This is a genomic window from Serratia sp. BNK-33-b (assembly GCF_048684565.1).
Lineage (GTDB): Bacteria > Pseudomonadota > Gammaproteobacteria > Enterobacterales > Enterobacteriaceae > Serratia > Serratia marcescens.
The window spans coordinates 2,609,445-3,508,347 of sequence record NZ_JBLQTZ010000001.1; the positions used below are offsets into that span (position 1 = coordinate 2,609,445).

At 59.1% G+C, this 898,903-nt stretch carries 876 protein-coding genes, 14 tRNA genes, 3 other RNA genes, 7 pseudogenes and 4 other annotated features (1 of these 904 running past the window's edge); of the genes and pseudogenes, 419 read left to right on the forward strand and 481 right to left on the reverse strand.

The window, feature by feature from the left end:
• Positions 1–1,449 carry the 3' portion of a polyurethanase gene (locus ACMGGK_RS12380; protein WP_049300536.1) on the forward strand. It extends 396 nt beyond the left edge of the window, so only the last 1,449 of its 1,845 coding nucleotides appear in the window; its start codon lies beyond the left edge, outside the window; its stop codon occupies positions 1,447–1,449.
• Positions 1,450–1,508: 59 nt separating this feature from the next.
• Here ACMGGK_RS12380 and ACMGGK_RS12385 read toward each other — a convergent pair whose 3' ends face one another.
• The 3 genes from ACMGGK_RS12385 to ACMGGK_RS12395 all read right to left on the reverse strand — a co-directional run bounded on the left by ACMGGK_RS12385 (position 1,509) and on the right by ACMGGK_RS12395 (position 3,697).
• The gene (locus ACMGGK_RS12385) at positions 1,509–2,405 is read right to left on the reverse strand and encodes an aldo/keto reductase (protein WP_004931312.1); all 897 of its coding nucleotides are present in this window, start codon (positions 2,403–2,405) and stop codon (positions 1,509–1,511) included.
• A gap of 99 nt (positions 2,406–2,504) precedes the next feature.
• On the reverse strand, positions 2,505–2,744 hold the full coding sequence (locus ACMGGK_RS12390) for a DUF1289 domain-containing protein (RefSeq protein WP_015377731.1): 240 nt from the start codon (positions 2,742–2,744) through the stop codon (positions 2,505–2,507).
• A 23-nt stretch (positions 2,745–2,767) separates the two neighbouring features.
• The gene (locus ACMGGK_RS12395) at positions 2,768–3,697 is read right to left on the reverse strand and encodes a LysR substrate-binding domain-containing protein (RefSeq protein ID WP_187178368.1); all 930 of its coding nucleotides are present in this window, start codon (positions 3,695–3,697) and stop codon (positions 2,768–2,770) included.
• Positions 3,698–3,836: 139 nt separating this feature from the next.
• Here ACMGGK_RS12395 and ACMGGK_RS12400 point away from each other — a divergent pair, with 139 nt between their 5' ends.
• The 6 genes from ACMGGK_RS12400 (at position 3,837) to rnt (ending at position 9,685) form a co-directional block, all read left to right on the forward strand.
• Complete coding sequence (locus ACMGGK_RS12400) at positions 3,837–4,478, forward strand: NAD(P)-dependent oxidoreductase (protein ID WP_016927920.1); 642 nt, start codon at positions 3,837–3,839, stop codon at positions 4,476–4,478.
• Positions 4,479–4,617: 139 nt separating this feature from the next.
• Positions 4,618–6,255 carry a phosphoethanolamine transferase EptA gene (gene eptA, locus ACMGGK_RS12405; RefSeq protein WP_016927921.1) on the forward strand — a complete coding sequence of 546 codons (1,638 nt, stop codon included), beginning with the start codon at positions 4,618–4,620 and terminating at the stop codon, positions 6,253–6,255.
• A 103-nt stretch (positions 6,256–6,358) separates the two neighbouring features.
• Entirely contained in the window at positions 6,359–6,979 is a 621-nt protein-coding gene (locus ACMGGK_RS12410) for a TetR/AcrR family transcriptional regulator (RefSeq protein WP_079449299.1), read from the forward strand.
• A gap of 89 nt (positions 6,980–7,068) precedes the next feature.
• A complete protein-coding gene (locus ACMGGK_RS12415; protein ID WP_016927923.1) occupies positions 7,069–8,172 on the forward strand; it encodes an alkene reductase in 1,104 nt (367 codons plus the stop codon).
• 342 nt (positions 8,173–8,514) lie between these two features.
• Positions 8,515–8,922 (forward strand): lactoylglutathione lyase, encoded by a 408-nt coding sequence (gene gloA, locus ACMGGK_RS12420; protein ID WP_049300307.1) that lies wholly within the window; start codon positions 8,515–8,517, stop codon positions 8,920–8,922.
• Positions 8,923–9,001: 79 nt separating this feature from the next.
• Entirely contained in the window at positions 9,002–9,685 is a 684-nt protein-coding gene (gene rnt, locus ACMGGK_RS12425) for a ribonuclease T (RefSeq protein ID WP_016927925.1), read from the forward strand.
• Positions 9,686–9,753: 68 nt separating this feature from the next.
• Here the strand turns inward: rnt and ACMGGK_RS12430 are convergent, their stop codons facing one another.
• Entirely contained in the window at positions 9,754–10,101 is a 348-nt protein-coding gene (locus tag ACMGGK_RS12430; RefSeq protein WP_004931329.1) for a Grx4 family monothiol glutaredoxin, read from the reverse strand.
• Between the two features lie 416 nt (positions 10,102–10,517).
• Here ACMGGK_RS12430 and ACMGGK_RS12435 point away from each other — a divergent pair, with 416 nt between their 5' ends.
• Positions 10,518–11,336, forward strand: a complete 819-nt coding sequence (locus ACMGGK_RS12435; protein ID WP_049300308.1) for a C40 family peptidase — start codon at positions 10,518–10,520, stop codon at positions 11,334–11,336.
• Positions 11,337–11,535: 199 nt separating this feature from the next.
• Positions 11,536–12,114 (forward strand): superoxide dismutase [Fe], encoded by a 579-nt coding sequence (sodB, locus tag ACMGGK_RS12440; protein WP_004931333.1) that lies wholly within the window; start codon positions 11,536–11,538, stop codon positions 12,112–12,114.
• A gap of 64 nt (positions 12,115–12,178) precedes the next feature.
• Here sodB and ACMGGK_RS12445 read toward each other — a convergent pair whose 3' ends face one another.
• Positions 12,179–12,268, reverse strand: coding sequence for a YnhF family membrane protein (locus ACMGGK_RS12445; protein WP_004931335.1), 90 nt, complete (start codon positions 12,266–12,268; stop codon positions 12,179–12,181).
• A 324-nt stretch (positions 12,269–12,592) separates the two neighbouring features.
• On the opposite strand from ACMGGK_RS12445, the gene purR reads away from it, so the two are divergent.
• Positions 12,593–13,618, forward strand: a complete 1,026-nt coding sequence (purR, locus tag ACMGGK_RS12450) for an HTH-type transcriptional repressor PurR (protein ID WP_004931336.1) — start codon at positions 12,593–12,595, stop codon at positions 13,616–13,618.
• Here the strand turns inward: purR and punR are convergent.
• Positions 13,606–14,562, reverse strand: a complete 957-nt coding sequence (punR, locus tag ACMGGK_RS12455; RefSeq protein WP_151254779.1) for a DNA-binding transcriptional activator PunR — start codon at positions 14,560–14,562, stop codon at positions 13,606–13,608. The genes purR and punR overlap by 13 nt on opposite strands.
• 123 nt (positions 14,563–14,685) lie before the next feature.
• On the opposite strand from punR, the gene punC reads away from it, so the two are divergent.
• Both punC and cfa read left to right on the forward strand, forming a co-directional pair.
• Entirely contained in the window at positions 14,686–15,897 is a 1,212-nt protein-coding gene (gene punC / locus ACMGGK_RS12460) for a purine nucleoside transporter PunC (RefSeq protein ID WP_420276934.1), read from the forward strand.
• Between the two features lie 344 nt (positions 15,898–16,241).
• Complete coding sequence (gene cfa, locus ACMGGK_RS12465; RefSeq protein WP_004931341.1) at positions 16,242–17,393, forward strand: cyclopropane fatty acyl phospholipid synthase; 1,152 nt, start codon at positions 16,242–16,244, stop codon at positions 17,391–17,393.
• Positions 17,394–17,463: 70 nt separating this feature from the next.
• On the opposite strand, the gene ACMGGK_RS12470 is transcribed toward cfa, so the two are convergent.
• Positions 17,464–17,757: an I78 family peptidase inhibitor gene (locus ACMGGK_RS12470; RefSeq protein WP_016927929.1), complete on the reverse strand. Its 294-nt coding sequence runs from the start codon at positions 17,755–17,757 to the stop codon at positions 17,464–17,466.
• Between the two features lie 54 nt (positions 17,758–17,811).
• The gene (locus ACMGGK_RS12475; RefSeq protein ID WP_016927930.1) at positions 17,812–18,462 is read right to left on the reverse strand and encodes a riboflavin synthase; all 651 of its coding nucleotides are present in this window, start codon (positions 18,460–18,462) and stop codon (positions 17,812–17,814) included.
• A gap of 239 nt (positions 18,463–18,701) precedes the next feature.
• Here ACMGGK_RS12475 and ACMGGK_RS12480 point away from each other — a divergent pair, with 239 nt between their 5' ends.
• The 7 genes from ACMGGK_RS12480 to ACMGGK_RS12510 all read left to right on the forward strand — a co-directional run bounded on the left by ACMGGK_RS12480 (position 18,702) and on the right by ACMGGK_RS12510 (position 23,308).
• On the forward strand, positions 18,702–20,078 hold the full coding sequence (locus tag ACMGGK_RS12480; protein ID WP_004931349.1) for an MATE family efflux transporter: 1,377 nt from the start codon (positions 18,702–18,704) through the stop codon (positions 20,076–20,078).
• Positions 20,079–20,259: 181 nt separating this feature from the next.
• Positions 20,260–20,336 (forward strand) — tRNA-Val (locus ACMGGK_RS12485).
• 20 nt (positions 20,337–20,356) lie between these two features.
• Positions 20,357–20,433: transfer RNA gene (locus tag ACMGGK_RS12490), tRNA-Val, on the forward strand.
• Between the two features lie 20 nt (positions 20,434–20,453).
• Positions 20,454–20,530: transfer RNA gene (locus ACMGGK_RS12495), tRNA-Val, on the forward strand.
• A 121-nt stretch (positions 20,531–20,651) separates the two neighbouring features.
• Positions 20,652–20,957 (forward strand): cupin, encoded by a 306-nt coding sequence (locus ACMGGK_RS12500; protein WP_164052867.1) that lies wholly within the window; start codon positions 20,652–20,654, stop codon positions 20,955–20,957.
• A gap of 393 nt (positions 20,958–21,350) precedes the next feature.
• The gene (gene pykF, locus ACMGGK_RS12505; RefSeq protein ID WP_016927933.1) at positions 21,351–22,763 is read left to right on the forward strand and encodes a pyruvate kinase PykF; all 1,413 of its coding nucleotides are present in this window, start codon (positions 21,351–21,353) and stop codon (positions 22,761–22,763) included.
• Positions 22,764–23,071: 308 nt separating this feature from the next.
• A complete protein-coding gene (locus tag ACMGGK_RS12510; protein ID WP_004931354.1) occupies positions 23,072–23,308 on the forward strand; it encodes a major outer membrane lipoprotein in 237 nt (78 codons plus the stop codon).
• A gap of 142 nt (positions 23,309–23,450) precedes the next feature.
• Here the strand turns inward: ACMGGK_RS12510 and ACMGGK_RS12515 are convergent, their stop codons facing one another.
• The 7 genes from ACMGGK_RS12515 to sufA form a co-directional block, all read right to left on the reverse strand.
• Positions 23,451–24,464 (reverse strand): L,D-transpeptidase family protein, encoded by a 1,014-nt coding sequence (locus ACMGGK_RS12515; RefSeq protein WP_261280474.1) that lies wholly within the window; start codon positions 24,462–24,464, stop codon positions 23,451–23,453.
• Positions 24,465–24,760: 296 nt separating this feature from the next.
• On the reverse strand, positions 24,761–25,177 hold the full coding sequence (gene sufE / locus ACMGGK_RS12520; protein WP_004931358.1) for a cysteine desulfuration protein SufE: 417 nt from the start codon (positions 25,175–25,177) through the stop codon (positions 24,761–24,763).
• A 35-nt stretch (positions 25,178–25,212) separates the two neighbouring features.
• Positions 25,213–26,439: a cysteine desulfurase SufS gene (gene sufS / locus ACMGGK_RS12525; protein WP_049300242.1), complete on the reverse strand. Its 1,227-nt coding sequence runs from the start codon at positions 26,437–26,439 to the stop codon at positions 25,213–25,215.
• Positions 26,436–27,722, reverse strand: coding sequence for a Fe-S cluster assembly protein SufD (sufD, locus tag ACMGGK_RS12530; RefSeq protein ID WP_049300241.1), 1,287 nt, complete (start codon positions 27,720–27,722; stop codon positions 26,436–26,438). The genes sufS and sufD overlap by 4 nt, the downstream gene beginning before the upstream one ends.
• A complete protein-coding gene (gene sufC, locus ACMGGK_RS12535) occupies positions 27,697–28,443 on the reverse strand; it encodes a Fe-S cluster assembly ATPase SufC (RefSeq protein WP_016927936.1) in 747 nt (248 codons plus the stop codon). The genes sufD and sufC overlap by 26 nt, the downstream gene beginning before the upstream one ends.
• Before the next feature lie 43 nt (positions 28,444–28,486).
• Positions 28,487–29,983 (reverse strand): Fe-S cluster assembly protein SufB, encoded by a 1,497-nt coding sequence (sufB, locus tag ACMGGK_RS12540; RefSeq protein WP_025302644.1) that lies wholly within the window; start codon positions 29,981–29,983, stop codon positions 28,487–28,489.
• Between the two features lie 14 nt (positions 29,984–29,997).
• Positions 29,998–30,369: a Fe-S cluster assembly scaffold SufA gene (gene sufA, locus ACMGGK_RS12545; RefSeq protein WP_004931368.1), complete on the reverse strand. Its 372-nt coding sequence runs from the start codon at positions 30,367–30,369 to the stop codon at positions 29,998–30,000.
• A gap of 526 nt (positions 30,370–30,895) precedes the next feature.
• Here sufA and ACMGGK_RS12550 point away from each other — a divergent pair.
• Positions 30,896–31,300 (forward strand): hypothetical protein, encoded by a 405-nt coding sequence (locus ACMGGK_RS12550; RefSeq protein ID WP_004931369.1) that lies wholly within the window; start codon positions 30,896–30,898, stop codon positions 31,298–31,300.
• 45 nt (positions 31,301–31,345) lie between these two features.
• On the opposite strand, the gene menI is transcribed toward ACMGGK_RS12550, so the two are convergent.
• Positions 31,346–31,762: a 1,4-dihydroxy-2-naphthoyl-CoA hydrolase gene (menI, locus tag ACMGGK_RS12555; RefSeq protein WP_016927938.1), complete on the reverse strand. Its 417-nt coding sequence runs from the start codon at positions 31,760–31,762 to the stop codon at positions 31,346–31,348.
• Complete coding sequence (locus ACMGGK_RS12560; protein ID WP_420276935.1) at positions 31,759–34,815, reverse strand: FAD-binding and (Fe-S)-binding domain-containing protein; 3,057 nt, start codon at positions 34,813–34,815, stop codon at positions 31,759–31,761. The genes menI and ACMGGK_RS12560 overlap by 4 nt, the downstream gene beginning before the upstream one ends.
• Positions 34,816–35,060: 245 nt before the next feature.
• Between ACMGGK_RS12560 and ydiK the strand changes: the two genes are divergently transcribed.
• Positions 35,061–36,161: an AI-2E family transporter YdiK gene (gene ydiK, locus ACMGGK_RS12565; protein WP_049191420.1), complete on the forward strand. Its 1,101-nt coding sequence runs from the start codon at positions 35,061–35,063 to the stop codon at positions 36,159–36,161.
• A 256-nt stretch (positions 36,162–36,417) separates the two neighbouring features.
• Positions 36,418–36,529: antisense sRNA RprA (gene rprA / locus ACMGGK_RS12570), an RNA gene on the forward strand.
• A 109-nt stretch (positions 36,530–36,638) separates the two neighbouring features.
• Here the strand turns inward: rprA and ppsA are convergent.
• Positions 36,639–39,017, reverse strand: coding sequence for a phosphoenolpyruvate synthase (gene ppsA / locus ACMGGK_RS12575; protein WP_028128172.1), 2,379 nt, complete (start codon positions 39,015–39,017; stop codon positions 36,639–36,641).
• A 460-nt stretch (positions 39,018–39,477) separates the two neighbouring features.
• Here ppsA and ppsR point away from each other — a divergent pair, with 460 nt between their 5' ends.
• The 9 genes from ppsR to ACMGGK_RS12620 all read left to right on the forward strand — a co-directional run bounded on the left by ppsR (position 39,478) and on the right by ACMGGK_RS12620 (position 48,406).
• The gene (gene ppsR / locus ACMGGK_RS12580) at positions 39,478–40,338 is read left to right on the forward strand and encodes a pyruvate, water dikinase regulatory protein (protein WP_161544659.1); all 861 of its coding nucleotides are present in this window, start codon (positions 39,478–39,480) and stop codon (positions 40,336–40,338) included.
• Between the two features lie 196 nt (positions 40,339–40,534).
• Positions 40,535–41,581: a 3-deoxy-7-phosphoheptulonate synthase gene (locus tag ACMGGK_RS12585; RefSeq protein WP_193842732.1), complete on the forward strand. Its 1,047-nt coding sequence runs from the start codon at positions 40,535–40,537 to the stop codon at positions 41,579–41,581.
• Between the two features lie 105 nt (positions 41,582–41,686).
• On the forward strand, positions 41,687–42,172 hold the full coding sequence (locus tag ACMGGK_RS12590) for a glutathione peroxidase (protein WP_015377714.1): 486 nt from the start codon (positions 41,687–41,689) through the stop codon (positions 42,170–42,172).
• 171 nt (positions 42,173–42,343) lie between these two features.
• On the forward strand, positions 42,344–42,526 hold the full coding sequence (gene hemP / locus ACMGGK_RS12595; RefSeq protein ID WP_016927944.1) for a hemin uptake protein HemP: 183 nt from the start codon (positions 42,344–42,346) through the stop codon (positions 42,524–42,526).
• Between the two features lie 94 nt (positions 42,527–42,620).
• Positions 42,621–44,693, forward strand: coding sequence for a TonB-dependent hemoglobin/transferrin/lactoferrin family receptor (locus tag ACMGGK_RS12600; RefSeq protein WP_016927945.1), 2,073 nt, complete (start codon positions 42,621–42,623; stop codon positions 44,691–44,693).
• A 66-nt stretch (positions 44,694–44,759) separates the two neighbouring features.
• Positions 44,760–45,797, forward strand: coding sequence for a hemin-degrading factor (locus ACMGGK_RS12605; RefSeq protein WP_420276936.1), 1,038 nt, complete (start codon positions 44,760–44,762; stop codon positions 45,795–45,797).
• Positions 45,794–46,624, forward strand: a complete 831-nt coding sequence (locus ACMGGK_RS12610) for a heme/hemin ABC transporter substrate-binding protein (protein WP_049300238.1) — start codon at positions 45,794–45,796, stop codon at positions 46,622–46,624. Before ACMGGK_RS12605 ends, ACMGGK_RS12610 begins: the two co-directional genes overlap by 4 nt.
• Positions 46,624–47,628, forward strand: coding sequence for a FecCD family ABC transporter permease (locus tag ACMGGK_RS12615; RefSeq protein ID WP_016927948.1), 1,005 nt, complete (start codon positions 46,624–46,626; stop codon positions 47,626–47,628). Before ACMGGK_RS12610 ends, ACMGGK_RS12615 begins: the two co-directional genes overlap by 1 nt.
• On the forward strand, positions 47,621–48,406 hold the full coding sequence (locus ACMGGK_RS12620) for a heme ABC transporter ATP-binding protein (protein ID WP_420276937.1): 786 nt from the start codon (positions 47,621–47,623) through the stop codon (positions 48,404–48,406). Before ACMGGK_RS12615 ends, ACMGGK_RS12620 begins: the two co-directional genes overlap by 8 nt.
• 33 nt (positions 48,407–48,439) lie before the next feature.
• Here ACMGGK_RS12620 and ACMGGK_RS12625 read toward each other — a convergent pair whose 3' ends face one another.
• The 15 genes from ACMGGK_RS12625 to ACMGGK_RS12695 all read right to left on the reverse strand — a co-directional run bounded on the left by ACMGGK_RS12625 (position 48,440) and on the right by ACMGGK_RS12695 (position 63,848).
• On the reverse strand, positions 48,440–49,882 hold the full coding sequence (locus ACMGGK_RS12625; RefSeq protein ID WP_079449304.1) for a protein adenylyltransferase SelO: 1,443 nt from the start codon (positions 49,880–49,882) through the stop codon (positions 48,440–48,442).
• Between the two features lie 256 nt (positions 49,883–50,138).
• A complete protein-coding gene (locus ACMGGK_RS12630) occupies positions 50,139–50,870 on the reverse strand; it encodes an EAL domain-containing protein (RefSeq protein WP_048323176.1) in 732 nt (243 codons plus the stop codon).
• A gap of 514 nt (positions 50,871–51,384) precedes the next feature.
• Positions 51,385–52,398, reverse strand: coding sequence for a lipoate--protein ligase A (locus ACMGGK_RS12635; RefSeq protein WP_033640505.1), 1,014 nt, complete (start codon positions 52,396–52,398; stop codon positions 51,385–51,387).
• A gap of 59 nt (positions 52,399–52,457) precedes the next feature.
• Positions 52,458–52,922 carry an NlpC/P60 family protein gene (locus tag ACMGGK_RS12640; protein WP_016927954.1) on the reverse strand — a complete coding sequence of 155 codons (465 nt, stop codon included), beginning with the start codon at positions 52,920–52,922 and terminating at the stop codon, positions 52,458–52,460.
• 171 nt (positions 52,923–53,093) lie between these two features.
• A complete protein-coding gene (gene arnF / locus ACMGGK_RS12645) occupies positions 53,094–53,486 on the reverse strand; it encodes a 4-amino-4-deoxy-L-arabinose-phosphoundecaprenol flippase subunit ArnF (RefSeq protein WP_016927955.1) in 393 nt (130 codons plus the stop codon).
• Positions 53,483–53,827 carry a 4-amino-4-deoxy-L-arabinose-phosphoundecaprenol flippase subunit ArnE gene (gene arnE / locus ACMGGK_RS12650; RefSeq protein WP_004931404.1) on the reverse strand — a complete coding sequence of 115 codons (345 nt, stop codon included), beginning with the start codon at positions 53,825–53,827 and terminating at the stop codon, positions 53,483–53,485. The genes arnF and arnE overlap by 4 nt, the downstream gene beginning before the upstream one ends.
• The gene (gene arnT, locus ACMGGK_RS12655) at positions 53,824–55,488 is read right to left on the reverse strand and encodes a lipid IV(A) 4-amino-4-deoxy-L-arabinosyltransferase (RefSeq protein ID WP_016927956.1); all 1,665 of its coding nucleotides are present in this window, start codon (positions 55,486–55,488) and stop codon (positions 53,824–53,826) included. The genes arnE and arnT overlap by 4 nt, the downstream gene beginning before the upstream one ends.
• Complete coding sequence (arnD, locus tag ACMGGK_RS12660) at positions 55,485–56,390, reverse strand: 4-deoxy-4-formamido-L-arabinose-phosphoundecaprenol deformylase (protein ID WP_016927957.1); 906 nt, start codon at positions 56,388–56,390, stop codon at positions 55,485–55,487. Before arnD ends, arnT begins: the two co-directional genes overlap by 4 nt.
• Positions 56,387–58,369 carry a bifunctional UDP-4-amino-4-deoxy-L-arabinose formyltransferase/UDP-glucuronic acid oxidase ArnA gene (gene arnA, locus ACMGGK_RS12665; protein WP_033641428.1) on the reverse strand — a complete coding sequence of 661 codons (1,983 nt, stop codon included), beginning with the start codon at positions 58,367–58,369 and terminating at the stop codon, positions 56,387–56,389. Before arnA ends, arnD begins: the two co-directional genes overlap by 4 nt.
• A complete protein-coding gene (arnC, locus tag ACMGGK_RS12670; RefSeq protein WP_015377702.1) occupies positions 58,369–59,349 on the reverse strand; it encodes an undecaprenyl-phosphate 4-deoxy-4-formamido-L-arabinose transferase in 981 nt (326 codons plus the stop codon). The genes arnA and arnC overlap by 1 nt, the downstream gene beginning before the upstream one ends.
• Positions 59,336–60,490 carry a UDP-4-amino-4-deoxy-L-arabinose aminotransferase gene (arnB, locus tag ACMGGK_RS12675; protein WP_033640509.1) on the reverse strand — a complete coding sequence of 385 codons (1,155 nt, stop codon included), beginning with the start codon at positions 60,488–60,490 and terminating at the stop codon, positions 59,336–59,338. The genes arnC and arnB overlap by 14 nt, the downstream gene beginning before the upstream one ends.
• Before the next feature lie 396 nt (positions 60,491–60,886).
• Positions 60,887–61,642 carry a vitamin B12 ABC transporter ATP-binding protein BtuD gene (gene btuD / locus ACMGGK_RS12680; RefSeq protein WP_049300235.1) on the reverse strand — a complete coding sequence of 252 codons (756 nt, stop codon included), beginning with the start codon at positions 61,640–61,642 and terminating at the stop codon, positions 60,887–60,889.
• Between the two features lie 5 nt (positions 61,643–61,647).
• Positions 61,648–62,199 (reverse strand): glutathione peroxidase, encoded by a 552-nt coding sequence (locus tag ACMGGK_RS12685; RefSeq protein ID WP_004931411.1) that lies wholly within the window; start codon positions 62,197–62,199, stop codon positions 61,648–61,650.
• Between the two features lie 45 nt (positions 62,200–62,244).
• Positions 62,245–63,252 carry a vitamin B12 ABC transporter permease BtuC gene (gene btuC / locus ACMGGK_RS12690; RefSeq protein WP_016927961.1) on the reverse strand — a complete coding sequence of 336 codons (1,008 nt, stop codon included), beginning with the start codon at positions 63,250–63,252 and terminating at the stop codon, positions 62,245–62,247.
• A gap of 179 nt (positions 63,253–63,431) precedes the next feature.
• Positions 63,432–63,848, reverse strand: coding sequence for a DUF2502 domain-containing protein (locus ACMGGK_RS12695; protein WP_016927962.1), 417 nt, complete (start codon positions 63,846–63,848; stop codon positions 63,432–63,434).
• A gap of 232 nt (positions 63,849–64,080) precedes the next feature.
• Between ACMGGK_RS12695 and ACMGGK_RS12700 the strand changes: the two genes are divergently transcribed.
• Positions 64,081–64,212, forward strand: coding sequence for a hypothetical protein (locus ACMGGK_RS12700; RefSeq protein ID WP_016927963.1), 132 nt, complete (start codon positions 64,081–64,083; stop codon positions 64,210–64,212).
• A gap of 187 nt (positions 64,213–64,399) precedes the next feature.
• Here the strand turns inward: ACMGGK_RS12700 and ihfA are convergent, their stop codons facing one another.
• The 9 genes from ihfA to ACMGGK_RS12745 all read right to left on the reverse strand — a co-directional run bounded on the left by ihfA (position 64,400) and on the right by ACMGGK_RS12745 (position 72,530).
• Complete coding sequence (gene ihfA, locus ACMGGK_RS12705; protein ID WP_004931414.1) at positions 64,400–64,696, reverse strand: integration host factor subunit alpha; 297 nt, start codon at positions 64,694–64,696, stop codon at positions 64,400–64,402.
• Between the two features lie 4 nt (positions 64,697–64,700).
• Complete coding sequence (gene pheT, locus ACMGGK_RS12710; RefSeq protein WP_016927965.1) at positions 64,701–67,088, reverse strand: phenylalanine--tRNA ligase subunit beta; 2,388 nt, start codon at positions 67,086–67,088, stop codon at positions 64,701–64,703.
• 14 nt (positions 67,089–67,102) lie between these two features.
• Complete coding sequence (gene pheS / locus ACMGGK_RS12715) at positions 67,103–68,086, reverse strand: phenylalanine--tRNA ligase subunit alpha (protein ID WP_004931416.1); 984 nt, start codon at positions 68,084–68,086, stop codon at positions 67,103–67,105.
• A 186-nt stretch (positions 68,087–68,272) separates the two neighbouring features.
• Positions 68,273–68,395: a sequence feature (Phe leader region), on the reverse strand.
• Positions 68,347–68,391 carry a pheST operon leader peptide PheM gene (gene pheM / locus ACMGGK_RS12720; protein ID WP_121626058.1) on the reverse strand — a complete coding sequence of 15 codons (45 nt, stop codon included), beginning with the start codon at positions 68,389–68,391 and terminating at the stop codon, positions 68,347–68,349. (Overlaps the previous feature by 45 nt.)
• Positions 68,396–68,508: 113 nt before the next feature.
• Positions 68,509–68,865 carry a 50S ribosomal protein L20 gene (rplT, locus tag ACMGGK_RS12725; protein WP_004931417.1) on the reverse strand — a complete coding sequence of 119 codons (357 nt, stop codon included), beginning with the start codon at positions 68,863–68,865 and terminating at the stop codon, positions 68,509–68,511.
• Positions 68,866–68,908: 43 nt separating this feature from the next.
• Complete coding sequence (rpmI, locus tag ACMGGK_RS12730) at positions 68,909–69,106, reverse strand: 50S ribosomal protein L35 (protein WP_004931418.1); 198 nt, start codon at positions 69,104–69,106, stop codon at positions 68,909–68,911.
• A 98-nt stretch (positions 69,107–69,204) separates the two neighbouring features.
• Entirely contained in the window at positions 69,205–69,756 is a 552-nt protein-coding gene (gene infC, locus ACMGGK_RS12735) for a translation initiation factor IF-3 (RefSeq protein WP_048233542.1), read from the reverse strand.
• 3 nt (positions 69,757–69,759) lie between these two features.
• Positions 69,760–71,688, reverse strand: a complete 1,929-nt coding sequence (gene thrS, locus ACMGGK_RS12740; RefSeq protein ID WP_025159696.1) for a threonine--tRNA ligase — start codon at positions 71,686–71,688, stop codon at positions 69,760–69,762.
• Between the two features lie 218 nt (positions 71,689–71,906).
• Positions 71,907–72,530 (reverse strand): hypothetical protein, encoded by a 624-nt coding sequence (locus ACMGGK_RS12745; protein ID WP_206195382.1) that lies wholly within the window; start codon positions 72,528–72,530, stop codon positions 71,907–71,909.
• 246 nt (positions 72,531–72,776) lie between these two features.
• Here ACMGGK_RS12745 and ACMGGK_RS12750 point away from each other — a divergent pair, with 246 nt between their 5' ends.
• Complete coding sequence (locus tag ACMGGK_RS12750) at positions 72,777–72,974, forward strand: hypothetical protein (protein WP_050072186.1); 198 nt, start codon at positions 72,777–72,779, stop codon at positions 72,972–72,974.
• A gap of 107 nt (positions 72,975–73,081) precedes the next feature.
• A complete protein-coding gene (locus tag ACMGGK_RS12755; RefSeq protein ID WP_016927970.1) occupies positions 73,082–73,768 on the forward strand; it encodes a MarC family NAAT transporter in 687 nt (228 codons plus the stop codon).
• A gap of 37 nt (positions 73,769–73,805) precedes the next feature.
• Here ACMGGK_RS12755 and ACMGGK_RS12760 read toward each other — a convergent pair whose 3' ends face one another.
• The 6 genes from ACMGGK_RS12760 to ACMGGK_RS12785 form a co-directional block, all read right to left on the reverse strand.
• On the reverse strand, positions 73,806–74,939 hold the full coding sequence (locus ACMGGK_RS12760; RefSeq protein ID WP_028128169.1) for an ABC transporter substrate-binding protein: 1,134 nt from the start codon (positions 74,937–74,939) through the stop codon (positions 73,806–73,808).
• Positions 74,940–75,089: 150 nt separating this feature from the next.
• The gene (locus ACMGGK_RS12765; protein WP_004931430.1) at positions 75,090–76,373 is read right to left on the reverse strand and encodes a serine transporter; all 1,284 of its coding nucleotides are present in this window, start codon (positions 76,371–76,373) and stop codon (positions 75,090–75,092) included.
• A gap of 257 nt (positions 76,374–76,630) precedes the next feature.
• Positions 76,631–77,968, reverse strand: a complete 1,338-nt coding sequence (locus ACMGGK_RS12770) for a c-type cytochrome (RefSeq protein ID WP_033640514.1) — start codon at positions 77,966–77,968, stop codon at positions 76,631–76,633.
• A gap of 12 nt (positions 77,969–77,980) precedes the next feature.
• On the reverse strand, positions 77,981–79,762 hold the full coding sequence (locus ACMGGK_RS12775) for a GMC family oxidoreductase (RefSeq protein WP_004931432.1): 1,782 nt from the start codon (positions 79,760–79,762) through the stop codon (positions 77,981–77,983).
• A 2-nt stretch (positions 79,763–79,764) separates the two neighbouring features.
• Positions 79,765–80,490, reverse strand: coding sequence for a gluconate 2-dehydrogenase subunit 3 family protein (locus ACMGGK_RS12780; RefSeq protein WP_033640515.1), 726 nt, complete (start codon positions 80,488–80,490; stop codon positions 79,765–79,767).
• A 307-nt stretch (positions 80,491–80,797) separates the two neighbouring features.
• The gene (locus ACMGGK_RS12785; RefSeq protein ID WP_004931439.1) at positions 80,798–81,463 is read right to left on the reverse strand and encodes a transglycosylase SLT domain-containing protein; all 666 of its coding nucleotides are present in this window, start codon (positions 81,461–81,463) and stop codon (positions 80,798–80,800) included.
• 109 nt (positions 81,464–81,572) lie between these two features.
• Here ACMGGK_RS12785 and ghoS point away from each other — a divergent pair, with 109 nt between their 5' ends.
• The 6 genes from ghoS to ACMGGK_RS12815 all read left to right on the forward strand — a co-directional run bounded on the left by ghoS (position 81,573) and on the right by ACMGGK_RS12815 (position 86,655).
• On the forward strand, positions 81,573–81,872 hold the full coding sequence (gene ghoS, locus ACMGGK_RS12790) for a type V toxin-antitoxin system endoribonuclease antitoxin GhoS (protein WP_420276938.1): 300 nt from the start codon (positions 81,573–81,575) through the stop codon (positions 81,870–81,872).
• A gap of 131 nt (positions 81,873–82,003) precedes the next feature.
• Complete coding sequence (locus ACMGGK_RS12795) at positions 82,004–82,948, forward strand: metal ABC transporter substrate-binding protein (RefSeq protein ID WP_079449311.1); 945 nt, start codon at positions 82,004–82,006, stop codon at positions 82,946–82,948.
• Entirely contained in the window at positions 82,945–83,835 is an 891-nt protein-coding gene (locus ACMGGK_RS12800; protein ID WP_049300232.1) for a manganese/iron ABC transporter ATP-binding protein, read from the forward strand. The genes ACMGGK_RS12795 and ACMGGK_RS12800 overlap by 4 nt, the downstream gene beginning before the upstream one ends.
• Entirely contained in the window at positions 83,835–84,695 is an 861-nt protein-coding gene (gene yfeC, locus ACMGGK_RS12805) for an iron/manganese ABC transporter permease subunit YfeC (protein ID WP_049300231.1), read from the forward strand. The genes ACMGGK_RS12800 and yfeC overlap by 1 nt, the downstream gene beginning before the upstream one ends.
• On the forward strand, positions 84,695–85,549 hold the full coding sequence (locus ACMGGK_RS12810) for a metal ABC transporter permease (RefSeq protein WP_033640520.1): 855 nt from the start codon (positions 84,695–84,697) through the stop codon (positions 85,547–85,549). Before yfeC ends, ACMGGK_RS12810 begins: the two co-directional genes overlap by 1 nt.
• 236 nt (positions 85,550–85,785) lie before the next feature.
• On the forward strand, positions 85,786–86,655 hold the full coding sequence (locus tag ACMGGK_RS12815) for a fructosamine kinase family protein (RefSeq protein WP_004931452.1): 870 nt from the start codon (positions 85,786–85,788) through the stop codon (positions 86,653–86,655).
• A gap of 35 nt (positions 86,656–86,690) precedes the next feature.
• Here the strand turns inward: ACMGGK_RS12815 and ACMGGK_RS12820 are convergent, their stop codons facing one another.
• On the reverse strand, positions 86,691–87,251 hold the full coding sequence (locus ACMGGK_RS12820; protein ID WP_004931453.1) for a YniB family protein: 561 nt from the start codon (positions 87,249–87,251) through the stop codon (positions 86,691–86,693).
• 185 nt (positions 87,252–87,436) lie between these two features.
• Here ACMGGK_RS12820 and ACMGGK_RS12825 point away from each other — a divergent pair, with 185 nt between their 5' ends.
• The 4 genes from ACMGGK_RS12825 to ACMGGK_RS12840 all read left to right on the forward strand — a co-directional run bounded on the left by ACMGGK_RS12825 (position 87,437) and on the right by ACMGGK_RS12840 (position 91,979).
• Positions 87,437–88,717, forward strand: a complete 1,281-nt coding sequence (locus tag ACMGGK_RS12825; protein ID WP_420276939.1) for an HdeD family acid-resistance protein — start codon at positions 87,437–87,439, stop codon at positions 88,715–88,717.
• Between the two features lie 63 nt (positions 88,718–88,780).
• Positions 88,781–89,446 (forward strand): hexitol phosphatase HxpB, encoded by a 666-nt coding sequence (gene hxpB, locus ACMGGK_RS12830; protein ID WP_033640522.1) that lies wholly within the window; start codon positions 88,781–88,783, stop codon positions 89,444–89,446.
• 411 nt (positions 89,447–89,857) lie between these two features.
• A complete protein-coding gene (locus tag ACMGGK_RS12835) occupies positions 89,858–90,406 on the forward strand; it encodes a metal-dependent hydrolase (RefSeq protein ID WP_239044500.1) in 549 nt (182 codons plus the stop codon).
• A 181-nt stretch (positions 90,407–90,587) separates the two neighbouring features.
• Positions 90,588–91,979 carry an L-cystine transporter gene (locus tag ACMGGK_RS12840; RefSeq protein ID WP_049300227.1) on the forward strand — a complete coding sequence of 464 codons (1,392 nt, stop codon included), beginning with the start codon at positions 90,588–90,590 and terminating at the stop codon, positions 91,977–91,979.
• 63 nt (positions 91,980–92,042) lie between these two features.
• On the opposite strand, the gene phnX is transcribed toward ACMGGK_RS12840, so the two are convergent.
• Both phnX and phnW read right to left on the reverse strand, forming a co-directional pair.
• Positions 92,043–92,852 (reverse strand): phosphonoacetaldehyde hydrolase, encoded by an 810-nt coding sequence (gene phnX, locus ACMGGK_RS12845; RefSeq protein WP_016927987.1) that lies wholly within the window; start codon positions 92,850–92,852, stop codon positions 92,043–92,045.
• A 9-nt stretch (positions 92,853–92,861) separates the two neighbouring features.
• Complete coding sequence (gene phnW, locus ACMGGK_RS12850) at positions 92,862–93,965, reverse strand: 2-aminoethylphosphonate--pyruvate transaminase (protein ID WP_016927988.1); 1,104 nt, start codon at positions 93,963–93,965, stop codon at positions 92,862–92,864.
• A gap of 154 nt (positions 93,966–94,119) precedes the next feature.
• On the opposite strand from phnW, the gene phnR reads away from it, so the two are divergent.
• The 4 genes from phnR to phnU all read left to right on the forward strand — a co-directional run bounded on the left by phnR (position 94,120) and on the right by phnU (position 98,023).
• On the forward strand, positions 94,120–94,839 hold the full coding sequence (gene phnR / locus ACMGGK_RS12855) for a phosphonate utilization transcriptional regulator PhnR (protein ID WP_048795867.1): 720 nt from the start codon (positions 94,120–94,122) through the stop codon (positions 94,837–94,839).
• 175 nt (positions 94,840–95,014) lie between these two features.
• Positions 95,015–96,025 carry a 2-aminoethylphosphonate ABC transporter substrate-binding protein gene (locus tag ACMGGK_RS12860; protein ID WP_420276940.1) on the forward strand — a complete coding sequence of 337 codons (1,011 nt, stop codon included), beginning with the start codon at positions 95,015–95,017 and terminating at the stop codon, positions 96,023–96,025.
• 8 nt (positions 96,026–96,033) lie between these two features.
• The gene (gene phnT / locus ACMGGK_RS12865; RefSeq protein WP_420277451.1) at positions 96,034–97,158 is read left to right on the forward strand and encodes a 2-aminoethylphosphonate ABC transport system ATP-binding subunit PhnT; all 1,125 of its coding nucleotides are present in this window, start codon (positions 96,034–96,036) and stop codon (positions 97,156–97,158) included.
• Between the two features lies 1 nt (position 97,159).
• The gene (gene phnU / locus ACMGGK_RS12870; RefSeq protein ID WP_016927992.1) at positions 97,160–98,023 is read left to right on the forward strand and encodes a 2-aminoethylphosphonate ABC transporter permease subunit; all 864 of its coding nucleotides are present in this window, start codon (positions 97,160–97,162) and stop codon (positions 98,021–98,023) included.
• A 134-nt stretch (positions 98,024–98,157) separates the two neighbouring features.
• Here the strand turns inward: phnU and ACMGGK_RS12875 are convergent.
• Positions 98,158–99,398 (reverse strand): IS3 family transposase gene (locus ACMGGK_RS12875; RefSeq protein ID WP_420276929.1). Its coding sequence is split into 2 segments (ribosomal slippage): positions 98,158–99,083 and positions 99,083–99,398, totalling 1,242 coding nucleotides; the frame shifts between segments, so codons are not numbered across the junction.
• Positions 98,974–99,090 (reverse strand) — a sequence feature (AL1L pseudoknot). It overlaps the preceding gene by 117 nt.
• A 53-nt stretch (positions 99,399–99,451) precedes the next feature.
• Between ACMGGK_RS12875 and ACMGGK_RS12880 the strand changes: the two genes are divergently transcribed.
• Positions 99,452–100,168 carry an ABC transporter permease gene (locus tag ACMGGK_RS12880; protein WP_420276941.1) on the forward strand — a complete coding sequence of 239 codons (717 nt, stop codon included), beginning with the start codon at positions 99,452–99,454 and terminating at the stop codon, positions 100,166–100,168.
• 46 nt (positions 100,169–100,214) lie between these two features.
• Here ACMGGK_RS12880 and kdgR read toward each other — a convergent pair whose 3' ends face one another.
• Entirely contained in the window at positions 100,215–101,006 is a 792-nt protein-coding gene (kdgR, locus tag ACMGGK_RS12885; protein ID WP_028128163.1) for a DNA-binding transcriptional regulator KdgR, read from the reverse strand.
• Positions 101,007–101,237: 231 nt separating this feature from the next.
• Here kdgR and ACMGGK_RS12890 point away from each other — a divergent pair, with 231 nt between their 5' ends.
• Positions 101,238–102,632, forward strand: a complete 1,395-nt coding sequence (locus tag ACMGGK_RS12890) for an MFS transporter (RefSeq protein WP_079449316.1) — start codon at positions 101,238–101,240, stop codon at positions 102,630–102,632.
• Between the two features lie 90 nt (positions 102,633–102,722).
• On the opposite strand, the gene ACMGGK_RS12895 is transcribed toward ACMGGK_RS12890, so the two are convergent.
• The 5 genes from ACMGGK_RS12895 to ACMGGK_RS12915 form a co-directional block, all read right to left on the reverse strand.
• Positions 102,723–103,430 (reverse strand): hypothetical protein, encoded by a 708-nt coding sequence (locus ACMGGK_RS12895; protein ID WP_420276942.1) that lies wholly within the window; start codon positions 103,428–103,430, stop codon positions 102,723–102,725.
• Between the two features lie 339 nt (positions 103,431–103,769).
• A complete protein-coding gene (gene htpX / locus ACMGGK_RS12900; RefSeq protein WP_016927998.1) occupies positions 103,770–104,654 on the reverse strand; it encodes a protease HtpX in 885 nt (294 codons plus the stop codon).
• Positions 104,655–104,963: 309 nt separating this feature from the next.
• Positions 104,964–107,012, reverse strand: coding sequence for a carboxy terminal-processing peptidase (prc, locus tag ACMGGK_RS12905; RefSeq protein ID WP_016927999.1), 2,049 nt, complete (start codon positions 107,010–107,012; stop codon positions 104,964–104,966).
• Between the two features lie 19 nt (positions 107,013–107,031).
• The gene (gene proQ / locus ACMGGK_RS12910) at positions 107,032–107,742 is read right to left on the reverse strand and encodes an RNA chaperone ProQ (RefSeq protein ID WP_016928000.1); all 711 of its coding nucleotides are present in this window, start codon (positions 107,740–107,742) and stop codon (positions 107,032–107,034) included.
• Between the two features lie 96 nt (positions 107,743–107,838).
• On the reverse strand, positions 107,839–108,336 hold the full coding sequence (locus ACMGGK_RS12915) for a GAF domain-containing protein (RefSeq protein WP_097102273.1): 498 nt from the start codon (positions 108,334–108,336) through the stop codon (positions 107,839–107,841).
• Between the two features lie 255 nt (positions 108,337–108,591).
• On the opposite strand from ACMGGK_RS12915, the gene yebS reads away from it, so the two are divergent.
• From yebS to ACMGGK_RS12965, 10 genes are all read left to right on the forward strand, one after another.
• Positions 108,592–109,839 (forward strand): membrane integrity lipid transport subunit YebS, encoded by a 1,248-nt coding sequence (yebS, locus tag ACMGGK_RS12920; RefSeq protein ID WP_028128162.1) that lies wholly within the window; start codon positions 108,592–108,594, stop codon positions 109,837–109,839.
• Positions 109,808–112,438: an MlaD family protein gene (locus ACMGGK_RS12925; RefSeq protein ID WP_420276943.1), complete on the forward strand. Its 2,631-nt coding sequence runs from the start codon at positions 109,808–109,810 to the stop codon at positions 112,436–112,438. Before yebS ends, ACMGGK_RS12925 begins: the two co-directional genes overlap by 32 nt.
• A gap of 102 nt (positions 112,439–112,540) precedes the next feature.
• The gene (gene rsmF / locus ACMGGK_RS12930) at positions 112,541–113,977 is read left to right on the forward strand and encodes a 16S rRNA (cytosine(1407)-C(5))-methyltransferase RsmF (RefSeq protein ID WP_176063314.1); all 1,437 of its coding nucleotides are present in this window, start codon (positions 112,541–112,543) and stop codon (positions 113,975–113,977) included.
• Positions 113,978–114,251: 274 nt separating this feature from the next.
• The gene (locus tag ACMGGK_RS12935) at positions 114,252–114,791 is read left to right on the forward strand and encodes a spore coat U domain-containing protein (protein ID WP_016928005.1); all 540 of its coding nucleotides are present in this window, start codon (positions 114,252–114,254) and stop codon (positions 114,789–114,791) included.
• 2 nt (positions 114,792–114,793) lie between these two features.
• Positions 114,794–115,297, forward strand: coding sequence for a spore coat U domain-containing protein (locus tag ACMGGK_RS12940; protein WP_049300220.1), 504 nt, complete (start codon positions 114,794–114,796; stop codon positions 115,295–115,297).
• Positions 115,297–115,851 (forward strand): spore coat U domain-containing protein, encoded by a 555-nt coding sequence (locus ACMGGK_RS12945; RefSeq protein ID WP_016928007.1) that lies wholly within the window; start codon positions 115,297–115,299, stop codon positions 115,849–115,851. Before ACMGGK_RS12940 ends, ACMGGK_RS12945 begins: the two co-directional genes overlap by 1 nt.
• A gap of 24 nt (positions 115,852–115,875) precedes the next feature.
• Positions 115,876–116,640, forward strand: coding sequence for a molecular chaperone (locus ACMGGK_RS12950; RefSeq protein WP_033640548.1), 765 nt, complete (start codon positions 115,876–115,878; stop codon positions 116,638–116,640).
• Positions 116,641–116,707: 67 nt separating this feature from the next.
• A complete protein-coding gene (locus ACMGGK_RS12955; protein WP_197787863.1) occupies positions 116,708–119,128 on the forward strand; it encodes a fimbria/pilus outer membrane usher protein in 2,421 nt (806 codons plus the stop codon).
• Between the two features lie 20 nt (positions 119,129–119,148).
• Positions 119,149–120,081, forward strand: a complete 933-nt coding sequence (locus tag ACMGGK_RS12960; protein ID WP_079449321.1) for a spore coat U domain-containing protein — start codon at positions 119,149–119,151, stop codon at positions 120,079–120,081.
• A 135-nt stretch (positions 120,082–120,216) separates the two neighbouring features.
• The gene (locus ACMGGK_RS12965) at positions 120,217–120,456 is read left to right on the forward strand and encodes a DUF1480 family protein (RefSeq protein WP_004931517.1); all 240 of its coding nucleotides are present in this window, start codon (positions 120,217–120,219) and stop codon (positions 120,454–120,456) included.
• A 54-nt stretch (positions 120,457–120,510) separates the two neighbouring features.
• Here the strand turns inward: ACMGGK_RS12965 and ACMGGK_RS12970 are convergent.
• Positions 120,511–121,118 (reverse strand): annotated as a pseudogene (locus ACMGGK_RS12970) (hypothetical protein).
• 4 nt (positions 121,119–121,122) lie between these two features.
• Positions 121,123–121,515 carry an ASCH domain-containing protein gene (locus tag ACMGGK_RS12975; RefSeq protein ID WP_004931522.1) on the reverse strand — a complete coding sequence of 131 codons (393 nt, stop codon included), beginning with the start codon at positions 121,513–121,515 and terminating at the stop codon, positions 121,123–121,125.
• Positions 121,516–121,854: 339 nt separating this feature from the next.
• Between ACMGGK_RS12975 and yniD the strand changes: the two genes are divergently transcribed.
• Complete coding sequence (gene yniD, locus ACMGGK_RS12980; RefSeq protein ID WP_016928013.1) at positions 121,855–121,947, forward strand: small membrane protein YniD; 93 nt, start codon at positions 121,855–121,857, stop codon at positions 121,945–121,947.
• 36 nt (positions 121,948–121,983) lie between these two features.
• Here the strand turns inward: yniD and ACMGGK_RS12985 are convergent, their stop codons facing one another.
• Positions 121,984–122,136, reverse strand: coding sequence for a hypothetical protein (locus ACMGGK_RS12985; protein WP_162835083.1), 153 nt, complete (start codon positions 122,134–122,136; stop codon positions 121,984–121,986).
• A 160-nt stretch (positions 122,137–122,296) separates the two neighbouring features.
• Between ACMGGK_RS12985 and ACMGGK_RS12990 the strand changes: the two genes are divergently transcribed.
• Positions 122,297–122,506, forward strand: a complete 210-nt coding sequence (locus ACMGGK_RS12990) for a hypothetical protein (RefSeq protein WP_016928015.1) — start codon at positions 122,297–122,299, stop codon at positions 122,504–122,506.
• Between the two features lie 147 nt (positions 122,507–122,653).
• Here the strand turns inward: ACMGGK_RS12990 and ACMGGK_RS12995 are convergent, their stop codons facing one another.
• Together ACMGGK_RS12995 and ACMGGK_RS13000 are read right to left on the reverse strand one after the other, a co-directional pair.
• Positions 122,654–124,072 carry a serralysin family metalloprotease gene (locus ACMGGK_RS12995; RefSeq protein ID WP_016928016.1) on the reverse strand — a complete coding sequence of 473 codons (1,419 nt, stop codon included), beginning with the start codon at positions 124,070–124,072 and terminating at the stop codon, positions 122,654–122,656.
• Between the two features lie 333 nt (positions 124,073–124,405).
• Positions 124,406–125,749 carry a 2-hydroxycarboxylate transporter family protein gene (locus ACMGGK_RS13000; RefSeq protein WP_049295452.1) on the reverse strand — a complete coding sequence of 448 codons (1,344 nt, stop codon included), beginning with the start codon at positions 125,747–125,749 and terminating at the stop codon, positions 124,406–124,408.
• A 432-nt stretch (positions 125,750–126,181) separates the two neighbouring features.
• On the opposite strand from ACMGGK_RS13000, the gene pckA reads away from it, so the two are divergent.
• On the forward strand, positions 126,182–127,801 hold the full coding sequence (gene pckA / locus ACMGGK_RS13005; protein ID WP_016928019.1) for a phosphoenolpyruvate carboxykinase (ATP): 1,620 nt from the start codon (positions 126,182–126,184) through the stop codon (positions 127,799–127,801).
• Positions 127,802–127,865: 64 nt separating this feature from the next.
• Here the strand turns inward: pckA and ACMGGK_RS13010 are convergent, their stop codons facing one another.
• Complete coding sequence (locus tag ACMGGK_RS13010; RefSeq protein ID WP_240429855.1) at positions 127,866–128,888, reverse strand: alcohol dehydrogenase catalytic domain-containing protein; 1,023 nt, start codon at positions 128,886–128,888, stop codon at positions 127,866–127,868.
• A 167-nt stretch (positions 128,889–129,055) separates the two neighbouring features.
• Positions 129,056–129,967 carry a LysR family transcriptional regulator gene (locus ACMGGK_RS13015; RefSeq protein ID WP_004941330.1) on the reverse strand — a complete coding sequence of 304 codons (912 nt, stop codon included), beginning with the start codon at positions 129,965–129,967 and terminating at the stop codon, positions 129,056–129,058.
• A 222-nt stretch (positions 129,968–130,189) separates the two neighbouring features.
• Between ACMGGK_RS13015 and ACMGGK_RS13020 the strand changes: the two genes are divergently transcribed.
• The 3 genes from ACMGGK_RS13020 to ACMGGK_RS13030 all read left to right on the forward strand — a co-directional run bounded on the left by ACMGGK_RS13020 (position 130,190) and on the right by ACMGGK_RS13030 (position 134,361).
• Positions 130,190–131,494 carry an MFS transporter gene (locus ACMGGK_RS13020; protein WP_079449325.1) on the forward strand — a complete coding sequence of 435 codons (1,305 nt, stop codon included), beginning with the start codon at positions 130,190–130,192 and terminating at the stop codon, positions 131,492–131,494.
• A 168-nt stretch (positions 131,495–131,662) separates the two neighbouring features.
• Positions 131,663–132,922 (forward strand): MFS transporter, encoded by a 1,260-nt coding sequence (locus tag ACMGGK_RS13025; protein WP_033640564.1) that lies wholly within the window; start codon positions 131,663–131,665, stop codon positions 132,920–132,922.
• Positions 132,919–134,361, forward strand: coding sequence for a glycoside hydrolase family 32 protein (locus tag ACMGGK_RS13030; RefSeq protein WP_261419640.1), 1,443 nt, complete (start codon positions 132,919–132,921; stop codon positions 134,359–134,361). Before ACMGGK_RS13025 ends, ACMGGK_RS13030 begins: the two co-directional genes overlap by 4 nt.
• A 41-nt stretch (positions 134,362–134,402) precedes the next feature.
• Here the strand turns inward: ACMGGK_RS13030 and ACMGGK_RS13035 are convergent, their stop codons facing one another.
• The 3 genes from ACMGGK_RS13035 to ACMGGK_RS13045 all read right to left on the reverse strand — a co-directional run bounded on the left by ACMGGK_RS13035 (position 134,403) and on the right by ACMGGK_RS13045 (position 137,401).
• Positions 134,403–135,404 carry a LacI family DNA-binding transcriptional regulator gene (locus tag ACMGGK_RS13035; RefSeq protein WP_028127390.1) on the reverse strand — a complete coding sequence of 334 codons (1,002 nt, stop codon included), beginning with the start codon at positions 135,402–135,404 and terminating at the stop codon, positions 134,403–134,405.
• A 69-nt stretch (positions 135,405–135,473) separates the two neighbouring features.
• Positions 135,474–136,031 (reverse strand): HutD family protein, encoded by a 558-nt coding sequence (locus ACMGGK_RS13040; RefSeq protein WP_049300629.1) that lies wholly within the window; start codon positions 136,029–136,031, stop codon positions 135,474–135,476.
• Positions 136,031–137,401 carry a formimidoylglutamate deiminase gene (locus tag ACMGGK_RS13045; protein WP_049300630.1) on the reverse strand — a complete coding sequence of 457 codons (1,371 nt, stop codon included), beginning with the start codon at positions 137,399–137,401 and terminating at the stop codon, positions 136,031–136,033. Before ACMGGK_RS13045 ends, ACMGGK_RS13040 begins: the two co-directional genes overlap by 1 nt.
• A gap of 180 nt (positions 137,402–137,581) precedes the next feature.
• Between ACMGGK_RS13045 and hutC the strand changes: the two genes are divergently transcribed.
• The 4 genes from hutC (at position 137,582) to ACMGGK_RS13065 (ending at position 142,289) form a co-directional block, all read left to right on the forward strand.
• Complete coding sequence (gene hutC, locus ACMGGK_RS13050) at positions 137,582–138,337, forward strand: histidine utilization repressor (protein ID WP_028128056.1); 756 nt, start codon at positions 137,582–137,584, stop codon at positions 138,335–138,337.
• Between the two features lie 156 nt (positions 138,338–138,493).
• Positions 138,494–139,717 (forward strand): imidazolonepropionase, encoded by a 1,224-nt coding sequence (hutI, locus tag ACMGGK_RS13055; RefSeq protein WP_016928030.1) that lies wholly within the window; start codon positions 138,494–138,496, stop codon positions 139,715–139,717.
• Positions 139,714–140,517, forward strand: a complete 804-nt coding sequence (gene hutG, locus ACMGGK_RS13060) for an N-formylglutamate deformylase (RefSeq protein ID WP_420276945.1) — start codon at positions 139,714–139,716, stop codon at positions 140,515–140,517. Before hutI ends, hutG begins: the two co-directional genes overlap by 4 nt.
• 236 nt (positions 140,518–140,753) lie before the next feature.
• Positions 140,754–142,289 (forward strand): serine hydrolase domain-containing protein, encoded by a 1,536-nt coding sequence (locus ACMGGK_RS13065; protein ID WP_110146925.1) that lies wholly within the window; start codon positions 140,754–140,756, stop codon positions 142,287–142,289.
• Between the two features lie 3 nt (positions 142,290–142,292).
• Here ACMGGK_RS13065 and ACMGGK_RS13070 read toward each other — a convergent pair whose 3' ends face one another.
• Together ACMGGK_RS13070 and ACMGGK_RS13075 are read right to left on the reverse strand one after the other, a co-directional pair.
• The gene (locus tag ACMGGK_RS13070; protein WP_033640575.1) at positions 142,293–142,823 is read right to left on the reverse strand and encodes a chorismate mutase; all 531 of its coding nucleotides are present in this window, start codon (positions 142,821–142,823) and stop codon (positions 142,293–142,295) included.
• 114 nt (positions 142,824–142,937) lie between these two features.
• Positions 142,938–143,432: an anti-virulence regulator CigR family protein gene (locus tag ACMGGK_RS13075; protein ID WP_033640576.1), complete on the reverse strand. Its 495-nt coding sequence runs from the start codon at positions 143,430–143,432 to the stop codon at positions 142,938–142,940.
• Between the two features lie 442 nt (positions 143,433–143,874).
• Between ACMGGK_RS13075 and ACMGGK_RS13080 the strand changes: the two genes are divergently transcribed.
• Entirely contained in the window at positions 143,875–144,054 is a 180-nt protein-coding gene (locus ACMGGK_RS13080) for a hypothetical protein (RefSeq protein ID WP_025160261.1), read from the forward strand.
• Positions 144,055–144,108: 54 nt separating this feature from the next.
• Here the strand turns inward: ACMGGK_RS13080 and ACMGGK_RS13085 are convergent, their stop codons facing one another.
• The 6 genes from ACMGGK_RS13085 to ACMGGK_RS13110 all read right to left on the reverse strand — a co-directional run bounded on the left by ACMGGK_RS13085 (position 144,109) and on the right by ACMGGK_RS13110 (position 150,877).
• Positions 144,109–144,990: a nucleoside-specific channel-forming protein Tsx gene (locus ACMGGK_RS13085; protein ID WP_028128054.1), complete on the reverse strand. Its 882-nt coding sequence runs from the start codon at positions 144,988–144,990 to the stop codon at positions 144,109–144,111.
• Positions 144,991–145,406: 416 nt separating this feature from the next.
• Positions 145,407–146,279 (reverse strand): glycosyl transferase, encoded by an 873-nt coding sequence (locus tag ACMGGK_RS13090; protein WP_028128053.1) that lies wholly within the window; start codon positions 146,277–146,279, stop codon positions 145,407–145,409.
• Positions 146,280–146,448: 169 nt separating this feature from the next.
• On the reverse strand, positions 146,449–146,721 hold the full coding sequence (locus ACMGGK_RS13095) for a hypothetical protein (RefSeq protein WP_004941292.1): 273 nt from the start codon (positions 146,719–146,721) through the stop codon (positions 146,449–146,451).
• Positions 146,722–146,794: 73 nt separating this feature from the next.
• A complete protein-coding gene (gene yddG, locus ACMGGK_RS13100; protein ID WP_016928038.1) occupies positions 146,795–147,688 on the reverse strand; it encodes an aromatic amino acid DMT transporter YddG in 894 nt (297 codons plus the stop codon).
• A gap of 91 nt (positions 147,689–147,779) precedes the next feature.
• The gene (locus tag ACMGGK_RS13105; protein WP_016928039.1) at positions 147,780–149,150 is read right to left on the reverse strand and encodes an APC family permease; all 1,371 of its coding nucleotides are present in this window, start codon (positions 149,148–149,150) and stop codon (positions 147,780–147,782) included.
• Between the two features lie 308 nt (positions 149,151–149,458).
• The gene (locus ACMGGK_RS13110) at positions 149,459–150,877 is read right to left on the reverse strand and encodes a glutamine synthetase family protein (protein ID WP_015377637.1); all 1,419 of its coding nucleotides are present in this window, start codon (positions 150,875–150,877) and stop codon (positions 149,459–149,461) included.
• A gap of 219 nt (positions 150,878–151,096) precedes the next feature.
• Here ACMGGK_RS13110 and puuD point away from each other — a divergent pair, with 219 nt between their 5' ends.
• From puuD to ACMGGK_RS13130, 4 genes are read left to right on the forward strand one after another with little or no spacing between them, the layout of a single operon-like run.
• On the forward strand, positions 151,097–151,858 hold the full coding sequence (gene puuD / locus ACMGGK_RS13115; protein WP_025302552.1) for a gamma-glutamyl-gamma-aminobutyrate hydrolase: 762 nt from the start codon (positions 151,097–151,099) through the stop codon (positions 151,856–151,858).
• Positions 151,855–152,412, forward strand: a complete 558-nt coding sequence (puuR, locus tag ACMGGK_RS13120; protein WP_016928041.1) for an HTH-type transcriptional regulator PuuR — start codon at positions 151,855–151,857, stop codon at positions 152,410–152,412. The genes puuD and puuR overlap by 4 nt, the downstream gene beginning before the upstream one ends.
• Positions 152,413–152,427: 15 nt before the next feature.
• Positions 152,428–153,924, forward strand: coding sequence for an aldehyde dehydrogenase PuuC (gene puuC, locus ACMGGK_RS13125; RefSeq protein ID WP_420276946.1), 1,497 nt, complete (start codon positions 152,428–152,430; stop codon positions 153,922–153,924).
• A gap of 11 nt (positions 153,925–153,935) precedes the next feature.
• A complete protein-coding gene (locus ACMGGK_RS13130) occupies positions 153,936–155,216 on the forward strand; it encodes an NAD(P)/FAD-dependent oxidoreductase (RefSeq protein WP_016928043.1) in 1,281 nt (426 codons plus the stop codon).
• Positions 155,217–155,260: 44 nt separating this feature from the next.
• Here the strand turns inward: ACMGGK_RS13130 and ACMGGK_RS13135 are convergent, their stop codons facing one another.
• Both ACMGGK_RS13135 and ACMGGK_RS13140 read right to left on the reverse strand, forming a co-directional pair.
• Positions 155,261–156,016 (reverse strand): SDR family NAD(P)-dependent oxidoreductase, encoded by a 756-nt coding sequence (locus ACMGGK_RS13135; RefSeq protein ID WP_025302549.1) that lies wholly within the window; start codon positions 156,014–156,016, stop codon positions 155,261–155,263.
• A 315-nt stretch (positions 156,017–156,331) separates the two neighbouring features.
• Positions 156,332–156,760 carry a universal stress protein gene (locus ACMGGK_RS13140; protein WP_033633267.1) on the reverse strand — a complete coding sequence of 143 codons (429 nt, stop codon included), beginning with the start codon at positions 156,758–156,760 and terminating at the stop codon, positions 156,332–156,334.
• 253 nt (positions 156,761–157,013) lie between these two features.
• Between ACMGGK_RS13140 and ACMGGK_RS13145 the strand changes: the two genes are divergently transcribed.
• Entirely contained in the window at positions 157,014–157,691 is a 678-nt protein-coding gene (locus ACMGGK_RS13145) for an isochorismatase family protein (protein WP_016928046.1), read from the forward strand.
• A gap of 215 nt (positions 157,692–157,906) precedes the next feature.
• On the opposite strand, the pseudogene ACMGGK_RS13150 reads toward ACMGGK_RS13145, so the two are convergent.
• Positions 157,907–157,982: pseudogene (locus ACMGGK_RS13150) on the reverse strand.
• A gap of 114 nt (positions 157,983–158,096) precedes the next feature.
• Positions 158,097–158,309: an RNA chaperone/antiterminator CspA gene (cspE, locus tag ACMGGK_RS13155; protein ID WP_016928047.1), complete on the reverse strand. Its 213-nt coding sequence runs from the start codon at positions 158,307–158,309 to the stop codon at positions 158,097–158,099.
• Between the two features lie 558 nt (positions 158,310–158,867).
• Here cspE (ACMGGK_RS13155) and ACMGGK_RS13160 point away from each other — a divergent pair.
• Positions 158,868–159,269, forward strand: coding sequence for a hypothetical protein (locus tag ACMGGK_RS13160; RefSeq protein ID WP_337039380.1), 402 nt, complete (start codon positions 158,868–158,870; stop codon positions 159,267–159,269).
• Between the two features lie 8 nt (positions 159,270–159,277).
• Here ACMGGK_RS13160 and ACMGGK_RS13165 read toward each other — a convergent pair whose 3' ends face one another.
• The 3 genes from ACMGGK_RS13165 to ACMGGK_RS13175 all read right to left on the reverse strand — a co-directional run bounded on the left by ACMGGK_RS13165 (position 159,278) and on the right by ACMGGK_RS13175 (position 161,432).
• Positions 159,278–159,922, reverse strand: a complete 645-nt coding sequence (locus ACMGGK_RS13165; RefSeq protein WP_015377630.1) for a Qnr family pentapeptide repeat protein — start codon at positions 159,920–159,922, stop codon at positions 159,278–159,280.
• A gap of 74 nt (positions 159,923–159,996) precedes the next feature.
• Complete coding sequence (locus ACMGGK_RS13170) at positions 159,997–161,070, reverse strand: SMP-30/gluconolactonase/LRE family protein (RefSeq protein ID WP_049300696.1); 1,074 nt, start codon at positions 161,068–161,070, stop codon at positions 159,997–159,999.
• Positions 161,071–161,222: 152 nt separating this feature from the next.
• The gene (locus tag ACMGGK_RS13175; protein WP_004941260.1) at positions 161,223–161,432 is read right to left on the reverse strand and encodes a hypothetical protein; all 210 of its coding nucleotides are present in this window, start codon (positions 161,430–161,432) and stop codon (positions 161,223–161,225) included.
• Between the two features lie 141 nt (positions 161,433–161,573).
• Here ACMGGK_RS13175 and ACMGGK_RS13180 point away from each other — a divergent pair, with 141 nt between their 5' ends.
• Positions 161,574–161,924: a GFA family protein gene (locus ACMGGK_RS13180; RefSeq protein WP_016928050.1), complete on the forward strand. Its 351-nt coding sequence runs from the start codon at positions 161,574–161,576 to the stop codon at positions 161,922–161,924.
• A gap of 13 nt (positions 161,925–161,937) precedes the next feature.
• Here ACMGGK_RS13180 and ACMGGK_RS13185 read toward each other — a convergent pair whose 3' ends face one another.
• From ACMGGK_RS13185 to ACMGGK_RS13205, 5 genes are all read right to left on the reverse strand, one after another.
• The gene (locus ACMGGK_RS13185) at positions 161,938–163,110 is read right to left on the reverse strand and encodes a Gfo/Idh/MocA family protein (protein ID WP_049300635.1); all 1,173 of its coding nucleotides are present in this window, start codon (positions 163,108–163,110) and stop codon (positions 161,938–161,940) included.
• A gap of 14 nt (positions 163,111–163,124) precedes the next feature.
• Entirely contained in the window at positions 163,125–164,048 is a 924-nt protein-coding gene (locus tag ACMGGK_RS13190; protein WP_049300636.1) for a TIM barrel protein, read from the reverse strand.
• A gap of 186 nt (positions 164,049–164,234) precedes the next feature.
• Positions 164,235–165,266, reverse strand: a complete 1,032-nt coding sequence (locus tag ACMGGK_RS13195) for a LacI family DNA-binding transcriptional regulator (protein WP_016928053.1) — start codon at positions 165,264–165,266, stop codon at positions 164,235–164,237.
• 72 nt (positions 165,267–165,338) lie between these two features.
• Entirely contained in the window at positions 165,339–165,755 is a 417-nt protein-coding gene (locus ACMGGK_RS13200; RefSeq protein ID WP_004941246.1) for a DUF2000 domain-containing protein, read from the reverse strand.
• 98 nt (positions 165,756–165,853) lie between these two features.
• A complete protein-coding gene (locus tag ACMGGK_RS13205) occupies positions 165,854–166,312 on the reverse strand; it encodes a hypothetical protein (RefSeq protein ID WP_079449331.1) in 459 nt (152 codons plus the stop codon).
• Between the two features lie 228 nt (positions 166,313–166,540).
• On the opposite strand from ACMGGK_RS13205, the gene ACMGGK_RS13210 reads away from it, so the two are divergent.
• Positions 166,541–167,749 (forward strand): CynX/NimT family MFS transporter, encoded by a 1,209-nt coding sequence (locus ACMGGK_RS13210; protein WP_420276947.1) that lies wholly within the window; start codon positions 166,541–166,543, stop codon positions 167,747–167,749.
• Here the strand turns inward: ACMGGK_RS13210 and ACMGGK_RS13215 are convergent.
• Complete coding sequence (locus tag ACMGGK_RS13215) at positions 167,724–168,626, reverse strand: LysR family transcriptional regulator (RefSeq protein WP_033640587.1); 903 nt, start codon at positions 168,624–168,626, stop codon at positions 167,724–167,726. The two genes, ACMGGK_RS13210 and ACMGGK_RS13215, sit on opposite strands and share 26 nt — an antisense overlap.
• Before the next feature lie 123 nt (positions 168,627–168,749).
• On the opposite strand from ACMGGK_RS13215, the gene ACMGGK_RS13220 reads away from it, so the two are divergent.
• Together ACMGGK_RS13220 and ACMGGK_RS13225 are read left to right on the forward strand one after the other, a co-directional pair.
• Complete coding sequence (locus tag ACMGGK_RS13220) at positions 168,750–169,490, forward strand: SDR family NAD(P)-dependent oxidoreductase (protein WP_151254706.1); 741 nt, start codon at positions 168,750–168,752, stop codon at positions 169,488–169,490.
• 17 nt (positions 169,491–169,507) lie between these two features.
• Complete coding sequence (locus ACMGGK_RS13225; RefSeq protein ID WP_049300697.1) at positions 169,508–169,717, forward strand: tautomerase family protein; 210 nt, start codon at positions 169,508–169,510, stop codon at positions 169,715–169,717.
• 85 nt (positions 169,718–169,802) lie between these two features.
• On the opposite strand, the gene ACMGGK_RS13230 is transcribed toward ACMGGK_RS13225, so the two are convergent.
• Entirely contained in the window at positions 169,803–169,940 is a 138-nt protein-coding gene (locus ACMGGK_RS13230; protein WP_016928056.1) for a hypothetical protein, read from the reverse strand.
• 294 nt (positions 169,941–170,234) lie between these two features.
• Here ACMGGK_RS13230 and ACMGGK_RS13235 point away from each other — a divergent pair, with 294 nt between their 5' ends.
• Together ACMGGK_RS13235 and ACMGGK_RS13240 are read left to right on the forward strand one after the other, a co-directional pair.
• A complete protein-coding gene (locus ACMGGK_RS13235) occupies positions 170,235–171,350 on the forward strand; it encodes an AI-2E family transporter (RefSeq protein WP_033640590.1) in 1,116 nt (371 codons plus the stop codon).
• Positions 171,351–171,442: 92 nt separating this feature from the next.
• Positions 171,443–171,655, forward strand: coding sequence for a hypothetical protein (locus tag ACMGGK_RS13240; protein WP_033640592.1), 213 nt, complete (start codon positions 171,443–171,445; stop codon positions 171,653–171,655).
• Here ACMGGK_RS13240 and ACMGGK_RS13245 read toward each other — a convergent pair.
• Complete coding sequence (locus ACMGGK_RS13245) at positions 171,652–172,071, reverse strand: GNAT family N-acetyltransferase (protein WP_143778896.1); 420 nt, start codon at positions 172,069–172,071, stop codon at positions 171,652–171,654. The genes ACMGGK_RS13240 and ACMGGK_RS13245 overlap by 4 nt on opposite strands.
• A gap of 145 nt (positions 172,072–172,216) precedes the next feature.
• Between ACMGGK_RS13245 and ACMGGK_RS13250 the strand changes: the two genes are divergently transcribed.
• Positions 172,217–172,507: a hypothetical protein gene (locus ACMGGK_RS13250; protein ID WP_016928059.1), complete on the forward strand. Its 291-nt coding sequence runs from the start codon at positions 172,217–172,219 to the stop codon at positions 172,505–172,507.
• Positions 172,508–172,537: 30 nt separating this feature from the next.
• Here the strand turns inward: ACMGGK_RS13250 and ACMGGK_RS13255 are convergent, their stop codons facing one another.
• From ACMGGK_RS13255 to ACMGGK_RS13265, 3 genes are all read right to left on the reverse strand, one after another.
• The gene (locus ACMGGK_RS13255) at positions 172,538–173,485 is read right to left on the reverse strand and encodes an HNH endonuclease (RefSeq protein ID WP_241005497.1); all 948 of its coding nucleotides are present in this window, start codon (positions 173,483–173,485) and stop codon (positions 172,538–172,540) included.
• 103 nt (positions 173,486–173,588) lie between these two features.
• Positions 173,589–174,086 (reverse strand): cell envelope integrity protein TolA, encoded by a 498-nt coding sequence (tolA, locus tag ACMGGK_RS13260; RefSeq protein ID WP_240429850.1) that lies wholly within the window; start codon positions 174,084–174,086, stop codon positions 173,589–173,591.
• A gap of 162 nt (positions 174,087–174,248) precedes the next feature.
• Complete coding sequence (locus tag ACMGGK_RS13265) at positions 174,249–174,656, reverse strand: hypothetical protein (protein ID WP_060445305.1); 408 nt, start codon at positions 174,654–174,656, stop codon at positions 174,249–174,251.
• A gap of 314 nt (positions 174,657–174,970) precedes the next feature.
• Here ACMGGK_RS13265 and uspF point away from each other — a divergent pair, with 314 nt between their 5' ends.
• Positions 174,971–175,426, forward strand: a complete 456-nt coding sequence (gene uspF / locus ACMGGK_RS13270; RefSeq protein WP_016928063.1) for a universal stress protein UspF — start codon at positions 174,971–174,973, stop codon at positions 175,424–175,426.
• Between the two features lie 84 nt (positions 175,427–175,510).
• Here the strand turns inward: uspF and icd are convergent, their stop codons facing one another.
• Positions 175,511–176,764 (reverse strand): NADP-dependent isocitrate dehydrogenase, encoded by a 1,254-nt coding sequence (icd, locus tag ACMGGK_RS13275; RefSeq protein WP_015377612.1) that lies wholly within the window; start codon positions 176,762–176,764, stop codon positions 175,511–175,513.
• Between the two features lie 131 nt (positions 176,765–176,895).
• Here icd and rluE point away from each other — a divergent pair, with 131 nt between their 5' ends.
• The 4 genes from rluE to mnmA all read left to right on the forward strand — a co-directional run bounded on the left by rluE (position 176,896) and on the right by mnmA (position 179,546).
• Positions 176,896–177,522 carry a 23S rRNA pseudouridine(2457) synthase RluE gene (rluE, locus tag ACMGGK_RS13280; RefSeq protein ID WP_016928064.1) on the forward strand — a complete coding sequence of 209 codons (627 nt, stop codon included), beginning with the start codon at positions 176,896–176,898 and terminating at the stop codon, positions 177,520–177,522.
• Positions 177,523–177,544: 22 nt separating this feature from the next.
• Positions 177,545–177,883 carry a lysozyme inhibitor LprI family protein gene (locus ACMGGK_RS13285; RefSeq protein WP_033640599.1) on the forward strand — a complete coding sequence of 113 codons (339 nt, stop codon included), beginning with the start codon at positions 177,545–177,547 and terminating at the stop codon, positions 177,881–177,883.
• Between the two features lie 9 nt (positions 177,884–177,892).
• On the forward strand, positions 177,893–178,339 hold the full coding sequence (locus ACMGGK_RS13290; protein WP_015377609.1) for an NUDIX hydrolase: 447 nt from the start codon (positions 177,893–177,895) through the stop codon (positions 178,337–178,339).
• 106 nt (positions 178,340–178,445) lie between these two features.
• Positions 178,446–179,546 carry a tRNA 2-thiouridine(34) synthase MnmA gene (gene mnmA / locus ACMGGK_RS13295; protein ID WP_016928066.1) on the forward strand — a complete coding sequence of 367 codons (1,101 nt, stop codon included), beginning with the start codon at positions 178,446–178,448 and terminating at the stop codon, positions 179,544–179,546.
• Positions 179,547–179,595: 49 nt separating this feature from the next.
• Here mnmA and kup read toward each other — a convergent pair whose 3' ends face one another.
• Positions 179,596–181,464, reverse strand: coding sequence for a low affinity potassium transporter Kup (gene kup, locus ACMGGK_RS13300; RefSeq protein WP_016928067.1), 1,869 nt, complete (start codon positions 181,462–181,464; stop codon positions 179,596–179,598).
• A gap of 331 nt (positions 181,465–181,795) precedes the next feature.
• Between kup and hflD the strand changes: the two genes are divergently transcribed.
• Positions 181,796–182,422 carry a high frequency lysogenization protein HflD gene (gene hflD / locus ACMGGK_RS13305; protein ID WP_016928068.1) on the forward strand — a complete coding sequence of 209 codons (627 nt, stop codon included), beginning with the start codon at positions 181,796–181,798 and terminating at the stop codon, positions 182,420–182,422.
• Positions 182,423–182,444: 22 nt separating this feature from the next.
• The gene (gene purB / locus ACMGGK_RS13310) at positions 182,445–183,815 is read left to right on the forward strand and encodes an adenylosuccinate lyase (RefSeq protein WP_143778894.1); all 1,371 of its coding nucleotides are present in this window, start codon (positions 182,445–182,447) and stop codon (positions 183,813–183,815) included.
• Between the two features lie 51 nt (positions 183,816–183,866).
• On the opposite strand, the gene ACMGGK_RS13315 is transcribed toward purB, so the two are convergent.
• From ACMGGK_RS13315 to ACMGGK_RS13325, 3 genes are all read right to left on the reverse strand, one after another.
• Positions 183,867–184,571 (reverse strand): GNAT family N-acetyltransferase, encoded by a 705-nt coding sequence (locus tag ACMGGK_RS13315; protein ID WP_028128046.1) that lies wholly within the window; start codon positions 184,569–184,571, stop codon positions 183,867–183,869.
• 15 nt (positions 184,572–184,586) lie between these two features.
• Entirely contained in the window at positions 184,587–185,039 is a 453-nt protein-coding gene (locus ACMGGK_RS13320) for a GNAT family N-acetyltransferase (RefSeq protein ID WP_016928071.1), read from the reverse strand.
• A gap of 116 nt (positions 185,040–185,155) precedes the next feature.
• Positions 185,156–186,670, reverse strand: a complete 1,515-nt coding sequence (locus ACMGGK_RS13325; RefSeq protein WP_049300650.1) for a PLP-dependent aminotransferase family protein — start codon at positions 186,668–186,670, stop codon at positions 185,156–185,158.
• Between the two features lie 138 nt (positions 186,671–186,808).
• On the opposite strand from ACMGGK_RS13325, the gene ACMGGK_RS13330 reads away from it, so the two are divergent.
• Complete coding sequence (locus ACMGGK_RS13330; protein WP_033640605.1) at positions 186,809–187,573, forward strand: GntR family transcriptional regulator; 765 nt, start codon at positions 186,809–186,811, stop codon at positions 187,571–187,573.
• Positions 187,574–187,577: 4 nt separating this feature from the next.
• On the opposite strand, the gene ACMGGK_RS13335 is transcribed toward ACMGGK_RS13330, so the two are convergent.
• Positions 187,578–188,597 (reverse strand): ADP-ribosylglycohydrolase family protein, encoded by a 1,020-nt coding sequence (locus ACMGGK_RS13335; RefSeq protein ID WP_016928074.1) that lies wholly within the window; start codon positions 188,595–188,597, stop codon positions 187,578–187,580.
• 378 nt (positions 188,598–188,975) lie between these two features.
• Here ACMGGK_RS13335 and phoP point away from each other — a divergent pair, with 378 nt between their 5' ends.
• The 3 genes from phoP to ACMGGK_RS13350 all read left to right on the forward strand — a co-directional run bounded on the left by phoP (position 188,976) and on the right by ACMGGK_RS13350 (position 192,316).
• Positions 188,976–189,647, forward strand: a complete 672-nt coding sequence (gene phoP, locus ACMGGK_RS13340) for a two-component system response regulator PhoP (RefSeq protein WP_004941169.1) — start codon at positions 188,976–188,978, stop codon at positions 189,645–189,647.
• Positions 189,648–189,652: 5 nt separating this feature from the next.
• Positions 189,653–191,110, forward strand: coding sequence for a two-component system sensor histidine kinase PhoQ (phoQ, locus tag ACMGGK_RS13345; RefSeq protein WP_028128045.1), 1,458 nt, complete (start codon positions 189,653–189,655; stop codon positions 191,108–191,110).
• 84 nt (positions 191,111–191,194) lie between these two features.
• Positions 191,195–192,316: a cupin domain-containing protein gene (locus ACMGGK_RS13350; protein WP_004941161.1), complete on the forward strand. Its 1,122-nt coding sequence runs from the start codon at positions 191,195–191,197 to the stop codon at positions 192,314–192,316.
• A gap of 40 nt (positions 192,317–192,356) precedes the next feature.
• Here the strand turns inward: ACMGGK_RS13350 and ACMGGK_RS13355 are convergent, their stop codons facing one another.
• From ACMGGK_RS13355 to pepT, 3 genes are all read right to left on the reverse strand, one after another.
• Complete coding sequence (locus tag ACMGGK_RS13355; RefSeq protein WP_420277453.1) at positions 192,357–193,463, reverse strand: Ldh family oxidoreductase; 1,107 nt, start codon at positions 193,461–193,463, stop codon at positions 192,357–192,359.
• A 1,439-nt stretch (positions 193,464–194,902) separates the two neighbouring features.
• On the reverse strand, positions 194,903–196,042 hold the full coding sequence (locus ACMGGK_RS13360; RefSeq protein WP_420276948.1) for a tail fiber domain-containing protein: 1,140 nt from the start codon (positions 196,040–196,042) through the stop codon (positions 194,903–194,905).
• Positions 196,043–196,342: 300 nt separating this feature from the next.
• Entirely contained in the window at positions 196,343–197,572 is a 1,230-nt protein-coding gene (gene pepT / locus ACMGGK_RS13365; protein WP_004941154.1) for a peptidase T, read from the reverse strand.
• A 57-nt stretch (positions 197,573–197,629) separates the two neighbouring features.
• Here pepT and ACMGGK_RS13370 point away from each other — a divergent pair, with 57 nt between their 5' ends.
• From ACMGGK_RS13370 to ACMGGK_RS13395, 6 genes are all read left to right on the forward strand, one after another.
• Positions 197,630–197,920 (forward strand): hypothetical protein, encoded by a 291-nt coding sequence (locus ACMGGK_RS13370; protein ID WP_126502237.1) that lies wholly within the window; start codon positions 197,630–197,632, stop codon positions 197,918–197,920.
• 8 nt (positions 197,921–197,928) lie between these two features.
• A complete protein-coding gene (gene potA / locus ACMGGK_RS13375; RefSeq protein ID WP_016928080.1) occupies positions 197,929–199,044 on the forward strand; it encodes a spermidine/putrescine ABC transporter ATP-binding protein PotA in 1,116 nt (371 codons plus the stop codon).
• The gene (potB, locus tag ACMGGK_RS13380) at positions 199,028–199,888 is read left to right on the forward strand and encodes a spermidine/putrescine ABC transporter permease PotB (RefSeq protein ID WP_004941149.1); all 861 of its coding nucleotides are present in this window, start codon (positions 199,028–199,030) and stop codon (positions 199,886–199,888) included. Before potA ends, potB begins: the two co-directional genes overlap by 17 nt.
• Positions 199,885–200,667, forward strand: a complete 783-nt coding sequence (gene potC, locus ACMGGK_RS13385; protein WP_033640617.1) for a spermidine/putrescine ABC transporter permease PotC — start codon at positions 199,885–199,887, stop codon at positions 200,665–200,667. The genes potB and potC overlap by 4 nt, the downstream gene beginning before the upstream one ends.
• 218 nt (positions 200,668–200,885) lie before the next feature.
• Positions 200,886–202,445 carry a PTS transporter subunit EIIC gene (locus tag ACMGGK_RS13390; RefSeq protein ID WP_016928082.1) on the forward strand — a complete coding sequence of 520 codons (1,560 nt, stop codon included), beginning with the start codon at positions 200,886–200,888 and terminating at the stop codon, positions 202,443–202,445.
• A 24-nt stretch (positions 202,446–202,469) separates the two neighbouring features.
• On the forward strand, positions 202,470–203,855 hold the full coding sequence (locus ACMGGK_RS13395) for a glycoside hydrolase (RefSeq protein WP_016928083.1): 1,386 nt from the start codon (positions 202,470–202,472) through the stop codon (positions 203,853–203,855).
• A gap of 17 nt (positions 203,856–203,872) precedes the next feature.
• Here the strand turns inward: ACMGGK_RS13395 and ACMGGK_RS13400 are convergent, their stop codons facing one another.
• The gene (locus ACMGGK_RS13400) at positions 203,873–204,583 is read right to left on the reverse strand and encodes a MurR/RpiR family transcriptional regulator (RefSeq protein WP_016928084.1); all 711 of its coding nucleotides are present in this window, start codon (positions 204,581–204,583) and stop codon (positions 203,873–203,875) included.
• 236 nt (positions 204,584–204,819) lie between these two features.
• On the opposite strand from ACMGGK_RS13400, the gene potD reads away from it, so the two are divergent.
• Complete coding sequence (gene potD, locus ACMGGK_RS13405) at positions 204,820–205,863, forward strand: spermidine/putrescine ABC transporter substrate-binding protein PotD (protein WP_148874659.1); 1,044 nt, start codon at positions 204,820–204,822, stop codon at positions 205,861–205,863.
• Between the two features lie 48 nt (positions 205,864–205,911).
• Here potD and cobB read toward each other — a convergent pair whose 3' ends face one another.
• The 5 genes from cobB to lolC all read right to left on the reverse strand — a co-directional run bounded on the left by cobB (position 205,912) and on the right by lolC (position 210,957).
• Entirely contained in the window at positions 205,912–206,748 is an 837-nt protein-coding gene (gene cobB, locus ACMGGK_RS13410; protein ID WP_016928086.1) for a Sir2 family NAD+-dependent deacetylase, read from the reverse strand.
• Between the two features lie 91 nt (positions 206,749–206,839).
• On the reverse strand, positions 206,840–207,757 hold the full coding sequence (gene nagK, locus ACMGGK_RS13415; RefSeq protein ID WP_016928087.1) for an N-acetylglucosamine kinase: 918 nt from the start codon (positions 207,755–207,757) through the stop codon (positions 206,840–206,842).
• A 53-nt stretch (positions 207,758–207,810) separates the two neighbouring features.
• Complete coding sequence (lolE, locus tag ACMGGK_RS13420) at positions 207,811–209,058, reverse strand: lipoprotein-releasing ABC transporter permease subunit LolE (protein WP_049300655.1); 1,248 nt, start codon at positions 209,056–209,058, stop codon at positions 207,811–207,813.
• On the reverse strand, positions 209,058–209,762 hold the full coding sequence (lolD, locus tag ACMGGK_RS13425; RefSeq protein ID WP_004941120.1) for a lipoprotein-releasing ABC transporter ATP-binding protein LolD: 705 nt from the start codon (positions 209,760–209,762) through the stop codon (positions 209,058–209,060). Before lolD ends, lolE begins: the two co-directional genes overlap by 1 nt.
• On the reverse strand, positions 209,755–210,957 hold the full coding sequence (lolC, locus tag ACMGGK_RS13430) for a lipoprotein-releasing ABC transporter permease subunit LolC (protein WP_004941116.1): 1,203 nt from the start codon (positions 210,955–210,957) through the stop codon (positions 209,755–209,757). Before lolC ends, lolD begins: the two co-directional genes overlap by 8 nt.
• Before the next feature lie 309 nt (positions 210,958–211,266).
• Here lolC and mfd point away from each other — a divergent pair, with 309 nt between their 5' ends.
• Entirely contained in the window at positions 211,267–214,740 is a 3,474-nt protein-coding gene (gene mfd, locus ACMGGK_RS13435) for a transcription-repair coupling factor (protein WP_049300657.1), read from the forward strand.
• A gap of 32 nt (positions 214,741–214,772) precedes the next feature.
• Here mfd and ACMGGK_RS13440 read toward each other — a convergent pair whose 3' ends face one another.
• Positions 214,773–215,873, reverse strand: a complete 1,101-nt coding sequence (locus ACMGGK_RS13440) for a GGDEF domain-containing protein (RefSeq protein WP_420276949.1) — start codon at positions 215,871–215,873, stop codon at positions 214,773–214,775.
• Positions 215,874–216,196: 323 nt separating this feature from the next.
• Between ACMGGK_RS13440 and ACMGGK_RS13445 the strand changes: the two genes are divergently transcribed.
• The gene (locus ACMGGK_RS13445) at positions 216,197–216,682 is read left to right on the forward strand and encodes a heme-degrading domain-containing protein (RefSeq protein ID WP_016928093.1); all 486 of its coding nucleotides are present in this window, start codon (positions 216,197–216,199) and stop codon (positions 216,680–216,682) included.
• Positions 216,683–216,914: 232 nt separating this feature from the next.
• Positions 216,915–218,603 carry a C4-dicarboxylic acid transporter DauA gene (dauA, locus tag ACMGGK_RS13450; RefSeq protein ID WP_049300661.1) on the forward strand — a complete coding sequence of 563 codons (1,689 nt, stop codon included), beginning with the start codon at positions 216,915–216,917 and terminating at the stop codon, positions 218,601–218,603.
• A gap of 47 nt (positions 218,604–218,650) precedes the next feature.
• Here the strand turns inward: dauA and kdsA are convergent, their stop codons facing one another.
• The 6 genes from kdsA to hemA (ACMGGK_RS13480) are packed head-to-tail and all read right to left on the reverse strand — an operon-like array spanning position 218,651 to position 224,025.
• Complete coding sequence (kdsA, locus tag ACMGGK_RS13455; protein ID WP_004941087.1) at positions 218,651–219,505, reverse strand: 3-deoxy-8-phosphooctulonate synthase; 855 nt, start codon at positions 219,503–219,505, stop codon at positions 218,651–218,653.
• Positions 219,506–219,563: 58 nt separating this feature from the next.
• Positions 219,564–220,373, reverse strand: a complete 810-nt coding sequence (gene sirB1 / locus ACMGGK_RS13460; protein WP_016928096.1) for an invasion regulator SirB1 — start codon at positions 220,371–220,373, stop codon at positions 219,564–219,566.
• Positions 220,370–220,771, reverse strand: a complete 402-nt coding sequence (locus ACMGGK_RS13465; RefSeq protein WP_170913124.1) for a SirB2 family protein — start codon at positions 220,769–220,771, stop codon at positions 220,370–220,372. The genes sirB1 and ACMGGK_RS13465 overlap by 4 nt, the downstream gene beginning before the upstream one ends.
• Before the next feature lie 41 nt (positions 220,772–220,812).
• Positions 220,813–221,646: a peptide chain release factor N(5)-glutamine methyltransferase gene (gene prmC, locus ACMGGK_RS13470; RefSeq protein WP_420276950.1), complete on the reverse strand. Its 834-nt coding sequence runs from the start codon at positions 221,644–221,646 to the stop codon at positions 220,813–220,815.
• Entirely contained in the window at positions 221,646–222,731 is a 1,086-nt protein-coding gene (prfA, locus tag ACMGGK_RS13475; RefSeq protein WP_016928099.1) for a peptide chain release factor 1, read from the reverse strand. The genes prmC and prfA overlap by 1 nt, the downstream gene beginning before the upstream one ends.
• A 31-nt stretch (positions 222,732–222,762) precedes the next feature.
• Positions 222,763–224,025 carry a glutamyl-tRNA reductase gene (gene hemA, locus ACMGGK_RS13480; RefSeq protein WP_420278079.1) on the reverse strand — a complete coding sequence of 421 codons (1,263 nt, stop codon included), beginning with the start codon at positions 224,023–224,025 and terminating at the stop codon, positions 222,763–222,765.
• Positions 224,026–224,492: 467 nt separating this feature from the next.
• Here hemA (ACMGGK_RS13480) and lolB point away from each other — a divergent pair, with 467 nt between their 5' ends.
• From lolB to prs, 3 genes are all read left to right on the forward strand, one after another.
• Entirely contained in the window at positions 224,493–225,116 is a 624-nt protein-coding gene (lolB, locus tag ACMGGK_RS13485; protein WP_171403479.1) for a lipoprotein insertase outer membrane protein LolB, read from the forward strand.
• A complete protein-coding gene (ispE, locus tag ACMGGK_RS13490; RefSeq protein ID WP_016928102.1) occupies positions 225,113–225,979 on the forward strand; it encodes a 4-(cytidine 5'-diphospho)-2-C-methyl-D-erythritol kinase in 867 nt (288 codons plus the stop codon). Before lolB ends, ispE begins: the two co-directional genes overlap by 4 nt.
• Positions 225,980–226,153: 174 nt before the next feature.
• On the forward strand, positions 226,154–227,101 hold the full coding sequence (gene prs, locus ACMGGK_RS13495) for a ribose-phosphate diphosphokinase (RefSeq protein ID WP_004941061.1): 948 nt from the start codon (positions 226,154–226,156) through the stop codon (positions 227,099–227,101).
• Positions 227,102–227,286: 185 nt separating this feature from the next.
• On the opposite strand, the gene ychH is transcribed toward prs, so the two are convergent.
• A complete protein-coding gene (ychH, locus tag ACMGGK_RS13500) occupies positions 227,287–227,565 on the reverse strand; it encodes a stress-induced protein YchH (protein ID WP_004941056.1) in 279 nt (92 codons plus the stop codon).
• Between the two features lie 301 nt (positions 227,566–227,866).
• Between ychH and pth the strand changes: the two genes are divergently transcribed.
• Positions 227,867–228,457, forward strand: a complete 591-nt coding sequence (gene pth / locus ACMGGK_RS13505; protein ID WP_028128042.1) for an aminoacyl-tRNA hydrolase — start codon at positions 227,867–227,869, stop codon at positions 228,455–228,457.
• Between the two features lie 37 nt (positions 228,458–228,494).
• Here the strand turns inward: pth and ACMGGK_RS13510 are convergent, their stop codons facing one another.
• On the reverse strand, positions 228,495–230,024 hold the full coding sequence (locus ACMGGK_RS13510; RefSeq protein WP_420276951.1) for a SulP family inorganic anion transporter: 1,530 nt from the start codon (positions 230,022–230,024) through the stop codon (positions 228,495–228,497).
• 334 nt (positions 230,025–230,358) lie between these two features.
• On the opposite strand from ACMGGK_RS13510, the gene ychF reads away from it, so the two are divergent.
• Positions 230,359–231,450, forward strand: coding sequence for a redox-regulated ATPase YchF (ychF, locus tag ACMGGK_RS13515; protein WP_004941048.1), 1,092 nt, complete (start codon positions 230,359–230,361; stop codon positions 231,448–231,450).
• A gap of 533 nt (positions 231,451–231,983) precedes the next feature.
• On the forward strand, positions 231,984–232,382 hold the full coding sequence (locus ACMGGK_RS13520; protein ID WP_197754746.1) for an Ltp family lipoprotein: 399 nt from the start codon (positions 231,984–231,986) through the stop codon (positions 232,380–232,382).
• Between the two features lie 240 nt (positions 232,383–232,622).
• On the opposite strand, the gene ACMGGK_RS13525 is transcribed toward ACMGGK_RS13520, so the two are convergent.
• Positions 232,623–233,420 carry a hypothetical protein gene (locus ACMGGK_RS13525; RefSeq protein WP_049300670.1) on the reverse strand — a complete coding sequence of 266 codons (798 nt, stop codon included), beginning with the start codon at positions 233,418–233,420 and terminating at the stop codon, positions 232,623–232,625.
• A 43-nt stretch (positions 233,421–233,463) separates the two neighbouring features.
• Here ACMGGK_RS13525 and ACMGGK_RS13530 point away from each other — a divergent pair, with 43 nt between their 5' ends.
• Positions 233,464–233,577 (forward strand): hypothetical protein, encoded by a 114-nt coding sequence (locus tag ACMGGK_RS13530; protein WP_239666341.1) that lies wholly within the window; start codon positions 233,464–233,466, stop codon positions 233,575–233,577.
• A 193-nt stretch (positions 233,578–233,770) separates the two neighbouring features.
• Here the strand turns inward: ACMGGK_RS13530 and ACMGGK_RS13535 are convergent, their stop codons facing one another.
• Entirely contained in the window at positions 233,771–234,454 is a 684-nt protein-coding gene (locus ACMGGK_RS13535) for a helix-turn-helix transcriptional regulator (RefSeq protein ID WP_228988403.1), read from the reverse strand.
• Between the two features lie 375 nt (positions 234,455–234,829).
• Here ACMGGK_RS13535 and ACMGGK_RS13540 point away from each other — a divergent pair, with 375 nt between their 5' ends.
• From ACMGGK_RS13540 to ACMGGK_RS13565, 6 genes are read left to right on the forward strand one after another with little or no spacing between them, the layout of a single operon-like run.
• Complete coding sequence (locus ACMGGK_RS13540; RefSeq protein WP_028128040.1) at positions 234,830–235,363, forward strand: fimbrial protein; 534 nt, start codon at positions 234,830–234,832, stop codon at positions 235,361–235,363.
• A gap of 59 nt (positions 235,364–235,422) precedes the next feature.
• On the forward strand, positions 235,423–236,175 hold the full coding sequence (locus tag ACMGGK_RS13545; RefSeq protein ID WP_239666340.1) for a molecular chaperone: 753 nt from the start codon (positions 235,423–235,425) through the stop codon (positions 236,173–236,175).
• Positions 236,176–236,195: 20 nt separating this feature from the next.
• Positions 236,196–238,727 (forward strand): fimbria/pilus outer membrane usher protein, encoded by a 2,532-nt coding sequence (locus tag ACMGGK_RS13550; RefSeq protein ID WP_420276953.1) that lies wholly within the window; start codon positions 236,196–236,198, stop codon positions 238,725–238,727.
• A gap of 27 nt (positions 238,728–238,754) precedes the next feature.
• On the forward strand, positions 238,755–240,095 hold the full coding sequence (locus ACMGGK_RS13555) for a fimbrial protein (RefSeq protein ID WP_197754742.1): 1,341 nt from the start codon (positions 238,755–238,757) through the stop codon (positions 240,093–240,095).
• A complete protein-coding gene (locus tag ACMGGK_RS13560) occupies positions 240,095–240,844 on the forward strand; it encodes a molecular chaperone (protein ID WP_028128038.1) in 750 nt (249 codons plus the stop codon). The genes ACMGGK_RS13555 and ACMGGK_RS13560 overlap by 1 nt, the downstream gene beginning before the upstream one ends.
• A 43-nt stretch (positions 240,845–240,887) precedes the next feature.
• Entirely contained in the window at positions 240,888–241,754 is an 867-nt protein-coding gene (locus ACMGGK_RS13565) for a hypothetical protein (RefSeq protein WP_016928118.1), read from the forward strand.
• 5 nt (positions 241,755–241,759) lie between these two features.
• Here ACMGGK_RS13565 and ACMGGK_RS13570 read toward each other — a convergent pair whose 3' ends face one another.
• The 5 genes from ACMGGK_RS13570 to ACMGGK_RS13590 all read right to left on the reverse strand — a co-directional run bounded on the left by ACMGGK_RS13570 (position 241,760) and on the right by ACMGGK_RS13590 (position 244,241).
• Entirely contained in the window at positions 241,760–242,353 is a 594-nt protein-coding gene (locus tag ACMGGK_RS13570; protein WP_016928119.1) for an ATP-dependent Clp protease proteolytic subunit, read from the reverse strand.
• Between the two features lie 45 nt (positions 242,354–242,398).
• Positions 242,399–242,728: an SRPBCC family protein gene (locus tag ACMGGK_RS13575; RefSeq protein ID WP_016928120.1), complete on the reverse strand. Its 330-nt coding sequence runs from the start codon at positions 242,726–242,728 to the stop codon at positions 242,399–242,401.
• Positions 242,725–243,039, reverse strand: a complete 315-nt coding sequence (locus ACMGGK_RS13580) for an ArsR/SmtB family transcription factor (protein ID WP_016928121.1) — start codon at positions 243,037–243,039, stop codon at positions 242,725–242,727. Before ACMGGK_RS13580 ends, ACMGGK_RS13575 begins: the two co-directional genes overlap by 4 nt.
• 110 nt (positions 243,040–243,149) lie before the next feature.
• Positions 243,150–243,575: a universal stress protein gene (locus tag ACMGGK_RS13585; RefSeq protein WP_015377548.1), complete on the reverse strand. Its 426-nt coding sequence runs from the start codon at positions 243,573–243,575 to the stop codon at positions 243,150–243,152.
• A gap of 147 nt (positions 243,576–243,722) precedes the next feature.
• Positions 243,723–244,241, reverse strand: coding sequence for a hypothetical protein (locus tag ACMGGK_RS13590; RefSeq protein ID WP_016928122.1), 519 nt, complete (start codon positions 244,239–244,241; stop codon positions 243,723–243,725).
• A gap of 236 nt (positions 244,242–244,477) precedes the next feature.
• On the opposite strand from ACMGGK_RS13590, the gene metQ reads away from it, so the two are divergent.
• Positions 244,478–245,293, forward strand: a complete 816-nt coding sequence (gene metQ, locus ACMGGK_RS13595; RefSeq protein WP_016928123.1) for a methionine ABC transporter substrate-binding lipoprotein MetQ — start codon at positions 244,478–244,480, stop codon at positions 245,291–245,293.
• A 47-nt stretch (positions 245,294–245,340) separates the two neighbouring features.
• Here metQ and ACMGGK_RS13600 read toward each other — a convergent pair whose 3' ends face one another.
• The 5 genes from ACMGGK_RS13600 to ACMGGK_RS13620 form a co-directional block, all read right to left on the reverse strand.
• Positions 245,341–246,105, reverse strand: a complete 765-nt coding sequence (locus ACMGGK_RS13600) for an SDR family oxidoreductase (RefSeq protein ID WP_143778887.1) — start codon at positions 246,103–246,105, stop codon at positions 245,341–245,343.
• A gap of 139 nt (positions 246,106–246,244) precedes the next feature.
• Entirely contained in the window at positions 246,245–247,165 is a 921-nt protein-coding gene (locus ACMGGK_RS13605; protein ID WP_420276954.1) for a sugar ABC transporter substrate-binding protein, read from the reverse strand.
• 63 nt (positions 247,166–247,228) lie between these two features.
• A complete protein-coding gene (locus ACMGGK_RS13610; protein WP_025160279.1) occupies positions 247,229–248,269 on the reverse strand; it encodes an ABC transporter permease in 1,041 nt (346 codons plus the stop codon).
• Between the two features lie 15 nt (positions 248,270–248,284).
• On the reverse strand, positions 248,285–249,769 hold the full coding sequence (locus tag ACMGGK_RS13615) for a sugar ABC transporter ATP-binding protein (RefSeq protein ID WP_033640651.1): 1,485 nt from the start codon (positions 249,767–249,769) through the stop codon (positions 248,285–248,287).
• 75 nt (positions 249,770–249,844) lie between these two features.
• The gene (locus ACMGGK_RS13620) at positions 249,845–250,774 is read right to left on the reverse strand and encodes a sugar ABC transporter substrate-binding protein (protein WP_176063347.1); all 930 of its coding nucleotides are present in this window, start codon (positions 250,772–250,774) and stop codon (positions 249,845–249,847) included.
• Between the two features lie 484 nt (positions 250,775–251,258).
• Here ACMGGK_RS13620 and ACMGGK_RS13625 point away from each other — a divergent pair, with 484 nt between their 5' ends.
• From ACMGGK_RS13625 to dcuR, 3 genes are all read left to right on the forward strand, one after another.
• Complete coding sequence (locus ACMGGK_RS13625; protein ID WP_261267251.1) at positions 251,259–252,101, forward strand: class I fructose-bisphosphate aldolase; 843 nt, start codon at positions 251,259–251,261, stop codon at positions 252,099–252,101.
• A 125-nt stretch (positions 252,102–252,226) separates the two neighbouring features.
• Positions 252,227–253,840, forward strand: coding sequence for a sensor histidine kinase (locus ACMGGK_RS13630; RefSeq protein ID WP_420276955.1), 1,614 nt, complete (start codon positions 252,227–252,229; stop codon positions 253,838–253,840).
• Positions 253,833–254,552 carry a two-component system response regulator DcuR gene (dcuR, locus tag ACMGGK_RS13635; RefSeq protein WP_016928130.1) on the forward strand — a complete coding sequence of 240 codons (720 nt, stop codon included), beginning with the start codon at positions 253,833–253,835 and terminating at the stop codon, positions 254,550–254,552. The genes ACMGGK_RS13630 and dcuR overlap by 8 nt, the downstream gene beginning before the upstream one ends.
• Positions 254,553–254,589: 37 nt before the next feature.
• Here the strand turns inward: dcuR and ACMGGK_RS13640 are convergent, their stop codons facing one another.
• From ACMGGK_RS13640 to ACMGGK_RS13660, 5 genes are all read right to left on the reverse strand, one after another.
• Complete coding sequence (locus ACMGGK_RS13640) at positions 254,590–254,925, reverse strand: hypothetical protein (protein WP_016928131.1); 336 nt, start codon at positions 254,923–254,925, stop codon at positions 254,590–254,592.
• A 48-nt stretch (positions 254,926–254,973) separates the two neighbouring features.
• Positions 254,974–255,279, reverse strand: coding sequence for a hypothetical protein (locus tag ACMGGK_RS13645; protein ID WP_049300680.1), 306 nt, complete (start codon positions 255,277–255,279; stop codon positions 254,974–254,976).
• Between the two features lie 171 nt (positions 255,280–255,450).
• A complete protein-coding gene (locus tag ACMGGK_RS13650; protein WP_049300683.1) occupies positions 255,451–255,669 on the reverse strand; it encodes a hypothetical protein in 219 nt (72 codons plus the stop codon).
• A 226-nt stretch (positions 255,670–255,895) separates the two neighbouring features.
• Positions 255,896–257,095: an enoyl-ACP reductase FabV gene (fabV, locus tag ACMGGK_RS13655; RefSeq protein ID WP_004940952.1), complete on the reverse strand. Its 1,200-nt coding sequence runs from the start codon at positions 257,093–257,095 to the stop codon at positions 255,896–255,898.
• A 183-nt stretch (positions 257,096–257,278) separates the two neighbouring features.
• Complete coding sequence (locus ACMGGK_RS13660; protein ID WP_049300685.1) at positions 257,279–257,629, reverse strand: DUF4377 domain-containing protein; 351 nt, start codon at positions 257,627–257,629, stop codon at positions 257,279–257,281.
• A 248-nt stretch (positions 257,630–257,877) separates the two neighbouring features.
• Between ACMGGK_RS13660 and ACMGGK_RS13665 the strand changes: the two genes are divergently transcribed.
• Positions 257,878–258,228 (forward strand): hypothetical protein, encoded by a 351-nt coding sequence (locus ACMGGK_RS13665; protein ID WP_420276956.1) that lies wholly within the window; start codon positions 257,878–257,880, stop codon positions 258,226–258,228.
• Between the two features lie 74 nt (positions 258,229–258,302).
• Complete coding sequence (locus ACMGGK_RS13670; RefSeq protein ID WP_033640661.1) at positions 258,303–258,521, forward strand: hypothetical protein; 219 nt, start codon at positions 258,303–258,305, stop codon at positions 258,519–258,521.
• On the opposite strand, the gene ACMGGK_RS13675 is transcribed toward ACMGGK_RS13670, so the two are convergent.
• The gene (locus ACMGGK_RS13675; protein WP_143778886.1) at positions 258,518–258,922 is read right to left on the reverse strand and encodes a hypothetical protein; all 405 of its coding nucleotides are present in this window, start codon (positions 258,920–258,922) and stop codon (positions 258,518–258,520) included. The genes ACMGGK_RS13670 and ACMGGK_RS13675 overlap by 4 nt on opposite strands.
• Positions 258,923–259,214: 292 nt before the next feature.
• On the opposite strand from ACMGGK_RS13675, the gene ACMGGK_RS13680 reads away from it, so the two are divergent.
• Complete coding sequence (locus tag ACMGGK_RS13680; protein WP_143778885.1) at positions 259,215–259,868, forward strand: hypothetical protein; 654 nt, start codon at positions 259,215–259,217, stop codon at positions 259,866–259,868.
• A 555-nt stretch (positions 259,869–260,423) separates the two neighbouring features.
• On the opposite strand, the gene ACMGGK_RS13685 is transcribed toward ACMGGK_RS13680, so the two are convergent.
• The 13 genes from ACMGGK_RS13685 to ACMGGK_RS13745 all read right to left on the reverse strand — a co-directional run bounded on the left by ACMGGK_RS13685 (position 260,424) and on the right by ACMGGK_RS13745 (position 265,894).
• Positions 260,424–261,155, reverse strand: coding sequence for a terminase small subunit (locus tag ACMGGK_RS13685; RefSeq protein WP_197758073.1), 732 nt, complete (start codon positions 261,153–261,155; stop codon positions 260,424–260,426).
• A gap of 146 nt (positions 261,156–261,301) precedes the next feature.
• Positions 261,302–261,631 carry a TonB family protein gene (locus tag ACMGGK_RS13690; protein ID WP_143778883.1) on the reverse strand — a complete coding sequence of 110 codons (330 nt, stop codon included), beginning with the start codon at positions 261,629–261,631 and terminating at the stop codon, positions 261,302–261,304.
• Between the two features lie 83 nt (positions 261,632–261,714).
• A complete protein-coding gene (gene lysC / locus ACMGGK_RS13695) occupies positions 261,715–261,972 on the reverse strand; it encodes an Rz1-like lysis system protein LysC (RefSeq protein WP_217703789.1) in 258 nt (85 codons plus the stop codon).
• A complete protein-coding gene (locus tag ACMGGK_RS13700; protein ID WP_176063357.1) occupies positions 261,872–262,255 on the reverse strand; it encodes a hypothetical protein in 384 nt (127 codons plus the stop codon). Before ACMGGK_RS13700 ends, lysC begins: the two co-directional genes overlap by 101 nt.
• The gene (locus ACMGGK_RS13705) at positions 262,252–262,692 is read right to left on the reverse strand and encodes a lysozyme (RefSeq protein WP_143778882.1); all 441 of its coding nucleotides are present in this window, start codon (positions 262,690–262,692) and stop codon (positions 262,252–262,254) included. The genes ACMGGK_RS13700 and ACMGGK_RS13705 overlap by 4 nt, the downstream gene beginning before the upstream one ends.
• Complete coding sequence (locus ACMGGK_RS13710) at positions 262,679–263,026, reverse strand: phage holin, lambda family (RefSeq protein WP_164053910.1); 348 nt, start codon at positions 263,024–263,026, stop codon at positions 262,679–262,681. The genes ACMGGK_RS13705 and ACMGGK_RS13710 overlap by 14 nt, the downstream gene beginning before the upstream one ends.
• A gap of 173 nt (positions 263,027–263,199) precedes the next feature.
• A complete protein-coding gene (locus tag ACMGGK_RS13715; protein WP_143778881.1) occupies positions 263,200–263,538 on the reverse strand; it encodes a hypothetical protein in 339 nt (112 codons plus the stop codon).
• Between the two features lie 772 nt (positions 263,539–264,310).
• Positions 264,311–264,385 (reverse strand) — tRNA-Gly (locus tag ACMGGK_RS13720).
• 2 nt (positions 264,386–264,387) lie between these two features.
• Positions 264,388–264,468, reverse strand: a tRNA-His gene (locus tag ACMGGK_RS13725).
• A gap of 2 nt (positions 264,469–264,470) precedes the next feature.
• Positions 264,471–264,547, reverse strand: a tRNA-Met gene (locus ACMGGK_RS13730).
• A 260-nt stretch (positions 264,548–264,807) separates the two neighbouring features.
• Positions 264,808–265,206 (reverse strand): antiterminator Q family protein, encoded by a 399-nt coding sequence (locus ACMGGK_RS13735; protein WP_240429832.1) that lies wholly within the window; start codon positions 265,204–265,206, stop codon positions 264,808–264,810.
• Positions 265,206–265,490, reverse strand: a complete 285-nt coding sequence (locus ACMGGK_RS13740; protein ID WP_060443310.1) for a DUF1364 domain-containing protein — start codon at positions 265,488–265,490, stop codon at positions 265,206–265,208. Before ACMGGK_RS13740 ends, ACMGGK_RS13735 begins: the two co-directional genes overlap by 1 nt.
• Positions 265,487–265,894, reverse strand: coding sequence for a DUF1367 family protein (locus tag ACMGGK_RS13745; protein WP_143778880.1), 408 nt, complete (start codon positions 265,892–265,894; stop codon positions 265,487–265,489). Before ACMGGK_RS13745 ends, ACMGGK_RS13740 begins: the two co-directional genes overlap by 4 nt.
• Here ACMGGK_RS13745 and ACMGGK_RS13750 point away from each other — a divergent pair.
• From ACMGGK_RS13750 to ACMGGK_RS13760, 3 genes and pseudogenes are all read left to right on the forward strand, one after another.
• Positions 265,876–266,389: pseudogene (locus tag ACMGGK_RS13750) on the forward strand (tyrosine-type recombinase/integrase); the annotation flags it as partial. The gene ACMGGK_RS13745 and the pseudogene ACMGGK_RS13750 sit on opposite strands and share 19 nt — an antisense overlap.
• A 465-nt stretch (positions 266,390–266,854) precedes the next feature.
• Positions 266,855–267,214 carry a helix-turn-helix domain-containing protein gene (locus tag ACMGGK_RS13755; protein WP_060444367.1) on the forward strand — a complete coding sequence of 120 codons (360 nt, stop codon included), beginning with the start codon at positions 266,855–266,857 and terminating at the stop codon, positions 267,212–267,214.
• A gap of 15 nt (positions 267,215–267,229) precedes the next feature.
• Positions 267,230–267,706 carry an ImmA/IrrE family metallo-endopeptidase gene (locus ACMGGK_RS13760; protein WP_060444366.1) on the forward strand — a complete coding sequence of 159 codons (477 nt, stop codon included), beginning with the start codon at positions 267,230–267,232 and terminating at the stop codon, positions 267,704–267,706.
• Between the two features lie 399 nt (positions 267,707–268,105).
• Here the strand turns inward: ACMGGK_RS13760 and ACMGGK_RS13765 are convergent, their stop codons facing one another.
• Complete coding sequence (locus ACMGGK_RS13765; protein ID WP_420276957.1) at positions 268,106–268,504, reverse strand: S24 family peptidase; 399 nt, start codon at positions 268,502–268,504, stop codon at positions 268,106–268,108.
• Between the two features lie 1,108 nt (positions 268,505–269,612).
• Between ACMGGK_RS13765 and ACMGGK_RS13770 the strand changes: the two genes are divergently transcribed.
• Positions 269,613–270,059: a hypothetical protein gene (locus ACMGGK_RS13770; protein ID WP_420276958.1), complete on the forward strand. Its 447-nt coding sequence runs from the start codon at positions 269,613–269,615 to the stop codon at positions 270,057–270,059.
• Positions 270,052–270,351, forward strand: coding sequence for a hypothetical protein (locus ACMGGK_RS13775; protein WP_420276959.1), 300 nt, complete (start codon positions 270,052–270,054; stop codon positions 270,349–270,351). Before ACMGGK_RS13770 ends, ACMGGK_RS13775 begins: the two co-directional genes overlap by 8 nt.
• Before the next feature lie 648 nt (positions 270,352–270,999).
• On the opposite strand, the gene ACMGGK_RS13780 is transcribed toward ACMGGK_RS13775, so the two are convergent.
• Positions 271,000–272,268 (reverse strand): phage tailspike protein, encoded by a 1,269-nt coding sequence (locus ACMGGK_RS13780; RefSeq protein ID WP_420276960.1) that lies wholly within the window; start codon positions 272,266–272,268, stop codon positions 271,000–271,002.
• A 243-nt stretch (positions 272,269–272,511) separates the two neighbouring features.
• Here ACMGGK_RS13780 and ACMGGK_RS13785 point away from each other — a divergent pair, with 243 nt between their 5' ends.
• The 3 genes from ACMGGK_RS13785 (at position 272,512) to ACMGGK_RS13795 (ending at position 273,472) form a co-directional block, all read left to right on the forward strand.
• Entirely contained in the window at positions 272,512–272,664 is a 153-nt protein-coding gene (locus ACMGGK_RS13785; RefSeq protein ID WP_420276961.1) for a Hok/Gef family protein, read from the forward strand.
• A gap of 167 nt (positions 272,665–272,831) precedes the next feature.
• Positions 272,832–272,993, forward strand: a complete 162-nt coding sequence (locus ACMGGK_RS13790; protein WP_420276962.1) for a hypothetical protein — start codon at positions 272,832–272,834, stop codon at positions 272,991–272,993.
• Positions 272,994–273,037: 44 nt separating this feature from the next.
• On the forward strand, positions 273,038–273,472 hold the full coding sequence (locus ACMGGK_RS13795; protein WP_420276963.1) for a hypothetical protein: 435 nt from the start codon (positions 273,038–273,040) through the stop codon (positions 273,470–273,472).
• A 19-nt stretch (positions 273,473–273,491) separates the two neighbouring features.
• Here the strand turns inward: ACMGGK_RS13795 and ACMGGK_RS13800 are convergent, their stop codons facing one another.
• Complete coding sequence (locus ACMGGK_RS13800) at positions 273,492–274,274, reverse strand: hypothetical protein (RefSeq protein WP_420276964.1); 783 nt, start codon at positions 274,272–274,274, stop codon at positions 273,492–273,494.
• A gap of 10 nt (positions 274,275–274,284) precedes the next feature.
• On the reverse strand, positions 274,285–274,539 hold the full coding sequence (locus ACMGGK_RS13805) for a transcriptional regulator (RefSeq protein ID WP_420276965.1): 255 nt from the start codon (positions 274,537–274,539) through the stop codon (positions 274,285–274,287).
• A gap of 95 nt (positions 274,540–274,634) precedes the next feature.
• Between ACMGGK_RS13805 and ACMGGK_RS13810 the strand changes: the two genes are divergently transcribed.
• The 10 genes from ACMGGK_RS13810 to ACMGGK_RS13855 all read left to right on the forward strand — a co-directional run bounded on the left by ACMGGK_RS13810 (position 274,635) and on the right by ACMGGK_RS13855 (position 282,836).
• On the forward strand, positions 274,635–275,003 hold the full coding sequence (locus ACMGGK_RS13810) for a hypothetical protein (RefSeq protein ID WP_420276966.1): 369 nt from the start codon (positions 274,635–274,637) through the stop codon (positions 275,001–275,003).
• A gap of 337 nt (positions 275,004–275,340) precedes the next feature.
• Entirely contained in the window at positions 275,341–275,691 is a 351-nt protein-coding gene (locus ACMGGK_RS13815) for a hypothetical protein (protein WP_420276967.1), read from the forward strand.
• A gap of 220 nt (positions 275,692–275,911) precedes the next feature.
• Entirely contained in the window at positions 275,912–276,046 is a 135-nt protein-coding gene (gene kil, locus ACMGGK_RS13820; RefSeq protein ID WP_420276968.1) for a host cell division inhibitory peptide Kil, read from the forward strand.
• Between the two features lie 78 nt (positions 276,047–276,124).
• Positions 276,125–276,412, forward strand: coding sequence for a hypothetical protein (locus tag ACMGGK_RS13825; RefSeq protein WP_420276969.1), 288 nt, complete (start codon positions 276,125–276,127; stop codon positions 276,410–276,412).
• Between the two features lie 131 nt (positions 276,413–276,543).
• On the forward strand, positions 276,544–276,771 hold the full coding sequence (locus ACMGGK_RS13830; RefSeq protein WP_420278082.1) for a hypothetical protein: 228 nt from the start codon (positions 276,544–276,546) through the stop codon (positions 276,769–276,771).
• Between the two features lie 160 nt (positions 276,772–276,931).
• Complete coding sequence (locus ACMGGK_RS13835) at positions 276,932–280,165, forward strand: PD-(D/E)XK nuclease-like domain-containing protein (protein ID WP_420276970.1); 3,234 nt, start codon at positions 276,932–276,934, stop codon at positions 280,163–280,165.
• Between the two features lie 14 nt (positions 280,166–280,179).
• Positions 280,180–281,247 carry a RecT family recombinase gene (locus ACMGGK_RS13840; protein WP_420276971.1) on the forward strand — a complete coding sequence of 356 codons (1,068 nt, stop codon included), beginning with the start codon at positions 280,180–280,182 and terminating at the stop codon, positions 281,245–281,247.
• Positions 281,244–281,432 carry a hypothetical protein gene (locus ACMGGK_RS13845; RefSeq protein ID WP_420276972.1) on the forward strand — a complete coding sequence of 63 codons (189 nt, stop codon included), beginning with the start codon at positions 281,244–281,246 and terminating at the stop codon, positions 281,430–281,432. The genes ACMGGK_RS13840 and ACMGGK_RS13845 overlap by 4 nt, the downstream gene beginning before the upstream one ends.
• A 71-nt stretch (positions 281,433–281,503) precedes the next feature.
• Entirely contained in the window at positions 281,504–281,779 is a 276-nt protein-coding gene (locus ACMGGK_RS13850; protein WP_420276973.1) for an excisionase, read from the forward strand.
• Positions 281,754–282,836, forward strand: a complete 1,083-nt coding sequence (locus tag ACMGGK_RS13855) for a tyrosine-type recombinase/integrase (RefSeq protein WP_197818624.1) — start codon at positions 281,754–281,756, stop codon at positions 282,834–282,836. Before ACMGGK_RS13850 ends, ACMGGK_RS13855 begins: the two co-directional genes overlap by 26 nt.
• Before the next feature lie 316 nt (positions 282,837–283,152).
• Here ACMGGK_RS13855 and ACMGGK_RS13860 read toward each other — a convergent pair whose 3' ends face one another.
• From ACMGGK_RS13860 to ftnA, 4 genes are all read right to left on the reverse strand, one after another.
• The gene (locus tag ACMGGK_RS13860; protein ID WP_049300694.1) at positions 283,153–283,494 is read right to left on the reverse strand and encodes a YebY family protein; all 342 of its coding nucleotides are present in this window, start codon (positions 283,492–283,494) and stop codon (positions 283,153–283,155) included.
• Positions 283,495–283,563: 69 nt separating this feature from the next.
• Positions 283,564–284,445, reverse strand: coding sequence for a copper homeostasis membrane protein CopD (gene copD / locus ACMGGK_RS13865; protein ID WP_131164343.1), 882 nt, complete (start codon positions 284,443–284,445; stop codon positions 283,564–283,566).
• 2 nt (positions 284,446–284,447) lie between these two features.
• Positions 284,448–284,831: a CopC domain-containing protein YobA gene (yobA, locus tag ACMGGK_RS13870; RefSeq protein WP_004940886.1), complete on the reverse strand. Its 384-nt coding sequence runs from the start codon at positions 284,829–284,831 to the stop codon at positions 284,448–284,450.
• A gap of 325 nt (positions 284,832–285,156) precedes the next feature.
• Complete coding sequence (gene ftnA / locus ACMGGK_RS13875) at positions 285,157–285,675, reverse strand: non-heme ferritin (RefSeq protein WP_015377481.1); 519 nt, start codon at positions 285,673–285,675, stop codon at positions 285,157–285,159.
• 344 nt (positions 285,676–286,019) lie between these two features.
• On the opposite strand from ftnA, the gene ACMGGK_RS13880 reads away from it, so the two are divergent.
• Positions 286,020–286,250: a DNA polymerase III subunit theta gene (locus ACMGGK_RS13880; protein ID WP_016928156.1), complete on the forward strand. Its 231-nt coding sequence runs from the start codon at positions 286,020–286,022 to the stop codon at positions 286,248–286,250.
• Positions 286,251–286,282: 32 nt separating this feature from the next.
• Here ACMGGK_RS13880 and pip read toward each other — a convergent pair whose 3' ends face one another.
• On the reverse strand, positions 286,283–287,236 hold the full coding sequence (pip, locus tag ACMGGK_RS13885; protein WP_004928848.1) for a prolyl aminopeptidase: 954 nt from the start codon (positions 287,234–287,236) through the stop codon (positions 286,283–286,285).
• Positions 287,237–287,392: 156 nt separating this feature from the next.
• On the reverse strand, positions 287,393–287,788 hold the full coding sequence (locus tag ACMGGK_RS13890) for a RidA family protein (RefSeq protein WP_048322942.1): 396 nt from the start codon (positions 287,786–287,788) through the stop codon (positions 287,393–287,395).
• A gap of 148 nt (positions 287,789–287,936) precedes the next feature.
• On the opposite strand from ACMGGK_RS13890, the gene ACMGGK_RS13895 reads away from it, so the two are divergent.
• Positions 287,937–288,833 (forward strand): LysR family transcriptional regulator, encoded by an 897-nt coding sequence (locus ACMGGK_RS13895; protein WP_004928843.1) that lies wholly within the window; start codon positions 287,937–287,939, stop codon positions 288,831–288,833.
• Positions 288,834–288,837: 4 nt separating this feature from the next.
• Here ACMGGK_RS13895 and dksA read toward each other — a convergent pair whose 3' ends face one another.
• Positions 288,838–289,263 (reverse strand): RNA polymerase-binding protein DksA, encoded by a 426-nt coding sequence (gene dksA / locus ACMGGK_RS13900; protein ID WP_420276974.1) that lies wholly within the window; start codon positions 289,261–289,263, stop codon positions 288,838–288,840.
• A gap of 369 nt (positions 289,264–289,632) precedes the next feature.
• Here dksA and ACMGGK_RS13905 point away from each other — a divergent pair, with 369 nt between their 5' ends.
• Positions 289,633–290,379 (forward strand): carbon-nitrogen hydrolase family protein, encoded by a 747-nt coding sequence (locus tag ACMGGK_RS13905; RefSeq protein WP_420276975.1) that lies wholly within the window; start codon positions 289,633–289,635, stop codon positions 290,377–290,379.
• A gap of 26 nt (positions 290,380–290,405) precedes the next feature.
• The gene (gene exoX / locus ACMGGK_RS13910) at positions 290,406–291,074 is read left to right on the forward strand and encodes an exodeoxyribonuclease X (protein ID WP_033641436.1); all 669 of its coding nucleotides are present in this window, start codon (positions 290,406–290,408) and stop codon (positions 291,072–291,074) included.
• Between the two features lie 35 nt (positions 291,075–291,109).
• Here exoX and ACMGGK_RS13915 read toward each other — a convergent pair whose 3' ends face one another.
• The 6 genes from ACMGGK_RS13915 to ACMGGK_RS13940 all read right to left on the reverse strand — a co-directional run bounded on the left by ACMGGK_RS13915 (position 291,110) and on the right by ACMGGK_RS13940 (position 297,999).
• Complete coding sequence (locus ACMGGK_RS13915) at positions 291,110–293,143, reverse strand: S9 family peptidase (protein ID WP_143778879.1); 2,034 nt, start codon at positions 293,141–293,143, stop codon at positions 291,110–291,112.
• 68 nt (positions 293,144–293,211) lie between these two features.
• Positions 293,212–293,865, reverse strand: a complete 654-nt coding sequence (locus ACMGGK_RS13920; RefSeq protein ID WP_033641437.1) for a tellurite resistance TerB family protein — start codon at positions 293,863–293,865, stop codon at positions 293,212–293,214.
• 149 nt (positions 293,866–294,014) lie between these two features.
• The gene (locus tag ACMGGK_RS13925) at positions 294,015–294,593 is read right to left on the reverse strand and encodes a TorD/DmsD family molecular chaperone (RefSeq protein WP_016928163.1); all 579 of its coding nucleotides are present in this window, start codon (positions 294,591–294,593) and stop codon (positions 294,015–294,017) included.
• Between the two features lie 42 nt (positions 294,594–294,635).
• Entirely contained in the window at positions 294,636–295,373 is a 738-nt protein-coding gene (locus tag ACMGGK_RS13930; RefSeq protein WP_004928821.1) for a phosphatase, read from the reverse strand.
• A gap of 90 nt (positions 295,374–295,463) precedes the next feature.
• Entirely contained in the window at positions 295,464–296,405 is a 942-nt protein-coding gene (gene ghrA, locus ACMGGK_RS13935; RefSeq protein ID WP_206195354.1) for a glyoxylate/hydroxypyruvate reductase GhrA, read from the reverse strand.
• Positions 296,406–296,532: 127 nt separating this feature from the next.
• A complete protein-coding gene (locus tag ACMGGK_RS13940) occupies positions 296,533–297,999 on the reverse strand; it encodes a peptide MFS transporter (protein ID WP_016928165.1) in 1,467 nt (488 codons plus the stop codon).
• Between the two features lie 447 nt (positions 298,000–298,446).
• Here ACMGGK_RS13940 and ACMGGK_RS13945 point away from each other — a divergent pair.
• The 4 genes from ACMGGK_RS13945 to ACMGGK_RS13960 all read left to right on the forward strand — a co-directional run bounded on the left by ACMGGK_RS13945 (position 298,447) and on the right by ACMGGK_RS13960 (position 299,333).
• A tRNA-Ser gene (locus ACMGGK_RS13945) sits at positions 298,447–298,536 on the forward strand.
• Positions 298,537–298,581: 45 nt separating this feature from the next.
• Positions 298,582–298,702: non-coding RNA, RtT sRNA (locus ACMGGK_RS13950), on the forward strand.
• A gap of 374 nt (positions 298,703–299,076) precedes the next feature.
• A tRNA-Ser gene (locus tag ACMGGK_RS13955) sits at positions 299,077–299,166 on the forward strand.
• A gap of 47 nt (positions 299,167–299,213) precedes the next feature.
• A non-coding RNA gene (locus tag ACMGGK_RS13960) (RtT sRNA) lies at positions 299,214–299,333 on the forward strand.
• 54 nt (positions 299,334–299,387) lie between these two features.
• Here the strand turns inward: ACMGGK_RS13960 and ACMGGK_RS13965 are convergent.
• Complete coding sequence (locus ACMGGK_RS13965; RefSeq protein WP_060444322.1) at positions 299,388–299,744, reverse strand: helix-turn-helix domain-containing protein; 357 nt, start codon at positions 299,742–299,744, stop codon at positions 299,388–299,390.
• A 296-nt stretch (positions 299,745–300,040) separates the two neighbouring features.
• Here ACMGGK_RS13965 and sdeA point away from each other — a divergent pair, with 296 nt between their 5' ends.
• Both sdeA and sdeB read left to right on the forward strand, forming a co-directional pair.
• Entirely contained in the window at positions 300,041–301,228 is a 1,188-nt protein-coding gene (gene sdeA, locus ACMGGK_RS13970) for a multidrug efflux RND transporter periplasmic adaptor subunit SdeA (RefSeq protein WP_016928167.1), read from the forward strand.
• A 24-nt stretch (positions 301,229–301,252) separates the two neighbouring features.
• The gene (sdeB, locus tag ACMGGK_RS13975) at positions 301,253–304,396 is read left to right on the forward strand and encodes a multidrug efflux RND transporter permease subunit SdeB (RefSeq protein WP_420276976.1); all 3,144 of its coding nucleotides are present in this window, start codon (positions 301,253–301,255) and stop codon (positions 304,394–304,396) included.
• 65 nt (positions 304,397–304,461) lie between these two features.
• On the opposite strand, the gene ACMGGK_RS13980 is transcribed toward sdeB, so the two are convergent.
• The 9 genes from ACMGGK_RS13980 to hinT all read right to left on the reverse strand — a co-directional run bounded on the left by ACMGGK_RS13980 (position 304,462) and on the right by hinT (position 311,629).
• On the reverse strand, positions 304,462–304,941 hold the full coding sequence (locus ACMGGK_RS13980; protein ID WP_151254400.1) for an RrF2 family transcriptional regulator: 480 nt from the start codon (positions 304,939–304,941) through the stop codon (positions 304,462–304,464).
• A 264-nt stretch (positions 304,942–305,205) separates the two neighbouring features.
• On the reverse strand, positions 305,206–305,742 hold the full coding sequence (locus ACMGGK_RS13985) for a glycine zipper 2TM domain-containing protein (protein ID WP_167325016.1): 537 nt from the start codon (positions 305,740–305,742) through the stop codon (positions 305,206–305,208).
• Positions 305,743–306,097: 355 nt separating this feature from the next.
• Complete coding sequence (locus ACMGGK_RS13990) at positions 306,098–307,402, reverse strand: NAD(P)/FAD-dependent oxidoreductase (protein WP_004928794.1); 1,305 nt, start codon at positions 307,400–307,402, stop codon at positions 306,098–306,100.
• A 332-nt stretch (positions 307,403–307,734) separates the two neighbouring features.
• A complete protein-coding gene (ycfP, locus tag ACMGGK_RS13995) occupies positions 307,735–308,277 on the reverse strand; it encodes an alpha/beta hydrolase YcfP (RefSeq protein WP_016928172.1) in 543 nt (180 codons plus the stop codon).
• 79 nt (positions 308,278–308,356) lie between these two features.
• Positions 308,357–309,376: a beta-N-acetylhexosaminidase gene (nagZ, locus tag ACMGGK_RS14000; protein ID WP_420276977.1), complete on the reverse strand. Its 1,020-nt coding sequence runs from the start codon at positions 309,374–309,376 to the stop codon at positions 308,357–308,359.
• A 37-nt stretch (positions 309,377–309,413) separates the two neighbouring features.
• Entirely contained in the window at positions 309,414–310,280 is an 867-nt protein-coding gene (thiK, locus tag ACMGGK_RS14005; RefSeq protein WP_028128025.1) for a thiamine kinase, read from the reverse strand.
• Positions 310,261–310,851: a penicillin-binding protein activator LpoB gene (gene lpoB, locus ACMGGK_RS14010; protein ID WP_004928784.1), complete on the reverse strand. Its 591-nt coding sequence runs from the start codon at positions 310,849–310,851 to the stop codon at positions 310,261–310,263. The genes thiK and lpoB overlap by 20 nt, the downstream gene beginning before the upstream one ends.
• 26 nt (positions 310,852–310,877) lie before the next feature.
• Positions 310,878–311,267, reverse strand: coding sequence for a YcfL family protein (locus tag ACMGGK_RS14015; RefSeq protein ID WP_016928175.1), 390 nt, complete (start codon positions 311,265–311,267; stop codon positions 310,878–310,880).
• A gap of 11 nt (positions 311,268–311,278) precedes the next feature.
• Positions 311,279–311,629, reverse strand: coding sequence for a purine nucleoside phosphoramidase (gene hinT / locus ACMGGK_RS14020; protein WP_004928776.1), 351 nt, complete (start codon positions 311,627–311,629; stop codon positions 311,279–311,281).
• 221 nt (positions 311,630–311,850) lie between these two features.
• Here hinT and ACMGGK_RS14025 point away from each other — a divergent pair, with 221 nt between their 5' ends.
• On the forward strand, positions 311,851–312,756 hold the full coding sequence (locus ACMGGK_RS14025; RefSeq protein ID WP_016928176.1) for an ABC transporter substrate-binding protein: 906 nt from the start codon (positions 311,851–311,853) through the stop codon (positions 312,754–312,756).
• Here ACMGGK_RS14025 and ACMGGK_RS14030 read toward each other — a convergent pair.
• Positions 312,753–313,130 (reverse strand): winged helix-turn-helix transcriptional regulator, encoded by a 378-nt coding sequence (locus ACMGGK_RS14030; RefSeq protein WP_075205923.1) that lies wholly within the window; start codon positions 313,128–313,130, stop codon positions 312,753–312,755. The genes ACMGGK_RS14025 and ACMGGK_RS14030 overlap by 4 nt on opposite strands.
• A 99-nt stretch (positions 313,131–313,229) precedes the next feature.
• Between ACMGGK_RS14030 and ACMGGK_RS14035 the strand changes: the two genes are divergently transcribed.
• Both ACMGGK_RS14035 and ACMGGK_RS14040 read left to right on the forward strand, forming a co-directional pair.
• The gene (locus ACMGGK_RS14035; RefSeq protein WP_049300615.1) at positions 313,230–313,979 is read left to right on the forward strand and encodes an SDR family oxidoreductase; all 750 of its coding nucleotides are present in this window, start codon (positions 313,230–313,232) and stop codon (positions 313,977–313,979) included.
• A gap of 143 nt (positions 313,980–314,122) precedes the next feature.
• The gene (locus ACMGGK_RS14040; protein ID WP_075205922.1) at positions 314,123–314,689 is read left to right on the forward strand and encodes an SH3 domain-containing protein; all 567 of its coding nucleotides are present in this window, start codon (positions 314,123–314,125) and stop codon (positions 314,687–314,689) included.
• 37 nt (positions 314,690–314,726) lie between these two features.
• Here ACMGGK_RS14040 and ACMGGK_RS14045 read toward each other — a convergent pair whose 3' ends face one another.
• On the reverse strand, positions 314,727–316,031 hold the full coding sequence (locus ACMGGK_RS14045; RefSeq protein WP_239441767.1) for an Nramp family divalent metal transporter: 1,305 nt from the start codon (positions 316,029–316,031) through the stop codon (positions 314,727–314,729).
• Positions 316,032–316,261: 230 nt separating this feature from the next.
• Here ACMGGK_RS14045 and mntR point away from each other — a divergent pair, with 230 nt between their 5' ends.
• The gene (mntR, locus tag ACMGGK_RS14050) at positions 316,262–316,732 is read left to right on the forward strand and encodes a manganese-binding transcriptional regulator MntR (protein ID WP_016928182.1); all 471 of its coding nucleotides are present in this window, start codon (positions 316,262–316,264) and stop codon (positions 316,730–316,732) included.
• 14 nt (positions 316,733–316,746) lie between these two features.
• Positions 316,747–317,112: a DUF4180 domain-containing protein gene (locus ACMGGK_RS14055; RefSeq protein WP_079449376.1), complete on the forward strand. Its 366-nt coding sequence runs from the start codon at positions 316,747–316,749 to the stop codon at positions 317,110–317,112.
• Positions 317,113–317,167: 55 nt separating this feature from the next.
• Here ACMGGK_RS14055 and ptsG read toward each other — a convergent pair whose 3' ends face one another.
• The 14 genes from ptsG to yceD form a co-directional block, all read right to left on the reverse strand.
• Positions 317,168–318,601, reverse strand: coding sequence for a PTS glucose transporter subunit IIBC (gene ptsG, locus ACMGGK_RS14060; protein WP_016928184.1), 1,434 nt, complete (start codon positions 318,599–318,601; stop codon positions 317,168–317,170).
• Between the two features lie 341 nt (positions 318,602–318,942).
• Entirely contained in the window at positions 318,943–319,719 is a 777-nt protein-coding gene (locus tag ACMGGK_RS14065; RefSeq protein WP_016928186.1) for a metal-dependent hydrolase, read from the reverse strand.
• Between the two features lie 19 nt (positions 319,720–319,738).
• Positions 319,739–320,746 (reverse strand): DNA polymerase III subunit delta', encoded by a 1,008-nt coding sequence (gene holB, locus ACMGGK_RS14070; protein ID WP_033640744.1) that lies wholly within the window; start codon positions 320,744–320,746, stop codon positions 319,739–319,741.
• The gene (gene tmk, locus ACMGGK_RS14075) at positions 320,746–321,384 is read right to left on the reverse strand and encodes a dTMP kinase (protein ID WP_016928188.1); all 639 of its coding nucleotides are present in this window, start codon (positions 321,382–321,384) and stop codon (positions 320,746–320,748) included. The genes holB and tmk overlap by 1 nt, the downstream gene beginning before the upstream one ends.
• On the reverse strand, positions 321,374–322,399 hold the full coding sequence (gene mltG / locus ACMGGK_RS14080) for an endolytic transglycosylase MltG (protein ID WP_016928189.1): 1,026 nt from the start codon (positions 322,397–322,399) through the stop codon (positions 321,374–321,376). Before mltG ends, tmk begins: the two co-directional genes overlap by 11 nt.
• Before the next feature lie 13 nt (positions 322,400–322,412).
• Positions 322,413–323,210 carry an aminodeoxychorismate lyase gene (pabC, locus tag ACMGGK_RS14085; RefSeq protein WP_016928190.1) on the reverse strand — a complete coding sequence of 266 codons (798 nt, stop codon included), beginning with the start codon at positions 323,208–323,210 and terminating at the stop codon, positions 322,413–322,415.
• Between the two features lie 145 nt (positions 323,211–323,355).
• Positions 323,356–324,597 carry a beta-ketoacyl-ACP synthase II gene (gene fabF, locus ACMGGK_RS14090; protein WP_004928734.1) on the reverse strand — a complete coding sequence of 414 codons (1,242 nt, stop codon included), beginning with the start codon at positions 324,595–324,597 and terminating at the stop codon, positions 323,356–323,358.
• An 82-nt stretch (positions 324,598–324,679) separates the two neighbouring features.
• Positions 324,680–324,916 carry an acyl carrier protein gene (gene acpP / locus ACMGGK_RS14095; protein WP_004719003.1) on the reverse strand — a complete coding sequence of 79 codons (237 nt, stop codon included), beginning with the start codon at positions 324,914–324,916 and terminating at the stop codon, positions 324,680–324,682.
• A gap of 154 nt (positions 324,917–325,070) precedes the next feature.
• Positions 325,071–325,805: a 3-oxoacyl-ACP reductase FabG gene (gene fabG / locus ACMGGK_RS14100; protein ID WP_016928193.1), complete on the reverse strand. Its 735-nt coding sequence runs from the start codon at positions 325,803–325,805 to the stop codon at positions 325,071–325,073.
• Between the two features lie 11 nt (positions 325,806–325,816).
• Positions 325,817–326,746: an ACP S-malonyltransferase gene (fabD, locus tag ACMGGK_RS14105; protein WP_049300574.1), complete on the reverse strand. Its 930-nt coding sequence runs from the start codon at positions 326,744–326,746 to the stop codon at positions 325,817–325,819.
• Between the two features lie 18 nt (positions 326,747–326,764).
• Positions 326,765–327,718, reverse strand: coding sequence for a beta-ketoacyl-ACP synthase III (locus tag ACMGGK_RS14110; protein ID WP_028128023.1), 954 nt, complete (start codon positions 327,716–327,718; stop codon positions 326,765–326,767).
• Between the two features lie 6 nt (positions 327,719–327,724).
• Entirely contained in the window at positions 327,725–328,759 is a 1,035-nt protein-coding gene (plsX, locus tag ACMGGK_RS14115; protein ID WP_420276978.1) for a phosphate acyltransferase PlsX, read from the reverse strand.
• An 11-nt stretch (positions 328,760–328,770) separates the two neighbouring features.
• Positions 328,771–328,938 carry a 50S ribosomal protein L32 gene (gene rpmF, locus ACMGGK_RS14120; RefSeq protein ID WP_004927778.1) on the reverse strand — a complete coding sequence of 56 codons (168 nt, stop codon included), beginning with the start codon at positions 328,936–328,938 and terminating at the stop codon, positions 328,771–328,773.
• Positions 328,939–328,954: 16 nt separating this feature from the next.
• A complete protein-coding gene (gene yceD, locus ACMGGK_RS14125; RefSeq protein ID WP_004927780.1) occupies positions 328,955–329,476 on the reverse strand; it encodes a 23S rRNA accumulation protein YceD in 522 nt (173 codons plus the stop codon).
• 141 nt (positions 329,477–329,617) lie between these two features.
• Here yceD and ACMGGK_RS14130 point away from each other — a divergent pair, with 141 nt between their 5' ends.
• Entirely contained in the window at positions 329,618–330,199 is a 582-nt protein-coding gene (locus ACMGGK_RS14130) for a Maf family protein (RefSeq protein WP_420276979.1), read from the forward strand.
• Positions 330,200–330,205: 6 nt separating this feature from the next.
• Here ACMGGK_RS14130 and rluC read toward each other — a convergent pair whose 3' ends face one another.
• Positions 330,206–331,165, reverse strand: coding sequence for a 23S rRNA pseudouridine(955/2504/2580) synthase RluC (gene rluC / locus ACMGGK_RS14135; protein WP_015377448.1), 960 nt, complete (start codon positions 331,163–331,165; stop codon positions 330,206–330,208).
• A 552-nt stretch (positions 331,166–331,717) separates the two neighbouring features.
• Between rluC and rne the strand changes: the two genes are divergently transcribed.
• A complete protein-coding gene (gene rne / locus ACMGGK_RS14140) occupies positions 331,718–335,083 on the forward strand; it encodes a ribonuclease E (RefSeq protein WP_420276980.1) in 3,366 nt (1,121 codons plus the stop codon).
• Between the two features lie 60 nt (positions 335,084–335,143).
• Here the strand turns inward: rne and ACMGGK_RS14145 are convergent, their stop codons facing one another.
• Positions 335,144–335,431 carry a putative quinol monooxygenase gene (locus ACMGGK_RS14145; protein WP_015377446.1) on the reverse strand — a complete coding sequence of 96 codons (288 nt, stop codon included), beginning with the start codon at positions 335,429–335,431 and terminating at the stop codon, positions 335,144–335,146.
• 213 nt (positions 335,432–335,644) lie between these two features.
• On the opposite strand from ACMGGK_RS14145, the gene pyrC reads away from it, so the two are divergent.
• From pyrC to ACMGGK_RS14185, 8 genes are all read left to right on the forward strand, one after another.
• Complete coding sequence (pyrC, locus tag ACMGGK_RS14150) at positions 335,645–336,691, forward strand: dihydroorotase (protein WP_049300571.1); 1,047 nt, start codon at positions 335,645–335,647, stop codon at positions 336,689–336,691.
• Between the two features lie 75 nt (positions 336,692–336,766).
• Complete coding sequence (dinI, locus tag ACMGGK_RS14155) at positions 336,767–337,006, forward strand: DNA damage-inducible protein I (RefSeq protein ID WP_015377444.1); 240 nt, start codon at positions 336,767–336,769, stop codon at positions 337,004–337,006.
• A gap of 130 nt (positions 337,007–337,136) precedes the next feature.
• A complete protein-coding gene (locus ACMGGK_RS14160) occupies positions 337,137–337,415 on the forward strand; it encodes a hypothetical protein (RefSeq protein WP_164039886.1) in 279 nt (92 codons plus the stop codon).
• Between the two features lie 201 nt (positions 337,416–337,616).
• Positions 337,617–337,871 carry a biofilm formation regulator BssS gene (gene bssS / locus ACMGGK_RS14165; protein WP_004927812.1) on the forward strand — a complete coding sequence of 85 codons (255 nt, stop codon included), beginning with the start codon at positions 337,617–337,619 and terminating at the stop codon, positions 337,869–337,871.
• Positions 337,872–338,010: 139 nt separating this feature from the next.
• Complete coding sequence (solA, locus tag ACMGGK_RS14170) at positions 338,011–339,126, forward strand: N-methyl-L-tryptophan oxidase (RefSeq protein WP_028128020.1); 1,116 nt, start codon at positions 338,011–338,013, stop codon at positions 339,124–339,126.
• A 216-nt stretch (positions 339,127–339,342) separates the two neighbouring features.
• Positions 339,343–339,969 carry a LuxR C-terminal-related transcriptional regulator gene (locus ACMGGK_RS14175; RefSeq protein ID WP_028128019.1) on the forward strand — a complete coding sequence of 209 codons (627 nt, stop codon included), beginning with the start codon at positions 339,343–339,345 and terminating at the stop codon, positions 339,967–339,969.
• A gap of 122 nt (positions 339,970–340,091) precedes the next feature.
• Positions 340,092–340,208: a DUF2770 family protein gene (locus ACMGGK_RS14180; RefSeq protein ID WP_004927822.1), complete on the forward strand. Its 117-nt coding sequence runs from the start codon at positions 340,092–340,094 to the stop codon at positions 340,206–340,208.
• Between the two features lie 3 nt (positions 340,209–340,211).
• A complete protein-coding gene (locus ACMGGK_RS14185) occupies positions 340,212–341,216 on the forward strand; it encodes a zinc-dependent alcohol dehydrogenase family protein (protein WP_143778873.1) in 1,005 nt (334 codons plus the stop codon).
• Here ACMGGK_RS14185 and ACMGGK_RS14190 read toward each other — a convergent pair.
• Positions 341,164–342,222: an AI-2E family transporter gene (locus tag ACMGGK_RS14190; RefSeq protein WP_089191506.1), complete on the reverse strand. Its 1,059-nt coding sequence runs from the start codon at positions 342,220–342,222 to the stop codon at positions 341,164–341,166. The genes ACMGGK_RS14185 and ACMGGK_RS14190 overlap by 53 nt on opposite strands.
• Positions 342,223–342,664: 442 nt before the next feature.
• Here ACMGGK_RS14190 and ACMGGK_RS14195 point away from each other — a divergent pair, with 442 nt between their 5' ends.
• A complete protein-coding gene (locus ACMGGK_RS14195; RefSeq protein WP_016928207.1) occupies positions 342,665–343,219 on the forward strand; it encodes a cytochrome b in 555 nt (184 codons plus the stop codon).
• Positions 343,220–343,242: 23 nt separating this feature from the next.
• On the forward strand, positions 343,243–343,821 hold the full coding sequence (locus ACMGGK_RS14200; RefSeq protein ID WP_016928208.1) for a YceI family protein: 579 nt from the start codon (positions 343,243–343,245) through the stop codon (positions 343,819–343,821).
• 43 nt (positions 343,822–343,864) lie between these two features.
• Here the strand turns inward: ACMGGK_RS14200 and ACMGGK_RS14205 are convergent, their stop codons facing one another.
• Together ACMGGK_RS14205 and ACMGGK_RS14210 are read right to left on the reverse strand one after the other, a co-directional pair.
• Entirely contained in the window at positions 343,865–344,932 is a 1,068-nt protein-coding gene (locus ACMGGK_RS14205) for a rhodanese-related sulfurtransferase (RefSeq protein WP_016928209.1), read from the reverse strand.
• A 119-nt stretch (positions 344,933–345,051) separates the two neighbouring features.
• Entirely contained in the window at positions 345,052–345,210 is a 159-nt protein-coding gene (locus ACMGGK_RS14210; RefSeq protein WP_016928210.1) for a hypothetical protein, read from the reverse strand.
• 261 nt (positions 345,211–345,471) lie between these two features.
• On the opposite strand from ACMGGK_RS14210, the gene ACMGGK_RS14215 reads away from it, so the two are divergent.
• From ACMGGK_RS14215 to ACMGGK_RS14230, 4 genes are all read left to right on the forward strand, one after another.
• The gene (locus ACMGGK_RS14215; protein WP_193842702.1) at positions 345,472–346,392 is read left to right on the forward strand and encodes a Kdo(2)-lipid IV(A) acyltransferase; all 921 of its coding nucleotides are present in this window, start codon (positions 345,472–345,474) and stop codon (positions 346,390–346,392) included.
• 102 nt (positions 346,393–346,494) lie between these two features.
• Positions 346,495–346,779: a YciI family protein gene (locus ACMGGK_RS14220; protein WP_016928212.1), complete on the forward strand. Its 285-nt coding sequence runs from the start codon at positions 346,495–346,497 to the stop codon at positions 346,777–346,779.
• Positions 346,780–346,980: 201 nt separating this feature from the next.
• Positions 346,981–348,219, forward strand: coding sequence for a multidrug efflux MFS transporter MdtG (gene mdtG, locus ACMGGK_RS14225; RefSeq protein ID WP_049300566.1), 1,239 nt, complete (start codon positions 346,981–346,983; stop codon positions 348,217–348,219).
• Positions 348,220–348,694: 475 nt separating this feature from the next.
• Positions 348,695–350,248: a peptide MFS transporter gene (locus tag ACMGGK_RS14230; protein ID WP_097102367.1), complete on the forward strand. Its 1,554-nt coding sequence runs from the start codon at positions 348,695–348,697 to the stop codon at positions 350,246–350,248.
• Between the two features lie 50 nt (positions 350,249–350,298).
• On the opposite strand, the gene ACMGGK_RS14235 is transcribed toward ACMGGK_RS14230, so the two are convergent.
• Genes ACMGGK_RS14235 through ACMGGK_RS14250 form a run of 4 tightly spaced genes read right to left on the reverse strand, consistent with a single transcriptional unit; the run spans position 350,299 to position 351,860 of the window.
• A complete protein-coding gene (locus ACMGGK_RS14235) occupies positions 350,299–350,697 on the reverse strand; it encodes a VOC family protein (protein WP_420276981.1) in 399 nt (132 codons plus the stop codon).
• A complete protein-coding gene (locus ACMGGK_RS14240; protein ID WP_420276982.1) occupies positions 350,688–351,116 on the reverse strand; it encodes a DUF6691 family protein in 429 nt (142 codons plus the stop codon). The genes ACMGGK_RS14235 and ACMGGK_RS14240 overlap by 10 nt, the downstream gene beginning before the upstream one ends.
• 2 nt (positions 351,117–351,118) lie before the next feature.
• Complete coding sequence (locus ACMGGK_RS14245) at positions 351,119–351,553, reverse strand: YeeE/YedE family protein (protein WP_033640757.1); 435 nt, start codon at positions 351,551–351,553, stop codon at positions 351,119–351,121.
• Positions 351,543–351,860, reverse strand: a complete 318-nt coding sequence (locus tag ACMGGK_RS14250; RefSeq protein ID WP_016928218.1) for an ArsR/SmtB family transcription factor — start codon at positions 351,858–351,860, stop codon at positions 351,543–351,545. Before ACMGGK_RS14250 ends, ACMGGK_RS14245 begins: the two co-directional genes overlap by 11 nt.
• Positions 351,861–351,995: 135 nt before the next feature.
• Here ACMGGK_RS14250 and ACMGGK_RS14255 point away from each other — a divergent pair, with 135 nt between their 5' ends.
• Complete coding sequence (locus ACMGGK_RS14255; RefSeq protein WP_016928219.1) at positions 351,996–352,796, forward strand: AraC family transcriptional regulator; 801 nt, start codon at positions 351,996–351,998, stop codon at positions 352,794–352,796.
• Here ACMGGK_RS14255 and leuA read toward each other — a convergent pair.
• On the reverse strand, positions 352,747–354,435 hold the full coding sequence (leuA, locus tag ACMGGK_RS14260; protein WP_016928220.1) for a 2-isopropylmalate synthase: 1,689 nt from the start codon (positions 354,433–354,435) through the stop codon (positions 352,747–352,749). The genes ACMGGK_RS14255 and leuA overlap by 50 nt on opposite strands.
• A 208-nt stretch (positions 354,436–354,643) precedes the next feature.
• Here leuA and ACMGGK_RS14265 point away from each other — a divergent pair, with 208 nt between their 5' ends.
• Together ACMGGK_RS14265 and ACMGGK_RS14270 are read left to right on the forward strand one after the other, a co-directional pair.
• Positions 354,644–355,021 carry a MysB family protein gene (locus ACMGGK_RS14265; protein ID WP_004927872.1) on the forward strand — a complete coding sequence of 126 codons (378 nt, stop codon included), beginning with the start codon at positions 354,644–354,646 and terminating at the stop codon, positions 355,019–355,021.
• Between the two features lie 33 nt (positions 355,022–355,054).
• Positions 355,055–355,600, forward strand: coding sequence for a GNAT family N-acetyltransferase (locus ACMGGK_RS14270; RefSeq protein WP_206195342.1), 546 nt, complete (start codon positions 355,055–355,057; stop codon positions 355,598–355,600).
• 6 nt (positions 355,601–355,606) lie between these two features.
• On the opposite strand, the gene ACMGGK_RS14275 is transcribed toward ACMGGK_RS14270, so the two are convergent.
• The 3 genes from ACMGGK_RS14275 to mdoG all read right to left on the reverse strand — a co-directional run bounded on the left by ACMGGK_RS14275 (position 355,607) and on the right by mdoG (position 360,135).
• Positions 355,607–355,852 carry a YceK/YidQ family lipoprotein gene (locus ACMGGK_RS14275; protein WP_015377417.1) on the reverse strand — a complete coding sequence of 82 codons (246 nt, stop codon included), beginning with the start codon at positions 355,850–355,852 and terminating at the stop codon, positions 355,607–355,609.
• 163 nt (positions 355,853–356,015) lie between these two features.
• Positions 356,016–358,574 carry a glucans biosynthesis glucosyltransferase MdoH gene (gene mdoH, locus ACMGGK_RS14280; RefSeq protein ID WP_016928223.1) on the reverse strand — a complete coding sequence of 853 codons (2,559 nt, stop codon included), beginning with the start codon at positions 358,572–358,574 and terminating at the stop codon, positions 356,016–356,018.
• The gene (gene mdoG / locus ACMGGK_RS14285) at positions 358,567–360,135 is read right to left on the reverse strand and encodes a glucans biosynthesis protein MdoG (RefSeq protein ID WP_025302384.1); all 1,569 of its coding nucleotides are present in this window, start codon (positions 360,133–360,135) and stop codon (positions 358,567–358,569) included. Before mdoG ends, mdoH begins: the two co-directional genes overlap by 8 nt.
• Positions 360,136–360,394: 259 nt before the next feature.
• Here mdoG and mdoC point away from each other — a divergent pair, with 259 nt between their 5' ends.
• The 5 genes from mdoC to ACMGGK_RS14310 all read left to right on the forward strand — a co-directional run bounded on the left by mdoC (position 360,395) and on the right by ACMGGK_RS14310 (position 365,664).
• On the forward strand, positions 360,395–361,525 hold the full coding sequence (mdoC, locus tag ACMGGK_RS14290; protein ID WP_016928225.1) for a glucans biosynthesis protein MdoC: 1,131 nt from the start codon (positions 360,395–360,397) through the stop codon (positions 361,523–361,525).
• A 216-nt stretch (positions 361,526–361,741) separates the two neighbouring features.
• Positions 361,742–362,758 carry an acyltransferase family protein gene (locus ACMGGK_RS14295; protein ID WP_049300560.1) on the forward strand — a complete coding sequence of 339 codons (1,017 nt, stop codon included), beginning with the start codon at positions 361,742–361,744 and terminating at the stop codon, positions 362,756–362,758.
• Between the two features lie 304 nt (positions 362,759–363,062).
• Entirely contained in the window at positions 363,063–363,287 is a 225-nt protein-coding gene (locus ACMGGK_RS14300) for a hypothetical protein (protein ID WP_016928227.1), read from the forward strand.
• A 280-nt stretch (positions 363,288–363,567) separates the two neighbouring features.
• Positions 363,568–365,289 carry a potassium/proton antiporter gene (locus ACMGGK_RS14305; protein WP_015377414.1) on the forward strand — a complete coding sequence of 574 codons (1,722 nt, stop codon included), beginning with the start codon at positions 363,568–363,570 and terminating at the stop codon, positions 365,287–365,289.
• A 246-nt stretch (positions 365,290–365,535) separates the two neighbouring features.
• Positions 365,536–365,664 (forward strand): hypothetical protein, encoded by a 129-nt coding sequence (locus ACMGGK_RS14310; RefSeq protein ID WP_016928228.1) that lies wholly within the window; start codon positions 365,536–365,538, stop codon positions 365,662–365,664.
• Between the two features lie 65 nt (positions 365,665–365,729).
• Here the strand turns inward: ACMGGK_RS14310 and ACMGGK_RS14315 are convergent, their stop codons facing one another.
• The 5 genes from ACMGGK_RS14315 to cho all read right to left on the reverse strand — a co-directional run bounded on the left by ACMGGK_RS14315 (position 365,730) and on the right by cho (position 368,100).
• A complete protein-coding gene (locus ACMGGK_RS14315) occupies positions 365,730–365,861 on the reverse strand; it encodes a hypothetical protein (RefSeq protein WP_015377413.1) in 132 nt (43 codons plus the stop codon).
• A gap of 69 nt (positions 365,862–365,930) precedes the next feature.
• On the reverse strand, positions 365,931–366,434 hold the full coding sequence (locus tag ACMGGK_RS14320) for a YlaC family protein (RefSeq protein ID WP_016928229.1): 504 nt from the start codon (positions 366,432–366,434) through the stop codon (positions 365,931–365,933).
• A gap of 123 nt (positions 366,435–366,557) precedes the next feature.
• Positions 366,558–366,857 carry a sigma-S stabilization anti-adapter protein IraP gene (locus tag ACMGGK_RS14325; protein ID WP_016928230.1) on the reverse strand — a complete coding sequence of 100 codons (300 nt, stop codon included), beginning with the start codon at positions 366,855–366,857 and terminating at the stop codon, positions 366,558–366,560.
• A 185-nt stretch (positions 366,858–367,042) separates the two neighbouring features.
• Positions 367,043–367,139, reverse strand: a tRNA-OTHER gene (locus ACMGGK_RS14330).
• A gap of 112 nt (positions 367,140–367,251) precedes the next feature.
• Complete coding sequence (gene cho / locus ACMGGK_RS14335; protein ID WP_079449677.1) at positions 367,252–368,100, reverse strand: excinuclease Cho; 849 nt, start codon at positions 368,098–368,100, stop codon at positions 367,252–367,254.
• 216 nt (positions 368,101–368,316) lie between these two features.
• Between cho and ACMGGK_RS14340 the strand changes: the two genes are divergently transcribed.
• From ACMGGK_RS14340 to ACMGGK_RS14365, 6 genes are all read left to right on the forward strand, one after another.
• Entirely contained in the window at positions 368,317–369,522 is a 1,206-nt protein-coding gene (locus ACMGGK_RS14340; protein ID WP_143778868.1) for an efflux RND transporter periplasmic adaptor subunit, read from the forward strand.
• On the forward strand, positions 369,519–371,456 hold the full coding sequence (locus ACMGGK_RS14345) for a MacB family efflux pump subunit (protein ID WP_420276983.1): 1,938 nt from the start codon (positions 369,519–369,521) through the stop codon (positions 371,454–371,456). The genes ACMGGK_RS14340 and ACMGGK_RS14345 overlap by 4 nt, the downstream gene beginning before the upstream one ends.
• A 3-nt stretch (positions 371,457–371,459) precedes the next feature.
• A complete protein-coding gene (locus tag ACMGGK_RS14350) occupies positions 371,460–372,827 on the forward strand; it encodes a TolC family protein (RefSeq protein WP_143778867.1) in 1,368 nt (455 codons plus the stop codon).
• 414 nt (positions 372,828–373,241) lie between these two features.
• Complete coding sequence (proP, locus tag ACMGGK_RS14355; RefSeq protein WP_004927916.1) at positions 373,242–374,744, forward strand: glycine betaine/L-proline transporter ProP; 1,503 nt, start codon at positions 373,242–373,244, stop codon at positions 374,742–374,744.
• Positions 374,745–374,886: 142 nt separating this feature from the next.
• Positions 374,887–375,024: a hypothetical protein gene (locus tag ACMGGK_RS14360; protein ID WP_162531381.1), complete on the forward strand. Its 138-nt coding sequence runs from the start codon at positions 374,887–374,889 to the stop codon at positions 375,022–375,024.
• Between the two features lie 96 nt (positions 375,025–375,120).
• Positions 375,121–375,390: a hypothetical protein gene (locus tag ACMGGK_RS14365; RefSeq protein ID WP_016928237.1), complete on the forward strand. Its 270-nt coding sequence runs from the start codon at positions 375,121–375,123 to the stop codon at positions 375,388–375,390.
• A gap of 56 nt (positions 375,391–375,446) precedes the next feature.
• On the opposite strand, the gene ACMGGK_RS14370 is transcribed toward ACMGGK_RS14365, so the two are convergent.
• The 3 genes from ACMGGK_RS14370 to ACMGGK_RS14380 all read right to left on the reverse strand — a co-directional run bounded on the left by ACMGGK_RS14370 (position 375,447) and on the right by ACMGGK_RS14380 (position 376,953).
• Positions 375,447–375,998: a hypothetical protein gene (locus tag ACMGGK_RS14370; RefSeq protein ID WP_004927924.1), complete on the reverse strand. Its 552-nt coding sequence runs from the start codon at positions 375,996–375,998 to the stop codon at positions 375,447–375,449.
• Positions 375,964–376,245 carry a hypothetical protein gene (locus ACMGGK_RS14375; protein ID WP_016928239.1) on the reverse strand — a complete coding sequence of 94 codons (282 nt, stop codon included), beginning with the start codon at positions 376,243–376,245 and terminating at the stop codon, positions 375,964–375,966. Before ACMGGK_RS14375 ends, ACMGGK_RS14370 begins: the two co-directional genes overlap by 35 nt.
• 141 nt (positions 376,246–376,386) lie before the next feature.
• On the reverse strand, positions 376,387–376,953 hold the full coding sequence (locus ACMGGK_RS14380) for a PaaI family thioesterase (protein WP_239511171.1): 567 nt from the start codon (positions 376,951–376,953) through the stop codon (positions 376,387–376,389).
• A gap of 122 nt (positions 376,954–377,075) precedes the next feature.
• Between ACMGGK_RS14380 and ACMGGK_RS14385 the strand changes: the two genes are divergently transcribed.
• Both ACMGGK_RS14385 and ACMGGK_RS14390 read left to right on the forward strand, forming a co-directional pair.
• Entirely contained in the window at positions 377,076–378,416 is a 1,341-nt protein-coding gene (locus tag ACMGGK_RS14385; protein ID WP_004927934.1) for an anaerobic C4-dicarboxylate transporter, read from the forward strand.
• Positions 378,417–378,815: 399 nt separating this feature from the next.
• Positions 378,816–379,055 (forward strand): hypothetical protein, encoded by a 240-nt coding sequence (locus ACMGGK_RS14390; protein WP_420276984.1) that lies wholly within the window; start codon positions 378,816–378,818, stop codon positions 379,053–379,055.
• Between the two features lie 24 nt (positions 379,056–379,079).
• On the opposite strand, the gene ACMGGK_RS14395 is transcribed toward ACMGGK_RS14390, so the two are convergent.
• The 6 genes and pseudogenes from ACMGGK_RS14395 to ACMGGK_RS14420 all read right to left on the reverse strand — a co-directional run bounded on the left by ACMGGK_RS14395 (position 379,080) and on the right by ACMGGK_RS14420 (position 382,734).
• Complete coding sequence (locus ACMGGK_RS14395; RefSeq protein WP_060443470.1) at positions 379,080–379,274, reverse strand: hypothetical protein; 195 nt, start codon at positions 379,272–379,274, stop codon at positions 379,080–379,082.
• 2 nt (positions 379,275–379,276) lie between these two features.
• On the reverse strand, positions 379,277–380,182 hold the full coding sequence (locus ACMGGK_RS14400) for a hypothetical protein (protein WP_420276985.1): 906 nt from the start codon (positions 380,180–380,182) through the stop codon (positions 379,277–379,279).
• Complete coding sequence (locus ACMGGK_RS14405; protein ID WP_420276986.1) at positions 380,183–381,451, reverse strand: hypothetical protein; 1,269 nt, start codon at positions 381,449–381,451, stop codon at positions 380,183–380,185.
• A gap of 140 nt (positions 381,452–381,591) precedes the next feature.
• Positions 381,592–381,777, reverse strand: a pseudogene (locus ACMGGK_RS14410) (helix-turn-helix domain-containing protein); the annotation flags it as partial.
• Between the two features lie 198 nt (positions 381,778–381,975).
• A complete protein-coding gene (locus ACMGGK_RS14415) occupies positions 381,976–382,509 on the reverse strand; it encodes a YmfL family putative regulatory protein (RefSeq protein WP_060420235.1) in 534 nt (177 codons plus the stop codon).
• Between the two features lie 27 nt (positions 382,510–382,536).
• Positions 382,537–382,734 (reverse strand): Cro/CI family transcriptional regulator, encoded by a 198-nt coding sequence (locus ACMGGK_RS14420; protein WP_033646515.1) that lies wholly within the window; start codon positions 382,732–382,734, stop codon positions 382,537–382,539.
• Positions 382,735–382,833: 99 nt separating this feature from the next.
• Between ACMGGK_RS14420 and ACMGGK_RS14425 the strand changes: the two genes are divergently transcribed.
• The 5 genes and pseudogenes from ACMGGK_RS14425 to ACMGGK_RS14445 all read left to right on the forward strand — a co-directional run.
• Positions 382,834–383,484, forward strand: coding sequence for a S24 family peptidase (locus ACMGGK_RS14425; RefSeq protein ID WP_420276987.1), 651 nt, complete (start codon positions 382,834–382,836; stop codon positions 383,482–383,484).
• Between the two features lie 45 nt (positions 383,485–383,529).
• Complete coding sequence (locus ACMGGK_RS14430) at positions 383,530–383,634, forward strand: YoaK family small membrane protein (protein ID WP_143778828.1); 105 nt, start codon at positions 383,530–383,532, stop codon at positions 383,632–383,634.
• 126 nt (positions 383,635–383,760) lie between these two features.
• Positions 383,761–384,756, forward strand: coding sequence for an SDH family Clp fold serine proteinase (locus ACMGGK_RS14435; RefSeq protein ID WP_143778827.1), 996 nt, complete (start codon positions 383,761–383,763; stop codon positions 384,754–384,756).
• Positions 384,757–385,040: 284 nt separating this feature from the next.
• Entirely contained in the window at positions 385,041–385,304 is a 264-nt protein-coding gene (locus tag ACMGGK_RS14440) for a hypothetical protein (protein WP_139182616.1), read from the forward strand.
• A 319-nt stretch (positions 385,305–385,623) separates the two neighbouring features.
• Positions 385,624–385,923 (forward strand): annotated as a pseudogene (locus ACMGGK_RS14445) (integrase); the annotation flags it as partial.
• Between the two features lie 119 nt (positions 385,924–386,042).
• Here ACMGGK_RS14445 and ACMGGK_RS14450 read toward each other — a convergent pair.
• The 6 genes from ACMGGK_RS14450 to uvrY all read right to left on the reverse strand — a co-directional run bounded on the left by ACMGGK_RS14450 (position 386,043) and on the right by uvrY (position 390,234).
• Positions 386,043–386,128 (reverse strand) — tRNA-Leu (locus ACMGGK_RS14450).
• A gap of 10 nt (positions 386,129–386,138) precedes the next feature.
• Positions 386,139–386,212, reverse strand: a tRNA-Cys gene (locus tag ACMGGK_RS14455).
• Positions 386,213–386,925: 713 nt separating this feature from the next.
• Positions 386,926–387,001, reverse strand: a tRNA-Gly gene (locus tag ACMGGK_RS14460).
• A 144-nt stretch (positions 387,002–387,145) separates the two neighbouring features.
• Positions 387,146–387,694 (reverse strand): CDP-diacylglycerol--glycerol-3-phosphate 3-phosphatidyltransferase, encoded by a 549-nt coding sequence (gene pgsA / locus ACMGGK_RS14465; RefSeq protein ID WP_004927937.1) that lies wholly within the window; start codon positions 387,692–387,694, stop codon positions 387,146–387,148.
• Positions 387,695–387,752: 58 nt separating this feature from the next.
• Entirely contained in the window at positions 387,753–389,585 is a 1,833-nt protein-coding gene (gene uvrC, locus ACMGGK_RS14470; protein ID WP_004927940.1) for an excinuclease ABC subunit UvrC, read from the reverse strand.
• Complete coding sequence (uvrY, locus tag ACMGGK_RS14475; RefSeq protein WP_004927947.1) at positions 389,578–390,234, reverse strand: UvrY/SirA/GacA family response regulator transcription factor; 657 nt, start codon at positions 390,232–390,234, stop codon at positions 389,578–389,580. Before uvrY ends, uvrC begins: the two co-directional genes overlap by 8 nt.
• 704 nt (positions 390,235–390,938) lie before the next feature.
• Between uvrY and ACMGGK_RS14480 the strand changes: the two genes are divergently transcribed.
• Positions 390,939–391,163 (forward strand): DUF2594 family protein, encoded by a 225-nt coding sequence (locus tag ACMGGK_RS14480; RefSeq protein ID WP_004927950.1) that lies wholly within the window; start codon positions 390,939–390,941, stop codon positions 391,161–391,163.
• A 123-nt stretch (positions 391,164–391,286) separates the two neighbouring features.
• Entirely contained in the window at positions 391,287–391,628 is a 342-nt protein-coding gene (locus tag ACMGGK_RS14485) for a GlpM family protein (protein ID WP_004927953.1), read from the forward strand.
• 17 nt (positions 391,629–391,645) lie between these two features.
• Here the strand turns inward: ACMGGK_RS14485 and ACMGGK_RS14490 are convergent, their stop codons facing one another.
• Complete coding sequence (locus tag ACMGGK_RS14490) at positions 391,646–392,077, reverse strand: hypothetical protein (RefSeq protein WP_028128013.1); 432 nt, start codon at positions 392,075–392,077, stop codon at positions 391,646–391,648.
• 171 nt (positions 392,078–392,248) lie between these two features.
• Complete coding sequence (locus ACMGGK_RS14495; protein WP_033633390.1) at positions 392,249–392,563, reverse strand: hypothetical protein; 315 nt, start codon at positions 392,561–392,563, stop codon at positions 392,249–392,251.
• 544 nt (positions 392,564–393,107) lie between these two features.
• Here ACMGGK_RS14495 and ACMGGK_RS14500 point away from each other — a divergent pair.
• Positions 393,108–393,467, forward strand: coding sequence for a hypothetical protein (locus ACMGGK_RS14500; protein ID WP_004927961.1), 360 nt, complete (start codon positions 393,108–393,110; stop codon positions 393,465–393,467).
• Positions 393,468–393,508: 41 nt separating this feature from the next.
• Here the strand turns inward: ACMGGK_RS14500 and ACMGGK_RS14505 are convergent, their stop codons facing one another.
• Genes ACMGGK_RS14505 through ACMGGK_RS14520 form a run of 4 tightly spaced genes read right to left on the reverse strand, consistent with a single transcriptional unit; the run spans position 393,509 to position 397,098 of the window.
• Entirely contained in the window at positions 393,509–394,777 is a 1,269-nt protein-coding gene (locus tag ACMGGK_RS14505) for an FAD-dependent oxidoreductase (protein WP_016928247.1), read from the reverse strand.
• On the reverse strand, positions 394,770–395,030 hold the full coding sequence (locus ACMGGK_RS14510; RefSeq protein WP_071525942.1) for a (2Fe-2S)-binding protein: 261 nt from the start codon (positions 395,028–395,030) through the stop codon (positions 394,770–394,772). Before ACMGGK_RS14510 ends, ACMGGK_RS14505 begins: the two co-directional genes overlap by 8 nt.
• Positions 395,027–396,151, reverse strand: coding sequence for an NAD(P)/FAD-dependent oxidoreductase (locus ACMGGK_RS14515; protein WP_420276988.1), 1,125 nt, complete (start codon positions 396,149–396,151; stop codon positions 395,027–395,029). The genes ACMGGK_RS14510 and ACMGGK_RS14515 overlap by 4 nt, the downstream gene beginning before the upstream one ends.
• A complete protein-coding gene (locus ACMGGK_RS14520) occupies positions 396,151–397,098 on the reverse strand; it encodes a 4-hydroxyproline epimerase (RefSeq protein ID WP_097102381.1) in 948 nt (315 codons plus the stop codon). The genes ACMGGK_RS14515 and ACMGGK_RS14520 overlap by 1 nt, the downstream gene beginning before the upstream one ends.
• 389 nt (positions 397,099–397,487) lie before the next feature.
• Between ACMGGK_RS14520 and ACMGGK_RS14525 the strand changes: the two genes are divergently transcribed.
• Positions 397,488–398,342: an AraC family transcriptional regulator gene (locus tag ACMGGK_RS14525; RefSeq protein ID WP_031300114.1), complete on the forward strand. Its 855-nt coding sequence runs from the start codon at positions 397,488–397,490 to the stop codon at positions 398,340–398,342.
• Between the two features lie 31 nt (positions 398,343–398,373).
• Here ACMGGK_RS14525 and ACMGGK_RS14530 read toward each other — a convergent pair whose 3' ends face one another.
• Entirely contained in the window at positions 398,374–398,520 is a 147-nt protein-coding gene (locus ACMGGK_RS14530; RefSeq protein WP_153303148.1) for a hypothetical protein, read from the reverse strand.
• Between the two features lie 28 nt (positions 398,521–398,548).
• On the opposite strand from ACMGGK_RS14530, the gene ACMGGK_RS14535 reads away from it, so the two are divergent.
• From ACMGGK_RS14535 to ACMGGK_RS14550, 4 genes are read left to right on the forward strand one after another with little or no spacing between them, the layout of a single operon-like run.
• Complete coding sequence (locus tag ACMGGK_RS14535; protein ID WP_015377396.1) at positions 398,549–399,469, forward strand: dihydrodipicolinate synthase family protein; 921 nt, start codon at positions 398,549–398,551, stop codon at positions 399,467–399,469.
• A 54-nt stretch (positions 399,470–399,523) separates the two neighbouring features.
• Positions 399,524–401,140, forward strand: coding sequence for an aldehyde dehydrogenase (NADP(+)) (locus ACMGGK_RS14540; protein WP_049300484.1), 1,617 nt, complete (start codon positions 399,524–399,526; stop codon positions 401,138–401,140).
• A 44-nt stretch (positions 401,141–401,184) separates the two neighbouring features.
• A complete protein-coding gene (locus ACMGGK_RS14545; protein ID WP_420276989.1) occupies positions 401,185–402,750 on the forward strand; it encodes an APC family permease in 1,566 nt (521 codons plus the stop codon).
• Positions 402,751–402,769: 19 nt separating this feature from the next.
• Complete coding sequence (locus ACMGGK_RS14550; protein WP_049300486.1) at positions 402,770–403,783, forward strand: Ldh family oxidoreductase; 1,014 nt, start codon at positions 402,770–402,772, stop codon at positions 403,781–403,783.
• A 45-nt stretch (positions 403,784–403,828) separates the two neighbouring features.
• Here ACMGGK_RS14550 and ACMGGK_RS14555 read toward each other — a convergent pair whose 3' ends face one another.
• From ACMGGK_RS14555 to ACMGGK_RS14565, 3 genes are all read right to left on the reverse strand, one after another.
• Positions 403,829–404,509: a hypothetical protein gene (locus tag ACMGGK_RS14555; RefSeq protein ID WP_028128011.1), complete on the reverse strand. Its 681-nt coding sequence runs from the start codon at positions 404,507–404,509 to the stop codon at positions 403,829–403,831.
• A gap of 177 nt (positions 404,510–404,686) precedes the next feature.
• Entirely contained in the window at positions 404,687–405,115 is a 429-nt protein-coding gene (locus ACMGGK_RS14560) for a universal stress protein (protein ID WP_004927993.1), read from the reverse strand.
• A 180-nt stretch (positions 405,116–405,295) separates the two neighbouring features.
• Positions 405,296–406,012: a LuxR family transcriptional regulator gene (locus ACMGGK_RS14565; protein WP_028128010.1), complete on the reverse strand. Its 717-nt coding sequence runs from the start codon at positions 406,010–406,012 to the stop codon at positions 405,296–405,298.
• Positions 406,013–406,347: 335 nt separating this feature from the next.
• Between ACMGGK_RS14565 and ACMGGK_RS14570 the strand changes: the two genes are divergently transcribed.
• The 7 genes from ACMGGK_RS14570 to ACMGGK_RS14600 all read left to right on the forward strand — a co-directional run bounded on the left by ACMGGK_RS14570 (position 406,348) and on the right by ACMGGK_RS14600 (position 413,440).
• Positions 406,348–407,877, forward strand: a complete 1,530-nt coding sequence (locus tag ACMGGK_RS14570; RefSeq protein ID WP_049300487.1) for a 3-hydroxyacyl-CoA dehydrogenase NAD-binding domain-containing protein — start codon at positions 406,348–406,350, stop codon at positions 407,875–407,877.
• Positions 407,878–407,886: 9 nt separating this feature from the next.
• Positions 407,887–409,098: an acetyl-CoA C-acyltransferase gene (locus tag ACMGGK_RS14575; RefSeq protein ID WP_016928258.1), complete on the forward strand. Its 1,212-nt coding sequence runs from the start codon at positions 407,887–407,889 to the stop codon at positions 409,096–409,098.
• A 15-nt stretch (positions 409,099–409,113) separates the two neighbouring features.
• Positions 409,114–410,325 (forward strand): 5-aminolevulinate synthase, encoded by a 1,212-nt coding sequence (gene hemA, locus ACMGGK_RS14580; RefSeq protein ID WP_015377390.1) that lies wholly within the window; start codon positions 409,114–409,116, stop codon positions 410,323–410,325.
• Positions 410,322–411,494, forward strand: a complete 1,173-nt coding sequence (locus ACMGGK_RS14585; protein WP_015377389.1) for an MFS transporter — start codon at positions 410,322–410,324, stop codon at positions 411,492–411,494. The genes hemA (ACMGGK_RS14580) and ACMGGK_RS14585 overlap by 4 nt, the downstream gene beginning before the upstream one ends.
• Positions 411,487–412,206 (forward strand): enoyl-CoA hydratase-related protein, encoded by a 720-nt coding sequence (locus tag ACMGGK_RS14590; RefSeq protein ID WP_016928259.1) that lies wholly within the window; start codon positions 411,487–411,489, stop codon positions 412,204–412,206. Before ACMGGK_RS14585 ends, ACMGGK_RS14590 begins: the two co-directional genes overlap by 8 nt.
• A 123-nt stretch (positions 412,207–412,329) precedes the next feature.
• Positions 412,330–412,896 carry a GNAT family N-acetyltransferase gene (locus ACMGGK_RS14595; protein ID WP_016928260.1) on the forward strand — a complete coding sequence of 189 codons (567 nt, stop codon included), beginning with the start codon at positions 412,330–412,332 and terminating at the stop codon, positions 412,894–412,896.
• Positions 412,880–413,440 (forward strand): hypothetical protein, encoded by a 561-nt coding sequence (locus ACMGGK_RS14600; protein WP_049300522.1) that lies wholly within the window; start codon positions 412,880–412,882, stop codon positions 413,438–413,440. Before ACMGGK_RS14595 ends, ACMGGK_RS14600 begins: the two co-directional genes overlap by 17 nt.
• 117 nt (positions 413,441–413,557) lie before the next feature.
• Here ACMGGK_RS14600 and ACMGGK_RS14605 read toward each other — a convergent pair whose 3' ends face one another.
• Positions 413,558–413,860 carry a putative quinol monooxygenase gene (locus ACMGGK_RS14605; protein ID WP_028128007.1) on the reverse strand — a complete coding sequence of 101 codons (303 nt, stop codon included), beginning with the start codon at positions 413,858–413,860 and terminating at the stop codon, positions 413,558–413,560.
• A gap of 451 nt (positions 413,861–414,311) precedes the next feature.
• On the opposite strand from ACMGGK_RS14605, the gene ACMGGK_RS14610 reads away from it, so the two are divergent.
• Positions 414,312–415,550: an MFS transporter gene (locus ACMGGK_RS14610; RefSeq protein ID WP_250648469.1), complete on the forward strand. Its 1,239-nt coding sequence runs from the start codon at positions 414,312–414,314 to the stop codon at positions 415,548–415,550.
• Between the two features lie 74 nt (positions 415,551–415,624).
• On the forward strand, positions 415,625–416,134 hold the full coding sequence (locus ACMGGK_RS14615; RefSeq protein ID WP_049300488.1) for a DedA family protein: 510 nt from the start codon (positions 415,625–415,627) through the stop codon (positions 416,132–416,134).
• A 215-nt stretch (positions 416,135–416,349) separates the two neighbouring features.
• Here the strand turns inward: ACMGGK_RS14615 and ACMGGK_RS14620 are convergent.
• Positions 416,350–416,425 (reverse strand) — tRNA-Lys (locus ACMGGK_RS14620).
• Between the two features lie 349 nt (positions 416,426–416,774).
• Here ACMGGK_RS14620 and cycA point away from each other — a divergent pair.
• Positions 416,775–418,175: a D-serine/D-alanine/glycine transporter gene (gene cycA, locus ACMGGK_RS14625; RefSeq protein ID WP_028128006.1), complete on the forward strand. Its 1,401-nt coding sequence runs from the start codon at positions 416,775–416,777 to the stop codon at positions 418,173–418,175.
• Positions 418,176–418,223: 48 nt separating this feature from the next.
• On the opposite strand, the gene ACMGGK_RS14630 is transcribed toward cycA, so the two are convergent.
• Positions 418,224–419,147 (reverse strand): DMT family transporter, encoded by a 924-nt coding sequence (locus ACMGGK_RS14630; RefSeq protein WP_016928266.1) that lies wholly within the window; start codon positions 419,145–419,147, stop codon positions 418,224–418,226.
• A gap of 67 nt (positions 419,148–419,214) precedes the next feature.
• On the opposite strand from ACMGGK_RS14630, the gene ACMGGK_RS14635 reads away from it, so the two are divergent.
• Both ACMGGK_RS14635 and ACMGGK_RS14640 read left to right on the forward strand, forming a co-directional pair.
• Positions 419,215–419,790, forward strand: coding sequence for a helix-turn-helix domain-containing protein (locus ACMGGK_RS14635; protein ID WP_049300489.1), 576 nt, complete (start codon positions 419,215–419,217; stop codon positions 419,788–419,790).
• A gap of 117 nt (positions 419,791–419,907) precedes the next feature.
• Positions 419,908–420,378 carry a helix-turn-helix domain-containing protein gene (locus ACMGGK_RS14640; protein ID WP_016928267.1) on the forward strand — a complete coding sequence of 157 codons (471 nt, stop codon included), beginning with the start codon at positions 419,908–419,910 and terminating at the stop codon, positions 420,376–420,378.
• Here the strand turns inward: ACMGGK_RS14640 and ACMGGK_RS14645 are convergent.
• Positions 420,362–421,285: a LysR family transcriptional regulator gene (locus ACMGGK_RS14645; protein WP_079449423.1), complete on the reverse strand. Its 924-nt coding sequence runs from the start codon at positions 421,283–421,285 to the stop codon at positions 420,362–420,364. The two genes, ACMGGK_RS14640 and ACMGGK_RS14645, sit on opposite strands and share 17 nt — an antisense overlap.
• A gap of 68 nt (positions 421,286–421,353) precedes the next feature.
• On the opposite strand from ACMGGK_RS14645, the gene ACMGGK_RS14650 reads away from it, so the two are divergent.
• The 4 genes from ACMGGK_RS14650 to ACMGGK_RS14665 all read left to right on the forward strand — a co-directional run bounded on the left by ACMGGK_RS14650 (position 421,354) and on the right by ACMGGK_RS14665 (position 424,190).
• Entirely contained in the window at positions 421,354–421,971 is a 618-nt protein-coding gene (locus ACMGGK_RS14650) for a LysE family translocator (protein ID WP_016928269.1), read from the forward strand.
• A 78-nt stretch (positions 421,972–422,049) separates the two neighbouring features.
• Positions 422,050–422,649 (forward strand): NAD(P)H:quinone oxidoreductase, encoded by a 600-nt coding sequence (wrbA, locus tag ACMGGK_RS14655; protein ID WP_004928045.1) that lies wholly within the window; start codon positions 422,050–422,052, stop codon positions 422,647–422,649.
• A gap of 235 nt (positions 422,650–422,884) precedes the next feature.
• A complete protein-coding gene (locus ACMGGK_RS14660) occupies positions 422,885–423,199 on the forward strand; it encodes a hypothetical protein (RefSeq protein ID WP_016928271.1) in 315 nt (104 codons plus the stop codon).
• A gap of 190 nt (positions 423,200–423,389) precedes the next feature.
• Positions 423,390–424,190 (forward strand): DNA/RNA non-specific endonuclease, encoded by an 801-nt coding sequence (locus ACMGGK_RS14665; RefSeq protein ID WP_015377376.1) that lies wholly within the window; start codon positions 423,390–423,392, stop codon positions 424,188–424,190.
• A 49-nt stretch (positions 424,191–424,239) separates the two neighbouring features.
• Here ACMGGK_RS14665 and ACMGGK_RS14670 read toward each other — a convergent pair whose 3' ends face one another.
• Both ACMGGK_RS14670 and ACMGGK_RS14675 read right to left on the reverse strand, forming a co-directional pair.
• A complete protein-coding gene (locus tag ACMGGK_RS14670; protein WP_049300490.1) occupies positions 424,240–427,320 on the reverse strand; it encodes a MexW/MexI family multidrug efflux RND transporter permease subunit in 3,081 nt (1,026 codons plus the stop codon).
• 10 nt (positions 427,321–427,330) lie between these two features.
• Positions 427,331–428,416 (reverse strand): efflux RND transporter periplasmic adaptor subunit, encoded by a 1,086-nt coding sequence (locus tag ACMGGK_RS14675; protein ID WP_049300491.1) that lies wholly within the window; start codon positions 428,414–428,416, stop codon positions 427,331–427,333.
• A gap of 145 nt (positions 428,417–428,561) precedes the next feature.
• Between ACMGGK_RS14675 and soxR the strand changes: the two genes are divergently transcribed.
• Positions 428,562–429,035: a redox-sensitive transcriptional activator SoxR gene (gene soxR / locus ACMGGK_RS14680; protein ID WP_049300492.1), complete on the forward strand. Its 474-nt coding sequence runs from the start codon at positions 428,562–428,564 to the stop codon at positions 429,033–429,035.
• A gap of 35 nt (positions 429,036–429,070) precedes the next feature.
• Here the strand turns inward: soxR and ACMGGK_RS14685 are convergent, their stop codons facing one another.
• The 5 genes from ACMGGK_RS14685 to ACMGGK_RS14705 all read right to left on the reverse strand — a co-directional run bounded on the left by ACMGGK_RS14685 (position 429,071) and on the right by ACMGGK_RS14705 (position 434,790).
• Positions 429,071–430,141 carry a fimbrial protein gene (locus ACMGGK_RS14685; protein ID WP_048795979.1) on the reverse strand — a complete coding sequence of 357 codons (1,071 nt, stop codon included), beginning with the start codon at positions 430,139–430,141 and terminating at the stop codon, positions 429,071–429,073.
• An 18-nt stretch (positions 430,142–430,159) separates the two neighbouring features.
• A complete protein-coding gene (locus ACMGGK_RS14690) occupies positions 430,160–432,652 on the reverse strand; it encodes a fimbria/pilus outer membrane usher protein (RefSeq protein WP_420276990.1) in 2,493 nt (830 codons plus the stop codon).
• A gap of 15 nt (positions 432,653–432,667) precedes the next feature.
• Positions 432,668–433,363 (reverse strand): molecular chaperone, encoded by a 696-nt coding sequence (locus ACMGGK_RS14695; RefSeq protein WP_033640787.1) that lies wholly within the window; start codon positions 433,361–433,363, stop codon positions 432,668–432,670.
• A 48-nt stretch (positions 433,364–433,411) separates the two neighbouring features.
• Positions 433,412–433,996, reverse strand: coding sequence for a fimbrial protein (locus ACMGGK_RS14700; RefSeq protein WP_080286924.1), 585 nt, complete (start codon positions 433,994–433,996; stop codon positions 433,412–433,414).
• A 182-nt stretch (positions 433,997–434,178) separates the two neighbouring features.
• Complete coding sequence (locus ACMGGK_RS14705; protein WP_164053773.1) at positions 434,179–434,790, reverse strand: response regulator transcription factor; 612 nt, start codon at positions 434,788–434,790, stop codon at positions 434,179–434,181.
• A gap of 403 nt (positions 434,791–435,193) precedes the next feature.
• Here ACMGGK_RS14705 and ACMGGK_RS14710 point away from each other — a divergent pair, with 403 nt between their 5' ends.
• Both ACMGGK_RS14710 and ACMGGK_RS14715 read left to right on the forward strand, forming a co-directional pair.
• Positions 435,194–435,991 carry a winged helix-turn-helix domain-containing protein gene (locus tag ACMGGK_RS14710; RefSeq protein WP_049300495.1) on the forward strand — a complete coding sequence of 266 codons (798 nt, stop codon included), beginning with the start codon at positions 435,194–435,196 and terminating at the stop codon, positions 435,989–435,991.
• Complete coding sequence (locus tag ACMGGK_RS14715) at positions 435,992–436,474, forward strand: hypothetical protein (protein ID WP_033640789.1); 483 nt, start codon at positions 435,992–435,994, stop codon at positions 436,472–436,474.
• A 96-nt stretch (positions 436,475–436,570) separates the two neighbouring features.
• Here ACMGGK_RS14715 and ACMGGK_RS14720 read toward each other — a convergent pair whose 3' ends face one another.
• The 3 genes from ACMGGK_RS14720 to ACMGGK_RS14730 form a co-directional block, all read right to left on the reverse strand.
• Positions 436,571–436,786 (reverse strand): hypothetical protein, encoded by a 216-nt coding sequence (locus ACMGGK_RS14720; protein WP_016928277.1) that lies wholly within the window; start codon positions 436,784–436,786, stop codon positions 436,571–436,573.
• A gap of 228 nt (positions 436,787–437,014) precedes the next feature.
• Positions 437,015–437,102, reverse strand: a tRNA-Ser gene (locus tag ACMGGK_RS14725).
• Between the two features lie 53 nt (positions 437,103–437,155).
• Positions 437,156–437,329 carry a hypothetical protein gene (locus tag ACMGGK_RS14730; protein ID WP_154213934.1) on the reverse strand — a complete coding sequence of 58 codons (174 nt, stop codon included), beginning with the start codon at positions 437,327–437,329 and terminating at the stop codon, positions 437,156–437,158.
• A 1-nt stretch (position 437,330) separates the two neighbouring features.
• Here ACMGGK_RS14730 and yccA point away from each other — a divergent pair, with 1 nt between their 5' ends.
• On the forward strand, positions 437,331–437,990 hold the full coding sequence (gene yccA / locus ACMGGK_RS14735; RefSeq protein WP_004928091.1) for an FtsH protease modulator YccA: 660 nt from the start codon (positions 437,331–437,333) through the stop codon (positions 437,988–437,990).
• A gap of 111 nt (positions 437,991–438,101) precedes the next feature.
• Positions 438,102–438,431 (forward strand): sulfurtransferase TusE, encoded by a 330-nt coding sequence (gene tusE / locus ACMGGK_RS14740; protein WP_004928095.1) that lies wholly within the window; start codon positions 438,102–438,104, stop codon positions 438,429–438,431.
• Positions 438,432–438,465: 34 nt separating this feature from the next.
• Here the strand turns inward: tusE and yccX are convergent, their stop codons facing one another.
• The 3 genes from yccX to ACMGGK_RS14755 form a co-directional block, all read right to left on the reverse strand.
• Positions 438,466–438,744: an acylphosphatase gene (gene yccX, locus ACMGGK_RS14745; RefSeq protein ID WP_049300496.1), complete on the reverse strand. Its 279-nt coding sequence runs from the start codon at positions 438,742–438,744 to the stop codon at positions 438,466–438,468.
• 157 nt (positions 438,745–438,901) lie between these two features.
• Complete coding sequence (locus tag ACMGGK_RS14750) at positions 438,902–439,864, reverse strand: acyltransferase family protein (RefSeq protein ID WP_016928279.1); 963 nt, start codon at positions 439,862–439,864, stop codon at positions 438,902–438,904.
• Between the two features lie 379 nt (positions 439,865–440,243).
• The gene (locus ACMGGK_RS14755) at positions 440,244–440,621 is read right to left on the reverse strand and encodes a hypothetical protein (protein ID WP_151254377.1); all 378 of its coding nucleotides are present in this window, start codon (positions 440,619–440,621) and stop codon (positions 440,244–440,246) included.
• A gap of 379 nt (positions 440,622–441,000) precedes the next feature.
• Between ACMGGK_RS14755 and rlmI the strand changes: the two genes are divergently transcribed.
• Together rlmI and hspQ are read left to right on the forward strand one after the other, a co-directional pair.
• Entirely contained in the window at positions 441,001–442,185 is a 1,185-nt protein-coding gene (gene rlmI, locus ACMGGK_RS14760) for a 23S rRNA (cytosine(1962)-C(5))-methyltransferase RlmI (protein WP_049300498.1), read from the forward strand.
• Positions 442,186–442,245: 60 nt separating this feature from the next.
• Positions 442,246–442,563: a heat shock protein HspQ gene (hspQ, locus tag ACMGGK_RS14765; protein WP_004928104.1), complete on the forward strand. Its 318-nt coding sequence runs from the start codon at positions 442,246–442,248 to the stop codon at positions 442,561–442,563.
• Positions 442,564–442,622: 59 nt separating this feature from the next.
• Here the strand turns inward: hspQ and ACMGGK_RS14770 are convergent, their stop codons facing one another.
• Entirely contained in the window at positions 442,623–443,036 is a 414-nt protein-coding gene (locus ACMGGK_RS14770) for a CoA-binding protein (RefSeq protein WP_151254376.1), read from the reverse strand.
• Between the two features lie 255 nt (positions 443,037–443,291).
• Here ACMGGK_RS14770 and ACMGGK_RS14775 point away from each other — a divergent pair, with 255 nt between their 5' ends.
• Positions 443,292–443,957 (forward strand): DUF2057 family protein, encoded by a 666-nt coding sequence (locus ACMGGK_RS14775; RefSeq protein WP_016928283.1) that lies wholly within the window; start codon positions 443,292–443,294, stop codon positions 443,955–443,957.
• A 123-nt stretch (positions 443,958–444,080) separates the two neighbouring features.
• Complete coding sequence (locus tag ACMGGK_RS14780; RefSeq protein WP_016928284.1) at positions 444,081–444,539, forward strand: methylglyoxal synthase; 459 nt, start codon at positions 444,081–444,083, stop codon at positions 444,537–444,539.
• A gap of 32 nt (positions 444,540–444,571) precedes the next feature.
• Here ACMGGK_RS14780 and helD read toward each other — a convergent pair whose 3' ends face one another.
• The gene (gene helD, locus ACMGGK_RS14785) at positions 444,572–446,626 is read right to left on the reverse strand and encodes a DNA helicase IV (protein ID WP_115115948.1); all 2,055 of its coding nucleotides are present in this window, start codon (positions 446,624–446,626) and stop codon (positions 444,572–444,574) included.
• A gap of 166 nt (positions 446,627–446,792) precedes the next feature.
• Between helD and ACMGGK_RS14790 the strand changes: the two genes are divergently transcribed.
• Together ACMGGK_RS14790 and yccS are read left to right on the forward strand one after the other, a co-directional pair.
• Positions 446,793–447,245, forward strand: a complete 453-nt coding sequence (locus ACMGGK_RS14790; protein ID WP_004928120.1) for a YccF domain-containing protein — start codon at positions 446,793–446,795, stop codon at positions 447,243–447,245.
• Between the two features lie 26 nt (positions 447,246–447,271).
• Positions 447,272–449,407 carry a YccS family putative transporter gene (yccS, locus tag ACMGGK_RS14795; protein ID WP_033640795.1) on the forward strand — a complete coding sequence of 712 codons (2,136 nt, stop codon included), beginning with the start codon at positions 447,272–447,274 and terminating at the stop codon, positions 449,405–449,407.
• A 4-nt stretch (positions 449,408–449,411) separates the two neighbouring features.
• Here yccS and ACMGGK_RS14800 read toward each other — a convergent pair whose 3' ends face one another.
• Positions 449,412–450,068, reverse strand: coding sequence for a TfoX/Sxy family DNA transformation protein (locus ACMGGK_RS14800; protein ID WP_420276991.1), 657 nt, complete (start codon positions 450,066–450,068; stop codon positions 449,412–449,414).
• A 229-nt stretch (positions 450,069–450,297) separates the two neighbouring features.
• Here ACMGGK_RS14800 and sulA point away from each other — a divergent pair, with 229 nt between their 5' ends.
• Together sulA and ompA are read left to right on the forward strand one after the other, a co-directional pair.
• Positions 450,298–450,804: an SOS-induced cell division inhibitor SulA gene (gene sulA / locus ACMGGK_RS14805; protein ID WP_015377359.1), complete on the forward strand. Its 507-nt coding sequence runs from the start codon at positions 450,298–450,300 to the stop codon at positions 450,802–450,804.
• A gap of 356 nt (positions 450,805–451,160) precedes the next feature.
• Positions 451,161–452,240 (forward strand): porin OmpA, encoded by a 1,080-nt coding sequence (gene ompA / locus ACMGGK_RS14810; RefSeq protein WP_004928134.1) that lies wholly within the window; start codon positions 451,161–451,163, stop codon positions 452,238–452,240.
• A gap of 102 nt (positions 452,241–452,342) precedes the next feature.
• On the opposite strand, the gene matP is transcribed toward ompA, so the two are convergent.
• Positions 452,343–452,801, reverse strand: coding sequence for a macrodomain Ter protein MatP (matP, locus tag ACMGGK_RS14815; protein WP_004928138.1), 459 nt, complete (start codon positions 452,799–452,801; stop codon positions 452,343–452,345).
• 210 nt (positions 452,802–453,011) lie between these two features.
• Here matP and ACMGGK_RS14820 point away from each other — a divergent pair, with 210 nt between their 5' ends.
• From ACMGGK_RS14820 to fabF (ACMGGK_RS14835), 4 genes are all read left to right on the forward strand, one after another.
• A complete protein-coding gene (locus tag ACMGGK_RS14820; RefSeq protein WP_049300502.1) occupies positions 453,012–454,760 on the forward strand; it encodes an AAA family ATPase in 1,749 nt (582 codons plus the stop codon).
• Between the two features lie 68 nt (positions 454,761–454,828).
• Positions 454,829–455,347, forward strand: coding sequence for a bifunctional 3-hydroxydecanoyl-ACP dehydratase/trans-2-decenoyl-ACP isomerase (gene fabA, locus ACMGGK_RS14825; RefSeq protein ID WP_004928144.1), 519 nt, complete (start codon positions 454,829–454,831; stop codon positions 455,345–455,347).
• A 316-nt stretch (positions 455,348–455,663) separates the two neighbouring features.
• Positions 455,664–456,191 carry a winged helix-turn-helix transcriptional regulator gene (locus tag ACMGGK_RS14830; protein ID WP_028127999.1) on the forward strand — a complete coding sequence of 176 codons (528 nt, stop codon included), beginning with the start codon at positions 455,664–455,666 and terminating at the stop codon, positions 456,189–456,191.
• The gene (fabF, locus tag ACMGGK_RS14835; protein ID WP_420276992.1) at positions 456,188–457,465 is read left to right on the forward strand and encodes a beta-ketoacyl-ACP synthase II; all 1,278 of its coding nucleotides are present in this window, start codon (positions 456,188–456,190) and stop codon (positions 457,463–457,465) included. Before ACMGGK_RS14830 ends, fabF (ACMGGK_RS14835) begins: the two co-directional genes overlap by 4 nt.
• A 64-nt stretch (positions 457,466–457,529) precedes the next feature.
• Here fabF (ACMGGK_RS14835) and rmf read toward each other — a convergent pair whose 3' ends face one another.
• The 6 genes from rmf to rlmKL all read right to left on the reverse strand — a co-directional run bounded on the left by rmf (position 457,530) and on the right by rlmKL (position 465,587).
• On the reverse strand, positions 457,530–457,700 hold the full coding sequence (rmf, locus tag ACMGGK_RS14840) for a ribosome modulation factor (protein WP_004928150.1): 171 nt from the start codon (positions 457,698–457,700) through the stop codon (positions 457,530–457,532).
• Positions 457,701–457,970: 270 nt separating this feature from the next.
• Positions 457,971–458,531 carry a membrane integrity-associated transporter subunit PqiC gene (gene pqiC / locus ACMGGK_RS14845; protein WP_016928294.1) on the reverse strand — a complete coding sequence of 187 codons (561 nt, stop codon included), beginning with the start codon at positions 458,529–458,531 and terminating at the stop codon, positions 457,971–457,973.
• Positions 458,528–460,174 carry an intermembrane transport protein PqiB gene (gene pqiB / locus ACMGGK_RS14850; RefSeq protein ID WP_016928295.1) on the reverse strand — a complete coding sequence of 549 codons (1,647 nt, stop codon included), beginning with the start codon at positions 460,172–460,174 and terminating at the stop codon, positions 458,528–458,530. The genes pqiC and pqiB overlap by 4 nt, the downstream gene beginning before the upstream one ends.
• Entirely contained in the window at positions 460,161–461,474 is a 1,314-nt protein-coding gene (gene pqiA / locus ACMGGK_RS14855; RefSeq protein ID WP_394852028.1) for a membrane integrity-associated transporter subunit PqiA, read from the reverse strand. Before pqiA ends, pqiB begins: the two co-directional genes overlap by 14 nt.
• A 76-nt stretch (positions 461,475–461,550) precedes the next feature.
• A complete protein-coding gene (locus tag ACMGGK_RS14860) occupies positions 461,551–463,455 on the reverse strand; it encodes an ABC transporter ATP-binding protein (protein ID WP_143778799.1) in 1,905 nt (634 codons plus the stop codon).
• A gap of 5 nt (positions 463,456–463,460) precedes the next feature.
• Positions 463,461–465,587 (reverse strand): bifunctional 23S rRNA (guanine(2069)-N(7))-methyltransferase RlmK/23S rRNA (guanine(2445)-N(2))-methyltransferase RlmL, encoded by a 2,127-nt coding sequence (gene rlmKL / locus ACMGGK_RS14865; RefSeq protein WP_028127997.1) that lies wholly within the window; start codon positions 465,585–465,587, stop codon positions 463,461–463,463.
• 103 nt (positions 465,588–465,690) lie between these two features.
• Between rlmKL and ACMGGK_RS14870 the strand changes: the two genes are divergently transcribed.
• Positions 465,691–466,794, forward strand: a complete 1,104-nt coding sequence (locus tag ACMGGK_RS14870) for a YcbX family protein (RefSeq protein WP_016928298.1) — start codon at positions 465,691–465,693, stop codon at positions 466,792–466,794.
• A 6-nt stretch (positions 466,795–466,800) separates the two neighbouring features.
• Here ACMGGK_RS14870 and ACMGGK_RS14875 read toward each other — a convergent pair whose 3' ends face one another.
• Both ACMGGK_RS14875 and pyrD read right to left on the reverse strand, forming a co-directional pair.
• On the reverse strand, positions 466,801–467,349 hold the full coding sequence (locus ACMGGK_RS14875; protein WP_004928171.1) for a cell division protein ZapC: 549 nt from the start codon (positions 467,347–467,349) through the stop codon (positions 466,801–466,803).
• A 176-nt stretch (positions 467,350–467,525) separates the two neighbouring features.
• Positions 467,526–468,536, reverse strand: a complete 1,011-nt coding sequence (pyrD, locus tag ACMGGK_RS14880) for a quinone-dependent dihydroorotate dehydrogenase (protein WP_015377348.1) — start codon at positions 468,534–468,536, stop codon at positions 467,526–467,528.
• A 258-nt stretch (positions 468,537–468,794) separates the two neighbouring features.
• On the opposite strand from pyrD, the gene ssuE reads away from it, so the two are divergent.
• Genes ssuE through ssuB form a run of 5 tightly spaced genes read left to right on the forward strand, consistent with a single transcriptional unit; the run spans position 468,795 to position 473,107 of the window.
• Entirely contained in the window at positions 468,795–469,373 is a 579-nt protein-coding gene (gene ssuE / locus ACMGGK_RS14885; protein WP_033640802.1) for an NADPH-dependent FMN reductase, read from the forward strand.
• A 24-nt stretch (positions 469,374–469,397) separates the two neighbouring features.
• Entirely contained in the window at positions 469,398–470,363 is a 966-nt protein-coding gene (locus ACMGGK_RS14890) for a sulfonate ABC transporter substrate-binding protein (protein ID WP_015377347.1), read from the forward strand.
• Between the two features lie 19 nt (positions 470,364–470,382).
• Complete coding sequence (gene ssuD, locus ACMGGK_RS14895; RefSeq protein ID WP_016928301.1) at positions 470,383–471,531, forward strand: FMNH2-dependent alkanesulfonate monooxygenase; 1,149 nt, start codon at positions 470,383–470,385, stop codon at positions 471,529–471,531.
• A gap of 11 nt (positions 471,532–471,542) precedes the next feature.
• On the forward strand, positions 471,543–472,337 hold the full coding sequence (gene ssuC / locus ACMGGK_RS14900) for an aliphatic sulfonate ABC transporter permease SsuC (protein WP_033640803.1): 795 nt from the start codon (positions 471,543–471,545) through the stop codon (positions 472,335–472,337).
• Positions 472,334–473,107, forward strand: coding sequence for an aliphatic sulfonates ABC transporter ATP-binding protein (gene ssuB, locus ACMGGK_RS14905; RefSeq protein ID WP_016928303.1), 774 nt, complete (start codon positions 472,334–472,336; stop codon positions 473,105–473,107). The genes ssuC and ssuB overlap by 4 nt, the downstream gene beginning before the upstream one ends.
• 57 nt (positions 473,108–473,164) lie before the next feature.
• On the opposite strand, the gene pepN is transcribed toward ssuB, so the two are convergent.
• Entirely contained in the window at positions 473,165–475,783 is a 2,619-nt protein-coding gene (pepN, locus tag ACMGGK_RS14910; protein WP_079449435.1) for an aminopeptidase N, read from the reverse strand.
• Between the two features lie 337 nt (positions 475,784–476,120).
• Here pepN and ACMGGK_RS14915 point away from each other — a divergent pair, with 337 nt between their 5' ends.
• The 5 genes from ACMGGK_RS14915 (at position 476,121) to ACMGGK_RS14935 (ending at position 483,763) form a co-directional block, all read left to right on the forward strand.
• Complete coding sequence (locus ACMGGK_RS14915; RefSeq protein WP_420276993.1) at positions 476,121–477,821, forward strand: GGDEF domain-containing protein; 1,701 nt, start codon at positions 476,121–476,123, stop codon at positions 477,819–477,821.
• Between the two features lie 255 nt (positions 477,822–478,076).
• Positions 478,077–479,282 carry a nicotinate phosphoribosyltransferase gene (pncB, locus tag ACMGGK_RS14920; protein WP_028127363.1) on the forward strand — a complete coding sequence of 402 codons (1,206 nt, stop codon included), beginning with the start codon at positions 478,077–478,079 and terminating at the stop codon, positions 479,280–479,282.
• Positions 479,283–479,496: 214 nt separating this feature from the next.
• Positions 479,497–480,897 carry an asparagine--tRNA ligase gene (gene asnS / locus ACMGGK_RS14925; RefSeq protein ID WP_004928205.1) on the forward strand — a complete coding sequence of 467 codons (1,401 nt, stop codon included), beginning with the start codon at positions 479,497–479,499 and terminating at the stop codon, positions 480,895–480,897.
• Between the two features lie 302 nt (positions 480,898–481,199).
• Entirely contained in the window at positions 481,200–482,327 is a 1,128-nt protein-coding gene (ompC, locus tag ACMGGK_RS14930) for a porin OmpC (RefSeq protein WP_015377340.1), read from the forward strand.
• A gap of 245 nt (positions 482,328–482,572) precedes the next feature.
• Positions 482,573–483,763, forward strand: coding sequence for an amino acid aminotransferase (locus ACMGGK_RS14935; protein WP_420276994.1), 1,191 nt, complete (start codon positions 482,573–482,575; stop codon positions 483,761–483,763).
• 77 nt (positions 483,764–483,840) lie between these two features.
• Here ACMGGK_RS14935 and ACMGGK_RS14940 read toward each other — a convergent pair whose 3' ends face one another.
• The 7 genes from ACMGGK_RS14940 to cmoM all read right to left on the reverse strand — a co-directional run bounded on the left by ACMGGK_RS14940 (position 483,841) and on the right by cmoM (position 494,569).
• On the reverse strand, positions 483,841–484,488 hold the full coding sequence (locus ACMGGK_RS14940; protein ID WP_048796528.1) for an MBL fold metallo-hydrolase: 648 nt from the start codon (positions 484,486–484,488) through the stop codon (positions 483,841–483,843).
• A gap of 64 nt (positions 484,489–484,552) precedes the next feature.
• The gene (locus ACMGGK_RS14945; protein ID WP_004928217.1) at positions 484,553–485,101 is read right to left on the reverse strand and encodes a YcbK family protein; all 549 of its coding nucleotides are present in this window, start codon (positions 485,099–485,101) and stop codon (positions 484,553–484,555) included.
• Between the two features lie 180 nt (positions 485,102–485,281).
• Positions 485,282–487,090, reverse strand: a complete 1,809-nt coding sequence (gene ldtD / locus ACMGGK_RS14950; RefSeq protein WP_420276995.1) for a L,D-transpeptidase — start codon at positions 487,088–487,090, stop codon at positions 485,282–485,284.
• A 220-nt stretch (positions 487,091–487,310) separates the two neighbouring features.
• Entirely contained in the window at positions 487,311–491,759 is a 4,449-nt protein-coding gene (mukB, locus tag ACMGGK_RS14955; protein ID WP_420276996.1) for a chromosome partition protein MukB, read from the reverse strand.
• Positions 491,756–492,484 (reverse strand): chromosome partition protein MukE, encoded by a 729-nt coding sequence (gene mukE, locus ACMGGK_RS14960; protein ID WP_004928226.1) that lies wholly within the window; start codon positions 492,482–492,484, stop codon positions 491,756–491,758. The genes mukB and mukE overlap by 4 nt, the downstream gene beginning before the upstream one ends.
• Positions 492,465–493,787 (reverse strand): chromosome partition protein MukF, encoded by a 1,323-nt coding sequence (gene mukF / locus ACMGGK_RS14965; protein WP_004928228.1) that lies wholly within the window; start codon positions 493,785–493,787, stop codon positions 492,465–492,467. The genes mukE and mukF overlap by 20 nt, the downstream gene beginning before the upstream one ends.
• Positions 493,784–494,569 carry a tRNA uridine 5-oxyacetic acid(34) methyltransferase CmoM gene (cmoM, locus tag ACMGGK_RS14970; RefSeq protein ID WP_015377334.1) on the reverse strand — a complete coding sequence of 262 codons (786 nt, stop codon included), beginning with the start codon at positions 494,567–494,569 and terminating at the stop codon, positions 493,784–493,786. The genes mukF and cmoM overlap by 4 nt, the downstream gene beginning before the upstream one ends.
• Before the next feature lie 152 nt (positions 494,570–494,721).
• On the opposite strand from cmoM, the gene elyC reads away from it, so the two are divergent.
• The gene (gene elyC, locus ACMGGK_RS14975) at positions 494,722–495,495 is read left to right on the forward strand and encodes an envelope biogenesis factor ElyC (protein ID WP_015377333.1); all 774 of its coding nucleotides are present in this window, start codon (positions 494,722–494,724) and stop codon (positions 495,493–495,495) included.
• A gap of 7 nt (positions 495,496–495,502) precedes the next feature.
• Here elyC and ACMGGK_RS14980 read toward each other — a convergent pair whose 3' ends face one another.
• The 6 genes from ACMGGK_RS14980 to cspE (ACMGGK_RS15005) form a co-directional block, all read right to left on the reverse strand.
• Entirely contained in the window at positions 495,503–496,399 is an 897-nt protein-coding gene (locus tag ACMGGK_RS14980) for a YcbJ family phosphotransferase (RefSeq protein ID WP_420276997.1), read from the reverse strand.
• 150 nt (positions 496,400–496,549) lie between these two features.
• Positions 496,550–497,299 carry a 3-deoxy-manno-octulosonate cytidylyltransferase gene (gene kdsB / locus ACMGGK_RS14985; RefSeq protein WP_004928235.1) on the reverse strand — a complete coding sequence of 250 codons (750 nt, stop codon included), beginning with the start codon at positions 497,297–497,299 and terminating at the stop codon, positions 496,550–496,552.
• Complete coding sequence (locus ACMGGK_RS14990; protein ID WP_004928237.1) at positions 497,296–497,478, reverse strand: Trm112 family protein; 183 nt, start codon at positions 497,476–497,478, stop codon at positions 497,296–497,298. The genes kdsB and ACMGGK_RS14990 overlap by 4 nt, the downstream gene beginning before the upstream one ends.
• Positions 497,479–497,776: 298 nt before the next feature.
• Complete coding sequence (locus ACMGGK_RS14995) at positions 497,777–499,003, reverse strand: winged helix-turn-helix domain-containing protein (protein ID WP_049300510.1); 1,227 nt, start codon at positions 499,001–499,003, stop codon at positions 497,777–497,779.
• A 113-nt stretch (positions 499,004–499,116) separates the two neighbouring features.
• The gene (locus ACMGGK_RS15000) at positions 499,117–499,338 is read right to left on the reverse strand and encodes a cold-shock protein (protein ID WP_004928241.1); all 222 of its coding nucleotides are present in this window, start codon (positions 499,336–499,338) and stop codon (positions 499,117–499,119) included.
• Positions 499,339–499,561: 223 nt separating this feature from the next.
• Positions 499,562–499,771, reverse strand: a complete 210-nt coding sequence (gene cspE, locus ACMGGK_RS15005) for a cold shock domain-containing protein (protein ID WP_004928244.1) — start codon at positions 499,769–499,771, stop codon at positions 499,562–499,564.
• A 525-nt stretch (positions 499,772–500,296) separates the two neighbouring features.
• Between cspE (ACMGGK_RS15005) and ACMGGK_RS15010 the strand changes: the two genes are divergently transcribed.
• Entirely contained in the window at positions 500,297–501,703 is a 1,407-nt protein-coding gene (locus ACMGGK_RS15010) for a VOC family protein (RefSeq protein WP_016928315.1), read from the forward strand.
• A 2-nt stretch (positions 501,704–501,705) separates the two neighbouring features.
• Here the strand turns inward: ACMGGK_RS15010 and lpxK are convergent, their stop codons facing one another.
• The 11 genes and pseudogenes from lpxK to ansB all read right to left on the reverse strand — a co-directional run bounded on the left by lpxK (position 501,706) and on the right by ansB (position 515,347).
• Entirely contained in the window at positions 501,706–502,686 is a 981-nt protein-coding gene (lpxK, locus tag ACMGGK_RS15015) for a tetraacyldisaccharide 4'-kinase (RefSeq protein WP_016928316.1), read from the reverse strand.
• Positions 502,686–504,434, reverse strand: coding sequence for a lipid A ABC transporter ATP-binding protein/permease MsbA (gene msbA / locus ACMGGK_RS15020; protein ID WP_079449440.1), 1,749 nt, complete (start codon positions 504,432–504,434; stop codon positions 502,686–502,688). Before msbA ends, lpxK begins: the two co-directional genes overlap by 1 nt.
• 35 nt (positions 504,435–504,469) lie before the next feature.
• Positions 504,470–505,810: pseudogene (locus ACMGGK_RS15025) on the reverse strand (DNA internalization-related competence protein ComEC/Rec2); the annotation flags it as partial.
• Between the two features lie 37 nt (positions 505,811–505,847).
• Positions 505,848–507,088 (reverse strand): IS3 family transposase gene (locus tag ACMGGK_RS15030; RefSeq protein ID WP_420276929.1). Its coding sequence is split into 2 segments (ribosomal slippage): positions 505,848–506,773 and positions 506,773–507,088, totalling 1,242 coding nucleotides; the frame shifts between segments, so codons are not numbered across the junction.
• Positions 506,664–506,780: a sequence feature (AL1L pseudoknot), on the reverse strand. (Overlaps the previous gene by 117 nt.)
• A gap of 53 nt (positions 507,089–507,141) precedes the next feature.
• Positions 507,142–508,041: pseudogene (locus ACMGGK_RS15035) on the reverse strand (DNA internalization-related competence protein ComEC/Rec2); the annotation flags it as partial.
• 314 nt (positions 508,042–508,355) lie between these two features.
• Entirely contained in the window at positions 508,356–508,640 is a 285-nt protein-coding gene (gene ihfB / locus ACMGGK_RS15040; RefSeq protein WP_004928264.1) for an integration host factor subunit beta, read from the reverse strand.
• A 62-nt stretch (positions 508,641–508,702) separates the two neighbouring features.
• Positions 508,703–510,376, reverse strand: coding sequence for a 30S ribosomal protein S1 (gene rpsA / locus ACMGGK_RS15045; RefSeq protein WP_004928267.1), 1,674 nt, complete (start codon positions 510,374–510,376; stop codon positions 508,703–508,705).
• 184 nt (positions 510,377–510,560) lie between these two features.
• On the reverse strand, positions 510,561–511,250 hold the full coding sequence (gene cmk / locus ACMGGK_RS15050) for a (d)CMP kinase (protein ID WP_028127992.1): 690 nt from the start codon (positions 511,248–511,250) through the stop codon (positions 510,561–510,563).
• A 262-nt stretch (positions 511,251–511,512) separates the two neighbouring features.
• Entirely contained in the window at positions 511,513–512,799 is a 1,287-nt protein-coding gene (aroA, locus tag ACMGGK_RS15055) for a 3-phosphoshikimate 1-carboxyvinyltransferase (RefSeq protein WP_420276998.1), read from the reverse strand.
• Positions 512,800–512,912: 113 nt separating this feature from the next.
• Positions 512,913–513,998 carry a 3-phosphoserine/phosphohydroxythreonine transaminase gene (gene serC, locus ACMGGK_RS15060; protein ID WP_028127991.1) on the reverse strand — a complete coding sequence of 362 codons (1,086 nt, stop codon included), beginning with the start codon at positions 513,996–513,998 and terminating at the stop codon, positions 512,913–512,915.
• Positions 513,999–514,300: 302 nt separating this feature from the next.
• The gene (gene ansB / locus ACMGGK_RS15065; RefSeq protein ID WP_143778795.1) at positions 514,301–515,347 is read right to left on the reverse strand and encodes an L-asparaginase 2; all 1,047 of its coding nucleotides are present in this window, start codon (positions 515,345–515,347) and stop codon (positions 514,301–514,303) included.
• A 148-nt stretch (positions 515,348–515,495) separates the two neighbouring features.
• Between ansB and ycaO the strand changes: the two genes are divergently transcribed.
• From ycaO to pflA, 4 genes are all read left to right on the forward strand, one after another.
• Positions 515,496–517,259, forward strand: coding sequence for a 30S ribosomal protein S12 methylthiotransferase accessory factor YcaO (gene ycaO, locus ACMGGK_RS15070; RefSeq protein WP_033640817.1), 1,764 nt, complete (start codon positions 515,496–515,498; stop codon positions 517,257–517,259).
• Positions 517,260–517,720: 461 nt separating this feature from the next.
• Positions 517,721–518,581 (forward strand): formate transporter FocA, encoded by an 861-nt coding sequence (gene focA / locus ACMGGK_RS15075; protein WP_004928284.1) that lies wholly within the window; start codon positions 517,721–517,723, stop codon positions 518,579–518,581.
• A 54-nt stretch (positions 518,582–518,635) separates the two neighbouring features.
• Positions 518,636–520,918 (forward strand): formate C-acetyltransferase, encoded by a 2,283-nt coding sequence (pflB, locus tag ACMGGK_RS15080; RefSeq protein ID WP_016928324.1) that lies wholly within the window; start codon positions 518,636–518,638, stop codon positions 520,916–520,918.
• 281 nt (positions 520,919–521,199) lie between these two features.
• Positions 521,200–521,940 (forward strand): pyruvate formate lyase 1-activating protein, encoded by a 741-nt coding sequence (pflA, locus tag ACMGGK_RS15085; protein ID WP_016928325.1) that lies wholly within the window; start codon positions 521,200–521,202, stop codon positions 521,938–521,940.
• Between the two features lie 48 nt (positions 521,941–521,988).
• On the opposite strand, the gene ACMGGK_RS15090 is transcribed toward pflA, so the two are convergent.
• On the reverse strand, positions 521,989–523,140 hold the full coding sequence (locus ACMGGK_RS15090) for an MFS transporter (RefSeq protein WP_028127990.1): 1,152 nt from the start codon (positions 523,138–523,140) through the stop codon (positions 521,989–521,991).
• 163 nt (positions 523,141–523,303) lie between these two features.
• On the opposite strand from ACMGGK_RS15090, the gene ACMGGK_RS15095 reads away from it, so the two are divergent.
• The gene (locus ACMGGK_RS15095) at positions 523,304–523,669 is read left to right on the forward strand and encodes a DUF1801 domain-containing protein (RefSeq protein WP_049300517.1); all 366 of its coding nucleotides are present in this window, start codon (positions 523,304–523,306) and stop codon (positions 523,667–523,669) included.
• Positions 523,670–523,722: 53 nt separating this feature from the next.
• Here the strand turns inward: ACMGGK_RS15095 and serS are convergent, their stop codons facing one another.
• The 5 genes from serS to lrp form a co-directional block, all read right to left on the reverse strand.
• On the reverse strand, positions 523,723–525,015 hold the full coding sequence (serS, locus tag ACMGGK_RS15100) for a serine--tRNA ligase (RefSeq protein WP_016928328.1): 1,293 nt from the start codon (positions 525,013–525,015) through the stop codon (positions 523,723–523,725).
• A gap of 109 nt (positions 525,016–525,124) precedes the next feature.
• A complete protein-coding gene (locus tag ACMGGK_RS15105) occupies positions 525,125–526,411 on the reverse strand; it encodes a replication-associated recombination protein A (protein ID WP_048796507.1) in 1,287 nt (428 codons plus the stop codon).
• Positions 526,412–526,478: 67 nt separating this feature from the next.
• Positions 526,479–527,090, reverse strand: a complete 612-nt coding sequence (gene lolA / locus ACMGGK_RS15110; RefSeq protein WP_015377319.1) for an outer membrane lipoprotein chaperone LolA — start codon at positions 527,088–527,090, stop codon at positions 526,479–526,481.
• A gap of 198 nt (positions 527,091–527,288) precedes the next feature.
• Positions 527,289–531,041, reverse strand: coding sequence for a DNA translocase FtsK 4TM domain-containing protein (locus tag ACMGGK_RS15115; protein ID WP_420276999.1), 3,753 nt, complete (start codon positions 531,039–531,041; stop codon positions 527,289–527,291).
• Between the two features lie 120 nt (positions 531,042–531,161).
• The gene (lrp, locus tag ACMGGK_RS15120; RefSeq protein WP_004928318.1) at positions 531,162–531,656 is read right to left on the reverse strand and encodes a leucine-responsive transcriptional regulator Lrp; all 495 of its coding nucleotides are present in this window, start codon (positions 531,654–531,656) and stop codon (positions 531,162–531,164) included.
• 654 nt (positions 531,657–532,310) lie between these two features.
• Between lrp and trxB the strand changes: the two genes are divergently transcribed.
• The 5 genes from trxB to infA all read left to right on the forward strand — a co-directional run bounded on the left by trxB (position 532,311) and on the right by infA (position 538,107).
• The gene (gene trxB, locus ACMGGK_RS15125) at positions 532,311–533,282 is read left to right on the forward strand and encodes a thioredoxin-disulfide reductase (RefSeq protein ID WP_016928331.1); all 972 of its coding nucleotides are present in this window, start codon (positions 532,311–532,313) and stop codon (positions 533,280–533,282) included.
• Between the two features lie 237 nt (positions 533,283–533,519).
• The gene (cydD, locus tag ACMGGK_RS15130; protein ID WP_049300519.1) at positions 533,520–535,286 is read left to right on the forward strand and encodes a heme ABC transporter permease/ATP-binding protein CydD; all 1,767 of its coding nucleotides are present in this window, start codon (positions 533,520–533,522) and stop codon (positions 535,284–535,286) included.
• A 2-nt stretch (positions 535,287–535,288) separates the two neighbouring features.
• A complete protein-coding gene (gene cydC, locus ACMGGK_RS15135) occupies positions 535,289–537,028 on the forward strand; it encodes a heme ABC transporter ATP-binding protein/permease CydC (protein WP_164052609.1) in 1,740 nt (579 codons plus the stop codon).
• A 29-nt stretch (positions 537,029–537,057) separates the two neighbouring features.
• Positions 537,058–537,783 (forward strand): leucyl/phenylalanyl-tRNA--protein transferase, encoded by a 726-nt coding sequence (gene aat / locus ACMGGK_RS15140; RefSeq protein ID WP_016928334.1) that lies wholly within the window; start codon positions 537,058–537,060, stop codon positions 537,781–537,783.
• Between the two features lie 105 nt (positions 537,784–537,888).
• The gene (infA, locus tag ACMGGK_RS15145; protein WP_002211347.1) at positions 537,889–538,107 is read left to right on the forward strand and encodes a translation initiation factor IF-1; all 219 of its coding nucleotides are present in this window, start codon (positions 537,889–537,891) and stop codon (positions 538,105–538,107) included.
• 205 nt (positions 538,108–538,312) lie between these two features.
• On the opposite strand, the gene clpA is transcribed toward infA, so the two are convergent.
• Both clpA and clpS read right to left on the reverse strand, forming a co-directional pair.
• Positions 538,313–540,592, reverse strand: coding sequence for an ATP-dependent Clp protease ATP-binding subunit ClpA (gene clpA, locus ACMGGK_RS15150; RefSeq protein WP_004928343.1), 2,280 nt, complete (start codon positions 540,590–540,592; stop codon positions 538,313–538,315).
• A 27-nt stretch (positions 540,593–540,619) separates the two neighbouring features.
• Positions 540,620–540,940: an ATP-dependent Clp protease adapter ClpS gene (gene clpS, locus ACMGGK_RS15155; protein WP_004928347.1), complete on the reverse strand. Its 321-nt coding sequence runs from the start codon at positions 540,938–540,940 to the stop codon at positions 540,620–540,622.
• A gap of 355 nt (positions 540,941–541,295) precedes the next feature.
• On the opposite strand from clpS, the gene cspD reads away from it, so the two are divergent.
• On the forward strand, positions 541,296–541,517 hold the full coding sequence (gene cspD / locus ACMGGK_RS15160; protein WP_004928349.1) for a cold shock-like protein CspD: 222 nt from the start codon (positions 541,296–541,298) through the stop codon (positions 541,515–541,517).
• 87 nt (positions 541,518–541,604) lie between these two features.
• Here the strand turns inward: cspD and macB are convergent, their stop codons facing one another.
• On the reverse strand, positions 541,605–543,551 hold the full coding sequence (gene macB, locus ACMGGK_RS15165; protein WP_206195318.1) for a macrolide ABC transporter ATP-binding protein/permease MacB: 1,947 nt from the start codon (positions 543,549–543,551) through the stop codon (positions 541,605–541,607).
• On the reverse strand, positions 543,551–544,666 hold the full coding sequence (gene macA, locus ACMGGK_RS15170; protein WP_164052607.1) for a macrolide transporter subunit MacA: 1,116 nt from the start codon (positions 544,664–544,666) through the stop codon (positions 543,551–543,553). The genes macB and macA overlap by 1 nt, the downstream gene beginning before the upstream one ends.
• Positions 544,667–544,860: 194 nt before the next feature.
• Between macA and ACMGGK_RS15175 the strand changes: the two genes are divergently transcribed.
• Positions 544,861–545,814 (forward strand): VirK/YbjX family protein, encoded by a 954-nt coding sequence (locus ACMGGK_RS15175; RefSeq protein WP_016928337.1) that lies wholly within the window; start codon positions 544,861–544,863, stop codon positions 545,812–545,814.
• Between the two features lie 14 nt (positions 545,815–545,828).
• Here ACMGGK_RS15175 and ACMGGK_RS15180 read toward each other — a convergent pair whose 3' ends face one another.
• Positions 545,829–547,487 carry an ATP-dependent endonuclease gene (locus tag ACMGGK_RS15180; protein WP_016928338.1) on the reverse strand — a complete coding sequence of 553 codons (1,659 nt, stop codon included), beginning with the start codon at positions 547,485–547,487 and terminating at the stop codon, positions 545,829–545,831.
• Between the two features lie 187 nt (positions 547,488–547,674).
• On the opposite strand from ACMGGK_RS15180, the gene ACMGGK_RS15185 reads away from it, so the two are divergent.
• From ACMGGK_RS15185 to ltaE, 5 genes are all read left to right on the forward strand, one after another.
• Positions 547,675–548,571 (forward strand): lysine exporter LysO family protein, encoded by an 897-nt coding sequence (locus ACMGGK_RS15185; protein ID WP_004928363.1) that lies wholly within the window; start codon positions 547,675–547,677, stop codon positions 548,569–548,571.
• A gap of 179 nt (positions 548,572–548,750) precedes the next feature.
• The gene (gene hcp / locus ACMGGK_RS15190; protein ID WP_420277000.1) at positions 548,751–550,400 is read left to right on the forward strand and encodes a hydroxylamine reductase; all 1,650 of its coding nucleotides are present in this window, start codon (positions 548,751–548,753) and stop codon (positions 550,398–550,400) included.
• Between the two features lie 55 nt (positions 550,401–550,455).
• The gene (gene hcr / locus ACMGGK_RS15195; RefSeq protein ID WP_420277001.1) at positions 550,456–551,457 is read left to right on the forward strand and encodes an NADH oxidoreductase; all 1,002 of its coding nucleotides are present in this window, start codon (positions 550,456–550,458) and stop codon (positions 551,455–551,457) included.
• Between the two features lie 198 nt (positions 551,458–551,655).
• Positions 551,656–553,377, forward strand: coding sequence for a ubiquinone-dependent pyruvate dehydrogenase (poxB, locus tag ACMGGK_RS15200; protein ID WP_197758102.1), 1,722 nt, complete (start codon positions 551,656–551,658; stop codon positions 553,375–553,377).
• A 242-nt stretch (positions 553,378–553,619) separates the two neighbouring features.
• Complete coding sequence (gene ltaE, locus ACMGGK_RS15205) at positions 553,620–554,636, forward strand: low-specificity L-threonine aldolase (protein WP_016928343.1); 1,017 nt, start codon at positions 553,620–553,622, stop codon at positions 554,634–554,636.
• 29 nt (positions 554,637–554,665) lie between these two features.
• Here ltaE and ACMGGK_RS15210 read toward each other — a convergent pair whose 3' ends face one another.
• Together ACMGGK_RS15210 and ACMGGK_RS15215 are read right to left on the reverse strand one after the other, a co-directional pair.
• Positions 554,666–555,361 (reverse strand): N-acetylmannosamine-6-phosphate 2-epimerase, encoded by a 696-nt coding sequence (locus ACMGGK_RS15210; RefSeq protein ID WP_046897060.1) that lies wholly within the window; start codon positions 555,359–555,361, stop codon positions 554,666–554,668.
• Positions 555,358–556,914, reverse strand: a complete 1,557-nt coding sequence (locus ACMGGK_RS15215; protein ID WP_197758103.1) for a PTS transporter subunit EIIC — start codon at positions 556,912–556,914, stop codon at positions 555,358–555,360. Before ACMGGK_RS15215 ends, ACMGGK_RS15210 begins: the two co-directional genes overlap by 4 nt.
• Before the next feature lie 167 nt (positions 556,915–557,081).
• Here ACMGGK_RS15215 and ACMGGK_RS15220 point away from each other — a divergent pair, with 167 nt between their 5' ends.
• Positions 557,082–557,909, forward strand: coding sequence for a MurR/RpiR family transcriptional regulator (locus tag ACMGGK_RS15220; RefSeq protein WP_028127982.1), 828 nt, complete (start codon positions 557,082–557,084; stop codon positions 557,907–557,909).
• On the opposite strand, the gene ACMGGK_RS15225 is transcribed toward ACMGGK_RS15220, so the two are convergent.
• Positions 557,910–558,257: a DUF1294 domain-containing protein gene (locus tag ACMGGK_RS15225; RefSeq protein ID WP_028127981.1), complete on the reverse strand. Its 348-nt coding sequence runs from the start codon at positions 558,255–558,257 to the stop codon at positions 557,910–557,912.
• 150 nt (positions 558,258–558,407) lie between these two features.
• Between ACMGGK_RS15225 and ACMGGK_RS15230 the strand changes: the two genes are divergently transcribed.
• Positions 558,408–559,847: a DUF2867 domain-containing protein gene (locus ACMGGK_RS15230; RefSeq protein WP_420277002.1), complete on the forward strand. Its 1,440-nt coding sequence runs from the start codon at positions 558,408–558,410 to the stop codon at positions 559,845–559,847.
• Between the two features lie 158 nt (positions 559,848–560,005).
• Entirely contained in the window at positions 560,006–561,016 is a 1,011-nt protein-coding gene (locus ACMGGK_RS15235; RefSeq protein ID WP_004928393.1) for an NAD-dependent epimerase/dehydratase family protein, read from the forward strand.
• Here the strand turns inward: ACMGGK_RS15235 and ACMGGK_RS15240 are convergent, their stop codons facing one another.
• The gene (locus ACMGGK_RS15240) at positions 561,017–561,853 is read right to left on the reverse strand and encodes an N-acetylmuramoyl-L-alanine amidase (protein ID WP_016928349.1); all 837 of its coding nucleotides are present in this window, start codon (positions 561,851–561,853) and stop codon (positions 561,017–561,019) included.
• Positions 561,854–562,040: 187 nt separating this feature from the next.
• On the opposite strand from ACMGGK_RS15240, the gene ACMGGK_RS15245 reads away from it, so the two are divergent.
• On the forward strand, positions 562,041–563,522 hold the full coding sequence (locus ACMGGK_RS15245) for a DUF3300 domain-containing protein (protein ID WP_337039454.1): 1,482 nt from the start codon (positions 562,041–562,043) through the stop codon (positions 563,520–563,522).
• 49 nt (positions 563,523–563,571) lie between these two features.
• Here ACMGGK_RS15245 and ACMGGK_RS15250 read toward each other — a convergent pair whose 3' ends face one another.
• Entirely contained in the window at positions 563,572–563,895 is a 324-nt protein-coding gene (locus ACMGGK_RS15250; RefSeq protein WP_004928400.1) for a heavy metal-binding domain-containing protein, read from the reverse strand.
• Between the two features lie 159 nt (positions 563,896–564,054).
• On the opposite strand from ACMGGK_RS15250, the gene ACMGGK_RS15255 reads away from it, so the two are divergent.
• From ACMGGK_RS15255 to artJ (ACMGGK_RS15280), 6 genes are all read left to right on the forward strand, one after another.
• Positions 564,055–564,597, forward strand: coding sequence for a lipoprotein (locus ACMGGK_RS15255; protein WP_028127978.1), 543 nt, complete (start codon positions 564,055–564,057; stop codon positions 564,595–564,597).
• Between the two features lie 263 nt (positions 564,598–564,860).
• The gene (gene artP / locus ACMGGK_RS15260; protein ID WP_016928352.1) at positions 564,861–565,589 is read left to right on the forward strand and encodes an arginine ABC transporter ATP-binding protein ArtP; all 729 of its coding nucleotides are present in this window, start codon (positions 564,861–564,863) and stop codon (positions 565,587–565,589) included.
• 32 nt (positions 565,590–565,621) lie between these two features.
• The gene (gene artJ, locus ACMGGK_RS15265) at positions 565,622–566,353 is read left to right on the forward strand and encodes an arginine ABC transporter substrate-binding protein (protein ID WP_004928409.1); all 732 of its coding nucleotides are present in this window, start codon (positions 565,622–565,624) and stop codon (positions 566,351–566,353) included.
• A 9-nt stretch (positions 566,354–566,362) separates the two neighbouring features.
• Positions 566,363–567,079, forward strand: a complete 717-nt coding sequence (gene artQ, locus ACMGGK_RS15270) for an arginine ABC transporter permease ArtQ (RefSeq protein WP_028127976.1) — start codon at positions 566,363–566,365, stop codon at positions 567,077–567,079.
• Complete coding sequence (gene artM / locus ACMGGK_RS15275) at positions 567,079–567,747, forward strand: arginine ABC transporter permease ArtM (protein ID WP_033637817.1); 669 nt, start codon at positions 567,079–567,081, stop codon at positions 567,745–567,747. The genes artQ and artM overlap by 1 nt, the downstream gene beginning before the upstream one ends.
• Before the next feature lie 199 nt (positions 567,748–567,946).
• Positions 567,947–568,681, forward strand: a complete 735-nt coding sequence (gene artJ, locus ACMGGK_RS15280) for an arginine ABC transporter substrate-binding protein (RefSeq protein WP_016928355.1) — start codon at positions 567,947–567,949, stop codon at positions 568,679–568,681.
• A 32-nt stretch (positions 568,682–568,713) separates the two neighbouring features.
• Here the strand turns inward: artJ (ACMGGK_RS15280) and rlmC are convergent, their stop codons facing one another.
• From rlmC to ACMGGK_RS15325, 9 genes are all read right to left on the reverse strand, one after another.
• A complete protein-coding gene (rlmC, locus tag ACMGGK_RS15285; protein WP_049299044.1) occupies positions 568,714–569,844 on the reverse strand; it encodes a 23S rRNA (uracil(747)-C(5))-methyltransferase RlmC in 1,131 nt (376 codons plus the stop codon).
• 69 nt (positions 569,845–569,913) lie between these two features.
• Positions 569,914–570,393 (reverse strand): YbjO family protein, encoded by a 480-nt coding sequence (locus ACMGGK_RS15290; RefSeq protein WP_028127974.1) that lies wholly within the window; start codon positions 570,391–570,393, stop codon positions 569,914–569,916.
• A gap of 104 nt (positions 570,394–570,497) precedes the next feature.
• Positions 570,498–571,343, reverse strand: a complete 846-nt coding sequence (potI, locus tag ACMGGK_RS15295; protein WP_016928360.1) for a putrescine ABC transporter permease PotI — start codon at positions 571,341–571,343, stop codon at positions 570,498–570,500.
• Positions 571,340–572,302 (reverse strand): putrescine ABC transporter permease PotH, encoded by a 963-nt coding sequence (gene potH, locus ACMGGK_RS15300; RefSeq protein WP_016928361.1) that lies wholly within the window; start codon positions 572,300–572,302, stop codon positions 571,340–571,342. Before potH ends, potI begins: the two co-directional genes overlap by 4 nt.
• A 24-nt stretch (positions 572,303–572,326) precedes the next feature.
• On the reverse strand, positions 572,327–573,460 hold the full coding sequence (potG, locus tag ACMGGK_RS15305; protein ID WP_033640832.1) for a putrescine ABC transporter ATP-binding subunit PotG: 1,134 nt from the start codon (positions 573,458–573,460) through the stop codon (positions 572,327–572,329).
• Positions 573,461–573,582: 122 nt separating this feature from the next.
• The gene (gene potF, locus ACMGGK_RS15310; protein WP_015377292.1) at positions 573,583–574,692 is read right to left on the reverse strand and encodes a spermidine/putrescine ABC transporter substrate-binding protein PotF; all 1,110 of its coding nucleotides are present in this window, start codon (positions 574,690–574,692) and stop codon (positions 573,583–573,585) included.
• Positions 574,693–575,096: 404 nt separating this feature from the next.
• The gene (locus ACMGGK_RS15315) at positions 575,097–575,576 is read right to left on the reverse strand and encodes a YbjN domain-containing protein (RefSeq protein ID WP_004938666.1); all 480 of its coding nucleotides are present in this window, start codon (positions 575,574–575,576) and stop codon (positions 575,097–575,099) included.
• A 136-nt stretch (positions 575,577–575,712) separates the two neighbouring features.
• Positions 575,713–576,615 (reverse strand): 30S ribosomal protein S6--L-glutamate ligase, encoded by a 903-nt coding sequence (gene rimK, locus ACMGGK_RS15320; protein WP_016928363.1) that lies wholly within the window; start codon positions 576,613–576,615, stop codon positions 575,713–575,715.
• 54 nt (positions 576,616–576,669) lie between these two features.
• Positions 576,670–576,984, reverse strand: a complete 315-nt coding sequence (locus ACMGGK_RS15325; protein WP_151254360.1) for a YbjC family protein — start codon at positions 576,982–576,984, stop codon at positions 576,670–576,672.
• A 230-nt stretch (positions 576,985–577,214) separates the two neighbouring features.
• On the opposite strand from ACMGGK_RS15325, the gene ACMGGK_RS15330 reads away from it, so the two are divergent.
• The gene (locus ACMGGK_RS15330; protein ID WP_004938676.1) at positions 577,215–577,478 is read left to right on the forward strand and encodes a GrxA family glutaredoxin; all 264 of its coding nucleotides are present in this window, start codon (positions 577,215–577,217) and stop codon (positions 577,476–577,478) included.
• A gap of 39 nt (positions 577,479–577,517) precedes the next feature.
• Here ACMGGK_RS15330 and ACMGGK_RS15335 read toward each other — a convergent pair whose 3' ends face one another.
• Complete coding sequence (locus ACMGGK_RS15335) at positions 577,518–577,907, reverse strand: inner membrane protein YbjM (RefSeq protein ID WP_004938679.1); 390 nt, start codon at positions 577,905–577,907, stop codon at positions 577,518–577,520.
• Positions 577,908–578,201: 294 nt separating this feature from the next.
• Between ACMGGK_RS15335 and ACMGGK_RS15340 the strand changes: the two genes are divergently transcribed.
• Complete coding sequence (locus tag ACMGGK_RS15340; protein ID WP_004938680.1) at positions 578,202–579,890, forward strand: aspartate:alanine antiporter; 1,689 nt, start codon at positions 578,202–578,204, stop codon at positions 579,888–579,890.
• Positions 579,891–580,183: 293 nt separating this feature from the next.
• Here the strand turns inward: ACMGGK_RS15340 and ACMGGK_RS15345 are convergent, their stop codons facing one another.
• Positions 580,184–580,387, reverse strand: coding sequence for an ogr/Delta-like zinc finger family protein (locus ACMGGK_RS15345; RefSeq protein ID WP_420277003.1), 204 nt, complete (start codon positions 580,385–580,387; stop codon positions 580,184–580,186).
• A gap of 9 nt (positions 580,388–580,396) precedes the next feature.
• Between ACMGGK_RS15345 and ACMGGK_RS15350 the strand changes: the two genes are divergently transcribed.
• Positions 580,397–581,200 carry a phage portal protein gene (locus tag ACMGGK_RS15350; RefSeq protein WP_420277004.1) on the forward strand — a complete coding sequence of 268 codons (804 nt, stop codon included), beginning with the start codon at positions 580,397–580,399 and terminating at the stop codon, positions 581,198–581,200.
• A gap of 64 nt (positions 581,201–581,264) precedes the next feature.
• Here the strand turns inward: ACMGGK_RS15350 and ACMGGK_RS15355 are convergent, their stop codons facing one another.
• A complete protein-coding gene (locus tag ACMGGK_RS15355) occupies positions 581,265–583,388 on the reverse strand; it encodes a KAP family P-loop NTPase fold protein (protein ID WP_147827002.1) in 2,124 nt (707 codons plus the stop codon).
• 585 nt (positions 583,389–583,973) lie between these two features.
• On the opposite strand from ACMGGK_RS15355, the gene ACMGGK_RS15360 reads away from it, so the two are divergent.
• Positions 583,974–585,089, forward strand: coding sequence for a YecA family protein (locus ACMGGK_RS15360; RefSeq protein ID WP_420277005.1), 1,116 nt, complete (start codon positions 583,974–583,976; stop codon positions 585,087–585,089).
• A 531-nt stretch (positions 585,090–585,620) separates the two neighbouring features.
• Here ACMGGK_RS15360 and eco read toward each other — a convergent pair.
• A complete protein-coding gene (gene eco / locus ACMGGK_RS15365; RefSeq protein WP_420277006.1) occupies positions 585,621–586,133 on the reverse strand; it encodes a serine protease inhibitor ecotin in 513 nt (170 codons plus the stop codon).
• A gap of 292 nt (positions 586,134–586,425) precedes the next feature.
• Between eco and ACMGGK_RS15370 the strand changes: the two genes are divergently transcribed.
• The gene (locus ACMGGK_RS15370; RefSeq protein WP_033634209.1) at positions 586,426–587,160 is read left to right on the forward strand and encodes a phosphatase PAP2 family protein; all 735 of its coding nucleotides are present in this window, start codon (positions 586,426–586,428) and stop codon (positions 587,158–587,160) included.
• Positions 587,161–587,165: 5 nt separating this feature from the next.
• Positions 587,166–587,771, forward strand: coding sequence for an undecaprenyl-diphosphate phosphatase (ybjG, locus tag ACMGGK_RS15375; protein ID WP_028127970.1), 606 nt, complete (start codon positions 587,166–587,168; stop codon positions 587,769–587,771).
• 36 nt (positions 587,772–587,807) lie between these two features.
• Here ybjG and ACMGGK_RS15380 read toward each other — a convergent pair whose 3' ends face one another.
• The gene (locus ACMGGK_RS15380; RefSeq protein WP_049299039.1) at positions 587,808–588,641 is read right to left on the reverse strand and encodes a hypothetical protein; all 834 of its coding nucleotides are present in this window, start codon (positions 588,639–588,641) and stop codon (positions 587,808–587,810) included.
• A 219-nt stretch (positions 588,642–588,860) separates the two neighbouring features.
• Here ACMGGK_RS15380 and deoC point away from each other — a divergent pair, with 219 nt between their 5' ends.
• From deoC to ACMGGK_RS15400, 4 genes are all read left to right on the forward strand, one after another.
• Positions 588,861–589,541, forward strand: coding sequence for a deoxyribose-phosphate aldolase (deoC, locus tag ACMGGK_RS15385; RefSeq protein WP_016928371.1), 681 nt, complete (start codon positions 588,861–588,863; stop codon positions 589,539–589,541).
• A 151-nt stretch (positions 589,542–589,692) separates the two neighbouring features.
• Positions 589,693–590,457, forward strand: a complete 765-nt coding sequence (deoR, locus tag ACMGGK_RS15390; RefSeq protein WP_016928372.1) for a DNA-binding transcriptional repressor DeoR — start codon at positions 589,693–589,695, stop codon at positions 590,455–590,457.
• A gap of 979 nt (positions 590,458–591,436) precedes the next feature.
• Complete coding sequence (locus ACMGGK_RS15395) at positions 591,437–592,735, forward strand: HAAAP family serine/threonine permease (RefSeq protein ID WP_004938697.1); 1,299 nt, start codon at positions 591,437–591,439, stop codon at positions 592,733–592,735.
• A 93-nt stretch (positions 592,736–592,828) separates the two neighbouring features.
• Positions 592,829–594,196, forward strand: coding sequence for an L-serine ammonia-lyase (locus tag ACMGGK_RS15400; protein WP_048796783.1), 1,368 nt, complete (start codon positions 592,829–592,831; stop codon positions 594,194–594,196).
• Positions 594,197–594,213: 17 nt separating this feature from the next.
• Here the strand turns inward: ACMGGK_RS15400 and ACMGGK_RS15405 are convergent, their stop codons facing one another.
• The 9 genes from ACMGGK_RS15405 to ACMGGK_RS15445 all read right to left on the reverse strand — a co-directional run bounded on the left by ACMGGK_RS15405 (position 594,214) and on the right by ACMGGK_RS15445 (position 602,625).
• A complete protein-coding gene (locus ACMGGK_RS15405; protein ID WP_193842684.1) occupies positions 594,214–594,915 on the reverse strand; it encodes a helix-turn-helix domain-containing protein in 702 nt (233 codons plus the stop codon).
• Positions 594,912–596,300, reverse strand: coding sequence for an FKBP-type peptidyl-prolyl cis-trans isomerase N-terminal domain-containing protein (locus ACMGGK_RS15410; protein WP_420277007.1), 1,389 nt, complete (start codon positions 596,298–596,300; stop codon positions 594,912–594,914). The genes ACMGGK_RS15405 and ACMGGK_RS15410 overlap by 4 nt, the downstream gene beginning before the upstream one ends.
• On the reverse strand, positions 596,297–596,719 hold the full coding sequence (locus ACMGGK_RS15415) for a hypothetical protein (RefSeq protein WP_033645816.1): 423 nt from the start codon (positions 596,717–596,719) through the stop codon (positions 596,297–596,299). Before ACMGGK_RS15415 ends, ACMGGK_RS15410 begins: the two co-directional genes overlap by 4 nt.
• A gap of 24 nt (positions 596,720–596,743) precedes the next feature.
• A complete protein-coding gene (locus ACMGGK_RS15420; RefSeq protein WP_342140339.1) occupies positions 596,744–597,298 on the reverse strand; it encodes a fimbrial protein in 555 nt (184 codons plus the stop codon).
• A 50-nt stretch (positions 597,299–597,348) separates the two neighbouring features.
• The gene (locus tag ACMGGK_RS15425; RefSeq protein WP_420277456.1) at positions 597,349–597,987 is read right to left on the reverse strand and encodes a fimbrial protein; all 639 of its coding nucleotides are present in this window, start codon (positions 597,985–597,987) and stop codon (positions 597,349–597,351) included.
• Between the two features lie 74 nt (positions 597,988–598,061).
• The gene (locus ACMGGK_RS15430; RefSeq protein ID WP_420277008.1) at positions 598,062–598,826 is read right to left on the reverse strand and encodes a fimbria/pilus periplasmic chaperone; all 765 of its coding nucleotides are present in this window, start codon (positions 598,824–598,826) and stop codon (positions 598,062–598,064) included.
• Between the two features lie 81 nt (positions 598,827–598,907).
• Positions 598,908–601,442 carry an outer membrane usher protein gene (locus tag ACMGGK_RS15435; RefSeq protein WP_420277009.1) on the reverse strand — a complete coding sequence of 845 codons (2,535 nt, stop codon included), beginning with the start codon at positions 601,440–601,442 and terminating at the stop codon, positions 598,908–598,910.
• Between the two features lie 46 nt (positions 601,443–601,488).
• Positions 601,489–602,025, reverse strand: a complete 537-nt coding sequence (locus tag ACMGGK_RS15440) for a fimbrial protein (protein ID WP_016928382.1) — start codon at positions 602,023–602,025, stop codon at positions 601,489–601,491.
• A 78-nt stretch (positions 602,026–602,103) separates the two neighbouring features.
• Complete coding sequence (locus ACMGGK_RS15445) at positions 602,104–602,625, reverse strand: fimbrial protein (RefSeq protein ID WP_004938731.1); 522 nt, start codon at positions 602,623–602,625, stop codon at positions 602,104–602,106.
• Between the two features lie 664 nt (positions 602,626–603,289).
• Here ACMGGK_RS15445 and ACMGGK_RS15450 point away from each other — a divergent pair.
• From ACMGGK_RS15450 to ACMGGK_RS15460, 3 genes are all read left to right on the forward strand, one after another.
• Positions 603,290–603,619: a hypothetical protein gene (locus ACMGGK_RS15450; protein WP_016928383.1), complete on the forward strand. Its 330-nt coding sequence runs from the start codon at positions 603,290–603,292 to the stop codon at positions 603,617–603,619.
• Between the two features lie 78 nt (positions 603,620–603,697).
• Complete coding sequence (locus ACMGGK_RS15455; RefSeq protein WP_228009661.1) at positions 603,698–604,669, forward strand: fimbrial protein; 972 nt, start codon at positions 603,698–603,700, stop codon at positions 604,667–604,669.
• A 19-nt stretch (positions 604,670–604,688) separates the two neighbouring features.
• Positions 604,689–605,180, forward strand: coding sequence for a fimbrial protein (locus tag ACMGGK_RS15460; RefSeq protein WP_228009660.1), 492 nt, complete (start codon positions 604,689–604,691; stop codon positions 605,178–605,180).
• 102 nt (positions 605,181–605,282) lie between these two features.
• Here ACMGGK_RS15460 and ACMGGK_RS15465 read toward each other — a convergent pair whose 3' ends face one another.
• Positions 605,283–606,488, reverse strand: coding sequence for a serine hydrolase (locus tag ACMGGK_RS15465; RefSeq protein ID WP_420277010.1), 1,206 nt, complete (start codon positions 606,486–606,488; stop codon positions 605,283–605,285).
• Positions 606,489–606,955: 467 nt separating this feature from the next.
• Here ACMGGK_RS15465 and ACMGGK_RS15470 point away from each other — a divergent pair, with 467 nt between their 5' ends.
• Entirely contained in the window at positions 606,956–608,323 is a 1,368-nt protein-coding gene (locus ACMGGK_RS15470; protein WP_243811074.1) for a pyridoxal-phosphate dependent enzyme, read from the forward strand.
• Between the two features lie 12 nt (positions 608,324–608,335).
• A complete protein-coding gene (locus ACMGGK_RS15475; RefSeq protein WP_411750715.1) occupies positions 608,336–609,481 on the forward strand; it encodes a trans-sulfuration enzyme family protein in 1,146 nt (381 codons plus the stop codon).
• 59 nt (positions 609,482–609,540) lie between these two features.
• Here ACMGGK_RS15475 and ACMGGK_RS15480 read toward each other — a convergent pair whose 3' ends face one another.
• Both ACMGGK_RS15480 and ACMGGK_RS15485 read right to left on the reverse strand, forming a co-directional pair.
• Positions 609,541–610,563, reverse strand: a complete 1,023-nt coding sequence (locus ACMGGK_RS15480) for an isopenicillin N synthase family dioxygenase (RefSeq protein WP_033640844.1) — start codon at positions 610,561–610,563, stop codon at positions 609,541–609,543.
• Positions 610,508–610,744: a hypothetical protein gene (locus ACMGGK_RS15485; protein ID WP_100225598.1), complete on the reverse strand. Its 237-nt coding sequence runs from the start codon at positions 610,742–610,744 to the stop codon at positions 610,508–610,510. Before ACMGGK_RS15485 ends, ACMGGK_RS15480 begins: the two co-directional genes overlap by 56 nt.
• A 107-nt stretch (positions 610,745–610,851) precedes the next feature.
• On the opposite strand from ACMGGK_RS15485, the gene ACMGGK_RS15490 reads away from it, so the two are divergent.
• Both ACMGGK_RS15490 and ACMGGK_RS15495 read left to right on the forward strand, forming a co-directional pair.
• Positions 610,852–611,508, forward strand: coding sequence for an HAD family hydrolase (locus ACMGGK_RS15490; protein ID WP_016928389.1), 657 nt, complete (start codon positions 610,852–610,854; stop codon positions 611,506–611,508).
• 89 nt (positions 611,509–611,597) lie between these two features.
• Positions 611,598–612,218 carry a glutathione S-transferase family protein gene (locus ACMGGK_RS15495; protein WP_033640845.1) on the forward strand — a complete coding sequence of 207 codons (621 nt, stop codon included), beginning with the start codon at positions 611,598–611,600 and terminating at the stop codon, positions 612,216–612,218.
• A 13-nt stretch (positions 612,219–612,231) separates the two neighbouring features.
• Here the strand turns inward: ACMGGK_RS15495 and ACMGGK_RS15500 are convergent, their stop codons facing one another.
• Positions 612,232–613,332: a PQQ-dependent sugar dehydrogenase gene (locus ACMGGK_RS15500; RefSeq protein ID WP_016928391.1), complete on the reverse strand. Its 1,101-nt coding sequence runs from the start codon at positions 613,330–613,332 to the stop codon at positions 612,232–612,234.
• Positions 613,333–613,463: 131 nt separating this feature from the next.
• Here ACMGGK_RS15500 and ACMGGK_RS15505 point away from each other — a divergent pair, with 131 nt between their 5' ends.
• Both ACMGGK_RS15505 and ACMGGK_RS15510 read left to right on the forward strand, forming a co-directional pair.
• On the forward strand, positions 613,464–613,883 hold the full coding sequence (locus ACMGGK_RS15505) for a GNAT family N-acetyltransferase (protein ID WP_151254353.1): 420 nt from the start codon (positions 613,464–613,466) through the stop codon (positions 613,881–613,883).
• Positions 613,884–613,894: 11 nt separating this feature from the next.
• Positions 613,895–614,878, forward strand: coding sequence for a magnesium and cobalt transport protein CorA (locus ACMGGK_RS15510; RefSeq protein WP_015377262.1), 984 nt, complete (start codon positions 613,895–613,897; stop codon positions 614,876–614,878).
• A gap of 74 nt (positions 614,879–614,952) precedes the next feature.
• On the opposite strand, the gene ACMGGK_RS15515 is transcribed toward ACMGGK_RS15510, so the two are convergent.
• From ACMGGK_RS15515 to speB, 4 genes are all read right to left on the reverse strand, one after another.
• Positions 614,953–615,765 carry a nitrilase-related carbon-nitrogen hydrolase gene (locus tag ACMGGK_RS15515; RefSeq protein WP_016928394.1) on the reverse strand — a complete coding sequence of 271 codons (813 nt, stop codon included), beginning with the start codon at positions 615,763–615,765 and terminating at the stop codon, positions 614,953–614,955.
• Positions 615,762–617,189: a cytosine permease gene (locus ACMGGK_RS15520; protein ID WP_346402771.1), complete on the reverse strand. Its 1,428-nt coding sequence runs from the start codon at positions 617,187–617,189 to the stop codon at positions 615,762–615,764. Before ACMGGK_RS15520 ends, ACMGGK_RS15515 begins: the two co-directional genes overlap by 4 nt.
• 16 nt (positions 617,190–617,205) lie before the next feature.
• Positions 617,206–618,591 carry a sodium:solute symporter gene (locus ACMGGK_RS15525; RefSeq protein ID WP_420277011.1) on the reverse strand — a complete coding sequence of 462 codons (1,386 nt, stop codon included), beginning with the start codon at positions 618,589–618,591 and terminating at the stop codon, positions 617,206–617,208.
• Positions 618,592–618,668: 77 nt separating this feature from the next.
• Complete coding sequence (gene speB, locus ACMGGK_RS15530) at positions 618,669–619,601, reverse strand: agmatinase (RefSeq protein WP_164052578.1); 933 nt, start codon at positions 619,599–619,601, stop codon at positions 618,669–618,671.
• 249 nt (positions 619,602–619,850) lie between these two features.
• On the opposite strand from speB, the gene ACMGGK_RS15535 reads away from it, so the two are divergent.
• Positions 619,851–620,774 carry a LysR family transcriptional regulator gene (locus tag ACMGGK_RS15535; RefSeq protein ID WP_420277012.1) on the forward strand — a complete coding sequence of 308 codons (924 nt, stop codon included), beginning with the start codon at positions 619,851–619,853 and terminating at the stop codon, positions 620,772–620,774.
• Here the strand turns inward: ACMGGK_RS15535 and ACMGGK_RS15540 are convergent.
• Positions 620,771–621,595, reverse strand: a complete 825-nt coding sequence (locus ACMGGK_RS15540) for an SDR family oxidoreductase (RefSeq protein WP_016928401.1) — start codon at positions 621,593–621,595, stop codon at positions 620,771–620,773. The two genes, ACMGGK_RS15535 and ACMGGK_RS15540, sit on opposite strands and share 4 nt — an antisense overlap.
• 229 nt (positions 621,596–621,824) lie before the next feature.
• Between ACMGGK_RS15540 and hisL the strand changes: the two genes are divergently transcribed.
• From hisL to hisIE, 9 genes are all read left to right on the forward strand, one after another.
• Positions 621,825–621,872, forward strand: a complete 48-nt coding sequence (gene hisL / locus ACMGGK_RS15545) for a his operon leader peptide (RefSeq protein ID WP_100396937.1) — start codon at positions 621,825–621,827, stop codon at positions 621,870–621,872.
• Positions 621,848–621,974: a sequence feature (His leader region), on the forward strand. It overlaps the preceding gene by 25 nt.
• 71 nt (positions 621,975–622,045) lie before the next feature.
• The gene (hisG, locus tag ACMGGK_RS15550) at positions 622,046–622,945 is read left to right on the forward strand and encodes an ATP phosphoribosyltransferase (protein WP_004938793.1); all 900 of its coding nucleotides are present in this window, start codon (positions 622,046–622,048) and stop codon (positions 622,943–622,945) included.
• A 4-nt stretch (positions 622,946–622,949) separates the two neighbouring features.
• Positions 622,950–624,257: a histidinol dehydrogenase gene (hisD, locus tag ACMGGK_RS15555; protein ID WP_033640853.1), complete on the forward strand. Its 1,308-nt coding sequence runs from the start codon at positions 622,950–622,952 to the stop codon at positions 624,255–624,257.
• Positions 624,254–625,342 (forward strand): histidinol-phosphate transaminase, encoded by a 1,089-nt coding sequence (hisC, locus tag ACMGGK_RS15560; protein WP_420277013.1) that lies wholly within the window; start codon positions 624,254–624,256, stop codon positions 625,340–625,342. The genes hisD and hisC overlap by 4 nt, the downstream gene beginning before the upstream one ends.
• Positions 625,339–626,406 carry a bifunctional histidinol-phosphatase/imidazoleglycerol-phosphate dehydratase HisB gene (gene hisB, locus ACMGGK_RS15565; RefSeq protein WP_016928404.1) on the forward strand — a complete coding sequence of 356 codons (1,068 nt, stop codon included), beginning with the start codon at positions 625,339–625,341 and terminating at the stop codon, positions 626,404–626,406. Before hisC ends, hisB begins: the two co-directional genes overlap by 4 nt.
• Entirely contained in the window at positions 626,406–626,996 is a 591-nt protein-coding gene (gene hisH, locus ACMGGK_RS15570; RefSeq protein WP_004938803.1) for an imidazole glycerol phosphate synthase subunit HisH, read from the forward strand. The genes hisB and hisH overlap by 1 nt, the downstream gene beginning before the upstream one ends.
• Before the next feature lie 5 nt (positions 626,997–627,001).
• Entirely contained in the window at positions 627,002–627,739 is a 738-nt protein-coding gene (hisA, locus tag ACMGGK_RS15575; protein ID WP_420277014.1) for a 1-(5-phosphoribosyl)-5-[(5-phosphoribosylamino)methylideneamino]imidazole-4-carboxamide isomerase, read from the forward strand.
• Entirely contained in the window at positions 627,721–628,497 is a 777-nt protein-coding gene (gene hisF, locus ACMGGK_RS15580; RefSeq protein ID WP_016928406.1) for an imidazole glycerol phosphate synthase subunit HisF, read from the forward strand. The genes hisA and hisF overlap by 19 nt, the downstream gene beginning before the upstream one ends.
• A complete protein-coding gene (gene hisIE / locus ACMGGK_RS15585; protein ID WP_049299812.1) occupies positions 628,491–629,111 on the forward strand; it encodes a bifunctional phosphoribosyl-AMP cyclohydrolase/phosphoribosyl-ATP diphosphatase HisIE in 621 nt (206 codons plus the stop codon). Before hisF ends, hisIE begins: the two co-directional genes overlap by 7 nt.
• Positions 629,112–629,186: 75 nt before the next feature.
• Here hisIE and gndA read toward each other — a convergent pair whose 3' ends face one another.
• Positions 629,187–630,593 carry an NADP-dependent phosphogluconate dehydrogenase gene (gene gndA, locus ACMGGK_RS15590; RefSeq protein WP_004938815.1) on the reverse strand — a complete coding sequence of 469 codons (1,407 nt, stop codon included), beginning with the start codon at positions 630,591–630,593 and terminating at the stop codon, positions 629,187–629,189.
• Positions 630,594–630,859: 266 nt separating this feature from the next.
• On the opposite strand from gndA, the gene ACMGGK_RS15595 reads away from it, so the two are divergent.
• Genes ACMGGK_RS15595 through ACMGGK_RS15615 form a run of 5 tightly spaced genes read left to right on the forward strand, consistent with a single transcriptional unit; the run spans position 630,860 to position 636,638 of the window.
• Complete coding sequence (locus ACMGGK_RS15595) at positions 630,860–632,176, forward strand: hypothetical protein (protein WP_239044395.1); 1,317 nt, start codon at positions 630,860–630,862, stop codon at positions 632,174–632,176.
• Positions 632,157–633,428 carry an oligosaccharide flippase family protein gene (locus ACMGGK_RS15600; RefSeq protein ID WP_016928410.1) on the forward strand — a complete coding sequence of 424 codons (1,272 nt, stop codon included), beginning with the start codon at positions 632,157–632,159 and terminating at the stop codon, positions 633,426–633,428. Before ACMGGK_RS15595 ends, ACMGGK_RS15600 begins: the two co-directional genes overlap by 20 nt.
• 50 nt (positions 633,429–633,478) lie before the next feature.
• On the forward strand, positions 633,479–634,372 hold the full coding sequence (locus tag ACMGGK_RS15605) for a glycosyltransferase family 2 protein (protein WP_161801398.1): 894 nt from the start codon (positions 633,479–633,481) through the stop codon (positions 634,370–634,372).
• Positions 634,373–634,379: 7 nt separating this feature from the next.
• Positions 634,380–635,468, forward strand: coding sequence for a glycosyltransferase (locus tag ACMGGK_RS15610; RefSeq protein ID WP_240429754.1), 1,089 nt, complete (start codon positions 634,380–634,382; stop codon positions 635,466–635,468).
• 30 nt (positions 635,469–635,498) lie between these two features.
• Positions 635,499–636,638, forward strand: a complete 1,140-nt coding sequence (locus tag ACMGGK_RS15615; protein WP_049299814.1) for a glycosyltransferase family 4 protein — start codon at positions 635,499–635,501, stop codon at positions 636,636–636,638.
• Positions 636,639–636,698: 60 nt separating this feature from the next.
• Here the strand turns inward: ACMGGK_RS15615 and galE are convergent, their stop codons facing one another.
• The 4 genes from galE to ACMGGK_RS15635 all read right to left on the reverse strand — a co-directional run bounded on the left by galE (position 636,699) and on the right by ACMGGK_RS15635 (position 642,708).
• Positions 636,699–637,715, reverse strand: coding sequence for a UDP-glucose 4-epimerase GalE (galE, locus tag ACMGGK_RS15620; protein WP_049299815.1), 1,017 nt, complete (start codon positions 637,713–637,715; stop codon positions 636,699–636,701).
• Between the two features lie 457 nt (positions 637,716–638,172).
• A complete protein-coding gene (locus ACMGGK_RS15625) occupies positions 638,173–639,549 on the reverse strand; it encodes a TolC family outer membrane protein (RefSeq protein ID WP_016928415.1) in 1,377 nt (458 codons plus the stop codon).
• A gap of 2 nt (positions 639,550–639,551) precedes the next feature.
• On the reverse strand, positions 639,552–640,883 hold the full coding sequence (locus ACMGGK_RS15630) for an HlyD family type I secretion periplasmic adaptor subunit (RefSeq protein WP_016928416.1): 1,332 nt from the start codon (positions 640,881–640,883) through the stop codon (positions 639,552–639,554).
• Positions 640,884–640,935: 52 nt separating this feature from the next.
• Positions 640,936–642,708: a type I secretion system permease/ATPase gene (locus ACMGGK_RS15635; RefSeq protein ID WP_028127960.1), complete on the reverse strand. Its 1,773-nt coding sequence runs from the start codon at positions 642,706–642,708 to the stop codon at positions 640,936–640,938.
• A 641-nt stretch (positions 642,709–643,349) separates the two neighbouring features.
• Between ACMGGK_RS15635 and ACMGGK_RS15640 the strand changes: the two genes are divergently transcribed.
• On the forward strand, positions 643,350–646,340 hold the full coding sequence (locus tag ACMGGK_RS15640; RefSeq protein ID WP_079450991.1) for a beta strand repeat-containing protein: 2,991 nt from the start codon (positions 643,350–643,352) through the stop codon (positions 646,338–646,340).
• Between the two features lie 219 nt (positions 646,341–646,559).
• On the opposite strand, the gene ACMGGK_RS15645 is transcribed toward ACMGGK_RS15640, so the two are convergent.
• The 18 genes from ACMGGK_RS15645 to galU (ACMGGK_RS15730) form a co-directional block, all read right to left on the reverse strand.
• On the reverse strand, positions 646,560–647,885 hold the full coding sequence (locus ACMGGK_RS15645) for a cellulase family glycosylhydrolase (RefSeq protein WP_049299817.1): 1,326 nt from the start codon (positions 647,883–647,885) through the stop codon (positions 646,560–646,562).
• A 92-nt stretch (positions 647,886–647,977) separates the two neighbouring features.
• A complete protein-coding gene (wcaJ, locus tag ACMGGK_RS15650) occupies positions 647,978–649,372 on the reverse strand; it encodes an undecaprenyl-phosphate glucose phosphotransferase (protein WP_049299854.1) in 1,395 nt (464 codons plus the stop codon).
• Between the two features lie 128 nt (positions 649,373–649,500).
• On the reverse strand, positions 649,501–650,874 hold the full coding sequence (gene cpsG, locus ACMGGK_RS15655; protein ID WP_028127956.1) for a phosphomannomutase CpsG: 1,374 nt from the start codon (positions 650,872–650,874) through the stop codon (positions 649,501–649,503).
• Between the two features lie 63 nt (positions 650,875–650,937).
• On the reverse strand, positions 650,938–652,353 hold the full coding sequence (locus ACMGGK_RS15660) for a mannose-1-phosphate guanylyltransferase/mannose-6-phosphate isomerase (RefSeq protein WP_028127955.1): 1,416 nt from the start codon (positions 652,351–652,353) through the stop codon (positions 650,938–650,940).
• A gap of 70 nt (positions 652,354–652,423) precedes the next feature.
• Complete coding sequence (locus ACMGGK_RS15665; RefSeq protein WP_049299818.1) at positions 652,424–653,488, reverse strand: glycosyltransferase family 4 protein; 1,065 nt, start codon at positions 653,486–653,488, stop codon at positions 652,424–652,426.
• Positions 653,488–654,546 carry a glycosyltransferase family 4 protein gene (locus tag ACMGGK_RS15670; protein WP_420277015.1) on the reverse strand — a complete coding sequence of 353 codons (1,059 nt, stop codon included), beginning with the start codon at positions 654,544–654,546 and terminating at the stop codon, positions 653,488–653,490. The genes ACMGGK_RS15665 and ACMGGK_RS15670 overlap by 1 nt, the downstream gene beginning before the upstream one ends.
• A gap of 31 nt (positions 654,547–654,577) precedes the next feature.
• Positions 654,578–655,912, reverse strand: coding sequence for an O-antigen ligase family protein (locus ACMGGK_RS15675; RefSeq protein ID WP_016928424.1), 1,335 nt, complete (start codon positions 655,910–655,912; stop codon positions 654,578–654,580).
• On the reverse strand, positions 655,912–657,051 hold the full coding sequence (locus ACMGGK_RS15680; RefSeq protein WP_049299856.1) for a glycosyltransferase family 4 protein: 1,140 nt from the start codon (positions 657,049–657,051) through the stop codon (positions 655,912–655,914). The genes ACMGGK_RS15675 and ACMGGK_RS15680 overlap by 1 nt, the downstream gene beginning before the upstream one ends.
• 28 nt (positions 657,052–657,079) lie before the next feature.
• Positions 657,080–658,096 (reverse strand): hypothetical protein, encoded by a 1,017-nt coding sequence (locus ACMGGK_RS15685; RefSeq protein WP_016928427.1) that lies wholly within the window; start codon positions 658,094–658,096, stop codon positions 657,080–657,082.
• Positions 658,097–658,143: 47 nt separating this feature from the next.
• Positions 658,144–658,650, reverse strand: a complete 507-nt coding sequence (locus tag ACMGGK_RS15690) for an acyltransferase (RefSeq protein WP_071525944.1) — start codon at positions 658,648–658,650, stop codon at positions 658,144–658,146.
• Positions 658,644–659,885 carry an oligosaccharide flippase family protein gene (locus ACMGGK_RS15695; RefSeq protein WP_016928429.1) on the reverse strand — a complete coding sequence of 414 codons (1,242 nt, stop codon included), beginning with the start codon at positions 659,883–659,885 and terminating at the stop codon, positions 658,644–658,646. Before ACMGGK_RS15695 ends, ACMGGK_RS15690 begins: the two co-directional genes overlap by 7 nt.
• Complete coding sequence (locus ACMGGK_RS15700; RefSeq protein WP_016928430.1) at positions 659,886–662,126, reverse strand: N-acetylneuraminate synthase family protein; 2,241 nt, start codon at positions 662,124–662,126, stop codon at positions 659,886–659,888.
• A 3-nt stretch (positions 662,127–662,129) separates the two neighbouring features.
• Positions 662,130–662,819, reverse strand: coding sequence for a cytidylyltransferase domain-containing protein (locus ACMGGK_RS15705; RefSeq protein ID WP_016928431.1), 690 nt, complete (start codon positions 662,817–662,819; stop codon positions 662,130–662,132).
• Positions 662,820–662,906: 87 nt separating this feature from the next.
• The gene (gene wzc / locus ACMGGK_RS15710) at positions 662,907–665,054 is read right to left on the reverse strand and encodes a tyrosine-protein kinase Wzc (RefSeq protein WP_028127952.1); all 2,148 of its coding nucleotides are present in this window, start codon (positions 665,052–665,054) and stop codon (positions 662,907–662,909) included.
• A gap of 12 nt (positions 665,055–665,066) precedes the next feature.
• Positions 665,067–665,501 (reverse strand): protein-tyrosine-phosphatase, encoded by a 435-nt coding sequence (locus tag ACMGGK_RS15715; protein WP_016928433.1) that lies wholly within the window; start codon positions 665,499–665,501, stop codon positions 665,067–665,069.
• Positions 665,502–665,515: 14 nt separating this feature from the next.
• A complete protein-coding gene (locus ACMGGK_RS15720; RefSeq protein ID WP_016928434.1) occupies positions 665,516–666,652 on the reverse strand; it encodes a polysaccharide export protein in 1,137 nt (378 codons plus the stop codon).
• Between the two features lie 448 nt (positions 666,653–667,100).
• Positions 667,101–667,994, reverse strand: a complete 894-nt coding sequence (galU, locus tag ACMGGK_RS15725; RefSeq protein WP_016928435.1) for a UTP--glucose-1-phosphate uridylyltransferase GalU — start codon at positions 667,992–667,994, stop codon at positions 667,101–667,103.
• 53 nt (positions 667,995–668,047) lie between these two features.
• Positions 668,048–668,944 carry a UTP--glucose-1-phosphate uridylyltransferase GalU gene (galU, locus tag ACMGGK_RS15730; protein ID WP_028127951.1) on the reverse strand — a complete coding sequence of 299 codons (897 nt, stop codon included), beginning with the start codon at positions 668,942–668,944 and terminating at the stop codon, positions 668,048–668,050.
• A gap of 611 nt (positions 668,945–669,555) precedes the next feature.
• Here galU (ACMGGK_RS15730) and ACMGGK_RS15735 point away from each other — a divergent pair.
• Positions 669,556–671,139 carry a TerC family protein gene (locus ACMGGK_RS15735; protein ID WP_016928437.1) on the forward strand — a complete coding sequence of 528 codons (1,584 nt, stop codon included), beginning with the start codon at positions 669,556–669,558 and terminating at the stop codon, positions 671,137–671,139.
• Between the two features lie 31 nt (positions 671,140–671,170).
• On the opposite strand, the gene dcuC is transcribed toward ACMGGK_RS15735, so the two are convergent.
• The 4 genes from dcuC to udk all read right to left on the reverse strand — a co-directional run bounded on the left by dcuC (position 671,171) and on the right by udk (position 675,924).
• Entirely contained in the window at positions 671,171–672,523 is a 1,353-nt protein-coding gene (dcuC, locus tag ACMGGK_RS15740) for an anaerobic C4-dicarboxylate transporter DcuC (protein WP_015377222.1), read from the reverse strand.
• Positions 672,524–672,698: 175 nt separating this feature from the next.
• Positions 672,699–674,531 carry an outer membrane assembly protein AsmA gene (gene asmA / locus ACMGGK_RS15745; RefSeq protein WP_143778767.1) on the reverse strand — a complete coding sequence of 611 codons (1,833 nt, stop codon included), beginning with the start codon at positions 674,529–674,531 and terminating at the stop codon, positions 672,699–672,701.
• A 44-nt stretch (positions 674,532–674,575) separates the two neighbouring features.
• Positions 674,576–675,157 (reverse strand): dCTP deaminase, encoded by a 582-nt coding sequence (gene dcd, locus ACMGGK_RS15750; protein ID WP_004938917.1) that lies wholly within the window; start codon positions 675,155–675,157, stop codon positions 674,576–674,578.
• A 125-nt stretch (positions 675,158–675,282) separates the two neighbouring features.
• The gene (gene udk / locus ACMGGK_RS15755) at positions 675,283–675,924 is read right to left on the reverse strand and encodes a uridine kinase (RefSeq protein ID WP_004938922.1); all 642 of its coding nucleotides are present in this window, start codon (positions 675,922–675,924) and stop codon (positions 675,283–675,285) included.
• Between the two features lie 228 nt (positions 675,925–676,152).
• Here udk and ACMGGK_RS15760 point away from each other — a divergent pair, with 228 nt between their 5' ends.
• On the forward strand, positions 676,153–676,782 hold the full coding sequence (locus ACMGGK_RS15760) for a phosphatase PAP2 family protein (RefSeq protein ID WP_420277016.1): 630 nt from the start codon (positions 676,153–676,155) through the stop codon (positions 676,780–676,782).
• Positions 676,783–676,826: 44 nt separating this feature from the next.
• Here ACMGGK_RS15760 and apbC read toward each other — a convergent pair whose 3' ends face one another.
• Positions 676,827–677,939 carry an iron-sulfur cluster carrier protein ApbC gene (gene apbC, locus ACMGGK_RS15765; RefSeq protein WP_016928441.1) on the reverse strand — a complete coding sequence of 371 codons (1,113 nt, stop codon included), beginning with the start codon at positions 677,937–677,939 and terminating at the stop codon, positions 676,827–676,829.
• Positions 677,940–678,098: 159 nt separating this feature from the next.
• Between apbC and metG the strand changes: the two genes are divergently transcribed.
• From metG to sanA, 8 genes are all read left to right on the forward strand, one after another.
• Positions 678,099–680,126 (forward strand): methionine--tRNA ligase, encoded by a 2,028-nt coding sequence (metG, locus tag ACMGGK_RS15770; RefSeq protein ID WP_420277017.1) that lies wholly within the window; start codon positions 678,099–678,101, stop codon positions 680,124–680,126.
• Between the two features lie 223 nt (positions 680,127–680,349).
• Positions 680,350–681,417, forward strand: coding sequence for a sugar ABC transporter substrate-binding protein (locus tag ACMGGK_RS15775; RefSeq protein ID WP_016928443.1), 1,068 nt, complete (start codon positions 680,350–680,352; stop codon positions 681,415–681,417).
• A gap of 131 nt (positions 681,418–681,548) precedes the next feature.
• Complete coding sequence (locus ACMGGK_RS15780) at positions 681,549–682,760, forward strand: MFS transporter (RefSeq protein WP_016928444.1); 1,212 nt, start codon at positions 681,549–681,551, stop codon at positions 682,758–682,760.
• A 138-nt stretch (positions 682,761–682,898) separates the two neighbouring features.
• A complete protein-coding gene (locus tag ACMGGK_RS15785; protein ID WP_115435788.1) occupies positions 682,899–683,306 on the forward strand; it encodes a CidA/LrgA family protein in 408 nt (135 codons plus the stop codon).
• Entirely contained in the window at positions 683,303–683,998 is a 696-nt protein-coding gene (locus ACMGGK_RS15790) for a CidB/LrgB family autolysis modulator (RefSeq protein WP_016928446.1), read from the forward strand. Before ACMGGK_RS15785 ends, ACMGGK_RS15790 begins: the two co-directional genes overlap by 4 nt.
• Before the next feature lie 137 nt (positions 683,999–684,135).
• Complete coding sequence (cdd, locus tag ACMGGK_RS15795; protein WP_420277018.1) at positions 684,136–685,020, forward strand: cytidine deaminase; 885 nt, start codon at positions 684,136–684,138, stop codon at positions 685,018–685,020.
• 221 nt (positions 685,021–685,241) lie between these two features.
• The gene (locus ACMGGK_RS15800) at positions 685,242–686,939 is read left to right on the forward strand and encodes an NAD-dependent malic enzyme (protein ID WP_004938945.1); all 1,698 of its coding nucleotides are present in this window, start codon (positions 685,242–685,244) and stop codon (positions 686,937–686,939) included.
• Positions 686,940–687,108: 169 nt separating this feature from the next.
• Positions 687,109–687,852, forward strand: coding sequence for an outer membrane permeability protein SanA (sanA, locus tag ACMGGK_RS15805; protein ID WP_004938948.1), 744 nt, complete (start codon positions 687,109–687,111; stop codon positions 687,850–687,852).
• A gap of 66 nt (positions 687,853–687,918) precedes the next feature.
• Here sanA and mglC read toward each other — a convergent pair whose 3' ends face one another.
• From mglC to ACMGGK_RS15840, 7 genes are all read right to left on the reverse strand, one after another.
• On the reverse strand, positions 687,919–688,929 hold the full coding sequence (mglC, locus tag ACMGGK_RS15810; RefSeq protein ID WP_004938953.1) for a galactose/methyl galactoside ABC transporter permease MglC: 1,011 nt from the start codon (positions 688,927–688,929) through the stop codon (positions 687,919–687,921).
• Positions 688,930–688,940: 11 nt separating this feature from the next.
• Positions 688,941–690,449: a galactose/methyl galactoside ABC transporter ATP-binding protein MglA gene (gene mglA / locus ACMGGK_RS15815; RefSeq protein ID WP_420277019.1), complete on the reverse strand. Its 1,509-nt coding sequence runs from the start codon at positions 690,447–690,449 to the stop codon at positions 688,941–688,943.
• A 99-nt stretch (positions 690,450–690,548) separates the two neighbouring features.
• Positions 690,549–691,541: a galactose/glucose ABC transporter substrate-binding protein MglB gene (mglB, locus tag ACMGGK_RS15820; protein ID WP_004938962.1), complete on the reverse strand. Its 993-nt coding sequence runs from the start codon at positions 691,539–691,541 to the stop codon at positions 690,549–690,551.
• 264 nt (positions 691,542–691,805) lie between these two features.
• Entirely contained in the window at positions 691,806–692,843 is a 1,038-nt protein-coding gene (gene galS, locus ACMGGK_RS15825; protein ID WP_016928450.1) for an HTH-type transcriptional regulator GalS, read from the reverse strand.
• 127 nt (positions 692,844–692,970) lie between these two features.
• Positions 692,971–694,143, reverse strand: a complete 1,173-nt coding sequence (gene yeiB, locus ACMGGK_RS15830; RefSeq protein ID WP_420277020.1) for a DUF418 domain-containing protein YeiB — start codon at positions 694,141–694,143, stop codon at positions 692,971–692,973.
• Between the two features lie 79 nt (positions 694,144–694,222).
• The gene (gene folE / locus ACMGGK_RS15835) at positions 694,223–694,888 is read right to left on the reverse strand and encodes a GTP cyclohydrolase I FolE (protein ID WP_004938969.1); all 666 of its coding nucleotides are present in this window, start codon (positions 694,886–694,888) and stop codon (positions 694,223–694,225) included.
• A 244-nt stretch (positions 694,889–695,132) separates the two neighbouring features.
• Positions 695,133–696,290 (reverse strand): YbfB/YjiJ family MFS transporter, encoded by a 1,158-nt coding sequence (locus ACMGGK_RS15840; RefSeq protein WP_033640883.1) that lies wholly within the window; start codon positions 696,288–696,290, stop codon positions 695,133–695,135.
• 105 nt (positions 696,291–696,395) lie between these two features.
• Between ACMGGK_RS15840 and ptrR the strand changes: the two genes are divergently transcribed.
• From ptrR to fghA, 3 genes are read left to right on the forward strand one after another with little or no spacing between them, the layout of a single operon-like run.
• Positions 696,396–697,316: a putrescine utilization regulator PtrR gene (gene ptrR / locus ACMGGK_RS15845; protein WP_143778766.1), complete on the forward strand. Its 921-nt coding sequence runs from the start codon at positions 696,396–696,398 to the stop codon at positions 697,314–697,316.
• A gap of 30 nt (positions 697,317–697,346) precedes the next feature.
• Positions 697,347–698,471, forward strand: coding sequence for an S-(hydroxymethyl)glutathione dehydrogenase/class III alcohol dehydrogenase (locus tag ACMGGK_RS15850; protein ID WP_016928454.1), 1,125 nt, complete (start codon positions 697,347–697,349; stop codon positions 698,469–698,471).
• A 14-nt stretch (positions 698,472–698,485) separates the two neighbouring features.
• Positions 698,486–699,328, forward strand: a complete 843-nt coding sequence (gene fghA, locus ACMGGK_RS15855; RefSeq protein ID WP_015377214.1) for an S-formylglutathione hydrolase — start codon at positions 698,486–698,488, stop codon at positions 699,326–699,328.
• 35 nt (positions 699,329–699,363) lie between these two features.
• On the opposite strand, the gene ACMGGK_RS15860 is transcribed toward fghA, so the two are convergent.
• The 8 genes from ACMGGK_RS15860 to ACMGGK_RS15895 all read right to left on the reverse strand — a co-directional run bounded on the left by ACMGGK_RS15860 (position 699,364) and on the right by ACMGGK_RS15895 (position 707,193).
• Positions 699,364–699,672 (reverse strand): CcdB family protein, encoded by a 309-nt coding sequence (locus ACMGGK_RS15860; protein ID WP_025302144.1) that lies wholly within the window; start codon positions 699,670–699,672, stop codon positions 699,364–699,366.
• Positions 699,673–699,674: 2 nt separating this feature from the next.
• Entirely contained in the window at positions 699,675–699,917 is a 243-nt protein-coding gene (locus tag ACMGGK_RS15865; protein WP_079449478.1) for a type II toxin-antitoxin system CcdA family antitoxin, read from the reverse strand.
• An 81-nt stretch (positions 699,918–699,998) separates the two neighbouring features.
• Positions 699,999–700,907, reverse strand: coding sequence for a glutathione ABC transporter permease GsiD (gene gsiD / locus ACMGGK_RS15870; RefSeq protein WP_016928457.1), 909 nt, complete (start codon positions 700,905–700,907; stop codon positions 699,999–700,001).
• Between the two features lie 9 nt (positions 700,908–700,916).
• Positions 700,917–701,837, reverse strand: coding sequence for a glutathione ABC transporter permease GsiC (gene gsiC, locus ACMGGK_RS15875; RefSeq protein WP_016928458.1), 921 nt, complete (start codon positions 701,835–701,837; stop codon positions 700,917–700,919).
• 52 nt (positions 701,838–701,889) lie between these two features.
• A complete protein-coding gene (gene gsiB, locus ACMGGK_RS15880) occupies positions 701,890–703,425 on the reverse strand; it encodes a glutathione ABC transporter substrate-binding protein GsiB (RefSeq protein ID WP_420277021.1) in 1,536 nt (511 codons plus the stop codon).
• A gap of 23 nt (positions 703,426–703,448) precedes the next feature.
• Positions 703,449–705,323 (reverse strand): dipeptide ABC transporter ATP-binding protein, encoded by a 1,875-nt coding sequence (locus ACMGGK_RS15885; RefSeq protein WP_049299830.1) that lies wholly within the window; start codon positions 705,321–705,323, stop codon positions 703,449–703,451.
• A gap of 19 nt (positions 705,324–705,342) precedes the next feature.
• Complete coding sequence (locus tag ACMGGK_RS15890; RefSeq protein WP_015377209.1) at positions 705,343–706,299, reverse strand: isoaspartyl peptidase/L-asparaginase family protein; 957 nt, start codon at positions 706,297–706,299, stop codon at positions 705,343–705,345.
• Positions 706,300–706,656: 357 nt separating this feature from the next.
• Positions 706,657–707,193 carry a DUF924 family protein gene (locus ACMGGK_RS15895; protein WP_038629078.1) on the reverse strand — a complete coding sequence of 179 codons (537 nt, stop codon included), beginning with the start codon at positions 707,191–707,193 and terminating at the stop codon, positions 706,657–706,659.
• Positions 707,194–707,350: 157 nt separating this feature from the next.
• Here ACMGGK_RS15895 and moeA point away from each other — a divergent pair, with 157 nt between their 5' ends.
• Both moeA and moeB read left to right on the forward strand, forming a co-directional pair.
• Positions 707,351–708,589: a molybdopterin molybdotransferase MoeA gene (moeA, locus tag ACMGGK_RS15900; protein WP_143778763.1), complete on the forward strand. Its 1,239-nt coding sequence runs from the start codon at positions 707,351–707,353 to the stop codon at positions 708,587–708,589.
• Between the two features lie 2 nt (positions 708,590–708,591).
• Positions 708,592–709,347 carry a molybdopterin-synthase adenylyltransferase MoeB gene (gene moeB / locus ACMGGK_RS15905; RefSeq protein WP_004939002.1) on the forward strand — a complete coding sequence of 252 codons (756 nt, stop codon included), beginning with the start codon at positions 708,592–708,594 and terminating at the stop codon, positions 709,345–709,347.
• Between the two features lie 51 nt (positions 709,348–709,398).
• On the opposite strand, the gene ACMGGK_RS15910 is transcribed toward moeB, so the two are convergent.
• Together ACMGGK_RS15910 and ACMGGK_RS15915 are read right to left on the reverse strand one after the other, a co-directional pair.
• The gene (locus ACMGGK_RS15910; protein ID WP_015377199.1) at positions 709,399–710,991 is read right to left on the reverse strand and encodes an ABC-F family ATPase; all 1,593 of its coding nucleotides are present in this window, start codon (positions 710,989–710,991) and stop codon (positions 709,399–709,401) included.
• 139 nt (positions 710,992–711,130) lie between these two features.
• Positions 711,131–711,358 (reverse strand): tautomerase family protein, encoded by a 228-nt coding sequence (locus tag ACMGGK_RS15915; RefSeq protein WP_033650586.1) that lies wholly within the window; start codon positions 711,356–711,358, stop codon positions 711,131–711,133.
• Between the two features lie 63 nt (positions 711,359–711,421).
• Here ACMGGK_RS15915 and ACMGGK_RS15920 point away from each other — a divergent pair, with 63 nt between their 5' ends.
• Both ACMGGK_RS15920 and ACMGGK_RS15925 read left to right on the forward strand, forming a co-directional pair.
• On the forward strand, positions 711,422–711,889 hold the full coding sequence (locus ACMGGK_RS15920) for a winged helix-turn-helix transcriptional regulator (RefSeq protein ID WP_049299832.1): 468 nt from the start codon (positions 711,422–711,424) through the stop codon (positions 711,887–711,889).
• Positions 711,890–711,947: 58 nt separating this feature from the next.
• Positions 711,948–712,379 carry a hypothetical protein gene (locus ACMGGK_RS15925; protein WP_049299833.1) on the forward strand — a complete coding sequence of 144 codons (432 nt, stop codon included), beginning with the start codon at positions 711,948–711,950 and terminating at the stop codon, positions 712,377–712,379.
• On the opposite strand, the gene cynR is transcribed toward ACMGGK_RS15925, so the two are convergent.
• Positions 712,303–713,253: a transcriptional regulator CynR gene (cynR, locus tag ACMGGK_RS15930; RefSeq protein WP_049299834.1), complete on the reverse strand. Its 951-nt coding sequence runs from the start codon at positions 713,251–713,253 to the stop codon at positions 712,303–712,305. The two genes, ACMGGK_RS15925 and cynR, sit on opposite strands and share 77 nt — an antisense overlap.
• Positions 713,254–713,367: 114 nt before the next feature.
• On the opposite strand from cynR, the gene ACMGGK_RS15935 reads away from it, so the two are divergent.
• The 4 genes from ACMGGK_RS15935 (at position 713,368) to ACMGGK_RS15950 (ending at position 715,571) form a co-directional block, all read left to right on the forward strand.
• Positions 713,368–714,021 carry a carbonic anhydrase gene (locus tag ACMGGK_RS15935; RefSeq protein ID WP_016928470.1) on the forward strand — a complete coding sequence of 218 codons (654 nt, stop codon included), beginning with the start codon at positions 713,368–713,370 and terminating at the stop codon, positions 714,019–714,021.
• A 20-nt stretch (positions 714,022–714,041) separates the two neighbouring features.
• On the forward strand, positions 714,042–714,512 hold the full coding sequence (gene cynS, locus ACMGGK_RS15940; RefSeq protein WP_004939029.1) for a cyanase: 471 nt from the start codon (positions 714,042–714,044) through the stop codon (positions 714,510–714,512).
• Positions 714,513–714,745: 233 nt separating this feature from the next.
• A complete protein-coding gene (locus ACMGGK_RS15945) occupies positions 714,746–715,003 on the forward strand; it encodes a YjhX family toxin (protein ID WP_004939031.1) in 258 nt (85 codons plus the stop codon).
• Positions 715,004–715,064: 61 nt separating this feature from the next.
• Entirely contained in the window at positions 715,065–715,571 is a 507-nt protein-coding gene (locus ACMGGK_RS15950; protein ID WP_033640897.1) for a GNAT family N-acetyltransferase, read from the forward strand.
• 32 nt (positions 715,572–715,603) lie between these two features.
• Here ACMGGK_RS15950 and ACMGGK_RS15955 read toward each other — a convergent pair whose 3' ends face one another.
• Positions 715,604–716,101, reverse strand: coding sequence for an AAA family ATPase (locus ACMGGK_RS15955; RefSeq protein WP_143778761.1), 498 nt, complete (start codon positions 716,099–716,101; stop codon positions 715,604–715,606).
• A 170-nt stretch (positions 716,102–716,271) separates the two neighbouring features.
• Entirely contained in the window at positions 716,272–717,168 is an 897-nt protein-coding gene (locus tag ACMGGK_RS15960; protein WP_176063489.1) for a LysR family transcriptional regulator, read from the reverse strand.
• Between the two features lie 132 nt (positions 717,169–717,300).
• On the opposite strand from ACMGGK_RS15960, the gene ACMGGK_RS15965 reads away from it, so the two are divergent.
• Positions 717,301–718,032 carry an isochorismatase family protein gene (locus tag ACMGGK_RS15965; protein WP_049299837.1) on the forward strand — a complete coding sequence of 244 codons (732 nt, stop codon included), beginning with the start codon at positions 717,301–717,303 and terminating at the stop codon, positions 718,030–718,032.
• Between the two features lie 34 nt (positions 718,033–718,066).
• Here ACMGGK_RS15965 and ACMGGK_RS15970 read toward each other — a convergent pair whose 3' ends face one another.
• The gene (locus ACMGGK_RS15970) at positions 718,067–718,414 is read right to left on the reverse strand and encodes an antibiotic biosynthesis monooxygenase family protein (RefSeq protein WP_049299838.1); all 348 of its coding nucleotides are present in this window, start codon (positions 718,412–718,414) and stop codon (positions 718,067–718,069) included.
• Between the two features lie 162 nt (positions 718,415–718,576).
• Here ACMGGK_RS15970 and ACMGGK_RS15975 point away from each other — a divergent pair, with 162 nt between their 5' ends.
• From ACMGGK_RS15975 to ACMGGK_RS15995, 5 genes are all read left to right on the forward strand, one after another.
• Positions 718,577–719,260: an ArsR/SmtB family transcription factor gene (locus ACMGGK_RS15975; RefSeq protein ID WP_143778758.1), complete on the forward strand. Its 684-nt coding sequence runs from the start codon at positions 718,577–718,579 to the stop codon at positions 719,258–719,260.
• A gap of 74 nt (positions 719,261–719,334) precedes the next feature.
• Positions 719,335–720,042 carry a glutathione S-transferase N-terminal domain-containing protein gene (locus ACMGGK_RS15980; protein ID WP_016928477.1) on the forward strand — a complete coding sequence of 236 codons (708 nt, stop codon included), beginning with the start codon at positions 719,335–719,337 and terminating at the stop codon, positions 720,040–720,042.
• A 132-nt stretch (positions 720,043–720,174) separates the two neighbouring features.
• Entirely contained in the window at positions 720,175–721,602 is a 1,428-nt protein-coding gene (phoA, locus tag ACMGGK_RS15985) for an alkaline phosphatase (RefSeq protein WP_016928478.1), read from the forward strand.
• 461 nt (positions 721,603–722,063) lie between these two features.
• The gene (gene mqo / locus ACMGGK_RS15990; RefSeq protein ID WP_016928479.1) at positions 722,064–723,644 is read left to right on the forward strand and encodes a malate dehydrogenase (quinone); all 1,581 of its coding nucleotides are present in this window, start codon (positions 722,064–722,066) and stop codon (positions 723,642–723,644) included.
• Positions 723,645–723,849: 205 nt separating this feature from the next.
• A complete protein-coding gene (locus tag ACMGGK_RS15995) occupies positions 723,850–724,308 on the forward strand; it encodes a helix-turn-helix domain-containing protein (RefSeq protein ID WP_004939075.1) in 459 nt (152 codons plus the stop codon).
• 76 nt (positions 724,309–724,384) lie between these two features.
• On the opposite strand, the gene ACMGGK_RS16000 is transcribed toward ACMGGK_RS15995, so the two are convergent.
• From ACMGGK_RS16000 to ACMGGK_RS16015, 4 genes are all read right to left on the reverse strand, one after another.
• Positions 724,385–725,425 (reverse strand): fimbrial protein, encoded by a 1,041-nt coding sequence (locus tag ACMGGK_RS16000; RefSeq protein WP_016928480.1) that lies wholly within the window; start codon positions 725,423–725,425, stop codon positions 724,385–724,387.
• Between the two features lie 11 nt (positions 725,426–725,436).
• Positions 725,437–728,052 (reverse strand): fimbria/pilus outer membrane usher protein, encoded by a 2,616-nt coding sequence (locus ACMGGK_RS16005; protein WP_028127938.1) that lies wholly within the window; start codon positions 728,050–728,052, stop codon positions 725,437–725,439.
• A 27-nt stretch (positions 728,053–728,079) separates the two neighbouring features.
• Positions 728,080–728,763, reverse strand: coding sequence for a molecular chaperone (locus ACMGGK_RS16010; RefSeq protein ID WP_016928482.1), 684 nt, complete (start codon positions 728,761–728,763; stop codon positions 728,080–728,082).
• Between the two features lie 66 nt (positions 728,764–728,829).
• On the reverse strand, positions 728,830–729,357 hold the full coding sequence (locus ACMGGK_RS16015; protein ID WP_004939088.1) for a fimbrial protein: 528 nt from the start codon (positions 729,355–729,357) through the stop codon (positions 728,830–728,832).
• 514 nt (positions 729,358–729,871) lie between these two features.
• Between ACMGGK_RS16015 and ACMGGK_RS16020 the strand changes: the two genes are divergently transcribed.
• The 3 genes from ACMGGK_RS16020 (at position 729,872) to ACMGGK_RS16030 (ending at position 733,006) form a co-directional block, all read left to right on the forward strand.
• The gene (locus ACMGGK_RS16020) at positions 729,872–730,588 is read left to right on the forward strand and encodes an EAL domain-containing protein (protein WP_016928483.1); all 717 of its coding nucleotides are present in this window, start codon (positions 729,872–729,874) and stop codon (positions 730,586–730,588) included.
• Positions 730,589–730,609: 21 nt separating this feature from the next.
• Positions 730,610–731,200 carry a LuxR family transcriptional regulator gene (locus tag ACMGGK_RS16025; RefSeq protein ID WP_004939094.1) on the forward strand — a complete coding sequence of 197 codons (591 nt, stop codon included), beginning with the start codon at positions 730,610–730,612 and terminating at the stop codon, positions 731,198–731,200.
• Positions 731,201–731,380: 180 nt separating this feature from the next.
• Positions 731,381–733,006 (forward strand): FMN-binding glutamate synthase family protein, encoded by a 1,626-nt coding sequence (locus ACMGGK_RS16030; RefSeq protein WP_420278086.1) that lies wholly within the window; start codon positions 731,381–731,383, stop codon positions 733,004–733,006.
• A 108-nt stretch (positions 733,007–733,114) separates the two neighbouring features.
• Here ACMGGK_RS16030 and betA read toward each other — a convergent pair whose 3' ends face one another.
• From betA to betI, 3 genes are all read right to left on the reverse strand, one after another.
• Positions 733,115–734,782 carry a choline dehydrogenase gene (gene betA / locus ACMGGK_RS16035; protein ID WP_016928485.1) on the reverse strand — a complete coding sequence of 556 codons (1,668 nt, stop codon included), beginning with the start codon at positions 734,780–734,782 and terminating at the stop codon, positions 733,115–733,117.
• Positions 734,783–735,007: 225 nt separating this feature from the next.
• Positions 735,008–736,480, reverse strand: coding sequence for a betaine-aldehyde dehydrogenase (gene betB / locus ACMGGK_RS16040; protein WP_016928486.1), 1,473 nt, complete (start codon positions 736,478–736,480; stop codon positions 735,008–735,010).
• A 14-nt stretch (positions 736,481–736,494) separates the two neighbouring features.
• Positions 736,495–737,097: a transcriptional regulator BetI gene (gene betI / locus ACMGGK_RS16045; protein WP_004939107.1), complete on the reverse strand. Its 603-nt coding sequence runs from the start codon at positions 737,095–737,097 to the stop codon at positions 736,495–736,497.
• 400 nt (positions 737,098–737,497) lie between these two features.
• Between betI and ACMGGK_RS16050 the strand changes: the two genes are divergently transcribed.
• Positions 737,498–739,537: a choline transporter gene (locus ACMGGK_RS16050; RefSeq protein WP_004939112.1), complete on the forward strand. Its 2,040-nt coding sequence runs from the start codon at positions 737,498–737,500 to the stop codon at positions 739,535–739,537.
• Positions 739,538–739,581: 44 nt separating this feature from the next.
• Here ACMGGK_RS16050 and ACMGGK_RS16055 read toward each other — a convergent pair whose 3' ends face one another.
• The 4 genes from ACMGGK_RS16055 to ACMGGK_RS16070 all read right to left on the reverse strand — a co-directional run bounded on the left by ACMGGK_RS16055 (position 739,582) and on the right by ACMGGK_RS16070 (position 741,865).
• Positions 739,582–740,049, reverse strand: coding sequence for a YkgB family protein (locus tag ACMGGK_RS16055; protein ID WP_016928490.1), 468 nt, complete (start codon positions 740,047–740,049; stop codon positions 739,582–739,584).
• A gap of 67 nt (positions 740,050–740,116) precedes the next feature.
• Positions 740,117–740,407, reverse strand: coding sequence for a pentapeptide MXKDX repeat protein (locus ACMGGK_RS16060; protein WP_016928491.1), 291 nt, complete (start codon positions 740,405–740,407; stop codon positions 740,117–740,119).
• Positions 740,408–740,466: 59 nt separating this feature from the next.
• Positions 740,467–741,243, reverse strand: a complete 777-nt coding sequence (locus ACMGGK_RS16065; protein ID WP_049299842.1) for a molybdopterin-dependent oxidoreductase — start codon at positions 741,241–741,243, stop codon at positions 740,467–740,469.
• A gap of 10 nt (positions 741,244–741,253) precedes the next feature.
• Entirely contained in the window at positions 741,254–741,865 is a 612-nt protein-coding gene (locus ACMGGK_RS16070) for a cytochrome b/b6 domain-containing protein (RefSeq protein ID WP_016928493.1), read from the reverse strand.
• A 150-nt stretch (positions 741,866–742,015) separates the two neighbouring features.
• On the opposite strand from ACMGGK_RS16070, the gene ACMGGK_RS16075 reads away from it, so the two are divergent.
• Both ACMGGK_RS16075 and ACMGGK_RS16080 read left to right on the forward strand, forming a co-directional pair.
• Entirely contained in the window at positions 742,016–742,729 is a 714-nt protein-coding gene (locus ACMGGK_RS16075) for a response regulator transcription factor (protein WP_016928494.1), read from the forward strand.
• A gap of 3 nt (positions 742,730–742,732) precedes the next feature.
• Positions 742,733–744,241: an ATP-binding protein gene (locus ACMGGK_RS16080; RefSeq protein WP_420277022.1), complete on the forward strand. Its 1,509-nt coding sequence runs from the start codon at positions 742,733–742,735 to the stop codon at positions 744,239–744,241.
• Here ACMGGK_RS16080 and ACMGGK_RS16085 read toward each other — a convergent pair.
• Positions 744,213–745,631, reverse strand: coding sequence for a heavy metal sensor histidine kinase (locus tag ACMGGK_RS16085; protein WP_143778752.1), 1,419 nt, complete (start codon positions 745,629–745,631; stop codon positions 744,213–744,215). The two genes, ACMGGK_RS16080 and ACMGGK_RS16085, sit on opposite strands and share 29 nt — an antisense overlap.
• Positions 745,628–746,299: a heavy metal response regulator transcription factor gene (locus ACMGGK_RS16090; protein WP_016928497.1), complete on the reverse strand. Its 672-nt coding sequence runs from the start codon at positions 746,297–746,299 to the stop codon at positions 745,628–745,630. The genes ACMGGK_RS16085 and ACMGGK_RS16090 overlap by 4 nt, the downstream gene beginning before the upstream one ends.
• Before the next feature lie 140 nt (positions 746,300–746,439).
• Here ACMGGK_RS16090 and ACMGGK_RS16095 point away from each other — a divergent pair, with 140 nt between their 5' ends.
• The 4 genes from ACMGGK_RS16095 to ACMGGK_RS16110 all read left to right on the forward strand — a co-directional run bounded on the left by ACMGGK_RS16095 (position 746,440) and on the right by ACMGGK_RS16110 (position 749,092).
• Complete coding sequence (locus ACMGGK_RS16095) at positions 746,440–747,063, forward strand: hypothetical protein (RefSeq protein WP_420277023.1); 624 nt, start codon at positions 746,440–746,442, stop codon at positions 747,061–747,063.
• 13 nt (positions 747,064–747,076) lie between these two features.
• The gene (locus ACMGGK_RS16100; RefSeq protein ID WP_048795952.1) at positions 747,077–747,682 is read left to right on the forward strand and encodes a cytochrome b/b6 domain-containing protein; all 606 of its coding nucleotides are present in this window, start codon (positions 747,077–747,079) and stop codon (positions 747,680–747,682) included.
• Positions 747,675–748,442 (forward strand): molybdopterin-dependent oxidoreductase, encoded by a 768-nt coding sequence (locus tag ACMGGK_RS16105; protein WP_033640918.1) that lies wholly within the window; start codon positions 747,675–747,677, stop codon positions 748,440–748,442. Before ACMGGK_RS16100 ends, ACMGGK_RS16105 begins: the two co-directional genes overlap by 8 nt.
• A gap of 122 nt (positions 748,443–748,564) precedes the next feature.
• Positions 748,565–749,092, forward strand: a complete 528-nt coding sequence (locus ACMGGK_RS16110; protein ID WP_197758125.1) for a hypothetical protein — start codon at positions 748,565–748,567, stop codon at positions 749,090–749,092.
• Positions 749,093–749,241: 149 nt separating this feature from the next.
• On the opposite strand, the gene ygbI is transcribed toward ACMGGK_RS16110, so the two are convergent.
• Positions 749,242–750,012 carry a DNA-binding transcriptional repressor YgbI gene (gene ygbI, locus ACMGGK_RS16115; protein ID WP_016928502.1) on the reverse strand — a complete coding sequence of 257 codons (771 nt, stop codon included), beginning with the start codon at positions 750,010–750,012 and terminating at the stop codon, positions 749,242–749,244.
• Positions 750,013–750,295: 283 nt separating this feature from the next.
• Between ygbI and ltnD the strand changes: the two genes are divergently transcribed.
• The 6 genes from ltnD (at position 750,296) to ACMGGK_RS16145 (ending at position 755,949) form a co-directional block, all read left to right on the forward strand.
• Positions 750,296–751,210 carry an L-threonate dehydrogenase gene (ltnD, locus tag ACMGGK_RS16120; RefSeq protein ID WP_143778748.1) on the forward strand — a complete coding sequence of 305 codons (915 nt, stop codon included), beginning with the start codon at positions 750,296–750,298 and terminating at the stop codon, positions 751,208–751,210.
• On the forward strand, positions 751,210–752,469 hold the full coding sequence (gene otnK, locus ACMGGK_RS16125; RefSeq protein ID WP_143778747.1) for a 3-oxo-tetronate kinase: 1,260 nt from the start codon (positions 751,210–751,212) through the stop codon (positions 752,467–752,469). The genes ltnD and otnK overlap by 1 nt, the downstream gene beginning before the upstream one ends.
• On the forward strand, positions 752,466–753,098 hold the full coding sequence (locus tag ACMGGK_RS16130) for an aldolase (protein ID WP_016928505.1): 633 nt from the start codon (positions 752,466–752,468) through the stop codon (positions 753,096–753,098). Before otnK ends, ACMGGK_RS16130 begins: the two co-directional genes overlap by 4 nt.
• Positions 753,099–753,101: 3 nt before the next feature.
• Positions 753,102–753,878 (forward strand): 2-oxo-tetronate isomerase, encoded by a 777-nt coding sequence (gene otnI, locus ACMGGK_RS16135; RefSeq protein WP_016928506.1) that lies wholly within the window; start codon positions 753,102–753,104, stop codon positions 753,876–753,878.
• Between the two features lie 106 nt (positions 753,879–753,984).
• Entirely contained in the window at positions 753,985–755,355 is a 1,371-nt protein-coding gene (locus tag ACMGGK_RS16140) for a GntP family transporter (RefSeq protein ID WP_016928507.1), read from the forward strand.
• A gap of 63 nt (positions 755,356–755,418) precedes the next feature.
• Complete coding sequence (locus ACMGGK_RS16145; protein WP_016928508.1) at positions 755,419–755,949, forward strand: GNAT family N-acetyltransferase; 531 nt, start codon at positions 755,419–755,421, stop codon at positions 755,947–755,949.
• A gap of 4 nt (positions 755,950–755,953) precedes the next feature.
• Here ACMGGK_RS16145 and ACMGGK_RS16150 read toward each other — a convergent pair whose 3' ends face one another.
• Positions 755,954–756,826, reverse strand: coding sequence for a LysR family transcriptional regulator (locus ACMGGK_RS16150; RefSeq protein WP_079450970.1), 873 nt, complete (start codon positions 756,824–756,826; stop codon positions 755,954–755,956).
• Between the two features lie 91 nt (positions 756,827–756,917).
• On the opposite strand from ACMGGK_RS16150, the gene ACMGGK_RS16155 reads away from it, so the two are divergent.
• Entirely contained in the window at positions 756,918–757,898 is a 981-nt protein-coding gene (locus ACMGGK_RS16155; protein WP_016928510.1) for a nitrilase family protein, read from the forward strand.
• A 91-nt stretch (positions 757,899–757,989) separates the two neighbouring features.
• Here ACMGGK_RS16155 and ompX read toward each other — a convergent pair whose 3' ends face one another.
• Positions 757,990–758,508, reverse strand: a complete 519-nt coding sequence (gene ompX / locus ACMGGK_RS16160; protein ID WP_004939201.1) for an outer membrane protein OmpX — start codon at positions 758,506–758,508, stop codon at positions 757,990–757,992.
• 400 nt (positions 758,509–758,908) lie between these two features.
• On the opposite strand from ompX, the gene rhtA reads away from it, so the two are divergent.
• Together rhtA and nanQ are read left to right on the forward strand one after the other, a co-directional pair.
• Entirely contained in the window at positions 758,909–759,796 is an 888-nt protein-coding gene (gene rhtA / locus ACMGGK_RS16165; protein ID WP_004939202.1) for a threonine/homoserine exporter RhtA, read from the forward strand.
• Positions 759,797–759,928: 132 nt separating this feature from the next.
• The gene (nanQ, locus tag ACMGGK_RS16170) at positions 759,929–760,396 is read left to right on the forward strand and encodes an N-acetylneuraminate anomerase (RefSeq protein ID WP_016928512.1); all 468 of its coding nucleotides are present in this window, start codon (positions 759,929–759,931) and stop codon (positions 760,394–760,396) included.
• On the opposite strand, the gene ACMGGK_RS16175 is transcribed toward nanQ, so the two are convergent.
• Positions 760,378–760,929, reverse strand: coding sequence for a shikimate kinase (locus ACMGGK_RS16175; protein ID WP_049299851.1), 552 nt, complete (start codon positions 760,927–760,929; stop codon positions 760,378–760,380). The genes nanQ and ACMGGK_RS16175 overlap by 19 nt on opposite strands.
• Before the next feature lie 357 nt (positions 760,930–761,286).
• On the opposite strand from ACMGGK_RS16175, the gene dps reads away from it, so the two are divergent.
• The 6 genes from dps (at position 761,287) to ybiO (ending at position 767,137) form a co-directional block, all read left to right on the forward strand.
• On the forward strand, positions 761,287–761,790 hold the full coding sequence (gene dps, locus ACMGGK_RS16180) for a DNA starvation/stationary phase protection protein Dps (protein WP_016928514.1): 504 nt from the start codon (positions 761,287–761,289) through the stop codon (positions 761,788–761,790).
• Positions 761,791–761,932: 142 nt separating this feature from the next.
• Entirely contained in the window at positions 761,933–762,199 is a 267-nt protein-coding gene (locus ACMGGK_RS16185; RefSeq protein WP_016928515.1) for a DksA/TraR family C4-type zinc finger protein, read from the forward strand.
• Positions 762,200–762,538: 339 nt separating this feature from the next.
• Positions 762,539–763,282, forward strand: a complete 744-nt coding sequence (gene glnH, locus ACMGGK_RS16190; protein ID WP_019454486.1) for a glutamine ABC transporter substrate-binding protein GlnH — start codon at positions 762,539–762,541, stop codon at positions 763,280–763,282.
• Between the two features lie 102 nt (positions 763,283–763,384).
• Positions 763,385–764,044 carry a glutamine ABC transporter permease GlnP gene (gene glnP, locus ACMGGK_RS16195; RefSeq protein WP_420278088.1) on the forward strand — a complete coding sequence of 220 codons (660 nt, stop codon included), beginning with the start codon at positions 763,385–763,387 and terminating at the stop codon, positions 764,042–764,044.
• Positions 764,041–764,763, forward strand: coding sequence for a glutamine ABC transporter ATP-binding protein GlnQ (glnQ, locus tag ACMGGK_RS16200; protein WP_004939230.1), 723 nt, complete (start codon positions 764,041–764,043; stop codon positions 764,761–764,763). The genes glnP and glnQ overlap by 4 nt, the downstream gene beginning before the upstream one ends.
• Positions 764,764–764,917: 154 nt before the next feature.
• Positions 764,918–767,137, forward strand: coding sequence for a mechanosensitive channel protein (ybiO, locus tag ACMGGK_RS16205; protein ID WP_097102505.1), 2,220 nt, complete (start codon positions 764,918–764,920; stop codon positions 767,135–767,137).
• Between the two features lie 2 nt (positions 767,138–767,139).
• Here the strand turns inward: ybiO and ACMGGK_RS16210 are convergent, their stop codons facing one another.
• From ACMGGK_RS16210 to rlmF, 6 genes are all read right to left on the reverse strand, one after another.
• The gene (locus ACMGGK_RS16210) at positions 767,140–768,150 is read right to left on the reverse strand and encodes an alpha/beta hydrolase family protein (RefSeq protein WP_420277024.1); all 1,011 of its coding nucleotides are present in this window, start codon (positions 768,148–768,150) and stop codon (positions 767,140–767,142) included.
• Positions 768,138–768,776, reverse strand: coding sequence for a GNAT family N-acetyltransferase (locus ACMGGK_RS16215; protein ID WP_143778744.1), 639 nt, complete (start codon positions 768,774–768,776; stop codon positions 768,138–768,140). Before ACMGGK_RS16215 ends, ACMGGK_RS16210 begins: the two co-directional genes overlap by 13 nt.
• A gap of 11 nt (positions 768,777–768,787) precedes the next feature.
• Positions 768,788–769,357 (reverse strand): TetR/AcrR family transcriptional regulator, encoded by a 570-nt coding sequence (locus ACMGGK_RS16220; protein WP_049299523.1) that lies wholly within the window; start codon positions 769,355–769,357, stop codon positions 768,788–768,790.
• Positions 769,358–769,531: 174 nt separating this feature from the next.
• Positions 769,532–770,836 (reverse strand): methyl-accepting chemotaxis protein, encoded by a 1,305-nt coding sequence (locus ACMGGK_RS16225; RefSeq protein WP_420277025.1) that lies wholly within the window; start codon positions 770,834–770,836, stop codon positions 769,532–769,534.
• Between the two features lie 308 nt (positions 770,837–771,144).
• Positions 771,145–774,144: a DUF4214 domain-containing protein gene (locus ACMGGK_RS16230; protein ID WP_420277026.1), complete on the reverse strand. Its 3,000-nt coding sequence runs from the start codon at positions 774,142–774,144 to the stop codon at positions 771,145–771,147.
• A gap of 210 nt (positions 774,145–774,354) precedes the next feature.
• Positions 774,355–775,320: a 23S rRNA (adenine(1618)-N(6))-methyltransferase RlmF gene (gene rlmF, locus ACMGGK_RS16235; protein WP_170913119.1), complete on the reverse strand. Its 966-nt coding sequence runs from the start codon at positions 775,318–775,320 to the stop codon at positions 774,355–774,357.
• Between the two features lie 118 nt (positions 775,321–775,438).
• On the opposite strand from rlmF, the gene ACMGGK_RS16240 reads away from it, so the two are divergent.
• Positions 775,439–776,068 carry a flavin reductase family protein gene (locus ACMGGK_RS16240; RefSeq protein WP_033640932.1) on the forward strand — a complete coding sequence of 210 codons (630 nt, stop codon included), beginning with the start codon at positions 775,439–775,441 and terminating at the stop codon, positions 776,066–776,068.
• Positions 776,069–776,237: 169 nt separating this feature from the next.
• Entirely contained in the window at positions 776,238–776,498 is a 261-nt protein-coding gene (gene bhsA / locus ACMGGK_RS16245) for a multiple stress resistance protein BhsA (RefSeq protein WP_420277027.1), read from the forward strand.
• 68 nt (positions 776,499–776,566) lie between these two features.
• Here the strand turns inward: bhsA (ACMGGK_RS16245) and ACMGGK_RS16250 are convergent, their stop codons facing one another.
• Positions 776,567–776,983 (reverse strand): putative T6SS immunity periplasmic lipoprotein, encoded by a 417-nt coding sequence (locus ACMGGK_RS16250; RefSeq protein ID WP_016928526.1) that lies wholly within the window; start codon positions 776,981–776,983, stop codon positions 776,567–776,569.
• Between the two features lie 275 nt (positions 776,984–777,258).
• On the opposite strand from ACMGGK_RS16250, the gene ACMGGK_RS16255 reads away from it, so the two are divergent.
• On the forward strand, positions 777,259–777,894 hold the full coding sequence (locus ACMGGK_RS16255) for a carbonic anhydrase (RefSeq protein WP_004939270.1): 636 nt from the start codon (positions 777,259–777,261) through the stop codon (positions 777,892–777,894).
• A 63-nt stretch (positions 777,895–777,957) separates the two neighbouring features.
• On the opposite strand, the gene ACMGGK_RS16260 is transcribed toward ACMGGK_RS16255, so the two are convergent.
• From ACMGGK_RS16260 to ACMGGK_RS16275, 4 genes are read right to left on the reverse strand one after another with little or no spacing between them, the layout of a single operon-like run.
• Complete coding sequence (locus ACMGGK_RS16260) at positions 777,958–779,814, reverse strand: M3 family metallopeptidase (RefSeq protein WP_143778741.1); 1,857 nt, start codon at positions 779,812–779,814, stop codon at positions 777,958–777,960.
• Between the two features lie 46 nt (positions 779,815–779,860).
• Positions 779,861–780,820 carry a DNA-binding protein YbiB gene (gene ybiB, locus ACMGGK_RS16265; protein ID WP_420277028.1) on the reverse strand — a complete coding sequence of 320 codons (960 nt, stop codon included), beginning with the start codon at positions 780,818–780,820 and terminating at the stop codon, positions 779,861–779,863.
• Between the two features lie 38 nt (positions 780,821–780,858).
• Entirely contained in the window at positions 780,859–781,488 is a 630-nt protein-coding gene (locus ACMGGK_RS16270) for an FMN-binding negative transcriptional regulator (RefSeq protein ID WP_016928529.1), read from the reverse strand.
• A 57-nt stretch (positions 781,489–781,545) separates the two neighbouring features.
• The gene (locus tag ACMGGK_RS16275; protein WP_420277029.1) at positions 781,546–782,970 is read right to left on the reverse strand and encodes an MFS transporter; all 1,425 of its coding nucleotides are present in this window, start codon (positions 782,968–782,970) and stop codon (positions 781,546–781,548) included.
• Between the two features lie 99 nt (positions 782,971–783,069).
• Between ACMGGK_RS16275 and ACMGGK_RS16280 the strand changes: the two genes are divergently transcribed.
• Positions 783,070–783,909, forward strand: coding sequence for a helix-turn-helix transcriptional regulator (locus ACMGGK_RS16280; protein WP_049299516.1), 840 nt, complete (start codon positions 783,070–783,072; stop codon positions 783,907–783,909).
• Here ACMGGK_RS16280 and ACMGGK_RS16285 read toward each other — a convergent pair.
• The 4 genes from ACMGGK_RS16285 to prpB all read right to left on the reverse strand — a co-directional run bounded on the left by ACMGGK_RS16285 (position 783,906) and on the right by prpB (position 788,204).
• Positions 783,906–784,535, reverse strand: a complete 630-nt coding sequence (locus ACMGGK_RS16285; protein ID WP_049299515.1) for a LysE family translocator — start codon at positions 784,533–784,535, stop codon at positions 783,906–783,908. The genes ACMGGK_RS16280 and ACMGGK_RS16285 overlap by 4 nt on opposite strands.
• 79 nt (positions 784,536–784,614) lie before the next feature.
• Positions 784,615–786,066 carry a bifunctional 2-methylcitrate dehydratase/aconitate hydratase gene (locus ACMGGK_RS16290; protein WP_049299532.1) on the reverse strand — a complete coding sequence of 484 codons (1,452 nt, stop codon included), beginning with the start codon at positions 786,064–786,066 and terminating at the stop codon, positions 784,615–784,617.
• Between the two features lie 50 nt (positions 786,067–786,116).
• Positions 786,117–787,280, reverse strand: coding sequence for a bifunctional 2-methylcitrate synthase/citrate synthase (gene prpC, locus ACMGGK_RS16295; RefSeq protein WP_016928534.1), 1,164 nt, complete (start codon positions 787,278–787,280; stop codon positions 786,117–786,119).
• A 33-nt stretch (positions 787,281–787,313) separates the two neighbouring features.
• Positions 787,314–788,204 carry a methylisocitrate lyase gene (gene prpB, locus ACMGGK_RS16300; protein ID WP_016928535.1) on the reverse strand — a complete coding sequence of 297 codons (891 nt, stop codon included), beginning with the start codon at positions 788,202–788,204 and terminating at the stop codon, positions 787,314–787,316.
• Between the two features lie 244 nt (positions 788,205–788,448).
• Here prpB and prpR point away from each other — a divergent pair, with 244 nt between their 5' ends.
• Positions 788,449–790,035: a propionate catabolism operon regulatory protein PrpR gene (gene prpR, locus ACMGGK_RS16305; protein WP_049299514.1), complete on the forward strand. Its 1,587-nt coding sequence runs from the start codon at positions 788,449–788,451 to the stop codon at positions 790,033–790,035.
• A gap of 3 nt (positions 790,036–790,038) precedes the next feature.
• Here the strand turns inward: prpR and ACMGGK_RS16310 are convergent, their stop codons facing one another.
• Complete coding sequence (locus tag ACMGGK_RS16310) at positions 790,039–790,947, reverse strand: DMT family transporter (protein WP_048795888.1); 909 nt, start codon at positions 790,945–790,947, stop codon at positions 790,039–790,041.
• 136 nt (positions 790,948–791,083) lie between these two features.
• Here ACMGGK_RS16310 and ACMGGK_RS16315 point away from each other — a divergent pair, with 136 nt between their 5' ends.
• Positions 791,084–791,518, forward strand: coding sequence for an Lrp/AsnC family transcriptional regulator (locus tag ACMGGK_RS16315; protein WP_016928538.1), 435 nt, complete (start codon positions 791,084–791,086; stop codon positions 791,516–791,518).
• Here ACMGGK_RS16315 and dinG read toward each other — a convergent pair whose 3' ends face one another.
• From dinG to ACMGGK_RS16335, 4 genes are all read right to left on the reverse strand, one after another.
• A complete protein-coding gene (gene dinG, locus ACMGGK_RS16320; protein ID WP_015377137.1) occupies positions 791,519–793,717 on the reverse strand; it encodes an ATP-dependent DNA helicase DinG in 2,199 nt (732 codons plus the stop codon). It lies immediately after the preceding gene.
• A gap of 66 nt (positions 793,718–793,783) precedes the next feature.
• Positions 793,784–794,176 carry a tautomerase family protein gene (locus ACMGGK_RS16325; RefSeq protein WP_016928540.1) on the reverse strand — a complete coding sequence of 131 codons (393 nt, stop codon included), beginning with the start codon at positions 794,174–794,176 and terminating at the stop codon, positions 793,784–793,786.
• On the reverse strand, positions 794,166–794,498 hold the full coding sequence (locus ACMGGK_RS16330; RefSeq protein ID WP_033640942.1) for a carboxymuconolactone decarboxylase family protein: 333 nt from the start codon (positions 794,496–794,498) through the stop codon (positions 794,166–794,168). Before ACMGGK_RS16330 ends, ACMGGK_RS16325 begins: the two co-directional genes overlap by 11 nt.
• Positions 794,499–794,622: 124 nt before the next feature.
• A complete protein-coding gene (locus ACMGGK_RS16335; protein WP_420277030.1) occupies positions 794,623–795,279 on the reverse strand; it encodes a glutathione S-transferase family protein in 657 nt (218 codons plus the stop codon).
• Positions 795,280–795,520: 241 nt separating this feature from the next.
• Between ACMGGK_RS16335 and ompC (ACMGGK_RS16340) the strand changes: the two genes are divergently transcribed.
• The 3 genes from ompC (ACMGGK_RS16340) to ACMGGK_RS16350 all read left to right on the forward strand — a co-directional run bounded on the left by ompC (ACMGGK_RS16340) (position 795,521) and on the right by ACMGGK_RS16350 (position 798,497).
• Complete coding sequence (ompC, locus tag ACMGGK_RS16340; RefSeq protein ID WP_004939326.1) at positions 795,521–796,618, forward strand: porin OmpC; 1,098 nt, start codon at positions 795,521–795,523, stop codon at positions 796,616–796,618.
• A gap of 179 nt (positions 796,619–796,797) precedes the next feature.
• Positions 796,798–797,649: a GNAT family N-acetyltransferase gene (locus tag ACMGGK_RS16345; protein WP_197758138.1), complete on the forward strand. Its 852-nt coding sequence runs from the start codon at positions 796,798–796,800 to the stop codon at positions 797,647–797,649.
• A 17-nt stretch (positions 797,650–797,666) separates the two neighbouring features.
• Positions 797,667–798,497, forward strand: a complete 831-nt coding sequence (locus tag ACMGGK_RS16350) for a 5'-nucleotidase, lipoprotein e(P4) family (RefSeq protein WP_420277031.1) — start codon at positions 797,667–797,669, stop codon at positions 798,495–798,497.
• 384 nt (positions 798,498–798,881) lie between these two features.
• Here ACMGGK_RS16350 and ACMGGK_RS16355 read toward each other — a convergent pair whose 3' ends face one another.
• The 4 genes from ACMGGK_RS16355 to ACMGGK_RS16370 all read right to left on the reverse strand — a co-directional run bounded on the left by ACMGGK_RS16355 (position 798,882) and on the right by ACMGGK_RS16370 (position 802,009).
• Positions 798,882–799,298, reverse strand: a complete 417-nt coding sequence (locus ACMGGK_RS16355; protein ID WP_228009653.1) for a GNAT family N-acetyltransferase — start codon at positions 799,296–799,298, stop codon at positions 798,882–798,884.
• A 32-nt stretch (positions 799,299–799,330) separates the two neighbouring features.
• Positions 799,331–799,849, reverse strand: a complete 519-nt coding sequence (locus ACMGGK_RS16360) for a GNAT family N-acetyltransferase (protein WP_016928545.1) — start codon at positions 799,847–799,849, stop codon at positions 799,331–799,333.
• 2 nt (positions 799,850–799,851) lie between these two features.
• Complete coding sequence (locus tag ACMGGK_RS16365; protein WP_151254858.1) at positions 799,852–800,421, reverse strand: helix-turn-helix domain-containing protein; 570 nt, start codon at positions 800,419–800,421, stop codon at positions 799,852–799,854.
• A 133-nt stretch (positions 800,422–800,554) separates the two neighbouring features.
• Entirely contained in the window at positions 800,555–802,009 is a 1,455-nt protein-coding gene (locus ACMGGK_RS16370; RefSeq protein WP_420277032.1) for an MFS transporter, read from the reverse strand.
• A 103-nt stretch (positions 802,010–802,112) separates the two neighbouring features.
• Between ACMGGK_RS16370 and ACMGGK_RS16375 the strand changes: the two genes are divergently transcribed.
• From ACMGGK_RS16375 to ACMGGK_RS16390, 4 genes are all read left to right on the forward strand, one after another.
• Entirely contained in the window at positions 802,113–802,766 is a 654-nt protein-coding gene (locus ACMGGK_RS16375; protein WP_049299510.1) for a helix-turn-helix transcriptional regulator, read from the forward strand.
• Between the two features lie 175 nt (positions 802,767–802,941).
• The gene (locus tag ACMGGK_RS16380) at positions 802,942–803,436 is read left to right on the forward strand and encodes a DUF2878 domain-containing protein (RefSeq protein WP_015377128.1); all 495 of its coding nucleotides are present in this window, start codon (positions 802,942–802,944) and stop codon (positions 803,434–803,436) included.
• A gap of 108 nt (positions 803,437–803,544) precedes the next feature.
• Entirely contained in the window at positions 803,545–804,468 is a 924-nt protein-coding gene (gene yedA / locus ACMGGK_RS16385; RefSeq protein WP_028127923.1) for a drug/metabolite exporter YedA, read from the forward strand.
• A 103-nt stretch (positions 804,469–804,571) separates the two neighbouring features.
• Positions 804,572–804,748 (forward strand): hypothetical protein, encoded by a 177-nt coding sequence (locus ACMGGK_RS16390; protein ID WP_016928550.1) that lies wholly within the window; start codon positions 804,572–804,574, stop codon positions 804,746–804,748.
• Here ACMGGK_RS16390 and ACMGGK_RS16395 read toward each other — a convergent pair.
• Complete coding sequence (locus ACMGGK_RS16395; protein ID WP_164052687.1) at positions 804,736–805,647, reverse strand: LysR family transcriptional regulator; 912 nt, start codon at positions 805,645–805,647, stop codon at positions 804,736–804,738. The two genes, ACMGGK_RS16390 and ACMGGK_RS16395, sit on opposite strands and share 13 nt — an antisense overlap.
• Positions 805,648–805,781: 134 nt before the next feature.
• Between ACMGGK_RS16395 and ACMGGK_RS16400 the strand changes: the two genes are divergently transcribed.
• On the forward strand, positions 805,782–806,501 hold the full coding sequence (locus ACMGGK_RS16400; protein ID WP_016928553.1) for an SDR family oxidoreductase: 720 nt from the start codon (positions 805,782–805,784) through the stop codon (positions 806,499–806,501).
• A 6-nt stretch (positions 806,502–806,507) separates the two neighbouring features.
• Here ACMGGK_RS16400 and ACMGGK_RS16405 read toward each other — a convergent pair whose 3' ends face one another.
• From ACMGGK_RS16405 to ACMGGK_RS16445, 9 genes are all read right to left on the reverse strand, one after another.
• Complete coding sequence (locus ACMGGK_RS16405) at positions 806,508–807,269, reverse strand: phosphate/phosphite/phosphonate ABC transporter substrate-binding protein (RefSeq protein WP_079449511.1); 762 nt, start codon at positions 807,267–807,269, stop codon at positions 806,508–806,510.
• Positions 807,270–807,297: 28 nt separating this feature from the next.
• On the reverse strand, positions 807,298–808,071 hold the full coding sequence (locus ACMGGK_RS16410; RefSeq protein WP_016928555.1) for an ABC transporter permease: 774 nt from the start codon (positions 808,069–808,071) through the stop codon (positions 807,298–807,300).
• Positions 808,068–809,003: an ABC transporter ATP-binding protein gene (locus ACMGGK_RS16415; protein WP_016928556.1), complete on the reverse strand. Its 936-nt coding sequence runs from the start codon at positions 809,001–809,003 to the stop codon at positions 808,068–808,070. Before ACMGGK_RS16415 ends, ACMGGK_RS16410 begins: the two co-directional genes overlap by 4 nt.
• Entirely contained in the window at positions 809,000–810,160 is a 1,161-nt protein-coding gene (locus ACMGGK_RS16420) for an ABC transporter permease (protein ID WP_420277033.1), read from the reverse strand. Before ACMGGK_RS16420 ends, ACMGGK_RS16415 begins: the two co-directional genes overlap by 4 nt.
• 61 nt (positions 810,161–810,221) lie before the next feature.
• A complete protein-coding gene (osmF, locus tag ACMGGK_RS16425; RefSeq protein WP_016928558.1) occupies positions 810,222–811,151 on the reverse strand; it encodes an ABC transporter substrate-binding protein in 930 nt (309 codons plus the stop codon).
• Positions 811,152–811,164: 13 nt separating this feature from the next.
• Entirely contained in the window at positions 811,165–812,223 is a 1,059-nt protein-coding gene (locus tag ACMGGK_RS16430) for a fatty acid desaturase (protein ID WP_016928559.1), read from the reverse strand.
• Positions 812,224–812,313: 90 nt separating this feature from the next.
• Positions 812,314–812,790, reverse strand: coding sequence for an OsmC family protein (locus tag ACMGGK_RS16435; protein ID WP_420277034.1), 477 nt, complete (start codon positions 812,788–812,790; stop codon positions 812,314–812,316).
• 140 nt (positions 812,791–812,930) lie between these two features.
• On the reverse strand, positions 812,931–813,299 hold the full coding sequence (locus ACMGGK_RS16440; protein ID WP_016928561.1) for a cell envelope integrity TolA C-terminal domain-containing protein: 369 nt from the start codon (positions 813,297–813,299) through the stop codon (positions 812,931–812,933).
• Positions 813,300–813,342: 43 nt separating this feature from the next.
• Complete coding sequence (locus ACMGGK_RS16445; protein WP_049299504.1) at positions 813,343–814,254, reverse strand: LysR substrate-binding domain-containing protein; 912 nt, start codon at positions 814,252–814,254, stop codon at positions 813,343–813,345.
• Between the two features lie 140 nt (positions 814,255–814,394).
• On the opposite strand from ACMGGK_RS16445, the gene ACMGGK_RS16450 reads away from it, so the two are divergent.
• The 3 genes from ACMGGK_RS16450 to ACMGGK_RS16460 are packed head-to-tail and all read left to right on the forward strand — an operon-like array spanning position 814,395 to position 817,526.
• The gene (locus ACMGGK_RS16450; protein WP_004939390.1) at positions 814,395–815,039 is read left to right on the forward strand and encodes a hydrolase; all 645 of its coding nucleotides are present in this window, start codon (positions 814,395–814,397) and stop codon (positions 815,037–815,039) included.
• A gap of 48 nt (positions 815,040–815,087) precedes the next feature.
• Positions 815,088–815,633 carry an antibiotic biosynthesis monooxygenase gene (locus tag ACMGGK_RS16455; RefSeq protein WP_004939393.1) on the forward strand — a complete coding sequence of 182 codons (546 nt, stop codon included), beginning with the start codon at positions 815,088–815,090 and terminating at the stop codon, positions 815,631–815,633.
• 21 nt (positions 815,634–815,654) lie between these two features.
• Entirely contained in the window at positions 815,655–817,526 is a 1,872-nt protein-coding gene (locus ACMGGK_RS16460) for an amidohydrolase (RefSeq protein WP_015377117.1), read from the forward strand.
• Positions 817,527–817,628: 102 nt separating this feature from the next.
• On the opposite strand, the gene ACMGGK_RS16465 is transcribed toward ACMGGK_RS16460, so the two are convergent.
• The 3 genes from ACMGGK_RS16465 to ACMGGK_RS16475 form a co-directional block, all read right to left on the reverse strand.
• Positions 817,629–818,759, reverse strand: a complete 1,131-nt coding sequence (locus tag ACMGGK_RS16465) for a Gfo/Idh/MocA family protein (protein WP_033640958.1) — start codon at positions 818,757–818,759, stop codon at positions 817,629–817,631.
• A gap of 228 nt (positions 818,760–818,987) precedes the next feature.
• Positions 818,988–819,611, reverse strand: coding sequence for a glutathione S-transferase family protein (locus ACMGGK_RS16470; protein ID WP_143778732.1), 624 nt, complete (start codon positions 819,609–819,611; stop codon positions 818,988–818,990).
• 15 nt (positions 819,612–819,626) lie between these two features.
• Positions 819,627–819,809: a DUF1127 domain-containing protein gene (locus ACMGGK_RS16475; protein ID WP_016928567.1), complete on the reverse strand. Its 183-nt coding sequence runs from the start codon at positions 819,807–819,809 to the stop codon at positions 819,627–819,629.
• Between the two features lie 180 nt (positions 819,810–819,989).
• On the opposite strand from ACMGGK_RS16475, the gene ACMGGK_RS16480 reads away from it, so the two are divergent.
• The 3 genes from ACMGGK_RS16480 (at position 819,990) to ACMGGK_RS16490 (ending at position 823,195) form a co-directional block, all read left to right on the forward strand.
• Positions 819,990–821,426 carry a PLP-dependent aminotransferase family protein gene (locus ACMGGK_RS16480; protein ID WP_016928568.1) on the forward strand — a complete coding sequence of 479 codons (1,437 nt, stop codon included), beginning with the start codon at positions 819,990–819,992 and terminating at the stop codon, positions 821,424–821,426.
• 81 nt (positions 821,427–821,507) lie between these two features.
• Positions 821,508–822,533 carry an AraC family transcriptional regulator gene (locus ACMGGK_RS16485; protein WP_016928569.1) on the forward strand — a complete coding sequence of 342 codons (1,026 nt, stop codon included), beginning with the start codon at positions 821,508–821,510 and terminating at the stop codon, positions 822,531–822,533.
• Entirely contained in the window at positions 822,530–823,195 is a 666-nt protein-coding gene (locus ACMGGK_RS16490; RefSeq protein WP_143778731.1) for an epimerase, read from the forward strand. Before ACMGGK_RS16485 ends, ACMGGK_RS16490 begins: the two co-directional genes overlap by 4 nt.
• Positions 823,196–823,202: 7 nt before the next feature.
• On the opposite strand, the gene ACMGGK_RS16495 is transcribed toward ACMGGK_RS16490, so the two are convergent.
• The gene (locus ACMGGK_RS16495) at positions 823,203–823,628 is read right to left on the reverse strand and encodes an NUDIX hydrolase (protein ID WP_049299531.1); all 426 of its coding nucleotides are present in this window, start codon (positions 823,626–823,628) and stop codon (positions 823,203–823,205) included.
• A gap of 106 nt (positions 823,629–823,734) precedes the next feature.
• On the opposite strand from ACMGGK_RS16495, the gene sseA reads away from it, so the two are divergent.
• Positions 823,735–824,580: a 3-mercaptopyruvate sulfurtransferase gene (gene sseA / locus ACMGGK_RS16500; protein ID WP_197766343.1), complete on the forward strand. Its 846-nt coding sequence runs from the start codon at positions 823,735–823,737 to the stop codon at positions 824,578–824,580.
• Here sseA and ACMGGK_RS16505 read toward each other — a convergent pair.
• Positions 824,577–825,446, reverse strand: a complete 870-nt coding sequence (locus tag ACMGGK_RS16505; RefSeq protein WP_016928573.1) for a LysR substrate-binding domain-containing protein — start codon at positions 825,444–825,446, stop codon at positions 824,577–824,579. The genes sseA and ACMGGK_RS16505 overlap by 4 nt on opposite strands.
• 105 nt (positions 825,447–825,551) lie before the next feature.
• Here ACMGGK_RS16505 and ACMGGK_RS16510 point away from each other — a divergent pair, with 105 nt between their 5' ends.
• From ACMGGK_RS16510 to ACMGGK_RS16530, 5 genes are all read left to right on the forward strand, one after another.
• Positions 825,552–826,121 carry a DUF4865 family protein gene (locus tag ACMGGK_RS16510; RefSeq protein WP_049299498.1) on the forward strand — a complete coding sequence of 190 codons (570 nt, stop codon included), beginning with the start codon at positions 825,552–825,554 and terminating at the stop codon, positions 826,119–826,121.
• A gap of 76 nt (positions 826,122–826,197) precedes the next feature.
• A complete protein-coding gene (locus ACMGGK_RS16515; protein ID WP_028128268.1) occupies positions 826,198–827,433 on the forward strand; it encodes an FAD-dependent oxidoreductase in 1,236 nt (411 codons plus the stop codon).
• A gap of 68 nt (positions 827,434–827,501) precedes the next feature.
• On the forward strand, positions 827,502–827,762 hold the full coding sequence (locus ACMGGK_RS16520) for a type II toxin-antitoxin system Phd/YefM family antitoxin (RefSeq protein WP_016928576.1): 261 nt from the start codon (positions 827,502–827,504) through the stop codon (positions 827,760–827,762).
• 1 nt (position 827,763) lies between these two features.
• Positions 827,764–828,069, forward strand: a complete 306-nt coding sequence (locus ACMGGK_RS16525; protein WP_028127915.1) for a type II toxin-antitoxin system RelE/ParE family toxin — start codon at positions 827,764–827,766, stop codon at positions 828,067–828,069.
• Positions 828,070–828,093: 24 nt separating this feature from the next.
• Positions 828,094–828,606, forward strand: a complete 513-nt coding sequence (locus ACMGGK_RS16530) for a GNAT family N-acetyltransferase (protein WP_016928578.1) — start codon at positions 828,094–828,096, stop codon at positions 828,604–828,606.
• A gap of 22 nt (positions 828,607–828,628) precedes the next feature.
• Here the strand turns inward: ACMGGK_RS16530 and ACMGGK_RS16535 are convergent, their stop codons facing one another.
• A complete protein-coding gene (locus tag ACMGGK_RS16535; protein WP_016928579.1) occupies positions 828,629–829,141 on the reverse strand; it encodes a DUF2165 family protein in 513 nt (170 codons plus the stop codon).
• Positions 829,142–829,275: 134 nt separating this feature from the next.
• Here ACMGGK_RS16535 and ACMGGK_RS16540 point away from each other — a divergent pair, with 134 nt between their 5' ends.
• Together ACMGGK_RS16540 and ACMGGK_RS16545 are read left to right on the forward strand one after the other, a co-directional pair.
• Positions 829,276–829,539, forward strand: coding sequence for a type II toxin-antitoxin system ParD family antitoxin (locus ACMGGK_RS16540; RefSeq protein WP_049299497.1), 264 nt, complete (start codon positions 829,276–829,278; stop codon positions 829,537–829,539).
• The gene (locus tag ACMGGK_RS16545) at positions 829,524–829,823 is read left to right on the forward strand and encodes a type II toxin-antitoxin system RelE/ParE family toxin (RefSeq protein ID WP_042783942.1); all 300 of its coding nucleotides are present in this window, start codon (positions 829,524–829,526) and stop codon (positions 829,821–829,823) included. Before ACMGGK_RS16540 ends, ACMGGK_RS16545 begins: the two co-directional genes overlap by 16 nt.
• Positions 829,824–829,830: 7 nt before the next feature.
• On the opposite strand, the gene urtE is transcribed toward ACMGGK_RS16545, so the two are convergent.
• From urtE to trpS, 15 genes are all read right to left on the reverse strand, one after another.
• Positions 829,831–830,529, reverse strand: a complete 699-nt coding sequence (gene urtE, locus ACMGGK_RS16550; RefSeq protein ID WP_028127913.1) for an urea ABC transporter ATP-binding subunit UrtE — start codon at positions 830,527–830,529, stop codon at positions 829,831–829,833.
• A 12-nt stretch (positions 830,530–830,541) separates the two neighbouring features.
• Positions 830,542–831,348 carry an urea ABC transporter ATP-binding protein UrtD gene (gene urtD / locus ACMGGK_RS16555; RefSeq protein ID WP_015377102.1) on the reverse strand — a complete coding sequence of 269 codons (807 nt, stop codon included), beginning with the start codon at positions 831,346–831,348 and terminating at the stop codon, positions 830,542–830,544.
• Positions 831,345–832,421, reverse strand: coding sequence for an urea ABC transporter permease subunit UrtC (urtC, locus tag ACMGGK_RS16560; protein WP_420277035.1), 1,077 nt, complete (start codon positions 832,419–832,421; stop codon positions 831,345–831,347). Before urtC ends, urtD begins: the two co-directional genes overlap by 4 nt.
• A complete protein-coding gene (gene urtB, locus ACMGGK_RS16565; protein ID WP_420277036.1) occupies positions 832,421–834,001 on the reverse strand; it encodes an urea ABC transporter permease subunit UrtB in 1,581 nt (526 codons plus the stop codon). The genes urtC and urtB overlap by 1 nt, the downstream gene beginning before the upstream one ends.
• A 56-nt stretch (positions 834,002–834,057) precedes the next feature.
• Positions 834,058–835,326 (reverse strand): urea ABC transporter substrate-binding protein, encoded by a 1,269-nt coding sequence (urtA, locus tag ACMGGK_RS16570; protein ID WP_420277037.1) that lies wholly within the window; start codon positions 835,324–835,326, stop codon positions 834,058–834,060.
• Between the two features lie 26 nt (positions 835,327–835,352).
• Positions 835,353–836,072 (reverse strand): GntR family transcriptional regulator, encoded by a 720-nt coding sequence (locus tag ACMGGK_RS16575; RefSeq protein ID WP_028128266.1) that lies wholly within the window; start codon positions 836,070–836,072, stop codon positions 835,353–835,355.
• 14 nt (positions 836,073–836,086) lie between these two features.
• Positions 836,087–839,707, reverse strand: coding sequence for an urea carboxylase (gene uca / locus ACMGGK_RS16580; protein WP_337055457.1), 3,621 nt, complete (start codon positions 839,705–839,707; stop codon positions 836,087–836,089).
• Between the two features lie 2 nt (positions 839,708–839,709).
• Positions 839,710–841,539 (reverse strand): allophanate hydrolase, encoded by a 1,830-nt coding sequence (gene atzF, locus ACMGGK_RS16585; RefSeq protein WP_049299495.1) that lies wholly within the window; start codon positions 841,537–841,539, stop codon positions 839,710–839,712.
• A 252-nt stretch (positions 841,540–841,791) separates the two neighbouring features.
• A complete protein-coding gene (locus tag ACMGGK_RS16590) occupies positions 841,792–844,923 on the reverse strand; it encodes a right-handed parallel beta-helix repeat-containing protein (RefSeq protein WP_420277038.1) in 3,132 nt (1,043 codons plus the stop codon).
• Positions 844,924–845,116: 193 nt separating this feature from the next.
• On the reverse strand, positions 845,117–845,581 hold the full coding sequence (locus tag ACMGGK_RS16595) for a DUF1456 family protein (RefSeq protein WP_016928588.1): 465 nt from the start codon (positions 845,579–845,581) through the stop codon (positions 845,117–845,119).
• Positions 845,582–845,810: 229 nt separating this feature from the next.
• Positions 845,811–846,710, reverse strand: coding sequence for a phosphonate ABC transporter, permease protein PhnE (gene phnE, locus ACMGGK_RS16600; protein ID WP_033642327.1), 900 nt, complete (start codon positions 846,708–846,710; stop codon positions 845,811–845,813).
• A complete protein-coding gene (gene phnE / locus ACMGGK_RS16605; RefSeq protein ID WP_016928590.1) occupies positions 846,707–847,570 on the reverse strand; it encodes a phosphonate ABC transporter, permease protein PhnE in 864 nt (287 codons plus the stop codon). The genes phnE (ACMGGK_RS16600) and phnE (ACMGGK_RS16605) overlap by 4 nt, the downstream gene beginning before the upstream one ends.
• Before the next feature lie 78 nt (positions 847,571–847,648).
• Positions 847,649–848,581: a phosphonate ABC transporter substrate-binding protein gene (gene phnD, locus ACMGGK_RS16610; RefSeq protein WP_004939482.1), complete on the reverse strand. Its 933-nt coding sequence runs from the start codon at positions 848,579–848,581 to the stop codon at positions 847,649–847,651.
• Positions 848,582–848,622: 41 nt separating this feature from the next.
• A complete protein-coding gene (phnC, locus tag ACMGGK_RS16615; RefSeq protein ID WP_004939485.1) occupies positions 848,623–849,456 on the reverse strand; it encodes a phosphonate ABC transporter ATP-binding protein in 834 nt (277 codons plus the stop codon).
• Positions 849,457–849,573: 117 nt separating this feature from the next.
• Positions 849,574–850,581 carry a tryptophan--tRNA ligase gene (gene trpS, locus ACMGGK_RS16620; RefSeq protein WP_420277039.1) on the reverse strand — a complete coding sequence of 336 codons (1,008 nt, stop codon included), beginning with the start codon at positions 850,579–850,581 and terminating at the stop codon, positions 849,574–849,576.
• Positions 850,582–850,871: 290 nt separating this feature from the next.
• Here trpS and ACMGGK_RS16625 point away from each other — a divergent pair, with 290 nt between their 5' ends.
• Positions 850,872–851,747, forward strand: coding sequence for an NAD(P)-dependent oxidoreductase (locus tag ACMGGK_RS16625; RefSeq protein ID WP_049299492.1), 876 nt, complete (start codon positions 850,872–850,874; stop codon positions 851,745–851,747).
• Positions 851,748–851,779: 32 nt separating this feature from the next.
• Here the strand turns inward: ACMGGK_RS16625 and ACMGGK_RS16630 are convergent, their stop codons facing one another.
• The 3 genes from ACMGGK_RS16630 to ACMGGK_RS16640 all read right to left on the reverse strand — a co-directional run bounded on the left by ACMGGK_RS16630 (position 851,780) and on the right by ACMGGK_RS16640 (position 854,475).
• Positions 851,780–852,307, reverse strand: a complete 528-nt coding sequence (locus ACMGGK_RS16630; RefSeq protein WP_016928593.1) for a cysteine hydrolase family protein — start codon at positions 852,305–852,307, stop codon at positions 851,780–851,782.
• 29 nt (positions 852,308–852,336) lie between these two features.
• Entirely contained in the window at positions 852,337–853,440 is a 1,104-nt protein-coding gene (locus ACMGGK_RS16635) for a suppressor of fused domain protein (RefSeq protein WP_016928594.1), read from the reverse strand.
• 162 nt (positions 853,441–853,602) lie between these two features.
• Entirely contained in the window at positions 853,603–854,475 is an 873-nt protein-coding gene (locus ACMGGK_RS16640) for an oxygenase MpaB family protein (protein WP_420277461.1), read from the reverse strand.
• Positions 854,476–854,717: 242 nt separating this feature from the next.
• Between ACMGGK_RS16640 and ACMGGK_RS16645 the strand changes: the two genes are divergently transcribed.
• The 4 genes from ACMGGK_RS16645 (at position 854,718) to ACMGGK_RS16660 (ending at position 857,922) form a co-directional block, all read left to right on the forward strand.
• Positions 854,718–855,161 carry an acetyltransferase gene (locus ACMGGK_RS16645; RefSeq protein WP_049299489.1) on the forward strand — a complete coding sequence of 148 codons (444 nt, stop codon included), beginning with the start codon at positions 854,718–854,720 and terminating at the stop codon, positions 855,159–855,161.
• A gap of 236 nt (positions 855,162–855,397) precedes the next feature.
• On the forward strand, positions 855,398–856,423 hold the full coding sequence (locus tag ACMGGK_RS16650) for a methionine ABC transporter ATP-binding protein (RefSeq protein WP_420277040.1): 1,026 nt from the start codon (positions 855,398–855,400) through the stop codon (positions 856,421–856,423).
• A complete protein-coding gene (locus tag ACMGGK_RS16655) occupies positions 856,416–857,084 on the forward strand; it encodes a methionine ABC transporter permease (protein ID WP_004939505.1) in 669 nt (222 codons plus the stop codon). The genes ACMGGK_RS16650 and ACMGGK_RS16655 overlap by 8 nt, the downstream gene beginning before the upstream one ends.
• A 19-nt stretch (positions 857,085–857,103) precedes the next feature.
• Positions 857,104–857,922, forward strand: coding sequence for a MetQ/NlpA family ABC transporter substrate-binding protein (locus tag ACMGGK_RS16660; RefSeq protein ID WP_420277041.1), 819 nt, complete (start codon positions 857,104–857,106; stop codon positions 857,920–857,922).
• Positions 857,923–857,957: 35 nt separating this feature from the next.
• Here the strand turns inward: ACMGGK_RS16660 and ACMGGK_RS16665 are convergent, their stop codons facing one another.
• Complete coding sequence (locus ACMGGK_RS16665; RefSeq protein ID WP_016928599.1) at positions 857,958–858,602, reverse strand: TetR/AcrR family transcriptional regulator; 645 nt, start codon at positions 858,600–858,602, stop codon at positions 857,958–857,960.
• A 176-nt stretch (positions 858,603–858,778) separates the two neighbouring features.
• On the opposite strand from ACMGGK_RS16665, the gene bhsA (ACMGGK_RS16670) reads away from it, so the two are divergent.
• The 3 genes from bhsA (ACMGGK_RS16670) to dapF all read left to right on the forward strand — a co-directional run bounded on the left by bhsA (ACMGGK_RS16670) (position 858,779) and on the right by dapF (position 860,475).
• Entirely contained in the window at positions 858,779–859,036 is a 258-nt protein-coding gene (gene bhsA, locus ACMGGK_RS16670; RefSeq protein WP_016928600.1) for a multiple stress resistance protein BhsA, read from the forward strand.
• A gap of 192 nt (positions 859,037–859,228) precedes the next feature.
• Positions 859,229–859,486, forward strand: a complete 258-nt coding sequence (gene bhsA, locus ACMGGK_RS16675; RefSeq protein WP_016928601.1) for a multiple stress resistance protein BhsA — start codon at positions 859,229–859,231, stop codon at positions 859,484–859,486.
• 113 nt (positions 859,487–859,599) lie between these two features.
• Positions 859,600–860,475, forward strand: coding sequence for a diaminopimelate epimerase (gene dapF / locus ACMGGK_RS16680; RefSeq protein ID WP_420277042.1), 876 nt, complete (start codon positions 859,600–859,602; stop codon positions 860,473–860,475).
• On the opposite strand, the gene ACMGGK_RS16685 is transcribed toward dapF, so the two are convergent.
• The gene (locus ACMGGK_RS16685; RefSeq protein ID WP_420277043.1) at positions 860,450–861,739 is read right to left on the reverse strand and encodes an SLC13 family permease; all 1,290 of its coding nucleotides are present in this window, start codon (positions 861,737–861,739) and stop codon (positions 860,450–860,452) included. The genes dapF and ACMGGK_RS16685 overlap by 26 nt on opposite strands.
• 84 nt (positions 861,740–861,823) lie before the next feature.
• Positions 861,824–862,729, reverse strand: coding sequence for a bifunctional helix-turn-helix transcriptional regulator/GNAT family N-acetyltransferase (locus tag ACMGGK_RS16690; RefSeq protein WP_016928604.1), 906 nt, complete (start codon positions 862,727–862,729; stop codon positions 861,824–861,826).
• A gap of 481 nt (positions 862,730–863,210) precedes the next feature.
• Here ACMGGK_RS16690 and ACMGGK_RS16695 point away from each other — a divergent pair, with 481 nt between their 5' ends.
• The 5 genes from ACMGGK_RS16695 (at position 863,211) to ACMGGK_RS16715 (ending at position 867,484) form a co-directional block, all read left to right on the forward strand.
• Entirely contained in the window at positions 863,211–863,882 is a 672-nt protein-coding gene (locus ACMGGK_RS16695; RefSeq protein ID WP_164053570.1) for a CsgG/HfaB family protein, read from the forward strand.
• Between the two features lie 20 nt (positions 863,883–863,902).
• Positions 863,903–864,259: a DUF4810 domain-containing protein gene (locus ACMGGK_RS16700; protein ID WP_016928606.1), complete on the forward strand. Its 357-nt coding sequence runs from the start codon at positions 863,903–863,905 to the stop codon at positions 864,257–864,259.
• Positions 864,256–864,912 carry a DUF799 domain-containing protein gene (locus ACMGGK_RS16705; protein WP_016928607.1) on the forward strand — a complete coding sequence of 219 codons (657 nt, stop codon included), beginning with the start codon at positions 864,256–864,258 and terminating at the stop codon, positions 864,910–864,912. The genes ACMGGK_RS16700 and ACMGGK_RS16705 overlap by 4 nt, the downstream gene beginning before the upstream one ends.
• A 112-nt stretch (positions 864,913–865,024) precedes the next feature.
• Positions 865,025–866,515, forward strand: coding sequence for an alpha-amylase (amyA, locus tag ACMGGK_RS16710; RefSeq protein ID WP_016928608.1), 1,491 nt, complete (start codon positions 865,025–865,027; stop codon positions 866,513–866,515).
• 120 nt (positions 866,516–866,635) lie between these two features.
• The gene (locus ACMGGK_RS16715) at positions 866,636–867,484 is read left to right on the forward strand and encodes a PA4780 family RIO1-like protein kinase (RefSeq protein ID WP_016928609.1); all 849 of its coding nucleotides are present in this window, start codon (positions 866,636–866,638) and stop codon (positions 867,482–867,484) included.
• Between the two features lie 9 nt (positions 867,485–867,493).
• Here the strand turns inward: ACMGGK_RS16715 and ACMGGK_RS16720 are convergent, their stop codons facing one another.
• Positions 867,494–867,712, reverse strand: a complete 219-nt coding sequence (locus tag ACMGGK_RS16720; protein ID WP_016928610.1) for a DUF7661 family protein — start codon at positions 867,710–867,712, stop codon at positions 867,494–867,496.
• A 69-nt stretch (positions 867,713–867,781) separates the two neighbouring features.
• Here ACMGGK_RS16720 and ACMGGK_RS16725 point away from each other — a divergent pair, with 69 nt between their 5' ends.
• Positions 867,782–868,609 (forward strand): helix-turn-helix transcriptional regulator, encoded by an 828-nt coding sequence (locus ACMGGK_RS16725; RefSeq protein WP_164053566.1) that lies wholly within the window; start codon positions 867,782–867,784, stop codon positions 868,607–868,609.
• Here ACMGGK_RS16725 and ACMGGK_RS16730 read toward each other — a convergent pair.
• The 3 genes from ACMGGK_RS16730 to lsrG all read right to left on the reverse strand — a co-directional run bounded on the left by ACMGGK_RS16730 (position 868,585) and on the right by lsrG (position 870,545).
• Positions 868,585–869,175, reverse strand: coding sequence for a LysE family translocator (locus ACMGGK_RS16730; RefSeq protein ID WP_033640997.1), 591 nt, complete (start codon positions 869,173–869,175; stop codon positions 868,585–868,587). The genes ACMGGK_RS16725 and ACMGGK_RS16730 overlap by 25 nt on opposite strands.
• An 83-nt stretch (positions 869,176–869,258) precedes the next feature.
• Positions 869,259–870,164, reverse strand: coding sequence for an O-acetylserine/cysteine exporter (locus ACMGGK_RS16735; protein ID WP_004939557.1), 906 nt, complete (start codon positions 870,162–870,164; stop codon positions 869,259–869,261).
• Positions 870,165–870,251: 87 nt separating this feature from the next.
• Positions 870,252–870,545, reverse strand: coding sequence for a (4S)-4-hydroxy-5-phosphonooxypentane-2,3-dione isomerase (lsrG, locus tag ACMGGK_RS16740; protein WP_033640998.1), 294 nt, complete (start codon positions 870,543–870,545; stop codon positions 870,252–870,254).
• Between the two features lie 193 nt (positions 870,546–870,738).
• On the opposite strand from lsrG, the gene lsrK reads away from it, so the two are divergent.
• The 7 genes from lsrK to ACMGGK_RS16775 all read left to right on the forward strand — a co-directional run bounded on the left by lsrK (position 870,739) and on the right by ACMGGK_RS16775 (position 876,780).
• Entirely contained in the window at positions 870,739–872,304 is a 1,566-nt protein-coding gene (gene lsrK / locus ACMGGK_RS16745) for an autoinducer-2 kinase (protein ID WP_420277044.1), read from the forward strand.
• 220 nt (positions 872,305–872,524) lie between these two features.
• Entirely contained in the window at positions 872,525–873,709 is a 1,185-nt protein-coding gene (locus tag ACMGGK_RS16750) for an MFS transporter (RefSeq protein WP_016928616.1), read from the forward strand.
• 59 nt (positions 873,710–873,768) lie between these two features.
• Complete coding sequence (locus ACMGGK_RS16755) at positions 873,769–874,662, forward strand: LysR family transcriptional regulator (RefSeq protein WP_016928617.1); 894 nt, start codon at positions 873,769–873,771, stop codon at positions 874,660–874,662.
• A 54-nt stretch (positions 874,663–874,716) separates the two neighbouring features.
• Positions 874,717–875,178, forward strand: a complete 462-nt coding sequence (locus tag ACMGGK_RS16760) for a GNAT family N-acetyltransferase (protein WP_049299482.1) — start codon at positions 874,717–874,719, stop codon at positions 875,176–875,178.
• A gap of 54 nt (positions 875,179–875,232) precedes the next feature.
• Positions 875,233–875,574, forward strand: coding sequence for an HNH nuclease YajD (gene yajD, locus ACMGGK_RS16765; RefSeq protein WP_004939576.1), 342 nt, complete (start codon positions 875,233–875,235; stop codon positions 875,572–875,574).
• 271 nt (positions 875,575–875,845) lie between these two features.
• Positions 875,846–876,481: an AAA family ATPase gene (locus ACMGGK_RS16770; protein WP_015377071.1), complete on the forward strand. Its 636-nt coding sequence runs from the start codon at positions 875,846–875,848 to the stop codon at positions 876,479–876,481.
• Complete coding sequence (locus ACMGGK_RS16775) at positions 876,478–876,780, forward strand: hypothetical protein (RefSeq protein WP_004939584.1); 303 nt, start codon at positions 876,478–876,480, stop codon at positions 876,778–876,780. The genes ACMGGK_RS16770 and ACMGGK_RS16775 overlap by 4 nt, the downstream gene beginning before the upstream one ends.
• A gap of 38 nt (positions 876,781–876,818) precedes the next feature.
• On the opposite strand, the gene ACMGGK_RS16780 is transcribed toward ACMGGK_RS16775, so the two are convergent.
• The 5 genes from ACMGGK_RS16780 to ACMGGK_RS16800 form a co-directional block, all read right to left on the reverse strand.
• Positions 876,819–879,062, reverse strand: a complete 2,244-nt coding sequence (locus tag ACMGGK_RS16780) for a molybdopterin cofactor-binding domain-containing protein (protein WP_420277045.1) — start codon at positions 879,060–879,062, stop codon at positions 876,819–876,821.
• Between the two features lie 2 nt (positions 879,063–879,064).
• Positions 879,065–879,517, reverse strand: a complete 453-nt coding sequence (locus tag ACMGGK_RS16785) for a (2Fe-2S)-binding protein (protein WP_049299480.1) — start codon at positions 879,515–879,517, stop codon at positions 879,065–879,067.
• Positions 879,518–879,533: 16 nt separating this feature from the next.
• Entirely contained in the window at positions 879,534–880,865 is a 1,332-nt protein-coding gene (locus tag ACMGGK_RS16790; protein ID WP_239044360.1) for a c-type cytochrome, read from the reverse strand.
• Positions 880,862–881,386, reverse strand: a complete 525-nt coding sequence (locus tag ACMGGK_RS16795; RefSeq protein WP_080350166.1) for a MarR family winged helix-turn-helix transcriptional regulator — start codon at positions 881,384–881,386, stop codon at positions 880,862–880,864. The genes ACMGGK_RS16790 and ACMGGK_RS16795 overlap by 4 nt, the downstream gene beginning before the upstream one ends.
• Before the next feature lie 168 nt (positions 881,387–881,554).
• Positions 881,555–882,310, reverse strand: a complete 756-nt coding sequence (locus tag ACMGGK_RS16800; protein ID WP_197758156.1) for a CDP-diacylglycerol diphosphatase — start codon at positions 882,308–882,310, stop codon at positions 881,555–881,557.
• A gap of 237 nt (positions 882,311–882,547) precedes the next feature.
• Between ACMGGK_RS16800 and ACMGGK_RS16805 the strand changes: the two genes are divergently transcribed.
• Positions 882,548–883,348, forward strand: a complete 801-nt coding sequence (locus ACMGGK_RS16805; RefSeq protein ID WP_080062472.1) for an alpha/beta fold hydrolase — start codon at positions 882,548–882,550, stop codon at positions 883,346–883,348.
• A 73-nt stretch (positions 883,349–883,421) separates the two neighbouring features.
• Here the strand turns inward: ACMGGK_RS16805 and ACMGGK_RS16810 are convergent, their stop codons facing one another.
• Positions 883,422–883,814 (reverse strand): hypothetical protein, encoded by a 393-nt coding sequence (locus tag ACMGGK_RS16810; protein ID WP_004939596.1) that lies wholly within the window; start codon positions 883,812–883,814, stop codon positions 883,422–883,424.
• A gap of 353 nt (positions 883,815–884,167) precedes the next feature.
• Between ACMGGK_RS16810 and ACMGGK_RS16815 the strand changes: the two genes are divergently transcribed.
• Positions 884,168–885,196: a methyltransferase gene (locus ACMGGK_RS16815; protein WP_420277046.1), complete on the forward strand. Its 1,029-nt coding sequence runs from the start codon at positions 884,168–884,170 to the stop codon at positions 885,194–885,196.
• On the opposite strand, the gene ACMGGK_RS16820 is transcribed toward ACMGGK_RS16815, so the two are convergent.
• The 3 genes from ACMGGK_RS16820 to ACMGGK_RS16830 form a co-directional block, all read right to left on the reverse strand.
• Entirely contained in the window at positions 885,193–886,116 is a 924-nt protein-coding gene (locus tag ACMGGK_RS16820) for a PEP phosphonomutase (RefSeq protein WP_048795758.1), read from the reverse strand. The genes ACMGGK_RS16815 and ACMGGK_RS16820 overlap by 4 nt on opposite strands.
• A gap of 73 nt (positions 886,117–886,189) precedes the next feature.
• Positions 886,190–888,487, reverse strand: a complete 2,298-nt coding sequence (bglX, locus tag ACMGGK_RS16825) for a beta-glucosidase BglX (protein ID WP_049299476.1) — start codon at positions 888,485–888,487, stop codon at positions 886,190–886,192.
• 112 nt (positions 888,488–888,599) lie between these two features.
• Complete coding sequence (locus ACMGGK_RS16830) at positions 888,600–889,520, reverse strand: LysR substrate-binding domain-containing protein (protein WP_016928628.1); 921 nt, start codon at positions 889,518–889,520, stop codon at positions 888,600–888,602.
• Positions 889,521–889,638: 118 nt separating this feature from the next.
• On the opposite strand from ACMGGK_RS16830, the gene ACMGGK_RS16835 reads away from it, so the two are divergent.
• Both ACMGGK_RS16835 and ACMGGK_RS16840 read left to right on the forward strand, forming a co-directional pair.
• Positions 889,639–890,793, forward strand: a complete 1,155-nt coding sequence (locus ACMGGK_RS16835; protein WP_021503974.1) for a methionine aminotransferase — start codon at positions 889,639–889,641, stop codon at positions 890,791–890,793.
• A 34-nt stretch (positions 890,794–890,827) separates the two neighbouring features.
• A complete protein-coding gene (locus ACMGGK_RS16840) occupies positions 890,828–891,607 on the forward strand; it encodes an ABC transporter substrate-binding protein (protein WP_033641010.1) in 780 nt (259 codons plus the stop codon).
• A gap of 34 nt (positions 891,608–891,641) precedes the next feature.
• On the opposite strand, the gene ddlA is transcribed toward ACMGGK_RS16840, so the two are convergent.
• Positions 891,642–892,745 (reverse strand): D-alanine--D-alanine ligase, encoded by a 1,104-nt coding sequence (ddlA, locus tag ACMGGK_RS16845; RefSeq protein ID WP_015377061.1) that lies wholly within the window; start codon positions 892,743–892,745, stop codon positions 891,642–891,644.
• Positions 892,746–892,913: 168 nt separating this feature from the next.
• Here ddlA and ACMGGK_RS16850 point away from each other — a divergent pair, with 168 nt between their 5' ends.
• From ACMGGK_RS16850 to dld, 3 genes are all read left to right on the forward strand, one after another.
• Entirely contained in the window at positions 892,914–893,117 is a 204-nt protein-coding gene (locus ACMGGK_RS16850) for a ParD-like family protein (protein WP_049299473.1), read from the forward strand.
• A complete protein-coding gene (gene map, locus ACMGGK_RS16855) occupies positions 893,114–893,908 on the forward strand; it encodes a type I methionyl aminopeptidase (RefSeq protein WP_016928632.1) in 795 nt (264 codons plus the stop codon). The genes ACMGGK_RS16850 and map overlap by 4 nt, the downstream gene beginning before the upstream one ends.
• A gap of 126 nt (positions 893,909–894,034) precedes the next feature.
• A complete protein-coding gene (gene dld, locus ACMGGK_RS16860) occupies positions 894,035–895,741 on the forward strand; it encodes a D-lactate dehydrogenase (RefSeq protein WP_420277047.1) in 1,707 nt (568 codons plus the stop codon).
• Between the two features lie 64 nt (positions 895,742–895,805).
• On the opposite strand, the gene ACMGGK_RS16865 is transcribed toward dld, so the two are convergent.
• The 3 genes from ACMGGK_RS16865 to ACMGGK_RS16875 are packed head-to-tail and all read right to left on the reverse strand — an operon-like array spanning position 895,806 to position 898,499.
• Positions 895,806–896,813 carry a FecCD family ABC transporter permease gene (locus tag ACMGGK_RS16865; protein WP_420277048.1) on the reverse strand — a complete coding sequence of 336 codons (1,008 nt, stop codon included), beginning with the start codon at positions 896,811–896,813 and terminating at the stop codon, positions 895,806–895,808.
• Positions 896,810–897,766, reverse strand: a complete 957-nt coding sequence (locus tag ACMGGK_RS16870; protein WP_016928635.1) for an ABC transporter substrate-binding protein — start codon at positions 897,764–897,766, stop codon at positions 896,810–896,812. The genes ACMGGK_RS16865 and ACMGGK_RS16870 overlap by 4 nt, the downstream gene beginning before the upstream one ends.
• Before the next feature lie 16 nt (positions 897,767–897,782).
• The gene (locus ACMGGK_RS16875) at positions 897,783–898,499 is read right to left on the reverse strand and encodes an ABC transporter ATP-binding protein (protein ID WP_079449534.1); all 717 of its coding nucleotides are present in this window, start codon (positions 898,497–898,499) and stop codon (positions 897,783–897,785) included.
• Positions 898,500–898,903 lie beyond the last annotated feature (404 nt).

Consider the following 898,903-nt stretch of genomic DNA (forward strand, 5'->3'; position numbering starts at 1 on the left):
CTCACCGCCATTGGCATCTCATTTCGCGGCACCAGCGGCCCGCGCGAGTCGTTGATCGGCGATACCATCGGCGATGTGATTAACGATCTGCTGGCCGGGTTCGGGCCGAAAGGCTACGCCGACGGCTACACGCTGAAGGCCTTCGGCAACTTGCTGGGCGACGTGGCGAAATTCGCGCAGGCCCACGGGCTGAGCGGCGAGGACGTGGTGGTCAGCGGCCACAGCCTCGGCGGGCTGGCGGTCAACAGCATGGCGGCGCAGAGCGACGCCAGCTGGAGCGGCTTCTACGCGCAGTCCAACTATGTCGCCTTCGCCTCGCCGACCCAGTACGAAACCGGCGGCAAGGTGCTCAACATCGGCTACGAGAACGACCCGGTGTTCCGCGCGCTCGACGGCACCACGCTGACCGGGGCATCGTTGGGCGTTCACGATGCGCCCCATACCTCCGCCACCAACAATATCGTCAACTTCAACGATCACTACGCCTCGGACGCCTGGAACCTGCTGCCGTTTTCCATTCTCAACATTCCGACCTGGCTGTCGCACCTGCCGTTCTTCTATCAGGACGGCCTGATGCGGGTGCTGAACTCCGAGTTTTACTCGCTGACCGACAAAGACTCGACCATCATCGTCTCCAACCTGTCGAACGTCACGCGCGGCAATACCTGGGTGGAAGACCTGAACCGCAACGCGGAAACGCACAGCGGGCCGACGTTTATCATCGGCAGCGACGGCAATGATTTGATCAAGGGCGGCAAAGGCAACGACTATCTCGAGGGCCGCGACGGCAACGATATCTTCCGCGACGCCGGCGGCTATAACCTGATCGCCGGCGGCAAAGGCCACAATATCTTCGATACCCAGCAGGCGTTGAAAAATACCGAGGTCGCCTACGACGGCAACACGCTTTACCTGCGCGATGCCAAGGGCGGCATTACGCTGGCGGACGACATCAGCACCCTGCGCAGCAAAGAAACCTCCTGGCTTATCTTCAACAAAGAAGTGGATCATCAGGTAACCGCCGCCGGATTGAAATCGGACTCAGGCCTCAAAGCCTATGCCGCCGCCGCCACCGGCGGTGACGGCGATGACGTCCTGCAGGCTCGCAGCCACGACGCCTGGCTGTTCGGCAACGCCGGCAACGACACGCTGATCGGCCACGCCGGCGGCAACCTGACCTTCGTCGGCGGCAGCGGCGATGACATTCTGAAGGGCGTCGGCAACGGCAACACCTTCCTGTTCAGCGGCGATTTCGGCCGCGATCAGCTGTATGGCTTCAACGCCAGCGATAAACTGGTGTTTATCGGCACCGAAGGCGCCAGCGGCAATATCCGCGATTACGCCACGCAGCAAAACGACGATCTGGTGCTGGCCTTCGGCCACAGCCAGGTCACGCTGATCGGCGTCTCGCTCGATCACTTCAGCACCGATCAGGTGGTGTTGGCCTAAGCATCGGCATAAAAAAAGCCGGGCGCTTTCGCCGCCCGGCTTTCCTCTTTCTGCCCGCCTTAAGGCACGTCATACCCCAGCGCCGCCTTGCGAATGCGGAACCACTGCTGGCGGCTCAGCACCAGTTTCTGCGCCTTGAGCGCCGAACGCACCCGCTCAATCTTGCCGGAGCCGATGATTGGCAACGGTGACGACGGCAGGCGCATCACCCAGGCGTACACCACCTGCTCGATGGTCTCCGCGCCGATCTCTTGCGCCACCCGCTGCAGCTCGTCGCGCAGCGGCTGAAACTCGGCGTCGTTGAACAGGCGCCCGCCGCCCAGGCAGGACCAGGCCATCGGCTTGATGCGCAGTTGCTGGCACTGGTCAAGCGTGCCGTCGAGAATGGCCGGTTGGTGAATCGGCGAGATCTCCACCTGGTTGGTCGCCAGCGTGAACGGCAGACGCGACTGCAGCAGTTGGAACTGCGCGGGCGTAAAGTTGGAGACGCCGAAATGGCGCACCTTGCCGCTTTTGTGCAACGCAACGAAGGCTTCGGCTACGTCGTCAGCGTCCATCAACGGATCCGGGCGGTGGATCAGCAGCAGATCGAGGTAATCGGTATGCAGATGGCGCAGCGACTGTTCCGCGCTCTGCACGATATGATCGCGGTCGGTGATGTAGTGGCCGATCGGGTTGCCGGGCTTGGCGGTGGTGGCGATGCCGCACTTGGTCACCAATTCCAGCGACTGACGCAACGCCGGCTTCAGGCGCAGCGCGTCGCCGAACGCCTGTTCGCAGGCATAGCCGCCGTAGATATCGGCGTGATCGGCGGTGGTGACGCCCAGTTCGACATGCTGTTCGATGAACGTCAGCAGCTGCTGCGGCGACATGCCCCACTCCATCAACCGCCAGTAACCGCAAATCATGCGGGAAAATTCAGGCCCCTGCGGCGCGAGACGAATACGTTCTACCATTGCGAAAACCTCATGACATTAGTTGTCAGCCAGCATACACAAGCCGGTGAGGCACAGGGAAGCGGTAAGCCACACGAACGTGCGGCAGATCAGGAAAGGTTAAAACAGCGACGGTTGCTCCGGCAGCGGCTCGTCGGGCGCTTTATTGGCGCGCTGCAGCCGCAGGAAGCGTTGACGGCACAGGCGCAGCACCTCGCGCTTTTGCGCATCGCTCATGTTCATCCAGCCGAAACGCTCCTCGCGGCTGCGCAGGCAGCCACGGCAGAATCCACGATCGTCGGCCTGGCAAATGCCGCGACACGGACTGGGGATGTCGAAAAACTCAAGCTGCTGCGCCACGAGGCTCCTCCTGCGTTCTCTTGCTAATTGAAGACGCCATCGCCGCCGCTGGCAAGTCCCTTTTCGCCATTGCGGCGAAAATAGTCGCGCAAATAGCGCAGCGCCTGGCGGCTTTTTTCCGGCACATTGCGTTCGAGCGTCAGCGCGTGCAGCCGGAGCGCCGCCGGCCGCCACTCCGGCAACAGCAGCAACAGCTCGCCGCGCTGCAGTTCGTCGCCAATTTCATACAGCGGCTGAGCGGAAATGCCCAGCCCGGCGCGGGTAAAGGCGCGCATCACGTTCATGCTCTCGCTGACGATCTGTCCTTCCGCCAGCCGCAGCTTGACCTGCTGGCCGGACTGGTGCAGCAAATCCAGATGCGCCCCGCTGTAGCCGCTGGAAATCCAACGGTGCTGTACCAAATCCTGCGGTTTTTCCGGCACCCCATGCTGGCTGAGGTAGCGCGGTGCGGCGCACAGCACCATCGGCCACGCCGTCAGCGGATGCGCGATCATATTGGCGTCCGCCAGCTGCCGGTTGGCCCGCAGCGCAATGTCGACCCGTTGTTCTATCATATCGACGATGCGATCGTCCGCCAGCACGCGCAGCGTGAGCTTGGGATGCGCCTGCAACAGCGGCGACAGCGCCTCCGCCAACGAGCGGCCGCCGATGCCGACCGGGGTGGCGATGCGCAGCTCACCCACCAGCGTATCCCGCAGCTCAGCCAACCGCTGCTCCGCCTGCAGCGCCTGTTGCAGCATCGCCTCGCAGCCGGGATAGAACGCCGCTCCCGCCTCGGTCAGCGCCAGACGGCGGGTGGAACGATGCAGCAACGGCACCCCAAGCGCCTTCTCCAGCGAGCGCATGTGCTGGCTGACCGCCGACGGCGTCATGCCCAGACGCCGCGCCGCACCGGCCAGCGAGCCCTCCGCCACCACGGTGGCGAATACCGCCATTCGATTGAGTTTATCCACGATTATGAAGTTTTACTTAATCAAGAAAGCATGAATATGGCACTAATCACGGCTATTGTTAAGGACTAGAGTAGAAACCACGCGGCAGGCACATCGGCCTGCCTCACGATACTGAACCTATCCCCGAAGGAGCATACAGATGAAAGTAGCCATTATTGGAGCAACCGGTTTTGTTGGCCGCCGCGTGGTGGATGAAGCGCTGGCTCGCGGTATTCAGGTGACGGCAATCGCGCGCCAGAAAAAAGATTTGCCGGAGCACGCCAATCTGACCGTCGCACTGGGCGACGTCGCCGACACCGCCTGGCTGGCGGGACAATTGCGCGGCCAGGACGCGGTGATCAGCGCCTACAACCCAGGCTGGGGCGAAGACAACCTGTATGAGAAAACCACCCGCGGCGCCCAGCAGATCCTCACCGCGGTCGAGCAGGCCGGCGTCAAACGCCTGTTGGTGGTCGGCGGAGCCGGCAGCCTGGAAGTGGCGCCGGGCGTTGAACTGGTGGATACGCCGCAGTTCCCGGAAAATATCCGCCCCGGCGCGCAGGCGGTGCGCGATCTGCGCAACAAACTGCGTAACGAGTCGGCACTCGACTGGACCTATCTTTCGCCGGCCGCCCTGCTGGAGCCGGGCAAACGCACTGGCCAGTTCCGCCTCGGCACCACGCAACTGCTGATGAACGGCGAAGCGCCGGCCAGCATTTCGGTGGAAGATCTGGCAGTCGCTATCGTTGATGAGATTGAAAAACCTCAGTTTATTCGCGCGCAATTCACCGCCGCCTACTAAACTGCCCTGCCGCCAGGCCGCTCGGCCTGGCGGTTTTCACGTATTCTCCGTCGCCAGTATTCTGAATTTCTAAGGTTTTCTTAAGTTTCATCCGGTAGATTTCACGACATTATCTACTTTCAGGATCCCGACATTGGCAATGTGGTTACGTCAACGCTTACAGTGCAACAGCCTCGGTTTTACCCTCGCCGCCGCCCTGTTCTTCACTCTGTTTCAAAACGCGTTATTCCTGCATCGCGCCTGGTCGTATATCACCTTCGATAGCGTCCACAGCGTGATTTTCGCGGCCAGTATGCCGGTGGTGATCTTTTGCGCGCTGAATATTATCTTCAGCGTGTTGACCGTGCCCTACCTGCGTAAGCCGTTGATCATCTTTTTCTTGCTCGGCAGCGCCGCAGCCAACTATTTCATGTTCAGCTATGGTGTGGTGATCGATGGCAACATGATGCAAAACGCCTTCGAAACCAACCCCCAGGAGGCGACCGCGCTGCTGACGCCGCGCATGGGATTGTGGCTGGCGCTGCTCGGCATTCTGCCGGCGGTTGCGGTCTGCTTCACCCAAATTCGCCAGACTCGCCCCTGGTGGTACATGGTCGGGCTGCGCGCCGCCAACGTCATGCTGTCGTTGGTGGTGATCCTGATCGTCGCCGCGCTGTTCTACAAAGACTACGCTTCGCTGATCCGCAACAATAAAAGCGTGGTGAAGATGTTGACGCCTTCCAACTTCGTGGCCGGCACCATCAAGTTTACCGAACAGCGTTACTTCACCCGCAATCTGCCGCTGGTCAAGATCGGCGAAGATGCGCGTAAAGGGCCGCTGATCGCCAGGCAGACCAAGAAAACGCTGGTGATCCTGGTCGTGGGCGAAACCGCCCGCGCCGAAAACTTCTCCCTCGGCGGTTACGGGCGCGAAACCAACCCGCGCCTGAAGCAGGACGACGTGGTCTACTTCAAGAACGCCAGTTCCTGCGGCACCGAAACGGCGATCTCCGTGCCCTGCATGTTCTCCAACATGCCACGCAAGGAGTATGACGCGACTCAGGCGACGCACCAGGAAGGCATGCTCGACGTGCTGGCGCATGCCGGCGTCAATGTGCTGTGGCGCGATAACGACGGCGGTTGCAAAGGCGCCTGCGACCGGGTGCCGCACATCGACATGACCAAGCTGAAACTGCCGCAGGACTGTGACGGCGAGGTTTGCATGGACAACGTGCTGCTGTACAAGCTGAACGACTACATCAATAGCCTGAAAGACGATGGTGTGATCGTGCTGCACCAGATGGGCAGCCACGGCCCGGCTTACTATCGCCGCAGCACGCCAGAGTTCCAGGCGTTTTCACCGACCTGCAACAGTAATCAGATCCAGGATTGCAGCCATGAACAGTTGGTGAACACCTACGACAACTCAATCCTGTATACCGACGCGATGCTCGATGCCACCATCAAGCTGCTGCGGCAGTATGACGATCGGTTCAATACCGCGCTGGTCTATTTATCCGATCACGGCGAATCGCTGGGGGAGAACGGCATGTATCTGCACGGCACGCCTTATGTCTTCGCGCCGAGCCAACAAACGCACGTGCCTTTCCTGATGTGGATGTCGGCCGACTATCAGCGCAATTTCGACATCGATCGCCAGTGTCTGAATACGTTGGCGGAAAAGGACGAGGTTTCACAGGACAACCTGTTCCACACCCTGTTGGGCATGCTGAACGTACAGACCCGCGAATATCAATCCCAGTTGGATATCCTGCAGCGTTGCCGCAACGCGGCGTAGCGCTTAACTTCCGCGTGCCGCTGGGGCACAATGTCTTGCAGACAAACCGGCGTTTTGTGCGCCGGTTTTTTTATTCCCATTGACCTAGACCAATCGGTCTATTATGCTCGGCGCCATGATGACCAAATCAACGCATTGCAACGTGGATACACGTGAACATCTGCTCGCCACCGGCGAAACCCTCAGCCTGCGCCTCGGCTTTACCGGCATGGGGCTGAGCGAACTGCTGGCCACCGCGGGCGTGCCGAAAGGCTCGTTCTACCACTATTTTCGCTCGAAGGAAGCCTTCGGCGAAGCGATGCTGCAGCGCTATTTCGCGCATTATGATGCAGAAATGCAGGCGCTGTTTGCCGACAGACGCGGCGATGCCCGCCACCAGCTGCTCGGCTATTACGCCCAGGCTATCAGCTACCACTGCCGCAGCGAATGCCACAACGCCTGCCTGGCGGTGAAACTTTCCGCCGAGGTGAGCGATCTGTCGGAACCGATGCGCCATGCGCTGGAAACGGGCACCGCTCGCGTGATCGGCCATCTGCAGGAGGCCATCGAGCGCGGTATCGCCGAGGGCTCGCTGTCGGTGGCCATGAGCCCGGCGGCGACTGCAGAAACGCTGTATTCACTGTGGCTCGGTGCCTCGCTGCGCGCCAAGATCCGTCATTCGCTGGCGCCGTTAACCAGTGCGCTGGAAAGCATCGAGTTGCTGCTGCGCCCGCCGCAACGGTGACGACAACCGTCATTTTTCGTGAAAAATGCAGTTCGTGTTTTTTTATCGCCCATTACTAGACGACCGGTCTATTAAATACAGGATGCACTATGAAGACTGAAAAATTGCTCTCTCCGCTGAAGGTTGGCGCCGTCACCCTGCCCAACCGCGTGTTTATGGCTCCGCTGACGCGTCTGCGCAGCATCGAACCGGGCGATATTCCTACGCCACTGATGGCGGAATACTATGCGCAGCGCGCCGGCGCCGGCCTGATCGTGACCGAAGCGACGCAGATCTCCTTCCAGGCGAAAGGCTACGCCGGCGCGCCGGGCCTGCATACCCCGGAACAGATCGCCGCGTGGAAACACATCACGCAGGCGGTACACGACAAAAACGGCCACATCGCCGTACAGCTGTGGCATGTAGGCCGCATCTCCCACGCCAGCCTGCAGCCGGGCGGACAAGCGCCGGTCGCGCCTTCGGCAATCAACGCCGAAACCCGCACCACCGTGCGAGATGAAACCGGCGCCTGGGTGCGCGTACCGACCTCCACACCGCGCGCGCTGGAAACCAGCGAGATCCCGGGCATCATCAACGATTTCCGCCAAGCAACCGCTAACGCGCGCGAAGCCGGCTTCGACTTCATCGAGCTGCATGCTGCCCACGGCTATCTGCTGCACCAGTTCATGTCACCGGCTTCCAACCAACGCACCGATCAATACGGCGGCAGCATCGAGAATCGCACCCGCCTGACGTTGGAAGTGGTCGACGCCACCATCGCCGAATGGGGTTCCGAACACATCGGTATCCGCATCTCGCCGCTGGGGCCGTTCAACGGGCTGGACAACGGCGAAGATCAGGAAGAAGCGGCGCTGTATCTGGTGGAAGAGCTGAATAAGCGCAACATCGCTTACCTGCACATCTCCGAACCGGACTGGGCCGGCGGCAAACCGTATTCCGACGCCTTCCGCGACTCGGTGCGCGCCCACTTTAAAGGGGTGATCGTCGGCGCCGGCGCCTACACCGCTGAAAAAGCCGAAGCGTTGATCGAAAAAGGTTTTATCGACGCGGTGGCCTTCGGCCGCAGCTACATCGCCAACCCGGATCTGGTAGAGCGTTTCCGTCAGCACGCCCCGCTGAACGAACCTAAGCCGGAAACCTTCTACGGCGGCGGCGCCGAAGGCTATACCGACTATCCGTTTCTGGCGAAGTAACCCGTCCTGACTCCAACGGCCACGCAATCGCATGGCCGTTTTTTATGCATCGCGCGCAAACGCAAAAAGGCCCGCACGAGGCGGGCCGGTGTTCCCTAGTGTTGATCTTTATTGCCGTTCGATTTTTACACGATCGCCGCTGGAATAGATAATTGATTGTGCAGATCAATTACTCTGTATCGATCGGTACGCTCGATCAATATTTAGACACCCGCGACGCGAGACCATGAAGTGACATTGTCACCAACTCGTTACGTTGAATTCCCTTGCGGGACAAGGCTATACTCGCTTGTGCTTCAATCCACCCGCCGTCTGCCACGGCACAGTCAATTCAGAGGAATTATGCGCTTACTCCATACCATGATCCGCGTCGGTGACCTGCAACGCGCCATCGACTTCTACACCAAGGTATTAGGCATGCGCCTGCTGCGCACCAGCGAAAACCCGGAGTACAAATACTCCCTGGCTTTCGTCGGCTATACGGAAGAGAGCGAAGGCTCGGTTATCGAACTGACCTATAACTGGGGCACCGACAGCTACGACATGGGCACCGCCTTCGGCCACCTGGCGCTGGGCGTGGACGACGTTGCCGCCACCTGCGACAGCATCCGTCGCGCAGGCGGCAAAGTCACCCGCGAAGCCGGCCCGGTGAAAGGCGGCACCACGGTCATCGCCTTCGTCGAAGATCCGGACGGCTACAAAATTGAGCTGATCGAAAACAAACACGCCGGTCAGGGCCTCGGCCACTAAGCCTCCCCTTCAGGGCGCGCTGGCGCCCTGCTGATTCTCCGCGCGATAGCGCCTGCAACCGGGCGCAAAATTTGCCATAATGCGCGCTGCATTCGATGAAGATAAGAAACTGATGGCCGAGAAAAGTGATCTTAACGCCCTGAGTGGTCGTTTTCGTGGGTTTTATCCCGTAGTAATAGATGTTGAAACCGCCGGCTTCAACGCCAATACCGATGCGTTGCTGGAGATCGCCGCCGTCACGCTGAAAATGGATGAGGACGGCTGGCTGCAGCGGGACGAAACCCTGCACTTCCACGTGGAGCCTTTCGAGGGCGCCAACCTGCAGCCGGAAGCGCTGGCGTTTAACGGCATCGATCCGCACAATCCGCTGCGCGGCGCGGTCAGCGAATACGACGCGCTGCACGCCATTTTCAAAGCGGTGCGCAAAGGGCTCAAGGATCGCGGGTGCAACCGGGCCATTATCGTGGCGCACAACGCCAACTTCGATCACAGCTTCCTGATGGCCGCGGCCGAACGTGCCGGCCTGAAGCGCAACCCGTTCCATCCGTTCGCCACCTTCGACACCGCCGCGCTGAGCGGCCTGGTGCTGGGCCAAACGGTGTTGGCGAAAGCCTGTATCGCGGCCGGTATGCCGTTCGACAGCAGCCAGGCGCACTCTGCGCTGTACGACACCGAGCAAACCGCCCTGCTGTTTTGCGAGCTGGTTAACCGCTGGAAACGTCTCGGCGGCTGGCCGCTGCCTGCCGGCGATCTCGCCGAATAAAATCAACAAAAAAGGCGGCCCAGTTTGCACTGGCGCCGCCCGTTACGCGATAATCGCAAGCCCGTCGATTAAGACTGCTGGTCTTCTTGCGCTTTATACTTTTCTGCCGTTTCTTTGATCAGCTGCTGCAGTTCGCCGCGCTGATACATCTCGATGATGATATCGCAACCGCCAACCAGCTCACCATCTACCCACAGCTGCGGGAACGTCGGCCAGTTGGCGTATTTTGGCAGCTCGGCGCGGATGTCCGGGTTCTGCAAAATGTCCACGTAGGCGAAACGCTCGCCGCAGGCGGACAGCGCTTGCACAGCCTGCGCGGAAAAGCCGCAGCTCGGCAGCTTTGGCGAACCTTTCATGTACAGCAGAATCGGGTTTTCAGCGATCTGGTGCTGAATTTTTTCAAGTGTCGTCGTCATTTATTGCTTCCTCAAGCCACATTTCATGGCTACAACATGCATCACGCGGGCTATTGTAGCGGCTGGAACAGTCGCAAGAAAACGCCATCTTTTGCAAGGATATTCGCCCGCCGCCGATCGCGTTTCACCGGCCACGTCATTCCGGTCAAAACATACGTTGAGAATAACATTTTTAATCCGACCATTTCACTAATATATTGCGCCGCGATGACGGCGCGGCTTAATTATATCCGCCACCGTCGCCTGGCGCTTTTTTATACATCAACAGGCTGATTTTAAACCAAAAAAAATGTCATTAACGTTTTCTCACAATATGGATTATTATTTATGAGTTCTTCGCTGTTTTATATGGCGAAGTTCGGGAATACTGTAACTCTTTCGATATCCGTTTCGGGGCCAAGGTTGGTGACGTCGACATGCGTTTAATTCTTACGCTCTTTGCGCTGCTGTTTACGCAGCTCTTCTTCAATTTGGCGCACGCTGCGCCACAGGCGCGCGTTGCCGCCGAGCAGCGTAAAAGCCATGCTAATGAAGCGCGGCCCGATGACCGCAGAAAAAAGAAAGCGGATAAAGCCGCCAAAAAAGCCAAAGTGACGGCCCCCGAGAAAAAAACCAGGACCGCCAAGGTCAAAAGCGAGAAAAGCGCGAAAAAGATCGTCAGCGCCAAACCCAAGGCCAAAGCGCAGAAAATCGCCAAAATTAAAGTCACCCCGCCGAAAAAGGGCTATAAAAAAGGCTATGGCCGCCACCGCGACGCCGGTATGGCTACCGCCAAGCTGGCGCGTGATGAAAAACCGTTGAAACTCAGCCCGGCGCACAAAAAGCGTTACCAGCACGCCAAGCAGACCGCGATGGCCAAGCTGATGGATCAGATGGGCAAACCTTACCGCTGGGGCGGCAGCTCGCCGCGCACCGGCTTCGACTGCAGCGGACTTATCTATTACGCCTATAAAGACGTGGTGAAAATCAAGATGCCGCGCACCGCCAACGAAATGTATCACCTGCGAGACGCGGCGCCGATCAAGAAAAGCGAACTGGAAAGCGGCGATTTGGTGTTCTTCCGCATCAACAACCGCGGCGTGGCGGATCATGTCGGCGTTTATCTCGGCAACGGCAAATTCATCCAGTCGCCGCGCACCGGCGAAGAGATCCGCATCAGCCAGCTCGACAACGACTATTGGCAGAACCACTACATCGGCGCACGCCGCGTAGTGACGCCGAAAACCATCCGTTAATTCCCTGTTCTGCGCGGTTGCGGCCCCGGTCGCAACCGCCTGCTCAAGCTATCGCCCATCGCACTCTCCCACGCGCATTTCTCGCTTTTCCTCCTGTTTTTTATGATGAAAATTGTTAAGATTGAATGACCACAATAAAAAACGGCCCATCTGGCTCCCGCCTCGGCGGGAAAAAAGTGGCGCTGTAAAGGAGGAAGCAATGTCGTTTGAATTACCTGCATTACCGTATGAGAAAAACGCGCTCGAGCCGCACATCTCCGCCGAGACCCTGGAATACCACTACGGCAAACACCACAATACCTACGTAGTTAACCTGAACAACCTGGTGAAAGGCAGCGAGTTCGAGGGCAAATCGCTCGAGGAGATCATCAAGACCTCCAACGGCGGCGTGTTCAACAACGCCGCGCAGGTGTGGAACCACACCTTCTACTGGCACTGCCTGTCGCCACAGGGCGGCGGTGAACCGCAGGGCGAACTGGCGGCCGCGATCGTCAAATCCTTCGGCTCTTTCGCTGCGTTCAAAGAACAGTTCACCGATGCCGCCGTGAAAAACTTCGGCGCCGGCTGGACCTGGCTGGTGAAAAAACCGGACGGCGCGCTGGCGATCGTCAACACCTCCAACGCGGCAACTCCGCTGACCGGTGAAGATAAACCGCTGCTGACCGTTGACGTGTGGGAACACGCGTATTACATCGATTACCGCAATGCGCGTCCAAAATACCTGGAAAACTTCTGGGCGTTGGTCAACTGGACATTTGCGGCGGAAAACCTGGCGTAAGCGCAGGCCTTGCCTAAGTGATGAGGCGCAGCTTGGCTGCGCCTTTTTTAAAACTGGCGGGAAATCAGTTCAACGCGGCGACAAAGCTGAAAGCGATGATCATCGCCAACGCGCCGACGGTAGTGAACAGAGACATCTTCAGATCGGTATCCATGACAACTCCTTTAAAATGGGCTTTCCTAAGGATAAAAGGCGCACAATTAGTACGTCAAATCATTTTCCCACAGTTCGCCGATAAAATCTTGTTATCATTTCCCGGTTTATAATCTCGATTACCTCTTCCACTTTTGTTCAATATGCGACAAAATTCGCAGTTCACAACTGCGTACCGGCATCCATGCCCCTCCTGATTAAGCGCTGAAGACTTCAACACACTAAAAACTCAGTTTTCGCTTCTCTGGAGAAGGATCTACGTAGGCAAACGATTAACATCACACTTACATGCTGTAAACATGTGAGTTCAGGAGTCATTCCTTACATGGCAACGATTAAAGATGTGGCCAAACGCGCGGGCGTTTCCACCACCACCGTTTCGCACGTCATCAATAAGACTCGTTTCGTCGCCGAAGAGACCAAAGCGGCCGTGTGGGCCGCCATCAAAGAGCTGCACTACTCGCCGAGCGCCGTGGCGCGCAGCCTGAAAGTCAATCACACCAAGTCGATCGGCCTGCTGGCCACCTCGAGCGAAGCGCCCTATTTTGCCGAAGTGATCGAGGCGGTGGAAAATAGCTGCTACAGCAAAGGTTACACCCTGATCCTGTGCAACTCGCACAACAATCTGGACAAGCAGCGCGCCTACCTGGCGATGCTGGCGCAAAAGCGCGTCGACGGCCTGCTGGTCATGTGTTCCGAATACCCGGATCAACTGCTGGGCATGCTGGAGGACTACCGTAATATCCCGATGGTGGTGATGGACTGGGGCGCCGCGCGCGGCGACTTCACCGACACCATCATCGATAACGCGTTCGAAGGCGGCTATCTGGCCGGCCGTTACCTGATCGAGCGCGGCCACCGCGATATCGGCGCCATCCCGGGCCAGCTGTCGCGCAACACCGGCGGCGGCCGTCATCAGGGCTTTATGAAGGCGCTGCAGGAAGCGCATATCGACATTCGCGAAGAGTGGATCGTCCAGGGTGACTTCGAGCCGGAGTCCGGCTACAAGGCGATGCACCAAATCCTGTCGCAAAAACAGCGGCCGACCGCGGTATTTTGCGGCGGCGACATCATGGCGATGGGCGCCATCTGCGCCGCTGACGAGCTGGGGCTGCGAGTGCCGCAGGATATTTCCGTGATCGGCTATGACAACGTGCGCAACGCCCGCTACTTCACTCCGGCGCTGACCACCATTCACCAGCCGAAAGAACGCCTGGGAGAAATGGCCTTCACCATGCTGCTGGATCGCATCATCAGCAAGCGCGAAGAATCGCAGGTGATCGAAGTGCATCCGAAGCTGGTCGAACGCCGTTCGGTCGCCGATGGTCCGTTCATCGACTACCGCCGCTGATCATCTTCCCTGCCGGAGGCCTGCGCGGCTTCCGGTGCAGCCTCACTCAGCCACTCCTGATTCAGCGTCTCGCCATCGCCCAAATACGCCAGCAGCCAGCTCATCGCCGGTGACGGTTTATCCTGTTGCCAGGTCAGGCAGCAGGGGCTGGCGGGAAACGGCTGCTGCAACTGCAACGCCTTCAGCTCACCGCGCTGCACCAGCGGCAGCGCCAGATGCGCCGGCATCATGCCGACGCACAGCCCGGCGCACAGACAGTCGAGCGCCGATGTCCAGTCCGGCACCACCAGCCGCCGCTGGTTATCCAGCGTCCAGGTGACGCGCTTGGGCAGATTGCGCGAGGTGTCTTCCAGACAAAGCGCAGGGTACGGCCTCAACCGATCGTCATTTAACGGCCCTGCCAGCTGCGCCAGCGGATGCTGTGGGCTGACTACGCACAGCCAGTTCATGTAGCCCATATCGCGGAAGGCAAAGCCGCCACCGACCGGCACCGCGCGCGTGGCGCCGATCGCCATGTCCACCCTGCCGTCCACCAACGCATCCCAAACGCCGTTGAACACTTCGGGTTGCAGCATCAGTTCAACATCGGGGAAATGGCGGTAGAAATCCAGCACTAGCTGGCGGCTGCGCTGGGGTTTGACGATGATGTCGACTGCGATATTCAGCTGGCCGCGCCAGCCGTTGGCCACCTGCTGACAGTGGCGGCGGGTGTCGAGCATTTTTTTGATAACAACTCGCGCATCCTTGATAAACAGCGCGCCGGCCGGCGTCAACTCCACATCACGGTGACGCCGCTCAAACAGCGGCACCGCCAGCCATTGTTCCAGTTGCCGCACGGTATAGCTCACCGCCGACGGCACCCGGTGCAGCTCCTGCGCCGCCGCGCTGAAACTGCCAGTACGCGCCACCGCGTCAACAACTTCAAGAGAATATTCAGACCACATCGCTTTGCCTTCAATTTTTTTAACAGCACTTTGCAAATATTACCGTTTCACAAGCAGAGATCCAGCCGGATACACTGGCCGGCGCTAAAAACCTGCGACACTAAAATATTAACGAGAAATACCATGCGAAATTCTTTTGGCTTTATGTTCTACCTCGCCGGCCTGAGCATGTTGGGTTATCTGGCGACCGATATGTATCTGCCCGCCTTCGGCGCCATGCGGGAGGAACTGCAAATTTCCGCCGGCGCGGTCAGCGCCAGCCTGAGCATCTTTCTGGCCGGCTTCGCCTTCGCGCAGTTGCTGTGGGGGCCGCTCTCCGACCGACTGGGCCGCAAACCGGTATTATTGATTGGCCTGTCGCTGTTCGCGCTCGGCTGCCTGGGCATGCTGTGGGTGGAAAATGCCGTGCAGCTCTGGATACTGCGCTTTATTCAGGCCGTCGGCGTCTGTTCCGCCGCCGCCATCTGGCAAGCGCTGGTGGTCGACCGCTATCGCGAAGGCCAGGCCAACCGCGTATTCGCCACCATCATGCCGCTGGTGGCGCTGTCGCCGGCGTTGGCGCCACTGCTTGGCGCCTGGCTGCTGAATCACGCCAGCTGGCGCGCGATCTTCGCCGTGCTGTTGGCCATCACCGCCCTGCTGCTGCTGCCGACGTTGCTGCTCAAAGATCGCGCCAAAACGCAACCCGTCGCCGATGCGCCAAAAAGCGGCGTCAGTTTTTGGCAATTATTGAAATCCCCGGTGTTCAGCGGCAACGTCGCTATGTACGCCGCCTGCTCGGCCGGCTTCTTTGCCTGGCTGACCGGCTCGCCGTTCATCCTCGGTGATATGGGCTACGGCCCGAGCAACATCGGTCTGAGCTATGTGCCGCAGACGCTGGCTTTCCTGTTGGGGGGCTATGGCTGCCGCGCCGCGCTCAAGCGCATCAATGGCAAAACCCTGCTGCCGTGGCTGCTGGTAGCTTACGCTGTCAGCATGGTGGCCCTGTATCTGGTGGCGACCCTGACCAATCCGACGCTCACCACGCTGCTGATCCCGTTCTGCGTCATGGCGCTGGTCAACGGCGCCGGCTACCCGATCATGGTGGCGAATGCGCTGATGCCGTTCCCGGAAAGCAGCGGCAAAGCCGCCGCGCTGCAAAATACGCTGCAATTGGGGCTGTGTTTTGTGGCAAGCATGCTGGTGTCGGCGTTTATTGCCCAGCCGCTGTTGGCAACGGTGACGGTGATGGTATCTACGGTAGTCCTGGCCGCGCTGGGTTATTTCCTGCAGCGGGGAAAAGCGGCCGATGCGCAGCAAAAGGCACAGCGGGAACATGCTAACTCAGCGTCATAATTACCAAGATTAATAATCACTTAAAGAATATGCGTGCCGAGTGCGATTTACAGTTGAGTCAACGCCTCGGCACGCCTATACTCAAAAACAACCTTGTAAAGTAACACCTTATAATCTCTATATCTCAATCAGCTATTGTGTACGCGCCTTGCGTCACACTCTTTTTTTAAAGAGGCGTTTATCCTGCGCCGTTTGCGTCGGGCCGTTTCTTTAAATTTCCTCTGTTCATAGTCGGATATCAGACGCCGCGGGCTTATTTCCCGTTGGTATACGTATGCACCCGCAGAAATTGTCTAAGCTGTTTCCTAACGGGTCATCAGTCAGAAGAAGGTGATGGAGAAGCTATGAGTTCATCGTGTATAGAAGATCTGAGCATCCAGGATAACCAGTGGTACCGTATCGCGCACGAAATGCTCGGTCTGGCCGGTATCGAAATCAACGGATCGCGCCCTTTCGATATTCAGGTTAAAAATCCCGAATTCTTTAAACGCGTTTTGCAGCAAGGGTCACTGGGCCTGGGCGAAAGCTATATGGACGGTTGGTGGGAGTGCGAGCGGCTGGATATGTTCTTTCAGCGCGTGGTCAGCGCCGGGCTGGAGAAGAAACTCCCCCACCACCTGAAAGATACCCTGCGTATCGCCGCCGCGCGCCTGACCAATCTGCAATCGAAAAAGCGCGCCTGGATCGTCGGCAAAGAGCATTACGATCTTGGCAACGATCTGTTTACCCTGATGCTCGATCCTTACATGCAATATTCCTGCGGCTACTGGAAAGACGCCACCACGCTGGAGGAAGCGCAGGAAGCCAAGCTGCGGATGATCTGCGAGAAACTGCAGCTGCAACCGGGCATGCGTTTGCTGGACATCGGCTGCGGCTGGGGCGGCCTTTCCGCCTATGCGGCGAAAAATTACGGCGTGTCGGTGGTCGGCGTGACCATCTCCGCCGAACAGCAGAAGCTGGCTCAGGCGCGCTGCGCCGGGCTGGATGTGCAGATCCTGTTGCAGGATTATCGCGATCTGCATCAGCAGTTCGATCGCATCGTGTCCGTTGGCATGTTCGAGCATGTCGGGCCGAAAAACTACCGCACCTATTTCGACGTGGTGGAGCGCAATCTGGCGCCGCACGGCCTGTTCCTGCTGCACACCATCGGCTCCAACAAGACCGACATGAACGTCGATCCCTGGATCAACAAATATATCTTCCCGAACGGCTGCCTGCCCTCCGTGAGACATATCGCCGAGGCCAGCGAAGGTCATTTCGTGATGGAAGACTGGCACAACATCGGCGCCGACTACGATCGCACGCTGATGGCCTGGTTCGAGCGCTTCAAACAGGCGTGGCCGCAGCTCGCCGAGCGCTATTCCGAGCGCTTCGAACGGATGTTCAGCTATTATCTGAACGCCTGCGCCGGCGCGTTCCGGGCGCGCGATCTGCAGCTATGGCAGGTGGTGTTCAGCCCGAAAGGCGTGGAAGGCGGCATCCGCGTCGCACGCTGAACGCTCCCCTAATAAAAAAGCCCCGGCAACCTCATCGCCGGGGCTTTTTTGCTCTTTCTAACCAGGCGGCTTAGCCGCAGTAAACGCGGATGATTTTATCGTCGCTGTCGCCAAGGAAGTTCAGGCGGCGCAGGTTGAAATCCATGGTGACGGCAGAGTTGTACGGAATCGCTCGCACCTTGGCGTCGATCCGCACGCCTTCCAACGAGGTCATCGGTTTGCCGACGAAGTTTTGATACTGCGATGCGCCACAGGTATCGTCCGCATCGGCCATTTGAGCGCCAGCGCCCTGCTCAGGCGAACTGCTGCAGGCGCTCAGCGCCAGCAACGCGGTTAACAACAACGTTTTCCCATAAAACTTCACGCGTTTCTCCTCTCTGCTTATGATTCGATGCCGGCGGTCACGCCAGAATCGCTGTCAGTCTTTGTGCGCCGGCGCCATCGCCGCGGCCAACGTCGCTTCCCGATTGGCCAGCACGCGCTCGACGGTGTCCACCACCGCCTGCGTTTGCGGATCGATCTCGATGTTCACCTTGTCGCCGAGGCGTTTCTTACCCAGCGTGGTGCGATCCAGCGTTTCCGGGATCAGGTGCACGCAGAAACGGTTATTCACCACTTCACCGATGGTCAGGCTAATGCCGTCGATGCCGATGAAACCTTTGTGCAGCACATATTTCATCAATTCCGCATTCGGCATGCGCAGCCATACCTGGCGGTTATTTTCCGAGGTATAAATTTTGGCCACTTCCGCCGTGCAGATAATATGGCCGGACATCAAATGACCGCCAATTTCATCATTGAATTTCGCCGCGCGCTCGATATTGACGATGTCGCCCAGCGCCAGATCGCCGAGGTTGGTCAGGCGCAGCGTTTCCTTGATCAAATCAAAGCTGACGCGGTTGCCTTCCACCGCGGTGACGGTCAGGCAGCAGCCGTTATGCGCCACCGACGCGCCCAGCTCCAGCCCCGGCAGCAGCTCGGCAGGCATTTCGATCACGTGGGTGCGGAAATTGGGTTTCTCATCAATGGCGACCAACGGCGCGGTGCCTTGTACGATACCGGTGAACATATGTGCCTCTTCTTGCTAAATAGGTTAAAACGCTACCGGCAGTTTGCCCCAGTTGGCGCTGAAAACCAAATCCGCGACGGCAAAAAACGAATGGCTGCGCATTTAATAACTCTTTATCTGCGGCGTTTGCTTAACGGCGCCGAGCAGGTACAATCTTTTTGACAAAATTCCGCTATTTTAATTGTTGTCCTCTCGCGGCAGCCCTCCCTCCCACATATATAAATAGAAAAGGTGTATGCGTGCAGAAGTACTTAATTGAAGCGCGTAGTTTATTGGCTCTCGCTATCCCAGTCATCATCGCGCAAATATCGCAAACCGCCATGGGCGTGGTGGATACCATCATGGCCGGCGCTTACAGCGCCACCGACATGGCGGCGGTGGCGGTCGGCACCTCGATCTGGTTGCCGGCCATTTTGTTCGGCCACGGCCTGCTGCTGGCGCTGACCCCGGTTATCGCCCAGCTCAACGGCGCCGGCCGTCGCGATCGCATCGCCCATCAGGTGCGTCAGGGCTTCTGGCTGGCCTTCGGCGTCTCTGTGCTGCTGATCGTCGTGCTGTATAACTGCAAGTTCGTCATCGACATGATGCACAACATCGATCCGCAGTTGGCGGATAAAGCCGTCGGCTATCTGCACGCCATCATGTGGGGGGCGCCGGGTTACCTGTTCTTCCAGGTGATGCGCAACCAGTGCGAGGGGCTGTCCAAAACCAAACCCGGCATGGTGATCGGCTTCCTCGGCCTGCTGGTGAATATCCCGATCAACTACATCTTTATCTACGGCAAGTTCGGCATGCCGGAGTTGGGCGGCGTCGGCTGCGGCGTCGCCACCGGCAGCGTCTACTGGATCATGTTCCTGATGATGCGCTGGTACGTGAAGCGCGCGCCGTCGCAGCGCGACATCAAACGCCAGGCCGGCGATCTCGGCGGCCCGGACTGGGCGGCGCTAAGGCGCCTGATCGGCATCGGCATGCCGGTGGCGCTGGCGCTGTTCTTCGAAGTCACCCTGTTCGCGGTGGTGGCGCTGCTGGTTTCACCGCTGGGGATCGTCGCGGTCGCCGGCCACCAGATCGCGCTTAACTTCAGCGCGCTGATGTTCGTGTTGCCGCTGTCGCTGGGCGTCGGCGCCACCATCCGCGTCGGTTATCGTCTGGGGGAAGGTTCGGTCGAAGGCGCGCGCGTCGCCGCTTACTCCGCCATCGGCGTCGGTATCACCATGGCCGTTTGCACCGCGCTGTTTACCGCCACTTTCCGCGAACCGATCGCCCTGCTGTACAACGACAGCCCGGCGGTGGTGGCGATGGCCTCGCAGTTGATGCTGCTGGCGGCGCTGTACCAGATCTCGGATTCGGTCCAGGTGATCGGCAGCGGCGTGCTGCGCGGTTATAAAGATACCCGCGCGATCTTCTTCATCACCTTTATCGCTTATTGGGTGTTGGGCCTGCCGAGCGGCTATCTGCTGGCGTTAACCGATGCGCTGGTGCCGGCGATGGGGCCAAGCGGTTTCTGGATCGGCTTTATCATCGGCCTGACCTTCGCCGCCATCATGATGGCGCTGCGCATGCGCTGGCTGCAGAAACAGCCGACCGCCGTCATTCTGCAGCGATCCACGCGCTGAACCCGCGCCCGGCCGGTTTCCTCCCCGGCCGGGTCGCGGTTTGCGGAAAAAAACGCCGGACTGCGCACAACCTCAGCAATCGCGTGAAATACCGAATAAAATTGCGCTTTTCCCCTTGCCAGCACGCAGGTAGCTCGTTAATATTCGTCCCCGCTGTCAGCCATGACAGACAGGAAAAGATGCGTCCGTAGCTCAGTTGGTTAGAGCACCACCTTGACATGGTGGGGGTCGGTGGTTCGAGTCCACTCGGACGCACCAAATTCCAGAAGCAGTACAGTGCGTCCGTAGCTCAGTTGGTTAGAGCACCACCTTGACATGGTGGGGGTCGGTGGTTCGAGTCCACTCGGACGCACCAAATTTCAGAAGCAGCGCAGTGCGTCCGTAGCTCAGTTGGTTAGAGCACCACCTTGACATGGTGGGGGTCGGTGGTTCGAGTCCACTCGGACGCACCATATTGCTGATTCATCTCTTCCCCTATCGCGTTATACTTCCCGTTGTTTCGTCTCTGTCCGACCGTTCGATTTTTCATGTCGATTGCGCCGAACTACCGCCATCAGCCATCAGGAACGCCACATGACCACCTTCACCGCCAAAACCGCCTTTTTACCGCTCGACAATGGCCTTGCCCGCCGTGAAGGCGTGATGAGCGACGGTTCGCCGGCGGCGGAAGTGCGTTTCGAGGCCGGCGCCTTCGGCCAACTGCAAAAGCCCGCGCACGCGCGGCAAACCCGGGTGATATCCGGCGAATTCGAGTTCACCCTCGGCGGCGACACCCGGATAGTACGTGCCGGCGGGAGCCTAACCCTGCCGGCCAACGTCGCTAGCGGCTGCTTCTGCCTGAGCGCTGGCGTGCTGCTGGAAATCCCGCAAACGCGCTAAGCCATATTTACAGCAAGGTTATTTGCGCAACAAGCGGTGCGCAACGCGTTGCATTTGCGCCACATTTGCCCCCGTTTTGACATATCCGCCACACCGCCGCGGTTTTTTATTTTGTTTCCCGCCGCTTAGCCTTTATAATGCGCAACGTCTATCAGTTGAATGGTTTCAGCCCTTGATCTGCGAAAACGCAATAACAACACGATGTGATCTCACCCCGTTGCGCAGCATCTCCGCGCCCCCGCGCGGGCTGAATTTTTCCGCCCCACTTCAACTGTCGTCACCTATCCTTAACTATGTTTTTCACCACCAGGCACGGCTCAAATTCCCTATCGGCGTAAACAACGCCGGTCAAATTCGTTTTTTTATCCATCACAACTTGTAGAAAACTCCGCCATGAAAAAGACCAAAATTGTTTGTACCATCGGTCCAAAAACCGAATCGGAAGAAATGCTGACCAACCTGCTCAATGCGGGCATGAACGTGATGCGTCTCAACTTCTCTCACGGCGACTATGAAGAGCACGGCAACCGCATCAAGAACATGCGCGCCGTGATGGCGAAAACCGGTATCAACGCCGGCATCCTGCTGGATACCAAAGGCCCGGAAATTCGCACCATGAAACTGGAAGGCGGTAAAGACGCCTCGCTGGTCGCCGGCCAAACCTTCACCTTCACCACCGACCAGAGCGTGATCGGCAACAGCGATCGCGTAGCGGTCACCTACGCCGGCTTCGCCGCCGACCTGAAGATCGGCAACACCGTGCTGGTTGACGACGGCCTGATCGGCATGGAAGTCACCAACGTGACCGAGAACGAAGTCATTTGCAAGGTGCTGAACAACGGCGACCTGGGCGAGAACAAGGGCGTCAACCTGCCGGGCGTGTCCATCCAGCTGCCTGCGCTGGCCGAAAAAGACAAACGCGACCTGATCTTCGGCTGCGAGCAAGGCGTCGACTTCGTGGCGGCATCCTTCATCCGCAAACGCTCCGATGTGCTGGAGATCCGCGAGCACCTGAAAGCCCACGGCGGCGAGCAGATCCAGATCATCTCCAAGATCGAAAACCAGGAAGGCCTGAACAACTTCGACGAAATCCTCGAAGCGTCCGATGGCATCATGGTTGCCCGTGGCGATCTGGGCGTCGAGATCCCGGTAGAAGAAGTGATCTTCGCCCAGAAGATGATGATCGAGAAATGCAACCGCGCGCGTAAAGTGGTCATCACCGCCACCCAGATGCTCGATTCCATGATCAAAAACCCGCGCCCTACCCGCGCGGAAGCCGGCGACGTCGCCAACGCCATCCTGGACGGCACCGATGCCGTCATGCTGTCCGGCGAGAGCGCCAAGGGCAAATACCCGCTGGAAGCGGTCAACATCATGGCGACCATCTGCGAGCGCACCGATCGCGTGATGCCTAGCCGCATCGACTCCCTGAACGATCGCCGCAAGCTGCGCATCACCGAAGCGGTGTGCCGCGGCGCGGTTGAAACCGCCGAGAAACTGGACGCGCCGCTGATCGTGGTCGCCACCAGCGGCGGCAAATCGGCGAAATCCGTGCGTAAATACTTCCCGAACGCGGTGATCCTGGCGCTGACCACCAATGAAACTACCGCGCATCAGCTGGTGCTGAGCAAAGGCGTCATTCCGCAGATGGTCAAGGAAATCGCCTCTACCGACGACTTCTACCGCATCGGTAAAGAAGCCGCCCTAGCCAGCGGCCTGGCGCAGAAAGGCGACGTCGTGGTGATGGTTTCCGGCGCGCTGGTGCCAAGCGGCACCACCAACACGGCCTCGGTACACGTGCTGTAATATAAAACGTGACATAATTGTCTTGATCAAAACGCCGCTTTGCGGCGTTTTTTTTATCAGCAGTAAACTATTTTTCTCAAAACGCAACCGCGATCCGCTCATTATTTAGCTAATAAAGAATCGGAGTAGTCCCATGGAAGCCGGCTGTTTTCCCTCGTTTTTTTAACTAATTTGTAAAACCAGATGCAAGTTTGAGCGAACGATCAAAATAAAGCACCTCAACACTAAAAAATTATTCTCTTTCGAAAAAAGTTTGTGTAATACTTGTAACGCTACATGGAGATTAACTCAATCTAGAGGGTGTTATAATGAATCGTACTAAACTGGTACTGGGCGCGGTAATCCTGGGTTCCACTCTGCTGGCTGGCTGCTCTAGCAACGCTAAAATCGATCAACTGTCTTCTGACGTTCAGACTCTGAACGCTAAAGTTGATCAGCTGAGCAACGACGTGAACGCAATGCGTTCTGACGTTCAAGCTGCTAAAGACGACGCAGCACGCGCTAACCAGCGTCTGGACAACCAAGCTCACGCTTACAAAAAGTAAGATAGCTTTGGTTATTGAAAACGGCGCACATTGTGCGCCGTTTTTTTTTGTCTGTCCGTCAGCACTGGATGTTGCCTGCACGGCAGGCAAAAAAAGAGGTTCAGCACGCTGAACCCCTCTTCGACCGCTCAATCCTGCAAACTTAGTTCACCGAACTGATTGGCGCTGCCTTGAATGGGCTCTTATTCGCCGCAGGAGCCGCTGCAGGCGTCAAACTCACCGCCGACGGGCTATCCCCTACGTTGACCAGCACCGGCATGCCAGAACGGCGTACAACCGCGCTATCGAATACGGCGCGATCGGTTTGCCCATCGGCCGCAAAGGCTTTCTCCGCTTTAGACAACGCGATCGGCATGGTCTGCGGATCATCACTTTCTACCCGCGACAGCGGCTGGTGCACTTCCACATAGCGTTTGCCGTCCGGCTCGACGGAAATCTTCACCGGATCGTTGATCACTTGCACCCGCGTGCCGCGCGGCACCATGTTGAACAGCGCCTCGATGTCCGTCGGACGCAGACGAATGCAGCCGGAGCTGACGCGCATGCCGATACCGAAGTTGGCGTTGGTGCCGTGGATCAGGTATTCACCGCGCCCCATCGCCAGACGCAGGGCGAACAGCCCCATCGGGTTTTCAGGGCCGGCCGGCACCACCGCAGGCAACGTCACGCCCTGGGATTGATAGCGCTTGCGGATGTTGGCGGTGGGCGTCCAGGTCGGATTAGGGATCTTCTGGCTGATGGAGGTCACCTCCAGCGGCGTGTGCATCCCGGTCTGGCCGATGCCGATCGGATAGACGATCACTTTGTTCTCGCCTTTCGGGTAGTAATAAAGGCGCAGCTCGGCCAGGTTGACGATGATCCCTTCACGCTTGGTGTCAGGCAGCAGCATTTGGGTCGGAATGGTCAGCACCGTACCCGGCTTGGGCAGGAACGGGTCAGTGCCAGGGTTGGCTTCCAGCATGCCCAGCAGACCGATCTTGTAGTCAGCGGCGATGGCTTCCAGCGGGCGGCCGTCGTTTGGCACGGTATAAGTGGTGTTTTCGCCGATCAGACGGCTGTCCGGCGGCGGCAGCGGGTACTCGGTCGCACTGGCGGCCTGCGTGCCGGCCAATACGGTGGCGAAGACCATGCCCATTAAACTCAACGCACGTTTCATTATCATCCCTATATTTTTTATGACGGTTCGCCCACAAGGCTAACGAGCGCCTGGTGGTGGGTAAATCAGACAATACCTGATTAATACTAGCAACGCTGGTATCAAAGGCAATAAGTCCTCTAAAAATCAACACGTTATAACGTAATCGCCGTCATTGATTGTCAACGAAACGTCAACAGATAAGCTGCTGAAATATCACTGAATTGGGCGCGTTGTTCGGGGGAAAACCGTGAATTGTAAAGACTCATTGACAAAGCGAAGATATCAATGAGTCTTGAGGATGAGGGCGTTATAGGTCAGGCCAGCTGCGCCGCTTTACTGCGAATGGCGCGGATCATCGCCTCCAGCCCCTGTGAGCGCGAAGGCGTCAGATGTTGGCTGAGCGCCAGCTCGGTGAAAAACGGCCGCACATCGAGATCGACGATCTGCTGCGGCGTCAATTGACGATAAAGAATGAACACCACCGCCAGCAGCCCTTTGACGATCGCCGCGTCGCTGTCGCCGTGAAACTCGACCTGCCCCTGCTCATCGCGGCGCATCACGATCCACACCTGGCTCTGACAGCCGGAGATCAGGTTGCCGGCCTGCCGCTCGGCCTCGTCCAGCGGCGGCAATTTGGCGCCGAGTTCAATCACGTACAGGTATTTCTCCTCCCAGTTCAGACAGCGGGAGAAATTACGCACCAATTTATCTTTGTCCGGCAAATTCGCCATGGGGATCCTTTTGTACGCCGGGGACGCGCCCCGGCCTAACCTAATAGCTGATGAATGCGTTGCAGCCCGGCCACCAGCCGGTCCACCTCTTCGCGGGTATTATATAACGCCAGCGAAGCACGGCACATGCTCGGCACCTGATAAAACGCCATCAGCGGCATCGCGCAGTGATGGCCGGTGCGAATGGCGATACCGTACTGATCGAGGAAGCTGCCGACGTCATAGGCGTGGTGCTCTCCCAGATTGAAGGCGATCACCCCGGCGCGATGCGCCGGACCATAGATTTTCAGCGTCGGCACCTGCTTGAGCGCCTCGAGCGCGTAATGCATCAGCGACTGTTCATAATCGTGGATCGCATTCAGGCTCAAAGCTTCGACGTAATCAAACGCCGCGCCCAGCCCCATGATGCCGGCGGTGTTCGGCGAACCGGCCTCGAAGCGCCACGGCGGATCGGCGAAGGTGGTGCCCGCCGTCAGGCTGACCTGCCGGATCATCGAGCCGCCCCCTTCCCACGGCGGCATCTGCTGCAACAACGCCTGGCGGCCATACAGCATACCGATGCCGGAAGGGCCATACAGCTTATGGCCGGAAAACACGTAGAAATCGCAGTCCAGCGCCTGGACATCGACGCGCTGGTGCATCACCGCCTGCGCGCCGTCCACCAGCACCGTCAGATCCGGCGCCAGGGTTCTGGCGCGGGCGATGATGTCGCGCACCGGGTTGACGGTGCCCAGCACGTTGGAGACCTCGGTCAGCGCCAGCAGTTTGCAGGACGCGTCGACCAGTTCCGGCAACCGCGCCAGATCCAGCGTGCCGTCCGGCTGCAGCGGCCACACCCGCAGCTGCAACCCACGCTCTTGCGCCAGCATCTGCCACGGCACGATGTTGGCGTGGTGCTCCATCTCGGTGATGAGAATCGCATCGCCCGGCTGCAGCAGGTGGCGGCCAAAGCTGTTGGCCACCAGGTTGATGCCTTCGGTGGTGCCCTTGACGAACACCATCTCTTCCGCCGAGGCGGCATTGATAAAGCGCGCCGCCTGTTCCCGCACCGCTTCCATCTGCTGAGTCGCCTCGGCGCTCAGGGTGTGGATACCGCGATGCACCGCCGCATAACCGTGGCGGTAGAACCCCAGCTCACGGTCGATCACCGCCTGCGGTTTCTGCGCGCTGGCGGCGCTGTCGAGATAGGCCAGCGGTTGGCCGTTCACCTCACGCGCCAACAGCGGGAAATCGCCGCGTACGCGTTCAATCGGATAACTCATGCAGCCTCCCCCGGCAGGCGCTGGGCGATGCGAGCCAGCACCCGTTCCCGGATGGTGTCGTTGGCGATGCCTTCGGTCAGCTCGGCGGCGAAGGCGAAGATGATCATCTGCTGCGCCGCGTGCTTGTCGATGCCACGCGACTGCAGATAGAACAGCTGCTCTTCATCGATGCGCCCCACGGTGGCGCCGTGGCTGCACTTGACGTCGTCTGCGTAGATCTCCAGCTGCGGCTTGGTATCCACTTCTGCCACCTTGCCCAACAGCAGGTTATGGTTGGTCATCTGGCCGTCGGTTTTGATCGCGTGCTTGGCCACTTTGATCATGCCGTTGAACACCGCCTTGCCGCGATCGCTGACCACGGTTTTATGCAGCTGCCGGCTTTCGCAATAGCCCTTGTTGTGCTCCAGATAGGTGCGGGTGTCGCAAATCTCTTTGCCCACCGGCAGCACCAGGCTGTTGATCACCAGATTCGCGCCTTCGCCGTTCAACTGCGCGCTGGTGTTGTGCCGCGTCAGGCCGGCGCCCAGCAGGAAGCTGTCGCTTTTCACCCGCGCGTCGCGGCCGATAACCAGATCGTTGTGGGCAAAGTGGTAGCTTGGCTGGCTCTCAAACGCCAGCTTGCAGTGCAACAGCCCGGCGTTGTCCGCCACATTGGCGGTCAGGCGCGCGCCGGTGAAGTGTGCGGCCTCGCCCAGGCTGACGTAGTGTTCGATCACTTCCGCCTCAGCCCCGCGCCCGATCTCCAGATGATGGCGGTGATGCACGGTGTTCACTTCCCCGGCTGCGCCGCGTCCGCTGCTGATGTGCAGCAGATACAGCGGGCGTGCAGGGATCTTGCCGGCCGGCAAGCGAATCAGGCTGGTTTCCTGCGCCAGGCTTTCGGTCAGGTGCAGAAAAATCTCTGGCTGGATCGGCTCCGGCAACGCCTGAGGCGTGCCATAAGCGGTCAACTCGAACTGGTAATCGCCCAAGTCGCCATCGCTCAGCGCGGCGCTGTAGCGGCCGTCGATAAACACCAGCCGACAGGCATCGATGCCGAGCGCCAGCACATCGAGCTGCTCTGCGCTCACCGGGGCGGGCTGCGGTTCGAGGAATTGCTGCTCCAGCAGGCTCTCCAGCGGCGTGTATTTCCAGTTTTCATGCTTGCGCGTCGGCCAGCCGAGGCGCAGCGCCTGCTGCCAGTGCGCCAGCGCATGCGGCGAACGCTCGCCGCCGCGGCCTTCGAACAGGCGATACAGCTGCTGCAGCGCGTTTGAATTACTGTTGGTCGGTAAGCCAGCCATAGCCCTGCTCCTCCAACTGTTTCACCAGCGAGAAATCACCGGATTTGACGATGCGCCCCTGCGACAGTACGTGTACGTAATCCGGCTGGATATAGTCCAGAATGCGCTGGTAGTGGGTGACGATGATAAAGGCGCGCTTGCCGTCCCGCAGCGAGTTGACGCCGTTGGCGACGATCTTGAGCGCATCGATGTCCAGGCCGGAGTCGGTTTCATCGAGAATGCACAGATCCGGTTCCAGCGCCGCCATCTGCAGAATGTCGTTGCGTTTTTTCTCGCCGCCGGAGAAGCCGACGTTGACCGAACGGGTCAACAGATCGGCCGGCATGTCCAGCAGCGCGATTTTCTCTTCGATGAAATCGGCGAAGTCAAAGCGATCCAGTGGCTCCTGTTCGCGGTATTTGCGCACCGCGTTGACCGATGTCTGCAGGAAGAAGTGGTTGCTGACGCCGGGGATCTCCACCGGGTACTGGAAGGCCAGAAACACGCCCTCGCCCGCGCGATCTTCCGGATCCAGCTCCAGCAGATCCTTGCCTTTGAAGGTGACTTCCCCTTCGGTCACTTCATATTCTTCACGCCCGGCCAACGTGGCGGACAGCGTGCTCTTGCCCGAGCCGTTCGGCCCCATGATGGCGTGCACTTCGCCCGGTTTGATCTCCAGATCCAATCCCTTGAGGATCTCGTTGCCTTCCACGCTGACTTTCAAATTCTTGATGCTTAACATGCTGTGTCCTCAGATAGCGCCGACGGCGCTAAAAATGCGGCGATTAACCCACGCTGTGTTCCAGGCTGATGGCCAGAAGTTTTTGCGCCTCGACGGCGAACTCCAGCGGCAGCTCGGAGAAAACGTCCTTGCAGAAACCGTTGACGATCATCGAAATGGCGTCATCCTCGCTGATGCCGCGCTGCAGGCAGTAGAACAGCTGGTCATCGCCGATCTTCGAGGTGGTGGCTTCGTGCTCCAGCTGCGCGCTGTTGTTGCGCGCTTCAACGTAAGGGAACGTGTGGGCGCCGCTGTCCGGCCCGATCAGCATCGAGTCGCACTGGGTAAAATTACGGGCGTTTTCCGCCCCCGGCAGGATTTTCACCAGGCCGCGATAGGTGTTCTCGCTGTGGCCGGCGGAGATGCCTTTGGCGATGATGGTCGACTTGGTGTTTTTGCCGATGTGGATCATCTTGGTGCCGGTATCCGCCTGCTGATGGCCGCTGGTCAGCGCCACCGAGAAGAATTCGCCGATCGAGTTATCGCCCTGCAAAATCACGCTCGGGTATTTCCAGGTGATGGCCGAGCCGGTTTCCGACTGGGTCCAGGACATTTTCGAACCGGCGCCTTCGCACAGCGCGCGCTTGGTGACGAAGTTGAGGATACCGCCCTTGCTCTCGCCGCCGGAGAACCAGTTTTGCACCGTCGAGTATTTCACTTCGGCGTCTTTATGCAGGATCACTTCCACCACCGCCGCATGCAGCTGGTAGCTGTCGCGCACCGGGGCGGAACAGCCTTCGATATAGCTGACGTAGCTGCCTTCGTCGGCGATCAGGATGGTGCGCTCGAACTGGCCGGTTTTGGCGGCATTGATGCGGAAATAGGTCGACAGCTCCATCGGGCAGCGCACGCCTTTCGGCACATAGACGAAGGTGCCGTCGGAGGCCACCGCGGCGTTCAGCGCAGCGAAGAAGTTATCGTTGGACGGCACTACGCGCCCCAGGTACTGACGCACCAGATCCGGGTATTCCTGGATCGCTTCGCCGAACGAGCAGAAGATCACCCCGCTCTCCGCCAGTTTTTCACGGTAGGTGGTGGCGACCGAGACCGAGTCGAAGATGGCGTCCACCGCCACCTCGCTGCCCTCGCGCACCGGCACGCCGAGCTGATTGAACGCCAGCTCCACTTCGCTGGTCAGGTAATCTTTTTCCGTCGCCGCGCCCGGTTGCTGCTCGGCGCCGGGTTGCGAACCGCAGGCATCGTCGCAGCTGCCGCAGGACGGCGCCGAATAGTAACTGTAGTCCTGGTAGTTCAGGCGTTCGTAATTGGCCTTCAGCCAGTGCGGCTCCTCCATCTGCAGCCAGGCGCGGTAGGCCTCGAGGCGGAATTCCAGCATCCACTCGGGTTCGTTGCGCTTGGCCGAGATGGCGCGCACCACCTCTTCGTTGATGCCTTTGGCCAACTCATCGGTTGCCAGCTGGGTGAAGAAACCTTCTTTGTAGCGACCTTCGCTGACCCAAGCCTGCACTTCATTAGGCATTTCTACATTGCTTCGTGTCATGTTGATTGCATCGCTCAAACGCCAAAGCTCTCGCCGCACCCGCAGGCATGCTGAGCTTTAGGGTTGTTGAATTTGAATATCTGATTCAGCCCTTCGCGGACGTAATCTACCGTGGTGCCATCGATGAACGGCATGGCCTTCAGCGGCACGTAGAGTTTGGCGCCGTCGCGCTCAAACAGCAGATCGTCATCGGCGGGTTCGCGGGTCAGATCCAGCACATAGGCAAAGCCGGCGCAGCCGGATTGTTTCACCCCTAGCTGCAGCCCTTTCACCTGCGGATCCTGCTGCATCAGTTTGGTTATTTGTCGTACGGCGCTGTCGCTGAGCGAAATGCCTTGCCAGACATTTTCATCCAGAGAAAAAGTGCCGACATTTTCCGTTTGCATAGGGTCTACCTCACACTCGTGTTTGGCCACAGCCAATCTGGGTTGCTTATATGTTAGTGATAACGATTATCACTTCAACCGTTTGTTTTGCGGGGGTATCCGCCGCGAGCGCGGTTTTTCGCTGCGGCGTGCGGCAAGCCAGCGGGACATCCGTGGCGGCTTGCGGCGTCTGGCGGCAAGGTGTACATGCTATCCCTATGAATTTGTTCTTTATCCTGCATCACCGTACCGCACTCCCCGGTGGCCCGTCAGCGTTACAGCGCCGCGGTGCATTGCCGATCTAAACATTCATAGAAAATACCTATTTCTGCATTCTGTCTGTCGTAAATGTGCGTTTATCGGCATTTCGTGGCGCAGCGCAAGCGCGCCCCCTCAGGTTAAAGTTTAGTCGCTCAGGCTCAAGTTGGGTCATCGGCAGCCTTTTACACCTCACGCAATGAAAAAACGCCACGCCGGGGATTGATCGGCAACGCGGCAGTTTATATGATAATGATTATCATTCAATTGTAATTTGAGCGCGAAGCCAATGACTCTTTCGATCAACGCATGGTTGCTGGGCAAGATTGATGACTACAAATTCAGCGTGCGCGACGCCACGGTGGACTTTTACATGGCCGAAGCGGCGCTACGGCGCCCGGAATGCAATATCGACCACCTGAAGCGGTACAACAGCGTCAGCCTTACCATGGCCAATCTGTGTCTGGAGAACGGCGACGACGACAGCTACCTGCACGCGCTCAGCAAGCTGCACAACCGGCTGATCGTCGAGATCAACAATCCGCAGCGTTGCCAGCTGTTTCGGGTGCAAAGTTACCACTTCGCGCGCCATACGCTGACGCTGATCTGCCAAAAATACGCAATGGAAGGCACCTGGGAGAAGGCGAACGCGTTTCAGAAGGACTTCGTCAAACGCGTGCCGTTTCAACTGTAAAGCGAAAGGCTCCGCAGGCCGAGCGCCTGCGGAAACCGGCGGGGATCAGTCGATGACCGCCGTGGTCAGACGCGAAGTGCAGCACAGCCGATCGCGCGCGTCGAAGATCTCGATTTGCCATACTTGATGACGGCGGCCAACGTGCAGCGCGCGGCACACCCCGCGCACCTGGCCATCGAACACCGCGCGCAGGTGGTTGGCGTTGATCTCCAGCCCCACCACTTTCTGCTCGCCCTCACTGCACAGGTAACCGGCCATCGATCCCATCGATTCCGCCAGCACCACCGATGCCCCGCCGTGCAACAGCCCGAACGGCTGCCGGGTGCGGCCATCGACCGGCATGGTGGCCTCGAGGAAATCCTCGCCCAGCTGGGTAAACTCGATGCCCACATGGCTGACCATGCAGCCGTCACCGGCGCGGTTCAGCTGCTCCAGCGACGTTTCACGTTTCCACAATTTCACTCAATCATCTCCAGAAGTGCCTGTAATGGGTGGCGCACGCCATTGCCCTCGATGCGTTTCACCTGGCTGCGGCAGGAATAGCCGGTCGCCAGGCAGCGCTGCCGCGGCAAACGCTGTAGCGTCGGATGCCATGATAGCTCATAAATGCCGAGCGAGTTTTGCAGGTTCTTGGCTTCATGGCCGTAAGTGCCCGCCATGCCGCAGCAGCCGACGCTGACGTTCTCCAGTTTGGCGCCGAAGCGGGCGAAGATCGCCGCCCACTGTTGGCCGCTGGCCGGCAGCGCGGTGGTTTCGGTGCAGTGGCCGAACAGATACCACGGCTCGCCGGTCGCCGGCTGTTCGGCGCGATCCGCGATCCGCTGCTGCAGCCATTCATGCACCAGCTGCACCTGGAAATCGCCGCGCTCGGCGCCGAGGATCTCGCGGTATTCGTCGCGGTAACACAGCACCAGCGCCGGATCGACGCCCACCAGCGGCATGCCGAGCTGCGCCACGCGGTTGAGAAAATCGGCGGTTTTGCGCGCGGTGCGGGCAAACCGCGTCAGGAAACCTTTCACATGCTGCGCCTTGCCATTCGGCGAGAACGGCAGCAGCACCGGTTTATAGCCGAGCTTCTCCACCAGCCGAACAAAGTCCGCCACCACTTTGGCGTCGTAATAGCTGGTGAACGGATCCTGGACGATCAACACGTGTTCTGCGCACTGCTCGGCACTCAGCCCTTCCAACTGCTCCAGCGTCAGCGTGATCGCGTGGTGGCCGGACAGCTGCTGACGCAGCGTCGGGCTGGACAACAGCGGCAGATCGACCATGCCGATGGCGTTGCGGCTCATCTCTCGCAGCCACGGCTGGCGGAAGAAGAAGTTGAACACCTTCGGCGCGCGGGCCATCAATGGGGTATAGCTCTCTACGCCGGCGACCATGTAGTCACTCACCGGGCGCAGATAGCGGGTGTGGTAGAGCTGCAGGAAGCGCGAACGGAACCCCGGCACGTCAATTTTGATCGGGCACTGGGTGGAGCAGGCCTTGCAGGCCAGACAGCCAGACATCGCCTCTTTCACTTCGTGCGAAAAGTCGTACTCGCCCTTGCCGGCATGCCAGCTGTTGCGGGTTTTCTCGATTAGACCGCGCAAGCTGAGGCGCTGCTGCGGCAGCTGTTTCTCCAGCGCCAACGGATCGACGCCCTGCTCGGCCAACAGACGCAGCCACTCGCGCACCAGCGTCGCCCGCCCTTTCGGCGAATGAATGCGGTTGCCGCTGATCTTCATCGACGGGCACATCGGGCTGCGCACGTCGAAGTTGAAGCACAGGCCGTTGCCGTTACACTCCAGTGCGCCGCGGAACGAGGTGCGCACCTCGACCGGGATCTGGCGATCGAAGGTGCCGCGTTTGACCGCGTCCACCTGCATCATCGGCGCATCGACCGCCAGCGGCGAACAGATCTTGCCTGGGTTCAGGCGATTATCCGGATCGAACGCCGCCTTGATGCGGCGCAGCTCTTCATACAGCGTTTCCCCGAAGAATTCAGGGCTGTATTCCGCGCGGAACCCCTTGCCGTGCTCTCCCCACAGCAGGCCGCCGTATTTGGCGGTCAGCGCCACCACCCGATCGGAGATCTGCTTCATCAGCACTTCCTGCTGCGGGTCGCACATGTCAAGCGCCGGGCGCACGTGCAGCACCCCGGCGTCAACGTGACCAAACATGCCATAGCTCAGATTGTGGTCATCGAGCAGTTGCCGAAATTCGACGATATAGTCCGCCAGATGTTGCGGCGGCACACAGGTGTCCTCGGCGAACGGAATCGGCTTGGCGCGCCCTTTGGCGTTGCCCAGCAGCCCGACCGCCTTCTTGCGCATGTTGTAAATGCGCTCGATGCCAGCCAGATCGCCGCAGATCTGGTAGCCGATCACGCCGCCCTGCCGCTGCGCGATCAATTCGTCCAGCCGTTGGCACAGGGCTTCCATCTGGCCGTCGATCAGCGCCCGATCGTCGCCGGCGAACTCGACGATGTTCAGCCCGAGCATCTCTTTATCCGGCACGTCGGCGATCAGTTCGTTCACCGAGTGCCAAACAATGTCTTCACGCGCCAGGTTCAGCACCTTGGAATCGATGGTTTCCACCGACAGCGCCTTGGCCTCGACCATAAAGGGCGCATTGCGCAGCGCAGAGTCAAAGGAGTCGTACTTCACGTTGACCAGGCGGCGCACTTTCGGCAGCGGCGTGATGTCCAGCCGCGCCTCGGTGATAAACGCCAGCGTGCCCTCGGCGCCGGTCAGGATGCGCGTCAAATCGAAGGTTTGCAGATCGTCGCTCAGCACGTGGCGCAGATCGTAACCGGTGAGGAAGCGGTTGAGCTTGGGGAATTTCTCCAGGATCAGCGCGCGCTGCTCGCGGCAGCGGTTGAGCACCGTGCGGTAGATGCGCCCTTCGGCGGTCTCTTCCTGAGCAATCGTTTCCGCCAGCGCTGTCGGCATGGCGCGGGTATCGATCATCTCGCCGCCCAGCAGCACCGCCCGCAGGCCCAACACGTGATCGGAGGTTTTGCCGTACACCAGCGAGCCCTGGCCGGAAGCATCGGTGTTGATCATGCCCCCCAGCGTGGCGCGGTTGCTGGTGGACAGTTCCGGCGAGAAGAAGTAGCCGAACGGCCGCAGGTATTGATTCAGCTGATCCTTGATCACGCCGGCTTCGACTTTCACCCAGCCTTGTTCGACGTTGATCTCCAGAATGCGGTTCATGTGGCGCGACATATCGACCACGATGCCGGTATTGAGCGACTGGCCGTTGGTGCCGGTGCCGCCGCCGCGCGGGCTGAAGGTCAGCGTATTGAAGCGCTCTTCTCCGGCCAGACGGGCGATCAGCGCCACATCGGCGGTGGAACGGGGGAACACCACCGCATCGGGCAGCAGCTGATAGATACTGTTGTCGGTGGCCATCGTCAGCCGGTCGGCATAGCTGGTGGCGGTATCGCCGTTAAATCCGTTTTGCTTCAGTGCTTCCAAAAAGTCGAGCACCCGTTGAACGAGGCCGGGCGCCTGAGAAATCTGTGGGATCATTCGCTTTTTTGACCCTGTCCGTCTATTTTTTATGCGCTGATGTACGCTGAATCGGGCCTTTAATTCAGACCCACCCTATTTTTTAGTGACACTAAAAACTAACATACTCGTTTAGTGAAGGCATTCACATTATTACCGCCCTGCGAGCGCCGCCACAGGCGGCCGCCCGGCGGTGATAAACCGACCGACAGGCACCCCGATTCGCCGGTGCCAGGGATTTAATTGACCAGGATGAGAACCCACTGATGCCACTCCCGCAATCGCGTTACGACTTACCGCGAATTATTTTCGGCGTGCTGTTTATCGCCATCATGATCGTTGCCTGTTTTTGGGTGATCCAACCGTTTATTCTCGGCTTCGCCTGGGCGGGCATGGTGGTGATCGCCACCTGGCCGTTGCTGCTCAAACTGCAAAAGCTGCTGTGGGGCCGCCGCTCGCTGGCGGTGTTGGTCATGACCCTGCTGCTGATCCTGCTGTTCATTCTGCCTATTTCCCTGCTGATCAGCAGCGTGGTGGATAACAGCGCACCGCTGATCGCCTGGGCCAGTTCGCCCGGCAAGCTGCACATTCCCGATCTCGCCTGGCTGCAGTCCGTGCCGATGATCGGCGACAGGCTCTATACCAGCTACCACACATTGGTTAACGCCGGCGGCGCTGCGCTGCTGGCGAAGGTGCAGCCGTACTTCGGCCAAACCGCCACCTGGTTCGTGGCGCAGGCGGCGCATATCGGTCGTCTGCTGCTGCACTGCGCGCTGATGCTGCTGTTCAGCGCCTTGTTGTATGCGCGCGGCGAGCAGGTGGCGCTGGGTATCCGTCACTTTGCGGTGCGCCTCGGTTCCAAACGCGGCGATGCGGCGGTGCTGCTGGGCGGCCAGGCGATCCGCGCCGTCGCGCTGGGCGTGGTGGTGACGGCGTTGGTGCAGTCGGTGCTGGGCGGCATCGGTCTGGCGGTAAGCGGCATTCCTGCCGCCACTCTGCTGACGATGCTGATCTTTATCTGCTGCGTGGCGCAATTGGGGCCGCTGTTGGTGCTGGTGCCGGCCATCATCTGGCTGTACTGGCACGGCGACACCACCTGGGGCACCGTGCTGCTGGTCTGGAGCTGCGTGGTGGCCACGCTGGATAACGTGCTGCGCCCGGTGCTGATCCGCATGGGCGCAGACCTGCCGCTGCTGCTGATCCTGTCCGGCGTTATCGGCGGTTTGCTGGCCTTCGGCATGATTGGCCTGTTCATCGGCCCGGTGGTGTTGGCGGTATCTTATCGCCTGTTGACCGCCTGGATGGATGAAGCGCCGGAGCCGACCTCCGCACCGGAGCAAGTCATCGAAGATCTGGAAAAACGCTAATTCCCCCCTTCCGCCCGCATCGTCGGGCGGAACTTTTCACGCCTGCCATTATTCCTACCTCATTCGAGTAATATCTCCGCCCAATATAATGCCGCCCTATATTGATTTCAGTACGGCGAATGAAAGGTGCAATGTAAATCCCTGTTTGTTGCAAACGGAAAAAAGAGATAACTACCGCAAATAAAATGTGATGCCGCTATCGATTAGGATGATTCTTAATGACTAGTCGCGTTCAAAAATCTAGTATTATGGCCATCTATTGCTTCAAATCACTGATTTTAAAGCAACCTTTCTGAACAATGTAATGCCATACATGTGAATTGCTGTGTGTAGTCTTTGCCCATCTCCTACGGTGGGCTTTTTTTTATTCTTTTTTCGTCGAATTGATTATTTTACGCGCCGTTATTTACATTCAGAAATAAAAAGGCCGCAGCGTTAACTGCGGCCTGACGTTAATGCCTCAGCGAGGCCGAGACATTATTTCTTTTTCGACAAATTGATCCAGGTCTGCACCACAGTGTCCGGGTTGAGCGACAGGCTGTCGATGCCCTGCTCCATCAGCCACTCAGCGAAGTCTTCATGGTCAGACGGACCCTGGCCGCAGATGCCGACGTATTTGCCGTGGCGCTTGGCCGCCTGAATCGCCATCGACAGCAGCGCTTTCACCGCCTCGTTGCGCTCGTCGAACAGTTCCGACACCACGCCGGAATCGCGATCCAGCCCCAGCGCCAGCTGAGTCATGTCGTTGGAGCCGATGGAGAAGCCGTCGAAGTGCTCGAGGAACTGATCCGCCAACAGCGCATTGGACGGGATCTCGCACATCATGATCACTTTCAGCCCGTTTTCGCCGCGTTTCAGCCCCTGACGCGCCAACTCGGCCACCACCGCTTCCGCCTGCGCCACGGTGCGCACGAACGGCACCATGATTTCGACGTTGGTCAGCCCCATGTCGTTACGCACGCGTTTCACCGCCTCGCACTCCAGCGCGAAGCAATCGCGGAAGCTGTCGGCCACGTAACGGCCGGCGCCGCGGAAGCCCAGCATCGGGTTCTCTTCGTGCGGTTCATACTTATCGCCGCCCACCAGGTTGGCGTACTCGTTGGATTTGAAGTCGGACAGCCGCACGATCACACGCTTCGGCCAGAAGGCGGCGCCCAGCGTCGCGATCCCTTCTGTCAGGCGGCCAACGTAGAACTCGACCGGGTGGTCGTAACCCTGCATCAACGCGCGAATTTCGTTTTGCAGCGCCGGCGTCTGCTGATCGAACTCCAGCAGCGCGCGCGGGTGCACGCCAATCATGCGGTTGATGATAAATTCCAGCCGCGCCAGGCCCACGCCTTCATTCGGCAAACGCGCAAAGTCGAAAGCGCGATCCGGGTTGCCGACGTTCATCATGATCTTCAGCGGCAGATCCGGCAGCTCGGTCACTTCGGAGCTCTGCACGCTGAAATCCAGCATGTCGCTGTAAACGAAGCCGGTGTCGCCTTCCGCACAGGATACGGTGACTTTCTGGCCGTCTTTCAGCACGTCGGTGGCGTGGCCGCAGCCCACCACCGCCGGGATGCCCAGCTCACGGGCGATGATCGCCGCGTGACAGGTGCGCCCGCCGCGGTTGGTGACGATCGCGGCGGCTTTCTTCATGATCGGTTCCCAGTCTGGGTCGGTCATGTCGGTGACCAGCACGTCGCCCGGCTGGATGCGATCCATTTCGCTGATGTCGTGGATCACTTTCACCGGACCGGCGCCGATGCGGTGACCGATGGCGCGGCCTTCCACCAACACCGGACTGGTGCCGTTCAGCTGGTAGCGCTCCATGGTTTGTTCGTTGGAGCGTACGGTCTCCGGGCGCGCCTGCACGATCAGCAGCTTGCCGGTATGGCCGTCTTTCGCCCACTCGATATCCATCGGGCGGCCGTAATGTTTTTCGATCAGGATCGCCTGCTGCGCCAACGCCTGCACTTCGTCATCCGTCAACGAGAAACGGCTGCGCTGCGCTTCCGGCACGTCTTCAATGCGCACCTGCTTGCCGTGATCCTGCGACGGCGCGTATACCATGCGGATCTTTTTCGAACCCAGGTTGCGGCGCACGATCGCCGGCTTGCCGTTTTGCAGCGTCGGTTTGTGCACGTAGAACTCATCCGGGTTCACCGCGCCCTGCACCACCATTTCACCCAAGCCGAAAGCGGAGGTGATGAATACCACCTGATCAAAGCCGGACTCGGTGTCGATAGTAAACATGACGCCCGAGGAGGCCAGATCCGAGCGCACCATGCGCTGTACACCGGCCGACAGCGCCACGCCGCGGTGATCGTAGCCCTGGTGCACGCGATAAGAGATGGCGCGGTCGTTGAACAGTGACGCGAACACGTGCTTGATCGCCACCATTACGGCGTCGATGCCCTGCACGTTGAGGAAGGTTTCCTGCTGGCCGGCGAAGGAGGCGTCCGGCATGTCTTCCGCCGTGGCGGAGGAGCGCACCGCAAAGGAAGCTTCCGGTTCGCCGTCGGCGAGCTGTTGGTAAGCCTGATGAATTTCACGCTCGAACTCGGCGTGGAACGGCGTGTCGATCACCCATTGGCGGATCTGGGCGCCGGCCTTGGCCAGTTGGGCAACGTCGTCAACGTCGGTCTGATCCAGTAGCTGATAGATGCGCTGGTTAACACCGCTTTGTTCGAGGAAATCGTTAAACGCCTGTGCGGTGGTGGCAAAACCGTTAGGCACGGCCACGCCCAAATCGGAAAGATTGGTGATCATTTCACCGAGGGAGGCATTTTTGCCGCCGACACGGTCAACGTCGTGCATGCCAAGCTGGTTGTACCAAAGCACATTACGCAAGTCTGGGCCATTGTTGGACATCGAGACAATCCTTATTGCTATCAGTAGGGTAAAGACGGATTTAATTCGCTTGCTTTACGGCGCCGCTAACACGGAGCCGAATCAGACTAGCACACTGATCCGGGGAAAATGGAAAGGTGAATCGATCAACCCACTGAAGAAAGTGGTTTTTAAGAGAATGTCCTAACCGGCTGATTTGCCTGGGAACCGTTCCCAATCGCACGAAAAGCTTAGTTCTCAACAAATTACGCTCTTTTTAAAATTCTGTTTTAATGACCACGCAAACGCTATCGTTTTTGGTGAAAATAGCGGCAAATTTACGTTTCGGCTCGAAAAGCGTCGCTGCGCCGCGATTTCTATCGCCGCCAACGCGCGCTTTTTTTTCGCGCGCCGCCGCAAGACGCTTTACCGCCCCGCCGTCACAATTTTTTCCCTCGCCCCTTTACCCGCGGATCGTCTGCGGCTCATGATATTGGCAGTGATGACAGCAGGAACACCGTTTTCAGGTAAGGAGCCTCGGGTGGAAAGAAGCGTTTTTTATATTTCGGATGGTACGGCGATCACCGCCGAAGTGCTGGGGCACGCGGTGCTGTCGCAGTTCCCGGTCACGGCGACCACTTACACCTTGCCGTTTGTCGAAACCGAGGCGCGCGCACGCGCAGTTCGCCAACAAATCGATGATATCTATAATGAAACCGGTGTGCGGCCGCTGGTGTTTTACTCCATCATCTCGCCGGAAGTGCGCGATGTGATCGTGCAAAGCCAAGGCTTCTGTCAGGATATCGTGCAGGCGCTGGTCGGCCCGCTGCAGGGTGAGCTGGACGTGGAGCCAACGCCGGTGCCGAACCGCACCCACGGTCTGACCGCCAGCAACCTCGGCAAGTACGACGCGCGCATTGCCGCCATCGACTATACCCTGGCGCATGACGACGGCATTTCGCTGCGCAATCTCGATCAGGCGCAGGTGATCCTGCTCGGCGTGTCGCGCTGCGGCAAAACCCCCACCAGCCTTTATCTGGCGATGCAGTTCGGCATCCGCGCCGCCAACTATCCGTTTATCGCCGACGATATGGACAATTTGCACCTGCCGGCCTCGCTGAAACCGTTTCAGCATAAATTATTCGGCCTGACCATCGATCCGGAACGCCTGGCGGCGATCCGCGAAGAACGGCGCGAAAACAGCCGTTACGCCTCACTGCGCCAGTGCCGCATGGAGCTCGCCGAGGTCGAGGCGCTGTTCCGCAAAAATCAGATCCGCTACCTCAATACCACCAACTATTCGGTCGAAGAGATCTCCACCAAAATCCTCGACATCCTTGGCATGAGCCGCCGCATGTTCTGATCTTTCCCTCGCGGGGCCCCGTGCCCCGCCGCCTGCCGTTTATTTCAGCAGCAGCTGATTTTTTTGTGCTTTTTTTCGCGGCTTTGATCAACAGAACACAATCTCTACGGTTGAATTCAGCGCTTTTTGCGTTATTGTGATCGCCATCACTTCCCGGCACTCCTGCCGCAGAGAAGAACAGTTTCCAGGGAACAACATGCACAAAACAGATGAACTGCGGACCGCGCGCATCGACAGCCTCGTCACGCCGCAAGCGTTGGCGGACAAGCTGCCGATCTCGGCGGCCATCGCCGATAACGTGACATCGTCCCGTAAACGCATTGAAAAAATCCTCACCGGTGAAGACCGCCGCCTGCTGGTGGTGATCGGCCCCTGCTCGATCCACGATCTCGACGCCGCCGTCGATTACGCCGGCCGGCTGAACGCCCTGCGCGAGCGCTACCAGGATCGCCTGGAGATCGTAATGCGCACCTATTTCGAAAAACCGCGCACCGTCGTCGGCTGGAAAGGCCTGATCTCCGATCCGGCGCTGGACGGTACCTTCCAGGTCAACCGCGGCATCGAAATGGCACGCCGCCTGCTGCTGGAAGTGAACCAGCTCGGCCTGCCGACCGCCACCGAATTCCTGGACATGGTCGTCGGCCAATACATCGCCGATCTGATCAGCTGGGGCGCCATCGGCGCACGCACCACCGAAAGCCAGATCCACCGTGAAATGGCCTCGGCGCTCTCCTGCCCGGTCGGCTTCAAAAACGGCACCGACGGCAACACCCGCATCGCCATCGACGCCATTCGCGCGGCGCGCGCCGGGCACATGTTCCTGTCGCCGGACAAACATGGCCAGATGACCATCTACCAGACCAGCGGCAACCCGTACGGCCACATCATCATGCGCGGCGGCAAAACGCCGAACTACCACGCCAGCGATATCGCCGCCGCCTGTGACAGCCTGCGTGAATTCGATCTGCCGGAGCACCTGGTGATCGACTTCAGCCACGGCAACTGCCAGAAAATGCACCGCCGCCAGTTGGAAGTGGCCGACAACGTCTGCCAGCAGATCCGCGCCGGCTCTGCCGCCATCACCGGCGTGATGGCGGAAAGCTTCCTGGTGGAAGGCACGCAGAAGATCGTCGCCGGCCAACCGTTGACCTATGGTCAGTCGATCACCGATCCTTGCCTGAGCTGGTCCGACAGCGAACAGTTGCTGGCGATGCTGGCGGATGCGGTCGATAGCCGTTTCTGACGCAACATAGACCGGGGCCTCGCCCCGGCTTTCTCCCTTCTGTCCCGCTCATCTATACTGATTGCAACGCTTTAGCACCCGCCGAAACGCACTGGGAGCCCCGGCATGATTCACTCTCTGTTATCCATTCCCTGCGTCACGCTGCAGGGCGAGCAAAAAACGCTGGGCGATTTCCCGGCGCGCGCTTACCTGGTGGTCAACACCGCCAGCAAGTGCGGCTTCACCCCGCAATACCGCGGGCTGGAAAATTTGTGGCGATACTATCGCGAGCGCGGCCTGATGGTGCTCGGCTTCCCCTGCAACCAGTTTGGTTCTCAGGAGCCGGGCAGTCCGCTGGAGATCGCCAATTTTTGCAGCCTCAACTACGGCGTCAGTTTCCCGCTGTTCAGCAAGATCGACGTTAACGGCCCCGGCGCCCACCCGCTGTTCAATGAGCTGAAACGCCTGGCGCCCGGCATTCTGGGCAGCCGCCGCATCAAATGGAATTTCACCAAGTTCCTGCTCACCGCCGACGGCCAGCGCGTGACGCGCTTTGCGCCGATCACCAAGCCCGAACGCCTGTTTGACCGCATCGAAACCCTGCTGAAATAACGCCCCTTTTTTACGGGCCGAGTGCGCTCGGCCCGCCGCCGGATGTCCGTTCGACAAAAAGGTTCCATCGGTAAGAAAATTTTCCTTGATGTAACCTTTCCTTCACATGATAATGATTCTCAGTTTGATATTAATTACCATTTAATAACCTGTTTTATAAGCACAATGATGATGGATACTGCCAACACGCCAACCCCCGCCGCCGCGGCCCCGACCGAGCACAGCGCAAACGCGCCGCCCAGCTACGACAGCGCACAGCTGCTCGGCGCCGACGGCATCGCGTTCATTACCCATCAGGGCCAGCGCTATCAGCTGCGGCAGACCAAAGCCGGGAAATTGATCCTGACCAAATAACCACAGAACCCTCAAACGCCAGCCACCCCGATCGTTTGATCCAGGCAGCCAGCAAATCTATTGATATGTTTTATTACATACGGAGAGTTGCACCATGCCTCTGACATTTTCCACCCGGCTGCGTTTTTCCGCGTTGAGTCTGGCGATTGCCTGCGCTCTGCCTACGGTGGCCTTGGCACAAAACACCAGCACAACAACTTCTTCCAACGCGGCAGCGGCCAAAAACGCCGACGAGACCATGACCGTGGTCGCCACCGGCAACCAACGCAGCAGCTTTGAAGCGCCGATGATGGTCACGGTCATCGAAGGCAACTCGCCGGAAAGTCAAACTGCAGGCACCGCCGCCGATATGCTGCGCCGCGTGCCGGGCATTACCGTCACGGGTTCCGGGCGCAGCAATGGGCAGGATCTCATGATGCGCGGTTACGACCGACGTGGCGTGCTGACGTTAGTTGACGGCATCCGCCAGGGGACCGATACCGGCCATATTAACGGCACTTTTTTGGATCCTGCGTTAGTGAAACGCATTGAAATCGTGCGCGGCCCCTCCGCGTTGCTGTACGGCAGCGGCGCGTTGGGTGGCGTAGTGTCTTATGAGACTGTCGATGCCGCCGATCTGCTGCTGCCGGGCCAGGATAGCGGGTTCCGCGTCTACGGCACCGCCGGCACCGGCGACCACAGCCTGGGCATGGGCGCCAGCGCCTACGGCAAGACCGATAACCTCGACGGCCTGCTGTCGTTCGGCACCCGCGACGTCGGCGATCTTCGTCAGGGCAACGGCTTCGATGCGCCTAACGACGAAACCATCAGCAACGTGCTGGCTAAAGGCACCTGGAAGATCGACGATAGCCAGTCGCTAAGCGGCAACCTGCGCTACTACAACAACAGCGCCCAGGAGCCGAAAAACCCGCAAACCCCAGCCAGCTCCAGTGGAAACTTAATGACCGATCGTTCGACGATTCAACGCGATGCGGCATTGAGTTACAAACTGAAGCCGATCGGCCAGGATTGGCTGGATGCGGAAGCGAAAGTGTATTATTCAGACGTGAAAATTAACGCTCACGCCAATGGCAGCGAGGATGAAGCGCGTAAACAAACCACGAAAGGCGCCAAACTCGAAAACCGCACGCGCCTGTTTGCGGATACTTTCGCTTCACATCTGCTGACCTATGGCACCGAGGCCTACAAACAGGAGCAAACGCCGGGCGGCGCTACCGAAAGTTTCCCGCACGCAAAAATCAACTTCGCTTCAGGCTGGCTGCAGGACGAAATCACGCTGCGCGATCTGCCCGTCACCCTGCTCGCCGGCACCCGCTATGACAATTACAAGGGCTCAAGCGACGGCTATGCCGATGTGGATGCGAACAAATGGTCCTCACGCGGCGCAGTCAGCATTACGCCTACCGACTGGCTGATGCTGTTCGGCTCCTATTCTCAGGCGTTCCGCGCGCCAACGATGGGTGAGATGTACAACGACTCCAAGCACTTCTCAATTCCAATGGGACCAACCACCATCACCAACTATTGGGTACCTAACCCGAATTTGAAGCCGGAAACCAACGAGACCCAAGAGTACGGGTTTGGTCTGCGTTTCGATGATTTGATGCTGGCCGATGATAGCCTGCAGTTCAAAGCCAGCTATTTCGATACCAAAGCCAAGGACTACATCACCACCGATGTCACGATGGAACTGGGACGCGGTCCGCGCGGCCCTTACTGCATCAGTTGCACCACCTTCTCGACCAATGTCGATCGCGCCAAAATCTGGGGATGGGACGCTACGCTCAGCTATAAAACCCCCTGGTTCGGCTGGGATTTGGCTTACAACCGCACCCGTGGCAAAAATGAAGCGACCGGTGACTGGTTAAGCAGCATCAATCCGGACACCGTCACCAGCTCGCTGGACGTGCCGCTGGGCGAAACCGGTCTGTCTGCCGGCTGGGTCGCCACCTTCGCCGAACGCGCGACGCGCGTGGAGACAGGCACGGCCGAACAAGCCGGTTATGGCGTCAACGACTTCTATCTGAGCTACAAGGGACGCGACCGTCTGCAGGGCATGACCACCACCGTGGTGTTGGGTAACGCCTTCGACAAAGAATATTACTCGCCGCAGGGCATCCCGCAGGATGGCCGCAACGCCAAACTGCTGGTCAGCTACCAGTGGTAATCATTTGACTATCTGGCGGACAACCCGATTGTCCGCCGTTCGCATTACAGCGCAGGAGAATCCGGCATGAGCAACACCCTATACGAACGCTACCAACAGGCTAAAATCGATCACCCCGGCAAATACGCCCGCGATCTGGCGGCGATCCTTGGCGTCAGCGAAGCGGAGCTGACGCACGCCCGCGTCGGCCACGACGCCCGCCGCCTGCAGGCCGACGCGCGCACCCTGCTGACCGAGCTTGAGCAGGTCGGCGTCACCAAGTCCATCACCCGCAACAGCTATGCGGTGCATGAGCAGATGGGCCGCTACCGCAACCAGCACCTTAACGGCCACGCCGGGCTGATCCTCAACCCGCGCGAGCTGGATCTGCGTCTGTTCCTCAACCACTGGACCAGCGTTTTCGCCATGAGCGAAACCAACAAACGCGGCGTGCGCCACAGCATCCAGTTCTTCGACCAACAGGGCGATGCGCTGCACAAGGTCTACACCACCGAGGAAACCGATCTGCCGGCCTGGATGGCGCTGGTGGAACGCCATCTGAGCGAAGAAAACCCGGCGCTGACGCTGCAGCCCGTCGAGGCGAACACCGTTGATGAAACAACGCAAGATCATGCCAAAATCGACGCTGAATGGCGCACGATGACCGACGTTCACCAGTTCTTCCAGCTGCTGAGCCGCAATAAACTCACGCGCCAGCAGGCGTTCCGCGCCGTCGGCGACGATCTGGCCTATCAGGTGGACAACAGCGCGCTGTCGCAGCTGCTGGAAGCAGCGCAGCAGCAGCAAAACGAGATCATGATATTCGTCGGCAACCGCGGCTGCGTGCAGATCTTCACCGGCCAGATCGAACGTTTGATGCCGCAGGAAGGTTGGATCAACGTGTTCAATCGCCGCTTCACGCTGCACCTGATCGAAGACGCCATCGCCGAAAGCTGGATCACCCGCAAACCGACCAAGGACGGCATCGTCACCAGCCTGGAGCTGTTCGCCGCCGACGGCACGCAGATCGCGCAGCTGTATGGCCAACGCACCGAAGGCCAGCCGGAACAAACCCAGTGGCGCGAGCAGGTTGCCGCGCTCGCCGCCAAGGACATCGCCGCATGAAATCTTCCTTGATCCGCCGCCTGGCGCTGATGATGACGCTGGCGCTGCCGCTCACCGCGGCGGCGGCGCCGCGCATCGTCTCGATCGGCGGCGACGTGACGGAAATCGCCTTCGCGCTCGGCGCCGGCGACGACGTGATCGCCCGTGACAGCACCAGCTTGCACCCGGCGGCGGTGAAAACGCTGCCGGACGTCGGCTACATGCGCCAGCTGAATGCCGAAGGCATTTTGGCGCTCAAACCGACGCTGGTGCTGACGACCGAGCTGGCGCAACCGGCGCTGGTGCTCAAACAGCTGGCGGACAGCGGCGTCAAAGTGGTCAGCGTGCCGGGTGACACCACCCTGCAGGCGGTGCCGCAGAAAATCGCTACGATCGCCGCCGCGCTGCAACGCGTTGAGCAAGGCAAACAGCTGAGCGAGCGCTATCAACAGCAGCTGGCAGCGGTCGACACCTCTCCGCTGCCGGTCAAGGTGCTGTTTGTGATGAGCCACGGCGGCATTACGCCGATGGCCGCCGGGCAACACACCGCCGCCGACGCGGTGATCGCCGCCGCCGGACTGAAAAACGCCATGCAGGGCTTTGACCGCTACCGTCCGCTGTCGCAGGAAGGCGTCATCGCCAGCGCGCCGGATCTGTTGCTGGTCACCACCGACGGCGTGCGCACCCTCGGCGGCGAACAGCAGCTGTGGACGCTGCCGGGCCTGGCGTTGACGCCGGCGGGCAAGCAGCGTCGCGTACTGATCGTCGATGACATGGCGCTGCTGGGTTTCGGTCTGGAAACGCCGGCGGCGCTGGCCAAGCTGCGCCACGCGGCGGAGCAAAAGTAATGCGCTGTCGCACCTCGCCTCAGTTGGCCATCATCGGTCTGCTGGTGCTGCTGACGCTGCTGGCGCTGGTCGCCGCCAACCTGGGCGCGCTGACGCTGTCGTTTCGCACCCTGTGGCGCGAACCCTTCAGCGACGCCGCCTGGCACATCTGGCTGAACATCCGTCTGCCGCGCGTGCTGCTGGCGGTAGTGATCGGCTGCGCATTGGCGGTGTCCGGCGCGGTGATGCAGGGGCTGTTCCGCAACCCGCTGGCGGATCCGAGCCTGCTGGGCATCAGCAGCGGCGGCGCGCTGTTTGTCGCCCTGTTCATCGTGATGCCGCTGGCGTTGCCGGTGACGATCGCGCTGTACGGCCATATGCTGGCGGCGTTCCTCGGCAGCCTGCTGGTATCGTTGTTGATCTACGGCATCAGCCGCAGCGGGCACGGCAATCTGTCGCGGCTGCTGCTGGCGGGCATCGCCATCAACGCCCTGTGCATGGCGGCCATCGGCGTGCTCTCTTACGTCAGCAGCGATCAACAGCTGCGCCAGTTCTCGCTGTGGATGATGGGCAGCCTCAGCCAGTCGCAGTGGCCGACGCTGGCGGTTTCGGCCTCGCTGATCCTGCCTACGGCGCTGCTGACGCTGCTGCAGGCGCGCCGGCTGAACCTGTTGCAGTTGGGGGATGAAGAGGCCCACTATCTCGGGGTGAACGTCCAGCGCGCCAAGCTGCAGCTGCTGTTGCTGAGCGCGCTGCTGATCGGTGCGGCGGTGGCGATGAGCGGCGTGATCGGTTTCGTCGGTCTGGTGGTGCCCCATCTGGTGCGCATGCGTCTCGGCGGCGATCACCGCTGGCTGCTGCCCTGCTCCGCGCTGGGCGGCGCCTGCCTGTTGCTGGTCAGCGATACGCTGGCGCGCACGCTGGTGGCGCCGGCCGAAATGCCGGTGGGGTTGATGACCAGCCTGATCGGCGGTCCTTACTTCTTGTGGCTGGTGATGCGCCAGCGGGAGCGAACCGGTGGATAACGCCGCCTGCCTGACGGCCCGAGAGCTGCGCTACAGCCTCGGTACGCGCCGCCTGATCAACGACGTTTCACTCAGCCTCGCCAGCGGTGAGATGGTGGCGATTATCGGCCCTAACGGCGCCGGAAAATCGACGCTGTTGCGCTTGCTGACCGGCTATCTGACGCCGGACTGCGGCGAATGCCGGCTGCTCGACCGCCCGCTGGAACACTGGGCGCCGCAGCAGTTGGCCAAAGTCCGGGCCGTGATGCGCCAGTACAGCGATCTGGCGTTTCCCTTCAGCGTGGAAGAAGTGGTCAGCATGGGGCGAACGCCGCACGGCAAACGCGACGAGCATCAGGCGCTCCAACAGGTGATGGAACAAACCGACTGTCTGGCGCTGGCGCAGCGCGACTACCGTCAGCTTTCCGGCGGCGAACAACAACGGGTGCAGCTGGCGCGGGTGTTGGCGCAGCTGTGGCAGCCGCAACCGTCCCCCGCCTGGCTGTTCCTCGACGAGCCGACCTCGGCGCTGGACCTGTATCACCAGCAGCACACCCTGCGCCTGCTGCGCTCGCTGACGCGCCAACAGCCGCTGGGCGTCTGCTGCGTGCTGCACGATCTCAATCTGGCCGCGCTGTACGCCGATCGGATCCTGCTGTTGCATCAGGGCCGCCTGGTGGCGAGCGGCACGCCGCAGGAAGTGCTGCAGGCCGACATTCTCACCCGCTGGTATCAGGCCGATCTCGGCGTGGTGCATCATCCCGAAGCGTCGCTGCCGCAGGTCTATCTACGTCAATAACATCAAGGGCGCCATGAGGCGCCCTTTTTCATCTCAGCTGGAACAGGAAATCTCCAGATGTTTGCCCCAGTCCGGCGGCAGCGCGGCGAGATCGTCATACTCCGGCGCATCGTCGAACGGCCTCAGCAGAGCCTGATGCAACCGCTGCAAACGGCCCACGTCGTCTTTCTCTGCGTCCTCAATCGCCTGCTGCGCCAGATAGTTGCGCAGGATCAGGCGCGGGTTCACCGCCTTCATCGCCCGTTGCCGTTCCGCATCGCTGACCTGTTCCTGTTGCAAACGCTGACGATACTGCTGATACCAGGCGTCGAACGCCGCACGGTCGATAAACTCGTCGCGCAGCGGCGACTGCACCTGCTGCTGTTCGGTCTCACTCAACAAGCGGAACGTGCGGGTATAGTCCCGCCCTTCCTGCGCCATCAGGCTCAACAAACCGGTGAGCACGTCATTATCCTGCGCCGTCGGCGTGAAGAAGCCGAGTTTGGCGCGCATCTGTTCACCGTAGGCGCGCATCAGCGCCGGCTCATACGCCGCCAGCGCCTGCTGCAGCTGCTCGGTGGTCATCAGCCCCGACAGGGTTTGCGCCAGGCGATGCAGGTTCCACAGCGCCACCGCCGGCTGATTGTCGAAGGCGTAACGCCCCTGGTGATCGGAGTGGTTGCAGATATAGCCGGGCTGGTAGTCGTCCAGGAAGCCATAAGGGCCGTAATCGATGGTGATGCCGAGAATCGACATATTGTCGGTGTTCATCACGCCGTGGGCGAAACCGACGGTTTGCCAATGGGCGATCAAACGCGCCGTGCGTTCGACCACGTCGGTAAACCACAGCAGGTAACGCTCAGCCTGATCCTGCAGCTGTGGCCAGTGATGGGCGATGACGAAATCCGCCAGTTGCCGCACTTGCTCCGGCTGTTTACGGTAATAAAAGTGTTCGAAGTGGCCGAAGCGCACATGGCTTTCCGCCACCCGCATCAGCATGGCGCCGCGTTCCGGCTGCTCGCGATATACCGGTTGTTGGCTGGTGACGATGGTCAACGCTCGGGTGGTGGGGATCCCCAGATGGTGCAGCGCCTCAGAGGCCAGAAACTCGCGGATCACCGAACGCAGCACCGCGCGGCCATCACCCATGCGCGAATACGGCGTCAGCCCGGCGCCCTTCAGGTGCCAGTCGCGGTGGCTGCCGTCCGCCAGGCGCTGTTCGCCCAGCAAAATGCCGCGGCCATCTCCCAGTTGCCCGGCCCACACGCCGAACTGGTGGCCACTGTACACCTGCGCCAGCGGCTGCATGCCCGGCAGCAGCGTTTCTCCCGCCCAAATCGGGGTTTTATCCTGAGTAAACCAGCTTTCATCCAGCCCCAGTTCACGCGCCAGCGGCTCGCTATGGTACAGCAGGCGCGCATCCTTAAGCGGCGTTGGATTCAGAGCGGTGTAGAAACCAGGTAACTGTTGGTAGTAAGCGTTATCGAACTGCGGCATAGGCCCTCCGTTTCAGCGTAGTGTAGAGCGTGAACGGGCGGATTAACACCGAAGGAATGCAGGGAGAACGCATCCGCCTGCCGTCAGGACGGATGCAGGGAGTTTGGCGCTTCCGCTTGGCGGGGGGAACGCGGTTTAACGCTGGCGGACAAACGCGGTTATCAGCCCAAAACGAGGTGAATAACGACGGCGGGATCACGGTAACCTCACTCCGCGCATTATTGACCTCATAGGGTGTAGTTTTTTATATCACTTCTTAATTATTGAACTCGCTGGGCATCGTCAGCAAAGCCTGCAGATTATCCACACCAACGCTGGGCCATAAAAAACCTTGCAGGCCTAAAACACCGGCGTATCTGAGTTTATTAAAATACTCTTTTTTCTCTATTCCTCCGACGATCACGCCTTTACATAACAGGTTGATATTCTTTAACAACGAGTCAATGACCACGTCATACCCCTGATGGGTAAACAGCTGCCAGTAAAAACGTTTGTCTATCTTTACGTAGTCAAACAAACCGTCGTACAACGCAGTCAACGTGGCCTTACCGGAACCGAAATCATCGAGCCACAGCGTAAACATTTCGCTTAATCGCCGCACGCTCGGGTTGTTCTTGCCGGCCGAAAGATTCGGAAAACTCTCACTGATTTCAAATGCAATAAAAGGATATTGCCCGATCCTTTGGCACAACGCCGAATCGGAAAGAATAAGCTCAACGATGGTTTCTTCGATATTGATGGTCAACTGCACGTTGTTACCGGTAAACCAAGCCGCATGCTGCTCCGCAAGTTTCAGTTGCTCATTAAATAACTCAATCCTTTGTTCAGGCGCCAATAAATTAATCCCAATTTCGGCCGGCATGGCTAAATCACCATCTAGACTGTTGAAACGGCTCAACATTTCCACCGCCAACAGCCCGCCCTCCATTGAGTAAACAGGTTGAAAAACATAGCTACTAATAAAGTCAGCTTCGAGTTGGATGTTCATTTTAATGCCACAGGATGAATGGCTAGCGTATCATCGTATATCAATATATTTTATCGATCAATCCCTCTGGGATTAATCGGAAATATCAATGTAAATACCCATGAAATATCATTTAATTGATAGATTAAAGCTATACGACAATCGTGCAAGGCGCAAAGAAAAGCAGCCGGACTTATGCCATGGCGGGCGCCAAACGCGTTATGCAAAATGGTATTTGACTTAAGTTGAATGGATTTATGGCTAAATTTGACTTATCTCCTTTGTTTTATTTAAGAAAAATCCTAAATAAAGTAAAATAATCTTTCCTCCTTAACGCCAATTTTTCCTGCCGTTAACGACGACTGATTAAATTTAATAACGCATCAATTCCGCCCGTTATTCGCGGCATTGAAAACGTAAAAAAATGCCCACCTTGATTTTCAGAAAATCTGCGCTACCGCCATGCAAAACGTCGATTTCAGCAATAAAAAAAGGGATGAGCACGCTCATCCCTTCATCACCTGGCCTGCGCGCGCTAGCGGATCGTTTCGCTCAGCCATTGCCGCAGCTCGGCTAATTCGGCCGCCTGCTGAGGATAGTCCGCCATCAGTCGGTCACAGCAAGCGGCAACGGGCTCGCTTCGATACGCGCAGCCCACCAGCATTTCCGCCAACCGCTGCAGCGGGGCGGGATTCAGGCTGTCGGTGAATACCTGCGCGCGAACGATCGCCCCCTTCTCCACATCGAAGAACAGGTCTACGCCGCCCCAGACAAAGCGCTCGTTGAGCAAGTGGCTGAACGCCGGCGCCTTGCCAAAATTCCATTCCCAGCTGCTCTGTTTGGCGAACTGCGCGGCAAAATCGGGCAGTTCGGGGAATACATCCGGCGAAATGATCTCCGGCTCGGCCGTCTCGCCATAGTGGGCGAAGAAGGCCTGAACGATCGCCTCACACACCAGCTCATGGCTGATGCCCGGCAAAAACTCCGCCAGATTGGCGACGCGCGAACGCACCGAGGTGATGCCCTTGGCCTGCAGTTTTTTGGGATCCGGATTGAGGTAGTCCGCCAGCCGTTCCAGATCGGCATTCAGCAGCAGCGTGCCATGGTGGAAACCGCGATCCTGCGTTTCTCGATAGGCCGATCCGGATATTTTTCGCGGCCCGTCGGCGGTTTCCATCACCAGATCGTTGCGCCCCGACGCGCCGGCTGTGACGCCCAACTGCCGCAGCGCTTGCAGAATGATGTCGGTCGAGACACTCTTGTCGTAGCCCGGTTTGCCGGCCATAAAGGTGAAGCAGGTATTGCCCAGATCGTGAAATACCGCCCCGCCGCCGCTGCTGCGCCGCGCCAACCGAATGCCGTCCTGCTCCATACGCCGGGTATTGCACTCTTTCCAAGGGTTTTGCGACTGGCCAATCACCACCGTTTCGGCATTGCGCCACAGGAAGAGAATCTTTTGCGTGGTCATTTCGCGGAAGATGCACTCTTCCACCGCCAGGTTGAACCAGGGATCGTAGGAGTCGGAGATCAGTAAACGCAGGCTGTTCATGGCAGGCACCGTTCAAAACACGAGATGCCGCCATGATACACCAAATCAACGGGTTAAGGCTAAATGCGTCGCGCCTGCCAGTACACCCGCTTCCAGTAGACGTTATCGAGCGAGGAGCGGATCACCCCGCGGCTGGTCGACGCGTGGATAAATTGGTCGTTGGTATCGTAAATGCCGACGTGCAGGCCGTTCTCACCGCCGCCGGTTTTGAAAAACACCAGATCGCCCGGCATCAGCTCATCACGTGAAACCTTGGTGCCCAGGGAGGTCTGTTCTTCGGTCGAACGCGGCAGTTGCATGTCGAAACGATCGCGGAACGTGCGGTAAACAAAGCCGGAACAATCTACGCCGCCGCGATCCAGACCACCGTAACGGTATGGCGTGCCGTACCACTGGCGCAACTGTTCGTTGAGCTGGGCCACCACCACGATAGAGTCCGCCAGGCGGCCGCTGGGCGGCGGCGCATGGCTGCTACACCCGGCGAGGATCAAACTGGCTAATAAAAACCACACACGCATCCGCATAATATCCCTTCATTGAACACGTCGCCGCATTATGCCATCCGGTACACCACCGCCTGCGAGGCAAAGCCGGCATCACGTAAGGAGAGCGCCATTTGGCGTTAATTTATCTCCCGCACGATGAAAAAGGCAAGCGCCATAAGGGAGATAATGGCGGGATCGCCGGTTTTGGCGCTATTCCGGCGATTTTGTCTCGGGTTTGCTGTTAATCAGCCAGACGCCGAACAGAATAAACAGCGTGCCCAACGTTTTCAGCAGCGTAGCGGACTCGTTAAACCACGGCAGGATCACCGCCGCCAGGTAAACCAGCGCATAGCTGACGCTCAGCAGAGGATAAGCGCGGTTTAACGGCAGATGGCGCAGCGCAAAGAACCAACACAGCATCGACAGCGCATAACCGAAGATGCCGCCGCCCACCGCCAGCAGCGGCAACCCGTTGTCGCCGATCAGCGCCAACGAGACGTCGGCGAACGACATCAGCGGGATCTGCACCATGCCCCACTTCATCAGCAACTGCGCCAGCGTCACCAGCAGTACGCTGGCGGCGCCCCAGGCATAGCCCTTCATGAATGCACGCTCATCAGCAGGATCCCCAGCATAATCGACGCCACGCCGCACCAGTGGCGAACGGTCGTCGGCTCATGAAACAGCCAGCGCGCCGCCAGCGTCACCATCACGAAGTTCAGACTGAGCATCGGGTAAGCCAGGCTGAGCGGCAGGCGTTGCAACACATTGAGCCACACCGCCATGCCCAGCCCCAACAGCAACACCGCCAGCGCCAACCAGCGCAGCGTCTGTTTCAGCCGCGCCTCGTCTGCCCGTTCCCAGCAGTGCGCCGCCTGTTTCTGGCACAGCTGCCCACCACAGGTGAGCAGGCTGACCACTATCACCAACAAAAAACCGATCATGGTTGCTGTTTATACCACATCAGCACCAGGCGGTTCATACGATCCACCTTGTCTGCAACCGGCAGCTCCTGCGGCAGCGCTTCATCGCGGGACAGCTGCAACACCAGCGACACATTGCCCTGCTTGCGCGCCTGCGCCAGCCACTGCGGGAAGTCGGCATCGCTGATCAGGTGCCCCTTGGCGTCCGGGTACTCAAGACCATAGGCCACCTCGCCTTTCTGGCTGTACATCAGCACGTCGCTGCGCTTCAGTTCCCAGGCCAGGCCGGCCGCCAATCCGACGCTGTCGCTCAACACATAGCGGCTGTCGCTCAGTTCGGCCATCGTGGCGCGGGCGAAGTTTTGCGGCAGTTTGGAATCGGTCACCTGTTGCGGAATGGCGTAACCGATCACCAGGCACAGCAGCACCGGGCAAGCCGCCGCCCAGCGCCATTGGCGGCCGTTATCGCGCGCAGAAACCAATGCGAACAGCAGCCAGCCGCCGAAGGCGATCAGGCCGAGCACCACTTTCGGCCACTCCTGGGGAGTAAACAGATGCGCTTTCGGCAGCAGACCGGAGCTCAACACCACCAGCGCCACGATGCCAATCAGCCCGAACAGGCCGTTCAACCAGGCATTGGCCTTGAACAGCTTGGCGCGCAGCGTGGCGGCATAGTCTTCCGCATAGGCGGTCATCAGCAGCGCCAGCGGCGCCATGCACGGCAGAATGTAGGTCGGCAGCTTGCCTTTGGCGATGCTGAAGAAGATCAGCGGCATCAGCGCCCAGCTCAGCAGGAAAAACAGCTCCGGACGCTGTACGCGCTCGCGCCAACCTTTGAGCAGCGCGCCGGGCAGCAGCGCCAGCCAAGGCAGCACCGCCGCCAGCAGAACCGGCAGGTAATACCAGAACGGCGCCTTGTGTTGAGCATTATCTTCGGCGAAACGCTGAATATGCTCGACCCAGAAGAAATAATTCCAGAAATCGGGTTCGCGTTGCGCGATAGCCAGCGCCCACGGCAGGCTGAGCAGCGTAGCGGTCACGATCGCCACCGGGCCATAGCACAGCAGATCCTTGATGCGGCGTTGCTGAATGACGATCGGGATCACCGCGATCACCGGCACCGCCAGCGCCAGGAAGCCCTTGGTCATAAAGCCCATGCCACAGGCCAAGCCCAGCAATGCGTAAGCGCCCAGCTTGCCCTTGACCGAGGAGGCCTGCAGCGTCAGGTAATAGCTGACCATCGCCGCCGCCAGCCACAGCGAAATCATCGGATCCAACACGCTGTAAGTGCCGATGCTGAACACCAGCACCATCGACAGGAACATCAACATCGCCAGGCTGGCGCGGCGCGCATTGCGCCACATCAGCATCGCCAGCGCGAACACCAGCAATGCGGTCATGCCGGTGCTGAACACCGAGCCGAAGCGCACCGCAAAGTTGTTTTCGCCAAACAGCCACTGGCTGATGTTATTGAACCAGTAACCCGCTACCGGCTTCTCGAAATAACGCAGCCCCAGCAGATGCGGCACCACCCAATCGCCGCGTTGCAGCATTTCACGGCTGATCTCGGCATAACGCGTTTCATCCGGCTGCCACAGCAGGCGGCCGTTAAGCGGGATCAGGTAAACCAGAGCAAAAAAAACGGCCAGCAGAATGGCCCAGGATCCTTTTAGCGCCTTCATGTAACGTCCTTCACATCGGTTTGACAGCCCAGCCAACCTTCGCGGCCGGGGAAAGGAGCGCGCTTGATGCGGCCCAACGGCAGTGACGCCAAATCTTGCGGTAACAGCGCGCTCAGCGGACAGAATTCGATGCCCTGCCGCTGTGCGCGTTGCAATAACTGTTCGAACATCGCCGCTTGCGACATGCCTTCCACTTCGGTGTGAATGGTGTACACCGGCACGCCGCGATCGTTCTCGATGGCGCGCAGAATGTAGTCGTTGAAGTCGGCCATGCTGACTTCGCTGCCGATCACTTCGTCAAAGGTCGGCAACGTGACCGGGATCTGCACCGTACCGTGACGCCCATCGCTCAGCACCGGACGAAACGGATGGGTGCCGCGGCAATCGCTGTTGTAATGGAAGCCGAAGCGCTGCTTGACCTCCAGCACGCGCGTATCGGCGCGCCAGCCCGCCACGGCGGAGCATTTCACCGGCTGGCCGGTGCAGGCGCTCAGGGCGTCGACGCCCCGCTGCACCTGCTCGGTCAGCTGCGCCTCGCTCCATTTGCCGACCTTGGCCTGCCAGCCCTGGTGATCCCAGGCGTGCAGCCCGACTTCATGGCCGGCTTCGGCGGTGCGCTTCATCAGCGGCCCCAACGCGCGCGAAATATTGCGCCCCGGCCAGGCGGTGCCGGCCAGCAGAATATCCAGGCCGTACAGCGAGGCGGCGTTCGAACGCAGCATTTTCCACAGAAATTTCGGACGCAAAAGGCGCCAAAGATGGCGCCCCATGTTGTCCGGTCCCACGCTGAAGAAGAAGCTGGCCTGAATGTCGTACTTTTCGAACAGGTCCAGCAACTGCGGCACCCCTTCACGGGTGCCGCTGAAGGTATCTACATCAACCCGCAGACCGACTTTCTTCATGCACCGTTCCCTTCCTGAACGGTAGTGCGCAGGAAGTAGTCCAGCGTATCGGCGACGGTTTGCTTCATCTCGATGGTCGGCTGCCAGCCCAGCAGACGGTGAGCGTTTTTGATGCTCGGCGTGCGGTGCTCGACGTCCTGGTAACCTTTGCCGTAGTAGCTGCTGCTCTCTACGTCCTTGAAGCCGGCAAACGGCGGGAAGCGGTCGCGCAACGGGTGGTTGTTGAAGCTTTCCAGCAGCATTTCCGCCAGCTCGCGAATGCTCGCTTCGTTGGTCGGGTTGCCGATGTTGACAATCTGGCCGTCGCACAGGCCGTCGCGGTTCTCGATGATGCGGAACAGCGCTTCGATGCCGTCGTTGATGTCAGTGAAGCAACGTTTCTGCGCGCCGCCGTCCATCAGTTTGATCGGCGAACCTTCCACCAGGTTGAGGATCAGCTGAGTGATGGCGCGGGAAGAACCGATGCGCGCAGCGTCCAGGTTATCCAGACGCGGCCCCATCCAGTTGAACGGACGGAACAGCGTGAACTTCAGGCCTTCTTTGGCGCCGTAAGCCCAGATCACCCGATCCAGCAGCTGTTTGGAGACCGAATAGATCCAGCGCTGCTTGTTGATTGGCCCGACGATCAGACGCGAATGGTCTTCGTCGAACTCTTTGTCGTCGCACATGCCATACACTTCTGAGGTGGACGGGAAGATGATGCGCTTGTTGTATTTCACGCAGTCGCGAACGATCTTCAGGTTCTCTTCGAAGTCCAGCTCGAACACGCGCAGCGGGTTACGGGTGTATTCGATCGGCGTCGCGATCGCCACCAGCGGCAGCACCACGTCGCATTTCTTGATGTGATACTCGATCCACTCGGAGTGGATGCTGATGTCGCCTTCCACAAAGTGGAAACGCGGGTTGTCGAGGAAGCGGCTGATGGCGTCAGAACCGATATCCAGACCGTAGATGTCGTAGCGGTCGTCGCGCAGCAGGCGCTCGGTCAGGTGGTTGCCGATGAAGCCGTTAACCCCGAGGATCAGCACGCGGGTGCGGCGTTTCATTACGGCGTTCGGCTTGGCGGCCAAACGCACGTCGGTGACGATGCCCATTTCCTGCGCCAGGCGGCTGCCCTGCACGTACAGACCGCTGTCGTTCTGACCGGCGACGATCTCCAGCGCGCCTTCGCCACAGGCGATGACCAGCGGCGAGGTGCTCAGCACGGTGCCCGGCTGTTTATCGTGTTGGGTGTCCAGCACGCGAGAGCGCCAGACAATCAGTTTGCGCTGGCCGAGGTAGCTGAACGCGCCCGGGTACGGCTCCGTGACTGCGCGCACCAGGTTATTGATCTCTTTAGCGGATTTGTGCCACAGGATCTCGCCGTCCGCCGCGGTGCGACGGCCGAAGTAGCTGGCCTGAGACTCATCCTGCCGGGTGAAGGTGGCGGTGCCGTTCTTCAGTTTCGGCAGTTGCTCTTTCAACACGACCTGCGCGGCTTCCAGCACTTTTTTGTGCAGCGTCAGCGCGGTGTCGTTGTCTGCGATGGTCACTTTCTGCTGACCGACGATGTCGCCGGCGTCCGGGCGTTTCACCATTTTATGCAGCGTGGCGCCGGTTTCGGTTTCGCCATTCACCAGCGCCCAGTTCACCGGCGCGCGGCCGCGGTAACGCGGCAGCAGCGAGCCGTGCAGGTTGAAACCGCCCTGCGGCGCCAGCGACAAGATCTCGTCGCTCAGCATGTGACGGTAATAGAACGAGAAGATCACGTCCGGCTGCAGTGCGCGAATGCGGTCAACCCACAGCGGGTGATTTACGTCTTCCGGCGCATAGACCGGCAGATCCAATTCGGCGCCCAAACGGGCCACAGAGGAGAAGAAGTTGTTCTCACCAGGGTCGTCGGTGTGCGTGAACACGGCCTGCACGTCATAACCCGCCTCAGTCAGCGCTTTCAGACCTGCGCAGCCAATATCATGGTAAGCAAATACAATAGCTTTCATCATTCTTCTTCCTGAGTATTGTGGTCATGCTGTGCACCGACCACTTTCTGAACAAAATAGCGAGGACGCGCACGCACGTCGGTATAGATGCGGCCGATGTATTCACCCAACAGCCCCATGCCGACAAACTGGGCGCCGATAAAGGTGAACAGGACGGCGAAAAGGGTGAACACGCCGCCGGCGGCCCATTCAGGGCCGAGCAGCAGACGCAGTGCAATCAGCACCAGCGCCAGCACAAATCCGGACAGCGCCACAATGCTGCCGACCACGCTGAGCAAACGCAGCGGTGTGGTGGTCAGGCAGGTGATCAGGTCATACATCAGGTTGATCAGCTTCATCAGGCTGTACTTGGAGTCGCCAAACTCGCGTTCGGCGTGACGCACGTCGATCTCGGTCGTGCGGCGGGCGAAGGTGTTCGCCAGAATCGGGATAAAGGTGCTGCGCTCATGGCAGTGCAGCATCGCCTCAACGATATGACGACGGTAGGCGCGCAGCATGCAGCCGTAGTCCCCCATCGACTTGCCGGTGGCGCGTTGAATCATCATGTTGATCACGCGCGAGGCGCTTTTGCGGAACCAGGAGTCCTGACGGTTGGCGCGCACGGTGCCCACCACGTCATAGCCCTCTTCCGCCACGCTGACCAAACGAGGGATCTCCTCCGGCGGGTTCTGCAGATCGGCGTCCAGCGTAATCACCAGATCGCCGGTCACCTGGTTGAAACCGGCCATGATCGCCGAGTGCTGGCCGTAGTTGCGGTTCAGCAAAACGGCGATCACGTGGCTGTCCGGCTTTTCCGCCGCCGCGGTCAGCATGTCAGCGGAGTTGTCGCTGCTGCCATCGTCGACGAGGATGATTTCATAAGGTTGAGATAACTGCTTACAGGCGGCAGTAGTACGCTCCAGCAACGCCGGCAGGCTTTCCTGCTCGTTGTATACCGGGATGACTACCGACACTTTTTTAATCGGTTCAACGCGAGACACGTAAAGACTCCACAACAGAAGACAAGGCATTGACCACGCGATCCACGTCGGCGTCGGTCATGTCAGGGAATAGCGGTAAGGTGCACAGCCGCGCCGAGTTCCATTCGGTATTCGGCAAAGAAAGCTGTGGATAACGCTCACGGTAGAATTTCTGGGTGTGCGCGGCGCGGAAATGCAGCCCGGTGCCGACGCCAACCTCTTTCAGGCGCTCCATCAGCTGGTCGCGATCGATGCCGCAACGCGCCGGATCGACGCGGACCATGAACAGGTGCCAGGCGTGGTCATGCGGATAATCCGGCACGCCCAACGGTTGGAACGGCGAGCCTTCCAACGCGCTCAGGTAGCGCTGTGCCAGCGCCTTACGCCGTGCGTTCAGCTCAGCGAAGCGTGACAGCTGCACCACGGCGATCGCCGCGTGAATGTCGGACAGGTTGTACTTGTAACCCGGCTCCACCACTTCGGCCTGCGGTTTGCGGCCTAGCTGCTGGCGATCGAAGGCATCGACGGCCAGACCATGGAACTTCAGACAACGCAGGCGATCCGCCAGCGCATCGTCATCGGTGGCTATCAGGCCGCCTTCGGCGCAGGTCACGTTTTTAATCGCATGGAAAGAGAAAATCGCCGTGCCGCGCGCGCCGACCCATTCGCCGTTGTAGCGCGTGCCGACCGCATGGGCGGCGTCTTCGATCAGCGGTAAGCGGTGGCGTTCGGCCACGGCGCGCAGCGCATCCATCTGCAGGGGAGCACCGGCATAATGCACCGGAACAATCGCTTTGGTATTGGGGGTGATGGCAGCCTCGACATCGGCGGCGCTGACCATCAGCGTATCACGGTCAACGTCGATCATCACCGGCGTGGCGCCCAGCAACTCAATCATGTTGAGGGTGGAAACCCAGGTTTGCGAAGGGGTGATGACTTCGTCGCCGGGGCCGATGCCCAGCGCCATCAGCGTGATGTGCATGCCCGCCGTGGCGGAACTGACGGCGATGGCGTGCTTACAGCCGAAAGTGGAACAGAAGTCATTTTCCAGTTGCTGGTTTTGCGGCCCGGTGGTGATCCAGCCGGAACGCAGCACTTTCTCTACCGCGGCGATTTCTTCGTCGCCGATGGCCGGACGAGAGAAAGGCAAAAATTGATCCATAGTTAACCCCAAACGTATCGAACTGCTTTTGATGACACTGTAAATCCCTTTCGTTTAACGAATATTAAACGCCAGAGAAGAATCGTTTCCGTGGATTAACTGCCAATGTAAGGCCGCAAGCTTAACTAAACCTTAAGACGAGGATTGTCATCAGTAGGAGAACTGATGGATAGGTGCCGTCATCATTAATTTAAGTTTATTATGTAAATCAAGTAATTATATTTATTAATAATTATTTACTTATTTTATTTTTGCCGAATCAAGCGTAGCACGTCATTGGCGTTTTTCAAGAAAACTCACGAAAAAATGAGAGGCAGAACAATAATAGCCGATGATTACCCGGCTATTTATATTCACTATGTTTAGTTTTCGTTTACATTTATGCCGCGGGACGAATTAAGCCGTGCGGGTCATGATCCAACGCTGGTTCCCCACCCATTGCAGGTGGAAATCCACTTCATAGATCTGCGACAACAGTGCGGGTGCCATCACCTCACGGGTGATGCCCTGCGCGACCAACTGCCCTGCGTGCAACAACCAAACCCGATCGGCCTGCTGCAGGGTATGATTCAGATCGTGCGCGCACACCAGCGCGCTTCGCCCGCTTTGGCAGAATTCGCGCAGCAGGCGATCCAGCGCGACCTTTTGCGCCACATCCAGGCTATTGGTCGGTTCATCCAGCAGCAACAATCGGCTGTGCGGGTTGACGCTGGGCCATACCTGCAGCAATACCGCCGCCAGCCGCACCCGTTGCCATTCGCCACCGGAAAGCTGTGTCAGCATGCGTGACAGTTTATCCACCAGCTTCAACCGCTGGCACAGATAGAGGATGGAGTGCTCCACTTCGGTTTGCGCCGCGCCGGCAGGCCGGTGCAACGCCAAATACTGAAACACCGGCATCAGCGACACCGGCGGCTGTTGCTGGCTGAGATAACCGCGTCGGCGCGCCAGCTCGCTCCCCGGATAATCGGCTAACGCGCGTCCGTCCAGGCAGACTTCGCCCAGCCCCGGCAGCATGCCCGCCACCCGCGCCAGCAGGGTACTCTTCCCTGCGCCATTTGGGCCGATCAGGTGAACCTGCAACCCGCCGTCAATCTGTGCCGAAAAAGGCGCCAGGCGCCCCGCCACCCCAACCTCAACGAGTTGCAGCATCCGTATTATCCTGCCAGCGCTTGTTTCACCGCCGCCACCAGCGCCGGATCCTCAGGTGTGGTGTCAGGCGAGAAGCGCTGGATCACCGTGCCGTCGCGCGCGATAAGGAATTTCTCGAAGTTCCACAGAATGTCGCCGGGGTGCTTCGGCGCACGCCCCTTGCTGGTCATCCGCGCCAGGAACTCGCTGCCTTCCGGCGCGACAGCCTCCGGCTGTGCGGCAATCAACGCTTGATACAGCGGATGACGGTGTTCGCCGTTCACCTCAATCTTGGCAAACATGGGGAATTGCACGCCGAAGGTTCCGCGACAAAACGCCAGGATCTCTTCGTTGCTGCCCGGCTCCTGGCCCAGGAATTCATTGGACGGGAACCCCAAGACTTCCAGCCCTCGTTCGCGATAGGTTTCGTACAGCGCTTCCAGCCCTTCGTACTGCTTGGTCAGGCCGCACTCCGAGGCCACGTTGACCACCAGCAGCACCTTGCCCTGATAGGCACCCAGCGTGGTCGTCTGATTTTCGATGGTTTGTAACGGCAGGTTGTCGATTGGCTTGCTCATCGGTTGTCATCCTTTGGTTTTTTAATGGCAGGTGAATGAAGAAAACTACCTTACGCCTTTTGTCCGGGTCAGTAACCAGATAAATAGCGGCGCCCCCAGCGTGGCGGTCACCACGCCGATCGGCAGCTCGGCCGCCAGCAGCGCAACGCGAGCGATCACATCGGCCACCAGCAACACCCCGGCCCCCGCCAGCGCGCAGGCCGGCAGCAGATAACGCTGGTCTGTCAGGCCAGTGAGCCGCAAAATATGCGGGATCACCAGCCCAACGAAGCCGATCACCCCGGCGAGCGCCACGCTGACGCCAACCAGCCAGCCGATCGCCAGCACCAGCAGGTTACGCCACAAATGCAGCGACAGCCCGAGCTGGCGCGCCTGCACCTCGCCCAGCGCCATCAGATTGAGCGCTCGGCCCTGGCCACACAGCCACAGCAACACCGGCAGCAGCGCCAGCACCAGCCACTTTTGGCGCCAGTCGACGCCGCCGAAACCGCCCATCATCCAGTACATCAGCTGCCGCAGATCGAGGCTGGTGCTGAAATAGACCGCCCAGGTCATCAGCGCGCTGCACACGATGCCCAGCGCCACGCCGACCAGCAACAGCCTTGCATTGGTCAGACGTCGCCGGCGAGCGAAACCCAGCAGCAAGAAGGTCATCGCCAGCGCACCGGCTATCGCGGCGGCGCTCATCAGCGCCACCGGCAACAAACCGTGCCCCAACAACACCGTCAGCACCAACGCTACGCCGGCGCCGTTAGCGACGCCCAGCAGACCGGGCTCCGCCAGAGGATTTTCAAACAGCGCCTGCATCACCGCGCCCGCCACCGCCAGGGCGGCGCCGACCAGCATCACCGCCAGCGCGCGCGGCAAACGCAGTTGCCAAACGAACAGTTGCGCTCGATCGCTGAACCACGCTGACGGCCATATCCATTGGTCGCCGGCGCAAAGGCTGACCAGCAACGCCACCGCCACGCCCAGCGCCAACAGACCGAGCTGGCGTTTATCGCGGTAGCGTTGATGTTGCAACAGTAAGGTGAAGGTACGGCTGGTTGGCATGGCGCGGCGGTTCCCTGCCGGCCGCTGTCGTGGCCGGATAATTGACGTTTGAGTCGAATATTAGGGGGTTAACGCCGCAAGGGGAAGTCTTGCGTGGATCGTGGCTCAGGAAAGCAGCGGCTGGCCTTGCCCGTCATCGCAGCAATGATGGCAAAACCAGCCGCCGATAAACTCAGGGATTAACGATGCGGGCCGGCGTTGCCCGGCGGATAAGGTTGGCCGCGGCCGTCATCGCGGCGGTCATGGTCACCGCGATCGTCATGACGGCGGTCGTGGTCGCGACTATCGCGATCGCCGTGGAATGGATTGCCGCTGCGTTCCGGTTCACGATGCGCATAGCCACGCGGCGGCGAAGGTTGCCAGCGTCCGCCGTCCCAGTACATACCGCGCGCATTGCGCTCACCCAGGCCGCGGCCCTGGTGCGCATGCCACCACTGCGGGGGACGCCAGTCGTAGCCATCCCAGTAATAGCCACGGCGGTCCTGATCCCCCAAATGCAGGGAAACGCCCGGCACGTTGATATCGACGGAGACATCGGCCTGTGCCGCCAGCGGCAGCAACAGCGGGAAACACACCAGCAACAGGATCTTTTTCATTTTGCCTTCTCACTCTATTTTTCTTGCTGCAGTGGTTATATCAGTGCGCTTATTTAGCGACTATCTCACCGGCGCCTATTTTCAGATCGTTTTCGACGGCCTTACACAATCCCGACACTGTTTGCCGCCGCCTTTAATTATTATTGCCTCTGCCAAGGCTTAACGAATAACTGACATCGCTTAAGCGGCACGACAATGATAATTAAACGGATCCCCACCGGAGGATAATAAGATGATTAAACGTATCGGTATGCTGCTGGCCGTGGTCGCCCTCGCCTCAACCCTTAGCGCCTGCTGCTGGGGCCCGCACGGGGGCGGCGGCCATCGCGGCGACGGCCCTGGCCATTATTACGGCCGTTATTGAAGCGGGAAATAAAAGCCACGCATTATACGAAATAAGATATGAGAATATTCTGCAATTAAGGGAGATGATTTTCGCCGTGCCAACTTAACGGCTCAATGACGTCTTGTCTTATCGATTAGGAATAAACTGAATTTTGTCTCAGAAAAGAAAAAGGCCGCGCAAGCGGCCTTTTTTGATGTCACGTCACTCACCCTTTCGGGCTGGCGTTTTCTACCCGGCTTTTCAGCTTCTGCCCCGGACGGAAGGTCACCACGCGGCGCGCCGTAATCGGAATGTCTTCGCCGGTCTTCGGGTTACGCCCCGGACGTTGGTTCTTGTCACGCAGATCAAAGTTGCCAAAACCCGACAGTTTTACCTGTTCGCCATTCTCAAGGGCCCGACGGACCTCTTCAAAGAACAGTTCCACCAGGTCTTTGGCGTCCCGTTTGCTAAGCCCAAGCTTCTCAAACAGGTGTTCTGACATTTCAGCTTTAGTAAGCGCCATAGGTTCAATCCCTCAAGGATGCTTGGAATCGCTGTTTTAGAGCCTCTACGCATTTTGCAACGGTAGCGGCTATCTCCTCTTCTTCCAGTGTACGAGCGGTATCCTGCAATACCAGACTGATAGCCAGGCTCTTGTCACCTTCTGCCACGCCCTTGCCACGGTACACGTCAAACAAGTTTACGCCAACTACCTGATTTGCGCCAACTTTCTTACACTCGGCCAAAATATCTTCTGCGGGGACGTTTTCAGCCACCACAATGGCGATATCACGGCGGTTTGCCGGGAAGCGCGAAATCTCCCGCGCCTGAGGCACGGCGCGGCTCGCAAGCTTGTTCCACTCCAGTTCAAACACCACGGTGCGGCCGTTAAGATCCAGTTTACGTTCAAGTTCCGGGTGAACCACACCGATGAAACCAACGCGTTCGCCATGCAAATAAATCGCCGCACTTTGCCCTGGATGCAGGGCCGGATTGGCTTCCGCCCGGAACTGAATTTCGGATAATTTACCGGTCAGCTCGAGGACAGACTCCAGATCCCCTTTTAAATCATAGAAGTCGACGGGCTTGCGCGCCAGATCCCAATGTTCATCGTGTGTATGGCCGGCGATCACGCCCGCCAGCATGACATCCTGACGGATACCCAGATCTGCCGCACTATCAGGCACAAAGCGCAGACCGCTTTCGAACAGACGCAGACGCGTCTGCTGGCGGTTCTGGTTATACACCACCGCAGACAGCAGGCCGGTCCACAGCGACAGACGCATCGCCGACATTTCTACCGAAATCGGGCTTGGCAGGATCAGCGCTTCTTCATTCGGGTGCAACAACGCCTGCACCTTCGGATCGACGAAGCTGTAGGTGATCGCTTCCTGATAACCGTGATCGACCAGCATGGTCTTCACGCGCTTCAGCGTCAGATCGGCTTCGCGATGCTGGGTCATCACCAGATCTGCGCGGACCGGCACATCCGGGATGTTGTCGTAGCCGTAAACGCGCGCCACTTCTTCCACCAGATCCTCTTCGATCTCCATATCGAAACGCCAGCTCGGCGCGACCGCTTGCCAGCTGTCGCCCTGCTCGGTCACCTGGCAACCCAGGCGGCGCAGAATGTCGCTGACCTGCTCGCTCGGCACCACGTGGCCGATCAGGCGATCCAGTTTCTCGCGGCGCAGCGTGATGGTGGCGCGCTTCGGCAGTTCGTTCTCGTGGGTCACGTCGATAATCGGGCCGGCCTGGCCGCCGCAGATGTCGAGCAGCAGGCGCGTGGCGCGCTCCATCGCTTTGTACTGCAGCGCCGGATCGACGCCGCGCTCATAGCGGTGAGAAGCGTCGGTGTGCAGGCCGTGACGGCGCGCGCGGCCGGTGATCGACAGCGGGCTGAAGAAGGCGCACTCAAGCAGCACGTCCTGAGTTTCCCCGTTGACGCCGGAATGCTCGCCGCCGAAGATGCCGCCCATCGCCAACGCTTTTTGATGATCGGCGATCACTAAGGTATCGGCGTTCAGTTTGGCTTCGTTACCGTCCAGCAGCGTCAAGGTTTCCCCTTCTTCCGCCATGCGCACCACTATGCCGCCGTCGATGCGGCTCAGATCGAAGGCGTGCATCGGCTGGCCAAGTTCCAACAGCACATAGTTGGTGACGTCGACGACGGCATCGATAGAACGGATACCGCAACGACGCAGTTTTTCACGCATCCACAGCGGGCTTGGCGCCTTGACGTCGATGCCTTTCACCACGCGGCCCAGATAACGCGGGCACGCCTGCGGCGCGTCAACGCGGATCGGCAGCGTGGCGTCGATAGTGGCAGCCACCGGGCTCATATCCGGCTCGGTCAGCGCCACCTGGTTCAGTACGCCCACGTCGCGCGCAACGCCGATGATGCCCAGGCAGTCGGCGCGGTTCGGGGTAACGCTGATCTCGATGGTGTTGTCGTTCAGTTTCAGGTAGTCACGGATGTCGGTGCCGATCGGCGCATCCAGCGGCAGCTCGATGATGCCGTCATGATCGTCGGAAATGCCCAGCTCGGAGAATGAGCACAGCATGCCTTCCGAAGGCTCGCCGCGCAGCTTGGCGGCCTTGATTTTGAAATCGCCCGGCAGCACCGCGCCCACGGTGGCGACCGCCACTTTCAGGCCGGTACGGCAGTTCGGCGCGCCGCAGACGATGTCGAGCAAGCGATCGCCGCCGACGTTGACCTTGGTGACGCGCAGTTTGTCGGCGTTCGGGTGCTGACCGCACTCGACCACTTCACCCACCACAACGCCGTTAAACGCGCCGGCGACAGGATCCACGCCGTCCACTTCCAGGCCGGCCATGGTGATTTGATCGGATAATGCTTCGCTGCTGATGGCCGGGTTTACCCACTCGCGCAACCAGAGTTCACTGAATTTCATGTGATATTCCCGCCTTACTTAAACTGTTTGAGGAAACGCAGATCGTTTTCGAAGAATGCGCGCAGATCGGTGACGCCGTAACGCAGCATCGTCAGGCGCTCCATGCCCATGCCGAAGGCGAAGCCGGAGTAGACTTCCGGATCGATGCCCACGTTGCGCAGCACGTTTGGATGCACCATGCCGCAGCCCAGCACTTCCAGCCATTTTCCGTTCTTGCCCATCACGTCCACTTCAGCGGACGGCTCGGTGAACGGGAAGTAGGACGGACGGAAACGAACCTGCAGGTCTTCTTCAAAGAAGTTGTTCAGGAAATCGTGCAGCGTGCCCTTCAGGTTGGTGAAGCTGATGTCTTTATCGACGATCAGCCCTTCCATCTGGTGGAACATCGGGGTGTGAGTCTGATCGTAGTCGTTACGGTAAACGCGGCCCGGCGCAATGATGCGGATCGGCGGCTGTTGGTTCTTCATGGTGCGGATCTGCACGCCGGAAGTCTGGGTGCGCAGCAGGCGCGTGGCGTCAAACCAGAAGGTATCGTGGTCGGCGCGCGCCGGGTGATGCCCTGGAATGTTCAGCGCGTCGAAGTTATGGTAATCGTCTTCAATCTCCGGGCCGGTGGCAACGGAAAAGCCCAACTCGCCGAAGAAGGTTTCGATACGGTCGATGGTGCGGGTCACCGGATGCAAACCGCCGTTCTCCATGCGACGGCCTGGCAGGGAGACGTCGATGGTTTCAGCCGCCAGGCGCGCGTTCAGCGCGGCGCTTTCCAGCGCATTCTTACGCGCGTTCAGGGCGTCCTGCACTTCTTGCTTGGCCTGGTTGATCACCGCGCCGGCCGCCGGACGGTCTTCCGCCGGTACGTCACGCAGAGACTGCATCTGCAAGGTGAAATGACCTTTCTTGCCAAAATATTCGACGCGCACCAAATCTAACGCGGCAACATCCTGGGCATCTTCTACGGCTGCCTTGGCATTGGCAACCAGCTCTGCGAGATGTGGCATTGCTTTCCTCTTCCTCTGGCCGGGATGGCCCTAAGTAATTGTTATCTATTATTCGAACACGCCTTTGAGCAATCTTCAAAGACTTTTCAATGCGTTGTCGACCAGGCGACTCACCTGCGCGGCACAGGGCCGGCTGAGTGTCTGCCCCCTCGCCGCAGCAGTGTGCAAGGCGAGGCGATGGCCAAAAACAAAAAAGCCTCCACGAGGGAGGCTTAGGCGCTACTTTTCGTTTCTTTTCTTACGCGCGAAGCCTCCTGAAATCAGGCGCTAAAGTAAAAAAAGAAACGAAAAATAGCTGCGTGCATGATTGCGGTACCTTGTCGATGATTGTCCACCAGTGATATAGCGGCGGGCAATAAAAGTCAATATTTGTCGCTGAAAACAAAGATTAAAAGAGGGAGCAAGCTCCCTCTTCAACTGACTTACGCCAGAGCTGCTTTCGCTTTCTCAACCAGTGCGCCGAAGGCCACTTTGTCGAAGACTGCGATGTCAGCCAGGATCTTACGGTCAATTTCGATCGACGCTTTTTTCAGGCCGTTGATGAACTTGCTGTAAGACAGACCGTTCTGACGAGCAGCTGCGTTGATACGTGCAATCCACAGCTGACGGAACTGACGCTTACGTTGACGACGGTCACGGTAAGCGTACTGACCTGCTTTGATTACTGCCTGGAAGGCAACACGATATACGCGCGAACGGGCACCGTAGTAACCTTTCGCCTGCTTCATGATTTTCTTGTGACGTGCGCGTGCAATTACACCACGTTTTACGCGAGCCATATGCTCTCTCCTAAAGTCTTATTCTAAATTCAAAAAAAATGGCTTATGCGTACGGCAGGCACGCGGTAACCAGGACCAGATCGTTTTTAGACACCATGCCTTTCGGACGCAGGTGACGTTTACGCTTGGTTGCTTTTTTGGTCAGAATATGACGCAGGTTGGCATGTTTACGCTTAAAACCACCGCTGCCGGTTTTTTTGAAGCGCTTGGCTGCACCACGTACAGTTTTAATCTTTGGCATTTTAATTAAATCCACTTCGCATTGTTAAACAACGAATCAGTTGGGCGAATAAAACCCACACAGCGCAAGCGCCGCGCGGGTTCCATTACTTGTAAGCCTTACTGTTTCTTCTTAGGAGCGAGCACCATAATCATCTGGCGGCCTTCGATCTTCGTAGGGAAGGATTCGACCACTGCCAGATCCATATCTTCACACAGGTCTTTACGGACGCGGTTAAGCACTTCCATACCGATCTGCTGGTGCGCCATCTCACGCCCGCGGAAACGCAGGGTGATTTTGGCTTTATCGCCATCTTCCAGAAAGCGAATCAGGTTGCGTAGTTTGACCTGATAGTCGCCATCATCGGTGCCAGGACGGAATTTGATTTCCTTGACCTGAATAACTTTTTGCTTCTTCTTCTGTTCTTTCGTCGACTTGCTCTTCTCGTAGAGGAATTTGCCGTAATCCATGATTCGGCAAACTGGCGGTTCGGCATTTGGGCTGATTTCTACTAAATCAACGCCCGCTTCCTCAGCTTTTTCAAGAGCTTCATTCAGACTGACAATACCAATCTGCTCGCCATCGACGCCGGTTAGGCGAACTTCTTGCGCGCGAATTTCTCTGTTAATGCGATTAGGACGCGCCGGTTGAACTCGTTTTCCGCCTTTAATACTTTATTCCTCCAGTTGATGAAGACTACGGCTGCGAATCTCTTTCAGCAGCTTGTCTACGACTTCGTTTACGTCCAGGCTTCCCAGGTCTTTGCCACGGCGGGTACGAACGGCAACTTTGCCTGCTTCGACCTCTTTGTCGCCGCACACCAACATGTAAGGGACTCGACGTAAAGTATGTTCGCGAATTTTAAAGCCAATCTTCTCATTTCTCAAGTCCGCTTTCACGCGAATGCCTGCATCCTGCAGTTTTTTGGTCAATTGCTGGACATAATCAGACTGGCTGTCGGTGATATTCATCACCACCACCTGCACCGGAGCGATCCAGGTCGGGTAGAACCCGGCGTATTCTTCGGTCAGGATACCGATGAAGCGTTCCATGGAGCCCAAAATGGCGCGGTGAATCATTACCGGCACGACGCGATCGTTGTTTTCGCCAACGTACGATGCGCCCAAACGGCCCGGCAAGAAGAAATCGAGCTGCACGGTACCACATTGCCATGCGCGATCCAAACAATCATGCAGGGTAAATTCAATTTTCGGTCCGTAGAAAGCGCCCTCGCCCGGCTGGTATTCGAACGGAATGCCGTTCTCGGTCAGCGCGGCGGCCAGGTCTTCTTCCGCCCGGGTCCACATGTCGTCGGTGCCGATGCGTTTTTCCGGGCGAGTCGACAGCTTGACGGCGATCTTGTCGAAACCGAAAGTGCCGTACACGTCATACACCATGCGGATGCATTCGTTCACTTCGGCGCGCACCTGCTCTTCGGTACAGAAGATGTGGGCGTCATCCTGTGTGAAGCCGCGCACGCGCATCAGGCCGTGCAGGGAACCCGACGGCTCGTTGCGGTGGCAGCTGCCGAATTCGCCCATGCGCAGCGGCAAATCGCGGTACGACTTCAGGCCCTGGTTGAAGATCTGCACGTGGCCCGGGCAGTTCATCGGCTTGATGCAGTATTCGCGGTTTTCCGACGCGGTGGTGAACATGGCGTCTTTGTAGTTTTCCCAGTGGCCGGTTTTTTCCCACAGCACACGGTCCATCATGAACGGACCTTTCACTTCCTGGTACTGGTACTCTTTGAGCTTCATGCGCACGAAGGCTTCCAGCTCGCGGAAGATAGTCCAACCGTCGTTGTGCCAGAACACCATGCCCGGCGCTTCTTCCTGCATGTGATACAGGTCGAGCTGTTTGCCGATCTTGCGGTGATCGCGCTTGGCCGCTTCTTCCAGACGTTGCAGGTAGGCGTTCAGCTGCTTCTTGTCTGCCCAGGCGGTACCGTAGATACGCTGCAGCATTTTGTTTTTGCTGTCGCCGCGCCAGTAAGCGCCGGAGGTTTTCTGCAGCTTGAAATGGTGGCAGAAACGCATGTTCGGCACGTGCGGACCGCGGCACATGTCGACGTATTCTTCGTGGTGATACAGGCCAGGACGATCGTCATGGCTGATGTTCTCATCCAGGATCGCCACTTTGTAGATTTCGCCGCGCTCGGCGAAGGTGTCGCGGGCTTCTTGCCAGCTGACCTTCTTCTTGATGACGTCGTAATCCTTATCGGCCAACTCATGCATCCGCTTTTCCAGCAGATCCAGGTCTTCCTGCGTCAGGGTGCGGTCGATATCCACGTCATAATAGAAACCGTTGTCGATCACCGGACCGATCGCCATTTTGGTATCCGGCCACAGCTGCTTGATCGCATGACCCAGCAGGTGCGCGCAGGAGTGGCGCATGATTTCCAGACCGTCTTCGTCTTTGATGGTGATGATGGCCAGCTGCGCATCCGATTCGATCAGATCGCCGGCATCAACCAGTTCGCCGTTGACGCGGCCGGCGATACAGGCTTTCGCCAGGCCAGGGCCGATATCGCGCGCGACATCCATCGGGGAAACGGGGTGGTCGAAATGACGCTGACTACCGTCAGGAAGAGTAATAACAGGCATTAATAATTCCTTATCTACAGTGGTGACCCACACGACAGATCACATGCAGTACGAAAATTGGGTTTTGGGTTTGGTCAGCCAGGTTTCAGATCTCGCCCACAATTGCCAGATTGAAACCTCACTGGGTATACAGAATGGAACGCATACCTTCTCAGCCGCATTCGGCTAAGCGAATAGTATCACTAAAATTGTTCCGGATAAATAAAGCGCCGCCGCCCTCACACTTTCGCTTCATCCGGCGCAAAAACGCCTCTCATGTAGCTGAAAGTGGCCAACAGGCACAGGCCATAGCCCAGCAGTTCGCAGCCCTCTTCCACCATGTTTTTCACCACCCGGTTGTAGCCGTCCAGCATCAGCGTTTGCCACAGCGCGCTCATGCCGAACAGGCGTGAGAACACCAGAATGCACAGCAGGCCGGCGCACATCATGCCGTAACCGGGATGCGTCGCGAAATAGGCCAGGCCGCGCACCGTAGCCGCAATATGCCGTGCCGCATGCCACAGGCAGGCCAAGGCGACCGCCAGCGCGAACCACACCCAGGCGCCGTGCCACAACGCATCGAAAGCGAAGTCCATCTCGCGGATCAGCATGCAGAGAAAGAAACCGCCGACCAGCATCCAGGCGGAGCGGCGTTCCACCTGCCGCCGGGCCGCGGCGAAAAAACCGCCGGAGATGGCGAGCAGCAACAGTTCCTGCGCCGCTTCGGTCAGCGAGGTTTCATGCACGAAGTTATGCAACCAGTGCACATCGATAAACACCAGGCCGACCAATGCCGCCATGAAGGCGGCGGAAAGCGCGAATGCGCTGATTTTCCCCAGTAAAAGTTTCAGTTCGTCTTGCATAATCAATCTCGTTATCGTTTTAAAGCGCGCCTATGGTAGGCAGCTGAGCCTGTGGGGTGTAGCAATTGGTGCGCAACGTCGGCCTTTACCGGTCAACTGCGGCGAAAAAGGCCATAAAACACAAAAACTGCGCATTTTTTCTGAGCGCAGGCCATTTTGTCGCCGTTGTCGGTGATGCCGCCGCCTCGCGTGGCGCGTTCTGCCGCCAGCCGCTATCCTGAAAGCTGTCCGTTCCAATCGAGACTTATGCAGAACATGAACCGGTTACTTGCGGTCCTCGTCGTGGCATGCGCGGTATTGGCGATGCTGCATGGGCTGATGCATTTTGGCGTGCGTTCGGCGCCGCGGGCGATTGCGGTCAACGAAGCGCCGTTGGGATGTGAGGATGAACCTGAGCTCGCCGGCGAGTGCAACGGCAATGATGAAACGCCGGCCGACGGTTAATTAACGTTACGAGCTATCCCCATTGCCGCCAGGCACGCGGCAGGCTAGGCTGTTTAGCTCATGGGCCGCCGCTTGGCGGCCTGAACGTTGCACAGGGAGTCTACTTTATGACGGGTATTTTGCAGTTATTCCAGGCCATCGGACTGGGTTTGGTGCTGCTGTTGCCGCTGGCCAACCCGCTGACCACGGTGGCGTTGCTGCTCGGCTTGTCCGGCAATATGACGCGCGAAGAGCGCAATCAGCAGTCGCTGATGGCCTCAGTTTATGTGTTCTGCATCATGACGGTGGCGTTTTACGCCGGGCAGGTGGTGATGAACACCTTCGGCATTTCGATCCCCGGCCTGCGCATCGCCGGCGGCCTGATCGTCGCCTTCATCGGTTTTCGCATGCTGTTCCCGCAGCAGAGCCCCGAAGACGCGCCGGAGGTGGAGAGCAAGTCGCACGAGCTGCGCCACAAGACATCGGCCAACATCGCCTTCGTGCCGTTGGCCATGCCGAGCACCGCCGGGCCGGGCACCATCGCGATGATCATCAGCTCGGCGTCGAGCGTCAAAGCGAACTCGCTGGGTTTTGAACCCTGGGTGTTGGCCGTGGCGCCGGTCGCCATCTTCCTGACGGTCGCGGTGATCCTGTGGGCCTGCCTGCTCAGTTCCGGCGCCATCATGCGGTTGGTGGGGAAAAGCGGCATCGAGGCGATCTCGCGCCTGATGGGGTTCCTGCTGGTGTGCATGGGCGTACAGTTCATTATCAACGGCGTGCTGGAGATCATCTCCACCTATACGCCGGCCGCCTGATCATACAAAACGGGCGCGATCGTCGCGCCCGTTGCCGTTATTTCCCCGCCGGCGCCTGCGCGCCCAAAATGCCCTTGCCTTCCGGCACTTCGGTAAAGCGACTGAGGATCTCGCTGTAGGTCTTGGCCGGATCCAGATCCGGGAACTGCGCCGGATAGATAAACTTCGCCAGATACTCCAGCCCCACGATGTTGTACGGGTGGTTGTAGAAGTTATGGTAGATGCCGTAGAACCGCCCTTCCTTCACCGCCGACACCTGTGAGAACCCCGGGCGCTGTTTCATGCGGTTGAAGGCCTCATCCACCTGTTGCTGCGTCACGCCATAGCCGAACGGCACCGCGGCATTGGTCTTGCTGGCCCACTGTGAGCCGGAAACAATGTAGGCGTCCGGTTTCATGGCGATCACTTTTTCCAGCGCCACGTCGCCGGTCGCGCCCGGCAACAGCGCAGAGCCGATGTTGCGCGCGCCGACCGCCTCGACCAACGCGCCCCAGCCGACGTGCGCATGGGTGAAGCAGCAGGATTCCAGACCATTCAGACCGGCCTTGGCTTCGAAGAACACCAACGGTTTGGGCTCCACCGCCTGCGTTTTGGCCAGAATGGCCTGATAATGCTGCTGATAAAAATCGGTATATTGCTTGGCTTCGCTTTCGCGGTTGAGGGTTTCCCCCAACAGCGTCACGCTTTTCGGCGTGTTTTCCACCGGCTTGAGCATGGTATCGATAAACAACACCGGCACGTTCAGCGCCTTCAGCTTATCCAGCACGCCGGTTTGGCTCAGCGAAGGCTTGGAGCGCAGCTGGGCGATCATCAGATCGGGGCGTTTGGCGATCACGCTCTCCAGATTCACTTCGCCTTTATCGCTGAATCCCATGTCGATGATGTTTTTCGCCGCCGGCCATTTGCTCTGCAAGATATCCCAGGTCGCCGCGTCGCTTTTCTTCAGCAGGTTATTCCAGGCCACCAGCCGGCCGAACGGGTTGGCGCGATCGAGCAGCGCCAGCGTGAGAATGTCGCGCCCGTCCTGCACCACGATGCGTTTCGGCTCTTGCTGGAGGGTGACCGTCTGGCCGGAGGTGTCGGTCAGGGTCAACGGATAGGTAGTGGCCATCGCCGGAGAGGCGAGCAAGGCGGCGCAAACCAGCGCCGGCAAAGTGATTCGACGGTGCACGAAAAACTCCTTAGTCATGAATACATTCAGAAAATACTAATGAGAATGGCTTGCATTATCAAAGATAACGCCCGGCATGTCGGCGATTAATTGCAAAGGGATGTGTAAAGGAAGGGTAAGAGGCGCGCCGGAAGCGGCGCGCCCAGGGGATCACATCAGGCCGTAGATCAGCGCCGACAGCGCAATCAGGCCCATCACCAGCACGAATACGTTGCTCGCCGCGCGGTACTGGCGCATGGCCGGCACCGCACGCACGGCGTACATCGGCAGAATGAACAGGATGGCGGCAATCAGCGGGCCGCTGATGGTTTCGATGATGTGCAGCGCGCTGGGGTTCCACACCGTCGCCGCCCAGGTGAGCAGGAACAGCGCCACCGCCGAGATGCGGTGCGTCATGCGCGAGCTGAGCGGCTTGCCGACCGCGCGCGTGACGCCGTCGATCAGGCTGGTCGCCCCTTCCGTCACCCCCAGCGAAGTGCCGAGATAGGATTTGGCCATCGCCAGCATCGCCATCACCGGGCCAAGGTAGGCGATCAGCGGGTTGGAGAACTTGTTGGCCAACGTGGTCAGCACCGTGATGTTCTGCTCTTTCGCCTGCAGCATGTCTTCATGAGACAGGCTCAGCACGCAGCTGAACACGAAGAACAGCACGGTAACGCAGATCAGCACATAGCTATAGCGCATGATGCGCGCGCAGCGGCGTTCCGCCTTGTCGCCGTACAGGCTCTTCTGGGTCGAGGCGAAGGAAGAGATGATCGGCGCATGGCTGAAGGAGAACACCATCACCGGCACCGCCAGCCACAGCGAATGCCACAACCCCGGCGTGTCGAAGCGGGTGGCGGCCAGGCCGTGCACGAAGTTGGCGGTATTCCAGCTCGGCATCAGATAGAGCGAAATGCCCATCAGGAACACCAGCAGTGGGAACACCAGCATGCCCATCGCCGCCACGATGCTGTCTTTGCCGCGCAGCAGCACCAGATTGAGCACCACCACCACCGCCAGGCTCAGCCAGATGCGCGGCAGCGGGGCCACGTGGAACTGATGGATCAGGAAGCTGTCCAGCGCGTTGGTGATCGAAATGCTGTACACCAGCACGATCGGGAAGAACGCCATCAGATACAGCATCATGATGATTTTGCCGGCCAGCACGCCGAAGTGTTCCACCACCACATCGTGAATGTTGCCGTCGCGGCTGGAGCCGGAAAGCACGAAGCGGCTGAGCGCGCGGTGCGGCAAATAGGTCAGCGGGAAAGCGAACAGCGCCATCAACAGCAACACCAGCGGGCCGTTCAGGCCGGCGTTGATCGGCAAGAACAACGTACCGGCGCCCACCGCAGTCGCATAGAGACCGAACATCCAAACGGTGTCGGTTTTGTTCCATTTGGCAGGCTGAGCGGCCGTCAGCGTGCCTGAATCGGGAGAAATCGTACTCATGAGACAGTCTACCTTAATCTGCGGCGACAACGATTGCGCCTAACGGGATATCCTTCTCCGCGAGTTTTTTAATAATAATCAGTGAATTAAAGCGATATTTCATACTTACGCCTGATGAAAGGACGGCAAAGGATAATGAAAAATCCGCTGCGGGTCTATGTTTTATCGGCTGAATGAACGATTTGCGAACACATTGTGCTGAAAAAAACGGCGCACTCAGTAAAAACTAAGGGCCCCTTACGGAGCCCTTAAGCGGTTTATTTCTTCGCGTCCGGATGGTCCGGCACCTCGGCGCTGCCCATCTCCTTCTCGTCGCGGATCATCGAGCGGTCTTTACGCACGTCGGCCACGTCGGAAGCGCTCACCGGTTTGGCGCTGTTGCCCCAGCTGGAGCGGATGAAGTTCACCACGTCCGCCACCTGCTGATCGTTCAGACGCCAGCCAAACGGCGGCATGGTGATGTTGGATACCGCCCCCTGCACCGCCGGCGTAGTGTTGCCGGTCAGCACGATGTGGATCAGCGAAGTCGCGTCCTCGGTCTGCACCACCGGATTGCCCTTCAGCGACGGGAAGGCGCGCTTGTAGCCCACGCCGTCGGTGCGGTGGCAGGCCGCGCAGTTATCGACATACAGCGCCGCGCCGGGCTTGCTGTCGTCGCCGCGCCACAGATCCTTGGCCACGCTGTCTTCGACCGGCGCCGCCTGCTGCTTGCCGTCTTTCGGCGGCAGCGATTTCAGGTAGCGCGCGATGGCGGTCAGATCGTCGTCGCTCAGGTATTGCAGGCTGTGCTCCACGACGTCGCTCATGCCGCCGAACACGATGGCTTTGTCGTTACGGCCGGTTTTCAGGAACTCTGTCAACTCGGCTTCGCTCCAGCTGCCCAGGCCATCCTTGCGGTCGCCGCGCAGGCTGGAAGCCACCCACCCGTCGATCGGCGCGTTGCTGCCGGACAGGTAGTCGTCGCTTTCGCTGTTGCTCAACGCTTTTTCCTGCATGGTGATGCTGCGCGGGGTATGGCAAGCGCCGCAGTGGCCCAGGCCTTCCACCAGGTAGCGTCCGCGTTCAATCACCGGATCGGCCTTGGCGTCGGCAACGAAGTCCGCCGGCGACGGCGCAAACATGCCGCGCCAGATGCTCAGCGGCCAGCGCATCGACAGCGGCCACGGGATGTCGGAGTCTTTGTTGGCCTGTTCCACCGGCTGCACGCCGTGCATGAAATAGGCATACATGGCGCGCATGTCGTCCTCTTTCACCAGCGCGAACGACGGGTACGGCATCGCCGGGTACAGGGTGCTGCCGTTTTTGGCTACGCCCTTACGCACCGCGTTGTCGAAATCCTCGAAGCTGTAATCGCCGATGCCGGTTTTCTTGTCCGGCGTGATGTTGGTCGAGTAGATGGTGCCGATCGGCGTCTCCATCGCCAGGCCGCCGGCGAAGGTTTTGCCGCTCTTGCCATCAGTATGGCAGGCCACGCAGTCACCGGCGCGCGCCAGGTATTCGCCGCGCTTGATCAGCTCGCTGCTGACGGTGGCGTCCTGCGCCCAAACGGAAAAACTCACTGCACTGAGAACCAGTGCCGGTACAAATGCTTTCATCGTTCGCCGTCCTTATGCCTGCACCAATGGGCCTGGGTTTTTCAGATACTGCTCGCGAATGGCGCGGGCAGACCAGTAAGCCAGCGCCGCCACGGTGCCGGTCGGGTTGTAGCCCAGCCCTTGCGGGAAGGCCGATGCGCCGATCGAGAACACGTTGTGCACGTCCCAGCTCTGCAGATAGCGGTTGACCGCGCTGGTCTTCGGATCTTCCCCCATCACCGCACCGCCGTTCATGTGGGTAGTCTGGTAGCTGGTGGTGTCGAAGTGGCTGTTGGCGTTTTTCGGGCTGCCGGCGATCAGTTTCGGGTTCATCGCCTTGGCGATCGGCGCCATCTTGTCGTACATGAACTGCGCCATCTTGATGTCGTTTTCCTGCCAGTCGAACGTCATGCGCAGCAGCGGCTGGCCGAACACGTTCTTGTAGTTGGGATCGAGATCCAGATAGTTGTTACGGTACGACTGGTGCGCGCCGTGGGCGTCCATCGAGACGTGATGGGTATAGGCATCCGCCACCGCCGCTTTCCACTTGCTGCCCCAGGCCGGGGTGCCCGGTGGGGTCGGCAGGCCGGAGATCGGCTTGGTGCCCGCCTGGTTGACCCAGAACGGCGAACCGCCGACGAAGCCTTCTTTGGCGTGATCGAAGTTATCGGCGTTGAAGTCATCCACGCCCACGCCGTTGCCGCCGGCGCCGATGAACGGGTTGGTGAACACGTCTTTATCGAAGAACGCCTTGATGGTGGTCATGTTCTGGTAGGCGAAGTTGCGCCCGACCACGCCTTCGCCGGTTACCGGATCGTAAGGCTTGCCGATGCCGGACAGCAGCATCAGGTGCACGTTGTGGAACTGGAACGCGCCCAGGATCACCAGATCGGCCGGCTGTTCAATTTCGCGGCCCTGCGCATCGACGTAGTTCACGCCGGTGGCGCGGGATTTGTCGTCGGTCAGGTTGACCTTCAGCACGTTGGCGTTGGTGCGCAGCTCGAAGCGTTTCTCCATGCGCAGCGCCGGCAAGATGTTGACGTTCGGCGAGGCCTTGGAATACATGTAGCAGGCGTAGCCGCTGCAGAAACCGCAGAAGTTGCACGGGCCCATCTGCGCGCCGTACGGGTTGGTGTAAGAATCCGAGGTGTTGGCGGACGGCAGGTTGTAGGGGTGGTAACCCACCTCCAGCGCCGCTTTCTCGAACAGCTGAGCGGAGTAGGTATTTTTCTGCGCCGGCAGCGGGAAGTCGTCGGAGCGATCCGGCGCAAAGCGGTTACCGCCCTTCTGCGCCACTTTCTGCCCTTTGATGGTCCAGGCGGTGCCGGAGGTGCCGAACACTTTCTCCGCCTTGTCGAAGAACGGCTCCAGCTCGTCGTAAGTCACGCCGAAGTCCTGGATGGTCATGTCCTTCGGAATGAAGTTTTTGCCGTAACGCTCTTCATAATGGCTGCGCATGCGCAGTTCGATCGGATCGACGCGGAAATGCACGCCCGACCAGTGCAGGCCGGCGCCGCCGACGCCGGTGCCCGGTAGGAACGCCGCCAGTTGGCGGTAAGGCACCGCGGTCTGGCTGCTGTTATGGCGAATGGTGACGGTGCTTTTCGACAGATCCTGGAACAGCTTGCGCCGAATGTTATAGGTCAGCTCGTCGATCACCTGCGGGTAAGAACCGTCCGGATAGGTGTCGCGCATCGGGCCGCGCTCCAGCGCCACCACGTTGAGGCCGGCCTCGGTCAGCTCTTTGGCCATGATCGCGCCCACCCAGCCGAAGCCGACGATCACCGCGTCTACTTTTTTCATTACCGTTGCCATGGTTAGCCCCTCTCCCCACGAATCGAGACCGGCGGGAAGGGATAACGCTCCCCTCGCTCAACCCAGTCCATAAAATCGGCGCGCGCGCCCGGAAAATTAATCAGCTTCCAGCCAACCATGTCTTTGTTGCCGCCATGGATCGGATCGCTGAAGAAACCTTCACGGGTGTTTTGCAGCAGATAGGAGAAGAACAGTTTCGACGGCAGTTGCTGGAACTCCGCCTCGCCGGACTCGAACTTTTGCAGCAGGGCGTCCTGCTGCGCGCCATCCAGTTCGGCGAAGGGTTTGCCGGCGTTTTTCTTGCTGTAGGCGTCGGCGTCTGCGATGCCGAGGTTGTAGATTTGCTTGGGCACCAGCGGCAGCTGATAGCCCATTTCCTTCGGCACATCGGGGTTGAACGGCCCCTGCATGTACCAGATGGAACCGGTGGCGTACGGGGTATTCATCTGGCGATCGATAAACTCCGGCACGCCGGCTTCCAGCGCGCCGGGGCCGCGTTCGTCGGCCGGGATCAGGCGCGCGACGGCAGCCTTGATGAAGGCCCACTCTTCCGGGGTGAAAAAGGTCGGTTGGTAATCGTTCTGCGTTGAGGTGTTCGAGGCAGCGACCGCCGGTGTCGGTGCCGTCAGCGCGCCAACGCCGCTGCCACCAATTACCGCCGCAGGAATTAAGGTCATCGATTTCAACAAGAAATCGCGCCGCGAATTGTTGGTTTTATGATTCGACATGTCACATTCCATCCAAAGATAGTCACAACTATTTAACCGCAACCTTGCGATCGATACGGGTTTTTAAAATAATTTGTTACTTATTTGTATATTTATTGAAGGTCAGAATGCGCACAAAAGCAAAAATGTTACCGGTAACTTATTGAATGAACGTAAAGATTTATCTGCTAACGTAAATTTAACTTTTTGTGCGGTTTTTCCGATAAGCGGTGAGGAAATAACGAAAAATGAGAGGTGGGTCGCGCACTGGAACGGTGCCGAAAACAAAATCGGCCGCGTTAAGCGGCCGACTCGACAAAAAAGAGGATTACTGCGACATCGCCTGATAGGCGGTGGTCACCTTCCACAAATAGCGCGGCGCCTGCGGTGCCGGGTGCTTTTTCTGGATGTGCTGATAAAACTCATCCGGGCTCATCTGATTAATGCGATTGACCGCCACGCGCTTGTCCGAGGAGAAGGTGCGCAACATGGCGCCCGCCCCGTTCACGTACGAAACGATAGTGGCGTAACGTAAAGTCTGTGGGTTGTTGATCCCGGCTAGCTGCTGGCTTTGAAGAATATTGATATAGGCCGTTCCCAGATCAATATTGACCGCCGGATCCTTCAGCTCACGCGAGCTGGGTTGCCCGCTTCGTCCCTTCATGCGATAGGCGTCGCGGCCGGCGGTAGAAGCCTTAAGCTGCATCAATCCCACTGCGTTCGAGGTGCTGACCACGTTCGGGTTAAACCCGGACTCCACCTGAATAATCGCTTTAATCAGCGTTTCGTCAACGCCATAGTTGCTGGCCGCCTGACGAATGTAATCGTTATAAGCAACCGGGGTGCCCGTGCGGTTTACCGGTGCCTGCGGAGGGGGTTTTAACCAACCGCCGCGCGTTGTGCCACTGCCTGAAATATTGCTTGCCGTTTGCGGGTCTTTGGCGCACCCCGACAAAAGTAAAATTGCCGTAAGGCAACCTATTTTTGTTTTCACAGAATCCCTCACTCCTTTCAATGAGTTGCGTAGCATATACAACTTGTAAGGACACCTGCAGTAATTTTTTGGGCTAATCTCAAGCTATCCATATACCAAGAGGTGATTTATGAGTCAATCTGCAACAAGCTGCTTTGTGGTGACTTTTCGCTATCAGGAAGCGGGATTAACCGACCTGGCGAAGCTGACCGGGCAATTGACGCGCGAAGGTTTTGTCACGTCGGTGACAGACGAAAATGGCGTTCACCACGAACTCGGCAGCAACAGTTTTGCGTTCATAACCGTGTTGGATCAAGAGGATGTACTGCGCCTGGCGCAGGGGTTCGGGCAGTTGGCATTGGGAAAACAGCCGGAGGTGGCGATATACAGCTGTGAGGACTACCTTCAGCGGTTACATACTGATACATAAAATGCTATAACTCCCCGGACGGTATTATTTTTTCAGTTGGAGAAATACCCCGCCGGCGGTGGGCAAGTGACGCTTGACTTCGCTTCAATTGATATTGATAATCATTTTCATTTGAACCAGGAGACGTCATCATGCCATTGATAAGTTGCGCTTTTCATCGCAGTCGCCCTTCCCGCGCTGCCGCACTGTTACGCCCTTTTACGCTCGCCTGCCTGCTGCTCGGCGCCGCCTTGGTCAGTCAAAACGCGCTGGCGGAAAAAAAGCTGCGCGTGGTGACCACCTTCACCATCATTCAGGATATCGCCCAGAACGTGGCCGGTGACGCCGCCGTGGTGGAATCCATCACCAAGCCGGGCGCCGAGATCCACGACTATCAACCGACCCCGCGCGACATCGTCAAGGCGCAGCACGCCGACCTGATCCTGTGGAACGGCATGAACCTGGAGCGCTGGTTCCAGCGTTTCTTCGAAAACATCAAGCAGGTGCCGGCGGCGGTAGTCACCGAAGGCATTACCCCGCTGCCGATCCGCGAAGGGCCCTATAACGGCAACCCGAACCCGCATGCCTGGATGTCGCCAAGCAACGCGCTGGTGTATATCGAGAACATTCGCAAGGCGCTGGTGGAGCACGATCCGGCCAATGCGGAAACCTATAACCGCAATGCCAAGGCCTACGCAGAGAAAATCGGCGCGCTGGACGCCCCGCTGCGCGAACGCCTGGCGCGCATTCCGGCCGCACAGCGTTGGCTGGTGACCAGTGAAGGCGCTTTCAGCTACCTGGCGCAGGACTATCAGTTGAAAGAGGTTTATCTGTGGCCGATCAACGCCGATGAACAAGGCTCGCCGCAGCAGGTGCGCCGGGTGATCGACGCCGTGCGCGCCCACCATATTCCGGTGGTGTTCAGCGAGAGCACCATTTCCGACAAGCCGGCCAAGCAGGTGGCGAAAGAAACCGGCGCCAAATACGGCGGCGTGCTGTACGTAGACTCGCTGTCCACTCGCGATGGCCCAGTGCCGACCTACATCGACCTGCTCAACACCACCGTGCAAACCATCGCCAAAGGATTCGATCAATGACCCATGAACCGTTTGCCCGCCCGGAGTTGAACGTGGACGACGTCACCGTGACCTACAACAACGGACACACCGCCATTCACAACGCCAGCTTTACCCTGAGCGGCGGTTCGATCTGCGCGCTGGTCGGTGTCAACGGCAGCGGCAAATCGACGCTGTTCAAAAGCATCATGGGGCTGGTCAAACCCACCAGCGGCCGGGTTTCGCTGAGCGACAAACCGGTGGCGGACGCGCTGAAAAAGAACCTGATCGCCTACGTGCCGCAAACCGAAGACGTCGACTGGAACTTCCCGGTGCTGGTGGAAGACGTGGTGATGATGGGCCGCTACGGCAAGATGAATTTCCTGCGCATTCCGTCACGTGAGGACAGGTTGCGGGTCGACAAGGCGCTGGAGCGCGTCGGCCTCAGCGAGCTGCGCGGCCGGCAGATCGGCGAGCTGTCCGGCGGCCAGAAAAAGCGCGTGTTTCTGGCGCGCGCGTTGGCGCAACAGGGCACCGTGCTGCTGCTGGATGAGCCATTCACCGGCGTGGATGTGAAAACCGAGAATGCCATTATCGAGCTGCTTCGCGCATTGCGCGACGAGGGGCATCTGATCCTGGTCTCCACCCACAACCTCGGCAGCGTGCCGGAGTTTTGCGATCGGGTGATCCTCATCAACCGCACGGTGCTGGCCGCCGGCCCGACCGAAACCACCTTCACGCAGAGCAACCTGGAGCAGGCGTTCGGCGGCGTGCTGCGCCATATCAACCTCTCCGGTCCGGATCTGCACGACGACAACGATCCGCGTACCGTTACGGTGTTGACCGACGATGAACGCCCGGCGGTGTTCTACGGCCACACCAAGAGCGATCCGCCGGCCAACAGCCAGGCCAGGGAGAAACAATCCTGATGCTGGACCTTCTGCTGCAACCTTTCAGTTATAACTACATGGTGAAAGCCATCTGGGTCAGCGCCATCGTCGGCGCCGCCTGCGCGTTCCTGTCCGCCTATCTGATGCTGAAAGGGTGGTCGCTGATGGGCGATGCGCTGTCGCACTCGGTGGTGCCCGGCGTGGCCGGCGCCTATGCCCTCGGCCTGCCCTACGCCGCCGGCGCCTTCTTCACCGGCATGCTGGCGGCGCTGGCGATGACGCTGGTGCGCCACATCACCCGGCTGCGCGAAGACGCTATCATCGGCTTTATCTTCTCCACCTTCTTCGCCGTCGGCCTGCTGATCGTGTCGCTCAACCCCACCTCGGTCAACGTACAGTCGATCATCTTCGGCAATATTCTCGGCATCGCCGACGAAGACGTGCTGCAGGTGGAAATCATCATCGGCGTTTCGCTGCTGATCCTGTGCCTGGTGTGGAAAGACCTGCTGGCGGTATTCTTTGACGAAAGCCACGCGGTGTCGATCGGCCTGTCGCCGCTAAAGCTGAAGATCCTGTTCTTCACCCTGCTCAGCGCCTGCACCGTCGCCGCGCTGCAAACCGTCGGCGCCATTCTGGTGATCGCCATGGTGATCACCCCGGGCGCCACCGCCTACCTGCTGACCGACCGCTTCAGCCGGTTGGTGATCATCGCCATCATCATCGGCGCATTGACCAGCGGCGTCGGCGCCTATCTGAGTTTCTTCCTCGACGGCGCCACCGGCGGTGTGATCGTCACCCTGCAAACGCTGGTGTTCCTGGCGGCGTTCTTCTTCGCGCCGAAACACGGCCTGCTGGCGGCAAAACGTCGCGTGGCGCATTCGCAAACCGGAGGCCGCTGATGGACACGCTCTACCAACTGCTCAGCGAACCCTTCGCCTACCCGTTCATGCAGCGAGCGATCGTCGCCGCCATCGTTACCGGCGTGGTGTGCGCCGTGCTCTCCTGCTATCTGGTGCTCAAAGGCTGGTCGCTGATGGGCGATGCCATCTCGCACGCGGTGCTGCCCGGCATCGTAGTGGCGTTCGTGGTCGGCATTCCGCTGGCGATCGGCGCCTTCCTTTCCGGCATCTTCTGCGCGGTGGCCACCGGCTACCTGAAAGAGAACAGCCGGGTGAAAGAAGACACTGTGATGGGCATCGTTTTCTCCGGCATGTTCGCCTTCGGCCTGGTGCTGTTCTCGCGCATCGACACCGACCAGCACCTGAGCCACATTCTGTTCGGCAACATGCTGGGCATCACCGACGGCGAGCTGAAGCAAACCCTGCTGATTGCCGGCATCACCCTCGCGGTGGTGTTGCTCAAGCGCAAAGACTTCATGCTGTACTGTTTCGACCCGCACCACGCCCGGGTGATTGGCCTGCCGGTCAAGCTGCTGCACTACGGGCTGCTGTGCCTGCTGGCGATGACCATCGTCGCCTCGCTGCAGGCCGTAGGGGTGATTTTGGTGATCGCCATGCTGATCGCCCCCGGCATCATCGCCTTTATGCTGTGCCGCCGGTTTGATCGCATGCTGATGGCGGCGACGGTGGTGTCGGTGTTCTCCTGCGTGCTCGGCACCCTGATCAGCTTCCACATCGACGGCGCCACCGGGCCCTGCATCGTCATCGTGCAGGCCGTGCTGTTCGTTGTCGCCTTGTTGTACAGCAAGCTGCGTCCGTTACAGGGTAACAAAAACGCCCCGATGGGCAGTTAAACGCCCCTCTGATGCGGCGGGGTTCCCCGCCGCATCCTATCTTTCCCTCGCTTATCCGTTGTCATCAAGTTGCAACCGGTATTGCGCTTAAATTAATCAATAGGGTATATACTTTGAGCTGGCGAGCCGTTGAAAAAATCGCCGCCTTTGACGCCGGCTGTGCGCCGCGTCGTGTTTTCACCACGGGAAAGACGCTAACCTAATGAATTATCAGGCAGCACAGAGGGGGAGATACCATGTGGCAAGCCGTTAGCCGTCTGTTAAGTGAACATCTTGGCAGCGCAGAGATACGCGAAAGGATTGAACTGCCCGGGGGCGACATTCACCCGGCGTGGCGCGTGAGTTACGGTGATAACGAGGTGTTCGTGAAATGCGACGCCCGGGAACAACTGCCGATATTCACCGCCGAAGCCGATCAGCTGGCGTTGCTGGCGCGCAGCAAAAGCGTGCGGGTGCCGGAAGTGTACGGCGTCGGCAGCGATCGCGACTACAGCTTCCTGCTGCTGGAGTATCAGCAGCTGAAACCCCTCGATGCTCACGGCGCCTACTGCCTGGGCCAGCAGCTGGCGCATTTGCACCAGTGGAGCGAGCAACCGCAGTTCGGTCTCGACTTCGACAGCGATCTGACCACCACCCCGCAACCCAACGCCTGGCAGCGCCGCTGGTCGGAATTCTTCGCCGAGCAGCGCATCGGCTGGCAGCTGCAACTGGCCGCGGAGAAAGGCATGACCTTCGGCGATATCGACGACATTGTCGATCGGGTGTATCTGCGCTTGCAGCACCACCAGCCGCAACCGTCCCTGTTGCACGGCAACCTGTGGCCGGGCAACTGCGCGATGACCGCCCACGGGCCGATTCTGTTCGACCCGGCCAGTTACTGGGGCGATCGAGAGTGCGATTTGGCGATGCTGCCGCTGTATCCGGAGCTGCCGCCGCAGATCTACGACGGCTATCAGAGCGTGTGGCCGCTGGGGGCCGGGTTTATCGAGCGCCAGCCGCTGTATCAGCTGTACTACCTGCTCAACCGCAGCAACCTGTTCGGCGGCCAGCATCTGGTGGCTGCACAACGCGCGGTGGAGGCGCTGTTGCAGCCGGAGGCGTCATAACGTTCCGGGGCGCCGAGCGGCGCCCCGTTGATGGCTCAGGCCGCGCCGGCCAATTGCCCTAACAAGCGGATCACGAACCAGGCGATCACCGCAATCACGATCGGCAGGATGTACAGCGGGAAGTACTGCAGGAAGATGGTGTGGTGCGGCAGCGTGATACGCTCCTCCAACTGCTGGCGCGTGTGCCCTTCGCTGCCCTTGGCCTGCTCCAGGATCATCTGATCTTCCAGCCCTTCGCGAATGAACTTGACCTGACGTGACATGCGCGCGCCGGAAGCCTGCAAGGCCAGCCCGACGAAGATCAATATATAGATGATGATGAACATCAAATTGGCGCCGCTGAACAGGCTTTTATCCACGTCAGGCACCGGCGAGTTGTACCAGAAAAGGTTCAGGAACGGCGTATTGAAACGCACCATATCCACCATCACGTGGACAAAATCCAGCATCACTGCGTTGATGCCTTTGGTTTTTTCACTGTGCTGATAGATAAAGCCCAGCACGGAAATCAGCGTCGACAGCAACGCCGGGATAAAAACCACCCATCCGAGAATGCGTTTCAAAATGGCGATACGCCCGGCCTGTTGATACGTCATGTGTTCCCCTTGTTAGCGACGTAACCGAATCGGCTAAGTCTACCTGCAGTTGGCGAAACTCGCCCACCGTTTTCTTCATTCCCGCTGTGCTACAAGCTTAGCCGAATTCGACAAAATCAACTGCTTAACGATATCCGGGCACTATCATTGAAGAGATAACGTTATCCATTCGGGCAGAGGCCGCCATGATTCGACTGATTATCTTATTGCTGGGCGCGCAGGCGCTGCACGGCCAGCGCCGCCTGCTGGTGCTGTTCGGTTGGCTGTGGATAGCCGCAGGGGCGCTGATGCTGTTCGACATACTGCAGGATGGCCGGTCCATGCTGGCGCTGGATGCGCTGGCGGTCATCCTGGCGCTGGAGGGGTTGGTGGCGGTATCCGCCGCGCTGGTGATCGGCTCTTCGGCCAGCAGGCCGGTGCTGCTGAAAGGATTGGGTTTTGTCTTTATGGCCTTTTTAATGCTGGACGTGCCCGCAGACGATAACATCGTCGCCACCGTGGTGTTTGGCAGCGCGCTGCTGCTTGACGGCGCCGTGCGCATCGCCTCCTCCACGGTGATTCAACACAGTCGATGGAAAGGCGTGGCGCTGGCGGGCGGCGGCGAGATCCTGCTTTCATTGATGATTTTTGTCGGCTGGCCGGCGCCGCATCGGATGACGGTGCCCTTTTGCCTCGGCGTGATGATGGTGCTTTCCGGCTGGGCCTTATTGCGTATCGCCCGCAGACTGACAAGCTTCTCTCTGAATCAGCACCCCGCGCGGCAGCCACCGCCCCCGGAGGATGAGACTGTGCCGCTCACGGTGTATGTCTGGACACCGATTGGTGCGGCTAAAGATCCGCGCCGGCGTTACATCGTCGACCGATACATCGCGGCGGTCGACGGCGGCGGCAATATCTCCACCGGTCACGCCGCCCTGGCGCTCGCGCCGGATGTGTATATCAGTCACTACCCGCTCAACGACATCAGCCATTCCGTTCAGGATTTCCGCCAGTTGTTGCATGCCGGCGATCAAAACAACGTCGATGGGCGTTTTCTGCCCGACCTGCCGGGCGAGATCGCCAGTTGGTGCCCACCGGACAAGAAAATTCAGTTCTATCGCTATAACCCGGCGGCGCTGCGCGCATTCTGGCTGCGTTATCGGCAGGACGCCACCTACAACCTGACTCGGCGCAACTGCTCCACCACGGTCATCGGCGCGCTCGACAGCGCGTTGGAAGGCGTGCTGGGCGATAAACATCTGTGGCGCCGTTTTCTGCTGCTGGTGCTGGATCCCAACCTGTGGATGCTGGCGGTACTGCGCAGCCGTGGCGAAAGCATGACCTGGACGCCAGGCTTGGTGCTGGACTATGCGCGCATGTTGCAACAGGTTACCGAGCGCCAGCACCAACGTTGGTGGCTAAAGCTGCGCGAAATGTGGACTATCCTTCGCTTTGGCAAAAGCCACGCGCGCAGGCAAAGATTTTAGTCTCGCCGCCGGCGATGATAGAGTGTCGGCACATTCACCCGCGCCGACAGGAGTTAACCGCTAATGGCTTATTCGCAACGCATTGAAACCGCAATTTTTGATATGGACGGCTTGTTGATCGACTCGGAACCGCTGTGGCTGCAGGCCGAGCTGGATATCTTCGGTGCGCTGGGTTTGGATCTGTCCGATCGTCACAAGCTGCCGGACACGCTGGGGCTGCGCATCGATCTGGTGGTGAAGATGTGGTACCAGGCGATGCCGTGGCAAGGGGTTTCGCTCGATGAGGTGTCGGCGCGGATTATCGAGCGCGCCATCGAGCTGGTGCACGAGACGCGCCCGCTGCTGCCGGGCGTCCAGCAGGCGCTGGAGCTGTGCCGCAGTCAGGGGCTGAACATCGGTCTCGCCTCCGCCTCGCCGCTGCACATGCAACGGCAGGTGCTGAAGATGTTCGATCTTGAAGGTTACTTCGATCAGCTGGTTTCCGCCGAATACCTGCCGTACAGCAAACCGCATCCAGAGGTCTACCTGATCGCCGCCGAACGCTTGGGCAGCGATCCGTTGCGCTGCATCACGCTGGAAGACTCCTTTAACGGCATGATCGCCACCAAGGCCGCGCGCATGCGTTCCATCGTCATCCCGGCGGCCGAATACCGTCACGATCCGCGCTGGGCGCTGGCAGACCACAAGCTGGAGACCCTGGAACAGCTCACTGCCGCTCACTTTGCCTGACCAGCGGCGCCGGCCGCCGGCGCCCTGCGTTTGCCGCTCTGCGTCATAAAAGGGATCCGTACTGCAAAATAAACAAAACAGCGTTTCATTATTATTGAATTAGCATGTTGTTATTATTATGCTGGGCGGCAGGAAAGCGACGGTCCGCGGAGCGTTGTCACTGCCACGCAGCGCTGTTCAGGGCCGCCGCTTCCTCCCGCCCACCGTCCTTTTTTCTCATCTTAATGCATCGCCCATTGCCCGCTTTTTATTCTCGCCCGTCAAAATCGATGATTTGTTACGCATTACCGTAACAAGCCGTTGTAAAACAGGGAAAAATAAACAATTGGTTACAGGGTAACTGCTTCCACTACTGGGAATTTTCCCATATACTGGATAAATTAACAGTTTACCAGCCGGAATCGCAACAGCATGACCGCGGAAGGACACCTTATATTCTCTGTCGCTTGCGCGATCTTCGCCAAGAAGACGGAAGTGACGCCAGAGCTGGCTACCGGCGACTGGTGGCACATCATACCCGCCGCGCTGCTGACCTCGCTGCTGCCGGACATCGATCACCCCAAGTCGGTGCTGGGCCAGCGCCTGCGCTGGATCGCCTTGCCCATCGCCCGCGCCTTCGGCCACCGAGGTTTCACCCACAGCCTGCTGGCGATCGCCGGCGGCATGGCGCTGTTCCAGCTGGATGTGCCGCGCAGTTGGCCGATCCCGGCCGACGCGCTGCACGCCATGATCATCGGTTACTTCAGCCATCTGCTGGCCGATATGCTCACCCCCGCCGGCGTGCCGCTGCTGTGGCCATGCCGCTGGCGTTTTCGCCTGCCGCTGCTCAACTCGCAAAAAGGCAACCAGCTGGAGCGGGTGCTGTGTCTGTGCCTGGTGGCGTTTGCCATCTGCTGGCAAGGTGATTTCACCCTGCCGGTGCAATCCTATGTCGAGCAAATCAGAAATATCAGACTCTGATCACAAAAAAACGCTTAACCCATCACCTTGATGTATATAAAACAAACAAAAACACACAAAAAGCTATATCAAATTCCATTTGGATATAAGTGGGCCACTCGGCAAACTGTTACGATATTTACATCGCGACATACGTGATGCGTTGTCGTTTTTATAAGAAAGATTATTGGAGACATTGGGGATGAATCTTCCGCTCGTGATTAACGTGCTGGTGTTTGTCGCGCTCCTTTTGCTGCTGGCGCAAACCCGCCACAAGCAATGGAGCCTGGCGAAAAAAGTGCTGGTCGGCCTGGTGGTCGGCGTGGTGTTCGGCCTGGGCCTGCAGCTGGTGTACGGCTCCGACAACCCGGTACTGAAAGAATCCATCAGCTGGTTCAACATCGTCGGCAACGGCTATGTGCAACTGCTGCAAATGATCGTCATGCCGCTGGTGTTCGCCTCGATCCTGAGCGCGGTGGCCAAGCTGCATAACGCCTCTTCTCTGGGCAAAATCAGCGTACTGACTATCGGCACGCTGCTGTTCACCACGCTGATCTCGGCGCTGGTGGGCGTGCTGGTCACCAACCTGTTCGGCCTGACCGCCGAAGGCCTGGTGCAGGGCGCGCAGGAAAGCGCGCGCCTGACGGCGATCCAGACCAACTACGTGGGCAAACTGGCCGACCTGACCGTGCCGCAGATGGTGCTGTCGTTCATCCCGAAAAACCCGTTCGCCGATCTGACCGGCGCCAGCCCGACGTCGATCATTAGCGTGGTGATTTTCGCCACCTTCCTCGGCGTGGCGTCGCTGCAGCTGCTGAAAGACGACAAGCCGAAAGGCGAGCGCGTGCTGGTGGCTATCGACACCCTACAGGCCTGGGTGATGAAGCTGGTGCGTCTGGTCATGAAGCTGACGCCGTATGGCGTGCTGGCGCTGATGACCAAAGTGGTCGCCGGTTCCAACATTCACGACATCGTCAAGCTCGGCAGCTTCGTGGTGGCCTCCTACATCGGCCTGGCCATCATGTTCGTGGTACATGCCATCCTGCTGGCCTTCACCGGCGTGAACCCGATGAAGTTCTTCCGCAAGGTGTGGCCGGTGATTACCTTCGCCTTCACCAGCCGCTCCAGCGCCGCCAGCATTCCATTGAACGTGGAAGCGCAGACCCGTCGTCTGGGCGTGCCGGAATCCATCGCCAGCTTCTCGGCGTCGTTCGGCGCCACCATTGGCCAGAACGGCTGTGCGGGCCTCTACCCGGCGATGCTGGCGGTGATGGTTGCGCCGACCGTCGGCATCAACCCGCTGGATCCGGTGTGGATCGCCACCCTGGTCGGCATCGTCACCCTCAGCTCCGCCGGTGTGGCGGGCGTGGGCGGCGGCGCCACCTTCGCCGCGCTGATCGTGCTGCCGGCGATGGGCCTGCCGGTGACGCTGGTCGCGCTGCTGATCTCGGTCGAACCGTTGATCGACATGGGCCGCACCGCGCTGAATGTCAACGGCTCCATGGCGGCAGGCACCATCACCAGCCAGCTGATGAAGCAAACCGACAAAGCCGTGATGGACAGCGAAGACGAAGTCGAACTGGCTCACCGCTAACGCCGTCTCAGAACAAAAAAACCGGGGATTATCCCCGGTTTTTTTATGCCCCGCGTTCGGTCGTTACGGCCGCTCGCCGTTCGCCAGCCGCCGGTTGATATCGGCGATCACATCCGGTAATTGCGCCAGCGTGTCTATCACATAATGCGCGCCCGCCGCGTACAGCTTATCGGCGGCCGCCGTGCGGCGCTGCGCTATTTCCCCTGCCGCCATTTGACGGTACTCCGACCAGGTAGCGCCGAACTCGTTGCCGGACAGCGCCAGCCCGACGCTCCACATCCCGGCGTTCAGCCCTTCGGCAATGCCCGGCACCGCGTCATCCACCTTCACGCAGTGCGCCACCGCATCGATGCCCAGCGCGATCGCGTTCTGCAACGCCATCCACGGCCCCGGCCGCCCGCCGGCCGCGAGATCGTCAGTGGCGACCCAGTAATCCGGCGCGTAACCGCGCTGCGCAGCGGCCGGCGCCAGCACCTCCATCACCGCGCGCGGATAACCGGAGCAGGAGCCGATTTTAATGCCCTGTTCGCGCAGCCCGGCAATCACCTGCGGCACGCCCTCAATGGGATCGGCGAAGTCGATCACTTTGGCGATTTGCAGCGGCATAAACGCCTGATACAGCGCGTCGATGTCTTGATGGCTCATCGAGCGGCCCAGCTTCTGTCGCCAGCGCGCGTCGATCGCCGGCAGTTTGCCCAGCGCCTCGATGTGCTGCCATTTGCCGAGGCCCATCGGAATGCGCGCTTCCGCCAGGCTAATGTCGATATCGAAGGTGTGTTTGAACGCCTCGACGAAAATCTGCGTCGGCGCAAAGGAACCAAAGTCCACCGTGGTGCCGGCCCAGTCGAGGATCACTGCGTTGATCTGTTTCATGGTCAATCCTTATTGATTCCAGTACATCGCCTGCCCGACGGCCGCCAGCAAACGTTCGATATCCTGCGGATAAATTTCCCCGATGTTGCCGATGCGGAAGCAGTCGCTCTGCGACACTTTGCCGGGATAAATCACGAAACCTTGCTGCTTCAGGCGCTGATAAAACTCGGCGAAGCGGTAAGTGTCGGCCTTCGGCGAATAGAACGCGGTGATGATCGGCGAATGCAGCGCATCGTCCAGCAGGGTATCAAAGCCCAGCTCGCGCATGCCCGCCACCAGCCGACGCTGATTAGTCTGATAGCGGTGGTGGCGCGCGGCAATGCCGCCCTCTTGTTCCAGCTCTTTCAGCGCCTGCGCGAAGGCCAGCACGGTGTGGGTCGGCGACGTAAAGCGCCATTTGCCGGCCTGATCCTCCATACAGCGCCACTGGGCATACAGATCCAGCGACAGCGAGCGTGAACGGCCGGCGCATTTCTCCAGCTCGCTGCGGCGGGCGATGACAAAAGCGAAGCCCGGCACGCCTTGAATGCATTTGTTGGCGGAGCTGATCAGAAAATCGATGCCCAGCGCGTCCACATCCAACGGGATGCCGCCAAAGCTGCTCATGGCGTCGACGATAAAGGTCTTGCCGTTGCGCGCCGCCAGACCGGCAACCTTCTGCAGCGGGTTGAGCATGCCGGTGGTGGTTTCACAGTGCACCATGGCGATATGGCTGATGCGCGCATCGCTTTTCAGCACCGCCTCCATCGCCGTCACATCCGGTTCATTCACCTCACCGCAGTCGAAAGCGTGGTGGTCGATATCCATCAGCCGCGCCATTTCGATCATCCGCGCCCCGTAGGCGCCGTTGTTGACGATCAGCAGCTTGTCCTGCGGGCCGATGACCGTGCCCAGCACGCCCTCTACCGCGAAGCTGCCGCTGCCTTGCAGCAGCACCGAGGTATAACCGGCGGACGGCGTCGCCAGCGCCACCAACCGTTGGCGAATGCGCTGTACCACGCCGAGGTTGTAATCTTCATCCCAGGTGCAGCTGTCATACAGCATCGCCTCTTTCACCGTTTTCGACGTGGTCAACGGGCCGGGGGTCAACAGCAGGTAGTTACGATCGGACATGTTATTCACCTATTGGTCTATACCAGATTGCGCACATTGTGGCGGCAAATTCCTGCCCCGGTCAAACGACAAAGCGCGGTGAAACAAAAAATTCATCTGGCTATGTATAATAAGCGCGTGCCGGAATGTCGGGCCGATGCCATAGCGAGATGAAATGAAAGAACATCAGGGCGATATGCCTCACTACCTGCAGATCAAGGATCAGCTTCAGGCGCGCATCACCCGCGGCGCGCTACAGGCCGGCGATAAGCTGCCTTCGGAGCGCGAGCTGTGCGCCATCTTCTCCACCACCCGCGTCACCATTCGCGAAAGCCTGGCGCAATTGGAAGCCACCGGCGCCATCTACCGCGCCGATCGCCGCGGCTGGTTCGTCACGCCGGAACGGCTGTGGCTGGATCCGACGCAGAACACCAACTTCCACCGTCTCTGTCAGGAGCAAGGGCGCACGCCGCGCACCGCGCTGCTGTCCGGCGAAAAAACCACGGTGCCGCTCGACGTGATGCAGTCGCTGGCGCTCGAACCGTTCGATCAGGTGTATCTGCTGCGCCGCGTGCGGTATGCCGACGGCCGCGCCATCTGCTATTGCGAGAACCACTGCCTGCCGCAGCGGGTGCCGGCACTGCTCAGTCACGATCTCAACGGCAGCCTGACCGAGGTTTATCAGCAGCATTACGATTTGATTTACAGCAACATGCACCTGTCGTTCTACCCGACCGCCCTGCCTTATCGCGCCGCCAATGCGCTCGGCGCCATGGTCGGCCTGCCCGCGTTGCTACTGCGCCGGTTGAATTACGATCAGCACGGCCGCATTCTCGATTTCGATATCGAATACTGGCGCCACGACAGCCTGCGCATCGAAGTCGATACGCTTTAACCCCCTGCATGACGGGGCTGCGCCTGCCGCTCCGCCTTTCTCTCCCACGCCTAATCCCCGTCGCCGGCAACTATATTTTGCCGCTTTCATTTGTTTGTCATATTTGCCGATTAGCTTGGCCGCATATCTGGTGTATACCAGTTTCGCATGAACCCGCAACAGTGAGGCTGAAGCTATGAAATTCTCTCGTCTGGTCGTGATGATCGCCATCGCACTCGGCGCCGCGCCGGCCTGGGCCGCCGACGCGGTGGTGACCGTCTACTCCGCCGATGGTCTGCACGACGGCGATCACAGCTGGTATCAAACCCAGTTCAACGCCTTCACCCAGGCGACCGGCGTCAAAGTGCAGTACGTCGAAGGCGGCTCCGGCGCCATCGTGGAGCGCCTGTCGAAGGAGCGCAGCAACCCGCAGGCCGACGTGCTGGTGACGCTGCCGCCGTTCATCCAGCGCGCCGCCGCGGAAAAACTGCTGCAGGATTTCACCCCGCAGGATGCGGCGCAGATCGCCGACGCCCAGCCGCAGTTCGTGCCGCTGGTGAACAACTACCTGAGCTTCATCTATAACGCCAAACTGCTGCCGCAGGCGCCCGCCAGCTATCAACAACTGCTGGACGCGCAATTCCGCAATAAGCTGCAGTACTCCACGCCGGGTCAGGCGGGTGACGGCACCGCGGTGATGCTGCAGGCGTTTCACAGCTTCGGCGGCAAAGATGCCGGTTTCGACTACCTCGGCAAGCTGCAAAGCAACAACGTCGGCCCTTCGGCCTCCACCGGCAAGCTGACCGCGCTGGTCAATAAAGGCGAGTTGCTGGTGGCCAACGGCGATCTGCAGATGAATCTGGCGCAGATGCGCAGCAATCCGAACGTGAAGGTGTTCTGGCCGGCCGGGCCGGACGGCAAACGCAGCACGCTGGTGCTGCCTTACTATATCGGCCTGGTGCAAGGCGCGCCGCAAAGCGCCAACGGCAAAAAACTGATCGACTTCCTGCTGAGCAAAGAAGCGCAGAGCAGCGTCAGCGCCATTTCCTACGGTATGCCGGTGCGCAAGGACGTCACCCCGACCGACGATAACTTCAAGCAGTCGCAGGCGGCGCTGAAAGGCGTGGACATCTGGGCGCCGGACTGGAACCAGGTGGTGAACAGCCTGTCCGCCGATATCTCCCGCTGGCGCCAGGTGACCGAATGACGCTGACGATGCCTTCTACCCTCTCTTCCCGCGCCGAGGCGCGGGATAGCAGCCTCGACATCGCCGGGCCGTCGGGCATTCAGCTCAACCGCGTCAGCGTGTCGTATCGCGGCACCGAGGTGCTGAAACCCCTCACGCTCACCATCGCCCCCGGCGAAGTGCTGGCGCTGATCGGCCCCTCCGGCTCGGGTAAAACCACCGTGCTGCGGGCGATCGCCGGATTCGTGCAGCCCTCCGCCGGACGCATCGCCATCGGTGACATCGATGTCACCGACGTGCCGCCCTATGAGCGCGGCCTGGGCATGGTGGTACAGAACTACGCGCTGTTTCCGCATATGCGCGTCGAGGACAATGTGGCGTTCGGCCTGCGCGCGCAAGGCAAGCCGCGCGGCCTGACCACCGAGCGCGTCGAAGAAGCGTTGGCCATCGTCGGCATGTCCGCCTACGCCAAGCGCTATCCCAGCCAGCTTTCCGGCGGCCAACAGCAGAGGGTGGCGATCGCTCGCGCCATTGCGGTGCGCCCCAAAGTCTTGCTGCTGGATGAGCCGCTGTCGGCGCTGGACGCGCAAATCCGTCACAGCATGGTGGAAGAGATCGCCCGCCTGCACCGCGAGCTGCCGGATCTGACCATCCTGTACGTCACCCACGATCAGGGGGAAGCGCTGACGCTGGCGGACAAGATCGGCATCATGCGCGACGGCCACCTGATCGCCCACGGCGAAACCCGCGCGTTGTACCACCATCCGACGAACCGCTTCGCCGCCGAGTTTCTCGGCCGCGCCAACCTGCTGCCGGCCACCGCCCTTGAGACTACCGCGCAGCAAGGCATGACCACCGTCAGCTGCGCCGGCAAAGTGATCGGCTGTTTCACCTACGGCGCACAACGCGGCTTCGACAAGCTGCTGTGCATCCGGCCGCAGCATATTGCGCTTGATGCCGACGCCCAGCGCAGCAACTGCCTCATCGGCACGCTGCGCGATATTCATTGGCAGGGGGAGCTGACGCACCTGCAGTTCGAGGTACAAGGCCATTCGCTGCGCGTGGTCACCACCCATCGCAGCCGGATGCCGCAGATCGGCGAGCGCGTGCCGCTCTATTTCGCCCCCGACGATGCGGTACTGATCGAGGACTGACATGACCGACTCTACGCTTATTCGCCCGGCCCTGCGGCTGCGTTTCCCGCGCAGTCTGTGGATCCTGCTGCCGCTGCTGGTGCTGGCGACGCTGTTTTTCTACCCGTTGGCGCTGATCGTCAAACAGGCGTTTACCGACGATCAGGGGCTATTCAGCGCCGCCGCGCTGCAACAGGTGTTCGAATCCCGGCGCTTTGTCAGCGCTCTGCTCAACACGCTGCAGATTGCGCTGCTGGCGACGCTGGGCTGCCTGGTGCTCGGCACCCTGCTGTCGCTGCTGCTGGTGTTCACGCCGTTCCCCGGCAGCCGACTGATCGCCCGGGTGATCGATACCTTTATCGCCATGCCGACCTTCCTGATCACGCTGGCCTTCACCTTTATCTACGGCTCCGCCGGTCTGCTGAACGGCACGCTGATGACGGCCTTCGGTTTCACCCTACCGCCGGTGGACTTTCTTTACTCCATCTGGGGGGTGATCCTGGCGGAAATCACCGTGTTTACGCCGCTGGTGATGCGCCCGCTGATGGCGGCATTGTCGCAGATCGATCGCAGCCAGCTCGAGGCCGCCAGCATTCTCGGCGCCCGGCCGGGGCGCGTGGTGCGCCAGGTGATTTTACCGGCCGCGCTGCCGGCCTTGCTGGCCGGTGGCAGCCTGTGCCTGCTGTTGACCACCAATGAGTTCGGCATCGTGCTGTTTATCGGCGCCAAGGGCGTCACCACGCTGCCGATGATGGTCTACACCAAAGCGATTCTGGAGTCGGATTACGCCGTCGCCTGCACGATCGCCGTCGTGAATATCGCGCTGTCCCTCGGGCTGTTCTCCCTTTACCGCTACGCCGCGGCGCGCGCCGGGCTGAGGAACTGACGATGTTGATATGGTCCCGCACCGGACGCACCCTGACCTGCACGTTGACGATCACGCTGTTCGCCCTGTTCTTCTGCCTGCCGCTGGCGGTGTGAACCGCCCCGGTTTTTTTGGAGAGTTTTTAGTCCGGAAGCTCAGGCTGCCAGACCATTATTTGTACTGGAAGCATAATAGGCATTTTCAGCTTCTACCGGCGGTATGTGTCCTAGCCGTTCCAGTAACCTTCTATTGTTGAACCAGTCCACCCACGCCAGTGTCGCAAGCTCCACTTCCGCGTGGTTTTTCCAGCTCTTACGGTGGATCACTTCCGCTTTGTAAAGGCCATTGATACTCTCGGCCAGGGCATTATCGTAAGAGTCGCCTGTGCTGCCTGTCGACGCCAACAGCTCCGCCTCCTGCAGCCGCTGGGTGTACGCCAGTGACACGTATTGGGAGCCCTTGTCCGAGTGATGGATTGTACCTGAGGGGCGACGTGCCCACAGAGCTTGTTCCAGAGCATCTAGCACGAACCTTGCTTCCATCGACGATGAGACCCGCCAGCCAACGATCGTGCCCGCGAACACATCGATTATGAATGCCACATAGGCGAAGCCCTGCCAGGTGCTAACGTACGTAAAATCTGCACACCAAAGCTGATTGGGACGTTCTGCCACGAACTGGCGGTTTACCAGATCCGCTGCTGCCGCTGTTTTGCGACCGATCGTGGTCTTGATGACTTTGCCACGGAGTACGCCCCGAAGACCTATTATTTTCATCAGGCGTTCAACAGTACACCGGGCAACGCTAAAGCCCTCGCGGAGCAACTGACGCCAGACTTTTCGTGCTCCATAGACACTGTAATTTTCTTCGTAAACGCGTTTTATCTCCTGGCTGATTTGAGCATCGCACTTTTCTCGTTGGCTACATTTCTCAGGATACAGCCGGCGTTGCTGATGCCAGTAATATGTCGACGGGGCAATATCCAGTTCGCGACATACCGGCCCGACCCCGTGTGTACCACTCAGACACTGCATAAGTGGCATTATTTTTTCCAGTGGCGGTCGAGCTCCGCCTGGGCAAAATAAGCTGAGGCCTGGCGCAATATATCATTGCTGCGGCGTAGCTCCCGATTTTCACGCTCCAGTTCTTTTAAACGCTGGCGCTCATTGGTGCTCAGTCCGCCATCATCAGTGTTGACGGGGCTGACACCACCACTGGCATCATTTTTATGCTGGCGCAACCAGGCTCGTAAGGTGTCGTAATGGCACCCGATTTTTGACGATATGGCACGAATGGCATCCGGCTCAGAGTCATACTCATTACGGTGTTCCAACAACATTCTGACAGCGCGCTCACGCAGTTCAGGGGGATAGCGTTTGGCGGATGGTGATTTCATTTTGGGTCTCCTTTCACTGAGAGTTTAGTCTCCAAGAAACCCGGTACGGTTCAATGATCCTGATGTCCAGCCTCAGTGAACAGTGGAACGGCGTGCTGCCGAGCGGTTTCACCCTCAACCACTTCCGCCAGGCGTTCAGCGGCGCCTCCTGGGACGCGCTGGTCGCCAGTCTGGCTATCGGTTTCAGCGCCAGCCTGTTCGCGCTGTTGTGCGGCACCTGGGCGGCGCTGGCGCTGCGCCACGCGCCTGAACGCGGCCGACGGCTGCTGGGCACGCTGTTTTTCATTCCCAGCGCGGTGCCTTCGGTCTCTATCGGTTTGGGGATGCTGGTGGCGTTCAGCCAGGGGCCGCTGCAGATGAACGGCACCTTCCTGATCGTGCCCGCCGCTCACTTCGTGCTGATTTCCGCCTTTACCTTCGGCAACGTGATGGCCGGGTTGACCCGGCTACCTGGCGACTACGAGAACGTCGCCGCCAGCCTGGGCGCTTCGCCGCTGTTCCGCCTGCGCCACGTCACCCTGCCGATGATCGCCCCCTACATGATCTCCGCCTTCGCGCTCAGCCTGTCGCTGTCGATGGGGGAGCTGGGCGCGACCATGATGATCTACCCGCCGAGTTGGGCGACGCTGCCGGTCACGATCTTCAGCCTGACCGATCGCGGCAGCATCGCCAACGGCGCGACGCTGACCATGATCCTGGTGGCGGCCACGCTGTTGCTGATGTTAGTGCTGGAGCGGATTGCGCAGCGGCTGACGCCGGGCGCAAAATAGCAACAAGGCGCTGCCATGGCGGCGCCTTGTTTTTAGAAACGAAGGGTCAGAACGGGTAGTCGTGATAGCCCTGCAGCTCGGAAATGCGTCGGGCGGCGACGTGCAGCAACGCCACATACTCCTCCCGCGCCGCGTCGGAAAAACGCAGCGTCGGGAAAGAGATGCTCAGCCCGGCGATCGCCACCCCGAACCGATCGAAGACCGGTACGGCGATGCAGCGGATCCCCGCCTCCTGCTCTTCGGCATCTTCGCCGAATCCCTGCGCTCGTACCCGATCCAGCACCGGCAACAGTTCGGCGGCGCTGGCCAAGGTATGCTCGGTGCTGCGGGTAAATTCAATCTGCGACAGGATCTGCGCCACCTCATCCCGATCGCGCCAGGCCAGCAGCACTTTACCGATGGCGGTGCTGTGCAGCGGGTTACGGCGACCGATGCGCGAATACATGCGCAGGTTGTACATCGCGTCGATCTTGTGGATATAGACGATACCGTCCTCATCCAGAGCGCCGAGGTGGATGGTTTCGCGGGTGCGGTTCGACAGTTCGCGCATCTGCACGTCGGCGCTGCGGATCAGATCGACGTTCTCCAACGATTTGGCGCCCAGTTCGAACAGCTTGAGCGTCAGCGCATACTTTTCCGTCTCGCCCTCCTGCGAAACGTAGCCCAGCGCTTTCATGGTCTGCAGAAAACGGTAGACGGTGCTTTTGGACATCATCACCCGTTGGGACAGTTCGGTAATGCCAATCTCGCGCTCATCGCCAAGCGCCTGCAGAATGCCGAACACTTTCATCACGGATGAGACGGCATCCGGTTGCTTGTCTGAATCTGCGTTAGCCATGGTGCATACCCTACTTAACGGTTTTGTTTCAGGAAATTTAAACAAGGGTTTCAGTATAATCGGAACAGATCGAAGCGCGCAACGCGGCTGAACGCTAAGCAATTGAAGCCAAATGGATAACCGTTGGCCCGCTCACCGCCGTTTACAATTAAGCGGACAAGGGGCATGCAATCACGGGCGAATATGATTAGCATGATAATACTCCCCTGAATAAATACCGCTGAGACCAACATGCGTCCTTGTTCCGACGGCCTCCCCGTCCCGCAACGCTATGGGGCGATCCTCGCCATCGCCCTCGGCATTACCGTATCCGTGCTCGACGGCGCGATAGCCAACGTGGCGCTGCCCACCATCGCTCGCGATCTCAACGCCAGCCCGGCCAGCTCCATTTGGGTAGTCAACGCCTATCAGTTGGCGATCACCGTGTCTCTGCTGTCGCTGGCGTCGCTCGGCGATCTGGTCGGCTATCGCCGCATCTATCAGGCCGGATTGCTGGTGTTCAGCATCACCTCACTGTTCTGCGCCCTGTCCGACTCGCTGCTCACCCTGACCATCGCCCGCGTGCTGCAGGGCTTTGGCGCCGCCGCCATCATGAGCGTCAACACCGCGCTGATCCGCATCATCTACCCGCAGCGTTTTCTCGGCCGCGGCATGGGCATCAACTCGCTGATTGTCGCCTGCTCCTCGGCGGCCGGGCCGACGGTGGCGGCCGCTATCCTGTCGGTCGCGTCCTGGCAGTGGCTGTTCGCCATCAACCTGCCGATCGGCATCGTCGCGCTGCTGCTGGGGATGAAATTCCTGCCGGCCAACGGCCAGAAAAGCGATAACCGCCGTTTCGATCCCACCAGCGCGGTGCTGAACGCGCTGACCTTCGGCCTGCTGATCACCGCCATCAGCGGCTTCGCCCAGGGCCAGAGCCTGACGCTGATCTTCAGCGAAATCGCCGCACTGCTGGCGATTGGCGCGGTGTTCGTGCGCCGTCAGTTGCGCCAGGAATTCCCTCTGCTGCCCGTCGACCTGCTGCGTATCCCGATCTTCGCCCTGTCGATGGGCACCTCAATCTGTTCGTTCGCCGCGCAAATGCTGGCGATGGTGTCGTTGCCGTTCTTCCTGCAAAGTGCATTGGGCCGCGACGAGGTGGCGACCGGGCTGCTGCTGACGCCGTGGCCGCTGGCGATCGTGGTGATGGCGCCGATTGCCGGTCGGCTGGTGGAGCGCGTGCACGCCGGCCTGCTGGGCTGTATTGGGCTGGCGGTGTTCGCGCTCGGGCTGTTTTCGCTGGCGCTGCTGCCGGCGGCGCCGTCGAATATGGACATCATCTGGCGCATGGTGCTGTGCGGCGCCGGCTTCGGCCTGTTCCAGTCGCCCAACAACCACACCATCATCTCCGCCGCGCCGCGCAACCGCAGCGGCGGCGCCAGCGGCATGCTGGGCACCGCCCGCCTGCTGGGGCAAACCTCGGGGGCCGCGCTGGTGGCGCTGATGTTCAACCTGTTCCCTACCTCCGGCACCCACGCTTCGCTGATCCTGGCCGGCGTGTTCGCTACCCTGGCGGCGGCGGTCAGCGGCCTGCGTATCACCCAATCGACCGCGCAAACGGCGCAGCCCAGCCGCGAGGTGAAATAGAGGACATTGAAAGAGCCGGAACCCAATCGATTTTAAAACCGACGCGGCCTGCCTGAGCCGGGCCGCGTCGAGTGCGATGCAGGTCTGGCGTCAGTCGCCGCTCCTCAAAGGGCTGCGGCCTTGTCGTAGACACGCTAAATAGGCGTCGTCATCCGGATACCAGCCAACAATGCGTTGGCCGTCGTTATCCACCCCCTCGAAGCCCTTCAGTAAGCCAGGGACGAACATCCGCTTTATCAGATCTTCGGCCTGCGCGCTGTCGATGCGGCAATCACAGCGCGTGTCTCCGTCAACCTGAACGAAGTTCTGCAACGAAGCGAGACACCGCGCGTCGAGATCGCCATGGACATGGATAAACTCCCCCGTCTCTACCAGAGTGAGCGCGGTCAGGTCTCCCCCCACCACGAATGCGCCGTCGTTTCCTGAGCTGCAATAGGCGTGGCGTATGCGGACATCATCACGCACGACCAGTCCGCCCCAGCAAATCAGCGTATCCGCCTGCACCCGACCCAGCACGACAATGCCGCCGTCCTCGCGCTGCGGTGACACCGCCAGGCATCCTTCCACGATCACATCGCCGTCCACGATCAGGTAATCGTACTCGTGGCTGTCGTGCTCGTCGGGGAAAAATGCCGGGAGGTGAAGATCGCCTGAATGCCAGCGAATAGCCGGCTGTTCAGCATCGTCATCATGCCGGTTGAACAGTTCCGCAACCGCATCGGCGATACCGCTTGTCAATTCGGCCAGGCGCGCCGGTAGCTCATCACCGTTGAGTAAGGGAAGGTGGTTGATTTTCATAGGGCCTCAGGGACAAATGTCATTGCGCCAAAGCATATAACATGCGCCTCCAAAGCCAAACAGCCGGCCGTGACCGAGCACGATGCGGCTTACCCACTCACCGGGTGAACGGGCATCGCACCTGCCCAGGCTGAGAGGCAGAAAGACGCTATTTTCAGGTGGGCTTCAGGGACTTCGGACGCTGCTGCGCAGCATTAACGTCCGTAGACTTTGGTGAGGCGCTTTACCCCATTCATTGCCGAATTTCATTGTTGAATCCGTCACCGCCGCTGACCAAGCGGTTCAGGTATGCCATAAAAAAAACCCCGGCAAGCCGGGGTTTTCCTTTCATTCAGCCGATTATTTCAGGTACTGGCCGGAACGCAGCGCTTCGATACGCTTGTCGAGCGGCGGATGCGACATGAACAGCTCGCTGAACGACTTGGATTTGCCGTTGATGCAGAACGCCATCATGCTGCCCGCTTCCTGCGGTTCATAGCTGGTTTTCAGACGCTGCAAGGCGGCGATCATCTTCTCGCGGCCCACCAGTTTGGCGGAGCCGGCGTCGGCATAGAACTCGCGGTGACGCGAGAACCACATGGTGATGATGCTCGCCAGGATGCCGAACACCAGTTCCAGCACCATCGACACCGCGAAGTAAATCATCGGGTTGCCGTTGCCTTCCCCTTCGCCATCACCGTCGCGGTTGCCGAGGAAACCGGCGGCGACCTGCGCGATCAGGCGTGAAATGAAGATGACGAAGGTGTTCACGATGCCCTGAATCAGGGTCATGGTCACCATATCGCCGTTGGCGACGTGGCTGATTTCGTGCGCGATGACCGCTTCCGCTTCGTCGCGGCTCATGCTCTGCAGCAGGCCGGTGCTGACGGCGACCAGCGAGGCGTCGCGGCGTGCGCCGGTAGCAAAGGCGTTGATGTCCGGCGCGTGGTAGATAGCGACCTGCGGCATGGCGATGCCCGCCTGCTGCGACTGACGGCGTACCGTTTCCAGCAGCCAGTTTTCGGTTTCGTTACGCGGTTGTTCAATCACTTCCCCGCCGACGGAGCGCAGCGCCATCCACTTGGACATCAGCAACGACACGAAAGCGCCGCCGAAGCCGAACAGACCGGCCATGATCATCAGGCCCTGAACGCTACTGGATTGGATTCCTGTCAGGCTGAGCACCAGCCCGAAAACCAACATCACCGCCAGGTTGGTGAGCAGGAACAGAGCTATACGCATCATAAAATGTTTACTTCCTCATAAATGTTAACAAAACGCTGTCTAAGATACCCTAGATCGTATGGGCATTCGTCACAGTTTCAAGAGTCGCGCGTCATTAACCTACTAAAAATACGAAACTTTACAAAAACGGCGCGCGACCGGGATTTGGCAAATTGTAAACGATTGTTGCGCAAGGCGGAGGTTTTTTTACCCTAAATTTGTCAGGTGATGCATCAGCCCGCCTCCCTTCATCCAGCAGGGAGGCTGGCCTTCGCGTCGCCATAAAAAAACGCACCCGAGGGTGCGTTTTTCATCCTGCCGTAGGCGGCCTTATTTGGCCGGCGTTGGCTGCTGAGCGGGCTGATCTTTTTCCAGATGAGCCAGGTCCAGCGCGATATGCACAGATTCATCCAGGTACGGATCCGGTTCCTGGTAATCCTTCGGCAGATCGTCGAGCGATTTCAGCGGCTTCTTGCCCGCGCGCTCCAGGCGCTCGTTGATGCGTTTCAGACGGGTCGCGTCGTCATCGTGGTTCTCTTTCTCGCGCACCGCCAGATTGAGGGACACGATGTTGCGTTTATCCTTCAGCGCCTTGTAATGCGCGATATCCTGCGCGATGTACTGGAACTCCGGATTTTGCGCAATGCGCTGCTGGTGATCTTTCAGCAGTTCCGGCTCGAACGGCGTCATATCGCCGGTCTTGCTGTAGGTCGCCGCATTGATGCTGTCCCACGGCATGGCGTTGTCTTCAAACGCTTCGCCGGTTTCCGCCGGATCGACGCCGGTCGGCATCAGAATGTCCGGCGTCACGCCCTTGCGCTGGGTGCTGCCGCCGTTGACGCGGTAGAACTTCTGAATGGTGTACTGCACCGAACCGAGCGCCGGCCACTCAGGGCGCAGCATCTGATCGTAGATGCGGTTCAACGAACGGTACTGCTGCACGGTGCCTTTACCGAAGGTCGGTTCGCCGACGATCAGCGCGCGGCCGTAATCCTGCATCGCCGCCGCGAAGATCTCGGAGGCGGAGGCGCTGAAGCGATCGACCAGCACCACCAGCGGGCCTTTGTAGTAGGTCACGCCGTCGGTGTCGGCGTCTTCACGCACTTTGCCGTTGTTATCGCGCACCTGCACCACCGGGCCGCTCGGAATGAACAGGCCGGACAGCGACACCGCTTCAGTCAGCGCGCCGCCGCCGTTGGTGCGCAGGTCGATGATCACGCTCTTGACGTTCTGCTTGGCCATCTTCTGCAGCTGCACTTTCACGTCATCGGTCAGACCGACGTAGAAGCCGGGGATGTCGAACACCGCCACCTTCTCTTTGCCGACGGTCTTGATGGTCATTTTCACCGCGCGGTCTTCCAGGCGGATGCGCTCGCGGGTCAAGGTGACCACGCGGGTTTTGGTGCCCTTGCCGGCCGGCAGGACTTCCAGGCGCACCTTGCTGCCCTTCGGCCCTTTGATCAACGACACCACGTCGTCCAGACGCCAGCCGATCACGTCCACCATCGGTTTGCCGGCCTGGCCGACGCCGACGATGCGATCGCCTACGGTGATCGCCTTGCTCTTCGCCGCCGGGCCGCCCGGCACCATCGAGTTGATCAGGGTGTAGTCGTCATCCATCTGCAGCACCGCGCCGATGCCTTCCAGCGACAGGCTCATCTCGGTGTTGAACTGCTCGGTGTTGCGCGGAGACAGATAGTTGGTGTGCGGGTCGATTTCATGCGCAAAGGCATTCATCGCCAGTTGGAAGACGTCTTCGCTGTTGCTTTGCGTCAGGCGCTTGATGGCGAACTGATAACGCTTGGTCAGCGTGTCGCGGATTTCTTTGTCGGTCTTGCCGGTCAGCTTGAGGTTCAGCTCGTCATAGGTGACTTTCGCATCCCACAGGCTATCCAGCTCGGCCTTGTCTTTCGGCCACGGCGCTTTGCTGCGGTCGAGATCGATAGTGCCGTTGCCGGTGAAGTTCATCGGCTTGTCCAGCAACGACAACGCATAGGTATAACGCTCGAAACGGCGTTTCTGCGCCAGATTGAACAGCGCGTAGAAGGTGTCCAGCTTGCCGGTTTTCAGCTCTTCGCCAACCTGATTGCGTTTGCCGGCGAACTGCGCCACGTCGGAAGCCAGCAATACGTTATGGTTGTAGTCCAGCATGTTCAGGTAGCGATCGAAGATCTTGCCTGAAAACTCCGCGTCAAGGGCGAACTGGCGGTAATGAGAGCGAGTGAAGCGCGAGGTAACGCGCTCACTCACCGTAGCGTGCTGGGGTTCCTGTTGCAGTTGGGGCAGTTGGCCGATGCGGATGTTGGCTGTTTCCGCGCCGTAACTGACACCCGCCCACAGCAGCCCTGCAATCGCTGTTAATCTGACGAATTTGTTCATGCCTGGGTTGGCCTCCGTATCAGAACTGCAAGTGTTCTGCGCGCACAATCATCGCCAGACCGGAAGAGAGCTGCACACGTACGCCATCTTTAGCGATTTCGAGTACGGTAGCATCCATCGCGCTCTTGCCTGCTCTGACTTTGATTTCCTGGCCAATTTGCAGTTTAGAGATATCCGTGACTGGCGCATAACGCGGCTGGCTTTCCTCTTTGGCTACACGAGGTTGGCGAGCGGGCTGTGGGCGAGTTTGTGGGCGCGGCTTGCGGTTTTCCGGCGCGGCTCCGCCTTCGCGACGTGCAGCGGGCTTTTTACCGGCTGGACGCGGACGGCGTGGCGCAGCATCGGCGGATTCGCCGGCGGCTTCACGTTTTTTGGCGTTTTGTTCGGCACGCTGTGCCTGAACGCGCGCTTTGGCTTCTTCAAGCTGCTGGCGAGCATGATCGACATGCTGCTGTTCCAGTTCACCGCACGGATTGCCGTCCAGATCGACGCGCTGCGCGCCGACTTTAACGCCGTACAGGTAACGCCAGCTTGAGGTGTACAGGCGCAGGGCAGAACGCAATTGCGTTTTGCTGAGATTCTCTTCCCCCTGCACGCGCTCTACCAAATCCTGAAAAATACCGATTTTCAGCGGACGAGCTTCGCCTTCGGCGCTAAAGCAGAGCGGAAAACGCTCGGCAAGAAAAGCAATGACTTCTTTACTAGAGTTCAACTTAGGTTGATTTTCCATGAAATTTCCTGATTACAACGGTATTGCCAACAAGCCACAGGCATGAACAGGCGTCATTATAATGACGCCATCGGTAATTGCCACGTTAACCGTCGATCAACTTGCCGCCACAGTCACATATTTCGCACTGTCGCACTGTTCCAGTTGCTCACAAAGCCCCGCCACCACTGCTTTCAGGCCCGCTTCGTCCCGTTCGTCGAAGCGTTGATAAACCGTGCTATCGATATCCAAAACGCCGATCGTCCGGCCGCCAACCGCCAGCGGCAGCACGATTTCCGCGTTGCTGGCCGCATCGCAGGCGATATGGCCCGGGAACGCATGCACGTCGCCGACGCGCTGCACGCGATTTTCCGCCACCGCCGTGCCGCACACGCCCTTGCCCACCGGGATGCGCACGCAGGCGATCTTGCCCTGGAACGGCCCCAGCACCAGCTGTTCGCCCTCCATCAGATAGAAACCGACCCAGTTCACGTCATCCAGACGCTCGTTGAGCAAGGCGCTGGCGTTGGACAGCGCCGCGATAAAGTTGGTCTCCCCGCCGAGCAACGCGCTCAGATCACGTTTTAATTCCGCGTAGAATTGTTCTTTTGTCATGTGATAACCATTGAAACAGTGAAGATGGCCAGAAGCCCAAAGCTTAGGCCCTATAAAATAAGCATTAAATGCGTATAGCCACAAGGTTAATCATCTGTTGCTTCACAAAACCCCGTCGCTCGGGGTATGTTTGCCGCTCAGAATCCCGGTTTACCTCGTTTTACCGTCCGGCGCCCGATCGCCAGTGACGCGGCCGGTTTATTTTTCAGCTACGCTGACAGTTCCGGCGGGCTCAAGGGCAGCGACTTGTCAAAAATGAAAATACACGCGATCACCGCCCCCCTTTCCAAAGCGCGCCACCAACGCTGCTGCGAGTGCGATCTGCTGTTCATGCTGCCGCCGCTCAGCGGCAATCAGGCCGCTTATTGTCCGCGCTGCAACGCCAAGGTGGTGCACGGCCGCGACTGGTCGATGACGCGTCTGACCGCCATGGCGATCACCATGCTGCTGCTGATGCCGTTCGCCTTCACCGAACCACTGATCAGCATCCGCCTGCTCGGCACGCGCATCGACGCCAGTTTGCTGGAGGGCATCTGGCAGATGAGCCGCCAGGGCGATCCGCTCACCGCCAGCATGGTGGCGTTTTGCACCCTCGGCGCCCCGCTGACGCTGGCGCTGTCGTTGCTGTACCTGCGCTTCGGCCACGCGCTCGGCATGAACCTGCGCCCGGTGCTGCTGATGCTGGAACGGCTGAAAGAGTGGGTGATGCTGGACATTTATCTGATCGGCATGGCGGTGGCGGCCATCAAGGTGCAGGATTACGCCGACATCCAGGCGGGCAGCGCGCTAATCGCCTACCTGTCGCTCACCCTGCTCAGCATCCTGACGCTGATCCACGCTAACCTGGAGCAGCTGTGGGAGCGTTACTATCCGCAGGAACAGCCGGAAGGCCCGCCGGCGGCGCTGCATATTTGCCTGTCCTGCCACTATACCGGCTACCCTGACGCGCGCGGCCGCTGCCCGCGCTGCCATGTGCCGATGTGCCACCGCCAGCCCTACAGCCTGCAGAAAACCTGGGCGGCGCTGATCGCGGCGATGATCCTGCTGATACCGGCCAACCTGCTGCCGATTTCCATCATTTACGCCAACGGCGTGCGGCTGGAAGACACCATCTTCTCCGGCGTGGTCTCACTGGCCACCTCCGGCAACGTGCCGATCGCCGCCATCGTGTTCATCGCCAGCGTGCTGGTGCCCTTCACCAAGGTGATCGTGCTGATCACGCTGTTGCTGAGCATCCACTTCAAAACCTCGCACAGTCTGAAGACGCGCATTCGTCTGCTGCGCCTGGTCACCTGGATCGGCCGCTGGTCGATGCTCGATCTGTTCGTTATCGCCTTGATGATGTCGCTGGTAAATCGCGATCAACTGTTATCTTTTACTATGGGACCGGCCGCGTTTTACTTTGGCTCGGCGGTCATTTTGACTATTCTTGCCGTTGAATGGCTCGATAGCCGATTGATTTGGGATGCACATGCAACAGGAAACGCCGACTACACCGACTGAAGCGCGGGTCAAGAACAAACGCCGCATTTCACCGTTCTGGTTACTGCCGTTCATCGCCCTGCTGATCGCCGGGTGGCTGGTCTATAACAATGTCCAGGAGCGCGGCACCACCGTCACCATCGATTTCCAATCGGCGGCGGGCATCGTTGCCGGCCGCACGCCGGTGCGCTACCAGGGCGTTGAGGTCGGCACGGTGCAAAAAATCAGTCTGAGCAAAGATCTGCGCAGCATCGTGGTGGAAGCCAGCATCAAAAGCGATCTGGAAGACTCGCTGCGCGAAGGCACCCAGTTCTGGCTGGTGACGCCCAAGGCCTCGCTGGCCGGGGTGTCCGGCCTCGATGCGCTGGTCGGCGGCAACTATATCGGCATGATGCCCGGCAGCGGCAAGGAGCAAACCCACTTCACCGCGCTCGATACCCAGCCGAAGTACCGCCTGAACACCGGTGAACTGATGATTCACCTGCACGCCGACGATCTCGGCTCGCTCAACAGCGGCTCGCTGGTCTACTACCGTAAAATTCCGGTCGGCAAGGTGTATGACTACACCATCAGCGAAGGCAACAAGGGCGTGACCATCGACGTGCTGATCGACCGCCGCTTCGCCAACCTGGTGAAGAGCAACAGCCGCTTCTGGAACGTTTCCGGCTTCAAGGGCGATTTTAGCCTGTCCGGCGCCACGGTGCAGATGGAGAGCCTGGCTGCGCTGGTCAACGGCGCCATTGCCTTCGATTCTCCGGCCGATGGCCAGCAGGCCAAGGGCGATCAGAGCTATACCCTGTATCCTGATCTGGCCCACAGCCAGCGCGGCGTCAATATCCTGCTGGATCTGCCGAGCGGCAACAGCCTGAGAGAAAACCGCACGCCGCTTATGTACCAGGGGCTGCAGGTCGGCACCCTGACCAAGCTGACGTTGCAACAGGACAGCAAAGTGGTCGGTGAACTGACCATCGATCCTTCGGTGGTCGATCTGATGCGCAGCGGCACCCGCATCGTGATGCGCAGCCCGCGCATCAGCCTCAACGACGCCAAGCTTAGCCAGTTGCTGACCGGCACCACGCTGGAGCTGGTGCCGGGCGAAGGCGAGCCGCAGCAGCGCTTCAACGTGCTGGACAGCAGCGAAACGCTGTTGCAACAGCCTGGCGTGCTGACCGTTACGCTGAATGCGCCGCAAAGCTACGGCATCGACGTCGGGCAGCCGCTGGTGGTGCACGGCGTGAAAGTCGGCCAAATCCTGAGCCGCACGCTGACCGCCGGCGGCGTGGTATTCACCGCCGCCATCGACGCGCAGTACCGCGGCCTGCTGCACAAAGACAGTAAATTCGTGGTCAACAGCCGTCTCGACGTCAAGCTGGGCATTGACGGTATGGAAGTGCTTGGCGCCAGCGCCCAGGAATGGGTAGACGGCGGCGTGCGCATTATTCCCGGCAGCAAGGGGGAACCGGGCGGCCAATACCCGCTGTACGCCAACAGCGAAAAAGCCGAGGAAGGCATCGTCGGCAACGCCCCCGCCACCACCCTGACCCTCAGCGCCACCAGCCTGCCGGACGTGCAGGCCGGCTCGGTAGTGCTGTACCGCAAATTCCAGGTGGGCGAGATCGTCAACGTTCGGCCGAAGGCCAACGAGTTTGAGGTGGACGTCTACATCAGCCCGGAATACCGCAAGCTGCTGACGCGCGAAAGCATCTTCTGGGCCGAAGGCGGCGCCAAGGTGCAGCTCAACGGCAGCGGGCTGACGGTGCAGGCTTCGCCGCTCAACCGCGCGCTGAAAGGCGCCATCAGCTTCGATAATCTACAGGGCGTGACGCTGAACAAGGGCGCCAACCGCGTGCTGTACGCCAGCGAAACCGCCGCCCGCGCGGTGGGCAGCCAAATCACGCTGAAAACCTATGACGCCAGCAAGCTGTCGGCGGGCATGCCGCTGCGCTACCTCGGCATCGACGTCGGCCAGGTGGAGTCGCTGCAGCTGGCGCCGGAGCGCAACGAAGTGTTGGCCAAAGCGGTGCTGTATCCGGAATACGTGCAGACCTTCGCGCGCCTCGGCAGCCGCTTCTCGATCGTGTCGCCGGAGATCTCCGCCGCCGGCGTCAGCAATCTCGATACCCTGCTTCAACCTTATATCAACGTGGAGCCGGGGCGCGGCCGCGAGCTGCGCACCTTCGAGCTGCAGCAGGCCAGCATCACCGACTCGCGCTATCTCGATGGCCTGAGCGTCGTGCTCGACGCGGCCGAAACCGGCTCGCTGCAGATCGGCACGCCGGTGCTGTTCCGCGGCGTGGAGGTCGGCACCATCACCGGTTTCTACCTTGGCGCCATGTCCGACCGGGTGCACGTTGCGCTGCGCATCAGCAAGAAGTATCAACATCTGGTGCGCAACAACAGCGTGTTCTGGCTGGCGTCGGGTTACAACCTGCAGTTCGGCCTGACCGGCGGCGTGATCAAGAGCGGCACCTTCCAGCAGTTCATCCGCGGCGGCATCGCCTTCGCCACGCCGCCGACCATTCCACTGGCGCCGAAAGCGACGCCGAACAAGCACTTCCTGCTGAATCCGGAAGAGCCGAAGGACTGGAAAACCTGGGGCACCGCCATTCCGCGCGATTAACTTTCGCGTTTTCCTCAGGGCCCGGCAATGCCGGGCCCTGTTTTTTTCCGCTTTGTGATAAACTCTCGCCCTTGTCTTTATTGCACCCTGAGAGTTCGCCCCGTGGCCAAATCCACCGCCGTTTTTCTGCCCCCCGCTTTCCTTGACGCCACCCGCGCCATCATGCCCGCCGAGCTGGCGATGGACGATTTTATCGCCGCCTGTCAACGCCCGCTGCGCCGCAGCCTGCGCGTCAACACGCTGAAAATCAGCGTCGCCGACTTCCTGGCGCTGGTGCAGGATTACGACTGGCGACTGGAGCCCATTCCCTGGTGCGCGGAAGGGTTCTGGATCGAGCGCGACGATGAAGAACTGCGTCTGGGCAGCGCCGCCGAACACCTGAGCGGTCTGTTCTACATTCAGGAGGCCAGTTCGATGTTGCCGGTCAGCGCGCTGTTCGCCGGCGACGCGGCGCCGACTCGGGTGCTGGACGTGGCGGCGGCGCCGGGCTCCAAAACCACCCAGATCGCCGCGTTGATGGGCAACCAGGGCGGCATCGTCGCCAACGAATACTCCGCCAGCCGGGTGAAAGTGCTGCACGCCAATATCAGCCGCTGCGGCGTGAAGAACACCGCGCTGACTCACTTCGACGGCCGGGTGTTCGGCGCCGCGCTGCCGGAAAGCTTCGACGCCATTCTGCTCGACGCCCCCTGCTCCGGTGAAGGCGTGGTGCGTAAAGATCCGGACGCCATGAGCAACTGGTCGCCGGACAGCGTCGCCGAGATCGCCGCCACTCAGCGTGAGCTGATCGACAGCGCGTTTCATGCGCTGGCGCCGGGCGGCGTGATGGTTTATTCCACCTGCACGCTCAATGCGCAGGAAAATCAGCAGGTGGTGCGCTGGCTGCTGGACACCTATGGCGACGCGGTCAGCGTCGAGCCGCTGGGTGAGCTGTTCCCCGGCGCCGGCAAGGCATTGACCGCCGAAGGTTTCCTGCACGTCTTCCCGCAGATTTACGACAGCGAAGGCTTTTTCGTCGCCCGTCTGCGCAAACAGCACGCCGTAGCGCCGTTGGCGAAGCCGACCTATAAAGTCGGTAAGTTTCCGTTCAGCCCGCTGTCCGGCAAAGAGGCGGCGCTGGTCGCCCAAGCCGCCGCCACATCCGGCTTAACCTGGGGCGATGACAGCCGGCTGTGGGAGCGCGATAAGGAAATCTGGCTGTTCCCGGCCGAGCTGGAGCCGCTGTTCGGCAAGGTGCGCTTCTCGCGTATCGGTCTCAAGCTGGCGGAACGCTTCCCGAAAGGTTTCCGTTGGCAGCACGAAGCGGCGATCGCCCTCGCAGGCGCCGGCGGCAAACAGCATTTCGAGCTGGACGCCGCGCTGGCCCAGGCGTGGTATCACGGCCGCGATCTCTACCCTGAGCAGCCTCCGGCGGGCGACGAGTGCATCGTCACCTATCAGGGGCAACCGCTGGGCATCGCCAAACGCATTGGCAGCCGCATCAAAAACAATTTGCCGCGTGAACTGGTGCGGGATGGCGCGCTCGATTTCCACCTGTAAATAATACCGCGCCGGGGAATGAAACTCCCCGGCGATAAAATAACACTAATAATATTCCCATCGCCGTTCGTTATTATTCTAATCATTTCACTTTATCGGTATACCTCGCCTACAAACCCCGTCATACGGGGAATGAGAATAAAAAGTTTCTCGTTTTCATCAAGACAATTCCCGATTCTTATTCTATTAATTAAAGTGCAGCTAAATGAATACGTTCAACCCACCTCTGGGTGGCGTCTTTGCGGGCTTTCTCTCATACGGCAAGGAATATAAGATGAAAAAAACTCTGATGGCATTGACCTCGGTAGCAACCCTGCTGTGCGCCAACGGCGCGGCTAACGCAGCAGGCACCATTCAAGGCACGTTAGGCGTGACGCTGACCATCGGCGCCGGTTGCGTCGTGGGGGGCGGCAGCAGCAGCGGTTCCGTCAACGACTTCGGCTCCATCAGCTTCGGTACTTACTCTTCACTGGCCAACATCATCGACGCCAGCGCCACCGGCGCAGGGGGGGCCGGTACGCTGTCATTGACCTGCACTACCGGCACAGACTACACGGTGGCGCTGGACAACGGGCTCCACGTCACTTCAGGCACCCAACGCCGCATGGCCAGCACGGCAGGCGCATTCATCAGCTATAACCTGTACCAGGATGCCGCACGCACCACCGCCTGGGGCAGCGGTGCCAACGCGCGGACCGGTACCGGCACCGGCGCCGCCGTTCCGCTGATCGTGTATGGCCGCGTACCGGCGGCCGGCTCTACCCCGGCGGCGGACACCTATAACGACACCGTCACGATGACGGTCACCTGGTAACGGTGCGGCGCGCGTTCTGCTGCTGCGGATTATGGGCGTGCAGCCTGTTGGCGCAGGCCGACAGTAAAACCGCGACCCTCGGCGTCAGCGCGACCTTGCTCAGCGCCTGTGAGGCCGGCAGCAGTTCAGGCGGCAACGTCAGCTTCGGCACGCTGAATTTCGGCACGCTGTATTTTCTCAGCACCGCAACCAGCGTCGCCGGGCAGCAAAACGCCGGCGCCATTCGGGTGAAATGCACCAACGGCACCAGCTACAGCGTTCTGCTTGGCGGCGGGCAAAGCGGCAATACCGCTGCCCGCTACCTGCAAAGCGCGGCGGGCCAACGGGTGAATTACAACCTGTACACCAACGCCGCCCACAGCGCCATTTGGGATAATCTGACGGGCGTGTCACAAACCGCCAACGGTGCGGACAACTGGTTGCCGGTCTATGGCATGATTCCGGCGCAGTCCACGCCCCCGACAGGCAGCTACACCGATACGGTACAGGTCACGATCAATTGGTAATGACGATGCGCGCTTCCATTTGCGGTTTGCTGTTCTGCCTGCCGCTTTCCCCGGCCCAAAGCGATACCGGCGTCAACGATTTGACCAAAAGCCAGCCGTTCACCGTCAATGCAACCGTGGTAAAAGGCTGCGTATTGGGCAGCGGCGTCAGTGACGTGACCACCTTCGGCACCCTGAACTTCGGCCAACTGTCCTCGCTGAGCAACGCAGTCAGCGTCGTCTCCAGCAGCGGCGCCGGTTCGGTGCTGTTTCGCTGCAACCCGGGGCTGAGCGTCACGCTAGCCCTCGGCGTCGGCAATCACGTGACCGGATCCATCGCCGGCGGCAGAAAATTACAAAACGCCGTCACGTCTGAAACGCTGCTGTATCAACTTTATCAAGACAGCAACTACGCCACCCTTTGGGGAGATGGCGCCAACGGCGGCGCGGCGCAGACCGTCGCCGCCACCGGCAGCACGCAAGAAATCAAGGTTTACGCCCGTCTGTTTTCGACCAGTACCCTGCCCACCAGTGGCGTTTACAGCGATACGGTCTTGTTGACGGTCACTTATTAAGTTTTTTGCAATAAGGATTGAGTTATGCGCATACCCTTCCGTCTGCCGTTAACGGCAGCCTTGCTCCTGGCAAGCCAACAGCACGCCCTGGCCGCGGCTTCCATTCTCATCTGGCCGATCGATCCGGTGATTGAAGATCAACAACAGGCCACCGCGCTGTGGCTGGAAAATCGCGACAGCAAACCGGTCTATATGCAAATTCGCGTGTTGGGTTGGCAGCAAACCGCCGGCAAAGACGATTACAGCAACCAAAGCGACGTGATCGCCAGCCCGCCGGTGGCGTCGATCGCGCCAGGCAAACGCCAGCTGATACGCCTGATCAAACAGTCGGCGCCGGCGGCGGGACAGGAGCGGGCCTACCGCATTTTGGTCGATGAAGTGCCGGTGAAAGAACCATCGTCGAGCGCCGCTCCCGGCGGTGCGGAGATGGGGTTGAAATTCCAGATGCGCTACTCGGTGCCGCTGTTCGTCAGCGGCAAGGGCATCTGGACCAAACAGGACAGCGAAAAACCGCGCGATTACGCGACCGCCAGCCAACCCCTGCTCAGCTATCGTCTACAGCAGCAAAGCAGCGAACGCTGGCTGGAGGTGCGAAATCAAGGCGCAGTGCATGCCCGTATATCGAAAGTGACGCTGCAAGGCCGCAGCCTGAATCCCGGCCTGATGGGATACGTGCTGCCCGGTTCACAGATGCGCTTCGCCTTGCCGCCCGCCGGCGGTTTCAGCAGCGGCAAGCTGATGGCCACGGTCAATGACAACAAACAGCCCGTAGCCATTCCGTCTTATTGAGGCCCAGGTGCAGCCGACAGGGAGGCTATCGACGCGGCGCTTCAGCCTTAAGCCGCTGGCGTGTGCCATGCTGAGCATGGCGGCCGGCGGCTGGCTGCCGTTTGCGCTCGGCGACGATCTGCCGCCGCCGCCCAGCGCCATCAGCATGCCGGACACCACGCTGTATCTGGAGCCTGTCGTCAACGGGCGCCAAACCGGCAACGTCGTGCCGGTCAACTACCGCGGCGGCCATTACTACATGACGCCCCAACAACTGCTCGACGCCGGGCTGCCGGTAGCGGATAAACAGGCGAAAGAAATCGCCGTCGATCGGCTGGAGAAGGTGGATGTCAGCTACAGCGGCGAGAGCCAGCAGTTGCTGATCAACGTGCCCAACGACTGGTTGCCGCAGCAAACCATCGGCGCCCGTTCACCGTTGCAGCGCTTGCCGGCGCAAAGCAGCCTCGGTTTGCTGTTCAACTACGACATCTACGCCAGCCAAAGCAACGGCAATGGCCGGCCGGGCTACCTGTCGGCGTGGAGCGAACAGCGGCTGTTCGACGGGTTCGGCGTCGTCGCCAACACCGGCATCTACCGCAGCGGGTTTAACGGCGGGCCAAACGACGATGGCGGCCGCTATATTCGGTATGACAGCTACTGGCGTTTCAACGATGACCAGCGGATGCTGAGTGTGATCGCCGGTGACCTAACCACCGGCTCGCTCCCCTGGAGCAGCGCCGTGCGCATCGGCGGCTTGCAATTGGCGCGCAATTTCGCGGTGCGCCCGGATCTTATCACCTACCCGCTGCCGCAGTTTTCCGGCCAGGCGGCATTGCCCAGCAGCGTCGATTTATACATCAACAGCTATAAAAACAGCACCACCAACATCAATCCCGGGCCGTTTACCCTCAACAGCGTGCCCTACATTAACGGCGCGGGTCAGGCCACCGTCGTCACCACCGACGCCCTCGGCCGCCAGGTCAGCACCACGGTACCGTTCTACGTGGCCAGCAACCTGCTGCAGACCGGCATGAGCGATTTCAGCATTTCCACCGGTTTGCTGCGGCGCAACTACGGGTTGAATTCTGCCGATTACGGGCAATGGGTAGGCAGCGCCAGCTTACGTTACGGCGTCACTGACTGGTTAACCCTGGAAGGGCGCGCCGAAGGCGCAGCCGAGTTGGCGGTCGGCGGCGGCGGCGCCGACATTCGCATCGGACAATGGGGGGTTTTCAACGCGTCCTACAGCGTCAGCCAGGCCGGCGACGAAGCGTTTAACGGCGGCAGGCCGATACAATCCCCCACGTATTATGACCCACTGACCGGCAGGCCGTTGCAACAGCCGGATCCCCAGCCCGTCTATCGCTACACCGGCAACCACGGCGATCAGAGCAGTTTTGGCTACACCTACAGCAACTCACGCTTCAGCCTCAACGCGCAACGCATCCTGCGCAGCGCCGATTTTGGCGACATTTCCGTGTATAAAAGCGACTACCGTCTGAGCCGCCGCACCGATCAGTTGACCGGCAGCGTCAGCCTGGGCCGGCTCGGCAGCCTCGGCGCCGGTTATTTTGACGTTCGCGACGCCATCGCTCAACGAACCCGCCTGGTGAACCTGTCCTACAGTGTGTCGCTTTGGCGCAACAGCAGCCTGTACGCCTCGCTGAACCGGGAAATCGGCAGCAGCGGTTACAGCGCCCAACTGCAGCTCTCGATTCCGTTCGACAGTTGGGGCACGGCCAGCTTCAGCGCCGCGCGCGACAACAACAACCGCTGGAGCGAACGCGTCAGCTACAGCCGCGCCGCACCGACCGATGGCGGTTTCGGTTGGAATCTGGCCTACGCCAATAACCCGAGCGGCGGTGATTACCGCCAGGCGGATCTGACCTGGCGAACCCGCAGGCTCGAAGCCCGCGCGGGCGTATACGGCACCCGCGATGAAACCAACCACTGGGGAGAAATCAGCGGTTCGCTGGTGGCGATGAACGGCGGCGTATACGCCACCAACACCATCAACGATGCCTTTGCGCTGGTGTCCACGCAAGGATACGCCGACATTCCGGTGAGCTATGAGAACCAGCCGATCGGCAAGACCGATGCCCAGGGCTATTTACTGGTGCCGACCGTCACCTCTTACTACCATGCGAAATTCCAGATTGATCCGCTCAGCCTGCCCGCCGACGTCGCGCTGCCGACGGTGGAAAAAACCGTCGCCATTCGCGATCACAGCGGTTTTCTGGTCGAGTTCCCCATCCAACCCATCTCCGCCGCCGACGTCGAACTGGTTGACGAGCAAGGCAAACCGCTGGCCAACGGCAGCCAGGTGGCGGTGGTTGGCGGCCGTCAGCAGAGCTATGTCGGTTGGGATGGCATGACCTATATCGACCCGGTGCAACAACACAATCGCCTGAGCGTGATCCCGGCCGACGGCGGCCCGCCATGCCAGGCGGAATTCAGTCTGGCGAAGCCTCAGGGCATCCAGCGCGTCGGCCCGGTTGTCTGCCGCTAATTCAACGACGGAGAGTCACTATGTTTCGGGGATTGAAAGCCTTATTGTTGACCCTTTCGCTGCTGCTCTGTCAGCGCGCATTCGCCGACTGCGCCACCACCAACGGCACCGTCACCTTACCGGGGAGCAGCTCTTTCGTGGTCTACAATGGGCAGATCAACGCCCAGGGCACCGCCGGCCTCAACTGCACCGGCCTCGGCCTCAATTTGCTCACGCAAAACACCGTCACGGTCAAGATCGCCTCCACCACCAACAATATGGCGGTTGCCAACACCGACGGCTCCGGCGATAAAATCGCTTACCTGATCTACCCCGACGCCAACTACCAATATCCATACAGCATCGGCCAAACCATCGACTACAGCTCGCTGAACCTGCTGTCGCTGATCCTGATTTCCTCCAACGTCAACTTTCCGCTGTATATCAAAACCACCGCCGGCGCCAACGTGCGCGCAGGAACCTATACCGACAGCATCAACCTGATCTGGAATTACCATATTTGCGGTCTGGGCGTGCTCGGCCTGTGCGTTTGGTGGGATGGCGTCGACAAACCCAGCACGGTCAGCGTCAGCGTCACCATCACCAAAGATTGCCTGATCGGCACCGCACCCAACGTCAACTTCGGCAGCATGGCGTTGGTCGGACAGTTCAATCCCGTCAATCAGAGCATTACCCTGACCTGCACCAAAACCGAGGGATACAACACCTATTTCACCAACGGCAATAACCCGGTCACCGGTTGGCGGCGCATGAAAAGCGGCACCAGCAATTTCATGCAGTATCAGATTTACTTGCCTAATACGACGACCGTTTGGGATAGCACCAACAAACAGAGCGGCGCCGGCACCGGCCTGGCGCAAAGCATCCCGTATAAGGCGGCGGTCAATGCGGCGCAGACGGAAGTGGCGGTCGGCAGCTATCAGGACAACCTCAGTTTTGTGGTGGAGTACTAGGCGTTGTGTTTTGCCGGCGTGGAAATTGTTTCCAAAATGTAATTTTTATGTGGCATTTTTTGCTCATTTGGCTATGCTCTTACCGATGACCACACTGGTCTAACCTCCTACCACACCATTGAGCAAGGAGTTCCCATGAGCAAAACCGTCGTAAAAATTGGCAGCTTCGAGGTCGATGACGCGCATCTTCACGCCGGCGCCGACCGCGCCGGCACCCTGAGCATTCCCTGCAAGTCCGATCCGGATCTGTGCATGCAGCTGGACGGCTGGGATGAACACACCAGCATCCCGGCGATCCTCGACGGCAAACAGTCGCTGCTGTACAAGCAACACTACGATCGGCAGGCGGACGCCTGGGTGATGCGGCTGGCATGAAAATGCCTCAGAACTGCTGACGACGCGCTGTTTTCATCGGAAACAGCGCGTTTTTTATGCGATGGCGATGCCGCGGCCGGCAAAGAAAGGGGCGAAGCGGTTGAGTGACAGCTGTACGTGCTCACGCGTCGCCGGGCTGTCGCCCGAAGGATTATGGAAGGTCACGCTTTGCGCATCGGCGGCGGTGATCAGCACCAGATGCCCGCCCCTGTGCGGCGGTGCGCTCTCCGGCCGGCGAATGGCGGGATGCACCGAGGCGATAAAGTAACGGCATTCGCTAAGCAGCGCCGGCACGTCGGCACGTCGGCAGCCGCCAGCCCCACCTTCACCTCCGCTTGCAGCGCGAACTGCTCGCGCACGTACTCGACGAACGGCGCGTAAATCAGGCCCTTGATCCGCTCACCCTCACGCACATAGGCGCCATAGGGCAGGCTGCGCCGCGCCAGCTCCAGCAGCGGCGGCGCTGCGCCGTCGCGATGGCCCAGCACCATTTTCAGGCAGGCCATGCCGCACACGTGGTTGGCCCACTCGATGTACTCGGCCCGATCGCGGGCGCCGCTGCGCGCCCAATTTTCGTCTTGCGCCAGCGTCGCCCGGCCGGCTATCAGATCGGCGGCCAACGCCGGGCTCGCCCACTGGCACTCGTAGGGAACGGCGCGCATAAGATTAGAATTTGTCGACGACTTTGAAATTCATCAGCACCAGCGTCATGTCCGGCGAGAACAGATCGTACTCTTCGAAGAAGCGCTGCAGCTCTTTGCGCCAATGCGCCAGCGAGCGATCGCCCTCGCCTTCGGCAAAGGCGTGCGCTTCATCGACCTGATCGTAAGTTTTCATTTCCACCGCGGTCAGCTCGACCGCGCAGACCGGCTCCCCCTTGCCATCCACCACCAGGAACAGATCGCCGGCCTGCGGGATCCCTTCGCCGTCCAGGTTGGAACAGGTGGCCGTTTTGGTGCCATTGAGGATCAATTGTACCACTTCATCGGCCTGCTGCTCGGTATCGCCGAATGCCCAACGCTCAAGGTGTTCGTATTTCTGTGGAATTGCCGTCGCCATGATTATACCTTTTGGAAAAATGCCTCAATGCAGACAGGATAGTACAACGTATTGCCGGCCGTCTGCACCCGTCGCAGGCGCGACTGCGCATTCCGCCACCGCCGTCTTTACGCGTTTTTACCGTTCTTCGCTGTGCCTGTCGCGCTGCGGGGCGCATACTGTGAACATTATTCACCCAATGGCGTCCGCCAGGCGGTAACATGCGGCAAAATGACATCGATGCTGACGATACGTTCAGCGACTTACTCAACGGCGTCGCGTTAGTGACGCTTTTCCTCATCCTCCTCGCCGGCGGGTGGTATTTCAGCTAAAAAGGAAGGCGACGTGGCGACAAAACGCATGGGCAACAAGCTCAGTAAAATGGTCGTGGTGCTGCTGCTGATCTGCCTGGCGCTGCTGCTGTTACGTTGGGCAGCGATCGCCTTCGGTTAATCCCGCGAAACGACGCCGGCAACGCCGGCGCCCTGTTCACCGCCGCCGTGGCGCAGTCGGCTCCAGCAACTCCCGCAAATAGGCCAAACGCGCCTCCTCCTGAAGCAACCAGCGGCGACACAGCCAATGCTGCGTTTCACCCGTGCGGCTCAGGCGGTAGTACTCCGCTAAGGTTTCGACCCAGTTCATGATGTTTTCTCCTGCTTTTCGACAACGCAAGTATTGAGCGTAAAAACCAGAAGAAATACTGATGGCTTGTTTTTTTATGCTTCCTGTTTTAGGCGGCGGGTAGCGAAGCCGCAGCTCAGCTGCTACATTGGGCAAAAATCAACCCACCGAGGTGTAGGCCATGACGTTCTCGGAACAGGAGATTAAACCCGTATGGGATGAGGTCGCACGCCTGATCGGCGATGGCGTGATGCAACTGCGTCATCGCGGCGAAGCGCTGTCGGTGGAAACGCTGGAAAAACATCTGACGCGGCAGTTGGCCGAGAGCAACGACATCGAACGGCGTATCCTGCTCGGCGCCGCCATCAACATGCTGAAAGGCGGAAAATGAATCGCCAACCGAAGAAGGTTGGCGATCCGACAGAAGCCCGAGGTATGCAAGCCCGGCCTTCTGCGCGCTACTATGTCACGCTAATATGACGTAATTAATAGGAATTGTCGGGTTTTTGCCCAAAATGCCCTATTTTTGTTGCCTGCATCAGGCCAGCACGAAATCCCCCGCATCCAGCGGCTGTCCTACCACTTTCACCAGGAAATCACTACCGTCAAAGCCGCCGCCCAGGTTGATCGCCACGTCACTGACGTGATTTTGCGCATCGTAGCTCAGCGTCGCCTCGCCCGCCTTGCCGCTGAACTGATCGACGAAGCGGATGCCGTCGGCGCTGCCGGTGTTGAACAGCGTCAGATCGATCTTGTCCTCGCCGCGCACGAAGTCGCGGATCCAATCCGGCGCCGCCGCCGTCGACTCATCCGCCGCAAAGTAGACGAAGGTGTCCTTGCCGGCGCCGCCCCACAGCTGATCCGCCCCTTTGCCGCCGTACAGCACGTCATCGCCCGCGCCGCCCTTGAGCACGTTATCGGCGGCGTTCCCTACCAGCACATCGTTACCCGACCCGCCGATGGCGTTTTCAATCGTTACGCCTGCGGCGATAGACACGTTGCCTTTCAGGCCGCCGACGTCCGAGAACGCCTTTTCATTCAGATTGATGCGCTGATTCTGGCCGAAGCCGGAGAAGTCGAAGGTGTCGTTGCCGCCGGCGTCCCAGGCGGTGAAGATTATCTTGTCCTGCGCGCCGGTGGCGGTGAGGAAGTCGCGATCGGTGTTGGAATTGAAACCGTAAACCGTGTCGCCGGTACGGGTGTTCATGTTGGCGCCGTAGAAATGCTGGATCGCCGTGATGTCGTTGAGCAACGGCCCGGAAGAGTACGCGCCTTTAAAGTCCTGCCCGGTGTTGCTTTCGCTGAAATAGCTCATCAGGCTGTGCGCGCGGCTGTCCTCAAAGTAGGTCGCGTCTTTAGCGTAGGTGATGCTGACGCCCGGCGCGGCGTTATAGTCGCCCGGATGCTGCAACCCCAACGCATGGCCGATTTCATGGGTGAAGGTCTGGCGACCGTACTCGTTCTCATGGATCTGGTTGTTGACGAAGGTAGGGTTCTTGGCGTTATACCAGGTTTGCCCGGCGACCGAAGGCGAGGAGTCCGGGTTATACGCGAAGGCATAAGAGCCGCGCGAGCTGTAGTCGAACAGGCCGAATTTGATGTTGGCGGCGGCGGTGTTGCTGGTTTCGGTGAAGGTGATGTTAGCCACGTCTGACCATGACTGCAGCGACAGTTTAGCCTGCTCGCGCTGTTCGGCGTTAAAGCTGCTGAAGCCGCTGATGCTCATGCTCGACATGTTGCCCGGCGCCTTTTCCCAGAAGCTGTAGGTCAGGGAGACCGGCGTGTCGGTCACGCCCTTGTCGTGCCAACTGCGATCGCCGCGCACCAGCTCCAGGCCGGCGTTTTCGAACGTTTTCGACGGATGAAGCACGGTAATGGTGTCGTCTTCATCGGGTTTATAAGCGCCCAGCAGGGCTAATACGCCTTCGGCCTTAACGGAAGCATTGCTTGATGACATAACCTTATCTCCATATTCGTCAATTCAATCGGGGGGATGCCCCAACTGGCGGATTGCCTGAACGGCAGCGGCCCGGTGTTGAATCAATACGGGGATATCGGTAATGCGCTGGCGCCTTCCCTCGGCACTCTGAATGAGAACGATAATCCCTTAAGAGAAAAGAATAGACACATTTTCACCGATTACAGAATTTTCTTAGATAAAGTACGGCTATGCATTTGCGCCACACGAATGATTTTCAAGGCAATAATCAGCACTATCACGATAAGCGAATAAAAACGCATAAAAAAACCGGGGCAATCCAACCCCGGTTATCCATAAGATACTCTGGACTCAGACTAACCAACCAAGCAGCAGCGTCGCGCCGATGACCGTGGAAGCGCCGCCGATGCGCGTGGCGATTTGGGCGAACGGCATCAGCCCCATGCGGTTCGACGCCGACAGGATCGCCACGTCACCGGTGCCGCCCAGGCCACTGTGACAACAGGTGACAATCGCCGCCTCCACCGGAAACATCTTCAGGTAAGGCGCAATCAAGAAACTGACCAGTCCCATCGACAGCACCACCGAGCCACAGACCACCACATAACCGACCGAGAACACCGCCACCACGCTTTCCAGCGGCACGTACAGCATGCCCAGACCGATCATCAGCGGCCACACCAGCGCGGTGGAGACGAACTTGTAGAAACTGTGCGCGCCGGTCTCCATCGAAGCTGGGATCACCCGGCAGTACTTGCACAACACCGCGAACAGGATCATCAGCACCGGCCCGGGAATATGCACGATGTGTTCGAACAGGCCGCCGACGATAAAGAAGGCGCAGATCACCAGCAGCCCGCCGCCCATCAGTTGGAAATCGACGTTGCCGCTTTGCTCCTTGATGGCGAACATCGCGTTCTCCTGCGCCGAACGGATCAGCATGCCGTCGCCGCTCAGCGCCTTGCGCTGCATGCCGATGCGCGCCAGCACCCCGGCGGTCACGATGGCGAAGATGTTACCCAGCACCGCCGCCGGCGCCAGCTGCGCGACATAGACATCCGGCGTCGAGCCCAGGATCGCCGAATAGGCCAGCGACAGCGGTAAAATCCCCTCGCCGATGCCGCCGCCGATGATCGGCACGATGATGAAGAAGAAGGTGTGATAGAAGGTAAAGCCGAACAGCTTACCCACCAGCAGCCCGGTGATCACCGCCGTGATCGTGCCCACCACCAGCGGCACGAACATGCGAATCATCCCCTGGATCAGAATCACCCGGTTCATGCCGAGAATGCTGCCGACCACCAGACTGGCGATGACGAAATAGAGCAGGTTGGCGTCTTTCATCAGCAAATGGACGGTGCCCATGACGTTAGGCTGGAAGACATTGAAATAGACCAGCACCGACGGCACCATCAAACACAGAATGGCCGGCCCGCCGATATCGCGCAGCACGGGAATACTTTTTCCCAACTGCGCCAGCGCAAAGCCCAGCGTCATTATCACCGCCAGGCCGCCGATCATATTCTTCGGCAGGAAGTTGGCGTAGGCGGAAATCGCTACGATCGCGCAAATCGTGATAAACAAGGCGATCGGTACCGCGCCGATATCCATTTGACGAAGTTGATTAATTAACCCTGAGGATTCGGACGATGCCGTATTTTTATCACAGGCCAGTTCTGCATTTATCTGTTTCATTATTCACCCTGCTGACAAGCGTACAGTACGGTTAGATTCACCTGGCGCAAAAACTCTGCCATAGCCAAGCAAAAACAAATGATTACGAAAAATCCTATTGTAGATTTCGCTTTTTCTAATAAGAAATAAAACAGTAAACAGCCCTGACAATATGATAAAAAATAAAAATGCAAAACTAAATTACGCCGGCGAAATTCAATATTGTGACCCTCCGCCAAGGTTGGTTTTAATTAATTATCGTCAGCATTTTGTAATTAAAGTAAGCAGGCTTAAATTCGCTGCTATGCTATAGGAGGGCGAAAAAGCCCCCTGTTTTATTAATAAAGAACCGGAAACGCATTAGCTGAATCCGGTCAGCTTGATCCGAATCTCAATCCTGCGCGCGGCACCGCACGGGAAAGAGGCATAATATGACTCATAAGGAAGTAGAATATGTCTTCACGCGCTGTTACCCCACAAACCCTCGCTCGCTACGGCATCCATCAGGCCGCCGACATCGTCTATAACCCCAGCTATGAATTGCTGTTCGCCGAAGAGACCCGCGCCGACCTGCCGCCGCTGGAGCGCGGCACCCTCACCCAACTGGGTGCGGTCAACGTCGCGACCGGTGAATTTACCGGCCGTTCGCCGAAGGACAAATACATCGTGCGCGACGACACCACGCGCGATACCGTCTGGTGGTCGGACAACGGCACCGGCAAGAACGACAACCAGCCGCTCTCGCCGGAAGTCTGGCAGCATCTGAAGACGCTGGTGGGCAATCAGCTCTCCGGCAAGCGTCTGTTCGTGGTGGACGCGTTCTGCGGCGCCAACGCCGACACGCGTCTGAAAGTGCGCTTCATCACCGAGGTGGCCTGGCAGGCGCACTTCGTGAAAAACATGTTCATCCGCCCGAGCGACGCCGAGCTGGCGGACTTTGAACCGGACTTCGTGGTGATGAACGGCGCTAAATGCACCAACCCGGACTGGCAGCAGCAAGGGCTGCACTCGGAGAACTTCGTCGCCTTCAATCTGACCGAGCGCATGCAGTTGATCGGCGGCACCTGGTACGGCGGCGAAATGAAGAAAGGCCTGTTCTCGATCATGAACTATCTGCTGCCGCTGAAGGGCATCGCGTCGATGCACTGCTCGGCCAACGTCGGCGAGCAAGGCGACGTGGCGGTATTCTTCGGCCTGTCCGGCACCGGCAAAACCACCCTCTCTACCGACCCGAAACGCCAGCTGATCGGCGATGACGAGCACGGTTGGGACGACGACGGCGTGTTCAACTTCGAAGGCGGCTGCTACGCCAAAACCATCAAGCTGTCGCCGCAGGCGGAGCCGGAAATCTATCAGGCGATCCGTCGCGATGCGCTGCTGGAAAACGTCACCGTGCTGGCCGACGGCAGCATCGACTTCGACGACGCCAGCAAAACCGAGAACACCCGCGTCTCTTACCCGATTTATCACATCGAGAACATCGTCAAGCCGGTGTCCAAAGCCGGCCACGCGCGCAAGATCATCTTCCTGACCGCCGACGCCTTCGGCGTGCTGCCGCCGGTGTCGCGCCTGACGCCGGAGCAGACCCAATACCACTTCCTGTCCGGCTTCACCGCCAAGCTGGCCGGCACCGAGCGCGGCATCACCGCGCCGACGCCGACCTTCTCCGCCTGCTTCGGCGCCGCGTTCCTGACGCTGCACCCGACGCAGTACGCCGAAGTGCTGGTGAAACGCATGGAGGCCGCCGGCGCCCAGGCTTACCTGGTCAACACCGGCTGGAACGGCAGCGGCAAGCGTATCTCGATCAAAGATACGCGCGGCATCATCGACGCCATTCTGAATGGCGACATTGAGCAGGCCGAGACCTTCACGCTGCCGATCTTCGGGCTGGCAGTGCCGACCGCGCTGCCGGGCGTCGATCCGTCTATCCTCGATCCGCGCAAAACCTATGCCGACGAATCGCTGTGGCAGGAGAAAGCGCAGGATCTGGCGCAGCGCTTTATCGATAACTTCGCCAAATATACCGTCACTCCGGCGGGCGAAAAACTGGTGAACGCCGGGCCGAAGCTGTAACGCAACCAGGGCGCCGCAGCGCCCTTCATACCTGTCTGCAAGGGCCGAACCCTCGGCCCTTTTCTCACGTCGCCGACGGCACGAAAACCCCACGAAAACGCATGTTGCCGGAGGCAAGCCGCTCATAAGCTTCCCTGGCTTGATCGAGCGTGAAAGTCTCGACAATCGGTTTCACTTTGCCTTTCGCCGCCAGGTTCAGCACCTCACTCAGGTAGCGCTGCCCACCGTGGGTCGATCCGATCACCCGCTGACGCATCATATGGAACGGCACACCTTCGGAAGAGATCGCGAACGGTTTACTGAAGTCCAGCCCGCACAGCACCACGCGGCCATCGACCCGCAAGCCGCTCATCGCCTCCTGCGCGGAGTCGAAGTCATTGGTGGTCACCAGCAGAATGTCCGCGCCGCCGTTCTCCCGCAGCGCCTGGCCGGAGGCGACGATGCGATCGGCGCCCAGTTGCTTCGCCAGCGCGTGCTTGTCCGGCGAGTGGGTGATGGCAACGGTATCGAAACCGCAGGCTTTCGACAGTTGCAACGCGACGTGCCCCAGCCCGCCAATGCCTAACACCGCCACCGTCTCATGCGGCAGCGGCGCCGCGTCGCGCAGGCCGCTCCAGGTGGTATACCCCGCACACATCATCGGCGCGGCGTCGATGTAAGACAGCCCGTCCGGCAGCAACACCGTGCCTTCAGCGGCGATGGCGATATACTCGGCGTGGCCGCCCTGGGCGGCAAAACCGGTGGTGCGCGGCGCCGGGCAGTTCATCGCCGTTTGCCCGGTTAGCGGCCGATTCTCACGGCAGTACGGGCAGCGGCCGCAGGCCGATTGCACCCAGGTGGTGCCGACGCGATCGCCAATCTGCCGCGTATGCACGCCGGCCCCTACCTCAACCACTTCCCCCACCACTTCATGGCCGGGCGTTTGCGGGTAGATATCGCCGCCATATCCTTGCGTCGCCCATACGTCGGTATAACACATGCCCGAGGCGTGCACTTTGACCAGAACCTGGCCCGGCTCTGTGCGGGGCATCGGCACCTGTCTGATTTCCCAGGGCCGGTTGGCGCCGGTCATAACTACCGCTTTCATCTTCTTATCCATCATCAACTCCTCGCAGCAGGGTGGCGCCCGGCGGTTGCCCGGCGTCTCCTCATGAGCGTAAGGCAGGCTCCACGCCGCAACAATGCAGGCGAACCTCACTGTGGAGATGAAGGCGGCTCACTAATTGGCGTAGCCAAAAGCAGAACGCGAACGCATCAGGACTGCGCCGCGCGCAGATACTCGATCAACGCCTTCAGCGCGCCCGACACGTGGCGATGGCCGGAGTAATAGAGGCACAGCCCCGGATAAGCCGGACACCACGCGTCCAGCGCGCGCTCCAGGCGCCCGTCGTGCAGCGCTTCCAGCGCCAAATGTTCAGGAACGAAAGCGATGCCGATACCGTCGATGGCGGCGTCCACCATCAGAGGCTGATCGGTCAGCGTCAGCGAGCCGGTAACGCCGATCGACTCGCTCACGCCATCACGTTCGAATTCCCAGCGGTAAATCGTGCCGCTGTCGAAGCGAAAGCGGATGCAGTTATGACGCAGCAAATCCTGCGGCGTCGCCGGGCGCCCATGGACGGCGAAATAGCCGGGCGCGGCGATGGCGGCGAAACGCACGGGCGGGCTGACGCGCATCGCGATCATGTCCTGCGGTACGGCTTCCGCCAGCCGAATGCCGGCATCAAACCCCTCGGCGACGATATCGCTCAACTTGCCGTCGCAGACGATATCCAGGTGGATATGGGGGTACTCGCGCAGAAAATCAGCCAGCAACGGACGCAATACCAGCCTGACTGCCCCTTCGCTGGCGTTGATGCGCACGGTGCCGCTCGGCGTGGCGCGCCATTCATCCACTTCATGCAGCGCCTGCGAAATAGACGACAGCGCCGGGCGCAGCTGCGCCGCCAAACGCTCACCCGCTTCGGTCGGCGCCACGCTGCGCGTGGTGCGGTTGAACAGCCTCACCCCAAGCCGCTGTTCCAGGTTTTTTATCGAGTGGCTGACCGCCGACGGCGTCACCTCCAGCTCCACCGCCGCCGCGTGAAAGCTGCGATGGGTGGCGACGGCCAGAAAAACGGTCAAGGCGAACAGATCGCCCTGTTTGAACGGGTAAGCAGCATTCATGGGGGCATCGCAAAATAGTGACATAAATTGAACAATTAACATGCCACAGATGAATGCGGCTCACAATGCGGCGCAATCCGCGTTTTCGCCGATGTGTGCCCCGGATGGTGGCGCATCGAGGGCATGCGCTGAGCGCCTCACAGTTCCCGCTGAAATCAATTGATTGTTTTGTCGTATAAATTTAGAACAGATGAACAATAATTCAAAAGTATGGGAACGGGGATGAATCAACAGACTCTCGACGCGCGCCGCTCGCGTCAGGCGTTGCTGGCCGGCTCGGTCGGCAACTTTATCGAATGGTATGAGTTCGGCGTATACGGGTTCCTGGCCACCGTTATCGCCGCCAATTTTTTCACGCTGCAGGGTGAAAATGAAATCACCAGTCTGATCCTCACCTACGCCGCTTTCGCGCTGGCGTTTTTCTGTCGGCCGATCGGCGCGGTGATCTTCGGCCGCATCGGCGATCGCATCGGCCGTCGCCCGACGCTGATTGCGGTTCTGCTGTTGATGACGCTGGCCACCGCGCTGATCGGCGTCATGCCGACCTATGCCTCGATCGGCGTCGCCGCCCCGCTGCTGCTGACGCTGCTGCGCATGTTTCAGGGGCTGTTCGCCGGCGGCGAATTCGGCGGCGCCGTGTCGCTGATGACCGAGTTCGCGCCGAAGGGCAAGCGCGGGCTGTTCGGCGCCTGGCAGTCGCTGACCGTCGCGCTCGGCCTGTTGGCCGGCGCCGGATTGGTGGCGCTGTTGGCCGCGCTGCTCAGCGCGCAGCAGCTGCATGACTGGGGCTGGCGCATTCCGTTCCTGCTGGCGCTGCCGATGGGCGCCGTGGCGCTGTGGCTGCGGCTCAAGCTCGAAGAGACGCCCACGTTTACCCAGGCGCAACAGGCCGCGGAACACAGCGCCCCACCGCCGGAAGCGAGCTTGGGCGGCGTAGCGAAAACCATACTGATCGGCATCGGCCGCATGATGGGCTGGTCGGCCGCCGGCTATACCTTTCTGGTGGTGATGCCTTCCTATTTGCAAACCTCGCTGCACGCCACCTTCCAGCAGGCGCTGGTGGCGACGGTGCTGGCCAACGTCGGCTTCGCCCTGACCATTCTGCCGGCGGGCATCATCAGCGACAAACTGGGACGTAAAACGGTGATGCTGACGGCGGTGGCGGCGGTGATCCTGTTCACCTTTCCCTTACTGCACCTGCTGCAGGATGCGCAGAGTTCACTGTGGGCCAAAGGGCTGGCGGTGATGGTCGCCGGTGCCGTGGTCGGCCTGCTGGCCGGTCCCGGCCCGGCGATGCTGGCTGAGATGTTCCCGACCCGGGTGCGCTATACCGGTTTGGGGCTGGCTTACTCGCTATCCAATGCGGTGTTTTCCGGCTCGGCCGGGCTGATTATCACCGGCCTCATCAAACAGACCGGCAATATCGACATTCCCGCCTACTACGTGGTCGCCACCTCGGTGGTGAGCCTGTTTGCGCTGATGACGCTGCGCCGCGACGATCATCTGCGCTCGCTGAACGAACGTTAATCCTGCGGGGGCGCATCGCCCCCTTGCCAACTCGTGACCTCGATCACAAGGCAAGAATGTTAACGTTAACTTTTGTGATTAACATCTCATGCGTGATATCTGGCCGCTTCATCCCTTCGCGAGTTAACGTTAACAATAGAGCTAACTTCACTCACCGGGGCCCTACCCATGAACCGCGAAACGAAAAAATATTACGTGCTGCTCAGCGGCCTGCTGTTCTTCTTTTTCTTCACCTGGTCTTCCAGCTTTTCGTTGATCTCGCTGTGGCTGAATCAAAAGATCGGCCTGAAAGGCGCCGAGACCGGCCTGATCTTCTCCGCTATCTCGCTGGTGGCGCTGTGCGCACAGCCGCTGTACGGGTTTATTCAGGATAAACTTGGGCTGCGCAAACACCTGCTGCAGTTTCTCGGCGTGATGCTGCTGCTGACCGGCCCGTTCTTTATCTACGTTTACGCCCCGCTGCTGGCGAGCAGCCTGCCGCTCGGCGCTTTGGTCGGCGGGGTGTTCATCGGCGCGACCTTCTTCGCCGGTATCGGCGCGTTGGAATCTTATACCGAGCGAGTCAGCCGCATCAGCGGTTTCGAATTCGGCCGCGCCCGCATGTGGGGCTCGCTTGGCTGGGCCAGCGCCACCTTTGTGGCCGGTTTTATCTTCAATATCAATCCGAACATCAATTTCTGGCTGGCCTCCGCCGCCGCCGTGGTGTTCCTGGTGCTGCTTAGCCAGGTACGCGAGCTGAAGCCGAATGCCATGGCCGGCCTGGCGTTCGGCAAACCGGAAAACCTGCGGCTGCAGGACGCGCTGGCGCTGCTGCGCATGCCCGGCTTCTGGGCGCTGGTGGTGTTTGTGCTGGGGATCAGCGTATACAACGTTTTCGATCAGCAATTTTCGGTCTACTTCGCTTCACAGTTCGCTTCTCGCGCACAGGGCAACGAGATGTACGGTTTTCTCAACTCGCTGCAGGTCTTCCTCGAGGCAGGCGGCATGTTCCTGGCCCCGCTACTGGTGAACCGCATCGGCGCCAAACAGGGGCTGTTGCTGGCCGGTGGCGTAATGGCGCTGCGCATGTTCGGCTCCGGCTTGGTCAGCGGCGCCTTGATGATCTCCGCCATGAAACTGCTGCACGCCGTAGAGTTGCCAATCCTGCTGATCGCTATTTTCAAATACATCGCGAGCCGCTTTGACAGCCGACTCTCCTCCACGCTGTACCTGGTCGGTTTCCAGTTCATCACCCAGGTGATGGCCAGCTTCCTGTCACCGCTGGCGGGCTACGGTTATGACCGCATCGGCTTTGCCGACACCTATCTGCTGATGGGCTGCGCGGTCGCCGCCACCACGCTTGTCTCCTGTTTCCTGCTGCGCGGCGAACGCTCCGCCACGGCAACGCCCTTTCCATCCGCCATTAAATCAAGTGAGTCTGTCCAATGAATACTGCCTTAGCTCAAGCCGACCATGCGGTCGAAGCCCTGCGCGCAGAACGCCGAGACGATTATTATCCGCAGTTCCATCTCGCGCCGCCCGCCGGCTGGATCAACGATCCCAACGGCCTGATCTGTATTGACGGCGTCTATCATGCCTTCTTCCAGCATCACCCCTATAGCGAGCACTGGGGCCCCATGCACTGGGGGCACGCGACCAGCCGCGACCTGATACGCTGGCAGCATCAGCCCATCGCCCTGGCGCCCGATGCGCCCTATGACCAAGACGGTTGCTTTTCCGGCTGCGCCGTGGATGACAACGGCGTGCTGACGCTGATTTACACCGGCCACGTGTGGCTGGGCGAACCCGGTGACGACAGTCAGGTGCGGGAAGTGCAATGTCTGGCCACCAGCGAAGACGGCATACGCTTCGTCAAGCACGGGCCGGTGCTGGCCCCGCCGGACGGCATTCAGCATTTTCGCGATCCGAAAGTCTGGCGCGAGAACGGCGAATGGTGGCTGGTGGTCGGCGCCAAAGAAAACGGCCTGGGCCAGGTGCGCCTGTACCGTTCTGCCGACCTGCGCGCCTGGCGCTTCGATCGGGTGCTGGCCGGCGCGCAAACGGCGCATCAAGGGTATATGTGGGAATGCCCGGATTTCTTCCCGCTGGGGGAACAACACCTGCTGCTGTTCTCGCCGCAAGGACTTGCGGCGCAGGGCTACCGCTACCGCAATCGCTTCCAGAGCGGCTATCTGCTTGGCCACTGGCGGCCTGATAGCGACTTTACGGTGACCCAGCCTTTCTGTGAGCTGGATGCCGGCCACGATTTCTATGCGCCGCAGACCTTCACCGCCGCCGACGGCCGTCGGCTGCTGTTTGCCTGGATGGATATGTGGGAATCACCGATGCCCAGCAAAGCGCACCGCTGGGCCGGCGCCCTCACCCTGCCGCGCGAGCTGACGCTGGCCGCCGACGGCAGCGTCCGCATGAACCCGGCGCGTGAACTGGCGGCGCTGCGTCGAGAGTCACACACGTTGTCGGCGCAGACGCTGACCAATCAGCAACTGCCGCTGGCGAACGATATGCAGGAGCTCATCCTGACGTTGAGACAGGCCGACAGCGACGCCGAGCGTTACGGGCTGGCCATTGGGAGTGCGGCGCGGCTGTACGTCGACAATCAGTCACACCGACTGGTGCTGGAGCGTTTTAATGAACATCCGGCGCTGTGCGCCTGCCGCAGTGTGCCGCTGCCGGAAGGTGACACCGTGTCGCTGCGGATCTTTATTGACCGCTCCTCGCTGGAAATCTTCGTTAATCAGGGAGAGGCCTGCCTGACCAGCCGCTTCTATCCGACGGCGGGCGATCGCCGTCTCAGCCTGTTCGCCGAAGGCGGCCGGGCGCAGTTCGAGTCAATCGAGGGATGGCAGTTGGCGAGCATCTGGGGGTAATGGGAATGAGCACCGGGCGCGCAGCGACGCACCCGGTGCGGTTACAGCGAACCACGCGCCAACAGCGGGCAAGGCACTTTCACCGTATCACGCTGTTCCCGCTGCTCGATCACATGCAGCGCCGCAAGGCGACCCAGCGCATAGTGCGGCAATTGCACCGTCGTCAACGCCGGCAGGAACAGCTCGCCGATGCCAACCATGTTGTCGTAGCCCAGCACCGCCACCTGTTGCGGTATCCGCCATCCTTGCGCCAGCAATACCTGATACACCAGAAACGCTATCCGATCGTTCCCGCATACCACGACATCGCAATCGCGCCGGCCGGCAGAGAAATGCCGCGCCAGCACCGCGACGCAGTCGCGATAGCCTTGATCGCCGCCGCTCAGATCGAGATGATACTGCCGCAGTTGTTCAACATCGCGCCCCGCTTCGCGCCAGGCGCGCTCCAGACCGCGACGGCGCAGCCCCGCCGCCAGCGTATCCGCCGGTAAATGTATGCACAGCGGCGAACGATAGCCTTTGGCGATCAGCGTGCGCGTGGCGTCATACTGCCCTTGCTCATCATCAGGAATGTAGCTGGCGATCGCGTGCGCCGGGCTGACGCAGTTGGCCAGCACCAGCCTTTTGTCCAACAGTTTGGCCGGCACATCCACCTGACGCAGCCCCATGGTGGTGAAGATCACGCCGTCCGGTCGATGCGCCAACAGCAGATCGACGGTCTGTTCAGCGTTGTCGTCGGCAAACAGGTTGACGACGAAGCTGTTCCAGCCGCGCTCACGCGCGGTTTTTTCAATCGACAGGATCATGTCCACCGAGAACGGCGTCGTGGCGGTGTCCAGCGCCAGCACGCCGAGCGTCTGTACGCGATTTCCGTCACCGCGAATACGCCGCGCTGACAGATCCGGCACATAGTCCAACTGGTCGATCGCCTGTTTGACGCGGTGATAGGTTTCCGGCCGCAGCTTGCCGGGTTCATTGATGGCGCGGGACACCGTCATCAACGAGACTCCGGCAAGTTTTGCGACGTCTTTCAGCGAAGCCATGCGCCCTTCTTTATGATTAATGGGGAAAAGTGAATAATCCCATAACCGGGCGCAGGACTCTACTCTGCGTTAGCAGGCTGTGATGTTCGCCCACAGGATCGCGCCGTCGGCCGTCAGCGGCGTCACTTCGCCACCCGCCGCCGTCCACCAGACACCCTCGCGCGCCCGCAGTTCGCCGCCCTCCGGCAGCGACCAAACGCCGCCCAGCACATACAGCACGCCCGCCCGGTTGGGTGACAGGGTGACGGGCACCGTACTGCGCCGCACCTCGGCCGCCTGCCGGCCGCGGCGTGTCATGATGTTGAAATCCTGACTGGCGCCGCCCAGCAGCGTCGCTTCCAGCGCCACGTCGCCGGAAAACGCGAACGGCTCCCCGACGCGCGCCAACTGATGGTCGATATGCCCGGCGCTGAACAGCCGCACGCCGTCGCCTTCCAGCAGGGTGATCGAACGATCGATGCCCGCAAAGGCGGAAAACGGCCCGTCCTGCGCGATGGTGGCGATGCTGGCGCGCCAGTCAAAATCCTGCGCGCCCGGCGGCCAGCTGACGATTTCACGGGTTTCCCCACCGCCGTTGCGCCACGGGCTGACCGGCAGCGCGGCGAAGTTAAAACGGTTCAGGCTCATTACGCCTCCTGCTGAAAGGTTTTCAGCACCTGCAGGAACTCGGCGCTGCTCTGCTGCTGCAGCGCGTGCCGCCCCTGCTCGATCACCTGCCGGCCGCCGACGAACACGTCGCGAATTTGCTCCTTGCCGCCGGCGAACAGCCAGCGATTGAGGATCGAGGCGTCCGGCGCCGCCGCCAGATACGGATCGTCGCCGTCCAGTACCAGCCAGTCGGCGCGATAGCCGCTCTGCAGCCGACCGATCGGCGCGCCGCACGCCTGCGCGCCGCCCTGCAGCGCCTGCAGGTACAGCACATCGCCTACCGCCGACTGTTCCGGTGTCGTTAGGCGATTGCGACGCTGATCGCGCAGCCGCTGGCCGTATTCAAACCAGCGCAGCTCTTCCACCACGTTGAGCGAAACGTGGCTGTCGGAACCGATGCCCCAGCGCCCCTGCTGCTGCAGGTAAGCGTCGCCGGGGAAAATGCCGTCGCCGAGGTTGGCTTCGGTGGTCAGACACAGGCCGGCCACCGCGCGGCTGCGCGCCAGCGCTTCCAGCTCGTCGCGATCCAGATGGGTGGCGTGCACCAGGCACCAGCGCTGATCCACCGGCAGATGGTCATACAGCCAGGCCACCGGGCGCTGCCCGCTCCACGCCAGACAGTCGTTCACCTCTTTTTGCTGCTCGGCGATATGAATATGCACCGGCAAGGTGCGATCCGACGCGGCCAAAATTTGCTGCATCTGCCCCAGCTCCACCGCACGCAGTGAGTGGAAACACAGCCCCTGATTCTGCAACGGGCGATCCGCCAGCTGACGGGCAATCACCTGCTGCTGATGCAGATAGCTTTCGGTGTCCTGGATAAACCGTTTCTGCCCCGGCTGGGCCGGCTGGGCGCCGAAACCGGCGTAGCTGTAAAGCACCGGCAGCATCGTCATGCCGATGCCGGCCTGATGTGCGGCCTCGCTGAGGCGGCCAGTCATCTCACCGCGATCGGCGTAAGGCTTGCCGTCGGCGTCGTGATGCAGGTAGTGGAATTCGGCCACCTGGGTGTATCCGCCCTTGAGCATTTCGATATACAGTTGACGGGCGACCACCTCCACCTGCTCCGGCGTCAGACGCTGCACCAGGCGGTACATCAGATCGCGCCAGGTCCAGAAGCTGTCCTGCGGGTTGCCCGCCACTTCCGCCAGCCCGGCCATCGCGCGCTGGAAAGCGTGGGAGTGCAGGTTCGGCATGCCCGGCACCGCATCGCCGTGCAGCCGAATGCAGCCTTGCGGCTCAGCGTTGGCGGTAACTTGAGTCAGATAACCTTGCGCATCGACGTCCAGCCGGACGTTATGCGCCCAGCCCTCTGGGAGCAAAGCGCGTGGGGCAAAATAAGCAGGCATGGCAGTATTCCACGGTTAATGTAACGGCGAATAAGGCGCGGCGGTGGCGCGTCTTAAGGAATTTTTGGCGGTCGCCGGCAAGTTTCTGGCGCGACGGCCACTAGTTGTATATACATATACATACGCCGACATCAACAGTAAACTGGTGTTATTATTTTTTTATTTGACGAGGTTAACGTCGTGGCTGAACAACAGACCGTGTTACAACTGGCGGCTGCAATGAGCGATGCCCCCGCCCCGATCTACCAACGGGTCAAACAGGCGATCGTGAATCAAATCCGTGCGGGGCATTGGCAACCGCACCAGCGCGTGCCCTCCGAAAGTGAACTGGTGGCGGAACTGGGCGTCAGCCGCATGACCATCAACCGCGCGCTGCGCGAGCTGACCAGCGAAGGTTTTTTGATTCGCATGCAGGGCGTCGGCACCTTCGTCGCCGAAGCCAAGGCGCATACCGCACTGCTGGAAGTGCACAACATCGCCGATGAGATCGCCGCGCGAGGTCATCACCACAGCAGTAAAATCCTCGAGCTGAAGGCCCGCCCGGCCAGCGAGGAAGAAGCGACGGCGCTGGGCATTCAGCCCGGCCAACGGCTGTTCTACTCCCAGATCGTGCATTACGAAAACGACGTGCCGGTGCAGGTGGAAGACCGCTGCGTCAACCCACTGGTGGCGCCGGATTACCTGAAGCAGGATTTCGACCGCGTCACGCCCTATACCTATCTGACGCAGGCCGCGCCGCTGACCGCCGGCGAACACATCGTCGAAGCGGTGATCCCCACCCGGCGCGAGCGCGAGCTGCTGCAGCTGGAGGACCACGAACCCGGCCTGCTGATCCATCGCCGCACCTGGTCCGGCAAAACCGTGGTCACCTCGGCCCGGCTGCTGTACCCCGGCAGCCGTTATCAACTGTTCGGCCGCTTCACCAGCGAAGTCTGATCCCCGGCGGGCGCCCCTGCGCCCGCATCTCCGCGGTCGATCACATCCTGATAACAAAATCTCTCCCGCCTCTTGTGACATCCCGGTGAATGCGTTAGGTTGTTTTTAATTGTATATACAACCATGTGGGAGCTGCGGCTCCGGCGGAGGAAAGCAATGACGTCTGAGATTCACTGTGACAGCCTGTGGCACGGCGCCGATATCGTCACCATGCGCGACGGCAAATATCACACCCTGACCGACGGCGCGATCGCCGTGCGCGACGGCAAGATCGTCTGGATTGGCGAACATGCGGCGTTGCCGCCCGGCCTGATCGCGGACGAAACGGTGAAATTCGACGGCGGCATCGTCACCCCCGGCTTTGTTGACTGCCACACGCACCTGGTGTTCGGCGGCAACCGCAGCGGCGAGTTCGAACAGCGGCTGAACGGCGTAAGCTACGCCGACATCGCCGCACAGGGCGGCGGCATTATCTCCACCGTGAAAGCCACCCGCGAGGCCGACGAAGCGCTGCTGCTGGAGCAGGCGCTGTTCCGCCTGCGGCCGCTGCTGGCGGAAGGCGTCACCTGCGTGGAGATCAAGTCCGGCTATGGCCTCAGCCCGGAGAGCGAACTGAAAATGTTGCGGGTGGCGCGCAAGTTGGGCGAGCTGCTGCCGGTCGAGGTGAAAACCACCTGTCTGGCGGCCCATGCGCTGCCGCCGGAATACGCCAACCGCGCCGACGACTACATTAATCTGGTCTGCGACACCATCATCCCGCAGGCGGCGGCCGCCGGCCTGGCGGATGCGGTCGACGCCTTCTGCGAGCATCTGGCGTTCTCACCGGCGCAGGTGGAGCGAGTCTTCGCCGCCGCCGAAGCCGCCGGTTTGCCGGTCAAGCTGCACGCCGAGCAGCTCTCCGCCCTCGGCGGCAGCACGCTGGCGGCGCGCCACCACGCGCTCTCCGCCGACCACCTCGAATACGCCACCGAGCAAGACGCCCGCGCCATGGGCGACGCCGGCACCGTGGCGGTGCTGCTGCCGGGCGCCTACTACCTGCTGCGTGAAACTCAGTGCCCGCCGGTAGCGCTGTTCCGCAAGCACCACGTGGCGATGGCGATCGCCAGCGACGCCAACCCCGGCACCTCGCCGGCGCTGTCGCTGCGCCTGATGATCAACATGGCCTGCACGCTGTTCCGCCTGACGCCGGAAGAGGCGCTGGCGGGCGTCACCACCCACGCCGCCAAAGCGCTGGGGCTGCAGCACAGCCACGGCACGCTGGAAACCGGCAAGGTGGCGGACTTCGTTCACTGGCCGCTGTCGCGGCCGGCGGAACTGGCTTATTGGTTGGGCGGTCAACTGCCCTGTACGGTGATTTTCCGAGGAGAAGTACGTCAATGACCATTCGCGATCCTTTTAGCTTCCAGACCGGCAGCCTGCCGCTGCTGATCAGCATTCCGCACGCCGGCACGCAACTGACGCCGGCGGTCGAGGCCGGGCTGACCGACGACGCTCGCCCGCTGCCCGATACCGACTGGCACATTCCGCAGCTGTACGACTTCGCCCGGGCGATGGGCGCCAGCGTGCTGGTCGGCAACTATTCGCGCTTCGTCATCGATTTGAACCGCCCGGCGGACGACAAGCCGCTGTACACCACCGCCACCACCGGCCTGTATCCCGACGTGCTGTTCGACGGCCGCCCAAGCTTCCTGCCGGGCAAAGCGCCGACGGACGAAGAACGCGCCGCCTACCTGCAGCAAATTTGGCAACCTTATCATCAGCAGCTGCAGAACGAACTGGCGCGCCTCAAAGCGCGCCATGGCTATGCGCTGCTGTTCGACGCGCACTCCATCGCCTCAGTGATCCCGCGGCTGTTCGACGGCCAACTGCCGGATCTCAATCTCGGCACCAACGGCGGTGAAAGTTGCGCCCAGGCGCTGAGCGATCGGCTGGTCGCCTGCTGCGAGCAGCAACAGCAGTACACCCACGTGCTCAACGGTCGCTTTAAGGGCGGTTATATCACCCGCGCTTATGGTCAGCCGCAGCAACAACAGCATGCGATCCAGCTCGAACTGGCGCAGGTCAACTACATGTCCGAACAGTATCCTTTCGCGTTCGAGCCCCAGCGCGCCGCCTCGCTGCTGCGCCTGCTCAAGCAGATGATTGAAAGCCTGTTGGACGGCGCCGCCAGACTGAATTGATCCCCCTTTACAGGCGCCGCCGCGCGCCTGTTTTTCTCCCGCCTCTAACCGCAACGCCAGCAGCAATCTGCGCGCTATATCAAAGTTTCGCGTGATTCCCCGCTAACTGGTCTAAACAGCGCACAAAACAGCGGCCGACGAAAAACGCACTGCGCCACAATCAGCCCAAAAGCCCGCGCTCAGCGCCGGGCGGCGTGTGGCCAGCTGGCCCGTTTCGAATACTCTCTGGAGGCCCTATGTCTGTAACACCGTTAAACTGGCGCGCTGCCGGCGCCTTGGCCGAACAACTGCTGGCCGGCTGGCAACGGCATGGCGAACCCGGCGGCGCCATCACCCTGTTTGACGCCCAACAACGCCGCGCCACCGCCTGCGCCGGCCTGGCCGATCTGGCGCAGAACACCCCCTTCACCGCCGACAGCGTGGTGCGTTATGCTTCAGTGACCAAGCATATCTTCGCAGCGCTGGCGCTGAACGCCACCGATCGCGCCATTCGGCTGGAGCAACGTCTGGGTGAACTGCTCCCCGCCCTGCAGCCCGCGTTGGCGGACGTTACCGTCGGCCAGGCGCTGGACATGACCGGCGGCCTGCCCGACGTGCGCGAGACGCTCGGCCTGCTGGGCATCTCGCTGCACGCCGTCAGCGAGGCGCAGCCGGTGATGCGGTTTGTCGAGGGGCTGGAGAAATTGAACTACGAAGCCGGCAGCGAGATCGCCTACAGCAATACCGGCTATCGGCTGCTGGAGGCCGCGCTGCGCAGCAAAGGGTATGATTTCGACCAACTGGTGCAACAGCACATCGCCCGGCCGCTGCAGGTGCAGATGCGGGCGCCGGAAAGCTGGTTCGACGTGGTGCCGGGATTGGTGCCGGGTTACTGGCGTGCGCCGCAGGGCTGGCAACACGCCAGCGCCGGCCTGCACCTTTCCGCCTCCGGCAGCCTGACCGGCAGCCTCAACGCCCTCACCCGCTGGCTGCAGACGCTGCTGGCCGACCAGGGCCCCGGCCAGGGCGTGCTGGCGCAACTCGGCGCACCGCGCCGTCTCAATCAGGGCCAGCTCAGCGCTTATGGCCTGGGTCTGGCGCAAACCCCGCTGGGCCGCCGCCGCTTGCTCGGCCACGGCGGTTCCCACGCCGGTTACAAAACCTATTTCCTGCTGGCGCCCGACCGTCAGGCCGGCGTCGCGCTGGTGGCCAATCGCGAAGACTGCGACAGTTTCGGGATGGCTTTGCAGGTGATGGCGGCGCTGCTCGGCGAACCGCTGCCGCAGCGCAGCACGGCGATCCCCGACGGCCTCTACGCCACGCTGGCGGAGCCGCACTGGCTGGAGGTCAAAGATGGCAACCTGGCCTATCTGGGCAGCGATGAACCGCTGTATCAGGGCGAGGACGGGTACGCCGTGTCGCTGTCCGCCCATATGCCGCTCAAATTGAAATGGACCGGTGAAGCGATCGAGGGCGAAGTCGGGCATGTGGCGCGCCGTTTTCTGCCGGTCACGGCTAACGGCGACTGCCTGAAGCATGTGCAGGGGCTGTGGTATCACCCGCACTATCGCACCGCCTTTGAAATTCGCGGCGATCGGGTGCATATTGGCGTCGGTCCGGCGGCGCAGACCGGCACGCTCAGCCCGCTCGGCCAGGGCCGCATGCTGGTGGAGTGCCAGGACGGCCCGTGGTTAAAACGCTTTTGCCTCTATTTCCGCGGTTACAACGTGGATCTCATCGCCAACCGCAGCCGGATGCTGACCTTCCGCCGCAGCACCGTCGGCCGCGACTGACGCTCAGCGTGCGCTGCCGGTTTTGACCGCCAGCAGCGCATCCGCCAGCCGCCGCTTGTCGGCGGCGCTGAGATTCACCTGATCCACCGACGCCATAAACGCCGCCCGATCCGCCTCGCCGAGCGGGCCGGCACGCAGCCGCTCCGCCAGGCGTTGCAATATCTGGCTGCTCAGTTGCGCGATCTGCGGGCGCACCTGCGCCAACGGCCGCGGCTGCCAGCCGGGCTCCGGGCTCGCCAGCCAGTCGGCGCGATAGCGGTACTGAATCGCCTTGGCGGCGTCCATCTGCGCGGCGATAAAAGGCCGCACCGACGCCGGCTCCAGCCCCAAACGCCCCGCCTCCGCCTGCGCGCTGGCCAACACCTTCGCCTCCTGCGCCAGGTCTTCGATCGGTAAATGCTGCTGCGCCTTGTAACCGGCAACGTCTTTCATCAACGACAGCCGTTGGTTCACCAGCTCGCCGATGGCGGCGGCGCCATCTGCCAACGCCGGAAAACTGGTCAAACAGCAGGCTATCAATAACGCCCTGAACATGGCGCCTCCCTTATGATGCAGTGAAAATGTCAGGCCCAAAGTTCACCACGTCCGCCCCGCGCTGGCAAATAAAAAGGCCCCGCCGCAGCGAGGCCCGATAACGCTCGACAAACGTTAGTCGAAAACGCCATTGATCACGGAGGCCACAATCGCGGTGCTGAGTGCGACCAGCACCAGGTCGTCGCCGGCGATACGCCACTCATAACCCGGGTACTGCGGCAACTCACGCAGCATCGAGTAAGGCACCACTTTTTTGGCGATACCCGGCGGCAGCGGTTTACCGCGCGCCAGATTTTTGGCGATGCCCGGTGGCAGCGAGCTGTAGCCGGTCAGGCCATAGTTGTGCGCCAGCGAACGGGCGCGGTCGCGCGAGAGGCTGACGGAGACCAGATTATCGTCGTTCCTATAGCCGCCTTTATCTTTATTGCCTTTGTTGCCGTGATTGCCGTTGTTGCCATGGTTACCGTTATTGCCGTGATTGCCGCTGTTACCATGGCCGTTCCCGTTGCCGTTACCATTGCCGCCTTTGTCGGCCAAGGCCGGGGCGGATGACAACCCCAGCGATGCAATCAGCGCCAACACCGTGAGAGTCGTACGACGTTTGTTCATGTTGTGTATTCCTGCGTGGGTGACTCTGTTGACTATAGCCAGCCTTTTCCAGACAAAGTATAAGGAAAACTCCGAGATAACGGTGCGCTTTTACGGCATTCGCTTTCAAACCTTGTCTCAACGCAAAATGCCTCGAAAATGCCGATGCTTGTCTCAGATTTTTCTTGAAGAAAAATAAGCCTTACGCTAGCGTGGGAAGGTAACAAAAAAGAGTTAGCGTGCTCTTTTTCGTCGCACCTCAAATCTTATTCTTATCATCCATAATGATAATAGCGAACATTTCCCGCCTCTCCGTGCGGGATTCTTTTTCACACCGCTGTCGCCCCAATCTGGTGCTTTATGTTGAGATTTGGTTGCCGATAATTTACATTCGCTGTCTGAGAAACCTCAACCTCCCGCGGTGGCCAGGCTGGCAACGGGTGGGCGTTCAGGAGCAAAAGACGTGCAAATGACCCTCATGGAATACATCACTCGGCACTTTAATGGCGATCTTCATCGGTACGCGCAGTCGGAAGGCGTCAGCCGTGAACAAATCATTAGTTGGATAAATAATGAATGTCACGTGATCAAAGGCAGACTGTTTATGCCGGTGAAGCATCTCCCGGTTGAACAAGCCCAGTGATGACGAAAAAAAACCCCGCCAGGCGGGGTTTTCTGTTTCTGATAGCACGGAAAATCAGAAGTTATAGCCGACCACGAGGTAATAACCCCAACCGGTAGACTTGATCGGGCCCTGCGGGGTGCCGATATCCGCGCCATCCTGCCACTGACCGCCGTTGTGGAAATAACGCGCCACGAAAGAATAGTGCCAGTGATCGTAGTTCAGCGCCAAAATATGGCTGGAGGCGATCGAGTTGCTGGTGCGCACCTGTTTGCCGGTGCCGTCAACCCAATGGCTGTCCTTGCCCAGATCGGAACCGAAGTCGAAGTTGGTGAAGCCGATGTAGCTCAGGTTGCCGCCCCACACCTGGGTCAGCGGCACGAAGTATTTCACCTTAAAGCGGTAACCGTCCCAGCTGTTCTCGTTGGCGGCCTGGTAGTTTTCCCACTGGTATTTGGCATAGATGTTCATCGACAGGCTCATCGGCAGACCGGTGTCGATATCGGTGCCCAGACCCATGTACCAGGTGTTTTGACGGCCATCGGCGTTGTGGCCCAGATCATAGATGTAGTTGTTGGCGAAGTACCACTCTTTGAACGGACCGAAGCTCAGATCGGTGCCGGTGAGTTTGTCGATGGAGAAACGCGGTTCAATCTCCATAAACATCGGGGAGCCTTTGTCCCAGATGCCGCGATCCGGGGTATTGCCCACGCCGAAGAATTTCGGTACGTCAACGTAACCGTAGAAATCGAACCAGTCTTTCTTGGCGAAGGCTTCGTATTCGAGATACACGTCGTTATTCAGCTGCGGCCCGAAGCGGGTGTGGTAGCTGCCCACCACGTTGACGCTCTGGTGCCACCAGTCGGAGACATATTGACTGTCTTTGCTATCAGCCATTGATGATGCACTGTAAGACGCTGCGAGCAGTACACCTGCTGCGAGAGCTATTTTTTTCATTTTATTACCACATGCTTAAAGGGCCATTTCCTGCCCGTTTAGAAAAGATGACAATGAGTCTGCCGACACCTGGCGTTGTCTTCACACAGAAACTCGGATGACGCGCGCATTATAGAAACCACTGACTGTAAGAATCTGTGATCCAGTTACGCATTTCGCGAATAGGTAATCGATTGCGTTCACATTTGTCAAATTATGTTTCATGCAAATTCACATTCGCTGTGATTTTTGTCATGCAAAGCATTTTTCAGCCGAAAATTGCAGCAAATGTAACCCGCTGGTAGACGGCGGGGAAACCCGCTGAAAGTCATAAAAGATGGGCCGCGGCGATTAACGCCACAGCCCGCAGAATAGTGAACGCAAAAAACACCCTCAGGCGCCAGCGCGCGACAAACTCCCTGGGAGGGAAAGATCGACTAATCCAGCAAACCGCTCAAGACGCGGCGCAAAAAAGGTTGTTTCTTGCGCGTAATCGGATTGCCGTCATATTTTTTCTGAGATTGCTTATTGAAACCGCCGAATAACTGCACATTCCGGTACCGTTCCAGGGTATAACCGGCCTGCAGCGCTTCGCGATAGTATTGTTCGAACAGCTCGCGCAGATCATCGCGATAATGGCTGCGGATCTTGCCATCAAACCAATGCTTGCGGCTTTCAGCCCGCAGTCTGGGAAGCGAATAACGGTGGGAAAATTGGCTGCTCATATCCGAGTAATGCAACGCCTTCAATGCTTCCAACGGCAAATCGTCACCATCCAGATTGCTGTATTCCGGTTTCAACGGCTCAACGAACTCGGGATGTTCTTCAAAGAACCGCTGCATTTTTTTATGCCCCAATGGATCACGGCGCAACTCATCCAGCGGCGGCAAGAATCGCGCCGCTGCCTCGCAATCCCACAGCATTTCCCCCAAGCGCAGATCGTTGCCGGAACCCGCGGCCAAAATGGCAGTACCCTCCTTCATCGGATGATGCCAAATCTCTGCGATATCACAGAGATACAGCACGTCCGCATCGGAGTAAAATGCCCGCCCCTGGAAGTTACAGAAAGCGGGAATGCCCCAGCGAAATGCAGAGAACGGCGTTGCCCAACGCTCGGTGGTCCAACCTTCGCCGCCACTTTGAGAATACCAGGGACTGGCAGGGTCTCGCGACAAACGCATCCACTCAATTTGAACAGGTATTGAAGCATGCTTACGCAAGCTGTACTCCAAAACCATCATCTGTTCCAAATCGCAATCATTTGGATCACACCCGATAAAAACTCGCGCAACATCCGCAGGTGGAGTCATAAAATATATCCCTATAACACGCTATATAACCCGCATATGTTACCAATAATTTCAAAGGTCTCCTAATGGCAAATAAAACGCTTTCTCATCTTCAAAAAGCGCAGCCAGTGGAAACAATAAATTGATTTCTTTAATTTATTCAGCGTAATCGCGCCATAATCGCTGCGCGTCAGTTCACCGCCGGCACCGCCTTGGCGATGTTTTCCTGGCGGAACGCCACCTCTTCGCCGTTTTTCACCTCCCAACTGGCGACCGGAATATCGGTTTTGGGCGCCGCCGCGACGACCGAGCCGTAAATCAGCTTATCGTCGCGGCGCAAAATATAAACGTCGAGCTGATATTCATGTCGCAAATTCGCCGTGGTCAGGCGAACGGTATCGCCGCGCTCATAGTGATGCACGTCGATTTCAGGCTGTTGAATAAATTGAATGTCGCTTCTCATCGTCGTCGTTCCTTCAGGCAACATGGCTAGTTAAATTCTAGTTCAACATTGCGACGACAGCGGATAATTTCCGTTAATTTCCGCGAGTTGCCCGCCAACAGATCAGCGAGCCGAGTGTGACCATCGCTACGCCCTGCCAGAAACTGGCGGTCAGCGAGGTGTGCAGCACCAGCGCGGCGAACACCGCCGAGAGCACCGGGGTAAAATAGGAGACGGTCGCCAGCAGCGTCATGTTGCCGTGCAGAATGCCGACGTTCCAGGCGGCATACCCCGCCCCCATCGCCACCCCGGCGCACAGCAGCGTCACGGTCACGCCGACGCTGAACTGCATGCCGCTTTCCGCGCTGAAGGCGTACTTCAGCCACAGCGCCAGCGCGGTCAGCACGATAAACAGCACCACGCCGTTGCTGCCCCGGGCAATCTTCTTGGTCAGGTTGCAATACAGCGCCCAAATCACCGCGCCGCTGAAGGCCAGCGCGTAGCTGAGCGGGTTGCTGCGCACGTTGGCCAGCATCTGCGCCGGTGACCAGCCGCCCTCGCCGCTCATGATCCAGCCGATGCCAAACAGCGACAGCAGCAGCCCCGGCAGCAGCCACCATTTCGCCTTTTGGCCGTTGATCGCCAGCGCCATCAGCACGGTGAAACAGGGCCACAGGTAGTTGATCATGCCCACTTCTATCGCCTGCAGGCGGGTATTGGCGTAGCCGAGCGACAGCGACAGACAGATCTCGTAACTGACGAACAGCAGGCTGCCGACGATGAGATAAGGCCGCGGAAAGCTGCGCCATTTCGGCACGCCGAGCGCCACCAGCAAAAACACCGCGCTGACGCTGTAGATCATCGCCGCACCGCCGATCGGCCCCAGCCCTTCGCTGACGCTGCGAATCAGGCCGACCACGCTGCTCCACAGCACAATGGCCAATAAACCGAACAACGTGGCGCGGGTACGCGAGGGCAAAGCGGGCATAAGGCAGGTCCAATAGGTTATTTTTTATCAGGTTTTTCACTCTACTGCCGCACGTACCAAAAAGAAAGGCGGGAAACTCCCGCCTGTGAATTTATTGCTGCGGTTGCCGCTCCAACTGCGGCGGCGGCTGGCGAAAGCGTCGGGTCAGCCAGGCCAAATAGCCGAAGCCCAGCGTCGCCCAGATAAGCCCCATGGTCAGCGAGCTTTTCTCCAGGTTCAGCCACAGCACCCCCACCGTCAGCGCCCCCACCAACGGCAGGAACAGGAAGTTGAAGCGATCCTTCCAGCTTTTGTTGCGCCCTTCGCGAATAAAGAAGTGGCTGATCACCGACAGGTTAACGAAGGTAAAGGCCACCAGCGCGCCGAAGTTGATCAGCGCCGTGGCGGTCACCAGATCGAATGACAGCGCCGACAACGCCACCAGCCCGACCATCAGTACGTTCAGCGCCGGCGTACGCCATTTGGGGTGGATATAGCCGAAGAATTTCTCCGGGAACACATTGTCACGCCCCATCACATACAGCAGGCGCGACACGCTGGCGTGCGACGCCAGGCCGGAGGCCAACGTGTTGATAAAGGTCACGCACAGGAAGATCGACTGGAACAGCTTGCCGCCGACGTACAGCGCGATCTCCGGCAGCGCGGCGTCGGGCTGGTGAAAGCGTTGAATGGTCGGGAAAAACAGCTGGATAAAGAACGACACGCTGATAAAGATCACCCCGCCGTACAGCGCAGTCAGGAAGATGGCGCGCGGGATCACCTTGGCGGCGTCGGGCGTCTCCTCGCACAGCGTGGTGACCGCGTCAAAACCGAGGAACGAGAAGCACAGGATGGTCGCGCCGGTAATGATCGGCAGCAGGTGCGCATTCTCGCTGAGGAACGGCCGCAGGCTCCACACCGTGCCCATCCCCTCGCCGTTGTGCAGGCCGCGCACCACCAGGTAGATAAATACCAGAATGATCGCCACCTGCGCCAGCACGAACAGGGTATTGAAGTTGGCCACCAGATTGACGCTTTTCAGGTTGATGGCGGTGATCAGGATCACGAAGCCCACCACCCACACCCAGGGCGGCACTTCCGGAAACAGCGCGGTCAGGTAAATCTTCGCCAGCAGCGTATTGATCATCGGCAGGAACAGATAATCAAGCAGCGATGACCACCCCACCAGAAAACCGACGTGCGGGTTAATCGCCTTCTGCGCATAGGTGTAGGCGGAACCGGCGGTGGGAAACTGGCGCACCAGTTTGCCGTAGCTGATGGCGGTGAACAACACGCCGGCCAGCGCCAGCAGATAGGAGGTCGGCACATGGCCGTCGGTAAGGCCGGAGACGATGCCGAAGGTGTCGAACACCGTCATCGGCGTCAGATAGGCCAGGCCCATCATCACCACCTGCCACAGCTTGAGGGATTTGCGCAGTTGCGGTTTGCCCGCCGGACCGCCGTCGATGGTTTTAATCGTCATGGCGTTTCCCCTTTTGGTCCTCTGCTGTCAACCGTGCAACGTCATTCAGAGAGGCCGCGGGGAAACTGCTGCTCAGGCGGCGGGGAAAGCGGGTTGGGGTCACTGTCGGGCGGCCGGCGACCGGCCCGTAGGCACTGCGGCACAGGCAAACGTCTGCGCATGGGAATGGCTGAGTCATGGTTATTTCCTCGTCGGCGTCCTGTACGCCGTGATAGAAGAAATGCTGTACCGCAGCGCGCAGCCTCACGGGCTACAGGAGAGCCGATGAAATGCGCCGGGCGCGCGCGGTAGTCGTTGGGTGAGCGGGATCAGGCGTTTTTCAGCATCCACTCGATTTCGGTTTCGGTGATCAGGCGCTCGAACTGCACCAGTTCGTCGGTTTTGCAGGCCAGGTAGACATGGCTGAAGCGTTCGCCCAGCAACGCATTGAGCACCGGCTGATGTTCAAACTCGTACAGCGCGTCGCTCTGGCGGATCGGGAACGGCAGCCCGTCCTGCTCCAGCCCGTTGCCGGTCACCGGCTCAGGCAGCGGCAATGCGGTTTCCAGGCCGTAGACGATGCCCGCCAGAATGGTCGCCATCACCAGATAAGGGTTGGCGTCGGCGCCCGCCACGCGATACTCCACGCGGTGATTGTCGCGATCGCCGCAGGGAATGCGCAGCGCCACGGTGCGGTTGTTATGCCCCCAGGAAGCCTGGGTCGGCACATACATGCCGGGCTGGAAACGGCGATAGGCGTTGACGTTCGGCGCCAGCAGCGCCATCGAGGACGGCATCAGGGCGATCATGCCCGCCAGCGCCTGTTTCAGCAGCGCCGAATCCTCGCCGTCGTCGTCGGCGAACACATTGTCGCCTTGCGCATTCAGCATGCTGATGTGCACGTGCATGCCGCTGCCGGCGTGCTCTTCATACGGCTTGGCCATAAAGGTGGCCTGCATGTTGTGGTTCTCGGCCACCATGCGCACCAGCCGTTTCAGCGCCAGCGCATGGTCGCAGGCCTGCAGCACATCATCGGTATGGTGCAGGTTGACTTCGAACTGCCCCGGCGACGCCTCCGCCACCGCGCCGTCCGCCGGAATGCCCTGCAAACGCGCCAGCTCGTCGATTTCGCTCAGCACATCGGCGAAATGGTTCAGGTTATCGACGGAGTACACCTGGCTTTGGGTGTTGCGCTCCTGGGTTCCCGGCGCACACGGCGGCTGCAGATAGCCTTCCGCGTCGCGTTGACGATCGATGAGATAGAACTCCAACTCTACCGCTACCACGGGGGAAAGCCCGCGCTGACGCAAACGCTGCCATACTCGGTTCAGCACATTGCGCGGTTCAACGTCAAAGGGAGTGCCATCTTCATCCAGCATGGTGAGCAGCACCTGCGCGATATATTGCGGGTCCGCCGCCGACGGCGTCAGCGTGCCCGGCACCGGCACGCACACGTGATCCGGCTCGCCCAACTCCTGCCCCAGCCCGGCCTCTTCCACCACGTTGCCGAGAATATCCATCGCAAATACCGACGCCGGGAAGTAACAACCCTTCTCCAGTTTGTTCAGGCCGCCGACCGGGATGCGTTTGCCGCGGAAGCTGCCGTTCAGATCGGTCAACAGTACGTCGACATGTTGGGTTAACGGATAACGTTCCAAATACTTCTTCACTTCGCGCTGGAACGCGCTACTTCGTCTCTCTTCACTGTGCTGAACAAAGTTTTCCACTTCTACGATGTTGGTCTGCATGGTTCACCCGCCGTTTGTGTTTTGCTGTCGTCGATGTTTATTGACCGTCTTGTTCAATATAATGCCCACAAATGAAACGTAGATGAAACAAATTTGTTTTGCAAGTGTTACTTTTGGTTTGAATATTGCCCAATCGACTGCTAGATTTATAGAATATTGAACGAAATCGGCGGTGGAGAAGCTTATCGTTCATAATTTCGAACGTACCAAGGGGATAGCATGGACAATATATTTAACAGACCAGTCATTGGCGTCGTCATGTGCAGGTATAGGTTAAACGGGCACCTCACACAGACCTTGCAAGAAAAGTACCTGAATGCCGTTATCACCGCCGGCGGCTTGCCGATCGCCCTGCCACACGCGCTGGCGGAGCCGGAAATGCTGGCGGAACTGCTGCCGCGCCTCGACGGCATTTTGCTGCCGGGCAGCCCCAGTAATGTGCAGCCGCACCTTTATGGTGAAAACGGCGATGAGCCTGACGCCGATCCTGGCCGAGACGCGTTGAGCCTGGCGCTGATCCGCCAGGCATTCGACAGGCGCATTCCCCTTTTCGCCATTTGCCGCGGCATGCAGGAAATGGTGGTCGCCACTCAAGGCACCCTGCATCGCCGCCTGTATGAACTGCCCGAGCTGCTGGAGCATCGTGAAGATCACGACCTGCCGCTGGAACAGCAATACGCCCCCGCCCACGAGGTCATCGTTCAGGAAGGGGGGCTGCTTTCGCAACTGATACCGGATTGCAACAGATTCTGGGTGAACTCGCTGCACGGCCAGGGCGCCAAAACCCTGGGCGCGAGCGTTCGCATCGAGGCGCACGCCGCTGACGGGCTGGTGGAGGCGATCAGCGTGCGCGATCAGCCCTTCGCGCTCGGCGTGCAGTGGCACCCGGAGTGGAACAGCGACGAGTACGCCCTGTCGCGCCTGTTGTTTGATGGTTTCATCACCGCCTGTCGGAACTATCAAAAGGAAAAACGCCCATGAGCGACGTCAGCTTGGCACCGGGAAAACGTCTGTCGCAGATCCGTCAACAATTAGGGTTGTCGCAGCGCCGGGTCGCCGAACTGTCTGGGTTAACCCACAGCGCCATCAGTACTATCGAGCAAGACAAGGTCAGCCCGGCCATCAGCACGCTGCAAAAGCTGCTGACGGTGTACGGTCTGTCGCTGTCGGCGTTTTTCGCCGAGCCGGAAAAACCGGCTGAGCCGCAGATCGTGATAGACAGCGACGACCTGATCGAAATCGGCAGCCAGGGCGTTTCGATGAAGCTGATCCACAACGGCGACCCGAACCGCACGCTGGCGATGATGATCGAGACCTACGAACCGGGCACCACCACCGGCGAGCGCATCAAACACCAAGGGGAAGAGATCGGCACGCTGCTGGAGGGCGAAGTGGTGCTGCAGGTCAACGGCCAGAGCTATCACCTGCTGGCCGGGCAGAGCTACGCCATCAATACCGGCATCCCCCACAGTTTCAGCAACACGTCGGCGCGCATTTGCCGGATTATCAGCGCCCATACGCCGACGACATTCTGATCAACGGAGCCAGGCATGAACTTTCACCATTTGCAGTATTGGCAACAACGGGCGCAGGCCCTGAAGATTGAGCACCAGCTGTTTATCGACGGCCGCTACCAGCCGGCCGCCGCGGGGAAACGTTTCGCCGTGGAAGATCCCGCCGGCCGCCGCGAGCTGGCGCAGGTCGCGCGCGGCGAAGCCGCCGACATCGATCGGGCAGTCAGCGCGGCGCGCGCCGCCTTTGAACGCGGCGACTGGGCCCAGGCCGCCCCGGCGCAGCGCAAAACCACGCTGCTGCGCTTCGCCGATCTGATGGAACAGCATCATGAAGAGCTGGCGCTGCTGGAAACGCTGGACACCGGCAAACCCATTCGTCACAGCCTGCGCGACGACGTGCCGGGCGCCATCCGCTGCATCCGCTGGTACGCCGAAGCGATCGATAAGGTGTACGGCGAAATCGCCCCCACCGGTCGCGAGGCGCTGGCGCTGATCGAGCGCGAGCCGATCGGCGTGGTCGGCGCCATCGTGCCCTGGAACTTCCCGCTGCTGCTGGCCTGCTGGAAACTCGGCCCGGCGCTGGCCGCCGGCAACAGCGTGGTGCTTAAACCCTCCGAAAAATCGCCGCTGAGCGCCATCCTGCTCGGCAAATTGGCTCAGCAGGCCGGACTGCCGGACGGCGTGCTGAACGTGGTGCCCGGCTATGGCCACGACGCCGGCAAGGCGCTGGCGCTGCACCGCGACGTCGACGCCCTCACCTTTACCGGCTCCACCCTGGTGGCGAAACAGCTGATGATTTACGCCGGCGAATCGAACATGAAGCGCGTCTGGCTGGAGGCCGGCGGCAAAAGCGCCAACATCGTCTTCGCCGACTGCCCGGATCTGGATCAGGCCGCCCGCAGCGCCGCCGCCGGCATCTTCTATAATCAGGGGCAGGTATGCATCGCCGGCACTCGCCTGCTGGTCGAAGCGAGCATTGAGCAAGCGTTCCTGCAGGCGCTGCGCAAACACGCGGCGACCTTCATGCCCGGCGATCCGCTCGATCCCGACACGGTGATGGGCACGCTGATCGACAGCGGCCACTGCGAGAAAGTGGCCGGCTATATCGATCGGGGGCTGAGCCAGGGCGCCGCGCTGTTCCTCGACGGGCGCGACCATCCGCAGGGCGACCACGCCGGCTATCTGGGGCCGACCATCCTCACCCAGGTGGACAATGCCATGAGCGTGGCGCGCGATGAAATCTTCGGCCCGGTGTTGGCGGTGACCGCCTTCGACGACGAGCAACGGGCGCTGCAGCTGGCCAACGACAGCGACTACGGCCTCGGCGCCGCGGTCTGGACCCGCGATCTGGCGCGCGCGCACCGCATGGCGCGCCAACTGAAGGCCGGCACGGTGTTCGTCAACAACTACAACGACGGCGACATGACCGTGCCGTTCGGCGGCTACAAGCAGAGCGGCAACGGCCGCGACAAATCGCTGCATGCGCTGGACAAGTTCACCGAATTGAAAACCACCTGGATCTCGCTGGAATAAGGGCTTATCTCATGACTGAACACGTAAAAAGCTACTATGCGGCCACGGCCAACGCACATCAGCCCTATCCGCAACTGAATGAATCGATCGAATGCGACGTCTGCGTGATCGGCGGCGGCTATACCGGTCTCTCCTCCGCGCTGTTCCTGGTGGAAGCCGGTTACGACGTGGTGGTCCTGGAAGCGGCGCGCATCGGTTTCGGCGCCAGCGGCCGCAACGGCGGCCAGCTGGTCAACTCTTACAGCCGCGACATCGATGTGATTGAAGAGCGTTACGGCGCGGAAAGCGCCCGCCTGCTCGGCAGCATGATGTTCGAAGGCGCGGAGATCATTCGCAGCCGCATCAGCCGCTACGCCATCGACTGCGACTACCGCCCCGGCGGCATCTTCGCCGCCCTGAACAACAAGCAGTTCCATGCGCTGATCGAGCAAAAACGCAACTGGGAGCGCTACGGCAATACCCAGCTTGAGCTGCTCGACGCAGACCGGGTGCGCCAGGAGATCGCCAGCGATCGTTACGTCGGCGCGCTGCTCGATCACAGCGGCGGCCACATCCATCCGCTCAATCTGGCGCTGGGCGAAGCCGAGGCGATCCGCCTGCAGGGCGGGCGCATCTTCGAGCAATCGGCGGTGACGAACATCCGCCACGGCGAACCGGCGCTCATCAGCACCGCCAACGGCCAGGTGAAGGCGCGTTTCGTCATCGTCGCCGGCAACGCCTATCTGGGCGATAAGCTGGAGCCGCGGCTGGCTAAGCGCAGCATGCCGTGCGGCACTCAGGTGGTGACCACTGAACCGCTGGCGCCGGAGATCGCGCAGGCGCTGATCCCGCAGAACTACTGCGTGGAGGACTGCAACTACCTGCTGGATTACTACCGCATCACCGCCGATCATCGCCTGCTGTACGGCGGCGGCGTGGTGTACGGCGCGCGCGATCCGGACGACATCGATAACCTGATCCGGCCGAAGCTGCTGAAGACCTTCCCGCAGCTGAAAGGGGTGCGTATCGACTATCGCTGGACCGGCAACTTCCTGCTGACGCTGTCGCGCATGCCGCAGTTCGGCCGGCTGGAGAATAACGTGTACTACATGCAGGGCTACAGCGGCCACGGCGTGACCTGCACCCATCTGGCGGGCAAGCTGATCGCCGAGCTGATGCGCGGCGACGCCGAACGCTTCGACGCCTTCGCCAAACTGCCGCACCTGCCGTTCTTCGGCGGACGCAATCTGCAGATCCCGTTCACCGCCATCGGCGCGGCCTACTACACGCTGCGCGACCGCATCGGCGTCTAAAAACAACAGGCCCGGTCATCCTGGCCGGGCCTGCGCGTTAACGCTTAGACGATCTTCGGTTGGCCGTCCGAGGCGGTCGCCCCGCCATCGACCGGAATGTTGGCGCCATTGATAAAGCTGGCGTCGTCGCTGGCCAGGAACGCCATCACCGCCGCCACCTCTTCCGGCTCTGCCGCACGCCCCAGCGCGATGCGCTCATTGAACTTGTCGCGGATCTCCTGCGGCCAGCCGTTGGTCATGTTGGTTTTGACCAGGCTCGGGCAGACCGAGTTGATGCGCACGCCGTCACCGCCGTGATCGAGCGCCATGGCGCGCGTCAGGTTGACCACCGCGCCTTTCGCCGCGCAGTAATAGGCCGCGCCCCAGTCGCCGCCCAGGCCGGACACCGACGCGGTATTGACGATGCAGCCCTTGGTCTTCAGCAGGTGCGGCAAGGCGAATTTGGAGCAGAACACCACGCCGTCAATATCAACCCCGGCGATGCGACGCCAGTCGTCGACGCTGGTTTCCAGCACGCTGCCCGCCACGTGTACGCCGGCGTTGTTCAGTAGGACGTCGATGCGGCCCAGTTTTTCCGCCACCTCGTTCATCATTTTTTCAACCGCGACGTGATCGGAAACGTCGATATGCACCGCCATCGCCCGGCCCTTCGGCAGCGAAGCGGCGACCTTGTCCACCGCTTCCTTGGCCCAGTCGGCCAGCACCACGATCGCGCCCTCGGCGGAGAAACGCCGCGCCGCCGCTTCCCCCATGCCATTGCCCGCACCGGTGATAACCACGACTTTATTGTCAAAACGCATGAGACCTCCTCCATGTGAACGTATTTATATAAGTCATACAAATCTCATTACCCCGAGGATAAGACGCCTCTTCGCGGAGAGCCAGTCAAAACGTGCGGTTTATTAACCAAAAGGAGGTATGACAGTGATTTCAATGCGCTGGATTAACCTTTATCGGATTTTGGCCAACATATTGATGGAGAAAATAAAATTCCAGGCAGTCACTATTTTTCGGGCGGATTGTCAGCAAGCGGAATTATTGCAGGTATGCGGTTATCTTCACCCAGAGATAAGCGATGCGAATGGAAAACGGCAGCCGCCCGCAGGCGGCCGCGACTATTTTTTCTCGATGGGAACAACCAGCAGATCAACGTTCAGCTCGTTGATCGCCTGACGCGCCGAAGAGACCAGTCGGCTCCAGACATCATGATGATGGCCGAAGATCACCAGATCGAACCCTTTTTCCTTCGCCACCCGGTTCAGCTCTTCCGTCAACGCGCCGCGACTGACGATCACCTCTTCCACCGGATACGACGACTGCCCTTTGATCGCATTGAGCATATTCTTCACCCGCTCCGAAAAGGTGCGATCGGTGTAGTTGTAATCGCCCACGCCCAGATCGACGTAATAGCCGGCGCGGTGGATGTCGATATAGATCAGGGAAAGTTTGGCATTGAGCGCAGCGGCCAGTCTGGCGCCCTTGCCCAGCAGGAACTCGGCGTCTTCGCTGAGATCCGTGGCGACAACGATATGCCGGTAAGCCATGATGGCGGCCCTCCTCGTCAGATCCGTAAACAGGATGGCGCTCCTTGCCGCATGTTTCTTATGCATCTTAAGTTTAGCCCAGCGCCGGGCCGCTCGCCTGCGTCAAAATCGTTCCATTTATGGAACGATGCATCCCGACTTCAGGCTCTACCGGATTTCTCTCTTCTCCCTACACTGTAGGCAAGTGCTGAGTTTCAGCCTTATCAATCAAAGAAGATACCCACTGACCTCACGACGAGAAAGGGAAAACACCATGAGCACTCCAGCCAATTTCAACGGCCAGCGTCCTGTTATTGATGCCAATGACGCGGTCATGCTCCTGATTGATCACCAGAGCGGCCTGTTCCAGACCGTCGCCGATATGCCGATGACCGAACTGCGCGCCCGCGCCGCCGCCCTGGCCAGCATCGCCACCCTCAGTAAACTGCCGGTGATCACCACCGCCTCGGTGCCGCAGGGCCCCAACGGCCCACTGATCCCGGAAATTCACCAGAATGCACCGCACGCGCAATACGTCGCCCGTAAAGGGGAAATCAACGCCTGGGACAACCCGGACTTCGTGGCGGCGGTCAAGGCCACCGGCCGCAAGACCCTGATCATCGCCGGCACCATCACCAGCGTCTGCATGGCCTTCCCGTCCATCAGTGCGGTGGCCGAAGGCTATAAAGTGTTCGCGGTAATCGACGCCTCCGGCACCTACTCGAAAATGGCGCAGGAAATCACCCTGGCGCGTGTGGTGCAGGCCGGCGTGGTGCCGATCGACACCGCCGGCGTGGCCTCGGAGCTGCAGGGCAGCTGGAACCGCGCCGACGCTCAGCAATGGGCCGAGGTCTACACCAAAATCTTCCCGGCCTATCAGCTGCTGATCGAGAGCTACCTCAAAGCGCAGGACGTGGTGAAAAACAACGAACTGCTGGACTCGCAGCGTTAAGATCGCGGGCATAAAAAACCCCGGCCAAGGCCGGGGCTATTAATCGTGTGCCGGTGACTTTCCCGGCTGTCATGTTATGGCGTAAGCGTCCATCCCACACTCCAACATTACGCAGCCTAAGCGCGACTTTTTCACAACAGAAAAATAGACTGAAACGCGGCGTTATTAATTCTGCGGCAATCTGTTTTTCTGTTGCCAATAATCATTAATTATTGGACGTCATCGAGGAATCGAACCCCAGTCCGCCAACGAATAATTTCGCTGCCGCTCTTCCTGCTGAGCTAATGACGTATCGAGAAAGACTCCGGGCGAACCCGGAGTTTATTCAGGCTGAGGATTTCATTGCTTAACTGCTCCGGCTTAAACCATCATCGCTGTCGTAAGAAATTGCACCTCGGCCGAAAATTATAACGCGACCACGTTGCCGGCAGAAGGCCCCTTCATGCCATTTTCGATAGTGAACTCAACCTGTTGGCCTTCGTCCAGCGTTTTGAAATCGTTGCTCTGGATAGCGGAGAAGTGTACAAACACGTCTTTGCCACCGTCTGCCGGGGTGATAAAGCCAAAGCCTTTACCTGCATCAAACCATTTTACCAAACCCGTCATTTTATTGGTCATAGAGATATTTCCTTTATATTTTTGCGACGCCATAGGGCGATAGAGGTCTGTTTTTATTGGAAACTTATGGGGCACTAAAGAAGAGAATTCGCGGAAGAAGAGGTATCTGAGGGATATCGCTAATACTGAGAACTGCTTTACTAAAACTGCTTTCATAAGGTCTGAACTACAAACCGATAACGCTATTTACACACAGCTAAATTATTTAAGCAAGATATATTTTAAATTATATTCATATGGCTCATAAATTTATTACCGCAAAGAACCGCCTGCATCTGCCGCCAGCTCAGGGTTATCTGCGCGGCGTTCGGGGTGAAAAATAACGAACGATTGGACTCGCCGCGCCGGAGCCGATCATGAACGCGCAAACAGCCGCCGATTCCGCGTTCTGCTCTTCCCTTCACGCGAAACCACTCCCTGCTATAACACTGAAGAAAACCGCTTAATCGTCATGAAAGAGAAACAAAAGCTTAATAAATCAATCTGTTCTCGACACTGGTGCATTATCGTTGTTAGGATAATTATTTTACTTTACAGGAAATGACCTCAAGGATGGCTATGATGGGCAAAAGAACACTGACGCTAGCTGCACTGACGCTCAGTTTGGCAGGCTGCCAGCCGGTACCACCAAGCTATGTGGAAAACGCGAATGCCTTGATTGCCAAACAAATCAGCGCAATTAGCCCGCAAACGGCGCAGTGCAAATTTGCCCAAGACGGGCACTATTGGATTTCGGCTTGCTCATTGGGTAACGCGCGCGACACGCCGGTGTTCGCCCTGTTCGAACAGGAAGGCGTCATGCAGGCCAACGACAATCTGGCGATCGCCGTCGTGCCGCTCAACGAGCAGGCTCGCCATCTCTCACAGGATCCCCGCTTCACTATCCCGGTAATGCAACGCCGTATTCCCGTGGACGCAGAGAAAGCCTCCAATCGCTTATTTGCCCAACCGTCGCGTTAGCCATTCCCTTAGCCGATGATTGCGATCCCCAGCCGCTCCAGCAGCTGCGCGGCCTGGTGGCTGTCCATTTTGACGCCCTGCAGATCGGTGGTACGCAAATCCAACTCGCCCAGTTCCGCGTTGCTCAAATCACACTGGGTGACATCGGCGGCACGCCAGTCGAAACCGGAGAATTCGCCGCCGGACAGATCGGAACCGCTGAAACTGGCACCTAGCACCTGCGCGCCGTGCCAGCGGTTTTCCCACAGCTCGCATTTCTCCAGCACCACCTTGGCGAAGTTGGCATAGCTCAGGTTGCTTTTGGTGATATAGGCGCTGCAAAACCAGGTGCGGCTGGTGATCATGTTCATAAAGCTGGCGCCGCGAAAATCGGCGCCCTGCGCGCGGCATTCGCGGATCTCCACCCCCAGAGCGCTGGCATGGCGGAAGTCGGCCATCGACAAATCGCAGCTTCTGAAGCTGGCGTCTTTCAGTATCGCGCGGCTGAAATTGCCGCCCTGTCGGCTGTCGCGATCGTAAAACTGGCAGCCGATAAACTCGGTACCGGTCAGATCGGCGCCCGAAAAATCGCACAGCATAAAGCTGCCGTTTTCAATCTTCTCGCCGGTAAAGCGGTTACGGTCAATCTTTTCACCCTTCAACATCAGACTCATCGCAGCACACCTGTTTATTTATACAGTCACTGCGCATTTAATCCTATTCCGGCGCGGTTGGCAATCGCCGTCGATCAGCGGCCATCCGCCGCGGCCGGTTTGAACGCCACCTTGACGATACTGAACGTCTTGGTACTTTCCGCCTGAGCGACGTCGGCAAACAGCCGGGGGTAACGGGAGTTGACGACCCACACCTCGCCATCCCGCAGCGCGGCGCCGGTCGGCCCATCCAATCCCGGCGGCGCGGCGACCGCGGCGATACGCGCGCTGGCCCAGCCGTCGGTCGAGGAGAGCAGTGACACGTCGCCGGACATGCTCCCCTTTTCATCCGGAAAAGACTGTACGATCACCAATTCATGGGCATTTTTGAGCCGCAGCCCGTCCGGCCCTTTCAGCCGCTGCGGCAGCCTGATTTCACTGACCGCCGGCGCGTTCTCCAACGTCACCTTCCACAGCAGCCCGCGGGTGTAGTCCGCGGCAATCAGGTAGCCATCCGGGTGATACACCACGCCATTGAGATAAGGCCGCGAGCCCTGCGCAGCGGCGGGTGCGTCGGCCGGCATCAAGCGCGCTGAGCGCACCAAAATCGACGCCTGGCGCGTTGTCTGGTCGATCTTGTAAATCTGCGGCTGGAAGCTGTCGGTCACGTAGATATTGCCCTGCGCGTCGAGCGTCAGATCGTTGGGCAGCGTCGGCCCATGGCTTAGCGATGAAAGATCGTACGTCTGCTGCAGCGCGCCGGTATCGAGATTGAACTCCAGCACCTGCGCCACGCGATTGCGCGTGCCAGCGGCAGAGTTGCGGGACACGCCCACGTCTTCGTTGCACACCAGCACCCGGTTGCGCTCGGCGTCCACCAGCATGCCGGAGGTGGTGATAAGCCCCTTGCCGGTGGAAAACCGCCGATAGCGGCCATCCGGGTAGACCAGGCCAAGCTGCCCGCCGCGCAGAGAGGAAATCAGGAACGCACCGGCGCGTGCATTCCAGGCGATGCCCTCAGGGTAGGCGCCGGCGGGGTTCGGCGAAAACTCGATGCGTTGCGTGGCCTGCGCCTGCATAACGCCGCTGAACAACAGCGCTGCGCCGGCCAACTGGGTGACGCGTCGGCGGCGCGGCAATAAGAAAGAAAAGAAGCTGAAGCGGAACATGAGCATGACCCTGATGAGGACTCGGATCGCTAGAGTAGGATCGCGCCGCTCACGGCACCAGCCGGGAAAAAGGCAATGCGCCACTAAAAAAATCGCAGTAATCAGCGCAAAAAAAACCGCCCGAGACGGGCGGTTGACGTGACGGCGAACCGTTACTTCAGGGCTTCCTGAATGGCGTCGGCCATCGGGCCGATGTGCTTTTCCGCCGCCTTCAGCTGGAAGTCCACGCCGTTGCCGTCGTTGGTATCCGACAGCGTGGCCTTGATCAGTTCCAGCGCCGCCTGCACCGCCACCAGCCGTTTGTGCTGTTCGTCCGTGACCGGTTCAGCGCCCATATTGGCCGGATAGTAATGTTCTAACATCGCGATCTCCTTTTGATGACGTTAACCTCTAACCTACCAGAAAACCGTGCATTTACTAAGGAAACCAGGCCGGGCGCGGCCGAGTGACGATAAATTGCACTATACTGGGCAAACACTCTCCCCTGTTACAGGATCATCGCCATGTCATTCCAGGGAAGCTGCCACTGCGGCGCCGTCACCTTTACCGTGGACGCCGAACTGCCGACCGAAGCCCTCAGCTGCAACTGTTCGATTTGCCGCCGCAAAGGGCTGCTGCTGTCGTTCTTCCCCATCAGCGCTTTCACGCTCAACAGCGGTCAGGACCAGCTCAGCACCTACACTTTCAATCACCACAGGATCCGCCATCAGTTCTGCCGAGTCTGCGGAGCCCAGCCCTTCGCCTACGGCACCGCGCCAGACGGCGCCGCGATGTGCGCCGTTAACCTGCGTTGCGTGCCGGACGTCGCGCTGGATGCGTTACAGATCCACAGCTACGACGGGGCCAGCGTCTGAGCGAATCGCTCGCTCAGTCGAAGGCGACCCAGCCGGCGTCGGTTTCGGCGGATTGCACGCAGCGCGCCACCCACTTCACGCCCAGCGCGCCGGCCTGCACGTCCGGGTACCAGAAGTCGGCCAGGAAGGCTGCGTCGCGCCGATCGGTGGCGTCCATCGCCAGCGCGAAGCGGCGGTAGAGATTCGACCAGGCTTCAAACAGCCCCTCCGCATGGCCGCCGCCGATGCGATCGTCCGCCAGCGCCGACGCGGCGAGATACGGCATGCCGCGCTCCAGGATCCGCACCGGCTCGCCCTGCACTTCGAAGCGCAGCTGATTGGGTTGTTCATCCCACCACTCCAGGCTGGCCTTTTCACCGACAATGCGCACCTTTTGGCCGTGCATCGAACCGCAGTTGACCGCCGAAGCCCACACGGAGCCGACGGCGCCGTTGTGATACTCCATCAGCACATAGGCATTGTCTTCCAACGGCGCGCGCGACGGCACAAAGCTTTGCCGGCTGCAGATCAGCCGCCGGATCTTCAACTGCGGCGCCATGGTTTCCGCCAGGAACAGCGTGTGGGTTGCCAGATCGCCCAGCACATAGCTGGGGCCGACAAAGCGCGGATCGACCCGCCAGCGAGTGCTGGGATTATCCTGCTCCACCGGCGCGGCGTGAAAGCCGTGGGCGAACTGCATATTCACCAGCCGAATTTCCCCCAGCCGGCCATCGGCAATCATCTGCCGGGCCTGCAAAATCATCTGGTGCCCGGCATAGCCGTAGGTCACGCCGATGACTTTGCGCTGCCGCTCGCACAGCGCCGCCAGCGCCTGCGCCTCTTCGACGCTGAAACACAGCGGCTTCTCGCATACCACGTGCAATCCCGCCTCCAGCGCCGCCCGGCAAATGGCGTAATGGGTGTTGTTCGGCGTGGCGATCGAGACCGCTTCGATGCCGTCCGCCCGCGCGGCTTCGGCGCGGAACATCTCGGCATAATCCGCATAACAGCGCTCCGCCGCCACGCCCAGACTCCGGCCAAAATCACGCCCGCGTTCGGCGTCAATGTCGAACGCGCCGGCCAACAGAGTAAACGCGCCGTCGCGCAAGGCCGCTGAACGGTGGATGTAACCGATCTGGCTGGTGCCACCGCCGCCGACCATGCCCCAGCGCAACGATCTCGCCAAAGGTTTGCTGCCGTTGATCATCGTGTTTCTCCTGATTAAAAGCCGAGGCCGCGCAAGTAGCGCAAGCTGGCGGCGACGTCCTGCAGGCTGCCCTGCACATTGCGCGGATCGCGCTCCTGCTCGATAGTGATCCAGCCCCGATATCCGCGCTCGGCCAACAGCGCACGCAGCTGCGGATAATCGATCGCCCCGCTGCCCAACGGGCACATGACGCCCTCGGCGCAGGCGGTGAAAAAATCGACGCCGCGCGCCAGCACCTCGCGGAACACCTGCGGATCGACGTCTTTGAAGTGCAGGTAATCAAGACGATCAAAGTGCTTGCTCAGCCAGGCAGCCGGGTCCAGCCCGGCGTAATACAGATGGCCGGTATCCAGGCACAATCCGGCGGTGTGATGCGGAATGTCCGCCGCCAACCGGTCGATTTCGTCGGCGAACTCGATGCAGCCGCCGGCGTGCGGATGCACCACCGGCCGCACACCGTATTCCCGCCAGGCCAGTTCGCTGATGCGCGTAATGTGCCCGATCATCCTCTGCCACTCCGCCTGCGACAAACGCGGCGCTAAATCTGAACGCCCGGCGAACCTGGCGCGTTGCGGATTGCCGAAATCGATAATCACCAAGAACGGCGGCGCGGCGCGATCGCCCTCGGTCGGCTCCGCCCTGGGCGCCCGCGAGAGGTTGCGGCATATCCGATGAGTCAGGGCCAGCAGGCGCTCAATGTTCGCCTCGCTGACCAGATCGTCAAAAATCGTGCCGGCCACCAGCGACAGGCGATGCTGCTCCAGCGCGGCACACAGCGCCTCGCTCTGCGTCGGCAGATAGCCCCACGGCCCCAGCTCTATGCTGCGGTAGCCGGCCGCCGACGCTTCTTGCAGAACCGTGGCATAGGGCGGCAAATGGGGGTTGTTCGGATCATCCACGCCCCAACTGCAGGGCGCATTGGCGATAGGCAAAGTCATGGCGACGGCTCCTTTTTTGCGGGGAATGCCGGCAGTATCAAACAAAAATTCCAAAACCACCAATAATGAAAATTTTATTTTTTGATAGAGATCGCGCTATTTTTGATAAATTATTTGATATTTTTCAATCAAATTCAGGCAGCGCCTGGCTGCGCCCTGACCTCGGCAAACACCACTCAGCGGCCGTCAGAGGTTTTCTTTGGTGATCACATCGAAGCGATTAATGATGTGGCGTAATCCCGGTTGTTCATCGGCGGCGAGTAACGTCTCGACGATCGTGGCGGCCAATTCGGGAATGCGGTGGCACAGCAGCAGATCCACCGTGCCGTCGAGCAGCGCCATTTCACCGCCCTGCACCGGGCCGTGGCACACCAGCGTGATGTCGCGCTGCCGGCCGCTCTCTCGCAACGCCTGAATAATGCCCTCCACACCGCCGCTCGGCGCGTAAAGCGCCGCCAGTTCCGGGTGGTTCGCCAGCAGTTCACGCGTAACCCGGCGCGCCGTTTCCGCGTCCTCAAGGCTGCGCACCGGTTCCAGCACACGCTGGCCGCTCATCTGCTCACGCAGGTAGGAGCGAAAACCGATCTCGCAGGCTTCCTGGCAAGTAAAACGGTTGTCGCCGATGATCACGCCGACGTCGCCCTGACGCCGGCACAGACGATCCACCGCCCAGCCGGCTGTGCGGCCCGCTTTTTGATTATCCAGACCGATGTAGCCGGCGCGGCTGGGCACCGATAAATCCGACAGCAGCGCGAAAACGTTGATGCCCGCCTGGGCGGCTTCTTCTACGGCATAGTGGATCAGGGGGTGATCCAGCGCCAGCACGCCGATCGCTTCCACCTGGCGGCTCAATTGGCTAATGGCGGCGGCGGTGTCGCCGATGGCATTGAGAGAGTGGAAGATGAACTGCGGCGGCTGACCCGGCTCATGATACGGCGCCGCTTGCGCCATCAGTTCATCAGCCAGTTGCGCATAGAAAGAGTGTTCGCGCCGCAGCAGGATAAACCCCATTTTCAGGCGGCGCTCCGGCCTGCCCAGCACCGCCGACAGGCAGTGGGACTTCTCCAACGCGAACCCCAACTTTTTCGCCGCCTCAATCACCCGGCGCTGGGTGGCGGGCCGCACCGACGCGCGTTGGTTGATCACCCGATCGACGGTGGCGATGCCGACCCGCGCCTCTCTGGCGATGGCCGCCATGGTGGTTTTCTTGCCGCTCATGTTCATCTCCATCAACGATTTGATGGAAAAATATCATAGCCGTTGCCGCCCCTGATGTGACGCCGTTCGCGATTAACGGTAGACGGAGAACTTCTTGGTGAGCGGCTTAAGCTGCTCGGTGTCACCGTAGAGCGCCACCGCCACGAAATCCAGCTGCTCGTAGGGGGTATTGGCGGTGTCGGCGATCTGCTGCTCGGCGGAGTGCGACAGCATGGTGGTGGTGAAGAAGTTGGACAGCACGCCCTCCTCCTTGCATTTGAGGATCAGGTTGCTGAGCTGGCTGCTGTTTTTAGCCTGAAGGATGACGATCGGGTAGTGGCTCATGTTGGCGCTGACGCCGTCGAGGCTGCTCGGATAGTGGTGAAACTCACGCTGTTCGATCAGATCGGTGATGCCCGCCGTCAGATGGCAGGAGGCGTTAAACAGCGTGGCCGGTTCGTGGTTGCGGTTGAGGATGATGTAGAATTTTTTCTCGTTGTCGCTGTACATACTCTTCTCCTTGAATAGACAGCCCTTTTTACCCAAGCCAAGGGCGGTTTTCAAGGCGAGATAAGGGCCGCGTCCGGCCCCGTGATAACGTTTCAGCCTCAGATCCCGCCTTCGCCCGGGCCCTGCGGCTGCGCCACCTGATGCAGCACGGTGATGTTCTGCAAAAGCGTGCCGCCGTCGATCGGTTTCATCTGGCCGTCGCGGTCTTTATAGTGCGTCGGCTTGGCGCCATGGAAGAACAGCCCGGCGTTGACCTGTACGCCCAAATAGCCTGCGCTGGCCGGCAGGCGCTGCACGTCGGTCCAGGGGTTGGAAACCGGCACATACTGGAAGCCTTCGCTCGTCTTGGCGTACAGCGGGCGCAGCAGCGTGACAAAGGCCATCATCGGCGACAGCGCTTCTTTAAAGATCTGCACCGGCCGATCGACCGTCATCAAGAAACCCTGCGGCTGTTCCTCAACCGTGTCGAGGCTCAGGCTGCTGCTGATATCGTCACCCCGGCCGCCATAGCTCCATTCAATGGCCGGCGCCCCACTCTCGTTCATCATCTCTGACATACACTGCTCCTTATAAAATGAATTCAACACGCCTGCTGCGTGCCGGAACAGTAAACCGCTGCGGGGGGACCCGCGTCCACGCCGGGCGGCACGCTGGCGAACCAAACAACGAGGCGCGCAAAATAAAGCTCGAAATGAACAGTTTCCCCACGTGATAGCGCAGCATTTGAACGGCCTTTGCTGTAGCGCAGAGGCATAGTGATGGCGTTGCCGCCACCGGAGAGTGTTATGACCGCGATTAAACCGGACGCCATCGACCGCGTTCTCCCCGCCGCCACGCCCTGGCTGGCCGTCATCAACGTGCTGTTCGCCGGCATCGCGGCGGCGCTGCATGTGGGTAAGGCCACTATCGCGTTGCCGGCGCTGCAGGCCGAGTTTGGCCGTTCACTGGAGACGCTAAGCTGGGTCATTTCGGCCTTTCCTTTCGTCGGGGTGTTCGGCGGCATCGCCGCCGGACTGCTGGTGCGCCGCTGGGGCGATCGGCGCCTGCTGGCGCTCGGGCTGCTGATCATCAGCGCCGCCAGCTTCGCCGGCACCACGCTGCACGACTTCAGCGGGTTGATTGTCAGCCGCTTTGTCGAAGGCCTCGGCTTCGTGATCGTGGTGGTCGCCTCGCCGGCGGTGCTGAACCGCATCGTCGCCCCGGCGCAGCGCAACCTGGTGTTCGGCATCTGGAGCACCTTCATGCCGGCGGGCATCGCCATTTCACTGTTTTTCGGCCCCCATCTCGCCGGTTGGCAACAGAGTTGGCAGGCCGGTGCGGCGTTGACGCTGCTGGCCGCCCTGCTGCTGCCGTTGACCACGTCCCGCCGCGCCGCCGAGGCGCACGTTCCGCCGGCGCCGCTGCGGCAAGCGCTGGGCGCGATGCTGCGGGCGCGCCAGCCGCTGTTGCTGGCGCTGATGTTCACTGCTTACAACCTGCAGTTTTTCTCGGTGATGACCTTTTTGCCGATCTTTCTGATGCAGCGCATCGGCCTGTCGCTCGCGGCCGCCGGCGGCATCAGCGCGGCGGCGGTGGCGGCCAACATCATCGGCAACCTCGCCGCCGGCGTGCTGCTGTCGCGCGGGCTGCCCGCCAGAACGCTGCTCGCCGCCACCAGCCTGTTGATCGGGGTCTTCGGCGTCGGCATTTTCCTGCCGATGACGCCCAACGGCCTGCTGATCCCGCTGTGCTTCCTGTTCTGCGCCATCGCCGGCATGCTGCCCGCCACCATTCTGGCCGCCACGCCGGCGGCGACGCCGGAACCGACGCTGCTGCCGCTGAGCCTCGGGCTGGTGATGCAGGGAAACTACCTCGGCCAGGTGATCGGCCCGGTCGCGCTGAGCGCCATCGTGGCCGCGGCCGGCTGGGCGGCCCCGGCGTGGCTGGTGCTCGCGGCGGCGGTGTCAGGAGCCGTATTGGCGCTGGCGGCTACGCTTCCGTCAGGAAATCGATGAATTTCCGCACCTTCAGCGGGACAAAGCGCGCATAAGGGTAAAGCAGGATGAAGGGGCGCGAGGCGCCGGCATAATCTTTCAAAACCTCGACCAGCGCCCCGTTGCTCAACTCTTGTTCGACGGTAAAGCGATACACCTGCATCAGTCCGGCACCGCTTTTCACCAGCGTCAGCGTAGCGAGGTAATCTTCCTGGCAAAGCCAGCGTCCGGCAGTGTCCACTTTGCTATTTTCGCCCTGAATCTTAAACGTCCAGGCGGTTTTTCTGCCGGTGCTGGGCAACGCATACTGAATGCAATCGTGCCGGGCCAGATCCGCCGGCGTGAGCGGCGCAGGATGACGCTGCAAATAGCCCGGCGTCGCCACCACGATCAGTTCAGCCTCCTCCAATCGCCGCGATACCAGGCCGGAATCGTTCAGCTCGCTGCCGCGAATGGCGACGTCGAATTTATCTTCGGAGAAATCGATATTCTGATTGCTGACGTGCAGATTCAGCTTGAGATCGGGATAGCGATGCGCAAACTCGGGCAAACGCGGCAACAGCCTAAAATGCGCGTACAGCGTCGGCGCGCTGATGCTGAGCGTCCCCACCGGTTTGTCCCGTTCGCCGGAAATTCTCGCCTCGGCCTCCATCAGCTGGCTCAGCGCCCGGCGACATTCCAGGTAATAACGCTGTCCGGCATCCGTGACGCGCATCTGGCGTGTGGTGCGGATAAACAGCTTCGCCTGCAATCGCGTCTCCAGGCGCGCGACCGAGCGGCTGACCGCCGCAGGGGTTATCCCGGCGGCATTGGCCGCTGCGGTGAAACTGCCGGTTTCTACCGTCAGGCAAAACAGCTCGATACTGCCCACCTGAACGTCGTCAAAATGGCGTTGCATGTCTCTCCCCCGCCAATTCATTACATCAGGTATAAATTAAAATTCTTTCCCTCTCATTTTTCGACCATCAGGTATGGATTACCGTTCACCTAAGATCAATCACTATCCTGTCGAGGAGAGAAAATGAGCAAAGTAAACACGGTCATCGTCACGGGCGCATCGAGCGGCTTGGGCTTCGCCATCGCGCAAGCCTACCTGGCGCGCGGCTATCAGGTTGTCGCAAACGCCCGTTCGCTTGAACGGCTGCAGGCGGCGGCGGACAAACTCGGTCGCCCGGCCAATCTGCTGCTGGCGCCGGGAGACATCGCGCTGCCGGAAACCGCCGAGCGGTTGTTCAGCCTGGCGATACAGGCTTTTGGTCAGGTAGATATTCTCATCAATAACGCCGGCATATTTATCGCCAAGCCGATCGCCGACTATACGCCGGAGGAGGTCGACGCGATGGTGGCAACCAATCTGAAAGGCTTCTTCTACCCGGCGCAGGCCGCCGCCCGGCATATGCAGCAACGCGGCGCCGGCCACATCGTCGCCATCACCGCGTCGATCGCCATGCAGCCCAACAGCAAAGTACCCGCCTTGCTGCCGGTGCTGATCAAAGGCGGCCTGAATCAGGCCGTGCGCGAACTGGCATTGGAGTTAGCGCCGCACAACGTGATGGTCAACGCCGTGGCGCCCGGCATCATCGCCACACCTATGCATCAAAATGATGAACAGAGTCTGGCGCAGATGCGGCAACTGGCGCCAACCGGCCGCGTCGGCCAGCCGCAGGACATCGTCGATGCGGTGCTGTATCTGACCGACGCCAATTTCGTTACCGGCGCGGCGCTCGCGGTTGACGGCGGCGCCACCGCCGGGGTCTGGTGAAACCGGGGGAAAACGCCATGCCATACGTCAACATTAAAGTGACCGACGAAGGGGTCAGCGCCGCGCAAAAGCGCATGCTGATCGAGGGAGTCACCACGCTGCTGGAGCGGGTGCTGAATAAGCCACGCCACACCACTTTCGTGGTGATTGACGAGGTGGCCACCGACAACTGGGGCGTCGGCGGAGAGAGCGTCACCGCCCTGCGCGCCAAAGAACGAGGCGAATAACGGATGATTGATGCTGTGAGTCTCGTGTCGTAGGGTACAGCCGCTCATTATCGTTATCGGGCCTGCATGATGAGACCAAGCACGCTTAGCGCGAAGGATAAGGCCAGTGATGATCCAGGCCCGACAATGACAAGGCGCCGGTCGCAACAAGATAAATCAGCAGACCGGCGAAAGCGATCAGCAATGCCTTTTCGATAACGGCAAGTCGTTTGTGTTCAGTCATTTGCATACTCCTTCGAGATATCGGGCGAACGGCCGCCCTCCTAAAAACTAGGAAAGCCTGGCGCAGGCGGCAAGTGCGGCTCACAAAATGAAACACAATCTATAAATTTATTTAATTATTTAGCCCTCTTTCTTTTCTCTCGCCGCCGCCTGTTCACCGTGCGGCGCCCGCCTTGCCCTTAATAACCCTATGGAATACGCCACTAAAAATCCCCTACCGGTTAAGCAAAGGTAATGATAGTGTTGTTTTCATTCAGTTCATCTATGCTGAAAATTCATCTTTTGAGGGACGACTATGATGTCTAAAGGCATTTCCAAGGGATTCTTTATTCTGATCCTGTTCATCGTTACCGCCGCCTTTCTCGACGTGCTGGGGCCTTATTACTCCTCGGTGCTGTGGGCGGTTATTCTGGCGGTGATTTTCCATCCGGTGAAAAAGAAGTTGAAGCAGTACGTCGGCGAACGCAACGGCGTGGTGTCGCTGCTAACGGTGGCGCTGATCTGCCTAATCGTGTTCACGCCGTTGGCGATCATCGCCTCGTCGCTGGCGATGGAATTCAACGTGATCTACACCAAGCTGCAGACCAACAACAGCCAATTGCCGACCATGCTGGCGGACTTTATGCGCCACCTGCCCGGCTGGGCGCAGCGCTTCCTGGCGGAGCATAACCTCAACAGCGCCGCCGAGATCCAAAAGCAGCTTTCCGAGGTGGCGCTCAAGGGCGGGCAATATCTGGCGGGCAGCGTGTTCCTGATCGGCAAGGGCACCTTCAACTTCGTCGTCGGTTTCGGCGTGATGCTCTACCTGCTGTTCTTCCTGCTGAAAGACGGCCCCTATCTGGTGAACCTGGCGCTCGAAGCGCTGCCGCTCTCCCAGCACGTGAAACACCACCTGTTCGTGAAGTTCGCCGCCGTTTCCCGCGCCACCGTCAAGGGCACGGTGGTGGTCGCCGTGGTGCAAGGCGCGCTCGGCGGGCTGGCGTTTTACTTTACCGGCATCGACGGCAGCCTGCTGTGGGGCGCGCTGATGGCGTTCCTGTCGATCATCCCGGCCGTGGGCTCCGCCATCATCTGGGTGCCGGCGGTGATCTACTTCTTCGCCACCGGCATGCTGTGGAAAGCCATTTTCCTGGTAGTGTTCTTCGTGGTGGTGATCGGCCTAGTGGACAACATCCTGCGCCCGCTGCTGGTGGGCAAAGACACCAAAATGCCGGACTACCTGATCCTGATCTCCACCCTGGGCGGCATGGAGATTTACGGCATCAACGGCTTCGTCATCGGCCCCTTGATCGCCGCGCTGTTCATCGCCTGCTGGAACATTCTGTCCGGCCGCGACAGCGAGGAGAACATCGAAGAGATCGACGAAGAGTTTATCGAGGAAGGCAAGAACCATCCCGACGCGGTGGAGTAAACCTCCCGCAGCGAATCACGCAGGGGCCCGTTTGGGCCCCTTTTTTGTCTGTGGTATCCTTGCCAGGCTCACAAGGAAGAACGGATTTCGTTATGCTTATTTTTTACGCCATGCTGGCCATCGCCTTCACTCTGCTGTGCCTGTTAGCCTTTCTCTATTGTGCCTATCAGTTGACGAAGCACGGCGACGTCAGGTTTTTGGCCTCGCTTTCGGTGCTGCTCTTCGCACTGCTGGCCTTCTATGCCGCTTACGGCTACGTCAGCACCTGGCTGCAACAGCAGGCGGTCGATGTCCGGCTGTATTAGCGCAGCGGGATAAAAAATACCTGCTCCGGATCGCCGTCATCGAGATTGTCAATCTGGCCGCTGGCGACAAATCCGGCGTCCAGCAGCAGCCGCTGCATCGACAGGTTGGAACGATTGGTGGAAGTGAACAGCTTCGGGTGTCGGCAATGGGACTTCAATGCCGTAATCAACGCCTGCCCGACGCCCCGGCGGCGATAGCGCTCGCCGACCATCAGCATCTCGATAAAACCGCAGCCGAAGAAGTGATAGTGCAGTACGCCATAGCCCATCACCACGTCCTGTTCCTTGGCAAGATAGCACTCCCCCTGCCCGCACCAGGCCCGGATCTGCGCCGCGCGCTGCGGTTCGTGTTCGGCGACGCTGTCGAGGGCGATCAGAGCTGCGACATCGCTGTCAGTGGCCTGGCGAACAAACATGTTTTAATCCTCATGCTGATGGATACGGCGACACCGCTTCAACGAAACGGCAACCGAAGCGGGATAACTTTTACATCCCCGCCGAATTTTGTAATCCTATTATAGAGTTACTAAAACACACGCCAAGGAAGGAAAGCTTTTCCCGATGAGAATACCGCAAATCTCCGCCGCCCTGCTGTTTACCCTGCTGCTGGCGGGCTGCCAGTTCCACAAGACCGTGTTCCCGCCGCCGTATATCGGCGCCCCGCAGGAGATCAGCACCTACGAAGTGAAAGGGCTGACGTTCGTCACCACCGTCACCTTCAGCGGCCTGTTCGCCGAAGATCTGGTGCGCGAATACGCACAGAAACATCACTATCGCTACTATGTGGTCACGATGCGCAGCAACGGTTTTAAAGATCGGAGCGAGCGCGTGAGCGCGATGATGTATCGGTAAGAGCCCCAGCTCAGATTTGGCAAACCTGCATCAGGGCACAGTTTCAAACCCCCACTTCACTCGATGCCGTTGCAGGTATGCTCTGTTCTTTTCAGACAACCCGCTAATATTGGCGTCCAACGGGATCCTCAGCTCACATAGCAAACCGCTCATCGTCCGTGAATACAGCAAACGTCCGTCATCGGCAAAACTGATCATGCCACGATCGAACAGCTTGTCCAGATTGGGGATTAACGGCAAACCATTGTGCGGATCCACTTTTTCTTCTGGGGTCGCAATCGACCAGGCAACGATGTGAGAGGCAATGAGAATGGACGGCTCCGCAATCCCCGTGACGGCGCACCGGTTTCCCCACCGCTTAAACATTTTATCGCGATAGGGACCATGCCCAATCCGCGCCTGAATCACCCTTTCTTGCTCACCACCGACCTCTCTGGTGATTTCGACGGTATCCGCATGGAAGTTGATAGAGAGATTTTCCGAGAGAAAACCGGCGATCAACGCGGCTGCCGGCGCGGGGATCTCGCACATATAGTTTTCGGTGCATCCGCCTTTCTTATTAAAAACGCGCGGAAGGCAAGCCTGGTTGTGCATGCGTGTGAACGCTTGATTAAAAAGGGAAACATCAATAGGTAGTTCAAGACGCGTCAGTGCCAAATCGACTTGGGTACCCGCAATATGCGGCGGTCCCGCGACCCGATGCTCAGGCCGCGGTGCAGAGTAAGCATCGCGTACCGCTGTCGCCACGCCGATGATCTTCCTACCCTTGTGGCAAAAAATCAGGTCACCCTCTTTGACTTTTTTGACCGTTTCCCACCCGGCAGGTTTAAACATGTTCCCAGTCTTATTTATTCCATATTGCGGCGCCCACAGGAATTCGCCCTTAAAAACTTCCGCGACGCTGCCACCAATATTGACCCAGAAAAAACGCATGGCCACTCTTTTATAATCAGGATTTTTAAGGGTTATCGTCACCATTCATCAAGGGCTTTAGTGATTCTCACCAATTAACGCAGGATGACGGCAATAAAAAATCCCGGCCTTGACCGGGATAGCGTTGCACGGAAACAGCGTTGTTTATTCACTGCGGGCGAAATTCCAACGCGCTGCTTTTGACCGCTTCGTAAACCGCGGCCGTTGGCGGCTTAGGCAGACGCGCATTGGTGATTGCCTTGATCGCGGCCTGGCAAAGTTCCGGTTCCCCTTGCTCAGCCCGAATGCTGATCAGCATACCGTCCGGCGCCAGCTTGATGCTCAATGTGCAACGCTTGCCTGAGTAGGCTTCGGCATCTTTCAAATGGCTTTGAATCGCGGCCTGCAACTGGGCGATATAGTGTTCTTTCTCTTTTCCCGGCGCCGACGTCTTTGGGCCGCCAAGGTTGGTGAAAATATCGTCAACCTCTTTATTTACCGGATCGGTTTGGCTGGGGGCCGTGCTCTTGGCGCACCCCGTTAATGCCAGCGCGGTCATCGCCGCCAATACTGTGGCAACGCCGGTTTTATAGCCTGAATGCGTTATTTTCATATCCCTGTCCTTATGGATAATTATCAGTAGTGAAATCAGTTGACGCTGGGCCACGCAAAGAGCTCCGGCCAATACGTTATACAGGATCAATATACACTGCTAGTGACATTAAAACTTTCGCCAGGGGCTGTGCAGTCCGTCATTACAACAGCAGTGACGCACCGATTTTCGACAGAATAACGTATGAATAGACAGCGATGGCATACACGTTTTCGCTCATCCTTTGTAAGCACTGCACATAAATTTCAACACGGTCTTTTGGCTCACAATGCTGAGATAAACCGGATCGCTGGATGCCATGTTCACGAACACCCAGCTGGTAACGCCGTCAACGGTTCTGGCAAAGCTCAATGTATCAATGCCCTGAACGTCGTCCCGGTCGACAAAACGGAATACGGCGCTGTTAATGGTGACGGTTTGCGATGCGCCATTCATCATGGCCGTGATTTGGGTTCCTGCTTGCGTATTGCATTCCAAACGCACCAAGGGTGAAGGCGCTTGCGCGACTGGGTTTGATTCGGCGTACTTCGCTTTCGCCCTGGCCATTCGCTCATCGGTAGTTTGCGTGGTGCACCCGCCAATAAATAAAGACAAAATCAAAACAGAAATGGTTTTCTTGGTCATTTAAACTATCTTTTCACTGGATAATAATATTACTGATTGTAACAAAGAAGGCTCCCGAGAGCTCCTTTTCTACTCAAACGCCAAACACACTGATACACGCTTAACAATAGCGGCGCGATCATTGAACAGTTCGCTTCCCATGCCTTTAACAGCCAGATCAGCCGCTTCTAATCGATTGCCACAACAACGGTTTCTGCATACTTTTCCTTTTGGCGGTCAATTTCTTTGGTTCTGCCATACCGATCGCCGTTTTCTCGGCGTCAAGCAGCTATAATCCAAAAAGTGGAGTTTTTTGAAAACGATAAGGAGGGAGTATGTACAAAACTATTTTGGTTCCCGTGGATATTACCGAGCCGGAATTAACACAGCAGGTCATCCCGCATGTCAACGCGCTCGCCAGGCTCGAAGACTCCCACGTCCATTTCCTGGCGGTGATCCCGTCGCGCGCCACCTATGCCGCTTTCGGCTTTGCCGCCACGGCGGCGATAGAAACCAAAGACGAAATCATTGCGGTAGCAACCGAGGGGCTGGCAAAAGCGGCCAAAGAATTCAGCGTGCCTGAAGATAGAGTGACCACGCACGTTGCCGTCGGCGATCCCAAAGATCAAATCCTGGAGCTCGCCGATGCGCTCAACGCGGAGATTATCGTGATGGGTTCCAACCGCCCTTCTGCCATCACTTATCTCCTCGGCTCCAATGCCACCGCCGTCGTCCGTCACGCCAATTGCCCGGTGCTGGTCGTGCGTGAATCAGCTAACGCCGCGCAGTGAGCCTGTCCGACACCTCACTCATATTTGAACAGTAAAAAAACGGGAGCCCTAAGGCTCCCGTTCTCATTCTAACGCCAAACACCCTTACATGTGTTTAACGATGGCGTCGCCAAACTCTGAACATTTCAGCAGCTTAGCGCCTTCCATCAGGCGTTCGAAGTCATAGGTCACGGTCTTGGCGGCGATAGCGCCTTCCATGCCTTTAACGATCAGGTCAGCCGCTTCGAACCAGCCCATGTGGCGCAGCATCATCTCTGCGGACAGGATGATGGAGCCTGGGTTCACTTTGTCCTGGCCGGCGTACTTCGGCGCGGTGCCGTGAGTCGCTTCGAACAGCGCGCAGTCGGAGCCGATGTTGGCGCCCGGCGCAATGCCGATGCCGCCTACCTGGGCCGCCAGGGCGTCGGAGATGTAGTCGCCGTTCAGGTTCATACAGGCGATCACGTCGTATTCCGCCGGGCGCAGCAGGATCTGCTGCAGGAAGGCGTCGGCGATCACGTCTTTAACCACGATCTCTTTGCCGGTGTTCGGGTTCTTGATCTTCAGCCATGGGCCACCGTCGATCAGCTCGCCGCCGAACTCTTCGCGCGCCAGCTCATAGCCCCAATCCTTGAAGGCACCTTCGGTGAACTTCATGATGTTGCCTTTGTGAACCAGAGTCACGGAGTCGCGGTCGTTGGTGATGGCGTATTCGATCGCCGCGCGCACCAGACGCTTGGTCCCTTCTTCGGAGCATGGCTTCACGCCGATACCGCACTGCTCTGGGAAGCGGATTTTCTTCACGCCCATTTCGTCGCGCAGGAATTTGATCACTTTGTCCGCTTCGGCGGAGCCGGCTTTCCACTCGATACCGGCGTAGATGTCTTCGGCGTTTTCGCGGAAGATCACCATGTCGGTCAGCTCAGGCTGTTTCACCGGGCTTGGGGTGCCCTGGTAGTAACGCACCGGGCGCAGGCACACGTACAGGTCCAGCTGCTGGCGCAGGGCCACGTTCAGAGAACGGATGCCGCCGCCGACCGGGGTGGTCAGGGGGCCTTTGATGGCGACGCGGTAGTCGCGGATCAGGTCCAGAGTTTCGTCCGGCAGCCACACGTCTTTACCGTAAACGTGGGTAGATTTTTCGCCGGTGTAGATTTCCATCCAGGAGATTTTACGTTCGCCGTGGTAAGCCTTTTTAACGGCCGCATCAACCACGTGGATCATGGCAGGAGTCACGTCAACGCCGATGCCGTCGCCTTCGATGAACGGGATGATCGGGTTATGAGGAACAACCAGTTTACCCTGGGCGTCAACCGTGATTTTTTTACCTTCTGCCGGAACAACTACTTTGCTTTCCATCAACCTCTCCTTCAAGCGCAATTTTGTTAATGCTTTGTAAGATGCGTGTAGATACTACTTGAATATTCGGTCCGCGCCAATCCGAAACGGATTCGGTTATAATGCGCTTATCATCCGTAATCTCAACCGTTATGAAAAAATTCTCTGTTAGAAATCACAACGTTAAACGATTCAGCAAGCCGAATGCCGCCAAACCCGCCGCGCCGAAGGGGCCGCGCCGCATTGTGTTATTCAACAAGCCCTTCGACGTGCTACCGCAGTTCACCGACGAAGCCGGCCGCGCCACGCTGAAAGAATACATCCCCTTTCCCGACGTTTACGCCGCCGGGCGCCTGGATCGCGACAGCGAAGGGCTGCTGGTGCTGACCAACGACGGCCAGCTGCAGGCGCAGCTCACCCAGCCGGGCAAGCGCACCGGCAAAATCTATTATGTGCAGGTCGAGGGCGCGCCGCAGGAGAGCGATCTGGCGCCGCTGCGCAGCGGCGTCACGCTGAAAGACGGCCCGACGCTGCCCGCCGGTGTTGAGTTGGTGGCCGAGCCGCAGTGGCTGTGGCCGCGCAACCCGCCGATCCGCGAGCGTAAATCCATCCCCACCAGTTGGCTGAAAATCACCCTGTATGAAGGGCGAAACCGCCAGGTGCGTCGCATGACGGCGCATATCGGGTTCCCTACCCTGCGCCTGATTCGCTACAGTATGGGTAATCTTTCGCTGGGTTCACTGCAGCCCGGTGAATGGAAAACCATCGATTCCCTGTAGACCGATAACTGATGGAGGCGCCATGAAATCTACTCCGATCGCGCTGCTGCTCGCCGCTCTGGCGGCCCCGTTCGCCGCCCCGGCCGCCAGCTTCGACTGCGCCAAGGCGGCAGGCAGCGATGAACGCACCATCTGCGCCAACCGCACGCTGAACGATCTGGACGTGCAAATGGCCACCAAGTACCAATTCCTGCGCGGCCTGTTCGCCATGGGTGCGCGCGGCGCGATGCAGGACAGCCAGCAGGCCTGGCTGGCCAAACGCCAGCGGTGCGGCGGCGACACCGCCTGCCTGCTGCAAAGTTACCGCACCCGCATCGCCGAGCTGGACGACATCTACCGGCGCATCGACAAACCGCTGTAAGGAGACCGCATGTTCAAACCGCACGTCACCGTAGCCTGCGTGGTGCACGCCGCCGGCAAATTTTTGGTCGTCGAAGAGACCATCAACGGCAAAGCGCTGTGGAATCAGCCGGCCGGCCACCTGGAGGCCGACGAGACGCTGGTGCAGGCCGCCGAGCGCGAGCTGTGGGAAGAGACCGGCATCCGCGCCACGCCGCAGGCGTTCCTGCGCCTGCACCAGTGGATCGCGCCGGATCGCACGCCGTTCCTGCGTTTCTGCTTCGTCATCGAGCTGGAACAGCCGCTGCCGACCGAGCCGCATGACAGCGACATCGATCGCTGCCTGTGGTTGAGCGCCGACGAGATTTTGCAGGCGCCCAACCTGCGTTCCGCGCTGGTGGCCGAGAGCATTCGCAGCTATCAGCAGCCGGAGCGTTACCCGCTGTCGCTAGTCGGCAGCTTCGCCTGGCCACATTGAGGGCGCCGGGCAGCACAAGATGAACAGTGCGCCGGCGCGGGCAACGTGGTAAAATCCTGCGCTTGTTTTTATCAGCACGGTTCGTGTTCAAGTTCGTGAGATCCCCATGTCAGACAACAGCCAGAAAAAAGTAATCGTCGGTATGTCCGGCGGCGTCGACTCTTCCGTTACCGCCTATCTGTTACAGCAACAGGGCTATCAGGTCGCTGGGCTGTTCATGAAAAACTGGGAAGAAGACGACGACGAAGAGTACTGCTCCGCCGCGACCGATCTGGCCGACGCGCAAGCGGTCTGCGACAAGCTGGGCATCGAACTGCACACGGTGAACTTTGCGGCGGAATACTGGGACAACGTGTTTGAGCTGTTCCTGGAAGAGTACAAGGCCGGCCGCACGCCGAACCCGGACATCCTGTGCAACAAAGAGATCAAATTCAAAGCCTTCCTGGAGTTCGCCGCCGAAGATCTGGGGGCCGATTTCATCGCCACCGGCCACTACGTGCGCCGCCAGGACGTGGACGGCAAAAGCCGCCTGCTGCGCGGCGTCGACGGCAACAAAGATCAGAGCTACTTCCTCTACACCCTGAGCCACGAGCAGGTGGCGCAGAGCCTGTTCCCGGTCGGGGAGCTGGAGAAGCCGGAGGTGCGCCGCATCGCCGAGCAACTGGAGCTGGTCACCGCCAAGAAGAAAGACTCCACCGGCATCTGCTTCATCGGCGAACGCAAGTTCCGCGACTTCCTCGGCCGCTACCTGCCGGCGCAGCCGGGCCCGATCGTCAGCGTCGACGGCCAGACCGTCGGCGAACACCAGGGTCTGATGTATCACACCCTGGGCCAGCGCAAAGGGCTGGGCATCGGCGGCCTGAAAGACAGCAGCGAAGATCCGTGGTACGTGGTGGATAAAGACGTGGCCAACAACGTGCTGGTGGTTGCGCAGGGGCACGATCACCCGCGTCTGATGTCCGTCGGCCTGATCGCGCAGCAGCTGCACTGGGTGGATCGTCTGCCGCTGACCGGCCCGTTCCGCTGTACGGTGAAGACCCGCTATCGCCAGCAGGACATCCCTTGCACCGTGACCCCGCTCGACGACGAACGCATCGAAGTGCGTTTCGACGAGCCGGTCTCCGCCGTCACCCCCGGTCAGTCGGCGGTGTTCTACCAGGGCGAAATCTGCCTCGGCGGCGGCATCATCGAACAGCGCCTGGCGTAATTCGCCTGCCGCCCAAGAAAATGCTGCGTTTACCGCAGCGTTTTTTTATTCAAAATTCCACCTGCGCGCCCAGCTCGATCACCCGATTCGGCGGGATTTCGAACAGATCCGGCGCCCGCAGCGCGTTGCGCTGCAATAGCTGGAACACCTTGCCGCGCACGCGCAGATACCAGGGCCGCTTGCCCAGCACCAGCGTATCGCGCGACATGAAGAACGAGGTCTCGTTCATGGTGAAACTCATCCCCTCCAGCCCGCAGCGATAAAGGATATCCGTCACGTTGGGCGTCTCGCGCCAGCCGTAGCTCGCCACCACCCGCCAAAAGCTCGCCGACAGCTGTTCGATCGCCACCCGCTGCACATTGTGCACGTACGGCATGTCGGTGGTGACGATGGTCAGCAGCACCACGCGCTCGTGCAGCACCTTGTTGTGCTTCAGGTTATGCAACAGCACCAGCGGCACCGCATGCGGCGTGCGCTCCATAAACACCGCGGTGCCCGGCACCCGCTTCGGCGGCGCCTTCTCCAGCGATTCGATCAGCGCGCTCAGCCCTTCCTGGTTGTCGCGCAACCGGCGGATCAGGCGCGAACGCTCGGTCTTCCAGGTCAGCATGATCAGCAGAATCGTCAGCCCAAGCGCCACCGGCAGCCAGCCGCCGGTCGCCAGCTTGATCAGGTTGGCGCCGAACAGCGGCACGTCGATGCACAGCATGACCAGCAGCATCAACCCGCCCAGCGCGCGCGGCCAGCCCCAGTTTTTCACCGCCACGATGCTCAGCAAAATCGACGACAGCAGCATGGTGCCGGTCACCACGATGCCGTAAGCCGACGCCAGGTTGCTGGAGTGTTTGAAACTGATAATCACGATCAGCACCGCCGCGAACAGCAGCCAGTTCACCACCGGAATGTAGATCTGCCCGGACTCCTGATCGGAGGTATAGATGATGCGCATCGGCGGCAGGTAGCCCAGCCGCACCGCCTGCCGCGTCAGCGAGAACACGCCGGAGATCACCGCCTGCGAGGCGATCACCGTCGCCAGCGTGGCGATCACCAGCAGCGGGATCAGCGCCCAGGTCGGCGCCAGCAGGAAGAACGGGTTGTTGATCGCCGCCGGATTGGCCAGCAGCAGCGCCCCCTGGCCGAAGTAATTCAACACCAGCGCCGGCGCCACCAGCGTAAACCACGCCAGACGGATCGGCTTTTTACCGAAGTGGCCCATATCGGCGTACAACGCTTCTGCGCCGGTGACCGACAGCACCACCATGCCCAGCGCAAAGAATGACACCGCCTTGTATTCGAGGAAGAAATTCACCGCCCAGTAAGGGTTCAGCGCCCGCAGCACGCCGGGGTGATGCAGAATGCCGCCGATGCCCAGCAGCGCCAGCGTCAGGAACCAGATAACCATCGCCGGGGCAAACAGTTTGCCGACGCTGCCGGTGCCGCGTTTTTGGATCGCGAACAACGCGGTCAGCACCAGCAGCGACAGCGGCACGATAAAGCTGTCCAGCTCGGGGGCGATAATCTGCAGCCCCTCGATGGCCGAGAGCACCGAAATGGCCGGGGTGATCACCCCGTCGCCGTAAAAGAAGCTGCCTCCCACCAGCCCGATCAGCACCGCCGCCGGCACCCAGCGCGCATCCAGCTTGCGGATCGCCAGCGACATCAGCGTCAGAATGCCTCCCTCGCCGTCGTTGTCGGCGCGCATCACAAAACAAATGTATTTAATGGACACCACCAGCGTCAGCAGCCAGAAAATCAGCGACAAAAAGCCGTAAATCGAGGCCGGCGTCAGGGTGATGCCCTCCTCCGCCGTCAGGCATTCGCGCAGGGTATACAGCGGGCTGGTGCCGATATCGCCGTACACCACGCCGATGGCCGCCAGCGTCACCGCCGGCAGCGGCTGCTTGTTTTTTACGTGCATATAAAGGTCTTTATTGAAGGGTTCACGTTGGCAGTATAGATGCAGCCGCCGCACTTTATTTGCCGCCGCAACAATAAGTTCGCGCCGCCGCGCCGGCGATTTTCGCCGCCTTATTGCGCAGTTCTGCGCCGCACGGCGCCTCCGCCTCGTCACAGACGTATTAGACGCTGGGTTTACCCTCGATTTTGTGGCATGATCCGCGGCATTCGTTGTCATCGTTGTTACAGCCACGCCCGAGCGTTACCGTTCGCGGCCGCCGCCGTTGCCCCTGCGATACACACAACCTTATGCAGTAAGCCATGTACCGTTCACCGCGTTTACAGGAGTCATCGTGGCGAAGAATTATTATGACATCACGCTGGCCATGGCGGGCATCAGCCAGTCGGCGCGTTTGGTTCAGCAGTTGGCCCATGAAGGGCAATGCGACCGCGAAGCGTTTCAGACCTCGCTGAAAAGCCTGCTGCAAATGGATCCGCCCTCCACGCTGGCGGTGTTCGGCGGCGAAGAACGCAATTTGATGGTCGGCCTCGAAACCCTGATGGGCGTGCTGAATGCCAACAACAAAGGGCCGGGCGCGGAACTGACCCGCTACACCATCAGCCTGATGGTGCTGGAGCGCAAGCTCAACGCCAACAAACAGGCGATGAACACGCTCGGCGAACGCCTCGGCCAGCTTGAGCGCCAGTTGGCGCACTTCGATCTTGAGTCAGACACCATCATCAGCGCGCTGGCCGGCATTTACGTCGACGTGGTCAGCCCGCTCGGGCCGCGCATTCAGGTGACCGGCTCGCCGGCGATCTTGCAGAATCCGCAGGTGCAGGCCAAGGTGCGCGCCACGCTGCTGGCCGGCATTCGCGCCGCCGTGCTGTGGCAACAGGTCGGCGGCAGCCGCCTGCAGTTAATGTTTTCCCGTAATCGTCTGTTCAAGCAGGCGCAAAATATCGTTGCTCATTGTTAATCGATCCCAGGAGTTGCTACCGATGGAATTATCCTCACTGACCGCCCTTTCCCCCGTTGATGGACGCTACGGTGATAAAGTCAGCGCACTGCGCCCCATTTTCAGCGAATACGGTCTGCTGAAATTCCGCGTACAGGTTGAAGTACGTTGGCTGCAAAAACTGGCCGCCTGCGCAGAAATCAAGGAAGTTCCCGCTTTTGACGCCGACGCAAACGCTTTCCTCGACAAAATCGTCGCGGAATTCAATGAAGAAGACGCACAGCGCATCAAAACCATCGAACGCACCACCAACCACGACGTGAAAGCGGTCGAGTATTTCCTGAAGGAAAAAGTGGCGGCGGTGCCTGCGCTGCACGCGGTGTCCGAGTTCATCCACTTCGCCTGCACCTCCGAAGACATCAACAACCTGTCGCATGCGCTGATGCTGCAAAGCGCCCGTCAGGACGTGGTGTTGCCTTACTGGCGCAAGATCATCGACGCGCTGAAAGGGCTGGCGCAGGAATACCGCGATATCCCGCTGCTGTCGCGCACCCACGGCCAGCCGGCAACCCCATCGACCGTCGGCAAAGAGTTCGCCAACGTGGCTTACCGCATGGAGCGCCAGTACCGCCAGCTGGAGCGCGTGGAGATCATGGGTAAAATCAACGGCGCGGTCGGCAACTACAATGCCCACATCGTCGCTTACCCGGAAGTGGACTGGCATCAGTTCAGCGAAGCGTTTGTGACCTCGCTCGGCATCACCTGGAACCCGTACACCACGCAGATCGAACCACATGACTACATCGCCGAACTGTTCGACTGCGTAGCGCGTTTCAACACCATTCTGATCGACTTCGACCGCGACATCTGGGGCTACATCGCCCTGAACCACTTCAAGCAGAAGACCATCGCCGGCGAAATCGGCTCTTCCACCATGCCGCACAAGGTCAACCCGATCGACTTCGAAAACTCCGAAGGCAACCTGGGCCTGGCCAACGCCGTGCTGGGCCACCTGGCTGGTAAACTGCCGGTTTCCCGCTGGCAGCGCGATCTGACCGACTCCACCGTGCTGCGTAACCTGGGCGTGGGCCTGGGCTATGCGCTGATCGCCTATCAGGCCACCCTGAAGGGTATCAGCAAGCTGGAAGTGAACCAGGCGCACCTGTTGGACGAACTGGATCACAACTGGGAAGTGCTGGCCGAGCCGATCCAGACCGTGATGCGCCGTTACGGCATCGAGAAGCCTTACGAGAAGCTGAAAGAACTGACCCGCGGCAAGCGCGTGGACGCCGCCGGCATGCAGGCGTTCATCGATGGCCTGGCGCTGCCGGAAGAAGAGAAAACCCGTCTGAAGGCGATGACCCCGGCCAACTACATCGGCCGCGCCACTACCCTGGTCGACGAGCTGAAGTAAACGCGTTAGACCCACAACGACAAGGCGGCCCGCGGGCCGCCTTGTTGCTTATTATTCGCCGCGCAACACCTGCAGCCGGGCAATCTGCCGCCCCTGCGCATCGAAGTTGTCCGCACTCAGCCAACGCTCAAACGCCTGCCGCACCGCAGGCCAACGGTCAGCGGTGATGGCGAACCAGTCGGTATCGCGGCTGCGCCCTTTAACGATCACCGCAAAGCGGAAGTTGCCCTCGTAACGGAAGCCAAAGCGCAGCGCGGCCTGGCGCGATGGCGCGTTATGGCTGTCGCACTTCCACTCACAGCGGCGATAGCCCAGCGTGTCGAAGGCGTAACGCAGCAGCAGCGCGATGGCCTCGGTGGCGCTGGAGCGCTGTTTCATCAACGGTGACCAGCTGACGTGGCCGATCTCCAGCACGCCGTTGGCCTCGTCGATGCGCATCAGCGCCACCGTCCCCACCGGCGCGTCGCTGGCGGCATCGAACACCGTCAGATTGACCAGCGTCGGGTTGGCCTGCAGCGTCTCCAGATGCAGCAGCATCGCCGCCGGCGTGTCGGGCCGTTCGATAGACAGATAGGTCCAGTCGCGGCCGTCCGGCGCCAGCTGGAAAGCGTCGTACAGCGCGGCGTAATCCCGCTGCGGCTCGAGCGGCGCCAGCGAGCAGAAACGCCCGCCGAGCGTTGCGCCGCCCGGGCGACGAGCCGGCTGCCAATCCGGCATCGGTTCGCCAATCGGCTGACCATAACGATTCATTGCCATACGCGCCTCCTGCGGTTAACGGGTATAAACGATAAACGAGCTTCTTCTGCCGATTTTGTCGTACAGCGAACGCGCCGGCGCGTTGTACTCCTGAGTCATCCAATAGACCCGATCGCTGCCGCGCGCCTCCGCCAGTCGATACGCCTGTTCGAACAGTTTTTCCGACACTTTATGGCCGCGCGCCTGCGGCGACACATAGAGATCTTCGATATAACAATAGCCCATCGCGCTCCAGGTGGACGGATGGAATACCAGGTTCATCAGCCCCAGCAGCCGGCCGTCGGCATCCTCCGCCACCAGCCCGTACACCTGTTCATCCTGCCCCAACCGTTCGAAGGTGCGTTCGGTCACCTGCGGCGCCACGTCGGCGCGGTAAAAGTCGAGATAGCCCTGCCACAACGCCAGCCATTGCGCTCTGTCGTCGCCATTGATTCTGCGGATGGTCACTTCACGATTTGATGGGTTCATAGCGCCTCACGGGGTTAAGATATTATTTCCATTAGGGAAATAACCGAATAGCGGCAGGATACACCGCGCAGCGGCGGCGTAATACGGACCAATTCAAAACGCCGAGCAGACCAATTTTAACCGCCGCTTTCCCGCGGCAGCGCGTTGAACACCTGCGCCAGCGTGGCGATAAAGCGCACGATCTCGTCCGGCGTATAGGCCGAAAAACCGAGCACCAGCGCCCCGCGCTGCGGCGCGCCGGTGTAGAAATCCGCCAGGCCGTACAACCGTATTCCTCGTTCGGCCGCCGCCGCCACCAGCCGCCGCTCCGTCGCCGCATCCGCCAACGGGCAAACCAGCTGCAGCCCACCCTGCGGCAAGGCCGGGTGCGTCCAGGGCGCGAGATGGCGTTGCACCGCGTCGTACAGCACATCCAGCCGCGCCTTGTACAGCGTGCGCATATTGCGCAGATGCTCGGCGTAGCCGCCCTCATGCAAGCAGTGGAACAGCGTCATCTGCGCCAGCGCCGACGTGTAGCCGTCCTGAAACTGCCTGGCGGCGACCAATGGCCGCACCAGCTGCGGCGGCGCAATCATGAAGCCGATGCGCAGCCCCGGAAACAGCGTCTTGCTGAAGGTACCGATGTACAGCGTGCGCCCGCCGCTGTCCAGCCCCTGCAGCGCCGCCTTGGTTTGTCGATCGTAGTTGAACTCGGCGTCATAATCGTCTTCGATGATCCAGGCCCGCCGACGCTGGGCCCACTGCAACAGCGCCAGACGCCGCTCGAGGCTCAGCGAATACCCCAGCGGGTAGTGATGGGACGGCGTGATGTAAACGCCCCGCCCGCCGCCCGTGGCGTGCATCAGTTGCCCGACGTCCATCCCCTGCTCATCGATGCCGATCGGCCGCGCCTGCAGCCCCGCCGACTGCACCAGCTTTTTCGCCCCCTGGTAGCCCGGCTCTTCGACGAATACCGCATCGCCGGGATCGAACAGCACCTGGGTGCACAGCGCCAGCGCCTGCTGAGAGCTGGTGACCACGATCACCTGCTCCGCCGACGCCTTGACGCCCCGCTCCCGCTGCAAATAGTGCGCGATCGCCGCGCGCAGTTCCGGCAAGCCCTGCGGATCGGCATACCCCAACAGCCGCTCGCCGTGGCGCCGCAGCGCCTGCTTTTCCCACTGCAGCCATGAATCGATGGGAAACGCCCGCAGATCCGCCAGCGAGGGCGTCAGCGAAGCCTGGCGGCTGGTGTGCGGCGTATGGCTGACCGCCAGCAACGCCCGGCCGCGATCGCTTAATTCGCGTTCCGCCAGCCGCGCCTCCTGGCCTGCCTGCGTCGCCAGCAGTTCACGGCCGAGCAGCGTATCGCAGCGATAACGCACAAAGCTGCCGCGCCCCACCGTTCGGCTGATAAACCCCTCCGCCTCCAGCCGCGCGTAGGTCTGTTCCACCGTGTCACGCGCCACCGTCAACCGGGCCGCCAACGCGCGGCTCGGCGGCAGCTTCGCCCGCCACGGCAGTTCCCCGGCGGTGATGAGCCGCAACAGGGCCTGATGCAGCGCCGAACGTCGGGTCAGCCCCTGCTGACGCTGCTGGATAAAGGCTGCCAGGATTGCCGCGTCGTCCGCGTGTCGTGGGGTGTCACTCATGGGCAGTCTGTTTCTCCGAGCCTGGGGCGATAGCACACTACTCTACCTCATTTCTCCCAGCGGCGGCGGCAGTTGCGCTGCCCGGCGAAATCCCCTTAAATAAGCCATCGCATTGCGGCTACAGGACTTCCGTCAGCTATGAGCAAGGAGATCAACCAGCGTCTGCTGGAAAAACTGCTGCAGGATCTGGCCAGCGCGGGCGCGATGCCGTTATATCTGCGCTTTAACGCCTCGGTGCGCCAGGCTATCGAGCAAGGATTGCTGAACGCGGGGGATTTCCTGCCCAGCGAGCGCCTGTTTACCGAACGGCTCGGCATCTCGCGCATCACGGTGCGCAAAGCGCTGGCCTGCCTTGAGCAAGACGGCATCATCGGCCGTTCACGCGGCTACGGCACCTTCATCCAGCCACAACGGCCCGCGCCGAAGCTGCGCTATTCATTAGCGGACATCAAAGGGTTCTCGCGCGAGGCGACGCAACAGGGGCGTCAGCCGGATACGCAATGGATCAGCCGCGAGCGGGTGCCGGCCAGCGCCGAACTGGCGGAAAAACTCCGGCTGGCGGTTGGAGCGCCGATCTACCAACTCAAGCGCATTCACTTTATCGATCGGCGGCCGATGTCGGTGGCGGTGTCCTACGTGGTGGCGGCGGCGATTGCCAACGTCGACGAGATTGGCATCTCGCTGTACGACTACTTCCGGCGCAACAATGTGGAGATGGGCTCGCTGCGCAGCCAGGTCAGCGCGGCGATGGCCGACGACGACATCCGCCAGGCGCTGCAGCTATCCGAACCGATGCCGCTGCTGATCGTGCGCCAGACGTTGTTCGACCACCGCAAGAAGCCGATCGAATACAGCGAAAGCTTCTGCCGCAGCGACATGTACGAGTTTACCAGCGAAAGCTGATCCGTCACGCCTCGCCCTGCCGGCGGCGGCGAAAACGCGCGAACGCCTGGGCATACGCCTCAACGTCCAGCGGATTCACCCGCTGCAACTCCGCCAGCAGGGCAGGATCCATCGCGCCGGCGCCGTGCAGCGCGCCGCAGACAGCGGTGGCCATCGCGCCGATGGTGTCGGTATCGCCGCCCAGATTGGCGCACAGCACCGCGCAACGGGTAGGATCGGTTTGCGCCAGCTGCACCATCGCCAGCGCCGCCGGCACCGACTCGATGGTGCTCACCCCGGCGCCAATCAGTTGATATATCCGCTCAGAGGCCTGCTCGGGATCGGCGGCCTCATCCACCACCTGAAACGCCAACTCGATGCGCGCCGCCAGCGAGGGGCTGAACGTCGTCACCTGACGGCGCTGGGCATACTCCGCCACGCCCGGCAGCGCCAGGCGAATCGAGGCCCAGTCCGCGCCCTCCACCGCACGCGAAACCGCCCAAGCGATCGCGACGGCACCGGCGACGGCGATGTCGGATTTGTGCGTCGGGCTGGAGGCCAGCCACACCTGCTGACAGAAATCCTCCAGCGGCGCAGACGGCAGCACGCAGCCCAAAGGCGAAATGCGCATTGCTGCGCCATTGGTGATGCCGTTGTTTTCCAACTCGGCGATCGGCGTGCCCGCTTTCTGCTCGCTCAACGCCAGTTTGGAACTGGGGCCGAGAATGTTCTTGTTGAAGGCGTCAAAACTGTCCACCCAGCGGATCACATTGCGGGCGATCAGCGCCGGCACCACCTCACCTTCCGCTTCCCGCAGCGCATCGGCCAGCGCCAGTGCCATCGCGGTATCGTCGGTATATTGCCCGGCCTTGAAGTAACAGGCGGCCGAGTTCTCCGCCGGCCCATCGAGAAAACCGTCTATCCAGCCGAAATGGCGCTTAACCCGCTCGCGCGGCCACAGCTCGGAAGGCATGCCGAGCGCGTCGCCCAGCATCTGTCCGTAAAGTGCGCCCGCTATGCGTTCTGCCTGGGTTAACTGCTTCATCCGTCGCTCCTGAGAAAATGTGCCGTTGCCTCAATAATACCTTATTAGTACCTTTAAAGCTTATCAAGCGCCCGGCTCACACTTCCCTTTCGCGGGCAATGCCCGGCGCGTTTAAGTTGCGTTTAATGTTGCCCCGCCGCTGTTTATCCGACGTTTATCAGAGCTTGTCGATAATGTCGGCGAACAAATTGATAACGCTTATTTTAATACATTGCTTCGGCTCTCTTGCGGGCCGGGCGGGTTATACCTACCATAGCCTCAGCACTTTTTGTCAAAATGGTTCAGGTGGCCGCGTTATTCCCTGACACGCCGCAGAGCGTGTTCCCTTTTATCGCGTGGGTGACAGGATGTTCACCCGCATAGTCACAGGAGTTCGCCATGCGAGTACTGGTTGTTGAAGATAATGGTTTGCTGCGTCACCACCTTTCCGTTCAGATGCGCGAGATGGGCCATCAGGTCGACGCGGCCGAAGACGCCAAGGAAGCCGATTATTTCCTGCAGGAACACGCGCCGGATATCGCCATCGTCGATCTCGGCCTGCCGGGTGAAGACGGCCTGAGCCTGATCCGCCGCTGGCGCGCCCATCAGACCAAGCTGCCTATCCTGGTGCTGACCGCCCGCGAAAGCTGGCAGGACAAAGTGGCGGTGCTGGAAGCCGGCGCCGACGACTATGTCACCAAGCCGTTCCACCTGGAAGAGGTGATCGCCCGCATGCAGGCGCTGATGCGCCGCAACAGCGGCTTGGCTTCGCAGGTGATCGTGCTGCCGCCGTTCCAGATCGATCTGTCGCGCCGCGAACTGAGCGTCAACGATCAACAGATCAAGCTGACCGCCTTTGAATACACCATCATCGAAACCCTGATCCGCAACGCCGGCAAGGTGGTGAGCAAGGATTCGTTGATGCTGCAGCTCTACCCGGACGCCGAACTGCGTGAAAGCCACACCATCGACGTGCTGATGGGCCGCTTGCGCAAGAAAGTGCAGGCGGAATACCCGCATGAAGTGATCACCACGGTACGTGGCCAGGGCTATCGTTTTGACGCGAAGTGAACATGATGTTCAACAAGAATAAAAAACCGTTTTCGCTGCGTGCCCGCTTCCTGATGGCGACCGCCGGGGTGATCCTGGCGCTGTCGCTCTCTTACGGTTTGGTGGCGGTCGTCGGCTATATCGTCAGCTTCGACAAAACCGCCTTCCGTCTGCTGCGCGGCGAGAGCAACCTGTTCTTCAGCCTGGCTCAGTGGAAAGACAACAAACTCACCATCGCCATTCCCCCCGATCTCGATCTCAACTTCCCGACGCTGGTCTTTATCTACGACGATAAAGGCAACCTGCTGTGGAGCCAGCGCAAGGTGCCGGAGCTCGAGAAGCTGATCAACAAGGAATGGCTGGAGGAGTCCGGCTTCTACGAAATCGACACCGACACCCGCGTCAGTAGCGAAGTGCTGGGGGACAACCCCAAAGCGCAGGATCAGCTGAAGAATTACGACGATACCGATCAGAACGCGCTGACCCACTCTGTGGCGGTCAACACCTATGCCGCCACGCCTCGCCTGCCGGCGCTGACCATCGTGGTGGTTGACAGCATTCCGCAGGAGCTGCAGCGATCCGACGTGGTGTGGGAGTGGTTCAGCTACGTGCTGTTGGCCAACCTGCTGCTGGTGGTGCCGCTGCTGTGGCTGGCGGCCTACTGGAGCCTGCGGCCGATCAAGGCGCTGGTCAATCAGGTGGGCGAACTGGAGAACGGCGAGCGCGATCAGCTGGATGAGAACCCGCCCAGCGAGCTGCGCGGGCTGGTGCGCAATCTGAACATTCTGGTGCGTAACGAGCGCCAGCGCTACACCAAATATCGCACCACCCTGTCGGATCTGACCCACAGCCTGAAAACGCCGCTGGCGGTGCTGCAAAGCACCCTGCGCTCGCTGCGCAGCGGCAAGCAGACCACCATCGAAGAAGCCGAGCCGATCATGCTGGATCAGATCGGGCGCATCTCGCAGCAGATCGGTTACTACCTGCACCGGGCCAGCATCAACTCCGGCCAAACGGTGTTGACGCGCGAGATCCACTCGGTGCCGGCGCTGCTCGACAGCCTGGTGGTGGCGCTGAACAAGGTTTACCAGCGCAAAGGGGTGGTGATCACGCTGGACATCTCGCCGGAAGTGACCTTTATGGGCGAGAAGAACGACTTTATGGAAGTGATGGGCAACGTGTTGGAAAACGCCTGCAAATACTGCCTGGAGTTCGTTGAGATCACCTCGCTGCACTCAGAGAAAAATCTCATCCTCGTCATCGACGACGACGGCCCGGGCATCCCGGAAAGCAAGCGCCAGCTGATCTTCCAGCGCGGCCAGCGGGTGGACACCCTGCGCCCCGGCCAGGGCCTTGGCCTGTCGGTAGCGGCGGAGATCATCGAGCAATACGACGGCGAAATCGTCATCAGCGACAGCCCGCTCGGCGGCGCGCGCATGCAGGTCACTTTCGCCCGCCAGCACGATACCCACCACAACGAATAAATTATGCCGCTGCGGCCCCGATCCACGGGGCCAAACTTCCGTTATAATCGCACTCAGGCTCACTCCCCTATCCTGGAATAGAACATGGATTATCAATTAGATCTGGACTGGAACGATTTTTTGCAACGTTATTGGCAAAAGCGTCCGGTGATTCTGAAGCGCGGCTTCAAAAACTTTATCGATCCGATCTCCCCGGATGAGCTGGCCGGGTTGGCGATGGAAAACGAAGTGGACAGCCGCCTGGTCAGCCACCAGGACGGCCGTTGGCAGGTTGCGCACGGCCCCTTCGAGAGCTTCGACCACCTGAGCGAAAACAACTGGTCGCTGCTGGTGCAGGCGGTGGATCACTGGCATGAGCCTTCGGCGGCGCTGATGCGCCCGTTCCGCCAACTGCCGGACTGGCGGATGGATGACCTGATGATCTCCTTCTCAGTGCCGGGCGGCGGCGTCGGCCCGCACCTCGATCAGTACGACGTGTTCATCATTCAGGGCACCGGCCGCCGCCGCTGGCGCGTCGGGGAAAAAACGCCGCTGAAACAGCACTGCCCGCACCCGGATCTGCTGCAGGTCGAGCCGTTCGACGCCATCATCGACGAAGAGATGGAACCGGGCGACATTCTCTACATTCCGCCGGGCTTCCCGCATGAAGGCTACGCGCTGGAAAACGCGCTCAATTACTCGGTGGGCTTCCGCGCGCCGAACGGCCGCGAGCTGGTGAGCGGCTTCGCCGACTACGTGCTGGCGCGCGAGCTCGGCAGCAAACGCTACGGCGATCCGGACGTTAAACTGCGCGAACACCCGGCGGAGATCCTGCCGCAGGAAGTGGACGCCTTGCGGCAGATGATGCTGGATCTGGTGCAACAGCCGGAGCACTTCCAGCACTGGTTCGGCGAGTTTATCTCCCAGTCGCGCCACGAGCTGGATCTGGCGCCGCCGGAGCCACCGTATCAGGCCGGGGAAATCTACGAACTGCTGCAACAGGGTGAAGCGCTGCAGCGCCTGGGCGGGTTGCGCGTGCTGCGCGTCGGCGATCGCTGCTTCGTCAACGGCGAGTTGATCGACACCGACCAGCTGCAGGCCGCAGACGCCCTGTGCCAGCACTTCAGCGTCGACGCCGCCCTGCTCGGCGACGCGGTGGACGATCCGTCATTCCTGGCGCTGCTGACCGCGCTGGTCAACAGCGGCTATTGGTACTTTAACGACTGATTGCCGTCACGCGCACAAGCCACCCTGCCGGGTGGCTTTTTTATGCCTGCCGCGCCTGCGCGCGAAAGCCGGCCAGCGCTTCATCCGCCATGCCCGCCTGCTCCGCCGCCGCGCAAATCTGCCGCCAGGTATTAGCGTCTATCGGTATGCCCTGCTCCAGCCGCGCCGCGCGGTTGGCCTCCTCCCATTCGCCCGGCACCGCGATCGGCTGTTCACCGCTCGGCGGCGACGCCTTCACCCAGCCGATGAACGCTTCGGCCTCGGCCTGCATTTGCGGGGCGTCGAAGGCCTGAGGATCGAGGATCAGGGTCGTCATGCAGTTGAAGATGGCGTCGCTGTCGGCTTTCAGCGTGGCGTCGTGGGTGGTGCGGCCGCCGGAGAGCGCGCCGCCGAGGATCTCGCACATCGCCGCCAGCGCATAGCCTTTGTGCAAGCCGAACGGCAACATATCGGAGGGGTACAGTTCTCCCTTCAGGATCTTTTCCAGGCGGCCGATCATCACTTTGTTAGCGTCTGACTCTGCAAAACGCCCAGTATGCAGCTTCACCTTATCCACGCCGGCACGGTCGATGCTGGCCCCTTTCCAATCCAGATTCTGGATGGGGCCTCCAGCTTTATTGGTGTTGTATTCACGACCGCTGTATTTGCCCCTGGCGTTGGTTTCACCATAGGGCTTGCTCACCATCACATAGACAGCTTCAACTCCGGTTTCCAGCGCATCCGGCTGCCACAGGATAAAGTCTTGCAGATCCTGCACCACATCCGCCGGGAAGGTGGTGACCACGATGCTGTCCGGCTGCCTAATGCCGGTGCCGGTATGCACTGGCGATTTAGGCCCCTGTGAGCCGTTGCCGGTATGCGCCGGCGCGGCCGGCCCGGTCGGCACCGGGTTGATCAGTATCGTCCTCGCCGGTACCCCCGCCATTGCGGGCAGCGTGATTTTGTCCAGCCCCGTCAGCTCATCGCGAACGGGTCTGAATACCGGCACACTCGGCGATACGCCGCCAACCCCCGTCCTGACAAAGTTGACGCTCTGTCTCCCGTCGTCGTCGGTGGTGATAAACCCGCGCACCGGCAAATCGACCGAGGTCATGCCGGGCTGAATGGTCTCCCTGCCCGCCGCCAGGCTCGCCTGAAGGGCAAACAGATTGACATCCCGTCCGGGCACCTGGTCGCTCCCTGCACCGACCTCCGTCGGGTAAAAGCCGAGGGCAAAAGCCCCCAGCACCGATCCGGCGGCGACCGCGGTGCCGGCGCGTATACTGCCGACTTCGTAGGCCGCCCGCCACGACGCGCTCGCTGCCCAGCCGGCCAGTTCGCTCGTGGTCGTCATCACACCTTGCCCGACCATCGACGTCTGCAGCATCGCAGGCGCACGGTTAAGCACCATGGCGCCTGCGGCGGACAACGCCGCATTGGCCGCTTTTAGCTTTTCCGGCGTATACGCTGGAGCGTCCATAATACCCGCTTTAGCGAACAACGCTTTTCTGGCGACTTCCGCCTTGTGGGCCTCTTCAGCCTTGCGAGCTTCTTCTGCTTTGCGAGCCTCTTCAGCCTTACGGGCTTCCTCGGCTTTGCGAGCCTCTTCAGCCTTACGAGCCTCTTCGACTCTGCGGGTCTCTTCCGCCTTTCGGGCCTCCTCAGCTTTACGGGCCTCTTCGGCCACTTCTCGTTCTACCTGTTTAAATTGTTGATAGGCCGAGGTCAAAGAAGGTACTTCGACATTGCGTTGCCGATACCCTGTACGATCGCTCCCTTTGCCACCTCCGCTGATCTCATACTGCTCCGTAATTTCTGTCATCACCCTATTATTTTCAAGCCAGAAACCCGGTGGGATTGTTCCATTAAGCGCCTCGGAATAGGTGGCTAATGACGCCTTATCCTCTGCGGCAGAATTGTTGCCGTTATTGTTCCCGTTGGGTACGTTCTGATAATTACCGATTCTGTGATTGGTTTCGATATTACCGGCGAACACGATCCCGCCTTGAGCAGGCAACCCCACGCCAAGTACATTTTTAACTTGTGAGACAGAGGTAATAGCCTTGCTGACGGCGGCTTCATCGGTTGTACGAATTTCACCAACCTGCACCTGTATTTTTCCGTCAGCCCCAACACTTTTCAAAGCTACCTTTGCATAAGGTGTAACCGCACGTACTTTTTTTTGTAACTCCTTCAGGATATTACTAACTTTAGGGTCATTTTTGATAGCGTTAACCTGTCGCCGTATTGCCGCTCCTTGGGAATCTCCACTGCTGCTGCTGTCCCTGCCACCGTTACCGTTCCCATTACCTCCATCCCAGTTGGTACTGTTATCTTGACCGGGATTTAAACCGTGTACTCCATCGATATGCACATCCCCCATGCCAGGAATATTTATATCCATAGATCCACCGTGCCCTACATTTGGTCCCTGATCTGAAGCCCCACCTTTAACACCGCCAGTTGGGCCACGGCTGTCTTTTCCATCTCCGCCACTCATGTGTCAGTCCTTTATTTCGTTATTCGGCAGCAGAGTAAATTCTTAAGTGCTTATTACCAGCAACACCGTCGATTAATACTCTGCGCAACCTACAAAAATTTTATTAATCAGGCGTTCGCAATCGCTTTTTCCAAAGCAACCAATCGAGCTTCAAATGCTTCACGCTCGGCATCTCGAAGTGAGCGCTCTTCCTTAAGTGCCTCAACCAGCAGCGCCACCACGCCGTTGATATTGATGCCCCGGGCATCCTTCAGCACGCTGCCGTCGTTGAGCTTCAATTCGGTTTGGGTTACCGACTGCGGCAATACGCTCTCCACTTCCTGAGCGATCACCCCGGCTTCCGGCACGCCCTGTTTGAGGTAGGTGTAGCCGCCGATATTGGCCAACTTGTCCAATGCGCCAGCAATTTGGGTGATGTCCGTTTTCATGCGGACGTCGGAGCTGCTGTTCCAGCCACCGCCGGTAACGGCATAGCCATCTTCTTTGAAAACGAACCAACTATTCCGACCGCCATTGCCCACGTTGATAACGAGTTCGTTGTATTTCACATGGTCATGGTGATAAATATTGGCATGCTTGTTATTCGGGGCTTGCAAGTACAATCCCTTGGTAAGGGATTCTTTATTGCTATCTGCATTCTGAGGAGGGCTGGCAAAAAACCAGCCGTCAGAATTGCGTTTGGTCAATTGCCCGACGGAAAGTTCCGCGTTAGTTCTGACCTGAAGTTCGTTCCAATTCCCCTGCCAGTCGCGGTAAGAAATTAACCCGAAGTTATCCTTCCCCGGAATGACGCGGGATCCCAACATGATGGTTGTGGTGACACTACCGCTAGTGAAATCACTTTTTAAAGGTGCGGAGTTATAGATTTGTCCATTGATAAGCGGGATCGGGCCGGTGGTCGAGGTGGAGATACCCGCGTCATGCGAGACCATCGCCCCGCCGGAAATGTCCACGCCGTTTTGCATCGCAACCCGGCCAGACGCCAAATTGAACGAGAACGGGCGCAGAGTGTTCCACTGTCCGTTAAGCGCTTGGCCACCCGGCGTCGTCAGCGCATAAAAATCGCGTCCATCATTACGCAGCATCACGCCGGTATTGCCATTTGCCAGCCGAAAACCGTTGGCCGATTTGGAGACGATTTCACCGTCGCTGACCACGCGCTGGCGCAGCGTAGACAGCGATTTCAGTTCGGCAATATCGTCGTTAACGCCGTTAATCACCTGAGCATTTTTCTTTTCTTCTGCCATGATTGTTACCCTCTTACGTCCTGTTTGATGGCGGTTAACAGCGCTCATTCCCCCAGCATCCCCTGGCCACTGGGCTCACCGCACCGAAGCTGTAAAACCGGTTAAGCACACAGCAAACCTGTGTGCATAACCAGCACTCTATCTCTGAGGATAACGGGATCCCCTCACCACGGGTTGTATGGTGAAGGGGACAACAATGAGGCAGGGAACGATAAGAGAACGGCGAGTGCACGGAGCCCCGCCGGGCGGATCAGAAAAGGGAATGCGGGCCGACGCAAGCCGGCCGGGGAACGAAGGTGTTTACCGCGCCCGCTCGGCGGCCAGCGCCGCGATGCGCATGATCACAGCCACCGCTTGCTCCATGCCCTCCAGCGTCACGAATTCGTGCTTGCCGTGGTAGTTGTAGCCGCCGGTGAACAGGTTCGGGCACGGCAGGCCGCGGAACGACAGCTGCGCGCCGTCGGTGCCGCCGCGGATCGGCTTCATCACCGGTTCGATGTCGCAGTCGCGCATCGCCTGCTGCGCCAGCGCAATCACGTGCGGGTGCTCCGCCACCTGTTCGCGCATGTTGTAATAACTGTCTTCGATGCTCACTTCGATATAGCAATCGCGCGGCAAGCCTTTGCCAACCTCACGGGCGATGTCCACCATTTTGCGTTTGCGCGCCTCAAACCCCTCACGCTCGAAGTCGCGCAGGATATAGTGCATTTCGGCGCGCTCTACGCTGCCCTTGATGCTGCTGAGGTGATAAAAGCCCTGGTAGCCTTCGGTGGTCTCCGGCGCTTCGTCTGCCGGCAGCGCCTGATGAATGCGGGTGGCCAGCGACAGCGCGTTGACCATCACCCCCTTGGCGCTGCCGGGGTGCACGCTGTTGCCGAGGATTTTGATCGTCACCGAGGCGGCGTTGAAGTTTTCGCACTCCAGCTCGCCGACGCCGCCGCCGTCCACCGTGTAGGCCCATTCGGCATTGAAGGCCGCCACGTCGAACAGCTGCGCCCCCTTGCCCACCTCCTCGTCCGGAGTGAAGGCCACGCGGATGTCGCCGTGCGGGATCTTGCGCGCGCGCAGGCGCACCATGGCGGTGAGGATCTCGGCGATGCCCGCCTTGTCGTCGGCGCCCAGCAGCGTTTTGCCGTCGGTGGTGATCAGCGTCTGCCCCAGCATCTGGTGCAGGATCGGGAACATCACCGGCGACAGCACTTCATCACCGATGCCGAGCGCAATGTCGCCGCCGCGATAGTTCTCGACGATCTGCGGATTGACGTGTTTACCGCTGAAATCCGGCGAAGTATCCAGATGGGCGATGAAACCGACCGCCGGCACCGGCCAGGCGACGTTACCCGGCCAGGTGCCCATCACGCAGCCGTGTTCGCTGAGCGACACCCGCTCGAAGCCGAGCGCGATCATTTCCTGCTGCAACGCACGCGCCAGCTTCAACTGCCCGTCGGTGCTCGGCACATGCTTTACGTTCGCTTTGGACTGGGTGTCGAAAGAGACGTAGTTGAAAAAGCGGTCAAGTAATTTGTCCATGGTAGCGGCCCCTCAGAATATCGCGTTTCATTATGCGGAACCGATCAGGATCAAATATTGCGTCAGGTCATTTTTAACCAGAATTCGCCAATATCATTAATCTTTGTGATGATTTCTGAGGGGAATAATGCTGTCATCACAGGGTCATTTGTCGCTATCATGATGAAAAACGCGGCATCTGGGCCGGATCGGCTTTCAATTCCGGCATTCAGCGTCTATCATGCGCGCTCGAAAAATTTCCATTGGCGTAACTGGTTTGAGCTTCTTTTGAATCGCGGGCATTCCCGCAAGCTCCGGCAGTCTTTTCCAGTTGCGGTTCTATCTGCATTAGCCCACGGGATAGAGTAATACGATAAATGACTGAGACATCCTCTCCGACTCCCCTTGTTGAACTGCATGCCCTGAGCAAAGCGTTCGATGGCAAAACCATCATTGCCGATCTGGATCTGACGATTAACCACGGCGAATTCCTCACCATTCTCGGCCCCTCCGGTTGTGGCAAAACCACGGTGCTGCGCCTGATCGCCGGTCTGGAAGACGCCGATTTGGGCCGCATCGTGCTCGACGGCCAGGACATCACCGCCATTCCGGCCGAACATCGCCACGTCAACACCGTGTTTCAAAGCTACGCCCTGTTTCCGCACATGTCGGTGTTCGACAACGTCGCCTTCGGCCTGCGCATGCAAAAGGTGCCGGCGGCGGAACTGACGCCGCGCGTGGAAGAGGCGCTGCGCATGGTGCAACTGGATGCGTTCGCCAAGCGGCGGCCGGGGCAGCTCTCCGGCGGCCAACAGCAGCGCGTGGCCATCGCCCGCGCGGTGGTCAACAAACCGAAGGTGCTGCTGCTGGACGAATCGCTGTCGGCGCTGGACTACAAGCTGCGCAAGCAGATGCAGAACGAACTGAAAGCGCTGCAGCGCAAACTGGGCATCACCTTCGTGTTCGTCACCCACGATCAGGAAGAAGCGCTGACCATGTCGGATCGCATCGTGGTGATGCGCGAAGGCCGCATCGAGCAGGACGGCACGCCGCGTGAGATCTACGAAGAGCCGAAGAACCTGTTCGTCGCCAGCTTCATCGGCGAGATCAACATCTTCGACGCGGTGGTTTTGCAACGTCTCGATCCGCAGCGGGTGCGCGCCAACGTCGAGGGCCGCGAGTGCGACATCTACGCCGATCTGCCGGTGGAGCCGGGCCAAAAGCTGAAGGTGCTGCTGCGCCCGGAAGATCTGCGGGTGGAAGAAGTGAACGACAGCGCGCAGCACGACGGGTTGATCGGGTACGTTCGCGAGCGCAACTACAAAGGCATGACGCTGGAGTCGGTGGTCGAGCTGGAGAATGGCAAAACGGTGATGGTCAGCGAGTTCTTCAACGAAGACGATCCGGACGTCGATCACTCGCTCAATCAGAAGATGGCGGTGACCTGGGTCGAAAGCTGGGAGGTGGTGCTGGCCGATGAAGAAATCGCGTAAAGTCTTTCAGAATGTGGTGATCGTCGGCGTCGTCGCCTGGCTGCTGCTGTTCGTGTTCATGCCGAACCTGATGATCATCGGTGCCAGCTTCCTGACCCGCGACGACGCCAACCTGGTGCAGATGGTGTTCACGCTGGATAACTACCGGCGTTTGTTCGATCCGCTGTATGCCCAGGTGCTGCTGCACTCGCTGAACATGGCGCTGATCGCCACCCTGTGCTGCCTGGCGATCGGCTATCCGTTCGCCTTTATTCTGGCGCGCTTGCCGCAGAAGGTGCGGCCGCTGCTGCTGTTTCTGCTGATCGTGCCCTTCTGGACCAACTCGCTGATCCGCATCTACGGCCTGAAGCTGTTTCTCAGCACCCGCGGCTATCTCAACGACGCGCTGCTGTGGATCGGCGTCATCGACAAGCCGCTGCGCATCATGTACACCTCGGAAGCGGTCGTCCTCGGCCTGGTGTATATCCTGCTGCCGTTTATGGTGATGCCGCTCTACTCCAGCATCGAAAAGCTCGATAAATCCTGCCTGGAGGCGGCGCGCGATCTCGGCGCCAGCAAGCTGCAGACCTTTATCCGCATCATCGTGCCGCTGACCATGCCGGGCATTATCGCCGGCTGCCTGCTGGTGGTGCTGCCGGCGATGGGGCTGTTCTTCGTCGCCGATCTGATGGGCGGCGCCAAAAACCTGCTGATCGGCAACGTGATTAAAAGCCAGTTCCTCAATATCCGCGACTGGCCGTTCGGCGCGGCCACCAGCATCTGCCTGACGCTGGTGATGGGGCTGTTGCTGCTGGTCTATTACCGGGCCGCACGCCTGCTGAACAAGAAGGAGGATCTGGCATGATCGGACGTCTGCTGCGCGGCGGCTTTATGACGCTGGTATACGCCTATCTGTATATCCCGATCGTCATCCTGATCGTCAACTCCTTCAACGCCTCGCGCTTCGGCATCAACTGGCAAGGGTTTACCGCCAAGTGGTACAGCACGCTGCTCAACAACGACAGCCTGTTGCAGGCGGCGGGCCACTCGCTGACCATGGCGGTGCTCTCCGCCACCTTCGCCACGCTGATCGGCTCGCTGACCGCGGTGGCGCTGTACCGCTACCGCTTCCGCGGCAAACCGTTCGTCGGCGGCATGCTGTTTGTGGTGATGATGTCGCCGGACATCGTGATGGCCATCTCGCTGCTGGTGCTGTTCATGCTGCTGGGCATTTCGCTCGGCTTCTGGTCGCTGCTGTTCTCGCACATCACCTTCTGCCTGCCGTTCGTGGTGGTGACCGTCTACGCGCGCCTGAAAGGCTTCGACGTGAAGATGCTGGAAGCCGCGCGCGATCTCGGCGCAAGCGAGTTCACCATCCTGCGCAAAATCATCCTGCCGCTGGCGATGCCGGCGGTGGCGGCCGGTTGGCTGCTGAGCTTCACCCTGTCGATGGACGACGTGGTCGTCTCCTCCTTCGTCACCGGGCCGAGCTACGAGATTTTGCCGCTGAAGATCTACTCGATGGTGAAAGTCGGCGTCTCGCCGGAGGTCAATGCGCTGGCCACCATTTTGCTGCTGCTGTCGTTGGTGCTGGTGATCGCCAGCCAGTGGGTGATGCGCGATCGCGCGCCCAAGGCAGAATAATCCTTCCCGCCGGGCGCCGCAGCGCCCGGTTGTGATCCCCTTCACAACCGGCACCGGTTGTCACTCTCTGACCATCGGTGCCTATTTCCGCCCCGCCGATTGCAGCGGCGAAAACTTCCCCCTATAACTGAATCCAGGCAAGGTGCCTTATTTTTTCTCGCTTCCAGGGAGTTTATTCAGCAACGTCGTCATCCATTAAAATATAAAAAGGAACTGCCATGAAAGGTATTATCGATAATATCTTAAATAAGCTGCAGCTTTTCTCCAAAGCCATGATGGGGCCGATATTTTTCCTGCCGGTAATCGGTCTGATTCTGGCGCTCAGTTCTATTCTTACCAATGCCACATTAATCAATGAACATTCCGCCATCTTCTCTATCGGTAAAATGATCGGCGATACCTTCTGGCCGTTATTCGGCAATCTCGGGCTGATTTTCTGTATCGGTATTACCTACGGCCTGGCCAAAGACAAGAAAAGCGAAGCGGCGCTGGTCGCGGTGATGTGCTTTATCATGTTCCTCGGCGCCAATTCTTCTTATCTGCAATTCAGCGGCCACGTCGCGGCCAAGATCAACGGTGAGTATTATGGCACCGGGCAGACGGAGTTACTGGGTTTTACCGTGGTGGATATGGGCATTTTCCTCGGTCTTATCCTCGGCGTCACCATCGCCTGGGTGCATAACCGCCTGTGCAACGTCGAACTCAACGGCGTGTTCTCGGTCTACGGCGGCGCCAAGCTGGTGCTGATTGCCATGACGCCGATCATCATGCTGTACGCCGTCGCCTTCAGCTACCTATGGCCGGCGATTTCACAGGGCCTGATCGCGCTGACCGGCTTTATGAAAAGCGCCGGCTCGCTCGGGGTATTCGTCTACGGCTTCTTTGAGAAATTCCTGATCCCCACCGGGCTGCACCACTTTATCTGGTCGCCGTTCCAGCTCACCAGCATCGGCGGTTCGATCGTGCAGGACGGCCAGACCGTCTCCGGTTCGCAGGCGATTTTCCTGGCCTACATGCGCGACCCGAGCATCTCGCCGCTGATGAACGAGGCGCTGCGCTTCTCGCAGCAAGGGATGGTGACCATCTTCGGCCTGTCGGGCGCGGCATTGGCTTTCTATCACACCGCCAAGCCGGAAAAGAAAATGCTGGCCAAGGCGATTCTAATCCCCGCCATCACCACCTCGATCCTGGTCGGCATCACCGAGCCGATAGAGTTCACCTTCCTGTTTATCTCTCCGCTGCTGTGGGTGATCCACGCCGTGTTGACCGCGTTGTCGCAGGTGGCCTGCAACCTGTTGCAGGTGCGCCCCTGGGGGGCCAGCGGGCTGGTCGAGTTCCTGGCCTACAACCTGCCGCTGCCGGTTTCCCTCACCCGCTGGCCGCTGTATGTGGTCATCGGCCTGGTGCAGTTTGCGGTGTATTACCTGGTGTTCAAAACGCTGGTGCTGAAGCTCAATCTGAAGACGCCGGGCCGTGAAGATGATCAGGACGTCAAACTCTATTCCAAACAGGATTACCGGAACCGCAAAAATACCCCGGACGAGCCGAGCGGCATCATTATTCGCGCGCTGGGCGGCAAGGAAAACATTATTTCCGTCGATAACTGCTTTACCCGGCTGCGGGTGGAATTAAAGGATATGGCGCGGGTGGATGAGGCCGCGTTGAAAAGCACCGGCGCCAAAGGCGTGGTAAAGAATCGCCGTGAAGTACAGGTGATTTACGGCGTCACGGTCGGCAAGGTCAAAAATCAGGTAGAGAAATATTTAGCGGCACTCTAACGCTTTATTAATGGGAGATATCGAATGAAATTAACCGTTCTCGGCGGCGGCGGCGTGCGTTCCCCGTTCCTCGCCAAGTCCATCGCCTATAACGCCCATCGCATCGGCATTACCGAAGTGGTGTTTATGGATACCGATGAGCGCCATCTGGCGATCTACGGCGCCCTCGCGCAGGGCGTATTCCAGCGCATTCGCGGCGACATTGCTTTCAGTCTCAGCAGCGATCCGCACCAGGCGCTGCAAGGCGCCGACTACATCATCACCACCCTGCGCATCGGCGGCGAGGAAGGCCGCATCCATGACGAGCGCATCGCGCTCAATCACCAGTTGCTCGGGCAAGAAACCACCGGTGCCGGCGGCTTCGCCATGGCGATGCGTTCGATTCCGGCGATCCTCGACTATTGCCGCCTGATCGAGCAGCTTTCCTCGCCGGACGCGGTCCTGTTCAACTTCACCAATCCTTCCGGCATGGTGACCGAGGCGATCATCAAATCCGGCTTCCAGCGCCGGGTCTACGGCATCTGCGACGCCCCCAGCGAGTTTATCCGCGAACTGGCCGAGCTGCTGGACTGCCGCGAAGACCAACTGAGCGTCGACTGTTTCGGCCTCAACCATCTTTCCTGGTTCCGCAATGCGCGCGTCAACGGCGAACCGGTCACGGATCGGTTGCTGGCGGATCCGCGCCTGTATCGCGACACCTGCATGAAGTACTTCTCGCCGGAGCTGGTGGCGCTGTCGGACAATTTGATGCTCAACGAGTATCTCTACTATTACTACTACCGTGAGCAGGCGATCGCCGCCATCGTCGCGGGCGGCGAGACCCGCGGCGAACAAATCGCGGCGATCAACCACCAAATGCTGTCAGAGTTAGGCGAGCTGGACATCCCCCGTCAGTTGGAACACGCCTTCTCTGTCTATTTCTGCCATTACCTGCAGCGCGAAAACTCCTACATGCAGCGCGAGTCCAACCAGGGCAAGGTGAAAACGCGTGAGATGCTGACGCTGCAACAGTTTATCGAACAGCCGGACAGCGGCGGCTATGCCGGGGTGGCGATCGACATTCTGGAGGCGGTCAACAGCGGCCGGCAAAAACGCGTGGTGGTATCGATGCAAAACCGCGACACGCTCGATTTTCTGCACCCGGAAGACGTGATCGAAATCAGCTGCGAATTGAGCAGCGCCGGCATTCAGCCGGTCAAAATGCGCGATATTCCCGACACCCAGAAAAACCTGATTTCGCAGGTGAAAGAGTACGAACGGCTGGCGGTGGCGGCGATCCTGACCGGCAATCGCCAGCTGGCCATCAAGGCGCTGATGGTGCACCCGCTGGTGAACTCCTACTCGCTGGCGAAAACGCTGGTGGAGGAGTACCTGCAGGCTCACCGTCAGTATGCCGGGCACTGGCGCTAAATGGCGCGGCGCGGCCGTCAGCGGCCGCGTCGTTCAAACCAGGCGGTGATCACATTCTCGAATCCCAACAGACAGTGACCGAAAAACGGGTTGGGATAGTAGATATCGTGATCGTATTTTTGCCGGTCCTCAAACAGAAAGGTCATGTCGGCCTGCTGCGCCAGCGGGCTGTCGCCGTCGCCGCAGAAGGCCGCCAGCAGAATGCGGTTACGCTTCACCGCCTCGCCCCAGCTCAGCGCCGAGCCGCTGTTGCCCGACTTTGAAATCACGATCACCATGTCGAAGCGAAAGCGCGTCTCACGGTCAAGAATATCGAAATCCGGCCACAGCGACAGGTAACTGTCTACGCCCAGCGTCATAAACTTGTTGTACATATACTGCGCCACCAGCTGCGAAAAACCGCTGCCGTGGATCAGGATCTTGCCGCTGTCGAGCAGATCGAGAAACTGCGCCTGCTGGGCCGGCGGTGCCGCCGACGTAGGGCGTTCCGCCTGGTAGGCCGGCGCCATCGTCAGGTTGAATTTGATGAAATAGACCAGTTCGAGATAGCCGCGAAAGCCCAGCTTTTTAGCCAGCCGCACCAGCGTCGAGGGGGAACTGTAGCAGCGCGCGGACACCGCGCGGATGCCGTCGTCGATGCAGGCGTCCGGGTTGTCGAGAATGCAGTGCAAAATCGTCAGATCCGTCTTGCTAAGCTCCGCCTGGCTGAAGACCTGTTTGAAATTCATTGCCGCCCTCGTTTATTCGCCAAAATTATTGTTTCGCACGCGCTTCACCGCCTGTCCAGCGCGAGACACACAAATTGTGATGCGCTTTAAGCCGCCGAACCCCTTGATTTGCCAGCGGGATAACCGCCTTTACCCACCCCGCCCCGGCCCCTATAATGGCCCCTTTCTGGGGTATGGCGCGGCCGAAAACGGCAGCCCATACGGGTTCGGCTCACTACTGCTGAAGGATACGCTGCATGAAAAAGTGGTCACATCTGCTCGCAGCCGGGATGATGGCGCTGAGTTTCTGCTCTGCAAACGCCTCTGACGGCAAAACGCTGTATTTCTATAACTGGACTGAATACGTCCCGCCGGGGCTGCTGGAGCAGTTCACCAAAGAAACCGGCATCAAGGTGATCTATTCCACCTATGAATCCAACGAAAGCATGTACGCCAAGCTGAAGACCTACAAGGACGGCGCGTACGATCTGGTGGTGCCTTCCACCTACTTCATCGCCAAGATGAGCAAGGAAGGCATGCTGCAAAAAATCGACAAGAGCAAGCTCAGCCACTTCAAGGATCTCGATCCCACCCTGCTGAACAAGCCGTTCGATCCCAACAACGACTACTCCATTCCTTACATCTGGGGCGCTACCGCCATCGGCGTCAACAGCGACGCGCAGGATCCGTCCACCGTCACCTCCTGGGCCGATCTGTGGCAACCGCAGTACAAAGGCCGCCTGCTGCTGACCGACGACGCGCGCGAAGTGTTCCAGATGGCGCTGCTCAAGCTGGGTTATTCCGGCAACACCACTGACCCGAAAGAGATCGAAGCCGCCTACCACGAACTGCAGAAATTGATGCCGAACGTGCTGGCCTTCAACTCCGACAACCCGGGCAACCCGTTTATGGAAGGGGAAGTCAACGTTGGCATGGTGTGGAACGGTTCGGCCTTTGTGGCGCGCCAGGCCGGCACGCCGCTGGAGATCGTCTGGCCGAAGGAAGGCGGGATCTTCTGGATGGACAGCCTGGCCATTCCGGCCAACGCGCGCAACGTCGAAGGGGCGCTAAAGCTGATAGACTTCCTGTTGCGGCCGGAAATCGCGGTGCAGGTGGCGGAAACCATCGGTTACCCGACGCCGAACCTGGCGGCGAAGAAGCTGCTGTCGCCGGAGATCGCCAACGACCCGTCACTCTATCCGGATAAGGCGGTGATTGAACACGGCGAGTGGCAAAACGACGTCGGCGACGCCAGCACGCTGTACGAAAGCTACTTCCAAAAGCTGAAAGCCGGGCGCTAATACGCCCCGCCATCCCATCAGGGCGCGCAGTGCGCCCTGATGCCTTTCTCAGGGCCTGTCGGCCCGCGCCACCTTGCCCACCAGGAACTTGTGCACAAAACGCGGCACCACTTCGCTGGCCAGACCGTAGTGTTTCTCATCGAACTGGCTCTCTACCTGGCTCGGCTCCAGGTTCAGCTCCATGGCGTAAGCGCCGCCCAGCCGCGCCTCATGCACGAAGCCGGCCGCCGGGTAGACATGGCCGGAGGTGCCGATGGCGACGAAGAAATCGGCCTTGCTCAGCGCCTGGTAGATGTCGTCCATGCCCAGCGGCATCTCACCGAACCACACCACGTGCGGCCGCAGCGGCGCCGGGAACTGGCAGCAATGGCAACGATCGTCAACGCTGAGATCGCCGGGCCATTCGAACACCTGCCCCGACTGGGTGCAACGCACCTTCAGCAGTTCGCCGTGCATGTGCAGCACCCGCTTGCTGCCGGCGCGCTCATGCAGGTTATCAATGTTTTGCGTGACCAGCAGGAAGTTGTCCCCCAGCCACTCTTCCAGATCCGCCAGCGCGCGGTGCGCGGCGTTCGGGACGATCTCCTCCGTCTGCAGCTGACGCCGGCGTTCGTTGTAAAACGCCTGCACCAGCGCCGGATCGCGCTGGAAACCTTCCGGCGTGGCGACGTCCTCCACCCGGTGCTCTTCCCACAGCCCATCCGCGGCGCGGAAGGTGCGAATGCCCGACTCGGCCGAAATGCCGGCCCCGGTCAACACCACCACAAACGGCTTTTTCAGCTCGGCCGCCGCCATGGTGTCACGGTGAAAAATGCGTGAACGAAAGCGCTGATGCAGCACATGCTTACTCTTGCGAAACTGACACAGCCGATGGCGGGTGTGCATTAACTCTCTCCTTACTTTTCCCTGTTTACCCTTCTTACTGGACATTGCGGCGTTGTTGGCTGCATACATTCACGCCTTGCCTCAACGCCCATTACGTTGGGCGAGCCAAATTGAGGAACGCCGCGCCGCGCACGCCGCCGGCGTCGCCATAGCGCGCCTTCTCGATGCGCGGCAGCCGGGCCACCCGCAGCAGGTGCGCCGGCAGCCGCTGCGGCAACGCCTGGTAAATGGCGTCGAAGTTCGACAGCCCGCCGCCGATCACCACCAGGTGCGGATCCAGCACCGTCAGCAGGTTGCCCAGGCAGATCGCCAGCACGTCCATAAAGCGGTCGACGTGAGCCACCGCCTGCGGCTCGCCCGCCTGATAATGCGCAATGATCTCGGTGGCAGGCAAGCGCCGGTCATAGAAATGGGCGTACATCCATTCGAAACCGCGGCCCGATATGTAATTTTCAATGCAACCCTGATGGCCGCACCCGCAGGCAACGCGAGGCACATCACGCCCCAGCACCTCGAGCGCGTCCACCGGCAGGCGCAAATGGCCGAACTCGCCGGCGATATAGTTGCGCCCGGGCACCGTCTTGCCGCCGACGATCAGGCCGCCGCCCACGCCGGTGCCGAGAATGATACCCAGCACCGTCGGGTAGCGGCGGAACTCGTCGTCCCAGGCTTCCGACAGCGCAAAGCAGTTGGCGTCGTTATCGACGCGCACCTCGCGCCCGATCAGCGCCGCCAGATCGCGCGGCAGCGGCCGCCCCATCGCCGCTGGCACGTTGGCGGTAAACAACGTGCCGTCATCGTCGTTGGGCAGGCCCGGAATACCGATGCCGACGCTGCCGCGCCGGCCGCAAAACGCATCCGCCTCAAGGGTCAGATCGCACAACGTGGCCAGCAGCTGCCGGTAATCTTCACGCGGCGTCGGCACCCGCTTTTGCCAAATGCGCTGCAGGTTGTCGTCGAACACCCCCAGCTCAATCTTGGTGCCGCCCATATCGAAACCGTAGTACATAACCCATCCCCAGGCTAAAAAAACGGGGCGGCATCGCTGCCTCCCCGTCGGTTTTATTGTCCGCTCAGCACCCGCGCCGGATCGATGCGGCTGGCGCGCCTCGCCGGATACCAACTGGCCAACAGGCTCAGCACGATGGCAGTCGCCAGCACGATCAGCACATCCAGCCAGTGCAGCTCGGAAGGCAGGAAGTCGATGAAGTAAATATCGCCCGACAGGAAGGAGTGACCGACCAGTTTCTCGACGCCCCGGATGATGTTGGTCAGCTGCAGCGAGGCGATTACCCCGATCACCACGCCGCTCAGGCTGCCCAGCAGCCCGGCCAGCAGCCCGTACCAGATGAAGATGGCGCGGATAAAGCCGTCTTTGGCGCCCAGGGTACGCAGCACCGCGATGTCGGCGCTTTTGTCTTTCACCGCCATCACCAACGTGGAGACGATGTTGAAGCAGGCCACGCCGATCACCAGCACCATCGCCAGGTACATGATGGCGCGGATCATCTGGATGTCGCGGTACATGTAGCCGTACTTGCCGATCCAGCTCTTGATGTAGATGTAAGCGTTGGTCACTTCGCCGGCGTCGCGCACCAGCTTGTTGGCGGCGAACACGTCGTTCATCTTGAGCGCGATGCCCGTGACGCTGTCACCCATGTCGAGATACTGCTGCGCATCGGCCAGCGGCACCAGCGCCAGGCTGTGATCGAGCTGGCCGCTGAGCTGCAAAATGCCGGTCACGTGCAGGCGAATGCGCTTCGGCTGCAGCAGCTTCATTTCCGGGTCGCTGTTGGGGATCATCACCGTGACATAGGCGCCCTGCTTGACGCCCAGCGCGTCGGCCACGCCCTTGCCGAGGATCACCTGCTGCTCGCCGGGCTTGAAGTTGGCCCAGGCGTCGCCCTGCACATACTGCGGCAGCGCGCTCAGTCGGCTCTCCTGCTGCGGATCCACGCCTTTGACTTCCACCGCGCGCAGCTGCGCGCCGTTTTCCATCAGGCCGGTAAAGTTAATGTACGGCGCGGCGGCCAAGATGCCCGGCACCTTTTCCACCCGCTGCAGAATCGACGGCCAGCCGCTGAACGGCTGATTGACCGGTTCGAGCTCGCCGTGCGGCACCACCGCCAGAATGCGGTTCTTGAGCTCGCGCTCAAAGCCGTTCATCGCGCTCAGGCCGACGATCAGCACCGCCACCCCCAGCGCGATGCCGATGGTGGAGATGACCGAGATCAGCGACACCATGCCGCCGCGTTTACGGCCGCGGCTAAAACGCAGGGCCGTCAGGAAGGACAGTGAGGCTCCCGCCATTACTCGGCCCCCATCAGGGTCAGCTGCGCCTGCAGGTGGCCGTCGGCCATTTCCAGCTGGCGGCTCAGGCGCTTGGCCAGCTGCAGATCGTGCGTTACCACCAGGAAAGCGGTGCCCTGGCGCACGTTCAGCTCGCCGAGCAGATCGAAGATGCTGTCCGCGGTGCGCTTGTCGAGGTTGCCGGTCGGTTCGTCCGCCAGCACCAGCGCCGGGTTGTTGACCAGCGCGCGCGCGATCGCCACGCGCTGACGCTCGCCGCCGGAAAGCTCGGACGGGCGGTGTTTGCTGCGCTTTTCCAGCCCGACCGCCGCCAGCATCTCCCGCGCTTTCTCCTGCGCCTGCGCCGGCTTGGCGCCGCCGATCAAGAGCGGCATGGCGGCGTTTTCCAACGCGGTGAAGTCCGGCAACAGATGGTGGAACTGATAGATGAAACCCAGCTGGCGGTTGCGCAGCTCGGCCTTGGCCGCCGAAGACATGGCGTTCAGCGATTCGCCCTTGAAGATCACCTCGCCGGAGGTCGGCGAGTCCAGCCCGCCCAGCAGGTGCAACAGGGTGCTCTTGCCGGAACCCGAGCTGCCGACGATCGCCATCATCTCGCCCTGCTGCATGGCAAAGCTGACATTGCGCAGCACGTCGGTGTGCAGATTGCCTTCCTGGTAGGTCTTGCACAGGTTGTCACACTGCAGCAAAAGATGGTTACTCATAACGTAAAGCCTCAGCGGGTTGTACGGCGGCAGCGCGCCATGAAGGATAAAGCGTGGACAACAGGGAAACCGCCATCGCCACCACGGCGATGATCGTCACCTGCAGCGGATCGACCGCCACCGGCAGCGAAGCGCCGTCGATCAAGGCGCCGAGGATCGGCATCAGGTTATTCAGGTTGGTGGCCAGCAGCACGCCGAGCAGCGTGCCGAGCAGCGAACCGATAATGCCGGCGCTGGCGCCTTGCACCATGAACACCGACATAATCTGGCGGCGGGTCAGCCCCTGGGTCTGCAGAATGGCGACCTCGCCCTGCTTCTCCATCACCAGCAGGCCGAGCGACGTAATGATGTTAAACGCCGCCACCGCCACGATCAGGCTGAGCAGCAGCCCCATCATGTTCTTCTCCATACGCACCGCCTGGAACAGCTCGCCCTTGCGATCGCGCCAGTCTTTCCAGACAGTGCCCGCCGGCAGCGCCTGTTGGCTGAGGGTATCGACCGTCAGCGGCTGTTGCAGGAACAGGCGCCAGCCGGTGATGTTGCCGGCCGGGTAGCGCATCAGGCGCGAAGCGTCCTGTTGGTTGACCAGCAGCTGATAGCCGTCCACCTCGCTGTTGGCGTGGAAGGTGCCGATGAGAGTGAACAGGCGCTGGCTGGGAATGCGGCCCATCGGCGTGAACTGGCTGGCGCTCGGCACCATCACGCGCAGCGAATCGCCGCGCTTGACGCCCAGTTGCCCCGCCAGCTGTTCGCCGATGATGATGTTGTATTGGCCCGGCTGCAGCTGCTGTTGCTTGACGTTGACCAGATATGGGGTCAGCGGATCGGCCTCGTCGGGATTGACGCCGAGCATCACCCCGACCGCCACGCTGCGGGCGCTTTGCAGCACCACGTCACCGGTGGTCAGCGGCGCGACGCGCGTGACGCCCTGCAGCTTCTGCACCTCGGAGGCCGGCAGCTGCTGCGGGTTGACCGATCCTTGCGGACTGGTGACCAACGCCTGCGGCATCAGGCCGAGAATGTTGTTTTCCAGATCCTTTTCGAATCCGTTCATCACCGACAGCACGGTGACCAACGCCATCACCCCCAGCGTAATGCCGATGGTGGAAAGCCAGGAAACAAACCGCCCGAAGCGGTCTGAGGCTCGCCCGCGCATGTAGCGCAGGCCAATGAATAACGCGACAGGTTGATACATGAAATCCGTTTGATAGCCGTGGCTTAAGCAAAGTGATCATGGATAATAAAGGCTCTCCCTCGTTTAGGGAACACCCGACGGCCTTTTATTGCGTGGCGCAGACGAGAGCGGTGGCGGCAGATTAGCGCAAGATTTACCCGTCGCTGCAAAAAATCGACGGCGTTAACCGGTTAAATAACCGGCAAAAAAGCGATGGGCAGCGCTTTTTGCTGTGTCAGTTTGCCGGCCGCTGGGCTACTATAAACAGCATAAAAGCGCTGGGTTATCCGTGCCGGGACGCCCTCTAACACATTGATTAAAGATACCTGAATGAGCACTTCCGATAGCCGTAACCGTTCTTCATCCCCTCGTTATTCTCTGCCCGATCGCGCGGGCGATCTGCGCCAGCTGGGGCAACTGACCGGCGCGGCCTGCGCCGTGGAGTGCGCCGAGATCGTCGAGCGCCACCCTGGCCCGGTGATGCTGATCGCGCCGGATATGCAAAACGCCCTGCGGCTGCGCGACGAGATCCAGCAGTTCACCGATCAGATGGTGACCACGCTGTCCGACTGGGAAACCCTGCCGTACGACAGCTTCTCGCCGCATCAGGAAATCATCTCGGATCGTTTGTCGAGCCTGTATCACCTGCCGACCATGGCGCGCGGCGTGATCATTCTGCCGGTCAACACCCTGATGCAGCGCGTCTGCCCGCACGAATTCCTGCACGGCCATGCGCTGGTGATGAAGAAAGGCCAGCGCCTGTCGCGCGACAAGCTGCGCGCGCAGTTGGAACAGGCCGGTTACCGCAGCGTCGATCAGGTGATGGAGCATGGCGAATTCGCCACCCGCGGCGCGCTGCTCGATCTTTACCCGATGGGTAGCGACGAGCCTTACCGCATCGACTTTTTCGATGACGAAATCGACAGTCTGCGCATCTTTGACGTCGATACCCAGCGCACGCTGAGCGAAGTCGAGGCCATCAATCTGTTGCCGGCCCACGAGTTCCCCACCGACAAGAACGCCATCGAGCTGTTCCGCAGCCAGTGGCGCGAGCAGTTTGAGGTGCGTCGCGACGCCGAGCACATCTATCAGCAGGTCAGCAAAAGCGCCTGGCCCGCCGGTATCGAATACTGGCAGCCGCTGTTCTTCAGCCAGCCGCTGCCGTCGCTGTTCAGCTACCTGCCGGCCAATACGCTGATCGTCAATACCGGCGATCTGGAGGGCGCCGCCGAGCGCTTCTGGCAGGACGTCAACCAGCGTTACGAAAGCCGCCGCGTCGATCCGATGCGTCCGCTGCTGGCGCCGGATACGCTGTGGCTGCGCGTTGATGCGCTGTTCGGCGAGCTGAAGGCCTGGCCGCGCATCGCGCTGAAAACCGATGAGCTGCCGGCCAAGGCCGGCAATACCAATCTGGATTACCATGCCCTGCCCGATCTGGCGGTGCAGGCGCAGCATAAATCCCCACTGGATAATTTGCGGCGCTTTATCGAAGGCTTCGACGGTAGCGTGATTTTCTCCGTCGAGAGCGAGGGGCGGCGTGAAACGCTGCAGGATCTGCTCGGCCGCATCAAGCTGGCGCCGGCGCTGATTCAGCGTCTCGATCAGGCGGAGACGACAGGCCGTTACATGATGGTCGGCGCCGCCGAACACGGCTTCCTCGACGGCCTGCGCCAGCGGGCGCTGATCTGCGAAAGCGATCTGCTCGGCGAGCGCGTCAGCCGCCGCCGGCAGGACAACCGGCGCACCATTAACACCGATACCCTGATCCGCAACCTGGCGGAGCTGCATCCCGGCCAGCCGGTGGTGCACCTGGAGCACGGCGTTGGCCGCTACGTCGGCCTGACCACGCTGGAAGCCGGCGGCATCAAGGCCGAATACCTGATCCTCTCCTACGCCGGTGAGGACAAGCTGTACGTGCCGGTGTCCTCGCTGCATCTGATCAGCCGCTACGCCGGCGGCGCGGACGAAAACGCTCCGCTGCACAAACTGGGTGGCGACGCCTGGACGCGCGCGCGGCAGAAAGCGGCCGAGCGGGTGCGCGACGTAGCGGCCGAGCTGCTGGATATCTACGCCCAGCGCGCCGCCAAGGCCGGTTTCGCCTTCAAACACAACCGCGAGCAGTACCAGCTGTTCTGCCAGAGCTTCCCGTTCGAAACCACGCCGGATCAGGAACAGGCGATCAACGCGGTGCTGAGCGACATGTGCCAGCCGCTGGCGATGGACCGCCTGGTGTGCGGCGACGTCGGCTTCGGCAAAACCGAAGTGGCGATGCGCGCCGCCTTCCTGGCGGTGGAAAACGGCAAGCAGGTGGCGGTCCTGGTGCCGACGACACTGCTGGCGCAGCAGCACTTCGACAACTTCCGCGATCGCTTCGCCACCTGGCCGATCCGCATCGAGATGATGTCGCGTTTCCGCAGCGCCAAAGAGCAGCAGCAGGTGCTGGACGACGCGGCCGAAGGCAAAGTGGACATCATTATCGGCACCCACAAGCTGTTGCAGAGCGATCTGCGCTGGAAAGACCTGGGGCTGCTGATCGTCGATGAAGAGCACCGCTTTGGCGTGCGCCACAAGGAACGCATCAAAGCGATGCGCGCCGACGTCGATATCCTGACGCTGACCGCCACGCCGATCCCGCGTACGCTGAACATGGCGATGAGCGGCATGCGCGATCTGTCGATCATCGCCACCCCACCGGCGCGCCGGCTGGCGGTGAAGACCTTCGTGCGCGAATACGACAGTCTGGTGGTGCGCGAGGCGATCCTGCGCGAAGTGCTGCGCGGTGGCCAGGTTTACTACCTCTACAACGACGTGGAAAACATCGAGAAAGCGGCGCAGCGCCTGGCTGAGCTGGTGCCGGAAGCGCGCATCGCCATCGGCCACGGCCAGATGCGCGAACGCGATCTGGAGCGGGTGATGAACGATTTCCACCACCAGCGCTTCAACGTGCTGGTGTGCACCACTATCATCGAAACCGGCATCGATATCCCCAGCGCCAACACCATCATCATCGAGCGGGCCGATCGCTTCGGCCTGGCGCAGCTGCACCAACTACGCGGCCGCGTCGGGCGTTCGCACCACCAGGCTTACGCCTATCTGCTGACGCCAAACCCGAAAGCCATGGGCACCGACGCTCATAAACGGCTCGAGGCCATCGCGTCGCTGGAAGATCTCGGCGCCGGTTTCGCGCTGGCGACCCACGATCTGGAGATCCGCGGCGCCGGTGAGCTGCTGGGAGAAGATCAGAGCGGCCAGATGACCACCGTCGGCTTCTCGCTCTATATGGAGCTGCTGGAAAGCGCCGTCGACGCGTTGAAAAACGGCCGAGAACCGTCGCTGGAAGATCTCACCAGCAGCCAGACCGAGGTAGAGTTGCGCATGCCGGCGCTGCTGCCGGAAGATTTCATTCCCGACGTCAATACCCGCCTGTCCCTGTATAAGCGTATCGCCAGCGCGAAAAACGACGGTGAGCTTGACGAGCTGAAGGTCGAGCTGATCGACCGCTTCGGTCAACTGCCGGATGCGGCGCGCAATCTGTTGCAGTGCGCGGCGCTGCGCCTGCATGCGCAGAAACTGGGGATCAAACGCATCGAGAGCAACGAGCGCGGCGGCTTTATCGAGTTCGGCGACAACAACCGCGTCGATCCGGGTTATCTGATCGGCCTGTTGCAGGGCAATCCGCAGGTTTACCGCCTGGACGGCCCGAGCAAGCTGAAGTTCACGCTCGATCTGGCCGATCGCCAAAAACGCCTGTCGTTCACCGAAGAGCTGCTGAACGCCTTCCGCGAGCATACGCTGGCGGCCTGAGCCAACGCCCCCGCCGTGGCGGCGGAGGCGGCTTATTCGCGCGGGAATCCGGCGCCCAGCGGCGCCAGCTGCATCACGCGGCTGGTCACCACCCGGTTTTTACCGCCGCGCTTCGCCTCATACAAGGCCTCGTCGGTCATGGCGATCGCCTTGTCCAGCGTCATGCCCGGCAGATACAGCGACACGCCGATCGACAGCGTGATGTGCGCTTCGTCATGCGCATTCAGCAAGAACGTCGAGCTCTCAACCGCGCTGCGAATGCGCTCCGCCACCCCGCCGATGACCTGCGGATCGTAGCTGGCGGTGATCACCATAAACTCTTCGCCACCGTAGCGCCCGACGAGGTCCTCATTGCGCACGCTGTTTTGCAGCAGCCGGCCGACGCTGGCCAGCAGCACGTCACCGGCCGGATGACCGTAGGTATCGTTGATGCTTTTGAAGTTATCCAAATCGAGGATCATCAGCCCGCACGGGCGGCGTTCGGCACGCTGCAGCATCAGCTGATAATCGACGCTGGCGCGGTTGTTGATGTGGGTCAGGCTGTCGGTAGTGGCGCGCGCGCGCATCGCGAAATAGGCGTAGATATGGCGCTCTTTGAAATTCAGCGCATGATAACAAATCGCCAGACAGAGCGCCGAAGCCGCCTGGTACAGCAACACATCCGGCCACAGCCCGCTCAGGTCCACCAACAGCCACACCACAACGATGCGATACAGCGCGATGACGCCGATCGTCAGGTAAAACACCCGATGGGATTTCTTCAGCCACACCCGCGACAGCAGCAGCGGCGCGACGATCGAGGCGATGAACAGGTTATCGACGGTGAAGCCGCCGGTCAGCGCCATAGCGAACAGAAAGCTTACCAGCCCGCTGACGCCGCCGCCGAAGAACGTCACCAAAATCATCGGGATCATCGCAAAGCTGTAATGCACCTTATCGGTCAGCTCCAGCCGATCCTGGCTCAAATACAGCACCGCCACCCCGGCCAGCAGGCCGAAAACAACGCGCTTCCACAGAGCGGATTGATAAGAAAAAGGGGCATTCTTGCTGAGAAGGAAATAGCTTATCGACAACGTCGCGTAGGTGATGCAGGCGTCGCTGTAAAGGGTGGAAATGGACGCAATGTAAGTCATAAATAGTCAGCGCGCTCCTCGGGATCGCCAGGGGGTAATGTGCAGACGTTGAATAACGCATCCCTGTCGTCTCCGCTTCGGCGGCGGCCATTTATACCCGTCGTCTTTCAAACCGCAGCGTTGTTACCTGCACGCTCTCACCCCAGTCACTTACCTGAGTAAGCTCCCGGGGATGCGATCGCTGGGCGCCTAGCTGCAATTTGAAATCCATAGGGATACACAGTCTATTAATAGAGTAGCAGTTCTATCTTATCGCCAAGCCGTCTATCTCACGACGCACGCTTCAGGCTACTCTGAGCGTTGTGTTATCGGGGGAGAACCGCATGAATATCGACGATGAACTGCAAGCGCTCAGCGAACAGGAAGCGACGCTGGCCTTTACCCATTTTGACGCCGCCACCGCCTGGGAACTGGGCGCGGCGCTGAAAACCGCCGCCGAGCGGCGCGGCCTGAGCATCGCCATCGAGATCCAACTGGCCGGGCAGACGCTGTTTTATTACGCCATGCCGGGCGCCACGCCGGACATTGCCGACTGGGTGCGGCGCAAGCGCAATCTGGTGAACCATTTTCACAAAAGCTCTTACGCCATCGGCCTGCGCCTGCAGCAGCGGCAAACGTCGCTGGAGGAGCGTTACGGGCTGAGCGTGCGCGACTATTCGGTGCACGGCGGCGCCTTCCCGCTCACCCTGACCGGCCTCGGCTGCGTCGGCAGCATCAGCATTTCCGGCGCGCCGCAGAAGGAAGATCACCAACTATTGGTGAGCACTTTAGCCCACTTTCTCGGCTTATCCCTGCCCGACCTGCAATAACCGTTAAAACCTTGACTGTCACTTTCCTTTTCAGCCGCAGAATCTGCGGCTGACTTCTCTATTTTCGGCATTTAGCGCCGAACAAAAGGGCGACTCTCTGATTTCCTGCGTCAAATTGACACAGGTCTGGTAATCCGCTGAACAAAAGGCGTATGGTATCTGTCACGTGACAAGACGGACCTCATCGGGCCCGCCATTCCTTTCACTTTTGAAGATTTGGTACGCACCGTAGATGAAAACCCATGAAATAAACAAAATTCGCCCCTTCAGCGCGCTGATAGACGCCTGCTGGCGGGAACCTTATAACCTGGCGCGGTTGCTGAAAGACGCTATCGCCGGGGTGACGGTCGGTATTATCGCCATCCCGCTGGCGATGGCGCTGGCGATCGCCAGCGGCGTGCCGCCGCAGTACGGCCTGTATACCGCCGCCATCGCCGGCATCGTCATCGCCGTCAGCGGCGGTTCGCGCTACAGCGTCTCCGGCCCCACCGCCGCCTTCGTAGTGATCCTGTATCCGGTTTCTCAGCAGTTCGGCCTGGCCGGCCTGCTGGTCGCCACGCTGATCTCCGGGGTATTTCTGCTGCTGATGGGGCTGGCGCGCTTTGGCCGGCTGATCGAGTACATTCCGCTGCCGGTGACGCTCGGCTTTACCTCCGGCATCGCCATCACCATCGCCACCATGCAGATCAAGGACTTTTTCGGCCTGCAGCTGGCGCACACGCCGGAAAATTACGTCGGCAAGCTGTACGCCCTGCTGCAGGCGCTGCCGACGCTGGATTTCGGCGATACCCTGATCGGCGCCGTGACGCTGCTGATCCTGATCTTCTGGCCCAAGCTCGGCCTGCGGGTGCCAGGCCACCTGCCGGCGCTGCTGGCGGGCACCGCGCTGATGGGGCTGCTGACGCTGTTTGACCACCCGGTGGCAACCATCGGCTCCCGCTTCAGCTACCTGCTGGCCGATGGCAGCAGCGGCCAGGGCATCCCGCCTATCTTGCCGCAGCTGCTGCTGCCCTGGGATCTGCCGGGCGGCGGCGGGCAGCCGTTCACTCTGAGTTGGCAAACCGTTTCCGCCCTGTTGCCGGCGGCGTTTTCGATGGCGATGCTCGGGGCAATCGAATCGCTGCTGTGCGCGGTGGTGCTCGACGGCATGACCGGCAAGAAGCATAACTCGAACAGCGAACTGATCGGCCAGGGCGCGGGCAACATCATCGCGCCGTTCTTCGGCGGCATCACCGCGACCGCCGCGATTGCCCGCTCGGCCGCCAACGTGCGCGCCGGCGCCACCTCGCCGGTGTCCGCCATCATCCACGCGCTGCTGGTGCTGTTGGCGCTGCTGGTTCTGGCGCCATGGCTCTCTTATCTGCCGCTGGCGGCGATGGCGGCGCTGCTGTTGATGGTCGCCTGGAACATGAGCGAGGCTCACAAAGTGATTTACCTGCTGCGCCGGGCGCCGAAGGACGACATTCTGGTACTGCTGCTGTGCATGTCGCTGACGGTGTTGTTCGACATGGTGATCGCCATTACCGTGGGCATCGTGTTGGCGTCGCTGCTGTTTATGCGCCGCATCGCCCGCATGACGCGGCTAAGCGAACTGAGCGCCGATGACGGCCGTCTGGTGCTGCGAGTGAATGGCCCGCTGTTCTTCGCCGCCGCCGAGCGCATCTTTAGCGAACTGCTGGCGCGCAGCGAGGACTACCGAACAATCGTGCTGCAGTGGGATGCGGTGCCGGTGCTCGACGCCGGCGGCCTGAACGCCCTGCGGCGCTTTATCGACGTGCTGCCGGCGGATAAAAAGCTGGTGATCACCGACGTGCCATTCCAGCCGCTGAAAACCCTGGCGCGCGCGCGGGTGCAGCCGATCGAGGGCCGCTTGCAGTTCTATCCGACCCTGCCGGAAGCGCTGGCGGCCACCGGCGCCTAAACGTAAAAAAGCCCGACAAGTCGGGCTTTTTTTATGGCGACGAGCGCTTAGTTGCTGGTATCCAGCTCCGGGAAGCTCTTCACCAGGTCGTCGATGGCTTTCATCTGCGCCAGGAACGGTTCCAGTTTGTCCAACGGCAGCGCGGAAGGACCGTCGCACTTGGCGTTGTTCGGATCCGGGTGCGCTTCGAGGAACAGGCCGGCCAGGCCAACCGCCATACCGGCGCGCGCCAACTCGGCCACCTGAGCGCGGCGGCCGCCGGACGCGGCGCCGAATGGATCGCGGGTCTGCAGCGCGTGGGTCACGTCGAAGATCACCGGATGGCCGCCAGTGACGTTCTTCATCACGTTGATGCCCAGCATGTCGACCACCAGGTTGTCATAGCCAAAGTTGCTGCCGCGATCGCACAGGATCACCTGGTCGTTGCCGCCCTCTTTGAACTTGTCGACAATGTTGCCCATCTGCCCCGGGCTGACGAACTGCGGCTTCTTGACGTTGATCACCGCGCCGGTTTTCGCCATCGCTTCCACCAGATCGGTCTGACGCGCCAGGAAGGCCGGCAGTTGGATCACATCAACCACTTCGGAAACCGGCTGCGCCTGCGCCGCTTCATGCACGTCGGTGATGATTTTCACGCCGAAGGTTTTTTTCAGCTCTTCGAAGATCTTCATCCCTTCTTCCAGGCCCGGACCGCGGTACGAGTGGATGGAAGAACGGTTGGCTTTGTCGAAGGAAGCTTTGAATACGTAAGGAATGCCCAGTTTTTGCGTCACGGTGACGTAGTGCTCGCAGATGCTCATCGCCAGATCGCGCGATTCCAGCACGTTCATACCGCCAAACAGCACAAACGGCAGGTCGTTTGCTACGTCGATGTCGCCAATGCTAACCACTTTCTGTTTCATGCTTTCGCCTTTGTTAAGGTTGTTACCGTCGCCTTGCAAACTGCACGGAGTCATTGAATTAATGCAGCGTCACCTGTTTCGGCTCAATCGAGTGGATCTGTACTTTGATCACTTCGCTGACCGGGTCTTCAGGACACTGCTCGACAAAATAGTTGAGATCGGAAATCGCGATGTGGTTGCACTCCAGCTGGGCATAAATCAGCCCGCGGTCGCGGATCTCGTACGGATCTTCCGGATCGAAGCACAGCACCGTTTCGCTGGTGCGCAGCGCCATTTCCAGCTGCTTTTCTTCCATCAGGGCGGCCTTCAACGTGTCCAGCATCTTGCGCACCACCATGATGTTCTCCGACTCATCGAGGTCGTCGTCTTCCAGCTCGGCGCCCAGCCCCAGGTTGCCCTTGATCCACACTTCCAGCTGGTGCTCACTCAGGGTTTCGCCGTTCAGCGGGTTGATCAGCCACAGCTCTTCGTCCAGCCAATCGGCGCGCAGGATCAACTGGGTGGGGAAAATCACCGGCAGCAGCGGCAGATCCAGCGCGTTGGCGATGTGCAGGAAAATGGTGCCCAGCGAGACCGGCGTGCCCTGCCGCCCTTCCAGCACCTTGTCCAGCCAGATGGCGTCCGACAGGCGGTACACGCCGCTGGCGCCGCCGAATCCCCAGGTCTTGTAGAACAGTTCAATGAGCGCATCCAGTTGCTGCTCCTGAGTGATATCGACCGGCACTGCCGCACGCGCTTCATCCACCAGCTGTTGCAGCTTTCGCTCCACGTCGGCAGCCGGGAAGTCGCGCCGCACCGACTGCGACACCAGGATCACCCCTTCGCTCAGCGGCGAGGTGTTAAATTCAAAATCAGCAATGCTACTCATAGGTATCCCATCAGAAACGGTATTTTCGTCGTGGCAAGTTTAATTATCAGATACAGACAGCCCAACGCCAGCACGAACGCCACGGTTCGCAGCCGCTGACTTTTGGTCTTCTTGCCCAATGCGACATAGCCAAGCAGGATATAGATAATAACGCCAAACAGCTTCTCGGTCAGCCATGAGTCCATACCCAGCAGCGGATAAAACCCGAACGTCACCACCAGCGCGATGCCGCTGACGAACAGCAGCGTGTCATTCAGGTGCGGCGCTACCTTGACCCAGCGGCGCCCCATGATCGGCGAGCGGCGCCACTGCCAGTAGAAACGCAGCACAAACAAGGTAATACTGATGGCGACCGTCAGCAAATGGAAATGTTTCAACGCGGTGTATGCAGTCATGATGCTCCCTTAAATGGCCCGGGCGTCGTTATTATGAGGGGCGCTTATCCCGGCCATTGGCCGAGTGTCACGCGGTCGTTGTCGCCGTAATCACGGTGGGTGGCGACAGCGGAAAATCCGGCAGCCTGCAGCAGCGCGCGCACTCTCTCGCCCTGCTGCCAACCATGTTCCAACAGCAGCCAACCCTGCGGCTGCAAATAGTGCGGCGCCTGGCGCACGATGGCGGCCAGATCCGCCAGCCCGTGATCGGCGGCGACCAGCGCGCTGCCCGGCTCGAAGCGCACGTCGCCCTGTGACAAATGCGGATCGGCTGCGTCGATATAGGGCGGATTGCTGGCGATCAGCGCAAAGCGTTGCCCCGCGACGGGCGCAAACCAGTTGCCCTGTAGAAATCGGACGTTGTCGATCCTCAGCTTGTGCGCATTGTGCTGCGCCAGCGCAACCGCCTCCGGCTGCACATCGACGCCGATAGCCGAACAATCCGGGCGCTCGCTGGCCAGCGCCAGCGTGATGGCGCCGGTGCCGGTGCCGAGATCGAGGAAGTGGCAGGATTGCGGCGGCAGGCGCGCCAGTGCCAGTTCCACCAGGCATTCGGTATCCGGGCGTGGGATCAGCGTCGCCGGCGAGACCGACAGAGGCAGCGACCAAAACTCGCGTTCACCCACCAGATAGGCCACCGGCTCACCGCGTTCGCGGCGCGCCAGCAGCGTCTCCAGCTGCTGTTGCTGCGGCGGCGTCAGCACGGTTTCCCCGAACGCCATCAGGAAGGTTCTGGCCTTGCCGGTCACGAAACCCAACAGGATTTCCGCATCGCGCCGGGCGCTGTCGCTGTGGATCAAACGCGCGGCGGCGGCTTTCAGCCAGTGTTGATAGTCCATCACTCTTGCTCGGCGGACAGCGCCGCCAGCTGATCGGCCTGATACTCCTGCACGATCGGCTGGATCAACATGTCCAGTTTGCCTTCCATCACCTCGTCCAGGCGGTAAAGCGTCAGGTTGATGCGGTGGTCGGTCACCCGCCCCTGCGGGAAGTTGTAGGTGCGGTTGCGATCGGAACGATCGCCGCTGCCCAGCAGGTTGCGGCGCGTGGACGCCTCGGCCTGCTGGCGCTTGGCCATCTCGGCGGCGCGAATGCGCGCGCCCAGCACCGACATCGCCTTGGCTTTGTTTTTGTGCTGCGAACGTTCGTCCTGGCACTCCACCACGATGCCGGTCGGCAGGTGGGTGATGCGGATCGCCGAGTCGGTGGTGTTAACGTGCTGGCCACCGGCGCCGGAGGAGCGGAAGGTGTCGATTTTCAGATCGCCCGGGTTGATGTCCGGCAGCTCGGCTTCCGGCACTTCCGGCATCACCGCCACGGTACAGGCGGAGGTGTGGATGCGCCCCTGGGATTCGGTTTCCGGCACACGCTGCACGCGGTGGCCGCCGGATTCAAACTTCAGCTGGCCGTACACGCCGTCGCCGGAAACTTTGGCGATCACTTCTTTGAAGCCGCCGTGTTCGCCTTCGTTGGCGCTCATCACCTCGACGCGCCAGCGGCGGCTTTCCGCATAGCGGCTGTACATGCGGAACAGATCGCCGGCGAAGATCGCCGCCTCATCGCCGCCGGTGCCGGCGCGCACTTCGAGGAAGCAGCTGCGCTCATCGTCCGGATCTTTCGGCAGCAGCAACACCTGCAGCTGCTGTTCCAGCGCTTCGCTGGTCGCCCGCGCCTGTTTCAGCTCTTCCTGCGCCATCTCGCGCATTTCCGGATCGTCCAGCATCATTTCCGCCGTCTCCAGATCCTCCTGCACCTGACGCCATTCCAGGAAGCAGCGGCTGACGTCGGTCAGCTGCGCGTATTCTCGCGACAGCGCGCGGAACCGGTCTTGCTCGGCGATGACGCCGGCATCGCCGAGCAGCGCCTGCACTTCTTCATGGCGCTCTTGTAACGCTTCCAGTTTGGCAACAATAGAAGGCTTCATGCGTGGTAATAAACCCTGTTAATAGAGAAAACTAATGCTGATCCAGCCCGAGGCTGTCGCGTAATAACTGCAACCGCTCCACGTCGCCGTCGCCGGCGGCCTGCTGGAGGGATTTGGTAGGGGCATGAATAAGACGGTTGGTCAGTTTATGGGCCAGCTCGTGAATAACCTGCTCCACGCTGGCGCCCTGCGCGATGGCGGCCAGCGCTTTGGCCTCCATCTCTGCGCGGATCTGGTCGGCCTGCGAACGGTAGTCGCGGATGGTTTCCACCGCGCCCTGCGAGCGCAGCCAGGCCATGAAGTTGGTGCTTTCCTGCTGCACGATCGACTCCGCCTGCACCGCCGCCGCTTTGCGCTGCGCCAGATTGCTTTGAATGATGGCGTGCAGATCGTCCACGCTGTACAGATAGGCGTTGGCCAGTTTGCCGACCTCCGGTTCGATATCGCGCGGTACGGCGATATCCACCAGCGGCATCGGCTGGTTGCGGCGCGCCTTCAGCGCGCGCTCCACCATCCCTTTTCCGATGATCGGCAGCGGGCTGGCGGTGGAACTGATGATGATGTCGGCGTCCGCCAGGCGTTCGTCGATCTCCGGCAGGGTGATCACTTCCGCGCCGACTTCGTCCGCCAGCAATTGCGCGCGCTCGCGGGTGCGGTTAGCGATGATCATGTGCCGCACTTTGTGCTCGCGCAGGTGGCGCGCCACCAGCTCGATGGTTTCACCGGCGCCCACCAGCAAGACGTTGAGATCGGCCAGCGATTCGAAGATCTGCCGCGCCAGCGTACAGGCGGCGAAAGCCACGGAGACCGCGCTGGCACCGATGTCGGTTTCGGTGCGCACGCGCTTGGCAACGGAGAAGGATTTCTGGAACAGCCGCTCCAGCTCGCCGGACAGCGACTGGCCGCGTTGGGATTCGGCGAAGGCCTTTTTCACCTGGCCGAGGATTTGCGGTTCGCCCAGCACCAGCGAGTCCAACCCGCTGGCCACCCGCATCAGATGGCTGACCGCGTCGTTGCCTTGATGCCAGTAGAGGCTTTTCTTCACCTCTTCCGGACGCAGGTTGTGGTAGGCGCACAGCCAGGCGACCAGCTGTTCGTGCATGTGCTCCTGCTGCTCCACGCTGAGGTACAGCTCGGTGCGGTTGCAGGTGGACAACACGACGCCGCCCTGCACCAACGGTTGTTGGAGCAAGCTGGTCAGCGCCTCATCGATGGACTCTGGCGAGAAGGTCACCCTTTCACGCAGAGAAACCGGAGCGGTTTTGTGATTTATACCTAACGCCAGCAGGGTCATTGCTTCGAGTAATACTTCTGTTGGTACGGGTTCTCGTTGAACGGCATTCTACTTGATGCGCGGGATCAATAAAAGTAACAACCGCATCTTCCGTTCAATCGCTGTCATAGACGACATCAATTAATGAATAAGTAATAAATACAGCGGGATAAATAGTCAAAGGGTAGGTTGATTGTTTAAATTTTAGCGCAGTTTGCGATGAGGCGCACGCTATTCGACGCACATAACGGCGGCGTTTGCGCAACTCTGCACCGCTTATCGGGAGCGCCTCCCCCGCCTTCAGGCGATTGTGTTACGCTTAATGGCAACCCCGACGCGCGCGCCGCGTTGGCACTACGCCGGTAAACGCGGCAAGATTCAACGCGATGCAGCAAAAAATTGACGCGCCGCCGGCGCCCCGTTAGCGTGAGCGCTGAATCCGGGTTTCGTCGCGCATGCCCGCAAGGACAAAAGGACAAGAAAAAGTTATGCCAATACGCAAAGTTAGTTTGCTCCGTCTGATCCCGCTGGCCAGCCTGGTGCTGGCCGCCTGTACCACCACCAAGCCGACCGGCCCGGCCACCAGCCCGACCTCACCGCAGTGGCGCGCCCATGAGCAGGCGGTGCAGCAGCTTAGCACCTATCAGACCCGCGGCTCTTTCGCCTACTTGTCTGATCAGAAAAAAGTCTATGCCCGCTTCTTCTGGCAACAGTTTTCGCCGGAGCGCTACCGCCTGCTGCTGACTAACCCGCTGGGCAGCACGGAAATGGATCTCAACGTACAGAAAAACGTGGTGCAGCTGACCGACAACCAGGGCAAACGCTACGTCAGCGACAACCCGGAAGAGATGATCCGCAAGCTGACCGGCATGGCGATCCCGCTGAACAACCTGCGCCAGTGGATGGTCGGCCTGCCGGGCGAAGCCAGCGATTTTGCGCTGGATGACCAATATCGACTGAGCAAACTGACCTACCAGCAAGGCGGCCAGACCTGGAAAGTGGATTACCAGAGCTACAGCACCGAGGTGCAGCCGACGCTGCCGAACCGTCTGGAGCTGCAGCAGGGCAACCAGCGCATCAAGCTGAAAATGGATAACTGGACGCTCAAATGATCCGCCAGTGGCCCTCCCCCGCGAAACTCAACCTGTTTCTGTACATCACCGGCCGTCGTGAAGACGGCTATCACCTGCTGCAAACGCTGTTCCAGTTTTTGGACTACGGCGACACCCTGACCATTGACCCGCGCCAGGACGATCGCATTAACCTGCTGACGCCGGTCGACGGCGTGCCGGACGAGCAGAACCTGATCGTGCGCGCCGCCCGCCTGCTGCAGCGCTATTGTGATGAACAGGGTCTGCAGACCGCGCCGCGCGGCGCCGACATCAGCATCGACAAGCGCCTGCCGATGGGCGGCGGTTTGGGCGGCGGCTCCTCCAACGCCGCCACCGTGCTGGTGGCGCTGAACGAACTGTGGCGCTGCGGTCTTGGCGACGACCAACTGGCTGCATTGGGGCTCAGCCTCGGCGCCGACGTGCCGGTGTTCGTGCGCGGCCACGCCGCCTTCGCCGAAGGCATCGGCGAGCGTCTGCAGCCGGCCGAGCCGCAGGAAAAATGGTATCTGGTGGCGCATCCCGGCGTCGGCATCCCGACGCCGGTTATCTTCGGCGACCCCGAATTAAAAAGAAACACCCCGGTTCGCTCCTTAAGTGAGCTGTTGCAGGCGCCGTACGCAAATGATTGCGAACCGATCGCAAGAAAACGTTTTCGCGAGGTTGAACAGCTTCTTTCATGGCTGTTAGAATACGCCCCGTCACGCCTGACTGGCACAGGTGCTTGTGTGTTTGCTGAATTCGACACAGAAATCGCCGCCCGTCAGGTGTTAAATCAAGCCCCGGAGTGGTTGTGTGGTTTTGTAGCGCGCGGCGTTAACGTCTCCCCACTACATCGCATTCGTTCCGGGCGGTTTGAGTCGTAGCTCAACGTTTCGCTGCGCAGGGTCATGCACACCTGGCCCTGTTATCCCTGCGCTGCCTGCGGTCTCAATTTTAGTTTTACATACCCGTATGTATATTGCGCCGGCGTCGCCGACTGCCCCTTGGCGATGTCGCATGACAATATCTTCTCTGGACGCAAGCCTGAGGTTCTTCTCGTGCCTGATATGAAGCTTTTTGCTGGTAACGCCACCCCGGAACTAGCACAACGTATTGCCAACCGTTTGTACACCAGCCTTGGTGACGCCGCTGTAGGTCGTTTTAGCGACGGCGAAGTGAGCGTGCAAATCAACGAAAATGTACGCGGCGGTGATATTTTCATCATCCAGTCCACCTGTGCCCCGACCAACGACAACCTGATGGAACTGGTTGTGATGGTCGACGCCCTGCGTCGCGCCTCCGCAGGTCGTATTACCGCCGTTATCCCTTACTTCGGCTATGCCCGCCAGGATCGCCGCGTGCGTTCCGCGCGTGTGCCAATCACCGCCAAGGTTGTCGCCGATTTCCTCTCCAGCGTAGGGGTTGACCGCGTTCTGACGGTGGATCTGCATGCTGAGCAGATTCAAGGCTTCTTCGACGTACCGGTAGACAACGTGTTCGGCAGCCCGATCCTGCTGGAAGACATGCTGCAGCAGAACCTGGAAAACCCGATCGTGGTTTCCCCGGACATCGGCGGCGTCGTGCGCGCCCGCGCCATCGCCAAACTGCTGAACGACACCGATATGGCCATCATCGACAAACGCCGCCCGCGCGCGAACGTTTCTCAGGTGATGCACATCATCGGTGACGTGGCAGGCCGCGACTGCGTGCTGGTCGACGACATGATCGACACCGGCGGCACCTTGTGTAAAGCGGCTGAAGCGTTGAAAGAACGCGGTGCCAAGCGCGTATTCGCCTACGCGACGCACCCGATCTTCTCCGGCAACGCCGTGGACAACATCAAGAACTCGGTGATTGATGAAGTGATCGTCTGCGACACCATTCCGCTGTCGCCGGAAATTAAGGCACTGAAAAACGTTCGCACTCTGACCCTGTCCGGCATGCTGGCTGAAGCCATCCGCCGCATCAGCAACGAAGAGTCGATCTCTGCGATGTTCGAGCATTGATCCGTCATCTTTCCGGTGCGGCGCCCACTGCGCCGGAAAGATAGCGCGCTCGACAGCAGAAAAAGAAAAACCCGTTGGTGCGTGAGCAACAACGGGTTTTCTACTCGTAGTCCGACATGACCTCAAACCTTAATGCACGGCAGATGTTCCCTTGCCCTGCTCTTGCTTCCCTTCTGCTTTTTTAATCAATGCGACGAACGATGTTGATCGTTGCGGCACCGTTTATCAAAGTGTTTTACCCACCAGTAGCGATCCGCCACCTGCTCGCGGCCGCCGATACGCGCGCCCACCAGCCACAACAGCGCGCCGACGAAGATGCTCATGATGGCGCCGTGGGCAAAAAACTGCGGCAGATTGAACTGGGATACTTCAGCAATAATGGAGTATCCGACACCGCCGATCATCACGACCAGCCCCAGCCCCATAAAAAAGTTGCCCACTCTGTCCGCGCTTCTACGTTTCATATGCCACCTCCATGATTGCCATGTGCCAACCGGGATAACGCTGCAACTTGTTAACCCACTTTGATAAGTTAAGTATAGTCCCTGTTGCGGCAAGGGGATTGCGGAGGCGATCACAAATGGTAAAGAATTATTGACACTTCTTAACACGGCGCTGAAAATTAGCGGACAAATTGAATTATTCAGCTAATGAATCACTCGCCTTTCTTACCTAAGGTGACGGCAGAGATCGGGTTTTGTCATTCACCGCCCCGACAGGTAGACTAAGGCCCTTTCCATTACCCTGATCATAGCGAATCTCCCAGTGAGCAGTATTAAATTGATAGTCGGCCTCGCCAACCCGGGCGCGGAATACGCCCAGACACGCCACAACGCCGGCGCCTGGTACGTCGATCTGCTGGCCCAGCGCCACAATCAGCAGTTAAAAGAAGAGAGCAAGTTCTTCGGCTACACCGCCCGTTTGAACCTGGCGGGCAACGACGTGCGCCTGCTGGTGCCGACCACCTTCATGAACCTGAGCGGCAAAGCGGTGTTGGCGATGGCCAATTTCTATCGCATCGAACCCAACGAGATCCTGGTGGCGCACGACGAGCTGGATCTGCCGCCCGGCGTGGCCAAAATCAAGCTCGGCGGCGGCAACGGCGGCCACAACGGCCTGAAAGACATCCAGAACAAGTTCGGCAACAACCCGAACTTCTACCGCCTGCGCATCGGCATCGGCCATCCGGGCGACAAGAACAAGGTGGTGGGCTTCGTGCTCGGCAAGCCGCCGGCCGGCGAGCAGAAGATGATCGACGAAGCGATCGACGAATCGCTGCGCTGCACCGAGATGCTGATGAAGGACGGGCTGGAAAAAACCGTTCAGCGCCTGCACAGCTTCAAGGCGCAGGCCTGAACCTTGCCGCAGCGGGCGCCCTGCCCGCTGCCTGCTTTTAGCCGCGCGGGTTGAAGGTCTCCTCGCCCACGCGGCGCTCATCGGCGGTGAAGCCCTCTTCCGCCACATAATACTGCGGATCGTCCAGCTCATGGCTGCAGAACGGCCCGGCGCGCTTGAGCAGGCGCACGCAGTCAGCGCTCAGGTGGCGCAGACGAATGCTTTTCCCCGCCGCCAGATAGCGCGCCGTCAGCTTATCGATCGCCTCTACGCCGCTGGAATCCATCACCCGGGTGCCGGCAAAATCCAGCACCACGCTCTGCGGATCGCTCTGCGGGTCGAACAGCTCGGCGAAAGCCGCAGCAGAGCCGAAGAACAGCGGGCCATCCAGTTGATACACCGCCACGTCGCCCGTTACCTGCCGCTGACGCACGCGGATGCGCGCCTGCTGCCAGGCGAACACCAGCGCCGAAATAATCACCCCGCTGATCACCGCCACCGCCAGATCGGTAAAGATGGTGATCAGCGTGACGGCGACCATCACCAGCGCGTCCGCCTTCGGCATGCGGCGCAAGCGACGCAGCGAGCTCCACTCGAAGGTGTTGTAACACACCACCAGCATCACCCCGGCCAGCGCCGCCACCGGCAGCAGGCCGATATAGCGCGACAGGCTGACCACGAACAGGATCAGCAGGATGGCGCCTACCGTGCCGGAGATGCGCCCGCGCCCGCCCGAGGTGAAGTTGATGATCGACTGGCCGATCATCGCGCAGCCGGCGAAGCAGCCGAACAGGCCGCATACCGCGTTACCGGCGCCCTGCGCGATACTCTCGCGGTTGCCGTTGCCCTTCTTGCCGCCCATTTCATCCAGCACCGTCATGGTCAGCAGCGATTCGATCAAACCGACCAGGGCGATCACCACCGCATAGGGCAGCACCACCCGCACCATCTCCAGGGTAAACGGCGCCGTCGGCAGGCTGAAGTGCGGCAGCGCGCCGGAAATGTCCGCCAGGTCGCCCACCCGCAGCGTGTGCAGGTTGAGGCCGATCGCCAATGCCGAGACCACCAGCAGCGCCGCCAGCGAAGACGGAATGGCTTTGGTCAGGCACGGGAACAGCACCACCACCGCAATCGCCAGCGCCACCAGGCCGTACATCAGCGGGCCCTGCCCGGCGATCATCTTCAGCTGCGCCAGCATGATGACGATCGCCAGACCGTTGACGAAGCCGTGGATCGCCGGCAGCGGCACCAGACGAATGAACTTGCCCAGCCGGAAGGCGCCGATCAGAATTTGGATCCCCCCGGCAAACAGCGTGGCCCACAGCACGTAACCCATACCGTACTGCGCCGCCAGACTCATCAGCACCACCACAATGGAGCCGGCGGCGCCGGAAACCATGCCCGGCTTGCCGCCGAACAGCGCCGTGACCAGGCCGATAATAAACGCGGTATGCAAACCGACGATCGGCGAAAGACCGGCGACCAGCGAAAAGCCGACCGCCTCGGGGATCATCGAAACCGCCACCACAAAGCCCGCCAGGACTTCATTTTTAACGTCCGCGATCCTGACGTTACTCAGGTTAAACATGCATTATTCACTTATGACAGATGACATCATCTCCCCGCGTAGCGGGTATGGGGTACCGCAAGGCGCGGCAGAGTGCAGGCGGGCACAGCTCAGGGTGGCGTAGGCAAGAAATACATCCGGCGCGTTTCCTGTCGGTTAATCGAAACGGCCAGTATGGGTAAATGTGATCCAAATCTCAATCAAAAACCGGTCGCCCGCGCTGCGCTCACCCCCGCCAAGCAAGTCTGATCGAGATAAACGCCCATTACGTGTATAATGGCGGCATTATTTTGCCCTTTATGCAGTCGGTTAAACCTAACCAGCTGATAGTTAAGATATTTAAGGTGATTACAACATGGGATTCAAATGCGGTATCGTCGGCCTGCCTAACGTAGGCAAATCCACCCTGTTCAACGCGTTGACCAAAGCGGGCATTGAAGCAGCCAACTTCCCGTTCTGCACCATTGAACCGAACACCGGTGTGGTGCCGATGCCCGATCCGCGTCTGGATAAGCTGGCCGAGATCGTCAAGCCGCAGCGCATTCTGCCGACCACCATGGAATTCGTCGACATCGCCGGCCTGGTGAAAGGCGCGTCCAAGGGTGAAGGCCTGGGCAACCAGTTCCTGACCAACATCCGCGAAACCGAAGCCATCGGCCACGTGGTGCGCTGCTTCGAGAACGACAACATCATCCACGTCAACAACAAGGTCGATCCGGCCGAAGACATCGACGTCATCAACACCGAGCTGGCGCTGTCTGACCTGGACACCTGCGAGCGCGCCATCCACCGCGTGCAGAAGAAAGCCAAAGGCGGCGACAAAGACGCCAAGGCCGAGCTGGCGGCGCTGGAGAAATGCCTGCCGCACCTGGAAAACGCCGGCATGCTGCGCGCGCTGGATCTGACCGCGGAAGACAAGGCGGCGATCAAATACCTGAGCTTCCTGACGCTGAAGCCGACCATGTACATCGCCAACGTCAACGAAGACGGCTTCGAGAACAACCCGTACCTGGACACCGTGCGTAAAATCGCCGACGCCGAAGGCTCCGTGGTGGTCGCCGTGTGCGCCGCCGTGGAATCCGACATCGCCGAGCTGGAAGACGAAGAGCGCGACGAATTCATGGCCGAGCTGGGTCTGGAAGAGCCGGGCCTGAACCGCGTGATCCGCGCCGGTTACGAGCTGCTGAACCTGCAGACCTACTTCACCGCCGGCGTGAAAGAAGTGCGCGCCTGGACCATCCCGGTCGGCGCGACCGCTCCGCAGGCGGCCGGCAAGATCCACACCGACTTCGAGAAAGGCTTTATCCGCGCGCAAACCATCGCCTTTGACGACTTCATCACCTACAAGGGTGAGCAAGGCGCCAAGGAAGCCGGCAAAATGCGCTCCGAAGGTAAAGACTACATCGTCAAAGACGGCGACGTGATGAACTTCTTGTTCAACGTCTAAATAAAATTCATTGTCTCATGAGGTTTGGCTGAATCTCATAAGAATCGCAAAAAGCTATAAAATCCACGCAATTGCGTGGATTTTTTTCATTGACCTTGCCCCAAAATCCTGCGCCATTCAGAAACAGAATTCCGGCATGATCCAGACTCCCTGAACAGAGGTGAGTACAGATAATGCGATTATGTTAAATAAATCAATAACTTGAAATTTCGATGCTGTTACAGACATCTGCCCTCCATAATTCGTTTGGCTGTGACACAACGCCCTTCCGCTTTCTGGCAGAATCGAAAGACAGCGCACTGCGCTAAACTTCAGCCAGCTTAGTTGAACAGAATCACCTGAGTGACGAGAGCAACAGGCGTAAAAAAGGCCGCTGAAGCGGCCTGATTAGACGATACGGCATCGTCAATCCAGGCCGTTGCTAAACACCCATGCTTAAAAACAGATCTAACTTAGGATGTTTTCCCTTTTGCACGCGACCCCTGTAAAATTGGCTCGCGAGACAAGGATTTAGAGGGCGTGAAAGGCGCCGTATGGATTATGGAGATATTTCAATGAAATTTTTGAAGATAGTACTGACTGCCGCTGTGTTTGTCGCTGCGCCCACATGGGCAGGAGATTTGACTGGGCCTCAAAAAAATGCCGCTAGATCTGCGAAGCAGTATCTCAGTGTGGCGGGCTTTTCACGGGACGGACTGATTCAGCAACTCTCATCGGATGCAGGGGATGGTTACGAGATTTCTGACGCAACGGTAGCCGTGGACAGCCTGAACATTGATTGGAACCAGGAGGCGGTGAAATCGGCCAAGCAGTATCTCAGTATGATGGGCTTCTCGTGCAAAGGCCTCATTCATCAACTTTCCTCAAGTGCCGGAGACAAATACACCGTTGACCAGGCAACCTACGGCGCAAAACAGGCAGGTGGCTGCTAAAACACGGCGTGGCTCAAACGATGGTGACACTTGTGCCACTGAATTCCATTGCGCCGGTGTTTGTTCCCTCCGCATGCGGGTTTTATTCACGTTGGATAATATCCTTTTTCCAAGCGGCCCCCCTGTTAACTCAGCCTGGCGACGGGAATGGTCGCACAGGCGCGTTGTGTTTCAGGGGGGACAGTCATTCGTGACGTGATCCCCTGGCCGGCAAGATCCCATCAACGAATTCCACGGTGATTAACGGCTTCTACTGATCGACTGTTCGACCTGTTTAACCTGTTCCGCGAACTTGCCGGCCTGCTTGATGTGTTCAATACGCGCTAGCACTTTCTGAGTCTCGCCCAGATATTCAGTCATATTAGTCAGTGGCAGCGCTTGATAATACCCATGCGCGGTACTGAAGCCATGATACCGGAGCTGCAGCAGCAGGCTCAGAAAAGCCTCATCCTTCTTGACTTGGCGATCGACCCATTTCCGTACTGCCTGGATCCCGCTAATATCACGCCATGCCCAGATATATCTATTCAGCAGGGGAAAGGCCGCCAACTGTTTGGTGATGGCCAGGCTGTTCAGTCTCTTCCCCATGGTTTTCTGTAAGATGACGACGTTACTCCGCTCCATCCACTCTTCCAGCTGATGGCCCGTTCTGTCTCCGACTATCCCATGTTGCCACAGCAGGTGACGGACATACTCAGCGCCCCAGTACCAGGCTTTCCCAAGCTGGAGTTGTGCAGTCAGGAACTTATTGGTAGATGTGACATCCTCACGTAGCATTCGTTGGATTAGCCGATCGGCCACGCTGTAGGTATCCAGGTCCTGCAGCTCAAACCACTCGTTGTCTTGCCGATAGCGTTTCACCATGTCATCCCCGTTGTCGAAGAAGAACTGCAGCAGACCCTGGCACTCGGCCAGCGTTCTGGAATCAATCAGGGGGGATGTTAGCTCGGCCAGCATGTGCTCAAACCAGGTGCGGGAAGATAAGTTCTTTTTTCTCTGGATATGACCGAGCAGGCGTTGTGCCAGTTCCTGCTGCAATACGCTGGCCGACCGGCTCAAGGCCCTGGAAAGCCACGGCCTTATCGAAAAGCGGCAATACCAAACGCGCCCCGCTCGTTATGAGTATCTGCCGACGGAGAAAGGAAAAGATCTCGGGTTGCTGGTGATGGCGATGATTCAGATTGGCGACAAATAGAATCTGTCCGAGCTGGCCGGGCCGCCGCTGCGCGTAGTTGACCGCGCGACCGGCCACCCCGCTACCTTGCCCGTGGTAGATGCCGTGACCGGCGAATCGCTGCCGCCGCAAAGCTTGGCGCTGGCGGCCGGGCCCGGCGCCGACGAAATGACGCGATGGCGGCTGGCCGTCGTCCAGGCCCGTTAACGGCGCGCTACAACAGCGCAATCATCTTCAGCAGTTCCACCCGATTACGGATGCCGAACTTCTTGCCGGCATTGTTGAGGTGCGAATAAACGGTTTTCGGGTGCAAATTCAGCCGCCGCGCGGTCTGGCGGATATCTTCGGTGCGGGCGGTTTCACACAGTACCGCCGCCTCGCCAGGCGTGATCGCCGCCGCCCGATGCCGGTTCACCACGCGCCGTTCGCCCGCCGCTTCACGGCGGACTAGCGCCGCGCAGGTTTCCCGCACCACCTGCAGCGCTTCCCGTTTGTGCAAAATCGCATCCGGCCGCGCCGCCGCGATAAATGCCAGGATCAGCGGCGAAGTCTTATCGACGAAGAACAGTATCCGGACGTCTTTATATTCAGCGCGGCAAAGGTCAACAAACCTCAAATAGGCTTCGAACCGATAGATTTCATGGGGAAAATCCATGATAATTAAATCAGGCGCCGGGCTTATATTTTTAACGATGTTAATATTAGGCGCAGATAAGGTTATCACCCCACCCCCCAATAATGTTTTCATACCTAACCGGCACAACGACGAACCGTCGATATAAATCACTCTCACTTTAATTCTCCTTATCAGCATGAAAACATGCTTCCACACCTTAGGCAGCTTGTCGCTGTTCTTTTTTGGGGTAATTCGCTTGCAAAGCACACCGATATAAAACATCTTGATAACATGTTTTTCAAATAATCACGCAGCAGTCAGCACGTTGATTAATACGCAAAAAAGGCATGAATGTTTCAAATTATTTCATAAGCAAAAACTGACAACCCAATAAAAACGCAACACAATGATATAGATCTATTTTCCATTTTGTATGACATAAGGGAAAATGAAAATAAATGTAACAACCCACACCACCACCTTATTACCATGCGGAAAACACCTATAGGGAAAATTCTTAGTTTGTTAGGATGAAAATCCATGTTTGCCGACGCGTTTAAAAAACAATTGCGCAACATGATTAATCAACAAACGCACGTCAGTAATTTATTACTGTCAGGAAAGCTTTTCTCTAAAGTTAATTAAAGGGCATTTCACATGAATGTTAAATTAGTCGCATTATCCATGCTGGCTCTCACCGGCGCCTGTGCGGCCGCCTCATCCAATACCGTGCAATTCAAAGGCGAAGTCAGCACGCAAACCTGTTCGGTGAATATTAACGGCAACCAATCCAACCCGGTCGTGTTGCTGCCGACCGTCGCCGCCAGCAAACTCGCCGCCAAAGGCGCCACCGCCGGCGACACCACCTTTACCGTTAACGTGACGGGCTGCGCCGCGGCGACCAGCGATACGGCGATCAAAACCGTGCTGGCGGGCAACAACCCGACTACCAACGGCAACCTGGGCAACGCGGGCGATGCGGCCAAGGTGTCCATTCAACTGCTGGACAGCGACGCCACCACGCCGCTGTCATTCGCCAGCGGTTCGACCGTCACCACCTCCGCGATGACGCTGGCGAAGGACGCCACCTCCACCTCACAGAATCTGGTGGCCCGCTACTACGCGGAAGACACCGGCGTGGCGGCCGGTTCGGTGATCGCCACCGCCCAGTTCGCCATTAGCTACAAATAAGCCGGCGTCAGGCGCCATACCTGTTGATGCCAGCGCCGTTCCTTAGCGGGCGGCGCTGAATGACTCGCTCCCTTTATCGGTTCACGTTTATGCCGCAGATAACCCGCTCCGCCCGCCGATGGGCCGCCCTGTCGCTTTGCCTGATGAGTTTTGCCGCCACCCACGCCTTGGCCAGCGTAACGCTGCTCGGCAACCGCGTGATCTACCCCGCCGAGGCGCGGGAAAAAACGCTGCAGTTCACCAATGACGACGGCACCCCGGCGCTGATGCAGATCTGGCTCGACATCAATAACCCGCAGTCAACGCCGGAAAACGCCGATGCGCCCTTTGTCGCCTCGCCGCAAATCTTCCGCATGAATCCGCACAGCGGGCAAATGGTGCGGCTGTCGTTCGTCGGCCAGCCGCTGGCGCGCGATCGCGAATCGCTGTTCTACCTCAACTTCCTGCAGGTGCCCGCCGTGCGTCAGACGGACAGCGACAAGAACAAACTGCTGCTGGTGGTCACCAATCGACTGAAGGTGTTCTATCGCCCCGCCGGGCTGGCCGGCGACGCCAACCACGTCATCGATCGCCTTAGCCTGCGCCAGGTCGGCAACGCGCTGCGCGTCGACAACCCGACCGGCTACTACGCCAACGTCAGCCAGGCCGCGATCCTGAGCGGCGCGAAACGCACCGTGATCCCGCAGGCGGATCTGATCCCGCCGTTTTCACAGGCCAGTTGGCCGGTGAACGGGGAGGTGCGGCAGGTCACGCTGCGCGTCATCAATGACTATGGGGTGGAAATCACGCGCACCCTTAACGTCGCGCGCTGAAACCAGACAGGGAGGTTTTCATGTTCGATGTCCGCAAGGCGACGCCGCTGCCCGCGCGCTGGTGCTGCGCGCTGCTGGCGCTGCCGCTGGGCTGCGCCGCCGCCGACGGCTATACCTTCGATCCCGCGCTGCTGCGCGGCAGCGTGCTGAGCAACAGCGCCCTGAGCCAGTTCAACCAACAGGACGCCGTCGCCCCCGGCAGCTATCAGATCGATCTGTACATCAACGGCCAGTTTCTCGAGCGCGACCAAATTCGCTTCGTGCGCGCAGACAAGCAGGTGCTGCCCTGTTTCGATCGGCCGCAGCTGACACGCTTCGGGCTGAAGAATCCGCCGGCGGCCGAGGCGGAATGCCTGCTGCCCGGCCGGGATCTCAAAGACATCGCGGTGAACGCCGATATCTCGCGGCTACGGCTGGATCTGAGCATTCCGCAGGCGCTGTTGAACGGCCAGCCGCGCGGCAGCGTCAACCCCGCCAGCCTGGACAGCGGCGAATCGATGGCCTTCGTCAATTACAACCTCAACCAGTACCACGTCAGCTACCAGCAGGGGCAAACCCGCGACCTCGATTCGACCTACGCCAACCTGAACGGCGGGTTCAACCTCGGGCTATGGCGCTACCGTCAGCAGTCCAGCTACCGCTACGATCGGGAGTTCGGCGGTCACCTGGACACCAGCCGCCGCTACGTGCAGCGCGCAATCCTGCCCTGGCGCAGCGAAATGCTGTTGGGCGAAGGCTTTACCGACGGGCACTTCTTCTCTGGCCTGGGCTTTCGCGGCATTCAGCTCAGTTCGGACGATCGCATGCTGCCGGATTCACAGCGCGGCTATGCACCGGTGGTGCGCGGCGTGGCGAAAAGCAACGCGCGCGTGACGGTGCTGCAGGGCAAAAGCACGCTGTACGAAACCACCGTAGCGCCGGGGCCGTTCGCCATCAACGATCTGTACGCCACCAACTACGCCGGCGATCTGACCGTAGTGGTGACCGAAGCCGACGGCAGCGTCAGCACCTTCACCGTGCCGTTCGCCGCGGTGCCGGAATCCATTCGCCCCGGCCAGTCGCGCTACTCCGCCATCGTCGGCCGTTCCCGCTACGTCGGCGACAACGATCTGTTCAGCGAAGTGACCTGGCAGCACGGCCTGACCAACGCCCTGACCTTCAACCTCGGCAATCAGCTGGCGGACGGCTATCAGGCGATGATGCTGGGCGGCGTGTACAGCAACGAACTGGGCGCCTTCGGCATGGACACCACCTATTCCCACGCCAGCCTGCCGGACGGCGGCGCCTCCGGCTGGATGCTGCATCTCTCTTACAGCCGAACCTTCAGCCCGACGGACACCACCTTATCCATCGCCGGCTACCGCTACTCTACCGAAGGCTTTCGCGATCTCAGCGACGTGCTCGGCGTGCGGCGCGCCGCCGTTACCGGCCAAAACTGGCAGTCCGACTCCTACCGCCAGCGTTCGCGTTTCGAGGTGGCCGTCAATCAGGGCATGGGCGCGTTCGGCAGCCTGACGATGTCCGGCTCGACTCAGGACTACCGCGATCAGCGCGGCCGCGACAATCAGCTCCAGCTGGGCTGGGGGAAAACCTTCGGCAACGGCGTGGCGCTTAACCTCTCCGTCACCCGCACCCGCAGCCTGGGCTACAGCAACGGCGACTACCGCGGCTACGGGCCGCTGGATAACGTCTACAGCGCGCCGCTGGCGCAGAACGCGCAGACCGTCACCGCCCTGTCGCTGAGCTTCCCGCTCGGGCGTTCATCATCCGCCCCCAGCGTCTCGCTGCTGGCCAACCACAGCCAGGGTCAGGGCGGCAACTATCAGGCTGCGCTGTCGGGCAGCGTCGGCGACGAACAGCCGGTCAGTTACGGCCTGAACTTCACCACCGACGACGATCGCCAACAAAGCATCTGGGGCGGCAACCTGCAAACCCGCCTGCCTTACGCCAACGTCACCGGCTCGTTCTCCACCGCGCGCCAGTACCGACAAGGCTCCCTGTCGCTGCAGGGCGCGGTGGTGGCGCACCGCGGCGGCGTGACATTAGGGCCGTATGTCGGTGACACCTTCGCCCTGATCGAGGCGCCCGGCGCCAACGGCGCGCAGGTGATGGACGGCCAAGGCGCGCGTGTCGATCGCTTCGGCTATGCGCTGGCGCCGGCGCTGGTGCCCTATCACTACAACACCGTCGCGCTGAACCCCGAGGGCATGAATGACAAAGCGGAACTGGAAGACGGCCAGCGGCGCGTCGCGCCGTACGCCGGCGCCACGGTGCGCCTGCGCTTCAACACCGTGCGCGGCCAGGCGCTGCTGATCACCGCGCAGCGGCCCGATAACGCGCCGATCCCGATGGGCGCCAACGTATTGGATAAGGCGGGGAACAGCGTGGGCATGGTCGGCCAGGCCAATCAGGTGTATCTGCGCAGCGACCGGAATGCCGGTGTGCTGACGCTGAACTGGGGCGACGCGCCCGGTCAGCAGTGCACGCTGCATTACCGCCTGCCCGTCGCGGAAGACAGCCCGATCCAACGGCTCAGCGCCCCGTGCCGCTAGCCCGTTTAACTTATCTCAGGAGAGACGATGAAACGCATTTCTTATCTGGTCGCCGCCCCGGTGCTGTTCGCCCTGTCGCTGTTCGGCGCGCCCGCGGCGCTGGCGCAATGCACGCGGGTCGCCCCCTGGATCGACTCCGGCTGCGATCCTTGCGGGGTGGGCACGGCGCTGGGTCGGGTCAACCTGACCAGCACCTATCTGCAGCCCGTCGGCACGCCGCTCGGCACCAGCGTGTTCGATCTGACCTCCGGCACCCGCTATCCCGATCCCAATAAGGTGCTGTATGAATGCGATGCCGGCGATGTCGGGCAAATTTATGAAGTCTTCGCCACCAACGGCGACGATCGCGTCGGCGGCTATTACGATCTGGGCGCCAGGGACGGCAACCCCAACTATTACGCCACCTACTTCCCTTACGTCGGCATCCGTTTGACCCACCTGGATTCCGGCAAGGTTTTTACCCGTTACTGGCAGTCGGCGCCGATTACCCGCTACGCCACCGTGGGCAACAAAATCCAGATCCGGGTGAAAGACTTCAGCGCCATCCGCGCCGATCTGATCCGCATCAGCTCGCTGCCGGGCGCGGGCGCCAGCAACTACTGCGGCTACAGCGCCGGCAACCCGCTGGTGGGCATGGCGTCGACCACCGGCAATTCGAACTATACCTGCACGCAGCCGAACGGCTATGTCACCTTTCAGGGGCCCGGCATCGCCTCGGATCCTATCGGCAGCGATTCCGCCACCAACTACGCCACCTGGGGCACCGGGCGCTGGAATGCGATGGGCATGGGCACCGCACCGATCTCTTCGCTGACCTATACCGCCACCTGCGTGGCGCGCAACGTCACGCCGCTGGTGATCCTGCCGACCCTCTCCGTCAGCCAGTTGACCGCCGGGCAAACCTCACAGGCGCAGTTCACCCTCAATATCGAATGTGACAACGCCGCCGTGTCCGGCGTCAGCAGCAACAATACCGCCCTCGGCCTGCAGGTGCCGTATGAAAGCTATGTCGCGGCGCAGCGACTCGGGTTGGTCAGCGCCAACGGCGGCGTGAGTTACCTGCTCTCCAGCGGCTACGGCACCGACAGCAGCGTCGCTACCGGCGTGGGCATCGCGCTCGCCAACGCCGGCAACGGCGCGCCGATGAACTTTGTCGGCTGGGCGCGCTGCAGCGCCGGGCAATGCCCGCAGGGCAACGACGCCGGCTGGTATCCGGTGCTCAACGGCGCCAGCGGCGGCGGCAGCACCGCGGCGGGGTTTACCCACTACACCACCCAGCTCACCGCCACGCTCGCCCGGCTGCCTGGCCAAACCGTCACCGCCGGCAAGGTGGACGCCAGGGCCTACGTCTGGGTTAAGGTGCAATGATGAGAAAGAAATGCCTGATTATGGGATGCGCCCTGCTGCTGGCGCTGGCTTCCATCGGCGCGCAGGCGGGCATCATCGCCTCCGCCACGCGGGTGATCTTTCACGAGGGCGAGACGGAAAAAACCCTGATGCTGCTCAACACCAACGGCTATCCGATCGTGGCGCAAACCTGGGTCGATAACGGTGACGTCAACGCCGCCCCCGAACTGTCCCGCGCGCCGTTTGTCACCCTGCCGAGCGTATTCGCCCTGCAGCCTTCGGCGCTGAAAGGGCTGCGGATCCTGTTTGCCGGCGCGAGCCTGCCCGCCGACAGGGAGTCGGTGTTCTGGCTTAACCTGTATGAGATCCCGCCCAGCCGGCCGGCCACGCCGCCGCTGGCGTCGCGCGTGACGCTGGCGATGAACACGCAGATGAAAATCTTCTACCGCCCCAGCGCGCTGAAGGGAAACGCCGACAACGCGGCCAAGGTCGTTTCGTTCACGCTGCAAAAATCACCGGGCGGCTATCTGCTGCGCTGTCACAACCGGTCGGCGTTTTATCTCTCGTTCGCTCGCATCACCGTGCAAACCGACAGGCGCGATGCCCCGGTGCGGCAAGAAAGCGACATGATGACCGCGCCATTCAGCACGCGAGATTATCACCTGGACAACGTTGCAGCGTCGGAACTTCCCTCTCAGATCACCGTTCAGGCCACCCTCATCAACGACCAGGGCCAACAGATCGTCAAGTCATACACAGCAAACCCATAACGATAAAAAGCAGCACATTTTTTAAGTACAGGAAATAGGGAAAATGAGTCTAAGCAGATTCCAGCTACAGTTTCACCTGGAGAAACAGGCCAACATCATCAGGCAGTCACCGGCGTTTCACGCCGCCATCGTCAAACACGGGGAGTTATTGAAAGAGACCTACAAGAAACATCCGCTGTTTTACAAAATCATCTTCAGGAACAGCCGGTTCATCATTTGTTCCACCATCCTGTCCATTTATTACCATCAGCCCGCCGCCGGGCTGAAAGACATCAAAGCCTTTTTTAAAGGGAAAAATTTGATCAGCGAGAACTCCCTGGACTCCTTTCTGTTTTTTTTGCGGGTCGGGCGCCGGTTGGAGGTCAAACCCTGTGAGCATGACAAACGCCAGTTACGCTATAAGCCTACGCCGCACGCGCTGGCGGAAACCCAGGCGCTGATCGCCTCAATGGCGCGGCCTTATCAGGCGCTGGCGCCACAGATGCCCATCGCGACGCTGCTGGCGGCGCCCGGCTTTCTGTCCACCTTTTTCGCCGCCTACGGGCAACTGATGCTCAAGGAGATCTACCTGATCGACCTGGTGCAACAGTCAGGGCTGTTTATCAGCAAAGATGCCGGCCACATGGTGCTGTTGATGCTGTTTATCGAAAGCATCCGACAGGACGCCCCTTTTCTGCTGCTCTCCTCGGCCAAAATCGCCAAGTCCTGCTCCGTCTCACGCGCGCACGTGAACCGCATTCTGCAGGCGGCGGAAAAATCCGGCCTGCTGACCACCACCAATAATGTGGTAATCGAACTCAACAGTTCGTTCTTCATCATGGCGGAACGCTATTTCAGTCTCTATTTTGCGATGGTCGAATTCGGACTTGAACGGGTTTGGCAAACGCAACAATCCGCCTCGCACTCCTGAGCCCTTTACCGCGCCCGCAATACCCGATCGATCAACCCCCAGACCGCCGCTTCGTCGGCGGTCATGAAGCGATCGCGATCCAACACCCGCTCCACCTCTTCATAACTTAGGCCGCAATGTTGGGCATACAACCGAATCACCCGGTCTTTGGTGCGCTTCATCTCTTCGGCGTGGATCAAGATGTCGGAGGCCTGCCCCTGAAAGCCGCCCAGCGGCTGGTGCACGTGCAGGCTGGCATTAGGCAGCGCCATGCGGTGCCCCGGTTCGCCGGCCATCAACAGGAACGACCCCATCGAACGCGCGGTGCCCATGCACAGCGTATGCACCGGCGCGCGGATATACTGCATGGTGTCGTAAATCGCCAGCCCGCTGGTGATCGCCCCGCCCGGCGAGTTGATGTACAGGTGGATCGGTTTTTCCGGGTTTTCCGCCTCCAGAAACAGCAACTGGGCACACAGCATTTCGGCCACGTCGTCGTTGACTTCGCCGTTAAGGAACACGATCCGATCGCGCAGCAGGCGCGAATAAATATCAAAGGAACGTTCTCCCCGGCTGGTCTGTTCCACCACCATCGGGACGAGCATCATCTTCTCACGCATCGGTGAACTCCTGGGTTGGCAACAAAGAGAAATGTGTTTAACGCGTCAGGCGGCGCGCATCACCGTCGGCGGGCCATCGTTGGCGGCGTCGAGCTGGTGGATAATCCGCAGCAGGCTGCCGCCGCCGGCGTCCGGCACGATCTGCAGGGTGACGACGCTTTCGAGAAACGGCGGTTGGTCGTCGCGCAGGCGATAGCTCACCGCCTCGCCCGGCGTGGCGGCCAACGGTTCAGCCTGCGCCAAATCCCCCGTCGGCAGCCATTGCTCGCGCAATTCGGGAACGCTGAGCGCGCGCCACACTTTTTCCGGCGGCGCCTCGATCGCATACTCCAACACCAGCCGGTCGCGCGGCGGCCGCTCAGCCTGTTTGTTCATTGATCCATGTCCTTCAGCAAGGTTTGCAGCGCGTCGATGCGCGCCGGCCAGTAGGCGCGGTACTTCGCCAGCCACTGGGCGATCTGCGCCAGCCCTTCCGGGTCGACCTGGTAATTGACGCAGCGCCCCTGCTTCGTCTCGCGTACCAGTCCGGCGTTACGCAGCACCGCCAGGTGTTGTGACATCGCCGACTGGCTGATGGGCAGCCCTTCGCGCAACGCACTGGCGTTCATGCTGGCGACAGCGAGTTTGTCGAAGATGCGGCGGCGGGTCGGATCGGCCAACGCCTTGAAGATGTCATTTTCGTTCATATAAACACATTAGTATTCACTTATGTATTATGCAACCGAGCACGGCATTTTTTGCTGCAAAAGAGACTCCGCGCCGCAGCGCGGAGTGAATGGACGAGGCATGATCGCGCTTATGAACGGATCGGGATCACCAGCACGTCGATATTCAGTTGGTTGATGGCGTTGCGGGTAGAGGAAAACAGGTTGCTCCACAGATCGTGGTGATGGCCGAACACCAACAGATCGATGTTCTTGTCCACGACCGCCGTGCGCAGTTCGTCAACGAAGCCGCCGCGCCCGATAATCACTTCCGCGATCGGGTAATTGACGTTTTGCGTGGTGGGTTCCAGCTCTTTGCGGATCTTCTCTTCGAACGGCACGCCGTCATAGCTGCGTTCCGAAAAGCCGATCGCCGCGTGGTAGGTGTCGTAGTGGACGTCCACATAGATCAGCGAGAGTTTGGCCTGCAGCGCCTCCGCCAGCAACGCCCCCTTTTCGACCAGCCGTTTGCCGTCATCGCTCAGATCGGTGGCGATGACAATATGGTGGTAACACATAGCGCCTCCTGTCATGGACTCGGTTGAGCCGAGGCTCCGATATCACGCCGGGGTCATATCGTTATGATTAATTTTAGTTCAGAAATGGCGCTCATGGCGGGAGGTGATGCGGTGGGAAAGCCCCGTTGCCGGGGCTGAAGGCAGAAATTATTTCTCGCGCTGCGCCTCAAACCAGACGTTGCACAACGACAGGATCAGCGTGTTGGCGTCTTTCACCAGCACGTTATCGCCGGGCACCCCATCAGTGCCCTGATCGGTGATGCCTTTGATGACGGTATCCGCGTGCTGAATGGCCACACGCTCGACCGACGGCGTGCTGATGCCCAGCATCGGGAAATCGATATAGGAGCTGCTGCCGGCATTGTCCTCGACAAACTCCTGCGCTTCTACGGTGCTGACGGTCGCCCCTTCGCTTTTCAGCGCCGTGTCGTTCCAGCTGAACGCATCCGCCTTATAGCTGATTTTGCCGCCGATCAGGCTCTGCGCCTGTTGCTGATCCCAGCAGCCGGTGGTTTGAGTCGGCACAATTTTGCTGACGCGCCAGTTGCCCAGCAGCTGTTTAGGGATCGGTCCGGTATCGCTCTCCGCCGCCCGAACCTGAGTCGCCGAGACGCAGGCCAACACCACCAGCGGCAGCAGCGCCTTGCTCCAAGTGTTCAATCGCATTGTCTATTCCTTCGTTTCAGTACCCAGTCTGCCCTTACGGGCCAACGGCTATCATAATAAGCCCGCCGATTCGCCGTCAAAACAATCCGCACCGCGCCGGGCAGCGGCCGCTCATAGCTAATCGCTATGAGTCATAGTGAATCAGTATTTTGTTTTAGCCCAGCGATTACCTACAGTCACTGCCACTATTCTGCCCGCCAAAATTAGCAGGCAATGTTGACAAGGACCCTGGGAAAATGACATTTACGCTGAAAAACCTCACGTTGGCGCTGGCCGCCGCCGGCACGCTGCTGCTGACCGCCTGCGGCCCGACCGCACAGGACGAGCACCACATCAAGGTCGGCATCAGCGCCGGCATCGATCAGTCGCTGTGGGCGGTAGTGCAGAAGGTCGCCAAGCAAAAATACGATCTGGACGTGGAGGTGGTGACCTTCAACGATTACGTGCTGCCGAACGAAGCGCTGAACAATGGCGATCTGGACGTCAACGCCTTCCAGCACAAGCCTTACCTGGACAAGCAGATGCAGGAGCGTGGCTACAAGCTGGCGGCGGTGGGCAATACCTTCGTCTACCCGATCGCCGGGTATTCGAAGAAGATAACCGCACTCAGCCAGTTGCCGGACGGCGCGCAGGTGGCGGTGCCTAACGATCCGACCAACCTGGGCCGTTCGCTGCTGCTGTTGCAAAAACAGGGGCTGATTACCCTGAAAGACGGCGTCGGCCTGCTGCCGACCGCGCTGGATATCGTCAGCAACCCGAAAAAGCTGAAGATCGTCGAGATTGAAGCGCCGCAACTGCCGCGCGCGCTGGACGACCAACAGGTGACGCTGGCGATCATCAACACCAACTATTCCAGCCAGATTGGCCTGTCGCCAGCCAAGGACGGGCTGTTTGTCGAAGACAAAAACTCGCCTTACGTCAACATCTTCGCCAGCCGCATCGACAACAAAGACAGCGAGAAAGTGAAGGATCTGGTCAAGGCCTACCAGACCGACGAAGTGGCGGCCAGCGCCGCCGACATCTACAAAGGTGACGCCGTCAAAGGCTGGTGATCCTTTTCCCGCATGCCCGTGACGCCCGGCCACGGGCCATGCCAACCTCAGCCGCGCTGAATGGACACGCCGCCGTCCACCAGCATCGCGGTGCCGGTGACGAATGAGGAAGCGTCAGACGCCAGATACAGCGCCGCCTGCGCGATCTCCTCCGGCATCGCCAGCCGCTTCAGCGCGTGCAGATCGGCCACCTGCGCCAGCGCCTCCGGGGTATTGCTCATCTGCCGGCCCATCGCCGTGTCGGTGCCCCCCGGCAGCAGCGCGTTCACCCGAATGCCGCGCCCGCCAAACTCCACCGCCAGCGCCTGCGTCAGGCCGATCAGCCCCGATTTGCCGGCCGCATAGGCTGCCGTGCCGGGAAACGCCGCGGTGTGGCCGACGAACGTGGAGGTGAAGATCACCGAGCCCGCGCCGCGCGCCAGCATGGCGGGAATTTGATGCCTGGCGCCGTAATAGGCGCTGGACAGGTTGGTTTCCAGCACCTCGCGCCATTCTGACGCGCTGAGCGCCAGCGACGGCCCCAGCGGCCCCAAGGTGCCGGCGTTGTTGAAGGCGATATCCAGCCCGCCGAATTCGTCGACCGCCGTCGCCGTCAGCCGTTCGGCGAAGGCTTCGTCGCGCACGTCACCCACCACCGCCAATGCTCGGCCGCCCTCGCGCCGAATGTCCTCCACCAACTCGGCCAACAGCGGCGCGCGCCGGGCGCCCAACACCAGCACCGCCCCCTGCCGGGCGAACAGCAGCGCCGCCGCTTTGCCGATCCCCGAACTGGCGCCGCCGATCACCGCCACCTTGCCGTTTAATGCATTCATCGCTCATCCTCACGCGGTTTAAAGATCCTCAGTGTGAGGCAAGATCCCGCGCCGCGCTGGCCGCAAGCGGACATGTAACTGACGCCAATAAAAAAGGCGCTGCAAGCAGCGCCCCGGCAACGCGAATCTGACGGTTAACTCACGGCCTGGCCGCATACTTCTGCATCGTGGCCGGCGTCACCAGCTCGAACGGGATCCAGTAATACGGCTCGAGCTTTTCACCGTTGATCATGCGCTGCGCCACATCGACCGAGGCCTTGCCCTGGCCGACCGCGTCCTGGAACACCGTGACCTGCATCTTGCCGGAGGCCAGCGCCTTGAGGCCGTCCGGCGTGGCGTCGATGCCGCCGATCAGCACTTTCTTGTCCGCCTTGCCCGCCTGCTGCAGCGCCATGATCGCGCCGATCGCCATCTCGTCGTTGTTGGCGGCGACGATGTCGATCGCTTCGCCGTTGGTCAGCAAGTTCATCATCAGATCCATGCCTTCACTGCGTGAATAGTTGGCGCTCTGCTTCTGCACCACCTTCATTTTCGGGTACCTGGCCACCACCTGCTCCACGTCTTTGGTGCGCTGCAGCGCGCCGGCGTCGGTCAGGTTGCCGATCATCACCGCCACGTTGCCCTGATAGTTGGCCAGCCGCGCCAACTCTTCCATCTGCAGCGTGCCGGATTCCCGCTCGTCGGAGCCGACGAACACCACGCCCTGCGGCAGTTTGGCGTCGCCCGGCGTGCGGTTCACGTACACCAGCGGCACGCCGGCGGCCTGCACCATTTTGGTCATTACCGGCGTGCTGGCCGAGTTGACCGGATCGACGATAATCGCGTCCACCCCGGCGCTGATAAAACTCTGCACCTGATCGGTCTGGCGGCCGACGTCGCCGCGCGCGTCCTCGAACTGCACGGTAATGCCGCGCGCCTTGGCCTCCTTGTCGATCGCCTGGCGGATAATGGTGAGGAAGTTCTGGTCGAAATAGGCCATCGATACGCCGATGGTTTGCGCCAATGCCGGGGTGGACGCACACAGCGCCACCGCCAGCCACAGCCCTTTCAGGTAATTCATGATGTGCCCCCCGGTAAAAAAACACCGCCGGCCAACCTTGGCGCCGGCGGCAATTCACGGCAATCAGTGTTTTTTGCGGTTGCGACGCATGTCGATCGACACGGCGGCGACGATAATCACGCCTTTGATGATGTCCTGAATGTAAGAATCGACGCCGATAAAGGTGAAACCGCTTTTGATAAGGCCGAGGATCACCGCGCCGATCAGCGTGCCGGTGATGCGCCCGACGCCGCCCATCAGGCTGCTGCCGCCGATCACCGCCGCGGCGATGGCGTCCAGCTCGTACGACATCCCCATGCTCGACTGGCCGCTGCTGACGCGCGCCGCCAGCACCACGCCCGCCAGTCCCGCCAACCCGCCGGCGATGGTGTAAACCGTCACCAGATATTTGTTGACGTTGATGCCGGACACCCGCGCCGAGGTCATGTTGCCGCCGATGGCGTAGATGTATTTGCCGTAGCGGGTGTGTTTGAGCGCGATATGGAAGATCACCGCAATCACCAGGAAGATGATCACCGGCATCGCGCCCTGGCCGATTGACGTGAAGCCGTCCGACAGGAAGCTGACCGGGTTGCCCTTGGTGTAGTACTGCGCCAGACCGCGCGCCGATACCATCATCCCCAGCGTGGCGATGAACGGCGGAATGCCGGTGCGGGTGATCAGGAAGCCGTTGATAAAGCCGCAGACAATGCCCACCCCAATCCCCGCGCCGATCGGGATCGCCGCCGGCAGATCGAGCAGCCCCGGGTACATCGGCGAAATGCTGTCCGAGGTCTGCGCCAGGCTGGCCGCCACCACCGCGGTCAGCGCAATCAGCGAACCGGAGGAGAGATCGATGCCGGTGGTGATGATCACCTGGGTGACGCCCACCGCGATAATGCCGATGATCGCCACCTGCAGCACGATCAGCAGCAGGCGGTTCGGGTTCAGCAGGAACGACTGATCGCGCATGTACCAGCCGAGGATTTCGAAGATCAGCGCGATGCCGATCATCACGATGAAGATGCCGGTATCCTTCGGCATTTTGCCGCTCAGCCCGGAGAACAGCGTTCCCTTGCCCGTTGAATCGGCGGAGAGCGGCTTCTCAATCTTTACGTTACTCATGATGTTCACCCTTCGTTATTCTGAGGCCAGCGCCAGGATCTTCTCCTGGTCCGCGTCGTCTTTGTCCAAAATGCCGGTGATGCGGCCGCCGTGCATCACCATCACCCGGTCGCTCATGCCGAGGATCTCCGGCAGCTCGGAGGAGACCAAAATGATGGCGACGCCGCGGTTGGCCAGCTCGCTGATCAGGCGGTAGATTTCCGCTTTCGCCCCCACGTCGATGCCGCGCGTCGGTTCGTCGAGGATCAGAATTTTCGGCTGCGCCAGCAGCCAGCGCGCGATCAGCACCTTCTGTTGGTTGCCGCCGCTGAGGTTATTGATGATCTGATCCATGGTCGGCGTTTTGATGTTGAGTTTTTTGATCTGATCCATGCAGTCTTTGGCCATCTGCACGTGGCTGACGAAACCGTTCTTGCCGATGTATTCCGACAGGTTGACGATGCTCATGTTCTCGACCACCGACAGCACCAGAAACAGGCCGGATTTCTTGCGGTCTTCGGTGAGAAACGCCAGCCCGCTCTCGATCGCCTTCGCCGGGGAATCGACCTTCACCGCCTGGCCTTCGATAAAGATCTCGCCGCCGTCCGCCGGGTGCATGCCGAACAGGCTTTCCATCACTTCGCTGCGCCCGGCGCCCACCAGCCCGGCGACGCCGAGGATCTCGCCGCGCTTGACGCTGAACGACACGTCATGGAACCAGCCGCTGCGGCGCAGCCCCGCCACCCGCAGCACTTCCTCGCCGATATTGTTGTTGAATTTGGGGAACATCTGCGTCAGTTCGCGCCCCACCATCATGGTGATCAGCGACTGTTTGGTCAGGTTTTCGGTTTTGTCGCAGGCGATGAAGGTGCCGTCGCGGAAGATGCTCACTTCGTCGGTGATGGCGAAGATCTCGTCCATCTTGTGGCTGATATAGATGATGCCTTTGCCCTGCTCGCGCAGTTCGCGGATGATGGCGAACAGATGCACCACTTCACCTTCGGTCAGCGCCGAGGTCGGTTCGTCCATGATCAAGACGTCGGCGTTGTAGGACACCGCCTTGGCGATCTCCACCATCTGCTGGTTGGCGATGCTCAGATCACCCACCAGCGTGTCCGGCTGCAGTTTGATGTTCAGCCGCGCCAGCAGCTCGCGGGTGTTCTCGTTCAGCTGTTCGTGGTTGACGAACCCCAACCGCGCCGGCTCGCGCCCCAGCCAGATGTTTTCCGCCACCGTCATGTAAGGCACCAGGTTCAGCTCCTGGTGGATCATGGAAATGCCCGAATGCAGCGCCTGCAGCGTGTCGCTGAAGGTGACCGGCCGGCCTTTGATTTTTATCGAGCCTTCATCCGGGTGGTAGATGCCTATCAGGCATTTCATCAGCGTCGATTTGCCCGCGCCGTTTTCTCCCATCAGCGCATGCACGCTGCCGGGTTTGATTTTAATCGAGACCTTATCCAGCGCTTTGACGCCGGGGAACTGCTTGCTGATGCCTTCGGCCTCAAGAACATAAGGGTACATACCGCTTACCTCCGCACTGACCCACGTTTTCCGCCGCGCTCGCCCCACACCGGCGCCCGCGGCGGGCTTCAAGGCTTATTTCTTGTTTTTATCGGCGAATTGCTGGTAATTGGCCTGAGTGATCAGCTGGTAAGGGATCAACACGTTGCTTTCTACTTTTTCGCCTTTCACCAGTTGAACGGCGGTCTGCACCGCGCCCTCGCCCTGGCCTTTGGCGTCCTGGAACACGCTCAGCGCCAGATCGCCCTTCTTGATGAACTCCAGCGCGTCCGGCGTGCCGTCAACGCCGGCCACCAGCACGCCGGATTTTTTGGCTTGCTTCAGCGCCAAAATAGCGCCGATGGCCATTTCGTCGTTGTTGGAGGCGATGGCGTCGATCTGCTGGCCGGACAAAATCCAGTCGGTGGTGACGTCCACCGCCTCTTTGCGGAAGAACTTGGCGGTTTGCTTGTCGACTATTTTGATGCCGGGATAGTTGGCCGCCACTTCTTCCACGCCGCGAGTGCGGTCGCGCGTGGCTTCGCTCGACAGCTCGCCCATCAGGATCATCACGTTGCCCTTGCCGTTCATCAGCTTGGCCAGCGCTTCCATCTGCAGTTTGCCGGCCAGCTTGGAGTCGGATCCGACGTAGGCCATGCCGGCCGGAAGCGTCACTTCCGGCTTGCGGTTGACGAACACCAGCGGGATCTTGGCGTTCTCGGCCAGTTTGATCATCGGCTTGACGCCCTGGGTATCCACCGGGTTGAGGATGATGGCGTCGACGCCCTGGCTGACGAAGTTTTCGATTTGTTGAATTTGCTGCGCGATGTCGCCCTTGGCGTCTTCGAACTGGCCACTGACGTTGCCGTCGGCCTTCATTTTGCTTTGCATCGACTGGCGCAGAATGGTGAGGAAGTTGTCATCGAAGTAAGCCATGGAAACGCCGATCTTGATGTCTTTCGCCAACACGCTGGCCGGCAGCATGCACATCAGTACCGAGGCGGCGATCAATTTCTTCAGCTTCATGTTCGTTACCCTTTAATCGTTAGAATGAAGAGGTCTGTTGGTTGACAGCTAATGAAAAATATTTTTTACATTCAAACAACAATACGGTCGGTGTTATCCCTTTGATACGGCGAAATTACCGCGTTATTGCCGTATTAAGGCCGTGAACAAAATGGTGATCGATATCTCAAAATAGATTAAAAACAATCAATTGAAATAAACCCCTGGTGAAGCAAGCCGCGTCTTCGGCGCTTTTTTAAATGTTTATTTCATAATTTAGACTATTGAAACTTTTTAACCCAAACAAGCGAAACATGCGTTTTGGAATGGCTTATTAACAAAAACATGACACGGATCTAACAAATGAAATGAAAGCCGCCCGCGAGCGTTCCCCTTTCGTGCGCCGGCAAAAACTGCGAGCGGGCGCGCAGTTTGCGGTTTCCGCGTTTCCCGACCATCCTTACTCGGCAATAATGGACATATCCCTATCTCAGGAGGACCTGACATGCAGCTCAGCAGTAAGGTGCGGATGAACCGCCTGTTCAACAACGGCAAGTGCCTGGACGTGGCGATCGATCACGGCATCGCCAACGAACCGGATTTCTTAATCGGCCTGGAAGATATCGAACGGGTGATGGGCAACCTGATCGCCGCGCGCCCCGACGCCATTCAGGTCAACTACGGCCAGGCGGATCTGCTGCAGCGCGCGCCGCAGCGCGAAAAGCCGGCGCTGGTGCTGCGCACCGACGTCGGCAACGCCTATAACGCCGCGCGCCACCGTGAGATGTGGGCGGTGTTGCACAACCCGGAAGCGCCGATCCTGGCCGCGCTGCAAATGGACGCCGCCGCGGTGGTGGTCAACCTGTATATGATCCCGGATGAACCCGGCATTTTCCGCCAGTGCATAGAGAACATCGGCCGCCTGCGCCACGCCTGCGACCGCTACGCCATGCCGCTGATGATCGAACCGCTGGTGATGGCCCCGGCCGGCCAGGGCGCCGCCTACGGATCGCTGGGTGACGTGGAGAAGATCGTGCCGCTGGTGCGGCTGGCGCGCGAGCTGGGCGCCGACATCATCAAGGCCGATCCGACCGATCGGGTGGAAGATTTCCACCGCGTGGTTGAAGCGGCGCGCTGCCCGACGCTGGTGCGCGGCGGCGGCAAGGGTGAGCTGGGCCCGGTGCTGGAGAAATCCGCCGCGCTGATGGCGCAGGGCGCCTCCGGCATGGTCTATGGCCGCAACGTCTATCAACACAGCAACCCGTCGCAGGTGGTGCGCGCCCTGATGGCGATCATCCATCAGGGCGCCAGCGGCCAACAGGCGCTGGAGATCTACCACCAGCAGTAACCCGCTTTTGTAACTAAAATAACCCCTCGCTCCCCCGGCAGCATGCTATAACCTGCTGCCGGTAACTGCAGCTTGCCGCATTCCTCGCTAGAATACGCCGTGATATCGCCATTCGGAGAACCGCCATGCCAAAACAACGGGTGCCGCTCAAGCTGAGCACCTCCATCACGCTGATGGTGTCCGCCATCATCGCTTCGGTGCTGCTGGTGGTGTTCGCGCTGTTTTTCGTGCAGATGAGCCGCGAGGGGCAAGATCAGCTGCAGCAAAAAGCCATCGCCGTCGCCAACACGCTGGCGCTCTCCAACACCGTGATCGACGGCTTGCAGCGGCGCGATCACAGCGGCGCCATTCAGCGCTTCGCCGAGCAGGTGCGCCATCAAAACGAGCTGCTGTTCGTGGTGGTGGTGGATATGCAGGGCATCCGCTATTCGCACCCTAAACCCTGGCTGATCGGCAAGCATTTTATCGGCGACGATTTGGCGCCCGCGCTGCAAGGCAACGTCAACAGCGCCATCAACCGCGGCACGCTGGCCCCGGCGCTGCGGGTGTTCGTGCCGGTGTATGACGATCAGAAAAAACAAATCGGCGTGGTGGCGCTCGGCATCGCGCTGGACACCGTGCAGCGGGTGGTGGCGGAGAGCCGTTGGATCATCTATTGGACCATCGCCTTCGCCGCCCTGGTCGGCAGCCTGGGCACCTTTTTCCTGGTTTCTGCGCTCAAACGCATCATGCTGGGTTTCGAGCCTTACGAAATCTCCAACCTGTTCGAACAGCGCAACGCCATGCTGCAGTCGATTAAAGAAGGCGTGATCGCGGTCGATAATGAATCCCGCATCACCATCGTCAACGACGAGGCCAAGCGCCTGCTGCGCCAGAGCGGGCCGGTGGAAAACCTGCTGCTGGAAGCCGCCAGCAAGCATTGGCCGGCGCAGCTGCATCTGGCGGAGGTGCTGGCCAGCGGCGAATCGCTGCGCGATCGGCAGATCAGCTTCAACGGCAGCGAACTGCTGACCAATACCGTGCCGGTGATCGTCAACGGCCAGGTGACCGGCGCCATCGCCACCTTCCGCGACAAGACCGAGATCAGCCGCCTGCTGCAGCGGCTGAGCGGCATGGCGCACTACGCCGACGCCCTGCGGGTGCAGTCGCACGAATTTATGAACAAGCTGCATGTGATACTCGGCATGCTGCACATGAAGGCCTATCAGCAGTTGGAAAACTACATCATCAACACCGCCAGCAACTACCAGGAAGAGATCGGCGCGTTGCTGCGCAAGATCCATTCGCCGGAAGTGGCGGGCTTCTTCATCGGCAAGATCAGCCGCGCCCACGAGGCCGGCATCGAACTGACCATTGAGGAAACCAGCCTGCTGCCGGAAACCGACGATGCGGAGACCACCCACGTGCTGATCAGCGTGCTCGGCAACCTGATCGAAAACGCCATCGACGCCATCGACGGCGTTGAGGGCCACGAGATCGGCCTGAGCTTCCATCATCACGACGATCAATTACACTGTATCGTCAGCGACGACGGCCCCGGCATCGATCCGGCGATCGGCGCGCGCATCTTCGAACACGGATTTTCCACCAAGGGAACGGGACGCGGCATCGGCCTGGCGCTGATCCGCAGCAATCTGGAGAAACTGGGCGGCAGCATCGATTTCGAATCCGAACCGGGCGAGCTGACCCAATTTTTCGTGCACCTTCCCTATCAGGCCAAGAGCAGAGCCCATGATTAACGTACTGATTGTCGACGACGACCCGATGGTGGCGGAGCTGAACAAATACTACCTGAGCCAGGTCGGCGGTTTTCACTGCCAGGCGACGGTCGCCACCCTGAGCCAGGCGCGCGCCCTGCTGGCCGATGCCAGCGTCAACATCGATCTGGTGTTGCTGGATATCTACATGCAGCAGGAGAACGGGCTGGATCTGCTGCCCGGTCTGCGCGAACTCGGCGAGAAGACCGATGTGATCATCATCTCCTCCGCCAGCGACGTGAACACGGTGCAAAAAGCGCTGCACTACGGCGTGGTGGATTATCTGATCAAGCCGTTCCAGTTCAGCCGCTTCAAGGAGGCGCTGAGCCACTATCGGCAACAGTCCCAGCTCTTGGCGCAGCGCGAGTTTTCGCAGGCCGACGTCGACAGTCTGTTGCGCCGCCAGCCCGGCGGCCAGGAGAGCAAAAAGCTGCCGAAGGGCCTGACCAGCATCACCCTGAGCACGGTGTGCGAGTGGATCGAACAGCAGCACGACAGCGAATTCTCCACCGACAACCTGGCCAACGCCATTGGCATTTCGCGAGTGTCCTGCCGCAAGTACCTCATCTATCTGGCGGAGAGCGGCATCCTCGGCACCCGTATTCTGTACGGCGCCACCGGCCGACCGGTCTATCTGTATCAGCTGAAACCGGACGCGATCGCCATGCTGAAAGAGCATTGCCGCCCGGCCTAAACGACGTCGGGCGCAGAAAGCGCCCGGACGTTGAAGGTTAGAAGTTGTGCCTGTAACACTTCGCCTCGGGGTGAGGATCTTTCGAGTGTCTCCGCAGACAGCGCTGCTTTTTCTGCTGCTGTTCCAGATTCCGCTGCTGCCGCTCGGCGGTCTCAGCGGCTTCGCGCTGCTGTTCGCGTGCAATCGCCTGCTCGTTGGCCAGCGTCAGGTTATCGACATTCCACACCTTGTGGCGCAATGCGTCGCGCTTTTTCTGGTACTCCTCGGTGACTTTACTGTCCTTCGGCGCCGCCGCATGGTATTCCAGATCCACCCGCGCCTGCGCGAAGCTGGAACAACACAAGGCCACGCCGGCCAACACGATCCTTTTCATCAATGACTCCTTTTACATTACATCGCTTGACTCTGCGCACACGCTGGCTCAGCAACCGTTCGGCGATGCCGTCGGCTTTTCCTCTGAACGGGAGACGCGCTGCCCGCCGGTGACGGGCGCCTTGCCGGGCTCGATAGCGCACTCCGCCAACCGCGCCAGCTCTTCCGCATCGCGCTCCGACGGCGGCGCTTCCTCGCTTATTTCCTGCCGCAGATCCTGCGCCAGCGCTTTCAGGCGCTTTTGAAACAGCACCGGCGACACCCCTTCGCACGGCCTGTCGTAGCGCGCTGCGCCGGCGCTTTGGCTTAGCGGCGGCAACAGCAAGAGAAAGATCGCGGCCATGTTCTTCGTCATGGGCAACTCCTTTGATTACGCCGAAATAAACCGGCGGTTCCCTATAAGGAAAACGAATTGTCTGCTAACGCAATGAATGGTCAAGCCACGGCAGAATAACGCAGGAAAGGTAAACCCTCCGACAATATCGGCAGAATGCGCGCATTAATTTGGCTGAATATATTTAGCGGTTTAACGATCGAATATTTTCGACCCATCTAACGTGCCGCCAATACCGATATTCCCTTCCTGCAATACCGACGAGGCAGACTCACCCGCCATGATGCGTTGCCGCTGTTCCCGCGTGGCCGGCTGGGGCTGAGACCAGTCTGGGGACGTCGACGTCGGCTGGATCGCGCCGCAGCCGCTCAACAAAAACAACGATACCGTGGCACAATAACGCCATGTCATAGTTTTCTCCTTAAAGGAAATAAAATACCCGCAGCCGGCGGCAAGGGTAAATAAAAAATGACTTTCTTTAGTTTAATAACCGCCGTTATTTCACCTTCCGACCGCCGATGTTAACCACTCGGTTCCTCTGTTAACCCGAAATAAACATTTTCGCTTAGCCAGCCGATAATTCGCAGGCAATAAAAAAGGCCGGGCTAACCCGACCTTGTTTGACCGCACGACGCGCTTAGACCAGCTCGATCACATCGAAATTGGCTTCGCCGCTCAGATCGGCGTCGTAGTCAACGCCCTGCAGACCGAAGCCGAACAGGCGCAGGAATTCCGCCTTGTAGCCCTGGTAATCCGTCAGTTCGTTGATGTTGTTGTCGTTCAGCTGCTGCCAGATTTCACGACAGGTTTCCTGCACTTCGTCGCGCAGTTCCCAGTCATCCAGACGCAGACGGTGCTTCTCGTCGGTGTCCGGCGCCGCGCCGCTGTACAGCTTGGTGGCGAACAGACGCTGGATCTGCTCGATGCAGCCTTCGTGAATGCCCTGTTCCTTCATGATTTTGAACACGATGGAGATATACAGCGGCATCACCGGAATGGCGGAGGAAGCCTGAGTCACTACCGACTTGAGCACCGCAACGTAAGCCGCGCCGCCTTTGGCCTGCAGCTTCTGGTTGATGGCGTGCGCCGCGCGATCCAGATCTTCTTTCGCCTTGCCCAGCGTGCCGTGCCAGTAAATTGGCCAGGTCAGATCGGTACCGATGTAGGAGTAAGCGACCGACTGCGCGTTATCCGCCAGCACGCCCGCTTCGTCCAACGCGTCCATCCACAGCTGCCAGTCCTGGCCGCCCATCACCTTCACGGTGTCGGCGATTTCTTGCTCGTTGGCCGGCTCGACCACGGCTTCAACCAGCACGTCTTTGTTGGTGTCCAGCGCAACGGATTTGTACGGCTCGCCGATCGGCTTCAGTGCGGAACGCACCACTTCGCCGGTTTCCGGCATCTTACGCACCGGCGAAGCCAGCGAGTAGACCACCAGGTCAACCTGACCCAGGTCTTTTTTGATCAGATCGATCACGGTCTGACGGCACTCGTTGGAGAATGCGTCGCCGTTGATGCTTTTCGCGTACAGGCCTTCTTCTTTAGCTGCCTTGTCGAAACCGGCGGAGTTGTACCAACCGGCGGAACCGGTTTTACCTTCGCTGCCAGGCTTCTCGAAAAATACGCCGATGGTGGCCGCACCGCTGCCGAAAGCGGCATTGATGCGCGAGGCCAGACCGTAACCGGTGGAAGCACCAATGACCAGCACCTTTTTAGGCCCGTTTTTCAGTTCGCCGCGCGACTTAACGTAGGCGATTTGCTCACGGACGTTGGCTTCACAGCCTGCCGGGTGAGCGGTGGTGCAGATAAAACCACGAATTTTAGGTTTGATAATCATAGTAATTTTTTCTTGGTAGCTAAAAACCGAAGGACAATATACCTGATTTTCTCAATATACTTAAGAAAGTGCGAAAACAAGCGCAGTGAACAGACCAGTCGGAAAGCCTGCCGCCGAGACATGTCATGATGGCAAAGGGATAATCATGGCAGGCCGGGTTGCGATTACCCGGCCAGTCGAGAGTCACGCCTTGTGCTTTTCCAACTGCTCAATCAGCGTGTAACGCAGCGATGAGGCGTCGGCCGGCACGTTCTCCACCGGAGTGACGCGCACTTTCAATCGATACTGATAGCCCGGTTCGAAAGTGAAGCCCTCGATGCCGGTATAGAACAACTCCCACGGCTGCTGCGCAGAACGGCGCACCTGCATGCACTTCATCGGGCCGACGCCCACGCAGTCCACCAGCGCGCTGTTCACCAGCAACACTTCCGTTTGGCCGCCTTTCTCGTTTGCGGGCTGATTCATCGAGGTTCCCTCCTGGCTGCAGCCGGCCAGCGCGGCCAACGCAACAAATAACAACGCTTTAATTTTCAATGTACTGCACCAATAGTCATCCAGGGGCGCCATGCTAACAAATTAACCGGCTCAAGAGAACGGATAGCGATGCGGATCCACACATCCAAAATATCATTCCTCTGTGCCCTATCAGACTGGAAAATATCGCAAAATAAACCCCCTGTTCTTATCCGAACCGGTAATTACCCCCGCTATTTTTTCTGTTAAAAACAGCTGGCTTGCGCAAGCTTTACTGAATTTAACTGAATCGATAAAGAGGGAATTTTATGCAAGAGATCGATACCAAACACTTTCACCTGATCGCCGGCGCCGGTAACTTTGCCGACAACCGCGGCAGCAATGGCCGCGTCAACAACAACGGCGGCAACAAGAACGGGGGCGGGTCATCCAATCAGGGATTCTACGGCAAGCACACCTCGCCGGATTGCGTTAACGGCGTGATCACCGGCTCTCTGGGCGGCCTTGGCGGCCTGGCGGTGGGCGCGCTCAACGGCGGCTGCTTCAAGGAAGGCAGCAAAGGCGGCGGCAACGTCGGCATGGGGAAAGGCGGCAACAAAAACAGCGGCAGCAACTGCAATAACAATAGCAGTAAAGGCGGCAATACCTGTTCGCGCTAAGCGGTTTTAATTAATCAAAGCTCCGGCTGAGCCTCTCCGTTCGGTCGGCGCTTTCCGTATTTTTGGTGATAACCATGTTTAAACTGTTTCGTACCTTATGCCTGCTGCTCGGCTTCTGGATCGCCACCCTGCTGCTCAGCGGCGCGGGGGTCTCCTTTACCCACGGCTATGCCGCGCCTAAAAATCTGTCGCATTTCGTCGTCTCGCTGGTGGTGGTCGGCGCGATCCTGCTGTGGATCCATAAATTGCTGCGGTTCTTTTTTGCCGAGAAATTTGAGAAGAAACCGCGTTAAGCCGTGTTCTCGTTGGGGGCGCCGCCCGCAACGATAAAACCGGCATCGCGAATCGCCGCTTTAACCTGCCTGGCGTCCATCACGGCCGTTTTCACATAGCCAAAAAAGGCCACCCGTGCGCTGGGCAAACGGATTGGCGTCGCCAGTTGAGCCATCAGCTCACGATTGCGCTGCGCCATCAGCTCGGCGCGCGCCTGCCAAAACGCGGCCGGTTCGGAGGGTGCTTCAGTGGCGGTTTCGAACCGAGACGCCAACTCGCTTAGCGCCTCCCACTCCGCCAACAGGGCGGCAACCACTTCAGGATTAGCCACCTGCCCCCAGCCAGGGGGTAAGGCCCCCTCACGCCACGCCTCGAGATAGCCGGGCAACATCATCTTTAATTGACTCAGTTGCTCGTTCACTGCGGGTTACCTTTTATAGCGCCTGATGCCGGGATATTTCCCATAATGACACTCTCGTTAAACCGTTGATGGGAGCAATGGCCGAAGCTTATCAGCGCCATAGATGACGTAATGACTTTTGGTGCGGCTAAATTAGCGATAGGTGCGGGTGGGGAGTGGGGATGGAGGTCGGGTTGGGTTGGGGTGTAATCGCCAGAGCCAAAAGTGTGATTTCCGCTCTGGCGGCCACACTGGCCAAGCATTGAAACATCTCCCCACGTCCGTTATGTTACAACCATAAAAATTTCGAGGGATGGAAGTGAACAACACAGAGATAGTGGAACGGATAGTAAAAGTCATTGTCTCCCCAGAAACAGTTGTGGGGCTGCTTGACGGCGCAATGTCTGTGCCTGTCGATTTTGGCTACCTAGCTCTAGGCATTTTTGACACAAGCAATCGTCGCAAGATGGAAGACGAACGCATTCGCATGATGCGGGCAATAAAGTCCGGTTTAATGAACTATCATCAAGTTATCAGAACGATTAAAATCATTATCGATGCATTCACCGCACACATCCCACAAGAGACGCAAGACAAAATATTTAGGGCCGTAGGCTCCACATCCGCTGGCAGAATGCTTACCACCTCTCTGATTTCATCCAGAATAGTGAATAGCATCATATCAGCAGGTGGTGCAGCCATGATTACCCGAGGTGCTGGCGTTGCTACAAGCTTCACGCTGATGGCTGGCGGAATGATAGAACGAAGCATATACAAATCAATCGGTCTCGAACGTATGCATAGTGCGGTTTACTACAAGCTTAGAAGTGCCGGAAATTTGGACTTTATATACTTTTTAGTTCAACCCTATGTTGATCCATTCATAGAAGCTTTGGCTGTACGTAAAAACCAAGGTGATGCAGAGTTTAATCGATTGCTGAAAAATATTGAGGAAAAAATGAAATGAGAAAAGACAGCATCCATATCCGCATACTCTCTTTTTTCTTTGAATTTTTCTATCAGTTAATCGGGGGAATTGGATTTTTATTGTGTATCTATTTTTTCTTTAGCTTCGACACGATAACTCAGCGCGTCGTTGCCATTTTATCGACAATAGCCATATTTTGTATCATTTGTTGGCTCGGCGACACCCTCATCAAAAAGCTACGAGGTTATTGATGCTATCAGGCCGACGAGTGCCTGCTACGATTCATCAATGGGCCTTCCATGCAGAGAATACCAGCGGATCGCCGAATACGTAGCGCCGGTGTTCAACCGTCGAGTCGTACGGCATATACACCTGGCAGCACGTACCAGCATCACCTCCGGTCGAAACACCTTAGCGTATCTGCCACAGCCTATGGGTAGTTTAGGACTAACGTGGCGTTGCTGGTCACGTTCTGGAAGTATTCATCATGTTCGATTATCGCGTTTAAATCCGTGACTGCTGGCAGGGTCTTATCAGCAACAGGTACCATATCTATCGCCCAGTCACTGCTGAATGCGTACAGAGCGCCGTTAATTATGACTGAGCCGTCGGCTTTCCCTCGCGCAGCTTTTCCATGTGAGCAGCCCACACGTCCGCCGGGCAGTTCGCCGGGGTCACGATGCAAACCTTGCCGTAGCTCAGGCCGGCCAGATCGACATTCACCTCGGTTTTATTCGTGCTCATGTCGATGCCGGTAAGCTGCGCGGCGTTTTTTACGTTCGGCGCGACCTGACCAAATTTTTTATTCGCCAGCGCCAACTGCGCAGATTTATACGACAGCTCCGCCAGGTGGCCGGCGTTGAACGAAACCAACAGCGCAGCGTTATTGCGCAGTTCCTGCACGCGGGCTTTTACATCCGGCCGGCTCATCAGGATTGAGGCTTGCGATTCGGCATTCGTCGGCGCGTAGCCTGCGCAAATCGCGGCCTCTTTCTGTGGCATGCCCTGCGCAATGTTCTGCGCAAATTGTTCATGCTGTGGCTTTAAAAGGCTTGGGCTTTCTTTGCCCTTCCCCTCCTCATCGCCACCAGCAGTTGAAACGCCAGACGTAACGGGCGCGGGATTTTCGGGAATTTGCGCATCTTGCGCACTGCGCATTTTTTTCTGCGCTTTTTTCTCTTTCCCTTGCGCAGGGATTTTTATATGCCGGCGTGCGGTGGCGTAGTTGTAGCCGTTAGCCTCACACCATTCTTTCGGGGAGATTTTGGTTTTGGCGTATTCGGCGAGGAACAGCTTTTGAATGGCTCCCCAATCCTGTTTTGCCATAACGTTCTCCGAGAATAAAAAAAGCCACGGGCAACCATGATCTGAGTGATCGGTGGGTGTCGCCTGTGGCTTTGCTTGCGCATTACGCAGCACCTGGATAGATGCTCTGTGATGGGCAATAAAAAAACCCGCCGAAGCGGGCTCACTCATTGGGAGATTGGGCTGCTCATTTTAAAACGAACGGTAATCTCCAGGTTCTTATATGGTTTATTTTTTTCGAACCGCCACTTTGACATCGCCATAACAAGCGCATTATCGAACAAACCCCGAGGGCTTGACTCTATGATTCTTATCTCACTAATTTTTCCATCTTTATCAACGTCATATTTTACTTTTGCATATCCCTCTATCTTATTGTCATAAGCATAAATTGGGTATACAGGATTAACTCTGGATACAGGCTTCGGTTTAGGCCCTTCAGCTACACAAGCGTTGAGGGAGAAGACCGTTAGTATGGTTACTAAAAACTTGAGCATGACAAAATCCTTTTGACAAAATGTATAGTAGTCGTCCCTCACAAATGATAATGATTTTCAATAACCACGCAATTGTTATTCAATCACTTTAATCTAGTGGTAGCTCGCCGCCAGGCGTTGAGCGTCTCCACCTGGCCGGCGCAGATTAATAAAGCCGTTTGCAGCGCCAGCGCATGGCTGCCAATGTCGCCCCATGTGTCACCCTGCAATGTTGGCACCTCGCAGGGGGTGAACACCGATTCAGGGGGAAACAGCACGAGCGGCGCCGGCGGCGGTGGTGTCCGTTCCGCGCAGGAGGCTAATAACAGCGGAAGGAGCAACACGCCGACTACACTCGTCATTCTTGGTTGCTTCACGATATTTCCTCTGATAGGTTTCGCCCTGCTGGCGAAGCTGCTGTTCTCTTTGTTGCTGTTCTGCCATTAGCGAGCTATTCCGGGCGGCGTTCTTGCGTAATGCTGTTATCAGTGACTGCTGCTGCACCAGCGTCTTTTCCTGCTGCTTAACCTGCTCGCCAGCCTTTACTGCGTTGCTGTGGAAGTAAGACGCCAGCCTGCCGGTGACAATTAGCGCCACCAGCAGCAATCCGATCGCCATCGTGCGAAAGCTGAATGAGGTGTTCATGACAAAAACAACTCGCGTTCTGCTGCACGGCGCACAACCAGACCATCAAGCCGTTTACCTCCAGCATTTACCCACTTACCGAACTCATCGGCAGCGCCTTGCTTGTCGCCGGCATTCAGCTTTTTCAGAAGTGTGGATGTGCTCAGTGACCGCAGGCCAAGGTTATACGCAAAGCTCACAAGTGCATCGAATTGGCTCTGGGTGATTTTTACCTTCACCAGCAGATTAACTCCCTGCTCATACTGCACAACACCGCATTTCAGCAAACGATCGGCAGTGGCCTGAACAATCTGCATGCCGGGGCCGACTTTCTTACCGTCAACTGGCTGCGTCCACCCGTAACCGATCGTCCACACGCCCACCGAATCCTGATAGGCTTTCAGCCGAAGGCCTTCAAAGCGCTTGATCAGCTCAATGCCGCTTTTACTTATCTGCATTCTGATTGCCCCCGCCGAAGCGATTACCCACGTAACCGGACAAAAACGAGCTGAGCTTCTTCACGCCGACAAAGCCAATGAATCCACCGATGCCTACCGTTAAGGCTTTCGGTACGTCGAAGTAATCCAGGGCCGAGTACGTAGTTAGCGCCAGGGCGCCACACATCAAACCTTCGAATATGGTTTCTTTCCAGCTGCTGCCGGCATACGCCATCCGAAGAACGGCCATCACGACAGCCATGACGACGCCACCAATCGGCACGTCACCGCGCCACCAGGCCACAAGAATGTCGCTGAGCTCTGCCCAGTTGTGAGGATTGTTTGGCATCTTCATGACTCCACCTCCCGGCTATCGGGCTGTGCTATTTGTAGGAAAGGATCAGCCACCAGCCGTAAACGCTGCCGGTAAGAGGGTGCCGTGTGTGTCGTCCGTTGGCTGGGGCTGAAATGCAAAAAGCCCCGTATTTAAGGGGCTTGTGTAAATTACTTTGCTTTGAAAAAGCTAGGTTAATCTTGTCCGATTAAAACCGTAATGCTTGGCAATACATAGCCACCATTAGAACCTTCACCAACCGCCTGAATTGAGACTGACTGATTAGGTTCGATGTATGTGTTCCACGAGTTACAAGCAGTTGCTGGCATTGAGCCACCGTCGAGGAAAATCGCGCCTTCTGCTTTCGCTTCAGTTACCCAAGAACCATTGAATACCAACATATGCTTCGCTTTCGATTTACCGCCTGGCGCGATAGCCATCAGAAGCGGCACGCAGACACGACGACGATATGAGACGGCTGGAATATGGAAGGTGTAACCGTTGTCCAAATAGTGAGTTTCAGCAGCTTGCATTAGTATATCTCCTTGAAAAGTAGTTGAAATCGCCATCTATTTGGCGATGTCTAGACTTTACATGGAGGCTCTAACTCTGAGTAATCATTGGGGTCGTGACAGCCTTGGAACAACATTGCCAATTCCGGCGCTACTGCCGAATAGCAAAAAACTCCGCCGAAACAAGGTGTTGAAAGTTGTGTAGTGGCGGGACTCGAACCCGCACTCAGGTTCAGCATTAGCATCATGCTTGCCCTGCCAGCGAACCGGTTGATGCCTTACTCTACCCATCTAACCCGCAAGCGGGAATTGAGTTACACCATAACGGAAAGGGCACTACCTAGACGCCGATAATATATCCATCTGGTACCGGCAATGCTCTTACCTGTTGTGATCAAAAAAGCCTGGCGATTTCCAGATATTTCATTTTCAGCTCAAGGCAATGAGACGCGCTCCCCGCTTGATTTCCATGTAGCTTCTTTCAAAGTGAAATACCTCCAACACACCGAACCAGTCTTTTTTAATAGCCGCCTTACGCAGCGACCGATCATCGCTCCATTGACGCTTAAGCGTTCGAATTTGCCACCAGCGCTTTATGGTGATAACCAATATTAGTCTCGATATAAAGGTGGAAAGTGAGTGAAGTGACAGCATAGTCTTTACTGCGCTGTCCGCTGTCCGCTGTCCGCTGTCCGCTGTCCGCTGTCCGCTGTCCGCTGTCCGCTGTCCGCTGTCCGCTGTCCAGGTGGTGGCGTCTGAACAAAAAATGCAACCTGCATTACGGCGTCATGTTTGGAGCGGTCAGCGGGAATCGAACCCGCATCATCAGCTTGGAAGGCTGAGGTAATAGCCATTATACGATGACCGCATTGGTCCGCCATCGAGGTCTCGAACCCCGGCTCTTACTTCCTGTCACGAAGCAATGCTCTTGCCACGTTGAGCTAATGGCGGTTTGGTGGCCCTTGCAGGGCTTGAACCAGCGACCAATCAGTTATGAGCCGACTGCTCTAACCAACTGAGCTAAATGGCCGAGGCGAGGATGAAATGTTGAGTGGTGGCCGGCGCTTATCTTCGGCTTGTCTCGGAGGACTGCAATTCACCACAACCGGAGAGTATCCTACATCGCCGACAACTACTAGTGAAGTTCACCGATACCCTCTCCGCCGCCCACTTCACAAACCAGAAATAAAAAACCCCACCGAAGCGAGGTTTTGAAAGTTGATAAGCTACGTCACTGCGTAACCACTCTTATCACAATAGCCAGTAAAATTCGTAACGAAAAGCGGAAATCTACGCGACTGCCGAAATTACTGATCTGCTCGTCCATGCATCTATCTCAAGCGTTGCCCCAGTCATAGCCAGACAGCCTTCAATAAAACTTTCCGCCATCATTAGTTTTTGCCGCACACTCCCCTCTGAGATCTTCCAACGACGAGCTATGGCTGACTTGGAAACCCCATAGCGATAATGCAACATGATGACGCCAAGCTCTCTCTCATCGCGTACTTTCTTCAACCTACCGACAGCACCATCGATGATCAGTCCGTCATTATCGCAGCGTGAGGGTTTGCTCTTACGTGTATCAGGCAGCAGTCCTTTAAAACCGGCTGCAATTGGGGAGTAGTCCACTCCGCTGTTGTCCTGCGCCCACTGCCCCCAGCGTTCTAAAACCATCTGTATATCGCGCATTATAATTTTCCTTCCTTTCTCAAAATTTCTTGCGTGCGCATGACGCCTTCGGCGTGCATCAGCCTGGCGTCGTTCGCGTCGATAAGGCGCGTGCGGCGGTCTACTTCATCGTGGCAAGCGCTGCAGGCCCACGCTGCCTGTGTGTCGTCTGGCTTTATTGCCGTGCCGCAGGTGCCAGCCAGCCGGTAATGTGCGGCGACGGTTGTTTCTGGGTTTCGATTACAGATGCCGGGGATCCTGATTTGGCAATCACGGCCGCGGGCCTCGTCTGTCAGTTTGCTCATGCTGCATAATCCAGAAGCTGAGCCGCGGCGTTCTCTGCCTCGGCGATGGTTGGGAAGGATTTGTTTAAGATGAAGGTCCACAGCACGTTAAGCGCTGCCTGGTACAGGTCGTTAAATTCGAGGTAGTCCATTTTTGCGAATGAGATCGATCGCGGCTCGCGCAGGGTCGAACCGTCAGGGAGTTCAAAAAGATCATAATGCCCTGCTTCGACGGTCACCCATCGGCGGAAAGCGTGGAAGGATTTTGCAATCGTCAGCCGTTCGGCGCGCTTCTCCGCCACCAGCTGCAGGTATTCGTCCGCCAGCGCATAGAACACGCCAGCATCGTCAACATGGCGCGCCAGGCGATTGATGTAACGAAATCGGCCGTGTCGGGCGTTGTCGTCGAAAGGTCGCGGAGACAATGCCGCCGTGGTTCTGCCTGGCGATGGATCTCGCGCTGGTCTCCGGCCAACGCCGCGAGGATCTGACACAAATGCGCTTTAGCCATATCGTTGACGGACGCCTGCAGGTTGAACAAGGCAAGACGGAGGGCTTTGCTCTCTCTCCCCCTTGATCTTGAACTGAAATGTATGGGCCTGCGGCTTGGCGCCGTTATCGACCGATGCCGATTGGTCAGCACGACTGACTTCATGATCAGCGCCGGCATCAGGAAAAATAGCCCAGATGGCTCGATCCACCCCGACGGGCTAACGAAAAAATTTGTCGCCGCGCGGAAAGCATCAGGTTTGGAATTTCAGGAAAGCCCGCCGACGTTCCACGAGATCCGAAGCCTGTCCGGCCGCCTGTACGAAAAGCAGAACGACAAGGCATTTGCTCAAAAGCTGCTGGGACATACAACGGAAATGATGACGCTGAAATATCTCAAAACAAGGGGGAAAGAGTACGTGATGCTGTAAAAGACCGAATATCAAAATTCGGACATATTTCGGACATTTTCGGACATTTTCGGACAAACGAAAATAAATCCTTTAAAATCAACAACTCAAAAAAAGACCGAATACGATTCCTTTAGCCGAAAAATAAACTAAAAAACCAATAATATCAATGCATTGAGCGTCATCCATTATTAAAAACCACCGCCAACACTGCCGTTAACCGTCTTTTACATTCAAACAGTTATCAATAATCTCGATTCCATTCGAGAAAAATTCGACAGTCATGACGCATAGCCTCCTGCCTCAAAATTAGATGACCGAGCATCAATAAAAAACACATCCACAAGGTAAACTTTTCACTTACCAGAAACGTGAGGTGTTTTTTATAAACCAAAAAGGTTTACAAAGAATCCTGTTTGTGTAAAACTGCAAACAGTTGATTATTGTCCATCCACAGCACATAAGCATTACCTTAAGGAGTACATAATGGCTCTCACAGAATTCGGCAAAGCCGTACGGAAAGCGAGGATAGATACCGACTATACCCTGTACACAATGGCGCAAGAGCTCGATACAACGCCTGCATTTCTGAGTGCCCTAGAAACCGGAAACAAAAAAATCCCTAAGAAATGGATAGAAGCTATTTCTAAGTTCTTCAAATCTAAAGGATATGACATCCCCAATCTGACAGAGTTGGCGAATGTCTCTAATGATGTAGTTCCGTTAGACGGCCTCTCCCAACAGCAAAAAATGCTCGTTGCTGGATTTGCTAAGTCGTCGTTTACATCTGAACAACTGAAAAGCTTCTTTGAGCTACTGGAACAAATTAACAAAGACGATAATTAAATAAGGATAATGGGCATGTATCAATTACGTGGTGCCAGGGTAGCTCCCATGAAAGAGACTGAAATTGCAAATCGCGCCGTCAATACCTGTATAGCCCTTGGGCTACTGGACAAATGTGGCTCGAGAAAGAAACGGTATGATAAGGCATTCGAGGAGTTGTTCAAATACGGCATCACAGTATCGCCTATGGACGATCGTAGTTGGAAAAATGCAACATACGGCTTAACCATAGGCCATTGTGACCCGAACACCCTTACGATTACTGTCCCAAATCATATTTATGAAATGGCATGTAAAGGTGAAAGAAATGCTCTGCTCGTAATGTTCCACGAGATAGGGCACCTGCTTCTAGGTCATAAGGCACTGCTGCATTTTTCCAATACACAACCGGATCGTTCCGAAGACGCTGAATGGCAAGCAGATTTTTTTGCCGAAGTAATTCTGGAGTATTTAGGGTTTAAAACGGACCAGTTGACGCTGGACTTTTATTGAAAAAGCCCTGTTGACGCAGGGCTTTAGGGGCGAGAAATGTTGACGCATTCCTCGGTGTGTATGGAGGTAACCCCACAGCTACACCTTAATCTTGACGGACGAAGGATAGCTGTTCTCCTGACAAAACGCAATCTGTATGGGTTTACAGGCTGTGTAAAAAAACAGGTGATATCCTATGGCAACTGGTATTTGTCAGAAATGTGGGAACACTTGCGAAATCCTATTCCGCTATTCTGCTTGCATCAATGGCGTTATGCGTTTCGCTAAAAAGGGGCGGCCGTTCCCAATCCCAGCTTGTAACTGCTCTGCACACAAGGCAGTTTGATTAAGGCTGAATTAATTAAAGCCCAGGTTAAATCTGGGCTTTTGCCGATCCCCTATAGCCCTACTAGCCAGTCATCAAATCACCGGCAGATCGTCCCACTCGCACGACCGCATATCATTCACGCAATACGTCACTACACCGAATACCTCGATCCCGTCTTCTGAATCCTCATTGCCAAGTTCAGTTTCCCGGCCCGAGCCGTCCAGGAACTCGAGCGCGCGATAAGGATAAAGTCGCAGTCGCCGCAGCACATGTTCCCCCTCCTGAGCAGATACGATAATGCTACCGTGTACCGGCGTCGCTGACGAGTCGACAACGAGCAATGCGTCAGCGTGTATCCCAACTGCCAGCGCCTGGCCAACCGCGCGCAAGAAATACGTTGCGCTGGGTTTGGATATGCAGATCTCATCAAGGCTTAAGCGCTTCTCGACGTAGTCCGCGGCCGGGCTGGAAAATTTAGGCATCATTCCCATGGTGTTTTTACCTCAAAACAAACTGTACATACATACAGTAAACTAGTAATAATCCCATATGAAGCGGTAATTATCCAACCTCCGGCAAGACGCTGAATTTCCGAAAAAGAAAGTTTTGCGGGAATTGACGTCAATCACACCCCGTTTATATGTTCCCTCTGTTCGTCCACCAGCGAACACGGCGCGGCCTGTTCCCCCCAGGATTTTCAGGCCGCGCCACCCAATGGCAGCCAAGCCCCAAATTATTGTCCGCTCCGCAGGCGTTCACTTTAGGGGCTTTGGTTACCACCCAATGGCGGCACACGCATGATGAACCCTTTGGCAGTCCGAAGATTCAGTGAAAACATGCAGTGTGCCGCAACCCTTCTGTTGACAATCAAATACTCCCTTTTTTAACGTTCAGTTGCTCGCGCGTTCCGAGCACGGCGCGCCGTCACTTACCTCCCAGTAGCAGATGGCGCGCCACCCAATGACGAACTCCGCAACATGCCGCCGAACAGGCGCAAAAGTGATGGGGTGGAGTGTCGTCACCCAACAATGGCGGCACCTGGGTTAACGTAACTCTTCTCGGGGTTCGGATATAAAGGCGACCAGGTGCTGCCACCCCATCGATGGTGACGTCTGAACAAACTGCAGGGTTCTTATTCGTCGTGCCCGACCCGGTCCTGCAGCCCAGACGTTGCCGCCCTATCAATGGCAGCACCTTGATTAACCCTACGGGCAACAGTAACCAGTCGAGTGTTTTACTGTGTTCTTGGTGCTGCCTCCCCTATTGACACTGCTCAACTCCCTTTTTTACTTTCCTGCTGCTTGCATAAGCACGGCGCGGCACTACTGTAAGGATCGGCGGTGCTGCGCCACTCAATGGCAGCGCTTGGTGAGCTCACACAGTTTTATCGCCGTGCCGCATGGCCTGTGTGCACTAAAAGCGTTGCCACCCAACAATGGTGACCTTCAGCTTAACCAGCTAACGGGCGTTGGCACATATCGTGGGCTGAAGGTGACCGCCAAACAATGGCGACGTTCGGTGAATTCGCAAGGCAAATGCGCCGAGTCGTTAACCTCTTGCGCACCGAGCGTTGCCACCCAATGAATAGTGGATAATGACGTGATTCATGAAAAAGTACTTTTCTCGTACACTACGTTGATGCGGGAGGGAATGATCGCCAATGGGCAATATTTACCTGATGCAATGATGTATGGCATTGATCTCAATAAATGCCATACAATCGTAATTACTGCTGGCTTTATCACCGCTATTGACAAATTGAGCTTATATTGGAATGAGATTGATATCAAGTTAAATGATGTGTCAATACTTTCTCCCAGTAATCAGCAAAAAGGCAGTGCCAATATTCTACTTGCTCACCCCGCATCGAAAACTCAACAGGTAGCCATTGTGTCATTTCGCCTGCGAGAAATTAGACTACCGAGCTCAGATTTATATACGGTAGTGGTTTCACTACACGGCAGTGATTCTAACGGCAACAAGGGCAATTTGCTGGACACGAAAGAATGTGGGTTCTTTGTTGTCGGAGAAGATGATAATGGGTGAGGTATTCCAACTAGTACAGAAAACAACCGCAATTGCAAATTACCCCCTCACCTATCATACTACCAAGCAAGGCGGTGGCGGTGGAGGCGATAACATGATTGGAAGAATTCAGAAACTCGAAGATGACGTACAAAGCATGAAAACTGACCTTGCCGTCATAAAGTCAAATTATGCAACAAAAGCAGATGTAAGCGATGCTAAAACGAGCATAATTCTTTGGGTTGTCGGTGCTGTAGTTTTCGCGCAACTAATCCCTGTGATTCCAGAAATCATAAAAATCTTCACTGAATAAGCATTTAACCCGGCCATAGAAACCGGGTTTCTTCATTCGCAACATCCAGAAACCACTTACCCAATTGACACCTCAAATCTCCCATCCATACATTCGCCCTGCTCTTCAAGGGAGTAACGGTGCGGCGCCAGTTCCTTGTTGTCAGTCTGATGCCGCACCACCCACCAAATCAATGGTAATGTTCGGCTTCACTTTCCCAGGGCAGGGGCGTCACTTAGTGTGCCGAGCATTACCACCAAACAATGGCAGTGCCGTGAGTGGGAATTAGGCCTCCCTATGTCCTCATGGTTACTGCCACCCCAAAATAACCGCCTTGATAGCAAGGAAGCTCAGAGATGGGCTTAGGATGTGCTGATTTCATCGTATTGTATGAATAACAACCTCTACGAGCGGTACGACGGCCAGAGCAACGACGCTCACCGCACACAACAAGATCGCCGCGCCAGCGCAGAACCGCAGCCACGGGGTGGATGTGATTGTCATCATCAAACCCTCCTTTGGGTGTATTTTTATATCAAATTTGCTATTCTTCACTCACGGCTCCCACCGTATCAGTTTTGCAAATAAGAAAGCCCCGACTGCTTGCAACAGTTCGGGGCTTTCGCTTTTTGGACGTAAAAAAAACCAGCTCAGGGCTGGCGGTCGGTATCAAACCACAACGTTAGTTATCAGGTTCCTCGGCTCGCCGTTCGGTCCTCTGACAATGTCTTTCAGTTTTCCGGCAATAGTAGCAGGTATGATATTGGCGACCTGGTAGGGAACACCATACTGCGGTGGCCAATCGTCAGTGACGAATATTTTCGCTGGGCAAGCAAGCAACAACGCGTAGTAATCACCCGACAGATGCACGCAGCGACACATGTTTACTGCCGGGATCCCTCCATCTGAATAGCCAGAAAAAACAGCCCACTCGTACTGATCCCCTGTTTTCACTTTAGTCACAAAAATGCAGCCGAATAGGTTTACTCCCCCTGTAGCATCGCCATAAATCATCGCGTCGTTGTAAGTGGTGTATGTTGGCTGTTGATCGTCATTCACCGGAATGGCGTCAATAATGAGCCCTTGCAGTTCCAGGCGCCCCCCTTCTTTAATCCAGAGCGTACTCACGGTAACAGTATGCGTTGTGTCGTTGTAATTGATTTTCGTCTTAATCGTTGGCCTGGCGAGGTCCCTAGCGGCCCACGGTGAATACGCAGGGTTATCCGGGCTTGGCGTCGGTACCTGATCACCATCAATATACGGGTCATCGTAAGGCGTGATGACGCGGGCACAACCGACAATCTCGGCGTCGATATCCAATATGAAAGTCTGACCGGCCTTTAAGTGGATCGTATTGCTTTTGTTCCAAGGGGTGCGCCTTAACGCCTCGTTCAACGTTTTAAGCGGCTTCTCCCGCGAGCCGATGTTGGTGTCGTCTCCCGTCTCCGTGTTGACGTACAAATTGAGCAAGTCGTCAGAGGCGCTGATGCCGTAATATAATCCATCCGCGCGGATCTCCAGCAGGTTACCTTCAGCTTCAGACAGCTTCACGCCCAGCGGGTCCGCTTCTGTCCCTGTGCCGTGCAGCGTTTGGTCATGGGCGATGTTCAGCACATACGGCCCGGCGCAATGCGAGAAATAAAACGCCTGGGCGCCCAGGTGGTCCTTTACCAAAATCGAATAGTCCTGCGTCACGACCAGTTTAACCACCTGGCCACCCACCACCGGATAACCGCCGGCGTTGATATCAATCGGTTGAGCAATCGGCACAAGGGTCAGGTCCTCGTTCTCCTGGTACACGGCGACGCGGTTTTCTTCCGCGGTCGGATCCGTGTCAGGTTTTCCCACATAGATTTTGCCGTTAAACACTGTGTCGAACTGCCGCGGCATCGTGACGAGTTGAATCGGCAACGTGAGCGGAACGTTTGCTTGAGACATTAGATATTCTCCAGATAGTAAAAAACCCAGCGCGTGGGCTGGGTTACGATTGGACTTGCGGTAATTTGCGAATTGTCAGTATGATGCGGGCGGGCGCTTGAGGCTATCTGGTCTTAAGCGAATTGCAAGAGCCCAGATGGAAGAAAGCCCCGAGTCGATTTTTCAATCAACCCGAGGCGATCCACATGCTAGACACATGCAGATTAGCCTCTTACCGGCCGAAAGGTCAAGGAGAAGAAGGCTATGGAGCCACCAAAACTGGCGCTGATAGCGCTCGTCGTTATCGGTGCCACCCTCTTAGGGGCGTTACTGCTTAACAAAAGCAATCTCTGTGATGTTAGCTTCCGAAGCGGCGGAACGGAGATAGTGGCTCACATGGCTTACGAAACCAGGTAATAGCAACTGGCGGGGAGAAATCCCCGCCATCTCTTGCGGTCGAGCGTATGCCCTCAAGCGCCCATTTCTGCAAAATTTTACAAGTTAAGACGGTTTAAACATTGTCAATAGCTCCTACCGTTGTTTACATACTTCCCGCATTTAAATATCCATATAGGGAAGATCACATGAAAAAAGTAATCATCGCAGCCCTGGCAGTAGCACTGTTGGCGCCTATGGCCTCTTTCGCCAAAGGTGGTCACTACGTCGGCGGTAAAGGCGGTTCATCGCACAAAGGCTCTAAATATGTGAATCAGAGCACGGGCAATCATTACATCAAACACAAATAATTTACACGCCCTGCCAATCAGGGCGTTAACATATAGGGCTGAGCATGTTCGGACTATCAAAGCGTGAAAAACTAACAAGGCTACATGCTGAACTTAACAATGCAAAATCTATGGCTAAAGAATTTTATGCAAGGAAAGACATAGTTGAAGAAGTTGCATTCATTGCACTTACAGAATTAGCTAAAAAAAAAGGAATTACAGCAAAATCAGCAGCCCAAACTAGTGATGGAAAGAAAATACTGGCGCAAGTAGTTCTTAATAGGCAGTATGCATTTTACCTTAATGAGTGCGCAATCCAAATACAGGCTAAAATAAAAAGAATCACCTTACCTGATAGATATTATTCAGACGTTGTTCTTGGTGACGACGAAAGATGGCTCGATATAATAGTAACTCCGACTGGTAGTTACATTGTTATGAGTGAAATAGACACCATATGTAGTAAATTGATAGAAGATGTTGATAAGCACATAAAGTAGACCATCCATGGCCCGGTAATCACTGATCGCTCTTGTCGTCACCCGATAGCCAGCCAAGGATCCCAACCCTGGCTATCGTTTTCCGTTCCCCGGAATCGAGATGTTCGTACAGCCTTTTCCACGATGCCGAATTGGCCAAGCGTTTCTCTGCAATTCGCTCAAAGGTCTCCGCATTTTTTGCCGGAACGGTCCGCGCCTCCTCCATATACTGGCGCAAGGGGCCAGCCATAAAATCTCCCGCTGCAATCGCTCTTTCCGCGCCGGTCTTGCCTGTCGCCGCTTTAGAAATGAACTTATACACGGGCCCTGCAAAAAATGGCCCCACAACAGGAACGTGCGCGACCATCGCCGACGCAAAAGTACCGGCTGCATCCCCCGTTAACTTCCTGTGAGCACCATTGGGTTTACCGAACTGATCATTGATTGATTGTGCCTTCCCGGTATAAATGAATTTATCTCTAACATCCGCCTTCCGTTGGGCTATTTTGTACATATTATTCATTTGCTTATTGACTTCAGGCGAGAACTCTTTTTGCAGCAACTGCAGCGTGCCCGTCTCCTGAAGACCCTTGTACCATTTATAGTAAGCCGCCGGATTGAAGACGTGTTCAGTTCGGCTCCCTATGCTCCATGCGTGCCCCATCGCAGTGGACAAGATCTGCTGGCGCAGCGCGGGATCACGGATGTTATCTCGCAAAATCCGCAACCCGGCCGAGTTTCCCGTAGACAACCCCTTCCGGCCCCCCGGTTGCAATGACCACGCCAGTAACGCGGCGCGTATATGCTCGTGTTTGATTTCCATAAATCGTTTTTTATGCTCCTGGTGGTATAGAGTTATCATTTGGCGGGATTAGCTCTGGCCAGATCCTTGTCCAATCATCTGGACGCAGGTCGATACGCGTTACAACGCCTAAAGTGAGCTGTTCAATCTCAACAGCACGCGCTGGTGAGATAGGTGAGAGCCCAGCGGCCATTTGCGACAAATGAGAGGGGGAGATTTCCATCTTCTCGGCCAGCTTTTTTGCGTCGCCTCGCTTTAAGGTCTTTATATATTGCTTAAGATTCATATTTAACTCCGTTCATTACTCGACCGGAATTTACCAATAACTAAACAAAAACTCAAGCATTTGCTTGTTTAGCGTTTGCTAATCAAAATAAGAGCATGGACATTAGAGAAACTAGGCGCCTACGCCTTAAAGAATGGTTTGCTGACAAGCCATTACCGAAACACGAAATTAGCTACATATCCCAGTTAATCAATGGGAAATCTTCCTTTGGCGAGAGGGCAGCGGCAAGAATAGAAAAAGATTATGGGATGCCATCTGGCTACTTAAGCAAGCCAACCGATGTAAATGAAAACTCAACAGGTATGATCGCATCCAACGAACAAGAAGAGAGGTTGCTGACACTTTTTCGAGAGCTGCCCGACTCTGAAAAAGAGCACATGGTCAATCTATTTCACGAAAAAGTTAATGAATACAATAAATTATTCGATGAACTATTGAGACTTAGAAACAGCAACAAAACTTAGCCCCACCTCCCCCTCCAATCCTATGACTATAAAACCGGCGTAATGCCGGTTTTGTCGTTTTAATTTCTCTATAAAAATTCATAAACCAAATGCTTTACTTTTAATTTAGCAAACGGTAAAGTCGCACCATCAACAGCAAGCATCCATAGCGACAAGGCAAGGAAAGCCCACGAGAGTAGCTGCCGGCGGCATATGAAGCACCGGATGAGTCGCGTGAATCAAGGCATAGCAAGCTGATTTGGGTAGGACGTTCTGACAGTTCGGGAAAGACCGAATGACGGCTGGAAAGACGGCGGGCATAACCAATTATCAACAGTGATAACAGGGTGGGATTAAAGTGAAAATCTCTCGCATTCGACAACAGGAGTACTTTATTTGTGCCGCATGCCTCAAGGATCTTGAGGCGCGGATAGGTGCTCTCTTCGAAATCCTGAGACCTGAACTGGAACAGGCATTCCCTGCCCCAGATGAAGGATCACTCTTCGAGTTTTTTCAAAGCAAATTTGCGGCTGAACTCAATGACGCCTACTTCGGTTACCACTGCTTTGCAATCGTCGCAAGACCACAGCCGAGTGTGATTTTGAGGGTGATATCCGGTGTACGCTTTTATGCGTTCGCCGCGACAGTTCGGGCAAATGGGCTTGGGGTGTTCTCGGCACTCATTAAAATTTCCTTACTGGTTGTGTGAGAACTCCAGTATGCCACCGAGCCTGAAGTGGTGAAAAGACAGGCAACAACTCAATAAGTAATGAAAGGTTTCCTTGGCTGTGGAATGTCAGGAACCACCGCCGCCTGAGGTGGGGAAGTAAATCAGGCACTTTGGCTATCAGTAGCGGAGCTTAGTAGTCAGAGTAACAAACCTGACCGCCGGGAAAGTCCGGCAACTTATTAATCAGGAGCTGATTATCATGAACCGGCAACACATGTTAGCAGCAGCACAGAGCAAGGCCGCCATCGCGCAATTTATCGGTGATAAAAATATGTGGCGACAGGCAATCAGGCAATATTTCTTTGCCATCGGCGGTAAAGTTTCCGTCAAATAACGCAATAATCCCTCGTTAATTTTCAGGTTGATTAATTCGACCGCGGGAACTCTTTACCTAAAAACAGGAGTGCAGTTAATGATTAAGTCAGTCGTTTTAAAATTACAGCCAGTCAGCAATAACATAGTCAAAGTTTTTTCAAATGGTGAAGTTGCCGGATATGTCGTGCTCCCTGAAAACGAGCACCAGAATCAGCGCCCTTTCGCTACCACCCACAACGGTAAGGATATTGGCTACGCGCACTGCGAAATCTGCGTGATTGAAACTCTTATTCGTCGCTTTGAGCGCATAGCACCTGACGTGGCGTTACAACTTATCCCCGACCCCGCGCAGACCGTAAGCATTAACGTTCTAAGCATTCACTAATTGCTGTGTGAAGTACTTCCCCGCTCTCGCCGGCGGGGCTTTTTAAAATATTGAAATGCGTCAAGCGTTTCCCTTTCGGGGCGTCAACTCGCAGGGCGCATTTCAATATCAATCACCACGAGAGGTTATTTATGGAAAAGTTATTTTCCCCTGTCGCGGCACGAAAGGCACAGGTGGAATATTGCAAAAATAAACACGTTCCACATTTCGCGCCAAACGATGGAATTTGTTTTCGATGCAAAAAAGATATTTACCAGCAACACGGATTGCGTGGATATGAAACCGGTATTTCGCTGGACGAAGCAAAAAACACCCATGTTATTTACTGCCCACACTGCAACCGCAGTTATTGCGATTAGAAAGTAAAAAGGCCCGCACAAGGCGGGCCAGTCTACCGGCTTTACGTCCCGGCGACGGGTTACCGGGGAACCACCCCCAATAACCGGAGCATAACCAATGACCAACCGAGGCAGATCACTGATCGGCTGGCATTGTACCTAAACCTAGGAGAACTACACAATGCAAAATGTTGCAGCCTATCTTTACAGGGCCAAACAGAAATCTGGGAAAAACCATCTTTTTACGTACTTTGAGGCGAAGTCTGACGTTCACGCGGAAACAAAACGTGATTTTCTCTTCATGGAAGCTGGCCACTCAAAAGCCGACTACTTCGCTCCGGTACGTATCGATTTTCCAGTCGTAGACGAACTGCCCGCCGAGGGCGAATTCAGCGAAACATTCTGGCTTACCTGGGCGCTGGAAAGCGACGCCAGCAAAACCTGTGTACCGCGCGACACGCTCGATCCGTCCGTGGCATTCCCGAAACTGTATCCCTACATGACAAAACCTGCAGGTGGTGCAGGAGTAGCAGAAAACAACAGCAGCACCGAAAAAGCGCAGGAGCAACCAAAACCTGCAGGTGAATACTTCGCGTCGAATCTCGATAAGCACACCGTCATTGCTGCCGCGTGGCTGTACGGCCGTGACTGCCTGAAACTGAACGACGAGCAATTAGCCGCGGCAAAAACACTCGTGATGGACGATGCGCAGCGCTACCCGCAGAACGTCATCATGGCGTTGGCCAGCCTCAAGCAATACTCGCACACCTACCCGGAAATGCCGATCACTGCGATCTCGGGCATTAAAGCCATCTGGCCACCGTTCGGCAAGGTGCCGGAGCTGGGCAAACTGTGCCAATTCGCCACCGAATACCTCGACGCTACGGTAGAGCAGCGCGCGGGCGTTATCACGAAGTGGCAAACCTCAGCGGCCGGCGGCGCCAAGCCTGCCGAAACCGCGCCTGAGGAGCCATTGCGCACCGTATCCGGTGCGATCCTCACAAACGGCGCCGAGCCGGCAACAGGCACGCCGATCGACTCTCTGCAGATGCTGGAAACCGTAATCGGCTGCGCGCTGTATCCGTCAGATTTCGACATTTCAAACCCGCCGGGCGCCATCATCCGCGCGGTCACCGAGATGAAAAAACGCAACGATGCGGCGCTGAAAGCGTGGAATGAGCAACTCAGCGCCACGCCTGGCGTTTTGCAGTTCTCCCGACAGGCGATTGTTGCACTAATCCGCGGGGCCGAAGAAAACCTGCACGTTACCCCCGGTGCGCTGCGCAGCTACATCAACGCCAATCTGATCGAAATCGACGGAAAACCTGCGCAAAAAAACGCGGAAAGCGTGCAACAAACTGGCGCCGAAGCGCAACAAACGGCCTCAAATCCGGGTGAAAAAGATGACGTGGTCGCCGAGTTCGAGACCGAGCGCCGCGCATGGCTTCGGGCTGAAATACGTGCGGCGCTGGCCGGAACGACTGGTGTTATGGATGAACGCGACGTTGCAGAATTGATTACTGCCATCGGAGACGTTTCGCACGGCTCCATCGCTCGACTGCTGGCCAAGGAGATCGAACCGTGCGACCCATTCAACCAGCTGGTTGCCGATGATGTTCATCACCTCACCTGCGACGTTCTGGAAAATTGGCAGGATGAAAAGGATCCGCGCGTTGCTTATATCGATTCTCGCGTGGAGTTCTATCTGCAGGAAGCGCGCCGGGAATCAGAGAGAAAATATCAGGAACTGGCTACAGCCACCGACGCAAGCGCCAGCGGCGCGCTGCAGCAGGAAAACCCTGCGCCCGAGCGGGTTGACGCCTCAAATGAGGGCGTAAAAACGGAAGTCGCGCAGCAGCAACCCAGCGAACTCCGCAGTATGGGTGGTGGTCGATTTGACGTTTCCGAGTTGTTTGACGCGTCACCGCTGGCCAAGGTAGGCGCCGCGGGCGCCACGACCGGCGACGATGTTCGCGAGTTCCTGGATTCGTCAACGGAAACGGCCGAGGTGTCAGGCGAAACAGCGGAATTGTCAGGTGAAAACGTCGATACCGCGGCGCCAGTCGAAGTACAGAACGAGCCTGCCGCGGAAGTCGTCAACGCACCGCGCCGGGAAGAACCGGCAGCCCCTGCATACTTCGAGCCCGGCCGTTATCTGGATATTCCGAACGAGGTCTATCACAGCGCCAACGGCATCAGCAGCACGATGGCAAAGGACGCGCGGATCAGCCTGATGTATTACCACGGCCGCCACGTTATCAAAACCATACAGCACGAGCGCACCGATGCGCTGACGTTCGGCTCGTTGGTTCACGCGCTGGCGCTAGAACCTGAAAAGCTGGACGAGGAATTCAGCGTTGAGCCTGTGATCCCCGAGGGGGCATTCACAGATACAGCATCGATGCGCGCATTTATCGAACAGCACAACGCCACCCTGCCGAAACAGACCGACGCCGATACGCTGCGCGCCGTGATCGAGAAGCATAACGCCACCCTGCAAGCGCCGTATGCGCTGGGCGGCAACGCTGACGAAATCGGCCAGTTCTACATGCTGCTGCCCCCGGAATTTCAGAGCATCCCAGAGGACGCAAAAATCACCGCAACGGCGATGAAAGCCTGCATCAAAGAGTACAACGCCACCCTGCCGGCGCCGTTGAAAACCACCGGCGGCCGTGACGCATTGCTGGAACAGTTGGCGACCATCGATCCGGAGTTTGTCGAGAAAGAGCGCGCGATTCCGGCGCCGTTGCCGGTCAGCGGCAGCAAAGAGGATATGGCCGCGCGTATCAAAACGATTTTGCCAACTGCGGTATTCGCCGACGAAGTGATCAGCGCCTGGAAAAATGGCAACGACCAGCGCCAGCCAATCACGCAGACGCAGATGAAACACGCCAAGGCAATTCAGCGCGCCCTGTTCACCCACCCATCGGCCGGGCAGTTGCTGCAGCACCCACAACGCGCGGTTGAGGTGAGCTATTTCGGCATCGATGAAGAAACCGGCCTCGAGCTGCGCGTACGTCCCGATCTTGAGATTGAGGCCGGCGGCCTGCGTACCGGTTTCGACCTGAAAACCGTCAGCATGGGTAACGTCAAGCAAAGCGCCCTGCGCGCCCGCCTGCACCGTGAAATCATCGAGCGCGATTACCACCTGAGCGCGGGCATGTATTGCGATGTTGCGGCGCTGGATCAGTTCTTCTGGATATTCGTCAACAAGGATGAGCACTATCACTGGATCGCCATCGTTGAGGCCTCCGCTGACCTGCTCGAACTCGGCCGCCTTGAGTACCGCAAAACCCTGCGGGATATCAAACAGGCACAGGATACCGGTGTGTGGCCAGAACCGATCACCGAAGAAATCGTGGACAACATTAACGACTTTGACCAGCGCCGAATGGAAGCGCTGCGCGTCGCATAAGGGGTAACCAGACAATGAGCAATATCAGTATTACAGAAGAGAAAACGGCATCAGTTACCGACTCAAATATCGCACTATTCAACCCGCAATATCTGACCGCCATAAACCAATTTGCGCAGGTCATGGCGAGCGGCACAGCGACAATCCCTGCCCATCTACGGGGAAATCCGGCTGACTGCATGGCAATTGCAATGCAGGCCTCACAGTGGCAAATGAACCCGTTCGCGGTGGCGCAGAAAACCTTCATTGTTAGCGGCGTTCTCGGGTACGAGGCACAATTGGTTAATGCTGTGATTTCCACCCGTGGACCGCTGATTGACCGCATCAACTATGACTGGTTCGGTCCGTGGGAAAAGGTGATCGGCAAGTTTGATATTCGCAAGGGGGATAAAGGGGAGTATCGCGTTCCTGGCTGGCGTCTGGCGGATGAAGAAGGGATCGGGATCCGCGTCTGGGCAACATTGAAGGGGGAGGATAAACCGCGGGAGTTGGTGCTCATGCTGGCGCAGGCCCGCACCCGCAACTCTACGCTTTGGGCTGATGATCCGCGTCAACAGTTGGCCTATCTGGCGGTGAAGCGATGGGCGCGCCTGTACTGCCCGGAAGTGATTCTCGGCGTTTACACGATCGACGAGCTGGAAAAAACGGAAGAACGCGAAATTAACCCTCAGCGTGGCACTTCTCGTGTCAGTGCGAGCCAGCTCGCCGACGGGCCGGCCGCAACCACCGCACAGCAAAGCGCGCCACCTGTCGATACTGATGATATTGCCGGCGGCATTCGGACAGCTATCGATCAGGCAGAAACAACAGACCAAGCCTCAAATATCCGCGCACAGGTTGAAGAGTTACGCCAAAAGCTGGGGATCACCGCTTACACCGAGTTGAAAAACAAAGTGATCAAGCGTCACCGGCAGCTCACTGCATGTGGCAGCATCAGTAACCAGTTGAAGGATTGCCGAAGCGCCGAGAACTTCGCCGCGGTAGAGGCGCTGGTGCGCAGATCAGAGCGAGATCTAAGCGTCGATGACATGGAGCGTTTCCAGTTGGCGCTAGACGACCTGCGAGCGGAGTATCAACCATGATCGGTACCTGGCTCGGTTTCGTTCTGCTGGTCAGCCCGTGCGGCTACGATGCCTGCGACGCGCTGCCGGTATCTGAACGGGTTTACTCAAGTCTGGCTGAATGCGAGCAGGTGAAAAAGGCGATCCAATTGCGCCGACCACGCGCCGTTCTGTACTGCGGCGACGTTTACCGGCCTGAGAAATGATTTTCGAAAATCAAAACACAACGCGGGCCACGAGTAAGATCGTGGCCGGTTGTGCGCAGGAGCATAACCAAATGACTCAAAAACTGACTTTAGAAGAATGGTGCAACGAGATTTACCCAGGTAAAAAACCGTCTCTGCAAACCCTGCAACGTTGGGCCAGGAACGGAAACTTTTACCCGGCAGCGGAAAAAGAAGGCCGTCAATATCGGCTGACACCAGGGACTATTTACATCAATCCCAAAGATCTCAATTTGGGTAGAAAAATAAAGGAAGCGCGAAGCATCGAGCCAGCTCGAGCTGCGTTTATGGAGAAGGTGATCAATGACACGGCGAAGGGAGGGTTATGATATGCGTCTGCCAAAAAACCTCACGTTTCGCAGCAAGGGCAAATCCTTCTATTGGCGCAACCCGGTCACCAAGAGGGAGATATCCCTGGGGCAGATTGCGCGCCGTGACGCCATTGCGCAGGCGATCGAGGCTAACCACTACATCGAACAAAACTACTCACCGGTCCTGTTACTGGAGAAAATCAAAGGCAGCCATGAGTACACACTGAATTCTTGGATCGAACGGTACGAGGTAATATTCAAACGCCGCCAGCTTGCCGAAAACACTTACAAGGTGCGCGCCGGCCAACTTGCCATTATCCGCGAGCGCTTGGGCGGCATGGTGCTTTCAAAAATCACGACTCGACACGTCGCCGAGTTTTTGGAGTTCTGGATCGCCCAGGACAAAAAAACAATGGCCGCCACCATGCGTTCGGTGCTGTCCGATATATTCCGCGAAGCAATCGTCGAAGGTCATATAGAAAACAATCCCGTAACGCCTACCCGCGCTGCAAAAGTCGTGGTGAAGCGCGAACGCCTGGAACTGGCGCAATACGGGCCTATTCGTGGCGCAGCAGACCCAATGCCGCCCTGGTTCGGCTTGGCGATGGATCTGGCTTTGGTTTCAGGCCAGCGCCGCGAAGATCTGACACAGATGCGTTTTAGCCATGTTGTAGACGGCCGATTGCTTGTCGAGCAAGGGAAGACTGGCGCCATGATTTCCCTCCCTCTCGATCTGGAGCTGAAAATCGTAGGCCTCCGCCTCGGGACAGTGATCGATCGCTGCAGGTTGGTCAGCACGACAGACTTTATGATCAGCGCCGGCATCCGCAAAAACAGCCCTGATGGCTCACTGCATCCTGATGGACTAACGAAAAAATTTGTTGCGGCGCGAAAGGCTTCAGGTTTGTCGTTCGAGGAAAATCCGCCGACATTTCACGAGATCAGAAGTTTGGCTGGCCGGCTATATGAGAAGGAAAGAGGAAGGGATTTTGCGCAGAAATTACTGGGGCACACGTCGGAAGTTATGACGCTGAAATACCTCAATACGAGGGGGAAAGAGTACGTAATGCTGTAAAAGACCGAATATCAAAATTCGAGTAAATTTCGAGTAAATTCGAGTTTCGCGAAAATAACACAACAAAATCAATAACTTAAAAAAAGACCGAATACGATTCCTATATTCGGTCTAGGGAAATGGCTCTTGGGAGAGAGCCGTGCGCTAAAAGTTGGCATTTAATGCAGGGCTTGTTCAGCCGTGCACTTTAAGAGTAGCCTACCGCGCCAGTTTTGCCAGCCGCCCGGCGGCTGCGTGATAGTTTCGTGACGAAATAACTATGCGGCAAATGCGCATCAATCTGCGCACGCTGGGCAAGGCGTTGGCAAACAAGCGGTTAGTCAGCGCACAGCTTCTTGGCGCGCTCAATAAACGGCGCCATGCTCATTTTTTTCCCCGGTTCGGCAGGGTCGTCCAGCAGGATCACCTCCAGCGGCTGCGCGCGCTGATGGCCCTTCTTCACCTGCTGCTCCGCCGCGTCGTTGAGCGGATATTGCATCAGGGTGCTGTTATTCAGCACAAACAGCGCGCCGCCGCTGCGGCACTGCAGCGTCACTTCTTCCTTGGTGAACGCCCACTGTTTGCCGTACTCCAGTTTGGTGATGTTCACCAGTTTGTCTGCCGCCAGCGCGCCGGTCGCGGTTGCCAGCAGCGTAATGCCGAGTAATACCGATTTCATGTGATGGCCTTAAGGTTGCTATTCGCGCCGATTTTCCCGCAGCTTGCCCGGTTGCGGCAAGCTGAAATGTCATACCGGCGCATAGGTTGCAAATAAACTGACCAGCAGCAGCACCGCCATCCCCAACCCGACTTCGAGCCAGCAGGCCAGCACCACGCCGCGCTGCGCCAGCGCCGGTACGCGGCTCATCGCCGGCACGATGGCGTAGCGATTGGCCAGCGCCACCATCACCATCAGCGCCACCAGCGCGGTTTTGATCAGCAGCAGGCGCTGATAAGGCGAGCCGAGGTTGAGCGGCCAACCGCCGAGAATGATCAGGCTGTTGACGATGCCGGTGACGATCACCGCCGCCACCGCCAGGTGCCCCCAGCGCGAGAAACGGATCAGCGTGGTGATGGCGTCGCTGCGCCACTGCGGCGGAGGCAGGTAACGCAGGCAAACCAGCAGCGGCGCCAGGCTGCCGAACCAGTAACCGGCGGCCAGCAGGTGCACCGCATGGTTGGCACGGTGCAGCGCGCCCAACGCGCCTTCATGCATCGCCGCGTGGCCGATAAACGCCAGGCTCACCAGCAGCAGCGCCGAGCACAGCGCCAACGCCTGTGCGCGCGGCCGTTCCGGCAGCAGCAGGCTCAGGATCGCCAGCAGCGACAGGCCCAGATGCCAGCGCCACACTTCGCCGAAGGTGGTGCCGAGCACCGCCCACCAGACCTCCAGCCGCCAGGCGTCTTGCCAACCGTCGCCCATCTGCCCGGCCTGAATGGCCAGCAGCGCCACGGCGGAAAGCCCGGCAATCCAGGTGCCGGCAAGCAGCAGGGGGCGCACATCGCGGGAGAGGATCGGGGAGAGGCGCTGCGGTGACAATAAGGCGGTGAACAGACTGATGCCGAACATCAGCATCACCGCCGCAAAGTGCACCAAGCGACACAGAACGAACAGGGTCGCCAGAGTCACGATCAGTTTACGGTGAAGCTGTACTGGCCTTTGGTTTTATGCCCGTCGACCGAAACCACATGCCAGCTGACGTTGTATTTACCCGCGCTCAGCTCGCCTTCAATCGGCACGTTGACCTGGGTGTTGTTGTTCGGATCGAGCTGCAGCTTGCCGGTTTTCACCACGGCGTTGTCCGGGCCGGTGATTTTCACGCCGCTGAAGTTTGGTTCGATGCCTTCGGAGAAGCTGAGGGTCAGCGCCTTCGGCGCCGGGCTGACGCTGGCGTCGGCCTTCGGCGTTTCCACTTTCAGGTGGGCGTGCGCCAGCGCTTGCTGCGAAGACAGGCCGACGAACAGAACGAAAACGGTGGAAAGCAGGCGACAGGAGGAACGAATTTTACCGATCACAGTGGTATCCCTTAACAATATAAAGAGGGTCATAAGGGTTAAGGCCACAGCCAAGGCGATGTATCAGCGGCCCCAACCCACCGCAATGATTGCGCCACGGGTAAACAGAAAAACGGGTTGTATCGGCTAACCCGCTGTTTTGACTCTACCATCCCTGTAGCGTATCGCGGTAAATCATAACGACCACGCTGCGGCAAGTCGAGCGCATCACTGGCATTTTGCGATCCGGCAGCACGTATCGCCGCATAACCGCGATAAACGCAGGGTAAAAAAAACCGCGCGTCAGGCTCGCCCGCGCGCGGTTTTTTCGATGTTCTGATGCAGATCAGGCCTGGTCGTTGCCGCCCTGGCCCATCGCGCCCATTTTCTTCAGATCTTTGTCGATGAAGAACAGGCCCTTGCCGCTGGTGCCCACCAGCGCCAGCTTGTCCAGCACGGATTTGAACAGTTTCTCTTCTTCATGCTGCTCCGCCACGTACCACTGCAGGAAGTTGAAGGTGGAGTAATCGTGTGCGGTCATGGCGGCGTGCGCCAGTTCGTTGATCTGACGAGTGATCAGCTGTTCGTGTTCGTAGGTCTGCTGGAACACGTCCGCCAGCGATTCGAACGCTACCGGCGGCGCGGCGATGGTGCCCAGCAGCGGCAGAGAGCCGGTGTCGCTCAGATAGTCGAACAAACGTTGCATATGCTGCATCTCTTCCTGAGAATGCTCCTTAAGAAATGCGGCGGCGCCTTCAAAGCCTTTATCGCTGCACCATGCGCTCATCTGCAGATACAGGTTGGCGGAGTAGAACTCCAGATTCAGTTGCTCATTCAGCTTTTGAGTCATTTCTTGCGTCAGCATAATGATTCCTTTTATTTTGCAGGTCATGAATTTAATTTCCGCGCATTATGCCCTGCTGCCGTAAAAATAAAAACACTTTATTTACACTCAAATCACATTAATTATAAAAACAATAAATATCAATAAATTAAAATATTTCACCTACATTGAGAATTCACATGATAATTGTTTTCATCTTTTATTTTAATCAAAAAGCGAATCATTCTTATTTAAAAGAATAAATAGATTGCATTACTCTCGGATAAATATCGCTCCCGGCAACGGCGTAATGGGCTTGCCAAGCGCCGCCGGGTGGATTACCTTCTGCGCAGATTCAATGCGGCAAAGTAAGTAAGGAGCATAGCGTGGGTTACAATCTGGCCGAGCTGTCCAAAGAGGAAATGGACAGGGTGAATGTGGATCTCGCCGCCTCAGGCGTGGCGTACAAAGAGCGCTACAACATGCCGGTGATCCCGGAAGTGGTGGAGCGCGAGCAACCGGAAGCGCTGCGCGACTATTTTCGCGAGCGCGTGGCGCACTACCGCGCGGAATCCCACAAGTTTTCGCGCCTGCCGTACGAGCCGAAGGCTAAATAGAAAAACCCGCCGTTACGGCGGGTTTTTTTGCGTCATTTGCCGGCAAACCGGTCGGTGGCGATCATCAGCTGGTGCAAAATGCCTGGCTCATCATACGAATGCCCCGCCCCTTCCACGATATGCAGCTCCGCCTCCGGCCAGGCCTTGGCCAGGTCCCAGGCGTTCTGCACCTGGCAGGCCATGTCATAACGGCCGTGGACGATCACCGCCGGAATATGGCGGATCAGCGGCACGTTGCGCAGCAGTTGGTCGTCGCTTTCCAGGAAGCCCAGATGGGTGAAGTAGTGGTTTTCAATGCGGGCGAACGCCAGCGCGAAATCATCCTCGCCGAACGAAGCGGATTCGCGGCTCGGCAGCAGCGTGACCGTCTCCCCTTCCCACACGCTCCACAGCTTGGCCGCTTCAAGCTGCACCTGCGGATCGGCCGAGGTCAGCCGCTGCCGGTAGGCGGCGATCACGTCTTTACGCTCGTCATCCGAGAGGATGGACAGCACGCGCTCCCATTTTTCCGGGAAGAAGCGCGAAGCGCCGTCCTGGTAATACCAATGCAGCTCCTGCTTGCGCAGGGTGAAGATGCCGCGCAGCACCATTTCACTGACGCGCTCCGGGTGGGTCTGCGCATAGGCGAGCGCCAGCGTCGATCCCCAGGAACCGCCGAACACCAGCCACTGCTCGACGCCGGCCATTTCGCGCAGCCGCTCGATATCGGCCACCAAATGCCAGGTGGTGTTGTTGTCCAGGCTGGCATGCGGACGGGAGCGGCCGCAACCGCGCTGATCGAACAGCAGCACCTTGTAGCGTTCGGGATCGAACAGCTGACGATGATGCGGGGAGATGCCGCCGCCCGGCCCGCCGTGAATGAATACCGCCGGTTTACCGTTCGGGTTACCGCTCAGCTCCCAGTAGATCCGGTGGCCATCCCCAGTATCCAGCCAACCGCTGTCGTATGCCGCTAACGGCGGGTACAAACCTCGTAATTGTTCCATGGCGCTTTCCGTCTCTCTGTGAGTCATGCTTTCATCAAAGCGGAAGCCGCCCGGCAGGTCAACGGTAAAACCCGAAAACTCGAACGCGCGCCGAGAACTCGGCGCGCGTTTGCTCAAAATCACAACGACCTGCCTGTAAAATGCCCACAGGCCCGATCAGTTAAGGTGCGCGATCGCGCTGATCTCCACCAACTGCTCGGGCGAAGCCAGCCCGGTGACGCCGATCAGCGAACCGGCGGGCCGGTGATCGCCGACATAGCGCTTGAACAACGCAATGCACGGTTCAACGTGCGCCTGTACGTCGGTCAGGTAGATCTCCACATACGCCAGGTTCGAACGTTCGGCGCCGAATCCCGCCAATACCCGATCCAGGTTGTCCAACGTCTGTTGGGTTTGCCGTTCAATATCGCCCGCGCCGATAAACTCACCCTGCATATCATGGGAAAACTGCCCCGAAATGTAGAGGGTGTCTTTGACGCGAACGCCTTGGGACACGCCATTCTCCTCTTCCCAAATGACCCCGTGATGGTAGTGCGTGATGCCGTTTTTCATGCTGCTTCTCCAACCGTTTATCGTTTCCATGACGACTATAATCGTTTGATTGGCGAATGAATGTCGTCACTGAAACGACATTGACTATGCATTTAATCCATTGAATATGTTAAATTAATTATCTTATCACCGGCTCTCGGGGGGCGGCATGCTGCGGGCGAATCTCAATGACATTCAGGTTTTCATGGCCGTCGTCGACGCCGGCAGTTTTGTCGCCGGCGGACAGACGATGGGGCTATCGCGCTCGGCGGCGGGCAAGGCCATCGCGCGTCTGGAGCAGCGGCTGAGCGTGCGGCTGTTGCATCGCACCACGCGTTCGCTTGGCCTGACCGACGAGGGGCGAGAGTTTTATCGGCGCGGTCTGCAGATCCTCGCTTCGGTCGATGACGCCGAGGCCAGCGTGGCCGGCGACAAAGGCACCGCGCGCGGGGTGCTGCGGTTGACCGCTCCCGCCGCCTTCGGCAGACGGATCCTGTTGCCGCTGGTGCCGAAATTTCTCGTCGCCTGGCCTGAGGTGCAGGTGGAGATCAGTTTTTCCGATCGCCTGGCGGATATCGTGGAAGAAGGATTTGATTTGGCGGTGCGGATTGGCGTCACGGCGCCGGATACCCGGCTGGTGTCCAGAACCCTCGCCAGGTATCGCGCCCTGCTGTGCGCCTCCCCCGCCTACCTCGCCGCCCGTGGCGAACCGCAAACCGTCGAGTCGCTCGCCGGGCACGAGGCTCTGCTGTTCAGCAGCCGCAACCAAAAACAGCCCTGGCGGCTGCGCGACGAGCGCGGCGAATGGGTCAAGGCCCCGGTTCGCGGCCGCCTGCGGCTGGACAGTGGGGAAGCGTTACGCGACGCCGCTCTATCCGGGTTGGGCATCGCGTATCTGCCGGAGTTTATGATTGCGGAAGATTTGGCCGCCGGCCGTCTGCGGCAGGTGTTGCGCGCCGTGGCGGGTGAAGAAGTCAGGATTGTGGCGCTCTATCCGAATAAGCGCCTGCTGGAACCCCGCGTCAGGCGCTTTCTCGATCTGTTGGTGGATACGCTCGGCGGCTGAGACCTTACCCGCCTTTACGCATATGCGGCTCGCGCATCTCCTGTGCGGTTTTCGCCTCGATGCTCAGTTCCGCCGTCGGGCGCAGCAGCAGGCGCGCCAGCCCGATGGGTTCGCCGGTTTCCCGGCAGTAGCCGTATTCGCCGTTCTGCAAGCGCGCCAGCGCCGCATCGATTTTCGGCAACAGGCGGCTTTCGCGATCCAGCTGGCGGAACAGCAAGCGCAAATCCTCTTCGCGCGCCGCCTTGTCGGCCTCATCGCCCGTCGCTTCGCCGCCGTCGATCTCTTTTTTCAGCTCATCGATGTGCAGCAGCAGCTTTTTCCGCTCATCCTGCAGCAACTGACGGAAAAACGCCCGTTGAACCGAGTTCATATAATCAGAATCCGGCATGGCCAGCAGTTGCTGCGCATCCGGTAATACCATCACAGTCATTGCGTTCTCCGAACATCAAAAGTGTAATATTATAACATAATAATTATTTTTATCACCCGGTCATCCTAAAACAAAATCTCATGTGTAAACAGCCGGTTAAATGCAATTCGCACTTTGTCGCTTGCATCCTGCCGGCTTTAGGCGGTTAATAGCTGAGCAAGCCACCCAATCATAGGTAACGAGAGGCCATCATGAGTAAGGGAATGGATAGCAAAAAAAATGCGAAGAAGAAGCCGTTGAAAACCCCAGCTGAGAAACGTGCGGAGAAACGCGCCAAAAAAGCGCATCCGTCTGGTGAGTAAGCGTCCTTCCATCCGTCATTAAACCCGCCAAGGCGGGTTTTTTATTGCCTCACAGGAGAGATGGCCAATGCCCTGCTTTACCCTCGCCGCCGCCCAATACCCCGCCGCTGCGGCCGATATCGCCAGCAACCTTGAACGTCACCTGGAATTTATCGCGCAGGCAGCCGAACAGCAGGCGCAACTGCTGGTGTTTCCCGAACTGTCGCTAAGCGGCTATGAGTTGGCCAATGCTGCCGAACTGGCGCTGACGCTGGGCGATCCCCGCCTGCAACCGCTCAGTGCAGCGGCGCAATCGCGGCAGATGACGATCATCGTCGGCGCGCCTTTACACAGTGGCCAGGCGCTGCATATCGCCGCCTTGATCTTTCACCCCAACGGCACGGTGGCCGTCTATACCAAACAGCATCTGCACGGCGCGGAACAGCAATTCTTCTCGCCCGGTGAGGGCGGCACGCTGCTGGAAATACAGCAGCAACGCATCGCGCTGGCCATCTGCGCCGATACTTCGGAGCCCGGCCACGCGAGCGCCGCCGCACGGGCGGGCGCGCAGATTTATGCCGCCGGCGTGCTGGTATCTGAAGCCGGTTACGCGAAAGACAGCGCCGCGCTGGCAGACTACGCCCGGCGTTATAGCATGGTCACGCTGATGGCCAACCATGCGGCGCCGACCGGCGGCTGGATCCCGGCGGGCCGCAGCGCCATCTGGGATGAAACGGGAGCGCTTTTGGTTGCCGCGCCGGATGACGCTCCTGGGCTGATCATCGCCGGCAAGACTTCCGACGGTTGGCACGGCCGCCTGTGCCGGTTAAGCTGAAGCCTGACGGCAACGCGGAGGAAAGCATGACGTTACGCGTAATAGATACCGAAACCTGCGGGCTGGACGGCGGCGTGGTGGAAGTGGCCTCCCTCGATCTGCTCGACGGCCAGTTAACCAATCCGATGAGCGATCTGATCAGCCCGGACCGCCCCATCAGCCTCGACGCGATGGCGATTCATCACATCACCGAACAGATGGTGGAAGGCAAACCGCGTATCGCGGTGGCGATCGGCCGCTATCAGGGCAGCCCCTACTATGTGGCGCACAACGCCGCCTTTGATCGCGGGGTGTTGCCGGAGATGAACGGCGCCTGGATCTGCACCCTCAAGCTGGCGCGCACGCTGTATCCGGACATCAAGTACGGCAACCAGTATCTGCGCTACGCGCTGAACCTGGACGTACAGCTGCCGGCAGACGCCACGCTGTACCCGCACCGCGCGCTGTACGACTGCTACGTCACCGCCGCGCTGCTGCAACGCATCATCAAGGATTCGGGCTGGACGCCGGAGCAAATGGTGCAGATCACCGAACAGCCGGTGCTGCTGAAGAAATTCAAATTCGGCAAGTATCGCGGGCAGGAAATCGAACGCATCGCCCAGGAAGATCCCGGCTATCTGCGCTGGATGCTGAAATCCATCGACGATCTGAGCCCGGACATGAAGCACACGCTGAAATACTATCTGATTGGCTAGCACAGCGGGCGGCGCAGGCCGCCCGCTGTTCGCCGTTACTCCGCCAGCGCCAGAATGAAGGCGTACTCCAGAGCAATATCCTCATAGGCCTTGAAGCGGCCGGATTTTCCGCCGTGGCCGGCATCCATGTCGGTATACAACAGCAGCTGCCGGTCGTCGGTTTTCAGCTCGCGCAGCTTGGCCACCCACTTGGCCGGCTCCCAATACTGCACCTGCGAATCGTGCAGACCGGTGGTCACCAGCAGATGCGGGTATGCCTGCGCTTTCACCTGATCGTACGGGCTGTACTGTTTGATGTAGTCGTAATAGGCCTGCTCGTTCGGGTTGCCCCACTCGTCGTATTCGCCGGTGGTCAGCGGGATGGACTCATCCAGCATGGTGGTCACCACGTCGACGAAGGGCACCTGCGCCACCACGCCGTGGAACAGCTGCGGCGCCTGGTTGATCACCGCGCCCATCAGCAGACCGCCGGCGCTGCCGCCCATGGCGAACACCCGCTTGCCGTCGCCGTACCCCTGGGCGATCAGCGTTTCGGTCACGTCGATAAAATCGTTGAAGGTGTTCTGCTTGTTGAACAGTTTGCCGTCTTCATACCACAGCTGCCCCAGCTCGCCGCCGCCGCGAATGTGCGCCAGCGCGAACACGACACCGCGATCCAGCAGGCTCAGGCGGCTGGCGCTGAACGCCGGATCCATGCTGCTGCCGTAAGAACCGTAGCCGTACACCATCAGCGGGTTGGCGCCGCGCTGGAAGCTGTCCTGGCGATACACCAGCGAGACCGGCACCTCGACGCCGTCGCGCGCCTTCACCCACACCCGCTCGCTGCGGTAGTTTTCCGGCGTGAAGTTCTTCACCTCCTGCTGTTTGAGCATCGTCCGCTCGCCGCTGTCCATGTTCAGCTCGTACAGCGTGGTCGGGGTGGTCATCGACGAATAGCCGTAGCGCAGCAGCGCGGTTTCCGGATCCGGGTTATACGCCAGCCAGGTGGTGTAGGTCGGATCGTCGAAGGCGATGCGCTTCTCTTCGCCCGTCTGCCAGTGGATCTGGCGCAGCAGCGTCAGGCCGGCATTGCGCTCTTCCACCACCAACCAATCGCGGAACAGGCTGAAGCCCTCCAGCATCACGTCGGCGCGCGGGGCGATCAGCGTCTGCCACTGCGCTTCGTCCGCCTGCTCGCTCTGGTACAGGCCAAAGTTCTTGCCGTCCTTGTTGGAGCGGATATAGAAATGCTGGTGATAGTGATCGATGGCGTACTCGTGATCCTTGCGGCGCGGCACGAACAGCTGCGGCTTGGCGTCCGCACGATCGGCATCCAGCAACAGGATCTCCGAGGTGGTGGTGCTGCTTAGGTGGATCAGAATAAAGCGCTCGGAGGTGGTCTTCTCCAGCCCGACGTAGAAGGTATCGTCCTGCTCTTCGTAAATCAGCTCGTCCTGCTGCGGATCGCTGCCCACCACGTGGCGATAAACCTGATACGGCAACAGCGTCTTGGCGTGCTTACGCACGTAGTACACCGTCGAGGAGTCGTTGGCCCACTCGAAGCTGCCGGAGGTGTTTTCCAGCACTTCGTCGGCCCAGCTGCCGTCGGCCAGGTTCTTGAAACGAATGTCATACTGGCGGCGCGACAGGAAATCCTCCGCCACCCCCAGCAGCTGGTTGTCGGGGCTGACGTCCAGCCCGCCCAGGGTATAAAACTCGTGGTTCTCGGCGCGCTGGTTGCCGTCGATAAGCACCTCCCAGTGCTCACTCTCGGCCTGCGGCTGGCGCACGGAAATCGCGTATTCGTTGCCCGGCTCGTAGCGCGTCTGATAGCGATAGCCATGGCGCACGTAAGGCACCGAATGTTCCTGCTGCGGAATGCGCGCCACCATCTCTTCGTACAGGGTTTCGCGCAGCGCCTGCTGCGGCTTCAGCATCGCATCGGTGTAGGCGTTCTCCGCCTGCAGGTAGTCCAGCACCTGGCGGTCCGCGCGCTCATCGTCGCGCAGCCAGTAGTAGTCATCCACGCGCGTATCGCCGTGGATGGTGATGGGATAAGGGCGTTTTTCCGCTTTCGGTGGGGTCATCATTGCTAAATCATCCGCTTACATAGATTGCGGCAAGAGTGACACGATTCCCCCCGGCTTGCCAAGCGGCGCTACGCCAGCTCGCGCTTTTTCTCGTTGACGTCGCTCTCGATGCCCTGCTTGACGTCCGCCGGGATCTTCAGCGCCTGCGCCAGCGCATCGAGGTAGCCGCGCTCCATAAAGTGATCGACGTCGATCACCAGACAACTCAGGTAGTAAACCTCCAGCGCCTCGTCTTCGTTTTGCACGCTGCGGGCGATCAATGCCGGGTTGAGCGGCTGATCGAGCGCTTCCTGCACCCAGCCCTGCGCCTCTTCCCCCACCTGCAGCTGCGACAGACTATGATCGATGGCGCGCTGCTCGTCGGCATCGATATGGCCGTCGCTCTTGGCGGCGAACACCAGCGCCTGCACCAAACGCTTGGCGCGCAGATCCACCGGCGTGGTTTGCAAACCGAACTGCGGTTCGTCCTGATGGGTCTCTTTCACCCGCTGCTTATACTTGTTCCACAGTACCGCGCCCACCGCCGCGCTGCCGCCGATAATCAGCGCATTCTTGCCGAATTTGCCCACCAGCTTGCGCGAAGATTTGTTGGCCAACAGCACGCCGACCAGGCCGCCCAGCGCCGTGGGCGCCAGCAGTTTGCCGATGCCTTCCGCCCCGCCCATCGCACCGGCCTTCTGCCCGATCAACGTTTGAATCTGCTGCATCCAGTTACTTTTCATCATCTACCCCTTGCGTGAGAAAACGCGGCGCGCAGGCGCGGCCGAACCGACGGTAAACCGCCAGATTAGGGGATCTTTTGTCAATTTACGTCTGGGGGATGCAAACCTGTGTTTAGCGGGCCGGGCGGCCCGCCTGGATGCCTGCGGCGTTACGCGTCTTCGTCGCCCGCTTCGTCGTCCTGCTCGTACTCCGCAAGCTCGTCGCGCATCGCCTGGATGGCGTCGCGGGTCATCAGCGCCAGCGTGCGGTAGAAACCGGTGGTGGCGTGCGCTTCCACTTTACCGAGGAAGCGGCCGCACCACGGCAGCAGAAACTCGTCGAACAGCGCGATCTGCGCCTGCGCTTCATCTTCCTGCGACTGATCTTCCAGCCAGGAGGCCGCCAGCAGCAGTTGGCCGAAATGGTCGGCCGGCGCCTCCGCCAGCGGCATGCCGCGCTGCTGCAGGAAGGCGCGCACTTCCGCTTCGCTGGCGCCTTCGACGTAGTCGGAGCGGAACGGCGACACGCTGCACTCGCTGCCGACGAACATCGCGTTGAAGTCGGTCGCCAGCTGGTTGACGTCACAGCCCTGTTGCAGGCGCTTCAGCAGCTCATCCTGCTCCAGCGGCCAGTGCTGCTGCAGCTTGCCCTCTTTGATCAGCGCGAACAACGGGACCAACAGCGGATCCTGCGGCTGGCGGTAGAACAGCGTACCCAGCACGCGGCAGACAATCGAAAACTCATTCATGATAAGGCCTTATACAATACGGAAAATTTTGCCGGGACGATGTCACAAATCGGCCAATTCCGCAATCGCCGGCTTGCCGCGCCGCTCGAGAAAATCCAGCAACCGGCGCGGGCTGACGTTAAGAATGCGCTCTTGTGGGAAGCCCACCTCTTCGATGATGCGCTCGCAGTGCTCGAAATTACCCAGTGAAAAAGCGACGTGCGAATCCGAACCCAGCGCCAGCCAGCCGCCGGCGTCGCGCACCGCGGCGGCGATCGCCCGGCAGTTGGCCTCGCTGCCCTTGCGGGAGTGGGTGAACGACGAGTTATTCAGCTCCAGCGCCACTTCGTATTTGGCGGCGGCCGCCGCGACGGCGGGAATGTCGATCGGGTAACGCGGGTTGCCGGGGTGGCTGATGATATGCACGTCCCCCTGCGCCATCGCGGCGATCATCGCTTCAGTATTGGACGCTTTATCCTGCGGCGCAAACACCGGCTCGTGGAAACCGGCGATGATCACGTCGGTGGCGGTCAGCATCGGGCCGGTGCAGTCGATGTCGCCCTGCAGGTTTTTGATGTTGGCTTCGATGCCGCGCAAGATGCCCACGCCGTTCACCCGGCGCGGCCACACGTGCATGTTCATAAAGTGCCAGTAGTGCGGCGCATCGGCCATGTCCGGGCCGTGATCGGTGATGGCGAACAGCTTGATGCCCTTCTGCTGGGCTTCGGCGATGTAATCGTGCAGCGTGCTGTAAGCGTGGGTGCTGGCGACGGTGTGCATGTGCAAATCAACGGGGTACATTGTTTCTCCTTCCAGAGGGCCCGCCCGCAAAGGTACGGGCAGGCGCGATGACGATAACAGCTTATCAGTTACCGAACGGCGGCTGAAGGATCAGTATCCCCGTTGCCTGTCGACCACGCCGGCCGGGGCATGCCCCGCCTCCAGCGCGCGAATGTTGGCGGCGATCTGATCCATCGCCTGCTGCGGCAACGTGATGGCAGCAATATGCGGAGTAATGGTGACACGCGGATGACGCCAGAACGGATGATCCTGCGGCAGCGGCTCGCGGGCGAACACGTCCAGCGTGGCGGCGGCCAGCTGCCCCTGTTCCAACGCCGCCAGCAGATCGGCTTCCACCAGGTGCGCGCCGCGCGCGATGTTGATGAGGTAGGCGCCCGCGCTCAACTGTGCGAACAGCTCGCGGTTGAGGATGCCGATGGTCTCCGGCGTATTGGGCAGCAGGTTGATCAGCAGGTTGACGCCGTCGAGGAAGGCCGCGCGCTGAGCCTCCCCGGCGAAGCTTTGCACGCCGTCGATCTGTTTGGCGCTGCGGCTCCAGCAGCGCACGCGAAAGCCAAACTCGGTCAGCTTACGCGCCACGCTCTGCCCCAGCACGCCGGCGCCGAGGATGCCGATGGTGAAATCATCCAGCGAGTGCGGATCGAGCGGCTGCCATTCCTGCCGCTGCTGCAACGCCTGATACTCGTCGAAACGGCGGAAATAGCGCAGCACATAGCTCAGCGCATATTCCTGCATCTGCTGCGCCATGCCGGTATCCTCCAGCCGCAGCAGCGGCACGCCGGCGGGCAGTGTGCCGGGGTGTTTGCGCTCCTGATCGAGAATGGCGTCGACGCCGGCGCCGAGGGCGAACACCGCTTTCAGATCGCGGCGGTTGGCCAGCATCTCGTGCGGCGGGCGCCACACCAGCGCGTAATCGGCCGGCCGCTCGTCGCCGCGCTGCCATTCGCGGATCTCGGCCTGCGGCAGGCGTTGCTTGATGCCGGCCAGCCATTCCTGAGCGTTAAACAAGGGGTGGTAATAGATGATGTTCATACTGCGGGCTCCGGTTTGTTTTTATTGGTTTTCCTTCAGCCTTCCGCGATTCGCCGCCGGATGCAAGCGTTAAAGCCCAAAATAAAAACAGCCCCGACCAGTGGGGCTGCTGTGTATTCTCGCCAAATCAGGCGGCAGACGGACCGTCGCGCCGGATAAGGCGCCGCAACAGCGGAATGAGGATCAGCATCGCCACGCCGACGCCCGTCGCCCCCCAGCCCAGCGCGCTGAAGATTTCGCTATAGCCGGGATTGGTTTGCAGCGGCGTGCTGCCGCTGTTTTCCGGCATCAGGCCGGAGACGTAGCCCGCCAGCACCGAGGCGACGCCGGTCACCATCATCCAGCAGCCCATCATCACGCCCTGATAGCGCGGCGGCGCCAGCTTGCCGATCATCGCGTAACCGATCGGCGAGATCATCAATTCACCGACGCTTTGCAGCACATAGCTGATGACGATCCATTTAAACGCCACCAGCCCGTCGCCGCCCGCCATGCTGATGCCCAGCGGCAACACCAGCATGCCGAGCCCGATGCAGAACAGCGATCCGGAGAACTGCAGCGGAATGTCGATGTTGCAGCCGCGAGCGCGCAGGCGGTTGAACCACCAGGCCAGCAGCGGGCCGCCCACCACGATCACCAGCGTGTTGATGTTCTGGATCCACTGCGGCGCCACCTGAATGCCGTAAACGTTCAGATTGATGTTGTGCTCGGAGAACAGCATCAGCCCCATCGGCGCCAGCTGGTACAGCGCCCAAAACACCAGCGAGCCCAGCGCCAGGATCAGATAGGCCGCCATTCTGCGGCGCTCATCGCGCGGATGGTGGCGCAGCGTCACCACGCACAGCATCAGGAAGATCAGGGCACCGAGTACGATCACAAAGTGCCCGCTGAACTCGGCGTGGGTCAGCATCACGCGGATGATCGGCACCAGCGCCACCAGCACCGCCAGCCCGACCAGCATGCGCCAACGGTATTGGCTGCGGCTGGCGTCGTGCAGCGGCGTATTGAGATCCGCCAGAATCCGCCAGCGGCAGACGGCGACGATGATCGCCGCCGCATTGCCCAGCGTGGCGAACAGGAACAGCGCGCGATAGTTTTCCGTCAGTTGGAAATACCCGGCGACGGTAAAGCCAACGAAGAACCCGAGGTTCATGCCGGCGTAGTTCCACAGGAATGCCGATTCGCGCCGGTCATCGTCCGGCTTGAAACGCTGGGTCAGCATCATGTTAATGCAGGTGACGTTAAGGCCGCTGCCGGTCAGGAACATCGCCAGCCCCCAGTACAGCCCCCACACGCCCGCGACGGCAATCAGCGCGCAGCCGAACACCTGCAGCACCATACCGAGCACGAACAGGTTGCGGTTACTGAGGAAACGGCCGCCGAGGTAGCCGCCGAACATGTGCAGACCATAGTTGAAGGCGCCGAACACGCCCATCATGGCGTTGGCGCTGCTTTCGTTGAAGCCCAATCGCTTGGTGGCGTACAGCACCAGCGTGGAGTAAAGCACGGCGAAGCCCAGCGTGGCGAAGATTTGGATGAAGAACAGCGCCCCTGCACCGGGGGGAATGGCATGGCGCGCTTGCGGCGCCGGCATGGCATCTGAAGGAGTCAAAACCAACCTCTACTGCATTATTATGTAATGAGTCTGTCCCTGTCTGCGGTATCGCCGGCCTGTCTCCCGGCAATCTGCGCGGCGTCGTGATGTTCCTTGCCAAAAACGCCGCGCCGACACAATTCCATTTAGCGACACATTTGACTAATAATCCAGTATTAATGCATATAACAGCAAATAGACCGATCTCATTGGCGATATATTGAGCTACTTGAACAGAAAAAGATCAAACAATCGTCTGTCATGAATTCTGGCCGCAGCCTACCCTGCCCGCTGGCGACCGCGAGTGGGAATATCGTTCGGTAAATCAGCAAATTGCTGCAAGTTTGGCTAAACGGTCATGAGAATGAAATAAGAGGGTTGACGCTGAGATCAGATTCTCCTACATTAGCGCCCGTTGACAGCGCAAAGCGTTTTCGACAACAAAACGGTGAGGTGTCTGAGTGGCTGAAGGAGCACGCCTGGAAAGTGTGTATACGCGAAAGTGTATCGAGGGTTCGAACCCCTCTCTCACCGCCAAATTCAAAGAGAAAGCCTGGATTCGCGTCCAGGCTTTTTTTTTTGCATGATGCACCGCCGAGAGGGGTGAGAAGCCTCGACAGGGTTCGACAAAACGCCTGCGTTTGGGACCGCCAACGGCGGCCCGTAGGGTGAGCGCAGCGAATCAAGCCCTCTCTCACCGCCAAATTCAAAGAGAAAGCCTGGATTCGCGTCCAGGCTTTTTTTTTGCATGGCGCACCGCCGAGAGGGGCGAGAAGCCTCGACAGGGTTCGACAAAACGCCTGCGTTTTGGATCGCCAACGGCGGCCCGTAGGGTGAGCGCAGCGAATCAAGCCCACAGCCCGCGCCCGTAATTCTCATTTCCGCCGGTTATCCACGAACCTTACTTCTGATTTTCCCACCTTTTCATGACTTCTGCCCTGTCGTTCGCCGCAGTTTTCAGCAAAGTGAACACGGCTTGAGCGGACGAACAAAAACACAGAAATTATTCTTGACCGGATCGGCCCCACTCCCTATAGTAGCGCCCCGTTGCAGCGATGATTTCGCAACAAAAAATATGGTGAGGTGTCCGAGTGGCTGAAGGAGCACGCCTGGAAAGTGTGTATACGCGAAAGTGTATCGAGGGTTCGAATCCCTCCCTCACCGCCATATTCTAACGAGAAAGCCTGAGCGTAAGTTCAGGCTTTTTTGTATGCATAGCGCACCGACCGGGAGGGTGAGAACCCTCGACAGGGTTCGACAAAACGCTTGCGTTTTGGACCGCCAACGGCGGCCCGCAGGGTGAGCGCAGCGAATCTATCCCTCCCTCACCGCCATACAAAAAAGCCCGAACGCAAATTCAGGCTTTTTTATCCCCACGGCCCAACCGTTCAGTGGTGCGTGCATCTCACCGACGTTGGCTGCGCCAGCGCGCGGCGCCAGTCGCCCGGCGTTTGGCCGAACTGGCGTTTGAAGCTGCGGTTGAACGACTGCTGTGAGTCGAAGCCGAGCGAGATCGCCACGCTGACGATAGGCTCGCCGCTGTTGGCCAGGCGCTCCGCCGACACTTTCAGTTTTTGCATGCGGATATACTCTCCCAGCGCGTAGCCGGTCTGGCGTTTGAACATGCGCTGCAGATGCCATTTGGAATAGCCCGCGCGGTCCGCCACGGTGTTGATATCCAGTTTTTCTTCCAGATTGTTGTCGATCCACGCCTTCAAATCGGTAATAAAGCCCGTAGTGTTCATGCAGATGCTCCCATCATTCGGCAGGGTCACCCTCTGCCCGATGCACATACGTTGCAACAGTTTCGCTTTAAATGCAATTTTTATTATTGCATTTATCGGAAAGCCGCCACTATACTCCACCCAATTAATGTAACCGATATTGATACATTAATGTGACACCAATATGTTTCAAAACCTAACGTTGCGCCATGACAAAGCGCGGCGCCCCTTCCGCCGAACGCCGGCATGAAGGGAAAAGCCCGAGAAACAGGGTTGGGTATGGGGCCAGACAGCGCTTACTTATCGGAATAAAAATAATGCCAAATCAACCAAACTCATCGTTCAACGCCGGCGGCCGCACGCGCGCCGTCGCTCTGGGCCAGCGGCTCTCCGGGGTGGCGCTGTTGGCCGCCCTGCTCGCCGGATGCGACAACAGCGTCGCGCACAATGCCCCGCCGCCACCGCCGGTGGTCAGCGCCGCCAGCGTGGTGGTCAAGCCGATCAGCCAGTGGGATGCGTTCAATGGCCGGGTCGAGGCAGTGCAGAGCGTGCAACTGCGCCCACGGGTCTCTGGTTACATCGAGCGGGTCAACTACACCGAAGGCGACGAGGTGAAAAAAGGCCAGGTGCTGTTCACCATTGACGATCGCACCTACCGCGCCGCGCGTGAACAGGCGCAGGCAGAGCTGGTGCGGGCGCGCAACCAGGCCGCTCTGGCGCGCAGCGAATCCTCGCGCACCGAGAAGCTGATCGGCACTCAGGCCATCTCGCAAGAAGTGTGGGAACAGCGCCGTTCGTCCGCCGCGCAGGCGCAAAGCAACGTGCTGGCGGCGCAGGCCCAGCTCGATATGGCGCAGCTTAATCTCGACTTTACCCGCGTCACCGCCCCGATCGACGGGCGCGCCAGCCGCGCGATGATCACCGCCGGCAACCTGGTCACCGCCGGCGACAGCGCCAGCGTGCTGACGACGCTGGTGTCGCTCGACAAGGTCTACGTCTATTTCGACGTGGATGAAGCCACCTTCCTGCGTTATCAGCAGCAAGGCCGGCACGATGCCCGCCTGCCGGTGAAAGTCGGCCTGGTGGGCGAAGACGGCACTCCGCATCAAGGGCTGGTGGACTTCACTGATAACCAACTGAACGCCGGGACCGGCACCATCCGCATGCGCGCCCTGCTCGACAACCGCGATCGCCGCTTCACGCCGGGGCTGTTCGCACGGGTACAGATGCCCGGCAGCGCCGAGTTCAACGCCATGCTGATCGACGACAAAGCGGTGATGACCGATCAGAACCGCAAGTTCGTTTACATCGTCGATAAAGACGGCAAGGCGCAGCGCCGCGACATCGACGTGGGCCGGATGGCCGAAGGATTGCGCATTGTGCAAAAAGGCCTGGTGAACGGCGATCGGGTGATCGTCGACGGCATGCAGAAAGTGTTTATGCCGGGCATGCCGGTCGACGCGAAAAGCGTCGCCATGACCACCACCGCCTCCGCACTTAACTAAGCTCCCAGCAGAGAACTCTGACCCATGGACTTTTCCCGTTTTTTCATCGACCGGCCGATCTTCGCCGCGGTGCTGTCGATACTGATTTTTGTCGCCGGGGCGATCGCCATTCCGCTGCTACCGATCAGCGAGTACCCGGACGTGGTGCCGCCCAGCGTGCAGGTGCGCGCAGAATACCCGGGCGCCAACCCGAAAGAGATCGCTGAAACGGTGGCCACGCCGCTGGAAGAAGCGATCAACGGCGTCGAAAACATGATGTACATGAAATCGGTTGCCGGTTCCGACGGCGTGCTGGTGACCACCGTCACCTTCCGCCCCGGCACCGATCCCGATCAGGCGCAGGTGCAGGTGCAAAACCGCGTGGCACAGGCCGAAGCGCGCCTGCCGGAAGACGTGCGCCGCCAGGGCATCACTACCCAGAAACAGTCTCCGGCGCTGACGCTGGTGGTGCATCTGGTGTCGCCTTCCGGCAAGTACGACTCGCTGTACCTGCGCAACTACGCCACCCTGAAGGTCAAGGATGAACTGGCTCGCCTGCCGGGCGTCGGCCAGGTGCAGATCTTCGGCGCCGGTGAATACGCAATGCGCATCTGGCTCGATCCGAACAAGGTCGCCGCGCGCGGGCTGACCGCCTCCGACGTGGTGAGCGCCATGCAGGAGCAGAACGTGCAGGTCTCCGCCGGCCAGCTCGGCGCGGAGCCGATGCCGACGCGCAGCGACTATCTGCTGTCGATCAACGCCCAGGGCCGCCTGCAAACTGAAGAAGAGTTCGGCAATATCATCCTCAAGAGCGGCGATAACGGCGAGATCGTGCGGCTGCGCGACGTGGCGCGCATCGAGATGGGTTCCGGCAGCTACGCGCTGCGCGCCCAGCTCAATAACAAGGATGCGGTCGGCATCGGCATCTTCCAGTCGCCGGGCGCCAACGCCATCGAGCTGTCGGACGCGGTGCGCGGCAAGATGGCCGAGCTGGCGACCCGCTTCCCGGATGGCATGAGCTGGAAATCTCCGTACGATCCGACGGTTTTCGTGCGCGATTCGATCCGTGCGGTGGTGGATACCCTGCTGGAAGCGGTGATCCTGGTGGTGCTGGTGGTCATTCTGTTCCTGCAGACCTGGCGCGCCTCGATCATTCCGCTGTTGGCGGTGCCGATCTCCGTGGTCGGCACCTTCGCCGCGCTGTATCTGCTGGGCTTCTCGCTCAACACCCTCAGCCTGTTCGGGCTGGTGCTGGCGATCGGCATCGTGGTGGATGACGCCATCGTGGTGGTGGAGAACGTCGAGCGCAACATCGAAGAGGGGCTGTCGCCGCTGGCGGCGGCGCACCAGGCGATGCGCGAGGTCTCCGGCCCGATCATCGCCATCGCCGTGGTGCTGTGCGCGGTGTTCGTGCCGATGGCGTTCCTCTCCGGCGTCACCGGCCAGTTCTACAAGCAATTCGCCGTCACCATCGCCATCTCGACGGTGATCTCCGCCATCAACTCGCTGACCCTATCGCCGGCGTTGGCGGCGCGCTTGCTCAAACCGCACGGCGCGCAGAAAGATCTGCCGTCGCGCCTGATCGACCGGCTGTTCGGTTGGCTGTTCCGGCCGTTCAACCGCTTCTTCGCCAGCGGTTCGCAACGCTACCAGCGCGGCGTCTCCCGCGTGCTGGGCCGGCGCGGCGCGGTGTTCGTCGTCTATCTGCTGCTGCTGGCCGCCGCCGGGGTGATGTTCAAGACCGTGCCCGGCGGCTTTATCCCGACGCAGGACAAGCTGTATCTGATTGGCGGCGTGAAGATGCCGGAAGGCGCCTCGCTGGAGCGCACCGATGCGGTGATCCGCAAGATGAGCGCCATCGGCCTGAGCGTGGACGGCGTCACCGATGCGGTGGCCTTCCCCGGCCTGAACGCGCTGCAGTTCACCAATACGCCGAATACCGGCACGGTATTCTTCGCGCTGGAGTCATTGAGCACCCGTACCCGCACCGCGGCGCAGATCAACGCCGAGATTAACGCGCGCATTTCGCAGATCCAGGAAGGTTTCGCCTTCTCCATCATGCCGCCGCCGATCCTCGGCATCGGCCAGGGCTCCGGCTATTCGCTGTACGTGCAGGATCGCGGCGGGCTGGGTTACGGCGCGCTGCAGACGGCGATCAACACCCTGTCCGGCGCCATTATGCAAACGCCGGGAATGGGGTTCCCGATCTCCTCCTATCAGGCCAACGTGCCGCAGCTGGACGCCAAAATCGATCGCGACAAGGCCAAGGCGCAGGGGGTGCCGCTCAACGCGCTGTTCAGCACGCTGCAGACCTACCTCGGTTCGTCTTACATTAACGACTTCAACCGTTACGGCCGCACCTGGAAGGTGATGGCGCAGGCCGACGGCCAATTCCGCGACAGCGTGGAAGACATCGCCAACCTGCGCACCCGCAACGATAAGGGCGAAATGGTGCCGATCGGCAGTATGGTCAGCATCGGCACCACCTACGGCCCGGATCCGGTGATCCGTTACAACGGTTTTCCGGCAGCGGATCTGATCGGCGACGCCGATCCGCGCGTGCTCTCCTCTACCCAGGCGATGGGCGCGCTGACGCAGATGGCCGGCAAGCTGTTGCCGAACGGCATGAACATCCAGTGGACCGATCTGAGTTACCAGCAATCGACCCAGGGTAACGCCGCGCTGGTGGTGTTCCCGGTGGCGGTGCTGCTGGCGTTCCTCGCGCTGGCGGCGCTGTACGAAAGCTGGACGCTGCCGCTGGCGGTGATCCTGATCGTGCCGATGACCATGCTGTCGGCGCTGTTCGGCGTGTGGCTGACCGGCGGCGACAACAACGTGTTCGTTCAGGTCGGGCTGGTCGTTCTGATGGGGCTGGCCTGCAAGAACGCCATTCTGATCGTCGAGTTCGCCCGCGAACTGGAAATGCAGGGCAAAGGCATCGTCGAAGCGGCGCTGGAGGCCTGCCGCCTGCGGCTGCGGCCGATCGTGATGACCTCCATCGCCTTCATCGCCGGCACCATCCCGCTGATCCTTGGCCATGGCGCCGGCGCCGAAGTGCGCGGCGTCACCGGCATCACGGTGTTCTCCGGCATGCTGGGGGTCACCCTGTTCGGGCTGTTCCTGACGCCGGTGTTCTACGTCACCTTGCGGCGCCTGGTGGCGCGCAAAGCGCAGCCGCAGACGGCGTAATCATCGTCTTAACATGCAAAAAGGTCGGGCATTGCCCGACCTTTTTTTATGCATGCGAACCGCGATTATTTATCGGCGGTTTCAGCCTCTTGCTCGGCGGCGTACTCCGCGCAGGCGCGTTTGTCGCCCCGCTCCAGCTCGGCCAACGAGTCGGCCACGGTGTGGCGCGCCAGCACCGCGAGCGAAGCCTGCTCGGCCTCGTTCACCACCGATTTGAAATACCAGCAGGCGTTGGCGCTCACCAGGCAGCGGGCCGGCACTTCAGGGCGTGAGGCCCAGATGCGCTTGTCGTCGATCACCGCCAGGTAGATATCCCGCAGGGTGATCTCTTCCGCCGGGCGGCCGAGGTGGATAGAGCCGTTTCGGCCCAGGGTGGAAACGATGATGCCGTCTTTGGTCAGCGGCACCATCAGTTTGCGGATAAAGCTCGGGTTAGCTTCCAGAGTGGCGGCGAGGGTGGCGCTCGTCGAACGCATGCCCTGCTTCTCAGCTACGGCGACGCTAAGGACCATTTGCAACGCTGTCGGAAAGCGAAAATCTAACATGTCGTTATCTCTGCGAGACGAAATACTCGGGTTTGGCCGGTGTGGCGATTGGCGCCGAACACACCGCTTAATCGCACAATAATATAACAAACGCGGGGGCTTTTTTGAAGTTTCGCCCAGCGATATCGCACGCAGACATTAGAACGATCGCAAATTTTTAGGCAGGCAGAAAACAGAAACCCGCGTCAATGTTAACGCCGCTCGCTTAACCGGGTTAAACGATCAGAACTAACACTGCCCGCGGGTTTAATTCGAATGTGGCGATCAGGCTCTGTTCAACACCAGCTGGCCGTTTTTATCCAACGGGATTTGCGTGCCCGGATCGTGATCCATGCGGATCTTGCCCTGCTGATTGCCGATCTTGTAGGTCACGTCATAGCCCAGCATTTTCTGAGACTTGTCGTAGACCGTTTTGCAACGCTGCTGAACGCTGGTGCTGACGTCGTTGTTCTGCATCGCCCCTTGCACCTGGTTGCCGGCATAACCGCCGCCCAGTGCACCTACCACCGTCGCCACGTCGCGCCCGCGACCGCCGCCGAACTGGTGGCCGATCACGCCGCCCGCCACTGCGCCCAGCACAGAACCGGCGATGCGGTTTTCATCCTGCACCGGTGCGCGGTGCGTCACGGTGACGTTGCGGCATTCCTGACGCGGCGTTTTGATGGTTTCTTTAATCGGCGTTGCGGCGAGCACCTGCGCATATTGCGGACCGGCAGAAAAGACGTCCAGACTGGCTACCGCGGCAATCCCCAGAGCGGCAGCGACACCAATTCCAACACCGGCTAACATTGACTTGTTCACAGGAAACCTCCTGAAAGTGTTACCACGCATTTTTTCCGGGGTCTGTTACCGGCTGCACCGCGCTTATTATTTTGCGCATGGGCGGCTTGCGGTATCCCGGTTTACGGCGTGCGCGACGCGCCGTCTGTAAACGAGGTAAAGTCTGCACAATGATCTGGAGGCCCGCAATAAGACAAGGGGACCAAAAATGCGGGAAAACGGCCGTTTTCCCGTTGTTTAGGAGGAATCTTAAGAATTTTACCCATGCCAACGACGGCTTGTGCAGAAGAATCAAACAACCGCCGCCGATCGCCTCGCGCCGCCATAAAAAAACCCGCGCGGGCGAACCGGCGCGGGTTGGTCGACAAAGGCGAGATCAGTGCATCTTCAGACGCGGACGGATCACCCGGTTGATGCCGCCCACCAGCATCATCAGGCCGGTTTTGATGTAGCCATGCAGCGCCACCTGGTGCATGCGGTACAGCGAGATGTAAACGAAGCGCGCGATGCGCCCTTCCACCATCATCGAGCCGCGCATCAGGTTCCCCATCAGGCTGCCGACGGTGCTGAAGCGCGACAGCGACACCAGCGAGCCATGGTCTTTATACACGTATGGCTTCAGCGTCTGGCCGTTCATCAGCGCCAGAATATTGGTGGCGCAGCGTGAGGCCATCTGGTGCGCCGACTGCGCGCGCGGCGGCACGAAACCGCCGCCCTCTTTCGGGCAAGAGGCGCAGTCGCCGATGGCGAAGATGTTCGGATCGCGCGTGGTCTGCAGCGTCGGCTCTACCACCAGCTGGTTGATGCGGTTGGTTTCCAGGCCGCCGATGTCCTTCATAAAGTCCGGCGCCTTGATGCCGGCCGCCCACACCATCAGATCGGCGTCGATAAATTCGCCGCCCTTGGTGTTCAGCCCCTTGGCGTCCGCGCTGGTCACCATGGTGTTGGTCAGCACGCGCACGCCCAGTTTGATCAGCTCCTGGTGCGCGGCGGCGGAAATGCGCGGCGGCAGCGCCGGCAGGATGCGCTCGCCGGCTTCCACCAGCGTCACGTTGAGCGCGCTGTTGTCCAGGCCTTCGAAACCGTAGCTGTGCAACTGCTTCACCGCGTTGTGCAGTTCGGCGGACAGTTCAACGCCGGTGGCGCCGCCGCCGACGATAGCGATGTTGACCCGCTCTTTTTGCCCCGGCTGCGCCGAGAACTTCAGGAACAGGTTGAGCATTTCGTTGTGGAAACGGCGTGCCTGATGGGGGTTATCCAGGAAGATGCAGTGCTCTTTCACGCCCGGCGTACCGAAATCGTTCGAGGTGCTGCCCAGCGCCATCACCAGGATGTCGTACGGCAATTCGCGCGCCGGCACCAGCTCGCCGCCCTGCTCGTCGCAGATCTGCGCCAGCTGCAGCGTTTGCGTCTCGCGGTTGATGTTGGTCAACGACCCCAGTTGGAAGCTGAAATGGTGATTGCGCGCGTGCGCCAGGTAGCTGAGCGCATCCACGCCGTCATCGAGGGAACCGGTCGCCACTTCGTGCAACAGCGGTTTCCACAAATGGCTGTGGTTGCGATCCACCAGCGTGATCTCGGCTTTGTTCTTGCGGCCAAGTTTATGGCCCAGGCTGGTCGCCAGCTCCAGACCACCGGCGCCGCCGCCAACAATAACGATTTTCTTCTTTGGCGTTGTCAAAATAACCCCCTAAATGTGAACCATTTGTTATCCCAGGGTAAATAAATAATATCCTTAGAATACATAGGGTTCGCGTAAAATAAATCGGCTCTCTGCAGCCAGAATAGCATGTGAGGTTATTTGGTCATACCAAAATTGACGTACATCAAATTTTTTTGGTTAAAGGCTGGACGCGGGGATTTTTTGGGGATTGTGATTCAAATAGTTAGCGCTGAGTCACAGTTTTAAATTTTGCCGATTGCCACAGAGAATCTTGCTTTGACGCACAAAAAAGCCGCACTTTCCGCCGGTGAAAAACGGGGCGCGCGGCTCGCGGCAGCGTTATGAAACTGTTAACCCAGCGCCTTGAACGCCTTGAGCCGCTGCAGATGTGGCGAGATGTTTTTGAACTTGTGCGTCTGCTGTTCATCCCAGACGATTTCGTAGTAGTGATGCAGCAATTCGGCGCTGCGCCGGTTATCCAGCACCTCGTCGTGGCGCGACAGCACCACCAGACAGCGATCGCGGTTTTTCTCGCGGAAATCCTCCACGCACTTGGTGGCGATATCGCGATACTCTTCCGGCCGGTCTATCTTGCCGTGCATGTGCTCTTCCGGGTACAGGTTGGGATTGAACATCGCCTGGCGAATGCCGCACAGGAAACCGATGCGCTCCGCCCAGAAGCCGCCGAGGCCGACCCCGCAGATCAACGGGTGCGCGTCGCCGCCCTGCTGCACCGCCTTGTCCACCTCTTTCAACAGATGCTGCATGTCGTGACGCGGATGCTGCGTGCTGTAGCTGATAAAGCGCACGTCCGGATCGATAAACTGCAGCTGTAACACCTTTTCATGATTGCCGGGACTGGTGGAATCGAAGCCGTGCAAATAGATAATCATGTGGATCCTCGCAACAAGCCAAGGGCCGCGGGCGCGGCCCTCATCATTTCCGCTCTGCGCCGCGGTGCGGCGCCTGGATTCACCCTTGCGAACGCTGCTTGTGCTCCTCCCAGCGCTCGCTCAGCGCGCTGAGCGCCTTGTGCGCCTGCTGCCAGCGCTCGGAGTCGCGCAGTTCCTGACGGGTGAACTGACCGCGATGATATAACCGCTTCACCTTCTCTGCTTTGACCGGGGACAGGTTATCCAACACGCTGACCGCGCCTTCGCGGTGGTTGCACACCAGGATCATGTCGCAACCGGCATCCAGCGCCGCCTGGCCGCGTTCGGCAAAGCTGCCCATGATGGCGGCGCCTTCCATCGACAGATCGTCGGAGAAAATCACGCCGTCGAAGCCCAGCTCCTGACGCAGGATCTGCTGCAGCCAGTACGGCGAGCCACTGGCCGGACGCGGGTCCGCTTCAGTATAGATGACGTGGGCCGGCATGACGGCGTCCAACAGCTGGCGGTTGATCAGCTCGCGGAAGATCGCCATGTCGTGCTCGCGGATCTGCGCCAGCGGCCGCGGATCGCGCGGGGTTTCCTTGTGCGAATCGGCGCTGACGGCGCCGTGCCCCGGGAAGTGTTTGCCGGTGGTTTTCATGCCGGCGCTGTGCATGCCGAGGATGAAGCGTTCCGCCATCGCCAACGCCTGCGGCGGATCGCTGTGGAACGAACGCTCGCCGATCGCCGCGCTGCCGTGGCCGATGTCCAGCACCGGCGCAAAGCTGATGTCGATATCCTGCGCGATCATTTCCGCCGCCATCAGCCAGCCTGCCTCCTGCGCCAGACGGCCGCCTTCCTGCGCATCGTGCAACGCGGCAAACGACTGCGCCGCAGGCAGACGGGTGAAGCCCTCGCGGAAGCGCTGCACGCGCCCGCCTTCCTGATCTACCGCCACCACCAGCCGATCGTGCGATTCGGCGCGGATCTGGCGCACCAGCTCACGCAGCTGCTCCGCATCGTGGAAGTTGCGGGTAAACAAGATCAATCCGCCAACCAGCGGGTGTTTCAATATTTCGCGTTCTTCTGCATCCAGCTCGTAGCCGGCGACATCTAGCATTACTGGGCCCACGGGCACCTCACTTCATTGTGTTCGTTCAGAATTCGGATGGTGATAAACAGAATCGCCGGCGCAGCGCAGCGCCCCAGCGCAAAAATTCAACGTCGCCGCTCTGCTGCCAGCGCACTTCAAACCACAGCAGCATCAGATAATCCACCCACGGCAGCCAACGGCGCACCTGTGCCTGCAGCCGGGCGATGTCGTGATAATCCTGACGCGCGTAGTGCTGCAAAAAGCGCTGCTGCTGTTCGGCCGACCAGCCGTTGCTGCGAAACAGCGCGGCGATATCCAGCGCCACATCACCGTCGGCGGCATACTCCCAGTCGATCAGCCGCAGCCCTTCGCCGGTGGCGAGCAGATTGCCCGGATGGATATCCATGTGCAGCGGCGCCAGACGCAGCGGCCGTGGCAAGGCGCTGCGTAAAAAATGACGCTGCAGGCGCAGCCAGGCGGGGGTTAAACGCCGCGTATCCAGCTGCTGCCAGTAGCGGAGGAACTGCCGCCGCAGATCCAGCCGGTAACCGCTGAGCGGCCGCCGATGCAGCGTCGCCACCATCGCCGCCAGCTCGCCGCGCTGATTCAGCGCGTCAAACTCGGCAATTGTGACGACGTCACCTTCAAGCCATTCGAGGATAAGCCACTGATTATTCTGCGCGAAAACCCGTGGCCCCAGCCCCGGCGCGCAGCGACGCAAGACCTGCGCTTCCCGCCGCCTGCTCACGCCCAGCGCGCGTTTCTCCGCGCTGTGTTGCCGCGCCAGCAGCGTAATGCCCGCGCCGTCGATACGCCAGCTCTCGCCGGTCAGCCCCTGCACCGGGCTGAAATGACAACCGGCGGTATTCACCGCCGGCAGTCTGGTTTCCATCAATCGTCGCAGCGCGGCCTCAGCGTTTAACGGCGCCATTGCCCGACCAGACGATCTCGCCGGTTTGCACCAGCATCAGCTGCATATCCAGCGCCGGCGACTTCACGTCGCCGCTGACATCGCTGTACAGCACGTACTGCGCGCCGACGATGCGCGCCAGGCCAATCGCCTTGCTGCGCGAGCCGAAGCTGTCATCCGCCGACAGGCCCAGCGTTTGTCTGGCGCTGGTCAGCTTCGCTTCCGGCACCACGCTGAAGGTGGAGTTCGACGCCAGCGCCTTATACAGCGCCGCGGTGGCTTTGCCCATCTGCAGCGAACCGTTGGTGTTGTTCTTGACGCTGTCCAGCAGCAGCACGCTGCCGGCCGTGACGCCATCGGCCTTCAACATCTGCCCCACCAGCGGCTGAACGCTGCCCAGCCAGTCGAGCTGCTGGATTTTCGGCGGCTGCGGCACCGGCTCGGTAGTTGGCGGCTGCGGCTGCTCGACCGGCGGCGTCGGCTGATCCGGCTCGACGGTGACCGGCGGCAGCGGTTGTTCCGGCTCAGGCGGGCGCGACAGACAGCCGCTCAGGGTGAATGCGGCCAGCGCCACTAAGACGTACTTTTTCATGCTTTTTCTCCAAACCTGGCAAGCGCTTACAGGTACAGATACAGACGCGCGCTTTTAGCGTCCAGATTGCCGTTAATCGAGTAGATTTTGGCGTCCGAGTTGGGCGCCACCACGATCTCGCGCGGTTTCTCGAAGGGGCGAATATCCAGTCCCTGCGCGTCGTACCAATAGAAACGGTAATGTACGGTCACCGGCGTCGGCTGACTGTTATTGAGCACCGAGGTTGCCATCACCCGCCCGGAAGCGTTCGAAATCGAGGGCGTATCGGCCAGAATGCCGGCGGTCAGCACCGAAGGATCCATCACCACCGTCTGCCCTTGGTTGACCGCGATGCCGGGCGGTGAGCTGCATCCCATCAACAACGCGGCGGGCAGCGCCAACGCCATCAGACCACGCAGAGTTTTTTTACCGCGCATGATTTCCTCGCTTAACGTGACAACAGCGGCCCCAGCGAGCGGCCACCGACCAGGTGCATATGAATATGATAGACCTCCTGACCGGCGTGGCGATTGCAGTTGACGATCAGGCGGTAGCCGTCCTCGGCGATGCCTTCCTGTTCGGCGATTTTCGCCGCGGCGGTGATCATGCGGCCCAGCGCGGCTTCGTGCTCCACGGTCACGTCGTTGACGGTTGGGATCAGCACGTTGGGAACGATCAGCACATGGGTGGGCGCCTGGGGGGAGATGTCACGGAAAGCGGTCACCAGTTCATCCTGGTAAACCACATCAGCAGGGATTTCGCGGCGGATAATTTTACTGAAAATCGTTTCTTCGGCCATCTGGCGTTCCTTGTTTTACACAATTAGCTGTACGCAGTATGAGTGACAAATTCTACTGCTTTCAACCTGATTGCGCACTTTCCACGTCGAGTGCTGCAGATTCGCGCAGCCCAGCCCCCCGCTTGTGCATCTTTTCACTTTGGTTATTCACTATTGTTGCTTTACTTGCCCCGCGCCGCCGCCAATAGTAACCCCATGATTAACAAAGGATAGAGGGCGTTATGTTACCGAGGATTCCGGCGCTGTGCGCGCTGTTGCTGAGCGCCGCCGTGCAGGCGGCCCCGTCGGGCGGTATCGATCTGCAGGCTAATCGACAGCCGATACGCGCAGAGAAGAACCCCGCCGCTATCGCGCTGATTCCGGCGAACTTTCACTTCGCGGTGCCCGGCAAGCTGACGGTGGCGGTGGCATTCGAGAACTCCCCGCCGCTGGCGCTGTTCGCCGAAGACAATAAAACGCTGATCGGCAGCGATCCGGACATCGCCCGCCTGGTGGCCGACAGCCTCGGGCTGGAGCTGAATCTGGTGCCCACCTCCTGGGAAGATTGGCCGCTTGGCATCAGCGCGGGCAAATACGATGCGGCGATCTTCAACATCGCCGTCACCAAACAGCGTAAAACCAAATTCGACTTCGCCACTTACCGAGTGGACACGCTGGGCTTTTACGTCAAATCCACCAGCAACATCACCGCGATCAACCGGCCGCAGGACGTCGCCGGTCTGCGGATCATCGTCGGATCCGGCACCAATCAGGAAAACATTCTGCTGGGATGGGATAAGCAGAATCGCGCCGCCGGGCTGCCGCCGGTGCAGCCGATCTACGTGACCGACGACGCCGCCACCAACCTCAGCATTCAGTCCGGGCGCGCCGATGCGTTCTTCGGCCCCCACTCTACCGGCGCCTACAAGGCGGCGCTGACCGGCAAAACCAAAATGGTCGGCATCGGCCCCAACGTGGCCTATGTCGCGGTCACCACCAAAAAAGGCAACGGGTTGGTGAACGCCGTCAACGCCGCCATCAACGGCGTCATCGTCAGCGGTGAATACGCGCAGGTGCTGGAACGCTGGGGCGAAGGCGACGAAAAGGTCGAGCGCTCCGCCATCAATCCGCCGGGCATCGGCGACTAGCTGCCGATCAGCTGCGGCGCATGCCGACGCATCCACTCGGCCAGCGAGTCCAACGTTGGCCGCAGCGATTTGCCCAGCGCGGTGACCTGATACTCCACTCGCGGCGGCACTTCGGGAAACACCTGCCGCGTCACCAGACCGCGCTGTTCGAACAGCCGCAGCTGGCGCGTCAGCTCTTTTTGCGCAATGGGCGCCACCGCCCGCTGCAGCTCGCTGAATCGTACCGGGCCATCGATCATGATCAGCCGGTACAAGATCGGTATCGCCCATTTGCCCGACACCAGATTGACGAAGTCCACCATCGGGCAAGGTTCACCCGCCGTCGGCAACGCCGCCAAATTATTTTCCGCCGCTAAGGGCGCTTGCGTCGTCATTTCATCCCACCTCGTCCATTAGTATCCAAAAGGTGCCTACTATGCAAAAGTAACTATAGCGCAAATAATGCCGAAACTGACGCTAAAGAGGAATCGGTTATGTCACGACTGCAAGGCAAATACGCATTGATCACCGGCGGCACCAGCGGCATCGGGTTGGAAACCGCCCGCCAGTTCATCGCCGAGGGCGCTTTGGTTGCGATCACCGGCCGCAGCCAACGCGCCCTGGACGCGGCGGGCCAGGCATTGGCGGGCAACGCGCTGCTGCTGCTGAGCGACGCCGGCGACCTCCCACAACAGCGCGCGCTGGCGCAGCAGTTGGAGCAACGGTGGCCGCGGCTGGACGTGCTGTACGTTAACGCCGGCGATGTCACGCACCGCCCTCTGCAGGAATGGGATGAACAGAGCTACCAGCGGCTGATGGACATCAACCTCAAGGGACCGTTCTTTCTGATCCAGGCGCTGCTGCCGCTGCTGGCCAACCCTTCTTCGGTGATCCTGTGCGGTTCGGTCAGCGCCCATATCGGCCTGCCGCAGAGCAGCGCCTACGCCGCCAGCAAAGCCGGTTTGTTATCTTTGGCCAGAACGCTCTCCGGCGAGCTGCACGCGCGCGGCATTCGCGTCAACGGCCTCAGCCCCGGCCCGACCGAAACCCCGGCGCTGGGTAAGCTGGGGCTGGCGGAAGCGGATGAGCAGGCATTGCGCGACGATATCCGCGCGCTGGTGCCGATCGGCCGCATGGGCAGCGCGCTGGAACTGGCCAAAGCGGCGGTGTTTCTGGCTGCGGACGAGTCGGCATTTATGGTCGGCGCGGAGCTGCAAATGGACGGCGGCGTGGGGAATATTTAGCGTCTAATTCTGCATTCAAGGGGCTTTATGCCCCTTTTAAATCAACCTCACTTCCATAAACAGACTGATTGATTCCTCAATTGCAAAAACATTGAGCTCACACTACCCTTGGATATAATTATTTCGAATACGAAGATATTTTTATGGGAAATAAACGAAAGGATACGGCCATTGGGGGCGTAATTATTTTATTAGCAATAATAGGCTTCCTGTTTCACTCATCGGAAAGAAAACAATCTGCCGTAACAGCCCCCTATTCAACCGCCACTTCTGATACAAGTCGCCAAACGCAGTCGGTAGCCGCTGTTTATCCGGCACAGGTTAACGAAGACTCATCCGTCAAGAAATTTGTCAACACCGATAAACTTAACGTACGCGCATCGCCCAATGGAAAAGTCATAGGTTCAGTCAACCGCGGCGAACGAATAACCGTCTATCAGGAAAAGGCTAATTGGATCAGGATATCGCAGAAAAAAGAAAAACCACGGTGGGTATCAGCAAAATCCCTTTGCGATTATGCAGAGTGTTATATAAAACCTACAATAAAAAATTCGGTTAAGGCACCAACCAAACCGACTCCCCCAGTAAGAAAAGCGCCTCAAAATTCATCCATTGGCTCTTGCCCCTGCTCTTCTGGGAACATTTGTATTGGTCCCAGAGGCGGCAGATACTGTATCACTTCCGGCGGTAATAAAAGGTATGGCGTTTAGCCATTATTCCAACATCAAGTCCCCAGATTGACTTACCTCACCCCAGTCCAGGGATATCGACGCCGAAAGTCTGCAGCAGCAACACCCCGTTGAGCAGCACGATCACCACCGTGCCGACCACCGCCGCCAGACTGGTCCAGCGACCGTTGGCGAACTCGCCCATGATGTCGCGGCGACGGGTGAACATTACCAGCGCGATCATCGGCGCCGGCAGCGCCAGGCTCAGCACCACCTGGCTGTAGACCAGCGCGTCGGTGGCGTTGACGCCCATCGCCACCACGATGAACGCCGGCACCATGGTGACCAGACGGCGCACCCACACCGGGATACGGAAACCGACGAAGCCCTGCATGATCATCTGCCCGGCCATGGTGCCCACCACCGAGCTGGAAATGCCGGAGGCGATCAGCGAAGCCAGGAAGATGCCGGCCGCCGCCGCGCCGAACAGCGGCGTCAGCGTATGGTAGGCGGTGCCGATTTCGGCCACGTCGCTGTTACCGGCGTGGAAGGCGCTCGAGGCCATGATCACCATCGCAATATTCACCAGCCCGGCAAGCGCCAGCGCGATCACCACTTCAATATTGGAAAAACGCAGCAGCTTGCGCCGCTCGCCGTTGTCGCTGGCGGGGCTGCGGTGCTGGGTCAATCCCGAGTGCAGGAAAATGGCGTGCGGCATCACAGTGGCACCGATAATGCCGACGGCGATGGTCAGCGCCTGGGCATCCGGCAACTGCGGCGTCACCATGCCGAGGCCGGCCGCCTGCCAGTCCACCGGCACGATGAACATCTCCACCAGGTAGCACAGCGCGATGATGCCCACCAGGCCGCCAATCATCAGCTCGACCGGGCGGAAACCTTTCTTTTCCACCATCAACAGCGCATAGGTGATCACCGCCGTCACCCCCATCCCCGCCAGCAGCGGCATGTGGAACAGCAGCGCCAGCGCGATCGCCCCGCCGAGAAACTCCGCCAAATCGGTGGCCATCGCCGCCACTTCGCTGAGCAGCCACATGCCGATCACCACCGGCCGTGAGAACTGGTCGCGGCACATCTCCGCCAGATTGCGGTTGGTGACGATGCCCAGTTTGGCCGACAGCGCCTGGAACAGCATGGCGATCAGGTTGGCCATCACCACCACCCATAGCAGGCTGTAACCGTACTTCGCCCCGGCCTGAATGTTGGTGGCGAAATTACCGGGATCCATATAGGCGATAGAGGCAATCACCGCCGGGCCGGCGAACAGCAGCGGCGTGAAGGCGCCGCGCTTGCGTCCGGCAAGAGCGGCGCCAATCGCGATGTTGGTTCGTTCGGTTAACGATGAGGGGGTTGCCGCGTCTCGCATGAAGTACCCTTAATCTTTTGCTGGTTATTTTTCCACCGATCATGCTGACAATGTAGCATCGGCTACACTTTATGCAACAGGCGAAATTAATGGGCTTTGTGTAGAGATATTTCTAACTACCACAATGCGTGGCATCGAATTGATAATGTGTGCTATTTGGACTAACTTAGGGCAACCCTCCCCGCATTGCCGGGAGACGCCATTTTTATGCTTACAGGACGCCCTACGCTATGGTTACCCGCGCGCCAGATAACGCCGACCGCCACGCCCAGACCGACATGCCGGACGAGGCCGAGCACGCCCTGCGTTTTAGCCGCGCCCGCGAAGCGCAGTCCAATGCGCTGATCGAAGATTACGTTGAGCTGATCGCCGATTTGCTGCAAAGCACCCGCGAAGCCAGAACCACCGATATCGCGCGCCGCTTCGGCGTCTCTCACCCGACGGCGATCAAAAATATCGCGCGGCTCAAAAGCGCCGGGCTGGTGGAGTCGCGCCCTTATCGCGGGGTGTTTTTAACCGAGGAAGGCGAGCAGCTGGCGCAGAAGGTGCGCCGCCGTCACCGCATCGTGGTCGATCTGCTGATGTGCCTCGGGGTGCCGAGCGAAACCGCCGAGCTGGACAGCGAAGGGATTGAACACCATATCTCGGACGAAACGCTGGCGGTGTTCGAGCATTACCTGCAAAAACATGCCAAACCCTGACTCCCGGAGCGCCGATGAGCTACGCCGTGCAGCAAGTCTACGATCTGTGCCTGGTGGTTTTCGCCGAAGCCGGGCCGATGTTGAAAGACGAAAACGACGTCAGCCTGTTTATCGCGCCCGCCTTTGAACACGAGGCCGGGATGATTGCCCTCCCCATCAACCGCCTCGACGCCACCTTTTTCCAGCTCAAAAGCGGCATTGCCGGCGCCGTATTGCAGAAATTCATCAACTACCACCTGCGCGTGACGCTGCTGGGCGATATCACCCCTTGGTTAGCGCAAAGCAACGCGCTGCAAGATTTCGTTCGCGAAGCCAATCGCGGCGAACAGGTCTGGTTCCTTCCTTCTCTCGCCGAACTCGAACAGCGCCTTGGCGCCTGACGACAAGCAATAAAAAAGGGAGGCTTCGCCTCCCTTGATAACTCCCCTGCCTGAATCAATGATTACGGATGTATTCGTCCATATCGGTTTTCAGGTTGTCGGACTTGGTGCCGAAGATGGCCTGTACGCCGGAGCCAGCGACGACTACGCCGGCTGCGCCCAGTTTCTTCAGGCCCGCCTGGTCGACTTTGGACACGTCGGCCACGCTGACGCGCAGACGGGTGATGCAAGCATCCAGGTTAGTGATGTTTTCTTTACCGCCGAAGGCCTGAACCAGCGCCGCGGACATTTCGGAACCGCCCTGCGCAGTCTGCTCGGCAGCGGTGTCTTCACGGCCAGGGGTTTTCAGATCCAGCTTGGCGATCAGCACGCGGAAGATGGTGTAGTACACCAGACCGTAGACGATGCCGACGATTGGGAACAGCCAGATTTTGCTGCTGTTGCCGCTCAGTACGATAAAGTCGATCAGGCCGTGCGAGAAGCTGGTGCCGTCACGCATGCCCAACAGGATGCAGATTGGGAACGCCAGACCGGCCAGGATAGCGTGGATCACGTACAGGATCGGCGCGACGAACATGAAGGAGAACTCGATCGGCTCGGTGATACCGGTCAGGAACGAGGTCAGCGCGGCGGAGATCATGATACCGCCGACTTTCGCGCGGTTTTCCGGCTTGGCCGAGTGCCAGATGGCGATGGCCGCAGCAGGCAGACCATACATTTTGAACAGGAAGCCGCCGGACAGTTTGCCCGCGGTTGGGTCACCCGCCATGTAGCGAGGGATGTCGCCGTGGAACACCTGGCCCGCCGCGTTGGTGAATTCACCGATTTGCATTTGGAACGGCACGTTCCAGATGTGGTGCAGACCGAACGGCACCAGAGCACGCTCAACCACGCCGTAAATGCCGAAGGCCACGACCGGGTTCTGATAAGCCGCCCACTGCGAGAAGGTCTGGATAGCCGTACCGATCGGCGGCCAGATGAAGGACAGCACTACGCCCAGAACGATCGCCGCCAGACCGGAAATGATCGGCACGAAACGCTTACCGGCAAAGAAGCCCAAGTATTCCGGCAGTTGAATGCGGAAGAAGCGGTTGAACATATAGGCCGCGATGGCGCCGGAGATAATCCCCCCGAGCACGCCGGTATCCGCCAGGTGTTTGGCCGCAATTTCTTCAGCCGGCAGGTGCAGCACCAGCGGCGCAACCACCGCCATGGTTTTCACCATAATGCCGTAAGCCACCACCGCCGCCAGCGCGGAAACGCCGTCGTTGTTGGTGAAGCCCAGAGCGACGCCGATGGCGAAAATCAGCGGCATATTGGCGAAGACCGAACCGCCCGCTTCCGCCATCACGTGGGAGACTACCGCAGGTAGCCAGCTAAAGTTGGCGGAGCCGACGCCCAGCAGGATACCTGCGATAGGCAACACGGACACCGGCAGCATGAGCGATTTACCTACTTTTTGCAGGTTTGCAAATGCGTTCTTGAACATAGTTGAGTGTGCTCCTGAGTAATAATGCTTTGCTACTTCTTGTCGCGATGATTCGCGCTGCAAGGGGGGAGAAAAACCCCTGCAATTCAGGGTGTCTGAGCACCCCTTGAATTTATTACGCAGAGTAAAATAAATAGCCTGCGCAATGTTTGATGACAATCACGTTTCGATGATCGAGCCGCGCAACTTTGCAAAAATCGGCGTTTTTTTGGCAAAACAGAGCAAAAAACGCGCGCCAACCACCTTGAAACGGGAGGGAACCTTACCCGTTTCAGTGATTAATTACGAGCTTAAAAAAAATTACGCAGACAATGACCTACAGCTATAGCCTAGGTCAAAGATCACAGTTCGAGGTGAAATAAGCGTGAAAAGTTGGCGGTGGTGGCTTCGGCCAGTTGTTCCAGGCTAACGCCCTTCAATACCGCCATGTATTCAGCCACATCACGCACATAGGCGGGTTGGTTTTCTTTGCCGCGATGCGGCACCGGCGCCAGGTACGGCGAGTCGGTTTCCACCAAAATGCGATCCAGCGGCACATAACGCGCCACTTCGCGCAGCTGTTCGGCATTGCGGAAGGTGACGATACCGGAGAAAGAGATGTAGAAGCCCAGATCCAACAGGGCTTCGGCCGTGGCCAGATCTTCGGTGAAGCAGTGCAGCACGCCGCCGCAGTCCTGTGCATTCTCTTCACGCAGGATCGCCAGCGTGTCCGCGCGCGCATCGCGGGTGTGGACGATCACCGGCTTGTTCAGATCCCGGCCAATGCGGATATGTTCGCGGAAAGAGTCCTGCTGCAGCTCAAGGTTGTCTTTCTGGTAGAAGTAATCGAGCCCGGTCTCTCCCAGCGCCACCACCTGCTCCGCCGCCGCCAGGCGACGCAGTTCGGCGTAATCATAACCCTCTTCCAGATTGAGCGGATGCACCCCGCACGAGAAGGCCACGTCGTTGCGCTCGCCGATCAGTTCGGTCATGGAACGGTAACCCGGCAACGTGGTGGCGACCGCCAGCACATAGCCGACGTCGCGCGCTTTGGCCTTGGCCAGCGCGTCGTCCACATTCTGGTGCAGCGTCTGATAATCCAGACTGTCAAGGTGGCAATGAGAATCGACTAACAACATAATGTTTAACTCTTTAACTTTACAACGAGTGAGGGTGGGAATAGCCGGCGGCGCCAAGCATCTGTTCCCAGCGAAGTAACTGTTCGGTCAGCAGCAGCTCGCGGTTGACGCCCACCACGCTGAGCAGCTGATGGCGGCAGTTCAACCACTGCTGCACGATCTGTTGCAGCGAGGCGCTGCTCAGCAGGCTGGCCAACTGATGCACCAGCGGCTGCTGATCCTGATTCAATACATAGTGATGCGCGCCCTGCTGCCACTTCATGGCGTCCACCAGCAGCGCGCACAGCCAGTGCAGGCGCTCGGCGACGTCTTCATGGTTCAGCGCCGGCAGCAGCGACAGCATATCGCGCTGCGGCAGCGCGGCGCTCAAGGCGGCGCACAGCGCGCTGCGCTGCTGCCACTGCTGCGGCTGCAACAGCTGTTCGGCGGCCAGCGGCGCGCCGTCGTGCAGGCGCAGCGCCGTGAGGCGGTCCGTCTGAGAGCCGGCCGCCTGCCGGCTCAGCCACTGCAGGCTGAGTTGTTCATCCGGGCTGGCCAAATGCCAGTACAGGCAGCGGCTGCGCAACGTCGCCATCAGCCGCGACGGCTCACGGCAACCCAGCAGAAAATAGGTTTTCTCCGGCGGCTCTTCCAGCGTTTTCAACAGCGCGTTGGCCGCCGCCTCGGTCAGCTGTTCCGCCTGCGGCAGCCAAATCACCTTGGCGCCGCCCTGTTGAGCGTGAGCGTACAGCGTTTCAATCACCTGGCGAATCGGTTCGATACCCAGGCTGCTCTTGCCCTTTTCCGGCGCCAGCACATGATAATCCGGGTGGTTGCCCGCCAGCATCAGCCGGCAGCTGTGACACTCGCCACAGCTTTTTTCGCCGTTGCGCTGTTGGCAGATCAACCAGCGGCTCAAGCCGTAGGCCAGCGCATCGTCACCATTGCCCGCCGCCGCGTGCAGCAGCAGCGCATGATGGCCACGGCCCTCAGCGTACTGCCCAATCAGCTGGCGATAAGGGCCGTTCAGCCACGGGTACCAGTTCATTATGCGCCTTCCTGCTGCCGCAGCCAGTGGCCGACGCAGTCGCGGATCGCCGCGGTCACCTGCTCCAGCGGCTGGGCGGCGTCGACGGTGACGATGGTTTCATCCTGCGCCGCCAGCTCGAGATAGCGAGCGCGGGTGCGTTCGAAGAACGGCAGCGCCTCCTGTTCGATGCGATCCAACTGGCCGCGCGCCTGCGCGCGTTGCAGGCCGACCAGCGGCGGCAGATCGAGATAGACCGTCAAATCCGGGCGGAAATCCCCCAGCACGGTGTCGCGCAGCGAGGTCATCAACTGCGGATCCACACCGCGGCCGCCGCCCTGGTAAGCCTGTGAAGAGAGATCGTGGCGATCGCCCACCACCCAGGCGCCGCGCGCCAGGGCGGGTTTGATCACGGTTTCCACCAACTGCACGCGCGCAGCGTACAGCATCAAGACTTCGGCCTTGATGGTCGGCAATTCGCCGTCGATGCCGCGCTTGAACAGATCGCGCAGCTTCTCCGCCAGCGGCGTGCCGCCGGGTTCACGGGTGAAGACGATATCGTTGATGCCATGTTCACGCAGCACATTGACCACCGTATCGCGCGCGGTGGTTTTGCCCGCGCCTTCCAGCCCTTCAATTACAACGAATTTACTTTTCATTCTTTTCCTTTAACGCCTGACGGTACACGCGCACCGCCTGGTTATGGCTCGCCAGATTGGTGGTGAAGGTATGCCCACCCTTGCCGTCGGCGACAAAATAGAGATATGGCGTTTTGGCCGGATTGGCGGCCGCCTGCAACGAGGCCTCACCCGGCATGGCGATCGGCGTTGGCGGCAGGCCGGCGATCACATAGGTGTTGTAAGGCGTCGGCGTCTCCAGATCCTTGCGCGTGATGTTGCCATTATAGCTTTCGCCCATGCCGTAGATCACCGTCGGATCGGTCTGCAGACGCATGCCGATGCGCAAGCGGTTGACGAACACCGACGCCACCTTGCTGCGCTCTTCCGGCACGGCGGTCTCTTTCTCGACGATCGAAGCCATGGTCAGCAGCTCTTCCGGCTTTTTGTACGGCAGGCTGGTGTCGCGGCCGGCCCAAGCGGCCTGCAGCGCTTTGTTCATGCGCACATGCGCGCGTTTGAGCAGCGCGATGTCGCTCATGCCGGCGGTATACTGATAGGTATCCGGGTACAAATGTCCTTCCGGGGTTTCTCCCGCAGGAATGCCGAGCGCAGCGGCGATCTCCGCTTCGCTCTTGCCCGCCAGGGTGTGTTTCAGGTATTTGGACTGCTGCAACACCTGCTGCCAGTCACGCAGGCGTGAGCCTTCGATAAAGCGTGCGGTGAACTGCGCCTCTTTGCCGCTGGCCAACAGTTTCAGCATCTGGCGCACCGTCATGCCCGGCGTGAACCGGTAGGTACCGGCTTTAAATTCCGCCAGCTCCGGCTCCAGCTTCAGCAGCCACTGGAACCAGCGGCCATTGTGCACCAATTTATCGCGCACCAGTAACCCTTCGAGCGCTACCCGGCCAGTGCCGGCCGGCAGTTTGAAGATGGTTTCTTGTTGGATAGCCAGTGGCGTATCGGCAAAGCGTTCGATCTTCTGGTAGCCCCAAAACAACAGCGCCAATACCAGAACAACAATAACAGACAGGACCTTCAGCTTTCTTTTCTTCATCAATTAGCCATGGTTAACAGTGTGGACGCAAAAAATCATACAGCTGACGTGAAGCATAACGCCATGATTGCGCAGCGTTTACCGGCAGCAACGGCATTAGCGCATTGCTCACCAGGACTTCGTCGGCATCGGCCAGCGTATCCAGCGGTTCACTGACGCAGTGCAGACGGTATTCCGAGCCCGCCAGCAGCGCGATCACTCGCCGCCGCATGAGGCCCGCGACGCCCGCCTGGCTCAGATCCGGGGTAAATACCGCTTTTCCCTTACGCCAGAACAAATTAGCCGCACAGCATTCCACCAGCATACCGGCAGTGTCAAGCACCAGCGCCTCGTCGGCGGCCGTCTGGTCAAGATGCGCGCGGATCAGCACCTGCTCCAGGCGGTTCAAATGCTTCAACCCCGCCAGCAGCGGATTGCGCGCCAGCGCCACCGGGCTGAGCGCAAGCGTAATGCCCTGCTCGCGCCACTGCAAATAGTGCGCAGGGTAGCTGCTGCGGGCCACGATGCGCGTCGGGTTTTCGCACCCGGTCGGGCTGTAACCCCGCCCGCCGCTGCCGCGCGTCAGTATCGCTTTGACCACGCCGAGCGGAATTGATTCGGCCGCCTGCGCCATCTCGCGCTCGAAAGCCGGCCAATCGGTGGAGGGCAGCATCAGCCGCTGCGCCGCTTGCTGCAGCCGCTCCAGATGCCAGGGCAGCAGCTCGATTTTACCGTCGATAACCCGGGCAGTCGTAAAACAGCCATCGCCGAACTGCAGGCCGCGATCGCTCGGCGCCAGCGCATCGTGGCGTTGTCCGTTAATCCAGTACATGCTTCCTCCTGTTGCCGGGTGATATCATTACGCTCGCAGAATAGCAGGCGGCGAGGCAATACGCAGCCCTGCTGACGGCCGGACGCCAGGCGTAAAAAAGCCCGGTTAAAAAACCGGGCTTTTCATCAGCGTTCAACAGCGCAAGTTACACTCGGCGGAAGATCAGCGAGCCGTTGGTGCCGCCGAAGCCGAAGGAGTTACACAGGGTGTACTCCATATCGCTGACCTGGCGCGCTTCGTGGGGCACGAAGTCCAGATCGCAACCTTCATCCGGGTTATCCAGGTTGATGGTTGGCGGTACCGCCTGATCGCGCAGCGCCAGCACGGTGAAGATAGACTCGATCGCGCCCGCCGCGCCCAACAGGTGGCCGGTCATCGATTTGGTCGAGCTCACCAGCACGCGCTCTGCATCGGCGCCGAACACGGATTTCACCGCCTGCGCTTCCGCCTGGTCGCCCGCCGGCGTAGAGGTGCCGTGTGCGTTGATGTAACCGATTTGTGACGGGGTCACACCGGCGTCAAGCAGGGCATTTTCCATCGCCAACGCAGCGCCAGCGCCGTTTTCTGGTGGTGACGTCATGTGATAAGCGTCGCTGCTCATCCCAAAGCCAACCACTTCGGCGTAGATTTTCGCGCCGCGTTTTTTCGCATGTTCGTACTCTTCGAGCACCATCATGCCGGCGCCGTCGCCCAGCACGAAGCCGTCGCGGTCTTTATCCCACGGACGGCTCGCCGCCTGCGGGTTGTCATTACGGGTGGACAGGGCGCGCGCTGCGCCAAAGCCGCCGACGCCCAATGGGGTGCTGGCTTTCTCTGCCCCACCGGCCAGCATCACGTCCGCATCATTGTAGGCAATGATGCGCGCCGCATGGCCGATGTTGTGCACACCTGAAGTACAGGCGGTGGCGATGGAAATGCTTGGGCCACGCATGCCGTACATGATTGTCAGGTGGCCTGCAATCATATTCACGATGGTGGATGGCACGAAGAACGGACTGATTTTCCGTGGGCCACCGTTAACCAGTGAACTGTGGTTTTCTTCGATCAAACCCAGGCCGCCGATGCCGGAACCGATCGCGGCTCCAATGCGGGTGGCGTTAGCCTCGGTGATGTCCAGGCCAGCATCCTGCATGGCTTGCATGCCGGCAGCGATACCGTACTGGATAAAGGCGTCCATCTTGCGCGCATCTTTGCGAGAGATGAAATCCTCAGAATTAAAATTCTTTACCAGGCCAGCAAACTTGGTCGCATAGGCAGTGGTATCGAAATGGTCGATCAGGCTGATGCCACTCTGACCGGCAAGAAGAGCGTTCCACGTGGACTCTACCGTATTGCCGACAGGAGACAACATGCCCAGTCCGGTCACAACTACTCGACGCTTAGACACGTTTGTCCTCCAGGGAGGGAAAAATATGACACTAGGGATAGAAAAAACTTAGGCGGTCGAACGACCGCCTAGATATGTTCTCTTACTGCTGGCTAGCGTTGATGAAATCAATAGCTGCCTGAACAGTAGTGATCTTCTCAGCTTCTTCGTCTGGAATCTCGGTGTCGAATTCTTCTTCCAGTGCCATTACCAGCTCAACGGTGTCAAGAGAATCAGCGCCCAGATCTTCAACGAAAGAAGCGTTGTTCAAAACTTCTTCCTGTTTAACACCCAGTTGCTCAACAATGATTTTCTTAACGCGTTCTTCGATAGTGCTCATACTCTTAAATTTCCTATCAAAACTCGCTTTCGCGATGGTTTTCGTAGTGTATAAAATGCTGAAAAAGATGCAACTAAATCCCGGCTGGTCAAACCACGATTTTACGCTATTTTGCGGTTTTTGCCTCAAATAACGCAAATGGTTTTCACATTTTTTAAATCATGTACATGCCGCCATTGACATGTAACGTTTCACCGGTGATATAGCCGGCCTCATCAGAGGCCAAAAATGCAACAGCGCTGGCGATTTCTTTAGCATCGCCCAGCCGGTTGGCTGGAACTGATGACAAAATGCCTGCGCGTTGATCATCTGTCAACGCCCGTGTCATGTCCGTCTCAATAAAGCCAGGTGCCACGACGTTGACCGTAATGCCACGCGAAGCAACTTCACGTGCCAAAGATTTGCTAAAACCAATCAGACCGGCTTTAGCCGCCGCGTAGTTCGCCTGCCCTGCGTTCCCCATGGTGCCGACAACGGAACCGATGGTGATGATACGGCCAAACCGCTTTTTCATCATAGCGCGCATTACCGCTTTTGACAGGCGGAATACGGAAGTCAGGTTAGTGTCGAGGATATCCTCCCACTCATCATCCTTCATACGCATCAGCAGGTTATCACGCGTGATGCCGGCATTATTCACTAAAATGTCGATTTCGCCAAATTCGGCGCGAATCGATGCCAGCACGCTGTCGATAGATTGCGCATCAACAACGTTCAACATAAACCCTTTGCCGTTTGCGCCCAGGTAGCTGCTGATCGCTTCAGCGCCGCTCTCGCTGGTTGCGGTGCCGATCACTTTGGCGCCGCGTGCTACAAACGTTTCTGCAATGGCTCGGCCAATACCGCGGCTCGCGCCGGTGACCAGAACGATTTTACCTTCGAAGCTCATCATTTTCCTCTTTATTGTTCAAGCGCCGCCGACAGGCTGGCGGTGTCGTTCACCGCCGCAGCCGTCAGGGTGTCAACAATACGTTTAGTCAGACCGGTCAGCACTTTGCCCGGCCCCACTTCCAGCAGCGACGTCACTCCCTGTGCTGCGATAAATTCTACGCTCTCGGTCCAACGCACCGGGCTGTACAGCTGACGCACCAGCGCGCTGCGGATCGCTTCAGGATCGTTTTCGATGCGCACGTCGACGTTATTCACCACCGGCACCTGCGGCGCGTTGAAAGTGATGTCCTGCAGCGCTACGGCCAGCTTGTCGGCGGCCGGCTTCATCAGCGCGCAGTGCGAAGGCACGCTCACCGGCAGCGGCAGCGCACGTTTGGCGCCGGCGGCTTTGCAGGCGGCGCCCGCACGTTCAACCGCGTCTTTGTTGCCGGCGATGACCACCTGGCCCGGCGAGTTGAAGTTGACCGGAGAAACCACCTGCCCCTGAGCGGACTCTTCGCACGCCTTGGCGATCGCGTCGTTGTCCAGACCGATGATGGCGTACATCGCGCCGGTGCCTTCCGGCACCGCTTCCTGCATCAGCTTGCCGCGCAGTTCGACCAGACGGATCGCCGCCTTGAAGTCCAGCACGCCGGCGCAGACCAGCGCCGAGTACTCGCCCAGGCTGTGGCCAGCCATCAGCGCAGGCGCTTTACCGCCCTGCTGCTGCCACACGCGGAAAATCGCCACCGAAGCGGCCAGCAGAGCCGGTTGGGTCTGCCAGGTTTTGTTCAGTTCTTCCGCCGGACCTTGCTGCACCAGCAGCCACAGGTCGTAACCCAGGGCGGAAGAAGCCTCGCCGAAGGTTTCTTCGACGATCGGGAACTGTGCGGCCAACTCGGCCAGCATGCCAACGGTCTGCGACCCCTGGCCCGGGAAAACAAAAGCAAATTGCGTCATTTTTTCTTCCTGTCCAAATCAGAAACGAACCAGCGCCGAGCCCCAGGTAAAGCCGCCGCCGAAGGCTTCCAACAGCACCAGTTGACCACGCTGAATTCGCCCGTCGCGCACGGCTTCGTCCAGTGCGGAAGGCACCGAGGCGGCAGAGGTGTTGCCGTGACGATCGAGCGTCACCACCACTTTGTCCATCCCCATGCCCAGTTTTTTCGCCGTTGCGCTGATGATGCGCAGGTTGGCCTGGTGCGGCACCAGCCAATCCAGCTCGCTGCGGTCCATGTTGTTGGCCTGCAACGTCTCGTCGACGATGCGCGCCAGTTCGGTGACCGCAACCTTGAAGACTTCGTTGCCCGCCATGGTGACATAGGCCGGCTTGTCTTGATTCTGGCGATCCTTGTACGGCAGCGTCAGCAGGTTGCCGTAGCTGCCGTCGGCATGCAGATGGGTAGACAGAATGCCCGGCTCTTCAGACGCCCCAAGCACCACCGCACCCGCGCCATCGCCAAACAGGATGATGGTGCCGCGATCTTCAGGATCGAGCGTGCGCGACAAGACGTCCGCGCCGATAACCAGCGCATGTTTGACCGCGCCGTTTTTCACGTACTGATCGGCCACGCTGAGCGCATAAGTAAAGCCGGCGCAGGCCGCAGCCAGATCGAACGCCGCGCAGTCTTTGATGCCCAGCATTTGCTGCACCAGGCACGCCGCGCTCGGGAACGCGTGAGTGGTCGTGGTGGTCGCCACGATGATAAGCCCAATGTCTTCTTTAGCCACACCTGCCATTTCCAGCGCGTTCTCAGCGGCCTGGAAGCTCATCGTCGCAACGGTTTCATCCGCAGCGGCGATGCGACGTTCGCGGATACCGGTACGCGTGACGATCCATTCGTCAGAGGTATCCACCATTTTTTCCAAATCAGCATTGGTGCGCACTTGTACGGGCAAATAACTCCCCGTACCGAGAATCTTTGTATACATGTACGATCAGTCACTCTTAGGTAATACAGCCTCAAGGCGCGCAGCAATCCTTTCCGGGACTTGCCGCTGCACCGCCTGCACAGCCTGTTCGATTGCGACTGCAAACGCGTGAGGGTTCGCAGCGCCGTGGCTCTTGACTACGGTGCTGCGCAATCCTAACAGACATGCGCCATTATACTGGTCGGGGTTCAGGTGGCCGAACCGCTTAACCACCCGTTTTTGCAACCAACGGCCCAACAATTTCAACCACCACGCTCGCTTGTTTCCGTCGCCGGACGATTTCAACAGCGATAAGAACACCCTGACCACCCCTTCCATGGTTTTCAGGGTGACGTTGCCCACGAAGCCATCGCAAACCAACACGTCGGTCTTGCCGGTGAGCAGTTCGTTTCCTTCCAGGTAACCAATATAGTTGATTGCCGGAGTATTTTTTAGCACAGCGGCCGCTTCGCGGATATTATCCAGGCCTTTGGTCTCTTCTTCGCCAATATTCAGCAGCGCCACCCGCGCTTGCGCAATGCCGATCACCTCTTCCGCCATCACCGCCCCCATCACGGCAAACTGCACCAGCATGGTGCTGTCGCACTCGACGTTGGCGCCGAGATCCAGCACCACGGTTTTGCTGCGTTGCTGATTCGGGATCGCCGTCATCAGCGCCGGGCGCTCGATGCCTTCCAGCGGCTTGACCAACAGCTTCGCCAATCCCATCAGCGCACCGGTATTGCCGGCGCTGACGCACCCCTGCGCGTTTCCGCTGCTGAGCTGCTCGAGCGCAATGCGCATCGACGTGCCGCGGCTGGCGCGTATCGCTTGTGAAGGTTTGGCGTCGCCGGCGATCACGGACTCGGCGGGCACGACTTGCAGACGCTCCAGAAGAACCGGATCGGCGTGGGCAAGCAAGGGAGAGATGACGTCGGGATTGCCGACCAGCAGGAGATGAAGCTGTAAATTAGAGGCCAGTGCCTGCAACGAAGCAGGCACTGTGACGCAGGGACCGAAGTCCCCGCCCATTGCATCTAACGCCAGGGTTAGACGAGTCAAGGTATCGCTACTTAGCCGATAACCTTGCGACCGCGGTAGAAACCGTCGGCAGTGATGTGGTGACGACGGTGAGTTTCACCGGATACTTTGTCTACAGACAGAGTAGTCGTGGTCAGAGCATCGTGAGAACGACGCATGCCACGCTTGGAACGGGTTGGTTTATTCTGTTGTACGGCCATGGACCTTACTCCTCAATTACTTACGCTTTAAACTGGCTAATACGGCAAACGGATTCGGTTTCTCCGCCTCAGGAGGCAGTTGGCCAAATACCATGTCCGCTTCGGACACTTCACAGTGTTCAGATTCATGTACCGGAACGACAGGCAGTGAAAGAATAATTTCGTCTTCAATCATTGCCAACAGATCGACTTCGCCAAACTCGTCAACTTCGATCGGTTCGTACGCTTCCGGTAATGCCTCAGCCTGCTCATCATTGACGACCGGGCTAAAACAATATGTTGTGTGAACCTGATGTTCGAACGGGACTCCACAGCGTTGGCACATCAACGTTACCGTGACGTCCGCATGCCCTGTTATCACCGCGAGGCGTTGATTGTCGATATTAAACGACAACGACACCTCGACATCACTGTCCACACTGACCACGGAGTCGGCAACACGAGTAACCTGCTCAGGCGCATAGACACCAGCATAGTCCAGGCGTTTCTGAGCGGTACGTACCGCATCAATGGTCAAGGGTAATTTTACCTTTTGCATAGGGCGCGCATATTAACTTTGTAACGACATAGAGTCAAAGAAAAAGGCCGTAAAACGGCTCCTTTCACCAATATTCGCTTCCACAGCGGCCGACAGTTTAAAATGCCGTACCCATTTACGCTACGGTTTGCGAAAAAAATTATGCAGAGATTGCTTTTAGCCTCCACCTCCCCCTATCGAAAAATGCTGCTGGAGAAGCTGCAGCTGCCGTTCGACTGCGCCGCGCCGGAAGTGGATGAAACCCCCTTGCCCGGCGAAAGCGCGGAAGCGCTGGTGCTGCGCCTGGCGGCGGCGAAGGCTCAGGCGTTGGCCCTCGCCTATCCCGAGCATCTGATCATCGGCTCCGATCAGGTCTGCGTGATCGATGGCAACATCACCGGCAAGCCCCATACCGAGGAAAACGCCCGGGCGCAGCTGCGGCAGGCCAGTGGCCAAGCCGTGACTTTCTATACCGGCCTGGCGCTGTACAACGGCCGCAGCAAGCAGCTGCAAGCTTTGTGCGAGCCGTTTCACGTGCATTTTCGCGCGCTGAGCGAAGCGGAGATAGCCGCCTATGTACGTCTGGAGCAACCGCTGAACTGCGCAGGCAGTTTCAAGAGCGAGGGATTGGGGATCGCGCTGTTCGACAGGCTGGAAGGCCGGGATCCGAACGCCCTGATCGGCCTGCCGTTGATCGCGCTGTTGGAGATGTTGCGGGCTGAAGGCATCAACCCGCAGGGGTGACGCAGATTACTTGGCCGCCTGCCGGCGCAGCACCTGCAGACAGTGGCGCAGTTCTTCGTCCATCGGCGCTTCGATGCGCATCGTTTCGCCGGTGGCCGGATGCTCGAAGCGCAGCGCAGCGGCGTGCAGGAATAGCCGCTTCAGGCCGGTACCCGCCAGTTGGCGATCGAACTCGCGGTCGCCATAGCGGTCGTCAAAGGCGATCGGGTGCCCGGCATGCAGAGTGTGCACGCGGATCTGGTGGGTACGCCCGGTGATTGGGCTAGCCTTCACCAGGGTGGCGAATTCGTAACGCTCTTCCACCTTGAAGCGGGTTTCCGAAGGCTTGCCTTCGCTGTTGACGCGCACGATGCGTTCACCGCTTTGCAAAATATTTTTCAGCAGCGGCGCCTGTACGGCCTTGCAGTGCGATTGCCATTGGCCGCGCACCAGCGCCAGATAATCTTTCTGCATGCCTTTCAGCCGCAGTTGCTCATGCAGCGAACGCAGCGCGGAACGCTTCTTGGCCACCAACAGCACGCCGGAGGTATCGCGATCGAGCCGGTGCACCAGTTCAAGGAAACGAGCCTCCGGGCGCAACGCGCGCAGCCCTTCGATCACGCCGAAGCTCAGGCCGCTGCCGCCGTGCACTGCGGTGCCGGAAGGCTTGTTGAGGATCAGCAGGTGGTCGTCTTCATACAAAATACAGTCGGCCAGCGCGGCCACCTTATCCAGCTTGGCCGACACCGGCGTCTCTTCGCGCTCGGCCACCCGCACCGGCGGCACGCGCACCACGTCGCCAGCCGCCAATTTGTATTCAACCTTGATGCGCCCTTTATTGACCCGCACCTCGCCTTTACGCACGATGCGATAAATCATGCTCTTCGGCACGCCTTTCAGGCGAGCGAGCAGAAAGTTGTCGATTCTCTGACCGGCTTCGTCGTCGGAAATCGTGATGAATTGTACTGCTGGATTGTTCGTTTTCATGGTGCGGGATTCTAAATAGAGCGCGTGAATAGCGCCACATCTTTTTCTGTGCTTAACTGTCTCTCTGACGGCGGGCGAAACCCCAGCGGACAATAAGGCAGCAAGCCGATTTGAACGTTTGCGATTTCTTCCGCAGTTAAGGAAAAGTCACCTTGCTATAACGGCATCAGCAGTGGAATAATGCAGTCACTTTCCGCGTTGATTCTCGTTAAACAGGGAAAACGGTGGAATTATAAAATTTGTCTGATCGCGCAAAAACGCAGCAATGGCGTAAGACGTAATGCGAAATCAAACAATTAGCGGGCTGCGGGTTGCAGCTTGGCCGGCAAATGGAATCAGATCTGTCGACGTAAATCAGAGGCTATTCCCCTAGTAAAAGTGCTGTCTTTCACAAAGAAAAGCAGGCTTACCGAGATAATGCGCCCCTATGCAGGCGACAACCGTGAGGTTGACGACTTTGCGAGAAGACACGGGGCTTTCGGTTTAACTCCGGCCATGAGGTTATTTTGCCCGCAGCTTTGTCGATAATGTAAAAATAACGAGTAAGTTAAGATGAAAAGAATGTTGATTAACGCAACTCAGCAGGAAGAGTTGCGTGTTGCCCTCGTAGATGGACAGCGGCTGTATGATTTGGATATTGAAAGTCCGGGTCATGAGCAGAAAAAAGCGAATATTTACAAAGGCAAAATCACCCGCATTGAACCAAGTCTTGAAGCAGCGTTCGTGGACTACGGCGCAGAACGACATGGTTTCCTCCCCCTTAAAGAAATCGCCCGCGAATACTTCCCTAGCAATTACTCTTCCCATGGTCGCCCGAACATCAAAGATGTGCTGCGCGAAGGCCAGGAAGTCATCGTTCAGGTAGACAAAGAAGAACGTGGCAACAAAGGCGCCGCCTTGACCACCTTCATCAGTCTGGCGGGCAGTTATCTGGTGCTGATGCCGAACAACCCGCGCGCCGGCGGTATTTCTCGCCGCATCGAGGGCGACGATCGCACAGAGCTGAAAGAAGCGCTCTCTTCGCTGCAACTGCCGGACGGCATGGGCCTGATCGTTCGCACCGCGGGCGTAGGCAAATCCGCCGACGCGCTGCAGTGGGATCTCTCCTTCCGCCTGAAGCACTGGGAAGCGATTAAAAAAGCCGCCGAAGGCCGCTCTGCGCCGTTCCTGATCCACCAGGAAAGCAACGTTATCGTGCGCGCCTTCCGCGATTACCTGCGCCCGGACATCGGCGAAATCCTGATCGACAACCCGAAAATTCTCGATCTGGCCAAAGAGCACATCGCTGCGCTGGGCCGCCCGGATTTCAGCAGCAAAATCAAACTGTACAGCGGTGAAATTCCTCTGTTCAGCCACTATCAGATCGAATCGCAGATCGAATCCGCCTTCCAGCGCGAAGTGCGCCTGCCGTCCGGCGGCTCGATCGTCATCGACAGCACCGAAGCGCTGACCGCCATCGACATCAACTCCGCGCGTGCAACCCGCGGCGGCGACATCGAAGAGACGGCGTTCAACACCAACCTGGAAGCGGCGGACGAGATCGCTCGCCAGCTGCGCCTGCGCGACCTCGGCGGCCTGATCGTCATCGACTTCATCGACATGACGCCGGTTCGCCACCAGCGCGAAGTGGAAAACCGCCTGCGTGACGCCGTGCGCCAAGACCGCGCGCGCATCCAAATCGGCCGCATCTCCCGCTTCGGCCTGCTGGAAATGTCGCGTCAGCGCCTCAGCCCGTCGCTGGGCGAGTCCAGCCATCACGTGTGCCCACGCTGTAACGGCACCGGCACCATTCGCGACAACGAATCGCTGGCGCTGTCCATTCTGCGCCTGATCGAAGAAGAAGCGCTGAAGGAAAACACCAAAGAAGTTCACGCTATCGTGCCGGTTCAGGTCGCTTCGTACCTGTTGAACGAAAAGCGCGAATCCGTCAGCGCGATCGAAAAACGTCAGGGTGGCGTGAAAGCCGTCATCGTGCCGAACGATGAAATGCAAACCCCGCACTACTCGGTGCTGCGCGTGCGCAAGGGCGAGGAAACCTCTACCCTCAGCTACCTGCTGCCGAAGCTGCACGAAGAAGACATGGAGCGCCCGCTGGAAGACGCGCCGATGGAGCGCAAGCGTCCGGAGCAACCGGCCCTGGCTTCCTTCTCGCTGTCCGCCGATGCGCCGCCGCCGGCTGAAGAACCCGTCTCCGTGGCCAAGCCTGCCGCTGCAGCCGCCAAGGCGAAAGCCGCAGCGCCGGCCGCCGCCAAGCCGGGCTTCCTGGGTCGCCTGTTCGGTGGTCTGAAGAACTTGTTCGCCGGTGAAGAGCAACCTGCCGTCGAAGAAGCCAAACCAGCCGAAGCGCCGAAGGCGGAAAGCAACGGTGAAAACCGTCGTCAGGATCGTCGCGGTCAGCGCCGTCAAGGCACCGGCCGTAAAGAGCGCGGTGAGCGTAGCGACCGTGGCGATCGTCCGGAACGCGGCGAGCGTAAAGAGCGCGGTGAAGGCCGTGACAATCGCGAGCGCGACAACCGTGAACCGCGTGAGAACCGTGAAGGCCGTGAATCGCGTGAGTCCCGCGATGAGCAGCGCCGTAACCGCCGCAACCAGCAGCAGAACGCGCCGGTAGCGGAGGAAACCGCTTCAGAAGAAGGCGCTAAAGCGCCGCGCGAAGATCAGCAGCAACGCCGTGAGCAGCGCGCTGAACGCCAGCGTCGCCGTCAGGAAGAGAAACGTCAGGCTCAGCAGGAAGTGAAAGCGCTGGAAAGCGTTGAAGCGGTCGAGAGCACCGACGAAGAACAGGAAGAACGCCAGCAGCAGAACATGCAGCGCCGTCAGCGCCGCACGCTGACGCAGAAAGTGCGTATCCTGTCTGCCGAAGAAGAGCTGCAGCGCGCAGCGGAAGAGCTGTTGGCGCCGAAAGCGCCGGTAGCGAAAGCCGAAGACGCGCAACCGACCGCCGACGACAGCGTCAAGCTGCTGCCGGAAACCGTTGCCGCACAGCCGGAAGACGATGCCCAGGGCGAAAGCCGCGGCAACGGCGAAGGCATGCCGCGCCGTTCCCGCCGTTCACCGCGCCACCTGCGCGTCAGTGGCCAGCGCCGCCGTCGTTACCGCGATGAACGTTACCCGCTGCAATCTCCAATGCCGCTGGCGGGCGCGTTCGCTTCGCCGGAAATGGCATCGGGCAAAGTCTGGGTAAGCTACCCGGTCGCTCAGGTTGAAGAAGCCGAAGTGCAGACCGAAGCCGTAGAACAGGCTGCGGCACCGGTTGTCGCTGCCGCGGTTGAACAGCACAACGTTGCCGTGGAAGAAACCCAGGTGGCGGCCAGCATCAACCCGCCTGCGCCAGAAGCCGCCGTTGAAACTGCTGCCGTTACCGTAACGGAAGAAGCTGCAGCCGTAGCGCCTGTCGTGGCTATCCCGGCCGAGGAAATCCCGGCGCCGGTGGAAACCGCCCCGGCAACTGTTGCAGTTGAACAGCCGAAAGCGGAAGAGACTGCCCCTGCAGTGGAAGCCGAGCCGGTAGCTGAAACCGTAGCTGTAGAGCCAGTGGTTGAACCTGCGCTAGCGGAAGACGAGCCTGTGGTCGAAACTGCACCGGTGGTGGAAGCCACGCCAGCGGAAGAAACGCCAATGGTAGAAGCCGCACCTGCGGCGGCAGCCGTGGAAGCCGCTCCGGTGGAAAAAGCCCCTGCGCCAGTGGTTGCTCAGCAGCCGGCGCCGGTGAAAGCCGTGCAGGACGCGCTGTACAAACACATCGCCACTGCGCCGATGACCAAAGCGCCTGCGCCGGCCTATGTGCCGGAAGAACGCAAGCACAGCGACTGGCAGCGCCCTTCCTTCAACTTTGAAGGCAAAGGCTCCGCAGGCGGCCATTCGGCGGTGAGCCAGGCGACCGCGCCGGCCACCAAACCGCAGCCGGTTAACGAATAAGTTAATCTGCAACCCTAAAAAAACCCGCCATCGGCGGGTTTTTTCTTGCCTGTAACGTCCTCAGGCGATCTTCTTCAGTTTTTTGATGTCCAGAACATCCAACTTGCCGTCAAGCCGGCTGACGAACTGCTGAAAATGCGCCGTCTCATTATGCTTATCCAGCGCTTCGCTGCTGGCCCAACGCTCAAAGAACACGAAAACGCCCGGTTTTTCCAGATCGCGATGCAAGTCATATTGCAGGTTGCCCAACTCCTGGCGGCTCGGCTCGATAATGTCGTGCACCGCTTCGCTGACGGCGGCTTCAAATCCCGCTTTCGCTTGCAGGGTGGCGATAACGCGTACTTCCATTGCTTTCTCCCTTTCCACTTGATGAAGGTCGACGGTATTGGCGTCGGCATCGTTGAAATCCCGGTTACTATGCGCCCGCCGCGCTATTGATTTCAACTTGTCGCCAACAAACAGATGCATCTGCGGCACTTTCCGCTTATCCTTACACCCCGGCGTGAATAAACCCATTATTCGCTTTTCATTAGACGTATTTGACCGCCGGAGCCTAGCTAGATGACCGCACAACCTCAAGTTCTGAAAATCCGCCGCCCAGACGACTGGCATATCCACCTGCGTGACGATGAAATGCTGAAAACGGTGGTGCCCTATACCAGTCAGGTATTTGGCCGGGCGATCGTGATGCCGAACCTGGTTCCGCCCGTAACGACCGTGGCCGCCGCGCGCGCCTACCGCGATCGCATTCTGGCGGCGGTTCCGCAGGGTCACAATTTCACTCCGCTGATGACCTGCTACCTGACCAACTCCCTGGCGGCCAGTGAACTGGTCAACGGCTTCGAACAAGGGGTGTTTACTGCCGCCAAGCTGTATCCGGCCAACGCCACCACCAACTCCAGCCACGGCGTCAGCGACGTGACCGGTATTTACCCGCTGTTCGAGCAGATGCAAAAAATCGGCATGCCATTGCTGATCCACGGCGAAGTGACCGATCCTTCCGTCGATATCTTCGACCGCGAGGCGCGCTTTATCGAGCAGGTGATGGAACCGATTCGCCAACAGTTCCCTGAGCTGAAGATCGTCTTCGAGCACATCACCACCAAAGAAGCGGCGCAATACGTGCAGGCAGGCAATCGTTTCCTCGGCGCCACCATCACGCCACAGCACCTGATGTTCAATCGCAACCACATGCTGGTCGGCGGCATTCGCCCGCACCTGTTCTGCCTGCCGATCCTCAAGCGCAATGTCCACCAGGAAGCGCTGCGTCAGGCGGTCGCCAGCGGCTCGGAGCGCTTCTTCCTTGGCACCGATTCCGCGCCGCACCTCAAGCATCGCAAAGAGTCCAGCTGCGGTTGCGCCGGCTGTTTCAACGCGCCGAATGCCATCCCGGCTTACGCAGCGGTCTTCGAACAGCTAGGCGCACTGGAGCACTTCGAAGCCTTCTGCTCGCTCAACGGCCCGCGCTTCTATGGCCTGCCGCTCAACGAAGACTTCATCGAACTGCAGCGCGTGCCAACCACCCAGCCGGAAGAGATTACCCTCGGCAATGAATCCGTGATCCCCTTCCTGGCGGGTGAAACCCTGAACTGGTCGCTGAAAGACTGATATTTTTGCTTCGCCCTCTTGCCCCCGCACTCGGTTAACTGTATAAATAAACAGTAAATCGCTTCGGGGGCAATTATGCGTGTTGAAGTCACTATAGATAAAACCCGGCCGCTGCCGGCGGGCGCCATTGAGGCGCTGACCGGTGAACTGGGCAAGCGGGTCAACCGCCAGTTTCCAGACGCCGTCGTGCACGTACGTTATGCCGGCGCCAATGGGCTCTCCGTGCTGGGGGGCGCCAAAACCGACCGGGATCTGATTGAGGAAATCCTTCAGGAAACCTGGGAAAGCGCAGACGAATGGTTTAGCGCAGAATAACACTGCAATGCTGTTTTTGCCGGGGGTCGCTCTCCGGCTTTTTTGTTTCTGGCGCCCTGCCCATTCATCGCTTACCCTTACTCTGAAACAAAATCTGCCTCAGCGCTGTATTTAACGCAAAGGAGTAAGCATGGCCCCGGACAAGGTGAAATCCGAAGACGCAATGACGTTTGGCGAACTGCTGGCGCTGATTGCCGATCAGAAAAGGCGCTTGAACGTACTGGAAGTGGCTTTCTCTTATCTGGCCTTCAGCCTGGATGACAAAGCCAACCAACGGCTGATCCACAGCCTGAAGCTGGAATCGCACAGCCAGAATCGTGATGCCGAAACGCAAAAGCATTTCGCCCATTTGGCCGAAGAGCTGGAAAAATGTCTGCACGGCGTATCGCCACCTGCCGACGCGGAATAACGCGCTGCGCTTGACTCATCCACTGCTGCACATACAAATTTGTAGAATAATTGTTCAAATAAATATTTATTTTGCAAATTTCGGTGACAACCCCCTCCACCGATGAAAGCGGATGCGTATACTGTAATTGCTCTCATGATGATGAGCCGCATTGATCCTCGTTAGTCACTCACGGTAGTTACTACTCAATAAGGGGTCTTTATGGACAGAAATGATGAAGTAATTCAGACGCACCCGCTTGTCGGTTGGGATATCAGTACTGTCGACGTTTACGACGCCATGATGATACGCCTTCATTACCTGTCTTCACTAGACCAAACGCCCGAAGAAGCCCAAGTAGACCGAACGCTTTGGCTCACTACAGATGTCGCCCGTCAATTAATCAATATCTTAGAGGCCGGCATCGCCAAGATTGAAGCTACGGATTACCAGGATCTTGATCGCAGAAAACATTGATACATCGTCCCCTAACCCCTAAGGCGCCGTGATCGATCCCGGCGCCTTTTCTTCGCCTTTCGCCGTTCAATCAGTGCATTGCGCTCGCCAACCTTTTATCATGGGGCGATAAGAAATCGCTATCAGAGAGGGTGGGCACGTGGAATATGATTTGATTGTGGTGGGCAGCGGTTCAGTCGGCGCGGCGGCAGGGTATTACGCTACCCGGGCCGGCTTGAAAGCGCTGATGATCGACAGCGCCATTCCTCCACACCGCAACGGCAGCCATCACGGCGATACCCGCATCATTCGTCACGCTTACGGCGAAGGTGAAAAGTACGTGCCGCTGGTGCTGCGCGCACAGGCGCTGTGGAATGCGCTGATTCAACAATCCGGTGAAGAACTGTTCCAGTCGTGCGGCGTGCTCAACCTGGGGCCGCAGCACTCCGAATTCATTCGCAATGCTCAGCAGAGCGCGCAAAAGTTTCGCCTTAATGCGCAAACCCTTAGCGCCGAACAGATCGCTCAACGCTGGCCGGAATTCCGCGCGCCGGAAGGTTACGTCGGCGTATTCGAGCCGGACGCCGGCTTCCTGCGATCCGAACTGGCGGTTGCCAGCCTGATCAAACTGGCGAAAGAGGCCGGCTGCAGCCAGCTGTTCAACTGCCCGGTCAGCGCGGTGAACCCCATTGATGGCGGCGTTGAGGTCGTCACCGACGAAGGGCGTTTCACGGCGCGAAAAGCGGTGGTCACCGCAGGCACCTGGGTGAAGGCGCTGTTGCCGCAGCTGCCGATCGCGCCATTGCGCAAGGTATTCTCCTGGCATCAGGCGGACGGCCGCTACAGCGTGAACAATCGCTTCCCGGCCTTTACCGTCGAAGCGCAGGACGGCACGCACTATTACGGTTTCCCGGCGGATAACGATGGCCTGAAAGTGGGCAAACACGACGGCGGCCAGCCGATGGATGCCCCCGAGCAGCGCAAGCCCTTCGGCAGCTACGCCAGCGACGGCACGGAAGTTTTCTCCTTCCTGCGGCAATTTTTGCCGGGTGTAGGCGTATGTTTACACGGCGAAGCCTGCAGTTATGATATGAGCCCTGACGAAGACTTTATTATCGATACGCTGCCGGATTGCGATCGCCTGATGGTCATCAGCGGATTGAGCGGCCACGGCTTCAAGTTCGCCAGCGCTCTGGGCGAGATCGCCGCGCTGTTCGCGCAGGACAAAGCGCCGCCGGTTGACCTCTCCAGCTTTGGTCTGAAGCGATTTAGCTGAGCGGAGGATTTCGCTGTCCACGTTCCCGTCGAGCCCTGGACAGCGAAATCTGGCGGTTACAATTTATTAACCTGCTAACTCTTTTAAATACCAAGTAAAAATTCTGATAACGGAAATTTCTTGCATTCAGCATTTGAATTTCCGAATTGAACACTTGCAGTGTAAGTCCTATTTTACAGAAGATATGCTCCATCGGCTTTCAACAAGGACGTCACCATGAAACTACTTGTCGTGGACGAATGCTGCTTCACCCGGGTCGGTATAGCCAGCTACTTTGCTGATAGTGGGATTACGACGATCAAGTGCTGCCACAGCATTGAGTACGCTACGCCACTGTTGTCCAGCTTTCAGCCGAGCCACATTCTGGTGAACCTCAGCAACCAATGCCGCTATAACGAAGCGGACGCACAGCTGCTGGCATTTATGGAAGCCAGCCAGTCTGCCTTGCTGTTTATCTATCTCGATACGCCTTACCCTTACAGCGAAGCGCCAATGCGCATCGCCGATAATGCCTTTCTGTTCAATAAAAGCATTCTGCCGCTCACCTTACGCACGCTGCGCGAAAATCCGCTGGCGCTGGCCGATGACGGCGAAGAGCGTTCCCTGTTCAGCCCGCAGGAACTGACGGTAATGAAATATTGGATGGCGGAGATGCCCAACTACCGCATCGCGAAAAAGCTGCAGATCAGCTCGCATACGGTGTACGTGCACAAGCGTCACATCACGGAGAAGATCAACGCGCGCAACCGGCTGGAGTTCTACTCGCTGTATAACGTGCTGCGCTATTTCTACCCGCCGAGCACGCCAACAAATTCGACGCCGCTGGCGCTGCTGGCGGTATAACATCAAGCCTGCGATAACGCAGGCTTTTTTATCGCCGCTCTTCCAGCGCACACGCGCGGCGCGCTGTAAAAGACGTCGAGAAAAGGACTATAATCAAGGGTCCTTCTCTTCAGGCGGCTGAAATGTTAAACCGAATACTGGCGGCTATCGTCAACAATGTGCGTGAGCACCTGGTGCTTTACCTTTGTCTGTGGCTGGTGCTGCTGGCGTTGGATGTCTATTTCTTCTTCGTCATGTAATCCATGCCGCCGTTATTTCCCCGATTGAGCTTCAGCCGCTTCGGCGATCCCGCCCAGGTGCTGGAATTGCAGCAGATGAGCAGACCGCTGCTGCGCCCCGGACAGCAGTTATTGCAGATGCGCTATGCCCCGATCAACCCTTCCGATCTGATCCCGATCCACGGCCAATACGCGCACCGCATCGCCCTGCCGCAGGTGCCGGGATATGAAGGCGTGGGCGTCATCGTCAATCCGCAGAATGGGCATTCAACGGACCGACGCGCGCTGGCGGTAGCGGGTGACGGCAGTTGGCAAACCTTCGTCACGCTGCCTGAGGCTCGGGTGGTCTGGGTGCCGGATGACATTGACGACGCCTGCGCAGCGCAAATCTATATCAACCCGCTCACCTGCTGGGTGCTGTTGACGCAATGGCTGCCGCTCAACGCCGGCGACGTACTGCTGATCAACGGCGGCGGCTCCGCTGTCAGCCTGCTGCTGGCGCAGCTGACGGCGCTGCGCGGCATTCGTCTGGCGGTCGTGGTGCGCAACGCCGCTCATCGCCAGGCGTTACTGGCCGCCGGCGCCTGGCGCGTTATCGAAGCACCTCAGCTGGTGGAAATGACGAATTTTGGCGCCCGTGCGGCCATCGACTGCATCGGTGGAGAAGACGGATTGCAGCTGGCGCAGGCGGTCCGCACCGGCGGCGATTTTGTGGCGCTGGGCCTGCTGAGCGGCCGCCAGGTAGACTGGCGGCGCGTGGTGGACGAGTTAAAGCTGCGCGCTTCGCTGTTCCACCTGCGCAAATGGAACGCACAGGCGGCGCCGGCGCAGTGGCAGATGGCGTTTTATCAGCTATTCCAGCTGCTGCGGCGCGGCCAGCTGGCTTTGCGCCCACCCGCCGCGATTTATCCTTTGCATCAGTACGCAGCGGCGCTGCAGCACGCCACGCAGCCCGGTGTGAACGGCAAGATCTTCCTCACTCCGGCGCCGCCGGAGGCTGACGCGGCGGGCGGCCGTCCCCCAGGATAACCGCCAGCCGATAGCCGCCCTCGGTAGTCTCCAGCGCGATGCGCGCCACGATCGTCAGCGGCACCGACAGCAACATGCCCACCGGGCCGAGCAGCCAGCCCCAAAAGATCAGCGACAGGAACACCACCAGCGTCGACAGCCCCAGCCCGCGCCCCATCACCCGTGGTTCGAGGATATTACCGATCACCATGTTGACAGCGATAAAGCCGCCCGCCACCACCAGCGCATCGCCCAGCCCGTTGAACAACAGCGCCTGAATCAGCGGCGGAATGGCGGCCAATACCGAGCCAATGTTGGGAATGTAGTTGAGCAGAAACGCCAGCAGCCCCCAGATAAAAGCGAAGCGTACGCCGACCGCCGCCAGGAAGATCCAGACGATCACCCCGGTGGCCAGGCTGATGATGGTTTTAATCACCAGATAGCGCGTCACGCCGTCCAACGCCCGCCGCATCGCGGCGAGCCCCTCGTTCGGCTTATCCAGCGCCTGCTGCAGCTTATACGGCAGCAGCTGCACTTCAAACAGCATAAACACCACGGTCATCAGCAGCAGGAAGACGTTGGTCATGGCGCCAGAAAGGTGCCCCAGCATGCGGGTGACCAAATTCATCGCCGCGCTCGGATCGACATACTGCAGCATCGCTTCGCTGGAGAGGCTGATATTGAAGCGATCGGCGTAATGCTGCAGCTCGCGCAACTTCTCGATCATCATGCCGCGGTACTGCGGCAGCGAGCGGGCGAACTCATTGAGCGAAGCGCCCAACATGCCGATAAACAGCATCACGACCACGATCACCGCCGTCACCAGCAGCGTCACCCCGACGATACGCGGCACCCGCTTGCGTTCCAGCATCGCCACCAGCGGGTTCAACACCATGGCGAGAAATACCGCCAGCAAAAACGGCACCACGATGTCAGCGGCGGCTTTCACCCCGGCCAAAATGATCACCAACATCGCCAGCAGGACGGCCAGACGCAGGCTGCTGTCGGTCACGCGGGTTCGGCCCATGACGTTTCCTTGTTATTTCACTGGGTTAACCGGCCACCAAGAGCCGACTCTTGGCGCTAATGGTAGCAAAATCCACCGTCACGCCGCAGAGGATTTCGCCTAACCGTTCGAAAAAATTAATCTTTCCGCCCTGCTCTTTGCCGCAAGAAATAGGCATAACCTTTGCCAACAAATAATTCCACCGAGCAACTCATGGACGATTTACGTAAAATGACAAAAGCTGACATTAATAGATAATAAGCCTAATTTTCAACAACTAGCATAACCGCCCCGTGAGGGAAATAATATCATCTTCAACGATTTATCTGATGAAGCCCGAACATCTCAAACAAATTCACTGACTAATATTTCTAAGAAGTAACATAGTTAAATTTATTATTGATTTTATGTTTCCTAAAGTTTAATTATTGCAGCCAGCCAATCGGTAATCGAAGGAAACAGGATGCTCTGGAAAAATACCGCCGATCGTTTCGGCCATGTGTCAGTGTTGATCCACTGGCTGGTGGCGCTGACGGTGTACGGCATGTTCGCACTTGGCCTGTGGATGGTCACGCTGGGCTATTACGACGTCTGGTACCATCAGGCGCCGGAGATCCACAAAAGCATCGGCACGCTGCTGTTCATCGTGATGGTGATCCGCGTGGTCTGGCGCTTTGTCTCGCCGCCGCCCAAACCTCTGGCCAGCTATGGCCGCCTCACTCGCGTCAGCGCTATTCTCGCGCATCTGGCGCTGTATGCCGTGCTGTTCGGCATTCTGATCAGCGGCTATCTGATCTCCACCGCCGACGGCCAACCGATCAGCGTATTCGGCTGGTTCGACGTGCCCGCCACCGTCACCGGCATGGCGGAACAGGCCGACACCGCCGGCGCCATACACCTTTACCTGGCCTGGGCCGTGGTAGTGCTTTCGGTACTGCACGGGCTGGCCGCGCTTAAACATCACTTTATCGATCGTGATGTCACTTTGAAACGGATGCTGGGTAGCAGCGCCGATTAACCTTTGGATTTATGGAGATTGCTATGTTGAAAAAGACCGTATTGGGCCTGACCGCAGGCGCCCTGCTGCTGAGCGCCGGTTCCGCACTGGCGGCGGACTACAAGATCGACAAACAGGGCCAGCACGCCTTTATCGAGTTCCGCATCCAGCACCTGGGCTACAGCTGGCTGTACGGCAGCTTTAAAGACTTCGACGGCGGCTTCACCTTCGACGAGAAAGATCCGTCCAAGGACAAGGTTAACGTGACCATCAATACCGCCAGCGTCGACACCAACCACGCCGAGCGCGACAAGCACCTGCGCAGCGCCGAGTTCCTCAACGTGGAGAAGAACAAACAGGCCAAGTTTGAATCCACCGAAGTGAAGAAAAGCGGCGACGGTTATGCGGTGGTCGGCAACCTGACGCTGAACGGCGTGACCAAGCCCGTCACGCTGGACGCCAAACTGATTGGCCAGGGCAACGATCCGTGGGGCGGCTACCGCGCCGGCTTTGAAGCCAACGGCAAGATCAAGCTGAAAGATTTCGGCATTACCACCGACCTGGGCCCGGCGTCGCAAGACGTTGAGCTGATCATCTCCGTAGAAGGCGTGCGCGAGAAATAAAAAAAAGCCCGGCTTGGCGGCCGGGCTTCTCATTTCCTCAGGCTCAGCGGGCCGGGCCTTCTTCTTCCGGTGCCGGAATGTGCATCGTGGTCTGCAGCAAGCCTTTCGACTTATTGAAGATCTTGACGCCATTTTCGCGGCCTGCACGGCGCGCGCGCTGCTCTTCGCGCGGCAGCTTCAGCTCTTCGCGGCAAATCTCGCTACAGCATCCTTCAAACTTGGCGGCGCAGCTCGGGCACTGAATGAACAGCAGATGGCAGCCGTCGTTCTTGCAGTTGGTATGGGTATCGCACGGCGCGCCGCACTGGTGGCAGTTGGCGATCACATCGTCAGAGATGCGCTCGCCCATGCGCTCATCGAACACGAAGTTTTTGCCGATAAACTTCAGCGGCAACCCCTGTTCTTTCGCTTTGCGGGTGTACTCGATAATCCCGCCTTCCACGTGATAGATGTTTTTAAAGCCGTTGTGCAGCATATAGGCGCTGGCTTTTTCACAGCGAATGCCGCCGGTGCAGTACATGACGATATTCTTGTCTTTGCTATCCTGCAGCATCTCCACCGCCATCGGCAGCTGATCGCGGAAGGTATCCGACGGCACCTCGATGGCATTTTCGAAGTGGCCGACTTCGTACTCATAGTGGTTGCGCATATCGACAAATACCGTATTCGGATCGTCGATCATCTGATTGACGCGCTCGGCCTGCAGATACTCGCCGACGTTGCTCGGATCGAAGCTCTCGTCATCGATGCCGTCGGCCACGATGCGCTCACGCACCTTGAGGCGCAGCACCCAGAAGGATTTGCCGTCGTCTTCCAGCGCGATATTCAGGCGGACCTGATCCAACGCCGGGTGCGAGGCGAACAGCGCGGCTTTGAACGCGTCGAAGTGATGCTGCGGCACGCTGATCTGCGCGTTGATGCCCTCTTTCGCCACGTAGATGCGGCCGAACACCTTCAGTTTTTCGAACTGAATGTACAGGCTGTCGCGAAACGCCTTGGGATCGTCGATGGAGAAGTATTTGTAAAAAGAAACTGTGGTGCGCGGCTCGGTTTCCGCCAGCATGCGCGCCTTCAGTTCCTCATTAGAAATTCGGTTATGTAACACTGGCATGGTGTACTTTCCTGTCTTTCGGGAGGTGACTGATTACCGCGCGCAGCCAGCAGGCCCGCGCGCGGCGCACATCATACCCGAAAAACCGCCGCCGCGCAGCCCTGGCGCAAGCGCCCCGTTCAGCGTCCGCCGCCTTCGGTAAACGCGGAAGCCACCATACCGAGCGCCATCATCACGCCGGCAAGCGCCAATATCGCGTTCATCTGCAAATGTGCGCCGACGCTGCCGACCGCCGCGCCCAACACCAGCAGCCCCGCACTGATCCATGGTGCCAACATATTTACCCTCTGAATAATTACCGACAATAATATCGCCATTATCTTTGGCAGGAAAGATTGTGGAAAAATTCGGCATTCGATGCATATTTAACGCTCAAAAAGGGATTTTAATGCGTTGTGTTTTCCCGGATCGCCAGAAAAATGCCACAATAGTCGCAAACAAACGGCAGAAACGAACCTTGCCGCCGAGTTCACCCGGCTGCCAGACCGTGCGATGACGCTGTCATTACACTTAAACAACCGTATTCAAACAGAGAACCCATGACTCAAGTTCCTACTTTCAATCGCTCCTTATTGCACCCGCGCTACTGGCTGACCTGGGTCGGCATCGGCTTGCTGTATCTGCTGGTGTTGCTGCCTTACCCCGTCATCTACTGGCTCGGCACCTCGATTGGGCGATTTTCCATGCGCTTTCTCAAGCGGCGCGTCGCTATCGCCCAGCGCAACCTCGAGCTCTGTTTTCCCGACATGCCGCAGGCCGAACGCGATGCGCTGGTGGTAAAGAATTTCGAATCGGTCGGCATGGGGCTGTTTGAAACCGGCATGGCGTGGTTCTGGCCCAACTGGCGCATCGAGCGCTGGTTCAAGGTCAGCGGCCTGGAGCATATCCAAAAAGCGCGCGACAACCAGCAGGGCGTGCTGCTGATTGGCCTGCACTTTTTGACGCTGGAGCTGGGCGCGCGCATCTTCGGCATTCACAACCCGGGCATCGGCGTTTACCGCCCGCACGACAACAGGCTGATGGACTGGCTGCAAACCTGGGGGCGCATGCGTTCCAACAAGTCGATGCTGGATCGCAAGGACGTCAAAGGCATGATCCGCGCCCTGAAACAGGGCGATATCATCTGGTATGCGCCGGATCACGACTACGGCCCGCGCAGCAGCGTTTTCGTGCCGCTGTTCGCAGTGGACAAAGCCGCCACCACCACCGGCAGCTATGTGCTGGTACGAATGGGTAAACCGGCGATCATTCCGTTCACCCCGCGCCGCCTGCCGGACGGCAAAGGGTATGAACTGATCATGCAGCCGGCGGTGGAAAACTTCCCGCTGGATAATGAACTCGACGCCGCCGCCTTCATGAACAAAGTGGTGGAAAAAGAGATCCTGATGGCGCCGGATCAATACATGTGGCTGCATCGCCGCTTCAAGACCCGCCCGGAAGGCGAGCCTTCGCTTTACTGATAAAACCAACCCGCCGCCGGCGGGTTTTTTATTGCGTGCCTCTTGAGAATCGCCGGCGAGGGTGGGATGGTAATGCCTTTGCCGCCACCCCCTGGAGCCGCTATGTACATTGTCAGCCTGACCTACCATCGCCCGATCGCCGACGTCGACAGCCACCTTGACGGGCACATCGCCTGGCTTAAGAAATATTTTCAGGACGGCACCTTCGTCGCTTCCGGCCGCAAGAATCCCCGCACCGGCGGCGTGATCCTGGCCAAAGGCATTGAGCGTGCGCAACTGGACGCCATCCTGGCTGAAGATCCGTTCAACGCCGTGGCCCACTACGAGGTCACCGACTTTAGCGCCACCACCACCGCTGCCGGTTTCGAGGCGCTGGCCGGCTTATAAAACGCTGTAAATTCCGCGCGCCAAGCGCGGAATAAGGTTTAAACGTCATTTTTAAAACTTTATTTCATTTTTCGCCCAATCTTTGTCCCCTCATTTGCCGTCGCCGCGCTTGCGGCGCATACTTACCAGGCTAACTTTTCACGTTTTGCCCCTTCATCTTTGCCACCGGCAAAACGCGTCACCTTTCGGCAATGGACATTTATGGCTTCGGCAGCAGAACCCGTTAACTGGAAACGCAACCTTTTCGTCGCCTGGCTGGGATGCTTTCTCACCGGCGCCGCCTTCAGCCTGGTGATGCCGTTTCTGCCGCTGTACGTAGAGACGCTGGGCGTAACCGGCCATCAGGCGCTCAACATGTGGTCCGGTCTGCTGTTCAGCATCACCTTCCTGTTTTCCGCTATCGCCGCGCCGTTCTGGGGCGCCCTGGCCGACCGACGCGGCCGCAAACTGATGTTGCTGCGTTCGGCGCTCGGTATGGCGATCGTCATGGCGCTGATGGGCATGGCGCAAACGGTCTGGCAGTTTCTCGCGCTGCGTGCGGTGCTGGGGCTGCTCGGCGGGTTCATTCCCAACGCCAACGCGCTGATCGCCACCCAGGTGCCGCGCAACCGCAGCGGCTGGGCGCTCGGCACCCTGTCTACCGGCGGCGTCGGCGGCGCGCTGGTCGGCCCGCTGATCGGGGGGCTGCTGGCCGATTTATACGGCCTGCGCCCGGTGTTTTATATCACCGCCGCGGTGCTGTTCGTCTGCTTCGTGCTGACGTTGCTGTATGTCAAAGAACAATTCACCCCGGTGCAAAAGCGCGACATGTTGCATGCAAAACAGGTGTTCGCTTCGCTGAAAAACCCGAAGCTGGTGCTCAGCCTGTTCGTCACCACCATGATCATTCAGATCGCCACCGGCTCGATCGCGCCGATCCTGACGCTGTATGTGCGCGATCTGGCCGGCGCCACCCATAACCTGGCGTTTATCAGCGGGCTGATTGCCTCGGTGCCCGGCGTCGCGGCGTTGATGAGCGCCCCACGGTTGGGCAAGCTGGGCGATCGCATCGGCCCGGAGCGCATTCTGGTGTTTATGCTGATCGTCTCGGTGCTGCTGCTGATCCCGATGGCGTTCGTGCAAACGCCGTGGCAGCTCGGGGTGCTGCGTTTTCTGCTGGGGGCGGCCGACGGCGCACTACTGCCGGCGGTACAGACGCTGTTGATTTACAACTGCACCAATCAGGTAGCCGGCCGAATCTTCAGCTACAACCAATCGTTCCGCGACGTCGGCAACGTCAGCGGTCCGCTGCTCGGCGCCGCAGTCTCCGCCGGCTACGGTTTTCGCGCGGTCTTCGCCGTCACCGCTTTAGTGGTGCTGTTCAACGCCGGTTATTCCTGGTGGTGTCTGCGGCGGCGGCCGGGCTATTTGCGGGAAGACACGCTGCAGGAAGAGCAATAGCTGCATTTATCGCCAGTTGCCTCCGTTGGCCAGATCAATGGCGCATTTCCCCCACTTTTAATAATGCCTCCTTCGGGCTGGCGTATTTTCGCCCCATCCAGAACATTCTTATTCCAACGCTTTGTTTATCAACAATTAATTAACTTTCAGCGCATAAAACCCGCTGTCAATCATATTCCTGTCATAACCAACAGAAAAACCAGAAAAGGAGATGCTTGTCGACTTTTCGTCTAAAAAATGGGATACAGGTACTAGACAAAACCAACGACCAGTTATCAAATGGTTAAATAATATCACGCCAGATGTGAAACATCGGCCAAGTGAAGAAAAGGTCAGCACGCTTTCCACGGTTTATCAGCGTTGCAGCCGCGGTGTTTGTCGGGTAATCCGCATTGGGCGGATCGCCTTCATTAAATACACATACATACCACAGTACGGGCTGCAGCCTTGCAGCGCCTTTTATTGGGAAATCGTTATGCAATCCTCTGTCAATAAGTCAGAAAGCCGGACCTTCTTCGGCCATCCCTATCCGCTGGGTTCTCTGTTCTTCACCGAAATGTGGGAGCGTTTCTCGTTCTACGGCATCCGTCCGCTGCTGATCCTGTTTATGGCCGCCACCGTGTACGATGGCGGTCTGGGTCTCGCGCGCGAGAACGCGTCGGCGATCGTCGGCATCTTCGCCGGCAGCATGTACCTGGCGGCACTGCCGGGCGGCTGGCTGGCGGACAACTGGCTCGGCCAACGCAAGGCCGTCTGGTACGGTTCGATCCTGATCGCGCTCGGCCACCTGTCGATCGCCCTGTCCGCGGTGATGGGCACCAATCTGTTCTTCATCGGCCTGATGTTCATCGTGCTCGGTTCCGGCTTGTTCAAAACCTGTATCTCGGTGATGGTCGGTACGCTGTACAAAAAAGGCGATGCGCGTCGTGACGGCGGTTTCTCGCTGTTCTACATGGGCATCAACATCGGCTCGTTCATTGCCCCGCTGATCTCCGGCTGGTTGATCAAGTCACACGGCTGGCACTGGGGCTTCGGCATCGGCGGTATCGGGATGCTGGTGGCGCTGGTGATCTTCCGGGTATTCGCCGTACCGGCGATGAAACGTTATGACCACGAAGTGGGCCTGGACTCCACCTGGAACAGCCCGGTCGCGAAGAAAGAAGGCGTCGGCGTCTGGTTGCTGGCGCTGGCGGCCATCCTGGTGGCGGTCATCGTGCTGATCGCTCAGGGCACCATCGTCATCAATCCGGTCGAGGTGGCCAGCGTGCTGGTATACGTCATCGCCGCGTCGGTCACCCTGTACTTCATCTATCTGTTCGCCTTTGCCGGCCTGAGCCGCAAAGAGCGTGCGCGCCTGCTGGTGTGCTTCATCCTGCTGATCTCCGCTGCGTTCTTCTGGTCGGCGTTTGAACAGAAACCGACCTCGTTCAACCTGTTCGCCAACGATTACACCAATCGCATGATCGGCGACTTCGAGATCCCGGCGGTGTGGTTCCAGTCGATCAACGCCCTGTTCATCATCCTGCTGGCGCCAGTGTTCAGCTGGGCCTGGCCTGCGCTGGCACGCAATAACGTGCGTCCGAGCAGCATCACCAAGTTCGTGATCGGTATCCTGTGCGCCGCCGGCGGTTTCGGCCTGATGATGTTGGCCGCGCAGAATGTGCTGAGCAACGGCGGCGCCGGCGTATCGCCGATGTGGCTGGTGGGCAGTATCCTGATGCTGACGCTGGGTGAGCTGTGCCTGAGCCCGATCGGGCTGGCCACCATGACGCTGCTGGCGCCGGAGAGAATGCGCGGTCAGATGATGGGACTGTGGTTCTGCGCCAGCGCGTTGGGCAACCTGGCGGCCGGTCTGATCGGCGGCCACGTCAAGGCCGACCAACTGGATATGCTGCCGAATCTGTTCGCCCGCTGCTCAGTCGCGTTGCTGATCTGCGCCGCCGTGCTTATCGTGCTGATCGTGCCGATTCGCCGCATGCTGGAAAATACCCAGTCCAAGAGCGCGCAAAAACCGGCGACCAACGTCTGACGGATAACCCGTTTTTCTCTCGCAAACCGGCGCTCGATGCGCCGGTTTTTTTATGCTTGCCAGGCCTGATGTTGCAAGACCACCCGGTAGCCGTCAGGATCTTCAAAGGTTTGCCCCGCGCGATCCCAATAGGGATTATAGGCGGCGACCGCCAAGAACCCAGCCGCCCGCATCCGCTCACACGCGGCCCGCCATTCGTTCTCATCCGGCAGATAAAATACCAGCAGATGATCCTGCGTCGGCGCCTGCCCGACCCGCACCCCGCGGTGCTGCGTGAACTCCAGATGGTAGGCATGCTGCGGATGCCCGATCATTATGCCGTCGAACCCCTGATGATCGACAAACTCGCCCAGCTTTTCGAAACCCAGCCCGCGGCAATACAACGCGGCAATTTCCTGCAACCGATCGGTCGGGCGCGCGATGCGCAACACCGCTTTGGCTATCGACATGTACGCCTCCGCCTCATGATAATGTCATACAGCGCCATGCCCGCCAGCATCGCCAGCAGGAACGGCCATACCCGGCCTATCGCCACCCCGGCCAACACCCAGGCCGGGCCGGGGCAAATGCCTGCGATACCCCAGCCGATGCCGAACAGCGCGCTGCCGGCCAGCAAACGGCGATCCACACACCCGGCGGCCGGGATCTGCAGCGGCTCGCCCAACAGGCTCCGCTCGCGTCGCCGCGCCCACAGGAAGGCCGGCGCTGCCACCGCGATCGCCCCTGCCATCACCAACGCCAGCGAGGGATCCCACATGCCGGTAACGTCGAGAAACGCCAACACCTTGGCCGGATTGGCCATGCCGGCGATAATTAACCCCAGACCGAAAATCACGCCGCTCAGCAGCGCCAACAGCGTTTTAAGCATTTTCAACCTCCCAACGTGTGGCGCATCAGCCACACGGTCATAAAGCCCAGCAGCATAAACACCGCCGTGGCGGCCAGTGAACGCGGCGCCAACCGCGCGACGCCGCACACGCCGTGCCCGCTGGTGCAACCGCTGCCCAATCGAGTGCCCAAGCCCACCAACAGCCCTGCGGCCGCCAGCCAGCCGTTGCCAACCGAGATCTCACCGGGCGGCAACGCCGCAGCGGCAGCATACAGCCAGGGAGAGAGCAGCAACCCGCCAATAAATGCGGCGCGCCAGCCCCGCTCCCGGCCGCCCGCGCTCAATAAACCGCCGGTAATGCCGCTGATACCGGCGATCCGGCCATTGAACAGCAGCAGCAGCGCTACCGCGCCGCCGATAATGGCCCCGCCCGCCAACGCGGAATACGGCGTGAAGTGCTGCCAGTCAATGGTCATCGCGGTTCTCCGGCTGTGGGCAATACAGTTGATACAGGGTCGTGAGCAGCGCCAGCGCTTTGGCATCGGCCACCGCATAGTAAATCTGCTTGCCGGCTCGCCGGGTGGAGACCAACCCCTCCTCGCGCAGCACGCCAAGCTGTTGGGACAGCGTCGGCTGGCGGATATCCAGCGCCTGCGCCAGCTCGCTCACCGCCATCTCGCCCTGACTGAGCCTGCACAGTAACAGCAGCCGATCTTCGTTGCCCAAGGTACGCAGCATCGCACCGGCCTGCGCCGCCGCCTTGCGCATCGCATCAATATCCATTGCCCCTCCATCAGTTTATAAAATTATATAATATAATTTTATAAACCATTTTGCCGTGCCGCGCCACAGACTGGTGTGAAACAACGCCGCATGGCATGCTGTCTTCCCCCTTTTGCCGCGCGGAGCCTGCTTACGATGCTGTTGTTTCACGACGTTCTGCCGCCCGATCGGCCTGTACGGCCATTAGCCAGAGATTATCGCCACGGCGACAGCGAGCCGGACCACTACCATAACTGCGCGCAGCTGATTCACAGCCTGAGCGGCGTGGTGCAGGTCACGACCCGGCTCGGCAGTTGGGTGGTGCCGCCCGGCCGCGGCGTCTGGGTGCCGGCGAAAGTGGTGCACAGCCTGCGTATCACCGGCCAGGTGGCCGCCAGGACGTTGTTCGTCGATCCGTTGGCGCGCGCCGATCTGCCGGCCCAATGCCAGGTAGTGCAGGTTTCCCCGCTGCTGCGCGAGTTGATTATCTGTGCGATGGAAATTGCGCCCGGCTATCCAAGCGGCGGGCGCGATGAGCGCGTGATGGAACTGATTCTGGATGAGTTGCGAATGCTGCCGATTCTGCCGCTGCACCTGCCGGAACCTCGCGAAGCCTCGCTGCTCGCCCTGTGCCGCCATATCCAGGCCACGCTGGCGCAACCTTGGACGCTGGAACAGGCTGCCGCTCATCTCAGCGTCAGCGGACGCACTCTGTCGCGGCGCTTCCAGCGAGAAACCGGGCTGCATTTTAGCGATTGGGTGCGACGCGCCCGTTTGCTGGCGGCATTAAACGCGCTGGCGACCGGCCGCTCGGTGTTGGAAGTGGCGCTGGATCTCGGCTATGACAGCCCCAGCGCGTTCAGCGCCATGTTCCGCCGGCTGCTGGGAGTAGCGCCCAGCGACTATTTCAGCCGGACTGCACCGACGTTGGCGCCAGATAGCGCCCGGCGACGTTGAACAGCGCCTGCAGCGAGGCGCTGGCGGAGTCGGCGTCGATGCCAACGCCGTAAGTCGCCTCACCTTGCGGCAGCGTACAGCGAATATAGGCCACCGCTCGGCTATCGCTCTGATGTCCCAACGTATGCTCGTGATAATCCTCGATCGCCAGCGACAAGCCGAAGCGCTGACGCAGCGCATCCACCGCGCTGGAAAGCAGACCGTTGCCGGCCCCCTGCAGGCGCAGTGGCTCTCCCTCGCAGGCAACTCGCGCGTTGAAGCTGTAGGCCTCTACCCCATGGCTTTCCGTTTGGTAGCTTAACAGCTGCAAACGCGGCTGCTCCACCAGCCCGTAAGTATCGCGGAATAAACGCCACAGCTGCGCGCCGCTCATTTCTTTGCCGCTGCCGTCGGTCGCGCGCTGCACCACTTGGCTGAAATCAATCTGCAAACCGCGCGGCAACGCCAACCCATGATTCTGTTCCAACAACCAGGCGGCGCCGCTTTTGCCGGACTGGCTGTTGACCCGGATCACCGCTTCATAGCTGCAACCGACATCGGCGGGATCGAGCGGCAGGTATGGCACCTGCCAGCGGCCATCTTGCCGCTGCCGTTGCGCGGCGAAACCTTTCTTGATCGCATCCTGATGCGAACCGGAAAAGGCGGTAAACACCAACTCGCCGGCATAAGGATGGCGAGGATGCACCGGCAGCTGATTGCACTGCTCCACCACCTCCACCACCTGCTTCAGGCGGCTGAAGTCCAGACCCGGCGCCACGCCCTGGGTATAGAGATTCAACGCCAGCGTGACCAGATCGACGTTGCCGGTGCGCTCTCCGTTGCCGAACAGGCAGCCTTCGACCCGATCGGCGCCGGCCAGCAAGGCCAGCTCCGCACAGGCCACGCCGGTGCCGCGATCGTTATGCGGATGCACGCTGATCGCCACATCGGCGCGACGGCTGAAGTGCCGGCAAAACCATTCGATCTGATCGGCATACACGTTGGGCGTGCTCACTTCCACCGTCGCCGGCAGGTTGATGATCATCGGCCGCTGCGGCCCCGGCTGCCAAACCTCCGCCACCGCTTCGCAGATCTCCAGCGCGAACTCTAACTCAGTAAAACAGAAGGTTTCCGGCGAATACTCGAAGCACCAGGCGGTATCGGGCTGTGCCTCGCACTGCCGGCGGATGCGCCGCGCGCCGTTCACCGCCAGCGCCACGGTGGCGGCCTTATCCTGGCGGAACACGATATCGCGAAACATCGGCGCCGTGGCGTTATACAGATGCACGATAGCCCGCGGCGCCCCCTGCAGCGCCTCGAAGGTGCGATCGATCAGATCGTCGCGCGACTGCGTCAGCACCTGGATCGTGACGTCGTCCGGGATCAGCCGCTCGTCGATCAGCGCGCGTACAAAGTCGAAATCCGTTTGCGACGCCGAAGGGAAAGCCACCTCGATCTCCTTGAAACCGCACTGCAACAACAATTGATAGAATTCGCGCTTGCGCGCGTTATCCATCGGCTCCGCCAGCGCCTGGTTGCCGTCGCGCAGATCGCTGGAGCACCAGCGCGGCGCCTGCCTCAGCGTACGCGCAGGCCATTGGCGGTCCGGCAACGCCACCGGCGGGAACGGTCGGTATTTGCTTGAAGGGTCGATTAACATGGGCTTCTCCTGACGCCAGAGTGAACGATGCGTCATTATTTCCCGCCATCGCCTCCTCTTCTCCCGCTTTGCGGACAACCATCGTCGCAAAGCGGACAACAAAAAAATTTGCATCCTGCGCCAGTGAGACAACAATTAGTTTTGACGTTTCCCCCACCGCACCGGCAGTGCGCCGGACGCTTTACTCTCATTGTCAACGGAGGCGAACATGAGCCTGTATGCAACCCTGGAAGAAGCCATCGAGGCCGCACGCGAAGAGTTTATCGACACCGCCGAAGGCGGCAGCGGTGACGAGCCGCCGGTGCCCCAGCAGTTCAATCTGCAAAAGTACGTGATGCAGGATGGGGACACGATGTGGCAGGCGGAGTTCTTCGAAGAAGAAGGAGAGGCGGTGGAATGCCTGACGCTGCGCAGCGGTGCGGCGGCACAGGCGATCTTCGACGGTGACTACGACGAGGTGGAAATTACCGCCGAGTGGATAGATGAAAACACCCTGTACGAATGGGAAGAAGGCGACTTTCAGCTCGAACCGCCGCTGGATACCGAAGAAGGCCAGGCCGCAGCCGATGAGTGGGATGAACGTTAACCCGCGCCGCGCTTTCATCGCCAAGGAGGCCGCATGATTATTCGCCGGGCCCGCCCTACCGACTACCCCGCCATTTTGCAGCTACAGGGGGAAAACGTGCCGGAAGCGCTCGACGAGAGCCAAAAACGGCAGGGATTTATCGTATCGCGCATGAATGAGGCGCAGCTGGCGACGATCAACCGCGGCATCGGCATATGGGTGGCCGAACAGGAGAACCAACTGGCGGGGTTTGTTTGCCTGATGCCCGCCGACGCGCAACCGCGGCCGCCGGTGGTGGATGCGATGCTGGCGACGCTCGCCACGCAATCCTTCGCCGGACGGCCGCTGAGTGAGCAGCGGGTGTTTCTCTACGGCCCCGTTTGCCTCGCCGCCGCCTGGCGCGGCAAAGGCGTGCTGAAGCGCCTCTACGCCGCGGTCAAAGCGCACACCCGCGATGATTACGACGTGGGCGCGTTGTTTATCGACGACGACAATCCGCATTCGTTGGCCGCTCACGTGCAAGGGCTGGGGATGACGGCGCTGGCGCCTTTCCATTGCGGGCAGAAAGGCTATCAGATGGTGGTGTTCGCCACCCGCTGAACGAAATTACTCGTAGGGGCCATGCTGCGCATCAAACGGCAGCATAAAGGTGTCCACCACCATCGACAGCGGCACGTCTATCACCGTGACATAGCGCCAGGGCGTATCGCGCAGATCCCACTGCACGCCGGGATAATACTGGTGACCATGCCCGGCGCCGGGCACGGTACGGCTGATAATGCTGCCGCAGCCGGTGAGTGCCATCACACCGGCCGCCACGCAGGCCAGCCGAAGGTAGGAAGAGAGCTTCACGACATTGACTCTGAGCAAGGGGTTGTTTCGCGAGTGAACAACGCATCGGCCGCAGTCTATCACAGTTCCCGTTCTCCACCGGCGTCGGCGCACGTAAGCAAAAGGTAAAAAAAACGGGGAATGCGCCATGCGCATTCCCCGTCTGAGCGTTGCCGTTAAGCGATTAACGCCGGCCCGTAGGGTGTGCCAGCGGGTTGTGCGGCAACTGCTGATAGTGCTCACGCCAGGCGGCGCCTTCCGGCAACAGCCAGACGCGCTGATGCAAACGAGCCAGCGTGACCGGATCGCTCAGCAGCTCCAGACGTTTGCCCTTCACCAGCTTCTCAGGTCCCAACTGCAGCGCTTCGTTCACCCGCTCCTCACGGTTGCGATCGAGCGTCGCGCGCAGATGGTGACGCGCCGTCGCCAACGCCGTCGCCAGCGCGTTGAAGGATGGGTTGACCACCGCATGCATAAAGCCGTTGGTCAGCGCGCGGTTACGATTGAGATGCAGATATTCTTCCGTCGCCAACAGCTCACGCGGCGGATTGTACTCTTCCGGGATCAGGAACAGCTTGGCGCGTTTGCTTTTCATGCCCAGCGTTGCGCGGCTCGACAGCACCGACACGAACGGCGACAGGATCAGCGAAAACACGATCGGCGCCAACCACCACAGGAAGCGCAGATCCAGCCACGCCATGCCGCCGGCCCACACCAGGCCCAGCAACATCTGCGAGCCATGGCGGCGGAACGCTTCGCCCCACGGCGTATCGTCATCGTCACGCTGCGGCGAATTCCACACCACTTCCCAACCGAGGAAGGCGCTCACCACGAATACGGTATGGAACAGCATGCGCACCGGCGCCAGCAGCACCGAGAACAGCATTTCCATCAGCATCGAAATGAACAGACGGAACGCCCCGCCGTACTCTTTCGCGCCCTTGGCCCAGATCAGCACAATACTGAGCAACTTCGGCAGGAACAGCAGCACCAGCGTGGTGGAGAACAGCGCTATCGCCAGTTCGGGCCGCCACTGCGGCCAGACCGGGAACAGCTGCCGTGGCTGCAGGAAGTATTGCGGCTCCATCAGCGTATGCACCACCTGCAATGCGGTGGAGAGCGCCAGGAACATAAACCACAGCGGCGCCGACAGGTAGGACATGACACCGGTCAGGAACACCGCGCGGTGCACCGGGTGCATGCCTTTCACCAGGAACAGGCGGAAGTTCATCAGGTTGCCGTGACACCAGCGACGGTCGCGCTTCAGCTCGTCCAGCAGGTTTGGCGGCAGCTCTTCATAACTGCCCGGCAGATCGTAAGCGATCCACACGCCCCAGCCGGCGCGGCGCATCAGCGCCGCTTCAACGAAGTCGTGCGACAGGATAGACCCGGCGAAAGAGCCCTCGCCCGGCAGCGGCGCCAGCGCACAGTGCTCGATAAACGGCTTCACGCGGATGATAGCGTTGTGCCCCCAGTAGTGCGACTCGCCCAGCTGCCAGAAATGCAGGCCGGCGGTGAACAACGGCCCGTAAACGCGGGTGGCGAACTGCTGCACGCGCGCATACAGGGTATCCATACCGGACGCCTTCGGCGCCGACTGGATGATGCCGGCGTTCGGGTTGGCTTCCATCAGACGCACCAGCCCGGTGAGGCATTCGCCGCTCATCACGCTGTCGGCATCCAGGATCACCATGTAGCTGTACTCACCGCCCCAGCGACGGCAGAAGTCGTCGATGTTGCCGCTCTTGCGTTTTACGCGGCGACGGCGGCGGCGATAGAAAATGCGGCCGTGGCCATCGACATCGCGGCACAGCTCCATCCACGCCTTTTGCTCGGCCACGCAGATGTCCGGATCGTAGCTGTCGCTCAGCACGTAGATATCGAAGTGTTCCAGCTGTCCGGTCGCGGCGACGGACTCATAGGTCGCACGCAGGCCGGCGAACACGCGTTCGACGTCTTCGTTACAGATCGGCATGATCAGCGCAGTGCGGTGCGCCGGGTTGATCGGCTCATCGCCCTTGATGGTGGAGGAAATGCTGTATTTGTCCTTGCCGATCAGCAGCTGCAGGAAGCCCATCAGCGCGGTCCAAAAACCGGCCGAGACCCAGCAGAACAGCACGGCGAACAGGATCAGAATGCCGGTTTGCAGCACATACGGCAGCAGCTGCAGCACCGACTGCATCAGATCCTGATCCAGCATGGCGATAGGATCGATCAGCGCCCAGCCCTGATAAGGCAAGATGGTTTTCATATACCAGGTAGCGATGCCGGTTTGCACCAGCATCAGCACCAGCAGCACATAGCGGCGCATGGAGCCGACGGTACGCCAGCGGTTTTCAGCCTCGGCCTCCTCTTTGGTGGCGTGCCGATTGTGCGGCGAACGCCCCAGCAGAGAATCCCAGAAGCGCGCCACCGGGTTGGTGCGCCAGGCTTCCGGGAACATGGTGGTCCGTTTGATCGGCGGCGTCGCCTTCAGAATGGCGCGCCCTTCGGCGTCGGTGTCGAAGTCGTCATCGCTGACCGCATCCGGCCAGGCGTTTTCGATACGCGGTTTGACCGAGGCCAGCGCCACGTCATCCGCCGACAGGCTATTGACGTTGGCGTCAGCGGCGCCCATCTGCCGATGGAGCGCCTCCAGTGCCTGAGCGTCATCCGCCGTTTGAGGGTTGAGCGCCTCCGACCGCTCGGCGGTCAGAGGCAGCGCCGCAAGATAATCCTGGGCGGGTTGAGTAGGCTTATTCATTGGCAGGTAGCTGATAGCTCCAGGTTTCCGACAGAGTCTTATCGCCATTGACCAGTGCCGCACGCATTTCTACCGGCTTCTTGTCGTCTTTCACTTTCAGACGCACCGTCAGGCGCCAGCCTTTGGTCACTGGGTTATAGCGGACGTTGTTTTCTACCATCTCACCGTTGTCGCCGATGCTGATCTGAGAGGCGACCGGAGTATTGGCATCCAGCCCTTTCAGCACCGGGCCAACGAAGTCGACCAGGAAGGCCACGCTGCCGTCTGGCTCGCGAATCAGGTTGGACTGCTTCACGTCGCCGGTCGAGCGCATGGTACGAGCCACATAGGCGATATCTTGCGAATGCAGTTTGTCTTCATCGCGGGTGAAGTTCAAACGGTAGCTCAGCGTCAGCGGCTTTTTGGCCTCCGGCAAGGTATCCGGCGTCCAGAACGCGACGATGTTGTCGTTGGTTTCATCCGCCGTCGGGATCTCCACCAGCTCGACCTTGCCTTTGCCCCAGTCGCCCTTCGGTTCGATCCAGGCGCTCGGACGCAGATCGTAACGATCGTCCAGATCTTCATATTCTTTGAAGTTGCGGCCGCGCTGCAGCAGACCGAAGCCTTTCGGATTCTCGACGGTATAGGTGCTGACGGACAGGTGTTTAGGATTGTTCAGCGGACGCCAGATCCACTCGCCGTTGCCGGCATGGATAGACAGACCGTTGGAATCGTGCAAAGCCGGGCGGTAGTTCAGCGTCGGCGACGGCTGGTTCGGCCCGAACAGGTACATGCTGGTCAACGGCGCCAGGCCCAGTTTGCCCACCTTGTCGCGCAGGAACACTTTGGACTCGACGTCCACGGTGGTGTCGCGGCCCGGGATCACCGTAAAACGGTAAGCGCCGGTGGCGCGCGGGGAATCCAGCAGCGCATAGATCACCAGGTGCTTGTCGCCCTGCTTCGGACGCTCAACCCAGAATTCGCGGAAACGCGGGAACTCTTCGCCGGACGGCAAAGCGGTATCGATAGCCAGGCCGCGAGCGGAAAGCCCGTAAACCTGCCCTTTACCCACCACGCGGAAATAGCTCGCGCCCAGCAGGCTCATGATCTCATCGTTTTTGTCGGCGCTGTTGATCGGGTAGAGCACCTTGAAGCCGGCAAAACCGAGATTTTTCACCGATTCAGGGTCGTGTTTGACCGAACCGAAGTTGAAGTAATCCGGGCTGTACTTGATCTGTTTTACGCTGGTGGAGGTGACTTCGTTGATTTTCACCGGCGTGTCGAAGTACATCCCCTGATGATAAAACTCAAGCTTGAAAGGGGTTTTCAGCTTGCTCCAATAGGCTTTATCGTGATTGAACTGAATCTGCTGATAGTCTGCGAACTTCATCTCGCGGAACTGAGAAGGAAGGTTGCTCTTCGGGGCTTCGAAACCTTTCGCCGCCAGATCCTGCGCCTGCTTGGCGACATCATCAATAGAAAAGGCCCAAGCCGGCGAACTGAACAGCGTGAACAATACGGTCGCACCTAACCAACGAACGCTCGCGGCGCGTGGTTGTCCGGATAATATATTAACTAGCACATCCCCCCCTATTCGTGTGCTCAAATCATTTAAATCCATATTAATGGATTACTCAGCTTTCCGACAACATGATAAATGGATGGTTCATGTTTACGGCTCATTGTTTAAGCAGCTGATGGAACACCAGCGTAGCAAGCCGCGCAACAAGACGCTATGGAAAAATGCGGGGGGCTATAGTAGGGTTCCGGATAACAATTTAACGTTTGACGACTTATTAAGCGTGTTAATGAACTCTCGATTAAATCACCAGCGGTAATCTATGACTAAAGGCAGCAAACAGCGCGAGTTTTTCCTCGACTCCATCAGAGCCTATTTGATGTTGCTCGGCATTCCGTTTCACCTCTCCCTGATTTATTCCAGCCACGCCTGGGCGGTGAACAGCGCGTCGCCCTCCTTCTCGCTCACGGTGCTGAACGACTTTATCCACGCCTTCCGCATGCAGGTGTTCTTCGTGATATCCGGCTACTTCTCCTACATGCTTTACGAGCGCTACGAGCGCCACCAGTGGCTGAAGGTCAGGCTGGAGCGGGTGGCGATCCCGCTGTTGAGCTCCATCCCGCTGATCACGGTGCCGCAGTTTTTCATGCTGAAATATTTCACCGATAAATTAAACGGCTGGGATGAATTTTCTCTCTATCAGAAAATAAATGTAACAGTTTGGGAATTGGTTTCTCATCTGTGGTTCTTATTGACGCTGTCATTGTTAACCTGCGCCTGTTTTTATCTGTTCCGTAAAATCAAGCGTCAACCCCGTGAACATATTCCAACGTTAATAAACAGAATGCGCGGATTAGGAAACATCTCACTGTATTTCTTTATTTATGCGGTATGCTATTCGGCCGCGCACCGTATTATTTTAATTTTCGCCCCGCAGCTATTATCCAACGGCCTGTTCAATTTCGTGGTGATGGAGACGATGTTCTACCTGCCGTTCTTCCTCCTCGGCGCCTATGCGTTTAAGTACGTGTGGCTTAAGGAGATTTTTCTGCGCCGCTCGCCGCTGGCGCTGCTCGGTTCGCTGCTGCTGTTTATCGCATATATGCTGAACCAAAAGATGTTGGCGCACAGCAGCTATATGTTCGAGCTGGAAGTGGTGATCAAAACCCTAATGGGGATCCTGATGACCAACGTAGTGTTCTCTTTCGGGCATAACCTGCTGAATTATCACTCGCCGCGCATCACCTATCTGGTCAACGCCTCGCTGTTTATATATCTGGTGCACCATCCGTTGACCCTGATATATGGCGCTTTCGTGACGCCGTATATCGGCAACAACCTGTTGGGATTCTTGCTGGGCCTGCTGTTTGTGTTCTCTCTGGCCTTCGCGCTATATGAACTGCACAAGCGCATTCCGGTGCTGCGCTTCCTGTTCTCCGGCAAGCCGCAATAGGCTTCCCACCCCATTTCTGGGTGATGATTTATCATCCAGAAATTAACCTCACCAATGATAAAGCGCCTCACTACCTCGGCGCAGCGATAGCTGCCCTGAGCATTTTCCTAATATTAATCCTAATCCCCGGGATACATTGCAAAACGGCAACTGCCTGTTACGCTCATTATTCATACTTATAAATCAGTTGCGTTACTTTCTGGGCTAGGTACACATATGAGAGAAGCATGGGTCGATTATGCCAAGGGAATCGGCATCATTCTCGTGGTTTTTGGCCACGTCAATCGGGGTCTATACAGCGCGGGCATTCAGCTTTCCGGTTCATCCTATCTACTGACAGACAGCATCCTCTACAGTTTTCATATGCCACTGTTTTTCTTCCTTTCCGGCCTGTTTTTTACGCAGTCCTTGGATAAAAAGGGAAAAACACGCTTTGTGATCAGCAAGATAGACACCATCGTTTATCCCTATGTCATCTGGTCGCTGCTGCAAGGCATGGTGGAAGTGCTGTTGTCGCGCTATACCAATAACCCTGCCAACCTGGGCGATATCCTGTCGCTGTTTACGCATCCGCGCGCGCAGTTTTGGTTCCTGTATGCCTTGTTCATGGTCTTTATTTTGGCCACCTTGCTGTATAGAAAAGAAACATACCGCTATCTCCTGCCGGTATTGATCGTTATCAGCGCGGGGCTGTATGTCTACCAAGACAGCCTCACCAAAGCCTTCCATTTTGATTACATTACCCGATTCTTGATCTTCTTCCTGCTGGGCGTTTTTGCCATTCGCTACGCTTCGCTCATCGCCCATCTGGGTTTCGGTTCGCTGCTGGCCTCCCTGATCGCGTTTATCGCGTTGCAGTGGGGATTCCACGGCTATTCAGGCTTGCTGTATACCGATACCGGAAGTTTCTCCCTATTACTGGCGATTGAAGCCATCTTCTTGATCGTCAACCTGTCGGTTCTGTTGGCCAAAACAAATCTTTCCTGGCTGCGCCGACTCGGCGAATTGAGCATGGTCATCTATTTGATGCATATCCTCGCGGCCAGCGGCTTACGCATCGTACTGACCAAGTTTATGCATATCAGCCATTGGCCAACACAAGCGATCGCCGGCACGCTATTCGGGCTAATCGCCCCTGTTATCGCCTATGCGCTGATACAACGCCTGCACCTTACTTTTCTGTTGGAGCGTCCTCGTTTCAATAGCCGTCTGCGAAAAGAAAAAATCTCCTGAAGGTGGTTCAACCGCCTTCACGTTTTCTCCCCGTCGCTATACTTGATGGCGCAACCTATCGGTTGCGTCATCTCTCTCTTGCCATGCAGAGCACACATTGCTCAGCCTGGCGTCGCCCGTTAGGGCAAAGTGATACGGCTGCATAGATAACCTAACCGTTATAACTGCAATGCATAAGTAGAAATCCGGATCCCTGCCTTACGGTAGTGATTGGGCTCAACACCCCCGAAGGGCTACGCGATCGTTTAATTTATTCGATGGCGTTAGCTGCATCTCCCTTCCGTCACGACAGAGAGGATTTTGAATGACCGATAAGACCCCCCCGGCTCAAGAAGCCATAGCGGAAAACGCCACCCTGCTGAAGATCCTCGGCAGGTTGCTGTCCGCGCTGGACGCTTCGATCAGCGGCAAAGAACGCAGCGTTTTGGTCGCTGAGCTTTCCAACTTCAATCTCGACGGTATTTCTGAGGCGGAAAGCAAGCTGGCCACCGAACTGATCAAACGGGCGCTGGAATCGCTCGATCATTAATCCTACCGCGCCCGCAAACCATTAAGCCTGCCTGCGCGGGCTTAATGGTTTTTCCTCCGCCGAATGGGACATTATTGCCGAAACAGAAACACAGCAGCCTGATAATGTTAGATAAAAGGCAGAATTTCCCCTCTTCTCCTCACTTTCGTAGTTCAAACGTGCCAACAGGCAATAATTGATCGGTTGTTTTCACAATCAGCCTTGGCGTTTTACCCACTAAACACGTTATCATCGGCACACGCGCAGTGCCCCCCATTCCCAGCCTCAGGAGAGCAATATTTTGGATGCCAGCACCATTAACAGTTTGTTCGTCATCGGTGCCGTGCTGGTGGGGGCAAGCATTCTGCTCAGCTCATTTTCTTCCCGGCTCGGCATTCCGATCCTGGTGATCTTCCTGGCGATCGGCATGCTGGCCGGCGTCGATGGACCCGGCGGCATCGTCTTCAGCAATTACCCGGTCGCTTATCTGGTCAGCAACCTCGCGTTGGCAGTGATCCTGCTAGACGGCGGCATGCGTACCCGGGTCAGCTCTTTCCGCGTCGCCCTGTGGCCGGCACTCTCTCTCGCCACCGTCGGTGTAGTGATCACCGCCGGTCTGACCGGCATGGCCGCCGCCTGGCTGTTCAATCTCGATCTGCTGCAGGGGCTGCTGATCGGCGCCATCATCGGTTCCACCGACGCCGCCGCGGTCTTCTCCCTTTTGGGGGGCAAAGGTTTGAACGAACGCGTCAGCGCCACGCTGGAGATCGAATCCGGCAGCAACGATCCGATGGCGGTGTTTCTCACCATCACGCTGATTGCGATGATCGCCGCCGGGGAAACCGCACTGAGCTGGACCTTCCCGCTGCATCTGATGCAGCAGTTCGGCATGGGCATCGTCTTCGGTCTGGGCGGCGGCTGGCTGCTGCTGACGCTGATCAACCACATCAAACTGGCGGACGGCCTCTATCCGCTGCTGGCGGTAAGCGGCGGTATTCTTATTTTCGCACTGACCACCGCGCTGGACGGCAGCGGCATTCTGGCGGTGTATTTGTGCGGCCTGCTGCTGGGCAACCGGCCGATCCGCAACCGTCACGGCATCGTACAAACCTTCGATGGCCTGGCCTGGCTCAGCCAGATCGGCATGTTCCTGGTGCTCGGGCTGCTGCTCAACCCGCACGAGCTGCTGCCGATCGCCATCCCTGCTCTGCTGCTGTCGCTGTGGATGATCCTGTTCGCCCGCCCGCTGTCGGTGTTTATCGGCCTGCTGCCGTTCCGCAGTTTTACCCTGCGCGAGCGCGGCTTTATTTCCTGGGTCGGCCTGCGCGGCGCGGTGCCGGTGATTCTGGCGGTGTTCCCGATGATGGCCGGGCTGCCCAACGCCCAGCTGTTCTTCAACGTGGCGTTCTTCGTGGTGCTGGTCTCCCTGCTGCTGCAGGGCACCACACTGTCGTTCGCCGCTAAAAAAGCCAAGGTGATCGTGCCGCCGGCGCTGACGCCGATCTCCCGCGTTGGGCTGGATGTACACCCGGAAAACCAGTGGGAACAGTTCGTGTATCAGCTTTCGGCGGAAAACTGGTGCGTCGGCGCGGCGCTGCGTGAGCTGAAAATGCCGCCCAATACCCGCATCGCCGCCCTGTTCCGCGGCAAAGAGCTGCTGCATCCTAGCGGCAGTACCCGGCTGCGGGAGAACGATATTCTGTGCGTCATCGGCCATGAGCACGATCTGCCGATCCTCGGCAAGCTGTTCAGCCAGGCGCCGGCCGTGACGCTCGACGAACGCTTCTTCGGCGACTTTATCCTGCAATCCGACGCCCGTTTAAGCGACATCTCGCAGGTTTATGGCCTCAATCTGCAAGACGACGTCGACGAGCAGCAGACGCTGGGGCAGTTCGTCATTCAGCTGATCGGCGGTGAACCGGTGATCGGCGACCAGGTGGAATGGGACGGCCTGACCTGGACCATAGCCGAAATGGACGGCAATCAAGTTAGTAAGATAGGCGTCCGAATCGTAACCGACTGACGCTACCGCGGGCGGCGTTACCCGATGAGGGAACTTCTGGCCTTAAGAACGTTCTTAATCACTATCATGATGCATGAAATAGAGCGTCGCTGAATGATATCCCTTTGATATAAAAACTAACAGCGGCGTCCACAGGGATTAAGGATGTGAACGGCAAGACTCGATTTCTTTCGGTGATGATGCTCATGGCGCTGGGCGTAGCGGCAGCCGATCTCAGCATCGCCGGTTTGGTCCATAGACTTTTAATTGGATAATTTCAACGTGACGCAGCAGGAACAAGAAAAAGACATTCTGGGGAAAATACTGGTGACGGTGTCCGCGCTTTGCCTGATTCTGGTGGCGGCGTTCCTGATCTGGGGATTCGTGCTGGATTGATAATACCCAGCGACGCTCAGACATAAAAAAAACCGCCGCGGCGGTTTTTTTTATGGGGCAGGCGATCAGATCTTGCAACCTTCGCAGTCCGCTTCGTCTTCGAGGAACTCGGGGACCTCTTTTACCTTCTGCGCCGCTTTTTCTTCGGCTTTCGCCAGTTCGGCATCGATATCAAAATCGAAAATATCATCACTCATCGCTTGGTCCTCATTCTGCTTCGCGTTCAAACGCTGAGTATAATCGACAAGCCGCCGGCCGGAAACCTTTCAGTTTGCCGCCGCCAACTGAGGTGTCTCATCCTGCGGCTTTTTTCCGTAGGCCATGTCGTACACGTCGTAGAAGTCGATTTCGCCTTTGTTGCCGATGATCACGCGCATCTTCTGTTTCAGCGCGGCGCCGATAGATGGCTCATCCAGCAGCTGCTGCACCGCATAAGGCGACAGCGCGCGGGTGAAGTACCACTCGCCGTTGTAGCAAACTCGCAGATCCAGCACCCCGATGTCCTCGAAGCGGTACACCGGCCGGATCTCGATCAGCAGCATGGCAAACATGAACAGCACGAAAGCGGTGAAGCCCAGGAAGGCATATATCCCCATGTACGGCACCTGATACATCACGGCGATCACCGCGAAATAACCGGCGAACATGGCAAGGCACAGATAGCGGTGAGTGCGGGCGAATTCGCTGTTGAAGCGCGGCTTGCCGTCCCGCCCTTCACGCCGATTGATCTGTTCAATCTCTTTAACCAAGATGCTTTTAATCGCGTCCATCGTTACAACCTTATGCTGGAAACAGCATTGCCATCAAATCTCACCGCTAAAAGTAACACAAGTACAGTTTCGCCAGGTAGATCAGTTAGCCAACTTAATGGCGGCAACTGTTATAGTTCGGCTTCAGCGCGGCTGGGCGGCCTTGCCCTGTGCAAACATGAACATACGCTGGGCCACATCGTCGGCCTGTTTGATCTTCTGCTTTTGCGGTTCGTTGCTGCGTTGAATGGCGCGGGCGTAAGCGATTTCATGAGCCTGATCGATCATCGCGATGATCCGGTCACGTTCGGTCTTCTCCATATTGCCCAACATGGTGGTGATAATCGCCTGATAAGCGTTGGACGCGGCGCTCAGCGCTTTCTCTCTCGCCTCGAGGGCGGCGACGCGTTGCAAGAGTTCCTGCAGTTGCTCGGAGTGAGACATATCGACCTCCTGTTGCCGGGCAGCAAGCCTGCCTGATTACAGTTTAGCAAAGGATCGAAAGAGAAAGAGGAAGGAAAGCCAGCGGTTACGGTAAAGCACACCCGAAAATCCCAACGAGGAGCCGATAGTGCAAATCAACCCGGGTGCGCTTTACGATAAGCGCGGTGAGATGAAGGAAAGAAAGCTGGCGCGCTATGCAGGACTCGAACCCGCGTCTATCAATTTTCAAGCCAAAACAAGCCATTATAAAACCAATCACTCTGCCAACTGAGTTAATAGCGCATTCCTTCGCTTCGGGGCGCCATTATCCATAACAACATTATGGACTCAAGCTTTTTTAGCATAATGCCCTGACTTTACGGATAAGTCTTAGGTTATCGATAGCGTTATGGCATTACGGCAGCTCAATAATCCGATAATCGCCGGCCATGAGTGGCTTGCACAAAATCTTGTAGCCATCGCTATCAAAATGGCTGGCCGCACTCTGGAGCCGCTGCGCCTGCGCCAGGCTGTTGACCGACCCCAGATAAAACCAATTGTGAATCACATGGTACTGACGCAGCGTCTCGCCCTGTTCTTCCAACGCCACTCGCCCGGCGAACGGCCAACAGGCGATGCTCAGCTGTTCAAGCGCCGCGCCGAGCCGCAGCGCATGCTCCTGCGCCGACTCCACGCCACAGCAGGCGCCCGCGCACTTGCGCAGGCTGTAGCGGAAACAGGCTCGCCCCGCCGGCAGCTTGTCGATCCCCAGCTTGCCGTAACATAAACGATGCTCGTCGGCGATGGCGCGCAGCTTTTCCAGCGCGGCGTGGCGATTGGCGAACAGCCCGTAGAGATGGGGCGTAACGGCGAAATCGATCTCTTTGGCGTGAGCAATCGTCACCGTGTCGGCCTGCACGCGCAGCGCGCACAGCTGCTTCGAGCGCCGCAGGCGCTTGTTGAACAGCGGCTGTTGTTGTTTGATCAATTGCGCCTCCAGCAGCAGTGCCCCCAACTCGCCGGCGGTCTCGATAAAGCTGATGCGTCGGGTTTGCCGCAGCATTTTAGCCTCGTCCTGCGCGCGGAAATGCGCCATCACCCGGCTGCGTATATTGACGCTTTTACCGATGTAAAGCGGCAGGCTCTCGCTTTGACCGTGAAACATATACACACCCGGCCCTTTGGGCAACGGCGCCAGGCAGGCGCGCAGGTGCTCCGGGTATTGATAAATGTCGAGTTCCGGCTCGAGGCGGTTTGGCATCATGGCGGCGGTGTTGTCCTGCTGATGAATGAATACTGGTTTTTTAGCCAGTATAACGCGCCCTGCAGCCGGTTGCACACCCGAAAGATAATAACTCGCCGTGATCTTTAGCGGGAAAGCCTTTACCATCCCCTTTCCAGCGGGAAAGCGCCTCACGTTTAGCGCCAGTTCAAGCTGGCGCTGCCATGATGGCAGACTGGAACCGCCGCTTTTATCGTTATGGAAAACCTGGGTATGTCATCACTGAAACTCCCCTCCCGCCGTCTGGCGTTGCTCGCCGCCATCGTTTTCATCGCCGTCGCCGTCGCGCTGGCCATCTTTTGGCAACGCCCGCCGCAGCAGGATTACGTTACCGCGCCGGCCCGCCTGGGCAATATCGAAAACGCCGTGCTGGCCACCGGGCGGCTGGATGCCGTCGAACGCGTCAACGTCGGCGCCCGCGTCTCCGGCGAAGTCAAATCGCTGAAGGTCAAGCTGGGCGATCGCGTCACCAAAGGGCAGCCGATCGCCGACATCGACGATCTGCAACAGCGCAACGATCTGCGCAACGCCGAGGCGGCGCTGAACGTCATCAAGGCCGAATTGCAGGCCAAACAGGCGCAGTTGAAGCAGGCGGAATCGCGTTTCAAACGCCAGCGCCGCATGCTGAGCGACGAAGCCAGCTCGCGTGAAGACTTCGAGACCGCCGAGGCCACGCTGGCCACCACCCGCGCCGAACAGCTTTCGCTCAATGCGCGCCTGGTGCAGGCGCAGATTGAAGTCGACAAGAAAAAAATCGATCTGGGCTATACCCGCGTGGTCGCGCCGATGGACGGCATCGTCATCGCCGTGGTGACGCAGCAGGGGCAAACGGTCAACTCCAGCCAAAGCGCGCCGACCATCGTCAAGCTGGCGCGGTTGGATATGATGACCATCAAGGCGCAGATCTCCGAAGCCGACATCACCCGCATTTCACCGGGGCAAAAGGCGTACTTCACTATTTTTTCCGATCCGGATAAACGGTACGACGCCACGCTGCGCACCATCGAGCTGGCGCCGGAATCGGTGATGAAAGACGACTCGCTCGCCGGCACCAGCTCCGCGTCCGGTTCCGGCACCTCGAACGCCTCGGTCTATTACAACGCGCTGCTGGACGTGCCCAACCCGGAGAACCGCCTGCGCATCGCCATGACCGCGCAGGTTTCCTTACTGCTCGGCGACGCGAAGAACACCCTGCTGGTGCCGATCCAGGCGGTGCATAAAACCGAAGGAAAAGTGCAGCAGGTGCAGGTGCTGACTCAGGATCAGCGGCTGGAAACGCGCGAAGTGACCACAGGCATCACCAACAACGTCGATATTCAGATCCTCAGCGGCCTGAAAGCCGGTGAAACCGTGGTGCTGTCGCAGCCCGCCGCCAAGTCGGCTGAGGATGGCATTTTCCTGTGAACGCTATCATCGAGCTAAAAGGCATCAGTCGAACCTACACCAACGGCGGTCAGACGCTGACGGTGTTGAAAGACATCGATTTGACCATCGCCGCCGGCGAGCTGGTGGCGATCATCGGCGCCTCCGGTTCCGGCAAATCGACGCTGATGAACATCATGGGCTGCCTCGACGTGCCGGATCGCGGCGACTACTACATCAGCGGCCAGAACGCCGCCCACCTGTCGCCGGACGAACTGGCCCGCCTGCGCCGCGAGCATATCGGCTTTATCTTCCAGCGTTACCACCTGATGCCCGATCTCAGCGCGCTGGGCAACGTCGAAATTCCGGCTATCTACGCCAACGCCCGGCGCGATCAGCGGCGGCGGCGAGCGGCGCAACTGCTGGCGCGGTTGGGCCTTGAGGGACGCGAAGACCACAAGCCCGGCCAGCTTTCCGGCGGCCAGCAGCAGCGCGTCAGCATCGCCCGCTCGCTGATCAACGGCGGCGAAATTATCCTGGCGGACGAACCGACCGGCGCACTGGACACCCAATCCGGCCAGGAAGTGCTGGCGATCCTGAGCGAATTGAATCAGCGCGGCCACACCGTGGTGATCGTGACCCACGATATGAACGTGGCGCAGCATGCGCACCGCGTCATCGAGCTGCGAGACGGCGAGATCATCGCTGACAGCGGCCGCAAGTCGGCGTCCGGCCCATCGCTGCCGCCGCCGAACCGCAGTCGGCAAAGCGGCTGGCAAAGCCTGATTGACCGCACCCGCGAATCGCTACATATGGCGCTGAAAGCGATGAACGCCCATCGCCTGCGCACCGCGCTGACCATGACCGGCATTATCTTCGGCATCGCCGCCGTGGTGACGGTGGTGGCGCTGGGCGAAGGCGCCAAGCAGCGCACGCTGGAGAATATCAAGGGGCTCGGCACCAACGTGGTGAGCATCTATCCGGGGCGCGACTTCTTCGACGACGCCATCGACAGCATCCGCACCCTAGTGCCGGCCGACGCCGACGCGCTGGCGCAGCAAAGCTTCGTCGACAGCGTCAGCCCGGAGGTCAGCGCGTCCGACAGCATCCGTTTTCGCAGCAAATCCGCCACCGCCTCGATCACCGGCGTCGGGCGCGACTATTTCCGCGTCAACGGCATCACGCTGGTGCAAGGCGCCACCTTCCGCGACGATCGCAACGCGCTGCAGGAAGTGATCATCGACGATAACGCGCGCCAGGCGCTGTTCGGCGATTTTGGCGTCGAGCCGCTCGGCCAGATCGTTTTTCTCGGCTCGGTGCCGGCGCGGGTGGTCGGCGTCGCCAAAAGCGAACGCAACTATGCGCCTAACCGCATCAGCGTCTGGATGCCCTACAGCACGGTGATGTACCGTATGGTCGGCAAGACCACGCTCAGCGGCATCACCGTGCGCCTGAAAGACGACGTCGCCAGCGAAGCCGCCGTCAGCGCCATCACGCAGTTGCTGACCCAACGCCATGGCGTCAAGGATTTCATGACGTTCAACCGCGATCAGTTCCGTAAATCGATCGAACGCACCTCGATGACGCTCAGCCTGCTGATCCTGATGGTGGCCTCGATCTCGCTGGTGATCGGCAGCCTGGGCGTGATGAACATCATGCTGGTCTCGGTAACCGAGCGCACCCACGAGATCGGCGTGCGCATGGCGGTCGGCGCGCGGCGCGGCGATATCATGCAACAGTTCATGATCGAGGCGGTGCTGGTCTGTCTGATCGGCGGCATTTTGGGCATTGCGCTGTCGTTCGCCGCCGGTTCGCTATTCACCTCGCTGGCGGGCGGCATGTTCACCGCCATCTATTCCTGGCAAACCGCCGCGACGGCGTTTTTCTGTTCAACCTTAATCGGCATGATCTTCGGTTATCTCCCCGCCCGTAAAGCGGCAAGGATGGATCCGGTCGTTTCATTGGCCAGCGAGTAACCCATGAAAATTCTCTCTCCCCTGGCGTTAAGCCTCGCCGCTCTGCTCACCGCCGGCTGCGGCAACGCTCTGAAAAGCGACTACCGGGCGCCGCAGGTCAACTATCCTGCGGGGTGGCAATACGCCGCCGAAAACGCCGCGCCGACGCCGTTCGACTGGCGTGATTTCCACGATCCTGAGCTCGATCGCTGGCTGCAACAGGTGATGGCGAGCAACAACGATCTGGCCGTCGCCGTGCTGCGCGTCTACCGCGCGCGGCTCGAGGCGGAACGCGTCGGCATCAGCACCGCGCCTGACGTCAGCGCCTCGTTAAGCAGCGGCATCAATCGCCCGTTGTCCGAGTCCTCCGCCTGGAATAAAACCAGCGGCGCGACTCTCTCTACGAGCTATGAAGTCGATCTGTGGGGCAAACTGGCGCGCCAGCGCGACGCCGCCGAGTGGGCCAGCCAGGCTTCCGAGCAGGATCTGCGAACGGCTCGGCTGACGCTGCTGGCCGACGCCGCCACCAACTACTGGCGCATCGGTTTTCTCAATCAGCAGATCGGCGTCAGCCAGGCGAGCATCGCGTATGCCAAAACGACGCTGCGGCTGGCCAACGCCCGTTATCAGGCCGGCAGCATCTCAGCGCTGGACGTAGTGAACGCGGAACAAAACCTATTGACGCAGGAAAGCCGGCTGTTGACGCTGCAACACGATCGTCAACAGGCGCTGAATGAACAGGCGGTGCTGCGGGGCGCGCCATCAGGCCAGGCCACTATCGCGCCCGCGCGTCTGCCGAAGACGGCGATGCCGCAGATCAACACCGGCATTCCCGCCAGCGTCTTGAGCCGTCGTCCGGATCTCAACGCTAAAGAACTGCGGTTGCGCGCCGCCCTGGCCAACGTCGACGAGAAACGTCTGCAATACTATCCCGCGTTCAGCCTGACTGGCTCGCTGGGCGCCAGCAGCAGCGCGCTGCTGGAATTCCTGCGCAACCCGACGGGCAGCCTCGGCGCCGGCCTGACGATGCCGTTCCTGCAATGGCGACAAATGGGCGTGGAGATCAAGATCGCCCGCAACGACTATGAACAGCTGGTGCTGGAGTTCAGGCAGGCGCTGTACAAGGCGATGGGCGATGTGAACAACGCCCTGTCGCTGCGCGCGCAACTGCTGGCGCAAGAGACACAGCTGCAGGCCTCGCTGGCGCTGGCGCGCAAATCGGAACGGCTGAACGAAGTGCGTTACCGGCAGGGCGCCGTCACCATAACCGACTGGTTAAACGCGCAGGAGCAACGCCGTCAGGCGGAACTGGCGGTGGACGAAAACCGCTTCGCGCAGTACCAGAATCTGGCGAAAATCTATCTGGAGTTCGGCGGTTCGTCGGCGCCCTAATCCAAACTGCCTGGCCAGTGGGTCAGGCGTTTTTTTAGCGGCGAACACATCAATTTTTCCGGTTTTATCTCCCGCACTCTCTATACTTGAAACATCACCAATTAGACGAAAAATCGTCAAATCGCACATTTATTAGACCATTCTCGCACCAAATCGGTGCAAATACTTAAGTTAAACTGCTGGATTTGATCGCCGCAAGATATAACGTTAAGCTATAGATGCAAAATAATTAGTCACCTAAATGACATAACCTTGGCATAAATGACGGTATTTTGTGATCCACATCCCAACTTAAATGTGGATAATGAATCGTCTTGAACCGCGATTCGATTAGCCTATTTGATAACTCGAAAACAACAGTGAACGGAGATTACGCTTTCACGAACAACGAATAATTCATTAAGGGATGATTATATGAAGTTAAGAAAAAAACGACATAAACCGATGCACATTAACGACATCACCATCATCGATGACAGCAAACTCAAGAAGGCGATCACCGCAGCGGCCCTGGGCAATGCGATGGAGTGGTTCGACTTCGGCGTATACGGCTTTGTCGCCTACGCACTTGGCCAGGTCTTCTTCCCCGGCGCCTCGCCCGGCGTACAAATGATCGCCGCGCTGGCGACCTTCTCCGTGCCCTTCCTGGTGCGTCCGCTCGGCGGCCTGTTCTTCGGCGCCATGGGCGACAAGTTCGGCCGGCAAAAAGTCCTCTCGGTCACCATTATCATCATGGCGGTCAGCACCTTCTGTATCGGCCTGATCCCGTCCTATGCGTCGATCGGCATCTGGGCCCCGATCCTGCTGCTGCTGGCCAAACTGGCGCAGGGCTTCTCCGTCGGCGGTGAATATTCCGGCGCGGCGATCTTCGTCGCCGAATACTCGCCGGATCGCAAACGCGGCTTTATGGGGAGCTGGCTGGATTTCGGCTCCATTGCCGGCTTTGTGATGGGTGCAGGCGTTGTGGTGCTGATCTCCAGCATCGTCGGCGAAGCTAACTTCCTCGACTGGGGCTGGCGCATTCCGTTCTTCATCGCCGCGCCGCTGGGCCTGATCGGTCTCTATTTGCGCCATGCGCTGGAAGAAACCCCGGCGTTCCAGCAGCACGTGGATAAGATGGAGAAAGAGGATCGCAACGCCATCGAAAATCCGCCGAAAACCTCGTTCAAAGAGATCGCGGCCAAACACTGGAAAAGTTTGCTGGTGTGCGTCGGTATCGTGATTTCCACCAACGTGACCTATTACATGCTGTTGACCTACATGCCGAGTTACCTGTCGCATAACCTGCACTACTCGGAGGATCACGGCGTTCTGATCATCATCGCCATCATGATCGGCATGCTGTTCGTGCAGCCGGTGATCGGCCTGACCAGCGACCGTATCGGCCGTAAGCCGTTCATCATCGGCGGCAGCATCGGCCTGTTGGCGCTGGCGATCCCGTGCTTCATTTTGATCAACAGCAACGTCATCGGCCTGATCTTCGTCGGTCTGCTGGTGCTGGCGGTGCTGCTCAACTCCTTCACCGGGGTGATGGCCTCGATTCTGCCGGCAATGTTCCCGACGCACATTCGCTACAGCGCGCTGGCGATTTCGTTCAACATTTCGGTACTGATCGCCGGTGCGACACCGACCGCCGCTGCCTGGCTGGTCGAAGCGACCGGCAACCTGTACATGCCGGCCTACTACCTGATGGTTGTGGCGGTGATCGGTCTTATCACCGGTCTGTACATGAAAGAGACCGCCAACAAGCCGCTGCGCGGCGCGACGCCGGCCGCTTCTGACCGTACCGAAGCGAAAGAACTGCTGCAGGAGACCTACGACAATATCGAACAGAAAGTCGAGGACATCAACGCGCAGATCGCCGAGCTGGAAAAGAAAAAGCAGATCCTGATAGACCAGCACCCCAAGCTGGACTGATCGCCGCTGAAAGACAAAAGCCACCCGTTTGGGTGGCTTTTTTACTTTGATTTCAAAAGAAATAATGCGCAGCGCATTTTTATGACAATCAGGATTGGTGGTACGCTTTGCCGCACACTCTTTATTGATGAAGAACATAATCATGAGCAAAATGGACCTTCCCATCATCATCGGCATCCTGGTGATGCTGACCCTGTGGCTCGGCGCGCTCTTCAACATTGGCGATATCACCTGCAGCATTTCACGTCTGTTTCACTGGATTGAAAGCCAACGCGGCTAACCCGACGCCGCCGCAGGCGGTGGAAAACTTCGGCTATGATTGATAGACGTTACGCTATTTTCCGAGACTGTCGCTCGCGATAAAGAGGACTGCATCATGACCGACTATGAGTTCTACAATCAGATCCTGACCCGGCTGGCCGCCAATCACCCCGGCACGCTGGATGAAAAAACCTACGAACTGTGGAAGCAGGACGCCACCAGCCCGCACGCCTTCGCCGATCCCTTCGCCTATCTCAAAACCAAGGGGCTGATACAAGCCTACGTGATGAGCGACATCGACGAGAACAACTATGATATCGATCCGCATCAAACGCGGATCACCACCGCCGGTCTTGAGTTCATGCGCAACGGCGGGTTTAAGTAAGCAAAAAAACCGCCGGACGGCGGTTTTTTATCCTAAAAAGCCTGCGGACCGGTGGTTCAGGCGGGGAAAGGCCGATAAAAAATGCGCAGCACTTCGTTGTCGCCTTGGCGTAAAAAACCGCCTTCCGGCTGCCAGCGCAGATCGCGCGCCAGATTGAGATTTTCCCAACCGACCGCGCCCCCCACGCCGATGCAAAGATTTTTATTGCCCGCGGCAAATCCCGCGCCGGTGCCGATCATGGCATGCAGCAAACGGGGCGCCGCCGCGTCGCGCATGGAAAATATACCGATAAAACATCCCTGCGGCGCGCGCAGCATATCCGCCATGGTGCGGATCTCGGTATCATCAGGGCTGACGAAATGTTTGTATTGCTTATCGAACACCGTCAGCCACAGCTGCTTGTATTTCGCCTTGCTGAGCGCGCCTGAACGATGAGCGCAAAGCACCACCGCATCCCAGCACATCTCCCCGCTCAACGAAAGGTACTCTTCCGTATCGGCTTGCGGCTTGTCAGCGTAATGCCGCGCAAACTCAGCCGCATTCAAATGCGGCGGCACAGCCTGTTTGGCAACGTCACTCTTGTAGCGCTTGAAATTCAACCAATGCATGGGAAGTATCCTCTTCACCCGCGAGATTAATGAATCTGAAGCCGTGGATGAGACGAGCCATCAAATCCAGAGCGTCGTCGGCGATGGCGGTTTCGTCATCATCCAGCCCCTGCTCCACCGACCGCTCAATCGCGTTCATCACCGCCGGAGCGCTGGTTTCTTCCCCCTGCGCCACCACGTCTAATACGGCTTTGCCGATCGCCAGACAAAGCTCATGATCAAACTCAACCTCTTTATACGGCTGCATAATCACCCCGATAAATTTTCACCCAAGAATACTAGACCACAATGGCGTATCGCGCCTGCCATCGTAGCGCAGCAAGGTATGCAGCCAAAGATAAATGCATCAGGCTCCGGGTTGATAGCCCGAAGCCCGATAAAGAGCAGGTTATTGCGGTGCTTGTTCGGCGGGGCGAATAATAAAACAAGTGGCGGTTGCTGAAGCCAGCAGCTTCCCTTCCGCCGTTTTGAGCGTGCCTTCAGCGAAAGCGACGTTCTTCGCCGCATAGACCAGACGCCCCTCGGCGATCAGATCAGTTTCCTTAGGCACAGGGCGCAACATTTTAACCTGCAGATCGACGGTGCCATAGCCAATCCCCGCGCCCAGCGTACTGTGCACCGCGCAACCGGTCACCGAGTCCAAAACCGTGGCGGCGAAACCGCCATGTACGCCCCCCAGTGGATTCAGATGGCGCCCGTCGGCCCGCGCCGCGATGCGGATATACCCCTCTTCCACCGCGACCGGTTTCATGGGCACGGTTTCAGCGATCGAGGCCGGTGGGATCTTGCCAGCCATCGCAGCCTGTAATAACGCCAGCCCGGTCATTTTTGTCGGATCCATTGCTCTCTCCTCTGGTGGCAAACCGGTTATATAGGAGAGGTCTGACCTCTTGGCTTGTTTTTTCGTGCTGATGTCGTCAGCCGCCTGCTCTTCAGATTCTCTGAACGTGACCATCATCACTCTTTAGAGTCAATAACCACAATTTTTAAGCGCCTTTAGATTTAAAACAACTTTCTACTGTAAACACCGCCGGAAACTGAACGCAGTTAAGTTCAACATTTTAAGGCGTATCTATCATGGATTTCTTTCTGCAATTAGCGGTTATATTGGCATGCCTGCTGTATGGGGCGCGTAAGGGCGGCATTGCGCTGGGGTTACTGGGCGGCATCGGTTTGATGATCCTGGTGTTTGGCTTTCACCTGCAGCCCGGCAAACCGCCGGTAGACGTGATGCTGGTGATCATCGCGGTGGTGGCGGCCTCCGCCACCCTGCAGGCCTCAGGCGGGTTGGACGTCATGCTGCAGATCGCCGAGCGGATGCTGCGGCGCAACCCGCGTTATGTCTCGATCATCGCCCCCTTCGTCACCTGCATTCTCACTATCCTGTGCGGCACCGGCCATGTGGTGTACACCATCTTGCCGATCATCTATGACGTGGCGATCAAAAACAATATCCGCCCGGAACGGCCGATGGCGGCCAGTTCGATCGGCGCGCAGATGGGCATTATCGCCAGCCCGGTGTCGGTGGCGGTGGTGTCACTGGTGGCGATGCTCAGCAGCTACACCTTCAATGGCCGCCATCTGGAATTCCTCGATCTGCTGTCTATCACCATCCCTTCGACGCTGTGCGGCATTCTGGCGATCGGCATCTTCAGTTGGTTCCGCGGCAAAGACCTGGACAAAGACCCGGAGTTCCAGAAGTTCATCTCGGTGCCGGAAAACCATCGCTACGTCTACGGCGACGCCGCTACCCTGCTGGACCGGGTATTGCCGCGCAGCAACTGGATCGCCATGTGGATTTTCCTCGCCACCATCGCCCTGGTGGCGGTGCTGGGAGCCTTTTCCGGCCTGCGGCCCAGCTTCGGCGGCAAGCCGCTCTCCATGGTTCTGGTGATCCAGATGTGCATGCTGATGGCCGGGGCGTTGATCGTTATCATCACCCGCACCAACCCGGCGTCTATCTCTAAAAACGAGGTATTCCGTTCCGGCATGATCGCCATCGTGGCGGTGTATGGTGTTGCCTGGATGGCGGAAACCATGTTCGGCGCGCACCTGGCGCAGATCGAGGCCACACTGGGTGTGTTGGTGAAAGAGTACCCTTGGGCCTATGCGCTGATCCTGCTGCTGGTGTCGAAATTCGTCAACTCGCAGGCCGCCGCACTGGCGGCGCTGGTGCCGGTGGCGCTGGCGATCGGGGTTAACCCTGCCTATATCGTCGCTTCGGCGCCGGCCTGTTACGGTTATTACATTCTGCCAACCTACCCCAGCGATCTGGCGGCAATCCAGTTCGATCGCTCCGGCACCACCCGCATTGGCCGCTTCGTGATCAACCACAGCTTTATTCTGCCCGGCCTGATCGGCGTCAGCGTCTCCTGCGTCTTCGGCTGGATCCTCGCTGCGGCGTTCGGTTTCTTATGAATTGTACTTCGGAGCCCTGCGGGGCTCCCTGCAAGCTGGATGACAATCCATGGGTATAAGGCATGACAAGACAGGAAGGAATGCGGGGATAATGCAAATTACAGAAACAAAAAAACCGCCTCTCGGCGGTCTACGACATTACTACTTATTGCTTTGATTATTCGGTATTTTCGTTCCCTGGTACCCGGGGCGGGACTTGAACCCGCACAGCCATAAGCCGAGGGATTTTAAATTGCTGCTATTATCGTTAGATAACAATCACTTGATTGCGATATTCAGAATATTTATAAAATTTTAGCGACATTTAAATCAATACTTTACGTAACGCTCGCTCGCAAAATTATGAAGGATTTTTCTTAGGTGCTACCATTACTGAACACCCACCAGCGGAGTAGTCAAATGGGTAGCATCACTCTCGCCGGCCGGCAGATCGTCATTCTCAACGAAAACGACCGATACCCAGAACCTCAGCAGAACAGCCCTCCGATGTTCGCGATACGCGAAGACGAGGAGAAGCAGCACTGGCTATATGTGTGGCATAAGGGGCGCTGGCCGCTCGTGTCAGAGGTACCGTTTGAAACAGAGGGCAAAGCCGTTGATGCCGCGCTCTCATTCGACTTTGCCACGCTGTACAAATAGCCGGGTTCCCTCCCGGCCTTTGCTTTAATCCCAACAATCCTCGTTCAGCGCCACCTCTGCAAACCCAGCGGCTAGCACCTGCTTTTGCTCATCAGTAAAGCTTTGCCATATTTGCTGAACTGCGCTTGAGACATAGTTATGCCAGTGATGAGGCTGGCTACCGTCCTGATTCCATTTCGGATTTTGCCAATCTTGTGGGATCATCCAATCTTCAACCATAGTTACATCCCCAGGCGTGAAGCCAATACCGCATCAGACTCATCGGCAGTGTGCAGGAACAACACATCTTTGAAAGCGCCATAGCATGCGCCTACACCACTGGCGCCCTGCGAACCGCCGATCAACAACGGGGCAGTGAAACTGCTTAGATCTGCAAGCTTACCGGTAGCCGCCACGGAGGAGGTTACCGACAGCTTTCCTTTCTCATAGCCTTCAATGACACCAGACGCGACTTTGAAAAGTCCTGCCGATGGCACATAGTCAGCATAGATAGATGTCGCAGCACCTACCGCGCCACCAGTGCCGGCTGGCCAGGCACTATCACGCGTACCATATCGCCACGATTCAGTTATGGCGTTATTGTTAGTGATCATTGTCCGCAGATATGCCAGCGGCAGATTATTGATATTGTACCCAAGCTGAATACCGTTGTTGTCCGCACGGTACAGATCGCTCATGCGCCCAGCGATAAGATACGCACCGCCCTTTTGAATAACCTGGTTTGCGCGACTCTTTAAGAACCAGCCACCGCCGGACGTAATTTGAATGATAACCGCGCGCGCGGTAGCATCATACGTCATTGGCAACGGCGGAGTGCCCTGGGAACCTGCAATCAAATCACCGTCAACACCAAGCAGGTTGTAAATGGTCTGGACGTTTCCTGAACCATCCGCCTTTAGCCCGAATGCCGGCGCAGCACATACCGTCGCTCGGTCATACATGCCATTGTTCAGTAAAAATGAAAACCGCGCCAGGCAACCTGACTCGTCCGGGATAGTGCCTCCGTCTGCCACTACCCGCGCTTTATAGGCATTAAAGAGCGCCTGCGGGTCAAGGATTGATGCCGACAAGTCGAGAGCGGCACGAAAACCCGCATAGGCTTTGCCAGTATTGATAGCTGCTGTCATTTAAAATGCTCCATTCAGTGGTAGGCGATCGAGGCATGCCCAGTTATATAGCGGAAAGGGTTGGTTGTTCTTAGTGATCCAGCGTGATGTTTGAGTTGAGCTATCACGCAGGCAAACCAGTGGATAGACAAAGCCTTGGGTTGCTGGAACAGTGTTGGTGAATCCAATCAATAGGTGATCTGTAACTGCTGGAGACTGATTGAGATTAAGCCGGATAGTGTTTGGTGCGATAACTACTACCGACTGAACCTCAGCAGAGGCATCTTGTAACGAGAAGCCTTGCCCAGGGCAATCAGCAATTGTTGTTGTATCAACTACCAGCGGTGGGTATGGGACATCGAACACGATGTCGATAGTGCTACCATTCACTGATAATGAGCGAGCTTTGAGCCCCGTCCAGGTGCCTTTTTTCACTGGGTCATACAGATGCCAGTAGATAGCCTGTGCGGCATATTCGCCTTGCAACACCTTACCGGCGGCATTCAGATGGCTAAGCGTTGCATCGTTATAGAGCCAGTTAAGCGGGTATTTGGGGCCATACATGATGGCTTTTGCCGCGTTCTGACGCACATAAGTTAACTGGTCGGTGGCGGTGACAGAGTACGGCTGTACAATCACAGGTTCGCCAATTGGGTTGCCTTGATCGTCTACCTGCTGATTTTTGGTGTTGATGCGACTGCCGACCTGACCCACTACCTCTACAAAATTATCGGCCTGGCCGGTAATCGCTTTGAAGTCAACTTGCATGCCCGAGAAATAAGGCGTCATTTTCGCGAGATAGTCACCAGGATTTTGGGAACTGCCGTTGTCGTTATCCGTCTCTCCATGCTCAAACGTCATGAATTTGAACGAGTAGCGCTTCCCTACTCCGTCGGCTGCATTTTTTCCAAGCTGCACGAAGTCCAGCGAGTTTTGATAAGGGATCGTCCCTTTGCTTATCTCAGCAAAAGAGCGGCCGCCTGCCGCAAATGGGGCATGAATAAAGACCTGGTTTCCAGGATTTTGATGGAGAATCGCATAATACATCGGCAACACGTTACCCTGGCGCCATCCTGCAGCCGGATACTGTGCATCGTTAAGCGTAGAACGGTCTGACTCGCTTACAGGATCCATGCCGCCGCCTTCCGGCCTTCCATTTGCCCCCGCGAGTACTCGACCACGAAAAGCAGGATCGCGATTGACAATATTAATGCCGGCGCCATCTTTTGGCGTGTTCAGTGACTGGCCACCCGAACCACCACCATGCACCTCGTTTGCATCGATCGGCATTTCTCGAATACGCTCGCGTCAGGTGCTATGGCCGTGTTGAACCAATCTGCAGATGGTATTGTTTTCCCATCCACGTCAACAGATATGGGGTGATGTTCTGTCTCATCAAAACCATCAACATTTGCAGAAAGCCAACCGCCTATCAGTGCAGTGATATGAGCCTTCACGGCGCTCTTGCTGCACTCGCAATGGTCAGCAATATGTTGATAAGACGGCCAGCATTCGCCTTCATCATTGGCGTTATCAGCCATCTTAATCAGCACCAGCTTACGCAGGGGATTGCCAACCTTTATGCTCATTGCTTGAGCCATCAGGTTCATGCTCATGCAGCAGCTCCCGGCGCCGGCAGTGCCAAATACTTGAAACGATCCACAACTTCCTGCAACGCGCTGTGGGTGACAGGCATCCAGCCGCCCGGTATTCTCATCACATAACGCAACGGCATGAGCGGCTTTGAACAGCTTGAAGCCACACACCGAAATTGCCCACGCAGCCGACTATCTGCTAATCTGTTCATGCGTTAATTACTCCACACGTTTAGTTAATGCGACCGACGCCACAGACCGCATATCTGTGGCGTCACCCTCTCCAAACAACATCTCTGTAACGACCATGATTTCAGCCACCAGACACTGCACCCGATAGCCCTTGGCCTTCATGCGTTTGCTTTCTTCGCGGTCCAGAACGCCGTCAGAAGTTGACTCGTTGTGGAAGCGCGCGAACTGGCCGAGAGACGCCAGCAGATCGTTAAATTTGTAAAGCAGCTCTTCATTGCCCATCTGCTCGACTTCTGGAAGCTTCACGAAAACTCCACCAGCCCGTTTGCACATCGCTTCAGTGATATCGCTACGACCAGATATCGACTCCATTTCAGCTGCCATACCCAGCGGTACTACCTGACCAGACACCTGGCGAACGCGATTTCGCAATGCGTTTTCGGTACCGGCCACCGGGTCCAACTGCTGAGCCATCGCGCTGTACTTACCTGGGAACAACGTGATCAGCTTGTGTATCGCTTCGCTGATGTCGTCCTGTGTTGGGAAATCTTTGTTGTCCACAAGGTTTCTCCGCTTCTGTGGTTTTGGTTAAGCCGCTGGCGCGGTAGACTTTTTGTAAAGAGAGAGATCAACTTTCAGTTCACCACCAGTAATAACCTGGATCTCGAATGCTCGACCTTTGGGAATAATCTCCCCCCAACCCGATACGGAGGCATGCGACAGCCCTAATGCCTTGGCTGTTTTGCCCACCCCATCGAAGTACGAAATAACATCATCTTTTTTCATGGCTCACTCTTTGGTAAGGGAATGGAACACTTGGATAGTAGGATATCTTACATTAAAGAGTCAAGGAATCCTACATCGCTAAATGGTAGGATTGCCTACATGGAAATGAATGACCGAATTCGATCAAGACGCAAAGAGTTAAAGCTAACTCAGGACACCTTAGCCAAGCGCATAGGGGTCAATCGTGTCACCGTCACTGGCTGGGAGTCAGGCGACTATAAACCTGGTGGTGAGAACCTCCAGGCTCTAGCCGCTGCCCTAAGCTGCAATCCAAACTGGCTTCTTGAAGGTGGCGATTTTGACGAAAACATCACATATGTAGGCAAGGTTCGACCAGGGCTTGTCCCTGTTGTTGGTGATGCCGTTTTAGGAGTTGATGGCATGATCGACATGGTCGAGTACCGTGGTGGATGGCTGAAGATTTATAGCGATGATCCGAATGCATACGGGCTTCGCGTCCGGGGCGATAGCATGTGGCCACGCATTCAGTCTGGTGAGTTCGTTCTCATCGAACCAGGTACCTCAGTGCATTCTGGTGATGAAGTTTTCGTTCGCACCGCAGACGGCCACAACATGATCAAGGTTCTCAACTACACACGCGATGGTGGTTACCAGTTTACCAGCATCAATCAAGACCATAGACCAATTACACTGCCGCAAAGTGCTGTGTTGAAAGTGGAGTATGTGGCCGGTATCCTCAAGGCTTCTCGCCATGTTGAGGATGAAGAGGTTAATCACTCCATACGCTAGATGTTAGCATCCTCACGCTTCATGAGTTTCAGAGTCGAAAATAAAATGAAAATCGGATACATGTTTCCCGTTGCCATCATCGTTACCGCCGTCGTGCTGATGGCTTGGTTCGTCATAGGTGGTTACGCACTTCCTGATAGCGTCAACTAAGTCTCAGGCTAAAGAACGAGGTACTGAGCTATACTGGCATGGCTCGTTGTGTGAAGTTATATTGAACAGATGTGCTTTGAAACAAGCTTATAACAACAATATGATTTTATAAGAAGGGACTGTTAAGTGGAAAATCATGATGTTTATGTCTACACTGGCGATATCCATAGAGATGGATACCTTGCTCTCACTAATGCGATAAAAAAACGAAAATCGGCACCTGGTCTTCGGAAAGATGTTGTCTTTTGTGTGGCAACATATGGTGGCGATCCTGATGCAGGCTATCGTATCGGTCGCGCTCTACAACACAACTATGATGATGTGACCTTGCTTGTAGTTGGACCATGTAAAAGCGCTGGTACGCTTATAGCGATCGCTGCAAACAAGTTAGTGATAGGTGATATGGGAGAACTGGGCCCGTTGGACATCCAGTTAAAGAAAAATGATGAAATTGGTGAGTCTAGTTCAGGTCTTGCTATCATGACTGCTCTGGATGCGTTAAAAGAACGTTCAATTTCAGCGTTTAATTCCCATTTAGTTAAGATTCGTTACGAAAACCAGATCAATACAAAAATGTCTGCTGACATAGCGACAAGGCTTACCGAAGCATTGATTGCACCTATGGCTGCACAAATCGACCCGATCAAGCTTGGCGAACATCAGCGAGCCATGAGCATAGCAATCACGTATGGTCAACGATTGACATCTAAGTCGAAAAGCCTTAAAGAAGGTGCATTGGTGAAGCTCATTGCATCATATCCATCACATGGGTTTGTAATTGATAGAAAAGAAGCACGGGAACTTTTTAAATGTGTAGAGGCTCCAAGTGGTATCACGGAGTCTTTATATGAATACTTTTGCCAAAAAATTCATGATGACGAAATCCCAACCTACGGAAAGCCCTGCGTTGTAGATTGCACTCATGAACCACAAGATGAAGAGGAAGAAACTAATGCCGAAGAATCTGAAACTGGAGATGGAAACACTCAACAAGATGTTGGAGAGCCAGATTCAGGAGAGTCACGATCTGGCAAAAAAGGCGGAGCAAAACCTAAACGAGATCAAGAGGCAGCTGGAGCCTTACCAGTTCAACAACCTGATGGACAGCAACCTGAAGCGTGATCTCTTCGCCTTCTAATTTACTTCCCTGACCCGGCCACCGCGCCGGGTTTTTTGTGCCCTCTCCCTGCTAATCCCCCTACTGCTTTCCCCTTGATTCCACCAGCCCAACATTCACTCAAACCAAAATGTCAGATTACCTACATTTTAATATTGACTTAAAATGTCAGATATCCTACATTTGATTCATCGGCAGCGAACAGGCAGGACGCCCACGAAGTAGCCGCCCGAGGCACACGAAGATCGGGATGATTCGCTGAACCAGGCTTACACCAGAGGGTTACACGATGGCTACCCAGATTTCTATGCAACAACTGAAGACGATTTATGAGCAGCACGGCGCTGACGTATCTGAACGCCAACTGCGGGACACGCTGGAACAATGCAATGAGCAGGCAGACGTAGTTTACAACGACTACAACGGCAACCCGTTGCCACCACGGACTGCCACGGAATGGGCGCATTGGTTTGCACGCGGCGCGGCAGAGGAACAACGCTGCGACGGATTGGCGGCAGATGATTTCCAGCGCAACGCCTACGGCATCGACTAGCACTCACCGCGCTCTACAGGGCGCCACCGAGGCAATCATGAGCAAAAGAGGTTGGCGGTCTTTGGTTTATTGCGTTGTTGGTTGTTCTGTTTTCTGGTTTTTACTTTGGATTTTTGTTCACGTCGCTGGGTGAACGGCGCACATCGGGCTGATCACTCCCCGACTCCTTAATTCTGGAAGCGGTGACGGATCCTAACCATGAGTGATCAGCCCAATGTGGTTCAAGGCTGGAAACTTCGGGGGCGTTGTTTACCAGCCACCACACCAAATGCGCCGGGCCGGCGGCACTGCAGCGAAAGCGAGCGCAGATATCTCTGCTGCCAAAGCATTGCCATTAAAACCTGGTATGAGCAGTATCTATGTCATCCACCAACCATCGGGGGCAAAATACACCCGAGATGGATTTAACAGCCGATGGATGAAAGCAAAGCAGCAGGCTAAAGAGCGTTTCCCTGAACTTGAGTTCGATTTTACTTTCCATGACTTGAAGGCTAAAGGTGTTTCAGATCTTGAAGGCAACCTGTATGACCGCCAGGCGATAACCGGCCACAAGAATGTGGAACAGACTGCTAAGTATGTGAGGAAGATCGCCGTAGTGCCAACCGTTGGCGAGCAGTAGAAGGCCTGAAAATATTATGAAGTGATATTATGAAGCGTGGGGCGGAAACAAAAAAACCGCCTCTCGGCGGTCTACGACATTACTACTTATTGCTTTGATTATTCGGTATTTTTGTTCCCTGGTACCCGGGGCGGGACTTGAACCCGCACAGCCATAAGCCGAGGGATTTTAAATCCCTTGTGTCTACCGATTTCACCACCCGGGCTCGGGAAAGTTGGAGGCGCGTTCCGGAGTCGAACCGGACTGGACGGATTTGCAATCCGCTACATAACCGCTTTGTTAACGCGCCTTTATTCTGTTTGCCTTTTCAGGCCAAAGCCGGTGATTCACCCACTTCGTTTTGTTCTTTTCAATCGCGATGTTGAAATCGCTTATCTTAATCATCTGATTCTTAAGTAATTTATTTCGTTACCGCCGAATCGATGGACTGCATTATGGACTAAACCCCCCACCTTGGCAACCCCCCGAAATAGCAAAAAGTTCTCTAACGCTTTCAACTGCTTATTTTGTGGGCGCACTGTTCACAATGCCAACGGAAAGGCAAGCGAAATGTTGATTTTATATGCATCGGCTCAGGGATTCACGGGCAAATCGGATCTTTTTTCTCGACAGGAATCGCTTGCCCGTGCCCTCCCCGGCTTTTCATTTGCTTATGATCATGGGGTACCGGGCAAAGCATCATCATGGGGAGATCGCGCAATCTTCGGTGCCACCGCCCTGAACGGTCAACGCAACTGCAGAGCTGGAGACTCACATCGGGTTGTACGCCGCACGATGGATCGGCATCAATACCCCACAGAGCATCGACACGATGTCCAATCAAATGAGCCTGTTTTCAGGAGGCATCCTGCGGTATGAAAATGGCAGGAGATATAGGGACAATAGTCGATGCAGGAAGATGAAGAAAGGTTTCGCCGGACGGCAAAGGAATAGAAAACGAAAAAGGGGCCAAAGCCCCTTTTTCTTACCTGCCGAATCACGAAGATTCAACAGGCTAATGTTTGGAGCGGGAAACGAGGCTCGAACTCGCGACCTCAACCTTGGCAAGGTTGCGCTCTACCAACTGAGCTATTCCCGCATTACCAGAACTGACTGATTTCTTTGCTATCTTTCGGCAATTCATCGTTGTCGTCTGATGCGATGCATTCTACTTACCTGACGTGATGAGTCAATAAAATTGTTGGCACACCACGATCGTTTGCCGATTTTTGCAGCGTATCGATCACGGTTCCAGCAAATCGTTGCGTGCCGCGTTCAAATATTGGAACATCGACCAGAAAGTCAGCACCGCCGCGATATACAACAAGCCAATCGCCACATACTCTACGGAACGATCCGGCCGCCACAGCAAGCCCACCAGCGACATCATCTGCGCCATGGTTTTCACTTTGCCTATCCAGGACACCGCCACGCTGCTGCGTTTGCCAATTTCCGCCATCCACTCGCGCAGCGACGAAATGATGATTTCACGGGCGATCATGGTGGCCGCCGGCAGCGTGATCCACCAGCTGTGGTAGTGCTCAGCCACCAGCACCAGCGCCACCGCCACCATCACTTTGTCCGCGACCGGATCCAAAAACGCCCCGAAGCGCGTCGTTTGTTTCCAGCGACGTGCCAGGAAGCCGTCAAACCAGTCGGTGACGGCGGCAAACACAAAGATAACGGCGCAAACCATCGGAGCCCAGTTGAACGGCAGATAAAACGCCAGCACAAAGAATGGGATCAGAACTACGCGAAACAGGGTAAGCCAAGTCGGTATATTCAATTGCATAATGCTACGGTAACTATCTGGCTAGAGTGGAAATTAAGAGTATGTTGCTACATTGCCCTCAGTGTTTCAATGCATTGTAGATCTTTTCTGCCAATGCTTGTGAAATACCCGGCACTTTTGCAATTTCCTCCACGCTGGCGTTCAACAAAGGTTGCAGTCCGCCCATATACTTCAACAGCACCTGGCGCCGTTTCGGCCCTACGCCTTCAATCAGCTCCAATGCGCTGGTATTCCTGACTTTCGCCCTTCTCTGCCGGTGACCGGTAATGGCATGATTGTGCGAATCGTCGCGGATGTGTTGGATCACATGCAGCGCCGGCGAATCCGGCGGCAGAGAAATCCCTTCACCTTCCGGCACGAAGAACAACGTTTCTAACCCTGCCTTGCGGTCGGCGCCTTTGGCGATGCCGATCAGCAGCGGCTTATTCTTGTCCCAGGTAACATTCAGCGATTTGAATACGTCGATCGCCATGCCGAGCTGCCCTTTACCGCCGTCGATGAAGATGACATCCGGGATCTTTTTCTCTTCCAGCGCTTTGCCGTAACGGCGCTTCAGCACCTGCGTCATCGCCGCGTAGTCATCGCCAGGAGTGATGCCGCTGATATTGTAACGCCGATATTCCGCTCGCACGGGGCCGTTTCCGTCGAACACCACGCACGAAGCCACGGTCTGCTCACCCATGGTATGGCTGATATCGAAGCACTCCATACGGTTGATTTCCGTCAGGTTCAGCACTTTGGCCAACTCCGCCAGCCGCTGATGGATCGTCGACTGTTGCGACAGCTTGGTGGTCAACGCCGTTGCCGCGTTGGTGCGCGCCAGTTTCAGATAACGGGCACGATCGCCGCGCGGTTTGCTTTGGATTTGGATCTTGCGCCCCGCCAACTCGGAAAGCGATTCCGCAAGCAGGTCTTTTTCCGGCAGGCTGAAATCCAGCAAGATCTCGCCGGGCAGCGTACGCGCCTGGCTGCCTTGCAGATAGAACTGGCCGACAAAGGTCTGCACCACCTCGCCCATATCCGTGCCGCCCGGCACTTTAGGGAAATAGCTGCGGCTGCCCAGCACCTTGCCCTGACGGATGAACAGCACGTGCAGGCACGCCATACCGGCATCGAACGCCACGCCGATCACGTCCAGATCGTCGCTGTCGCCCGACACGAACTGCCGTTCGGTAACGCGGCGCACGGCCTGAATTTGATCGCGAATGCGCGCCGCCTCTTCGAAATTAAGCAGTTTGCTGGCTTCTTCCATACGCTCAATCAGCTGGTGCAATACCTGCTGATCTTTGCCAGAAAGAAACAGCCGCACGTAGTCCACCTGCTGCCGGTACTCTTCTTCGCTCACCAGGCCGGCAACACAAGGCCCCAGACAGCGGCCGATCTGATACTGCAGGCACGGACGCGAACGGTTGCGATACACGCTGTTTTCGCACTGGCGGATTGGGAACAGCTTCTGCAGCAGCGCCAGCGTTTCGCGCACGGCGTAAGAGTTGGGGAAAGGCCCGAAGTATTCGCCTTTGGCGTGTTTGGCGCCGCGATGCACCGCCAAACGGGGATGGGTATCCGCACTGAGAAAAATCAGCGGATAAGATTTATCGTCTCGCAAAAGAACATTATATCGCGGTTGGTACAATTTAATGTAGTTATGTTCCAACAACAGCGCTTCTGTCTCAGTATGGGTAACCGTTACGTCTATTTGCGCGATATTTTTAACCAGCGTCTCGGTTTTACGGCTGCTGACCTGCTGCCGAAAATAGCTGGCGAGACGCTTTTTCAGGTCTTTGGCTTTACCGACGTAGATCACCGTACCCGTGGCGTCGTACATACGGTAGACGCCGGGCTGGCTGGTGACGGTACTCAGGAAGGCTTTGGCATCAAAACGGTCATTCACTGCTTAACAACGTCTCCGCATTGAACAATCCATGTCGGATGGCCAGGTGAGTCAATTCAACGTCGCCGCTGATATTCAGTTTGCTGAACATGCGGTAACGGTAGCTGTTCACCGTTTTCGGGCTGAGACTCAGTTGCTCCGAGATCTCATTCACTTTTTTGCCTTTGGTGATCATCAACATGATCTGTAACTCGCGTTCAGACAAGCAGCTGAACGGCGTTTCAGCCTGCGGTTCCAACTGACTCAGGGCCATCTGCTGGGCGATATCAGACGCGATATAGCGCTGCCCGGCATGCACGGAACGCAAGGCGTTAATCACTTCCTGCGGCGCGGCGCCCTTGCTCAGGTAACCGGCGGCACCCGCCTGCATCACCTTCGCGGGCAAAGGATTTTCAGTATGGATGGTCAACATGATGACTTTGACGTCGGGTGCGTAACGCACAATCTTGCGCGTGGCTTCCAGCCCGCCAATGCCCGGCATATTCATGTCCATCAGCACGATATCGACAGCGTTGCCACGGCACCATTTTACGGCGTCTTCACCGCACTGAGCCTCACCGACAACTTTTATACCTTTGATATCTTCAAGAATGCGTCGTATCCCTGCGCGCACCAGTTCGTGGTCATCAACAAGAAGAACGCTAATCAAGGAAAAATCTCCAAAAAAAGGGAGTAACGCAATCGGCCTCTGTTTTCGCCAGAGATATTACTTGTTTTTCAGACAAGAATGAACACAGATTAATACATACTTCCGAATAACTTTGCGGAGCAGAGCTGATTTTTCAATTTTAGCCGTCTATGCCGCCGATAAATCGTCACGTCGGAAAAGATCGGGCGACGAAAATAATTTCGTCGCGCTGCGTCTGACACAGGATAGCGCGACAATCATGCCGCGAGGGAGAAATCTGTGTAAGCAATCACGACATGAATAATATTAACACGGCCGTTGGCTGTTTGTAATCATTTGATATTTAAAGGCGTAACAAAATCTGCGGCCAACGTGGGTCCGGCAACCCTCGGTCGAAACTATTATTCCCGGCAAACGCCGGTAAAATCGGCGCCTCCGCCCCCAATAATTATAATAACCCCGATTGTTCAACAATAACGTACCGGAAAAATACTTGTTAACCACCTCGAAATAACTTGCCGAGAGTAGATGATTCAGACAGGCAATGAGCGAACGTTGCCCACCCGCGAGACCTGAGCAAGCCCGGTGCAGATGACAGACTCATGCTATGCTATACTCCGCGCCCAGTTAAATTCGCCGCCGCGCCCGGGGCTACTTTTTAGCCCGCGCGCGGTGCGCCAAAGCAGCTTGTATCAGGCTACGGCCTCAAAAAATCAGGAGAAAAAATGAGCAACGTTGATTTCACTACGTCTGCAAACCCGGAAATCTTGGCGACCGAGGTTGCCTGCCTCAAAGCTACGCTGACGCTGATCTTGAAATCGATCGGCCAGGCCGACGCCGGGAAAGTCATCATCAACATGGAACGTTTCATCGCGCAGATTGAAGATCCGACTCAGGCAGAAATCTTCAAGAACAGCATTCAGCAAATCAAGCACGCTTACCGTCAGTAAGCGTTGCGCCCCAGACCCGCACTTCTTGTGGGTCTGCTTTTCACCACGCTACGCCACACCCCATTGATCTTGCACGTGCTTTCGGGCAGTGTGTTGACTTTCTCCCCCACACCCGAGACCGTTATGGGCATCCTTGTCAAAGCGCTGATCGGCGCGCTGGTCGTGGTTCTAATCGGCCTGTTGGCCAAAACGCGCAACTATTATATCGCCGGTTTAGTCCCGCTCTTTCCCACTTTCGCCCTGATTGCGCATTACATTGTCGGCAGCGAACGTTCAATTGCGGCACTGAAAACGACGCTGATTTTCGGCATGTGGGCGGTATTGCCCTACCTGGTATATTTGATTTCGCTGTATTTCCTGATTAACAGCCTGCGGCTGTCGTTAGCGCTGGGTGCGGCGGTACTGTGCTGGATTGCGGCGGCGTGGCTATTAATTACGCTGTGGGGATGGTGGCAAGGGCGTTAACGCCCTTGCCTGGGCTGTTACGGCCGCCCTGCCTGCAACACGAAGCCTCGCTGCCGATCGCCGGCGATGCGCAGATAGCGGCTTTCACCGGCGCGCAGCGTCATCGGCACGCTGCCGCTGGTTTCACGCCAAATACATAGAGAGTTCTCGATCATATCTTGCCCGATACTGACCGAAATATTGCCTGGCGGCACGCGAAACTCTGCTTTTTCTTTTGCCTCGAGTGAAGCGGCAAACTCCCCATTCACATAGACGCCGGTACGGCAGCTGCCCGCCAGCATTCCGCTGTCGCGCACCACGACCACCGTAGCGTAAGGCGTATCCGGGATATTCTGATAGAGCATCAGACGGCTTGGGGGGGGCAACTCAGCCTGTTGCGGCGGTACGGCTTGAGTCGCACACCCCGTCAGCAGTGCAGAGGCAAATAACAACGCGGCGTAATGCTTCATCCTTGGCTCCTGAAGAAAATAATGCTTATCGTAGCAAGAGAATAGCTGTCTCCAGTAGCCTTCATACCGCAGAGACGAAAAAATCGGATAACTTCCCACTCCTCTCACGAACCTGCAGGGATAAGAAGATTCTGCATTAAAGCCATTGAAATAAAGGCGATTCTTGCAGATTTAAAACTTGATCATGCCACGTTGGATATCTGCAGCAAAAGCACCACTGACGTAACTGAAACCATCCTGCGTGACATAAACCCGGGTATGACCGGTCTCTGATAACACCGCCACCATATATCCCAGGCTGATCATTTCATGGGACGGAACGTTCATCGGGGTTAGAAATCCGCGCCCACGGCACCACTGATAAAAGCGGGTTCGCCCATATCCCAACACTGCGCCAACATCGGAGAGGTGCTTAAAAGTATCATAATCCTCTGATGGTGAAGGTAAACCGTCATGACTTTCAGGCGTTTTCTTTATCCCAGACAAAATAAACTCCTTTTTGACTCTGTCGCGTACGGTTATCCTTCCTCTTAAATGAATTTAAAAAATCCAAATTTAAAATGCAAATGAATTCCCTGTAACTAAAAAGTCTTCCCCAGAAAAAACCTGAAAATAAAACCCCAATAAAAAAAACAGAAATAAAAAATAAGGTATTAATACTGAGCATTAAATCCTTGGCATGGGTAAATATCCTAAATAAAAATAATAGTCATACCAGCATAAGAAAATGCTTAGCTTGCATATTATTTCCCTCATTAAAACGATGCAATTGCGGTCGGATCATTGCGGCATAAAGAGAATGAATAAAATCAATGCCACATCGTCCAGCCCTCGCCGTGAGGTCGCGGATCCTTACAGACTGCCCTCAATGCGCCACATCCTCTCTCAACGCGGCACTTCCTCAATCACACCTAAACAATAACCATTATCATTTCCAATTGTTCCGCCAGTTTATTACACTTTCCTACCTCGTCAGTTAGGAACATTCCTAGGCTGCGAGCCTCAGGATAGAGAAAGAGTTAGGGACACCATGAAGAATTGCCGTTGTTTGATTGTTTTGCCGTTATTGATGTTGACCGCCTGCACCCAATGGGAGAGGCCTGGCGCGGTTGAGAGTACCCGGAACGCCGAATATGCCGAATGCCGCAGCCGCGGATACGATCGCTTCCCCCCGGACGTGGTGCGGGACGTGGAGTTCAGCTACGAAAACAAATACATTCCTTGCGAGAAGAATAAGAAAGACTGTCCATCGGGATACCGCTACGACAAGGAACCGTCGATTAAAACAGTGCAGACCGATCGCAATCAGTCCGCCCGAGACGCCACCATCGAAGCCTGTATGTACGGCAAAGGCTGGCGGGAGAAAACCTACTATTGGCCGCAATGGTGATGTGGCGGCGTTTGCCTGAGGCGAAATGCCCGCAAACCCATTCAACCGTCGTCATCACATCGGCTCAGCCCCAGCGCAACCAGCGTTTCCGTCCTGACCGGCGTTAAAGGCACACGCGGCGACGGTAAAGGCCAGCTCAAAAGCTGCCTCGCCGCCGTTGCGCAGACTTTACCCTGGCATGCCCCCATGCCACAGCGGCTGCTCATCTTCGCCGTGTTCCAATCCGGCTGATGGCGTACCTGTTCCAACGTAACGTCTTCGCAGCGGCACAGTAACGTTTGCGGATTGGCCAGCGAATTCAAGCGCTCATCGAGCGCAAAAGCGGCCGCTGTCGCCGTGGCGAAACGCCGCCACCGCCGCCGCTGTGCCGCCAGGCGCTCTGCCTTTTCCCGCTGCCCGGTAGCGGCATAACCGGCAATGGCGCCTTCGGTGAGCGCCAATTCACTGCCGCCGACGCCGGTACACTCCCCGGCGGCATAAATTTGCGCTTGGCAGGTTTGCTGCCAATGATTCACCGCCACGGCGTCATGTTCTATCCGACACCCCAGCAGCATCGCCAACTCAATGTTCGCCACCAGACCAAAACCGCAGGCCAACCTGTCGCAGGCGATCGTTCTTTCCCGCCCGCCGTTATTGACACGCACCGAGGTTAAACGGTCTTGCCCCAACGCCGCCAGCACCCGGCTGCCGGCACGATAACGATGCGGCATCAAAGAAAACGCCTGACGCAGTTTGGCCGGCCAGCGCCACAAGCCGCCGGCAAACGCCGCCAACCGCCAAAGCGGCGCCTGCTCCGCCAACATGACCACCTCTCCGCCGGCCTGTTTCACGCTGTCGGCCACCGCCAACAGCAGCGGACCACTGCCGGCTATCACCACTCGCTCGCCGCGGATCGCCAATCCCTGCTTGATTTGCGCCTGTAGCCCACCGGCACCGGTCACCCCCGGCAGCGTCCAGCCGGGAAACGGCAACAACAGTTCACGCGCGCCATTGCATAAAATCAGCTTTTGATAGCGAATCACGCCACAGCCTTCAGCGTCTTCATATGCCAATCGGTTAGCGCCACACTGCGCCACCAGCTTGCAGCCGGACTGCCGTGCAATATTTTCCCGCGCCGCCACCGCCTGCCGATAGCGGTTCGCCGTTTCAGGCAACGCCGCCTGCGGTCCATCGCGCCAGATTTGCCCGCCGGGATGCGGATTATCATCAATCATTCGCACCTGGCCACCACTTTCCGCAGCGGCCAGCGCCGCCGCCATGCCGGCCGGCCCAGCGCCGACGATCAGCACCTCACAGTCGAAGTTACTCATCATCGCTCCTCTCTATGCGCATGCCGGCTTGGCACAGCGTTTGGCACGCCAGGCGACGCAGACCGTTAATGGTCACCCGGCACTCCTGACAAACGCCCATGCCGCAAAAGGGAGCACGCGGTTGGTGTGAAACAGATAACCGACAACGATCGTCGCCGCACAGGCTGAGCGCCGCAGCAACGCTGAGACCAACCGGCACCTGTCGGTGTTCTCCATCGATGCTCAACGCGATCGTATTTTGTCTTTCATTCATACAGGCAACTCCTCGGCGGCAAACGCCCGCGCAGCCAAATACGGGAAATCATCAATCTCCGGCGTTTGCCGGCCAATCTGCGCAGTAATCAGCGCAGCGCTGCCGAGTGCAGTCGTGACGCCCAATCCCTCATGCCCCAGAGCCAGCCACAGCCAGGAATGCCGCGGATGCACGCCCAACAGCGGCAGCCCGTCGGCAGAGGCGGCGCGCAACCCTGTCCAGCAGCGAATGATGTTCATCTGCGCCAGTGCGGGCAAGAAATGCTGCGCACGCGTAAGCATTGCCGCCAACAGCGGCATGTCCAACGCCGAATCGACGGCGTCGAACTGGCGGGAAGAGCCGATCAGCCATTGTCCGGTGGGCCGCGCCTGCACATTGAAAGCCACCGACGTGCCGTTGCTGGCATGCGCGCTGGCGCCATACCTCAGCTCCACCAGTTGATGCCGCACCCGCGGCGGGTAGCGATCGGTGATCGCCAGTTGGCCCTTCTTGGCGTGAAGCAAAGTCTGTGGCAATAGGTTATTGGCCCTAAGGCCGCAGGCCAGGACCACCACCGGCGCGACCAGACGTCTGCCGTCCGTCAGCCGCACGGCTTCCTCCTCCAACGCTGTCGCTTCACCATGCACCACGTCAATTGCCGCACCACCGTCGGCCAACAGCCAGCGAGCCGCGAGCGGCGCATACACAATGCCGTCGCCCGGCACCCGCAGTCCGCCGGCCAGGCCATGCCGCAGCATCGGCTCCATGACGGCGATCTGCTCCGCCGCCAGCAGTTCCGCGGCTACGCCCTGCTCCGCCAGCCGCGCCCGCTTTTGCTCGGCGATGGCCATTTCATCCGCTTGATCCGCCAACCACAGCGTACCGCAACCGCGCCAGGCGCAGGCTTCCGGCATGCGCCCCGTCACTTCGCGCCACAACCGCAGCGAATAAGCGCTTAACGCCAGCTCGGCAGGATTATCGTCCATGCAAACCAGGTGCCCCATACCGGCTGCGGTGGCGCCGGCGCGGCGGTCGTCCACCACCGAGACACGATACCCTTCCCGCGCCAGCCGCCAGGCGCAAGCGGCGCCGATGATACCGGCGCCGACCACGATGACATCGGCTCCCCGCTCGGCGCCCATCAGCGTATTCCCCAGACGAAGGGATCGCGTTCGTCGAGCAACAGTTGGCTATCGGCGCACACATAGGCCTGCCCGCGAATAAAGGGGGCAATGCGATCGCCGTTCCAACGATAATAGGCCTGGAATTCGCTGCCGATCACGCTGGCCTGCCGCCACTGCGTGTCCGGCGGCAGTTTGCCGTCCGCCGCCAGACACGCCAGTTTGGCGCTGGTGCCGGTACCGCACGGGGAACGGTCATAGGCTTTGCCGGGACACAGCACGAAGCTGCGGCTGTCGGCCTGCGGATCGTCACCGAACAGTTCGATATGGTCTATAGCGCCGCCGTCTTCACCGCGGATGCCCGCCTGTTCCAACGTCTGCCGCACCGCCCAGGTGAACGCGGTCAACGCCTCCAGATTGTGTTTATCAATGAGCAACGGTGACTCGCCGATCAGGAAGAACCAGTTGCCCCCCCAGGCGATGTCGCCCGTCACCGGCCCGTGACCGGCAACCTCAATCCGTACCTGGCGGCGGTAACGATAAGCCGCCACATTCTCCACCGTGACGCTGCCGTCATCATGCAGCGTGGCGCTTACCGGGCCGACCGGGGTCTCGATCAGATGGCGCCCGGCGTGGATGCGCCCCAGATGAGCCAGCGAAGCGACCAGCCCGATGGTGCCGTGCCCGCACATGCCCAGATAGCCGCTGTTGTTAAAGAAGATCACCCCGGCGGTGGCCTGTGGCGAGCAGGGGCGGCACAGCAACGCCCCCACCAGCACGTCATTGCCACGCGGTTCGAGCATCACCGCGCAGCGCCAATCGTCATAATGTTGTGCGAAACGCGCCCGCCGTTCCGCCATGCTACCCTCGCCAAGATCGGGAAAACCTTCCACGATCAGGCGGGTCGGCTCTCCGCCGGTATGAGAATCGATCGCCCGCAAAGCGGTGATATGCGCAGAAAGTGCCATCGGCGTCTCCTGGGTTAATGAGATGTTACCAATAGCATTAGCCTAAACGAATGTGAGCATGACGGCTTGATGCGTTTCGGCGCAGCGAATGAAGAAATCAGCACAGTGACAAAAGTCGGGACTGACGCGCCGCGGGTATGAACTTAACGATTGTCATAATAATAACTTATTTATCATATTGTTATTTCCATGCTAAACCCTTGCCTAGCGAGAAACGCCGCAGTTTTCAAGCAACCGCCAAACACCGTCCGGCAAAAGTATGCGGCAATCCGCATATTTGGCAGCCCGCCGGAAATAGCGCTTGCTTCGTTACAAAAAAGTTAATATTGATGCGAAAGCGCCAACCTGGCCCGCCTGTTTTTCCGGCTAACGACCGAAAAGGGACTGCTATGCGATCCACTTCAGACTACCCGCCTCCGGTTTCTCTCTCGCCGCCTTCGCTTGTGGGGCTGCCGGAGCAGGAGGACGTTTTTGCCGTCGAACATCTGTCGCGCCTGTGCGACGGACTGGCGCAGCAGCGCCCGAACAATCTGCGCGATCTGCTGAATACGCTGGCGCTGATCGCGCCGTTGCTGAACGCGATTCCCAACGTCGTGTTCTTTATCAAAGACGCCCAGGCTCGCTACCTGCTGGCCAACCTGACGCTGGCCAGGCGCTGCGGTTTCAAAACCGTCACGCCGCTGCTGGGTAAAACCTCCGCCGACGTTTTTCCCGCTCAGCTCGGATCCGGCTATACCGAGCAGGATCTGCGGGTATTGCGCCACGGCGTGCTGATCCAGGATCAGCTGGAAATGCACCTGTACAACGGCCGAGAAACCGGCTGGTGTCTGACGCAAAAGCTGGCGCTGTATGACGCGCAGGGAAAAATCATCGGTATGGCGGGTATTTCTCACGATCTGCAGGAGGCCAGAGCCAATCATCCGGCCTACCAGCGGCTGGCGGCGATCGACGTGCATATCCGCCGCCACTACGCCAGACCGATCGCGCTTGAAGAGCTGACGGCGCTGACCGGGTTATCGGTGGCGCAGATCGAACGCTACTGCAAACGTATCTTCCACCTCACCCCGCGCCAGATGATCCACAAAGTGCGGCTGGAAAAGGCCACGGAACTCCTGGCCGGCGATCTGCCGATCACGGACATCGCGCTGCAGTGCGGCTATACCGATCACAGCGCCTTCAGCCGTCAGTTCAAAGCGATGACCGGCTCCACGCCGCGCGATTTTCGCCTGACGCTTTCCGCTTAACGCGCTGATTTACCCCGTTAACCTTCTCTTCTCACGGCGTACCGACGCCCGATTTTTCACGCCCGTTTTCCGCCGCTATTGTGCCAATTTCGTCGCGGCAATCGGCGAAAAGCGTCAAGCCTCCCTGCGCAATACCGGTCAATCTGTCGGTGAGCCTTACCAAAGATTCACTTTTCATTAACACTTTCGGACGACAGGACAACACGATGAGCCATAAAACCCTAAGCTGGAGCGGCGTATTCCCGGCGGTGACGACCCAATTTCGCAACGATTTCTCTCTGGATCTCGACGCCACCCATACGGTGATCAAAAACCTGGTGCGCGACGGCGTCTCCGGCCTGGTGGTGTGCGGCACCGTCGGTGAAAATACTTCGATGACGGTGCAGGAAAAACTGGCGGTGATCGAAGTGGCGAAAGACGCCGCCGACGGTAAAGTGCCGGTGATCGCCGGCATCGCCGAGTTCACCACCGCCTTCGCGCAGAACATGGCGCGTGAAGCGCAAAAGGCTGGCGTCGACGGGATTATGGTGATGCCGGCGCTGGTCTACTCCGCCAAACCGCACGAAACCGCCGCGCACTTCCGCAGCGTCGCTGGCGCGACCGATCTGCCGATAATGGTCTACAACAACCCTCCCATTTACAAAAATGACGTCACGCCCGACATTCTGACCTCGCTGGTCGACTGCGAGAACATCGTGTGCTTCAAAGACTCGTCGGGCGATACCCGCCGCTTTATCGACCTGCGCAATGAAGTCGGCGATCGCTTCGTGCTGTTCGCCGGGTTGGACGATGTGGTGCTGGAAAGCATCGCCGTCGGCGCGCAAGGCTGGATCTCCGGCATGTCCAATGCCTTCCCGCGCGAAGGGGAAACCCTGTTCCGGCTGGCGAAGGAAAAACGCTATGAGGAAGCGTTGGCGCTATACAGCTGGTTTATGCCGCTACTGCACCTCGATGCCCGCCCCGATCTGGTGCAGTGCATCAAACTCTGCGAACAGCGGGTCGGCCGCGGCAGCGCTGTCACTCGCCCTCCACGCCTGGCGCTGCAGGGAGAAACGCTCACCGAGATCAACGCCGTGATCGATAAAGCGCTGGCCACCCGCCCTGCGCTGCCGAACGTCGGCCTGTGACGCCTTCATCGCCCGGCCATGCCGGGCGTCATGCTTTATCTACCGGGGGAAACGATGCCCAACGATCGCTACGCCGCCATCAGCGGCCAACAATTTATCGGCGGCCAGCGCCGCGCCGAAGGGGAAGCGTCGCTGTTTAGCCTGCGCGCCGACGACGGTCAGCCAACCGGCTACCGCTTCCACCAGGCCACGGCGGCAGAAACCGCCGCCGCCGCAGAAGCCGCCGCCGCGGCCTTTGCGCCCTATTCGCAGCTCAGTGCAGAACAACGCGCGAACTTTCTCGACGCCATCGCCGAAGAGTTAGACGCATTGGATGATGTTTTCTTCGCCTTCGCCATGCAGGAAACGGCTTTGCCGCCTGCGCGGTTGAGCGGCGAACGCGCCAGAACCAGCGGCCAGATGCGGCTGTTCGCCACGCTGCTGCGGCGCGGCGACGTCGAGGGGGTGCGCATCGACTGCGCGCTGCCGCAGCGTTCCCCCCTGCCGCGCCCCGATCTGCGTCAATACCGCACGGCGCTCGGCCCGGTGGCGGTATTCGGCGCCAGCAACTTCCCGCTGGCGTTTTCCACCGCGGGCGGTGATACCGCCGCCGCGCTCGCCGCCGGCTGCCCGGTCGTGTTCAAGGCGCACAGCGGCCATATGATCACCGCCGAGCTGACCGCTCAGGCGATCGAGCGCGCTCGGGAACGCACAAGGATGCCCGCCGGCGTCTTCAACATGATCTTCGGCAACCGCGTGGGGGCTGATTTGGTACAACATCCGGCGATTCAGGCAGTGGGATTCACCGGCTCGCTGCAAGGCGGCCGAGCGCTGTTCGATCTGGCGATGCAACGCCCTCAACCTATCCCGGTCTTTGCAGAAATGTCGAGCATCAATCCGGTAGTGATCCTGCCCAAGGCGTTGGCGCGGCGCGGGCAGCACATTGCGCAGGAGCTGGTCTCTTCCTTCACACTCGGCTGCGGTCAGTTCTGCACCAAGCCCGGCGTGATCGTCGCGCTGCGCGGCGCCGCCTTGGATCGGTTAACCGAAACGATGAGTGCCCTGGTCAACGCCGCCGAGCCGCAGCCGATGCTGAATGCCGGCACCCTGGAGCACTACCGTCACGGGGTGGCGGCCCTTGATGCCCACCCGGGTATGCGGCGGCTGGCAGGCCGAAGCGAAACGCCCGCTCTTCGAGCGGCGGCGCAGCTTTATCAGGCGGAGGAGGCGCTGTTGCTGCAGGCTGACCCGCTGCTGCAACAAGAGGTCTTCGGCCCGGTCAGCATCCTGGTGGCGGTGGATAACGAAACGCAGCTGCATGCGGCGCTAACGGCATTGCAAGGCCAGTTGACCGCCACGCTGCTGGCGGACGACGACGATCTCGATGTGGCCGCCGGTTTGACGACACTGTTGGCGCGCAAAGCCGGTCGGGTGCTGTTCAACGGGTATCCGACCGGGGTGGAAGTGTGCGACGCCATGGTGCACGGCGGCCCTTACCCGGCGACCAGCGACGCACGCGGCACCTCGGTAGGCACGCTGGCCATCGAGCGTTTCCTGCGGCCGGTCTGTTTGCAAAACACCCCTGCGGCGCTGTTGCCGCCGGCGCTGCAGGACGCCAATCCGCTCAACCTGCTGCGACTGGTTAACGGCGTTTACACCCGAGATCCCCTGGTTTCACCTGCCCAACATTAGCCCGGCCGCATCTGCCTGCCACCCAATAACAAAAGGGTAATACCATGACAACCCAAGGCAAATTCAAGAAGCAGCTTACGCTCACCGATCTGACGTTCATCGGTCTGGGCGCCATCTTCGGCTCCGGTTGGCTGTTCGCCGCCAGCCATGTCTCCTCCATCGCCGGCCCGGCCGGCATTTATTCCTGGCTGATCGGCGGCCTGGCGGTGCTGCTGCTCGGCATCGTCTACTGCGAGCTGGGCGCCGCCCTGCCGCGCGCCGGCGGCATCATTCGCTATCCGGTATTCTCGCACGGCGAACTGATGGGTTATCTGCTGGGGTTTATCACGCTGATCGCCTTCTCCAGCCTGATCGCCATCGAAGTCGTCGCCGCCCGGCAGTACGCCGCCGCCTGGTTCCCGTTCCTCAGCCAGCCGGGTTCCGGTGATCCAACAGCGATCGGCTGGCTGGTGCAGCTGGCGCTGCTGTGCTTTTTCTTCGCGCTCAACTATTACAGCGTCAAAACCTTCGCCAAATCCAATAACGTGATCAGCGTGCTGAAGTTTCTGGTGCCGCTGTTGGTGATCGTGGTGTTGTTCAGCTTTTTCAAACCGGAAAACCTGCACAGCCAGGGCTTTGCTCCCTTCGGTTCCGCCGGCGTTGAGGCCGCCATTTCCGCCGGCGGCATCATCTTCGCCTACCTCGGCCTGACGCCGATCATTTCGGTCGCCAGCGAGGTGCAACGGCCGCAGCGCACCATTCCCATCGCGCTGATCCTGTCAGTAGTGCTGTCCACCATCATCTATGTGCTGCTGCAGATAGCGTTTCTCGGCAGTATCCCCAGCGAGATGCTGAGCGGCGGCTGGGCCGGCATCAGCCAACAGTTCTCCCTGCCGTTCCGCGACATCGCCATCACGCTGGGCATGGGGTGGCTGGCGTTTCTGGTGGTCAGCGACGCGATCGTTTCGCCGAGCGGCACCGGCAATATCTATATGAACGCCACGCCTCGCGTGATCTACGGCTGGGCGCGTGCCGGCACCTTCTTCAAACTGTTCACTCGGGTGGATGGCGAGCCCGGTATTCCCCGCCCGGCGCTGTGGCTGACCTTCGCTCTCTCGGTATTCTGGACGCTGCCGTTCCCATCCTGGGAAAAACTGATCGGCGTGGTATCCGCCGCACTGGTGCTGAGCTACGCCATCGCCCCGGTGACCGCCGCCGGGCTGCGGCGCAATGCGCCCGATATGCCGCGTCCGTTCCGGGTCCGCGGTTTCTGCGTGCTCGGCCCGCTGTCGTTTATCATTTCGGCGCTGATCGTCTTCTGGTCCGGCTGGGATACCGTCTCCTGGCTGCTCGGCTTGCAGATCCTGATGTTCTTCATCTACATCCTGTTCAAGAATCAGGTGCCGACCCACGCCGTTAGCCTCAGGCAGCAAATTTGGTCCTCGCTGTGGCTGATCGTCTTCTATGCGCTGGTGATCGGGCTTTCCTACCTCAGCAGCTTCGGCGGCATCGGCGCTATTGCTCATCCATGGGACACCCTCACCATGGCGGTGATTGCGCTGGCGATTTACTACTGGGGCGCCTATACCTGTTTACCCCAGGCCAATTTTATCGGCGATGAAGAAGAATGAACCCAGGGAGGACATCGAAATGACATCCATGCATGTGCTGTCGCTGGAACAGGCTTATCAACTGGCGTTGCGTACGCTGCGCAGCAACGGTTTCAATCAGGCGCATGCCGAGGCGGTGGCGCAAAATGTCACCCAGGGCGAACGCGACGGCTGCGCTTCTCACGGGCTGTACCGGCTGTTGGGCTGCGTGCGATCGCTGCGGGCAGGTAAGGTTTCTGCCGATGCGATGCCCAGATTGCTCGACCAGGCGCCGGCCATCTTGCGCGCCGACGCCGGCGGTGCGTTTTCCCTGCTGGCCTACCGCACCGCTCTGCCGGCCTTTATCGAGAAAGTGCGCACCAACGGTGTCGCCGCGTTGGCGATCAACCGCTGCGTGCATTTCTCCGCGCTGTGGGCCGATATCGAACCGCTGACCGAGCAGGGGTTGGTGGCCTTGGCCTGCACGCCCAGCCACGCCTGGGTGACGCCGGCCGGCGGTTCGCGACCGCTCTTCGGCACCAACCCCATCGCCTTCGGCTGGCCGCGTCCGGATCGGCCGCCGTTTTTGTTCGACATGGCCACCAGCGCGGCAGCGCGCGGCGAAATCGAATTACACCGCCGCGCCGGCACCCCGCTGCCTGAAGGCTGGGGCATTGATAAGGCAGGCAACCCGTCCACCGATGCCGCCAGCGTGTTGGAGGGCGCGATGCTGACCTTCGGCGGGCATAAGGGCTCGGCGCTGGCGGCAATGGTTGAATTGCTGGCAGGGCCGCTGATCGGCGATATGACCAGCAAGGAATCGCTGGCCTATGACGATGGCACCGGTTCGTCGCCTTACGGTGGTGAGCTGGTCATCGCGTTGGATCCCGAGCGTTTTCTCGGTGCGGATAAGGCGAAATATTTCGCCGGAGCGGAGGCGATGTTTGCCGATATGCAGGCACAAGGCGCCCGCATCCCCGGCGAACGCCGTTATCGGCAACGGCGCCAGAGCGAGCAATACGGCGTGGAAATCCCCAAGGCGTTGTACGACGACATAGTGGCGCTGTGCGATTAACGCTGGATTAATGCCCCGCGCCGGCAACCCGGCGCGGGGAGAGGCTTATCCAGCCTGAGCCAGGTCGCTGTGCAGGCGTTTGCGCCACACCGGTTTGGTGTCCCAGCGGGCGAAGTGTTTCGCCTCTTTACCCGGCTGCACCTGATGCCACATGCCTTCTTGCCACCGGATCGGTTCCTTTCCTCGCAACGTTGGGCGGGTCTGTTTAATCGTCCGTTGCAAGACGTCTGCTTCTTCCGCAGTAATGGGCGGCGCCTGTCTGGCGGCGTCCAGCGCACGGCTTCCCAGCGGCGCCATCACCTGATACAACACGTTGACCTGCTGCAGCGTCGCTTGCTGATTAGTGCTCATGCCCTTCCCCGACCAACCGTCGAAGTTTTCACCGGGATCGTCCCCCTGCGCGCGATACTCATTACCTGGCCCCTCGACGATATTCCATCCTTGCCAGGTCACCAGAGTGTGTAATCCATCGCGATCCTGCAGATTCTTATTTTGGATCTGTTTGAGCACCGCCGCGCGGTTTGGCACACCGATCAGGTTCATAAACTCGTCCAGCGCGTTCCAATGCTGCCCCGCCACCAGACCATTCCAGACATTACGCAAACAGTTCCAGGGAATGGTGTGATGCCAGGTCAGCGTGATAAGCGGTTTGGTTGACGCATGTTGCCAACGGCTCGGTTCACTGCCCCGATCGCCTCTGATAATCCCATCGACTTCTAATGGCATAGCTGCCCCTCTTCTGGCTGAAATGGAAAATATGCGCAAGGCCGGTGGCCCGGTTGGCATAAAAACGTCAGCTAAAATCGTAGCAGTTCAGACTGGGATGGCAATAAAACGCAAAGCACGCTCTGCCGCCGGCTGGTAACCGCAGAACGTGCCCGAAAATGGTGAGTTTAAGATGGATTATCTGACCACCATCACCGAAATATTGGCATGGCGAACGATAGCGGCGGCGTTGGACCCCAGCAGATAGGTTTTCACGCTCGGGCGACGCGAACCGATGATGATCAGATCGGCGTCGATCTCTTCCGCCAGTTCCAACACCTGATCGCGTGCAGAACCGAAGCTAACGGTGTAATTGAGGCGATCCAGCGGCAGATCGATTTCCGACATGATTTTCTTCAGTCTATCCACCGCCTTCACCTCCGCCTGATTCTCAAACTCCTTGAGACCGAACGAATAGGCAGTAACAAACGCCGAGGCATCCGGCAGCGCATGGAAGAAATGCACTTTAGCGCCGGACATCTTCGCCAAATATTCCACATGCTTCAGCGCATGCTCGGTCAACAGGTCCTCTTCAATATCGATCGGCACTAAAATAGTCTTGTACATATCACGTCCTTTCTATGTAAACCGGGTGCCAACAGAATACTGCCGCGCACGGGCGCGGTGAATCGCTTTATCACGCTTTTGTGATCGGGGGGTAAATACTGATAAGGATAGTTTTTAATTTAACAAAATATAAACATTACACCGATAACGGATAGGCGCTTAATTATTTATTACTCGAGATTAAATCAGCTGTAAATAAACCGCTTTGGCGGTAGCGGCGGTCTTATTGGCGACAGAAAGTTTTTTAATCGAGTTGCCGATGTGGAAATTGACCGTGCGCTCGCTCACCCCCATCAACAACGCGATCTCTTCCGCCGTTTTTCCTTCGCTGCACCAGCGTAAAATGTCTTTTTCGCGCAGCGTCAGCACATCTTTTATCGCGTCATCATTCACCGATATCAAGGCCTCCCGCAGCGTTTTATGGGCGGTTTGCGCCAGCCAAAGGAAAAAAGTTTCATTTGCCGCACGCACTTGCGGCGTTTGCTCGGGTAGCGCTTTACCGGCAAACGTCAGGATCCCCAACCTGCCATAGCAATCCTTGACCGACTGCGACCAACCGGCGCACAGGCCGAATTGCGCCATACGCCGCCAAAGCGTCGGCCGCTCATGATAAAAGCTTTCGTCCCACTGGAACTGCAGCGTGGAATGGTGAGCACGCTCAATAACCGGATCCTGCAAATACACCCGCTGCCGCCGATAATCTTCGAGATAGTTCGTTGAAATATTCCCTTCGATCAGCATCTTGGGGCTGCTGGCCGGATAACAGGAAAACACGATGTAAGAGAAATAATCAAACCCCAACGCCTCGGCGCAGGGTCCCAGTTGCGTCAGAAAGCATTCGCGATCGGCCAGGCTGCCAATTACCTCCGCCATGAGCCGTTGAGTGCGGGTATCCATAACGCAGGTTCTCCAGATAGCGATGTCGATTTATCGATAGGTCAGGTTCACTATAGAATATCGCCGCCCGGCGCCAGTAGCCGTTTCATATAATAAAAAATACCAACGCTATAACGAAAACAGCTATTCCCCTTAAAATAAGCCTTTTTATTGCGCCGAACAGGAAAACTACGCGAATAGCATACTCTCCTCGGCACGTAAACCTGTCATTTCTACCGTTAGACAGCCAGGACACCACCAATTACTTTCCAGACAGGCACCCAGTGCCGCCGTAAATCCAAAGAGATAATAAGCATTTGCGAATTTCGCATGGCATACAGTGACGGGGATTTTCTATGGCAGAAAGTAATGCGGCAATTCAATCGGCTGCGATTATCGGCGCGGGAACGATGGGCAGAGGCATCGCTTATCTTTTCGCGCAAAAAGGCATTCGCACGGTGCTTTATAATCGCAACGGCAATACCCTCAATCAGGCTCGCGAATATATCGCGCAAGACCTGAACAAGAAAGTCGAACAGGGCAAGATCGCGCTGCAGGATAAAGGCGCGGTGCTGGCCAATCTGATGTTCACTTCAGTGTTTGAGGCCATCACCGACAGCGAGCTGGTGATAGAAACCATCGCCGAGCAAGAACAAACCAAACTTGAGGTGCTGGCGGCCATCGCCGCGGTGGTCAAGCCCGACACGCTGATCGCCACCAATACCTCCTCACTGTCGCTTAACAAGCTGGCTACTGCGGTGACGCACAGCGAACGCTTTATCGGTTTGCATTTTTTCAACCCCGCGCCGCTGATGAAGCTGATTGAAATCATTCCGGCCTACTTTACCGCGCACGCCACCACCGAACGCTGCCGCCAACTGGTGGCGGCGTTGGGGAAACACGATGTCGTCTGCCAGGCCACGCCAGGGTTCATCGTCAATCGCATGGCCCGCCCCTACTACCTGGAAGGGTTCCGTCTGTTGGAAGAACACGTGGCGCGCGCGGCGCAGATCGACCGCGCTCTCAAGGCCGGCGGGCGCTTCCGCATGGGGCCGCTCGAGCTGACCGATTTTATCGGCCAAGACATCAACTATCAGGTCAGTCGGCAAATCTGGCAGGACATGCAATACGACCCGCGCTATACCCCCGGTCATCTGCAGCGTTCACTGGTCGATGCCGGTCTGTTGGGGAAAAAGAACGGCCGCTCCTATTTTGCCGCCGAAGAAACCGCCCCGCCGGTGACGGCCGCCAGCAATGCAGACGTCGAGACGCTGCGCGTTTACGGCGAGCACCCTTTTTTTACCCTGTTACAGCAGCGAGCCGCGCTTCAGTGGCCACAGCTGCGCGTGGAACAACGGCCGGCATTACCGGGGCTGGGGTCGGCCGTCCAGATCAATGACGCTTTCACCGTCAGCATCACCGATGGCCGCACGGCGAGCCAACTGGCCGAGCAGACGGCAGCAGATGCCTTTGTGGTCGATGTCGCCCTGAACTACGCCGACACGACGTATCTGGCGGCGGCGCACAGCCGCCACGCCTCTGCGGCCAATAAGGCGCTGTTTTTACGCCTGCTGCACACGGCAATCCCGCAGGTTGAATTTATCAAGGACTCTCCGGCGCTTATCGTCGCCCGCGTCCTCAGCAGCCTGATCAATGAGTCGGTGATCATGGTGGAAAGCGGCGTCTGCAGCCGGGAAGACATCGATGTCGCCGCCGTCGCGGGCGTTAACTACGCCGGCGGCATTTTCGACTGGCTCGGCAAACTGGGGGAGAAAAACGTCAGGACAACACTGAGCAATCTGGCTCAGCTGCTGCACGCGGCGCGCTATGCGCCGCATTACACCCTTCTGCACGCCGCGCAACCGGCGCTGACGACCACGCCTTAAGGATCCATGATGAGCATTAACGATGACGGCGTTTATCTGATCGACGGCACGCGCACGGCGATCGGCGCCTATGGCGGCAGCCTGGCGCATACCCGTCCCGACGACATGGCGGCGACGATCATTCGCGGCCTGCTGCAGCGCCATCCCGCGGCGGAAGCAGATCTGGACGAAGTGGTTCTGGGCTGTGCCAACCAGTCCGGCGAAGACAACCGCAACGTCGCCCGCATGGCGACGCTGCTTTCCGGGTTGGATCCGTCGGTGCCGGCCATCACCCTCAACCGCCTTTGCGCCTCCGGGTTGGATGCGGTGATCTACGCCGCGGCGAAAATCCGCAGCGGCCTCAGCGAACTGATTCTGGCCGGCGGTGTGGAAAGCATGAGCCGCGCGCCCTATGTGCTGAGCAAAGGCGAAACGCCGTTCGACAAGGGGGTAAAGCTGTACGACACCACATTGGGGTGGCGCTTTGTTAACCCGCGGCTGGCGCAGCGCTACGGCAGCGATCCGCTGGGCATCACGGCGGAAAACGTAGCCCAACAGCAGGGTATCTCGCGCGAGGAACAGGATCTGTTCGCGCTGGGCTCGCAGCAAAAAGCCCGCCGGGCGATCGACAGCGGCCGGCTGGCGCGGGAAATCACGCCCGTGGACGTGCCGGCGGATCGTAAAACTACCCGCACATTCGCGCAGGACGAATTCCCCCGGCTCAGCACGCTGCAACAGCTGCAGGCGCTGAAACCGGCGTTCTCCGTCGGCGGTTCGGTCACCGCAGGCAACGCTTCCGGCATCAACGACGGCGCCGCCGCGCTGCTATTAGCCTCCGGCCGCTACGTGAAACGCCAGGGGTGGCAACCGCTGGCGGAGATCGGCGACAGCGCGGCCGCCGGCGTTGAACCGGCGCTGATGGGGCTGGGGCCGATCGCCTCCACCGAGCGCTTGCTGCAGCGCGGCGGCTTCACCTTGAACGATTTCGACATCATCGAGATTAACGAAGCGTTCGCCTCACAGGTTCTGGCGGCGCTGAAACACTGGCGTATCGGCGCCAACGACGCGCGCGTCAACCCGAACGGCGGCGCCATCGCACTCGGTCATCCGCTGGGGATGTCCGGCGCGCGCCTGGTGCTGTCGGCGGCGCTGGAATTACGCGACCAACAGGCGAACAACGCATTGGTGACGATGTGCGTCGGCGTCGGTCAGGGGCTGTCATTAAACCTTAAAGCCGTTTAACACAAGGAACATACGATGAGCGTACTGAACATTCTTGAAGAAAAGCTGGCGGAAACCAAAAAACAGGGGCGTTTTCGCGAGTTCCTCAACCTTGAACGCGGCGTGCAGGACAAACCCTGGGCCACCAGCCACGGCCATCACGGTGAGCGCCGTCTCAACGTCTGGTGCTCGAACGACTATCTGGCGATGAGCCACCACCCCAAAGTGCTGCTGGCCACCACCGATGCGGTTAACCGGGTCGGGCTGGGCACCTGCGGCGCCCGCAGCATTTCCGGCACCTCGGTCTACCACAGCGAGCTGGAAACGCTGCTGGCCAGCGCCTACGGCAAAGAGTCGGCGCTGCTGTTCACCACCGGTTTCGGCGCCAACGACGCCACCTTGTCCACCCTGTGCGACGCCATTCCCGATCTGATCGTGTTCTCCGACGAGCTGAATCACGCCTCGATGATTTACGGGATACGCTACAGCAAGGCGGAGAAAAAAATCTTCCGCCATAACGACGTGGCGCACCTCGCCGAGCTGCTGCAGGCCGCCGATCCGGCGCGGCCAAAGCTGATCGCTTTCGAGTCGCTGTATTCCATGGACGGTGACTTCGCCCCTCTGGCGCAGATCGTGGCGCTGGCGGAGCAGTATCAGGCGCTGACCTATCTCGACGAGATCCACTCCGCCGGCGTCTATGGCGAACGGGGGCTGGGCTACGCCGAACAACTGGGCCTGCTGGATAAAATCACCATTATTCAGGGCGGGTTCGGCAAATCTTACGGTGCGGCGGGCGGCTATATCGCCGCGCCCCGTTCGGTGGTGGAGGCCGTGCGCAGTTGGGCCCCGGCATTCGTCTTCAGCACCTCGTCGCCGGCGCCGGTGGTGGCCGCCGCGCTGGCCAGTTTTAAATACAACCTCGAGCATGACACCCAACGCAAACACCTGCTGGCGATCGTCGATCACCTGAAAACCGGCCTGCGCGCCGCCGGCATCCCGCTGGTGTCGGCAGACAGCCATATCCTGCCGCTGCTGGTCGGCGATCCGCACCGCAACAAACACATCAGTAAAGTGCTGCTCGATGAGCACGATATTTACGTGCAACCGGTCAATGCCCCGACGGTGCCCGCAGGCAGCGAGCGGCTGCGGGTGACGCCGACCTCGGCGCACTCCCATGCCGACGTGGAGACCTTCCTGGCGGCGCTGGGGCGAGTCTGGGCGGCGAACGATCTGCGGAGGGCGGGATGAAGTTAGCGGATTATAATGGCCATCTGATCACGCTCTGTCTGATGGCGACCGGTACCTTCGCCATCGGCACCGACGCCTTTATCGTCGCCGGCGTGCTCAGCGACATTTCCGATACCTTTGCCGTCAGCCCCGCGCAAGCGGGGCAATTGATATCGGTATTCGCGCTGGCTTATATGCTGTTCGCCCCCCTCACCGCCTGGCTGCTGGGCAACGTCAACCGCAAGCATATCCTGCAGTTGGCGCTGGTGCTGTTCATCGCCGGCAACCTGGCCTGCGCCTGGGCCACCAGCTACCTGCAGATCTCGTTCGGCAGAGTGCTGGCGGCATTGGGGGCGGCCTGTTACACGCCACAGGCCGCCGCCGCCGCGGTGGGGCTGGTGGCGGAAAAACGCCGCGGCCTGGCCATTTCCATCGTCTATGGGGGCATGACGTTGGCTATTGCGCTCGGTATTCCGTTCGGCACCTTTCTCGCCAAACTGATCGGCTGGCGTGAAATCTTCCTGTTCATCGCCCTGCTGGGGGCGATTGCGCTGCTGGGCCTGTCGCTGGCGCTGCGGGCCATTGCGCCTCCGGGCAAGCATTCGCTGAAAGAGCGGCTCGCCCCGCTGAGACAAAAGGCGGTGCTGACCACGCTGCTGATCACCTTTTTTGCCGTTTGCTCGGAACACATCGTCTATAGCTACGTCAGCGTGTTGCTGAAAAACACCCAGTTCGGCCCGCAGGCGATCCTGCCCCTCGCGCTGCTGGTGTTCGGCATTGGCGCGGTGATCGGCAATTTTGCCTCCGGCGCGTTAACCGATGCCCTCGGCAGCAAGTTCGTGCTGCTGTTTTCCGTGGCAATCCAGACGCTGTCCCTGTTTCTGCTGGCCTTCTATGTCACTTCCCCCTGGTGGGTGCTGGCCATCTTTCTGGTCTGGGGCATCACCGGCTGGATGTATCTGGTGCCGATCCAGCATCACCTGTTGTCGCTATCGAAACGCTTTGGCGCGCTGACCGTATCGCTCAACAGCTCGGTACTGTACGCCGGCATCGCGGCGGGCGGCATGCTGGGCGGCCTGGCGCTCTACGCGCTGCCGGCCTATTACCTGCCGCTGTTTTCGCTGCCGCTCGGCGCCATCGCCCTGCTGCTGACGCTGATCTTTTTCCGCGGGGAGGCCAGCGATGAGTGAATCACCGCCGGTGCTTTACGAACGTTATGGCGCGCAGGTTGCGGTCATCACCCTCAATCGGCCGGAGAAAAAAAACGCCATCAACCTGCAGATGGCCGAGCTGATCCGCACTTACCTGCGGCAGGCGGATAACGATGACTCGGTGCGAGCGATCGTCCTGGCTGGTCAACCGGCGGTATTTTCCGCCGGCATGGATATCAACGCCTTTCATCAGGGTGAACTGCCCATCGTCACGCCGGAGGGGTTTGGCGGGCTGATCCATGCACAGATCGCCAAGGTGATCATCGCCGCCGTTGACGGTATCGCGTTCGGGGGCGGATTTGAGCTGGCGCTGGCGTGCGATCTGATCGTCGCCGGCCAGAACGCGCGCTTCAGCTTCCCCGAAACCGGGCTCGGGTTAGTCGCCGCACAAGGCGGGTGCGCGCGCTTGCCGGCGCGTATTTCTCCCTATGTCGCGCTCGACTGGCTGCTGACAGGCAGAACCGTCGGCGCACAGGAGGCGTTGTCACACGGCGCCATTTCTCGCATCAGCGAGGGGGCGGCCCGGGAAGAGGCGCTGCGCATCGCCGAACAGATCGCCGGAAAAGATCTTGCCGCCAGCCAGGCGGTTAAGGCCATTGTGCGCCAGGGGCTGGCACGGCAAGAAGCCCCCTCATTCGATTTTCAACAAGGCCCGGTCGAGCGCCTGCGTCAGGCCGCCGCCCGCCGATAATGCCCCTGCCGGTTCGCCTGAACCGGCATTTCCCGTTTGTCCTCCACCGCTCATTTTACGCAGCCCGCCTCTCGGCGCTGGGCTACACTGCCGGTAGCCCTAATGCGCTGATAAGGAAAAACAATGCGCCACTTGCCTTTGCTGACCCCCAGACTGATCCTGCGCCCGTTCACCGCCGACGATCTGCCCCACTTTACCGCCTACCGCAGCCACCCTGACGTGGCGCGCTATCAAAGCTGGAGCGACTACAGCGTCGCCGAGGCACAGGCCTTTTTCGCACAGCAACGGCGGCTCGAATTCAACCGTGACGACAGCTGGTTTCAACTGGCGGTCGAACGCCGCGAGGACGGCGCGTTGCTCGGCGATATCGCGGTGCATTTCTTCGATGAGGGGCGCCAGGCTGAACTGGGCGTGACCTTCGCGCCCAGCCACCAGCGTCAAGGGCTGGCGCGCGAGGCGCTGAACGCCGTCATCGCTCTGCTGTTCGGGCCGCTGGCGAAGCACCGTATTACTGCGGTGGTGGACGCGCGTAATCTTGCCGCCGCCACGCTGTTCGGCAAACTGGGTTTTCGGCGCGAGGCCTATTGGCGGCAAAACGTGTTTTTCAAAGGCGCATGGGGCGACGAATTCGGTTTCGCCCTGCTGCAAAGTGAATGGCGGGAGAATGCAAGGCATGACGTTGCTGAATAAATACCTTGGGCAATACCAGTTCTCGGAACGGCATGCGATCGCCATCGCCGCGCCGCAGGCGCGGATCCTGACGGCCGTGGCCGCCTACGATCCCAAGCACGATCGTTTCTTCCGCAGCATGATAGCGCTGCGCGAATTGCCTGCGCGGCTGATGCCGCGCCGAACGCCCACCCCGCCGCCGTTTGGCCTGCATAACTTTTGCCTGCTTGAGCAGGATGACAGCGCGTTGGTCTATGGCCTGATCGGCCGCTTTTGGCAGGCTGAATACGGTCTGGAGCAGGTCGCTGACGGGGCGGGCTTTCTGGCCTTCGCTCAGCCCGGCGTCGCCAAACTGGCGCTGGGTTATGTTGTGAGTTCCCCCGAGGGCGGGCGCTGTCGTCTGGTGACGGAAACGCGCATCTTCTGCCCTGACGACGCCAGCCGGCGGCGGTTTACCCCCTATTGGTATGCTATTCGCCTGGTGAGCGGGTTGATACGGCGCCGTATGTTGCGCGCCATTAAAACCGCCAGCGAAAAGCAGGCGGTGAATCATTCACCAGATTGATTAATTTAAGAGCATTCTTAGAGAATGAAAATCATTATCAGCCTATTTTTTAATCACAACAAGATCAAGATAGTGTTGAGAAGCCATTAACCCCGCCCCCTGCGGGGATTTTTTCGCCTACTTATCACCTGTTTCAGGAAATGCCTCCATAAACAGGAAGGTGCAAGGCTTGCGTTGATACTGATTGATCTGCGGCACCAGCCGGGTGAAATGCTCGGTCTGACAATGCACGTCCAGGGCGGCGCGATCCGGCCAGCTTTCGATAAAAATAAAATGCCCGGGATCCTGCTGGTCGATGCACAGTTCATAACTGATGTTCAGCGGCTCTTGACGGGTTTTCTCCACCAGCTCGCGGTACCACGGCATAACGGTGTCAATGTGTTCCGGGTGGATAAAATCTTCAGCGATGACCTTCAGCATGTTGCGCTCCTGCATTCTGTTTTGCCGTGCCTCACCTTATCGTCCTCACTCCCGAGATGAAAGCGCCATACTCCAGGTCTATCGCCGGGTTGCCAATTCGGTGATAGCGCACACAGATCTCGATCAAAGCGCTTGAACGCGCCCTGGCCCTGTGTGAACGTCTGATTAACAAAAAAGCAACACACCATTCACCATGGTGATGTCTGCATCAACCTGCCGACCCGATATGCGGCATTTTTTTCACCCTTAAAGGCCTGACCATTAGACCTTTAAGGCTCACGAAGAAAGTCCGCTGTTACCGTCGTGTTGAGGGCAACGGCGCCAGGACGGTCCTTATGACCGACGCTTGTCATTCTCAGAAGAGAGGTTACCGCCAGTGAATCACGCCACCTATGCCGTTCCTGCGCTCAACGCCGCCATTCGCAAAACCTGGCGCAGACTGGTGCCCTTGATGTTCGCCATGTACTTCATCGCGTTTATCGATAGGGTTAACGTCGGCTTTGCCAAGGACGCGATGGCCATCGATATCGCGCTGTCGCAATCCGCCTTTGCACTGGGCGCCGGAATATTTTTTGCCGCCTATGCGCTGTTTGGCATCCCGGCCAACCTGCTGATGAACCGCTGGGGGGCCAAACGCTGGCTCAGCGCCACCACCGCGCTGTGGGGGGCGCTGTCGGCCTGCACCGGGCTGGTGACCAATGAACAGCAATTTATCGTTCTGCGGTTTCTGCTGGGGATCGCCGAAGCCGGCTTTTACCCCGGCATCCTGCTGCTGGCGTCGATCTATTTTCCCAATAAGGTGCGCGCCTCGGTTATTGGCATTTTCGTGCTTGGCGTGCCGGCGGCCCTGACGCTCGGCTCACCGCTGTCGGGGGCATTGCTGGAGATGCACGGCGTGTTGGGTAAACCCGGTTGGTTCTGGATGTTCGTGCTGGAAGGGCTGCCGGCCGTCGCACTCGGCGTCTTCGCCTTTTTCTATCTCGACGATAACCCACGGCAGGCCCGCTTTCTGACCGAGGAAGAACGCACGGCGCTGGTGGCACAATTGGCCGATGAACAGCAGCAGACCGAAACCAGCAGCGTCAAAGCGGCGATGAGCAGCGGCACCGTTTGGCATCTGGCGTTGATCTACGGCACCCTGCAGATTGGCGTATACGGCCTGATGTTTTTCCTGCCGTCGCAGGTCGCTTCGCTGATGGGCACCCATCTCGGCTTCAAGGCCTCGCTGGTGGCCGCCATCCCCTGGGCGTTCTCCGCGCTGGGCGTCTATTTCCTGCCGCGCTATGCCGACAGAAACACCGCCAGAAGATTACCGATCGCCGTCGGGTGCATGGTCGCCGCAGCGCTGGGGTTGGTGGTGTCTTCCTATGCCGGCCCTCTGCTCGCCATCGTCGCCCTGAGCTGCTGCGCAGTCAGTTTCCTGGCGGTGCAGCCGATTTTCTGGACGTTTCCCGCGCAGGTGCTCACCGGCCCGGCGCTGGCGGCCGGCATCGGTTTTTGCACCACGCTCGGCGCCGCCTTCAGCTTTTTAGCCCCGCTGATCCGCACGGAGGCGGAACAGCGTTTTCACAGCCCGCATGCCGGGCCATTGGTGCTGGCCGCCTTTTCGCTGCTGTGCGCCACGCTGTTGTGGGCGCTCAGAAACCGGCGCGCCGACGTGAGCAAGCAAGACGCGGAGATTGCCGGATAGCGGCGCGTTATTTAACCCTTATTGAACCTGCGGATGGGACACTGGCACTCAGCCCTCTCGCCCGCAGGTGTTAAATGGATGAATTGACGCACATTATCGCCAAATACAGTCCGGAACCGGGGATGTTGCTGCTGCTGATTTTCCTGTTCGCGCTGGGAAAATCCGTGATCGTGGTGTCTTCCGCCCTGCCGCCCGCCTCGGTGACGCTGCTGATGGGCATCGTTGCAGGCAAGCACGCGCTGCCCTTCGGCGCGGTTTGGGCGGCCATCGCCCTCGGCGCCGCGTTGGGCTCGATCCTGTCTTTCCACTGTGGCGCACGGCTGCACGGCCGCGATCTTGGCCGCCGACTGCCGGCACGCTTTCACGCCCCGCTGCGCAAAGCGCAACGTTCCTTGCAAAAGCGCGGACTACCGCTGCTGTTCGCCTCGCGTTTTCTGGCGGTGATGCGTTACACCGTGCCGCTGATGGCCGGCATGCTGCAACTGCCAGCGCGGCGCGTCTATGCCACCGCCGCGCTCTCGGCCGGCGTCTGGGCGCTGCTTTTGATGTCGGCGGCGCATTTATTCCCCCGCTTCTTGACCTGAAAGATTCTTGGGCAAATGGCTCGCCCCTGCGCCGACATTGCGCCAGCGCACAGCCTCTCTTGCCGTATAAACTGCAGTGCGACACCGCAGTTTGCGCCAGATCACCTTTCTGAACATCAGTCGAAAAATGCGAATTTTTTTGCAAAAAGCGCGCTTAAAACGGCGCAACGAGGGAACAAGCAGAGAAAAGCCTGAGCGTAACACGCTGATTTGGTTGGTGGGTGGTACAGGGTTCGAACCTGTGCCCCATTGATTAAGCTTCAACTGCTCTACCGACTGAGCTAACGACCCAACGCGGTAAGTTGCCCTCCTCGTCAGTGCTGCTGTCAAACGCTTCCACTCATTACTTTTTCTCATGCGAATTTTACAACCCTTTGTTTAATCAACGAGATAAGCCGCATAAGGTCTGTTAATCCCCTCTTTTGAAGAGTAATCTTCCGCTCCCTGAACGTCCGATTTGCCTCCTCCGTGTAAAGATTGATCGACTTTTATCCCACGTATAAATGTTGTAAACATGTTGCACAAAGGTGGCGTTATTGCACTACCTTACTAAAGCCGGATCAACCGGATAAATGTATAAAAAAGAGCCACTTCAGAGCTCACGACTTCACTAATAACAGGTAAAACAGGACATCATCAGATGGTAGATCACTCTAAAATAGCGACTGACGCGACGCCCGCTTCAGAAGATCATCTACGGCGAAACCTCACTAACCGACATATTCAACTGATCGCCATCGGCGGCGCCATCGGCACCGGTCTGTTTATGGGCTCCGGTAAAACCATCAGCCTGGCCGGCCCTTCGATCATCTTCGTGTACATGATCATCGGCTTTATGCTGTTCTTCGTGATGCGCGCCATGGGCGAGCTGCTGCTGTCCAATCTGGAATACAAATCGTTCAGCGATTTCGCCGCGGATCTGCTCGGCCCGTGGGCCGGTTTCTTCACCGGCTGGACCTACTGGTTCTGCTGGGTGGTCACCGGCATCGCCGACGTCGTGGCGATCACCGCCTACGCCCAGTTCTGGTTCCCCGAGCTGTCGCAGTGGATCGCTTCACTGCTGTGCGTGCTGTTGCTGCTCGGCCTTAATCTGGCGACGGTGAAAATGTTCGGCGAAATGGAGTTTTGGTTTGCGATGATTAAAATCGTCGCCATCGTCGGGCTGATTGTCGCCGGGCTGGTGATGATCGCCATGCAGTTCCAGTCGCCGACCGGCACCGTGGCCTCATTCACCCATCTGTGGAATGACGGCGGCATGTTCCCGAAAGGCATCAGCGGCTTCTTCGCCGGCTTCCAGATCGCGGTATTCGCCTTCGTCGGCATTGAGCTGGTGGGCACCACCGCCGCGGAAACCAAGGATCCGGAGAAGTCGCTGCCGCGCGCCATCAACTCGATTCCGATCCGCATCATCATGTTCTACGTGTTCGCCCTGATCGTCATCATGTCGGTAACGCCGTGGAACTCCGTGGTGCCTGACAAGAGCCCGTTCGTTGAGCTGTTCGTGCTGATCGGCCTGCCGGCCGCGGCCAGCGTAATCAACTTCGTGGTGCTGACCTCCGCCGCCTCTTCCGCCAACAGCGGCGTGTTCTCCACCAGCCGCATGCTGTTCGGGCTGGCGCAGGAAGGCGACGCGCCGAAATCGTTCGCTAACCTGTCCAAGCGCGCGGTGCCGGCCAACGGCCTCACCTTCTCCTGCATCTGCCTGCTGGGTGGCGTGGTGTTGATTTACCTGATCCCGAACGTGATGACAGTCTTCACTCTGGTGACCACCGTCTCGGCGATTCTGTTCATGTTCGTCTGGACCATCATCCTGTGCTCGTACCTGGTCTACCGTAAACGGCGCCCGGCGCTGCACCAGAAATCGATCTACAAGATGCCTGCCGGCAAACTGATGTGCTGGGTGTGCATGGCGTTCTTCGTGTTCGTGCTGGTGCTGCTGTCGCTGCGCGAAGACACCCGCCAGGCGTTGATCGTCACCCCGCTGTGGTTCATCGTGCTCGGCCTGTCTTACGTGTTCCTGCGCAAGAAGAAAACCGCGTGATGCAAAAAGGGGCGGATCTCTCCGCCCCTTTCTTTTTACGCCTCTGCGCTAATCCGCTTCCGTCGCCACCGCCGCTTTATCCTTGCGCCGCACGCGCAGCTCGCTGACCACCACCCCAATCACGATCAACGCGCCCCCCAATAACGCCACGCCCGGTAAACGCTCACCGGCGAGCCGCCCGACGATGCCCGCCCAGACCGGTTCACCGGCGTAGATCACCGTAGCGCGCGTGGGTGAAACGCTGCGCTGCGCCCAGTTCATGGTCAGTTGAATCAACGCGCTGGCCAGCCCCAACCCTATGGCGCTGTACAGCAGGTAATCCGAATACGGCGGCGGCGACTCGCCGGTCGGCACCATCATCAAAAACGAGGCCAGCGAGGCGGTCGCCAGCTGTACTATAGTCACGCGGCGGATATTCACCTTGCCGGCGAAAGCGCCGATGAGGATGATCTCTGCCGCCATGCCCAGCGTGCCGGCCAGCGTCAGCATTTCGCCGAGGCTCAGCGTCATGTCGGTGCTGCTCGGCGCCGCCAGCAGCATCAGGCCGGTAAAGGCCAGCAGAATGCCGATCCACGACATGATGCCGGGGAAGCGCCCCAGCACCAGCCATTGCAACAGCGGCACGATCGGCACGTACATGGCGGTGATGAACGCCGATTGGCTGCTGCTAATCGTCTGCAGACCGACGGTTTGCATGCTGTAGCCGAACATGATCGCCAGCCCGATCAGGACGCCCGCCTTCAGTTCATACAGGGTCAGGCCGCGCAGCACGCGCAGCGAAAACAACGTCAACGCCAGCGTGGCGGTGGCGAAACGCAGGCCGACAAAAAAGAACGGCCCGCTGACTTGCATCGCGTGATGCACCGCCAAAAAGGTGCCGCCCCAGATCATCGTGATGAAAATCAACACCGCTTCCGGCAGCCTGATCTGCGGAACCACGGCGGAAATAAAGGATTTTTTTGCTGCTGACACCGGCTTGCCCTTCCTGCTGAGTGCAATATAATGCACAGATCCTGCCAGTATGAGATAAAGTCCGGCGATGAGCAATACGGCGCATAACGCGAAAACCGATCCCCCCAAAGTGCTGCAGTACCTGAGCAGCAATCTGCGCGGCTACCGCCAACAGGCGGGCCTGAGCCAGATGGCGCTGGCCGAGCTTTCCGGCGTCAGCCGCCGCATGCTGGCGGGCATCGAGGCCGGCGATCGCAACGTCAGCCTGGCGGTACTCGACAAGATCGCCGCCGCCCTGGCGATTTCCTTTACCGATCTGATTCAGGCACCGGAGGCTCGCGGCAACCATCTGGTGGGCGAGTTGGCCTGGCAAGGCGCACAGCCGGGCAGCCAGGCGCTGTTCGCCGCCAGCGTGCCGGCGCGCCAACGGGCCGAGCTGTGGGAATGGACGCTGATGCCGGGTGAGCGCTATGACTCGGCGCCGGACGCCGAAGGCTGGAGTGAAATGATCTACGTGATTGCCGGCACCCTGACATTGGAACTGGAACAAGGCACGCTGACGCTCAGCGCCGGCGCCGCGCAAACCTTCAACAGCGATCAACGTTACGCTTACGCCAACCACGGCGACCTCCCGCTGCGCTTTATCCGCAACGTCGCCTTCTGACTGCCCGCCGGCCCGCGCCGGCGGCGGATGTCGTGTCGCTGTCGTGCCGCTGTCGTGGCGCCGCCCCCCCGCGCCTCCTACACTGGATGACAGTGACAGCGAACTCGGGAGTGCATCATGCAAAAGTACCGCATCAGGCCGTTACGTCTGGAGAAAGGCTGGTCGCAGGAACAGTTGGCGACCATCGCCGGCCTCAGCACCCGCACCGTACAGCGGATTGAAAACGGCGAACAGGCCAGCCTGGAAACCTTGACCGCGATCGCCGCCGCGCTGGGCGTGCAGGTCCGCGATCTCAACGCACAGCCGCAACAGACAATAGAGGAGGAGGCGCCTGACGAACAGCGCCTTCGTCGCCAGGTCGCGGCAGAAGGCAAACTGCTGAGCATGGCGGTGCGTTTCGCCGTGATTGGCGTGATGTTGTTCGCCATCAATTGGTTTACCCACCCGCACTATCTCTGGTCGCTGTGGGCGATCGGCGGCATGAGCCTCGCGCTGGTCATGCGGGCGGTGCGCACTCTGCTGCTGCGCAACGTCTTCAGCCGCTGGCAGGAACAGCGGTTGGCGCAAAAACTCAGGCGCCTGCCGTGAGCGTTAGCCACTCGGCCAGCCGGGCCAACGCGCTGCCCGGCACGATCGCCTGCGGCGACAGCAGGTAATAGCCGCTGCCGTCGGGCGTAAAACCGAACGGCGCACTCAACAAACCGGCGGCCAGATCGTCTCGCACTTGCAACCACGGGCCGATCGCGATACCAAGACCGGCGACCGCCGCCTGCAGGCTGAAATAGAAATGATCAAAGCGCTGCTCCGAATGCCCTGCCAACGTCATCCCCTGCTGCTGCGCCCAGTGCCGCCAGGCATCCGGTCGGGTGGCAGAATGCAGCAGTTTAGTGCCGGGCCGCAAACTCCGCAGGCTGCCCTCGGCGCTCGTCATCCTTGCCAATGCCTCGGGTTGGCACACCGGCCCAACCTTTTCACTGAACAGCGCCAGGCTATGCACCTGCTTTCCCCAATCGAAGTCATTGCGCCTGATCGCCGCCGTAATGCCGTCATGGAACGAAAACGGCCCGCCACCGGCCACCAGTTGTAAGTTGATATCCGGGTGCGCCTGCTGAAAAGCCGGCAGACGCGGGATCAGCCAACGCATCAATAAGGTCGGTTCGCAGGACAAGACCAGCGGCGCGTCGAGCGCCTGCTGACGCAGTTCCAGCGCGGTATGATCCAGAATGCCGAAGGCCTGCTGCGTCGCCTGAAACAGCTTGCGCCCCGCCGCCGTGAGCAGAACCCGCCGATGGCGGCGCTCAAACAGCGCCACGCCCAGCTCCTCTTCCAGCGCCCGCACCGCCCGGCTGACGGCGCCATGCGTCAAATTCAGCCCCTGCGCCGCCTGCGTAAAACTTTCCAATCGCGCGGCGGCCTCGAAGCAGCGCAGCCCGCCCAACGGCAACGGCCTGCCGGTTTTGCGTGAGTTTTTCTCACCGATATTGTCACTATTCATCGTTTGTCACCGAGAAAAATTACTCTTATAAATCAGTCACTCTATTGATAAACACCGCAAGGATAACTATGACTGAACTCATCGCTGTCGTCACCATTACTTTACTCGCCGTGATAAGCCCGGGGCCGGACTTTGCCATGGTCTCGCGCAATAGCCTGTTGCTTTCGCGCCGCGCCGGCGTCTTGACCGCCTGCGGCATTGGCGCCGGGGTGCTGGTCCATGTCAGCTATACGCTGATTGGCGTCGGCGTGTTGATTCAACAGTCGCCCTGGTTGTTTAACCTGCTTAAAGCCATCGGCGCCGCCTACCTGATCTACCTCGGCGTTACGCTGCTGCGCAACGCGGCGCATCATGACGCAGTCCCCAGCACAGCGCCGGCCGCCATCAGCGATTTCGCCGCCTTGAAAACCGGTTTTTTCACCAACGCGTTAAACCCGAAAACCACCATCTTCATCGTCAGCCTGTTCATGCAGGTGGTTTCTCCGCACACCCCGCTCGGCGTGCAAATCGGCTATGGTCTTTTTATCGCCGCCGTCCATATCTTCTGGTTTGCCGCCGTCGCGCTGCTATTTTCCGCACCGGGCGTCAATGCGCGCTTTTTGCGTTTGCGCCGCGGCATCGACCGCACCTTTGGCGGGCTGCTGATCGCCTTTGGCGCCCTGCTGGCGATCGCCGGCATCAAGTAACGCCGTAACGCCAAGTTCGCCATTCGCTTCTATGCTTATCAGGGGTTTTTGTTAATCATCTGAGCGGGAGTACGGAACATGACGAAACTGTTGGTGCTTTATTACTCAATGTACGGCCACATCGAACGCCTGGCGCAGGCGGTGGCCGAAGGGGCGAATCGGGTCGATAACGTGGACGTGACGATTAAACGCGTGCCGGAAACCATGACGCCGGAGGCCTTCGCCAAGGCCGGGGGCAAACAACATCAACAGGCGCCGGTCGCCACCCCGCAAGAGCTGGCGGACTATGACGGCATCATCTTCGGTACGCCGACCCGCTTCGGCAATATGGCCGGGCAAATGCGCACCTTCCTCGATCAGACCGGCGGCCTGTGGGCTTCCGGCGCGCTGTACGGCAAGGTAGGCAGCGTCTTCTCCTCCACCGGCACCGGCGGTGGCCAGGAACAGACCATCAGTTCGACCTGGACCACGCTGGCGCACCACGGTTTCATCATCGTGCCGATCGGCTATGCGACGCAGGAGCTGTTTGACGTTTCACAGGTGCGCGGCGGCACCCCGTATGGCGCCACCACCATCGCCGGCGCCGACGGCTCGCGGCAGCCGAGCAACGAAGAGCTGACCATTGCCCGTTATCAGGGCGAACACGTGGCCAAAATCACCGCCAAGCTGAAAAGTTAAGCGCCCTCCAGCCTCGTGATCCAAAGGGCCGCGCATTCGCACGGCCCCATCTTGTTGCCGACCCGCCGCAAGGTTAGAATGCCCCTCCCCCGGCCATTCAGCGTCTGAAGGCCAGGCCCGAATTCGTTCTGCCCGTCGCTCATCCGCTTTCAGCCTGAGGACGGGCGTTCTGTTTTTTGCGCACAGCGAAGGGAATAAGTCAGTGTCTAAAGATTTTGATGAACTAATAAGAGACATGGATCTTATTATTGAAAATGTAGACAGCTTCAAGGCTCTGGCTCCGCGCGCGCCCGAGCCGGCTCCGGCCCCGCCGCCGCCGGTTCATCACTACGACTCGTTCTGCGAAAACATCGCGCTGAAAGTCGTCTTGAAGGTGCTGCTGTCTTCGGTGGACAAGATAGTCAAAGTGCAGATCGCCAACAAGGTCGAGCAGGAAATCGCCCAGATCGAACAGCAGGTGGTGCGCGCCGGCGGCGGCCCGGTATCACCGGACGATCTGGCGCAGATGACGCATTACGTTCGCCGCACGGTCAACGACCTGCTGGAATAATCCCCCCTTTGAAACGGCGTCTGTTGGACGCCGTTTTTATTTCCGCCGCATTTCACGTGCGGCGTGGCTGTACCATGACTGACACATTCACAACATGAATATGTTGCATTGTTGTATTCGTTTCACTGCGATAAGTTTAATTTACTGTAAATATATACAGTACTTTTTTTAACTTATTGAGGATATGAATATGCGCTTTAACAACAAGATGTTGGCCCTGGCCGCCCTGCTGTTCGCCGCACAGGCGTCGGCCGACACGCTCGAATCCATCGACAACTGCGCGGTCGGCTGCCCGACCGGCGGCAGCAGCAACGTGTCTATCGTGCGTCATGCTTATACGTTGAACAACAACAGCACCACCAAGTTCGCCAACTGGGTGGCTTATCACATCACCAAAGACACACCGGCCAGCGGCAAGACGCGCAACTGGAAAACCGATCCGGCGCTCAACCCGGCGGACACGTTGGCGCCCGCCGATTACACTGGCGCCAACGCGGCGCTGAAGGTCGATCGCGGTCATCAGGCGCCGCTGGCCTCGCTGGCGGGCGTCTCCGACTGGGAATCGCTGAATTACCTGTCCAACATCACGCCGCAAAAGTCCGATCTTAACCAGGGCGCCTGGGCGCGGCTGGAAGATCAGGAACGCAAGCTGATCGATCGCGCCGATATCTCGTCGGTCTATACCGTGACCGGGCCGCTGTATGAACGCGATATGGGCAAACTGCCGGGCACCCAGAAAGCGCACACCATCCCCAGCGCCTACTGGAAGGTGATTTTCATCAACAACAGCCCGGCGGTGAACCACTATGCCGCTTTCCTGTTCGATCAGAACACGCCGAAGGGCGCCGATTTCTGCCAATTCCGCGTGACGGTGGACGAGATCGAGAAACGCACCGGCCTGATCATCTGGGCCGGTCTGCCGGACGACGTGCAGGCTTCGCTGAAGAGCAAACCCGGCGTCCTGCCGGAGTTGATGGGCTGCAAAAACTGACAAAAAAACCCGCCGAAGCGGGTTTATTTTTCACGCGGGCGCCGGCGGATTATTCCGTCAGCGCCTTTTGCGCGGCGGCCAACTCACGCTGACGGGGTGAGGCTACCGCGTGATCGCGCGCCAACAGCGTATACACCGTCGGCAACACAAACAGGGTAAACAGCGTGCCCACCAGCATGCCGGAGACGATCACCAGCCCCAGGCCGAAGCGGCTGGCAGCCCCGGCGCCGCTGGCGAACAGCAGCGGGATCAAACCGAACACCATCGCCCCGGTGGTCATCAGCACCGGCCGCAGACGAATTTGCGCCGCCTGCAAAATCGCGCCGCGCCGCGTCAGCCCCTGATGCATCTGCAGCTCATTGGCGAACTCCACCATCAGAATGCCGTGCTTGCTGATGAGCCCGATCAGGGTCACCAGCCCGACCTGGGTGTAGATATTCATCGTCGCGTAGCCCAGCGCCAGCGGCAGCAAGGCGCCGCAGATCGACAGCGGCACGGTGATGAGGATAATCAGCGGATCTTTCAGGCTCTCGTACTGCGCCGCCAGCACCAGGTAAATGATCACCAAGGCCGCCAGGAACGCGAACGCCAGCGCGCTGCCCTCTTGGGTGTATTGGCGCGAATCCCCCTGCCAGTCGTGGCTAAATTCGGCCGGCAGCGCATTGGCCTGCCGTTCGAGGAAAGCCACCGCTTCGCCCATCGAAACGCCGGGCGCGGGAATGGCCTGCAAGGTGGCGGCGTTCTGCTGGTTGAACTGGGTCAGCTTGTTCGGTTCGACCTTAACGGCCACCGATACCACGGTGGAGAGCGGCACCAGCGTATTGTCCTGGGTGCGGACATATTGCCGCGCCAGCGCCTGCGGCGTCAGCCGTTGTTCGCGCAGGCTTTGCGGGATGACGTCATAAGCGCGCCCGTCCATGCCGAAGCGGTTGAGGTAGTTCTCTCCCACCAGCACCGCCAACGATTCACCGATGTCGCTCATGCGTATCCCCAGACTGTTGGCCTTGGCGCGATCGATGCGCACCTCCGCCAGCGGGTTGTTGTAGTCCAAATCGCTGTCCACCACCATAAACAGGCCGCTGTTTCTGGCGTTCTGCTTCACCTCCTCCAGGGTGCGGTACAGCTGCGGGTAGTCCTGCGGCGTACGCAGCACCATTTGCACCGGCAGCCCCCCGGTGGAGCCTGGCAAGGCGGGCAGCTGGAAGGCGAAAATGCTGGTGCCTTCAACATCGTTCACCGCCCGTTGCAGATCGGCCTGCACCGCCGACGCCGAGCGCTGGCGCGCCTGCCACAGCGTCAGGTTGATGCCGCCGATACCGGACGCCGTGCCGTCGCTGCCGTTGATGATCCAGCGGCTTTCGGTTTCCGGCATGCGGTTGTAAACCTCATCCAGCTTGTAGGCAAAGCGTTCGACATAGTTCAGGTTGGCGTGCTGCGGCGCCTTGATGGCGGTCAGTACAATGGCCTGATCCTCGGTCGGCGCCAGCTCGCGCTGCGGCATCAGGTACAATAGCGGCAGACTGATCATCACCAGCAACGCCAGCGTGCCGGTCACCCAACGGTGATGCAGCGAGAAATCCAGCGCGCGCGCATAGCGCCGCGTCAGGCCGCCGAAGAACCACTCGGCGGCGTGCGCCACGCGCCCTTCGCTCTGTTTGGCCGGCAGCAGGAGCGAGCTCATCACCGGCGACAGCGTCAGCGCCACCACGCCGGACACCACTACCGCCCCGGCCAGCGTCAGTGCGAATTCGCGAAACAGCGCGCCGGTCAGCCCGCCCATCAGGCCGATCGGCGCATAGACCGCGGCCAGCGTCAGAGTCATGGCGATCACTGGCCCGGCCACCTCGCGTGCGCCGATCATCGCCGCCGCCAGCGGCGTTTTCCCCTCTTCGATATGGCGATGCACGTTCTCCACCACCACGATGGCGTCGTCCACCACCAAACCGATCGCCAGGACCATCGCCAGCAGCGTCAGCAAATTGACGCTGAAGCCAAAGGCCAACATCAGCCCGGCAGCGCCAAGTATCGACAGCGGAATGGTCACCACCGGGATCAACACGGTGCGCAGCGACCCCAGACACAGGTAGATCACCGCCACAACGATCGCCAGCGCTTCGAGTAGGGTATGCACCACTTCATCGATCGAGGCCTGAATAAAGCGCGCGGTTTCGAACGCCAGCGCCATCTTCACGCCCGGCGGCTGCATCTTGTCGATCGCCGGCATCAGGTGGCGAATGCCGTCAACGATCACCAGCGGGTTGCCGGTCGGCGTAGGGAAGACGCCGAGGAACACCGCCGGTTCGCCATCCATCAAGGCGCTGGTTTCCGTGGCTGCGGCGCCCAGCTCCACGGTGCCGACGTCTTTCAGGCGCACCAGACCGTTGCCGTCGTTGCGCACCACCAGATTGCGAAACTCCTCTACGCTGGTGAGATCGGTATTCACCCGCACGTTGGCAACCACATACTGCCCTTTCACCTTGCCCGGCGCCGCCTGGTAGTTGTTGCGCCGCACCGCATCGGCCACATCGGCAGCGGTCAGACCGCGGCCGGCCAGCCGATCGCTGTCCAGCCACAGGCGCATCGCCATTTTTTGCCCGCCGAACACTTCAACCTTGGCGACGCCGTCGATGGTGGTGAACATCGGTTCCACCACCCGCGTCAGGTATTCGCTCAGCGCCGGCGTGGACAGCGTTTTACTGGAAAAACCGACATAGGCCACAGCGGTGGCTTCACCGGCTGAGCGCTCAATCACCGGATCGTAAGCCTGTTCCGGCAGCTTATAGCGCACCTGGTTGACCTTGGCCATCACTTCGGTCAGCGCCTGGGTGGAGTCGCGGTTCAGCGCCATGCGCACCGTCACCACGCTGCGCCCCTGCACCGAGGAGGAAGAAAGGTAGTCAACGCCCTCGACGGAGGACACTGCCTGGGCGATCGGCTGCGTAACAAAGCCCTGCATCAGCTCGGACGACGCGCCGGGATAGTCGGTGCTGATGGTGATGGTAGAGTTTTCCAGCAGCGGGTATTGGCGGATCGGCAGTTTGCTGAGCGCCAGCGCACCGAACAGCAGGATCAGGGTGCTGACCACCAGCGCCAGCACCGGCCGGCGCACGAACAGATCGGTAAATGTCATCAGCCTCTCCTCAGGAACCGGCCTGGGCGGCGTTCAGAGTATCCTGCGCCACCGGCTCGGCCGCCGTGCCGTCGCTCAGCTTGAGCTGGCCCGAAGTCACCACCCGGTCGCCTTCCTGCAGACCGCTGACGATCTCGACGCGCCCGTCGTTGCGCTCACCCACGGTGACTGAGACGCGCTTGACCGTCATGCCCTTTTCACCCTGCTGGGCCAGAAACACGGTATCGCCGTACGCCGTATAGGTCAGCGCCGTTTCCGGCACCGTCAGCACCGCCACGCGCTGCTGCTGCGTGACGCGAATGCCCGCGTACATACCGGCTTTCAGCAATCCTTGACGGTTGGCCAACGTCGCCTGCACCTGCACGGTGCGGGATTTGCCGATCATCGGGTCGATAGCGGTAATGGCGGCGGGGAAAGCGCGCTCGGGATAGGCCCCGACCTGCACCGACACCGCCTGCCCCAACGCCAGCCCGGCGCTGCTTTGTTCGTCCAGCGAGAAGTTGACGCGCAGCGTATCGGCGTCCACCAGGTTCGCCACCGCCTCGGCGGCGTTGAGGTATTGCCCTTCATGCACGCGACGAATGCCGATGGTGCCTGAGAACGGCGCGCGGATCGCCTTTTGTGCGATTTTGGCCTGCGTTTCCTGCACCGCCCCGAACGCCATATCCCGTTCGGCCAGCGCATCGTCCAGCTGTTGTCGCGCGGTGGCGTTGAGGTTCATCAGCTTGCGCATGCGCGCCAACAGCAGATCGGCATTGCGCAATTGCGCCTGCAGGCGCACCAGCTCAGCCTGCTCGACCGCATCGTTGAGCTGCACCAGCAGTTGCCCCTGCCGCACCGTTTGGCCGGATTCGAACAGGATGCGCGTGATGCGGCCGCTGGTCTCTGCCGCCACTTCCACCTGGCTGGCCGCCTCCAGCTCGCCCACGCCGGCGTAACTGCGCGCCGCCTGTTCACGCAGTGCGGGCGCCAGCGCCACTTTCACCGGCGGATAGGCCGGCGCGCCTTCGCTTTGCCGCGCGGTGGATCGCATCGCGACCGCAGCGACGGCGAGCGCCGCCAGCAGCGCGGCAATAATGAGGTATCGTTTCATCATGTAACGGTTTCTTCCTGATTTTACAGCCAAAGCCATCCTTCCCCCGACGCAGCGCAGGCAGGTGACGAGAGATGCCGGTTGCCAAGCCCGGCTGGCTGCACTATAAAACCTCAGGTTAACTTGAGGTCAAGCTGAGGAACGTGGAATGGCAAGAAATGAACCGATTAACACCTATCGGCTATTGACCGTTGGAGAAGTGGCGAAGCGCAGCGGCGTGGCGGTATCCGCGTTGCACTTTTACGAAAGCAAGGGGCTGATTCAGGCAATGCGCAACGCCGGTAACCAGCGCCGCTACACGCCGGTGGTGTTGCGCTACATCGCGGTGATCAAGATCGCGCAAAGCGCGGGCATTCCACTGGAGGAGATCCGCGCCACGCTGGGCCGCTTTCCCAGCGGCAGCAAACTGACCTCAGAACAATGGGGGCTTTTGTCCTCCGCCTGGCGCAAAACGCTGGATGAACGTATTCAACGGCTAACGGTGCTGCGCGACCATCTCGACAGCTGCATCGGCTGCGGCTGCCTGTCGCTCGCCGACTGCCCGCTGCGCAACCCAAACGATATTTTGGGCCAACAGGGCGCCGGCGCGCATATTTTCGAACACCCGACGGAACACCGGTGAGCGAAACAGGTTGCGCACCGGTTCTCCCGGGCCTCTCAGGGATAGATGATGTTCAACGTGGCCGAGGTGTTGATTTCCCCCTGCGTCACGCCGTCGCGCTGATAAGGGTAATAATAAGCGCCCATGCCGATGATGAAGTGACTGTTCAGGCTGCCGCCGGCGGCGACATGAAACAGTGAGGTGGCGCTGCCGCGATCGACGTTGGAAGGCGACAATACCACCGGCGAGCTCGGCATGTCGCGCTTGACCAGGCGCAGCCCCACTCCTTGCGCGCCGCCCGCATTGGCATTGGTCAACACGCTGGCGTCGGAGGCCAGCAGGTTATTGCTGGACAGGAACATCTCAACGGCGCGATCGGCGATGCCTTCCTGCTGCATGTTCTGGCAGCTGATGTTCAGCGAGAACGGCGTGTAGCCGGGTTGATTGTTATTCAGCACCTGCGCCATGCCCATTTTGGGCAACCTGACCGTCAGGCCGGCGTTGTCGAAACGACAGGTGGTGGTTTTCGGCGCGTATTTGATGTTCATCGGCTGGCCGTACATGTCGCGATCGTCATAAGGCCAGTTGCCGGTAAGCAACCAGGTGAGCAATTTCCCCACTTGCTCCAACAGCCAGAACGGCAATTCCAGAATGCCGATGCCGGTCACATCGCTCACCAGTAAAACGTCATCGAGCATCAAGGTATCGCCAGGCACCACCCGCCCATCCTTGGGTTTTTGCACCAGCGAATAACGAATGGTCATCGGCGAGTTTAACTCTGACGCGGAGTGTTCCCCGCGCCCCCTCAACGTTCTGTCGCTTATCTTGTTGGTGATTTCCGCCCGGATCCACTGTTGACCGTTGTTAAAACCGAAAATCGCGGCCTGCGAATCTTTCGGCGAAAGCTTGATGGTGTAGGAAAAGTTGCTTTTGGACTTGCTGCAGTTAAATGTGCCGGTGTACTGGGTATTATATTGTGCCTCCCAGACCGGCATATTGGCGCTCAGCTTATCGGAGAGATCAACAAAAATCGGGGGCGCAAACTCCGCTCCTTTGCCATAGCAGGAAGCATGGCTATAGCCGCTGAACAGCCCGGACAGCAGCAGCAAAAAAATCAGCCTGATCATAGATTCGGTTATCCTGTATTAGCGGCAAACGCCGGGCGACGCATCCAGCGCCAGAGTCGGTTTGGCGATGCGGCAACTGCCGTCGCGCAATTGCACCGTCAACGCCGTTGGCGGCTGGTCAGCGCGCAGGTACAACACGCTGGCCTGGCCGACAAAACCTACCGACCGAGCGTTTTCATCCATCACTTCGGCGCCGAACGGCAGCGGTGCACCATCGGCGCGCAGCGCCCGCAGCTGGAATGGCCGGCGTTGGTCGGTCTCGAATTTCAGGTAGCTGACCGCGCCGTAATAAGGCACATGGTTGGCGACGTTGCCGCTGATTTCCGCCCCGCGGCTGTGGCCGGTATCCGATAGCGTGACCGAGTTTTGCCGGTACGGCGTGGCGTAAGGCACCAGCGCCAACCCCTGCGCATTGGTCACGATGCTTTCGTCGCCGTTGACCATCAGCCCTTCGGCCTGCGGCGCCTCGACCACCGTCATGGTGTTGCCGATCTCGTTCGACGCCAGCAGATGCCAGGGGATCGCCACCAGGCTGCCGCGCGCGCTGAGGCCGCTCTGACGATAATCATCGCCTTCGCTGTAGGAGACGCCCAGCGTCGAGGCGCGCGCGCGATAGGCCGCATTGACGCTGGCCATATTGTCGCCGCCGCTGCGATTGCTGCCGCTCAGCGAGTAGCTCAGGCGGTTGGATTCCAGCGCATTGCCGCTCAGGCTGACCGTGCTTTGCTGATAGTGAGAGTCCGTCGCAGACAGACCGGTGCTGAGGTAGGCGTTATTATCGAACACCGACAGCGGTAAGCTGAACGACAGGTAATAGCGCGTCTCTTCCTCACGCTGGCTGTTGCGCACCCGGCTGGCGGAAACGGAGTAGCTGACGCGCCCCAGATTGTTGGAGTACCCCAGTTGGTATTCGCGGCTTTTCGCATTGGCCGTCCAGTAATCACGCTGGGAGCCGGAGAAGAACAGCGTGCCCCACCCTTCGTTAAGACGCTGGTTCAGGTTGAGCGTAAAGGTATTTTTCGGCCGAGCCGAACGCAGCGCATCCCAGGTGTTCATATCCAGTTCGGACACGCCCTCCTCGTCGCGCCAGCGATCAACCTGACGCTCCAGCTGGCGATAGCCGTCATTGGAGTAAATGGCGTCGGTAAAGCTGTAGTAACCGCGGGTGGAGTAGCGATAGGCAGCCAGCGTGAAGTTGGTCGCGGTGACATCGAGAAATTTACTGTAGGCGATACGGAAGCTCTGCCCGCTTTCACGGCGGTTTTTCAGGCGAGTATCGGCATGCGTCAGGTCAATGGACACTGCCCCTATCGGCAGGTTCCAGCCGCTGCCGAGCAGCCAGGCCTGATAATCGTCGCTCAAAATGCTGCCGGCATAACCCGTTACCAGATTGTTGAAACCGTACTGCAGGGTGCCCTGTACAAAGCCGGGGTCGTAATCGGTATTGTTTTCGTTTACCTTGCCGGCCAGTACGCTGTATTGGCTGACACCCTGTTTCAACATGTTAGGTACGGCTGAAAACGGCACGCTGAACGACTGCTCGCGCCCGTCAGCCTCTTTGACCGTCACCCACAGATCGCCCGCCGAACCGGTCGGCTGAATGCTGTCGAGGGTAAAGGCGCCCGGCGGCACGTTTTCCTGGTAGATCACGTTGCCGTTCTGCACCACTTTCACCAGGGCGTTGGATTGCGCCACGCCACGCACGATCGGTGAAAAACCCTGCTGCGAGTTGGGCCGCATGCTGATATCCGACGCCAGCGCCACCCCGCGAATGCGTACCGAGTCGAACAGCTCCCCCGGCGAATAAAAATCACCGGCGGTCAGGTTGGATTTGATGTCGGCGAAGCCGCGCTGCAGATAACGCGTGTTGTTTTGCCAATGGCTCCCCCGCCCGCTGCCGTGGCGAAAGCTGCTGCTGTCGCGAAATTGCCAGCCGGCCAGATTGATCCCGGATTCCAGCCCGGTATAAAAATCGTCATTGTTGCTGCGATTGCCTTCGCCGCGCGCCTCGGCGTGGTAGTAGGTCGCGTTGTAGGCCAGCGTCAACGCGGAGATGCCACGATTCCAGAAAGCCGGATCCACGTATCCTGCTTCCGATCGGTTGATCCGCGCCTGCGGTACCGTCAACCGCAGGCTCAGCGCGCCGACGTCCATATCGAACCGCCCGCCCTGTACCAGCGAGGCGATCGACAGCGTCGTCTGGGGCGCCTGAGGTGTCGGCAATTGACTCAGATCGATGCCCAACCGCTGCGCATCCTGGTAGCCAATTTGAATATCGTCGCGTTGCGTGCCAAACAGCAGCGCGTAGCGCCCTTTCCAGTCATGATTGACATACACATCGATCTCCTGCCGGCCGGCAGGCATGTCATTGTTGAGGTAAAAACGCGAAAGATCGGAATCGCGCGATTCGCCGGCCAACAGCGAAGTATCGAACGTCACCGCCCAGGCCGTATCCGGCAACAAGAATGAAGAGGCGGTCAGCAGCGAGAGGACTTTTTTATTCAGCTTCATTGTTGTTCTTTCAGGTTAGTGTGCGGTGATGGCTTTAGACTTGTAAGCCCCCAGATCGTCGATATACATCAGGTCATAACGCGCGTTCTTACTGACCGATCGTTTGCTGGCAGCAAACTGGGTGGAAAACGGCGCAACCATCAGCGAATCAACCAGCAGATGCTTGTCCTCACCCTGGCCGATATTCGCTACCGTGATGAAATACGGGCTGTTGTTGATGACGTTGAATCCCTTGCCATTGGCTTGCAGCGTCAGTGTTTCCAACGCGTTTTCTACGCCGCGGGTTAAGGCCTGCGGGCGGTAGAACAGCTTGATGCGCGATTTGATCGCCAACTGCAGCGTATTGGTACCCTGCAGGTTTTCCGGCGTCGGCGGGATATCCAGCACGTTGAGATAGAACACCGATTCGCGATCCGCCGCCAACGCGGCGCCGATTTTCTGAATGCGCAGCTGCTGCCCGCTGTTGCCGTTCACTTTCACCACCGGTGGCGATAGCAAAAACGGTACGTTGGCGGTTTCCGGGGTGGAATTGATGTCGCCGTCGTCGATCCAGGCCTGAACCAGTGAGGGATCGGCACCGTTATTTAGCAGCTGGACAATCACATCCTTGTTGTTTGCCGGGTAGATCACCCGCGTACCGTTAACCACCACATTGGCCTGCGCGCCAACGGAACCGAGCAACAGCGCCGCTATCATCATATATTTTTTCATCGTTCCCCCGGGTGGCCAGGCCCATCAAGGGCCTGGCTTTCAGCGCGATTACAGGTAAGAAATGGTGTAAGTCACGTTGGAGCTCAGAGCGCCCACTTTTGCCGCTTCGGCGTTGGTTTTGTAGTAGTACGCGTCCAGCGTCAGGGTTTCTGAATCCGGCGCCGCTTTATCGCCCATGATGTCGGTGACATAAGGCACGTTCAGCTGGATCGGGGTGGAAGAACCGGTTTCAGCCAGAGAGAAGCCCACGTTCTTCGCGACGGAAGCGTCGTTCTCGTTGACCGAATTGTTCAGCAAATATTTGCCGTCGGTGGAGATGTTATCCGCGGAGGAGAAGTAGATTTTCAGCGGGGTGCCTGCAGTGCCGGCCGCCGGCGAACAGCCGGAGAAGGTCAGCGAGAAGGACTTCTTGTTCTTGGTGATTGGTCCAACGGTGTTACCCGCGTCGGTCACCGAGATCGGGCTCAGCGCAACGGTGAAATCCGCGCTTTTTCCGCCGTTAATCGTACAGGTGGTGTCGGTAATGGCGCCGGTAAAGTTAATGATGCCACCGGCGGAATTGTCTTCAGCAAAAGCCGTAGGGGCAGCGACCGCAGCCGCCATGATTGCAACAGAAAACATCTTCTTCATCATGAGATAAAACTCCATAACAGTTTGGTTTAAGAGAATAAATAAAAATCAGCCGCTGCCGGCGGGATAAAACAATCCCTCCCCGTAATACAGAGGCAAAAGGATGAACACATTCCTGTTTTTATAAAATCAAGCAATGACGTTATTAATCACCCGACAATAGAAACGATGAAAATAACGAATATCTAGGAAGCCTCCGAGAAACCGGATGATATTTCCAGTAAGTTGTGCACCCGATTCTTCAATCCCATTTTGCGTAATGCACTGCATTTCTGCGTACTGACCGTTTTTACGCTTTTATCAAGAATCTTGGAAACCTGAGTCACCGTATAGCCGAAGGAAAGCAAATGGAGTGTTTCCACTTCACTTTCCGTCAGACAACTTTTCGTATGGCGGCCCACTCCTCTCTCAACGCTTCCATTCAATGCAGGATGCTGCGAGATATTATCCATCAGAAAAGACAACTCTTTACTGATGCCGGGGACACTGCCTTTTTTATCGAGCACGACGATATCATGCGAGACAGAGCGAAATAACAGACGGCGCTTCTCTTCCGTCGTCAGAAAAATCTTTACACCATGAATAGCAGCCAATAACGCCACAGCCATACTGAAACGCAACATGCTTTTTACCGCATCATCGACGATCAGAATATCGTGGCAATTTCGCCCCATAGCCAAAGGCAGATCGTCATAGTAGGCAATAACGTGATCTTTATGAAAAATCCTTGGCATCAATATTCTTTTTATCGCCTCTCTGAAGAAAATGTTTTCAGATACGATACCGATACTGAGCATACTTCCTCCATCCATGGTCAAAGACAACGTCGATACCTTGCACTAAATACCTGTCTTTTTCTTGGAAAACTCACATTGCCGTTCGGGAGCAAACAATAAGCGATTGGCACATAAACAAGCGCCGTAAACACTAAGATAATTCTGCATCAAATCATTAACGGCAGGAACATTATTTTTATTAACCTAAACTTTAATTATTATAATCTATGAAAGCTAACTTTTTTAGAATTTAACACCAAAAATGACATAAAAAACGGCAACGAACTGCGTTTTCCGTTCGCCGACAAAATAAAAAAATGCCCTTAATTATTTATGTTTCCCGCCCAGAACCTTGACCTACCCGAAGTTTCACTAAATACTAGCCGTGAACTGGAAGCCTATATCATTATAAAAACCTGAACACATGAAATATATTATCGACCTCTGCGTCATCTATGACGCAAACGCGTGTCGTCTCCAACTCATTGATAATGATGAGTCATCGATACGGATATCCAACCCGGCTTCGCGCCTGCTAATTGAAATGCTGACTCATCCCAATATCCCATTGAAACGCGAGATGTTGATAAAAAAGGTATGGGAAGAGTATGGTTTTTCAGGCTCATCGATCAGTCTAAATGTGGCCGTCAGTGAAATAAGGAAAGCATTCAAACTTCTGGGCAGAGAAACCTCCCCAATAAAGACCCTGGCAAAAGTCGGTTTTTGTTTCACCGCTATGATTGAAATTTATCCGCCACCGCAGGTAACCGTCAGCGAAACGCCGCCTTCTTATGCTTCAGAGTCGCTTTCGTCCCTGGCTCCTGTTGCCGAACCACACAACGTGCCGCCGCAGAAAAAGGTAAAGGTTAGCGCTGTTGCCACTGTCTGCTGCGTATTTATTCCTCTATTGATCGCAGCGACGCTTTATCCTATCGAACCGGCTGATCAACCTCGGGAGAATTTAGTTGCGTTAGGAAAAAAAGAAAATTGCACCCTATATTCTCTGGATGCAGATAAACATATTGATGACGAACTGGAAAAACGCATGGTCAACCAGGCATTAGAAGGCAGCGGTGTGGATTGTCTAGCCAATAAGGCGGATATCTATTTTTCCTCCGAAAAACATACGTTGATTTATAACACCTTCCTCGGAGTGTGTTATCTCGGCTCGCAAGATCGATACACCCAGTGTGTTACCTACAAAATTCTCAATGGAAAATAAATGGCCGCATTGCGCAACCCAAAAACACTGATTATCGGATTTTTGGCAGTGATTCTCTTCATTGTCCTGCTTCGCGTTTTAACACCCGCCGCACCTGTACATATGAATTGCCAAGCCGATACGATCACAAAAAAACGATTAGCTTCAGGCGATGACCTGGAACTAAAAGTGACGGGCAGTTTATTCATCTATGACGAGCATCGCGCCATGATCGTTCAACGTGGGGACATTAGCGTGGGAGGAAAAACCTACAGCCTGGATAGGAAAATAAACTTTGATATAAAGAGGTTGGATCACGGATTTTACATGACCACCCACCGAGAAATCAGCAAAGCCCCCGACGATAACGCGCCGGATGAGTTGACCAAAGAAATCCCCATGATCTCTCTCGGCATTAAGAACGGCGTTTTTTCGATGCGTAAAGTTCGACAGGATGCGTACATCGTTCATGGCGTGCTTTTCCCGGTCACGTTATGCCGTTAACGTGAAAGCAGAATGCCATAAAGCGACAGCGAAGAAACACAAGGGGGCGTGCTCTTGGCAAACACGCCCCAGATAGCGGTTGGGGAGGCGGGAGGATTATTTTACCGACATATCCGTGCGGACGATGCCATGGTTTTTCATCACCTCTTCCATGGTGAGGTTCTCATCGTACGGCGTATCATCCACCACGACGTCTTGCGGGCGGACATAAGGTTTGGTCGCGCGTTTGAACATCCACCACCATACGAACACCAGAAAAGCGCCGGACTTCAAAAAGATCATCGTCCATAAGGCGACTTGATACCAGTTCATCTCTGTCTCCATAAGAGCATTAAGCGAAATTGATAAGGCGGCGTTGCTTGTCGCACCGGTAACGCCTGGCAACAGCAGGCATCCGAGCGGCCGACCTTGATGGGTGCATAATCTCACCGACGCATGGCCCTTATCAATAGCCGATCGCGTTTCCTGCAGAAGCGCCCCGGTTTATCCGCACGCAAAAGCAAAAAACCCCGTGCTCAGAGAGCACGGGGTCAGAATGTATGGCGGAGGAGCAGAGATTCGAACTCTGGAACGGTTTCCCGTCGACGGTTTTCAAGACCGTTGCCTTCAGCCACTCGGCCACCCCTCCGCAACGACGCGCACTATAAACAGACCTTATTCGCTTGTAAAGCCCAAACGCGTTCAACCGCGCGAAAAATCGCCGCAGGCAAAGCAAGCGGCGATCAAACGAACACCTTCCCCGTTGTTGCCATAATGATAACTAAGGGTAAAGATTGGTAAACAAACTTTAATCAAGCGCTTGCGCTGCCTATCATCGGGATTATTTTGTGATGGCCTGATAAGAGAGAGCATCATTATGGACCGCATTGTCGTCTCATCTTCTTCGCGCGACTCGCTGCTCAGCACGCATAAAGTCCTGCGCAACACCTATTTCCTGTTATCCCTGACCCTGGCTTTCTCAGCCCTGACCGCGACCGCCAGTACGATGTTGGGTCTGCCTGCGCCAGGCTTGCTGCTGATGCTGGTCGGTTTCTACGGCCTGATGTTCCTGACCCATAAACTGGCCAACAGCCCGGCGGGCATTCTGGCGGCTTTCGCGCTGACCGGTTTCATGGGATACGCCCTCGGCCCGATCCTCAGTTCGTTCCTGAACGCCGGTGCGGGCGATCTGATCATGCTGGCGCTGGGCGGCACCGCCGCGGTGTTCTTCTGCTGCTCGGCGTATGTGCTGACCACCCGTAAAGACATGTCGTTCCTGTCCGGCATGATGATGGCCGGTTTTGTGGTGCTGCTGGTGGCGGTGATCGCCAACCTGTTCCTGCAGATCCCTGCTCTGCACCTGGCTATCAGCGCGCTGTTCATCCTGTTCTCCGCCGGCGCGATCCTGTGGGAAACCAGCAACATCATTCACGGCGGCGAGACCAACTACATTCGCGCCACCGTTAGCCTGTACGTGTCGCTCTACAACATGTTCATCAGCCTGTTGAGCATTCTGGGCTTCGCCCGCAGCAACTGATCGCGCGTTACGCATGCCTTCCAGGCCCCGCTACGGCGGGGCTTTGTTTTTTGCGGCCGAAAAAATTTGCTAAACTGGCGGCCGTTCCGAATTATCCGTTATCGAGGCAGTATGTTGGAGTTTGAAGGTCAGGTTATCGACACTGACGCGCAGGGCTATCTGAAAAACAGCGCCGACTGGCATGAGGGCCTGGCGCCGCTGCTGGCCGCGCAGGAAGAGATCGTGCTCACCGAAGCACACTGGGAAGTGGTGCGCTTCGTGCGCGACTTCTATCAGGAATTCAATACTTCGCCGGCTATTCGCATGCTGGTCAAAGCCATGGCGCAGAAATACGGCGAAGAAAAAGGCAACAGCCGCTATCTGTATCGCCTGTTTCCGAAAGGGCCGGCCAAACAAGCCACCAAAATCGCCGGCTTGCCGAAACCGGTGAAATGCATCTGACCGCTCAGCACGCAGCGCCGCTGCAGGCGAGCATTCAGTAGCGAATGCCAAACCCGGCGTAATCGGCCACCCCCTGCGGCTCCACCAGCACGCGTTCGACGCGCGCGCTGCGCGGGCCGCCCTGTTTCAACCACTCCACCAGCTTATCCACCTGCGCCTGTGTGCCGCAGGCCACCACCTGAACGCTGCCGTCATCGAGATTGCGCGCATAGCCGGTCACCCCCAACGCCTCGGCCTGCCGCTGAGTGGAATAGCGGAACCCTACCCCCTGCACCACGCCATACACATACGCAGCAATGCAAACTTGTGACATAATCGCCCCCTGTTGTCTTGTCTAAAGAATAAGGATGTATTGAGTATAGAAACTCAATCAAAAGATAAAGAGACAGGGAGCCATAGGACAACAATTTGTCTAATGGAGGCTTACGTAAAAAGTAGACGGCCGAGTCCCCTCGGCCGGGACAGACGTTCTATTTTTCGGCGGGTAGCCAGTTGGCCCTTTCCCCGTAAAAGAAAGAGTCGATAAATCTGCTTTTGCCACGCAAGCGGATAAATATGATGACCAGGGCGAAAATAATGGCCGTTACGCTGAGATAAAAACCTGACGAATCCTTATCGACCATTGCTCCGACAAGCAAAATGGGTAACACATGCCAAAGATAAATAGGCAGAGATACCTGCCCCATTTTGACCACTAAGCCCTCAATTCTTAGCTTCAGGCGCTTACACAAACTCAGCATCAACAACAACAGCGCAGCATTAAATGCAAACCATGAGGCGGCATCCAGCAGTGCCCCGCTCGGTTCATAATACCCTAATATACCTACGGCCAACGCGATAGCGAACAATGCCAGCGGATTACCGTAAAAATTCTTATCCCCCACCAGGAAGCCTAATAAAAAGAAGGAGTAGTAATAATAGAAACGCTTATCACCAATGAATTTCAGCCAGGCATATTGGTTTTCCAGCGTGTCGGCGTAACAGTACCAGACAATAGACAATATGGCGGAAGTGAACAGAAAGAAACCGAGTAAGAAATTACTCTTGTAAATGACCATAGTATATAGCACAAATATGATCACTGCTGGGATATACCAAAGATGATAGTAGGGGTAGAGAAATAGACCGATGAGTTGCTTTAAGCCTACTTCTTCTGAGAAGTAAAGAGAATAAACACTGTAAACAACGAATGCCAACACATAAGGAATTATCATTCGCCACTGATACTTTTTCAGCACACTAATCACGCCGCCATCAAGAAAATAGCGCCGAACAAAGTAGCCCGTCACCCCTAGAAAAAGCGGCATATGGAAATAATATATTGCCCCACGCAAACCAACATCAGCACTGCCAGGCAATACATGTCCCACAATGACGAGCAAGATAAGCAACCCTTTCAAAAAATCAAACGATAAGCTTCTTTCTTTAGCCATTTAAGAAAAATCCTAACATCTAAATAATAAATATCAGGTGCTCAATAACAGATTAAGTTAAGATTTTTGTCAATGCGAAAAAACCTAAAAATCACAAAAAACTTACAAAGAACTTACAAACCGTCGCCCGGAGGATAGGCTTTCCTCCGTGAGGCAAACGACAGTCTGAAGTCAATTACTACGACAATAAAACGATAACAATCAATTAATTAAAAAAACCAATCCCCAACCCCCATTGAATGATAGGCTCTGCTTGCTCACAAGAAAGCGCACCGTCGACATGCCGTCGTTGTTACACTTACCGTCGGACAACCAAGCGGCAGCGCTATTCCTATTTCGAGTAAAGCCATCTGCTCCATTGACGATTATGTGAGAGGCGTCAATGATTTTTTTTCAAGTTATCGAGGGATGATGTAATATCAGAAAAATCAACCAACTTGCGAACGACTTTCGTTTTAAAACGATCATCATATTCAACCTGAGCATTTTTTACCTTTAATAACCTATCAATCATTCTGTCCGCTTGCTCGCCGTCGAATCCAAAATAACGGTTGCCGTAAAATCGCTCGCCGTTAATCAACACAGCACCTGAGTTTGGGTTCGCAGTGGGTGGAAATAAAATTTTATAATGCCCGGCCTGAACCGAAATCTTTAATACTCCATCACTTATAGTGTTTTCATCACCATGAAAAACCCACTCGTTAGCTAATACTGTGTTAGTCGTCATAAAAAAAATTAAAAACAAAAACATCCTCACTGGTGCACTCCCTTCAATTCATATCTTAAAAACAATCAGCAACACTCTTAATTAAAATAAAACATTACTATTCAGCCTTATTTCCTATAAAGCATAATGCCTCAGACGAATATCGGCGCCTACAGGTAACGAGGCGCCTTCACACGCTGATCGACGTGCGTTCATCTCTACCTCGCTATAATACACCTATTTAAGCTGTCATTTCTTCAGTTTGAAGGCTGCACTTTCTCTCTCTACGGTGTGACGTCAGCAGAGATAACGCGATACAATGCGAGCCAACGCGGTAGTGAACACCGTAAGATTCAGCTATGATGACGAACTTATTTTGGCAATTCTTCAAAACCGCCAATTAACCCATTGAATAAAAAGTAGTTTAACCATGCGCTTACATCTCGCCAAAGGACGTGAAAAGTCCTTACTCCGTCGCCACCCTTGGGTGTTCTCCGGCGCCGTTCAACGCGTTGAGGGTAAAGCCCTCTCCGGTGAAACCATCGATATCCTCGACAGCCAGGGCAAGTGGCTGGCGCGCGGCGCCTATTCGCCCGAGTCGCAGATCCGCGCACGCGTCTGGACTTTCCAACAGGATGAAGAGATTAACATCGATTTCTTCATTCGCCGCCTGCAGCAAGCGCAAAGCTGGCGTGATTGGGTCGCGCAGCGTGACGGTCTGGACGGATACCGCCTGATCGCCGGCGAGTCCGACGGCCTGCCGGGCATCACTATCGATCGCTTCCAGAATTACCTGGTGCTGCAGCTGCTGTCCGCCGGTGCCGAATACCAGCGCCCGGCCCTGCTTTCCGCCCTGCAGCATTGCTACCCGGAATGTTCGATTTACGATCGCTCCGACGTTGCGGTGCGTAAAAAAGAAGGCCTGCCGCTGGCGCAGGGCCCGGTGCTGGGCGATCTGCCGCCGGAACTGCTGCCTATTACCGAGCACGGCATGAAGCTGCTGGTGGACATTCAGCAAGGGCACAAGACCGGTTTCTACCTCGACCAGCGCGACAGTCGCCTGGCGGCGCGGAACTACTCTGCCGGCCGCCGGGTGCTGAACTGCTTCTCCTACACCGGCGCCTTCGCCGTTTCCGCTCTGATGGGCGGCTGCGAGCAAGTGATCAGCGTGGATACCTCACAGGCGGCGCTGGACATCGCAAAACAGAATGTCGAGCTCAACAAGCTGGACCTGAGCAAGGCGGAGTTCGTTCGCGATGACGTGTTCCAACTGCTGCGCAACTACCGCGCTCAAGGCGAAAAATTCGATCTGATCATCATGGATCCGCCTAAGTTCGTCGAGAACAAGAATCAGTTGGCCAGCGCCTGCCGCGGCTACAAAGACATCAACATGCTGGCGCTGCAGTTGCTGAATCCAGGCGGCATTCTGCTCAGCTTCTCCTGCTCCGGCCTGATGCCGACCGACCTGTTCCAGAAAATTTTGGCCGATGCCGCTGTAGATGCCGGACGTGATGTACAATTTATAGAGCAGTTCCGCCAGGCTGCCGATCACCCGGTGATCGCCACGTATCCTGAGGGGCTGTATCTGAAAGGCTTCGCTTGTCGGGTGATGTAACTTGAAATGCGCTGCCTTGCCCCCATATATGAGCAAGGCATTGTTTCTCAGGAGGTCATCATGATTGCCAGCAAATTCGGTATCGGACAACAGGTTAGGCATAAACTGCTGGGGTATTTGGGCGTCGTGATCGATATCGACCCGGAATACTCTTTAGAACAACCCAAAGCTGACGAGATAGCGGCGAACGACGAACTGCGTTCCGCCCCTTGGTACCACGTGGTGATGGAAGACGAGGAAGGCCAACCGGTGCACACCTATCTGGCGGAAGCGCAGCTGGATGGCGAGCCCCAGGAAGCGCACCCCGAGCAACCATCGCTGGATGAACTGGCGGAATCCATCCGTCACCAGTTACAGGCGCCACGTTTGCGCAATTGACCGCGCCAAGACCTGAGAAACCCCGAGAGGGCCCGGCATCGCGCCAGGCCCTTTTTTATTTAGCGCTCCAGCCCTAAACGCGGTATTTCTATTTTCGGGCAGCGATCCATCACCACGCGCAGCCCAGCCTGTTGCGCCAGCGCCGCCGCCTGATCGTTAATCACCCCTATCTGCAGCCACAGCGCCCTGGCGCCGATCGCTATCGCCTCTTGCGCCACGCCGTAAGCCGCCTCTGAATTGCGAAACACGTCAACCATATCCACCGGCTGTGGGATAGCGGCCAGCGTAGGGTAAACCGGCTGCCCCAGCAGCGTCTGCCCCTCCAGTTTTGGGCTGACCGGTATCACCTGATACCCTTGTGCCAACAGATACGCCATCACCCCATAGCTGGGCCGCGACGGGTTATCGCTGGCGCCGACCAGCGCGATAGTTTTCACTTGCTGCAACAGCTCAACAATCTCTTGATCTTGCATCTTCAACTCCCGTTTATCATTGCGTCACTTTCCATTTCGAGTGTAACCGATCGGCATTCGCTCGGTTAAACGCAACGCGAGGGAAACTTCACCGCAATCTTATGGTCAGAGGCTGTCGCGGTTCAGCTGCGCACGGTCGTGTCTAATCGCGATAAAATATGTAAAAATGTAAACAAAATGCCCGATTGAAAAATTTTGACACAACCTATGCCGTGTTCAACACTTAGAGCTACGTCACTTTATAAGGAGATAATGATGAAATTTGGTCTGGTGGTTGCGGCGTTGCTCAGCATCAGTATGCCTGCCGCGGCTACGACCCTGAAACTCTCCCCGGACATCGACCTGCTGGTGGTCGACGGCAAGAAAATGACAGGTTCGTTGTTAAAAGGTGCCGACAGCCTTGAACTGGACGGCGGGCAGCACCAGTTGCTGTTTAAAGTGACCAAAACCGTTCGCTCCGGCCAGCATACACAGGCCTATACGTCCCTGCCGCTGGTTGCCACCTTCAATACGCAAAAGATCAGCCAAGTGGCGATCGAACTGCCGCGCATCGAGAACGATCGTGATGCGCAACGCTTTGACAGAACGTTAAATTATCTGGTGGTCGATAAAGACGGCAACGCCTTGCCATTCCGGCATGATGCGCTGCATCCCGACAGCGTCACCTTCAATACCGATTTGGAAAAGGTGATGACCGATTACAACCGCCAGAACCGCCCGGCCTCCGTTCCGGCCTTTGTGCAGGCGAACGCAGGCAATCCCTCAACCCTCGCGTTGGCCGGCGCGCCGCTGAATGCCCCGACGGTGACGTTGAAAGGTGAGAACGTGTCGGAACAGATGTTGCAATACTGGTTCCAACAGGCCGACAAGGAAACACAGAAGCGCTTTCTGCGCTGGGCCAATAAACAACCGATTCGCTGATCCCTCCCGGCGTCTTTCCCCGCAAAGGCGCCTTTTCTTCGCATTTTCAGGCGCAAACGCTAGGCAGTGAAAAACAGTTTCAGTAATCTGTCGCACATCCCCTGATTAGCGAAGGACACCGAGATGGAATTGACTACCCGCACTATCGCCGCGCGCAAACATATTGCGCTGGTGGCACACGATCACCGCAAACAGGCCCTGTTGGAGTGGGTAGAAAGCCACAAGACCATTCTTGCGCAGCATCAGCTTTACGCCACCGGCACGACCGGTAATCTGATCCAGCGCGCCAGCGGCATTCCCGTCACCAGCATGCTGAGTGGCCCGATGGGCGGCGATCAGCAGGTTGGCGCACTGATTGCGGAAGGCAAGATAGACATGCTGATCTTCTTCTGGGATCCGCTGAACGCGGTGCCGCACGATCCGGACGTGAAGGCGCTGCTACGGCTGGCGACCGTATGGAATATTCCGGTGGCCACCAACCGCTCGACCGCAGACTTTCTGATCGACTCTCCGCTGTTCAAAAACGAGGTGGAGATCGCTATTCCCGACTATCAACGCTACCTGCAAGACCGCCTGAAATAGTCCTCACGGCCTGGCTGCCGCCAGGCCCGAGCTTACGGTTTTTTCTGCACCGGTACGCCAAGATCCTGCAGGTGTTCAACGAATACCGAAGGGCGTTCACGATCCTGCAACAGCCATACCTGATGTTTAGCTCGAGTTAACGCGACATACAGCAGACGGCGTTCTTCGGCATCCGGGAAATCCTCCGGCCGCGGCAATAGCACCTCTTCCAACACCGACTCGCGCGCCACGGCGGGGAAGCCGTCACGCCCCTCATGCAAACCGGCAATGATGACGTATTCCGCCTGCTGCCCCTTGCTGGCATGGATGGTCATAAACTCCAGATTCAGTTTAGGCCAACGGGTGGCCGCTTTCGCCAGCGCTTCCGGTTTCAGATGGTGGTAACGCGCCAGCACCAGGATGCGCTCATCCGGCTTGGCATAGCCGCTCAGTTTATCCAGCAAGGGCTCCAGTTGTTCGTGCGGCAGGATCGCCACCGACTTTTTATTGCCCTTGCTCAGGCTGTTGAGCGGTTTTTTCAGCTGGTGCGGGTTTTGCTGCACGAACCGGTTGGCCACCTCGCCGATACGTTCATTGAAGCGATAGGTGGTATCCAGCGCGCACTGCGCGCCTTCGCCAAAGTTCGTGGCGAAGGCCGTGGTTAACGTCAATTCTGCGCCGCTGAAGCGATAAATCGCCTGCCAGTCATCCCCCACCGCAAACAGGCAGGTCTGCTTGTTCTGTCGGCGCAATGCCGCCAGCAACAGTGCACGCTGCGGTGAGATATCCTGAAACTCGTCGACCAGAATATGTTTCCACGGGCTGACGAAGCGCCCCTTGTCGAGAATGTTGACTGCCTGATGGATCAGGCCGGAGAAGTCCACCGCCCCTTCCTCTTTCAAGGCGCTTTTCCAGGCTTTCAGCAGCGGCGCCATCAGCCGGATGCGTTTTGAAAACAGATCGCGGATTTCTTCATCCGCCTGCTCAATCATTTCCGCCTGGCTGCCGCCGTGCATGCGCATCAGCCCCAACCAGCGTTCCAACCGGCTTGCCAGGCGATCCGCCAGGCGCTTATCCTGCCAGAAGTCGCCTTCCGGCACTTCCCACTCCAGCTCTTCGGTCAACCATTGACGCCACCCCTTGGCCTGCGCTTTCTTCTCTGCGCACTGTTGGCGCCAATGGGTAATCAGCAGCTCTTTGCGCGCTTTGGCATCGGTTTCCAACCGGCTGATGGCCGGCGCTTTGCGGCTGCCTTGTTGAATGATTTGCAGCGCCAAGGCATGGAAGGTCTTGGCCTGAATGCCGACATCGCCCAAACGTTCTTTGATGCGGTCGTTCATCTCGCCGGCAGCCTGACGGCCGAACGCCAACAGCAAGATTTGCCCCGGTTCCGCCTCCTGACGGCGCAGCAGCCAGCCGGCGCGCGCCACCAGTACCGACGTTTTGCCGCTGCCGGCGCCGGCCAACACCAGCACGGAATCCTCGCCGTTGACCACCGCGCGGCTCTGGGCGTCGTTGAGCGGTGAGCTTTCGACGGTCTGGAAGAAGTCGTGATGTTGCTCCAGCATGCGATCGGTCCACTGCCGGTTGCGTTGTTCAACGCTGCGTTGCCCCTGCTGCAGCCATTGCAGACACAGATGGTAATCGGCCCGGCAGTTATCGAATTCATCCAGGCGCGCTACCGGCATCGGCAGCGCGGAGAAAGCCTCACGGATTTGCTGTTGCAGCTTGCCCAGCTCAGACTTTTTGAACCATTTATCTTGCTGTTCTATGCGCTGAATCTGTGCCACCTGCTGTTGCAACACGCCGGCGCTGACCTCACTCATTTCGGCGCTCCACTGCTGCCACGCCTGCTGCAGATAGTGATAAAAACGCTGCGTTTCCTGCCATTCGGTGCCGTGCAGCCGCACCACTTTTTCGTCCGGCAATTCAAATTCCAGCTCGCCCCAGACGATGCCGCGCTTGCACCTGACCTGAATCAGTTGATTGAAGGGGATCAGGTATTCATGTTTTTCCCCGCTCACCTCAACGCCGGCGTGCAGCAACCGCACGCGGTTATAAGGGTGCTGAGCCAGGTGTTTCCCCAGCGATGTCGCTTTAAGTTCCATATCGTCGCGCCATGACTATGTTGAGAGTAAATAACGGATATCTGCCAGTTTACCTGCGATAAGCAGTGGCACTCTAGCGCTAAAAAAAGGGTAGAATAGATTTTGCGTTTTTATCGTGAATACGCCCGCATCGCGGTTTGGCTATCATTAGAGCAGAATGACGTCTATGCGTACTGTACTGAATATTCTTAATTTTGTGTTGGGCGGTTTCTTCACCACGCTAGGCTGGCTTATTGCTACGGTGTTCAGCGTGCTGCTGGTCATCACACTGCCGCTTACCCGCTCCTGTTGGGAAATCACCAAGCTGTCGCTGGTGCCGTTCGGCAACGAAGCGATACACGTCGATGAACTGTATCCGGAAAAAAGCAATGCGCTGCTCTCCGCCGGCGGCTCGCTGCTCAACATTATTTGGCTGGTGCTGTTCGGCTGGTGGCTGTGCCTGTCGCACATCGCCGCCGGTATCGTGCAATGCGTTTCAATCATCGGCATTCCGGTCGGTATCGCCAATTTCAAAATAGCCGCCATCGCGCTGTGGCCGGTGGGGCGCCGCGTCGTCTCGGTCGAAATGGCTCAGCAAGCGCGTATTGAGAATGCTCGCCGCCACTATCATCAGCGTTAATTTTTTCTCCGTTTGAGGAGTTTTTCGTGCGCTCTTTTGCACCCGCAGTACGTCGTTATACCTACAACAGCAATCTGCTGTATCACCTGCGCATTCTTATTGCGCTGATCGGCACCACCGCCGTTCCCTGGTGGCTGGGCATTCCCAAGCTGACTATCCCGCTGACGCTGGGCGTGGTGGCAGCGGCACTGACCGATTTGGACGACCGCCTGGCCGGCAGGTTACGCAACCTGCTGATCACGCTGGTGTGCTTCTTTGTTGCCTCCGCGTCGATCGAGCTGCTGTTCCCTTATCCCTGGTTGTTCGCCCTCGGCTTAACCACGTCGACCTGCGGTTTTATCTTGCTGGGCGCCTTGGGGCAGCGTTACGCCACCATCGCCTTCGGCGCACTGCTGATCGCGGTTTACACCATGCTCGGCACCTCGATGTACGATGCCTGGTATCAGCAACCGCTGCTGCTGGTGATCGGCGCGCTGTGGTACAACTTGCTGACGCTGGCGGGCCACCTGCTGTTCCCTATCCGGCCGCTGCAAGAGAACCTGGCGCGCTGTTACGATCAACTGGCCAACTATCTGGATGCCAAGGCCAATCTGTTCGATCCCGACGCCGAACGCGCCGCCGACCTGCCATGGATGGATGTCGCGATGGCCAACAGCGCGTTGGTCGCGTTGCTGAACCAGACCAAAGCCTCGCTGCTGACGCGCCTGAAAGGCGACCGCGGCCAGCGCGGCACCCGCCGCACCTTGCACTACTATTTTGTCGCGCAGGATATCCACGAGCGCGCCAGCTCTTCCCACGTTCAGTACCACGCGCTCAGCCGGCAATTCCGTCACAGCGATATTTTATTCCGCTTCCAGCGTTTGCTGAGCATGCAGGCGCGCGCCTGCCGCCAGTTGGCACAATCGATCCTGCTGCGGCAAAAATACCAGCACAACCCGCGTTTTGAGCCAGCCTTCAGCCGCATTCAGGAGGCCTTGGCGCGCATAGCCGAAACCCAGGGCAATTCAGAGCAAACCAAAGCGCTGGCGCACCTGCTGAAAAACCTGCATGCGATCGATGCGCAGCTGGCCAATATCGAGTCAGAGCAGACGCTGGCCAGCGGGCAGGCGGAAGAGAACAGCCTGGCCGACGATCGCTTAACCGGCTGGAGCGACATCCGACTGCGCATCAGCCGCCATTTGACACCGCAGTCGGCCCTGTTCCGCCATGCGATCCGCATGTCGGCAGTGCTGTGCGTGGGTTACGCCTTCATCCAGCTCACCGGCATGCAGCACGGTTACTGGATCCTGTTGACCAGCCTGTTTGTCTGCCAACCGAACTACAACGCGACCCGCCGGCGCCTGGCGCTGCGCATCATCGGCACCCTGGCCGGTATCCTGATCGGCCTGCCAATCCTCTATTTCGTGCCTTCAGTGGAAGGACAACTGGTGTTGATCGTCATCACCGGTGTCTTGTTCTTCGCTTTTCGCACCGTACAGTATGCCCATGCAACGATGTTCATCACGCTGCTTGTGTTGCTGTGCTTTAACCTGTTGGGTGAAGGTTTCGAAGTAGCAGCCCCGCGCGTTTACGATACCTTATTGGGTTGCGCCATCGCCTGGGCGGCGGTCAGCTTTATCTGGCCGGACTGGAAGTTCCGCCAACTGCCGGCGGTGGTGGATAAAACGCTGAATGCCAACTGTCGCTATCTGGACGCCATTCTGGTGCAATATCATCAGGGTAAGGATAACGGGCTCGCTTACCGCATCGCGCGGCGAGATGCCCACAACAGCGATGCCGAACTGGCTTCGGTCATCTCCAACATGTCCGCCGATCCCAAGGCCGACAAGGCGTTGCAGGAAGCCGCCTTCCGTCTGCTCTGCCTGAACCATACTCTCCTGAGTTATATCTCGGCGTTGGGGGCGCACCGCGAGCGGTTGAATACCCCTGCCACACTCGATCTGCTCAATGATGCCGTGTGTTACGTGGACGGCGCCTTGCATCAGGAAGAACGGAACAGCCAGCGCATTGCGCAAGCGCTGGAACAGCTGGCGGAGCGTATTCGCAAAGCCGTTCCAGAACCTGAAAGCAAAGAACAGTTGGTCTTGCAGCAGGTGGGGCTAATGCTCGAGCTGCTGCCGGAACTCACCGCACTCCATACCCAAATCAATAAGGCAACCTAATTATTCAGGGCCCGCTTGATGGGCCCTGAACTACTGGCTCATGGCCATGACGACGCATAGCCATCGTATGATCGAACCAGCGCACCAGTTCGTTGCGCAATTCGGTCGGCAACGCCGCCTGATGATAACCGGCTATCGCGCTGCCCAGCGACAGCAGCACGCGCAGACCCAGATTGGTCTGCTGTTGCAGCAGGCGAAGATAGCTACGTTTAGCGCCATGCAGCCGCAGGTCATAGGCATTGCGAATACCCGCTCGCCATAGCAAGCGCTCCATGTTGACATCTATATTTGGCAACGCCTTCAATCTGCCGTGATCGCCGGCCTTGAGCCGCTGTTCTCGGCGCGCTTCCCTGATAGCCTGCCAGGCCAGCCCTACCAGCTCATTGCGTTCCCGCCACAGCGACTCGTCAACCCAGTAATAGCGCAAGGTGATGGGCACACCGCGCTTGGAATAGACCATATTGACCATGCCCCGGGCGCGAAAGGCCGGTTCCATGCTCGCCGTAGCCCGCAAGTACAATTCACCTTCTGCTACCACCGCAAACATTACCCCTTCAGCCAGCAGCCCATAGCCACCAAACTGTGATCGTGTGGTGATGGCGCCCAGCGCCGCAAAGCAATTTTTAGCCTGCGCGATTCTTCTCGTCGACATCCTTTTCATAGCGTTCCTCCTTTTTAGGTTCTGGCCGTATTATTTCTCTCATCAATGAAAAAAGTAACGTGAACAACTAATTAGGAAAATACGCACTATCCGCCCGCCTGCCAATCACAAAAATCGTCGGTACAAAAAATGATCGCAATTATGCGAGCCGCTACGAAAATTTGGGTTGATCTTATCCTAAATCAGGGATACTGTATAAACATACAGTAACACGACGGGCGGGAACTTTATGCGTACTCAATCACTCTACCAACCTCATTTCGGCCATGGCTCTTATACAACGCGCAATGTTGCGAAGAACACGGATATCGGCAAAGAGAATGGCTTGATCAGTGAACTTGTTTACAACGAGCGCCAGCCCGCAGTGGCTCAATTACTGTTGCCCCTGCTGCTGCAATTGGGCAAGCAGTCTCGCTGGCTTCTGTGGCTGACGCCGCAACAAAAATTAAGCAAGCAATGGCTGCAGCAATCCGGCCTGCCTGTAGATAAAATGGTGCAATTGAGCCAGATCAGCCCGGTGAATACGGTTGAGGCGATGGAAAAAGCGCTGCAAACGGGAAATTACAGCGTGGTTCTCGGCTGGTTGCCCGAGCTAACGGAGGAGGATCGTCTAAAATTAAGACGTGCGGCAGAATTGGGTAATGCCTATGGGTTTATCATGCGCCCTCAACGTGACATTAGCCCGACTCACGGACACTGTTCCACCCTAAAAATTCACTCTTCTTTGTATCATTAAGTAAATTTAGGATTTTTCCCATCATTTTCGCACCCCCTAAGCGGAACCTTTGCGGGGGAAGGCAAAAAGCTAGTCCGGCTGCGGTTTGGCAGGCAAAAACGCGCGATGAATCGCCGTTTTTTTAGGCTAAGAATGTTAGCAAATATGTACGATTCCGCGTTTTTTTTTAGAGCCTTATCACATCACACTTGTAACTTTCGCGCCACGTTGTAGACTTTACATCGCCAAGGTTGCTCTATAACGTCAGAAAAACTGGCGAGTAACAAACGAGGGCTTAAACCTTGGCGAAGGAATTTAACCAAGGGCTTAAACAGCTTTAAAGCTCATTGCCTATTTGGATGATAACGAGGCGCAAAATGAAAAAGACAGCTATCGCATTAGCAGTGGCACTGGCAGGTTTCGCTACCGTAGCGCAAGCCGCTCCAAAAGATAACACCTGGTACACCGGTGCTAAACTGGGCTGGTCCCAGTACCATGACGTTGGCTTCTACGGCAACGGTTACCAGAACGGTATCGGCAACGGCCCAACCCATAAAGATCAGCTGGGTGCCGGCGCGTTCCTGGGCTACCAGGCAAACCAATACCTGGGCTTCGAGCTGGGCTATGACTGGCTCGGCCGCATGCCTTACAAAGGCAGCGTGAACAACGGTGCTTTCAAAGCGCAGGGCGTTCAACTGGCTGCTAAACTGAGCTACCCAATTGCTGACGATCTGGACATCTACACTCGTCTGGGTGGTATGGTATGGCGTGCAGACTCCAAAGCTAACTACGGCCGTACTGGTCAGCGTCTGAGCGACCACGACACCGGCGTTTCTCCGCTGGCTGCTGTTGGTGTTGAATACGCACTGACCAAAAACTGGGCTACCCGTCTGGATTACCAGTTCGTAAGCAACATCGGTGACGCAGGTACCGTTGGCGCACGTCCAGACAACACCATGCTGAGCCTGGGCGTTTCTTACCGCTTCGGTCAGGATGACGTAGTTGCTCCAGCACCAGCTCCGGCTCCAGCTCCAGTTGTTGAAACCAAGCGTTTCACTCTGAAGTCTGACGTGCTGTTCAACTTCAACAAATCTACTCTGAAAGCAGAAGGCCAGCAGGCTCTGGATCAGCTGTACACCCAGCTGAGCTCCATGGATCCTAAAGACGGCTCCGTAGTTGTTCTGGGTTACACCGACGCCGTTGGTTCTGACCAGTACAACCAGAAACTGTCTGAACAACGCGCACAGAGCGTTGTTGACTACCTGGTCTCCAAAGGCATCCCGTCAGACAAAATCTCTGCACGTGGTATGGGTGAAGCAGATGCAGTTACAGGCAACACCTGTGGCTACAAATCTGGCCGCGCTACCAAAGCTCAGATCGCTTGCCTGGCACCAGATCGTCGCGTAGAGATCGAAGTTAAAGGTATCAAAGACGTTGTAACTCAGCCTCAGGGCTAAGTTTACTCGCCTAATAAAAAACCCCGCCAATGCGGGGTTTTTTTTCGTCCTCTTGTTGCCAGAACATTCAATGCCTGGCGCCATAGAGGCGTTCTCACGCGCTTACTTGGGATCTTTGCCCAGGATCGCCTTCAAGTCTTCTTTCAACGACGACATCTGGTTCGCATACTTTTCTTTGCGTTCAGCGTCTTCGATAAGCTGCACGACGGTTTCCGACAGCGTAACGCCACGGCGGCGCGCCAGGGCAGCCAATCGTTGCCAAACCAAAAACTCCAGATCGATAGATTTTTTACGCGTATGCTGATGTTCTGCGTTAAAATGACGTTTGCGGCGGGCGCGGATCGTTTGTTTCATCCGGTTATCCAGTTCCGGATTCATATGAGCGGCAATCCATGCAAGTACCTTGACCGGCTCATTTTCCAGCTTCAGCAGCTCGTTAACCGCCTCTTGAGCAGCGCTGTTTTCAATGTAGCGGGTAATGAGTTCCCCTTCCCGGTGCTTCTTCACCAGGTACTTCCATTTCCAACCGCTCTCCAGATTTTCCAGTTGCTGATATTTCATCTTGAGCTCTTCAGTGACCGCGTAACTTCAAATAAGCATAACAGCTTTGCGCCGAATTTCCCCGGCAATTAAACCGTCTTTTAGACTGTTTTTTGCACAGTCACCGCGCGATGTCAAACTCCCTGATGCCAACTGGCACTCCGCATGTATCAAGCCGCCGTTATTCTTGTATAATCGCCCTTTCCCTTTTTAACGATTGCATCTAACACTTTGACCAATAACCGACTTGAATGGCAATCTTTATTGCCGGACGTAACGCCTTATCAGGCGATATTTGATACCGCCGCTCAGTTGGCACCCGTGCCCTTTTCCGCCATTCAGCCTCGGCTGGAAAATGCCCTGACGCTATTTTGCCACCCCCAATCGCCACCGCGTTTCATGCTGTTGAAAGCGCAAGAAACGCGTGAGTATCTGGAACTGATCGCTCACGCCGTCAAACCACTGCTGCCGAAAAATACGGCATGCCGCGGCAGCCACTATGTCATTCAGGATGGCAAGGTCAGCGTCGAGCCTGCCAGCCGTGGCGATGAACCTTTTGCCGCCGGCGGCGCTTGTCTGTTCCAGGAGTGGATTGAGCCGGAACAGCTGTTTGGCTGCGTACGGATCCACAATGGCGACATTACCCTGCAACCGGGTCTGGTGCACCAGGCCAACGGCGGCATTCTGATTCTGTCGGCGCGGGCGCTGCTTGCTCAGCCGTTGCTGTGGCTGCGGCTGAAACAGATGATCGGCCAGCGTCAGTTCCACTGGGTATCGCCAGACGAAACCCGCCCGCTGCCGGTAGCCATTCCACCGATGCCGCTGGATCTGCGGCTGATTGTAGTCGGCGACCGTCACGGCCTGGCCGATTTTCACGATATCGAGCCGGAACTGAGCGAACAAGCGATCTACGGTGAATTCGAAGACGATCTGCAGCTGACTGAAGTTGATGATATGGCGCAGTGGTGCGGTTACGTCAACGGCGTGATTGCCGACCAGCAGTTGCCGATGCTGGCGACCGACGCCTGGCCGCCGCTGATCGTCCAGGCTGTGCGTTACAGTGGCGATCAGGGCATACTGCCACTCTCGCCGGTTTGGATTGGCCAGCAGCTATCCGAAGCCGCACTGTATGCCGAAGAAGATCGCATTACGGCCAAAGCGTTCGAGGCGGCGTTAAATGCCCGAGAATGGCGTGAAAGCTATCTGGCCGAGCGTATGCAGGATGAGATTGAGTTGGGTCAGATCCTGATTGAGACCGAGGGTGAAGTGGTCGGACAGATCAACGGTCTGTCAGTCCTGGATTATCCCGGTCATCCACGCAGCTTTGGCGAACCGTCGCGCATCAGTTGCGTTGTGCATCTCGGCGACGGCGAGTTCACCGACGTCGAGCGCAAAGCCGAACTGGGCGGCAACCTGCATGCTAAAGGCATGATGATCATGCAGGCGTTCTTGATCGCCGAACTGGATCTTGATCAGCAACTGCCCTTCTCCGCTTCCATCGTCTTTGAGCAATCTTACGGTGAAGTGGACGGTGACAGCGCCTCGCTGGCTGAGCTGTGCGCATTGGTCAGCGCCCTGTCACAGCAACCGATCACCCAGCAGATCGCCGTCACCGGCTCCGTCGACCAATTCGGCAACGTACAGCCGATAGGTGGCGTTAACGAAAAGATCGAAGGTTTCTTCGAGGTTTGTGTACGCCGCGGTCTGACGGGCAAACAGGGCGTCATATTGCCCGCGACCAACGTGCGCCACCTGTGCCTGCGCCAGGATATCGTCGACGCGGTACGCGAAGGGCAATTCCATCTGTGGGCGGTAGAGAGCGCGGCGGAAGCCTTGCCTTTGCTCACAGGTTGCCTCTACTCTGACGAACAACAGCCGAATTTGTTGGCGGCCATTCAGGAACGGATTGCGCAGGTGAGCCTGCAGGAACGCCGTCGTCCGTGGCCGCTGCGCTGGCTCAACTGGTTCAACCACGGCTGATCGGACTTGTTCAGCGTACACGTGTTAGCTAACCTGCGTCCTTCATTAAAATAAGGCTTACTGAGAACATGGTAGATAAACGCGATTCCTATACGAAAGAAGACCTCGAAGCATCCGGCCGTGGCGAGCTGTTCGGCGCCGGTGGCCCACCGTTGCCGGCAGGTAACATGTTGATGATGGACCGCGTGGTCAAGATGACCGAAGACGGCGGGACTCACAACAAAGGTTATGTGGAAGCGGAGCTGGATATTAATCCGGACCTATGGTTCTTCGGTTGCCACTTTATCGGCGATCCGGTCATGCCAGGCTGTCTGGGCCTGGATGCGATGTGGCAGTTGGTCGGTTTCTACCTCGGTTGGCTGGGTGGCGAAGGCAAAGGCCGCGCGCTGGGCGTTGGTGAAGTCAAGTTTACCGGCCAGGTGCTGCCAACCGCGAAAAAAGTGACCTACCGTATTAACTTCAAACGCGTCATCACCCGTAAGCTGATCATGGGCGTCGCCGATGGCGAAGTGCTGGTTGACGGTGAAGTGATCTATACCGCCACCGATCTGAAAGTGGGTCTGTTCAAGGATACCACAGCGTTCTAATCACGCAGAAAAGAGGGCGGCCATCGTCTTCTTTGCTAATGCTCTTCGCATGCATGCCATCACGCCCAGCGTGATGGCATTTCTTTCTCTTACCGTTTAAAGACTACCCACCTCCTTTAATCGCCCGCTACCGAACCGGTTTATCCCGCATGTCTCTACCGAAACGGTCAAAGCCACAGGCCGGTTGAGCGCCCCCTCCCCACAGCCAGCTATCGACACGATAGCGGTTTTTGCGTCCGGTTATTTTCTTGCCCCTTAAAATCACCTAGTATAACCATCCACGTAACTACAATAAATGTACCGACAAAGAGCCGATATGCAAAAAACCCGCTTTAGCGATGCACCTTGCCCCGTCGCACGTTCATTAGATCGTGTCGGAGAATGGTGGAGCATCCTGATCCTGCGTGATGCCTTTCAGGGGTTGTCCAAGTTCGACGAATTCCAACAAAGCCTGGGGATGTCACCGACTCTCCTGGCCCGACGCCTGAAGGATTTGGTGGCCCACGGCATTCTGCATAAGCAACGTTATCAAACGCGGCCGGTCCGCTATCAGTATCTGCTCACCGAACGCGGCAACGATTTTCTCCCCGTGCTGGCAGCTCTCTCAGAATGGGGCAATCGCCATTTGATCGACGGTGACATTAGCGCCTTGTTAGTCGACAGCCGCACCGATCGGCCGATCCAGGTCCAGTTGGTCAATATCGATAGCCAACAACCGGTGCCGCCGCAGTTTATTACGCTGGCGCCAGGGCCTGCGGCAAATGAAGGCATACATCAACGCGCCGCACTGATGCGGCAACGGCGCCTCGCCGATTTATCCGAACTTACCAAGGAGTCGTCATGAGCAATCGTCGTATCGTTATTACCGGCATGGGTGCCGTTTCACCGTTAGGGTGCGGCGTGGAGACCATCTGGCAACGTTTGTTAAAAGGAGAGTCAGGCATTCGGGCTTTGCCTGACGAGATCGTTGCAAATTTACCGATCAAGGTCGGAGGTCAGGTTCCGCCGCTGGCGCAGGATGCTGAAGCGGGCTTCAACCCCGATGCTTCCGTCGCCCCCAAAGACCAAAAGAAAATGGATCGCTTTATCCTGTTTGCCATGGCGGCGGCGGATGAAGCCGTTCGTCAGGCCGGCTGGATAGCCGATACGGAGGAAAAACAAGAGCGCACCGCCACCGTCATCGCCTCGGGCATTGGCGGCTTTCCGGCGATTGCCCAGGCGGTGCGCACAACCGACAGCCGCGGCGCCAAGCGGCTGTCGCCGTTCACCATCCCCTCATTCCTGGTCAATCTGGCGGCCGGCCACGTTTCAATCAAACACCACTTCAAGGGGCCGATTGGCGCGCCGGTCACCGCCTGTGCCGCCGGCGTGCAAGCCATTGGCGATGCAGTGCGTATGATCCGCAATGATGAAGCCGATATCGCCGTGTGCGGCGGTACCGAAGCCGCTATAGATACCGTCAGCCTGGGCGGGTTCGCCGCCGCGCGCGCCATGTCCACCGCTCCGGCCGAATTGGCGCAACAGGCCTCTCGGCCCTTCGACAGCGCCCGGGACGGATTTGTCATGGGGGAAGGTGCCGGCATGCTGGTCATTGAAACGCTGGAACACGCGCTGGCGCGTGGCGCCACCCCGCTCGCGGAAATCGTCGGCTATGGCACCAGCGCCGACGCCTACCATATGACATCCGGCGCTGAAGACGGCAACGGCGCCTATCGGGCGATGAAAATCGCGTTGAAGCAGGCGAACGTCGTTCCCGAGGAGGTACAGCATTTAAATGCTCACGCGACGTCGACACCCGTAGGGGATTTGGGTGAAATCAATGCCATCAAACACCTGTTTGGCACGACAGGGAGCGTCGCGGTAACCTCGACAAAATCCGCCACCGGGCACCTGCTCGGCGCCGCCGGCGGGCTGGAAACCATCTTTACCGCCTTGGCTCTGCGCGACCAGATCGCCCCGGCGACGCTGAATCTGGACAATCCCGATCCGGCGGCGGCAGGTTTGCACCTGGTCGCGAAACGGGCTGAATCGATGAGCATAACCTACGCCTTATCGAACGGCTTCGGCTTTGGCGGCGTGAATGCGAGTATTCTACTGAAACGCTGGCAGGACGAATAAACGGCACAAACAAAAACCTCCGCCAAAGGGCGGAGGTTATTCCTTTTATTTGACAGGGAGCCGCTTAAGCGGTCACAGCCCTGTCTTCCATGGCTTCTCGCCAACCTCCCAGCCATTGAGACCGGGCGTCCACTGATGATTGGTAGGGACAATGTTCCCTGGAACGCCCTAAAATACCTGCCTGATACCCTCTCGAATGCGCCCTTTCCAGACGATCGCGTTTCTGTCTCTTCATGCCTCGTTTCCCTCATTTTGGTCTGGTGGAAAGAAAACAATGGCTGCTTTTTGCGCAGCCACGAGTAATCAATAGCGCTAAAAGAAGAGAAGATCAATGCGCAAAATTCACGCCAATGTCATATTTGTGAGCTACGCCCGAGGAAAAAGCTAAGTGGCTGATCTGCCGGGAAAGGGTTTAACTGTTTGAAATGAAATATAAATCCCTGCCAGCGAGAAAAAATGGATTTTCACGCCGACAGGGATTAGATGATTTTAGACCAAATTATGACTAAATGCCGCCCATCTGTGCTGCGATAGCCTGAGCTTCCTGCTGCCATCCCTGCGCCAGGGTGCGCACCAGGGCATCATAGCCGTCTTCACCCTGTTTCAATTCCAGGCTGAAAGGCCGTTTGATCAGGCGCCCCTGGCGATTCAGCACCCACTCGCCGCGAATGATCGCCTTGCCGTCAAAACGGCCGTGGAAGCCGCTGATGGTCACGTTCAGTACATCCTGATCGCTGCTCATCGGCTGCGAAGAGACCACCCAGCCCGGCAGCGCGCTGCTCAGGTTGGTGACCAGCGTTTGCTGCAGCTGCTGGTCGAGCGGGCTGGCCCACAGGTTGTTCTGGGCTATCACATACTGTACGTCGTTGGTCTGATACACCACGCCGTTCTGCGCCAGATAATCCGCCACGCTCACGTGTTCCAGCCACAGCTGGCGCGTGGAAGCGCCGCTGCTGCTGGCTGCAGCAGGCGCACCCAGCGCCGGCAACTGATAGTAAGTCTTCTGTGGCGAACTGCTGCAGGCGCTGAGTAACAGCGCCAGGGCTACCGGGATCCATTTCATCATTTCGTGGCCTTCTTCGGCTGAGGGTCAGTGCTGCCGGCGGCTTCAAACACCAGCGCGTTGCTCTTCTCATTCAGGGTGCGCAGCACCGGTTGCAGCTCACGCAATACCTGATCGAGGCGCTGCATGTCGCCCACCATCTTGTTGTAAGCCGGTGAACCAGGCTGGAGCCCTTTCATGCTGCGGTTCAGCTCCAGCAGCGTTTTCTGCATGTCCTGCGGCAGCGCCTGCATCTCTTTGCTGGCGATGATGTCGTTCAGCGACTTCATGGTCTGCTGCGTCGACTTCATGGTTTTCTGACTTTCCGCCAGCGTCTTGGTCGCTTCGTTGATCATCGGATTGATCGGCATCGAATTAATCTTATCCAACGTCTGCATCAGTTTCTGCTGGATCTGCGCCAGACCGCCGCTGGTGGTCGGCATCAGCGGATAACCGAACAGCTCGCGCGGCCCTTTCCACGGTTTTTCCTGCGGATAGAAGTCAAGATCGATGTACAGCGAACCGGTCAGCAGGTTGGCGGACTTCATCGAGGCGCGCATGCCGCGAGACTCCGCATCTTTCAGGTGCCCTTCAATATCGAAGTTGCCGCCCAGCTGTTTCTGGAAGCGATCCGGCTCGATGCGGATCAGCACCGGAATGCGGTAATCGTTATCCAGACGCTGCGCCATGCCGTCTTTATAGAACGGCACCTGCGCCACCGTACCCAGACGGATGCCGCGGAACTCGACCGGCGCGCCCGGCTGCAGGCCGCGTACCGAGTCGGAGAAGAACAGCAGGTAATCCTTATGCACGGTATACAGTGAATCCTGCGTGCTGCGCTGGTTGTCGAACAGCTGGTACTCCGCCTTCTCTTTCGCCTGTTCGCCGCGATCCCAGCCGTCCGGCACGTCAAAACTGACCCCGCCGCTGAACAGCGTGGTCAACGAGCCCATCTCCACCCGCATGCCCTGCGCCGACATGTCAAACGCCACGCCGCTGTCTTTCCAGAAACGCACGTTGGTGGTGACCAACTGATCGTAAGGCGCGGTGATGAACAGCTGATAGCGCATAGCGCGTTCTTTAGGATCAAAGTAGCTGGTTTCCACCGACCCGACGCGATAACCGCGGAACAGCACCGGATCGCCGGCGTTGAGCTGGCCTGACTTCTCGCTGTCCAGCACGATGCGCAACCCTTTGGCATCCGGGGAGGCCAGCGGCGGCGCATCGAGCAGCTGATAGTTGTCTTTGCCGTCTTTGCCTTTGTTGCCCGGCTGCAGTTCGATATAGGCGCCGGAGAGCAGCGTGCCCAGCCCGGAGACGCCTTCACGACCGATCTGCGGCTTCACCACCCAGAAAGCGGAATCCTGGCGCAGCAATTTTTCCATGCCGGAATTGAGGCGAGCCTGCACCATCACCTTGCTCAGGTCATCGCTCAACGTGACGGTTTCCACCACGCCGACGTCAACGCTGCGGCTTTTGATTTTGGTTTTACCCGCTTCCAGCCCTTCCGCCGTCGAGGTCACCAGCGTCACCACCGGCCCCTGATGGCTGAAGTGGTAAAACAGGATCCAGGCGCCGATCAGCGCGGTCACGATGGGAATGATCCACACCGGCGACCAGCGTTTGATCTTCTCGACGTCCGCGACGCTATGATTATTTTCCGTCACCTTGCGGCTCCTTGTTGATTGTTTCACTTGCGCGATCCCAGGTCAGCCGGGGATCAAATGTCATGGCGGCGAACATGGTGAGGATCACCACCAGCGCGAACAGCACGGCGCCCGTCGCGGGATAAATGCTCATCAACTGTCCCATTCGCACCAGCGCCGACAACACGGCGATCACAAACACGTCGATCATTGACCAACGGCCAACGAATTCGACCACTTCATAAATCAGATGCATACGCTCGCTGTCGGCGCGCGGTTTCTTCCTGCCGTTCGCATCCCAGCACAGCCAGCCGATCGCCAACATTTTCAGCGACGGCACCATGATACTGGCGATGAAAATCACCATCGCCACCGGATAAGAGCCGTCCCCCCACAGCAGGATCACCCCCGCCATGATGGTGGAGTTCATCTTGTTGCCCAACGCCTCGGTCACCATGATCGGCATCAGGTTGGCCGGAATATACAGCATGACAGAGGTCACCAGCAGCGCCAGCGTCCACTGCAGGCTGTGACGACGCCGCACGTAGCCCTTGGTGTGGCAGCGCGGACAGCGCACCTGATCGGCCGGCAAGATCGCCGTGCAGCACGCGCAAGAGCGCACGCCCTGGCGCATGCCGGTGCGCCCCACCGTCAGCGGGCGATTAAGTCGCGGTGCCGGTTCGATATCCTGCCACAACCAGCGCCGATCCACGCACTGGAAGGCGCGCACCTGCAGCAGGCAGAACAGGCAGTAAGGCACGAAGCTGCTGCCGATGCCGATATCGCCGTAGGCCATCAGCTTGACGAAGCTGACCAGCACCCCGGCGAGGAAAATCTCCACCATGCACCAGGTCTTGAACTGGAACAGCACCCGGGCCATCCATTCTTTGAGGCCCAGTGGCAAACGCACTCTGGCGCACAGCAGGATGATCGCCACCATGCAAAACGCCGGGATCAGCTGCACGAACACCATAAACAAGGTGGCCATGCTGGCGTAGTCTTCCGCCACCATGACTTCCGGGATTTGGATCAGCCGGATTTCGTTGCCGAGGCCGGCGACGCGCATGTTGATAAACGGGAAAATGTTGGCCAGCACCAGCATGAACAAGGCGCTGAGCGCGTAACCGATCGGCCGCTTGCGCGGCTCGTCCCAGCGGGCGCTGAGCGTGGTTTTGCAGCGCGGGCATACCGCTTTGCTGCCATAGGCCAGCGTCGGCAGCGCCACCAGCATGTCGCACTGCGGACACAGCATCAGGTTATCCTGTTGCGCCGCCGAGGGTGCGGAATGACTATGCTGCTGATGATTGTTGTGGGAACACACCATATTCCTCCTAAATAACGTTGCTCACCGGCACGTCGATGCCGCCCGCAGCAGCGCGCGGGCGGCATCGCAACGGTCAGCCGTTTTTCATTGCTTCCAGCTCTTCCCAACGGGCGAAAGCCTGTTCCAGCGCTTGCTCGGCATCAGCCAGCGCCGTCAGCACTTCTTGCGTTTCGCTGTGCGGCCGCGTGAAGAAATCCGCGTCACTCATCTGCGCCTGCAGCGCTTCGATTTCCGCTTCCAGCTGTTCGAGCCGCTGCGGCAACTGTTCCAGCTCACGCAGCAGGTTGTAACTCAGCTTGGCCGCCGTTTTCTTCGGTTGTTCGGCCTTTTTCTCCGCCGCCGGTTTGCTCGCGCTCGGCGCCGCCTGACGAATCGGTTTCGCCGTCGCGCGCTGGTGATGCGCATCGTAGTAACCGCCGACGAAGGCATTGATCACGCCGTTGCCTTCGAAGATCCAGCACTCGGTCACCGAGTTGTCGACGAACTGACGATCGTGGCTGACCAGCAGTACGGTGCCCTGATAGCCGTCGATCAGCTCTTCCAGCAACTCCAGCGTTTCGACGTCGAGATCGTTGGTTGGTTCATCGAGGATCAGCAGATTGCTCGGTTTAAGAAACAGCTTAGCCAACAGCAGGCGGTTACGCTCACCGCCCGACAGCGCCTTCACCGGCGTCATCGCGCGTTTCGGGTGGAACAGGAAGTCCTGCAGATAGCCTAATACGTGGCGAGGACGGCCGTTGACCATCACTTCCTGCTTGCCTTCCGCCAGATTGTCCATCACCGTGCGTTCCGGATCGAGATCGGCGCGGTGCTGGTCGAAATAGGCCACTTCCAGCTTGGTGCCGCAGTGCACACGGCCGCTGTCGGCTTTCAGCTGACCGAGCATCAGTTTCAGCAGCGTGGTTTTGCCGCAGCCGTTCGGCCCCACCAGCGCAATCTTGTCGCCGCGCTGCACCTGGGCGGAGAAACCGCGCACCAGCACTTTTTCGCCAACCTGATAATTGACGTCTTCCAGCTCGAATACGATTTTGCCGGAGCGGGTCGCCTCTTCCACTTGCATCTTGGCGGTGCCCATCACTTCGCGGCGCTGCGAGCGCTCGGCGCGCAGCGCCTTCAGCGCGCGCACGCGGCCCTCATTGCGGGTGCGGCGCGCCTTGATGCCCTGACGGATCCAGACCTCTTCCTGCGCCAGCTTGCGGTCGAACTCGGCGTTTTGCAGCTCTTCCACCCGCAGCGCTTCTTCTTTGCTCTGCAGATACAGATCGTAGTTGCCCGGCCAGGAAACCAGCTTGCCGCGATCCAGATCGACGATGCGCGTCGCCATGTTGCGGATAAACGAACGGTCGTGCGAGATGAAGACGATGCTGCCGTCGAACTCTTTCAGGAAGCCCTCGAGCCAATCGATGGTTTCAATGTCCAGGTGGTTGGTCGGTTCGTCGAGCAACAACACGCGCGGTGAGCTCACCAGCGCGCGGCCCAGCGCCGCTTTACGCAGCCAACCGCCGGACAGTGAGGAAAGCTCGGCGTCGCCGTTCAGCCCCAGCTGCAGCAGCACTTCGCTGATGCGGCTGTCGAGCTGCCACAGCCCCTGGTGATCGAGGATCTCCATGATTTGCGCCATGCGCGCCAGGTTTTTCTCGCTTGGATCGCTTTCCACCAGGTGAGAGATCGCGTGATAGGCCTTCAGGTGTTCCGCCTGCTCCGCAACGCCTTCCGCTACGAAGTCGAATACGCTGCCGCCGATATTGCGCGGCGGATCCTGTTGCAGACGTGCCACGATCAGATCTTGTTCGTAGATCACCCGGCCATCGTCCAGCGGGATCTCTTTGCCGAGGATCTTCAGCAGCGTGGATTTGCCGGCGCCGTTGCGCCCGACCAGACACACGCGCTCGTTGTCTTCAATATGAATTTCGGTGTTGTCTAACAGTGGCGCATCGCTGAAAGAGAGCCAGGCGCCGGACATGCTGATTAACGACATAGTAATTATTTTCCTTCGCCGGCGTGAGTCACCAGCCAGCAGTTGTGGATCTGACGGTTACGGGCAAAATCCTGCGACAGCGTCTTGGCGGTGATCTCTTTCGCCTCCAGACCCAACGCGCTCAGCCCTGCCATATCCATTTGGAAACCGCGCTTGTTGTTCGAGAACATGATGGTCCCGTTGCGGCGCAGCAACCGTTTCAAATCTTTCATCAGCGCCAGGTGATCGCGCTGCACGTCAAAGGTGTTCTCCATCCGCTTGGAGTTGGAGAACGTCGGCGGATCGATGAAGATCACGTCGAACTGTTCATTGGCGTTGCTCAGCCAAGACAGGCAATCGGCCTGGATCAGCCGATGCTGACGGCCGGTCAGGCCGTTGGCGCGCAGGTTCTTCTCCGCCCATTCCAGGTAAGTACGCGACATGTCCACCGTGGTGGTGCTGCGCGCGCCGCCCAGCCCGGCGTGCACGCTGGCGGTGCCGGTGTAGGCGAACAGGTTGAGGAAATCCTTGCCGCCGCTCATCTCACCCAGCATACGGCGCGCGATGCGGTGATCGAGGAACAGACCGGTATCGAGATAGTCGGTCAGGTTGACCCACAGTTTGGCGTTATACTCTTCCACCAGCAGGAACTCGCCCTTCTGCGCCAGCTTCTCGTACTGGTTTTTGCCCTTCTGCCGCTCGCGGGTTTTCAGGATCAGCTGATTCGACGGCAGCTCCAGCACCGCCAGCGTCGCGTTGATCACATCGAACAGACGCTGACGTGCTTTCTGCGCATCGACGGTTTTCGGCGGCGCATATTCCTGCACCACCACCTTGCTGCCGTAGCGATCCACCGCAACGTTGTATTCTGGCAGATCGGCATCGTACAGGCGGTAGCATTCAATGCCCTGCTGTTTCGCCCACTTGTCGAGCTTCTTCAAATTCTTGCGCAGACGGTTGGCGAAATCTTCCGCCACCTGCACGCCGCCGGTGGCGCTACCGGCCGGGCTTGCCGCCAGCTGATAATTTTTCTGCACGCACTCCAGCGGGCCGTTCTTCGCCTTGAACTGGCGCTCGGCGCGCAGCTGCAGGCAGCTCAACAGCTCCGGCGAGGCGCTGAACAGCGACAGTTGCCAACCGCCGAAGGCGCTTTTCATCACGCGGCCCAGCATGTTGTGCAGCGCGATCAGCGCCGGTTCGCTTTCCAGGCGTTCGCCGTACGGCGGGTTGCTGATCACCGTGCCTTGCGGGCCTTCCGGCAGCGGGTTGGTCAAGCGCGCGACGTCGCCGACGTTGAAGGTGATCAGCTCGGCGACGCCGGCGCGGCGGGCGTTGCCGCGCGCCATTTCAATCACCCGGCGATCGATATCGGAACCGAAGAAGCGAGAGGCGGTTTCCTGCAGGCCGCGGCGCGCGCGCACCTGCGCTTCGGTGGTGACTTCACGCCACAGTTCGGCGTTGTGGCCATTCCAGGCGCTGAAGCCCCAGTGTTGACGGTGCAGGCCTGGCGCGCGATCGGCAGCGATCATCGCCGCTTCGATCAACAGCGTGCCGGAGCCGCACATCGGATCAAGCATCGGCGTGCCCGGCTGCCAGCCGGAACGCAGCACGATGGCGGCCGCCAGGTTTTCCTTCAGCGGCGCCTGGCCGGTGAGATCGCGGTAGCCGCGCTGATGCAGACCTTCGCCGCTCAGATCGAGCGCCACGCTGGCCATATCGCGCTGCAGGAAGACGTTAACGCGAATGTCCGGCTGCTGTTTGGCGACCGTCGGGCGTTGGTCGAGTTTGCGGGTGAAGCTGTCGACGATGGCGTCTTTCACCTTCAGCGCGCCATATTGGCTGTTGCGGATCTCTTCGTTCACGCCGCTGAAATGCACGGCAAAGGTTTTATCCACGCCAAAAATGCTCGGCCAGTCGATCGCCTGCACCCCGAGGTACAGATCCAGATCGCTGTGCACGCGGAATTCGTTCAGCGGCAACAGAATGCGCGAAGCCAGGCGGCTCCACAGCAAGCTTTGGTACAGAAGACGATCGTCACCCTGAAAATGTACCCCGCCCTGCACCACTTTGCAGTCGTGAGCGCCAAGCGCTTCCAGCTCGCTTTTTAACAGTTCTTCCAATCCACGCGCCGTGCTGGCAAACAGAGAGTTCATATCGTACTTATCACCAAAAAGAAAATTGTTGCGCATTATAGCTAATCCGCACCGCTTGTCATAAAGTTGCTCCCTTCTATTTAATCATCGCACGGAGATAAGGGTGATCACGCTTTCCAAACTCTACGTCCATCCGGTTAAATCACTGCGCGGCCTGCAGCTTTCTTACGCCCAGGTCGGCAGCAGCGGTCTGGCCTTCGACCGCAACTTTATGATCACGGAGCCGGACGGCACCTTTATTACCGCGCGCCAATATCCGCAGATGGTGCTGTTCACGCCGGCGCTGCTGCCGGACGGGCTGTTCCTGACCGCGCCGGACGGCGAAAGCGCCGCCATTCGCTTCAGCGACTTCGCCGCCGCGCCGCAGCCGACCGAGGTATGGGGCAACCATTTCACCGCGCTGACTGCGCCGGATGAGATCAACCGTTGGCTGAGCGGCTATTTCCAGCGCGACGTGCAGCTGCGCTGGCTGGGGCCGGAGCTGACCCGCCGGGTCAAGAAGCACCCTGAAATCCCGCTGACGTTTGCCGACGGCTACCCTTATCTGCTGATTAACCAGGCTTCGTTCAACGATCTGCAGCAGCGTTGCCCCGGCAGCATCAAGCTGGAACAGTTCCGCCCCAATCTGGTGGTGAGCGGCGCTACCGCCTGGGCTGAAGACGGCTGGCAGGTGATCCGCGTCGGCGACGTCATGTTCGATCTGGTGAAACCCTGCAGCCGCTGCGTGCTCACCACCGTCAGCACCGAGCGTGGCCGCAAGCACCCGAGCGGCGAACCGCTCAGCACGCTGCAAAAATTCCGCTCCGCCGACAACGGCGACATCGATTTCGGCCAGAATATGATCGCGCGCAACAGCGGCATCATCCGCGTGGGCGATACGGTGGAAGTGCTGTCGACCAAGCCGCCGCGCCCTTATGGCGCAGGCAAAGTGGTGGAGAGCGTGCAAGCGCCGCAAGACAGCGCGCACAGCGTCACGATCGAATATGAAGGAAAGGTGTTTACCGGCAACAACCAGCAGATTTTGCTCGAACAGCTGGAGCAGCAAGGCATCCGCGTGCCTTACTCGTGCCGCGCCGGGATTTGCGGCAGTTGCCGCATTACGTTGCTGAGCGGTGAAGTCGCGCCCCTGAAGAAAAGCGCGCTGGGCGACAACGGCACCATCCTGTGCTGCAGCTGCATCCCGAAAAGTGATTTGACCCTGGCGTAATCCGCCTTATACCGCCCTGTCGTAAGCCGGGGCGGCGCTTTCATCCTGCGCGCAGGGTTTCAGCCGATCGTGCATCACCTTGATGGCGTCGCCCAATACCATGGTACGGCCAGCGACCGTCAGCTGATTTTGCGCCAGCAGGCACAGGCTGGCGTTATCCCCGGCCTCCACCACCAGCAAGCGCGCTTCCGCGCCGCTCTCCATCACTTTCACCGCCGCCAGCTCGCCGTTTTTCGGCTGCAGCGGGTAATGCTGCTGCGAGAAATGCCAGCTCTTCGGCATCAGCGGTTTCAGGAAGCGGTAGGCGACCAGCGCATTCAACACCAGCTCGGCGCGCTGTTCATGGCTCAGCTTGACCTGCTTGCACTGTTCTTCATAGGTGAAATAAAGGGCGGCGTCATCTACGCAAAAAGCGCATTCATCGAAGGCGTCCGGCGTTAACATTTTGGCCGGGAAACGTGAACGAAAGATCATACCATTAGCTAAATCCAGCATTAGCCGATCGTGTTCGGCATCAAAATACCAACGCCAATTATCGTCAGGTTTTATCTTCATTTCGTATCCTTCTCGCTGCCTATGCCAACGCCGCACTCACCCTAAAAGGCGATTTTATCACCGATAAAATAGCTTAAACATCGGATAATTCCGCGAACGATATTTATGCTAACGAACAAAATATAGACGAGCCGGGGGCAGAAATAAACCCCCGGAATAAAATGAGAGGAAAAATATTAGATATGGGTAACGATATCTTTAATCAAACGCGGGCCGTGATAGATAAATCCGGAATAAATTTGCAGCAGGCTCGCGCCGGCCTCCATTTTTTCGCGCGCCGCCGTCAGCGAATCGATGCCGCCTACGCCGATAATCGGCAGACGCCCTTGCAGTTCGGTGGAGAGGCGACGGATCACTTCGGTACTGCGTGATTGCAACGGACGCCCACTTAACCCGCCCGCTTGTTCGCAGTAATTCAGCCCTTGGATCAATTTTCGATCCAACGTGGTATTGGTGGCGATCACGCCATCGATATTATGCCGCACCAGGCTATCGGCAATTTGGATCAATTCTTCTTCTGAAAGATCCGGCGCGATCTTTACCGCCACCGGCACATATTTGTGATGACGCGCATGTAATTCCTGCTGCTTATTTTTAATCGCAGCCAAAAGATCGTCCAGCGCTTCGCCATACTGTAAGGATCGTAACCCCGGCGTATTCGGTGAAGAGATGTTAATCGCGATATATCCGGCATACGGATAAACTTTATCCATGCAGATCAAATAATCGTCTTTGCCCTGCTCGACCGGCGTGTCTTTATTCTTGCCGATATTGATCCCAAGAATGCCGCCGAAATGGGATTTCTTAACGTTTTCAACCAGATTGTCCACGCCATGGTTATTGAACCCCATGCGGTTAATCAGGCCTTCCGCCTCAACCACGCGGAACAAGCGCGGCTTGTCATTGCCCGGTTGCGGACGCGGCGTCACGGTGCCGACCTCCACATGGCCGAAGCCCATCGCGCCGAACGCATCGATGCATTCGCCGTTTTTATCCAGACCGGCGGCCAATCCCAGCGGGTTTTTAAACGACAGCCCCATGCAGTTGACCGGTTTGGTCGGCACGGACTGACGGACAAGAAACGCTAATGGGGTGCCGGTAATACGGCTGAGCTGACGAAAGGTCACTTCGTGCGCGCGCTCCGGATCGAGCTGGAACAACGCTTTCCTGATGAGGGGGTAGTACATGGACTCTCCTGATTTCCCGGTTGCAAACCGGGGGCGTATTATCCGGTATCCCCCGCCTAATTGGAATTGATTAAAGGCAAAAAAAGCCGTTTTTACGCAATCGTTTTCCCTCTTCGCCGCCAAATCGCTGCCAATCCGCTTTTGCGCATATCCAAATCAAAAAATGAGATTTAAAAAACGCGCCCGGTTGCTGGTAGGTTTAAAACACTTCCCATTGATTTTCTAATTAAACCTAACTTTTAGTTATAAGGAGTGGCAATGCGCGTTATATCACTGGCCGGTAGCCCACGCATCCCATCACGTTCCGCCGCGCTGCTCTCGCTGAGTCAGAACTGGCTGCGGCAGCAAGGGGTGGAAGTGACGGCCTATACCCTGCACGACTTTGACGCCGAAGATCTGCTGTACGCCAACTTCAACAGTCCGGCGATCAAGGCGTTTGCCGAGCAGCTGGCGCAGGCCGACGGCCTGCTGATTTCCACGCCGGTTTATAAAGCGTCGTTCTCCGGCGCGCTGAAAACCCTGCTGGATCTGCTGCCGGAACGCGCTCTGGATCATAAGGTGGTGTTGCCGCTGGCGACCGGGGGATCTGTCGGCCACATGCTGGCGGTGGACTATGCGTTGAAACCGGTACTGGCGGCGCTGAAAGCGCAAGAGGTGCTGCACGGCGTGTTCGCCGACGACAGCCAGATCCAGCTGACCGACGAAGGCGCCACGCTCACCGACGCCGTGGCCGCCCGGCTGGAAGAGGCACTGGCCAGTTTCTATCTGGCGCTTGGCCGCCGCAAACCGCCGGCGCTGCGCGTCGCCTCGCCACTGGCGGCGCGTCAAACCGCCTGAAACGCCTGGAAAAGGAGAGCCTGAATGAAACAACGCATCGCTTTGCGGCGTTGGCTGAGCGCCGCCGCCTTCACCGGCCTGCTGTCGCTGGTTTGGGCCAACGCCGCCGTCGCTCAGGATCCGGCGCAGTTCCGCATCGGCTACCAAAAAGGATCGGTCAGTCTGGTGCTGGCGAAGAGCCACCGGCTGCTGGAGGAACGTTTCCCCGCCACCCGCATCAGTTGGATCGAGTTTCCCGCCGGCCCGCAAATGCTGGAGGCCCTGAACGTCGGCAGCATCGATCTGGGCAGCACCGGCGATATTCCGCCGATCTTCGCGCAGGCCGCCGGGGCTGATCTGCTGTATGTCGGCGTTGAGCCGCCCAAACCGAAGGCGGAAGTGATCCTGGTGCCGGAAAACAGCCCGATCAAAACCGTCGCCGATCTGAAAGGCCATAAGGTCGCGTTCCAGAAAGGATCCAGCTCACATAACCTGCTGCTGCGATCGCTGCAAAAAGCCGGACTGAAATTTACGGATATCCAGCCCGCCTATCTGACGCCCGCCGATGCGCGCGCCGCATTCCAACAGGGCAACGTCGATGCCTGGGCGATCTGGGATCCTTATTATTCCGCCGCGCTGCTGCAGGGCGGCGTGCGGGTGCTTGGCGACGGCACCGATCTGAATCAGACCGGTTCCTTCTATCTGGCGGCGCGCCCCTATGTCGAAGCCAACGGTGCCTTTATCAGCCAGGTCTTGACGGTGCTGACCCAGGCCGATGCGCTCACCCGCAGCGACCGGGCGCAAAGCGTGACCCTGCTGGCCAACGCCATGGGGCTGCCGGAACCGGTGATCGCCAGCTATCTGGATCACCGCCCTCCGACCGCCATCACACCGCTCGATGCGCATACGATCGCCGCGCAGCAGCAAACCGCCGACCTGTTTTACGCCAACCGGTTGGTGCCGGTGAAGGTCGACATCTCGCAACGCATCTGGCGCCCAAGCGCGCAATAAATACGGGGGAACATTGACGATGAGCCTGAACGTTTTCTGGTTTTTACCCACCCATGGCGACGGCCACTATCTTGGCAGCGCGCAGGGCGCTCGCAGCGTCGATCACGGTTACTTGCAGCAGATCGCCCAGGCGGCGGATCGGCTGGGATTCGGCGGCGTGCTGATCCCCACCGGTCGCTCTTGCGAAGACTCCTGGCTGGTGGCCGCCTCGCTGATCCCGGTCACCCAGCGGCTGAAATTTTTGGTCGCGTTGCGGCCGGGTATCATCTCCCCTACGCTGGCGGCGCGTCAGGCGGCGACGCTGGATCGCCTGTCCAACGGGCGCGCGCTGTTCAATCTGGTCACCGGCGGCGATCCGGAAGAGCTGGCGGCGGAGGGGTTACATCTCAGTCATGAAGAGCGTTACGAGGCCTCGACCGAGTTCACTCATATCTGGCGCCGGGTGCTGGAAGGGGAAACCGTCGATTTCCACGGCAAGCATATTCAGGTGAAAGGCGCCAAGCTGCTGTTCCCGCCGGTGCAGCAGCCGCGCCCGCCGCTCTATTTCGGCGGATCCTCCGCCGCCGCGCAGGATCTGGCCGCCGAACAGGTAGAAATGTACCTCACCTGGGGAGAGCCGCCGGCGCAGGTCAAAGAGAAGATCGAGGAAGTACGCGCCAAAGCGGCGGCGAAGGGCCGACAGGTGCGTTTCGGCATCCGCCTGCACGTCATCGTGCGGGAAACCACCGAAGAGGCCTGGCGCGCCGCCGATCGGCTGATCGCGCACCTCGATGAGGAAACCATCGCCAACGCGCAGCAGGCCTTTGCGCGCTTCGACTCCGTCGGCCAACGGCGCATGGCGGCGCTGCACGGCGGCAAAAAGGATAACCTGGAGATCAGCCCGAACCTGTGGGCCGGCATCGGCCTGGTGCGCGGCGGCGCCGGCACCGCGCTGGTGGGCGATGGCCCGACGGTCGCGGCGCGCATGCAGGAATATGCCGATCTGGGCATCGACACCTTTATTCTCTCCGGCTATCCGCATCTGGAAGAGGCCTACCGCGTCGGCGAACTGCTGTTCCCGCACCTCGATCTGGCGCAGGAGGAAACGCCCGCTCGCCTTCAACCGGTGCGCCCGCAGGGCGAAGTGGTGGCCAACATCTATGTTCCGCAAAAAGTATCGCAGAGCTGAGGAGCGCCCCGATGGCAAATAACGTACAACGCATCCTGTATCGGCTGGCTCCCTGGGCGCTGCCGTTGGCGCTGGTGATCATCTGGCAGATCGCCGTCGAAACCGGCTGGCTGTCCAACCGCATTTTGCCGGCGCCGAGTGCGGTGCTGGCCGCCTTCTGGCGCCTGAGCCAAAGCGGCGAACTGTGGCAGCACCTGAGCATCAGCAGCCAGCGCGCGTTGATCGGCTTTGGCATCGGCGGCAGCATCGGACTGATACTCGGCTTTATTACCGGGCTGTCACGCTGGGGTGAACGCCTGCTGGACAGCTCGGTGCAAATGATCCGCAACGTGCCTCATCTGGCGCTGATCCCGTTGGTGATCCTGTGGTTCGGCATCGATGAATCCGCCAAGATCTTTCTGGTGGCGCTCGGTACGCTGTTCCCGATTTATCTCAACACCTATCACGGCATCAAAAACATCGATCGCGGCCTGTTGGAGATGGCCCGCAGCTACGGCCTGAGCGGTTTCCGCCTGTTTACACAGGTGGTGCTGCCGGGCGCGCTGCCGTCGATTATGGTCGGCGTGCGTTTCGCTCTCGGCTTCATGTGGCTGACGCTGATCGTCGCCGAAACCATCTCGGCCAATTCGGGCATCGGCTACCTGGCGATGAACGCGCGTGAATTTCTGCAAACCGACGTGGTGGTGGTGGCGATCGTGCTGTACGCCCTGCTCGGCAAGCTGGCGGACGTGGGCGCGCAGCTGTTGGAGCGCGTCTGGTTGCGCTGGCATCCGGCCTATCAACTGAAACAGGGAGAAGCGCTATGACCCTTCCCGCTCGCCTTGCGCAAGGCACGCCGGTGACGCTGGAGTCCATCGGCAAACGTTACGGCAACCGCACGGTGCTGGACAATATTCAGCTGCGCATTTCCGCCGGGCAGTTCGTGGCGGTGGTCGGCCGCAGCGGCTGCGGCAAGAGCACCCTGCTGCGCCTGTTGGCCGGCCTGGAACAGGCCAGCAGCGGCGCGCTGCTCAGCGGCAACGCGCCGCTTGCCGCCGCTAAAGAGGATACCCGGTTGATGTTTCAGGATGCGCGCCTGTTGCCGTGGAAAACGGTGATCGACAACGTAGGTCTGGGGCTGCGCGGCCAGTGGCGCGACGCGGCGCTGCAGGCGCTGGACGCGGTCGGTTTGGCGGATCGCGCCCACGATTGGCCGGCGGCGCTGTCCGGTGGACAAAAACAGCGGGTCGCCCTGGCGCGCGCGCTGATCCACCGCCCCCGCCTGCTGCTACTGGACGAACCGCTCGGAGCGCTGGATGCCCTGACGCGCATCGAGATGCAAGGGCTGATAGAAACGCTGTGGCAACAACACGGTTTTACCGTACTGCTGGTCACACATGACGTCAGCGAAGCCATCGCGCTGGCGGATCGGGTGATCCTGATCGAAGAGGGGCATATCGGGCTGGATCTGGCCATCGATCTGCCGCGGCCGCGCCGCAAAGGCTCGGCCAGGCTGGCGGAACTGGAGGCCGAAGTGCTGGAACGGGTGTTATCGCCGCCGGCCGCAGCGGACAGTACCCGCCGGGCGGTGAACTGAACGGATTAAAAAAGGGACGGCGCAGGCCGTCCCCCTTATCTATTCAGCGCGAAAAGATCAGGCGTCGAGCGCCTTGCTGATCTTCTCGTACAGATCGCCGGACAGGTTTTCCAACCCTTTCAGCTGTTCCAACGCCTTGCGCATCAGCGCCTGACGGCCCGCGTCGTAACGCTTCAGGCGAATCAGCGGTTCAATCAGGCGCGCGGCGATCTGCGGGTTGCGCTGGTTGAGATCGCTGAGGATCTCCGCCAGGAACTGATAGCCGCTGCCGTCCGCGGCATGGAACGCCGCCGGGTTGCCGGAAGCGAAGCCGCCGATCAGCGAACGGGTGCGGTTCGGGTTGCTCAGGCTGAACGAACGGTGATGCAACAGTGCGCGCACCTTGCTCAACACATCTGCCGCCGGGCTGCTGCCCTGCAGCACGAACCACTTGTCCATCACCAGGCCATCCTGATGCCAGCGCTCGTCGAACGCCGCCAGCAGCGCATCGCGGCACGGCAGCTGGGCCGCGACCGCAGCAGACAGCGCCGCCAGCGAGTCGGTCATGTTGTCCGCCTGGCGATACTGTTCGCTCACCAGCTGGTCCGCCAGCGCCACATCTTCGCCGAACGCCAGATAGCCCAGGCACACATTACGCAAGGCGCGCTTGGCGATCTCGGCATGCTCCACGCGGTAGCCGTCGGTCTTGTTGGCGTGATACACCGCCAGCCACTCATCGGCCAACTCCCGCGCCAGACAGCGTACGATCGCTTCGTGCACCGCGGCGATCGCTTCCGGATCGATAGTGGCGAACAGCTCGGCGATTTCGTTCTCCGACGGCAGCGTCAGGATCTGCGCCGCCAGCGCCGGATCCAGTTTTTCGTCCAGCAGCACCGCGCGGAACGCATCGGCCACGTGCAGCGGCAGCGACAGCGGCTGCTTCTGCTGGTGCCGCGCCACGTTCAGCTTGATATAGGTCGCCAGCAGGCTCTGTGCCGCATCCCAACGCGCAAATTCATTGCGAGCGTGCTGCATCAGGAAGGTCAGTTGCTGATCGCTGTACGGATAGTCCAGCTTCACCGGCGCGGAGAATTCGCGCAGCAGCGACGGCACCGGCTTGTGCGCCACGCCGTCGAACACGAAAGTTTGCTCCGCTTCGGTGACGTTCAGCACGTTGTTGACCGGCAGGCCGCCTTTTTGCAATGGAATGACATTGCCTTCGCTGTCGTACAGTTCGATATCCAGCGGAATATGCAGCGGCAACTTCTCCGGCTGATCGGCGGTCGGCGCGGTCTTCTGGCTGACATGCAGGCGATACTGTTGGGTTTCCGCGTCGTACTCGTCGCGCACCGTCAACAGCGGCGTGCCGGACTGGCTATACCAACGGCGGAAGCGCGACAGATCGACGTTAGACGCATCCTCCATCGCCTGAACGAAATCGTCGCAGGTAGCGGCGCTGCCGTCGTGGCGTTCGAAATAGAGCTGCATCCCTTTCTGGAAGTTCTCCTCCCCCAACAGGGTATGCATCATGCGGATCACCTCGGAACCCTTTTCATACACCGTGAGGGTGTAGAAGTTGTTCATCTCGATGACTTTGTCCGGGCGGATGGCGTGCGCCATCGGGCTGGCGTCTTCGGCAAATTGCGCGCCGCGCATCACGCGCACATTGTCGATGCGGTTGACTGAACGCGATCCCAGATCGGAACTGAATTCCTGATCGCGGAACACCGTCAGCCCCTCTTTCAGACTGAGCTGGAACCAGTCGCGGCAGGTCACGCGGTTACCGGTCCAGTTGTGGAAGTATTCGTGGCCGATCACCGCTTCGATGTTCAGGTAATCCTTGTCGGTAGCGGTTTCCGCCTTCGCCAGCACATATTTGGAGTTAAAGATATTTAACCCTTTGTTCTCCATCGCGCCCATATTGAAGAAATCGACCGCCACAATCATATAAATGTCGAGATCGTATTCCAGACCGAAGCGGGTTTCGTCCCACTTCATCGAGTTCTTCAGCGAAGTCATCGCCCAGTCGGCGCGATCCAGGTTGCCGCGATCGACGAACAGCTCCAGTGCGACCTTACGGCCGGAACGGGTGGTGAAGCTGTCGCGCAGCACGTCGAAGTCCCCCGCCACCAGCGCGAACAGGTAGCAAGGTTTCGGGAACGGATCCTGCCATTGTACCCAGTGGCGGCCATCAGCCAATTCGCCCTGGCCGATGCGGTTGCCGTTCGACAGCAGGAACGGATAGCGCGTCTTGTCGGCCACGATGCGGGTGGTAAAGCGCGCCAGCACGTCCGGGCGATCCTGGTAATAGGTAATGTGGTGGAAGCCTTCTGCTTCGCATTGCGTGCACAGCGCATCGCCGGACAGGTACAGCCCTTCCAGCGCGGTGTTCTTCGCCGGGTGAATATCGTTGACAATGGTAAGAGTGAATTGTGCCGGCAACTCTTCGATGATCAGCTGGTTATCCTGCTGACGGTAGGCGCTCCACGGTTGGCCGTCGACCTGAATGCTCACCAGCGTCAAATCTTCGCCATCCAGCACCAGCGGTGCACCGGCCGCCCCCTGACGTTTGATTTTACTGACGGCGGTCACGCGCGTGGTTTCCGCATCCAGACTGAAGTCCAAATCGATATCGGTCGTGGTGTAATCGGGCGCGCGATAATCGTGGCGGTATTTTGCCTGTGGCTGTTGTGTCATAAAAACCCTTAAACGTCTCAGTGAGTTATAGGTGCCAGGCTGCGCTTCTCCTTCGTACCGCAGCCGGTATGTTCCCCTGCGGCGCGCGGTGAGCCTGAATTGTGAATAAACTGTATCACAGCTGGCCGAAAAGCCCAGAGCCGCAGGGCGACAAAGAGAGAGAAATCAGAGGCAAATCATAAATCGGCCGGCAGGCGGCAGTGCGGGTGACCAATGGCTAAATAAAAATCAGCATTTAATGCTAAAAAGCCGCCATCGCGGCGCGCCGGCATAGTTGAGGCGACACAGGCGGCATGGTGGTATAATTGCGGCATCAGGCTCAGGGATGACTCGCACTATGAAAATTAAATACGCAATCTATTTTTTTACCCTGTGCCTGATGACTTCCTTCTCTCTGTTCATCGTCGATGAGCTGCTCGAAGCCCATACCGACTACCGCGACAACCAGCTGAACCTGTACAAAATCGATCGCGCCAAAGAAATTTCCGAAGCCTTTCAGGCTGCGCTGCTGGCTCATCGCCTCAAACGATTGAGCCTGATCGATCCGCAAATCACCCGTGCGCAATGTTTGGCCGCCGATCGGGTGGCACGCGAGAGAATCACCCGGATCCGCGAACATCTGGACGATGAGGTCGCCAGACAGCTCGGGGTTCGGCAAAAAATCGCCGCGCTGTCGATGATCGCGTTGATGGAGCAGCTGCTGGATAATGACAACCTGCAGCTTTCGCAGGTCAATAACACCAACGCCAATCTGTTCAACATCAACAGCGCCTATTACATCTCGCAAACCAGCAAGAGTTATTACCGTTACACCTACGATACCCGGATGGTGGATACCGACTCCTTTATGTTTCTCGAGGCCATCCGTCTCAATAACCGGTTAAATATGTCATTGACGGAATTGAGCGATCAGATTATCGACGTCAACGTCAGCCCGCTCGTTCGCAAAGACGCCTATCTAAAGTCCATTCAGCTTACCGGCGTGCTGAACGCACTGAGCACCCGATTGATCTTCATGAAGATCAACTACGACGATGGACAAATCACCAACATCGTCAATGCGTTGCTCGCCCAGGTGTCCGCTGAGCGCCTCCAGCAGATTACCAATGGGCTGTATACCGCTATCGATACCCATAAGCCCTACCCCACAGCGCTTATTTCTCGCTATGTCGACGATGTGAGCGGGCTTTCGCAGGCGCTGTATCAACGCAGTTTCGAATTGGAAACCCTCGCCTCGCGCCACAAGATTTACGACAGCCAGACGACCATTTACGGCATGATCGCACTCGCCGGCCTGGTGGTTTTGCTGTTCATTTTGCCGGCGTTGGTGTTCTGCACCAGCATCAACCGCTGGTTGACCAAGACCCACAACAATATCGTGCGGCTGTCGCGCGGTGAGATGAATATCGATCGCAACGATGCCTTCTACAGCCAAGAATTGATCGCCATCAGCGACGCCATTCAGCAGCTCAGGCAATACCAGCTGGACAAGGTCTCGCTGGAGAGCGAGAAACAACTGCTGATTAAAGAGCTCGAGGCCTCTTCCTTCCTCGATCCGCTCACCAATATCTACAACCGCCGTAAATTCTTCCTTGAATGTCAACTGCTGGGCAACGCCAGCTACCCGCAGGCCTTTTGCCTGATCGACATCGACAATTTCAAACAACTCAACGACAGCTACGGCCACGACGTGGGTGACCGGGCACTGGTGGCATTCGGCCACTTGCTGCAACGCGCGTTCCGCGCCAGCGACATCTTCTGCCGCTATGGCGGCGAAGAGTTCGCGGTGCTGCTGGGCAACTGTTCGTTGGACAACGCGCGGGACATCATGGAGCAATTGCGCGCACGTACTCATCGCCTGACGCTAAATCTGGCCGACGGACGGCAAGTGCGCTTCACCACCAGCTGCGGCATCGCGCCGGTCAGCGCGTTCGCCGCGCTGCAGGCGGCGATCAAACAGGCGGACGAAGCGCTCTATTTTTGCAAAAAGAACGGCAAGGATCGGGTCAGCGTGCATACCCAGGCCGGCTTTATCTGATTCGTTGTTTAAAATAATTAACATTATAATTTTTATGACTAATTAGGCTAAGTCATTCACCTTACAGGCATATCTGGCTTTTTTTCCTCCCCGCCGCTATCCGGCTGCCATAAAGGCACGTTTAATCCTCGACCCGCTTCGGTGATTTATGGTGTGATGCAGCTTCAATAACAGGATAATCCGGGTATACTCCACCCCCACTTTTATGATTATCCGGATTTGGACACGCGCCTGACGAGGATGCTGTAACGCGCTATGACTCAATACGCTTCCCCGATTTTGACATCACTGCTTGATACCGATGCTTATAAGCTTCATATGCAGCAAGCAGTGTTCCATCGCTATCCCGCGATCAGCGTGGCGGCGGAATTCCGCTGCCGCGGCGACGAACTGCTGGGCGAATATGCCGACGAGATCCGCGCGCAGGTGGCGCTGATGAGCCGGCTGGCGCTAACCGACGCCGAATTCGCTTATCTTTCGGGCCTGCCCTTCTTCCGTCAAGATTACCTGAACTGGCTGCGCACGTTCCGCTACGATCCGCAGCAGGTCACCATCGACAACCGCGACGGCAAGCTGCACATCCGCATCGCCGGCCCCTGGCGTGAAGTGATCATGTGGGAAGTGCCGTTGCTGGCGGTGATCAGCGAAGTGGTGCACCGCCGGCGCTCGCCGCTGGCGACGCCGGAACAGGCGGTGGCGCATCTGCAAACCAAGCTGGCGCAGTTCAAGACGTTGGCGGGCGATCTGGATCTTTCACGCTTCAAGTTGATGGACTTCGGCACCCGCCGCCGTTTCTCTCAGGGCGTGCAACAGGCCATCGTCAGCACATTGCAGGCCGAATTCCCGTACCTGTCGGGCACCAGCAATTACGATCTGGCGCACCAGCTGGGTCTGGCGCCGGTCGGCACGCAGGCGCATGAGTGGTTCCAGGCGCATCAGCAGATAAGCCCGGTGCTGGCCAACAGCCAGCGCGCCGCATTGCAGGCCTGGCTGGATGAATATCCGGACCAGCTTGGCATAGCGCTCACCGACTGCATCACCATGGATGCCTTCCTGCGCGACTTCGGCCCGCAGTTCGCCGAGCGTTATCAGGGGCTTCGCCACGATTCGGGCGATCCCGTCGAGTGGGGTGAAAAGGCCATTGCCCACTATCAGAAACTGGGCATCGACCCACTGAGCAAAACGCTGGTGTTCTCGGACAACCTGGATCTGGAAAAAGCGCTGGCGCTCTATCGCCATTTCTACCAGCGCATTAATCTCGGCTTCGGCATCGGCACGCGCCTGACCTGCGATATTCCCGGCGTTAAGCCGTTAAATATCGTGATCAAGCTGGTCGAGTGCAAAGGCAAGCCGGTGGCCAAGCTCTCCGACAGCCCCGGCAAGACCATCTGCCAGGACCAGGCGTTCGTCAGGGCTCTGCGCAAGGCCTTCGATCTGCCGCTGGTGAAGAAAGCCAGCTGAGCCTTCTTTATATAAAGAGAGAAAGCCGGCCCGGTTCTCGCGCCGGCTTTTTGTTTTTATCCCGAACGCCCTCTTTTCAGTCAGCCGCGATAAATGTTGCGCCAATCCGATGATTTCTGCTTGTGCTCTGCACCGCGGCAAGTAACATAGCCATTACCCCCATATTCTTGGGTTGTAAGCTATTTCTAAACCAAATTATTAAAGAGAGAAATCTATGAGCGTAGTGCCTGTAGTCGACGTACTGCAAGGTCGTGCTGCGGTTGACAGTGAAGTCACCGTACGCGGCTGGGTACGTACCCGGAGAGATTCAAAAGCTGGTATCTCCTTCCTGGCCGTCTATGACGGTTCCTGCTTTGATCCGTTACAGGCCGTCGTTAATAATTCTCTGCCGAATTATCAAGATGAAGTGCTGCACCTGACCACCGGCTGTTCGGTCGAAGTTACCGGCAAGGTCGTCGCTTCACCGGGCGAAGGCCAGAGCTTCGAGCTGCAGGCCACCGCGATCAAAGTGGTCGGCTGGGTCGACGATCCGGACACTTACCCGATGGCGGCCAAACGTCACAGCATCGAATACCTGCGCGAAGTGGCCCACCTGCGCCCGCGCACCAACCTGATCGGCGCCGTGGCGCGCGTGCGTCATACGCTGGCGCAGGCGATCCACCGCTTCTTCCATGAAAATGGCTATTTCTGGGTGTCCACCCCGCTGATCACCGCCTCCGACACCGAAGGCGCCGGCGAGATGTTCCGCGTGTCCACGCTGGACCTGGAAAACCTGCCGCGCACCGACAAGGGCGCCGTCGACTTCAGCGAAGACTTCTTCGGTAAGGAAGCCTTCCTTACCGTTTCCGGCCAGCTGAACGGCGAAACCTACGCCTGCGCGCTGTCGAAGGTTTACACCTTCGGCCCAACCTTCCGCGCCGAAAACTCCAACACCAGCCGCCACCTGGCGGAATTCTGGATGATCGAGCCGGAAGTGGCCTTCGCGACGCTGGACGATGTCGCCGGCCTGGCCGAAAGCATGCTGAAGTATGTGTTCCAGGCGGTGCTGGATGAACGTGCAGACGATCTGAAATTCTTCGCCGAGCGCGTGGATAAAGACGCTATCGCGCGTCTGGAGCGCTTCGTCTCTTCCGATTTCGCCCAGGTAGACTACACCGACGCCATTGAGATCCTGCTGGCCTCGGGCCAAACCTTCGAAAACCCGGTCTCCTGGGGTATCGATCTCTCTTCCGAACATGAGCGTTATCTGGCGGAGAAACACTTCCAGGCGCCGGTGGTGGTGAAAAACTACCCGAAAGACATCAAGGCGTTCTACATGCGCATGAACGAAGACGGCAAAACCGTCGCGGCCATGGACGTGCTGGCGCCGGGCATCGGTGAAATCATCGGTGGTTCTCAGCGTGAAGAACGCCTCGACGTGCTCGATCAGCGTCTGGAAGAGATGGGCCTGAATAAGGAAGACTACTGGTGGTATCGCGATCTGCGTCGTTACGGCACCGTGCCGCATTCCGGTTTCGGCCTGGGCTTTGAACGTTTAATCGCCTATGTCACCGGCGTGCAAAACGTGCGCGATGTGATCCCGTTCCCACGCACACCACGTAACGCAAGCTTCTAACTTCATACGATCACACGTTTTTTAAACGATTTCGTTACAAAACAAAGGCCAGCCTCGCTGGCCTTTCGCATTTTTTAATATTGACGCACGTCACAAAGTTCCCGAAAAATTACATTTAGTTACACATACTTTCCTTTTGCAACCTCATTGCGACATTGGTATCATTTTCGTCCTAGATTAACCCGCCTGTGAATGGAACACTGCGTTCAGACACAGGACGACACCAATCTATCTACAATAGTTCCCAAGGAATTATTGGCGGCAGTGGCAAAGGTGTCCGAATAACACCAATGAGGGTAATAATGATGAAGCGCAACATTCTTGCAGTGGTTATCCCGGCTCTGTTGGCTGCTGGTGCAGCAAACGCAGCTGAAATCTACAACAAAGACGGCAACAAGCTGGATCTGTACGGCAAAGTTGACGGTCTGCACTACTTCTCCGACGACAAAGGTAACGACGGCGATCAGACCTATGTTCGTTTCGGCTTCAAAGGTGAAACTCAGATTACTGACCAACTGACCGGTTACGGCCAGTGGGAATACAACGTCCAGGCTAACCACTCCGAATCTCAGGGCACCGAAGGCACCAAAACCCGTCTGGGCTTCGCGGGTCTGAAATTCGCTGACTACGGCTCCTTCGACTACGGCCGTAACTACGGCGTACTGTACGACGTGGAAGGCTGGACCGATATGCTGCCAGAGTTCGGTGGCGATACTTACACCTACACCGACAACTTCATGACCGGCCGTACCAACGGCGTTGCGACCTATCGTAACAACAACTTCTTCGGTCTGGTTGACGGTCTGAACTTCGCCGTTCAGTACCAGGGCAAAAACCAGAACGACGGCCGTAACGTCAAGAAACAAAACGGCGACGGCTGGGGCATCTCCTCTACTTATGACATCGGCGAAGGCGTAAGCTTCGGCGCTGCATACGCGTCTTCTAACCGTACCGACGACCAGAAACTGCGTTCCAACGAGCGTGGCGACAAGGCTGACGCATGGACCGTAGGTGCGAAATACGACGCCAACAACGTTTACCTGGCGGCGATGTACGCAGAAACCCGTAACATGACCCCGTTCGGCGGCGGTAACTTCGGTGCAGGCTGTGCAGCTACCGATGACAAGTGCGGCGGCTTCGCGAGCAAAACTCAGAACTTCGAAGTGACTGCTCAGTACCAGTTCGACTTCGGTCTGCGTCCAGAAGTATCTTACCTGCAATCTAAAGGTAAAAACCTGAACGTTCCTGGCGTGGGTTCTGACCAGGATCTGGTTAAATATGTTTCTGTTGGTACCACTTACTACTTCAACAAGAACATGTCCACCTACGTTGATTACAAAATCAACCTGCTGGATGACAACGAGTTCACCAAAGCAACCGGCACCGCTACCGACGATATCGTAGCTGTTGGTCTGGTATACCAGTTCTAAGTTGTCTCGCTTAACGGCGGTTCACCGTCGGCTAAGTTAAAAAAACAGGGCTTCGGCCCTGTTTTTATTTGTGTCTTCCGGTAACGTTTTATCCTGCAGATTTCCCCTTCCCCCTCATTTTTTCTGTCGAATCCTTCCCGTTCACAAGATCGCGGTGTTTTTATCGCAAACGGTTGGCAAAGCCGATAACTGGCGCTACCCTGATGCTTCTGTCTGCTTAACTCCGAGATTTGGAAGCACCTGACATGTTTGAAAAAATCACCGCCGCACCCGCCGACCCGATCCTGGGCCTGACCGACATTTTCCGCGCCGACGCCCGCCCGAATAAAATCAATTTAGGCATTGGCGTTTATAAAGACGAAACCGGCAAAACCCCGGTGCTGACCAGCGTAAAAAAAGCTGAACAGTATCTGCTGGAAAACGAGACCACCAAAAACTATCTCGGCATTGAAGGCATCCCGGCGTTTGCCAGCTGCACGCAAGAGCTGCTGTTCGGTAAAGAGAGCCCGATCGTCACCAATCGTCGCGCGCGCACCGCGCAGACGCCAGGCGGCACCGGCGGCCTGCGCGTGGCGGCAGACTTTATCGCCAACCAGACCAGCGCCAAGCGCATCTGGATCAGCAACCCAAGCTGGCCGAACCACAAGAACGTCTTTAGCGCCGTTGGCCTGGAAGTGCTGGAGTACGCCTACTACGACGCTGCCAACCACGCGCTGGATTTTGACGGCCTGCTGAACAGTCTGAAACAGGCTCAGGCCGGGGAAGTCGTGTTGTTCCACGGCTGCTGCCATAACCCGACCGGTATCGATCCAACGGCGGAACAGTGGGCACAACTGGCTGAGCTTTCCGTCGCCAATGGCTGGCTGCCGCTGTTCGACTTCGCCTACCAGGGCTTCGCCAACGGTCTGGAAGAGGATGCGCAGGGTCTGCGTATTTTCGCCGCCAAACATCAAGAGCTGATCGTCGCCAGCTCCTACTCGAAAAACTTCGGCCTGTACAATGAGCGCGTCGGCGCTTGCACCATTGTAGCTGCCGATGCCGAAACCGCCGATCGCGCCTTCAGCCAAGTGAAGGCGGCCATTCGTGCCAACTACTCCAACCCGCCGTCACACGGCGCGGCCGTTGTCGCCACCATTCTGGGCAACGACGCCCTGCGCGCGATGTGGGAGCAGGAGCTGACCGACATGCGCCAGCGCATTCACCGCATGCGTCAGCTGTTCGTGAACACCCTGCAGGAGAAAGGCGCACAACAGGACTTCAGCTTCATCATCCAGCAGAACGGCATGTTCTCATTCAGCGGCCTGACCAAAGAACAGGTGCTGCGTCTGCGTGAAGAGTTCGGCGTATACGCCGTGAACTCGGGCCGGGTGAACGTGGCCGGCATGACCCCGGACAACATGGCGCCGCTGTGTGAAGCCATCGTCGCCGTGCTCTAAAAGCATCGACGCAGGCCATAAATCATAAAAAAAGGGCGCTCTATGCGCCCTTGATTATTTCGGCCGGGAAATAATCGTTACCACACCGCCGGCTCTTCGCGCAGGAACGGGTTGGTCTGGCGCTCGTGGCCAAAGGTCGACATCGGGCCGTGGCCGGGAATAAAGCGCATATCGTCGCCCAATGGCAGCAGCTTGGTGCGAATAGAGGCGATCAACGCCTGATGATCACCGCGCGGGAAGTCGCTGCGCCCCACGCCGCCGTTAAACAGCACGTCGCCGACCAGCGCCAAACGCGCCTGCTCATTGATAAAGACAATGTGGCCTGGTGTGTGCCCGGGGCAGTGCAGCACCTTGAGCGTCATTTCGCCCACCTGCATCTCATCGCCTTCCGACAGCCAACGAGTCGGGGTCAGCGGCGCACACTCCTCCAGCCCGAACATCCGGCTCTGCGCCGGCAAACCATCCAGCCAAAAAGCGTCCTCTTTATCCGGGCCGTAAATCGGCACCTGATAATGGTCTGCCAGCTCCGCCGCCGCGCCGACGTGATCCAAATGGCCGTGCGTCAGCAAAATCTGCGTGATTGTCACACCCTGCTTCGCCACTTCCGCTTTGATTTTTTCCGCTTCGCCGCCGGGATCAACCAACGCCGCCTGCTGCGTGTTTTCACACCAGATCAGGCTGCAGTTCTGGCTAAAGGCGGTAACGGGAATAAGATGGTATTTCATAAGGCTCCAACGACAATAACGCCGCCTCTGCAAGGAGCAGCGTTATTCACTGAGGGCACCGCGATTACCAGCTCCGAACCGGGCCGGTATCGATGTGCACGAAGTTGCTACGTGGGTAATATCCTACACCACCGGCGCGCATTTTTAACGCCGCTTTACGGATATTACTCAATTGGATACCTTCAATGTGGAAATCCATCGCCTGGCCCTTGGTATGGTAGCTGTGCTTGGCCACGCCGCGGCTGTGTGCGCGCAATTCGTTGTTGGTATCTACGGAGCGGTAACCGGAGATCAGCTGCACCGGCTTGCTGGTGCCCAGCAGCCCCTGCAGGCGATAGAGGTGATCAAACAAGCTGGGATCGATCGATTTAACCTTGTTGGCGCGATAATCGCGGAACAGATGATTTAGCCGAACCAACTCTTCTTTATTGTAGCCTTTGCCGTCAAAGAACTCGGCTTTAATAGATTCACCGGTATTCAGGTTATTCAGCACTAAAATACGCGGTCGAGCGGTGGAAAGACTGGCAAATGCCTGCCCTGGAAGCAGCGCTATGCCCATAGCGGCGCCACCTAGCGCCAGCCATTTACGGCGATGATGATCAATTTTGTCCATGACTCTGTTAAACCCGGCAAGAATGTCAAAATAAATGCACAAAGCAGCGCACTGTCCGAACCATAACCGCCTGCGTATGCTGAGTCAACCCGCGATACGCCTAGGTTTACAGGCCCCCGCCTACGAGGGCCTGCGGTATAGCCAAACATTCTGACCGTTATTTATTTATAATTACTGCATTTACTGCATTAATTTTTTGGCCTGAGCCAAAATTTGTGCGCCCGATCTCACCGTATTATCATAATTGTAAATATCTGTACGGAATTGCGGTTGGCCATCATCCGAAACCCAAGCAGTCAGATAATACAGTTTTACGGGAATACGCTGGCGAATATTCACATAAGTGGTATTGCCTTCTTTCAGCGTGGAGGAAACGCGGCTATTGTTCCAGCCGGCATCCTGCAGCAGCATATTCGCCAAATCGGAAGCCTTGTTCACCCGCACGCAGCCGGAGCTGAGCGCGCGGATGTCTTTCTGGAACAGGCTGTGGTTCGGGGTATCGTGCAGGTAGATGGCATCCGAGCTCGGCATATTGAACTTGAAACGTCCCAACGAGTTGGTGGCCCCCGGCGCCTGACGGACGCGATACGGGAAATTGCGCGCGGAAACCATGCTCCAGTCGATCATCGCCGGGTTGATCACTTCCGCATCGTTGCTCCAGCCTGACAGCACGGTATAGCCGTGTTTCTGGAAATAGTTACCGTCGCGCATCGCCTTCGGCACAATATCCTCACGCACCAGAGTGGTCGGCACGTTCCAAGGCGGGTTGACCACCACGTTGTTCAATGCGCTGCTCATCAGCGGCGTCTTACGGCTCGGCCGCCCGACGATAACGCGGGAGGACAACACTTCGTTGCCGTTCTGATAGTAGGTCAGCGAGTAGTTGGGAATGTTCACCATAATGCCGGTGCCGACATGCCCCGGCAAAATGCGCAGGCGCTGGATATTCAGCGCCAACAGCGCGGCGCGGGTTTTCGGTGACACGTTGAGCCACTCGCGGGTGCGCACGCCGATCACGCCGTCCGCCGTCAACCCCTGCCATTTCTGGAAACGCTTGACGCCCTCCACCAGCTCGTTGGTATAGAGGTTGTCGCTCACCACGCTGCCGATCTGCGGCGGCGTCTGTTCCGCGGTCAAGTCCGTCACCGGCGCCGCCGATGGGCTCACCGTCACGCGGCTTTTCTCTTCATCTACCGTCAGCCCGCCGTCGTCGGGTTCATTGCTCTTCGCCGAAACCACCGCCGGTTCCGGCTCCGCTTCCGGCGCCGAGGCGGCCAGCATGCCGGTGCGCGTCAGGATCTCACGCAACGCCGGGATATCGTTGCTCATTTGGCCAGGGCGCAGGCTCGGGCCACTGCCCACCTGCGGCCAGGGGCGGTTGTCCGCCAGCATGTCACGCAGCGCCTGATGCATCTTGGCATATTGCGGATGCTGCGGCGCGAGCGAATTTACGTAGCTCAGGGTTCGCGCCTGGCGCACCGCCAGCTGCCATTGATTGATCACCGCCGTGGGCGGCAAACCAAGCTTGTAGGGAATATTGCTGTACAGCCAGTTGTTGCCGTTGGCGCCGATGGCGGATACAAACTGCAAATAACCCAGCATCGCATCGGACAGCACCGCATCGCGGCCCACTTCACTGAGCGCCGGATCGGTCAACATCTTCACCCACTGGGTGAACTGCGGCTGCACGCCGGACATCGCCAGTTCGGCCAGCTGCTGTTGAAACTGCTGAACGGCCTCGCGATCCTGCCACATCGGCTGCATATGATTCGCCGCATACAGCGGCGCCAGCGTGGAAAGGTAGTGCAGATCCATACCGCGCGGCAACGCGGCCAGCAGTTCAGAACGACTCTGCGCAACGGACATGCCTGCTGTTGCCACCGGTAACGCCGTTACGGTGGCCAAGGCGGAAAACGACGACACAAGACTACAGGCGATAGCGCCACTCAGCGCCAAACGTCGTAGAGAGTTTCCCTTTTTAAGCAACATCCCTTGCCCCCTGTATGCTCACAAAAAAAACGTCAAAAATTGCATATAGTTTCAGTATACAAACAGAAAGGCCGTTTCGCCCTACGGGCGTCGAATAACTGTTTATCTGATTAAACTAACCGCTTTTCAACGGATAAAAAAGCAGGACTATCATCCACGCGCACAAAAAAATAGCCACCCTGCGGCGGCTATTTTCGGATTTTTAGGGCGTTTTTCTGCGTTATGGCGTTTCAACCGGCGCAGTGCCCAGCGCCGGCGGCTCGCCGGCGAAACCGCGAAGCCCCACCACGTGCACATGCTCGTGGTTCTGGAACACCTTACGCACCAGTTTATAGGTGGTGCCCTTCTCCGGACTGATGTTTTCCGGCGCCGCGATGATCAGCTGCATCTCCAGACGATCGCACAATTCGAACAGCGTGGCGATCGACTTGGCATCCAGACGCGCCGCTTCATCGAGGAACAGCAGGCGACACGGCGAGATATCTTTACCGCGCAGGCGGCGGGATTCTTCTTCCCAGCTCTGCACCACCATCACCAGGATTGACATCCCGGTACCGATGGCTTCACCGGTAGACAACGCGCCGCTTTCCGCACGCAGCCAGCCGTCGGAACCACGGTACACCTCAACTTCCATTTCCAGGTAGTTGCGGTAGTCCAGCAACTCCTCGCCGATGGTCTGCGGCGTGCGCTGCCCCATGTCGATCTGCGGATTCAGGCGCTGATACAGCTTGGCCAGCGCTTCGGAGAAGGTCAGGCGGTTGCTGTTGAACAGATCCTGATGCTGTTCCTGCTGCTCGGAGAGCACATCCAGCAGAGTGGCATGCGCTTCGCGTACATTGACGTTCAGACGGACGCTCTTCACCTGGCCGAAGGCAACGGCCTGCAGACCCTGGTTCAGCATGCGAATGCGGTTCTGTTCGCGCTGAATGGTTTTGCGAATGATGTTAGCCACGCTTTTCGAACTGATCGCCAGCTTCTGCTCGCGCGCTGTCAGCTCTTCGGTCAGACGGCCCAGCTCGATTTCCATCTGCTCGATGGCCTCGACCGGATCGTCGGTGCGGATGATGTCCTGACGGATACGCTCGCGCAGGTGTTGGTACACCGCGATATAGAACTGAATCTTACGCTCCGGCCGCTTCGGATCTTCCGACAGGCGCAGCACGTCGCGCAGGTGTTCGTTATCCGCCACCGCCAGACGCAGCGCGCCGAGCGCCTTATCCGACATCGAGCGCAGCTCGTCGCCATCCATATACGCCAGCTCGCGGCGGTGCAGGCGGCGTTCCACGCCGTTGTCTTTCACCAGGCGCATCACCGCGCACCACCCCGCCTTGGCGGTCACCACCTGCTCGCGCAGCTGATGATAGTCGCGTTCCAGCTTCCGCAGTTTCTTCTGCAGGCCGTCCATTTCGGCTTCGCAGAAGGTCAGCTGTTTCTCCAACTGATTGCGGCGAGCGCGGTTGTTGCTCAGCGCCGCATGCAGCTCGTCGCGACGCGCGCGCGCGCGCGCTTCAGCGTTGGCGTCGGCCTGCACGCCGATATCCACCAGCTCCTGGCTCAGCTCTTTCAGCATGTCGCGCTTGGCGTCATACGAGCTTTTCAGCGAGGCCAGCACCTGGCTGTATTGGGTGAACTGGGTTTGATACTGACGCAGCTGCTCACGGGCGCGGGCGCGTTCGGCTTCCGCCTGCTCCAGACGCTGACGCAGCTTGTCGTTGAGATCGTTGTTGGCATTCTGCATGCCGGCGGAGTCGGTATAGCTGAAGTGCGCGCGACGCTGCACCACTTCTGTCAACGCGAACGCCTGCTGTTTAGCCTGACGCTGCACGCTTTGCGCCTGCGCATAGTCCTGCTGCAGCTGTTCATGCTGCTGCGGATCGCTCTGCAGCACTGACAGCAGCGGCTCCAGTTTGGTCAGTGACACCCCGTGCTGTTGAATGTGGCGCGCGGCGTCCTGCGCTTCTTCCAGCTCTTCGCGGATCTCGTCGACGCGATCCTGCAGCGTTTCATCGTTCAGCAACGACACCAGCGGCATCAGGCGGTTGAGCGCGGAAATGCCCTCTTTGGCCTGGTCGTACTGCTGACGCTGCTGCTGATTCTGCGCTTCGTGATTGTTCAGCGCACGCTCGATCTCGCCACGACGGGCGTTCAGACCGCGGATCTCCGCTTCCGGATCGGCGTCGAACGCCACCGCCAGATGGGTGCCGATAAAGCGGCTGAAAGCCTGGTGCGAGCGCTGAGTTTTCTGCACGTCGAACGACAGCGTGGCGTAACGCTCCGCCAGCGTTTCACGCTCGGCATGCAGCACCTCCAGCCGGTTTTCGCGCGCCGCACGGCCGAACAACGGCACTTCCGGGTAGCGGGAATAACGCCACTGGCGATCGGCGATCTTCACCACCACCGCTTTGTCCTGTTCTTCGACGGCAAATACGCTGTCATCGAACGACTGCGGATCCCCTTCGATCAGGTAAAGATCTTCCGGGCAATCTTCCAGTCCTTCCAGCATCTCGCGCACCAGCGACAGATCCGGCACCACGATGGCGTGGCGCGAAGGGCCATACAGCGCCGAGAAGTAAGGTGCGTCATCAATAGTGACGTCATCGTAAATTTCCGACAGCAGCACGCCGCCGAAACGTTCGGCCAAGGTGACCAGGCGTTGATCTTCCGCGCCGCCCGGCTGGCTGAGGCGCTCGATCTGCGCTTCCACTTCGCGCTTGCGGGCCGCCACTTCGTCGCGCTCGACGGTAGTTTCACGCTCGCGCTCCAGCAGTTGCTGCATGTATTCGGTCACCTGCTGGCTATTTTCCAGCGGCTCCCCGCTCTGATCGCTGAGCTGGCTCAGGGCATCCTGCGCCGCCAGCCACACTGGGGCGCGCGCCGTCAGCTCACGGATGCGCTGCTGGATCTGTTCCAGCTCCTGGCGCATCTCCATGCGGCGTTCGCCGGCTTCGCTGACGTTCTGCGACAGCGCTTCCAGGCGCTCTTCCAGCTCCTGCTGCAGCATGTCGAGATCGTCCGGCTGGTACTCTTGGCCATGGCGTTTGCAAAACTCTTGCAGCAGGCGCTCGGCGTCCTGCTGCGAGCGCAAGCGCTGCTCCAGTTCGCTCAGGCGCAGGCGCAGCGGCTGAACGCGCTCGGCTAAGTGCTGCTGCGAAGGCCAATCGCGCAGCAATTCGCGCGCGCACTGCCAGGCTTCGCTGCGGCTGACCTGACCGGCGATTTTACCCACCAGCTGATAGGCCTGTTCGAACTGGCCGTGCGCGGCGTCGGCCACGCTCAGCTTCTGTTCCAGCATCAGCAGCGCTTCGGTCGCCTCCTGCTCGCGGGCCTGGAAGGTATCCAACCACTGTTCGGCATTATCGGCAGTCAGGTCCGGCAGTTGGCACAGCGCGCGCGCGCGCTCCAGTGCCTGCAGAGCCTGCTGGTACTGAATGGCGCGTGTCTGCTGCACATCGAGCGCCTGCTGGTAGTCGGCCAACTGGCTCTTCAGCTCATCCACTTCCAGCTCGGCCGCTTCGGCGCGCGCTTCGTTTTCGGCCTGTTGCTCGCTCGCCTCGGCCACCACTTCGTTCTGCTCTTCCAGACGGTAGGTCAGCTCTTCCAGATCGGCTTCATAGCGTTCGATCTTCTCCTGCTGACGCATGGCCGTCTGCACCAGATTCAAGTGGTCGCTGGCGGCCTGGTAATCGGTTTCCAGATCGGATTCAGCGCCGCTCTGTTCGCTCAGCTCGCGCGCCATTTCCACATGGCGATACTGTTCGGCGGCCAGCTGCTTGCGGCTGCCCAACAGATCGCTGCGCAGCGCCAGCGCGCCGTCCAGATGGATTCGGCGTTCGTTGGCATGACGCATATAGTCTGCCGCCACATAGGAGGTGGCCTCGGAGATCAGATGCTTGAACAGGTCGCGATCCGACTGGGTGACGCGGATCGCTTCCAGCGTCATGCGGTTTTCGCGCAGCGCCGCTTCCATGTCCTGGAACGCCTTGCGCACGCCGCTGTTTTCCGGCAGCAGGTAATCGCGCAGCGAGCGGGTGATGGCGCTGGAAATACCGCCGTACAGCGACGCCTCAATCAGACGGTAGAACTTGCTGCGATCGGCGGACGAACGCAGGCGTTTCGGGATCATGCCCAGATCGAACATCAGCGAGTGGTAATCGGTGATGGAGTTGAACTGCTTGAACTGCACGCCCTCCATCTCTTCCACGCGCTCTTTCAACTCTTGCAGCGACAGCACGCGCGCCTGGCGCTCACCCACGGTCTGGGTCAGCAATTCAGTCGGCTGTACCGCGGTCGGCAACCCCTGAATGGTGAACGGTTTGATATCGACCTTGCGATCGCGCCCCGCCACCTGCTGCAGACGCACGCCAACCACCACGCGCTGGTGGCGTGAGTTGACGACGTCAAGGGTGGAGTAACACACGCCGGCGCGCAGCTTGCCGTGCAGGCCTTTGTCGCGTGAGCCGCTGGTGGCGCCCGCTTCGGTGGTGTTACGGAAGTGCAGCAGCGTCAGGTCGGGGATCAGTGCGGTGACGAAGGCCGCCATGGTGGTGGATTTCCCCGCCCCGTTACCGCCGGACAGCGTGGTCACCAGCTCATCCAGATCAAAGGTGCGGGCGAAGAAGCCGTTCCAGTTAACCAGCGTCAACGAGCGAAATTTACCGCGTTCAATCATTCCTGTTCATCCTCTGCACCGTCAGGAGCGTTATCAACCTGCTGATCCTCAGCGTCATTCTCATCGTTCAGCGACAGGCTGGTTTCAACCGGCATCGCCTCGCCGTCGCGAATCATGCGCAGCTGCGCTTCACGCGGATCGTCGCCGCTGCGCACGTCGGCGCCGAAGCGGAACACCGCCTCGGTAATGCGGAACTTGCTGCTGTCATTGCCCATGAAATAGACCATGCCGAGGCGGCGCAGGCGGTTCAGGGAAGTGCGCACCTTTTCGTGCAGCTTCTGCCGATCGAGATCCGAACCGGTGGAGCGCTGGTTGACGAACTTCAGCAGCTTGTTCTCATCGGCCAGGCTCAGCAGCTCGTCGTACAGCTCCTGATGACTGAAAATGCCTTCGTGCGCCAGGCGCTCGGGGCTGAGATACAGGTAGCACAAGATCTTACCCACCATCATATCCAGCTCGGACAGCACCGAACGCGGGATCAGCGTGGTGGAGCGCGGGCGCAAATAGAAGAAGCCTTCCGGCGCCCGAATCAGCTCGACGCTGTAACGGTTGTAAAATTCTTCCAGCTCATCCTGGAAATCCATTAAAAAGGCGTGGTTGTCCAGCTCATCGATACCGATGTGACGACCCGCGCGCAGTTGGCTGTCCAACGCCGGAAACAGCGAGTTGGACAGCGCCTTGGCCAGCTTGACTGGCATTACTTGTTCAATATTTGTCGATGACATGGGCCTGGACCTTGGCTCCGTAATCATTGATTGCCTGCCATTCCGCCGGCAACCCTGAGAAATCTGCTTCAGCCACACCGAGGCGCACAGCCTGGTCGACCACTAAACGTGCCACGTCGAAATGACGCGCACGCGGATATTGCGCCAGGTAATCGCGCATCACCGCCGCAAGGTTGAGCGGCATCTGCTGTTCCTGGTACACCTTCAGCGCCTCTTCGATCATCGCCGCCAGCTGTTCGCGAATCTCGCTGAACTCTTCGAATTCCAGATCCGGCGGCAGTTCCCCGGTCACTTCCTCGCTGCGCAGCGCCAGTTCTTCGTCGCGCATGTCCAGCAGACGATCGGCATTGGCATGGGTCAGCGCCCACGGGTGGTCGAAATAGGTTTGCACCGACTGACGCAGGCGCTGGGCGAACACGCGGTTTTTGTCCATATCGATAGCGGTACGGATAAATTTATGCACGTGGCGATCGTAGCCGATCCACAGGTCGATCGCCTGCTGGCCCCAGCTGATGATGCGATCCAGCTTGCTTTGCAGATCGAACACCAGCTTGTCGACGAAACCCAGCTCCACGTTGCCGAGGGTTGCGTCCTGGATGCGCAGCAGGTTGGCCTGCAGCTTATCGCCCGCCGCATCCAGCGTATCCTGCAGCTCGCGCAGGGTGCCCGAGGTTTCCGACAACAGCATCTCGCAGCTGGAGATCGCCGCCCGCCAATCCTTGCTCAGCAGCGCCGCGATGTCGTTCTTCACGCTCTGCTGCTGCTCATCCATCACGCGTTGGGTCATGTCGATGCTGTCGAAGATTTCCGCCACCGAATATTTCAACGGCGCGAACACGTTGCGGTGCCAATGGAAATCGTCGCCGCCCTCGTCGGCGGCATCGGCGGCGCGTTTGAGTTCCTGCGCCACGATCGACAGCTGCATCGACAAACGCAGCGTGGAGAATTCGCGTTGGCGAATATAGTAATCGGTAATGCCGATACCCAGCGGCGTCAGGCGGTAAATCGCGTTGCCGTCCGCCAGCTCGCTGGTAAAACGGTTCAACAGGCGCTGGCGCACCATGTCGTTAATCGCATTGTTGGCGCGCATCGCCACCGTTTCATGCGTCTGTTCAAAACCCTTGCTGACATGGCGAAATGCATCAACCAGCTCACCTTCGCTCATCTCGCCATCCAGTCGTTCGCCGTTCAGGGTGGCGATGGCGAGCAGAAATGCGAGACGCTCCGTAGGGAGCGAAATAGAGAAATCATTTTTCCGTGCCCAGGCGACCAGTTCGGGTACTGTCTGGGAAAATTCACTCATAGTTCGTCCTTCAGGTTTGGTTTATGCGCCATGACGTGAATATAGCGCCCCAAACTCACGTACGGCTCCTGCCGGCAATAGTGCTGTTCAAGCGCCAGTAACTCTTCAAATTTTTGTGTTTGCAGCTGTCTGCTCTGCAGATAGTCGTGGAACACCCGCACGCCGGTTTTGCCGCCGATGCGCATGCCCAGCTGTTCCAACCAACCGTAGACCAATAGCGGATCGTGCGGATATTGCGGCGACAGCGAACGCTTGCGGCGCCGTCTGACCTCGGGATCCACCAGTTGGAAATTACCCAACACCACGTTGCGCATCAAGAGGCCGTTGGCGTTGAAGAACATCAGCGACAGCGCGCCGCCCGGCGTCAGGCAGTCATACAACGCCTGCAGCGCCGCTTCGGGCTCGGCGATCCATTCAAGCACTGCATGAAACAATATCAGATCAACCGGCTGTTCCAAATGTTGAGCGATATCCTGCGCAGAACTTTGTACGAATTGCATGTTCTGGCTCACACCTTTCTGCTCCGCCAGCTGCGCGGCGCGCTGGATCATCTCACCAGAAAGATCGCACAACAACACCTGATGTCCTAATTCTGCCAGTTGGCAGGCCATATGGCCTTCACCGCCCCCGGCGTCGAGAATGCGCAGCGGCCGCTGCGGCAACTGCGCCAGCAGCCCGGTCAGATCCTGCCAAACCACCGCCTGGCGGATTTTTCCTTTCGTGGTGCCGTAAATATTACGCGCAAATTTTTCAGCAATATCGTCAAAATTGCGATCCTGCATGGACAACGGCTCCGCTGATCTCAGTCTTGTCGGCGGCAAAGCGCACGCCCATTCAAACCTGCTATTTTGGCACAGACTGGCTTAGAATGTATCTTCTTGCGGCCTGTTTATACCTGGATGCCGATTTTTCACCCAAAAGGATCTGATTTTCGATGCTGTTCAACCTGAAAAAGTTCTTTGGCGCCCTGCTGATGCCACTGCCGCTGTTGATGCTGCTGATGGGGCTGGCGCTGCTGCTGCTGTGGTTCACCCGCTGGCAAAAAAGCGGTAAGACGATTTTCACGCTGAGCTGGCTGTTTTTACTGCTTTTCAGCCTGCAACCGGTGGCCGACCGGCTGCTGCGGCCGATCGAAGCCGAATACCAGACTTATCGCGGTAACGATCCGGTCAGCTACATCGTCGTGTTGGGCGGGGGCTATACCTACAATCCCGATTGGGCGCCCAGTTCAAACCTGCTCGGCAACAGTCTGCCGCGCGTCACGGAAGGCGTGCGGCTCTACCTTGCACATCCCGGCGCCAGGATGGTGTTCACCGGCGCGTCCGCCGGCCCCATGCAAAGCAACGCCGCCACTGCGGCGCTGGTGGCCGAAAGCCTGGGCGTGCCGCGCAGTGATATGGTGATCTTGGGGGAACCGCGCGATACCGAGCAAGAGGCCGCTCAGGTCGCCAAGTTGGTCGGCGAGCAACCGTTCATTCTGGTGACCTCCGCCAACCATCTGCCGCGCGCCATGCGTTTCTTCAAGGCTAAGGGGCTGCATCCGATCCCGGCGCCGGCCAATCAGTTGGCTATCGACTCGCCGCTGAATATCTGGGATCGCGCCACACCGTCGTCAATGTTCCTCGGCCATACCGAGCGCGCCTGGTATGAAACGCTGGGTAGCCTGTGGCAATGGCTGAAGGGCGCAGATAGCGCCGGCGCAGAGTAAAGCCCGTTCAACGGGCTAGCCAGGGCAGCAGCTGTTGCGACGCATAGTCGAACGGCCGCCGCTCCAGCTTGCCGGTATGGATCAAACGCCCTACCGCTTCCCATACCGCATATAGCCAGCGCCGCGCCAGGAAAGCGTCGGCGACCGGCGCCCGCTGCAGATAGTTGAACAACAGCTGGCTGGGCATGCCCGCCTCGCAGAGGCGGAAAAGATCGTATTCGCGCGGCGCCCACAGCACTACGCCGGGGTTGAGCATCGCCAGCAGTTGATCGGTTTTGGGATCTTTCAGCATGCTGCGCAGCGATAAGTTACCGTGCACCAGAACACAGGGATCATCGAAGCCGACGAAGAAATGGGTCAGCGTTTCGCGCGTGCGGTACAGCAAACGCCGATCCGCCATGGTCAACTGCGGGGTGGTGAGATTGACCACCGTCGCCCACAACACTTCGACCCGCTGTTGATACCAGCAAAACCAGTCATTCTCCTGCGTGCTGTCAACGCTGCCGACGCTGCCGTGGCTGTCGATGCGGTGCCAGGCCAATATCCCGTCAACGATCTGCTCCATCAGCATATTCCAGCGATCCGGCGAGCGCGTCGGCGCCTCAGCCGACACGCCGCGCAGGCGCTCGAACAGCAGGATTTCCGTATACGGCGCCTGGTGGGTGCACACCACGCCATAAACCGTAGGCAGGCGAATATCCCCGTCGCGCGCCAGCATCGACAGCTTGTACGCCTCCTGCTGGGCGATGCCCCGACAGATAAAGCTTTTCGCCATCAACGGGATCGCGTTGCCCTGCCGATCGTACAGTGAATACATATGCGCATAAGGCTGTTCGCTCACCCGCTCCAGCCGGCTGATGGACTCACCCAGCACAATGCTCAGTTCGGCGCGTAACTGCTCCATAAGGCATTCACCTCAGGCTAATTAGGGGGGATGCGTAACATCATCAAACGGCGAGCGGAAAAATTCTTCAACGCAGATCAACAAAACGGGGATCAATAATGGGGGTGTTGCATCGTCGGCGCGTTGCGCGGCGCGCCGACGAAATCAGGCTCAAGGTTGAATGCTGTCGCGCACGCGCTGGAGGTCTTCCGGCGTATCGACCCCCACGCTCGGGATCGCTTTCGCGACCGCCACGTGGATCTTTTCACCGTACCACAGCACGCGCAGCTGTTCCAACAGCTCGATCTGCTCCAGCTGGCTCGGCGCCCAGCTGACGTAGCGGCGCACGAAGCCCGCGCGGTACGCGTAGATGCCGATATGACGCAGCAGGCTGTCGCCGATGCTCTCTTTCGACGCGGCGAAACGCTCGCGATCCCACGGAATTGTGGCGCGTGAGAAATAGAGCGCGTAGCCCTGCGCGTCCATCACAACCTTCACCGCGTTGGGGTTGAAAGCCTCTTCGGCGCTCTCGATCGGCACCGCCAGCGTCGCCATGCCGGCCTGGCTGCCCGCCAGGTTCTCCGCCACCTGCCGCACGATCACCGGTGGGATCAGCGGTTCGTCGCCCTGCACGTTAACGATGATCTGATCGTCGGCAAAGCCGTAGTGCGCGATCACTTCCGCCAGACGCTCGGTGCCGGAATGGTGATCCGGGCTGGTCATGCACACTTCGCCGCCGGCGGCTTCCACCGCTTTGGCGACTTCAGGATGATCGGTCGCCACGATGACGCGGCTGGCGCCGGACTCACGGGCACGCTCCATCACGTGCACCACCATCGGCTTGCCGTGAATATCGGCCAGCGGTTTGCCCGGCAAACGGGTTGAGGCGTAGCGGGCGGGAATAATAGCGATAAAACTCATGCGTGCTTCTCATCCAGCGACAGCGCACGCGCTTCATTTTCCAACAGTACCGGAATGCCGTCACGCAGCGGGTAAGCCAACCCGTCCGCTTTGCACACCAGCTCCTGGTTTTCTTTATTGAAATAGAGTTTGCCGTTGCATACCGGGCAGGCAACGATTTCGAGTAAACGGTGGTCCATGCATCCTCCGCTAGGGGATAGGTCATCTGGGAAAGGCAGTGAGGATAGCATAATGCCCGGCCCCAGGTTAATCATCGGCAGCGCCAACCCGCCGATATTTCCTCACTGCGTCAGCGTGACAGCTTGAACTGCGGCGCATCCCGGCGTAGAATTTTGTGATGAAAATCACAAAAGAAAGCAGTGATACATGATCAAACGTCTGCATAAAATCATCGCTCTGTTCGCTAACTTCAGCCACTGAGCCCCTTTGTAACGAGCGACGCTTCACTTCGTTTTACCCCACCGACGGCGTCGCTCGTTATCCCACTTCCCAGCCGGCACCCCATTCAGCGGCTAACGCGGCCGGAATGTCGCCCAGCGCGACGCGTTGCGCACCGTGCCATTTGGCCGTGCGCGCGATGGCCTGCCGGATATCCTGCGTTCGCTGTTTGCCGAAGCGCACCTGCGGCTCCGCATGGAAACTGATGATCTCGAAGATGCCCTGGCGACGGTGCGCCTTGGCGTCAATCCGCCCCACCAGCTCGCCCCGATGCAGCACCGGCAACGTGAAGTAACCGTAGCGGCGTTTTTCTTTCGGCGTGTAACACTCCAGCCGATAGTCAAAGTTGAACAGTTCGAGCGCCCGGCGGCGATCCCACACCACCGGATCAAAAGGCGACAGCAGGCTGGTGACCGTCGATTTCAATTTGCCCTGCTCCGCCAGCGGCAGCAGTTCCGCCAGTGATTCATGCACATAGAACTGCCCTTCCAGCCCCTCTACCTGCACCGGCGAAATTTCCCCCTGCGCCTGCAGCTCTGCCAGCAAGGCTTTTGGCGCCACGCGTTTCAGCCGATAATAATCCGCCAACCATTCGGCGCGAAAAATGCCCAGATAGCGGCAGGTGCGATGCAGCATCTGCCGGCGCGCCCGCTCCGCAGGCAGCGCATGACGCGCATCGTCCCAGGCCGGCAGCAGCCTTTCGGTCAGATCGTAAACCCGGTGGAAGTTGCGACGCTCGGCCACCATCAGCTTGCCGGCGGTAAACAGGATCTCCAGGTGCCGTTTCTCCGGTTTCCAGTCCCACCACCCGCTGTTGCCTTTCTTCTCGGCGCTGAAATCGGCGGAACGCACCGGCCCCTGTTGTTCAATGTGCCGCAGCAGGTTGTCCATCGCGGCCTGGTGCTGCTGCACCCAGTCGGCCGAGTATTTCCAGCCCATATCATGCGGCGCCAGCATGCGGTGGCGCAGCAGACCAAAATCTTCGATCGGCAGGAAACAGGCCTCGTGCGCCCAATACTCGAACAGCTTGCGGCCGGCGAGCGCCTGCTCAAGCCACTCCGGCTGATAGGTTCCCAAACGGCTGAACAGCACCAGATACGGGCTGCGAGCGACGACGCTAATGGTATCGATTTGTAACAGCCCCATGCGCTGGATCGCGCTCACGACGTCATCGGGCCGAGCCTGGCGTTTAAGCGGAGAAAGCAGCCCCTGGGCGGCAAGGTGCAACGCGCGAGCGGCGGTAAGGGAAATGGTCGGGGTGGTCATCCTGATATCCGTGGCGAGTAGGCAATGGCCTGATAATAGTGGATATCGCGGGATTTATCTTCGCCAGTGCTTGCGGGTGGCGACACCGGCACTGGCGAGGAAGGAGGATGCGATCAGAACGCGATAACGTCTGCCGCGGACAGCCCATGCGAGCTGCGATAGATCGAGAACTCAACGTTCTGACCTTCGTTCAACGACTTATTTTTGGTGTTGGCGATAGCGTTGCGGTTGACATAGATTTCGTCGCTGCCATCTACCGGTGAAATAAAACCATAGCCTTCGGCCTGATTAAACCATTTCACACGACCCATTTTTAACACAGTATTTTTAAACATAACTTATATCCTTTTACTTGAGCATCCTTGACAACGTCATTTTTTATATTGTCTGGACGCTACCAGCCCATCCTAAAGTTTTTCGTAACAAACCTCTCGTGAGCAAAAAAATAAAAAACCCGCACTAAGGCGGGCTTGTTGAACTTAATATCTTCCGCATGACTCAGCGCTGAAGCGTCACCATGGTTGTATTAAGATCTCTTTATACGCGTTCCCTGTCTTCTTACAGAGCAACTACGTTGGCGGCAGCCGGCCCGCGCGGGCTGTCCTGGATGGTGTACTCGACACGCTGGCCTTCAGCCAGGGTCTTGAAACCGTCGGTCATGATTGCGGAGAAGTGTACAAATACATCTTTGCCGCCGTCGTGCTGCTCAATGAAACCAAAACCTTTGCTTTCGTTGAACCACTTAACTTGACCAGTCTTCTTAGACATTACTTTTACCTTTAAATATATTTACAAAACCTGCCATAAGAGGCAATTGCGGCCATTTCAGAAACATTACTTATGGGAGGTACTTAGAAGGTTCGTCTTTGAAGCGGAATCGGATGATAACGTTTTTGGAGGAACTGCTTAACTCTAAACTCGAACATAAATAGGTCTGGATTACAGGCCGACTTGCATTTACTCATAAAAATGGTGAATGCACAAGAGGTTTATTGCAATAAATTCATCATTACGCCGAATTTATTTTTATCCCCCTGAATATACATGACTTAATTTAACGCTCGCCGCGGCCGATCCACCGCGTTCCTCTCCTCACCGGAGCATCATTTGCCCGTCTGAGCGCTGCAAATGAGAGCTAACGCATAAAACTCTAATATGCTTGACGCTGCTATAACAAATCCCAAATCAGATGGCTAAACTTGAGGGGAAAACAAGGCAGACGGCTTTTTCGCCAGCACTTTTGCCGCTAAAAACACGATTTTTCAGATTATGCTGAATCAAGGAGCTATGCGCATGACCGCCCAGCAGTTCGTTTCACCTAATGAAATCCGCGCCAGATTCTCTCACGCGATGTCGGACATGTATCAAAAAGAGGTACCGCTGTACGGCGATCTGCTGGAGCTGGTGGCGGAAACCAACCGACAGGTTCTGCGCGAAGATGCCGCACTGGCTCATCAACTGCAAATCACCGGCGAGATCGAACGCCTGGCCATGGAGCGCCACGGCGCGATCCGGGTCGGTACGGCGGACGAACTGGCCACCCTGCGCCGCCTGTTCCGGGTGATGGGCATGGCGCCGGTCGGTTACTATGATCTATCGGTGGCGGGCGTTCCGGTGCACTCCACCGCTTTTCGCGCCATACACGAAGACGCGCTGCAGATCAGTCCTTTCCGCGTGTTCACCTCCCTGCTGCGCCTGGAACTGATAGAAGATCCCGCGCTGCGTGCGCTGGCCGAGCGCTTGCTGGCGCGCCGCCGTATCTTTACCGATCGCGCGCTGGAGCTGATCGCGCTGCAGGAAGCGCAAGGCGGGCTGAATGAAGTGCAGGCGCAAGAATTTGTCGAACAAGCGCTGGAAACCTTCCGCTGGCACAACCAGGCGACGGTCAGCGCCGAAGAATACCGGCAGCTGCACGATCAGCATCGCCTGATCGCCGACGTGGTGGCGTTTAAAGGGCCGCATATCAACCACCTGACACCACGCACGCTGGATATCGATCGCGTTCAGCAAGCGATGCCCGGCCGCGGTATTACGCCCAAAGCGGTCATCGAGGGCCCGCCGCGCCGCCGCCGCGCGATCCTGCTCCGCCAAACCAGCTTCAAAGCGCTGGAAGAAAGCGTCGATTTCGTTGAGCACGACGGGCACGCCGTCGCCGGTCACCATACCGCGCGCTTCGGCGAGATCGAACAACGCGGCGTGGCGCTAACGCCTAAAGGACGCGAACTTTACGACCGTTTGCTGCAGGCGACCAACGATGCGTTGCAGGCGCCGCCGAGCGAGAAGAATGCCGAGCGCTACTATCAACTGCTGGAGGAAAACTTCCGGGCGTTTCCGGATGATTACGCCACGCTGCGTGAGCAACAGCTGGCCTGGTTCCGCTATTTCCCGACCGAATGCGGCCTGGCGGCCAAAGAGTCGCTGGATAAGCACAGCACCCTGGAACAACTGATCGAGAAAGAACACGTTCGCTTCCAGCCTCTGGTGTATGAAGATTTTCTGCCGGTCAGCGCGGCGGGGATTTTCCAGTCAAACCTGGGCGACAGTCGCCACGCGCAGTACAACGCCGCTTCCAGCCGGGCAGCGTTTGAACAAGCGTTGGGCAGTGAGGTGATCGACGAGCTGGCGCTGTATCAGCAAACCCAGCAGCGTTCGCTGGAAGCCTGCGCGCAAGCCTTGGGACTTGCCACGCTGGCATCCTGAGATTACTTAGTCAGCAGAGATTCGATATCCTGCAGCAATTGCTCAGCCTGAGCGGAAGGTAGCACCGCATCAACCGGCAAATACCACCAATTAGGCTGGGCAAAGGCGCGACACTTCACCGCGTCCTTCTCCGTCATCAACAGCGTTTGATCGGCTGCAACCAGCGCCGCCAGCTGTTCCTGCTGATATTCCTGATGATCGGCAAACGCCACTTCCTGTACGACTTCGACGTTCAACTTTTCCAACGTCGCGAAGAAACGCGGCGGATGGCCGATGCCGGCCATCGCCACCACGCGCGGCAGCTCAGCCGCCGGGCGACGTTCACCGCTCAGCAGGTTCACCGCATCACGCGCCTGCAGGCGCATGGCAATTTCCCCGGCCTGCGCCACGCCGCCATTGGCGACGCGCGCATCGACGCTGCCAAGCCGCGCGGCACGCTCGCGCATCGGCCCGGCCGGCAACCACCAGCCGTTGCCGAAACGACGCACGCCGTCGATGACCACCAGCTCGAAGTCACGCTGTAAAGCGTAGTGCTGCAAACCGTCGTCGGTGATGATCACATCCAGCGGCTGTTGTTGCAGCAGGGCCTGCACCGCCTCGGCTCGCTTGGGCGCGATCGCCACAGGCGCACCGGTACGTTGATAAATCAGCACCGGCTCATCGCCCGCCTCACGGGTCGATGTATTCTGACCGAGCACCAGCGGATAAACCGCCGACTTGCCGCCGTAGCCGCGTGACACCACGCCAACGCGATAGCCCCGCTGTTGCAGGTGTTCCACCAGCCAAATCACCATCGGCGTTTTGCCGTTGCCGCCGGCGGTGAGGTTACCCACCACCACTACCGGCACCGGCGAACGCCAACTTTTACGCAGGCCGCAGCGGTAACTGAGACGGATCAGCCAACTGAACAAACCATAGAGCCACGAGAGCGGCAATAGCGCCAGATAAAGCAACGAACCGCCGGACCAGATACGCTCAATCATTATTGACCAAACTGCATGCGGTGCAGCTGCGCATAGGCGCCATGCCGCTCAAGCAACTCGGCGTGTTCACCGCGTTCGACGATGCGGCCGTCCTCCACCACCAGGATCTCGTCCGCCTTCTCAATGGTCGACAGACGGTGCGCGATTACCAGCGAAGTGCGGTCTTTCTGCAGCTCGTCCAGCGCGGCCTGAATGGCACGCTCGGACTCGGTATCCAGCGCAGACGTCGCCTCATCCAGGATCAGGATCGGGCAATCGCGCAGCAAAGCACGCGCGATGGCAATGCGCTGGCGCTGGCCGCCGGACAGCATCACGCCATTTTCACCGATCACCGTATCCAGGCCGTTTTCCATCTTGTTGATGAAGTCCATCGCGTACGCCATTTCCGCCGCTTTCTCAATCTGCTCACGGCTGTATTCGCTCTCGCGCGCATAGGCGATGTTGTTGGCGATAGTGTCGTTGAACAGGTGCACGTTTTGCGAGACCAAGGCCACCTGATTGCGCAGCGAGGCCAGGGTATATTCACGCAGATCGTGACCATCCATCAGGATTTCACCTTCCTGAATATCGTAGAAGCGCGTCAACAGGTTGGCGATGGTGGATTTACCCGAACCGGAACGGCCCACCAGCGCGACGGTCTTGCCTTCAGCGATTTTCAGGTTGATATCACGCAGCGCCGGCGTGTCTTTGGCCGGGTAGTAGAAGGTGACGTTACGGAATTCGATGTCGCCTTTCGCACGCTTCACTTCGCGGGTGCCGGTGTCTTTTTCCTGTTCCATATCCAAAATGGAGAACAGCGTCTGACAGGCCGCCATCCCTCGCTGGAACTGGGCATTGACGTTGGTCAGCGACTTCAGCGGACGCATCAGAGCGATCATCGACGAGAACACCACGGTAATGGTACCGGCGGTCAGGGTTTCCATCACGCTTGGGAAGCTGGCGGCAAACAGCACGAACGCCAGGGCCAGCGAAGCAATCAGTTGAATGATCGGATCGGAAATGGAAGACGCGGAAACCAGTTTCATGCCCTGTTGGCGCATGCGGTTGCTCACCGAGTTAAAACGCTCGGTTTCTACCTGCTGGCCACCGAAAATCAGCACTTCTTTATGGCCTTTCAGCATCTGTTCGGCACTTGTGGTCACCTGCCCCATGGTGTTCTGCATGTTCTTGCTGATGTTGCGGAAACGCTTGGACACCAGGCGAATGGCGATGGAGACGATCGGTGCCAGCACGATCAGGATCACCGACAGCTGCCAGCTGTAGTAGAACATCATGATGAACAGGCCAATGATCGAGGCTCCTTCACGCACCACGGTCACCAGCGCGCTGGAAGAGGAGGAAGCCACCTGCTCGGAATCATAGGTAATGCGCGACAGTAAAGTCCCGGTGGACTGCTGATCGAAGAAGGCCACCGGCATTCTCATCATGTGGCCAAACAGGCGGCGGCGCATTTGCATCACCACCATGCCGGAAACCCAGGAAATGCAGTAGCTTGAAACAAAGCTGGTCACGCCGCGCATCAGCATCAGCGCAATCACCGCCAGCGGCATCCACACCAGCACGCTGCTGTCGGTTTTTCCAAACCCATCGTCCAATAACGGTTTAAGCAGAGACAGCATCAGCGTGTCCCCCGCTGCGTTCATAATCAACGCAATGGCGGCCACAATCAGCCCGGTCTTAAAAGGAGTGATCATCGGCCAGAGTCGACGGAACGTCTGCCAGGTCGAGAGATCTTTATCATTCATCATGCAAATACCAGCATCGGAAGAAATAGCGGCCTATTTTACTCATTATCACCCTCTACGCCAAACCGCTGATGGTACCAACGGGGCATTAATTGTTCGCGAAAGCCTTTAATTTGCCAATCGTTGTCGAAAAAAAGTACCGATAACTGACCGGAGCGCGTCGTATCGCGCCATTGAATGCCATTTGCCCGGTATCTGGCGACCACTTTCCGCGCCGGCAATCGCCATTTGTTGTAACGCGATGCGGACGCCATCGCCGCTTCGGGATTGACCGCGCGCAGAAACGGCGGCGTAGAAGACGTCTTGCTGCCGTGATGCCCCACCTGCAACACCGTGGCAGCCAAACGATCGCGCCGCAACCGTAACAGCTGCTCCTCCGCCTTCTTTTCCGCATCACCGGTGAGCAGCAAACTGTATTGCCCATCGTCGATGCGGATCACGCAGGAGTCGTCATTGACCGGCCTTTTGCGCGTTTTCGGTGGCCACAGCACCTCGAATTGCAGCGATTGCCAGCGCCAACGCTCACCGGCGACGCAGGGCAAGTGTCCTTCCCCGCGTATCGGGCTGCGCACCGTCGCCTGAGGAAATGCCCGCCGCATCACCGGCAGCCCGCCGATATGATCGAGGTGAATATGGCTGATAATGATCTGCTCCAGTTCAATATTCCGCCAGTTCAGCATCGGTAAGATATGCCGTTCGGCGGCGCTGCCCGCGGGCCAACGATCGCCGGTATCGTACAGTATCCCCTTGCCGTTTTGCTCGATAACCACCGCCAACCCGTGCCCGACATCAAGCATATCGACGCGCCAGCGATAGTCCGGCGCTTTGCCACGCCACAACACGCAGCATACCGCCACCGCCGCCAGCCCCGGCGCATAGCGCCACCACCAATGAAAACGCCAGCAGATAACGATAAGCCATCCCGCTATGCTGGCCAGTAGCGAGGCGGCTCCCAAATCCACCCAACCGCGTTGCAGGTAATGCAGCGGCACAAACACCCCGCTCAACGTGAAATCTGCCAACCACCAAAGCCCGTAACTTAGCGAGGGGAGGACGCAGCCGATCACCGCCAGCAAAATCAACGGCACCGTCACCAATGAGACGATGGGCACCGCCCAAAGATTGGCGGGCAGCGAGGTCAGCGTCAGACCTAAGAACAGCGCGACCTGCATCGGCACCAGCAACAACGTCATGCCCAGCTGAATATGCAGCCAGCGCACCGGCGCCCAATACCAGGCCGACCGGAATCGCTCACCGAGCGGCGCCCATTCAAACCAAAAAATCAAACACCCCACCGCCAGCACCGACAGCCAGAAACTGTCTGACAAAACCGCCAACGGATCGCACAGCAAAATCAGCCCGATACACCACAACTGAACCGCCCCGGTTTTTTTGGAGAGTTTTTAGTCCGGAAGCTCAGGCTGCCAGACCATTATTTGTACTGGAAGCATAATAGGCATTTTCAGCTTCTACCGGCGGTATGTGTCCTAGCCGTTCCAGTAACCTTCTATTGTTGAACCAGTCCACCCACGCCAGTGTCGCAAGCTCCACTTCCGCGTGGTTTTTCCAGCTCTTACGGTGGATCACTTCCGCTTTGTAAAGGCCATTGATACTCTCGGCCAGGGCATTATCGTAAGAGTCGCCTGTGCTGCCTGTCGACGCCAACAGCTCCGCCTCCTGCAGCCGCTGGGTGTACGCCAGTGACACGTATTGGGAGCCCTTGTCCGAGTGATGGATTGTACCTGAGGGGCGACGTGCCCACAGAGCTTGTTCCAGAGCATCTAGCACGAACCTTGCTTCCATCGACGATGAGACCCGCCAGCCAACGATCGTGCCCGCGAACACATCGATTATGAACGCCACATAGGCGAAGCCCTGCCAGGTGCTAACGTACGTAAAATCTGCACACCAAAGCTGATTGGGACGTTCTGCCACGAACTGGCGGTTTACCAGATCCGCTGCTGCCGCTGTTTTGCGACCGATCGTGGTCTTGATGACTTTGCCACGGAGTACGCCCCGAAGACCTATTATTTTCATCAGGCGTTCAACAGTACACCGGGCAACGCTAAAGCCCTCGCGGAGCAACTGACGCCAGACTTTTCGTGCTCCATAGACACTGTAATTTTCTTCGTAAACGCGTTTTATCTCCTGGCTGATTTGAGCATCGCACTTTTCTCGTTGGCTACATTTCTCAGGATACAGCCGGCGTTGCTGATGCCAGTAATATGTCGACGGGGCAATATCCAGTTCGCGACATACCGGCCCGACCCCGTGTGTACCACTCAGACACTGCATAAGTGGCATTATTTTTTCCAGTGGCGGTCGAGCTCCGCCTGGGCAAAATAAGCTGAGGCCTGGCGCAATATATCATTGCTGCGGCGTAGCTCCCGATTTTCACGCTCCAGTTCTTTTAAACGCTGGCGCTCATTGGTGCTCAGTCCGCCATCATCAGTGTTGACGGGGCTGACACCACCACTGGCATCATTTTTATGCTGGCGCAACCAGGCTCGTAAGGTGTCGTAATGGCACCCGATTTTTGACGATATGGCACGAATGGCATCCGGCTCAGAGTCATACTCATTACGGTGTTCCAACAACATTCTGACAGCGCGCTCACGCAGTTCAGGGGGATAGCGTTTGGCGGATGGTGATTTCATTTTGGGTCTCCTTTCACTGAGAGTTTAGTCTCCAAGAAACCCGGTACGGTTCACAACCACACTTGCCAGGAAGAACAATGAACGCCGCGCAAGCGCAGCAGCATCCACAGCGTCATGGCCAACGCGGTACGCACCGCCGGCGGCTGGGCGCCCACCAACCAAACATAGATCAGCGTCGCCACCCAGCCTGCGACCAATGGAAAGCGATAGCCAATCAAATGGGCGGGCAGAAAAAACTGCAGCGCGCGCAACGCGGCCCAGAACAAAATGGCGACCATCGCCACATGCAACCCTGAAATGGCCATCAGGTGAGCGATGCCGGTCTTCAGCATCAGCGTGCGCAAAGCCTGCTCCAGCGCGGTTCGTTCCCCAAACGCCAGCGCCAGCAATACCGCCTTGTAACGCAATTCACCGATGTTGGTTTCCGCATGGCTGATGATGCGCTGGCGCAGCCCGCAATCGCCATCCAGCAAACGAGCCTGCCTGACCCGCCCCGTCAACGGCTGACGCTGGGCGATCGCCCAACGTTGGCTGTCAAATCCGCCTTGATTGAGCTTGCCATGTACCGGCCGCAGGCGCAGTTTCAATTGCCAACGCTGCCCGGCGCATAGCCGCTGCTGTTCGGGAGCCCACGTCGTGGTAAACGCCAGCGCAGGCGCCAACCAATGACCGTCGACCCGCTCGATGCGCATCAGCGTCTGTTTACTGGCGGCGGGCTCCAGCGCGACGCTGCTCACCTGTACCACCGCCGTCACGTCCGGCATGCGAGTTAAGCGATCCATTTGCCCGATCAGGCTGCCGGCGTTGAAAACCGCCCATATGAATCCCAATCCCAGGCAGGCCAAATAGCGGCAGAATGGCCTGCGCGTGCGCAGCAGTAAACAGACAACAAGCACGAGCGGCCACAGCTGCCATTGCTCAGGCAACTGCGGTAAAACCAACAGCGGCAGGATGCCGCAGATAACGGCGAGTATCGCCAGATCCAGCGAAATTTTGATCGCTCTTCTCCCATCGGCTCCGCCATGAGCAAAAGCGCATCACGGCAAGCAAGCAGGATCATTCAGGCGACATGTCACCGCCAGCGGGCTTTAACGAAGATGCGGTGAACATGGCAGGATAAGAGAGATCTATGCAGGAGCCACATCGTAAATGCGGCGTAGTACGCAACTCGCGAGCATATCGCGGAGAATTGCAGGCGAAAAAAACGGCGCCTTACAGGCACCGTTTTATATTCTTTTCAAGCAACAACGCTATGATCAGTCAGCGACTAGCCATAGATATTGGCGCGGTCACGCAACTCTTTGCCTGGCTTGAAGTGAGGAACGTATTTACCGTCCAGCTCTACTTTGTCACCGGTTTTCGGGTTGCGGCCTACACGCGGGGCACGGTAGTGAAGAGAAAAACTGCCGAATCCGCGGATCTCAATGCGTTCGCCCTCGGCCAGCGTTGCGGCCATGTGCTCAAGCATCTCTTTCACTGCATCCTCAACGGCCTTCGCCGGAATATGAGATTGCTGGCCAGCAAGTCTTTCAATAAGTTCAGACTTGGTCATAGTACCTCCAAGCTTTGCAGCTAAACTACCGTATCGGGGCGGTCAGCGACCGCCCCCCGTCATTACTCGCCTTTAGCCGCTTTGAAAGCTTCAGCCATTGCGTTAGAGAAGTTGCCTTCTTCCTGTTTGTTGTTAACAGTTGCGATGGCGTCTTTCTCGTCAGCTTCGTCCTTAGCACGTACGGACAGGCTTACAACGCGGTTCTTACGGTCAACGCCGGTGAATTTAGCTTCAACTTCGTCACCTACGTTCAGAACCAGAGTTGCATCTTCAATGCGGTCGCGAGAGGCTTCAGATGCACGCAGGTAACCTTCTACGCCGCCTGCCAATTCAACTGTAGCACCTTTGGCGTCAACTGCAGTGACTTTACCAGTAACAATAGCACCTTTCTTGTTCATAGACAGGTAGTTATTGAACGGGTCTTCAGCCAGTTGCTTCACGCCCAGGGAGATACGCTCGCGCTCTGCGTCAACTTGCAGAACAACCGCAGCGATTTCGTCGCCTTTCTTGTATTCACGTACTGCTTCTTCGCCTGCAACGTTCCAGGAGATGTCAGACAGGTGAACCAGGCCGTCGATGCCGCCGTCCAGGCCGATGAAGATACCGAAGTCAGTGATAGACTTGATTTTACCTTCAACGCGGTCGCCCTTGTTGTGGGTTTCTGCGAACTGCTGCCATGGGTTGGATTTGCACTGCTTCAGGCCCAGGGAGATACGACGACGTTCTTCATCGATGTCCAGAACCATCACTTCCACTACGTCGCCCACGTTAACAACTTTGGACGGATGGATGTTTTTGTTGGTCCAATCCATTTCAGAAACGTGTACCAGACCTTCAACGCCTTCTTCGATTTCTACGAAGCAGCCGTAATCAGTCAGGTTGGTTACACGGCCAGTCAGCTTGGTGCCTTCTGGGTAACGTTTCGCGATAGCAACCCATGGATCTTCGCCCAGCTGTTTCAGGCCCAGGGATACACGAGTACGCTCGCGGTCGAACTTCAGCACTTTAACAGTGATTTCATCGCCAACATTGACGATTTCGCTTGGGTGCTTAACGCGTTTCCAAGCCATGTCAGTGATGTGCAGCAGGCCGTCTACACCGCCCAGATCAACGAATGCACCGTAGTCAGTGAGGTTCTTAACGATACCTTTAACTTCCATGCCTTCCTGCAGGTTTTCCAGCAGTTGATCGCGCTCAGCGCTGTTTTCGGATTCGATAACCGCACGGCGAGAAACGACAACGTTGTTGCGCTTCTGATCCAGCTTGATGACTTTGAACTCAAGCTCTTTGCCTTCCAGGTGCAGAGTGTCACGTACCGGACGCACGTCAACCAGGGAACCTGGCAGGAACGCGCGGATGCCGTTCAGCTCGACGGTGAAGCCACCCTTCACTTTGCCGTTGATAACACCGGTTACAGTCTCAGCTTCTTCGTAGGCTTTTTCCAGCGTGATCCAAGCTTCGTGACGCTTAGCTTTCTCACGGGACAGCAGGGTTTCACCGAAGCCGTCTTCAACAGCATCCAGAGCAACGTCAACTTCGTCACCAACCTGGATTTCCAGCTCGCCCTGGGCGTTTTTGAATTGCTCAGCCGGGATGGCAGACTCAGATTTCAGACCGGCGTCAACCAGTACGATATCTTTGTCGATAGCAACAACGACGCCACGAACGATGGAACCCGGGCGGGTTTCGATTTCTTTTAAGGATTCTTCAAAGAGTTGAGCGAAAGATTCAGTCATGTTGTTAATCTTCAGGGTTCTTTAGTTTAACGTCCATTTAGCGTCCCGCCGAATGGGGTTGTTTCACATACCCCGCCATTGGCTCCATGCCGACAGGGTTTAAGGTTACAGGGGTAAAATTTTACCCGATATATTGCGATACCGCTATGACAAATATGACAAAAAGCCAATAGCGCCGCCGCGCTTATTGCTGCGGCAACGCCAACACTTTCTGTGCATACGTCAACGCCTGCTGGATCACTTCCTCTATCGACATGCTGGTAGAATCCAGTACGAGGGCGTCAGAAGCGGGCACCAGAGGCGCGATAGGCCGATTACGGTCACGGTCGTCCCGTTCCTTTATCTCGGCTAAAAGACGTTCAAAGTTAACATTAAAGCCCTTCTCCTGCAACTGCAGCATGCGGCGGTGCGCGCGCTCCTCCGAGCTGGCGTCGAGGAAAATCTTGACCGGCGCGTCCGGGAACACCACCGTGCCCATGTCGCGGCCATCGGCAATCAGGCCGGGCGCCTCGCGAAACGCGCGCTGGCGGCGCAGCAACGCCTCGCGCACGCGCGGAAACGCCGCCGCTTGCGACGCGGTGTTGCCGACGGTTTCGGTGCGGATCTCATTGCTGACGTCCTCACCTTCCAAAATCACCTGCAGCTTGCCGTCCTGGGCAACGAAGCGAACATCGAGATGTGCGGCCAGCGGAACCAGCGCTTCCTCAGAAGTGATATCCACCTGATGATGCAACGCCGCCAGCGCCAGCACGCGGTAGATCGCGCCAGAATCCAGCAAACGCCAACCAAGGGACTCGGCCAACGCTTTACACAGCGTGCCTTTGCCTGCGCCACTTGGTCCATCAACGGTTATCACCGGGGCTGTAGCCGTCATTTCTCTCTCCTTCAGGTAGAAAACCTCACAGAGACACGGCGCGCTTCGACTCGAAGCCCGTGCGCTCTGCCACCTGCCCAATCAGGGGCAAATACGGTGGCGTATTATACGCTGCCCTACGGCAATCTGTTACCCTGGAACTGTCCGGTTGTTGAAAATAAGCGCACAACCGCGAAAAAGTATAGAAGAAACGCCGGTCGCCGAAGGTTAAAAACGATAAAGGCCCACAAAGGGGCCTTAAAAGAAACGATTTGACGGGTTACTACGCCGGCTGGCTGATGCGCGCCAACTGCTCGAAATAATCCGGGAAGGTTTTCGCGGTGCATTTCGGATCGAGAATGGTGACCGGGGTATCCGACAGCGCCACCAGCGAGAAGCACATCGCCATGCGGTGATCGTTGTAGGTACCGATCTCGGCGAACTGCAGTTTGGCCGGCGGCACGACGTGAATGTAGTCTTCGCCTTCGTCCACTTCCGCCCCCACTTTACGCAACTCGGTGGCCATCGCCGCCAGACGGTCGGTCTCCTTCACCCGCCAGTTGTAGATATTGCGGATGGTGGTCGGCCCCTCGGCGAACAACGCCGCGGTGGCGATGGTCATCGCCGCGTCCGGAATGTGGTTCATGTCCATGTCGATGCCGCGCAGTTCACCGCGGCTGCACTCGATGAAATCGTCGCCCCAGGTGATGCGCGCGCCCATTTTCTCCAGCACGTCGGCGAACTTGGTGTCGCCCTGCACGCTTTTGCGGCCGATGCCGGTCACGCGCACGGTGCCGCCCTTGATCGCCGCCGCCGCCAGGAAGTAAGAGGCGGAAGAAGCGTCGCCCTCAACCAGGTAGTCGCCCGGCGCGATATACGTCTGGCGCCCCTGGATATGGAATACCCGGTAGTTGTCGTGGCTCACCGATACGCCGAAGGTGCGCATCAGATGCAGCGTGATGTCGATGTAGGGCTTGGAAACCAGCTCGCCCTTGATGTGGATCTGCGTATCCTGCGGCGCCAGGGGCGCGGTCATCAGCAACGCGGTCAAGAACTGGCTGGAGACGCTGCCGTCAACGGTGACGTCGCCGCCCTGGAAACTGCCGCGCAGGCGAATCGGCGGGTAATCGGTCTGCTCGAGGTAATCAATCTGCGCCCCGCCCTGGCGCAACGCGTCCACCAGATGGCCGATCGGGCGTTCTTTCATGCGGGGTTCCCCGGTCAGCACCACATCACCTTCACCAAGGCACAGCGCCGCCGCCAGTGGGCGCATCGCGGTGCCGGCATTGCCGAGGAACAGTTCCAGCGGTTGGTTGGCCACCAACGGCCCGGCCACGCCGGTCACTTCACACACGGTGCGGTCGGCGGAAAGCCGGTAGTTCACGCCCAACGCCTGCAGCGCATTCAGCATATGACGCACATCGTCGCTGTCCAGCAGGTTGGTCAGCCGGGTCGTTCCCTCCGCCAGCGCCGCCAGCAGCAGAGCGCGGTTAGAAACGCTCTTCGAGCCGGGTAAGTTGACGGTGCCATTGACCAGGGCGACCGGTTGTAACGTCAGGGAATCCACCATGTGAACAAAACTCTCCAATTCTGATAAACGAAACGGCTCCGGAATAATGCCGGAGCCGCTTTAATGCAAAAGGACAACAGCCTGAGCAGCCCGCGCCTGGCGGGCTGACGGAATCAACCGTGACGACGTTCGAAGTCGGTCATGAAGTCGGTCAGCGCCTGCACGCCGGCCAGCGGCATGGCATTGTAAATAGAAGCACGCATGCCGCCAACTACCCGGTGGCCTTTCAGCGCCTGCAGGCCGATGGCCTCGGCTTCGCTGAGGAATACCTTGTCCAGCGCCGCATCGGCCAGCTGGAACGGCACGTTCATCCAGGAACGGTTGGCGATCGCCACCTGGCTGCGGTAGAAGTCGGATTTATCGATGGTCGCGTACAGCAGCTCGGCCTTGGCCTGATTGCGTTTTTGCATCTCCACCAGGCCGCCCTGCTCTTTCAGCCATTTGAACACCAGCCCGGACAAGTACCAGGCGAAGGTTGGCGGGGTGTTGAACATCGAGTCGTTCTCGGCCAGCACGGTGTAATCGAGGATAGACGGCACTTCTTTGCGCGCCTTGCCCAGCAGATCGTCGCGCACGATCACCAGCGTCAGGCCGGCCGGGCCGATATTTTTCTGCGCGCCGGCGTAAATCACGCCGAAGCGGCTGACGTCGAGCGGGCGGGACAGAATGGTCGAGGAGTAATCGCCGATCACCACTTTGTCGCCGAAGTCCGGCGTTTCATCGATGGCCACGCCGTCGATGGTTTCATTCGGGCAATAATGCACGTAAGCAGCGTCGTTGCTCAGCTGCCACTCTTTCATCGGCTTGATGCCGCTCAGGCCGTCGATGCGGGTTTTCACGTCGATGACGTTCGGGGTGCAATACTTTTCCGCTTCCTTGATGGCGCTGTGCGCCCAATAACCACCGTCGATATAGTCGGCGGTGGCCTTGTCGCCCAGCAGGTTCAGCGGCAGCGCGGCGAATTGTGCGCGGGCGCCGCCGTGGCAAAACAGCACTTTATAGTTGGAGGGGACTTTCAGCAGATCGCGCAGATCCTGTTCCGCCTGCTCGGCAACGGCGATGAATTCTTTGCTGCGGTGACTGATCTCCATCACTGACGTGCCCAGGCCGTGCCAATTGCACAGTTCCTGTTCCGCACGACGCAACACTTCCACCGGCAGCATCGCCGGGCCAGAGCTAAAATTATAAACCTGAGTCATTTCCCCTCACCACATTCACTGTTCGCCGCAGAAAAGCGACCTGTCGAAAAGATGCCCGAAGCTAACGATCGCGTTAACCAACCCATCGGTTTTATCACTCACGCCCCATGGCTGCAACGCTTATTCGCCCGTCGGCGGCAAACGGTCGCGCCGGGTGATGACAGGCTCTGCGGCCGTCGCGATTGTTTGGACGATAAAACCCTGCGACATGGGGAAATTCAGCGGGTTAACGCGGTGTTTTATGCTGTATTCAGCCGAGATGGCTGCGGGAGCCCGGACGGCCCCCGCAGGAGAGAAAACGATCAGTACTGATTGAACATCTGCTGGATCTGCTTCGCGTCTTTGGTTTGCGTCAGCGCCAGCTGCAGCAGAATGCGCGCTTTTTGCGGATTCAGCGTGCCGGCGGCCACGAAGCCGTATTTGGCGTCGTCCACTTCCGCATCCTCGGTGGTCGCGCCGGTCGGCACGCGCGAAGAACGCACCACCGCCACGCCGTTGTGCGCCGCCGTCGCCAAGGTGTCGAACACGGTTTTATACAGGTTACCGTTGCCGACCCCGGCGCTGACGATGCCCTGATATCCTTCGGCGATCAGCGCCTTGGCCGGCGCATCGGAGGCGTTGGCGTAGTTGTAGATGATGCCGACCTTCGGCAGCTCGTTCAGCTTGCTGACGTCGAACGGCGTCTCCCGGGTATGCTTGCGCTGCGGCGAACGCTGGTAATCGATCTTGCCGTTGTGGATGTACCCCAGCGGGCCGAAGTTCGGCGACTGGAAGGTCTGCACGGCGGTGGTATTGGTCTTGGTGACGTCGCGCGCGTCCAGCACGGTGTCGTTCATCGCCACCAGCACCCCGCGGTTGGCCGATTGCGGATCCGCCGCCGTCACCACCGCGTTATACAGGTTGAACGGGCCGTCGGCGCTCATCGCCGTCGCCGGCCGCATCGCCCCGACCAGCACCACCGGCTTGTCGCACTTCACCGTCAGATCGAGGAAATAGGCCGTCTCTTCCAGCGTATCGGTACCGTGGGTGATGACGAAGCCGTCGGTTTTGCCGCAGTCGGCGTCAATTTTCTTCGCCAGCGTCAGCCAGACCTGATCGTTCATGTCCTGCGAGCCGATGTTCACCACCTGCTCCCCCCGCACGTTGGCGATGTTTTTCAGCGCCGGCACCGCATCGACCAGCGCCTCGACGCCCAGCTTGCCCGCGGTATAGTTGGATTTCGTCGCCGAATCGCCGCCGCCGGCGATGGTGCCGCCGGTCGCCAGCAGGGTGATGTTGGGCAGCGCCAGCGCCGAAGCGCTGACGCCGGTCAACAAGAGGGTTAACACGCTGAGTTTCACTGATTTCATTAGATTTCTCCGTGACAGATAACTCGCTGAATTATGGCCTTTATCCTTAAAAAAACTGTGACTTTGCCACCGCTTTAGGAATACGTGGAGCTCCAGCGTAAAACCCCGTATCATTGCGCGTTTTTAGTACGCGCAAAAAGTGAAGACAATGACGCAAACTTTTATCCCCGGTAAAGACGCCGCCCTGGAAGACTCCATCGCCCGTTTCCAGCAGAAACTGAGCGACCTCGGTTTCAACATCGAAGAAGCCTCCTGGCTGAACCCGGTGCCGCACGTGTGGTCGGTGCACATTCGCGATCGCGATTGCCCGCTGTGCTTCACCAACGGCAAAGGCGCCAGCAAAAAAGCCGCGCTGGCCTCCGCGCTGGGTGAATATTTCGAGCGCCTGTCCACCAACTACTTCTTTGCCGATTTCTATCTGGGCCGGCAGATCGCCGAAGGCGACTTCGTGCACTACCCGAATGAGAAATGGTTCCCGATCCCTGAAGACGACGCGCTGCCGGCCGGCATCCTCGACGAACGCCTGCACGCCTTCTACGATCCGCAGCAAGAGCTGAGCGCCAGCGATCTGGTCGATCTGCAATCCGGCAACGCCGATCGCGGCGTGTGCGCGCTGCCGTTTACCCGTCAGTCCGACCAGCAAACCGTGTACATCCCGATGAATATCATCGGCAACCTGTATGTTTCCAACGGTATGTCCGCCGGCAACACCGCCAACGAAGCGCGCGTGCAGGGCCTGTCGGAAGTGTTCGAGCGTTATGTGAAAAACCGCATCATCGCCGAATCCATCAGCCTGCCGGCGATCCCGGACGAAGTGCTGAACCGCTACCCGGGCGTGGTGGAAGCCATCGCCAAGTTGGAAGAGGAAGGTTTCCCGATCCTCTCCTATGACGCCTCGCTGGGCGGCAACTACCCGGTGATCTGCGTGGTGCTGTTCAACCCGACCAACGGCACCTGCTTCGCTTCATTCGGCGCGCATCCGGACTTCGGCGTGGCGCTGGAGCGCACGGTAACCGAACTGCTGCAGGGCCGCAGCCTGAAAGATCTCGACGTGTTCACCGCGCCGACCTTCGATGACGAAGAAGTGGCGGAACACACCAACCTGGAAACGCACTTCATCGACTCCAGCGGCCTGATCTCCTGGGATCTGTTCAAACAGGATGCCGATTACCCGTTCGTTGACTGGAACTTCAGCGGCAGCACGCAGGAAGAGTTCGCCACCCTGATGAGCATCTTCGACAAGGAAGACGCGGAAGTGTACATCGCCGACTACGAGCACCTGGGCGTCTACGCGTGCCGCATCATCGTGCCGGGCATGTCCGATATCTACCCGGCGGAAGACCTGCTGCTGGCCAACAACAGCATGGGCGCGCACCTGCGCGATACGCTGCTGGCGCTGCCGGGCAGCGAGTGGGAGCCGGAAGAATACCTGGCGCTGATCGAGCAGCTGGACGACGAAGGGCTGGACGATTTCACCCGCGTACGCGAACTGCTGGGCATTGCCAGCGGCAAAGACAACGCCTGGCATACCCTGCGCGTGGGCGAGCTGAAGTCGATGCTGGCGCTGGCGGGCGGCGATCTGGATCAGGCGCTGATTTGGACCGAATGGACGCAGGACTTCAACGCCTCGGTGCTGAGCCCGGCGCGCAGCAACTACTACCGTTGCCTGCAAACGCTGTTGCTGCTGGCGCAGGAGCCTGAACGCGAAGCGGCGCAATACTATACCGCGTTCGTGAAAATGTACGGCCAGGAAGCGGTCGACGCCGCCTCCGCCGCCATCAGCGGTGAAGAGCGCTTCAACGGGCTGTTCGCCGTCGATGCCGATCTGAAGGCGCTGCCGGCGCATCAGGCGCTGCTGGCGGCTTACGAGAAGCTGCAGGCGGCCAAACGCCGCCACTGGGCCAAGGCCTAAGCATCATCAGGGGGTGCCACCACTTTGGGAGTACCCCTGTTGCCAAACGCCGCACTCCGTTGCGGCGTTTTCATTTTTGCGGTTTATTTCAACGCATTCGGTTTTATTTTTTCGCCGGGAAATAGGCGGTTAAACGGCCATAAAAATAAATAAACCGTCAATTGTTGCCGGACGGTGAAATAATAATTAACCGATAATTAAACTTTCAGCGCCGCGCGGCGACAAAACGCCTAAAAATTTAACTTTACTCTATGCCGACCATTCGGTGGATTCAAAAAAATTTGCAAACATTAAAAAAATGTTTTTCATTAAAAATCAATAAATTAATCATAAAAACCACACAAAAAACACGTCATTTCGCCGCTCTACTTCCCCGCCTTATGATCCAAATCAAATTTTCCCCTATACTGCTTTGCTAGTATCTCATTGCGTTGTTTTAACCCTTAAGAGCGAGAGTTAGTTTGAAAACTGACAGCCCCTTCGATCTGATTTTACCTGCAGCAACGGCGAAAATCGCTGAAGATGCCGGCGTGTATAAAGCCACCAAACATCCGCTGAAAACGTTTTATTTGGCGATCACCGCCGGTGTCTTCATTTCCATCGCCTTCGTCTTCTACATCACGGCGACCACCGGCACCGCCGGCGTACCTTTCGGGCTGGCGAAACTGGTCGGCGGCATCTGCTTCTCTCTCGGGTTAATGCTGGTGGTGGTGTCGGGCGCCGACCTGTTCACTTCTACCGTACTTATCGTCATCGCCAAGGCCAGCGGCCGCATCAGCTGGGGCCAGCTGGGCGCCAACTGGCTGAACGTTTATCTCGGCAACCTGGTCGGCGCGCTGTTCTTCGTGGCGCTGATCTGGTTCTCCGGCGAGTATATGGTCGCCAACGGCCAGTGGGGCCTGAATGTCCTGCAAACCGCAGACCATAAGCTGCATCACACCTTCATCGAAGCCGTCTGCCTCGGCATTCTGGCTAACCTGATGGTCTGCCTGGCGGTCTGGATGAGCTACTCCGGCCGCACCCTGACCGACAAGATGCTCGCCATGGTGCTGCCGGTCGGGATGTTTGTCGCCAGCGGCTTCGAACACAGCATCGCCAACATGTTTATGATCCCTATGGGCATCGTGGTCAAACACTTCGCCACGCCGGAGTTCTGGCAAGCCGTAGGGGCGGTACCTGAGCAATTCGCTCATCTGACAGTAAGCAACTTCATCATCGACAACCTGATTCCGGTCACCCTCGGTAACATCATCGGCGGCGGTCTGCTGGTTGGGTTGACTTACTGGGTAATTTATCTGCGCGGGGGCCGCGAGCAGCACTAAGCTGTGAGTTACCGCGCGCAGAGTTAGAAATCCACAATCAAAGGTAGGTGTACAATGACCGAACTTAACGAGAAATTAGCCAACGCTTGGGAAGGTTTCAGCAAGGGTGACTGGCAGAATGAAGTCAACGTTCGTGACTTCATCCAGAAAAACTACACGCCTTATGAAGGTGACGAATCCTTCCTGGCTGGCGCAACTCAAGCCACCACCACCTTGTGGGACAAGGTTATGGAAGGGATCAAACTGGAAAACCGCACTCATGCGCCGGTTGATTTCGACACCAACGTTGCTTCAACCATCATTTCTCACGACGCGGGTTACATCGCCAAAGAGCTGGAAACCATCGTGGGTCTGCAGACCGACGCCCCTCTGAAACGCGCGCTGATCCCGTTCGGCGGCATCAAAATGGTCGAAGGTTCGTGCAAAGTGTACGGCCGCGAGCTGGATCCGCAGCTGAAAAAAGTGTTCACCGAATACCGTAAAACCCACAACCAGGGCGTATTCGACGTTTACACCAAAGACATCCTGAACTGCCGTAAATCCGGCGTGCTGACCGGTCTGCCAGACGCCTACGGCCGCGGCCGCATCATCGGCGACTACCGCCGCGTGGCGCTGTACGGCATCGACTTCCTGATGGCCGACAAACTGAACCAGTTCAAATCGCTGCAGGAAAAACTGGAAAACGGCGAAGACCTGGAAATGACCATCCAGCTGCGCGAAGAGATCGCTGAACAGCACCGCGCTCTGGCTCAGATCAAAGAGATGGCCGCCAAATACGGCTACGACATCTCCGGCCCGGCCACCAGCGCGCAAGAAGCGGTGCAGTGGACCTACTTCGGCTACCTGGCCGCGGTGAAATCCCAGAACGGCGCCGCCATGTCCTTCGGCCGCGTGTCCACCTTCCTCGACGTGTTCATCGAACGCGACATCAAGGCGGGCAAACTGACCGAAGAACAAGCGCAGGAACTGATCGACCACCTGGTGATGAAACTGCGTATGGTGCGCTTCCTGCGTACCCCTGAGTACGATGAGCTGTTCTCCGGCGACCCAATCTGGGCGACTGAGTCCCTGGCCGGTATGGGCGTCGACGGCCGTACCCTGGTCACCAAAAACAGCTTCCGCTTCCTGAACACCCTGTACACCATGGGGCCGTCTCCGGAGCCGAACATGACCATCCTGTGGTCTGAGAAGCTGCCGCTGAACTTCAAGAAATTCGCGGCGAAAGTGTCCATCGACACCTCTTCCGTTCAGTACGAAAACGACGACCTGATGCGCCCTGACTTCAACAACGATGACTATGCCATCGCTTGCTGCGTCAGCCCGATGATCGTCGGCAAACAAATGCAGTTCTTCGGCGCCCGCGCCAACCTGGCGAAAACCATGCTGTACGCCATCAACGGCGGCGTTGACGAAAAACTGAAAATGCAGGTCGGCCCGAAAGAAGCGCCGATGATGGACGAAGTGCTGGACTATGACAAAGTCATGGCGCGCATGGATCACTTTATGGATTGGCTGGCCAAGCAGTACGTGACCGCGCTGAACATCATTCACTACATGCACGACAAGTACAGCTACGAAGCTGCGCTGATGGCGCTGCATGACCGTGACGTTTATCGCACCATGGCTTGCGGCATCGCCGGTCTGTCCGTTGCGGCCGACTCCCTGTCCGCCATCAAGTACGCGAAAGTCACCACCATTCGCGACGAAGACGGCCTGGCTATCGACTTCAAAGTGGAAGGCGAGTATCCGCAGTTCGGTAACAACGACGCCCGCGTCGATGACATCGCCTGCGACCTGGTGGAACGTTTCATGAAGAAAATTCAGAAACTGCGCACCTACCGCAACGCGGTACCGACTCAGTCCGTACTGACCATCACCTCCAACGTGGTGTACGGCAAGAAAACCGGTAACACCCCGGATGGCCGCCGCGCCGGCGCACCGTTCGGCCCAGGCGCCAACCCGATGCACGGCCGCGACCAGAAAGGCGCAGTAGCCTCCCTGACCTCGGTAGCCAAACTGCCGTTTGCCTACGCGAAAGACGGGATCTCCTACACCTTCTCCATCGTGCCTAACGCGCTGGGTAAAGACGACGACGTGCGTAAAGCCAACCTGGCAGGCCTGATGGATGGTTACTTCCACCATGAAGCCTCCATCGAAGGCGGTCAGCACCTGAACGTCAACGTGATGAACCGCGAAATGCTGCTGGACGCGATGGAAAACCCTGAGAAGTACCCTCAGCTGACCATCCGCGTCTCCGGTTACGCCGTGCGCTTCAACTCGCTGACCAAAGAGCAGCAGCAGGACGTCATTACTCGTACCTTCACTCAAACGATGTAATGCGCCAACCGGGCGGGAAACCGCCCGGTGCCAACGTCGGGGCCGGTTCTGCCGGCCCTTTTCTCCCACCGCTCTCCCCTGACTCTGTACGAGTCTGTTTTGCCGGACATCTATACTGGATGGATAGCCGGCAAAACAGTTATCCGGCAACTGACCGGCCGACAGGCATCATTACCCCCGGTGGCGGGCTCACCCCGCCACTGCATCGCAGATACCTGGCCGGCGGCCACGCGCCTATTTTTAGACTGCGTTTGACAGTCAATATTGGAGAAAAACCCGCAATGTCAGTAACTGGTCGCATCCACTCCTTCGAATCCTGCGGCACCGTCGATGGGCCCGGGATCCGCTTTATCGTCTTCTTCCAGGGCTGCCTGATGCGCTGCCTCTATTGCCATAACCGCGACACCTGGGACACCCACGGCGGCAAAGAAGTGACCGTCGAAGAGCTGATGAAAGACGCGGTGGCCTACCGCCACTTCATGAATGCCTCCGGCGGCGGCGTGACCGCGTCCGGCGGCGAGGCGATCCTGCAGGCTGAATTCGTGCGCGACTGGTTCCGCGCCTGCCACGCCGAAGGCATCAATACCTGCCTGGACACCAATGGCTTCGTGCGCCGCTACGATCCGGTGATCGACGAGTTGCTGGACACCACCGATCTGGTCATGCTGGATCTGAAACAGATGAACGACGATATCCACCAGAATCTGGTCGGCGTCTCCAACCACCGCACGTTGGAATTCGCCCGCTACCTGGCGAAACGCAATCAGCGCACCTGGATCCGTTACGTAGTGGTGCCGGGCTGGTCAGACGACGATAAATCGGCGCACCTGCTGGGCGAGTTCACCAAAGACATGACCAACATCGAGAAAATCGAGCTGCTGCCTTACCACGAGCTGGGCAAGCACAAATGGATAGCGATGGGGGAAGAGTACAAACTGGACGGTGTGCACCCGCCGAAGGCCGAGACCATGGATCGCGTCAAAGGCATCCTGGAAAGCTACGGCCACAAAGTGATTTACTGATTGGCGCACGCCAAAAGAAAAACCGGCTCATGGCCGGTTTTTTTATGCTCAGGCGGCGGCGAACGGCGTGTGGTGGCGATCCGGCTTCTGCTTTTTCAGCAGCATCAGCAGGTAAACCAGCGCCACGGCGGCGATCATCACGAACAGCACGCGATCGGAGTAGTTTTGCATCAGCAGCGCCGTCATCGATGGGCCCAGCAGGCTGCCGATGGTGTAACTCATCAGCAGCGCCTGGTTCATCGCCACCAGTTCATGCGGCATTGCCTTCTCGCAGGCCCAGGACATCGCCACCGGGTAAAGGGTAAAGCCGGCGCAGCCGAGGATGAACAGCGAAGGCGCCATGGCGTAGTTGCCGAGCATCGCCACGCTGGCGAGGATCACCACGAACACCTGAATGCGCAGCACCAGCAGGCGCCCGTAACGATCGGCCAGGCGCCCGACCGGCCATTGCCCGACGATGCCGGAGCTGACCAGCAGCGCCATCCAGTAACCGACGTTGGCGTCACTCATGCCCTGATGGGAGAGATACAGCGGCATCAAGCCATACAGCGAACCGAGCACGATGCCGGAGATGATGCAGCCGTTGATGCCGAGGCGCGCGCTGCGGCGTCTCAACATTGTCCATACCGCCGCCTGCTGCGGCTCGTCTTCATGGCGGTTGACCCGCGCGAACAGCATTGGCAACATCGCGCTGATCACAATGGCGGTCACCCACGGCACCACGTGCAGCAATTCGGTCGAGGTCATGCTCAACAGCAATTGGCCGGTCACCGTACCGAGGTAATAGACTATCATATAGGCCGCCAGCAGCTGGCCACGGTTGCTCAGGTTACCGCTGCGCAACAGCGCGCTCTCCACGATCACCCAGATCCAGGCGCAACCGACGCCGGCGAAGAAGCGCCAGCCCAGCCAGCTCCAGAAATCGATCGACAGCACCATGCCGGCGGTAGCCGCGGCGAACACCAGACAAGAAAGATGATAGCTGCGGGTAAAGCCGACGCGCTGGATCAGTCTGCCCGCCACCAACGTGCCCAACAGGTTGCCGCTGAAATAAGAGGAGCTGACCATTCCCACCTGCCAGGTTGACAGCTGGGCATGGGTTAACCAAAGCGGCACTAACGTATTCAAAACGGCAATGGATACCGTGAGCAGCAAAAGGCCGCAGAGCAATAGGAGCACTGGGCGGGAGTATGCGGACATAGTGAAATTGTGACCGAACGCGCAATGAGAGTGCGCGCATCATGCCACTGGCGATAAAAAAGTCAATCGCCTCTTATCATTCCACCGCACGATTTGTTTCCGGCTAATCGGCTGGAAAAGCGCTATGCTCAGCGCAGAGCGAATTTAACGATGGAGAAGCAAGATGAGTCACGCAAATGATGCTGCGGTAGAGACCCTGCTGGCGGACATCGGCAGCACGCACGATGAGCTGCTGGCCATTGTGCAGCAGGTACGTCGGATCGCCGCGACAAGCGGCAGTGGCGTCACCGAATCGGTCAAATACGGCGGCATCATGTTCTCGCATACTCAATTTTTCTGCGGCGTTTTCGCCTATCGCCACCACGTCACGGTGGAGTTCGGTCACGGCTACCGGCTGGTAGACAGCCATCATCAGCTCGAAGGCAACGGCCAATATCGGCGGCACATCAAGCTCCACTCGCTCGCCGAGGTGAAAAGCAAGCATCTGGCGGACTACATTAAACAGGCCTACGCGCTGGCGACAGACTGAATTCTCGACATAAAAAAAGCGCCCGCAGGCGCTTTTTTCTCGTAGCTTGCCGTTTAGCCAATATATTCCAGGCCGCCCATATAAGGACGCAGCACTTCAGGCACCTGAATGCGACCGTCGGCCTGCTGGTAGTTTTCCAGCACTGCCACCAGCGTACGGCCGACCGCCAGGCCGGAGCCGTTCAGCGTGTGAACCAGACGCGGCTTCTTGTCGGCCTTGCTGCGGCAACGCGCCTGCATGCGACGCGCCTGGAAGTCCCACATGTTGGAGCAGGACGAGATCTCGCGGTAGGTGTTCTGCGCCGGCAACCACACTTCCAGATCGTAGGTCTTGCATGCGCCGAAGCCCATATCGCCGGTGCACAGCAGCACCTTGCGGTAAGGCAGGTTCAGCAGCTGCAGCACTTTTTCCGCGTGACCGGTCAGCTCTTCCAGGGCATCCATCGAATCTTCCGGACGGACGATCTGCACCATCTCGACCTTGTCGAACTGGTGCATGCGGATCAAACCGCGGGTATCGCGACCGTAAGAACCGGCTTCCGCACGGAAGCATGGCGTGTGCGCGGTCATCTTCAGCGGCAGAGTTTCCTCTTCCACGATCTCGTCGCGCACCAGGTTGGTCAGCGGCACTTCCGCCGTTGGGATCAGCGCGTAGTTGCTGCTGTCGGCTTCTTCTTCCAGCGGGCGGGTATGGAACAGATCTTCGCCGAACTTCGGCAGTTGGCCGGTGCCATACAGCGTGGCGTGGTTGACCAGATAAGGTACGTAGGCCTCCAGGTAGCCGTGCTGCTCGGTGTGCAGATCCAGCATGAACTGGGACAGCGCGCGGTGCATGCGGGCGATTTGCCCTTTCATGACCACGAAACGCGAACCGGTCAGCTTAACCGCGGCGGCAAAATCCAGCCCGCCGGCCATTTCGCCCAGATCGACGTGATCGCGCACCGCGAAGTCGTACTGGCGCGGTTCGCCCCAGCGGGTGACTTCCAGGTTTTCGCTGTCGTCTTTACCATCCGGCACCGCGTCGTCCGGCAGGTTAGGCAGCGTCAGAGCGTAATCGCGGATCTCGCTTTGCAGCGCATCCAGCGCCGCCTTGGCGGCATCCAGCTTGTCACCCAGCTCGTTCACTTCGCGACGCAGCGGCTCGATGTCTTCCCCACGCGCTTTGGCCGCGCCGATGGATTTCGATCGGGAGTTGCGTTCCGCTTGCAGCGTTTCAGTTTCTACCTGCAGAACTTTGCGGCGTTCTTCCTGCGAACGCAGCAGATCCAGATCGAGTTTAAAGCCTCGGCGAGCCAGTTTGACGGCGACTGCGTCTAGCTCATTACGCAGCAGATTGGGATCGAGCATGCTAATCCTGTGCTTGTTGTTATTGAAAGAAGTGTTGTTGTTCTATGCGGCTGATTTATAGCCGCATAAAAGAAGAGTGATACCCGCTAACCTTACCGCAACGGCCACGCTAGCGGTAGCGTTTTGTCGGGCTATTTTGATCCTGCTCAGCCAGCCATGCCAACTTTTCGCCGATTTTCCCTTCCAGCCCGCGCGAGGTCGGTTGGTAGTAGCGCGTATGGGCCATTTCGGGCGGGAAATAGTTCTCGCCGGCGGCGTAGGCGTTGGGTTCGTCGTGGGCGTAACGGTATTCCGCCCCCAGCCCCATCTCCTTCATCAGCTTGGTCGGCGCGTTGCGCAGGTGCTCCGGCACGTCATAATCGGCCTGCTCTTTGGCATCGCGCATGGCGGCCTTGAACGCGGTGTAAACCGCATTGCTTTTCGGCGCGCAGGCCAGGTAAACAATCGCCTGCGCGATGGCGCGTTCGCCCTCGGCCGGCCCCACGCGGGTGAAGCAATCCCAGGCGGCGATCGCCACCTGCATGCCGCGCGGATCGGCGTTGCCCACGTCTTCAGAGGCAATCGCCAACAGACGGCGCGCCACATAGAGCGGATCGCCGCCGGCGGTAATGATGCGCGCATACCAGTACAGCGCGGCGTCCGGCGCCGAACCGCGCACTGATTTATGCAGCGCGGAAATCAGGTCGTAATAACGGTCGCCCTTGTTGTCGAAGCGCGCGCTGCGCTCGCCCGACACCTCTTTCAGCAACTCCGGCGTCAGCACCCGCACGCCTTTGGCATCGATCTCCGCCATGTCCGCCATCATTTCCAGGCTGTTCAGCGCCCGGCGCGCATCGCCGCCCACCAACTCCGACAGCAGGCGGCGCGTTTCCGCGGGCAGCTCGACGTTCTGATTGCCAAAGCCGCGCGCCTTGTCGCTCATCGCCTGATCCAGCACCTGGCCGATATCTTCGGCGGTCAGCGCCTTCAGTAGGTAAACGCGGGCGCGGGACAACAGCGCCGAGTTCAGTTCGAACGACGGGTTTTCGGTGGTGGCGCCGATAAAGGTGATGGTGCCGTCTTCGATATGCGGCAGGAAAGCGTCCTGCTGGCTTTTGTTAAAGCGGTGCACTTCGTCGACGAACAGGATGGTGCGGCGGCCGGCGTCGCGGTTTTGCCGCGCCCGCTCAATCGCCTCGCGGATCTCCTTGATGCCGGAGGTCACGGCAGAGATCCGTTCGACATCCGCCTGGCCATAACGGCCGATCAGCTCTGCCAACGTCGTCTTCCCGGTGCCCGGCGGCCCCCATAAAATCATCGAGTGCAGTTGCCCGGCCTCAATGGCGCGCGGCAGCGGCTTGCCGGCGGCCAGCAGGTGTTGCTGGCCGATATACTGCGCCAGCGTGGTCGGCCGCATGCGCGCGGCCAACGGCTGGAACTCGTTCTGGGAAAAATCGAGCGACAGATTATTACTCACTTGCACCTCACTGGCGCTGGTCGTCCAGCGTCACCCCCTTCGGCGGGGTAAATTTGAATTTGGCCGGATCGGCGGCGACGTTCTGCTGGCTTTTCAGCGTATAAGCACTACGCTGGCCATCCTGCTCCACCGCGGCGAAGCTGCGGATGGTGCCGCTGTTGGTCACGCTGATGGCGAATTGCTTCAGGTTGCCGCTGGCGGATTTCGGCGTTAATTCAAAATCATCGCCCTTTTGCTTCACGTTGTACTGTTTCCAGTCGCTGGCATTATTGCGGGTAATCAGCATAAACGGCGTATTGCCGGTGGCGTTCTTCAACCAGGTCGCCGTCACCTGCTCGACGAACGGGTTGTAAAACCACAGGGTTTGACCATCGGAGACCAGCACGCTCTCATCGGGTGACGTCATGTGCCAGTTGAACAGGTTCGGCCGCTTCACCCACAGCTCGCCTTCACCCTGTTGCACCGCGGCGCCTTCGGCGCTGGTCACGGTTTGCGAGAAGCTGGCGTGGAAACTGTTCACCTTCGCCAGGCGACTTTGCAGATCCTGTGCGGCGTCGGCCAGCACGGAGGTAGAAGCGAATCCCGAAAGCAGACAGCAGGCAACTAACAGTTTTTTCATTATTCCAGATACCTTATGAAATGCGTTAACCGCAGGGCGACGCCGTGCGGGTCAATCAACCCTTTACTCCCGTTACTTTACCTGAAGCCGGCGATCGGCCGGTAGGCCAATGTTCCGAGAAGAAACGGGTTTACGCTTCTTTGCACAAGGGCCGCTTAAGCGGCCCTTTCTTATTAAATTGCAATGGCTAAGCGACCATCAATCGTGCCGCGGCGGCGCCAGCACCTCGCGGTTGCCGTTATGCCCCTGCTCGCTGACGATGCCCTGCGCCTCCATCTGTTCGATGATGCGCGCCGCGCGGTTATAGCCGATGCGGAACTGGCGCTGTACGCCGGAGATGGAGGCGCGGCGTTTATCCACCACGAAATCCACCGCCTGGTCAAACAGCGGATCCAGCTCTTCGTCGCCGTCCATGCCGCCGCCGGCACCGCCCTCGCCGTCTTCGCCGCCGCTGAGAATGCCCTCTTTATATTGGGGCCGCTCGCGCGCTTTCCAATCCTTGACCACCGCGTGCACTTCCTGATCGCGCACGAATGCGCCATGCACGCGCACCGGGATCGAGGAGTTCGGCGCCAGATAGAGCATGTCACCCATGCCCAGCAAGGACTCGGCGCCCCCCTGATCGAGGATGGTGCGGGAGTCGATCTTGCTCGACACGGTAAAGGCGATGCGCGTCGGAATGTTGGCCTTGATCAGGCCGGTGATCACATCCACCGACGGACGCTGGGTCGCCAGCACCAGATGGATGCCCGCCGCACGCGCTTTCTGCGCCAGGCGAGCGATCAGCTCTTCGACCTTCTTGCCGACCGTCATGATCAGATCGGCGAATTCGTCGACCATCACCACGATGTACGGCTCTTTCTCCAACACCGGCGGCGTGATGTCCATGCTGTCGGTCGGCTTCCAGAATGGATCCGGGATCGGACGCCCCATCGCTTCGGCCTGATCGACGCGCTCGTTGTAGCCGGCCAGGTTACGCACGCCCAGGGCAGACATCAGCTTGTAGCGGCGTTCCATTTCACCCACGCACCAGCGCAGCGCGTTGGCGGCGTCTTTCATGTCGGTGACCACGTCGGTCAACAGGTGTGGAATGCCTTCGTAAACCGACAGTTCCAGCATTTTCGGGTCGATCATGATAAAGCGCACTTCTTTCGGCGTGGCCTTATACAAGATGCTCAGGATCATGGCGTTGACCCCGACCGACTTACCGGAACCGGTGGTACCGGCGACCAGCAAGTGCGGCATTTTGCCCAGATCGGCCACGACCGGTTCGCCGGAGATGTCTTTACCCAATACGATGGACAGCGGCGACGGATTGTCACGGAAAGCCGGGCAATCCAGCACTTCACGCAGATACACCGTTTGCCGTTTGGCGTTCGGCAGCTCCAGACCGACATAAGGCTTGCCGGGGATCACTTCCACCACGCGCACCGCCGAAGTCGACAGCGAGCGCGCCAGATCGCGCGACAGGTTGGAAATGCGCGCCGCTTTAACGCCCGGCGCCAGATCCAGCTCGAAGCGGGTGATGACCGGCCCCGGCAGGATGTCCACCACGTCAGCTTTCACGCGGTAATCGGCCAGGCTGGCCTCCACCAGGCGCGCCTTCTGTTCCAGCGCGAAGGAATCGACCGGCTCCACCTCTTTCGGCGCCTCGGTCAACAGATCCAGCGTCGGCAGCGGCGTGGTCGGCTTCTGCAGCGGCTGATCGTTGCGCATCAGGAACGGGTGAATCAGACTGTCCATCGCAGGATGTTGCTCTGCCTGAGCTTGCTGAGGCTGCTGCTGCGCCGGTTGCTGTGGCTGCTGATATTGCTGCTGCGACGGCTGTTGATACTGCTGTTGCTGCGGCTGCTGATATTGCTGCTGCGACGGCTGTTGATACTGCTGTTGCTGCGGCTGCTGATATTGCTGCTGCGACGGCTGTTGATGCTGCTGTTGCTGCGGCTGCTGGTATTGTTGAGGCTGCGGGTGCGATTGCTGAGGTTGGGCAGCCGGCGCCGCCGGCTCAAACTGACCGAACGACACATCGTCCTCTTGCTCGCTTTGCTGTTCAATGCGCTCTTCAAGCTGCGGGGACAGCGTGAACATCGGCTCGCTCGGGCCATCGTCCACCAGATCCGCCATCGGCGAGAAGCTGAAAGCATTGCGGGTATCGATCGGGCTGGCGGCCGGCGCCTGCGGAGCAGATGCTTGCTGGCCGTAGCGCGCCTGCTGCTGCTCGGCAAACGCCTGGCGCAGCGCGGCCTCTTGCTGCGCCTCTTCGTCGTCCTGTTGATAGCCTTCGCCGTAGCGTTGGTGCTGCTGCTCGGCAAACGCCTTGCTCAGCTCGGCTTCCTGCAATGCGCTCTCGTCATCTTGTTGCTCAGACGCGTAGCTTTCGCCATAGCGCTGGCTTTGCTGCTCGGCAAACGCCTGACGCAGCGCGGCTTCCTGTAGCGCCTCTTCGTCCTGCGGGTTCACCGCCGCCGGCTGCTGAGGCTCCGCCTCTGTCTGGCGCTGTTCCTGTTCGGCCGCACGCTGTGAAGGCAGCTTGATGCCGTAGGAAGCCAGTTCGCGACGGGTCGGGATGCGCACCGGGTTCGGCCGCGGCAGCTCAGGGCCGATGCCCTGCTTAACCTGCGGATTGCCGTCACTGGTCGCCGTGAAGGCCGGCATAAAGGTCGCCGCTGCGACGCCCGCAGCAGCAGCGGCTGCCGCCGTATCCGGCTGCGGTTTGGCGCCGGTGGCGCTGAAACCGCTCGAACTGCCGATGTCGACGCTGTCACGCTGTGCGGCGGTAAAATCAAAGGGAGAACGCGCCGGCGGCTGCGGCGCGACCGGCTCTTGCCAGTTGCCAAGGCGCGGCTCATCGTCATCCTGATAAGGATCGACAGGACGCGTCGCCTTAGGCGCAGGCGTTTCTTCCGGGATCTCGAAGGAATACAGCGGCGGCGTAGCGTCTTGCGCCGGGGCGCTCACCGGGTGCTGATTGACCGAGGCCGGCGCGGCCGGCGCCACCGTTACCGACGGCGCCTGAGCGGCGATCGGCGCAGCAACGGGCTCGTGGATCTCTGCCTTCACCGCCGGTGCAGGCGAAGCCGCCGGCGCGATGGGTGCGGCTTCTGCTTCAAGCTCGTCATCGTCGGCGCGCAGGCCGCTGAGCAACGGATCGGCGGCGTCTTCTGCCGCCGCTTTGGCGCTTTCGGTGACCGAAGGCGCGGAGAACAGCACGTCGTCATCGGCGGCCGCGGCTCCGGCGGCGGTCGCGGCAACCGCTGCGGCGGCGCCCTTCCCTGCCTGCTCAGGCTCGTCGTCAACGTAACGCTCGTCATCCTCAAAATAGCGCTCTTCGCGACGTGAGCGATTGGTCATCACCGTCGCGACGCCCAGCACCGCCCCGCCGATCTTCTCGGCGATCACCAGCCAGGACCAGCCGGTAAACAGCGTCAACCCCGCCGCCCATACGCACAGCAGCGCCAGCGTAGCGCCGATGCCGTTGAACCACGGCAACATGGCGTTGCTCAGCAGGCTGCCGATCACGCCGCCGGAAGCGAAGTAATAGAGATCGTCGACGTTCAGCGCCGCCAGCCCGCAGGAGGTGAGCACTAACGCCAGGGTGCCGATCAGGCGCAGGGAAAGCGCGAAATAGTCGATGTAGTCTCTGTTGCTGCGTTGGCGATAAGCCGCCCAGCACAAGACCAGCATGATCGGCGGTATCGCGTAGGCGAGCACCCCGAAGGTGAAGAACAGCGTATCGGCCAACCAGGCCCCGACACCGCCGCCCAGATTGTGAATCGGCTCATGCCACGCGGTCTGCGACCAGCTTGGGTCAGACGGGTTGAAACTGACCAGCGCAGCCATGAGGTAAACGGCAAAAATCGCTACCACGATAAGCACAGCTTCCAGCAAACGCCGGCCACTGCTGAGTCTTTTCAGGGTAACTTCTTTATCTTCTGTATATTCCTGGCTCAAGAAAGGCTCTCCAGGTTCCTGTTAGCTGACATAGCAACAGCGCCGAGAAACTGCCCCGGCGCCGAAACTGTATGAATAAACAGGAGTGTAACCAATTTAATCAGGTTTTGCACCTGCACCTTACCGTGTTTTGATAACCAGACGGTTACTCTGTTTCACTTCTTCCATCACTACGTAGGTACGGGTGTCGTTAACCCCCGGCAAACGCAGCAAGGTTTCGCCCAGCAATTTGCGGTAAGCCGACATGTCCGGTACGCGGGTTTTCAACAGGTAGTCGAAATCGCCGGAAACCAGATGACACTCCTGAATCTCTTCAAGCTTCTGCACTGCCGAGTTGAATTGCTCAAACACATCCGGCGCGCCGCGGTTCAGCGTGATCTCCACGAAAACCAGCAGGGACGCATCCAGATAATGCGGGTTAAGCAATGCGGTATAGCCATGAATGAAACCCTGGCGCTCAAGACGGCGCACGCGTTCCAAACATGGTGTCGGGGATAACCCCACGCGCTTCGAAAGCTCGACGTTCGAAATACGCCCATCCTTCTGCAGCTCATTCAGGATGTTGCGGTCGATACGGTCAAGATCTTTACCCGGGCGTTTCTTGTTGTCTGCCATTATTATTGTCTCTCTTATTTTCTTCCGTGCACTTGCCACACCCTAGCCAACGTCAATGTGTAAGGGTTCGTTCCAAGCGAAGACCCGATGCCTGTCATATGCTTCTTCACTACCATCATTCCACGCCGCGCAGCCTGTCTGTCCAACCCCGCGCGACGCAGGTAACGACGTTTAGGTCGAGAAAAAATCAGCAAACGCTTGCGCGCTCTGCTCCGCCCACCCATCGCGCATTGCCGCCTCGCGGCGCAAATACGTACGATTTGCTGGTGTTACGGGGATAATTTCTTCTTCCTATGATGTTTTCGCAAATGCGCAGCGGATTGTCAAAGTAAAAGAAGCAAAATCAGAACAACGTACCGTCACGAAAAGTCTGCATCCCATTTTTGGTTATGAATCGCTGGCAGATAAACCCCGGCGGGGAGCGGCTGAAGCCGCAGAATGCGCCGTTTTTGCGCGGTTGGCGATTCGGCGGCCGAATGCGGCTTTGATAAGGTAAATTTCTGCGTTCGGCGTACGATTTGCCGACAGCGGGTGCATTAATAGGCGACAACTATCATACAAATCGTTAACAACGTCGCCCGGCGCTTTTTTTACTGCGCCATTTTCCCTACAATCGGCTTCATTGTCCGCCATTGTGGAATAAAGAGGTTATTCATGGGCACGGCTAAACATAGCAAATTACTGATTCTGGGCTCCGGCCCGGCCGGTTACACCGCCGCCGTCTACGCGGCGCGCGCCAACCTGAATCCGGTGCTGATCACCGGTCTGGAGCAAGGCGGCCAGCTGACCACCACCACCGAAGTGGAAAACTGGCCGGGTGACGCCGACGGCCTGACCGGTCCGGCGCTGATGGAGCGCATGCGCGAGCACGCGGAGAAGTTCCAAACTGAAATCGTCTTCGATCATATCAACAGCGTCGATCTGCAGCAGCGTCCGTTCCGCCTGTTCGGCGACAGCGGCGAATACAGCTGCGACGCGCTGATCATCGCGACCGGCGCCTCCGCCCGCTACCTTGGCCTGCCTTCCGAAGACGCCTTCAAGGGCAAAGGCGTTTCCGCCTGCGCGACCTGCGACGGTTTCTTCTACCGCAACCAGAAAGTCGCGGTGGTCGGCGGCGGCAACACCGCCGTTGAAGAAGCGCTGTACCTGTCCAACATCGCCGCCGAGGTTCACCTGATCCACCGTCGCGACAGCTTCCGCTCAGAGAAGATACTGATCGACCGGCTGATGGAAAAAGTGAAAAGCGGCAACATCGTGTTGCACACCGACCATACGTTGGACGAAGTGCTGGGCGATGAAATGGGCGTGACCGGCGTGCGCATCCGCAGCACCAAAGCGGAAAACGAAACCCGTGAACTGGAACTGGCCGGCGTGTTCATCGCTATCGGCCACAGCCCGAACACCGGCATCTTCGGCGGCCAGCTGGAGCTGGAAAACGGCTACATCAAGGTACAGTCCGGCATTCACGGCAATGCGACCCAGACCACTATCCCCGGCGTCTTCGCCGCAGGCGACGTGATGGATCATGTCTACCGCCAGGCGATCACTTCCGCCGGCACCGGCTGTATGGCGGCGCTGGACGCAGAACGTTACCTGGACGGCATCGCCGGCGCAGAAGTCTGCTAAGACGTTTTCATCATCGGCAAAAAGCGGCTCTCGAGCCGCTTTTTTTGTTTCCCCCTCCGCCCCCCTTCTCGCGTCTGTTATAGCCACATTTGGCCGCTTTATTATTTTCAGTCTGCCGGGTGACGAGGTAACATGGGACCTCGCTTGTTTGTCGCCGATTGCGCCAAACACTATTATTTAACAGTACGTTAACCCAGCCCGTAACAAACGGGCGCCGGCGACGCAGACGCATATCTGATGAAAAAAACCAGACAGCAACAGTTAACCCGTTGGCTTAAAACCCAGAGTTCGTTGGCGCAGCGTTGGCTGCGCCTTTCCATGCTGTTGGGGCTGTTCAGCGGCCTGCTGATCGTGGCGCAGGCGTGGCTGCTGGCCAGCCTGCTGCACGCCCTGATCATCGAACATACCCCACGCGAACAGCTGCTCCCTTCGTTTATCTGGCTGGCCGCCGCGTTCGCATTGCGGGCGCTGTTGAGCTGGCTGCGAGAGCGGGTCGGTTTCCTGTGTGGCCAGGTGATCCGTCAGCGCATGCGCCAGCAGGTGCTGGATAAGCTGCAGCAGCTCGGCCCGGCCTGGATCCAGGGCAAACCGGCGGGCAGTTGGGCCAGCATCATCGTCGAGCAGATCGAGGATATGCAGGACTATTACTCGCGCTATCTGCCGCAGATGTATCTGGCGGTCTTCATCCCGCTGCTAATCCTGATCGCCGTCTTCCCGATCAATTGGGCCGCCGGTTTGATTCTGTTGGCGACCGCGCCGCTGATCCCGCTGTTCATGGCGCTGGTCGGTATGGGGGCCGCCGACGCCAACCGCCGCAACTTCGTGGCGCTGGCGCGATTGAGCGGCAACTTCCTTGACCGCCTGCGCGGCCTGGACACCCTGCGGCTGTTCGACCGCGCGCAGGCCGAAACCGCGCAGATCGCCAAATCCTCCGAAGACTTCCGCAGCCGCACCATGGAAGTGCTGCGCATGGCCTTCCTCTCTTCCGGCGTGCTGGAATTCTTCGCTTCGATTTCCATCGCCGTGGTGGCGGTGTACTTTGGCTTTTCTTACCTCGGCGAACTCAATTTCGGCAGCTACGGCCTCGGCGTAACGCTGTTTTCCGGTTTTCTGGTGCTGATTCTGGCGCCGGAGTTTTTCCAACCGCTGCGCGATCTCGGCACCTTCTACCATGCCAAAGCGCAGGCGGTCGGCGCGGCGGAAGCGCTGGAAACCTTCCTCAGCGCCGAAGGCGAGCAGATGGGCAACGGCACGCGGCAGCTGCCCGCCGATCAACCGCTGACGCTACAGGCGAACGCGTTGGAAATCCTGTCGCCGAACGGCGTGTTGCTGGCCGGGCCGCTGAGTTTCACCCTGCAACCGCAGCAGCGCGTGGCGCTGGTCGGGCTGAGCGGCGCCGGCAAAAGTTCGCTGCTCAATCTGCTGCTCGGCTTCCTGCCCTACCGTGGATCGTTGACCGTCAACGGCATCGAACTGCGTGACCTGTCCGCAGAGAACTGGAGGCAGCAGCTGAGCTGGGTCGGGCAAAACCCGCACCTGCCGGCGCAAACCTTGCGCGCCAATATCCTGCTGGGCTGCCCGCAGGCCGATGAAACGCAGCTGCAGCAGGCGGTGGAACACGCCTACGTCAGCGAGCTGTTGCCGTATCTGCCGCAGGGGCTCGACACCGAAGTGGGCGATAACGCCGCCCGCCTGTCGGTCGGCCAGGCGCAGCGCGTGGCGGTCGCCCGGGCGCTGATCGGCCCGCGCCGCTTGCTGCTGCTCGATGAACCGGCCGCCAGCCTCGATGCCCATAGCGAACAACGGGTGATGCAGGCGTTGAATGCCGCTTCGCATCAGCAAACCACCCTGCTGGTGACGCATCAGCTGGAAGATACCGAAGACTACGATCAGATTTGGGTGATGGATAACGGGCGCATCGTGCAACAGGGCGATTACGCCACCCTCAGCGCCCAGCCGGGCCTGTTCGCCACTCTGATCGCCCACCGCCGCGGGGAGCTTTAATCATGCGCGTTTTGCTGCCGTTTTTGGCGTTGTATCGCCGCCATAGCCTGCTGATTAGCCTGGGCATCCTTTTGGCGATCGTCACTCTGCTGGCCAGCATCGGCCTGCTGGCGCTCTCCGGCTGGTTCCTGGCCGCCTCTTCGCTGGCCGGATTGGCGGGTCTGCTGACCTTCAACTACATGCTGCCCGCCGCCGGCGTGCGCGGCGCGGCGATCTTCCGCACCGCCGGGCGCTACGCCGAGCGCGTGGTCAGCCACGACGCCACCTTCCGCGTGCTGTCGCACCTGCGGGTGTTCACCTTCAGCAAGATCCTGCCGCTGACGCCGGGCGGCATCGCCCGTTTCCGCCAGGCCGACCTGCTCAACCGCCTGGTGGCGGACGTGGACACGCTGGATCATCTTTATCTGCGGGTGATCTCGCCGCTGATCAGCGCGGCGGTGGTGATCCTGGTCGTCACCTACGGCCTGAGCTGGCTGGATCCTGCACTCGCCCTGACGCTGGGCGGCATTCTGTTGCTGCTATTGCTGCTGGTGCCGCCGGTGTTCTATCGCGCCGGCAAACCGATCGGCGGGCAACTCACCGCCCTGCGCGGCCAATACCGCACCGACCTGACCGCCTGGCTGCAGGGGCAGGCGGAGCTGGTGGTGTTCGGCGCCGTCAACGACTTCCGCCAGACGCTGAATGCCACCGAACAGCTGTGGCAACGCCGCCAGTGGCAGCAAGCCTCGCTGAGCGGCAAGGCGCAGGCGCTGATGATCCTCGCCAGCGGGCTGACGGTGACGCTGCTGCTGTGGCTGACCGCCGCCGGCATCGGCGGCGATACCCAACCCGGCGCGCTGATCGCGCTGTTTGTCTTCGCCGCGCTGGCGTCGTTCGAAGCGCTGATGCCGGTGGCCGGCGCCTTCCAGCACCTCGGCCAGGTGATCGCCTCCGCCACGCGGGTCAAACAGATCATCGATCGCCAGCCGGAAGTCACCTTCCCCGCCGCCGGTCCGGCCGCCGCCGACCGGGCGCAGCTCAGCCTGCGGCAGCTGAGTTTCACCTACCCCGATCAGCCGCAGCCGGTGCTGCGCGACGTCACGCTCGAAGTCGCGGCCGGCGAACACATCGCCTTGCTCGGCCGCACCGGCTGCGGCAAGTCCACCCTGCTGCAGCTGCTGACCCGCGCCTGGCGCACCGACGGCGGAAAAATTCTGCTCAACGGCGAACCGCTGGAGGATTATGATGAAACCACGCTGCGCCGAATGACCACGGTCGTCAGCCAGCGAGTGCATATCTTCAGCGATACGCTGCGGGAAAACCTGCGGCTGGCCGCATCGGATGCCGACGACGCTCATTTGAGTGACGTCCTGCAGCAGGTGGGGCTCGGCAAATTGCTGGCCGGCGACGGCGGGCTGAACGCCTGGCTCGGCGAAGGCGGCCGGCAGCTGTCCGGTGGCGAACAGCGCCGGCTGGGCATCGCCCGCGCGCTGCTGCACCCTGCCCCGCTGCTGTTGCTTGACGAACCGACCGAAGGGCTGGACGCCGAGACCGAGCAGCAGATCCTGGCGCTGCTGCGCCGGCATTGTCAGGGCAAGACGCTGATCCTGGTGACGCACCGCCTGTACGGCCTGGAGCATCTCGATCGCATTTGCGTAATGGATGACGGCCAAATTGTCGAACAGGGCGATCACGCCGCCCTAATGCGCCAGCAGGGCCGCTATGCCCGCTTTCGCAACCGTATCAGCAACCTGGCGCCGTAATCGGCCCGTAGAGGACGCAGAAACCCTGTATGCGCATCGTTAAGCTTTCCCCCCAGTCGCTGGCGTTTCCCTCGCCTGAGGGCGCCCTGCGCGATCCCAACGGCCTGCTGGCGATCGGCGGCGACCTGACGGCGCCGCGGCTGCTGGCAGCCTACGAGCGCGGCATCTTCCCCTGGTACTCGCCGGGGGAAGCGATTCTGTGGTGGTCACCCGATCCGCGTGCGGTGCTGTTCCCAGCCGAGTTTCATCTCAACCGCAGCCTGAAACGCTTTCTTCGCCACGATCCGTTTCGCATCACGCTTAATCACGACTTCGCCGCGGTGATCGCCGCCTGCGCCCACCGGCCGAATGAAGGCACCTGGATCGGCCCGGAGGTGCAGCGCGCCTATCAACATCTGCATCGCCTCGGCTACGCGCACTCGGTGGAGGTATGGCAGGATGATCAACTGGTCGGCGGCATGTACGGTGTGGCGCAGGGCGCGTTGTTCTGCGGCGAATCGATGTTCAGCCGCGTCACCAACGCCTCAAAATGCGCATTGATGGCCTTTTGCCGCCATTTTGCCGCTTATGGCGGGGAATTGATTGACTGCCAGGTGCTGAACGCTCACACTGCCCGCCTTGGCGCGCGTGAAATTCCGCGCCGTCAATTCTTGCAGCAGCTCAGCACCCTTCAACGGCGGCCTTTGGCACCGGCGTGCTGGGAGCCGCAAGTCATATCCCCACAGCCGGTTGAACCGCCCTATCCAGTAAACTAATTGGTGGAAACGGTGCAATGTTCACCGACACATCTTTACATAATGGGGGTTTTTCGGCATTATCTTGCCGGTTAAAAACTAAGGTAGTTAGACCTAGAGGATTCGATGGCCAAAGAAGACAATATTGAAATGCAGGGCACCGTTCTTGATACGCTGCCGAACACCATGTTCCGCGTTGAATTGGAAAACGGGCACGTGGTAACCGCACACATCTCCGGTAAAATGCGTAAAAACTATATCCGCATCCTGACGGGCGACAAAGTCACTGTAGAGCTGACCCCGTACGACCTGAGCAAAGGCCGCATTGTCTTCCGTAGCCGTTAATCGGCTCACCGCGCGCCACACGCTGGCGGCATCGAGGATGTAATCCCTCGGGAGCCCTTTCCGTTTACCCCCGCAGCGACGTTACACAACGGGTTGCAGGTGCGCAGGTAAACTGAGAGGGCTCACTCGTTTCTGTTGTACGGTGAATCTCACCCATAAAAAAAGCGATGCCGAAGCATCGCTTTTTCTTTGCCTGAAGGCGGCCTTAGTGCACCGCGCCCTCGTCCGCTTTGCGCTTGGCGGCGCTGAGGAAGTGGTAGGTCAGCTGTTTCTTGTCCTTGTCCAGCTCGACCTTCACGGAACCGCCGTCCACCAGCGAACCGAACAGCAACTCGTTGGCCAACGGTTTCTTCAGGTTTTCCTGCATGACGCGCGCCATCGGACGAGCGCCCATCGCACGGTCGTAACCCTTCACCGACAGCCAATCGCGCGCTTCGTCGCTCACTTCCAGCGAGACACCCTTCGCATCCAGCTGCGCCTGCAGTTCGACGATAAACTTGTCGACCACCTGCTGGATCACCTCGGTAGACAGATGGTTGAACCAGATGATGTTGTCCAGACGGTTGCGGAACTCCGGCGTAAACACCTTCTTGATCTCTTCCATCGCGTCGGTGCTGTTGTCCTGCTGCACCAGACCAATCGACTTGCGTTCGGTTTCCCGCACCCCGGCGTTGGTGGTCATCACCAGGATCACATTGCGGAAGTCCGCCTTGCGGCCGTTGTTGTCGGTCAGCGTACCGTTATCCATCACCTGCAACAGCAGGTTGAACACGTCCGGGTGCGCCTTCTCGATCTCATCGAGCAGCACCACCGCATGCGGATGCTTGATCACCGCATCGGTCAGCAGCCCGCCCTGATCGTAACCGACGTAGCCCGGAGGCGCGCCGATCAGACGGCTGACGGTATGCCGCTCCATGTACTCGGACATGTCGAAACGCAGCAGCTCGATATCCATCGCCTTGGCCAACTGAACGGTGACCTCGGTTTTCCCGACCCCGGTCGGCCCGGCGAACAGGAAGGAACCGACCGGCTTGCGCTCGTGGCCCAGACCGGCGCGGCTCATCTTGATCGCTTCGGTCAGCGCTTCGATCGCCTGATCCTGGCCGAACACCAGCATCTTCAAGCGATCGCCCAGGTTTCTCAGCACGTCGCGATCGCTGGCCGACACGGTTTTCTCTGGGATGCGCGCGATACGCGCCACCACGGATTCGATATCGGCCACGTTAACGGTTTTCTTGCGCTTGCTGGCCGGCATCAACCGGCTGCGGGCGCCCGCCTCGTCAATCACGTCGATCGCCTTGTCCGGCAGATGGCGATCGTTGATGTATTTCACCGACAGCTCCACCGCGGCGCGGATCGCCTTGGCGGTATAACGCACGTCGTGGTGCGCTTCATACTTGGCCTTCAGGCCGTTGATGATCTGAACGGTCTCTTCCGCCGTCGGTTCGGTGATATCGATCTTCTGGAAGCGGCGCGCCAAAGCGCGATCCTTTTCGAAGATGTTGCTGAACTCCTGGTAGGTGGTCGAGCCGATCACCCGGATCTTGCCGCTCGACAGCAGCGGTTTGATCAGGTTGGCGGCATCCACTTGCCCACCGGAAGCCGCACCGGCGCCGATGATGGTATGAATTTCATCGATGAACAGGATGCTGTTCTGATCCTGCTCCAGCTGCTTGAGCAGCGCCTTGAAGCGTTTCTCGAAGTCGCCGCGGTATTTGGTGCCGGCCAGCAGTGAACCGATATCCAGCGAATACAGCGTGCAGTCCGCCATCACTTCCGGCACGTCGCCCTGCACGATACGCCAGGCCAGACCTTCGGCGATGGCGGTCTTGCCCACGCCGGATTCGCCGACCAGCAGCGGGTTGTTTTTACGACGGCGGCACAGCACCTGAATCGCGCGCTCCAGCTCACGATCGCGGCCGATCAACGGATCGATGCCGCCCACACGGGCCAACTGATTGAGGTTGGTGGTGAAGTTTTCCATACGGTCTTCCCCTCCGGACTGCTCTTCGTTCACCGGGTTTTCCGCATTCGGCGCTTGGCCCGGCTCGTCTTTACGCGTGCCATGTGAAATGAAGTTCACCACGTCGAGACGGCTGACGTCGTGCTTGCGCAGCAGATAAGCCGCCTGCGACTCCTGCTCGCTGAAGATGGCCACCAATACATTGGCGCCGGACACTTCGCTGCGGCCGGAAGATTGCACATGGAAGACCGCGCGCTGCAACACGCGCTGGAAGCTGAGCGTCGGCTGAGTGTCGCGCTCCTCTTCGCCGGCGGGCAGCGTCGGTGTGGTTTGTTCGATGAAGGCTTCCAGCTCCTGGCGCAACGCGGCCAGATCCACCGTACATGCCTCGAGCGCTTCTCGCGCGGCAGGGTTGCTCAGCAACGCCAGCAACAGGTGCTCCACGGTCATAAACTCGTGTCTGTGCTCACGCGCCCTGGCGAAAGCCATGTTGAGACTGAGTTCCAGTTCTTGATTGAGCATAAGCACCTCCCCAATAGATTGCCTTATTCAGGCTTTTTCCAGCGTACAAAGCAACGGATGCTCGTTCTCCCTTGCGTACCGGTTCACATGGACGACTTTGGTTTCCGCCACCTCGGCGGTAAAAACACCACAGATCGCCTTGCCTTGATAGTGGACCGTGAGCATCAGTTGCGTTGCGCGTTCAATATCATAAGAAAAGAACTTTTGCAGAACGTCAATCACAAATTCCATCGGTGTGTAATCGTCGTTGTTAAGTATAACTTTATACATAGACGGCGGTTTTACCGCATCGATTTGTTTTTCTTCGGCCAAGTGTTCAAAGTTTAGCCAGTCGTTGTTATTGCCCATCGCTGCTCATCTTCTCTGCTCTGCCCTCTGATATGGGGGCAGGTTTCGGTTATTCAAAGTGGGGATAGTTACTATTTTATCATCTTCGGCATCGTCCCGCCGCACTGTAACGTGCGCAAAAAAACGGGCCAATTGTGACTGAATCGTGGCAATAGCGTTACCTGCTTCAAACTTTGGTGAACTGCTCCCCGCCGACAAAAGCCGATCCCTTGACGCCCCGATCATTTGCTCTAGAGTGTAAATTCGTGGCTGGTGGTCTTTTAACCACCCCTTGTCCACCCTGCTACCCGCCCACGGCGGGTGCGAATTCAGTTATTCATCTCACTTAAAATAGCGTTGCGAGGGATGTAAAAGCATGGAGACGGGTACTGTTAAATGGTTTAACAACGCCAAAGGCTTTGGCTTCATCTGCCCAGCCGGCGGCGGCGAAGATATTTTCGCGCATTATTCCACCATCAAGATGGATGGTTACAGAACGTTGAAGGCGGGCCAGCAGGTCAGCTTCGACGTGCATCAAGGGCCGAAAGGGAACCATGCCAGTCTTATTGTGCCGGTGGAAAGCGAGGCGCTGTCCTGAACGCTTCCGGCAGCGTCGCGCTGCCTTGCCCCTGACTGCGATAAAAATGCCAGCCGCCGTGTGACTGGCATTTTTTATGCCCTTTACTTACTCTCGCGCCAGCGCATCGATCGGATTCAGCCGCGCGGCATTGCGCGCCGGCAGATAGCCGAACACCACGCCGATGCCGGTGGAACAGAGGAACGCGCTCAGCAACGCCGCCGGCGGGAAGCTGATCTGCCACCCCGGCAATACCAACTGCACCGCCAGGCCGATGGCGAACGACAGCGTAATCCCCAGCGCGCCCCCCACCAGGCAGACCAATACCGCCTCGATCAGGAACTGCTGCAACACGTCGCCGGAACGCGCGCCCACCGCCATGCGGATGCCGATCTCGCGCGTGCGCTCGGTTACCGACACCAGCATGATGTTCATCACGCCGATGCCGCCGACCACCAGTGAGATCACCGCCACCAGCGTAAGGAACAGCTGCAGCGTGCGGGTGGTTTTCTCCGCGGTTTGCACCAGGCTGTCCATGTTATAGGTGAAGAAATCCTTTTTACCGTGGCGCAGCGTCAACAGGCGCGACAGCTGTTGTTCCGCTTCCTTGCTGTCGTAACCGTCACGGATACGCACGGTGATCGAGTCGAAATAGCTGTTGCCCATCAGCCGGTTGGCCATGGTGCTGTACGGCACCCACACGTTCAGCGTCTTGCTGCTGCCGAACATCGACTGCTTCTCCTTGGCCACGCCGACCACCGTCGCCGGCATGTTGCCCACCAGGATAACTTCCCCCACCACGTTCTTCTGGTGCGGGAACAGCCGCCGTTGGGTATTGGCGTCGATCACCACCGTTTGCGCCTGCGACTGCACCTGCATCGGATCGATGCCGACGCCCTGGGTAAAGCTCATGCCGTACACACGGAAGAACTGCTCGCTGACGCCGTTGACGTTGGCCGCCGCATCGACGTTGCCCAAGCGCAGCCGCATGCTGCTGCTGATGCTCGGCGACAGCGCGCTGATGTACGGCTGTTCGCGCAGCGCGTCGAGATCGCCGTATTTCAACGATTGCCGATAGGTCGGATCGTCGTCGCCGAAATCCTTGCCGGGATAAATATCGACAGTATTGGTGCCGATGGATTTGATGTCCGCCAGCACCATCTGCTTGGCGGCGTCGCCGATCACCAGGATCGACACCACCGAGGCGATGCCGATAATGATGCCGAGCATGGTCAGCGCGGTGCGCATCTTGTTGGCCGCCATCGCGCGCCAGGCCATGATCAGCGCCTCGCGGAAACGGCCGCCCATCTGCCGCCAGGAAGGCGCCGTTGCGGCCAGCGCCAGCGGATTGGCCTGCACATTCTCCTGCGGCGCCGGGCGCGAGTCGGCGATGATCTCGCCGTCGCGGATCTCGATGATTCGCTCCGCCTGGCGCGCCACCGCCGGATCGTGAGTCACCAGGATCACCGTGTGCCCCTGGGCGCACAGCTGTTTGAGGATCGCCATCACCTCTTCGCCGGAGTGGCTGTCCAGCGCGCCGGTCGGCTCATCCGCCAGGATCACCTGCCCGCCGTTCATCAACGCGCGGGCGATACTGACGCGCTGCTGCTGGCCGCCGGAAAGCTGGCTCGGCCGATAGTTGACGCGCTCCCCCAACCCCAACCGCCGCAACAGCGCCTCCGCCCGTTCGCGCCGCGCCGCTTTGCCCAGCCCGGCGTACACCGCCGGCACCTCGACGTTGTGCGCCGCGCTCAGGTGCGGCAGCAGATGGTAGCGTTGAAAGATAAAGCCGAAATGCTCGCGCCGCAGCTGCGCCAGCGCATCGTCGCTCAGCGTCGCCACATCTTGCCCGGCCACCCGATACACGCCGGCGCTCGGCTTGTCCAGACAGCCGAGAATGTTCATCAGCGTCGATTTGCCGGAGCCGGAAGCCCCCATGATCGCCACCATTTCACCGGCGTCGATGCTCAGACTGATCCCCTTCAGCACCTCGACCGTCTGCTCGCCGGAACGGTAGCTGCGGCGAATGCCGCTCAGCTGCAACAGCGCCGCCATCAGCCGGCCTCCACGCCGCCGCGGCTGACGATCACCTCATCGCCCGCCTCAAGCCCGCGGAGGATCTGCACGTCGATATTGTTGCGCAGGCCGATGGCCACCTCGCGCTTCTCTTCCTTGCCCTGTTTCAACACCGAGACGTGGTAGCGATTGTCGGCGATCTGATCGCCCAGCGCCGCCAGCGGGATCACCAGCGCCTGCTGGACGCCGGCCAGCTGAATATGCACCTGCGCCGTCATTTGCAAGCGCAGCAGCCTTTCCGGGTTGGGCACTTCGAAACGCGCATAATAGAAGATGGCGTTGTTGACCTTTTCCGGCGTCGGCTGAATGTCTTTCAGCACGCCGTCGAAGCGCCGGGTCGGATCGCCCAGCACCGTGAACCAGGCCTTCTGACCTGGCTTGAGGTTAATGACGTCGGCCTCCGACACCTGCGCCTTCACCAGCATGGTTCCGAGATCCGCCAGCGTCAGAATGTTCGGCGCCTGCTGCGCCGCGATCACCGTCTGGCCCTGCAGCGTGGTGATCTGCACCACGTCGCCATCCATCGGCGCTTCGATGCGGGTGTAGGCCAGGTTGATCTTGGCGGTGTCCAAGCTGGCCTGATTCCGCGCGATCTGCGCATTGATGGTGCCCACCTGCGCCTTCTTCACCGCCAACTGCGTCGCCGCCTGATCCAGATCCTGACGCGACACTGCCTGCAGCCTGGCCAGCGCCTGGTTGCGCTGCAGCGTGACCGCCGCCAGTTGCTGTTCGGCCTGCGCCTGCAGCAGTTGCGCATGCAGTTCGCGCAGCGTCGCCTCGCCTTCGCGAATGCTGTTCTGCGCCTGTTGCGGATCGATAACCCCCAGCAACTGGCCTTTTTTCACCTTGTCGCCGATCTCGACATACAGTTTTTCCAACTGCCCGCTGACCTGCGCGCCGACGTCAACCTTGCGCACCGCGTCCAGCTGGCCGGTCGCCAACACGTTCTGCTGCAGATCGCGTGTTGTGACCTTCACCGTTTTGAAATCGGTCGGCGCCGGATGGCGGAAGTGCCAAACGGCCGCCGCGACAATCGCCGCAATCACCGCCAGAACGAGTATCCAGCGGCGTTTATGTCCTTTAAACCCTGTCAAAATGGACCTGCCTGTGCTTGTGAATATCAACCGCCCATTGCGGCGGCGGAGCTAAATTAGCATGCAACGTAGGGAATAACTAAACCTTAGCTCAACACAATGTGGAGACACGCCTGGTTACAGTTCAGCATTGAACTCCCGTTTAGTGAAACCTTGATGAAATAACGCCATTCAACACAGCCAAGGATTTCATCATGTCACAGCTCAGCTACCCACTCGCCTCCGCCCGGCCGCTTAACGGCTGGCAACTGATGACGGCGCTGATCAATGGCGAAAAGGCACCGAGCAACGCCTGGAAAAAAACCTCGTTTCGCCTGAAGTTTCTCGGCCGTTCGCTGCTCAACTGGCGCACCACCAGCGGCCTGCTCAGCACCCTGGCCAGCAACCCGCTGCGGGAGGAGATCCTGAGCGCACAGCCGAACCTGCCGTGCAAGCTGCATCGCCCCTACCTGGCGGCCAACATGAGCAAGATCGAATGCCTGTTCGCCCTGCGCGATCATTACGATCTCATCGTGCAGCGCATGCCGCTGAAGATGCGTCTCGGCCACCTCGGCCCACAGCCTTTCGTGCTGGCCCGCGCGATGGGCAAAAACGAAGCGCCGATCGCGCTGGAACTGGCGGCGATCGACAAACTGAATAAGGAAGGGGAAGCCACGCTGCTGCTGCGCAACGCCAACGGCGTGATGCTGGCGGAAATCACCTTTGCGCTGATGCATTATCAGCAGCAGCCGACGCTGTTCATCGGCGGCCTGCAGGGCGCGAACCATGAGGTGCCGCACGCCGAGATCCAGCACACCACCAAGGAGTGTCACGGTCTGTTCCCTAAACGGCTGGTGCTGGAAGGCATTTGCACGCTGGCGCGGCATCTCGGCATCCGCCAGATCGTAGCCGTCGGCAATGCCACCCATATCTATCAAAACTGGCGTTACCAGAGCAAGAAGAAGGGCCAACTGCACGCCGATTACGATCAGTTCTGGCTGTCGATGGGCGCCAAACCGCTCGACAGCGGCTATTTCCTGCTGCCCGAGCGCATCGCCCGCAAACCTATCGAAGAGATTGCCAGCAAGAAGCGCGCCGAGTATCGCCGTCGCTATCAGCTGCTGGACGCGCTGGAACAGGAATTGGCGGCGCATTTCTGCGCCCGATGACGCCCGGCGGGCTGTCAGTCCGCCCGGCCGCGCGCCAGCCAGATTACCCGTGAGAACATTTTCTTCAGCAGCGGCGGCACCGAGTCCGTGCCCCATTCGCCGGCCTGCATCGCGACCTCAATCGCCAGATCCGGTTTCGACGAATGGTGAACCGCTTTCAGGATCACCTTGCGCACCGGCATCTGCGCGTTGAGCGGCACCGACGCCATTCGGTGATAAACCGGGCCGAACCCTTCGCGGAACATGAAGTGCTCCATGTCCGGCGCCGGCAGCGCGGTCAGCCGATCGCGTTCGTTGTCTTCATGATTGTCCAGCAGGCTGCGCACGGTATTGGCGTACTTTTTGCCTGCCTCGTCGCCGTCCACCAGCGCATGCCACTCGATGCCCATGCGGCGGGCGAAGCGCAGCAGCGGCTTCAGGCCGCACTGGGCGAATTCGATGACCCTCACCCCTTCCGCCTCGAAATGATAGCCGCACTGGCGCGCCAGCTCGTTCAGCAGCCACACTTCGGTCTCGCCTTCCACCAGCAGCCAGCAGCGGGCGAACAGTGACGACGGCCGGTTGAAACGGATGTGAAACGCGATGCGCCGCCCGTCTTCGGCGCTCAGCCCGCGCGGCCCGAGACGGTAGGTCGCAACCCGCCCCGACTCGCGCACTAGCCGGCAGACGTGCTCCACCGGCACCAGCGACACCAGTTCGCTGGAGTTGGTGGTGGTGATGCGCTGCAGCGGCAGCTGATTGAGCAGCCCCCAGGCCACCGACAGCATGATCGGGTGCAGGCGAGTTTCCGGGTCCTCCACCAGCAACAGCGGCCGGGCATGGGGATCCAGCTTGACGTCGCCCTTGGCCTGCAGCAGGGTGGAAAACATCCCCAGCAGGATCAGGCGCATGCTGCGGCTGTTCGGCTCGGCCACCATGCGGTTGATGCCGTCCAGCGCGCGCCAGGCGTCCTGCTCCGGTTCACCGCCGCGGCGGCGCGGCCGCGTCACCTGCGAACTCTGCTCGGCGAAATAGTGCTCCAGCAGCTGCTGCATCGCCGCCAGCCCCTGGCGCAGCTCACCGTTGGTCAGCTTCTGCGGATTGCGCACCAGCTCGCGCGTCAGCTGATCCAACTGCTGCGCCAGCGCCTGGGTATCGGGTTTGCGTTCATCGCCGAGGCTGCTGGGGCGCAGACGACGAATAAAGCGCGCGTCGCGCAGGCGCAATACCGGATGGATCCGGATAATGGCGTGGGCCAGTTGTTCGATATGGTGCAGTTGAAAGGCGTTGCCGTCGGCGTCGAGAAAACCGCGCCAGGTGCACACCGTGCCGTCGTCGGCCAGCTCTCCCTCGCAGCGGTAATGAATGCGGCTCAGGCCATCTTCGCCCTTGACCCACAGCGGCGTCAGGTGGCGATAGCGCGGCAGGTGCGCATGGCCGATGTCTTTTTCGCAGAAGGTGAACACCACCTGCAGGTGGCGCTCTTTGGCTGACTCTTCACCGGGGGGGAAATGGAAATCGTGCGCCTCAAACCGATACAGCTTCTGCTCCGGCGCCAGCAGCAGCGTCAGCGCATCCAGCAGGCTGGATTTACCCCAGGCGTTTTCGCCGAGCAACAGCGTGTTGTCGTCCAGCATCAGCGACAGCCGATTAATGCCGCGAAAACCTACAATTTCGATACGCTCCAAGAACATCCGCCGCCTCCCGTGCGCGCCGTCGCCTCTTCAATGAGGCGACCTTCACAGAGCATGGTCAAAAAACCCCTTGCAGGTCAAGCGGCCAGCGTCAAATCTGCCGCTTTACTCCGGCCGGGCTTTTGGTTAGCGTGTGCTCCTCGCCGCCGTTCGGCGCGCCTCAAAACTCAAGGACACAAGCTGCACCATGTACTCAGGACTGTTGATTATTCTGTTACCGCTGATTGTCGGTTACCTCATTCCCTTACGCCATCGCCCGCTGCTGGTGCTGATCAACCGGCTGCTCAGCTGGATGGTGTACGTGATCCTGTTTTTCATGGGCATCAGCCTGGCGTTTATGGAAGATCTCAGCAGCAACCTGGTGCTGATCTTCCAGTACAGCGCGGTGTTCTTCTTCTGCATTCTCTGCGCCAATCTGCTGTTGCTGGCGCTGCTGGAGCGGCGCATGCCGTGGCGCAGCAGCCATAAACAGGAAAAGCTGCCTTCGCGCGTGCACATGGCGCTGGAGTCGCTCAAGCTGTGCGGCGTGGTGCTCGGCGGCTTCCTGCTCGGCCTGACGCAGTGGCAATGGCTGCAGTTCGCCCATAAAGGCAGCGAATATGCGCTGATCTTCCTGCTGTTGCTGGTCGGCATTCAGCTGCGCAACAGCGGCATGACGCTGCGCCAGATCGTGCTCAACCGCCGCGGCACGCTGGTGGCATTGGTGGTGACCGTCGCGTCGCTGGCCGGCGGCGCGCTGGCGGCGCAGCTGCTGGGGTTGCCGGTCAAGGCCGGGCTGGCGATGGCCTCCGGCTTCGGCTGGTACTCGCTGTCCGGCATTCTGATCACCGACGCCTACGGCCCGGTGATGGGCAGCGCCGCGTTCTTCAACGATCTGGCGCGCGAGCTGGTGGCGATCATGCTGATCCCGACGCTGGTGCGCCGCAGCCGCTCCACCGCCCTCGGCCTGTGCGGCGCCACCTCGATGGACTTCACCCTGCCGGTGCTGCAGCGCAGCGGCGGACTGGACATGGTGCCCCCCGCCATCGTCCACGGCTTCCTGCTGAGCCTGCTGGCGCCGGTGCTGATCGCCCTGTTCTCCTGATCCTTTCCCCTGGGGGCCCCCGGCCCCCAAAGCGTAATAATTCCCATCCGCACGGCAAAATTGCGCTAAATCAAACTTGCCCGCAGTAGTCGCACAAAAGCCTTTTGCAACCCCGATCGCCGATCTATGCTTTTAAACAAGCATTACAAATGCAACTTTAAAATTAAAAGGAAGCGACTATGTTCTGTGTGCAATGTGAACAAACCATTCGAACCCCGGCAGGCAACGGCTGCGCGTATGCTCAGGGCATGTGCGGCAAAACGGCGGAAACCTCCGATCTGCAGGATCTGCTGGTGGCGGCGCTGCAGGGCCTCTCGGCCTGGGCGCTGCAGGCGCGTTCGCTGGGCATCGTCGACCACGAAATCGACAGCTTCGCCCCGCGCGCCTTCTTCTCCACCCTGACCAACGTCAACTTCGACTCCCAGCGCATCATCGGTTACGCGCGGGAAACCCTGCTGCTGCGCGACTCGCTGGCCGCCCGTTGCCGGCTGCTGGATGCCGACGTGCGCGTCGATCACCCGATGGCGGCGCTGCAGCTGGCCGGTGACGCTATGCCTGCGCTGCTGCAACAGGCGGCGCAGTTTGCCCTCGACAGCGACAAGGCCGAGGTCGGCGACGACGTACACGGTTTGCGCCTGCTGTGCCTGTATGGCCTGAAAGGCGCGGCGGCCTATATGGAACACGCACACGTGCTCGGCCAGTTCGACGAGCAACTCTATGCCGACTACCACGCCTTTATGGCCTGGCTCGGCACCCGGCCGCGCGACGTCGACACCCTGCTGAACAACGCCATGGGCATCGGCAAGATGAACTTCAACGTGATGGCGATCCTCGATCGCGGTGAAACCCAGGCCTACGGCGATCCGCAGCCCAGCGCGGTCAACGTGCGCCCGGTGGCCGGGAAAGCCATCCTGATTTCCGGCCACGATCTCAAAGATCTGCGCATGCTGCTCGAGCAAACCGAAGGGCAAAACGTCAACGTTTACACCCACGGTGAAATGCTGCCGGCGCACGGCTATCCGGAACTGAAAAGATTCAAGCACCTGGTGGGCAACTACGGCAGCGGCTGGCAAAACCAGCAGACGGAATTCGCCAAATTCCCCGGCCCGATCGTGATGACCTCCAACTGCATCATCGATCCTAACGTCGGCAACTACGGCGATCGTATCTGGACCCGCAGCATCGTCGGCTGGCCGGGCGTCAACCATCTGGAAGGCGACGACTTCGGCGCCGTGATCCGCCAGGCACAGGGCATGAACGGCTTCCCTTACACCGAGATCGAGCACCTGATCACCGTCGGCTTCGGCCGCCAGACGTTGCTTAACGCCGCCGACACGGTCATCGACCTGGTATCGCAGAAAAAACTGCGCCACGTCTTCCTGGTGGGCGGCTGCGACGGCAGCCGCGACGAGCGCAGCTACTTCACCGACTTCGCCCGCAGCGTGCCGCAAGACTGCCTGATCATGACGCTGGCCTGCGGCAAGTACCGCTTCAACAAGCTGGATTTCGGCACGCTGGAAGGGTTGCCGCGCCTGCTGGACGTCGGCCAGTGCAACGACGCCTACTCCGCCATCATGCTGGCGGTCAAGCTGGCGGACACGCTCGGCTGCAGCGTCAACGAGCTGCCGCTCAGTCTGGTGCTGTCGTGGTTTGAACAGAAGGCGATCGTCATTCTGCTGACGCTGCTGTCGCTGGGGGTGAAAAACATCGTCACCGGCCCGACCGCGCCGGGCTTCCTGACCGACAACCTGATGGCGATCCTCAACGAGAAATTCGGCCTGCGTCCGATCACCACCGTCGAGCAGGATATCGCCGCGCTGCTCGCCTGATGCCGTTACGTTATGGGGCCGCCTGCGCCGGCCCCTTTGCTTTTTGAGGTGCCCGATGACTCAACCCACTCCGCTTTGCCCGAACCGCATGCAGGTGCATTCCATCCGGCGTGAAACCGCCGACGTCTGGACGCTGAACCTGATCTGCGACGTTTTCTATCCTTACCAGGCCGGCCAGTTCGCGCTGGTCAGCATTCGCAACAGCGAGGAGACGCTGCGCGCCTATACGCTCTCCTCCTCGCCTGGCCAGAGCCGCTTTCTCAGCATCAGCGTGCGCTGCCTGCCGGACGGCGTCGGATCGCGCTGGCTGACGCAAGAGGTCAAGCCCGGCAACACGCTGTGGCTGTCCGACGCGCAGGGCGAATTCAGCTGCGAGCGCCACCCGGCCGATCGTTATCTGATGCTGGCCGCCGGCTGCGGCGTGACGCCGATCGTCTCGATGTGCCGCTGGCTGACCGCCAACCGTCCGGCCTGCGATATCGTCGCGATCGTTAACGTGCGCACCCCCGCAGACACGATTTTCGCCGATCAATGGCGCGCGCTGTGCGCCGCCCATCCGCAGCTGCGCCTGACGCTGATGGCCGAGCGGGGTCTGCAACCCGGCTACCTTAGCGGCCGCATCGATGAGCAGACGCTGCGGCAGGCGGCGCCGGATATCGCCGAACGCACGGTGATGACCTGCGGCCCCGCGCCCTACATGGATCAGGTGGAGCAGCTTTGTCGCCGGCTCGGCGTGCCGGCCGAGCGTTTCCATAAGGAGCAGTTCCACACGCCGGCGGCGCAGGCCGACGCAACCGAAGGGCTGACGCTGCGCGCCGCCCGCCCGCTGCGCGAATTCCGCGTGCCGGTCGGCAGCACCCTACTGGCGGCGATGGAGGCCAATGCCCTGCCGGTCAACGCCACCTGCCGCGCCGGGGTGTGCGGTTCGTGCAAAACCCGCATCCTCGAGGGCGACTACACCACCACCAGCTCCATGACGCTGAGCGCGGAAGAAATCGCGCAGGGCTACGTGCTGGCCTGTAGTTGCCAACTGCAGGGCGATGTCACGCTGGCGTGATCCCTGGCCCCATCGCCGCGATGGGGCATTTATCGGCAAGTTCCCCCTCTTCAGCCCGGTTACACTTTTCCCCGTCCTACGCTCTTTACCCTTCCTGACCGCATCTCGTCCACAGCCGGTAAGCTATGCTTGCAGTTGTTCTGCTGCCACTCACCGGATCGAGTCCACATCGTTTTTCAAACCTTGTTTGGGGGAACCATGAAGCAAACCGTAGCCACACTGATCGCCAAAACGCTGGATCAAGCAGGCGTCAAACGCATTTGGGGCGTGACCGGCGATTCGCTCAACGGCCTTAGCGACAGCCTGCACCGCATGGGCACCATCGAATGGCTGGGCACCCGCCATGAAGAGGTTGCCGCCTTCGCCGCCGGCGCCGAAGCCCAGCTTACCGGCCAGTTGGCGGTGTGCGCCGGTTCCTGCGGCCCCGGCAACCTGCACCTGATCAACGGCCTGTTCGACTGCCACCGCAACCATGTGCCGGTGCTGGCGATCGCCGCGCATATCCCTTCCAGCGAAATCGGCAGCGGCTACTTCCAGGAAACCCATCCGCAGGAGCTGTTCCGCGAATGCAGCCACTATTGCGAACTGGTCTCCAACCCGGAACAGCTGCCGCGCGTGCTGGAGATCGCCATGCGCAAGGCGATCCTCAATCGTGGCGTGTCGGTGGTCGTCTTGCCGGGCGACGTGGCGCTGCGCATGGCGCCGGAAGACGCGGCCGTGACCTGGCATACCCCGGCGCTGCCGCTGGTGCAGCCGCCGATGAGCGAGCTGAACAAGCTGGCGGAAACGCTGAACAAGGCGAAGAACATCACCCTGATGTGCGGCAGCGGCTGCGCCGGCGCGCACGATGAAGTGGTTAAGCTGGCCGAGCTGCTGCAGGCGCCGGTGGTGCACGCGCTGCGCGGTAAAGAGCATATCGAATGGGACAACCCCTACAGCGTCGGCATGACCGGGCTGATCGGTTTCTCTTCCGGCTACCACGCGATGATGAACGCCGACACGCTGGTGCTGCTCGGCACCCAGTTCCCCTATCGCGCGTTCTACCCCACCAACGCCAACATCATTCAGATCGACATCAACCCCGGCAGCATCGGCGCGCACTGCCCGGTCAATATGGCGCTGGTGGGCGATATCCACACCACCCTCACCGCCCTGCTGCCGCAGCTGGAACCGAAGCGTGACCGGGCGTTCCTCGACAAGGCGCTGGAGCATTACCGCAACGCGCGCAAGGATCTCGACGGGCTGGCGACCGCCAACGACGACCAGCCGATCCACCCGCAATATCTGGCGCAGCAGCTCAGCCACTATGCCAGCGACGACGCCATCTTCACCTGCGACGTCGGCACGCCGACGGTGTGGGCCGCCCGCTACGTGAAAATGAACGGCAAGCGCCGCCTGCTCGGTTCGTTCAACCACGGTTCGATGGCCAACGCCATGCCGCAGGCGATCGGCGCTCAGGCCACCGCGCCGGATAAACAGGTGATCGCCATGTGCGGCGACGGCGGCTTCACCATGCTGATGGGGGATTTCCTGTCGCTGGCGCAGCTCAAATTGCCGGTGAAAATCGTAGTGTTCAACAACAGCGTGCTGGGGTTCGTGGCGATGGAGATGAAGGCCGGCGGCTACCTGACCGACGGCACCGATCTGCATAATCCGGACTTCGCGGCGATCGCCAACGCCGCCGGCATCAAGGGCATCCGCGTGGAAAAAGCCTCCGCTCTGGACGGCGCGCTGCAGGAGATGTTGGCGCACCCCGGCCCGGCGCTGCTGGACGTGGTCACCGCCAAGCAAGAGCTGGCAATGCCGCCGCAGATCAAGTTCGAACAGGCGAAAGGCTTCAGCCTGTACATGCTGCGCGCTATCATCAACGGCCGCGGCGACGAAGTGGTTGAACTGGCGAAAACCAACTGGCTGCGCTAGCCGTATTTCCCGGATAGGGAAGCGCCATATCCGGGATTTTTATCTGTGGCTCAAAAAGAATCGGGCTATGATGGAAACCGTTTACTCCTTCAATTCATTATTGCCATCCCCAATAGATTTCAAGTTGCAGCCAGGCGGCCGGCAGGTGAATCCCCAGGCGCTGACTCACGTCAGTGACTGGAGTTCTCCTGTGCAGCCAACAACGCTGCGGCTTGAAAGATAAAGGGGATTAAAGGAACCCTATGCTTATCGATTTACGCAGCGACACCGTTACCCGCCCCAGCGCCGCCATGCGCCAGGCGATGGCTCAGGCAGAGGTCGGCGACGACGTCTACGGCGATGACCCGACGGTCAACGCGCTGGAGGCCGAGGCGGTGCGCCTGTCAGGCAAAGAAGCGGCATTGTTTCTGCCCAGCGGCACCCAGGCCAACCTGGTGGCGCTGCTGAGCCACTGCCAGCGCGGCGATGAATACCTGGTCGGCCAGCAGGCGCACAACTACAAATACGAAGCCGGCGGCGCAGCGGTGCTGGGCAGCATTCAGCCGCAGCCGATCGAGGCCGACGCCGACGGCACGCTGCCGCTGGACAAGCTCGCCGCCGCCATCAAACCCGACGATATCCACTTCGCCCGCACCCGGCTGCTGAGCCTGGAAAACACCATCAGCGGCCGAGTCCTGCCGCAGGCCTACCTGCAGCAGGCGTGGCAGTTTACCCGCGAGCGGCAGCTGGCGCTGCATATCGACGGCGCGCGCATCTTCAACGCCGCCGTGGCGCTGAACCTGCCGCTGAAAGAGATCGTGCAATACTGCGACACCTTCACCATTTGCCTGTCGAAAGGGTTGGGCGCGCCGGTCGGATCGCTGCTGTGCGGCAGCGAGGCCTTCATTCAGCGCGCGCTGCGCTGGCGCAAGATGACCGGCGGCGGGCTGCGTCAGGCCGGCATCCTGGCGGCGGCCGGTCTCTACGCGCTGGAGCATAACGTTGCACGGCTGCGCGAAGACCATGACAACGCGGTCTGGCTGGAGCAACAGCTGCGGCAGATCGGTGTGGAGATCGCCGCTCCCGGCGCGCAGACCAACGTGCTGTACCTGCGCCAACCGCCGGCGCTGGCGGCCAAATTCGGTCCGTGGATGCGCGAACGCGGCGTGCTGATCAGCAGTGGCCCGCTGACGCGCATTCTGACCCACCTCGACGTCAGCCGTCAGGATCTGCAGCGGGTGGTCGAACTGTGGCGGGAGTTTCTTCAGCAGCACGCCTGATTTCCCCTCCCGGTGCGCCGGGAAGTCTCTCATCGCCCGCCGATGGCGTCGACAAAGCGGCGGGTTATCTGTTGCGGGCGGGTAATGGCGCCCCCTACCACCACCGCATGCGCCCCCAGCGACAGACAGCGCGCGGCCATCGCCGGCGTTTCGACATTGCCTTCAGCGATGACCGGCACCGATACCGCCGCCAGTACCGCACGCAGAAAGCCGAAATCGTTATCCGCCAGTCGGGCGCCCCGGCTTTCAGCGGTATAGCCGTACAGCGTGGTGCCCACACAGTCGAAGCCCAGCCTGGCGGCCTCTTGCGCCTCCTCCAGGGTGGCGATGTCCGCCATCAGCAACAGCCGGGGATACCTGGCGCGGATCGCGGCGACTAACGCGGCCAGCTGCAACTCCCCCGGCCGCGGGTGGCCGGTGGCGTCCAGCGCGATCATCTGCGGCGCCGCCGCCATCAACTCATCGATTTCGCGCAGGGTCGGCGTGATATACACGTCGCTGCCCGCATAATCGCGCTTTATGATGCCGATGACCGGCAGTGCCACCGTGCGCATGATAGCTTTAACGTCTTCGACGCCGTTGGCGCGGATCGCCGCCGCGCCGCCTTGCTCGGCCGCCAGCGCCATGCGCGACATGATAAAATCGCTGTGCAGCGGCTCGTCGTCCAGCGCCTGGCAAGACACCACCAGGCGCCCCTCAATCTGCTGTAAAATGGAAAGCGTCATAAATCCAACAACTCCTCGACTTCGTTTCTAATGATGGTGACGTGCGGGCCGTAGATCACCTGAACACCGTTGCCGCGAACGATAACCGCCCGTGCGCCGCTGGCTTTCAGCCCGCTTTCGTCCAGCAGCCGGCTCTGTTTCACCGTCACGCGCAATCGCGTGGCGCAACAATCCAGTTCGACGATATTCTCTTTGCCGCCCAGCGCTGCCAGCACCTGTTGCGAGCGTTCGGTGCCCGTCATCACCGCTTCCGGCGCAGCTTCCGCCTCGCGCCCCGGCGTTTTAAAGTTGAAGCGCAGGATCAGGAAACGGAACGTGAAGTAGTACAGGAAGAACCAAGGCACACCGACCAGCGGGACGTACATCCAGTGGGTTTTCGCTTCGCCCTGCAGCACGCCGAACAGCATGAAATCGATAAAGCCGCCGGAGAACGTCTGGCCGATGGTGATATGCAGGATGTGAGCGATCATGAACGCCAGGCCGTCGAACAGCGCGTGCACCACGTACAGCGCCGGTGCGACAAACAGGAACGAGAATTCGATAGGTTCGGTGATGCCGGTCAGAAACGAAGTCAGCGCAGCCGACAGCAACAGTCCGCCGACGCGTTTGCGGTTCTCGGGACGCGCACTCTGGTACATCGCCAGGCAGGCACCGACCAGGCCGAACATCATGGTGATAAAACGGCCGGACATGAAACGCGCCGTGCCAATGTAGAACTGCTGTGTATTCTGGTCGGCCAACTGGGCGAAAAAAATGCGCTGTGTGCCTTCCACCAGCTGTCCGTTGATCACTTCGCTGCCGCCAAGCGCGGTGGTCCAAAACGGTAGATAGAAGATGTGATGCAGGCCGAACGGCCCGAGCATGCGCAATACGAAGCCGTAGATAAAGGTACCGAGATAGCCGCTGGCGTCTACCAGCCCGCCCATGCCGAAGATCAACTGTTGGAAATGCGGCCACACCACCGTCATCAGGGCACCGACCGCCATCGCCGCCAGTGAGCTGACGATCGGCACAAAGCGCGAGCCGCCAAAAAAACCCAGGAACGGTGGCAGCGCTATCTTGTTATAGCGGCCGTGCAGATACCAGGTCACCAAACCGATGACCACCCCGCCGAACACCCCAGTCTCCAGCGTCTGGATCCCGAGAATCGTTCCCTGCCCCACCGCGCCCGCGTTCTGCGTGGCCAGCGTGCCGTTGATTTTCAACAGCGCATTGATGGTGGCGTTCATTACCAGATAGGCGATCAGCGAGGCCAGCCCCGCCGTGCCCTTGTCGCTTTTGGCCAGCCCCACCGCCACGCCGACCGCGAACAAGACCGCCAGGTTGGCGAACACAATAGCACCGGCACTGGCCATCACGGTAAATATGCTTTGCAACCAGCCGACATCGAGGAAGGGATACGCCTCGACGGTATTGGGATTGGATAGCGCACCGCCGATCCCCAACAGCAGACCAGCCGCCGGCAGCACGGCGATCGGCAGCATGAACGACTTGCCGAACAGCTGGGCTTTTTCGAACCAGCCGCCGGAGCGCGGCAATTCTGGTGTTGACATAAATTTTCCCCCGATATCATTTTTATGATGAAAATTTTTACCACAAAATAATATTTTTAATGAAAAATTTATTCATAACGATGATCGGCTTCACAATCCGTCGATTTCACTGGCGAGCCGCGGCGTCTTTCCGCCACAATAGAAACGGGAATACTCAGAAAGGTAACGTGATGAATACAGGCAACTTGTTATTGCGGCTGCGGCAGGATTTGGCAGGGTACAGCCCCACGCTGCAAAAGCTCGGCAACTATCTTCTTGCGGAGCCCTCCCGCGCCGTTTACCTGACCATCACCGAACTGGCGCGTGAAAGCGCCACCAGCGAAGCCAGCGTCACGCGGCTGTGCCGCCATCTCGGCTGCAAAGGCTATACCGAATTTAAAATGGCGCTGGCCCTCAGCTTGCAACAAAGCCAGCCGGAAGCGGCGACGCGCCAAAGCGCGGCGGAAAATTTGGTGGAAGAGAGCGTACAGGCGCTGCGGGATACCGGCGCGCTGTTGGATCCGCAGGCGCTGCAACAGGCGGCGGACAGCTTGCAACGTTGCGCTTCGGTGCAGATTTACGGCGTCGCCGCCAGCGCCATCATCGGCGACTTCCTGCACTACAAGCTGTTGCGCCTCGGCAAACCGGCGCAGCTGTTCAGCGACATGCACCGGGCGGCGATGAATGCAGCCTCGCTGAGTGAGCGGGATCTGCTGATCGTCATCTCCAGCTCCGGCTCAACCAAGGACGTGCTGCATGCGGTGACGTTGGCCAAAGGGCGCGGCGCACGCGTGATCGCCGTCAGCAATACCCAACGCAGCCCGCTGGCCAAGATGGCGGATACGCTGCTGGTGGCGGCCAAACCGGAAGGGCCGCTGACCGCTGGCGCCCTGCCGGCCAAGGTCGGCGCCATGCTGCTGGTGGAGTTGATGATCGCCGAACTGACTCAGCGCGATCCCGCCTACGCTCAGGCGATGCAGACCACCGCCAGCGCGACTCTGCCGCTGCTGCTGTAATCAGAAGATCCAGCGGCCGTAAACCCAGTACCACAGCCCCAGCACCGCCGCCAGATTGAGCGCCACGCTGAGGATGAACCAGGTTTTAAACGGCTGTTTCTGGGTTTTGTGGCGAAACAGCTGCTGCGCCAGCAGCGCGCCCAACCACCCGCCCAGCGCGCCGAACAGCAACAGCGTCGCCTCCGGCACTCGTCGCCATCCCTTGCGCGCCGCCAGCTTATCGCCGCCGTAGATCAGAAACGTCAGCAGGTTCGCCAGCAGCAACCCCATCCACACCGGATGCGGCGAGAAAAAACTGGCGATCAGCGCCAGGCCCAGCAGGGCGTAACAAATCACATTGAGCTTCATGGCATTCGTTTTTTCGTGCGATAAGGGGCGCGTAGTGTGAACCTGCGCCGCGGCGGATGCAACCGGCTTATACCCATACAAAATGTGCATTTAAACCCTGAATTTGGCATCCTGTCGTTCTGCGATTCTTTCACCGCACAAGGCGGCCCGATGACACCCCAACGCGTACTGGTTCTTGGAGCCAGCGGCTATATAGGCCAGAACCTGATCCCGCACCTGGTCGAACAGGGGCACCAGATTACCGCCGCCGCGCGGCGCATCGAGTGGCTGCAGGCGCAGAACTGGCCGCAGGTCAACTGCCTGTATGTCGATCTGCACCGCCCGGACACCCTGAGCGCGGCGCTGTGGGAGATAGATACGCTGTACTATCTGGTGCACGCGATGGGCGACGGCGACGACTTTATCGAGAAAGAGCGCCAGGCGGCGGAAAATCTGCGCGACGCGCTGCGCAATGCCGGCGTCAAGCAGGTGATCTTTCTCGGCGCGCTGCAGCCGAACGACGACAGTTCGCCGCACCTGGAGGCCCGCCGCCTGACCGGCGAGATCTTGCGCCAGAGCGGCGTGCCGGTGACCGAGCTGCGCGCCGGCATCATCGTCGGCCCCGGCTCGGCGGCGTTCGAAGTGATGCGCGACATGGTCTATAACCTGCCGGTGCTGACGCCGCCGCGCTGGGTGCGCTCGAAGTCGTCGCCGGTGGCGCTGGAGAACCTGCTGGTTTACCTGGCCGATCTGCTGGCGCACCCGGCGGAGGAACACCGCATCTTCGACGTCGCCGGGCCGGAATACCTCAGCTATCAGGACATGTTCCAACGCTTTATCGCCATCAGCGGCAAACGGCGCTGGCTGATCCCGATCCCCTTGCCGACGCGGCTGATTTCGGTGTGGTTCATCAGCCTGATCACCTCAGTGCCAACGCCGATCGCCCGCGCGCTGATCCAGGGGCTGAAGCACGATCTGCCCGCCGACGGCCGGCCGCTGCAAGCCTTGATCCCGCAGCGTCTGCACACTTTTGATCAGGCGGTCACCGCCACGCTGCAGCGCGAACTGGAGGTGGTCGATTCCGCCGACTGGGGCTACGATCCGGCGGCGCGGGCCCGCTGGCGCCCCGGCTACGGCTACTACCCGAAACAGGCCGGTTGCGCGCTGAATACCGCCGCCAGCAGCCAGGCGCTGTGGCAAACGGTGCAGCAACTGGGAGGTGAAGAAGGCTATTTCTACGCCAATATCCTGTGGCGGATCCGCGCCCGCATGGACGACATGATCGGCAACGGCGTGGTCTATGGCCGCCCGGCGCGCGCGCCCCTGGCGCTGGGTGACGAAATCGACGGCTGGAAAGTCATCACGCTGAAACCGCTGCGGCAACTGGCGCTGCTGTTCGGCATGAAGGCGCCAGGGCTGGGGCGGTTGAGCTTCACCATTACCGATCGCGGCGATCGCCGCACGCTGGACGTGCGCGCTTGGTGGCATCCGGCCGGCTTCAGCGGGCTGCTGTATTGGTTCGCCATGATGCCCGCACATCTGTTCATTTTCCGCGGCATGGCGAAGCGCATCGCCGAGCTTGCCGAGAACCTGGACCGCCAACAGCGCTGAACGCCGTTCATTTGTCGATCAACCGCACAGTTTGCCGCTGTGCTTCGGGGCTTTCCGATTGCATAGCGCACGAAATCACGGAAGAATGGCATCTTATTTGCTGGGAGCGCCGCAAGCGCCCGCCGGTATTCCGATTTTGGGTGAGAATAGAGTCCGTTATGAAGGTATTGGTCACCGGTGCCACCAGTGGGTTAGGCCGTAACGCCGTTGAATATCTGCGCCGTCAGGGCATCAAAGTGCGCGCCACCGGCCGCAACCAGGCGATGGGCGGCCTGCTGGAAAAAATGGGCGCGGAGTTCATTCATGCCGATCTCACCAACCTGATCTCTTCGCAGGCCAAGGCGATGCTGGCTGACGTCGACGTGCTGTGGCACTGTTCCAGCTTTACCTCGCCCTGGGGCACCGAAGAAGCCTTCGAACTGGCCAACGTCCGCGCCACCCGCCGCCTCGGCGAATGGGCGGCGGCCTATGGCGTGGCGCAGTTCATTCACATCTCTTCCCCGGCGATCTATTTCGATTACCACCATCACCGCAACGTAACCGAAGACTTCCGCCCGCAGCGCTACGCCAATGAGTTCGCGCGCAGCAAGGCCGCCGGCGAGCAGGTGATCCAGCAGTTGGCGCTGTCCAATCCGCAGACCCATTTCACCATTCTGCGCCCGCAGGGATTGTTCGGGCCGCACGACAAGGTGATGCTGCCGCGGCTGCTGCAAATGATCAAACGCTACGGCAACCTGCTGCTGCCGCGCGGCGGCGCGGCGATGGTGGACATGACTTACCTGGAGAACGCGGTGCACGCCATGTGGCTGGCGACGCTAAAAGAAGACACGCCGTCCGGCCGCGCCTACAACATCACCAACCAGCAGCCGCGTCCGCTTCGCACCGTGGTGCAGCAGCTGATCGACGATTTGGGCATGAAGTGTCGCATCCGCTCCGTCCCCTACCCGATGCTCGACATGATGGCGCGCGGCATGGAGCGCCTGGGCAGCAAAAGCGAAAAGGAGCCGGTGTTGACCCACTACGGCGTCGCCAAACTCAACTTCGACCTCACGCTCGATACCACTCGCGCGCAGCAAGAGCTGGGCTATCAGCCGATCGTCTCGCTGGAAGAAGGCATCGCGCGCACCGCCCGCTGGCTGAAAGATCACGGCAAACTGCACGGCCTGTAATCAACGCCACGCGCCGTACTTCACCAGCAGCGCATCGATAATCGCCTCACTCTCTGCATCCGGCTCACCGCGCACATCGTCGGGCCGGAAATGCATCTGAAACGCCGCCAGCACATTGCGCTGCTGCCGCGCATCCCATGACGCATCAACCGCGTAGCCGTAACGCGCCAGCTTATCGAGCAGCGGCGTCATCGGCACCGGCGCATGGCGATCGCGCCCCGCCAGCAAACGCTGCACGTCTCGTTCGTCCGGCCAGGCGCCGATGCCGGCCTGCGCCAGCTGCCGCCAGGGGAACAGCGGGCCGGGATCCTGTTTGCGCTGCGGCGCGATGTCGCTGTGCCCCACCACGTCCTGCGGCTGGATGCCATAGCGTTGGATGATGTCACGGCTCAGCGGGATCAGCACGGCGATCTGCTCCGCCGTATAAGGCTGCCAATGGGTGAACAGCATGCTGCGGGTGAACCCCTTGTTGACGATTTCGATGCCGATCGAGGTGTCGTTGAGGTTGCTGCGGCCGCGCCAGGCGCTGGCGCCAGCATGCCAGGCGCGCATCGCTTCCGGCACCAGCCGGTACACCGTCGGTTTGCCGTGTTCGCGCTGCGGATGCGCCGGCAACAGGTAGTGCGCGCTGACGTGTTCATCGGTCAGCGTTTTCAGAGATGAATGGAAGTCTTCCGCCGTATAGTGCATCACCAAAAAGCGAATGCGCCGATCGGCGCCCTGCGCCTGGTGCAGCGTCTCGAGCTGGTAAGCGCCGCGATCGACGAGCGTGTCCTGTTGCGGATTTTGGCACCCCGCCAACAGCGCGGCGGCGATGATCCCTGGCCAAATTTTCACTTATCCTCCTGATTGGCGTCCGTGAGAGATGTAACGCGACGCGATTGACCTGTATCCAATCATCACGTTCGTCGAGAAATAATGACAGACAACGCCGATGTGCAAGCGAGTGTTGCTCCCGACTGGCGGCCTTTCCCGCCCATGATAGTCTCAAAGTATCATCTGCGCTGAAAGAGCGGAGTCGAACATGTTCACGCCACGCTATCTGTCCTGGTTGCTCTGTGCCGCCATGCTGCCGCTCAGCGGCTGCGATCGGCAAAAAGTCGCCGATGCGATGGGCGGGAGCGCGCCGCCCTCGGCTGCATCCGCCGCCAATGTGAGCGCGCCGGCCTATACGCCGCTGACCGCCGACCAGCTGTACCAGTTGGTCAGCCCGGTGGCGCTGTTCCCCGACAAGCTGCTGGCGCAGGTGTTGGCCGGCGCGGGTTATCCTGACCAAATCAGCGCCGCGGATGCCTGGCTGGCGCAAAACCGCGGGTTGCAACCGGCGGCGCTCAGCTCAGCGGCCGACGCTCAGCCTTGGGATCCCAGCGTGCGCGGCCTGGTGCAATTCCCCGACGTGCTCGATCAAATGGCGAAAAACATCCCCTGGACCACCGCCCTGGGCAGCGCCTACCTGAACGATCCCACCGACGTGATGAACGCCATTCAGGTGATGCGTCAACGGGCGGCCAGCCAAGGCACGCTGAAAAACACCCCGCAGCAGCGCATCGTCGTGGCCCCCACCCCCCGTTACGTTGAGCAGCAGCCCTATCGCCAGCGCGTGGTGGCGGCGCCGGGCGAAACCATCGTCATCGAACCCAGCCAGCCGGATACGGTTTACGTCCCGCATTACGATCCCTGGGTGGCCTACGGCACGCCGATCCCAGCTTATCCGAGCTATCGGTATCAACCTTCGGGCTACAGCGGCGGCGACATGTTGGCGGCCGGCGTGATCAGCTTCGGTGTCGGCATTGCGGTCGCCTCATTGTTCAATCAGCACAACAGCGGCTGGCACAGCTGGGATATGCGCTGGGACGATCGACGCCAACCGGTGGTCTACCGCGATGCGCCCTACGTATCGCATTCCACCACCGTGGTGAATCGCGTCACCAACATCAACCAATATAACAACGTGAACAATGTGAATCGCAGCATCCATACAGTGAATAACTACAACAATACGACCGCCGCACCGACGCCGTATTTCAACCCGCCGACGCCTAACGCGCAGCCGCGTGTCGCGCCTGCGGCCCATGCGCCGATGACCCTGCCGACCTTTGCGCACACCCAGCCGGTAGCGGCCGCGCCCCACGTGCAACAGTCGGCCAACGCGCCCCATGTGCAACAACCGAGGAGCATGCCGACGTTCACGCATACCGCGCCGGCGGCGCCCCACGCGCAGGAGCCGATGGCCGTGCATGCTGCGCCGGTGCATCCATCCGCCGTGCACCCCCAGGTTCAGATAGTGCCGCACGTCGTTCAGCCCGGGGCGCGCGAACCGGCCGCAACGCTGCATCCGGCGTTAGTGCGCCCGGCACCGGTGCCGCAAGCGCGCATCATGCCGCATCCTGCCCCGGCGCCGCAGATCCACCAGCCGTCCGTTCAGCCAATGCCGCATCGCCAAGCGCCGGCGCCGGTGAAACCGCAGGAACACCGCCCGATCGCCGAGCAGCACAAGGTGGGATGAACCTACAGGATGTCGCCCCGGCGAAACGGCCGGGGCGCGGGGAATGGCGTTAGCGGCTGACTTTCACCGCGGTGCCGCTGACGGTCACCATCAGCATGCTGCCGTCTTTGCCAACGGTTTCATAATCGATATCAATGCCGACCACCGCGTTGGCGCCCAGCTCTTTCGCCTGGTCTTCCAGCTCTTCGAATGCGATCAGGCGCGCCTTGCGCAGCTCTTTCTCATAAGCGCCCGAGCGGCCGCCGACGATATCGCGCACGCCGGCGAAGAAATCACGAAAAATGTTGGCGCCGAGGATCGCTTCGCCGGTGACGACGCCGCAGTATTCGGTGATGGTAAACCCTTCCAGGGTCGGGGTAGTTGAAAGCTGCATCAGAACTCCTTGTTTGATTAATTCAACGTATCTATGACCAGAAGATTGGCATTATGTTCGCTTAATCAATGGCACGCAGTACGAATGCAAGGCCAAAAAACGCATTTATACTGTAAGCTATCGGTCTTCATGGTAGAGACTTTCACATAAGGTAATAAGATGAAAACAAAAACGATTGCGGCTGTTTTACCCTTAGCGCTGTTGCTGAGTGCCTGTACCACGGTGGAACCGGCATACAAGGATATCGGCACCCGCAGCGGCAGCTGTGTGGAAGGCGGCCCGGATACGGTCGCGCAAAAGTTCTATGACCTGCGCATCCAGCAGGGCGCCGGCCTGCCGGACAGCAACCGCCTGGCGCAGCTGCAGCCCTATCTGAGCAAAGTGCTGTATCAGGATCTGGTCAGCGCCGCTCAAAACCCGGGCAAGCACCGGATAACCGGCGATCTGTTCTCCGGCAATGCGCAAGGGCCAAGCAACGCCTCCGTCGCCAGCGCCTCGACCATTCCTAACACCGATGCGAAGAACATCCCGCTGCGCGTTGATCTGAGCTACCAGAAAGACGCCAACAGCACCGTGAACTGGCAAGACGAAGTGCTGATGGTGCGCGAAGGCACCTGCTGGGTGGTTGATGATATTCGCTACCTGAATGTTCCAGCGCACGCCACCAACGGCAGCGTGCGCCAGGTGCTGGAAAACCAGTAACCCGCCTTCCCCGGCCGACGCGGGCTTGCCGCGTCGGTCATCCCCGCCGTCCGCCAGTCGCTCAAATTTCGTCCAATAGAAAAAATTTCGCTACCGATATCACAGCCTGCGCCACAAATCCCCTCCCTCGGCTTGAGTCGCGGTATCTTGTGCTAATCTTTTACTGTCCCGCCGCACACTCATAAATTTTAACGCACAAAGATTGCATAAGTATTCTGCGGAAGTTAACATTTGCGGCATCAATGTCTATTCAATTCTGGCGCATGAGTATTCAACTTAACGGTATCAATTGCTATTACGGCGCTCACCAGGCGCTGTTTGACATCACGCTGGATTGTCCAGCCGGGGAAACCCTGGTGCTGCTTGGCCCAAGCGGCGCCGGGAAAAGCTCATTGCTGCGGGTGCTGAACCTGCTGGAAATGCCGCGTTCGGGCCAACTGCAGATCGCCGGCAACCAATTCGACTTCAAACAGGCGCCGGGCGAGAAAGCCATTCGCGAACTGCGTCAAAACGTCGGCATGGTCTTCCAGCAATACAACCTGTGGCCTCACCTCACCGTGGTTCAGAACCTGATCGAGGCGCCTTGCCGCGTGCTGGGTCTGACCAAGGCTCAGGCGATGGAGCGCGCCGACAAGCTGCTCAAGCGTCTGCGCCTGACCGACTTCGCCGATCGCTTCCCGCTGCACCTTTCCGGCGGCCAGCAGCAGCGCGTGGCGATCGCCCGCGCCCTGATGATGGAACCCCAGGTGCTGCTGTTCGATGAACCGACCGCGGCGCTGGATCCGGAAATCACCGCTCAGATCGTCAGCATCATTCGCGAACTGGCCGGCACCGGCATCACGCAGGTGATCGTCACCCACGAAGTGGAAGTGGCGCGCAAGACCGCCAGCCGCGTGGTGTACATGGAAAACGGCCACGTGGTGGAGCAAGGCGACAGCAGCCACTTTGCGCAGCCACGGACCACCGAGTTTGCCAACTACTTATCACACTAACGATTAACTTGCTGTAATTTGGGGATTTTGCGATGAAAAAACTAATAATCGCCGCCGTTCTGGCCGGCATCAGCGTTTCCGCCTCCGCAGCCGAAACCATCCGTTTCGCTACCGAAGCCTCCTATCCTCCATTTGAATTTATTGACGCCGGCAACAAAATTCAGGGTTTTGATGTCGATCTGGCCAACGCGCTGTGCAAAGAGATGCAGGCCGAGTGCACCTTCACCAACCAGGCGTTCGACAGCCTGATCCCGAGCCTGAAGTTCAAGCGTTTCGATGCGGTGATGGCCGGCATGGACATTACGCCGGAGCGTGAGAAGCAGGTGCTGTTCACCAAGCCTTACTACGATAACTCGGCGCTGTTCATCGCGCAGAAAGGAAAAATCGCCGACGTGGCGGCGCTGAAAGGCAAGAAAGTAGGCGTGCAAAACGGCACCACCCACCAAAAATACCTGACCGACAAGCACCCGGAAATCACCACCGTGCCTTACGACAGCTACCAGAACGCCATTTTGGATCTGAAGAACGGCCGCGTTGATGCGGTGTTCGGCGATACCGCGGTGGTCAACGAGTGGCTGAAGCAGAATGACGCGCTGGCGGCAGTGGGCGCCAAAGTGACCGACAAAGACTACTTCGGCACCGGCCTCGGCATCGCGGTGCGCCAGAAGAATACCGATCTGCAGGGCAAGTTCAACGCCGCTCTGGACAAGATCAAGCAGGATGGGACCTATGAAACCATCTACAAAAAATGGTTCCAGCAGTAATACGCCCAAATGAATGAATTACAACCCTTAGCAAGCGCCGCCGGCATGACCGTCGGCCTTGCCGTTTGCGCCCTGATCCTCGGGCTGATTCTGGCGATGCTGTTCGCCGTATGGGAATCGTCCCGCTGGAAAGCGGTCAGCTGGCTCGGCACCGCCTGGGTGACCGTGTTGCGCGGCCTGCCGGAAATCCTGGTGGTGCTGTTTATCTATTTCGGCTCGTCGCAGCTGCTGCTGATGCTCTCCGACGGCTTTACCCTCAACCTCGGTCTGTTCCAGCTGCCGATTCAGCTGGCGATCGACAATTTCGAAGTCAGCCCGTTCCTGTGCGGGGTGATCGCCCTGGCCTTGCTCTATTCCGCCTACGCCTCGCAGACGCTGCGCGGCGCGCTCAAAGCGGTGCCGCAGGGGCAGTGGGAATCCGGTCAAGCGCTTGGACTGAGTAAGGCGGCGATCTTCTTTCGCCTGATCATGCCGCAGATGTGGCGCCACGCCCTGCCCGGCCTCGGCAATCAGTGGCTGGTGTTGTTGAAAGACACCGCGCTGGTGTCGCTGATCAGCGTGAACGATCTGATGTTGCAAACCAAGAGCATCGCCACCCGCACCCAGGAGCCTTTTACCTGGTATGTGATCGCGGCGGCCATCTACCTGCTGGTGACGCTGTTCAGCCAATACGTCATCAAACGCATTGAGCTGCGCGCCACGCGCTTTGAGCGGGGGCCGGTCTGATGATTGAGTATTTGCCGGAAATCCTCAAAGGGCTGCATACCAGCCTGACGCTGACCGTCGCCGCGCTGATCGTCGCGCTGGTGCTGTCGCTGCTGCTGACGGTGATCCTGACGCTGAAAACGCCAATCCTGACGCCGCTGGTCAAGATCTACGTGACGCTGTTCACCGGCACGCCGCTGCTGGTGCAGATCTTCCTGATCTACTACGGCCCCGGTCAGTTTCCGGCGATCCGCGACTATCCGTGGCTGTGGAACCTGCTGTCGCAGCCCTGGCTGTGCGCGATGATAGCGCTGGCGCTGAACAGCGCGGCCTACACCACGCAGCTGTTCTACGGCGCGGTGCGCGCCATTCCCGCCGGGCAATGGCAGTCGTGTGAAGCGCTGGGTATGTCGCGCCGGCAGACGCTGCGCATCCTGCTGCCGTTCGCCTTCAAACGCGCGCTGTCGTCTTATTCCAACGAAGTGGTGCTGGTGTTCAAAAGCACCTCGCTGGCCTATACCATCACGCTGATGGAAGTGATGGGCTACAGCCAGCTGATGTATGGCCGCACCTACGACGTGATGGTGTTCGGCGCCGCCGGCCTGGTGTACCTGTGCGTCAATGGCCTGCTGACGCTGCTGATGCGACTGGTGGAGCGCCGCGCGCTGGCGTTTGAGCGCCGCAACTGAGGCCGCTGCCCCCATGAGCCCCGCCATTGTGCGGGGCTTTTTTTACCCCTCAAAGCAATACTTAATCATTTATATTGCATTTTAATTCACTCAGTGGCAGGGTTAACAACAGGCATTCGCACAAAAACCTCTGGCGATTACCAGTAAAAACAAACGATAGCGAATAATCACTTTCAGGATCCAGACAGGAGCTCTACGCATGAAAAAACTGCTGCTTGCCGCGACGATGTTGGCCGGGATGACCTTTAACGCCGCCGCGGCCGAGACTATCCGCTTCGCCGCCTCCGCCACCTACCCGCCGTTCGAATCGCTCGACGCCAACAACCAGATCGTCGGTTTCGATATCGATCTGGCCAACGCGCTGTGCAAGCAGATGCAGGCGCAGTGCACCTTCACCAACCAGGCGTTCGACAGCCTGATCGCCGCGCTGAAATTCAAAAAATACGATGCGGTGATTTCCGGGATGGATATCACGCCGGAGCGCAGCAAACAGGTCGCCTTCACCCAACCTTACTACGCCAACTCGGCGATTGTGATCGCGCAAAAAGGCAAGTTCAGCTCGCTGGCGGATCTGAAAGGCAAAAAGCTCGGCATGGAAAACGGCACCACCCACCAGAAATACATGCAGGACAAGCACCCGGAGATTAACACCGTTTCTTACGACAGCTACCAGAACGCCATTCTGGAGCTGAAAAACGGCCGTATCGACGGCGTGTTCGGCGACACCGCCGTGGTGAACGAGTGGCTGAAAACCAACCCGCAGCTGGCGCCGGTCGGCGAGCACATCACCGATGCGCAATACTTCGGCACCGGTCTCGGCATCGCGGTGCGCCCGGATAACCAGGCGCTGCTGGCCAAGCTGAACGCCGCGCTGGACGCCATCAAGGCCGACGGCACCTACAAAGCCATCAACGACAAGTGGTTCCCGCAGTAAGCAATAAGGCCCGGATAACCGGGCCTTATGTTTTATAAACGCCGCACCAACAGCGTCAACACTTCGTAGTGCGCGGTATGCGGGAACATGTCGAACAGCTGCACCCGTTCGATGCGATACCCCGGCAACATCTCGATATCTTTCGCCATGCTCTCGGCGTTGCAGCTGGAATACAGAATGTAATCCGGCGCCATCCGGCTCAAATAATCGCACAGCGCCTGGCCGATGCCGCGGCGCGGCGGATTGACCAGCACCAGCTGCGGCACCTGGCCTTCGGCGGTGGCGAAGCGGGTGGAGTCGAGCGCCTGAAAATCGACCTGCAACAACCCTAACCGCTGCGCCGACTGGCGCGCGCAGGCGATCGCTTCCGCGCTGATTTCGATGCCGGTCAACCGCGTTTGCGGCTGCGCGCAGTGCAGGCCGAAACCGCCGACGCCGCAGAACAGATCCCACATGCTGTCGATACCCAGCGCGCGCACCCAGTCGCGGGCGGTGGCATACAATTCGGCGGCCACCTGCGGGTTGGTCTGGAAGAAGCTTTGCGGGCGGATGAACAGCGGCACCTGATTGAACTGTTCCTCCAGCGCCTGCTGTTCGGTCAGCGCGATCTCGCGCTCCCCTTCCATGATCGCCATATGCACCGGCTGAATATTGGCGGAGATCACCTTGAGCTGCGGCAGCTGCTGCTGCAGCCACGGCAGCGCGGCGCGCAGCTGCGCCAGCTTGGTTTCCGAGCGCAGCACGAAGCGCAGCATCACGCCGCCGTCGAGCGTGCTTTCGGTCAGCAGCAGGTATTTCAGCTCGCCGCGTTTGCGCGCCACGTTATACGGCGTCAGGCCGGCGCGGGCGATGAAGCTTTTCAGCACCGCAAACATCGGCGCAAAGCCGGCGGGATACAGCGGGCAATCGCTCAGGTCGACCGGCGTGCCGTCGCGGTGCAGCATGCCGAGCAGCGGACGCTCCACGCTGCCGCTGACCACCATCTTGGCTTTATTGCGAAATGCGCTCAGTTCCCCCGCCGCCGGCTGCAGCCACTGTGCGACGTCGCGCCCGGCCAGCAGCGAGTGCAGGTGATGCTGTTTGTCGGCCAGTTGCTGCGGATAGGGCTTTTCCAGCCACTGACAGGAACGGCAGGTGCCCGCCGTATACAAAGCGCAATGCATGAAGATTACCGTGAAGTTCAGGATGACGAATTAAGGGCGCAGAGTTTACCACTCCGCGCGCCTAAAATCTCACTTGCGCGCGGTGAAGAAGCGGCGGCTGGCGGCAGGAACGAACAGCAACGCCAGGATCACCGCGTCGGGGATCTTTTGCAGGATCAGAACGTGCAGGATTTGGCCGCTGGTTTCCCCCTCCACGGTGAACACCTCGGGGAAGACGCTGCCGATGGTGGCCAACAGCAGGTAAAGCACCACGATGCACTGGCAGGCCACATAGCCCCAGCGCCCCCAATTGCGGCCGCGCATCACCGCAAAGCCGCAGCTGATTTGCAGGCACAGCAGCATCAGGCCGGCCAGAAAGATAAAGGTGGAATCCCACGCCTGCGCGCTGGTGTTGACGAATTCCTGCGCGCCGTCGACGCCCAGCTCGCCCAGCAGCAGCACCACGCTGATACACTTGATCGCCACCATGGCGGTGCCCGCCACCATCACCGGCACCGGCGCATCCGAAGTCGATCCCATTCCCTGCCCGCTTTTCAGCATGTCTGACATATCCGTGTTCCGCTACGACGCGCCACCTATACAGGTGGCGCATGTAAAGTCAGGTAGTTAGTTGCAATACTTATTGATTGCAAAAATAGCAGGTTTGTTACGATTCAGCTACGGGCCGCCCGCTGCAATTCACGCGATCGTTGTTTTTCCGAGCGCGCCATAAACCACCAGGCGATCAGGCCGAGGATGCCTACCACCAGCAGGATCAGACTGGCCAGCGCATTGATTTCCGGATTCACCCCCATGCGCACGCTGGAGAACACCAGCATCGGCAACGTGGTGGCGCCCGGGCCGGAGACGAAACTGGCGATCACCAGATCGTCCAGCGACAGGGTAAACGCCAGCATCCAGCCGGAGATCAGCGCCGGCGCAATCATCGGCAAGGTGATGACGAAGAACACCTTCAGCGGCGGCGCCCCCAGATCCATTGCCGCCTCTTCAATCGAGCGATCCACCTCGCGCAGACGCGAGCTGATGACCACCGCCACATAAGCGGTACAGAAGGTGACATGCGCCAGCCAGATGGTAAACATGCCGCGCTCTGACGGCCAGCCGAAGGCATGCCCCATCGCCACGAACAGCAGCAGCAGCGACAGGCCGGTGATCACGTCCGGCATCACCAGCGGCGCGGTCAGCATAAACGCGAAGCCGGTCGAACCGCGAAAGCGGCCGAATCGCACCATCACCACGGCGGCGATGGCCCCCAGTACCACCGCGGCGGTGGCGGAGGCGGCAGCGATGGTCAGGCTGAGCCCCACCGCGCTGATCATCGCCGAATCGTGGAACAATTCGGTATACCAGCGCGTGGACCAGCCGGCCCACACCGTCACCAGCTTGGAGCTGTTGAAGGAGTAGATCACCAGCATCAGCATCGGCGCATACAGGAAGGTAAAACCGATCGTCAGGATGGCGATGCGCCACGGTGAACGCACTACCGGCAAGTTGTTCATTCCTGCCCCCCTATTTCCTTGTTCTGGTGTTTGTGGAACCACAAAATTGGCACGATCAGCAACAGCAGCATGATGGTGGCGACCGCCGAGGCCACCGGCCAGTCGCGGTTATTGAAGAACTCCTGCCACAGCACGCGGCCGATCATGATGCTGTCCGGCCCACCGAGCAGTTCCGGGATCACGAACTCCCCCACCGCCGGAATGAATACCAGCATCGAACCGGCGATGATGCCGCCCCGCGTCAGCGGCACGATCACGCTGAAGAAGGTTTTCAGCGGCCGCGCCCCCAGATCCAGCGACGCCTCCACCAGCGAGTAATCCAGCCGGATCAGCGCCGTGTAAATCGGCAGCACCATAAACGGCAGATAGGAATAAACGATGCCGATATACACCGCCAGGTTGGTGTGTAGGATCACCAGCGGTTGGTCAATCACCCCTAGCCACATCAGAAAGTTATTCAGCGTGCCGTTGTTTTTCAGGATCCCCATCCAGGCGTAAACGCGGATCAGGAACGAAGTCCAGGAAGGCAGGATCACCAGCAACAGCAGAATGTTGCGGGTCGACGCCTTGCTGTGCGCCACCGCCCAGGCCAGCGGATAGCCGATGATCAGGCAGCACAGCGTCGAGACCGCCGCCACGCGCAGCGACTGCAGGTAGGCATCGATATACAACGGATCGTCGGTCAGCTGCAGATAGTTGGCGAAGTTGAGCGCAATGTTCAGCTTACCGTCCACCCAGCTCATCAGCTCGGTGTAAGGCGGCACCGCCAACGCCAGCTCAGCCAGGCTGATCTTGAACACGATCAGGAACGGCAGCATAAACAGCAGCGTCAGCCATAAATACGGCAATGCGATTACCAGCTTGCGGCCGTGAGCCATCAGCAGGCGATGGAACAAGGCCTTGAGGGTGGCCGGCGTTTTGGCCGGCGGTTCCGGCGTGCGTTCAGAAAGCAGGGACATACGGGTTACTCCTCACCAGCTCCACTACACCGTCAACACAACACAGCTGTCGGTTTCCCAACATAGACGCACTTCATCGCCCCAGGTGGGCATCCCCTTGCGGAAACGATGGCCGTTTTGCAGCTGGGCGCTGATGATCTGCCCACTGTGCAGCTTCACGTGGTAGATAGACAGATCGCCCAGATAGGAAATGTGCGCCACTTCCCCCACCGCGAAGTTGCAGCCGTCTTCCGGCACTTGTTCGCACAGCAGGATCTTTTCCGGCCGCAGCGCGACCTGGATCGGCACGCCGTCCACCACCGAGGCGTCCGGATCCACCTTGATCGCATGGCGCAGCCCCGGGCTTTGCAGGATCAGCGCATCGTCGTGGCGCTCTTGCAGCACGCAGTCGAAGACGTTGACCGAACCGATAAATTCGGCGCTGAAGCGGCTATTCGGATGCTCGTAGATCTCTTCCGGCTCGCCGATCTGCACGAACTTGCCGCGGTTCATGATGGCGATGCGCCCCGCCATGGTCATCGCCTCCTCCTGATCGTGCGTCACCATCACGCAGGTCACGCCGACGCGCTCGAGAATGTCGGTCACTTCCAGCTGCATGCGATCGCGCAGCTTCTTGTCCAGCGCGCCCATCGGTTCATCCAGCAGCAACAGCTTCGGCCGCTTGGCCAGGCTGCGCGCCAGCGCCACCCGCTGCCGCTGGCCGCCGGAAAGCTGGTGCGGTTTGCGTTTGGCGAACTCCTGCATGTGCACCAGCGCCAGCATTTCCGCCACCCGTTCGGCGATCTCCGCCCGCGGCATTTTGTCCTGCTTCAGGCCGAACGCGATGTTTTGCTCCACGGTCATGTGCGGGAACAGCGCGTACGACTGAAACATCATGTTGATCGGCCGCTGGTACGGCGGCACATGCGACATATCCTGCCCGTCGAGCACGATCTGCCCTTCCGTCGGCTGTTCAAAGCCGGCCAGCATGCGCAGCAAGGTGGACTTGCCGCAGCCGGACGGGCCAAGCAGCGCAAAGATCTCGCCCTTGTAGATGGTGAGGCTGACGTCTTCGACCGCATTCTGCCCGTCGAAGGTTTTGGTGAGGTTACGGATTTCCAGCAGAGGGGTGAAGACCTTCTGCGACTTGGCTTGAGGACGAGGGATGGCGTCGTTCAATCGGGGTGCTCTCCGGCGTAAAGCGGCACAAAACCACGGCGAGCGCCGTGGCCCAAAACGGCAATGCAGGCGGGGAGCGCCCGCCTGCCGGTTTACCGACGATGGGGGTATCCCCCCCATCATCACTTCCCGCTTTTAACTTTAGTCCATGCGCGGGTAATGACACGGTCCAGCTTCGGCGACTGCACGTTGAGCGTGAACAGCTTGGCGCGCAGATCGGCCGGCGGATAGACATTCGGGTTCTCGCGCACTTCGGCGTTCACCAGCGGCGTGGAATCTTTCACCGCATTGGCGTAATAGACATAGTTGCTGATGCCCGCCATCACGTCAGGTTTCATCAGGAAGTTCAGGAACTGGTACGCGGCGTCTTTGTTCTTGGCGTCCGCCGGCATGGCGAACATGTCAAAGTAGGTCAGCGCCCCCTCTTTCGGGATCGCGTAGGCCACGTTCACGCCGTTCTTCGCCTCTTTGGCGCGGTTGGCCGCCTGCATCACGTCGCCGGACCAGCCGATCGCCACGCAGATATCACCGTTAGCCAGATCGTTGATGTACTGAGAAGAGTGGAAGTAACGAATGTTCGGCCGCAGTTTCAGCAGCAGATCGTTGGCCGCGCCGGTGTAGTCCGCCGCATTGGTGCTGTTGGGATCCTTGCCCAGGTAGTGCAGCACGGTGGCGTAAACCTCGCTCGGCGCATCGAGGAAGGAGACGCCGCAGCTTTTCAGCTTCTCGAGGTTTTCCGGCTTGAGGATCAGATCCCAACTGTCGACAGGCGCGTCTTTGCCCAATGCCGCCTTCACCTTGTCGACGTTATAGCCGATGCCGGTGGTCACCATCAGGTATGGGATGCCGTATTTGTTGTCTTTGTCATTGTGTGCAACCAGCTTCAGCATCTCGGGATCGAGATTCTTGTAGTTGGGCATTTTGCTCTTGTCGAGCGGTTCGAAGATGCCGGCCTGAGACTGGCGCTCGAGGAAGTTGGATGAAGGAACCACCAGATCATAACCGGTGCTGCCCGCCATCAGTTTGCCTTCCAACACTTCGTTGGAGTCAAAGACGTCGTACACCACTTTGATGCCGGTTTCTTTCTGGAAATTAGCCAAAGTGTCCGGCGCGATATAATCGGACCAGTTATACACGTGCAGCGTTTTCTCTTCGGCTGACGCATTGACGGACGCGGCCATCAACAGGCCGGCAACCACACCCGATAACCACTTTTTACGTTGGGTGACCATCCGTAACTTCCTCCAAAACAGGGTGAATCATAGAATTGAACTTGTATCTGCAGCGATACAAAACCTTTCCTGATTGAGCGCAATCGTTGCAACCGCGAACTGAATGGCTATGCATATGATTGCATGCGCCTTTTTCACTGCCCTGCTCGCGTGGTCACAAGGGGAATCGCAAGCCCTTTGCAGAATCAGCAGCATAGCCGCTGCCATCGTAACCCGCCAGCCCCCAGGGTAAAAAACGCCTTTTATCGATTTTTTATGCAGTTTTCTCTATGTGATACGCCATTAACGGCGCAAAAGGCGAGAAAGATCGGGCGGCAAAGGCCAAAGTGCAGAATATTTTATTGCGGAGAGGCGTCACGGCAGCATGCCGCCGGAGCGACGGCATGCTTAAGGTATGGCGAGGATCAGTGCAGCATCGGTTGACGCACGGCGCCAGCGGGGATCTCTTCTTCGTCACCCATAAACAGCAGATCGTTCGCCCGCGCCTCAAGGATCACCATCGAGACCTGCTCTTCGCCCTGCTGCATGAAGTGGGTGAACTGCTCGTAGGTGATGCCGACCGCCACGCTTAGCGACTGGCAGACGATCAGCTTCGGCAGGTTGTCGTCCTGAATATCGACAAACGCCTTGATGGTCAGCGAGCTGGCGTTGATCTGGCTCAGGTCCGCCACCAGCGGGATCAGCGCGGTCGGCTTCACTTCGGCCAGCGCGGAGAACAGAATGACGTTGTCCACCAGATCTATCTTGGCGTCGAACACGCCGTCGAAGTTCTGCATGTGCGGCAGGTGCAGCGCCTGGCAGGAATCGCACTCAAAGAAAGAAATGCCCGACTGATCCAGCCAGCGCCGCAACAGCGCCAAATCGGGGACAATGAGTGAATCCATAATAACCAGCCTCACAATATTCAATACGCGAAAAGGCGCATAGCTTACGGAATATTCACCCGATACGCCACGATCAATGCGGCTTAATTCACTAATTCAGATATTGCACGGCGGGAAATGCGCTCCGCCCACCCCGTTAACCGCCGGACTTCAGGCGGAAGCCCGGCCGGCCGCGCTGCTCAATGTATTCGATCATCATGCCGGCGATGTCCAGCCCGGTGGTGGTTTCCACCCCTTCCAGCCCCGGCGACGCGTTGACCTCCATCACCAGCGGGCCGCGTTCGGCGCGCAGGATATCCACCCCGGCGACGTCCAGCCCCAGCGTGCTCGCCGCTTTCACCGCGATCGCCCGCTCCCTGGCGGTGATGGTCACCTTGCGGGCGGTGCCGCCGCGGTGCAGGTTGGAGCGAAACTCGCCGGGCTTGGCCTGCCGTTCGATGGCGGCCACTACCCGGCCGCCCACCACCAGACAGCGCACGTCGCGCCCCTGCGCCTCGCGCACGTACTCCTGCACCAGGATGTGGGCATTCAGCCCGCGAAAGGCGTCAATCACGCTTTCCGCCGCCTGACGGGTTTCCGCCAGCACCACGCCGATACCCTGCGTGCCTTCCACCAGCTTGACCACCAGCGGCGCGCCGCCGACCAGTTCGATCAGATCGCCAGTGTCGTCCGGCGAATGGGCGAAACCGGTGATCGGCAGATCGATGCCCTGCCGGGCCAGCAGTTGCAGCGAACGCAGCTTGTCGCGGGCGCGGGTAATGGCCACGGATTCGTTGAGCGGGTAGCTGCCGAGCAGCTCGAACTGGCGTAGCACCGCCGTGCCGTAAAAGGTGATGGCGGAGCCGATGCGCGGGATCACCGCATCGTAACGTTCCAACTGACGGCCGCGATAATGAATGGTCGGCGCCGCCGGATTGATGTTCATATAGCAGGAGAGCGGATCGATGATATCGATGCTGTGCCCGCGATCTTCCGCCGCTTCACGCAGCCGCTTACATGAATAGAGCGATCCGTCGCGAGAAAGAATGGCAATTTTCACTCGTCACCCCAAAAGCCAACGCCTGCCCGGCAGGCGAGTTAGCGGCCGCGGCGCTCAGGCGCGCGGATCGCGCTCCTGATTATCTTTCGATGCGTCTGCATCTTGCGGTTTGCGGCGATCGTTTTCCGGCGGCAAGCCGCCGCGCATCAGCGGCCCGAAGCCCTGCACCACGCGCCATACCAGAAACGCCGCCGCCGGCACCATCAGCGCCACGCCGAGGAAAATCATGCCGACCGCCGCCTGCTGCGACGCCAGCCAGCCCGGCAGCTGCAGGTGGCCGTGAATACTGAGGTAGGCCAATACCAGCATCACGATACCCAGCCCTTCCAACACCAGCACCGGGCGCGGTAAGTCACCGAATGAACGCATATTTTTCTTCTCCAGAAGGTCTGCCCCCAGTGTAGTGAATTCCCGCCGACGGCGACAGCCCCGGCAGACTAATTGGTTACATGAATCAGATTAACAGGTAATTCCTGCTTTTTTTTCACCGCCTCAACGGGCATAGTAAGCGCCATCTGACGCAGGTAATGACTTTTTCGGTGACGGGATGTCGTTGCAATCGCGAATAATTTATCGAAAATCCAATTAAGGAGCGTTGCATGTTTGCAGTAATCTTCGGGCGTCCTGGCTGTCCTTATTGTGTCCGCGCTAAAGAACTGGCGGAAAAACTGACTGAAGAACGCGACGATTTCAACTTCCGTTACGTTGACATCCACGCGGAAGGCATCACCAAGGCCGATCTGGAAAAAACCGTCGGTAAACCGGTTGAAACCGTGCCGCAGATCTTCCTGGACGAGAAGCACATCGGCGGTTGCACCGATTTCGAAGCTTACGCTAAAGAACACCTGAACCTGTTCCAGTAAGTTTTTGAACGACAAAAAAGGCGCTTAACGCGCCTTTTTTTATTGCCGCTGCCGCCGGTGCAGCTGCTGCAGCGTGTGCAACAGACCGAGGGCGAACAGCATCAGCATCGCGCCGAACACGCACCAAAACACCGCGCTGGTGGCGTAAGCCAATTCCTGCCAAAACGAATAGGACGGCGTCAGCCAGAAGTGGCGGATCAGCAGGCACAGCGGCAATGCATACAGCGCCCCCAGCAACGGACACAGCAGCCGCTTGCGGCTCGACAAATAGCTGGCGATTGCGCCGGGGATCACAAACAGCAGCAGGCCGGTTTCACCGTGGTGCTCATGATCCGTGCTGCCGAACAGGCCGGTTTGCTGGCCGAGAAACACCAGGCTGAACAACAGAAAACAGCTGAGAATGCCCAGCCAATATCGATAACTCGTCATGCGAATTCTCCCCCGCCCAATTACCGCATCAATAGAAATCGGCCCGGTCACCCGTGCGGTGACGCTGAACCGAATTTTTTCCTTGGTCAAAAGAGAGTTAAATGCGCCCGGCGGCGCAGGAAATCAGCTTTCGGTGCTGGCTGTCATCGGTCATAGCGTCTAGAATGAACGCCGCCGAACGATGGTTCGCTTCGCTTTCTGCTGGTGGTGATTTATGACGTCGTTTTAAGGCTGAATTTATCTCTTATAGTTATCTATATCAAGCACTTACTGGTAAACAATAAGTTATCCTCCGTGAACATAAACGTCGCTAGTTTGTTAAACGGTAACTACATTCTGTTACTGTTCGTGGTACTCGCGCTGGGGCTGTGCCTCGGTAAACTCCGTCTGGGCTCCGTCCAACTCGGTAATTCCATTGGCGTTTTAGTGGTTTCCCTGTTGCTCGGCCAGCAACACTTCGCCATTAACACCGAGGCGCTGAATCTCGGCTTCATGCTGTTTATTTTCTGCGTCGGGGTGGAAGCCGGGCCTAACTTTTTCTCGATTTTCTTCCGCGACGGCAAGAATTACCTGATGCTGGCGCTGGTGATGGTCGGTTCGGCAATGGTGATCGCCATCGGCCTCGGCAAGCTATTCCACTGGGACATCGGCCTGACCGCCGGCATGCTGGCCGGCTCGATGACCTCGACGCCGGTGCTGGTGGGCGCCGGCGATACGCTGCGCAACACCATCGTCAACGGCCCGGCGCTGCTGGCGGCGCAGGATCATCTGAGCCTCGGCTATGCCCTCACCTACCTGATCGGCTTGGTCAGCCTGATTTTCGGCGCGCGCTACCTGCCGAAGCTGCAGCACCAGGATCTGTCCACCTCCGCCCAGCAGATCGCCCGCGAACGCGGCCTGGACACCGACAGCCAGCGCAAGGTCTACCTGCCGGTGATCCGCGCCTACCGCGTCGGCCCCGAGCTGGTGGCCTGGGCCGACGGCAAGAACCTGCGCGAACTGGGCATCTACCGCCAGACCGGCTGCTACATTGAACGCATCCGCCGCAATGGCATTCTGGCCAACCCGGACGGTGACGCGGTGCTGCAGGTGGGCGACGAGATCTCGCTGGTCGGTTATCCGGACGCCCACGCGCGGCTGGATCCGAGCTTCCGCAACGGTAAGGAAGTGTTCGACCGCGATCTGCTCGACATGCGCATCGTGACCGAAGAGATCGTAGTGAAGAACAGCAACGCGGTGAACAAACGCCTGAGCCAGCTGAAGCTGACCGACCACGGTTGCTTCCTCAACCGCGTGATCCGCAGCCAGATCGAAATGCCAATCGACGACAGCATCGTGCTCAACAAGGGCGACGTGCTGCAGGTGAGCGGCGACGCGCGCCGGGTGAAAAGCGTGGCGGAGAAGATTGGCTTTATCTCGATCCACAGCCAGGTGACCGATCTGCTGGCGTTCTGCGCCTTCTTCATCATCGGCCTGCTGATCGGCCAGATCACCATTCAGTTCAGCAACTTCTCGTTCGGCATCGGCAACGCCGCCGGCCTGTTGATGTCCGGCATCATGCTCGGCTTCCTGCGCGCCAACCACCCGACCTTCGGTTATATTCCGCAGGGCGCGCTGAACATGGTGAAAGAATTCGGCCTGATGGTGTTTATGGCGGGCGTGGGCCTGAGCGCCGGCGCCGGCATCGGCCACAGCCTGGGCGCGGTCGGCGGCCAGATGCTGATCGCCGGGCTTATCGTCAGCCTGGTGCCGGTGATTATCTGCTTCCTGTTCGGCGCCTACGTGCTGCGCATGAACCGCGCCCTGCTGTTCGGCGCCATCATGGGCGCCCGCACCTGCGCGCCGGCGATGGAGATCATCAGCGACACCGCGCGCAGCAACATCCCGGCGCTAGGCTATGCCGGCACCTACGCCATCGCTAACGTGCTGTTAACGCTGGCGGGTTCTCTCATCGTGGTGCTATGGCCGGGCATACTCGGCTGATCGATTAGCGGGAGAGATGGATCGGCGATAAAAATATTTTGATTTTTTTGTCGCCGGCCAGAACTTTCGTTGGGGGCCGCAGTCTGAATTAGTGCCACTGCTTTTCTTTGATGTCCCCATTTTGTGGAGCCCGATAATCCCGCCTTTTAGGTTCAAGATTATCGGGTTTTTTGTTGCCCTGAAAAAATACCCTTATAAAACAATGCTTCGAAAAACACATAACTACCCTGTGGCGACAAAGTGGCGACAGCCATTTCACGGACATAAAAAAACCTGCTTTCGCAGGCTTCTTGTTAAATCCAAAGTGTTCCCTGATTGCTTCGGGTTGGGTGTGGCGGAGCGATATCAACTTTGCCCGGTGATACGATCTGCCGCTGAATAGATTCCAACGTCATAAAAGTACAACTGCAATTTATGTTTTGGCATTGATGATAACGCTCTTTAGTGTTCTCACTGAGATAGCGGCTTGTGCGGAGCGTACGTGCCGCCGTGATCACAACTCGCCGATGTACGTTAAGCGCAACATTTTAGCGTCAACGTTCATCCCACACCGGCTGTTAAGTCAGCGGGAGTTTAGCCGCTATGCGCTGGATTATCTGGTGTTCGGTAACGCCTATTTAGAAGAGCGCCAAAATCGGCTCGGGGCGCCGCTGCAACCGAAATCCTCCCCGGCCAAGTACACACAACGCGGTGTGGATCGAGGCGCTTACTGGTTTGTGCAGGACTGGAAAGAGGCGCACCGGTTCAAGACCGGAAGCGTTTTCCACCTGATTGAGCCGAACATCAATCAGGAACTGTACGGCCTGCCGGAATACCTTAGCGCGCTTAACTCCGCATGGTTGAATGAAACGGCAACACTATTTCGCTGTAAATACTATCAAAACGGCGCGCACGCCGAGTACATCCTTTATATGACCGATGCGGCACAGAGTACCAGTGAAGTTGACAGAATGCGTCAAGCCATGCGTGATACCAAGAGATTAGAGAACTTTCGCAATCTGTTTATGTATGCTCCGAATGGCAAGCCGGACGGTATTAAGATTTTGCCGCTGAGTGAGGTTGCAACCAAAGATGACTTTTTCAATATCAAGAATGCTACACGGGATGATTTATTGAGCGCGCACCGTGTACCTCCTCAGATGATGGGAATTATTCCGAACAATACCGGCGGTTTCGGGGATGTGAAAAAGGCCGCTCAGGTGTTTGTGCGCAACGAGTTAACGCCGCTGCAAGAGCGCAAGATAGAGGTGAACGACTGGATCGGGGAAGAGGTGATTAGATTCACGCCGTATGAGTTGCCGACCGAATAAGCAAAAAGCCGCCAGCGATTGGCGGCATATTTTCATAAAATAGCTAACCTTAAAATAATTATATCTACCATCGCTCGCCAGGTGTACCATCTCTCAAATAATATTTCTTTCCATCGCAGATGCTTTTAAACACAGCTTGAATATGAATAGGATAAGTTGAAATATCCACACTCTTTACCATTTGTCTAAGACTACCCAAGTCAATTACATCACCAAAAGTATCGTGGTCAATTTGAACAAATGGACCATTGCTAGAATCGCTACCAGACTCACTAATTATCTCGGCAACTCTAACCATGCCATCCTTACCACGCAACACTGAGTCCATAAACTCAGCCGTCCTCTCTTTGGAAGATCTCTTTAACTCGAAAAATATATGTGACTCAAGATAGTTTTTAATATACATCTTGCCGCTAATTGCTTTGACAGCCATCTCTTGATAGAGAATTTCAAGTCCAGTCAACTGCTCCTCTGAAACCCATGGCTTATCATAATCATCCCCTTTCAGTTGACTCCGAACTTTATATAAAACATCGGCAGCCAAAGGCGCATTTTCTTCACGACCAATTATCCCTCTAATTAACTCATACTTATTATTACTTTCTGATATTATTTTATTTGTGAGCCAGTTCATTTTTCTATATAGATCTTTGGATAAAAATCCAAAATTACCCCGCAAAGATAATATTAACTTATCAGAAAAAAGGAATGCATCATAAATACAGGTTAACACATCAAAGCTTTTATCTTTGCACATGCCTGCATAATTCGTCATCATTTCGAAGAATCTTTCATCAGCATCTTCGGAAGCTACTCTAATAAGAAAATCATCCCTGTCAACATCTCCATTTATAAAATCAATAATCTCCTGATCAGAAAAATACCCTGCAGGGGTTTTATAATGAAATGCAACATGTAACCTTTGTGGTGCTGACACTCGACCAGCAGAATCGGCATCGGAAACACCATAATGCGAATAGCCTCCGGTTGCCAGAAGTGGGAAAATCTCCCCAAGAAGACCATTTATTAACTTACGCTCTTTTTCGCTAAAATCATCTAACTTTTTGGATCGCTCATCACTAAATGATTTCACTATCGAATCAGGTTTCTCTGTCATAAGTCCGTCATTTGAAATCCTCTTACCGATGTACGCTTCTGGCGTATTTTTTATATGTTCATATACCACATTCGACTTAGTGGAGATTAACGACAAAGCAAAAAGATCTGCGAAACATACTTGCCCTTCCACTTGTTCCAACACAAACCTTAGGTGGTTAAAAAATCTTTTTAACTCCCTAGGGTTTCTGATAAGATGTTTGAAATAGTTGTGATAAATCCAGCTTAACCTTTCTTGATCACTTTCAAACCTTTCCGTTAATAACTTATCGCTCAGATTCTCTAGTTCAGCATTTGCAAGATCTCTCATCCCTCTTTCAGAAATTATAGGCAAGGGCACCCGTAGTTGAACTATCTTATTTAAGTACTCGGAAGTATTAACAATGCCATTTTTATCTAATACAGAGACAAGATAATTAGAGTCAAAGGCTAAAAGAAACGAAGTACCAGGAAAATCAGCGACGGCTTTTACAAGGCGCAAAATCTGAAATGTTTCGGATGGAGTCAACCTATCAATATCATCAATAATTATTACAATCGGGTTTTTTATCTTCCTTATTGCAATCTCAACCCTTTCCTTCCTACCCAAAAGGTCAAGCTTTTTTAGTTCAGCAATATTTTTAGTAGCACGCCCAAATCTAGACAACGTTTTTTCTATTATTGATGCCCACGGTTCCGCACCTGGAACAAGCTTTGCTACACTAAAGAGACTAGAGTATGCAATCATTTCCCTAGAAGTCTCAAGTGCCGCATCAGATTTGTCTTTAATATTAAGTTGTGAAGAGAATTGCATTAAGAAATCTTGTATTAATGACTCGGGATTACCAGCTAACCAAGGATTGTACTCAATAATGATTGGCAAGTATTCCTTTTCATTTAAAGCACCTTTAACAAGATTTATTACTGATGTTTTTCCATATCCCCACTCCCCTTCCAGAGATACAGTAAGACAATCATCATCGCAATTTAGTAATAGTATATTTGCTAGATGATTTGCAAAGCCCAGTCTATTTAATAAATCAGGATCATCTGACCCACCGTGTATCGGTTGATCATTGTGATATTTACCCATACATAGTTCCATTTTTTGTAGTTACTACTAACACTTGTTAGCCCGACTATATTGAATTTAAACATAAGTAAACAACTATAACAAGCAAAGAAAAAATTAGCACGATACTTATATAACGCTGATTTATTTTTAAATAAACATTATAAATCTCTGACAAAAAGCTAACTTCCAGATAAGACATAAGTGAAGCGCCTGAGAACGCACATATTTCTTCAGACTCAAAAATAGACAACGACATCCCGAACGATGATAAATAGCTGTAGCGATATGCCGGCAGCGATTTCGAAAGATGTTAAAAACTACCTGCACGCAATGCTATCCCCGCCTCGCCTGCGCGCTTTATGTGTCGCTTTTAATGCAGTTGCGTGATTCGGCGCGATCTGCGCCAGTACTGGCGCCGCGTGGAAAAAAACCACCGGATCATCATGCGATTTCATGCATCTAAAGCATGCATTGGATATTTGCTATAATTCACAGAGCAAGCATCCAACAGCAGTCAGGAGCATGATATATCTTCTCAGATAAACAGTTTGTTTTTATACTATTCCATTAATTACCTCTTTCATATTCAACCAGGAAGTTACAATGAGTAAAATTAGTAGAAATGCAGAATGTTGGTGCGGTTCCAGAAAGAAATATAAACGATGCCACTATAATCGCGATAAACAAACTCCTTTTTCGCGCGGTGATGCCCAAAGTCTACTTACCTTATTTTCAAATGTGAGCAGATGTAGCGTACCCGATAGAATCAAACATGAATGTCAGACAAGAATAGTTAAAGCTCATACTTTATCGAAGGGCAATAGTTTAAACGCCATAGCTCATGCGGGGCATGTTCTAGGCATAAAGCATGGTTTAAGCAGTTTAGAGAGAAACAATGGACGGATAACTTTAGAGAAGATAGGTGTCAATCAGGCATCTACTTTCACTGGTTTTTGTTCTTATCATGATAAGGAACTTTTTTCTTGTGTAGAAGATGAACCATTTAAAGTCACTAAGAAGCAATGCACTATGCTTGCATATAGACCACTTATGAGAGAAGTTTACGTTAAAGAAGCCAACTATAAAGCAATGGAACTGACAAGAGAGTTTGATAGAGGCATGTCATTTCCTGAACAGTTAGCATGGGCTAAAATGGCTAATATTAATATCAATGGCGCAAAACTGAGCTTATCTGATTTAAATCACATAAGAAATCGAGTGGAAAAATCTATTGAAGACTATTCTTTCGATGTTCTCAATCATTTTATTTTATATTTAGAACAGGTACCAAACATTATGGCATGCGGAATTCACGCACCTATAGCCGATATATTTTGCAATGAATTACAACAAATTACACCTTCAGAAGACAAAAGACCTGCGTATATGGCTGTCAATATTTTGGCACTAGACAAAAATGGTTATATGATATTCTCATGGCTACCTGAGGATAGTGAAATTATAAATAAATTTATAAGCGCCATCAAAATGTGTAGCTTTGACTTGCTCGGCGACAAGCTAACAAATTACACATTCACATTTTTCGAAAATGTTTTCGTTTCTGAGCCATGGTGGGAATCATTAGGCGAAACAAAAGAGCACATAAATAAACTCATAATGCAAGGTGTTATTATGCATGTTTATGACCTTTCCATGATTGAAAATGACAACCATCAATACAATGCTATTAATGTCAACCATTTTGTCGAGCTGAATTAATTCCCATAGTATCATTTATAAAACTCGGACATAGATTCTCAATATTTAAAAAACACTAGGCAATGGTTGCCATGCAAAATAAATTAAACATCAGTGAGTAATTTCGTATAATATTTACTCCTTAGCTTAGCAATATGTAGCAACGTCCACTTTTAGCACAGAGCCACCCTGCTTGATTAGGTTAAGCTCTGTGCTGTGACAATGTCATATCAAGTTTGAGAAATACAATTTTTAGCACAGATATCCTTATCTTCTGTGTCACGCCTGAATAGGGCATGCGCAAAATTATCACACTTCAGTAAAGATTTCTTTGCTCTATTTCTATACGCACGCATCCTCTCCCATCCATGCAGCGGCGTGCTTCCTGTGACCATGTGAAGAGCGTATTTCGTTGCCATGTCGCGTCTAAAAGCCACGTCCGAAAGCAATCAGTCGAGTGTCAAAGATGCAGGAATGATAAGGAGACAGGAAGGAGAAAGGAGAAAGGCTCCGCCAACCGGGAATGGCCAGCGGAGCGGCGTCAGGCGGCGGTTATTTCTGCTCAGCCTGGCTTACGGTATCTTCGGCTTTCCAGATGCGGTATTTCACTTCCGCGTCTTTCGGCGCATACACTACGATCGGCAGGCGGCTGTTGTAACGCTGCATCGCGGCGTCGCCCAGGTTGGCGGCGATGAATTGCTTGGTCTTGGTGTTGTCCGGGCAGGCCATCATGGTCGAGGCCGGTTCAGACAGCTTCTCCAGCACCAGGTAGTCGTAACCCCAGCCGGACAGGGTTTTGGTCTCCAGCGTGCCGCCGATCATATGGCGGTTGCAGTCCACTTCCAGCGTCTTGCCGATCAGCAGCTCTACCTTGTAGTTCTCTTCGTGTTCTTGCTTCGGCAGGTAGATCACCTGGCGATTCATGCCCTTCTCGGCTTTCGGGTAAGGCGCGACTTTTTCCAGCGGCTGTTTGCTCATGTCTGCGTCATCGCTAGAGGTCGCCGCCATAGCGCCGGCGGAAACGGCCATCAGCAGGCCGGAAAATACAACGGATGCCTTGTTCATGTTTTATCCCTACACTTTTTGTCAAATAATCCGCCTATAAACTAATACACTACCGCCATGCTCGCCACAAGTTTAATCTTCTTTACAATAGGAGATGAATAGTGACAATCGCCTGATATCACCCATTAACCGGAGCAATACCCCAAAAAACCGCCGGTTAATACGAGAAAAACACGCGCTGACCGGCGCCCAAGCGGGTGCATCAGATAGGGTTCTCTTGCCGCAGGACTAAGGTTTTCTTAAGACAGAATTATTACAGTGGCGCTATTCAATCCTGTCACCGAGCCTGCGCGTGAATCCAGAATCGTCATTAAATCAATCCTCAACGGCACAGCAAATTAAGACAACCGCCCTTTACTCCCTGCCGACATCCTTTTACCGTTGGCAAGTTTTTGGCCTGCTGATCAGCGGTTTGGTATTCCTGTGGCTCTCCCGCAACGAACAGCTGGACTGGGCGATCAGCAATTATTGGTACGATGCCGCCAGCGGGCATTTCCCGTGGCAAAACAATTATTGGCTGGATCTGATCAATCACCGTCTGTTGAAGCAGATAGTGATCGTGGGAGCGGTGCTCACGCTGTTTTGGGGCATCTATCGCCGCAGCGCGCGCCTGATTGTCAGCATGCTGCTTCTCGGCATCGGCCCGCTGGTGGTGGGCATTCTCAAGGCCACCAGCGCGCACTCCTGTCCGTGGGATCTGATCGAGTACGGCGGCAAGGCGATGTCCTTCCCTTTATTCGGCGCGGTACCGGCGCTGCCGGGCCCCGGTCGCTGTTTCCCCGGCGGGCACGCCTCGAGCGGTTTCGCGGTCATGGCGTTGTTTTTCCTGTTTTATCCGCAGCGCCCGCGCTTGGCCTGGTGCTGCTGGTGTGGCGGCATTGCGCTCGGCATGTTGATGGGCTTTGGTCAGATCATGCGCGGCGCACATTTTCTTACCCATAACCTGTGGGCGGGTTGGTGGGTTTGGTTAAGCCAGTTGGCTATTTATTGGATGATTAGCGGCTATTGGCGCCGCAAGATGAGGTAACGGTTATGGAGCAGTTAAACCATGTTCTTTTCGCCTGGATCAATGCGACCCCGGCATCTCCCGAATGGATGATCGATTTCGCCACCTTTTTGGCGCGCGATCTTATCATTATCGTGCCGCTGCTGATCGTCGGGCTGTGGCTGTGGGGGCCGCGAAGCCAGCTGGTTTCACAGCGCGAAGTGGTGGCGAAAACCACGATCGCGCTGCTGTTCGCCATGCTTGCCGCCTCCGCTATCGGCGCGCTGCTGCCGCATGAGCGTCCGTTCGTCGCCGGCGTGGGTTATACCTTCCTGGCGCACGCGCCGGACAGCTCGTTCCCCAGCGATCACGGCACCGCCATCTTTACCTTTGCACTGGCGTTCCTGTTCTGGCACCGGGTCTGGTCCGGCGCGCTGCTGATGATTGTCGCCGTCGGCATCGCCTGGTCACGCGTTTACCTCGGCGTGCACTGGCCGCTGGATATGGTCGGCGGTTTCCTGCTCGGCCTGGTCGGCTGCCTGTTCGCTCAGCTGGTATGGAATCTGTTCGGTGATGTCCTCGCCGACAAGCTGTCGCGTCTGTATCGCTTCCTGTTTGCCTTCGCCATTCGCCGCGGCTGGGTGAAAGAATAACCGCATAACATGACAGGGGCGTTACCGCCCCTGCTTTCACACCACGCCGGTGGTCACGCAAAACGCCCGCGTTTTTCCCGCTCCCAGCATCACCCCCTCACCCTCTGGCGCATTCGGGCGGCAGTTTGCCGGCTGGATAAAAGCAAGCAGCCGCCTGTTGCCCTGGACAGCGATGCGCCGCAGGCCATAGTTGAATTGCCCGGTGGCAAAACGCGTCACATAGCGCCGGCCTTGCGGCGCCAGCATAAAGAACTCGGCCTGATCCACGTAGCGCGTCAGATCGTCGGAGCACAGCAGTTCCTGCCCGATCGTATCCCCTGACAAAGCCGGCGTCGGCAGGTTCTGGCGGAATACCGCGTCGGGAATGCAATCATAGTTGAGGCGGCAAACATAGCGCAGCGGCTGCGGCCGCTCGCCCAGGTTGGTAATCTTCATCTCTATGGCGAACTGCGCGCTCTGGGCCGCCAGACGCAGCGCCGGGCCGATGCGCCAACGCTCGCCCAACCGCTCGCCTTCACCGTGCAACGTCAGCTCATCGCCCGCCAGCTGCAGCCACACGCGTTGCATCTGGATCGGCGCGCCGTCGTGACCCGGCCAGGCGGGACAGAACGCGGCGTCGTCAGCGCGCTTTCTTCCGGCGCCCCGCGTGCTGCGGCGGCCCGATTTCAGCGAATGACCGTCAAACTCAGCGTCCCAGATCGCGAGGCCCTGATACGGTAAAACCCTCAGCGCGCCACGGCAATTCGCCAGCGTCAGCATCAGCCCGCGTTCTGCGCAGCGATGCGCGCTCACCGCGAAATCCGCGTTGCGGAACAGTTCCTGCCGATGCGTCCCGAAAGCTTCAGGAGCCAGATCGATGTTGATCTCCATCTTTTTTCCCCTCGACGTTTCGCCCGTGCAGGCCGCGAGCAGCCACTGAAAATGTTATTAAAATAACAAATAATCCTCCCCTAAGTTATACAGATAACAGTGAAGTAACTATGATCTCGTCGACATTTTTCAAATCCCGCTAGGTTTATCGATGTTGAAATGTTATTATTTTCACATTACCTATCCATGCTATTTTCTCAACTTCACTAAGGAACCGCGATGACCACCGAAAGCATCGATTACGCCAGCTATGTTGACCACACCCTGCTGGCCATGGACGCCACCGAAATGCAGATCGCCAAACTGTGCGAAGAAGCGCAGCAGCACAACTTCTATGCGGTATGTGTCAACTCCGGCTATGTGCCGCTGGCGGCCCAGCTGCTGCAGGAAAGCACCGTGAAAGTCTGTTCGGTGATCGGTTTCCCGCTGGGCGCCGGCCTGACCGTCGCCAAAGCCTTTGAAGCCAAAGCGGCGATCGCCGCCGGCGCGCAAGAGATCGACATGGTGATCAACGTCGGCTGGTTGAAAAGCGGCCTGCTGGACGAAGTGAAAGCCGACATCGCCGCCGTGCGCGAGGTTTGCGCGGCGATCCCGTTGAAGGTAATATTGGAAACCTGCCTGCTCAGCGATGCGCAGATCGTCCAGGTTTGTGAAATGTGTCGCGAACTCGATGTCGCCTTCGTGAAAACCTCCACCGGCTTCAGCACCGGCGGCGCTCGGGAAGAGCACGTCAAACTGATGCGCGAGACCGTGGGCAGCGAAATGGGCGTGAAAGCTTCCGGCGCCGTGCGCGATCGCGCCACCGCCGAGAAGATGATTAAAGCCGGCGCCACGCGTATCGGCACCAGCTCCGGCGTCGCCATCGTCTCCGGCGCCCAGCCGGCGGCGGGCAGCTACTGATCGTCGGCTTGCCCTGACGGGCATGGCCATACACTCCGATGCGGGACAATACGGGCGGTTGATGCGGCCCGATATTGCCCCGCATCGTTGTGTTTAGCGTCGGAAATGCCGGCTCGCCTTTTATCTCTATTACCTGTGGGAAGACGGATCTATGGAAACGCGGCGCGAAGAACGTATCAACCGGTTAGTTCAGGCGTTAAAACGCGCTGACAAGATCCACCTGAAAGAAGCCGCCGCGCTGCTGGGGGTCTCGGAGATGACCATTCGCCGCGATCTGAGCGCCGAACCGGCGGCCGTGGTGTTGCTCGGCGGCTACGTGGTGACCGATCCGCGCAGCAACGGCGTGACCAACTACTTCGTTTCCGATCAAAAAGCCAAACAGGTCACGGAGAAACGGCGCATCGGACTGCTGGCAGCGCCGCTGATCAATGAAAACGACACGGTGTTTTTTGACTGCGGCACCACCACCCCGGCGATCATCGACGCCATCGCCGACGAGCTGGCTTTCACCGCCGTGTGTCATTCGCTGAACACCTTCCTGGCGCTGCAGGACAAACCGAACTGCAAGGTGGTTCTGTGCGGCGGCGAGTTCAAGCCGAACAACTACATCTTTTCCAGCGTCGGCGGCCGCAACGAGCTCGATCACATCTGCCCGAACATCGCCTTTATCTCCGCCGCCGGCCTCAGCCTGCAGCACGGCGCCACCTGCTTCAACTTCGACGAGCTGGAAATGAAGCATCGCGCCATGGCGATGGCGCAGCAAAAGATCCTGGTGGCAGACCACAGCAAGTTCGGCAAAACCAAGCCGGCCTGCATCGGCCCGCTGACGCAGTTCGATCGGGTGATCACCGATCGCCAGCCGGGCGCCGACTTCCTGGCGTTCTTCAACGACAACGCCATCGCTATCCGCTATTAATCCGCCTTCAGCGCCGTCATAACCGACGGCGCACCGCGTCGATATCCCTCTTTCTCCGCCGAAAAATGAACAAATAATGCGCAATCAATTCGCGTTTTTCACTTATCCGCACGCAACATCAGGTTAATAAAATGCAACAGCTCACCCGAGTGATTATTTTTTCGCAGGCTAACCACGCGGTCGGCTGGGTGAATTAACGGCTATTTATGGCTTTTATATGATAAATCGTGCCAAAGGCCAGGAAGTTTAAATAAACGGCGGTTTACGCGATTGCAGCAAATCTCACCAATACCTGTTAGGTATCTGTTATTTATATGATGAATGGTTACGCATTTTTATCCGCTAACCACGTAAGTAATTTCCCTTCGTTACTAGCGGTGAATTTTAAATAAAAACCATTAAAAACAAAAATATAAATTCAATTTACCTTAAAAACACAATGTGATCCACATCACTAAAACTGCTTAATCCGGGTTTTTAGCTAGATCCAAAACCACGCATAAAATATATTGCTCGGCTTGCTGCTGGGCACAGCGCTTTATCCGGCTAATTATTGTACAAGCCACATAATCGCAGAAATTTTTATGAGAGCGTTCTCAGCACAAAATCTTACACAAATGTGCAACAAATGCGCGAAAAATCGATTAAAAAGCAGATAACTGCACATATTACGCATTTGAGAGCAGGATCACGGTTGTTTCTACTGTAAATCGTTATCTTGCCGCCAACAAAAATCGACAGGCAATGACCTGTCGGCAGCGGTAACGACTTTTATCACCCGTGAAGGTGAAAAGTCTTTAGTGAATTACCCGGCGCTGTGCCTTGGTAATGAACGCAATAAACAACCAGGGGGACGCCAAAACATCCCCGCAAGCAACACCTGATTCTTACCGCAAGCGTTGCCTGAATAGGACGTTTGACGGTTTAACCTTAAGTTTTGCCTTTTAATTTTAAATTCGTGTTCACTTCGGAGATATTTATGGACACTACACAGACCGGCACAATTGCCTCTGCGGCCTCGGGCTCCAGCAGTACCTGGCGTAAAACGGATACCATGTGGATGTTGGGCCTGTACGGCACCGCCATCGGCGCAGGCGTCCTGTTCTTGCCCATCAACGCCGGCATCGGCGGTTTGATTCCTCTGATCATCATGGCCATCATCGCTTTCCCGATGACCTTCTTTGCCCACCGCGGCCTGTGCCGTTTCGTTCTGTCCGGCAAAAATCCCGGTGAAGACATCACCGCCGTGGTGGAAGAGCACTTCGGCATCACCGCCGGCAAACTGATCACCCTGCTGTACTTCTTCGCCATCTACCCGATTCTGTTGGTTTACAGCGTGGCGATCACCAATACCGTCGACAGCTTCATCACCCACCAGTTGGGCATGACGTCGCCGCCGCGCGCCATCCTGTCGCTGATCCTGATCGTCGGCCTGATGACCATCGTGCGCTTCGGTGAGCAGGCCATCGTGAAAACCATGAGCATCCTGGTCTTCCCGTTCGTAGCGGTGCTGATGCTGCTGGCGGTATACCTGATCCCTAACTGGACCGGCGCCATCTTCGAAAACGTGTCGCTGTCCGGCAGCGGTACCGGCATGGGTCACGGCCTGATCATGACTCTGTGGCTGGCGATCCCGGTGATGGTGTTCTCCTTCAACCACTCGCCGATCATCTCCGCCTTCGCCGTCGCCAAACGCGAAGAGTACGGCGCGGACGCCGAGAAGAAATGCTCCCGCATTCTGGCTTACGCGCACATCATGATGGTGCTGACCGTGATGTTCTTCGTGTTCAGCTGCGTGCTGAGCCTGACGCCGGAAAACCTGGCGGAAGCCAAGGCGCAGAACATCTCGATTCTGTCTTACCTGGCTAACCACTTTAACAACCCGATGATCGAGTACATCGCGCCGGTTATCGCCTTCGTCGCCATCACCAAATCGTTCCTGGGCCACTACCTGGGCGCCCGTGAAGGCTTCAACGGCCTGGTTGCCAAGTCAATGAAGAGCCGCGGAAAAACCGTCAGCACCGCCAAGCTGAACCGCATGACCGCTATCTTCATGCTGGTGACCACCTGGATCGTCGCCACCCTGAACCCGAGCATCCTGGGCATGATCGAAACCCTGGGTGGCCCAATCATCGCCATGCTGCTGTTCCTGATGCCGATGTACGCCATCCGTAAAGTGCCTGCCATGCGCAAGTACAGCGGCCACATCAGCAACGTATTTGTGGTTGTGATGGGTCTGATCGCCATCTCTGCTATCGTGTTCAGCCTGCTCGGCTAATCACGTCCGGCCGGCGCCGCTGCGCGCCGGCCCTCCCGCACTGCCCCCATTTCCCGTATTCACCGCCTGAAACCTGAAGAAGGAGGCGAGACCATGGTCAGCGTTTTCGATATTTTCAAAATTGGCATTGGCCCATCCAGTTCTCACACCGTTGGTCCGATGAAAGCCGGCAAACAGTTCATTGACGATCTGATCGCCCACCAGCAGCTGCAGGACACCACCCGCGTGGTGGTCGACGTGTACGGTTCGCTGTCGTTGACCGGTAAAGGCCACCATACCGATATCGCCATCATCATGGGCCTGGCCGGCAACCTGCCGCACGACGTGGACATCGACAGCATTCCGGGCTTTATCCGCGACGTCGAACAGCGCGGCCGCCTGCCGCTGGCCAACGGCCACCACGAGGTGGATTTCCCGCAGCATGGCGGCATGAATTTCCACGGCGATAACCTGCCGCTGCACGAAAACGGCATGCGCATCCGCGCCTTCGCCGGTGAACGCTTGCTGCACAGCAAAACCTATTACTCGATCGGCGGCGGTTTCATCGTCGACGAAGAGCACTTCGGCCAGTCCGCCGAGGGCGCAACGCCGGTGCCCTACCCGTTCAAATCGGCGCACGATTTGCAGCAGCATTGCAAAGAGACCGGGCTGTCGTTGTCCGGCCTGGTGATGCAGAACGAGCTGGCGCTGCGCAGCAAAGCGGATATCGACGCGCACTTCGCCGACGTCTGGCAGGTGATGAGCGCCGGTATTGAGCGCGGCATCAACACCGAAGGCCTGCTGCCCGGCCCGATGAAGGTGCCGCGCCGCGCCGCCGCGCTGCGCCGCATTCTGGTGACCGGAGACAAGAACAATATCGACCCGATGAACGTGGTCGATTGGATCAACATGTTCGCGCTGGCGGTCAACGAAGAGAACGCCGCCGGTGGCCGCGTGGTTACCGCCCCGACCAACGGCGCCTGCGGCATCATCCCTGCGGTGCTGGCCTACTACGACAAGTTCATCCGCCCGGTGAACGCCAATTCCTACACCCGCTACTTCCTGGCGTCCGGCGTGATTGGCGCGCTGTACAAGATGAACGCTTCGATCTCCGGCGCCGAAGTGGGTTGCCAGGGGGAAGTGGGCGTGGCCTGCTCGATGGCGGCGGCCGGGTTGACCGAGCTGCTGGGCGGCAGCCCGGCGCAGGTGTGCATCGCGGCGGAGATCGCCATGGAGCACCATTTGGGACTGACCTGCGATCCGCTCGCCGGCCAGGTTCAGGTGCCTTGCATCGAACGCAACGCCATTTCCGCCGTCAAGGCAGTCAATGCCGCGCGCATGGCGATGCGCCGCACCAGCGAACCGCGGGTTTGTCTGGATAAGGTAATCGAAACCATGTACGAAACCGGCAAAGACATGAACGCCAAATACCGCGAAACCTCACAGGGCGGGCTGGCGATCAAGGTCGTGGCCTGCAACTGATCGCCACGGCAAGGCACTTAAGGCGCCGGCCGGTCCGATTTGGCCGGCGCCGTCTCAATGCCGTTCCTTCCCTGCCGCAACGCCCGGCTGAATGCCGGTTCGAGCCCCATGGCGCCGGGACGGGCGCTGTGTCGCAGCCACCCATAAAGCTCGGCATTACGCCGGAATCCCATTTTGCGCATAACGCTCATCTTGTGGTTGCTGACGGTTTTCACGCTGATGTCCAGCATCCGTGCGATTTGCGTCACCCCCATCTCCCGCGTCATACAGCGCATGATCTCCTGTTCACGCAGCGTCAGGCCACGGTGCTGGCATATGCAGTTCCTGCCACAACCCGGCCTGCCCGGCCATTTGCTGCGCCGCTCCAGCTCGGTGCTCACCTGATACAGCGCCGAGACCAACGGCGTATCGTGGTAGATAACACCGGCCTCCAGCGCGCAACGGTTCCCAACGGTGCGCTTATGCCGCCCCTCCGGCGTTCGCAACGAGAAATACAGCGTTTTGCGCCCCGCGGTCTGCGTCTCAAAGAAGTGACAAAAACAGCTTTGCACGCCGGGAGGAAAATAGCAGAACACCAGATCGGCTTCGTGAACCTGCCGCGCATCCAGTAACAGCGTGCGCTTGCCGTAAGTGCTGAAATGCAGCGCCAGAGCCTCCTGCCAGCCGGCGCTGAAGTAACGGTTTTCATCAAATAGCGCGATTTTTATCATCGTGTTCATCCCTGCCCTCCCGCCGTTCCGGCTTCCCGTTTAACCGCCTGGGCGCCCTTTGCCGGCGCCTGACTGTTGTCGATGCGTAATTCATAAATCATGGTGGCGTTAGGTGGCACTTTCGGCGGATAGCCGGTTTCGCCGTAGGCCAGCGCCGGCGGCACGACCATCGTCAGCGAACCGTGGTTGTGCAGATGGCTTATCGCCTCCCTGAACAGCGGCGGATACTCGGACAGCGGTTGCGACAGCACCTTGCCGCTCAGTTCCATATCCTGGATCACCGTACCGTCGGTCAACTTCTCCTTCACGACCACATCGACCACCGCCGTTGGCGCCAGCGCGCCCTCCCCGGCGTAATCCACCCGATACCAAAAGCCCATCGCCGACTGCTTTACGCCCTTTTGTTGACTGAATCGCGCCAGGTAATCTTCATCACGCCGCCGCTGTTCGTTAACGCGTTTCTCACGCGCGGCCACGGCGGCGGCATCCGCCTGCGCCGTCAGCGCATCCAGTTCATCCGGCGGCAACCGCAAACGCCCCGAGACGCTATCGATGACGCCCGCCAACAGGCTGTCGCGATCCACTGGCACGCCCCAACTTTGACGCTCCGCCACTACCCCCTGAATGTCCCGCCCCAGCGCACTGCCCGCCGCATAGGACAAACGCTTGCGATCATCCTTCAACTGCTCCGGCGTCATCTCCCATTGCAGCCGCTTACGCAACGCCAGCAGGTCTTCGCGCGCCTGCTGAGTCGCCTTCTGCTCACCGGCCCGCTTCTGCTCGCTTTCTTCCAACGCGGCGCGCAGAGCCTTCAACGCCTCCTGGTGCTCGCGTTGGCGTTGTGCAAGCGTCTGTGCCGATGCCTGCGCGGCAGACTCAAGTTCGGTGACGCGCCGTTCGGCCTGCGCCGCCGTCGCTCTGCTTTGGGCGGTTTCCTGCGTCGCCTGACGCAGCAGCGCCTCGGCGCGCTGCGCGTCGGGCGAGCCGCGCCAGGCGGTGCCCAACCCGGCGATCCACTTTTGCAGCGTTGACGAATCGGGCAACGTCGCGACGGATGGCGTCGCTTTCTCCGCCCGCAACGCGGCGAGTTCCTGGCGCAACATCGTCAGTTCCATTCGCTGGCGCGCCAGCTGTTGGTCACGCGCCAATAACTCCTGGGTCAGCGTAAAAGCTTTGGCCGGTGAGGCTGGCTTATTGTTGTCCGACGAGCGCTTCGCGGGTTCACGCTTTTTTTGCCCCGACTCGCGTTCGACTGGCGCCGCTTTTTCGTTCGTCGGCACGATGTTTTGCCGTTGATACTGCTCGGCAAACTGCAGCAGCGCCGGCACGCCGTCGTCCGCCAGCGCGACGCCGGAGAACAGCAGAGCGACGCAGCCCAGCAGGCGCAGCCTCATTTAATCTGCTCCCCACGATCCGCCAAGCCGGTCAACACCGCCTGATTCACCCCGGCGCACAGATAGTTGACCTTGTAGCGATACAGCGCATCCACCGTCTCCTGCGTGTCGCCGTTTACCCGGGCGCGCAGGCTGGCGTACTGTGAAGCGCCGCTCATCAGGCTGTCGAAGGCCTGTTTATAGCGCTGATACTGTTTCTCGTCGATCGCGCGCAATGCGCCCAGTTGCTGCTGGCACTGCTGCAGCTGTTCGGCCTCACGCTGCTTGCGCAAAGCCTCTTCTGACGGAGGTTGCACAACCTGATTTTTAGTGTTCACGGCGGGCTTGCCCGACTTTTGGCTTTGGCAAGCGGCGGCGCTCAACGCCAACAGGCACAGCAGCCCCATGCGCAGGGCGTGATTGACGTGCTTTCTCATCATTGCGTTTCTTGTCCTTGTAGACGCTTATTCGTATTCCAACGTAAAAGTGGCCACCGCGCTGAAGGTGCCGCGGCCGATGGACTTCGTCTGGATAGCCTCCGGTTCCCCTTGCACATAGGCCTGCAGCGTAAGCGTGGTGTTGCCGGCACTCAGGCGGAATTTATCGCTGGCGCGATTGAGCGGCAGCGCCTTGCCGCTGCTGTCTTCCAGCCCGATACCGATCCCCGACGCCAGGCTGCCGGCATCCGGTGCCAACAGGCCGGGCAGTTTGGCGTTCTCGGTGCCGGTAAACGTGATAGCCACCGTATTGCCCAGGCTGAGATCGCACTCGGTCAGGTGCAACGCGAAGGTTTGACTGTGGGAACGGGTGTTCAGATACAGGTATTTGTCGACGATGGTGCCGAAATCCAGTTGGATATCCTCATCTCCCGGCTGAATGACGCACGGCTCAGCCACCAGCGTGCCGTGAAAGCGCATGTTTTCCGCCGCGGCCGCCGACTGCGCCATTATGCCGGCCGCCATGACCATGCCAGCCCCCAACAGCGCGCTCCGGCGCCGGTTCGTCTCTGTCGCGCGCATGACGCCACTCCCTTTGGTTGTGCTTGCGCCGACCGGGCGCAAGCGGCGTATTAGTCGTAGTAAAGCCGGAAATCGATCGCCGCACGGTAAGCGCCGGCGCTCAGCGTCGCCGGGGTGCGCACCGGCGTCACCGTATACGTCAGGGTGTTCTGCCCCGGCGTCAGCAATACCGGTTTGTTACGCGCGCCGAGGCGCACAGGCAGGCCGCTGGCATCCGCCAGCTGCAACCCCAACCCGGTGACGCCGGCAACCCTGATCAACCCCGGCGCGTCGTCATCCGTCGGCGCGGCAAACGCCACGGACACCGCAGGCTGGCTGCCGCTCCAGGCCAGCACACCGGTCCAGGCATCGCGGTTGCTCGCCGGCGCCCGCAGACAGTCTTTCAGCGTCAGCTCGAACGCCACCGGCGTGCCGCGATCGCCCGGGCGCTGGAGGTGCGCCGTTCCCGTCTCACCCAACCACACTTCCTGACGAGCGGTGGTCATTTCCAGGCTGCAGGCGCTTTCCGTCAACGCGCCGTAGACGTGGAGCGTACCGTTCGCCCCCTCCACGTCCCAGTTGTCCACCGCGCGGGCCGGCGGCATCAGCATCAGCATCGTGCCCGCCGTCAGCGGTACCATCAGCGCGGCCAACACCGTCAGGCCGATAGTGCGTCGCTGATGACGTTCATAGGCCTTTCCCAACAGCATGGGGGTCTTTCGTTGCATGATTCGTTCACTCCGCTGTGTTCATGACTCGGTCTTCCCTGCTTGCGCGCGGCTCGTCATTTGGCGGCCTTCACGGCCTGGCAGGCACTGCCGGCGCAGCGGAAGTTCAACTGCGGCCGCCCGCCGTAATCGTTGATGTACGCCAGCGACGGCGCGTTGCCGAGGCTCGCGGCGGAAACGTTCAACGGGGCGCTGGCCTTCGGCGCCACCATCAGCGGTTCAAAGCCGGCGGCCCCTTTGCCGCCCTTGCCGGCGCTCGCCTCAACGATCGTCACGTAATACGGGGTCGGGTTGTTCACCACGTACTTGTCACCCTGCCGGGTCAGGGTCAGTTGCTCCTGCCACGGCGCCGCGTTCTTCTTCGGGGCGAGCGCCGCCGGGCGATAAAACATTTTGATGCGGGTCTGCAACGCTATCTGCAGCGTGTTCGGCTTATTGCTGCGCGGCGGTATTTCGCGCAGGTTGAAGTAATACAGCGTCTCCCGGTCCTGCGGCAGCTGACGCGCGGCCGGCAGCGACTGGATCTTCACCTGGCTCGGTTTACCCGGCTCCACCCGTTGCACCGGCGGCAGCACGGTGAAGGGGCTTTGGATCTTGTTGCCGCGATCGTCTTCGATCCATCCCTGCGCCAGATACGGCAACTGTTTGTTCTGGTTACTGATGTTGAGACTGACCGTTTTCAGGTCGCCGTCGAAAATCACGCGCGTGCGATCCAGCGCGATAGCCGCATGAGCGGGCAGGCCGACCGCGCCGAGCGTCAATGCGGCGGCGAGCGGGCCCACAAGGGAAACGGTCTTTCTGGTCATAGTCAGATTCATCATGTCTTCACGGTTCCAGTCGGCCGAAGGCGGGCAATCCCGCCCCGGCGGTTTAGCGGCGGAGCGCACTCCGCCGGGTGTAAGTCAGTTGGCGTCAGCCGCCGGCTTGTTGCCGGCCAGAGGACGGCAAGGCAGCAGCAGCGTGTTCATCAGCATTTCGGCCGGCAGCGGCGCCGGCAACTGGATTTCACACTGCGCCGCGCCGTTCCAATGCACGCGCATGCGCTCGCCGGGGTTGAGGCCGGACAGGTAAACGCTGCCGCCGTCATTGATGATGCCGGTCTCCTGTTTGCGGGCATTCAGCACCGTGGCGCCGAACGGCGGCTCGCTGCCGTCCGCCAGTTTGACGATCGCCATCGCCTTCTCGCCGGCTATCACCTCAAACTTGCGGTAGCCGATGGCCCCCTCGGTCAACGTGGCCTGCACCACGGAACGCGTCGCCTCGACGTTGTCGCTCAGGCTATTGAGATCGATGCTGGCCTTATTGCGGTAGTAGCTGTTTACATCCGCCACCACCGCTTTGCCGTAACGGTTGGTCAGCACCGTACTGCCGTAGCCGCGCACCGGCACGCCGGCGACGCCTTCGGTATCCAGCAGCAAGCGCGTGCCGCCCGGCGTATTGACCCGGTGCAGCACCGCCCCTTCCACCGCCATCGTCAGGCCGCCCTGTGCGCCGATGCCGACGGCGCTGTAACGGCCGGCCTGGTAGCTGGCATTGGCGTTGATCTGCGCCATATCGCCCTGATGGCTGTAATAGCCGCTGGCCGTCGCCCCGCTGCGTGCGGCGCCGGCGCTGATCTGATAGTTGTTGTGTTCATCGACCCGGTTGTAGTAACCGACCCGGTGGGCGTTCTCTTCGCGATCGAGCGTCATGTTGTAACTGAGCGTGCCCGCGCTGCCCCAGGGCAGCGACAGCGACAGATACATCCCGTCGTCATTGCGTTCGTTATAGCGGTTGCGGTAGGCCGACAGCGACACGCTGACGCTTTTGAAATCGCCGATATCGAAGTAGCGCGATACCATCAGGTTGTAACGATCGTTCGGCGCCCGATCCCAGTAGGTTTGGTGGCTGTAGTTGAGATAGGTGCTCAACCCCAGATCGCGGAACTGTTTGTTGAAGGTGATGGTGTACATTTCCTTGCTCTTGCCGCTGCGTCCTCCTTCGTAACGCGCATCGAGGTAGTCCCCCATGCTCATGAAGTCCTCCTGGGAGAAGCGGTAGCCGGCGAAGGTGATCTGGCTGTCGTACTGGTCGAAGTTCTTCGAATAGCTCAACCGGTACGAACCGCCGGTCAGAGCGCCCTCCTGCGGCAAGCGCGCACGCGACTGCGTGGCATCGAACGACAACGCCCCCAGCGCCATCAGATCGCGCCCGATCCCCAGCGACAGCGCGTTGTAATCGCCGCCGGCGATGCCCCCGCCGTACAGCGACCAGCCGTTGCTGATGCCCCAGGAGAACTCACCGGTGCCGAACATCGGCCCGCGCAGGTGATGCCCCCATTCCGACGGCTTGCCCGTCGCCAGCTTGTAACGCACCGTACCCGGTCGCGTCAGATAAGGGATGTTGGCGGTGTTCATCTTGAACTCCTGCACGCTGCCGTCTTGCTCTTCGACGCGTACGTCCAGCTCGCCGGAAACCGCGTCGTTGATGTCCTGAATGCGGAATGGCCCCGCCGCCACCTGCGTCTCATACAGCACGCGCCCCTGTTGGCTGACCACCACCTTGGCGTTGGTTTTCGCCACGCCCGTCACTTCCGGCGCATAGCCGCGCAGGTTGGGCGGCAACATGCTGTCGTCGGATCGCAGACTGACGCCGGTAAAACGCAGGCTGTCGAAAATGTCGGAGTTCAGATAATCCTCCCCCATCGTCAGCCGCGAGCGCAGCGCCGGAATAGCCCGATAGGCGTAATAGCGGCTCCAGTCGAACTGTTTATCGGTCGACTGAGAAGAACCGGTCTGATGGTTGAGATTAGCCTGCCAATCGGCGCGTAGACGCCAGGCGCCCAGATTGGCGCCGCCGGTGCCGTTGCCGCTCAGGCTGTAACTGCTGCCGCCTTTCTGATGTTTTTGCGTTTGAGCATTGACGTTATAGTCAAACAGCAGCCCGGGAATACCGTCATCCCAGCGCGAAGGCGGATCCCAGTTTTCCGAGCTGTATTCCAGATAGGCCTGAGGAATATTGAGGTACAGCGAGGAGCTGGCAAGATCGCCGCGGGCTTCCATCCCAGCCAGGCTGGAGGCGTTAAGGCAACGGCCGCCGTGCGTCCAGTTCAACGTGCTCAACAGTTTTTCTTTCAGCCCCAGTTGGTTGACCAACTCCGGCGAAAGACAGGCTTCGCTGCCTTTAGGATCGTTCTCGGGCGCCATAAACGTCACCGGCTGTTCCGGCAGGTCGTTCTTATTGACGTGCACCACCATGGTATAAACACCCGGCATGATGTAGCCGCTGCGCGTAAACTGGCTCAGATCGATATTTTTACGATCGTTGATGTCCAAGACGTCAGTATTGAATTGAATAACGTCGGCGGCATAAACCAACGCGATCGGATTTCCCAGAGAAAGGGCGACACAGAGCCCCAAGGCCTGAAGACGAAATAACTTCCCTGCCGGTGAAAGCATAATAAAGTCCTTTCAATAACGAATTAACCGTCAGTACGAGAAAAAATCAAAAATAATCCAGCTTAAAACGCACTGTGGAAAAATACGCTCCCACCTTCAACGGCTGGTGATTCGGCATTAACGTCATGGAATAATTCAGCACTCGGCTCCCCGGTATTATTCCCTCCATCGGCAACGGCTCCCCTGGAATAACCGGCCTGCCGCGGCTGTCTTTTATCTTCAATGCGATGCCGCGCGCATCGCCCTGTACGCCAAACAAAACGCCTTCCGCCAAACCGTCAAACGTGACCTGAAAGAATTTCCAATCAGGCTTGTTTTCCGGACGTTCCAAAATGCAATTAACCAATTCAATACTGAAAGGTTTAGTCATCCCCTGGCCGTCACGAATGATCTGTCCGATAGGAAGAGTGTCCATATCGATAGTCTGATCGCGGCTGCCGGCGGCAATGGCGCAGGCAGTGTCGATAATGGCGCCGTGCATACTGACTTTGCCCCACCCCTGTGCGGCGGAAATTGCACTGCCGGGCGCAAACGCCAACGACGCCAAAAGAACGGCACCCGCTCGATTCCTTGAAAAAAACATCGCGACATTCCTTTGACACAGAGAGTCACCAGGCATGCGGCGTACCCCATGCCTGGTTGATTAAGCCTGCTGTCTCACTTACTGATAAGCCAGAGTGAAGTCGGCTACGGCGGTGAAATCGCCCGGAACGATGGCTGCGGAAGCGCCTTCACCCTGCAGGTAAGCGGCGAAGTTCAGGCTGTTGTTGCCAGTATTCAGCGTCTGTGCCGCAGTCGCCTGACCCAGTTTGATCGGCTGGCCGCCATAAGTGATTGCTACGCCGGCGCCGCTGGCGGTCCCCGCGATCCCCAACAGATCCTTGTTGGTTGACGATGCAATGCCGCTGAAGGTGGTTTTAACGGTTTTCAGCGTAGTGGTATCACACTGTTCCAGCTTGATTTCAAACGGACGCGGGTTGGATTTGCCGCCGTTTTTCAACGCCACGTTAGAAACCTGGCCCAGATCTACGGTCTGATCGATAGACTCGGGTGCAATAGAGCATGGCGCATCAATAATAGAACCCGTGAAGGTCACTTTACCGTGTCCCTGATCGGCTGCCTGTGCAAAAGAACTTGCGCCAAATGCAATCACTGCAGCCATCATGATTTTGTTAAGTTTCATAGAACCTATATTCCTTATAAGAAAAAATGCATATTCCAATCAAGAAAAAGAGCAACAGGAAATCTGCTCGCGCTTATATATGCGCAGCCCTGATTCTTTAGCATCTTGCTGGTTGGTTAACTGCCAAAACCCAAAAATACCGACAATAAACACGTCGATAACGGCAAGTCTGCAGCGGCCTGCCCATTAATGAACTCGTCATATAAAAATAAACGAAATCACAACAAGCAGAGACCAATACTTTCTAACCCGCCCTTCTTGTCTGGCGATGAATATTCTGGCAAATGCCCACCAGCAAAAAAAGTCTTTTTTTGATCAAGACGAACATTCGCAATTTATTTCCTAATTAAAGTTAATTTAGTGTTATTTTTAGGCTCATAGATCGTAAAAAATACTTTTATAGTGCAATATCCTGTTTTTCTCTGTTTCACAATTAATCAGATCGCAAAGCAGCTCTTTGTGAATATAATAAACCAAAACTTTAGGTTTCTGCGTGACACTCCCCCAGCCTGCAAACAGGTAAGAACGGAGTGGGAACCCCCTTTTTTTCAATCCTGATAAATAGATAGGATTTTTCTTGATTCGCGATTTACCTCGTTATTGGTAGGCAGTGAAACTTTGTTTTTTCTTAGGAATACAGCAATCGAAATACAGAGGAAGTGCTATGGAAGCGTTATCTCCAAAACAAAAGGAAATACGGCAATTGCAGCACGATCTGCTGCAAACATTATTCGCGCAGTCGCCCCGTCAATGTCCCGACACCGGACTGCCACCTCAGCATCTGTGGTTGTCTACCCGGCAACTGGCCAACGCCGTCAACGTCGGTGTTTACCGCGCCCGGCTACTGCTGTTGGAGCTCGTCGCCAAACAAGAAGTGCTCGTAACGGACGGCTCCATCAACAACTCGTTGAGGTGGTACCCCACTGCCCTACTGCCAGCTGGCAACAAGGAAATACCAGGAATAGATGCGCCTTATTCTCGTTTAACGGAATAACGCCGGCACAGTCAGCCTAATTAGCCCTATTTCATGGCGGCACCTAACCAAATGACACTATATAATCGGGATATTATTGTGAGAAAAACAACCATCCTATTTTTACAACACTGCCTGGCATTATCTTTCTTCGTACTCATTGGTAACGCCAATGCATTTACTTGTAAAACCTCCGACGGCGGGAGCATTGGTCAGGGTGGTTCAATGACGCCGGTCGACGTCAGGGTAAAGATAGGCCCTGAATTGTCCATCGGGAAAAATGAAATCGTCAACGTCAGCCAGGTGACCTGTAAAAACGACGTCGCCAGCTGGAAAGATATTTTACTCACCGGCAGCCCGGCGTTGTCGATGAACACCGCCATTTTCGGTACGCTTGCCAACGGCATGACAATCAACGGCACCGACTACTTATCCCCGATCCAATCAGGTATCCAGGTGATGACGATTACCGGCCTAAACAGTGCCAGCATTTCCATCAGGGTTTACATCGTGCTCAACCGTTCGCCGACGCAGGATATCAAGGTGAACAAGGGCGACGTCATCGGCCAAATCAACTTTGAACAAAAAAATGACCAGTCAGGTTGCCCAAAGTGTGGGCCTTACCGGTGGCGCCTGATCGCCGACAACGACGCCTACTTCGTCACCACCAGTTGCACTATCAACAACGGCCAGCAGATTAACGTCGACTTTGGGCAGATCCGCCAGGACTTCCTCACGCAGAGCGCCAGCGACGCCCAACTCAAACAGGACAAGGCGCTCAGCTACCGGTGTGACGATCAGAGCGCGACACAAGACATTTTGGTTCGCATGGTCAGCGATGCCAGCGGCTTCTCCAGCGATTTCATCAAGACCTCCAATCCTAATGTCGGCGTAGCCATGGTGCACAATGGCGCGGTGGTGAAACCCAACAATACGTTCAGAACGCGCATCGTCAACGGGCTGGGCAACGACACCGTCACCTTTGTGCCAGTGAAGAACAATGTGCCTTACACCAGTATCGCCACCGGTCCGATGTCAGGCTCGGCCACGCTGATCTTCAGCGCACCTTGAGACGGGAACCCAAATGAACATGATGAGGAAAACGCGCTGCGCTCTGCTGTTTACGCTGGGTGTGATCAGCGCCGCCCCCCAGGCCGCCGACCAGGGTACCAAGGTCAGTATCACCGCCACCGTGGTGGCGCCTCCGCCTTGCGTGATCAACGACGGGCGCACCATCGATATCGACTTCGGCAAGGTCGGCATCAAACGTATCGACGGTAATCGCTATATGCAACGCATCGATTACAGCATCAAGTGTGAGTTTCTGGATAACAGCCGCCAGTTGAAAATGAAGATCATGGGCAGCGCGGCGGCCTTTGACAGCAGCGTGTTGAACAGCAGCGTCAATGGGCTGGGCATCAAACTGCTGGCCAACGGCAAGGCTTTCGCCATCAATACGCCGCTGAACATCGACTACGCCAATCCGCCGACGCTTGATGCGGTGCCGGTGAAAAACAGCGCCGTCACCCTGGCGGAAGGTGACTTCTCCAGCGGAGCCACCATGCTGGTGGACTATTTTTAATAGCGCCGCTTCGGCCGGATACTGAAAATAAAAAAAGCCGCAACGTCTCCGTTGCGGCTTGGTCGAGGATGGTGCGCCCGGGGCGCTCCCACATCAGGCTATTCAGCCGAAGATCCCGCCGAACCACTGGCTCAGCTTCATCATCACCATATCCCAGATGCGGCTGAAGAAGTTGCCCTCTTTCACCTCTTGCATCGCCACCAGCGGGTGCTGCTCGATGGTCTTGCCGTCCAGCTGGAAATCGATGGTGCCGACCACCTGGTTTTTCGCCAGCGGTGCCTCCAGCGTCGGTTGGGTCAGCTTGTAGCTGGCCTTCAGGTTTTTCATCTGCCCTTTCGGAATGGTGACCGAAGCGTCTTTCGCCACGCCGAGCGGCACTTCGCTGACGTCGCCGAACCACACTTTCTGGGTGACGAACGGCTTATCGGCCTTGATCGGCGTCGCGGTTTCATAGAAGCGGAAGCCCCAGGTCAGCAGCTTTTCGCTCTCGCTAAAGCGCACGCGATCGCTCGGCGCGCCTAAAACCACCGAGATCAGACGCATCGGGCCGTCGGTGGCGGACGCCACCAGGTTGTGGCCGGCGCCGCTGGTGTAACCGGTCTTGATGCCGTCGACGTTCAGGTTGCTGCTCCACAGCAGACGGTTGCGGTTAATCTGGCGGATCTTGTTAAAGGTGAACTCTTTCTCTTTATGCAGCGCGTATTCGTCCGGCACGTCGCGGATCAGCGCCTGACTCAACAGCGCCATGTCGCGCGCGGTGCTGTACTGCCCTTCCGCATCCAGACCATGCACCGTCAGGAAGTGGGTATTCTGCAGCCCCAGAGATTTGGCGTAGTTGTTCATCAGGCCGACGAACGAATCCTGGCTGCCCGCCACGTAGTCCGCCAGCGCGATGCTGGCGTCGTTGCCAGACTGGATCACGATGCCTTTATTCAGTTCCAGCACCGGCACCTGATCGCCGGGCTTGATAAACATCAGCGAAGAACCGCGCAGCGCCGGGTTACCCGGCGCCCAGGCATCTTTGCCGACGGTGACCATGTCTTCAGGCTTGATCTTGCCGGCCTTGATCGCCTGGCCGTTCACGTAGCTGGACATGATCTTGGTCAGGCTGGCGGGATCGAGACGGGTGTCGGCATTGCCTTCGGTCAGCACCTTGCCGCTGTTGTAGTCCATCAGAATGAAGGCCTTGGCGTCTACCTGCGGCGGCGCCGGCGGCTCAGCCGCGTGCACGGCCGGGGCGGCCAGCAACAGGATGCCTACGCTGAAGGTCAGTTTTTTCAGGGAAGTGGATAAGTTTTTTTTCATCATGACGTCGCCAGAGTGTCCATTCAAAACCATTGAAATAGCGTTAACTTTCAAACATGTTCACGTTTTAAGCCAACCAGCGAGAGTGGCCCGGTGCGCGCGTGCCGGCCGCAACCCCTTGCGGCGCCCGTAGCGGGTAACACAACGCACCGAAAATGCCCTTGCTGTGAGTTTATGTGATTTATCTTATTTTTGCAGGGTTTAGCGTGAATTTTCAGCATTTTTACATAACTGTACGCAGCCCCCCGCTTATCGTTCAAAAAAGCATCGCGACGCGCATTTTTGCATCCACCCACGGCTACACGGCCAAGCATCTGCACCGCTAAACATCTGCGCATCCATACGTCTAAAAAAGATTAATATATTCCATAATGGCATATAGAACCGTTATTTGTTCTTTTTAAAGCGCTTATCCTCAGCGCTATCATCCGCACAAAGACTTTTATACCGAATAATCCTGGAGATGAGTCATGGCGATCCCCCATTCCGTCATCGAGATGATTGGCAATACCCCGATGCTGGAACTGACCCAGTTCGATACCGGCCCATGCCGGCTGTTCGTCAAGCTGGAGAACCAGAATCCCGGCGGTTCGATCAAAGACCGCGTGGCGCTGTCGATGATCGAACAGGCCGAGCGCGACGGCAAACTGCAGCCGGGCGGCACCATCATCGAAGCCACCGCCGGCAATACCGGCCTGGGGTTGGCGCTGGTGGCGGCGCTGAAAGGCTATAAGCTGCTGCTGGTGGTGCCGGACAAGATGAGCCGCGAGAAGATCTTCCACCTGCGCGCGCTGGGCGTGGAAGTGCTGCTGACCCGCTCGGACGTCGGCAAAGGGCATCCGGCTTACTATCAGGATTACGCCAAACGTCTGGCCGGGGAGATCCCCGGCGCCTTTTATATCGATCAGTTCAACAACCCGGCCAATCCGGCGGCCCATACCACCACCACCGCGCCCGAACTGTGGCGGCAAATGGAGCATGACGTGGACGCTATCGTCGTCGGTGTCGGCTCCGGCGGCACGCTGGGCGGGCTGAGTCGCTATTTCGCCGAGGTTTCGCCGCAGACGGAATTTGTGCTCGCCGACCCTGCCGGCTCTATCCTGGCGGACTATATCGACAACGGCCACATCGGCGAAGCGGGCAGCTGGCTGGTGGAAGGCATCGGCGAAGACTTCGTCCCGCCGCTCAGCGACTTTGACCAGGTCCGCAATGCTTACCGCATCGGCGACGCCGAAGCCTTCACCACCGCGCGCGAGCTGCTGCGCAAGGAAGGCGTGCTGGCGGGCTCCTCCACCGGCACCCTGCTGGCCGCCGCCCTGCGTTATTGCCGCGCGCAAACCGAACCCAAGCGGGTGGTGACCTTCGTCTGCGACAGCGGCAACAAATACCTGTCTAAAATGTATAACGACCACTGGATGCTGGAACAGGGCCTGCTGAGCAAACCGCAGCACGGCGATCTGCGCGATCTGATCGCCTACCGCCACGACGAAGGCGCCGCCGTTTCCGCCGCGCCGGACGATACGTTGGCGATCGTGCACGCCCGCATGCGGCTGTACGACATCTCTCAGCTGCCGGTGCTGGAAGGCGATCGGGTGGTCGGTCTGATCGATGAGTGGGATCTGCTTAACGCCGTCCAGGCCGACGCCGCCCACTTCAGCCTGACGGCCGGCAGCGCGATGACCAAACAGGTCCATACGCTGCAAAAGGAAGCCGGCTACGAGGAATTACAGGCCACCTTCAACCATGGCCACGTCGCGGTGGTGCTCGACGGCGAGCGCTTCCTCGGCCTGATTACCCGCACAGACGTGCTTAACGCCTGGCGCCAAAAATTACGTTAATAAGGACCCATTATGGCCAAGTTTGATACGTTGACCGTTCACGCCGGTTACACCCCGGACGCGACCGGCGCAGTGATGCCGGCGATTTACGCCACCTCCACCTACGCCCAACCGGCGCCGGGCGAACATACCGGCTATGAATATTCCCGCAGCGCCAACCCGACGCGCACCGCGCTGGAAAGCGCCATCGCCGAACTGGAAGGCGGCAGCCGCGGCTACGCCTTCGCCTCCGGTCTGGCGGCCTGCTCCACGGTGCTGGAGCTGCTCGATAAAGACAGCCACCTGATCGCGGTAGACGACCTGTACGGCGGCACCTATCGCCTGCTGGAAAAAGTGCGCAGCCGCACCGCCGGCCTGCGCGTGACTTACGTGTCGCCGGCGGATCTCGCCGGGCTGGAACAGGCGATCGAGCCGGATACCAAAATGATCTGGGTCGAAACGCCGACCAACCCGCTGCTCAAGCTGGCGGATCTGAGCGCCATCGCCGCGATCGCCAAAAAGCATCAGCTCATCAGCGTGGCGGACAACACCTTCGCCTCGCCGTATCTGCAACGTCCCCTGGAACTGGGTTTTGACGTGGTGGTGCACTCCGCCACCAAATACCTTAACGGCCACTCCGATGTGGTGGCCGGCGTCGCGGCAGTGGGGAATAACCCGGCGCTGGCGGAACAGCTCGGTTTCCTGCAAAACGCTGTCGGCGGCATTCTCGATCCGTTCAGTAGCTTCCTGACGCTGCGCGGCATTCGCACTCTGGCGCTGCGCATGCAGCGCCACAGCGACAGCGCGCTGCGCATCGCCCAGTGGCTGGAGAGCCAGCCACAGGTGGAAAACGTCTACTACCCCGGCCTGCCGAGCCATCCGCAGCATGAGCTGGCGGCGCGCCAGATGACGCGCTTCGGCGGCATGATCTCGGTACGGCTGAAAGGCGACGACGCCTATGCGCGTCGGGTCATCCAGCGTTCGCGCCTGTTCACCCTGGCGGAAAGCCTGGGCGGCGTGGAAAGCCTGATCAGCCAGCCGTTCAGCATGACGCACGCCTCCATTCCGCTGGAACAGCGCCTGGCAACCGGCATCACGCCGCAGCTGGTGCGCCTGTCGGTAGGGATTGAGGATGTGGAAGATCTGATCGCCGATCTGCAGCAGGCGCTGGCGGAATAATCGCCGCATCAGCGCACCATCAGCCCGGCCGACGCGCCGGGCTTTTTTACGCCCGGCGTTCAGACGCCGATGACGTCCTGATAAAAACGGTGCGCCACATCGGGATGGGAGCGGATGCGGCCTTTCAGGTAGTTATACCCCACGTCGCGCAGCAGCGGGTTGAGCGGATCGCTGGCCGGGCCGCGCGCCTGCGCCGCCAACTGCGGCGGCAATTGATACAGCGGCACCACCGCGTCCAGCCGTGCGCCGAGGAAGAACGCGATCGACAGCCTGTCGCGCCCCGCCGGCGGCGTTTCCACCCGGTGCACAGTGGCGCGCAGATAGCCGTTGGTCGCCAGTTCCAGCAGCTCGCCGATGTTCACCACGAAAGTGTCTTCACGCGGTTGGGCGTCGATCCACCGCCCTTCGCTCACCTCCACCTGCAGCCCTTTTTGCGCGTCCTGCAGCAGGAAGCTGAGAAACCCGGAGTCCTTGTGCGCGCCGACGCCCTGTGCGCTGCCGGTGGCGTCCCGCCCCGGATAGCGGATCAGTTTGATGTGCTCGTTGGGCTTCTCGCCGTACAAGCGATCGAACGCCTGCTCCGGCAGCGACAGCGCCAAAGCGAAAGCGCGCAGCAGCCGCAGCGACATGGCGGTCATCGCCTGTTGCCACTCCAGCAGCAGCGGTTTCAGCGCCGGCAGCGCCGCCGGCCACTGATTTGGCCCCTGCAGACGCGCCCAGCGCGGCGTGTCATCAGCCAGCGTCAGCGCCGGGCGTTCGGCGCCGATATCGAACTGTTCGCGCCAGTCAGGCTGCCCGCGCGTGAGCTCCGCCGCCGCCCGGTTGTAACCGCGAAAGTGCGGCGAATGCACCATCTGCACCGCCAGTTTGTCGGCTTCCGGCAGGGCGAAAAATTGCCGCGCGGCGTGCTGCAGTCGCGCATTCAACGCGCCGCCTACGCCGTGCCCGCGCAGATAGAAAAAACCGACGTCGCGGGCCGCCGCGCGCAAATCGTCGAGAAAGGCGCGCCGCTGGCGCGCATCGCCGTCAAGCTGCGAAAGATCCAGCAGCGGCAACGTCTTCAGCGTCGTCAGGTGCGTCATCATGCGGTTCCTCTTCTTCCCCGATCACGATCGGGCTGCCGTACAGGCGAATAATCAACATTGTCACTCCCTGGCGGGTAGCTGCATTTGCCCCATAGTTACCATCGCGCTCGCCGGGACGGCCAATATTGTTGCGTTCTAAGTTATGCAAACGTTCAACAAACTGTCGCAAAACCGTCATCAATGTTTCTTATGCTCTGCGCAATTTCGCCGACGCCGCTGGCTGGCGACGTGCGCTATCCGCTATCCTGTAAACGACCTCATACCCTGCCTGCCGGAGAAATACTGATGGATTTAGCCTTATTCGACCTGGATGAAACCCTGATTGACGATGACAGCGCCAGCCTGTGGATCCGCTGGCTGGTCGGCCAGGGCTTCGCGCCGGCGGAGCTGGAACTGCAGGAGCAGCAGCTGATGCAGCTCTATTATCAGGGCAAGCTGTCGATGGAGGACTACATGCAGGCCACGCTGGCGCCGCTGACCGGCCTGAGCGTGCAAACCGTGGCCGGCTGGGTGCAACGCTACATCCGGCGCGACATCCTGCCGCGCGTCTATCCCGCCGCCCGTGAACGCCTGCAGTGGCACCGCGAACGCGGCGACTGCATCCTGGTGATCTCCGCCACCGGCGAACACCTGGTGGCGCCGATCGCCGAACAGCTCGGCGCCGACGATGCGCTGGCGATCGGCGTGGAAATCAGCGACGGCCGCTTCACCGGCCACACCTACGGCACCATGACCTACCAACAGGGCAAGGTGATCCGCCTGCAACACTGGCTGGCGCAGCATCCGCACCTGAAGTTCGAGCACAGCCACGGCTACAGCGACTCCCTCAACGACAAGGCGATGCTGCAATTCGTCGACAGCGCCACGGTGATCAACCCCGACAGCGAGTTGAGCGCGCTGGCGGCGGAGCGCGGCTGGGAAGTGTGCCGCTGGGAGCGTTGATCGGCAGACAAAAAATGCCCTGCGGTGTGACAAAAAGCGCATTGTGGCGTAGGTATTAAGGGTCTTTAATCCGCTAACGGAGTTATCCCATGCTGACCATTTGGGGTCGTGAGAATTCGAACAACGTCAGGAAGGTGCTGTGGTGCGCCGCCGAACTGGGGCTGAGCTATACCCACATCAACGCCGGCGGCGCGTTCGGCAAGGTCAACGAAGAGAGTTACCGCGCGTTGAACCCGAACGGCCTGGTGCCGCTGCTGCAGGACGATGACTTCGTGCTGTGGGAGTCCAACACCATCGTGCGCTACCTGGCGGCGAAATTCGGCGACGCGGCGTTCTATCCGCAAGATCTGCAGGCGCGCGCCGCCGCCGAGAAATGGATGGACTGGACCACCTCGACCATCGTTCCGGCCTTCACCATCGTCTTTTGGGGCCTGATCCGCACCGCGCCGGAGCAACGCGACATGGCGAAAATCGAAGCGGCGATCGCCACGCTGGAAAAACACTTCGACGTCATTGAACAGACGCTGGCGCACCAGCCTTACCTCTCCGGCGACGCATTCGGCTTCGGCGATATCCCGCTCGGCAGCTTCGCCTACGGCTGGTTCGAGATGCCGATCGCCCGCCGCCCGCGACCGAACATGGAGCGCTGGTATCAGCAGCTGCGCGCTCGCCCGGCCTATCAGCGCGGCGTGATGAGCGAGCTCACCTGACGCGTTCGGGGCGTTACGACGCCCCGACCTTCAGCAGCTTGCCGTCCCGTTCGTCCGTCAGCAGATACAAATAGCCATCCGGCCCGCTGCGCACCTCGCGGATGCGTTCGCCGCGATCGCCCAGCAGCCGCTCTTCCGCCACCACTTTGTCACCCTCCAGCGTCAGGCGAATCAGTGCCTTTTGCGCCAGCGCGCCGATGAACAGCGAGTGACGCCAGGCGGGGAAACGCTGCCCGTCATAGAACGCCATGCCGCTGAGGCCGGGCGAGACTCGCCAATAGTGCAGCGGTTGTTCGGTGCCGGGCACCCGTTCTCCTTTGGCCTCCGGGATCGGCTGGCCGGAATAGTTGATGCCGTAGGTGGCCAGCGGCCAGCCGTAGTTTTTACCCGGCAGCGGGATATTGAGCTCATCGCCGCCGCGCGGGCCGTGCTCGTGTTCCCAGATCGCGCCGCTCCACGGGTTCAACGCCAGCCCTTGCGGATTGCGGTGGCCGTAAGACCAGACCTCCGGGCGTTTACCTGCCTGGCCGACCCAGGGATTATCCGGTGGTATCGCGCCCTCGGCGGTCAGCCGCACCAGCTTGCCCTGCAGCTTGTCGGTCTCCTGCGCCGTCGGCCGCTGGTTGTTTTCGCCCAGCGCGATAAACAGGTAGCCCTGCCGATCGAACGCCAGCTTGCCGCCAAAGTGATTGCCGACCGACAGCTTGGGCTGCTGACGGAAGATCACCTTAAAGTTTTCCAGCCGCGCGCCGTCGTCACTCAGGCGGCCATAGCCGACCGCCGTGCCGGCTTTGCCGCCCTCGCCCGATTCGGCGAAGCTCAGGTACACCCGGCGGCTGGCGGCGAAGTCGGGCGCCGGCAACACCTCCAGCAGGCCGCCCTGTCCTTCGGCGTAGACCTGCGGCACGCCGGCGATCGGCGGCGACAGGCCTTTGCCTTGCTGCCACAGCCGCAACCGGCCGGGCCGTTCGGTGATAAGCAGGCCTTGTTCCGCCGGCAAAAAGGCCAGCGACCACGGGTGTTCCAGGCCGTCCTGCAATTGGCTGACCGTCGGCGCGGCGTGCAGCAGGCCGCTGCACAGCAGCAAACCGGCCAGCAGAGTCAATCGGGGCATGGCGTCCTCCTGAAGATGAAATGACCCGTTTAGTGTAGTCCAGCCCATCGGAATGGGTGTTTACATTACATTTCAACGGGTTGCCTTTTAGCCGCAGTGTGCTTAAGTTAATCCATAACCCAGGAGGAAAAATGGACATTACCGTTACCGACGCGATTGACGAACATACCCTCGATGCGATCAGGCAAGGCCTGCGCGCTTACAACCTGCCGCATATCGACGCCAGCCACCGCAAGCCGCTCAGCGTCTATGCGCGCGACGAGTCCGGCACGGTGATCGGCGGGCTGACCGCCGAAACCTGGGGCAACTGGCTGAGCGTCGAGTGGCTGTGGGTGGCGGATACCCAGCGCGGCAGCGGCCTCGGCGGCCGGCTGATGCGCGCCGCCGAGCACGAGGCGCAGGCGCGCGGCTGCCGCTACGCCCGTCTCGACACCTTCAGCTTCCAGGCGCGACCGTTCTACGAAAAGCTCGGCTATCAGCTGCAAATGACGCTGAAAGAGTATCCGGTGGAACACGAGTGCTATTTTCTTACCAAAACCCTGACTGATTGATGGATGGACAGATGGACAGCAAAAGCATGGTGGTGAACTGTGTGGCGTACAAAGCCGGCCAACGGCTGGGCGAAGTGACCATCGACGATATCAGCGAGGTGGTCAAACAGCCGGACACCTTCGTCTGGCTGGGGTTGCGGCAGCCGGAGCCGGCGTTTATGCGCAAGGTGCAGGAGGAGTTCGGCCTGCACGATTTGGCGATCGAAGACGCGCTGTGCGCGCACCAGCGGCCGAAGCTGGAGACCTACGGCGACTCGCTGTTCATCGTGGTGAAAACCGCGCAGTGGGGCGAGCACGACGAAATCGAATACGGCGAAACCCACTTCTTCGTCGGCAAAAACTTTCTGGTGACGGTGCGCCACGGCGCCTCGCCCAGTTACGCGCCGATCCGCGCCAAAGCGGAAGAGAACCACAAGCAGATGTGCCGCGGGCCGGGCTTCGCCCTCTATTCGGTGTTGGACTTCGTGGTGGATAACTACCGCAGCGTGGTGACGCGCTTCGAGAGCACCATCGAGAACATCGAAGCCAACATGTTCCAGTCGGAGTTCGATCAGGCGGCGATCGAGAACGTCTATACCCTGCGCCGCCACCTGCTGGCGCTGCGCAACGCCGCGCTGCCGATGGATGAAATCTGCAACCAGCTGATTCGCCTGCACGAAGAGGTGATCCCGAAAGAGCTGCGCGCCTACGTGCGCGACGTGCAGGATCACGCGCATCAGGTGGTCAGCAACATCGACGACATGCGCGAAATGCTGACCAACGCCATGCACGTCAACCTGGCGCTGGTGACGGTCAAACAAAACGAAGTGGTGAAACGGCTGGCGGGTTGGGGGGCGATTTTGGCTATCCCGACGGTGATCTTCAGCCTGTACGGCATGAACTTCGCCGACATGCCGGAGTTGAAATTCCCGTGGGCCTATCACGCCACGCTGGGGGCGACCGCCGTCGGCTGTATTTTCCTGTATCAGAAGTTGAAGAAGTCAGGCTGGCTGTAAGCGCCAAAACGGCGGATTTTCCCGCCGGAGAAACGATCGGCGGGGCAGCCGGATCCGCCGACCGCCCCGCCGCTTCAATACAGCATCGGCCGCCGATCGCGATGCACGTGATTGTGGCGGCCGATGTGTTTGTCATCGGCCGCGCCGATATCCATCGATGCCAGCACCATGCCTTCGCCTGTCAGGCTCTGCGTCAACGGATAGCCATCGGCGTCGACGATCACCGATCCGCCGATCCACGCAACGCCGCGTTCCGTTTCGCAACGATCGCACACCGCGATGAACAGCCGATTGACGGCGGCGTTGGCCTGCGCCTTCACCATCTCCGCCGGCCGTTCTCCCTGCGGGCGCGGCGCCAGCGGCCAGTTGACCGGTGCGCACAGCAGCTGAGCGCCGGCCAGCGCCGGCAGACGCACCCATTCGGGGAATTCAAGATCGTAGCAGATCATCACCGCCAACCGGCCAAAGCGCGTCTCGACGACCGGCGGCGGCCGATCGCCGGGGGTAAAGATCGTGCTCTCCTCATGCCACAGGTGGGCCTTGCGGTAAATCGCCCTCACGCCCTGCGCATCGATCAACGCCGCGCTGTTGGCCACCCCGCCATCGGGCAGCCGCTCGCAGAAACCGGCGACGATCGCCACATCCAACTCGCGCGCCAGGGTCCCCCACAGGCTGAGGCTAGGCCCGTCCTCGGCTTCGGCCAACGCCAGCGCCTCCGCCTTATCGCGCAGCACGTAGCCGCTGTTCACCAACTCCGGCAACACGATGACGTTGGCGCCGCGCTGCGCCGCCCGGCGGATAGCCTGGGCGGACAGCGCCCGATTGTGATCCGCTTCCCCTACCCGCAACGCTAACTGGCAGCATGCGACGCTAATTTTTTCCTTCACTCCTGTTCTCCTTCCAATAACCCCTCGCAGCGCAACGCCACCCGCCGTTCGGCTTCGAGATCGAGCTTCCGGCACATTACGACATAAACGCTCCCGGCCACCAGCAGGCCGATCAGAAAAGCGATATCCGCGCCGCCCAGTAAAACAGCAAAGGGGCCAGTGTAAAAGCCCAACGTCATGAACGGCACCATCGCCAGCAGGCCGATCGCGTAGGCCGTCAGACCGGAGCCGCCCCATCGGCCGTAGATCCCCGCCGGGTTGAAGATTTCACCAATCGCGTAATGCCCGCCGCGCACCACGTAAAAGTCCATCAGGTTCACCGCCGTCCAGGGCACCAAGAAATACAGCATCAGCAGCACGAAGGTATTGAAGCTGGCGAGATAGCTCGCCGGGATGGCCAACGCCACCGCAAACACCGTCAGAGCGACGACGCCAATGCCGGTCATGCGTAATTTCAACGTCGGCGTCACTTTACGGAACGCGTCAATCGCGCTGAGGCTGGTCAGCATCGCGCCATAACAGTTGACCGCCATGATACCGACCAGCGAGGGCACGGCGATCAGCACGGCCAACGTGCCAAACCCAGGATAGACGGCATTCCCCACCGCCTGTACGCTGCCGATCGCATCGGGGGCCGGTAAGGCTGAGGCCAGAAACGCCCCCAGCGACATCAGCCAAAGCGCCGATCCGGCCGCCCCCAGATAAGTCCAAAAGATCACGTTGGCAGACGGCGTTTCATGCGGCAAATAGCGCGAATAGTCGGAGACGTACACCGCGTAGCTGATTTGATAGCCGGCGGCGGCCGACAGCTGAATCAAAAAGGCCGCCCACGAGAAATGCCCGGCGCCGACAACGGCGTCCATCCGCAGCGACAGCACGGCACCGACCGTCAGCACGCCGAACACCGCCATCATCACATAGGTCAGCCAGCGCTGCACCGCATGCAGCATATCGTGGCCGACGATCGCCAACAGCACGGCCACCGCGATCAGCAACGCATACCAAGGCAGACGGTGCCCCGGCAACACCGTGTTGATCGCATCGGTCGCGAGAATAACGTTGAACACGTTGAAACCGATGTAAACAAAAACCACGGCGGCAAAGGGAACGATGGCGCCACGCAGGCCGAATTGGGCCCGCGACTGGATCATCTGTGGCAGCCCCATGCGCGGCCCCTGATTGGCATGACACGCCATGAAGAACGTGCCGAACCCCACGCCGACGGCAAGGGCCAGCATCGAATAAAGCGCGCCCAACCCCAACGCCGGGCCGGTGAAACCGACCACCATCGTCGTCAAAACGAAATTACCGGTGAACCAAAACGGCGCCTGATGCCAAACCTTGCCATGCCGCTCGTGACGGGGCACATAGTCTATCGAGCGCACTTCAATTTTTGGGCGTGGCGCCACATTGCGATTGTTCATGTCCCACCTCGTCTTTTCAACGCTCGGTTTGCGGCTGCAGCTGCGCTGCCGGGCGGCTCAGCAGGCTGCCCAGCACGAAGGCGACGCCGCCGCCCAGCAGACCGCCGTAGATCGGGCTGTTGGCGTCGATGCCGTGCCAGATCATCAGCCCCACCACGCACAGGCTGCCGGTCAGCATGCTGGCGATGGCGCCGGCGCTGGTGGCGCGCGGCCAGAAGATAGCCCCTACCAACGGGATCAGCATGCCGCCCACCAACAGGTTGTAAGCCAGCGTCAGCGCCGCCAACACGTCGCGCACCACAAACGCCAGCCCCAGCATGACCGCGCCCATGAAAAGCGTGGTGAAGCGCCCGGCGGCCAGCCCGCCGGAAGGTTTACGGCGGATGGCCGGCAGCACGTCCTCCAGCGCGATGGTCGAAGACGCCAACAGGCAGGCGCTGGCAGTGGACATCAGCGCCGCCAAGGCCGCGGCGGCCACCAGCCCGCTGACGCCAACCGGCAACACCGCTTGCGCGATGGCGGCGAAGGCGCCGTCGGTGTTGCTGAGCGACGGCAGCACGATCTTGCCGGCCATGCCGATCAGCGCGCCGGTCACGCCGTACAGCACGCAATAGACGCCCGCCCCCAGCCCGGCGAAGCGCGCCACATTGGCGCTACGGGCGGTGAACACCCGCTGCCAGATGTCCTGGCCGATCAGAATGCCGAAGAAGTAAATCAGGAAGAACACCAGAATGGTGTCCAGCCCGATCGACGACAGATGGTAGTAACCGGCGGGCAGCAGGCTGGTGAACGCCTCCCAGCCGCCGGCCTTGACGATGCTCATCGGCATCAGCACCAGCATCATGCCGACGGTCATGATGATGAACTGAATGATGTCGGTCAGCGTCAGCGACCACATGCCGCCCAGCGTCGAATACAGCACTACCAGCCCGCCGCCGAGCAGGATGGATGCGCTGAACGACAGGCCGAACATCACCTGCATCACGCTGCCGATGGCGATGATCGAGGTCACCGCCACCATCAGGTCATACGCCAGCATGATCGCGCCGCTGGTGACCCGCGCCGCCGGGTGATAGCGCCGCGACAGCACCTGGCTGACGGTATACAGCTTCAGCTTGAGCAGCGGCTTGGCCAGCACCAGGCTCAGTACCACGATGCCCATCCCCAACGCGCCGCACAGCCAGACGCCGGAGATACCGTAGGTGTAACCGAGTTTGACGCTGCCGATGGTCGACGCGCCGCCGAGCACCACCGCCGACAGCGTGCCCAGATACAGCCCCGGCCCCAGGTTGCGCCCGGCCACCAGATACGCCTCTTTGGAGTTGGCGCGGCGAATGCCCATCCACCCCACCGCTCCTATCACCAGAAAGTAAAACACCACGACCAGCAGATCGAGATTCATGGGTACCTCCACTCCGTAGTTATTGTTATCAGGGGCCCCGACGCAACCGCTCCGCCGGTAGAGTCAGTGCGCCGGCCTCAACGGGCCGGCAGCACGCACAACATTTCAAACAGCAGGTTGGCGGCCAGCAGCGCGGTGTTGCCGGAGCGATCGTAAGGCGGCGACACTTCCACCACGTCGCCGCCGACCAGGTTCAACCCACGGCAGCCGCGCACGATCTCCAGACCTTGCCAAACCGACAGCCCGCCGACCTCCGGCGTGCCGGTGCCCGGCGCGAAGGCCGGATCCAGCCCGTCGATATCGAAACTGAGATAAATCGGCGCTTCGCCCATCTGCTCGCGGATCTCCGCCATCAGCGGCGTCAGCGACCGGTGCCAGCAGGCCTCTGCCGGCACCACGCGGAAGCCCTGGCGGCGTGACCAGTCGAAGTCGTCCGCCGCATAGCCACTGCCGCGCAGGCCAATCTGCACCACCTTTTCCGGCGCCAGCAGCCCCTCCTCAAACGCGCGGCGGAAAGTGGTGCCGTGCGCCAGTTGTTCGCCGAACATCTCCTCGTTGGTATCGGAATGCGCATCGACGTGGATCAGCCCGACCGGACCATGACGACGGGCAATGGCGCGCAGCACCGGCAGCGTCAGGGTGTGATCGCCGCCGAGCGTCAACGGCGTGCAACCGTGCGCCAGGATCTCGTGGTAAGCCGCCTCGATGCGCCGTACGCTGTCCGCCAGGCTGTAGGGGTTGATGGCGACATCCCCCAGATCGGCCACCTGCAGCCGTTCGAACGGCGCAGAGCCGGTGCCCATGTTGTAGGGGCGGATCATCACCGATTCCTGGCGGATCTGGCGCGGGCCATAGCGAGTGCCGCTGCGGTTGGAGGTGCCGATATCGAGTGGAACGCCGACGAAGGCGGCGTCCAGACCGCGCGCCTGTTCGGCCGCGGGCAGGCGCATCATGGTGGGGAGGCCGGCAAAGCGCGGCATATCGTTACCGCTTTGGGGTTGGTTCAGCATGGCGTTTCCTTGTCTTTACCTGCGATGGATTGAAACATTTGAGCAACATTCGCAGGCTACCCCGTTGGCCACCTCGGCTACCATTCCCGCTTTTGCATGTAAACATCGAAAAACGCGATGCAACTAACTTATTGAAGTATTGATTTTTATTTAAAATTCATGCCATAAGGAAGGCCATATCTTCAGCGCCGCACCTATTTCTTCGATGTTAAAAATGGGTTAACCGGCCGACGTTCTGCGGAGGGGGCGATGCTCACCAACCTAAGCGATATCGATCTGAAACTGCTGCGGGTGTTCGTCGCAGTGGCGGAAGCCCAGGGCGTCAGCGCCGCGCAGGAAGCGCTGCTGATGAACCAATCCACCATCAGCCCCCATCTGGCCTCGTTGGAAACCCGGCTGGGTTTTCGCCTGTGTCAGCGCGGGCGCTCCGGCTTCCGGCTGACGCCCAAGGGCGAACGCATGCTGATCGCCTGCCGCTCGCTGTTCAACGCCGCCCGCGACTTCACCCGGGTCAGCCAGTCGCTGAACGGCCTGCTGACCGGCGATCTGCAAATCGGTCTGGTGGATAACCTGGTTTCGCTGCCGGGCAATCCGTTCAGCCAGGCCATCAAACACTTCCAGCGCCGACATCAGGACGTGCAATTGCAGTGCCGCATCTGTTCGCCGAACGAGATTGAGCAAGGGCTGCTGCACCGGCAGCTCGATCTGGGCATCGGCTACTTCGGCCAACAGCTGGAAGCGTTGCGTTATCAGCCGTGGCTGGAGGAGACGCAGGCGATCTATTGCAGTGAGGATCACCCGCTGTTCGCGGTGGAAGAACCGGAGCGCGAGCAGATTGAAAACGCGCGCTGGGTCAAGCGCGGCTACCTGCTGGCGCAGCAGCTGTGCCCGATCGCGCCGCCGCATCTGGCGGCGGTGGCTCACCATATGGAAAGCGTCGCCCATCTGGTGCTGAGCGGCACCTGTCTTGGCTATCTGCCCACCCACTACGCGGCGCGCTGGGTGGAACAGGGGCTGCTGCGGCAGTTGGGCGGCGCGGCGCTCTCTTACCGCGCCACGCTCAGCCTGGTCAGCCGCCCCGTCCAGCCCGACGAGGCGTTGAACGCGCTGCTGGAGGATTTGGTGCGCGCTGGCGAAAAAAACCCCGCATTTGCGGGGCATGATGACGTTTAGCTGACCGGCATGCGCGCCGGATCGGGATGCTGGTACTCGAAACCCAGCTCGTTGCAGATGCGGTTGCCATCCACCAGTCGCTCATCCTGCTCCGCCTCGTCGGCGAACTGCGGCGGCTCCAGGTGCAACTGCTCGGCCAGCGCCGGATAAAATTCGCGTTTGGCCGGATGACGCGGCGCGCACAGGTTGTACACGTGGCCCCCCTTCGGCAGCTTCAGCAACAGTTGGATGGCGGCGATGACGTCGTCCTGGTGCACCAGATTTACCCCCTGCGAACCGCCCTTCACGTCGAGTTTTCCCGCCAGGAAGCGGCCGGGGTGACGATCGGCGCCCACCAGCCCCGCCAGGCGCAGAATGTCCACCGAGGTATTCGGCAATTCATGCAACCAACGTTCGAGCTCGGCCAACACCCGGCCCGACGGCGAGACCGGCCGCAGCGGCGACTCTTCGCGCAGCGTGCCGGCAGTTTCGCCGTACACCGAGGTGGAACTGGTGAAGATCACCCGCGGCACGCCAAAGGCCATCGCGCTGTCCACCAGCATGCGCACCGCATTGAAATAGTTTTCGCTGCCTTCGACGGTGCGGCGAGCGGGCAGTGTCACCACCAGCGCATCCACACGCAGCAGCGATTCCAGATCGTCCGGATCGCACACCAGCTCCGGCGTCAGCTCCAGTTGGTAACATTCGATGCCGCTCATGCGCGCGGCCTCGACGCCGTCCGGCGTGGTTTTGCTGCCGACCACGTCATACCCGCGCCCCATCAGCGACAGCGCCAACGGCATGCCCAGCCAACCCAAACCAATAATGGCTACCTTTTTCATCCTCTTCCTCTCCTGAAGATCGCAGCGCCCTACCCCTAAGGCTACGCCACTGCGCACGGCGATACAATCTGCCCGGCTTAAGGTCAGGTAAAGCCGTCTGTGGCTAATAACCTAACCTGTTTCAATAAATTAAATTTATGACGTTAAAAAAGGGTTGCGCGGTGGACAGCGGATAGTTTAGCTTAATTGGCATACGGTTTTTACCGGCTTTTGATTAGAGAAAAACACCATGACACGCGTTCAGTTCAACCACCATCATCACCATCACCCTGACTAGTCTTTCAGGCGATGAGTGCTGGAAGACGGTTTGTTAATCTTCCAGTGGCGCGCAGAACGCAAGAGAGAGCCCTCGGAAGATTTCTTCCGAGGGTTTTTTTTTGGCTCCGGACAGACAGAAAAGAATAGTTTTTACAATAAATTCATAAAATTACAGATTAAACAGAGGTTACCATGCTGGACAAGACACGTTTACGGATCGCAATGCAGAAGTCGGGCCGCCTGAGCGATGAATCCCAGGAGCTGCTGGCGCGCTGCGGCATCAAGATCAACCTGCAGCAACAGCGTCTGATCGCCTTCGCGGAAAACATGCCGATCGATATCCTGCGCGTGCGCGACGACGATATTCCGGGCCTGGTGATGGACGGCGTGGTCGATCTCGGCATCATCGGCGAAAACGTGCTGGAAGAAGAACTGCTCAGCCGCCGCGCCCAGGGCGAAGACCCGCGTTACTTCACCCTGCGCCGCCTCGATTTCGGCGGCTGCCGCCTGTCGCTGGCCACCCCGCTCGACGCCGAATACACCGGCCCGCAAAGCCTGCAGGACGCCCGCATCGCCACCTCTTACCCGCACCTGCTGAAGCAATACCTCGACAAGCAGGGCGTGCGCTTCAAATCTTGCCTGCTGAACGGCTCGGTGGAAGTGGCGCCGCGCGCCGGCCTGGCCGACGCCATCTGCGATCTGGTCTCTACCGGCGCCACGCTGGAGGCCAACGGCCTGCGCGAAGTGGAGGTGATCTACCGCTCCAAGGCCTGCCTGATCCAGCGCGACGGCGAAATGCCGGAAGCCAAACAGCAGCTGATCGATCGCCTGATGACCCGCATTCAGGGCGTGATCCAGGCGCGTGAATCCAAATACATCATGCTGCACGCGCCGAGCGAGAAACTGGACGAGATCGTCGCGCTGCTGCCGGGCGCCGAGCGCCCGACCATTCTGCCGCTGGCCGGCGCGCAGAACCGCGTGGCGATGCACATGGTGAGCAGCGAAACCCTGTTCTGGGAAACCATGGAAAAACTGAAAGCGCTCGGCGCCAGCTCGATTCTGGTGCTGCCGATTGAAAAGATGATGGAGTAACGCCATGTCGACCTTCAACACGCCGATCGATTGGGCGACCAGCAGCGCCGAACGCCAGACCGAGCTGCTGATGCGCCCGGCAATCGCCGCCTCCGACAGTATCACCCGCACGGTGAGCGAAATCCTCGACAACGTGAAGGCCAACGGCGATCGGGCGCTGCGCGACTACAGCGCCCGTTTCGACAAGGCGGAAGTCTCGGCGCTGCGCGTCAGCGCCGAGCAGATCGCCGCCGCCGCCGCGCGGTTGGGCGACGACATCAAACAGGCGATGGCGGTTGCCGTCGCCAACGTGGAAACCTTCCACAACGCGCAGCGACTGCCGCCGGTGGACGTCGAAACGCAACCGGGCGTGCGCTGCCAACAGGTGACCCGCCCTATCGACTCGGTGGGTCTGTATATTCCCGGCGGATCGGCGCCGCTGTTCTCCACCGTGCTGATGCTGGCGACGCCGGCGCGCATCGCCGGCTGCCGCCGGGTGGTGCTGTGCTCGCCGCCGCCGATCGCCGATGAGATCCTGTATGCGGCGCAGCTGTGCGGCGTGCAGGAAGTGTTTCAGGTCGGGGGCGCGCAGGCGATCGCCGCCCTGGCGTTCGGCACCGAGAGCGTGCCGCGCGTGGCGAAGATCTTCGGGCCGGGCAACGCCTTCGTGACCGAAGCCAAGCGGCAGGTCAGCCAGCGCCTCGACGGCGCGGCCATCGACATGCCTGCCGGCCCTTCGGAGGTGCTGGTGATCGCCGACGCCGGCGCCACCCCGGCATTCGTCGCTTCCGATCTGCTGTCGCAGGCCGAACACGGCCCGGATTCGCAGGTGATCCTGCTGACGCCGGACGCGGCGATGGCGCAGGCGGTGGCCGACGCGGTGGAAAGCCAGCTGGCCGAGCTGCCGCGTGCCGAGACCGCCCGTCAGGCGCTGGCGAGCAGCCGCCTGATCGTAGCGCGCGATCTGTCCGAGTGCGTGGCGATCAGCAACCGCTACGGCCCGGAGCACCTGATTATTCAGACCCGCAATGCGCGTGAACTGGTGGACGGCATCACCAGCGCCGGTTCGGTGTTCCTCGGCGACTGGTCGCCGGAGTCCGCCGGCGATTACGCCTCCGGCACCAACCACGTGCTGCCGACCTACGGCTACACCGCCACCTGCTCCAGCCTGGGGCTGGCCGATTTTCAAAAACGCATGACGGTGCAGGAACTGACGCCGCAGGGCTTCAGCAACCTGGCCGCCACCATCGAGACGCTGGCTGCCGCCGAGCAGTTGATCGCCCACAAGAATGCCGTGACCCTGCGCGTCGCCGCCCTGAAGGAGCAAGCATGAGCATCGAAAAACTGGCGCGCGCCAACGTTCGCGAGCTGACCCCTTATCAATCGGCGCGCCGCCTCGGCGGCAAGGGCGACGTATGGCTGAACGCCAACGAATACCCGATCGCCCCGGAATTCCAGCTGACCGCGCAAACCTTCAACCGCTATCCGGAGTGCCAGCCGGCGCAGGTGATCGAACGCTACGCCGCCTATGCCGGGGTGAAGAAAGAGCAGGTGCTGGTCAGCCGCGGCGCCGATGAAGGCATCGAGCTGCTGATCCGCGCCTTCTGCGAGCCGGGCAAAGACGCCATTCTGTTCTGCCCGCCGACCTACGGCATGTACGCCGTCAGCGCCGAAACCTTCGGCGTGGAGCGCCGCACCGTGGCCGCCAAAGAAGACTGGCAGCTGGATCTGCCGGCCATCGCGGACAGCCTGGACAACGTAAAGCTGCTCTACGTCTGCAGCCCGAACAACCCAACCGGCAACCTGATCGATCCGGACGATCTACGCAGCCTGCTGGAGCTGGCCAAAGGCAAGGCGATCGTCGCGGTGGACGAAGCCTATATCGAGTTTTGCCCGCAGGCTTCGGTAGCCGGCTGGCTGAGTGACTACCCGCACCTGGCTATTCTGCGCACGCTGTCGAAGGCCTTTGCGCTGGCCGGCCTGCGCTGCGGCTTTACGCTCGCCAATGAAGATCTGATTGCCCTACTGCTGAAGGTGATCGCGCCTTACCCGCTCTCGACGCCGGTGGCGGATATCGCCGCGCAGGCGCTGAGCGAGGAAGGTATCCGCACCATGCGCCAGCGCGTCACCGACATCGCAGCCACCCGCAGCTGGCTGCAGCAACAGCTGGAGAAATGCGCCTGCGTCGAGCAGGTTTTCGCCAGCGACAGCAATTACCTGCTGGCCCGCTTCACCGCCTCAAGTAATGTGTTTAAAAGCTTGTGGGATCAGGGCATTATCTTACGAGACCAAAACAAACAGCCCGGGTTGTCCGGCTGCCTGCGCATCACCATAGGCACCCGCGACGAATGTCAACGCGTGGTAGACGCCTTGTCCGTCCTGCCCGGCGCCAACCAGACTCGCCAGGAGCCAATGTGAGCCAAAAAATCCTCTTTATCGATCGTGACGGCACGCTGATCGCCGAGCCACCGGAAGATTTCCAGGTTGACCGCCTGGACAAGCTGGCGCTCGAGCCAGACGTGATCCCTTCCCTGCTGGCGCTGCAACAGGCGGGGTATCAGCTGGTGATGATCACCAATCAGGATGGGCTCGGCACCGCCAGTTTCCCGCAGGAAACCTTCGATCCGCCGCACAACCTGATGATGCAGATCCTCAGCTCCCAGGGCATTCAGTTCACCGATGTGCTGATCTGCCCGCACCTGCCGGCGGACAACTGCGACTGCCGCAAGCCGAAAACCGCGCTGGTGAAGGGCTACCTGGAACCCGGCGTGCTCGATACCGCACACAGCTACGTGATCGGCGATCGGCCGACCGATGTGCAGCTGGCGGAAAATATGGGCATCCAGGGGCTGCGTTACCAGCGCGGCGTGCTGGGTTGGAAAGAGATCGTGCGCCAGCTGACCCTGCGTGACCGTCACGCGCGGGTTAACCGCGTGACCAAAGAGACGCAGATCGACGTCAACGTGTGGCTGGATCGCGAAGGCGGCAGCAAAATCAAAACCGGCGTCGGCTTCTTCGACCACATGCTGGATCAGATCGCCACCCACGGCGGCTTCCGCATGGAGATCGACGTCAAAGGCGACCTGTATATCGACGATCACCACACGGTAGAAGACACCGGCCTGGCGCTGGGTGAAGCGCTGAACAAGGCATTGGGCGACAAGCGCGGCATCGCCCGCTTCGGCTTCGTGTTACCGATGGACGAATGCCTGGCGCGCTGCGCGCTGGATATCTCCGGCCGCCCGCACCTGGAGTACAAAGCCGAGTTCAACTATCAGCGCGTCGGCGATCTCAGCACCGAAATGGTCGAGCACTTCTTCCGTTCGCTGTCTTACACCATGGGCTGCACGCTGCACCTGAAGACCAAGGGCAAAAACGACCACCACCGGGTCGAGAGCCTGTTCAAAGTGTTTGGCCGCACGCTGCGCCAGGCGATCCGCGTCGAGGGCAATACCCTGCCGAGTTCGAAAGGAGTGCTGTGATGAACGTGGTGATTTTGGATACCGGCTGCGCCAACCTGGCCTCCGTCACCTACGCGGTGCGGCGCCTGGGCTATCAGCCGGAGGTGAGCCGCGATCCGGAGATCGTGCTGCGCGCCGACAAGCTGTTCCTGCCAGGCGTCGGCACCGCGCAGGCGGCGATGGATCAGCTGCGCGAGCGCGATTTGATCGAACTGATCAGGGCCTGCACGCAGCCGGTGCTGGGCATTTGCCTCGGCATGCAGCTGCTGGCGGCCAGCAGCGAAGAGAACGGCGGTGTGACCACGCTCGGCCTCATCGATACGCCGGTGAAGCAGATGACCGACTTCGGCCTGCCGCTGCCGCACATGGGCTGGAACCAGGTGTCCGCGCAGGCGGGCCACCATCTGTTCCGCGGCATCGATGACGGCGCCTACTTCTATTTCGTACACAGCTATGCGATGCCGATATGCCCCAGCACCATCGCCCAGGCGAACTACGGCGAGCCCTTCACCGCCGCCGTGCAAAAAGACAATTTCTTCGGCGTGCAGTTTCATCCAGAACGTTCTGGAGCGGCCGGCGCGCAACTGTTGAAAAACTTTCTGGAGATGTAGGCAGCATGATTATTCCGGCTTTGGATTTGATCGACGGCAACGTGGTGCGTTTGCATCAGGGCGATTACGGCCAACAGCGCGACTACGGCAACGATCCGCTGCTGCGCCTGCAGGACTATCAACAACAGGGCGCCCAGGTGCTGCACCTGGTCGATTTGACCGGCGCCAAGGATCCGGCGGCGCGCCAGATCCCGCTGCTGCGCAAACTGCTGGCGGGGGTTGAGGTGCCGGTGCAGGTCGGCGGCGGCATCCGCAACGAGCAAGACGTCAGCGCCCTGCTGGAGGCCGGTGCCACGCGCGTGGTGATCGGCTCCACCGCGGTGAAACAACCGCAGTTGGTGCAGAGCTGGTTCGAGCGCTACGGCGCCGACGCGCTGGTGCTGGCGCTGGACGTGCGCATCGACGCACAGGGCGTAAAACGCGTGGCCATCAGCGGCTGGCAAGAAGATTCCGACGCCACGCTGGAACAGGTGGTGGAGCAGTTCCTGCCCTACGGGCTCAAGCACGTGCTGTGCACCGATATTTCGCGCGACGGCACGCTGGCCGGTTCCAACGTGGCGCTGTATCAGGCGATCAGCCGCCGTTATCCGCAGGTGGCCTTCCAGGCCTCGGGCGGCATCGGCAATCTGGACGACATCGCCCAGCTGCGCGGCAGCGGCGTTGCCGGCGTGATCGTGGGGCGCGCCCTGCTGGAAGGTAAATTTAGCGTTGAGGAGGCGATCGCATGCTGGCAAAACGGATAATCCCGTGCCTGGATGTTAAAGACGGGCAAGTGGTGAAAGGCGTGCAGTTCCGCAACCACGAAATCATCGGCGACATCGTGCCGCTGGCGCAGCGCTATGCGCAAGAAGGCGCGGACGAGCTGGTGTTTTACGATATCACCGCCTCAAGCGATGGCCGGGTGGTGGACAAAAGCTGGGTGTCGCGCGTGGCGGAGGTGATTGATATTCCGTTCTGCGTCGCCGGCGGCATTAAAAGCGCCGAGGACGCCAGCCAGATCCTGTCTTTCGGCGCCGACAAGATTTCGATCAACTCGCCGGCGCTGGCCGATCCTGAGCTGATTAGCCGCCTGGCTGAACGCTTTGGCGTGCAGTGCATCGTGGTGGGCATCGACACCTGGTTCGACAGTGAAACCGGCAAGTATCATGTCAACCAATATACCGGCGACGAGAGCCGCACCCGAATCACCCAGTGGGAAACCCTCGACTGGGTGCAGGAAGTGCAGCGCCGCGGCGCCGGTGAGATCGTGCTGAACATGATGAACCAGGACGGCGTGCGCAACGGTTACGATCTGCAGCAGCTGCGCCGGGTGCGCGAGGCCTGCAAGGTGCCGCTGATCGCCTCCGGCGGCGCGGGCACCATGGCGCACTTCCTGGAAGCGTTCCGCGATGCGGACGTCGACGGTGCGCTGGCTGCATCGGTGTTCCACAAACAAATCATCAATATCGGCGAACTGAAAAGGTTCCTGGTCGAACAAGGCGTGGAGATTCGCGTGTGCTGACAGAACAACAGAGAAACCAGCTGGACTGGGAAAAAACCGACGGCCTGATGCCAGCCATCGTGCAGCACGCCGTTTCCGGCGAAGTGCTGATGCTGGGTTACATGACGCCGGAAGCGCTGGCGACCACCGAGCAAAGCGGCAACGTCACCTTCTTCTCGCGCACCAAGCAGCGCCTGTGGACCAAGGGTGAAAGCTCCGGCCACTTCCTCAAGGTGGTCAGCATCACGCCGGACTGCGATAACGACACGCTGCTGATATTGGCCACCCCGATCGGCCCGACCTGCCACCTCGGCAACAGCAGCTGCTTCCACCCGGCCGCCAGCGACTGGACGTTCCTCTATCAGTTGGAACAGCTGTTGGCGGAGCGCAAGCACGCCAGCCCGGACAGCTCGTACACCGCCAGCCTGTACGCCAGCGGCACCAAGCGCATCGCGCAGAAGGTCGGGGAGGAAGGCGTGGAAACCGCGCTGGCCGCCACGGTCAACGATCGCGAAGAGCTGACCAACGAAGCTTCGGACCTGATCTATCACCTGCTGGTGCTGCTGCAGGACCAGGATTTGGATATGAGCGCGGTGATCGGCCGGCTGCGCGAAAGGCATCAGAAAAAAGCGTGACGTTAAATCACGCGCAATAAAAAAAGCCGCCGGGCGTTAACCTCGGCGGCTTTTTTTATCGCTCAACGGGCGGGATTATTCCATCCATTCGGTATGGAACACGCCTTCCTTGTCGATACGTTTATAGGTGTGCGCACCAAAGTAGTCGCGCTGCGCCTGGATCAGGTTCGCCGGCAGCACCGCAGAACGGTAGCTGTCGTAGTAGGCGATCGCGGCGGAGAAGGTTGGCGTAGGAATGCCGTTCTGCACGGCGTAAGCCACCACGTCACGCAGCGCCTGCTGGTACTCGTCGGCGATTTGCTTGAAGTATGGCGCCAGCAGCAGGTTGGCGATATCGGCGTCCGCCGCGTAAGCGTCGGTGATCTTCTGCAGGAACTGGGCGCGGATGATGCAGCCGGCGCGGAAGATCTTGGCGATTTCGCCGTAGTGCAGATCCCAGTTGTTTTCTTTAGACGCGGCTTTCAGCTGAGAGAAGCCCTGCGCGTAGGACACGATCTTGCCCAGATACAGCGCGCGACGCACTTTCTCGATGAATTCAGCTTTGTCGCCGGTGAACGGCGCCACTTTCGGGCCGGTCAGCACTTTAGACGCGGCAACGCGCTGATCTTTCAGCGAGGACAGGTAGCGCGCGAACACCGATTCGGTGATCAGCGACAGCGGTTCGCCCAGATCCAGCGAGCTCTGGCTGGTCCACTTGCCGGTGCCTTTGTTGGCAGCTTCGTCCAGGATCACATCGACCAGGTATTTACCCTCTTCGTCTTTCTTGGTGAAGATGTCTTTGGTGATGTCGATCAGGTAGCTGTTCAGTTCGCCCTTGTTCCATTCGGCGAAGGTTTCGGCCAGCTGCTCGTTGCTCAGATTCAGCGCCTGTTTCAGCAGAGAATAGGCTTCGGCAATCAGCTGCATGTCGCCGTATTCGATGCCGTTGTGCACCATCTTCACATAGTGGCCGGCACCGTCTGCGCCAATGTAGGTCACGCAAGGCTCGCCTTCCGCAACCGCAGCGATTTTCTCCAGGATCGGCGCCACCAGCTCATAAGCTTCTTTCTGGCCGCCAGGCATGATGGAAGGCCCTTTCAGCGCGCCCTCTTCACCGCCGGAAACGCCGGTACCGATGAAATTGAAGCCCTGGTCGGACAGTTCGCGGTTACGGCGGATGGTGTCCTGATAGTAGGTGTTGCCGCCGTCGATCAAGATATCGCCCTTGTCCAGGTGCGGAGTCAGCGAGGCAATGGTTTTATCCGTTGCTTCGCCCGCTTTCACCATCAGCAGGATGCGGCGCGGTTTTTCCAGCGATTCGACAAACTCTTCAACGGTGTAATACGGCGCCAGGTTTTTGCCCGGGTTCTCAGCGATCACTTCGTCAGTTTTGTCGCCAGAACGGTTGAAAATGGAAACGGTGTAACCACGGCTCTCGATGTTCAGCGCGAGGTTGCGGCCCATTACCGCCATGCCGACAACGCCGATTTGTTGCTTGGACATTTAGGAACTCCTGTCTGAGGATGACCCTGCAGGCAACGTCGGCCAGCAGGTTTTGTGATGTGGCACACATGTTAACTCAGGATTGCCTCGTGTGGGTAGTGATTGGTGCGATAGACGGTTGACAAAGAATGCTGCTAAAACAGTCAAGCACAGCGACTGAAGTCACTAAAAAAATGCAGGAAGATTGCGTGTTAAAGGTGAAGGTTTATTGATGACGAGCACGGATCCTGTACAATCTCGCAGTTAAATCACAGTTGGGGTCAAAAGTGCGCGTACTTTCCTGCATTTTCTCTATTATTTTCATCGTGTTCTCAATGTTGGGAACGATTAAGATTTATATTGGCGGCAATTTTAATTGGCTCATCCAGTTGATGTTGCTGTCCGCTGCGGCTGCCACCTCATTGATGGCCTCACCTCTTTCGCCGGCGCAAACGGTTCGCGCACGACTGCGCAACCTGCGCAACTACAAGCCCATGATGATAGGCTGGCTGCTGTTTATGGCAGGCATAGCTATAGCGGCGGTGATGAATCACGGCACAGGGCTGTATACGTTGGCGAAATACGTCGCTTTCATGTTTGCACTTCTCTGCCTGTTGCTAATTTCCCCGCTCTCATCCGCTTTGCTTGAAAAAGCGCTTAGCATCACACTCGTCATTTCATTGGTGCCGCTGATACTTTTGGCGCTCTTCCGCCAACTTGACGCGATGGTGATTTTAGGCGATGGACGCATGGGGTGGCTCGCCAGTTGGCCCGGTGTCATTTGGAAAATCGGCGCCTTTGTATGGCCTTTTGCTGTTTGGCGCTGCTTAAAAAAAACCAATTTTATCAATGTGCTGTTAGCATTCGGCGCAGTGCTGGTCATGGCGCTTGACGGTAGCCGTACCTCTATGCTGTGGCTGGCGTTAGTATGGGGAGCCTTGGCAATGATTGCCTTCTTTGCTCGCGTGCAAACCCAGCCTGTGCGCGGTCATCTTAGCCTGATAGTCGTGACCTTGCTGTCGTTCTCACTTATTCAGCCCGTACTCTTGGGCTGGGTTTCAGGAGATTATGACAAACTGCTTGTTCAATTGATGGAGAAGCGCACGAGCAATCATGCCGATACGGCCAACCTCAGTATTAGTCATACTCTCGAAGAAACTTTGGCCGCGCCAAAAGAAACGACGGCAGACCGTTTGGTCAAAGGCGACAACAGTATACGTTTGCAAATGCTGCACACCGGGTGGCAGCAAACCGTAGATAAATTCCCTTGGGGAGGCGGTTTTGGCAGCACTCGGGTCGATGATTTTGGCGCCGACAGCGTGATTCACATGACCTATCTTCAGTTATTGGCTGATGAGGGCGTTTTATCGTTCATCGGCTACCTGCTGTTTATTTTGACTCCTCTCTATTACGGTCTGAAATTCGTCTTCGAAAAGCGGGAGCTTTTTGTCGAACGCTTCGAGTCTATGTTGAGTCCCTTATCGGTGCTGGCTCTGTTCTTGTTCATGGGATGTTTCCACCCCCTCAGCAATGAGTTAACCGAATGGGCCATCGTTTTAACCGCAATTTCTATTGTGATATGCCATGTCCCGCGTCGCGACTAATACCTTTTGGTTAATGCTGGCACAAATAGGCGGGTTGTTCATTCCGCTTATCGAATTGCCCGTACTGGCTCGCGCTCTAGGCCAACAAAACTACGGGCAAGTGCTTTATGCGCTAGGCATCGCTCTGACAGCCTCGGTATTTGTTGAATTCGGCTTCAATTTCAGCGCCGCGCGTGCCGTTGTCAAGATCAGAGAAAACAAGCAACAGCTGGCTCAGTTGGTAAGCAATGTGTTGTTTGCCAAACTGCTGCTCAGTATGGCCGTTGGTGTCGCCGTAGCCGTCCTGATCCTGACAGGCTCCGGTGCCACGACGATCCCTCATCATTGGTTCGTGTGGATATCGCTATTCATTCTGGCGTTCGGTTTTACACCGCTATGGTACTACGTCGGGATCGAAAAACTGGTTTTGCCGGCATTGCTGGATTTAGGCTTACGCAGCACGGGGCTTTTATTTACCATTTTGCTGGTGTCCTCACCACAACACGCTCAACGTGTACTCATGATTCAAGCCACTGTGGGCATCATTAACACCCTACTTCCAACCTTGCTGATGATGCGCTCCACTGGTTTAGGTCGCATCAGCTTTCGCGGTGCCGTTACCGTTCTGCGTGAAAGCTGGGAACTCTTTTTATACAAAGGGGCTCAAAGCATCATGGGGTCGATCGCGTCTACACTACTGGGATTATTGGGCGGAGCTCGTACGGTTGGCGCCTTTGTGCCCGCCGAAAAACTGGTTCGAGCTGCGAGCGGTTTAGCAGCCCCCGTTCTGAATGCTGCGTTTCCCCATCTGGTCAGACTGCAATCCGACTCGACGCATACCGCAAAACGGGTTGTTACCCTCGCGCTGGGAGCGTTGTTCACCGTAACGATCGCCTTCGCTCTGCTGACCGTTTGGCTAGCCGGTTGGCTGGTGAATACCATCTTCGGCCCCGGCTATCAGGATGCCATTGAGCTATTAAGCATTTTGGTATGGGTTGTCCCTTTACGCATTTGCAGCATGGCGTTGGCCATATTGTGGTTTATACCTGGCGGTAAAGAGCAAGTTGCCAGCCGGGTCATGATGATCAATATAGCGATAATCTGCCTGCTTGCCTTCCTCCTGGTTCCCACATTAGGCGGATTAGGCATGACTATCGCCTTCTTGGTTGCAGAGATAACCATGTTTTCCTTATTGCTTTTTTTATTCTGTCGAAAACCGTCAGGTGTCGCGCCACAAACACCTACACTTGCCCGATTGCGGCACCGACAGTAACAGGATAGTCATGAGTCATTGCTTTATTCTCGATTGTGAAGGAAGCCAGTTTGAGTAACTTTGCCCTAAGCGTGGTTATAACTACCTATAACCGCCCAGATCTGCTCGCGCGCGCAGTGGATTCCGTTGTGACCGAAAGGAGTAGGCACAACAAGATACAAATCATAGTGGTTGACGACGCGTCCACGACAGCGCAGCCGGAACTTGCTATAGACGACCTGATCTTTCATCGCATGCCCGTCAACGGCGGCCCTGGTCCCGCTCGCATGCAAGGCTTAGCGTTGGCTAGCTCCCCCTGGGTCTTGATGCTTGACGATGACGATACGCTCGAACCCGGTACGGCTGAGTATTTGGCCGCACGTCTACCCGAACCTGAAACGTCGATGTATCCGGTGTATCAATTTGCCGTCAGCAAGAAAAATCAGAAAGAAGAATTTCGTCTGATCACTTTCGATGACTACGTGAACAAAACCATTACCGGCGATTTCACGCCCGTTTTTGATCGTGAACAATTTTTAGGTACCGGCTTACGCTATCCTGAAAATCGCGCCGGTGGCGAACACCTGCTGTGGTGGAAAGTTGCGGAGAAATTCGGTATTCCTTCGTATGATCGGCCGTTGGTTCGGGTTTCCAACGATGCCACAGTGCGCTTGACGCATTTTTCATCGCAAATCAGCAAGGCCGCCTACCACCAGCAACTGGCTGAAATGGCGCTGGCCGATTTCGGCGAGCGGCTGCAGCGCGATCATCCCGAGGAGTTTCGCCGGATACGTTTGGCGCATATTACCTATAGCTTGCTTAACCGACAGTGTGCGACGGCACGCCAATCGTTAAAAAATGCTCCGCTCGGCGACAAGTTAAAAATGGCTTTATGGACGATCAGTTGGTTACCGCATTCTCTGATCAAGAAGTTATTCATTTCTTATCGTCAGCGCCAAGGGTAAAACAGCGATGCGTATAGACTACGTGATCACCGGTCTTGAGATCGGCGGCGCCGAATATCAAGTTGTCACGCTGCTCGAGAAATTGGCCGAGCGCGGCCATCAAGTGCGCCTGATCTCATTGATACCACCGACATCTGCAGTATTTGTCGATCGATTGGCCACCGCCGGCGTCCCACTCCACGATCTGGGCATGCGTTCAGGTAAAGACTTGCCGCTCGCACTGCTCCGCTTGCGCAAGGAACTGTTGCGCAATCGGCCGGATGTCGTACACAGCCATATGGTGCACGCGAACCTGTTGGCTCGCCTGGTGCGGTTGTTCACGCCTTCTTTGAAATTAGTTTGCACGGCGCACAACACTCATGAAGGCGGAAAAATTCGCGATTGGGCATATCGCCTGACCAACCCGCTCAGCCAGTTGAACACAACGATCAGCGAAGCGGCCACACGCCGGTTTATTGGCGAACGCGTTTTCAAGGCACGCAATACTCGTACCATTCCCAATGGAATTGATACTGCCAGGTTCAGCCCAGGGAAAGAACACAGCGCCTCTTTAGAGCGCCCTTTCCGCTGGTTGGCCGTCGGGCGTCTGGTCGAACAGAAAGATTACCCGACGCTGATTGCGGCCTTTGGCAAACTCTCAGACAGCCAACTACTGATCGCCGGCCAAGGCCCATTGTTTGAAACTTTACAACGACAGGTTGAGCAGGCTGGATTGGAAAAACGCATTGAATTTCTTGGCGTTCGTAATGATATTGAGCAACTGTATCGCCAGGTCGATGGTTTTGTCTTGTCATCGGAATGGGAAGGATATGGCTTGGTCGTCGCTGAAGCGATGGCTTCTGAACTTCCTGTCGTCGTCACCAATAGCGGCGGCCCCGGAGAAATCATCGGCAATACGGGCGAGAATGGTTTGCTGGTTCCGATCAAAGACCCTGAAGCGCTCGCCAATGCCATGGCTTCGATAGAAAGGATGTCCTTGCAAGATAGGCGACATTTAGGTCAGCATGCTCGACGTCGTGTCAAAGAAAAATACGCTTTAGATGAAATAGTTACACAGTGGGAATGTATTTATACAGAGCTAAAAAACAATAATTAATGGCTTTGGCGGTATATTGATAAGGTTTTTATGAAAATAGCACTAATAGGTACAGCAGCAAATTGTGTGGTTGGCTTTAGAGCCGATCTGATAAAGTCATTGCACCAGCAGGGGCATACGGTTTACGCCCTGGCTCTGGATTATGATGACAACACCCGCATGCAGGTTACAAATCTGGGAGCGATACCGGTTGACTATAAATTCAGCCGGACAGGCCTCAATCCGCTAAAAGATTTCCTGGATACCTATGCGCTTAGCAAACAGTTAAAGCGTTTAGCTCCCGACCTGGTTTTTTCCTATTTTTCTAAACCCAGCATCTTTGGCACTTTGGCGGCAGTCATGGCGGGCGTTAAAAAACGTTACGCGATGCTGGAAGGCTTGGGCTACCTATTTACTGAACAGCCGCAAGGTGTGAGCAGGAAAGTAAGGCTTTTAAAAAAGATTCAGGTCATGCTCTACCGTTGTATCTTCCCAAGCCTTGATGCGCTCATTCTTCTGAATCCTGACGATCGTCATGATCTGCTGGTTAACTGCAAAATCAACGTCAAGCAGGCACATGTCTTAGGCGGTATCGGTTTGAATCTGGCTGACTATCCTTTCACGCCCCCTCCGACGTCCCCCGTTTCCTTCATCTTTATCGCCCGTTTGTTGGCCGAAAAAGGGGTTCACGAATACGTCGCCGCCGCAAAAATAGTTAAAGCTAAATACCCAGAAACTCGCTTCTATATGTTAGGCGCGATAGATACGCAAAACCCAGGTAGCTTAACAGTAAAATGCCTGAATAATTTAATTGAAGACGATATCATCATCGCCCCAGGCCATGTTTCAAACGTGGCGGAATGGATTGCGAAGTCCAGCGTTTTCGTTTTACCTTCCTACTATCGCGAAGGGATCCCGCGTAGTACTCAGGAAGCAATGGCCATGGGACGTGCCGTTTTAAGCACGGATGTGCCGGGTTGTCGGGAAACAGTAGTTCAAGGCGTTAACGGTTATTTAGTCAAACGCTGGTCACATGCTGAGCTAGCGGAAAAGATGTGCGAATTGATCGAAAACCCACAAAAGATAACGGATATGGGACTTGCCAGTTATCAATTGGCCCAAGAAAAATTTGACGCAGACAAAGTCAATAATCGCCTATTGGAATTGCTGGAGATTCCTCAAACTCGGTGATGTCAAGCCAAACCTGAATGATGCCGGTCGGCATCATTCAGGTCGTGATACCGAAGACAATCAGTCACGGTACCCTTTAGGGTTTTTCTTCTGCCAGTTCCAGGTATCGCGCATCATGTCATCGATACCCCGACTCACTTTCCACCCCAGCTCCTGATAAGCCAGATCGGCGTTCGCCCAGAAGGCAGGCAGATCGCCTTCGCGACGCGGTAATATTTGGTAAGGGATCGTGACCCCCGACGCTTTTTCGAATGCCTGCACCATCGCCAGTACCGAGTGCCCTACACCAGCCCCAAGGTTATAGGCCTTAAATCCGCGGAGCTTCGGCAGATGATCCATCGCTTTCAGGTGGCCTTCGGCCAGATCCATGACATGGATGTAGTCGCGCTCTCCCGTCCCATCGGTCGTCGGATAATCTCCGCCGAAAATACCCAGCTTTTCCAGTTTGCCGATGGCCACCTGCGAGATGTAGGGCAACAGGTTATTGGGAATACCGTTAGGATCCTCACCGATCAACCCCGACTCATGGGCGCCTACCGGATTAAAGTAGCGCAAGGCAATAATCGAAAATTGCGGCTCAGCCTTGGCGACATCTTGCAGGATCTGCTCCACCATCAGCTTCGACGTGCCATAAGGGCTTGTCGTGCCGCCGATCGGTGTCGTCTCGACATAAGGCACCGGTGAATGGGCACCATAAACGGTAGCGGACGAACTAAAGATAAACGCATACACGCCGGCGCGGCGCATAGCGTCCAGTAACACCAACGTTCCGGTGACATTATTCTGGTAGTATTCCAGCGGCTTACGCGTAGATTCCCCTACTGCCTTAAGACCGGCGAAGTGGATCACGCCGGTAATCGAGTGCGCTTCAAAGATGCGATGCAAGCATTCCGCATCCTGAACATCACCTTGGTAAAACACGGCGGCTTTTCCCGTCAGTTTCTCTACGCGGTGTAAAGACTCCGCTGACGAGTTCGACAGATTGTCCAATACCACCACCTCTTCACCGCGCTCCAACAGCATCAACACTGTATGTGAACCGATGTAGCCGGCTCCGCCAGTAACTAAAACCGCCATACAAACCCCTCACTCGCGCCCAACGCGCTCAAGAAAAACAGCCGTCTAAAGCCATAGGCTTATTTTAAATAAAACGTAGAATCACGCATCCTTTTCGATCATCAAAGGTTTACGGCTCATCGACCGTAAAGCACCATAAACGGCAACGGTCGCTCTCTCTCGTCGCGTCATGAGTCTGGCACCTGAGAGCCGTTCAGGCCGAACTCAGCCATCACTGCGTGCTGAAAAACACGGATTAAAACCGCTAGCACGCCGCGCTCTCTGCGTTATCACACAGCTTAACTGCGCCGGAGGCAGCGATTGAATACAACCGGTTGATACAGTGCCATCGCCCCTCTGGCAAACGAACGAAAATCAGGCCTGCGGCCACCGACCGATAACATAACGCAACAAAACAAAAAGAGCAGCTTAACGCTGCTCCCTTTCAGATAAATACTCGCCTCATCGCAAAACCGGACTAGCGACTGCGGGCAAAATACTGCGCGACCCGCATAACATCTTTTTCATCCAACGTACCGGAATCGCTCAGCAAGGTGATCCATGATTTGATGTAGGCGTACTTGGCGGAAGCCAGATCGCGCTGGGCGCTATAGAGCTGCTGTTCGGCGTTGAGCACATCGACGTTGACGCGTTGCCCGGCCAGTACGCTCTGCCGAGTCGCCGTCACCTGTGTCGTAGCCGATTGTACCGCCAACTCATAGGCCGCCACCTTGGCGCGGCTGCTGATGCACAAATTGTATTGCTTGCGCAGATCGTTGAGCGTGGTGCCCGTCTGTGCATCCATTTCATACATCGCCTGGCCATAGCGCGCCGCCGCCTGCCGGGTCGACGCCGAAACGCCGCCGCCGGAATAAATAGGCATGCTGACCTGCACGCCGATGCTGTCGGTACGGTATTTCTGGTTAACCGTATTATCGCTGCTGGAGTCGTTTTCCGAATGCGAAGCATACAGCTGAACCTGAGGCATAAAGCCCGCACGATTCCTTTCGACATCATACTTGGCGGCGTCCACGCCATGACGCGACGCGGCCAACACCGGGTTGTTCTCCAGCGCGATCTTTTGCCACTCTTCGAACTTGGACGGGATCAGCGGCGCCACCTTAAACTTGCCCGGACGCAAAACCTGCAATTCATCCAGTTGGTTCAGCGGCATGCCGATAATCACTTCCAATTCGCGCTGGGCGGCGTCCAGCGCATCGCGCGCTTCGATTACCTGCGCTTCGGCCAGGCTGTAGCGCGCCTGGGTTTCGGATACGTCGGTAATGGTGCCTTCACCGGCGCTCATCAGGCGATCGTTCAAGGTCAACTGTTCCTTGTAAGCCGCCTTTTGCGCTTCGGCCAACGCGATTTGATCCTTGGAATAGGCCACTTCGACATAGGCGTTAATCACCCTAACCGCAAGATCCAGCAATTTGCCGCGATAGCGCTCGTCCGACATCATCGTCTGCGCCACGCCGGCTTTGTAGCGCGCGTACGCTTCATAGTCGAACAGCGGCTGCGTCAGCGTGATCGAACTGGAATAACTGCGATATTGCTGCCGCCGGGTGACCTCCGAAACATTGCCGAAAAAGTCGCTCTGCGGATATTTTTGCGTCTGCCAATTGCGCGGTGAATTCTGATAGTTCAACGACACCTTCGGCAGCAGCCCCGCCCTACCGATGTTTTCGTTCTCATCTCCCGCTTCTTTCTCTTTTATAGCCGCCCGGAAGGTCGGGTCCTTTTCTAATGCCAGCGAATATGCGTCTAAAATCCCTATCGAATAAACCGGCGCAGATATCGCAAACAAAAGGGTGCCGATAACCAGACCGGCAGCCTGTCGTTTTGATTGAATCAAAATTATTCCTCGGTTAATGAAGTATGAGCGCGATCCAAAATAGGTTTAAACAGATAGCTCAGCAGCGAGCGCGAGCCCGTTTTCACGAACACCTCGACCGGCATCCCCGGCTTGATGTCCTCGCCACTGAGCATCTTCATGCCCTCCGGCGAGACCGTGACCTGCATCTGGTAGTAAGGTTCTCCATTGGATTTGTCGACCAGGCGGTCGGCGGAAACCAACGTGACCGTCCCCGGAATTTTCGGGGTTTTGTTTTGGTTGAAGGCGGTAAACATCAGATCCACCGGCAACCCGTTGTACACCTTGTCGATCAAATCGACTTTCAGGCGAGAATCCACCACCAGCGTCGCCTGGCTGGGCACAACGTCCATCAGGTGGTCACCCGCTCCCACGACGCCCCCCTGAGTGAAAATATTCAATCCGACCACGGTGCCATCCACCGGTGAGATGATGGCGGTGTTGCCCAGATCGAAGTCGGCCATTTGCAGCTTGTTGCGGAACTCGCTGGCGTCCATTTGGGTTTGCGCCAGTTGCGTCCTGACTTCGCGCTGATAGTCTGCGAAGCGTTGATCGATGCGCTGCTGAGATTCCTGCAGCTGCTTTTGCAATTGACCAATCCGCCCGATGGTTTCATCGATGCTGCTGTTCACCTCAGCGAACTGGCGCTGGACTTCCAGATAACGATTGCGCGGCAAATAACCGTCCGCCGCCAGTTGCTTCATGCTGTTCATCTGCTCACGCAGGCTGGAAAGTTGGATCTGCTTGTTGGCGCGCGAATCCTGCAGGCCTTTCAACTGGAAGCGGATCCCATCCATCGACTGCTTATAACCGTCAATTTCACTTTGCAGCCCCTGGCGGCGAGAGGCGAACAGCTGCGTTTGCAACGCGATGATTTCGGCCACGCGCGGCTGATCCTTAACCTGGGTGAAAACAGGGGAAAAAGTGACCTTGCTCAGACCATCGCGTTCAGCCAGTAAACGCCCTTCGGTGGCCAGCGTGGTGTAGTACTGATCGCGCAGCGAATCAACCTGAGCCTGCGCCTGCACCTGGCTCAATTGCACCAGAACCTCACCGGCTTTCACCTTGTCGCCGTCTTTCACCGCGATATTCTTGATGATGCCGCTGGCCGGGGCCTGCACCGTTTTGCGGTTGCCGGAAACGGTTACCGATCCCGGTGATGCCACCCCTTTATCCAGAGGCGCGAACGCTGCCCAGGCCAAAAATCCGAACAGACCAATTCCCACTACCAGCCAGCCCATCCGGGTAAACCGCCGTTCATCCTGCGGGATCTCTTCAATATACGAGTCTTGCGGCTCGCCAATATGCGTCGACATACCAACTCCTTTACACTGCGGACGGCAATGAAGCCATCAGGCAATTCACGGCTTAATTAATTTGCGTTTTTGGGATGTTGCCTTCATCCGGCTCAGAATTTACCGCCCTCACCGCTTGCTGAGGCTGTTGCGTCTGCGCTTTTTGCGCATTGGCCAACGCCTGAAGCACTTGTTGAGTCGGGCCGAACGCGTTGACGTTGCCATTCACCAACAGCAACAACTTGCTGGTCATCGACAGCAAATTGGTGCGATGGGTAATCAGAACCACCGTTTTATTACGTTGCTTGAGGAACATAATGGCCTGGTTCAACGCTTTCTCGCCCGCATCATCCAGATTGGAGTTAGGCTCATCCAATACCACCAGCGAAGGGTCGCCGTACAATGCGCGCGCCAGGCCGATACGCTGTTTCTGTCCACCGGACAACCCAGCGCCACCGTTGCCGAGCACCGAATCGTAGCCGTTAGGGAAACGCAGGATCAGTTCGTGCACACCGGCCAGCTTAGCGGCTTCAATGACTTTCTCTGAATCGATATCGTTAAAGCGAGCGATATTCTCGGCGATAGTCCCGGCAAACAGCTCAATGTCCTGCGGCAGATAGCCGATATACGGCCCCAATTCATCCTTGTTCCACTGATAGATGTCGGCATTATCCAACCGAACAATCCCTTCACTGACCGGCCAAATGCCGACCAGCAAACGCGCCAGCGTCGATTTCCCCGACGCGCTCGGGCCAATGATCCCCAGCACGTCACCGGGCTGGATGGCAAAAGTCACGTTATGCAATACCGCATCGCCTTTGGAGCCCGGCGGCGTGGCGGTGACGCCTTCTACTGCGAGTACCCCTTCCGGACGCGGCAAGGACATACCGGTGCCACGTTGCGGGTGCGTTTCCAGCAGCTTGACCAACCGGCCATAAGAAAGCTTTGCCGCGCTGTAGCTCTTCCAGACGTTAATAACCTGCTCAATCGGCGCCAGCGTTCGCCCCATCAGAATGGAGCCGGCGATCATCATACCGGGCGTGATGTGCCCATCGATCGCCAGCCAGCCCCCCAGCCCCAGCACCAGCGATTGCAGCGACATGCGCACAAACTTGGTGATCGATGTGACCCGCGATGCGCGTTCGCTGGCGATGCGCTGACTGTTCAAAAACCGCTGGTGCAGACCGAACCACCGGCGTTTCAGGTTAGGCAACATCCCCAAAGCCTCGATCACTTCGGCATTTCGCAGATTGGTGCTGGCCAGCGTACCGGACATAATCGACAGCTTGCTGGCCTCCGCCAGCGGCTTTTTCGACACCATTTCGTTGATCACCGCCAATGCGATCAGCAACAGCGCACCGACCAGGGCGAAAAGCCCCAACCAAGGATTAAACAGGAATATCACCAACAGATAGATCGGAAACCACGGCGCATCAAAGAAGGCGAACAGCGCGCTGCCGGTGAGGAATTGGCGCAGATTGGTCAAGTCGCTCAGCATCTGGCCGGCGTCGGAAGAACCGTTTTTCAGATTCGCCTCGTAGGCCGCAGTGTAGACTCGCGTGTTGAGACGCATATCCAGCTGACTGCCGATACGGATCACCACCATGCTGCGCACGTATTCCAACAGCGACATCATGCCGAACATGCCCAACATGATCAGCGTCAGCATCAACAGCGTGATTTCATTACGCGAAGGAAGCACCCGGTCGTAAACCTGGAGCATATAGATAGAAGGAACTAGCATTAATAAATTAATAAATGCGGTAAATATGCCAACGGTCCAAAAAACCTTACTGCGAGTCCGTATAACATCCGCAATTTCATTGCGCGGTATAAATTGATTCACTTTCTGCCCTTACATCATGTGCACTGTCAGTCCAATCCGCATTGATATTTATGAGATTAACCTCACAAAAAAAGCCCCAAACATGCTCAAGACTGCAGATGCTTTTTCATTAACTATAGATACATATATGGAATTCCAGCAAGGCTGGCAGATGAAAAAAACATGTGCCAAAAAGAACAAAAAAAAACAATACAAAGCAAAAAGTTAGCAAAGGCTAAACGAATATGGCATCACATCGCATCCGCCGTGCATCAACGAGGCCATTCCCGATGCCACGCCAGTTAAATCATTAGAAATCTAATAATCCCCAATGTTAAAAAGCCAAAGGTGATTATCTTAGACATAAAAACATTAATTTTACACAGCAAACCTACAGGATTAATTGAGATCACAATTGGTTATAGAAAAGCAAAAATCAAAAAAATAAAAAAAATCCTATAACCTTGACAAAAATCTCATCAGCTCCTTTGATTAAATCGTGAAAGCAACAATTGGCATTAGTGTGTCATTTTTATATGCCGTTGTTTTTACAAGATTTAATACTAAAAAATCTGACCAAACCTCTTCCTGGCACGGCTATGGGGGGCCGGTCACATCTTTCTTATGTCCGTAGAAAATGGGTACATCCAAAGGGGTAACGTATGGCCACATTAGTAGCACAGCAAAAAGCGGCTGCTTTTTTCCTTGCAATCTCTGGAAAGAATATTGACACCGCGGCGTTAGATTACTACTCGCAGAAAATTGAAACTTCTGCACTTTCTCTGGAACAAGTTGCGCAAAAATTCATTGCAGGCACCGCAAGCCTGAACGGTCTGACGGCTTCTCAGATCGTAACCAAAATATACACCGCAGTGAACGGCAGCGCCCCTAGCAGCAGCGTGCTCGCCGATCTTTTAGCGGGCAACCCCACCACGGCATCCGTCGTCGCCAAGGTGATTAACGACGTACTCAGCTACAGCGGTTTTGATTCAACGCTGCTGACAGCACAGAGCAATTTCGAAGCCCAAGTCGAAAAAACCCTGTTCCCAGTCGCAACCGCCGCATCGTCGGCCGGCGCAGCTGACGTCCAGGGTGTTTTCCATGTCGTGGGCTTAACGCAAACTCAGGACGGCATTACCTACTGGGGAACCGTATTGGCGCAGGGCGGCAAAACGCTGGCGGCAGTCGCACAAACCTTTGTGAACAACAGCCCGCTGAAAACGTTAAGCGATAGCGATTTCATCAATGCCATCTTCCAAAATAGCTATGAACGCGCACCGACCTCGGCCGAAAGCAGCAGCTATCTTGCCTTGCTGAGTGGCGGTTCGACTCGCGGCGATGTCGTCGCTCAAGTGATCGCAGCACTGAAGGGCACCGTTGCCGCCGGCGATACCACGGCCCAACAACACTTCCAGGCGGCGACGCACGTGTGGCAACCGGGTGAACTGCCGGCCCTGAACTATCAAGAACAAGTCGCAGCCGCCTTCCTGGCAATACCGGGCCGTGGCGTCGATGCCAGCGGGCTGGACACCTGGAGCAAAGAACTGTTTGCCGGTAAGACTTATGCACAAGTCATCACTACCCTGATCAATTCCGCAGAGTCGCAAAAGAAAGGCGCTCAATTGACTGGCGATGATTTTGTTCAGCATATCTTTACCCTGGTGCATGGCACCGCCGCCACCGCTGCGCAATTAGCCAGCTATGGTGCGCTGGGGAGCAAAACGACCATCACGCAGGCCATTATCAACGACCTGCGCAACTCCATCGCCACTGACAGTGCCACCGTCACTCAGCAGCATGGCTTCGAATACGATATCGGTACCAGCCTGCTGTACAAAACCGCTGCGTCTCTGACGGCAACGGCCGCCGGCGGCAACGCGACGGGCACCGTCAACACCGGCGCATCTCACCAAATTAGCAATGCCGAAACGGCAGTGTTGACGGATGTGCAACTGAACGCCAATGCCGCCAGCATCGTGAACCTGAAGTTCGCCGACCATCTGGCGAATCTGACCATTAACGGCACCAGCGCAGCAACGGTCAACCTGTCTGACAACGGCGTTAATCCAGGCGTAGATATCACCGTCAATAACGGCAACGTCATCCTGAATGCCAGTTCGGGTGCGGATGACGTAGTCGTCACATCGGCGGCAAACATTGCGGCCGGCACGGCGCAGTTTAACCTTGGCGCCGGCAACGACAGCCTGCACTGGGCTGGGAACGGGGTTTCGGGCGGTGCGAACAGCGTGGCCAACACGGTTAAGGCTGACGGCGGCGCGGGTACGGACTCCATCTCCGCCAACTTCATTACCAAAACCGTGGTGACCAACCAGAACGCCCTGGGCGTTCGCACCAGCACAGTGACCAGCAACGCCAATAACTTCTCGAATTTCGAGAAGATCGACCTGACCGGCTACATCGGCAAGTCCGTTGGTACGCTGATTACGACACCGCTGATTGGTTCACCGACCACCACCAGCGTGACTACGCCAACCAACACCTTTGACTTTGGGCTGACCAACGGTACATCTACGGTTGAAGGCACTACCGGCGGCACGATTACGCAGAACGCGGCGACCACTAATCTGGGCACGCAAGGATTTGTGATCTCCGGTCTGGCTAACGTCAACGTCATCAACGCCGCCGGCGGCAACGCCGCGCAGCTGGAAGTGAAAGGGGACGCGACCTCCGCCAGTACGCTGAATTTCACCTTCGTGCAGAACGCCACCGATCACTTCAACATCAACTTCGATGCTGTGAGCTCTGCCAACGTGAATGCCGGCGCCATCACCCTCAACAGCAGCAGCAGCGCCCTGTTGGGTACCGCGCTGAGCACGGTGAACGTGGCCTCAGGTGGTACCGGCAACTTCGATAACATTCTGTCCTTGGCCGGCACCAATGCGCAGGTTCAGACCATCAACGTGACCGGTGACCACGCGCTGGATCTGACGCTGGGCAGCGGTTTCAGCAACGTGCGTGATATCAATGCGTCCACCAACACCGCGGGTCTGAATCTCGACTCCAGCCATGGCGGTACCGGTGACGGTATCATCATTCAGTTGCTGAACATTCTGCCGCTGAGCGTCATTACCACCAACCTGTTGGCGCCGGTGTTGACGGCGTTGGGCCTGAACGGTTACCAAATGACCGTAGAAGGTTCCAGTGCTGCCGATACCCTGGGCGTGATTGGCAACACCACGCTGACCGGTGGCGCAGGTGCCAACACCTATGACATCAAGGCGAGTAACACCCAGGCGGGTGTGACCATCAAGGACTTTAGCAGCCTCAAAGACAAGATTGTCGATGTTAACCATGGCGGCCTGACTATCTCCAATGACGCCACCGGCACGGCGGTCGCGGACTACGGCACCCGTTCCGCAGACACACTGGATGCGCTGTTGGGGACTCTGGTGGGCGGTTTGACCAACGGCGTTATCGGCCTGCTGGGCGGCATTCTCGGTCTGGACAGCAGCAACTCGCTGACGTCGAAAGTGGGTGTGGCATCCGTAGTATTCAGCGGTGGCGGTAATACTGCCAGCTCTTATGTGATTATCGACAACAACGATAACCATACGCTGGATCTCAACGATACCGTGGTATACCTGACCGGGCAGAACCACCAGCAATTGGTGGATACGCTGCACTACGCGTAAGCGTAGCGCCATCACCGAGCGAGCTGATTTTTATTCAGCGCCGCGAGGGGAAATGCAATACGTGTACTGATGCCAGCCGGCTATGCCGGCTGGCTTTTTATTGGCGTCAATGTCGGCGAGTGATGAAGAAGCGCGTCGCTTAATCCTGGATAAAAAAAAACCGCAAGCTTATTAAGCTTGCGGTTTTTTATTCACGGCGCGTACGGCGCTCTCGATAGCCTACCAAGGCGATGCTATAGGGGCACTGGAGCGCATCATTACCGGTACATCACCATCGGGTGCGGCCGTATTCCCCTGAACCTCTTTGAGCGGTGTGGCACTTTGGTTTTGCGGAGCTTCAGCAGACATAAAACTGCGCAGGCTTGAAGAAATGCCGCTTGCAGGTTGGCTCACCGGTTTTTCCTGCCAGAAAAGCATCGCATGCTGATTATTGCCTTTCAGGGCTATGGAGATTTTCCCGCCCGGCAGCACTTGATATTTTTCGACGGAATAGGATCGCGCAACATCTGCCACCTGACTTAAAGCCAGCATCGACGGCTTCGGTTGGCCGTTCCGCGTCAGCAACCCAAATCGATGTTCGTTGATTTTCGGGTTGTCGCCATCATCGAGCAAATCGTACCACCATATCCCCTTAATAAAGGGACGCGATTTGGCCAGGAAGGTATATTTCACCACATATTGCGCGGCCACATCTTTTGATAACCCGCCTTTACCGTCATAGGTTGGCACGCCAATTTCCGTGATATAAATCGGCACCGTCTTACCTGCTGCCTTTGCAAGCCGGGCCTCAAATTTATCCACGACGCCGAGGTTCCCCTCAGGGGCCCGTATAGCGTAATTATCGTTGCCATACGAGTAAGGGTGGATAGAGAAGCCATCAACGTAATTCAACACGCCGAGTTTAACGATGTTATCAACCCAGGAAGGATCGCGAGTGCCTGTTGGGTTAGCCGTTCCCGTAATGACAATTGCGTTGGGATCGGCTTTTCTCACCGCAGCCGCCGTTGCTTTCACCAGCGCGACGAAAACTTCCGGCGGCGGAGGCGTCCGCGGCTTTGGCTTAATTGCAGTGGCATTCGTCCATTCGTTCCAGATCTCGTAATACTTGATCTTGCCCTTGTATTTAGACGCTGTCCAATACGCATAATTGGCGAATGCCTGAATGGCCTCAGGGGTGGTTGGATAACCCGATGGATCGTAAAGCTTGTTACCGTACGCCAATACTAATAACCCATTCAGACCGAATTTCGCCTGAGCATCGTTAAACGCTTGGTCAGCCTTTTGCATATTGCCGGTTATGACATACTGCCCTTTTTGCTGTTCCAACCCGCTCCAGGGAAAATCCGCACGATACGACGTGAAACCGTATCGCTTGATCAGCTCCAAATATTTATCCGGATCGTTGGGATACCAGCGAAAATGCGCATGCACCCCGACTTCGAAAGCCAACGCATTCGCACTGATGAACATCAGCGGCAATGCGAGAGCCAGCGATGCGGCGGGTCCCTGGCGACGCATCCGTTTACGGCTTGATTTAGTCAACATCCGACCTCCAGTTTTAAAAGAAAAATGAATCGTCTCAATACCCCAGAGATCAGGAAATCCGCATTTCCCGGGCGCGACGCTCGGAGAAAACCTCAGTACGCCGCTTTATTAATGAATCCTTTGAAAATGGTCAGGAAGACGATTTTAATGTCCAACCAAACGCTCCAGTTACGGATATAGTCCAAATCGAACTCAACGCGCTTTTGCATTTTTTCCAACGTATCCGTCTCGCCACGCCAACCATTGATTTGGGCCCATCCCGTAATGCCTGGCTTCATTTTATGGCGCAGCATATAGCCGTTGATCAACTTTCTATACTGCTCATTATGTGCCACGGCATGCGGCCTTGGACCTACGATCGACATGTCGCCTTTCAATACATTGACAAACTGCGGCAGTTCATCCAGCGAGGTGCGTCGCAAGAAGGCGCCGACCGGTGTTAAACGCGAGTCCCCTTTTTTCGCTTGAACGACTTTATCGCCATCTTCCATCACGGTCATCGAACGGAACTTCCATACCTCGATAGCCTTACCATCCATGCCATAACGCCTTTGTTTGAAGATGATCGGACCGGTAGAGGTAAACTTAACCATACCGGCGATCAGCAGCAGAACCGGAGATATGAACAGCAGAATAAATATTGACAGAATGATGTCTTCAATACGCTTAATCACCTGATTAATCCCGCTCATCGGGGTATCAAACAATGAAACGACAGGGACGCCATTAATTTCTTCAGAACGCGACTGTAATATATTGAACGTAAAGATATCAGGAATCAGCATCACTGAGCAGGTCGTATCAGAAAGATCCGCAATCGTATCTTTGATCAATTTTTCCTGCTCCATCGACATTGCGATATATACCCGATCAATACGCCCACATTTTGCATCGCTGACGAGTTGAGACAAGTCGCCACAGCGCTCAATCTTGCTGTTCAATGGAGAATTATCATTGTCGTAAATGCCCAACACTTTAAATCCCATCCAGTGAGCATCACGCAAAGACTCTGCCAGGCGAATGCCGACGGGCATCGCCCCCATGATGGCCACATTACGGGTATTGAAACCAATATTGCGCATGTATCCCAAGAGCAGCCGGATCACGCTGCGCGTAATGATCAAACCGCAGCACACCAACAGATACCATTGGATATAAATGGAATATTCGTTGTTGAACACATTTATCAGCGCCACCGTGCCCGACGTCAACAGCAGGCTCAACGACCAGTTTTGCAAAATGAGCTGGATTTCCAGACCCGCACGCACACCACGCCATGATCGATAAAAATCAGTAATACCACCAATCATTTGGAAGATGACGATCGAAATTAATACCATAATCCAGTGCTGCATGCTAAATGCGGCACCGGAGATTAAGCAGGATAAGTACAATCCGCTAAAGATAACGAAAATATCAGAGAAGCGCTGAAGCATTGAAGTAAGAGACGCATTAGTATGCAACACACCCCGACGGAAACCGTTCATAGATAACTGCCTATTAACTATCATAGTATAGATGCCTTTTGTTAGTTTTCTCTGGTACCTATATCACTTCGCAATGCTGGGCCGTATACCGCCCGCCCAGCATTAGAATATAGCTTTAAAACCAGAGATCAGCTTCGAAGCAAGGCCAGTATTTCCTCTGTTTTCTTCTGCATCAGTGCAGGATTGGCTCGCGACTCGACGTTCAAACGCACCACCGGCTCAGTATTCGAGCTGCGTAAATTAAATCGCCAATCTGCAAATTCCAGACTAATGCCATCGGTCGTGTCAAATTCCAGCGCCGTAGGCCGATAGCGATTTAATACTCTTTCGATCGCGGCTTTTGGATTTTGCAGTTTGCTATTAATTTCACCCGATGCTGGATACGCGATCATACGATCCCCGACCAACTCCCCGAGCGTCTTGTTTTTAATGCACAGCAACTCCGCAACCAACAGCCATGGGATCATGCCGCTATCGCAATATGAAAAGTCGCGGAAGTAATGGTGGGCACTCATCTCGCCGCCGTATACGGCGTCTTCCAGGCGCATACGTTCTTTAATGAATGCATGGCCAGTTTTCGACATCACCGGCACTCCGCCCGCCTGCTTGACCACATCAATGGTGTTCCAGCTCAAGCGTGGGTCATGGATGATTTTCGCCCCGCCGTCTTTCTCCAGAAACGCCTCGGCCAGCAGGCCAACGATATAGTAACCTTCAATGAATCCACCGTTCTCATCGAACAAGAAGCAGCGATCGAAATCACCGTCAAACGCGATCCCCATATCCGCCTTATACTGGCGCACGGCTTGCGCCGTATCTTCCCGACATTCCGGCAGCAACGGGTTAGGGATCCCGTTGGGGAAATTGCCGTCAGGCTGGTGATGAACCTTGATAAACTCAACCGGCACCTGAAGCTGCTTGAAACGCGATTCGATAGCATCGATGACGTGACCGGCCGCGCCGTTACCGGAGTTGACCACCAGCTTCAACGGTTTGAAGTTAGCCGTATTCACATAGCCCAGCAGATGATCCACATACTCTTTTTCAATCGATATTTTTTCGTAGCTACCGCGCTTGGCCGGATCAACCGCAGCGAAGCTGTTATTTTCCGCCAGGCGCTGAATATCGCGCAAACCGGTATCACCGCTGATCGGCTTGGCTTGGCTGCGCACCAGCTTCATTCCATTGTAATTCATAGGATTATGGCTGGCCGTCACTTCGATGCCACCATCGAGACCTAAGTGGAAAGTGGCAAAATAGATTTCTTCAGTCCCACTGACGCCAATATCCAGAACATTAACCCCAGCATCGCGTAGCCCCTCAGCCAACGCGAGTTTTAGTTCCTCGCTGGTCAAACGAATGTCTCCCCCGACGACAACGCTTTGAGGTTGCAAAAACTCTCCATAGGCACGGCCGACACGATAGGCGATATCGCTGTTCAGTTCTTCACCTAGTTGCCCGCGAATGTCGTATGCTTTGAAACAAGTCAATGATTGAGACATATTGAGATCCTTACCAAATGTAAATACAGCGATGCGGCTCAAATATCCGCCGCACCAAAATTCTTAATTATGCTGAGCGGAATCGCCGATTCGCACGATATCGTCCTCGCCCAAATAGGCACCCGATTGAATCTCAATCAAATCCAACGGGATTTTTCCCGGGTTTTCGAGAGAATGTTCAACCCCAAGAGGGATATAAATGGATTCGTTTTCACTGATGAGTTGCATTTTTCCATTGGTATGCACTTTGGCGGTGCCTGACACCACTACCCAGTGTTCCGAGCGATGATGATGCATCTGCAAGGACAATTTCTCACCAGGCTTCACGGTAATACGGCGAACCTGGAAGCGATCGCCTTGCGCAATCGCATCATGTTTGCCCCATGGACGATAAACCTCACGGTGCTGTTTGCTTTCGGAGCGCTTTTGCCGTTTCAGCTGATTGACGATTTCCTTCACGTCTTGCACTTTATCTTTATCGGCAATCAACACGGCGTCTTTGGTTTCAACCACAACCAGATTGTTCACCCCAACAGCGGCCACCAATTTATGCTCCGCGCGAATGTAGTTATTTGAACAGTTATGCTCAAGAACATCACCGAAAGTAGAGTTCCCTTTTGTGTCTTTTTCGCTGATTTCCCACAACGCAGACCATGATCCGACGTCATTCCACCCCGCGTCCAGAGGCACGACGACAGCATCTGCAGTCTGTTCCATCACGGCATAATCGACAGACTCATCCGGGCAGGCGATGAAAGCGTTTCGATCAACGCGGATAAAGTCCATATCAGGGGTCAGATGCGCGAGCGACAGCTTACACGCGTCCAAAATATCTGGGCGGAAGCGCCCCAATTCTTCCAGGTAACGGCTGGCTTTGAACAAGAACATACCGCTATTCCAGAGATATTCACCGCTGGTCAGATACTGCTGCGCAGTATCAAGATCAGGTTTTTCAACGAACCGCGAAACGCCGCAAATACTGGAACCGTCGATGCTGGTACCTTTTTGAATATACCCATAGCCCGTTTCCGGGCCCGTCGGTACTATGCCGAAAGTAGCCAGTTTACCCGCTTCAGCATAAGGAATAGCCTGATTCACCGCGTCGCGGAAAATCTCTTCGTCCTGAATGACGTGATCCGCGGCCAATACCAACATCAGCGGATCGTCACCGCTGGAAACGGCCTGCAAAGCGGCGAGCGCAATCGCCGGCGCGGTATTACGCCCTACCGGCTCCAGAATAATATTATGTGACAAACGCGTTATTTGTCGTAGCTGTTCAGCCACGATAAAACGATGCTCTTCGTTACATATAACAAGAGGATCAATAATGTCTAACCCTTTAAGCCGCATGACCGTTGTTTGCAACATGGAAAACTCGTTGCACAGTGCTAAAAACTGTTTGGGAAATAATTCACGAGAAAGCGGCCACAGGCGACTTCCTGTTCCCCCAGCCATAATAACAGGATAAAGGTTACTCATTTTTACTCTCACCGATTAAATATAATAGGAAAAAAATTTATTTTCATTCCAAAAAACGTGGATGTATCGATTATCTGTAAAGACGGTAGGTATTGGATACCATTTTTTCTGAAGTGAAATTAGCATTGTAGAAATCGACACAGTCTGCTTTCATTGCACCCCAATCGCGCTTGTCGCGAGTACTCAGTATTTCAGCGGCCTCATCAGCTGCATTGGTCGTAAACAGATAGCCCGTAACACCTTCATTCACCACCTCCGGCAATGAACTGCAGCGGCTGGCGACCACAGGCAACCCATAGCTCTCTGCCTCAACGGCGACAAGGCCGAACGATTCCCAGCGGCTTGGCATCAACAACACATCCGCATAAGTGAAATAAGGAGCCATCGCTGAAGGCGTCAACCAGCCTTTAAAGTCCATTCGGACATGAGGCGCGGGTTGTTCTTTCGCATGCACATTACCGCCGACGATCGTGATTAAAAATCTGTCATCCAGTTTATCGGCAATCTGCTGAACCAAATCAAATCCTTTTTGGTAATCAAAGCGGCCAACAAACAATATATTGATTTTATCTTGATGATAAGGGTTAGTCTCATCGGACAACGCGACAGGAGGCTCTACGCCGTTATAAACCACGGTCAAATTGCCCGGATCCATTCCGGCCATCAGTGCCGTTCTTTTCTCATATTCGCTGGTACAGATGATCACATCGGTATTCTTTTGCAGTACTTTCTCTATCTTGGCATAGACCTTTTTTTTCTTTTCTGATGTGTCCATCAGGAAAGAAAAAGCATGTGGGCAATAAATAATTTTGGGTTTGCACGTCATTCTTACCAATGGTGTTAACAACCGGCAAACAACCCCTGCAAAAGTACTGTGGACGTGAATGACATCCGGTTTTTCTTTACGCACTAACTGGATATAGTTAATAGCCAAAGAGATAAATGAAGGGATATTTCTCCCGGTGCGCGAAAATACCTTCATTTTTTCATCAGGGAAAGCCCCGATCTCGCGGTATTGGCTATCGGGCAACACACAGTAAAAATCAAATTCATCATTTTGCTGTACAAGTTGTCTAATTACCGTAGCGACGCCACCTTTCACTGTTTCGGCAACATGCAGCACTTTTTTTTTCATTACATAGCTCTCGTCATTATCTCGCTCAACGCTGCAGCCGAACGCATCCAATCGAAACGTTTGACATTCTCAAAACCCTCAGCGATTAAAGTTTGGCGCAACGCTTCATCCTGTATAATCCGCTCCAGTGCCTGTTGCATTTCCGGGATATTCTCTGGCTCAAAGTACAATGCACTCTGCAACAACACCTCGGGCAAAGAAGCGCGATTGGACGATACTACCGCGCAGCCACAGGCCTGTGCTTCTAACGGAGGAATGCCAAACCCTTCATATAAAGAAGGAAACACAAAGGCACGAGCATGAGAATAGAGTTCGACAAGCTGTTGATCGCTCACCCGCCCCAAAAACTGTATGTTATCGCTCGCCGCAGCTTCTTTTGTCGAAAACCCCACATCCGCGAAGTTCTTATTGGCGGCTCCAATGATTTTCAGTGTTACATCCTGGCTGTTTGCCATTTTAGAGAAAGCGGCAATCAGACCATGAAAGTTTTTGTGATAATTTGGAGACGAAACAGCCAATAAATAGGGGCGCTCTGTATCGGATACTGGCGCAGCAGGTTTAAACTGCTCAGAGACCGCATTATAGATTACGTAAATATTGTTTAATGGGTAGTCAAACGCCTGGCTAATTTCTTTTTTAGAAAACTCACTAACCGTGATCAACGCCTTACTGTGACGTAGCATCAGAGGGACTAGATTATTATAAACAAAACGAAATTTTGCAGAGTAACTTTGCGGATAGCGTTTATATATAATGTCGTGATGAGTAACAATTTTATTACGATAAAAGATCGGTGCCGTATTACAAAGGTTAATGAGAAGCGGACTTTTATTTTTCCTTAAAAAAGCAGGAAGCTCCAACTGCTCCCAAAAGTGGCCACTTTTCTTACCCACTACCTGAACATTCAATTGCGACGCGATATCGTGATGAATAATATTAGGTGGCGATACAAAAATGACATCATGCCTAATTTTACTCAGCGCAAGACATATTTCTTGAGCAAACCGCTGAACACCTGTCAAATCCTGCGTTAAAAATCGCGCATTGACATAGATCATTAATTACCTCGTAACTTTAAATAATATCGCGTCAATGTAGCGATTGAATATAGCCTACATTCTTCTTTGACCGACTCACGGCCCCCGTCTCGGGCGTTCTAATCGACAATAACAAGATTGAGATAATAATTGGGAATATGTAGCCTGGATAGTTTGTCAACGGGTTATTATAAACAAAGTTCATCGATAGCGAGATCATCCAGTATAGGTAAATACTGGGGTTAAGGCCAAGACGAGTACGTTGATAAAGAATGCCAAGAATAACCGACGCAACGATAACAAGAATAATGATGCCGACATTCCCGTAATTCGACAACATGTAGATATACATACTGTCAAGCGGGATTGAGTTCGTATTGTCATCACCAATCACTGCGTTGCCATTCACAGCATACCCAGCACCGATAAATGGCGAATATTCACTGTCAGCTCGCACGGCCTCTATATTGACTGTACGAAGTAAAATGCTGTTCTCCGCGTAAGCATTCTCCTTCGGAAATATCATCTCATAAATACTGTAATTGGTTGTCGTAATATAAAAGAACAGTGACAAGACCATCGTTACCATGGTAACTGAGTTCAGGCTAAAACGTTGAGAGAAAAAGCGTCTCAACATCAGGAACATGATATAAAGCAGCGCCATAATGATCGCCGTTTTCGATGTTGAAAATGCGATCCCTACCATAGTGAGAAGAATATACTTTTTGCGATGTTTTACGCTTACATAAGGCGATAACACCAGTGCAAAGAACAGATATTCACTGAGGCTGAATGGCCCGGTGAGCAAACCAAAAGCACGTAATTGACCTTGGATAGTGCGCAGCAGAAGACCATATTCTTTACCAAACTGTGTCAACTGCGGGCCTGGGTCAAAACCGATTAGCGCATAAAGCAGGCCTGCCAAGCTGGATTCGGCGACTGCAAAAAGCGCATTCAATACGGCAAAGAAAATATAGTACTTGATGATTTTATTAACAATTTCGACACGTTCATTATATTCGAAAAGAAGTAAAACGGCCGCGAAGAAAAAAGAACCGAATGTAAGCAACTCTAAGCGAAACTGAACTATAGAACGGAAGAAATCAAATCTTCCGGCAATCATACTAAAAAGAATATAAACTAACGAGAAGACTACCATTGACAAGAAAAAGACCAATACGCTTCTACACTGTTTTGACACGGTAGGATTACGCGCAAAAAGTAGTATTAGTACGAAAACTGGAACTGCCATGGCAAAAAAGTCTTTATATAACAAAAGTGCCCTGGTCGACATATACGCAGCGACGGTCACGACGCCGTTCAATGAGAGCAATGCCATGTACGTCAGCAAAAGAAAAACAACCAGCGACTTTGTCGATACTCTCATTATGACCCTCTATACACACTCTCATAGGCATCGGTTATTTTTTCCAGTTCAAAAAACGAACGACGCGATTTATTGTTATTTTCTCTAACGACGCTTACCACACTAGCGACAGAAAAATCTTTTAGCTCGAAAATGTTGTCGTAAAAAGCGGCGATTTCAGCCACTCCACCATTGAAAGACGTATACACAACCTTACCAGAGATGGCTGATTCCGCAACTGTCCGCCCAAAGGGTTCATTCCACCGCGTCGGTAGAACAACGGCGTCAATCTGCGCCATAAACTCTTCAATCTTGATAAAGCCAAGCAAATGAATGCCTGCTTCCAACGCCAACCCCTTCAACTTCTCGCCAGAAGCGTCACCGTTGAATCTGCCGGCGGCGTAGAATGCAACCTGGGGATCGCCGCTGGCCTGTTTTGCCAGAGCACAAAACTCATCAAACCCTTTGTCTTCGGTGAGACGACCGACAAAACCGATCCTGACCTTTTCGCTGACGGTCGGTACGTAGTCTATCGCCGCGACAGGATTGTAGATATGCGTATGCACCGCGTTGCGAGCAAATCCATTTCCCTGATGCAAGGCGGAAATATATTTACTTATACCAACAAAAGCATCCACGCGCTGACTGGCTTTTTTCTTTAGATAAGAGGTGATGCGCACTGCAGGCGACTGTACATCCATATTTTGGCCATGTTTAAACAACGTGCCATTGGGGTGGAATAGATAATAATCGCGAGTCGTATGCACCACGCGCGCCCCCAACTTCTTGGCCACTCGCCACGCAGCAACGGAAAACCCGCTGAGGTTGTTGGTATGCACCACATCCGGAGAAAACTTGCGTAGCTCGTTGCGCATGGCTCGAGCCATAAATGGATTATAAGAATCGAGTAGGTGCCACACCGCTTTTTTTAATTTGCTTGCAGCTGATGCCTTGAACGGCCAGTACACATTCTTGAGAGGTAAATAGGCAATATGCACGCCATTAAGAGTGTCATACTTTACCTCATCAAGTTCATGAAGACAAAATACACCAACCTCATGCCCGGCCCGTTGCAAACTTTCAGCCAATAGTTGGACTGATACCTCAGCACCACCTATTTTATAAGGAGCATAAAGCGTGTTAATTAAAGCAATCTTCATTCCCATCACCAAAATATAATTTATAAGATTAAAGTTTGTTTTTAATCAGCGTAATGTCCGCGTTTTCATAACTCTCATAGTTTTTATAAATTGCGCCGACGAATCCGACCCACTCTGGCGACAAAACTTTCTCATCGAGAACATAAGCGGTTATTTTTATTTTTTCATCGTATATCTTTACAAGATTATCATACAATGATGAATAAAAACCGGCTATAGACCTGACGTTCTCCCCAGCCACAATCGGATAAACCTCAAAGGGAAAGTCCAAGCGACGAACCTCTACATGCTTTCTGATTTCCTCTATTTTCTCTTCACGTTCGCGGCGATGAGGAATATAAACCAGTTCGGCATCAGTCTGGTTTGACTTTAAATCGCTTATCATTTTAAGCGTCAAATCAATATCATCAACAGACGTTACCCCCGCCTCAAAAAGCGGCGTGCCTATAATGAAGACTCTGTTCTTGCCATCAGGAAGGCTGGCCAGTTTAGCCTTAAAGTTTTGGTAACTGTGTTTAATGACCACATCGCGTTTTGAAACATTGCCTTCAATGTCATACACAGAGAAAAAGGTTATTTTTTCGCGCTCATTATTGGTCATGCCAAGTGACTTAAGGAAAACCGACTTTACGATGCTCCGAGTAGTGACATTATTGTAACGTTTAATTCTGAGCGTTGCCGTACCGTCATCCAGTAGAACTACATCCCTTTTTGGGTACTTATGCGCCAAAATCCAAAAAACTCTGGCGCGGTACTCACCGGCGATCAAAGTGACAGTTTCCTTCGCACTCACTACTGAAGTCGCGCTCTTCAATTGCCGCTTAATGTCAAAAGCATTGCCCAAATTCCCCTCAGCATCAATGGTTTTCAAGGAGCGATGCTTAATCATCTTCAGCAGATACACGATCTGCCCATGATTCAACGCGGAATTGGCCGAGCGCTTATTGACAATCAGCAGATCGAGCATGATGTCATTCGCATCAAGATATTCAATGAGATTAAAAGCCTGAAGCGGTGACTCGATATACGCAATGTACTTACTCATATTTCTAATATCCGATTAAGCTACGGGCATGAATGTTTAGTTGCCGTTCAATGGAATTTGCCTTCAGCTTTAAGCTGCAGATAATGAGCAACATCACGTTGCGAAAAGGGTTTGGCAGGATGGCCACCGGCTATAGCGTAAGGCTCTATATTTTTAACCACCACGCTGCCGGCTTGGATAATCGCCCCCTCACCAATGCTGACGCCAGGAAGAACAATGACATTGATTCCTAACCACACATTATCTCCTATGTGCGTGTCCTTCAGCACATAAGTATTATCGTAGGGAATAGCGTTTCCATGATGATTATGATTTTCTGTAATTAGCACGCAGCCAAAACCACAATGGAAATTATCACCAATAACAACCCTGCCCTTGCCGACCACCGTCAAGCCATTAGAGTTGAAGTTGTTGCCAAGCCGGGTTTTGTTATTAACCACAGTTAAAAAATTGACTTTCGGATCGCGGCCGCAGCTTTCAGCCACTCTGATAACTTTTGAGCGATAACGCTGCTTACGTAAGTTTCGCAACCATCGTTTAAGACTTGCTAGCATCTTTTCCTCTCAATGCCGATCTGTCGCTTGCCACAATAAAAAGTCACTGCACATGCATAAAAACTGGAAATTGCATAAACCAGGCAGAAATACTCAACTTTTATTTCCGTCATGGTGATGACAAAGATACCAATCAAATGCGTAATCATCGAGCCCATAGTAATAATCGATATTAATTTATTTTTACGATAGTAAAACAGTGAGTGCGTAAAAATATAATAAATCGATAAAAATGCAGTTCCAGGCAAAAGTATGTTGAAGTAATAAATTGCGCTATTGAATTCAGCATTAAATAAATATGGAAAAGCAAACGGCAGAATGAAGAAATAAATAACACATGAGACAATAACCAGAGCCGTGTATCCATATTGAATAAGCTCCACGCCTCGAAAATCGTTCGCTTTAAGTTTGCGGTAAATAAATGGCTGGAACGCCTGATTGATTACACCAAAAAAAAGCATAACGATGGAGGTTAGCTGGAATGCCAAGCCATAAACCCCCACAACAGCAGTGCTCATGTAATGAGCGATAAAGAACCGATCTACCGATGACTTAATCCAATAACTACCGTGATGCGGTAATAAGGATACTCCATAGCTAATGATTTCCTTATAACGTTTACGCGACGGCTCGAGCTCGCTGCGTTTAACCGCTCTCTTCCGGTAGACAAAGAACTCATAGGCTAACTGAATGCTGAAAAATGATGCCGCGATCGCTATCAAACGTTGTCCTGGCGTCGCCGCTATCATTTCAAAAAGGGCGATCGTGAACAAAACATTGAATGCGGAAAGCAAAAATTGACCGATAGCCGCAACTTTATAGGTCTGACTAATGCGCAAATGCGATAAATTGATAAAGTTCAGCGCTTGTGCCAGAGACGCTAAAACAACCAGAAAACCATCACTAAAAGAAACTGAGATCTTGGTGACCAGTGTGACTATGTAGAATATAGCCACCAATAGCACGCTCGACGCGACAGCCAAGGTGATGTTATCTCTGCGGAACACCAGGGAGCTCCCTTCCCCCTCCTGCATATATTTGACCGGCAACAGACCTTGACCACTGAACGAAATGAAAATGATCAAGATCTGAATAACGGACAAATACAGAGTCAGCGCGCCGTACCCCGACGCGCCAAGGTGTGCTGTCAAATAAGGCAATATGATGAAGCCGATGACTTTGCCGAGAATATCCCCTATCGACAAAGCCGCAGCCCCCATAATGGCTTTACTCATTTACAGATACTTTTCCAGGAAGTTAAGCGCATGCCAGAACCCTTCCCCTTGGTTTTTGTGCCCCTGCCACACTTCCGGAATAAATTGCGCGCCCGGCGCATAGCGGCGCAGATCATCCGCCAGCTCGTCAAAGTTCACATCACCTTTACCGATCTGAACCCCTTCACCATCCACACCCAGTGCATCAACAATATGCATGTGCGCGGTATAAGGGCCGACTTTCTGGGTGAAGTCATGAAGATCCCATTGGTAATAATTGCAAGCCATCATGGAGTGCGACGTATCATAGCAAATACGATAGCCGTATTTTTCACAGAACGCTTTAATCTCGTCCGGATCGACAAAGAGGTTGTGGTAGCTCTGGCCACCAAAGTGCCATGGGAATGGAGGCATCGTTTGGATGATAATTTCAACGCCTTCTTGATTGATCTCCCCCAAAGCGGCACCAATACGTTCGTACATCGCCTGACGCGACTCTTTCGGCAAGAAACCGGTGGTATTGAAACCACCCGCATTCACCACGATGACCGGACGCTCAGTTTTCGGGAAATACTGCTTTAATGCGCGAGTCACATCACAGACACGCTGCAACTGTTTGATCGAATGGGCAAGATAAGCAGGATCATCCGTTGCCAAGTCCAAAATATGATCGTTGGCGAACAACTCTGGGCTATGTACCGCAAAACCGATATCTTCAGCGCCGGAGAAGAATTCGGTCAAATCCAGCTCCATGTCCTGATAGCTCAGGTGGAATTCGACGAAATCCAGGTTGGATTTATTCTTCAGCTTGCCGTAATCGTGATAGCGCACAGGAATGCCGAACGGACGATTGAAGTCATAGTCCTTAGCCTCTATCGCTACATCATTCAGATCTGACTCGTAGAAGTAACCGCCTTTTTCGTGGTCACGATTGGCTTTCTTGCCGACCAATTGCTCCAGATACAGAGGCTGTAGACCCTGGCCCGGGCTCTTCACCTCTACCATCTCGCGGGTAATGATTTCGCCTTTTTTCAGATCGCGATTGATAATCAAACTCTTCGCCAGAGTTTCGCGATTGATCATTTCCCCTTGGGTGATAGTACGCTCGCCGGCATTGCCCATGGACTCTTCAACTTCGCGGATGCGCACAACCATCTCTTTGAACTCAGGTGGTAAAAGAGACACTTTATGGTCATTGCCTTCCATAGATTTGTCGATGGTGAAGTGTTTCTCGATCACGCGTGCGCCCAAGGCAGTAACGGCGATCGGCACGGAAATACCGCGCTCATGGCCGGAATAGCCCACCAGGCAACCCGTTACCTGCTGCAGACGCTTGATATAGGCCAGGTTGACGTCTTTAAACGGCGTCGGATACGTTGAGTTGCAATGCAGAATCACAAACTCGGCGCCTTTGGATTTCAAAAAATCAACCGAGCTTTTGATTTCCGCTTCGCTGCACATGCCGGTAGAACAAATCAGCGGTTTGCCTGTAGCAGCCAGCGCGGCCAACATTTCGTGGTTGGTGAAGTCGGCGGAAGCGACCTTATAACCTTCCATACCGTAGTTTTCCAGTATTTCAAGGCTCTTCAGATCCCAAGGGGTACAGAGCGGGGTCAACCCCTTCTCCTTGCAGTAATCGAACACTTCGATCAGTTCTTCATTGCTCAACTGGAATTTTCTTAGCAAATCCAGCGTGTACTGCGCGCCAAGATCGGCTGATTTGTCTTTATCGTTGCCGCCCTTATATAGCGAGCTCAGGTCACGCATTTGGAATTTAACGCAATCGGCCCCCGCGTCAACCGCCAGGTCAACCAGATGCTTAGCCAACTTGATGTCGCCATTATGGTTGTTGCCAATTTCAGCAATAATGTAAGTCGGCGAAGTTTCAGTGATGGTGTGCTTGCCGATCGTCAGGCCTTTTTCGCTTTGCAGCGCCACAGCGACCAGACGCCGATAGTCATCAACCAGCGGCAATACGTCAACGCCGTTCGTAAACAGTGAGTCAATCTCGTTACGTGGCGCGTCCACTTTTTTATAGCGAACGTTCTGGTTCATCACTTCTGACATTTCGCGACTCAGATCGAAATCACCATTAGTGATCCAGCGGCGGAAATCACCGTCAGAAAAAGAGCCGCACAGCTTGCCGTCTTCAGTGACAACAAAAATGATTCGCTTTTTGTTCGAGTTGATTTTTTCTAATGCTTTAATGATTGATTCTGTTTCAAACACTAAAAAATCAGATATCTTTTTCTGGATTAACATGAATTATCTCCCACTCCAATTTTTCAAAATTACTTCAACAACCGCCCAATCCAGCAGGGTGTCAATTTCAAAGCTTTCCTCTTCAGACATCTTATGCGCAATGACTTTACCGCCAAGACGATTACCGGTGCTGAGGAGAATGTCACTTCTCGTAACGTAAATAGAACCGTTTTCTTTGAGTTTGATATTTTCAGGCTTAATATCTTGCCGACGCGGACGGTTTAAATAATCGTAATAAGCTTTCGGATTGTCTTCGTTTTCCCACAGGAAATGCCAAAACTCACATACACTCAGTAACGAATCGGCTTTTTTTTCGATAATCTTTTTGATTGCAGAATCAATCGCATCATCTTTACGTACAGGAGAGGTTGCCTGCAGCAAGACGGTATAGTCTGGATGGTAATTCTCATGTTCAGCCAACCATTCCAGGGTATGCAAAAGTGCAGGTTCCGTCGCGGCGGTATCGTTCGCGAGATGAGCTGGGCGCATGAACGGCACTTCTGCGCCATATTCCCTGGCTACAGCAGCAATATCCTCACAATCTGTTGAAACAATAACGCGCTCAATACTCGAAGAATTTAGTGCCTGCTCTATGCTCCAGGCAATTAATGGTTTACCTGCAATTTCTTTAATATTTTTCTTGGGAATACCCTTAGACCCACCCCTTGCCGGAATAATTGCAAGATTACTCATTTATTCTCTCCGAAATTGGATTTTACTAATTACTTTGAATGAATCAGAAAGCTCCTCATTACGAGGAGCTTTTTCTTAGAAGGGGATTTATTTATACTCGTAAGCGTAGTAGCCGTAGGCGCTACCCGATTTATTTTCTACGGCGTTAAGGATAATACCTTTAATTTCCATGCCGTTTTGCTCGAAGCGACGAATACTCACTTCGATCTCTTTCAGCGAGTTCACGCCATAACGCGCGACCAACAAGGTAGTGCCTACATTGCGTGCGACAATCGCGGCATCCGTCACCGCCAGGATCGGCGGGGTATCGACCAGAACGATGTCATACTCTTTGCCCGCCCATTCCAGGAATTCCGTCAGGCGGTTGTGCATCAACAGCTCTGACGGGTTCGGTGGGATCTTGCCACGCGAGATAAAGCTAAGATTCTCAATCGAGGTCTTTTTGACCGCTTGCTGCGCTGTCGCTTGTCCTGACAATACATCAGACAGCCCTACGCCCAATTCACAGTTTAACAGTGAGTGGGCGTAGCCTTTACGCATATCGGCGTCCACGACCAGAATACGTTGCCCCGCCTGAGCGATAACGGCTGCCAAGTTGATACTGACAAACGTTTTACCGATGCTTGGGCTGGCGCCCGAAATCATTAGAACGTTATTTTTGGCCTCCAAGGAGGCAAAATGCAGGCTGGTACGCAGGCTTCTAACGGCTTCGATCGCCAGATCGGCCGGATTGCCCACGGCAAGCAGGGTGTAACTCCTGTTGCTATTGCGCTTGCCGGACAGCATGGTTTCGCGGTCGCTTTTTTGCTGCCATTCAGACAGCGGAATACTGGCGTAAACGTTGATCCCTTGCTGTTCCAGCTGTTCCGGGCTTTCGATGCCGCGATGCAGCATGGTTTTAAGCAATACAAAACCCGTCGAGAACAAGCCACCAAGCAACGTGACTATCAGTACGATAATGGTTTTTTGCGGTTTAACCGGACGAGGCTGCGTAACGGCAGGATCCACGATTCGCACGTTACCAACCGTGCTCGCTTTAGTAATCCCCAGCTCTTGCTGTTTATTCAGCAACTGCATGTAAATCTCTTGCCCGGCCTGCACATCACGGGTCAAGCGCAAAATTTCCTGCTGGGTTTTCGGCATGACGCTGACACGCTTGTTCAGCTTGTCTTTTTCTTGCTGCAGCGTAGCGCGTTTTTCCATCAGTGCACGATAAGCGGGGTGTTCTTTGGTATAAAGTTTGGAGATTTCCGCTTCTTTAAACGTTAGCTCATTCAGTTGAGCCTCAACCCCCACGATCGTATCAAGAACAGACTTCGCTTCAAGTGACAGATCGACAGAATCATTCGCCTGACGGAAACGGTTGAGCTTATCTTCGGCGCTATCCAGCGAGCTGCGAACTTCCGGCAGTTGTTCTTTCAAGAAATCCAGGCTTTTAGCGGCCTCTTCCGATTTACGCTCGACGTTCTGCAACAGATAATTTTTGCTGATGCTGTCAAGAATGTTTCGCACTAATATCGGATCGTCACCGGTCAAGCTCAACGCCAAAACGCCGGTATCTTTGCCTTTGTCTTCAACGGTCAATGCATCCAACAGATTATTGGTCGCAACCAGTCGCGCCAACTTGGCGACTTCAAATACGGTGCCAGGCTCCGCTGAAATATCGCTTACCAGCAAGGAAACCCCATGGCCGCTTTCCAGCGCACCGACTTTCCCTTTGATAATCTCGGTGCCGTTATTGCTCAACACATAGTTCTTTGCATCGATCACCGTCAATTCCAGCTCAAGATCGTCTGAGTTGGCTGGCACATTGAGGCGGGACAACGCAATTTTGGCAGGTTCGGTTCCCGTCAAGCGGGCCCAGCCGCGACCAAATACCGGGAAGTATTTTTGCTGCACCACCGTTTCAAGGTTCAGATCATCGACAGTCTTGCCCGTCACCATGCGTGACTTTATCAGCTCGATCTCCGTGGAAGAGCCCGGTTGACTGTTCGGCAGCATTTGGGATAGGTCGTTGACCAACGAGTTACCGACGTTTTGTTCAACCTGAACCATCGCGTCAGCTTGATATATCGGAGTCGCGAACAGTGAATAAATGATCCCGGCAACAGAGAATAACGCAGTAATCCCGATGATGAGCCAGCGGTGATCAATTAAAGTTCCCAACAAGCGACTTAGATCAATCTCATCATGATTATTGGCTGTTGATAAGCCTGGTTTCGTATTATCAGTCATTGTAATCTCTGGTTAACGATTTAATGCCTGGGCCCATTTTTGGGCTGCATCATCAAGAAGGCGGTAAACAAACTCAAACGCTTCAGCGCTCTTTCTGTAGGGATCGGGAATTTCTTTCTGTCCCAACCAATGGGCGAAAAGCATGGTTTTGCCTCTGACCTCCGGAGCCAAACGGCAAACGGCATCGATATGCCCTTTCTCCATAACCAGAATCAATGAATATTCCCGGCACATTTCTTTCGTCAACTGTCTGGCTTCATGGCCCTCTAACGACAGCTGATGTTTTTCCGCAATGGAAATAGCGCTCTTGTCCGCAGTTTTGCCAACCAAGGCGCCGATGCCTGCGGAAGCGATCTCTTTTTCCGGCAGATGCCGCTTCAAGAGACGCTCCCCCGTGGGGGAGCGGCAAATATTACCTACACAGACAACCAAGATAGAATCAAACATGGCTAACCCCCCTACTACGGCCAGTTGCGGATACGCAGTGAGCCTTCCGTGAGATTGTTGAAGCTATCGATGGTTGGTGCCAACTGAACGATCAGACGGTTCCAACGCGCGATTGGCGCTGCCGTCACGTAAACAATGTCATACGGTTGCAGATGGAATTCAGCCCCCATCACCAATGCTGTCGCATCGGACATATTGAGCTGATAAATATTAGCCAGCTTGTCGCCCTGCGTTCCGTGCAATGGCCGGATAACGAACACGCCGGTCGCATCGGCCGCAGCTTGGCTTATCCCTTGAGAATTCCCCAACGCTTCCGTCAACGTCATGCCGCTGCGATCCATTTTAAGCGTCGCAGGGGTCTTAACTTCACCCATAACAAACACTTTAAGATCGTCGTTGCGCGGAATATACAGAATATCCCCAGGATAAAGCAGGCGGTTTTGGGTCAGATCGCCATTCTGCATCAGCTTTTGCAGCGACAGACTCTGCTCTTTTCCATTGTGCGTGAGAACGATGTTGCGCCAGTCGGCATTTTCAGTCAGACCGCCTGCAGCGTTAATCGCATCCATCACAGTTAGAGGTACGTTGGTGATCGGCTGCTGTCCGGATTTGGTAACTTCGCCCGTCACGTAAGCTTTTTGCGAGCGGAAAGCGGCAATATTGACGTCAACCTGCGGGCTTTCGATGTACTGAGCCAAACGGGAGGCGATTTGATCGCGGATTTGGGTAACGGTTTTACCCACCACGTTTACCTTACCGATATAAGGATAGAAGATCGTGCCGTCGGAGTGTACCCAGTTGCCTGTGTCGCTGGCGCTGCGGTATTGCCCCGCAGGCGTGGTCAGCTCAGGGTGATCCCAGACGGTAACGTTAAGGACGTCGCCGATCCCGATCCGGTACTCATACGTACGCAACGATGCATCCAGCTGCGCATTCGACTGAGCAACCACCTGTGTCGGACGCATTGAGTCCAACAGCTTCGGTGTCATAGGGTAAATGTTGACCAGTTTATCGATATCGAAGTCAGCATCTTCTTGTTTTACGACGTCTTTTCCGCTGGTCGATAAATGGGTTCCAGGAAAAACAGTGCATCCACTGATTACGCTAATCGATATCAATAGTGATATCGCTTTCAATTGTCGTTTTGCCATCAAATTATCATCACTTTCAAGTAAATGTATCTGCAAAGCTACTATGCGCGCCAACCGTGGCAGCGTCTCTGTAACCTTATCAAACTGTCTGTCGCTTGCTGCGCCGTCTCAAAACATGGGCTCTGTTTGCAATTATCGAGAACGTTTATCTGCCGTTGATAAGAGCAAAGCTATTATGAGCAGGATAAATAAACTGTGATGCCCAGCACCGGTAAAAATCAGTGCGGAGGCGAGTTTAAACTTTAATTTTTTATTAATAACAGCGACTTGTCATAAGCACATGGCCATACCGCATAAAACTCTCTCGCCATAGCAACTCGGATAATCGCAGTAAAATGTATACTAATATAAAAAATGGGACAGTGAAATTCCCCAAAATTCAACAACTATTCTAGCTTCTCCCGCCATGATGGCAACGGCCCTCATCGAGAGAAGCGAGAAGTTTTACTCAAAGCGACAGCTGTTCAGCCCATTCACGGAAAGCTTTGCCTTGGGTTGGGTGACGCAACCCATAAGTGACAAAAGCGCGAAGGTAACCCAGTTTTTCACCGCAGTTGAACGATTCCCCCACCAGCTCCGTCGCCTCTACCGGTTTGTGTTTCAACAATTCTGCAATCGCATCGGTCAGTTGAATACGCCCCCAGGCTCCCGGTTCCGTGGTCTCCAGCAGCGGCCAAATATCGGCGGACAAGACATAGCGCCCTACCGCAGAGTAGTTGGATTCCAACTTGGTTTCCGGCGCCGGTTTTTCAATAATCGATGTGATACGAGCACTTTCACCCGGTTTCAGGTTGCTGGCCTCACACTCAACCACGGAATAATCATGCAGTACGTGTTCGTCTGCCTTTTGCACCAAAACCTGGCTCAGGCCGCTCTGCTCAAAGCGCGCAATCATGTGTGACAGGTTGTCTTTCTTCAAATCGGCTTTTGCGTCATCCAGCAAGATGTCCGGCAACAGAACGACAAATGGAGAATCACCGACCAACGGTTTAGCGCAGAGAACGGCATGTCCCAGTCCTTTTGGCTGCCCCTGGCGAATGTGCATCAGCGTCACGCCTTTTGGCGTTATCGACTGCACCTCATCCAGCAGTTGCCGTTTCACGCGTGCCTCCAGCATCGCCTCCAGCTCGAATGAGGTATCGAAATGGTTTTCAATGGCGTTCTTGGAAGAATGCGTCACCAGGATGATCTCTTTAATCCCCGCCGCGACGCATTCGTTGACAATGTATTGAATCAACGGTTTATCAACGATTGGCAACATCTCTTTCGGAATCGCTTTGGTCGCCGGCAGCATACGCATGCCCAATCCGGCAACGGGAATAACCGCTTTCAACTTCGTCATGGTAGACCTCATTCAATCTCGTGATCGCTTTCAGCCGCAGTGGCGACAGCCTGTTACTTTCCCAACGTCTGCTTCAACCAGCGGCTGAAATTTTCACCTTCCGAACCGTGACGCAGACCGTACTGCACAAACGCCTTCATATAGCCAAACTTGTCGCCACAATCATGGGACTTACCGCTCATATGGAATGCTTCAACCGTTTGTTCATCCATCAGCATCGCAATCGCATCGGTCAGTTGAATCTCATCACCCGCGCCGGGAGGGGTTTTCTCAAGTAGCGGCCAAATATCGGCGGCAAGCACATACCGGCCGACGACGGCCAGATTGGAAGGGGCATCCTCGCGGGCCGGCTTCTCAACCACCGCCGTCATCGGTGCGCTTTCTCCCGCGGCGATCGTCGCGCCTGCGCAATCTACCACACCGTATTTGGACACATCTTGTTCCGGCACAGGTTCAACCATGATTTGGCTGTAACCCGTATCACCAAAACGTTGGATCATTTTAGCCAGATTTTCTTTGCGCAAATCCGCCGTAGAATCATCCAATAAAACATCGGGCAACAGCACAACGAAAGGAGCATCACCCACCATTGGTTTGGCGCACAGCACCGCATGCCCCAACCCTTTCGCCTGTCCTTGACGCACCTGCATCACGGTCACATCCGGGGGACAAATGCTTTGCACTTCACTCAGGAGTTGGCGCTTCACGCGCGCTTCGAGCATGGCCTCCAGCTCAAACGAAGTGTCAAAATGGTTTTCAATCGCGTTTTTCGATGAATGCGTGACCAATACGATATCTTTAATCCCCGCCGCCACGCATTCAGCAACAATGTACTGAATTAAGGGCTTATCGACCACGGGCAACATTTCTTTAGGGATAGCCTTGGTCGCCGGCAACATACGGGTTCCCAAGCCCGCAACGGGGATCACTGCCTTAAGTCTTGTTTGCATTTTCATTCCAATTCATCGTAGCGCTGCATTCATCTGTGCAGCGTGAACAAGGGGATCCAATCGGGCACGCTACCGCCCTTGGCTTGCAGCTACCAAAGTACTGTTAATGACGCATCCCCCCACGTCATTGCATGAGCCAGGCAATTTTTATGCAAAGCGGCACTCATTCTTCGTTTGAACTGTCATGCTGTTCACAAAAAAATAAAAAAACCGGTGCCTTTATAACCAAACAATGTTAGTTACTGCCGTTATATGACTAAGATTCTTATACTAATGTCTAAGTGATACAAGCCTTAGATCCCCCCAGTCAGCCGTTTTCAGAATAAGACTACTCGTGCCGCATACCGATAAGAATCATAGCCAAAGAAAATTGTTTTAATGTTTTGATTTAAATAAATTTAATAAGGCGTTTCTTTTCTGAGCGCATGGCATTCCGGTAGATATTTGCTCCCCAGGCCCTTGATTCCTTTGGCCGCTCGGCGCCGATCGATGTTTACGGCAATCCTCCTGTTCTGAACCACATCCTCCCGATTAAAGTTGAATTTTGCCGCCTCAACGCCCATCATTCCCGTGCGGCATAAGCCGTAGAACTTACAGGTGAAATTGGGCGTATGGAATGGATCGCTGATCCAACAATTTGGGCCGGCCTGGCCACTTTGGTCGTGCTGGAAATCGTGCTGGGTATAGACAACCTTGTCTTCATCGCCATTCTGGCGGACAAATTACCAAAACAACAAAGAGATAAGGCCCGTGTCGTCGGTTTGTTGCTGGCGCTGGTCATGCGTCTGGCGCTGCTCGCCTCCATCTCGTGGCTGGCGACGCTGACCAAACCGATGTTCATCGTCGCGGAGCACCCCTTCAGCGGCCGCGATCTGATCATGCTGGTCGGCGGGATATTCCTGCTGTTCAAAGCCACCATGGAGCTCAATGAGCGGCTGGAAGGCAAGGACGAAGAGCAGCACGGCGCGCGCAAAGGCGCACGTTTCTGGCCGGTAGTGGCGCAGATCGTGGTGCTGGACGCCGTTTTCTCGCTCGACTCGGTGATCACCGCGGTAGGGATGGTCGATCACCTGGCGGTGATGATGATCGCGGTCTGTATCGCCATCGGCCTGATGCTGCTGGCCAGCAAACCGCTGACGCGCTTCGTCAACGCTCACCCGACTATCGTCATTCTGTGCCTGAGCTTCCTGCTGATGATCGGTTTCAGCCTGGTGGCGGAGGGCTTTGGCTATCACATTCCTAAAGGCTACCTCTACGCGGCGATCGGCTTCTCGGTCATGATCGAGGCGCTGAACCAGCTGGCGCAGTTCAACCGCCGTCGCTTCCTGTCGAAGGTACGGCCGCTGCGTGAACGCACCGCCGAAGCGGTGCTACGCATGCTGAGCGGCAAACATGAAGAAGCGGAAGTCGACAGCCATTCCGCCAACCTGCTGGCGGACAGCGACAGCGAAAACGGCGAGATCTTCAATCAGCAAGAGCGGCGCATGATCGAACGCGTACTCGGCATGGCGCAGCGCACGGTCAGTAGCATCATGACCTCGCGTCACGACGTCGAATACCTTGAGCTGAACGATCCGCAGGAAAAGCTGACGCAGTTGCTGGAACGTAATCAGCACACGCGCATCGTGGTGGTGGAAAGCAGCGCCAGCGACGAACCGCTGGGCGTGATCCACACCATCGACGTCCTCAAACAGCAACTGGCGCAGGCGCCGCTGGATCTGCGAGCGCTGATACGCCAACCGTTGATCTTCCCGGAGCAGCTCACGCTGTTAAGCGCCCTGGAGCAATTCCGCCAGGCGCAGACGCATTTTGCCTTTGTGGTCGATGAGTTCGGCTCCGTCGAAGGCGTCGTCACCCTGACGGACGTGATGGAAACCATCGCCGGCAACCTGCCGGAGGCCGGCGAAGAGGTGGACGCACGCCACGACATTCAGCAAAACGAGGACGGCAGCTGGACCGCCAACGGCTATATGCCGCTGGAAGATCTGGTGTTGTATCTGCCGATGCCGCTGGAAGAAAAGCGCGAATACCACACGCTGGCGGGGCTGTTGATGGAACACAGCCAGCGCGTGCCGCAAGAAGGAGAACAAATCAAGATCGGTGACTACCTGTTCGAACCATTGGAGGTCAACAGCCACCGCATCCTGAAAGTGAAGATCACCCCGCCGCCTCCACCGGAGGAGTACGAGGTTTAACATCGAGGCCGGGCATCGCCCGGCCTTCCTTTTACTGGGGAACCAGCAGCTCCGTCGCCACGATCACCACCACCAACCCGACAATTACCGGCACTGAAGTACGCTTCACCACATCAAACGGCGAGATTTTCGCCATGCCGGAGACCGCCACCACCACGCCGGAAACCGGCGACAGCGTACGGCCGAGATTAGAGGCCTGCAGCATCGGGATCACCAGATAGGCAGGATTCACGCCCATCTGTGCCGCCAGTTTCGGGATCAGTTCGACAAACGCATAGAACGGCGCATTGCCGGAGCCGGTGGTCATGGCCGCCAGCATGGTGATCACCACCAACACCAGCATCATGATCAAACCGCCGGTACCGAACGACTGCGCCAACCCGATCAACCCGCTGATAAAACCGACGGTGCTCAACCCTTGCGCGAAGACACCCGCGGCCACCAACAGCATCACCACGCTGGCGAATGCATCCGCCATACCGCGATACGCCACTTCCAGGCCGCTGAATACCTGTTTGGCGCTGAAGCTGCGCACGAACTCGATCGCAGCCGCCAACAGTATGCACCCTACCAACACGGTAATAATGTGCAGCTCCGGCCCCCATTTGCCGTCGAAGATCAGCACGCCGAGGATCGGCGTAAACGGCAATATCGCGTAGAACCCCGGCGCATGCGTTTTTATTTCACTGACGTCCATGATGTGGTGCTGTTCATCACTCTTCTTATCGAGATAACGCTGCCAGAAAAAGTGCGCCACGGCCATGCAGACGATGGCCGCAATCGAGATAGGCAGCGTGGTTTTGAACGCGAAGTCCACCAGCGGCATTTCCGCCGCCTTGGCTGCCAGCACCACGTCGCCGGAAGTCGGCGCCAGGATAATCGCCGCCGGCGAAGCGCAAATGGCCGCCGCGGCGCCGCGGCTAATGCCAACGTTCACCATCAATGGGAACAGCGTCGCCATCAGCAATACACCGAGTCCAGTCGCGGAAGAAACCGCCAATGACATCAGGCAAGCGACAAAATAGGCCGCCACCATCAGCAGATAAGGCGAATTGATCATCTGCAATGGGCGCGAGGCCAGCTTGACGACCACGTCGTTGGCGCCGATATGCGTCATATAGGCGGCGAAACCGCACAGCATCATGATCATCATGCCCAGATCGCCGCCGCGGCTCATCAGCAAGATCTTGACGTACTCGATCATATCGGTCGCGCGCCAGCCGGTAGATGCGGCGCCGGACGGCAACAGCGTTTTCCCCATCAGGGCGCTGATGCCAAGCAGCAGCAGCCCTCCCACCATCAAGACGCCCGTGGCGGAATACCCTTTGATGATATAACGGCCCACGCCCGCCGCCACCGCCGCGCCAATAAGAAGCTCTATCATGTTTCCTCAACTCGTCATTTTTTCGCGCTCAGGCGCATAGTCATAGCAGAATGCGCCCTTACTCTGCACAAATTGATCGCGGGTCTTCATGACCTTCATCAAGGTAACGGAGGGAAATTATCGCGGGAAACGTCGATACTGACGCGGGCCGCAAAACGGCCCGCGTCAGGAGGGATTACAGCTTGTCGAGCAGCTTTTTCAAATCCTGACCCTCGCGCGAACCCTTGTTCTTTTCAGCCCACTTGTTCAGCGCATCCTTGGCCCGATCCTGCAGCGTTTTACGCAGCACCTGATCGACCTGCAGTTGATAATTCAGCTGTTGCCACGGCCCGTAGACCCGCAGCGGGATCGGCGTTTTTTGCAGCTGTTCGATCAGCTCGCCGCGCCCTTGCCAACCGCCGGTGACGCGCACGTTAAGCGCCATATCACACTGTTTGCCCGGCATATCGATGCTGCCGGCGCCGGTCAGCGCCAGCAAAGGCGAATCCGCCGTCAGGCCGCTGAGTTTGACCGTGCCCTGGTTCAGGGTAGCTTGCGCCGAAACATTTTTGACTTCGGTATAGCGCTGATAGCTGTCTTGACCGCGCACACTGTTGTCATTGCGCGCCACGGCCTGTTGGATCAGTTGCTGGATGTTCAAACCGTGCAGTTGCGCATCCTGCATCGCCAGCTGCGCCGTACCGTGCCAGCGGTGCTCAAATGACTGTGAAGAGAGGCGATCGCCGGTCAGATCCCCTTTCATGCTGAACTTGCCGGTCAGCATCTGCGGCATGTCGAAAGCTTTGAGCACCGTGCCCAGCTCAATTTGGTTCAGCGTCGGTTGCACGCTGATGACCGGTTTATTGCCGCGTGCGTCGAGCGATCCCGGCAAGGAGAAATCACCGCCGGCCAAGTGCCCGGCAAGCTTATGCAGCGTCAGCAGGCCGCGTTGATTGTCCGCGGCAACGGCCAATTGGGTGACGTTCATACCGCGATAGGTCAACTGCGCCGCTTGCAGGTTCAACTGCGCATTGAAATCGCGCAGCGCTTCCAGGTTCTGCTGCCGATCGTCGACCTGGCTGGCGATCACCGGCGCGGCGGTCACGGCGGGCTGTTCGGCGGTATTGGTGCTGGATTGCCAGCCGGAAAGCGCGTCGAGATCGAGGTTAGCCGAATTGAGATTCACCACATAGCCCGGCACCGCCCCCAGCGTGGCGCTGATATCGCCGGCCAACTGGCTGTTGTTGGCGCTGACGTTCAGTTGGCTGACGGCAATCTGCGCCGGCGTCTGTTGATAGACTACCTGGGCATTGCCCTCGCCCTGAATGCCGCCGTTAAGAATGTCCGCCCCGGCCAGTTGATAATTGAACTGGGTCACTTTGGCGCCGATCTGGTGCGGGAACTGCTGCAAATCGATATCGGCCGTCATGCTGAAGGCCAGGTCGCGCTGATCGCGGTTGACCCGGCTGGACAGTTCAAGCTGCGCCTGCCGTTTCTCCGTTTGCTGCAGGGTAAGATTGATGTCCCGAACATTGATTTGCGCGTTGTCGGCACGCTGCCAAATCAGCAGGCTGTCCACGACGCGCAAGTTATCGATGTCGAACTTCCAGGCCGTGTCTGCCGCATCAGCGCCGCTGCCGGCCGGCGCAATCGGGGCGTCCACTTGTGAGTGCTCTTCACTGTCGGGCGTGAGACGAATGACGGCATTTTTCAACATCACCTGTTTCACAAACAGCTGATGTGACAGCAGCGGCAACAGTTTGACGTCAAGGCGCATGTTTTCCGCGCTCACCACCGGCGCCTTGGCGCCCGGCGCGGTCAGCGTCATGCGCCCGGCCAAAATACTGAGCTGCGGCCAGATATGCCAACGCAGGTCGCCTTCAAGCGTTAGCTGGTAGCCGCTCTTCTGCTCGACCTTTTTGACCATGTAACCGCGAAAATCATTCGGATTGACCAGCAGTACCAGCGCGGACATTCCCGCCACCACGACCACCAGTAAAATCGCCAATGTCGTCAGTAATCTTCTCATGCCACCCTCTTGTCAGCGCCACACCGACGGTGCATCCCGCGCCGTTAGTCCTTGTCGATTCGACTGGCTACTGCGCCCTGCTGATCGCGATATTTTGCGTCCTGCCGGCTGTTATATGGCCGGGCCGCCGGGCCGGACAACGGCTCAAAGCTCAAGGCGCCAATCAGCATCCCCGGCCGCAGCGCCAGCGGCAGCTTGCCGGAGTTGTAAAACTCCAGCACGATGCGCCCGTGCCAGCCCGGATCGATACGGTGCGCGGTCACGTGCACCATCAGCCCCAGACGCGCCAGAGAAGAACGGCCGTCGAGCCAACCCACGAGATCGTTCGGCAGCGTCACGGATTCGAACGTCACCGCCAGAGCCAGTTCGCCGGGATGAAGGAAGAACGCCTCGCCTTCCGGCAGGACAATCTCGTCGCTCATCACGCGATCCAGCGCGGCGCTGACTTCATCTTTCGGCCCGCTGAGATCGATAAACGGCGCGGTATGGCCGCGGAACACGCGGAACTGATTGCCCAAACGGACATCTACTGTGGCCCCGTTGATGCGTTCGAGCGGCGGGCGCGGCGAAATCACCAGTTTCTCGCTATCCAGCCAGGCTTCTATATCGCGGTCGCACAGTCTCATGTCTTTCTTCTCCATCAAAACGCGTAACTAAACAAAAATTGCCACACAACGGGCGAAAGGTCTACGCCGGGGTGCAAATAGTTGGCCGTCGGCCGGAAATGCGCATTTCCGGCCATTAAGCGGCATTATTCAAAGAATTGGCTGATTTTGGCTTTCAGAATATCGATCGCGATGCGGTTTTTGCCGCCGCGCGGAACGATGATATCGGCGTATTGTTTGGAAGGTTCGATAAACTGCAGGAACATCGGGCGCACGGTCTTCTGGTATTGCGCCATCACCGAATCCATCGAGCGACCGCGCTCGTTGACGTCGCGCTTCATACGGCGCATCAGGCAGATATCCAGCGGCGTGTCGACGAAGATCGAGAAGTTCATCTCCTGGCGCAAACGGATATCCGTCAGCAGCAAGATCCCTTCCAGAATGATCACTTTTTTAGGTTCCAGGTGGACGGTTTCTTTCTTGCGCGTGTGTTCGGTGTAGCTATACAGCGGCAGCTCGATCGCCTTACCGGCCTTCAGCATCTGCAGATGCTGGAACAGCAGGTTATGATCCATGGCGCTCGGGTGGTCATAGTTGGTTTTGACCCGTTCTTCCATGGTCAGGTGAGTCTGGTCTTTATAGTAACTGTCTTCTGGAATAACGCCGATGTGCTCATCACCGACTTGCTCGCGGAGTTCGCGGTACAACGTGCTGGCGATAAGGCTTTTTCCGGAGGCAGATGCGCCAGCTATACCAATAATGACGCACTGATGCGGATTGTCAGTCATAAAATTAAAGACCTGATTTCATAGTGTGAAGGGGGGAACTAAAACGCGACAATTATAGGGAGTCGCCGGGGATTGCGCCACTGTATATTGCGCGGCGGCGGGTGAATTCGGGCTGCCACGCCACGGGCACGCGGCATTTTAAGAATCTCACGGCTAGGGCAATGCCCCGCAACAGGTTACACTCCTGCGCTGACTTAGGGACCCCGTAGTCTTTCATCGGAGAATGATGTGCTGGATTGGTATTTTTTGACTTTTTTCGGCGACAGCATGCTGCTGCTGCCCTGCGCGCTGATTCTGTTTTTATTGCTGCTCGCATCGCCCGCCACCCGCGTTGCATGTTGGCAATGGGCGCTGATTTTCGGTTTCACCGGCGGACTGGTCTGCCTGTCCAAGTTGGCCTTTATGGGCTGGGGCATTGGTAGCGCAAGTTATGATTTCACCGGATTCAGCGGCCATTCGGCCCTCGCGGCCAGCATCTGGCCGCCGCTGCTTTGGGCTTTAACCGGTCGATTTTCCCACCCGGTGCGCAGCATCGCGCTGGTGACCGGATGGATATTGCCTTTCACCATCGGCGTGTCGCGCCTGGAAATCCGCGTGCATTCGGTATCCGAGGTCATCAGCGGGCTGATGTTAGGCTACCTGGCCAGCGCGCTGTTTCTATGGCTGCAGCGAGGGAAAGCGCGACCACAGCTTGCCTGGTCGCATTTGGCCATCGCGCTGGCCTTGCCGTTGGCGCTGATGGGACAGCGGCAGCCGGCCCCCACCCAGGGATTGCTGGAACATATCGCCAAAACGCTGGCGCAGATCGAACGCCCTTATACCCGGGCAGATTTGCACAACCCTACCCGCATCCCATAAAAAAACCCGGCGCTTAAGCCGGGTTTTTCATCGCCATAGGCAGATTACAGCGCGCGGAAGGCAATCTCCGTCGGGATCGCTTCACCCTGCCAATACATCTGCGCGGCCACGCGGCCGGCCAGTTGACGATACATGTCGGCGAATTCGCTCTCCGGGCGGCTGATCACCGTCGGCGTACCGCGATCCAGATCTTCGCGCAGCGAGATGTGCAGCGGCATCTGCCCCAGCAGACGGCTGTTATATTTCTGCACCAGCTTCTCGGCGCCGCCGGTGCCAAAGATCGGCTCATGGTGGCCGCAGTGGCTGCAGATGTGCACGCTCATGTTTTCGACAATGCCCAGCACCGGCACATGCACTTTCTCGAACATCACGATGCCCTTGGCGGCATCCAGCAGGGCGATATCCTGCGGCGTGGTGACCACCAGCGCGCCGGTCACCGGAATGTTCTGCGACAGCGTCAGCTGAATGTCGCCGGTGCCCGGCGGCATGTCCAGCACCAGATAATCCAGATCCGGCCATAGCGTATCCTGCAGCAGCTGCATCAGCGCCTTGCTGGCCATCGGGCCGCGCCACACCATGGCGTTGTCGTCGGTCACCAGATAACCGATGGAGTTGGTCGCCAGGCCGTGCGCCATGATCGGCGCCATGTGCTGCCCGTCCGGCGAAGTCGGCCGCTCATGTTCGGTGCCCAGCATATTGGGGATCGACGGGCCGTAAATGTCGGCGTCCAGAATGCCGACCTTGGCGCCTTCGGCGGCCAGCGCCAGCGCCAGGTTGACGGCGGTGCTGGATTTCCCCACCCCGCCTTTGCCGGAGCTGACGGCGATGATGTTGCGCACGCCTTTGATCCCGGCTTGGCCGTTGGCGCGTTTCAGCGTCGTGATATCGTGTTTCAGCTTCCAGTCGATGGCGGCGGCGCCGGTCACGCGCAACAGCTCAGGGCCGACGCTCGCCTGCAGCGCTTCAAAACCGCTCTGCCAGGCAAACGGCATCGTCAGTTCGATATGCAGTACGTCGTCCAATAATGCGCAGTGATGAATAGCCTTCAGCGCGGTCAGGTTGTTTTTCAACGTCGGGTGTTCAAAGGCGGCCAGTACACCGGTCACCAGGGCGCGCAGAACTTCGGGGTTGGTCTGCTCAGGGGATTTTGCGTTCATCCCGGCTCCTTGATTTTGAATGAGTCGCTTCCGGCTAAGCATATCAGAACTGCCCGGTAGCTGGCGCGTATAACCTGTAAGAAACCGCCCTAGCAGCGAAGGGCGCGATCGGTTAACATCGAAGGCCCTTTTATTCATTACAGAAAGCAAGTTCTCACTATGGCTCAAGTCGCGAAAAAATTATTGGTGACGTGCGCGCTACCGTACGCAAATGGTTCCATCCATCTCGGCCACATGCTCGAGCACATCCAGGCGGATATCTGGGTGCGTTACCAACGAATGCGCGGCCACGAAGTGCATTTCATCTGCGCGGACGACGCGCACGGCACGCCGATCATGCTGAAAGCGCAGCAACTGGGTGTGAAACCGGAAGAAATGATCGCGGAGATGAGCCAGGAGCACCAACAGGATTTCGCCGGCTTTGGCATCAGCTATGACAACTACCATTCGACCCATAGCGATGAAAACCGTGAGCTGTCCACCCTGATTTACAGCCGCCTGAAAGAAAACGGTTTTATCAAGAACCGCACCATTTCTCAGCTGTACGATCCGGAGAAAGGCATGTTCCTGCCGGACCGTTTCGTGAAGGGCACCTGCCCTAAATGCAAATCGCCGGATCAGTACGGCGACAACTGCGAAGTGTGCGGCGCCACCTACAGCCCGACGGAACTGATCGATCCGAAGTCCGTAGTTTCCGGCGCGACGCCGGTGATGCGCGACTCGGAGCACTTCTTCTTCGATCTGCCGGCCTTCAGCGAAATGCTGCAGGCGTGGACGCGCTCCGGCGCGCTGCAAGAGCAGGTGGCGAACAAGATGCAGGAGTGGTTCGAATCCGGTCTGCAGCAGTGGGACATCTCCCGCGATGCGCCTTACTTCGGCTTCGAAATCCCGGATGCGCCGGGCAAATACTTCTACGTCTGGCTGGACGCGCCGATCGGCTACATGGGTTCCTTCAAGAACCTGTGCGACAAGCGCGGCGATCTGGACTTCGACGAGTTCTGGCGCAAAGACTCCACCACCGAGCTGTATCACTTTATCGGCAAGGACATCGTCTACTTCCACAGCCTGTTCTGGCCGGCAATGCTGGAAGGCAGCAATTTCCGCAAACCGACCAACCTGTTCGTGCACGGCTACGTGACGGTGAACGGCGCCAAGATGTCCAAATCGCGCGGCACCTTCATCAAGGCCGGCACCTACCTGCAGCATCTGGACGCCGACTGCCTGCGTTATTACTACGCCGCCAAGCTCTCTTCACGCATTGATGACATCGATCTCAATCTGGAAGACTTCGTGCAGCGCGTGAACGCCGACATCGTCAACAAGGTGGTGAACCTGGCTTCGCGCAACGCCGGCTTTATCAACAAGCGCTTCGGCGGCAAGCTGGCCGACAGCCTGGCCGATCCGGCGCTGTACCAGACCTTCGTCGACGCGGCGCAGAGCATCGCCGAAGCCTACGCCGGCCGCGAGTTCAACCGCGCGATCCGCGAAATCATGGCGCTGGCCGATCTGGCCAACCGTTACGTGGATGAGCAGGCGCCGTGGGTGGTGGCGAAGGAAGAAGGCCGCGATGCCGATCTGCAGGCCATCTGCTCGATGGGCATTAACCTGTTCCGCGTGCTGATGACTTACCTGAAGCCGGTGCTGCCTTCGCTGACCGAACGCGCCGAAGCGTTCCTCAACGCCGAGCTCAGCTGGGACGCGATCCCGCAACCGCTGCTGGGCCATCAGGTGAACGCGTTCAAAGCGCTGTTCAACCGCATCGATCTGGACAAGGTCAGCGAAATGGTCAACGCCTCGAAGGAAGACATGGCCGCCGCCAAACCGGTGACCGGTCCATTGGCCGATGATCCCATTCAGGAAACCATCACCTTCGACGACTTCGCCAAGGTGGACATGCGCATCGCCCTGATCAAGAGCGCCGACTTTGTCGAAGACTCCGACAAACTGCTGAAACTGCAGTTGGACCTGGGCGGTGAATCGCGCCAGATCTTCTCCGGCATCCGCTCCGCTTACCCGGATCCGAAAGCGCTGGAAGGCCGCCTGACCATCATGGTCGCCAACCTGGCACCGCGCAAAATGCGCTTCGGCATTTCAGAAGGCATGGTGATGGCGGCAGGCCCCGGTGGGAAAGAGATCTTCCTGCTGAGCCCGGACAGCGGCGCGCAGCCTGGCATGCAGGTCAAGTAACCGCGCCAGCGCGTAACATCGAGGGTCGAGCTTGCTCGGCCCTTTTTTATTGATCCGTCGCCAACGTTATAAACAGTAAGAAAAAGTCATAACCGCCCTGATTCCCTCGCACGCCGCATCCGGCTATGATGCTCCCACACAACGAATAGACGTCCAGACAGAAAGATTGCTATAACCACTCTTCACCGGGGTCGTTTCCCCTGCTTTTTTGGAGCCTATAATAATGAAAAACCTCACGACTTCGCTGCTCGCCCTCAGCCTGCTGGCCGCCCTGCCGCTGCAGGCGGCGGAAAACGCCGCCGTGCCGGCCGCCATCGCTCAACATCAAGGGCCGGTGCGCATCGCGGTGATCCGCAACCTCGGATCCGACGACAACACCACGCAATTTTTGGCGGGCGCCATTCAGGAAGGGCGCAAGCTGGGCTTCAAGGTGGACACCTTCCTCAGCAACGGCGACGATGCGCGCTTCCAGGACTTCGTCAACCAGGCTATCAGCCAGAAATATGACGGTATTATTCTCTCGCAGGGGCGAGCCCCCTATTCCACCGACCTGGTTAAACGCATCGCGGCGGCCGGCATCGCCGTCGCGGCGTTCGATACCGACGTCGGCGGCCACGTTCCCGGCGTCACCGTCTCGCAGCAGGACGACGCTTCGCTGGCTAACGCCTCGTTCGGCCAGTTGGTGAAGGATTTCAACGGCCAGGCCAACATCATCAAACTCTGGGTAGCAGGCTTCCCGCCGATGGAGCGCCGCCAGGCCGCCTATCAGCAGTTGCTGAAACAGCATCCGGGCATTCACGAGCTGGAATCGATTGGCGCGGTTTCATCCGACGTGCAGGGCGATACCGCCAATAAAGTGGGTGCGGTGCTGGCGAAATACCCCAAAGGCAAGATTGACGCCATCTGGGGCACCTGGGACGCTTTCACCCAGGGCGCTTACAAGGCGCTGAAAGAGAACGGCCGCACCGAAATCAAACTGTACAGCATCGATATCTCCAACCAGGACTTGCAGCTGATGCGCGAAGCCGGCAGCCCATGGCAGGTCAGCGTGGCGGTGGATCCGAAGCTGATCGGCGCGGTCAACCTGCGCCTGGTGGCTAACAAGATCGCCGGGGAAAGCACGCCGGACAGCTATCAATTCAAAGCGGCGGTCATTCCGCAGGCGTTGCTGCTGGCGCAGCCGGGGCCGGTCAACGTCGCCGGGCTGGCGAAGATCATCCCCGGCTGGGGCACCAGCAGCGATTTCGTTCAGCCGTGGTTCGCCACGCTGCAGGCCGAACACGGTAAATAATGCTGTTTTTGACGAGGCTGCCGACGCAGCCTCTGTTTTTAAACTAATTATCGGCTTTCCCCTTCCGTCCTCGCCAAAATACGCTATGTTATCTGCATCGCCCAATAACTGTATGCATAAACAGGCCTCAAATGAAGGGATTCCCCTCGCTGATCAACGTACTGCTGGCCAGTTCGCTGGTGTTGACCATCGGCCGCGGCGTTACGCTGCCGTTCATCACCATCTACCTCACCGAACATTTCCATCTGCTGCCGAAGAGCGTGGGCGTGATCCTGGGCGTCAGCCTCACCCTCGGCATCCTTGCCAGCCTGTACGGCGGCTATCTGGTGGACAAATTCAGCAAAAACCGCCTGATCCTGCTGTCGATTGTATTGTTTGCGCTGAGCTTTTTCGCCATTCCCTGGATCCCGCGCCCCGGCGGCGTGATCGTGGTGCTGGCCATCTTGCATACCTGTTATTCGGTGCTAAGCATCACCATTAAGGCCTGTTTCGCCGACGGGTTGCCGGTCGAGCAGCGCATCAAGGCTTTTTCCATCAACTACACGCTGGTCAACGTCGGCTGGGCGATCGGCTCTGCGCTCGGCGTCCTGGTGGCCGGGCTTAGCCCGTTGCTGCCGTTTTATCTGTCGGGCGGATTGGCGCTGGCGACGGTGGCGGCACTGAGCCTGCGCTTGCGCGGCCGGGAACAGCGCGCAACGCCTGCCGCCGCTGTACCGGCCGCGCTCCCCAACTTCCGTCAGACGCTGACCATCTTGCGAAGCGATCGGCGGCTTATCTACTTCACCCTCGGCAGCACCCTGGGCGCCGTGGTGTTCGGTCAGTTCACCGGCTATCTGTCGCAGTACCTGATCACCGTCTCCAGCGCCGAGTTCGCCTACAAAATCATTGGGTTGGTGATGATCGTCAACGCCAGCATCGTCATCGCCCTGCAATACCTGCTCAGCCGCGGCATGCGCCAGGAAAACATGCTGCGCTGGCTGGTGCTGGGCACGCTGTTTTTCATCGTCGGGCTGCTCGGTTTCATGGCGGCCGGCCAGGCGGTCTGGCTATGGCTGGCGGCGATGGCGGTGTTTACCCTCGGCGAAATCATCGTTATCCCGGTGGAATACATGTTTATCGACTTTATCGCGCCGCCGCACCTGAAAGGCAGCTACTATGGGGTACAAAACCTCAGCGCGCTGGGCGGCGCCATCAACCCGGTGCTGTGCGGGGTGCTGCTCAGCTATGCCGCGCCGCCGTTGATGTTCGTGATGCTGATCGTCGCCGCCCTGCTCAGCCTGCTGTTTTTCTTCCTCGGCCACCGGCTGGCAGAACACACGGCGGCGGCCGAAGACGTACGCTGATCCCGCAGGCAGCGGCCAATACGGGCTGTCAACCCGCCGCTCGGGCATAGCACCCATAGCGAGAATTCATGGTGCGATCTGTGGCATGGCTCACAGTTTAATTGTATGATGAATACATCAGTTAAACGGGAAAAGACAATGGCCAACGTGCTCACACTGTGCTGGAAATACCTGAGGGCTCTGCTCCTCATCTACCTGTGTCTGTTCGTCGGCAACGCGGTGGCGGCGCTGCTGCCGTTCGCCATTCCCGGCAGCATCATCGGCATGCTGCTGCTGTTCGCCCTGCTCTCAACCCAGATTATGCCAGCCAAATGGGTTAAACCCGGCTGCCATTTGCTGATCCGCTATATGGTGCTGCTGTTCGTGCCGATCGGCGTCGGGGTGATGAAATATTACGACCAGATCGTCGCGCATCTGGGCCCGCTGGTTATCTCTTGCCTCATCAGCACGCTGATGGTGCTGGTGGTAGTCGGCTATACCTCACACTATTTTCATCGCGAGCGCCGCATCGCCGGCAAGCCCGACGACCCGGAGGACAATTCATGATCCATGAAATCTGGTGGTCGTTGCCGCTGACGCTGGCGGTCTATTTTGGCGCGCGCTGGCTGGCGCGCAAGCTGAATATGCCGCTGCTCAACCCGCTGCTGGTGTCCATGGCGGTGATCATCCCGCTGCTGCTGCTCACCGGCATTCCCTATGAGCGCTACTTTCAGGGCAGCAAAATCCTCAACGATCTGCTGCAGCCGGCGGTCGTCGCGCTGGCCTTCCCGCTCTATGAGCAGCTGCACCAAATCCGCGCACGCTGGAAGTCGATTATCACGGTGTGCTTCATCGGCAGCCTGACCGCCATGATCAGCGGCGGCGCCATCGCCCTGTGGTTGGGCGCCACGCCGGAAATCGCCGCCTCTATCTTGCCGAAATCGGTCACTACGCCGATCGCGATGGCCGTCGCGGACTCGCTCGGCGGCATTCCGGCGATCAGCGCGGTTTGCGTCATTTTCGTCGGCATCCTCGGTGCCGTGTTCGGCCACACGCTGTTCAACCTGTTGAAAATCACCACCCCCTCGGCGCGTGGCCTGGCGATGGGCACGGCTTCCCACGCACTGGGCACCGCGCGCTGCGCGGAGATGGACTATCAGGAGGGCGCCTTCGGCTCGCTGGCGTTGGTCATCTGCGGCATCATCACCTCGCTGCTGGCGCCGTTTGTGTTTCCGGTGCTGCTGCATCTGTTCGGTTGATCAGGGTGAAACTTGCGATACATCTCGCATTTATGTATTCCATTGCATTAATTTCATTAATTAAGAGACATTAATCACACTTTAATGTCTCTGGCCTGCCTAGAATGTTATCCCGTTAACCCGTAGAGAGACTTTCTATGCATCCGCGTTTTCACACCGCTTTCAGCGCACTGCCCGCGACACTGCAATCCGCCCTGCAGCCCTATCTGGACGCGTCCGACTTTCCGGCGATGTTCACGGCCGAGCAAGCGGCGGCGATCCGCTCAGGCTGCGGGTTGGACGATGACGCGCTGGCATTCGCGCTGCTGCCGCTGGCGGCGGCCTGCTCGTTAACCCCGATATCGCATTTCCACGTCGGCGCCATCGCGCGCGGGCAAAGCGGCAACCTCTATTTCGGCGCCAATATGGAATTCAGCGGCGCCCCGCTGCAGCAAACCGTGCATGCGGAACAGTGCGCGGTTACCCATGCCTGGTTGCGCGGTGAGCCAGCGCTGGCCTCGATCACCGTCAACTACACGCCGTGCGGCCATTGCCGCCAGTTTATGAATGAACTGAACAGCGGCGGCGAACTGCAGATCCGTCTGCCGGGCCGCGCACCGGCCACGCTGGCGGACTATCTGCCGGACGCCTTCGGCCCGAAAGATCTGGATATCGCTTCGCTGCTGATGGACAAGGTCGATCACGGCCACCGACTGGCGCTGGACGATGCGCTGACGCAGGCGGCGCTGGCGGCGGCCAATCAGAGCCATGCTCCGTACAGCAACGCCCACAGCGGCGTAGCGCTGGAAACGGAGGACGGCAGCCTCTACGCCGGCCGCTATGCGGAAAACGCCGCTTTTAACCCGAGCCTGCCGCCGCTGCAGGCCGCGCTGATCCTGCTGAACCTCTCCGGCGGCGACTGCCTGAACATCCGCAGCGCCGTACTGGTCGAGCCGCAGGAGGCGATCCTCAGCCAATGGGACGCCACCCGCGCCACCCTGGCGGCGCTGGGTTGCCAAAACGTCAGCCGCGCCGCCTTCTAAGCGCACAACGGCGGGGCCATCCGGTTCCGCCGCTAACAGCCCCGCCCGCCAAATACAATGCCCCGACGCCGCCAGAGAGACTTTCTTTAGTTAAAAAATCATTTGATTGTCGATAATTACGCCAACCTGGTTCATCATCGGGCAACAAATGCTGTACATCTTCTCTTTATCTTTTAGGATCGTCGGCAATACAGTTATCTGATACGTGAAGAGTAAAACTGATGGAACTAGAATACGAAAGCAAACGCCCGCTCTACATCCCTTACGCCGGCCCGATTCTGCTGGAATTTCCGCTGCTGAACAAAGGCAGCGCTTTCACCGAGGAAGAACGTAGCCACTTCAACCTGCACGGCCTGCTGCCGGAAGCGGTGGAAACCATCGAAGAACAGGTGGAACGCGCCTACCGTCAGTATCAGGATTTCAAGAACGATAACGATAAGCACATCTACCTGCGCAACATCCAGGACACCAACGAAACCCTGTTCTACCGTCTGCTGGACTCGCACCTGAGTGAGATGATGCCGATCATCTACACCCCGACCGTCGGCGAGGCCTGCGAACACTTCTCCGATATCTATCGCCGTGCGCGCGGGTTGTTCATCTCCTACCCGAACCGCGATCGCATCGATGACATGCTGCAAAACGCCACCAAGCAGAACGTTAAGGTGATCGTGGTCACCGACGGCGAGCGTATTCTCGGCCTGGGCGATCAGGGCATCGGCGGCATGGGCATCCCAATCGGCAAGCTGTCGCTTTACACCGCCTGCGGCGGCATCAGCCCGGCCTACACGCTGCCGGTGGTGCTGGACGTCGGCACCAACAACCCGCAGCGCCTCAACGATCCACTGTACATGGGCTGGCGCCATCCTCGCATCTCCGGCGAGGAGTACCACGCCTTCGTCGAAGAGTTTATTCAGGCGGTCAAACGCCGCTGGCCGAACGTCCTGCTGCAGTTCGAAGACTTCGCGCAGAACAACGCCACCCCATTGTTGAACCGCTACCGCGACGAGATTTGCTGCTTCAACGACGACATTCAGGGCACCGCCGCGGTCACCCTCGGCAGCCTGATCGCCGCCAGCCGCGCCGCCGGCAGCCAGCTGCGCGATCAGACCGTCACCTTCCTCGGCGCCGGTTCCGCCGGCTGCGGCATCGCCGAGCAGATCATCGCGCAGATGAAGTCCGAAGGGTTGAGCGAAGACGAAGCGCGCGCCCGCGTGTTCATGGTTGACCGTTTCGGCCTGCTGACCGACAAACTGCCGAACCTGCTCGACTTCCAGAGCAAGCTGGTGCAGAAGAGCGACAATCTGGCCGGTTGGGAAACCGCCAGCGACGCCATCTCGCTGCTGGACGTGGTGCGCAACGCCAAGCCGACCATTCTGATCGGCGTGTCCGGCCAGCCGGGGCTGTTTACCGAAGAGCTGATCCGCGAGATGCACAAGCACTGCGAACGCCCTATCGTGATGCCGCTGTCCAACCCGACCTCGCGCGTGGAAGCCCGTCCGGAAGACATCATCAACTGGACCGACGGCGCCGCCCTGGTGGCGACCGGCAGCCCGTTCGCGCCGGTAAGCTATAAAGAGCAGCTGTACCCGATCGCCCAGTGCAATAACTCCTACATCTTCCCGGGAATTGGTCTGGGCGTGCTGGCCTCCGGCGCCACTCGCGTCACCGACGCCATGCTGATGGCCGCCAGCCGCGCGCTGGCGGACTGTTCGCCGCTGGCCACCGACGGCCACGGCGCGCTGCTGCCGAATATCGACGATATTCAGGGCGTGTCGAAGTGCATCGCCATGGAAGTGGGTAAAGCCGCCCAGCTGCAGGGCGTGGCGATCGTCACCTCCGAAGATGCGCTGTCGAAAGCCATCGAGCACAACTTCTGGCGGCCGCAGTACCGCAGCTACAAGCGCACCTCGTTCTGAATGGTGAGCTGAAATGACCCAGCCCGGCTCCGCCGGGCTTTTTTGTGCGGCAAAACCGCCGAAAAATGCGGCGGCGCGCGTGCTTCAGGCGGTTCGCGTCTTGCGTCGGTCGGTCAGGTAAAGTAGCCTTGATCCATCTTTTTCAGCCCGGCGCGCGTAAGGCAACAACATGTGGAAACGCCTGATCATCAGCCTGTTCATCATCATTGCGGTGTTGATGGGTTCGGCTATTGCGCTCGATCGCTGGATCAGTTGGAAAACCGCGCCTTACGTCTACGACGAACTGCAGGAATTGCCGCACCGCCAGGTCGGCGTGGTGCTCGGCACCGCCAAGTATTACCGCACCGGCGTGATCAACCAGTACTACCGTTACCGCATTCAGGGGGCGATCAACGCCTATAACAGCGGCAAGGTGAAATACCTGCTGCTGAGCGGCGACAACGCCCAGCAAAGCTATAACGAACCGATGACCATGCGGCGCGATCTGATCGCCGCCGGCGTGGCGCCGAGCGATATCGTGCTGGACTACGCCGGTTTCCGCACCCTGGACTCCATCGTGCGCACCCGCAAGGTGTTCGACACCAACGATTTCATCATCATCACCCAGCGCTTCCACTGCGAGCGCGCGCTATTCATCGCCCTGCACATGGGCATTCAGGCGCAGTGTTACGCGGTGCCGTCGCCGAAAGACATGATGACGGTGCGCGCCCGCGAGATCTTCGCTCGCCTGGGCGCGCTGACCGATCTATACATCCTCAAGCGCGAACCGCGCTTCCTCGGCCCGCTGATCCCAATCTCCGCCATGCACACCGTGCCGGAAGACGCCCAGGGCTATCCCGCCGTGTCACCGGAACAGTTGGTTGAGCTGGAGCACAAGCTGAAAGAAGAGAAGCAGAAAGCCAAACAGCCCTGACGGGTAATGCCCCAAAAAGAAAGGCCGGCATATTTTGCCGGCCTTGTCGTCTGTGCTGCGGTAGCTCTACTTCTTCTTGGCGTATTTCAACGAGTCCAGCGCCACGGCGAAGATGATGATGCTGCCCTTGATGATGTACTGCCAGTACGGGTTGATGCCGATATAGGTCAGACCGTAGTTGATGACGGTAAAGATGATCACCCCGGTCACCACGCCCCACACCGTACCCACCCCGCCGGCGAAGGAGACGCCCCCCACCACGCAGGCGGCGATGGCGTCCAGCTCATACATAAAGCCGAGGTTATTGGTGGCGCTGCCGATGCGTCCCGCTTCAAGCAAGCCGCCGAAGGCGTAGAACACGCCGGACAGCGCATAGATCATGATCAGGTTCAACGGCACGTTGACCCCGGACACCTTGGCCGCTTCCGGGTTGCCGCCGATGGCGAAGATGTTCTTGCCGAAGCGGGTCTTGGTCCACAGGATCCAGACGAATATGATGGCGATCAGCGCGTAAAAGGTGATGTAGGACAGCTTAAAGTCGCCGAAGCGCAAGAAGCCCTGGGCAAAGGTGGAAAACTTCGGATCAAAGCCCGCGACCGGCGACGCGCCGACCGAATCGTAATACAGCGAGTTGATGCCGTAGACGATGATCATGGTGCCCAAGGTGGTGATGAACGGCGTCACGTTGAGATAGGCGATAATCAGGCCGTTAACCAGGCCGATCACCGCGCCGACCGCGCACACCAGCAGGATGACCAGGGGAATCGACCAGGTTTCCATGTGCGGGAACACCTTGTTGACGTTATCCATCGATTGCAGCAGCGTGGCCGCCACCACCGCCGCCAACCCCACCTGCCGCCCGGCGGACAGGTCGGTGCCCTGGGTCACGATCAGCCCCGCCACGCCCAGCGCGATGATGATGCGCACCGAAGACTGCGTCAGGATGTTGCTCAGGTTCATCAGGCTGAGGAAGGTAGGATCCTGAATGATGATGATGGCCAACAGCACCAGCAACACCACGTAAATGCCGCCTTCCTTGAAATAGGTAAATAAGGTTTTTTTATTTAGCGCGTTCATAATTCCGATCCTTAAAGGTGCAGGGAGGCGAGACGTAAGATTTCATTTTGCGAGGTCTGTTTGGTGTTAACGATGCCCGCAACCTGACCATTGCTCATCACCAAAATACGGTCGGTGATCCCCAAAAGCTCCGGCATTTCGGACGAGACGATAATGATCCCCTTGCCCTTCTTCGCCAGTTCGGTCATCAGCTGATAAATCTCGAACTTGGCGCCCACGTCGATGCCGCGCGTCGGTTCATCCAGCATCAGGATCTCCGGCTGCGTCAGCAGCCAGCGGCCGATGATCACCTTCTGCTGGTTGCCGCCGGACAGCGAGCCGATATGGGTGTGATGCCCCGGCGTTTTTACCCGCATGGCGTCGATCACCCACTGGGTGTCGCTCTTCATCCGCGCGTTATCCAGCAGGCCGAGCTTGTTTTTATAATTGCGAATGTTGGAGATCAGCGAGTTGAAGCCCACATCGAGGTAAGCGTAAATCCCGGTGGATCGGCGCTCTTCGGTCACCAGCGCAAAACCGTGGTTAATCGCTTCGTTGGCGCTGTGGTTATCGATCGCTTTCCCGTGCAGCTTGATGGTGCCCGCCACCTTTTCGCGAATGCCGAACAGGGTCTCGACGATATCGGTGCGTTTGGCGCCCACCAGCCCGGCGATGCCGAGGATCTCCCCTTGATGCAGATCGAAGGACACATCGCGGATCGAAGGCTGGCGCAGCGACGTCAGGTTTTTCACCTCGAGGATCACCTCACCCGGCGTGTTTTGCCTGTCGGGGAAGCGCTGGCTCAGCGAGCGGCCGACCATCATGGCGATGATCTTGTCCATATCCAGCCCCTCCAGCGGCTGGGTGGCGATCCACTGGCCGTCGCGCAGCACCGTTATCTCGTCGCACAGCTGGAAGATCTCCTCCATCTTGTGCGAGATATAGACGATGCCGCAGCCGCGTTCTTTCAGCTTGCGGATGATGGTGAACAGGTGATTGACCTCTTTCTCCGTCAGCGAAGAGGTCGGTTCATCCATGATGACGATCTTGGCGTCGTAGGAAAACGCCTTGGCAATCTCGATCATCTGCATCTGCGACACCGACAGGTTGCCCACCTTTTCGCGCGGGTTGATGCCGATATCCAGCTCGTCGAAGATCGCCTGGGTGTCTTTGAACATCTTGTCCTGATCGACGAACAGGCCTTTGGTCGGGTAGCGTCCCAACCACATGTTGTCCATCACGGTGCGTTGCAGCACCAGGTTCAGTTCCTGATGCACCATCGAAACGCCGTGTTCCAGCGCTTCCTTCGAGCTCTTGAAATCGATTTCCCGGCCCTGAAATACAATGCTGCCGCTGTCTTTTTTGTAAATGCCGAACAGGCATTTCAACAACGTCGATTTCCCCGCGCCGTTCTCCCCCATCAGGGCGTGAATCGAGTGCGGACGGACGCGTAAATTGACATTGTCCAAGGCTTTGACGCCGGGAAATGACTTACAGATATCCGTCATTTCCAGCAAAAATTCGCGTGAGCTATCGGCCATAAATACACCTGGCTTAACGATCTTGCAGTCGTAAACATCCCCGCCGGCGGTATCCCTGGTGTTGGCGCCGCAGGCGGGGTCTTAGCGGGATCTCAATTCTTATTTAACAAACTGAGACAGGTTGTCTTTATCTACGCCGACGTAAGGAATACGCACGACTTTATTTTCGATTTTATATTGGGTGCCTTCGGTGGCCGGCTTGCCCGCCGCCAGGTTTTTCGCCAGCTCGAAGGTGGCCTTCGCCTGGTTGTCGGCGTCGTTCAGCACCGTGCCCGCCATCGCGCCGGATTTCACCAGCGCCAGCGCTTCAGGCAGCGCATCGACGCCGAACACCGGAATACTGGTCTTGTTGTGCGCTTTCAGCGCTTCCACCGCGCCCATCGCCATGGCGTCGTTGTTGGCGATCACCACTTCGATCTTGTTGGCGTTCGGGCCGGAGAGCCAGGCATCCATCTTGTCTTTCGCCTGCGCGGTATCCCACATCGCGGTATCCATCTGCAGCTGCTGGGTCTTGATGCCTTTTTCGTTCAGCGTTTTCACCACGTAGGTGGTGCGCGCTTCGGCATCCGGGTGGCCCGGCTCGCCTTTCAGCAACACGAACTGGATCTGGCCGTCTTTGTTCAGATCCCAGGCCGGGTTGGCTTGCCAGTGTTTGGCGATCAGTTCGCCCTGGATCACGCCGGACTCTTTGGAGTCGGTGCCGACGTAATATGCCTTGTCATAGCTGTCCAATGCCTTGCGGGAAGGTTCTTTGTTGTAGAACACCACCGGGATATCGTTTGCGCGCGCCTTATCGATAACCACCGGCGCCGCGGCCGGGTCGACCAGGTTGATCGCCAGCGCTTTCACGCCTTTGGCCAGCAGCACATCGATCTGATCGTTCTGCTTGGACTGGTCGTTCTGCGAGTCATTCATCAACAGGGTAACGTCCGGTGAAGCCTTGGCGTCTTTCTCGATCGCCTTGCGCACCACCGACATGAAGTTGTCGTCGTATTTGTAAATCGTGACGCCAATACGGGTGTCAGCATGGGCTGCGGCGCCAAACATCATGGCTGCGGCCATGGCGGCCAGGGTGAAAACCTTCTTATTCATTGTCAGTCTCCGGTTCTGTGTAGGGTATTACTCGTCTTTGAGCCAATGGTCACCGGCAGTGCGCACACCCCAGGCCTGGCGATTTCCACTCAACACCTGTCGTCCGTGGATCTTGTTATTTCCGAGAAATGCTGTGTCAGCGCGAGATAAAGGTTGCAGCGGCAAGGGCCTTTGCGCCGGAAAACGCCTAGAGCATAGACGGCGCGATGTTAATATTCTGTGAATTTTCTCACAGATTGAAAACGGTTACACAAGATTAAATCGTCAGAGAGTGACCGTCGCCTCACTTTGCCAGGGGGCGACAGAATGGCGCCGCACCAGCGTCGGCATGAACAGATGACCGGCCTGCGGCTCCGCCAGGCCTGCTGCGCCCTGCAATGCCAGCTCGGTGGCCAGCGTGGCCATCGAGACGATCGGGTAGCGCACCGTGGTGAGTTTGGGGCTGGTGTAACGCGCGATGGGGATGTCGTCGAAGCCGATCAGCGAGAAATGCTGCGGCACCGTGATACCGTTTTCTTTCAACACCGCCATAGCGCCGGCGGCCATGGCGTCGTTGTAGGCGAACACCGCGCTCAGCTGTAAGTTGCGCCCCAGCAGCTCCACCATCGCCGCCTCGCCGCCTTGCAGATCCGGCGAACCATAGGCACGCCAGTTGTCGGGCGTGGCCAGCCCGGCGGCGGCCATCGCCTGCGCATAGCCCTGCTGGCGCAGCGGCCCGTCTTCGATCGGGTGATTGGAGCCCAGATAGCCGATGCGCCGATGGCCCTGCGACAGCAAAAGACGCATCGCCATTTCTGCGCCGCAGACGTTATCCAGCCCGACGCAGCGCGGCTCATAGCCGGGGATAATCCGGTTGATCAGCACCATGCCCGGCACCTGCTCCAGAAAACCGATCAGCTCGGCGTCGCTCAGGGCTTTGGCGTGAACAATCAGGGCGTTACAGCGTTGGCGGATCAGCACTTCGATCGCGTGGCGCTCTTTGTCCGCCTGATGATAGCTGTTGCCGATCAGCAGATACTTGTGGTGTTTCTGCGCCACCGTGTCTACCGCTTTCACCAGCGCGCCGAAGAACGGATCGGAGACGTCCATCACCACCACGCCCAGGGTATCGCTGCTTTGGGTCGCCAACGCCTGCGCGTTGGCGTTGGGGCGATAGCCCAGATCCGCCACCGCCTGCAGCACCTGCTCGCGCGTCTCTTTGCTGGTCAGCGCGCTGTGGTTCAGCACGCGGGAGACGGTCGCTACGGAGACCCCGGCGCGTTTCGCCACGTCGCGAATGGTGATCGGATGAACTGGAGGCATGCGTGATCCTGAAATCGGGGTTGTGGCCGGTGGCGCTATCCTACCCCGATTGGCCCGCTGCTCTGCGTGAATTACGTCACAGGAAAGAAAACGTTTACATACATTTTTTTAACCTGCCGACGGGCGCTCACTTCAGCGCCCTGGGTTCCGCTGCGCCGGCGGCCAGCTGAGTCAGCTTGCGCCACAGCCATTCCATCGGCCCCTGCTCGAAGTAACGCAGCCACAGTGCGGAAAACGCCAGGTTGGTCAGCCAGACCAGCGGCACGAACGCCAACAGCTGCAGCCGGTCAAACTGCTCATAGAGGCCGAAACGATAAAATAGCGTGGTGCAGATCAGCGTTTGCAGCAGGTAGTTGCTCAACGCCATACGCCCCACCAGGGTCAGCCAGCGGGCGATGCGCAGGCGCGACAGTGCGGGCCAAAAACCGTAACACAGCGCCAGATAGCCCATCGCCTGCAGCGGTGCGCCCAGCTCACGCGGGACCTGCAGCAGGAAACCGCTCCAGCGATAGTCCCACTGCACCTGCCATTGCAGCGCCACCGCCGGCAGCTGGATCAGCACCGAAAGCGGCAGCAGCCACGCCGCCTGCCGCAGGTAATAGCCGGATGAGTAGCTGCCGCGCAGCCAGCCGCTGCGCATCAGCCCGGCGCCGAACAGCATCAGCCCCGCCAGCTCCCAGCCATACTGCGCGCCGATGGCCAGCAGGCTGGAGGAGAGCAAATCGGCGCGGCTGCGCCAGGCTTCGAAACCGCCCTGCAGCTTCCAGAACTTCTCGTACTGCAACTCCGCCACGCCCGGCTGCCAGAAGCTGCCCGGCTCACCGTGCGAGACGAAGCCGAGCAGCAGCAGCACCGCCACGCCAATCAAGTACAGCACCACGCCGGTTTTCAGCAGTTGGACGGTTTCTTTGGCTTCGCGGATCATGCGCCAGCACACCAGGCCGATCAGCCCGTAGGCCAGCAGAATGTCGCCGTCCCACAGGAAGATCGCGTGTGCGAGGCCGAACAGCACCAGCCACGACAAGCGCGCGCGGATCCAGCTTTTGCCGCGCCGCAGCAGCATTTGTAGCCCGGCGCCGAACAGCAGCGCGAACATCGCCAGGAACTTGGCTTGGGCGAAGAGATCGAGCAACGCCCAGGTCCAGGCGTCGCGCGATGACGGCATCCCCAAATAGGCCGGGTTGAGGTAGGCGGCCTTCGGCAAGCCGAAAGCGCTGATGTTCAGCAATAAAATGCCGAGGATGGCGATGCCGCGCACGCAGTCCAGCGTGGCGATGCGCGGCAGAGGATGACTGTTCATTTTTTATCGCTGTCTTCCGCTCATGAAAAAGGCGCCCGCAGGCGCCTGTTGTCGTCTTGCGGGTCGCCCCGCAACGCCATCACCCCTGGTGATGACGCACCGCACGCAGGAACTCCTGGCGGGTATTCTGGCTGGACTTGAACAGCCCCCCCAGCGAGGTGGTGGTGGTGGCGCTGGTCGCGTCACGAATGCCGCGCGCCTTGACACAATAATGGACCGCATCGATCGATACCGCCACGTTATTGGTGCCGAGCAGAGTCTGCAGCGCGACCAGGATCTGCTGGGTCAGGCGCTCTTGCACCTGCGGACGCTGGGAGAAGAACTGCACGATGCGGTTGATCTTCGACAGGCCGATCACCGAGTCTTTCGGGATATAGGCCACGGTAGCCTTGCCGTCGATGGTCACGAAGTGGTGTTCACAGGTGCTGGTCAGCGTGATATCACGCACCGTCACCATCTCATCCACCTTCATCTTGTTCTCGATGACGGTGATTTTCGGGAAGTTGGCGTAGTCCAGCCCGGAGAAGATCTCGTCGACATACATTTTGGCGATGCGATGCGGCGTTTCCGCCAGGCTGTCATCGGACAGATCGAGATTCAGCAGCTGCATGATCTCGGTCATGTGCTCTTTGATGCGACGCTTGCGCGTTTCGCGATCCAGCACTTCCCCGCGCAGCGGCGTCTCCAGACCACGCTCTTCCAGTGCCGCATGCACCAGCGCGGCTTCTTTACTTAATGATGTCATGTATTTGTTCTCCTGCGGACGGAACCCGCCGGCGGCCTGGTAGGGCGTGCGGCCGGCGAATTGCTTGCTCTCGTGACGGCAGAGTTTTCGTGGTGGATAACGTGAACCCGGTCAAGATTTTGCCCCCACTGTAGATGAGAGCGCGGCGATTATCCAGCGATAGTGCTTCATCCGCAGGTGAAATATTCGCATTTAGCACAATCGGGCCGGCTGCGGGTTTCCATGCTTTTTGTATGGATTTTAATCACCGAGTCGCCGTTTTTTGCGCCAACCGCCGCGCCGGGGTATTCACCACCAGCCCCCCGGCCGCCAACAGCGCCGCCACCGCCACATACAGCGCCGGCTCCAGTCGATGGGTCATGGCGGTCGACAGCGCCGACAACATCGGCCCGACCAGTTGGCCGATCGCATAACCGGTGGTCAACAGTCCGGCCATGTAACGCGCATGACGCGGCGCCAGCTCACGCCCGTGCTGAAGAGCAAGTTGCACCACGCAGAGGAAACCGCCGCCGGTCAGCAGCGCCCCGAGCGCCAGGCCGGCCACGCCCGGCACCACTTCGGCGCTCAGCACGCCCACCGCCTGTATCCACAGCGTGATCGCCAACCGGGTCTGGGTGGTCAGCCGATGGCGGGTCAGAATGCCGATGACAATCCCCAGCACCGCCGCACCGCCGAACACCGGCCAGACGAATTGCGCGAACAGGCTGGCGGGAAAGCGCGCCGCCGCCATCTGCGACAAAAAGGTCGCCGGCAGGATGTAGCCGAAGCCGGCCAGACTGTAGCTCCACACCAGGCGTTTGAGCGCCGGCGTCAGCAGCAGCGGCTCCGGGGCCACGTCCGGGCGATGCAGCTCGCCGCTGCGCGGCAGAAAGGCGCTAATCCCCCCGACCAGCACCAGCGCCAGCCCGCCATACACCAGCCAGGCCTGCGCCGCCGTCAGCCCCAGCGCGTTGATGCCCACCGCCAGCATGCCGCTGAGGAAGATGCCGGCACCCGGCCCGGCGAATACCGCCGCGCTCAGCGCCGGCCGGCCGTAGTGCGCCAACCGCTCGTTGGTCCAGGCCGCCACCAGCACCATCGCCCAGCCGCTGGCCCAGCCGATGACGAAGCGCAGCGCGCCGTGCGTCCATTCATCCTGCGCCAGCGCCGACAGCAGCGTCAGCGCCATCGCGCCCCATACGCCCAGCCACAGGCGCCGCTCGACGTGGCGCGTGGCGCGCATCGCGTCGTAGGCGCCGCACAAGTAGCCCAAATAGTTGATCGCCGCCACCAGCCCGGCGCCGGTCAGGCTGAACTGATGTTCCGCGATCATCAGCGGCACCTGCGGGGTGAAAGCGAAGCGGCCAATGCCCATCGCAACGATCAGCGCGGCAAACCCGCTCAAGGCAATACGTAAAGCCATATCGGCATCCAAAAGGTTAAAAGAAAGTTGCCAGTATCATGCCGCAGTATTAAACTCACAAAAACTGAATAATACTAATCAAGTTCATCACGAAACGAGAATATTATGGATCTGACCCAGCTTCGCATGTTCTGCTGCGTAGCGGAAACCGGCTCGGTCGCCCGCGCCGCCGAGCAGCTGCACCGCGTGCCGTCGAATCTGACCACCCGGCTGCGCCAGCTCGAGCAGGAGCTGGGCGCCGATCTGTTTATCCGCGAAAAACAGCGCCTGCGCCTGTCGCCGATGGGCCATAACTTTCTGTGCTACGCCAATCGCATCCTGGCGCTGAGCGACGAGGCGATGAGCATCACCCACGCCGGCGAACCGGCGGGCAACTTCGCCCTCGGTTCGATGGAAAGCACCGCCGCCACCCGCCTGCCCTCGCTGTTGGCGGCTTACCACCAGCGCTTCTCGCAGGTTTCACTGTCGCTGACCACCGGCACCTCCGGCGAAATCGCCGATCGGGTGCGCGCCGGCACGTTGGCGGCCGCCCTGGTCGACGGGCCGGTGCCTTATGACGAGTTGAACGGCTGTATCGCCTATCCTGAACATATGGTGGTGATCTCCTGTCTCGATCACGCGCCGATCTACAGCGCCAAAGACGCCAACGGCGAAACGCTGTTCGCCTTTCGCGCCAGCTGCTCCTACCGCCTGCGGCTGGAAGCCTGGTTCAAGCGCGAAGGCGCGCGGCCGGGGCAGATTATGGAGATCCAGTCCTATCACGCCATGCTGGCCTGCGTCGCCAGCGGCGCCGGGCTGGCGATGATCCCGCATTCGGTGCTCAGCCTGCTGCCGGGCCATGAGCGGGTCCGGGTTCACGCCCTGCCGCCGGACGTGGCCGACACCGCCACCTGGCTGCTGTGGCGCCGCGACGCGTTCGGGCCAAACGTGCGCGCGCTGAAAGAATTGATTATTGAACAGACGGAAACCGCCGCTGTTGATGAAAGCACCCCCAACGATTTATCAGACGTTGTCGATATCGCCTGATTTAAAAAGAAAACCACTGAGGAGACTATGATGGAGATGATCAAAACCCGCGCCGCCGTTGCCTGGGGCCCGAACCAGCCGCTGAAGATCGAAGAAGTCGAGCTGATGCCACCGCAAAAAGGCGAAGTGCTGGTGCGGATCGTCGCCACCGGCGTTTGTCACACCGACGCCTACACCCTGTCCGGCAAAGATCCGGAAGGCGTGTTCCCGGCGATCCTCGGCCACGAGGGCGGCGGCGTGGTGGAAGCGGTCGGTGAAGGCGTTACCAGCGTGGCGGTCGGCGACCACGTGATCCCGCTCTACACCCCGGAGTGCGGCGAGTGCAAATTCTGTAAATCCGGCAAGACCAACCTGTGCCAGGCGATCCGCGCCACTCAGGGCAAAGGCCTGATGCCGGACGGCACCACCCGCTTCTTCAAGGACGGCAAGCCGATCTTCCACTACATGGGCACCTCCACCTTCTCCGAATACACCGTGGTGCCGGAGATTTCACTGGCGAAAATCAACAAGGAAGCGCCGCTGGAAGAAGTGTGCCTGCTGGGCTGTGGCGTCACCACCGGCATGGGTGCGGTGATGAACACCGCCAAAGTGCAGCCGGGCGACACCGTGGCGATCTTCGGTCTGGGCGGCATCGGCCTGTCGGCGATCATCGGCGCGCAGATGGCCGGCGCGGGCCGCATCATCGGCATCGACATCAACACCAGCAAGTTCGATCTGGCGCGCAAGCTGGGCGCTACCGATCTGATCAACCCGAAAGACTATGACAAACCGATTCAGGAAGTGATCGTCGAGCTGACCGACGGCGGCGTCGACTTCTCCTTCGAGTGCATCGGTAACGTCAACGTGATGCGTTCCGCGCTGGAGTGCTGCCACAAGGGCTGGGGTGAATCGGTGATCATCGGCGTCGCGGGCGCCGGCGAAGAGATCTCGACCCGGCCGTTCCAGCTGGTCACCGGCCGCGTCTGGCGCGGTTCGGCATTCGGCGGCGTCAAGGGCCGTTCGCAGCTGCCGGGCATCGTCGAGCGCTATCTGGACGGCGAATTCGCGCTGAACGACTTTATCACCCACACCATGGGGCTGGAGCAGATCAACGAAGCGTTCGATTTGATGCACGAAGGCAAATCGATCCGTTCCGTCATCCACTTCGACAAATAAGCCAGGAGGCAGAGATGACGTTGTCATTGGAACTTCTCGAAGAGCACCGCATGTTCGGCGGCTGGCAACAGCGTTATCGCCACGCGGCGCAGAGCCTGAATTGCAACATGACATTCAGCATCTACCTGCCGCCGCCGCGCGATGACAACCCGCCGCCGGTGTTGTACTGGCTGTCGGGGCTGACCTGCAACGACGAGAACTTCACGTTGAAAGCCGGCGCGCAGCGCATCGCCGCCGAGCTGGGCCTGGTGCTGGTGATGCCGGACACCAGCCCGCGCGGCGACGAGGTGCCGAACGACGAAGGCTACGATCTGGGCCAGGGCGCCGGGTTCTACCTGAACGCCACCCAGGCGCCGTGGGATCGTCACTTCCGCATGTACGACTACATCAGCGCCGAACTGCCGGCGCTGATCGAACAGCACTTCAGCGTCAGCGATCGTCAGTCGATCTTCGGCCACTCGATGGGCGGCCACGGCGCGCTGATGATGGCGTTTCGCAATCCGCAGCGCTTCCGCTCGGTATCAGCCTTCGCGCCGATCGTCAACCCGTGCCAGGTGCCGTGGGGCCGCAAGGCATTCACCGCCTATCTGGGCAGCGACGAGAGCCAGTGGCTGCAGTACGACAGCTGCCATCTGCTGGCCAGCGGCGCGGAAAAAATGCCGGTCCTTATCGATCAGGGCGATGACGACCAGTTCCTGGCCGATCAGCTGCAGCCGGCGCGGCTGGCCGAACTGGCGCGCCAGCGCGACTGGCCGCTGACGCTGCGCATTCAGCCGGGGTACGATCACAGCTACTTCACCATCGCCACCTTCGTGGAAGATCACCTGCGCTTCCACGCCGAGCACCTGTTCCGCTGATAAAAAATCCGGGCGGTTTAACCGCCCGGATTTCTTCAAAAGCCATCAATCAGAAAATCGATAGCGGCTTTAATTTGATTCCTGTGCTCATTGACATTACCAACGGCCTTCCCAATCTGCGAAATACGTACGGCAGCCATCTCATGCGTCATAACAAGAAACTTTTCGCCGTTGACCTCAATCTCCGGGCATAAACGTGCAGAAATTTTAACCCTGACGTTATCCAAAGCATAAAGAGGGATCATTAACCGGGTCGAGAGGACATCAATAAGATCGCTTTGAACGTCCAGTAAGTAGGGATAGGCTGATGCCGGATACGTATTGTCATATACGGTAAATTGCATGTTCAAAATGTCCGATATTCATCAGACAACAAACCATTTTCTTCAGTGATACGATTAAGTTCTTCTAACGCCGCGCGATTTTGCTCGCGCCACTGTTGAATCTCAATATCCCTGACGCGGACGCTCAATGCGTCTGTCAATACGGATGACACATTGACGCCCAGGGATTTTGCGCGCTGGAAAAGATCGCGATCGATGGTTACGTTGACTGTCTTTTTCGTCACATTGCTATTTGCCATATCCATACCTCATCCCTGTAATATACACGGGTCAAATTTTCATCAATTATACTCGTAAAACAGGGGTATGCCAATTCAGCGATGCCCTCACCCCTTCAATTTCGGATCGAGCGCGTCGCGCAATCCGTCGCCCAACAGGTTGAACGCCAGCACGGTGATGAATATCGCCAGGCTGGGGAAGATCGCCACGTGCGGCGCGATCACCATATCGGCGCGCGCTTCATTGAGCATCGCCCCCCACTCCGGCGTCGGCGGCTGGGCGCCAAGCCCCAAAAATGACAGGCTGGCGGCGGTGATGATCGAGGTGCCGATGCGCAGGGTGAAATAGACCACGATCGAAGACAGGGTGCCCGGCAGGATGTGCCGCAGGATGATGGTCCCGTCCGAGGCGCCGATGCTGCGCGCCGACTCGATATAGGTCAGGTGCTTCAGCACCAGCGTATTGCCGCGCACCAGGCGGGCGAAGGCCGGAATGCTGAAGATCGCCACCGCGACGATCACGTTGGCCATGCCGCTGCCCATGATCGCCACCACGCCGATCGCCAGCAAAATGCCGGGAAACGCGAACAGCACGTCGCAGACGCGCATGGTGAGGCGATCCCACCAGCCCTCATAGTAGCCGGCCAGCAGCCCCAGCAGGGTGCCGATCGCCCCGCCCGCCAGCACCGAGAACACCCCGGCCGCCAGCGAAATGCGCGTGCCCATCAGGATGCGGCTGAAGATATCGCGCCCGAGGGAATCTACGCCCAGCCAGTGCACCAGCGAAGGCCCCTCATTCAGCCGGTCGTAATCGAAGTAATTTTCCGCATCGAACGGCGCCAGATAAGGCGCCAGCAGCGCCGCCGCAATCAGCAGCAGCACCAACAGGCCGGCGACCAGCGCCGCCCGCTGACGGCGAAAACGCCGCCAAAACTCACCCCACGGCGTGCGTACCGCGTTAGGGTCGATAAGCGGCATCGCCTTCAGTGCGGCGTTGCGCCGCCAATGCTTAATCATGCCGCATCCTCATTGGTAACGAATCGCCGGGTTGATCGCCGCGTACAACATATCCACCAGCAGGTTGATCAGGATGAACTCCAGCGAGAACAGCAGCACCTCGGCCTGGATCACCGGGTAATCGCGCATCTCCACCGAATCCACCAGCAAGCGCCCCAACCCCGGCCAGTTGAATACCTTCTCCACCACGATCGAACCGCCGAGCAGGAAGCCGAACTGCAGCCCCATCATGGTCACTACCGGTATCATCGCGTTGCGCAGGCCATGCTTCATCACCACCACGCTTTCCCGCACGCCCTTGGCGCGCGCGGTGCGCATGTAGTCCTCCTGCAACACCTCGACGAACGAAGCGCGGGTGAAGCGCGCCATCACCGCCGCCACCGCCGCCCCCAGGGTGATCGAAGGCAGAATGTAGTGCCGCCAGCTGTCGGCGCCCACCGTCGGCAGCCACCCCAGCTCGACCGAGAACACCTGCATCAGCAGCATGCCGAGCGCAAAGGCCGGGAACGAGATCCCCGACACCGCCAGCGTCATGCCGAGGCGATCCGGCCAGCGGTTGCGCCACACCGCCGACACCACGCCAATCGCCAGACCGAACGCCACCGCCCACAGCATGCTGGCGACGGTCAGCCAGAAGGTCGGCATAAAGCGCGAGGCGATCTCTTCGCTCACCGGGCGCTTGGACACCATCGAGATGCCGAAGTCGCCCCGCAGCGCGTTGCCGAAGAAGTGCGCGAACTGCTGCGGCAGCGGCTTATCCAGCCCCAAATCCTTGCGCACCAGCTGCACCACCGCCTCGTCGGCCTCCGGCCCCGCCGCCAGCCGCGCCGGATCGCCCGGCAGCAGGTGGACGAACAGGAACACCAGCACCGCCACAATCAGCAGCGTCGGGATCAGACCCAGCAATCGTTTCAGAAAATAATTGAGCATCTCATTCCTTCCCCCGCCCGCCGCCGTCTGGCCGCAGGCGGGGATGGGCGCCTTATTTCAGATCGGCGTTATCAAAGTTGAACGAGGTATCCGGCATCACGTAGAAGCCGCTCAGCTGTTTGCTGTTGGCCGACAACAGACGTTCGGTCGCCAGGAAGATCCAGGGCGCGTCGGCCCAGATGCGATCCTGCGCGTCCTGATACAGTTTCTGCTTCTCGGCGCGATCGGTGGTCGCCAGCGCGTCGGTCAGATCCTTGTCCACCTGCGGATTGCTGTAGAACGCGGTGTTGAACTGCTTCGGCGGCGCCGCCTGGGTAGAGAACAGCGGCGACAGCGCCCAGTCCGCTTCCCCGGTCGAGGCCGACCAGCCGGTGTAGAACAGCCGCACGCCAGTGTCTTTCCCCCCGACGCTCTCCACCTGCGCCGCGCGCTGCCCGGCGTCCATCGCCGTCACCGTCACTTTCACCCCCACCTGCGCCAGCTGCTGCTGGGTGAACTGCAGCACCTTCTGCGCGGTGCTGTGGTTGTGGGAAGACCACAGCGTGGTGGTGAAGCCGTTCGGGTAGCCGGCCTCTTTCAGCAGCTCGCGCGCCTTGGCCGGATCGTACGGCCACGGCTTATAGCGGGCGGCGAAATCGATCGCCGGCGGCACCGGTCCTTCCGCCGGCACCGCGTAGCCGGCGAACGCCACCTTGATCAGCGCGTCCTTATTGATGGCGTAGTTCAGCGCCTGGCGCACCTTCGGGTTATCGAACGGCTTTTGGGTGACATTCATGCTGATGTAACGCTGCAGGATCGACGGCGCGGCCACCACGTCCAGCTTGGCGTTGCCTTCCAGCACCTTGGCCTGCTCGTAAGGGATCGGGAAGGCGAAGGTCGCCTCGCCGGTCTGCAGCATCGCCGCGCGGGTGTTGTTATCCACCACCGGGCGCCAGGTGATGCTGTCGAGCTTCGGCAGCCCCGGCTGCCAGTAGCCGTCGAACTTCTTCACCTTGACGAAATCGGTCTGGTTCCAGGTCACGAACTGATACGGCCCGGTGCCCACCGGGTGGAAACCGATTTCCTTGCCGTATTGCTTCAGCGCCGCCGGGGAGATGATCGCCGCCGCCGGGTGCGCCAGGTTGTTGACGAACGCCGAGAACGGCGCCTTCAGCACGATCTTCACCGTATTGGCGTCCACCGCTTCGGTTTTGTCGATCATCTTGAACAGGTTGTAACGCTTGAGGTGGCTGTCCGGGTTGCTGGCGCGATCGAGGTTGATCTTCACCGCTTCGGCGTTGAACGCGGTGCCGTCGTGGAATTTGATGCCCTGGCGCAGTTTGACGGTGTAGGTCAGGCCGTCTTTGCTGACCTCATAGCTGTCCGCCAGCACGTTTACCAGCTTCATGTCCTTGTCGAAGCCGAACAGCCCCTGATAGAAAGACTTGGCCACCGCCTGCGACAGCGTGTCGTTGGCGTCGTAAGGATCGAGGGTGGTGAAGTTGGAGGCCACGGCGATCACCGCGTCCTTCGCCGCCCAGACCGGGCCGGTTCCCGCCGCCAGCAGTACGGCGGCCAACAGCGCATTGCGTTTGAATGTGTGCTTCATGTCGCTTGTCTCTCCTGAGGTCTTTAAAAAGCACCGGCGATCGGGTGGCGGGCGACAAAGTGCCCGGCGCCAACCTGCACCAGCGGTGCGGTAACGGGTTCATCGCCCAGTGCGCGCACCGGGCTGGGGATCTCATCGGCCGGCAGCGGCTGCCGTTTGTGAGCATGTGCGGGATCGGCCACCGGCACCGCCGCCATCAGCTTGCGGGTATAGGGGTGCTGCGGATTGTCGAACACTGCCTGCCGCGGGCCGATCTCGACGATCTGCCCGAGGTACATCACCGCCACCCGGTGGCTGATGCGCTCCACCACCGCCATGTCGTGTGAAATGAACAGAAAAGCGATGCCGAACTCACGCTGCAGATCGAGCAGCAGATTGACGATCTGCGCCTGAATCGACACGTCCAGCGCCGAGACCGCCTCGTCGGCGATCACCACTTTCGGGTTCAGCGCCAACGCGCGCGCGATGCAGATGCGCTGACGCTGACCGCCGGAAAACTCATGCGGATAGCGGCGCGCATGTTCCGGCAACAGGCCGACGCGTTCCAGCAGCCAAGCCACCCGCCGTTCCGCCTCGCGGCCGCGCATCACGTTATGCACCAACAGCGGCTCCATGATGGAAAAACCGACCGTCAGGCGCGGATCGAGCGAGGCGTAAGGATCTTGAAAGATGAACTGAATATCGCGCCGCAGGTGCTGCAGCGCCGATCCCTTCAACCGATCGATTCGCCGCCCGGCGAAGGTAATGGTGCCGCTTTGGCTGTCCACCAGCTTCAGCAAAGAGCGCCCGGTGGTGGACTTGCCGCAGCCGGACTCGCCCACCAGCCCCAGCGTCTCGCCGGGGTAAAGATCGAAACTGACGTTTTCCACCGCGTGCACCCGGCGAGTGACCCGATTGAACAGCCCGCCGCGCAGATCAAAACGCGTGACCAAATGCTCCACCCGCAGGATCGGCGCAGCGTCTGGCGGCACGGTATCCTGCGGCGCGGCATCGCCCTCGCCATCCGGCAGCGGAAACTTCGCCGGCAGCGGCCGATCGGCCATCGCCCCCAGCTTCGGCACCGCCGCCAGCAGCGCCCGGGTATAGGCCTGTTGCGGCGCGGCGAACAGCTCGCGCACCCGATTTTGCTCCACCTGCTCACCGCGGCGCATCACCAGCACCCGGTCAGCGATCTCCGCCACCACGCCCATGTCGTGAGTGATGAAGATCACCCCCATCTGCATCTCCTGTTGCAGCACGCGGATCAGCTGCAGGATCTGCGCCTGAATGGTGACGTCGAGGGCGGTGGTGGGTTCATCGGCGATCAGCAACGCCGGCTTGCAGGAGAGCGCCATGGCGATCATCACCCGCTGGCGCATGCCGCCGGAAAGCTGATGCGGGTAGCGCCCCAGCACCTCTTTAGCCTCCGGAATACGCACCAGATCGAGCATGCGCAGCGCCTCCTGGCGCGCGCTGCGGTGGTCCATGCCCTGATGCAAACGCAGCGATTCGGCGATCTGCTCGCCGACCGGAAACACCGGGTTGAGCGAGGTCATCGGCTCCTGGAAGATCATCGCCATGTCGGCGCCGCGCACCGTGCGCAGCGTGCGCTGCGAGGCGCGCGCCAAATCGAGCAACCCGCCGTCGCGCCGGCGCAGCGTCATGGCGCCGCTGACGATACGCCCGCCGCCCTGCTCCACCAACCGCATCAGCCCCAGCGAAGTGACCGATTTGCCGGAGCCGGACTCGCCGACGATCGCCAGCGTCTCGCCGCGATCGAGATCGAACGACAGGTTGCGCACCGCGTCTACGGCGCCGTCCGCTTGAGGAAAGCTGATGCTCAGATCGCGCACCGCCAGCACCCGCTGCGGCGGCAATGACAGCCCGTCGCCGGCGGGCCGGAATGAAACGTCGGTCATACACCCTCCCGGTGAACGCTTAGCGATAAATCCCGACGGACGGCGCATCGCCGACATAGCCAAAACCGCGGTACATCCCCTCGCTGTTGAACGGCAGCGCGATATTGCCGTGGCGATCGACGGCGATCATGCCGCCGCTGCCGCCCAGCGCCGGCAGCTTCTCCATCACCACCCGATCGCTGGCCTCTTGCAGGCTGAGCCCGCCGTATTCGATCAGGGCGGAGACGTCATAGGCCGCCACGCCGCGCATGAAGATTTCGCCGGTGCCGGTGCTGGAGACCGCCACGGTGGCGTTGTTGGCATAGCAACCGGCGCCGATGATCGGCGTGTCGCCTACCCGCCCGGCCTGCTTGTTGGTCATGCCGCCGGTGGAAGTAGCGGCGGCGAGGTTGCCCAGCGCATCCAGCGCCACCGCGCCGACGGTGCCGAATTTGCGATCGGGATCGAGCGGATCCCCGGCCTGCGCCGCGCCGTCGTGATCGAGCAAGACCCGCCCTTGCTCCGCCTGGGCGCGGTGCAGCTGATCAAAGCGTTCCTGGGTAAAGAAGAAGTCGGGAGTAACCATTTCCAGGCCGTGGGCGGCGGCAAACTTCTCGGCGCCTTCGGCGGCAAACAGCACGTGTTCGCTGTTTTCTAGCACCGCGCGCGCCGCCAGCACCGGGTTGCGGATATGGCTGACGCCGGCGACAGCGCCGGCGTCGCAGGTGCGGCCGTCCATCACGCAGGCGTCCAGTTCGTGGGTGCCCTGATGGGTAAACACCGAGCCTTTGCCGGCGTTGAACAGCGGGCATTCCTCCAGCAGCCGCACCGCTTCGGTCACCGCGTCCAGCGCGCTGCCGCCCTGCGCCAATACCGCCTGCCCGGCGGCCACGATCTCGGACAGCGCCTGGATATACTGCCGTTCTTTTTCCGCACTCAGCGCCGCCCGGGTAATTGCGCCCGCGCCGCCATGAATGGCAATCACTGGTTTGCTCATTTGCCTGACACCCTGTGTTAATCCCGCCGTTGCGCAGCGAATAAGCTGAACGCGGTATCATTATTATTCAGTCTTTTTCGACTCTATTTAGTCCTACAGTGGAAGTACAGCATAACGTCCACGCCCCGCTTTTAGCGTAGCGCGCTTAGACCATTTCGCACCTTGAAATAGCTTATTGGAATAAAAACAGCAGGTTATAAAAAGCGGTAAACCGCTGACAGTGCGGCTGGGATTATTGGTAACTTCGCGAGAGGAAATAGCGGTAGAGCGTAATGAAATAAACGTTCGCGCTGAGTCACGCTTATTGCGGCGCCCGGCCTGCTGTTTTTGCCCGGCCGGGCGCAGATGATCCGACGATTAAAAACCCGATCCTGGCTGCTGTAAAAAGGCCTCTTCTTCCGGCGTGCTGGTGCGCCCCAATATCGCATTGCGATGCGGGTAGCGGCCGAAACGATCGATGATTGCCTTATGCCGCAGCTCGAACTCCAGCTGGTCGCCGTTATTGAGCTCGGTATATAACACCAGCGCCTGCTGGTGGATCAGCGGCGATTCCGAATGCATGAACGGCAGATAAAGGAAGCCGCGCTGCTCGCGGCTCAGCCGTTCGCACTCCCCGCTGCGGATCGCCTCCTGCGCCAGGACCAGCGCCATGCCGTCGCAGGCGAATGACTGCGGCGTGCCGCGAAACAGGTTGCGGCTGAACTGATCGAGCACGATCACCTCCGCCAGGCGCCCTTCGATGGTGTCGCGCCAGTGCGCCAGCTCCCCCGCCGCCGCCGCCCGCCAGATTTCGCCGAAACGGCTGTGCAGCAGACGATCGAAATCATCGTCCTTTTTGAACCACATCACCGGTTCGATCTCGTCGAACCAGAACTCGATAACCTGTTTATGCATCATGATCCTCCTCTGTTTTTCGCAGTTTATACCCGATCGCCCTGACGCCGCAGTGCGAAAAATGGCGGGCATAACCCGTTCTCCCCCCCGGCGTTCTCTGCCATAATACTCGCACTTTGTCGCTATCATTGCGCACCCTGATTACGGAGTTCCCCTTATGGATCATTGCCATACTTCCGATCTCATCTCCCTGGAGCAAGCGCTGGAAAAAATGCTCGGGCAGATCGCCCCGCTGCAACAGGCCGAATCCGTCGCGCTGACCGCCGCCGCCGGTCGCATCACCGCCGCGCCGGTGGTCTCACCGCTCGACGTGCCGCCGTTCGCCAACTCGGCGATGGACGGCTATGCGGTGCGCCTCACCGATCTGGCGGCCAATGCGCCGCTGCCGGTCGCCGGGAAAGCCTTCGCCGGCGCGCCGTTCGACGGTGAATGGCCGGCCAACAGCTGCGTGCGCATCATGACCGGCGCGCCGATCCCGGCCGGGGCGGACGCCGTGGTCATGCAGGAACAGGCCGAAGTGAGCGACCAGGGCGTGCGTTTTACCGCCCCGGTAGAAGCCGGCCAGAATATCCGTTTGGCGGGTGAAGACATTCGCCAAGGCGCCAGCGTGTTGCCGGCCGGCGTGAAGCTGGGCGCCGCGCAGCTGCCGCTGCTGGCCTCGCTCGGGGTCGCCGAAGTGCAGGTGATGCGTAAGCTGAAGGTGGCGGTGTTCTCCACCGGCGACGAACTGCAGCCGGTCGGCCAGCCGCTGCAGGCAGGCCAAATCTATGACACCAACCGCTTCGCGGTGCGCCTGATGCTGGAGCAGTTGGGCTGCGAAGTGCTCGATCTCGGCATTATCCGCGACGATCGCGATGCGCTGCGCGACGCCTTCACACAGGCGAACAGCCAGGCCGACGTAGTGATCAGCAGCGGCGGCGTCTCGGTCGGCGAAGCCGACTACACCAAACAGATGCTCGATGAACTGGGCCAGGTCAGCTTCTGGAAGCTGGCGATCAAACCCGGCAAACCGTTCGCCTTCGGCAAACTGGGCCACGCCTGGTTCTGCGGCCTGCCTGGCAACCCGGTTTCCGCCGCCCTGACCTTCTACCAACTGGTGCAACCGCTGCTGGCGAAACTGGCCGGCCACAGCGATTGGCGCCTGCCGCCGCGCCTGCGCGCCCGCGCGCTGACGCCGCTGAAGAAATCGCCGGGCCGCCTCGATTTCCAGCGCGGGGTGTTCAGCAGCAACGCCGCGGGCGAACTGGAGGTCAGCACTACCGGCCACCAGGGCTCGCACGTCTTCAGCTCCTACAGCCAGGGCAACTGTTTCATCGTGCTGGAGCGCGAACGCGGTTCGGTGGCGGCGGGTGAAACGGTGGAGATCGAGCCGTTCAACGCCCTGCTGAGGAGCTGAACATGTTGCCGGAATTGACCGACGCCGAAGCGCTGCGTTACAACCGCCAGATCGTGCTGCGCGGCTTTGACTTCGACGGCCAGGAGAAGCTGAAGGCCGCCCGCGTGCTGATCGCCGGGCTGGGCGGGCTGGGCTGCGCCGCCGCGCCTTATCTGGCGGCGGCCGGGGTCGGCCATCTGGTGCTGGTGGATTTCGACACCGTCTCGCTCTCCAACCTACAGCGCCAGATCCTGCACCGCGACGATCGCATCGGCCAGAGTAAAGTCAGCTCCGCCAGGCAGGAACTGAGCGCCATCAATCCGCATATCCGCATCGACGCCATCGACGGCCGTCTGGAAGATGACGCGGTCGCGGCAGAGATCGCCGCCTGCGATCTGGTGCTAGACTGCACCGACAACGTGGCGGCGCGCGACGCGCTGAACCGCCTGTGCCACGCGCAGCGCAAACCGCTGGTTTCCGGCGCGGCGATCCGCATGGAAGGCCAGCTCAGCGTGTTCACCTATCAGCCGGGCGAACCCTGCTACCGCTGCCTGAGCCGGCTGTTCGGCGACAGCGCCCTCACCTGCGTCGAAGCGGGCGTGATGGCGCCGCTGGTCGGCACCATCGGCACCCTGCAGGCGATGGAAGCGATAAAGCTGCTGGCCGACTATGGTCAGCCGCTGCGCGGCAAGTTGTTAATGTTCGATGCGATGAGCATGCAGTTCCGCGAAATGAAACTGCCGAAGGATCCGCACTGCGAAGTGTGCGGCGGGGAATGACGGATAAAAAAAGGGCGGGATAATTCCCGCCCTGATGCGTTGCCGCGAGGGTTATACGATGCCCTGGCTGCGCAGATAGTCTTCGTAGTTGCCGGTAAAGTCGATCACCTTGTTCGGGGTGATTTCCAGAATCCGGGTCGCCAGCGAGCTGACGAACTCACGGTCGTGGGAGACGAAGATCAGCGTGCCTTCGTACATCTCCAGCGCCATGTTCAGCGATTCAATGGATTCCATATCCAGGTGGTTGGTCGGTTCGTCCATCACCAGAATATTCGGGCGCTGCATCATCAGCTTGCCGAACAGCATGCGGCCTTTTTCACCACCGGACAGCACCTTCACTTTCTTCTTGATGTCGTCCTGGCTGAACAGCAAACGGCCCAGCACGCTGCGCACCGCCTGCTCGTCGTCTTTTTCCTGCTTCCACTGGCTCATCCAGTCGAACACGCTCAGGGTGTCGTCGAACTCGTATTCGTGATCCTGCGCGTAGTAACCGATACGGGCGTTTTCTGACCATTTCACGGTGCCGCTGTCCGGCTGCGCGTCGCCCACCAGCGTTTTCAGCAGGGTGGTTTTACCGATGCCGTTGGCGCCCAGCACCGCGACCTTCTCGCCCACTTCCACCATCAGGTTCAGCTTGCTGAACAGCGGGCCGTCATCGAAGCCCTTGGTGAGCGCTTCCACTTCCAGCGCGTTACGGAACAGCTTCTTGTCCTGCTCGAAGCGGATGAACGGGTTCTGGCGGCTGGAGGCTTTCACCTCTTCCAGCTGGATCTTGTCGATCTGGCGAGCGCGCGAGGTGGCCTGCTTGGATTTGGAGGCGTTGGCGCTGAAGCGGCTGACGAACGATTGCAGCTCGCTGATCTGCGCCTTCTTCTTGGCGTTGTCCGCCAGCAGACGCTCACGCGCCTGGGTGGCGGCGGTCATGTATTCGTCGTAGTTGCCCGGATAAACGCGCAGTTCGCCATAGTCCAGATCCGCCATGTGGGTGCAGACCATGTTCAGGAAGTGACGGTCGTGCGAGATGATGATCATGGTGCTGTTGCGCTCGTTGAGCACGTTTTCCAGCCAGCGAATGGTGTCGATGTCCAGGTTGTTGGTCGGTTCGTCGAGCAGCAGGATTTCCGGATCGGAGAACAGCGCCTGCGCCAGCAACACGCGCAGCTTCCAGCCCGGCGCGATTTCGCTCATCGGGCCATAGTGCTGCTCAACCGGAATGCCCACGCCGAGCAACAGTTCGCCGGCGCGCGCTTCGGCGCTGTAGCCGTCCATTTCGCCGTAGGCCACTTCCAGATCGGCCACTTTATAGCCGTCTTCTTCGCTCATCTCCGCCAATGCGTAGATGCGGTCGCGTTCTTCCTTCACCGCCCACAGTTCGGTGTGGCCCATGATCACGGTATCCAGCACGCTGTACTGCTCAAAGGCGAACTGATCCTGACGCAGTTTACCCAGGCGCTCGTTCGGATCGAGGAACACGTTGCCGCCGCTCGGCGCCAGATCGCCGCCGAGGATTTTCATAAAGGTGGACTTGCCGCAGCCGTTGGCGCCGATCAGGCCGTAACGGTTGCCGCCGCCGAATTTGACAGAGATGTTTTCAAACAACGGCTTGCTGCCGAACTGCATGGTGATGTTGTTAGTGCTTAACACAGCGCTCGCTCTTTATACATAGGGAATGTGATTTGGCGCGCATTATGCCACAACGGGGTGCAGAGATCGCGGGAAGTTTCGGTGACATTTTGAGCGGCGCCTGCGGCATCCGAGCCTTTTCGCAGGCGGCATAGCTGAATTAACGCGGCGGGAACTTCGCGGCAATCATCGCCGCCGTCGGCTGCACGCCGCCCAGGCTCCATTGTTCGGGCGCATGTTCATCGATTCGGACCCAAACCGACTGCCTGAACGCCGGATCGCCTCGCCCTTCTATCTCTACCAGCAGTTCGGTAATGCGGGACAGCAATTCGCTTTTTTGCCGTTCATCCAGCATGCCTTTCACCGTTTGCACATTAACAAATGGCATTATACTCTCCTTGAATATAGTTAAGTCTAAAAACAAGACTTAGATTAGCGAAGGAAAATGCCCATGTCAAAATCTCCCGATCTCCCTACCGTTTCTCTTGCCCTGTGCGGGCTGGCGCAAGCCGCGGATCTGCTTGGCGATCGCTGGACGTTGCTGATCCTGCGCGAATCATTCTACGGCGTTCGCCGTTTTGAAGAGCTGCGCGAGAATATCGGCGCTTCGCGCCAGGCGTTGAGCAACCGTCTGAATGTCATGGTAGAACAAGAACTGTTGGCCAAACGCGCTTACCGGGAGCCGGGCGAGCGTGAGCGACATGAATATGTCTTGACGGACAAGGGACGCAGCCTGGGGCCCATCCTGGTTGCGCTGATGGCGTGGGGCCACCGGCATATTCTGCATGACACCCCCCACGTTCAACTGGTGGATAAACGCAGCGGGCTGCCGGTGCAGCTGGCATTTATCGATGCGCAGACCCGCGTGGTGCCTGAAGACGCGCTGCAAATGTCGGCCGTTGAGCGCCCCCCGGCCTGACTTACTCATTCTGGTCTACGCTTGATACCAGACTGATTTAGGACAAGGAAGCTGAACCATGCCACACCTCTATAACACCGCGCTGCTGATCGGCGCCGCGCTGAGCGCCATCGCCGCCCTGCTGCATATTTGGGTGATCGCCACCGGGCCGCGCGGCTATCGGCTGTGCGGCGCCGGCGATCGCTTCATTAAGGCGGCGGAAGCGGGTAAAAAGTTCCCTGCCGTCGTCACCGCCGGTATCGCGCTGGTGCTGTTTATTTGGGCGCTGTATGCGCTATCCGGCGCGGGCCTTATCGCGCCGCTGCCGCTGCTGCGGCCCGCGCTGTTTATCATCACCTTTATCTATCTGCTGCGCGGTGTCGCCGGCCCCTTCGCCCTGCGCGATACCGGCCGCAGCCAGCGTTTTATCGTCGTCAGCTCGCTGATTTGCCTCGGCTTCGGACTGGTGCATCTGCTGGGGATGACGCAGCGCTGGAGTGCGTTGGCGTAACGCCCTGTTGCTGCAGGACGGCGATAAACGCCTGCGCGGCGGCGCTGCGGTAAGCGTCTTTACGCTGCAGCAACACCGCCTGCCGAGCCGGCATGGCGTTGGCCAGCGCCACCTTTTTCAACTGCCGGTTCTCGCGCGCAATCGCGGCCGGCAGCAGCGTGGCGAGCTGCCCGCGCCGCACGATCTCGACAATGGCGCCCAGCGCATTGGCCTCCACCGCCACCTGCGGCCGAAATCCCAGCTGTGTGCAGTAGCGATCGATAAACTGCCGCGTGGCGAAGTCGCCGCTCAGCAAGGCCAGCGGCAGATGTTGCCACTCCGCCAGCGTCAGCGGCCGACGCCGCGCCGCCAGGGGATGATCGGCGCCGACCATCAGTTCCAGCGTCTCACTGAACAACGGCATGGCTTCTACCTCCGCCGACTGCGCCATCTCGAAGGCAATCCCCAGATCCAACCTATCCTGCGCCAGCAGCGCCTCGATCCGCTCCTGCGTCATCTCCTCAATGCTCAGCGTAATCCCCGGATAGCGGCGGTAGAACGCATCGATCGCCGGCCCCACCAGATAGGCGGTGAACGTCGGGGTCATCGCCAGCCGCAAATGGCCGCGCGCCAACGTCGCTACGTCATGGATCGCCCGCGCGCCGGCGTCCAGATCCTGCAGCGCCAGCCGCGCATAGCGCATCCAGGCCTCACCGGCGTCGGTCAGGCGCACGGCTCTGCCGCTGCGATCGAACAACGGCGCTCCCAGCGTATCCTCCAACTGTTTGATCTGTTGGGAGAGCGTCGGTTGCGAGACGTGCAGCGCTTCGGCGGCGCGGGTGAAGTTGCCCTGTTCGGCAACGGCCAGAAAATAACGGATGTGTCGCAGCAGCATAGCGCCCCAGCTATTAGTAAAACCTATAGCCGACATTATAAATGGGTCTTAGACCCTATAGCCAGAAGCGTTCATCATGCCGCCATCGCATAACGACACCCAATGGAGAAACGGATGAAAGAGGTGATTGAAGGCTTCCTGAAGTTCCAGCGCGAAGCCTTTGTTGAACGCACGGCGCTGTTTCAGCGGCTGGCGACCCGCCAAAACCCGCGCACCCTGTTTATCTCGTGTTCCGACAGCCGCCTGGTGCCGGAGCTGGTCACCCAGCGCGAGCCGGGCGATCTGTTTGTGATCCGCAACGCCGGTAACATCGTGCCTTCTTTCGGCCCCGAACCCGGCGGGGTGACCGCCTCGGTCGAGTACGCCGTCGCCGCACTGGGCGTGGAAGATATCGTGATCTGCGGCCACTCCGACTGCGGCGCGATGACCGCCATCGCCACCTGCCAGTGCCTGGATCACCTGCCGACGGTGGCCGGCTGGCTGCGTTACGCCGATTCCGCCAAGGCGGTCAATCAGGCTTATCCGCATGCCTCCGACGAGGCGCGGGTCGCGTCGATGGTGCGCGAGAACGTCATCGCCCAGCTCAACAACATCAAAACGCACCCTTCCGTCGCCCTGGCGCTGGATCAGGGCCGCCTGGCGCTGCACGGCTGGGTCTATGACATCGCCAGCGGCGCTATCGAGGCGCTGGACGGCGAAACCCGCCGCTTCGTGCCGCTCGCTACCCATCCCGAGGTGACCGCCACCCCGGCGATCGCCCGTTTTTAAGCCTACAATAAGGAGCTAACATGACACACTCTCTGCACAACGCCGCCCCGCGCGAAGCGCTCACCGACACCATCATGGCCGCCAAGATCCGCCATAACCTGACGTTCGAAGCGCTGGCCGAGGGCACCGGCCTCAGCCTGGCGTTTGTCACCGCCGCCCTGCTGGGGCAGCACGCGCTGCCGGAACCGGCGGCGCGCACGGTGGCGGCCAAGCTGGGGCTGGACGAAGAGGCGGTGCAGCTGCTGCAAACCATCCCGCTGCGCGGCAGCATTCCCGGCGGCGTGCCGACCGATCCGACCATTTATCGCTTCTATGAAATGCTGCAGGTCTACGGCTCCACGCTGAAAGCGCTGGTGCACGAGCAGTTTGGCGACGGCATCATCAGCGCCATCAACTTCAAGCTGGATATCAAGAAGGTCGCCGATCCGGACGGCGGCGAACGCGCAGTGATCACCCTGGACGGCAAATACCTGCCGACCAAGCCTTTCTGATTGGCCTTGCGCCGGCGGCCCGTGTCGCCGGCAAATTGACAGCCAACCGGCCATTGGCTACATTAACTGCGCTGAAACGCCGCCCTGGCGTTTTTCACTGCCCGAGGCCTGTATGTTGGAGATTGTAACCACCCGATAGTCGCTTCCTTGCCGTATGGCGAGGGACTCTGACGTATCCGACGCGCGTTTGCGCGGGGATGCGCGTATCTGGGGTTATTACAGGATCTCCCAACATGAACATTTCCAAAGCGGAACAACGCGTGCTGCACGTGTTGGCCAAAGGCGGCTATATCGCCTTCACCCGCAACGACGCCGGTCGCGTCACCCACGTCGAATGCTACACCCGCGAAGGGCTCGGCCTGGCCGACTGCTCGCTGGCCGTTTTCACCAAGCTCAAAACCAAACGCCTGATCCTCTCTCGCCAGGGGCGCCCTTATCGCGTCACCTTCGCCGGGCTCAAGGCCGTGCGGGCGCAGCTGGACAACCGTTAATCATCGATACCGGCCGGGCAGGCAGTCCGGTCGGTTCAGCGTTTTTAATCAGGATACAACCATGAACATCACGTTACGCCACGAAACGCCGGCCGACGTCGGCGCCATCACCACCCTGACCGCCGCTGCGTTCCTGCACGCCGAACACAGCAGCCACACCGAGCAGTTTATCGTCAATGCGCTGCGCGCGGCGGGAGCCCTCACCCTGTCGCTGGTCGCCGAGCAAAATGGCACACCGATCGGGCACGCGTCCGTCTCGCCGGTCGTGCTCAGCAACGGCGCCGCCGGGTGGTACGGGCTGGCGCCGGTGTCGGTGCTGCCGGCCTGTCAGAACTTGGGGATCGGCAGCCGGCTGATCCGCCAGCTATTGGCCGAACTGCAAGAACGGCATGCCGCAGGCTGCGTGGTGCTGGGCGATCCGAACTATTACGGCCGTTTCGGCTTCCAGGCGCAAAGCGCGCTGACCCTGCCGGGCGTGCCGCAAGACTACTTCCGCGCCATCGCCTTCCAGGGCGCGCTGCCGTGCGCGGAGGTCGCCTTCCACAACGCGTTTAACGCCGACGCATAACCCTGTTGCCGGCGCCGTCATGGCGCCGGTTTTCAGTCCCGTTCGCCATAACGTAAGACGGTCATTCCTTCCTCTTCCGCCGGGGGAACAAAGTACTGTGCCAGGCGCTCAAACTCCGCTTCGCTCAGTGTAAACGGGTGCTCGCCGCGCGCGTTTCTCAGCGTTATCCGGCTCAGGCACTGCGCATGGCTGGCGTCGAGAAAATGCAGGCAGTGCGCGACGCCGGCCTCCTCCGCCAACGCTTTGGCCCAACGCCGCCTGTCCGGCGTATTCATCGGGAAATCGAGCGCCACGGACCAACCGCCGCGCAGCAGCTGAACGAGGTGCCCGCCAAGCGCCCGCCGCAACCGGTCGGAACAGCGCGCATAGTCTTGCAGGCTGGCCATCTCCTGTTCATACAGCGTCGCCAGCCAAGCATCTTCGACCAGCAACAGCGTTTGCGGTTGCTGCGCCAAACGCTGCGCCAGCGTCGATTTGCCTGCGCCGGCCTTGCCGCACATCAGGTGTAAAACTGCAGGGTAGGTTTTCATGCCGTTCTCCGGCCGTTGCCGGAAGGGGATAAAAAAACCCGCCTTGCCGGCGGGTTTCTTATTGGCGACACACGCGCTATCCCACCACACGAAGCATGGTGATAATAATTTGCGCGAATGGGCGATAGGATCTTTTCATAACTAAGGAATATGACAACCGTGCGCCGTTGTCAATTCGCCGTCATCAATCCCTGTTCTCGCACAAACTCGGTGAATAAACTCACTTTCTGCTGCAGATGCCGGCGCGTCGGGTAAACCGCGAAAACCTGATGCACGTCGGCAATCTGTTCAGGGAACAGCCGCACCAATCTGCCGGCGGCGATCTCGGGATCCGCCACAAACGACGGCAGCGAACCGATGCCCAGTCCCGCCATCAGCATATCCCGCAGCATCAGGCTGTTGTTGGCGATCAGCCGGGGAGTGAACGTCACGCTCAGGCTCTCCTCGCCGGCGGTGAACTGCCACTGCCCCGGCTTTTCCGCCAGGGAATAGGCCAGACAGCTGTGTCGCTGCAATTCATTGGGCGTTTGCGGCACGCCGTGCTGCGCCAAATAGCCGGGCGCGGCGCAAATTCGCTGGTGCACGTCACCCAGCGCCCGGGCGCTGAGGGAAGAATCCGGCAGTCGGCGGCGAATGCGCAAGGAAATATCGAAACCGGCCGCCACCACGTCCAATACCCTGTCGTCCAGCGTCAGTTCCACCTGCAGCTGCGGGTAGCGTTGCATAAACGGCGGCAGCAGCGGCGACAGCACCGTCAGGCCGAACGAGAGCGGCGCATTGACCCGCAGCGTGCCGGAGACCTGCTGCGCGCTGGCGGCAACCGTCTGCTCCAGCGCGTCGAACTCGCCAAGCAACCGGCAGGCTTCCTGGTAATAGAGCTGCCCGGCTTCGGTCAGGCTCATGCTGCGGGTGGTGCGCACCAGCAACAGCGTCCCCAACCGATTTTCCAACTGCTTAATCTGCTTGCTCAACGCCGCCGGCGTGATCGCCAGATCCTCCGCCGCCTTATAGAAACTGTTGCGCTCAACCACGCGGCGAAAGGCGCGCATCGTCAGTAGCACGTCCATATTATGTCCTATGGGTTAATTATTAATTCAATAAAACACAGATTATTAACCTCAACAACCTCAGTAGACTTCATTCAACCGCTTCCCTGAGAGGGAAGTGAATTTAATCTACTGATAATCATGGAGTTAATAATGAAAAAGACCCTGTTCGCCCTGATGCTCGGTCTGAGCGCCGCCGTCGCCCCCGTCGCCGCGCTGGCGCAATCCCCCGCCGCCGATAGCCGCCAGGCGGGTTATGTGCAACCGCTGACCGCCGACAACAGCCTGTTGCTGCTGGTCGATCTGCAGGACATGTTCGGCATGACCATTTCCTCTATCGATCAAACCAATCTGGTGAATAACGCCGCTGGCATCGCCAAGGCCGCCAAGGTGTTCAACGTGCCGACCATTCTGGCCTCGGCCAACGCCAAAAGCTTCGCCGGGCCGGTATTCCAGCAGGTGACGCAGGCACGCCCGGACCTGCAGGTGTACGATCGCACCGCCATCAACGTCTGGCAGGATCGGCGCGTGGTCGATCTGATCAAACAATCCGGCCGCAAGAAAATCATCATCGGCGGATTGTGGACCGCCAGCTGCGTGATGCTGCCGGCGCTGTCTGCTCTGGGCGAGGGGTATGAAGTTTATATCCTGTCGGACGTCACCGGCGACATTACGCCAGACAGCCAAAACAACGCCATGCAGCGCCTGATACAGGCGGGCGCCACGCCCATCAACTGGGTGGCGTTGATGCTGGAATGGCAGCAGGACTGGAGCCGCAAAGCCACGGCGGGAGGCGTATTGCAGATCGCCCGCGACCACGGCGCCGCCTGGGGGATGGGCGCCAGCTACGCCGGGGCGATGAAGGTGGGCAGCGAAGCGAAATAACGGACGAAGAAAGCCCGCCGCCGGCGGGCTTTTTTCAGGTGCGGTGATAGCCACGGCTATCCTGCGGCGCCTGGTCGCGGCTCTCCAGCCCGTAGTCCCGCACCACCTCCGCCACCCGCAGCCGGTACTGCGCCAGCACCTCGCCACGGCCGCGCGCCTGCGCCGCCCGGTGCTGTTCGAGATTGCGCCACTGCTGCACCGCCACCTCGTCGCGCCAGAAGGAGAGCGACAACAGGCGCGCGGGATCGGCCAGGCTTTGAAAACGCTCGATGGAAATGAATCCGTCGATCTGCGCCAGCAGCGGCTTCAGCGCCGCCGCCAACTCCAGGTAGGTCTCCCGCTGCCCGTCGGCGGCCTGCAGTTCAAAAATCACGGCGATCATCCTCGTCTCCTCTCAACGGTAAAATTCCGGCACGCGCGCATTGTAAGAATGGCGCCCAACGCCCGCTCATCAATACCCAGCGAACGCAGACACACAGCACCAGAGTGCGATAACCACAGGTTAGCGATGGACGAGCAGTCATACTTCGTCTAATCTCGAAGTATGCATAACATCGAGATAGAAGATCGTTTAGCGGCGCTGAGCGCCGCCATCGCCGACCGCACCCGGGCGCGCATGCTGTGCCTGTTGATGGACGGGCGCGCCTACACCGCCACCGAGCTCAGCGCGGCGGTCGAGGTCGCCCCGTCTACCGCCAGCGCACACCTGGCGAAACTGCTGGAGCAGCGGCTGATTGCCTGCGTCAAACAGGGGCGCTACCGCTATTTCCGGCTGGCCGGGCAACCGGTGGCCGCAGCGCTGGAAGGCCTGATGGCGCTGGCGGGCGTGCCGCGCCCGTCGGTGAAGAGCAGCACGCCTACCTCGCTGCAGTATGCTCGCACCTGCTACGACCATATGGCGGGCGAGGTGGCGGTGAAGCTGCACGATCGGCTGCATGCGCTGAACTGGCTGACCGGCGAAGAAGACTACCGGTTAAGCGACGCCGGTCAGGCCGCGCTGACGCGGCTGGGCGTCGATTGCTCGCCCGCCCCCACCCGCCGCCGCTTCGCCTGCGGGTGCCTGGACTGGAGCGAACGCCGATCTCACCTCGGCGGCGCGCTGGGCGCAGCGCTGTTGGCCGTCTTTATCCAACGCGGCTGGATCCTTCGCCGGCTCGACAGCCGTGAGCTGCAGCTGACCCCCGCCGGTAAAAAAGCGCTGGCCGCACATTTTGACCTCACGGTGTAACCCGGCGACAGGGTAGTTTTACTGCAATACTCTAGGGGTACGCTTAAGCGACCCCGCCAACCCGAGGAGTTTCCATGCTCGATTCCACCCAATTCCCGATCGTCAAACGCTGGCCGGCTCAACATCCGGAACGGCTGCAGCTCTACTCTCTGCCGACGCCGAACGGCGTCAAAGTGTCCATCATGCTGGAAGAGATCGGCCTGCCTTATGAAGCGCACCTGATCGACATCGGCAACAACGAGACCTGGACGCCGGAATTCCTGGCGCTGAACCCGAACGGCAAGATCCCGGCGATCATCGATCCCGACGGCCCCGGCGGCCGGCCGCTGCCGCTGTTCGAATCCGGCGCCATTCTGCTCTACCTGGCGGAAAAGAGCGGCCGTTTCCTGCCGCAGGATCCGGCGCAGCGTTACGAAACCATTCAGTGGGTGTTCTTCCAGATGGCCGCCGTCGGCCCGATGTTCGGCCAGCTCGGTTTCTTCCATAAATTCGCCGGGCGCGAATATGAAGACAAGCGGCCGCTGGAGCGCTACAAAAACGAATCGAAACGCCTGCTCGGCGTGCTGGAAACGCGCCTGGAGGGCCGCGACTGGATCATGGGCGCGGAGTACACCATCGCCGATATCTCGCTGCTGGGCTGGGTGCGCAACCTGATCGGCTTCTATGAGGCGCGCGAACTGGTGGCGTTCGACAGTTTCCCCCGCGTCGCGCAGTGGTTGGAGCGCGGTCTGGCGCGGCCGGCGGTGCAGCGCGGGCTGGCTATTCCGGCGCGCACGGCCTGAGACGCCAAACGGGGTGGCCGCCGGGCCATCCCGCCTTTCGCTGTCATAAAATTGTCATCCCTCTGCTCTACTCTCCTTACGTAACAATTTGATGTTATTTATATTGTTGTATTACGACAAGGAGCTTACCCCATGCAACCTGCTGTATCCCTGCTCGCCGGCGCCGTGCTGTCCGCCCTGCTCTGTTCCTCCGCCATCGCGGCGGAAACCTCGGCCAATACCGATGGCCTGACCGAGCGCGCCGCGCGCGGCAACCTCGCCGAACCGGGCGGCGCCCGTCGTCTGGCCGGCGATCAGACCGCCGCGCTGAAGGCGTCGCTGTCGGACAAAACGGCGAAAAACGTGATACTGCTGATCGGCGACGGCATGGGGGATTCCGAGATCACCGCCGCGCGCAACTACGCTGAAGGCGCAGGCGGTTACTTCAAGGGCATCGACGCCCTGCCGCTGACCGGGCAATACACCCACTACTCGCTGGACAAGAAAACCCACAAGCCGGATTACGTGACCGATTCCGCCGCCTCCGCCACCGCCTGGACCACTGGGGTGAAAACCTATAACGGCGCGCTCGGCGTGGACGTGAACGGCAAAGATCAGCCGACGCTGCTGGAGATCGCCAAAGCGGCCGGCAAGGCCACCGGCAACGTCTCCACCGCCGAGTTGCAAGACGCTACGCCAGCGGCGCTGGTGTCGCACGTCACCTCGCGCAAATGCTACGGCCCGGAGGAAACCAGCGAGAAATGCGCCGCTAACGCACTGGAAAACGGCGGCCGCGGCTCCATTACCGAGCAGTTGCTGAAGACCCGCGCCGACGTCACGCTGGGCGGCGGCGCGAAGTCCTTCAACCAGCTGGCGAAAAGCGGCGAATGGCAAGGAAAATCGCTGAAAGATCAGGCGGCGGCGCAGGGTTACCAATGGGTGAGCAACGCGGATGAGCTGCAGGCCGTTACGTTGGCCAACCAGCAAAAACCGCTGCTGGGCCTGTTCGCCGACGGCAACATGCCGGTGCGCTGGTTGGGGCCGAAAGCCAGCTATCACGGCAACCTCGACAAGCCGGCGGTAACCTGCGAAAACAACCCGGCGCGCACCGCGGCCACGCCAACGCTGGCGGCGATGACCGAAAAAGCGATCGCGCTGTTGAAAGATAACCCGAACGGCTTCTTCCTGCAGGTCGAGGGCGCGTCGATCGATAAGCAGGATCACGCCGCCAACCCGTGCGGGCAGATTGGTGAAACCGTCGATCTGGACGAAGCGGTGCAAAAAGCGCTGGCCTTCGCCCGCGCCGACGGCAACACGTTGGTGATCGTCACCGCCGACCATGCGCACTCCAGCCAGATCGTCGCCGCCGGCGCCAAAGCGCCGGGCCTGACCCAGCTGCTGACCACCAAAGACGGCGCGCCGATGACCCTCAGCTACGGCAACTCGGAAGAAGAATCGCAGGGGCACACCGGCACCCAATTGCGCGTCGCGGCCTACGGTCCGCACGCCGCCAACGTGGTGGGATTGACCGATCAGACCGATCTATTCTTCACCATGCGCGATGCGATGGGCATCCAGTAACCGCCTTCCGCACGATGGCCGCCCGCAACGGCGGCCATTTATTATTGGTTACCGATAGGTATTTGTAATTTAACCGCAATTATTGTGTGATAACGAAATAACGTTTAATTGCGCGACAATTAACCCCCTAAAATAACGCGGTTATACGGCCTCTCCCCCCTCTTTGTTTATTACTGCGACAGCAACCGGCCTATTTTTGCTTATATTCATTTTTTTTAGTTACAAAAGTAGTTTTTAACATTCTCGCAAACAATAATACCCCGCCAGTAACGTGAACCGATCAATTTGCATCCGGACGGCCTGCAATAGTTCACTTTTCGTTAAATACCCTATTAACAAAAAGGCATTATCGCTGCCTATCGGCTCACGCCGGGCGGTCGGCTTCATTATTTTCCAGGGTAACTCCCGCTAAATTCTTTCACCTGCAATGAGTAGAATTTACACACAAGAGATTTAATTCAATGAGAAAATTACTCGTCCTGATTTTCAGTCTCAGCCTGTTTGGCGTTACGCAGCAGGCGGCGGCTGAAGAGAAGAATAAAACCGTCGACGTGGTGTTGATTGGCGGCGGCATCATGAGCGCCACCTTGGGTACCTATCTGCATGAGCTGGAGCCGACCTGGACCATCGACATGTATGAGCGCATGAACGGCGTGGCGGAAGAGAGCTCCAACGGCTGGAACAACGCCGGTACCGGCCACTCCGCCTTCAGCGAAATGAACTACACGCCGGAAAAAGCCGATGGCACCATCGACATCAGCAAGGCGGTGAAGGTCAACGAGTCTTTCGAAATCTCCCGTCAGTTCTGGTCTTATCAGGTGAAAAACAATGTCCTGAAAGATCCGAAATCCTTTATTAACAGCGTGCCGCACATGAGCTTCGTGTGGGGCGACGACAACGTCAACTTCCTGCGTAAACGCTACGCGGCGCTGCAGCACAGCACCCTGTTCCGCGGCATGGAATATTCCGAAGACCCTGCGCAAATCAAACAGTGGGCGCCCCTGGTGATGAACGGCCGCGATCCGGCGCAGAAAATCGCCGCGACCCGCATGCCGCTGGGTACCGACGTTAACTTCGGCGTGATCACCCACCAGCTGGTTGACGCGCTAAGCGCCAGCGACAAGTTCAAGCTGAACCTGAGCCACGAAGTGCGCGACATCAAACGCAACGCCGATCAGACCTGGAGCGTGACCGTTGCCGATCTGAACCGCGACGGCAAAGAAACCACCGTTAACGCCAAGTTCGTGTTCATCGGCGCAGGCGGCGCGTCCCTGACCCTGCTGCAGAAATCCGGCATCCCTGAAGCCGACGGCTACGGCGGCTTCCCTGTCGGCGGCCAGTTCCTGGTCACCACCAACCCGGCGATCGCCAACCAGCACCTGGCCAAAGTGTATGGCCTGGCCAGCGTAGGTTCGCCGCCGATGTCCGTGCCGCACCTGGATACCCGCATGCTGGACGGCAAGCGCGTGCTGCTGTTCGGGCCGTTCGCCACCTTCTCCAGCAAGTTCCTGAAGAACGGTTCGCTGTTCGATCTGATGCACTCGCTGAGCACCTCGAACCTGATGCCGATGACCCACGTCGGTCTGGATAACTTCGATCTGGTGAAATACCTGGTCGGCCAGCTGATGATGAACGACGACGATCGCTTCGCCGCGCTGAAAGAGTACTTCCCGGACGCCAAGCAGGCAGACTGGAAGCTGTGGACCGCAGGCCAGCGCGTACAGATCATCAAGAAAGACGCGGATAAAGGCGGCGTGCTGCAGTTCGGCACCGAAGTCGTCAGCTCTGAAGACGGCAGCATCGCCGCTCTGCTGGGCGCTTCGCCGGGCGCTTCCACCGCTGCGCCAATCATGCTGCACCTGATGGAAACCGTGTTCAAAGACAAAGTGGCAACGCCGGAATGGCAGAGCAAGCTGAAAGAGATCATCCCGTCCTACGGCCACAAGCTGAACGGCGATATCGAGATGACCAACAAGATCCGCGGTTACACCAGCAGCGTACTGGGTCTGAACTACATTGAAGTGAAACCAGAAACTAACTGATTTTCCGTCACTTCCTACTGAAAAGGCCGCTTTATGCGGCCTTTCTTTTATCTCCCTGCCATTCAAAGAGCATTTTTGGCCACCTTTTTACCCCCGGTTTACCCTTGCGTAACGGCGCACTCACGCCTATTATCAAAGAATATACTTGGATAATTAAGCTAAGTCACTGTGACCTGAATGTCGTTTTTGCGGGAGAACTAAAACCATGGATCGCGTCAATATCATTCACGATTTACTAGACTGGATTGAAACTCATCTGGATCAGCCGCTGCTGCTGGATAACGTCGCCGCCAAGTCGGGCTACTCCAAATGGCACCTGCAGCGCATGTTCCGCAGCACCACCGGCCACGCGCTCGGCAGCTATATCCGCGAGCGGCGCCTGTCACAGGCGGCGCAGGCGCTGCGCTCCACCCCACGCCCGATCCTGGATATCGCCCTGCAATACCATTTCGACTCTCAGCCTTCGTTCTCGCGCGCCTTCAAGAAACAGTTCGGCAAAACCCCAGCAGTGTATCGCCGCACCACCCGCTGGGACGTCGCAGAATGGCCGGCGCAGCCGATAGAAATGCAGGCCGAACCGCGCCATGATGCCCCTACGCTGCCCCGTTGGTACGCCGGCAAACCGCCGGAAGGCGTTTGCACCAGCTGGATGGGGCTGCGTTAATCAGCCCGGTATAAGGCACAAAAAAGGGTTCAGTTCGCGAGAACTGAACCCTTTCTTTTATTGACCAGGCACCGAATTATTTGAAGGTGACGTCAATATTCGCCGATGCGCTGAACGGCCCCACTTTCGGGTTGGTGCTCAACCATTTCAGGCTGGCCATAAAGTTCTTTTCAACGATGGTGCCGTTGACCAGGCCCAGATCGACCGGGCTGTTCATCATGATCGGCGTATTTGGCGTCGCCGCCTGCGAGATCAAAATACCGAAGCCGCTGTCGCTGGTCGGCAGGATCACGCTGTTATCCTGCAGCGGATAAGTGCTGCTGAAGCTGGCCTGCAGCGTCTCCCCCTGGCAGTCCTGTCCGGTCGTCGGATCGGACATATTGGCGGCCACCGAGAACGGCACCTGCTTCTCGATTTTGCCCACCACCGCATTCTGACGCGGGATAGTGCCGAAGTTCACCGTCGAACCGTTGTTGGCCACCACGGTGATTTTCGGGTTGCAGGAAATAAACTGAATGTTGCCCAGCCCGGAAATGTAGGCGTTAAAGTTGCTGTTCGGCGTGCCGTTCAAGCCGCCGACGCCATCAACCTGGAACACCGAGTACGAGTTGTTGTCGTTGATCTTGCCGCCGGCCGGCGGCGCCTTGCCGGTTGCTTTAATATAGATGGCGTAAGACACGGTTACCGTCAGCGATCTGGCCGGAGACAAACAACGGCTGCCCGAACGGCGGCATTCCGTGCCGGGACCGACGTCCTGACGTGCGCCTTTAGTCGGTTTGACATCGATCCCCTGATAAGTGACACCCACTTCGATCGAATTATGGATCTGACTCATCCGGGACTGCGGATCCCAGTACAGGTAGGCATTTTCCCCTTTCGGGTTGTTCCAGTCATCCGTACATTGGAAGGTCGAGGTAAAAGTCTGCGAACGCCACAGCAACGCGCCCGGCGCGGTATTGGCGGTCGACACCTTGATGGCTTTATCCAGCACGATATCCTGGCGAATGCTGCCGTTCTGCTTACACGACAGCGCATAGCTGCTCTGCGAAAACGCGCCCAGCGTGACCAGCAGCCCAGCCGCCAACCCGAGATTCTTGTGCTTTAACAAAGAAGACATATCCTTTCCTTTTACGGTTTTCCGCAGGTCAGCGAAAGTTCCTGATAACCCATCAGCTGTTCGGTCGCCGCTTTCAATTCCGGCACCACCAGTGAGCAGCTTTCGCCCGCGTCGTTGCCCCATTTCACCAGCAGGCGATCCCCTGCGGAAGCCCCTGAAATATAAATATCGCCGTTGGTACCGACAGTACCGTTGTTCTTGCCGTCCGCACTGAAGACGTTGGCGCCAATCGGCGGTACGCTGCCGTCGGCCATCTTGCTGTGTACCAACAGGCTTTGGCCCGTGTGCGTTTCAAACTTCACGCGGGTGATTGCGCCGTAAGTCGGCACCACGTCTCTCGCCGCCATCGGGATATCCAGGCCGTTGCCGATATCTTCGGTGCGCAGCGCCACGCGGTTATGGCGGTATGGCGACGCAGAGGTCATCACCGCGTAACCGAAGCGGTCGATGGCGACACCCGGTTGGTTTTCGATACGAACGCCCTTGGCGTCTTTGGCTTCCACCAGCACAAACGTATTCTGCAGCGGCTGGGTCAACGTCACGCCGCCGGAGTGTGCGACGATGCCGCCCGCCACGCCCAACGAAGACTGCTGATAATCTTTGCTGTAGCTATAACCGGCATTGATGGTCCCCATGCTGCCCTGATAACCGACGTTGGCCGAGCTGGTTTGGCCCGAATAACGATCATGACCGCTTTGCACCGCATAGTTCAAGCGGTTGTCATCCAGCGCGGTGCCGCTCAGGCCGGCGCTGTAGGTATTGCCGCTCTGCTTGCTGTGGCCGGCGTTGAAGCTGGCGGTCATGTCCGACGAATCCTTGCTGAAGAAGCTGAACGGAATCGATACGGTCAGGTTGACGCTGCGGTCTTTATAGCCGTAGTTGCTGCGGCTGTCCTGATAGAAGACGCCATAGCTGATATTTTTATAGCTGCTGTTGAAACCGGTTTGTACGGTGCGGTCTTCGCCGGATCCGCCCCAGTAAGACTGGTTGCTGACGTTGGCGTACAGCGTCGAATTACCGGCGATGCGCTGGTTGACAGACAGCTCAACACGTTGGCGTTTGTTGTTGAAACGGCTGGTGTAATAGCTGCGACGGCGAGATTCCGCCCAGTCCGGCACGCCCAGGTTGCGATCGTTTTGATCGTAGTAATCGTTACGGTAATAACCGTTCTCATAGCGTTCGCGCTCGGCAACCGCATCGGAGAAATCATAATAGCCGGAGGTCGAGTAACGGTAACCGGCAATGCGGAATTCCGTCCCCCAATCGTTGAGCGACTTGGAATACAGGAAACGGAAACTCTCCCCCTGCTTGTCATCGCCGTTCACCAGGTTGGTGTCGGAATAGGACATATCAAAAGAGACAGCCCCCCAGTTCCCCAGGTTTTTACCGAGGCCCACGACCGCTGAACGGTAGTTTTCCGCCACCAGCACGCCACCGTAAGGCGTGATGTCATACGCCATACCGTGCGACAAGGTGCCTTGGACAAACTTGGGCTGATAGCGGCTGGTGCCGTCGTGGTATTTACCGGCGGTCAGCTGATAGTTCCAAATCCCTTCGCGCAGCATGTTCGGCACCGAGGAGAACGGCACGACGAAAGAGGTTCTCGAACCGTTGGCTTCGATAACCGTCACGTCCAGGTTACCGCTCAGGGTGCTTGGGAAAATGTCCGTCAGCGCAAACGGCCCTGGCGGCACGTTGGTGCTGTAAATGGTATAGCCGTTCTGACGCACTTCAACGCGCGCGTTGGTCGTCGCCACACCGCGCACCACCGGCGCATAGCCGCGCTGGCTTTCCGGCAGCATGTCGTCGGCGCTGGACATCTGCACACCGCGGAACTGAATGCTGTCGAAAACATTGTTATTAGTGTTGGTCTGGCCGATCACCAGACGGCTGCGCAGAGAAACGATGTCCGTTTCCGCCCAGCTGGAAATGTTCTTCCAATGCGTACCGGCGCCCGACTGTTGGTTCAACGTCGAGTTGTTGCGCAGGCGCCAATCGCCAATATTGAGGCCATTATTAAGGCTCAGGAAGTAATAGTCGGAAGTCTTGTCGTTCTGGTTGTTGCCGTAGCGGTTATGAGTGCCGCTAAAGTTATAGTTAACAAAGCCGGCATTGATGCCGCGATCGTAAACTTTCGGCGAAATGGCGCCTTGCGGGCGCGGGATCAGAAACACCTGCGGCACTTCCAGATCCATACGCTGTACGGCGGCGTCATAGCTCAGCTTGGCGCCGGAGATCTGTTGTGGCAATGCGTAGCATTGCGCGGCACCGGCGGTGGTCAGATCGCCGGGCAGCTTTACGCCGTAATCCTGGTAGTCCACCGCCGTCAGGCACGGCGCTACCGGAGAGTCTTTGGATTCTTTCTTGAACTCGATTTCGCGGTGATCGATACGCTGCCCGTTGAGATAGATATCAAACGGATATTTACCCGGCAGAATATCATCCCCGCTGGCCAACGACGCCACCTGGGCGATATTGTCATCGCCATGGATGAAGGAGGTGTTGAACTGCTCCTCCGCCATGGCCATCTGTGAGAATGAAAAAGGCACAGCAGAAAAATAAATTACACCATTAATCAGCTTCACCAAACGTTTTGGCGCGAGGGTTGTTATTCTTTTGTGTGCCATTTCTTTCATTCCTTGAAGTGCTTCAAATCAATTCAGTGCGACGTTTTTAATCTCGGTGTGACCGCCATAGTCGTTGATATAGGTAAACGACATAGTGTTGGCTGATTGCGCCCCCTGAGGCAGGGAGATGCGAAGGCTGTCGTGTGGCTTGACCATGTCGGCGTTCACTTTCCAGCTCTTGCCGCCGCTCTTCAGGTTCAGCACGCCCAGCGTGACGAACAGCGGGCCATCGTTAGTCACGACTAAATTGCCGCCCTGGCGCTTCCACTTCAGCGCTTCCGCCTGCTGTTGCAGGTTGGTTTTCAACGAATCCGGGCGATAGAACAGTTTGATACGGGTACGGATCGCCACCTGCAGCACGTTATCTTGCTTAGGCGTTGGCGGAATTTCCTGTACGTTGACCCAGAGCAGAGATTCTCTGTCCTGCGGCAAACCGCTGCCGGAATAGATAAAACGCAAAATGGCGTCTTTCTTGGCAGCCAGCTTCAAAATGGGTGGCGTCACCACGATCGGCAAATTCTTAGGCATCTGGCTTGCATCGCCAGTATCCAGCCAGGTTTGCACCATGTAGGTATCGTCGCTGTCATTGCTGATTGAGAGCGATGCGGATTTACTTGCACTGTTATAGATGACACGCGTCGCATCAACCTGAATGCCGGCAAAGGCATTAACAGAGAATGCGAATAAAATACCAGTCAGAATTTTTTTCATCGGAATGTCTCAACTCTCAAAATTTAGCCATCCTTGGCCAATAACTCTATCTATCCTGCCAGCGAATTATTTGTATTCGATGGTGAAGGTAGCGTTAGAGTTTGCCTGACCGGCAGTTACCAGATCCTGGAAGGATTTGTAACGAGCGCGCAGGTTGAAAGTCGCAGCGCCTGGGTTATCGCCATCAGCAGCAACGGTTACGGTAGCTGGGGTAGCCACTTCCTGAGAGATTGGCAGAGTAGAACCGTTGTTATCCAGAATTTCAACGCCAACGCCAGTCGCGCCGCCAGTTACAGCCAACAGCTCTGGGTGGCCGGCTGGGGTGTTACCGTCGAAACGCAGGGTGTAGTTACCCGCTTCACATTTCTCCAGGCTGATATCGAAAGCTTTAGCACCGCTGGTAGAACCGGCAGTTGGGAAAGCGGTGGTAGGATATTTACCCAGGTAAACTTCTTTATTCTGGTCTTTATCAACAACTTTACAGGTGGACTGTACAATTTCACCGGTGAATTTAACGTTGCCGTTTGCTGCCATTGCGTTGGAAGCAGTTGCAGACAATACCAGGGCAGCCAAAGGCAATAATACTTTTTTCATTTCCAGCTCCATAGAACAATAAAATAATCGATTCAGTGGCGGGCTTATATATATATTGCCGCCACTGAGCATACACTCAGCGATAGCACTCCCTTGCTGAAAAGGAGCGTTGCCTCGATGAACTCATTGCCGGACGAAATATAGACTAAGCATATTCTTAATGTTAAATCGTTTAAAACATTCATAAGCCCCCTCTTGATAGGAATAAACTATCGGCGGATACCTATCGATCGATGTTGACGATTCATATGAATAGGAATAATCTGTGTTTGGGAAAGCTGCAGAGTTCAAGATTTTGCGTTAAGGCCTGAAAATCAGAATATTATCCCGAATATTTACATTTAGTAACATATTGCGACGTTTGGACTTTGGCACGAATTACGCGTTTAATGGTCTGTCGACACGTTTCGGCCATCCTGACGCTTTAAATAAGAAATTTACCAATAAACCTGGAGTAACTTTCTTTTTAACCATTAAAAATCAACAAGTTAAATATCAATCCAAGGATTGGGAAATGAGCGGTTCTTTCAGAGAGAAAAATAACGGCATTAATTATGTTTTTCAGCCAATGTTCGCGAAATCGGGACAATTGCTGGCCGTTGAATGTCTGTCTCGCTTTACGTTTAATAGCGAATACGCCCATTTTTCTCCTGAACAGTTCTTTCGTCACGCCGACAGCGCAACCCGGATTGAGATTTTGATGGATCAGATCAATCTGATCGATAAATACAAACACTGGTTTCATGAAAACCAAGTGATAGCCACTTTGAATGTTGACGATTATTCCCTGCAATCGCTGGCGAATACTCACTTTGCCGAAAGAATTAATGCCCTGCGCTGTATTCATTTTGAGATCAGCGAGAATTCAACCCGGCTGGTGAAAGATCGCGTGCACGGCGATCCGTCATTGAATAGTTATTCATTTTGGCTCGATGATTTTGGTTCTGGCTATGCGGGTTTTTCCGCGTTGTACAACAGCCAGTTCCGCTTCGTTAAGCTCGACCGTTTTTTGCTTTGGGACTTTATGAAAAAGTCCGGCGGCGAGGGCTTGATGCGCGCGTTACTGCGCTTCTTTTACCTTAATCATTACAAGGTAATTATCGAAGGAGTTGAAACTCCCGAACACAAGAAATGGCTGGATGAAATGCCATATTACGCACTGCAGGGAAAGCTGTGGAAGGAATCCAGCATCAAGGATTTGAACTCGCTTCTTACAGCTGAATACTTTTAACTCGGTATTGGTGTTTGCCCTATGTCTAAAAACAACGTTCTTGTGATTAGTGAGTGTAAGTACAGCTATGTTGGCCTGTCGGTGCTGCTGAAGAAACACTACGGCGCGTACGATATCCGCCTGTTTTCCGATTTCATGCATGGCGGCGCCAAAGCGGAGAAGATCACCAAGCACGATATCGCGCTGATTTTCACCTCGCAAAACCTGGAACAGAGCGTCAACGTGATAGAAAGCCTGGTGTCCCTGCACCAGCAATACAACAGCAAGACGCGCCTGCTGGTGTTCTATGACGACGAGCGCGTAGTGAAACTGCTGTCGATCCTGGGGATTTCCGTTGAGTTGGTTTCTACCCGCATTCCGCTTTATTCGCTGCAGGAAAAAATCCAGCGGCTGCTGGAAAGCAAGGAACCGGGCGGCATCCGGGTGCAGAAAACCCGCGAGCTCAGCCCGGCGGAAAGCGACGTGATCTTCAATCTGCTGCGCGGCGACAGCCTGCTGCACATTGCGGAAAAACGCGGCACGCACCCGAAAACCATCTTCTCGCAAAAATACAGCGCGATGAAAAAGCTGCGGCTGCGCAGCATGAGCACCATCTTCGTCGCCGGAAAATAAATATCTTGGCTTGTTGCGCGGCACGCCGCGCGGCAACCCCCTTCCGCCAGGTTAAATTAATGTAACAACCAGCGACAAAGCAGCAACAGACACACAACATCCTCTCCTGTTGGTTACGATTTGCACACGGATTATCCGTGAGTCATGTCGTGTGGATTAAAATAAACATCAGGAGATGTTATGAAGTCGTCCTTATTCAGCCGCTATACCTGCTTTGTGCTGAGCATCTTGCTCACCCTGGTTTTCTTGATCATGATGCACAACCATCCGTGGTTCTGGCTGCCGGCCCTGGCCTGCGGTTGCCTGATGGTGCTGGGTATCTACGATCTCACGCAGCAGCGCCACGCCATCTGCCGCAACTACCCGATCATCGGCCGCCTGCGCTTCTTCTTCGAGTTCATCCGCCCAGAACTGCGCCAGTATTTCCTCGAGCAGGATAATGAAGAGATCCCGTTTTCGCGCACCCAGCGCACGCTGGTGTATCGCCGTGCGAAAAATGAGATGGGTGACAAACCGTTCGGCACCCTGCTGGACGTCTACCAAACCGGCTATGAGTGCATCGGCCACTCCATGCGGCCGGTGGAAGCCGCCGACCCAACCAGTTTCCGCATCACCATCGGCGGTGCCGATTGCCGCCAGCCCTACTCCGCGTCGATCTTCAACATTTCGGCCATGAGCTTCGGCGCGCTCTCCGCCAACGCCATCCGCGCGCTCAACCTCGGCGCGGCCAAGGGTAACTTCTACCACGACACCGGTGAGGGCGGCATCAGCCGCTATCACCGCGAAAACAACGGCGACCTGGTGTGGGAGCTGGGCAGCGGCTATTTCGGCTGCCGCACCGCCGACGGCCATTTCGATCCGCGCCGCTTTGCCGAACAGGCGCAAAGCCCGCAGGTGAAAATGATTGAAATCAAACTCAGCCAGGGCGCCAAGCCGGGCCACGGCGGCATTCTGCCGGCGAAAAAGGTAGATGCGGAAATCGCCGCCACCCGCGGCGTGCCGGAAGGCGTGGATTGCATCTCGCCGGCCTCGCACAGCGCCTTCACCACCCCGCTGGAAATGATGCAGTTCATCCAACAGCTGCGCGAGCTGTCAGGCGGCAAACCGGTCGGTTTCAAGCTGTGCATCGGCCACCCGTGGGAGTTCGTCGCCATCGTAAAGGCGATGCTGCACACCCGCATCCTGCCGGACTTCATCGTGGTGGACGGCAAGGAAGGCGGCACAGGCGCCGCGCCGCTCGAACTCTCCAACTATATGGGCATGCCGCTGCGCGAAGGGCTGCTGTTCGTGCATAACACGCTGGTGGGCTGCGGCCTGCGCGACCAAATCAAGATTGGTGCCAGCGGCAAGATCATCAGCGCCTTTGACATCGCCAGCGTGCTGGTGCTCGGCGCCGACTGGGTGAACTCGGCGCGCGGCTTTATGTTCGCCGTCGGCTGCATCCAGTCGCAAAGCTGCCACACCAACCACTGCCCGACCGGCGTCGCGACGCAAGATCCGCTGCGGCAAAAGGCGCTGGTGGTGCCGAACAAGGCGGAACGCGTCTACCACTTCCATCAAAATACGGTGAAAGCGCTGGCGGACATGCTGGCGGCGGCCGGCGTCAGCCGCCCGGAGCAGCTGACCTCGCACCATATGCTGCGCCGCATCACGCCGACCGAGATCAAGGTGTACGCCGATATCTATTACTACCTGGAGCCCGGCGCGCTGCTGCAGCCGGAGATCAAAAGCGAGTTCTACGCCCGCATGTGGCGCATGGCGACGCCCACCAGTTTCGATCAGGCGATCTCGCTGCCGGCGGCATGATGGGATAAGGGATAAAAGAGAGTTGCCCCCTCGCCTTGGGGAAGAGCATATGGAGAGGGGTTGCTTGCTACGGCGGCCCTCCCCCTCAACGGCGAGAGGGCGTGTCGGTTACTGCTTGCGCACCGGCGCATCGCCGGCGACGTAGTAGTCGGCGGTGCTGCGCGGCAGCGGCGTGCGCTGGCGAATGCGATCGGCGATCTTCTCGGCGATCATGATGGTGGTGGCGTTCAGGTTGCCGGTGATGATCAGCGGCATGATTGACGCATCCACCACCCGCAATCCTTCCATGCCGTGCACCCGGCCCTGGCCGTCGACCACCGCCATTTCGTCTTCGCCCATCTTGCACGAGCAGGACGGGTGGAAGGCGGTTTCGGCGTGCTCGCGCACGAAGGCGTCCAACTGCTCGTCGGTCTGCACCTCCGGCCCTGGGCTAATCTCGCGGCCGCGGTATTCGTCCAAGGCCGGCTGCGCCATGATTTCGCGCGTGATGCGGATAGCGTCGCGGAACTCCTGCCAATCCTGTTCGGTCGCCATGTAGTTGAACAGAATGCTCGGATGCTGGCGCGGATCTTTCGATTTCACCTGCACCCGGCCGCGGCTCGGCGAACGCATCGAACCGACGTGCGCCTGGAAACCGTGCTCTTTCACCGCGTTGCTGCCGTTGTAGTTAATCGCCACCGGCAGGAAGTGATACTGAATGTTCGGCCAGGCGAACTCTGCGCGGCTGCGAATGAAACCGCCGGCTTCGAACTGGTTGCTGGCGCCGATGCCGGTGCCGTTGAACAGCCACTCCGCACCGATCTTCGGCTGGTTAAACCACTGCAACGCCGGGTACAGCGACACCGGTTTCTTGCAGGCGTACTGCAGGTACATCTCCAGGTGATCCTGCAGGTTTTCCCCCACCCCCGGCAGATCGTGCACCACGTTGATGTCCAGACTTTTCAGCAGCGCCGCCGGGCCGACGCCCGAACGCTGCAGAATTTGCGGCGAGGCGATGGCGCCGGCGCACAGCAGCACTTCGCGGCGCGCTTTGGCATGGGTCAGCTGATTGCTGTCGCCCTGCAGATAGTTGACGCCCACTGCGCGCTTGCCCTCGAACACGATATGGTCGGTCAGCGCATGGGTGACGATCTTCAGGTTCGGCCGTGAACGCGCCTGATCAAGATAACCGCGGGCGGTGCTGGCGCGGCGCCCTTTCGGCGTCACGGTGCGGTCCATCGGGCCGAATCCTTCCTGCTGGTAACCGTTCAGATCGTCGGTGCGCGGATAGCCCGCCTGTACGCCGGCTTCCACCATGGCGTGGAACAGTTCGTTGTTGCCGGCCTTCGGCGTGGTGACGCTCACCGGGCCATCACCGCCGTGGTAATCGTTCGGGCCGATATCGCGCGTTTCCGCCTTGCGGAAATACGGCAGACAGTCCAGATAGGTCCAGTCTTCCAGACCCGGCGCCTTGGCCCAGTTGTCGAAGTCCATCGCGTTGCCGCGAATGTAACACATGCCGTTGATCAGGGATGAACCGCCCAGCCCTTTGCCGCGGCCGCATTCCATCCGGCGGTTGTTCATGTGCGGCTCAGGATCGGTTTCATACGCCCAGTTATAGCGGCGGCCCTGCAGCGGAAACGCCAGCGCGGCCGGCATCTGGGTACGGAAATCCATCCGGTAATCCGGGCCGCCGGCTTCCAGCAGCAGGACGCTGACGTCGGCGTCTTCGGTCAATCGGGTGGCTAACACGTTGCCGGCGGAACCGGCACCGATAATGATGTAGTCAAATTCCATTCATTATCTCCTAAATATTCATATGCCTGAATGATGCGAATGGCTTGAATTCCGCATGCTGAATATATCAAGGCAGTTTTGGATGCAAAAAAGGATATATCCCCTATGGATTTCGAGTTACAGCTAGGCGGCAAGGGCGCAGAGCCCCAGGAGCTTACTCAAGTAAGTGACTGGGGTCTGCGCTCGCAGCCAACAACGCTGTAGCTGGAAAGACGACGGGGATAGTTAAAATACCGAGGCGTATTCGCCCAGCTCGACCTGCACCGATTTGATCTGGGTGTAGTGCTCCAGCGTGGTCAGGCCGTTCTCGCGGCCAACGCCGGACTGCTTGTAGCCGCCGACCGGCATTTCCGCCGCCGACTCGCCCCAGGTGTTGATCCAGCAAATGCCGGCTTCCAGTTGGTGGATCACGCGGTGCGCGCGGGCCAGATCGTGGGTCACCACGCCCGCGGCCAGGCCGAAGGTGGTGTCGTTGGCGCGGCGCACCACTTCCTCTTCGCTCTGGTAGCTGAGGATGCTCATCACCGGTCCGAAGATCTCTTCGCGCACGATTTCCATGTCGTCGCGGCAGTCGCTGAATACCGTCGGCGCCACATAAGCGCCCTTGCCGAATTCGCCGTGGGTGACGCGTTCGCCGCCGCACAGCAGGCGCGCGCCGCTGTTTTTGCCGCTCTCGATAAAGCGCAGCACCGATTCCATATGCGCGAAGCTGACCAGCGGCCCGAAGTTGGTTTGCGGATCGGTCGGATCGCCGAGGCGAATGCGTTTCACGCGCTCGAGAATTTTCGCCTCAAACTGCGCCTGCAGCGCCGCCGGCACGAAGACGCGGGTGCCGTTGGTGCACACCTGGCCGGAACTGTAGAAGTTGGCCATCATGGCGATATCGGCGGCGCGATCCAGATCGGCGTCGTCGAAGATAATCAGCGGCGACTTGCCGCCCAGTTCCATGGTGACTTCCTTCAGCGTCGAACCCGATGCGTTGGCCATCACCTTCTTGCCGGTTTTCACCCCGCCGGTGAAAGAGACTTTGGCGATGCCCGGATGGTCGGTCAGGTACTGCCCCACCTCCGCGCCGCTGCCGGTCACCACGTTGAACACGCCGTCCGGCAGGCCGGCTTCGGTGTAGATTTCCGCCAGCTTCAGCGCCGTCAGCGACGTGACTTCACTCGGCTTGAAAATCATCGCATTGCCCGCCGCCAGGGCCGGCGCGGACTTCCACAGCGCGATCTGAATCGGGTAGTTCCAGGCGCCGATGCCGGCCACCACGCCCAGCGGTTCGCGGCGTGTATAGACGAACGAGGTATCGCGCAGCGGGATCTGCTCGCCTTCAATGGCCGGGATCAGGCCGGCGTAGTACTCCAGCACGTCGGCGCCGGTGACGATGTCCACCGCGGTGGTTTCCGACATCGCTTTACCGGTATCCAGCGTTTCCAGCGCCGCCAGCTCATCGTTGCGCTCGCGCAGAATATCCACCGCGCGACGCAGGATGCGCGAACGCGCCATCGCCGTCATCGCCGCCCACACCTTCTGCCCGCTGGCCGCGCTGGCCACCGCACGATCGACGTCTTCAGCGCCGGCGGACTGGACTTCAGCCAGAACTTCACCGTTCGCCGGATTAATGGCGTTGAAGGTTTTTCCAGCGGTGCTGTCTACATAGGCGCCATGAATATAGAGCTTCTGCAAGCCAAAACGGGACATAGGATCTCCTTGAGTTAGCCTCCGGGCGGCGTTTGCCCCCGGAGTTGGAACGTGATGTATTCGGTCGTGAGCGCCAGCGCCTGCGCCTGATTGAACGCCGAACCGCGCAGCGCGCTGCGCAGCCACAGCCCATCGATCAGTGCCGCCAGCCCCTTGGCCGCCAACCGCGCCTGCGGCTGCGGCATGACGCGGCGAAACTCGGCGCACAGGTTGGAATAAAGCCGGCGGCCGTTCACCTGCTGCAGCCGGTTGAGCTGCGGCTGGTGCAGGCTGCTGGCCCAAAAGGCCAGCCAGGTCTTCATCGCCGCGCTGTTGATCTGGCTGTCGTCGAAGTTGCCGGCGACGATCGCCTGCAGCCGCGCCGCCGGGCTGTTATCGGTGAGCGCCTGCAAGCGCAATTTCACCGCCTCGCCCAGATGGCTGATCAGATAGCGCATCGTGGCTTCCAGCAGGCCGTTCTTGTCCTTGAAATAATGGCTGATGATGCCGTTGGAAACGCCGGCCCGCCGCGCGATCTGCGCGATGGTGGCGTCATGCATTCCCACTTCGTTTACCGCGGCGAGCGTGGCATCAATCAACTGCTGCCTTCTGATTGGCTGCATTCCTACCTTTGGCATATTTCGACTCTCACAAAACCGACTTCGGCCTTATCTCAGCGGGCAAATTTCACTGCCGTTTCGCCCGTGATTCAGGTCATCATGAGGACTATTAAACTTTTTTTTGATTGAACGTTCAATAAAAATTGCATATATTTTATTGCCGCCTGGTTAAAAATTTGTACTATCTGGTTGTGGAACTGGCTGATTTTTGTGAGGTAATTAACGAATCTGACCAAAATCAGTGGCTGTAAGCGGTTCCCGCCGCGAAGCGCTCCGGTGCTTCAGCAACAGGCGAAAGCGGCGTTACTCAGGCCATTCCCATGGGGATGGTCGCCGCCTTCATTCGCCCGTTTTCCGGCGGCGCCAACGCGCCCCGAAATGCGGAGCGGCACGATTTTACTCAGTTCAGAGGATGACGATGACAACACGCGAAACCTCCTCCAAACCGCAGCAGGACCGCCTCAACCCTGTGGTTTTCTTCACCTCGGCGGGGCTGATCCTGGCCTTCTCGCTGATGACCATCTTTTTCACCGACTTCTCCGGGCAGTGGATCACCCGCACGCTGAATTGGGTATCGACCACCTTCGGTTGGTACTACCTGCTGGCGGCGACGCTGTACATCGTGTTCGTGGTGTTTATCGCCGCCTCGCGCTTCGGTTCCATCAAGCTCGGGCCGGAACAGTCCAAACCGGAGTTCAGCCTGATGAGTTGGGCGGCGATGCTGTTCGCCGCCGGCATCGGCATCGACCTGATGTTCTTCTCGGTCGCCGAGCCGGTGACCCAGTACATGATGCCGCCGGAAGGCGACGCGCAAACGCTGGAGGCCGCGCGCCAGGCGATGGTCTGGACGCTGTTCCACTACGGCCTGACCGGCTGGTCGATGTATGCGCTGATGGGCATCGCCCTCGGCTACTTCAGCTATCGCTACAATCTGCCGCTGACCATCCGCTCGGCGCTGTACCCGATCTTCGGTAAGCGCATCAACGGCCCGATCGGCCACAGCGTGGACATCGCCGCGGTGCTCGGCACCATCTTCGGCATCGCCACCACGCTGGGCATCGGCGTGGTGCAGCTCAACTACGGCCTCAAGGTATTGTTCGAGATCCCGGAAAACCTGACGGTGCAGGGCTCGCTGATCCTGCTGTCGGTGATCATGGCCACCATCTCGGTGACTTCCGGCGTCAACAAGGGCATCCGCATCCTGTCCGAGCTGAACGTGCTGCTGGCGCTGGGTCTGATCCTGTTCGTGTTGTTCTTCGGCGACACCGAGTTCCTGCTCAACGCGCTGGTGCTTAACGTCGGCGATTACGTCAACCGCTTTATGGGCATGACGCTCAACAGCTTCGCCTTCGATCGGCCGGTGGAATGGATGAACAACTGGACGCTGTTCTTCTGGGCCTGGTGGGTGGCGTGGTCGCCGTTCGTCGGCCTGTTCCTGGCGCGCATCTCGCGCGGGCGCACCATTCGTCAGTTCGTGGTCGGCACGCTGATCATACCGTTCGTGTTTACCCTGCTGTGGCTGTCTATCTTCGGCAACAGCGCGCTGTACCAGATCATCCACGGCAACGCCGAGTTTGCTCAGGAAGTGATGCAGTTCCCGGAGCGCGGCTTCTACAGCCTGCTGGCGCAATACCCCGGCTTCACCTTCAGCGCCTCGGTGGCCACCATCACCGGCCTGCTGTTCTACGTCACCTCGGCGGACTCCGGCTCGCTGGTGTTGGGCAACTTCACCTCGCGCCTGGCCGACATCAATAATGATGCGCCGAACTGGCTGCGGATTTTCTGGTCGGTGGCCATCGGCCTGCTGACCATCGGCATGCTGATGACCGACGGCGTGCCGGCGCTGCAGAAAACCACGGTGATCATGGGCCTGCCGTTCAGCTTCGTGATCTTCTTCGTGATGGCCGGGCTGTATAAATCGCTGCGGGTGGAAGACTACCGCAAGGCCAGCGCGCTCAGCACCCTGGCGCCGGTGCCGGTCTCCAGCCACGACGTGCTCAACTGGAAACAGCGTCTGTCGCGGGTGATGAACTACCCGGGCACGCAGTACACGCAGAAAATGTTGGATAAGGTTTGCCGTCCGGCGATGCAGGACGTGGCGCGCGAGCTGGAGTTGCGCGGCGCGAAAGTGGAGTTCAGCGAAGTGCCGCCGACCGAAGACGAACGCCTGAACCACCTGGAGCTGCTGGTGCACCTGGGCGAGGAACAGAACTTCATCTATCAGATCTGGCCGATGCGCTACTCGGTGCCGGGCTTCACCTACCGCGCCCGCTCCGGCAAGTCGCACTACTACCGGCTGGAAACCTTCCTGATGGAAGGCACCCAGGGCAACGACCTGATGGACTACAGCAAGGAACAGGTGATTGGCGATATCCTCGACCAGTATGAGAAGCACCTGAACTTCCTGCACATTCATCGCGAAGCGCCGGGGGGCACCCTGACCTTCCCGGATATGTGACGGTCAATCAATAACGAGAGGGCGTAGCCAGGCTACGCCCTTTTTTATGCCTGCTCGGCCGGCAAATCGGCTTTCAACAGCACCAGAGAACCGGCCAGCAACACAAGATCCTTGATTAAAAAGCTGGTGGCGCCGGCCATGGCGGGAAAACCGCCGGCGGAGGGCTCCCAGGCGCCCGGCGTGGAAAAGATCAGCGTCAGCGTGGTCAGGTAGGTCACCGTCGATCCGATCGCCCCCAGCAACCCCAGCCGCCGCGACCAGAATCCCGCCAGCAGCAGCAAACCGAAGCTCCACTCGGCGACGCCCAGCGCATAGCTGGCGCCGCGGATGCCGAACGCCTGGTGCATCCAGCTCAGCAGCGGGCTGTTGCCGATCAGTGGCACCAGTCCCTGCGCTTCGTAATCAAACCACTTGGCGTAGCCGAAGGCGGCGAAGATCACCACCAGCGCCGCGCGCATAAAGATAACGTCCCCGTTCGAGCGCCGAAAGCGCCTCAGCCATGTCGCCAGCATCGTCCTCTCTCCTTATGTTGCCCGCGGCCGCCGCGGTTTGCCGCTTGCGGCCGCGGGGTACGGCGGCTTACTGCCCCATCGCGTCCTTTTTCATTTCGTCTTTCTTCATGCCGTCTTTGGCCATACCGTCTTTCGCCATGCCATCCTTTTTCATGGCGTCTTTCCCCATCTTGTCTTTCTTCATGCAGTCCTTGCCCATGCACTCTTTCTTCATCCCATCTTTCGCCATGCCGTCGTGCGACATCTGGCTCATGCCGTCCTTTTTCATCGCGTCTTTGCTCATGCCGTCCGCGGCGTTGGCGCCGGCCACGCCCAGCATCAGCGCGCTGCACATCATCATTGCGAATAACTTTTTCATGGTATTTCCTTCCGTCATGTCAAAGGCACCGGAGTGCCGGAGAATGGCCGGCGGCCGCCTCAGCTGCCGCCAAACCAGTTGTAACCCTGGTCTTCCCAGTAACCGCCCGGGAAGCGGTTGGTGACCTCGATCACCTGAATGTGCTTCGGATTCTTGTAGCCCAGCTTGGTCGGCATGCGCAGCTTCATCGGGTAGCCGTACTTGCGCGGCAAGATCTGGCCGTCGTAGGTCAGCGCGATAATCGTCTGCGGATGCAGCGCGGTGGCCATGTCGATACTGGTGTAGTAGTCGTCGGCGCATTTGAAGCTGACGTAGCGGGCGCTCAGATCCGCGCCGATCGCCTTGAGAAAGGTGGCGAACGGCACGCCGCCCCACTTGCCGATAGCGCTCCAACCCTCGACGCAAATATGACGCGTCACCTGGCTGACCTGCGCCATCCGATGCAGCTGCGGCAGGCTCCAGGCGCGCTTGTCCTGCACCAACCCCGCCACCTCCAGCCGATAGTCGTCGCCGTTGATGTCGGGCGCGTCCTCCTCGGCGTAAAAGGCGTTGAACGGGAATGGCCGGGTGATCATCGACTCCGGGTAGACCGGCGCCAAACGATCGCCGTTGAACAGCCAGCCCTGCACCCGATCGTTGAGGCGCGAAATGCGGCTCAACGCCTGCTCGACGTTGGCGTTGCCGCTGAGATCGCAGCCGGTAAGCATGGCGATACCGCCCAACGTCAGGCCGTTGCGCAGAAAGCGGCGGCGGGATGACGCGGTCAACAAGCGCTGCGCTTCTTTGACGATCGCCTGCCCTTCAACGATCGTCATGATTTGTTTATCCTTTTCCATCATTCACTCCTTAGCGTCCGCGCAGCATGGCCAACAGCGTGCGGGGCACCAGCGCCACCATCACCAGATGGATCGCGACGAAGGCCACCAGCGCCGACATGGCGAAAAAGTGGATATAGCGCGCCGCTTCATAGCCGCCGAGCAGCGTGCGCAGCAGTGGAAACTGCACCGATTTCCACAGCACCAGTCCGGACAGCGCGCTCAGCACGCCAAGGAGCATCACCGACAGATAGGCCACGCGCTGCACCATGTTGTAGTGGCGCAGGTCGGCGTGCTGCAACCGGCCGCGCAACGCCGCGCCGACATCGGCGAGAAACTGCTTCGGGCTGAGCGGCCAATATTTGCGTTTGAAACGCCCGCTGGTCAGGTTAAGCAGCAGGTAGCACAACCCGTTGACGCCAAACAGCCACATGCCGGCGAAGTGCCACTGCAGCGCGCCGCCCAGCCAGCCACCGAGCGTCAGCTCGTTGAAAAAGCTGAAGTTGAACAGCGGCGAGGCGTTGTAGATGCGCCAGCCGCTGGTCACCATGATCAGCATCGCCAGCGCATTCAGCCAATGCGTTAACCGCAGCCACAGCGGATGTACGGTCTGTCGTTGTTCCGGGGTGAGAGTGAGGCTCATAACGATTCCTGCCAGCTAACGATGCGATGAACCGAGTATTCCCCGGATTTGTTCCCCAAGACCTCACGCAGAGTTAAATAAAATGTGATAACTCCGCCGATGGCGGTTGTGTAGACTTCAGAAAGAATCGGGCAATCAGCGGTAATGAGAATGGACAAGCCAAAACGAATTTTGATCGTCGAAGACGACGGCGACATCGCCGAGCTGCTGCAGCTGCATCTGCGTGACGAGGGTTACGCCATCAGCCACGCCGCCGACGGCAATCAGGGCATGGCGATGCTGGAACAGGGCGGCTGGGACGCCTTGATCCTCGATCTGATGCTGCCGGGCGTGGACGGATTGGAGATTTGCCGCCGGGCGCGCACCATGACGCGCTACACGCCGATCATCATCACCAGCGCGCGCTCCAGCGAGGTGCACCGTGTGCTGGGGCTGGAGCTGGGCGCCGACGACTATCTGGCCAAACCCTTTTCCATGCTGGAGCTGGTGGCGCGGGTCAAGGCGCTGTTTCGCCGCCAGGAGGCGATGAGCCGCAACCTGCGCATGGACGCCGGCGCGCTCAGCTTCAACGATCTGACCATCGATCCTATCGCCCGCGAGGTGCGCCTGCACCAACAGCCGATCGAGCTGACGCCGCGCGAATTCGACCTGCTGTACTTTTTCGCCCGCCACCCGGGCCAGGTGTTCTCGCGCCTCAGCCTGTTGAATCAGGTCTGGGGCTATCAGCACGAAGGGTATGAGCACACCGTCAACACCCATATCAACCGGCTGCGCATCAAGATTGAGCGCAATCCGGCGGAACCCGAGCGCATCCTCACGGTGTGGGGCATGGGCTATAAATTCGCGGCCGCGCCGCAAGAGTGAGCCATGAAAAACCTTACGTTAGCGCAGCGCCTCACGCTGATCTTCGCGCTGCTGATCGTCATCGGCTGCGCCTTTTCCGGCTGGATGCAGGTGCGCAGCAATACCCAGTACAGCCAGGCGGTGATCCAGCGCCTGTCCGGCAACCTGGCGCAGCATATCGCCGACAGCAATCCGCTGCTGGGGGTGAACGGGCCGGATCCGCAGGCGGTGCATACCCTGTTCGATCAGCTGATGGCGGTGAACCCCAGCGTGGAGGTTTATCTGCTCGACAAACAGGGCGCAATCATCGGCAACGCCGCGCCGGCCGGGCATCTGAAGCGGCAGCGGGTCGCGCTGGTGCCGCTGCAGGCGCTGCTCGATGGCGCGCAGATGCCGGTGTACGGCGACGATCCGCGCAGTGCGGACGGGCGCAAGGTGTTCAGCGTTGCGCCGCTGAAGGTCGACGGCCGGATCGAAGGTTACCTGTATGTGGTCTTGCTCGGTGAGGAGTACACGGCGCTGGCCAGCAACGCCCAGTTCAACTCGGCGGTCAGGATGGCGCTGTGGACCTCCGGGGTGATGGTGCTGTTCAGCCTGCTGGCCGGCGGTTTCGCGTTTTACTGGGTCACTCGCCCCATCCGGCGCCTGACCCGCCAGGTCAATGCGCTGGACAGCGGCGGCATCGAGGCGGTGCAGGCCTACGCGGCGCTGCCGGCGGCGCCGGCCGGGCGCGACGAGGTCAGTCAGTTGCAACAGGCCTTCCACCGCATGGCGCAGCGCCTCGCCGAACAGTGGCAAACGCTGGCGCAGCAGGATCGGCTGCGGCGCGAATTCATCGCCAACGTCTCGCACGATCTGCGCACCCCGCTCACCTCGCTGCACGGCTATCTGGAAACGCTGTCGGTCAAGGCCGCCACCCTGAGCGACACCGAACGGCGCCGCTATCTGGAGATCGCGCTGGCGCAGAGCCGCAAGGTGGGCAAGCTGGCGCAGGAGCTGTTCGAGCTGGCGCGGCTGGAATACGGCGTGGTGAAACCGCAGAAAGAACCCTTCTCCCTCAGCGAACTGCTGCAAGACGTGTTCCAGAAGTTCGAGCTGGCGGCGGAGGCGCGCAATCAGCGGCTGCACGCCGACATCGCTCCCGGCATTCCGCCGGTGTTCGCCGATCTCAGCATGATTGAGCGGGTGCTGACCAACCTGCTGGACAACGCCATTCGCCATACGCCGCCCGGCGGCGACATTGGCGTGCGGCTGTGGCGGCAGGAAGGTCGGGTGATGGTGCAGGTCAGCGACAGCGGCCCCGGCATTCCGCAGACGCTGCGCGCCGATCTGTTCGTGCGGCCGTCGATCCTGAGCGGCGCCCGACGCCCCGCCGGCGGGCTGGGGTTAATGATCGTGCGGCGCATTCTGCAACTGCACGACAGCGACATCCAACTGATTGAACAACCGCAAAGCGGCGCCTGCTTCCGTTTTGCCATTCCGCCGCATGAGTCCGGCACAACGGTTATTGCGCGAGCGGGAACCGCAGGCTGAAAATGAGGCTGGCGGCAGACGCGCGCCCGGTACATTCGGCGCGCACCTCACCGCCGTGCAGCGTCATGATGGCGCGTACGATAGACAGCCCGAGGCCGCTGGCGTGGCTGCCGGCGCTGCGCGCGGGATCGGCGCGGTAGAAACGATCGAACAGTTTTTCCAGCTGTGCCGGCGCGATCGACGGCCCCTGATTGATGACCTGCACCCACCAGGCATCGGCGCGTCGTTCAGCCCGCAGGACGATCAGGCTGTTTTCGTCGGCATAACGCACCGCGTTGGCCACCAGGTTGCTCAGCGCCCGCTGGAACAACATCGCGTCCGCCTTCAGCTCGCCTTCCCCCTCGCAGCTCAGCGCGATGCCGCGTTCTTCCGCCAGCCCTTCGAAGTAATCCGCCACCCGCCGCAGCTCTGCCGCCACATCCAGACGACTGTAGTTCAGCGCGGACTGCGCCTCACCGGCGCGCGCCAGAAACAGGATGTTTTCCACCATGCGCGAAATACGCTCCAGCTCATCCATATTGTTCGACAATAGGGTTTCGTACTCCTCCACGCTGCGGGATTGATACAGCGCCACCTGACACTGGCCCATCAACGCGCCCACCGGGGTGCGGATCTCATGGGCCAGATCGGCGGAAAACTGCGTCAGCCGCTGATAACCTTCATTCAACCGATCGAGCATCGCATTGAACGAACGGGTCAGCTGCTGCAATTCCTTCGGCGCCCCCTGTTCGCTGAGGCGCGTCGACAATGTATTGGGCGCGATCTGCGACGCCTGCGCCGCCATGCGCCATAGCGGCTTCAATCCCCGGCGCATGACCCCATAGCTCAGCAGCGCAATCAGCAGGAAAGCCACAATGACCGCCGCGACAATGCGCCACAGGTAACGCGCCAGCATCTTCTGCTCGTTGACCATCACGTGCGCGGCGGAGATCTGCAGCAAACTGCCGTCTTCCAGGCGCACCATCGCCGACGCCGCGCGCAGCGGCACCCCCTGCGCCGTTTCCCCGCCGCGCACGGCGGCCAGCGTCTGCGCCTGTTCGGGCGGCGTCGGCGCGATCGGCGGCAGGGCCACCCTGGCCGGATTCACATTGATGAGCGGCTTTTGCCCCGGGATTTGGAAAATCAGCACGTCCTGTTCATTGCCCAGCATATTTTCGAACAGGCCGTTATTGGCGGTCAGACGCGCCAAAGGAAAGCGCTGCCCCAGTAAATGGCGGAAATACTCGATGCGCCCGGTCACCTGCAGATCGCTGCGGAGCGTCATTTCCTGACGCATGGCGCCAAACAGATACCAGCCCGTCCCGCTCACCACGCAGGCGGCCACCAGCGCGAACAACATGGCGGTGCGCAGCGTCAGCGACACCGGCCGACGTGAAGCGCGGGCGTTCACGAGCGCGGCTCGCAAACATAGCCGATGCCGCGCACGCTGTGGATCAGCTTGACGTCGAACGGCCGGTCGATTTTGGCGCGCAGGCGTTTGATCGCCACGTCAACCACATTGGTGTCGCTGTCGAAATTCATGTCCCACACCTGAGAGGCTATCTGCGTGCGCGACAGCACTTCGCCTTCGCGCCGCACCAGCAGATGCAGCAGCATGAACTCCTTGTTGGTCAACGGGATCACCTGATCCTGGCGCACCGCCCGGCGGCGCAATACGTCCAACTGCAGATCGGCGATGGCGTAATGATCGGCTTCGCGCGCCGGCCCGCGGCGCAGCAAGGTGCGCAAACGCAGCACCAGCTCGGTAAAGGAAAACGGCTTGATAAGATAGTCGTCCGCGCCCAGCTCCAGACCGTGGATGCGATCCTGCACGCCGTCGCGGGCGGTGAGAAACAGGATCGGTACGTCGCTTTTCTTGCGCAGCACCTCGATGACCTGCCAGCCGTCCAGCCCCGGCAGCATGACATCGAGCACGATCGCATCGTAATCCTGCTCCAACGCGCGAAACAGCCCATCGGTGCCGGTACGCGCCAAATCGACGCCGTAGCCCGCCTCACCCAGCCCTTTCTTCAGGTAATCCCCTGTGCCGATATCGTCTTCAACAACCAGTATTCGCATGCTCGCCACCTCGTTACGTCTGCAAAAATACTAGCAGTTTCGGCGGACAAACTTGATGACATTAATGTCATCAAACGGCCATGGCGCTGACCCAGTAGGTCAACCATGCTTAACCGGCAAACTCATTTCAGGAGAACGTTATGATTACCCGTCATCGTATAGCCGGTTTATTGTTATCCACATTACTGCTGTCCAGCGGCTTGGCCGCCGCCCAACCGCCGGGCAAGGTGATTGCGCCGCTGCGCGGCACCATCAGCCAGGTTGCCGACGGCAATCTGCAACTGACCGATCGCAAAGGCGAGACACTCAGCGTCAAGCTGAACGATCAGACCAAAGTGCTCAGCGTTTCCAAAGCCACGCTGGACGACATCAAACCGGACAGCTTTATCGGCACCGCCGCCGTGCCGCAGCCGGACGGCACGCTCAAAGCGCTGGAAGTGCACGTGTTCGCCGCCAGCCTGCGCGGCACCGGCGAAGGGCATTCGGCCTGGGAATCCGCCGACGGCAAAGTGGACACCATGACCAACGGCACCGTCGGTAAACTGCTCAAATCCAACGGCCGCACCCTGACCGTCACCTACGGCAACCAGCAGAAAACCGTCGTCGTGCCGGAAGACGTGCCGATCGTGACGCTGGATCCGGGCGATCTGAGCCTGCTTAAACCGGGCGTGCACATCGTGCTGTTCTCCGCCGTCAACGATAAGGGCGAACGCATCGCCACCCGCATTTCCGCCGGCAAAGACGGCACCGTGCCGCCGATGTAACCGGAGGAAAGCCATGAAAACCAACGCGTCGCGGCCGGTGCATCGCTGGCCGGTTCGAATCACTCATTGGATCAACCTGTTCGCCATGGTGTGCATGTTCATGAGCGGTTGGGAAATCTACAACGCCTCGCCGCTGTTCGATTTCCGCTTTCCGCCGCAGATGACGCTGGGCGGTTGGCTGGGCGGCGCGATTGGTTGGCATTTGGCGGTGATGTGGCTATTGGCGCTCAACGCCGTCTGCTATCTGCTGTGGAGCCTGTTCAGCGGTCATTTTCGCCGCGATCTGTTGCCGCTTCGCATCGGCGCGCTGCGGCAGGATATCTGGCTGGCGTTGACGCTGCGCCTGCGCCACCGGCATGGCCACTATAACGCCATTCAGAAACTGATGTACCTCGGCGTACTGGCGCTGGGTCTATTGCTGGTGCTGTCCGGCCTGGCGATTTGGAAGCCGGTTCAGCTGCAGGGATTGGTCGCGCTGTTTGGCGGCTTCGATTTCGCACGCTACGTGCATTTTTTCGCCATGGCCGGCATCGGCCTGTTCGTGGCGATCCACGTCTTTATGGTGGCTGTCGTGCCCAAAACGCTGTGGGCGATGATAACGGGTGGCAAACATGAATGAGAAAAAACAGCGGGCAGCCGCGCCGACGCTGGAACCGGACCAAAAAAAGCAGTTGGTCAATCTGCAACGCCGGCTGATGTTGCGCTCCGGGCTAACGCTGGGCGGCATCGCCATGCTCACCGGTTGCAACCTGCAAGACGGCGATCGGGTGGATAAGGTGCTGTGGGCCATGTCGCGCTGGAACGACCGGGTGCAGGCCTGGCTGTTCAGCGGCCAGCGGTTGGCGCAAACTTACCGCCCCGATCAGATTACCCAGCCTTTCCCCTTCAACGCGTTTTACCCGGAATACAACGTCCCCGAGATCGATCTTGCCGGCTATCGGCTTGAGGTCGCGGGGAAAGTGGAGAAAAAAGCGCCCTGGACGCTGGAACAGCTGCAGCGGCTGCCACAGCAAAGTCAGATCACGCGTCTGATCTGCATTGAGGGCTGGAGCGCCATTGGTCAATGGGGCGGCGTGCCGCTGCGCACCTTTCTGCAGCACGTCGGCGCGGATCTGAATGCCGGTTACGTCGGCTTCAAATGCGCCGATCGTTACTACGCCAGCCTCGACATGGCCACCGCGCTGCACCCGCAGACCATCCTGGCGCTGGATTTCGGCGGCAAGGCGCTGCCGGCGGACTATGGCTACCCGCTGCGGCTGCGCGTGCCAACCAAACTGGGGTTCAAAAACGCCAAACATATCGCCGCGATCTTCGTCAGCGACGTCAATCCGGGCGGCTATTGGGAGGATCAGGGCTACAACTGGTTCAGCGGCATTTAGTTTTGCGCGGCGCTGCGCACAACCCTCATCGGCGGCTGGAGGATTGTCTCCGCCGCGATTAATAATCTGTTCGTCACAAAGGGGATAACTATAGGAAAAATAATAGTAAAAAGGATTTTATCATGGAGATTGATGTGAGGGAGTCACATACAGGGGTAGCAGACACATACAGGTATCAGATTGCGGTCAGAAAAGATGATGGTAAAACGGCCATCTATCATTTGGATTTCAAGAAAATTGGGCAAAACATGCACCATTGGTTTGCCCCAGTGTATGTGGACACGGCTCTCCTCAATAATGCTTTCTCTCTGGAGTTTTATGATGTTAAGGCGTTGAGCGACGCAGACAGGCATCGGCGCTCAGCTTTCGATACCTATACCGCAATGCATTACACCCTTTTCCAACGCGAACGCTTATTCGTAGTTGGCATTGGAGAAACCCTTCTCAAGTTTGCCTATCAGTATCATGCCAGGATCATCTTAAGCGCACCGTTAAGGCCAGCATTAGCTAAAATTTATGATTTTTTGTTGAAAAAATACGCTCACAAAGGGCATTATTTATACAAAATAGAGTTTATAAAGGACGGCCTCTATGTCATCGAAATTCCGCGTAGCCCCCATAGCATCCCACACTTACCAGCAGCACGTTAAGGAACAGCGCCTGAAAGAGATGCAAGCTTTTCACAAAGAGTGGTGGGAACAAAGGCGCCGCGAATGGCGTGAACGCGGCGGCATTGAAGCAAGTGAAGCGCCCGCACGTGGCATCGATACCGAGCTTTCATCCTGATTCCGGTTCGTTCTTATTCTTCTTCTCCCGCCGTCAGCAATGCAATCCCCGCTTGCTCAATGGCCTCCCGCGCGGCGGCGGGCAACCCTTCGTCGGTAATGACGGCGTCAAAGGCAGCGATCGGCAGCGCCAGGTAGGTCGCGACCTTGCCGTATTTGGACGTATCGCTGAGCAGAATGCGGCGGCGGCTGGCCTCGACGATGGCCTTCTTCACCATCACCTTGTCTTCGTTCGGCGTCGACAGGCCGCGCATACTCCACGAAGAGGCGGAGATGAACGCCAGATCGATAAACAGACCGCGCAGCGCCTGTGCCGCCGCTTCGCCGACGCAGGAGCGGTTTTCCCGGCACACGGTGCCGCCGGTGTGGATGATTCTGCACTGGCTGTGTTCGATCAGGAAGCCGGCGATGACAAAGTCGTTGGTCACCACCGTCAAATCGTCACGTTCACCGATCTGTTTCGCCAGCGCCAGCGTGGTGGTGCCGGCATCCAGATAGATACAGCTGCCGGCGGGAATTTGCCGCGCCGCCAGCCGGCCAATGGCGAGTTTCTGCCGGCTGAACATCCCCTCTTTGGCCTGGTGCGAAGGTTCGCTCGCCACCCGCTCGGGCGCCTGCACGCCGCCCGAGACCGACTGCACCGCGCCCTGTTCTTCCAACTTTTGCAAATCACGGCGGATCGTCATGTGCGACACCCCCAGCCGTTCGGTCAGCTCGGCAATGCTGACGACGCCGCGTTCGGATACCAGCGCAAGAATTTGTTGATGGCGTTCTACAGGTATCACGGTTCCCTCTCGTTGCTGCGGTGATAATAATTGTGATTTTACGTCAATTTTCGTTCGCCGATAGCCCTAATTTTTCGCGGCGTGACGACGCGCGCAGTTAGGCCAGGTAAACATAAACTTATTTAAAAACATAATAATAATGTTGATACGGGCCAGAAATCAGACGAAAAACTCGTTTCACACATTGTTAATTATTGTGATATCGATCGCGGATAAACCATCGACAAGCGCTTACATTTAACACAACAAAACAAATTATCACTAAAATTAACAGGAGTGCAGTATGACACACCCAGGGAATTATGCCGTCTGCATCATCGGACTGGGCGCGATGGGCATGGGCGCGGCGCGTTCGTGCCTCCGCGCCGGATTGACCACCTACGGGGCGGACCTGAATCCGCAGGCGCTGGCGACGCTGCAGCAGGCTGGCGCGAAACAAACGTCTACCAGCGCGTGCGACTTCGCGGCCGAGCTGGACGCCGTGCTGCTGCTGGTGGTGAATGCCGCCCAGGTGAAGCAGATCCTGTTCGGCGAACAAGGCCTGGCGCCAAAGCTCAAGCCAGGCACCGCGGTGATGGTCTCTTCGACCATTTCCGCCGATGACGCCAAACAGATCGAGCAACGGCTGCTGGACTACGGGCTACCGATGCTGGACGCGCCGGTTTCCGGCGGAGCGGCCAAGGCGGAGGAAGGCCAGATGACGGTGATGGCCGCCGGCGCCGACGCCACCTTCGAGCGTCTGCAACCCGTGTTGGACGCCATCGCCGGCAAGGTTTACCGCATCGGCGAGACGATCGGTCTGGGCGCGACGGTAAAAATCATCCATCAGCTGTTGGCCGGCGTGCACATCGCCGCCGGAGCGGAAGCTATGGCGCTGGCCGCCCGCGCCGGCATCCCGCTGGACGTGATGTACGACGTGGTCACCCACGCCGCCGGCAACTCCTGGATGTTCGAAAATCGCATGCGCCACGTGGTCGACGGCGACTATGCGCCCAAATCGGCGGTGGATATCTTCGTCAAGGATTTGGGGCTGGTGGCGGATACCGCCAAGGCGCTGCACTTCCCGCTGCCGCTGGCCTCTACCGCTTTTACCATGTTTACTGCCGCCAGCAACGCCGGTTACGGTAAAGAAGATGACAGTGCGGTAATCAAAATCTTTACCGGCATCGATCTGCCGCAGAAAAAGGAGGCGCTCTGATGCTGCTTGGCGTAATCGCGGATGACTTTACCGGCGCGACCGACATCGCCAGTTTTCTGGTGCAAAACGGCCTGCCGACGGTGCAGCTGAACGGCGTGCCGCAAGACGAAACCCAGATCAATGCACAGGCGGCGGTCATCAGCCTGAAATCGCGTTCCTGCCCGGCAGAACAGGCGGTCGAACTGTCGTTGCAGGCGCTGGCCTGGTTGCAAAAACAGGGCTGCCGCCAGTTCTACTTCAAATACTGCTCCACTTTCGACAGCACCGCACAGGGCAATATCGGCCCGGTGACCGACGCCCTGCTCACCGCGCTGGGGGAAAATTTCACGGTTGTCTCACCGGCGTTGCCGGTAAACGGCCGCACGGTCTATCAGGGCCACCTGTTCGTCGGGGAACAGCTGCTGTCTGAATCCGGCATGCGTCATCACCCGGTCACGCCAATGACCGACAGCAACCTGCTGCGCCTGATGGAATCCCAAGCCGCCGGGCGCTGCGGGCTGGTGACGGCGGCGGAAATGGATCGCGGCGCCGAGGCGGTCAGCGAGAAGCTGCGCCAACTGGCCCAGGAAGGCGTGCGCTACGCGGTGCTGGATACGCTCAACGAGCGGCATCTGCTCATCCAGGGTGAAGCGTTGAAAACGATGAAGCTGGTGACCGGCGGTTCAGGCCTGGCGATCGGCCTGGCGCGGCAATGGGCGCAAAGCGGCGATCGTGCGGCAGAGGCGGCCGGCGCGCCGCAGGGGGAAAAGGCAGCAGTGCTGTCGGGCTCGTGTTCTGTGATGACTAACCGGCAGGTGGCGCACTATCGCGAGCGCGCTTCGGCGCAGGCCATCGATATCGACCGTTGCCTCGAACCGCAGGCACGCGCCGCCTACGCCGCCGAGTTGGCGCACTGGGCGCAGCATCACGCCGGGGAGGCGCTTGCCCCGCTGATCTACGCCACTGCGGCGCCGGAAGCGCTGCAGCAAACGCAACGGCAGCACGGTAGCGCCGCCAGCGAGGCGGTGGAGGCGTTGTTCGCCGAATTGGTGATGCAACTGCGCCAGTTGGGATTCAGCCGCTTTATCGTCGCCGGCGGAGAAACCTCCGGCGTGGTCACGCAGGCGCTGGGCATTCGCGGCTTCCATATTGGCCCCAGCATTTCCCCCGGCGTTCCCTGGGTGCGCGCCAGCGATCGGGCGATTTCCCTGGCGCTGAAATCAGGCAATTTTGGCGATGAAGCCTTCTTCGCGCGCGCGCAAACGGAGTTTCCAGTATGACCATGACCATCGAACAACAGGCGCGCGAAGAGATGGTGCGCCTCGGCGCCTCGTTTTTTCAACGCGGTTACGCCACCGGTTCCGCCGGCAACCTCTCGCTGTTGCTGCCAGACGGCGCGCTGCTGGCGACGCCGACCGGCTCTTGCCTGGGCGAGCTGCAGGCCGATCGCCTGTCTAAAGTGAGCCTGAACGGCGACTGGCTCTCCGGCGACAAGCCGTCGAAAGAGATCAGCTTTCACCGAGCGCTGTATCTGAACAATCCTGAATGCAAAGCGGTGGTGCACCTGCATTGCACCTACCTCACGGCGCTCTCTTGCCTGCAGGGGCTGGACGTCGACAACGCCATCAAACCGTTCACCCCCTATGTGGTGATGCGCGTCGGCAAGGTGCCGGTGGTGCCCTACTATCGCCCCGGTGACGAAAGGTTGGCGCAGGATCTGGCTCGCCTGGCGCCGACCCACCGCGCCTTTTTGCTGGCCAACCACGGGCCGGTGGTGACCGGTAAAAACCTGCGAGCGGCGGCGGACAATGCCGAAGAGATGGAAGATGCGGCGCGGCTGATCTTCACCCTCGGCGATCGTCCGATCCGCTATTTGACCGATGATGAAATTGCCGAATTACGGAGCTGACCCATGCCTAAATTTGCCGCCAATTTATCGATGATGTTTACCGAGGTGCCGTTCCTCGATCGCTTCACCGCCGCTGCCGAACAAGGCTTCAGCGCGGTGGAATTCCTGTTCCCTTACGAACATCCCGCCGAGCTGTTGGCCGAAAAGCTGCGCGAACACGGCCTGCAACAGGTGCTGTTCAATACCGCGCCCGGCGATGTCGCCGCCGGCGAATGGGGGCTGGCGGCGCTGCCGGGCCGCGAGCAAGATGCGCGCGCTGATATCGATCGCGCGCTGGCCTACGCCATCGCCCTTTCCTGCCCCTGCGTGCACCTGATGGCCGGCGTGGTGCCCGCGGGCGCGGATCGGCAGCGTTATCTCGACACCTTTATCGCCAATGCGCGCTATGCCGCCGACGCCTTCGCCCCGCACGGCGTCAAGGTGCTGATCGAAGCGCTCAGTCCACCGGTCAAGCCCGACTACCTGTTCGCCAGTCAACATCAGGCGGCGGAAGCGGTGGCGGCGATCGAGAGACCGAACGTGTTCATCCAGTTCGACTTTTTCCACGCGCAGTTAGTGGACGGCAATATCAGCGGGCTGCTGGAAACGCTGGCCGGGCGCTACGCGCATATCCAGATAGCCTCGGTGCCGGATCGTCATGAACCGGATGAGGGCGAACTGAATTACCCGTGGCTGTTCGACAAGCTGGATGCGCTCGGCTATCAGGGCTGGATCGGTTGCGAATACCGCCCGCGTGGCGACACCGCCGCCGGACTCGGCTGGCTGAAGCCTTACCGCTAAAGCCGCACGCCGACACCAGGAAAACGATTTTATAACAATGAAACGCACCCGTATCGCCACGCGGCGATCGCGGTGCCCAACGCTTACCCAACGAAAGGCTTTTTTCATGTCTACCTCTCTGCTGTTGCTGATTGCCGTACTCGGCGTGGTGCTGCTGTTATTGATGGTGATCAAGGCGAAGGTGCAACCCTTTGTCGCGCTGTTGGTGGTCAGTCTGCTGGTGGCGTTGGCCAGCGGCATTCCGACCGGTGAAGTGATGAAAGTGATGACCGCCGGGATGGGCGGCGTGCTTGGCTCGGTGACCATCATCATCGGTCTGGGGGCGATGCTCGGGCGCATGATCGAACACTCGGGCGGCGCCGAGTCGCTGGCGCAACGCTTCAGCCAGGGGCTGGGGCCGAAACATACCGTCGCCGCGCTGACCCTCGCCGCATTTATCCTCGGCATTCCGGTCTTCTTCGACGTCGGCTTTATCATTCTGGCGCCGATTATTTACGGCTTCGCCAAGGTCGCCAAAGTGTCGCCGCTGAAGTTCGGCCTGCCGATGGCCGGCGTGATGTTAACGGTACACGTCGCGCTGCCGCCGCACCCCGGCCCGGTCGCCGCCGCCGGCCTGCTCAACGCCGACATCGGTTGGCTGACCATCATCGGCCTCGCGATCTGTATTCCGGTCGGCGTGATCGGCTATTTCGCCGCCAACTACCTCAACCGCAAAACCTATCCGTTATCGATAGAGGTGCTGGAACAACTGCAGCTGGCGGCGCCGGAGCCGCGGCCGGAAGATCACGCGCCGCTCAGCGATCGCATCAACCCGCCCGGCGCCGGCCTGGTGGCGGCGCTGATCGTCATCCCGATCGCCATCATCATGCTCGGCACCGTCTCCGCCACGCTGTTGCCGGCAGGCTCGGCGCTGCGCGATGCGCTGTCTCTGCTGGGGTCGCCGGCGGTGGCGCTGATGATAGCCCTGCTGCTGGCCTTCTACTTCCTGGCGCTGCGCCGCGGCTGGAGTCTGCAACACGCCAGCGACGTGATGGGCGCCGCGCTGCCGACCGCCGCGGTGGTGATCCTGGTGACCGGCGCGGGCGGCGTGTTCGGCAAGGTGTTGGTGGAATCCGGCGTCGGCAAGGCGCTGGCGGAAGTGCTGACGGCCATCGGCCTGCCGCTGGTGCCCGCCGCGTTTATCATTTCTCTGGCGCTGCGCGCTTCGCAGGGTTCCGCCACCGTGGCGATCCTGACCACCGGCGGCCTGTTGTCGGAAGCGGTCAGCGGGTTGAATCAGCTGCAGCTGGTGCTGGTGACGCTGGCGACCTGTTTCGGCGGACTGGGGCTTTCCCACGTCAACGACTCCGGTTTTTGGATCGTCACGCGCTATCTGGGGCTGTCGGTGGCCGATGGCCTGAAGACCTGGACGGTGCTGACCACCCTGCTCGGCCTGAGCGGCTTTCTGTTCACCTGGCTGTTGTGGCTGGCGGTGTGATTTCTCTGGCATACTGAACGCCGTTGTTTTTCATCGCCTTTCACCCTGTGCAGGAGCAGCAACATGACCGTAATCAACACCGCGCCAACGCTTATCACCGAACGCCTGCGGCTGGACGCGCACACGCTGGACGACTTCGACTCGCTGGCCGCTCTGTGGGCCGATCCGCTGGTGGTGCGCTATATCGGCGGCACGCCGCGCGACCGGGAAGACTCCTGGGGGCGCCTGATGCGCTACGTCGGCCACTGGGCGCTGCTGGGATACGGGTATTGGGCGGTGCGTGACAAACAAAGCGGCGAGTATCTCGGCAGCATCGGCTTCTCCAACTTCCTGCGCGACATCACCCCGGCGCTCGACGCGCCGGAAATGGGCTGGACGCTGGTGAGCTCGGCGCACGGCAAAGGCTACGCCACCGAGGCGCTGCGGGCGGCGCTGGCCTGGGGTAAGACGCACCTGCCGGGCGCGCAAACCGTCTGCATCATCTCGCCGGAAAACCAGGCCTCGCTGGCGCTGGCGAAAAAAGTCGGCTTTAGCGAAAGCCACCGCAGCGAGTATCACCAGAGCCCGATCGTCGTGATGCATTGCCCGCTTTGAATGCCTAAGCGCGTTGCACCGTCAACGCCGTCTGAATGAAGTTGTCCCGCAGCGCGTCGGCGCGCTGCGGATCCCAGGCGATACCGACCTGCCACTCCGTCTCCTCGCCGCTCAGCGGTAAAATGTCGATACCGGCCGGCGCGATATGCGTGATGCTGTGCGGCAGCAGCGCGACACCGACGCCGGCGGCAACCAACGCCAACAACGTTTGGATATCACCGGCCTGCTGCACCACATTCGGCACCAACCGGTGAGCGGCGATAAACCGCAGCGACTGATCGCTCAGCCCGCGCCCGCGTTTGGGCGTCAGCTGCAACAGCGGCAACTGATTGAAACGCGCCATCAGATCGTCGGCGCGCAGCGCCAGCGCGCCCGGCGCGGCCAGCACCAACCGATCGCTCAGCAATGCCACGCCGCACAGCGGCGTATTGACCGGCAAACGCACGAACCCCGCCTGCAACTCTCCCTGCAGCAACAGCTGATACTGGCGTTCCGACGGCAAGTCCTCCAGGCCGATCGCCACCTCGGGGAACCGTTGGCGAAAGGCCGCCACCAGCTGCGGCGCCAGATGAAAGCTGGAAAGGCCAAATCCCAGCGACAGCCGCCCCGCTTCCCCGAGGGCCACCCGCCGCGCGCGCCGCTGAAACTGCTGGTACTGCGCCACCAGCGCCTGCGCCTCCGGGTAGAGCCGCTGCCCGCCGGCGGTGAGCACCGCCCCCTGTCGGCCACGCTCGAACAATCGAACGCCGAGCTGGGTTTCCAGCGCCTGAATTTGCTTGCTCAGCGCCGGTTGGCTGATGCATAACCGGCTCGCCGCCTGACGATAGTTGCCCTGTTCGGCCAGCGCCACCAGGGCGCGCAGTTGTTTTATATCCATTCCATTAAGTTATCGAATAAGGAATTTAATTGATTATACAGTAATCAATCCACCTGCTGTAATCAACGCAGACCCTAACCGGAGAGACCCCATGACCATCTCATTGCGCGCCGCCACGGTGCAATTCCAGCATCGCGCCAACGATAAAAATTACAACCTGTCGACCATCGAGCGCTTTATCGCTCAGGCGGCCGAGCAGCAGGTACAGCTGCTGGCCTTCCCGGAAATGTGCATCACCGGCTATTGGCACGTACGCCATCTGTCCGACGCCGAAGTGCGGGCGCTGGCGGAACCGATCGCGGCCAGCCCTTCGCTGGCGCGCATTCGCCCGCTGGCGGAGCGTTACAACATGGCGATCGGCGTCGGGCTGATCGAGCTGGGCGATGACGGCCGTTGCTACAACGCCTACGCCGTATGCCTGCCGGACGGCGCGCTGCATGTGCACCGTAAACTGCACGCCTTCGAACATCCGGCTCTCGCCAGCGGCGATCGCTATACGGTGTTCGACACCCCCTGGGGCGTGCGCGTGGGCGTATTGATCTGTTGGGACAACAATCTGGTGGAGAATGCGCGCGCGACGGCGCTGCTGGGCGCGGAGGTGTTGATGGCCCCGCACCAGACCGGCGGCACCCATTCGCGCAGCCCGCACGGTATGAAGCCGATCCCACAGGCGCTGTGGCAGCGGCGAGCGGAAGATCCGCAGGCGATAGAAGCCGCCTTTCGCGGCGAACACGGCCGCGGCTGGCTGATGCGCTGGCTGCCCTCGCGCGCTCATGACAACGGGCTGTTTTTGCTGTTCAGCAACGGCGTGGGCCGCGATGACGATGAGGTACGCACCGGCAATGCGATGATCCTCGATCCCTACGGCCGCATCGTGGCGGAGACCTGGGCGGCGGAGGACCGGCTGGTCAGCGCCGATCTCGATCTGACGCTGATCCCGCTCAGCACCGGCCGCCGCTGGATTTACGGACGCCGCCCCGAGCTGTACGGTTTACTGACCGAACCGCAAGGCTATGAGCGCGATGCCCGCAGCGCGCGCTTTTCGACGCAGCCGACGGGGCGCGGCAGCTAATGACAGATAAAAAAAAATCCGCCCGAAGGCGGATTTTTTATCCGCGCGGCAACCTGTGCCGCGCATTCACGCCCGCAGGCATGAAGAAATCTTAGAAGCGGTAGCCTACGCCAACGTTCCAGCTGCCAACGTCCACGCTGCGGATGCGGCTCTGCTCGTAGCCAACGTCCAGGGCAACGTTTTCGATTGGGTTGAACTGCAGACCGGCACCGTAGGTGAAGCCGTAGTCGCTGTTGCCACCTTTGTTACCGCCAGCCTGGGCGTTGTCGATGTTTTTGCCGTAGCCAACACCGATCACACCGTAGATGCTCGCCCAGTCGTTGAAGCGGTAAGCTGGACCTGCGGTGATGGAATCGTACTGAGATTTCTTGTAGAAACCGCTTTCAGAACGATTTTTTTCCAGGTGGGTGAAGGAGCCGATCACACCCAGTGGGTTGTTGTCGAACTCGTAACGGTATTTCAGGTTGAAACCGTTGGCCTTGTTAGCAACGCCTTGGAGATCACCCTGCGCATAGCCAGCGGATACGGTGCTCTGACCAGCGAATGCGGTACCTGCGCTAACTGCTAATACGCAAGCTGCTACTGCGGAAAGACATGCAATTTTTTTCATAACCACCTCAAACGCGTTTTATTATTAAGTACATCCATTTGTTCATGCTTTGAAAATATAACAAAAATTAGCGTGAAACTCTGCCTTGAAATGAGTGTCTAATGCTTTATATCGTGTAACAGAAGATTTCAAGAACAGTGTATCTGCTTCTTTTCGCTCTATTTTCGGCCGTATTCTACGGCTTTCTGTGACAAAAATCACCAATTTAATATCCAGATAATTCTTAAGAAAAAGCGCACTTTTTGACCAAATTCGCCACATCTCATCCGAGGATCGGCGGATTTCACCGCGATGTGCGCTTTTCTCAGACAGATTTTCGCCATTTCATTTACACTGCTCGCATCCCCGTTTCGACCGTTTTCTCAAGGCTGAGGAACGGCGCAAAAAAGGCCCGTTAAGGATGTCGTTATCTACTTCCGGCAGAGCGCCCTCCGCGCTGCTGCCCATCTGTCTGTTAATCATCGCCATGGTGTCTATCCAAAGCGGTGCCTCGTTGGCCAAAAGCCTGTTCCCGATCGTGGGCGCGGAAGGCATTACGACGCTGCGTCTTTTCATCGGCACCCTGATTCTGTTCATTATCTTCCGCCCGTGGCGTATGCGCATCGTCGCCGGCAGCCGCTTGCCGCTGCTGATTTACGGCCTGTCGCTCGGCGCGATGAACTACCTGTTCTACCTGTCGCTGCGCACCGTGCCGCTCGGCATCGCCGTGGCGTTGGAGTTTACCGGCCCGTTGGCGGTGGCCATGTTCTCGTCGCGGCGGCCGATCGACTTTCTCTGGGTGGCGCTGGCGATCGCCGGGTTGTGGTTCCTGTTGCCGCTCGGCCACGGCGTAGGCGGGATCGATCCGTTCGGCGCCGCCTGTGCGCTCGGCGCCGGCGCCTGCTGGGCGGTCTATATCATTTTCGGCCAAAAGGCCGGCGGCGATCACGGCCCCGGCACGGTGGCGCTCGGTTCGTTGATCGCCGCGCTGGTGTTCTGCCCGATCGGCGCCTGGCAAACCGGCAGCGTGCTGTTCAACCTCGATATTCTGCCGGTCGCTCTGGCGGTGGCGATCCTCTCCACCGCGCTGCCTTATTCGCTGGAGATCATCGCGCTGCCCAAAATTCCGGCGCGCACTTTCGGCACCTTAATGAGCCTGGAGCCGGCGATGGCGGCGCTGTCCGGCATGCTGTTCCTCGGCGAACACCTGAGCGGCGTACAATGGTTGGCGCTGGCGGCGATCATCGCCGCCTCCATGGGTTCCGCCCTGACCATTCGCCCCAAACCGCGCCTCGAAAGCCTTTCCTGATCGCCTGACTCGCCTGCCGACCGCAACGCCGGAATGCAGGCGGGTTAACTGTTTTCCTCGTGACAAATCGGCATACTTCCCCTTAGCCTGTATCGCAGGCTCTTTGGACTTTCGCTCACATGGAGAATAACAGTGATTCATAACAGCCTGTTCAACCCACGCTTCGGCCGCGGACTCGCGCCAGCGCTGGTTTCAACCCTGACCGAGTTGCGCCGATGCGACCTGCCCGAACTGGCACTGGGCCATCACCCGATCGACGGCGATAACATCTTTATGGACGTGATGACGCTGACCACCGTGCCGGCGGCGGAAAAGCGCGCCGAAATGCATCAGGAGTACATCGCGCTGCATCTGCTGATCAGCGGCGAAGAACGCATCGAATACGGCCTGGCGGGCGACTGGCATCGCGAACATCCGCATGCAGAAAATAGCGACCTGCTGCTGCTGGACATCAAACGCCACCCGCAAACGCTGCACATGACGCACGGTATGTTCGCGATCTTTTTCCAGATGGAACCGCATAAGACCGGCTGCCTGTGGCAGCAGCCGCAGCACGTCAAGAAAGCGGTGGTGAGGATCCATCACCGCCTGCTGCTGTGAGCCTGCGGCAGCGTCCGTAGAAAATCGGCGGCCTGGCGGGGAGAGCGCAAGCGCACGAAACGGTGCCCTGCATCGGTACGGGCCATCTCCGCCAGGTATTTTCGCCGGTTCTTCGAGTAAGTGCGGATCGTCCACAGCACGATCGACTCGCGGCTAAAGAAAGAACGGCGGAAACTTTCCCGATTGCCGGTGCCCGGCCACAGCTCGCTTTTGCTGGCCGCGCGTCGGCACGCGCGCCGCACGGCTTGCCACAACGTGCGGCAGAAACCGTAGTCCAGCCACAGGATATAATCGACCTCGCGCCACTTGATCGGTTGCGTGCGGCTGTAGTTGCCGTCCAGCACCCAGCCTCCTCCCGCTTCGGCCAGCGTCTGCTCAAGCCGCGCCAGGAACGCACCATCGGGCGTCCCCTGCCACTCGGGCCGCCAATAGAGTCTGTCCATCTCGATATAGGGAACGTCAAGACGTTCCGCCAGTTGACGCGCCAGGGTGCTTTTACCGCTGCCGCTGGTGCCGACGACGTTAATTTTCATTATTCGCCTATAAAGAGAGAGGATAATTACCCTACTGTAGCGGCATCAATTACCGCTATCAATATGAATGGATGAGAAATTAACACCACGATAACAAAGCGGATATTTAGCCGAAACCCGCAGGCGAAAAAATAAAATAACCAAGGTAAATTTTCACAGCCATAAACAATAAATCAGTGAATGATAAATAATTATATTTTTCATGCTGTTGCATTAAATAAAAATTCAACCAGACCAATTACTCGTAGGCTAACCCTATTTGTGCAATAGCCATTTTCGTCCGGCAAAAATAAACAGCCCTGCTATAATTGATCCCGTAACGAAATAGGACAACGACTAATCAAGAGGATATCTGATATGAGTACCGCTAAACTGGTGAAAACGAAATCTTCTGATCTGCTGTATACCCGTAACGATCTGGACGAAAAAATCAAACTGGCCGCCATCAAGGCGCTGAACCATCAGGTCGTGCAATTCATCGATCTCTCGTTGATCACCAAACAGGCGCACTGGAACATGCGTGGCGCGAACTTTATCGCGGTTCATGAAATGCTGGACGGCTTCCGCACCGCCATCATCGAGCACCAGGACACCTTCGCCGAGCGCGTGGTGCAGCTGGGCGGCGTGGCGCTGGGCACCGTACAGGTGGTGAACGATCGCACGCCGCTGAAAAGCTATCCAACCAATATCCACAGCGTGCAAGAGCACCTGAAAGCGCTGGCCGATCGCTACGGCGCGGTGGCGAATGACATCCGCAAAGCCATTACCGAAGTGGAAGACGAAGACACCGCCGACATGTTCACCGCCGCCTCGCGCGATCTGGACAAGTTCCTGTGGTTCATCGAATCCAATATCGAATAACGCCGCAACGCGTTGCAGACCGCCCGTCGTGCCGGGCAGAACAGGCTGGGCTTCGCCCGGCCTGTTTTCTTTTGCGCGGTCGTTGAATTGTGCAAAAAACGGCCCATATTAAACGGTAGGTTTCCCTTATCAGGAGGTGATGATGGCCAGCGGCTGGGCGGCGGACGGCGCCGTACAAGATCAAATTGATTCTACCGTCGACGATGCGGTGCAGCGCGCGCGTGATGCGCTCGGGCATGGCGAGAGCGAACGCTATTGCCAGGAATGCGGAGAACCGATCCCCGAGGCGCGCCGCAAGGCGCTGAAGGGGGTGCGTTATTGCCTCGCCTGCCAGACCGAACAAGACAAAAAACACGCGGCCACCAGCCTGTACAACCGGCGCGGCAGCAAAGACAGCCAGTTGCGTTAGCATTATCTGCTCCCCTTTTTCTCCTCTCGCGGCCCCCGCTTGCACCGTCGGTGCATCATGAAAGTTAGAGTTAGTTATCAATATTGAAGCAAAAACGTTAAAGAACGGTTGTTTCACAGCCAAAATTTGGTTAATGATAGCCCCGTGCACCAAGATAATTCTTACGCACCATTTCGGTGCCTCATTGTGGTGCACAACCATAACAATTCGCCTTTCCGGCACAACATCACGAAGTAACTCTTTGTTTTTATAGTAGTTGAAAACATGGCACGATTTTTTCATGGCACCAACTGCAATATAAAAAATGGGTAATCCGCAACCTGTACAGGAATTCCTCTCATGAAGTCGATTTTTAAAGTCTCCCTGGCCGCACTCTCCCTGGCCTTTGCCGTAAGTTCTCACGCAGCAGACAAACTGGTGGTCGCCACCGACACCGCTTTCGTTCCTTTTGAGTTCAAGCAAGGCGACAAATACGTCGGCTTCGACATCGACCTGTGGGCCGCCGTCGCCAAAGAGCTGAAGCTGGACTACACCCTGAAACCGATGGACTTCGGCGGCATCATTCCGGCGCTGCAGACCAAAAACGTCGATCTGGCGCTGGCCGGCATCACCATCACCGATGAGCGCAAGAAAGCCATCGACTTCTCCGACGGTTACTACAAAAGCGGCCTGCTGGTGATGGTCAATGCCGACAACAACAGCGTGAAAAGCATCGACGATCTGAACGGCAAAGTGGTGGCGGTGAAGAGCGGCACCGGCTCGGTGGATTACGCCAAGCAGCACATCAAAACCAAGGATCTGCGTCAGTTCCCGAACATTGACAACGCCTATATGGAACTGGGCACCAAGCGCGCCGACGCGGTGCTGCACGACACGCCAAACATCCTATACTTCATTAAGACGGCTGGCGCCGGCAAGTTCAAAACCGTCGGCGATTCGCTGGAAGCGCAGCAGTATGGCATCGCCTTCCCTAAAGGCAGCGATGCGCTGCGCGAGAAGGTGAACGGCGCGCTGAAAACCCTGCGTGAGAACGGCACCTATAACGAAATCTACAAGAAGTGGTTCGGCACCGAACCTAAGTAAGCTGTGAATTTGGCAAGCTATTAACTTAAGCACAGGGGGCGCTTAACCCCCTGCGCTTCGTTGTATCTGATACCCACGTTTGGGATCACCGGGAGAAATATCATGCAGTTCGACTGGAGCGCCATCTGGCCCGCCATTCCTATCTTGTTAGAGGGCGCCAAAATGACCCTGTGGATTTCGGTCCTCGGTCTGATTGGCGGCCTGATCATCGGCCTCGTCGCCGGCTTTGCCCGCACCTACGGCGGTTGGATCGCCAACCACATCGCGTTGGTGTTTATCGAAGTGATCCGCGGCACGCCGATCGTGGTGCAGGTGATGTTCATCTACTTCGCCCTGCCGATGGCGTTCACCGATTTGCGCATCGATCCGTTCACCGCGGCGGTGGTGACCATCATGATCAACTCCGGCGCCTACATCGCGGAAATCACCCGCGGCGCGGTGCTGTCTATCCATAACGGTTTCCGCGAGGCCGGCCTGGCGCTCGGCCTGTCGCGCCGCGAAACCATCCGCTACGTCATTATGCCGCTGGCGCTGCGCCGCATGCTGCCGCCGCTGGGCAACCAGTGGATCATCGGCATCAAAGACACCTCGCTGTTCATCGTGATCGGCGTGGCGGAGCTGACCCGTCAGGGTCAGGAAATTATTGCCGGTAACTTCCGCGCGCTGGAAATCTGGAGCGCCGTGGCGGTTATCTATCTGATTATTACCCTGGTGCTGAGCTTCGTGCTGCGTCGTCTGGAAAGAAGGATGAAAATCCTGTGATTGAATTTAAAAACGTCTCCAAGCATTTTGGCCAAACCCAGGTGCTGCACAACATCGATTTGAAGATCGACAAAGGCGAAGTGGTGGTGATCATCGGGCCGTCCGGCTCCGGCAAATCCACCCTGCTGCGCTGCATCAACAAGCTGGAAGAAGTCACCAGCGGCGATCTGATCGTCGACGGCCTGAAAGCCAACGATCCGAAAGTGGACGATCGGTTGATCCGCCAGGAAGCCGGCATGGTGTTCCAGCAGTTCTATCTGTTCCCGCACCTGACGGCGCTGGAAAACGTCGCCTTCGGCCCGATCCGCGTACGCGGCGCGAAGAAGTCCGATGCGGAAAAGCTGGCGCGCGAGCTGCTGGCCAAAGTCGGTCTGGCGGAGCGCGCCCACCATTACCCGTCTGAACTGTCGGGCGGCCAGCAGCAGCGCGTGGCGATTGCCCGCGCGCTGGCGGTGAAGCCGAAAATGATGCTGTTCGACGAGCCGACCTCCGCGCTCGATCCGGAGCTGCGCCACGAAGTGCTGAAGGTCATGCAGGATCTGGCCGAAGAAGGGATGACGATGGTCATCGTCACTCATGAAGTCGGCTTTGCCGAAAAAGTGGCGTCGCGCCTGATCTTTATCGACAAGGGCCGGATTGCCGAAGACGGCAACCCGCACGATCTGATCAATCATCCGCCAAGCCCGCGTCTGCAGGAGTTCCTGCAGCACGTGTCCTGATCCAAGCGGTTTAACGGCGGGCGCGCCACGCGCCCGCCGCTTTCATTCCGCACGCTCTCCCACGCCCCGTCGCGCCACCTTTCCTACTATATTGATTGTTTTTCATCGTATTGCTTTTATATCCGCCGATCACAGAACGCCAAAGAGAGGAACCATGCCGCCAAACGCATACTCCCGACGAGGTTCTCATCTGCGAGAACACCTGCTTTTCCTGCTGCTGTTGCTGGCCCTGAACGTCTTCGCACCACCGGCCCTGGCGCAAAATGCGCCGCCCGCGCCCGCCGACAAGAGTGAGCAGCAGAAAGCCGCCTACGCCGCGCTGGCCGATCTGCTGCAAGACGACAAAGCGCGCGCGGAACTCATCAACCACCTGAAACAGACCGCCGGCGACGCCCCCGCCGCCGCGCCGGCAACGCCGGAAGAATCGACGCCCGCTACGCTGAGCGACAGCCTGAACTCACTGGCGCAGGAAGGCATCGGCACCTTTAACCAAAAGCTCGGCGCGCTGCAAAAGCTGATCGACTCCGGCCCGAAGCGCGTTTTCAATCCCGCCGGCTTTTTCCGCGCGCTGGGCTACTTTCTGCTGACGGTGGCGGTCACCTTTGCGCTGTTCCACCTGATCCGGCGGCTGATCGCGCCGCTGTACAAACGCATGGGCAGTTGGGGACACAATGCGCGGCTACAGCGCGGCCCGTGGTATAAACGCCCCGCCGCCATTCTCGGCGCTTTCGCCATCGATCTGCTGGTGCTGCTGCTGGCGCTGGCGGCGGGCAATCTGTTCGCCCGCCACGTCCACGCCGACAGCGCCACCATTCTGCGGCTGCAGACCCTGTTTCTCAGCGCCTTCGCGGTGATTGAATTTTTCAAGGCGGTGCTGCGGCTGATTTTCGCCCCCAACTTCGACTATCTGCGCCCCTTCCCCTTCAGCGACCGGAGCGCGCACTACTGGAACACGCGCCTCGCCTGGCTCAGCGGCCTGATCGGCTACGGCCTGATGGTGGTGGTGCCGGTGGTGGCGGTACAAATAAGCTACCCGGCCGCCGCCACCGTCAACCTGGTGGTGATGCTGGCGCTGACGCTGTACGCCATTTGGCTGATCCTGCACAACCGCAAGCCGATACAGCAACAGATCAACCTGCTGGCCGAACGGTCGATGGCGTTTTTCAGCGTGATCCTGCGCGGCCTGGGGCATATCTGGCATCTTCTGGCGATCGCCTATTTTCTGGTGTTGTTCGTGCTGTCCCAGTTCGACATCGGCAACAGCCTGCGCTTTATGATGAGCGCCACGGTGAAAAGCCTGTTGGTGGTCGGCGTCGGCGCGCTGCTGTCCGGCATGCTGACCCGCTGGATTTTCCGCCGCATTTCACTGCCGACCGACGTCAATCTGCGCTACCCGATGCTCGAGCGGCGCATCAACTCCTACATCCCGAACGGGCTGAAGATACTGCGGGTGATGGTGGTGCTGGCGGTGACGCTGTTCCTGCTCGATGCCTGGCACCTGATCAACCTGTATCAATGGGCGGGCAGCGAAAATGGCCAGCGGACGCTCGGCGGGCTGGTGCATATTCTGCTGATCCTGTTGATCGCCGTGTTCAGCTGGACGCTGATGGCCAGCATCATCGAGCACCGCCTGGCGCTGGAGCTGAGCAACGGCGTGCGGCCGAGCGCGCGCGAACGCACGCTGCTGACGCTGTTTCGCAACGTGTTGGCTATCGTTATCAGCACCATCACCGTGATGATCGTGCTGTCCCAGGTGGGATTGAACATCGCGCCGCTGCTGGCGGGCGCCGGCGCGCTGGGGCTGGCCATCAGCTTCGGTGCCCAGACGCTGGTGAAAGACGTGATCACCGGCGTGTTCATCCAGTTTGAAAACGGCATGAACACCGGCGAATACGTCACCGTCAGCGGCATCACCGGCACCGTGGAGCGCATGACCATCCGCTCGATCGGCCTGCGCGACGACTACGGCGTCTATCACATCGTGCCGTACTCTTCGATCACCACGCTGGCCAACTATGCGCGTGAGTTCGGGGTGTACCGCGCCAATTACACCGTCAGCCGCGACGAGGACATCGATCGGGTCAATGCGGTGCTGCATCAAGCCATCGAGGCGCTGAAGCAGGATGAACAGGTCAAGCATTTCCTGATTGGCGAGCCGGTCTTCAACGGCGTGGTGGCGCTGGGCGATCGCTCGTTCACCACCCGCGTGACGGTGCGCACGCAGGCGCTGAAACAGTGGGTGGTGCAGTACGCTCTCGACCGGCTGGTGAAAATCCATTTCGATCGGGCCGGCATCGGCATGCCGCAGCAGGCGATGCAGATTTCCCGCGCGCCGCAGCCGCATGACGAGCAGGCGCCGCCCGCGGCGATCTGAGGTTAGCGCCCGCGCCCGCAGGGCTGAGCGGCCAGGAAGGCCGCCACGTCCTGCCGGTAGGCGTCGTATTGCACCGAACGCGGGGCAAACAGGCCCACCACGTTGGTCAGCCACGGATGGCGCGCGAACAGCGGCTTGACCATCACGTGATCGGCTTCGTCGATGCGCGTCACCGTCAGCAGCGAGGCCGGGATCGTTTGCCGGTAAACGCGCTCGGTTTCGTCCGCGTCCACGTTGACGTCGCGCCCGCCCAGGATCAGGTGCACCGGCGTGGTGAAATGCCGCAATCCCGCCGTCGCGTCGCTGGCCATGTTAGCGCGGATAAAGCGCCAGCGGTCGGCGCTCAATGCGGCGGCGGCGCCATACTCGCGGCGGTACTCCGCGTAGCCGTCCGATTGTTCGAGCAGCGTTTGGATATGGCGCCAATGCGCCTCGCGCGCCTGGATCTGCGCTTCATCATCCCCCGCCGCCGCCATCGCCGCCCGGGTGTTATAGCGCCCCTGTCGCAGCCAGTTGATCGCCGGCGCCACCGCCAGCGTAAACGCGATGTCGGGGCGCAAACGCGCCACCTCCGGCATCACCCACCCCGCCTGGCTGGTGCCCCACAGCCCCACGCAGCGCGCATCGAAGCGCCCGTCCCGCCGGACCCAGTCGATGATATCGACGGTTTCCCGCGCGCGATCCGCCATGGTCTGATGCAGCCAGTTGCCGCCGGAGCCGCCAACGCCCGGCTTATCGAAGGCTAAAACCGCATAGCCCTGCTGCGCCATCGCCTCCCAAATGCCGTAATAGCCTTCGTCGCGGCTGACGTTGGCCGGCCCATCGCCGTGCACGAACACCACGACGCCGGGCTTGACCGGCGCATGCTCCGGCAGCACCAGCGTGCCGGTCAACCGATTGCCGCCGGCGGTCACCGCGACCGGTTCGGTGACAAAGCGAAAGTCGTTGACGTAAATCACCCAGCCAAGCGCCGCCAAAACCAGCGCCACGAGGCACAGCCCTATTTTGCGCACGTCGCCTCCCCGTTGCGTTTCTCCATCAATATCCAATCGGCCTGGCCGAACAGCAGCCCCAGCAAGGCGTAATGCTCTTCGCGTCGCACCTGAAAGCCGCAGCGCCGGTACAGACGCTGCGCATTCACGTTGCGCCGGCTGACATGCAGGCTCAGACGTCGGCCTGCGCCTTGTTCGGCGGCGTAGTCATTCATCCACTGCAGCAGTCGCCTGCCCACCCCTTTACCGCGCTGATTCTCCGCCACCGCCAGGTAAGAGAGATACAGCTCATCGGCCGCCGGGGCATGCTGCAACACCGCCATTTGCAGATACATGCGCCAAACGTTCAGCCAGCCATAGCGGCGACACAGCCGCCAAATCGGCAATCCGCGAGGGCGCAACCCGCCGTCGCCCTCTGCCTCGGCCGCATTGAGGGCAAAGGCCGCCACCACCTGTTCATTCTGTTTCACCACGAAGCTGCGCTCCCGGCTGCCGCTTTGCCGCCAACACCACAGCCGATAGAACAGACGCCACTGAAGGCGGGCGCTCAGACGACGCGCGCACTGGAATTTGTCGCAGAACGCGGCGTAGATCAACGCCGCCGTTTGCAGCCGGTCAGCGTCGCGATAAGGCTCAATGTGCAACATATCAACCTCGACTAGGGATGCCGGTAGAGCAGTTGTTCCAACAGCCGCACCGGCGTGGTCCCTTCCGGCGCAGGCGACGCAAAGATCGCCTGCCGCCAGGCCTGGCTTTCGATCACGTCCAGCACCAGCTGCGCGAGCGGCAAGGGCGCTATCGCCGGCGCGATCTCGCCGATTTGCTGAGCCTCGGCGATCGTCGTCGCCAGCGCCTCAATCAACTGCCGCTGGTTGGCGCTGAACGGTTCGGCCAATGCCGGGTTACGCGCCACTTCAGCCACAATCTCCGCCGTCAGTTGCACATTGTCCGGTTCGGCGACAAAAGCGTGATAGGCGGTGAAAAAGGCCGACAGCGCCTCTTTCGGCCGCTTTTTCTCGGCCCGCAATGCGGCGGCGAACTCGGCGAATACGCCGTTTTCCAGCAGCGCGATCTCGCCGATCAGCGCCTCCTTGCCGGAAAAATGGTTATAGAGGTTGCCCACGCTGACGCCCGCCGCCTGGGCGATATCCCGCATGCTGGTCTGGTGAAATCCCTTATGGGTAAAGCTGTGCAGCGCAGCGTCGACAATCTTTTCTCGGTTTCCCATCGGCAGCTCCCGAAACGGTGAAGGGGGCGCCTGGCGCCATAAATTGAAATGAACGAACGTTCGTTCATATCAAGTCTAGCATAGACCGGTAAAATTGAACCGCAGCTCAACGGCACAGAGATCGGTGGGAAGAGACAAACGCCGCCCCGCTTTCAGGGGCGGCGTCCGGCAGACTCAGTGCAACGCGTCGCCCTGTTTCACCGACGTAAACGCCTGCATCAGCTTCACGACGTCATGCATGCCGATATTGACCTGGTTGATCACTTCTCCGGCATCGTGGGTCAATGCCACACCGCCGCCGGCCTGTTCCACGCAGGTCGCCATGCCGGCGATCGCCGCCGCCACGCCTTGCTGGATAGACTTGGTCATGCGTTCGATCTCGGTCGCCGCCTTGCGCGACTGCTCCGCCAGCGTGCGCACTTCATTGGCCACCACCGCAAAACCGCGCCCGTGCTCACCGGCGTGGGCGGCTTCGATGGAGGCGTTAATCGCCAACAGATTGGTTTGGGCGGCGATTTTACGAATGGCTTCGACGATGGTGCCGATCTGCTGAGAGCACTTGCCGAGCTCGGTGACCACGCCCGACGTTTCGCGCGCCGCCGCTTCGACCTGCTGCATGCCCTTCACCGCCTGCTGCACGATGACCGCGCCCTGCGCCGCCTGCCGGTCGGTATCGAGCGACAGATGATGCGCGTTGCGCACCATCTCTTCTTCATGCTGCTGCTGTTGCATCAGCCGGGTGATGTCCTGGGCGATCTTCACCACTTTCACCACCTGGCCGTCGTTGTCGAGGATCGGGTTATAGCTGGCCTCCAGCCATACCCGTTCGCCACGCCGGTTGACGCGCTCAAAACGCCCGGTGATGAACTCGCCGCGCGCCAGGCGCTGCCAGTGCCGCCGATAATCGTCGGAAGCGGCGAACGCCGGCGGGCACAGCACCGCATGCGACTGCCCACACGCCTCTTCAAGCCGATAGCCCATCAGCGCCAGCATATTGTCGTTGGCGCTGACAATGGTGCCCTGCGGCGTGAAAGCGATCATCGCCATCGATCGATTCAGCGCCGCCAGCAGGCTGCGGTGTTCCTGCGCCTGGGTCACTCGCTCGGTCACTTCGCTGGCGATCTTGACGATTTCCAACACCTTACCCTGTTTATTCAGCACCGGCGCGTAGGTGCCCTGCAGCCACACCGCCTCGCCGTTTTTCGCGATGCGCTTTATCGTGTCCGTGATGGGCTGCCCCTTATTCAGCGTCTCCCAATGCTTGCGATATAACGGGCTGGCGACATAGTTCGGATCGCAGAAAATACGGTGATGCCGGCCAATCACGTCATCGCGTTGAAATCCCAGCGTGTTGAGGAAGAGATCGTTGACGCGCAAGACCGTGCCGTCGGGCGAGAATACGATCATGGGAACGGCGTGTTCTATCGCGCCCAGTTCGGCGCCTTTGTGGGTAGTTAACTGACTGAATCGTAACAGCATAAGGTGTAGTCCTTGTGGCAGATGATGGCGCTTTTCTTATTTTGTCTGGCCACATGCCGCGCCCACACGCAGACGTGCCATCGCGGAAGGAACGGGCAGCGCCGAACCTTCTGGTTATTGCTATTAACCGGATTAAATTTATTTATTCAGTAAAGTAATTATTCGAATTTAAATAAACCAACAACCTAAGATTTTTATTATTAAATGCGTAATGAGAATAACGTAAGTAATGAAAATTGAAAGGTAAAATGCGGATTTTTATCGGCACCGGCAGGATAACCGGCGCCGTTGAGCTAACACATCGCCTCTTACGCGACCAGCGGCTCCGGCTCAGTCACCGTGCCGTTGAGCATGATTTCCGGCACATAACGCAGTTCATTGAGCAAACTTTGATGGTCCTGCCCCAAGAGCAGGATGACGCTGTCCGCCGCATCCAGACGGTGGTCATCATTGTTATCGACAATGAGGTAACTGCTGTTTTGCTCGCCGAGAACGCTGCTGACCCCGACCTTGGCGCTCAGCGCGCCAGGCTGACCGAGATCGAGCAACGCGGCCAACAGCTGGCTGGCGCTGCCGCCCTGCTCGGCCGTCAGGGCGCTGATTCTCGCCTCCATGCCTTGCGCATCGCTGACCCCATAATCCGCCAGCTTAGCGCCGGCGCCATGGGCAATCCGCAGGCCCGAAAGCACATCGTCGATGCTGCCCTGCGTCAGCGAAAAGTCTTTTAACGTCACGCCTGACGCCGCCGTGCTGCTCTGCAGCGTCACGTGGCTTTTCCCTGCGCCGGCCACGATCGTCGTGTCTCCCTGCACGTTAAATTGATCGCTGCCTCCTCCGCCTTTGACCAACAGCTGTTCGCCCTGTAGCCCAAGATCTTCCAGCAGCGGCGCCAATTTGGCCTGCGCGCCACCACTTAACGGCAGCAAGTCCAACATTTGAATGATCGTGCCGTCACCGCTGCCGCCATGAGAGGACGTCAGGGTGAACCCATTACCGGCGAAGGCCGAAGCGTCAACCTGGCGGACCTGAGTGTACCCCTCCGTTAGCGTCAGGTTGAAATTCGCGCCGCCGGACAACGTAATGTCTTGCACCTGATCATTTTGCCCCGTCAGCGTCAAGGCGCCATTTCCCCAGCCGCCGGTGTTAATGGCAACCAATGTCAATGGATTTTCATCGCCATGCGAGTCAAGCGCCAACGAGCCGGCATTACCGCGCCCGGAGAACAACAGATCGAAACGATCGGTGGCATTCTCAAGGAAGGCTATCTCCAGCCGGCTGTCCGCATGATCGCCGATACCGCTGATTTCAAGGCGCGCCGCATCGGCATTGGCGTTGATCACCTTGACGTTATCCGCCCGGCCGGACAACAACAATCCCTCACGGCCAAGCGCCTGCGCCGCCCGGCTCTGCACGACCGTCCCACCGTCCGTTCCCTCTACGGTGGCGTTGCCGCTCAGCACCCCGTAGTCAAACACATGAGCACTCGTCGCCAGCGCTTTCGTGCTGTAACCGTTCCAACCGATTTGCGTCAGCGTAGCTTCCGCCTGGCCGATGTAACCCGCCATATCTATCTGTTCGAAATGACTGAAGTTGGCGGCATTGCTGCTCACCGTACTGATGCGCACGCCAAAGAGATCGAGCGTCGAGGTCATTTTGACGATCAGGTTGGCGGACAAAATATCGTGCCCGTCACCGCCATCGGCGCTGAATATCCACCCCACATGATTGGCGCCGCCATCGGCATTGCCTCCCCATAGCAGGCTGTCATTGCCGTTGTTCAGATAAAAGTGCCCTTGGGCGGCGGCGAGATCGGCCTGCGAAGTGAGCTGCACCCGATCGTCGCCATAGGTGCCATGCACTGTCACATTGGCATTGTTTACCGTTATGTCCACCCCATACCGAGCCGCAGGGTTATTGTGCAGCCAGATATCCGCCGCAGCGTCGCCATTGACGATCAGGTAAGAAAGCTGCGAGGCATAGCTCAGGTCAACCGTGACGTCCGCGTCAGCATCCAGGAACACCCTGAAAAGCACGGCGGTTTCTGCATTGCTCAGCGTATGATGAGCATGCGTATTCACCGTACCCGACGCGTTGCCGCCGCCCTCGCTGGTGGCGAGAGACGCGGTCGTTTTATACGCCAGGCTGGCGCCGACATCGCGCGCGAACATCCACTGTTCATACTGAACATCACCTGTCGGCGGCGCATTGATCAGATCGGCGATCACCGCCTGCGTGACCAGGGCCTTGTCGCCGCCCAACGTCCGGTAGTGGTCCAACTGCTGTTCATTCGCCGCCCGGCCATGCACCGCCTGATAGACGTGCTGAATAAAGTCGTCCCCCTGTAAACCACCGATCTGCGCCTGAAATTCCGGCGTCGCCAGAAGGGCCGTGACCAATTCGGCATAGCTCAAGGTGCCGGAGGCCAGCGTCTTGCTCCAATTGTCCAGCGAGACGCTGTCCACCGCCCGCTCGGGCAATGCACGGAACAGCGCCGCTATCTGCTCCAGATACTCGGTCGCCGGCAGTTCGCCCGGCGAATATTCCTGGCCCGCCGCATTGAAATGCTGTTGAGCCGCCGCATCTTCCGGCGCCACCACCCCGCGCAACTGCGCGATCATATCCACCAGCAGATCGCCGCGCGTCGCGCCTTCCGCCAGCCGTTGCTGGTAAGCGGCCAGTTCAGTTGCCGTCGGTGGCCGTTCGAATCCCTGAGCGAACAGATGCAAAATGAAGTCATGATCGGAAAGATCGTTAAGCGGCAGGGTGGCAATCTTGCTCTGCGCCAACGCAGCCAGATCGCCCCCCTGATTGAGCAGCTTGCCGTCATGCGCAATTTCATCGGTCTGCCAGGGCGCTCGCAGCAGATAAAACATCGCCTGCGCGTCGCCGCTTCCGCCGGCGGCATCGGCGGCCGTGCCGGGATACAAACCTTCTGCAATGCACTGATCGAGCGCATCACGCTGCGCCAGCATCACCGGATCGTCCCCCAGATAGTTAAAGAGGTCGATGACGACGCTGGCGACAGCGCTGTTGAAATGCCCCTGTTGCAGTAAGGCATTGATGTAATCCGGATCGGGAGCGCTATTGTAAACGGAGAAATAAACCTGGCTGAGAATGTCGTATTCGCTTTGGCCGCTCATCCAACCAGCATCGGGTTGGCTCATTAGAATACTGGCCATATAGGCGGGCGGCTGGCTGCCGATATCAAATGCGCTGTCGTAGTAATCGATTTCCGCCGCCGTCGGCAAACGCCCGAAAATGCCGATGATTAAGGCGCCGATCTCTTGTTGCGTAGCTAAAGGAATCATAATAAATCCCGTCAGTGTAATGGACTAAGTTCGCGGCATGGCTGCGCCGCGGCCTGTCTCCTACCTCGCGAAGAGAGACATTGCACACTGCCTGGAGGGGTTTTTATAGGTATGACTACAGTTAAGAAATGCTGATGCGATAAGTCAATAAAACGGGGAAAACCGATCCTCGGTATGGGACTTTGCTCCCATACCGAGGCACCTGAAGGCTTAACGCCAGCGTTCGGCTGCCCAGGCGGCCTGTTGCTCGGCGTCGTGGAAGGTCCAGGCGACGAAGCGGCTGATCTTCTGCCCTTGCGCCATCTCGATGGTGCGCACCTCGGCCGCGCCCGCCACCTTCAGCGCATGATAAATGGCCGGCAACGTGGTGTTTTTCGAGATGAGCGAGGTGAACCACAGGCAGTTGTTGGCCTTGCCGACGCTCTCCTCCACCATCTTGCGCACAAAGGCTTCTTCGCCGCCTTCGCACCACAGCTCATTGTTCTTGCCGCCGAAGTTTTGCACCGGCTTGGCGGCCACTTCTCCTTTGCCCAGTTTATGCAGCTTGCGGCGGGTGCTGGCGCGCGCTTCCTGCTCGGACGCATGGAACGGCGGGTTGCACAGGGTGGCGTCGAATTTCTCGGCCGCGCCGATAATGCCGTTAAAAATCAGCTCAGGCTGTTTTTGCAGCCGCAGGCGCACGCTGTTGCGCAGCGTCGGGTTCATCTCGACGATCATCTTGGCCGAGTTGAGCGACACCGGATCGATTTCGGAGCCGGTGAAACGCCAACCGTATTCGCGCAGGCCGACGATCGGGTAAATGCAGTTGGCGCCGACGCCGACGTCGAGGATCGCCACGCCCTTGCCGCGCGGGATCTCGCCGCCGTTGCTGGTCGCCAGCAGATCCGCCAGGTGATGCAGATAGTCGGCGCGGCCGGGGATCGGCGGGCACAGATAATCAGCCGGAATATCCCAGTGTTCGATGCCGTAAAAGTGTTGCAGCAACGCACGGTTGAGCATTTTCACCGCCGCCGGATCGGCGAAGTCCACCGAGACATCGCCCCAGGCGTTCGGTTTTACGAACGGCGCCAGCGCCGGGCAGCTGGCGATCAGCGCCGGGAAGTCGTAGCGCGAACGATGACGGTTGCGCGGATGCAAGCCGCTTTTCTGCTGCGGGAAGGTTTTCTTTTTTTCCACCGTGACGGGCTCTCTTGAAGGGATTTCCGGCGCGTAAGATAACACATCCGGCCCGCAATGGCGCAGCGGCGGGAAACCCGGCACAATGAAAGCTTCATCGATTGCCGCAGGACGCCCCATGAACCGTGAATCTCGTTATTATTATGAACCCGCCGCCGGCCACGGCCTGCCGCACGATCCGCTGAACGCCATCGTCGGCCCGCGCCCCATCGGCTGGATCTCTTCCCGCAGCGCCGCCGGCTTGCGTAATCTGGCGCCCTACAGCTTTTTCAACTGCTTCAACTATCGCCCGCCCATCATCGGTTTCGCCAGCACCGGCTGGAAAGACAGCGTGGCGAATATCGTGGAAACCGGTGAGTTCGTTTGGAACCTGGCGACACGCCCGCTGGCGGAAGCGATGAACCACAGTTCCATCCCCCTGCCGCGCGGCGAGGATGAATTCGCCTTCGCCGGCGTCACGCCGCTGCCCGGGCGCCGGGTCAAAGCCGAGCGCGTGGCCGAAAGCCCGGTGAACTTCGAATGCCGGCTGACCCAGTGCATTCAGCTGCAAACCGCCGCCGGGGAACAGGTGGAGACCTGGCTGATATTGGGCGAAGTGGTGGCGGTGCACCTCGATCCGGCGCTGCTGGACGAACACGGCGTCTACCAGACCGCCGCTGCCGAACCTATCCTGCGCGCCGGCGGCCCAACCGCCTACTACGGCATTTCCGAACAGCACCGTTTCGATCTGGCGCGCCCGACGCGCTGATCGTCTCCCCCTGTTTATGCAGAAGATGAACGGGGGGAATTAATAATCAAAAAATCTGAACAAAATTGTCAACACTCTCCGATTTCATCCCGACTGTCACTGCGCAATAATCTTCCCATCGAAAGGCAAACCCCTTTCTCCCTAATTCACTTTGACAGGAATGACGAACATGAAAACCATCAAAAATTTTGCTTCCGCTATCGCCCTGGCCACCGCTTCTTTCAGCACTTTTGCCGCTGAACACGTCAGCGCCCAGGATGCCACCCAATTCGAAAAAGCCGGCGTGATCGTCGCCAGCGGCGCAACCGACCTGAGCAGCCTGAAGTCTCAGCTGGCCGCCAAAGCCGATGCTGCAGGCGCCAAGGCTTTCACCATCACCTCTACCAGCGGCAATAACCTGATGCACGCGACCGCGGTTATCTACAAATAATCGCCGCCCCAGACGTCAAAAAGCCCGCCGGATATCACCCCGGCGGGCTTTTTTGATGTTCGCGTACGTCAGCGCTGAATGGGTACGACAGCGAGTTTTTTGCCGTCCGCTTTATCAGCAACCACTGTAAATTCAGCCCAATATTTGCGCGGCGCCTCATTTGACGCATTGCCGACCGTCGCAATCTCAACCGAATAGCTATGCCCAATCTGGAACCCGCCGAAAGCCTCCGTCAGGCATTCGCCTGGCATCACCGCTATCGGTTGCTGACCTGGCGCAACCGAAGTGGACCATTCCGCCTTCCCGCCGGCCCCCGGTTGATAAATTCCGATGCCCACCAGCTCGCGTTTTCCGGCAATATCGTCCGGCACGCTAACGCATACGCGATTATTTTTAATGCTGACGTTTGCCGGATAGAACCAGGGATGCTCCTGCACACAGCCGCTCAGTAATACCAGCGCCAATAAAAAAGTCAGTTTCTTCATTTCATTGCCTTAGGGTTACGCGGCTCTTGGATGAACAACCGTAACACGGTTTCATAGCGAGTTTTAAATAGATACGACAGCTATTTGCCTATCGTCCGCTTCGTCAGCCCCCGCGCGCCAACGAGCCGGAAAACTCTGTCGCAAACAGGCAGAAACCCTGTATTCAATGGGGTTTGCGGGGGGCTTGCACACACATTTTTTTACCTGCCTATGGCTGGACTAACGGAAGAGGATGATTATCATGTTACGCAGACTACAGATGCAGAGAGCGTTGTATGCAACATATCATTGAAGGTTTCCTCAGTTTCCAGAAAGAGATTTTCCCACAGCGTAAGGAACTGTTTCGCAGCCTTGCCTCCAGCCAAAATCCTAAAGCGCTTTTCATCTCCTGTTCTGACAGCCGTCTGGTTCCCGAGCTGGTGACGCAGCAAGAACCTGGGCAACTGTTCGTTATCCGCAACGCCGGCAACATCGTTCCTTCCTTTGGCCCGGAGCCGGGTGGGGTTTCTGCGACCATCGAGTACGCAGTGGTGGCATTGGGTGTTACTGATATCGTGATTTGTGGCCACTCGAACTGTGGCGCCATGAAGGCTATCGCGTCCTGCCAGTGCCTCGACCCCATGCCTGCGGTAGCTCACTGGCTGCACTATGCGGATGCGGCAAAAGCGGTGGTCGAGAAGAAAACCTGGAATAGCGAAACAGACAAAGTTAACGCTATGGTGGAAGAGAACGTTATTGCTCAGCTAAATAATATCAAAACCCATCCTTCTGTGGCGGTGGGTCTGCGCAACAGCGGGCTACGCCTGCACGGCTGGGTGTACGACATCGAAAGCGGCGAAATTCGCACGCTGGATAGAAACACCAAGAGCTTCGTGTCTCTGGCCGATAATCCCGACGTCTATTTCGAATAAAATAACGCCTGGTTTTAACCATTAAATAAAATCCACGATTCCGCGTGGATTTTATTGTCAGCCTTAAACCAAACGCGCCTCTATCGCCGCGGCGAAGTCGCGGCACATCCGCTCGTCACCCTCGGCGTTGTCCGCCAATACCCTATCGCCATCCACTACCCGGATGTGCGCCTGCAAATCGAAATCTGCCGGCGGCTGCGGGCGCTTGGCCGCGGCGGCCATCGTCTGCTGCGCCTCATGCCACGCCTGCGCCACCGTCTGGTTGCAGGCCTGCGCCAGATAGTCCGGATTAAACCCTTCGCCGGTCAGGCTGCGCAGCGTGTCGTCATGGCTGACGCTGTTGCCCGGCAACCAGTAGTGTTGCGCCAGATCCGGGCCAATGGCCGGGTTGTCCGTCAGATAACCGTCGCGCTGCAGGAAGAAGTGGCGGGTTTGTTCCACCGCCATCATCGCCAGCAGGTAGCCCTGATAAGAACAGGCGGACTCCAGCGACAGCAGATGCGGGATCGCCAGCGTCGGGCGCGGGCTGCCGCTGATGCCGAGGATCTTCTGCTCAACCTCGCGCGCCAGCGCGGTGATGGCTTCCGGCGTGCGCTGCCCGTCATCCCACTGATACAGCGCCCACTCGAAGTACGGCACCAGCAGGATATGGCGTTCGTTGAACGCGCGCATCGGCTGGCGCGCCGCGATGCCTGCTTCGATCAGCGCATCGGGCACCGCCTCACCGGCGGCGTTTTTCGCATAGCGTTTCAGCCAATCGGCGTCGTCCAGCAGGCTGTCGCAGAACATCGACTGGGTTTCGGCATAGGCCATCGAAGTCGGCGGGAACTCCTGCGAGAAGCACGGCGCATTCTGGCGAATGTTGGCGAAATGCGCCGCATGACCGCCTTCGTGGAACAGCGTGTTAAGCCCGTAAGCCCCGCTGCCCACCTGCCCCGGCTGCGCCAGACTGGTGAAGTTGATGCGCGCCGGCACCCATTCCCCCTGGCGTACAAACGGCGGCACCGGGCCGTGCATGAAGCCGTTCTCATACTTGCCTTTGCGCACCAGCAGATCGAGGTTCATCTCCGCGCCGCCAAAACCGATGTGCAGGCGTTTGAAGCTGTCGACCCAGCGTTCCAGCGAACGGGAAAACGGGAAATAAGGATCCAGTTGGCGGGTGACGTCGCCGGCGCTGGCGAAGCGGACGTTCCATGGCTCCAGCGCCTGGCTGCCCTTCTCGGCCGCCAGCTGTTGCAGACTGCGCGCGTTGGCCTCGCGGGTTTCCCGCTCGAAGCGATCCAGAATGGCGAACAGCTGCTCCGGCGTCATGCGCTCGGTCTTGTTCACCTTGTAGTCGAAATAGTTGCGATAGCCCATTTGGCGCGCAAAGCGGTTGCGCAGGCCGATCAGCTCCGGCAGGCCGTTATGCAGCAGCCATTGCTCCAGATCGCGCAGCGCCTGCTGCGAGCTGCGGCGGTAGTCTTCGTTCGGGTTGGTCGCCTGGTTGGTCAACAGCTCGCCGAGCGAAGCCGCCACGCGCCGGCCATCGGCGTTCAGATGGGTGACCTGATAGCTCTTGCGGCGCGAGTAGAGATCGGATTCGGCGTGGATGATCTGATCCAACAGCGCCTGCGCCTGCGGGTCTTCAATGGCGTTGCAGTCGAAAAAGCGCAGCCAACCTTGCAGACCGTGGATCAGCGCATCGCGCTGCGCCTCCTGCGGCAACGCTTCCAATCCGGCCAGCAGATTGCGGATCTCGGCCAGCCGGCGCGGTTCGGCGATAAAGCGCTTATAGGCGCTTTCCGCGGCGGAAAAGCGCGCCGAGACGTCTTCGCCGCCGGTGCCCATGTAGTTTTGCCAGAACAGCTCTTCTTTGGCGCGGTGTACGTCGAGGTAATCCTGGTTCAATTGATTGAAGTAATCGAGAGCCTGTTGCATAACCGTCCTTCTCAGCCGATGAGGAAATATCCCAGTATAGTCGCGCTCAGGCCTGATGCAGGCGTTTCAGCCCCTGCTCCAGCGTCTCGCTCTCGCCGACGGCCACCAGGCAACAGGCGACCTGCCGCTGGATGGCCTGCGGGATCGCCACCTCGCCCGCCAGGCAGCGCTCGGTCCAGCGCGCGGTGGTTGCCGCGTCTTTCGCCGCCGGCAACGCCGGCGTTTCATCCTGCAAGGTGCGCTCCAGCAATATGCGCTGTTCGCCGCCGACGATATGGTGAATCTGCGGGCAGCGCAGCGGATTGGCGTAGGCTTCGCCTTCGGTGCCGTGCATCAACAACCCGCGGGCGCCGATCTGACGGAAAAACGACGCCACTCGGCCGACATACTCCGGGTGTGAGACGCTGGCGAGACGCAGCGCATCCTGTTCGCCGAACGGCGTCGCCAGCTTGGCCAACGTATGGGCGCTGTTGCGCACCCCCATGCGCCAACGCAGCCCGAGCTGCCGCGCCAGCGGCGCCGACAGCGCGGAAACCGGCATGAATACCGCCTCGCCGTTATCGAGACGCTGTTGGGCGTGAGCGGCCTGTTCCGACCACGGCAGCCCAAGCGCGCGGAAAATCTCGGCGCTGGTCACGCGGGTGCTGTCGTCCAGCACGCCGTGCACCACCACCGGCAGGCCCACTTTCGCGAGCAGCAGCGCCAGCAGCGGCGTCAGATTGGCCTGCTTGCGCGCGCCGTTATAGCTCGGCAGCACCACCGGCAATGGCCGCCCCTGCGGCGCCTGCAGCGGCAAGACCTGCTGCTGCATCGCCTGATAGAACCCCAGCATCTCCTCTTCGGCTTCGCCCTTGATGCGCAGCGCGATCAGAATGCCGCCCAACTCCAGCTCGGGGACCTCCCCGGCCAGCATCGCCTGATACAGCTCAAAGGCGGTCTGTCGATCCAGATCGCGCGCATGGTTTTTGCCGCGGCCTATTTCTTTGATAATTTTGGTGTAATCCATCCGAAGGTTCCCTCAGCTCACTCTTCGGTTAGCATACCCTATCCGCGCCGCCGCTCAACCTCCGCCGCCAGCCGCCGCTGCGCTTCATCGCCATCGCGCAGCCCGGCGATCACCCCGCCGGCATCGTCGGCGCTGCGGTTTTGGCTCATTTTCCATTTGCCTTCGCGCCGGGTGACGGCGATCTCGATACCGACGATGCCTTTAAGCTGTGCGGCGATGTAGTTGGCCGGCGCATCCTCGATCCGCCAGGGTTCAGGACGCCGCCCTTCCTGCTGCGCGGTGAAATCGATCAGTTGGCGGCGCAGCCAGGCCGGGTCGTCCGTCACCGTCGGCACGCCATGCAGCTGCACCACGCTGTAGTTCCAGGTCGGCACCACCTTGCCGGTCTGGCGCTTGCTCGGGTACCAGCCGGGCGACACATAGCCCTCCTGGCCCTGAAAAATTACCAGACATTCCGCCGCCTGTTGCAACCGTCGCCAGTGCTCGTTGGCGCGCGACAGGTGCGCCCGCAGCCGGATCTGCCCCTGTTCGACATCGGCCAGAAACGGCAGCGGATCGGCCGTCAATCCCTGCTCGCCGTGGCTGACCAACAGCCCCAGCGGGTGGGCGCGCACCAACGCCAGTTGGGCATCCAGATCGTCTTCACGAAATGCGGCGGGTTGAAACATCAGTGTGGCTCCTTATCGCTCTCTCATGATGTCGACAGTAAAGCACCCGCCGGCGGCCTACTTAAGATCCGCTTTCTGAGTATTTCGAGTGATCCGGTTTAACAAGATCAGGGCGACGCCCATCGCCACCAAATTACAGAGCATCGCGCCGGCAAAGGCCTGCGCATAGCGTTCCGCCGCGCCGCCGCTCGCCAACAGCGGCACAAAACCGACGCCGCTGACCACGATGCCCAGCGCGCCCCCCACCTGCTGCACGGTGGCCACCAGACCCGCCGCCATGCCCGCCTGCCGCTCCGGCGCCAAACCGAGCACCAGATTCAGCAGCGGCGTCATGCTCAGCGCCTGGCCGAATCCCAGCACGACCAACCCCGGCAGCAGCCGCAGCGGATGCGCCAGCGCCCCGCCCCACAGCGCCTGCGCCATCAATAGCGCCAACCCGGCGGCGTAAATCGCCACGCCCACGCTCAGCACGCCGTTGCCCCAACGCAACGTCAGCCGGGGCGCCAGCATCGAGGCCAGCATAAAGGCCGCGCTGGCCGGGGCGAACAGGCTGCCCGCCTGAAAAGGCGTCAGCCCCGCCCCCGCCTGCAGCAGCAGCGCGAAGCACAAGAAAAACGAGGAGGCGGTGGCATAAATCGCCAGCACCACCGCCATGCCCGGCGCGAAGCCCGCCTGGCGGAACAGCGCCGGATCGAGCACCGCATCATCACCGCGCTGCGCCAGGCGGCGCTCCCAACGCAGGAAGCCCCACAGCGTCAGCAACGCCAATGCCAACATCGGCGCGATCCACCGCGGCCAACCGCGCGCCGGGCCTTCCAGCAATGGCAGCAGCAACAGCGACAGGCCGGCCGCCGCCAGCCACAGGCCAACGCCGTCCAGCCGCTGCGCCTGCGCCACTCGCGATTCGGGAATGCGCCGCGCCGCCCACAGCGCCAGTGCGCCGATAGGCAAATTGATCAAAAAGATCATGCGCCAGCCGCTGCCGAACAGGTTGGCCTCGATGATAAATCCGCCGAGGATCTGGCCGAAGATTGCCGCCAACCCCAGCGTCATGCCCAGCCAGGCGAAGGCGCGCCGCCGCTGTTGCGGCGCGTACAGCACCCGCATCAAGGCGTAAATTTGCGGGAACAACAGCGCCGCCGCCGCCCCCTGCAGGATACGCGCGGCGATCAGCAGGCTGAGCGATCCCGCCAGCCCGCACAACAGGGAGCTCAGCGTGAAACCCAGCATACCGAGGCTGAACAGACGCCGACGCCCGAAGCGATCGCCCAGACGCCCACCGGCGATCAACAGCACCCCAAACGCCAGTTCATAACCGGCGACGATCAAACCGATACCGGCGAAATCGGCGGCGAACTGTTGCTGGATCACCGGCGCCGCCACGTTGACCACAAACAGATCGAACACCGTGACAAAACCGCCCAACAGCAGTACCGGCAGGCCGGGCAATCCCCGCCGTTCACCAGATAATGAATGTTCCATACCACCTCCAGAGATTATGATGGCCGCAGTATGGAATAGAGTTTAAACTGTTACTATATAGCCATTTATACTATTACTGACAGCAACAGGACGGCCGACATGCCCCCACGCACCCTCGAACGCACCCGCCACGAACTGGGGGATTTTCTGCGGCAAAAGCGAGAACAACTGTCGCCAGAGTCAGTCGGCTTGCCGAGCGGCAGCCGCCGCCGCACGCCGGGCTTGCGGCGCGAGGAGGTGGCGGCGCTGGCCGGCGTCGGCCTCACCTGGTACACCTGGCTGGAGCAAGGCAGGGAAATCAATGCGTCGGTGACGTTTTTGGAAAATCTGGCGCGGGTGCTGCAGCTCGACGCCGCCGGCCGCTACCACCTGTTTTTATTGGCGCATCAGCGCCCGCCGGTGCCGGTCGGCCATCAGTGGTGCCAGGTTTCGCCGTTGGTGCGGCGCCTGCTGGACGACCTGACGCTGCGGCCGGCCTACGTCATGAACCTCAGTTGGGACATCATCGCCTGGAATCCGGCGGCGCAGCGGCTGTTCGCCATCGGCGAGCGCCCGGCGCAAGAGCGCAACATGTTGTGGATGCTGTTTGCCGATCCGCAGCTCAATGCGCGCCTGCTGGAGTGGCGGGCGCAGGCGCCGCAAATCCTGGCCAGCTTCCGCCGCGACTACGCCCGCGCGCCGGAGGATGAGGTGATGCGCCAACGGGTACAGGCGCTGGAGCAGGTATCGCCGCAGTTCCGCCAGCTCTGGCGGCAGCATGATATTCACGGACGTTGCCAGGGGCGGCGCAGCTTCACCCTCCCGGAGATCGGCCCGGTCACCTTTGACCACGCCTCTTTCATCGTCGACGAAGAGAACCACCTGCGGCTGGTGATGTACAGCGCGCTGCCGGACGAACCGGCCAGCGCGGCGTTTGAAGCGCTGCTGCGCGAAGATTAACGACGGCTGTCGAAAATGAGTTTGCAGGCCAGCCCGGCGAACACGCCGCTCAGCAGGTAGTTCGGCCAACGGGCGCTGAAGCGACGGCCGACGAAACGGCTTTTCATGCCGCTGACCGCCAGGATCACCCCGCCGTTAATCAGCAAGCCGACCAGATTCAGCACCGTCGCCAGCGCCAGCATCTGCACCACCACCGAGCCGGCGCGCGGATCGATAAACTGCGGGAACAGCGCCAGCACGAACAGCGCCATCTTCGGGTTGAGGATGTTGGTCAGCAATCCCTGACGGAAAATGCGCGCCGTCGGCACCGCCTGCAACCCGGCGGAAGCCTGCAGACTGCTGCCGGATCGCAGCGTTTTCCACGCCAGATAGAGCAGATAGGCCGCGCCCAACATTCTCACCGCGTCGTAAGCCAGCGGCACCGCGACGAACAATTGCGACAGCCCCAGCGCCGCCGCCAGCGCGTGGCAGTAAGTGCCGAGCTGAATGCCCGCCAGCGAAGCGAAACCGGCGCGCCGCCCCTGGCTGACGCTGCGCGAAGCGATCAGCAGCATATCCGGGCCGGGGGTCAGCGCCAGCGCCACGCAGGCGCCGGAAAACAACAACAACGTTGCGGCATCAACCATGAATCACCTGATAAGAAGACAGACGGAAATGGAGCGTCCATCATAGCGACGCCGACGTGGCTTGTCAGCGCCGCTCGCGTCAGATCACCCACAAATCGAGATACTCGTTGACCGGCATCTGCGCCAGCCGCTGCCGGTCCAGCGACACCTCGAGAATGCGCTGCTGCTGCAGGGCCGGGAACTGGCGCGCCAGGTTGGTTTTGAACTTCTCGATCAGCAGCGGGATGCCCGCTTCACGCCGCCGCGCATGGCCGATAGGGTACTCCACCACCACCTCATCCAGACGGCTGCCGTCGGCGAACTCCACCGTCAGCGCATTGGCGATCGAGCGTTTTTCCGGATCGTGATAATCGCGCGTGAAGGCGGGATCTTCATGGCAGAGGATCTTGCCGCGCAATGCGTCGATGCGCGGATCCTCGGCCACCCGATCCTCGTAATCGGCCGCCGTCAGCCGCCCGAACAGCAGCGGGATCGCCACCATATACTGAATGCAGTGATCGCGATCCGCCGGGTTATCCAGCGGCCCTTGCTTGTCGATAATGCGCAGGCAGGCCTCATGGGTGCGGATGCTCACCCTGGCGATATCGGCGGCGGTTTTGCCGGCGGCCTGCATCTGGCGGTGCAGCGTCATGGCCGCCTCCACGGCGGTCTGGGCATGGAACTCCGCCGGGAACGAAATTTTAAACAGCACGTTCTCCATCACGTACGCGCCGTACGGCCGCTGGAAGCGGAAAGGTTCGCCGTTGAACGAGACGTCGTAGAACCCCCAGGTCGGCGCCGTCAGCGCCGAGGGATAGCCCATCTCGCCGGTGGCGGCCATCAGCGCCAGCCGCACCGCGCGCGCGGTCGCATCCCCCGCCGCCCAGGATTTGCGGGTGCCGGCGTTCGGCGCGTGGCGGTAGGTGCGCAGCGACTGCCCGTCCACCCACGCCAGCGACACCGCGTTCAGGATCGCCTCGCGGCTCAGGCCGAGCAGCTGTGCCACCACCGCGGTGGACGCCACCTTCACCAGCAGCACGTGATCCAACCCCACCCGGTTGAAGGCGTTTTCCAGCGCCAGGCAGCCCTGGATCTCATGCGCCTTGATCATGGCGATCAGCACCTGCCGCATGGTCAGCGGCGCTTTGCCCGCCGCCACCGCCTGGCGCGAGAGCCAATCGGCCACCGCCAGGATCCCGCCCAGGTTGTCCGACGGGTGGCCCCACTCCGCCGCCAGCCAGGTGTCGTTGAAGTCGAGCCAGCGGATCATGGCGCCGATATTGAACGCCGCCTGCACCGGATCCAGCTGGAAGCGGGTGCCCGGCACCCGGCTGCCGTTCAGCACCTCGGCGCCCGGCACCACCGGCCCCATCAGTTTCTTGCAGGCGGGGTAGCTCAGCGCCTCCAGCCCGCAGCCGAGGGTATCGAGCAGGCAATAGTGAGCGGTGCGGTACGCCGCCGGGGTATCGACGGCCTCTTTCATTACATAATCGACGATATCGACCATTTCGCGATCGAACGGCGGACGGCCGGTGTTGGCAGACTCAAGCATCATGATTCCCAAAGGCTCCATAGTGAAAACGACACGATAACGATCGGCGCTCAGCGCTGATCCAGCGGCACGAACGCCCGCGCTTCCGGCCCGGTATAGTTGGCGGAGGGGCGAATGATTTTGTTGTCCTGCCGTTGCTCGATGATGTGCGCCGACCAGCCGCTCACCCGCGCCATGACGAACAGCGGCGTGAACATTTCGGTGGGCACCCCCAGCTGGTGGTAAGACACCGCCGAGAACCAGTCGAGGTTGGGGAACATGTTTTTGGTGTCGCGCATCACGCTTTCCAGCCGGTCGGCGATGTCATACAGCTTCATCGCGCCCGCGTCCTGCGACAGGCGCAGCGCGATCTCTTTGATCACCTGATGGCGCGGATCGGAGACGGTGTACACCGGGTGCCCGAAGCCGATCACCACCTCTTTGTTATCGATGCGGCGGCGAATGTCGGCTTCCGCTTCGTCCGGCGTTTCATAGCGTTGCTGGATCTCCAGCGACACCTCGTTGGCGCCGCCGTGCTTTGGCCCGCGCAGCGCGCCAATGGCGCCGACGATCGCCGAATAGACGTCGGATCCGGTGCCGGCGATCACCCGGCCGGCGAAGGTCGAGGCGTTGAACTCATGCTCGGCGTACAGGATCAGCGACGCATGCATGGCCTGTTCCCAGCTGGCGGAAGGCGCTGCGCCGTGCAGCAGGTGCAGGAAGTGGCCGCCGATGGAATCGTCGTCGGTCTCAGGCTGAATGCGCTCGCCGTTGTGGCTGTAGTGATACCAGTAGAGCAGCATCGATCCCAACGACGCCAGCAGCCGATCGGCGATGTCGCGCGCGCCGGCCGCGCCGTGCTGCTCTTTTTCCGGCAGCGTGCAGCCGAGGGCCGAAACGCCGGTGCGCATCACGTCCATCGGGTGAGACGCCGCCGGCAGCGCCTCCAGCACCGTGCGCACGCTGGCGGGCAGGCCGCGCAGCGCTTTGAGACGGTGTTTATAGGCCTGCAGCTCGTCGCGGTTGGGCAACTTGCCGTGGATCAGCAGATGGGCGACCTCTTCAAACTCGCAGTGGCGCGCGAGATCGAGAATGTCGTAACCGCGGTAGTGCAGATCGTTGCCGCTGCGCCCTACGGAACACAGCGCGGTATTCCCGGCGGGCACGCCGGATAACGCCACGGATTTTTTCGGCTTAACGCCAGTCGGGCTTTGCGGGGGGATCGCTTGGCTCATACTGTCCTCATTTGGCTTCTGCGTGAATGGCGCTTATTCGTCGCGCTGGCGAGCGAACAAAGCGTCGAGTTTCTCTTCGAACAAATAGTAGTTGATGCTTTCGTACAGCTCGTTGCGGGTCTGCATGGTGTCGATGACGCTTTTCTGCGTGCCCTCCTCGCGCAGGGCGCGGTACACCCGCTCCGCCGCCCGGTTCATCGCCCGAAAGGCCGACAGCGGATATAGCGCCATATCCACCCGAGCGCTGCGCAGCTCGTCGGTGGTGAACAGCGGCGTCGCGCCGAATTCAGTGATGTTGGCGAGGATCGGCACCTGCGTCGCTTCGGCGAAACGGCGGTACATGCCCAGTTCGGTGATCGCTTCCGGGAACAGCATGTCGGCCCCGGCCGCCACGTAAGCCTGAGCGCGCTCGATGGCCGCCTCCAGCCCCTCCACCGCCAGCGCGTCAGTGCGCGCCATGATCACGAAGTCCGGATCGCTGCGCGCATCCACCGCCGCCTTGATGCGATCCACCATCTCTTCGGTGGAAACGATGGCCTTATTGGGCCGATGGCCGCAGCGCTTGGCGCCAACCTGATCTTCGATATGCAGCGCCGCCGCCCCGGCCTTGCTCACCGAGCGCACCGTGCGGGCGACGTTGAACGCCGATGCGCCGAAACCGCTGTCGACATCCACCAGCAGCGGCAGTGGGCAGACGTCGGTGATGCGGCGAATATCGGTCAACACATCGTCCAGCGTTGAAATGCCCAGGTCCGGCAGCCCCAGCGAACCGGCCGCCACGCCGCCGCCGGAAAGATAGATGGCCTGGAACCCCGCCCGCTGGGCCAGCAGGGCATGGTTGGCGTTGATCGCGCCGGCGATTTGCAGGGGTTTCTCTTTACTCAGGGCCTGACGAAAGGCGAGCCCGGGTGAGCGCAGCGTCATGACGTTCTCTCCGATTAGCTAGATGGAACAGACAGAGCAAGGGGCGGGCCAGGTTGCACTTTGGCGAGGAAAAAATTAAAAGCGATAAAAATAAGTGAGTTATAAAATTCGCGTCGCCATTGGGCAGACCAAGCGATAAAAAACGTTTCAGTTAACGTTTCAATCGCGGTTTCAATCGGCATATTTGAAACATGACTGAAACAAGGCTACACCTAATGCAGCCACTTTCATTCGGTAACCCACCATGAGCGATCACATCACGCCGTCCCGCGCGCCAGACAAACCGGTGATCTGGACCGTCTCCATCACCCGCCTGTTCGATCTGTTCCGGGATATCAGCCTCGAGTTCGACCATCTGGCGGTCATCACCCCGATCCGCCTCGGCTTTGAGGAGGCGGTGCAGCATATCCGCGCTCGCCTGGCGACCGAGCCTTGCGACGCCATCATCGCCGCCGGCTCCAACGGCGCCTACCTGAAAAGCCGCCTGTCGGTGCCGGTCATTTTGGTCAAACCCGGCGGCTTCGATCTGCTGCAGGCGCTGAGCAAGGCGCGCAGAACCGCCGATCGGATCGGCGTCATCACCTACAAAACGCCCCTGCCCGCGCTGCTGGAGTTCCAGCAAACCTTCGATCTGCCGCTGGAGCAGCGCAGCTACGTCACCGAAGAGGACGCGCGCGGCCAGATCGCCGAGCTGAAAGCCGCCGGCATTCAGGCGGTGGTCGGCGCCGGCCTCATCAGCGATCTGGCGGAAGAGGCCGGGCTCACCGCCATTTTTCTCTATTCCGCCGCCACCCTGCGCGCCGCCTTCAGCGACGCGCTGGACGTGACGCGCCTGATGCTGGGCGGCGCCAAACGCGGCGGCGACTACGCCGCACGCAATACCCTGCAGCCGCGCTATGGGCTGAGCGATTTACAGGGCGATTCCCCGCAGATGGAACAGACGCGACGCACCATCATGCTGTACGCCCGATCGCCGGCGGCGGTGTTGATCGAAGGCGAAACCGGCACCGGCAAAGAGCTGGCGGCGCAGGCGATCCACCGCGAATACTTTTCCCGGCGCGGCGCGACGCCGCCGTTCGTCGCCATCAACTGCGGCGCCATCGCCGAATCGCTGCTGGAGGCGGAACTGTTTGGCTATGAGGAAGGCGCCTTTACCGGCTCACGGCGCGGCGGCCGACGCGGGCTGTTGGAAACCGCCAACGGCGGCACCCTGTTTCTGGATGAGATCGGCGAAATGCCGCTGCACCTGCAAACCCGGCTGCTGCGGGCGCTGGAAGAAAAAACCATCACCCGGGTGGGCGGGCAACAGCCGGTAAAGGTCGATTTTCGCGTTATCAGCGCCACCCACACCCGCCTGGAGCAGGCGATTCAACAGGGCGATTTTCGCGCCGATCTGTTCTACCGCCTGAGCGCCCTGCGGCTGCAGCTGCCGCCGTTGCGGGCGCGCGGCGACGATATTGCGATGCTGGCGGAACACTTTCTGAAACAGTCGCTGGCGGCGCTCGACGTGCCGCTGACGGAGCCGCTGCGCGCCGCCCTGCCCGGCTGTTACGCCGCGCTCAGTCATTACGCCTGGCCCGGCAACCTGCGCGAGCTGCGCAACATGATGGAGCGGGTGGCGCTGATGCTGAGCACCGGCGCTGCGCCGAGCGGCGAAACGCTGCAGTGGCTGCTGCCGGAGCTGGCGGTGGCCCCGCCGCCCGAGACGCCGGCGGCGCCCGTCTCCGCCCACGAAGCCCTGGCGCGGTGCGGGGGCGACCACGCCGCCGCCGCCCGGTTGCTCGGGATCAGCCGCACCACTTTATGGCGTCGGCTGAAAAAACCGAACTGAGCATCAGCCGGCGCGCCGGCCGTCCGAGGCCGGCAGCAGCCGCGCTCGCCGATCGCCCAGCAGGTTCATGCCCGCCGCCGCCAGCAGGATGATCGCCGCGCCCAGCAGCTGCCACGCAGACAGCCGGTGGCCAAACGCCAGGCGATCCACCAGCATGGCGGCGATCGGATAGATGAATGACAGCGAGCCGATCAGGTGGGTCGGCAGCCTCTGCAACGCGCCGTACATCAGCACGTACATCAGGCCAGTATGCAACACGCCGAGCGTCGCCAGCATCCCCCACTGGCCAACGCTGGCCGACGCATGAAAATCCACCAGCGGCAACAGCATCACCGCCCCCACCGTCACCTGGATCAGCGCAATAAGATGCGGCGGCGTGCCCTTCAGCCGCTTGGCCGCCAGCGCCATCAGGGCGTAGAAAAACGCCGCGCCGAGCGCCAGCGCGATGCCGGCCAGATAATGGCTCTGCTCCCCCGCCTGCCGCGGCTGCGCCAGCACCACCAGCATCATGCCGCCGAACGCCAGCCCCAGCCACAGCAGCTTGCGGGCGGTCAGCCGTTCCCCCAGAAACAGCGCCCCCAGCCCCACCAGCATAAACGGCTGGGTGTTGTACACCGCGGTGGCGATGGAGATAGACGCATAGGAATAGGCGGCGAACAGCAGCAGCCAGTTGATCACCAGCGCGACGCCGCCGGCGATCGCCAGCAGCAGCGTGGCGCGCGTCAGCGCATCGCGTCGCAGCTGACCCAATACGCCGCACACCGCCAGCAGCACCAGCGCGCCTACCGCGCAGCGCCAAAACACCACGTTGATAACCGGCTGGCCGGACATCAACACAAACCAGCCGATAGAGCCGGAAATCAACATCGCCGCCGCCATCTCCAGCGATCCGCGTTTTATCTCTGCATTCATTCTGCGTTCCTCGAAGCTTGCCCAGAGACATAGCTTGCGGCTTCGCAGGGCGGCTTTCCATAGCATAAAAAAGGCAAATATGCTTAACTGCCTTTTTCTCGCAGCTATAATAAATAAAACACCTAACGGAGGCGTTATGGATGATATCGATCGCCAAATCCTGACCATTCTGGCGGAAGATGCGCGCGCGTCGTTGAAGACGCTGAGCGCGCAGGTGGGCCTGTCGTCGCCGAGCACCTCGGAAAGACTGCGGCGGCTGGAAGAAAGCGGCGTGATCCAGGGCTATACCCTGAACGTCAATCTGCAGGCGGTGGGCTACGCCTTCGAGTCGCTGGTGCGCATCAAGCCGCTGCCGGGCATGCTGAAGAAGGTCGAGCAGCTGATTCAGGCGATCCCGGAAGTGGTCGAATGCGATAAGGTGACCGGCGAAGACTGCTTTATCGTGCGGCTGGTGGCGCACTCGATGGCGCAGCTCGACCACACTCTCGATCGGCTGGCCGAGCATGCGCAGAGCAACACCTCGATCGTGAAAACCACGCCGGTCAAGCGCCGCCTGCCGCCGCTGCTCTGATTAACGCCGCCGCTTGCGGGCGAACGGGTTGCCGCGCTTCTTCTCTTTTTTGGCCGCATCGGCGGCGGATTTCAGCGCCGCCAGATGCGCCTTGTCGGCCTCCGGCACCGCGCGCTGCTCGATCGGGAACACCGGCAGCGACGCCAACAGCCGCGAACCGTAATTTTTGGTCAGCAACCGGCGATCGTAGATCACGATCTCGCCGTAGCATTGGTTGCTGCGGATCAGACGGCCGACCTGCTGGATCAGGTTGAACGAGGCGCTCGGCAGGCTCTGCACTTCGAACGGATAGCGCTTCAGCGATTTCAGCCACTCGCCTTCGGTGATGATCACCGGGCTGTCGATCGGCGGAAACGCGATTTTGTGAATATGCACCTGGGTCAGCAGTTCGCCTTTCAGATCCAGCCCTTCGGCGAACGATTGCAGCCCCACCAGCACGCTGGCGACGCCCTTCTCCACCCGCTTGCGGTGCTCTTCCACCAGCCGGTAGCGCGGCTGGTCGCCCTGCACCAGCAGCATCAGCCGCAGATCGGTCACGTAGCTGAGGAAAGTCTGCATCGCCCGGTGGCTGCTGAACAGGATCAGCATGCCTTTGTGCTTGCCGCTCGCCTGCTCGGCGCGGAAAAACCGCGCCATTTCCTCGAGGTGCTCCGCCTCGTTGGCGAGCGCCGGTTCATAGCGCATCTGCGGAATGACAATCTTGCCCTGTTCGACGTGATTGAACGGCGAAGAGAGCGTTTCGAAGCGATCGCCGGCCTTCTCGCTCAGCCCGCTCATCTCCTGCAAACGCGCGAAGCTGTTCAGTGAACGCAGCGTGGCCGAGGTGACCACCACGTGCGGCACCTTGCGCCACAGCAGCTTCTCCAGCTGATCGCTGACGCGGATGCCGACGCAGTGCAAATACAGATGGGTGACGTTATCGCGCAGTTCGCGCGTGACCCATTTGGAGATCGGCGCGTTGGACGACTTGTCGAGCGCCGCCAGCCGCCACAGCTTGCTCATCGCCTCCAGATAGCCCAGCGTGCGGCTCATCTGCAAGATGGCGCGGTGCAGGCGCATGATGTCGTGCTTGCCGGTCTGCTCGGTAAGATCGTTAAGCACGAACTCCGCCAGCCCGCGCAATGCATCGGTCAGTTTAAACAGCCGCGCGCAGCTCTCCACCATCTCCGCGGGCAGCTCGCCCATTTCAAAACGGTGCTCGGCCGCCACGCTGTCGCCGGGCAGATAGGCGCTGACCTGATGCTCGAAGATCTGCACCAGCTCACGCAGCTCCTCGCAATGGTTCTTCAGCCGTTCGCTGTTGGCCAGCCCCGGCGGATTCTTCGGCCGGTACTGCGTCATGCATTGCTCGACCTGGCGGACGATCATGTCCAGCTGCAGGTTGGTCGACAGCGCGGTGATTTCCCCGTCGATCTCCAGCGCATCGCGCGCCACCTCCGGCAAATGGTGGCCTTCGTCCAGCACCAGCAGCAATTCTTTCGGGTTCGGCAGCACCGATTCCGTCTCCAGCGCCGCCATCACCAGCGCGTGGTTGGCCACCACTACGTCGGCGCTCTCGATCTCTTTGCGGGCGATATAAAACGGGCATTCACGGATGTAATGGCAGTTGCGCCCCAGGCAGTTGGCCTTGTCGGTGCTCAGCTTGGCCCACAGCGGATCGTCGATGCTCTGCTGATAGTGGTCGCGCAGTCCGTCCCACTCGAAGCGGGCCAACGCCTTGGTCAGTTTCTGGCACAGCGCCTGCTCTTCGCCGCTGGACGGTGCCAGTTCGTCGTCGAGGAACAGCGTCAGATCGCCCTGTTGGCTAACGTCGGTGCTCATCGCCGCCAGGTTGCGCGGGCAGACGTAACGCCCGCGGCCAAAGGCGCCGGTAAATTTCAGATCGGGGATAATCTTCTTCAGCAGCGGCAAATCTTTGCTGTAGATCTGGTCCTGCAGCGCCACGTTGGCGGTGCTCACCACCAGCGGCTTGCTCTCCGCCCGCCCGACGGCGATGCCCGGGATCAGGTAAGACAGCGTTTTGCCGACGCCGGTCGGCGCCTCGATCGCCAGATGGCGCGGGTAGTCGCCGGCCAGCGTCTTCGCCACTTCGGCGATCATCTGGCGCTGGGGCGCGCGGGAAATAAAATCCGGTATTTGCTGCTGCAGGGCTTTGTACCACTGGCCAATCTGATCTTTAACTGCGGAGGAGAGCGCCATTCAACTCTTATCTAAACGAAATGATGGCGCTATTGTCCCACAGACCGCCGGCGACGTCAGCCCGAGTTACGCCTGCGGATCGATCATTGAGGCGCGCCCGCCGCCGAACGACCACTCGTCCAACTGGGTGGTGGCGATCACCACCATCACATCCTCGGGGTTCAGCCGCAGCTTTTCCGCCAGCAGCGCCGCCAGCCGTCGGTAGAAACGCCGCTTGGTGTCGCTGTCGCGCGGCCGCCCGGCGGTGATGTAAAACAGCACGAAATCCGCGCTGCGCGGCCCGCCGAGATAGTCGCGATCGTAGATAAGCTCGCCGGGGCGGTATTGATCGATCACCTGAAACCTGTCCGTCGGCGGCACCTCGAAGGCCTCCACCAGCGCCTGATGCAGGCTGTCGGACAAGGTTTGCAGATAGTCGGCGGACTTGCCCTGATGCAGGGCGATGCGGCTAAACGGCATGGGGCGCCTCCGGTTCCAGCTCGCGCAGGCGCGCCACGGCCGACGCCGCCGCGGGCCAGCCGGCATAGAACGCCAGGTGGGTGATGAGCTCAGCCAGCTGCTGATGCGCCACGCCGTTGCGCTGAGCCAGTTGCAGGTGAAACGGCAGTTGTTCCACGCGGTTAAGCGCCACCAGCGCGGCGACGGTGATCAGGCTGCGTTCGCGCGGGCTCAGCGCCGGCCGCTGCCAGACATCGTCAAACAAGACGCTGTCGCTGAGCTGCGCCAGCTTGGGGGCGATATCGCCGAACGCCTGTTGCCCGGCCTGGGATTTTGATGGCATCACACTCTCCTGTCAGTTGCGGATAGCCTTACGCTACCCGCCAGCGAGGCGAGTGAAAATCGGGATTTTCGGCAGTCTCAGTTCAGAAAAACGGGAGGGTTCCCCGCCGGGCGGCGGGGCGATGTCACGGTTCCAGCGGGGCAACGCCGTCGAAATGGGCGCTCAGCAGCGCATTCAGCTCCGGCCGCTGTTCCACCCGTTCGGCAATGGCGTACAGTCGCGGGCAGTGTTGCCGGAACCACGCGCGGCCCGGCCGCCAGTTGCACATTACCGCCAGGTACAGATCCAGCGCGCTGAAGCTCTTGCCGAGAAACCACGGGCCAGACGCTCCTGCGGCGGCGTTCAACTGCCGCAATAAACGCTCGCGATAATCCATTACCGCGTTTTTCAGCTGTTCCGCCCCTGCCGCCTGCGGCTGCCAGCGCTGCGGATGGTCGGCATAGGTTAAGGTGGGGTAAATCTCCGCGTTGATGAACAGCAGCCAGCGCAGAAAACGCGGCAACAGCGGCGAACCGCCGGGCGGCGCCAGTTCGGCATGCGGTGCGCGATCGTGCAGCAGCAGGATAATCGCCGCGCTCTCCGTCATCACTTCGTCATTGGGCAGCACTAAGGTGGGCACCTGGCCCAGCGGGTTCAGCGCCAGCAGGCGATCGCGCTCCGGGCCGTCCTGCGTGTAATCCACCTCCTCATAGCCCCAGGGGAAAGCGGTCAACGCCAACGCGGCGGCCACGATGGTCGAGCCGCAGCCCTGCGTACCGAACAAAGTATAAGTATCGTGCATGATTCCTCCCGCAGCGGAACAAGGTATCGGTAACTGTAGACCAGCCGCCGACCATCGGCTGAAGAAAAAATTCACCCTTTGCGCGACTTTTTTAATCGTTCGACATGAAAATGAATTTTTTGTCATAAATAGATCACATTACTACGGTAAAAATTCTCCGCCGCCAACAATCAGGCGGCACAGTAAAACAGCAATGCAACTGATGATAAGCGTCTTTCAATCGAATAAAGCAGGGTAACCCATGAAACGTAATCTTCTGGCCGTTATTATTCCGGCACTTTTACTTGCGCAAGCGGCACAGGCAGCAGAAATCTACAATAAAGACGGCAACAAGCTCGATTTTTACGGTCGTGTGAAAGCCCTGCATTATTTCTCTGATGATGCCGGCAACGATGGTGATAAAACCTACGTCCGTATCGGCTTTAAAGGCGCGACTCAGATTAACGATATGCTGACCGGCTATGGCCAGTGGGAATATCAGATCGCCGCCAACCATTCTGAATCCGACGGCACCAAAGACACCAAAACGCGTCTGGGCTTCGCCGGTCTGAAATATAAGGATCTCGGCTCCTTCGACTACGGTCGCAACTACGGCATCATTTACGACGTTGGCGCCTGGACGGATATGATCCCTGAATTCGGCGATGATGCTTATATCAAGACCGACAACTTTATGAACGGCCGTACCAATGGCGTCGCCACCTACCGTAATAACAACTTCTTCGGTCTGGTTGACGGCCTGAAATTTGCCGTGCAGTACCAGGGCAAGAACGAAAACGACGGCCGCTCCGCCAGCAAGGCGAACGGCGACGGCTGGGGTCTCTCCTCCAGCTATGAAATCATCGACGGTCTGAGCGTGGGCGCCGCCTATGCCTCTTCCAACCGCACCGCCACGCAAAAGGCGGGCACCTTCGGTAAAGGCGACAAGGCCGATATCTGGGCCGGCGGTCTGAAATACGACAACAACAATGTCTACCTGGCCGCGACTTATTCGCAGAGCCGCAATATCGCGCCTATTTCCGGCACCGCCACCATCAATAATAACTCGACCTCCGTTAGCGGCTTCGCCAATAAAGCGGAAGGGATTGAATTGGTCGCGCAATATCAGTTCGACTTCGGTCTGCGCCCATCGCTGGGTTACGTTCAGCAGAAAGGCAAAGATATTGAAGGCATCGGCGACGTCGATCTGGTGAAATATTTCGACGTAGCGGCGACCTATTACTTCAACAAAAACATGTCCACTTATGTCGAATATAAAATCAACCAGCTTGATGACGACAACAAACTGGGTCTGAAAAACGACGACGTCGTTGTTGTCGCCCTGACCTACCAGTTCTGATGTGATGAATGAATAACCACCACTGCAAACTTTAGCGTCACTTGATACCCAGAGTTTTATTTCGCCGGGCGGCTGCGTCCGGCTTTTTTGTTTTTATTTTCCCCGCCAGCGAATCCCCCCGCTTGCCTTGCAAAACAAACGGGTCTACATGTATAGCTTTCCCCCGAGCGGAATCAGCCATGCATAACGACGGACGCTTCGACTACCACAACGCCTTGCGCTACAGCAGCGACGAACTGGCCAACATCCTCAACCACTGTTTTGAAAACTACATCGTGCGTTTCGTGCTCGACGGATCGACCTTCGCCGCCCGCTTCGGCGCCGAAGATCTCAGCCTGAACGACAGCCTGATCGTCACCCACCGCCATGAACCGGTGGCGGTGGCGCTGATCGCCCGCCGTGGCCGTCACAGCCGGGTTGCGGCTTTTTCCGTGCGCCCGGAGATGCGCGGCCAGGGGCTGGGCAAGGCGCTGATGCAGCGGCTGGTGGCGGATGCCCGCCAACGCGGCGACCATCGGCTGTCGCTGGAAGTGATCGAAGGCAACGACGCCGCGCTGGCGCTGTATCACCGCGCCGGGCTGCGCATCGTGCGCACCCTGACCGGCCATCAGGCGCCGGCGGAAGTGCCGCCAGGCACGGCGGCGCTGCAGGCGGTCGATCCGCTGACCGTCAGCCACCGCCTGACGGCGGAAGGCGCCACTGACCTGCCCTGGCTGATTGCCCCCGAATCGCTGTTCAAGCTGCCGGGCACACCGCGAGCCTATACGCTCAATCGTCAGGCCTACGCCGTGGTGATGCCCGGCGCCGAGCACTGCTGGCTGCGCCTGATCTACGTGCCGCCGCAGCACCGCGGCCAGGGGCATGCCCGCGCCTTGCTGGCCACCCTGCAAGCGCAGTTCGCCCCTTTGCCGCTGACCGCCAACGTTTTTGTGCCCGAGGTGGCCGCCCCCTTCTTTACGCATCTTGGCTGGCGGCAGGATCCCCTGCGCCAGTTCGAGATGGATATGCTGCTGGACAGCCCACAAAAATAAAACCGAGAGAGATAACGATGGCAGGAAAACAGGCAAGGAAACTCACCCTCGGCACGGCGGTTGGCGTCGCGCTGCTGACGTTGGCCGGTTGTGCGCAGCCGCCGCACACCGACGCCCAGGCCCAGCAGCGGCTGGCGGATCAGTCGGTGCTGGCGGTGAACTGGTTCCAACAGTCCGGCGAATACCAGGCGCTGGCGCATCAGGCGTTCAACAGCGCGCAACGCGCCTTCGATCAGGCCAAGACCGCGCCGGGCCGCAAAAAGGCGGTGGTGGTCGATCTGGATGAAACCCTGTTGGACAACAGCGCCTACTCCGGCTGGCAGGCGCAGCACGGCCAGCCGTACGACGGCGCCACCTGGGCCCAATGGACGCAGGCCGAACAGGCCGGCGCGGTGCCGGGCGCAGTGTCGTTTGCCCGCTACGTTAACGCCCACCAGGGGACGATGTTCTACGTCTCGAACCGCAAGCAGAGCGAATACGCCGCCACGGTGGCCAACATGCAGAAGCTCGGATTCACCGGCATGTCGGAAAAAACCGTGCTGCTCAGCACCGATACCTCCAATAAGCAGGCGCGCTTCGACGCCATCAAACAAGCCGGCTATGACATCGTGGTGTACGCAGGCGACAACCTGAACGACTTCGGCGCCGCGACTTACCACCAGGACAATGCGCAGCGCCGGGCGTTCGTCAGCGAGAATCAGGGCAAGTTCGGCACCGAATTCATCGTGCTGCCCAACCCGCTGTACGGCGATTGGGAAAGCGGCCTGGCTCGCGACTACAACAAGCTGACGCCGCAACAGAAGCTGCAGGTGCGCCAACAGGCGATCAAGGCCTGGCGCGGGCGCTGACTCAGGAATAGGGAGAAATGCCCCATATAACCTAATATTTTGTCAAAAAGGGATTAGCGGAGCATGCCGCCGAACCAATGGGAACGTTAGTTCGGCGGCATGAAGATGAAGAAATGCGGATGCTCAAATTCTGGGTTGCGGGCACCAGAAATGTGAGAAATCGGTATCGGCACCGCCCTGTGAGTTAATCCAATAACGCTTCTCGGTGAAACGAGCACTTTCACATACTTTCAGCAATGTCAGAGTAGCCAATCCGTTAATTCTCTCGATTTTAATCACCCGAACAGCGCAGCAGCATCCGCTCTTTGATGTAATCTGAACGTAACCTAAGCAGGCAAGGCACGGATCTTCAATGTCAAATGGCTATAGGAACTTGCAACATCATTACAGAACTTTCTCGAAACAGACCGCCTGTGGGTTACCTCGATAACGGCCATAGTTTTCGCGTATCCGATACCCCTGAGCCAGATAAAACTTGATGGCACGCAAGTTCACGCTTCGGGTTTCCAGCCACAGTTGACGATACCCCAACCATCGAGCCTGTTGTTCCAGAGCCTGCAATAATTTACGACCAATACCATTGCCAGGCTCACGTACATACATTCGTTTTAACTCCGCAACACCAGAAGTTAATCGACGCAGCGCCCCACAAGCTACGGCCACATCGGCAGCATTGCGTACCAACATAAAACAACCTCCATCCGCTTCTATAGAAGCAGGATCAAACGAGGACGTACCGCTATCGCCTGTGATCTCAGCCAGCTGCACCGACAACTCCGCCATCAGTGTCAGTGCGTCCAAGCTATCGACTTCACTTAATAATATCCGAAGCCTCACAGCAGTTTGTACATATAGCAGGTGGCCTCCAACGCCCCGCCGTCGCTGGCGCGGGCGTATTGCGGGATGTCGCCCGCCGCCTCGAACCCCAATTGACGGTACAGCCCCTGCGCCGCGCTGCCGCTCAGGGTATCCAGCACCAACAGGCTGCGGCGATGACGCGCCGCCAGCGCCTGCACTTCCTGCATCAACAGCCGGGCGACGCCCTGCCGCCGCGCCTGCGGGTGCACCATCAGCTTGACCACTTCCGCGCGGTGGCGGCCGTTGTCCGGCATCGCCAGTAACAGCTGCACGGTGCCGACCGGCCGGCCGTTCGCGAGCGCCACCAGCATCGCACGCTCTCCCCGCGCGATGGCCGGCAGCAACCCCTGCCAAAACGCCTGCGCCTGCGTCAGCGTAAAGGGCATGACAAAACCGATGCTGGCGCCGTGCGCCACGCTGGCGTGCAGCATCTCGGCCAAGTCGACAATGGCGCTTTGCGCCGCGCCGGCGTCCCACTGTTGCAATTCAATCATGGCTATGGCCTGCAGATAACGAGGGTGTAATGGGCCGGCTCCTCGCCGGGGACATGGAAACGGGAGGCGCCGAACAGGCGGTAACGCAGGCAGTCGCCGGCCGACAGCCGGAAAACGCGCCCTTCCAGGGTCAATTCCAACTGCCCGGACAGCAACCAAAGGTGATGTTCCAGCGCCGGAATCGACGGCAGGTCGTAATCGATCTGCGCGCCGGCATCAAGCCGGGCTTCGATAAACTCGGCCTTATACAGCGCGGCAGGCGGGGAAACGGAGCGACGGTGAAAACCGCTGGCGCGATCGACCCACACCGGCTGTTGCGGCGGCCGCAGCAGCTCCGGCGGCTCGTCTTCGATTTCGCTCAACAGGCGCGACATGGTTAACCCGTAGGCGGCGCACAGCCGGTTCAGCAACGATGCCGTCGGGCTGGTCTCGGCGCGCTCCACCCGCGAGAGCGTCGCCCGGCTAAGGCCGGTGCGCTGCGCCAACTCCTCCAGCGACCACGCCCGTTGCTGGCGCAAATCCGCCAGCCGCTGCGCCAACCTCAGGTCGGCCGTCTCCAAACCGTTATCCATCGTTCATACTCCGCTTAAAAATCCCATATAAGAGAAATAATCTCAAATTAGAGATATAGCAAGCGGATTTTAAAATGTCGCGCAGGAATAACGCCTGGATCACCGCGAACATCACCAGGTGAGGAGAAGCGTTCTAGCTCTCGCGCGAGGGCGGGGTTTGTACAAAATTGCCCGTTTCGGCCCCCGGCGGCGCGATCGCCGCGCAGCGCCAGGCGCTGAATACCGCCAGCAGCGGCGCCAGCGCGAACGCCAGGAACAGCCAACGCGCCGCCGATGCAGCGCCCGTCGCGCCGCCCGGATCGTTCAGCCCCGCCAGATTGGCGATCATCCCGGCCAGCGCCGCGCCGAATGCGGTGGCGAACAGCTGCACCGTGGTAATTGAAGCGCCGGCGATATCTTTGTCCGCTTCAGGCGCCACCTGCAAAATGCGCGTCAGCAGATGCGGCCAACCGAAGCCGATGCCGAACCCCACCAGCGACAACGCGATGACGATCGGCGTCAGCGCCTGCCAGTGGCCGCCGGAGGGCGTCGGCATCAGGATCGCCAGCGCCAGCAGCCCCACCAGCACGAACAGCGGCCCGCTAACGATCGCCCGGCGAATGCCCGCCCCGCGCCAGCCGGAGCTGAGGATTTCGGACAACGTCCAACCGGCGGCCATGGTGGCGGCGATATAGCCGGAGATCAGTGGCGACTGGCCGTGCAACAGCTGCAGGAAATAGGGCACGAAGATTTCGCTGGTCATGCCGATCACCAGCAACGAGACCGTAATATAGAGCGCCGCCAGCGATGAGCCGCGCCGCAGCGAGCCATGCGGCAACAGGCGCGCGCGTGCGTGCGCCTCGCGCTTCATCAGCCAGGCCATCAGCACCAGCGAAAGCGCGATGCCCGCCAGATTGATCCAGACGCTGTGCGCCAGGCTGCCGGCGGACACCACCAGCACCGCCACGGTCAGCAACAGCAGTTGCGCAGTCGGCAACGGCGCGGCCGCCTGCTGCGCCTTGCCCTTGGGCAGGATCAGGAAGGTAAACGCAGCGTACAGCGCCATGATCGGCAGCAGAATGCCGAAGGCCCAACGCCAGGCGTGCAGCTCGGCGAAAATGCCGCCCACCGCCGGCCCCACCAGGGTGGCGATGCCCCACATCGCCGAGATAAGCGCCATGGCGCGCGGCCACAATCGCTGCTCGAACACCAGGTTGATCATCGCGTAGGAGAGCGCAAAGATCAGCCCGCCGCCGAAGCCCTGCACCGTGCGGCCGATCAGCATCACCGGCATGCTCGGCGCCAGCGCGCACAGCGCCGCCCCGGCGATAAAGAACAGCGAAGCCACCAGATAGGCGCTGCGTGCGCCATAGCCGCTGAGCAACCGGGCCGACAGCGCGGAGCCGAGGATCGACGCCACCACGAACAGCGTGGTGTTCCAGGCATAGAGATCCAGCCCGCCGATATCCTGCACCACCGAGGGCAGAATGGTGGTGGCGACCAGAATATTTATGGCATGCAGCGCCACGCCAAGCGAGAGCGCGATCGCACTGGCCGCATTTTTGCCGGAGAAAAGGTCACTCCAGCGGCTATCGTCATGGGTTATCACGGTTGTCGTCCTGTTTTCAGAGGAATGGCATTGAGTTGGTCATAAGATTGCGTTAAATTTAACAAGAGTTATCTTGGAATAAGTTAGGGCGAGGCGGAGAAATATGTCAAGAATAAACTTGGAAAATAGCGGCAGCACCGCACAATCGGTCAGTGACCGCTTGCTGACGTTATTGAAAACCCGCGGCCCGCAGCTAGCTTCTGACGCAGGAAAGGTGCTCGGCACCACCGGTGAGGCGGCCCGCCAGCAGTTCGTCAAGCTGGCGAAAGAGGGGTTGGTCGAAGCGGTGGCGGAAACGCGCGGCGTGGGCCGCCCGGTGCAGCTGTGGCATTTGACCTCGGCCGGCAACGCGCGCTTTCCCGATACCCATGCGGATCTGACGGTGCAGCTGCTGCGCACCGTGCGCGACAAGCTGGGCGAACAGGCGATCGACGTGCTGATCGAGAGCCGCGAGCAGGAAAACCGCATCAACTACAAGCAGGCGATGATCGGCGCCACCGAACTGCGCGAACGCGTGGCGCGCCTGACCGAGATCCGCTGCCGCGAAGGGTATATGGCCGAATGGCGCCAGGAGGAGGACGGTTCCTATCTGCTGGTGGAAAACCACTGCCCGATCTGCGCCGCCGCCACCGTCTGCCAGGGTTTCTGCCGGGCGGAATTAAGCATCTTCACCGAAGTGCTGCAGGCGCAGGTGGAGCGCGCCGAACACATTTTGGCCGGCTCGCGCCGCTGCGCCTACCGGATTTCACGCCTGTAACACCGGTTTTTGCCCACGTTTTCAACCGGTACAGATTATTCTGCTTGTGCACCCCGCACCTTCCCTTCTAAGGTTGAACTAACGAACATTCAGGCAAACAGCGGGCCTCGCGCCCGCTCTGGCAAATCCGTCGGCGCTTAGCGCAGCGGCAGAGTAACCCCACGGGAGTTGAACGATGAAGAAGCCGCATGCCGGATTCTGGCTGGCGACGCTGGGACTGGGCGTTTGCTGGCTGCTGGCGCTGCTGACTCGCGATCGGCTCAACGGCATACTGCTGGCCGGCGCGGCGCTGGCGCTGATCTTTACCCCTGCCGCCCGCCGCAAAGGCGCGGCTCTGGCCGCCCTGGGCGGTATCGGCATGGATGGGCTGTGGAGCTACAGCGGCGTGCTGCACTACAGCGGGCAACACGGCCTGCCGCTCTGGACCATCGCGCTGTGGATCGGCTTCGGCTGCTGGTGGTATTGGTTGCTGGACGTCGTCAGAGCGGCCCCCTGGCCGCTGGCGGTGTTGGGCGCCGCCGTCGGCCCCTTCGCCTACGCCGTGTCCTGGAAGCTGGACGCCTTGTTGCCCGGCGTGCCGCCCGAGTTCATGCTGCTGCTGCTGGCCGTCGGCTGGTCGATTTACCTGCCGGCCGTCAGCTGGCTGCAGTGGAAACAGCAAGGCCATTGAACGGCTTTCAGCCGCCGGAAAAATAATGCCGAAGGCCATTGCTTATCGGTTGCCCGATCGGGTTTACTGAGCGTTCTAATAATAATCACTCCCGCAAAATACAATCCTATGCTTAGCCAACAAAGCCGTAGCGTCCTGCCGTTGATCGGGGCGTTGTTCACGTTATATATCGTTTGGGGTTCCACCTATTTCGTCATTCGCCTCGGCGTCGCGCAGTGGCCGCCGCTGATGATGGCCGGCATTCGTTTTCTGATCGCCGGTATCGTGCTGTTCAGTTTCCTGGCCTGGCGCGGCCACGCGCTGCCGACGCTGAAGCAGTGGCTGGCCGCCGGCGCCATCGGCATTCTGCTGCTGGCGGTGGGCAACGGCCTGGTGACGGTGGCGGAACACCAACATGTGCCGTCCGGCATCGCCGCGGTGATGGTGGCGACGGTGCCGCTGTTCACCCTCTGCTTCAGCCTGCTGTGGGGCATGCGCAACACCAAACTGGAATGGGCCGGCATCGCGCTCGGATTGGTGGGCATCGTGCTGCTCAACACCGGCAACAACCTGGTGGGCAACCCGACCGGCGCGCTGCTGATTTTGTTGGCGTCGGCCAGCTGGGCCTTTGGGTCGGTCTTGGGATCGCGCATCTCGCTGCCGGCCGGGCCGATGGCCGGCGCGGCGGAGATGCTGGTCGCCGGCGTGGTGTTATTGGCAGCCAGCCAGCTGAGCGGCGAGCGCCTCACTCAGATGCCGAGCACCGGCGGCTTTCTGGCGCTGGGCTATCTGATCGTCTTTGGTTCGATGCTGGCGATCAGCGCCTATATGTTCTTGTTGAAGAACGTGCGCCCGGCGGTCGCCACCAGCTACGCCTACGTCAACCCGGTGGTGGCGGTGCTGCTCGGCATCGGTTTTGCCGGCGAATCGCTGGCGCCGCGCGAGTGGCTGGCGCTGGTGATCATCGTGGCGGCGGTGGTGCTGGTGACGCTGGGAAAATACCTGTTCGCCCGTCCGGCCAACGTGCAGGCCATCGACTGCGAACGGCGATGATCACAAAGGGCGGTCTGCGGGCCGCCGTTAAAAACGATTCTTGTTTCACCCGGCGAAGGGGCTATAATTCCCGCTGTTCCAAGCAACCTGCGAAATTATTCCTATGCTGAAAAAAGCGTTCGTCATCGTCATCGCCTTGTGCGCCTTCGGTTCTCTGGGCGGCGTATTCCTCGCCGGGCTGAACATCTACACCCGTTCCACCACCCCGCACGAAGAAAGCGCGCCTGCCGGGGATGCCGCCGCTACGCCGGCGCAAACCGAAACCCTTCAGGCCAAGTGATCGTCCATCCAGCGCTGGCAGCGCTGCTGTAAAAAACGCTGCAGCTGCCTGACGCGCTCCGACACCTGCGAACGATGCGGGCAGACCAGATTGATCGGCACCGCGTCGCTGCGCCATTCCGGCAACAGCTGCACCAACCGCCCGGCGCGAATATCCGCCGCCACGTCGATCGCCGACTTGCGCACCACGCCGTGCCCGGCCAGCGCCCAGCGCCGCGCTACCTCGCCGTCATCGGTAAAATAGCTGCCGTTCAGCGGCAGCTCGACCAGCTCCTCACCGCGCCACAGTCGCCATTCCACCTGCCGTTTGCCGCTGGGCTGATACACCAGAATGCTGTGCCGAAGCAGATCGGCCGGCGTTTGCGGCGCGCCGTGCCGCCGCAGATAATCCGGGCTGGCGCAGATCAACCGCCGATGCTGCGGCAAGATCGGCAGCGCCACCAGCGAAGAGTCGGCCAGCGGCCCGAAGCGCAACGCCACGTCCACCGGTTCGCGGAACAGGTCGGCCTGCCGATCGTTGATCAGAAGCTGCAGCTGAATATGCGGATGCTGCAAGCGGAACTCATCCAGCCAGCCGAGCAGCAAATTACGGCCAAAATCCGACGGCGCGGAAATCTGCAGCACCCCGGACAGCCCCTGATGCTTCTCGCGGATCGCCTGCTCTCCTTCGGCTAACGCGCCCAGCGCCAGGCGCGCGCTGTCGAGATAGCGAGCCCCCTCCTCCGTTAACCTCAGGCTGCGGGTGGAACGCACCAACAGCCGCGCGCCCAGCTGCTGCTCCAGCCTTTTCACCGCGATGCTGGCCGCCGCCGGCGTCATGTCCAGCGTGCGCGCCGCGGCGGAAAAACTGCCGCCGTCCACCGTGCGGACAAACACCTCGAGATCGACAAATGAGGTCATCTGCTCCCTCTCTTTTTAGCCCAATCAATTATTAATATTAATTTACAAGTGTTTGCTATTAGGCGGGCTTTTTTCCTCATTTTCAATCAGGAAAGATAGATCCCGTTGAAACTTACCTAAAAAGAGGCCTTAACATGACGATTCCCGACTCCCCCCTGAAACAACAAAAGCTGGTGATCCTGGGCGGCACCAGCGGCATTGGCGCCGCGGTGGCCTACGCGGCGGCGGCGCGCGGCGCTGAAGTGGTGCTGGCTTCGCGTCGTCTCCCTCACGCCGGGGAGAAGAACGACGCGCTGCGCCTGATGCAGGCCGATCTGACCGATGACGCGTCGCTGCATGCGCTGTTCGCCGCCGTCGGCGCTTTCGATCATTTGGTGATCACCGCCGGGCCGTTGGTGGACGCGAAGCCGCTGGCGGAGACTGCCCTTGAACAGGCGCAGGCCGACTTCAACGTCAAATTCTGGGGCAGTTTGCGCGCGGTGCAGGCGGCGCTGCCGACGCTGGCGCCGCAGGGCTCGATCACCCTGACCTCCGGCCAGCTGTCGCGTAAATACCTCAACGGTCAGTTGGTCAAAACCGCCATCAACGCCGCGCTGGAAGCGGTCGGCAAACAGCTGGCGAAGGAGCTGGCGCCGCGGCGGGTGAACGTGGTCAGCCCCGGCATCACCGCCACCGAAGCCTACGACGGCATGAGCGCCGCACAGCGTCAGGCGCTGTTCGAGCGCGTAAGCGTCAGCCTGCCGGTCGGCAGGGTCGGCCAGGCAGCCGACGTCGCGGCGGGTTATCTGCTGGCGATGGAGAACGGCTTCGTCACCGGCAGCGTGATCGACATCGACGGCGGCGGCCTGCTGTAACGGCGGCTAGAGCGCCGTCACGCCCTGCGCGGCGGCCTGCTGTTCCAGCACGGTGATAATCTGGTAGGCCGAACGCGGCACCAGGCTGAAATCGCCGATCAGCAGGCGGTCGCTGACCGCCTCATCCAGCATCGCGCGAGCGCCGGCGCGCAGGATTTCCACCTGTTCCGGCGGCGTGCCGGCTGCGGTGATCAACGGCAGGCCCGGCACCGCCGCCGTGCGGCCGATGATTTTCAGCCCCTCCAGCGCCTGCGGCTGCGCGCGGCGCAGCAGTTCCATGCTGATCGAATCGATGGCGGCGATATCCGCCTGCCCGCTACGGATCAGCTTCAGCGACTGATAATGCGCGCCGGAGGCGATAGCCGCCCCGAAGAATTTCCCGTCCAGCGCCAGCGGCGCGATCAGCGCGCGCAGGCCGTTGTAGCCGGACTGGGAATCTGTGCTGTTATACGCCGCCGTTCGGCCGCGAAAATCCGCCAGCCGCTCGCCGGGATCGTCCGCGCGCACCACCAACCAGCTGCGGTAATTCGGCCCGTCGCACCCTTCCACCCGGTAGTGGTAGGTGCCGATTAGCTGCACCTGCGGCAAGGTGCTGACCAACGGATAACCGCAGGTTTGGCTGAGCAGAAGATCCTCGCGCCGCCAGTGCTGCGCCAGATCGTCCGGCCAGCTGAGCCGTTCCGGCGCCGCCGGCAACCCCAGCCGCAGCAGCTTGTCGCGCAACACCTGCCAGAAGGATTCGGCCTGCTCCCGGCCAACGCCGTACATCGGTAGAGACACCTGCATCATTTCCCCCTTACCCCGCCGAAGTGGCCGCCAGCGTCTGCTGACGCCAGGCGGTGAGATAACGCACCCAACGTTCGAACAGCATATCGGTGATAATAGCCAACAGCGCCACGACCGCCGCGCCCTGGATCACATAGGCGGTGTTAAACCCGCTCAGGCCGATGATGATCGGCGAGCCGAGCGTCTTGGTGCCGACGGTGGAAGCGATGGCCGCCGTGCCAATGTTGATGATCACCGAGGTGCGGATCCCGGCGACAATCACCGGCGCCGCCAGCGGCAGTTCAACCCGCCACAGAATTTGCCAGGCGCTCATCCCCACGCCGCGGGCGATCTCGCGCGTGGCGGGCGGCACCGATTCGATGCCCGCCAGCGTGCCCTGCAGGATCGGCAGCAGGCCGTACAGCACCAGCGCGATGATCGCCGGCTGTTCGCTGAAGCCCATCACCGGCACCGCCACCGCCAACACCGCCACCGGCGGGAAGGTCTGCCCCACCGCCACCACCGTTTCCACCAGCGAACGAAATTCCCGGCCGCTGCGTCGGGTCACAGCCACGCCCGCCGCCACGCCGATCGCCACCGCGATCAGGCTGGAGATCGCCACCAGCGACAGGTGCGCCCCCACCAGCGCGATAAAGCTGTCCTGCTGATAAATGGGCCGCTCCAGATCGGGGAACCAGGCGGCGAACAAGCCGCGCAGATGATCCATGCCGAACACCAGCGCCAACAGCAGCGCCAGCGTCCAGGGCAACGGATCGCGCAGCAGGCGCCCGATGCGCCCGCTCATGACAGCGCCTGCCCGGCGATCAGATCGTTGAAATGCAACACCCCCAACGCTTCGCCCCGTTCATCCACCACCGGCAGGCAGTCGCTGCCGCGCGCCACAAACACCGACAGCGCCTCGCGCAGACTCATGGCGGCGGCGATCGGCTCGCCCCCGGCGACGCCGGGCCGCACCCGCTCCGCCACCGTACCCAGCGACAGCAGCTTGATGCCGCGATCGCTGCGCCCGAAGAAATCGCGCACGAAGTCGTTGGCCGGTGCAGTCAACAGCGTCAGCGGCGTGCCCTGTTGCACCACCCGCCCCTGATCGAGCAACACCAGGCGATCCGCCAAGCCCAACGCCTCGTCGATGTCGTGCGTCACCAGCACAATGGTGCGGCCGGAGAGCTGATGGATGCGCGCGATCTCCGCCTGCAGCGCCGCTCGGGTGACCGGATCTAGCGCGCCGAACGGTTCGTCCATCAGCAACACCTCGGGATCGGCAGCCAGCGCGCGCGCCACCCCCACCCGCTGCTGCTGCCCGCCGGACAGCTGGTGCGGATAGCGGCGGCGAAACAGATCCGGCTCCAGATGCAGCAGCTCCAACAGTTCGGTAACCCGATCGCGAATGCGCGCGCGCGGCCATTTCAGCAGCTGCGGCACGGTGGCGATGTTCTCCTCCACCGTCCAGTGCGGGAACAGACCGATCGATTGGATCGCATAGCCCATGCGCCGCCGCAGATCCTGCGGTTTGAACGACTGGATCTCTTCGCCGGCAAAGAGGATCTTGCCCCGATCGTGTTCGATCAGGCGATTGATCATTTTTAACGTCGTGGACTTGCCGGAACCCGAGGTGCCGATCAACACGGTGAATTCACCCTCGGCGATGTGCAGCGTGAGATCGTCGACCGCCGGCTTGCCCTGAAAAATTTTACTGACTTGCTCAAAGTGAATCATCGGCGCGATACGTCCAGGATTGAAACCCAAAATTTAAACAGCGAATCGACGATGACCGCCATCATGACCACCGGGATCACCCCCAGCAGAACCAGATCCAACGCGCTGCTGAGCAACCCCTGAAAAACGATGGCGCCAAAACCGCCGGCGCCGATCAGCGCCGCCACCACCGCCATGCCGACGGTCTGCACCGCCAGAATGCGCACGCCGGTCAGGAATAGCGGCAGCGCCAACGGCAGCTGCACGCGCAGGAAGATCTGCCCGCGCGTCAACCCCATGCCGGTGGCGGACTCAATCACGCCGGCCGGCACGCTTTGCAGCCCCGCCACCACGCTGCGCACCAGCGGCAACAGCGCGTACAGCACCAGCGCCACGATCGCCGGCGCCATGCCGATACCGCTGACGCCGTGCTCCGCCAGCCAGGGCACCGCCGTCGCCAGCCCCGCCAACGGCGCGATCAGCAGGCCGAACAGCGCGATGGACGGCACAGTCTGGATAATGTTCAGCGCGGAGAAAATCGGCCGCTGCCAGCGTTCGGAACGAAAGCACAGCACCCCGAGCGGCACGCCGATCGCCAGCGCCGGGGCCATCGTCGCCAGCAGAATGGTCACATGCTGGAACAACGCGGCGTCAAACACCTCCTGCCGATTATGGTACTCCTTCAGCAGCGACAGCTGATCGAGCTGATGGCCGAACAGCAGCAACGCCGGCGGCACCAGCACCAGCGCGTTGCCCAGCATCCGCCGCAGATGCGACGCGGTGAGGCGCGTCATGGCGTCGGCGGCGATCAGCAGGCTCAGCGCCATCGTCAGCCAGCAGCCGCTGCCCCAGGAGGTGCGCGCCAGGCGCGATCCCTCCTGCGCCAGACGCCCGGCGGCCTGCCCGCTGATCCAGAACGCCAGCGTCAGCACCCCGCAGGCGGCCAGCGCCGTCAGCAGCGCCCGTCCCCGCGTCGGCGGCAACAGGCTGAGGATCGCCAACGCCGCCAGCGGCAACAGCAGCCACAGCGCCGGGCCGTGCAACAGGGAGAATAAGGACAGGCTTTTACCCGACAGCAGACGATTGGGGGCATAACTGAGGAACGGCAGGCCGAAGGCGGCCAGCAGCAACAGCATGAACAGCGTCAACAAGACGCGATGTTTTACGGCGATAGTCAAAGAAACGCTCCGGCTCCCTCGGTTTACCCCCTCTCCCGACGGCAAAGGGGGTACCTCGGCATTATCCCTTAACAAACCCTTTCTCTTTCAGGTAAGCGGCCGCCACCTGTTTGGCGTCCTGGCCTTCCACAGCGATCTGCGCGTTGAGTTTTTGCAGCGTCGGCCCGTCCAGCGAGGCGAATACCGGCTTCAGCAGCTCAGGCAGATTGGCGTGCGCCTTCAGCGCCGCTTCGCGCACGATCGGCGCCGGCGCGTAGATGGGTTGTACGCCTTTCGGGTCCGCCAGCGTCTGCAGCCCCAGCGCCGCCACCGGGCCATCGGTGCCGTAGGCCATCGCCGCATTGACGCCGGAGGTCTGCTCCGCCGCCGCCTTGATGGTCACCGCCGTGTCGCCGCCGGCCAGGGACAGCAGCTGATCCTGATTCAGTTTGAAGCCGTAGGCGTTCTGGAACGCCGGCAGCGCATCCGGCCGTTCGATAAATTCCGCCGAGGCCGCCAGTTTGAACTTGCCGCCGCCGTTGATCCACTTGCCGAGATCCGCCAGCGTTTTGAGATGGTTGGCGTCCGCCACGTCCTGACGAATGGCGATGGTCCAGGTGTTGTTGGCCGGCGCGGCGTCCAACCAGACGATTTTGTTTTTGTCGTAGTCGAGCTGCTTCACCTTCTCGAAGCCGGCCTGGGCGTTCTTCCACGCCGGATCTTTCTCATCGGAGAAGAAAAATGCGCCGTTGCCGGTGTATTCCGGGTAGATGTCGATCTCGCCGGAGGTGATGGCGCCGCGCAGCACCTTGGTGGTGCCGAGCTGCAGCTTGTTGGTGGTTTTAATGCCGTTGGCTTCCAGTACCTGCACGATGATGTTGCCGAGCAGCGAACCTTCGGTATCGATCTTGGAGCCGACGCGCACCGAGTCGGCCGCCTGCGCCAGACCGCTGGCGGCCAGCAGAGCCAGCGCGACGGCAAAGGAACGTCCGCGTGATAAGGTGATTGCCATACTTTTCCTCTGGTTATATGTTTTCCGGCTCATGGGCCAGTTCGGTTGGAAAATCCTGAGAAACGCGCTTCCAGCGCGCAATAAATTTTTTCTTCGGCCGGGCACCGCGTTCCTCCCGCCGTTCGCCGGCGCTCAGCGGATGCACGCCGACGTCGATCGGCGTCAGCGCGTAATCGCGCAGCCACTCGCCATAACCCTGCGCGACGAATCCCTGGCTGCGGCGCTGATACGCCTCGCGTTCCGCCAGGTAGACTTCGCGCAGGCCATACCAGGGCAGGCCGGGCAAATCGTGATGCACTAAATGGTAGTTCAGATTGAGAAACAGCAGCCGCCACGGCCAGCCCGCCTCATTAATAATAGAACGTGCCTGCGGTGCGTCCACGGCGCGATGCTCAAAAAACGATCTTACCTTGGTCAGCGCCAGCGCCGGGTAGCTGATGGCCAACAGGTAAAACGCCGCGCCGATGCCCTGCATCTGCAGCCAGTACAGCAGCACCGCCAACAGCGACAGGTGCGCCAGCCACATCGCCCAGGCGCGCAGATCGCCCGCTGCAAGCGTCTTCACTGCGCCGAACAGCGTGGTGACGATGTCCAGCGCCGGGCCGAGGAGCACCCGGCCGATCAGCGTATTGCGCACCGCGGCCAACAGCGGCAGCAGGCGGGGATAACGCCGCCACTGCGCGGCGCTAAAGTAGTAACTTTCGGGATCTTCATGCGGATCGGTCAGGTGGTCGTTGCGGTGATGGCGCAGATGCGAATCCCGATACAGCCCGTAGGGATACCACACCGCCAGCGGCAACAGGCCGAACAGCTGATTGACGCGCGGCCAGCGCGTCGGATGGCCGTGGATCAGCTCGTGTTGCAGCGACATATACCCGGTGGTCAGCAGGATCAGCAGCGGTGCGCCAAGCCACGGACCCAGCGCCTGCCAATAATGCGCCACGCCGAACCAGCCGCCGTACACTGCCGCCATAATCCCCCAGGTGGGCAGTTCCAGCCGCCAGTGCCAACGCTGATAAAGCCGTCGGATGCGGTCGCGTTGTTCGGGGTGCAAATAGTGGGCGTGGGACATGCTGCGGCTCGCGGTTGGGGAGTTTCCCCCCAGTATCCGTGAGCCGTAACGACGTTCCAAATAACGAAAATGGCAAAGCTAAGTGAAAATTCAGCGGGTTGCGTACGCGGCATGCGGCTCACACGCCACCGGGAAATTCACCGAGTTGGCGATAAAGCACAGGTGATGCGCCTTCTCGTGAAGCTGTTGCGCCAGCTGCAGATCGTCGCCATCGCGCACTGTGACCTGCGGCCGCAGCGTCACCGAGGTAAAAAAGCCGCCGCGCGCGGCGTCTTCGCGCATCACCCCCACGGCATCGTCCTGATAGGCCAGCACCGAAATCCCCGAGGTGGCGCACAGATGCAGACACCATAATTTGTGACAGGCGCTGAGCGATGCCACCAGCAAATCTTCCGGATTCCAGCGCGTCGCGTCACCGCGGAAGGCCGGATCGGCTGAGCCGGCGATGTCTGCCTTGCCCGCGGCGCCGATCAGGTGATCGCGCCCATAGGCGCGGTAATCTTCCGTGCCTGCCCCCAGGTTCCCTTGCCAGGTGACCGCCACCTGATAATGATGCTCGCCTTTCATGCCTTTTTCTCCCGTTGGCCGGCCAATGAAAAATCATCTTAATGCATGCCCGGAAAACACTATTGGCGGAAAAGCGTGAATACGCAAACGGCGAGACGAGAAAAAACGGGCCGCGCAAGCGGCCCGTCGGTCACATCCCTTTAGGGAACGAAATCGAGCACCACGGCGTTGAACAGCGCGTACTCGGTGGCGTTGGCCATCGGCGGAAACTGCGCGTGCTGCACCGCCGCGCTGGCCGCCGCGCACAGGGGCGCATCGCCCCTCACGATCTTGCTGCTCGCCAGCTTGCCGTCCGGCCGCAGCCGTATGCTGATGGTGCAGCGTTGGCCGCGCGCGTGCTCCGGCGAGCGCAGCTCGCGGCTCACCGCGTTATGCACCCGCTCCGGGTAACTGAGCTGCGTTGCGGCCAGTGCCGGGGTCTGCGGCAACGGGGTGCCGGTCTGATGGCCGGCCCCGGCGCCGCAGCCGCTCAGCAGCAACAACGCCAACAGGCTTAGTGTCTTTTTCATTCCCGATGTCCTTATTGGGGGATTTATCCTTATCGAGCGGCCCTCACTGCGCCGCTGGGTAAGCCTCACCGTCATCCGCGTAACGCTGCAGCCGCTCGCGCCACCACTTGGCCGCCAGGCCGCTGGCGCTTTCCCGCCAGCCGAAGTAGGCGATATCGCTGCACCGTTCCGATTCGACGCGTTTCGCCACCAGTTCGCCGCTGTTCAGGTAAGGTTCCGCCAAGGCGCGCGGCAGATAGCCGCAGCCCAGCCCGGCCAGCTGCGCCTGCAGTTTGGCGTCGAAACCGAAGACCGTCAGCGTATCCTGCTCTTCCAGCAGATTCAGGCTCTGCGGCGCGTTGACACGCGAAGTGTCGCGCACCACCACCGCCCGGTGCTGACGGATTTCGTCCTTCGGCAACGGTTCCGGCAATGCCGCCAGCGGATGCTGCGGCGCGACGGCGAACACGTAATCCAGCTGCCCCAGCCTGCTGAACGCATAGCCTACCCGTGACGGCGGCTCGCAGATGGCGCCGATGATAATGTCGGCGCAACCGTAAACCAGCGACTCCCAGGAACCGGCCAGCACCTCGTGGCTGAAACGCAGCCGGGTATGGTGATGCTGCCGATAAAACTCGTTGATCAGCGGCAACAGGCGGGCAAACGGGAAGGAGGCGTCGATCCCAAGCGTAATCTCGCTTTCCCAGCCGTTCTCCACATAGCGCGCCTGCTGTTCCAGATCCTGCGCCGCGCGCAGCAGCACCCGCCCTTTTTCCAGCATCAGCTTGCCGGTATCGGTGAACTTCGCCCGATGGCCGGAGCGATCCAGCAGGGTGATGTCGAGATCGTTCTCGAGCTTTTGCACCATATAGCTCAGTGCCGAAGGGGTTTTAAACAGTGCGGCGGCCGCGGCGGCGAAAGATCCGTGCCGGTCCAGCGCGTCCAAAATCAGCAGCGCTTCCAGGTTTAATCTCATGCTTTCTCCCGTGTATAAAAAAACTCAACAAGTCGGCAAAAATTCTGCGGTATCTTTGAAATCGCCCTCTGCCTACCATGGGTTTTATCGGCGTTACACTCATCAGATGTTCAACCGAAATATCACTGGGAAGGTAAATTATGTCCAAGTTTCAACTGCTTGATAAAGACAATTCCGCACTGATTTTTATCGACCATCAACCGCAAATGGCCTTCGGCGTGGCTAATATTGATCGTCAGCAACTGAAAAACAACGTTGTTGGTTTGGCGAAGGCAGGCAAGATTTTCAACGTCCCTACCCTTTTCACCTCGGTCGAAACCGAAAGCTTCAGCGGCTATATCTGGCCGGAACTGCTGGCGGTGCACCCTGAAATCACCCCGATTGAACGCACCTCGATGAACTCCTGGGAAGACGCGGCCTTCGTCAAAGCCGTGGAAGCCACCGGCCGCAAAAAGCTGGTGATCTCCGCGCTGTGGACCGAAGTCTGCCTGACCTTCCCGGCGCTGATGGCGCTGGAAGCCGGCTATGAAGTGTATGTGGTGACCGACACCTCCGGCGGCACCTCCGTCGATGCGCACGAACGTTCGATCGACCGCATGGTGCAAGCCGGCGCCGTACCGGTGACCTGGCAGCAGGTGCTGCTGGAGTACCAACGCGACTGGGCGCGCAAAGACACCTACGACGCGGTGATGGCGCTGGTGCGCGAACACAGCGGCGCGTACGGCATGGGCGTCGACTACGCTTACACCATGGTGCACCACGCACCGGCCCGCACGGTGAAATAATTCCCCTTGCCCCGGCCTCGCGCCGGGGTATTTTCAGGAGTCGGTTTTATGGCCCATCCGCAGCATGTCACGCTGGTGATCACCCACCGTTTGGCGCCGGGGAACGAACAGGCCTATGAGGCCTGGCTGAACCGCATCATGCCCGACGCCGCGGGCTTCACCGGCCATTTAGGCGTCAACGTGATTCGCCCTTCCGGCGACGAACAGGCCTATACGGTGCTGGTCCGCTTCGATAATCTCGACAATCTCTACCGCTGGCTCAACTCGCCGCAGCGCAAGCAATACATCGAAGAAGTCACTCCGCTGTTGCTGGAGAACGACCATATCGAGATCCGCCCCGGCGCAGAGTTCTGGTTTACCCCGCCCAACCCCAGCGTGCGCCAGCCGCCCCAGTGGAAGCAATTCATCATCACCCTGCTGGTGATCTTTCCATCCACCAATCTGGTGCCCTGGTTTTGGGGACGGGTGCTGCCGCAGCTGGACGGCTCGCTGCTCGGCCATTTTCTCAATGACGCCACCGTGGTCGCCCTGGTGGTGTACCTGTGGATGCCTATCGTGACTCGCGTTTTTCATCAATGGCTGACCCGCCGCTAGGCGGTTCGCCGGGAGAATGTTATGAACCACCACGCTTCATTGATCATCACCAACGGCAAGTTTCACACCGTCGATCGCCAACACCCCACCGCGCAAGCGGTCGCCATCCGCGACGGCAAGTTTCTGGCGGTCGGCAGCGAAAGCGAAGTCATGCAGCACGCCGGGCCGGAAACCCAGGTGATCGATCTGCACGGCCACACCGCCATTCCTGGCCTGAACGACTCGCACCTGCACCTGATCCGCGGCGGCCTGAACTATAACCTGGAGCTGCGCTGGGAAGGCGTGCCCTCGCTGGCCGACGCGCTGCGCATGTTGAAAGAACAGGCGCTGCGCACCCCGAGCCCGCAATGGGTGCGGGTGGTCGGCGGCTGGACCGAATTCCAGTTCGCCGAGCGCCGCATGCCGACGCTGGACGAAATCAACCAGGCGGCGCCGGACACGCCGGTATTTATTCTGCATCTCTACGATCGCGCGCTGCTCAACCGCGCGGCGTTGAAGGTGGTCGGCTACACCAAAGACACGCCGAACCCGCCGGGCGGCGAGATCCAGCGCGACGCCAACGGCAACCCGACCGGCATGCTGATCGCCAAACCCAACGCCATGATCCTGTACGCCACGCTGGCGAAAGGGCCGAAGCTGCCGCTGGAGCAGCAGGTCAATTCCACCCGCCAGTTTATGCGTGAGCTGAACCGCCTCGGTCTCACCAGCGCCATCGACGCCGGCGGCGGCTTCCAGAACTACCCGGAGGATTATCAGGTGATCGCCGAGCTGCACGAGAAAAAGCAGCTGACCATCCGCATCGCCTATAACCTGTTCACCCAGCGGCCGAAGCAGGAACTGGAAGACTTCGAGCTGTGGACCGACATGCTCAAACCGGGCCAGGGCACCGACTTCTATCGCCACAACGGCGCCGGCGAGATGCTGGTGTTTTCCGCCGCCGACTTCGAAGACTTCCTGCAGCCGCGCCCGGATCTGCCGCCGGGCACCGAAGACGAGCTGGAGCGGGTGGTGCGCCATCTGGTCGAGCACCGCTGGCCGTTCCGCCTGCACGCCACCTATGACGAATCCATCAGCCGCATGCTGGACGTGTTCGAGAAGGTGAACCGCGATATTCCGTTCAACGGGCTGCACTGGCTGTTCGACCACGCCGAAACCATTACCGAGCGCAATATCGAGCGCGTCAAGGCGCTGGGCGGCGGCATTGCAGTCCAGCACCGCATGGCGTTCCAGGGGGAGTATTTCGCCGACCGTTACGGCATCGAAGCCACCAAACATACGCCGCCGGTGGCGAAAATGCTGGCGGCCGAGCTGCCGGTCGGGCTGGGCACCGACGCCACCCGCGTCGCCAGCTACAACCCGTGGACGGCGCTGTACTGGCTGGTCTCCGGCCGCACCGTCGGCGGCATGGCGATGTACGACGACAGCGCGCGGCTGGATCGCGAAACGGCGCTGATGCTGTGGACGCAAGGCAGCGCCTGGTTCTCCACCGAACAGGGCAAGAAAGGCCAGATCAAGGTCGGCCAACTGGCGGATTTGGCGGTGCTGTCGCAGGACTATTTCAGCGTGCCGGAAGAGCAGATCAAAGGCATCGAGTCGGTGATGACGGTGGTGGACGGCAAAGTGGTCTACGCCGCCGGCAGCTTCTCACCGCTGGCGCCGCCGCCGCTGCCGGTGCTGCCGGAGTGGTCGCCGGTCACCCAGGTGCCGGGCCATTACCGCTCCGCACCGCCGTCGGCGGCGGCCCGCGTCGGGGTAGTGAGCCAGGCGCATCAATGCTGCGGCCCGTGCGGCGTGCACGCACACCAGCATGACATCGCACGCCGCTCCAGCATCCCGGTGTCGGACGAGAATGCCTTCTGGGGCGCGTTCGGCTGTTCGTGTTTCTCGTTCTAAGTTATCAAGCCAATAACTTATTATAAAATTAATTTAATAAGCTATTAAGCTGGCAACATAATAAATTAATGGCGCTGTCCACGGGAGAGCGCCATTTCATTTTCAATCGCGGTTGATCTCCAGCCAGCGCCGCTGTTCGGCGGAGGCGGCTATCGCGTCCAGCACGCACGACACCTTCCAGCCCTCTTCAAAGTCCGGCCACATGCGATCGCCCGCGGCGATGCCGTTGACCAGATCGCGGATCTCCACCGTCTTCTGATCGTTAAAGCCGATGCCGTGCCCGGCGCTGATGCAAAACGCCGCATAGTCCGGGTGCTTCGGCCCCACCAGCAACGTCTTGAACCCCTGCCGCTCCGCCGGTTCATCGTGCCGATACAGCTTCAGCTCCGCCATCCGTTCCTGGGTATAACTCAGCGTGCCTTTGGTGCCGGTAACCACATAGGTCAACCCCATCTTGCGCCCGCAGGCAATGCGCGACGTTTCGATAGTGCCCATCGCGCCGCCGGCGAAACGCAGCAACGCACTGGCCTGATCTTCGTTTTCCACCGGGTGCAGGCGCGTCGGGTCTTGCGGATCCGGGCGCTGTTTGATCACGGTCTGCATATCGCCGGAAACCGCCACGATATCGCCCACCAGGTAGTGCGCCATATTGACGATGTGCGCCGCCAGATCCCCGAGCGCGCCTAACCCGGCGCTGGCGCGGCGACAGTGCCAGTCGATCGGCGTGCGCGGATCGGCCAGATAATCCTCATTGTGGGTACCGTAAAAATGCACCACCTCGCCGATTTCGCCGTTGGCGATAATTTCGCGCGCCAGTTGGCTGGTGGGGTTTTTCATGTAGTTAAAACCGACCAGCGTTTTCACCCCCTTAGCGCGCGCGGCCTGCACCATCTCCGCCGCGTCGGCGGCGTCCAGCGCCAGCGGCTTTTCCGAATACACGTGCTTGCCGTGGCGGATCGCCGCCAGCGCCATCTCTTTGTGCAAAAAGTTGGGGGCACAGATGTCCACCACATCGATCGCCGGATCGGCCACCAGCTGCCGCCAGTCGCCGGTCGAGCGCGCAAAGCCGAATTCGGCGGCGCGCTGCGCCGCCAGCTCGGGCGTCACCTCCGCCAGCATCTCCAGCACCAGTTCCCCTTTCAGAGGAAAGACCGTGGCGGCCTGCGCATAGGCGATAGCGTGACAACGCCCGATATAACCGGTGCCGATTAACCCAACGCGTACCTGTTTCATCATTTTCTCCCGTGACCGAAATTCTGTGTAGAACCAGGCGTCGCTCAATGAAACGCGCCGGTTGATAACGGGTTTATATGGAATATAAATTTCAATAACAAGCACACAGGAAAATAAAGTTCATATTCGTGATGCCGTTCATGAAACATTGACGGGATGATGCAACGAGGAAAGTTCGGATACGACGGGACGTATCCGGACAAGATAAAATGAACCGTTTATTTCATATCACGGTAAACCGTTGGCGCCGTGCTGCACATAGCCAGGGCGTTGCAGCAGGCGCTGCTGATAGGCCGCCAGCGCCGCATAATTCGGCCGCACGAACGGCGTCATCAGCCAGCGGTTCAGCGACAGCCCCAGCACCACGTCCGCCAGCGTGAAGGCGGCGCCGGCGGCATAAGGGCCGTGCTGCGCCAAATGTGCGTCCAACAGGCCCATCAGCCGGTTCCATTCGCGCTCGGCGGCGGCCAGGCTGGCGGCATCCTGATAATCCGCATGCCCACGCACCCGCGACATGAACACGTAGCGCCAGGCGCCGTTCAGATCGGTGGCCTGCCAGTCCATCCACATCTCCACCGCCGCGCGCGCGCCGGGTTCCTGCGGCAGCAGATCGCGGCGCCCTTCCCGCCCCGCCAGATAGCGGCAAATGGTGTTCGACTCCCACAGCACCCGCTCGCCGTCGATCAGCACCGGCACCAGGCCGTTGGGATTCAACGCCAGAAACGCCGGCTCCTGCGTAGAGCGAAAACCGCTGCCCCAGTCTTCCCGTTCCAGCGCCTGCCCCAGCTCCTGACAGGTCCATAACACTTTGCGCACGTTGATTGATGAAGCCTTGCCCAAGACTCTCAGCATCGGTTTTCCTCTTATCTATTCTTTCCAGAAAGGTTTACATCCTTCACGCAGCGCTTCTGCACGCGACAAACCAATATCGATCAGCCGCGCATCGTCCAGCAATAATAATTCTTTTCGCGTCCTGTAGCGTTGCAGATACAAACGCCAGCGTGACCCGCCGAATGAGCGCCGCCGCGGCGCGCCAGTAAACAGAGCCATCTTGTTATTCCCCCTGATGTTTTCGCCTGGTAGTGATGATGCGCGCCAGGCAAAAAACAATACAGATTCACGCTGGCGCTATTTTTTTCATACAGCTGCGCCAAAAAACCCGCTGAATGGTTTATTTTGAAAGTATCTGTACCGGTTTTTTAATCCTTACCCCCGATGAGAGGCCTCTGTATGACACGCTACGCCACGCTGGCCGCCATTCTCAGCCAACGCATTCAGCAAGGGTTGTATCCGTCCGGCCATCGCCTGCCTTCGGTGCGCGCATTGAGCCAGGAGCACGGCGTCAGCATCAGCACGGTGCAGCAAGCCTACCGGCTGCTCGAGGAACAGCGCCTGGTGGAAGCGCGGCCGAAGTCGGGCTACTTCGTGCATACGCGGCGCGCGCAGGCCGAGCTGCCCGCCATGACGGCGCCGGTGCAGCGGCCGGTGGACATATCGCAATGGGAGCAGGTGCTGGAACTGGTGCGCAGCCGGCCGCGCGAAGGCCTGATCCAGCTGGGGCGCGGCATGCCGGATATCGCCGAACCGACGATGAAACCGCTGATCGTCGCCCTGCGCAACGCCGCCCGCCACGGCGACCTGCGCAGCCTGTATTACGACAGCATTCAGGGCGTGGCCGCGCTGCGCGAACAGGTCGCCCGTCTGCTGCTGGACTCCGGCTGCCAAATCGGCCCCGATCAGTTGCTGATCACCACCGGCTGTCAGGAAGCAATCTCCGCCGGGCTGCGCGCCGTTTGCCAACCCGGCGACATCGTGGCGGTCGATTCGCCCTGCTTCCACGGCACCATGCAAACGCTGAAGGGTCTGGGCATCAAGGCGCTGGAAATCCCCACCGATCCGCTCACCGGCGTCAGCCTGGCGGCGCTGGAGATGGCGCTGGAACAGTGGCCGGTCAAGGCCATCCTGCTGACGCCCAACTGCAATAATCCGCTGGGCTACATCATGCCCGACGCCCACAAACAGCGGCTGCTGACGCTGGCGCAGCGCCACGACGCGGCGATCATCGAAGACGATGTCTACGGCGACATCGCCTATCACTACCCGCGGCCGCGCACCATCAAGTCATTCGACGACGACGGCCGCGTGCTGCTGTGCAGTTCGTTTTCCAAAACGCTGGCGCCGGGGCTGCGCGTGGGCTGGATCGCGCCCGGCCGCTACCTGGAGCGGGTGCTGCACATGAAGTTCATCGGCTCCGGCGCCACCGCCACCCAGCCGCAGCTGGCGATCGCCGAATTCATCCGCGGGGGGCACTATCTGCAGCACCTGCGGCGCATGCGCGCCCGCTACCAGCAGAACCGCGACCGCATGACCGATCTGATCCTGAAATACTTCCCGGCCGGCACCCGCGTCAGCCGGCCGCGCGGCGGTTTTATGCTGTGGATCGAACTGGACGAAGCGTTCGACACCCTGCGGCTGAACCGCCATCTTGAACAGCAAGGCGTACAAATCGCCGTCGGCAGCATTTTTTCCGCCGCCGGCAAGTATCGCAACTGCCTGCGCATCAACTATGCGCCGACGCTGACGACGGAGATCGAACAGGCGGTACAGCGGGTCGGCGCCACCATCCAGGCGCTGATGCCGGCCGACAGTTTGGCGCAATCAGATTAAATCTTGACGCGATCGGATTATCGGCGCACGGACAGGCTGTTTTAGAGTAATGCCTTCTCTTACCACTGGCAGGCAACAACCATGAGCAGCGATCAAATTCCGGTTTCCAGCGCGCTGGCGGTGCGCCTCGCGGCGCTAGGTGTCGATCTCGAACGGGTCGGTCAGTTGGCCGGCTTGCCCGCCGGGCTGCTCAGCGAGCGGCGCATAAAAGTGCGGCTGACCACCCACCAGTTCTTCGCCGTCTGGCGCGCCCTCGCCCAACTGAGCGACGATCCCGCCTTTGGTCTGCGGCTGGGCGGCGACGTCGCGCCGGAGCATTACGATATCGCGTCAGTCGCCGCACTGCACTCCGCCACGATGGGCGAAGCGCTGCGTAAAGTCGCGCGCTACAAACGGTTGGTGTGCCCGGAAGAACTGATGCTGGAGGAAGACGGCGACAGTATACGGCTGCATACGCGCTGGACGATGATCGAAGACCATACGCCGGAATTATTGATCGATACAATGTTCGCTTCTATCACCGCCCTGTGCCGCCGTGGCACCGGCTTGCCGCTGCAGCCCAAGGCGCTTGAGGTGACACGCCGTCACGATCCCCACTCGCCGCTGTTGCGCCACTTCGGCTGCCCGGTGCGATTCGATGCGCCGCAGGACGTGCTGGTGTTCGATCGCGCGCTGATGCGGCAGCCGCTCATCACTTATGATCAGGACATGTTGGCGCAGCTGCTGCCGGAGCTGGAGGCCGAGTTGGCCGAGGTGCGCGCCGAGCAAAACTTACCGATGCAGGTGATGGCGATCCTCGGCCGCAGCATGCGCGGCCAGCGCCCCAGCGTCAACAGCGTGGCCGCTGAACTCTATCTCAGCCCGCGCACGCTGCAGCGCCGCTTGCAACAGCACGGCTACAGCTACCAGCAATTGTTGGACAAAACCCGGCACCGCACCGCCTGCCGATTGTTGGCGGAAACCGACCTTGAACCGGGCGAAATCGCCTTTGTGCTGGGATTCGAAGAGCTGAATTCGTTCAGCCGCGCCTTTATTCAGTGGGAAGCGCTGACGCCCAGCCGCTGGCGCACGCAGCGCGCCGCCGGCCAGTGGGAGAACAGAGCATGAAAGTGATTATTTTCGGCGCCAGCGGCATGGTGGGTCAGGGCGCGCTGCGAGAATGCCTGCGCGATCCGCGAGTCAGCGAAGTGCTCAGCATCGGCCGTCGCCCGCTGGCGCAAAGCCACGCCAAACTGCGCCAGCTCTCCCTGCCCGATCTGCGTGATCTGTCGGCGCTGGCGCCGCAGCTCGCCGGCTACGACGCCTGTTTCTTCTGCCTGGGGATTTCGTCCTCCGGCCTGAGTGAAGCTGAATATCGCGCGGTGACTTACGATCTGACGCTGGCCGCCGCCCGCCCGCTGGCGACGCTGAATCCGTCGATGGTCTTCGTCTACGTCTCCGGCCTCGGCACCGACAGCAGCGAACGCGGCCGCAGCATGTGGGCCAGGGTCAAAGGCGCCACCGAAAACGCGCTGCTGGCGCTGCCGTTCCACGCGGTGATGTTCCGTCCCGGCGCCATTGTGCCGCTGCACGGCATTCGCTCCAAAACCCGCCTCTACGATCTGGCCTATCGGCTGTTCAAGCCGCTGTGGCGCGGCGCATTGCGGCTGTTTCCCGCCCGGGTAAGCAGCACCGAACGAATCGGGCGGGCGATGCTCGCGGTGGCGCGACGGGAAAGCGCGCTGCGCATCATCGAACCGGCGCAGATCAACCGGCTGGCGACGCTGTGAAATAACGTCATCCACCGCCCCGCCGCCAATACTCCGCCACCCGGCGACGCAGATGGTCGATGCCCTGCGGATGATGAATGAACTGATCCACCGGCATCATCCGCCAGCGCTGTCCCTCGTCGCCGAAACGTATGGCGGCGATCTGCGCGGGGGCGATCTCGCCGGCCATGAACCAGGTCGGGGGATAGCCGGGCAGAATGCCGTCGTAGCGCCGCCGCCAGACAACCTGACGTTCGGCGATCGCCACGCCGAATTCTTCCTGCGTCTCCCGCTGCACGCACTGCAGCGGCGTTTCGCCGTTTTCCCGCCCGCCGCCGGGCAGATCCCACAGGCCGGGCCACGGAATGTCCGGTTTGTCGTCCCGTTGGTAAACCAACAAGAGATCGCCGCACAACAGTGCGATCTTGGCCCCGCCAAACGCCCAATCCGTCATGATTTCTTCGCTCCCGGCCCATTGCCTTTGACTGAACATCATACTTCATCCCCGCGCGGCCTGGTGTATAGTGAAAATCCGTTTTCACAACAGGCGAACAATAACGATGAACTCTCCGTTTCTGGTGACCCCTCAATGGCTTGCGCAACATATCAACGATGAAAATCTGGTGGTGATCGACGTCCGGATGTCGCCGGTGGGGCTAACGCCGAAAAAGGACATGCTTGCCGAGTTCGAACGCGGCCATATCCCCGGCGCGGTCTATTTCGACATCGACGACGTGGCGGACAAAAACACCGCGCTGCCGCATATGCTGCCGACGGCGGCGGAGTTTGGCGCGGCGGTGGGCAAGCTGGGCATCAGCGAGCGCGATACCCTGGTGATTTACGATGAGGGTAACCAGTTCTCCGCGCCGCGCGGCTGGTGGACCTTCCGCAATTTCGGCGCCCAGCATGTTTACGTACTGGACGAAGGGCTGAACGGCTGGACCGCGCAAGGCCAGGCGCTGGCAACCGGCCCGGCGCAGCCTGAACCGCAGACGTTCAACGCCCGGTTCAACGCCGACGCGGTGGTGGATATGCGGCAAGTGGAACAGGCGTTAGGCACGCCGGTGCAAATTCTCGACGCGCGCGCCGCGCCGCGTTTCCATGCCGAAGCGCCGGAGCCGCGCCCCGGCCTGCACCGCGGCCACATTCCCGGCAGCATCAACATTCCGTACGGCGAGCTGCTGGAAAACGGCCGCTTCAAATCGCTGGAGGCGCTGCGCCAAACCTTCAGCGACAAGGGGGTGGACATCAACGGCCCGATCATCACCAGCTGCGGCTCCGGCGTGACGGCGGCGGTGCTGGCGTTTGGCCTGCTGTCGCTCGGCGCGCCGCAGGTCAAGTTGTATGACGGCGCCTGGAGCGAATGGGGCCAGCTGAGCGGCAAGCAGCCGATCGCCCAAGATTAGGTCTCGATCCGCTCGACCACGATCTGCGCCAGCCGCTGCACGGCGGCCGAAGGCTGATCCTCGGCGCGGTGCAGCACCACGCCGAGCTGGCCGAGAGCGGGCAGCAGATCGGGGGCCAGCGGCGACAGGCCGGGCGGTAAGCCCGCCGCCGTGCGCACCGTAACGCCCAACCCGGCGCTCACCGCCGCCCACACGCCGTTCAGGCTGCGGCTGCTAAAGGCGATGCGCCAGGGAATGCCGGCGCGATCCAGCGCCTGCGTCGCCGCGCTGCGCATCAGGCAGGGCGCGTCGAACATCACCAACGGCAAGGGTTCGTCCCCTTCTCGCCACGGCGCCAGCGCGAAGCCGGGCGACGCGATCCAGTGCAGCTGCCGCTGTCCCAGCGCCTGATGAAACGGCGTGCTCAGACCGCCATCCCACGCCAGCGACAGATCCAGCTGGCCTTTCAGCACCCAGTCGATCAGCTCGGCATTGCGCGCGATGCGCGCCTCGATCCTCACCTTTGGATTGGCGCGCGCGAAGCTGCCCAACACCTGCGGCAGAAACGTCTCGCCGAAATCCTCCTGCAGCCCCAGCCGCACCGTGCCCTGCAGATCCAACCCGCGCACCGCGGCGGCGGCTTCGTCATTGAGCTCCAGCAGGCGGCGCGCGTAACCGAGCAGGGTCTCCCCCGCCTCGGTCATCACCATGCCGCGTCCGGCCTTGCGCAGGATCGGCGCGCCGACCTGCTGCTCCAGCTTTTTCAGGTGGGCGCTGACCGCCGACGTCGAACGCCCCAGCCGTTCAGCCGCCTTGGCGAAGCTGCCCAGCTCGACGCCGGTGACGAAGCTGCGCAAATCCTCGAGATCGAACGTGATTCGCCCCATGCTGACCATCCTGATTTTCTGAACTATCAATCAAAATAATACCGATTTTACTAATAAAGATGGCGTGTCACGCTCTCCCGGTCAATGTCTTTCAGGAGAATCCTTATGCTCGCGATGCAATACCGTTTCACCCTGCCCGCCGATTACGACATGGCGATCGTCCGCCGCCGCATCGCCGATGTCGGCCACCGGCTCGACGCCTGCCCGCAGCTGATCGTCAAAGCCTATCTGTACGCGCAGCGCAGCGAAGGCAGCGCCGAGAATCTCTACGCTCCCTTCTACCTGTGGAACAGCGGCGCCGGCATGAGCGACTTCCTGATCGGCGAGGGTTTCAGGGGCCTCAGCCAGGCGTTCGGCTGGCCGCGCGTCAATCACTGGCTGCCGTGGCTGGCGCATTTCGATCGTCCTCATCTGGCCGAGGCCGCCTGGGCGACCTGTCAGGAAAGGGCCATCGCCCCCTACAGCGATCTTCCTGCGCTGCGTCGGCAACAGCAGGCGGTGCCCGGCGCGCTGGCCTCCATCGTGGCGTTCGATCCCGCCGAGTGGCGGTTAGTGCGGCTGGATGTCTGGCGTGAACCGCCGCAGGCGCGGCCGCAAAACGGTCAACTGTTCCGCGTCGGCCATCTGTCCGCGCCCTTTGACCACACTGCGCCGCGGGTTGACAGTCAAACTTGATATTGATAATCATTATCAAAATTGCATATTCATTTGCGGCTCGCGGGATGCGGGCCGCTATCCGGGGTCAACCGTCATGTCGTCATCACCAATCACACCTTACGCCACCACCTGCTGCATCGTGGGAGGCGGCCCCGCCGGGCTGATGCTCGGCTATCTGCTGGCGCGGGCGGGGATCGATGTGACGGTGCTGGAGAAGCACGCCGACTTCCTGCGCGATTTTCGCGGTGACACCATTCACCCGTCGACGCTGGAAGTCATGCACCAGCTGGGCCTGCTCGACGAACTGCTGACGTTGCCGCACCAGCGTGCGGAGTCCCTGCACGCCGAAGTCGCCGGGCGCGACATCAAGCTGGCGGATTTCACCCGCCTGCCGACGCGCTGCAAATTTATCGCCTTTATGCCGCAGTGGGAGTTCCTCAACTTTTTGGCCCAGCAGGCCGCCGCCTTCCCCAACTTCAGGCTGCTGACCTCGACGCAGGTTCACCAGCTGCTGTACGACCGCGGCCAGGTGTGCGGCGTGCTGGCCGACACGCCGGAAGGCCCGATCCGCGTGCGCAGCCAGTTGGTGATCGGCACCGACGGCCGCAACTCGGTGGTGCGCGAACAGGCGGCGCTCAGCAGCCGATCCTTCGGCGCGCCGCGCGACGTAGTGTGGATGAAGCTCAGCAAGCAGCCGGGCGATCCGGCCTGGTCGATGGGCCATACCGGGCCGAAACAGAACTTCATCATGATCGATCGCGGCGACTACTGGCAGTGCGGCTATTCGATCGACAAAGGCAGCTTCGACGCGATCCGCCGCAGCGGGCTGGAGAAATTTTTACTGCACCTCGCCGAGGTGGCGCCATTTCAGGACGATCGCCTGCAGGAGATCGTCGAGTGGGATCAGGTAAAACTGCTGAGCATTCGCATCGATCGTCTGGATCGCTGGGCCAAACCGGGGGTGCTGTGCATCGGCGACGCCGCGCACGCCATGTCGCCGATCGGCGGCGTGGGCGTCAACCTGGCGATTCAGGACGCGGTGGCCGCCGCCAACGCTCTGATCCCGCCGCTGCGCCAGCATCGGCTGCAGCTGAAGCATCTGCTGAGCGTGCAGCGCCGGCGCGAATTTCCCACCCGGGCCATCCAGTTTCTGCAGATCAAAATGAGCCAGCGCAAACCGGGCGAACGCCGCGCGGCGGGCGGCTCGCGCCTGATCGCCCGCGTCGGCAACAGCCGCTGGCTGCCGCGCCTGTTCGGCCGCATCATCGGCCTCGGTTTTCGGCGTGAAACGCCGCGGCATCTGTCCAACGAAACCTGCCCGCCGGAATAGCATTGGTGATTTTTTCATCGCGCCGTATAATGGTTAAATCGAACGATTTAATTAACTGGAGCGATTAAATGTACGCACTCACCGCGAACGAGGCCAAAACCCAATTCGGCGATTTGCTGCTCAAGGCGCAGCGTGAACCGGTGCAAATCAATCGCAACGGCAAACCGGTCGCCGTCGTCATGTCTGTAGAAGATTACCAGGCGCTGGAAGATCTCAAATTAAGCGCACTGCAGCAAAAAATCGCGCAGGCTACCGCCGAGGAAGACGCCGGTAAGGCGGTAGACGGCGATGCCTTCTTCAACCGTCTGCTCACCGATGAAACAGACTGAGATGCCCGCGTTTCGCCTCACCCCGCAGGCCCAACAAGATCTGCTGGCTATTCGTCATTTCACCATCGAGCACTGGGGCCAAGCGCAATCTCGCCGCTATCTTGAGCAGTTGAGAGAGGTCATGCATCATTTGGCAGATATGCCGGAAGCGGGTAAAGCTCACTTCCACGATCTGGGCGAAGAGATACGCAGTTTTCCTTACGCCAGCCATAGGATCTACTACCGCAACCGCCCTGCCGGCATCACCGTTCTCGCCATTCTGCATCAGGCGATGGTGCCTCACCGGCATCTGGAACAACGGCTGTAATTTTTCTTACTCAAAGGGGCACTGATGTTCACCGTTCGTCAGGCATTGCTGGAAGATTTAACCCTGGTGCGCGATATCGGCATCCGCACCTATCGCGCCCACTTCGGTGAGCTGTGGCGCTACCCGCACGAGCTGGAAGCCTTTCTGGCGGAGGATTTTTCCGTCTCCGCACTGGAACGGACGCTGCGCGATCCCGACGTGTGCTGGCTGTTGGCCTATGAGAATGACGCCCTCGTCGGCTATGCGCGGCTCAACGTCGACAGCCTGCTGGCGCCAACGCAAACCCGCGGCGCAGAGCTGCAGAAAATCTATTTCCTGCCGGGCCATGCCGGCAATGGCTATGGCCAGCGCCTGTACGAACAGGTGCAGCTGCGGGCCATCGAGCGCCGGCAAAAAACGCTGTGGCTGGAGGTGCTGCAACGCAACACCCGCGCCCAACGTTTTTATCAGCGTCAGGGATTGAGCATTTGTGGCGAGACCTGCTACACCAGCGCCCAGGGCTCGATAGGCATCTGGTATATGAGCAAGGCGCTGTAACCGCGCCCCGCTCCGCCGTCGTTTAGCGCGGCTCCCGCTGCAGCATCAGGAACAGCAAGGCAAACGCATTGGGCGCCAGGTAGATCAGCGCCCCCAGCTGCACCGCCAGCGGATCCTTCTTGGCCTGCCAGGCCATGAACCAGTCGCCGGCGACCACCATAAAACCGACGCCCCACACCGCAATTGCGCAAAGCGCCCCCAGCATCGCCCAGGCTTTGCCCTTGGCGAAGGCGGCATAAGGGCCTTTCAATCGCCCGATCATCAGCGCCACGCCCGCGGCCGCGAATAGGCCGGCCAGCGCTTCCAGCGTAGTGATGACCGCCAACCCCAACATGCAGGCCCAGTCGGCGCGGATCGCGCGCCACATCAGCCCCGGCGTTTGATAAGTATCCTGCATGGCGAGCAGCGGCCCCACCGCATTGCGCGCGGTGCCGGCGAAATCCGCCGTATTGTTCAACAGGCTAAACAGCCCCCACAGGGCCGGAAACAGAGACAGGACGATGCAACCGAGGCGTGACACAGTGATTTCGTTCATGGTTATCCTTAATGAATAAACGGGTGGCTCCCGTCCTCATGACGGGACCGCTATTGAGATCCTGATAGTTTGACGTGCACAATGTAAGAACTAATCTTACAATGACGCAGCATAGCCGAAAGTGAGGAGGAACAATGGGCAGAACACTAACGGTAGATCTGGGTGACGAACTGCGTAGCTTCGTCGAAGACCTGGTGGCCAGCGGCGATTACCGAACGCCCAGCGAAGTCATCCGCGAATCCGTGCGCACTTTGCGCGAACGTACCGCCGCCTCAAAACTGGAAGAGCTTAGGCGCTTGATCGCCGAAGGAGAGAACAGCGGCGAAGCCGTCGAATGGGATCGTGATGTGTTCATGGAAAGAATACGGGGCAAAGCAAAAGGATGCGCAGGAGAGTAACCGTTCGTCCAAAAGCGTTGGACGATATGGAAGAGATCTATTTTTACGGGTTGGCGCACTTTGGCTTGCAGGTGGCCGAAGATTATCTGCGCCGCCTGCATCAGGCTTTCGATAACCTTAGCCACCACCAACTCGGCAAAAACATCGATGCAATCGGCCCCGGCCTATGGGTATTGCCCGTCGCCAACCACCTGATTTATTTTCGACAGCACAGGCGGGAGGTGAATATCATCAGAGTGCTGCATCATTCCCGCGATCCGCTCAGCCAATCCTTTTTCAGCTGACCCAACGTTAAATCGCCACCAGCCCGCGGACGCCGTCCTGTTCCATATTGCTGCCGGCGCCGCGCTGCACGATGCTGCCGCGCGACATCACCAGATAGCTGTCCGCCAGATCGGCGGCGAAGTCATAGAACTGCTCCACCAGCAGGATCGCCATATCGCCCCGCGCCGCCAGCTGTTTGATCACCGCGCCGATCTCCTTGATCACCGAAGGCTGGATCCCTTCCGTCGGTTCGTCGAGGATCAACAGCTGCGGCCGGCAGGCCAGCGCCCGGCCGATCGCCAGCTGCTGTTGCTGCCCGCCAGAGAGATCGCCGCCGCGCCGATCCTTCATTTGCCGCAGCACCGGAAACAGTTCATAGATCGGATCCGGCACCGCGCGCGCGTCGGCGCCGGAAAAACGCGCCAGCCCCATCAGCAGATTTTCCTCCACCGTCAGGCGCGGGAAAATTTCCCGCCCCTGCGGCACATAGGCGATGCCCGCCTGCACCCGCTGATGCGGCTTTTTACCGGTGATGGCTTCGCCCCGCCAACGGACGCTGCCGCTGCGCGCCGGGACCAGCCCCATCAGGCATTTCAGCAGCGTGGTCTTGCCCACGCCGTTGCGCCCCAGCAGGCAGGTCACCTCGCCGATGCGCGCCTCGAACGACAGGCCGCGCAGAATGTGGCTGCCGCCGTAATATTGATTCAATTCCTCTACCTGCAGCATGATTACGCCTCCTCAGCGCCCCAGATATACCTCAATAACTCGCTCATCGGCCTGCACCTGCGCCAGCGATCCTTCCGCCAGCACCTGCCCCTGATGCAGCACCGTCACGCGATCGGCGATGGTCTCCACAAACCCCATATCGTGCTCCACCACCATCAGCGAATGCTTGCCCGCCAGCTCGCGGAACAGTTCGGCGGTGTAGTCGGTTTCGGCGTCGGTCATGCCGGCCGCCGGCTCGTCGAGCAGCAGCAGGTGCGGCTCCTGCACCAGCAGCATGCCGATCTCGAGAAACTGTTTCTGCCCGTGGGACAGCAGCCCGGCGGGCCGGTGGCGTTCATGCCCCAGCCGCAGGGTCTTCAGCATCTCGTCGATGCGGTCGCGCTGTTCGCTGCTCAGGCGGGCGCGCAGGCAGGCCCACACCGACTTACGGGTTTTCTGGGCGATCTCCAGATTTTCGAACACCGTCAGCGCCTCGAACACCGTCGGTTTTTGAAACTTGCGGCCGATGCCGGCGTGGGCGATCTGCATCGGCGCCAGCCGGGTCAGATCGACGGTCTGATCGTAAAACACCCTGCCGCTGTCCGGCCGGGTCTTACCGGTGATCACATCCATCAGCGTGGTCTTGCCGGCGCCGTTGGGGCCGATCACGCAGCGCAGTTCACCGACGCCAATGCGCAGCGACAGATCGGTCAGCGCGCGAAAACCGTCGAAGCTGACGTTGACATTGTCGAGCTGCAGCACCGGATCGGTTTGCTGCCGGTATTTATCCGCCGGCAGCGGGTGGGTAAACAGTTCGTCGGTCACTTGCATCGCCTTCATGAGCTTTTCCTCCGACGCAGCAGGCCAATCACTCCTTTCGGGAGAAACAGCGTGACGACGATAAACATCAGGCCGAGGAAAAACTGCCAGTATTCGGGAATGGCCATGGTGAACCAGCTCTTGGCGCCGTTGACGATGCCGGCGCCGAGCAGCGGCCCCACCAGGGTGCCGCGCCCGCCGAGGGCGACCCAAATGGCGGCCTCGATCGAGTTGGTCGGCGACATTTCGCCGGGGTTGATGATGCCGACCTGCGGCACATAGAGCGCGCCGGCCAGCCCGCACAGCACCGCCGACAGCGTCCAGACGAACAGCTTGAAGCCCTTCGGATCGTAGCCGCAGAAGGTCAGGCGGTTTTCCGCATCGCGCACCGCGGTCAGCACCCGGCCGAACTTGCTGCGCGCCAGCACAAAGCCGATGGCCAGGCTGGCGGCCAGCAGCAGCACCGTCGCCAGGAACAGCGCCACCCGCGTGCCGGCGGCGGTGATGGGAAAGCCGAGCAGCGTGGTGAAACCGGTAAAGCCGTTATTGCCGCCGAAACCGGTCTCGTTGCGAAAGAACAGCAGCATGCCGGCATAGGTCAGCGCCTGGGTCATGATCGAGAAATACACCCCTTTGATTTTCGAGCGAAAGGCGAAGTAGCCGAACAGGAAAGCCAACAGGCCCGGCACCAGCACGATCAGGCACAGCGCCCAGGCGAAATGCTGGGTGCCGCTCCAGAACCACGGCAGCTCATTCCAGGAGAGGAACGCCATAAACGCCGGCAGCCCGTCGCCCGCCGCCTGCCGCATCAGGTACATGCCCATGGCGTAGCCGCCGAGCGCGAAGAACAGCCCGTGGCCGAGCGACAGCAGCCCGGCATAGCCCCACACCAGATCGAGCGCCACCGCCACCACCGCGTAGCACAGGATCTTGCCCGCCAGCGTCAGGGTATAGGTGGACACCGCCAGCGGATGACCCGCCGGCAACAGCGTCATGAACGGCATGACCAGCAGCGCCAGCAACGCCAGCCCGCCGATGCTCAACGCCAGCCGGGGCGCTTTCTGCACGCCGGTTACGGTCAATGGTTGGCTCATCAGTCAATCACCCTGCCCTTAAGGGCGAACAGCCCCTGCGGACGCTTTTGAATAAACAGAACGATCAGCACCAGGATCAGGATCTTGCCCAACACGGCGCCGATCTGCGGCTCGAGGATCTTGTTGACGATGCCGAGGCCGAAGGCCGCCGCCACCGTCCCCGCCAGCTGGCCGACGCCGCCGAGCACCACCACCAGGAACGAATCGATGATGTAACCTTGCCCCAGCTCCGGCCCGACGTTACCCAACTGCGACAGCGCCACCCCGCCGAGCCCGGCGATGCCGGATCCCAACCCGAAGGCCAGCATGTCCACCCGCCCGGTGGGCACGCCGCAGCAGGCCGCCATCGCGCGGTTTTGCGTCACCGCGCGCACGTTCATGCCGAGCCGGGTCTTGTTCAGCAGCAGCCAGGTCAACGCCAGCACCAGCAGCACGAACGCGATCACCGCGATGCGGTTCCACGGCAACACCAGGTTCGGCAACAGCTGCACGCCGCCCGACAGCCACGCCGGGTTGGCGACCTCGACGTTCTGCGCGCCGAACAGCACCCGCACCAGTTGGATCAGCACCAGGCTGATGCCCCAGGTGGCCAGCAGGGTTTCCAGCGGCCGGCCGTACAGGTGGCGGATCACCGTACGCTCAAGCGCCATGCCGATCCCGGCGGTGATGGCGAACGCCACCGGCAGCGCCGCCAGCGGATAGAGCGCCAGCCACTGCGGCGCAAATTGCTGAAACACCCCCTGCACCAGATAGGCCGAATAGGCGCCGAGCATCAGCATTTCGCCGTGCGCCATATTGATGACGCCGAGCAGGCCGTAGGTGATCGCCAGGCCGAGCGCCGCCAGCAGCAGGATCGAACCGAGCGACAGGCCGCTGAACGCCTGGCCGAGCAGATCGCCGATCATCAGGCGGTGCTGCACGCGCTGCAGGCTGCGTTGCGCCTCGGCGCGCACCGCGGCGTCCGGCTCATTGGCCGCATCGGTCAACGCCTGCAGCCGCGCGCGGGTTTCCGGCTCGCCCGATTCCCCCAGCAGCCGCACCGCATTGAAACGCACCTGCGGGCTGGCGTCGGCCAATTGCAGGTTCGCCAGCGCAATGCTCAGCGCGTCGCGCACCTGCGGGTCTTTCTCCTGCGCCAGCCGCCGGGTCAACAGCGGCAGCTGCTCGCCCTGCGCTTCGCGCTGCAGCGCGGTCGCCGCCTGCAGCCGCACCGCCGCGTCCGCGCTGACCAGCCGCTGCGCCGACAACGCATTGGCGATCAGAATGCGCAGCCGGTTGTTCAGCCACACCTTCTTCGGCTCGCCAACCGGGGCCGCCTCACCTTCAAGCGGCAGATAGCGATAGCCCTGGCGGATAAAGGCGCGCTTCGCCTCGTCGATCGCCACGGTTTCCTGCTGCAGCCCCTGCAGCAACGGCAGGCGCGCGGCGTCCGGCTCGGCCGCCCACGCCTGCAGCAGTTTGGCCTGCTGCGCGCGATTGGCCGCCGCGAACTCATCGGCCGGCCCGGCCTGCGCCAGCAGGGGCCAGGCGCACAACAGCCACAGCCCGGCGCGCAGAGAGGATAAAAACGGAGATTGCATCAGCTGCCTCTTCTGTTGGGCCGGCGCGCGTCGAGCCGCGCCGGCGCTGAGTGACGTTACTTGCCGCCTTTCACCGGGTAATCCGGTTTTTTGTCGTTGCCGGCGATATAGGGACTCCACGGCTGCGCGCGCACCGGCGCTTCGGTCTGCCACACCACGTTGAACTGCCCGTTGCCCTCGATCTCGCCAATCATCACCGGTTTGTGCAGGTGGTGATTGGTCTTGTCCATGGTCAGCGTGTAGCCCGACGGCGCGGCGAAGGTTTGCCCGGCCATCGCGGCGCGCACCTTATCGACGTCGGTAGTGCCGGCCTTTTCCACCGCCTGCGCCCACATGTGGAGGCCGACGTAGGTGGCTTCCATCGGATCGTTGGTCACCGCGGTGGCGTAATTCGGCAGATTGTGCGCCTTGGCGTAGGCTTTCCACTGGCTGACAAACTGTTTGTTGGTCGGGTTATCCAGCGATTCGAAGTAGTTCCAGGCCGCCAGGTTGCCCACCAGCGGTTTGGTGTCGATGCCGCGCAGCTCTTCCTCGCCGACCGAGAAGGCGATCACCGGCACGTCGGTGGCCTTGACGCCCTGGTTGGCGAGTTCTTTGTAGAACGGCACGTTGGAATCGCCGTTGATGGTGGAGATCACCGCGGTGTTGCCGCCGGCGGCGAATTTCTTGATGTTGGCGACGATGGTCTGGTAATCGCTGTAGCCGAACGGCGTATAGACCTCTTCGATATCCTTGTCCTGCACGCCTTTGCTGTGCAGGAAGGCGCGCAGGATCTTGTTGGTGGTGCGCGGATAGACGTAATCGGTGCCCAGCAGGAAGAAGCGCTTGGCGCCGCCGCCATCCTCGCTCAGCAGGTATTCCACCGCCGGGATCGCCTGCTGGTTCGGCGCCGCGCCGGTGTAGAACACGTTCGGCGACATCTCTTCGCCTTCGTATTGCACCGGGTAGAACAGCAGTCCGTTCAGCTCCTCAAACACCGGCAGCACCGACTTGCGCGACACCGAGGTCCAGCAGCCGAACACCGCCGCCACCTTGTCCTGGCTCAGCAGCTGGCGCGCCTTTTCGGCGAACAGCGGCCAGTTGGAGGCCGGATCCACCACCACCGGCTCCAGCTTTTTGCCGAGCACCCCGCCTTTGGCGTTGATCTCGTCGATGGTCATCAGCGCCACATCCTTCAGCGGCGTCTCGGAAATCGCCATGGTGCCGGAGAGCGAACTCAGAATGCCGACCTTGATGGTGTCGGCGGCCTGCGCGCTCCAGGCCAGGCCCATGCCGATCGCGGCGGCGGACAGCGCAAAAGCTTTGATAAAACGACGACGTTGCATAGTTCAAACTCCCGATGTGTGTGAAATCAAAATTGTTGCGCCGAGCGCGCAGGCTGCTGAGCCCGCGCCTGGTGCAACATGTGCAGCGTTATTTTTCGTACCTCTGCCTTGCTGACGGCGATGTGCTCGCCGAGCAGCGTTTGCGCCGCCCCGCTTTGCCGCCGCAGGATCGCCTGCAAAATGGCGGCGTGCTCGCGGTAGGTGGCGTCCACCCGCGCCTGCTGGGTGAAATCCAGCCGGCGAATGATGCGGATCTTTTCGGTCAGTTCGCGGTGAATGCGCGCCATTTCGCCGTTGCCCGCCGCGGCCACCAACGCCTGATGAAACTGCTCATCGTGCTGCGACACCGCCTTGCCGTCCGCCAGACGCGGCGCTGCGGTCCAAAAATGGCTCAGCGCCGCCAGCGCGTCCGGCGTTTCCCCGGCCGGGCGTTCGCACAGCCGTTTCACCGCCTCTTGTTCCAGCACGATGCGCAGGTCGTACAGCTCTTCGAAGTAGGCGAAGTCGAACGGCCGCACCTGCCAGCCGCTGCGAAACAGCACCTCGACATAGCCTTCGCGCTCCAGCCGAAACAGCGCCTGACGCACCGGCGTGCGGCTGGCCGCCATGCGCTGCGCCACGTCGCTTTCGCTGAAGCGATCGCCCGGCAGCAGGCGAAACTCGAAGATGTCGGCCTTGAGCTGCAGATAAATGCGCTCCGCCAGCCCCTCCGGGCGCGCCTTGTGCTCTCCGTTGGTGATTTGCATCATCGCTCCTCCGTTCAGACCGCCTTTTCCAGCCACAGCAGGGCGTCGCCCGGCCCGACCGGCCGCCCCTGCCGGCAGCTGATGCGTTTAACGATCCCGGCGCGCGGCGCGGTGACCGCCAGCTCCATTTTCATCGCCTCGACCACGATCAGCGGCTGCCCGGCCGCCACCGCCTGCCCCGGTTCCACCAGGATCTTCCACACGCTGCCGTTCAGATCGGCGCTGACCAGATCGCCGTCGATGGCGTCTTCTTCCTCCGGCGGCAACAGCTGCGCCTCGGCCTCGTCGTCATCGCTGCGCCAGCGCGCCACTTCGGCGCTGAACGCCTGTTGCTGGCGATGCTGGAAGTCGGCGATCGCCTCGGCGTTGTCGGCCAGGAAACGGGTGTAGGCGGCGAAGTCGAACTCGCTCTCTTCGATGCGCACCTGCATGCGCCCTTCACGGAACGCTTCGCGCTGCTCGTCCAACTCTTGCTCGCTGACCGGATAGAAGCGCACCTGATCGAAGAAGCGCAGCAGCCAGGGTTCACCGGCGGTGAACTGCGGGTTTTTGAGAAACTTGTTCCAGATCGGCAGCGTGCGCCCGACCAGCTGGTAACCGCCCGGCGAGTCCATGCCGTAGATGCACATGTACATGCCGCCGATGCCGACCGTCCCTTCGGCGGTGTGGGTGCGCGCCGGGTTATATTTGGAGCTCAGCAGGCGATGGCGCGGATCGAGCGGCACCGCGCAGGGCGCGCCGAGGTAGACGTCTCCCAGCCCGAGGATCAGGTAGCTGGCGTCGAACAGAATGTCGCGCACCTGCTCGCGTTGGCTCAGACCGTTGATGCGCTGAATGAAATCGACGTTGTTCGGCAGCCAGGGCGCCGAGGCGCGCACCGTCTGCTGATAGCGATCCACCGCCCCCAGCGTGGCCGAATCCTCGAACGCCATCGGCAGCCAGACGGTGCGCGTCGGCACCTTCAGGCGGCTGACGTCCCCCAGCGCCCGTTCGCGCGCCAGCAGGCGCTGCAGCAGGTCGGCCTGGCTTATCAGCCGGCTGTCGTAGCGGATCTGCAGCGAACGCACGCCCGGCGCCAGCTCCGCCACGCCCGGTATCGCCTCCTCACGCAGCGACTGCATCAGCAGATGAATGCGCAGCCGCAGCGCCAGATCGAGCACGTTGTCGCCGTACTCCATCAGGATGTAGCCGTCCCCCGCCTGGCGATACGCCACCGCCGGGCGCCCGTCCGCCGCCGGCAGCGCCGCCAGCACCGCGGCGGAAACGGTCTCCGCCGGGGCCAGATCCGGCGGCGGCAGGGTGATGGCCTTCACCGCCGCCAGCGCTTCGATGCTGCCGAGCTGCGCCTGCTCCAGCGTCTGCGCCTGCCGGAAGCCGATCGGATGGAAACGGATGCGGTCGCCCGGCTTCACCTGCCCCACTTTCCACAGTTCGGCCTTGGCGATGGTCACCGGGCAGACGAAGCCGCCAAGGCTCGGCCCGTCGCGGGTCAGGATCACCGGGAAGTCGCCGGTGAAGTTGATGGCGCCGATGGCGTACTCGCAGTCGTGCACGTTGGAAGGATGCAAACCGGCCTCGCCGCCGTCCTCCCGCGCCCACTCGGGCTTCGGCCCCGCCAGGCGCACGCCGAGGCGGTTGGAGTTGTAATGCACCTGCCAGTCGGTGGCGAAGAAGGCCTCTATCGATTCAGCGGTGAAAAAGTCCGGCGCGCCGTGCGGCCCGTACAGCACGCCGATGTGCCACTGGTCGCCGTAGTGCGGGATCAGGCTGTCGTCCATCGCCTGCGGCGCGGCGATCGGCGCCGGCGTGGTGCTGGCCGCCAGCGCCGGTTGGGCGATCGCCAGCATGTCCGCCACGCGCAAGGTGCGCCCGGCGTGGCCGCCGAACTGGCCCAGCGCGAAGGTGGAGCGGCTGCCGAGATACACCGGCACGTCAAAGCCGTTGCGTACCGCCAGATAGGTGCGGCAGCCGTGTGTGGCGCGCCCCAGCGTCAATACCTGCCCGGCCCGCACCGCGATCGGCCGCCAATACGCAACCGCCTCGCCATCCAGTTCGGCCGGGCAGCTCGCGCCCGTCAGCGCGATGGTGGCGTCGCAGTGAAAGCGCAGCGTCGGCCCCTGCAGGGTAAACTCCAGCCCGGCCGCCGCCGGGTGGTTGCCGACGATGCGGTTGGCCAGTCGAAACGCGAAGTCGTCCATCGGGCCGGACGGCGGCACGCCGATGTCCCAATAGCCGAGGCGGCCGGGATAATCCTGCACGCTGCTGTAGGTGCCGGGTTGCAGCACTTCGAGGCAGTGCGGCTGGAAACGCACATCGTCCAGCAGGCGCGTCCAGACGTCGCCGCGCTGAAATTGCGGCGTGGCGATCACCTGCCGCAGATAGTCGAGGTTGGTGGCGATGCCGTGCAAACGGGTCGCCGCCAGCGCCACACGCAATTTTTCCAGCGCCTGCGCCCGATCGGCGCCGTGCACGATCAGCTTGGCGATCATCGGGTCGTAAAACGCCGACACTTCGCTGCCGGTCGCCACCCAACCGTCGAGGCGCACGTCGTCAGGGAAATGCACCTCGGTCAGCACGCCAGGGCTGGGCTGGAAGTTTTTCAGCGGATCTTCGGCGTAGAGACGCACTTCGATCGCCGCGCCCTGCGGCGCGCGTTGCAGCGCCGCCCAATCCAGCGCGTCGCCCGCCGCCACCTGCAGCATGCATGCGATCAGATCCAGGCCGGTGACCATTTCGGTGACCGGGTGCTCGACCTGTAAGCGGGTGTTCACTTCCAGAAAGTAAAACTCGTCGCGCGCGGCGTCATAGATAAACTCTACGGTGCCGGCGCTGCGGTAATTCACCGACTCGCCCAGCGCCACCGCCGCCCGATGCAGCGCCTGGCGAGTCGCCGCCGGCAGGTGCGGCGCCGGGGTTTCCTCCACCACCTTTTGGTTGCGCCGCTGCAGCGAACAGTCGCGCTCGCCGAGCGCCGCCACCCGCCCCTGGCCGTCGCCGAAAATCTGCACCTCGACGTGGCGCGCCCGATCGACGAAGCGTTCGATAAAGGCGCCGGCGTCGCGGAAGAACTGCTCTCCCAGCCGTTTGACGCTGTCGTACGCGTCGCGCAGCGCCGCCTCGTCGTCACAGCGCGTCAGACCGATGCCGCCGCCGCCGGCGGTGCTTTTCAGCATCACCGGGTAGCCGATGCGCGCGGCGGCCGAGACCGCCTGCTCAACGCTCTCCAGCAAGCCGGTGCCCGGCGTCATCGGTACCCCGGCCAACGCCGCCAGCTCGCGCGCCCGGTGCTTGAGGCCGAACTCGCGCATCTGCGCCGCCGTCGGGCCGATAAAGGCGATGCCCGCCGCTTCGCAGGCATCGGCAAACTCGGCGCTCTCGGACAAAAAGCCGTAGCCGGGGTAGATCGCCTGCGCGCCGGTGGCGGCGGCCGCCGCGAGGATCTTGTCGATGCGCAGGTAGCTGTCGGCGGCCTTGTCGCCGCCGAGCGCCACCGCCCTGTCGGCTTCGGCGACGTGCGGCGCATTGCGGTCGGCGTCGGAGTAGACCGCCACGCTGGTTACGCCCAGGCGTTTCAGGGTGCGAATGGCGCGGCAGGCGATTTCGCCGCGGTTAGCGATCAGTACGGTAGTAAACATGTTCATGCCCCCTCAACGCTGGCGAGATAATCACGCCAGCCGCCAAACTCAGTGATATCCGTGGCGCCTTCCAGCGCCCAGGCTTCGCAGATAAACCCCTTCACCCGTCGGCCGTCCGCCAGCAGCAGCGTGCCGATGCCCAATGGCGCCGGAATTTCCGCCACAAACTCGCCGAAACGGGCCAGCGGGATGTCCCACAGCTCAACGCGGATCGCCGCCCCCTGCGCCGCGCGCGCCAGCCCCGGCTTCGGCGGCTCGGTATCGGCCAACGCGTACAGGCGGTAACAGGGAGCGGTGACGGTTTGTTCCACCCGCACCGCATCGCGCTGCGTCAGTTGGACGTTGAGCGGCATGCCGCTGAGGTGAGCGCCCACTACCGCCAGACGCACATGCCCTGTGGACGGCGCAGGCACAGGCTGCGGCGGCAATGCCCGGCCGATGGCCCCGAGCGGCAAGGCGCTTTGCCGTTGCCAGCGCAGGCCAAACGCCGCCAGCGCCCGGTCATGCCAGGCGGGCGCAATCAGAGTGATGCCCGCCGGCAGACCGTCTTCGCGCAGCGGCCCCGGCAGCGCCAGCGCGCTCAGATCGGCCAGGTTGGTGAAATTGGTGTAAGTGCCGAATTGCGAGTTGAACAGCACCGGCTCCTGCGCCATCTCCGCCAGAGTGCGGATAGTGGGCGCGGTCGGCACCACCAGCGCGTCGAACGGCGCCAGCCGCTGGGCGATTTGCCGCGCCAGCTCGGCGCGCAGGTATTCCGCCTTGTAGGCGTCGCAGGCGCTGTAGCCGAGGCCGTTGCCGACGATGCCGCGCACCACCGGATCGATGGCCTGCGGGTTCGCTTCCAGCACCTGCTCAATGGCTACCGTGCGCTCCGCCACCCAGGGGCCGTAATACAGCTGTTCCGCCAGAGTGCGAAACGGCGCGAAATCGAGGGGTTCCAGCGTGGCGCCGCCCGCCTGCAGCTGCGCCAGCGCCTGGTGAAACGCCCGCTCGGCCTGCACGTCGCCGAAAAACTCCAGCTGGGCGGGAACGGCGAAACGCGGCGCGGCGGGGATATCCGCCGGCGCGGTATGCGGATCGGGGCGGGAATACGGGTCTGCCGCGTCAAAGCCGCTCGCCAGTTCCGCCACCTGCGCGGCGTCGGCCACCGTCAGCGCGAAGACCGACACCGTATCGTTCAACCGGCAGGCCGGCACCACGCCGCGGTTGGATAACCGCCCCTTGGTCGGCTTCAGCCCGACGATGTTGTTGAACCCGGCGGGCACGCGTCCCGAACCGGCGGTGTCGGTGCCCAGCGCAAACGGCACCAGGCCGCGCGCCACCACCGAGGCGGAGCCGGAACTGGAACCGCCGCTGACGTAGCGGCTGTCGAAGCTGTTGACCACCGCGCCATAAGGTGAGCGGGTGCCCACCAACCCGGTAGCGAACTGGTCGAGGTTGGTTTTACCGAGGGCGATCGCCCCGGCGGCGCGCAGGTGGGCGACCACGGTAGCGTCCGCCGCGGCCTGGTAGGTGAACGCCGGGCAGGCGGCGCTGGTCGGCCAGCCGCCGACGTCGATATTGTCTTTGATGGCGAAGGGCACGCCGAACAGCGGCAGGCGGCTGAGATCGCCGGCGACCGCCGCCAGCCGTTGCGCCAGCTGTTGATACTGCTGCTCGCGCTGCGCCGGCGTGGCGAGATACAGCCAGGCGTTATCGTCCGGGTTCAGGCCGGCGACCAACGTTTCGATCGTCGCACTGACGCAGGCGAGGCGCTCGCCCGCCGGACGGGTTTGATAATGGTGCTGCCATTCACTGAGGGTAAAACCGCACGCTTCAACAGGTTCGCTCATCGACTGAATTCCATCTGGTACACAAGATGGGATTCAACAGAGCAACCGGCGTGCCAGTTTTTAATCTCATGATTTCAATAAATTATAATTAAAACTTATGACGACGGCGGCGAACGGGCTGCACCAGCGGCGCGCAGCGGGGAACAAAAAGAGTGCAATGGCGGGATGGCGCAGAGAAAAAACCGGGGCGACGACACTCGCCGCCCCGGAGGTCGATGGGGATAGGTCAACCGTCAGCCGCAAGCTCAGTACCTACCATGTGGTGAGCGCTACCCTTCTCCAGGTATTGGCCGCCGTGCAAATATAAAAGAACGTGGAGTCTGCCGACCATTGGCCTATTTTACCGGGCGCAACGGCCGAAGCGGGGACAGCAACTCTGACACCTACAGGATCTCCGTTCACGTTCGCTGAATCATAAATATTCAACACTTTTATGTGGCCGGAGGAGAATTGGTTATTCGGCCCACCAATAGGATAAGCGCCGTTACCGGCCGGATAGATGCCATTATCCGCAACCGTTAACTGCTTGGTGTACAACCCGCTCCATTTAAATGAGGGTTGTCCTAAGGCGGTCGCGATATCCTTCTGCGGCGAAAAATCCGCCGGGGAGATGGATACGCCGCTGCTGGTCGTATTGTTATTAGCGCCAAGCGTAAACTTAGGTGAAAAACTAATTAAAGAAGCCCCGTCCTGAGCCAACCTGACGCCCGGTTCAAACCCCTGAAGGTTATTGCCTGGAGAAATGCCGCCAAAATAATGGTAGCTGATACTCCCTCCTTTGGCGGCATAGAACAGGTTATCGGAGCCGTCCTTGATACCATGGAAAATGGCCGGATAAGCGCCATGGCTGGCCCTGTCCGCCAAGGACCACGGAAGTTGCCTAGGAGCCATATCGGCGATTGCCGCGTTGGCGAATCTTGTCGTATTGCTCAGCATGTTATCAAACACAAATGCCGCCGCGATGCCGTTTACCGGTTCTGCAGCCACATTGTAAGTGGTATTACCCACGTTATAGAAACCGCCCCGACATTCAAAGGTGCTTCCATCACTCTGAAGAATGGTTTCACCTTCGCAAGTAAACTGCCCCAGGATGTTATCGGTGTTGGTTCGGGTGAGTTTGATCGCCGTAGCGCCGACGCCGCCGAACAGGTGGATATAGCAGAAACCGTTGTACCACGTTACGCTGTTGGCGTTTCCTCTCAACTCCAGCCCCACGCCGGCATCCGTATTTGTGCCACCATCGCCCGGGTTGCCGGAGACCTTGATCTGACATTGAATTTCATGGAACCCCACGCCGTGGAAGGAGCTATCCCCGCCATTGCTTTCCATCAAGATGTTCGACAAGCCACGGTGGAACCGGCAAGAGTGAAAACTGACGAACTCGGTAAACGCGCCGGCATAGCCGTTCAACAGGTGTAAGTTCACAAAAAACTTCATAATCAGCAATCTTTCATGCCGCATGAAACAGGAACCATTGATCCGATAGCCGGTGCCCGTATATAACGCGCCCTTGGCCGGCGTAATCGTCACATCGCTGATATATCTGTTGGTATGGATCCCGGAACCGCCTTTCGACTCAAAACATGCATGATCATTAGACGTCGGCTTAAAGAAGAATTTCGTACTAATCCAATTTTCACCCTCTATCGCAATGCCTTTATCTCCGGTGTAGTTTTCTCCCCCTAAATTTAAGGTATCTGTAATGTAATAGTTGCCGGCAGGAACATAGAGCTTCTTGCAGCCTTGGCTAATCGCATAAGCTATAGCCTGTTTAAACGCCTGCGTATCATCCGTACCAACGCCAGCTGTATCATTCCAATCGCCCTTCGCGCCGAACATCTGAGGGGTAATGTGGGGCACGCCTTCATTCGGGAAGGAATACTGAATGAGTTGATTGCCCGTTACCCCTGCAATCGTAGAGAGAATCGGTTTAAAAGCGCAATCCCAGGCGTTCTTGCCAATGAGGGTCGTTTCGTCAAATGCCCCGCCTAACTCCAGCGCCCGAGCAGGCGCAGCAAGCTTAATCACATTCCCTTCAATAATGGCGTTTTTCCCATTCAAAAAGCGGATATAGCCAAAATCAGAGTCCGTTACCCGGTTGCCGGAAAACACCGTACGGTCGCCATAGAGCTTGATCCATACCTGGCTGCTGGTCCATCCGGAGTTGGTTATCTTGTTGCCGGTCATCACGCAGCTATTGGCGAACAGAGCGACCTTACAGTTATTGATAATATTGCCTGAGAGGGTCGCCTCCGTTGCGGCAATGCCATTGAAGGCCGACGTCGTGGAGTTACCACAGTAATTTAAAAAGTTATCTGCGATAACGGACTCCGCGACAGAAATATCGTTATTGCCGTGATAGTCGATGCCATTCTCAACGGTATCTTCAACGTGATTCCCAATAATTCGTGAATTATTCGTAGGGATTTTGGTGGGGTTATTTACTAAGGAATAGTCGATCTGAATGCCGAACCTTTCAATCGTTTTGATATAGTTATTAGAGATATTAATGTCACTGATTCCACCCAGCGAGATGCCATAGCTGGTATTAACAATATGGTTATTGGCAACGGTCAGGTTAGTGAATGAATGAGGCGTGCCGGTCACTTCATTATTCAATGTCACCCCACCCCCTCTTTGCGTATGCCCGGCCCCAGCGGGTTTAGCGGGTTTATGTCCATCATGAATATGATTGTTCACAATCAAGATGTCATAAGCATCTCGGTTCACGCCCGTTTTCAGCAAGATCCCGTCACCCTGGTGATTCGTCAGCGCGTTATTCTGGATCGTAATATGGCGGCCGCCACGAACTGCGATAGGTTCCTCTCCCAAATCTTTAAGTAAATTGTTCTCAAGGGTAACTGACGTACAGTCAGAAAGGCCCAAAGCATCAGTATGCATACTGATGACACAATTTCTCACGGTGAAGTGTTCACAACGGGTGAAAGCCATGCCGGTACACGCGCGAGTGGCATACCACCAAATAGGATCTGCATCTTTCTGAGTCACCTTTCTCGTGATCCTCAGATCTTCCACGATGAAATTCGACTGTTCAACGGTATTAAAAATGTTGATTTGAGGCGTATCGTCATCCAAGTGAATTTCACCACCGCCATAAATATGGCAGTTGCTAGGGATCTGCAGAGGCTGCCAAGCCGAACCCAACGTCAACCGATAGACATTCGCCATTCTGACCTGGCGTTTTTTCATCGAGTTAGCGGCGTCAATCGCCACTTTAGCGAACATGGCGCTGACGGCATCTCGATCGTCAGCCAGGCCATCGCCTACGGCGCCGAACTGTTCAGGGGTATATTCAGCGAATTCGCCGCCGTCATTGACCTGAGCGGCGTTAAACTGCGGATCTTCTTTTGACATTTGAGCCATTGAACTACTCCTCTGGATTTTACGTTTCAATCGACATTGAATTGAACGAACCCTGAGAAAGTAACCGGACGGGCGGCACGCCCACCATCAATGGCGGATGGCTGAGGGCCAGTACAACAACGGCGGGCGGGAGAGGGGCAATAAAAAAGGCGCAACCTTGCGATTGCGCCTGATGTTCGGTGAACGCTGCGCGTTACTCGCCGCGAATGCGCTGCGCCAGCCCTTTGAGGAAGTAGCGCAGCATCTGATCGCCGCACGGGCGGTAGTTCTTGGTGCCCTCTTTACGGAACAGCGCGCTCAACTCCGGCTTGGAGATGCGGAAGTCCACCGCGGTGAAAATCTGGTGCATGTCGGTGTCTTTCAGCTCGAACGCCACGCGCAGCTTTTTCAGCACCAGGTTGTTGGTGATCGGCAGTTCAACCGCCGGCGCCGGGAACTTGTCGTCCTTGCCGCGCTTGAAGAACACCAGGCCGTTGAGGAAGTGCGCCATCACTTCGTCCGGGCACTTCTCGTAGCCCGGCTCGCCTTCTTTGATCACGTAAGCGTCCATCGCCGACACCGCCACCTCGAAATCGTCCAGTTTGATAATCTCGACCATTTTGGCGTTGTTAATGCTCAGCATATAGCGCACGCTGCGCAGCACGTCGTTGTTCATCATGGGATTGCATTGCCTTATTTGTCTAACGGGGACGTGCGCATTGTAAAAAAATGCCCCATACCCAAAATAATTGGAGTTGCATCGCGGCGGCAAATTTGTAAGCCCCGGAGCATAGTTAACTATGTGACCGGGGCGCGCAAATGCAGCCAACAAAGAGGCAGCTCCAAGTATGACGGGTATGGCCGCACACCTTGAATGTGCGGCAGTATAGGGATCGGCAAGGGGTTTCTCAATCGATTTGGCTTTTTTGCTGATACAGCGGGATGTCTTCGCCGATGATGTACTTGTTGCGCAGCATTGACGAGACCTTGTCCATGATCATCACCACCACCACCAGGATCAGAGTGATGAACATCACCACGTCCCAGTTCCACAGCCGCATGTTCTCCGCGTACACCAGGCCGATGCCGCCGGCGCCGACGAAGCCCAGCACCGCCGCAGAGCGGGTGTTGGACTCGATCTGATACAGGCTGAGCGCCAGGAAGGTGGGGAACGACTGGGTGAAAATGCCGTAGCGGTGCTTCTGCAACCCGTTGGCGCCCACCGCCGTCAGGCCGCGGCTGGGGGACTTGTCCACCGCCTCATGGCCTTCGGCGTACAGTTTGCCCAACAGCCCGACGTCCTGCATCACGATAGCCAACACCCCGGCGAGCGGCCCCATGCCGACGGCGCGCACGAAGATCAGCCCCCAGATCGCCATGTCGATGCCGCGCAGCACGTCCAGCAAGCGGCGCACCAGCACCGAAATCGGCCGCAGCAGCGGCGTCGACATCACGTTGCGCGCGGCGAAGAACGACAGCGGCAGCGCGATCAGCGACGCGGTGATGGTGCCGGCGAACACGATGGCGATGGTGATGCCGATCTGCTGGAAGTAGTACATGAACGGCCAGTTGGCGAAGTCGTGCCAGACGAACATGCGCAGGAAATAGCGCCCCAGCTGCTGGCAGCCGTTGATAAACTGCGGCCAGCTAATGCCGAAGACCAGGAAGAAGAACACGTAGTACAGCACGATCGCCAAGGCGATCAGGCCGACGGTGCGCAGGTAGCGCCCCTGCTGCGCGAAGATCGCCGGATGCTGCTGTTTTAGCTGGCGCAGCGTTTCCGCCGACGCCGGAGTGCCCGCTGTCATTTTGCCCCCTCCACCACGCGCTTGCGCAGCTCGCCCGACACGTAGTCGAGCACGGAAACCACCACGATGATCAGCAGCAGCGTCATGCTGACCTGATCGTAACGGTCGAGTTTAATGTTGGTCATCAGCTCCTGGCCGATGCCGCCCGCCCCCACCAGCCCCAAAATGGTCGACTGACGGAAGTTGATCTCCAGCCGCATGAAGCTGTAGGAGAGAAACACCGGCTTCACCTGCGGCCACAGGCCAAAGCGCATGCGCTGCAGCGGCGTAGCGCCGCAGGCCGCCAGCCCACGCACCGGTTTGTTGGAGGCGGTTTCGATCGATTCGTAGAACAGCTTGGTCAGGCTGCCGATGGTGTGCAGCGCCAGCGCCAGGAAGCCGGGAATGGCGCCGATGCCGAACGCCATCACGAACATCACCGCCCACGCCAGCTCCGGCATGGTGCGCAAGAACGCCACCAGCGTGCGGATCGCCAGCCGCACCGAGGCGGGGGTATAGGTATTGCCGGCGGCCAGAAACGCCAGCACGGTCGCCACCAGCACCGAGAAAATGGTCGCCGCCAGCGCCAGCTGCAGGGTCTCCCAGATCAGCGGCAGCTGAATGTTCAGGCGATAGCCCCAGTAAGCCAGCGAGCCTTCGGTGCGCCCGTCGGCGAACAGCAGGTTCCAGTGCAACGTCGGCACGGTTTCGGCCAGATAGTCGAAGAAGTGCGGAATAGACACCCAGACGGTGTGCAGGTTGAACTCGGCGAGGTTGCCGGCGCCCAGGTACAGCACCACCAGCCCGAGCGACCACAACAGCGCTTCGCGCTTTTGCTTGCTGCGGATCCGTTGGTAATAGTGTGCGAAATCGGTATTCAAAGCAGGTCTTCCATCTTGATGGAACAAGGGGTTCAGCATGCTGAACCCCTTCATTCGAACGGCCGAGGCAGCCGGGAATTAACGGTCGCCTTTGGTCAGCTCGCGCTTCATATCGATGATGGTCTGGTATTCCGCCAGGGTAGTGTCGCCGATGTGCTGTTTGCCGCCCATCGCTTTGATAAAGCACGCGTGATCGTCTTTATCCAGCTTCTTGATGGCGGTGACCACTTTGGCCTTGAAGTCGGCCGGCAGCGAGTTGCTCACCAGGATCGGGCCGTTCGGGATCAGCGGCGACTGCCAAATGATGCGGATCTGCTTCATCAGGTCCGGGTGATCCATGCGGATCATGCGGGTGAACGCGCCGCTGGTGTAGCCGGTGTTGTAGTCGCCAATCATCGACGCCCAGGTCACCGCGCCTTCGAACTGGCCGTTCAGCACGCCGAGGATGTCCTGCTCGTGGCCGCCGGAGAAGGTGACGCTGGAGAAGGTGTTGTTGTATTTATTGTCGACCGTGCCGCCGAACAGCTTTTTAAACGCCTGGTTCGGGATCAGGAAGCCGGAGGTCGAATCCGGATCGGCGAAGCCGATGGCCTTGCCTTTCAAGTCTTCCAGTTTCTGGTACGGGCTGCCGGCCTTCACCACCACCACCGAGTGGTAGCCGCGCGACTGGTCAACGTCGTCGACCGCAATGCCGACGATGTCCACCGCTTTCGGATCCTTGATGTAGACCGAGGCGAACGACGACGGCGACATGCTCAGCACCAGGTCAATCTTGCCGCCCAGCAGGCCCTGGATCACGCCGGAATAGTCGGACGAGTTGCGCAGCTTGGTATCGACGTTCAACTCTTTATCCAGGAACTGCTTCACGCACTGGTTATCGCCGATCTGCTGGGTGGCGTTCTGGCCGCCGAGAATGCCCAGGTTCAGCTCTTTCGGCGCATCCGCTGCGGCAGCATTAAATACCATCATCGCGCCGGCCATCAGGGTGGTCAGACTCAATACTTTTTTCATCAGGTGTGCCTTGTGTGTAAAGGGTAAAGGTCAAAAGTGCTTCAATGGATCTGATTGGCTTCTTCGCCATACAGCTGGTGCAGGATCCGTTCGTTCAGTTGCGAAGGATGCCCGTCAAACACGATCTTCCCGTGGGCGATGCCGATCACCCGCGAGCAATACTCTTTCACCAGTTCGACCGAGTGCAGGTTCACCATCACCGCGATGCCGTCTTCGCTGATTTTCTGCAGCGCGTCCATGATGCGGCGGGTGTTTTTCGGATCGAGCGACGCCACCGGCTCATCGGCCAGCAGGATTTGCGGGTTTTGCATCAGCGCGCGGCAGATAGCGACGCGCTGCATCTGACCGCCGGAGAGGTGCTCGGCGCGCTGCAGCGCGTGCGGCAGCATGTTGAGCCACTGCAACAGCTCGATGGCGCGAGCGCGGTCGGCGTCATCGAACAGTTTGAAGAAGGATTTCAGGGTGGAGGTGTGGCTCAGGCGGCCCAGCAACACGTTGGTCATCACGTCCAGCCGCGGCACCAGGCAGAAGTCCTGGAAGATCATGCCGCAGCGCGCGCGCCACTGGCGCATCTGGCGGCCGGCAAGCTGGGCGATATCCTGCGCCACGCCATCGTCTTCGAAGTGCAGCATCTCGCCGCAGCTGGAAGGAATGGTGCCGTTGAGGGTATGCAACAGCGTGGACTTGCCCGCGCCGGAGCGGCCGATCACCGCCACGAATTCGCCGGCGTGCAGATCGAAATTGATGTCATCCAGCACGCGCTGCTGCGCTTTGTAAGCTTTGCCGAGCCCCTTTACCGATAACACTTTGCGGGATGCGGCGGCGTGCTGCCCTGGGAACTCGTGCTGCGCCAATTTTAACAGTGCCTGAGCCATATGATTTCTCTGGTTTCAGTGGCTAATCATTATGGGCACCTATTAACGGATAAGTTTATGACAGTGGGATGATGGTTTTATGGCCGGGGCGTGACGCGTGCCGCCCCGGTGTACGCCTCACGCCAGGGTGAAGAAGTCCAGCCCCAGCGCCGCCTTGACCTGCTGCAGCGTCCGCTGGCTGACCTGATGCGCGCGGAGGGTGCCGTGCTGCAGGATGCGCGTCAGCTCGCCTTTATCAGCGATGAATTCGGCGCGGCGGGTGCGGATCGGTTCGAGCAGGCTCTGCAGATAATCCTCCAGCAGCCGTTTGATCTTCACGTCCCCCAACCCGCCGCGGCGGTAGTGCGCCTTCAGTTCCGCCACCAGCGCGGCGTCTTCGCAGAAGGCGTCCAGATAGGTGAACACCATGTTGCCCTCCACCCGGCCGGGATCGCTGACGTTGAGATGGCCGGGATCGGTGAACATGCTCATCACCGCCTTGTGCACCTCGTCGGCGCCGGCGCCAAGCGGGATGGCGTTGCCGCGCGATTTCGACATTTTGCCCTGCCCGTCCAGCCCCGGCAGACGCCCGACGTTGCTTAACAGCGGCTGGCACTCCGTTAATATCGGTTGGCCGACGATGTGGTTGAAGCGCCGCACGATCTCGTTGGTTTGCTCCAGCATCGGCAGTTGATCCTCGCCGACCGGCACGTGGGTGGCGCCGAAGGCGGTGATGTCCGCCGCCTGGCTGACCGGATAGATCAGAAAACCGGCCGGCAGGCTGCGGGCGAAATCCTTCTCGGCGATTTCGTTTTTCACCGTCGGGTTGCGTTCCAGCCGCGCCACGCTGACCAGATTAAGGTAGTACATCGTCAGCTCGGCCAACGCCGGCAGCGCCGACTGCAGGCAGATCGTGGTCTTGTGCGGATCGATGCCAACCGCCAGATAGTCGGCCACGACGTTGAGCACGTTGGCGCTGATTTTTTGCGGGTTGTTGCCGTTGTCGGTCAGGCCCTGCAGATCCGCCACCATCACCGTTTGGTTATGCTGGTGCTGCAGTGCGACGCGCTGGCGCAGCGAGCCGACGAAGTGGCCTAAATGCAGTGGGCCGGTGGCGCGATCGCCGGTAAGAATGGTGTAGCTCATGGCAGTGCTCCTGAAGGTCTGTAGACCGCCGGATCAACGCCACAAAAAATAATGCCGCCAAACCGGCGGCATTAAAAAGAGATGTGAATACTCGTGCCGCCTCAGAAGAGGCGCCACCATGACTGATTGTGGGTGGAGTGCATCGATATATTCATGCCATCAAGGTATACCCGCCGCGGCAGCGCGTCAATAGCCCGCCGCCGGCGCGTAAGACGGCGTTACACTCCGGCATTTGCGTTCCTGGCCTGGCGCGCTAGGGTAAAACCTTCAACCTGAAAAAGGAGCGCATGATGAAGATCGGATTTGCCGGACTGGGTGGGATGGGCAGCGCCATGGCGGCCAACCTGTTGCAGGCGGGCTTCGCCTTAACGGTATGGAACCGCTCGCCGCAGGCGGCGCAGCCGCTGGTGAGCGCCGGCGCGCGGCAGGTCGAACGGCCGGAACAGTTGGCCGATGCCGACGTGCTGATCACCATGCTGGCCGACGATGCCGCCACGCAGCAGGTGGTGGTGGACAGCGGATTGCTGCAACGGATGAAACCGGGCGCGCTGCATATCAATATGGCGACTATCTCGGTCGAACTCGCCAAACGTTTGACGACGCTGCATGAGGAGCACGGCATCGGTTATCTCGCCGCGCCGGTGCTGGGACGGGTCGATGTGGCGGCCGCCGGCAAACTGAATATTCTGGCGGCCGGCGATAGCGAGCGGCTGAAGCAAGCGCAGCCGCTGTTCGATGCCCTCGGCCAGAAAACCTGGCACTTCGGCGCCGATCCGGCGCAGGCCAACGTGGTCAAAATCGCCACCAACTTTACGCTGGCCAGCGCCATTGAAGCAATGGCGGAAGGCAGCGCGTTGGTGCGCAACTATGGCGTGTCCGGCGCCGACTACCTGCAGATGCTGAGCGGCACCGTCTTCGCCGCCCCGGCCTATCAGGGCTATGGCGCGCTGATCGCCGCAGAGAAGTATTCACCCGCCGGATTCCGGCTGGCGCTGGGGTTGAAAGACGTCGGGCTGGCGCTGGCCGCCGGCGCCGACAGCCATACGCCGATGCCGTTCGCCGGGGTGCTGAAAGACAACTTCCTCGACGCGATGGCGCAGGGGGATGCGGATCTGGACTGGGCGGCGCTGGCCAAGGTGGCGGCGCGACGAGCGGGCCTGAAATAACGAACGGGGGCGTTGGCCCCCGTTTTCCGTACTCAGAACACGATGTCCGCCGCGGGCACGGCGCGGATCGGCACGCCGAAGCTGTCGATATTCGACAGCGTCTCGTTATGGTGGATGCGGATCAGCAAACCGTCGGCATAGGATTTGTCGTGGCAGGTGTGCGCATCCGCCGCCAGCGTCACCGGATAGCCGCGCGCCGCGGCGCTGCGCACCGTGGTATCGATGCAAAACGGCGTGGAGTAGCCGCAAACCACCAGCTGCGATACGCCGTTGGCGATCAGCAACGCGCCGAGCGAGGTGCGCAGGAACGAGTCCGGCGTGGTTTTATCCACCCGATGGTCGCCCGGCGCCACCTTCAGCGCCGCGAGCACTTGCCAGGCGGCGCTGCCGTGCGGCAGTTCGTCGTCCGGCGTGTGGTGCTGAATCACGATCACCGGCACGCCCGCCCGGCGGGCGCGCTCGCTCAACTGATTGATGCGCGCAACGGTGCCCGCGGCATCCGCCGGCGGCGGCGTAAACAACCCTTCCTGCACATCGATAATCAACAGCGCGGTGGTCATGGCGGCTCCCGAAGAGAAGATAAATGGCGTCAGCACACCGGCTGGCGCGGGCGGAAAATGTGGTCAACGCCCTGCTCGCGCAGCCGGTTCACCAGATCGTGCCCACCGTTCGGCGTGGCGTGCGCCAGCTGACGCTCGGCGGTAAACACCGGGCTGGCCCAAAACAGGTTCACCGGGTCGCCGTACTGCTGCGGCAACGCCAGGTGCGCGTGATGCGGATAGAAGGACGACGATAAAATATAGCCTTCGTAGCCCAACGGCGCCACGTCGGACTCCAGCGTGTGCCCTTCGCCGATCCAGGTCAACCGCGCCCACGGCGCGTGCGCGAAACCGGCCAGCGCGCTGGCCATCTGCACCGCGTTGTCTTCGGTCATGTATTGGCTGTCGATGGCGATCGCCATCTCCATGCGGCGATAGCGCGAAGCCTCGTCGTTGAACAGGATCTCCACCCACGGCATCGGCCGGATGCTGACCCCCATGGTGAGGAAGTAATAGATGCCGTCGCGCTCGTGCTGAGTGATGGCCATCGGCGGCCACTTGCCCTGATCGATGGCGTAATATTTTACCGAAGGGCCGAAATGCTGCTCATAGCGCGCCTGAAAATCGCGCTGCATCTTCGGCCACGGATTGCCCTCTTCACGCTGCCAGCTGCGCCAAAACTGCCGGGTGCTTTCCGCCTGCGCATATTGCGTGTTGGTCGAGGCCGAACCGAGCGGATAGGCCAGTGGGCTCTCCTTGATGCAGCTGGCCGAATAGCACACCGAATGGTCGATATACAGGCTCCAGCCGGGGATCACCGCCAGCAGTTGGCCGTAATACCACAGGGCCGCGCCGTCGTCGCTTTCGCTCCACACCACCATCAGCCCTTCCGGGTTCAGCGGCGCTTCCCCTTCCAGGTTGCGGCAAAACTCCGCCGCCAGCATCGGCGGCTGCCCTTGTTCCAACGCGGCGCGATCCTCCTGCAGCGGCGCGGCGGCCAGGTTGCGCAGCCAGCAGGCGCGCACCTGATAGCGATCGCTGTAGGCTTCGGCGGGATAGATGTAAAAATAGGCTGCCCGGTGATCTTGCTGAACCACCGCGACCAGCGTCTGGTTCTCATTGCTGACTTCAGCAAGTACGTATGACTCGTTCATATCACCTCAATAGGGTCAGGGCGCGGCAGAATCGGCTGCGCGCCAAAAATGGAATGTGGCTTTGCCCCAAGTGTAAAACGCATTACTGGCCGGATCACCCGTAAAAGTCTCAAAAACGGCCGTAAACGAAGATAAACAAAGGCTAATTATAGCGGCTGCGGCTCATGACGGCCGAGTGATGCGCCGCACCGCGCGCTGATAGGAACCGTTGCGCATCGACGCGCCCAGCACCTTGCCCAAACCGGCGGCGCCCGTTCGCACCAGCCGCCGCCGCAGCGCGCCCGGATGAAAACCGAACTGCCGCTGCGCCCAGTCGGGCAACAGATCGATGCCCGCCTGCATCACCACCCCGCCGAGCGGGCGCGCCAACGCGCTCGGCGCCGGCGCCTTCAGCAGAATGCGCGCCACCTCTTGGGTGCGTTCATCGCACACCAGCTGCGGCCGCATCGCCTGCAGGTATTCTTCGACCTCCGCGCAGGACTGAGGTATTTCAGTGGCTCCCAGCGCGGCGGCCACGCGCGCCGCTTCACGATAGTATTGATCCTGCAAATCGCGGGAAAGATGGGGGTTACGGTAGCGCAGGTGGCTGGCCAGAAAGCGGCTGCTCTCCGCCACGTGCACCCAGGTCAGCAGCGCCGGATCGCTGGCGGCATAAGGCGTGCCGTCGCCGCCGACGCCGGTTACCCGCAGATGGATGGCTTTGACTTTGGCGATCAGCCGCTCCGCCTCGGCGGTCGGGCCGAAGGTGGTGACCGACACGAACTGGCTGGTGCGGCGCAGGCGGCCGATCATATCGTCGCGAAAATTGGAGTGATCCCATACGCCGGCCAGCGCCAGCGGGTGCAGCATTTGCAGCAGCAAGGCGCTGACGCCGCCGCACAGCATCGGCGTGAAATCGCGATGTACCTGCCAGATGACAGACTGCGGGCCGAACAGCCCCGGATCGCCGGGCGGATTCTCAAAATCGACGCCGCCGAGCGCCAGCCAGGTCAGGCTGAGCACCTGTTTCTCTATCGCTGCGCGTACCGCTTCCATCCTGCCGCCCTCTTGCTCATTCAGCGGCCAGTGTAACACGCGGCGAGCGCCTCATTGCGCCCTGCGGCGGTTGAAAGCATTAACTTACTGAATTACAGTTGTTATACCGCTTGCAACAAAGCGGGCCTATTCGATCCACTGCAGAGGCGCTTTGCAGGGCGTTAACCCACGTTAATTCGGCACTAACCCCACAAAACCTCTATCTAGTTTCTTTTCCTTCAACTTAGATAGCAGAGAGTTCGATGATTACCATCAGAGCACGCGCGGCGGAAGACAACGCGCAATTGGCAGATATCTGGCTGCGTTCGGTGCGCGCCACCCACCATTTTTTAACCGAAGACAACATCACGCAGCTGTTCCCGTTGGTGCTGAACGACTACCTGCCGGCGGTCAACGTTTGGGTGGCCGAAGAACGCCCGGGGCATCCCTGCGGCTTTATCGGCCTGAACGGCAACAAGGTGGAGATGTTGTTTATCGACGCGGATCAGCGCGGCAAAGGGGTGGGCAAAGCGCTGCTGACCCACGCGGAAACGCTGCACGATGAGCTGCAGCTGGACGTGAACGAGCAAAATCCGCAGGCCAGCGGCTTCTACCGCCACTACGGGTTTGTCATCACCGGCCGCTCGCCGCTCGACGGCCAGGGCAACCCGTTCCCGCTGCTGCACATGAAGCTGGAAAAACGCTAGCCCTCCGCCGGCCGCCCTGCGGCCGGTTTCTTCCCCCGCCTCCCCCGCTGCCTTATATATCAAATCAGAATAAGTAATAGATTTTACATTCTTCCTGTCACTATAAACCCTCGGTAGGATTGCCCGGTATTCACCCGCAACAGAGGTTCCGTCAGCCGAAAAGCCGAACGATCTCTGTCCGGCGCACCGCGCTCTGGACGGAATGCTGTGATGTATCGATAAGGATCCGCTTCGCTATGATCGTTCTTTCGAACGTTTGCAAAACTTTTGACAGCACACAGGGCCGCGTCGTGGCGGTAGACAACGTCAGCCTGGCGGTAGAGGCCGGGCAAATTTACGGCATCATCGGCTACAGCGGCGCCGGCAAAAGCACCCTCATCCGCCTGCTCAACGGCCTGGAAACGCCCACCAGCGGCCGCATTGACGTGGGCGGTTTTGATATCGCCCGCGCCAAAGGCAGCCATCTGCGCCAGGCGCGCCTGAAAATCAGCATGGTGTTTCAGCACTTCAACCTGCTGTGGTCGCGCACCGTCAGCCAGAACATCGCGTTTTCCATGCAGATCGCCGGCGTGCCCAAGGCGCAGATTGCGCCGCGCGTGGCGGAACTGATCGCGCTGGTCGGCCTGCAGGGGCGCGAAAACGCCTACCCGTCGCAGCTCAGCGGCGGCCAAAAGCAGCGCGTCGGCATCGCCCGCGCGCTGGCCAATAACCCGAGCGTGCTGCTGTGCGACGAGGCCACCTCGGCGCTCGATCCGCAGACCACCGACGCCATTCTCGACCTGCTGTTGGACATCAACCGTCAGCTAAAATTGACCATCGTGCTAATCACCCACGAGATGCACGTGGTGCGCAAAATCTGCCACCGCGTGGCGGTGATGGAAAACGGCCGCATCGTCGAAGAAGGCCCGGTGCTTGACGTGTTCACCCGGCCGCAGCAGCCGATCACCCGACAGTTCGTCAAACAGGTGTCGCAGTATGCGGACACCGAAGAGAGCTTCAACCCGCAGCTCACCGCCCACTTGCCGGGGGCGATTTTCAAGCTGACCTTCGTCGGCGTGCAAACCCATCAGGCGGTGATCTCTGAAGTGATCCGGCGCTACGCCCTGACCGTCAACATTCTGCACGGCAAGATCAGCCACACCCTCAACGGTTCGTTCGGCGAACTGTACATCCACGCCGAAGGCAATGAACAACAAGTCGCCGACATGCTCAACCTGCTGAACGAAAGAAACATCGCCGTCGAGGTTATCCAACATGATTGAATCCCTGTTCCCCCACCTGCGTCTGGACCAACTGTGGGACGCCACCTGGGAAACGCTGTACATGACCGGCATCGCCGGTTTGGCCACGCTGGTGCTGGGCATCGTGCTCGGCGTGCTGCTGTTTTTAACCTCGAAGGGCCAGCTGTTGCAGAACCGGGCGGTCTACTCGCTGATCTCCGTGTTGGTCAACGTCTTCCGCTCCATTCCGTTCATCATTCTGATCGTGCTGCTGATCCCGTTCACCAAGTCGCTTATCGGCACCATTCTCGGCGCAGATGCGGCCCTGCCGGCGCTGATCGTCGGCGCGGCGCCGTTCTATGCCCGGCTGGTGGAGATCGCGCTGCGCGAGGTCGACAAAGGAGTGATCGAAGCGGCGCGCTCGATGGGCGCCAAAAACCGCACCCTGATTTTCCGCGTATTGCTGCCGGAAAGCTCGCCGGCGCTGGTTTCCGGCATCACCGTCACCCTGATCGCGCTGGTGAGCTACACCGCGATGGCCGGGGTGATCGGCGCCGGCGGACTGGGCAACCTGGCCTATCTGGAAGGCTTCCAACGCAACCACAGTGACGTGACGCTGGTGGCGACGCTGACGATCCTGCTGATCGTTTTCGTCATTCAGTTCATTGGCGACACCCTGACAAGAACGCTCGATAAACGTTAATTAACCAAGGAAAACGATGATGAAAAAGCACCTACTGATGCTGGCTTTCGCCTCCGTCGCCACTCTGGCTTCTTTTGGCGCCGCCGCGGCGACCAAGCTGGTGGTCGGCGCCTCCAACGTGCCGCACGCCGAGATCCTCGAACAGGCTAAACCGATACTGGCGAAGGAAGGCATCGATCTGCAAATCAAGCGCTTCCAGGACTACATCCTGCCGAACACTGCGCTGGCCAGCCATGACATTGACGCCAACTATTTCCAGCACGTGCCTTACCTGAACTCGGTGCTGAAAGACCACGCCGACGACAAGAGCTACGACTTCGTCAGCGCCGGCGCGATCCATATTGAGCCTATCGGTATCTACTCGAAGAAGTACAATAGCCTGAAAGATCTGCCGGAAAACGGCAAAATCATCATGCGCGACGCGGTGGCGGAAGAAGGCCGCATCCTGTCTATTTTTGAACGGGAAGGCGTGATCAAGCTGAAGCCGGGGGTGAGCAAAGTGGACGCGCGCATCACCGACGTGGTGGAAAACCCGAAACACCTGAAGTTCCAGGCCAACGTTGAAGGCGCGCTGCTGCCGCAGATGTATAACAACAACGAAGGCGACGCGGTGGTGATCAACGCCAACTACGCCATCGACGCCGGGCTGAATCCGACCAAGGATCCGATCGCGGTCGAAAGCGGCGAAAACAACCCGTACGCCAACATCATCACCGTGCACAAAGCCGACGTGAACAAGCCGGAGATCGTGGCGCTGGTCAAAGTGCTGCACTCCAAACCGATTCAGGACTTTATCCGCGAGAAGTACCAGGGCGCGGTGATCCCGGTCAATCAGTAATGGGTTAGACGGCCCGGTAAAAGCCGGGCCGGTTGTCACACCTTATTGCCAATCTGGCTGAGCCGCGGCCACACCAGCATCAACGCCTCCAGTAACCGCAGCAGATCGCCGCGGCTTGCCCCTTCGCGCGCCTGCACCGACATGCCTTCAATGGTGCAAATGACGTACTTCGCCAGCAGCGCGGTGTCAGTCTTCGCCAGCAGTTCACCCTGCTGCACCTTGCGATCGAAGCAGGCTTTCAGCGCCGCTTCCTGGGCATGATGTTTTTTGCGCAGCATCTGGGCGACGTCGTCGGACGCGGACGACAGCGCGGCGGAGGCGCACACCATAAAACAACCTGACGGCGTATCGGGGTCGGTAAACACTTCGACGGAAGAACGCACGTAGGCCTCGACGATCTCGGCCACCGGCAACGCCTGTTCCAACAGTTGGTTGGTGCAGGTGGTGTATTTTTGCAAATAGCGTTCCACCGCCGCGCGGAACATCCCTTCCTTGTTGCCGAATTCCGCATACAGCGTCGGCGCCTTGGCGCCGGTCACTTCCACCAGATCGGCCAGCGAGGTGGCTTCATAACCGTGCCGCCAGAACAGATCGAGCGCGCTTTCCAGCGCCCGATCGCGATCAAATTGTTTCGGTCTGCCGCGGCTTTTCTTGCCGCAGACCGCTTCATTGATGCTCATCGTTCCTCTCCTATCCCGCTCCACGGCAGGGTTAGCACAAATAACTTAACGATCATTATAAAAAAATATTGCGCGCTCGTCGAGAACCGATTAGCATTTAGTTATCGATCGTTAAGATAATTTAGCGAAGCGGATTCAACCCCTCTATTCACCGTTATCGGAAAGGAATTAACATTATGAAAAACTTAAAATTAACCTTAGCAGCCCTCACTCTGGCCAGCGTTTCCTTCGGCAGCTTCGCCGCTGATTTGGTTCAGAACCAACCGGCTGACCAGCAGAAAGTGGGCGTCATTACCGTCAGCGGCGCATCCGATCTGACCTCGCTGGAAAACAGCCTGGCCGCCAAAGCCGATCAGGCCGGTGCAAAATCCTTCCGCATCATCGGCGCCGGCGGTAACAACCAGCTGCACGGAACCGCAGAAATCTATCAATAACAAGGTATTAAACCAGCGGATCGCGATAATTTCGGCTCCCGACGCCAGGGTATAAAAAAAATTAATTAATGAGCATTAAAAAAATACTTGCAATCCGTCAAACCGGCATCTAACATTAAATTATCGATCGTTAATTAATTTAACGACCTTACAAAACAAACATCGTAAAGAACAAAGATAGGAAATAAGACCATGAAAAACCTGAAAATGACCATCGCAGCCATCGCACTGGCCTCCGTCTCTTTCGGCAGCTTCGCCGCCGATCTGGTTAACGCGCAACCCGCCGACCTGCAAAAAGCCGGCGTCGTCACCGTCAGCGGCGCGTCCGACCTGAGCAGCCTGGAAAACAAACTGGCGGCCAAAGCCGACGCGGCGGGCGCCAAATCTTTCCAGATCATCGCCACCACCGGTGACAACAAACTGCACGGCACCGCGATCATCTACAATTAATCGCCGGATCGGCAATCGTGCAAAAGGGCGGCTCAGGCCGCCTTTTGTTTGCTTTAACGCCAACGTTCTGTTGTAAGCTGTAGCGACCTTTTCCCGCTGAGCCGAGCAACGCCATGACTCCCCTGCTGTTCCACAAATATCACGGTCTGGGCAACGACTACCTGGTCTGCCACCGTTCGGTCGCCGAACGTCTGAACCAGGAACAGATCCGCCTGCTGTGCCACCCGCATTACGGCATCGGTTCCGACGGCCTGCTGATCGACAGCGGCGACGCCGTCAATCCCACCCTGCGCATCATCAACCCGGACGGCTCCGAAGCGGAGAAAAGCGGCAACGGTCTGCGTATCTACGCGCGCTATCTGTTCGACAGCAAGCGCGTGGCGCATCAGCCGTTTCTGGTGCACACTGCCGGCGGCGACGTGCGTTGCCAGGTGGCGGAAGACGCGCATCAGATAACCGTGGAGATGGGGCGCGCCAATTTCAGCCCGGCGGCGCTGCCGGCGTTGATCGATCTGCCGGAGGCGCTGAACTATCCGCTGCCCCTGAGGGAGGCGACGTTAAGCGTTTCGCTGGTGTCGATGGGCAATCCGCACTGCGTGGTGCCGGTGGAAAAACTGGATCTGGCGCAGGTGCATCGGCTCGGACCGCAAATTGAACGCCATCCGCTGTTCCCGAAACGCACCAATGTACAACTGGTGGAAGTGGCCGATCGCCAGACGCTGCGCATCGGCATCTGGGAGCGCGGCGCCGGCTTTACCCTCGCCTCCGGCAGCAGCAGCTGCGCCGCCGCCAGCGTGATGCGCAAGTTGGGACGAGTCGACGATCGGGTTAGCGTGCGGATGCCGGGCGGCGAACTGCAGATCGCCTTCAGCGGCGATTTTCAGGTCAGCATGCGCGGACCGGTGCATAAAATCGCCACCCTGACGCTGGACGAAGATTGTTTTGCCGGCGGCGCGGAGCTGTTTACGGGATCCACCCCAGCAGCCTGAACCACAGATAATCCAACGGCACCAGCAGCGCAAAGCTGAGTGCAGCCAACAGCAGGCACAGCTTCAACCCTTCACGCGCCGGCACTTTGCCCATCCCCATCGCCACCACGATCGGCGAAGCCTGATACGGCAGCAGCGGCGTGGCATAGCCGATCACCTGGGTCATCAGCACCGTCAGCAGCGGCAGGCCGCTGCCCGCGGACAACGCCTGCGCCAGCGGAGTAAACAGCGCCGGCACGCCGTTGGCGGTCACCACGAAATTCAGCAACGCGGTGATCCCCACCAGCGAACCGAACGCAGCGAACGGTTTGCCATGCAGATCCGGCATCATCGCCAGCAGCGCACCGCCCAGCCGATCGCCGAGACCGGAGTGGCTGACCAGCGCGGTCAGCCCCAGGATCCCCGCCACGTAGATACAGGTGCGCACGTTAACCCCGGCGGCGAACTGCTCGCCGTTGAGAAAACCGATGCGCGGCAACAGGCAGAAGCAGGCTGCCGCCAACCCGATCCAGGCGGGGGCGATGCCGTGCCAGCTGTCGGTCATCCACAGCAGCACCGTAATGCCCAACAGTGCGATCAGCCGCCACTCGGCGGCGCTGAGCGGGGTTTGTGCCGCCTCGGCCGCCACCGGCTGCGGCCGCGCGCGGAACAGGCCGCAGATGCACAGCGTCAGCAGCGCGCCTTTAGCGATCCCGAGCACCGGGGCATGCAACAACAGGTAAGAAAGATAAGCGAAGTGGCTGCCGTAGGCGCTTTCCGCCGCGCCGCTCATCACCAGATTGGGCACGTTGGCCGGCAGGATGCTGGCGGAGAGCTGGAAGGTGCCGAACCCCACCGCCAGCGCCAAACCGATGCGGCCGCGCGAGCCTTCCGCCAGGCCGGCGCGATTGGCCAACGCCATGACGATAGGCATCAGCAGCGTAATTCGCCCCATGTTGGAGGGCATGACAAACGCCAACGCGTAGCTTATCGCCACCACGCCGCCCACCAGGCGGGGCCAGGAACCGGCCAGATGCGGCAAGAGTCGGTTGGCCAGGCGATCCGCCAAACCGGTGCTGCGGATGGCGGTGCCCAACACGAAGCCGCTGAGCACCAGCCAAAATGCGGAGGACGCGAAACCGGAAAAGGTCACCGCGGCGGGTGCCAGCTGCAATACCATCACCGCCGCAAAGAACAGCAGCGCGACCAAATACTCCGGCAGGCGGGCGCTGGCCCATAGCGCGATGACCACCAGCGTGACCAGCGCCATCGGATCCCCCAACATAGTTTCCTCCCTGATAAAACGTTGTGATTGTTATCAAACGGTTAACAGGGTGACACAAGGCGCGGGCGTTAACCTTGAAACCGCTCACATATCGTCGTTCTGCAGATTTTTCAGCATGCACACATTGCAGCCGTGGTGGCCGGTATTGCCGCGCCGTTCCGTCAACAGCGTGAACCCCAGCGCGTAGTACAACCCGATCGCCTCTTTCAACTGTTCGGTGGTTTCCAGGTAGCAGTAGCGATACCCCGCCGCCCGCGCCGCCTTCAGCGCCTGCACCACCATATGGCGCGCCATGCCCAGCCCGCGCGCGCCGGGTTTGAAAAACAGTTTTTGCAACTCGCAATAGCCGGGCTCTTCGCCGGCCAGCGGCGCCATGCCGACGCCCCCCACCACCTGCCCGCCGCGCTCCAGCACCCAGTAGTGGCCGCCGTTGTCGCGATACAGACCGGTCAGCCGATCGAGATCCGGATCGTGCAGGCTGACCCCTTCCATTTTGTCCATGCCGTACTCGCGAAACACGTCGCGAATGATCGCCGCCATCGCCGCATCGTCGCGCTCGACGATCGGCCGCACCCGCAGGTTGGCGTCGCGCTGTTTGCGCGCGCTGCGCAGCGCCGCGGTCATCTTTTTCATCGCCGCGGTAGTGCTCGCCAGCTCATCGTCGTCCAACTGCGCCAGCGCCGCCTGCATAAAACCGTCGGCGTCGCTCTCGATGCCGGCCAGCGTCTTGCCGCCCTGTTTACTCAACCGATGCAGGTTGTGCCGCTTGTCATCAGGATGATCCACCGTTTCTATCACGCCGGCGGCCACCAGGCTGCGCAGCGCCCGGCTGGCGCTGGCCTTGTCGATGCAAAGCCGGGCCGCCAGCTCGGTGACGCCCAGCGGCTGCTCGCTGACTTCGATCATCAGATGGATCTGCAGCGGCGAAAAGCGCGAGCCGTTGCTCTGCTTGTTCAACATGCCGAATTCTCTGACCAAACTGCGCGCCAATGCTCTGAAATCCCTGATGTTCACAATTGATATCCCCAATTAACTACCGATAAAAAATGAGATTTAGTTGATAGTGTTACCTAATTCTCACTACCTTAACGGATCATCAAGCCGCCATGAACCCCGGTATAACAGAGGAGCTGATGCAAAACGTTACATTACCCAATACAGTAAACTGATTAATTCAAAAAAATCAGAATAAAAATTCATTAATTTAATGTTGATAAAACAATAAACCAGTTAAAAAACATACAATCGTGAAAAAATCTGCGGTTAAGAGAAGAAATCGATATCAATCCATTGCATTACAATAGGTTACAACAATGTCAATAGCGGCATTAATGCCAATATCTTGTTGTAATTTGTTACATATTCATGGCAGGATCGCGACGCTTCCATAACGGCGACAACGCTCGTTATGGAAACATCGGGCGCGGGTTGCTCCCGCGCTGTTTTATGCTCATGGAGAGATCGCATGCCAATGAAAAAATCACTCGCCGTCTGTTCCGTCGCCCTTTCCGTCACTTTGCTGGCGGGCTGTGCGACCGAATCCTCCCGCTCTTTGGAAGTGCCGAAAGTGGCTTCCTACAACACCACTTATCAGGGCCCACGCAGCCCTATCGCCGTCGGTAAATTCGACAACCGCTCCAGCTACATGAATGGCATCTTCTCCGATGGCGTCGATCGGCTGGGCAATCAGTCCAAGACTATCCTGATCACGCATTTGCAGCAGACTGGCCGTTTCAACGTGCTGGACCGCGCCAACATGGAAGAGTTGAAAACTGAAGCCGGCTTTAAAGGGAAAGCACAAACGCTGAAAGGCGCCAACTATGTGATTACCGGCGATGTCACCGAATTCGGCCGCAAAGAAGTCGGCGATCATCAGCTGTGGGGTATTTTGGGCCGTGGTAAATCACAGGTCGCTTACGCCAAAGTCAATCTGAACGTCGTGAACGTACAGACTTCAGAAGTCGTCTATTCCTCTCAGGGCGCCGGTGAATACGAACTGTCCAATCGCGAAATCATCGGTTTCGGGGGCACCGCCAGCTACGACTCCACCCTTAACGGCAAGGTGCTGGATCTGGCCGTGCGTGAAGCCGTCAATAACCTGGTTACCGGTATCGAAAACGGCGCATGGCGCCCTGCTAACTAACGGACTAGAAGCAGAGAAAGATGATAACTAAAAAAATGGGCGGGGCGCTGTTTGCAGCGACCCTGTTGGCCGGCTGCGCCGCGCCGAAAACGCTTTACAATTGGGATGGCTACCAAACTTCTCTTTATCAATACTACCAGCAGGATGGGCAAAGCCCTGAGCAGCAGATCGCTACGCTGAAAGAGATCGTCGAGAAATCCCGCGCCAAGGATAAAGCCGTACCGCCGGGGCTGCATGCGCAACTGGGGCTGCTGTACAGCAAAACCGGCAACGACGGACAAGCCATGAGTGAATTCAACACGGAAAAAACGCTGTTCCCGGAATCGGCACCGTTTATGAATTTCCTGATGGCCAAGGATAAGGGGAGCTTTAAATGAAGCGTGTACTCACTTTCCTCAGCGTTACCGCCATCCTGTTGCTGAGCGGCTGTGCCAAGCAAACGCCTTATGACTATGCGGCATTCCATGAGAGCAAGCCGAAGTCGATCCTGGTCTTGCCGCCGATGAATCAGTCGCCGGATGTCAAAGCCAGCCACAGCGTGCTCGCCAGTGCAACCTTACCGCTGGCCGAGGCCGGTTACTATGTGATGCCGGTCGCTGTAGTGGAGGAAACCTTCCTGCAAAACGGTCTAACCAACGCCAACGACATCCGCGCCGTCAGTCCGAAAAAACTGCACCAGATTTTCGGCGCCGACACCGTGCTGTACCTGGATGTCACGCAATACGGTACCAGCTACATGGTGATCAGCAGCGAAACTCGCGTTACCGTAGCCGCTCGCCTGGTTGACCTGCGCAACGGCAAACAGCTGTGGGCCGGCACCGCCACCGCATCCAGCAACGAAGGCAACAACAATTCCGGTGGCCTGCTGGGCATGGTGATCAGCGCCGCGATTTCACAAATCGCGGATACCATCAGCGATAAAGGGTTCGACATTGGTGCCATCGCCAACACTCGCCTCCTGTCGGCAACAGGTCAGAACGGCGCCATTCTTTATGGCCCGCGCTCGCCTCATTACGCCAGCCAGCGTTAAGCAGTCTCTCGGGCGGCCTTCTCGGGCCGCCTATGCCAAACTTGTCCCTTTTGCCAAAAGTAGCCCATGCTTTAACTGCTTCTTTCCTTCTGGCTAACCGGGACGCTGGCTCATGACGAAAAAAACCACCCTGCTGCAATTCTTCCACTGGTACTACCCCGACGGCGGCAAACTGTGGCAGGAGGCCGCCGAGCGCGCCCCGCACCTGGCCGAACTGGGCATCACCGATCTGTGGCTGCCCCCCGCCTGCAAGGGCGCTTCCGGCGGCTACTCCGTCGGCTACGACACCTACGATCTGTTCGATCTGGGCGAATTTGACCAGAAAGGCAGCGTGGCCACCAAATACGGCGACAAGGCGGCGCTGGAACATGCCGCCACTACGCTGCGCGAACACGGCGTGGGGGTGATCTACGACGTGGTGTTCAACCACAAGCTCGGCGCGGACGAAAAAGAACGGGTACACGTGTTCAAGGTGGACGCCAACAACCGCAACGATATCGACGACCAGGGCTTCGACGCGCTGGCCTACACCCGCTTCACCTTTCCCGGTCGCCAGGGCGTGCATTCCGAGTTTATCTGGGATTACAAATGCTTCAGCGGCGTCGACTATGTTGAGCAGCCGGACGACAAAGGGGTGTTTAAAATCGCCAACGACTACGGCGACGACGGCTGGAACGATCAGGTCGACGACGAGAAAGGCAACTACGACTACCTGATGGGCGCCGACGTGGAGTTCCGCAACGCCGCGGTGACGGAGGAGCTCAAATACTGGGCGCGCTGGCTGCTGGACACGCTGCCGTGCGACGGCTTCCGCCTTGACGCCGCCAAACACATTCCCGCCTGGTTCTTCAAAGAGTGGGCGGATCACGTGCGCGGCAGCGCGCAGCGCGACCTGTTTATCGTTGCCGAATACTGGTCGCACGATCTCGGCGCGCTGCAACAATATATCGAGTTGGTGGACGGCAAGGTGATGCTGTTCGACGTGGCGCTGCACCTGAAGTTTCATCAGGCGTCGAAACAGGGCGACGGCTTCGACATGGCGCAGATCTTCACCGATACCCTGACCGCCGCCGATCCGGCCCACGCGGTGACGCTGGTCGCCAACCACGATACCCAGCCGCTGCAATCGCTGGAAGCGCCGGTGGAACCCTGGTTCAAACCGCTGGCCTATGCGCTGATCCTGCTGCGCGAACAGGGCGTACCCTGCGTGTTTTACCCCGACCTGTATGGCGCCAGCTACCGCGACAAGGGGCGCGACGGCGGCGAATACCAGATCGACATGCCGGCGATCCCGGAGCTGGAGAAACTGATCGCCGCCCGCCAGCGCTTCGCCAACGGCCCGCAAACCGACTACTTCGACGACAGCCACTGCGTGGCCTTCAGCCGCGCCGGCACCGCCGAGGCCCCCGGCTGCGTGGTGGTGCTGACCAACGGCGGCGAGAGCGGCAAGACGGTCGCGCTGGGCGCCGATTTGGCGCACACCGCCTGGCGCGATTTCCTCGGTAACCGCCAGGAGGAAATCACCACCGACGACCAGGGCAGCGCCCATTTCCCGGTTAACGCCGGCAGCGTCAGCGTCTGGGTGCCGACAGGCAGCCTGTGAACGCCCGCCGCCGCGCAATGATGCCGCGGCGGCAAAACTAATGTTTGCCTTTCGGGTCTAACTTACGCTATCAACTGCGCAAGCCATTCACACCGGAGCCTAAATAGGGTACAAGGCTGCATGAAAATTCCAAAACGACTCCAGCCGCTGGTGGATGACGGGTTAATCGACGACGTCATCCGCCGGTTGAAAAGCGGCAAAGAAGCCGACGTGTTTATCGTGCGCTGCGGCGATGAGATCCGCTGCGCCAAAGTGTACAAAGAGGCCGAGAAGCGCAACTTCAAGCAGGCCGTTCACTATCAGGAAGGGCGCAAGGTGCGCAACAGCCGCGACGCGCGCGCCATGAGCAAAGGCTCCAAATTCGGCCGCCAGCAGCAGGAAGAAGCCTGGCAAAACACCGAAGTGGACGCGCTGTATCTGCTGGCCAAGGCCGGGGTGCGGGTGCCGCAGCCGGATATCTGCCTGGACGGCGTGCTGCTGATGGAGCTGATTACCGACGAAGAAGGTCTGGTGGCGCCGCGCCTGAGCGATGTCATCCTGACGCCGGAACAGGCGCGCGCCGATCACGCCCTGATGATGAATTACGCGGTGCGCATGCTGTGCGCCGGGCTGGTGCACGGTGACCTGTCGGAATTCAACGTGCTGATGGATAAAGACGGGCCGGTGATCATCGATCTGCCGCAGGTGGTGGACGCCGCCGCCAACAATCACGCCAAAAGCATGTTCGAGCGCGATATCAACAATTTGGCGGAATATTATGGCCAATTCGCGCCGGAACTGCGCGACAGCCAATACGCCAAAGAGATTTGGGCGCTGTATCAGGAAGGCAATCTGACGCCGGACAGCGCCCTCAGCGGCCGGTTCAGCGAAATCCAGAAGCGCGCCGATGTCGGCTCGGTGCTGGAAGAGATCCAGGCCGCCAGCGAGGAACACCAGCGCCGCCTCATGGCGCGCAACGCGGAAGAGTAACGCGCCGCGCTATTCGACGCGAAACACCTCCGGCCGCTGCGGCGTCGCCGCCTCGTGATAGATATCCCCCAGATAGCCGGCGATCTCCTCTTCGCGCAGATCGGCCGGCAACACGATATCGTGGCTGGGGGCATATTTGCGCTCCGGCAGCGTCACGCGGAACAGCCGCCATTCGTCCCCGATGCGCTTCACGCCCAGCAGACGGCCGAACACGTTAAAAATCATCATCCGCCATTCCCCCTCTCGTCGCTTTCAGGCTATAACACTGTGATGCCGCCGCAGTGAAAAGGAAAGCGTATGAGTGAAAAAACGCCGCAGTTCTGGCGCGATCCGCAGTTGCCGTTCGTCGAAGCCCGCGCCATCGCGGATGGCCGCCAGGCGTGTTACAGCCTGCACAGCCACGAATTCTTTTCCATCGGTGCCATCACCGGCGGCGTCAGCACCTATGTCAACGGCGAGCGGCGCATGCAGGTTAGCGCCGGCGATCTGGTGATCATCAACCCGCAGCAGGCGCACGCCTGTAATCCGATCGCCGACCGCAATTGGTCGTACATCATGTTCTATCTCGATCTCGCCTGGATCGGCGCGCTGCAGCAGGAGCTGCTCGGCGGCGAAGGCGAGCGTTTTGTTCCGTTCAGCCAGCCGCTCAGTCGCGATCCGGCGCTGTTCCACGGCCTGAATCGCCTTTATGCGCTGCTGACGGATCCGCTGTGCAGCGCGCTGGAAAAACAGATCGCCATGGTGGAGTATTTCAGCGCCCTGCAGCTCGGGCTGGGCGATGTCCGCCAGCCGGAGACGCCGCCGCATAGCCGACTGGAAGCGGCGGCGGCGTTTATCGACGCGCACTGCACCCAGCCGCTGACGCTGGACGACATTTGTCGCGCCGCCGCGCTCTCCCCTTCTTACCTGATCCGCGCCTTCCGCCAGCGTTACGGCATGACGCCGCACGCCTATCTGATCAACCGCCGCGTGCAGCACGGCCATCGGTTATTGAGAAGCGGCCTGCCGATCGCCGCGGCCGCCAGCGAAAGCGGCTTTGCCGATCAGGCGCACTTTCAGCGCACCTTCAAACAGCTGTTGGCCGCCACGCCCGGCCAGTATCAAAAACCCTCCGCCAACAGATAACAAGCGCTGGCCGCCAGCAACGCCGCCATCGCGCGATTAAAGCGTTGTACGTTGCGCGCCTGCCTGAGCAGGCCGCGCAGCATCGCGCCGACATAGGCCCAGCAAGCTACCGAGGCATAGCAAATCACGAAGTAGAGCCCGGCGAACTGCCATAGCAACAGCATGTCGCCATCGCCGACAAAGGCGCCGAGGCTGGCCACCGACGCCAGCCATGCCTTGGGATTCAGCCATTGCATCAGCGCGCCGTACCAGCAGGAAGGCGCCTGCGCCGCGCCGTTGCCCAGCCTGCCGTCGTCAAACGCCAGCCGATAGGCCATAAACAGCAGAAAGGCCACGCCGGCCCACTGGATCAAGCGGGTCAGCCCCGGCCACAGGATCAGCAGCTGGTGCATGCCCAATCCCAGCAGCACCAGCAACAGGGTAAACCCCAGCGTGGCGCCGAACACATGGCGCTGGGTTGCGCCAAAGCCGAATTGCGCCCCGGCGCTCAATGCGACGATGTTGACCGGGCCGGGAGTGATGGAGGCCGCCAGCGCAAACGCGGCCATGGAAAGGTAGATATTCATGATGGACACCTGAGAAAATATTCACAGGCGCCAGAGTGCCGGGCCGCGCCGACCCGGTATTGAACAGAATTACCCTATTCGGTTTAGCGCACAGCGACGGCCCGGCGGCGCGGCAGCCCGAAGGTGTTGACCGCCATGCCGGCCAGCACCAGCAATGCGCCGCCGAACTGCGCCGGCGACAACGCTTCGTCCAGCAACAGCCAGGCGGCGAACAGCCCGACCAGCGGCACCAGCAGCGTCAGCGGCGCAACGCGCCAGGTTTCATAGCGCCCCAGCAGGCTGCCCCACACCGAATAACCGAACAGCGTGGCGGCGAACGCCAGATAGGCCACCGCCAGCCAGGTGCCAACCTGCACATGGCTCAGGCTGCTCAGCACCACCTCAGGGCCGTCGAACAGCCAGCTGCAGGCCAGGAACGGCACAACCGGGATCGGCGCGCTCCACACCACCAGCGATAAAATATTACGCTGCGGGAAACCGGCCAGGATCTTCTTGTTGGTCAGGTTACCCAGCGCCCAGGAAAACGCCGCCGCCAGCGTCAGCAGCAGGCCCGCCAGGGGGACCGCGCCGCTGCCCGGCTTATGCAGGCTGGCCTGCGCCAGCACCAGCATGCCGCCGCTGGCGATAGCGATGCCGACGAAATGGTTGACCCGCAGCTTTTCTCCCATCAGCACGACGCCCAACAGCAGGGTGAAGAACACCTGCGCCTGCAACACCAGCGAGGCCAGCCCCGCCGGCATGCCCACCTTGATGGCGACGAACAAAAACGCGAACTGCGCGAAGCTCATGGTCATGCCGTACAGCAACAGCCATTTCCACGGGATGGTCGGGCGCGGGATAAAGAAGATCGCCGGCAACGCCACCAGTAAAAAACGCATCCCGGCCAACAGGAACGGCGGCATCCCCTGCAGGCCGAACTTGATTACCACGAAATTCACGCCCCAGATCACCACCACCAACAGCGCCAACAGCCGATCGCGCAATGTCATCCTCGCCCCGCTTATCCCATTGAAAATTCGCTTTGCCTTGCAGGTTACAACCAAACCGGGCGTATGGACACCGGCACACGCCGGCGATTATTCAGGCATCAGGCCGATAAAGGTGGTCTTCTTGCGCGGGCCGGTCATCAGCGCTTCCAGCTTCGCCACGCACTGCAGGTAGTGCGGGGTCTGCTTGTGCGCCGCCACCGCCTGCTCGTCGCGATAGGCTTCATAGATGTAAAACCGCGTCGGGATCTGTTCATCCTGCAGCACGTCGAAGCGCAGGTTGCCCGGCTCTTCGATCGCGCCCAGGTGATTGGCGCGGAAAACATCGATAAATTCGTCAATTTTGTCTTGTTTAACGTTGATCTCAACCAATGTGACGTGCATGGCAACTCCTTGTTTAAACGGCGCGCCGTAACATGGCGCTTTCCAACCATAGGTTTATTCCCGTCGATTGCCCTGCCGCAACGGCAATTTTGCCGCCTGGCTCACAAATCGCGTCGGCGACGCCCACTCCTCCCCCGGCGGGGTAAGGCGGCGGCATCTATAGTTAACACTCCTCCCCCTGAGAGCATAGGCTATGGATAACTACTTGATGGCGCTGGACGCAGGAACGGGCAGCATTCGCGCGGTGATCTTCGATCTGGCGGGTAACCAGATCGCGCACGGCCAGGCGGAGTGGCAACACCTGGCGGTGCCGGGCGTGCCCGGCTCGATGGAGTTTGACCTCAGCCGCAACTGGCAGCTGGCCTGCCAGTGCATCCGCCAGGCGATGCAACGCGCAGGCTTGAGCGCTCAGGCGATCCGCGCGGTGGCCTGCTGCTCGATGCGTGAAGGCATCGTTCTGTACGACCGCAACGGCGTGCCGATCTGGGCCTGCGCCAACGTCGACGCACGCGCCAGCCACGAAGTCAGCGAGCTGAAAGAGCTGCACAACCACGGCTTCGAACGCGAGGTGTACCAGCACTCCGGCCAGACGCTGGCACTGAGCGCCATGCCGCGCCTGTTGTGGCTGGCGCACCATCGGCCGGACATCTACCGCCAGGCGGCGACGCTGACCATGATCAGCGACTGGCTGGCCAACATGCTGAGCGACGAACTGGCGGTCGATCCTTCCAACGCCGGCACCACCGGCATGCTGGATCTGACCAGCCGCGACTGGCGGCCGGCGTTGCTCGACATGGCCGGCCTGCGCGCCGATATTCTGTCGCCGGTGAAAGAGACCGGCAGCGTGCTGGGGCGCGTCACCGAACAGGCGGCGCAGGAGAGCGGGCTGCTGCGCGGCACCCCGGTGGTGATGGGCGGCGGCGACGTGCAGCTCGGCAGCCTGGGGCTCGGCATCGTGCGCGCCGGGCAGACGGCGGTGCTCGGCGGCACCTTCTGGCAGCAAATCGTCAACCTGCCGGAACCGGCCATCGATCCGGAGATGAACATCCGCATCAACCCCCACGTCATTCCCGGCATGGCGCAGGCGGAATCCATCAGCTTCTTTACCGGCCTGACCATGCGCTGGTTCCGCGACGCCTTCTGCGCGGAAGAAAAACTGCTGGCGGAGCGGCTGGGGGTCGACGCCTACAGCCTGCTGGAAGAGATGGCGGCCAGAGTACCGCCGGGCGCCTACGGCGTGATGCCGATTTTCTCCGACGCCATGCATTTCAAAACCTGGTATCACGCAGCGCCGTCGTTCATCAACATGTCGATCGACCCGGAGCGCTGCAACAAACAGACGCTGTTCCGTGCGCTGGAGGAGAATGCCGCCATCGTCTCCGCCTGCAATCTGGAACAGATCGCCGCCTTCTCCGGCGTGCAGGCCCGTTCGCTGGTGTTCGCCGGCGGCGGGGCCAAGGGCAAGCTGTGGAGCCAGATCCTCAGCGACGTCACCGGGCTGACGGTGCGGGTGCCGGTGGTGAAAGAGGCCACCGCGCTGGGCTGCGCGATCGCCGCCGGCGTCGGCGCCGGGCTGTACGAATCGCTGGCCGAAACCGGCGAGCGCCTGGTGCGCTGGGAGCGCGAGCATCAGCCGGACATGACCCACCACGCGCTGTATCAGGAACAGAAAGAAACCTGGCGGCGGGTCTACGCCGATCAGTTGACGCTGGTGGACAACGGCCTGACCACCTCGCTGTGGAAAGCGCCGGGGCTGTAAGCGCCACGCGGCATTCGGTCATAACCTTATGCCGTTTTATTCCTTTCCTCTCGGCGCGGCGCAAGCCGCGTTTTCACTCGCCGCCGCGATTGTTCCCCCTCAGAAACAGTGTAACCACCGCAGATGGATTTATCCGCGACTTGCACCTGCCGTAGATTGTGACTTCGGTCACACCGTGCCCCGCGCACGGCCTGCGCATTCACCTGAGACGAGCGGCATTATGCTGAATAATAAAGATAACCCTGCATCATCCCCGTGGCCGGCGATCTTCTCGCTGACGGTCGCCTGTTTTGTCATGGTCACCACCGAGTTTCTGCCGATCGGCCTGCTGACCAACATCGCCCCCTCGCTCGGCGTCAGCACCGGCACCGCCGGGCTGATGGTCACCATGCCCGGCATCGTGGCGGCGGTGGCCGCCCCCGCATTGAGCCTGATTTCCGGCCGTCTGGATCGGCGTTTACTGATGTTGGGGCTGTCGCTGTTGCTGATGGTGTCCAACCTGGTGGCGGCGCTGGCCGTCAACTTCCCGATGATGCTGCTGGGCCGCGTGCTGCTGGGCATCTGCGTCGGCGGTTTCTGGTCGTTCGCCGCCAACTACGGCCGCCATCTGGTGCCGGAAGCCAGCCAGGGCCGCGCCACCGCGCTGATCCTCAGCGGCATCTCGGTCGGCGCGGTGTGCGGCGTGCCGGCCGGGGCGCTGATCGGCGATCTGTTTGGCTGGCGCGCCGCCTTCTTCGGCGGTGCGGCATTGGCGGTCGGCGTACTGGCGGCGCAGCTGCGTTTGCTGACCTCGGTGCCGCCTTCCCGGCCGGTCACGCCGCGCGATCTGGTGCTGCCGCTGCGCCTGCCGATGGCGCGCATCGGCCTGATCGCCATCGTGCTGTTGTTCATCGGCCACTTCGCCGCCTACACCTATCTGCGGCCCCTGCTGCAGCAGGTGTTCGTGCTCAGCCCGTCGGCGATCTCGCTGCAGCTGTTGGCCTATGGCGCCATCGGCCTGCTGGGCACTTTCCTCGGCGAGCGTCTGGGGGAATACAGCCTGCGCGCCACCTTTATTCTGATCGCTGCCATGCTGGCGGGCATTTTGATCGTTTCGCCGCTGCTCAGCGGCCTCGCCGGCGCCACGCTGATGGTGCTGGTGTGGGGGCTGGCCTTTGGCGCCGTCCCGGTGTGCGCCACCAACTGGATGTTCGCCGCGGTGCCGCAGGCGCCGGAAGCCGGCCAGGCGCTGTTGGTGTGCGTCATCCAAATCGCGCTGGCCTCCGGCGCGCTGCTGGGCGGCGAGGTGGTGGACTGGCAGGGCGTCAGCAGCGCCATGCTGTTCGGCGGCGCGCTGATCCTCTCCGCCACGCTGGTGTTCGGCCTCAGCTTGCGCTCCGGCGCGATTGGCGCTAAACAGTGTTAATCATTATCTATCTGCAGAAACATGCCCCGGCCACCGCCGGGGCATGGCGTTGAGAACCTATGGACCATCATTTGCTCGCTATCCGGGTATTTAACCGCGTGGTGGAAACCGGCGGCTTTACCCGCGCCGCCGATTCGCTGGGCATGCCGAAAGCGACGGTCACCAAGCTGATCCAAAATCTGGAGGATCACCTGCAGACCAAGCTGTTTCAGCGCACCACTCGCAGCGTGTCGGTCACCCGCGAAGGCGAATGCTATTACCAAAATACGGTGAAATGGCTGGCGGATTTGGAGCAGATGGAGGGCTGCCTGACCGAGTCGCAAAGTTCTCCGCAGGGCGTGCTGCGCATCGACACCGGCAGCGGCACCGCTCGCCAACTGCTGTTGCCGGCGCTGCCCGGCTTTTTGGAACGCTACCCGCAAATCCAAATCGATCTCAGCATCGGCGATCGCGTTATCGATCTGATCAGCGACAGCGCCGACTGCGTGATCCGCAGCGGCCCATTGGCCGACTCCAGCCTGATCGCCCGGCGTCTGTTCGATCTGGACTGGGTCAGCTGCGCCACCCCGGCTTATCTGGCGCGCCACGGCGCCCCGCGCCACCCGTGCGATCTGGAACAGGGTTTTCCGATGGTGCACTACCGCCATCCGGTCAACGACCGCATCCATCCGCAACGCTATGTCGAACGCGGCAAAGAGATCGCCATCCAGCAGCGCTACCCGGTCAGCATCAATGAAGGCAACGCGCTGCTGGCGGCGAGCCTGGCCGGATTAGGCATCATCCAGATTTATCGGTTTATGGCGCAGCCGCACCTCGAGCGCGGCGAACTGGTCAGCCTGCTGCACGACTGGCAGCCGCCGCCGGAGCAGATGTACGTGGTCTACCCGTCCAATCGCCACCTCAGCGGCAAGCTGCGGGCGTTCATCGACTGGGCGGTGGAGACGTTTCATTAACCGATCGCCCCGGCTATAGTGGCTTCTCTTACGGACAATAAAAACGGGCAAACCATGCATATCGAACCGCTGCTTGCACATCGTCAGCGCATTGACGAACTGGCCGAATTACTGCATCAGGAATGGGGCGCCTTTGCGCAGTGGAGCAATCGCGACGCCATCAGCCGGCGGCTGGCTGAACGCTGTGCGCCCGAGAGCCAAGGCGTCGTGTTGCTGGCGCTGTCGCCGCAGCAACAGATCGTCGGCACCGCCAGTTTGACGCGGTATGAATTGACAGATAAACCGGAGCGCCAATACTGGCTGAGCGAAGTCTTTACCCACCCGCAGCACCGCGGCCAAGGCATTGCCCGCAACCTGATCGCGCGCTGCATCGAGCACGGCCTAACCCAGGGCATCAGCGAACTGTATCTGTATACGCCCGACCAGCAGACGCTGTATCAGAAACTCGGCTGGCGCCCTCTGGAGCAACGCCAGGTCGCCGGTGAAACCGTCACGGTGATGAGCCGCACGTTGTAGCCGCACGCACTGTGGTATTATTGGCCGCATATTGATTCCCGACGGACAACCACCATGGCCTATATCCCCAAAAACTATGCGAAGCTGGAAACCGGCTACCGCGAAAAAGCGCTGAAACTGTTCCCCTGGGTGTGTGGGCGCTGCTCACGCGAATTCGTTTATTCCAACCTGCGCGAGCTGACGGTGCACCATATCGATCACGATCACAGCAACAACCCGGAAGACGGCAGCAACTGGGAAATGCTGTGCCTGTATTGCCACGACCACGAACACTCGAAATACACCGAGGCCGATCAATACGGTTCGACGGTGGTGGCCGGTGAAGATGCGCAAAAAGATATCGGCGTCGCCACTCACAACCCGTTCGCCAACCTGAAGGCGATGATGAAGAAATAATGTCGACAACAGCTTAATGAGTCACTAACTTATTAAGCTGTTAAATTAATAAACCCCCCCTCCGCATCGCCACTTCCCAGAGAATTCCTACTTACCCATCCGGGCCATCCAGAGCAAAATAAGCTGCACAGTTAACGACATACTGGCTTGGCAAGCCGCCGCAGTTGGTGCATATTGTTCGCGAGTTGTTCTTGTTAACCTGTTTGATTATCAACCTAATAAGCACATTAACTTAATAAGTTACCTGCTTAATAACTTGAGAGATGGCAGCATGATTGTTCTGATTGGCTCGCAAAAAGGCGGTGTCGGCAAGTCGACGAAAGCGGTGAATATCGCCGGGTATCTGATTCTTAAGCAAGGCAAGACGGCGATCATCGTCGATGCCGACGACCAGAAATCGATCATGACCTGGTACAACGACCGTCAGAACGTCGAGGGGCTGCCGCACATTCCGGTGGTGGCCGCGTCGGGCAAAATCAAGGAAACGCTGCTGGAGCTCGATCGCCATTACGACTACGTGATCGTCGACACCGCCGGCCGCGACAGCGCCGAACTGCGCTCCGGCCTGCTGGCCGCCGATCTGTTCCTCTCGCCGCTGCGCCCTTCGCAGATGGATCTCGACACCATCGGCTACCTGTCGGAGATGTTCTCCACCGCGCAGGAATACAACGAGAAGGTCAAAGGTTACATTGTGCTGAACATGTGCCCGACCAATATCTTCATTAATGAAGCCAACGAAGCGGCGCAGGTGCTGAGCGAATACCCGGAATTCACCCTGGTGAGCCACCGCCTGTGCGATCGCAAAATTTACCGCGACGCCTGGGGCGAAGCCATCACCGTGCATGAGGCGAACAACGAAAAGGCGCAGGCCGAGATCGAATGCCTGGTGAAAGAGGTGATCCTGTGAAGAAGCGCACCCCCACCCACCGCATGTCGGAAGACGAATTCATCAACAGCGCCACCTCGCATACGTTGCCGGTTGCGGCGCCCGCGCCGGAAGCCAAGCCGGCCGGCCGCAAGCGCACCTATAAGGCGATTTCCGTCAGCCTGACGGACAACCACATCGAAGCCATCGATGAGGTGATCGTGCAGGCGGCGCGCAACGGCATCGTGCGCATCACCCGCTCCGACATCATCAAGCTCGCCATCGACGGGCTGGCGGAGAAAAGCGAAACGCAGCTGCTGGCATTGCTGAAAAAACTCTGACCGCACGGCAGCCGCCGGCTGACCACGCCGGCGGGCCGTTAAACGGATGAAAACTGGCGCGGGAACGGCATAGTACGATAGGTTTTGCCTGTGGCCTTATGCAGCGCGCTGGCCACCGCCGGAGCGACCACCGCAGTCGACACTTCCCCGCATCCCTGCGGCGCACGCGCGCTGTCGAGCACCACCACTTCCACCTTGGGCATTTCGGCGATCGCGAGCAGCGGATAACGATCGAAATTCCCTTCCACCACGCCGCCCCGTTCAAAATGCAGTTCGCTGTGCAGGCAGGTGGTCAGCGCAAAGCCGATGCCGCCCTCTACGTTGGCGCGCACCAGATTCGGGTTTATCACCTTGCCGCAGTCAATCGCGCATATCGCGCGGAGCACCCGCAGTCGCCCCTCCTGAATGGCGATTTCAACCACCAAACCGACGTAAGTGGTGAAAGCGTTATTGCGGCCAACCCAAATATTGCACGACATCCCGCGATAAACGCCCGGCGGCGGTTCATGCTGCCAACCAGACGCCGCCGCGGTGGCGTCCAGTACGCGCAACGCTTCCGGGGTGTCCTGCAACAGATGCCGCCGATACTGGTACTCGTCCAGGTTGGCCTCATGGCTGAGTTCGCTGATAAAGCTTTCCAAAAAGAACAGGCTGGCGACGCTGCCGACGCCGCGCAGATAGCTCAGGGAAATCGGCTGTTCGACGATGCCGGCCTCCACTTTCAGATGAGGGATGCAATACGGCGTGCTGTAAACGCACTCCACCATACTTTCATCCCATCCCCCGGCCTCGTGTACCGTTTCGCGCCGCATCTGCCAGAAGAGCGACTGCCCGGCATAGCGCGCCCACAGTGCCTGCGGGTAGCCGTTTTCATCCAACAGCGCCCGATAATGGCTGATGCAGGCCGGACGATAGTATTCATGCCGCATGTCGATCTCGCGCGGATAGATCACTTTGACCGGTTTCCCCACCGCCCGGGAGGCGGCGGTAGCATGCATCACGGCATCCGGCAGATATTTGCGCCCAAAGCTGCCCCCCAGGTAGGTCGTATTCACCACCACATCCGTCGGCTTCAGCCCGAACATTTTCGCCAGAACGTTGCGCACCATGTCCTGCCCCTGGAAAGGGCCCCAGGTTTCGATACGGCCCTCTTCATAATGGCTGGTGGCGTTGCAAGGCTCCAGGGTGGCATGCGCCACATAAGGCGCGCTGTAACGCGCCTCATGCAGGCGCGAATCCTGCTCAGCGTTATGAATCAACGCCGACGCCTCGCCGCGATCGACCGCCGGCACCAAGGTATCGCCGTCCAGCATCGCCAGATTCTCCGCCGCAATCGCGCTGCCGGTCAGCGCTTGCCCTGCGCCCGGCAGCCAGTCGACCTCCAGCAAATCCGCCGCCTTTTTGGCCTGCCAGTAGCTCGCCGCCACCACGATCACCGTATTGAGTGACATATCGTGATCCAATCCGACCATGTTGTTCATCGACCACTGCCGGGTCAGCACCAGATCCACCACGCCCGGCATGGCCCGAATCTGCCGTTCATTACGCACGGCGACCAGCTTTCCGCTGAGGTCGGGCACCATCCAGGGTACGCCGATCAGCATCTCCGGCAGATCGATATCGATACCGTAAATCGCACTGCCGTCCACTTTCTCCGGCGTATCGACCCGCAACAGCGGCTTGCCGATGAGACTCTCTTGCTCTTGCGCTTCGCTCTTTAAAGCAGGCTGCGGATCCAACGGCAGCTCGGCGGCATAGCGCACCAGATCGCCATAGGCGATCTTGCGCTGCCCGCCCTCCTCAAGCACCCAGCCTTTCTCCGTGCGGCACTGCTGCGGTGAAAGCGCGAAATGTTTTGCGCCGGCGCGCAGAAAGAAATCTCTCGCCTGTGCGCCGGCCAGCCGGGTGCGCTGATAAAATTTGGTCATTGAGGTTGAAGCGGCGACAAACTGCGCGAAAGCCTCGCCCCCGGCAACCTGACGGTAAGCATCACGCCCGGTGACGAATTTCACCGTCACCTGCGCCCAATCGGCATCCATCTCCGCCGCCACCACTTCGGCCAGGCCGGTATAAATCCCCTGCCCGACCTCGCATTGCGACACGCCGATGACGATGCGCCCTTCACGATCGATCCAGATCCAATCGTTCAATTCATACTGGTTGTCCGGAGGCGCCGTGTCCTGTGAAACCACGGCCGCCAGGCTGCGCGTCGATATCGGCAGCAGCATGGCGGCCACCGCCAACGCGCTGCCTTTTAACAAGGTTCTGCGGGTGATCGCCATACTCAGGGTTCTCCCTTGTCGGCGGCGCGGTGCACCGCCGCACGGATACGGTGGTAAGTGGCGCAGCGGCACAGATTGGTCAGGCCCGTATCTATCTGCCGATCGTCCGGCCTCGGATGTTCCGCCAGCAGTGCGCTGACCGCCATGATCATGCCCGATTGGCAGTAGCCGCACTGCGGCACATCCTCCGCAATCCAGGCCTGCTGCACCGGATGACTGCGATCGGTGGACAACCCTTCGATGGTGGTCACCTGCCGATCGCGCACCAATTGCAGCGGATAGCAACATGAACGCACTGCCTTACCGTCGACATGTACCGTACAGGCGCCACAGGCGCCGATACCGCAGCCGAACTTGGTGCCGGTCAACTTAAAATGTTCTCGGATCGCCCATAGCAGCGGCGTATCCGGCTCGCCGTTAAATTCGACCGCCTGGCCGTTCAGATTGAACTTCATGCCATCCTCTCTTAGATCAATGCTTCATCCGACGTTTCACCCACGCCCCGATGACGATCAATGCCAGCAATACACCGCCCCAGAACACATAAGGCAATGACGCGATCAACAGCGGTTTTTCACCGCCCGCCCGCTGCCGAGCCACTTGCTCCGGCGTTATCCTGACTGCCGGATTGCCGAATTGCTGCAATACATAGTTGCCCAACTCGGCCAGTTGTCGGTCATCCAGGCTATCGGCGAATCCCGGCATCCAGGTTTGCAGCGTCTCTCCCTGGCGCTGCACGCCATGCAGCATCACCATGATCAGGTTATTGACCCGCTCGCTGCCTACGGTGGAATTGTGAGTCAAAGCAGGGAAATGGCCGTCATAGGCGCCTTCGCCGCCCAGGCGATGGCAGCTAGCGCAGGCAGCGGCATACAGCGCCTGCCCGGCTGCACGGCCTTCACCGCCCCCTTGGTATTGATAGGCTGCTTTCGTTCCTTGCACGGTGACGATCGGCGGAGTCTGTTTAAGCCAGTCGGCGATGGCGTTGAGATCGTCGTCACTCAGGAAACGCAGGCTATGCTCCACCGCCTCCGCCATGCCGCCGGCCGCCTGGGCTTTGTCATTGCGCCCGGTACGCAGATACTGCACCAACTCTTTCCGGCTCCAGCCGCCGATGCCGCTGACGGGATCCGAGGTGATATTCGGCGCGATCCAACCGCCGGCCTCCCCTCCCGCCAGATAGCGATCGCGGCGTTCCGCCATCAGCCCGTTACGCGGGCTGTGACACGCCGAGCAATGCCCCAAAACATCTACCAGATAGCGACCCCGCGCTTTTTTCTCATCTTCATCGATGGGCGCTTTTTCCAGAAACAGCCAGTTCCAGCCGTGGATCGCATAACGCCAGGAAAAAGGGAACGTCAGTTGGGTCTCAGGCACCGCACGATCGACCGGTGCGACCCCGGTCATAAAATAACGATACAGCGCGTGCAGATCGTCATCGCTCAACCCCCGATAAGCGGTATAGGGCATGGCGGGATACAAGGGTTGGCCGTCCCGCCGGATACCTTGCGTCAACGCGCGGCGAAACTCTTGCTCACTGTAGTCGCCAATGCCGGTCCCCTTGGCGGGCGTGATATTGCTGGCGATGATGTCGCCCATCGGCGAAGCGATGGCATAACCGCCGACGTAGGGGGCGTCCTGTTGGCTGCTGCCGCGGTGACAAGCCGCGCAATCTGCGGCGGTAGCCAGATATTTTCCGCGTGCGATGACCTGTTGGTCATTCTGGCTGGCGAAGACCGGGCAGGAGAAGATCCCCAACGCGATAACGCACAGCTGTTGTGCTCTCCGCCAGCGGCCGTTCACGCTTCACCTTCCGGCTTCATCGCACCCGCTCGCTCCTCCGCCAGCAGCGCAAACTCGTCCGGCAACAGATTTTCCTGTTCGAGCATCGCTATCGCGTTATGCTTGATGCCAAACAATACGCGGTAAAAAGCCTCCAGATCGTTGGCCGAAATGCCGTTGAGCAGTTTTTCCCTCGCTTGCTGGCTGGAATGATCCAACTGCGCCAGCATCTCCTGCCCGGCCTCGGTCATTCTCACCCCTTTGGCGCGCTTATCTTCGGACAGAGCATCGCGAGCGATCAGCCGGTTTTTTTCCAGAAATAGCAGCGCGCGCGACATCGTCGAGACTTCGGCGTTCAAATGCTGCGAAACGTCTTTCAACGTGCAGCCATCCCCCAGATCGGCAATCGCACTCAGCGCCAGCCAATGCGGGCGCGTCAGATTGGTCATTTTCACCGACTGGTCCATCGCCGTGCGCCATAGACGGTTGGTGACATCCAGATGGATGCCCAGTGCAGCAGGAAGTTTGCGTGGTTGAGACATATCAGATGGCTCTCGATTATTTATTTGCTTGTGCAAACAAATAATAGATCGGACGTTATGACAGGATCAAGCAGATGAGGGAGAATAAAATAAAAAGGAGTTAATACATTTGGTTAGTTCGTATCGCACGACATACGCTCCCCAACGACGGGGAGCGATAAGAAAAACTCAGTTCCCCGCGACCTCGCACCGGTAGTCCTGAATTTCGCCGGCCGAGCCCAGGTTCAGATCGGTCAGCTTCAAACGGTTCGCCAACAGCAGCATCTCGCCCTGTGGGCTGACCGCCAGCGCCAGGCCGTAATTGCCGATGCTGTCGCCCTGCTCGACCACATAGTTTTGCAACAAGCGGAAAGGATCTTCCTGGGTTAAATCGGTGCCCGCCAATTTTCTGGCCAGGTAGTGGTGGCCGACCAATTTCACCGCCAGCGGTCGCCACTGTTGATCTAATTGCTCCGCCTGCTGCCCCAGCGCGTTATAGACATCCTGGCGCAAGCAGGCAACGTGAATATGCAGCTGATTCTGAGAACGGCCATATTTCGAATTGACCGCCAGAGAAAGCCACGCGTCTTTTAACGGTTTACCCAGCTCGCTGGATATATGTTCGCGGTTGTTCCAGGCCAGGGCGAAATAATGCGGCGTTCGCTCCGCTTGCAATATCGGGCTCTCGATGCCGCTGACCTTTTCGGTTGGCATCACCAGATCGTGATAGGGACCTTTGCTGTCTTTAAACAGTACATAACCCTCGGTTAAGCCAACCTTTACACAGGGCGCCGGATCGTGGTTCTGTTGCTGATTGGGCACGCACTGCTGGCTAACGATTTGCCATAACGCATTCGGATTGCCGCGCCCGAAGAACCACCACAGCACCGCCGCCAGCAGCAAAATAACAAGCAAAATAATTAATAGTCTGAAAAGTCTTTTCATCGCGACGCCCTGTTTAGCTATTCCATCTTGAAAGGAGCGCCAGCATAAATCAAGGCTCCGGCCTCGACCAGAATATTATCCTTAATGCCACCTTTCATTGACCTCTTGTTAGCAAAGGATAATTACAAATATGTCGCCACCTGAGTAATTTAAGGTAAATTAATACCGCAGGTTGAATATGAGTATGATATAAGCAGCCGGACTCTCTTTATATAAGGAACCGATAAGATGCCAACGATGGGCAAATCCCTGCATTACCTCGACGTGGGTTCGGGCTTTCCGTTGCTGCTGGGCCACAGCTATCTGTTCGATCTGAACATGTGGGCACCGCAGTTCGAGGCGTTGGCGAAACGCTACCGCCTGATCGTGCCCGATCTCTGGGGCCACGGCGACTCCCCGGCGCTGCCGCCTGGGCGAAACAGCCTGTCGGATATCGCCGCCGATCATCTGGCGCTGATGGATCATTTGGATATTGCAGAGTTCGGCATCGTCGGCCTGTCCGTCGGCGGCATGTGGGGCGCGGAACTGGCGGCGCTGGCGCCGGAGCGGGTGAAAGTGCTGGCGCTGCTGGACAGCTACCTGGGCGACGAAACGCCGGAGGCGCGGCAGCGCTACATGGGCATGCTGGCCGCCGTGGAACAGGCCGGTGCCATCACGTCACCGCTGCTGGAATATATCGCGGCGCAGTTCTATTCCGACGAAGTGCCCGCTGCGCTGTCGCAGCCTTTGCTGGCCCATCTGCAAAGCCTGCCCGCCGATCGGCTGCGCGACAGCATCGTGCCGCTGGGCCGGATGATCTTCGGCCGCCCCGACAAGCTGGCGCTGCTGGAAAACATCACCGCCGCCAGCATCGTCATCACCGGCGCGCAGGATAAACCGCGTCCGCCGACGGAGGGCCAGCGCATGGCGGATCTTCTCGGCTGTCGGCATGTGCTGATCCCCAATGCCGGCCATATCAGCAACAAAGAAAACCCGACGGCGGTCAACGAAACGCTGCTGGCGTTTTTGGCTGAAAACACCACTCCGCTGTTTTGGTGAGATTCTCCGGGCCGTCAGGCCCGGAGATTCCCTTCAGACGAAGCCTTAGGGAGGGGGAGGCTACATCCGGCGTTTATTGACCAATAGACGTCAGACCCTGGCGGATCCCTTCGTCAGCCTGCTGGCACCATGTCTGCAGACCCTGTGGCGCTTCCTTTTCCAACGCAACCACTTTGCCGTCGTCGTTCAGCACATTGCCTTCACGGCCCATCGCTTCACGCTTGTCACCGTCGCGGGTGTCGACACCGCCGGGAATGGCGGCCACGTAGGCCACCATTTTCTTGGCGTTGTCGATGCTGTCCGCTTTCAGGAAACCTTTATCGACGCAGTAAGACATTAGCCCGCTGGTATTACGCGTAATGTCATAGACGTTTTTCAATGCAGCAGGATCCATCCCTTCGGCATTAGCGGTATTGAACAGGCCCAGAGTCGCGGCAATCATGCCGGTCAGAATGCTCTTTTTCATTGTTATCTCGTTTTAATAATGAATTATTTAGCTTTGAATTATTCACAAAAATAATGTGAATGTCGGTACGGTATAACGGCGGCCCAGATTAACACAACCCTAATGCGTTAATAACTGTGATTAAGTTAACCTCCAGTAAAATAAAAATGCATGATGGGGTTATTACTCCGCCCGACGTCAGTTTTTACGTTCGACATTAACCGCACCCAATTCAATTTTAAAATAGTCTCACCAGGGAATTATTTACAACGTAAGCGTTGGTCTGCGGTCAATCGCGCCCTCGCCCTTTGCTAAAACCACAGGCGTGGCATAGCCTGTTAAGACGCGCCACGCCTTAGGGGAAGGAGAGCCGCATGAACCATTCCGTCCGGCCGCCGCAATGCGACGACAAAACCATTCTCGATATCACGATGAATTTATATCTCTATCCGGCGGCGCTTATTGCGCACCGCCTGGGCATCTTTGAGTTTATTGCTCTGCACCCCCGCAATCTGACCGATATATGCGCTCAGGCCAATGTGAAAAAACGCCCGACGGAGACGCTGGTCATGGCGCTAGTGGCATTGAAATTGATCGCCAGAGACGGAGAAACATTCTCTCTGACGCCGGAAGCGGAAATCTTTTTGTTAAAAAACAACCCGCATTACTTCGGCTATTTTTGGGATTTGATGATTGAAAACAGCGAGATTTTCACGCTGCAAAACCTGGAAAGCGCCATCAGAAAGAATACTTCGCAGGTGTATGGCGAGCAGGAGCTGTTTGAAACGCATACGCTCGACGCCGACAGAATGCGGCGTTTTACCCACGCCATGCACAGCCTGAGCATGGGATCGGCCAGCGTTTGGCCTACGTTGCTGCCCCTCGGCGCCTGCCGTGCGGCGCTGGATATCGGCGGCGCCTCCGGCGCCCATGCCATCAGCCTGGCGGCCCACTGGCCGGCGCTCACGTGCACCGTGTTCGATCTGCCGGAGGTGTGCCCGCTCGCCGCCGACTACGCGCGCCATTACGGCCTCAGCCACCGCATCGGCACCCACAGCGGCGATATGTGGCGCGATCCCTACCCGGCGGCGGACCTGCACCTATACTCCAATATTTTCCACGACTGGCCGATGGACAAGAACCGCTTCCTGGCGCAAAAGAGCTATGCGGCCCTCCCACCCGGAGGCAGGATCGTGATCCACGAAGTGCTGTACAACGATGACGGCGACGGCCCGCCTGCCGCCGCGGGGTACAGCCTGATGATGATGGGATGGACGCAGGGCCGCCAATACTCCGGCAAGGAAATCGGCGGCCTGCTGCGCGACATCGGTTTCGGGCCCGCTCAGGTGCTGCCGTCGCTCGGCTATTTCAGCATCGTCACGGCGCAAAAACCCCTGACTTAACGGTTCACCGATCGCGCCATGCGGCTGTAGGTATGGCGCACGCCGCGAATTGCCACGCTGTAGGCGAAGATGTTTTCCGGCAGCGCCAACCCCAAATAGCCGGTATCGCCGATATGATGCAGATCGGCGCCGGCCATTTTGCTCATCAGCGCAATCTGCCGCACGGTCTGCACGTCGGCCCCCTCTTGCGAGGTGCCGATCGCCGTCATCGCCAGCGCGCCCTGCCGCTGGGCAAAGGCGATCAACGCCGCCACTTTCTCCTGCGACATGCCGGGAATGGTGCCCGGCGCCGGCAACAGCACGATGTCCGCGCCGTTTTCCACGAACAGCGCGATGTCCCGCTCGCCGATCAGCTGGCTGCCGCTTTCGCGCACAATGCCCGCGCCGTGCATTTTGCCGGTCACCAGCACCATCTCGTCGCCCACTTCATCGCGGATCGCTTTCAGCGCGGCGGCGATCGCCTGATTGCTGACGCCGTTGTTCGGGTTGCCGGTCAGCACCAGCATGCGCGCGCCGAGTTGATACAGTTTACGGGCATTTTCGGCGGTGGCGGCGCGGCCCGCCGTCATCTGCCAGAAGTCGTTATGTTCGGTGGCGAAAGCCGGATCGACAGCCTCCAGGTTCACCCCGATCACCCGCCCGGTCAGGCGCTGCAGCGTGCGCAGCGCCTCCTGCGGCGGCACGTCGGCGGGCAGGCCCGCGATATGCGGACGATCGACGTCAAACAGGTTCAACAGCAACAGATCGGCGCCCTGACTGGCCGCCAGTTCGGCATTGGTGACGTTATTGAGCAGCGGCTGAGTGACCGCGATGGTTTCGCTGACCAAAATGCGCCCTTCGCTGGCGCGTATGGCGTAGAGCAGATCGGCTTTGCCGATATCGGCCAGATCGCTGGCGCTGCAGTCCAGATACCGTTTCATGAGGCAAGCTCCGGTGACATTAGCGGAAAGGATGGATCCCCCTCTCCCACCGCAGTGAAAGAGGGGGAAAAGGTTACTTCAGCGTAAAGCTTTGCGCCTGCACGTTGTCGGAATCCAGGCCGACGAACACGTTGAATTTGCCCGGCTCCGCCCCCCATTTCAGGCTGGCGTTGTAGAACTTCAGATCGTCTTCGCTAATCGGCAGTTCGACCTGCTGCGACTGACCGGCCTTCAGCATCACTTTCTTGAAGTTGCGCAGCTCCTTCACCGGCCGGCTGACCGAGGCGGTCACGTCCTGCAGATACAGCTGCACCACCGTGGCGCCGTCGTACTTGCCGGTATTCTTCAGCGTGACGCTGGCGGTTAGCTTGCCGTTGCGCGCCATCGTCGGGCTGGATAATTTCAGATCCGACAGGCTGAAGGTGGTGTAGCTCAGGCCGTAACCGAACGGATACAGCGGGCCGTTCGGCGAATCGAAGTAGCGTGAGGTGTACTTGCCCGGATTCTCCTTGCCGAACGGACGGCCGGTGTTCAGGTGGTTGTAGTACATCGGGATCTGGCCGACCGAGCGCGGGAAGGTCATCGGCAGCTTGCCCGACGGGTTATAGTCGCCGAACAGCACGTCCGCCACCGCGTTGCCGCCCTCGGTGCCGCTGTACCAGGTTTCCAGCATCGCGTCCGCCTGCTCGCTCTCCCAGCTCAGCGCCAGCGGCCGGCCGTTCATCAGCACCAGCACCAGCGGCTTGCCGGTGGCTTTCAGCGCGGCGATCAAATCGCGTTGGCTCTGCGGGATCGTGATGTCGGCTCGACTGGAGGCCTCATGCGCCATGCCCTGCGATTCCCCCACCACCGCCACCACCACGTCGGCCTTGTTCGCCGCCTGCACCGCTTCGTCGATCATCTGCTGCGGCGAGCGGGTATCGAACGCCACCGCCGGCTCATACTCGTTCAGATAGTCGATGATGCCTTTATCCTGCGTGACGTTGGCGCCCTTGGCGTACAGAATGCGCGCCTTGTCGCCCACCGCCCGCTCCAGCCCTTCGCGCAGGGTGACCGACTGTTTGACCACCCCGGCGGCGGACCAACTGCCCATCACGTCGCGCTGGCTGTCGGCCATCGGCCCGACCAGCGCGATGGTCGCCTGCTTGCTCAGCGGCAGCGTCTGCTTATCGTTCTTCAGCAGCACCATCGTCTTGCGCGCCACCACCCGCGCTTCGGCGCGATGCAGACGGCTTTCGGCGTTGGTGTCCTGCGGATCGGAACCCGCCGGGCCCAGATGCACATACGGATCGGTGAACAACCCCATGTCATACTTGGTGTTCAGCACGTCGCGGCAGGCGCGGTCGATATCGCTTTCAGGCACCAGCCCGTCCTTCACCAGACCCGGCAGGTACTTGTCGTAGAACTCGTCGCTCATGCTCATGTCGACGCCGGAGGTGATCGCCAGCCGCACCGCGTCGCGCGCGTCGGCGGCCACGCCGTGTTTAATCAGCTCTTTGATCGCGCCGTGGTCGCTGATGGTGATGCCTTTAAAGCCCCACTGCTCGCGCAGCAGATCTTTCAGCAGCCACGGGTTGGCGGTGGCCGGCACGCCGTTGATCGCGTTGAGCGACACCATCACCCCGCCGCTGCCGGCGTCCACCGCCGCTTTGTAAGGCGGCAGATAGTCCTGATGCATGCGCAGCGGGCTCATGTCGACAGTGTTGTAGTCGCGGCCGCCTTCGACGGCGCCGTACAATGCAAAGTGCTTGACGCTGGCCATCACCGAACCGGGTTTGGCCGGATCGCCGTTCTGGAAACCGTCGACCATCACCTTGGCGATTTTCGATACCAGCCAGGTGTCTTCGCCGAAGCCTTCGGACACCCGGCCCCAGCGCGGATCGCGAGTGATATCGACCATCGGCGCGAAGGTCATGTTCAGGCCATCGTCGCTGGCCTCCTGCGCCGCCACGCGGGCGCTGAGCGCAATGGCCTCCAGATCGAAGCTGGCCGCCAGCCCCAGGCTGATCGGGAACACGGTGCGCTGGCCATGCACCACGTCATAGGCGAAGAACAACGGGATTTTGAGGCGGCTGAGCTGCATCGCCTGATCCTGCATCACCCGGATATCCGGCCGGGTAACGGTATTGAAGATGGCGCCGATCTGCCCTTTGCGGATCCCCTCGCGGATCGCTTCTTTCGGGTTATCCGGCCCGACGCTGATCAGCCGCAGCTGGCCGATCTTCTCTTCCAGCGTCATCTGCTTCATCAAATTGGACACGAAGGCGTCGCGCTGCTGGGCGTGAATGCCCTGCGTTATCGGCGTTTCCTGCGCAAAAGCCGGACTGAGGGCCAGACCGGACAACATACTCACCACACAAAGCCATTTCATCTTGTTTTATCTCAGGCGTGTTTCCGCCGCCAAAGCCGCGGGGTTTAATCGGAGTGAAGAAACAGTTTGCCACACTCTGTTTCATCGCCAAGGGAATTCGCATCGCTAATGTTTACAAAGCATTACAGGTTATCGGCAGGTAATTCTGCAGCCGGGCGCGGCTGTCGGCGGCCTCCGCCGACAGAAAATCGACCAGCGCGGTTAACGTCGGCGGCGCCACCGTGCGTTCAGGATAGACCAAATAATAGGCCGCGCCGCTGCTGACGCAGAGCGGGAACGGCGTCACGACGCGCCGCGCCTGAATATCCTCCTCCAACAGGCACAGATCGCCGATGGCGATGCCAAACCCTTGCAGCGCCGCGCTCATCGCCAGATCGAGGGTATCGAAATGCTGGGCCTTGCCGGACGGCAACGCATCGGCGCCCGCCGCCTTCAGCCAGCGCAGCCAGTCGCGCCGATCGCGCGTCGGGTGCAGCAGAGTTTTGTCCGTCAAGTCCGTCAGCCGAGGCGCCGGCGGCAGAAACGTCGGCGTGCAGACCGGCGTGAGGATTTCGTCGAACAGCAGGTGCGCGGTCAGCTTTTTGCCCGGCGGCCGGCCGAATAGCACCGCGGCGTCAAACTGCTCGGCGCTGAAATCCAGGCCGTGTGACACCGAGGCGGTCAGTTCGATGTGCATGTCCGGCCGTTCATTCTGCAGGCGAATGATGCGCGGCAGCACCCAGCGCATGGCGCAGGTCGGGCATTTGATGCGCAGCGCCCCCGGCGGGGCTGCGGCCCGCGTCAGGGCTTCATCCAACTGCCCCAGCGCCTGCTGCACCGGCGCCAGCAGCTGCGCGCCCTGCGGCGTCAGCGTCAGACCGCGCGCCTGGCGGCTGAACAGCGGATACCCCAGGCGCTGTTCCAGCCCAAGGATTTGCCGGCTGACCGCCCCCTGCGTCAGGTGCAGCTGCCGGGCGGCATGGGTAAAGTTAAGGCGTTGCGCCACCACCACGAAGGTTTTCAACACGTCGAGCGACGGCAGGGATATCGGCATAGCGAGCCTCGATTAGGTATGATCGTAGTGCATGGCAAGTATGACAAACTTTCCCTTGTCCGCCTACGCCGGCTGATGCTTAATCGCTCAACACTTCCCTGTTTGCCTGGAGCCCATCATGCAGAGCGCTTGCTCATCCCGCTCGAAGCTGCCGGACGTCGGCACCACTATCTTCACCGTCATTGGCCAACTCAGCGCCGAACATCAGGCCCTCAATCTGTCGCAGGGCGCGCCCAATTTCGCCGGCGATCCGCAGTTGATCGAGGCAACGGCGCAAGCCATGCGCGCAGGTCATAACCAATACGCGCCGATGAGCGGCGTGGCGGCGTTACGTGCTGCTCTGGCGGAAAAAGCTGAACGATTGTATGGCGCGCGCTATGACGCCGACGAAGAAATCACGGTGATCGCCAGCGCCAGCGAAGGGCTGTACTCGGCGATCAGCGCGCTGGTGCATCCCGGTGACGAGGTGATCTATTTCGAACCGGCGTTCGACAGCTATGCGCCGATCGTGCGCCTGCAGGGCGCCACGCCGGTGGCGATCAAACTGTCGCTGCAGGATTTTCGCGTCGACTGGGACGAAGTGGCCGCCGCCATCAACGGCAAAACGCGCATGATTATCGTCAACACGCCGCACAACCCGACCGGCGCGGTGTTCGACGCGCAGGATATCGACCGCCTGACCGCCCTGACCCGCGACACCGACATCGTGATCCTGTCCGACGAGGTCTACGAGCACGTGGTGTTCGACGGCGATATTCACCACAGCATGGCGCGCTATCCGCAGTTGGCGGAACGCAGCGTGATCGTGTCGTCGTTCGGCAAAACCTACCACGTCACCGGCTGGCGCGTCGGCTATTGCCTGGCGCCGGCGGCGTTGATGGACGAGATCCGCAAGGTGCACCAGTTCATGGTGTTCTCCGCCGATACGCCGATGCAGCACGCCTTCGCCGCCGCGCTCGCCAACCCGCAGAGCTACCTGGGGCTGGCGGCGTTTTACCAACAAAAGCGCGATCTGCTGGCCAGCGCCCTGCAGGATTCGCGCTTTGAGCTGCTGCCCAGCCGCGGCAGCTTCTTCATGCTGGCCCGCTTTAGCGGCTTCAGTCACGAAAGCGACAATGATTTCGCCGTGCGCTTGATCCGCGAAGCGAAGGTGGCGACGATCCCGCTGTCGGCGTTCTACAGCGACGGCACCGATACCGGCCTTATTCGGCTGAGTTTTTCCAAAGATAACGAGACCCTGCTGGAAGGCGCGCGTCGCCTGAGCCAGGTGTAATTTTTTGTCCGACCATGGGAAAGGGGCACTGCCTATGAAAGCTTTGAAAACGCTGTTCGCCGCCGGATGCCTGCTGGCCGCCGGCTCTTCTCTGGCGGCGGAAAACAGCCTGCGCTTCGGTCTGGAAGCGCTGTATCCGCCGTTCGAATCCAAATCCGCCAGCGGCAAACTGGAAGGGTTCGACATCGAGTTGGGCGACGCGGTGTGCGCCGCCGCGCAGTTGCAATGCAGCTGGGTGGAAACCTCGTTCGACAGCCTGATCCCAGCGCTGCAGGCGCGCAAGTTCGACGCCATCAACTCGGCGATGAACGTGACCGAACAGCGGCGCCAGGCGATCGCCTTTACCGACGCCATCTATCAGGTGCCGAACCGCCTGATCGCCAAAGCCGGCAGCGGCCTGCTGCCGGACGCCAACGCGCTGGCGGGCAAACACGTGGGCGTGCTGCAAGGCTCGATTCAGGAGATTTACGCCAAAACCCATTGGGCGCCGGCGGGCGTGGATGTGGTGTCTTACCAGGATCAGAATCAGGTGTATCTCGATCTGGCGGCCGGTCGGCTCGACGCCACGCTGGTGATGGCGCCCTCGGGGCAAAGCGGCTTCCTGTCACAGCCGGACGGCAAAGGCTTCGCCTTCGTCGGCGAGGCGGTGCGCGACGACAAAATCCTCGGTGAAGGCATCGCCTTCGGCCTGCGTAAAGGGGATGAGGCGCTGAAGAAGAAACTGGATGCCGCCATCGCCAAAGTGAAGCAGCAAGGCACGGTGGCGGCGCTGTCGAAGAAGTATTTCGGCGATATCGATGTGACGGTGAAGTGATGGGCGGGGGCGGCACCGCCGCCCCCTGCCGCGTTTAGCGATCGAACACCGAACTGTTCAGCGCGCGATCCTGCTGGTGGCGCTCCAGCGCCAATTCGATCAGGCGCGTGATCAGCGCCTGGTAGCTGACGCCGCTGGCGGCCCACAGCTTGGGATACATGCTGATGTTGGTGAAGCCCGGCAGCGTGTTGATCTCGTTGATCACCACCTGGTTGTCCGGCGTCAGGAACACATCCACCCGCGCCAACCCGAAGCACTCCAGCGCGCGGAACGCCTTCAGCGCCACCTCGCGGATGTGGTCGCTCACTTCCGGCGCGATCGCCGCCGGCACCACCACCTGAGCGCCCTGCTCATTGATGTATTTGGTGTCGTAGGAGTAGAAGGCGTCGCTCAGCACGATCTCGCCGCACACGCTGGCCTGCGGATCGTCGTTCCCCAGCACCGCGCACTCGATCTCGCGGCCGACGATCGCCGACTCCACCAGCACCTTGTGATCGAAACTGAAGGCCAGTGCCACCGCCGCGTCAAACTCGGCGCGGTTTTCCACCTTGCTGACCCCGACCGACGAGCCCTGGTTAGCCGGCTTGACGAACAGCGGCAGGCCGAGGCGCTCGCTCAGTTGCTCAAACGTGAAGCCGGCGCGGTTGGCGCGCGTCAGGGTGACGAACGGCGCCACCGCCAGCCCGGCGTCGCGCAGCAGGCGCTTGGTCACGTCTTTATCCATGCTGACCGCCGAGCCGAGCACGCCGGCGCCGACGAACGGCATATTGGCCATGCGCAGCAGCCCCTGCAGCGAGCCGTCCTCCCCCAGCGTGCCGTGCACGATCGGGAAAATGACGTCGAGCTGGCCCAGCGCGCCGGCGCTGCCCGCTTCGATCAGCTGCTGTTTTTCCTGGCCCGGGATCAGCGCCACGTTCTTGTTCGAGCGGTTCAGCGCGATCAACGCCGGATTCTCGGCGTTGAGCAGGTAATTGGAGGCGTCGTTGATGTGCCACTGCCCCTGTTTGTCGATCCCCAGCAGCGTGACGTCAAACTTCTCTTTGTCGATTGCATCCACAATGTTTTTGGCCGACTGCAGCGACACCTCATGCTCCGCCGATTTACCGCCAAAAATCACCCCAACACGTAGTTTAGTCACGCCTTAAATCCTTCTGAAAAATCATGGCAAAAAAGTCGTTCATCACAATAAACGCATTGCCTGGCGGCGGCAATCGTTGTTGCCAGAATCTTCTTACGCCACAGAATGCCACATCGCGACCATCCCAAACGTATACACTTCGTATACTGTTCATTTATGGAGACGCCGATGGGCATCGTAAAAATTTCGGACACGCTGCATGACGATCTGCGCCTCGCCAGCCTGACCATGACGCGTTCGATCAATGCGCAGGCCGAGTACTGGATCAAGATCGGCATGCTGGCGGAGTTCCATCCGGAACTGACCTATCCGCAACTGGTAAAAAAAATGATGAAAGATAACGCGCTGACGCTGAAGGAGATTGTCGGGTGAAACAGATTGTGATTAAAACGCCGGAAGAGATTGCCAAAATGCGCCATTCCGGCGCTCTGCTGGCCAAAGTGTTTGCTATGCTCGATGAGGTCATCGTCGAAGGCATCTCCACCATGGAGATCAACGACCGCGCCGAGGCGTTTATCGTCGAAGAACTGAAGTCGCGCCCGGCCAGCAAGGGGCAGTATGATTTCCCCTATGTGCTCAACACCTCCGTGGACGATGTGGTGTGCCACGGCGTGCCGTCGGCCAGCAAGATCCTGCGTTCCGGCATGATCGTCAACGTGGATATCACGCTGGAAAACGGCGGCTATATCGCCGACTCCAGCAAGATGTACTGCATCGGCCAGGTGACGCCGCTGGCCAAACGGTTGGTGAACAACGTTTATGAATCGATGTGGCAGGGCATTCGCGCGGTCAAACCGGGCGCCACCCTGGGGGATATCGGCCACGCCATCCAGCGGCACGCCGAACAGGCCGGCTACAGCATCGTGCGGGAATATTGCGGCCACGGCATCGGCCGCGACATGCACGAAGAGCCGGCGGTGCTGCACTACGGTCAAGCCGGCAGCGGCATGGCGTTGCAGGAAGGCATGGTGTTCACCATCGAGCCGATGATCAACCAAGGCGACCGCCGCATCAAACAGAAGAAGGACGGTTGGACGGTGGTGACGCGCGACAAAAAACTGTCGGCGCAGTGGGAACACACCGTGGCGGTCACCGCCGACGGCGTGGAGATCCTGACGCTGCGCGACGAAGAGCGCCGAGCCGGTTACGCCGAGCGCTACTAAACCCGCAAGCCATTAGCCTACCAAGCTGATAGCTTAATAAGTTATTTAATTAATAACCTCTTAGCTTGTTGCGCGGCACCCCGGTGCCGCGGTTAAGGCGACGGGGATGACAGGGAGACAGGCAGCATGCAGTCAGGCAATCAGACGTTTATCAATCAGCTCAAGGACATCGTCGGCGGCCCGCAGCTGTTGACCGGCGATCGCAACACCGAGCGTTATCGCAAGGGCTTCCGCTCCGGCGAAGGCCAGGCGCTGGCGGTGGTATTCCCTACCAGCCTGCTGCAGCTGTGGCGCATTCTGCAGGCCTGCGTGGCCGCCGACAAAATCGTCATCATGCAAGCCGCCAACACCGGCCTGACCGAGGGCTCAACCCCCAGCGGCAACGACTATGATCGCGATATCGTCATCGTCAGCACCCTGCGCCTCGATCATATTCAGGTGCTGGACAACGGCAAGCAGGTGGTCGGCTTCCCCGGCAGCACCCTGCACCACCTCGAGAAATTGCTCAAACCCTACGGCCGCGAACCGCATTCGGTGATCGGCTCCTCCTGCATCGGCGCCTCGGTGATCGGCGGCGTATGCAACAACTCCGGCGGCTCGCTGGTGAAACGCGGCCCGGCCTATACCGAAATGGCGCTGTACGCCCAGTTAGGGGAAGACGGCCAGCTGCGCCTGGTGAACCATCTGGGCATCCGCCTCGGCGACACGCCGGAAGAGATCCTCACCCGGCTGGAAAAAGGCGACTATCGCCCGGAGGACGTCGAATACGGTGAGCTGCGCGCCTCGGATAACGAATACGCCAGCCGGGTGCGCGACGTCGATGCCGACACCCCTTCCCGCTTCAACGCCGACAAACGCCGCCTGTACGAAGCCTCCGGCTGCGCCGGCAAACTGGCGGTGTTCGCGGTGCGGCTCGACACCTTCGAGAAAGAGGGCAAAGAGCAGGTGTTCTATATCGGCACCAACGACACCGCGGTGCTGACTGAACTGCGCCGCCACATGCTGAGCAGATTCGAAAACCTGCCGGTGGCCGGTGAATACATGCACCGCGATATCTTCGACATCGCCGAGGTGTACGGCAAAGACACCTTCATGATGATCGACAAGCTCGGCACCGATCAGATGCCGCGCTTCTTCACTCTGAAGGGCCGCATGGACGCCAGCCTCAACAAGCTGCCGCTGCTGCCGCACAACCTGACCGATCGGCTGATGCAGGGCCTGAGCCATCTGGCGCCGAGCCACCTGCCGAAACGCATGAAGGAATACCGCGAACGTTTCGAACACCATCTGCTGCTGAAGATGGCCGGCCCCGGCGTGGAAGAGGCCCAGCGCTACCTGACCGACTATTTCGCCCAGGCCGAAGGCGCCTTCTTCGCCTGCACGCCTGACGAGGGCAAAAAGGCTTTCCTGCACCGCTTCGCCGCCGCCGGCGCCGCCGTGCGCTACCACGCGGTGCACGCCGACAAGGTGGAGGATATTCTGGCGCTGGACATCGCCCTGCGCCGCAACGACACCGACTGGTTCGAAACGCTGCCGCCGGAAATCGACAGTCAGTTGGTGCATAAGCTGTATTACGGCCACTTTATGTGCCACGTCTTCCACCAGGACTACGTGGTGAAAAAAGGCGTGGACAGCCATGCGCTGAAAGAAAAGATGCTCGAGATCCTCAACCGGCGCGGCGCCGAGTACCCGGCGGAGCATAACGTCGGCCACCTGTACCACGCCAAACCGGATCTGCAAGCGTTCTACCGCACCGCCGATCCGACCAACAGCTTCAACCCCGGCATCGGCAAAACCAGCAAACGCAAGGGCTGGGCCGAAGACCTCCGCTAAGACCGCACGATCGGCCCGCCGACGCGGGCCGCCTCACCTTCCCCTTTGGCCTTCAATGGCCCATTCAGCGTTCCGCGCGCAGCAGCAAGGAGACGATGAACGCGCCCCCCAGCCCGGCCGTAATGATGCCGATGGGCAGCTCCTGATTGGGGATCAGACTGCGGCTGAGCATGTCGCCGCCGGTCAGCAGCATCGCCCCCAGCAGGCCGCACATCGGCACGGCCAAACGGTGGCGCACGCCCACCAGGCGCCGGGCCAGATAGGGCACCATCAGCCCGACAAACCCTATGACGCCCGTCAGCGACACGAGAAACGCCGTAGACAATGCGCAGCACAGAAAGGTCTCGGTGCGCAGGCGCGCCACGTTGACCCCCATCGAATGGGCGGTGTGCTCGCCCGCCAGCAGCGCGTCCAGCGCCCGCCAACGCAGCGCCGTAAACCCGGCCAGCAGCGCGAAACTCACCAACGGAATGAACAGATTATCCCAACGCGCCAGCCCCAACCCGCCCAGCGACCAGAACAACACCGAACCGGCCGCCCGCTGATCGCCGGAAAACACCAGGTAGCTGGTGAGCGCGCTGAACAAAAACGAGACCGCCAGACCGCAGACGATCAGCTGCTCGGCGCGCCTGACCCGGCTGACGCGAAACAGGATCATCACCGCCATCGCGGACAAAATGCCGCCGGCGAAAGCGGACAACGGCAGCGTCAGCGCGCCCAGCGCATCGCCAAAGCGCGTGATGACCAGCACCGCGCCGGCGGAGGCGCCGGAGGAGAGCCCAAACAAAAAAGGATCGGCCAGCTCATTACGGGTGGTGGTCTGCAGCAGCGCGCCAGTCATCGCCAGCCCGGAGCCGGTCAAGGCCGCCAATAAGGCTCTGGGCACCCGCAGTTGCACGACGATGGTATCCAGCATGCCGGATAGGGGCGCCGATGAAAGCCCCAATGCCGCCATCGTCTGCCGCCATGACAGCGCGACGCTGCCCAGCTGCAGGCTCCAGATCATTAGCCCGCACAACACTGACAGCGCCAGCGGCGCGAGCAGCATAAACCACCGGATCGGCGAGTTCATTCAGCCTCCGGCGCGTACAGCGCCCGCGCCAGCTTTTCCACCGCGCCGATGTTGGCCGGCCCCGGCGTCAGCTCCGCATACTGCAGTTTCAGATAACGATGGTGCCGTACCGCGGGCGTCAACTTCATCAACGGGTGAGACTCGAGGAAGCGCCGCAGCGCATCGGCGCCTGACCCGGTCTGATAATCCAGCAGAATGATGAAGTCGGGCTCGGCCGCCGCCACCGCCTCCCAGGACGCCGTCGTCCAGCTCGCCGGCAAACCGTCCATCACGTTGCGGCCGCCCGCCGCTTCGATGATCGCCGTCGGCATGGCGTATCTGCCGCTGGTGAAAGGCTTCTCCTCCCCCGAGTCATAGACGAACACTTTAAGCGGCGGCTGGCCCGCCGGCCTGGCGGGAAGCGCAGCCAACCGGCGCCGCCAGCCCTCAACCAGCGCGGCGGCCTCTTGCGGCTTGCCGAAAATCTTGCCGAGCTTCAGCTCATCGTCATACAGCAGGTTCATATCGGCCTTCTGTGGCCGCCCGCCGGCCTGTACGCAGCTCTCGCTCAGTACCAGCGTTTTGATGCCGAACGGGGCGAGCTTCTCCGGCGTGACGTCGCCGCCGATCTTCATGCCGTAATTCCAGCCGGCGAAGAAGAAGTCTGGCTGTGCCGCCAGCAGCGTTTCCAGAGCGGGATATTTCGGCGCCAGTTCGGGAATGGCGCCCATCGCGGCCTTGAAATCGGGCGTCAGTTTGTACCAGCCGGTGATGCCGGTCAGCCCGACAATGCGATCCTGCAGATGGAGCGCAAAGGCCATCTCGGCCATGTTGATGTCGTTGATGACGGCGCGTTGCGGCGCCTGGTTGAAGGTGACCGGCGTACCGCAGCTTTCTACGGTGACGGGAAATTTTTCGGCCGCCGCCGCCCCGCCGGCCAGCAGCAGGAGCAGGGGGAATACGCGTGTGTTCATGTTTCTCTCTGGTTTATCAAGCGCAATGGGGAACGTCAAAAATACGCAGCGTTTTCCCGCTGACGGGGTGCGCCACCTTGAAGCTGTTCATGCCGAACACCGGCAAAATCACCGGGGTCTGCAACACCGCCTCGGGCGTGCCACAGGCCACCTGGCGGCTTTCGTTGAGCACCAGGATCCGATCGGCAAACGCCTCCGCCACGGGCAGATCGTGCAGCACCGCAATCACGGCGATATCTTTATTCTTCACTAGCGACAGCAGCGCCGAGCGCCCGGGCGGATCGAGGTGATTGGTCGGTTCATCCAGCAACAACAGGTCGGGAGACTGCGCCAACGCCCGAGCCAGCGCGGCGCGCTGACGCTGGCCGCCCGAGAGCCGCCCCAACGGATGGTGTCTGAGCGGCGCCAGCCCGGTTTCCCCGATGGCCTCGTCAACGATGCACTTTCCCGTCGCAGAGCGTTCGCCATGCGGTAAACGGCCCAACGCCACGTAATCCTCGACCGACAGCCGCAAATCCGGCAGATCGTTTTGCGCCAGAAAGGCGATGCTTCTGGCGCGCTCCGCCGCCGGCCACGCGGACAAGGCACGCCCCCGCCAGTAAATGCCGCCGCTGTCCGGCCGCGTTTCGCCGATCAGGGTGCGCAACAGGCTGGACTTGCCGCTGCCGTTGGGGCCGATCACCGCCAGCTTCTCACCGGCGCGGAGCGCGAAATGGATGGTGTCGAGTATCAATGCCCCGCCGTGGCCGGTCAGGCTAACTCCATCAACATGGAGGATGTCGTGAACTGAATTCATCATGCATTAATTGTTATATTATAACATACCAATATTTTTACCACGATTGCTCGCCTTCTGCAAAAGCGAATCGCAACGTCTTCTGCCGCACGCGCTGCGTGAAACAAGGCAAGGGGCAAGCCACGCCCTGCGTCAACACTGCGCGGCAAAAGCAACATAGCACACCTTTTAATTAATGATAATGATTTTCATTATCATTTAATCCATTGTGATTTCCGATTGCACGCCCCGCTGAACTTGGCTATGTTTGAAGCGATTCGTCTCATTCCCGGTTTGCAGGAACCCATATGACTCCGTTGGCGCACAGCACAGATCCGACAAACGCGACCGTTCCGGCCGTC

What these genes read in the sequence shown, in the direction of transcription:
- ACMGGK_RS12385 (WP_004931312.1), bottom strand. Translation starts at nt 2,405, where the DNA reads ATGGTAGAACGTATTCGTCTCGCGCCGCAGGGGCCTGAATTTTCCCGC.
- ACMGGK_RS12400 (WP_016927920.1), top strand. Translation starts at nt 3,837, where the DNA reads ATGAAAGTAGCCATTATTGGAGCAACCGGTTTTGTTGGCCGCCGCGTG.
- eptA (WP_016927921.1), top strand. Translation starts at nt 4,618, where the DNA reads ATGTGGTTACGTCAACGCTTACAGTGCAACAGCCTCGGTTTTACCCTC.
- ACMGGK_RS12410 (WP_079449299.1), top strand. Translation starts at nt 6,359, where the DNA reads ATGCTCGGCGCCATGATGACCAAATCAACGCATTGCAACGTGGATACA.
- ACMGGK_RS12415 (WP_016927923.1), top strand. Translation starts at nt 7,069, where the DNA reads ATGAAGACTGAAAAATTGCTCTCTCCGCTGAAGGTTGGCGCCGTCACC.
- gloA (WP_049300307.1), top strand. Translation starts at nt 8,515, where the DNA reads ATGCGCTTACTCCATACCATGATCCGCGTCGGTGACCTGCAACGCGCC.
- rnt (WP_016927925.1), top strand. Translation starts at nt 9,002, where the DNA reads ATGCGCGCTGCATTCGATGAAGATAAGAAACTGATGGCCGAGAAAAGT.
- ACMGGK_RS12430 (WP_004931329.1), bottom strand. Translation starts at nt 10,101, where the DNA reads ATGACGACGACACTTGAAAAAATTCAGCACCAGATCGCTGAAAACCCG.
- ACMGGK_RS12435 (WP_049300308.1), top strand. Translation starts at nt 10,518, where the DNA reads ATGCGTTTAATTCTTACGCTCTTTGCGCTGCTGTTTACGCAGCTCTTC.
- sodB (WP_004931333.1), top strand. Translation starts at nt 11,536, where the DNA reads ATGTCGTTTGAATTACCTGCATTACCGTATGAGAAAAACGCGCTCGAG.
- ACMGGK_RS12445 (WP_004931335.1), bottom strand. Translation starts at nt 12,268, where the DNA reads ATGGATACCGATCTGAAGATGTCTCTGTTCACTACCGTCGGCGCGTTG.
- purR (WP_004931336.1), top strand. Translation starts at nt 12,593, where the DNA reads ATGGCAACGATTAAAGATGTGGCCAAACGCGCGGGCGTTTCCACCACC.
- punR (WP_151254779.1), bottom strand. Translation starts at nt 14,562, where the DNA reads ATGTGGTCTGAATATTCTCTTGAAGTTGTTGACGCGGTGGCGCGTACT.
- punC (WP_420276934.1), top strand. Translation starts at nt 14,686, where the DNA reads ATGCGAAATTCTTTTGGCTTTATGTTCTACCTCGCCGGCCTGAGCATG.
- cfa (WP_004931341.1), top strand. Translation starts at nt 16,242, where the DNA reads ATGAGTTCATCGTGTATAGAAGATCTGAGCATCCAGGATAACCAGTGG.
- ACMGGK_RS12475 (WP_016927930.1), bottom strand. Translation starts at nt 18,462, where the DNA reads ATGTTCACCGGTATCGTACAAGGCACCGCGCCGTTGGTCGCCATTGAT.
- ACMGGK_RS12500 (WP_164052867.1), top strand. Translation starts at nt 20,652, where the DNA reads ATGACCACCTTCACCGCCAAAACCGCCTTTTTACCGCTCGACAATGGC.
- pykF (WP_016927933.1), top strand. Translation starts at nt 21,351, where the DNA reads ATGAAAAAGACCAAAATTGTTTGTACCATCGGTCCAAAAACCGAATCG.
- ACMGGK_RS12510 (WP_004931354.1), top strand. Translation starts at nt 23,072, where the DNA reads ATGAATCGTACTAAACTGGTACTGGGCGCGGTAATCCTGGGTTCCACT.
- ACMGGK_RS12515 (WP_261280474.1), bottom strand. Translation starts at nt 24,464, where the DNA reads ATGAAACGTGCGTTGAGTTTAATGGGCATGGTCTTCGCCACCGTATTG.
- sufE (WP_004931358.1), bottom strand. Translation starts at nt 25,177, where the DNA reads ATGGCGAATTTGCCGGACAAAGATAAATTGGTGCGTAATTTCTCCCGC.
- sufS (WP_049300242.1), bottom strand. Translation starts at nt 26,439, where the DNA reads ATGAGTTATCCGATTGAACGCGTACGCGGCGATTTCCCGCTGTTGGCG.
- sufD (WP_049300241.1), bottom strand. Translation starts at nt 27,722, where the DNA reads ATGGCTGGCTTACCGACCAACAGTAATTCAAACGCGCTGCAGCAGCTG.
- sufC (WP_016927936.1), bottom strand. Translation starts at nt 28,443, where the DNA reads ATGTTAAGCATCAAGAATTTGAAAGTCAGCGTGGAAGGCAACGAGATC.
- sufB (WP_025302644.1), bottom strand. Translation starts at nt 29,983, where the DNA reads ATGACACGAAGCAATGTAGAAATGCCTAATGAAGTGCAGGCTTGGGTC.
- sufA (WP_004931368.1), bottom strand. Translation starts at nt 30,369, where the DNA reads ATGCAAACGGAAAATGTCGGCACTTTTTCTCTGGATGAAAATGTCTGG.
- ACMGGK_RS12550 (WP_004931369.1), top strand. Translation starts at nt 30,896, where the DNA reads ATGACTCTTTCGATCAACGCATGGTTGCTGGGCAAGATTGATGACTAC.
- ACMGGK_RS12560 (WP_420276935.1), bottom strand. Translation starts at nt 34,815, where the DNA reads ATGATCCCACAGATTTCTCAGGCGCCCGGCCTCGTTCAACGGGTGCTC.
- ydiK (WP_049191420.1), top strand. Translation starts at nt 35,061, where the DNA reads ATGCCACTCCCGCAATCGCGTTACGACTTACCGCGAATTATTTTCGGC.
- ppsA (WP_028128172.1), bottom strand. Translation starts at nt 39,017, where the DNA reads ATGTCCAACAATGGCCCAGACTTGCGTAATGTGCTTTGGTACAACCAG.
- ppsR (WP_161544659.1), top strand. Translation starts at nt 39,478, where the DNA reads ATGACAGCAGGAACACCGTTTTCAGGTAAGGAGCCTCGGGTGGAAAGA.
- ACMGGK_RS12585 (WP_193842732.1), top strand. Translation starts at nt 40,535, where the DNA reads ATGCACAAAACAGATGAACTGCGGACCGCGCGCATCGACAGCCTCGTC.
- ACMGGK_RS12590 (WP_015377714.1), top strand. Translation starts at nt 41,687, where the DNA reads ATGATTCACTCTCTGTTATCCATTCCCTGCGTCACGCTGCAGGGCGAG.
- hemP (WP_016927944.1), top strand. Translation starts at nt 42,344, where the DNA reads ATGGATACTGCCAACACGCCAACCCCCGCCGCCGCGGCCCCGACCGAG.
- ACMGGK_RS12600 (WP_016927945.1), top strand. Translation starts at nt 42,621, where the DNA reads ATGCCTCTGACATTTTCCACCCGGCTGCGTTTTTCCGCGTTGAGTCTG.
- ACMGGK_RS12605 (WP_420276936.1), top strand. Translation starts at nt 44,760, where the DNA reads ATGAGCAACACCCTATACGAACGCTACCAACAGGCTAAAATCGATCAC.
- ACMGGK_RS12610 (WP_049300238.1), top strand. Translation starts at nt 45,794, where the DNA reads ATGAAATCTTCCTTGATCCGCCGCCTGGCGCTGATGATGACGCTGGCG.
- ACMGGK_RS12615 (WP_016927948.1), top strand. Translation starts at nt 46,624, where the DNA reads ATGCGCTGTCGCACCTCGCCTCAGTTGGCCATCATCGGTCTGCTGGTG.
- ACMGGK_RS12625 (WP_079449304.1), bottom strand. Translation starts at nt 49,882, where the DNA reads ATGCCGCAGTTCGATAACGCTTACTACCAACAGTTACCTGGTTTCTAC.
- ACMGGK_RS12630 (WP_048323176.1), bottom strand. Translation starts at nt 50,870, where the DNA reads ATGAACATCCAACTCGAAGCTGACTTTATTAGTAGCTATGTTTTTCAA.
- ACMGGK_RS12635 (WP_033640505.1), bottom strand. Translation starts at nt 52,398, where the DNA reads ATGAACAGCCTGCGTTTACTGATCTCCGACTCCTACGATCCCTGGTTC.
- ACMGGK_RS12640 (WP_016927954.1), bottom strand. Translation starts at nt 52,922, where the DNA reads ATGCGGATGCGTGTGTGGTTTTTATTAGCCAGTTTGATCCTCGCCGGG.
- arnF (WP_016927955.1), bottom strand. Translation starts at nt 53,486, where the DNA reads ATGAAGGGCTATGCCTGGGGCGCCGCCAGCGTACTGCTGGTGACGCTG.
- arnE (WP_004931404.1), bottom strand. Translation starts at nt 53,827, where the DNA reads ATGATCGGTTTTTTGTTGGTGATAGTGGTCAGCCTGCTCACCTGTGGT.
- arnT (WP_016927956.1), bottom strand. Translation starts at nt 55,488, where the DNA reads ATGAAGGCGCTAAAAGGATCCTGGGCCATTCTGCTGGCCGTTTTTTTT.
- arnD (WP_016927957.1), bottom strand. Translation starts at nt 56,390, where the DNA reads ATGAAGAAAGTCGGTCTGCGGGTTGATGTAGATACCTTCAGCGGCACC.
- arnA (WP_033641428.1), bottom strand. Translation starts at nt 58,369, where the DNA reads ATGAAAGCTATTGTATTTGCTTACCATGATATTGGCTGCGCAGGTCTG.
- arnB (WP_033640509.1), bottom strand. Translation starts at nt 60,490, where the DNA reads ATGGATCAATTTTTGCCTTTCTCTCGTCCGGCCATCGGCGACGAAGAA.
- btuD (WP_049300235.1), bottom strand. Translation starts at nt 61,642, where the DNA reads ATGCTGCAACTCGTTGAGGTTGGGGTGGCGGGGCGCCTGGCGCCTTTT.
- ACMGGK_RS12685 (WP_004931411.1), bottom strand. Translation starts at nt 62,199, where the DNA reads ATGAGCAAGCCAATCGACAACCTGCCGTTACAAACCATCGAAAATCAG.
- btuC (WP_016927961.1), bottom strand. Translation starts at nt 63,252, where the DNA reads ATGCCAACCAGCCGTACCTTCACCTTACTGTTGCAACATCAACGCTAC.
- ACMGGK_RS12695 (WP_016927962.1), bottom strand. Translation starts at nt 63,848, where the DNA reads ATGAAAAAGATCCTGTTGCTGGTGTGTTTCCCGCTGTTGCTGCCGCTG.
- ACMGGK_RS12700 (WP_016927963.1), top strand. Translation starts at nt 64,081, where the DNA reads ATGATTAAACGTATCGGTATGCTGCTGGCCGTGGTCGCCCTCGCCTCA.
- ihfA (WP_004931414.1), bottom strand. Translation starts at nt 64,696, where the DNA reads ATGGCGCTTACTAAAGCTGAAATGTCAGAACACCTGTTTGAGAAGCTT.
- pheT (WP_016927965.1), bottom strand. Translation starts at nt 67,088, where the DNA reads ATGAAATTCAGTGAACTCTGGTTGCGCGAGTGGGTAAACCCGGCCATC.
- pheS (WP_004931416.1), bottom strand. Translation starts at nt 68,086, where the DNA reads ATGCCACATCTCGCAGAGCTGGTTGCCAATGCCAAGGCAGCCGTAGAA.
- rplT (WP_004931417.1), bottom strand. Translation starts at nt 68,865, where the DNA reads ATGGCTCGCGTAAAACGTGGTGTAATTGCACGCGCACGTCACAAGAAA.
- rpmI (WP_004931418.1), bottom strand. Translation starts at nt 69,106, where the DNA reads ATGCCAAAGATTAAAACTGTACGTGGTGCAGCCAAGCGCTTCAAAAAA.
- thrS (WP_025159696.1), bottom strand. Translation starts at nt 71,688, where the DNA reads ATGCCTGTTATTACTCTTCCTGACGGTAGTCAGCGTCATTTCGACCAC.
- ACMGGK_RS12745 (WP_206195382.1), bottom strand. Translation starts at nt 72,530, where the DNA reads ATGCAAGACGAACTGAAACTTTTACTGGGGAAAATCAGCGCATTCGCG.
- ACMGGK_RS12750 (WP_050072186.1), top strand. Translation starts at nt 72,777, where the DNA reads ATGCAGAACATGAACCGGTTACTTGCGGTCCTCGTCGTGGCATGCGCG.
- ACMGGK_RS12755 (WP_016927970.1), top strand. Translation starts at nt 73,082, where the DNA reads ATGACGGGTATTTTGCAGTTATTCCAGGCCATCGGACTGGGTTTGGTG.
- ACMGGK_RS12765 (WP_004931430.1), bottom strand. Translation starts at nt 76,373, where the DNA reads ATGAGTACGATTTCTCCCGATTCAGGCACGCTGACGGCCGCTCAGCCT.
- ACMGGK_RS12770 (WP_033640514.1), bottom strand. Translation starts at nt 77,968, where the DNA reads ATGAAAGCATTTGTACCGGCACTGGTTCTCAGTGCAGTGAGTTTTTCC.
- ACMGGK_RS12775 (WP_004931432.1), bottom strand. Translation starts at nt 79,762, where the DNA reads ATGGCAACGGTAATGAAAAAAGTAGACGCGGTGATCGTCGGCTTCGGC.
- ACMGGK_RS12780 (WP_033640515.1), bottom strand. Translation starts at nt 80,490, where the DNA reads ATGTCGAATCATAAAACCAACAATTCGCGGCGCGATTTCTTGTTGAAA.
- ghoS (WP_420276938.1), top strand. Translation starts at nt 81,573, where the DNA reads ATGAGTCAATCTGCAACAAGCTGCTTTGTGGTGACTTTTCGCTATCAG.
- ACMGGK_RS12795 (WP_079449311.1), top strand. Translation starts at nt 82,004, where the DNA reads ATGCCATTGATAAGTTGCGCTTTTCATCGCAGTCGCCCTTCCCGCGCT.
- ACMGGK_RS12800 (WP_049300232.1), top strand. Translation starts at nt 82,945, where the DNA reads ATGACCCATGAACCGTTTGCCCGCCCGGAGTTGAACGTGGACGACGTC.
- yfeC (WP_049300231.1), top strand. Translation starts at nt 83,835, where the DNA reads ATGCTGGACCTTCTGCTGCAACCTTTCAGTTATAACTACATGGTGAAA.
- ACMGGK_RS12810 (WP_033640520.1), top strand. Translation starts at nt 84,695, where the DNA reads ATGGACACGCTCTACCAACTGCTCAGCGAACCCTTCGCCTACCCGTTC.
- ACMGGK_RS12815 (WP_004931452.1), top strand. Translation starts at nt 85,786, where the DNA reads ATGTGGCAAGCCGTTAGCCGTCTGTTAAGTGAACATCTTGGCAGCGCA.
- ACMGGK_RS12820 (WP_004931453.1), bottom strand. Translation starts at nt 87,251, where the DNA reads ATGACGTATCAACAGGCCGGGCGTATCGCCATTTTGAAACGCATTCTC.
- ACMGGK_RS12825 (WP_420276939.1), top strand. Translation starts at nt 87,437, where the DNA reads ATGATTCGACTGATTATCTTATTGCTGGGCGCGCAGGCGCTGCACGGC.
- hxpB (WP_033640522.1), top strand. Translation starts at nt 88,781, where the DNA reads ATGGCTTATTCGCAACGCATTGAAACCGCAATTTTTGATATGGACGGC.
- ACMGGK_RS12835 (WP_239044500.1), top strand. Translation starts at nt 89,858, where the DNA reads ATGACCGCGGAAGGACACCTTATATTCTCTGTCGCTTGCGCGATCTTC.
- ACMGGK_RS12840 (WP_049300227.1), top strand. Translation starts at nt 90,588, where the DNA reads ATGAATCTTCCGCTCGTGATTAACGTGCTGGTGTTTGTCGCGCTCCTT.
- phnX (WP_016927987.1), bottom strand. Translation starts at nt 92,852, where the DNA reads ATGAAACAGATCAACGCAGTGATCCTCGACTGGGCCGGCACCACGGTG.
- phnW (WP_016927988.1), bottom strand. Translation starts at nt 93,965, where the DNA reads ATGTCCGATCGTAACTACCTGCTGTTGACCCCCGGCCCGTTGACCACG.
- phnR (WP_048795867.1), top strand. Translation starts at nt 94,120, where the DNA reads ATGAAAGAACATCAGGGCGATATGCCTCACTACCTGCAGATCAAGGAT.
- ACMGGK_RS12860 (WP_420276940.1), top strand. Translation starts at nt 95,015, where the DNA reads ATGAAATTCTCTCGTCTGGTCGTGATGATCGCCATCGCACTCGGCGCC.
- phnT (WP_420277451.1), top strand. Translation starts at nt 96,034, where the DNA reads ATGCCTTCTACCCTCTCTTCCCGCGCCGAGGCGCGGGATAGCAGCCTC.
- phnU (WP_016927992.1), top strand. Translation starts at nt 97,160, where the DNA reads ATGACCGACTCTACGCTTATTCGCCCGGCCCTGCGGCTGCGTTTCCCG.
- ACMGGK_RS12880 (WP_420276941.1), top strand. Translation starts at nt 99,452, where the DNA reads ATGATCCTGATGTCCAGCCTCAGTGAACAGTGGAACGGCGTGCTGCCG.
- kdgR (WP_028128163.1), bottom strand. Translation starts at nt 101,006, where the DNA reads ATGGCTAACGCAGATTCAGACAAGCAACCGGATGCCGTCTCATCCGTG.
- ACMGGK_RS12890 (WP_079449316.1), top strand. Translation starts at nt 101,238, where the DNA reads ATGCGTCCTTGTTCCGACGGCCTCCCCGTCCCGCAACGCTATGGGGCG.
- ACMGGK_RS12895 (WP_420276942.1), bottom strand. Translation starts at nt 103,430, where the DNA reads ATGAAAATCAACCACCTTCCCTTACTCAACGGTGATGAGCTACCGGCG.
- htpX (WP_016927998.1), bottom strand. Translation starts at nt 104,654, where the DNA reads ATGATGCGTATAGCTCTGTTCCTGCTCACCAACCTGGCGGTGATGTTG.
- prc (WP_016927999.1), bottom strand. Translation starts at nt 107,012, where the DNA reads ATGAACAAATTCGTCAGATTAACAGCGATTGCAGGGCTGCTGTGGGCG.
- proQ (WP_016928000.1), bottom strand. Translation starts at nt 107,742, where the DNA reads ATGGAAAATCAACCTAAGTTGAACTCTAGTAAAGAAGTCATTGCTTTT.
- ACMGGK_RS12915 (WP_097102273.1), bottom strand. Translation starts at nt 108,336, where the DNA reads ATGACAAAAGAACAATTCTACGCGGAATTAAAACGTGATCTGAGCGCG.
- yebS (WP_028128162.1), top strand. Translation starts at nt 108,592, where the DNA reads ATGAAAATACACGCGATCACCGCCCCCCTTTCCAAAGCGCGCCACCAA.
- ACMGGK_RS12925 (WP_420276943.1), top strand. Translation starts at nt 109,808, where the DNA reads ATGCAACAGGAAACGCCGACTACACCGACTGAAGCGCGGGTCAAGAAC.
- ACMGGK_RS12935 (WP_016928005.1), top strand. Translation starts at nt 114,252, where the DNA reads ATGAAAAAAACTCTGATGGCATTGACCTCGGTAGCAACCCTGCTGTGC.
- ACMGGK_RS12945 (WP_016928007.1), top strand. Translation starts at nt 115,297, where the DNA reads ATGACGATGCGCGCTTCCATTTGCGGTTTGCTGTTCTGCCTGCCGCTT.
- ACMGGK_RS12950 (WP_033640548.1), top strand. Translation starts at nt 115,876, where the DNA reads ATGCGCATACCCTTCCGTCTGCCGTTAACGGCAGCCTTGCTCCTGGCA.
- ACMGGK_RS12955 (WP_197787863.1), top strand. Translation starts at nt 116,708, where the DNA reads ATGCTGAGCATGGCGGCCGGCGGCTGGCTGCCGTTTGCGCTCGGCGAC.
- ACMGGK_RS12960 (WP_079449321.1), top strand. Translation starts at nt 119,149, where the DNA reads ATGTTTCGGGGATTGAAAGCCTTATTGTTGACCCTTTCGCTGCTGCTC.
- ACMGGK_RS12965 (WP_004931517.1), top strand. Translation starts at nt 120,217, where the DNA reads ATGAGCAAAACCGTCGTAAAAATTGGCAGCTTCGAGGTCGATGACGCG.
- ACMGGK_RS12975 (WP_004931522.1), bottom strand. Translation starts at nt 121,515, where the DNA reads ATGGCGACGGCAATTCCACAGAAATACGAACACCTTGAGCGTTGGGCA.
- yniD (WP_016928013.1), top strand. Translation starts at nt 121,855, where the DNA reads ATGGGCAACAAGCTCAGTAAAATGGTCGTGGTGCTGCTGCTGATCTGC.
- ACMGGK_RS12985 (WP_162835083.1), bottom strand. Translation starts at nt 122,136, where the DNA reads ATGAACTGGGTCGAAACCTTAGCGGAGTACTACCGCCTGAGCCGCACG.
- ACMGGK_RS12990 (WP_016928015.1), top strand. Translation starts at nt 122,297, where the DNA reads ATGACGTTCTCGGAACAGGAGATTAAACCCGTATGGGATGAGGTCGCA.
- ACMGGK_RS12995 (WP_016928016.1), bottom strand. Translation starts at nt 124,072, where the DNA reads ATGTCATCAAGCAATGCTTCCGTTAAGGCCGAAGGCGTATTAGCCCTG.
- ACMGGK_RS13000 (WP_049295452.1), bottom strand. Translation starts at nt 125,749, where the DNA reads ATGAAACAGATAAATGCAGAACTGGCCTGTGATAAAAATACGGCATCG.
- pckA (WP_016928019.1), top strand. Translation starts at nt 126,182, where the DNA reads ATGTCTTCACGCGCTGTTACCCCACAAACCCTCGCTCGCTACGGCATC.
- ACMGGK_RS13010 (WP_240429855.1), bottom strand. Translation starts at nt 128,888, where the DNA reads ATGAAAGCGGTAGTTATGACCGGCGCCAACCGGCCCTGGGAAATCAGA.
- ACMGGK_RS13015 (WP_004941330.1), bottom strand. Translation starts at nt 129,967, where the DNA reads ATGAATGCTGCTTACCCGTTCAAACAGGGCGATCTGTTCGCCTTGACC.
- ACMGGK_RS13020 (WP_079449325.1), top strand. Translation starts at nt 130,190, where the DNA reads ATGAATCAACAGACTCTCGACGCGCGCCGCTCGCGTCAGGCGTTGCTG.
- ACMGGK_RS13025 (WP_033640564.1), top strand. Translation starts at nt 131,663, where the DNA reads ATGAACCGCGAAACGAAAAAATATTACGTGCTGCTCAGCGGCCTGCTG.
- ACMGGK_RS13030 (WP_261419640.1), top strand. Translation starts at nt 132,919, where the DNA reads ATGAATACTGCCTTAGCTCAAGCCGACCATGCGGTCGAAGCCCTGCGC.
- ACMGGK_RS13035 (WP_028127390.1), bottom strand. Translation starts at nt 135,404, where the DNA reads ATGGCTTCGCTGAAAGACGTCGCAAAACTTGCCGGAGTCTCGTTGATG.
- ACMGGK_RS13040 (WP_049300629.1), bottom strand. Translation starts at nt 136,031, where the DNA reads ATGAGCCTGAACCGTTTTAACTTCGCCGCGCTGCCGGTCAGCCCGTGG.
- ACMGGK_RS13045 (WP_049300630.1), bottom strand. Translation starts at nt 137,401, where the DNA reads ATGCCTGCTTATTTTGCCCCACGCGCTTTGCTCCCAGAGGGCTGGGCG.
- hutI (WP_016928030.1), top strand. Translation starts at nt 138,494, where the DNA reads ATGACGTCTGAGATTCACTGTGACAGCCTGTGGCACGGCGCCGATATC.
- hutG (WP_420276945.1), top strand. Translation starts at nt 139,714, where the DNA reads ATGACCATTCGCGATCCTTTTAGCTTCCAGACCGGCAGCCTGCCGCTG.
- ACMGGK_RS13065 (WP_110146925.1), top strand. Translation starts at nt 140,754, where the DNA reads ATGTCTGTAACACCGTTAAACTGGCGCGCTGCCGGCGCCTTGGCCGAA.
- ACMGGK_RS13070 (WP_033640575.1), bottom strand. Translation starts at nt 142,823, where the DNA reads ATGTTCAGGGCGTTATTGATAGCCTGCTGTTTGACCAGTTTTCCGGCG.
- ACMGGK_RS13075 (WP_033640576.1), bottom strand. Translation starts at nt 143,432, where the DNA reads ATGAACAAACGTCGTACGACTCTCACGGTGTTGGCGCTGATTGCATCG.
- ACMGGK_RS13085 (WP_028128054.1), bottom strand. Translation starts at nt 144,990, where the DNA reads ATGAAAAAAATAGCTCTCGCAGCAGGTGTACTGCTCGCAGCGTCTTAC.
- ACMGGK_RS13090 (WP_028128053.1), bottom strand. Translation starts at nt 146,279, where the DNA reads ATGACTCCACCTGCGGATGTTGCGCGAGTTTTTATCGGGTGTGATCCA.
- ACMGGK_RS13095 (WP_004941292.1), bottom strand. Translation starts at nt 146,721, where the DNA reads ATGAGAAGCGACATTCAATTTATTCAACAGCCTGAAATCGACGTGCAT.
- yddG (WP_016928038.1), bottom strand. Translation starts at nt 147,688, where the DNA reads ATGCCCGCTTTGCCCTCGCGTACCCGCGCCACGTTGTTCGGTTTATTG.
- ACMGGK_RS13105 (WP_016928039.1), bottom strand. Translation starts at nt 149,150, where the DNA reads ATGACGATTAAAACCATCGACGGCGGTCCGGCGGGCAAACCGCAACTG.
- ACMGGK_RS13110 (WP_015377637.1), bottom strand. Translation starts at nt 150,877, where the DNA reads ATGCAGACCAACATCGTAGAAGTGGAAAACTTTGTTCAGCACAGTGAA.
- puuD (WP_025302552.1), top strand. Translation starts at nt 151,097, where the DNA reads ATGGACAATATATTTAACAGACCAGTCATTGGCGTCGTCATGTGCAGG.
- puuR (WP_016928041.1), top strand. Translation starts at nt 151,855, where the DNA reads ATGAGCGACGTCAGCTTGGCACCGGGAAAACGTCTGTCGCAGATCCGT.
- puuC (WP_420276946.1), top strand. Translation starts at nt 152,428, where the DNA reads ATGAACTTTCACCATTTGCAGTATTGGCAACAACGGGCGCAGGCCCTG.
- ACMGGK_RS13130 (WP_016928043.1), top strand. Translation starts at nt 153,936, where the DNA reads ATGACTGAACACGTAAAAAGCTACTATGCGGCCACGGCCAACGCACAT.
- ACMGGK_RS13135 (WP_025302549.1), bottom strand. Translation starts at nt 156,016, where the DNA reads ATGCGTTTTGACAATAAAGTCGTGGTTATCACCGGTGCGGGCAATGGC.
- ACMGGK_RS13140 (WP_033633267.1), bottom strand. Translation starts at nt 156,760, where the DNA reads ATGGCTTACCGGCATATCGTTGTCGCCACGGATCTCAGCGAAGACGCC.
- ACMGGK_RS13145 (WP_016928046.1), top strand. Translation starts at nt 157,014, where the DNA reads ATGAGCACTCCAGCCAATTTCAACGGCCAGCGTCCTGTTATTGATGCC.
- cspE (WP_016928047.1), bottom strand. Translation starts at nt 158,309, where the DNA reads ATGACCAATAAAATGACGGGTTTGGTAAAATGGTTTGATGCAGGTAAA.
- ACMGGK_RS13160 (WP_337039380.1), top strand. Translation starts at nt 158,868, where the DNA reads ATGATGGGCAAAAGAACACTGACGCTAGCTGCACTGACGCTCAGTTTG.
- ACMGGK_RS13165 (WP_015377630.1), bottom strand. Translation starts at nt 159,922, where the DNA reads ATGAGTCTGATGTTGAAGGGTGAAAAGATTGACCGTAACCGCTTTACC.
- ACMGGK_RS13170 (WP_049300696.1), bottom strand. Translation starts at nt 161,070, where the DNA reads ATGTTCCGCTTCAGCTTCTTTTCTTTCTTATTGCCGCGCCGCCGACGC.
- ACMGGK_RS13175 (WP_004941260.1), bottom strand. Translation starts at nt 161,432, where the DNA reads ATGTTAGAACATTACTATCCGGCCAATATGGGCGCTGAACCGGTCACG.
- ACMGGK_RS13180 (WP_016928050.1), top strand. Translation starts at nt 161,574, where the DNA reads ATGTCATTCCAGGGAAGCTGCCACTGCGGCGCCGTCACCTTTACCGTG.
- ACMGGK_RS13185 (WP_049300635.1), bottom strand. Translation starts at nt 163,110, where the DNA reads ATGATCAACGGCAGCAAACCTTTGGCGAGATCGTTGCGCTGGGGCATG.
- ACMGGK_RS13190 (WP_049300636.1), bottom strand. Translation starts at nt 164,048, where the DNA reads ATGACTTTGCCTATCGCCAATGCGCCCTGCAGTTGGGGCGTGGATGAT.
- ACMGGK_RS13195 (WP_016928053.1), bottom strand. Translation starts at nt 165,266, where the DNA reads ATGAGCGGCAAGAAAACCACCATGGCGGCCATCGCCAGAGAGGCGCGG.
- ACMGGK_RS13200 (WP_004941246.1), bottom strand. Translation starts at nt 165,755, where the DNA reads ATGTACAGCGACAACGAGAAAAAATTCTACATCATCCTCAACCGCAAC.
- ACMGGK_RS13205 (WP_079449331.1), bottom strand. Translation starts at nt 166,312, where the DNA reads ATGTCAGAGATGATGAACGAGAGTGGGGCGCCGGCCATTGAATGGAGC.
- ACMGGK_RS13210 (WP_420276947.1), top strand. Translation starts at nt 166,541, where the DNA reads ATGACCGCGATTAAACCGGACGCCATCGACCGCGTTCTCCCCGCCGCC.
- ACMGGK_RS13215 (WP_033640587.1), bottom strand. Translation starts at nt 168,626, where the DNA reads ATGCAACGCCATTTTGACGACGTTCAGGTGGGCAGTATCGAGCTGTTT.
- ACMGGK_RS13220 (WP_151254706.1), top strand. Translation starts at nt 168,750, where the DNA reads ATGAGCAAAGTAAACACGGTCATCGTCACGGGCGCATCGAGCGGCTTG.
- ACMGGK_RS13225 (WP_049300697.1), top strand. Translation starts at nt 169,508, where the DNA reads ATGCCATACGTCAACATTAAAGTGACCGACGAAGGGGTCAGCGCCGCG.
- ACMGGK_RS13230 (WP_016928056.1), bottom strand. Translation starts at nt 169,940, where the DNA reads ATGACTGAACACAAACGACTTGCCGTTATCGAAAAGGCATTGCTGATC.
- ACMGGK_RS13235 (WP_033640590.1), top strand. Translation starts at nt 170,235, where the DNA reads ATGATGTCTAAAGGCATTTCCAAGGGATTCTTTATTCTGATCCTGTTC.
- ACMGGK_RS13240 (WP_033640592.1), top strand. Translation starts at nt 171,443, where the DNA reads ATGCTTATTTTTTACGCCATGCTGGCCATCGCCTTCACTCTGCTGTGC.
- ACMGGK_RS13245 (WP_143778896.1), bottom strand. Translation starts at nt 172,071, where the DNA reads ATGTTTGTTCGCCAGGCCACTGACAGCGATGTCGCAGCTCTGATCGCC.
- ACMGGK_RS13250 (WP_016928059.1), top strand. Translation starts at nt 172,217, where the DNA reads ATGAGAATACCGCAAATCTCCGCCGCCCTGCTGTTTACCCTGCTGCTG.
- ACMGGK_RS13255 (WP_241005497.1), bottom strand. Translation starts at nt 173,485, where the DNA reads ATGGTGACGATAACCCTTAAAAATCCTGATTATAAAAGAGTGGCCATG.
- ACMGGK_RS13265 (WP_060445305.1), bottom strand. Translation starts at nt 174,656, where the DNA reads ATGACCAAGAAAACCATTTCTGTTTTGATTTTGTCTTTATTTATTGGC.
- uspF (WP_016928063.1), top strand. Translation starts at nt 174,971, where the DNA reads ATGTACAAAACTATTTTGGTTCCCGTGGATATTACCGAGCCGGAATTA.
- icd (WP_015377612.1), bottom strand. Translation starts at nt 176,764, where the DNA reads ATGGAAAGCAAAGTAGTTGTTCCGGCAGAAGGTAAAAAAATCACGGTT.
- rluE (WP_016928064.1), top strand. Translation starts at nt 176,896, where the DNA reads ATGAAAAAATTCTCTGTTAGAAATCACAACGTTAAACGATTCAGCAAG.
- ACMGGK_RS13285 (WP_033640599.1), top strand. Translation starts at nt 177,545, where the DNA reads ATGAAATCTACTCCGATCGCGCTGCTGCTCGCCGCTCTGGCGGCCCCG.
- ACMGGK_RS13290 (WP_015377609.1), top strand. Translation starts at nt 177,893, where the DNA reads ATGTTCAAACCGCACGTCACCGTAGCCTGCGTGGTGCACGCCGCCGGC.
- mnmA (WP_016928066.1), top strand. Translation starts at nt 178,446, where the DNA reads ATGTCAGACAACAGCCAGAAAAAAGTAATCGTCGGTATGTCCGGCGGC.
- kup (WP_016928067.1), bottom strand. Translation starts at nt 181,464, where the DNA reads ATGCACGTAAAAAACAAGCAGCCGCTGCCGGCGGTGACGCTGGCGGCC.
- purB (WP_143778894.1), top strand. Translation starts at nt 182,445, where the DNA reads ATGGAATTATCCTCACTGACCGCCCTTTCCCCCGTTGATGGACGCTAC.
- ACMGGK_RS13315 (WP_028128046.1), bottom strand. Translation starts at nt 184,571, where the DNA reads ATGGCAATGAATCGTTATGGTCAGCCGATTGGCGAACCGATGCCGGAT.
- ACMGGK_RS13320 (WP_016928071.1), bottom strand. Translation starts at nt 185,039, where the DNA reads ATGAACCCATCAAATCGTGAAGTGACCATCCGCAGAATCAATGGCGAC.
- ACMGGK_RS13325 (WP_049300650.1), bottom strand. Translation starts at nt 186,670, where the DNA reads ATGAGTGACACCCCACGACACGCGGACGACGCGGCAATCCTGGCAGCC.
- ACMGGK_RS13330 (WP_033640605.1), top strand. Translation starts at nt 186,809, where the DNA reads ATGAGCAAGGAGATCAACCAGCGTCTGCTGGAAAAACTGCTGCAGGAT.
- ACMGGK_RS13335 (WP_016928074.1), bottom strand. Translation starts at nt 188,597, where the DNA reads ATGAAGCAGTTAACCCAGGCAGAACGCATAGCGGGCGCACTTTACGGA.
- phoP (WP_004941169.1), top strand. Translation starts at nt 188,976, where the DNA reads ATGCGAGTACTGGTTGTTGAAGATAATGGTTTGCTGCGTCACCACCTT.
- phoQ (WP_028128045.1), top strand. Translation starts at nt 189,653, where the DNA reads ATGTTCAACAAGAATAAAAAACCGTTTTCGCTGCGTGCCCGCTTCCTG.
- ACMGGK_RS13350 (WP_004941161.1), top strand. Translation starts at nt 191,195, where the DNA reads ATGGATTATCAATTAGATCTGGACTGGAACGATTTTTTGCAACGTTAT.
- ACMGGK_RS13360 (WP_420276948.1), bottom strand. Translation starts at nt 196,042, where the DNA reads ATGGCAGAAGAAAAGAAAAATGCTCAGGTGATTAACGGCGTTAACGAC.
- pepT (WP_004941154.1), bottom strand. Translation starts at nt 197,572, where the DNA reads ATGGACAAATTACTTGACCGCTTTTTCAACTACGTCTCTTTCGACACC.
- potA (WP_016928080.1), top strand. Translation starts at nt 197,929, where the DNA reads ATGACTGAGACATCCTCTCCGACTCCCCTTGTTGAACTGCATGCCCTG.
- potB (WP_004941149.1), top strand. Translation starts at nt 199,028, where the DNA reads ATGAAGAAATCGCGTAAAGTCTTTCAGAATGTGGTGATCGTCGGCGTC.
- potC (WP_033640617.1), top strand. Translation starts at nt 199,885, where the DNA reads ATGATCGGACGTCTGCTGCGCGGCGGCTTTATGACGCTGGTATACGCC.
- ACMGGK_RS13390 (WP_016928082.1), top strand. Translation starts at nt 200,886, where the DNA reads ATGAAAGGTATTATCGATAATATCTTAAATAAGCTGCAGCTTTTCTCC.
- ACMGGK_RS13395 (WP_016928083.1), top strand. Translation starts at nt 202,470, where the DNA reads ATGAAATTAACCGTTCTCGGCGGCGGCGGCGTGCGTTCCCCGTTCCTC.
- ACMGGK_RS13400 (WP_016928084.1), bottom strand. Translation starts at nt 204,583, where the DNA reads ATGAATTTCAAACAGGTCTTCAGCCAGGCGGAGCTTAGCAAGACGGAT.
- potD (WP_148874659.1), top strand. Translation starts at nt 204,820, where the DNA reads ATGAAAAAGTGGTCACATCTGCTCGCAGCCGGGATGATGGCGCTGAGT.
- cobB (WP_016928086.1), bottom strand. Translation starts at nt 206,748, where the DNA reads ATGCACACCCGCCATCGGCTGTGTCAGTTTCGCAAGAGTAAGCATGTG.
- nagK (WP_016928087.1), bottom strand. Translation starts at nt 207,757, where the DNA reads ATGTACTACGGTTTCGATATGGGCGGCACCAAGATTGAGCTGGGGGTG.
- lolE (WP_049300655.1), bottom strand. Translation starts at nt 209,058, where the DNA reads ATGGCGGGAGCCTCACTGTCCTTCCTGACGGCCCTGCGTTTTAGCCGC.
- lolD (WP_004941120.1), bottom strand. Translation starts at nt 209,762, where the DNA reads ATGAGTAACCATCTTTTGCTGCAGTGTGACAACCTGTGCAAGACCTAC.
- lolC (WP_004941116.1), bottom strand. Translation starts at nt 210,957, where the DNA reads ATGTATCAACCTGTCGCGTTATTCATTGGCCTGCGCTACATGCGCGGG.
- mfd (WP_049300657.1), top strand. Translation starts at nt 211,267, where the DNA reads ATGAGCACTTCCGATAGCCGTAACCGTTCTTCATCCCCTCGTTATTCT.
- ACMGGK_RS13440 (WP_420276949.1), bottom strand. Translation starts at nt 215,873, where the DNA reads ATGACTTACATTGCGTCCATTTCCACCCTTTACAGCGACGCCTGCATC.
- ACMGGK_RS13445 (WP_016928093.1), top strand. Translation starts at nt 216,197, where the DNA reads ATGAATATCGACGATGAACTGCAAGCGCTCAGCGAACAGGAAGCGACG.
- dauA (WP_049300661.1), top strand. Translation starts at nt 216,915, where the DNA reads ATGAAAACCCATGAAATAAACAAAATTCGCCCCTTCAGCGCGCTGATA.
- kdsA (WP_004941087.1), bottom strand. Translation starts at nt 219,505, where the DNA reads ATGAAACAGAAAGTGGTTAGCATTGGCGACATCGACGTAGCAAACGAC.
- sirB1 (WP_016928096.1), bottom strand. Translation starts at nt 220,373, where the DNA reads ATGAGTAGCATTGCTGATTTTGAATTTAACACCTCGCCGCTGAGCGAA.
- prmC (WP_420276950.1), bottom strand. Translation starts at nt 221,646, where the DNA reads ATGGACTATCAACACTGGCTGAAAGCCGCCGCCGCGCGTTTGATCCAC.
- prfA (WP_016928099.1), bottom strand. Translation starts at nt 222,731, where the DNA reads ATGAAGCCTTCTATTGTTGCCAAACTGGAAGCGTTACAAGAGCGCCAT.
- hemA (WP_420278079.1), bottom strand. Translation starts at nt 224,025, where the DNA reads ATGACCCTGCTGGCGTTAGGTATAAATCACAAAACCGCTCCGGTTTCT.
- lolB (WP_171403479.1), top strand. Translation starts at nt 224,493, where the DNA reads ATGCCAATACGCAAAGTTAGTTTGCTCCGTCTGATCCCGCTGGCCAGC.
- ispE (WP_016928102.1), top strand. Translation starts at nt 225,113, where the DNA reads ATGATCCGCCAGTGGCCCTCCCCCGCGAAACTCAACCTGTTTCTGTAC.
- ychH (WP_004941056.1), bottom strand. Translation starts at nt 227,565, where the DNA reads ATGAAACGTAGAAGCGCGGACAGAGTGGGCAACTTTTTTATGGGGCTG.
- ACMGGK_RS13510 (WP_420276951.1), bottom strand. Translation starts at nt 230,024, where the DNA reads ATGTTTAACCTGAGTAACGTCAGGATCGCGGACGTTAAAAATGAAGTC.
- ychF (WP_004941048.1), top strand. Translation starts at nt 230,359, where the DNA reads ATGGGATTCAAATGCGGTATCGTCGGCCTGCCTAACGTAGGCAAATCC.
- ACMGGK_RS13520 (WP_197754746.1), top strand. Translation starts at nt 231,984, where the DNA reads ATGGATTATGGAGATATTTCAATGAAATTTTTGAAGATAGTACTGACT.
- ACMGGK_RS13535 (WP_228988403.1), bottom strand. Translation starts at nt 234,454, where the DNA reads ATGTTTTATATCGGTGTGCTTTGCAAGCGAATTACCCCAAAAAAGAAC.
- ACMGGK_RS13540 (WP_028128040.1), top strand. Translation starts at nt 234,830, where the DNA reads ATGAATGTTAAATTAGTCGCATTATCCATGCTGGCTCTCACCGGCGCC.
- ACMGGK_RS13545 (WP_239666340.1), top strand. Translation starts at nt 235,423, where the DNA reads ATGACTCGCTCCCTTTATCGGTTCACGTTTATGCCGCAGATAACCCGC.
- ACMGGK_RS13550 (WP_420276953.1), top strand. Translation starts at nt 236,196, where the DNA reads ATGTTCGATGTCCGCAAGGCGACGCCGCTGCCCGCGCGCTGGTGCTGC.
- ACMGGK_RS13555 (WP_197754742.1), top strand. Translation starts at nt 238,755, where the DNA reads ATGAAACGCATTTCTTATCTGGTCGCCGCCCCGGTGCTGTTCGCCCTG.
- ACMGGK_RS13560 (WP_028128038.1), top strand. Translation starts at nt 240,095, where the DNA reads ATGAGAAAGAAATGCCTGATTATGGGATGCGCCCTGCTGCTGGCGCTG.
- ACMGGK_RS13565 (WP_016928118.1), top strand. Translation starts at nt 240,888, where the DNA reads ATGAGTCTAAGCAGATTCCAGCTACAGTTTCACCTGGAGAAACAGGCC.
- ACMGGK_RS13570 (WP_016928119.1), bottom strand. Translation starts at nt 242,353, where the DNA reads ATGCGTGAGAAGATGATGCTCGTCCCGATGGTGGTGGAACAGACCAGC.
- ACMGGK_RS13575 (WP_016928120.1), bottom strand. Translation starts at nt 242,728, where the DNA reads ATGAACAAACAGGCTGAGCGGCCGCCGCGCGACCGGCTGGTGTTGGAG.
- ACMGGK_RS13580 (WP_016928121.1), bottom strand. Translation starts at nt 243,039, where the DNA reads ATGAACGAAAATGACATCTTCAAGGCGTTGGCCGATCCGACCCGCCGC.
- ACMGGK_RS13585 (WP_015377548.1), bottom strand. Translation starts at nt 243,575, where the DNA reads ATGTGTTACCACCATATTGTCATCGCCACCGATCTGAGCGATGACGGC.
- ACMGGK_RS13590 (WP_016928122.1), bottom strand. Translation starts at nt 244,241, where the DNA reads ATGCGATTGAACACTTGGAGCAAGGCGCTGCTGCCGCTGGTGGTGTTG.
- metQ (WP_016928123.1), top strand. Translation starts at nt 244,478, where the DNA reads ATGACATTTACGCTGAAAAACCTCACGTTGGCGCTGGCCGCCGCCGGC.
- ACMGGK_RS13600 (WP_143778887.1), bottom strand. Translation starts at nt 246,105, where the DNA reads ATGAATGCATTAAACGGCAAGGTGGCGGTGATCGGCGGCGCCAGTTCG.
- ACMGGK_RS13605 (WP_420276954.1), bottom strand. Translation starts at nt 247,165, where the DNA reads ATGAATTACCTGAAAGGGCTGTGGCTGGCGGTGGCGCTGTGTGCGTCC.
- ACMGGK_RS13610 (WP_025160279.1), bottom strand. Translation starts at nt 248,269, where the DNA reads ATGAGTAACGTAAAGATTGAGAAGCCGCTCTCCGCCGATTCAACGGGC.
- ACMGGK_RS13615 (WP_033640651.1), bottom strand. Translation starts at nt 249,769, where the DNA reads ATGTACCCTTATGTTCTTGAGGCCGAAGGCATCAGCAAGCAGTTCCCC.
- ACMGGK_RS13620 (WP_176063347.1), bottom strand. Translation starts at nt 250,774, where the DNA reads ATGAAGCTGAAGAAATTGATCGCCGCCTCGGTACTGATGTGCATGCTG.
- ACMGGK_RS13625 (WP_261267251.1), top strand. Translation starts at nt 251,259, where the DNA reads ATGCAGCTCAGCAGTAAGGTGCGGATGAACCGCCTGTTCAACAACGGC.
- ACMGGK_RS13630 (WP_420276955.1), top strand. Translation starts at nt 252,227, where the DNA reads ATGCCAAAACAACGGGTGCCGCTCAAGCTGAGCACCTCCATCACGCTG.
- dcuR (WP_016928130.1), top strand. Translation starts at nt 253,833, where the DNA reads ATGATTAACGTACTGATTGTCGACGACGACCCGATGGTGGCGGAGCTG.
- ACMGGK_RS13640 (WP_016928131.1), bottom strand. Translation starts at nt 254,925, where the DNA reads ATGAAAAGGATCGTGTTGGCCGGCGTGGCCTTGTGTTGTTCCAGCTTC.
- ACMGGK_RS13645 (WP_049300680.1), bottom strand. Translation starts at nt 255,279, where the DNA reads ATGACGAAGAACATGGCCGCGATCTTTCTCTTGCTGTTGCCGCCGCTA.
- ACMGGK_RS13650 (WP_049300683.1), bottom strand. Translation starts at nt 255,669, where the DNA reads ATGACATGGCGTTATTGTGCCACGGTATCGTTGTTTTTGTTGAGCGGC.
- fabV (WP_004940952.1), bottom strand. Translation starts at nt 257,095, where the DNA reads ATGATTATCAAACCTAAAATTCGTGGTTTTATCTGCACCACCGCTCAC.
- ACMGGK_RS13665 (WP_420276956.1), top strand. Translation starts at nt 257,878, where the DNA reads ATGCAAGAGATCGATACCAAACACTTTCACCTGATCGCCGGCGCCGGT.
- ACMGGK_RS13670 (WP_033640661.1), top strand. Translation starts at nt 258,303, where the DNA reads ATGTTTAAACTGTTTCGTACCTTATGCCTGCTGCTCGGCTTCTGGATC.
- ACMGGK_RS13680 (WP_143778885.1), top strand. Translation starts at nt 259,215, where the DNA reads ATGGAAGTGAACAACACAGAGATAGTGGAACGGATAGTAAAAGTCATT.
- ACMGGK_RS13685 (WP_197758073.1), bottom strand. Translation starts at nt 261,155, where the DNA reads ATGGCAAAACAGGATTGGGGAGCCATTCAAAAGCTGTTCCTCGCCGAA.
- ACMGGK_RS13690 (WP_143778883.1), bottom strand. Translation starts at nt 261,631, where the DNA reads ATGCTCAAGTTTTTAGTAACCATACTAACGGTCTTCTCCCTCAACGCT.
- lysC (WP_217703789.1), bottom strand. Translation starts at nt 261,972, where the DNA reads ATGACGAGTGTAGTCGGCGTGTTGCTCCTTCCGCTGTTATTAGCCTCC.
- ACMGGK_RS13700 (WP_176063357.1), bottom strand. Translation starts at nt 262,255, where the DNA reads ATGAACACCTCATTCAGCTTTCGCACGATGGCGATCGGATTGCTGCTG.
- ACMGGK_RS13705 (WP_143778882.1), bottom strand. Translation starts at nt 262,692, where the DNA reads ATGCAGATAAGTAAAAGCGGCATTGAGCTGATCAAGCGCTTTGAAGGC.
- ACMGGK_RS13710 (WP_164053910.1), bottom strand. Translation starts at nt 263,026, where the DNA reads ATGAAGATGCCAAACAATCCTCACAACTGGGCAGAGCTCAGCGACATT.
- ACMGGK_RS13715 (WP_143778881.1), bottom strand. Translation starts at nt 263,538, where the DNA reads ATGCAAGCTGCTGAAACTCACTATTTGGACAACGGTTACACCTTCCAT.
- ACMGGK_RS13735 (WP_240429832.1), bottom strand. Translation starts at nt 265,206, where the DNA reads ATGCGCGATATACAGATGGTTTTAGAACGCTGGGGGCAGTGGGCGCAG.
- ACMGGK_RS13740 (WP_060443310.1), bottom strand. Translation starts at nt 265,490, where the DNA reads ATGAGCAAACTGACAGACGAGGCCCGCGGCCGTGATTGCCAAATCAGG.
- ACMGGK_RS13755 (WP_060444367.1), top strand. Translation starts at nt 266,855, where the DNA reads ATGGCTCTCACAGAATTCGGCAAAGCCGTACGGAAAGCGAGGATAGAT.
- ACMGGK_RS13760 (WP_060444366.1), top strand. Translation starts at nt 267,230, where the DNA reads ATGTATCAATTACGTGGTGCCAGGGTAGCTCCCATGAAAGAGACTGAA.
- ACMGGK_RS13765 (WP_420276957.1), bottom strand. Translation starts at nt 268,504, where the DNA reads ATGGGAATGATGCCTAAATTTTCCAGCCCGGCCGCGGACTACGTCGAG.
- ACMGGK_RS13775 (WP_420276959.1), top strand. Translation starts at nt 270,052, where the DNA reads ATGGGTGAGGTATTCCAACTAGTACAGAAAACAACCGCAATTGCAAAT.
- ACMGGK_RS13780 (WP_420276960.1), bottom strand. Translation starts at nt 272,268, where the DNA reads ATGTCTCAAGCAAACGTTCCGCTCACGTTGCCGATTCAACTCGTCACG.
- ACMGGK_RS13785 (WP_420276961.1), top strand. Translation starts at nt 272,512, where the DNA reads ATGGAGCCACCAAAACTGGCGCTGATAGCGCTCGTCGTTATCGGTGCC.
- ACMGGK_RS13790 (WP_420276962.1), top strand. Translation starts at nt 272,832, where the DNA reads ATGAAAAAAGTAATCATCGCAGCCCTGGCAGTAGCACTGTTGGCGCCT.
- ACMGGK_RS13795 (WP_420276963.1), top strand. Translation starts at nt 273,038, where the DNA reads ATGTTCGGACTATCAAAGCGTGAAAAACTAACAAGGCTACATGCTGAA.
- ACMGGK_RS13800 (WP_420276964.1), bottom strand. Translation starts at nt 274,274, where the DNA reads ATGGAAATCAAACACGAGCATATACGCGCCGCGTTACTGGCGTGGTCA.
- ACMGGK_RS13805 (WP_420276965.1), bottom strand. Translation starts at nt 274,539, where the DNA reads ATGAATCTTAAGCAATATATAAAGACCTTAAAGCGAGGCGACGCAAAA.
- ACMGGK_RS13810 (WP_420276966.1), top strand. Translation starts at nt 274,635, where the DNA reads ATGGACATTAGAGAAACTAGGCGCCTACGCCTTAAAGAATGGTTTGCT.
- kil (WP_420276968.1), top strand. Translation starts at nt 275,912, where the DNA reads ATGAACCGGCAACACATGTTAGCAGCAGCACAGAGCAAGGCCGCCATC.
- ACMGGK_RS13825 (WP_420276969.1), top strand. Translation starts at nt 276,125, where the DNA reads ATGATTAAGTCAGTCGTTTTAAAATTACAGCCAGTCAGCAATAACATA.
- ACMGGK_RS13830 (WP_420278082.1), top strand. Translation starts at nt 276,544, where the DNA reads ATGGAAAAGTTATTTTCCCCTGTCGCGGCACGAAAGGCACAGGTGGAA.
- ACMGGK_RS13835 (WP_420276970.1), top strand. Translation starts at nt 276,932, where the DNA reads ATGCAAAATGTTGCAGCCTATCTTTACAGGGCCAAACAGAAATCTGGG.
- ACMGGK_RS13840 (WP_420276971.1), top strand. Translation starts at nt 280,180, where the DNA reads ATGAGCAATATCAGTATTACAGAAGAGAAAACGGCATCAGTTACCGAC.
- ACMGGK_RS13845 (WP_420276972.1), top strand. Translation starts at nt 281,244, where the DNA reads ATGATCGGTACCTGGCTCGGTTTCGTTCTGCTGGTCAGCCCGTGCGGC.
- ACMGGK_RS13850 (WP_420276973.1), top strand. Translation starts at nt 281,504, where the DNA reads ATGACTCAAAAACTGACTTTAGAAGAATGGTGCAACGAGATTTACCCA.
- ACMGGK_RS13855 (WP_197818624.1), top strand. Translation starts at nt 281,754, where the DNA reads ATGACACGGCGAAGGGAGGGTTATGATATGCGTCTGCCAAAAAACCTC.
- ACMGGK_RS13860 (WP_049300694.1), bottom strand. Translation starts at nt 283,494, where the DNA reads ATGAAATCGGTATTACTCGGCATTACGCTGCTGGCAACCGCGACCGGC.
- ftnA (WP_015377481.1), bottom strand. Translation starts at nt 285,675, where the DNA reads ATGCTGACGCAAGAAATGACTCAAAAGCTGAATGAGCAACTGAATCTG.
- pip (WP_004928848.1), bottom strand. Translation starts at nt 287,236, where the DNA reads ATGGAACAATTACGAGGTTTGTACCCGCCGTTAGCGGCATACGACAGC.
- ACMGGK_RS13890 (WP_048322942.1), bottom strand. Translation starts at nt 287,788, where the DNA reads ATGAAAAACGGCATCACGCACTACCATCACGGGGTCATTTGGGAAGAG.
- ACMGGK_RS13895 (WP_004928843.1), top strand. Translation starts at nt 287,937, where the DNA reads ATGCTGCGGGCGAATCTCAATGACATTCAGGTTTTCATGGCCGTCGTC.
- dksA (WP_420276974.1), bottom strand. Translation starts at nt 289,263, where the DNA reads ATGACTGTGATGGTATTACCGGATGCGCAGCAACTGCTGGCCATGCCG.
- ACMGGK_RS13905 (WP_420276975.1), top strand. Translation starts at nt 289,633, where the DNA reads ATGCCCTGCTTTACCCTCGCCGCCGCCCAATACCCCGCCGCTGCGGCC.
- exoX (WP_033641436.1), top strand. Translation starts at nt 290,406, where the DNA reads ATGACGTTACGCGTAATAGATACCGAAACCTGCGGGCTGGACGGCGGC.
- ACMGGK_RS13915 (WP_143778879.1), bottom strand. Translation starts at nt 293,143, where the DNA reads ATGATGACCCCACCGAAAGCGGAAAAACGCCCTTATCCCATCACCATC.
- ACMGGK_RS13920 (WP_033641437.1), bottom strand. Translation starts at nt 293,865, where the DNA reads ATGAAAAGTAACTGGATGCAGCAGATTCAAACGTTGATCGGGCAGAAG.
- ACMGGK_RS13925 (WP_016928163.1), bottom strand. Translation starts at nt 294,593, where the DNA reads ATGAATGAGTTTTCGATTGTCTGCCGCGTGCTGGGTACGCTGTTCTAC.
- ACMGGK_RS13930 (WP_004928821.1), bottom strand. Translation starts at nt 295,373, where the DNA reads ATGTACCCCGTTGATTTGCACATGCACACCGTCGCCAGCACCCACGCT.
- ghrA (WP_206195354.1), bottom strand. Translation starts at nt 296,405, where the DNA reads ATGAACATCATCTATTACCACCCCTTGTTTAACGCTCAGGAATGGCTG.
- ACMGGK_RS13940 (WP_016928165.1), bottom strand. Translation starts at nt 297,999, where the DNA reads ATGCCGGCGCCGCAAGCGCGCCATGCCATTCCCCCCGGTGCAGGGGCG.
- ACMGGK_RS13965 (WP_060444322.1), bottom strand. Translation starts at nt 299,744, where the DNA reads ATGAACACTACGGGCTTTATTACCGATTTGAAGGCGTGGATCGACAAC.
- sdeA (WP_016928167.1), top strand. Translation starts at nt 300,041, where the DNA reads ATGCCAAATCAACCAAACTCATCGTTCAACGCCGGCGGCCGCACGCGC.
- sdeB (WP_420276976.1), top strand. Translation starts at nt 301,253, where the DNA reads ATGGACTTTTCCCGTTTTTTCATCGACCGGCCGATCTTCGCCGCGGTG.
- ACMGGK_RS13980 (WP_151254400.1), bottom strand. Translation starts at nt 304,941, where the DNA reads ATGTTAGATTTTCGCTTTCCGACAGCGTTGCAAATGGTCCTTAGCGTC.
- ycfP (WP_016928172.1), bottom strand. Translation starts at nt 308,277, where the DNA reads ATGATTATCTATTTGCACGGCTTCGATTCCACCAGTCCCGGCAATCAT.
- nagZ (WP_420276977.1), bottom strand. Translation starts at nt 309,376, where the DNA reads ATGCTAGATGTCGCCGGCTACGAGCTGGATGCAGAAGAACGCGAAATA.
- thiK (WP_028128025.1), bottom strand. Translation starts at nt 310,280, where the DNA reads ATGGCGCCGTTAAACGCTGAGGCCGCGCTGCGACGATTGATGGAAACC.
- lpoB (WP_004928784.1), bottom strand. Translation starts at nt 310,851, where the DNA reads ATGAAAAAGTACGTCTTAGTGGCGCTGGCCGCATTCACCCTGAGCGGC.
- ACMGGK_RS14015 (WP_016928175.1), bottom strand. Translation starts at nt 311,267, where the DNA reads ATGCGCGGTAAAAAAACTCTGCGTGGTCTGATGGCGTTGGCGCTGCCC.
- hinT (WP_004928776.1), bottom strand. Translation starts at nt 311,629, where the DNA reads ATGGCCGAAGAAACGATTTTCAGTAAAATTATCCGCCGCGAAATCCCT.
- ACMGGK_RS14025 (WP_016928176.1), top strand. Translation starts at nt 311,851, where the DNA reads ATGTTACCGAGGATTCCGGCGCTGTGCGCGCTGTTGCTGAGCGCCGCC.
- ACMGGK_RS14030 (WP_075205923.1), bottom strand. Translation starts at nt 313,130, where the DNA reads ATGACGACGCAAGCGCCCTTAGCGGCGGAAAATAATTTGGCGGCGTTG.
- ACMGGK_RS14035 (WP_049300615.1), top strand. Translation starts at nt 313,230, where the DNA reads ATGTCACGACTGCAAGGCAAATACGCATTGATCACCGGCGGCACCAGC.
- ACMGGK_RS14040 (WP_075205922.1), top strand. Translation starts at nt 314,123, where the DNA reads ATGGGAAATAAACGAAAGGATACGGCCATTGGGGGCGTAATTATTTTA.
- ACMGGK_RS14045 (WP_239441767.1), bottom strand. Translation starts at nt 316,031, where the DNA reads ATGCGAGACGCGGCAACCCCCTCATCGTTAACCGAACGAACCAACATC.
- mntR (WP_016928182.1), top strand. Translation starts at nt 316,262, where the DNA reads ATGGTTACCCGCGCGCCAGATAACGCCGACCGCCACGCCCAGACCGAC.
- ACMGGK_RS14055 (WP_079449376.1), top strand. Translation starts at nt 316,747, where the DNA reads ATGAGCTACGCCGTGCAGCAAGTCTACGATCTGTGCCTGGTGGTTTTC.
- ptsG (WP_016928184.1), bottom strand. Translation starts at nt 318,601, where the DNA reads ATGTTCAAGAACGCATTTGCAAACCTGCAAAAAGTAGGTAAATCGCTC.
- ACMGGK_RS14065 (WP_016928186.1), bottom strand. Translation starts at nt 319,719, where the DNA reads ATGTTGTTAGTCGATTCTCATTGCCACCTTGACAGTCTGGATTATCAG.
- holB (WP_033640744.1), bottom strand. Translation starts at nt 320,746, where the DNA reads ATGAACTGGTACCCGTGGCTGAACGGCCCTTATCGCCAGCTGATTGGG.
- tmk (WP_016928188.1), bottom strand. Translation starts at nt 321,384, where the DNA reads ATGAAAAGTAAATTCGTTGTAATTGAAGGGCTGGAAGGCGCGGGCAAA.
- mltG (WP_016928189.1), bottom strand. Translation starts at nt 322,399, where the DNA reads ATGAAGAAAAGAAAGCTGAAGGTCCTGTCTGTTATTGTTGTTCTGGTA.
- pabC (WP_016928190.1), bottom strand. Translation starts at nt 323,210, where the DNA reads ATGTACTGGATTAACGGACAACGCCACGATGCGCTGGCGCCGAGCGAT.
- acpP (WP_004719003.1), bottom strand. Translation starts at nt 324,916, where the DNA reads ATGAGCACTATCGAAGAACGCGTTAAGAAAATCATTGTTGAGCAACTG.
- fabG (WP_016928193.1), bottom strand. Translation starts at nt 325,805, where the DNA reads ATGAGCTTCGAAGGTAAAATCGTTCTGGTCACCGGCGCGAGCCGCGGT.
- fabD (WP_049300574.1), bottom strand. Translation starts at nt 326,746, where the DNA reads ATGACGCAATTTGCTTTTGTTTTCCCGGGCCAGGGGTCGCAGACCGTT.
- ACMGGK_RS14110 (WP_028128023.1), bottom strand. Translation starts at nt 327,718, where the DNA reads ATGTATACAAAGATTCTCGGTACGGGGAGTTATTTGCCCGTACAAGTG.
- rpmF (WP_004927778.1), bottom strand. Translation starts at nt 328,938, where the DNA reads ATGGCCGTACAACAGAATAAACCAACCCGTTCCAAGCGTGGCATGCGT.
- yceD (WP_004927780.1), bottom strand. Translation starts at nt 329,476, where the DNA reads ATGCAAAAGGTAAAATTACCCTTGACCATTGATGCGGTACGTACCGCT.
- ACMGGK_RS14130 (WP_420276979.1), top strand. Translation starts at nt 329,618, where the DNA reads ATGCAGAGATTGCTTTTAGCCTCCACCTCCCCCTATCGAAAAATGCTG.
- rluC (WP_015377448.1), bottom strand. Translation starts at nt 331,165, where the DNA reads ATGAAAACGAACAATCCAGCAGTACAATTCATCACGATTTCCGACGAC.
- rne (WP_420276980.1), top strand. Translation starts at nt 331,718, where the DNA reads ATGAAAAGAATGTTGATTAACGCAACTCAGCAGGAAGAGTTGCGTGTT.
- ACMGGK_RS14145 (WP_015377446.1), bottom strand. Translation starts at nt 335,431, where the DNA reads ATGGAAGTACGCGTTATCGCCACCCTGCAAGCGAAAGCGGGATTTGAA.
- pyrC (WP_049300571.1), top strand. Translation starts at nt 335,645, where the DNA reads ATGACCGCACAACCTCAAGTTCTGAAAATCCGCCGCCCAGACGACTGG.
- dinI (WP_015377444.1), top strand. Translation starts at nt 336,767, where the DNA reads ATGCGTGTTGAAGTCACTATAGATAAAACCCGGCCGCTGCCGGCGGGC.
- ACMGGK_RS14160 (WP_164039886.1), top strand. Translation starts at nt 337,137, where the DNA reads ATGGCCCCGGACAAGGTGAAATCCGAAGACGCAATGACGTTTGGCGAA.
- bssS (WP_004927812.1), top strand. Translation starts at nt 337,617, where the DNA reads ATGGACAGAAATGATGAAGTAATTCAGACGCACCCGCTTGTCGGTTGG.
- ACMGGK_RS14175 (WP_028128019.1), top strand. Translation starts at nt 339,343, where the DNA reads ATGAAACTACTTGTCGTGGACGAATGCTGCTTCACCCGGGTCGGTATA.
- ACMGGK_RS14180 (WP_004927822.1), top strand. Translation starts at nt 340,092, where the DNA reads ATGTTAAACCGAATACTGGCGGCTATCGTCAACAATGTGCGTGAGCAC.
- ACMGGK_RS14185 (WP_143778873.1), top strand. Translation starts at nt 340,212, where the DNA reads ATGCCGCCGTTATTTCCCCGATTGAGCTTCAGCCGCTTCGGCGATCCC.
- ACMGGK_RS14190 (WP_089191506.1), bottom strand. Translation starts at nt 342,222, where the DNA reads ATGGGCCGAACCCGCGTGACCGACAGCAGCCTGCGTCTGGCCGTCCTG.
- ACMGGK_RS14195 (WP_016928207.1), top strand. Translation starts at nt 342,665, where the DNA reads ATGCTCTGGAAAAATACCGCCGATCGTTTCGGCCATGTGTCAGTGTTG.
- ACMGGK_RS14200 (WP_016928208.1), top strand. Translation starts at nt 343,243, where the DNA reads ATGTTGAAAAAGACCGTATTGGGCCTGACCGCAGGCGCCCTGCTGCTG.
- ACMGGK_RS14205 (WP_016928209.1), bottom strand. Translation starts at nt 344,932, where the DNA reads ATGCCAGTGTTACATAACCGAATTTCTAATGAGGAACTGAAGGCGCGC.
- ACMGGK_RS14210 (WP_016928210.1), bottom strand. Translation starts at nt 345,210, where the DNA reads ATGTTGGCACCATGGATCAGTGCGGGGCTGCTGGTGTTGGGCGCGGCG.
- ACMGGK_RS14215 (WP_193842702.1), top strand. Translation starts at nt 345,472, where the DNA reads ATGACTCAAGTTCCTACTTTCAATCGCTCCTTATTGCACCCGCGCTAC.
- ACMGGK_RS14220 (WP_016928212.1), top strand. Translation starts at nt 346,495, where the DNA reads ATGTACATTGTCAGCCTGACCTACCATCGCCCGATCGCCGACGTCGAC.
- mdtG (WP_049300566.1), top strand. Translation starts at nt 346,981, where the DNA reads ATGGCTTCGGCAGCAGAACCCGTTAACTGGAAACGCAACCTTTTCGTC.
- ACMGGK_RS14230 (WP_097102367.1), top strand. Translation starts at nt 348,695, where the DNA reads ATGCAATCCTCTGTCAATAAGTCAGAAAGCCGGACCTTCTTCGGCCAT.
- ACMGGK_RS14235 (WP_420276981.1), bottom strand. Translation starts at nt 350,697, where the DNA reads ATGTCGATAGCCAAAGCGGTGTTGCGCATCGCGCGCCCGACCGATCGG.
- ACMGGK_RS14240 (WP_420276982.1), bottom strand. Translation starts at nt 351,116, where the DNA reads ATGCTTAAAACGCTGTTGGCGCTGCTGAGCGGCGTGATTTTCGGTCTG.
- ACMGGK_RS14245 (WP_033640757.1), bottom strand. Translation starts at nt 351,553, where the DNA reads ATGACCATTGACTGGCAGCACTTCACGCCGTATTCCGCGTTGGCGGGC.
- ACMGGK_RS14250 (WP_016928218.1), bottom strand. Translation starts at nt 351,860, where the DNA reads ATGGATATTGATGCGATGCGCAAGGCGGCGGCGCAGGCCGGTGCGATG.
- ACMGGK_RS14255 (WP_016928219.1), top strand. Translation starts at nt 351,996, where the DNA reads ATGCTGTTGTTTCACGACGTTCTGCCGCCCGATCGGCCTGTACGGCCA.
- leuA (WP_016928220.1), bottom strand. Translation starts at nt 354,435, where the DNA reads ATGTTAATCGACCCTTCAAGCAAATACCGACCGTTCCCGCCGGTGGCG.
- ACMGGK_RS14265 (WP_004927872.1), top strand. Translation starts at nt 354,644, where the DNA reads ATGAGCCTGTATGCAACCCTGGAAGAAGCCATCGAGGCCGCACGCGAA.
- ACMGGK_RS14270 (WP_206195342.1), top strand. Translation starts at nt 355,055, where the DNA reads ATGATTATTCGCCGGGCCCGCCCTACCGACTACCCCGCCATTTTGCAG.
- mdoH (WP_016928223.1), bottom strand. Translation starts at nt 358,574, where the DNA reads ATGAATAAGCCTACTCAACCCGCCCAGGATTATCTTGCGGCGCTGCCT.
- mdoC (WP_016928225.1), top strand. Translation starts at nt 360,395, where the DNA reads ATGACTAAAGGCAGCAAACAGCGCGAGTTTTTCCTCGACTCCATCAGA.
- ACMGGK_RS14295 (WP_049300560.1), top strand. Translation starts at nt 361,742, where the DNA reads ATGAGAGAAGCATGGGTCGATTATGCCAAGGGAATCGGCATCATTCTC.
- ACMGGK_RS14300 (WP_016928227.1), top strand. Translation starts at nt 363,063, where the DNA reads ATGACCGATAAGACCCCCCCGGCTCAAGAAGCCATAGCGGAAAACGCC.
- ACMGGK_RS14315 (WP_015377413.1), bottom strand. Translation starts at nt 365,861, where the DNA reads ATGAGTGATGATATTTTCGATTTTGATATCGATGCCGAACTGGCGAAA.
- ACMGGK_RS14320 (WP_016928229.1), bottom strand. Translation starts at nt 366,434, where the DNA reads ATGGACGCGATTAAAAGCATCTTGGTTAAAGAGATTGAACAGATCAAT.
- ACMGGK_RS14325 (WP_016928230.1), bottom strand. Translation starts at nt 366,857, where the DNA reads ATGTCTCACTCCGAGCAACTGCAGGAACTCTTGCAACGCGTCGCCGCC.
- cho (WP_079449677.1), bottom strand. Translation starts at nt 368,100, where the DNA reads ATGATGCCAAACCGCCTCGAGCCGGAACTCGACATTTATCAATACCCG.
- ACMGGK_RS14340 (WP_143778868.1), top strand. Translation starts at nt 368,317, where the DNA reads ATGGAAAACCTGGGTATGTCATCACTGAAACTCCCCTCCCGCCGTCTG.
- ACMGGK_RS14350 (WP_143778867.1), top strand. Translation starts at nt 371,460, where the DNA reads ATGAAAATTCTCTCTCCCCTGGCGTTAAGCCTCGCCGCTCTGCTCACC.
- proP (WP_004927916.1), top strand. Translation starts at nt 373,242, where the DNA reads ATGAAGTTAAGAAAAAAACGACATAAACCGATGCACATTAACGACATC.
- ACMGGK_RS14360 (WP_162531381.1), top strand. Translation starts at nt 374,887, where the DNA reads ATGAGCAAAATGGACCTTCCCATCATCATCGGCATCCTGGTGATGCTG.
- ACMGGK_RS14365 (WP_016928237.1), top strand. Translation starts at nt 375,121, where the DNA reads ATGACCGACTATGAGTTCTACAATCAGATCCTGACCCGGCTGGCCGCC.
- ACMGGK_RS14370 (WP_004927924.1), bottom strand. Translation starts at nt 375,998, where the DNA reads ATGCATTGGTTGAATTTCAAGCGCTACAAGAGTGACGTTGCCAAACAG.
- ACMGGK_RS14375 (WP_016928239.1), bottom strand. Translation starts at nt 376,245, where the DNA reads ATGCAGCCGTATAAAGAGGTTGAGTTTGATCATGAGCTTTGTCTGGCG.
- ACMGGK_RS14380 (WP_239511171.1), bottom strand. Translation starts at nt 376,953, where the DNA reads ATGGTCACGTTCAGAGAATCTGAAGAGCAGGCGGCTGACGACATCAGC.
- ACMGGK_RS14385 (WP_004927934.1), top strand. Translation starts at nt 377,076, where the DNA reads ATGGATTTCTTTCTGCAATTAGCGGTTATATTGGCATGCCTGCTGTAT.
- ACMGGK_RS14390 (WP_420276984.1), top strand. Translation starts at nt 378,816, where the DNA reads ATGGGTAGCATCACTCTCGCCGGCCGGCAGATCGTCATTCTCAACGAA.
- ACMGGK_RS14395 (WP_060443470.1), bottom strand. Translation starts at nt 379,274, where the DNA reads ATGGTTGAAGATTGGATGATCCCACAAGATTGGCAAAATCCGAAATGG.
- ACMGGK_RS14400 (WP_420276985.1), bottom strand. Translation starts at nt 380,182, where the DNA reads ATGACAGCAGCTATCAATACTGGCAAAGCCTATGCGGGTTTTCGTGCC.
- ACMGGK_RS14405 (WP_420276986.1), bottom strand. Translation starts at nt 381,451, where the DNA reads ATGCCGATCGATGCAAACGAGGTGCATGGTGGTGGTTCGGGTGGCCAG.
- ACMGGK_RS14420 (WP_033646515.1), bottom strand. Translation starts at nt 382,734, where the DNA reads ATGAAAAAAGATGATGTTATTTCGTACTTCGATGGGGTGGGCAAAACA.
- ACMGGK_RS14425 (WP_420276987.1), top strand. Translation starts at nt 382,834, where the DNA reads ATGGAAATGAATGACCGAATTCGATCAAGACGCAAAGAGTTAAAGCTA.
- ACMGGK_RS14430 (WP_143778828.1), top strand. Translation starts at nt 383,530, where the DNA reads ATGAAAATCGGATACATGTTTCCCGTTGCCATCATCGTTACCGCCGTC.
- ACMGGK_RS14440 (WP_139182616.1), top strand. Translation starts at nt 385,041, where the DNA reads ATGGCTACCCAGATTTCTATGCAACAACTGAAGACGATTTATGAGCAG.
- pgsA (WP_004927937.1), bottom strand. Translation starts at nt 387,694, where the DNA reads ATGCAATTGAATATACCGACTTGGCTTACCCTGTTTCGCGTAGTTCTG.
- ACMGGK_RS14480 (WP_004927950.1), top strand. Translation starts at nt 390,939, where the DNA reads ATGAGCAACGTTGATTTCACTACGTCTGCAAACCCGGAAATCTTGGCG.
- ACMGGK_RS14485 (WP_004927953.1), top strand. Translation starts at nt 391,287, where the DNA reads ATGGGCATCCTTGTCAAAGCGCTGATCGGCGCGCTGGTCGTGGTTCTA.
- ACMGGK_RS14490 (WP_028128013.1), bottom strand. Translation starts at nt 392,077, where the DNA reads ATGAAGCATTACGCCGCGTTGTTATTTGCCTCTGCACTGCTGACGGGG.
- ACMGGK_RS14500 (WP_004927961.1), top strand. Translation starts at nt 393,108, where the DNA reads ATGAAGAATTGCCGTTGTTTGATTGTTTTGCCGTTATTGATGTTGACC.
- ACMGGK_RS14505 (WP_016928247.1), bottom strand. Translation starts at nt 394,777, where the DNA reads ATGAGTAACTTCGACTGTGAGGTGCTGATCGTCGGCGCTGGGCCGGCC.
- ACMGGK_RS14510 (WP_071525942.1), bottom strand. Translation starts at nt 395,030, where the DNA reads ATGAATGAAAGACAAAATACGATCGCGTTGAGCATCGATGGAGAACAC.
- ACMGGK_RS14515 (WP_420276988.1), bottom strand. Translation starts at nt 396,151, where the DNA reads ATGGGCGCCGAGCGGGGAGCCGATGTCATCGTGGTCGGCGCCGGTATC.
- ACMGGK_RS14520 (WP_097102381.1), bottom strand. Translation starts at nt 397,098, where the DNA reads ATGGCACTTTCTGCGCATATCACCGCTTTGCGGGCGATCGATTCTCAT.
- ACMGGK_RS14525 (WP_031300114.1), top strand. Translation starts at nt 397,488, where the DNA reads ATGCGATCCACTTCAGACTACCCGCCTCCGGTTTCTCTCTCGCCGCCT.
- ACMGGK_RS14530 (WP_153303148.1), bottom strand. Translation starts at nt 398,520, where the DNA reads ATGAAAAGTGAATCTTTGGTAAGGCTCACCGACAGATTGACCGGTATT.
- ACMGGK_RS14535 (WP_015377396.1), top strand. Translation starts at nt 398,549, where the DNA reads ATGAGCCATAAAACCCTAAGCTGGAGCGGCGTATTCCCGGCGGTGACG.
- ACMGGK_RS14540 (WP_049300484.1), top strand. Translation starts at nt 399,524, where the DNA reads ATGCCCAACGATCGCTACGCCGCCATCAGCGGCCAACAATTTATCGGC.
- ACMGGK_RS14545 (WP_420276989.1), top strand. Translation starts at nt 401,185, where the DNA reads ATGACAACCCAAGGCAAATTCAAGAAGCAGCTTACGCTCACCGATCTG.
- ACMGGK_RS14550 (WP_049300486.1), top strand. Translation starts at nt 402,770, where the DNA reads ATGACATCCATGCATGTGCTGTCGCTGGAACAGGCTTATCAACTGGCG.
- ACMGGK_RS14555 (WP_028128011.1), bottom strand. Translation starts at nt 404,509, where the DNA reads ATGCCATTAGAAGTCGATGGGATTATCAGAGGCGATCGGGGCAGTGAA.
- ACMGGK_RS14560 (WP_004927993.1), bottom strand. Translation starts at nt 405,115, where the DNA reads ATGTACAAGACTATTTTAGTGCCGATCGATATTGAAGAGGACCTGTTG.
- ACMGGK_RS14565 (WP_028128010.1), bottom strand. Translation starts at nt 406,012, where the DNA reads ATGGATACCCGCACTCAACGGCTCATGGCGGAGGTAATTGGCAGCCTG.
- ACMGGK_RS14570 (WP_049300487.1), top strand. Translation starts at nt 406,348, where the DNA reads ATGGCAGAAAGTAATGCGGCAATTCAATCGGCTGCGATTATCGGCGCG.
- ACMGGK_RS14575 (WP_016928258.1), top strand. Translation starts at nt 407,887, where the DNA reads ATGAGCATTAACGATGACGGCGTTTATCTGATCGACGGCACGCGCACG.
- hemA (WP_015377390.1), top strand. Translation starts at nt 409,114, where the DNA reads ATGAGCGTACTGAACATTCTTGAAGAAAAGCTGGCGGAAACCAAAAAA.
- ACMGGK_RS14585 (WP_015377389.1), top strand. Translation starts at nt 410,322, where the DNA reads ATGAAGTTAGCGGATTATAATGGCCATCTGATCACGCTCTGTCTGATG.
- ACMGGK_RS14590 (WP_016928259.1), top strand. Translation starts at nt 411,487, where the DNA reads ATGAGTGAATCACCGCCGGTGCTTTACGAACGTTATGGCGCGCAGGTT.
- ACMGGK_RS14595 (WP_016928260.1), top strand. Translation starts at nt 412,330, where the DNA reads ATGCGCCACTTGCCTTTGCTGACCCCCAGACTGATCCTGCGCCCGTTC.
- ACMGGK_RS14600 (WP_049300522.1), top strand. Translation starts at nt 412,880, where the DNA reads ATGACGTTGCTGAATAAATACCTTGGGCAATACCAGTTCTCGGAACGG.
- ACMGGK_RS14605 (WP_028128007.1), bottom strand. Translation starts at nt 413,860, where the DNA reads ATGCTGAAGGTCATCGCTGAAGATTTTATCCACCCGGAACACATTGAC.
- ACMGGK_RS14610 (WP_250648469.1), top strand. Translation starts at nt 414,312, where the DNA reads ATGTTCGCCATGTACTTCATCGCGTTTATCGATAGGGTTAACGTCGGC.
- ACMGGK_RS14615 (WP_049300488.1), top strand. Translation starts at nt 415,625, where the DNA reads ATGGATGAATTGACGCACATTATCGCCAAATACAGTCCGGAACCGGGG.
- cycA (WP_028128006.1), top strand. Translation starts at nt 416,775, where the DNA reads ATGGTAGATCACTCTAAAATAGCGACTGACGCGACGCCCGCTTCAGAA.
- ACMGGK_RS14635 (WP_049300489.1), top strand. Translation starts at nt 419,215, where the DNA reads ATGAGCAATACGGCGCATAACGCGAAAACCGATCCCCCCAAAGTGCTG.
- ACMGGK_RS14640 (WP_016928267.1), top strand. Translation starts at nt 419,908, where the DNA reads ATGCAAAAGTACCGCATCAGGCCGTTACGTCTGGAGAAAGGCTGGTCG.
- ACMGGK_RS14645 (WP_079449423.1), bottom strand. Translation starts at nt 421,285, where the DNA reads ATGAATAGTGACAATATCGGTGAGAAAAACTCACGCAAAACCGGCAGG.
- ACMGGK_RS14650 (WP_016928269.1), top strand. Translation starts at nt 421,354, where the DNA reads ATGACTGAACTCATCGCTGTCGTCACCATTACTTTACTCGCCGTGATA.
- wrbA (WP_004928045.1), top strand. Translation starts at nt 422,050, where the DNA reads ATGACGAAACTGTTGGTGCTTTATTACTCAATGTACGGCCACATCGAA.
- ACMGGK_RS14660 (WP_016928271.1), top strand. Translation starts at nt 422,885, where the DNA reads ATGGATCTTATTATTGAAAATGTAGACAGCTTCAAGGCTCTGGCTCCG.
- ACMGGK_RS14665 (WP_015377376.1), top strand. Translation starts at nt 423,390, where the DNA reads ATGCGCTTTAACAACAAGATGTTGGCCCTGGCCGCCCTGCTGTTCGCC.
- ACMGGK_RS14670 (WP_049300490.1), bottom strand. Translation starts at nt 427,320, where the DNA reads ATGACATTTACCGATCTGTTCGTGCGCCGGCCGGTGCTGGCGCTGGTG.
- ACMGGK_RS14675 (WP_049300491.1), bottom strand. Translation starts at nt 428,416, where the DNA reads ATGATGAAACGATACCTCATTATTGCCGCGCTGCTGGCGGCGCTCGCC.
- soxR (WP_049300492.1), top strand. Translation starts at nt 428,562, where the DNA reads ATGGCAAGAAATGAACCGATTAACACCTATCGGCTATTGACCGTTGGA.
- ACMGGK_RS14685 (WP_048795979.1), bottom strand. Translation starts at nt 430,141, where the DNA reads ATGATCAGGCTGATTTTTTTGCTGCTGCTGTCCGGGCTGTTCAGCGGC.
- ACMGGK_RS14690 (WP_420276990.1), bottom strand. Translation starts at nt 432,652, where the DNA reads ATGAAGCTGAATAAAAAAGTCCTCTCGCTGCTGACCGCCTCTTCATTC.
- ACMGGK_RS14695 (WP_033640787.1), bottom strand. Translation starts at nt 433,363, where the DNA reads ATGAAAAAATATATGATGATAGCGGCGCTGTTGCTCGGTTCCGTTGGC.
- ACMGGK_RS14700 (WP_080286924.1), bottom strand. Translation starts at nt 433,996, where the DNA reads ATGATGAAGAAGATGTTTTCTGTTGCAATCATGGCGGCTGCGGTCGCT.
- ACMGGK_RS14705 (WP_164053773.1), bottom strand. Translation starts at nt 434,790, where the DNA reads ATGCTCAGTATCGGTATCGTATCTGAAAACATTTTCTTCAGAGAGGCG.
- ACMGGK_RS14710 (WP_049300495.1), top strand. Translation starts at nt 435,194, where the DNA reads ATGAAATATATTATCGACCTCTGCGTCATCTATGACGCAAACGCGTGT.
- ACMGGK_RS14715 (WP_033640789.1), top strand. Translation starts at nt 435,992, where the DNA reads ATGGCCGCATTGCGCAACCCAAAAACACTGATTATCGGATTTTTGGCA.
- ACMGGK_RS14720 (WP_016928277.1), bottom strand. Translation starts at nt 436,786, where the DNA reads ATGAACTGGTATCAAGTCGCCTTATGGACGATGATCTTTTTGAAGTCC.
- ACMGGK_RS14730 (WP_154213934.1), bottom strand. Translation starts at nt 437,329, where the DNA reads ATGATGCTCTCTCTTATCAGGCCATCACAAAATAATCCCGATGATAGG.
- yccA (WP_004928091.1), top strand. Translation starts at nt 437,331, where the DNA reads ATGGACCGCATTGTCGTCTCATCTTCTTCGCGCGACTCGCTGCTCAGC.
- tusE (WP_004928095.1), top strand. Translation starts at nt 438,102, where the DNA reads ATGTTGGAGTTTGAAGGTCAGGTTATCGACACTGACGCGCAGGGCTAT.
- yccX (WP_049300496.1), bottom strand. Translation starts at nt 438,744, where the DNA reads ATGTCACAAGTTTGCATTGCTGCGTATGTGTATGGCGTGGTGCAGGGG.
- ACMGGK_RS14750 (WP_016928279.1), bottom strand. Translation starts at nt 439,864, where the DNA reads ATGGCTAAAGAAAGAAGCTTATCGTTTGATTTTTTGAAAGGGTTGCTT.
- rlmI (WP_049300498.1), top strand. Translation starts at nt 441,001, where the DNA reads ATGCGCTTACATCTCGCCAAAGGACGTGAAAAGTCCTTACTCCGTCGC.
- hspQ (WP_004928104.1), top strand. Translation starts at nt 442,246, where the DNA reads ATGATTGCCAGCAAATTCGGTATCGGACAACAGGTTAGGCATAAACTG.
- ACMGGK_RS14770 (WP_151254376.1), bottom strand. Translation starts at nt 443,036, where the DNA reads ATGCAAGATCAAGAGATTGTTGAGCTGTTGCAGCAAGTGAAAACTATC.
- ACMGGK_RS14775 (WP_016928283.1), top strand. Translation starts at nt 443,292, where the DNA reads ATGAAATTTGGTCTGGTGGTTGCGGCGTTGCTCAGCATCAGTATGCCT.
- ACMGGK_RS14780 (WP_016928284.1), top strand. Translation starts at nt 444,081, where the DNA reads ATGGAATTGACTACCCGCACTATCGCCGCGCGCAAACATATTGCGCTG.
- helD (WP_115115948.1), bottom strand. Translation starts at nt 446,626, where the DNA reads ATGGAACTTAAAGCGACATCGCTGGGGAAACACCTGGCTCAGCACCCT.
- ACMGGK_RS14790 (WP_004928120.1), top strand. Translation starts at nt 446,793, where the DNA reads ATGCGTACTGTACTGAATATTCTTAATTTTGTGTTGGGCGGTTTCTTC.
- ACMGGK_RS14800 (WP_420276991.1), bottom strand. Translation starts at nt 450,068, where the DNA reads ATGAAAAGGATGTCGACGAGAAGAATCGCGCAGGCTAAAAATTGCTTT.
- sulA (WP_015377359.1), top strand. Translation starts at nt 450,298, where the DNA reads ATGCGTACTCAATCACTCTACCAACCTCATTTCGGCCATGGCTCTTAT.
- ompA (WP_004928134.1), top strand. Translation starts at nt 451,161, where the DNA reads ATGAAAAAGACAGCTATCGCATTAGCAGTGGCACTGGCAGGTTTCGCT.
- matP (WP_004928138.1), bottom strand. Translation starts at nt 452,801, where the DNA reads ATGAAATATCAGCAACTGGAAAATCTGGAGAGCGGTTGGAAATGGAAG.
- fabA (WP_004928144.1), top strand. Translation starts at nt 454,829, where the DNA reads ATGGTAGATAAACGCGATTCCTATACGAAAGAAGACCTCGAAGCATCC.
- ACMGGK_RS14830 (WP_028127999.1), top strand. Translation starts at nt 455,664, where the DNA reads ATGCAAAAAACCCGCTTTAGCGATGCACCTTGCCCCGTCGCACGTTCA.
- fabF (WP_420276992.1), top strand. Translation starts at nt 456,188, where the DNA reads ATGAGCAATCGTCGTATCGTTATTACCGGCATGGGTGCCGTTTCACCG.
- rmf (WP_004928150.1), bottom strand. Translation starts at nt 457,700, where the DNA reads ATGAAGAGACAGAAACGCGATCGTCTGGAAAGGGCGCATTCGAGAGGG.
- pqiC (WP_016928294.1), bottom strand. Translation starts at nt 458,531, where the DNA reads ATGATGAAATGGATCCCGGTAGCCCTGGCGCTGTTACTCAGCGCCTGC.
- ACMGGK_RS14860 (WP_143778799.1), bottom strand. Translation starts at nt 463,455, where the DNA reads ATGTCGTTAATCAGCATGTCCGGCGCCTGGCTCTCTTTCAGCGATGCG.
- rlmKL (WP_028127997.1), bottom strand. Translation starts at nt 465,587, where the DNA reads ATGAACTCTCTGTTTGCCAGCACGGCGCGTGGATTGGAAGAACTGTTA.
- ACMGGK_RS14875 (WP_004928171.1), bottom strand. Translation starts at nt 467,349, where the DNA reads ATGAAGATAAAACCTGACGATAATTGGCGTTGGTATTTTGATGCCGAA.
- pyrD (WP_015377348.1), bottom strand. Translation starts at nt 468,536, where the DNA reads ATGTACTACCCCCTCATCAGGAAAGCGTTGTTCCAGCTCGATCCGGAG.
- ssuE (WP_033640802.1), top strand. Translation starts at nt 468,795, where the DNA reads ATGCGCGTTATATCACTGGCCGGTAGCCCACGCATCCCATCACGTTCC.
- ACMGGK_RS14890 (WP_015377347.1), top strand. Translation starts at nt 469,398, where the DNA reads ATGAAACAACGCATCGCTTTGCGGCGTTGGCTGAGCGCCGCCGCCTTC.
- ssuD (WP_016928301.1), top strand. Translation starts at nt 470,383, where the DNA reads ATGAGCCTGAACGTTTTCTGGTTTTTACCCACCCATGGCGACGGCCAC.
- ssuC (WP_033640803.1), top strand. Translation starts at nt 471,543, where the DNA reads ATGGCAAATAACGTACAACGCATCCTGTATCGGCTGGCTCCCTGGGCG.
- ssuB (WP_016928303.1), top strand. Translation starts at nt 472,334, where the DNA reads ATGACCCTTCCCGCTCGCCTTGCGCAAGGCACGCCGGTGACGCTGGAG.
- pepN (WP_079449435.1), bottom strand. Translation starts at nt 475,783, where the DNA reads ATGACACAACAGCCACAGGCAAAATACCGCCACGATTATCGCGCGCCC.
- ACMGGK_RS14915 (WP_420276993.1), top strand. Translation starts at nt 476,121, where the DNA reads ATGAAAATTAAATACGCAATCTATTTTTTTACCCTGTGCCTGATGACT.
- pncB (WP_028127363.1), top strand. Translation starts at nt 478,077, where the DNA reads ATGACTCAATACGCTTCCCCGATTTTGACATCACTGCTTGATACCGAT.
- asnS (WP_004928205.1), top strand. Translation starts at nt 479,497, where the DNA reads ATGAGCGTAGTGCCTGTAGTCGACGTACTGCAAGGTCGTGCTGCGGTT.
- ompC (WP_015377340.1), top strand. Translation starts at nt 481,200, where the DNA reads ATGATGAAGCGCAACATTCTTGCAGTGGTTATCCCGGCTCTGTTGGCT.
- ACMGGK_RS14935 (WP_420276994.1), top strand. Translation starts at nt 482,573, where the DNA reads ATGTTTGAAAAAATCACCGCCGCACCCGCCGACCCGATCCTGGGCCTG.
- ACMGGK_RS14940 (WP_048796528.1), bottom strand. Translation starts at nt 484,488, where the DNA reads ATGAAATACCATCTTATTCCCGTTACCGCCTTTAGCCAGAACTGCAGC.
- ACMGGK_RS14945 (WP_004928217.1), bottom strand. Translation starts at nt 485,101, where the DNA reads ATGGACAAAATTGATCATCATCGCCGTAAATGGCTGGCGCTAGGTGGC.
- ldtD (WP_420276995.1), bottom strand. Translation starts at nt 487,090, where the DNA reads ATGTTGCTTAAAAAGGGAAACTCTCTACGACGTTTGGCGCTGAGTGGC.
- mukB (WP_420276996.1), bottom strand. Translation starts at nt 491,759, where the DNA reads ATGATTGAACGCGGTAAATTTCGCTCGTTGACGCTGGTTAACTGGAAC.
- mukE (WP_004928226.1), bottom strand. Translation starts at nt 492,484, where the DNA reads ATGTCATCGACAAATATTGAACAAGTAATGCCAGTCAAGCTGGCCAAG.
- mukF (WP_004928228.1), bottom strand. Translation starts at nt 493,787, where the DNA reads ATGAGTGAATTTTCCCAGACAGTACCCGAACTGGTCGCCTGGGCACGG.
- cmoM (WP_015377334.1), bottom strand. Translation starts at nt 494,569, where the DNA reads ATGCAGGATCGCAATTTTGACGATATTGCTGAAAAATTTGCGCGTAAT.
- elyC (WP_015377333.1), top strand. Translation starts at nt 494,722, where the DNA reads ATGCTGTTCAACCTGAAAAAGTTCTTTGGCGCCCTGCTGATGCCACTG.
- ACMGGK_RS14980 (WP_420276997.1), bottom strand. Translation starts at nt 496,399, where the DNA reads ATGGAGCAGTTACGCGCCGAACTGAGCATTGTGCTGGGTGAGTCCATC.
- kdsB (WP_004928235.1), bottom strand. Translation starts at nt 497,299, where the DNA reads ATGAGTTTTATCGCTATTATTCCCGCCCGCTACGCCTCAACCCGTTTG.
- ACMGGK_RS14990 (WP_004928237.1), bottom strand. Translation starts at nt 497,478, where the DNA reads ATGGACCACCGTTTACTCGAAATCGTTGCCTGCCCGGTATGCAACGGC.
- ACMGGK_RS14995 (WP_049300510.1), bottom strand. Translation starts at nt 499,003, where the DNA reads ATGACCACCCCGACCATTTCCCTTACCGCCGCTCGCGCGTTGCACCTT.
- ACMGGK_RS15000 (WP_004928241.1), bottom strand. Translation starts at nt 499,338, where the DNA reads ATGTTTAAAAATACTGTGTTAAAAATGGGTCGTGTGAAATGGTTTAAT.
- cspE (WP_004928244.1), bottom strand. Translation starts at nt 499,771, where the DNA reads ATGTCTAAGAAGACTGGTCAAGTTAAGTGGTTCAACGAAAGCAAAGGT.
- ACMGGK_RS15010 (WP_016928315.1), top strand. Translation starts at nt 500,297, where the DNA reads ATGACCGCCCAGCAGTTCGTTTCACCTAATGAAATCCGCGCCAGATTC.
- lpxK (WP_016928316.1), bottom strand. Translation starts at nt 502,686, where the DNA reads ATGATTGAGCGTATCTGGTCCGGCGGTTCGTTGCTTTATCTGGCGCTA.
- msbA (WP_079449440.1), bottom strand. Translation starts at nt 504,434, where the DNA reads ATGATGAATGATAAAGATCTCTCGACCTGGCAGACGTTCCGTCGACTC.
- ihfB (WP_004928264.1), bottom strand. Translation starts at nt 508,640, where the DNA reads ATGACCAAGTCTGAACTTATTGAAAGACTTGCTGGCCAGCAATCTCAT.
- rpsA (WP_004928267.1), bottom strand. Translation starts at nt 510,376, where the DNA reads ATGACTGAATCTTTCGCTCAACTCTTTGAAGAATCCTTAAAAGAAATC.
- cmk (WP_028127992.1), bottom strand. Translation starts at nt 511,250, where the DNA reads ATGACGGCTACAGCCCCGGTGATAACCGTTGATGGACCAAGTGGCGCA.
- aroA (WP_420276998.1), bottom strand. Translation starts at nt 512,799, where the DNA reads ATGGTGGATTCCCTGACGTTACAACCGGTCGCCCTGGTCAATGGCACC.
- serC (WP_028127991.1), bottom strand. Translation starts at nt 513,998, where the DNA reads ATGACTCAGGTTTATAATTTTAGCTCTGGCCCGGCGATGCTGCCGGTG.
- ansB (WP_143778795.1), bottom strand. Translation starts at nt 515,347, where the DNA reads ATGAAATCAGTGAAACTCAGCGTGTTAACCCTCTTGTTGACCGGCGTC.
- ycaO (WP_033640817.1), top strand. Translation starts at nt 515,496, where the DNA reads ATGACGCAAACTTTTATCCCCGGTAAAGACGCCGCCCTGGAAGACTCC.
- pflB (WP_016928324.1), top strand. Translation starts at nt 518,636, where the DNA reads ATGACCGAACTTAACGAGAAATTAGCCAACGCTTGGGAAGGTTTCAGC.
- pflA (WP_016928325.1), top strand. Translation starts at nt 521,200, where the DNA reads ATGTCAGTAACTGGTCGCATCCACTCCTTCGAATCCTGCGGCACCGTC.
- ACMGGK_RS15090 (WP_028127990.1), bottom strand. Translation starts at nt 523,140, where the DNA reads ATGTCCGCATACTCCCGCCCAGTGCTCCTATTGCTCTGCGGCCTTTTG.
- ACMGGK_RS15095 (WP_049300517.1), top strand. Translation starts at nt 523,304, where the DNA reads ATGAGTCACGCAAATGATGCTGCGGTAGAGACCCTGCTGGCGGACATC.
- serS (WP_016928328.1), bottom strand. Translation starts at nt 525,015, where the DNA reads ATGCTCGATCCCAATCTGCTGCGTAATGAGCTAGACGCAGTCGCCGTC.
- ACMGGK_RS15105 (WP_048796507.1), bottom strand. Translation starts at nt 526,411, where the DNA reads ATGCGGCCGACCACGCTGGCGCAGTATATCGGCCAGCAACACCTGCTG.
- lolA (WP_015377319.1), bottom strand. Translation starts at nt 527,090, where the DNA reads ATGAAAAAACTGTTAGTTGCCTGCTGTCTGCTTTCGGGATTCGCTTCT.
- lrp (WP_004928318.1), bottom strand. Translation starts at nt 531,656, where the DNA reads ATGGCAGACAACAAGAAACGCCCGGGTAAAGATCTTGACCGTATCGAC.
- trxB (WP_016928331.1), top strand. Translation starts at nt 532,311, where the DNA reads ATGGGCACGGCTAAACATAGCAAATTACTGATTCTGGGCTCCGGCCCG.
- cydD (WP_049300519.1), top strand. Translation starts at nt 533,520, where the DNA reads ATGAAAAAAACCAGACAGCAACAGTTAACCCGTTGGCTTAAAACCCAG.
- cydC (WP_164052609.1), top strand. Translation starts at nt 535,289, where the DNA reads ATGCGCGTTTTGCTGCCGTTTTTGGCGTTGTATCGCCGCCATAGCCTG.
- aat (WP_016928334.1), top strand. Translation starts at nt 537,058, where the DNA reads ATGCGCATCGTTAAGCTTTCCCCCCAGTCGCTGGCGTTTCCCTCGCCT.
- infA (WP_002211347.1), top strand. Translation starts at nt 537,889, where the DNA reads ATGGCCAAAGAAGACAATATTGAAATGCAGGGCACCGTTCTTGATACG.
- clpA (WP_004928343.1), bottom strand. Translation starts at nt 540,592, where the DNA reads ATGCTCAATCAAGAACTGGAACTCAGTCTCAACATGGCTTTCGCCAGG.
- clpS (WP_004928347.1), bottom strand. Translation starts at nt 540,940, where the DNA reads ATGGGCAATAACAACGACTGGCTAAACTTTGAACACTTGGCCGAAGAA.
- cspD (WP_004928349.1), top strand. Translation starts at nt 541,296, where the DNA reads ATGGAGACGGGTACTGTTAAATGGTTTAACAACGCCAAAGGCTTTGGC.
- macB (WP_206195318.1), bottom strand. Translation starts at nt 543,551, where the DNA reads ATGGCGGCGCTGTTGCAGCTGAGCGGCATTCGCCGCAGCTACCGTTCC.
- ACMGGK_RS15175 (WP_016928337.1), top strand. Translation starts at nt 544,861, where the DNA reads ATGTCACAGCTCAGCTACCCACTCGCCTCCGCCCGGCCGCTTAACGGC.
- ACMGGK_RS15180 (WP_016928338.1), bottom strand. Translation starts at nt 547,487, where the DNA reads ATGTTCTTGGAGCGTATCGAAATTGTAGGTTTTCGCGGCATTAATCGG.
- ACMGGK_RS15185 (WP_004928363.1), top strand. Translation starts at nt 547,675, where the DNA reads ATGTACTCAGGACTGTTGATTATTCTGTTACCGCTGATTGTCGGTTAC.
- hcp (WP_420277000.1), top strand. Translation starts at nt 548,751, where the DNA reads ATGTTCTGTGTGCAATGTGAACAAACCATTCGAACCCCGGCAGGCAAC.
- hcr (WP_420277001.1), top strand. Translation starts at nt 550,456, where the DNA reads ATGACTCAACCCACTCCGCTTTGCCCGAACCGCATGCAGGTGCATTCC.
- poxB (WP_197758102.1), top strand. Translation starts at nt 551,656, where the DNA reads ATGAAGCAAACCGTAGCCACACTGATCGCCAAAACGCTGGATCAAGCA.
- ltaE (WP_016928343.1), top strand. Translation starts at nt 553,620, where the DNA reads ATGCTTATCGATTTACGCAGCGACACCGTTACCCGCCCCAGCGCCGCC.
- ACMGGK_RS15210 (WP_046897060.1), bottom strand. Translation starts at nt 555,361, where the DNA reads ATGACGCTTTCCATTTTACAGCAGATTGAGGGGCGCCTGGTGGTGTCT.
- ACMGGK_RS15215 (WP_197758103.1), bottom strand. Translation starts at nt 556,914, where the DNA reads ATGTCAACACCAGAATTGCCGCGCTCCGGCGGCTGGTTCGAAAAAGCC.
- ACMGGK_RS15225 (WP_028127981.1), bottom strand. Translation starts at nt 558,257, where the DNA reads ATGAAGCTCAATGTGATTTGTTACGCCCTGCTGGGCCTGGCGCTGATC.
- ACMGGK_RS15230 (WP_420277002.1), top strand. Translation starts at nt 558,408, where the DNA reads ATGACACCCCAACGCGTACTGGTTCTTGGAGCCAGCGGCTATATAGGC.
- ACMGGK_RS15235 (WP_004928393.1), top strand. Translation starts at nt 560,006, where the DNA reads ATGAAGGTATTGGTCACCGGTGCCACCAGTGGGTTAGGCCGTAACGCC.
- ACMGGK_RS15245 (WP_337039454.1), top strand. Translation starts at nt 562,041, where the DNA reads ATGTTCACGCCACGCTATCTGTCCTGGTTGCTCTGTGCCGCCATGCTG.
- ACMGGK_RS15250 (WP_004928400.1), bottom strand. Translation starts at nt 563,895, where the DNA reads ATGCAGCTTTCAACTACCCCGACCCTGGAAGGGTTTACCATCACCGAA.
- ACMGGK_RS15255 (WP_028127978.1), top strand. Translation starts at nt 564,055, where the DNA reads ATGAAAACAAAAACGATTGCGGCTGTTTTACCCTTAGCGCTGTTGCTG.
- artP (WP_016928352.1), top strand. Translation starts at nt 564,861, where the DNA reads ATGAGTATTCAACTTAACGGTATCAATTGCTATTACGGCGCTCACCAG.
- artJ (WP_004928409.1), top strand. Translation starts at nt 565,622, where the DNA reads ATGAAAAAACTAATAATCGCCGCCGTTCTGGCCGGCATCAGCGTTTCC.
- artQ (WP_028127976.1), top strand. Translation starts at nt 566,363, where the DNA reads ATGAATGAATTACAACCCTTAGCAAGCGCCGCCGGCATGACCGTCGGC.
- artM (WP_033637817.1), top strand. Translation starts at nt 567,079, where the DNA reads ATGATTGAGTATTTGCCGGAAATCCTCAAAGGGCTGCATACCAGCCTG.
- artJ (WP_016928355.1), top strand. Translation starts at nt 567,947, where the DNA reads ATGAAAAAACTGCTGCTTGCCGCGACGATGTTGGCCGGGATGACCTTT.
- rlmC (WP_049299044.1), bottom strand. Translation starts at nt 569,844, where the DNA reads ATGCATTGCGCTTTGTATACGGCGGGCACCTGCCGTTCCTGTCAGTGG.
- ACMGGK_RS15290 (WP_028127974.1), bottom strand. Translation starts at nt 570,393, where the DNA reads ATGTCAGACATGCTGAAAAGCGGGCAGGGAATGGGATCGACTTCGGAT.
- potI (WP_016928360.1), bottom strand. Translation starts at nt 571,343, where the DNA reads ATGAACAACTTGCCGGTAGTGCGTTCACCGTGGCGCATCGCCATCCTG.
- potH (WP_016928361.1), bottom strand. Translation starts at nt 572,302, where the DNA reads ATGTCCCTGCTTTCTGAACGCACGCCGGAACCGCCGGCCAAAACGCCG.
- potF (WP_015377292.1), bottom strand. Translation starts at nt 574,692, where the DNA reads ATGGTCACCCAACGTAAAAAGTGGTTATCGGGTGTGGTTGCCGGCCTG.
- ACMGGK_RS15315 (WP_004938666.1), bottom strand. Translation starts at nt 575,576, where the DNA reads ATGGATTCACTCATTGTCCCCGATTTGGCGCTGTTGCGGCGCTGGCTG.
- ACMGGK_RS15325 (WP_151254360.1), bottom strand. Translation starts at nt 576,984, where the DNA reads ATGCGTTCATTCGGTGACTTACCGCGCCCGGTGCTGGTGTTGGAAGGG.
- ACMGGK_RS15330 (WP_004938676.1), top strand. Translation starts at nt 577,215, where the DNA reads ATGTTTGCAGTAATCTTCGGGCGTCCTGGCTGTCCTTATTGTGTCCGC.
- ACMGGK_RS15335 (WP_004938679.1), bottom strand. Translation starts at nt 577,907, where the DNA reads ATGACGAGTTATCGATATTGGCTGGGCATTCTCAGCTGTTTTCTGTTG.
- ACMGGK_RS15350 (WP_420277004.1), top strand. Translation starts at nt 580,397, where the DNA reads ATGTACGTTAAGCGCAACATTTTAGCGTCAACGTTCATCCCACACCGG.
- ACMGGK_RS15355 (WP_147827002.1), bottom strand. Translation starts at nt 583,388, where the DNA reads ATGGGTAAATATCACAATGATCAACCGATACACGGTGGGTCAGATGAT.
- ACMGGK_RS15360 (WP_420277005.1), top strand. Translation starts at nt 583,974, where the DNA reads ATGAGTAAAATTAGTAGAAATGCAGAATGTTGGTGCGGTTCCAGAAAG.
- eco (WP_420277006.1), bottom strand. Translation starts at nt 586,133, where the DNA reads ATGAACAAGGCATCCGTTGTATTTTCCGGCCTGCTGATGGCCGTTTCC.
- ybjG (WP_028127970.1), top strand. Translation starts at nt 587,166, where the DNA reads ATGGAGCAGTTAAACCATGTTCTTTTCGCCTGGATCAATGCGACCCCG.
- ACMGGK_RS15380 (WP_049299039.1), bottom strand. Translation starts at nt 588,641, where the DNA reads ATGGAGATCAACATCGATCTGGCTCCTGAAGCTTTCGGGACGCATCGG.
- deoC (WP_016928371.1), top strand. Translation starts at nt 588,861, where the DNA reads ATGACCACCGAAAGCATCGATTACGCCAGCTATGTTGACCACACCCTG.
- deoR (WP_016928372.1), top strand. Translation starts at nt 589,693, where the DNA reads ATGGAAACGCGGCGCGAAGAACGTATCAACCGGTTAGTTCAGGCGTTA.
- ACMGGK_RS15395 (WP_004938697.1), top strand. Translation starts at nt 591,437, where the DNA reads ATGGACACTACACAGACCGGCACAATTGCCTCTGCGGCCTCGGGCTCC.
- ACMGGK_RS15400 (WP_048796783.1), top strand. Translation starts at nt 592,829, where the DNA reads ATGGTCAGCGTTTTCGATATTTTCAAAATTGGCATTGGCCCATCCAGT.
- ACMGGK_RS15405 (WP_193842684.1), bottom strand. Translation starts at nt 594,915, where the DNA reads ATGAACACGATGATAAAAATCGCGCTATTTGATGAAAACCGTTACTTC.
- ACMGGK_RS15410 (WP_420277007.1), bottom strand. Translation starts at nt 596,300, where the DNA reads ATGAGGCTGCGCCTGCTGGGCTGCGTCGCTCTGCTGTTCTCCGGCGTC.
- ACMGGK_RS15415 (WP_033645816.1), bottom strand. Translation starts at nt 596,719, where the DNA reads ATGATGAGAAAGCACGTCAATCACGCCCTGCGCATGGGGCTGCTGTGC.
- ACMGGK_RS15420 (WP_342140339.1), bottom strand. Translation starts at nt 597,298, where the DNA reads ATGCGCGCGACAGAGACGAACCGGCGCCGGAGCGCGCTGTTGGGGGCT.
- ACMGGK_RS15425 (WP_420277456.1), bottom strand. Translation starts at nt 597,987, where the DNA reads ATGCTGTTGGGAAAGGCCTATGAACGTCATCAGCGACGCACTATCGGC.
- ACMGGK_RS15430 (WP_420277008.1), bottom strand. Translation starts at nt 598,826, where the DNA reads ATGATGAATCTGACTATGACCAGAAAGACCGTTTCCCTTGTGGGCCCG.
- ACMGGK_RS15435 (WP_420277009.1), bottom strand. Translation starts at nt 601,442, where the DNA reads ATGCTTTCACCGGCAGGGAAGTTATTTCGTCTTCAGGCCTTGGGGCTC.
- ACMGGK_RS15440 (WP_016928382.1), bottom strand. Translation starts at nt 602,025, where the DNA reads ATGTTTTTTTCAAGGAATCGAGCGGGTGCCGTTCTTTTGGCGTCGTTG.
- ACMGGK_RS15445 (WP_004938731.1), bottom strand. Translation starts at nt 602,625, where the DNA reads ATGAAACTTAACAAAATCATGATGGCTGCAGTGATTGCATTTGGCGCA.
- ACMGGK_RS15450 (WP_016928383.1), top strand. Translation starts at nt 603,290, where the DNA reads ATGGAAGCGTTATCTCCAAAACAAAAGGAAATACGGCAATTGCAGCAC.
- ACMGGK_RS15460 (WP_228009660.1), top strand. Translation starts at nt 604,689, where the DNA reads ATGATGAGGAAAACGCGCTGCGCTCTGCTGTTTACGCTGGGTGTGATC.
- ACMGGK_RS15465 (WP_420277010.1), bottom strand. Translation starts at nt 606,488, where the DNA reads ATGATGAAAAAAAACTTATCCACTTCCCTGAAAAAACTGACCTTCAGC.
- ACMGGK_RS15470 (WP_243811074.1), top strand. Translation starts at nt 606,956, where the DNA reads ATGGCGATCCCCCATTCCGTCATCGAGATGATTGGCAATACCCCGATG.
- ACMGGK_RS15475 (WP_411750715.1), top strand. Translation starts at nt 608,336, where the DNA reads ATGGCCAAGTTTGATACGTTGACCGTTCACGCCGGTTACACCCCGGAC.
- ACMGGK_RS15480 (WP_033640844.1), bottom strand. Translation starts at nt 610,563, where the DNA reads ATGACGCACCTGACGACGCTGAAGACGTTGCCGCTGCTGGATCTTTCG.
- ACMGGK_RS15485 (WP_100225598.1), bottom strand. Translation starts at nt 610,744, where the DNA reads ATGACGGTTTTGCGACAGTTTGTTGAACGTTTGCATAACTTAGAACGC.
- ACMGGK_RS15490 (WP_016928389.1), top strand. Translation starts at nt 610,852, where the DNA reads ATGGATTTAGCCTTATTCGACCTGGATGAAACCCTGATTGACGATGAC.
- ACMGGK_RS15495 (WP_033640845.1), top strand. Translation starts at nt 611,598, where the DNA reads ATGCTGACCATTTGGGGTCGTGAGAATTCGAACAACGTCAGGAAGGTG.
- ACMGGK_RS15500 (WP_016928391.1), bottom strand. Translation starts at nt 613,332, where the DNA reads ATGCCCCGATTGACTCTGCTGGCCGGTTTGCTGCTGTGCAGCGGCCTG.
- ACMGGK_RS15505 (WP_151254353.1), top strand. Translation starts at nt 613,464, where the DNA reads ATGGACATTACCGTTACCGACGCGATTGACGAACATACCCTCGATGCG.
- ACMGGK_RS15510 (WP_015377262.1), top strand. Translation starts at nt 613,895, where the DNA reads ATGGACAGCAAAAGCATGGTGGTGAACTGTGTGGCGTACAAAGCCGGC.
- ACMGGK_RS15520 (WP_346402771.1), bottom strand. Translation starts at nt 617,189, where the DNA reads ATGAACAATCGCAATGTGGCGCCACGCCCAAAAATTGAAGTGCGCTCG.
- ACMGGK_RS15525 (WP_420277011.1), bottom strand. Translation starts at nt 618,591, where the DNA reads ATGAATCTCGATCTGCTGGTCGTGGTGTTTTACTTTCTGGTGATAGGA.
- speB (WP_164052578.1), bottom strand. Translation starts at nt 619,601, where the DNA reads ATGCTGAACCAACCCCAAAGCGGTAACGATATGCCGCGCTTTGCCGGC.
- ACMGGK_RS15535 (WP_420277012.1), top strand. Translation starts at nt 619,851, where the DNA reads ATGCTCACCAACCTAAGCGATATCGATCTGAAACTGCTGCGGGTGTTC.
- ACMGGK_RS15540 (WP_016928401.1), bottom strand. Translation starts at nt 621,595, where the DNA reads ATGAAAAAGGTAGCCATTATTGGTTTGGGTTGGCTGGGCATGCCGTTG.
- hisG (WP_004938793.1), top strand. Translation starts at nt 622,046, where the DNA reads ATGCTGGACAAGACACGTTTACGGATCGCAATGCAGAAGTCGGGCCGC.
- hisD (WP_033640853.1), top strand. Translation starts at nt 622,950, where the DNA reads ATGTCGACCTTCAACACGCCGATCGATTGGGCGACCAGCAGCGCCGAA.
- hisC (WP_420277013.1), top strand. Translation starts at nt 624,254, where the DNA reads ATGAGCATCGAAAAACTGGCGCGCGCCAACGTTCGCGAGCTGACCCCT.
- hisH (WP_004938803.1), top strand. Translation starts at nt 626,406, where the DNA reads ATGAACGTGGTGATTTTGGATACCGGCTGCGCCAACCTGGCCTCCGTC.
- hisA (WP_420277014.1), top strand. Translation starts at nt 627,002, where the DNA reads ATGATTATTCCGGCTTTGGATTTGATCGACGGCAACGTGGTGCGTTTG.
- hisF (WP_016928406.1), top strand. Translation starts at nt 627,721, where the DNA reads ATGCTGGCAAAACGGATAATCCCGTGCCTGGATGTTAAAGACGGGCAA.
- gndA (WP_004938815.1), bottom strand. Translation starts at nt 630,593, where the DNA reads ATGTCCAAGCAACAAATCGGCGTTGTCGGCATGGCGGTAATGGGCCGC.
- ACMGGK_RS15600 (WP_016928410.1), top strand. Translation starts at nt 632,157, where the DNA reads ATGTCCCGCGTCGCGACTAATACCTTTTGGTTAATGCTGGCACAAATA.
- ACMGGK_RS15610 (WP_240429754.1), top strand. Translation starts at nt 634,380, where the DNA reads ATGCGTATAGACTACGTGATCACCGGTCTTGAGATCGGCGGCGCCGAA.
- ACMGGK_RS15615 (WP_049299814.1), top strand. Translation starts at nt 635,499, where the DNA reads ATGAAAATAGCACTAATAGGTACAGCAGCAAATTGTGTGGTTGGCTTT.
- galE (WP_049299815.1), bottom strand. Translation starts at nt 637,715, where the DNA reads ATGGCGGTTTTAGTTACTGGCGGAGCCGGCTACATCGGTTCACATACA.
- ACMGGK_RS15630 (WP_016928416.1), bottom strand. Translation starts at nt 640,883, where the DNA reads ATGTCGACGCATATTGGCGAGCCGCAAGACTCGTATATTGAAGAGATC.
- ACMGGK_RS15640 (WP_079450991.1), top strand. Translation starts at nt 643,350, where the DNA reads ATGGCCACATTAGTAGCACAGCAAAAAGCGGCTGCTTTTTTCCTTGCA.
- ACMGGK_RS15645 (WP_049299817.1), bottom strand. Translation starts at nt 647,885, where the DNA reads ATGTTGACTAAATCAAGCCGTAAACGGATGCGTCGCCAGGGACCCGCC.
- wcaJ (WP_049299854.1), bottom strand. Translation starts at nt 649,372, where the DNA reads ATGAACGGTTTCCGTCGGGGTGTGTTGCATACTAATGCGTCTCTTACT.
- cpsG (WP_028127956.1), bottom strand. Translation starts at nt 650,874, where the DNA reads ATGTCTCAATCATTGACTTGTTTCAAAGCATACGACATTCGCGGGCAA.
- ACMGGK_RS15660 (WP_028127955.1), bottom strand. Translation starts at nt 652,353, where the DNA reads ATGAGTAACCTTTATCCTGTTATTATGGCTGGGGGAACAGGAAGTCGC.
- ACMGGK_RS15665 (WP_049299818.1), bottom strand. Translation starts at nt 653,488, where the DNA reads ATGAAAAAAAAAGTGCTGCATGTTGCCGAAACAGTGAAAGGTGGCGTC.
- ACMGGK_RS15670 (WP_420277015.1), bottom strand. Translation starts at nt 654,546, where the DNA reads ATGATCTATGTCAATGCGCGATTTTTAACGCAGGATTTGACAGGTGTT.
- ACMGGK_RS15675 (WP_016928424.1), bottom strand. Translation starts at nt 655,912, where the DNA reads ATGAGAGTATCGACAAAGTCGCTGGTTGTTTTTCTTTTGCTGACGTAC.
- ACMGGK_RS15680 (WP_049299856.1), bottom strand. Translation starts at nt 657,051, where the DNA reads ATGAAGATTGCTTTAATTAACACGCTTTATGCTCCTTATAAAATAGGT.
- ACMGGK_RS15685 (WP_016928427.1), bottom strand. Translation starts at nt 658,096, where the DNA reads ATGAGTAAGTACATTGCGTATATCGAGTCACCGCTTCAGGCTTTTAAT.
- ACMGGK_RS15690 (WP_071525944.1), bottom strand. Translation starts at nt 658,650, where the DNA reads ATGCTAGCAAGTCTTAAACGATGGTTGCGAAACTTACGTAAGCAGCGT.
- ACMGGK_RS15695 (WP_016928429.1), bottom strand. Translation starts at nt 659,885, where the DNA reads ATGAGTAAAGCCATTATGGGGGCTGCGGCTTTGTCGATAGGGGATATT.
- ACMGGK_RS15700 (WP_016928430.1), bottom strand. Translation starts at nt 662,126, where the DNA reads ATGTTAATCCAGAAAAAGATATCTGATTTTTTAGTGTTTGAAACAGAA.
- ACMGGK_RS15705 (WP_016928431.1), bottom strand. Translation starts at nt 662,819, where the DNA reads ATGAGTAATCTTGCAATTATTCCGGCAAGGGGTGGGTCTAAGGGTATT.
- wzc (WP_028127952.1), bottom strand. Translation starts at nt 665,054, where the DNA reads ATGACTGATAATACGAAACCAGGCTTATCAACAGCCAATAATCATGAT.
- ACMGGK_RS15715 (WP_016928433.1), bottom strand. Translation starts at nt 665,501, where the DNA reads ATGTTTGATTCTATCTTGGTTGTCTGTGTAGGTAATATTTGCCGCTCC.
- ACMGGK_RS15720 (WP_016928434.1), bottom strand. Translation starts at nt 666,652, where the DNA reads ATGGCAAAACGACAATTGAAAGCGATATCACTATTGATATCGATTAGC.
- galU (WP_016928435.1), bottom strand. Translation starts at nt 667,994, where the DNA reads ATGACGAAGTTGAAAGCGGTTATTCCCGTTGCCGGATTGGGCATGCGT.
- galU (WP_028127951.1), bottom strand. Translation starts at nt 668,944, where the DNA reads ATGCAAACAAGACTTAAGGCAGTGATCCCCGTTGCGGGCTTGGGAACC.
- ACMGGK_RS15735 (WP_016928437.1), top strand. Translation starts at nt 669,556, where the DNA reads ATGGAATGGATCGCTGATCCAACAATTTGGGCCGGCCTGGCCACTTTG.
- dcuC (WP_015377222.1), bottom strand. Translation starts at nt 672,523, where the DNA reads ATGATAGAGCTTCTTATTGGCGCGGCGGTGGCGGCGGGCGTGGGCCGT.
- asmA (WP_143778767.1), bottom strand. Translation starts at nt 674,531, where the DNA reads ATGAGAAGATTACTGACGACATTGGCGATTTTACTGGTGGTCGTGGTG.
- dcd (WP_004938917.1), bottom strand. Translation starts at nt 675,157, where the DNA reads ATGAGACTGTGCGACCGCGATATAGAAGCCTGGCTGGATAGCGAGAAA.
- udk (WP_004938922.1), bottom strand. Translation starts at nt 675,924, where the DNA reads ATGACTGACAATCCGCATCAGTGCGTCATTATTGGTATAGCTGGCGCA.
- apbC (WP_016928441.1), bottom strand. Translation starts at nt 677,939, where the DNA reads ATGAACGCAAAATCCCCTGAGCAGACCAACCCCGAAGTTCTGCGCGCC.
- metG (WP_420277017.1), top strand. Translation starts at nt 678,099, where the DNA reads ATGGCTCAAGTCGCGAAAAAATTATTGGTGACGTGCGCGCTACCGTAC.
- ACMGGK_RS15775 (WP_016928443.1), top strand. Translation starts at nt 680,350, where the DNA reads ATGAAAAACCTCACGACTTCGCTGCTCGCCCTCAGCCTGCTGGCCGCC.
- ACMGGK_RS15780 (WP_016928444.1), top strand. Translation starts at nt 681,549, where the DNA reads ATGAAGGGATTCCCCTCGCTGATCAACGTACTGCTGGCCAGTTCGCTG.
- ACMGGK_RS15785 (WP_115435788.1), top strand. Translation starts at nt 682,899, where the DNA reads ATGGCCAACGTGCTCACACTGTGCTGGAAATACCTGAGGGCTCTGCTC.
- ACMGGK_RS15790 (WP_016928446.1), top strand. Translation starts at nt 683,303, where the DNA reads ATGATCCATGAAATCTGGTGGTCGTTGCCGCTGACGCTGGCGGTCTAT.
- cdd (WP_420277018.1), top strand. Translation starts at nt 684,136, where the DNA reads ATGCATCCGCGTTTTCACACCGCTTTCAGCGCACTGCCCGCGACACTG.
- ACMGGK_RS15800 (WP_004938945.1), top strand. Translation starts at nt 685,242, where the DNA reads ATGGAACTAGAATACGAAAGCAAACGCCCGCTCTACATCCCTTACGCC.
- sanA (WP_004938948.1), top strand. Translation starts at nt 687,109, where the DNA reads ATGTGGAAACGCCTGATCATCAGCCTGTTCATCATCATTGCGGTGTTG.
- mglC (WP_004938953.1), bottom strand. Translation starts at nt 688,929, where the DNA reads ATGAACGCGCTAAATAAAAAAACCTTATTTACCTATTTCAAGGAAGGC.
- mglA (WP_420277019.1), bottom strand. Translation starts at nt 690,449, where the DNA reads ATGGCCGATAGCTCACGCGAATTTTTGCTGGAAATGACGGATATCTGT.
- mglB (WP_004938962.1), bottom strand. Translation starts at nt 691,541, where the DNA reads ATGAATAAGAAGGTTTTCACCCTGGCCGCCATGGCCGCAGCCATGATG.
- galS (WP_016928450.1), bottom strand. Translation starts at nt 692,843, where the DNA reads ATGCCTCCAGTTCATCCGATCACCATTCGCGACGTGGCGAAACGCGCC.
- yeiB (WP_420277020.1), bottom strand. Translation starts at nt 694,143, where the DNA reads ATGAACAGTCATCCTCTGCCGCGCATCGCCACGCTGGACTGCGTGCGC.
- folE (WP_004938969.1), bottom strand. Translation starts at nt 694,888, where the DNA reads ATGACATCATTAAGTAAAGAAGCCGCGCTGGTGCATGCGGCACTGGAA.
- ACMGGK_RS15840 (WP_033640883.1), bottom strand. Translation starts at nt 696,290, where the DNA reads ATGGCTTTACGTATTGCCTTGAGCGGGTTTGCCGCGCTGATCGTTGCG.
- ptrR (WP_143778766.1), top strand. Translation starts at nt 696,396, where the DNA reads ATGGATCTGACCCAGCTTCGCATGTTCTGCTGCGTAGCGGAAACCGGC.
- ACMGGK_RS15850 (WP_016928454.1), top strand. Translation starts at nt 697,347, where the DNA reads ATGGAGATGATCAAAACCCGCGCCGCCGTTGCCTGGGGCCCGAACCAG.
- fghA (WP_015377214.1), top strand. Translation starts at nt 698,486, where the DNA reads ATGACGTTGTCATTGGAACTTCTCGAAGAGCACCGCATGTTCGGCGGC.
- ACMGGK_RS15860 (WP_025302144.1), bottom strand. Translation starts at nt 699,672, where the DNA reads ATGCAATTTACCGTATATGACAATACGTATCCGGCATCAGCCTATCCC.
- ACMGGK_RS15865 (WP_079449478.1), bottom strand. Translation starts at nt 699,917, where the DNA reads ATGGATATGGCAAATAGCAATGTGACGAAAAAGACAGTCAACGTAACC.
- gsiD (WP_016928457.1), bottom strand. Translation starts at nt 700,907, where the DNA reads ATGATTAAGCATTGGCGGCGCAACGCCGCACTGAAGGCGATGCCGCTT.
- gsiC (WP_016928458.1), bottom strand. Translation starts at nt 701,837, where the DNA reads ATGCTCAATTATTTTCTGAAACGATTGCTGGGTCTGATCCCGACGCTG.
- gsiB (WP_420277021.1), bottom strand. Translation starts at nt 703,425, where the DNA reads ATGAAGCACACATTCAAACGCAATGCGCTGTTGGCCGCCGTACTGCTG.
- ACMGGK_RS15885 (WP_049299830.1), bottom strand. Translation starts at nt 705,323, where the DNA reads ATGACCGACGTTTCATTCCGGCCCGCCGGCGACGGGCTGTCATTGCCG.
- ACMGGK_RS15890 (WP_015377209.1), bottom strand. Translation starts at nt 706,299, where the DNA reads ATGAGCAAACCAGTGATTGCCATTCATGGCGGCGCGGGCGCAATTACC.
- ACMGGK_RS15895 (WP_038629078.1), bottom strand. Translation starts at nt 707,193, where the DNA reads ATGCATAAACAGGTTATCGAGTTCTGGTTCGACGAGATCGAACCGGTG.
- moeA (WP_143778763.1), top strand. Translation starts at nt 707,351, where the DNA reads ATGGATCATTGCCATACTTCCGATCTCATCTCCCTGGAGCAAGCGCTG.
- moeB (WP_004939002.1), top strand. Translation starts at nt 708,592, where the DNA reads ATGTTGCCGGAATTGACCGACGCCGAAGCGCTGCGTTACAACCGCCAG.
- ACMGGK_RS15915 (WP_033650586.1), bottom strand. Translation starts at nt 711,358, where the DNA reads ATGCCATTTGTTAATGTGCAAACGGTGAAAGGCATGCTGGATGAACGG.
- ACMGGK_RS15920 (WP_049299832.1), top strand. Translation starts at nt 711,422, where the DNA reads ATGTCAAAATCTCCCGATCTCCCTACCGTTTCTCTTGCCCTGTGCGGG.
- ACMGGK_RS15925 (WP_049299833.1), top strand. Translation starts at nt 711,948, where the DNA reads ATGCCACACCTCTATAACACCGCGCTGCTGATCGGCGCCGCGCTGAGC.
- cynR (WP_049299834.1), bottom strand. Translation starts at nt 713,253, where the DNA reads ATGCTGCTGCGACACATCCGTTATTTTCTGGCCGTTGCCGAACAGGGC.
- ACMGGK_RS15935 (WP_016928470.1), top strand. Translation starts at nt 713,368, where the DNA reads ATGAAAGAGGTGATTGAAGGCTTCCTGAAGTTCCAGCGCGAAGCCTTT.
- cynS (WP_004939029.1), top strand. Translation starts at nt 714,042, where the DNA reads ATGACACACTCTCTGCACAACGCCGCCCCGCGCGAAGCGCTCACCGAC.
- ACMGGK_RS15945 (WP_004939031.1), top strand. Translation starts at nt 714,746, where the DNA reads ATGAACATTTCCAAAGCGGAACAACGCGTGCTGCACGTGTTGGCCAAA.
- ACMGGK_RS15950 (WP_033640897.1), top strand. Translation starts at nt 715,065, where the DNA reads ATGAACATCACGTTACGCCACGAAACGCCGGCCGACGTCGGCGCCATC.
- ACMGGK_RS15955 (WP_143778761.1), bottom strand. Translation starts at nt 716,101, where the DNA reads ATGAAAACCTACCCTGCAGTTTTACACCTGATGTGCGGCAAGGCCGGC.
- ACMGGK_RS15960 (WP_176063489.1), bottom strand. Translation starts at nt 717,168, where the DNA reads ATGGACGTGCTACTGACGATGCGCGCCTTTCGCCGCGTGGTTGAGCGC.
- ACMGGK_RS15965 (WP_049299837.1), top strand. Translation starts at nt 717,301, where the DNA reads ATGAAAAAGACCCTGTTCGCCCTGATGCTCGGTCTGAGCGCCGCCGTC.
- ACMGGK_RS15970 (WP_049299838.1), bottom strand. Translation starts at nt 718,414, where the DNA reads ATGATCGCCGTGATTTTTGAACTGCAGGCCGCCGACGGGCAGCGGGAG.
- ACMGGK_RS15975 (WP_143778758.1), top strand. Translation starts at nt 718,577, where the DNA reads ATGCATAACATCGAGATAGAAGATCGTTTAGCGGCGCTGAGCGCCGCC.
- ACMGGK_RS15980 (WP_016928477.1), top strand. Translation starts at nt 719,335, where the DNA reads ATGCTCGATTCCACCCAATTCCCGATCGTCAAACGCTGGCCGGCTCAA.
- phoA (WP_016928478.1), top strand. Translation starts at nt 720,175, where the DNA reads ATGCAACCTGCTGTATCCCTGCTCGCCGGCGCCGTGCTGTCCGCCCTG.
- mqo (WP_016928479.1), top strand. Translation starts at nt 722,064, where the DNA reads ATGAGAAAATTACTCGTCCTGATTTTCAGTCTCAGCCTGTTTGGCGTT.
- ACMGGK_RS15995 (WP_004939075.1), top strand. Translation starts at nt 723,850, where the DNA reads ATGGATCGCGTCAATATCATTCACGATTTACTAGACTGGATTGAAACT.
- ACMGGK_RS16000 (WP_016928480.1), bottom strand. Translation starts at nt 725,425, where the DNA reads ATGTCTTCTTTGTTAAAGCACAAGAATCTCGGGTTGGCGGCTGGGCTG.
- ACMGGK_RS16005 (WP_028127938.1), bottom strand. Translation starts at nt 728,052, where the DNA reads ATGGCACACAAAAGAATAACAACCCTCGCGCCAAAACGTTTGGTGAAG.
- ACMGGK_RS16010 (WP_016928482.1), bottom strand. Translation starts at nt 728,763, where the DNA reads ATGAAAAAAATTCTGACTGGTATTTTATTCGCATTCTCTGTTAATGCC.
- ACMGGK_RS16015 (WP_004939088.1), bottom strand. Translation starts at nt 729,357, where the DNA reads ATGAAAAAAGTATTATTGCCTTTGGCTGCCCTGGTATTGTCTGCAACT.
- ACMGGK_RS16020 (WP_016928483.1), top strand. Translation starts at nt 729,872, where the DNA reads ATGAGCGGTTCTTTCAGAGAGAAAAATAACGGCATTAATTATGTTTTT.
- ACMGGK_RS16025 (WP_004939094.1), top strand. Translation starts at nt 730,610, where the DNA reads ATGTCTAAAAACAACGTTCTTGTGATTAGTGAGTGTAAGTACAGCTAT.
- ACMGGK_RS16030 (WP_420278086.1), top strand. Translation starts at nt 731,381, where the DNA reads ATGAAGTCGTCCTTATTCAGCCGCTATACCTGCTTTGTGCTGAGCATC.
- betA (WP_016928485.1), bottom strand. Translation starts at nt 734,782, where the DNA reads ATGGAATTTGACTACATCATTATCGGTGCCGGTTCCGCCGGCAACGTG.
- betB (WP_016928486.1), bottom strand. Translation starts at nt 736,480, where the DNA reads ATGTCCCGTTTTGGCTTGCAGAAGCTCTATATTCATGGCGCCTATGTA.
- betI (WP_004939107.1), bottom strand. Translation starts at nt 737,097, where the DNA reads ATGCCAAAGGTAGGAATGCAGCCAATCAGAAGGCAGCAGTTGATTGAT.
- ACMGGK_RS16050 (WP_004939112.1), top strand. Translation starts at nt 737,498, where the DNA reads ATGACAACACGCGAAACCTCCTCCAAACCGCAGCAGGACCGCCTCAAC.
- ACMGGK_RS16055 (WP_016928490.1), bottom strand. Translation starts at nt 740,049, where the DNA reads ATGCTGGCGACATGGCTGAGGCGCTTTCGGCGCTCGAACGGGGACGTT.
- ACMGGK_RS16060 (WP_016928491.1), bottom strand. Translation starts at nt 740,407, where the DNA reads ATGAAAAAGTTATTCGCAATGATGATGTGCAGCGCGCTGATGCTGGGC.
- ACMGGK_RS16065 (WP_049299842.1), bottom strand. Translation starts at nt 741,243, where the DNA reads ATGGAAAAGGATAAACAAATCATGACGATCGTTGAAGGGCAGGCGATC.
- ACMGGK_RS16070 (WP_016928493.1), bottom strand. Translation starts at nt 741,865, where the DNA reads ATGAGCCTCACTCTCACCCCGGAACAACGACAGACCGTACATCCGCTG.
- ACMGGK_RS16075 (WP_016928494.1), top strand. Translation starts at nt 742,016, where the DNA reads ATGGACAAGCCAAAACGAATTTTGATCGTCGAAGACGACGGCGACATC.
- ACMGGK_RS16080 (WP_420277022.1), top strand. Translation starts at nt 742,733, where the DNA reads ATGAAAAACCTTACGTTAGCGCAGCGCCTCACGCTGATCTTCGCGCTG.
- ACMGGK_RS16090 (WP_016928497.1), bottom strand. Translation starts at nt 746,299, where the DNA reads ATGCGAATACTGGTTGTTGAAGACGATATCGGCACAGGGGATTACCTG.
- ACMGGK_RS16095 (WP_420277023.1), top strand. Translation starts at nt 746,440, where the DNA reads ATGATTACCCGTCATCGTATAGCCGGTTTATTGTTATCCACATTACTG.
- ACMGGK_RS16100 (WP_048795952.1), top strand. Translation starts at nt 747,077, where the DNA reads ATGAAAACCAACGCGTCGCGGCCGGTGCATCGCTGGCCGGTTCGAATC.
- ACMGGK_RS16105 (WP_033640918.1), top strand. Translation starts at nt 747,675, where the DNA reads ATGAATGAGAAAAAACAGCGGGCAGCCGCGCCGACGCTGGAACCGGAC.
- ACMGGK_RS16110 (WP_197758125.1), top strand. Translation starts at nt 748,565, where the DNA reads ATGGAGATTGATGTGAGGGAGTCACATACAGGGGTAGCAGACACATAC.
- ltnD (WP_143778748.1), top strand. Translation starts at nt 750,296, where the DNA reads ATGACACACCCAGGGAATTATGCCGTCTGCATCATCGGACTGGGCGCG.
- otnK (WP_143778747.1), top strand. Translation starts at nt 751,210, where the DNA reads ATGCTGCTTGGCGTAATCGCGGATGACTTTACCGGCGCGACCGACATC.
- ACMGGK_RS16130 (WP_016928505.1), top strand. Translation starts at nt 752,466, where the DNA reads ATGACCATGACCATCGAACAACAGGCGCGCGAAGAGATGGTGCGCCTC.
- otnI (WP_016928506.1), top strand. Translation starts at nt 753,102, where the DNA reads ATGCCTAAATTTGCCGCCAATTTATCGATGATGTTTACCGAGGTGCCG.
- ACMGGK_RS16140 (WP_016928507.1), top strand. Translation starts at nt 753,985, where the DNA reads ATGTCTACCTCTCTGCTGTTGCTGATTGCCGTACTCGGCGTGGTGCTG.
- ACMGGK_RS16145 (WP_016928508.1), top strand. Translation starts at nt 755,419, where the DNA reads ATGACCGTAATCAACACCGCGCCAACGCTTATCACCGAACGCCTGCGG.
- ACMGGK_RS16150 (WP_079450970.1), bottom strand. Translation starts at nt 756,826, where the DNA reads ATGGATATAAAACAACTGCGCGCCCTGGTGGCGCTGGCCGAACAGGGC.
- ACMGGK_RS16155 (WP_016928510.1), top strand. Translation starts at nt 756,918, where the DNA reads ATGACCATCTCATTGCGCGCCGCCACGGTGCAATTCCAGCATCGCGCC.
- ompX (WP_004939201.1), bottom strand. Translation starts at nt 758,508, where the DNA reads ATGAAAAAAATTGCATGTCTTTCCGCAGTAGCAGCTTGCGTATTAGCA.
- rhtA (WP_004939202.1), top strand. Translation starts at nt 758,909, where the DNA reads ATGTCGTTATCTACTTCCGGCAGAGCGCCCTCCGCGCTGCTGCCCATC.
- ACMGGK_RS16175 (WP_049299851.1), bottom strand. Translation starts at nt 760,929, where the DNA reads ATGAAAATTAACGTCGTCGGCACCAGCGGCAGCGGTAAAAGCACCCTG.
- dps (WP_016928514.1), top strand. Translation starts at nt 761,287, where the DNA reads ATGAGTACCGCTAAACTGGTGAAAACGAAATCTTCTGATCTGCTGTAT.
- ACMGGK_RS16185 (WP_016928515.1), top strand. Translation starts at nt 761,933, where the DNA reads ATGGCCAGCGGCTGGGCGGCGGACGGCGCCGTACAAGATCAAATTGAT.
- glnH (WP_019454486.1), top strand. Translation starts at nt 762,539, where the DNA reads ATGAAGTCGATTTTTAAAGTCTCCCTGGCCGCACTCTCCCTGGCCTTT.
- glnP (WP_420278088.1), top strand. Translation starts at nt 763,385, where the DNA reads ATGCAGTTCGACTGGAGCGCCATCTGGCCCGCCATTCCTATCTTGTTA.
- ybiO (WP_097102505.1), top strand. Translation starts at nt 764,918, where the DNA reads ATGCCGCCAAACGCATACTCCCGACGAGGTTCTCATCTGCGAGAACAC.
- ACMGGK_RS16215 (WP_143778744.1), bottom strand. Translation starts at nt 768,776, where the DNA reads ATGTTGCACATTGAGCCTTATCGCGACGCTGACCGGCTGCAAACGGCG.
- ACMGGK_RS16220 (WP_049299523.1), bottom strand. Translation starts at nt 769,357, where the DNA reads ATGGGAAACCGAGAAAAGATTGTCGACGCTGCGCTGCACAGCTTTACC.
- ACMGGK_RS16225 (WP_420277025.1), bottom strand. Translation starts at nt 770,836, where the DNA reads ATGCTGTTACGATTCAGTCAGTTAACTACCCACAAAGGCGCCGAACTG.
- ACMGGK_RS16230 (WP_420277026.1), bottom strand. Translation starts at nt 774,144, where the DNA reads ATGATTCCTTTAGCTACGCAACAAGAGATCGGCGCCTTAATCATCGGC.
- ACMGGK_RS16240 (WP_033640932.1), top strand. Translation starts at nt 775,439, where the DNA reads ATGAACCGTGAATCTCGTTATTATTATGAACCCGCCGCCGGCCACGGC.
- bhsA (WP_420277027.1), top strand. Translation starts at nt 776,238, where the DNA reads ATGAAAACCATCAAAAATTTTGCTTCCGCTATCGCCCTGGCCACCGCT.
- ACMGGK_RS16250 (WP_016928526.1), bottom strand. Translation starts at nt 776,983, where the DNA reads ATGAAGAAACTGACTTTTTTATTGGCGCTGGTATTACTGAGCGGCTGT.
- ACMGGK_RS16255 (WP_004939270.1), top strand. Translation starts at nt 777,259, where the DNA reads ATGCAACATATCATTGAAGGTTTCCTCAGTTTCCAGAAAGAGATTTTC.
- ACMGGK_RS16260 (WP_143778741.1), bottom strand. Translation starts at nt 779,814, where the DNA reads ATGCAACAGGCTCTCGATTACTTCAATCAATTGAACCAGGATTACCTC.
- ybiB (WP_420277028.1), bottom strand. Translation starts at nt 780,820, where the DNA reads ATGGATTACACCAAAATTATCAAAGAAATAGGCCGCGGCAAAAACCAT.
- ACMGGK_RS16270 (WP_016928529.1), bottom strand. Translation starts at nt 781,488, where the DNA reads ATGTTTCAACCCGCCGCATTTCGTGAAGACGATCTGGATGCCCAACTG.
- ACMGGK_RS16275 (WP_420277029.1), bottom strand. Translation starts at nt 782,970, where the DNA reads ATGGAACATTCATTATCTGGTGAACGGCGGGGATTGCCCGGCCTGCCG.
- ACMGGK_RS16280 (WP_049299516.1), top strand. Translation starts at nt 783,070, where the DNA reads ATGCCCCCACGCACCCTCGAACGCACCCGCCACGAACTGGGGGATTTT.
- ACMGGK_RS16285 (WP_049299515.1), bottom strand. Translation starts at nt 784,535, where the DNA reads ATGGTTGATGCCGCAACGTTGTTGTTGTTTTCCGGCGCCTGCGTGGCG.
- ACMGGK_RS16290 (WP_049299532.1), bottom strand. Translation starts at nt 786,066, where the DNA reads ATGCTTGAGTCTGCCAACACCGGCCGTCCGCCGTTCGATCGCGAAATG.
- prpC (WP_016928534.1), bottom strand. Translation starts at nt 787,280, where the DNA reads ATGAGCCAAGCGATCCCCCCGCAAAGCCCGACTGGCGTTAAGCCGAAA.
- prpB (WP_016928535.1), bottom strand. Translation starts at nt 788,204, where the DNA reads ATGACGCTGCGCTCACCCGGGCTCGCCTTTCGTCAGGCCCTGAGTAAA.
- prpR (WP_049299514.1), top strand. Translation starts at nt 788,449, where the DNA reads ATGAGCGATCACATCACGCCGTCCCGCGCGCCAGACAAACCGGTGATC.
- ACMGGK_RS16310 (WP_048795888.1), bottom strand. Translation starts at nt 790,947, where the DNA reads ATGAATGCAGAGATAAAACGCGGATCGCTGGAGATGGCGGCGGCGATG.
- ACMGGK_RS16315 (WP_016928538.1), top strand. Translation starts at nt 791,084, where the DNA reads ATGGATGATATCGATCGCCAAATCCTGACCATTCTGGCGGAAGATGCG.
- dinG (WP_015377137.1), bottom strand. Translation starts at nt 793,717, where the DNA reads ATGGCGCTCTCCTCCGCAGTTAAAGATCAGATTGGCCAGTGGTACAAA.
- ACMGGK_RS16325 (WP_016928540.1), bottom strand. Translation starts at nt 794,176, where the DNA reads ATGCCGTTTAGCCGCATCGCCCTGCATCAGGGCAAGTCCGCCGACTAT.
- ACMGGK_RS16330 (WP_033640942.1), bottom strand. Translation starts at nt 794,498, where the DNA reads ATGCCATCAAAATCCCAGGCCGGGCAACAGGCGTTCGGCGATATCGCC.
- ACMGGK_RS16335 (WP_420277030.1), bottom strand. Translation starts at nt 795,279, where the DNA reads ATGCACGATACTTATACTTTGTTCGGTACGCAGGGCTGCGGCTCGACC.
- ompC (WP_004939326.1), top strand. Translation starts at nt 795,521, where the DNA reads ATGAAACGTAATCTTCTGGCCGTTATTATTCCGGCACTTTTACTTGCG.
- ACMGGK_RS16345 (WP_197758138.1), top strand. Translation starts at nt 796,798, where the DNA reads ATGCATAACGACGGACGCTTCGACTACCACAACGCCTTGCGCTACAGC.
- ACMGGK_RS16350 (WP_420277031.1), top strand. Translation starts at nt 797,667, where the DNA reads ATGGCAGGAAAACAGGCAAGGAAACTCACCCTCGGCACGGCGGTTGGC.
- ACMGGK_RS16360 (WP_016928545.1), bottom strand. Translation starts at nt 799,849, where the DNA reads ATGATTGAATTGCAACAGTGGGACGCCGGCGCGGCGCAAAGCGCCATT.
- ACMGGK_RS16365 (WP_151254858.1), bottom strand. Translation starts at nt 800,421, where the DNA reads ATGGATAACGGTTTGGAGACGGCCGACCTGAGGTTGGCGCAGCGGCTG.
- ACMGGK_RS16375 (WP_049299510.1), top strand. Translation starts at nt 802,113, where the DNA reads ATGTCAAGAATAAACTTGGAAAATAGCGGCAGCACCGCACAATCGGTC.
- ACMGGK_RS16380 (WP_015377128.1), top strand. Translation starts at nt 802,942, where the DNA reads ATGAAGAAGCCGCATGCCGGATTCTGGCTGGCGACGCTGGGACTGGGC.
- yedA (WP_028127923.1), top strand. Translation starts at nt 803,545, where the DNA reads ATGCTTAGCCAACAAAGCCGTAGCGTCCTGCCGTTGATCGGGGCGTTG.
- ACMGGK_RS16390 (WP_016928550.1), top strand. Translation starts at nt 804,572, where the DNA reads ATGCTGAAAAAAGCGTTCGTCATCGTCATCGCCTTGTGCGCCTTCGGT.
- ACMGGK_RS16395 (WP_164052687.1), bottom strand. Translation starts at nt 805,647, where the DNA reads ATGACCTCATTTGTCGATCTCGAGGTGTTTGTCCGCACGGTGGACGGC.
- ACMGGK_RS16400 (WP_016928553.1), top strand. Translation starts at nt 805,782, where the DNA reads ATGACGATTCCCGACTCCCCCCTGAAACAACAAAAGCTGGTGATCCTG.
- ACMGGK_RS16405 (WP_079449511.1), bottom strand. Translation starts at nt 807,269, where the DNA reads ATGTACGGCGTTGGCCGGGAGCAGGCCGAATCCTTCTGGCAGGTGTTG.
- ACMGGK_RS16410 (WP_016928555.1), bottom strand. Translation starts at nt 808,071, where the DNA reads ATGAGCGGGCGCATCGGGCGCCTGCTGCGCGATCCGTTGCCCTGGACG.
- ACMGGK_RS16415 (WP_016928556.1), bottom strand. Translation starts at nt 809,003, where the DNA reads ATGATTCACTTTGAGCAAGTCAGTAAAATTTTTCAGGGCAAGCCGGCG.
- osmF (WP_016928558.1), bottom strand. Translation starts at nt 811,151, where the DNA reads ATGGCAATCACCTTATCACGCGGACGTTCCTTTGCCGTCGCGCTGGCT.
- ACMGGK_RS16430 (WP_016928559.1), bottom strand. Translation starts at nt 812,223, where the DNA reads ATGTCCCACGCCCACTATTTGCACCCCGAACAACGCGACCGCATCCGA.
- ACMGGK_RS16435 (WP_420277034.1), bottom strand. Translation starts at nt 812,790, where the DNA reads ATGAAAGGCGAGCATCATTATCAGGTGGCGGTCACCTGGCAAGGGAAC.
- ACMGGK_RS16440 (WP_016928561.1), bottom strand. Translation starts at nt 813,299, where the DNA reads ATGAAAAAGACACTAAGCCTGTTGGCGTTGTTGCTGCTGAGCGGCTGC.
- ACMGGK_RS16445 (WP_049299504.1), bottom strand. Translation starts at nt 814,254, where the DNA reads ATGAGATTAAACCTGGAAGCGCTGCTGATTTTGGACGCGCTGGACCGG.
- ACMGGK_RS16450 (WP_004939390.1), top strand. Translation starts at nt 814,395, where the DNA reads ATGTCCAAGTTTCAACTGCTTGATAAAGACAATTCCGCACTGATTTTT.
- ACMGGK_RS16455 (WP_004939393.1), top strand. Translation starts at nt 815,088, where the DNA reads ATGGCCCATCCGCAGCATGTCACGCTGGTGATCACCCACCGTTTGGCG.
- ACMGGK_RS16460 (WP_015377117.1), top strand. Translation starts at nt 815,655, where the DNA reads ATGAACCACCACGCTTCATTGATCATCACCAACGGCAAGTTTCACACC.
- ACMGGK_RS16465 (WP_033640958.1), bottom strand. Translation starts at nt 818,759, where the DNA reads ATGAAACAGGTACGCGTTGGGTTAATCGGCACCGGTTATATCGGGCGT.
- ACMGGK_RS16470 (WP_143778732.1), bottom strand. Translation starts at nt 819,611, where the DNA reads ATGCTGAGAGTCTTGGGCAAGGCTTCATCAATCAACGTGCGCAAAGTG.
- ACMGGK_RS16475 (WP_016928567.1), bottom strand. Translation starts at nt 819,809, where the DNA reads ATGGCTCTGTTTACTGGCGCGCCGCGGCGGCGCTCATTCGGCGGGTCA.
- ACMGGK_RS16480 (WP_016928568.1), top strand. Translation starts at nt 819,990, where the DNA reads ATGACACGCTACGCCACGCTGGCCGCCATTCTCAGCCAACGCATTCAG.
- ACMGGK_RS16485 (WP_016928569.1), top strand. Translation starts at nt 821,508, where the DNA reads ATGAGCAGCGATCAAATTCCGGTTTCCAGCGCGCTGGCGGTGCGCCTC.
- ACMGGK_RS16490 (WP_143778731.1), top strand. Translation starts at nt 822,530, where the DNA reads ATGAAAGTGATTATTTTCGGCGCCAGCGGCATGGTGGGTCAGGGCGCG.
- ACMGGK_RS16495 (WP_049299531.1), bottom strand. Translation starts at nt 823,628, where the DNA reads ATGACGGATTGGGCGTTTGGCGGGGCCAAGATCGCACTGTTGTGCGGC.
- sseA (WP_197766343.1), top strand. Translation starts at nt 823,735, where the DNA reads ATGAACTCTCCGTTTCTGGTGACCCCTCAATGGCTTGCGCAACATATC.
- ACMGGK_RS16505 (WP_016928573.1), bottom strand. Translation starts at nt 825,446, where the DNA reads ATGGGGCGAATCACGTTCGATCTCGAGGATTTGCGCAGCTTCGTCACC.
- ACMGGK_RS16510 (WP_049299498.1), top strand. Translation starts at nt 825,552, where the DNA reads ATGCTCGCGATGCAATACCGTTTCACCCTGCCCGCCGATTACGACATG.
- ACMGGK_RS16515 (WP_028128268.1), top strand. Translation starts at nt 826,198, where the DNA reads ATGTCGTCATCACCAATCACACCTTACGCCACCACCTGCTGCATCGTG.
- ACMGGK_RS16520 (WP_016928576.1), top strand. Translation starts at nt 827,502, where the DNA reads ATGTACGCACTCACCGCGAACGAGGCCAAAACCCAATTCGGCGATTTG.
- ACMGGK_RS16525 (WP_028127915.1), top strand. Translation starts at nt 827,764, where the DNA reads ATGCCCGCGTTTCGCCTCACCCCGCAGGCCCAACAAGATCTGCTGGCT.
- ACMGGK_RS16530 (WP_016928578.1), top strand. Translation starts at nt 828,094, where the DNA reads ATGTTCACCGTTCGTCAGGCATTGCTGGAAGATTTAACCCTGGTGCGC.
- ACMGGK_RS16535 (WP_016928579.1), bottom strand. Translation starts at nt 829,141, where the DNA reads ATGAACGAAATCACTGTGTCACGCCTCGGTTGCATCGTCCTGTCTCTG.
- ACMGGK_RS16540 (WP_049299497.1), top strand. Translation starts at nt 829,276, where the DNA reads ATGGGCAGAACACTAACGGTAGATCTGGGTGACGAACTGCGTAGCTTC.
- ACMGGK_RS16545 (WP_042783942.1), top strand. Translation starts at nt 829,524, where the DNA reads ATGCGCAGGAGAGTAACCGTTCGTCCAAAAGCGTTGGACGATATGGAA.
- urtE (WP_028127913.1), bottom strand. Translation starts at nt 830,529, where the DNA reads ATGCTGCAGGTAGAGGAATTGAATCAATATTACGGCGGCAGCCACATT.
- urtD (WP_015377102.1), bottom strand. Translation starts at nt 831,348, where the DNA reads ATGAAGGCGATGCAAGTGACCGACGAACTGTTTACCCACCCGCTGCCG.
- urtC (WP_420277035.1), bottom strand. Translation starts at nt 832,421, where the DNA reads ATGAGCCAACCATTGACCGTAACCGGCGTGCAGAAAGCGCCCCGGCTG.
- urtB (WP_420277036.1), bottom strand. Translation starts at nt 834,001, where the DNA reads ATGCAATCTCCGTTTTTATCCTCTCTGCGCGCCGGGCTGTGGCTGTTG.
- urtA (WP_420277037.1), bottom strand. Translation starts at nt 835,326, where the DNA reads ATGCAACGTCGTCGTTTTATCAAAGCTTTTGCGCTGTCCGCCGCCGCG.
- ACMGGK_RS16575 (WP_028128266.1), bottom strand. Translation starts at nt 836,072, where the DNA reads ATGCAAATCACCAACGGAGAGCACAAGGCGCGCCCGGAGGGGCTGGCG.
- uca (WP_337055457.1), bottom strand. Translation starts at nt 839,707, where the DNA reads ATGTTTACTACCGTACTGATCGCTAACCGCGGCGAAATCGCCTGCCGC.
- atzF (WP_049299495.1), bottom strand. Translation starts at nt 841,539, where the DNA reads ATGAGCGAACCTGTTGAAGCGTGCGGTTTTACCCTCAGTGAATGGCAG.
- ACMGGK_RS16590 (WP_420277038.1), bottom strand. Translation starts at nt 844,923, where the DNA reads ATGGCTCAAATGTCAAAAGAAGATCCGCAGTTTAACGCCGCTCAGGTC.
- ACMGGK_RS16595 (WP_016928588.1), bottom strand. Translation starts at nt 845,581, where the DNA reads ATGATGAACAACGACGTGCTGCGCAGCGTGCGCTATATGCTGAGCATT.
- phnE (WP_033642327.1), bottom strand. Translation starts at nt 846,710, where the DNA reads ATGACAGCGGGCACTCCGGCGTCGGCGGAAACGCTGCGCCAGCTAAAA.
- phnD (WP_004939482.1), bottom strand. Translation starts at nt 848,581, where the DNA reads ATGAAAAAAGTATTGAGTCTGACCACCCTGATGGCCGGCGCGATGATG.
- phnC (WP_004939485.1), bottom strand. Translation starts at nt 849,456, where the DNA reads ATGGCTCAGGCACTGTTAAAATTGGCGCAGCACGAGTTCCCAGGGCAG.
- trpS (WP_420277039.1), bottom strand. Translation starts at nt 850,581, where the DNA reads ATGAGCTACACCATTCTTACCGGCGATCGCGCCACCGGCCCACTGCAT.
- ACMGGK_RS16625 (WP_049299492.1), top strand. Translation starts at nt 850,872, where the DNA reads ATGAAGATCGGATTTGCCGGACTGGGTGGGATGGGCAGCGCCATGGCG.
- ACMGGK_RS16630 (WP_016928593.1), bottom strand. Translation starts at nt 852,307, where the DNA reads ATGACCACCGCGCTGTTGATTATCGATGTGCAGGAAGGGTTGTTTACG.
- ACMGGK_RS16635 (WP_016928594.1), bottom strand. Translation starts at nt 853,440, where the DNA reads ATGAACGAGTCATACGTACTTGCTGAAGTCAGCAATGAGAACCAGACG.
- ACMGGK_RS16640 (WP_420277461.1), bottom strand. Translation starts at nt 854,475, where the DNA reads ATGGAAGCGGTACGCGCAGCGATAGAGAAACAGGTGCTCAGCCTGACC.
- ACMGGK_RS16645 (WP_049299489.1), top strand. Translation starts at nt 854,718, where the DNA reads ATGATTACCATCAGAGCACGCGCGGCGGAAGACAACGCGCAATTGGCA.
- ACMGGK_RS16650 (WP_420277040.1), top strand. Translation starts at nt 855,398, where the DNA reads ATGATCGTTCTTTCGAACGTTTGCAAAACTTTTGACAGCACACAGGGC.
- ACMGGK_RS16655 (WP_004939505.1), top strand. Translation starts at nt 856,416, where the DNA reads ATGATTGAATCCCTGTTCCCCCACCTGCGTCTGGACCAACTGTGGGAC.
- ACMGGK_RS16660 (WP_420277041.1), top strand. Translation starts at nt 857,104, where the DNA reads ATGAAAAAGCACCTACTGATGCTGGCTTTCGCCTCCGTCGCCACTCTG.
- ACMGGK_RS16665 (WP_016928599.1), bottom strand. Translation starts at nt 858,602, where the DNA reads ATGAGCATCAATGAAGCGGTCTGCGGCAAGAAAAGCCGCGGCAGACCG.
- bhsA (WP_016928600.1), top strand. Translation starts at nt 858,779, where the DNA reads ATGAAAAACTTAAAATTAACCTTAGCAGCCCTCACTCTGGCCAGCGTT.
- bhsA (WP_016928601.1), top strand. Translation starts at nt 859,229, where the DNA reads ATGAAAAACCTGAAAATGACCATCGCAGCCATCGCACTGGCCTCCGTC.
- dapF (WP_420277042.1), top strand. Translation starts at nt 859,600, where the DNA reads ATGACTCCCCTGCTGTTCCACAAATATCACGGTCTGGGCAACGACTAC.
- ACMGGK_RS16685 (WP_420277043.1), bottom strand. Translation starts at nt 861,739, where the DNA reads ATGTTGGGGGATCCGATGGCGCTGGTCACGCTGGTGGTCATCGCGCTA.
- ACMGGK_RS16695 (WP_164053570.1), top strand. Translation starts at nt 863,211, where the DNA reads ATGAAAAAATCACTCGCCGTCTGTTCCGTCGCCCTTTCCGTCACTTTG.
- ACMGGK_RS16700 (WP_016928606.1), top strand. Translation starts at nt 863,903, where the DNA reads ATGATAACTAAAAAAATGGGCGGGGCGCTGTTTGCAGCGACCCTGTTG.
- ACMGGK_RS16705 (WP_016928607.1), top strand. Translation starts at nt 864,256, where the DNA reads ATGAAGCGTGTACTCACTTTCCTCAGCGTTACCGCCATCCTGTTGCTG.
- amyA (WP_016928608.1), top strand. Translation starts at nt 865,025, where the DNA reads ATGACGAAAAAAACCACCCTGCTGCAATTCTTCCACTGGTACTACCCC.
- ACMGGK_RS16715 (WP_016928609.1), top strand. Translation starts at nt 866,636, where the DNA reads ATGAAAATTCCAAAACGACTCCAGCCGCTGGTGGATGACGGGTTAATC.
- ACMGGK_RS16720 (WP_016928610.1), bottom strand. Translation starts at nt 867,712, where the DNA reads ATGATGATTTTTAACGTGTTCGGCCGTCTGCTGGGCGTGAAGCGCATC.
- ACMGGK_RS16725 (WP_164053566.1), top strand. Translation starts at nt 867,782, where the DNA reads ATGAGTGAAAAAACGCCGCAGTTCTGGCGCGATCCGCAGTTGCCGTTC.
- ACMGGK_RS16730 (WP_033640997.1), bottom strand. Translation starts at nt 869,175, where the DNA reads ATGAATATCTACCTTTCCATGGCCGCGTTTGCGCTGGCGGCCTCCATC.
- ACMGGK_RS16735 (WP_004939557.1), bottom strand. Translation starts at nt 870,164, where the DNA reads ATGACATTGCGCGATCGGCTGTTGGCGCTGTTGGTGGTGGTGATCTGG.
- lsrG (WP_033640998.1), bottom strand. Translation starts at nt 870,545, where the DNA reads ATGCACGTCACATTGGTTGAGATCAACGTTAAACAAGACAAAATTGAC.
- lsrK (WP_420277044.1), top strand. Translation starts at nt 870,739, where the DNA reads ATGGATAACTACTTGATGGCGCTGGACGCAGGAACGGGCAGCATTCGC.
- ACMGGK_RS16750 (WP_016928616.1), top strand. Translation starts at nt 872,525, where the DNA reads ATGCTGAATAATAAAGATAACCCTGCATCATCCCCGTGGCCGGCGATC.
- ACMGGK_RS16755 (WP_016928617.1), top strand. Translation starts at nt 873,769, where the DNA reads ATGGACCATCATTTGCTCGCTATCCGGGTATTTAACCGCGTGGTGGAA.
- ACMGGK_RS16760 (WP_049299482.1), top strand. Translation starts at nt 874,717, where the DNA reads ATGCATATCGAACCGCTGCTTGCACATCGTCAGCGCATTGACGAACTG.
- yajD (WP_004939576.1), top strand. Translation starts at nt 875,233, where the DNA reads ATGGCCTATATCCCCAAAAACTATGCGAAGCTGGAAACCGGCTACCGC.
- ACMGGK_RS16770 (WP_015377071.1), top strand. Translation starts at nt 875,846, where the DNA reads ATGATTGTTCTGATTGGCTCGCAAAAAGGCGGTGTCGGCAAGTCGACG.
- ACMGGK_RS16780 (WP_420277045.1), bottom strand. Translation starts at nt 879,062, where the DNA reads ATGGCGATCACCCGCAGAACCTTGTTAAAAGGCAGCGCGTTGGCGGTG.
- ACMGGK_RS16785 (WP_049299480.1), bottom strand. Translation starts at nt 879,517, where the DNA reads ATGAAGTTCAATCTGAACGGCCAGGCGGTCGAATTTAACGGCGAGCCG.
- ACMGGK_RS16795 (WP_080350166.1), bottom strand. Translation starts at nt 881,386, where the DNA reads ATGTCTCAACCACGCAAACTTCCTGCTGCACTGGGCATCCATCTGGAT.
- ACMGGK_RS16800 (WP_197758156.1), bottom strand. Translation starts at nt 882,310, where the DNA reads ATGAAAAGACTTTTCAGACTATTAATTATTTTGCTTGTTATTTTGCTG.
- ACMGGK_RS16805 (WP_080062472.1), top strand. Translation starts at nt 882,548, where the DNA reads ATGGGCAAATCCCTGCATTACCTCGACGTGGGTTCGGGCTTTCCGTTG.
- ACMGGK_RS16810 (WP_004939596.1), bottom strand. Translation starts at nt 883,814, where the DNA reads ATGAAAAAGAGCATTCTGACCGGCATGATTGCCGCGACTCTGGGCCTG.
- ACMGGK_RS16815 (WP_420277046.1), top strand. Translation starts at nt 884,168, where the DNA reads ATGAACCATTCCGTCCGGCCGCCGCAATGCGACGACAAAACCATTCTC.
- ACMGGK_RS16820 (WP_048795758.1), bottom strand. Translation starts at nt 886,116, where the DNA reads ATGAAACGGTATCTGGACTGCAGCGCCAGCGATCTGGCCGATATCGGC.
- bglX (WP_049299476.1), bottom strand. Translation starts at nt 888,487, where the DNA reads ATGAAATGGCTTTGTGTGGTGAGTATGTTGTCCGGTCTGGCCCTCAGT.
- ACMGGK_RS16830 (WP_016928628.1), bottom strand. Translation starts at nt 889,520, where the DNA reads ATGCCGATATCCCTGCCGTCGCTCGACGTGTTGAAAACCTTCGTGGTG.
- ACMGGK_RS16835 (WP_021503974.1), top strand. Translation starts at nt 889,639, where the DNA reads ATGCAGAGCGCTTGCTCATCCCGCTCGAAGCTGCCGGACGTCGGCACC.
- ACMGGK_RS16840 (WP_033641010.1), top strand. Translation starts at nt 890,828, where the DNA reads ATGAAAGCTTTGAAAACGCTGTTCGCCGCCGGATGCCTGCTGGCCGCC.
- ACMGGK_RS16850 (WP_049299473.1), top strand. Translation starts at nt 892,914, where the DNA reads ATGGGCATCGTAAAAATTTCGGACACGCTGCATGACGATCTGCGCCTC.
- dld (WP_420277047.1), top strand. Translation starts at nt 894,035, where the DNA reads ATGCAGTCAGGCAATCAGACGTTTATCAATCAGCTCAAGGACATCGTC.
- ACMGGK_RS16865 (WP_420277048.1), bottom strand. Translation starts at nt 896,813, where the DNA reads ATGAACTCGCCGATCCGGTGGTTTATGCTGCTCGCGCCGCTGGCGCTG.
- ACMGGK_RS16870 (WP_016928635.1), bottom strand. Translation starts at nt 897,766, where the DNA reads ATGAACACACGCGTATTCCCCCTGCTCCTGCTGCTGGCCGGCGGGGCG.